Origin of the sequence: Humibacillus xanthopallidus (genome assembly GCF_006717145.1) — a bacterium.
Lineage (GTDB): Bacteria > Actinomycetota > Actinomycetes > Actinomycetales > Dermatophilaceae > Humibacillus > Humibacillus xanthopallidus.
On record NZ_VFQF01000001.1, the window covers coordinates 801352 to 1724097 of the forward strand.

The following is a 922746-nucleotide window of genomic DNA, read 5'->3' on the forward strand; positions in this document are numbered from 1 at the left end:
TGGCCCTGCTGGAGACCATCACGAGCCCTGCGGCGCTCAAGGCGCTCCCCGAGGACCAGCTGGCACCTCTGGCCGAGGAGATCCGCCAGTTCCTCGTCACCGAGGTCTCCAAGACCGGTGGCCACCTCGGGCCTAACCTCGGCGTCGTGGAGCTGACCATCGCGCTCCACCGCGTCTTCAACTCCCCGACCGACACGATCGTCTTCGACACCGGCCACCAGGCCTACGTCCACAAGCTGCTCACCGGGCGGCACGACTTCAGCCAGCTGAAGAAGCGCGGCGGCCTCTCCGGCTACCCCAGCCGCGCCGAGTCGGAGCACGACGTCGTCGAGAACTCGCACGCCTCGACGGCCCTCTCGTGGGCCGACGGCATCGCGAAGGGCCGCCGCCTGCGTGGCGAGACCGGTCGCCACACCATCGCGGTCATCGGCGACGGAGCCCTCACCGGCGGCATGGCGTGGGAGGCGATCAACAACATCGCCGTCGACAAGGACCTGCCGCTCGTCATCGTCGTCAACGACAACGAGCGCTCCTACGCCCCGACGATCGGCGGCCTCGCCGACCACCTCGCCACGCTGCGCACGACCCGCGGCTACGAGCGCTTCCTCGACTGGGGCAAGCGCTCGCTCGCGAAGACCCCCGTCGTCGGCGGCGCGATGTTCGAGACGCTGCACGGCGTCAAGAAGGGGATCAAGGACATCGTCGCCCCGCAGGGCATGTTCGAGGACCTCGGCCTGAAGTACATCGGGCCCGTCGACGGCCACGACGAGCCTGCCGTCGAGCGGGCGCTCGCCAAGGCGCGCGACTTCGGCGCACCGGTCATCGTGCACGTCATCACGCAGAAGGGCCGCGGCTACCAGCCCGCCATCGACGACGCCGCCGACCAGTTCCACGGCGTCGGCAAGTTCAACCCCGAGACCGGCCTGCCCTTCGAGGTGGCCGGGCGCATCTGGACCGACGAGTTCAACGAGGAGATGGTGGCGATCGGGGCCGAGCGGCCTGACGTCGTCGCCATCACCGCGGCCATGCTCATCCCTGTCGGGCTCGACGGGTTCGCCGCCGCCTACCCCGACCGGGTCTTCGACGTCGGCATCGCGGAGCAGCACGCCGTGACGATGGCCTCAGGCCTCGCGTATGCCGGCCTGCACCCCGTCGTCGCCGTCTACGCGACCTTCCTCAACCGCGCGTTCGACCAGGTGCTCATGGACTGCGCCCTGCACCGGGCCGGCGTGACCTTCGTGCTCGACCGGGCCGGTGTCACCGGAAGTGACGGCGCCTCGCACAACGGCATGTGGGACATGACGCTCACCTCGATCGTGCCGGGCCTGCGCCTCGCTGCGCCCCGCGACGGCGACCAGGTCAAGAAGCAGCTGCGCGAGGCCCTCGACGTCTCCGACGGCCCGACCGTGCTGCGCTTCCCCAAGGGCGACGTCGCCGACCCGCTCCTCGCCGTGCGCTCGGCCGGGGACGTCGACGTCCTCTTCGAGAATGCCGGTGAGGACGTCGACCTGCTCGTCGTCGGGGTCGGAGCCTTCGCCGGCCTCGCGACCGAGACGGGGGAGAAGATCGCCGCCCACGGCCGCACCGTCCGGGTCGTCGACCCGCGCTGGGTCCTGCCGGTGAGCGACGACGTCGTCGCGCTCGCCCGCCAGGCACGCGTCGTCGCCGTGATCGAGGACAACCTCGTGAGCGGCGGTGTCGGCTCGGCGGTGACCCGCGCCCTCCGCGAGGCCGAGATCGACGTGCCGGTGCACACCTACGGCATCCCGAAGCGCTTCCTCGAGCACGCGTCGCGGGGCCAGATCCTCGAGGACCTCGGGCTCACCGCCGACCAGCTCGTCGCCGAGCTCGAGCCGCGTCTCTGACGCGCAGCTGGCGGCGCCGCTGACCGCGAGGCTGGGCCGCATCAAAGCCCGCGCCTAGACTCGGGGCCATGCAGCTTCGAGACGCCGACGACGTGACGACCGCGCCCATCGCAGCCCTCGGCCTCGTCGGCGGCTACGTCGTCGCCCGCGAGAGCGGCGTCCGCCCGCTCGGCGGGGTCGTGCTCGGGGCCGCGGGCCTCTACGCCGGACGCACGTGGCTCGCCAAGGCCGGGGGAGGCGGCGCAGCCGGTCTGGCCGCGGTCTACCTCGGCGGCTTCGCCGCGTCGCACGTCCTGGCGAAGAAGATCGGCGCCTGGCCTGCGGTCCTCACCGTTGCGGCCGTGAGCGCTGCGGCCTCCTGGGCCGTCGCCGACCGCAGGAGCTGACAGCCTCAGCTGCCGGGGCGGGAGCCACCCAGCCGACGGATGAGGGCATTGGCGTCGCCGACCGGGCCGAGGTGGACGAGCTTGTCGGGGTTGACGACCGCGCGGACGGCCGCGACCTGACCATCGCGGATGTCCAGGGCCCAGACGGCGAGCAGCCGGTCCTCGACGAGGAACATCGCGCCCGGGTCTCCGTTGACCTCGGCGAGCCGGATCTCCATCTCGGGCAGGCGGCGCAGGACCCGCAGCCAGTTGGTGAGGGTGTGCGCGACGCGGCTCCGGCCACGCTGCGAGCGTGCGAGCGAGGGCGCCTTGCCGCCGCCGTCGCCAACCAGCTCCACGTCGTGGGCGAGGAGCGACTCGAGACCGGCGAGGTCGCCCGCGCGTGCTGCGGCGAAGAAGCGGCTCGCCAGGTCGCCGTGCTGCGCTTGAGTCGTCGTGAAGCGCGGCCGACGCTCCTCGACGCGGCGTCGCGCGCGCACGGCGAGCTGGCGCACGTTCGCCTCGCCCTTGCCGACGATCGTCGCGACCTCGCCGTAGCCGTAGCCGAACACGTCGTGGAGGAGCAGGACTGCCCGCTGCTCCGGTGACAGGCTCTCGAGCAGGACGAGCAGCGCCATCGACAGCGAGTCGGCGGTCTCCGTCTGCTGCGCCGGGTCCTCGACCGCGCCGTGGCCGTCGGTGAGGATCGGCTCCGGCAGCCAGTCCCCGACGTAGCGCTCTCGACGCACGCGCGCCGACCGCAGCTCGTCCATCGCGAGTCGGGTGGTGACGGTGGCCGTGAACGCCCGCGGGGAGGCGATCTGCTCGCCCGCCTCGAGAGAGCGGTGCACCCGCAGCAGCGCCTCCTGGACGACGTCCTCGGCCTCGGTGACGCTCCCGAGCATGCGGTAGGCGATGCCGAAGGCCACCGGCCGCAGATCCGCCAGCAGCCGCTCCCGGTCGGGAGCCGTTGCGGGCGAGCCGTTCTCGTCGGTCACGCCGCCGCACCGCCCCCGGCGGGCACCTGGGCCCCGAGCTCGCGGAAGCCGTCACGCCACGTCGCGTGCGCCGGGGTCCAGCCCAGCTCGCGCCTCGCCCTGGCGTTGGAGGCACCGCGCAGCTCGGTCATCATCACGGTGCCAGTCTCGCCCGCCAGGAGTCTGCCGACCAGCCGGGGAACGCGCATCGGAGCCTTGGCGCCGAGCGCGTCGGCGAGCACCGGCAGCCACGTCGCAACGCTGGCCGGCTCGTCGTCGACGACGTTGTAGACGCCCGGGGCGCCGCGCTCGACGGCGGCAACCGTCGCCTCCGCCGCGTCGGCGATGTGGACGAAGGACCACACTCCGCCACCGTCCCCGACCACCGGGAACTTCCGCTGTCGGACAGCCTCGGCCTGCTCGCCGTCGGGGCCGAGCGAGGTGTGCGGGCCGTAGAAGCCGCCGTACCTCAGCACGAGACCCTGCGTCCACGCTGCGGCGAGCACACCGTCCTCGACGTGCCGGATGGCGCCGACGGTCTGCTCCATCCCGGGGGGCGGTGCGGTGCCGAAGGGGTCGTCCTCGGTCTTGACCGCACCACCGACCCGGTCGTAGCCGGCGAAGAAGCTCTGGGCGACGAACCGCCCCACGCCGACGGCCCGCGCGGCCGAGAGGAGGTGGTCGGTGCCCTCGGTCCGCAGGCGGTTGGTCTGGGCGAAGGCCCGGTCGAAGTGCCTCATGTCCATCGGCCCGATGGCGGTGAGCTGGTGCACGACCACCTCCGGACGCGACTCGGCGACCGCCCTCGCCACCTGCTCGGGGTCGAGAGCGTCAGCCACCACGGGCACCGCTCCCAGCGCCTGCACCAGCGCCTGCTTCGACTCGCTGCGCGTCATCCCGTGCACCTCGTGCCCCGCGGCCACGAGGCGCGGCAGCAGCTGCCTCCCCATGGCACCCGTCGCTCCTGCCACCAGAACCCTCATCATGCGCTCCTTCACTCGATGTCTGCGTATGCCCTTTCAGACGAGACAGCGGCCGCTCCTGTGACACCTCGGTGCGAGAAGGTCAGCGGCCGCCGGGGTGGCGGCGAGCCACATGCAGGGCCTGCCTTTGTGGTTCCGGCTCCCACGACGGTCCTTTCGAGGCTGAACTACTTTCGCCGAAACGGTTGGGCGTCAACGAATCTCGTTGCAGCAAAGGCGCGAGCGCCCGCCAGAGGTGGAGGACACCGGTGTCCAAGCGATGGAGCCTTGCGCTCGCGAGCGCACTGATCACCCTGTCGGTCGCGGCGTGTGGTTCGCCCGGCCAGCCCGGCGCCCCCGCGGGCGAGGGCACGGCCGCAGCATCCGGCGGGGCGTCCGGCGGACCGCTCAAGGTCGGCCTCGTCTACTCGAAGTCCGGACCGCTCGCGACCTACGGCGCGCAGTACCGCCAGGGCCTGACGGCCGGCATCGACTACGCGACCAAGGGCACGGGTGCGGTGGGCGGACGCACCATCACGATCACCGAGGCGGACGACGCCGGTGACCCCGCCAAGGCCGTCGCCTCGGCGACCGACCTCATCGGTCAGGGCAACACGATCATCGCCGGCTCCACGTCGTCCGGCGTGGCGCTGCAGGTCGCACCCCTCGCCAAGGACAACAAGGTCCTCTTCATCTCGGGGCCGGCCGCCGCCGACGCCGTCACCGGCGCGAACAAGTACACCTTCCGCTCCGGTCGCCAGACCTACCAGGACGTCGCGACCGCTGGCTCGATGCTCGGCGACGTCAAGGGCAAGAAGGTCACCGTCCTCGCGCAGGACAGCGCGTTCGGCAAGGCCAACGTGGCGGCCGTCACCGCGGTGCTCGGCGCCAAGGGTGCGACCGTCGACTCCGTCGAGGTGCCTGCAGCCGCAACCGATCTCACGCCCTTCGCGACGAAGGTCAAGACCGCCGCACCTGACCTGCTCTTCGTCGCCTGGGCTGGTGCCAACGCCACCGCGATGTGGACGACGCTGGGGCAGCAGGGTGTCTTCGACCAGACGAAGGTCGTCACCGGCCTCGACATCAAGCCCACGCACGCGCTCTTCGGCGAGGTCGGCACGAAGATCAACTTCCTGTCGCACTTCTTCGAGGGGGCGACCGACAACTCCGCCTACCAGGCGCTGGACAAGGGCCTCAAGGCCCAGGGCTCGACCGTCGACCTCTTCACCAACGACGGCTTCGTCGCGGGCCAGATGATCGTGCATGCCCTCGAGGCCGGCGGCGACGTCGACTCCATGGTCTCCGCGCTCGAGGGCTGGAGCTTCGAGGGACCGAAGGGTCAGCTGACGATCCGGCCCGAGGACCACGCCCTCCTGCAGCCGATGTTCACCGCCTCGCTCAAGAAGGACGGCAGCAACGTCGTGCCGCAGCTCGTCGACACGCTCTCGCCCGAGGCCGTGGCTCCTCCGGTCAGCCCCTTCAAGTGACCGGCGGCGACACGACGTGATCACCGCAACCGGTGTCGGCTGGAAGGTCGGCGGCGCCCAGATCCTGCACGACGTCACACTGACCGTCGGCACCGGTGAGCTGCTCGGCATCATCGGCCCGAACGGCGCCGGCAAGTCCTCGCTCGTCAACATCCTCAGCGGGGTGACGCGACCCACCTCGGGGCGAATCACTCTGCAGGACAGAGACGTCACGAGATCGAGCGCGACGGCGCGGGCGCGCATGGGTCTCGCCCGCTCGTTCCAGACCTCGGCGCTCTTCGACGGCCTCACGGCCGGTGAGAACGTGAGGCTCGCCGTCCAGGCCGCCGGGCCGGCCCCGTTCAGCCCGTTCCGGGCTGCAGGGTCGGCCTCCGGCCGGCAGGTCGACGACCTGCTCGACCGGGTCCGTATGCCGGGTCGCGGAGCCACGATCGCCCGAGACCTCTCGCATGGCGACCGTCGCAAGCTCGAGCTCGCGATGGCGCTCGCGTCCGCGCCCTCGACGCTCCTGCTCGACGAACCGATGGCCGGGGTGTCTGCGGAGGACGTCGACGGACTGTCGGAGATCATCGGCGAGGTGCGCGACTCCGGCGTGGCCGTCGCGATGGTGGAGCACCACATGCACGTTGTGCTCGGGCTGGCCGACCGCGTTGCCGTCCTCCACCACGGTGAGCTGCTCGCGGTCGGCGCCCCGGCCGAGGTCACCTCCGACGAGCGCGTCCAGCACGCCTACCTGGGAGAAGCACTGTGAACGACAACCGGCCCGCGCCGGCCGTCCTTTCCGTCACCGACCTCCACGTGCACTACGGCGGTTCCCACATCCTCCAGGGAGTCACTTTCGACGTGCCCGCCACGGGGGTCACCGCCCTGCTCGGTCGCAACGGTGTCGGCAAGACGACGACCCTCAAGGCGATCATCGGTCTCGCCCCCCGCTCTGGTCGAATCACATTGCGGGGCAACGAGATCCAAACGCAGCGCACCTCACGCATCGTCCGTGAAGGCATCGGCTACGTGCCTGAGGACCGCGAGGTCTTCGGCGGCCTGACCGTCGACGAGAACCTGCGTCTCGTCGACCCCGACCGTGGGGTCGAAGCGCCCGTCGTCGCCGAGCTCTTCCCCGACCTCGTCGGCCGGCGCGACCAGCTGGCCGGCACCCTCTCAGGGGGCCAGCAGCAGATGGTCTCCCTCGCGCGGGTGCTGCTGCGGCGCAACGACCTGCTCCTCATCGACGAGCCGACCAAGGGCCTGGCCCCCAAGCTCGTCACGGAGGTGGCCGACGTGCTCGCGGAGGTGGCCCGCACGACACCGATCCTGCTCGTGGAGCAGAACCTCCCGCTCGTGCGCCGCATCGCCGACCAGGTCGTCGTCATCGACGCCGGCCGCGTGGTCCACCGCGGCGACGCCGCGGAGCTCGTCGCCGACCCGGCCCTGACGCGAGAGCTTCTCGGTGTCGCGATGCGGCGGGAGGGGGCGGCATGAGCGACCTGCTCCTCCTGCTCGTCACCGGCCTCGGCCTCGGCGCCCTCTACTTCCTCGCCGCGAGCGGCCTCAGCCTCATCTACGGACTCATGGGCGTGCTCAACTTCGCCCACGGGGTCTTCATGACCGCAGGCGCGTATGCCGGGTGGCTGACCATGGGGGACCTGCCGCAGTCCCTGCCCGTCGGGGCGCGCCTCGCCGTTGGCGTCGTGGTCGCGATCGCCGTCGGGGCCGTCATCGGCCTCGTCGTCGAGGTCGTGCTCATCCGGCCGCTCTACCGCCACCACATCCAGCAGGTCCTCGTGACCGTCGGCCTCTCCCTCGCGGGAGTCGCTGCGGCACAGGGCATCTGGGGAGCCGACCCGCGTCCCGTCGAGACGCCGACCTGGATGAGCGGCACCACGGTGGTCCTCGGCGCGCGGCTGCCCAACGACCGGTTCGTCTACATCGCCGTCGCGCTCCTGCTGCTCGCCGGACTGCTGGCCCTGCTGCGCTACACGCGGCTCGGTCTCGTCATCCGCGCCGGCGTCGAGAACCGCACGATGGTCGAGGCCCTCGGCATCGACGTCCAGCGCACCTTCACCATCGTCTTCGCCATCGGGGGAGCGGCGGCAGGGCTCGCCGGGGTCCTCTACTCGCAGTATGCCGGGGCCGTCTCGCCCGGGCAGGGCGGGTCGCTGCTCATCTACGCCTTCATCGTCGTCGTCATCGGCGGGATGGGGTCGCTGACCGGAACGGCGGTCGCGGCGGTCGTCGTCGGCCTCGTGCAGCAGCTGGCCAACTACTACGCCGCGAGCGGAGTCGGTGACCTGTCGGTCGTGCTCCTGCTCGCCCTCGTGCTGCTCCTGCGGCCGTCGTCCCTGAAGGGAGCCACCGCATGACCTCCCAGGCCAGCGACGTCACCGAGGCGCCCGAGGGCGCGGAGCCGGCCACCCGGCATACCGCGGAGCCGGAGGCGGCACGCGGCCCACGGCGACGACCGTGGAAGGTCGTGGTGCCGCTGCTCGTGCTGGCGGTGCTCGCCTACCTGCCCTACGTGCCGGCCGAGCTGCCGGGCCTGCTGCCCGGTCGGGTCAACGGTCCCGGATCGATGCAGCTGCTCGCCACCTGCCTCGTCATCGCCGGTATCGCCCTGTCCTACGACGTGCTCTTCGGGCGCACGGGCCTGCTCAGCTTCGGGCACGCGCTCTTCGTCGCGTCGGGCAGCTACCTGCTGACCATCTCGCTCTCGACGTGGGCGCTTCCACTGCCGGTGGCGATCGCCCTGGCCCTCCTCGCCTCGACGGTGCTGTCGCTCGTCGTCGGCGCCGTGGCGCTGCGCGTGGGCGGCATCGCGTTCGCCATGGTGACGCTCGCCTTCGCGCAGGCCGCCTCGATCATCGTCATGCGCAACCCGGGCGGCGTGACCGGCGGCGAGGAGGGCAAGGTGCTCGACCGCGACGCCGTGCCCGCCCTGCTCGTCGGGGTCGCCAATGCGCCCTACCGCTACTGGCTGGCGCTCGGCTTCGTCGTGCTCGCCTGGGTCGTCGTGACCCTGCTCATCGGCTCCCGGGCGGGCCGGGCGATGGCGGCCGTGCGCGAGAACGAGTCGCGGGCCGCGGTGCTCGGCCTCGGCACCTACCGGGTCAAGCTGCTTGCCATCGTCGTCGCCTCGGTGCTCGGAGCCCTCGGTGGCATCGTCCACGCTCTCGTGCTCGGCGGGTCGAACCCGCATCTGACGACGTCGGAGTTCACCCTGTCGCTGCTCGTCATGGTCGTGCTCGGCGGCGCGGGCAGCCGGTGGGGCGCCCTCCTCGGCGGGTTCCTCTATGCGTACGCCGACGCGCGGCTCGTCGAGGTCAGCGGAGCGGCGTGGCTCGAGCCGTTGCCCGAGGTGGTGCGGCAGGTACTCTCGCAACCCCTGTTCATCCTCGGCGTGCTCTTCATCGTCGTCGTCTACTTCGCACCCTCGGGCCTCACCGGCCTGGGCGGCAGGCTGATCCGGAAGGCTGGTTCGTCATGAGCACGGAGTCCGCGTTCGTCATCGAGCTGGCGGAGGGTCATCTCGCCATCCACGACCTGACGGTCGGCACGGCCGGGCCCGATGCCCCCGTCGTGCTCGCCGCGCACGGCATCACGGCCAACGGGCTGTCGTGGCAGCGGGTCGCCGAGGAGGTCGACCGCCGGCACGGACCGGGAGCGGTGCGCTTCCTCGCGCCCGACCTTCGCGGCCGCGGCGACAGCCGGAGTGCGCCCGGGCCATACGGCCTGGCGGTGCACGCGGCCGACCTCGCCTCGATGGCCTCGGTCTTCGGGGCGGCGCCTGTGGTCGTCGGTCACTCCATGGGGGCCTTCGTCGCCGCCCTCGCCGCCGATCTCCACCCCGACCGCTTCACGGGGGTCGTGCTCGTCGACGGTGGTCTCGCCTTCCCGGTGGCTCCGGACCTCGACATCGACGCGACGCTCCAGGCCGTCATCGGCCCTGCCATGGATCGGCTCTCGATGCGTTTTGCAGACCCGCAGGCGTATCTCGACTTCTGGGCCCAGCACCCGGCCCTCGGACCGGTGCTACAGGGCCCGGGCGGGGACGCCGCACGCCGCTACATCGAGCACGACCTCGTCGAGGACGGCGCCGGCCAGTGGCGCAGCACCTGTGTGCTGGAGGCGGTGCGGGCCGACGGCGCCGACGTGCTCGCCGGTCTACAGGCCCATGCCGCCGTGCGCCACCTCGCAGCGAAGGGGGTCCCGGTCGAGCTGCTGTGGGCACGCCGAGGCATGTTCGACGAACCCCAGGGGCTCTACGACCCCGCACGGCTGGCCGCCCTCGACGTGCCGGAGCAGGTCCGGCTCACCGAGGTCGACGCCAACCACTACGACATCGTGCTCGGCGATGGCGGGGTCGCCGCCGTCGTCGACGCCATCGACCGCCGGCTCGGAGCCTGAGTCCCGATCACCCACCCCACACCTCCTCGAGTGGCCGCGCCGCCTCACCCGTCTCACACCCGGATGGGAAAGCGCGGCCACTCGACTGTGATGTGGTGGGGCTGGTGTGGTTTTGCGGCCACTCGACGGTGACTGACTCTGGGTGGGTCAGCGAGGGGCTTGCAGGGCCCGCAGGCGCAGGGCCAGCTGCAGCTCGAGCGCGTCGTCGGGCTGCTGCCAGGTCTCGCCGAGCAGGGCCGAGATGCGCTCGAGGCGCTGCGACACGGTGTTGACGTGCACGTGGAGGGTGCCGGCCGCGTGCCGCGGGCTGCCGCCGGCAGCGAAGTAGGCCGCGAGGGTGCCGACGAGGTCGGTGCCGCGTCGGGCGTCGTAGTCGAGCAGGGGTCCGAGGAGCCGGCGGACGTAGGAGTCGACGTCCGGGTCCGAGCCGACGATGAGCCCGGCGAAGCCGAGCTGGGTGGCGGCAGCCCCGATGCCGCGGTGGCCGAGGGCGATGAGGGCACTGACGGTGCGGGCGCCCTCCTCGTGCGCGGAGGGGATGCGACCGAGCTCGCTGATCGGGCCGACGCCTGCCACGGTGACGCACGTGCGCTTGCCGATTCGGGCGGCGACGGCCTTCGCCAGGCTGGCCGCGTCGTCACTCTCGTCGTCGGGCACGAGTGCGACGACGTCTCCGTCGTGGGAGCCGACGAGGGCGCCGGGCCCGGCGGCGGCACTGGCCGAGATGAGCAGCGCCCGGTGGCCAGCCGGGCTGTCACCGCGAATCACGAGCAGGCAGAACGGTCGTCGTGCATCGAAGCCGGCGGTCGTGGCGAGCTGCGTGCGTTCCTCGGTCGACCCTCGTGCGGCGACGAGGTCGCTGACGAGCCGGTTGCGGGCCGACTGCCGGGCATCCGCAGCCTGCCGCTCGAAGAGCATGACGAGAGCAGTGACGACCCCGGCGCGCTCGAGCGTGCGCTGGTCGGAGTCACCCAGGGCGCCGACGGACCCGACATAGATCGTGCCGAGGCGTTCACGGGCAGCAGTGACGGCGACGGCGTAGGTGCCGTCGCGCTCGACGAGCCGTCCGGAGGCGAGGCCGGGGAGGGCGTCGAGACCGCCGAAGGGGCCACCACCCGACTCGTCGGTCTCGGGGGCGGGGCCTGCCGAGCTGCGGCGCTCACCCGCCTCGTCGACGAGCACGGCCCAGCCGCCGAGGAGCTCGGCGAGGGCGTGGGTGATGTCGTCGACGCCACCGCCGTGGAGCACGAGGGAGGCGAAGCGGTCGTGTGCGGCTGCCGCCTTCTCGACGCCATCGGCATACTGCCGCACGGTTTCGTGAGCCTCGGAGAGTGCGGCCAGCGCGTTCTCGGCGTCGGCGAGGGCTCGGGTCTGCACGAGGGTCACCGCCGCCAGCGTGGCGAGGTTGCCGAGGAGGGCGACCTCCTCGCGGGTGAAGGGTCGCGATGACCGGTTGGCGGCGAAGAGCACACCGACGAAGTGGGACTCGACGATGAGCGGTGTGCCGCAGATCGCGGTGATCCCCTCCTCCCCGACGGCGCCGTCGATGGCGCTCGTGTGGCGGAAGCGCTCGTCGGACCAGTAGTCGGCGGTCCAGTAGGGCTTGTGGGTCGAGGCGACGAGGCCACCGAGACCGGCGCCGAGGGCGAGGCGCACCGACTGGAAGGCGGCCGACACCGAGCCGTCCGTGGCCCGCATGAAGGTGTCGCCTGCCTCGGCGTCGTAGAGCGTGAGGTAGGCGAGGTCGGTCGAGAGCAGCCGCCGCGCGCGTCGCACGATGGCGTCGAGCACCTCGCCCGGGTCGTCGGCCGTCGAGAGCTCGCGTGCCGTGTCGAGCAGGGCGGCCAGCCCCGCCTCGCGCTGCTGGTGCACCTCGCGCGTCTGGGTGATGCGCAGGGCGAGGTCACGCGCCCCCGCGGGGGCGGGGGCAGCAGCGATCTGTGCAACCGGCGCGTCGGCCGCGAGCAGCTCGAGCAGGGTCATCACCTGCTCGGCCGCCTCGGCGTCGATCTCGCTGTCGGTGGGCACGGGCAGATCCTAGGCAGTCGGACGCACGGATTGGGCCTGGGGCGGGGGTCAGTGCGCCGTCCAGGCGCCGTCCATCGAGAACGACGTGCCGCTCACCGACGCCGAGGCCGGTCCGCAGAGGAAGAGAGCGAGGGCGGCGACCTCCTCGGGCTCGACGAGCCGCTTGACCGCGACCGGCTCGAGCATCACCTTGGCGATCACCTCGGCCTCGGGGATGCCGTGTGTGCGGGCCTGGTCGGCGATCTGCTTCTCGACGAGCGCCGTGCGCACGTAGGCCGGGTTGATGCACGTCGAGGTCACACCGTGTGGCGCCCCCTCCAGGGCGACGACCTTGGACAGCCCCTCGAGGCCGTGCTTGGCCGTGACGTAGGCCGCCTTGAAGGCACTGGCGCGCAGCCCGTGGACGCTGGAGACGTTGACGACGCGACCCCAGCCCTGCGCATACATGTGGGGAAGGCTCTGGCGGATGAGGCGGAAGGGCGCCACGAGCATGAGGTCGAGGATGAGGTCGAAGCGCTCGAGGGGGAAGTCCTCGATGGGGCTGACGTGCTGGATGCCTGCGTTGTTGACGAGGATGTCGACGTCGGTCGGCAGCGACGCGAGGGCCTCGAGGTCACTGAGGTCGGCGGCGATGGGGTTGATCGAGCTCGTGCCCGCCAGCCGCGCGAGCCCGGCCTCGTCACGGTCGGCGGCGTGCACCTTGGCGCCCGCAGCCTCGAGGGCGACGGCGATGGCGGCGCCGATGCCGCTCGCGGCTCCGGTGACCAGGGCGGTCCGGCCGGTGAGGTCGATGGGGGCGTTCACGGCCGGTCCACCCCGGGCGGGGTCGAGCGGCACGTCCTCGCGAGCGTCGGTGCGAGCGTCATTGCGGGCGTCGGGCATGCGGGAACAGTAGGGAGCGTGCGTCGGCCCCCCTGTGTGGCCCACCCCCACAAAAGCTCGGGATGCATGTGGCGTGCGACGACACGATCCGGTCCGTCGGCCGCCGCTGCCGCGCGCTTCCTCTGCGCGCCAGACCCTGCGTATGGCGCTGTTCGGGAGTCGGCAAAGACTTGGTCAAATCACCTCGCACCGCCCCGGAGGGGGTGACGATCGCAGGACCGCCCTCGCGATCGGAGATCCGCCATGACCGACGACCAGGACTACCCGGTCCCGCCCTGCTTCGACGACCCGGGCTCCGCGACCGAGCGCCTCACCGACATGTTCGTGAGGATGGGGCAGGCGCGGCGCATCGCGACCGGGCAGGTCCCTGCGGAGCGCGCGGTCTTCCGCAAGGTGCACGGTGTGGCCCATGGGCGCCTCGAGCGCCTCGACTCCGTGCCGCAGGAGTGGCGGGTCGGCTTCCTGGCGCACGACGGGCTCGACGCCTGGGTGAGGTTCTCGAGTGACGCGAGCCCCACGACGGTCGACCTCGGCACGACCCTCGGCATCGGTGTGAAGCTCTTCGGCGTCCCCGGAGCGAAGGCGCTCGGCGAGGACGGTGACACCGCAGACCTCGTCCTGCAGAACCACGACGTCTTCTTCGTCGACGACGCGCAGGAGATGGTCGAGTTCACCTACGCAGGAGTCGTGCAGCAGGACTACCCGGGCTACCTCGCGGCGCATCCCGAGACGCAACGGATCCTCGACGACATGACGGAGCCGGAGAGCAGCGTGCTCACCGCGAGCTACTGGGGTGTGCTGCCCTTCGCCCTCGGCGGCGCGATCGTGAAGTACCGTCTGGCGCCCGAGGCAGAGCCGGTCAACATCCCGGACGACGACCCCGACTACCTTGCCACCGACCTCGCCCGCCGGCTGCGCGAGCGCGAGCACGCCCTCGTGCTGTCGGTGCAGGTGCGCACCGACCCCGACACGATGCCGCTGGACCGGGCCACCGTGCGATGGCCGGAGGAAGCCAGCCCCTACGTGCCGGTCGCCCGCCTCATGCTCGACCGCCAGGACGTCGAGGCGCGCGGCCAGTGCGACTACGGGCAGAGCCTCTCGTTCAACATCTGGCGGGTGCCCGCGGAGAACGCGCCCGTCGCCGAGTCCTCGATCGCCGCCGTCCGCAAGCAGGTGTATGCCGCGGGGGCAGCTCTGCGCCACACCGCCAACGGCCAGCCGCTGACCGACCCCACCGTGGCTCGCGCCACCGACGGGCCTCCTTCGACTGCCGACGACTGCATCGTGCAGGCGGTCATCCACCCGGCCATCGGCGTCGCGCGGGTGGGCAACAGCCCCGACGAGTTCGTCATCGGCCCGGAGGTCGTCGACCCCGACCCGCTGCCGCCCGGCTCCTACCGCGACGCGGAGGGCCGGCTGAAGCGGCAGGCCGCCCGGTTCCGGATCTACGGGGTCAACGCGCTCGGGACGATCGTGCGAGAGCTCACCCCGGCGGATGACGGCGTCGAGCTGACGTGGCACGTCGAGCTCGCCAACACGAAGTCTTCCTGGTTCGGCTTCCAGCTCGCGCTCGACATCCCCGAGGCCAGCTCCGCACCGGCGACGACCCTGCGCAACCCGACGGTGAGCGACCGGTCCAGCCTCGAGATCCGTCCGGGGAGCCGGTCCGTTTCCGGCCGGGGCGAGGGTCCGGTGCCCTTCGACGGGGGCTCTTTCATGGGCACCCCGGTGCCGCTCGGCGACATCCGCACTGACGATGACGGTCGGCTCCTCGTCCTCGGCGGCTACGGGTGCTCGGCCTCGTACGACGGCAGTCGGGCGATCACCTTCGCCAACAACGAGGGCTGGCACGACGACGTCTCGGACGGGCCGGTCACGGCGACGGTGACGCTGGACGGCCTTCCGCTCGAGGTGATCCCGTCGTGGGTCGTCGTGGCGCCTCCCAACTACGCGCCCCAGCGCACGTCGGTGCGCACCATGTGGGACCTCATGCGCGACGTGGCCATCCAGGCGGGCACCCTTGCCAGACCTGCGCGCCCGTCGTTCCGCGACGACATCCTGCCCCTCTTCGAGCGGCTCGCCGGACTCCAGTGGGTCAACGCCGGCTTCGCTGCCGGCTTCGGCTTCGACGGTGCCCTCGACCTCACGTCAGCGGACGCCCTGGCCCGGCTCGCCAGCCCCCTGCCGGCCCATCGCGAGGTGCGGCGGACCGTGGCGCGGTCGTTCCGCGACTTCGACGTCGACGGCATGTCGCCCAAGCCGTGGCCGTGGCTCTACGGCGATGCCATGAACATCCCGCCCGTGCCGTCGCCGCGCCAGAACGCCGCGCTGACCGCGACCCAGATGTGGATGCTCGAGCAGTGGGCGGAGGGCTGCTTCGAGGCGGACCTCGACGTCGACGAGCTCGGCGGTCCCGGCGGTCCCGGCAGCGAGGGTGGGGTCACCCTGCCGCGCCGTGGGCCGCGGGTCGTCGACGACCTGCCGGTCGAGGAGCAGGGCGACATGCTCACGCGCGCCGCCCTCGAGTTCTGTCTTGCCGACGCCTTCCACCCGGGCTGCGAGATGACCTGGCCGGTGCGCACGGCGACGATGTACCTCTCGCCCTTCCGCTTCGCGCACGCCGCCCCCGGCTGGGAGCCGCCGACGATGGGCGCCGTCCTCACCTCGGACTCGGTGACGATCCCGAACGGGCCCCTCTGCGCACAGGAGCCCGGCTCGATCACGCGCTGGATGGCGGTACCGTGGCAGACCGACACGGCGAGCTGCCGGTCCGGCTACTCGACGGCCTACGACCCCTACGTGCCCACCTTCTGGCCGGCCCGCGTGCCCAACCAGGTGCTGACCCGCGAGAACTACGAAGTCGTCATGGACGAGTCCCGCACCCCGGAGGAGCGAGCGGCAGCGTTCGCCAACCGGGCCGCGTGGATCGAGCCGCTCGGCGCCGACAGCTACACGAGCCAGATCAACAACATGGTTCGTGCCTTCGACCACCTCGGCGTCGTCGAGGTGCTGCCCGGGCCGGCCGACGGTGCCTTCCCGGCCGTCATCGAGGTGGAGGACAGCCACCGGCTCATCCCCGTCGAGTCGGGGGACGACGCCGCGGCCGTCGAGGCGCGCACCGACACGACGACCGGAACGACGACAGGAGCTCCTGCGCTCAGCTCGCTCGGCGCCAGCCACCGGGTCGGGCGCTCGGCTGCCGACGTCGACGTGTCGGGCATCGAGAAGGTGCGGCGTTTCCCGGGCGGCCTGCGGACCTGACGTGATGTCATGACCGTCCTCGAGGTCGACGTCGTGGTCGTCGGCGGTGGCCCGGCCGGCGCCTCATTGGCGACGTCACTGGCGACCCGGATGGCGACCCGGTCGGGCGCGACGCACCGGGTGCTCGTCATCGACCGTGGCACGCCGGGCCGGGAGCGAGGGCCGTCCCGTCCGGGGCTGGGGGAGACCCTGCCGGGAGCTGCTGCGCGTCTGCTGCGTGAGCTGGGCGTCTGGGACGGCTTCGTCGCGCAGGGCCATCCGCCATGCCATGCCCGGCTCAGCCGGTGGGGCAGTCCGGAGCTGCTCGTGCAGGACGCCCTGCGCGACCTCGACGGAGCCGGCTGGAGCATCGACCGCACGGCCTTCGACGACCTGCTGCTCGCTGGTGCCCGCTCCCGTGGTGCAGTGGTCCGTTCGGGTCGGGCGAGAGTCGTCGGGCACGACGAGGGCGCCTGGCGGCTGCACATCGGTACGCGCGGTGCGACGTCGCGGGAGGAGGTGCGCGCACGATTCCTCGTCGACGCGACGGGTCGGGGCTCGAGGCTGCTCGGCCCGGTCGGACAGCGGCGCACGGTGGTCGACCGCCTCGTCTGCGTCTGGACGCTCCTGCCCCTGCGGCATACGGCCCAGGGGACCTCCTACGTCGAGAGCGCTGCCGACGGGTGGTGGTTCACCGCGCCCGTGCCGGGTGACGGGCGGCTGCTCGCCTTCCACACCGACCCCGAGGTCGTCGACGTCGCCGCGCTCCGAGGCGCCCTGGGACAGAGGGCTGCTGCCTCCGTCGGGATGTCCGAGCAGCTCCGCGACTCCCGCCTCGACGAGGGCACCACGGCGCGGGTCTGCGCTTCAGGCGCGAGCCGGATGGGCACCGTCGCCGGACCGGACTGGCTGGCGATCGGCGACGCCGCGATGTCCTTCGACCCGCTGTCATCGCAAGGGCTCTTCCACGCGCTCTACACCGGGCTCACCTCGGCGGACGCGGTCGGGCGGGCCCTCGTGGGCGACGCAGGAGCGATCGCCGTCACTGCTCACTCCGTGGAACCGGTGTGGTCGGCCTACCGCGAGACGGCACGCCACATCTACGCCAGCGAGCTCCGCTGGGCGGACCAGCCCTTCTGGAGGGCCCGCCACCAGCGGATGTCCGTGGCCTGCTGACGCCGTTGCGGATTCGGCTGGGATGGGCGGAAGGCGGCATTCGGGACCTTCGGCACTGATGCGCCCCCCGCATACCCGCTGTCATGGGAGGGCTAGGAACGCGGGCCCCGGCACCGTCGCGCGGCCCTGTGCGGGACAACACTGAGAGGACGCGACATGAAACGAGCAATGGCCGTCGTGGCCGCCACGGCACTGGGCCTGGTGGCCTTCACGGGGACCGCCGGGAGCGCGGGTGCGGCGGGCATACCCGTGACGCACGTCAGGTCGAACCTGGCCTTCGCCGACGCCGGCTGGTTCAAGGAGTCGGGTGACAAGTTCTGGGCGACCGGGGTGTCTGCGGTCAAGTCGCTGTGGGGGTCTGGGTCCGAACTGCACCTCTCGAAGACTTCCGGCACGATGGGTGGTGCTCGGACCGAAGTCAGCGCTGATGTGACGTCAGGGTTCACCTTCACGGTCGACGCGAAGCGTCTCGGGAGTGCCTCGGTCTCCGCGACCGACCTCCCCGCCATCCAGTGCACCTATGACGAGAACGGCGAGCAGGTCGGTGAGTGCACCGACACCACGGTCGATGTCAACGTCACGTGGTCCGGGCAGGGTGCGATCAGCCAGGGGTCCTACACCGAGCACGTGAGGACGGGAGGCTCGATGATGAGGCTGCACGTCCTCTGGACGAGCCGTGAAGCTGGCGCCTCGGGCTCCCTGAACGGCGCTCTCAGCGCGCACGATCTCGAGTCCGCCGGGCTGCGCACCGAGAAGCAGGTCAAGTCGGGCCGCTGAACTCGGCACGACGGAGTGTGGGACGTTGGGCTCTGGTGCGGGAACCACCGTGGTGCGCAGGCTGGTCGCATGAGTGAGACATCCGAATTGGCCCGGCCCCCAATGGCGCACGAGTCTGGAGTCACGGATCTGCGACGGGCGCGATGGCTGTTGGCCCTCACGCCCGTCGGCCTCGCAGCGGGCCTGCTCGGTGTCGGGGCCCTCGCCGCCGCGATGGGGGTGGGTGTTGTCAGCGTTGTGGCGGAGGGTGCTCCGGCGACGGCCCTCCAGACAGCGCTGCTGATCCTCGTCGGGGAGCTGCTGGTGCTCGCGCTGCCGCTTGCTTCCGGGCTGCTCGCTGTTCGTGCGAACCGTGCCGGTCAGCTCCACACGCGCTCGACCCTCGTTGCGGCCGCGGTGGTGGGCGCGCTCGTCGCGGTGCTGCCGGTGGCAGGCGTGCCGGGTGGCGCATCAGCTCCGTCTGATGACTCATGGCAGCGCGAGACCGTCTCTGTCGACCTGTCAGGACTGCCTCCGGGGGCCTACGAGCGGGGCCAGACGTGGCCCGAGACGCGAAGCAGCGGGGTCGTCATCGCCGTCCACACGCAGTGGACCACGAGTCGGCCGCCCAGACAGGCGTGCTCGGACTTCACCGAGGCATTGCGCACCCCGTACCCGGACACGGTACTGGGGCCGGTCGACGATCTGGGCTGCCTCGTCCGCGCCGATGGCGACCGCCTCGTGGTCGAGATCCACGGTGACCCAAGCGGATCCGGCGCCGTCGCCGATGTCGTGCAGCAGGCCATGCCTCGCTGATGGTGATGCACGGCTGGGGGACCAACGCCTCTACCTCGCCGGTGACGCGCACCCCTAACGTCGGTCTCGAGGCCCTGATGCAGGACGTCCGGAGGAGGCGGCGATGACCACAGCATTGCGATCACGCGCAGGAGCGAGCACGTCGGCGGCGGTCCTGGCCATGGTGGTGGCTGGCCTGTCCGGCGGCCTGGGGGCCTGCAGCGGGGCCGACCCGTGGACGGGCTCCAGCGCGTCGAGCGCTCCGACGGCGTCAGTCTCAGCGACACCGTCCACCCCCTCGAGCTCGTCCAGCACGCCGTCCAGTCCGTCGCCGACCTCGACCGTCGCGGGCGACGTCCTGGTGCCGTCCTCGGTGCTCGAGACCGCGCTGGTCACGAGGGCGCTGGGCAAGTACTACACCGTCGAGTACTCCGACGCCGGCGAGTACCCGACGACGGGCGGCCTCACCATCTCGTCGATGGGCGAGTACGTTTCCGGCGACCGCGCGTGCGCCACGATGTTCAACGCGCACACCTCCAGTCCGGAGTCGTTCGCCTACGTGTCGATGACGAACAAGTCGGCATGGTTCGAGGAGGTGGCTGAGTCGTACCCCACCGTGGCCGACGCCCGGGACGTCATGGCCGAGAACGCCGCCCAGGCCAAGGCGTGCCGCACCTTCAAGATGCGCAGCGCCGACAACGACGTGGTGACCTTCAGGCACACCGTGACCGCGGCCAAGCACGGCGACGTCGACATGTTCCTGCACCACTTCAACGGCCAGACGAAGAAGTACCTCTACGAGTTCCACCTGTTCGAGGGACGCGTCCAGGGCGAGCTGATGAACATCCTCTGGGCGTCGACGAACTTCCGGGCCGACCCCAGCTCGACCGCCTTCACCCAGTTCCAGAAGGTGGTCAACCAGTACCGCAAGGACCACCCGCGCGGTGTCGGAGGTGACGCAGGCGAGGGCGGGGTCTCGCCGGTCACGGCCGTGCCGACCGGCAAGGTCCCCATTCCTCGTCACCCCTGGACAGGCGGCCTGGCGACAGCACGCGCTCCCCGCTGACGACGAGCATCAGAGGGTGCTCGCCGATCAGCTCAGATGTCGCGGAAGACCTCGATCGTCGCGCCAAGGGCGTTGAGGCGCTCGGCGAGGTCCTCGTAGCCACGGTTGATGACATAGACGTTACGCAGCACCGACGTGCCCGGCGCGGCGAGCATCGCGAGCAGCACGACGACCCCTGGGCGCAGAGCGGGCGGGCACACGACCTCGGCGGCACGCCAGCGCGTCGGCCCCTCGACGATGACGCGGTGGGGGTCGAGCAGCTGCACCTTCGCGCCGACCTTCGTCAGCTCGGTGAGGTAGATCGCACGGTTCTCGTAGACCCAGTCGTGGATCATCGTGCTGCCCTCGGCGACCGCCCCGATGAGGGCGAAGAACGGCAGGTTGTCGATGTTGAGCCCGGGGAAGGGCATCGGGTGGATCTTGTCGGTCGGCGCGTGCAGCGGGCCGGGGATCGTCGTGATGTCGACGAGGCGCGTCTTGCCGTTGCCCGAGACGTACTCCTGCGTGAGGTTGTACTTCATCCCCATGCCGTCGAGGGTCGCGAGCTCGATCTCGATGAACTCGATGGGCACGCGGCGGATCGTGATCGAGCTGTCGGTGACGACGGCGGCGGCGAGCAGGCTCATCGCCTCGATGGGGTCCTCGCTGGGGAAGTACTCGACGTCGACGTCGATGTCGGCCAGACCGTGGACCGTCAGCGTCGTCGTGCCGATGCCCTCGATGCGCACGCCGAGCTTCTCGAGGAAGAAGCAGAGGTCCTGCACCATGTAGTTGGGGCTGGCGTTGCGGATGACCGTGGTGCCGGCGTGACGAGCCGCGGCCATGAGGACGTTCTCGGTCACGGTGTCGCCGCGCTCGGTGAGGATGATGGCGCGCTCCGGGTTGACCGAGCGGTCCGATTTCGCCTCGTAGAAGCCGTGTGTCGCGGTCACCTCGAGCCCGAAGGCGCGCAGCGCCGACAGGTGGGGCTCGACGGTGCGGGTGCCGAGGTCGCAGCCACCGGCATACGGCAGCTGGAAGCTCTCGTGCGAGTGGAGCAGCGGGCCGAGGAACATGATGACCGTGCGGGTGCGGCGGGCGGCGGCCACGTCGATGTGCTCGAGGTCGAGCGTCTCGGGCGGGATGATCTCGAGGTCGCTCGTGCCGGGCAGCCAGCGGGTGCGCACGCCGATCGAGGCGAGCACCTCGAGGATGCGGTTGACCTCCTCGATGCGGGCGAGGCTGCGCAGCGTCGTGCGGCCGCGGTTGAGCAGCGAGGCGCAGAGCAGGGCGACGGCGGCGTTCTTGCTCGTCTTGACGTCGATCGAGCCGCTGAGCTTCTGGCCACCGACGATGCGCAGGTGCTGGGGGCCGGAGTGGCCGAGCGAGACGAACTCGGAGTCGAGGGCGTCGCCGATCTTGGCGAGCATGTCGAGGCTGAGGTTCTGCTTGCCCTGCTCGATGCGCGTCACGGCGCCCTGGGAGGTGCCGAGCAGCTCGGCGAGCTCGCTCTGCGTCATCCCCTTGTGGCGTCGGGCGTCGCGGATGAGTCCGCCGATCCGGGTGAGATAGGTCTGGGTCACGCCGTCGAGATTAACTCATATATGAGTTATGGCAAGTCGGCGGGGTGTCAAACCCATCCAAACGGGGTATGCCGCCCTCCCGCACCGGGGTGCCGCCAGGCTGACGCCCCGGGTGCCATCGCACCCGGGGCGGGCCCGTGGAGGGGTTGTGAGGGAGCCGCTCAGCGGCGCACGTTGGCGACGCCCTGCGGCAGGAAGCGCGAGCCGGTCACGTGCTCGGCAACTCCCGTGCGGTCGAGCAGCGGGGTGATGCCGCCGTTCCACATCTGGAAGCCTGCCCCCGTCATCATCGCGAGGTCGACGTCCATCGGAGCCTGTGCGACGCCCTCGTCGAGCATGCGACGAGTCTCGTCGGCGAGGACCGTGAGCACCCGCTCGCGCACCTGGGCCGGCTCGAGCACGACCGGCTCGGCCGGCTTCTCGATGAGCTCTGCGACCTCGGGGTCGAGCACGGGTCGGCCCGAGCTGAGGTCGTAGAAGCCGCGCTTGCCGGCCGCGACGATCCGCTGGAGCGTCGGGGAGGCGTAGAAGCGGTCCGGGAACGCCTTGACGAGCGTCTCGCCGTTGTGCAGCGCGATGGCCGGCCCGACGAGCCCGATGAGGACGAAGGGCGGCATCGGCGCCAGCCCGGCGAAGGCCCGGTCGACGACCTCGATCGGCGTTCCCTCGTCGAGGATCTTCGCCGCCTCGCCCATGAAGCGGCCGAGGAGCCGGTTGACGATGAACGACGGCCGGTCGGCCGCGCGGATGCACGTCTTCTTCAATGCCTTGCCGACGGCGAACGCCGTTGCGAGAGTGGCGTCGTCGGTGCGCTCGCCCGGGATGATCTCGAGCAGCGGCATGACGGCGACCGGGTTGAAGAAGTGGAAGCCGACGACGCGCTCGGGGTGGTCGAGCTTCGAGGCCATCTCGGCGATCGACAGGCTCGAGGTGTTCGTCGCGAGCACGCACTCCGCCGACACGACGGCCTCGACCTCGGCGAAGACCTGCTGCTTGACCGACATCTCCTCGAAGACGGCCTCGATGACGAAGTCGGCGTCGGCGAAGCCGTCCTTGCTCGTCGACCCGGTGACGAGCGCCTTGTAGCGGTTGAGCCTGTCGGGGTTGAGGCGACCCTTGCCCGCGAGCTTGTCGAGCTCGGCGTGGACGTAGCCGACGCCCTTGGTTACCCGCTCGTCGTCGATGTCCGTGAGCACGACCGGCACCTGGAGGCGCTGGATGAAGAGCAGCGCGAGCTGGCTCGCCATGAGTCCCGCGCCGACGATGCCGACCTTGGTCACCGGGCGGGAGAGGGCCTGGTCCGGCGCTCCGGCCGGGCGCCTGGCGCGCTTCGTCACGAGGTCGAAGGCATAGAGCCCGGCCCGCAGCTCGTCGCTCATCAGCAGGTCGGCGAGCACCGCGTCCTCGGCGGCGAAACCCTCCTCACGGGTCGCGGTGCGCGCGGCCGCGAGGAGGTCGAGGGCGGCATACGGGCTCTTCGCCTGACGGCCGGTCTTGACGTCGGCAAGCCCCTTCGCCTTGGCGATGGCGGCGTTCCACGCCGACTCGTCGCGGTCGACCTCGGGACGCTCGACGACGACCTCGCCGCGAATCACCTTGGCAGCCCAGGCGATCGACTCCTCGAGGAAGTCGGCGGGCGCGAGGAGCGCGTCGGCCATGCCGAGCTTGTAGGCGTCGATGCCCTTGAGCATCCGGTTCTGGCTGAGCGGGTTCTCGATGATGACGGTCAACGCCTTGTCGATGCCGACGAGGTTGGGCAGCATCCAGCAGCCGCCCCAGCCCGGCACGAGACCGAGGAAGACCTCGGGGAGCGCGATCGCCGGCACACCGGCGCTCATCGTGCGGTAGGTGGCGGAGAGCGCCAGCTCGACGCCGCCGCCCATGGCGGCACCGTTGACGAACGCGAACGTCGGCACCGGCAGGTCGGAGAAGGCGGCGTATGCCGCGTGGCCGGCCCGCGCGATCTCGAGCGCCTGGTCGCGCGAGCCGATGAACGGCACCCCCGTGAGGTCGGCGCCGACGGCGAAGATGAAGGGCTTGCCAGTCACGGCGACAGCATCGATCTCGCCGGCCTCGGCCCGCTCGCGCAGGCCTTCGATCGTCGCTGCGAGGCCCGAGATCGACTGGGGGCCGAAGGTGTTCGGCTTGGTGTGGTCGAAGCCGTTGTCGAGCGTGATGAGGGCGAGAGTGCCCGCTCCACCCGGCAGAGCGACGTCGCGGACGGGCGTGCGGGTCACGACCTCGCTCGCGAAATCCGTTGCGGTGGTGGGCTTCTCGGTCGTGGTGGCGCTCACTTGTCGGACTCCTCGGTGGTCGCAGCGGCGATGGCGGTGGGGGAGTAGTCCGCGTGGTGCGGGTTTTCCCAGATGACGGCTCCACCCATGCCGATGCCGATGCACATCGCGGTCAGGCCGTAGCGCACCTCGGGGTGCTCCTCGAACTGGCGGGCGAGCTGGGTCATGAGCCGCACGCCCGAGCTGGCGAGCGGGTGGCCGGTGGCGATGGCTCCGCCGTACTCGTTGACGCGAGGGTCGTCGTCGGCGATGCCGAAGTGGTCGAGGAAGGCGAGCACCTGCACGGCGAAGGCCTCGTTGAGCTCGAAGAGGCCGATGTCCTCGATCGAGAGGCCGGCCTTGGCGAGGGCCTTCTCGGTGGCCGGCACCGGGCCGACCCCCATGACCTCGGGCTCGACGCCGACGAAGGAGTAGGAGACAAGACGCATGCGCACCGTCAGGCCGAGGTCGGTGGCTGCCTGCTCCGAGGCGAGCAGGCAGGCGGTGGCGCCGTCGTTGAGGCCGGCGGCGTTGCCCGCGGTCACGTTGCCGTGGGCGCGGAAGGGCGTCTTGAGGGCGGCGAGCTCCTCGAGCGTCGTGCCGGGGCGCGGCGGCTCGTCGGCGGTCGCGAGGCCCCAGCCGAGCTCCGCGTGCCGCGTCGCGACGGTGACGAGGTCGCGCTGGATCTGGCCGTTCGCATAGGCCTTGGCGAGCTTGTCCTGGCTGCCGACGGCGAAGGCGTCGGCGCGCTCCTTCGTCAGCTGGGGGAACCGGTCGTGGAGGTTCTCGGCCGTCTTGCCCATGACGAGGGCGTCGGGGTCGACGATGCGCTCGGAGAGGATGCGAGGGTTGGGGTCGACGCCCTCACCCATGGGGTGGCGACCCATGTGCTCCACCCCGCCGGCGATGGCGATGTCGTAGGCGCCGAAGGCGATCGAGCTCGCCGTGTTGGTCACGGCGGTCATCGCGCCGGCACACATCCGGTCGATGGAGTATCCCGGCGTCGTGTTGGGCAGACCGGACAGGAGCGCGGCCGTGCGCCCGAGGGTCAGGCCCTGGTCGCCGATCTGGGTCGTCGCCGCGATGGCGACCTCCTCGACGCGGTCCTTGGGCAGGGCCGGGTTGCGGTGGAGCAGCTCGCGGATGCACCGGATGACGAGGTCGTCGGCGCGGGTCTGGGCGTACATGCCCTTCTCGCCCGCCTTGCCGAAGGGCGTGCGGACGCCGTCGACGAAGACGACCTCATTGAGTGCGCGGGGCACGATGCCTCCTGGATCGCTGGGGAGCCCGGGCCGACGTCACTGCCGGCGGGCATGGCCGTGCTGGCCACCGCTCCCGATCCTACTTCTCGGTAACTTCCGAACCAACGACCCCTCGGGTGAGCATCCTCACGCGGCTCATCCCCAATCGAAAGAGCAGTTCGTCGCCGTCGAGCGGCCCGAGCGGGGAGTTGAAGGGGCGACGAACTGCTCTTTCGATTGCCCCAGGCCGAGAAGTAAGCCGACGAACTGCTCTTTCGATTGCCCAGGGCCATCGAGGCAAGCCGACGAAGTGCTCTCTCGATTGGGGGTGGAGCGGTCAGGTGCCGGGGTGCTCGGTGCAGGCGAGAGAGATGAGCGGCGCCGTGATCGTCGTCTGCCACTGGCGGGCCCCGAGCTCGCGCAGCGACGCAGCGACCTCGTCGGTCGTCGGCGCGGGCGGGCCCTCCCAGAGGTAGCGGCGCAGCAGGTCGGGGGTGAGGAGGTTCTCGACCGGCACCGCGAGCTCGGCCGAGACGGCGATGAGCAGCTCGCGCGCCCGCGCGAGCCGGGCCGCGGCCACGGGGTCGCGGTCGGCCCAGGCCTTGGGCGGCGGTGGCCCCGAGGGTGGCAGAGACACGACCGGCAGGTCGTCCTCCGGCAGCGCGAGCGCCGCCGCGACGACCTCGACGATCGCCTCCTGGTGGCGGCGCACCGACCGAGACAGCCGCGGCTCGGTCACCGTGATGCGTCGCGGAGCGGTCGTCGCACGCTGGTGCGCGATCGCGATCTCGCTGATCGCGGCGTCGGGCAGCACACGACCGGGGGAGACGTCGAGCTCCTGGGCCAGCCCGTCGCGCCACTCCCAGAGGGCGCGCACGATCCCGATGCCGCGTCGGCCGCGCACCTTGTGCATGCCTGACGTGCGGCGCCACGGGTCGGTGCGCGGCTCGGGCCCCGAGAAGGAGAGCAGGTGCTCGAACTCCTCCGCCGCCCAGCCGGCCTTGCCCTGCGACTCGAGGTCGGCCGCCACCGCGTCACGAAGGTCACCGAGCACCTCGACGTCGAGGGCGGCATACAGCAGCCAGGGCTCGGGGAGCGGGCGCGCCGACCAGTCGACGGCCGAGTGCTCCTTGGCGAGCGAGAGGCCGAGGTAGTTCTCGACCATGGCGCCGAGGCCGACCCGGGGCAGCCCCGCGAGGCGGCCGCCCAGCTCGGTGTCGAAGAGCGCCTTCGGGCGCAGGCCGACCTCGGTGAGGCACGGCAGGTCCTGGGTGGCCGCGTGCAGGATCCACTCGGCGTCGCCGAGGGCCTCGCCGATGGGGGAGAGGTCGGGCACGGCCATGGGGTCGATGAGCCACGTGCCCGAGCCCTCGCGGCGCAGCTGCACGAGGTAGGCGCGCTGCCCGTAGCGGTAGCCGGAGGCGCGCTCGGCGTCGATGGCGACCGGACCGGTGCCGCGCGCGATGTCGTCGGCGGCTCGCGAAAGCACCCGCTCGTCGACGACGACGTCGGGCACGCCGTCACGGGGCACCGTGAGCGGGGTGAGTGTCACCGCCTCCTCCCCGGCGCCCGCAGGGTCGGGCTCGGGAGGATCCTGCAGAGCAGTCACCGCCGCTGCCCCGGCAGGGGGACGACGCCGTCGGGCAGGGGAGGGATGCCGGCGATGGTGCAGAGCATGTCGGCCCAGGCGCGCAGGTGGTCGACCACGTCGCCCTCGACGGGCGTCCACGAGGCACGGATCTCCATCTCGACACTCGCCTCGCGGTCGGCGAGCCCGGCGAAGCTCTCGCTGACGACGCGGGTCACGGTGCCGGCCTCGGCGGTCCACGTGAGGTCGCGCGAGCTGACCGACTCGGTGAGCCACGACCAGCCGACCGCGCCGAGCATCGGGTCGCCTGCGAGCTCCGGCTCGAGCTCGGCCCGCGCGAAGGTCACGATGCGCCACTGACCGTCCCACGTCTCGGGCGCGCTCGGGTCGTGCAGCACGACGAAGCGCCCGGTCGCGAGGTCGGCCTCCGGGTCGCTGACGTCGATGACATCCGCGGTGAGGGCAGCGGCATACGGGGCGATGCGGGTGGGCGCGGGGACCTCGGTCAAGCGCACCTCGGAGCGCACCCGGACGTCGCGGAGGGCTGAGAGCGTCCTCGCGAAGACCGCGCCGTGGTTGCCCGGCAACGTTCTCGTGTGCACTACCCGAGGGTATGCCGCCCGGACGGCATCTGTCCCGAGGGCGCGCCGGGCGCGTGGCGGGGCGAGTCGCGCCCCCGTGGCAGGATTGTCCGGTGCCGACCCCCGTCCAGACCACCAGCCGACCCACCCGCCCCACCCGCACGAGCGACCTCGTGCGGGCTGCGCGCCGTGAGCCGGTGGAGCGCACTCCGGTCTGGTTCATGCGGCAGGCCGGGCGGTCGCTGCCGGAGTACCGCGCGATCCGTGAGGGCATCCCGATGCTCGAGTCGTGCATGCGGCCCGACCTCGTCACCGAGATCACCCTGCAGCCGGTTCGCCGGCACGGCGTCGACGCCGCCATCTTCTTCAGTGACATCGTCGTGCCGCTCAAGGCCATCGGCGTCGACCTCGACATCGTGCCGGGTGTTGGGCCCGTCGTGGCCCACCCGATCCGGCAGTGGAGCGACCTCGACCAGCTCGAAGAGCTGACGCCGGAGCACGTCTCCTTCATCAGCGAGGCCGTGGGGATGCTCGTCGCCGAGCTCGGCGAGACGCCCCTCATCGGCTTCGCCGGCGCCCCCTTCACGCTCGCGTCCTACCTCGTCGAGGGCGGCCCGTCGAAGAACCACGTGCTCACCAAGGCGCTCATGCACGGCGACCCCGAGCTGTGGGACGCCCTCTGCGCCCGGCTCGCCCAGATCTCGGGTGAGTTCCTGCGCGTGCAGGCGCAGGCAGGTGCGAGCGCGGTGCAGCTCTTCGACTCCTGGGCGGGCGCCCTGTCGCGGGCCGACTACGCCGCTCGGGCGATGCCGCACTCCGCCGTCGCGCTGGGCAAGGTCGCCGACCTCGACGTGCCGCGCATCCATTTCGGCGTCGGCACAGGCGAGCTGCTCCAGCTCATGGGCGAGGCGGGCGCCGAGGTCGTCGGCGTCGACTACCGCACGTCGCTCACCGACGCGGTCGACCGCCTCGGACCGGGGTATGCCGTCCAGGGCAACCTCGACCCCGCGCTGCTCTTCGCCCCCTGGGAGGCTCTCGAGCGCCGCGTGCGCGAGATCGTCGAGGAGGGCCGTCACGCGCCCGGTCACATCTTCAACCTCGGGCACGGCGTGCTGCCCGAGGTCGACCCCGACGTGCTGACGCGCGTCACCGCGCTCGTCCACGAGTGCTCGAGCCGCCGATGACGTTGGCCACTGCACCCTCCGTCGCCCGCTCGAGCCTCACGATGTTCGGCGGGTCCGTCGCATCGCGCGTGCTCGGGGTGGTGCGCAACGGCCTCATCACGGCGATCATCGGCGCCTCCTTCGCCGGTGACGCCTTCTCGCTCGCCAACACCCTGCCCAATGTCCTCTACGTGCTCGCCGCGGGCGGCATCCTCAACGCGGTGCTCATCCCGTCGCTCGCCCGGGCCATGAAGCTCGAGGACGGCGGCCAGGAGTTCACCGACCGCGTCATCACGGTGGCGCTCACGGGCATGGCCGTCATCACCGTCGCCGTCATGGCGGGTGCCAGCGGCTTCGTGTGGCTGCTCGCACGCAACTCCTCGCCGGAGTTCAAGGACCTCGCGCTCGCCTTCTCGCTCATCTGCCTGCCGCAGATCTTCTTCTACGGGCTCTTCGCGCTCCTCGGTCAGATCCTCAACGCCCGAGGTCGCTTCGGGGCTTTCGCGTGGGCGCCGTTCCTCGCCAACGTCGTGGCGGTCGCGGGCCTGCTCCTGTTCATCGTGCTCTTCCCGAACCACGCCCGCGGCGAGGCGGTGCCGGAGCCTCGGACGCCGCAGGAGTGGACCGGCCCGATGATCTGGCTCTTCGCCGGATCGGCGACGCTGTCGGTCATCGTCCAGGCCCTCTCGCTCGTGCCGGCGCTGCGCCGCACGGGCTTCCACTACCGGCCCCGCTGGGGTATCCGGGGCGTCGGGCTGGGCGGTGTGAGCCGGCTCGCGATGTGGGCCTTCTACGGTCTCGCGATCTCGCAGCTCGGCTTCTTCATCAGCCAGGGAGCGCTCAACAACGCGACGGCGTCGGGGGAGAAGCTCGGTCTCGACGACATCGTGCGCGGTCCGGCCGCCTACGCCGTCGCCTTCACGCTCTTCATGCTGCCGCACGCCTTCGTGACCGTCTCGATCATCACCGCGCTCTTCCCCCGCTTCTCGGCCGCCGCGGCCTCGGGTGACGACGACTCGCTCAAGCGCGACTTCCGCACCGGCCTGACGATGCCGCTCGTCGCCAACGTGCCGATCATGGCGTTCGTCATGGTGCTGGCCGGCCCCATCGTCGCCCTGCTCAACCCCGGCCTCGACCCGCGCTCGGTCCAGGTGTCCGCCTCGGTGCTCGTCATCATGATCCTCGGGCTTGTGCCCTTCGGGATCGACCTGCTCTGCTACCGGATGTTCTTCGCCCTGGAGGACGGCCGGCCGACGGTCACCATGCAGGTGCTGCTCACCGGCATCAGCCTCCTCGCCGGGCTCTTCACGCTCTTCGTCAACCCGGTCTGGGCCATCGGCGTCATGGCGTTCGGCCAGACCATCGGCAACATCGTCAGCTCGGGTGCCGGGCTGATGCTCCTGCGGCGTCGCATCGGCGCACTCGGGCTGTCGTCCGTCCTCGTGACGGCGTCGCGCATCGGGCTCGCTGCCGCTGTCGCCGGGCTCGTCGCGTGGGGCGCGACGACCGTGCTCGAACCCATCCTCGGTGGCACGATCGAGGGCTCGTCGACGATCCTCAAGCGCATGTTCGCCGCGAGCTTCGAGATCGGGCTCGTCGGCCTCGTCTTCGTCTCGATCTACCTCGGCCTCGCCCACGCGCTGCACGTGCGCGAGATCCGCGACCTCTCGACGATGGTGCGCCAGCGCCTCGTGCGCTAGCCGCCGACGAGCGCGAACGCCGCCCAGTGCCGTGGGTGCGCATAGCCGACCGGACCGTGCACGACGTCGCGCGACGTGCCCACGGGTGAGACCCGCCGGTCCGTCGCCGCCGCCGCATCCACGTCCGGTCGGGTCGAGACCTCCTCGCTCAGCCTGCCGTATGCCGTCCGGGCCGCATCGCTGCTCAGCCCCCGCAGCCACTGCTGCGCCTCGTGCAGGGCGGTGGCCGTGTCGGCACCGGCGAGGAGGCGCTCGTAGAAACGCCCCATGAGCAGGGCGGAGGACCTGTCGTCGACGGCCCACAGCGTCACGACGACCGCCCTGGCCCCGGCCGAGAGGACGCCTCGAGCCAGGCCGAGCAGCTCGTCGCCTCCGGCCGGGCCGCCCTCGCCCGAGTGGCAGGCACTGAGCACCACGAGGCGGGCACGGAGGGTGAGGCCTGCGATCTCGGCCGCCTCCAGCGCAGCACCGTCGGCGAGGAGCACGCACGAGGCCTGCGGGTTGTCGCGGTCGAGGAGGCCATGGGTCGCGAGGTGCACGACGGGTGCGGAGCCGAACGCTGCGCGGACGGCCTCCTCGGTCGCCGCCGGGCCGAGGAGCAGCTCTGCGTCCGGCAGGACGGCGGCGACGTGGGCTGCCTCGACGCGCGCACCGGGGAGCGGGGGCGCCGGCGCGCTCAGCCCGGAGACCGGGTCGGTGAGGCTCATCGCATCGGGGTCGCCCACGACGAGGGCACCCTCCCAGGAGGCCGGGTCCTGACCGGCGTCGGACGGGCCGGCGAGGGTCACGAGGCTGGCGCTGGGCAGGTAGCGCACGACATGCTGGTCGCCGAAGGGCACCCCGTCGAGCGGGAGCGCGTGGAACGGCATACCGGTGGTGGGGCCCGAGGCGACGACCACGACCTCGCGGGCGGCGCGCAACGCGTCGGCGACCGGCACGAGGAGCTGCTCGGAGAGCGCCTCGGCGTCGGTCGTGGCGGGGAGGCCGTCGGCGCAGGCGGCGCGGAAACGGCTCGCCGCCCCTGCGACGGACCACACGTCGCGCGCGTGATGGGTGGCGAGGACCCCGGCCGGCCCGATGACCCAGACGAGCACCTCGCCAGCCGCGACGAGCAGCTGAAGCAGCACGGCGTCGGGGGCCAGTGCTGCACTGACGTCTTCGACAGACACCGGCGCTGCGGCGGGGTTCACCGTGCGCCAGTGGTCGGGGTCGAGAGCGGCGAGGTGGTCCTGCGCCGACCGGGCGGCCTGCTGCGCCTCGTCGCGCTCGGCCCGGAGCCGGGCCAACGCGTCCGGGCCCGCGTCTGCGGCGATGGCGAAGAGCAGGCGGCGGCTGGCGATCTCGAGGTCGGCGTTCGCGCCGCGCCAGGCGGCGACCGCGTCGTCGGCGTCATCGGGAGCAGAGCCGGCAGGACCGGGAGGGTTGGGCGCCGGGTTCCGGCGACGGGCCGCGCCGCCGGAGACGAGGTCGACGAGGGCTCGGGCCTGACCGCGCATCGCGAGCTCGGCTGCCTCGGCGGGTCGCCCGTCGTCGAGGGCGACCCGGGCGGCGGTGCGCACGAGGTCGGCGACGACGACCTGACCACTGACAGCCGTGCGCAGCTCGTCGTCGGAGATCGTGCTGCGGCGCAGGTCTGCCGCGCGCAGCCCGGCCAGGAGCTCGGCCGAGGCGGCTGTCCGGTCGCCCTGCCCCTCCCTGAGCAGCCCGGCGGCGAGTCGGGCCTCGACCTCGTCGGCGACGCCGGACCACCACGGCGCGCCGCCCGCCGACGCCTCGAGCTCCGCGAGCAGGGGTGCGGCTCGGTCGGGTTCGCGCAGTCGCACGAGGGCCGAGAAGCCTTGCAGGAGAAGCCTTCGACGCTGGAGGGCCAGCATCGACGCGATGGCCTCCGCCGGCAGGGTCGACACGGCAGCATCGACCCCCGCACCGGGGCCGATGCCGAGGACGCCCGCCGCGTTCGCCGCGAGCTGCGTCTGCACCGCGGCCGCCATGACGTCTGCGGCGATGGCGTACTCGTGCCGGCTCGCCCGCACGGCGAGCAGAGCCCCGGGGTGGTCCGTCGTCGCCAGGACGAGCGCTTCGTCGAGCAGCCGTGTCGACCCCTCGTCGTCGCCTTCCTCGCTGCGGCGCTCTCCCTCATAGACGAGGGCGACCGCGTCGCTGCCCGGCGCGGGCAGCTGTGCGCCGAGAGCCGCCACCACGGACGGTGTCGAGTGGTAGCGCTCGGCCACGGCGCGCATCTGCGCACCGTCCCTGTCGACGACGGCGATCTGGTAGAGCTGCATCAGCAGGAGGCCGAGCTCGGTGCTGACGGCCGAGGTCGCCGCCTCCGACGTCGCTGCGCCGAGACCGGCGATGGCCTCCTCGACGAGGAGGCGGGCGCGGCGGGTCGAGCCCACCGACGCGAGCACCTGGGCGCGGTCGATCGTGCACCGGGTCAGGTGCTCGGTGATGCCTGCGGGGCGGGCGAGCGCCTCGGAGAGGTCGAGGGCGGCCAGGGCCGGCTCGGCGGCGACGGCGGAGAGGCGCCACAGGCGGCTCACCCTCGAGCAGAGCTGGGCGAGCCCGAGCACGGTTGCCGCGCCGGTGCGCTCGCCGACCCCTGTCGCGGTGTCGGCGGCGAGGGCGGTGTCGGCCGGCAGGCGGCCGGCGGCGAGGCGAGCGAGACCCAGGTGGGTCGCGGCGGCGGCGCTGCCGGCAAGGTCTCCGGCAGCGCGGTAGGCGGCGAGGCTCGTCTCCGCCTGCTCGACCGCACCCGCCGCATCGCCCGTGGCCGCGCGCAGCCAGGTGCGGCGCAGGGCGAGGTGTGCCGTCCACGTCGGCCCGGTGAGCAGCGCAGCGGCGCGGTCCCACGCCTGCTCGGCGGCGACGAGGTCGAGCGCGACGGCGCCCTCACGGTCCTCGAGGCCGCCGATGCTGCCGTCCAGCCCGATGACCGGCTGCAGCGAGCAGTTCCACACCGCAGGGCTGCTCAGCGGCGCCGCGGCCCAGTCGCCGCGCAGCATCTCGACGTAGCCCCGCACCTCGCCGTCGGCCGCGACGGCCTCCACCGAACGCGCGGCTGCCAGGGCCTGCTCGCGTCGACCCGCTCGACGGTCGATGTCGGCCAGCCAGAGACGGGCGATCTGGCCCGTGCGCGGGTCGATGCTCTCCGCCGAGCTGACGAGCGAGGCTCCGGCCGTCGCGACCTGCTCGAGGACGGCGAGGCTGAGAGCTCCGGCCCACGGGTTGTCGGGCGGCAGCATCGCCTGCCACTGGAGCAGCCCGGGCACCTCGAGGGCGGCGAGCTCGCACAGGGTGCGCACCGGCGGAGAGGCGAGCGAGAGGGCGCCCAGCACCTGCTCGAGGTCGGCGTCGACCTCACCGACCGACCCGGGGAGCTGCACCATCTGCCGGGCGCCACCGTCCGGCAGTGCGACCAGGGCCAGCAGCCGCGCCAACCGGGCGAACGCCGCTGCGACGGCGGCCTCGTCGGCCTGGTCGGTCGCCGTGTCGGTCAGCGAGTGGGCCGCGGCGTGCCGGTCACCGGCCGACAGCCGGCGCAGCGGCCCCTCGAGCCGCGGAGCGACGCGGACGGCAGCCCGCACCAGCTCGTCGACCATGACGTCGATCGGGTGACCGGGCATGCGTCCTCGCTCTGTCGGGTCCTGCTCCCCCGAGGATAGGGGCCTCAGTCCGTCGACGACGGCGGTGTCGGGGCAGCCGCCGGTGCCGGGGTCGCGGCCGTCGGGGCGGCCGGGGTCGCGGCTGCGACGCTCGGGGTGGCGCCCGTCGTCCGCTGGCGCCTCCGCACCACGCGCAGGGTGACGAAGGCGCCGAGCCCGATGAGCAGCAGCCAGGGCAGCAGCACCGCGAGGCCGGTGAGGATGACGGTGAGCGAGGTCAGCAGCGCCTCCCACGCGCCGCGCAGACCACCGACGACGCCGCTGCCCTCGTCGACGACGGCTGCGGCGGCCGGGGTCCACATCGTCACGGTGACCTCCGACATCGTCGTGCGCTTGTCGAGGTCGGCGAGCTGCTGGGTGAGCGCGTCGAGGTCGGACTGGCGACGGGTCAGCTCGCTCTCGAGGACGAGCAGCTGCTGGAGGTCGGTGGCCTTGGCCATGAGGGCCCGCACCCGAGTGATGCTGTCGCGGGCCGGTCCGATCCGCGCCTGGGTGTCGATGTAGGTCGCGGTGACGTCCTCGGCCTGCGCTGAGCGGTAGGACACGGTGCCGAGCGCTGACAGCTGGGTGAGCACGCCGTCGAGCTTCTCGGCGGGGACGCTGAGGGTCAGCCGTGCCTGGTGCAGCCCGACCGGAGCCCACGTGCCCGAAGAGCCCGTGACTCCCGTGAGGCCCGTCGACGGTATGCCGTCCGGGCCCGTCCCCGAGGCGCCCTGCTTCGCGGCGCCGACGGGGTCGACTGCCGTGACGACGTCCTCGCTGAGCACCGTGCCGCCGGCGCTGGTGGCGATGATGCGCGCCTGACCCGCCGAGCCGGCGAGGTCCGTCACCTGCAGGCCGATCCATGCCGTGCGGGCGATCTTCGTGGCATCGAGGGCGGCGGCCGCTTGCGGCGTCAGGAGGGCGCCGCCCGCCGTCTTCGCGGAGTCGCTCGACGCCTGGGGGGACTCGGGCGTGCCGCTGCCCGCTACCGACCCTGCCGACCCTGAGGAGTCGGACAGGCCGGGCGCTCCAGCCGAGCCGGCCGCGCCGCTGGCGTCTCGCTGGACCTGCGCGGGCGCGCCGGCGGTCGAGGCCTCCGACCCCGAGCCGCCACCGCCCGACAGCCGGGCCAGGCCGATCGGGACGGCGAGCGCGATGACGGCCAGTGCCACAAGGGTGATCGCGATGGCCCGACCGTGCGCCCTGCCGAAGGATCGTGCGCGGTCCTGCCACGATCGCCCCTCCCCGGGCGGACGTGCCCCGGCGCCACCCACGACGGGCGCCGATGAACTCGTCGAACCCTGCGACGGGCTCTGAGACGAGCCCTGCACCGAGCTCTGCTTCGAGGTCTGGGACGCGCCCGTGGTCGTCCTGTCCGGGCTGGTCGTCATCGTCATCGGAGTCCCTCTCACGGGGGCGGCGGGGCCCTGCTGTCACACCGCTTCTGACCATCAAGACACGCGGCACTGCGCGAACGTTGCAGCCGCCATCACCGGCACCTCCCACCACAGGCACCTCCCACCACCGGCACCTCTCGACCTCCGTGAGCCGGCCCGAGCCCGGTACGAGGTCGCGGACCCGCGAGCGGTCGTGACATCGGCGGGTGACACAGTGGTGGCATGCGCAGGAAGGTCGCCGTCATCGGTGGGGGGATCGCCGGTCTGGCGGCCGCGTGGGAGCTTGCACGGCACGACACCGACATCTCGGTGACGGTCTACGAGGGCAGCGACCGGGTCGGCGGCAAGCTGCGCCTCGAGCAGGTCGGGGGAGCGCTCGTCGACGTGGGCGCCGAGTCCGTCCTCGCCCGCCGCCCCGAGGCCCTCACCCTCTTCGAGGAGATCGGGGTCGACGGTCGCACCACGCACCCGGCCGCCGTCGGGGCCACGATCGTCTCGGGTGGCCGGCGCTGGCCTATGCCGTCCGGCACCGTGATGGGCGTGCCCTCCGACCCCGAGTCGGTGCGCGGCCTGCTGACCGATGCCGAGGTGCAGCGGCTATCCGACGAGCCGCTCGCCCCGCTCACGGCCGACGACGTCTCGGTCGGTGACTTCGTCGACGTCCGGCTCGGGCCCGCGGTCACCGACAAGCTCGTCGAGCCCCTTCTCGCCGGCGTGTATGCCGGCCACGCCCGACGCATCTCCCTCGACATGGCCGTGCCCGCCCTCAGCCGCGCTGCCCACGAGGGGCGCTCGCTGCTCGAGGTCGCGCGCGAGGCCCAGCTGGCCGCGCTGTCGGCGCCGACCGCCGTCCTGCCCGTCTTCGCTACGCTCGTGGGCGGTCTCGGCACCCTGCCGCCCGCGCTGGAGGCTGCCCTGCTCGACGCCGGGGTCGAGGTGCGCACGCGCGCTGTCGTCCGCGAGCTGCGACCCGACGGCGACGGCTGGGTCGTCGGGGCCGGTCCGACGACCGCTGTCGTCGAGGAGCGACACGACGCCGTGGTCATCGCCGTCCCAGCCCACCCCACGGCGCGCCTGCTCACCGACATCGCACCCACGGCGGCCGGGCAGCTCGCCCGCATCGACTACGCGTCCATGGCGATCATCACCCTCGCCGTCGACGGCCGGCCCGACGCCCTGGCGGGCACGAGCGGCTTCCTCGTGCCACCGGTCGAGGGCCTGACCATCAAGGCCGCGACATTCAGCACGACGAAGTGGCCGTGGCTCGCCGACGCGCACCCGGGCCGCACCTGGCTGCGCGCCTCGATCGGTCGCCACGGCGAGGAGGCCTCGCTGCAGCACGACGACGCCGTCCTCGTCGAGACCGCCCTCACCGACCTCCGGAAGGTCGTGGGTGACCTGCCCGACCCGGTCGCCGCCCACGTGCAGCGCTGGGGCGGGGGACTTCCGCAGTATGCCGTCGGGCACCGACGCGTCATCGAGGTCGCCCGGCGCGACCTGCCGCCGACGATCACCCTGGCCGGGGCGGCATACGACGGGGTCGGGATCCCCGCCTGCATCGCCTCGGGACGCGCGGCCGCACGGGCGCTGCTCACCCCCTGAGGGCACGGTCAGGGGCGCTTGTCATGATGGGTTCATGAGCGATCGACTGACTCCGGCACAGATGCGTGAGATCAACGAGACCATCCGCTACTCGATGTGGTCGGTCTTCGCCTCGGCGACACCGTTGGGCGAGGACCGCGACAAGGCCCTCTCCGAGCTCGAGGCGTTCCTCGCCGAGATCGCCGAGCAGGGGGTCGTCGTGCGCGGCCTCTACGACGTGGCCGGGCTTCGGGGCGATGCCGACCTCATGATCTGGTGGCACGCGGCCACCATCGAGCAGCTCCAGTCGGCCTACCACGGCTTCCTGCGCACCGAGGTGGGCCAGCACCTCGAGCCGGTGTGGAGCAACGCTGCGCTGCACCGCCCGGCGGAGTTCAACAAGAGCCACATACCGGCCTTCATGGCCGACGAGCAGGCCCGCCGCTACGTCTGCGTCTACCCGTTCGTGCGGTCCTACGAGTGGTACCTGCTCGACGAGAAGGAGCGCCGCGACCTGCTGCGCGAGCACGGGCAGATGGCGCGGGACTACCCCGACGTGCGGGCCAACACGATCGCGTCCTTCGCGCTCGGCGACTACGAGTGGCTGCTCGCCTTCGAGGCCGACGAGCTGCACCGCATCGTCGACCTCATGCGCGAGCTGCGGGCCTCGGGGGCTCGCCGGCACGTGCGCGAGGAGATTCCCTTCTTCACCGGCCCCCTCGTCGACCCGGCGCACCTCGTCGCCAACCTGCGCTGACGCCCACGTGGCCGGGGCTGCAGGCGCCGCCTCGGGTCAGCTGTCGAGGTTCTTCGCGATGATGACGATCGCGGGGATGAGCAGCAGGGCGAGCCAGGACCGCGTCAGCGCGAAGGCGGCGATGCCGATGAACGGGGCGAGGGCGCTCAGGGTCGAGCTCAGCCGGCGGTGAGACGTGGCGGGCCGCGGGGCCGGCAGGTTGCGGCGGGCCGGGTCTGCCTCGAAACGGGGCTGCGGCTCCGGCAGGTCGGCGAAGAGGGCCGTGATGTCGGAGCGCGTCACCGCGTCGCGGGCCCGGCCGCGCCGGTCCTCGTACTCGAACGCGTCGAGCCGCCCGGCGGTGTGATGCACCTCGAGGGCCGCGAGCGCGTCGTCGCGCTCGCGGGTCCCGATGCGGATGTCCCCGTCGCCGTTCATGCTCCCAATCTAGGCGAGAGGGCGCGCGGTCTCAGGCGGACGTGGACGGGTCGCCCTGCTGCTTCGGCTGCTCGTCGGGCTGCAGGCGCAGCGAGATCGAGTTGATGCAGTAGCGCTGGTCGGTGGGCGTGTCGTAGCCCTCGCCCTCGAAGACGTGACCCAGGTGGCTGCCGCAGGTCGCGCAGCGCACCTCGACGCGCTTCATCCCGAAGGCGCGGTCCTCGATATACTCGACCGTGTCGCCGGCGAGGGGGGAGTAGAACGACGGCCAGCCGCAGTGCGACTCGAACTTCGTGTCGCTGCGGAAGAGCTCGGCGCCGCACGCGCGGCACGAGTAGACGCCCTGCGTCTTGGTGTCGGTGTACTCACCCCGGAAGGCGGGCTCGGTGCCGGCCTGACGCAGGACCTTGAACTCGGCGGGGGTCAGGGACTCGCGCCACTCCTGCTCACTGCGCTGGACGGCATACGGCTTGCTGGAGGTCGTCTTGTCGCTCATGTCCGGACCAACGCCACGGGCGCCGACTTTGTGCCCGTCAGGGCGCGAGAAGGAGGCGCGCGGGCGTGCCCGGCTCGCCGCGGTGGGCACCTGCGGCGGTGCGGGCACGGTCTTTGCGACGATGGGGCCCGTGCAGTGGCGGAAGGTGGTCTCGCGGCCCGCGCTCGTCGCCGCGGCGGTGGGCAGCGGGTCTGCCGTGGGTGCTGCCGCCGGCTCCGTGGCGGCGGCGGCCTACTTCGCCCGTCGGGTGCTGACCCCCGACGAGCTCCAGCCCGACAACGTCATGATCCTCGACCGCGACGCCGACTCGGTGACCTTCACAGCGACGCTCGACACGACCGGACCGGGTCGCTACGGCGTCTGGCTGGCCGGCGGTCTCGGCCACGCGCGCGTCGGGCAGGTGCTCCTGCAGGACGCGATGACGGTCACCCGTGAGCTCATCGCGGTCGACCGCGGAGAGCTCGCTCCCGGTCCCGCCCGGTGGAACCAGTACTTCTACTGGGACCGCCCGTCGGTCAGCCTCGGCCTGCCCGAGGAGGACGTCAGTGTGCTCTCGGACGTCGGCGGGCTGCCGGGGTGGGTCGTGCGGCCCGACCCCGACGTGCCCGCGACGGGCGACTGGGCGGTGCTTGTGCACGGCCGTGGCGCCCGCAAGGAGGAGACGCTGCGCGCCGTCCCCGTGCTGCGGCGGGCGGGTTGGACGAGCCTCGTCGCGGCCTACCGCAACGACCGCGACGCGCCTCCGGGCCCCGACGGGCGCTACAACCTCGGCCTCTCGGAGTGGCGCGACATCGAGGCGGCGATGGGGTATGCCGTGTCGCACGGTGCGCGTCGCATCGTCCTCATGGGTTGGTCGATGGGGGGAGCCGTCGTGCTGCAGGCACTCGACCGGTCACCGCTCGCTGAACGCGTCGTCGGGGTGTGCCTCGACTCGGCCGTGCTCGACTGGGGCGTCGTGCTGCGGCACCACGCGCGCGTGCACCGCGTGCCCGGGCCGCTCGCCCGGATGGCCACCGACCTCATGGGCTCACGCGGCAGTCGTCGCCTCGTCGGCGTGCACGAGCCGCTCGACGTCGCGCGCACCGACTGGGTAGCCCGGGCCGACGAGCTGACCCGGCCGATGCTCGTCATGGCGTCCGACGGCGACGACTTCGTGCCCATCGGGCCGGCCGTCGCGATCGCCGGCCGGCGACCCGACATCGTGAGGTTCGAGCGGTGGCAGGTGGCCCGGCACTGCCGGGAGTGGAACGAGGACCCGGTGCGGTGGGAGCGGGCCGTGGCCGACTTCCTCGCGTCGGTGTGACGCCGGTGCGACGCGCGGCGTAGCGCGACTCAGCGGCGGGTGAGCCACCGGCCGAGGAGCGTGCCGTCCTGCTCGAGCAGCGCGTTCAGGTCGAGGTCGACGGCGACGTCGGCGCCGCTGAGGGGCCGGGGGTGGTCGCCGCCGACGAGGGTCGGTGCGACGGTGAGGCAGAGCTCGTCGAGCAGGTCGTGCTCCACGAGCGTCGACAGCCAGGAGGGGCCGCCCTCCGTGAGCAGCCGCGTCCAGCCGCGGCGACCCAGGGCCTCGACGAGCGCAGCGGGGTCGACGCGCTCGTCGCCGCAGACGATGACGTGCTGATCTCCGAGGCTCGACCTGGCCTCGGCAAGACCCGGTGCTGACGCCGCTGTGGCCAGCAGCACCGAGCCGTCGTCGACCCCGTCGAGCCGTGGCGGGACCTGGCCGCGGTTGCTGACGGCGACGAGGGGCAGGCCGGGGGGCAGGCCGTCGCCCTGCCGCAGGCCACGCCAGCGTTCGTCGACCGAGATCGGCGAATACCCTTCGTCGCGAAGGGTGCCCGCGCCGACGACCACCGCGTGGCTCTGGGCGCGCAGCAGCTCGAAGACGACGTGGTCGGCGTCTGTGTTGATGCCTCCCGAGCGCCCGTCGACGCCCGTCGCGGACCCGTCGAGCGAGCTGACCATGTTGGCGCGGAGCCAGGGCTCGCGAGGGGGTGCGTAGACGGCATACAGCGCTGCGTCGCCGAGGGCGTCGAGGTCGGCAGGGGCGGAGACGGCGGGGGACCCCGAGACGAGCAGGCGCATCGGGTCAGTATGCCGTCCGCGAGGTCGGGTGTGGCGGATCCCCTTCCGAGGTGGTGCGGTCCGGCAGGATGACCCCCATGGGCAAGGGCAAGAAGGACAAGAAGAAGAAGCTGAAGGACTCCTCGGGCAAGGGCGCGAAGAAGGCTGCCAAGAAGGCGGAGAAGGTCTCCGACGCGCGCGAGGAGATCAGCGAGGACGGCGCGCGGCTCGGCGGCTTCGCCGACGCGCTGCGCGTCGGCAAGGGCTTCTCGCTCGTCGACGTGGACACGGGATCGACCCCGGCCTTCGACGGAGACGAGGAGGACGGCGAGGCGGCCCTCGAGGCGGGGCACGCAGAGCTGTCCGACCTCATGGAGCGGCTGTTCGCCGAGTCGACGGCCGGCTCGAAGCGGGCGCTGCTGCTCGTCGTGCAGGGCATGGACACCTCCGGCAAGGGCGGCCTCATGCGGCACGTCATCTCAGTCAACCCGCAGAGCGTGCGAGCCACCGCGTTCAAGCAGCCGACGCCCGAGGAGCTCGCCCACGACTTCCTGTGGCGCGTCGAGAAGGCGCTGCCCGCGGCGGGGCAGCTCGGGGTCTTCGACCGGTCGCACTACGAGGACGTGCTCGTCGTGCGGGTGCACGACATCGTGCCGCCCGAGGTGTGGCAGAAGCGCTACGCGCAGATCAACGCCTTCGAGCGGCGGGTCGACCGGTCCGGCACGAAGGTCATCAAGGTGATGACGCACATCTCCAAGGAGGAGCAGCGCGAGCGCCTGCTCGAGCGGCTCGACCGGCCCGACAAGTACTACAAGTACAACCCCGGCGACGTCGACGAGCGCAGCCACTGGCTCGACTACATGGAGGCCTACCAGGCTGTCCTCGACAAGACGTCCACGGTCGCCGCACCGTGGCACGTCGTGCCGGCCGACCACAAGTGGTATGCCCGGCTCGCCGTGCAGCAGCTCCTCCTCGAGGCGCTGCGGTCGATGAACCTCACGTGGCCCGCGGCCGACTTCGACATCGAGGTGGAGAAGAAGCGGCTCGCCGAGAGCTGAGGCCGGCCTCGTGACCGTCAGCCGGCGCGCTCGATGAGTGCGCCGGTCGACGTCGCGAGGTCGACATCGAGCGAGCCGAAGGTGTGGCCGCGTCGGCCGGCGATGCGGCTCGCCACGAAGGCGTCGGCGACCGGACCGGGGGAGTGCTCGACGAGCAGGCTCGCCTGCAGGGCGAGAGCGAGCGCCTCGACGACCGAGCGGGCACGGAACGCCGCCTCGGCGGACGTCGGGTCGAGCGAGCGGGCTTGTGCGAGAGCGGAGTCCACATGGCCGTCGAGCTCGGAGCTGCGACCGCGCACACGGTGGAGCTCCTTGGTCAGGGCCTCGAGCGTTGCCGGCTCGCGCGAGACGGCACGCAGGACGTCGAGGGCGTTCACGTTGCCCGAGCCCTCCCAGATGGAGTTGAGCGGCGCCTCGCGGTAGAGCCGGGCGAGGCCGTTCTCCTCGACGTAGCCGTTGCCACCGAGGCACTCGAGCGCCTCGGCGACCGTCGGCGCGGTCCGCTTGCACACCCAGAACTTGCCGAGGGCGACGCCGAGGCGGGCGAGGTCGCTCTCGCCGGTGTCGAAGGCATGGGCGAGACGCAGACCGAGCACCGTCGCGGCCTCCGCCTCGAGCGCGAGGTCGGCGAGGACGTTGCGCATGAGCGGCTGGTCGACGAGCAGCGCCCCGAAGGCCGAGCGGTGGCGCGCGTGGTGCACCGCCCTCGCGACCGCGTCACGCATCGTCGCGGCCGAGCCGAGCACGCAGTCGAGCCGTGTCGCGCTCACCATGTCGATGATCGTGCGCACACCGCGCCCCTCGTCACCGAGACGGACGCCCCACGTGCCGTCGAGCTCGACCTCGCTCGAGGCGTTGGAGTGGTTGCCGAGCTTGTCCTTGAGGCGTTGCAGGGCAAAGGCGTTGCGGCTGCCGTCGTCGAGGGCGCGCGGCACGACGAAGCAGGTGAGCCCTCCGGGGGCCTGGGCGAGGACGAGGAAGACGTCGCTCATCGGTGCTGAGCAGAACCATTTGTGGCCCGTGAGGCGGTAGGTGTCGCCCTCGACGGGTCCGCCCGGTGTCGCCACCGCCCGAGTCGTGTTGGCCCGCACGTCCGAGCCGCCCTGCTTCTCCGTCATGCCCATGCCGGCCAGCGCGCCCATCTTGGACGCGACAGGCCGGATGCCGGGCTCGTAGGTGCGGCTCGCGAGGGCGGGGAGCCAGCGGTCGCGCTGCTGGGGGTGGTGCCGCAGAGCCGACCCCGCGGCATACGTCATCGAGACGGGGCAGCCGTGGCCCGCCTCGACCCGCGACCACACGGCGAAGCCGGCGGCGCGGCGCACGTGGGCGCCGCTCGCCGGGGGCTCGGTCCACGCGCCGGCGGTCAGGCCCGCGCCGACCGCCTGGTTGAGCAGCCAGTGCCACGAGGGGTGGAACTCCACCTCGTCGATGCGGTTGCCGCGGCTGTCGAAGGTCCGCAGCACCGGTCGGTGGGTGTCGGCGAGCCTCCCGTGCTCCTGGGCCCCCTCCGAGCCCGCGAGCCGGCCGAGCGGGCGCAGCTGCTCGGTGGCTCCGTCGCCGCCCCAGCGCTCGAGCGCCTCGACGAGCGCGGGGTCGTCGGCGAGGAGGTCGCGGCCTGCGAAGGGGGGCACCTGGTTGGTCACCTCGTGTGTGCTCACCCTCCCGAGCCTAGGTCCGGGCCCGGTTGGCGGGGCCTGCCTCCCCGTGTCGCACCGGTCACCCTCGCCGGCCCCCACTAGCCTCGGGGCTGATGAGTGCGCGAGCGAGGTTTCAGGCCGCCCTGGAGCGGGTCCCGGGCGGCATGACGGCGGCCCGCCTCACGCTGCGCACGATCGACGTCTGCCTCGACTACCGGGTCACTGGGCTCGCTGCCGAGGCGGCGTTCTTCATGCTCCTGTCGTTGCCGCCGCTCGTGCTCGGCCTCTTCGGTGGCCTCGGCTACGTCAGCGCATGGATCGGGCCCGACGCCGTGTCGCGGGTCGTCGCCGAGATCCAGTCGTATGCCGCCCAGTTCCTCACCGAGGCCAGCATCACCGAGCTGCTCGTGCCGACCGTGCAGGACGTCCTCGCGCGCGGACGCCCCGAGCTCGTGTCGGTCGGCTTCCTGCTGTCGCTCTGGTCGGGGTCGCGCGCCCTCAACGTCTTCATCGACACCGTGTCGATCATGTACGGGCAGAAGGACGTTCGCGGGATCATCCAGCTGCGGGCACTCTCCCTGTCGCTCTACACCGTGGGCACGGTCGCCGGCATCGTCCTGCTGCCGATCGTGCTGCTTGGCCCGAGCATCATCAGTGGGTGGCTGCCGCCACAGCTCGACTTCCTGCGCTACCTCTACTGGCCGGCCGTCCTCGTCGTCAGCGTCCTGGCCCTGACCTCGCTCTACCACGTGTCGACGCCGCGACGCGGCCCGTGGGTGCGCGACATCCCGGGCGCGGTGCTCGCGATGACGATCTGGCTGGCCGCCTCCTACGTCGTCCGCGTCTCGCTCGAGGCCTCGCTCGGCGGGTCGACGATCTACGGACCGCTCAGCGCACCGATCGTGCTGCTCATCTGGCTCTACGCGCTCGCCATCGCGATCCTCATCGGGTCGGGGCTCAACGCCGCGACGCGCACGATCTGGCCGGTCGTGCTCAGCGACGGGGCGAGCAGCGCCGTCCACTGGCACCCGTGGAGCGAGCGGGCGGTGCTCCAGGTGGCCATCGAGGACGAGCTCGCCGACGCGGAGCAGCAGGTGGTGCGACAGGTGGAGCGGCACGCTCGCGGGCACTCGGGCGGGCACTCGGGTGGGCACTCGGGTGGGCCTGCGGAGCCGGTGAGCGACGAGCGCGCGGGGGACACGCCGCATACCGGCGAGGCGGCGCTGCGCAGCCACCGTCAGGACGACTGAGCGGGGCTCGGGGGCGCGTTGCCCGTGTGCCGAGGCCGTTTTGTATGTCGCAGATCGATCCGCTAATGTCTACCAAGCACGAGCGGGGAGGTTACACCGCTGGTGTTCCCGCGGACGTAGCTCAGTTGGTAGAGCGCAACCTTGCCAAGGTTGAGGTCGCCGGTTCGAGCCCGGTCGTCCGCTCGGAGGCAATAGTTCCACTTGCCTTCCACGGTGGAGTGGCCGAGAGGCGAGGCAGCGGCCTGCAAAGCCGCGTACACGGGTTCAAATCCCGTCTCCACCTCGGTACAGCACCACAACAGCAACACCCAGGGCGATTGGCGCAGTGGTAGCGCGCTTCCTTGACACGGAAGAGGTCACTGGTTCAAACCCAGTATCGCCCACCACCGGAAAACGGCCCCTGAACTGCGGAAACGCGGTTCAGGGGCCTTCTTCATTTCGCCGTCGTGGACCAGACGTGGACCACGGGGACGGCGAGCGGGTGCGCCGTTTCAGGCCGGCCGGCCTCCCACATGAGCCGTGGACCGCGGCCACGCGCCATGAGATGTGGGCCCCGACTTCTTGCGCCGCTAGACAACGCTTGGCTCGGCGCGACGAGCGCGGCGGCGGTCCGTAGGGTTGCGGCATGCCTTACCCCGGGCGTCCGACCCTGTCAGTGCTGGCTGGGACCGGGCATGACGACAGGACCGCAGCCGACAGGTTCAGGGCCACGGTCGGGCTCCCGGTCTTGGTCCCGGTCTTGGTCCAGGTCACGGTTCGAGCCGACGGACGTGGGGTGGCGGCTGGGCAGCTCGTTCCAGCCCAGGGGCGGGCATCTGTGGGTGCCGTGGGACCGCACCGCCGGGGTCATCGGCCCTCAGGGCAGCGGCAAGACCCTCGACGCGCTGATCCCCGCGCTGCTGCAGGCTCCCGGCGCGGCACTGGTCACGCTGACGAAGCTTGACGACCTGCTGCTGAGCCTGACGGCCCGCTCCGCTGACGACCGGCCGTGTGTCGTGCTCGACCCGTTCGGCGCAGCCACGGGGTTGCCCGAGCTGGTGTGGGACCCGATCGATGGGTGCGTCGACCCGATGCTCGCCGAGCGGCGCGCGAAGGCGTTCACCGCCGGCAGCGTCAAGGGCGCCGTGGCCGGCGGGCACGGCGACGACGCCGCCCGGTTCTACGCGGCCGAGGCCGCCAAGGTCCTGCAGGCCTACTTCCACGCGGCCGCCCTGACCGGCCGCACCCTGCAGGACGTGCTGCGCTGGGTCGCGAACCCGCTCAGCGCCACGGACCCGACGGAGATCCTGCGGGAGCACCCGCACGCCGCACCGTTCTGGCACGGGCTGCTGTTCGGGGCGCTCCGCGGCGATGACCGGACCGCCGGGAACACGATCACCACCGTGCAGCAGACGATGAGCCTGTTCTTCCAGGAGCCGATCCGGCGCCGCTGCGTCCCCGGCCCCGGACGTCCCGCCACCGACATCGCCGACGTCATCGCACGGCGCGGCACCATCTACCTGCTCGGACGAGAGGACCCCTACGCCAGCGCGTCCCCATTGATGACAGCCGTCGCCGAGCACGTCCTCGACACCGCCCTCGCCGCCGCGAACCAGTCGCGCTGGGGCAGGCTCTGCCCGCCGATGCTCGCCTGCCTCGACGAGCTGCCCTCCACCGCACCGCTGCCCACGCTGCGCACCCGGATGGCCAACGAACGCGCCCTCGGGATCTCGTTCATCTGGGCCGCGCAGACCCGCCCGCAGCTCTCCGCCATCTTCGGCGACCAGGAAGCCCGGACACTGCTCGGGCTGACGAACAACCTCATCCTCTTCGGCGGCTCCAAGGACGTCGCGTTCAACCAGGAGATCAGCGACCTCCTCGGGCCCGTCCGGGTCGCCCGCACCAGCTGGCAGACCGGGAACCGGGGCGGCCGCAACGTCGCCGGTGAGGACATCCCTATTCTCACCGGCGCCGAGGTCCGCCAGCTCCAGGAGCGGCACGCCCTCGTTGTCGCCGAGAACGGCAAACCGATCATCGCCGCCCTAGACCGGTGCGTCGACGGACCCAAGGGGCGGCAGCTCCTCACCGAGCAGGCCGCAGCACGCGCCAAGGTGGGGGAGGGACGCCGGCTGGTGGTCACCCCCGCGGCCCGCTCCATTGCTGCACTCGTCGAAGCGCGACGCCACGGACTGTCCAATGACACGACCAACGCTCCGAACATCACGCCGACCCTCACGGTGCGGCGATGAGCGTCACCACAGAGCCCCAGTTCCCGCCGACCCCCATGGTCCGCCCCTTCTCGGAACCAAGCCGCGGGCTGGCGCACTGCTACCGCGAGCTGCACCTCGCCGCCACCGGCACCGCCGAGCAGAAGAAGGCTCTCGGCGACCTACGGATGTTGCCCCGACCGTGGGACCCGACCAGCATCCGAGAACCTCAGCTCCGGCGCGAGCTGTGGACCTGGCTCGACCAGGTCGTCGACTGGCTCAACGTCGAGTACGTCTGGGACGTTGTCGGCATCATCCCGCCCTGCTGGCCCCAGCATCCTCACCTCGTCCACGAGATCGCCGTTCTGGCCGACCAACGCCGCCGCGCCGGCCTCGGCTTCACCAGCGACGCCCTCGAGGAATGGCACCGCTACTCCCTTCCCGCCTTCACCGAACGACTCCGGACCCGCCTGAAGGACCACTGCGAAGAAGGACACAGCGACTGGCCCGCCCGCGGCCGCCACAACCGCCACGCAGCCGAGCACGCCAGCCAGCAACGCGACACCGCGTTCTCCAACGACGAAGCCCTCGCGAAGAGCACGCGCCGAGACCCCAGCGAGACCCTGCGACTGCACCTCGTCGACACCGGACACCTCACCCCCGAGGTCGTCGACCTCGAGACCGGCGAGATCCTCGGCGACGGCGATGAATGAGCAACCACGGCGACCGCAGAGGGCCCCCTGAGACGCAGCAAGAAGCGAATCGCCTCGCGCGGCCCCTACAGCGACATGAGACGGACGCGAATCCGCCGCCCGGGGTAGGCGCCCCTACCGCCCAGTTAGGGCGTGTCGGGGACCCTGCTGCCTACCGGCCCAGATGGGCCCCCGCCGCGGTGCCCAAGCAAGGTGCGTCCGGGCGCATCAACCGAGGACTTCACGACGAGCGAGGGGCCGAGAAATCTTGGCCCAGGGGCGTCGCAGCTCCACATCTCGGCACCACCGGGCGAGATCGACGACTCACCAAACCCCGATCAGGCTCGAAACGCCGGCCGATGAAGTACCCGATGCCCCCAAACCCTTCCACGACCCCCGCGTCGACCTGCTCGGGCATATTGTTATGCAGCCGTCGCTACCCAACGACTGGTCTCTATTTCGAAAATGAAAAATAGCGATCAAAAGACTCCAGACTTCCCGCTCCGCCTCTCACCTTAACCCCTTCAATCTGCGCCTTCGTGATCCGGCCGCCGCCGGTGGTCGAAAGAGGAAGAAAAACTTCTCCCAGCATAGTCTCAAGCCTATCGACAGGGATATCACCTGAGGAAGCTGCAGCGTTGCCCAACTTCTCAATGAAGCGCGAGTACTCGCTCTCCGGACCACGCGAGATCGAATCCACAGGATTCACCGCTACAACGAAATCCCTGCTTTGCCAGACAAGGGAATAGACTAACGGGGCGAACGTCCGCAAGAACGTAATCAGTGCGTAATCGAACCAATCCATTATTGAGTCTGATTCAGCATCCCAGAAGGCCGCCAACTGTGCCAAGTAGCGATTGATTGCTCGGGGAGTCCTTAACGAATCTCGAAGGCACGTTGGATAAAGGGCCCAGAAGCGCAGGGCCAGTCCTCGATCATCTTCCCATGACCCGTGCGGAAGAATATCCCGAATTCCCGCGTCCAACAGGTCTCGTCCGGAGCCCAGCGAGAGCGGCGGCAAATCGAGTCGCAACTGAACGATCTTCTCCAAGTAATCTCGAGCCCTGGCCCCGTCCCCACCACACAACTCGGTGAGGGATAGCACGTCCAATAGCGTCTTCTCATCATACGCCAAGATGTAATACACATTCGGAAGTCGTCCAAGGAACCGTACGAGTTTGAAGACGAGAAGCAGTTCCATCGGCGACAATCGATCGAGATCGTCAATCAACACAAGCACGGCTCTGTCCTGCGACCTCAGAAACTCGTCCATACGCGCACGCTCCGCTGACGCGGTCGCATCACCCTTGACAAAATTCCCTAACGCGCTAAGCGCCGATTGCGCATCTACACCAAGAATCCCACCCGCAGACCCCAGAGGGCTGATCTTCTCGATGAACCGCCCGATTTGTCGCCTCGTATCACCCGGACGAGTCCCATCCGGAAGCGCCGCGGTGAGCTCATCAAAGAAGCCCAATAGCATCGAATGCAGGTCTGAATATGTCCAAGGGTTGAACTCTGAAACGGTCCAGTCGGACCGCGATCGCGCCCAGGCCCGAATCATCAATAGCACTGAAGACTTGCCAGAGCCCCATGGCCCAATGAGGCCAAGAACACTCGACTCGCTTGCGCGGTGGACTCGTTCAAGCAGCGCGCATACGCGCTCGGCGTACACCTTTCGGTCCAGCATGTCGACCCTCTCAGGGGTCGCATCGATAGGGTCGTCGGAATAGAAACGCGCGTCGGTCGCCATCTTCATCCCCCTCGAGGCCCGGCTTTCGCGTCCAAACCAGGGTGGACCGCGATCTCGAGGCCAAGGCTGTCACCGACCACGATCTTCTCAACGGCAAGTCTCCCAGGGGCTCGGAGAGCCCGGAAGTACGCGGATGTATCTTCGGAATCGATCCTTGAGACGCTCTTCACTAGAAGGCTGGCGCTGGGTCCGAAGCAGGCACGCCGCAACAAGAAGGTGGCCTCGCCAAAGCGCTCTAACCTGTCTTCTTGGATGAAGCTGGCCTCGAGGGTGCGCTGCCAGCGAATGGAATTCCCGGTTCGTCCCGTGTTCGTCTGAGCCGACCGGGCCTTAACGTGAACGAAGTTCCTCAGCTGTCTATCGACGCCTTCAACAACTAGGTCTGCGCATTGTTGAAGGATTGCTTGGGACGCAGACGACTCTTGTCCCAAGACCTCCGCCAGTAGCAGCACCGTCGACTCAGCCGACTCAGGTGATTTGTCGCCATGCGAAATCATCGACATCAGTAGATCGTCCGGGTCACTAGCAAGGGCGCAGGACAGCCCAAGCGCACGGCGTACCTGTGGTTCGTCGACGCGATCTTCGAGATCTAGAAGCGTGTGCTGGGTCATGGACACCAAGCAGTTTGCTGCCAGGTATTCCTGGAAGGCTTGGTGTGAGAATTGCCACTTATCATGGCCAGCATTGCGGATCAAGCCACTGCTTTGGCACGTATCGATTATCGTAAGCGCAGATGAATCGAGACGTGAAGCAAAGTGCGACGTCAGAATGTCATTGCGCGTGAACACGTTCCGTTGCTGCGAAACCAGCCGTAATGACAGTTCGCCAAGGATCACCAACAGTTGGCGCGGTGTATAGGTCGATTCGTTCCATCGGCTTACTTCTCGGGCCCAGTCCCAGTCTGTGAGTAAGGTGCCCACGCAATTTTCTACAAAGGCGGCGCGGTCATTTAGCGAGCGTGGCGAGTGCCTGTATGACGAGGCTATTAGGGCGAGCAGAAGCGGAGATCGGCATAACTCGGCAAGATCTTGATCCAGAGCCAACCTGGAACCAACATCATTGGCAGCCGCAGGGTCACCGCGCTTGGAGAAATACAGTAGAAGCCAGTGTCGAACCCATGAGTCGTTCGCTGGCCTAATCGTCATGTGCGTGAAGCCAGGCAGCCAGTCGAGCCCTGACGTCGACCTGGATGTGACGAGCACCCGCATTCTCGGCAGTGCAGCACAGAGAGAGGCGATTGAATCGGATATCCTTGTTCGCATCTCGAGAGTAGGAACCTCATCCAGACCATCCAGAAGCAGGAGGAGTCGTGCGCCTCCCAGAGGTGCCTCCATGTCTTCAGTTCGCGGATTTTCTCCCTGCCCGGAAACGAGACGCACTAGGCCAGCGATCGTTAACGCCTCCGGCGTGAGCTCTCTGAGCTGTAGGAACAGGGGGAGCGTGTCGGCCCACTCTGAAGCCTCTAACGCGAGACGACGCAGGCATGACGTCTTCCCTGAACCGGGCGGCCCGGTTAGATGCACGCGAGCAAAGTCTCGCAGGTTCTCCCAGCCAACAACGGTAGGGGTGGTTGACGAGTCGTAGAGGTCGAACACTGGAGGAACGAAGCACTCGTCCAGAGAAATTCGCGTGTCAGGCGTGAGGGCATCACTCTCTCGGCAGGCGGACTGGATTTCGAGCCTGAATCTCTCGCTCAAGCCACCCCAATGTCCGCGAGGTGCGTCGAGTGGTACACCGTCTCGGTCGGTCTCCACAAATGCGATGCCCGGGTCGTCCATGCTCTGGTAGACCAGCGAGGAGTAGATCATGCCTTGCAGTTCCACGGTGGCCACTCTTCTGGTGCATGTGATCGCAAGAAGTCTGCGCATGGCCTTTGCGAGAAGGGGATCTGTTGACGGCCCGGGGCCCTCCGACGCCCTAAATCGACCGTCCGCCTTACGCAAACGGACGATGGCTACCTCTGATCCGTCCGGCCGTTCGTGCATCTTTACCATGGAGCCATTCCGTCCGCTCATCGCAGAAGCTCCCTACAGGGCTGAACACATTGGCCCCAGAGTTCTTCAAGTCCAAGTTCGGAGAAGGTGCGATGGACTTCTTCCCATAGCAACTCACTAACAGTTTCTGCTCCGCCAAAAACTTGAGCCTGCAAATGCGCGGCTCTTTCGCCAAGAGTGAAGGCTGGAAGGTAGCCCACGAGTTGCAGCACCTGCGCCTCGGAATCATTGTCTATCGAATATCCGGTCCGACGCAGATGTATCACCCGTAAACCCATTATCGCTTGGTCGGCAGCCGACAAGCGCGCAGCCTCGTATACTGGCGCAATGCGCAAGGATTCCGCGTCGGCAAGGGCTCGACCGCAAGGGTCGATGAAGACGTCATTGGAAGGCTCGTAGAACATTGAGTGGCATGTGAAATCACAATATGCCAAATCCCGCTCAAAGCTCGCTCCAAACAGGGCGTCTGCCGATCCGGGGCGGTCCTGGCGAAACAATCGTATTGTTGCCGTGGGGTCCGCCGTGCGAGGGCGCCCACCCACGCGCAACCTTCCGTTTTGACAATCTAGGATCCCGGCCGTCAGAGCCTCGTTTCCATACATATCTTCGAGTAGATTCTTCAATCGGTCCACCGGCATGGTCGTCACAAATTCTGCGTCCAACACGTCCTGCCCGCCGACCACTTGGCGTAGGGTTTGACCAGAAAGGAATACTTCAAATCCCCGATGCCAGATCTCTTGCGTCAAATCCCAATGAGCAACTCCTGGAGGTATCATGCGCCCCATGACGGCGCGCAACGTTTTTGAATCCGTTTCTGTCGGCCTATATATGGCAGCGTTCGGTGGCAAGCGAGCCCATATCGGACCCGCTACCTCCGACGCGTTTGTCAAGCGCAGCGATTGAAAGGGCAGTCGACTCGCAACTCCACCGTGATATGGCTCCACCACGGCACACCCTTGCGCGTCGTGGGCGACAACCTCACCATCACAGCGGAGCGTAGCCTGATACCAAGTGACGCGGTCGCCAACCCTAGGTATGGGGCAGTCCGGGGCGCGCAAATCCTCTGCGCCGACTACATCACGCCAGGCGCCCTTCATGGTTGTCCCGCCGCGAAGGAACCTCTGTTCAACGTACGCTCGCTCTTTGGGGTGCCGGGGAGGTGGGTCGACGCTTTGAAGTGAGTCTAGGGCCGCGCTCGCTGTCTGGGCGTGATCCGCGCCACATAAGCCGAGGTCATGGCTCCCATGACTACCCCGGGTTGGGTGTCCATCCGCGGGTAGTATCGGTTGATGTGTCCCGATGTGTCCGTGGTTGGGTGTCTCGTGCTCAGCCTCCGCCCCCACGCCATCTCATGGGAGGTGGCGGCGCGTCGGTCCTAGGCGTCACCGTCCCGAAGATGGACGTTCTCACATCACTCTGCTGGAAGACGTCCACGTGAACGGCAGCCCCTATCGCCGCGTGACGACCTGAAGTGGCTCATACCAATCGAGGGTTTAGCTAGCCCGGGCGCGTCGGTGTCGGGGTAGGGGTCGAGGCCTTCCGATGATGGGAGTTCTGACGCTCCCCACCCGGAAGACCTCGACGTGGCTGACGCTACCTTCGCGACCCCTGACCTGAGTAAGTTCTGCCGCCTCGATGAGTTGGGCTTGGAGGTGGTCGGTCAACAGGTGGGCTCGGATCGGGCGGTGCTGGCCTGTTGGGTCGTCGACCCTGACCAGTGGTGCCGCCGCTGTGGTTGTCAGGGCACTGTCCGCGACAGCGTGTCGCGCCGGCTGGCGTCCATGTCCTGTGCGTCTACCCCGGAGCCACCGTGCCCGCTAACGCCGCCGTGTCGCACCCGCTGCCGCGCACCTGGCGCGTGGTCTACACCATTGGTGGCACGACTCCGAGCTTCACCCCGACCAACGTCCAGGCGGTCTACGTCCTCTGATCTTTGAATAGCAGCTAATTGCAGTTAGCGGTGTACCAGTCATTCATCGATTTAATGATTGCGTTCGAGGTGTATGCGCCGACATTAGGGTCATATGCTGTCAGGGCCTTGTTGTGATCGTTGAGGTTCTGCCTGAATGTGCCATCCATGACCATAGGCTGCGAGACTTCTGCGCCTCCGCCTTTGGCCGCCAGCTTCGATGCCTGATTCACCACGTCACCCATGTAGACGACATCTGCCAGGCCGCTGCCGTTGTAACCAGCCTTAATCATTAAGGCGCGCCCATACGATGCCCCGATCCCGATCGTTATCGGCGTCGAGTACCCCTTCTTGCTCAACTTGTAGTTGAGCACCTTCAGCAAGCTGTTGGCTGTGCACATCTTCGTATAGACAGTGTCGAGATCCGGCTTGGTACTTGTGTTGAAAACGGCCCAGACGCAATCGCCCACGATATTGATCTCTCGAGCATTCTCGTCCGAGTTGAGGACGGCTACCATCTCAGATATGAAAGCCCGATAGAGTCTCGCTAACGCAGGCCGGTTGTACAGGGTCGGCAACTTGGAAGAATCGCGAATATCGATGAAGACGGCACTGCAGTATGCATAGAAGCCATTCGTGTAGGTCAGGGTATCTCGATCAGGGAGAGATTTCTTCTCTTCGAAGTTACCTTGAGGTTGTGCCAAGATTTCATCGATTCGACCGAATGAGGCCAAGTGGTCGTACGCCTTATGATTGCTATCCATTGATAACCCCTATCGAGACTAGTGAGATATTGAGTGCGACGCAGGCCAGGGTCACGAGCGACACGGCCAGGCAGAGGAGCGCAAGGCCAGCCCAGAAGTACTTCCTCTTCGCTACCCGCGCGTTTGCCCAGACCTGCTGAGCCAGCTGCTCCAGTAGGGAATCAGGGTTCGTCGCTAGTGCCTTGAACTCCTCGATGTACGCCGCTGGCGACTTCGGATGCCTTCTTGCGATGTGCTCGAAGTACAAAAGGCTGGTTGGGGGCTCCGACGCATGGAGTCTCGGCCACAATGCCGTCAGTGCACATGCCGCAGCCAGAAGCACGGTGACGGCACTGGTAGTCGCCGCAATTGCTAGGAAGCCGCCTGGATGGTCTTGGCTCTTGACCAAGTTGTAGAGGACCCCTCCCGTAACGCCTGACGCCGCCATGAGGGCACCGGCCTTTGACTCAGCGTGCTTAACCCAGTCGTTGACCAGGCCTACCGCCTTCCAAGCTTCTGCTGCGTCGACCGGTCCGCTCTCGTCAGGGCCTAATGTCACCACCACGGGCGCAGGCTCTCTTCCAAACCACACGAACGTTGTCCCCTGTCACTCAGTCGTTACGAGCCTCTACCAGCCTAGCGAGGGGGCGCTTGTGGGCGTCCGAAGCGCGCTGTGGAGGACGACATCGTCAGCACCAGCGACAAGCAGGTTGACGCCAACCACTCCGTCCCCCACCACGTCGACAACTTCAACACAACCGTGTGCATCGTCATCTACTTCATCTACAAGCCCAACGAGCTCGGCTTCACCGTCATCATCAACACCGACGGCGGCACGGTGCTCTCGACCACGTTGTCGACAACGTCGAGAGCCTGCACATCGGCGTCGCCGAGGGTGTACTTGAACCTCAGTTATCCACAGGCTCCAGGCCGTGTTGAGCGCTCAGGTTGTTGTCGTGCTGACTACGCGCCTAGCGTCTGACGTGCAGCGATGCACCCCGACGAGGTCGAGACGGCCAGGTTCGCAAGCGTCTAAAGGGCGGTCCTGTCCAACTGCCCCCGAGCCCTATGAAGAGGTGAAAGAGGCGGTGATGTCATCAAGCACCAGGAGACAGCAGAGCGCTAGCAGGCCGTTTGAGCGGCCCTCAGCAGGCCGTTGGCTCGGCGTGTCGGTCGGAGGCACCTGTCACCATCTACTCAGGTTCCTACGGAAGCAACTACTGCTTCGTCCACATCCTGTACACCCGCTTAGAAGGGAGGTTTCCCGATGGACTGGTCGCTGAGGGTCGCTCTTACCGTGACCACCCTTGCCGTGGTGCCTCTGCTATTCCTGTTGATCGGAGTGGGCTACGCCATGTGGCTCCACAAGCGCGGCGTCGCAGAACCAGAGAAGCAGGTCGTCCTGCCCCTCAAGGCCGCGATGCCCAGCCGCCGTGCCAAGGAAGACGCTGACGCGGCCAAAGCTGAGCTACCGCCGGCCGCCTAGCCTCGACGCGTTACGGCCTGGTCTACCCGTGTTGTGGTGGATGCATAACGGGCAGACATGAGTGCAACCTAGCTACACCTACAACGCGACCCTGCTCCACGTCCACGATGGCGACACCATCGAGGCAGTCATCGGCCTTGGCTTCCGTATCAGCTTCCAGAAGCCTATCCGCTTTGCTGGCATCAATGCACCAGAACCGAAGCCGTTTGTCACCGGCAAACGGCGTTGGTCAACGCACGCACTTGGCGCTCGGCGGGCGCGCGCTGGAAGAGGATGCGTTGGCTTGTTTATCCCTCATCCGTGAAAGCAACAACATCGAGACGGAAGCGTCCGGCGTCCCCGTAGTCCAGAAAGAGGCTGCCGGGTGCGAGTCGATCGACGCGAACCGAGGCGCGCTGCTCACCAAGCTCTCCCACGACCAACTCGTCGATGATCGCCTCAATGACATCTCCAGGGCTCAATCTCATGGGCCGAGTGTCCCGCAACCAACGTCCGGAACTGCCGCGGTGAGCGCGTTGACGACCCGCGTCCCTCCGCCGCGAAGCGCCCTCATGGACGCGGCGTTGATCGCCGCGACGAGAAGTACCAGGTCGCGGAGCGACGGGCTCGCCGTTATGTCGGCTTGCGCATGTCGGGCCGCTGCGGCCCAAGGCGGGGCCGCGGGGGCATCGCCAATGGACCTGAGGACTGGGCGCGGTATTCACGCGGCGACATGCCATAGGCCGCACGGAACCGTTGGGTGAAGTGGGCGGCGGACACGAAGCCTGCCGTGTGCGCGGTCCAGGCGACGGTGTGGGCTGCGCTGTCGCCCTTCTGCAAGAGCATCCGCGCCAGCTCAAGTCGCTCGGTCATGATCCACTCGGCGATGGTTCGGGCTTCGCCGCTCCACGCGTTGTAGAGCTGTCGTATCGAGACGTTGTGTGCGGCTGCAACCAGAGCGGGGTTGAGGGCCGGGTCGTTCAGGTGGTCACGAATGAAGGCCTGGCTGCGGTAGCGGAGGTTCTCCGCTGCCGTGGACGCTTGCAGCGTTGGCGCGTCGGCTGCGGTCGCGAGCAGGGCGCGCATGAGGCTTGTGGTGGCCGGTGCGACGGTTAAGAGCAGGTCTGGGCGGTTCGTTGCCAGGGCGGAGATGTCGCGCAGGTGGTTGCGCATCAGCGCGTAGAGGGCGTCGTCTCTGCGCAAGCCAACGGATGCCGCCGGTAGCGCGCGGCGCGGCAAACCGACTGCATCGGCCGGGAGGGTGAGGGCGACCGTGCGACCGGGTGCTCTCCGGCGGAACTCGTACGGTGAGAGCTGGTCGACGAGGACCAGCTCTGGCTCAACGAGGCTCCCGACTTCCTGGACTCCGTCATGCTCGTATCCCCATGGACCTGCGCTGAGCAGTGTCAGCGTGACCCGTGGTGGCGAATCACTGTGTACGGACCGGGCTGACCGAACGAGGCGAACGCCGGAGCTGACGCGGCGCATCAAGGTGCACCCCGCACCGAGGTCCCACCCTTCGACCTTGGCGGTGGGTGGCATGCCGAACGAGCTGACGTCGGCCTGGATGCCGACTCGGCGCATGGCGTCGCGCAGGGCTTCGGCTCGGTCTTCGGGAGCTATCGTGCGGGTGTCCAGGAGCACAGTCATGACGATCCGATCTCACTGCGGTTCAAGACGTCCCGCGCCATCAGGGCGTATTGAGGCCGCACCTGATGGGCGACGTGGGCACGGCGCCCTGGATGGCGTCTTCGCGATCCGTTCGAGTGACTGCCCAGGCGATCAAGCCGGTTGTCATGGCCAACCTTCGGCGACGAACTGCAGGCCGTTCGTAAGGCAACATGCCCATGATCGACCGTGGCAGATCACCATTACAAGTCCTGCCTAGTCAGCCAGTCCAGCACGAAGTACGCCACATCTCGCCAACCCTCACCCACCGGGAGGTCCTGGCCGAGGCCGGAGAACACCTGCCGGTCGGTGACGTCATCTCTGGCTGCCCGACGCAGCTTCTCCTCCAGGTGCAGGGCCGTGCGTTGCTCGTGGGATGACTGTCGACCACCGACGACCAGCAGGACCGGCACCTCGGGCAGTCGGTGCCGTCGTGCCGCCCAAGGCGGCCGACCCGTGCGATGCGCCGGCGGAGACCCAAACCGGGACGTGCGGGTCGGGGAAAGGGCAATGGCGGCGCCCAGAACCTTCCGTTCCCCTCGTGTCGCCGTCTCAACGTCCCGGTGGGTTTGAGCTGCCGGTGGCCCCCAGCGCCGCGCCGTGGGGCGGTGCGCTGCGGCGATCGCCACGGCGGCGCCGGCACCGTGGCCCACCACGACCGGCGCTCGACCGGTGTCAAGCAGGTCGGCGATCTCACCGGCGGCTCCTGGATGGTCGGCGGCTTGCAGGACCGTGGCTTCGTAGCCGTTTTCGTCGAACAGCGCCGTCCACCTCTTCCATGCCGGTGCCAACGGACCACGGTCCGGCACGAAGATGGCCTGCGTTCGTTGCGGCGGCTCGTGAACCATGCGTTCACGCTATGGCGACGCGCTTCCCCGTCGCGGCCCCACCTCCCAGGTGTGCACGTTCAGAACGGTACCTGTGCACGCAGGGACAACTACCCAGCTACGGGCGCGCCTACGGTCAGGACGCATCAGGAACCGGATACCGCTCAGGTACGGGTGACGTGTCGCATTGCTACCGGGCGCTCCCGCTTGACCATCACGAAGCGCCACGGGCGGGTCACCTCGAGAGCAGGAGCGGCCCCTCCACCACGGCTATCGGCCGGTTCACCGCCTCAGAAGGAGACCGCGTCATGAAAACCCCGCAACCGCTAGGCAAGCCCATCCCACATCGCCACCCTCGACTGCGCCGACTCGCCGGCATCGCCGGTGCCCTCACCGGGCTGTTGGCCCTTGCCGCCAGTTCCGCTCTGCTGACGGCGGCCACGTCGGCGTCCGCGACGAACCTGTCCAGCCGTCCGGCCGCCCAGCCCACCACCAGTCACGCCAAGGCCCCCTCGGGCGTGGCAGGCGCCAAGCCCACCGTTGTCCTGGTCCACGGCGCCTTCGCCGACGCCTCAGGATGGGGCGGCGTGATCACACGCCTCCAAGCAGAGGGCTACCCGGTCATCGCCCCCGCCAACCCCCTGCGGTCCGTTGCTGGTGACGCCACCTACCTGCGCAGTGTCCTGGCCACCATCGACGGGCCCGTCATCCTGGTCGGACACTCCTACGGAGGAGTCGTTATCACAAACGCCGCCACCGGCAACCCCAACGTCAAGGCCCTGGTGTACGTTGCCGCGTTCGGCCCGGACCAGGGAGAGAGCGTCGGAGACCTCACCGGCAAGTTCCCCGGCAGGATGCTGACCCCGGACAACCTGATCATCCGCGCGTACTCCACCAGTCCCACAGACACCGGCCTCGACGGGTACATCAACCCGACGGTGTTCCGAAGCGTGTTCTGCGCCGACGTACCCCAGGGCCAGGCTGCCGTCATGGCTGCGACCCAACGCCCCGGCGCCCTCGCAACCCTGGGCGAGCCGTCAGGGGCCCCGGCGTGGAAGACCATTCCGTCCTGGTACGTCGTCGCCAAGCAGGACAACGCCATCCCACCTGCCGCCGAACGCTTCATGGCTGAGCGGATGGGCGCCTACACCGTCGAGGTCAACGCATCGCACGTCGCGATGATCTCTCACCCGAGCGTAGTGGCGGACCTCATCCTCCGCGCCGACCGCTCCACGCGCTGATCCCACCCATCTCGCGGACTGCTCAACGATCCTGCCCTCGTCCAGCCCGACAGTCTCGCGCAGTCGGGCGGGACGAGGGGAAGGGACGCTGACGCCGCACCCTCAGAAGGGAGCCGTCATGGCTCACACAATGTTCGAACCCACCGTCTCCGAGCTCGAAGAGGTCGAGCGCGCCAACGCCTCGGGCAAGCAGCCCGTCGTCTTCGTCCACGGCCTGTGGCTCCTGGACAGCAGCTGGGATCGGTGGGCGGCGTTCTTCGAAGAGAACGGATACGCCGCCGTAACCCCCGGTTGGCCCGAAGACCCCGCCACCGTCGAGGAAGCGCACCAGAACCCTGACGTGTTCGCCGGCAAGGGTGTCGGTGACATCGCCGCCTACCAGCAGCAGATCATCGAGCGCCTGCACCGCAAGCCCGCCCTCGTCGGGCACTCCTTCGGCGGTCTGCTCGTGATGATCCTCGCCGGGAGGGGCTTGTCAGCAGCGACAGTCGCCATCGACGCCGCCGGCGGACGCGGCGTTCTGCCGCTGCCGGTGTCGGCCCTGAAATCAGCGTCACCAGTCCTGTCCAACCCCGCCAACCGGCACAAGGCCGTCGCGCTGACCTACGAGCAGTTTCGCTACGGCTTCGCCAACGCCGTACCGGAGGAAGAAGCGCACCGCATCTACGAGACGTACCACGTCGCCGGTTCGGGGGTTCCGCTCTTCCAGGCCGCCTTCTCCAACATCAACCCCGGCACCGAAGCCAAGGCCGAGAACAAGAACCACGACCGTGGCCCGATGCTCGTCGTGTCCGGCGGCCTCGACCACCAGGTGCCTGACGCCACGTCCAAGGCCATCTACAACCGCCAGAAGAAGAACCAGCACCACGTCACCGAGTACTCCCTGATCGACGACCGTGGGCACTCACTGACCATCGACGACGGGTGGCAGGAGGTCGCGCAGCTCTCGCTCGACTTCATCTCACGCTTCGTCAAGTAGCCCCCACCACGTTCAGCAGGCGTCCGGACCGCCCTTCCCATCACTGGGTCGGTGCGGTCCGGCGCCGGCAGAACAGGCCCCATCACCTCAACAGGTGCAAGGGCGGCTCGCTCGCGGCGAGTCGGCCGGCAACACCGCCACCGTCCTTGACACCCTCGCCAAGCCCACCCAAGGAGTGAAGTCATGCCGACACCAATGAGCACCCTGCAGGTCACCAAAATCAGCCCCGGATGGTGGAAGATCACCTTCGACAACCCGCCCATCACCCTCTACGACCCAACGGTCCTCCACGACTTCGAACAGCTGGTCACCAGCATTGAAGGCGATGCCGAGCTCAAGATCGTCACCTTCGAATCAGCCAATCCCACGTACTTCATGGCGCACATCGACCTGCTCAAGGTCGGCGGCGCCGCCGAACAAGCCGACCACACCGCCGACAGGCCAGGAGCACACGGACTACCACCCTGGCCAGACGTCCTACGGAGGCTGGAGAACGCACCTCTCGTCACAGTCGGAGTCCTGAGGGGCCGAGCACGCGGAGTCGGAAGTGAGTTCCTGCTCGCCCGCGACGTCCGGTTCGCCTCCCGAGAGCTCGGCATCCTCTCGCAACCCGAGATCGGGTTCGGCTTCTTCCCCGGAGGAGGCGGAATGGAGCGGCTACCACTCGCCGTCGGACGCGCCAGGGCCATCGAGATCATCACCGGCGGCGAGGACTTCGACGCCGACACCGCAGAACGCTACGGATGGGTCAACCGCTCGATACCCGACGCCGACCTCGACGAGTTCGTCACGCGCTTTGCCGAGCGTGTTTCGGGGTTCGACAAGGCGCCAATCGCCGCCACCAAGCAGCTTCTCAACACCCGGGTCCGAATGGCCGACCCCACAGACCTGGTGGAAACACAGGCGAAGTTCTTCGAGGTGTCGGCCGGCGCCGAAGTCGCAGGGCACGTCACCACCTTCCTACAGAGCGGCGGCCAAACCGACAGCGAGTTCGAGCTCAACCTAGGAAGACATCTGACGCGCATGTGAAGGCGTCGACGCCTGGTCGCGTACGTCGGGAACTCGGGCGCCCTGCGAGTGATTCACCCCGGGTTTCGTGGAGGCTGATGACCCGGAAGGATCGGTTTCATGCCTGCACCGAGGAAGTATCCCGAGGAGTTGAAGGAGCGAGCGACGCGGCTGGCGTTGGACGCTCGGGCTGACGCGAGTACGCGTCGTGGCGCGATCGCGCGGATCGCTGGGCAGTTGGACATCAACCCGGAGGCGCTGCGCGGCTGGGTTCGCCTTGCTGAGGCCGGCGGTCGGCGTCCGTCGGCCGCTGCGGCGGTGACCGAGGCCGAGCCGGTCACGGACCGGGAACGAGTCCTGCAACTGGACAAAGAGGTTCGCGAGCTCAAGCGCGCGAACACGATTCTGCGCCAGGCCGCGACTTTTTTCGGAGCGGAGCTCGACCGCCAACAGCGCTAAAGGTCCAGTTCGTCGACGAGCACCGCGACGAGCACGGGGTCGAGCCGATCATCGACGCACTGCAGGGCACGTGCGCGCAGATCGCCCCGAGCACCTACTCCGCCGCCAAGGTCCGGCCGCCCTCGCCGCGGGCCGTGAGCGACGCGGCGACGCTGGCGCGGATCGAGAAGGTCCACGAGCAGAACTACGCCGTGTACGGGGCGCGGAAGACGTGGCGGAGCCTGTGCCGGCAGGGGGAGCCGGTGGCGCGGTGCACCGTCGAGCGGCTGATGCGCTTGCATGGGATCCACGGGCTGATGAAGGCCAGGAACCCACGGACCACGCTGCCCGCGCGGCCCGCGCACCCGGACGACCTCGTCGAGCGCAACTTCACCGCCGATGCACCCGACCGGCTCTGGGTCGCGGACATCACCTACGTCCGGACCTGCTCGGGCTGGGTGTACGCGGCGTTCGTGATGGACATGTACTCCCGGCGGATCGTCGGCTGGCAGGTGTCGACTTCGTTGCACACCACCCTCGCGTTGGACGCCCTCGAGATGGGCATCTGGTCCCGGCAGCGGGCCGGGCACGACCTGACCGGCCTGATCCACCACAGCGACCGCGGCGTGCAATACCGAGCGGTCCGCTACACCGAACGACTGGAAGAGGAAGAGCTCGTCGCTTCCGTTGGCAGCAAAGGCGATTCGTACGACAACGCTGCAGCCGAGGCGTTCAACTCGACGTTCAAGACCGAGCTGATCCGCAACCCCAAACTCCTGTCCAGACGCGGGCCGTGGAAGAGCATCGACGACCTCGAGATCGCCGTCGCTGAGTGGGTCGACTGGTACAACACCAGCCGCCTACACGGCAGCCTCGGCGACATCCCACCCATCGAGTACGAGACCAAGCACTACGCTGCACGACAGCCCCCACAGCTCGTGGGGGCAACACCCTGAAGGCCTCCAACAAACCCGGGGTGAATCAAGGTGATGTCGGAAGTCCACACCCGGTTCAGCTCACCCTGGTCGAACCGGCGAGCCACCAAATCCGGGATGGCGTGCCGGGACGGGTCCACGATCGTGGTCACCGGCCGCCGCGGACGCGGGCTGATGCCCACGATCGCGTGGGCGCGCATCCGGGATGTCCGTCAAACGGGGGCAACCTCAGTCGAGCCAGAAACACCGTTCAACAGACGGTCCGGACTCAAAACCCAAACCCGGGGCTTGACCCGTTGGTACCGTCATTATGTACTTACGAGGAGGCGCGATGGCCATCGAGGGACTAGAGCTAGCCACAGCGATCGAGTCTCTTCGAGATTCCCTGTTGCGGGCTCGCGCTGCCGGCGCAAACAAAGCAATCCAGCTCCCAATCGAGTCGATGACCGTCGAGCTGGAGGTCGCGGCGACAGTGGACAAGGAGGGCAAGGCCGGCTTCAAGGTGCCGATCGTCGAAATTGAGCTTGGCGGCGGGGTTGGGCTCCAGAATGCCACGAAACAGACCGTGACGATTGTTTTCAGAGAGCCAGTCGACCGGTCTGGTAATCCTGTCCCTGTCGCAGACACCAGCGACGAACGCGAAGAGTGACAGGATGATGGTGCCGCTGTCGGCCCGAGTGGTTCAAATCGAGGCCGATCTTGGAGCGGGCGCAAAGCCTCAGTGGCGGTACGGCTCTGGTTGCATTGTCGCAGGCCGGACGGTTCTCACCGCCGGCCACGTCGTGGTGGGCGCGCAGCAGCTGACGGTGAAGGATGGCTATCGACTCGCGTCCCCTGCTTCGTTGCGGTTACTGGGCCCTCGAGACGGCCCGGACTTGGCCCTGATCGAGATCGACGATCCGGAGGCGTTGGGCATGGATCCGGACGGCCTGAGTGCAATGCCCTTGGCACGTGTCGACCGTGACAGTGCTACGGCGCAGGAAGTGACGCATTGCCACGCGGTGGGCTTTCCGGCGTTCACGCTAACGAAAAGCACGTCTGGTAAACCGCGTCGAGACAGCGTGGACGCGATCGGAACAGTGCCGGTGCTTTCCTCCTTGGGCCGGGGCCTGTTGAGCCTATTGGTCATGCAGCAGCCCCGGCCGCTGCCTGACGAGAAGTACACGCTCGGGCAGTCGCAGTGGTCGGGGATGTCGGGCGGTCCGGTCGTGGTCGACGGGATGCTGCTCGGCGTGGTCGACGAGCACGCGCCGCGTGAGGGTCCAAGCGCGATAACCGCGGTACCACTGACCGCGCTAGAAGCCGATCCAACGCATGACGCGTGGGGCCATGGCGTGACCGACCCACTCGAGTGGTGGGTGAGGCTCGGCGCCACGGGCCTCACGGATCTGACGATTGTCCCGCGGCCCACTGATCGACAACACGAGTTGCCCCCAGCGGCCCCAGGACTGATCGACTTTGCCCAAGAGCGGGCGCGTCACACCGCGGTCATCGGCCGTGAGCCCGTGTTCGAGAAACTGCACACGTGGCTCGAGGAGGCGTCGCAGGGGTGGATTCTCGTCAAGGGCAGCCCGGGGACTGGGAAGAGCGCGATCCTGAGCGTCATGCTCGACCGACTGGAAGCGGCCTCCGGGACTGAGTCCGTGCCGCATCACTTCATCCGGCGCGGGCAGGGAAACTGGGATGAGCCGGACACCGTAGTGCGTAATCTAAGCGCGCGGCTGGAACGTATCTGCGGCTCACTCGGAACGGCGTCGGAGGGGGGTCTCGATGGGCTATACGGGCTCTTGGCTGAGGCCGCGCGGCAACAGCCGGATGGGCACAGGCTCGTTATCGTGATCGACGGCCTAGACGAAGCCGCTCTCAGTCCAGGCGAGAGCTTGGGCCGGTTTCTTCCGGCGTCGCTGCCCGAAGGGGTGTTCGTCCTGTGCGCTTCGCGCCCGAGCTACCCACAGCTGGGCTGGCTAGAGCAGCGGCCGGGGCTCCACGTCATGGATCTAGACGAGGCGCCTTGGAGCGAGCAGAACCGTCAACTCGTCAAGGCGTACTGGCGGCAGCGCGGACCGCTGTTCGCGCCCCCGCTCAACGATGAATCGATCACTGCAGCTGCAGATGCCGCGCAGGGCAACATCCTGCACGCGGTCATGCTGGCCGAGGTCTTTGCGGCCGACCCGACGATGCGCGACACGCGACAGATACCCGTTGGGTTCGAGGCGCTGCTCGAGGGGATGTGGCTTAGGCTACTTGACCTCGACGAGGAGATGTCACTGCGCGTGCTCAACGGACTGGGCCTCCTGGCCGTTGCAGGGCAGGCGCTACCGCTGTCCATCGTTGCGCGACTACTTGGGTGGCGTCATCCCGCTTACTTAGCCAAATTCAAGCAGTACGCGCTGCCCTTCCTGCTAGAAGAGGACGAGCGCTGGCACGGTGGCGAGGCGCGTTACCGGCCGTTCCACGAATCGACGCGCAGTTTCCTGACCAGCGGCGACCGCATGTCCTCCGACCTTCGTCGCCACTGGCATGAGTTGCTCGCCGAAGAGCTAGCGACATGGCCGCCGGCAGAGGATGCGACTTCATTCGTACGTGAGTACGCGGCTCGCTGGGCTCTCCTGCATTCGGCGCAGGCCCAGGACTGGATGCGCGTCAATGCGCTGTTGGCCGATCTGAGCCATGGCATCGCGGCACTGGAGGCGCTCGGGCCGCAACTCATGCGCGCCAGACTTGCCGACATTCCTGTTACCGACGAGCCTGTGGGGCTAACCGAGCGGGCCAACGTGCTTGCGCGAACCCTGCGCCATGAAGGCCAGTGGCTTGAGTCCCATCCGCGAGAGTTTCCGAGCCTGCTTCACAACCGGCTCACCTGCATTGGATGGGAGCGCGACCGGATTCGCCAGCACTTCTCCGGGTTAGGCTCAGGCTGGGGGCTGGTGCAGGCGGTGGACGTCGGCGACGAGCTCGCAATCTTGCGCGGCCACACCAGCATGGTGCGGTCGTGCGACGTGGACGCCCTCGCTCGGTGGGGCGTGTCCGGGGGCTGGGACGGCACACTGCGAGTGTGGGACCTTGAGCGCGGCACGGCGCGGCTGGTCATCGCCGTCGATCCCCAGAGCGGTCGTTGCGACATCGAATCTTGCGCGATCACGCCGGACGGCCACCGGGTCGCGTCGGCATTCAAGGCGGTAGGACCCGGGCCTTCGATGAACGTCCGGGTGCGGGCGTGGCGGGTGGAGGACGGCAGGTCGTTGCTCGACATTCCGTTCCCCCCCGATGAGGACACGCCGCGGGTGGGCTTTGCAGACAACGAGACGCTCGTTGTCTGCCGGACCTCGGGAGACGTGGAAGTCCATCACCTGGACCAAGGAACCAAACACTCGCTGCCACCGGGAAGCCCATCGGTTGGCGATATGGACATCGATCCGAATGGCGTGTTGCTGGCGACGACTACGGACGTTGGCTGCTCTGTACGGCGGTTGAGCGACGGCAGCGAGGTCTGCACGGTGCCGCTGGAGTCTGACAATCCGATTCTGTGCTCCTTCAGCCCAGACGGTCGGCATGTGGCCGTCGTGACCAGGGGCAGCGCTGTGGTCGCCCAGGTGGCCGATGGCTCGATTCACTTCCGCGCAGCCGGGCTCGGAGATGGGGTATCCGACTGCTGTCTGCTCGACGAACGCCGTGTGATGTTCACATCGGAGTGGGGTTGCGAGCTGGTTGTTTGGGACATGAAGCTCGACCGCGCGCTCGTTCGCTACGGCGGGCATACGTACACGGTGGACTGCTGCGCGGTGACACGTGACGGAGGTCACGCGCTGAGCGGCGGTGGCGACAACACGGTGCGGCTCTGGTCGCTCGACGGCCGGGTGCAGACGATCCGGCCCGATCGCCACGCCAAGTTGGTCTACGGTTGCACCGTGGACGCAGACGCTAAGTTCGCCTGCTCGGCTCCTCAAGATGAGCGTCCAGCAGTGTGGGATGCTCGCACGGGCACACGCCTTATGGCGCTCCCCACGGATGTGTCCTACGGCTTCGTCCAGTTCTGCGACTTCGGCGGCGCCCAGCGCATCGCCACGTTGGGGAGAGTTCTACGGGTGTTCGATGCCGAGACAGCGACACGTGTCTGGGAGGCTGAGGTCCCCGTTCGAGACAAGTACGGCGAGGTGTCGTTCCTTACCAGCGGCCGTGACGCAGGGCGGCGCGGGGGCGCGGCCACTTCCAGCCGCAGCCACTTACCGCTTCTCTATGCGCGTACGCACGTGATCCTCTGGGAGCGCAGCGGACTGCGGCCGGTGGATCTCGGGGGCGAGCCCAGGGTAGTGAGCCGGTTCGACGAGGAACGGGCACTAGCGGTGCTACAGGACGGGAGCCTCAAGGTCCTCGACCTTGATGGCGTTGGCCAGTCCGAGTCAGTCGCCTCGGGCGTCCTCGGCTGCGTCGGCTCGCCCAGTAGGTTCGAGCTCTATGCGCTGATGGACGATCACAGCGTCCGCCTCCTTGACGCCAGCACTGGAGCGACCCTCCAAGTGCTCGGAGAGGTTGAGCACGCCGACGTCTTCCTACTGATCGACCCAGACGAGTCGGCGGTGTGGGCGGTTAGGCGGCCTACCGACTGGAGCACGAGCTGGAAAGACCGTGAGCGGCAGGACCTTACCGTCTTCGCGCTCGACGGCTCCGGCGCCGTCCGGCGCGCTGAGATGACCGGGCACCAAGTGTTTGGCACGTGCTTTCTATCCGGCCAACTGGTGACAGCAGGCTGGGACGCAACTCTTCGGATCTGGGACCCTCACGGGGCCCTACCGTGCGCCACTATCGCAGGCGCGTCCCCCTTCCGGTGCGTCGACGCAGCGAAGGACCGGATCGTTGCCGGCGATCAGCGCGGGAATCTTTGGTTTCTGGCGCCAATGGCAACGCTGTATACCTGAGGCCACCAATGAGTACCTCGCTGCCAAGTCTGACCCGAGCCGTACGCTTTAGTGTTCGGCCAATCGGTGCCGGTCGCGCTGATGACGTCGCGGGCAGTGTCGGTGAGGGGGTCGGCCGCGGTGTGCTCGTGCCCGGCGATGGTCAGTGTCCCGTTCCGGGTCTGATGGAGGCTCTCATTCCACGGAAGGATGAGAGTCTTGCCAGCACCGAGGAAGTACCCGGAGGAGCTTCGGGAGCGAGCGATCAGGTTGGCCGTCGACCTGCGGCGCGATCCGGACACCAAGCAGGGGGCACTGCAACGGGTCGGCGAACAGCTCGGGATCAACCCGGACACGTTGCGTAACTGGGTCCAGCAGGCCGAGGTCGACGAGGGGCACCGTCCAGGCGTGACGTCAGCGGAGGCGAAGCGGATCGCCGAGCTCGAGCGTGAGGTCAAGGAGCTGCGCCGGGCCGGCATGAAATCAGCATCCGCCCCCCTCAAAGGCAGAGAGCCGGGTAACCCGAGGGGTACTGCCAGGGGGTTGGCTCGCGCCGCTGAGCCTCGATCACGCGAAACGCCGGGACGGTCGGCGGCGTCGTGACCGGCAGATGCCCTCTGCCGGGTGGAAGAGCCGGCAGCCCCGTGGGGCTCGGCGCGGGCAGCCGACCCGGGTGCGTGCCGGACCCCGTCGACCAGGGCCCGCAGCGGAAGTCGGCGCGGCCGTCCCGGGGCAAACCGCTAGGCAGCAGCGGCTCCAACAGCGCCAACTGGGCGTCGCTCAGGTCATGGCGCGACGCGGCGGATATCGTGGACACGAGGCCTCCGGCAGCGGCGTGGGATAGGCCCTAGTCTCCGAAGGTCTTCGTTCTCACAGCGCAAAGGGACCAAATCTTGAAAAGCCCAACGCGCCACGCGAAATGGGACCAGACTGGTTTGTCAGGATTCGTCGACGGGCCGGATACGGCCGCCCGCTGGTGCACGTTCCATCTCCGCGCTGTGCGAATGGAGGAAGTCCATGGCCACACTCGTCGTTCCAGGAGTCCATGTAGAGGCGCGGTTCGATGTGCTGCCTCCGCTCCCCGCGCCGTCTGGGGTCGTGGGGGTCGCTGCGATCGTCGACCGACCACCACCTTCATCCAACCTGCTCGTCGGGGTCACCCGAGTGGCAGAGGTGGCGACCGTGCTCGGACCCGGTACAGCGGCATCGGCCCCCGAGATCATCCACGCGCTCGGCAACGGCGCGTCGGAGGTCGTCATCTCGGCAGTGAACGGCGGCAGCGCGGGCAGCCGTGCCCTGCTCAACGCCGAGTCGAACCCCGCAGTCATCCTGCGTGCCCGGTCCAACGGCACGTGGTCCCAGGAGGTCGCCGTCGACGTCCGGTCGGTCACAAACTCCGACGGTGATCCCGTGCGGGTGAGCCTGCGCATCTTCCGCTCCGGACAAGTGGTCGAGGAGTTCCCCGACCTCGTCGTGGAGGCGGGCAGTCATCAAGATCTGTTCGACACGATCAACACGCGCTCAATTTACGTCGTCGCGCTTGACCCCAGCCTGGGCGGTGCGACCCCCGCCCCGGGGAGCTACGTCCTACCGACCGATGGCTCGGGCGTCGTGGTCCCCGTCGAGAACGCCACCGACGAGCTGTTCACGTTGTTTCCTGAGCCGGGAGTCGACCCGACAGGCGTTACGGTGCAGATCGAGTCGCCTGCCGGAGACAACGTGCGTGTGCGAGTCTTCAGAGACGGGGCGCAGCAGGAGGAGTTCTCCCGGCTGACGATGAACCCAGACTCGGCGAACTATCTGCCCGCCGTGCTTCTGCGTGACAGCGCGACCGTCCATGTACGACAGGCTTCGTCCCTCGCCGGCGCCGACCGGTTGCCCGCGGCAATCACACCGACGTCGCTCGCCGGTGGCGTGTCGCCTAGCGCCAACGACTACCAGGCGGCCATCGACCGGCTCGGCGACGACTCGCGCATCAACCTGGTGCTGGCCTCGGTCGAGCCCACCCGCACGGATGCGCTGACGCGCACGGTGCACCAGTCCCTCGTGGCGCACGCGGTCGCACAAGCCGACGCCGGGTCGCCGCGCATCGCCTTCGGCTCCGTGACGCCGCCCGAGCAGCGTGACCTCGATCGGATCCGCGACCATGCGGCGGCCGTGCGCAACCGACGCTTCGTGCTGGTCAGCCCTGCCGGTGCCGCCGGCGCGGTGTGTGGTGCCATTGCCCGGACGAACCCAGAGGTCTCGCCGACGTTCAAGACGGTGCCACTCTTCGGTATAGCGGCGGCGGCATACAGCGAGAGCGAGCTGTACCGGCTACTCGGTCCCACGCACAATCTGGTGGTCGTGCAGCAGCGCACGGGACGCGGGGTGATCGTGCTGCGGGGGCTCGACACGAGCGGCGACCAGATCTCGGTGACTAGGGTGGCCGACGCCTGCGTCCGCGAGGTGAAGGCCATCTCGGAGAACTTCATCGGCGAGCTCAACTCGGCCGATGCGCGCACGGCGCTGCGCGAGCAGATCGTCGCCACGTTCACGCGCATGGAACGTGGCGGACAGCTCGTGCCCTCGACCGACGGGTCGGATCCGGCCTTCCTCGTCGATGTGTACTCGACGCAGCTTGACTTCGCCCAGGGCATCGTGCGCATCGACATCGCGGTCCGACCGGTACGAGCCATTGACTTCATCTACGCCACGATCCGCGTGAAGAACTGACGGGCAGCACTCACGGAAGGAACGACACCATGCCAACGGTCTTCTCCGCCAACGAAAGCGCTCTGATGGTCGATGGCACTCCCATCGAAGGGGTGCGCTCCGTCGAGTATCGAAGCACCGCGGCCCGCACCGACCTCTACGCGATCGGGAGCTCGGAACGGATCGGTGTTATCACCGGCGGTCGGAGTGTGGAGGGTCGGATCCGGGTCGCGTCGTCGGCGCCCGCACTCGACGCGCTGGTGGGCGACACCTTCTTCCAGATCGCCGCTCCGCTACGCCAGGGTGACACTGAGGTGACCCTCAGTTTCGACGAGTGCCTGCTCACCGAGAAGTCGTTCTCGATCGGCGCGGGAGGCCACGGCGAAACGGTCTACGCCTTCACGGCCACACGCGTGCGCGACGGCAGCTGATCCCTTGCCGGGCGCGGACGATGACGGGACCTGAGATGCCAGCCATCCAGATCATCAGCGACCGTGAGGAGATCGTGGTCGGCGACACCGCGTTCTCGGGCGGGGCCGCGACCGGTGGCGGGCTGTCCCTCGAGGGTCGCGTCGTCCGCCCGCTGACCCTTGCCGAGCGCGACGCTCTCGTCGTCCTCGCGACGACCACGACGGGCCACAGCCCCGCGCCGAAGCCCCCCTCGCAACTCGCACGTCTCGTGGCCCGGGCCGCGGCGCCCGGTTTCACGCCGGATGCGTCCGAGTCCATGAGGGCGGCGATCGAGGCCGTGGCCCTCCACTTGGCAGGGGCGTCCATGTCGGGTGCGCTGACGCGCACCTCTCTCGTCGTCCGGCGCTGCGTCGGAGCCGCTGCCGACGACATGCCGGCGCTCGAAGCCGACCTGCTCGCCGATGCGCTCGCCCCTGGCCTCACCGATGCAGGCTCAGCAGCCCAGGCCAATCGTGGCGATACCGGCTGGACAACGATCACCTACGCAATGCCGGAGACAGATGCGTCGCAACAGACGGACGAGTCGGTCTTCGCCACGCGCGACCGCCTGGCGGCCGCGCTCGTGCGTCGCGGGCTCGAGCCGCTCGACAAAGCGCTGATCGCCGGCCTCCTCCGCGAGGACAGCATTCGGCTCGACGCGCCCCGTGGTGACGCCGACGCCCGCGCGGAGACGGCAGTTAGCACGCGGGATACGACGTGGGAGCTGGCGGAGGCCACGACCTCCGAGGCGGCCAATACCTGGAGCGTCGAGCATCCGGATGGCTTGGGCGACGGCCGCTGGGAGCCTCGCCCGCACAAGGCCGCCGATACACGCTCCGAGCGCAACCGACCGACGCCAGACCGCTGGGTCGCCCAGGCGACCAGGCCGGTTAGGCCGCACTCTCCGGTCGCACCCTTCGCGCCCATCAGGCCCGGTTCGGCCGCCACCCAAGCCGAGTCTGACCCGTCGGTCGCACCACCGGGTCAGATCTGGCCGGGCGCGCGCCCGAACGACCCTCAGCCCGCCGGGCACATCGATCCAATGCCGCCGACGACCGGGCTGCCCTCACCCGCGGGCTTCGCCCACGGCACGTCCTCGTGGGAGTGGAGCGCCGCCACAGTCCTGTCGTGGCCGCAGCACCCCCGCTTCGGTCAGCGCACAGGCCCCCGGGCTGCCAGGTCGGAGGGCGAGCCGGAGAGCCCGCCTACGTCGGACTGGCAGGACCGTGCCGCGCGCGAGGCGCTCGACCTCACCGCCGCAGCGTCCGCACTCGACCGTGCGGCCGACCTACGGGGGCTGCCGCGATGACTGAGCCAGGCGCGCGCCCGATGCCGTTGCTCGGCGACATCACGCTCACCGCGGTGCAACGTGTCGACCAGTCGACCGATGCCGGCTTTACCGACGTGCCAGTGCTGGGACTGGAAGGTCACGCCCAGCAGCGCAGCGGCCGGCCGAGCCATCGTGTCGCGATCGCGGGCGTGCTCACGGGTGACACGGCCCTAAGCGACCTCGCGAACCTCCAGTCGTTGGCGACCTCGGGTGAGGAGACGACCTTCGCGGCGGACATCGTCACGGCGCTGGACCTCCAGCACGTGGTCGTCACCCACTTCATCGCGAGCGAGACAGCCGGGCGCCCGGGCGTCGTGGGGTTCGCGCTCGAGCTCGCCGAGAGCCCGCCTCTACCGCCGCCCGCGCAGTTGTCCGGGTTTGGTGGCCTGGACGACTTCGGGCTCGGCGACCTCGGCTTCGACACGGATGTCCTCGGCGATCTCGCCAATGTGGCTGGCGAGGTCGCGGGCGCGATCGACGGAGCACTCGACGCGCTCGAGGCACTCGATGCGCTCACGGGCTTGGCCGGCTTCGACTTCGGCGGCCTGCTTGACCCCGTAAACGACGTGACCGCCTCGCTCGGAGCGGTCGGCCAGCGGCTCGGCTCAGCAACCTCGTCGCTGTCGGAGCTGTTCGGGTCATGACCACGCTGACGACGGCCGCCACGGTCACTATCGACCGGCTCCGGTACACCGTGCAGATCCGTTCGGTGACAGCGGAGCTGGCGCTGCTGCCTGGCGTAAACCGGGGCGACGTGTTAATCGCGGCTGGAGTCGATGTGGAAGCGACCCCTGGCGTCGACGCGACCATCGAGCTCGACGGTGGCGCCGGGGCCGCCACCGTCATCACGGGCTCGGTCGAGCACGTCGACCGGCGCACGGGCGGGACGTTGGTGTCGATCACCGACGGAGGTGCGGCGCTTGCGCGAAAGAGGCCCTCGGAGACGTACAACGGTATGCCGGCGATGCAAATCATTCGCCAGCTCGCTCAGCTTGCAGATGTCGGCACCGGGCTGATCACGGCCACGCTCCAGACGGCGGCATACGTCGCCGATGCCCGCAGGACCGCGGCGCAGCACGTAGTAGCGCTGGCTGACCATTCCGGCGCCGTGGCCGCGATCGACGGTGACGGCCGGCTCACCGTGCTGCCCTGGCCAATGGGACAACCGACGGTGGCGATGCGACGGGATCGCGAGTTCACCTCGTTGACCGCGTCGTCACACCGGGCGCAGCACGAGTTCGCGCTCGTTGGCGCTGGCGGTTCGGGGGTCGCACTGGCCCCGGACGCCTGGGTGGTGAACGCCGATGCCGTCACGAACGCCGATGACCCAAGCCCCGGCCGCAGCTGGTGGCCCGATCCCGTGATGCGCACGCAGACCGATGTCGATCTCGGCAACAAGAGCGCGACCGCGCGTCGGGCGTCGGCCACGAGACGGCTCTGTGCCGAGTGCTGGCTGCAGCCCGCGCGTCGACCTGGCGACGTGGTGCAGATCCAGGAGACGGAGCACCCCGAGCACGAGGGCCCGTGGCTGATCACCACAGTCCGGCACGAGCTGAGGTGGGATCGCGGCAGCACCGCGCTGCTCGGCGTTTCCGGTGGCGACACGAGCGGCCTGCTAGGTGACCTCACCGGCGCGATCGGAGGCTTGCTGTGACTGACCTGCTGTACGACGCGGTGGCCCGGATCGCACGCCATGAGGCCAACGTCCGCTCGTGGGTGGCGGTCGGGATCGTCACAGAAGTCCACTCGACCGTGCTCGCCGCGAACGACCACTCCGTGAGTGTGAGGATCCGCGACACCCGTGTGGTGGTGCCGCGTATCCCGGTCGCGGTCGGCGTCCTCGGCTTCGTGGCGATGCCCGCCGTCGACGACGTGGTCGTCGTCGCTTTCGCCGACGGCGATCCGCACGCGGGCGTGGTGGTCGGGCGGCTCTATGACCGCGATCTCGCACCACCGGAGCACGGGGCCGGCCAGCTGGTGCTGCAGCTGCCGGCGGGTGCGAGCTCACCCAACATAGACGTCTTGGCCGACCCCGCAACGCCTGAGCTCACCCTCAAGGTCGGGGATACGACGGTCGAGATTACCGGCAAGTCGGCCACCATCACGATCGGCGACGCCGAGCTCGTCGTCGACGGCAACTCGCCCGCCGCCGTGACGGTGAGGGCCGGCGACGCGAGCATCGAGCTCGGGGCTAACGGCAACCTCAAGCTAGAGGCGTCGAACAAGTTGGAGATCAAGGCGAGCCAGATCACGATCGAGGGCTCCGGCAAGGTCACGGTGTCCGGCGGCACGGTGGAGGTGAACTGACGTGGGCCAGCCTGCCGCCACCGCCAACTCTCAGGTCGTCGGAGTCGACGCCCACACCGTCATGGTGCTGACGCCGGGAGGACCGGTCCCTTTGCCGCTGCCGCACCCGTTCAGCGGCGCGATCCAGAGCGGCACGGCGACGACGGTGAAGATCGGCGGCCAACCCGTCGCGACCCACGGCAGCGTCGCCGTCAACAGCCCGTCGCACGTCCCGACGCCGCCGGGCACCTCGTTCCAGACGCCGCCATCCAATCAGGGAAAAGTCGTCATGCAGTCGGTCACCGTCAAGGCGGGCGGCAAGGGGATCGCTCGCGTCGGTGACCAGGTGAGTACCTGCAACGATCCGGCCGACGCACCCGTGAGCACGATCGTCGGGCCGGCAGGGACGGTGATGATCGGATGAGCGATCCCTTTGGCACCGACCTCCTCGTTGTCCCGGGCCCGCCGACAATGGCCGCCCACGACGCGTCCGCGCTCGACCTTCGGCTCGGTGCGGGCAACGTCGACCGCGCACTCGAGGGTCCGATGCTGCAGTCTGGGGCCCACAACCTCGGGCAGGCTTTGATCCTCCGAATGCTTACGCCGCGCGGAACGCTCGCCGAGCTCGGGCACGCAGTCTACGGGTCGCGGTTACACGAGCTGATCGGGACGAACAAGAACGAGTCGAACCGAGCGCTGTGCAAGGCCTTCGTGCTCGAGGTGGTCTCCCAGGAGCCGAGGGTGCAGGACAAGGTCGTCGCGTTCGTCTTCGACATCGCGTCGGAGGGACCGTCGGAGCTGCGCTTCACGGTGACGGTTCAGCCGGTCGACGGATCGACACCGGTGACCATCGGACTGGGGGTCGAGCTTTGACAGCGACTCCCGACGGCTTCGTGCCCCGGACGTATCCCGAGATCGTCCGTGACGCCCTGACGACCCTGACCGGCGGAACCGTGCGTGAGACCGCAGTGGTCCCTCTTGGCGACGTCATCGTCCTCGCGCACCTCGCGGACCGGCCGATCCGGCGGGTCAGCCACCTGCAGGGCGAGATCGAGCTCCAACGGCCGGTTCGTGACGCCAACGGCGACGTCGTGCTCGACACCAACGGCGCCCCTGAGATGGAGACCGTCGGGGTGCCGTACCGCTTCACCGATGCGGACTTCGAGCTCGTGGCCACCGGTGCCGCGGGCGACGAGCACGATGCGATCCGGTTCCGGCCGACCGGACGCAAGCCGCCCGCCGGGTCGACGGTGACCGTGAACTACTACCCGACGCAGACGCGACCGACGCCGATCACCGATCTGAACGTCGGCTCGGTCGCGCGCACCATGCTCGAGTCCGTCGCCCGAGAAATCGCACTCGTCGAGCTGCTAATGGAGAACGTCTACCGCTCCGCCTTCATCGACACCGCGGAGGGATCGAACCTCGACAAGGTCGTAGCGCTCGTTGGGGTGAAGCGGCGTCCGGCCGGTGTGGCCACGACTCGGGTTCGCTTCACGCGCGCCCCCGGATCGACGGGGCAGATAACCGTGCCGACCGCGGCCGTCGTCGCCGACGCGGACGGCAACCGCTACGCGACCGTCGCACCACTCGTCCTCGAGCCGGGCGAGCCGTCGCGCGAGGTGCTGGCCGCAGGGATCTCCAAATCGACGCCTGCGGTCGCGGCGAACGCGATCGACCGCCTCGAAGTGCTGATCGCAGGCATCGCGAGCGCCACCAACGAGGCACCCGCGGCGGTTGCGGCGTCCGCGGAGCCAGATGACGAGCTACGCCGTCGAGCGCGCGGTGCCCTAGCCGTCGCGGCACGCGGCACGGTGCACGCGCTCAAGTTCGGTCTGCTGTCGATCCCCGGGGTCAAGGACGTCGCCATCACCGAGTTCCCGAACGGGGTGCCCGGCGAGATCCAGGTCGACGTCGCCTACGAGCGGCAGGGGGATGCCGACCTCGAGGCCGACGTGGTGAGTCGAATCGAGGAGCTGCGCCCCGCTGGCGTCCGCGTCATCACGGCCGCTGCGAGGATGGCGGACGTGAGGGTCCGGGTGTCGCTCACCCTCACCGGTGACGGCGTCACCTCGACGGAGCTCGCGAGCCTCCAGGAGGACCTCGAGCTGCGGGTCGTCGACCACATCCGCTCCCTGCCTCCGGGCGGCACACTGCGGCAGGCGCAGGTGACGCTGGTCGCTCTTTCCGACGCCCGGGTCGTCGACGCCTCGTTCGAGTTCGAGCTCGGCGGTCCTCCGTCCGCGACCGTCACGGCACCCACCGGTACTGTGCTGCAACCGGTCCGGCCCTTCAGCTTCACGGCGACGACCGAGACGGGGGTGGCTGGCCTGGGAGCGACGATCCAGCTCGACGCTCTGATCCCGATCCACCTCGTGGCGGGGGTCACGCTCGCCGAGGCCACCGCTGCTATCGACGCGGCCGCCGCCTCGTATGCCGCCGGGCTGACTGGCGGGGGGAGCGTGACCGTCGATGGCCTGATCGCCACGCTGCGCGACGACTCCCGGTTCGCGATCGTCCGTGCCGACGTGTCCGTCACCACCGAGTCGGTGGACCGGTTCATGCAGCTCGCCGACGGGATAGGCGCACAGGCAGTGGGTCCCGGCGACCGGCTGGTCGTAGGCGAGATCAGCGTCGACGTCCGCGAGGGAGGGGTCTGATGACACGCGCCACCGCCCTTGCGTCGCATCTTCCGCCGCTCTATCGCGAGGGTGAGCTCGTCGACGCGTTTAACCAGGTGTGGGGCGTCCACCTTGACGGCCTGGACGAGGTGTCGCTGCTGGTCCAGCGTGCGCACTGGATCGACGTCACACGTGACTTCGACGAGGCGGCAGCGATCGCCGCGCTGCTCGACATCCCTGCCGAGGAGTTCCACAACGACATCGACGAGTTCCGCGCCTGGGTCCATGCGATCACCGGCGCCCGCCTCCAGGCCGGAAGCGTTACCCGCGAGGCACTGCGCATCTTCGTCGACACCTACACGCAGGGTTTCCAGCGTGCCAACGCCATCGACATGGTCCCGGGAGTCGCTAGCTGGCAGACGACCGAAGACGCCACCGGCGCCGCCCTTGTCGAGAACCCGCACCGCTTCCGTTCCGCCCGGCTGCCGGCCGTCGGCGGCTGGGAGCCCCTCGCGCGGCTGAGCGTCACGAACGCCGGCATCGACCCGGTGCCATGGGCAGTCGTGCTCACAGGGCAGGCAGGGGGATCGGAGTATGCGCCCTTCATCGCCAACCGCGCGACGGGACAGGCCCTCGCGTTCCGCGGGGAGGTGCGCGTGGGTCAGCGACTCACGATCGCGCCCGACGCCGCGGATCCGACCCGCCTGCGGGCCTCGGTCGACGGCACCGATATGAGCCACCTGCTCGACACGTATGCCGCACTCGTGCCGGGCCCGCACGGACCGGGCACGAAGGCTGAGGTCAATGCCACCCAGAACCTCGCGCTGGGTGTGAACGAGTTGTGGTTCCTGCCGCTCGCGCATTACCAGACCCCCGGTCTCGGTCGATTCCTACTGGCGCTCGCCGATGACGCGCTGCGCACCGGCCGGTTCGACGAGACCCTCTACGACCACTCGATCTTCGCCCAGCATCCACAGATCTCGGCCTCGGTGGCCTGGGTCGAACACGAGCCGGCGAGCTTCGAGATCCGCCTTCCGGCGCAGGTCATGAGGACTGCGTCGGGGGGCACCGAGGTGGGCGTGAGCACCCGAGAACGGCTCGAGATGGCGCTCGACGCAGCGGTGGACCGGATCGCGGGCGTGGGCATCGCGACCGACGTGGTGCTCAGCCGCTACGGCGAGCGCCAACCCGGCGACGACCGACTCGTAGCGATCCTCCCGAGAACCGTCCGGGAGGTCGGGCCCACCGGAGGCGACCTCCTTCGGGACTCCGGTGCACTGTTCGACGTCACCGGCTTCGACGAATCGGTGCTGCGATGAGAGGACGTCAGGCGTGATTACCAGAACGCACAGCACGACGAGGGGCACGAAATGACAGCAACCCTTCACCTCCAGGTGACGGCGGGCGACGGAACCGTCGTCGACGAGCGCTGCGCCCACAACACCGTGATGGCGAGCGGTGCCCGGCTCATCGCGGACCTGTTCGCTGGCACGGGCTCGCCGATCACCCACATGGGTGTGGGCACGAGCGACGCCGCCCCCGACGACGTCAACGTGGCCGCGCTCAGCAACGCCGCCGACGGCGACGCCGCTCCGCTGGACGGTGCCACGCTCGGCGCGATCCCTCCTGCGGCTTTCGTGGCCACGATCGTCCCGGAGCGCCGCGTGGTGCAGGTCAGGGTGCGCGGGACGCTGCCGGCCGACGCGGCGATCGGACGCATCCGCGAAGCCGGCCTCGTCTCCCAGAGCGACTCGGGAAGCGTCCTCTACAACCGTGTGGTGTTCCCGCCCGTCGACAAGCGCGACGACCACGAGCTCACGCTGTTCTGGGAGATCGAGTTCCCGTTCGGCGACCTTCAATGGCTCAGCTGAAAGGAATCCCATGATGGCCAAGGCTTCGTTCGACATCCGGCTCGAGGGCTACGCGCCCGCAAACCGAGACGCCGTGGTCGAGCTCGTCAACCAGGCGACGGGCCAGCAGGTGACGCGCAAGCCCTTCCTCGACGGGTCGCTGCTCGTGCGCGATCTCGACCCCGGCAGCTGGGAGATGACCGTCCGCCACCCCAACCTCATCAACGCGATCGACCGTCGTGTGATTCGGCTGTTCCCGCAGCCGCTGCCGACGCGGGTACCGGTAATCGTGCCCCCGGACCTGTTCCGCGACACCCCGATCCGTGACATCCCCGACGCCGACCTGGCGCCGGTGCAGCAGACGGCGGCCGCCGCCGCGGCGAACGTCGCTCCGCTCGCTGGCAAGGCACCCGGCGAGGTGATCCGCGCGGAAGACTGGAACGTGCTGGCCGCTGCCGTGGCCGACCTCGCCCGGACGATCGGTGAGCTGACCCAGATCGTCTCACCGCGAGGTCACGATCACCCGGAGATCGCCGAGAAGATCGACGAGGTCCAGGGCAACATCCGCCGGTTTACCGACTCGTTCGGACGCAGCCTCCTCGAGCTGCGTCGCGAGATCGAGAGCCAGAACCTGCGCGCCAAGATCACCGACGTGCTCGACCGCGGCGGCGCGGCACCCGAGATCCGCGACCGCTTGCTCAGCCGGGTCGCTCAGCTCGAGGCCTCCACGCTCACGCCGACCCCGACGTGGACGAACACCATCGCCAACCATGGCAACGCGATGATCCGCGAGGTGCTCGACCTGGCCAACGCGCAGACCACCGGCGCTGACGACTTCCTCGCCACCCCAGAGGTGGCCACCACGATGACGATCCTTCAGAACTTCGCCGGAGCCGGCGGCCAGACGCAACCCGAGCAAGAGCTCCAGCTCTACCGCAGGGGCGCTGCGGTGGCTGGTCCGGCATTCTTCGGCGTGGTGCGGACCTAGGGGGAGCATGATGCCAACAGCTGCGGAGATCGAACGTCTCGATGCCCTCATCGGCCGGCTCGTGCCGTTGTCCAGCAAGCAGCGCGGCGAGCTGATCGCCGCCGACGACTGGAACCTGCTCGTCGGCGCCCTGATCGAAGTCGGCCGGGCCGCGTTGGGCGCACGAGGTGCTGACGAGGCCGTGCCCCCACACGAGCACCCGGACCAGGTGGGCATCGGCTGGCTCGACCCGCGTGTGCGGCAGCTCGTGACCGGGGGAGGCGTCAAGGACCCAGCGGTCGAGACCGAGTTCCTCAAGATCCGCCGCGACATCACCACGCTGACGACACGGGTGGACCGCGTCGGCACGGACGTCGACCAGTCACGGGTCCGCATCGACGAGGTGGCCACCAACGACCTCGTGCGAGAGTCGCTGCTCAACACGCTCAACCGCAAGGTGCTCGGTGCCGCGGACGACCGGGGCGACATCGCCGACCTGCGCGGCACGCTGCGCACGCTTCGGACAGAGGTCGGTCGGGCGGTCGAGGTCGGCGCGCGGCTCGAGCGCGACGGCGAGCCCATCGATGTCCCGGGCATGGTGGACCGCCTCGTTGCCGTCGAGGTGCTGCGCGACCGGCTGACGCGGCCGGACGGTGAGCTGCTCGACGCCTCTGCGCTGGAGATCAGGCTCGGCAAGCTGCAGAGCGGGCTGGTGACGCAGGACGAGCTGACGAACGCGATAGACGACGTCCGTCACGACCTACCCACCGGCGGCATCGAGACGGCGCCGATCCTCGACGCGGCGCGGCTCGCCGGCAGGGAGTCGGCCGCCGATGCGGTCGATACGCTCGGCTCCGGTCTGCGGTCCGAGCTGAGTTCCCGCTTCGCCAACCTCGGCCCGGTCGTCGCGACCGCCGTCGCCGAGGCCACCCAGTCATTGCGCGCCGACGTGCTGGCCGCCGCCCGCTCCGACCTGGACAGCGCGCTCAGCGCGGTCGACGCATCGATCCGGGCGGACGTCACGGGGCTCGTCGAGGAACGCATCTCCAGGACGGGGTCGGTCATCGACCAGCGGCTCGCCGGGCTCCCCGCCCTGATCGACGCGCAGGTCACCAAGCAGGTCGAGGGAAGGCTGGCGTCCTCACTGGCCTCTGTGACGGGCTGGCTCGACCGGCTCCAGCGTGACGTCGCCGTGCTCTCCGAGCAGACTAAGGCGAACCGCGACGCCATCTCGGGCGTCGACCTGCGGCTGGAGACCGCCCGGCGCACGGACTCCGCGGAACGCGCCAGGACCCGCTCCGAGCTGCTCGAGCGGATCGCGGGCGTGGAGGCGCAAATCCCCACGCGCGTCGCGACGGCCGTCGACGATGCGCGAGCCTCCCTCCGCACCGAGATCGACTCGTCCGTCGCCGCATCACGGCGTGACCTCGAGACGAGGCTCACGCAGGTTGCGCGTGACGCGGCCGCCACTGAGGTACGAGTCCTGTCTACCGGCATTCGCACCGACTTGACGACGCTGGTCCGACGCGAGGTCGACGTGAACCTCACGACGGCCCGTGGTGACATGTCCACCGAGATCGCGGGCATCAACCAGCGCGTCGCCGGAATGGTCAGTAACGAGGTCGCGAAGGCGACGGCCGAGATCCCGCGGCTCGTCACCAACGAGATCGACACCTTCCGCCCGGAGATCAACCGCATCGTCGACACCCGGCTGACCGCCGTCAACCGCGGACGCCCGCAGTAGGAGCGCAATGCTCACCGAGTTCGAGACCCGACTTGCCGACGTGCTGGGCTCCCGGCTGCCGGCCCCCTTCGGTGGGCGTGTGCGCCGACGCGCCGAGACGGCACCGAACGGGACCGGACCGGTGGTGCGGGTGGGCGTCGACGCGATCGAACCGCTCGACCCCGACCTCGGTTCCGTACGCCCCGAGGTGGTCGGCGGCTCGAGCGACCACCGGCGCATCGTGCGGCTCGGGGTGACGCTGGGGATCCTCGTCGAGCCCGAGGACGCCGGTGACCGCCTGCAGGAGCTGGCCGGCATCGACGCGCTCGTCCACGGGCTGCAGGACCCGGGCATGCGCACCGCGTCGCTTCTGGTGCAACCTGGCGACCAGGGCTTCCTCGTCGACTTCCTCGACATTATGCCCAGCGACCTGAGCGCCCGGAGCGCGCTACTGCTCCGCACGGAGGGCTGGTTCTGGCCGGTAGGCGTGGCGGGGCACACGGGCCGCCCCATCCAGCGTGCGTTGGTTCGCGAGTTCAGGTTGCCGATGCAGCTGTCGATTGCCGGGCCGATCCGGGCGGGGGGCGCGGACGTCGACCTCGACGTCACGTTCGGCGCAACGGGGGTGCTCGAGGTGACCCGTGGCCAGACGACGACATCACCCTTCGGCCTGCTCGCACTCCGGCTGTTCGACGACGGTGGAGGTCCCGGTGCCGGCACGCTCTCGGGCGGCCAGAGCGGACCCCAGGGATCGCGGCTCGTGACAGTGACCGAGGGGACTGCTTCGGTGACCTATGGGCCACCTGGCACGGCTGCGAGTGACCATCTCGTCGTGGCGGCATACGCCACCGACGGCAACGAGCGGGTCGGGATGGAGCTCGCCCGCTTCGACTTGGTGGTCTCCCGATGAGCCCCCCATCCGTACACGTCGGCGTGGCGCAAGCTCCACGCGGCGCCGGGGGCGTCGCGATAGGGGGCGTTGCGGTCGTCAGGCCGGACCCGGTTGACGTGACCCCACAGGGCTACCGGCTCTCGGAGACGTGGCGGGCTGTAGCAGGCGCAACCGGCGCTCGAGTGGACTCCTCACTCCTCACGATCGACCCGGTGACCTCCGCTCCGAACCGCTCGCTCGGCGTGGTTGCGAGCGGCAAGGACCGGGTCGTTGAGATCGACATCGTCTCGCCCGTGCCCGGCGCGCTGCTCGGGGGCATCTCCATCCCGGGCCTCGTCCGCATCGAGGGTGAGCGCGAGCAGGCGGTGCGTTCGGACGCCGACCTCGGCGACTGCCACCTGATCCTGTCGCCGGTCACGGGCGGCACGGTTCAGGCCCCGGTGGCCGCCGCGCCGCAGCTTCCACGCCAAAATGAGGTGCCGCCGCAACTGCCGGGCGCGTCACTGACCGGGTCCATGTTCGGGCTTCCGGGCGTGGCCGGGTCGCGGTTCAAGGTCAAGCTCGTCAAGAAGCACAGTCCCGCAGAGTTCGAACCCCAGACCTTCTCGCACGGCGACGTGACCCTGTATGCCGCACCCATGCCCGTCGGCCTGCACGTCGACGACCCCGGCGGTGCGCAGCTGTTTGCGCTCGCGGGCCCGATCCGTGAAACGGCACGGGTCGATGTCACGGCGGCCCTCAACCGGCACCTCGGCGCGACGGGGGTGCACGGAACTTCGATCGCAGCAGTCATCACGGTTCGAAGCGACGTGGTGGGCAGGGCCTCGATCCTGTGGACGACCACCGGCGGGGTCATCGAGCGCGCCCTGAAGGGACGGCTCAGCGCGGAGTCCGTCGGCTCGCCGACCGAGATCGTTGTGCCGCCGCCCCATCCGGGACGCGAGCCGATCCGAACGCTCGCCGACGTCACGGTGTCCCATCACGGGATGGCGATCCACCCTGTCTCCGACCAGGTCCCGAAAGCTGATGCGGGACTGGGTGGCGTAACCGTCCGCGACCGCGCGGTCGTGCGAGCGCTCCCACCCGAGGCCCTCCGTGACCAGGTGCTCCGCAAGGTCTGCGTGATCGGCTGGCCGCGCGGATCGACCGACCTCACCCTCGAGCTGCTGGGCGTCTCGGCGTCCGTCGAGGGGCTCGCACCGCCGGTCGACCGCGACCCGCCGCTCCAGGTCTGGTTCGACCTCGGCGAGGTGGCCGTGTCGGCACCGGTCGAGATCAGGCTCTTTGCGACGCGGGGCGGGTTCCACTGGATCGCCGATCCGCAGCCGCTCATGCGGCTCGCGATCGCCTCCGGACCGGAGGGCGAGCGGGTCAGCGTGGGCGGCCGGACTATCGACCTCACCGGGGCCGAGACCGTCTCCACCGCAGTGGCCCTGGCCGGCACGGACCGCTGGGCGGTGACCACGGACCAGTTCTGCACCGTCTCGATCGCCAACGCGGTCATGGAGTTCGAACCATGAGCCTCCTCGACGAACTCCAGGCGCTCGACCTCTCCGCGATCGTCGAGGCCAAGGACTCCATCGCCGTCACGGTGAACGGCCAGGACCTGGTCGCACTCGTCGGAGACGGGGCCGCCATGTCGGTGCTCGGCGACCTGGGCGCCGTGATCCAGACGGCGGTCGACGGTTTCGAGCACCCGGAGTCGTTGGTCGAGCCCATCCTCACGGCGTTCACCGCGCTGCTGCGGGAGGTCGACGCCCAGATCCCGCTCGGCGACTACGTCGAGGCGATCACCACGGCGGCTCGAGTCGTCGCAGACCTGATCGCCGTCGTGTCCGGCGATCCCAAGCGGATCGGTTTCGGCGGCAAGGACATCGGCGATGCGCTCGAGCGGGTCGGGGGTCAGTTCGGCGATCACGCCGCGGTCGTGAGTGGCCGACTTTCCCGCTTCCGCGCCTTGGTCCAGACGGTCGAGAAAGGGCTCCCGTCGGAGCCAGCGGCGCTGGTGGCGCCCTCGCTCGAGATCCTGCTGCCGTTCCCGACGGCGTCGATCGACGCGGTCGGCGAGTGGACGACGCAGTTGACGGCGCGCCTCGACGCGATCATCATCGACCCGAACCTGACCAACGGCCTCGTGCGCGCTCTCGGTGATGTGCGCGTCGCCGCAGACGCGGGCGATGCCCCCGCGCTGAGGCAGTCGCTCACGGCGCTCGCCGAGGTCCGCGCGAGCACAGTGCGCCAGCTCGCCGCCGCGCTCCGCTCCGTGGCCGGGGCGGTGTCGTCCATCCGTCTCGACGACGGCCTCCGGTTGATCGCCGACCTGCGCGGCACGCTGAGCGCGGCCGACGACACGGTCTTCGACCTGCTCGACTCGTGGCGGGCGATGATCGCCGGCGTCCGCGCCTCGGTCGAGAGGATCGACGCGGCCACCGCGATGACGGAGCTCGACAAGGTGCTCGACCTCGTCGAGTCGACTGCCAGCGACGTGATCCTGACCGGTATCGACGGCTCGGTGGAGGTGGTGAAGCAGTGGCTGCGGGACCTGCTCAGGGAGATCCCGATCCGCCAACTTCGGATGCAGGTGAGCACTGGGATCGCCCAGGCTGCCAAGGCGATCGCCGACGCAGACCTCGACGCACCGGCCGAGGCCGTCCGCGGCCTCCTGACGCAGGTCTCCTCAGCTCTCACCGAGGCCGATCCGGCGGCCCTCGTCCAGGTGGCCGTTACCGAGCTCGAGACCGTCGTCAGGAATGCCCTCGACGATCTCGACGACGCGATGGGCAGCATCACGGCGAGTATCGGCGAGGTCGCCGACGAAGCCCAGCAGGTGTTGCTGCGTGCCGTCGACGGGCTGCGCGAGTTCCGGGAGGTCGTCGACGAGATCACGGTGGCCATCGAGGACGCCGGTATCGCCGAGGCCGCCGCTCAGATCGCCGCCTCGCTCGACGAGCTCCAGCAGCAGGTCTCGGAGCTGGTGGCGAACGCGCCTATGCCCGACGCCCTCCGTGACGCGGTCGAACAGCTCGTCGAGACGCTCGAGTCGATCGACCTCGATGCGGCGATCGGCGGTCCGCTGCGCGAGGTGGCGAGCCAGCTGCAGATCCCGGGGGAGATCGCGACGACGGTTCGGGACGGCCTCGCGGCCGTCGCCGACGCGATCCAGTCGCTCGTCCCGACCGACGTGGTCGCCGAGCTCGAGGCGATGATGGCCGGGGTGCTCGGCGAGATCGAGAAGCTCGACCTCAGCCAGCTCAACGGTTCGGTCACCGAGCTGCTGGACGGTGCGGCGAGCGTCTTCGACGCGGTGGACGTCGCGGAGCTAATCGCACCCGTGGCCGACGTGTTCGCCGAGATCGTCGCGCTGGTCGACCGAGTGCACCCTCGGATCATCCTGAGGCCGGCCATCGACTTGTATTCGCAGATCCTCGGCGCCATCCCGGTGCCGAGTCCGGAGGCGATCACGACACGCGCCGCGTCGGTCATGTCGCAGGCCGGCGAAGCCGTCGCTCGAACCGCTGTCGAGCCGGCACGACGAGCTGTCAGCGCCGACGCGACGACACCGCCTGCCGGCGAGTCACCGCGGGGCGGGCTGGGTCCAGCTCGTGAGGACCAACCGCCGGACCTACGTCCGGGCGACATCGTGCGGTTGATCGGCTTCCTGCCGGCGAAGCTTCGCGAGGCCCTGAGCCGGCTGGGCGCTGGACCGGCGGGTGAGGTGCTGGCCGCGATCTCGGGGGGGCTGTCGAGCGCCACGGAGGGCCTTCGCGACGTGCGCGACCGCGTGGTCTCGCTCGATCGGATGGTCGACCGGGCCCTCGAGGCTGCCTTGGCCCCGGTCGCCGTTTCGCAGGTCGAGGCCCAGCTGGCACTTCGAGGATCCGCCGCGGTCACCGCCGGCGGGGTCGACGTGGACGTCTCGATGACGCTCGTGGCCTCGGCCGGGCCTGGCGCACTGCATGTCGAGCTCGAAGGCGAACGCGAGCTGGTCGAGCAGCGTTGCCGCCTGGCAGCGGTAGCGCTCTCAGGATCGGCGGCGCACGATCTCGACCTCGCTGTCGAGATGCTGGAGCAGGTGGTTCCTGCCGAAGTGCTCGCCGATGTCGACGCGCTCCTCGCGGCGCTGGACCCTGAGCCGATCGCCGCCGAGCTCGACGCGCTCTTCGCCTCGATCGTCGACGCGATGCCCGAGTTCCTGACGGCGGTCGAGTCTGAGCTGCCGGCACTCGAGGCGCGAGTTCGTCGACTGATCCACGAGTTCAGCCCCGGCACGCTCATGCAGCGCTACGTCGGGGTGCTCGACGTCGTGCGCGAGGAGATGTCACTGCTCGATCCGGGACGGCTTGCCGACGAGCTCGGCGCCGTCCACGCCGAGGTGAAGGCAGCGCTGCTCGCCTATGATCCCCTCGTCCTGGCGCGCGAGGTCGACGGTCTGGTGGCCCAGGTGGCCGCCGCGCTGCGCGGACTCGATCCGGCGGGCCTGATGCCGGATCTCACCGGCATCGAGACCCAGGTCGCACGAGTCGCTGACATCCTGCCGGTCAACGCTCTCGCGGGAGTGGGGACGCAGCTCACAGCCGTGGGAGACGAGCTGCGCGAGCTCGACGTGAGCGGGATGCTCGACGCGGTCAACTCGCTCGTCCCCGAGGTGGCCGAGGCCATCGCCTTGCTCATCGACGCGGTGCGCGACGAGATCGTCGACGTCCTCGAGTCCATTCGATACGCGGAGTCCAACGGGTCGGTGTCGGTGTCTGTCTCGACGGAGGTGGCGTGATGGTGAATGCGGATACCGAGATCCCGTGGGCCTCGATCTCTCGGTCCGGCCTCGACCCGGTCGTGGTGACCCGGTTGGTGGTCCCCGGCGCTGGCGTGCTCGAGTTCGAGCGCGAGCGGGCGACGGGTGCGCTCGTCGGTGTGTCGGGTGGCGGCCGTCAGTACCTCACCACCGACGCCGACGGCGTTCAGACCTGGCCGAGCGTGTGCACTGTTCTCGAGCGCGCCATGTCAGACGGGGTGGTCAGGCACATCACGACACCGCGTGAGTCGTGGACTGAACGGTACCGCTGGGCCCACCACCGACTGGTGGAGGTCGACGGGGTCGAGATCCGCCGCGACGCCGTCGGTCGCGTCGTCGCCTGTGTTCCGACGGGCGTCGATCCCGCTCCACCGGATCACGCGTGGTTCTACAGCTACTCGGACCACGGGCTCGTCCACATCGACGGACCGCGTGGGAGTCGGTCGATGGTCGTCGACTCGCGGGGCCGCGTCCGGTCGGTCCACGAGGGTGGCGTGAGTACCGCAGTCGCGTATGGCGGTGTGGGCGACCGCCTCGCGGCCAGCCGGCCGCTCCATGACCATCTCGACGAGTGCGGCCGATGCTGGGCGACCCTAGACGCGTCTGGCGCGGTCGACCACGTCTACATCTGGGATGGTGGCCGCTGCTTGGCCCGCATCGACGGCAGCGTGGGCTCGCCGCTGGGCGCGGTGTTCAGTCTTGACCCGTCCGCCACGCCGGTTCGTGTCGTGGAGCCGACGAGGACACTGCGGGTGCCGCGCGACGCATACGGCGAAGGACTACTCGGCCTCGTCGGCGTGCCCGGGCTCTTCGGCGGGCAGGTCCACGGCGGGCTCGTCCACCTTCCCGTGCGCCGCCTCGACCCGGTGACGGGCAGCTTCTGCGACCCTGACCCCTTTGACGGCGGCGAGTCGGACCCGCGGCGCGCCGGTGTGTACGAAGGGCCGATTCCTGCCGAGGCGGCGCCCCGATCCGCCTACGAGGTATGCCGCGGCGACCCGGTCGGTCGCGCCGACCCGACTGGCGGCATCTCGGCCGGTCTGGTCATCTCGGACCTGACGTGGTCGCTGCAGAACAACCTCTTGACGTTCTTCGGCATCGACTGGACGGTCAACATGCTCATGAGCCTGATCCTGGCTCCGTTCAAGGGCCCGCTCGGTCTCGAGTATGACTTCTTCGACACGAGCGGCCTCGTCGCGAGCCCTCGTCACGGCGGGTTCGGGGTCCGACGTGACGGGTTCATCCCGGGCTTGATCACCAAGCTCAACCAGTCGCCGCGGGCCTTCACCACGCAGCACATCGTGTGGGCGCCCGATGTGGAGTTCAGCGATCTCGACCGCGGCGAGGTCATCGACTGCGGAGGGTCCCCGGTCGAGTTCACGCACTATGGGTCGATTCTGTCGATCACTCCCTCGGGACGCCCGCGAAGAGTGCTGCAGTCGATGAGCCTCAGTGGTCGCGACTGGGTGTCCTCGAACGCAGCACCCGCCTGGACGCGCCATGGGGGAGTCGGCGTCGCGGTCGCACCCGGCACCCTCACGCCGTGGTTCCCGACCGGTGGGATTCACCTCGACGCCGCTTTCGACACGCGTCGAGACTTGAGCTGTGCGATCACTGAGCTCTGCCCGTACACAGTCGCGGCGGGCCACCTCGAGAGCCGGTCGTTCCTCACCGCCGCATCCGCGACCGGTCTCGTCGTCGGTGACCGCGTGCTCGTGTCCGACGGGACGCACCTTGCGATCGCCTCGCTCATCGGCATCGTCGCAGCGGCGTCGGCGCAGCGGCTCCAGCTGGACGTGGCGTTGGGTGGTCTGACGCAGGGCGGCATCACGGTCACCAAGATCTCCACCGCCCCCACGAGCGTCGAGTCGCGCAACAGCGGTCCGGTGGCGAACTCGATCGACCTGCACGGCACGACCCAGACGCATGCCGTCAACGACCTTCTGCGCCTGACCTCCGGCACCAGCGTCACCGTCGCGCGAGTTGCGCGCACCGAGGCGCAGATACCCATCGACCGTCCGCTTCCGGCCGGTCTGGGCGGCCCTATCTTGCTGACGCTGGGTGCAGTGGGTGCGGCTGCTGTCACCGTCACCATGGCGGGCGCCAACATCGACTTCGGAGCGGGGACCCGGCCCACGCCAGGTACCGTCGGCCTCGTCAGCGGTGGCGGGACGGACGTCGCGGTCCGCGTCGAGTCCCATAGCGGCGCAAGCCAAGTGGTGCTCGACAGAGCCCTGCCTGCCCCGGTGACCGGGGCGGCAACCATCACCTTCCGGCCCGTCAATGCCGGCACCGTGATCGGGTCTCGCTCGGAGGGCGCGGAGGCAGCGGCGGTCATCACGTACGTGCCGACCCTTCCGGGTGCCGCGCCCGACGGGAGCGCGGGCACCCTCGTCGTGCGCTGCGACGCGGGCGCAGTGGCCCACGCGCGCATCGTCACTGGCGCGCCGCTGCACGACGTCGCGGTCATCGACCGGCCGATCGCGGGGTCGGCCCCGTTCACGACCGAGCGCTTCGCGATCACGGGGGCCTCGATCGGGTCCATCAGCCGTGCGGACGTGATGGCTCTCGTCCTGCCCGATCCGGCGCCGTTTTCCGCGGCACCGGCCGTCTTCCTCACCAAGGTGGCGGGCGCGACACCCGCGGCGCACAAGGCGCTCGTGACCGGCGACATCGTGCGTGGAATCCTCAAAGTGACGCCGTCGACCGCGGTCGTGGGCGGCTTCGAGCCGGGGCGGCCGTTGCTCGCCGGCAGTCGCGTCGCCGCGGTCCGGAAGGTCCGCCTCACCCCGACGTTCGACCGGCCCATCGACCTGAGTGCCTCCGGGCTTCGCCTCGTCGGGCTGACCCCCATCGGTCACGCGTACCTCGCGAAGGCGACCGCCTCCTCCGAGGTGCTCGTCCAGCCCCAGATCGACATCGGCGGGGCCGCGATCGACGTGCCATTCCCTCGGTTCGTCGTCGGCGACCTTGTGAACGTGACCGACCGAACCGGCAGAGGCGACATGTGGCACCGCGTCTCAGGCGTGAGCGGGGGCCGGATCAGCTTGGTGGGCGGCCCCGCACTCGCCGCAGGTGATCTCATTCGGGTTAGCGCCGTTGCCACGAACGATCCGGGCACCGGTGGACCGTTCCTCGGGACCGGTGGCAGCCGCTCCGGCTCTGGCGCGACGACGACCGCGACCTTCGACGTCTGGTCCACCGACGCGTGCCCCCCGGGGCGCGCGTGCGGGATCGTCGACGGAACGGTGACGCATCCCGCGGTCGTGACGGGCGCCGCGCAGGAGGTCGAGGTCACGTTCAGCGAGACGTTCGACGCGCCGGGCGTGACGGTGTCGACGCTGACTCGAGAGGCAGACCGGTTCGTCGCGACCATTGCGCGTGATGGTGCAGCACTGCTGCTGGACGGAGCCGTCGACGACCTCGAGACCGGGGCGGACACGTCGATCGTGGCCGTTGCCTACACCGACGGTGGCACGGCTTCGGTCACCGGTTCGCTCGGGCCGGGTTCCTTCCTCGTGCCCGAGGGCGAGGACACCGAGGTCACGCGGATCCAGGGGCTGACCGACCACGAGCTCCAGCACACGATCCAGTACGCGCAGTGGGGCCCCTTGTGGTTCAACCTCTTTCCGATGCTGGCGATGGAGCTGCCGGGCATCCTCAACACTGACACCGAGCTGCCTGAGTACTCCCGTTTCCTGGATGCCACGGTCGCCACCGGTTCAGGCAGTCGGTGGAACCTCAAGATTCCCGACACGTCCGGCGTGGCGATCGGGGTCGGCGACGAGCTCCAGCTCGTGCAGGGGTCGCGCCGTCCACGCGTGAAGGTCGCCGCGATCAACGGCACGGTGTACGCGGTGACCGTCGTCGGCGGCGGCGCCTTGCCGACAGGTCAGGTGAGCGTGCGAAAGCAGCAGAGAGCGACAACGTTCGACCGCTGGTTCGCCGGCTTCCAGCTGGCCACGCACGGCGGCCTGCTCAACGTGGCCGCCGGGTCGACGTGGGGTGGCATCTTCTGGCTGCTGGGCAAGGCGTTCTACGGGCTGGGCCGCGCGATTGCCGGGACTGGCGACTTGTATGCCGCGACAGTCCAGCCCGGAGGGGGAGCGCTGTCGCTGACCCGCGAGTCCGACACCACCTCCATCCGCACAGAGGGGCGGATCATCGTGCGCCACGGGGACAACACGGTCGTACGCTCGATGACACGCTCCGGGACCATGATCACGCTGACCGAGAACGTGGCGTTCACCGGAGGTGTCCGGGTGGCAATGTACGACACGCACGATCCGGGCAACGTGTTCGACTGGTTCGACTACTTCCCGGCGACGGTCGATGCGGACAACCCGTTCGTGCTCACGGTCGAGCCGGCTGGTGACTCGACGCTCCAACTCAGCCCGGAGGACCGGATCACCGTGAAGTATCGAGGCACCAACTTCAACACTGATGTGCTTGCGGTCAATGGCACGACGGTCGAGCTGTTGGAGCCGATCGCGGTCGTCGACGGCGAGCGTTCCCTCCGCATCGCCCGGGTGGGGGCGAGCGACCCGCTCGGCAACGCCGACTCGACTGCGATGGTCGAGATGGGAATGGGGTGGATGAAGTGGATCTTCGACCCCTACGGCCAGATCGAGTACGCGGCGGCCCCGCGCGAGGAGTGGGCGCGCTGGCTGCTGCGAGTGATGCGCTGGCTGCTCGGCACACAGAATTTCAGTCTGTTGCCCTTGGGATACGTCTGGTGGTTCCGGCTGATCCCGCTCATCCAGAAGGAGCACACCGCGTTCATTGAGCAGCAGGCGTCTCAGGAGAGCGGTGACCTCTACACCCCCCTCGGCAGGGTCTACGGTCAACGTGAGCCGGACGGGTGGGGACGCCACAAGATGGTGGTAGGTGACGTGGCCAGGTACCGCTACTGGCCGCTTGATCGCAACGCGACGCTGGTTCAGGGCCCGCGTGTCTCGGGGATGACATCCGGGCCGGGTCGGCTCGATGCGACCTCACTGCCCGGTGACGCTCCAGCCAACCTCGCCTCGCAGCTGCGGACGCTGCCTAACCTCGACACCGGGGGCACCGACGCTGGTCCACCGAACGGGAATGCGCGCGTTGGTGGTAGCGATCCGGGCACGTACGTCGCCGAGCCGTTCACCGTTCGCGATGTGGACCCGCGGGTGGTGCCCGGCAACGACCGCCTGGGCTTCGAGACGTCGCTCCTCGGCTGCGTTCCGGTCGGCTCCCGCGTACAGCGGATGCTCAGCGCCTACGTGGCGTTCACGCGCCTCGGCAGTCACCGGCTCACGACCGACAACCGCATCGACGGTGCCGACCTGGCCCTCGAGGCGTTCACGCTCGGAAAGCAGAACGTCTTCGCCGGCGGACAGACGCTCTTCTACGACATCACCGTCACTGACGTGACGATGACGGTGGCGGGCGAGGCCGTCACCACCGGGAAGCGGGTGACGATGGTCCCGTTCCAGCGGGCCCAGGTCGCAACCACGCCGCATGGGTCACGGTCGTACTCGCTCGCCGTCCCCGACCCGGCGGGCTCGGTGCTCCGCGTGGAGGGCACCGACCGTTTGGTCGCGCGCAGCCTTACGGCACCGGTCCCCGTAGAGGTGAGCCGCGTGTACACCTGCACGAGCGGGTCCTACCCGCCCGGGGGACTGGCTCTGGCCGGCATGCACCTCTCGCGCGACGTCCACATCCCCGTGCGCCGCTTCACCGTGGAGGTCGTGCCGACTTTGCCGCTGCGCGCGACGGCGGACGCCGCAGCCGCGGCCATCGCGTCGCTCGCGCGGGACGCCGATGGCTTCGTTCTCGTGCCGGCGCCGATCGTGACGCCGCTGGCGGTCACGAGCGTCGGGGGCGCTTCGCCGGTCGCGGGCGCGCCCGACCCCGTCAGCTCGTTCGAAGCCCCGGACGCGGCGACATTCCTCGGCGTCGGCGGGGTTGCTTTCCGAGTTCGGTTCACCACGGGATCGCCGATCGGCCTGGTCGTGATGACCGTTCGGGTCGGCACAGGTGGTGCCTCGGAAGAGCTGACCTGCACATTCAATCTCACCTGAAATCGGAGGACCCACGTCATTGATCAATGTCCGCGAATCCGCGCCGATAACCGGCGACGACTGGACGCAGGCCTTCGTCGACGCGATCGCCAAAGCCGAGCAGCTCGGTCTCGCGGGGGTCGTGGTCCCCTCCGACCCTGCCCTCTACACGGTTAGACGGCCCACGGCCGGGCAGACCCCGAGCATCGACCTGCGGGGACTTCACGGCCTCGCCCTGTTCGGCGAGGGCGCCCGGAGCGTCATCTCGATGATCGGCCCGGGCGCGTGGCGCTTGATCCACATCGGTGGCGAAGCCACCGCTTCGTGAACATGGTCAGATCAGGTCAGGCGAAGGTAGCGTCGGGCACGTGAAGGTCTTTCGGATCGGTGGTGTGAGAACTTCCATCTTCGGAGGACCTCGAGGCCTACCCAGCGACCGACGCGCCGCCTGCTCCCACACCCTCATCTGTGATGAGCCCTCAGCCCATCGGTGGCTCGAGGCCTAGGCACGAAGAGCCCCTTCATGCCTCTCAGGTGTAGTTGCCGGTCGACAGAGAGCGGAACCGGAATCCGGGGTCTCCGTAGCATTGGTATGCCGCCCATGTATTCGTGCGGGTGGCAGCCTGGCGCGCGCAGGTCACAGCCTCGCCGAAAGCCTGACCGTCATCGAGCAAGCTGCTGTACAGCTTTGTCGCAAAGGCGGTGGCGTCGTCGTCGTCTACGGCCCAGCCTGCCGCGACGACAGCGCGCACGCCGATCATGAGCAGCGCCCGGGCTATGCTGGCCGCGAGCTGATGCGAGTGACCGGCCCCGTTCTGAGCATCCCAACCCGCCGACGCGACCCGACCGCTGTGGCAGCAGTTAAGGAACACAAACTCGGGAACCACCGGCATTTCGCTGATGGTGGTCGCCGTCAAGTACTGGTCGGGACCGATGAGGATGCCCGAGCGCGCGGGTTTCTCCGCGTTGTACGACCCGTGGGCCGCGATGTGAACGATCCTGTATTCGTAGCCGTAGAGCGCATTGAGGATGCCTCTGAACGGGTAGTTCCCGGCCAACGCCGGCAGGCCGATGGTCTCAGCCTCTCCCTCTTCCCAGAGCAAGGCGTGGACCTGGTAGTCGGGGTGGTCGGGGCGAGACCTGCGCAGGACGTCGACCACCGCCCGGCCCTCCTTCAACGCACCAGGGAGGTCTGGAGCGGTGTCCCCGGTCGGCGGGTTGGCGATGACCAGGACGTCAGAGCCCGTTGGCCGTCGCACGGTGAAGCGGGCCCCTAGAGCGTCCCTCTCGGCGTACTGACGCAGCATGCCGCCACGAAGGGCCAGGTGATGCTGGCCGGGCGTGCTGGGCGGCTCGACCGATAGCGCCTCCCAAGGGTATGCCGCCGTTTGGGGGTCAACGACGATCTGCACGTTGTCCCCCGATAGGAGCGTGGGCTTGAGGCCACCCGGGAGTAGCAGCTCGAAGAGTGTGTTGCCGAGCTGCTCGTCCCGCTCCTTGCTGGTAATCGCTGTCGCGACCAGCTCGTCGACCGTCGCGCTCTCAACGCGGTGGACCAGGCGATCGGCTCTTGCCCGTCGACCCAGCGAGGTCACCTCGAGGTCCCGGTAGCCTTCCGGCGTGTCCTCCTCGGGTTCCGCGGCACGAATCTCGAGACGCCACCAGGCGCCGCTTGTGTACACGCCCAGAGGCAGACCCCGCTGGCCGCCCTCCCGGCGGGTCAGGTGCTTCATCGGCTTGAGCTGCACCACCGAACTGGCCGCGGCTCCGGTGCTCAAGCGTTGCAACGACCGGACCGCGGCCTGAGCCCGGTCCAGGTAGCGTTCGATGAGTTCCAGCCTAGCGATGCGGACGAGAGACCGCAGGCGCTGACTATTGCCCAAGAGCACCTCGGCGGCGACGACTCCGTCGACTAGTGCGGCGACGGACTCCTCGAGGGGTATGCCATCTAGGGGGTTGGTCCCGATGAGGGCAGACGCGACACCAAGCTCGAGCGGCTCCAGGGGAGTGTCGGTTAAGGCATCGGCTTGTGTCACCGCCCAGTCCAGGGTCGCCGCTGTCATGGCACGCGCCACCTTCTCTGCGGTGACCTCGCCCCCTTGGCCCAGCCCGAGCACGAGCACCCCAGGGGGGGACATTCCAGGGGCGGCGATATAGCTACCCGCGCCTTCCTGCTCCGGGTACGCGCCGACGAGCAGCCGATCGGACAACCTGCCGTGGAGGTGCGCATCGAGCCATCCCTCCGCCCCACCCCGCAACGGCATCCCCGATGCGTGGCCAACTGCAACTGGGAAGCTGGTCTGGTCGAGGCTGCCATGGACGACCTGGACCACCAAGCTATTCGGCCTCAGGGCAGTGGCGACCGTTGGATGGGAGCGGCCCCTCGGGCTGGTAGTCATCGCCCGGACCAGGTCAGACCCGTAGAGCAGGCCGACGCAAGGCGCTGACGTTCCTACGGCCCACCACGTAGTAGTTCGGAGACTGGTAGGGCGGCATCTGCTGGGCGACCTGGTTGCGTAGGTCGTGGAGCGAGCCCACGAACGCACCGTTGTCCCAAACCTTGAGCAAGTTCTCGGTGAACAGCCCGTTGCGGTCCCCGTCGAGGCTGGTCTGGTTGTCCTGGCAACCCGATACCAAGGCGACCGTCGCAGTGACACCGCTGGTTTCCCGGGCCGGGACAGCCCGCTGGATGCGGGCATACGTGGCGGCCCTGCCCTTCTGCACCTTGTCCGCCACAGCCCGCGGCATAGCTCGCCCGGCAGGCACGGCGGCCCGCGGGATGCCGCCTCCGGCTGCGACGGTGGCCAGCAGATCCCAGTTGGGCTCGCGCGGAATGGTGCCGCTGTGGCACGAGTCAGACAGCACGAAAATGCGCGACCCGGCAGGGAACTCGGCCCACAACGCCCATAACTCGTCATCGATGAGCTGCCGGTCGTACAGGCACCAGGTCTCGTCCTTGGTGTCTGCCGTCCCGCCGATCTCGCCGTAGTCACGATGTGCTTCGTCGCCGTTGGTGTCCGTCACCTGCCCCCCGTGCCCCGAGTAGGTCAGCAGGAACGCGTCTTTGGACGTCATCGACTTCGCAGCGCCAGTGATCGCGGCGACCACCTTCCGGGAAGTCGCTGCTTGGGTCAGCAGCAGAGTGTTTGGGCCATAGCCAAGTGAGGTGGCAAGCGCCGCCATGTCTCGCGCGTCGTTCTCGCACGCAACCAAGTCCCCTGACCAACCCATGTAGTGCTTCGGGCTCACCGAGTTGAGGCCAATGTGCAGTGAGATTCCCCTGGGCATACCGACCCCTCCCACGTTCGTGGCCAACTCGATAGGACTAGGCGTCCAAGGTTCTGCGCCGCTAACCCCTGCTCCATCAGGCTACCTAGCACAACAGGAGCCCGAGGCGAAACCGCGGATCTCCAACATCGCGACAGTGATTCGCGAAATGAATGTGGAACGCCGGTTCCGAGCCGCAACGGACCCAACTGGCTTTCGACAAGCATCGAGTCCGTGCGACCGTTCGAAGCTGGATCAAGACGGGTCACGTACCTTCTGACCGGTCCCGAGTCTCCCCGTGCGTTCGATCAAGGGAATAGCGACTGTCACATGCCTCGTCCGAGGGCGCTGGACGAGGCGACACGTGACCGAGCGCTCCCGCAGCAGCAGGATGACGTGATCTCACTTGGGAGTAACGGGGCTCATGGGACCTGAGTGTGGGGTGAGCACGGCGCGCCGGACTGCAGTGGCGCCTGGATAGGGGTCGAGGCCCTTCAGGATTGGTAGCGACCAAGCAACCGTTCCGAAGGACCTCGACATGAGCGAGCCTACGGCGTGCGCTGCCGCGCGCTGCCGTCCGTCCCCGTCGTATTGCGACAGCTGTGACCTGCTGGTGGGCCTCGAGTGTCTGCACGTGACCTCGGTCGAACAGGACGACGCCGGCTTGGTGGTGATGGTCGAGTCGGCGCCGGCGCCGATGGGCTGCCCTGGCTGCGGGGTCGTCGCTTACGCGCACGGGCGGGTCACCGTGGAGCTGGTGGACCTGCCCTGTTTCGAGCGGCCGGTCCGGCTGCGCTGGGTCAAGCGCCGATGGTCCTGTGCCGAACCAGTCTGTGCGACTGGAACGTTCGTCGAACAGGATGAGACCGTGGCCCGGCCGCGGGGGTTGTTGACGGTTCGGGCGTGCTGGTGGGCGATCGAGCAGATCCGCCGCGAGCACGCCTCGGTCGCTGGCGTCGCCCGCCAGCTGGCCTGCTCGTGGAAGACGGTGTGGCGCTCCATCCGGCCGCTGCTCGAAGCCCTGGACGCGGACCCGGCCCGGTTCGACGGCGTGGCCACCCTCGGCGTCGACGAGCACGTGTGGCACCACGTGTCCCCGCTCAAGCGCGGACCGAAGGAGCTGACCGGGATGGTCGACCTGACCCGCCACCCGGACCCGAAGGACCCCGACAAGCTGATCGTCCGTGCGCGGCTGCTCGACCTCATACCCGGCCGGTCCGGGACGGTGTACCGCAACTGGCTGATCGAACGCGGCGACGCCTTCCGCGCCGGCGTGCAGGTCGCCACCCTGGACCCGTTCCACGGGTACAAGAACGCCATCGACGACCAGCTCGACGAGGTCGCGTCCGTCCTTGACGCGTTCCACGTCGTCAAGCTCGGCGGGCAGGCCCTCCACGAGATCAGCCGCCGCGTGCAGCAGGCGATCCACGGACACCGCGGCCGCAAGGGCGACCCGCTGTGCGGCATCCCGCAACATCCTGCGCCCATCGGCGCGAGGATCCCGACCGAGCCGTACGTCATCACCGCCTGGCGCAAGCGCCACCCCATCCAGGAGATCCCGGACGGGCACGTCTTCACCCAGCCGTGGCCGGCCGGCCCGACCGACCGACGGAAGGACCACACGTTCGACCACCAGTACAAACACGACCGGGCCCGGCGCACCCTCAAGGGCATCGACGAGCAGGTCACCAAGGCCGAGCGCGCGGTCGCAGGCACGACACCAGTGAAGCGGAACCGGTTCGTCCAGCTCACCGGCGGCTCCAAGAGCGTGAACCGGGCCCTGGAGGCCAAGGCCCGCTCCCTCGCCGGCCTGAAGGGTTATGCCGAGGTCGCGGTTATGCCGACCGGCGGCCCGTCTTCGGCATTGTCGCTGTTGAGGGCGGTGCCCTTACTCGGGCTGTCGGCATAATCGCGGGGCTTCCTGAGGGTGGGGAGGCTGGCCTTCCTGACTCAAGGAAGGAGTTGCCTGCATGAGCGGTGACTGTGTGGTTGGTCCCGGCGGGCGCCGGGTGCTTGTCGAGGACGCGTTGAGCGAGTACGGCGACTTCCTCGTGGCCGGCAAGGGCGTCGCGGTCGCTACGAGGGAGTGCTATCTGCGCCACGTTCGGACCTTCCTGTCCGAGCTGGCCGACCGATCGGGTGCCGTTGACCTGCAGGCCGTTTCGGCATTGCAGGTGCGGTCCTTCGTGACGGAGCGTGGTGGCCGCTACGCGCCGGAGTCGTTGAAGCTGACCGCGACTGCGGTCAGGTCGTTCCTGAGGTTCGCCTGGATGTCCGGCTGGACGGGTAGCGACCTGACCGGAGCCGTCGGGACGGTGGTGACCCACCGGTCGGGCCGGCTGCCCAAGGCGCTCACTGCCGAGCAGATGCATCAGTTGCTGGCCAGCCCGGATCGCCGGACCCTCACCGGCGTTCGGGACTACGCGCTGCTGTTGCTGTTGTCCCGGCTGGGACTACGCGCGGGTGAGGCCGCCGGGTTGCGCCTGGAAGACATCAACTGGCAAGCGGGAACCGTCACCGCGACGGTCAAGGGCGGTGGCACGCTGACCTTCCCGATCCCGCGCGATGTCGGCCAGGCGCTCGTGGGTTACCTGCAGCGACGCGCGACAGCGGTCGGGTACCGCGAGGTGCTCCTGCAGGTCCGCGGTGAACCGAGGCCGATGACCAGGTTCGCGGTGACCGAGGTCGTGTCCCGGCATGCCGCCGCCGCCGGACTGGGGACGGTGCGCCCACCGGCTGCGTCACTCCGCGGCCCGAGCCGTGCTGGCCGCGGGCGGCACCCTGGTCGAGGTTGGCGAGCTGCTCGGCCACACCACCGCCCAGGTCACCATGGCCTACGCGTCCTTCGATCTCGGCTCGTTGGCAGTACTGGCCCGGCCGTGGCCGACGGAGGCCGACGATGACTGACGACCTGACCGTCCTCATCGGTGAGTACCTGGCCTTCCGCACAGCCCGCGGGTTCCAACAGAACCCGAAGGTCGAACGCCTGCTCACCCAGTTCGTCACCTCCCTTTCAGGGGATGCAGCCGACCGAGCCGATGGCCGGTTGTTCACGAACGGCCAAGCCTTAGCGTGGGCCCACGCGCCCGCCGGAGGGTCCCCGGCGTGGCTGTCCTACCGGCTGTCCGCCGTCCGGCAGTTCGCAGTCTTCCTGGCCGGGTCAGGCCTGCCGGTCGAGGTACCGGCCGTCCGTCAAGGAGTCGGCGGGTCCCGCCGCGCGACGCCGTACCTGTACACCAACGCGGACGTCCGGGCGCTGATGGCAGCCGCCGATGACCTGTTCACGCCGCTGAAGGCGGCCACGCTGAAGACCCTGACCGGGCTGCTGGCGGTCACTGGGATGCGGATCGGGGAGGCGCTCCAGCTCATCATCGGCGACCTCGACCTGGACCACGGCGTCATCGTCATCACGCAAGCGAAGTACGGACGCCAACGCATCGTCCTGCTCGAGGCGACCTCGCGTCAGGCCGTCGCCGGCTACCTGAGCCTGCCGGTCCGCGGCCGGCTCGGGACCACGACGGAAAGACCAGTCTTCGTCACGTCCAAGGGCACCGCCTTGGCTTACGGGACTGCGCAGGGCGCCTTCCACCAGATGACCCAGCGGGCCGGCCTGCCGCCGCGGGCCCGGGGCCCGGCCACGCCAGCACGACCTGCGCCATGCGTTTGCGACCCGTCGATGATCGACGCGTACCGCCACGGGCGCGACCCCGCCAGGACACTGTCCCTGCTGTCGGTCTGGCTCGGGCACGCCAACCCGGCGGACACCTACTGGTACCTGCAGGCAGCGCCCGAGGTCGCCGCCCTCGCGGCCCTACGGCTCGAACCTGGCCTCGACGGTCGCGAGCTCGAAGGCGAGGAATCGTGATGGCCCCGCTTGACACGACTCGGCTCGCGCCGGTGCTGCACGAGTACTTCACCGCATACCTGGTCACCCAACGCGCCATGAGCGATGCGACGATCCGCACCTATCGGGACACGTGGCGGCTCTTCCTGCGCTTCCTGGCCCAGGCCCGTCACGTGCCCGCCCATCAGCTCGCCGTCACCGACGTGGACGCCGCCTCGGTGCTCGCCTTCCTCGAACATCTGGAAACCTCGCGGGGCAACAGTGCCGCGACCAGAAACCTGCGGCTGGCCGCGATCAAGTCGATGATGGCCTTCCACGCCACCAAGGCCCCCGAGCAGCTGGACACCGCCGCCCGGATCCACGCCATCCCGGTCAAGAAGAAGCCCAAGCCGCAGCCCACGTTCCTGACCAGCGTCGAGGCGCAGGCGCTGCTGGACGCGATCGGCGCCGACACCTGGACCGGCCGAAGGGACCGGGCGATGTTCGCCCTCGCCGTGCAAACCGGGCTGCGGCTCAGCGAGCTCACCGGGTTACACATCGACAGCCTCCACCTCGGCGCCGGTCCCCATGTTGCCTGCACCGGCAAGGGCCGCAAGAGACGCACCACACCACTGACCACAGCCACCGCCGCCGTGCTGACCGGATACCTCCACGAACGGAAGGCCCGCCCGGGCGACGTGCTCTTCCCGAACCCGCAGGGCAGGGCGCTGTCGCCAGACGCGGTGCAGCAACGCCTGTCGGTGTACGAGGCCCGAGCCGTCACGAGCTGTCCCGAGCTGGCCGGCAAGCACGTCAGCGTCCACACCCTGCGGCACACCGCCGCCATGCGATTCCTCGAGGCCGGGATCGATGCCGCCGTCATCGCCCTATGGCTCGGCCACGAGTCCACCGCGACGACCAGCATGTACCTGCACGCCGACCTGAATATCAAACGAGCCGCCCTCGAACGCACCCGGCATCCCGACACACCCGCCGGGGACTACCACCCGGACGACCCGCTCCTCGCCTGGCTCCAGAGCCTGTGATTATGCCGATGACCACAGCCCGGCCACGGCCCCCACCAACGATCCCGAGCCCTCTGTCGGCATAACCCCGACATCGGCATAACCCTTCTTATCCCGACCTCGGCATAAGAAGGGCTACGTGACGAACCTCGGCCCGGCGATCGCCGACGCCGGCTTCGTCATCGGCGCTTACCACCGGCTCTTCCAGATCGAGAAGTCCTTCCGGATGTCCAACCACGACCTGCAAGCCAGGCCGATCTTCCACCACAAACGCGAGAGCATCGACGCGCACCTGACCGTCGTGTTCGCGGCCCTCGCCGTCAGCAAGCTCATCGAGGACGCGACCGGCTGGAGCATCAAGAAGTTCGTGCGGACCGCCCGGCGCTGCCGCACCATCGAGATCCAAGCCGGCGCCCACACCCCCACCGCCGCCGACCCGCTACCCGCCGACCTCGCAGAGGCAATTCAGTCACTCCGCGGCGCGACCCCGACCTAGACAGTAAATCCAAGCCAAGTCAGGACGCCCTCGGCCCCCGTAACCTGACCAAGAACAGCGCTCGACAACTCGAGAGACAGGGGTTTCCGGGCCCCCGGCTAGACCCTCAATTGAGATGAGCCCGGCCTCGTTGGTCCGGCGTCGTGGCCGATGGTCCGGAGCGTGGCTAGCGCGGGCGACTCGTTGCGAAGTCCCGAGTGCCCGCGCCCTTGCCTAAGCTGCTGGTGCTTCGATCTCCACCCGCATCGATGCAGCCTCCAACTCATCCTCGACTAAATGGCTGCGGGTCATGGAGGTCAAATAGACTCGCATTGTGTCATTGAAGCGATCTTGGACCGCGCGCATGTCGCGCTCTGTCAAGGATTTATCCGTAACGACTCGCAGCCAGTACGTACTGATCATGGTCTGCAGCCAGGCGGTACGCGGCCCGGCCAGCTCCATCCGCTCCGCCGGTCCTGTCAGGAAGATTGACACGAACGCGCCAGCCGAAATGCCACCGAAACCGACTGCTGCGACAGCATCTGCTGTGTCGTCGGCGGTCAGGCCCATGAATACGCTGACGGAGAAAGATACTATGCCCACGGCAAAAAGTGCCCACAGCATGTAGATGGCCCCCCGAAAGGCCTCTCCGATTCTGACCTGCGTTGCGTTCGCGCTTGCGGCCAGATTCAGAAGGACATCCTGCTTCATCTGATTATAGATCGCGTCCGTCGCTTCCTCGGGCCGCGGCACCGGCAGCTCCTCCGGAATCCTCACCATCGGCAGATTGGCGACTGTGGCAGTCTTCTTCTTCACCGTGTTCCCCCCATCGGGTCTAGTGCATTGATCCTGTGAGATGAGAGTGCGCCGTGAGTGATGCTGCCCACAAGGTCTTTCCGAGTAGTCTCAGCAAGGCCATGAGAAGGTCACAGGTGAACCACAGGCCGCGCACCGGCCGCCTCAATCAGGCTCATTGAACCGCCCCGGCATGTCGGGAGACTCCAAACCTTGGGAAGGTTGGAGTCATGTCCGGGAACACGTCCAAGAGGTACCCGCCTGAGCTGAAGGCTCGGGCGGTGCGGATGTTCGAGGAGATCCGCCCCGATCACGCCACCGACTGGGAGGCGATGACCAAGGTCGCGCAGTTGCTCGGGGTGAGCACCGCGGAGACGGTCCGCAAGTGGGTGCGTCAGGCCCAGGTCGACCACGGCGCCCGTCCGGGTGTCACGAGCGAGGAGTCGGCCGAGGTGAAACGGTTGAAACGAGAGAACGCGGAGCTGCGCCGCGCGAACTCGATCCTGAAAGCCGCGGCAGCTTTCTTCGGTGCCGAGCTCGACCGGCCCTCCCGCTGATCGTGGAGTTCATGCGCGAGCACGCTGACCACCGTGAAGACAGTGAGAACGGTGGCCTGCGTTGGGGTGTCGAGCCGATCTGCGCTGTGCTGAGTGAGCACGGGCTGCCGATCGCCCCGTCGACGTACTACGCGCACGTGAACAAGCCGGCCACCGCCCGTGAGTACCGGGATGCGCTGTTGCTGAACGAGATCCGCCGTGTCCACGCCAGCAACTACGGGGTGTACGGGGCCAGGGAGGTCTGGCTCCAGCTCAACCGTGAGGGGATCCCGGTGGCCCGGTGCACCGTGGAACGGCTGATGCGCGAGGACGGCCTGACCCGCGCGGTCCGGGGCACGGTCAAGCGCACCACCATCGCCGACCCGGCCAGCCCGCGGGCGCGGGACCTGGTCCGGCGTGACTTCTCACCGCTGGCTCCGGACCGGCTCTGGGTTGCTGACATCACGTACGTCTCGACGTGGGCGGGGTGGGTGTACGTCGCCTTCGTGATCGACGCGTTCGCGCGCCGGATCATCGGCTGGCGGTGCGGGACGAGCATGTCCACCCAGCTGGTCCTGGACGCCCTCGAGCACGCCGTGTGGACCCGTGAGCGTGAAGGCCGCTCACTGGATTCCGTTGTGGCGCATACCGATCGCGGGTCGCAGTACACGGCGATCCGGTACACCGAACGCCTCGCCGAAGCGAACATCGCGGCCTCGGTCGGCTCCGTCGGCTCGTCCTACGACAACGCCCTGGCCGAGTCGATCAACGGGCTGTACAAGACCGAGCTGATCAAACCACAAGGCCCGTGGCGCAGCCTCGACGCTGTTGAGTACGCCACCGCGGAATGGGTCGACTGGTTCAACCACCGCCGCCTCTACGAGTACCGCGGAGACATCCCACCCGTCGACCTCGAGACCGCCTACTACGCTCAAACACGAGCCCAGCAGCAGCTGGAGCTCTCAAACCACTGAGTCTCCCGACTCACCGGGGCGGTTCAGATCGAGGTTAAGTACGGCCTAGAGCGTGTCTGCTAAAGGTCCCGGGTCGTGTGGGCCATCGTGTGTGGCGCACTTCGTGGTGGCGTGATCTGTGACGAGTTGTGGACTGTCCTCGAACCGGTGGTGCCGCAGGACGCGGGTCGTCGGGGTCGGGCGTGGAACGACCACGGAGCGACGCTCGAGGCGATCGTCTGGCGTATCCGGACGGCTCGCCGTGGCGGGACCTGCCGGACGCGTTCGGGGCATTTGAGTCTGTCTGACAGCGGCTTCGGCTGTGGTCGACGGACCGACGCACGAGCGGAAGTTCGCCGCAGTGCGCGAGGAGGCCGGTTTGACGGACGTCCGAGTCGGAGCCCGCGGCTCGCATGATCTCCCACCTCAGGTCCCAAGAGCCCAATGGGCGGACACCCACATCCACACGCACAGGTTGACACCGTCGGACGGGTGGGAGGACCTTTGGAGAGCGTCCGCACGCGGTACGCGACCGCGGGTGTACCACGGAGGAGAGCCGAGGAGTTGCCATGCCCTTTGACATTGCACTGGCAGCAGCAGCGCTTGCGGCGGCCACACAGGGAGTCACTCTGTTCGACAAGATCGCGGACCAGGTCGTTCGCTTCAAGACTAAGAGGCCGCTAGCCGGTGAGCCACCGCAGCATCGCATGACGATCGAGGAGTCGGACGGCGAACTTGTCTCAAAGGTCCATGGGCACGAGGTTGAACGTATCACTGCCCGGGATCTAGTCCACCTTGATGCCGATGTGCTGCGACACATCAAGGTCTACGAAGAATCCATGCAGAACAATTACACACTGTGGGAGAAGGTCTATCCACAACTTCCGCTGAGCCCTCCCATGGAGCGGGCCAGACTGGAACTTCAACTCGCCCAGGTGACGGATGCGATCGGTGCTGACCTAAAGCACATTTTGGACTTCTTGGAGGATGCGGGTTTGGGTCTCGACGATCATTATCGTTACGCCCGCGACCTCCTTGCCCCAACAACCGACTAGGGCCTGTTACGCAAGTCGTCGAGCCGGTAGTTGATGACAGCGACGTACACGGTCGCGGCGAAGCGGACGCGAGCTTTGCTTCATCTTCACCGCCACGGACGCACCGGCGAGGGCCAAGTGGGAGACCGACCATCACAACATCTCCCGCTATGGCACCGTCACAGGCCGCCGACGCCTCAACGTGGCCGTGACGTTGGGTGGCGCACCGCTGCCCCCAAGCCTCGTCCGACCCAGACCAGTAGGACCGGCTTGCAGGCTTTCCGCCGACCCGCAAGGAAGAACGCTTTCTAGGGTACCTCGGGCTCGCTGATCGGAATCCCCTGAGTTGCGGTCGCCCGGCCATATATGGGACTGCTGACGATCTGATTGTCACGCGGGGTGTGGTGTTTCAGGCCGCGTGTGCGGCGTGGTTGATGGTCTCAAACTCGATCGGGGTGAGCTTGCCCAGGGCGCGTTGGCGACGTCGGAGGTGGTAGGTCCGCTCGATCCAGGTGACGATGGCCAGGCGTAGCTCGTGGCAGGTGCGCCAGCGCCGCTGGTCGAGCACGTTCTTCTGCAGCAGGGCGAAGAAGCTTTCCATCGCGGCGTTGTCGGCGCTGGAGGCGACGCGGCCCATCGAGCCGGACAGGCCGTGGCTGGTCAGCTCGCGGACGAAGCGGCGGGAGCGGAACGGACCGGATTCAACCAGTGGAGGCAACACGGGCTTGTCTGCCCGACTCTAGATGCTCTTCCAGGGCCTCGGCCGGAGTCTTCCAGCCGAGGGTCTTGCGGGGCCTGGTGTTGAGGGCGTGGGCCACGGCTGGAGGTCCTCGGCGGACCAGCGTGAAAGGTCGGTGCCCTTCGGGAAGTACTGCCGCAACAGGCCATTGCCGTTCTCGTTGGTGGCTCGCTGCCACGGGCTGTGCGGGTCGGCGAAGAAGACTGGGATGCCGGTTTCGACCTTGAACTGGGCGTGCGCGGACATCTCCTTGCCACGATCCCAGGTCACCGACCGACGCAGCTGCTCGGGCAGCGTCGACATGGTCTCAGCAAGCCGGTTCTTCATCGTGATCGCGCCGTAGCCGGCCAGCGCCGGACCGTTCTTGACCGCCTGTTTGTGTCCCCAGCCCTCCTCGCGGGGGAGGTGAACCAGCATTGTGTACCGGGTGGTCCGCTCCACCAGGGTGCCGATGGCCGAGCGCTCCAATCCGATGATTAGGTCACCCTCCCAGTGCCCGGGCACGGCGCGGTCCTCGACCTCCGCGGGACGTTCGCTGATGAGCGCCTCAGGTGTCACGTGCGCCCATGCCTTACGGGTTGATCTGGCCCGCGGCGCACGCAGCGCGCGGCCGGTGCGCAGGCACAAGACAAGCTCGCGCTTGAGGGCGCCGCGGCCCTCGATGTACAACGCCTGGTAGATCGCCTCGTGCGAGATCCGCATGGACCGATCATCCGGGAAGTCGATCGGCAACCGGTTGGCAATCGGTTCCGGGCTCCACGCTCGCACCCACGCCCGGTCCTTGCGACGCGGCTTGTTCCGTCCTCCGGGCCCGTGACGACCGTGCCATCGGGGCGAGTGATCTGACCGGCGAGCCGGTTCTGGACGTAGGCGCGCAGCTGTGGGTTGCCCACCAGCTTCGCAGTCTTCGGTCGCCGCGCTTCCAGCTCGGCTTTCCAGTGGGCCACGGAAGGCTCGGTACTCGAGCTTTCCGCCGCCTGTCGCCCATGGTGGTGCCGGTGCAGCGGAGTTACCCTTCTCAAGTCGAGTGGTTACTGGTCATGCCGTGTCGGATGGCGGCCAAAAGGACGTCGGTGTTGATGACCGACAGGCGTGTGAACTTGATGCAGTAGCCCGTGATGCTGGCCCGACCAATCGAGGCCCCGTAGGTGCGCGCCAGGTAGGTCTTGTCCTCGAGTCCCAGCACGTAGACCGAGATGCCCGTCGTGTTGGCGCTCAGGCCGATGCGATAGAACTCTCGCGCGGACCGGTCGGCGTAGGTGATGGTGTAGACGCCGTAGCCGATGTTGGGGTTGGCCACGACCTTGCCGTCGTCGTTGGTGCCGTCGGTGAACCACAGTTTGGCGTCGGGGAACTCCGCGAGCACCAGCGAGTGCAGCTGCCGGAGGTCGGTCTGCTTGGGTTCGGGTTGACTGGCGAGGTAAGCCTCGACCCGCTCTGGGATGTCCATCTCGGCCCGATGCTAGCAACGGTGGGACGCCAAAGAAGCGGCGCGGACGACCACGGCTCAGGTCCGTGGTCGCGGCGTTGGGAAATCCGTGAGCAGCCTGGGCGTGTGGTGTTCGACCGGGATCGGCCAAGCTCAGGATGGGTGCGTCCTACCTTCGCTTGTATGGCAATAGTGCGGTAGGGCGGCGGAGAGGGTCGGTCCCACCCTCGACGGATGTCTCCGCGGGTCAGCGGAAGACTCTCAGGCGGGGAACACGCCGCTGGAGAGGTACCGGTCGCCGCGGTCACAGACCACGAAGATGATCGTCGCCTCCTCGACCTCCCCGGCCACCTGCAGGGCGGTCCAGCAAGCACCGCCCGCGGAAACACCTCCGAAGATGCCTTCTTGGCGGGCCAGCTGGCGGGCCGTCTCCTCGGCGTCGGTCTGGGCGACCTCCACGGTCCGGTCCACCGCCGAGGGGTCGAAGATCTTCGGCACGTACTCCGGTGGCCAGGCACGGATCCCGGGGATCTTCGAGCCCTCCGCGGGTTGTGCCCCGACGATCTGGACACCGGGGTTGCGCGATTTCAGGAACCGCGAGACCCCGGTGATCGTGCCTGTGGTGCCCATCGCGGACACGAAGTGTGTGATCCGTCCGTCGGTCTGGCGCCACAGCTCCGGGCCCGTCCCGTCCTCGTGGGCACGGGGGTTGTCCGGGTTGCCGAACTGGTCCAGGACCCGGCCGCGGCCCTCCCGCTCCATCCAGGCGACGACGTCGCGGGCCTCTTCCATGCCGCCGCTCGCCGGGGTGAGGACCAGGTCGGCTCCGTACGCCTTCATCGTCTGGATCCGCTCAGTGGAGGCGTCCTCGGGCATCACAATGACCAGTGGGTAGCCGCTGATCGCCGCCGCCATCGCCAAGCCGATCCCGGTGTTTCCGGACGTGGCTTCCAGCAGGGTGTCGCCGGGGGAGATCTCACCTCGCTCCTCGGCGCCGCGGATCATGCTGATCGCGGGCCGGTCCTTCACCGAGCCGGCCGGGTTGTTCCCCTCGAGCTTGGCGAGCAGCACGTTGCCGCGGCGTTCGTTCTCCAGCCCCGGAAGGCGCTGCAGACGCACCAGCGGGGTGTCGCCGATGACGTCCTCCAACGTGGAGTATGCCGGGGGCTTGCTCACGACCTGGAGCCTACGGCAGCGGTCGCCGGAGAACCGCAGCCGACCGCTCGACCTCCACGCATCCACCGAGTCCGAAGAGGTCCGCGAGGATGACGTTCGTCCGGGAGGCCGACCACACTTGCTCGAAGGTCTCGAGGAGCGTCCTATCGCCGCTTGACGACCGTGCCCGTCGCATCTTCCTCGCGCTGGCTTGGGCAGGCTTCGTCTGTTGCCCCCGCGCCGCGCACCGGCTGGATGTTCGCGCGTTCCTCGGCGGGACGAGCAGAACCAGGAGGATCCTGACCCCATGGCAACCAGCACACCGCCGAGGAACATGGCCGTACCCCTGGCCGCGTTCGTCGCCGGCGCGGTCGTTGCCCTGCTCGTCGGGGTGTTCGGCAAGGTACACGACCCGACCCTGGCCGGCACGACAACGTTCGGCTTCCGCACGGTCATCGACATGAAGGTCGTGCTGTCCGTGGTGATCGGAGTCCTCGCTGTGCTCCAGCTCGTCGGGGCACTCTGGATCTACGGCAAGCTCGGCGCCCCCGCATGGGTCGGGACTGCCCACCGGATCTCGGGTGCGGTTGCGGTCGCGCTCATCATGGTGGTCGCGTATCACTGCCTCTGGGCGCTGGGCCTGGAGACCGGGACGTTCGCCTCCGGAGCACCCGTGCCAACCCGCACGGTCGTGCACGGGGTACTTGGCTGCGTCCTCATCGGCGCTGTGGTGATCAAGGTGGTGGCGGTCCGGTCACGCCACGCGCCCGGGTGGTTCCTGCCCGTGGCCGGCGGCCTGCTCTTCACCCTCGTCGTGGTCGTCGTGCTGACTTCGGCCGTCTGGTACATAGGCGCCCATGGCTGGCCCGGCTCGGGCGGCTACGGCTGAGCCACACGCATACGACAGCGCGTGCTTCAGAACGCGTCCTTGCGCCGGCTGAGGGCGCGTCTCTGTCCCCGAGGAAAGCGGATCGGCTGCCAGTTCCCGAGCCCCAAGGGGTCAGTGGGGCCTCCGGAGATTGGTGGCAGGCTGCCGCGAGGGCTGTCCCATACGGCGCCGGACGCGCAGGATGGACAAATGGCTCTCGACGCGAAGCGGCCGCCCGCGGCCGCACAAAGGTTCAACCAGGTCGCGGTGAAGGTTGCTGGCTGGAGGTGGTTCCCTCTCTGGGCGGCCGTCGAGCACCGCGGCCGCAGGAGCGGCCAGCGGTACACGACACCCGTCGCCGTCGCTGCCTCCACATCCGAGGTGCTCTACATCGGACTGCCATGGGGTCCCGGCACGGACTGGGTCCGCAATCTTCAAGCGGCTGGCGGCGGCACGTTGCGTTGGAAGGGCGCGTCCCATGCGGTGACCGAGCCAACGATCGTCGGACCCGAGGAACCTCTCGCCGCCGCCAAGACGCTCCAGCGGCAGATGTTGTCGCGATGGAAGCTGGAGCACTTCCTCAGGCTGCGAATTGTGCGCGGCCTCTGAAGGCTGCAGGCCACGCGCCTGACGACCACCGGATCTCTGGGGGCGGCCCGCCAGAGCAGTGCGCCGCCTCGTCAGCGTGGGCGTGCTCCGGGGCCGGTGGTAGAGCGTGGGCGAGTGCTGGTTGCCCCCAAACGAGGAGCATCCCGGCCCGCGAGTCACCCAGCCTCAGCGGCGCCTTCAACTCCGGCGAGGCCGCCCAAGGCCCCTACGGCCCCGCCCACTCGCCCTTCTCGGACGGCCCCCGCGCCGGTGCTTGTTATGACGGCAGTCGAGCGTCGAGGGCGCTGGACTCCTCACTCGCAGACGAGGCCGTCGCTGTCGGCGTCTCGGTACCAGTCGTACTCGGCGTCCTTGCCGGCGTAGTAGGGGCCGTAGCCGGCCGCCTTCGCGGCCTTGCAGGTGCCGAACTGAGGATCCAGCGCGGCGGTGGGGGGCTGTGGAGGCCGCGGCGAGGTGGTGGGCTTGGGCGCAGGATTGGCTGGCTTGATCGTGCCGCCGCCGAGCGGGACGGCCTTCGCGGTCGGCAGCTTCTGGTTGGGGCAGGCCCCGAGGATGCGCGCGATCGCGTCATGCTCGGCTGCCGTGACCCACAGCCGGTACTTGACCTTGACGGCGACCTGCCTGGCCACGTACGCGCACCCGGAGCTCTTGCTCGGTGGGAGCCATGTGGCTGCGTCGCCGTCGCCCTTGGCCTCGTTCGTGGGGCCGTCGACGGCCAGCAGGTTCAGCGGGTCGTTCGCCAGCGCAGTCTGCGCCGCGGGGTCCAGCTGCTGGGCGCCCTTCTGCCAGGCGTCGGACAACGCGACGACGTGGTCGATCTGCACCGCGGTGGAGGTGCTTTGGCCTCTGACGAACGTGATCCTCTTGCCGGTGTACGGGTCCAGGAGGGTGCCGGAGGTGACCAGGCAGCCGTTGGTGCCGGCCTTGAGGGTGAAGCCCTTCAGGTCCCGGCGCAGGATGTCGTTGCGGGTGTCGCAGCCGTTGCGGTCCGTGTCTGCCCACGCCTGGCCGAACTGGGCGCGGGTGTACCCGCTCTTCGGGGCTCGGCCCTTGACTGGCAGCTGCGCCAACGCGGCCAGCGCGGTCCCCTTCGCCCCTTGGGGGCTCGAAGTGGACGTCGTGGGGGAAGGCGCCGTGGTGGTGGATGTTGCGGGGCTCGGTGTCGTGGTCGCGGATGTCGCTGGGCTCGTTGATGATGGGGCCGGGATCTCCGAGGACGAGTCGCCCGATACCGCAAGTAGTCCTGGCTGCATCGGTCCTGCGGTGGCGCCCGCGATGGCGAACAGTGCGAATGCCGCGCCGAGCGCGACACCGCCGCCGGCGCGGCCACGGAGCTGCGCCCAGTCGACGCGGCCGCGGACCAGAGCAATGATCGCGACGACGAGGACGTAGATGGCGGCCATGCCGAAGAAGCCGCCCACGCCGGAGCTGGCAGCGCCGAGCAACGCGGTCAGGACGAGGCCGCCCCATCCGAGCCAGCCCGACGCACCGAGCGACAGGATGCCCAGCACCCATGGGCTGCTGGGCTCGGTGCTTGCGCCTGCCGGCTGCCAGGTGCCCGCTGCGGAGGGGTCTGGTACGACGTGTGGGGTCCACTGGGTCCCGTCCCAGTACCGCTGGTTGCCCTCCGGGGTCGGGTACCAGCCCGCGGGGGGAACAGGCTCGCTCATCGATCCGCCTTCTCGCATGGGTGTCTCGGTCGGTCACGCACCTGCGGAGGTTAGTGCCCCCCGGTGAGCTATCGGGTATGGGGTCTGGACAGATCCTCGCGCTCGAGTCCGCGTGGTCGGGGCCAGCTCGCGTTGGTGGCTGCAGCGGCTACGTCTACAGTCGAAGAGAGTCCGTGGCAGCCGGCCCGCACGCCGTTGCCGTCGAATGGATGGCCCTCAGGGCCGCGCGGAGTTGCCCCTAACCCGGAGGTCGCGTCACAACCGCCCTCCGGGCGACCCGCGGCGGTTCACTCCATGACCGAGCTTGGTGTAGTCGCGGGGGACTGACCGCCGAGAGGGTCGCGTGATGTCGCCGCAGAACGACCTGCTTCAGAGAGGTGGCACCCCGCCGGAGCCGGCCGCCCCCTACCATCTCGTCATGGCCCAACACGTGATCACCACTCTGGTTGACGACATTGACGGCACTGAGGCGGCCGAGACAGTCACGTTCGCGCTCGACGGAACGTCCTACGAGATTGACCTGTCGGAGAAGAACGCGAAGGAGCTGCGCAAGAGCCTGGGGCACTGGACCGACCGGGCACGTACCTCGGGGCGGCCTGCACGCATACGGAAGCACCTTGCAGCAGTTGGCGATTCACGCAATGCGGAGATCCGCGCCTGGGCGCACAGCACCGGGCACGACGTGCCTGCTCGTGGGCGGATCCCGCAGCGGATCGTTGCCGCGTTCGACGCAGCCCACTAAAGACGGGGCAATTCCTCAGAGCGCCCGGGCCGACGCGGCCGGGGGGCTCTTGCCGCTTGGTAGGCGATGAGGGCCGGCCGTTCACATGCGGCTGGTGCAGCGATCTGGACGCGAGCGCCAGCGTGTGCAGCCTCCGGACCTGGCCTGGTTACGGAACGCCGGTCCGGCGCTAGCCGCTGGCCGCGGTCATCGCTCGGTCCAGGGTGGTCTCCGGGGTTGTGATCTCAGCGCCGGATGGAGCCTCGACCTCGCGCCGGTCTGTCGTCGCCGGCGAGCTGTTGCATCGCCGCGCCGGTCCGGTGATGGCTCGCAGGCTCGGGCTCGTTGAACGGCAGCTCGTCAAACGCAGGGTCGTCGGGAAGCCGGACCGCGAGGCGGCGGCGGAGCTCCTGGGCCGGCAGGTCCCGCAGAGGCCCCGCGTCGACAACCTGTCGGCAGAGCCCGGCGACGTCGACGCCTGCCTGGTGCGCGTCGTTGAGCATGCTGGCCAGCGCGGGCCAGTCGCTCTGGGCGAGGAGCCGAGGGTCGAGTTCCCCGGCCAGCTCGAGCCACCGGTCGACCAGCTGCTGTCCCGCGATGCTCTCGAGCCGCGCGCGGACCTCGCGGATGGCGGCCAGCTGCTGCTGGGCGGTAGCCCGCGGGTCGCGGTTCCAGGCCTCGGCGTGGCCGGCGAGGCAGGCGCGTGCGTTCAGCGGTGGGACCCCGAGTCGCTGCGCGACGTGTCGGCTCCCGGCATCCCATGTGGCGGGGGGTTGGGCGGCGAGGATCTGGCTGGCATGCTGCAGGGCGGCCTCGCCGGTGAGGTTGGCGAGGCGCTCGTCCACGAGCAGCGAGGCCAGGGGCCGGGATCGGTGGAGGGTGTCGAGCAACGCGTGCGGGCCGAGGCGGGTCAGGACGTCGGCGGGGTCGGACCCGTCGGAGAAGCGGGCCACGGCTGGGACGAGTCCGTGCGGGGCGAGCATCCAGAAGTCGCGTTCGGCGGCGACCCGGCCGGGCAGGTCCCCATCGGTGGCCACAACCAGAGGTCGGCCCACCGCCGCCAGCTGCGCGGACTGCTGGTTCGTGAGGGACGTGCCGAGGGTGGCGACGCCGACGAACGCTCCGCCGCCTGCGAGCGTGACAGCGATCGCGTCCATCGGGCCCTCGACGAGGACGAGCGCAGCCTCGTCGGGCAGAGGCCACGGCGGTAGCCCGTAGAGCTGGGCGCCCTTGTGGAACAGGGGCGTGCCGGCGGTGTTGAGGTACTTCGGCACACCAGAGCCACGACCCACGTCGTCGGCGAGGGCGGGGTGGCGCCGTCCGACGAAACCGAGGACGTCGCCGTCGTGGGTGATCGGGAGCATGACCCGGTCCCGGAACCGGTCGATCAGCCTGCCGGTCCGCGCGCGGCTGGCGACGCCCGCGGTGAGCATCTCGATATCAGTCACGCCGGAGCGTCGCAGCGCGGTAACGAGAGAGGTCCACCCGGCGGGCGCGTACCCCGGCGCGAACCCGGACAGGGCAGTCGCGACGGGCCCGGTGGGGCGCCCGGCCGCCGATTCGGTTGCGGGGCTGAAGCGTTCGCGCAGGTAGGTGTCGGCCCAGCTGCAGGGGAGCTGGTCGCGGAAGTAGCCCAGGGTGAGCTGGTTGATCTCCAGCATCCGCTCGCGGCTGACCGGGCTGTCGTCCCACAGGGCGGCGCGGGCGACCATGGCCTCGATGTCGTCGTCGGCGGGTTCCAGGGGTCCCATCGTCTCGCGGACCATGGCGGCGAGCTGCAGCCGCACCTCGACCGCGGCACCGGCCTCGACAGCGAGATCGACGGGGGCCGCTGCTCCGTCGGCATCAGCCTTGGCGCCTGCGTCATGGGGTTCCGTGCTCGAGTCGCTGCTCGGTTGGAGGAGGTCGGGCCACTGCTCCGGGGTGGGCGCCTCATTGAGAAGGCCCGCCTCGTAGTGGAGGTCGGTTGGGGGCAGCTCGTCCTCGTCTGGCTGGCCGTCGTCCAGGTCCTCCACCGGCGGGGGAGGGTCGGTCAGGACGGTGATCCGCCACACCATGGCCTGGCAGTCGTCCAGGTCACCGGCGCCGGGCTCGGGGGCGCCTTGGTCGTCTCCTGCTCGGTTGTGGCTGGGGTGGGTGTCGAGCAGGTCCTCGAGTGCCCAGCCGCGTTGCAGGGCGTGGTCGATGCTGGTGACCAGGGCCGGCCACCACGGGCTGGCCTGCAGCTCCTCTGCCCGGGTGCTCCCATAGGTGGCGGTCAGGCGGGGAACCCACGACGTTGTGAGCGCGTCACGGTTGTGGCGACGATCGTGGTCGGCGTCGACGGCAGGTGAGACGTGCCGGCTGATCCGCCACCAGAGAGCGGCGGCAGGGTGGTCATCGGGGAGTGCCCCGACGGCTGCGGCGCGTCGGAGTAGGCCGCGGGCGTCGATCCCGGCGCGGGAGATGGCGGCGAGTCGTTCGGCCAGGGTCGGGGTGAAGTCGTCGTGGCGGATCCCGGGGGCGGCGGCGTGCAGGAGCTCTTGCCATTCCTGCAGGGCGGGGGAGCGGCTGCCCTGCAGTGCTGTGGTGAGGCGGCGCTGCCAGAGGGCTGCCGCCTTCGCTAGGGCGTGTCTCCCTTATGGCGCCTGGAGCGCACGCCAGTCTGGGGCGGTGACGAAGCAGCCTTCACGGTTCCGGGTGTTCAGTGACAGCGAGTGGGCTCGGATCGAGCCGTTGCTCCCCTCGAATGTCGGGCGTCGGGGCCACCCGTTCGGGGACAGTCGGCGAGTGGTCGAGGGCATCGTCTACCGCTACCGGACCGGGATGCCGTGGCGGGACCTGCCGGGTGAGTTCGGCCCGTGGCAGACGGTGTGGAAGCGGCACCGGCGCTACGCCGCGGACGGCACCTGGGACCGGGTGCTGGCGCGGGTCGTGGCCGAGGCGGACGCCGCGGGGAAGGTCGACTGGCGGGTGTCGGTGGATGCCACCATCACCCGGGCGCACCAGCATGCAACGAACACCCGCCGCCCCGAGCAGGACACAGGGGGCGTGCTCGAACTACAAGAATCTGCCGGTTCATGAGTGTGAACCTGCAGGTCACGGCGTTGGCCGCTCCCGTGGCGGGCTGACGACGAAGATCCATCAGGCGGTCGATGGCAAGGGCCGACCGCTGGCGATGGTGGTCACTGGAGGACAGCGCAATGACGGCGCCATGCTGGTCGAGGTCCTCGCTGACATCCACGTCCCACGGTTGGGTCGGGGTCGGGCACGGACCCGTCCGGACGCGGTGATCGCGGACAAGGCCTACGCGACCGGTGTGATCCGCGCCGAGCTGCGACGCCGCGGCATCAAGGCCGTGATCCCCGCGAAGAGCGACGCCATCGCTGCCCGCAGACGTCGTGGCAGCGCCGGGGGCCGGCCGCCCGCGTTCGACGCCGAAACCTACAAGGACCGCAACGTGGTGGAGCGATCGTTCAACGTCGCCAAGCAATGGCGAGGCCTGGCCACCAGGTACGACAAGCTCGCCATCACCTACCGGGCAGCCGTCACGATCTGCGCTCTGATCACCTGGCTACGGGCATAAGGGAGACACGCCCTAGACGATTGCCGTCAGGATCGGTGTCTGGCCAGACTCGGTCCAGGTGTCCGGCGGGAGGCTCTTCTCGCGGCTGCCCACCCCGTTTGGGGTGTGGCTCTCTTCCGGTCTGCAGTCCGTCGGGCACCGTGACGAGGCGTGGCTCGAAAGGGGTCTGCCCAGCTCGTAGCAGCACTGCCCACCTCGCCGTCCCTGTCGGTTCGAGGAAGTGCAGGAGGAAGGCTATGACGAAGGTGATCATCGGGGTCGATCCCCACAAGCTGTCGGCCACCATCGAGGTGGTCGACCGACACGAGAAGCTCCTGGGGTCGGGCCGGTTCAGCACCGACCAGGCCGGCTACGCCGCGATGCGGTCGTACGTGAAGTCCTGGCCGGAGCGGGTGTGGGCGGTCGAGGGCAGCAACGGCGCCGGGCGGCCGCTGGCGCAGCGGCTCCTCGAGGCCGGCGAGGAGGTGGTGGACGTTCCGGCGAAGCTCGCTGCCCGGGTGCGGCTGTTCGACACCGGCCACAACCGCAAGACCGACGCGCTCGATGCGCACTCGATCGCGGTCGTCGCGGTGCGAACGGAAGGGCTGCGGGTCCTGCAGGTCGATGGTGAGCTCGAGGCGTTGCGGATGCTGTCGGACCGCCGCGAGGAACTGACCCGGCTGCGGGTCCAGACCGTCAACCGGCTCCACCGGCTCCTCGCCGAGCTGGTTCCTGGCACGGCGAAGAAGGACCTGACTGCCTTGCAGGCCAAGGCGATCCTCGCCTCGGTGCGCCCGCGGGACATCGCCGGCAAGACCCGCCGCCGGATCGCCGCGGACGAGCTGGCCGACCTGGTCGCGGTCGAGGCGAAGATGAAGAAGGCCACCGCCGAGCTCAAGGTCCTGGTCAAGGCGCGAGGCTCGCGGCTGATGGACCTGCGCGGTGTCGGACCCGTTGTCGCGGCCCGGACGTTGGCTGACGTCGGCGACATCGCCCGGTTTCCCGACCGGAACCGGTTCGCGTCCTGGACGGGGACGGCGCCCTTGGACGCGTCCTCGGGTGAGCAGAACCGGCACCGTCTGTCCCGGGCCGGGAACCGTCGGATGAACCACATGATCCACATCGCCGCGATCAGCCAGATCCGCCTCGATACCCCCGGTCGGGCGTATTACCGGCGAAAGCTCGCCGCGGGCAAGACGAAGCTCGAAGCGCTGCGCTGCCTCAAGCGCCGGATCTCCGACGCGCTCTATCGCCAGCTCGTCGCCGACGCCGCAGCCGCGGCGGCAGCCAGCGTCGAGGCGGGCCCGGGAGGGCACTGCGGGGCGTCTCAAGAATCCAGCGCGGTCGACCTGCCCCCGCACATCGACACTTCGGATCAGCCACTTCCCGGACCCGCGAAACCGACGCTACAACCGCTCCATTCGGCACGGAAGACCGCAAGCTCCAGAACGGAGTCGGCCACCCGTTGACAACAAAGGGGTGCCGGAAGGACACTGCCGCTTCGCGGCGGAAGGACGCGGCTCGGGCGGCCGTTCACCGAATCTGAAAGACACGACGTCGATTCGTCCCTCGGTTCAGACCCGGATGGATATCGTCTCATCCATGACGGGTCCCTTGACGATGCGTCGCGTCATCTTCGTCCCGATGCGGCGCTTTCGGTGCGCCCCGCCGGTGCCGGACGCAACGATGCGCTATCTGGCGGAGCGAGGGACACGGGTTGATATTCGCGGGCGTTGAGAATGTTTGGTTCAGCGTGCGGTCATTTATGTCTGAGGTGTGGTCTGCGATGGCTTCCGCAGCATGGGTCGCGAACACTGGCGTTCCGCTCTTGGCCACGGTCGCGGGCCTTGCAGTTGCAGTGATCCTGGTGAGGCGGCAACTGGGAAGCGACCGACAGTTGCGTCTAGCGGACCGAAGGCAAGAAGCCGCTGCGCGTCTTGGTGTCAGCCTGAGCCAGGCGCTGTTGAAGCTTCGGCAGACGCCCAAAGAGGATAAGTGGTGGGAGAACCCTAGTTGGCCGGACGAGCAGAACATTCGGCTGGAGGTGGGCGAGGCGTCAATCCTGTTGAGCGATTCTAGGTTGGCCGAGGTGGCGTCTCTCGTGGATGACCTTTCCGCGGCATGGCAGGTGAGTCTTGTCACCGCGCATAGGATGACCCCGCATCCTGATATTGCCTCCCACAAGGCTGGAGTGTTACGAGCTGTAGAGCCGTATTCTAGTGCGCTGGAACACATGTCGATCTCCTTGCGCGTTTGGGACGGCATGGACTCCATGCCGCAGTCGCTGTCTGATGTTGAGCATGTTGCGACCACCTACGACAAGGGCTTCACGACGGACGCCACGAAGTCGTGGCGTGGCGAACGTGAAGCGGCCTACCTCGGCCGCGGGGTTGGTCTCATGTTGACTAAGCCCGACAAACGCCGGCTTTGGGACGATGAAGGCCGAAAGGATGGGAGGGCGTGAGAGCCGAAGACGCGCCACCACTCCTGCTCCTGCGTCTGAGGACTGCGGTACTTGATGATCTGAACGCGTGCCGGGTTACGTGACGCGTCATTAACCTCCGTGCTGAGCAGGGGATGCCGCGTCAGGCTCTGACCGATTCGCGGCGGAGTGACGCGCCCGGGTAAATTACGTCTTCTCCGTCTCGAGGAGGCGCACGAGGGGGCCGGAGACCGTGCGCTGGCTGAACGCGACACGAGGGTGGTGGCCGTCGAATTCGGCGAGCGTCCCAGCGGTTCACTTCGGGACGGCCATCCTGAGGCAGAGGGCATCAAGCGCGGTCAGCCGAACACCACGACACGCAGAGCGAACATCACATTGAGACTGCATGCTCGCGCAAACGGCTGCCGCTATTAGTGCGTGTCTTGCAGAATCAGATTGAGCCCGTCGTCAGGATGATAGGTCCAGCGGGCCTTGATGCCGTCCCACTCGTCGGTCTGCTGTCCGTCGAGAGCGCGGGTGGTCTCCATGTGCTTCTTGACCGCGCTGCTGACGTTGAGCTTCTCCAGTAGGCAGTCGGTTTGCTCCATCCGTAGCGACGCGCCCATCTCGTCTTTGCCAATGCCATTAACGGTGACCGTGCGACCGCCGTCGTCCACGCTCACTTGGCTCCCGATCCCGCAAGCGTCGCGAGCATCTGCGAATCGCGTAGGTCCCGACGCGGTTGTCGCCGGAGTCGGCGCGGGCGTGGGATCGACAGCCTTGCCGCAACCAGCAAGCGCCAGCGCGACGAGAAGGACGCCTGCCGTGAACTTCACTGACTCTCCTTTTGATCTGCCAACAGGCATTCTGCTGAGTGGCGTTGAGGAGAGAAGGATCGCACGAGGGACAGAGACGCTCGTCACCGGTGGCTTACGACGGCGAGCAAGCGGAGAGATTGCGCCCGCCGATCGAGGCCCACTCGTTGAGTGCACGGAGGGCGGCCCCACGGATAGCGCCGTGCTCGTGATCTCTTGGCCCCCGGTGGATGGCGCCCGTCCGGCCGCGAAATGACCAATGCCGCTCTTCCCCGCGCCGACCCAGTGCGGCGACCTTGACGTCTGGCGGCCGGCGCTGGTGCCGTTTCCTCGCGACCAGGCAGGGACCTGCGGCCGAGGCTGATCGGGCAGGTTCCATTATCCAGCCTGCGGTCAGGGCACCTCGGGTTGGGGCGTCGCGCGGGCGTCCTCGCCCTCTCATGACGGTGGAGGCGGGATATAGGTCGAACGGGCGATTCACCCAAAGCGGAGACAGAAACGCCCCATAGGCCAAGACTGTCCGGGGGGAGGGGCGAAAGCGCACATAGCGGTGCTGTCCTCAAGAATCGGCTCACGACACCAAGACAGGGGACCTCGCACCTATGAGCGACTACTGGGGCCAGAACGACGGCACCGAGCCCACCCAGCCCATGCCGCAGGCTGGGTTTCCGCCTCCGCAGGGCAAGCCGTACTCGAGCGCCGCGCTCACGGATGAGCTGGCGCCCAAGAAGAAGATGAGTCGAGGCAAAAAGGTCGGTCTCTGGACTGGTGGCATTCTAACCGTCCTCATCGTGATTGGTGCTACGAGTCAGCAGCAGCCCGCCGCGACACCGACCGCCGAGCCGTTCGCCGCCGCGAGCTCCTCCGAGCCGGGCAACTTCCCGGCCGTCGACCCGTCGGTTCAGGCCTCGCTCGACAAGGCCGCAGCCGATCAGGCAGCCGCTGAGAAGGCGGCAGCCGACGCAGAGGCGAAGGCCGCGGCCGACGCAGAGGCGAAGGCCGCGGCCGACGCAGAGGCGAAGGCCGCAGCAGACGCAGAGGCGAAGGCCGCAGCAGACGCAGAGGCCAAGAGGAAGGCGGCGGAGGATGCCGCCGCAAAGGCAGCAGCGGAGGCCGCGGCAGAGAAGGCAGCGAACGCGATGACGGTGTCGCAGGAACAAGCGGTCGCCAAGGCCCAGGACTACCTCGAGTACACCGCGTTCTCCCGCAAGGGCCTCATTGAACAGTTGCAGTTCGAGCAGTTCGCCAAGGCCGACGCGACTTTCGCCGTCGACCACATCAAGGTGAATTGGAATGAGCAGGCCGCGAAGAAGGCGAAGGACTATCTCGAATATACTGCGTTCTCGCGGGGTGGCCTGATCGACCAGTTGAGGTTCGAGGGCTTCACCCTGGCCCAGGCCCGGTATGGGGTCAAGGCGGTTGGTCTCTGACCGGCCGAAGATTGCAAGGTGCGGTCCGACGAGTACCGCACTGAGTTCTGCATTGCTCCGTTGACGTAGATGCCGACGGGCCTGGCGGAGCGGTGCAACGCGTGCCTCGGCCGCGATCAGGATGGTCACCACGCGGCGGAAAGACGCTAGGTAGTCGACTCTCCACCACGCTCCGCGAGCAACGGTCTACCGTGAAGAGAAGTTCCCAGCGAAGAGGCAGCATGAATGGATTCTCAACGCTCGCCAGCGAGCAACTTGGCTGGTACGTGTATCTGCTCCGCGACCCTCGCGATGATTCGGTGTTCTACATCGGCAAGGGGAAGGGCAACCGGGCGTTCGCGCACGAAGCGTCAGCGACGGCGTCGGAGGACCATCCGGCGCTACAGTCGGCGAAGGCCAAACGCATCGCCGACATCGCCGCCGGGGGGCAGCGGGTTCAGGTCGACGTGCTCCGGCATGGGATGGCGAGTGAGCCGCAGGCCTACGAGGTCGAATCCGCTGCGATCGACTTGGCGAACGTGGTCTCGCCGGGGACCCTGCTAAACGTGGTCCTTGGCCACCATCACGTACAGCGCGGGCTGATGCCGGCTCAAGAGATCGAGGTGCTTTATGCAGCGAAGCCTGCGCCGAAGCTAGAGGTTCCAGTGATGCTCGTGTCGTTGAATAGTCGATGGGACCCGAGCCTTTCGCATCAGGAACTGGAAGAGGCGACGTGCTTCTGGTGGCACGCCCGCGGCCCCCGACGCGACCAATGCCAGTACGTCTTCGGGGTGCATAACGGGGTCGTGCGCACCGTCTACAGGCCGCTCAACTGGCGTCCGCGGGTCGAGGGCGACTCGGGCTGGGAGGAAGACGTTGGGAAGAATTACGTCCGCTGGGGCTTCGAGGCGGCACCGGCACCCGAGATGGCTCAGTACCTGCGGACGTCTGTGCGCCGGTTCATTCGCCCCACCCAATGGAGCTTCCTCTACGTTGACCCAGAGGTGTAGGCCGCGCAGGACGAGCCCGCCTCGCAGCGATAGGACACTGCCGCTTCGCGGCGCTGTGACGCTGGCCCCACGGTGGGCGACAGGCGGCCCGAGTCGTGCCGCTTTAGTGTGTCGGCCAGTTCGTGCCGGTAGCGATGATGATGTCGCGGCCAGTGTCGGTGAGGGGGTCGGCTGCGGTGTGCTCGTGCCCGGCGATGGTCAGGGTCATCAGTTGCAGCGGCCGGAGCGTGCGCACGAGCTTCTTGATGCTCATCCCGGTCGCGTCCTGCAGGTAGCGGGCGACGGCAAGAGCCGCGAAGACGATGGTCAGGTGGGCCTCGATCGACTCGCGGGTGTGGTGGAAGATCGGCCGAGCCCGCAGGTCGCTCTTGCTCATCCGGAACGAGGCCTCGACCTGCCACAGGTCGTGGTAGCTCGCGATCACCTCACCGGCGGGCATCACGTCCGCGGGGATGTTCGTCACGTAGCCCTTGAGGCCGGCTAGGCGCCGCGCTCGGGCGAGGGACGCTTCGTCCAGTGACTGGGTGCCGTGCTTCGTGGTGACGAACCGCGGTGTGCGGGCGGCTTTCTCCCCGGCCACGACGGCACGGGCGCGGTTCTCCTGCAGGGTCAGGGTCTTCCCGTCGCGGGCGGCCCTCTTGCGGGAGTAGGCCCACACGGCCCGCCAGGACCGGTCGTGCACGGCCGGGTCCCAGGTCGGCTCCGTCTTCTTGTTGACGTCGTTGACGCCCCGGGCGGCGGTGGTGGCGACGCGTGGGGTGATGGTGTCGATGACTTGCCCGTCGGTGAACGCGTCCCCGTGCCACCGGAAGTGCGACGCCAGGTCCGCCGGCGCCTTCGTCACCCGGGAGCCGACGATGAACCGCAGCCCCGCCGAGTCCAGATCTCTCAGGTTCGACGCGGACAGCATCCCGGCGTCGGCGACGACGACCATGTCCGACAGGGAGTGGCGCTGCTGGAACTGACGGATGATCGGGATCATCGTGGTCGTCTCTGCGGTGTTGCCTTCCCAGCAGCCGATCTCCAACGGGAAGCCGCCCCGGTCGACGAGGAGGCCGACGACGATCTGCGGGTCGACGCGGCGTTCCTTGGAGTAGCCGACCTTGCGCAGCTCGTCCTCGTTCTCTGCCTCGAAGTACAACGTCGTGACGTCGTACAGGCACAGCGACACATCCCCGCTCGCGGTGGCGTGGGTGAAGCACGCGCCCGCGAGCACGTCGCGGTAGCCGCGCTCCTGGGCACGGGCCAGCGACCGGAACATGGTGCGCAACGACGCGTGGGCGACCCCGACCTCCTCAAGCACGCGCAGCGAGTCGGCCTTGGACGTCGGCTCGATGATCCGGGCGAGCACCAGCTGCTGGAACGCCACATCGTCGATGGCATCGAACCCGAGCCGCGTGTACGCGCCCGCCAGGACCTGCCACAGCACCGCGCTGGACTTGGAGGTGATCACCGCGTGCCCGGCCGGGACCGCGCCTGCGCTCAGGTCCAGCTCGCCCTGTCCCGGGTACACCTTGCGGCGGGCGGCCGCGACGAGGGCGGCGAGCTCGGCCTCGGTGTGCGCCGAGCCGAGGTGCTCGAGTACCCGGTCTCGTCCGTCCAGACGCTCAGCGATCTGCACCGCCGTCGCCCCGGAAGCCGTTCGGACCTTCCGCACGAACACCACGAGCGCGACCCTACCGGCCCGCTTAGTGTGTCAACGCGACTCAGCGCACCGCCTTGACCAGCACAAACGCTCGGCCAATCGCCGAGATCGCCAAAAGTGGCACGAGTCAGGTGTGACGCTGGCCCCACGGTGGGCGACAGGCGGCGGTAGGACACTGCCGCTTCGCGGCGATGTGACGCACGTGAGGTGCGCCGCGACTTGCCGCCTGACGCGCACTGACGCATCTACGGCCCTAGGGCAATGGTGTAAACAGCAGACCGTCCAGGCCGGACGGAGACGCAAAAGTGGGTAATTGGTTGTCTGATTGCCGATAGACCTCGTCGGAGAAGTACGCTTTCCATCCGTCAGCTGTCTCGGGCTCAGCTCGCTCGCGTACTCGTCGTCGTATGAGTTCGGTATGCAGGGCCCATGCGGCGTAATCGGGCAGGTCGTGAGCTGGCTCCCGTTCTGGTTTTGGGGAACCCTGCTGCAGCTGCGTGATCCACCAGCGAACCAGTTCTTGGGGGAGCGAACCTTCGCCCATGCTCACCCCCCGGGGCGCCCCGCCCGCAAGCATCTGGGCCATCCGCTCGTGCCAAGCCAAGAGGGTGACGAGGCTGCTGGGTCCGGTGCGTCTCGTGCCTCCGGACCCAAGAGGCGGACCGAACAACCAGGACCAGGGCACGCTATGCGGCAGGTAGGTTTCTACGCGCAGTCTTTTCGCACCGCCGCTGCGGTGCAGGATCCTCACTGCGGCGGACGGCGCGAGTGAGCAACCCATGTCCGTCTCCTCGTGGTGCTTGCATAGGGTAAAGACCCGACCGTTTGGGCAGGCGTTCCAGGCTATGGAAGATGGCCAGCCTCCTGACCAACCGTTGAAGAAGACATGAAAGGGAAAGGTCGGCACTGTGCCTGCAGCGCTGTCACGAATGAGGGTGTCGTACTGCTTCTCCCCGGGCAGCAGACCCTCGTGATCCAGTTGGAGGTACTGAAAGCCATCCATGCGCTTGGCTTGGATGCGGAAGGCGATCCATCCGGCCCTTTGTGAGCCGACGAACCATTCCCAGTCACCACCCGACGACTTCTCGGACATCTGGTTGAACCTGTGGAGAATCAAGTCCGGAACTCGGCGCGCAAGGCGCAGTAGTACCCCCTCAGTGACTGTGTCCTCACGAAGACGCAGACCGAGGTCGTCAGCGTCCGCTATCGCGGACCACGCGGCCCGCGCGGTGGTGTCCATCTCGCTTTGAATCCCGGGTCTCACGAGCCTAGTTTGTCCTGTGGTGTAGAGGGTCAGGTGGCGATTGTCTAGAGGCGGTAGGACACTGCCGCTTCGCAGCGACAGAACGCACCTCGGTAGGGGGCCCGAAGACGAGTTAAACTTCGTCGGATCAGGCTTGGACCATGAGTGGTCGTCGGCTACCCCTCTCTGTCAGATCCTCCTCGCCGCTCCCTCTCGACGATGCGACGACGGGGCCTCCTTCCGGGCCGCGCACGTGACTCCTGCTCGGTTGTGCCACCGCTCTTGTCCGATCCATCGCCCTTGACCAGTCGCTCCCGCAAGTCTCGCAGTCGCGCTGCCACCGCGCCGATCGATCCATCCACTTCCCCTGGCCCATCCCTTTGAGTCATCCGGGGGTCGACTCCAGAACTTTCATTCAGAGCCGCGTGAATAGCGTCTTCCAGTTCCTCTTTAGTCGCGACCGCTGTATCGAGTCGATGCTGATAGGCAGGCGCAGCGCCGTCCTGAAGTTGTCGCCAGAGTACGATCGATTCGTCGATGGCCTCCAAGGCGGACTGCAAACGGCCTACGTCACGGAGCCGTCGGGACAGCGTATGCAATTCGGTTGCGAGGGCTCCAGCGTTTGCTGCCGGGTATGCCGCCATAAGGTGCCGACGCAAACCGACAGCCTCCTCGGCGGCCTTTAGCGCCCCCGCCCAATCCCCTGCTTTGCTAAGCCGGATGGCAAGGGTATTCAGGGAGGACGCGAGATCCGACTCAAATGACCCGGGACTCTCCCCACCCATGGCGCGGAAGCACTCAACTGCCTCCGTTGCCGCCCGAGCGGCATCGTCCTGACGGTCTATGCTTGCCATGGCTACCGACAAGTTGTTGAGTGCCGCGGCCAAAGCGGGACCAGCCGCTCGACTGCCAACGCCGCGAAGCACGCCAACAGCCTCATTGGCGGATTCAACAGCAGCATCACCGAGTCCCAGCTCGCTCTGAAGCGCCGACAGGTTGCTAAGTGCTCGGGCGTAGCGCACGCTCAGCCCTATGCCCGCCCCCGGCATTTGTGAGGCAGTTCTACGGATGTCCACAACCTCAGTCGCAGGGTCAAGAGCCTCCTGCCGCCGCCCAACCTGGGCATAGAGGAGGGCCAAAGCGTTTAGGCATGAGCCAAGCTCTGCATTGCGCTCGTCCTCGGCGAATCCGACCCCGCCGCGGCACAATGCCACGGCACGCTCAGCGCTCTGAACGGCCTCCTCGATGCGACCGACCTCGGACTGACGAACCGCGAGAGTTGCCAAGCCCCTTGCCCATTGCGCCGAATAGGCAGGGTCCTTTGCGCTCAGAGACTGCCAGATCTCCGTGGCTTGCGAAGCGCGCATTAGCGCTTCCGAGTAGTGCCCTAAGTCAGCTAGCCGCAGCGCTAGATTATTGAGCGCGGAGGCCTTTATGGCGCGACCCGCGCGCTTTTCCACATGCGAGGAAAGATCAAGGCACTTTTCGGCGTGCAAACGCGCCGCATCGTACCTCCGCCATTCAGCCTCCCGCTCTGAGATGTTAAGAAGTGCCCTGGCCTGCTGAATCAGCGCCTCCTGGTGCAGTCCTTGCCGTATCGCCTCTTGAAGAGCTGTCCGGGCGAAAGTCAAAGCTTCTTCCTCACTGGATGAAGTCTTGGAAGCGGCAATGTCGAGGGATACGGGATCCGTGCTGAATAAATCAGTGTGGCCCATCTGGCCCACCTCCTCTAAGTAACTCTCGGGCCAGCGAGCGATCAAATATGTCGGAAATCCGGCCGTCCCGGTCCTGCAGGCGGACTAGCGGCTGCATGGGATCGGTGCTCAAAATTCTCCGGTCGCCAGAAGCTGGATCGATTTCGAGCTGGTAGTCGTTGGTCGCTTGCCCATCGGGACGACCGACCTCATGATTTGCGGCCTGATGAAGTTCGTACTTCAGCGCCGTTACGATACGTGAAGTGGCCCGAGGTGCAGCCAAAATCGAAAAGTGGTCACCCGAAATCGCGGTTGCCCCCGGGAAGTCGCTCTGAGCAGAGGCCAACGGAACAACGTTGTCGGAAGTCCCGGCGTAGGCGGCCACGGGAATGGGACAAGCGCCGTCCGATCTTTCCTTCGCGAAGACAACATCTTGCATCACCTTCTTGTGCGCACGCGTCACAGTAATCGAATGTGGTCGCAACATCTTCTCTTGTACGTTCCGTAAGAATGGCACGCTCTTGCGGAAAGACAGTAGGAACTCTGACCCGTTGGTGGGGCATGCAAGGAGAACGATCCTTCTAACCCTATTCAGTTTAGCGCCGCAGTTGTCCCAGAGCATCTGGGCGAGATACTGCTGAACAATAAGGCCACCCATGCTGTGGCCAACGAGGACTACTGATTCATATTCCTGACACTCGATCTCAAGAAATGACTTCAGGTCCTCCCCAAGAGTGGGGATGTCCGGGATCCTGCGATCGGGGCGCCAACCGAACAACCGCGTGTCGTAGGAGTGCGCCTTAAGGTCGAATTCCGAGACGACTTGCGGGTCAGACTCCAAGTGGGAAAGAACCTCAGTCCACGTGTGCGCGCCCGAGATGAACCCATGCACGAAGACCGCCACGGATGGGGCTTTGGTCACCAGGAACACCTCCAAAGGTGGCGGGCCGCGTTGATGGGTCGAGGCTACAGGCATCATCACCTCTGGGCGGCGCGGCGGACTGCTGCATCGATCGTTGACATCTGACCAGTGTTGCGAGCGTGCTGCTGGACGGATCCGCACGTAACCCAAGCACCATGTGCAAATTTTGCGGCGACATCGTGCGGGCGGTCCGATTCCGAGGGGACGGGGTCACCCTGAAGCAGTGCAAGAGGAGGCAGCACTCCGGCTTCCATGGGTGGGCTGCGGAAGGTCGTCCGAGTGCCGCCACTACATCAGACCTGACGCAGACCAGCCAGCCGCGTGCGTGAGGAAGTGCCGGGGATCCATGTAACCCACAGTGGGTGTAGGGACACAGGTCCGGCTGCGATCAGGAGAACAGTGACGGCGACCACTCGGCAGGGGGCGACGTCAGCGACTCCCGAGGTGTCGTGCCACCGTAAGAGGCCACGACGATGTGAGTGGTGTTGCTGGCCTCCCTTTGACTCGTCGTGCGCCAACGGTCACTCGGGTAGTAGGGCATCTCAATCGAGCTTGATGTCCAAACGGAGTGCGGCCTCGCGAAGCGCCTTCCAGTCGCCAGGAGTCGAGACCAGATACCGCAACTTCGGCTCGAGGTCGTAGTGACCGTAGAACGGAAGCGAAGTGTTCTTCATGAGATGTGTGAGGAAGTGGCCGACTTCACGCGGTTGATCTTCCAGGAGGCTGTGCGACACGTGACCGGCCACGTCGGCGTGTGTGCCGAGTCCAGCGTTGGTGGCGACGACCAAAGTGACCGCAGAGGGGAACTCGGTACTCGGGACGTGCGGGGCCACGGCCGCGAACGCGTCAGCTTCGTCCTTTGCCAGGGTCACCGGGTCGCCTTCGGTCCTGCGCCGCCAATACGCGGCCAGCCACCCGCACCATACGGCCTCGCGACCCGCCTCATCGTCTAGTTCGCGGAGCTCCTCCGCGATGCCGCCGAGCCACTGCATCCGGTCAGCTAAGCCTGCTTTGCTGGTCATCTTGTCGACCCACGTGTCAGCCGGCGGAGCCTCGCACAGCACCGCGATGGATGCGAGCATCGACGCCCACCGGTGCCGCTGGTCCTCAGGGAACACGTCAAGGTGGTCCACGGTCTCCAGCAGACCGTCTAGCAGGCCGCCCGCGACCAAACCGCGGTTCCAGCGCGCAAAGCTGAGGACTCCCCACCAGAAAGGTTCGGCCGTCAGCTTGTCCAGCCAATCACGCAGGGGCAGGAGGTGCGCTCGGCACCATGCGCTGTCGGCTGAGTCTAGGAAGTGCAGGCGGCCCGCGATCTGGGTTAGCGCCAGCGCCCCCCGTTCGGTGCGGTCTGACAGCGCGCGCTCCAGGAACGTTCGGTCCAACTGGCCCATGCCACGCCATGCATCCACCTCCACGGCGGTCGCCCAACGGCGGCGGAACATCTCGAACCAGAACTCCATCAGGAGCCCAGCAGGCGTATTGATGGTTCTGCTGACCCAGTCCCGGTCGTCTACCGCCGCGGGCGCGAACACTTCGTCGGTCTCGGCCGCGTTCCATACGTGCTCCACGAACGTGTCGGTGGACGGCAACTTCTCCCACCGTGCGCCGCCCCTTCCGCCGGCGTGGATCAAGAACTGGCCGACGCTGTGAATCACCGGCTCCAGGTCGGTCTCGGCCAGGACGTCCATGATGGCCCCTGCGTCGTCCTGCTCGACGGCGTGACCCCAGGCAGAGATGACCGCACCCTGCAGGTCCGGGTACTTGGTCAGGTGCGGCCAGAGTTCAAGGCCGGCTGATGCCCGGTTCTTCACGGTTTCGGCGAGCATCGATATAGCGTTCGCGCGACTCGACTCGTCGGTGCGTGGGAATGTGCGCTCCTCGAAGCTCACGACGAACTCGACCGCATCTGCGGGGTTGGCCAGGATGCGCTTGTCGAACTCGTCCACCGTCAGTGGCCGAGGGCCGTCACCGGAGCCGGTCTCCATCCAGCTGGTCATTCCGGGATACGGCGAGCCCTTAATGCCCTGTGGAAGCTTCCCTCTCAGGTCCAACAGAGCCGCAGTCAGGCTGGGGTTATCCACCTTGCTTCGTTCGAGCCACTCCAGGCGCGAGAAGGCAGTGTGAAGGTCATCTTCGTTGTCACCCTCCGGCGCCCAGGCACTCACCAGTCGGTCGATGAGCTCCGAGGAGGCGCCCGGGGTCGCACTGCCCAGCAAGTGCATGATCTCTTGACTCACGCCTTCTACGATCTGAAGCTCGTGATCGAGCACGAAACGCACGAGTTCGTCTGAGGTTGCGCCGGGAGCGGCCCCTGCGACGTGAACAGCGATGCGGTGCAGCATTACATGATGGGTAGCCAGCCAACGTTCGATCAGCCGCCCCACGTACTGTTCGTCGGTGGCCCACAGGGCGACCGCCGAGTCCCGGACCGCGTCGATGACCGCATCAATCGGGTCGCGATGATCGTCTTGCTCATGCGGCTGTATGGCTGACCGCCTCCGGAGAAAGCGTCGTTGAGGTCCGAATTGGGCCTCAAGGTTCAGGTGCTTCAAGAGAGCTGCCTCGACGACCGGGAACACAACCGGTGCTAGCGTCTTGATGTCAGGGCGGTAGTTCTTCGCCCAGGCCTCATCGAGCCAATGCAGTTTTCCACGCGTCTTTACACCCATCCGCATGCTGCCCCAACCACTCTCCGGGGCCGGGTAGGCATTCATCAGATGTGCCAAGAGCGCCAGCGATAAGTCTTGGTGTTCCGACACGTTGGCCCACTGGAGCGCGTAGTCGAGAAAGTCGGGTACGCAGTTGGCGTGCTCCTGGTGCATGAGTACCCACAGCCACCGGACGACGTGCGCGGGCCGGGCAACTTTGAACGCGTTCACTCTTCGTGCCATTGCGTTCCATGCCGTCGAACTGAGGGTCCCGCCGGCCTCAGCGTACGTTGTCCACGCCAAAGCGCTCGGCCGATGTTCCTCTTCGATGTCCGCGTCGTCCCGGACGGCGTATTGGTCGGCAAACCAGTACGCGAGTCGGTCGGTCACCTTGCTCGGCTCCGCGGCCCGGTCGAACAGTTTCTTGAACGGCTCCTGTGTGGCAGCCCAGCGCAACCAGACATTGTCTGACGCGAACTCGCAGAAGAAGTCGACACGGTCCTCGCGCTGCAGCGAATCCTCTAGATAGGACAGCTCATCCGGGTCCGGTTCGGCCGCGGTCGACACGAGCTCGCGGATTCGCTGCCGATGGTCAAGCAGCCCCCTGTCTCCGTAGTCCGCCCACGCCGCAAGGCACCGTGTCACCGCGCCGTGTTCGCCCTCCGGGTACTCGACCGCTGTGATGAGCAGACGGTCCCATATGGCGTCATAAGGTTTGTCTGTGAGCACGTACCGCTGCGCCTTCGGTCCTAGGCCGAGGCCCAGGTACTTCATGACGACATCGGAGTGGCTGTACCCGACAAAGAGGACAACATACTCGTGGAACATCCGTTCCAAGAATCGGGCCGCCCACGCGCTGTGGAAGTAGGCGCCGCTGAAGTCCCTGTCTGTCACGACCAGACGCCGCCCGTCGTCCTGGGCGGACCCGTGCAGATACACCAGGCCTTCGAAGTCGTGTCCAAGCGGCATCGCTGGCGCACGAAAGACCTCGAGCGGATGCTCTGGGTTCTCGTGCTCGCGTAGTCTGGTCTCCAAGTGGCGGTCGTAGTTCGTCGTGACCACTCTTGGGCTGAACCTTGTCGCAATCCGAGCCAGCGCGTCGTGGTTGGCGTTGGGCAAGGACCCCTCCCGCGTCACGATGCGCTTCACATGCCCGTGGACGTCAGCGCCTTCCTCCTGGTCAACCACGTCCATGAACGTGTCCAGCTGAGATGACCACTTTTCCTTGGTGGGATTCAGAGGTGACTGGAGTCGCTCAGCGACCTCCTGCGCGAGCCCAAGGAAGCTCGGTAGATCCGACGGCGTGGCCATCGACACCCCGGCACCGGTGAACAGCACCAAACGCCCCTCCTCCCACGCCGTGATCACCGCCGCGGGAATCTGCACACCACCGAGAAGCATGCGCCCAGTGTTCCAGTCCGCGCTCAGGGCGCCCTATCTGGGCGAAAGGACACGGGTCTGTCGGCTTCTCATGGGCCGGGCCGCGCTCGGGCCCGGCAAGCGGCTGAAGGGAGGCATCGTTCTGTGCGCGGATGTCACCCCGTCGGTGGCCGGGTGCGGGGCCTGGCCTGCGGCAGCTTACTTCGTAGCTTCGGCGATCCGTGACAACGCGGCGGCAATCTCGGCGTCGCGGCCTCGTGCGGCGTGCTGATAGCGCAGAGCGGCCTGCGGCGTTGAGTGTCCGAGACGGCCCATGAGCTCGGCCAGCGTCGCACCGGTCTGTGCGGCCAACGTTGCCCCGGTATGCCTCAGGTCGTGCCACCGAAGGTCCGGACGTCCAGCGGCTTGCCGGGCAGGGTAGAAGACCCTGTAGAGGGTGCTTGGCGCGATGTGCGAGACGCCATCGGTGGCGGGGAACAACAGTGCGTCCTTACCTCGCATCGGCATCGCCGTGACGTGGGCTTTGAGCATTGGCATGAGGTGGGGCGGGATGGCGACGTCGCGAACGCCGGCCTCGGACTTGGGAGATCCGACCATCGTCTGGCCTTCGGCGCGGACAACGCCACGTCGGACGTGGATCACCCCGTTTGTGAGGTCAAGGTCCTTCCGGCGCAACTCGGTCGCTTCGCCGAAACGGAGAGCGCACCAGGCGCACAGCATGAGCAGCGGCCGGTACTTCACCGGGAGTGACGCCGTGATGACCTCGAGCTCGGACAGCGTGGCCGGCTGGATCTTGCGGGCGCGTCTCGTCGTGCCCGCGCCGCGGATGTGGCATGGGCTGGATGTGATCTTCTCGTCGGTGACGGCAGTGGAGAATATGGTCCGCAGTAGCGAATAGGCATGTGCTCGCAATGTCGGGTGATCTGGTTCGAGGTCTGCGTACCAGTCGCGGACGACCTCGCTCGTCACTGCTTGGAGCGGCGCGTCGCCGAACGTCGGCAGGATGTGGCGGTTCAGGATGGATCTGTAGTGCTCGCGGCTGCGCGGCTTGAGGTCGCGTCGCCGCAGCCACTTCTCGGCGTAGGTTCCGAAGGTCTCGGCCATTGGCGCATCCCGTGGCTTTACCGGGGGAGCCCACTCGCCTCGGCTGATTCTTCGGCGCTCGTCAGTGAGCCAGGCCTCCGCGTCCATCCTTGAGTCGAAGGTGTGCGGAGCGTTGTGGCGCTTGAGGTCAGGCCCCCGGTACTTGGCGCGATAGCGGCCAGAGGGGAGCCGCTCGATCGCGCCGAACTGACGCTTTGGGGTGGACACAGATTCGCCTTTCGTGGACCAGACGTGGACCACCAGAGTACTTCTTTGGGGATTTGTGTCCACGATAGGAATGCGCCACTGTTTGGCATCGTCGCAGTTCAGACACCATATGACGAGGTTAGCACCAGATTTCACGATGCTACTGGAATGAAATTCAAACCCAGTATCGCCCACCAGCACGAAACAGCCCTTGACCAGCGGAGACGCCGGTCAGGGGCTGTTTTGGTCTGACCCTCGTGCGATGCATGTGCGATCCGAATCGGCTCGTCGAGTGCGGGGATCAGGGGGCCACACAGTCGAACACCGTCACGTCGGCGCCGTGCATGTCGGCTTGGGGGGTGCCCCCGGGTGGCCACAGCTGCGCAGGGGGCCGAGAGAGTGGCCCTGACGCGTGGCTGCTCTCGGCGCGACGACCTCGGCGGCAGTCCGTACCGTGAGCTTCCGACCCTGCCGAATGGCGGACGTTGGCGAGGGGGTGAGCTGTAGCCGCAGGATCGGCGTGAACCGCGCCAGCGGCTCCCGATCGGCTTTCCTGTCAGAGCGCGGCTCCGAGACCCTTGAGCACGAGCACGAGCCCTAGCAGGGTGCAGACGACGCCCATGATGAGGCGGTTGCGCTGGATCAGCCAAGCCCGCATCCGGTCCAGCCGCGCGGTGGCAGCGGCGCCGCCGAGGAGGGCGTACCCGACGGCCAGGGTGTAGGGCAGGGTGGCGAGCAGGGTGAAGCCGAGCCCCACGAGCAGGGGGTTGTCACTGGCGCCGACGGACTGCCCGGCCGCCAGCAGCAGCACGGCGTTCTTCGGGTTGAGCGCGACGGCACCGAAGGCGAGGAAGGCCACGGCTCCCGGACCGAGCCCGGAGATCCTCGCGAAGATCTCCGGTTCGGAGGTGTCTGCGCGGTTGCGCCAGTTCTTGACGCCGAGCACGAGCAGCAGGGCGCCCAGGGCTGTGAGCATCCACCCGACGAGGGCGGAGGGCTGGGACGTGCCGCCTTCGGCCGCCTGCCCACCGAGCCCGCCGAAGGTGAGCACCACGATGGTCATGGCCAGCAGGGTGACGATGAACGACACGGAGTTGGCGACCCGGCGGCGGGAGAACAGCACGAGGATGAGCTCGATGATCGGTGCCGGGCTGATCGCGATACCGATGGCGGTGGGGATGAGGGTCACGAAGACGTTGTCCATGGCTCCTGTGCCTCTCAGGGGGTTCGGGTGACCGGTGGCGCCGTCCAGGAGCCGTCCCGGATGGCGTCGCGCGGCAGGTAGGTGCGGAAGGTCAGGCCGAAAGGGGCCTGCGGGGCGGGAAGCCAGTTCGCCAAGAGTTGCGGGGAGGGCCTGTCGTGCTGCACGTGGACGGTCAGGCCACCGTCCGGGTCACGGAGCATCCCGGGGAGCTGGCGGGTGCCCAGGGAGTAGCGGGAGAGCTCGTTGGCGTAGAGGTGCTGTCCGGCGTCGTAGAGCGTGATCGACCAGAAGGCGTCCACCGGTGGGAGTCCGTCCGGAGCGAACCTGATGGTGTAGCCGTGCTGCCCATCGAAGGGCCGTCCGTGGGAATCGCCGTGGTACCCGACTCCGAGGTACTCCTCCGCGGCGTTGCCGAGGATGCCGAGGTACGCGCCGGCGGCCCTGGTGAGGTCGTCGCCCGAGAGCATCTCCCGGCTCCCGAACAGCTCTGCCGAGGAGCGCACGGTCGCGCAGCGGGCGAGGACGTCCTGGCGTCCCTGCTCGAGTCCCGTCCGGACCTGGGCCGCCACGTCGAGGACGGACAGCAGGTCCGCCACCTGGCCCGTGCCGCAGCCGAGTTCGGCGAGATCGGCTCGGATGTTGGTGTCCTCGGGCAGTCGGGGCATGAACTGGAGCATCCAGTCCATGGCCTCGAGGAAGCCTGCATCCAAGGGTGCGCGAACGTCGACGGGCGCCGGCCAGCCGGTGGGGGCGGGGCGCGGGAAGCCCAGGGGTTCGAGGGTGACCTCGTCCTGGAGCCGGGCGACGTTGGGCAGGTCGGCGTCGTCGAACAGCTGGGTGCGGACCAGGACCAGGCAGAGGTCGGTGGGGCAGTCGAAGACCTCGTCGGCATCGACGGCCGGCCCGGCTTTGGACGGGCCGCGGACGAGGAAGGCGCCACCCGCGGTGCCTCCGGTGCGGGGCGAGACGTAGCCGACGATGTGGGTGTAGAGGTCGACGAGCTGCGCGGACATGTACCGGTCGGGTTCGTGCGCGGGCATGGTGAGCAGGACGGGACCGCCGCGCAGGTCGAGCCAGGCGTAGGAGTACGGGGTGTCGACGTTGAGGTTGACCACCGACCGATCCTGCGGGTCGGCGAGGTCCCGGCTGTGGTGGACGTGGTTTAAGGGCGCCCGGTACTCGGGAGAGGCAGGGTCGAGGGCGAAGCCCACCAGGATGCGGTGCAGGTCGACGGTGGGCAGGGAGGGCGGCACGCAGCGTCGGGCCAGGTCTTGGGCAGAGGTCATGGTGACACTTCCTGAGCGAGGGGTGTTCCGGGCGACGTCGCGGGGAGCGTCGAGGTCTCGTCGGTGGAGGGCGAGCCGTCGGGTGGGGAGTCGCTCAGGGCCGCGACGAGCTGGTGGCGGCGCACGAATGCGTGCACCAGCGAGAGCAGGACGGCGACGACGGGGACGGCGAGCAGGGCTCCGGCGACGCCGAACAGCGCGGTGCCGAGGAGCACGCCGCCGAACGCAACGGCGGGGTGCACGTCGGTGGCCTTGGCACTGATCCGCGGCTCGAGGGTCAGGTTCTCCACCTGCTGGTAGAGCACCGCCCAGCCCAGCGCCACGAGACCGATGGCCGGTCGGTCGCTCTGCAATCCGACGATGACCGGTAGCGCGATGGATAGGTAGGTGCCGATCGTCGGGACGAACTGCGCGACGACTCCGGTCCACAGCGCGAGGGCCAGCCAGGACGGCATCCCGATGACCAGGAACACCACGGCCGTGGTCGTCGCGTTGATGGTCGCGAGCACGACTCGGGCGGCCACGTAGCCGCCGGTCTTCTCGATCGTCGTCTGCCAGACGGTGAGGAACACCGTCTGACCGGCTGCCGGGAGGAGCTGGGCGATCCACCGACGCAGCCGAGGCGCGTCGGCAGAGAGGTAGAACGTCAGCAGCCCCATCGAGAACAGTGAGAAGACCGCGCCGAGCGCGGAGCCGAGAACGCCCAGCACGCCCCCGAGGAACTTCGACGCGTACTGCCCGACGGCCTGCGAGGACAGGTTCATCGAGTCGAGGATGGACTTGAAGGTGTACTGGGTGTCGAACCGCGCATTGACCGACTTCAGGACGTTCGTGATCAGGTCGGGGATGGCGCCGAGCAGCGAAGCCACCTGCTGCACAAGCATGCTGCCGAAGGCGAGCGTGAACAGCACGGCAACGATTCCGACAGTGAGCATGACGATGCCCGTGGCGGCGCCGCGGCGCATGTGCCGGGACAGCCTGGCCACCGCCGGTTCCATGGCGATGGAGGCGAACCACGCCATGAGGACGGTGAACAGCACGGCGCCGCCTTCGCGCATGACGAAGCCGACGAACGTGGCCAGCGCGAACACGGCGACGACGACGACCGTCACCTTGGCGACGGCCCGTGGGGTGGGGGCCCACCGGGGTGCGGTGGTGGAGTTTCCGCTCATCGGACCCTGCCGGGTGCGGGCGGTACCCAGGAACCGGCGAGCACGGCATCCGTCGGGTAGTACAGGCGCAGCCCGAGCCGGAAGGGGCCGTCCGGGGCGGGGAGCCAGTTCGGGCCGTCCTCACCGTCGGGGGCGCTGGCGGAGAGCACGATGGTGACGGCACCGTCCGGGTCGACGTGGAAGCCGGGGTGTGCTGGCCGGGTGGAGTAGCGGCCCGCCGGGTTCGCGACGAGGAGGTTGTCGGCGCCGTACATGGTCACCGACCAGAACCCCTCGGCGTGTACCGGCGGGAGCTCCCCGGGAGAGAACGTCAGGGCGTAGCTGGCGCCCTCTGTGCCATCCAGGCGCTTCCCGTCTTCGTCCAGGTCACCGAAGAAGTAGGTGGCCTCGGTCATGTCGTTGAACCCGACCTGGAAGAGTTCGAGGGCGGCGGTTTCCAGGACGTGGGGGTTGGGCAGCCCCATCCACGGTTGCGGCAGCATCCACCCGTTTTCGCGTGGCCAGGTCGTCAGGCTCGCGTCGACCATCGTCTGGGCGTCACGGATGCCGTCCTGGACAGCCCGGCGGCTCCATTCCTGCCCTCGCGCGGCCAGCACTTCGCTCTCGGGCACGAGCTGAACAGCCCAGCGGGCCGGTTCGGGCAGGACGTTGCGCCGCAGGTGGTCGTAGCCGATCTCCAGGAACCGCCACGGGTCGGTCAACGTCGCGAGCCCCTCGTGGGCGAGGTCGTGATCGTCGGCAGCTGCTGGTGCGGGGTCAAGCGGGGTGAGCGTGAACCCGGAGCGCCAGTCGCGCACCCGGTCCAGGTCACCGTCCGCTGCTGTCACGAGCACCCGGTTCAGCAGGCACACCGACGGCGTGGGCGCCTCGACGACCCGCATCCCCGGGGAAACTTCACCGGCCCAGCCCGGGGGCACGAGGAACACCTCCACCTCCTCGCGACCCGACCACCGCGGGCCGAGGTGAGCAACGTTGGTGAAGTGGGCATCCATCACCGACACCGAGTAGTACCGGCCGTGCGTGTCTGGCGGGAGCCGAACCACGAAGGGCCCTTGCAGGTCGAGCTCGAGGTGCGCCGCGCCGTACAACGCGTCGTTCATCGGCAGGACGGTCTGGGTCTGCGGAGAGGTCAGGTCGGGGAGCATCATCCAAGAGCCGAGCGAGCCGGCACCGGGCCAACCGAGGATGAAGTTGCTCCGTTGGCGCACGAACGCGAAGCCGGGCGTCATGGCCAACCAGAGGAAGGTCGCCGCGGTGCGAAGCCTCGCCACCTCACCGGCCCTGACCTGCTCGGGGTCGGCGGCGGCGTCGAACGATACGAAGGGGCGAACGGTCTGCATGGCGTCAGCGTCACGCCCCCTCGCCCCGCGCACCACGGCCCCGCACCCTGCCGTGTCACCCCGGGTGACGCCCGCGGGTCACCTCAGCCCGCCGGTGTACTCGCGGCTGTCAGCGTGTGCGCATGAGTGTGTGGCCCTGGTCCTGGTCGTCGGGACACCCGTGGTTCAGCTCCTGCCACATCCGGCGTCCGCGGCTGGGTCCACAGATGCCGGCGCCTCGTGTGCTGCACCACGGTGGCTCTCATGACCGATGACCACGGAGAACGCCGGCCCGCTGCGGCCGAGCTCGGGGGCCACCCTGCGGTGGACCGAGCCCGAGCCGCCCACCACCTGGTGCGGACAATCGGCTACCAGCCCGAACGCTTCGCGCGGATGCGCGACGAGGCGGTCCATGCGGCGCTCAGGGACGGCGTGGCCCTGGATCGCCTCGCCGAAGCGCTGGACGTGCGACCCGCGGAGGTGCAACGGATGTCGCACGAGCACGTTCTGCGCGTGAGCGTCCCGGGAGAGTCGAAATGCTGAGGGGGAGATGGGTACTCGCGAGGGTGAGTGGCCGGGTGTCGTGCAGGGGTCACCCCAGGGGTGACCGCGAGCAGACCCGACGCGAACCACACCTAGCGTCTGCCCTGTCGCGGCCACTCGGGCCGCACCGAGAGGAGCAGCTCATGGCCAAGATCGTGGCTTTCAGCGTGGAGTCCAAGCAGCAGGGCGAGGAGGTGCTAGACCGGCTCAAGGAGGGCGTCGAGGACGTCGCGATGGTGTACAAGACCGAGCGAGGCCGGGTTCGCATCGAACAGACGAGCGACGTGACCGTCGGAAAGGGTGTGGTTCGGGGCGGCCTGCTCGGCGGTGCGGTCAGCATCTTCGCTGGCCCCCTCGTCGGGATGGCTGCCGCCGGTGGAGCGCTGGGCGGCGCCTACGGTGCGCTGCGCGACAAGGGTGTGCCGGACAAGGTCATGAAGCTCGCGGGCAGGCAGCTCGAGAAGGGGAAGGCGGCCGTGTTCGTCCTTGCCGACGAGACGACCGCGGACACCATCGAGAGCAAGGTCCGGGCGGCCGGCATCGAGGGCGTCGAGGTGGGGAGCTTCGACGAGGAGGCCGCAGCGGTCGTGCGCGAGACCCTCAAGATCGCCTGACGCCGGCCGCTCACACCCCGGGCCTGCACCCGGCGGGTGAGCGCCGGCGGTCGGTCGGTCGTCCGGGCGCGACGCTGACCGCAGGGACACCCCCCGGTGGGCCGGGCAGGACCATGACGCTGGAACCAGAGGCTGCGCAGAGCCTCACGTGATTCCGCACCGCAACACCAGTGGCCTCAATGTCTGCGAGCTGACCGGGGCGGGCCCGGCGGTCGGTTGCGATTCCGGATCGACCCGCTACTGCTCGGGCCGGTCGACGCAGCGATCGCCGCCCATCGGTCCCGGCGGTGACGAAGGCGTCACCGGAGGATGCCGGTCTCGCGGGCCTGGCGCACCGCCTCGTCGCGTCCGTGGACGTCGAGCTTGGCGTACAGCCGGCGCAGCCGGGTCTTCACCGTGTTGATCGAGATGCCGAGCTCGTCGGCCAGGGCTGCGTTGCTGGTCGTGGTCGCGAGAGCGGCCAGGAGGCCGTGGTCTCCGGTGCTCAGCGTGGCCACTGGTTGAGCGGGCCCCGGGCGGGGTGCCCTGGCCACCCACAGGAGGCGGGTCATCGCCTCGGACGCGTGGTGGCGCGCCACCTCCTCCGCCGCGACGTGCAGCTCCTCAGGCCACCCGACGAGGGCTCGGTGCAGTCCCAGCTCGTATGCCATCTCCGCCGCTGCCAGAAGGTGCGCGTGCGCCTCGGCAGGACGTACAACGAGCAAGGAGGCGGCCACGAGCAGCCGCTGGTCGACCATCTGACGCGGCAGCTGCGGCTGCAGCCGCCGCTGCGGCCCGACCTCGGCGGGATGCCGTCGCCGCAGTCGGAGCAGGGCGAGGTCCTTCTCGAAGCACTCCGGCAGCCTCGTCGCGACGGCACGCGCTCGTTGCTGCTCACCCGCCTGGAGGTGGAGGATCAGCTCGGCCAGGTCCACCCGGGAGGTGAGGTCCGAGCCCGGGGCATGGCTCCGCAGCAGCCCCCGAGCCTCCTCCAGCAGCAGACCAGCCCCAGAGAAGTCGGCTCGGGCGCCTCGGGTCCCGGCCAGACACAGCAACCCGAGCACGTGGTAGGTCACGTGCCCGTGTTCCACGGCGCGCTCGACCACGGCATCGGCCGCCAACACAGCGGAATCGGGTTGGTCGAGGTCGACGGCAGCAGTGGCCTCGGCCAGCTGGGCGTCACACCCGTCGAACCTGCCCAGGGGACCCACGCGCTCCATCGCAAGCTTCGCCTGACGTGCGAGTGCCAACGAGCGGTGGGCGCGGCCCTCCTGCGCGGCCACGAGCGCCCGCAGCGAGGGGATTGCCACCTGCCTGTAATAGTCCTTGGTCTGAGGGCGTTGCGCCGCAGTGGTGAGCAGCGTCTTGGCCTCCAGGGTCCTGCCGCTCCACAGCAGGCTGCGGACCAGCTGGAACGCGCAGGCCTGGTGGGCCATGCGCTCCCAGGCGTCGCCGTAGTGACGCCGTGCACGCTCAACCGACTCGCGGGACCTGGCGGGGTAGCCTCGCCACCCCTCCAGCAGTCCGCGCAGCAACGCCGCCTCCGCGACGAGCCAGTCGTAGCCGGACTCCTCGGGCACCAGGGCGGCAGGACCCGCGTCCGAGGCCTCGGCGGGGTGACTCGCGTCGTCGCGTGACAACTCGTCGATGGAGTCCAGGACGAGGTGCAGCTGCTGCTCGGCGCCGGGGGCGTTCCCGGCCATCACCTCGGCCCACGCTGCGCCGAGGAGGTGGCGGTGCCGCTGATCAACCAGCGGACCGCCAGTGGCCCCGTACCAGGTCCGGACCAGGTCCGCCCGGCCTGCGTCGAGGAGAGGGCGGAGGTGGCGCGCCAGTGTCTCCATCGCCGCCGTGATGTCGCCGGCCTCGAGCTGGTGCCCGATGGCCCGCTCGACGTCCCCGTGGGCGACGAACCAGTCGGCGGCACGGCGGTGGGCGTCCGCGAGGGCCGTCGGGCCCACCAGCTGGAGCCGTCGACGCAGGTACCCCGCGAAGAGCGGGTGCACCCGAAAGGTGGCACCCTGCCCACGCTGCCTCATGAGCATCGTCTGCGACGCGTCGAGCCGGCCCAGCAGCAGGTGGCTGTCGCCCCGCCCACGCAGGGCGTCACAGATCTCGGGGCTCAGGACGTCCAGCACGCAGGTGGCGCGCAGGAGCCCAGCCTCCTCGATGCCCAAGTTGTCGAGCTCGTCGTCCAAGAGCGGGTCCAGGCCGCCCCCGAGGAGCCAGGCGGTGGGGTCCTCGTCGGGATCGGAGGCGACGACCCGTAGCGCGGCCACCAGGGCGGTGACCCAGCCGGCACAGACGTCGACCATGGCGTCTCTGCCGTCGGCGGGCAGGCTCGGAGCCAGGAGGCCGGCCAGCTCACGGGCCTCGGTGACGCCGAGCGCCAGGTCGAGGGCGCTGAGCACGACGAGTCGCCCGCTGCTCACCAGGTGTGCCAGCCCCAGACTGCTGCCGTGGCGGGTGCGCACCACTGTGCGACAGGTCGAGGGCTGTCCTTCCGCGAAGTCGAGGAGCTGGGCCGCTAGCTCACGATGCCTGCTGGTGTCCAGGTCGTCGACGAGCAGCAGCAGCGGTCCGGCATCCGAGACCGCCCGCAAGGCCTCGGCAACGGCCCGCTCGCCGACCGTCCCAGCGTCACGTGCGACATGCTCACCGTCGCCGGACGCGCGCAGGCGCTGCACAGCATCGCCGATGTCGACCCCCGTTGCCGCCAGGCCGTCCAGCATCCGGTGCCAGAACCGCATGGGATCCTCGCCGTCCCGCCCACTCGCGGCAACCCAAACCGTTCGCCCATCAACTGCTTCCTCGACGAGCCCCATCAGCGTGGTGCCGCCGTATCCGGGCGGGGTCGTCAGCAGGCAGAGCCCGGATGGGGGCGTGGCCAAGACCCGAGCCACCAGACGATGCCGCGGCACGGCCAACGGAGGCACCCGCCTCTCCGGCCGGCGTACCCCGCCGGTGGACGTCACCATGGTCCTCCATCTCGTCCTGCTCACCGTCTCGCCTTGGTGCGGTGTGCGCAAGGACCCTTGTCACCCCGGGGTGATCCCCTCGGGTGAAGGATCACGACCCGGCGCGGACAGGCAACCTACGTTCGACTCCTGGCCCGTTCCGCCAGATCCTCGAAGGGAGAGAGTCGTGGCGACAATCATCGCCTTCGGAGTGCCCGACCCGGCGTCCGGCCGCCAGGCGCTGAACCGCCTGACCGGTCTGGTCGACGACACGGCGCTCGCGTTCCGGGATGCAGACGGAACCGTGACCGTGCACCAGGCCAGCGACCTCGACGGCGGTCCCAGCGACATCGGTCACGGCCTGCTCGGCGTGCTGGTCGCCGTGGTGACCAGCGGCTCCTTGGGGATGGCGACGAGCGACGAGCGGCTGGACTGTGCCCGCCGCGATCTGGCCAGAGTCGGAGTGGATGTGGAAGGGCTCGACATCGCCAGCGCACAGATCGACGCGGGGGCTGCCGCGGCGTTCATGGTGGCCCAGGACGACACGGCGGTGGCCATCGAGTCGGCGCTGCGTTCCGCCGGATACCGGGACGTGCGGTCCGTGAGAGTGCCACAGGAGGGGGTCGACGTGCTGCGTGCCACCCAGCAGCTCGGGTGAGAGGACTCGTGCGCCGAGTGCATGGGTGACAACTAGTCGGGGATGAAGGAGGAGCAATGGTGTTAGGCATCGGTGGTTTTACCGACGGGAAGGCCGGCGGGCCGTTCTACGAGATCGAGGTGAACGAGGGCTCGGTCAACATGCGTCACTTCACCAAGATCGCCAATCAGCGTGCTGCGAACGGCTACCGCATGGCCCACGTGTACAGCCAGGACCGGAACACCATCGTCGTTTGGGAGCGCATCAGGATCTGAGGACGCCAGACCGGGTTGGCGACATCAGCCGCATGGGCCGGGCCTCCTCACCGATGGACTCGACCGCCAGGTCGGCGGCTTCGAGAAGCCCAGCCCTGCTCCTCGGTTGAGGTACGGGGACCTGGAGGGCGCCGCATCGCGACCGAGGCTGCATGTCGGCGCCGGGCAGTGGCGCCTCTGTGGACACCAGCCGCCGCAGGTGGATCGACGTGAGAAAGGGCGCCTTGAACCTCGGCCACCCGCGGGTGGCACGAGAGGACAAACGAGGACGCACCCCTGGCACGCGGTAGGTCCTCAGCCCAACCTCCGCGGGCCAGCCTGTCTGCCCGCGTCGAGCATCAACCGCCAAGAACAAGGGGAAGGCGGCACAGCACGCAGCGTGAGTCGACACGGCATCCCGATGTAGTCGAGCGACGTGCCGTCGAGGCTGATGTCGCGGGCGTCCACGGCGCCGACATCACCGAGGGCACCACGGCCACTCGGCCACCACGGCCGCCTCGGGTCTACGAGCGGCCCTTCAGCCGGGTAGGCCTGGTGGTGCCCTCGGCGGACGCGTACCCCCAGATGGCGCCGATGTTCGTCCGGTAGGACGCGTCGACGATCGTCTCGACGCGGATCCGGCGTACCGCGGCATCGGCCGCGAACGAGCCGCCCACCGACGCCAGCTGTTGTTGCGAGCCGACCATCACGTTGTTGTAGCTCGACAGCCGGCCGGTGTTGCGGTCAGCGGTCGCGCCGCCCGTCGTCGACCCGAGCGTGTAGGGCTTCGGGATGGTGAGCGTCGACACCGACGGCGGTGGGGGCGGGGGCGGGGGTGGCGGGATCCACCACGAGCCGATGTTGATCGAGTACCCGACGAGGCCGGTCGGCGACAGCAGCCGGTCGGCGTCGCGCGTCCCGGCCTCTTCGAGACCCTTGGGCAGGTCGTCGCCGAGAACCGCATTCGCCTCGGCCGTGCCCTGCTTCGGGTCGACCCCTGTTGCCGCGATCGCTTTGGCCAGGTGAGGCGCCCAGGCGGCCCGCGCCTTCTCGAACCTCGCGGGGGGTGCCGTCCCATGCGGTGCGAAGACGTCGTCCGGCGGGTCTCACCTCCAAGCGCCCCTAACGGGCACGGCCGTCAGCGGTGCTTCAGCGTGTGGCCTCACGCAGTTCGACCGGTGGGCTCGGGGCCAACACGGCGGCGGTCTCCGTGAGCGCTCGGAGGGTTTCGGTGAAGCGCGCCGCGGGTGCGCCGTCGATCACGGCATGGTCGAAGCTCAAAGTCAGCGGCAGCATGGACCGGGCAACGACCAGTCCCTCGCGGACGGTGGGCCGCTCGACGACGCTGCCGACCGTCACGATCAGTGTCAGGGGGGCGACGGGGATCGCCCAGCCCCAGCCGTGGCCGAACATGCCGATCGAGGTGACACCGACGGCCGGCCCGAACGTCGCGGAGACGTCCGGCCTCGTGGCCGCCAGCCGGATGGCAGCGCGCCGTAGTGGTCCTGGCAGACGGACCAGAGCGGCGGTGAGTGCGCTGGGGTCGTGGGCGGGCGGGGCCCCGTACTTCGCCTCGCGGAGCACCTGAGTGATCTGGGCGCCCGACATTCGGTCCGCTTGTTTGAGGGTCGCGATGTCGAGGACGACCCGTCCGTCCGTCTCTCGCTCCACGGTGGCGCCGACGTCGACCTGGTCGAAGTAGAGGATCCTGTTGCCGGCCCTGCGGGCATTTACCTCCGGGTGCTGGGCGACCGCCCGGGCGACGGTGGCGATGACGAACCCGGTCCACGAGACGGATTGCTCCGAGCGTTGAAGGCCTTCCTTGGCCGCCGTGACGTCGAGCTCGACGAGGGCGTGAACCTGGAACCGCCGGCTCGCGCTCGTCAACCTGTCCAGGACGGGCTGCCGTGCCCGCGGGATGGGACGGACCACGTAGCCAGGGGTCAGCGGATGCCGTGCCACAGCCCGCGCTCCCACGCCCGGGGGTCGTCGACGATCCGGCAGGTCGTGTCGAACCGCATGGTGGCTCGCCGCTCGCGGTCGTAGGCCGCCCAGCCGGGGTCGCCGGTGCGGGCGAAGGAGACCCAGGCGGCGTGCATGGCGTCTGCCAGCGCCTGGGGTGGGTCCGACCCGAGCAGCGGCCCGAAGAGCGGCGCGTCCGGGCTCAGCGTGTCGAAGACGAACGGCACCTCGAGGGCGTGCACGGCACCGAGCCCGGGGGAGGACCACGCGAACTCGTACATGTACGTGCGCGCCGTGGCGGTGGCGCTCGCGTGCGCCTCGGCCAGAGCGAGAGCAGGGATCCGCATCCACCAGTCGGTCTGGACCTTTGTCAACAGCTCGCCGGGGGAGGCTCCCGGGTACCTCGTGCGGTAGGCAGCCACGGCGTCGCGGGTCAGGCCGTATGCCGCGAGCGACTGATGTCCGTACGTGGTGACCGGTCCGGTGAGCATCTCGTCGGTGATGCCCGCGATCGCCCCGCTCACGACGAGCCAGAGCCGCCAGTCGTCCGTGTTGGTCCCGACCATGACATCGACGTCGCGGGCAGAGCCGGCCGAGATGCGGTCGACCGGATGGGCCGGGAGCACGTGCCCGTCGATCACGGGCTGCCACGGCATGGTGCTGGTCACGACATCCGGGCCCCAGCGTGCCGGGTCCGGGTCGGCGAGCAGGTCCGCCTTCAGTGCGGCCTGCGCTGCCAGCAGCCTGGGGATCCCGGCGGCCGCGATGGCTTCACGGGTCGGTGGCACGCCGAGCCTGTCGGCAAGGTCGTGCGCGATGCGCAGGGCGTCCTCGGCACGGGTCACCTGATGCCCCGCGCCGCTCTGCAGGACCGCCCGGCGGAACAGGCCCGAGGCGCGCGGCATGGCGAGCAGGGTGCCAATGCTCATCGCGCCGGCGGACTCCCCGAAGACGGTGATGTTGGCGGGGTCGCCCCCGAACGCCGCGATGTTGTCCCGCACCCACTCGAGGGCCGCGACCTGGTCGAGCAGCCCCACGTTCGCGATGCTGTCGCCGACATAGAGGAAGCCCTCCGCCCCGGGTCGCCAGTTGATGACGACGCAGACCACGCCGTCGCGGGCGAACCGGCTGCCGTCGTATGCGGCCGTGGAGCTGAGCTCGAACATGCCGCCCTGGACCCACACCATGACCGGCAGCCCGCCGGCCGGGGGGTCAGGTGCCCAGAGGTTGAGGTTGAGGCAGTCCTCGGACGGTGCCGCTCGCTCGACGGCCTCGAACGCCGCCCCGACGCCATCCCAGTCCTCACCCGCCCCTTCGGGTGGGCCCGTCGGCGTCGGGGGCGCGACCTGGGGAGGCTCGGCGCCCAGGGTCACGGCGTCACGGACCCCGGTCCACGGGGAAACGGGCTGCGGGGGTGCGAGCCGGTTCACGCCGACGGGTGCCGCCGCATACGGGACTCCGAGGAAGGTGGCAATCCCGCCGCCAACGCTCCCGCGCACGTCTCCGCTGACCGTCCGAACCACAGCACCCATGGACCCACAGTTCCCCGACGAGATGGCGCCGACCAGAGTCGAAGGTCCCGCCTGCCTGCACCACGGTGGTCGCCCTCAGTCGTCGCCTAGCCTGCAGGCATGGACGACGACTTGCCGATGACGGGCACGTGCGACCTGAGCACGGTGGGACGTCGAACTGGGAGCTGTCGCCGGGTCGAGATCTGGTACGTCATCGTGGATGGGCGGATGGTGGTCACGGGAACGCCCGGTGCCAGGGACTGGCTCGCCAACCTGCGCGAGAATCACGAGGCCGTCGTTCATCTGCGCAACCCGGCCCGCGACCTGGCGGTGATGGGGGAGGAGGTCACCGACGGCAGCAGTCGCCGCCGCATCGTGACGGAGGCATGGCGCCTTCAGCCGTGGTACGCCGAGCAGGGGTACTCAATGGACGATTGGGTCCAGGACTCGCCGATGGTGGTGCTGACGCCCCCGGGCTACGGGCACGAGGGAGACACGACCTAGGAGCGGTCGCGGAGCTTGCCGCTCCTCGCGAGGTCCGGGTCGGTGCACGAGGCCAAGTCGAAGCAGCAGGGTCGCCGCTTCCCGCCGTCCATCTTCGACAGGCTGACCTCGACCCGTCGTTGGCGAGTCTGGGGGTTGCGCGTGGCTTGCACCCAGCGGACCCACTCCCACCGCGCCATCGGCGTGATGTCCTGCCACACGTCGCGGATCTTCGCGGGGGCCTCATCCAACGCGGCGGCGAGGTCGTCCGGGACGTTCGGCTCCGGCCAGTCGGGCGCCACCCGGAGGGTCACGTCGGCGATGTCGCCCGATCGGACTCCCGCGACCCGTTGGATGGTCTCGTCGACGCGGATCCAGTGGCCACGCCGACCGTCGGGCTCCACCACTGTCTCGAAGTCGGACCCCGACATCGACGCATGCACGGCGACCTGCCCACGCGATGGGAGCCGCTCGCTGGCCTCCTTCGGCAATCGCACGATGGTCGTGTCGTCGATGGTGGAAAGCGCGGCCGCAAAGGTGATCGTCGCGTGCTGGGACAATTCGGTTTCGGTTGACATTCCAAGATCTCCGTCGATCTCCGGTATTTCGTCTCGGTCCACTGATCACTGCTCGGGCAGCCGGTGGCGTAGACACCAGTGCTGCCGGATTCGCGAGCATGGCCACAGCGGAGACCGGCCGGATCGAGCTTCCGCCCACCCAGCCGGCGCCGGAGCTCCCCACTGTGCCGGGTCGACGCGGCTTCCTTCTCAGGCGCCGTCGTCCACGGGCAGGCCCACGAGATCCATCGAGACCTGCCACAGTCGGGCGGCGGCTGCCGCGTCGCGGGAGGCACGTGAGGAGCTCCGGGGTCGGCTGTTGGCGAAGTAGCGACCACTCACGTCCGCGACGTCGGGGGAGCTGGCGAGGTAGACGGACGTCTCGGCGCCCCGGGCCGGGCTCTTCATGAACGGCCGGACGAGCGGCAGCATGACGCGCATCCAGCCGCCGGAGTCCTCCTGCCCGAAGCCGGTCCGGACGACACCCGGGTGGAGGGTGTTCGCAGTGACCCCCGAGCGCTCGAGGCGGCGCGCGAGCTCGTAGGTGAACATGACGTTGGCGAGCTTCGACTGGTTGTACGCGCGCTGGCCGCTGTAGCTCCGCTCGCCCTGCAGGTCGTCGAAGTCGATGCGCCCCATGGCCTGCGCGCCCGAGGAGACGGTGACGACCCGTGCCGGGGCGCTCGCGCGCAGCCGGGGGAGGAGCAGGTTCGTCAGGAGGAAGGGGGCGAGGTGGTTGATCGCGAAGGTGCGCTCGAGGCCGTCCTCGGTCGTGTGCTGGGTCGCCCAGAATCCGCCGACGTTGTTGACGAGGACGTCGAGCCGCGCGTATGCCGCGAGGACCTCCTGAGCCAGTCGTCGCACCTCGCGCTGTGAGGAGACGTCGGCGGTGAAGACGTCGACCCTCCCTCCGGTGGCCCGTACACGCTCCGCAGCTGCCTCAGCCCGCGCGCGGTCACGCCCGACGATGCCGACCCTGGCACCGAGTCCTGCAAGACCCGCGGCCGTGGCAAGCCCGATCCCGCCGGTGCCCCCCGTCACCAGCACCGTCCTCCCGGACATGGCGCTCATGTCAGCGCACGATCTTGAAGTTGAACGCCGACGTGCCCAGGGCGCCCATCAGACGCAGCCACACCGGCAGGAGCATCTCGGTGCCTCGCGCGGTGCTGATGTCACCGAGGTCGATGACGTCGGTGTGGCCGAAGCTCTGGAGCAGCTCGATGACCGTCGTCTTCGCGGCCGCGTCGTCACCGGACACGAAGACCGACGAGTCCGCGCCGAGCTCCTTCGGGTTGACCATGAGGTTGGCGTTGAGCGTGTTGAGGGTCTTGACGACCCGGGCGCCAGGGAACGCTCGCTGGATCTGCTCGCCGAGCGAGTCGGTGTCCTTGACGAACAGGGTGGGCGGGAACCCCTTCGAGAAGTCGAGGGGGTTCGAGATGTCGATGAGGACCTTGCCGGCGAGGTTGTCCGCACCGGCCTGTTCCAGGGCAGGGAGGGCTCCCGAGCCACTCGTCGCGTTCACGACGAGCTCGGCACCCGCCGTCGCGTCCGAGAACGTCGCGAGGCGCACCTCGCCGTGCTCCGCAGCCCATGCGGACAGAGGTGGGTTGCCCATGCCGTCGGGCTCGGTGCGGGCGAGGGTCGCCTGCGGATCGCGGGTGCCGAGCGTGACGTCGTGGCCGAGGCCGGACAGTCGGGCGGCGATGGCCTGGCCGACCGTGCCGGTGCCGAGGACGGCGATCTTCATGACTTCTCCTGAACGAAGGACGTTGGGTAGACAGATCTGTCTTCCGAATTCCGACCCTACAGACAGATCTGTCTATCTGCAAGGTATGCTCGGTGCGAGAGGTTCGCCTGCGTCGAGGAGTTCTCGTGTCCGCCACCACCCAGACCCGCCCGCCCAGCGCCGCGCGTCAGCGCATCCTCGACGCCGCCTTCGTGCTCTTCTACGCTCGGGGCATCCGCGCAGTCGGGATCGACCTGATCATCGCCGAGTCCGGTGTCGCCAAGGCCACCTTCTACAAGCACTTCCCGGCCAAGGACGATCTCGTGGTGGCCTACCTCGACAAGGTCGACGCCATCTGGACGTCCCAGCTCAAGGAGGCGGCCGAGGCTGCGGGCGCCGACCCGGCGAGCCAGCTCGTCGGGCTCTTCGACGCGCTGTCGAGCGCCTGCCGCCGCGACGGCTACCGAGGCTGTGCCTTCATCAACGCCGCGGCCGAGTCCCAGCCCGGAACCGCTGTCCACGACCGCACGGTCAGGCACAAGGGCGCCGTGCTCGAGTGGGTGCGAGACCTGGCGCGATCCGCCGGAGCCCCCGATCCCGAGTCCCTGGCGCGCTCGCTGACCCTGCTCCTCGACGGCGGGCTGGCCAGCGGGGCGCTCGATGCCAGCCCCGAGGCGCCGGCCGTGGCCAAGGCGTCGGCCGGCGCCCTCGTGGCCGCTGCCCTCCGTCCCACACCGCCGCCCACGTGACTGTCGGTCATCGACCTCCGAGAGGAGTGCGCCGGTCGGTGTGTCCCGCTGAGTCCTCATGGTTTCTCACGTCATCGGGACCTTGGACCCGGGCCTGCTGGTCCGGGCGGCCGCACCATGGGGGTGACGTCGTGGTCAGCAGCGGCGCCCCAGCAGCAGCCTCGGAAGGAGGACCTCATGCAGACGATCAAGGCGGCCGCAGCCGAGTTCCTGGCACACCGGCGCATCGCCGTCACAGGAGTCTCCCGCAACGCGGCAGACCATGGCAGCAACGTCGTCTACAAGCGCCTGAAGGAACGCGGCTACGACGTGTTCGCCGTGAACCCCAACGCCGACCATGTCGAGGGGGACACCTGCTACCCGGACCTGCAGTCCATCCCGGGTGGTGTCGAGGCCGTCGTCATCGGCACCCGTCCCGAGCGGGCCCAGGTCACCGTCGACGAGTGCGAGAAGCTCGGCATCACCGAGATCTGGATGCACCGCGCCTTCGGTGCAGGCAGTGTCTCGCCGGAGGCTGCCGACTACGCCCGACAGCACGGCATGACGGTGATCGACGGCGGTTGCCCCCTGATGTTCGATCCCACCTCGGACTCCGGCCACCGGGCCATGCGGTGGGCCCTCACCCTCAACGGCCACGTGCCGCGCAAGGTGTGACGCGCAGGGTCCGACGGTTCTCTGGCGCGGGGTGGCTCGAACGCGGTTTCATGAGGGAGGCGTTCTTCGGCAGCGCGACACGAGCACAGGAGGTCGATCATGAGCAGACCGAACGTGGTGCCTGGTGATCCCTCCCACGTCTCCGTCGACGCGGGACGACTGTGGACCGGCGGCCTCGCCACTGCGTGCGTGGCGGCCCTCACCGCCTGGGTAGGGGTCCTCCTCGCCCAGGGAGTGCTGGATGTCAGCCTGGCCAAGACGGCCGTGGTCCTCGGCGTCAGCGACTCGCTGGGTCTCAACTATGCCGTGACTGCTTTCCTCGCCGCGCTCGCTGCCACCGGCCTTGCGCACCTCCTTTCGGTGACGACGCCGCGGCCTCGGTCGTTCTTCTCGTGGATCGTCGGGCTCGTCACGGCAGCGGCCATGATCCTGCCCTTCACCCGCGACGGCGCGACCGCGAGCAGGGTCGCGGCCAGCATCATCAACCTCGTGATCGGAGTGTGCATCGGGTCGTTGCTCACCGCGGTCCTCTCACGGACCGTCGTCGATCCGGAGCGTTCCTGGCAACGACGTTGACGACGGGGCGGTCCCGCTCGAGCGGGTGTGCCCCTGCGCGACAGCGATGCGTCTTACGACGCGCCCACTCAATGATCCTCAACGAGCGATGCCGGCAACCGCCAAGTTCGGTTGGCTGGCAGGGTGCAACCGTTCTCCAAGGCCTACCGCGGTCGTGACGCGTTCGCGTCGGCGACCAGACCGCCCATCACGACACGCTACGTGCCACTCGCCAGGTCCTTCTCGGGCTACTCGCGAGATCGGATGCGCACCGATGTCGTCGCCGGTGTCACCGTCGCGGCACTGGCCCTTCCCTCAGCCATGGCGTATGCCGTGCTGGCCGGAGTGCCCGTCAGCGCCGGGCTCTACGCCCTCTTGCTTCCGGTGCTCGCCTACGCGGTCTTCGGGTCGGCCCCGCGTGTCGTGGTCGGTCCCGAGGGAACGGTCTCGCTGCTCATCGCCACCGTGGTCGCGCCCCTGGCCGTCGGGGCGAGCACGCAGTATGCCGCCCTCACCGCACTTCTCGCGGTCATGGTCGGCATCGTCTTCCTCGTTGCCCGTCTGGCTCGCCTGGGCTGGATCGCCGACTACTTCTCGCAGGCGGTCCTCGTCGGCTACATCACCGGAGTCGCCGTCGTGCTGATCCTCGGCCAGCTCGGCAAGCTGCTCGGGCTGTCGAGCGACCAGAACGGAGCCGTGCGAGAGGCGGTCGACCTCGTCGCCCACGTCGGCAGCGCGAACCCGGCCACCGTCGTCGTCGGAGCGTGCTCCCTCGCGCTGCTCGTGGTCGCGGGTCTCGTCAGCCGGCGGATCCCCGGCGCGCTCATCGTCGTGCTGCTCGGCATCGCTGCTTCCTGGGGCCTCGACCTGGCCGCACGGGGCGTGTCGGTCACGGGACCCGTGCCCAGTGGCCTGCCGTCCCTCTCGTTTCCGGACCTCACCCGCGGTGATGTCGGGTCCCTCGTCGTCGCGGCGCTGGCCGTCTTCCTCGTTGCGTTCTCCGACTCCATCCTCACGGCTCGCTCCTTCGCCGCTCGCCACCACGAGGTCGTCGACGCCAACCAGGAGCTGCTGGCCTTCGGAGTCGCCCAGATCTCGGCGGGGGTCACGCAGAGCATGCCGGTCGGCACCAGCGGATCGCGAACGGCTGTCAACGACGACATGGGCGCGACGAGCCAGGTGAGCGGGCTCGCAGCGGCCGCGATGATCGGTGCCATCCTCATGTTCCTCACCGGGCCCATCGCCTACCTGCCATCGGCGGTCCTCGGCGCCGTCATCGTCTATGCGGGCGCGAAGCTGATTGATCCCACCCTGTGGCGGGAGCTCGCGCGAAGCAGTCGCGTCGAGGTCGTCATCGCGGCCATCACCGTGCTTTGCGTCGTGATGATCGGGGTCCTCCAGGCGATCGTCGTCGCCGTCCTGCTCTCCGTCGCCGACATCATCCGCCGGGCGGCACGCCCGGCGGATGCCGTGCTCGGATGGTCAGCCCGCGAGGACCGGTACGTCGACGTCGCCGACCAGCCCGATGCCGGGATCACTGCGGGGGTGGTCGTCTACCGCATCCAGGACCGGTTGTTCTTCGCCAATGCGCACTTCTTCAAGCGCCGGCTCTGGGCCGCGGTGGACGGCGCTCCCAAACCCGTTCGTCACGTGGTCCTTGACGGCTCGTTCATCAGTGACCTCGACGCCAGCGCAGAGGTTGCCCTGCGTGAGGTCATCGACGGACTGAGGGAGCGGAACATCGAGTTCCACCTGGCGAGAGCCGCGCAGGAGCTGCGGGACCGCCTGGACTCCGTCGGTCTGATCGAGGTGATCGGCGCTGACCACCTCCACGCAACCGTGACCGCCGCGGTCGACGCCTGCGGCGGCGCCGCCTAGCCTGCTGCCGCGGAGTGCCGCTGGCGCACCAGGATGAGGATGCTGACGACGAGCACCCAGGCGGGGAAGACGAGCGCGATCCACAGGCTGAGGTTGATGACGAGGAGCAGCACAGCCGCGAGGAGGTAGGTCGCCGCGGCCAGCCAGCGCGGCATGGAGCCCGTACGCAGCCAGATGGTGCCGAGCGAGATCATGAAGACGCCCGCCATGCGCAACGCGTAGACGTTGCCGACCTGGAGCATGACGGCGCGCCCGAAGGAGACGGTGTCACCGGCATACACGTGGCCCTCGCCTGCGCTGATGCCTGCGAGCAGGGCGCCGGCCACGGCCATCGACACGAAGACCATGGCGAGGAAGAGCAGACCGCTCCCCAGGAAGACCGAAGCGAAGAAGCGGTCCTCGAGCTCACCGAGCTGGTCACGGATGACACCGATGAACCAGAGAAAGGCGATGCCGGCAAAAGGCATGAGGGAGAGGGCGATCCGGATCCGGCCGCCGCCGCCCTCGTCCCACGGAGCCCCCGCGAAGGGGTCTTCCGGGGTCACCGACCGCAACAGGGCAAGGCTGGTCGAGAAGAGGAGCGCGAAGACAACCCCCGCGAAGCCCGCCGCCCTCGGGGTGCTGAGCCGACGGAGAGCCGCCCTCTCAGACACTCCGGCTCACCGCCGCCGTCGCCGTCGTGGGCAGCGTCATCGAGGTGGAGGCCGCCGCAGCCGCGGAGTCCTCGAGCGTGCCGCGTGCCGCCTGGTGCCGGCCCATGACGACGGCCATCACCACACCGAGGAAGCTGAATCCGGCCATCACCCATGAAGCGGTCGCAAGACCGGAGGCGAGTGCCTCGGACGCCGGTGCACCCTGCGTGGTGCGGCTAGCGATGACCGTTCCGTAGATCGTCGCGGCCAGTGCCGTCGCCACGGACGCCCCCACGTAGCGCGCCATGTTGGAGACGCCGGACGCCGACCCCACCTGCTCCACAGGGACGCAGGCGGTCGACGCCGACGACGCGGGCCCGTTCGACAGGCCCATCCCGACCGCGACGGCGACGAGCGGCAGCAGGAACGCCCGATACGCCCAGTCCGCATCCACGAGCCCGATGACAGCGAAGCCGACGGCGGTGACGAGGAAGCCGACACCGATCGTCTGTCGACCACCGAGGCGAGCCGTCAGACGCGGCACCGCCGCAGAGATGGCGACGAGCCCCACCGTGGCGGGCAGGGTCGCCAACCCGGCCTGGAGAGTGGTGAACCCGAGTGCGTCGGGACTCTGGAAGTAGAGGCTGAGGAGGTACATCAGCGCGTTGATCGTGCCGGCGCCGATGAGGATGGCGACCGTCGATCCGACGAGGATGCGGTTGCGCAACAGGGCGAGGTCGAGCATGGGCACGGCCACGCGCCGCTCGACGGCGACGAAGGCGAAGGCGGCGCCCACCCCGATGGCGATGCACGCGAGGGTCGCCAGCGACACCCAGCCCCAGTCACCGCCCTTGCTGAGGGCGAGGATGAGCGGGCCGAGGGTGAGCGCGATCAGTGCCGAGCCGGCGTAGTCGATGGAGTGCGACCGGGTGGGGTCGCGCGACTCGGACACCTTCCGGGCGGTGATGAGGATGCACGCGGCTCCGATGACGGCATCGACCCAGAAGAGTCCCTGCCACCCCATGAAGGTCACGAGCACGCCGCCCATGAGCGGTCCGGCTGCGGCGCCGACGGCGGCTGCGGCGCCCCACAACGAGACCGCCCGCAGCTGCGCCTCACCGCTGTTCGCAACGGAGAGCAGGCTGAGCCCGCACGCGAGGATGGTGGCGCCCGCGGCTCCCTGGATGAAGCGCCCGGCGATGACGGCCCCTCCCGAGGATGACAGCGCGATGAGGATGCAGGACACGACGAAGAGGATGAGGCCGAGCTGGAAGACCCGCCTGCGACCGAAGACGTCACCGAGCGATCCGGAGGTCACGATGACGGCCGCTCCGACGAGGGAGTAGCCGGTCACCGCCCACTGGAGCGTCGTGACATCCGTGCCCGTGTCGGCGCTGATCGCCGGCAGCAGGATGCTCACCGCCGACGTGTTGGCGTTGACCACGAACGTCGACAGGCACGTTGCAGCCAGCACGCCCCCTGCCCCTGCGGCCGCCCGTCCTGCTGCGGCGCCCTCGGACGCCGCTGACGGGGTCGTTGCTGACATGGCCACTCCCTCCCTCCAGCCGCAGGCGGCTCGCCTGCCGCTTCGAACCTACGACGCGGTGGGTTGGTCCAGAGTCACCCGTCGAGGATGACTCCTGTCGCAGGAGAGCGGGCCAGAGTTGTCGTGTGGCGCTTGACGGTGAACCGACACCCGGGGCCCCGGCCTCGACCGCCGACCGGGTGAGGTCGGCGAGGCACCACCTGTGGCAGCGCGTTGCCCGCGTTGCGCAGCGACACCTCGGCCCTCTCGCACCTGCCGAGGATCTCGAGCCCGAGCCAGTCGTGCCCCCTCCGCCCGAAGCCGTCCTGGAGCTGCTGCGTCACCTCGGGGTCGCGCTGTCGAGGGCTGGAGACGCGACCGAGCGGGTCACGCAGATCCTCGGTGAGGTGGCGGCGGTGTATGCCGTGAGCGGCGTCACCTTCTTCGTCGTCCCCACCGGGGTCTTCGTCCGGATCGAGACGGGCAGCTCCAGCCAGATGGACTTCGAGGCCGGCAGCAGTGAGCCGCTCAGGCTTGACCAGGTCGACGCGCTCTACCGCTTGATCGACGACATCCGTCATGGCCTCGTGGACGCCGAAACCGCCGGTGCGCGGCTTTCGGACGTGCTCACGTCTGAGCCGCGGTTCGGGGGAGCAGTGACCGTGCTCGCAAGTGGGGTCCTCACCGTCGGTCTGGGATTGATGCTCAACCCAAGGCCCAGCGCGCTTCTCGCGTTCGTCGTCATCGGCCTCCTCGTCGGCGGGCTGCGATGGTGGGCCGGCCGCGAGCCGATGCTGGCTCTCGTCCTGCCCGTCGTCGCGGCCACCGTGGTCACGGGTGTCGTCTTCCAATGGGTGGCTCCAGCCCTCGACGCGCCACCCCTCGAGATCGTCATTCCGTGCCTGGTGACCTTTCTGCCCGGAGCAGCGCTCACCATGGCGACGGTAGAGCTGGCGACCGGAGACATGCTGGCGGGATCTGCACGGCTCGTCTACGGGCTCGAACGCCTGCTGATCCTGACGTTCGGCATCGCACTGGGTGCGGAGATCGCAGGCTTTCCGCCCATCGTGGGCCACGCCACCCCGACTTTGGGACCGTGGGCTCCCTGGGTCGGCGTGCTCGTCTTCGGTGTCGGACAGTTCTTCGCCTCGTCTGCGCCGCGCAGGACCTTGGGGTGGCTGCTCGTCGTGCTGTACGTCGCCTACGGCGTGCAGGCGCTCTCGGGCCGCGTCCTCGGCACGCTGGGCGCCAGCTTCCTCGCGGCCGCCGTGGTCCTGCCGGTCTGCTACGCCATCCAGAGCAGGCGCAGCGGGCCGCCCGTGCCGGTCACCTTCCTGCCGGCCTTCTGGTTGCTGGTGCCGGGTGCCCTTGGCCTCCAAGGGGTGGCTCAGATCGTGGGGGCCGATCAGGCCGCCGGCTTGGGCGACTTCCTCAATGCTCTGCTGTCGATTGTGGCGATCGCCGTCGGCGTCGTCGTGGGCTCGGGCCTGTCCGAGCGCATCGGCCGGGCCACCTCGACGTGGCGGGGGATCTGACGTCGTGACACGGATCGCCCCGTCACGTGACCGATCGGTCTGACGCAGGCCCCCACCGAACGAGAGGATGAGACGTGCTCACCACGTTGTCGGGGCAACCCGTCCTGCTCCTCGCCATCCTGCTGCTCCTCGGCGCCCTGCTCGGTCACGTCAGGCTGGGCGGCGTCGCCATCGGCCCGGCAGCAGTTCTCTTCGCCGCCATCGCCGTGTCGGCGCTCGGAGTCGCGAACGGGGTGAAGCTCGAGATCCCAGAGGCGGTGGGCACCCTCGGCCTCGTGCTCTTCACGTACACCATTGGAATCGTCTCGGGGCCGAGCTTCTTCGCCTCGCTCCGTCGTGGCTGGCCCGTGATGCTCTCCGTCGTGGCCACCTTCGTGCTGGTTGCCCTCGTCGCCGTCCTCGTCGGACGAGCTCTGGGTCTCACGTCGCCCGTGGTCGCCGGGACCTTCGCCGGCGGACTGACCAACACCCCGGCTCTCGCGGCCGCGACCGAGCGGGCGGCCGACCCGGCTGGCCCGACGATCGGCTACTCCATCGCCTATCTCTGGGGCGTCATCGGCATGCTCCTCGCAGCGTCGTGGTCGCTGCGGCACCGTGGCCACGAGGCGCCTCCGAGCGAGCCGCTCGTCAACCAGACCATCCGCACGGAGCGGGCCGACGGGCTGCTGCTCTCGGACGTCGAGGAGCGCTACGGGCAGCGGGTGACGTTCTCGCGGCTCAAGCACGGCCACTTCGCCAGCCCGACCGTCGTGGCCGGCGACGACGAGCGCCTCGGCCCGAACGACCTCGTCACCGTCGTCGGTCCTCGCGACCTCGTCGACCAGGTGACCGCAGAGCTCGGCCACCAGTCGTCGCACGACATCGTCAGCGAGCACGGGGAGCTCGACTACCGCCGGGTCACCGTCTCCAACGAGGCCCTTGCCGGACGTTCTGTCGGAGCGCTCGACCTCGAAGGCCGCTTCGGTGCGCACATCAGCCGGGTCCGGCGTGCCGACATCGACCTCGTCGCCGCACCGGACTTCGTCCTGCAGATGGGCGACCGGGTGCGCGTCACCGCCCCCGCCGAACGAATGAAGGAGGCCGGCACCTTCCTCGGCGACTCGGACCGGGGGATGTCCGACATCAACCCGGGTGGCTTCGCGCTGGGGCTCTCGCTCGGCCTGCTCATCGGGCTGGTGCACATCCCCCTGCCGGGTGGGGGATTCGCGCTCGGCGCCGCGGCCGGCACCCTGCTCACCGGCCTCGTCTTCGGGCGCCTGGGACGCATCGGTCCGGTCGTGACGTCGATGTCGAACGGTGCGGCACAGTCCCTCTCCTACTTCGGCATGATCACCTTCCTCGCGTATGCCGGCACCCGGGCGGGGGAGCGCATCGTCGGGGCGATCGGCTCCGACGTCGGGTGGAAGGTGGCGGTGCTCGGCTTCCTCATCACGACCCCGGCCGCGCTGCTGCTCCTCCTCGCCGGACGACTGCTCCACCGCATGGGTGGCACGGAGCACGCCGGGATGCTGGCCGGCGCCCAGACGCAGCCGGCCATCCTCGCCTTCGCCAACGACCGCACCGGCTTCGACACGAGGGTGGGCCTCGGCTACGTGTTGGTCTATCCCATTGCGATGATCGCCAAGATCGTCATCGTGCAGGTGCTCGTCGGCCTCGGCTGACGAGCACCTGCACGATGACTGGCAAGACCGGCGGCAGTGCCTCTGTCAGTCGGAGCCGGTGCCGGCGGCGAGACGCTGGAGCAGCAGCGACTGAGCGACGATCAGCTTCTCGATCTCGCTGGGGTCGACACTCTCGTCCGACGCGTGGATGCGCGACGCGGCAACGTCTTCAGGCCCCCACAGGACGAACTCGGCTGCGGGAGCGGCCTGTTGGAGGGTGCGTAGCAGCGGGATGGACCCACCGCAGCCCGCCTCTCCCGCCGGCCGGCCGAAGGCATCGGACAGCGCTTGGCGGGCCGCGGCATACCCGGGCCCGTCGGTCGCGACGAGGAAGGGAGGGGCCTCCTTGGTCCGCTGGACCTCGACCTTGGCATCCCACGGCGCATGGGACTCGAGGTGCGCGACGAGGGCGTCGAGCTCCGTGGACGGCTCGGACCCGGGGACGATACGCATCGAGATCTTCGCCCTGGCCTCGGGGATGAGGACGTTGGACGAGGTTGCGATGTTCGTCATGTCGATGCCGATGGCGTTGACCGACGGGCGGGCCCAGAGGCGCCCCCCGACAGGACCGCTGCCCGTGAGCGCGACACCGTCCAGCACGTCGGCGCTGGAGCGCAGGTCCTCCTCGCTGAGGTCGTCGCCGTCCCAGACGCTCTCGGAGACACCGGCGATCGTGACGTTGCCCTCGTCGTCGTGCAGGGTCGACAGCAGTCGCGCCAGCGCCATCATGGCGTCCGGTGCTGGTCCCCCGAATACCCCTGAGTGCAAGGGGTGCTCGAGCGTGCGCACCGTGACGATGCACGCCACGTCGCCGCGCAGGGCGGTCGTCAGAGCGGGCTCACCGACCCTGAGGTTGCCCATGTCGCAGATGACGAAGAGATCGCAGGCGAAGAGCTCGGGGTGGGCCTCGACAAAGGCCTCGAGGTTGCTCTCCGTCTCCTCCATACCCTCGAGGATGAGCTTGACGGTGCACGGCGGCCTGCCGTCGAAGACCCGCAGCGTGCCGAGGTGGCTCACGAGGCCGCTGATGTCGTCGGCGGCGCCGCGTCCGTAGATGCGACCGTCCTCCTTGCGGGTGGGCGTCCACGGATCGCTCGTCCAGCCCTGCTCCGGAGGAGCGGGCTGCACGTCGTAGTGCGCGTAGAGCACGACCACCGGCGACCCGGGCGGTCCCTCGATCTCTCCGTAGATGGGGGGATAGCCCGACGGCACGTCCATCAGCTGGGCGTTCGTGAAGCCGGCGTCGCGAAACATCTGGAGGGTCACGTCGCCCATCTGGCGCACCGGCTCCTCGGGATAGCCGGGGAAGGCAATCGCCGGGATGGCGATCAGCTTCTCGAGGTCCTCGATGACGCCGGGCATCAGCTCACTGACGCGCTGGGAGATCTGGTCCTTGTCCATGCTTACTCCTTCGTGGGGTCAGGTTCCGTCACAGAGCGGATCAGAAGAACACACCACCGATGAGGGCGCCGACCGCGATCGTGACGACCGACATGATGAGCATCGGGACGAAGAAGCTGTGGTCGAGCAGCTTCGTCCCGAGCTTCGTCGAACCGGTGAGGTCGAAGTTCGCGGCGGCGATCTGCGTGCCGTTGGCCGGCAGGGTGTAGACACCGCTGAGGGCTCCGGCCCACATACCGGTGACGACACCTGCGGGCAGTCCGGCCGCGAGGCCGATGGGCACGATGGTGCGGGTGGCGGTCGACTGGCTCGTCGTCAGAGCCGCGACGAGGAAGACTGCGAGCGCGAAGATGAACTCCCAGCTCGTCACCCAGCTGCCGATGGTGCTGACGATGTACTCCTCGTGCGCGGAGATGAAGGTCGCTGTGAGCCAAGCGATTCCGAAGAGCGCGATGGCGGAGATCATGCCGGCCTTGAAGACCGACTGGTCAGGGACCGTCTTCACGTCAGGCCGGCCGAGGAAGAGGATCACCACGCCGACGACGAACATCACCAGGACGATCGTCGTCGTCATGTCGATGGCCACGGCTTCCTCGCCCTCTGCTCCGAAGGCGGGCCGCAGTTGCGGGAACAGGCCGAAGATGACGATCGCGACGACGCCGAACAGGAAGGCCAACGCCGAGTTGCGCCCCTCCTTGGTGTAGGTGAGGTGGGAGGACGCGGACTCGCCGTCGGCGAGAAGCTGCGGCGCAGGGAGGTCGCCGGCAGTGATCTTCGCCTGGATCTCGGGGTCGTCATCGAGGTTCTTCCACATCCTGTTGACCACGAGTGACGTGACGACGATGCCGACGACACAGGACGGGATGGTGATCGCGAGGATCTGGGTGAGACCGAGGTTGTACGGCGCCACGTCGGTGAGCGTCAGCATCGCCGCCATCGCGGCCGACACGGGCGATGCGGCCAGAGCCATTCCTGACTGCACGACCGTCACCGTGAGCGGCCGTGAGGGACGGATGCGGTTCTTGTACGAGACGTCGTAGATGACCGGGAGCAGCGGGTAGATGATGTTGCTCGTGCCGGCTCCGATGGAGAAGAGGAAAGCAGTCAGGGGAGCGATGAGGGTGATCTGCTTGGGCCGCTTCTCGATGACCCCCGCCGCGACCGACACCATCCAGTCGATGCCACCTGCGGCCTGCATCATGGCGGCGGACGTGACCACGGCCAGGATGATGGCGAGGGCAGCCGCGGGCGGCTCACCCGGTGGCTCGCGGAAGACGAAGACGAGGACGAACGTGCCCAGGCCGCCCCAGAGCCCGACGCCCACGCCGCCGGCGCGAGTACCCATGACGATCGCCCCGAGCACGACGAGTGCTTCGAGCACGAAACTGACGCTCATCTCGGTTCCTTCCTGATGGTCTGCGCGGCCGACGTCAGCCGGTCGGGCACTGGGTGGCGATCTTCTGGTTGAGGGTCGCGAAAGCACCGCGCAGCTCGGTGAGTGCGGTGTTGATCTCGGGGGCCACCGTCTCGAGGGACGCGCTGCCTGCGGAGTCCACCGACTGCTTGAAGGTCACGAGCTTCGCCCGCAGGTCGGAGATGACGGTGTCGTAGCGCCCCTCGGTGACGGCCTGCAGCCGGTCGAGCTTGGCCAGCGCCGTGTCGACCTTGGCACTCAGCTGTTGGAGCGCGGCCCCGTCGGGCTTGGCCGTCTGAACCTGGGAGACTGCCGCGGTGAGGTCCTTGGCCTTCGCGCAGAGATTCTGGGCCGAGGGCGTGGCGCCGCTGCAGCCGGCCACGAGAAGGCTGGCTGCAACGGCCGCAGCAGCTGCCAGCCGGCGTGCGGTGTCACGTCTGGTGAGAGCGGACATCACTCACGCCAGGGCCTTGGCCTTGATCGCCGCGAACTCCTCCGGCGTGATGGCTCCCGAGTCGAGCAGCGCCTTGGCCTGGGCGAGCTGTTCGACGCCCGACGATCCCGACGACGGCGCGGCCACGCTGCGGATGTAGTCCTCCTGCGCCGACACCATCTCGGCATTGCGCTTCATCGTCCGCGCAGCCATTCCCTTGCCCCTGACGATGAGGTAGACGAGCGCGGAGATGATGTTGGCGAAGATGAGCGCGAGGACCCACAGCGCCTTGGCGAACCCGCCCAGCTCGTCGTCACGGAAGAGGTCGCCGAAGATCTGGAAGAGAACCATCAGGTACGCGACGAAGAAGAACCACCACACGAGCAACCAGAAATAGCTCCAGAAGTCCATGACGATGACATCCTTTCGATGCGGCGTGCGACGGCCGCGTTCGGGGGAACGAGCTCCTACAGCTCCTCACTGTCATCGGACGGCCGGTCCGGGTCGTCACTCTCCGAGGACGAGATCGCCTCGGGCCCCGCATCATCCGCGAGCCGCGCGGCAGACGGCCTGGGCGCGAGGTGGGTCGAGACCACCTCGAGGCCGAGGGCGGTGAGCGTGGAGATCACCCCCACCAGCTCCTGGCTGTCGTGCACGGTCACCGACAGCGTCGTGCGCTCTCCGTCGCTCTCCGAGAACGACGCATACGGCCACACGTCACGCTCGTCCACCATGCCTCGCACGACGACAACTGCTCGCATGCTCGACCTCCGATGCAGCGCAGGGACTCCCGTACGGTCAGCATGGCGAGGTCCCAGTGCTGGCGCGTCATCCCATTCAGACGAGATCGGTCGCACCTGCTCGAAGGTCATTGCCCCACGGTGGGAGAAGAGCGGAGCAGTCGTCAGTAGAGGTCGAGCTCAGCCGCGCGCCGGATCGCCGAGCGGCGGTTGTTGACGCCGAGCTTGCGGTAGATGTGCGCGATGTGGGTCTTCGTCGTGTGGACGGAGATGAACTCCGCGTCCGCGATCTCGGTGTTGGTGAGGTTGGTGGCGAGGTAGCGCAGGATCACCTGTTCACGGTCGGTCAGCTGCTCGGACCACGCCGTGATGTGGTGCTGCCCTGGCTCGGCAAGGCGGCTCAGCACCTGAGTCACCACCTCGGGGTGACTCGTGCCGTGCACGAGGTGCCTCTTCAACAGCCCTGCCAGCTCGTGGCCCGCGAAGAGGAAGGGCCCGTAGAGGCCGTCGGGCTCGGCTGCGGCGAGGGCCTTCTCGAGCGCGAGGTGGGCGTCCTCCTTGCCCAGCACCGCGAGGGCCTCGGCCTCGACGCACCGCGAGAGGCACTCGACCTGCACGGGCCTGCCGTCCCCCTCAGCCGTCGCGCGCTCGAGCGCCGACAGGGCCTCCACCGGGTGCCCGGCTCGCAGCAGGACGCTCGCGCGGAGGGCGGGGGCCAGCGGGTAGTCGGGGCCGGGAGGGGGCTCGAGGGCGAGCTCCACGGCGAGGTCCGGCTTGCGCTCTGCCCACACGAGCATCGCCTCGACCCCGGCCAGCATCGTGGGCCACCACGCCGGCGCGCCACCCGCCTCGATCAGGTCGGCGATCTGCACCATGCTGGCGCGTGCCGCACCGAGGTCCCGTAGGGCGAGGCAGGTCTTCGCGTGGTAGTTGAGGCACAGTCCGCGCAGCTCCCAGTCGAAGGGGAGCAGCATGGACAGGCCGCGTTCGAGCTGGGCCCTCGCCTCGTGGAGGTGGCCGCGCCAGTAGTCGAGCCAACCGAGGTAGACCACTGCCGGCGCGAGCGTCGTCAGGCCGACCCAGGCGTTGGCCTCGGCCTTGGCCAGGACCTCCACCGCGCGGTCGTGGACTTCGCTCAGGCGCCCTTCCGAGAAGGCGGGGATGCAGGACTCCGCCAGCGCCGTGAGCTCGAGCGCAGACAGCCCGAGCGCCGACGCCGTGCGCGCGGAGGTGCCGAGCATGTCGACAGCCGCCGCGACATGGTTCTGCATCCGGGACTCACCCATGCCGACGAGCACCTGGACCGACGCCAGGACGACAGGGTCGATCGCCGGGTGCTCGACAGCGGACTGCTCGAGCATCGCGAGGCCTGCCTGCCCTGCAGCACCCAGCCCCAGGTCGCAGGCGGTGACGAGCAGCTCGACGAGCGCCGTCCGCTCCTCGAGCCTGAGCCGCTCGCGCTCGGGGAGGCCGGCGGACCCGAGGCATGCAGCGTCGAGCTCGGCGCGCGCGACCGCGACCTCACCCATCTGCACGGACACGAGCGCCTTCGCCAGATGCGCATCGGCGCACCAGGCCGACACGTGGGGCAGCCGGTCGACGGCGGACAGCACGGCGTCGACCCGCCCCTGCATCAGCAGCTCGAGCCAGCTCGCGGAGAAGATCTCGGAGGCGAGACCTCCGTCACCGCCCGCGAGGGCGTGCCCGATCGCCGCCGGGGCGTCGACCGATCTCCACCAGTTCGCTGCGGTCACGTGCAGCCGGGCTGCACGCTCGGGGTGCTCCGCTGCCAGGCGGCGCTGGGCGTGAGCGGCGAAGAGTGGGTGCCAGCGGTACCACTGGCCCTGTTGCCCCGCATCGCCGCGCGAGAGGAAGAGCCCTGCGGCGAGGCACGATTCGAGCATCGCTCCCGCCGTCCCGGTGCCCCGGACCGCGTCGACGAGGGGCGGGCAGACCTCCTCGTCGAGAGTGCTCTCGAGGACGAACTGCCTCAGCTCGGGCGTCAGGGAGGCGAGGACCTCGGTCGCGAGGTAGTCGGCCAGTGCCTGGTCGCGCCGCAGCTCCCGCGAGAGGTCCGCACTGGTGCCCCGGTGCCGGGTCGCGAGGATCGCCATGCGCACGCCTGCGGGCCACCCGTCCGTCGCCTGCTGGATCGTGGCGACCGCCCCGAGGTCGAGATCGAGCTGCGCCGCCCGCACGGCCGCTGCGGACTCCTCGAGGGTGAAGGCGAGGTCGTCGTGGGCGAGGTAGGTGAGCCGGTCCTCGAGTCGCAGCCGCTGCAGGCGAAGCGGCGGAACCACCCTGGCTGCCAGGGCGATTCGGAGGTTGGCGGGTGCCCACCTCAGGATGTGGTCGACGATCGAGGTGGAGCCGCTCGACCCGGAGAGGTGGTGGAGGTCGTCGAGGACGAGAAGGTGCGGGAGGGTGGAGTCGTAGAACGCCTCGAGGAGCGCATCCACGAGGGTGAGCGGTTCCGCCCGGAGCGACGACGCCCGCAGCTGCCCCGTCGGGTCGGCCAGGCACTCGATGTCGGCCAACGCACTCGCAGCGACGAGGTCACCCGCGAGGCGCACCGGATCCTTGTCCGAGTCGTCGACGGTGAGCCACACGGTGCCGTCGGGTGGCCGCCGTCGTGCCGCCGCTGCGAGCAGGGTCGTCTTGCCGTAACCCGCCATCCCTGCGAGGACCGTCACGGGCCGCGCGTCCATCAGCGGCACGAGGCCGGGACGCTCGATGAGCCCCACGGACGCCCCGGGTGGGGTCATCCGCACCTGGCGTGGTGCGACCATGGCCCTCCTCCTGAGCCCGCCGTCGCGAGTCATCCTCGCGGGTTGACGCGGCGAGCTGCTCGTGCATCGAGACTATGGCGCAACGACGCACAGGGCACGTCGAATCACGCTGCTTGTGACGATGGCGACGGTGAGGTGGAACATGCGCATGTACGAGATCGTCCTCGACGGCGAGCTGACCTCCGACCTGCCTGCGACGGCCGGACCGGTCGGCCGTCGACAGGAGGGCGGCTCGACGGTCCTCAGTGTTCCCGCGGCGGGCAGGGATGCCCTCGAGGAGGTGCTCGGCCTGCTCGAGTCGCTCGGCATCGGCATCACGGCGATGTCGGAGGTGGAGGCGCCTGCATGAGCAGGCCGAACCCGGCGGACGCAAGTCATCCGCCTCGGGTGATGCCCGCCCTCACGTGCGTGAGCGACGCTCAGGGCGTCAACCACTGCCGTCAAGGAGGCAAGACATGAGTGTGAACGTCGACGTGGGCCCGATCGACTTCCTGGCCCTCGAGTTCCCGGGAGCGCGTCTGAACGGTGAGGGGATGGCCATCATCGTCGATCTCGTCGAGCGAGGAATCATCCGCGTCCTCGACATGAGGGCAGTCCTGCGCAGCGAGGACGGCACCATCACGGCCGCCGCCATCACCGACCTCGACGGTGACGGGATCCTCGACCTCGCGGTCTTCGAGGGCGCCGAGTCCGGTCTCATCGACGAGGACGACATCAACGAGGCAGGCCAGCTCATCCAGCCCGGCGACGCCGTCGCGCTCCTCGTCTACGAGAACACCTGGGCGGGCCCCTTCGTCTCGGCCATGCGACGTGCCGGCGCCTCCGTCGTCGCCAGCGCCCGGATCCCCGCCGACGAGGTGATCGCCCGTCTCGAGGCCCTCGAGGCCCTCGAGGCGTCCGAGTCTTCCGAGTCCGCCCCGGACGCCGACTAGCCCGACCTCTCGCGTCGACCGATCCGGTCGGTGCACCCTTGAACCACCCCCTACGTCAGATCGAAGGAGCACACCATGGGACTTCTGCGTGGAGTTGCCAGGACCGCCGTCGTCGCGGGGACCGCGACCGCGGTGTCGAACCGCGTCTCTCGCCGCCAGGCCGGGCGGTGGGCCGCTCAGGAGCAGCAGGCCGCCCCGCCACAGGACTACCCGCCCCAGCAGCAGTATGCGGAGCCGCCGCCCCAGCAGTACGCGCCGCCGCCGCCAGAACCTGCTGGTGAGGCGGACGGCGGAGTGGATCTCGACGCTCTCAAGCAGCTCGGCGAGCTACGTGACGCCGGCGTCCTGACCGAGGCCGAGTTCCAGGTCCAGAAGGAGCGCATTCTCGCTCGGTGACTCGGCCTGATCTCGCCTCACCGGCGCCTCCGAGAGCGGTTTCGCGCGACGGCCACCTCTCCGCTATGGTCTTGCTCGCACCTGACGGAGCCCGCTCCGACCGGTGAGTGCGGACGTAGCTCAGTTGGTAGAGCGCAACCTTGCCAAGGTTGAGGTCGCCGGTTCGAGCCCGGTCGTCCGCTCCGTGAGATGTTGGGCCGCTCCACCACCCGGTGGAGCGGCCCAACGGCGTTCACGGCTGCTTCTCTGCGTGTCGATCTGGGAAATGGCTGACTGATCGCCGGGCGGAAGGCATGATCAACCCTGTCTCCTTGAGCCATTGGGGGTGGTGGTTGTGAGCGGTGGGACGCACACGCCGGCCTGGACGTGGCCCTCACCACGTCGCGAGCCGCCGCTGCCGCCTACCCATCTCCTGCGTCGCGACCGGCTCGCCGCGCCAACGCCGCGGTCCCGGGCTGCGCTGCGCGGCCATGGCACGGTCGTCGTCGTCACGGGTCTCGTGGGCGCCGGCAAGTCGACGCTCCTCTCGAGCTGGACCGCAGACCTGCGGGCCGCAGGTGTCGGTGTCGGCTGGGCGTCCCTGCAGGACGAGGACGACGACCCGGTCGTGCTGCAGGACCTCGTGCTGGGAGCACTGCACGACGCGCTGCCCGCATCGGTGCGTCAGGGCCTCGGGCAACCCGACGCGGTGAGCGAGGAGGCTGACAGCGCCGCGGACGAGCGCGACCTGACCCGCCAGGTCGCCGACGCGGTGCGCAGTGCGGGAGCACCGATCTGGCTCATGCTCGACGACGTGCAGGTCATCCAGTCCGACCGCGCCGTGCTCGCGCTCGACCGGCTGCTGCAGTGGTCGCCGCCCAACCTGCACATCGTCATGGCGGCCCGGTCGGACCCACGGATCTCACTCGGACGACTTCGCCTCCAGGAGCGCCTCCTCGAGATCCGTGACGCGGAGCTGCGTCTCGACGAGGACGAGACGGCGCAGCTGCTGGCGGCCGAGCGGCTCGACCTGTCGGCCGAGCACGTCCACCGCCTGTGGGAGCTGACCGAGGGGTGGATGGCCAGTGTCGCCCTGGCCGCCATGACGCTGCGGTCGGGTCGCGACGTCGAGGGCGTCCTCGACGGCTTCGGCAGCGACGGCGGGCTCTGGTTCCTCATCGAGGAGGTGCTGCACGAGCTGCCGGACGAGACCCACACCTTCCTGCTCGACACCTGCCTGCCGGAGCGCCTGTCGAGCGAGATGGCCGAGCTGCTGAGCGGGCGCGACGACGCCGGGCAGCTGCTGCACCACCTCGCCGACACCAACTCGCTCGTGTCGGTCTTCGGCGCCGAGGAGCGCAGCTACCGCTACCACACCCTGCTGCGCGGCTACCTCGTCGCTCGCCTCGCCGACCTCAGTGGGCAGCGCAGCCGGTCCCAGCACCTGCGCATCGCACGCTTCCTGCACGCTCGGGGCAACGACGCCGAGGCCCTCGACCATGCCATCTCGTCACGTGACCGGGCAACGCTCTTCACCCTGCTGCACGACGGTGGTCTTCGTCTGCTGCTCGAGGGCCAGCACGCCGTGGTCGACCGCGCTATCGGGCACCTGCTCGAGGGTCTGCGTGACGAGCAGCCGCGCCGCCGCTTCCTGCACGTGCTCGCGGCCATCATCGCCCTCGACTCCGGCGACGTGCCCCGGGCAGAGGCCCACCTCGAGGCGGCTGGCGGTCGCGAGCAGGCCTCCGCGGCAGCAGCTGCTCCCTCGGCGGTGGCTCCCGTCCAGCTCGACCGTCTCCTCGCCGCCACGTGGCTCTATCGCGACCGGCTGCGCGGCGAGCTGGACCCTGCGGTCGTCGACGCCGTGCTCTCGTCGGCGAGCCGCCCCGGCGCCGTCGGGGGCGCCGGGCAGTCCGACCTCCGTTCATTCGAGCACGTCACGGCCGGCATCTCCCTTCTCTGGCTCGGCCGCTTCGACGAGGCGGTGTCGGTGCTCGAGTCCGTTCTCGTCGACGCCGACGTCCGGGGTCACGACTTCGTCGTGATGACATGCGCAGCCGCACTCTCGACGGCCCACACGGCGCTCGGCACGTTCGCGGAGATGAGGCAGTGGGCGCAGTACGCCATCGACTACGCCACGCCTCGGAGATGGGCTGCGTCGCCACGCCTGCTGCCCGCCTACGTGTGCGCCGCGGGCGCCGCCCACGACAGTTTCGACGCCGAACGGGCAGCAGGGCTCATCGGCCTCGCCGAGGCGATCCTCGAGAGCAGGGGCGCACTCCTCGACGTGCCGACAGGGGCGTCCGGTGTCGTCGTCGCACCGGAGGTCGTCCGGTCGGTGCGCGCAGTCCGGTCCTTCATCGACTTCGACGGCGCCGCGGGCAACCCGGCCGAGCAGCGTCACATCGTGCGGGCACGCCACGACGAGGTGCTGGCGCTCGCGTCGGGACGCTTCTCACCGACGCTCGTCGCCTTCGAGATCGCCGAGCACCTCCGGATGACGCTCTCGTGCGGCGAGATCGACCTTGCGAAGGCCAGCCTCGAGCTGGCGGAGCGACAGCTCGGACCGTGTGGCGAGATCTCCGTCCTCGCAGCGCAGCTCGCCGTCCGGCTCGACCGCGAGGAGGAGGCGCGACACCTCCTCCACGGGGTGCTCGCGCGACCGGAGAGTGTGTCCGTCATCCACCTCCGCGTCGTCGGGCTACTGCTCGAGGCGACCCTGGCCCAGCGCAACGGCCAGCCGACGGTGGCGCACGAGGCGCTCCTTCGCGGTCTCGCGATCGCCAGTCGTCTCGGCTCCGTCCGCCTCGTGCTCGAGGTGGCACCCGAGGTCTTCGAGCTGCTCGTCGAGGGGCGCGGCCGGTTCGGCGCGGAGGAGGACTTCGTCGCCCATGTCATCGAGTCCGCCCTCACCGCCGCCGCGCTCCACGAGCCCGGCCACCGGTATGCCGTCTCGCGCGGTGCCGCTGCCGCGCCCGTCCTGACCCCGCGCGAGCTCAGCCTCCTGCAGGACCTCCCCTCGATGCTGACCGTGCCGGAGCTCGCCCGGGCCCGCGCCGTCTCGCCGAACACCGTGAAGACACAGCTGCGTTCGCTCTTCGCCAAGCTGGGGGCCGGCAACCGCCGCGAGGCCGTCGCCGCCGGCCGACGCGAGGGACTCATCTGAGCCGGTCGGCTCACACGCCGGCACCCCAGCCGGATCCCGTCACGGAGTCACCTGCACCGGGTGACGCGCGCGGGGTAGGGATCGCGACAGGGTGGGGGAGGCCAGCCGATGCGATCCGAAGGGGTGTCATGCGCTACGAGTTCGTGCTCGCGGAGCCGTTGCCTCCCGCCGTGGCGGCAGCGTTTCCGGAGCTGACGGAGTCGACGACGACGAGCAGCCGCGGGACCGTCCTCTACGGCCCGATCACCGACCGGGCGCACCTGCACGGCCTGCTCGACCGCTTCCACGCCTACGGCCTGACCGTCCTCGAGATGCGCCAGCTGCCCGACTAGGGCGGCGGCCGGGCGACGCCCGCCCCGGACGCCGGCGACGCCGCCTAGAGTGACGACATGGCGGCATCGCGCGGCACCCCGGCGGTCGAGCTCGAGATCGAAGGGCTGCCTGTGCGGCTCTCGAACCCGGACCGCGTCTACTTCTCCGACCGCGGCGAGACCAAGCTCGACCTCGCCCGCTACTACGAGTCAGTGGGACCGGGCATCGTGGGCGCGCTGCGGGAGCGGCCGTGCATGCTGCACCGCTTCCCGAAGGGCGTCGACGGGCCCAAGGTCCACCAGAAGCGGCTTCCCGCGGGCGCGCCGCCGTGGGTAGAGACCGTCCGGCTGCACTTCCCGCGCTACGGGCTCCACGCCGACGAGCTCTGCGTGACGAAGCTCGCCGACGTCATCTGGGCGGTTCAGATGTCGACCGTCGAGTTCCACCCGTGGAACAGCCGCCGGGCCGACACCGAGAGCCCTGACGAGTGGCGCATCGACCTCGACCCGATGCCCGAGTGCCCGTTCGAGCGGGTGCGCCGCGCCGCCGAGGTGACGCACGAGGTCCTCGACGAGCTGGGGGCCGTCGGCTGGCCCAAGACCTCGGGCGGGTCCGGCCTGCACGTCTACGTCCGCATCGAGCCGCGGTGGGGTTTCAAGGACGTGCGCCGGGGGGCTCTCGCCTTCGCCCGCGAGGTGGAGCGCCGGCTCCCCGACGACGTCACGACGACGTGGTGGCGCAAGGACCGCTCGCCCTCCGACCTCTTCGTCGACTACAACCAGAACGCGCGCGACCACACGATCGCCGCGGCCTACAGCGTGCGCGGCAACCCGCGCGGCACGGTCTCGGCACCCCTGCGCTGGGACGAGGTCGCCGATGCCCTGCCCGACGACTTCACGATCGCGACGATGCCCGCGCGCTTCGCGGAGCTTGGTGACCTCCACGCGGGCATCGACGAGGCCGTCTTCGACTTCGCGCCCCTGCTCGAATGGGCCGATCGTGACGAGCGCGACGGCCGCGACACGCCGCCCGAGCCCGAGCCCTCCTGAGCCGTATGCGTGGAGCGGGCCCCGCGGCATACCGCCGTCTGGTGCGCGCCCGCCCTCAGGCCGGCCGGCCTCAGTCCCGCGCGATGACGTAGGGCGGGGGAGCCTCGGGGTCTCCGGCTGTCGGCTTGGGCTCGGTGAGGATCTCGCACGTCCCGTCGGTGGGGCAGCCCACGAGGCGGTTGCGTCCGTCCGGTGTGACGGTGCTCAGCACGAGTGCGCGGGGGACGGGGTGCGTGCGGTAGCCGGCCTGGACGACGCTCGAACCCGACGGCACGCGCACGGCGAAGGCCGGCTTGCCCGTCGTGATGTCGACGAGCAGCACTCGCGTCTCCTCGGGACCGGTCGGCGTCGTCCAGGCGATGGCGTAGCGCCCGTCTCCGGTCACGCCCTTGAGCTCGAGGCCTTGGCAGTCAAGGTTCTTCGTCGCCTGGGTCGGGGTGTCGACGCCGACCACGGCGAAGCACTTGCCCCCGGAACCGCCGACAGCGGTCCTCGTCGAGTCGTTGAAGGCGACCATCTCGCTCTGGCGCCACTCGGCGGCCTTGCTCGTCGTCGTGTCCCATCGGAACGTCGTGCCGTTGTCGGTGAAGAAGACCGCCGGGCCGGCGAAGCCGACCACCTCGGCGCCTGTCCCCACGCCCGGCAGTCTGGCGACCTCGCGGCCGGCGGTGTCACGCACGCTGAGTCGGCCGTCGTCGCCGTCGACATAGGCGAAGCGGCCGCCACGGTTGGCCTCGACGCGGCTCCTGAAGTGGCCGAGGTCCTCGATCGTCGTGCCGCCCTGGTCCTCGAGCACCATCTTGACGAGACCGTTGGACGTCACCGTCACGACCCGGTTGCCACCGGGCAGGCGCAGCACGTCGACGGTGTCCCCGTCCGAGCCGGACTGGTTGCTGCCGGCGGCGCTGTGGAAGTCGCCGTCGACGGCATACGGCAGGACGAGCGCGCCGGTGGGCTCACCGGTCGTCGGCAGGGTGACGGTGGCGATGCCCGCGCTCGTCGTCGGTGAACCACTCGCCTGGGGGAACCCCGTGGCGCCGGCGGATGGTGTCGGCGTGGGGGTGTCGCCCTGGTTGCGCCAGACGACGGCGCCGACCGCCGTGACGAGCAGGAGCGCTCCGGCTGCGGCCGCGAGCAGCACCCGGCTCCGGCGGCGAGGTGCCGCGGACGCAGGGGCGAAGGAGGGAGGGTCGGTGGGTGGAGGCGGGGGAGTGGTGGGCGGGCCGGCTGGCGTGTCGGGGCCGGTGGTGGTGGCGGGCCCGGTCGACGCGGCCGCGCTCGTCGGCGTGCCCGGTGCGGAGCTCGTGACCTCCGGACGCACCTGCTCGAGGAGCTGGGTCACCTCGACGTCCCCGGGCTTCTCGGCTGCGAGCTGCTCGAGGATGGGCGCCGCCGTGGCCGTGGCGCCGGTCGCCAGAGCCGCCTTCGCCGCTGCGTAGAGCGAGTCCCGTCGGTGCTGCTCCCCGGGCCGCGCGGCGCCGGACGGGACGAAGGTGAAGGGCTCGTCGGAGCCGCCCGTCGAGCGCAGCAGCACCGCTGTGCCCCACTCGGAGGCCTCGTCGGAGGTGGCCATCGCCTTGCGCACCTCGCAGATGGCGGCGTCGATGCCGAGGCCTCGCGTGAGGAAGGAGTAGAGCTCGTGGCTGAAGACGAGTGCGGCCCGGTCGCTGATCTCGGTCTGCATGGCGACGACGGCCGGTAGGCCCTGCCGCACGAGGGCCTGCCCGACGCCGGAGAAGGCGTCGCGTCCGGAGCTGCGGGCTCCCTCGCAGGCGTTGAGGACGGCGAGCTGCATGTCGCGGGCGTCGTGGAGCAGCGTGCCGAGCCGGGCACCCGTGACGCGGTGCGCTGTGCCGTCGTCGCGCTCGAGGACGAGCACGCCCTCGTCGAGCTCTCGGTCGAAGCCGCCGTGCCCGACGAAGTGGAACACGTGGAAGGGGTCGAGCAGCGCGCGTTGCAGTGCCGGGAGCGTTGCGTCGTCGAGGACCACGAGCTCGAGCAGGCCGACGTCGACGAGGTCCTTCGTCGTCGCCTCGAGCAGCTGTCGCTCGCGGTCGACCGCGAGCTGTGGCACGTCGCTGGGACTCGAGATCATGACGAGCACGCGCAGCGGCGGGTTGACGACGACAGGAGGGGGCACGCCGAAGGCCTTGACCTGGCGGATGATCGGCGTGCGGTTCGACAGGGTGAGGAAGCGTCCGAGCTCGGCGGAGTAGAGGTACTCCCAGGGCACGGGCTGCAGGTCGGGGGCTCCTTCGAGGTCCAGCCGGAGCCGCACGTCGCGGCCGGCTCTCGTCTCGGCGTCGACCTCTGAACGGAACGTCGCGCCGATGGCGCCGCTGAGGAGCGCGTCGCCGAGGCGCTGCCCCAGCTCGCGCACGTCGCCGACGCGCTCCGAGACCGGCACGAGACGTCGGGAGGCGACCCGAGGAGGGCCGACGGCCACCATGAAGCCCGCGAGCTCGGTGGCGCTGAAGGGCAGCGAGAAGGTGGCGGCCAGCGGCTCGCCGTCGGGGCCGCGGCGGCCCGGCACGCGCACGGAGTAGCCGGCGTCGTCGCGACTGATGACGACGTCGAAGTCGACGTACGGATCGTTCACCTCGCACCCCCACCAGCGTCCGGACGGGCACCTCTCGGGGAACGGAGCGGCCGGGTGTCCGCAGTGATACCCCTACCCCCGCCAGTGTCCTCCTCGGCGGCAGGTGATGATGGGCGAAGCGCCGCACCGTCGGGCCGCTCCGTCCGGAGCGCTCGGTGGTGCATGGCTCGCCATCGTCACCACGACCAGAGGAGATTTCCCATGACGGCTCTCAGCGACTTCACCGCCACGACCATCGACGGTCAGGAGCGCTCGCTCGCCGACTACGCCGGACAGGCGGTGCTCGTCGTCAACACCGCGAGCAAGTGCGGCTTCACTCCCCAGCTGGAGGGTCTCGAGACGCTCCACGAGACCTACCGCGACCGTGGCTTCACCGTGCTCGGCTTCCCGTGCAACCAGTTCGGCGCCCAGGAGCCGGGCACCGAGGAGGAGATCGGCGAGTTCTGCCAGAAGAACTACGGTGTGACGTTCCCGATGTTCGCCAAGGTCGACGTCAACGGCGACGACGAGCACCCGCTGTGGGCGTGGCTGAAGTCCGAGAAGGGCGGCCTGCTCGGCGCCCGGATCAAGTGGAACTTCACGAAGTTCCTCGTCGGCCGCGACGGCCAGGTCATCGAGCGCTTCTCGCCGCAGACCGAGCCGGCCGAGCTCGCCACCCCCATCGAGAAGGCTCTCGCCGACTGAGGGGTGAGGCCCGGTGGCGCCTAGGATCGCTGCCGTGGACCGAGCTCGCTTCGCCGACAGGCGCGCCCACGAGGTCGTCGACGTGCGACGCGGCACCGACGCCCTCGAGGCGATCTCGCGTGACGGCTTCTGGGCCGTCGTCGCGACCTTCGAGGGCGACGTCACGGCGATCCGCTTCGCCGTCGTCGAGCAGGACGAGCCCGCCCAGCCCGACGAGCCCGACGAGCTCGTCGGGGATGGGGGGCCGCGGTGGACGCCGCTCGACGGGAGGTGGACCAGCTCGCTCGACCGGACGGCATACGTCTCGGCGGTGGCGGAGGTGCGCGAGCGGATCGCAGCGGGCTTCGTCTACCAGGTCAACGTCTGCCGGGTGCTGACCCACGAGCTGTCCGACGCTGCGGATCTCGATGGGCTGGACCTGCTTGTGCGGCAAGGGAATCCCGCACCCCATGGTGCGCGGATCAGGTGCGACGAGGCTGGCATCGACCTCGTGTGCGCGTCGCCCGAGCTCTACCTGAGGCGACGCGACGGTCGCCTCGTCACCCGGCCGATCAAGGGCACGGCGCCCACGCCGGAGCTGATGCTGCCCAAGGACCACGCCGAGAACGTCATGATCGTCGACCTCATGCGCAACGACATCTCCGGTGTCTGCGAGCCCGGCACCGTCTCGGTCGACGAGCTCTGCGTCACCGAGGCCCACCCCGGGCTCGTGCACCTCGTCTCGACGGTGAGCGGAGCGCTGCGGCCGGGAGTCGAGTGGCCCGCGATCTTCGGCGCGACGTTCCCTCCGGGGTCGGTGTCGGGCGCTCCGAAGTCGAGCGCGCTGACGACGATCGGGGCCCTCGAGCCGTCAGCCCGAGGCCCCTACTGCGGGGCCGTCGGCTGGGTCGATGCCGACCGGGGCACGGCCGAGCTCGCCGTCGGCATCCGCACCTTCTGGGCCGACCGCGACGACGCGGGCCGGAGGCACCTTCGCTTCGGCACGGGTGCCGGCATCACCTGGCACTCCGACCCCGAGGGGGAGTGGCGCGAGACCGAGCTCAAGGCGGCCCGGCTCATCGGGCTGGCAGCGGGCACTGTGACACCATGAGAGCGCCGTCGACACGCCCGCGGAGCAGCGACGGACGCGGCTGAGCGGGCGGGCGGCGACGCGGACGGACGAACGGGACGGAGTGGGGCAGCGGTGACGGGGACGAACATCCGGGTGTGGGTCGACGGCGACCTCGTGGAGCCCGAGGGCCCCGCCGTCAGCGCGCTCGACCACGCCGTCACGGTCGGCGACGGGGTCTTCGAGACGGCCAAGATCCTCGACGGCGCTCCCTTCGCGCTGGCCCGGCACCACCGCCGCCTCCTGCACTCAGCGGCCGGGCTCGGCCTTCCCGTCCCCGACCTCGCCCTCGTCGACAAGGGCGTCGCCGCCGTCCTCGAGGGCGACCCGATCGCCTTCGGCCGGCTGCGCTACAGCGTGACGGGAGGGGTCGGGCCGCTCGGCTCCGATCGCAATGAGGCCTCGCTGACGACCATCGTCCTGGCCGCGCCCCAGGCCCGACCTCCGGTCAGCGGTCGGCTCACTGTCGTGCCGTGGACGCGCAACGAGCGGTCCGCGGTCGTCGGCCTCAAGACGACGTCGTATGCCGAGAACGTCGTCGCGCTCGCCCGGGCCAAGGCGGTGGGGGCGGTCGAGGCCGTCTTCGGCAACACCCGCGGCGAGCTGTGCGAGTGCACGGGGAGCAACATCTTCGTCGTCGTCGACGGTGTCGTGCTGACGCCGCCGGCCGACTCGGGTCTGCTCGCCGGCATCACCCGTGAGCTCGTCATCGAGTGGGGCCGCGACGCAGGGGTCGAGGTGCGCGAACAGGCCCTGCCGCTCGATGTACTGACGACGGCCGACGAGGTCTTCATCACGAGCTCGACGAAGGACGTGCTACCCATCGACGCCGTCGACGACCGCCAGTTGCCGCCCCCGCGACCGGTCACGACCGCGTTGCAGGAGATCTTCCGGCGGAACGCCGAGCGGACCCTCGACCCGTGAGCGTGCGCGAGCCTGCCGGCCACGCCGGCCGGCGGAGGACGGGGTCGTGACGGGGGAGCCCGACGGCGCGCGTGAGCCCGCTGCCGCGCTCGAGCCGGCCGAACGGCATACCGGTGGGGTCGACTACTCCGACCGCAACGTGACGCTCGACGCCGACGAGGACCGGTGGGCCTGGCGGGCGAAGCTGCGCGGCAACAAGGTCACGCATCTCGCGTGGCGCATCGCAGTCGGCGTCGTCGGGGGAGTCGTCACGGTCGCGGGGCTGATCATGGTGCCCGCCCCGGGGCCCGGCTGGCTCGTCGTCTTCTTCGGGCTGCTCATCCTGTCGAGCGAGTTCGAGTTCGCCCAGCGCCTGCTCGACTTCGCGAAGCGGCACGTCAGCCGCTGGAACGACTGGATCATGGCGCAGGCCCTCTGGGTGCGCGGCGTCGTCGCGCTCGCCACCCTCGCCATCGTGTGGGTCGTGGTGTGGGGCTACCTCGCGTGGCAGGGGGTTCCGGCGTTCCTGCCGCAGTGGGCCGAGGATGTGCTGACGCGGGTTCCGGGCATCGACTGAGCCGCGGCTGCGGATCCGCGAGGCGATTACCGCGGCGGGCCGCGGACCGGCTATTGTTTCCCCTCGTCGCCCCGATCTCGCCACGTGGCTGGGGCGCCCGGACGTGTAGCTCAGTTGGTTAGAGCGCTCGCTTCACACGCGAGAGGTCAGGGGTTCGAGTCCCTTCACGTCCACCGAGCACAAATGGCCCCTGAACTGCGGTAACGCCGTTCGAGACCCTCACGTGAGGGTCGGTCGTGTCGGATACGTTTCGGATGAGGATCGCCTTCCGCGCCGTGGATGCACCGCTTGTCCGCCACATCAGGGGCCTTGCCCGCCTCCCACGCTGCGCACCCGGATGGCCAACGAACGCGCCCTCGGGATCTCGTTCGTCTGCGCCGCGCAGACCCGACCGCAGCTCTTCGGCGACCAGGAAGCCGGGACGCTGCTCGGGCTGACGAACACCCTCACCCTCTCCGGCAGCTCCAAGGACATCGCCTTCAACCAAGAGATCAGCGACCTCTTGGGGCCCGTCCGGGTCGCCCGCACCAGCGGGCAGACCGGGAACCGCAGCGGCCGTCTGGGGGTCGAATGCAGCGCCTCAGCCGCTCCTGAGCGGCGTCCTCGCGTTGACGCGGTGGTTCCGCGTTCGAGGCCCCCGCGTCTCGCGTCTCGCGTCCCGCGTCCCGGGCGCCGGCTCGTGGGTCGCCGTCGCACCGTCGCCCGGTCGAGCCGGCCCCGCGGACAGGCTCGGGAGAGTCCTCCGGAGCGTCAGCCGAGCAGCACGATGGTGTAGCCCCCGAACACCTGGCCCTGTTGGCTGGCGGTGACTCGATAGACGTGGGCCTGGCCTGGTCCCGGAGGCGAGTCCCCGGCGGTGAAGGTGACCTGCTGGTCATCGTGGGCCACCTGCTGGGTCGTCGCCCCACCGCCGAAGCCGGGACCATGTCCGACTGGTCTCGGCGCGGACAGGGAGAGGTCGCCGGAGGGGGCAGCCTGGGCCGGGAACTGGCCGCGTACGCCGGTGCGCAGCTGCAGCCACGGCATGGAGGCCGGGGCGGCTCGCTCGACGGTCACGGCCGCCGGCTCGCCGAACAGAGGACCGACTCTGAGGGTCAACGGCGTTGCCAGGGTTGCGACGAGCTGCTCGGCGGGCGCGAGCCGCATCCCCTGTGGGGCGAGCAGGTTGCCTGGGTCGCCGGCCGCCACGACGTGGATGTTGCGCTGTGCGACGTGACGGTTGAGGGCAGCGTCCCAGGGCGGAGTGCCGAGCCCGTCCGAGGTCTCGTCCCAGATCCGGACGACGAGGCACTCGTGCCCGCCGTTGACGAACGTGGGCGTCCACGCGACCGGGCACTTGACGACCGCGTGAGCGTGGCCGCTGCCCCGGGCCCCGAGCGAGGTCATGGTCTGGGCGATGAGGTTCGCTCCCGACGGTCCGATGCCGAGAGTCGGGTCGCACCAGTAGAACTCGACGACGACGTTCGGTGCCGCGGAGAGCCCGAAGTTCCACACGTGCGCATAGAGGGTGTTGGGCTTGCCGGCCAGTGCGTTCTGGCCGAGCGCCGGTGGAACGGGCGGTGCTGCCGCAGGGTCGGTGTCCGCGAGCAGGTAGATGTCGGGAGACTCCCAGAACGGGCCGACGACCGGTCGCGCGCCGAGGTCGCCGGGGTTGGCGCGCATGAAGAGGAACGGCAGGTACAGCTGATCACGCGGGCCGGGCCACTGCGACGGTGGCCTGGTGCCGAAGTTGCCGGGCGTGAGCGTCCCGCCGGGCACCTGACCGGTCGAGGTGCCCGTCGTGTGGCCCGGGCGGCCGGGGTTGTTCCACCCGACCGTCGTGCCACCGTCGTGGTCGCCGTCGTGCCCGTCATCGTGGTCGTGGTCGCCGTGGTGGTCATGATCGTGGGCGTTGCACCCGTGGCCGTGGCCGTGGCACGGGCACGTGCAGGTGGGTTGGTCGTGGTACCGGCCGTAACGCCCGCAGCATTCGCAATGGCAGGCGTCGTGGCAGTGGTGGGTTCCGCCACCACGGCATTCGTGGTCGCGTCCGTGCTCGCCGTGGGTCTGGTGGTGGCTCATGACTGACCTCCTCGCGGTGTCCGGGTCCGCCGCGCGGTCGAGGCCCCACCCTGCTTCGCGGTTGTTGTCTTCCGGGCCCGCTTGGGGCCGGGCCGGACCCCGATGACGTCGCCCGGCGATGGTGGGTCGACATAGTGCAGCTGCATCGCCGACTGGCCGGACTGGTCCCACTTCCCCGAGGTGTTGGGCAGCTCGGCGAGCTGTGGCGAGACGACCGGTGGCGCGAAGTGGACGCCGAGCTTGGTCGTCGCATCCCCCTTGGGGTCGCGGATCCAGTCCCAGGTGAGGTAGGCGTACGCGCGGTCGGCGTCGAGGTTGAACTGCGTGGTGTACCCCGTCGGGTTCGCGAGCTGCCCGATGAGGTACGCCGAGAACGGAACCGGGTCCCCGAGGGGGGAGAGACCCTTGCTCGCACGCCCGAAGAGTCGCTCGTTGACGAGGTCGGTCTGCCATGGGGTCTGCGCGTGCTCGTAGAGGAAGCGGGCTTGTGCGTCGTGGCCGCCGCCGGTCCGGAAAAAGACCTGGTCGGGTCGGGTTCCCTCGCGGTAGGGGCCGGGCCGGGTCGGCTTCTGGGAGGTGATCGGGATGCTGACCTCGCCGTCGGTGCGCACGGCGGAGGGGTCGCAGGCGTAGGGGTTGTAGAGCTCGGTCGGGTTCGGGATCTCGGTGTTGTGGTTGCCGTCCGTCGTGAACTCGCTCGTGCTGGGGTACGCCCACGGCCTGTGGTACTCCCAGCCCTCGGGGTCGTGGCCCGGCCGATACCGGGTGACGGGGTAGTACGGGTAGTTCGGGTCGTGGACCGAGTGTGAGACGATGACGCCGGTGTTCTGGTCGAGGTTGCCGAACGGGTCGATCGCATCGCCGAGAGCGGCGAGGAACGCCCCGTCGACGGTCTCACCGAGGGTGATGAGGGGCAGGTCGATCTCGTTCGGCAGGCGCAGCTCGCCGTCGTCGGCATACCGCTGCTCACCGTGGGGGATGTGAATTCCGGTGTGCGCCATGATGTTGTGGGTCTTCTGCGCGACGTCCCAGATCTTCATCGCAAGCTCGTACAGGCCGAGCCGGATCAGGTAGGTCCCCGGCGACAGGAGCATCTTGATGAGGTCGCCGAGGAGCTTGATCGCGTCGCTGATCTCCTTGACGAGCCACTCGACGAGCGCGATGAAGACATCGCACACGTCCTCGATGGGGTTGCTCGAGTCGACGCCGGAGAAGTCAGGCGGCTGGGCGAGGTTCGTGAAGTCGGACAGCGGCGGGACGATGACGAAGTCGGGCTTGCGCGGCTTGCTGAGCTCCCAGCTGCCACCGAAGTTCAGCTTGTAGAGCGTGATCATGAGCCGGTATGCCGTCGCGACCTCCCACGGGAGGGGGAATCCCTTCGGGACGGCGAAGGGAGGCGGCGGCGCGATCCCGTCGAGAACCTCCTGGAACGGACCGTCGAGGCCATGGCCCGTCGCGCCCTTCACGACCTGCGTGAGCAGGCCGGCATCGATCGAGCTCTGGAAGGCATCGCCCTGGTAGATCGTCGGGTGCGGGTGGTCGGCGAAGGTGTCGATGAGGGCGGCGACAATGCCCTCCGACAGCCAGCTCGGCATCTCCCCGTCGACATCGAGGGCCGCCTTGTCCGTGTCGGGGTCGCCCGTCAGGGCCGGCCGCTGCTTCCCGGCGGGGTCGTCCGGGGTGAGCTGGACCATGAACCACAGGGCGGACATCGACAGGTCCGGGTAGTCGTCGGTCCGGGCCCAGGGATCGGTCGGGATGGTCCCGTCGGCGCCCCCCTGGCGGTAGTTCCACGCGTCGATGTGGTTCTCGATGAGGTGGTGCCGGGTCGGGTGGTCCCGGTACGGGCCGCCGCACTGCTCGTTGACGAAGGAGTGCGCGATCGTGTCGGTGCCGACGTGGACGATGTAGCCGAGCGCGAAGGCGAAGAACTGCTGGAACTGGTCGCCGCCCGTCTCGGTCCCGTCGTGGTACTTCTCCGCCTGGGCGACCAGGGCCTGGCACGTCGCCGACGTGCGCCGGTAGTGGAGCATGTCGCTCCAGAGGAAGTTCTCCTCCGGATAGCCTTTCTGGACAACGGTGTTCATCATGTCCCAGATGCCGGCGTAGTCGGTGATCCACTCTTCACCGAGGTTCTTGATGGCGAGGAGGAACTCCTCCAGAACCGTCTTCGCGGAGGAGAGGATGCCGCCGGTGAGATCGTCGACCAGGTCGCCGACCGCGTCGACGAACGGCCCGATCGTGGCGTTCCAACCCTTGACGAAGTCCTGCCAGATCTTGTTCAGCTTGATGAGGAAGCGCAGGATGCCGGCCATCGTGGAGTCGACCTCTGCGAGGATCACGAGCAGCGGCTCCCAGTCGTCCTCGGCTGCCGCGTCGAAGTAGTAGTAGGACGCGAGCCCGAGCATGATGAGGTCCGAACGCGGTCCGAGGATGTCGTTGGACCAGTCCTGGGAGAAGAAGAAGAGGTCTGGTCCGATCGCCCCGACCGCCGCGTACTTCTCCCACTTGGCCATGACCTCACCGCAGAACTGCGGCGGGTACTTCGCGAGGATCTCGTGGCCCTGCACCTGCGGCCAGTCGGTGAACTCGCCCGAGGTGAGCAGGTCCGACACCCGCCGCGCGGTGTAGATGTGGGTGAAATGACCGGGCATGATGAAGTCCCATCCAGTGACGAAACGCCCGCCTTGACAGCGGTCTGGCTGTGGGTCCGCCTTCACGGCGGGCTCGTCACGGGTCCGCCTTGACGGCAGGCTCGTCCTCTGGTCCCCGGCGACACGGGACGGCCTTATCAGGGTAAATCCTGCCGTTCCGCGCCACACGACGATCGGCGGAAGTCCCAGGTTGGGCCCGGTGCAGGCGGCCTCACGCGCGAACAGAAGAACGGAATCGTTCTGCCAGGTATCCGCCCAGCCGGGAGACCCCGTCGCTACAGCCATCCAGTCTCGTGCGCAAGCCAACGCCAGTAGTTCGGGGAGCGTGAGCACTTGGGGATCGTGCTTGGTCTCGGCACGCCCCCCGGCCCTGCACGGGGCCGGGTTGCGACGTCAGGCCCGGACACGTCGCGCGCCGGCGACGCTCGCGTAGACCGCCGCGCTCGGCTTGGGGGTGCGCACGAACGTCTCGCGGTCGACCTCGTGCAGGCCGAGCTGAGCGCCGTAGCCGAAGATCCACTCGAAGTTGTCCATCAGCGTCCAGTGCAGATAGCCGAGCACCGGCACGCCGTCGTCCATCGCCTCGAGCAGCGCCACGAGGGACGGCTCGATGAAGCCTGCTCGCTGGCTGTCGTCGGGCGTCTGCATGCCGTGCTCGGTCACGAGGATCGGCACCCCGCTCTCGGCGTGGGCGTAGCGGACCGCTCCGGCGAGCGACGTCGGGTCGATGGCCGAGCCCATCCCGTTGACCGGCGTGCCCGGTGCGGGTGCCACCTCACCGGCCCCGTCGTACGTGCGGCTCTCGTAGTTCTGGATGCCGAGGAAGTCGTCCTCGTGGGCGAGCTCGAGCCATCGGGCATAGACCTCGTGCCGCTTCCGGTCGCGGAACGCTGCATCGTCACCGACCACCCGGTCGTCGACGACGGCGAGCGAGAAGCCGACCGGCAGCTCCGGTCGGCGGGCCTTGATGGCCGCTCGAGCTGCTCGGTGCCCAGCGGTCATGCCGTCGCCGATCGCGTCCATGTCCTCGGGGAGCATGACGTTGCCGACGCGGTAGCGCTCGACGCCTGCCGCCGCCGATGCGGCGTCCAGCGTCGCTCGCTCGAGGTCGCGGATGACGGCCGGCAGGTCGAGCCAGGACAGCAGGCGGGTGAGGTTGGGCTCGTTGAGCGTCACGGCATACGCGATGCGGTCGCCGAAGCGATCCATGACCCAACCGCAGTAGCGCGCGAAGAGCTCGGCGGACCGCGAGCTCAGCCACCCGCCCTCCGCGGCGAACCAGTGCGGGGCCGTGAAGTGGTTGAACGTCACGACAGGCGCCAGGCCGAGCTCGGCGCAGCGGTCGACGATCGCCTCGTAGTGGTCGAGCGCAGCCTCGTCGACGGTGCCCTCCGACGGCTCGACGCGGGCCCACTCGACCGAGAAGCGGTAGGCGTCCAGGCCCATCCCCTTGACGAGGTCGAGGTCGTCGCGCCACAGCTCGTAGCCGTTGCACGCCCGCCCCGACGGCTCCCGGAAGACCGACGGCGTCGTGTGCTCGAGGAACCACGTGTCGCTCGCGGTGTTCTGTCCCTCGTTCTGGTGCCCGGCCGTCGCCACACCGAGCACGAAGCCCTGGGGCAGCGGCCGTATGCCGTCCGGCCCGGTGCCGCTGTGAGGGCCGTCGCCTGCCGCCGGGTCCCACACGACGTCGAGCTCGTCGCGCTTGCCGAACCGCTCGAGGTGGTCCTTGACGACCTGCGCGAAACGGTCGGGGTCGCCCTCGTCGGGCACGGACGCCTCGACGTGGAGCAGGCCTTCCGCCGGCCACATCCGCACGACCTGCCCGGTATCGAAGCGGATGACCGTCGCGCCGTCCTCGTCGCCCGCGCTGCCCTTGCGGGCCCAGTGCCCGGCGAGCTGCTTGGCGTAGCGCTGGGGGCGCTCCGTGGCCATCGTTCCGTGTCGTGTCTGCATGTGATCTCTCCAGCGGTGGTGGTGGTCAGGCGACGCCCGGCAGCACGGCGGACCAGCCGCCGTCGACGAGCAGGTTGGCTCCCGTGACGTAGGACGCGTCGTCGGAGACGAGGAAGAGCGCGCACGCGGCGACCTCCTCGGGCCGGCCGACGCGACCGAGCGGGATGCTCGTCGCGATGGCGCGCATCGGGTGCCCGGGGGCAAGCAGGTCGGAGCGCGTGGCAGGCGTGTCGACCATCCCCGGTGAGACGCAGTTGACCCGTATGCCGTGTGGCGCGCCCTCGGCGGCGAGCTGGCGGGTGAGCGCGATGACGCCGCCCTTCGTCACGGTGTGGGCCACGCGGTGGTTCGTCATCGAGCCGCTCACGCCGGCGGTCGACCCGACGAGCACGACGGCCGGGCGGGCCGAGCGCCGCAGGTGTCGCCAGGCGTGCTTCACGGGGAAGAGGACGACGTCGAGCTCGTTGCGCAGCACGAAGTGCCAGTCCTCGGCCGTCAGCTCCTCGAGCGGGGCGAACCGGGTGGCGCCGGCATTGGCGTGCAGCACGTCGATGCCGCCGTGCGCGTCGGCAGCGGCGTCCACCCAGGCACGCACGGCATCCTCGTCGGTGAGGTCGACGACGGAGGAGGTCATCGCGCCCCCCGCAGCTCGGACGGCCGCCGTCGTGTCGTCGGACGCGGGGCCGTCGAGGTCGCAGCCCACGACGACGGCGCCCTCCCGCGCGAAGAGCAGGGCGGCCTCCCGCCCCTGGCCACCGGCGGTCCCGGTGACGAGGACGACGCGGCCGTCCAGCCGTCCGGTCACGAGCGGGCGGGGTGGAGCTCGTGCAGCTCAGCCGTCGCGACCTCGGCAGCGTCGCCCTGCCCGGCGTCGAGCTCGGTGAAGGTGTCCTCCACCCAGTCCGCGGTGAAGGCGCCCACGTGGGGCAGGTGGTCGAGCCCGATGTGCTCGGTGGCTCCCTCCTCGGGTGAGAAGACCCGCAGCTCGCGCTTGGGGCTGCGCACCGCCTGTTCGAAGGAGCGGTGGGCGTACTCGAGGGGGATCTGGCGGTCGTTCTCGCCGTGCGTGATGAGGAAGGGGCAGGTGATCTGCTCGACGACTCCGTCGAGCTGGATGTCCTCGGCGTAGGAGATGAACTCCGCGATGTCGCTCTGCCCCCACACCCAGAGCACGTGCTCCCAGTAGTGGGGCACGGGGTTCTCGCCCTCGCGCTCGAGGCGGCGCTTCTGCACCTGGCCCCAGTTGTGGTTCGCGCCCCAGGCGACGGCGAGGGCGAGCCGCTTCTCGAAGGCCGCGGCGCGCGGCACGTAGTAGCCGCCGAGCGACCAGCCGACGAGCCCGATCCGGTCGGCCCGCACGTCGTCTCGCGTCTCGAGCCAGTCGACGCAGGCAGCGGCCCAACCCTCGGTCTCGACACGAGCGGTGAGGCCCTGCAGGCGCAGCGCCTCACCGCTGCCCGGGCAGTCGACCTGCAGCACCGAGATTCCGCGCGCGGCCATCTCGCTCGGCCACCCGGAGGTGTACATGTGCTCCTTCGTGGAGTCGAGGCCGTTCCACATGATCACGACGGGGACGGGGCGTCCGTCGGTCGAGCCGTTGGTGAAGTAGGCGGGCAACGTCGTCCCCTCGAACGGCACGGCCACGCGCGTGGTCGCGGGGTCGATGAGCTCGAACGACTTCTCCATCACCTCGAGCAGGTGCCGGTAGGTCGGGATGCGGTCGGGGGAGGAGTTGCTCAGCATCCGCTCGGACTGGCAGAGGTAGGCCGCTGCACGGAAGTACTTCTGACCGGCGGTGCGCCGGTGGCCGGCCTGCTCGGCCAGTGCGGCCTGCGCCTCGACCTGGTCGGCGACCCGCCGCCACGACGCGAGGAAGTCCTGCGTGCCGACGTCGGAGCCCTGCGCCGCGAGCTCACGGATCGGGCGGCAGGCGCGGTCGACCTCGTCGATGGCGCCGCCTGAGTTGAGCGTCGCCACGACACCGAGGTTCCAGATGTAGTTGCCGGGGAAGTACTCGAACACGGGGGCTCCTCAAGGGGCTCGGTTGGTGGTCTGTCGTGATCGTGACGGGTGTGGTGATGGGAGCGGAAGACGGCAGTGGTGATGCCTGCCATCGCCCACCACGGGCATACGGGATCGGGCGGGTCAGGGCTCGGTCGCGACGCGTGCTGAGAGCGTGCCGAGGTGCTCGACGGTGATGGTGACCTCGTCGCCGGGCTCGAGGGGCGGCGGCTCCTGGCGGCCGCGGCGCCCCCACAGCTCGGCGAGGCACCCACCGCCACCCGTGGTGCCGGACGCGAGGAGGTCGCCGGGCACGACGAGGGAGTCGCGCGATGCGTAGGCGACCATCTGCGCGAAGGTCCAGCGCATGTGCGAGAGCCGGTCCTGCCCGATCGGGTTGCCGTTGACGGCAACCCGGCAGTCGAGGTCGAGGAAGCCGTCAGCGGTGTGGTGCGGCTCGAGCTCGTCGGCCGTCACGACCCACGGCCCGATCGAGGTCGCGAAGTCCTTGCCCTTGGCCGGGCCGAGCCCGACCTTCATCTCGCGCGACTGGAGGTCGCGTGCCGACCAGTCGTTGACGATGGTGTAGCCGAAGATCGCCCGGTGGGCGCTCTCCTCGTCGAGGTCGCTGCCCCCGGCGCCGAGCACGGCCCCGACCTCGAGCTCGAAGTCGAGCGCCCGGGAGGCGCGCGGCCGCTGCACGGGTTGCCCCGGGCCGAAGAGCGCGTGGGGGTTGGTGAAGTAGAAGGTCGGTGCGTCGTACCACGCCGCGGGCACTCCGGTCGCGCCGTCGACGCTGCGCCGCACCCCCTCGACGTGCGACTCGAACGTCACGAAGTCGCGCACGGCGGGCGGCCGGTACGGCAGCTCGAGCGTGACGGACGACAGCGGCGTGCCGCGCCCGGAAAGGGCGCGCCCGCCCACGTCGAGTGCGCGCTCGAGACCCGACCGGACGAGGTCGCCGACCGTGTCGCCGCCCGGGAGCAGGTATGCCGTGCCGTCCTCTACGACCGCTCCCGTCACCCGGCCGTCGGCGGTGCGTACCGTTGCGAGCCTCACGGGCGGTCCTCCTCGGGAGGGCGAGTGGCATCGGCGATCCGCTTGTGCGAGACGTGGGCGCTGAGGCCCCCGTCGATGACGATCTCGGCGCCGTTGTAGTACGCCGAGTCGTCGGAGACGAGGAAGACGATGGTCGGCGCGATGTCGGCCGGGAGCCCCACGCGGCCGAGCGGGATCTCGGTCAGGGCCGCCTCGGTGAAGGCCGGCGACGCGCTGGCCATGAGGGGGGTGTCGACGAGACCGGGCATGACCGCGTTGACGCGGATGCCACGGAGGCCGAGCTCGAGCGACGCGCTGCGCGTCAGCCCACGCAGCGCCCACTTGCTCGCCGTGTAGGCGGCCGCGGCATGGCCGGCCATCGCCGCCACCGAGCAGATGTTGACGATGCTCGACCCGGCCGGCATGAGGGGTGCGAGCGCCTGGATCCCGAGCATCGGTCCGGTGACGTTCACCTCGAAGGCGAGGTGCCAGGCCTCGAGGGTGACGTGCGGAAGTCGTTCTCGCGCAGCGATCCCCGCGTTGTTGACGAGGGCGTCGACGCGTCCGTGACGCTCCCGCAGGTCGGCGGCGAGCGCGGCCCAGTCGTCGGGGCTCGTCACGTCGAGATGCGCATACCTCACGTCGAGGCTCTCGCCCTCGAGCCGGGCCGCCAGGGCCGAGCCGTCACCGTCGAGGACGTCGGTGGCCACGACTGTCGCACCCGCCCGCGCCAGTGCCTCGACCTCGGCGGCGCCCTGACCGCGGGCGCCGCCGGTGACGACGACGACCTTGCCGCCGAGGCCTGTCATCGGCACGTCACACCGGGGGAGCGACGAAGAGGCCGCGGTCGACGTCGTTGAACGACTCCTTGGCGATGAACTCGCTCATCGGGTCGGACGTGCCCCACTGGTCCTGGGTCATCGGGTCGCTGATGTCGTAGACGCTGGGGTGCCACTCGTCGGTCTCGAGGCGCTCGAGCTCGGTCGTGTACTCCATCGTGTTGCCGCTCGGGTCGATGAAGTAGGAGAAGGTGTTGTTGCCGGCGAGGTGACGGCCGGGCCCCCAGACCTTCCGGATGCCGGCGCGCATGACCCGTCCGGTGCCCCGCATGTACTCGTCGAGGCCACGCATCTCGAACGACACGTGGTGCACCGAGGTGTGCGGACCGCGGGCGATGGCGAGGCTGTGGTGCCAGTCGTTGCACCGCATGAAGTGCATCATCTCGCCCATGTGCGGGCTGCCCAGGCTGTCGCTCAGCTTGAAGCCGAGGTAGGTCTGGTACCAATCCCGCGTCGCGCTGATGTCGTTGCTGTTGACGACCGCGTGCGAGATGCGCACCGGGATCGCCTCGCCCTCCTCGATGGACCGGTGCTGGCGGGTCTCGACGTCGGAGGAGACCTCGAGGGTGCGGCCGTCGCCGTCGAAGAAGCGGAAGCCGTAGCCGCCGCCCGCGGTCTGCAGGTCGCCGGGCTGGCCGACGAGCTGCACGCCGAGGGAGCCGAGGCGCTCGGCGAGGGCGTCGACGGCGGCGGCGTCGGTCGCGCCGAAGGAGATGAGGTCGAGGCGCTTGTCCGCGTCGCGTCGCAGGCGCACGACGTACTGCTCCGGTGAGCCCTCTGCCGCGAGGTAGGACAGGTCGCCGTCGGTGCCGACCTCGGTCAGGCCCCACGTGTCCGTGTAGAACGAGCGCTGGGTCTCGTAGTCGGGCACGGCCAGGTCGACGTGCCGCAGGTGGGTGATGCCGAACTCGTTGAGGTGGCTCATGGCTCTCTTCCTTCTTCTTCTTCTTCTGGTGGTGGGGCTCAGCCGAGGACCGAGCCGCCCCCGTCGATGACGAGGTGGGCGCCGCTCACCCAGGACGACTCGTCCGAGGCGAGGTAGACGGCGGCGTTGACGATGTCCTCCGGTCGCCCGTGGCGGCCGAGGGGAATGCGGTCGAGCACGATGCGGCGCAGCCGCTCGGGCGGGTCGACGAGCATCGGTGCCGTGTTGGGCGTCTCGACGAGCCCCGGGCTGATGACATTCGCCCGTATGCCGTGGGGCCCGCCCTCGACGACGAGCTGGAGCGTGAGCGCGATGACGCCGCCCTTGGCGGCACTGTGCGCGTTCTGCGCCATGAACTCGACGCCCCGGGTCGCTGCGATGGAGCCGACGTTGATGATCGAGCCCCCGCCGTGGCGCCTGAGGTGTGGCCACGCAGCCCGAACCGTGTAGTAGACGAGGTCGAGCTCGTTGCGCATGGTGAAGTCCCAGTCGGCGACCGTGAGCTCGTCGAGGGCGCCGAAGCGCTGGGTGGACGCGTTGTTGTAGAGCACGTCGATGCCGTCGTGGACGGCGACGGCGGCATCGACCCAGTCGCGGGCCGCGTCGGAGTCACCGAGGTCGACCCCGCCCACGACGGTGATCGAGCCCCCCTGCGACCGCACGAGGTGCTCGGTGCGAGCGGCTGACTCGCGGTCGAGGTCGCAGCCGACGACGCGAGCCCCCTCCGCCGCGAAGCGAGCCGCCGCGACGGCCCCGATGCCGCCGCCGACGCCGGTGACCAGGGCGACCTTGCCCTCGAGCCGCCCGCTCACGACGACGCCCTCGCAGCGGTCCGGTCGAGCAGCTCGACGAGGTTGCCCTCGGGGTCGGCGACGTAGGCCATCCGCACGCCCGGCTCCGGGGAGGGACGCGGCGACATCCGCTCGGAGGCGCCGAGGGTGAGCAGCCGGCCGTATGCGGCGTCGACGTCCGACACGTCGAGGGCGAGGTGCCCGTAGCCGTGCGTGAGCGCGGCGTCGACGGGGCTGCTGGCCTGCAGGCCAGGATGGCTGCCCGCCCGGCTGAGCAGCTCGATGCGGTAGCCGTCACCGCGCAACATCACCCCACGGAAGTCGACCTCGGGGAGCGCGAACTCGAACTCCGGTGCGAGCCCGAGCGCGGCGGCATACCACTGCGTCATGGCGTCGAGGTCAGCGACGGTGAGGCCGACGTGGTCGAGGGTGCTCACGCGACCACCACCGTGCGCACGTTGGTGAACTCGCGCACACCCTCGGCGGAGAGCTCGCGGCCGTAGCCGCTGCGGCCGATGCCGCCGAAGGGCAGCCGGGGGTCCGACGCCACGACGGTGTTGACGAAAAGGGCTCCCGAGCGGATGCGGCGGCCGATGGCGAGCGCGTGCCCGGCCTCGCCCCAGACCGAGGCGCCGAGACCGAAGTCGGTGCCGTTGGCGAGGGCGACCGCGTGGTCGTCGTCGCGGGCCCGGATGACCGCGGCCACCGGGCCGAACGTCTCCTCCGTGAAGGCGGCCATGCCTGGGAGGACGTGGTCGAGCACCGTCGGCTCGACGTAGCACCCAGGCCCGTCGACAGCACGGCCGCCGGTCACGAGCCGCGCACCCGCGGCGACCGTTTCGTCGACCTGGCGCAGCACCCCGGCGCGCAGGTCGGGACGGGCCATGGGGCCGACCGTCGTCGCGTCGTCGGAGGGGTCGCCGAGCACGAGGAGCGCGACCTGCTCGACGAGGTGCTCGACAAAGGCATCGGCGACCTCGTCGACGACGACGAAGCGCTTCGCGGAGACGCAGCTCTGGCCGTTGTTGCCGAAGCGGCTGCGGGCGGCACCCTCGGCCGCCGAGCGCACGTCGGCATCGGCTAGCACGACGAACGGGTCGGAGCCGCCGAGCTCGAGCACGGACTTCTTGAGGGAGGCGCCGGCCACGGAGGCCACGGCTGCACCGGCTCGCTCGCTGCCGGTCAGGGTGACGGCGGCGACCCGTGGGTCGGTCACCACTGCGGGGGTGACGACGGGCACCTGCTCGCCGGTGAGGACGAGGGAGCGCAGGAGGCCGGTCGGCGCCCCGGTCGCTGCGCTCGCGTCGGCGAAGAGCTGCTCGATGGCCAGCGCGCAGCCCGTGACGTCGGGGCTGTGCTTGAGCAGCCCCGCGTTGCCGGCGACGAGTGCCGCACTGGCGAAGCGGAGCACCTGCCAGAAGGGGAAGTTCCACGGCATGACGGCGAAGACGACGCCCAGCGGCTCGTAGGACACCCAGGCGGCGGATCCGGTCGATTCGGCCGGCTGGTCGGCGAGCCACTGGTTCGCTCGTTCCGCGACGACGTCGCAGTTCCAGGCGCACTTGTCGATCTCGGCACGCGCCTCGCGCAGGGGCTTGCCCATCTCGGCCGTCATGAGCCGGGCGTAGGCCTCGCGACGTTCCCGCAGCAGGGTCCCCACCGCGCGGAGCAGGTCGCAGCGCAGCTCGAGCGGGGTCTCGCGCCAGACCTCGGCGGCGGCGGCCGTCGCGGCGAGACACTCCTCCACCCCCGCCGCGTCGTGCGCGGGGTAGCGGCGCAGGACCGCACCGGTCGCGGGGTTCGTCGTGACGACCTCGGCCCGGGTCTGGATCCGGCTGGCGGACTGGGTGGCGGACTGGGTGGCGGGCTGGGTGGGTGCGGACTGGGTGGGGGACTGGGTGACGGACTCGGTGGTCGTCATGCCGGCACCTCCTGGCTCACCCGACGACGCGCTCGGGGTGCCGGGGGGACGACCTCGGTGGGCGCCACGATCCGGTTGCGCACCGACCCGATGCCCTCGATGACCATCTCGACCTCGTCGCCGACCTGGAGCGGCCGTGGCTCGAGCCGGCCCGTGCGTCCCCACGACTCGGCGAGCGATCCGGAGGCGCAGGTCCCCGACGCGAGCACCTCACCGGCCTTGACCCACGAGGCGCGCGACGCATGCGAGACGAGCTGCTCGAAGGACCAGCCCATGTGGCCGGAACGGTCGGCGCCGACCTCCTCGCCGTTGACCCGCACCGACATGCCGAGGTCGAGGAAGCCGTCGGCGTCACGCAGGTGCTCGACCTCGTCGGGGGTGACGACCCACGGTCCGATCGTCGTCGCGAAGTCCTTGCCCTTGCTCGGGCCGAGCTTGAGCGACATCTCGCGGCCCTGGACGTCGCGGGCCGACCAGTCGTTCATGACGCAGTAGCCCCCGATCGCGGAACGGGCCTGCTCGGGCGTCTCGTTGCGCACGTCACGACAGACGACGGCCGCGAGCTCGAGCTCGAAGTCGAGCCGCTCCGTCTCGGGTGGGTACTCCACGTCGTCGTGGGCCCCGTGGACGGCGTGCGGCGCCATGAAGAGGAAGACCGGGGCGGCGTACCAGGCATCCGGCACGCCCACGTGGCCCATGCCCCTCTCCATCCCGTCGACGTGGGCCTCGAAGGTGAGGAAGTCGCGCATCGCGACGGGGTAGACGGGTGGCAGGAGCACGACGTCGTCCGAGCGGAGACCGTCGGCAGCGGCAGCCTCGTCGGCGGCAGCCTCCCGCTCGTCGGCGTCGGCAGCGAGCAGCCCGACGAGATCGGCGCCCGGGGCGAACGGGTGCAGCCACCAGTCCCGGCCGTCGCCGACGACCAGCCCGACCCGCCGGGTGTCCGGCCGGTCGTCCCGGAGGCGGAAGGAGGCGAGACGCATCGGTCAGCCGAGCGTCTCGTAGAAGGCACGCTCACGTCCGGCGAGCACGGGGATGGCCTGGCCGTGGCCGAACTCGGCGAAGTGCTCCGACGCGCCGTGGGCCGCGTAGGCCGCCTCGTCGGCGTACACCTCGAAGAGCCGGAAGACCGACGGCTCGGCCGGGTCCTGGTAGGCCTGGTAGAAGAGGTTGCCCGGCTCCTCGCGTGAGGGCGGGGTGAGCTTCTCGATCGCGTCGAGGACCACCTGCTCCTGGCCGGGCTGGGCGGTCCAGACGGCAGTGACGACGTAGGGCATCGGGAACTCCTGACATGGGGGACGAACCGGTCGACGCCCACGCTAGGTCTGGCGGTGACACCGGGGGAAAGCACCGACACGGATGCCACCTATCAGCGCGACGAGGGTTCCCCCAGAAGGCCGCCCGCTGTTTCCTGTGACCACCACCCGGGCGGACCGACCGCCGCGAGATCCAGGAGAAACAACGATGTCTCACCACTCGACCCTCGGCCGGGCAGCCATCGCGGCCGTCGCTGGCGGCAGCCTCGTCCTCCTCGCTGCCTGCGGCTCCGGCGGCACCCAGCCCGCCGCCGCCGAAGGCGCCGCCGCCGCAACCGGCTCATCCAACAAGACGATCGTCTTCTCGCCCCTGGCGCTGAAGATCCCGGCCATGAAGGGCCTGTCGGAGGGCGTCACCGCCTACGGCAAGAGCAAGGGCTACGAGGTGCTCGTCCAGGACCCCGACCTCAACCCGCAGAAGCAGGTCACCGACCTTCAGAGCGTCATCGAGTCAGGCCGCGCGGCCGGCGCCTGGGTCATCGCCGTGCAGCCGTCGTCGCTCAAGCAGCTCGTCACGGACGCGCAGGCGAAGAAGGTGCCGCTCATCCTCAACGGCGTCCCCGCCGACTACGGCATGGCCGGCCTCGAGCCGCTCGTGTCGTTCTCGACGATCGACTACGCGGCACAGGGCAAGGCACTCGGCGAGGAGCTCGGCAACTGCGTCAACGAGAAGCTCGGGGGCAAGGCCAGCGTCCTGTTCACCGAGAGCGGGCCCGGCACCGCGGGCAAGGCCGAGCTCGAGGGTGCAGCCAAGACCGCTCTGGCCGCGACGGCCCCGAACGCCAAGATCGTCGCCACCGTCGTCGTCAAGGACCGGCAGGGCATGCAGACCGACACGGGGGCGGTGCTGCAGGGCAACCCCGACATCACGGCCGTCATGGGTCAGAACGACGAGGGCGCCCTGGGGGCCCTGGGGGCCTTCGCGGCGGCCGGCAAGGAGCTGCCCTGCGTCACCGAGGCCGGCGGCAACGACGAGGTGCTCGCAGCCGTGAAGTCCGGCAAGATCTACGCGGTCGTCGCGCTCCAGTTCGCGCAGGACATGGTGCAGTCGTTCGACACCCTCACCGCGATGATCGCCGACCCGACGAAGACCGGCGTGCAGCTCACCGTGCCCCAGAAGGTCATCAAGGCGGGGATGTGAGCACCATGTCGACCACCCGGGCTCCCGCGTCGGGGGCAACCCCTTCGGCCGCCCCCGACGCGGCGGCAGTCCCCGGCAGCCACGACATGCCCCGCACAGTGGCGGTCCTGGTCTTCCTGCGCGATCGCGGCATCTTCCTGCTCTGGGGGATCCTCCTACTCGTCTTCTCCTTCTGGTGCGCCCCCTATTTCGCGACGCTCGACAACGCGCTCCTCGTCGCGAACGCGGCCGCGATCACGGCGCTCTTCGCCGCCGGCGTCGGGGTCGGCATCATGACGGGAGTGCTCGACCTGTCGCTGCCGGGCACGGCCGCCATGGCGGCCTGCGTCTGCGGCTGGCTGCTCACCCACGGCCAGCCGGTGTGGCTCTCGCTGCTCGCAGGGCTCGCCACGGGTGTCGTCGTGGGGCTCGTCAACGGGGCGATCGCACTCCGGGGCTTCAACCCCATCATCATCACGATCGGCACCCTGTCGGTCCTGTCCGGGCTCGCCGCGGTCGTCGCGGGCGGCTACACCTTCCCAGGCCTCACCCAGCTGACCTTCATGGGCACCGACCGCTACTTCCGGGTCCCCGCGCCGGTCTACATCGTCGGCGCCGTCTTCGTCGTCGGCACGGTCTTCCTGACCCGGACCCGCGACGGCATCCGTCTCATGGCGGTCGGCGGAAACGCCGAGGCCGTGCGCCGGGCCGGCATCCCGAGCCCGCGATACATCGTCCTCGGCTTCGTCATCTCGGGTCTGCTCGCGGCCCTCGGCGGCCTGGTCACGACCGCGGTCGTCACGGAGGCGAGCCCCTCGGCCAGCCCGGCGATCATCTTCAACGCTCTCACCGCCGTGGCCCTCGCCGGTGTCGCCCTCACCGGTGGGCGCGGCAGCCTGCCCCGGGTGCTCGTGGGGTCGCTCATCCTCGCGACGATCGCCAACGGCCTGACGATCCGCGGCATCCAGCCGTACTGGGCCACCGTCGTCACAGGCGCGCTCCTGCTCGGATCGCTCGCGATGGAGCGCGCGATCCAGACGAGCGTCTCCGACCGCCTCATGGCCACCGCCAACCTCTCGGTCCACCAGAAGAAGGTGTGAACATGACCGGCAACGAGACCTCCGTCCCGGCCCTCGAGCTCACGGGCATCGACCTGCACTACGGCTTCGTCCGTGCTCTCGACGGCATCGACCTCACAGTGATGCCCGGAGAGGTCGTCGGCCTCCTCGGCGACAACGGCGCCGGCAAGTCGACGCTCCTCAAGGTCATCTCCGGCGCGCACCGGCCCTCCGCCGGCACGCTACGCGTCTTCGGGGAGGAGAAGGAGCTCCACGCGCCCAGCGACGCCGCCGCCGCGGGCATCCAGATGGTCTATCAGGACCTCGCCCTCGTCGAGGCCCAGGACATCTCGACCAACCTCAACCTCGGCCGCGAGATCCTGCGGCCGGGCCCGCTGGGCTGGCTCGGCTTCGTCGACCACAAGGCGATGCGCAAGCGTTCCGAGGCCGAGCTCGACCGGCTCGGCGTGCGCACCGCCCCGATGACACGACCGGTCGAGATGCTCTCGGGTGGCCAGCGCCAGGTCGTCGCCCTCGCCCGCAGCGCCATCCGCGTCAGCGGGGAGTCCCGCGGCATCCTGCTCCTCGACGAGCCCACGGCCGCCCTCGGCTACGAGCAGACGAAGCAGGTCGAGGCCCTCATCCGCCGGATGGCGGAGCACGGCATCGCCATCGTCCTCGTCACCCACAACCTGCCGCTCTGCGAGGAGGTGGCCGACCGCGTCGTCGTGCTCAACCGCGGCCGGAAGGTCGCCGACATCGCGATGGCCGACACCGAGACCGACCACGTCGTCGGCTGGATCACCGGGGCGCGGGAGTCCCAGTTCGTCGCCTGAGCCCGCGCCGTAGCCCGCAGTGCAGCCCGCACTGCAGCTCGCACAGCACCACGCCCTCTCCACCCCTAGCAGGAGGTCACTGATGACCACGTCCCCCGTCCGCCGCGTCCTCATCGTCGGCGGTGGCATCGCCGGTGGCGTCGCCGCTCTGGCCCTGCGCCAGCGCGGGGTCGACGTCGTCGTCGTCGAGCAGCGCGCCGAGATGGGCGGTGTCGGGCACGGCATCACGCTCCAGGGCAACGCGCTCAAGGCCTTCCACTCCGTCGGGGTGTTCGAGCGCATCGCCGAGCGCGGCTTCCCGTTCGCCCACCTGCGCATGCGCAGCGCGGACGGCGACCACGTCATCGCCGAGATCCCGACCCCGCCGATGGGCGGCACGGAGGTGCCCCCCACGATGGGTGCGCTGCGCGGCGACGTCGCCGACGTCCTCGCCGACGAGGTCGTGCGCGCCGGGGTCGACGTCCGCCTCGCCCGGACGGTCACGGCGCTCGACGACCGGGGCGACTCCGTCGTCGTGGCGCTGTCGGACGGCACGACCGAGGAGGTCGACCTCGTGATCGGGGCGGACGGCATACGGTCGCAGGTGCGGGGGATGATCGGCATCGAGGCCGAGCCGCAGACGGTCGGCATGGGCATCTGGCGCGTCGTGGCCGAACGGCCCGAGGAGATGGACTGCTCCGAGCTCTATTACGGCGGTCCGAAGTTCAAGGCCGGCTACACGCCGATCTCCGAGGACCACTGCTACGCCTTCCTGCTCGAGGAGAACCTCGACCGGTCGTTCGTCGGCGAGAAGCCGAACGGCAAGGTGCTCAAGGAGCACGGCGCCGGCTACGGCGGCACGTGGGGGAAGGTGCGCGACAGCATCGCCGACGACGCCGTCGTCAACTACCAGTGGATCGAGGCCGTGCAGATCGACGGCCCCTGGCACCGCGGCCGCGTCGTGCTCATCGGCGACGCGGCCCACGCCTGCCCGCCCCTCATCGCCCAGGGCGCCGCGATGAGCGCCGAGGACGGTGTCGTGCTCGCCGACGTGATCGCGACGAGCGACTCGGTCGAGCAGGCGCTCGACACCTTCATGGAGCGCCGCGGGCCGCGGGTCGGCCTCGTGCTCGGCAACAGCCTTCAGCTCGCCGAGTGGGAGATCCACCCGGAGACGCCGGGCGCCGACCCCGGCCGGGTCATGGGTCAGACCCTCCACGCCCTCTGCGCCCCGGCCTGACCGATGACAGCGATCGACACGACCCTCTTCGAGGGCACCCTCGTGCTGCGTGACACCGACGGCTTCGACCTGGCCCGGGTCGACCGGGTCTTCAACCGCCGCCTCCCCGACCGCAGCCCCGCCGCGGTGCTTCGGGTCGCCAGCGAGGACGACGTCATCCGCGGGGTGCGGCTGGCCCGCGAGCGGGGCTGGAAGGTGGCCGTGCGGTCGGGTGGACACAGCTGGGCGCAGTGGTCCATCCGCGACGAGGCCCTCGTCCTCGACCTCGCCGCTCTCACCGACATCACCTACGACGAGGCCACCGGTGTCGTCAGCGCCGGACCGGCGGTGCGCGGCGGCATCGAGCTGGCGGCCTTCCTCGCCGAGCGCGACCGCTTCTTTGTGGGCGGTCACTGCCCCACGGTCGGCATCGGTGGCTTCCTCCTCCAGGGCGGGCAGGGTTGGAACTGCCGGGGTTGGGGGTGGGCGGCTGAGTACGTCGAGGCGGTCGACGTCGTCACCGCAGACGGCGAGCTCGTGCGGGCAGACGCCACCACCAACGCCGACCTCTACTGGGCGGCCCGGGGAGCCGGACCCGGCTTCTTCGGGGTCGTGACCCGCTTCCACCTGCGCACGCTCCCGGCGCTGCGTCACGTCGCCCAGACCGTGCACGCCTATGCCCTCGACGACTTCGACGAGGTGATGACCTGGCTCCACGCCACGCACGCCTCGGTGCCGGACTCCGTCGAGATCGTCGCCCTCACGAAGACCGACCCCGCGATCGCGCCCGACCCGGTGCTGCTCGTCACGGCTGTCGCGCTGCTCGACGACGCCGCTGCCGCGAAGTCCGTGCTCGCGGCGTTCCGCACGTCCCCGGCTCTCGAGCGTGCCCTGCTCGTCATTGACGCAGAGCCGACCACCGTGGACGAGCAGCGTCGTCGCCAGCTGGCCGACAACCCCGAGGGGCGGCGCTGGGCCGTCGACAACGCCTGGCTCCGCGGCACCGCTGACGAGGTCGTGCCCGCCATGCGGCGGGCCTACACGACGCTGCCTACGGCGGAGTCCTTCACGATCTGGTTCAGCATGGCGCCCCTGCGCGAGCTGCCCGACATGGCCTTCTCGCTCCAGTCGGAGATCTACCTCGCGAGCTACGTCGTCTGGGAGGACCCGGCCGACGACGCGGCGAACGTCGCCTGGCTGGAGTCGGCCATGGCCGACCTCGAGCCCGTCACCGTCGGGCAGTACCTCGGTGACAGCGACCTGTCGCGGCGGCAGGTCCGCTTCATGTCCGACGACGCCTGGGCGCGGCTCGCCCTCATCCGGGCCGAGCGCGACCCCGACGGGCTCTTCGTCGGCCACTGGGCCGGACCCGAGAGCGCCACCAACCGCAACCACTGGCTGGAGTGACGGGTGCCCGTCTCAGCCCAGCTCGCTCGCCGTCTCGTCGAGCCGGTCGAACAGCCACCGGTGCGCTGGGTCGGAGAGCCGGTCGGCCGCGAACCAGTAGCCCTCGGCCAGCACGACCTCGCCGAAAGGTGGCTCGACGACGACGAGGTCGGACTCGGGGCCGGCATGGATCCGGGCGAGCTTCTCGGGAACGACGGCGACCATGTCGGTGCCCCGGATGACGAAGGGCAGCGGCAGGAAACCGAAGACCTGCAGCATGATCCGGCGGTCGATGCCGGCCTCGCCGAACGCGCGGTCGACCGGCGTGAGGATGCCGGGGCCGAAGGCCGCCACGGCGTGCGGCAGCTCGGCGAGGTCGGCCAGCGTGAGCGCCCCGTCGACGAGCCGGGCGTTGCGCCGGTCGACCACGACGACCATGCGGTCACGCCAGAGCGGCCGCGACTCACCGGGGAAGCCGAAACCCAGGGGCGCCACGAGGGCGTCGAAGTCGAGCAGGACCCGGTCGGAGCTGCGGGCATCGGGGCCGAGGTGCTCGATGATGAGCCGGATGCCGGGAGCGGCGGCGCTGATCCGACGCACGAGCGGCTCGTGCAGCACCGCGATCGCGTAGTCGCTCATCGACAGCCGGAAGCAGCGGTCGCTCGTCGAGGGGTCGAAGGGCTCCTCGAGGTCGAGGGCCCGCCCCATGAGCCGCACCGCGTGCTGCACCTCGGGCAGCAGGTCGCGCGCGAAAGGGGTCAGCTCGTAGTCGCGGCCGGCGCGCACGAGCAGCTCGTCGTCGAACCGGCGCCGGAGCCGGGCGAGGGCGGCGCTCATCGCGGGTTGGCTGAGGTTCAGCCGCTGCCCGGCCCGGGTGACGTTGCCCTCCTCGAGGAGGACCTTGAGCGGCAGCAGCAGGTTGAGATCGGTGCCTCCCAGCGCCATGGGACCCTCCTTCGGACGAAGCGGGTCGAGCGTACTGCGCCGGGGGCTAGGCTCGGCTCGGCTCGAGGAGGAGTGATGCGCGAACGCCTGCGCGACGTCGACGCGAACCTGCTGCTGGCGCTGCACGCGCTGCTGGAGGACCGCAACCTCACCCATGCCGGCGAGCGCCTCGCGATGAGCCAGCCCGCGATGAGCGGTGCCCTGACCCGGCTGCGGCGACATTTCGACGACGAGCTGCTCGTGCGCAGCGGTCGCGGCTTCGAGCTGACCCCTTTCGCGGCACGGCTGCGGCCCGACGTGACCGAGGCGGTGGAGGCCGCCGAGGCGCTCCTCGGCAACCAGCGCGAGTTCGACCCCACGTCGAGCACGCGCCGCTTCTCGGTGAGCATGTCGGAGTACGCGATGAGCGTCCTCGCAGAGCCGCTGACCCGGCTGCTCTCGGAGGAGGCGCCCGGCTGCTCCGTGGCGCTCGACGCCATCGACGTCGGCCCTGAGCTCTTCGAGACCCAGCTCATGAGACGTGACCTCATCATCGGCCCGCTGGGCTTCGAGTTCCCCGGTCGCACGCAGCCGGTCTTCACCGACTCGCTGGCCTGCGTCGTCGCGCGCGACAACCCGCGCCTGCACGCCGGCCACCTCTCCCTGGAGGACCTCCGGGGCATGCCGCACGCGGTCGCTCGCTTCGGCGCCGCCGGCCCGCGGCGTCGTCCGCTCGAGGTCGCGCTCGAGCAGGTCGGGCTCCAGGACCGCATCGTCCTCGTCGAGGTGACAAGCCTTCTCACGCTGCCCTTCGCGGTCGGTGGAACGGACATGTGCGCCTTCGTGCCCTCCCGCCTCGCGCGGCGCTGCGCGCCCCTGCTCGACCTCGTCGTCGCCGACACCGAGGTGCCGGCCGTCGCGATCGTCGAGGCCGCGCACTGGCACCCGCGCCGCGAGAAGGATCCCGCCGTGGTCTGGATGCGTCGCCTCCTCTACGACGTCGCCGTGACGGTCGAGGACGAGCGGGACGAGGTGCACGAAGTTCACGGTGTTCACGGTGTTCACGGTGACGAGCGACGGCGAGAGGACGGGCCCCGTGACGACACTGCCTGACCCGCGCGTGGGTCCGGCGGGCTGGGTGGCCGACATGGTCACGCCTGCGGTCGATCTCACGGCACCGCTCTTCCGGCGCGAGCTGAGCCTCGACCGCGGTCACGGTGAGGTGGACCGGGCCGTGCTCCACATCAGCAGCCTCGGGGTGCACGAGGCGTTCATCGACGGCGTGCCCGTCGGCCCCGACGTGCTCAGCCCCGGCTGGAGCGCGTACGAGTGGCGGCTGCGGTTCGCCACCCACGACGTCACGGAGCTGGTGCGCGACGGCAGCGTCCTCAGCGTCTGCGTCGGCAACGGCTGGTGGCGGGGGCGCCTCGGCTTCATGGGTGCCCGCGCGCTCTACGGCGACCGCCTCGGCCTGATCGCGCAGCTCGAGCTGACCTTTGACGACGGGCACGAGCAGGTGGTGGCGACCGACTCGTCGTGGACCGCAGGCCCGTCGGACACCCTCGCCGACGACCTCTACGACGGGCAGACGATCGACGCCGGTCGCCGCCCGATCGACCTCACCTGGCACCTGCCAGTCGTGCCCCTGCCGTTCGACACGGGGGTGCTCACCCCCTACCTCGGGCCTCGCGTCGTGCGACACGAGGTGCTGCGAGCCCGGCGCATCTGGACCTCGCCGAGCGGACGCACGCTCGTCGACGTGGGGCAGAACATCGTGGGCTGGGTGCGATGCACGGTGCAGGGGCCGCGGGGCCAGGAGGTGCGACTGCGCCACGCCGAGGTCCTCGAGGACGGCGAGCTCGGTGTCCGGCCGTTGCGCGACGCCCAGGCCACCGACCGCTTCGTGCTGAGTGGCGGCGTCGACCACTTCGAGCCGTCGATGACCTTCCACGGCTTCCGCTACGTCGAGGTGACCGGATGGCCGGGCGACCTCACGGACGACGACCTCGAGATCGTCGTCGTGCACTCCGACCTGGTGCGCACCGGAACGTTCGCGTGCTCGGACCCTTTGCTGAGCCGCTTCCACGAGAACGTCGTGTGGGGCACGCGGGGCAACATGCTCGACCTGCCGACCGACTGCCCACAGCGCAACGAGCGCCTCGGCTGGACCGGCGACCTCGCCGTCTTCGCTCCCACGGCCGCCTACCTCTTCGACGTGGAGGGCTTCCTCGCCGACTGGCTCGTGGACCTCGCCCTCGAGCAGGAGCATGCCGACGGGTTCGTGCCCAACGTCGTGCCCGACGTGCTGAAGCTGATGCCGCACCCGCCCCAGTTCCCGCCGCCGGAGAGCACCGCGGTCTGGAGCGACGCCGCAGTCTGGGTGCCGTGGGCCCTCTACGAGGCGTACGGCGACCGGGTGGTCCTCGAGCGGCAGCTGCCCTCGATGCTGGCTCATCTTCGCCGGGTCCAAAGTCTGCTGTCGCCGACAGGACTGTGGGACAAGGGGTTTCAGTTCGGTGACTGGCTCGACCCTGATGCCCCGCCGGATGCCCCGTGGAAGGCCAAGGCCGATCCGGCCGTCGTCGCGACCGCCTGCCTCCACCGCAGCGCCCGACTCGTCGCTCGAGCCGCGGAGGTGCTGGGGCTCGCGGCCGAGCAGCGGGAGGCCACGGCGCTCGCCGACCGTGTCAGGGGCGCCTTCGTCGAGCACTACGTCGGCGCGGACGGCACGGTGCGCTCGGACTGCGTGACGGCATACGCGCTCGCCATCTGTTTCGACCTGCTCGACGCCCGCGACGAGGAGCGAGCGGGCCAGCGGCTCGCTGAGCTCGTCGCGCAGGGCGGGCACCGGATCGCCACCGGCTTCGCCGGCACGCCCTTCGTCACTGACGCCCTCACGCGCACCGGCCACCTCGACGACGCCTACGCACTGCTCCTGCAGACCGAGTGCCCGTCATGGCTCTATGCCGTGACGATGGGGGCGACGACGGTCTGGGAGCGATGGGACTCCATGCTGCCGGACGGCAAGGTCAACCCCGGCGAGATGACCTCGTTCAACCACTACGCGCTCGGCGCGGTCGCCGACTGGATGCATCGGACGGTCCTGGGCATCGCGCCGGCCGAGCCCGGTTATGCCGCAGTGCGTTTCGCGCCACGGCCTGGCGGTGGGCTGACCTGGTGCGAGGGCGCCCTCGACACGCGCCACGGCCGGGTCGGGTTGCGGTGGGAGCAGACCACTGACGGTCTTGTCGTCACGACGGACGTTCCCGAGGGCGTGCACGCCCTCCTCTCGCTACCCGACGGAACCGAGGTCGACGTGCCGGCCGGACGGGTCACGCACCGACCGTGACCGGCGCCCGCTTCGTCGTGCCGAACGCTGCGTTGCGGCTGATGAGCAGGGCGAAGGCCGAGCACGCCGCCATGACGATCGCCGGCACGAGTGCCGAGCCCTCACCCCCGAGCCCGACGAGGGGGGAGACGAGCGCCCCGAGAGCGAACTGCGAGAAGCCGAGGAGCGCGCTGCCGGTGCCCGCGAGGTCGCGCACGTGCCCCATGGCGATGGCCGCGGAGTTGCCGAGGATGCCGCCGCCGGCGGCCACGGCGACGAGGATGGCGGGAGGCAGCGTCCACGTCGGCGCGCCTGCTGCCGCAAGCGTGACGAAGGCGAGAGTCGCTGCGAGCTGGACCACCAGGCAGGTGCGCACGATGCGCCCCGGCTCCGTGCTGTCGACCAGGCGGCTCGACACCCACCCGGCGCTGATGAGCGCAGCGGCGTTGACCCCGAAGGCGATCCCGTAGCCGACCTCCGACAGCCCGACGACGGTGCGGTAGACGAAGGGCGAGGCGGCGATGTAGGCCATCATCAGCCCGAAGGCGAGCGTGAAGACGCTCAGCGGCGGCGCGAAGCCTCGGCGCCGAACCACGGACGCGACCGACCGCCGCAACGACGTGGCAGCAGTCGTGCGGCGCTCGGCCGGAAGCGACTCGGGGAGTGCGACGAGCACGCCGACGAGCATCGCGAGGCAGAGGGCGGTGACCGTCCACAGGAGGCCGCGCCACCCCACCGGGGCGAGCAGGAGGCCACCGACGAGGGGAGCGAGCACGGGAGCGACGCCACCGACGGTGAGCACGAGCGTCAGGGCCTTGGCCGCGGCACGTCCGGTCACGAGGTCGGTGATGACGGCGCGGCCGATCACCATGCCGCCCGCGCCGGCCACGCCCTGGAGCAGCCGGGCGCCGAGGAGCACCGGCAGTGACGGGGCGAGCGCGCTGGCCGCCCCCGCCACCACGCAGACGACGGCGCTCGCGACGAGTGGGGGGCGGCGCCCGACGCGGTCGGACAGGGGGCCCATGACGAGCTGGCCGACGGCCATCCCGACGAGGAAGGCCGTCAGCGTCAGCTGGACCCCGCTCGTCGACACCCCCAGCTCGGTCCCGAGCTCGGGGAAGCCGGGGAGGTAGAGGTCGGTCGCGATCGGCGCGACGGCCGCGAGCGAGGCGAGCACGACGACGACGGCCCAGCCGACGCCTTCGCGAGACGTGGTGGTCGGGTCGGGTGAGGGCACGTGGGCAGTCAACCTCGCCCTCGGCCGACCGGGAACCCGGTATCGCGCATGCCAGTGATCGGTCCTCGTGATGCCCCCAGCCCTTGTGGGTCGCCTCCTGCGTCGGGCTGACTGGGTGCACTGGACGCAACGCGGCGATGGAGGACGAGTGAGCTGGGACGACGGCAACCCCTACGTGGACGAGCTGGCCGAGGGGGTCTACGCCTACGTCCAGCCCGTCGGGGGCTGGATGGTCAACAACTGCGGCACGATCGTCGACGGCTCGGGGTCGGCGGTCCTCGTCGACACCACCTCCACCGAGCGGCGCAACCGCGCCGTCCTCGCCGAGGTGTCGAAGGTGAGCCGGGGAGCACCACGGGCGGTGGTCAACACCCACCACCACCCGGACCACACCTACGGCAACGGCTTCCTCCCCCGAGAGACGCTCGTCATCGGCCACGAGAAGTGCCGCGACGAGGTGCTCGCCGCCGGCCTCGAGGCCACCCGCGTCATCACGACACCCGACTACGGCGACCTCACCCTCCGACCGCCGGAGATGACCTTCACCGACCGGTTGACCCTGCATCTCGAGGGCTTCCCGGTGGAGCTGCGTCACGTGGGACGCGCCCACACGAGCAACGACGTCATCGTCTGGCTGCCCGACCAGCGCGTGCTCTTCGCCGGGGACCTCGCCTTCGCGGGTGGGCAGCCGTTCCTCCTCGAGGGCTCCGTCGCCGGCTTCCGGAGCGCCATCGCGCAGATGCGGGCGCTCGAGCCCGAGGTGCTCGCGCCGGGACACGGGCCGGTCTGTCGCGGCGAGGAGGTCGGCGTGCTGCTCGACGACCTCGACGCCTACGTCGCCTACGTCGCCGAGGTCGCCGAGCAGTCGTATGCCGCCGGGCTGACTCCGCTCGAGGCCGCTCGGGCGAACCGCGACAACCGGTTCAGCGGCTGGGCCGAGACCGAGCGCTTCGTCGGCAACCTCCACCGGGCCTACTCCGAGCTCGCGGGCAACCCCGTCGACACCCGGCTGACCGTGCCCTCGGTCTGGCCCGACATGGTCGAGTTCCACGGCGGACCGATCGGCTGCCTCGCGTGAGCGTGCCACGGCGGGTCGTCACGGGTCACACCCCTGCGGGGGTCTCGGTCGTCGTGTCCGACGGCCCGGTTCCGGTCAGCCGTCAGCTGCCCGGCGACGGGGTCGCCTTCCACGAGATCTGGAACACCGAGGGCGCCCCGGCTCCCATCCGGGCCGTGGAGCCCACCGAGCCCACCGAGCGCACGCTCGCCGTGCCGCCACCGCCGCGGGGCACGAAGATCCGGGTCAACGAGTTCGCCCCGGGCCACCTCGACGAGCGGGGCCTGCAGTCACCGGTGCACCGCACGGCCTCGGTCGACTACGGCATCGTGCTCGAGGGCGAGATCACCCTCGTCCTCGACGACTCCGAGGTGACGCTGCGGGCCGGCGACATCGTCGTGCAGCGCGGCACCGACCACGCCTGGGCGAACCGGGGCGCGGTCACCGCGAGGGTCGTCTTCGTGCTCGTCGACGGGGCGTTCGACCCGGGGCTCGTCGCCACCCTGCCGGGCGGCCTCGACGGTCTCATGCACGGGGGCCCCCGCGACTGACGACACGGCCCTGCGCCCGACGACATGAACGACAGCCCGTCGGCGCTGCGGACGTGATCGGCGCGCCACAGCCGCGCGCGTCACGGGGCCAGCGGAGAGCTCCAGAGCGAGGTGCCCGGACCAGCCTCGTGGCTGCCCGTCGGCAGCACGACGTCGGCGGCGCAGCCCGGAGGCACCGTCACCTCGACGTGCAGGACGCCGTCGGAGAACTCCCACGCCACGGCGGCGAGGCCGTGAGGCGTCTCGTGCGCGGCGCGGGCCGACGAGACGCCACCGCCGGGCCGGGGCTCGACCCGGAACCGGCGCCAGGTGGGTGCCATCCGGTGGAGGCCCGCGACGTATCGGTGGAGAAAGCCGATGACCGCGCCCCTGGAGTAGTGGTTGAGCGACTCGTGGGGGATGCCCTCGGCGTCGACCCCCTCCCATCGCTCCCAGAGCGTCGTCGCGCCGCGCTCTGTCATCGCCAGCCACGACGGCGCCGTGTCCTGGAGCAGCACCTCGTAGGCGAGGTCGAGGTGGCCGGCGTCGGCCAGCACCGGCAGCAGGTGCGGCGTCGCGAGGAAGCCGGTCGTAAGGTGGGTGCCGTTGTCGCGCAACAGCTCTGCCAGCCGGTCGCCTGCCCTCTTGAGGTGCTCGTCGGGCACGAGGCCGAAGGCGAGCGCTCGGACGAGGTTGGCCTGGGTGTCGGGGAGCACCGAGCCGTCGGAACCCACGAACTCCTCGCGCCAGGCAGCGCGAGCGTTGGTGGACAGGGCCGCCCAGCGTTCCGACTCGCTGGTGCGCCCGAGGACCGCGGCGATGCGCGCCGCCACTCCGGCAGTGTGGGCGAGGTACGCGGTGGCCACATCCGACTTGTCCGCCGCCATGAACGCCGGGAAGTCGGAGGGGTCCTCACCGGGGACCAGCCATTCGCCCCAGTGGAACCCAGTGTCCCAGAGAAACTCCTCGTGCGGTGCCGGCTCGGGCCGCCCGGCTACCCGGTCCGGGTGGCGGCCACCCGCTGCGCTGCGGACGGCGAAGCCGAGCCACGCCGTCATCGCGGGCCACAGCTCCTCCAGCAGCGCGGCGTCGCCGTACTCCTCGTAGACCTCCCACGGGACGAGCACGATGGCGTCACCCCAGCCGGCGGATCCGTTGAGGGCACGGAGGAAGCCCGCCTTCTCGGCCGGTGGCATCGGTGCCATGTTGCCGACGATCCCGTCGTCCCACTGCATCGCAGCGAGGTCACGCAGCCACTTGGTCGAGAAGCCGGCGACGTCGTAGAGGAAGGAGGCCACCGGCACGTAGAGCTGCCAGTCGCCCGTCCACCCCGCTCGCTCACGCGTCGGGCAGTCCGTCGGGATGTCGCAGACGTTGCCCCGCAGGCTCCACACCGCCGCCTCGTGGAGCCGTTCGAGCCGCGGGTCGCTGCACCCGAAGGTGCCGGTCCTGCGCAGGTCGGTGTGCACCACGACGCCGGTGACGTCGTCGGGGGCGGGGGGTTCCTGCAGTCCTTCGACGCGCACGTAGCGGAAGCCGTGCGTCGTCAGGCGCGGGTCGAAGACGTCGCCCGGCTGCCCTGAGGTGATGACCCGGTCGACCTGACCCGCCCGCAGCGGGTGGGGGAGGAAGGGCACGTCGGGGGCGAGATGGTCGGTCGTCACGTCGCCGTCGGGGCCGAGCCACTCGCCGTGGGTCAGCGTGACCGCGACACCGGCCTCGGCCGGTAGCGCGAGGCGCACCCGACCGTTGATGTTCTGACCCAGGTCGACGACGTGCCGGCCGGGTGCGACGGTGGTGACGGCGACGGTCCGCAGCTCCTCGACGACTCGGACGGGCGGGGCCGTGGGGCCGACGAGGAGCGCGGGCCCCCGATCGGCGAGCCGCACGGCCTCCCAGCCGGACGTATCGGCCCCCGCGAGGTCCCACGAGGGGTCGAGCAGACGACGATCCTCCTGCTGGCCCTCGATGAGGTCCGCGGCGGTGACGTGGGACGGCGCGCACCGCCAGTCCGGCCCCGTGCCCGTCACGGTCCGTGAGCCGTCCGGGTGCTCGATCTCGAGCTGCACGAGCACCGCTGTCGCCGATCCCCACTGGTCGTGCGCGCGCAGCATGCCGACCTGCCCTCGGAACCATCCGTCGGCGAGCACGACGCCGATCGCCACCGGGCCGGGCCCGACGAGGTGGGTGACGTCGTGGACCTGAACCTGGAGGCGCTCGCCGTACTCGGTGTAGCCCGGTGTCAGCTCAGCGTCGCTGACCCTCGTGCCGCCCACGGTGCACTCGTAGAGGCCGCGGGCGGTCGCGTAGAGGCGTGCCCGTGACACCTCGCCGCTGACGTGGACCTCACCGCGGAGCAGGTATGCCGGACGGTACCCCGGCTCGCCCGTCGAGTCCTCGACGGGCGAGACCCACGACGCCACCCAGTCCGCGGGCTCGAGCAGCCCTGCCTCGACGGGCGTCGGCTCCGACCACCCCGACTCCCCGAGGTCGGTCCACACCCGCACCCGCACCGCGCGGCGCTCCCGTGAGCGCAGCGGAGCCCCGGGCCAGGGCACGAGGACGTTCGCGTCCGTCGCCATCCGACCCGTCGAGGTGCCGTCGTCGAGGCACAGCTCGTAGGCGTGCTGCTCGGTGGCGCCGTCGGGGAGCGTCCACGACAGGCGGGGAGCAGGCTCGGTCGTGCCGAGGGCGACGTCGAGGTGCTCCACCCTCACACGCACGCCTGCACCTCCGCGGCACCCGGGGGAGTCACGGCATACGGCAGCGTCGCTAGACCGCACAGCGCGACGCCACGGGGCGGCGTCACGACGTGCCCTGTGCGGCCAGCTGCGACTCGAGGGCCGCGAGGGTTCGGTAGCAGGGCATGACCTGGGCGATGGAGGAGTTCGGCTCCCGACCCTCGCGGATCGCCGCCACGAACTCCCGGTCCTGCAGCTCGATGCCGTCCATGGAGACGTCAACGCTGCTGACGTCAATCGGTTCGTCCTTGCCCGTCGAGAGGTCGTCGTAGCGCGCGAGGTAGGTGCCCGTGTCGCCGATGTAGCGGAAGAAGGTGCCGAGCGGCCCGTCGTTGTTGAAGGACAGCGACAGGGTGCAGATGGCGCCGCTGGCTGCCCGGAGCTGGATCGACATGTCCATGGCGATGCCGAGCTCGGGGTGGATCGGCCCCTGGACTGCGTTGGCCTGCACGATGGGCGAACCCGTCTGCCATGCAAAGAGATCCACGGTGTGGGCGGCGTGGTGCCACAGCAGGTGGTCGGTCCACGATCGTGGCTGGCCGAGTGCGTTGAGGTTCTTGCGCCGAAAGAAGTAGGTCTGCACGTCGAGCTGCTGGAGGGCGAGCTCCCCGGCCGCGACCCGGCGGTGCACCCACTGGTGGCTCGGGTTGAAGCGTCGGGTGTGACCGACCATCCCGACGAGACCGCTCTGCTCCTGCAGCTCGAGGCACGCCTCGGCGTCGCCGAGGGAGTCGGCGAGCGGGATCTCGACCTGCACGTGCTTGCCGGCGCGGAGGCAGGCCTGGGTCTGCTCGGCGTGGAGCGGCGTGGGCGTCGCGAGGATGACCGCGTCGACGTCGTCCATCGCGAGCACCTCGTCGAGGGTGGCGGCCGCCTGGGCGACGCCGTGCTCGGCAGCGAAGGCGGTAGCGCTCTCGAGGCCGCTCGACACGACGGCGGCGACCTCGACCCCGTCGATGCGGCGCAGTGCTGCGACGTGCTTCGCGCCGAAGGCACCGCCGCCGGCGAGGGCGATCCGCAGGGGTTGCGTGGCGCTCATGTCACTCCTTCTCGGCGGCGTCCGCCGCGTGCGGGTGGTTCTCGAGGATGAGGTGCCCGACAGCCGTGTTGGAGGCGGGCACGTGGTAGAAGCGGTGCCTCACCTCGAGGTCGGCGCTGCCGTCGAGGTCGCCCATGACGCCACGGGCGATGAGCCACATGACGAGCTCGATGCCCTCCGACCCCGCCTCCTCGACGTACTCGAGGTGTGGCACCCCGGCCAGGCCCACCGGGTCGGTGACGAGCCGGTCGAGGAAGGCGTTGTCCCACTCCCGGTTGATGAGCCCGGCGCGCGGCCCCTGGAGCTGGTGGCTCATGCCACCGGTGCCCCACACCTGCACGCGCAGCGGCTCGTCGTAGGTGCGCAGGGCGCGAGCGATCGCCCGGCCGAGCTCGAAGCAGCGGCGCCCGGACGGCACGGGGTACTGCACCACGTTGACGGCGAACGGGATGACCCTGCACGGCCACGCCTCGACATCGCCGAACATCAGCGACAAGGGCACCGTGAGCCCGTGGTCGACATCCATCTCGTTGCACAGGGTGAGGTCGAAGTCATCCAGGATGAGCGACTGTGCGAGGTGGGCCGCGAGCTCGGGGTGGCCCTCGACCGGCGGCACGGGCCGTGGGCCGTAGCCCTCGTCGGCGATGGAGTAGTGGGCGCCGGTGCCGATCGTGAAGGTGGGGATGAGGGAGAGGTCGAAGGCGGTCGCGTGGTCGTTGTAGACGAGGATGACGACGTCCGGTGGATCCTCACGGATCCAGCGGCGCGACGCCTCGTAGCCATCGAAGACCCTTCTCCAGTAGGGCTCCTCGGTCTTCCCGTGATCCATCGCCACCCCGATCGCCGGCACGTGCGAGGTGTAGACGCTGGCGGTGACGACCGGGTGCTCCGTCGGGGGCGGCTGGGCTGCGCGCTCGGCGGCGTCGCGCACCTGGTCGGCGATCCGGTTGCCCTCGATCGGGCGCCCACCGGCGAGCATCATGTCGCGGTACTCCGCCTCGGTCATGCCCGTCATCGAGCCGGCCATCTGCTGGAAGGAGAGCCCGAAGGTCGCACCGATCTTCGAGAGGAAGTAGATGTTGCCACCGAGACGGATGCACTCGTTGAGGTCGAGGTCGAGGACCGCCTGCTTCTGCTCCTCGCTGAGCGGCCACTCGTCGAGGTAGGCGCGCTGGTCGGCGACGAAGCGCTCGCGGTTCTGCGGGGTCATGAGCGACATGCAGAACTGGTTGAGGTGGTAGCCCCGTGCCGACTGCTCGGCGTCGAAGATCGTCGTGCCCGGCACGTCTCGGTACGGCTTCTCGAGCGTCATGACGCAGGTCCTTCCTCGGGCCAGTAGAGGCGCATGGGGTTGTCGACGAGCAGAGCCTGCTGCAGCTCTGGCGTCGGGGCGATGAGGGGGATGCCGTCGACGAGCAACCCGTCGTCGGGCATGTGGTCGGTGAGGTTGGGGTGCGGCCAGTCAGTGCCCCAGAGCACCCGGTCGGGGAACTCCTCGACGACGCGGCGGGCGAACGGCACGACGTCGCGGTATGCCGCCTGCTGGCCGTCGAGCGCGGGCGGCCCACTGCGAGAGAGACGCTCGGGACAGGTGACCTTGCACCACGTGTCGGGCTTGGCGCGCAGGAGGTCGAGGAAGGCCTCGAACTCAGGTCCGTTCGGGTCCTGCGTGACGTCAGGCCGGCCCATGTGGTCGATGACGAGGGGGAGCGGTAGGCCGGTGAGGAAGTCGCGCAGGTCGGCGAGGTCCGCTGCCTCGAAGTAGACGACGACGTGCCAGCCGAGCGGGGCGATCCGCTGGACCACCCGCAGGAGGTCCTCGCGGGGAGCGGCGTCGACGAGTCGCTTCACGAAGTTGAAGCGCACGCCGCGCACGCCCGCCTCGTGGAGGTGGGTGATCGCGGCGTCGGAGACGTCGGGCCGGACGGTCGCGACGCCGCGAGCCAGCCCTTCCGACGACAGGAGGGCGTCGACCATGGCGCTGTTGTCGGCGCCGTGGCAGGTCGCCTGGACGATGACGTTGCGGCTGAAGCCGAGCCGGTCGCGCAGGGCGAAGAGCTGCTCCTTGGACGCGTCGCACGGCGTGTACTTGCGCTCCGGAGCGAAGGGGAAGGCCTCGCCCGGACCGAAGACGTGGCAGTGGGCGTCGACCGAGCCCTGCGGCATACGGAAGCGGGGGACGCTGGGGTCGGCGTGCCAGTCGAGCCAGCCGGGTGTCTTGTCGAAGGTCACGGTCATCGTCAGTCCTCGTAGCGCAGGCCGAGCGCGGCGAGGGGCTCGCGCATCCCGTACATGTCGAGCCCGAGCTCACCGGCGCGGAAGCGCACGCGCTTGCCCTCCTCGAGCGACTCGCGCCGCGCCGAGGCCTCGGCGACCTCGGCGACGTGACCGCTCGGCACGACGACGACCCCGTCGACGTCGGCGACGACGACGTCACCCGGGTGCACGAGGGCGTTGGCGCAGACCACCGGCACGTTGACCGAGCCGAGCGTCGCCTTGATCGTGCCCTTGGCGTTGATCGCGCGGGAGAAGACCGGGAAGTCCATCGCCTCGAGGTCGGCCACGTCCCTCACACCGCCGTCGATGACGAGCCCGCGGCAGCCCCGAGCACGCAGGGAGGTCGCGAGCAGCTCGCCGAAGAAGCCGTCCTCGCTCTCGGTCGTGCACCCGGCGACGACGACGTCGCCCGGGCGCACCTGCTCGGCGGCGACGTGCAGCATCCAGTTGTCTCCGGGCTGGAGCAGGACGGTGATCGCGGGCCCGCAGAGACGTGCCCCCCGGTAGGCCGGCCGGACGTAGGGGCGCATCAGCCCGACGCGCCCCATGGCCTCGTGGACGGTCGCGACGCCAAAGGCGGAGAGCGCCTCGACGTCCGCGGGGTCCGGGCGGTGGACGGTGCGGCGGACGACGCCGAGGTCGTTGGTGCTCAACGGATCTCCTCCATCGTGGTCACAGTCCCTGCTCGGTGAGGCGACGATCGAGGCGCGGGTAGAGACGGCGGACGTTGCCGGCATACACCGAGCTGCGTTGGGCGTCAGTGAGGTTGGGTGTGGCGTCGACGTAGCGCGACGTGTCGTCGAAGTGGTGGCCCGCGCGCGGATCGACCCCGCGGACGGCGCCGATCATCTCGCTGGCGAAGAGGATCGCGTCGCTCGGGACGACACTCGTCAGCAGGTCGATGCCCGGCTGGTGGTAGACGCACGTGTCGAACAGGACGTTGCCGAGCAGCTCCTCGGGCTCGGGACGGCCGAGCGCCTGGGCCAGGCCGCGGAAGCGTCCCCAGTGGTAGGGCACCGCGCCACCGCCGTGGGGGATGACGAGGCGCAGGGTCGGGAAGTCGGTGAAGAGGTCGCCCTGCACGAGCTGCATGAAGGCGGTCGTGTCGGCGTTGAGGTAGTGCGCACCGGTGGTGTGGAAGGCGGGGTTGCACGACGTGCTGACGTGCACCATCGCGGGGACCTCGAGCTCGACGAGCGCCTCGTAGACGGGGTACCACGAGCGGTCGGTGATCGGAGGGCTGTCCCAGTGGCCACCGGAGGGGTCAGGGTTGAGGTTGACCACGACGGCGCCGAGCTCCTCGACGGCTCGGCGCAGCTCCGGCACCGTCGTCGCAGGGTCGACCCCGGGGGACTGGGGGAGCATGGCGCCCGGGACGAAGCGCTCGGGGTAGAGCTCGCTGACCCGGTGGCAGAGGTCGTTGCAGATGCGCGCCCACGTGGACGAGACCTCGAGGTCGCCGATGTGGTGGGCCATGAAGCTCGCGCGCGGGGAGAACACCGTGACGTCGCTGCCCCGCTCGTCCATGAGGCGCAGCTGGTTGGCCTCGATCGTCTCGCGGATGTCGTCGTCGCTGATGACGAGCGCGTCGGGCCGTGGCGCGTTGACCGGGTCGCCGACGGCGGCGACCTGGAGGTCGCGCCAGGCGCCGAGCTGGGGCGGCGCCGTCGTGTAGTGGCCGTGGGCGTCGATGATCATGTGGTCCTCCGGGTCGACGTGACGGTGGGGTCCCAGACGGCCCTGGGTACGAGTACCTCGCCGCGCATCAGGAGGCGGGCGGTGCGCAGCAGCGCCGAGCGGGTGACACGGGTGGGGTCCTGCGGGTCGGTGCCGAGCGTCACGGTGAACTCGCCCGTGGGGTGCTCGACCGAGACGGTGACCGCACCGTCGGGGGAGCCGACCTCACCGTCGGGGGAGCCGGTGTCGGCGATGACGGCGACGTCCGCTGCGACGGTGCCCGGCAGGACGCTGGCGGTGCCGACGGTGACGGCCGCGAGCACCCCGACGGCCTCGTGGCAGACGTGGGGGATGAAGCTCCGCGTCGCGATCGAGCCGCCGGCACGTGGTGGCGAGACGAGCGTCATCTTCGGGTACGGGCGGCTCGTGACGTCGCCGAGGCCCATGAGCTCGGCGGCCCGGAGGCGGAGCGCCTGAATGCGCTCCTTGAGGGGCTCGTCCGCGTTGAGCTGGGCCGGGGTCTCGTCTCCCGCAGCCCCCACGGCGCTCGCCGCGAGGATGACGAGCGGCATACCGTTGTCGATGCAGGTCACCTCGACCGGGCCGACGCCGGGGAGGTCGACCGTGTCGCGCACGTGTCCCGTCGGCAGCATCGACGCCGCGACGGACCCTGCGGTGTCGAGGAACTCGATGGTCACGGGCGCGGCGGTGCCGGGCACGCCGTCGATCCGGGCGTCACCGGCATACGACATGGCGCGGCCGCCGACGACGGCCCTGGTCTGCACGGTGACGCGCGCGGAGGTGCCGGTGTTGAGCACGAGCACGGTGGCCGTGGTGGTGTCGTCGGTCGGCTCGAACAGGCCGCTCTCGACGGCGAACGGCACGACGGCAGCGAGCATGTTGCCGCAGTTGGGCGTCGTGTCGACGGTGTCGCCGTCGGGTTGGAGCTGGGCGAAGAGGAAGTCGAGGTCGACGCCGGGGCGTTCGCTGCGAGAGACGATCCCGACCTTGCTCGTCAGCGGGTGCGCGCCGCCGAGACCGTCGATCTGGCGGGGGTCGGGGGAGCCCATGACCGCGAGCAGCACGGCGTCGCGGATGGCCGTGTCGGCCGGGAGGTCGGTGGCGCGGAAGAACGGGCCGCGCGACGTGCCCCCGCGCATGAACCAGCAGGGGATCGGCGTCTGGGTCGTGGGAGTGCTCACGTGAGGTCACCGCCCCGGGTCGGCCATCCGGTGTACTGCTCCGCGAGGTAGGTGCGGCCGGCTCGGGTGCCGACGACGTTGTCGAGCTCGCCGACCTGGCGGCGCAGGTCGAAGTCGGTGGCGCCGGGGGCGGTGTGGAGCAGCTGCGTCATCCACCACGAGAAGTTCTGCGCCCTCCAGACCCGGCGGAGGGCCTGCGGCTGGTAGTCGTCGAGAGCAGGGTCGCCCTCGGGGCCGAGGGCGCGCACGAGAACGTCGGCGAGCACCTTGACGTCGTGCAGGGCGAGGTTGAGCCCGCGGGCGCCGGTCGGCGGGACGGTGTGGGCGGCGTCGCCGGCAAGGACGAGCGAGCCCCAGCGCATGGGGTCCTGCACGAACGACCGGAAGCGGAGCACGGTCTTCTCGAGGACCGGACCCTCGGCGAGGGTGAAGCCGTCACCGCCCGCCACGCGGGCCTGGAGGGTCTCCCAGATGCGCTCGTCGGGCCAGGCGTCGGTGGCCTCGTCGGGGTCGCACTGGAAGTACATCCGCTGCACGGTGTCGGTGCGCTGGCTGATGAGGGCGAAGCCGTCGGGCGACTGTGCGTACACGAGCTCGGGGGCGCTCCGGGGCGCCTGAGCGAGGATGCCGAACCAGGCGAAGGGGTACTCGCGGAAGTACTGCGTGCGGTGCTGCGCCGGCACGAGGTCGCGGCAGACGCTGCGTGAGCCGTCGGCACCGACGACGAAGCGAGCGCGCACCTCGTGACGGGTGCCGTCGTCCGCGGTGAAGCGCAGCCGCGGCGTCGTGGTCTCGGTGTCGAGCACCTCGGGGGCCGTCACGCCGAAGTGCACCCTGCCGTTGTCGCGCTCGCGGGCGTCGGCGAGGTCGATGAAGACGTCGGTCTGGGGGTACAGCCAGACCGACTCGCCGACGAGTGCCTTGAAGTCGATGCGGTGGCTGCGGCCGTCGAAGCGCAGGTCGGTGCCCTCGTGCTCGTGCCCGTCGCGCAGGATGCGGTCGGAGACGCCCGTCTCCACCAGATCGCGGGCCGCGTCGGCCTCGAGGATGCCGGCGCGCTGGGTGGTCTCGATCTCGTGTCGGGTGCGCAGGTCGATCGCCACGCTGTCGACGCCGGCGCGGGCGAGGCGGTGGGCGAGCATCAGGCCGGCCGGGCCGGCCCCGACGATGGCGACGGGCACGTGGGTCGTGACGTCGACCGTCGGGTGTGGGGTCGTGACGCTGCTCGCGTCGTCGACGGGGAGGGTGGGCATCGGTGCTCCGCGGGTGGTCGGCCGTTGATGGGTCGACGGTCGCAGGCCGGCTCCACGCCGGGGAGGGCTGTTTCCGTCAGGCGGAAACATGGGTCTGCTCTCAGTCGACCCCTGCGCGACGGCCGAGCTCGACGGAGATGCCCTGGGCGGCGCGCATGAGCGGGTCGCGCAGCGTTCGAGCGGCCGCGACCCCGCGGGCTGTGACCACGATCCCGAGGGCGGCGTGCACCGGGCCGGTCGTGCCGATGCGCACGGGCGTCGCGACGGCGACCGTCGTCTCGGAGAGCTGGCGGTCGCTCACGAGGTAGTGGTCACGCCGGATCCGGGTGAGCTGTGCGCGCAGCGTGCGTGGGTCGGTGACGGTGTGGGAGGTGTAGGCGTGGAGCGGCTCGCCGAGCACGGCGTCCTGGATGTCGGCCGGTGCGTGAGCGAGCAGCACCCGGCCCATTCCGGTTGCTGCGAGAGGGAATCGGTCGCCGACGTTGGTCATCAGGTCGACCGACCGGTGACCGGCGATGCGCTCGACGAAGACGAGCTCGGTGCCCTCGCGGACCGCGAGCTGGATGTTCTCGTGGGTGCCTTCGTAGAGGTCCTGCATGTAGGGCCGTGCGACGTCGCGCAGGATCTGGCCGCGGGGGCACACGGAGGCGATCTCCCACAGACGCAGGCCGACGTACCACGTGCCGTCGTCTCCGCGCTCGAGGGCTCCCCACTCGGCCAGCTCGCCGACGACGCGGTGTGCCGTGCTGATCGGAAGGCCTGTGCGGTGGGCGATCTGCGACAGGTTCTGGCTGGGCCGGTCGCGTCCGAAGCTGGCGAGCACCGCCATGGCCTTCCCAGCCGCTGATGGGCGCCTCTCATCCACCCCGGCAGTCTGTCACCGGCGCGGGCGGAGGGGCAGCGCCTCGGACGGGCCGAATCGGCCGCGGTTCGAGCCGACCCACGTGGGATGGCGGCTCGGGACCTCGTCCCAGCCCACCCAGCCGACTTCTCTGAACCCGACTACGGCAATGACTGACGAACAGCGCGACCGTCTCGGCGTGATGGTGGACCGGGGACTGGGGGCGATCCAGGGCAATGGTCTATGGCCAGTCAGCGGTGAGGTAGGCGGTCACCAGGACGCCGAGCGACACGACGACCATCAATGCGCCGATCTGGGTCTGGAGGGTCCGCCGCGCCGCGACGTCGCCACCAGACCGTCCAGGCCCTGAGAGCGAGCCCCACACGATCAGGCCGATGCCGGTCAGCAGCACGACGACCGTGCCCGTCCAGAAGTAGGTCATGGCGCCGCGACCTGAGTCATCGACCCACCATCGCACGTCCACCGGGCTCCGACCATGAGCCACACCCCGCCGTCAGACGGTCGCGCCAGGCGCCTCCACCCGGAGGCCGAGGGCGCCGGCGATGAGCTCGACGCGCGCGGCAGTCCGACTGTGTGGGGCCGTCTCATCCTCACGTCCTCGACACATCGGGTTCGCCGAAACACGTTGTGCTCGAATGTGTTCGGCGACTGAGCCCCACGGGAACGTGCCGCTGACGGCCCGTTCGAGAGTAGATCGCAGGGCGCCGTCCCGACGAAGCCAAGGCAACCAAACCACCGGCTCGGGGATCGTCTCAGTGGCAGCATCACGAGGAGGTTGACGCATGTCTGACCTGAGCACCTTCGTCAGCGAGACCGAGGGGTCCATCGACCAGCCGTCGTTCGAGGTCGTCATCTCGACGCAGCGTCGGGCCCGCCGGCGCCGATCGGCCGTTGCCTTCGCAGGTGCGTTGGCGGCCGCGCTCGCTCTCATGCTGACCGTTGCCGGCGTGGGTCAGCTCGGGCGCAGCCAGACCCTGGCCGGGTCGGCACCCCCTTTGCTCGTGCCCGACTGGACCGCGGACCAGGTGGTGGGGCACCCTGACGCATTCGTCGTGAGGCAGCTCGAGTCCCGCACTGAGCCGGGCACCGCTCTGACAGTGTGGAAACGCTGCGCCCAACCCCGCGTGGACCACGACTGCTTCGGTCGAGAGGCCTTTGCCGTCGTCGACGGCTTCGGCCACCACCTCGTGGCCCTTGGAGCGGTGACCGGGTCGAGCCAGCAGCCTTCTCTGGGCGATGACGGGCTGCTTCGCGAGGTCGACGGCGGCCTGTGGTACTGGGCGCACCTGAACCCCGGTCCCTACCTGCTGTCGGCCCCGATGACCGAGGCCGCGACCCTGACCGTCGTGGACCGCGCCTTCACCCACAGCTTCGGGGTCGCGAGCATCGAGTGCGCTGACCGGGTGGGCCTGTGCTCGTTGAACCAGGACGCGAGGACTCTCGAGCGACTCGCCACCCCTCAGGTCCCCTCCACGCGCTGGGCGACCCCAACAGCCCGTGGTTGCGGGCTCTGGGGCCTCGCGGGGATCGGCGGCAACCTGCGGCTCATCATCCAGCAGCGCGACGGATCGTTCGGCAGCGCCGACCTCCCGGACGACCCGAACTCCACGACCATGGCCGAGGGCGGGCATCGCTGTGAGGTGGCCTACTACCAAGGTGTCGCCGGCGACCCAGCGCTGGTTCAGCTCGTCGTCAGCCTCGACCAGGGCAGGACGTGGCAGATCCGCCGAGCCCCTCTGTCCCAGGTCGTGGGGCTCGTCGAGGAGCAGCCCCGCCCCAGGTTCCTCATCCCGCCGCAGTGGACGGAACTACCGCCCATGGCCAACCCGCTCGCTCCCCCCGGAGCCCTGCACAGGCTCTGATTCCAGCTCCATCTCCGCGGTGCGTCGGCGCCCTTCGCGGGGAGCCCTGTTGACAGCGGATCAGCTTGGGTCCAGAGGCGGCAGCGACAAGTCCCGTGGCACATGCAACCGAAACACCGGCTTGGGGATCGTGTGAGTGCAAGCATCGTCAGGGAATCGGCAGGTGGTCAGATCATGGACGATGACGACGACGCGGTCCGCGCGGTCTATGACCTGTCCTACCGACGCCTCGTGACGCAGATGGTGGCGATGTGCGGCAACCGGTGCGAGGCGGAGGACGTCGTGCAGGAGGCCTTCCTCACCGCATGGACGCACCGCGACGACTTCGCTGCCGCCGCCAACAAGGAGGCGTGGTTGCGCACGGTCTCCCTGAACCTGCTGCGCCATCGTTGGCGCAGGGCGCGGCTCTCAGCTCGGACCCTGCCCAAGTTCCGTGCCGAGCTGAGCATCGACCTCGGGGCCCAAGCCCCCGAGAACCACGTCGCAGTCGTGTATGCGTTGAGCCAGCTCAGCCTGCCGGTGCGCGTCACCGCCGTGCTGTTCTACGTCGCCGACCTCACCGTCGCGCAGATCTCCCGCGAGCTGTCCGCCCCGGAGGGAACCATCAAGGCACGACTGGCCCGGGCCCGGGCGCAGATGGCTGGCCACCTCAGCGACCGGGAGGAGGCCGACCATGTCTGACCTGAGCGACTTCGTCCGCGACACGGAGCGGTCCGTCGACCAGCCTCCCTTCGAGGTCATGATCACGACCCAGCGGCGAGCACGCCGGCGCCGCGTTGCGATCGCCCTCACCGCTGCGATGGTGACGGCGGCCGCCGCACTCCTTGCCATAGCGCTGACGCTCACCGGCCTCGATCGCCTGGGCCACAAGGAGATCCCGGCCCAACCGGCCCCGAAGCCGCTCGTGCCGGCCTGGACCGCCGACCAGATCGTCGGCAATGCCAAGGGTTTCCTCGTCAAGCAGCTCGACTCCCACAACCAGCAAGGAACCACTCTGACCGTCTGGAAACGATGCGCCACACCCGAGCCCCACCACGACTGCCTCGGTCGCGAAGCCATCGTCGTGGCGGACGGCTCCGGCCACCGGCTCCTCACACTCGGAGCCGTCACCGATTCCAGCCGACAACCCACCCCGAGCGGGGACGGGCTGCTCCGCGAGGTGGGCCCGGGCCTCTGGTACTGGGCGCACCAAGACCCTGGGCCTTACCTGCTGTCCGCTTCGATGACCCAGCCGGTGGACCTCGAGGTCCTCGATCACCCTGCCACCCACGGCTTCGGGACGGCCAGCATCGAGTGCGCCAATCAGGTCGGCCTGTGCACCCTCGACCTGAGCGCGCAGACCCTGGAACGGCTCGCGATCCCGAACCTGCCCGACACCCGCTGGGCCACCCCGACCGTCCGAGGCTGCGGGCTGTGGGGGCTGGTCGGGCTCAGCACCAAGGCGCGTCTCGTCATCCAGCAGCGCGACGGCTCGTTCGCCACGGCCGACCTGCCGGCCGAACCCAACTCCACGACCATGGCCGAGGGTGGCCCGAACTGCGAGGTGGCCTACTACCAGAGCGTCGGCGCCGACGCGGACCAGCTCGTCGTCAGCCTCGACCAAGGCAGAACATGGCAGATCCGCCAAACCCCGCTGCCGCAGGTCGCCGGGTACTACGAGCACCAGCCGCGCGACAGGTTCTTCATCCCGCCCAACTGGGCTGCGCTGCCCCCGATGGCCCACCCCCTCGAGCCGCCCGGCCCCCTCATCCCCCAGTGACGGCGCTGCCTACTGCTCGAGCCCCGCCGACGACGGAATACGTGGACCACGCAACCACGCTCGTCCGTTGCGGTTCGTGAGAGTGGAGAAGATCCGGTCCCCACCATGGCGGCACCTCGACCAGCCAGCGGTCCCCCAGTGGCCGATCCGAAAGGAAGAACACCATGACAAAGTCCATCCTGGACAGGGGCAGGTCCCCACTGATCGCGCGCGTCTCCGACCTCGCGGTCGGTCTGGCTGTCGCCGGGTTGCTCGGGATCGGTATCGCCGCTCCCGCTTCCGCCCGCGAGGCCATCGACCCCAACAGCCTGAATCCCGCGCCACCCGCCAGCTTCAACGCCACCTGTTATCGCAATGGCAGCCACATCGCGTGTGATCTGGCGTTCAGCGACCCTCCGGTTGTCGATGATGATTCAGGCATCGTCTGCGACGGCACGGCGATTCACATCTCGCAGTTCCGCTCGGTCGTCGGCAAACGGCTCTACGACGCTGGTGGCAACCTGCTCCAGCGCCACTTCAGGGAGACCCTCGACGGAACCTTCACCAACCCCCGCACCGGCCAGGTGGTGTTGTGGACGCAGCACGACACGGTCATCCACGACCTCGCCGTGCCTGGCGACACGAGCACGGGGGCGGAGAAGGTGAGCGGTCTGGAGACGCGCGCCTGGCTTCCGGGCGGGGGCACGGTGCTGACCGATGCCGGCAGGTTCGTCACTGACGTCTCCACTGATGAGGTGGTGAGCATCTCTGCCCATCACCCCTTCGACGACTACTTCCGGCTGGGAGACGCGTCAGCCGTGGCACCGCTGTGCGCAGCACTCACCTGATCGCGACAACCCTGAACTCCGCGTACGCCTGATCACTGCCGCGCGCGAACCCTACGATTCGAGGGTGATCCGGGCCGCGCAGGAGATGCTGACGCTCGACCGCCAGCGCCTCGACCTCCGGGCCGGCGTGATCGGCGTCGCCGTCCTGTCGGTGCTCGGCCTCACCATCGCCCTCCTCGGCACACCGGCGATGGCGGCCGTGATCGGCGCGCTCGTCGTGCTGGCGACCTACCCCCCTCCGCCGGGTCGCTCCCGCGTGTCGGCGCTCCTTCCGCTCGTGGTCGGGGGCGCCCTGCTGACCTGGCTCGCGGTGTCGATCGGCGACCGGGCCGTGCTGGCAGCACTCCTCGTCGGGGTGGTCGGCGTCGCCGGAGCGCTGCACGACGGGCGCAGCCGCAAGGCAGGCATCCGCGGACTCGTCGCCACCATCTGGATCATCGTCGCGCTGACGCTGCACGACACAGGCGGCGGGCCACTGAGGTATGCCGCGGCGTTCGCTGTCGGGGCGGCCGTCGGTGCCGCCGTGGCCTGGCGTCGTGCCGGGTCGGCCGAAGGGGTCGACGACGATGACGTCGAGGGTGACGACGTCCGGGTCGCGGCGGCTTCGGCCGGGTCACCGACGCTCATGGCGCGTCTGCGCAGTCCACTCGGCCGGTTCGCCGTCCTGCGCGGCGTGGGCCTGGCGGTCGCCGTCCTGCTCGGCTTCACGATGTTCCCCGACTTCCCCGCGTGGACCGCGATCACCGCGGTGATCATCATGCGGCCGCCGACCCGGCAGGCCCTCGTCGTCGGCGTCCAGCGATCGCTCGGAACCGGGGTCGGCGTCATCATGGCTGTTGCTCTCGCGGAGGTCGTCGGTGAGAGCAGGCCCGCCCTCGTCGTCCTCTTCCTCGCGTCGGCCTTCTTCATGATGGCGGTACGCGAGGTGAACTACGCGCTGTTCGCCCTGCTCGTCACGGCGCTCGTCGTCTACACGCAGAGGATCCTCGGGGCAGGCGCGGCCGAGTCCGGGGCAGCTCGGCTCGCGGAGACCCTCCTCGGCGTCGCCATCGCCTTCGTCGTCCTGGGGCTGTGCGAAGCCCTGGATTCCCACAGCAGATCGGCGCCCTGATGTTCACGGCTCTACGTGCCATGTTCCGCGACCCGGAGGGCAAGGTCATCCTCGTCTGGGCCACCGCACAGGTTCTCCTCGGCACCCTCGTCTACCGCTGGCTCGAACACTGGTCGGTGGTGGACTCCCTCTACTTCTCGGTCGTCACGTTGGCCACCGTCGGCTTCGGCGACCTCCACCCGACGACGGATGCCGCGAAGCTCTTCACCGTGCTCTACATCCTGTCCGGGCTCGGCATCCTGTCAGCCTTCATCTCGGAGCTCACGAAGCACCGGGGCATGTCGCTGATCCACGCGCGGCACACGCTGCACCTGGACACGCCGGACACCGACGGCGGGACCAGCGTCGATGGTGGCACTGCCCCGGGTACGACACCCACCGACGACGAGCGGGCCTGAAGCACGCGGAAACCACCCGGCATACGGCCTACGACGCGGCGGTGAGGGCCTGCTCGAGCCGCGGGACGACCGTCAGGACATCGCCGAGCCCCGCTCGCTCGACGCTGCTCTCCGCGCTGGACGAGAGCTCGGCCACGAAGAGGCGGATGTCACGGGCCGCGAAGTCCGTTGCCTGCCGGCGCAGGACCTCGGTGCCGGTGAAGTCGATGTCGTCCATGGCCGCCGCGTCCAGCACGACGGCCCGCACCGGGGCCTTTGCGGCGGCAACGAGGTCGCGGACGCGCTCGTCGAAGTAGGCAGCGTTCTCGAAGAAGAGGCCGGTGCCGAAGCGGTAGACGAGGACGCCGTCCATCGCGATGCCGGGCCGGACCCGGTCGTGCAGGCGCGGCGCGACGTCACCGTCGGAGACGAGCACCTCGTCGTGCGGCTGGTACTGGCGCCGCAGCCGGTCGACGAGAGACACGAGCACGGCGAGGAGGATGCCCTGCTCGACGCCGACGAAGGCGACGACGACGAGGGCCAGCATCGCGGCGCCGAACTCGAACAGCCTGGTGCGCCTGATCGCCCGGAGCTGGGCCACCTTGACGAGACCGACACCGATGGCGAAGACGACGCCGTCCAGCACGGGGGAGGGGAGGTACTCGAAGAGGCCGGTCGCGAAGAGCAGGACGATGCCGATGACGAGGGCCATGACGATGTTGACGAGCTGGCTCCGGCTGCCGGCGCCGTCTCCGGCGGCGGTGCGCGGCGGGCTGCCGTTGATGGCGAACCCACCTGTGAGGGCGCTGCCGGTGTTGGCCGCGGCGAGCCCGTAGAGGTCCTGGTTGGTGTTGTCGCGGTAGCTGTTCTTGGTCGCGAAGCTGCGGGCGACCGCCGCGCTCTGCGCCAGGATGACGACGGCGATGGCGGCGGCGGTGGCGGTCAGCCGGGTGACCTCACCGGCGGAGAAGGTCGGCAGGCTCAGGCCGGGCAGGCCGGCCGGCACGTTCCCGACCATCGCCACGCCGCGCCCGTCGGCGCCGATGAGTGCGGCGACCACGCTGAAGACCACGACCGCCAGGAGGGCGGCGGGCAGCTTGGGCAGGACCCGCTCCATGAAGAGCATCGACACGACGACGCCGATCGCGAGCACCGCAGAGGCCACGTTGACGTGCCCGAGGTTCGTCAGGGTGGTGACGAGCTTGTCCCACGTCGTCCCGGACGCCTTGATGCCCAGCATCCCGGGCAGCTTGCCGATGATGAGCGAGACGCCCACGCCGCTGAGGAAGCCCGCGAGCACGGGCTGTGAGATCAGGTCGGCGAGGAACCCGAGGCGTGCGACAGCCATGAGGAGCAGGATCGCGGCGGTGATGAGGCCGAGCACTGCCACGGTGCTGGCGTAGGTGGGACTCCCTGCGGCGACGACTGCTCCGGCGCCGGCCGCGACGAGCGCCGCCGTCGCGGAGTCCGCCCCCACGACGAGCTGTCGCGTCGAGGCGATGACCGCGAACAGGACGGCCGGCAGCAGTGCGCAGTAGAGACCGGTCTGGACGGGCAGGCCCGCGATGCTGGCATAGCCCAGGGACTCGGGGATGGCGATCGCAGCGACAGTGACGCCGGCGACCAGGTCGCCACGGAGCCACTGCCTCCGGTATCCCGTCAGGAGCGACATGGCGTCACCGTGGCACACCCACCGGTCGTCGCGTGGGGGAATTGGCCAAAGGACCTGCCCGAGGCGGTGGTGCGTGCCTTCACCCGCGGGCGACGCGTGCCCGGGTGGTTTCGTCGGCTGCCCGGGTGGCTCGACTCAGAGCGGCAGCTGCCGGGCGAAGCTCGATGACCTCGACGGGTCCACCGGGCTCCGGACCCGCGCCGGCCACACTCCTTCCGTACCGCCCGGCCAGTGGTGCCGCGCTCAGCCCGTGGGCCACCACGCTGACGAGCACGGTGACCGTGACGACGGCGACCGCCTCGTCCGACACCGGCCCGAGCGCCTCCAGGGCGAGCAGTGCGAAGACGAGGGATGCCAGCCCCCTGGGGCCGAACCACCCCACGAACAGCACTGTCCTGCGGTCGAGTCCACTTCCGATCAACGACAGCGCCACGGGCAGCATCCGCACCACGGTGAGGCTCAGCACGGCATACACGAGCATCAGCGGGTCGATGCCCTCGAACATGATGGGGACGGCGATGGCCCCGAAGGCCAGCCACACCAGCGCCGAGACCAGTGCGCCCGTCTGCTCGAGGAAGACCAGCTCCTCGGGCCCCCGGCGGCCGGCGCAGGCGCCGAAAGCCAGCCCTCCGCAGAAGGCGGCGACGAACCCGTTGCCGGCGAGGGCGAGCGCGGCGGCATACGCGAGCAGGCCCAGGGCGAGCACGGCGATGCCCATGAAGTCCTCGGCTGCCAGGTCGTGCCTCCGAGCCAGGCGCAGGAGCCAGCCCCCCGCAGCCCCGACGGCGGACCCGACCACGACCCCGAGCAGGAGCTGCACGACGGCGTGGCCGGCGCCCTCGTGACCCTCGAGACCGGCTGCTGCTGCCGCCCCCGCGATGGCGACCATGACGACTGGCGTGGCGATCCCGTCGTTCAGCCCGCTCTCGACCGTGATGAGCTGACGGATGCGGGACGGCACGACGGGATTGGTGACGACCGGGATCCCGAGCGCGGCGTCCGTCGGCGCGAGGGCGGCTCCGACGAAGAGGGCCAACCACAACCCCAGGCCGGGCCAGAACCACGCAGCCAGGCCCCATCCGAGCAGGACCGTCAGAGGCAGCCCGACGGCAAGCAGGCGGAGGTAGCGCCCCACGTCCTGGCGCAGCTCGCGCATCGGCAGGCGGGCGGCATCCGAGAAGAGCACCCAGACCAGGGTGATCTCGACGAGGGGGGTGAGCGCGGCCGGCTCCTCGGGCCCCTCGATCAGCCCTGTCCACGTGAGCGCGGCACCGACGACGATGAAGACGATGGGCGCCGTCAGGTCCGCACGGGCCAGGCGCTTCGAGACCAGGCCCCAGCCGAACAGGGTGGCTGCGACGACGACGAGGGCACTGACGTTCATGGCTGTTCCTTCTGCTCAGGCACCGGAGACCATCGTCATGCCACGACGAGGGCGGGGGATCACCCCTCGTGGATGACCTTGGGCGACTGTGACGCGTGACACGTGAGGTCATCCGAAGGGGATGACGACCGGGTGCCACGCCCCTGCCACGCTGATGCTGGACGCCTCATCCTGCGGACCTCGTCCGGCAGGTGCCCGTGGCGGGGGGCCAGCGGCACACGACCCCCGCGCGGTGATCGGTTCGTGCCTTCACCGCGTCACCCCAGACGTGCCACCACGACGTCTGCGGTCGTGGTCGAGAGAGAGGCGGCACCATGTCACGGGAGTTCAAGGGCACGATCGAGCTCGACATCAGGGACTCGGTTCCGGACTGGGAGCCCTACCTCGCGCCGAAGGCCCCTGCCGGAGCCCCGAACGTGGTGTTCGTCGTCTGGGACGACGTGGGCTACGGGACCATGGACTGCTTCGGCGGCCCGGTCCACACCCCGACGATGACCCGGATCGCCGACCGCGGGGTCAAGTACTCCAACTTCCACACGACGGCCCTGTGCTCGCCGACGCGCGCCTCCCTCCTCACGGGGCGCAACGCGACGTCCAACGGCATGGCGACGATCGCGGAGTTCAGCTCGGGCTTCCCCGGCATCTCGACGCGGATCCCCTTCGAGAACGGGTTCATCTCAGAGGTGCTGCTGGAGCACGGCTATAACACGTACTGCGTCGGCAAGTGGCACCTCACCCCCGGTGAGGAGACCGGCATGGCCGCGTGGAAGAAGCGCTGGCCGCTCGGTCGCGGGTTCGAGCGGTTCTACGGCTTCCTCGGCGGTGAGTCGAGCGGGTGGTATCCCGACCTCATCCACGACAACCACCCGACGGAGCCGCCGGCCACGCCGGAGGAGGGCTACCACATCGCGAAGGACCTCTCGGACAAGGCGATCCAGTTCATCCGGGACGCCAAGGTCGTCGACCCGGACAAGCCCTTCTTCCTCTACTTCAGCCTCGACGCCGCCCACGCGCCGCACCACGTCTTCCAGGAGTGGGCCGACAAGTACAAGGGCGTCTTCGACGAGGGGTACGAGCAGATCCGCGACGGGATCCTGGCTCGCCAGAAGGAGCTGGGCCTCCTACCTGACGACACCATGCTCTCCGGCATCAACCCGCACGGTGAGCCGGGTGCGACCGGCCCGCACGGGCAGCCGTGGCCGATGCTCGACACCGTGCGGCCCTGGGAGTCCCTGAGCGCTGACGAGAAGCGGCTCTTCGCCCGGATGGCGGAGGTGTTCGCCGGCTACGTGGAGTACACGGACGACCAGGTGGGCCGCGTCATCGACTTCCTCGAGTCCTCCGGCGAGCTCGACAACACGATCATCGTCGTCGTCTCCGACAACGGGGCGAGCGGCGAAGGGGGCCCGAACGGGACGTTCAACGAGTGGCGCTTCTTCAACGGCGTGCCCACCCCGACCGAGCTCACGCTCCAGCACATCGACGAGCTCGGCGGCCCCACGTCCTACAACCACTACAACACCGGCTGGGCGTGGGCGTTCGACACACCGTTCCCCTACTGGAAGCGCTGGGCGGGCTACGAGGGCGGCATCGCCGACATGTGCATCGTGTCGTGGCCGGCGAAGGTGCCGGCCAACGAGACCCCGCGGCCGCAGTACGTCCACGCCGTCGACGTCGTCCCGACGATCTACGACCTCATCGGCGTCACGCCGCCGCAGACACTGAACGGCTTCGAGCAGCGCGCCATCGAGGGTGAGAGCTTCGCCGCGTCGCTGACGGAGCCGGACGCCCCCGCGAAGCGCACGCAGTTCTACGCGATGCTCGGCCAGCGGGCGATCTACGAGGACGGCTGGCTCGCCTGCACGCTCCACCCGCCACTGAGTGGCTGGGGCAGCTTCGACCAGGACGTGTGGGAGCTCTACCACATCGAGGTCGACCGGTCGCAGTCCACGAACGTTGCGGCTGACGAGCCTGAGCGCCTGGAGCAGCTCACGGCGCGCTGGTTCGAGCTGGCAGAGCAGTTCAACGGCATGCCGCTCGACGACCGCACCGCACTCGAGCAGACCCTGTCCGAGCGCCCGAGTGGATCGCCGAAGCGGGACCGCTACGTCTACTACCCCGACTGTGCGCCGGTGCCCGAGCAATCCGCCGTTCTCATCAGCGGGCGGTCCTACACGATCGCGGCCGGCATCCACGTCGCCTCCGAGTCCACCGAGGGGGTCATCTTCGCCCACGGCGGCCTGGCAGGTGGGCACAGCCTCTTCGTCCAGGACCACCGGCTGACGTATGCGTTCAACTGGGTGGGCACGCACGTCCAGACGGTGACCGCTGACCGGGACCTCGTGCCGGGCGCCCACGTCGTCACCGCGGAGTTCGTCGCCGAGGGTCGCAACGAAGACCCCCAGATGCCCGGCGCGCGCGGGACGCTGACGCTCTACCTGGACTCCGAGGTGGTGGGCCGCTCGCAGATCGTCACCCAACCGGGGTACTTCTGCGCCGTGGGTGACGGACTCTGCGTGGGCCGTGATGACGCCTCCGCCGTGTCGCCGAGCTACACCGCGCCCTTCCGCTTCACGGGTGGGAGCATCGACAAGGTGGTCGTCGACGTGTCCGGCGAGAGGTACGTCGACCACGAGGCGGAGGTGCGGGGATGGTTCCTGCTCGACTGACGTGGCTGTCCGTGGGCGACCGTGACCCCGGTTCCTGACGGAGGAAGAGCCGCGGCGCCGCCGATGACGGCGTCGCGGTCCTTCCACGTCATGTCCAAACCGACGGGCGCGATCTGCAACCTCGACTGCGAGTACTGCTTCTTCCTCTCCAAGGACGAGCTCTACCCGGGCAGCGGGTTCCGGATGCCGCCCGACGTCCACGAGGCCTACATCAGCCAGCTCCTCGCCGCCCAGCGCGGCGCCGAGGAGGTCGTCGTGGCGTTCCAGGGCGGCGAGCCGACCCTCATGGGGATCGACTTCTTCCGCCGGAGCCTCGAGCTGGAGCGGCGATTCGCCGCACCGGGCCAGCGCATCCTCAACACCCTGCAGACCAATGCCACGCTGCTCGACGACGAGTGGTGCACCTTCCTGCGCGACAACGCCTTCCTCGTGGGTGTCTCGATCGACGGGCCGCGCGAGATGCACGACGCCTATCGCGTCGACAAGGGTGGCAAACCCACCTTCGACCGGGTCATCCGCGGACTCGAGGCGCTGGGGCGGCACGGCGTCGAGTGGAACGCCCTGACGACGGTGAACGCCGCCAACGGAGACCACGGCCGCGAGGTCTACACCTTCCTTCGCGACGAGCTCGGCGCCACGTTCGTGCAGCTCATCCCCATCGTGGAGCGGGTGACCCCTGAGCTGCTGCCCCTGGCCGAGTCCGGGTGGGGCGCGCGCTCGGGCGACCGGCCGCTCTACCTCCAGGAGGGCAACCTCGTCACGCACCGCACCGTGGGCGCCACGCAGTACGGCCGGTTCCTCGTCGACGTCTTCGAGGAGTGGGCCCGTCACGACGTCGGAGACGTCTTCGTCTCGATGTTCGACACCTCCCTCGCCCACTGGATGGGCATGGACCAGGTGGGGCTGTGCGTCCACGCCCGCACCTGTGGCGATGCCGTCGCGCTCGAGCACAACGGCGACCTCTACTCCTGCGACCACTACGTCGAACCGGACTATCTCATCGGCAACATCCGGCAGGGGCGGACCCTGCTCGAGCTCGTCGACTCTCCTCGACAGCGGGCCTTCGGGCAGGCGAAGCTCGACAGCCTGCCGGAGTACTGCCGTTCCTGCGACGTCCGGTTCGCCTGCAACGGTGGCTGCCCCAAGGACCGCTTCATCACCACCCCCGACGGTGAGCCCGGCCTGCACTACCTCTGCGACGGCTACCAGCTCTTCTTCCGCCACGTCGACGCCCCGATGCGTGTCATGGCCGCCCTGCTGAGGCAGGGCAGGGACGCCACCGCGCTCCGCGACTGGTACGCCCGCGCCGACGCGAGGCGCGACGCGACCGATCCGTGCACCTGCGGGAGCGGGAAGACCTGGGCCGACTGCCACGGGGACCAGCGTTGCTGACCCGTGCCGGAGCGCCCGTGGGGCGAGGGCCGACCGCGTCACGAACGACGCGGCAGTGACGTGCCGAGCTCGCCGAGCGGTCCTGTGGAGCGGCTGCGTGCGTGGGCTGACGCGCTGCAGCGACGCCACGGCATACTCGGCTTCCCGTATGCGGTGGTGAAGAAGTACGTGGACGATGGCGGGGGACGGCAAGCGGCGCTCATCACCTACTACGGGTTCCTCAGCATCTTCCCGCTGCTCCTCGTCGCCGTGGCGGTGCTCAGCTGGGCGCTCGTCAACCGGCCTGCGCTGCGCACGGAGATGGTCGAGGCGCTGGTTCCACCCGCACTGCAGGAGACCGTCAACACCGCCCTGATCGCCATGCCGACGTCCGGGCTCCCTCTTGCCATCGGCATCATCGGCCTGCTGTTCTCGGCCACGGGAGTGGTCCGCTCGGCCTACGAGACGCTCAACCACGTGGCCGCGGTGCCGATGCGGTCGCGCTTCGGCTTCGTTGCTCGCTATGCCCGGATCCTCCTGATGCTCGTCATCGTGCTGACGGGCGGTCTCGTCGTGGCCGCGCTCACCGTTGCCGCCGGAGCCCTCCCCGACATCGGTCAGCTGCAACGCCTCGCGGCGGGGGCGTCGTCCGCGCTCGTCGTGTTCGGAGTCCTCGTCACCGCGGGGAGAGTTCTCGTGGCCAGACCGGTGTCGTGGCGCAGCACCTGGCTGGCCGCGGTCACCGGTGCGCTGGCCGTCGCTCTCGTGCTCTCCGTCGGGGCTCGGCTGCTGGCCCTCCTCGTGACGAAGTCGGGTCCCGTCTACGGCAGCTTCGCCACCGTCGCCGGCATCTTCGCGTTGCTCTACCTCGTCAGCCAGACGCTGCTTTATGCCGCCGAGACCGCCGTCGTGCGCAGCAGCCGTCTGTGGCCTCGGGCCCTCGACCCCTCACGGCCGACGCCTGCCGACATCCGAGCCCTCTCGCGTCTGGCGACCGAGCAGGAGCGGCTGGTGGCCCAACGGATCACCGTGCAGTTCACGGCGCCGGGGGAGTGACGGTCAGAGGTATCCGCGACGTTCGAGCCAGCGCGAGGCGAAGAACCCCTCGGTCGCGGGCAGGTAGAACGTCGCCACGCGCCAGACCACGGTGGCCGCCATCGCCACGTCACTCGGCACTCCCAGCGGCACGAGCAGGCCCACCATGAGCGCCTCGGACACGCCGATGCCACCGGGGACCGGAACGATCCCCTGGAACAGGCTGGTCGCCACGACCACGACGGTGCAGGGCAGCAGGTCGAGCGGCGACCCCACGGCATACAGCGCCGCGGACAGCATCAGGCCCCACGCCAGCTGGATGACGAGCTGGACCCCGAAGAGGCCGAGTGCTCGGGCCGGTGCCTTCATGAGGTCCACCAGGGCTCCCCACGCAGAGGCGACGACCGGCACCACGCGGTCGTGCACTCTCTTCACCTTCCAGACCGCCAACAGGGCAACGCCGGCGAGCAGGATGACGAACGCAAGGACCAGCCGCAGGTCGATGTCGCTCGACGAGGTCGCGGCGATGTCGAACGCGACCGACCCGGTGGCGAAGGCCAGGAGGACGAGGATCACCTGCACGATGAAGCCCGACAGTCCGTCGATCGCACCCTGCGTCACCGCGACGGCCGGTGTCACGCCGTACTTGTAGAGGAAGGCCGCGTTCATCGTGACGCGACCGGCCACCCCTGGAATGGCGAACGAGATGAACGCGATGGCGCTCTGCAGGATGGTCGCCGGTCGGAGCGGCAGCGACCGACCGACCGCGAACATCATCGAGGCCGCCTGGGGGACGAAGACGAGCTGGCCCAGCACGACTGCCGCGACGATGATCCACCAGGTCGCGCCCTGCAGCTCGGCCCACAGCTGCTCGTAGTCCACCCCGGCCAGGACGGGGATCAAGGCGCCGACGAAGAGCAGGAGCACGACCAGTGTCAGCACATCTCGTGGCCCGACCCGTCGGAGCTTGACCGGTTCGGGCACCTGCACCCCCGTCTGCTCCACGACGCCGGCGCGCAGGGCCTTCAGCTCCCGTCCGACCGTGCGGGAGTGCCGTCGCTCTCGCGAGGGGATCGCCGGTGCCTGGAGATAGGCGAGTGCCGCCCCGAGGCGTTCGCTGCCAAGGCCCTCGTGGGCTGTGGAGACGGCGCGATCCACGCCCACCAGCTGGGCGAGACCGAAGAGGAGTCGGGCGATGTCGAGCTGGCGGTCGTGCTCACGCCGGTGCAGGGAGCCTGCCGAGAAGTTCGTGATGACCGGTACGCCGTCGTCGAGGCGAACTGCCGCCGGGTCCAGCGACCCATGGGTGATGCCCGCTTCGTGCAGCCGCGCGACGTCGCGCCACAGTCGCACCAGCTCTGCGTCCGACACGGTCTCGGGATCGAGGGTGTCCAGCCGGGTCCCACCGCGGGAGGTGGCGAGGACCGCCACCTCACCGGAGGTGCTCGCCGCGGCCAGCACCTCCGGCACCCTGACCCCAGCTCGTCGTGCAAGGACGGTGACGAGCGCCTCGTGCTCCGCGGCCTGCAGCCGCGAGAGGCTCAGGGTCACTCCTTCACCGCGGTAGACGATCGCCCGCCAGACCTTTGCCGCCAGCTGGGAGTCGGTCGCGTCGCGGCCGAAGGCCTTGATCTCGACGAGTCCGCCGTCGGCCGCCACCCCGATCATCCGGCGCACCCCCCACGACTGGTCGGGGTCCACCCGGATGTTCGTCAGGGGGAGACCCAGGTCGGTCAGCGCTTCCGCCACGGACGCGACGGCCGGGTAGCCGCGCGGCGACCCGAAGGCGAGCAGGATGCCGCCCGCACAGAACATCCCGATCCCGACACCCGCCATCGCGCCGCTGGGTCGGCCGAACCCGAGAGCGGGAGCAGCCACACCGGCCATGATGACCAGGGCCCAGCCGAGCTGACGGATGGGCCTGGCCAGATGGGGGGAGGCGGCCAGGAGCACCGCCGCCACCATGGCCACCCGAAGCACGGGAAACTGCGGGGGCACGCCGTCGGTGGCGTACTCAGGAAGCAGCGCAGGCCACAGCTGGTCGAAGGCAGCCACGCAGGCCAAGGTCACCAGCACCACGAGCGCCGCTGCGGTGAGGACGTCGCGCACCGCCGATCTGCGATGGGCCAGAGCGAGCACGACGACGACGCCGAGGGCGTAGACCAGCGCAAGGGTGTTGACGAGCTGGAGCAGCGACAGGGTCCACGTCGGGAGTGGGGCCACAGGCACGGGCTGCGTCGACGGCGTTGCCGTCAAGTCGCTCGTCTGGTCGAGGGTGGCGACGCTCCAGCCGAAGAGGGCCAGGCCGATGACGATCGTCGTGAGGTCGCTGGCCCGTCGGACCCGGGGCTGGTCGTCCGTGGCGACGAGGTATCGCGACCGATGGACCGTCGACCGGCCGGGTCCGCCCCCGGTCGAGGTCCGCCCCCGGTCGAGGTCCGGGTCAGAAGCGGTCGCGGCGGTCCTCCCTGCGGTCACCGCGGTCATCCCTGCGGTCTTCGCGGCGGTCCTGGCGGCGGTTCACGCCGTGGGCGACGACCATGGCACCGCCGACGGCTGCGACGGTCCTTCTCCTGCGTCGGGCTGCGAGTGGCATGTCATGCTCCTTCTTCTTCTGCGTCGGACTCCAGGGCGGCGATGACCGCCTGGATGGGGATGCGTCCGCTGGCGACCAGCTGGCCGCCGGCATGGCGTGCTGCTGCACCGAAGGGGGCGGCCCACAGGTTCTCCCACACGAGCACGGCAGCCGCGCTCCCGGGCTCGATGGTCTCGACGAGGTCCGCCACATCCTGCTCGCTGAGCAGCATGGCCAGCTCGGTCTCGTAGCTGCGCAGCTCGCCGATCTCGCTGTCCTCCATGTCGGCTGCCTCGAACGCCTCGAACCCACCGTCCTCGTCCTTCTTGAGGAAGAGCAGGTCGAGGATGCGGATGAGTCCGCGATCCACGTAGTCCTTGAGGATCGGTGCGATCTCACCGTTGAGCTTGTCGCCGGGAAACTCCAGCACGATCCAGTCGACCGGGCCGAGCTCGTCAATGTTGACCGTCATGTCATGCGCTCCTTCTCCATTCGTGATGTTCGTCCACTTCGGGCTGCTTCATGCCAGGCCAGGGGCCACGTCAGGCACGATCACTGTTCATCACGCTAGGGACGAGCTGGAGGCCGCGCCTCATCCGCCCGGGATGAACCTTCGGGCTCGCACTCAGAAATGACGACGGGCGTCCACGTCGGGCCTCGCACGACCCGACGGTCCAGGCTGCTAGGCGTCGGGTCCCGACCCCTTGACGAGCCAGCGGAGCTCACTGCGGTTGCGCAGACCCAGCTTGGCGAGGGCGGAGGCCATGTGCGACTTCACCGTGGGGGTTCCGATCCCGAGGGCCTTCGCGATGCCGGCGTTGCCGGGGTCGCCCGCGGGGCTCACGACGAGCTCGACGACGGCGCGCTCCCTGGGTGAGAGTCCGTCGAGCGGGTTCGGCGGCGGGGCGGTCGCTGCCTCTTCCGTGGCATGGGCACCGAGGCGCGTGACGAGTGCGGCCTGGACCTCGAAGCAGCGGCGACCCAGCGCCGTCAGGCGTTCCGCCGCAGATCCGTCCACGCCGCTGCGCTCCAGCTCGCCCCGCAGCTCCTCGATCTGCGAGGCCATCTCCGTCAGGGCCGATGCCGCGTGGTTCACCGCCATGAGCGTGCCTGCCCGACCGGTGTCGAGCAGCTCCGGATAGACGAGACCGAGGTCCAGCCGGCGGCTCGGCGACGCGGCGAGAACGCGATCGACGACGAGTCCGGCCAGCCAGCCCATCGCCGTCACCACCTCGTCGGTGAACGCCTCCGGCGAGTCCGACAACGCTCCCATGAGACCGATCACCCCGCGGTCGTCGACCATCGGCACCACGACGGCGTCGGCCGACAGGTCTCCGTCGCCGAAGCGCACTCCGTGGTTGAGCAGCGCACCGTCGTCGTCGCGGTAGCAGTAGGGCTTCCGTGACGCCACCACCCAGGCCACGACGCCACGGGGTCCGTAGGTGACGGTCCCCGTCTCGAGGAACCGCCCGTTGCTGAACATGTAGGGGTAGGAGATCTGACGGTCGCGTTCCTGGACCAGAGCGATGTAGAAGTCGTCCAGTCTCGAGATGGCAGCGACGGCGGCACGGCACGCGTCGTAGACGCCGAAGGCATCGCCCCGCTCGGCCTCGCGGATCATCTGGTCGGCGTGCCGCAGGGCACGAACCACGGGGTCGCTCAACGACATTAGCTCTCCATCCTCACGAGGCTCCGCCCGAGGCTGATGTCTCGGTCATCCTGGGGATGATCCTTCCTGACACGCGTCGGCGCCACAATGACGTGCCGGTTCCCGACGTTCTTGGAGGGGGCGTTGGGAACCGGGACACCTCACGGGCGCCGTGGAGGCACTCTGCTGCAGAGTGCCGTCAGGGGACCTTCGGCCCTGTCCTCCCTCTGGCACTCCTCGCGACACTGGCACCGGGGTCGGCCGTTCCGACTGGCCTCCCGCAGGAGGGAGTGGGTGCTCGGGATGCTGGGGTCCGTCAGGTCCGGGAGATCCCGGCACGGTGCACGGGTCAGGACTGCCGACCCGCAGTGGCGCGAGCTCTACCGCATCGGCGGAGTCTGCGCCTGGCTCTTCGTCGCGCTGATCGTGGTTGCGATCGTCATCGTCGCCACCACTCCGATGCCCCCCAGCAATGGCGGCGCTGCCACCCTCGACTTCATCGCCGCGCACCGGATGACGTACATCGTCGAGCAGCAGCTGTGGCTGGTTCCGGGCGTGTTCGCGATGGTGACCTACCTCGCCCTCTATCCGGCGCTCAAGGACGTCAACCGGAGCCTCGCATCGCTCGGCTCCGCCCTCGGCGGTGTCGCCTGGGCGCTCACGCTGGCCCTGCCGACGACGACGACGGGCGCACCGGCCCTCGTCTACCTCAGCGACCAGTATGCCGCCGCGACCGACGCCGCAGCACGTGCCGGACTCGCCGCAGCCGCAGAGGCGCTCGTGGCTCAGAACCGCACCACCGTCGCCATCGGGCCGCTGACGACCGTCGCCATGCTCGTCGTCTCGGTCGTGATGATCGGCGGCGTCTTCCCCCGCGCAGTGGCCTACCTGGGGATCGTCACCGGCCTGCTGGGCATCGCCGCCGAAGTCCTGCGCATGGTCGTCGAAGGCTTCTACGGCATCTACGGGGTGCTCCTGCCGATCTGGATGGCGGCAGTCGGCTGGCAGCTCTACCGGCTCGGACGAGCGCCCGACCCGCGTGAGGGTGCAGGGCTCAGCCGCCCCACCCCAGGGCCCCGACAGCGCGAGCCTCGACGAGCAGCGACGTGAGCAGCGCCGCGGTGTCCTCGAGGCCAGTGAGGGCCCGGGAGGTCTGAGGCGGAGCGACGCTGCGAGTCTCCGGTGCTCAGTGGCCGGCTCAGGCCCCGGTGGGGGGCGGCGGCCCGCTGCGGCGGATCAGACCGCGGGCGACGGCGATCGCCACAGCAGACGTCCTCGAGTCCGCGTCGAGCTTGGCGAAGATGTGCACGAGGTGGGACTTGATGGTGGCCTGCGAGACGTAGAGGCGCGCGGCGATCTGCTGGTTGGAGAGGCCTTCGGCCACGAGCGCGAGCACCTCCGTCTCGCGGCTGCTGAGGGCCGTGCGGGGCGCCCGCAGTCGCTCGACGAGCCGCTCGGTCACCGCTGGTGCCAGAGCGGACTGACCGGCGGCCGCGGCTCGCACGGCCGCCACCAGCTCCTCCGGCGGCGCGTCCTTGAGGAGGTAGCCGGAGGCACCGGCCTCGACGGCGGCGAGGATGTCCGCCTCCGTGTCGTAGGTCGTCAGCACGATCACCCGGGCAGCAGCGGGTGACCCGGTGATCTGGCGGGTGGCCTCGATGCCAGTCATGCCCGGGCCGAACTGCAGGTCCATCAGCACGACGTCGACGTCTCCGGCCGCGGCCCGCGCAACAGCGCTCTCAGCGGAGGCGACGTCATCGACCACGAGGAGGTCGGGCTCCGGCTCGAGCACCGCGCGGAGCCCGGCGCGCACGACCGGATGGTCGTCGGCGAGCAGGAGGCGGATCGTCGTCACCGGACCCCCTCGTCCGCCGGCGCTGCCGGCACGTCGTGCTCGTCAGGCGCTTCCTCCGCCGGCGGCGTCGCGGCCGGACGCGCGAACTGTGCCGACACGGCCGTGCCCAGCCCGGGTGCGGACTCCACGGCCAGGACGCCACCGAGCTCGGCGGCCCGGGACTGCATCGAGCGCAGGCCGAAACCTCCCGTGGCTGGTCCGGCAGCAAACTCCGGCAGCGGGGGCCTCGTGCCGAAGCCCGTGCCGTCGTCGACGACATCGAGGGTCACCGCGCTGTCCATGACGGTCAGCGTGACATCGGCCCGGGAGGCGTGGGCGTGCTGGGCCGTGTTGGCGAGCGCGGTCTGGGCGATGCGGAGCAGGGCCACCTCGACGGGGGTGCTGAGCGAGGCCGCGCCGGCCTCGTCGTGGAAGGACACGCGGATTCCGGTTCGCGCGGCGGTCGTGTCGCAGAGCCGCTGGAGGGCGGCAGCGAGGGTGGACCCCTCCAGATCCCGCGGAGCCAGCTCGCGCACGAACCGCCTCGCCTCGGCCAGGTTCTCCTGAGCCGTCTGACGGGCCTGCTCCACGAGGACCGCCGCCCTGGCCGTGTCGAGCGGCGCCGCCGGGCCCGCGGGCCGGGCGGGGTCGAGCGCCCGGCCTGCCGCGCGGAGCAGCAGCTGGATGCTGGACAGCCCCTGCGCCAGCGTGTCGTGGATCTCGCGGGCCAGCCGCTCCCGCTCGTCGAGCACCCCCGTCCGGTGCTGCACGGCTGCCAGCTCCGCCCGGGTCCGGTCGAGCTCGACGATGAGGCGCCGACGCTGCTCGGACTCGGCCTGCAGCGCGTGGTAGCCGTACACCGTGGCGATCGCCACCCCGGCCCCGAGCATCGGACCGATCGCCATCGCGGCCGTGAAAGTGTCCTGATGCCAAGCAAACCCAGCAACTGCTGCGGCAGTCGTCAGGGCAACGGCCACAAGCCCGGCAGGGCGCGGGAGCAGGTGCAGCAGCAGGAGGAACCACGGGAAGGCGAGGTAGACCGCCTCGGGGCTGAGGACCAGCAGGGCGAGCCAGGTGCCGAGCAGCACGGCCAGCCAGAGGCCCGCCCCACGCGATGACGCGGCGGCACTCCATCGCGACCCCACGGCATACACCGCGCCGACCAGAGCCGAGCACGCGAGCACCCACGGCCAGTCGTCACTCCCATCGACCACGCTGCGCACGGAGGCGAGTGCGAGCAACGCCGCCACCAGCAGGTGCAGTCCCCACCGCAACGAGGTGGGCACGGAGGTCGCGCCCCGCCGGGGTGCGGAGGTGGGGGAGTCCGCCCGGGCGGAGGCTGTGGGGGAGGGGGCACCTGGGGACATGTCCCGGCCACACTACGGCGGCGTGCCGGGCGGTGGCATCCATCGAAAGGTTGACCGGCGGGTGCTCCGATCGATGCGGATAGACCCTCCTCACGCTCGATGTGTCGCCCCTGCCGCAGCAGGAGGGTGGAGACCGGCGCTGCACCAGCGCGACGGCCCTGTCACGTGTCCCACCGCACGGAGTCGGGCCGCGCAACCCGTGGAAAGGAAGCACCGGCGTGTTCGTCGCCATCCGAGATCTTCGCTTCGCCAAGGGACGGTTCGCCCTCATGGGCGCCGTCGTGGCACTCATCACCCTGCTCGTCGTCCTGCTCTCTGGCCTCACGGTCGGTCTCGGCCGAGGCAACACCTCGGCCGTGACCGACCTCGGCGCCGACCACCTCGTGTTCGCGGCGCCCCCGGTGGGGCAGAAGCTCGCCTTCACCGACTCGTCCGTCAGCCCGGCGGTGCGCTCCGCGTGGTCGCGCGTGCCCGGGGTCCGCAGCGCAGAGCCTGTCGTCGTCGCCATGACCCGAGCCGCCACCGCCGGGCGCACCGCCGGGGTCGCCGTCTTCGCCGTTCCGCCCGGCTCGCCACTCGTCCCTGGTGGCGGCGACGGAGGCGGTGGGTCTGGAGCTGCCGGCTCTGTGGCGCCGGGCCGGGTCGTCGTGTCGACCGGGGCAGCGGCGGCGCTCGACGTCACCGCGGGCGACCGCATCGACCTGGCCGGGCGGTCGGTCACGGTGGGGGAGGTCTCCGGCGCCGACGAGTTCTCGCACGCGCCGGTCGTCTGGGCCGCGACGGCGAACGCGCCGGCCTCCGGCCTCGAGCCGGGGCACGCGACGTTCCTCGCCCTGACGACCGGCGACACGGAGCAGCGGGCCGTGGGCGCAGCTGATGGCGGCTCCGGTCTCGACGCAGACCTTGCCGCCGCCGACCAGAGGCTGGGCACCGTCACCCTCACCCCGGCGCAGTCCGTCTCGGCCATCGGCTCCTTCTCGTCCGAGAACGGCTCGCTGCAGCTGATGCGGGCCCTGCTCTTCGCCATCTCCGCCCTCGTCATCGGCGCGTTCTTCACCGTCTGGACCGTCCAGCGCAGCGGTGAGATCGCCATCCTCAAGGCGCTCGGCGCGTCCACGCGCTACCTCCTCGGTGACGCCCTCGGTCAGGCGCTCGCCCTTCTCCTCGTCGGCACCGCTGCCGGCGCCGCAGTCGCCGCCGCCGCCGGGGCCGTGATCACCACCACTGCAGGCTCGACCGTGCCGTTCGTCCTCGACCTCCCGACGCTCCTGGTGCCGGTCGTCGTGATGACGGTGCTCGGCCTCGCGGGGGCCGCCTTCTCACTGCGCACCGTCACCACCGTCGACCCCCTCACTGCTCTCGGAAGTGCACGATGACCCTTCAGCTCGATGACGTCACCCTCACCTACCCGGACGGCGCGCAGCGCGTCACCGCCCTCGAAGGGGTCTCTCTCACAGCGGAGCCCGGCACCCTGACCGCCGTGACGGGCCCCTCAGGCTCCGGCAAGTCCAGCCTGCTCGCCGTCGCGGCGACGCTCGTCGCGCCCGACTCCGGGCGGGTGCTGCTCGGGGGCCGCGACCTCTCGGCCCTGGGCCCGAAGGAGACCGCCACGGTGCGTCGCGAACGCATCGGCATCATCTTCCAGAGCTCGAACCTGCTCGCGTCGCTCACGGCGATCGACCAGCTCCTCGTCCTCGCGCACATGAACGGCACACCCCTGTCGGTGGCGCGCCCCCGAGCGACGGAGCTGCTCGATGCGGTCGGGCTGGCTGACCAGGCGGACCGTCGACCACATCAGCTCTCGGGTGGCCAGCGCCAGCGGGTGACGATCGCCCGCGGACTGATGAACGACCCAGCGCTGCTGCTCGTCGACGAGCCCACGAGCGCCCTCGACAGCAACCGCGGCGAGGCGGTCGTGCAGCTGCTGCGGCGGCTGACGGCCGAGCGTGACCTCACGACAGTGATGGTGACCCACGACGAGCGCCACCGCGACTCAGCCGACCAGGTGACCGAGATCGTGGACGGCAGACTCCGACAGCTAGCCGACCGGTGAGGAGCCCAGCACGCTGCGGGCGCTCGCGGCAGCCCGGGCGACAGCCTCGGCGACCGGCTGGGACCGATGCTCGTCGGACAGGATCTCCACGCCCCATGGCCCGTTCCAGCCTGCGGTGCGCAGCGCCGAGATCATGGCCGTGAGGTCGAAGCTGCCCTCGCCGCAGTAGCGACGCCGATGCACGGTGTCGTCGAACAGCGTTCCGATCACCTGCTCGTCGGCGTCGTTGAGCTCGACGCCGATGATGCGGTGCAGCGGCACGGTCGCGAGGTCGGACGGGGGCGTGTGTCCGCGGGCGATGTGCCAGGTGTCGATCACGACGCCGCCGGCGGCGTGTCCGGCGGCCTCGACGAGCTGCAGACCGTCACGAAGCGTCTTGACGTTCGACCACGGGAAGAACTCGAGCCCGAGCCGGGCGCCGACACCCTCCGCCTGCGCCGCGAGCTCAGCGAACCTGGCGGCCCAGAGGCCACGGTCCCACGGGCCGTCATCACCGTCGGGGGTGACCTTGAGGTGCCGGGCGCCGAGCGCCTCCGCTGCCCCGAGGAGGTCGTGGCGCACACGGTCTGACTCCTGTCGGTGCTCCCCGTCGTCCCACCAGTAGGGGATTCCCTCGAGCTCGAGGTCGTCCATCCCGTTGTCAGCGAGCATCGCACGTATCCCATTGAGGCCGTATGCCGCCACGGCCGCGGGCAGGTCGTCGGACAGCAGTCCGAAGCCCCGGAAGCCGGCCGCCGATGCGGCCTCGATCCGTTCACGCAGGGGGAGCGGACTGCGCAGGTCGGTCCGATCCGAGGCGGCATCGCCTGCGGTCGTCCAACAGGTGGCGAGCAGCTCGTCAGTGGGCGCTGTCATGTCTGGTCACTTCCGGGGTCGCGGTGGGTTGGCCTCGGCTGCAGGCCGACGGCTTCGTAGCACTGGTCGATCAGGCGCATCGTCCTCACGGCGTCGGTGGCATCGGTGCGGGCCGGCACACCGGTGCGGACGGCCGTCGTGAAGGCCTCGAGCTGGTAGGTGTAGGAGGAGCGTGTGCCGAGGCGCTCGGTGCGGGTGCCCTTCGTGGTGGTGACGATGAGCCGGTCGTCGTTGTGCGGGTTGACGAAGTCGGTGATCACCGCCTCGCCGGCGGTGCCGATCAGACGATGACTCATCTGGTGGTGGTCGCTCGCCATGTTGCAGCCGGCGGTCCCGGTGACGCCGTTCGGGAACTCCAGCTCGGCGGTCAGCCACTCGTCGACCCTGGGGTGGCCCGCTCGCTCGCCTCCGCGTGCCCCGACCAGGGCAGGCTCGCCGCCCACGAACGGAGCAAGCATGCGCATCGAGTGCAGGCTGTAGCAGCCGAGGTCCATGAGGGCTCCGCCGCTGAGCTCGAGCGACCATCGCGGATCGCTGTCGCTCGGCGCCGGCATGTCCATCACGGTCTCGACGTGCCGCAGCTCACCGAGCTCCCCGCTGGTGAGGATGGCGTGCAGCCGCGCGACCAGCGGGTGCCAGAGGTAGTGGAACCCCTCGAAGAACTGTCGGTCCGTCCGGCCCGCCACCGCTGCGACGTCCTCGGCCTCGGCGGCGTTGCTCGCCGAGGGCTTCTCGGTGAAGACGTGCTTTCCGGCGGCCAGGGCGACCTTGTTCCACGGTGCGTGAAGGCTGTTGGCCAAGGGGTTGTAGACCGCCTCCACCTCGGGGTCGTTGATGACGTCGAGATAGGAGCTGTGGACACGCTCGACGCCGTGCGCCGTGGCGAAGGCCGCCGCCCGGGCAGGGTCCCGGGCGGCCACAGCGACGAGCCGGGTGCCGGTGATCGTGGCCGGCTTGATGACGGCCAGCTCGGTGATGCGAGCGGCTCCGAGCAGGCCGAGCCGCAGCGGCTCCACGTCGCTCATCCCGGTGTCGGAGCCGACGAACGGGCGAGCAGGTCCCGCACGTGGTCGGCGCTGATGCGCACGTCGTGGATCGGCCCCTCGCCCTGGGGCTCCTCGGTGAGGATCGTGTCCTGCTCGAGGGTGTACCACCCTGAGTAGCCGTTGCCCTGAAGCGTGCCCACGATGGACCCGAAGTCGACGTCCCCTGTGCCGAGGGGACGGTACATCCCCTCGATGACCCCCTCCGTGTAGGTGAGGCGTCCGGCGCGCACCTTGTCGGCGATGGAGCTGTCGACGTCCTTGAGGTGGGTGTGCGCGATGCGGTCCGGTGACTGGCGGGTCAGCTCGGCGGGGTCGGTGCCACCGATGAGCAGGTGCCCGGTGTCGAGGCACAGGGCGATGGACGAACCCTCCAGGACGCGCTGGACCTCGGGACCGGACTCGATCATGGTCCCGACGTGCGGGTGCAGCACCGCCCGCACCCCGTGCTCCGAGGCGAGGCGTGTGATGCGGTCGAGGTTGTCGAGGAGCCTCTTCCAGCCGGCTTCGTCGAGGATCGGCCGGGTGTCGTAGCCGTCGAGTCCCGAGACCGCCGACAGCACGAGGACCTCCGCATGGGTCGCGTCGTAGCCAGAGAGGATCCGGCTGATCTCGGGGAGCGGGTCGTGCCCGGACTGGTGCATGAGGACGGGAGTGAAGCCGCCGACCGCAGTCAGGTGGTGGCGTGCGAGAACCGCGGCCATCTCCTGGGGGTCCGCGGGCAGGAACCCGTCCGGGCCGAGCTCGGTCGCGGAGAGACCGACCTCCTGCATCTCCGCGAGCACGCGCTGGGGAGTGAGCTGGTAGCCCCAGTTCGGGACCTCGCAGACTCCCCAGGAGATGGGCGCGCCGGCAATCCGGCCCTTGATGGGGGTGTCGGAGGGGGTCGGACGCAGCGTGTGGTCGGTCATGACTGTCGAACCTCGTCTATCTGCACCGGGCGGTGCTCCTGCAGGGAAAGGGTGGCGGCCTCCGCGATGAAGGCGACGGCCAGTGCGTCGTCGACGGTGCACGGTGAGTTCCGTTGTCCGGCAACAACTTCGGTGAACGCCTGGAGCTCGGCGTGGAAGGCCCTGGTGAGCCGGTCCATGAAGAAGGTGGCCGGCGGCCCAGCCGGCCAGCTGACTCCGGGCTCGAGGTTGCGCAGAGGAGTGGTGTCGCTCCACCCGGCGGCAACGCTGTCGCCCGTGCCGTGCAGCTCCAGGCGCACGTCGTAGCCCCGGGGGTTGTAGCGAGTGTTCGAGACGACCGCGGTGGCGCCGTCGTCGAAGGTCAGCACGGTCGCAGCGGTGGCCACGTCGCCGAACTCGGCGAAGAAGTCGGCACCCCTGGCGCTTCCGGTGGCATACACCTCGACGACCTCTCGACCCGTCACCCAGCGGACGGTGTCGAAGTCGTGGACGCTGCAGTCGCGGAAGATCCCGCCGGACGTCTGGATGTACTCGCGGGGGGCGGGCGCAGGGTCCAAGGTGGTGGAACGGACCGTGTGGACCCAGCCCAGCTCACCGGACTCGACGGCCGACCGGGCTGCGCTGAACGCCGGGTCGAAGCGTCTCGGGTAGCCGACCTGCACGGCGATGCCGCTGTCGGTCACGTAGCGGGCGATCTCTGCCGCCTCGGACAGGTCGCCGGACAGCGGCTTCTCGCAGAAGACGGGGATACCGGCGTCGATCCCTGCCCTGATCAGCTCCGTGTGGGCGTTGGTGGCTGCGGCGATGACGATGGCGTCGACCCCGCTGCCGATGAGGCTCTCGGGGGAGTCGGCGACCTGTGCGCCGACCCGTTCCGCGACGGCCCGGGTGACGGCGGGGACCGCATCCGTCACGACCAGGGATTCGACAGCCGGGAGCTGGGACAGGGTGTCGGCGTGAAACGAGCCGATTCTGCCGAGACCGATCAGGCCAAGGCGCATGGTTCTCTCCTCGATACGAGTTGGGTGAAGGGGGTGGTGCCGAAGCGGTGGGTCAGCCGAGGCCGCCGATGACGTTCTGGTCCCAGTCGATGACGGAGCCGGTGACGACGCCGCTGCGGTCGGAGAGCAGGAAGACCACGAAGTCGGCGATCTCGTCGACCTGCCCGAGCTTGCCCATGGGCAGTCGCGCAGCGGCCTCCTGCTGCCAGTCCGCGCCGGCGTCGTGCGTATGCCGTTGGGTGACGTCCTCGCCGTCGGTGGCCGACCAGCCCATGTTGAGGCCGTTGATCCGGATCCGGTCCCAGCGGTGGGCGTGGGCGGCGTTCTTCGTCAGCCCGGCCAGCCCCGCCTTGGCCGCGACGTACGGAGCGAGGAAGGCCTGCCCGCCGTGGGAGTCGATGGAGATGACGTTGACGATGGTCCCGGGCTCGCCCCGGCCCACCATGTCGGCGATCGCCGCTTGCATGAGGAAGAACGGGGCCCGCAGGTTCACGGCGATGTGCTGGTCGAAGAGCTCTGGCGTGGTGTCGAGCATCGTGCCGCGAGTGGTGAGTCCCGCAGCATTGACGAGGCTGTCGATGCGGCCGTGACGCTCGATGGTCGCTGCGACGGCGGCCTGGGCCTCGGGAACGTTGCCGATGTCGGCGCGGACGAAGACGGCGTCCGTGCCAGTGCCCCGCAGCTCAGCGGCGACCGCTTCTCCGCGGTCGCTGTTCCGCCCGGCCAGGACCAGCGTGGCACCCTCACGGGCGGCCGCCCGGGCGATGCCGGCACCCAGCCCCTGGGTGCCGCCGCTGACGAGCAGAACCTTGCCTCTCAGGAGGTCTTCCACGTCGACTCCTTCACGGTCGTCGGAACGGTGTCTGCGTGCTCCCACCCGGCGTTTGCGACCGCGGCGGGGGTTCGGCCGCTGAGCACATCGAGGACGCCGCGGGCGGCATCCGAGAAGGTGGCGGCCGTGGCCTGCCTGCTGAGCCCCATGAGATGTGGGGTGAGCACGACGTCCGGGTGGTCGAAGAGGGGGTGGTGCACGGGCGGCTCCGGATCGAAGACGTCGAGCCCCACACCGCCGAGCCGGCCGTCCTCCAGTGCGGCGTGGACGGCGTCGATGTCGAGGAGACCGCCACGGCCGCAGTTGACGAGGATGGCGCCGGCCTTGACGTGGCGCAGGAGATCGGCGCCGATCAGGTGGTGGGTCGACTCGAGGAGGGGCAGGTGCAGCGTGATGACGTCGCACCTGCTGACGAGATCACGCAGGTCCGCGCAGCGCACGTCGGCAGGGGGCTCGCTCACGGGGTCGTAGGCGAGGACGGTCATGCCCAGCGCGGCGGCGAGGACTGCGGCTCGCTGGCCGATGCGGCCGTACCCGACGACCCCCAGCACCGAGCCTCTGAGGTCGCCGACGGGGACCGTGCCGCGCTCAGCCCACCGGCCCGAGCGGACGAGGGTGGTGAGGGGTCCGAAGCGCTTCACGAGATGCATGGCCATGGCGATGGCGCCCTCGGCGACCGCGGCGGCTCCGGCGCCGGGGGTGGTCACGACGGCGATGCCCCGGGCCGTCGCGGCGTCGAGGTCGACCCGCTCGACACCCACGCCGGTCCGTGCCACGACGCGCAGGCGTGGCGCCCGGGCCAGGAACTCCTCGTCGACCTGCGCGTCGGCACGGGCGATGGCACCCTGAGCGAGGGCCAGGTCCGACCCCGTCGGCTCCGGGACGAACCGGCAGTGACCGCCGAGGACGGGCTCGACGAGGGCGGGGTCGACCTGCCCGAGGCCGACCACCACCGGCAGCTGGTCGAGCTCAGGCATCGCTGGCCGCCTGAACCGTCTCGTGGCCGAAGGTGGCACCGGGCACGCGCGGCACCTGGTGCCACTGTCCGTCGACGGCCGACGCTGCCGTGGCGGCGATGACCTCGGCGTCCGCCAGGGCCTCCTGGATGGTCGAGTTGCGCTGCTCGCCGCCGGTGACGGCGACGAGGAACTTCTTCGCCTCGACGACCTTGAGGTCGTCGTAGCCGAGGCTGTTGCCCGGCCCCGGCTGGAACGCGGCGTACTCGCCCTGGGACGCGTTGCCCAGGATGGTCGTGTAGCCCTGGTTGGGGCCGGTGCGGCCGAGGGCCAGCTTGAGCTCGTTCATCTGCTCGAAGTTCCAGGACGCCGAGCCCTCGGTGCCGTAGATCTCGAACGCCAGCCCGCACTGCGGTCCGACGATGACACGGGAGGCCTCGAGCGTGCCGACCGCGCCGGCGCCGGGCGAGTCCGCGGAGAACCTCACGAGCGCCGCAGCGTAGTCGTCGTTCTCGACGTCCCCGAGCTCACCGTCCTCGATGACCGCGAAGTGCGTGGCCTGTCCCATCGGGAGGATGGGTCGCTGCTGGTGCACCGTGGAGAGCAGTCCGCTGACGTCGGTGATCGGGCCGACGACGTACTGCATGAGGTCGACGACGTGGCTCAGCAGGTCTCCGAGAGCACCACTGCCGGCGAGGTCACGCTTGAACCTCCAGGACAGCGCACCGTTGGGCTCGGAGGCATAGCCGTTGAAGAAGACCGCGCGGACGTTGGTGATGCGGCCGAGCTCGCCGTTCGCGACGAGCTCACGGATGCGCTCCACCGCCGGTGCATGACGGTAGTTGTAGCCGATGGAGGTCGTGACACCCGCTGCATCCGCGGCGGCGGCCACGGCGGCCGTGTCGACGGCATCGCGCCCGACGGGCTTCTCGATCCAGAACGCCTTGCCGGCCTTCGCCGCAGCGACGCCGATCTCGCGGTGCAGGAGGTTCGGTGCACAGATGGAGACGACGTCGACCTCGGGGTCGGCGAGGACGTCGCGGTAGTCGGTGCTGCCGCGGGAGTAGCCCAGGACCTCGCGGGCGTAGTCGACCCTGTCGGGGGCCGTGTCCGCCGCATGCACGAGCCGGGGCCGGAGGTTGAGCTCCGGGTAGACGAGGGGGATGGCCTGGTAGGCGCGGCTGTGCAGCTTGCCCATCCAGCCGACGCTGATGAGGCCAACGCCGAGCTCGGTGACGCCCTTGTCGTTGATGTGTCCAACCATGACGATGTCGCTTTCTGGGGAGAGGTCAGCAGGAGAGGGGACGAGCTCGCCGGAACCGGGGCGCCGGACGACATCGCCTCACGGGGCGGCGTGCTGCCGGGCCGCGGTCAGCGCTGACCGGGAGGCGGCGGCGAGGAGGGTGGAGTCAGAGCCGATCGCCACGAACGTCCAGCCCTGGCTGAGGCGCTCCGCGGCGGAGGCGCCGTCGTTGACGAGCAGGCCGCAGGCCTTGCCGTGCCGCCGCGCTGCGACCAGAACGGTCTCGAGGGCCGCGACGAAGGAGGGGGCACTCGTGTCTCCCGGGACCCCGAGGTCGTGGCTGAGGTCCCTGGGACCGATGAACAGCACATCGACACCGTCGATGGCGGCGATCTCGTCAGCGGCCGCGACCGCTGCCGCCGACTCGATCTGGACGATGACGAGGACCTCGTCGTCGGCCCGGTCCAGGGCGCCCGGGTCGAGTCCGAAGCGGCAGGCCCGGTTGTAGGTGGCGACGCCGCGGTCCCCGTGCGGGGGAAACCGCAGGTGGGTCAGTGCCTCGGTGACCTGTCGTGCGCTCTCCATCCGGGGCAGCATGACTCCCGCCGCGCCGTTGTCCAGCACCCGCCCCATCCGGATCCTGGCATCCGTCTCGACCCGCACCACGGTGGGCACTCCGTATGCGCCGGCCACGGGGACGACGTCGCGGACCTGCTCCTCCCCGCCGGCTCCGTGCTCGAGGTCGAGCAGCAGCCAGTCGAAGCCAGCCGCAGCGCAGACCTCGGCGGTGACGGCGGAGGCGGTGCCGAGAAAGGTCCCGAGCGTGGCATCGCCCGTGCGGACCGCCCGGGCCAGGGCGCCATCGTTGAGCGGGCTGGGGCGAGGGCCGGTCACCCGAACCACCGCTGTGACTGACGGTCCTGCTCGTACTCGGCGCGCAGTGCCGGCACCGTCGAGACGTCGGAGACCTCGGCCGGAGCGACGTCCCACCAGACACCCGCAGGGGGCAGGTCTGCATGGGGGATCACCGGGACGACGAGGACGACCGTGCCGTCGTGCCCCCGCGTGTCGTCCAGTGCCTCGCGCAGCTCGTCAGCAGTGCTGGGGCGCACCGCCCTGGCTCCGAGGCCCGCCGCGATCTGCACGAGGTCGACGGACAGGTAGTCGCCGCTCAGCCGGGGCGCCCCCGCGACCTCGGTGGCGTCGGCGAGCTCCAGTGGTTGTGTGCGGTAGCGGAACTCGTTGCCGAACTCGCGGCCGTTGCGGAACATCTGCAGGCGATGGATCACCTGGTAGCCGTGGTTCTCGGGGATGACGACCGTGATCGGCAGGCCCTCCTGAGCAGCCGTGACGAGCTCGGTCGGCGACATCAGGAAGGTGCCGTCACCGAGGAACGCCGTGACGCGAGCGGAGGGGTCGGGGTGGGCCATCCGGATCCCCATCGCGGCCGGGATCTCGAATCCCATGCAGGAGAAACCGAACTCGAGGTGGCAGGTCCGCCCCTCGGTGGCGTCCCAGACCTTCTGGAGGTCGCCGGGGGGACCGCCGGCGGCAGCGACGATGACGTCACCCGCGCGGGCATGCTCCTGCAGGACGCCGATGACCTGCCCCTGGGTCAGGACCGCGTCGGTCGTGGTGACGATGTCGGAGTCCTCGGTGACGGCGGACTTGTCGAACGGCTGGTCCGGGTCGAGTGCATCCGCCCGCTCGATCGCCCAGGCGTCGGCGAGCTCCTCGACCCGGTTCCTCCATGCCGTCTCGGGGTGCAGGTCGCGCTCGGAGAGTGCCAGGGTGAGGGCGGCCAGGCTGCGCTTGGCGTCGCCGATGACGCCCAGGGCACCCAACCGGTCGGCGTCGTGCACGTTGACGTTGATGCTCGCGAACCGCACGTCGGGGTTGGCGAAGATCGAGTGCGACCCGGTGGCGAAGTCCGTCAGCCGTGAGCCGACCGTGAGGACCACGTCGGCCTCGTTGGCCAGGGTGTTGGTGGCCGGCGTGCCTTCGAGGCCGATGCCGCCGACCTGCCACCAGGCGGCTGACTGCACCGCTCCCTTGCCACCGAAGGTCTCGGCGACGGGAGCTCCGAGCGCAGTTGCGAGCGCTTCGAGCTCGGTCGTGGCGTCGGAGTAGATCACACCGCCACCGGCGATGATGATCGGCCGCTTCGCCGTCGCGAGCAGCGCCGCCACCGCGTCGATCTCGTCGGAGTCCGGCGCGGGACGACGGATCACCCAGTCCCGCTCGGCGAAGAGCTCGGCGGGGAAGTCATAGGCGTGCGACTGCACGTCCTGGGGCAGGGACAGCACGACGGCACCGGTCTCGAGGGGGTCGACGAGGGTCCGCATCGCCGCCGGCAGGGCGGTGAGCAGCTGCTCGGGGCGAGTGATCCGGTCGAAGAACCGACTGACCGGACGGAATGCGTCGTTCACGGTCAGGTCGGCATCCACCGGGTGCTGCAGCTGCTGGAGCACCGGGCCCTGGTGACGGGTGGCATAGGTGTCACCCGGCAGGAGGAGCACCGGCAGGCGGTTGATCGTCGCCAGGGCGGCACCGGTGACCATGTTCATCGCACCGGGCCCGATCGAGGCGGTCACGGCCAGCGTGGCCCGACGACGTGAGTGCTTGGCGAAGCCGACCGCCGCGTGGACGAGGGACTGCTCGTTGCGGCCCTGGACGAAGGGCATCGTCTCGCTCAGCTGGTCGAGAGCCTGGCCCAGACCGGCGACGTTGCCGTGGCCGAAGATGCCGAGCGTGGCCGGGATCAGCCGGCGCCGTTCGCCGTCGGCGACGGAGTACTGCCGGGACAGGTAGGTCACCACGGCTTGCGCCGCAGTCAGTCGGATGGTGGCAGCAGGAGGCATGGTCCGGGCTCTTCTCATCGGTGGAGCGAAGGGACGAACGGGGGAGGAGCCGAGCCCTACCAGGGCCGGCCGTGCAGGACGACGGTCTTGACATCGGTCATCTCGGCGACCGCGGAGCGCGGACCCTCCTTGCCGATCCCGCTGCCCTTGAGGCCGCCGTAGGGCATGAGGTCGGCGCGCCACAGGGGGGTCCAGTTGATGTGGATGGTGCCGGTGTCGAGCTCCCGGATCGCGCGCACGGCCCCGGAGACGTCCGAGGTGAAGATCCCCGCCCCGAGTCCGTATGCCGTGCCGTTGGCCTGGGCGATGGCCGACTGCCAGTCCGCCGCGGTCGAGACGGCGACCGCCGGCCCGAACAGCTCGTCCTGGCTGAACGGTGAGCCGGGATCAACCCCGGCGACGACCGCGGGCGTGATCATCGCGCCGTCCCGCTCGCCGCCGGTCAGCACGGTGGCCCCGTCTCGCACCGCCGCGCGGATGGACCGCTCGACCCGTTCTGCCTCCTGCTCGGTGATCAGGGTGCCCATGCCGGTGTCAGCGGCGCCGGGGTTGCCCGTGCTGATCCGCTGGACCCGGGGCACGAGGGCATCGAGGAAGTCGCCGGCGATCTTGGGGTGGGTGATGACTCGCTGCACGGAGATGCACACCTGCCCGGCGTTGACGAAGCCGCCGACGGCGACGGCGGCCGCCGCGGCGTCGATGTCGGCATCGGGCAGGACGATCACGGGGCAGGACGCACCCAGCTCGAGGGAGAGCTTCTTCACCCCCGCGAGCTGGGTGATGCGAGTGCCGATGGGAGTCGATCCGGTGAAGGAGATCTTGTTGACCCGGGGGTCGCTCACGAGCGCGTCGCCGAGCTCCCCGCCCGCTCCGGTCAGCACCGACAGGACCCCCTCGGGCAGGCCGGCGTCCACGAAGCACGCAGCGAGGGCCAGCGCGGTCAACGGGGTCGTGCGGGCGGGCTTGAGCACCACGGCATTTCCAGCCGCCAGTGCCGGTGCCACCTTGTGCAGGACGAGCAGGGACGGGTAGTTGAACGGGGTGATCGCCACGACGACCCCGACCGGCTGGCGGATCGTGAACCCCACCTTGTCGAAGCCCGTGCCCGGGTTCGCGTCCAGCGGAAGCGAGTCGCCGTAGAGCTGCGTTCCCTCGAAGGCCGCCAGGCGGATGAGCTCTCCGGAGCGCGACGCCTCGCCGCGGGCCTCGGTGATGGCCTTGCCGGCCTCGGCGCTGATGGTCTGCGCGATCGACTCGGCGCGCTCGTCGGCGAGGGCAGCCGCCCTCAACAGGATCTGCATCCGCTGGTGGGCGGGCGTTCGACGCCACACCCTGGCGCCCTCGACCGCCGCAGCGAGCGCTCGGTCGACATCCTCACGACCGGCGAGGGCCACCGACCCGACGGCAGACCCGTCGAACGGCGACGTCACGTCCTCCCGACGACCCGAGGAAGCCTCGGCCCACTGGCCTCCGATCAACAGCTTCACGCTGGACTCCATCCATCGACATTGAGGGAAGACCACCCGAGCGACTTATGCGCTCCAGCACCGGTCAAGATGCCTCAGCGTGACGGTCTGCACACCAACCGGTCAAGCAATGTGAGGCCATCAAAAACACCTCAGGAATGACCTCCGCGTAGCGTGACAACAGGTCGCCCGGAATCTCTCAACCGCAGCGAGCCCCTCACGAATCCGTCATGATTTGTCCATGCCACACCCGTATCCGATCCGGGAGATCGCCCACCAGTCCGGGCTGAGCGAGGCCACCGTCGACCGCGTGCTGAACCAGCGGCCGGGAGTGCGCCCCAGCACGGCGGCACACGTCGCGCAGGCGATCGCCGACCTCGACCGGCAGCGGAGCCAGCTGCGCCTCACCGGCCGGACGTTCATCGTCGACCTCGTCATGCAGACCCCCGACCGGTTCTCCGCCGCGGTCAAGGCGGCACTGGAGGCCGAGCTGCCCATGCTGCGCCCGGCGGTGGTCCGCTCGAGGTTCGACTTCCGGGAGAAGGCCCAACCGGGCGAGCTCGTCAAGGCTCTCGACGGCATCCGCCAGCGCGGGTCCATGGGAGTCATCCTCAAGGCGCCGGACGACCCCGAGATCGTCGAGGCGATCGGCCGGCTCCAGGACGCCGGCATCCCGGTCGTCACCCTCGTCACCGACCTGCCCCTGAGCCAACGGGTCGCCTACGTGGGCATCGACAACCGAGCGGCCGGTGCGACGGCGGCCTACCTCATCGACCAGTGGCTCGGCGATGGCCCTGACGCTGTCCTGATGGCCCTGAGCCGCAGTGCGTTTCGCGGTGAGGAGGAGCGAGAGATGGGCTTCCGCGCGACGATCCGCGAGCGTCCCGGTGGCCGCGTCCTCGTCGAGGCCACAGACACCGACGGCCTCGACGAAGCCGTGCGAGACCAGACCATCGCTACCCTCCGGGAGCACCCCGACATCACTGCGGTCTACTCCATCGGGGGAGGCAACCGGGCCATCCTCGAGGCTTTCGACGTCGCGGGTCGGGAGTGCCGAGCCTTCGTGGCCCACGACCTCGACCGCGACAACCTCACGCTCATCCAGGAGCGGCGGATCATGGCCGTCCTGCACCACGACCTGCGTCAGGACATGCGGCGTGCGTGTCAGGTGATCATGCAGGCGAGCGGAGCAATCGACGGACCGATCGAGTCCGTGCCGTCCCAGATCCACGTCGTCACGCCGTACAACATCCCGACGCAGCCCGTGGCCTGACCCCCGGCGGGTCGGTCCGGAAGACGGCGCCGACGGCCTCAGTGAGCCTGGATGCGCGGCGGGATGTTGTGCGGCGTGACGACCTCGACGTTGGCCGCGACCGACGTCGGGGCGCCGCGCAGCAGGCGGTGCGCTCGCATGACCTGTCGCACGCCGTTGCGCATGTCGGCGTGGAGGTCGTGGTGCAGGACCGCCGTGAGCGCCCCGGAGCGCAGCAGCTCGACGTTGTCCTCGTCGAGGTCGTGTGCGACGAAGACCGTCGCCCGGCGCCCGGCCGCCCGGAACGCGTCGGAGATGGCGCGGTTGCCGCCTCCGATGGAGTAGACGGCCTGCAGGTTCGGTTGTGCTGCAAGGAGATCGGACACGAGGGCGCTCATGGTGGCGTCGAGCCCGTCGCTGTCGGTGATCGTGTGCACACGCCGCTCAGGGGAGAGACGGGCCAGGGCCGCATGGAAGGCGTCGGCCCGCTCCCGCTCGCCGAAGAACGACGACCGGCTCAGGGTGAGCAGGACGTCGCCGGGCCGCTCACCGAGCACCTGGGTCACGAGGTAGGCGGCCGTCGCCCCGGCAGCAGCGTTGTCGAGCCCGACGTAGGCCACCCTCGCGCTGTCCCGCACGTCGGTGACGAGCGTGACGACCGGGATGCCCCGCTCCGTGACCCGCCCGACCGCCGCCGCCACGGCGGGGTCGTCAGGCGCCTTGAGCACGACGCCGTGGCAGACGCGTCCGCGCCTGCCGAGGCCGTCGAGCAGCTCGACGGCGGCACCGACGTCGGCGTTCTCCCGCAGGTGGAAACGGGCTCGCACGGCCGCCGGACGCAACGCCGGTAGCTCGTCCTCGAGCGCAGACCGGACGGCCGAGCTGAAGCGCGAGGGTGCCTGGATGACGACGTCGAGCAGCAGGGTCCGGGCTGCGAGTCGTAGCTGGGTCTGCTGGCGGTCGAGGTCGAGGACCGCCTGCTCGACGGCCCGCACGGCCCGTGGGCTCGCGCCCGCACGGCCGTGCAGCACTCGGTCGATCGTCGCCTCGGACAGGCCGGACTGCTCGGCGATGTCGCGCACCCGGTGCGCGGTCGGGCGTTGCGGAGCCATGCGCTGAAGGGTAGCCCGCGAGAGCTCCGCTGAGGTCTTTCTGAGGCCTTCGGCCCCTGCGCCAGCAGCACGTGGGCACGCATCCTTGAGTGATCGGCCCCTGCCGCACAGCTCCTGCCCACCGTGACGTCCCGTCCACGCCGTTCCGCCCGAGGAGGGCACCCATGACCATCACCTCGACCAGCTCGCAGACGCGCTGGATCCGACCCGAGGATGCCCGACTGTCCGACCTGCTCGAGGTGCTCGGCCAGCACACCGACCTCGCCGACTACCCGCACGCGACCCGCGTGGAGCAGGAGGTGCTCGTCTACGACTGGGCCACCCTGCGGCATACCGCGGCAGACGAGGTGACCCGGCGCGACGTGCAGGCGGAGCTGTCACGGGCGCTCGCCGACGGGCCCGGAATCGTCGTGCTGGCAGGCGCTTTCGACGCCGAGCCCCTCGAGCGCACGACGGCGGCCTTCGAGCGGATGATCGCCGAGCAGCGCGCGAGCGGCACGACGGTCGGCGACCACTTCGCCAAGCCGGGCGCCAACGACCGCATCTGGAACGCCCTCGAGAAGCTCGCCGTCGCCGACCCCGAGGCGTTCGTCGGCTACTACGCCAACGACGCCGTCGCGCTCGCGGCGCAGGCGTGGCTCGGTCCGGGCTACCAGGTCACCTCGCAGCTCAACGTCGTCAACCCCGGCGGCGCCGGGCAGACGGTGCACCGCGACTACCACCTCGGCTTCCAGTCCGCCGAGACGTGTGCGGCCTACCCGGCCCACGTGCACGCCCTCTCGCAGGTGCTGACGCTGCAGGGCGCGGTGGCCCACGTCGACATGCCGGTGGAGTCGGGTCCGACGCTCTACCTGCCGCACAGCCAGAAGTTCGCGCACGGCTACGTCGCCTACCAGCAGCCGGAGTTCCAGGAGTACTTCCTCGCCCACCACGTGCAGCTCCCGCTGTCAGCCGGCGACGCCGTCTTCTTCAACCCCGCGCTCTTCCACGCCGCTGGAACGAACCACACGACCGACGTGCGCCGCATGGCGAACCTCCTGCAGATCAGCTCGGCCTTCGGCCGCGCCATGGAGACCGTCGACCGCGCCCGTGTCGTCGAGGCCACCTATCCCGCGCTGCTCTCCGCCCGAACGGCCGGTATGCCGCCGCGCGCGGTCGCGAACGTCGTCGCGGCCACCGCAGAGGGCTACGCCTTCCCGACCAACCTCGACCGCGACCAGCCGATCGACGGGATGTCGCCCCGGACCCAGGCGGAGCGCGTCGCTGCCGCTCTCGAGGCCGGTATGCCGCCGGGCGAGCTCGCGCAGCTCCTCGCGGCCCGCGAGGCGGACCGCTCCAGCCACTGAGGGCACCGGGACCATCGACTCTGCCGCGTGCGTGGGAGCCATGGTCACGATGGCTTCGGGACACCTGCAGGCCGCGGGTGGTGAGGGAGGCTGTCATGGTCGTGTTCGAGGATCGGGTCGACGCCGGCACCCGGCTGGCCCGCGAGCTGGAGACCCTCCGCGGCCAGGACGTCGTCGTGCTCGGCCTGCCTCGGGGCGGGGTGCCGGTCGCGTCCGTCGTGGCCGAGGCACTCGATGCGCCGCTCGACGTCATCGTCGTGCGCAAGCTCGGCGTCCCCTTCCAGCCCGAGCTCGCCATGGGGGCGATCGGGGAGGGCGGCGTCAGGGTGCTCGACCGCAACCTCGTGATGCGCGCCCGCGTCACCGACGAGGAGATCGAGGACGTCGAGCGGCGAGAGCGGGCGGTGCTCGACGCTCGTGTCGACCGGCTGCGACGGGGCCGCCCGAGGGTCGACCTGCACGGCCGGGTCGCGGTGGTCGTCGACGACGGCATCGCGACGGGGGCGACCGCACGGGTCGCGTGCCAGGTCGCCCGACGACTCGGCGCCGCGCGGGTCGTGCTCGCCGTTCCCGTCGCCCCCGCGCACACGGCGGCCCACCTGCCCGAGGCGGATGACGTCGTCTGCGTGTCGGCGCCCGAGCACTTCAGGGCGGTGGGGGCGCACTACGTCGACTTCTCGCCGACGAGCGACGACGAGGTGGTCGCACTCCTCGACCGTGCCGGCCATCGCGCCCGCGTGGCGGCGGGACCGCACGGTCACCCGGCGGCCGGAGTGCCCCGCGACATCGACGAGCAGGTCGCCGTCCCGGCGGGCCGCGCGACGATCGAGGGACACCTGCGCGTGCCGGCCGGGGCCACGGCCGTCGTCGTGTTCGCGCACGGCAGCGGCAGCAGCCGGCACAGCCCGCGCAACCGCTTCGTCGCCGACGTGCTGCACGATGCCGGCCTCGGCACCCTGCTGCTCGATCTGCTGACCCCGCAGGAGGAGCGCGACCGCGGCAACGTCTTCGACATCCCGCTGCTGGCGAGCCGCCTCGAGGCGGCGACAGCGTGGCTCGCCTCGAGACCCGACACCGGCTCGTGCCGCATCGGCTGGTTCGGCGCGAGCACGGGAGCCGGGGCTGCCCTGTGGGCGGCCGCCGAGCCGCGGTCAGCGGTGGTAGCCGTCGTGTCCCGCGGGGGGCGCCCCGACCTGGCCGGCGCCCGCCTCGCGTCGGTCCGGGCGCCCACCCTGCTCATCGTCGGTGGCGACGACGACGTCGTGCTGCGCCTCAACCGGCAGGCCCGTGCGCAGCTCGTCGGCTGCGTGACCGAGCTGGCGGTCGTGCCGGGTGCCACGCATCTCTTCGAGGAGCCGGGCACGCTGGCCGAGGCCGCCTCCCTCGCGCGGGACTGGTTCGTCCGCCACCTCGCCGTGCCACCGACGGCGGGCATCGGGAAGGAGTCAGCATGAGCGCCTGGACCCGGTCGTCGCGCACCGATCGCATCGCGGCCGAGATCCGTTCACTGGCAAGGCCGCTCACCCGGAGGAGCGATCTCGACGGGCTCGTCGACCGGGTACGCGACGCCCGGTTCGTCTGCATCGGTGAGGCGTCCCACGGCACGAGCGAGTTCTACCGCTGGCGGGCGCTGCTCAGCCGTCGCCTCATCGAGGAGCACGGCTACCGATGGATCGGTGTCGAGGGCGACTGGCCCGACTGCTGGCGGATCAACCGGTGGGTGCGCGGCGAGGCCGACGTCGACCTCGACGCCCTGGGCCTTCTCGCCCACTTCGAGCGCTGGCCGACGTGGATGTGGGCGAACCACGACGTCGCCGACTTCCTGACCTGGCTGAGGTCGTTCAACCTCTCCCGTCCCGCGGCCGACCGGGTCGGCTTCTACGGCCTCGACGTCTACTCCCTCTGGGACTCGCTGTGGGAGATCATGACGTGGCTCGAGACCCACGAACCGGACGCTCTGCCTGCCGCCATGCGCGCCTGGCAGTGCTTCCTGCCCTTCGGCGAGGACCCCCACCGGTATGCGCGCAGCACGCGGCTCGTGCCCGTGACCTGCGAGTCCGACGTCGTCGGGCTGCTCGTCGAGGTGCGCCGGCGGAGCCGCGCCCGGCTGCAGGACGAGGAGATGCTCGACGTCGTGCAGAACGCCGAGGTGGTCGTGGGCGCCGAGCACTACTACCGCACGATGGTGCGGGGCGACCGTGAGTCGTGGAACATCCGCGACCGCCACATGGTCGACACCATCGAGCGCGTGGCTGCGCATGCGGGGCCGCAGTCGAAGGGCCTGGTGTGGGAGCACAACACGCACGTCGGCGACGCCCGCGCGACGGACATGTCTCGAGCCGGGATGGTCAACGTCGGTCAGCTGCTGCGCGAACGCCAACCCGGTGGTTCGGTCGCTCTCGTCGGCTTCGCCTCGCACCGCGGCACGGTCCTCGCCGCGAGCTCGTGGGGCGCCCCGGAGGAGGCGTTCGTCGTGCCCGAGGCGCAGTCCGGCACGCTCGAGGCGCTCCTGCACGAGACGGTCGGGGAGCCTGCCGTCTTCGTCTTCCCGGACGACCGCTCCGGGCCGTGGCTCTCGTCCTGGCTGGGGCACCGCGCCATCGGCGTCGTCTACAACCCGCACCACGAGACGGGCAACTACGTGCCGACGAGGATCGGGGCCCGCTACGACGCCCTGCTCTGGCTCGAGCGGACCTCCGCGCTGCATCCCCTGCACCACGAGCCCACTCCCACGGAGCCCGAGCTCGAGACCGAGCCCACCGGCTTCTGACGCCACGCACTAGCGTGAGTCCATGAACGCGACGGTCTCGAGCCTCTACATCTACCCCGACTCCGACTCTCCCGGGCAGGAGCTCGACTCCGTCGACGTGACGCCCTCGGGGCCGGAGGGCAACCGATCGAAGAAGCACGCCGTGCACCTCGTGAGCGTCGACGACTACGTCGCCACCCATCCCAAGGCCAACATCGTGCTCGACATGGACGCGAGCGTCCTCGCCCGGCTCGTCGGTGAGGTGGTCCGCCTGGGCGACTGCACCCTTCGCGTCACCCAGTCGCCCTCGCAGTGCGCCGGGGTCTACGCCGAGGTCGTGACCCCCGGCTCGATCGCGGTCGACGACGAGCTGCAGGTCGCCACGGCGTAGCGTCACGCGCGTGACGATCCACTCGAGCCACCCCTTCGACTCGCCCGACGCCGACCGCGACCCGGCCCGCCGGCTGCGGGGCCGCGTCGGGTCGACGGTCTCGCTGTGGACCGCCGGCTCCGGCCGCGACCGCGCCGGCCTGACCGTCTCGTCCTACCTCGTCGCAGCAGGTGACCCGTCGCGGATCGTCGCCGTGCTGCATCCGGAGTCGGAGCTGCTCGAGCGCCTCGAGGAGACCGGCACGGCCGTCGTCGCATTTCTCGACTGGCGTCACCGCGAGCTCGCCGACGTCTTCGCGGGAGTCATGCCCTCGCCGGGCGGCCCCTTCCGGACGGGGGAGTGGCAGGACACGGCGTGGGGCCCCCACCTCGCGCCCCTGGGGACGTGGGCGGGGGTGCGACTCGATGCCGCAGCCACGCGTGACGTCGGGTGGTCGCGCCTCGTCGAGGCCGTGGTCGAGCACGTCGAGCTCGGCGACGACGCGGAGCCCCTCGTTCATCGGCGCGGCCGCTACCAGCGTCCACCCACCTGACTCGCGCCCAGACCCGGCGAGCCTGACCCCGCAGGTATGCCGCGAGCGTCCTTGCGCTGCAGGGCTACCGGACGAGCGGGGCCAGACCGCTCCAGGCGAGGGCGGTGAGGGTGTCGACGAGCTCGTCGCGTGGCACGCGGTCGGCCCGGGCGAGCCAGTCGTCGGCGACGGCCTGCACCGAGCCGACGAGCGCCGTCGCGAGGACGCGGGCCCGCGCCGGGTCCGGCAGCGCGGTCTCGAGCACCCCCGAGAGCATGGTGGTCACGTGGCTCACGGTGCCCCCGACGGGGTCGTCGGGGAGGGGCCGGTCGACCAGGGGCCTCGTGACGACGAAACGGTAGAGGTCGGGATCGGACTCGACGAGGGCGAGGTAGGCCTCGACGGTGGAGGCGATGACGCTCCGCAGGTCGGGACCGGCGGGCGCGGCGCCGGTCGACAGCGCCCCGGCGACACTGCCGACGACGCGGCTCTCGATGCGTGCCACGACGGCTCGGTAGAGGCCGGCGCGATCGTCGAAGTGGCGGTAGACGACGGTCTTGCTCGTGCCGGCCTCGGCGGCGATGTCGTCCATCCCGACGCCGGGACCGTGCCGCCGGATGGCCCGGATCGTCGCGTCGACGATCTCGGAGCGGCGCTCCTCGCGGTGCCGCTCCCACCGCGCGTCGCGCCCGTCACGCGCGTCCACGGCGTCGGCGACCCCACCGACGGTCGGCACCGCGCGCTCATCGGCGGCTTCGGTGGGGGCGCTCGGGTCGGCCATGAGCCGAAACTAACAGGTACTTCGTGTATCGGCTACAGCGAGTTTCGGTTATGTTGTCCCACGACCGCCCCCACCCGAGGAGATCCCATGGCCGCCTCATCCGTCCCCCGCGCCGCCACTCGTCAGCCTCGGCGGGTCGCCGTGCTCGGGGGCAACCGCATCCCCTTCGCCCGCGCCAACGGCCCGTACGCGCAGGCCTCCAACCAGGACATGCTGACCGCCGCGGTCGACGGGCTCGTCGCCCGGTTCGGCCTCGCGGGGGAGCGGGTCGGCGAGGTCGTGGCGGGGGCCGTGCTCAAGCACAGCGCCGACTTCAACCTCACGCGCGAGACCGTGCTGGGCTCGCGGCTGCACCCGACGACACCGGCCTACGACGTGCAGCAGGCGTGCGGCACCGGCCTCGAGGCCGCGATCCTCGTCGCCAACAAGATCGCCCTCGGCCAGATCGACTCCGGCATCGCCGGTGGCGTCGACAGCGCGAGCGACGCGCCCATCGCTGTCAGCGAGGGTCTGCGCCAGGGACTGCTCGCAGCGAACCGCGCCAAGAGCACGGCTCAGCGGCTCAAGGCGCTCGCGAGCATCCGCCCGACTCAGCTCATCCCGGCGATCCCGCAGAACGTCGAGCCGCGCACCGGGCTCTCGATGGGAGAGCACATGTCCCAGACCGCGGCCCGGTGGAGCATCACCCGCGAGGCCCAGGACGAGCTCGCAGCGGCGTCCCACGCCCACCTCGCCGCCGCCTACGAACGCGGCTTCTTCGACGACCTCGTCACCGGCTACCTCGGCGTGTCGAAGGACACGACCCTGAGACCCGACACGAGCACCGAGAAGCTCGCCGCCCTCAAGCCGGTCTTCGGCAAGGGGGACGGTGCGACAATGACGGCCGGCAACTCCACCCCGCTCACCGACGGGGCCTCGGTGGTGCTGCTCGGCACCGAGGAGTGGGCCGCAGCGCACCATCTGACCCCGCTGGCCTGGTTCGTCGACGCCGAGACCGCCGCCGTCGACTACGTGCACGGCGACGAGGGCATGCTCATGGCTCCGGCCTACGCCGTGCCCCGCCTCTTGGCGCGAAACGGCCTGTCGTTGCAGGACTTCGACTTCTACGAGATCCACGAGGCCTTTGCGGCGACCGTGCTGACGACTCTGGCGGCGTGGGAGGACGCGGACTTCTGCCGCGACCGCCTCGGGCTCGACGCACCCCTGGGCAGCATCGACCGCAGCCGGCTCAACGTCAACGGATCGTCCCTCGCGGCGGGGCACCCGTTCGCCGCCACCGGCGGGCGCATCGTCGCCTCCCTCGCCAAGCAGCTGTCGGAGGCGGGCGGCGGCCGTGGCCTCATCTCCATCTGCGCTGCCGGTGGGCAGGGCGTCGTCGCGATCCTGGAGGCCTGAGCCGTGACCGACATCTTCTCGACCATCATCGGCTCGCCGATCGCCCGACGCGTCGGTGTGCCCCAGCCGACCCGGCTGCGCCGCTACGAGCCCGGTATGCCGCTCTGCGAGGGCCCGGTGCTCGTCGCCGGCGGTGGGCGGTTCGCCGACGGACTCGTCACGTGGCTGGGCGAGCTCGGCATCCGGGCGATCCGCGCCCTCGACCCGAACCCGTCCGACTCGGGGGAGGCGACCCGGCTCGGCGCCGTCGTCCTCGACCTCAGCGAGGCCCGCGACCCCCAGGACCTCGACGCGCTTCGCGTCGTCGGTGCACCGGCCCTCAGGTCCCTCGCCCGCAACGCGCGAGTCGTCGTCATCGGCACAGACCCCGCCACCCTGGGCGAGGTCTCACACGTCGCCACCCATCGAGCCCTCGAGGGGGCGGTGCGCTCGATCGCCAAGGAGCTGCGTCACGGAGCGACCGCCAACCTCGTTCTCGCGCAGCAGGATTCGTCCGACGGCGTCCGGTCCGCGGTCGAGTTCCTCCTCTCGGGCCGGTCGGCCTACGTCGACGGCCAGGTCATCCGGGTGGACGACAGGACCGGTGCGAACGCCGACGCCGTCAGGCCGCTCGCCGGCAAGGTCGCGGTCGTCACCGGCGCCGCCCGTGGCATCGGCGCGGAGATCGCCCGAGTCATGGCCCGTGACGGAGCCACCGTCGTGGCCGTGGACGTGCCTGCCGCCGGTGACGCGCTAGCGGCCGTGGCCAACGAGATCCGCGGCACGGCTCTCCAGGTAGACGTGACCGCGGCGGACGCCGGCAGGCGCATCGTCGACCACGCCGTGACGCGCCATGGGTCGATCGACGTCGTCGTGCACAACGCCGGCATCACCCGCGACAAGCTCCTCGTCAACATGGACGAATCCCGTTGGGGCAGTGTGATGGCCGTCAACCTCAGGTCCATCCTCCAGCTCAACGACGCGATCCTCGCGCCGGGGGCGATGCCCGACGGCGGGCGCATCGTCTGCGTCGCCTCGATCGCGGGCATCGCCGGTAACCGTGGCCAGACCAACTACGGCGCGAGCAAGGCCGGGGTCATCGGCATCGTCGACGCCCTCTCGACCCAGCTCGCGGAGAGAGGCATCACGGTCAACGCCGTGGCTCCGGGCTTCATCGAGACCGACATGACCGCGCGGATCCCCTTCGCGACACGGGAGATCGGCCGTCGGATGAACTCGCTGCAGCAGGGTGGCACACCCAAGGACGTCGCCGAGACCATCGCGTGGCTGGCCCAGCCGGGCGCAGCCGCCGTCACCGGCCAGGTCGTGCGGGTCTGCGGCCAGAGCCTGCTGGGGGCGTGACCGTGCCCAAGGTCATCACCCTCGAGGCCGCCCCCGACCTCCGCCAGATCTACGTCTCGGCGGCTCTCAAGCGCCGGCGGGTGGGCGACACCCTTCCCGACGTGCGGGTCGCCCGAGCCGGCGTCTCCGTCGACGTGCCCGGCCTCGCGGCATACGCCCGCGTGTGCCGGCTGCCGCTCGGGGCGACGTTGCCGCTGACCTACCCCCACCTGCTCGCCTTTCCCCTGCAGATGGTGGTGATGGCCGGTGACGGCTTCCCCCTGCCGCTGCTCGGTGCGGTCCACGTCGAGAACCGCATCGAGGTCACACGGGCGGTCGCGGTCGACGAGCTCCTCGACATCGACGTGTGGGCGCAGGACCTGCGCCCACACCGGCGGGGCACCCAGGTCGACCTCGTCTCCGAGGTGAGCACCCGGGGCGAGCTCGTGTGGCGCGGAGTCAGCACCTACCTGGCCCGCGGCGCGGAGCACCCCGACGCGCCCCGCTCCGAGGCGCCGTCCACCACCCCGCTCGCCGCGGTCACCGGTGGCCCGCAGTGGCGCCTTGGTGACGACACGGGCCGGGCGTATGCCGGTGTGTCGGGTGACTGGAACCCGATCCACCTCCATGCCCTGACCGCACGACCCCTCGGCTTCCCGGGCGCCATCGCGCACGGGATGTACACCTACGCGCGGGCGATGGGCTCCCTCGGCCCACGCCTTGCCCCGGAGGGCCTGACGAGCCGGGTCTGGTTCCGCAAACCGGTTCCGCTGCCGTCGACCGTGCGTCTGCGCACGGCCTTCGCGCCCGAGTCCACCCTCTCGGTGCTGGAGTCGGCGAGCGGCGACACCGAGCACGCTGTCGTCGAGAACACCTGGGCGCCGTGACGCTCAGGCCTGCCGGTGCTCCTGCACCATCCGGTAGACGCCGCTGCGCACGACGTAGCCGAGGTCGGCGTTGATCCGTCGGATGCCGACGTTCGCCTCCTCGTTGGTGGTGTTCGACACCCTGGCGCCGAGGCGAGCGGCGACGACGTGCGCACGCTCCTTGACCGCGCGCATGATGCCGCGGCCACGGTAGGCGGGGTCGACGCCGCTGTAGGCGATGGAGAGCGCTCCGGACTGCACCCCGCCGAAGGTGATGCCCGCAGGCACACCATCGACGCGCGCGACGACGCAGACGGGCTCCTCGTCGGCCGTGAGCATCGTCGAGAACGCCTCGAGGCTCATGACGAATCCGAGCGCCGCCTCGGGGTTGGTCTGGCTCGCACGCAGCATGTGCTCGACGGCGTCGCGGTCGGCGAACCCCAGGTCGGGCACCTCGTCCAGCGTCACCCCCGGCGGAAGGGGCGAGGAGGGCGCGAGCTCGGTGAGGTCGAGACTCGACTCGATCCCGTGCTTCTCGATCTCGAACCCCCAGTGGCGCGCGACGGCGAGCGACCGCTCGTCGTCGTCGAAGACGCCGGTGCCGAGCCTGGCGATCGTGCCCGGCACGAGGGGCAGGAGCGACGCACGCAGCGCCGACCCGACGCCCGAACCCTCGACGTCGCGAGCCACGACGAGGCGCAGGCCGCAGCGGTCGGGTGGGGCGAAGCCGGGGCGTTGCAGCAGGCCCACCCCCACGAGGTGGTCGTCCTCGTCATGGGCGGTGTGGCGCACCAGGAGGGGAAAGAGCTCGGGGCTCTCGAAGGGCATCGCGGCCTCGGCACGAGGCAGCTCCGGCAGGCGCGCGCACACCAGATCGACCGCCTCGGCGATGCGCCGGGTCTCGAGGGGCCGCACTGTCACAGCAGGCATTCGGCTCATTCGTAGAGAACGTACTCGGGCTGCGGACGCAGGGCCAGCACCTGCGCCGGGGTCATGAGCGGCCCGAAGCGCCGGTCCTCCGAGTAGAAGAGCTTGAAGCCGGCGTGCACGGGCTTCGGCATGCCTCCGGTGAGCTTGCGGTAGGTCGACTCCTTCATCGCGCGCGACCCGATGCCGTCGACCGACTTGATGAGCACCACGCCCGGGTGGGCGCGAAGCGCCTTCTCGTCGCGCAGGATCGACGGCGAGAGCTGGTGGACGACGAAGACCTTCTCCGGCAGCTTCTTCGCGCGGACGAGGCCCGCGAGGTAGGACGACACCTCGTCGACCTCCTCGCCGGTCGTGTGGCCGAAGACCCGCATGGGCACCTGGCCGGGGCCCATCGCCCACTCCGGGTCGAAGGCCACGCCGACGTCGGGCTCCCCGAGCCAGCGGGCGTAGGAGCGCACCTCGTCGAGGACGTCGGCCCGGCCCGGCTGGATGTCGAGCAGGAGGATGCCCTTGACCCTGCGGGCTGCAGCGAGGTGGGCCGCGATGACCCGGTCCGAGGTCCGGCTGCGGTAGAGGCCGTCCGATCCCGGCTCGCCGTGGACCACGGTGGCGATGAGCTCGAGGACCGGCAGCACCGTGCGGCCCGCGGCATACGGCTCGGCCACGCGCTCGATCTCACGGGCTCGGGCGTCGAGGTCGCCGACGCCGAGGCGTCCGAGGGCGGACGACCCGGGGTAGCCGACGAAGCCGACGAGGCGGTGCGCGGGGAAGATCGTGCGCCCGCCGCGGGGCAGCTGGGGGAGCGATGCAGCGGGGCCCGACGTGGCCGAAGTGGCAGCGGGTGTCGGGGCATCCGAAGCGGACCCTGCCGCCCGGCCCGACGTCACCGCGCCGCCGGCCGTCGGCGCGGGGGAGAAGGGCGGGGCGGACGGCGTGGGCGTTCCGCCGCAGGCGGCCAGCCCGATGAGCGCCGCCGCTGCAACAGCCAGCGCCGTTCGTCGCACGTGGTCTCCCCGGAGTCGCCGGGCGCGTGGATGCGCCCGTTTCGTCCCACGCTAGGTCATCGAGCGCGCCACACCCAGCTGATGCGGCTGGCGGACCGTCGCAGGCCGGTGCGCGCGGTCGTTACGCTGGGCCCGGCCGCAACCACGCGGCACACCCCCGCCACGAAGGAGCACCAACCGTGTCTGCACAGATCACCGTCACCGTCGCCGGAAGCGAGCGATCGGTTGCGGAGCAGACGACGGCGGGTGAGCTCCTCGACGAGGTCGGAGGCGCCGGCCGGGTCGTCGTCGCCCGCGTCAACGGCGAGCTGCGCGACCTCTTCCACCCGCTCGCCGACGGCGACGTCGTCGAGCCTGTCACCATCGACAGCGAGGACGGCCTCGCGGTGCTGCGCCACTCGACGGCCCACGTGCTCGCGCAGGCGGTGCAGTCCATCAACGAGGACGCGAGGCTCGGCATCGGCCCACCCGTCCGCGACGGGTTCTACTACGACTTCGACGTCGAGACCCCGTTCCACCCCGACGACCTCAAGGCCCTCGAGAAGGCGATGCAGCGCATCATCAACGAGGGGCAGACCTTCGCGCGCCGGGTCGTCACCGACGCCGAGGCCCTCGAGGAGCTCGCCCACGAGCCGTTCAAGTGCGAGCTCGTCGGGCTCAAGGGCGGCAGCGCCGACGAAGCCGCCGAGGGCGCCGGCGTCGAGGTGGGCGCCGGCGAGCTGACGATCTACGACAACATCCGCCGCGACGGCACCCGCGCCTGGGGCGACCTCTGCCGCGGCCCGCACATCCCGAGCACCAAGCTCATCGGCAACGCCTTCAAGCTGATGCGCGTGGCGGCCGCCTACTGGCGCGGGTCGGAGAAGAACCCCCAGCTCCAGCGCATCTACGGCACCGCGTGGCCGACCAAGGACGAGCTCAAGGCCTACCTCGACCGGCTGGCCGAGGCCGAGCGGCGCGACCACCGCAAGCTCGGCGCGGAGCTCGACCTCTTCTCCTTCCCCGACGAGCTGGGCTCCGGGCTGCCGGTCTTCCACCCCAAGGGCGGCGTCATCAAGCGCGAGATGGAGGACTACGTCCGCCGCCGGCACATCGAGGAGGGCTTCGACTACGTCGGCACGCCGCACATCACCAAGGACGGCCTCTTCCACACCTCGGGCCACCTGCCCTACTACGCCGACACGATGTTCCCGCCGATGGAGCTCGAGGGCGCGAAGTACCAGCTCAAGGCGATGAACTGCCCGATGCACAACCTCATCTTCGCCTCGCGCGGCCGCTCCTACCGAGAGCTGCCGCTGCGCTTCTTCGAGTTCGGCTCCGTCTACCGCTACGAGAAGTCGGGCGTCGTGCACGGCCTCACCCGCGTGCGCGGCATGACGCAGGACGACTCGCACTCCTACGTCACCGCCGAGCAGGCACCCGCCGAGATCCAGCACCTGCTCGACTTCGTCCTCTCGCTGCTGCGCGACTTCGGCCTCGACGACTTCTACCTCGAGCTGTCGACCCGCGACGAGGACGGCGACAAGAAGGACAAGTTCATCGGCAGCGACGAGCAGTGGAAGGTGGCGACGAAGGTCCTCGAGGACGTCGCCGTCGCATCCGGCCTCGACCTCGTCCCCGACCCGGGCGGCGCCGCCTTCTACGGGCCGAAGATCTCCGTCCAGGCCCGCGACGCCATCGGGCGCACGTGGCAGATGTCGACGATCCAGTACGACTTCAACCAGCCCGAGCGCTTCGGCCTCGAGTACCAGGCCGCCGACGGCACGCGCCAGCAGCCGGTCATGATCCACTCGGCGAAGTTCGGCTCGATCGAGCGCTTCCTCGGGGTGCTCGTCGAGCACTACGCCGGGGCGTTCCCGGTGTGGCTCTCGCCGGTGCAGGTGCTCGGCGTCCCGGTCGCCGAGGACTACGCCGACCACCTGCAGGGCGTCCTCGGCCAGCTGAAGCGCCGGGGCGTGCGCGTCGAGCTCGACGACAGCGACGACCGCTTCCCGAAGAAGATCCGCAACGCGAGCAAGTCGAAGGTGCCCTTCGTGCTCATCGCGGGCGAGGAGGACCGCGCCGCGGGGGCGGTGTCGTTCCGCTACCGCGACGGCTCCCAGAAGAACGGCGTGCCGATCGAGGACGCCATGGCCGAGATCCTCGCCGCGATCGAGAGCCGCGCCCAGGTCTGACCTGTGACAGCGGTCACAGCCGCGGCGGGTTTCGCGCAAACCCTTGCGCGCCGTGCCGCGGAGGGATACAACTGAAGTACCGGATCGCTTCGGCGAAACGGTTTCTCCCATCATTCATTTGGCGGGAGAACGAAGGCCCGGGAACTCATACTTCCCGGGCCTTCACCTCTCTCACGACGCCCGTGAACGATCCGGCGCGCCCCAGCACCTCGGCCCCGCGGCTCTCACACCCGCGGGGCTGATCTGCGTCCGGGCGGGCCGGAATCTGGCGTGTCGGATTTTCAGCCTGACCGTCGGACACGGTTCAATGGTGCTGGCCCTGCGGTGTGTGAGACCGCAGGGCCCTTCACTTCTCCGGCCGCCACCGCCCTAGGATCGACAACCATGACCGAGCAGGCCGGCGACGCCGTCGAGAGCGCGCACGACTTCGCCCACGTCGACGACGGGTTCGAGCGGCTGTGGACGCCCCACCGGATGGCCTACATCCTCGGCGACCGGCCCACCGAGGAGGCCGGCACCGGCTGCCCGTTCTGCGCCGCACCGGCAAAGTCAGACGCCGACGGGCTCATCGTCCACCGCGGCGAGCACTGCTACGTCGTGATGAACCTCTTCCCGTACAACCCCGGTCACGTCCTCGTGTGCCCCTACCGCCACGTCTCGCTCTACGTCGACCTCACCGACGAGGAGACCCAGGAGTTCACGGCGCTGACCAAGGCGGCGATCACGGCCCTGCAGGTCGCGTCCGGACCGCACGGCTTCAACCTCGGCATGAACCAGGGCGCCGTCGCCGGGGCCGGAGTGGCCGCCCACCTGCACCAGCACATCGTGCCGCGGTGGAGCGGTGACTCGAACTTCCTGCCCATCGTGGGGCAGACCAAGGCGCTGCCCGTGCTGCTCGAGGAGACCCGCAGGCGCCTCGTCGCCAGCTGGGTCTGAGGCGCAGCCGCCCTCCCGTGGCCTCCCGCGGGCCTCATGCTGGCCTCTCGCGGCCCTCCCGTAGCCAGCCGTGGCCACGTGGGCCGGAGGGGGCCCCGAGGTCAGTACGCTGTGCTCACCATGCTCAACAGACTCCTCCGCGCGACGATGACCAAGATCCTGAGTCCCGTCGCCCACCTCTTCCTCCGCCTGGGCATCAGCCCCGACGTCGTGACGATCGTCGGCACGATCGGCGTCTGCGTCGGAGCCCTGGCCTTCTTCCCCCGCGGGGAGATCTGGGTGGGCGTGCTCGTCATCACCGCGTTCGTCTTCTCCGACACGGTCGACGGCATCATGGCGCGCGAGTCGGGCCGCTCGAGCAAGTGGGGCGCCTACCTCGACTCGACGCTCGACCGGATGGGTGACGCGGCGATCTTCGGCGGCCTCGTGCTCTACTACGCCGGCCCCGGCGACAACCGCTGGATGGCCGGCCTCGCCCTCGCCTGCCTCATCCTCGGCTCGGTCGTCTCCTACGCGAAGGCGCGCGCCGAGGGTCTCGGCTACACGGCCAACGTCGGCATCGCCGAGCGCGCCGACCGGCTCGTCGCCGTGCTGGCGGCTGCCTTCTTCGCCGACCTCTTCGGCTCGACCCTGCTCCTCGGCGTCGTCCTCGCCCTGCTGGCCGTCGCGAGCTTCATCACGGTGCTCCAGCGGATGCTCACCGTGCGGCGCCAGGCCCTCTCGGCCGGTGAGGTCTCCTCGCGCGACGTCCCGGGCGGCGGCGTGGCCGGTGACGTCCCCGGTGACGTCCCTGGCGAGGTCTCGCCGTGACCGACCACCACTCGCTCTCGCGCCGGGCGACCGACACGGTGAGCGTGCTCGGCTTCAAGCTGGGGTGGCGCACCCTGCGCGCGCTGCCCGAGCGGGCGGCATACGGCCTCTTCGACAGGGTCGCCGACGTCGCCTTCCGCCGAGACGGCAAGGGGGTCCAGCGCCTCCGGGCCAACTACGCCCGCGCCCGCCCGGAGCTCTCGCCCACGGAACTCGACGACCTCGTGCACGCCGGCATGCGCTCCTACATGCGCTACTACTGCGAGGCCTTCCGCCTCCCGAGCCTGGCGCAGGCCGACATCCAGCGGGCCGTCGTGGCGCACGGCGCGGAGGAGCCCCAGGCGCTCTCCGCGCAGGGCAAGCCGGTCGTCGTCTTCGTCGGGCACCTCGGCAACTTCGACCTCGCCGCGGCGTGGTCGGCGAGCAACATCGGGCCGGTGACGACCGTCGCCGAGCGGCTGAAGCCCGAGGAGGTCTACCAGGAGTTCGTCGCCTTCCGGCGCAGCATCGACATGGACATCATCCCGCTCACGGGGGGCGAGGACCCCTTCGGAGCGCTCGTGCGCGTCACCCGCGCCGGCGGTCGCGTCGTCGCGCTGGCCAGCGACCGCGACCTGACGAACAACGGGGTCGAGGTCGACCTGCTCGGCCACCGCGCCCGCATGGCCAAGGGGCCCGCCGTCCTCTCCCTCCTCACCGGTGCCCCGCTCTACGCCGCGTCGATCCACTACGAGCCCGCCGCCCGCGGCGAGGGTCTGGGCGGGCACCGCACCGTCGTGCAGTTCAGCGAGCGGCTGACTCCGCGGGTCGACGGCTCGACGGCAGACAAGGCACAGGACCTCATCCAGCAGTGCGCCGACCACCTCGCCCCGACGATCCGCGCCCACACATCGAGCTGGCACATGCTCCAGAAGGTCTTCGTCGACGACCTCGACCCCCGCCCCGACGCCGCCGTGCCCCCAGCAGGTATGCCGTCCGCCTCGTCCCAGGGACGCCCGACGTGAGGATCGGGATCGCCTGCCCCTACTCCTTCGACGTGCCGGGAGGAGTGCAGTTCCACGTGCGCGACCTCGCCGAGCACTTCATCGGCGACGGCCACGACGTCAGCGTCCTCGCGCCCGCCGACAGCGAGACGGAGCTGCCGCCCTACGTCACCTCGGCCGGACGCGCGACCGCGGTGCGCTACAACGGCTCCGTCGCGCGCCTCAACTTCGGGCCCGTCACCGCAGCCAAGGTCGGGCGGTGGCTCGAGCACGGCGACTTCGACGTCCTCCACCTGCACGAGCCGATGACGCCGAGCGTCAGCGTCCTCGCCCTCATGGCCGCCGAGGGGCCGATCGTGGCCACCTTCCACACGTCGATGCTTCGGTCGCGGACGATGCAGACGGCATACCCCCTGCTTCGGCCGTCGCTCGAGAAGATCGCCGGGCGCATCGCCGTGAGCGAGGACGCCCGGCGCACCGTGACGACCCACGTCGGCGGCGACGCGGTCGTCATCCCCAACGGCGTCTACGTCGACCGCTTCGCGCAGGCGCCGCGACGGGCCGAGTGGATCGGCCGACCGAGCGCCCCGACGATCGCCTTCCTCGGCCGCATGGGCGAGCCGCGCAAGGGCCTGCCGGTGCTCGCCGCGGCGCTGCCGGCGGTGCTGCGCGAGGTGCCGGGGCTGCGGGTCCTCGTCGCGGGTCCGGGCGACCCCGAGGAGATCACGGAGGGCTGGCCGCCGGAGGTCGCGGCGGCGTGCGAGTTCCTCGGCGGTGTCTCCGACGCCGACAAGGCCTCGTTGCTCGCCTCGGTCGACGTCTACGTCGCGCCCAACACCGGCGGCGAGAGCTTCGGCATCATCCTCATCGAGGCCATGTCGGCGGGCGCCTGCGTGCTCGCCAGCGACCTGCCCGCCTTCTCCCGCGTGCTCGACGGCGGGAGCGCGGGCGCGATGTTCGCCAACGAGCAGCCCGACGACCTCGCCCGCACGCTCGTGTCGCTCCTTCGCGACCCACAGCACCGCGGCGAGCTCGCCAGCGCGGGCCAGGAGCGCGCCCGGATCTTCGACTGGTCGGTCGTCGCCGACAAGATCATGGCCGTCTACGAGACCGTCATCGAGGGCCGCGCGGCCTCGCAGTGGGAGCCGGAGCGCCGCTGGGGCCGCTTCCTGCCAGGGCGGACCAGCCGGTGACCGAGCTCTTCACCTGGATCTTCGCCACCCTCTTCGTCCTCGTCATCATCGCCTGGTACCTCTCCTACACGGCTGCCCGGCTCGACCGCCTCCACGTGCGCCTCGGCGGCACGCTCGCCGCCCTCGACGCCCGCCTCGTGCGACGCGCCGAAGCAGCCGTCGAGCTCGCCAACAGCGGCCTGCTCGACGGGGCGACCGCCCTGCTGCTCGCGACCGCCGCCGGCGAGTCGCTCGAGTCGCCCTCCGAGCACGGTGAGGCCCGCGAGCAGGCCGAGAGCGACCTCACCGAGGCGCTCGAGCTTGCCCTCACGCCCGCGGTCGTCGACGCGCTCCGCGAGACCCCGCCCGGGCAGGACCTCGTCGACAAGGTGACGTCGGCCTGCACCCGAGTGCAGCTCGCGCGGCGCTTCCACAACGACGCCGTCACCGACGTGCGGCGCGTGCGGCACAAGTGGACGATCCGGATGTTCCACCTCGCCGGGCACACGCCGCTGCCGAGCACCGTCGAGTTCGACGACGAGATGCCCTCGCCCCTCGCCACCTGACACCCGCCACCCGCCCTCTGTGGGCGCTGTCGTGACGACTGTGCCCCGGGGCCTACCCTTGATCTCGACCCACCCCCGCGATCGCGTGAAAGCAGGACATCGTGAGCACCACCCCCTCCACCCCCGGCAGCGCCGCCACGGGCACGACGCGCGTCAAGCGCGGCATGGCCGAGATGCTCAAGGGCGGCGTCATCATGGACGTCGTCACGGCCGAGCAGGCCAAGATCGCCGAGGACGCCGGCGCCGTGGCCGTCATGGCCCTCGAGCGAGTGCCGGCCGACATCCGGGCCCAGGGCGGCGTGTCGCGCATGAGCGACCCCGACATGATCGACGGCATCATCGAGGCCGTCTCCATCCCCGTCATGGCCAAGGCCCGCATCGGCCACTTCGTCGAGGCGCAGGTCCTCCAGAGCCTCGGCGTCGACTACATCGACGAGTCCGAGGTGCTGACGCCGGCCGACTACGCCAACCACATCGACAAGTGGCAGTTCACCGTGCCCTTCGTCTGTGGCGCGACGAACCTCGGCGAGGCCCTGCGCCGCATCACCGAGGGCGCGGCGATGATCCGCTCCAAGGGCGAGGCCGGCACGGGCGACGTCTCCAACGCGACGACGCACATGCGCCAGATCCGCCAGGAGATCCGCCGCCTGCAGAACCTCCCCGAGGACGAGCTCTACGTCGCGGCCAAGGAGCTCCAGGCGCCCTACGAGCTCGTCAAGGAGGTCGCCGAGGCCGGCAAGCTCCCCGTCGTGCTCTTCACCGCCGGCGGCATCGCGACCCCGGCCGACGCCGCCATGATGATGCAGCTCGGCGCCGAGGGCGTCTTCGTCGGCTCCGGCATCTTCAAGTCGGGCAACCCGGCCCAGCGCGCCGAGGCCATCGTCAAGGCGACGACCTTCCACGACGACCCCGACGTCATCGCCAAGGTCTCGCGCGGCCTCGGCGAGGCCATGGTCGGCATCAACGTCGACGAGATCCCGCAGCCGCACCGGCTCTCCGAGCGCGGTTGGTGACCTCCGGCCACCCAGTCCCACGCTGACGTATGCCGCCGTGCCCCACCGGGCGCGGCGGCATACGCGTTCCCGCGCACCGACCCTGAGAGGATCGACGGTGTGGACCTGACCGGAGCGGAGCTGTCGCGCGCCTACTTCACCGAGGTCGTCGAGCCGCTGCTCCGGTCAGCGTGGCCGACGATTCCCTATGCCGCCGCGAGGCTCGGGAGCGGGTCCGACGTCCTCGGCCTCGACGACGCGACGTCGCGCGACCACGACTGGGGTCTGCGGCTCAACCTGCTCGTGGCGGCCGAGCTGGTCGACGCCGTCGACGCGCACCTCGAGCGGCACCTGCCCGAGACCTTCGCGGGTCACCCGGTGCGGTTCGCGACGACGTGGGACCCGGCCCACCGCCACCGGGTCCAGGTCGAGACGGCGCGCGACCTCGCCGTCTCCAGGCTCGGCGTGGACCCCACCGGGGAGCTGACGCCGCACGACTGGCTCTCGCTCACGGGGCAGGCGGTGCTCGAGGTCACCGGAGGCGTCGTGTTCGCGGACCACGTGGGCGAGCTGGACGGCATACGGCAGCGGCTCGAGTGGTATCCCGACGACCTCTGGCGGCACGTCGTCGCCGTGGACTGGGCCCGGCTCGCGCAGGAGCTGCCGTTCGTCGGCCGCACGGGGGAGCGCGGTGACGAGCTCGGCTGCCGGGTCGTCGTCGCGCGCCTGGCCGGGGTCGCGATGCACCTCGGACACCTGCTCGAGCGGCGCTGGCCGCCCTACGCCAAGTGGCTCGGCACGAGCTTCGCAGGACTGCCGCTGGCGGGCGCCGCGGCACCACCCCTGCTCGCGGCTGTGTCGGCCCCCGGCTGGCGCGGACGCGAGGCCGGGCTCGTCGAGGCGCTCCGGCTCCTGTCGCGGGTGCAGGCCGAGACGGGGCTGCCTGCGGTCGACGGCCCCGTCGATCCGTTCTGGAACCGGCCCTACCAGGGCGTGCGCGACGAGGCCGTCACCGTCGTGACCGACAGCATCCGCGACCCGGCCGTGCGGTCGCTGACCCGTGGCGTCGGGTCCGCGGAGCAGTGGAGCGACAACGTCGACGTGCTGATGGACGCCCGGCGTCGCCGTCAGACGGAGGGGTGAGGGAGGCGTGATGGTCTGCGCATTCCGGGGGTGGTCACCCCCGGTTTGCGCAGACCTTCACGCGGTCCATGACGCGGGGTCCGGGTCGGACCGCCCGCCCGTCAGGTGACGGCGCCGCGCTCGGTGAACTCCGGGCGCTCGAACTCGCGGTCGGCGATGACCGCGCGCACGTGCTCGGCCGCCTCGACCGCGTCGACGTGCGTCACGTAGAGCGGGGCGAAGCCGAGCCGGATGATGTCGGGCTCGCGGAAGTCGCCGATGACGCCGCGCGCGATGAGCGCCTGCACGACGACGAACGCCTGCGGGTGGCGCAGCGAGACCTGCGAGCCGCGGCGGTCGTCCTCGCGCGGCGTCGCGAGCGGGAGGTCGACCCCGAGGGCGTCGAGCGCCTCGATGAACATGCCCGTCACCGACAGCGACGCGGCCCGCACATCGGCGGGGGAGTGCCCGTCGTAGGCCGTGAGCGCAGCCTCGAGGGCCAGCACCGACAGCAGCGGCGGGGTGCCGACCCGGGCGCGGGTGATGCCGGGAGCCGGCTCATAGGTGCCGCTCATCTCGAACGGTCGGGCGTGCCCGTGCCAGCCGGTCAGGGGCTGGTCGAAGTCGGCCAGGTGGCGCTCGGCGACGTAGATGAAGGCGGGCGCCCCCGGGCCGCCGTTGAGGTACTTGTAGCCGCAGCCGATCGCGAGGTCGGCGCCGTCGGCGTCGAGGTGGATGTCGAGGACCCCGGCCGAGTGGCAGAGGTCCCAGCAGGCGAGGGCGCCGACGGCGTGGGCGGCCTCGGTGATGGCAGCGAGGTCCCACAGCTCACCGGTGCGGTAGTCGACGCTGGAGTACGACGCGAGCGCGAGGTCCTCGCCGGCCTCCGCGATGGCGGCCAGCGCGTCGCGCGGGTGCACGCGGCGCACCTCGAGGCCGGCGAGGCGGGCCGCCGAGTCGGTCATATAGAGGTCGGTCGGGAAGGAGTCGGGGTCGGTGAGCACGACCGTGCGCCCCGGCCGCAGCCGGGCAGCGCCGACGATCGCCTTGAAGAGGTTGATCGACGTCGAGTCCGTGACGACGACCTGGCCCGGAGCGGCACCGACGAGCCGCCCGATGGCGTCACCGACGCGGGTCTGGGCGGACCACCACTCCGACTCGTTCCACGAGCGGATGAGGCGCTCGCCCCACTGCCGGTGCACGACGTCGTCGACCACCGCCGGCACGGCCGAGGGCAGCGCCCCCAGCGAGTTGCCGTCGAGGTAGATGACCCCGTCGGGGAGGGTGAAGAGGTCGCGGGTGCCGTGCAGCGGCGACTCGGCGTCCAGGGCCTGGGCGCGCGTGGTCAGGGCGTCATGGGTGTGCACCGTCGTCATAGCGGCAACGTATCCGTTTCCCCGTCGCCCACGTCAGGAACCGGGCGCGTCTGGTGTCTGCGATCCGAGACACGAGCCGTGTCACAACCCGAGACACGACCCGGCACCCGGGGACCGGTTGGGGCGGAGCCCGGCGGGCGGCATACGCTCGCGGCCATGGCATCAGCGAGTCCACGACCCCGCATCGGCGTCCTCGCCGTGCAGGGCGACGTCCGCGAGCACCTCGCGGCCCTCACCGAGCTCGGCGCCGAGGCGTCGACCGTCCGGCGTCCGTCGGAGGTCGACGCGGTCGACGGCCTCGTCATCCCCGGCGGGGAGTCGACCGTCATGGACAAGCTCGTGCGCGCCTTCGACCTTCAGGCCCCGCTGCGCGAGCGGATCGCGGCGGGGATGCCCGCCTACGGCTCCTGCGCCGGCATGATCATGCTCGCCGACCGCATCGCCGACGCCCGGCCCGACCAGCAGACCCTCGGCGGGCTCGACATCACCGTGCGGCGCAACGCGTTCGGCCGCCAGGTCGACTCCTTCGAGCAGGACCTCGACTTCGCGTGGTCGGACCCTGCGCGGGAGGGCTCCGTGCACGCCGTCTTCATCCGCGCGCCGTGGGTCGAGGAGGTCGGCGAGGGCGTCGAGGTGCTCGCCCGCGTGAGCGGCGGACCGGCCGCCGGTAGGATCGTCGCGGTTCGGCAGGGAAACCTCATGGCGACCTCGTTCCACCCCGAGGTGGGTGCGGACCGCCGGATCCACGCCGAGTTCGTCGAGATCGTCAGATCGCACCGCCAGCAACGGAACGTGAGGGAACCTGCATGAGCGGCCACTCCAAATGGGCCACCACGAAGCACCAGAAGGCGGCCAAGGACGCCAAGCGCGGCAAGCTCTTCGCCAAGCTCATCAAGAACATCGAGGTCGCGGCCCGTCAGGGCGGCGGTGACCCCGCGGGCAACCCGACCCTCTACGACGCCATCCAGAAGGCGAAGAAGACCTCGGTCCCCAACGACAACATCGACCGCGCGGTCAAGCGTGGCTCGGGCGCCGAGTCCGGCGGGTCCGACTGGCAGACGATCATGTACGAGGGGTACGCCCCCAACGGCGTCGCCGTGCTCATCGAGTGCCTCACCGACAACCGCAACCGTGCCGCTGCCGAGGTGCGCACCGCGCTGACCCGCAACGGCGGCCAGCTCGCCGACCCGGGCTCGGTGTCCTACGTCTTCAACCGCAAGGGCGTCGTCACCGTGCCCAAGGACGCCGGCTCCGAGGACGACCTCCTCGAGGTCGTGCTCGAGGCGGGCGCCGAGGAGGTCAACGACAACGGCGACACGTGGGAGATCGTCTCGGAGGCGTCCGACTTCGTCGCGGTCCGCAAGGCCATCCAGGACGCCGGCATCGACTACGACTCGGCCGAGGCGTCCTTCGTGCCCAACCTCCAGGTGCCGCTCGACCTCGACGGCGCCAAGAAGATGATCCGCGTCATCGAGGCCCTCGAGGACAGCGACGACGTGCAGAACGTCTACGCCAACGGCGATATCCCCGACGACGTGCTCGCGGAGCTCGACGACGAAGAGGAGTGACGCACCGCGCGGCGGCGGCTCGCTCGCCGCTCCACGAGGAGGCACGCCGGTCACGGCGTGCCTCCTGCGCGTCAGGGTGGCGCGGGGTTAGCGTGGCTCCCGAACACCTGTTCGGTTCTCGTCCGCTCCCCGCCCGTTTCCTGCCCGATCCCGCCACCCCAGGAGGTATGCCGTGCGCGTCCTCGCCGTGGACCCCGGGCTCACGCGGTGCGGGGTCGGCGTGGTCGACGGGGTGCCGGGGCGCAAGCTGACGCTCGTCGAGGTCGGGGTCATCCGCACGCCCTCCGGCGACCCGACGCCGAAGCGCCTCGTGGCCGTCGAGGACGAGATGCGGCTCTGGTTCGCCCGGCACCGCCCCGAGAGCGTCGCCATCGAGCGGGTCTTCGCCGACACCAACGTCTCGACCGTCATGGGCACCGCCCAGGTCACCGGCATCGTCATGATCATCGCCGAGCGCCTCGGGCTGCCCGTCACCCTGCACACTCCGACGGAGGTCAAGGCGGCCGTCAGCGGCAGCGGCCGCGCCGACAAGGCCCAGGTGACGACGATGGTCACGCGCCTGCTCGGCCTCGACACGGCCCCGAAGCCCGCCGACGCCGCCGACGCCCTCGCGCTCGCCATCTGCCACGTCTGGCGCGGCGGCACGCAGACCCGTCTCGAGCAGGCCCGCGCCGACGTCCTCGCCCGCACGGGGACCCGGCCGGGCGGCATACCCCGGCGGGTGCCCCCCGGTGCCCGCTCAGCCCGACCCCTCCCTGGAGCCCAGCCACGATGATCGCCTCACTGTCCGGAACCGTGCTCAAGGTCGGCCTCGACACCCTCGTCGTGGGCGTCGGCGGCGTCGGCATGCTCGTCCACACGACACCAGCCACCGCGACCTCGGTGCGGCTCGGCCAGCCGGCCGAGCTCGCCACCTCGCTCGTCGTGCGCGAGGACTCCCTGACCCTCTACGGCTTCGCCACCGACGACGAGAAGCTCGTCTTCGAGACGGTCCAGACCGTGTCGGGGGTCGGCCCGCGGCTGGCCCTCGCGATGCTCGCCGTCCACTCGCCCGACGCGGTGCGGGTCGCCCTCGGCACGGGTGACCTCGTGGCCCTGACCAAGGTGCCCGGCATCGGCCGTAAGGGCGCCGAACGTCTCGTCCTCGAGCTCAAGGACAAGCTCGGCGCGCTGCCCGGGTCGGCGGCGACCGCTGCGTCCGTGCCGCTCGACACGGGCGAGGTGTGGCGCGAGCAGGTGCGCGAGGCACTCGTCGGCCTCGGGTGGACGGTGCGCCAGGCCGACGACGCGCTCGACCGCGTCGCTCCCAAGGCGGCCGAGGGCGCGAGCGTGTCGGCGCTGCTGCGCGCTGCCCTCCAGGAGCTCGGTCGATGAGCGGCGCAGCACGCGGCGGGGACGGCTGGGACGGCCATGTAGAGGTCGGAGACACCGAGACCGAGCGCTGGGCCGACGGGTCCTTCGATGCGACCGCCCGCATCGTCGACGCCCGCCTCGACGAGTCCACCGAGACCGACGAGCGCCAGGTCGAGGTCGCGCTGCGCCCCAAGCGGCTCGACGACTTCCCCGGCCAGGACCGGGTGCGCGAGCAGCTGAGTCTCGTGCTCACCGCCGCCAAGCGGCGCGGCACCCCGCCCGACCACGTGCTGCTCTCCGGGCCGCCCGGGCTCGGCAAGACCACGCTCGCGATGATCGTCGCGAGCGAGCTCGAGCAGCCGATCCGCATCACGTCCGGGCCCGCGATCCAGCACGCCGGCGACCTCGCCTCGGTGCTGTCGTCACTGGCCGAGGGCGAGGTGCTCTTCCTCGACGAGATCCACCGCATGTCACGGTCGGCCGAGGAGATGCTCTACCTCGCGATGGAGGACTTCCGGGTCGACGTCATCATCGGCAAGGGGCCGGGTGCCACCGCGATCCCGCTCGAGCTGCCCCCCTTCACCGTCGTGGGGGCGACGACCCGGGCCGGCCTGCTGCCGGCTCCGCTGCGCGACCGCTTCGGCTTCACCGGGCACCTCGACTACTACGCCGCCGCCGACCTCGTGACCATCCTGCACCGCTCGGCCCGCCTGCTCGGCGTCGACGCCGACGAGGACGCCGTGCGCGAGATCTCCCTGCGTTCGCGGGGCACCCCCCGCATCGCCAACCGGCTGCTGCGGCGGGTCCGTGACTGGGCGCAGGTGCACGGCGAGCAGCGCGTCAACCTCAAGGCCGCCCGCCACGCGCTCGAGCTCTTCGACGTCGACCAGCGCGGGCTCGACCGGCTCGACCGGGCCGTCCTGGAGGCGCTCTGCCGCCGCTTCGGTGGGGGGCCGGTGGGCCTGTCGACGCTGGCCGTCGCGGTGGGGGAGGAGCCCGACACGGTCGAGACCGTGGCCGAGCCCTACCTCGTGCGCGAGGGCTACATGGTGCGCACCCCGCGGGGTCGAGCCGCCTCCGCCCAGGCGTGGGAGCACCTCGGTCTGACGCCGCCCCGTGACGCCCAGAGCCTCTGGTCGGGCCGGCTGCCGCTGGGCGACGAGCCGTCCGGGCGCTTCGACGGTTGACGCCCGAACCGGTCGTCGCCGGGGCCGCCGCTGGGGCGCCGCGTCCAAATCGTGACCGCAGGGGCGGCGCAGAGGCCGCCGCGGAGTCTGACAAACTGCACCGTCGCACGTAGACTCCTGCGGGCACCATCGCCGCTGCCGCGGCACTATCCGGTGCCCCTGGTCGTTGACGCGACGAACCCACTGAGGTGGCGCTCTGCGGCGCCCGCCCGCCTGCATGTGCCAGCACGGCGCACCGGACGAAGACACGAAGGATCGAGCCTGATATGAGCAACAACGGGAGTTTCTCGTTGCTGATTTTCGCCCTGCCGCTGCTGCTGCTCGGCTGGTTGTTCTGGACCCAGAACAAGCGGATGAAGCAGATGCGCAACTTCAGCAGTGCGCTCAACGTCGGCGACCAGGTGATCACGTCCTCCGGCATCTTCGGCACGATCAAGCACCTCGACGACTCCAGCGGCTGGCTCGAGATCGCCGACGGCGTGACGATCCGCGTCGACCGCCGCGCGATCGCCATGAAGCAGACCGACGCGCTCGCAGCGGGCACGGGAGCTGCTGGTGGAGCCGCTGGTGGCGCCGTCGGCGGGTCCGGAACCGCGACTAGCGGCACCGTGGACCCTACGAGTGACGCCGGCAGCGACCACAACCCCGGTTCGACCCCGGGCTCGTCGCAGTCAGGTCAGTGACGTTCGTGGCACGCACGAACACCAAGACGTCCGCAGTCCGGCACCTGCTCGCACTGCTGCTCATCGTCCTCAGCCTCGGCGCGCTGGCCGGCGGTCTCGCCGTCTGGGGCGGCGGCTCGACGACCCCCCGCCTCGGGCTCGACCTCGAGGGCGGCACCGAGATGGTGCTCGAGCCCGTGCTCGAGAACGGCCAGCAGGTGAGCGCCGGCCAGATCGACCAGGCCGTCGACATCATCCGCCAGCGCATCGACGCCAATGGCGTGTCCGAGGCCGAGATCGCCACCCAGGGCGGCAAGAACATCGTCGTGTCCATCCCGGGCACGCCGACCACCGAGCAGCTCGACGCGATCCGCAAGCCCTCGCAGCTTCGCTTCCGCCCGGTCTTCGTCCAGGCCTACGGTGACCCGCGCTCCACGGTGAACCCGCCGACCACCCCGACCGGCACCCCAACGGGCACGGCAACGGGCACGGCAACTGGCACGGCAACGGGCACCGGCACGCCGACGGCGACGACGCCCTCGACGAGCGCGACCGCCCAGAACGGTGTGGTCCCGCCCGCCCTCAGCGCGGCGACGACGCCGGCCACCCCGACGGCCACCGCCTCCGCGACGACCCCGGCCGCCTCGAGCGCGCCGACGACCACTGCAGCGGCCCCCACCGCGGCCGAGACGGAGGCCGCGGTCAAGACCCAGGTCAGCGCCGGTCTCGTGACGATGGGCTGGGACAAGGCCAAGGCCGACGAGGCCGCGGCCAAGGTGGCCAAGGAGTACGTCGCCCTCGACTGCACGAAGCCGGGCGCCCTCGAAGGCGTCTCCGACCTCAAGGACGCGCCGATGGCGACCTGTGGCGCCGACGGCGTCACGAAGTACGTCCTCGGGCCCGTCGAGATCGACGGCAGCGAGATCGCCGACGCGACGAGCGGCTTCCAGCCCGGCCCCAACGGCCAGCCCACCTCGATCGTCGAGGTCGCGCTGTCGTTCAACCAGGCCGGTGCGCAGAAGTTCGCCGACGTCACGAAGCGCCTCTACGGGCTCCAGAGCCAGCCGCCGCTCGACCAGTTCGCGGTCGTCCTCGACAAGTCGGTCATCACGGCGCCCCAGGCTCGCGCCGTCATCACCGACGGTCGGGCCTCGATCACCGGCTCGTTCACCATCGACTCGGCCAAGCAGCTCGCCCAGCAGCTGAAGTTCGGTGCGCTGCCCATCTCGTTCGCGCTGCAGACCTCTGACAACATCACGCCCCAGCTCGGTGAGGAGCAGCTGCGCATCGGCCTGCTCGCCGGCTTCATCGGCCTGATGCTCGTCGTCGTCTACTCGCTGATCCAGTACCGCGCCCTCGGGCTCGTGACCGTGGCCTCGCTCGTCGTCGCGTCGATCGTCACCTACCTCGCGGTCACGGTGCTCGGCACGACGCACGGCTTCCGCCTGACGATGGCCGGCGTGACCGGTCTCATCGTGGCCATCGGTGTCACGGCCGACAGCTTCATCGTCTACTTCGAGCGCATCCGTGACGAGGTGCGTGACGGGCGTCCGCTCGTCGCGGCCGTCGAGACCGGGTGGAAGCGCGCCCGCCGAACGATCATCGCGGCCGACGCCGTGAACTTCATCGCGGCCGGCGTCCTCTACTTCCTCGCCTCGGCCAACGTGCGTGGCTTCGCCTTCACGCTCGGCCTCACGACGCTCATCGACCTGCTCGTCGTCATCCTCTTCACCCACCCGACGGTCCAGCTGCTCGCCCGCACGAAGTTCTTCGGCGGCGGCCACAAGTGGTCGGGTCTCGACCCGCAGCGTCTCGGTGCCAAGGAGGAGGTCCGCTACCGCGGCGCCGGCCGCTTCGGTCCGGCCCGTCCGACCACGGGCCAGGCCTCCGGCCAGACCGGCACCGGCACGCCCGCGGGCGCGGCGACGCCGGCAGGTTCGAGCCGACTCTCCCAGCGGAAGGCGTGACCATGCTGAACTTCGCGCAGGTCGGCAACGACCTCTACACCGGCAAGCGGTCGATCGACTTCATCGGCCGGCAGAAGACGTGGTATGCCATCTCGGGCGTGCTCGTGATCCTCGCCCTGGTCGGCATCTTCGCCCGCGGCCTCAACTTCGGCATCGAGTTCAGCGGTGGCTCGGAGTTCCGCGTCCAGGGCGTCAGCAACAGCCAGGACTACGAGCAGAAGGCCCAGTCCGCGGTCGGTGAGGCCGGCATCGGTGGCAACGTCGTCGCCACGGTCGTCGGCCAGGACACCGTCCGGGTCCAGACCGAGGCCGCGTCCGAGCGCACCGAGGAGGCCCGTGCCGCCCTCGCCAAGACGTTCGGGGTGCAGGAGGGCGCCGTCAGCGCCTCCCTCATCGGGCCGAGCTGGGGTGAGACGGTCAGTCAACAGGCCATCAGAGGCCTGATCGTCTTCCTCGTGCTCGTGACCCTCGTCATGGGCCTCTACTTCCGAACGTGGAAGATGGCCGTGAGTGGACTCGTGGCCCTGCTGCACGACCTCGTCATCACCGTCGGCATCTACGCGCTCTTCGGCTTCGAGATCACGCCATCCTCGATGATCGGCTTCCTCACGATCCTCGGCTACTCGCTCTACGACACCGTCGTCGTCTTCGACAAGGTGCGCGAGAACACCGCTGAGGCCTTCGCGACGAAGCGGATGACCTACCGGCAGGCCGCCAACCTCGCCGTCAACCAGACGCTCGTCCGCTCGATCAACACGACCGTCGTCGCCCTGCTGCCCATCGCGGCCGTGCTCTTCGTCGGCTTCACGATGCTCGGCCCGGGCACCCTGCTCGACCTGTCGCTGGCGCTCTTCATCGGCATCGCGGTCGGCGCCTACTCGTCGATCTTCATCGCGACGCCGCTGCTCGTCGACCTCCGGCGCAAGGACAAGGCGGTGGTGGACCTCGACCGCTACATCGCACGTCACGGGTCCAAGGGCACCGGCCGCGACGCGCTGGCCGGCATCCACGCCGATGGCGCCCCGGAGCCGGCCGTCGTGGGGTCCGACAGCACGGGTGCGGCCGAGCAGCCGGTCGACGCGGCATACCGCCCCCTCCACCGCTATGCCCAGGCGGGCCCGCGCAACCAGCCCAAGCGCGCCCCGAAGTCGAAGCGCTGACCGGCGTGAGCGACATGGCTGCCCTCGTCGCGAGCAGGCTGCGTGACATCCCGGACTTCCCCCAACCGGGGATCGTCTTCAAGGACTTCACTCCGCTGCTCGCCGACGGGGCAGCCTTCGAGGCCCTCGTCAGCGACATCGCGCAGCGCTACCGCGGGCAGGTCGACGTGCTCGTCGGCATCGAGGCGCGGGGCTTCATCCTCGCCGCAGCGGTCGCCTACGAGCTCGGTCTCGGCATGGTCCCGGTGCGCAAGGCCGGCAAGCTGCCGGGCGAGACGCTCAAGGAGTCGTACGCCCTGGAGTACGGCACCGCCGAGATCGAGGTCCACACCGACGCCTTCGAGCCCGGTCAGCGGGTGCTCGTCCTCGACGACGTGCTCGCGACCGGCGGCACCGCCGAGGCCTGCGCGCAGCTCGTCGAACGGGCCGGGGCGAGCGTGGCGGCGATCGAGGTCGTCCTCGAGCTGGGGTTCCTCGACGGCCGCTCGCGGCTCGCCGGGCACGTCGTCAACGCGATCCTGACGGTCTGAGCTTGCACTCGGCGCCTAGACTCTCTTCATGAGCGAGGACGTCCGCAGCGAGCTCTCCACCCCCTCGCGGGTGCGAGCTCGCTTTGCCCGGTTCGGGGCCACCCGGCCCGCGGGCAACCCTGTCCTCGAGCCCCTCATGACAGCGGTGCGCCAGAACCATCCCAAGGCCGACCTGTCGGTCATCGAGCGGGCGTATGCCGTCGCCGAGCGCGCGCACGACGGCCAGATGCGCAAGAGCGGCGACGCGTACATCACGCACCCGCTCGCGGTGACGACGATCCTCGCCGAGCTCGGCATGACGCCGCCCACCCTAGCGGCGGCGCTGCTGCACGACACCGTCGAGGACACGGCATACAGCCTCGAGGAGCTGCGCGCCGACTTCGGCGACGAGATCGCGATGCTCGTCGACGGCGTCACCAAGCTCGACAAGGTGACCTACGGCGAGGCCGCCCAGGCCGAGACCGTGCGCAAGATGGTCATCGCGATGGCCCGCGACATCCGCGTGCTCGTCATCAAGCTCGCCGACCGGCTGCACAATGCGCGCACGTGGCGCTACGTCAGCGAGGAGTCGGCCAAGCGCAAGGCCAACGAGACGCTCGAGATCTATGCCCCGCTGGCGCACCGGCTCGGCATGAACACCATCAAGTGGGAGCTCGAGGACCTCGCGTTCGCGACGCTCTACCCCAAGGTCTACGACGAGATCGTGCGTCTCGTCGCCGAGCGCGCACCAGCCCGCGAGGAGTACCTCGCGGGGGTGCGCGACCAGGTCATGGACGACCTGACCGGCGCGAAGATCAAGGCGGTCGTGACCGGCCGGCCGAAGCACTACTACTCCGTGTACCAGAAGATGATCGTGCGCGGCCGCGACTTCGAGGAGATCTACGACCTCGTCGCCGTGCGTGTCCTCGTCGACACGGTGCGCGACTGCTACGCGGCGCTCGGCGCCCTGCACTCGCGGTGGAACCCGGTGCCGGGGCGGTTCAAGGACTACATCGCGATGCCGAAGTTCAACATGTACCAGTCGCTCCACACGACGGTCATCGGACCCCAGGGCAAGCCGGTCGAGATCCAGATCCGCACCCACACGATGCACCGGCGCGCCGAGTACGGCGTGGCCGCGCACTGGAAGTACAAGGACACCGCCGGTAACGGCGGGGGAGCACGCCCGGGCGAGATCACCCCGCAGAACGACATGGCGTGGCTGCGCCAGCTGCTCGACTGGCAGCGCGAGACCGAGGACCCGGGCGAGTTCCTCGACTCGCTGCGCTTCGAGATGGGTAGCAGCGAGGTCTACGTCTTCACCCCCAAGGGCTCCGTCGTCGCCCTGCCCGTGGGCGGCACGCCCGTCGACTTCGCGTATGCCGTCCACACCGAGGTCGGACACCACTGCATCGGTGCGCGCGTCAACGGCCGGCTCGTCCCGCTCGAGTCGACCCTCGAGAACGGCGACGTCGTCGAGGTGCTCACCTCCAAGGCCGACGGCGCCGGTCCCTCGCGCGACTGGCTGCAGTTCGTCAAGAGCCCGCGCGCCCGCAACAAGATCAAGCAGTGGTTCTCCAAGGAGCGGCGCGAGGAGGCCATCGACGCCGGCAAGGAGGCGATCGCCAAGGCGCTGCGCAAGCAGAACCTCCCGCTGCAGCGCCTCATGAGCCACGACTCGATGACGGCCGTTGCCACCGACCTGCGCTACCAGGACATCGAGGCGCTCTACGCCGCCGTCGGCGAGGGCCACGTCTCCGCGCAGCACGTCGTCGGCAAGGTCGTCGCGTCGATGGGTGGTGTCGAGGGCGCCACCGAGGACCTCGCCGAGGCCACCGTGCCGACCCGCGCGGCCTCGCGCCGACGCCCGGGCGACCCCGGGGTCGTGGTGGTCGGCACTCCGGACGTGTGGGTCAAGCTCGCGAAGTGCTGCACGCCGGTGCCCGGCGACCCGATCCTCGGCTTCGTCACGCGCGGCGACGGCGTCTCCGTGCACCGGGTCGACTGCACGAACGCCTCCCAGCTGACCGCCAACCCCGAGCGGCTCATCGACGTCGAGTGGGCTCCGAGCTCGGCCAGCGTCTTCCTCGTGCAGCTGCAGGTCGAGGCGCTCGACCGCAACCGTCTCCTCAGCGACGTGACCCGCGTGCTGTCCGACCAGCACGTCAACATCCTGTCGGCGTCGGTGCAGACCTCCCGTGACCGCGTCGCCATCTCGCGCTTCACCTTCGAGATGGGCGATCCCGCGCACCTCGACCACGTCATCAAGGCGGTGCGCAAGATCGACGGCGTCTTCGACGTCTACCGCGTCAACGGCAGCAAGTCGTCAGACGCCGTCCAGCGCACCCGCACCTGACCCGCCGCCCCTCACCCGTCGAGTGGCCAAACCTGGCCGCCCCTCACCCGTCGAGAGGCCAAACCTCGCCGCCTCATACACGTCGAGAGGCCAGTTTCTGTCGCGACAGAAACTGGCCTCTCGACGTTTGCCGAGCGGCAGAAAGTGGCCTCTCGACGGTGTCGGAGCGGCGAAAAGTGGCCACTCGACGGGGGGGGGGGGTGGGTCAGCCGCCGAATTCGGCGACGCCCGCGCGGGCCTGATCGAGCCAGACCTGACGGGCCTCGAGGGCCTCGCGGGCCTTCTTGACCTTGCTCGCGCTGCCCGACGCCTCTGCCTTGGCGAGGTCGTCCTGCAGGTCAGCCACGGCGCGCTCGAGCTGGTCGACCATGGCCCGGGCTCGGGCCGCCACCTCGGGGTTGCTCGACTTCCACTTGCGGTCCTCGGCGTCGCGCACGGTCTGCTCGACGCGGCGCATCGCCTTCTCGACCCGGTCCATGTCGGCGCGGGGGACCTTGCCCGCCGCATCCCACTTGTCCTGGATCGCGCGCAGCTGACCCTTGGCCTTCTCGAGATCCGTCACCGGCAGGATCGCCTCGGCCTCGACGAGCAGGGCCTCCTTGACCGCGAGGTTGCCCTTGAACTCCTCCTCCTCAGCGGCGACGACCTCGTCCTTGGCGGCGAAGAAGCTGTCCTGAGCGGCCTTGAAGCGGCTCCAGAGGCGGTCGTCGTCGGCGCGGCTCGCACGACCGGCGCGGCGCCACTCGTCCATGAGACGCTTGAACGCTCCGGCCGTGGCGGCCCAGTCCGTGCTCGAGGCGAGGCGCTCGGCGTCGGCGACCAGGCGCTCCTTGGTTGACTTGGCCTCGCCGTGGGCGGCATCGAGCCCGGCGAAGTGGGTGCGACGCGCCTTGTCGAAGCCGTTGCGGGCCGCGCTGAAGCGGGTCCACAGGTTCGACTCGGTCTCGCGGTCGAGACGGGTGGCGGAGCGCTGGTGCGCCTTCCACTCGTCGAGCAGCTCACGCATACGGGCGCCGCTCGTCTTCCACTGGATCTTGCTCTCCGGCTGGCCGGCGATGCTCTCGGCCTCGGCGACGATGGCCTCGCGCTCGGCTGTCGCCGCGGCGCGGGCCTCGGCCCGGTGCTGCTGCTCGACCGTGCGCTTGCTCGCGATACCCGACTGGATCTCGTCGAGCTTGGCGGCGAGGGCGTCGAGGTCACCGACGACAGCGGCGTCCTTGACCTGCGCGGCCAGCGTCTTGAGGCCGTCGGAGACGTCCTTGGACGGCACCTCGGGCAGGGCGAGACGCTGCTCGAGGAGCACCGCGGAGGCGAAGAGCTCGTCGTACTTGCGGGCGAAGTAGGTGAGGGCCTCGGCATCGGTCGCGCCCGGGTAGGAGCCCACCTCGCGCTCTCCCTCGGTCGTGCGCACGAAGACGGTGCCGTTTTCGTCGACGCGCCCGAAGGCGGCCGATGCAGAGTGGTCTGCCTCAGGGACCGTGGGCGCCACGGGCGCCACCGGATGCGGCGCCGTGCGAGCCAGCGCTGCCGGCGTGGGGATGGCGCTCGGCTTGGGCACCGTGGCAGGGGAGGGAGCCGCCTCAGTGGAGGCCGTGGCCTCGGCGGCCGGGGACTCTGCAGCCTCCTCGACGGGAGCCTCCTGGACAGGAGCGTCCTCAGCGGCCGGTGCCTCTTCGGCGACGTGCTGCTCGGCGGCGGGGGCCTCGACCGACTCGACCGACTCGAGCACATCGGCCACCTCGGCGGCGGCCGGGTCGACCACGGGCTCGGCTGGAATGGCCTCGTCAGCAGCCTCCTCGGCGGCCGGCCCCTCCTCGGCGGCCGGCCCCTCCTCAGCGGCCGGCCCCTCCTCAGCGGCCGGCCCCTCCTCAGCGGCTGGCGCGTGCTCCGTAGCCGACGCCTCCTCAGCGGGGGGCGCCTCCTCGGCAGCAGGCTGAGAGTCCTCGTCGACCGCGACGTCCTCTGACGTCACCGCCTCCGGGGTCGCCGCATCCGGCGTCTCGGTGGGTTCCGGGGTGCCCGTCTGAGCTGCGGTGTCCCGCTCGCTGTCGTCGGGGCCGGGGTGCGCAATGGTGTCCGTCATGCCTTCTTCTCCGTCACGCTGACACTGAGGATGCTGATCGGTGAGACCGGGGTCCCGTCCGTCGGGGTGGGCGGCAGGGCCTTGTTGGCGGCGATCTTGTCGACGATGTCGAGGCCCTTGGTCACCTTCCCGAAGATCGTGTAGCCGCCGCCGTCAGTGGGCAACTGGGTTTCCTTGTAGGTGATGAAGAACTGGCCGCCGTTGGAGTTGGGGTCCTGGGTGCGGGCCATGGCGAGCGCCCCGGTGGGGTACTTGCCGTCCTTGGGGGCGTTCTCGATGCCGAAGGTGTAGCCGGGGCCGCCCTGGCCGGTGCCGGTGGGGTCGCCGCACTGGAGGACGTAGATGCCCTCGGTGGTGACCCGGTGGCACGGGCTCGGCGCCCAGAAGCCGGTCTTGGCGAGGTTGAGGAAGGAGGCGACGGTCTGCGGGGCGACCGCGCCGTCGAGCTCGAAGACCATGTCGCCGCACGTCGTCTTCACCGTCGCGATGAACGTCTTGCCGGCCGCGGCCGCCTTGGCCGGCACCGCAGTCTGCTGCTTCGGGGCCGTCTGCGCCGGCGGGGGCTTCGTGCAGCCGGCGGCGAGCTTCTGCCCCTCGAGCAGACCGTTCGCGCCCGTGGTGGCGCTCGTCGGCGTCGTCGCGGGGGTGGTCGAGGCCGCTGCCGGTGTGGCCGTGTCGTTGCTGGCGATCAGCTTCGGCACGGTGATCACGGCAGCGAGGACGAGGATGACCGCGAGGATGACGCCGAAGACCTGCTTGTCGCGCGTGGCGTCGCCCACCGGGGGCTTCTCGGTCTTCTGGTGCTCTTCGTAGCGGCGGCGCGCACGTGCGCGTTCCTGCTCTTTGGTCACGAACCTCTCCTCGAACGGGCCGCGTGGGCTCTCCCCGGGCGTTCGGTCATTTTATGGACACTGCGCGGTGGCCTCGCGCCCGAGGGGGTCACGAGTGCGTGACATCTCCCCTCTGAGCACGCGCAAACGCTCCCCGACGCGGTATGCCGTCCGCCTCCGAGCGCCCGCGCACTAGGCTCCCAGCGTGCTGACGATCGCGTTCCCGGCCCAGGCGTTCGACACGAACTGCTACGTCCTCGCCACCCAGGCGGGGGAGGAGTGCGTCATCGTCGACCCCGGCATCGGCGTCGTCGACACCCTCCGCGAGGTGCTGACCGAGCACCGCCTGCGGCCGGCTGCCGTGCTGCTGACGCACGGGCACGTCGACCACGTCTACTCCGTCACCCCCGTCTGTGGGGCCGACACGGCGGCCTACATCCACGCCGACGACCGCTACCGGCTGCACGACCTGCTCGGGCGCAGCAACCCCGGCCTCATCGCGATGCTCGAGCAGCAGTTCGGGACGGCCGCGACGTGGACCGAGCCGACCAACGTCGTGGAGATCACCGACGGCACACGGCTCACCCTGGCCGGCATGGACGTCGACGTGCTGCACGCCCCCGGCCACACCGAGGGCTCCGTCATGTTCGGCCTCGACCTGGTGCCCGACGGCATCGCGGAGCAGGTCGACGTCGACCGCACGATGGTGACCGGCGACGTGCTCTTCGCCGGCTCGATCGGTCGCACCGACCTGCCCGGCGGTGACCCGGCCGCGATGCAACGCAGCCTGCGCGACGTCGTCCTGCCCCTGCCCGACACGACCCTCGTGCTGCCCGGCCACTACCAGGCCACGACGATGGCCCACGAACGCCTGACCAACCCCTACCTGAAGGGCCTGTCCGCGTGAGCACCCCGTCCCGTCCCGCCGTGAAGGTCACCCCGATCAGCGGCTTCCCGGAGTACCTCCCGTCCGAGCGCATCGTCGAGCAGCGCTTCCTCGACGTCATCCGCGAGACGTTCGAGCTGCACGGCTTCTCCTCCATCGAGACCCGCTCGATCGAGCCGATCGAGCGACTCAGCGCCCAGGGTGAGGACGCCGACAAGGAGATCTATGCGGTCTCCCGCCTCGCCGGCGGCAGTGACGACGACGCACGCTGGGGTCTGCACTTCGACATGACGGTGCCCTTCGCCCGCTACGTCCTCGAGAACGCCGGCAAGCTCGCCTTCCCGTTCCGGCGCTACCAGATCCAGAAGGCGTGGCGCGGTGAGCGTCCCCAGGAGGGGCGCTACCGCGAGTTCACGCAGGCCGACATCGACGTCGTCGACGTCGGGCAGCTGTCCGCGCACTTCGAGGCGGAGATGCCGCTCGTCATCGCCGACGTCTTCAGCAAGTTCCCCGTCGGCGAGTTCGTCATCCAGGTCAACGACCGCAGGATCGCGGGCGGCTTCTACCAGGGCATCGGCATCACCGACGTCATCGGCACCCTCCGCATCGTCGACAAGCTCGACAAGATCGGCCCCGACAAGGTCAAGGCGCTGCTCGTCGAGTCGGGCACGACGCCCGAGCAGGCCGACCAGTGCCTGGCGCTGGCCGCCATCCGCTCGGCCGACCTCGGCTTCGTCGACGAGGTGCGCGCGCTCGGGGTCGAGCACCCGCTGCTCGACGAGGGTCTCGAGTCCCTCGCCAACGTCATCCGCACGGGCATGGCCAACGCACCGGGCACGCTCGTCGCCGACCTGCGCATCGCCCGGGGTCTCGACTACTACACCGGCACCGTCTACGAGACGCAGTTCGTCGGCCACGAGGACTGGGGCTCGTTCTGCTCCGGTGGACGCTACGACGCCCTCGCGAGCGACGGACGCACGACCTACCCAGGGGTCGGCATCTCGATCGGCGTGACCCGCATCCTCGGCCTGCTCATCGGCCGCGGTCTCGTCACCGCGTCACGGTCGACACCGGCCGCGGTGCTCGTCGCGCTCACCGACGACGAGGCCCGCCACGAGGCCGTCGAGATCGCGACGGCGCTGCGCCGCCGCGGCATCGCGTGCGAGGTCGCCCCGTCCGCCGCCAAGTTCGGCAAGCAGATCCGCTACGCCGAGCGCCGCGGCATCCCCTTCGTGTGGTTCCCCGCGGCAGGGGAGCACGGCGAGGTCAAGGACATCCGCTCGGGCGAGCAGGTGCCCGCCGACCCCGCGTCGTGGACCCCTCCGGCCGAGGACCTCCACCCGCAGGTCACCCGCATCGACACCCCCTGACGCCAGCCCGGGGTCACGCGGCCGGAGGAGGGCGCAGGCCCTGGTCGCGCAGCTCGAGCAGGGCGAGCTCGCGGATGACGACGCGGTCCTGTCGGCGCCACGCGCCGGCAGGGTCGTCCGAGACCTTCGCGAGCGCACGCATCGGCTGTCGCGCCATGGCGCGCAGCGCGAAGAGGTCGAGGTCCTCGCCGGCGTCGATGAAGCGTTGTGACTGGGTTGCCGTGCGCACGAATCCGATCCGCACGTAGAGCCACACCGCGACGACGATCGAGATCGGTGCGAGGGCGGTCGCGAGGCCGAGCCCGAGGGCGAGCCGGTCGATCGTCTCGGCCATCGACGCGCCCGCATCGCGCAGCGTCGTGCCGGACCCCGCGGCCTGGGTCAGCCACGTGCGCAGCTGCTCACCGACGAACGGGATCTGGCCGGCCTGCTGGCCGGCGCCCGTCAGCGAGTCGTTGACCGACTGCCCCGCCGAGGTGATCGAGTCGGCGGGGGAGCGCAGGCTGGTCACGAGGTCGTGCACCTGCCTCCCGGCATACACCCACACGCCCACCCACAGCACGATGAAGGCGTCGGCGAGCAGCTGCCGCGTCCGGCGGGTGGGGGTGTCCGCATACAGCTTCATGGTGCCTCTCATGGTCAGGCAGGAGTCACGCCGGGGGCGCTCGGAACGGCCGATGCGGCCCAACCTACTGGCCGTGGATCGTGCTGGTGCAGAAGTGGTCTGGCCCTCGAGTGCACGCCGTTAGAGTGGGCTCGCGGCCCTGCACACGGCCGCCGGCCGGGCAACGACGCCCGGGCCGACGTGGTGAGTCCGGAAGGATGTGCAGCATGAAGGTCGGCATTCCACGCGAGGTCAAGAACCACGAGTACCGCGTGGCCATCACCCCATCAGGCGTGCACGAGCTCACCGAGCACGGCCACGAGGTCCTCGTCGAGAAGGACGCCGGCGTCGGGTCGCAGATCAGCGACGAGCAGTACGTCGCGGCCGGCGCCCGCATCATCGGCTCGGCCGACGACGTGTGGGGCGAGGCCGAGATGGTGCTCAAGGTCAAGGAGCCGGTGGCGGAGGAGTACCACCGCATGCGCGAGGGCCTCACCCTCTTCACCTACCTGCACCTCGCCGCCGACAAGCCCCTCACCGAGGAGCTCGCCGCCCGCAAGGTCACCGGCATCGCCTACGAGACGGTGCAGCTGACCTCCGGCGCGCTGCCGCTGCTCTACCCGATGTCCGAGGTCGCGGGGTGCCTCGCTCCCCAGGTCGGCGCGCACTCGCTCATGCGCGCGCAGGGTGGCCGTGGCGTCCTCATGGGCGGCGTCGGCGGCGTGCAGAACGCCAAGGTCGTCATCCTCGGCGCCGGTGTCTCGGGCCAGAACGCCGCCAACATCGCCCTCGGCATGGGTGCCGACGTGACCCTGCTCGACACCGACCTCGACAAGCTGCGCATGTCGTTCTGGCGCTACGACAACCAGGTGCACGGGCTCGCCTCCTCGAAGCTCACGGTGCAGGAGCAGGTGCTCCAGGCCGACCTCGTCATCGGCGCCGTGCTCATCCCCGGCGCCGCTGCGCCCAAGCTCGTCTCCAACGACCTCGTGGCGCAGATGAAGCCCGGCTCCGTGCTCGTCGACATCGCCATCGACCAGGGCGGCTGCTTCGAGGACTCCCGGCCCACGACCCACGCCGACCCGACGTTCCAGGTGCACAACTCGGTGTTCTACTGCGTCGCCAACATGCCCGGCGCCGTGCCCAACACGTCGACCTACGCCCTCACCAACTCCACGCTGCCGTATGCCGTGAAGCTCGCCAACCAGGGGTGGCGCGACGCGTTGCGCAGCGACCACGCGCTGGGCCTGGGGCTCAACACCTACGACGGCCACGTGACCTACGGCCCCGTCGCCGAGGCGCACGGCATGACCTCGATCTCGCTGGAGGAGGCCCTCTCCTGACGCAGGACGTCACGACCGGGCCACCCACGGTGCGTCTCACGCCTCTCGAGCGTGACGTCCGTGGGTGGCTCGACCACGTCCGGGTCGAACGAGGCGCCTCCGACAACACCCTCTCCTCCTACGCCCGCGACCTGCGCGCCTACGTCGCCTTCCTCGCGGGCCGGCACATCGACGATGCGGGCCGGGTCACCGAGGCCGACGTCACCGACTTCCTCGCCTCGCTGACCGAGCGGGGCCTCGCTCCGTCGTCGGCGGCGCGCACCCTCGTCGCGGTGCGCGGCTTCCACCGGTTCCTCGCACTCGAGGGGGAGGTCGCCACCGACCCCGCCGCCGCGGTCGCACCGCCCCGGCCGCCCTCACGCCTGCCCAAGGCCATCCCCGTCGACGCCGTCGAGCGGCTCCTCGCCGCGGCGTCGGTCGGCGACACGCCCGAGGCGCTGCGCGACCGCGCCCTGCTCGAGATCCTCTACGGCACGGGCGCCCGCATCAGCGAGGCGGTGGGTCTCGACGTCGACGACCTCGACCTCGGCCTCGACCTCGGCCCACGCCACGCCGGCGCCGGAACAGCCGCGATGCCCGTCGCCGACGCGCCAAAGGAGTTCACGACGGCGGCCACCCGCCTGCGGGGCAAGGGCGGCAAGGAGCGCATCGTGCCGGTGGGCCGGTATGCCGTGGAGGCCGTCACGGCATACCTCGTGCGGGCCCGGCCCGTGCTCGCGGCGCACGGCCGCGGGGGACCGGCCCTGCTGCTCAACGCACGCGGCAACCGGCTGTCACGTCAGTCGGCCTGGGCGATCCTGCAGCGCGCGGCCGAGCGGGCCGGCCTCTCCGAGCACGTGTCGCCTCACACGCTGCGCCACTCCTTCGCCACCCACCTGCTCGACGGCGGCGCCGACGTGCGTGTCGTGCAGGAGCTGCTCGGGCACGCCTCGGTGACGACGACGCAGATCTACACGATGGTCTCGGTCCACCGACTCCGCGAGGTCTACGCGGGCGCCCACCCCCGAGCCCGCTGATAGGGTCACGAATGATCAGCGAGAGGCTGAACGCAGCACCAGCAGCGAGCCGAGCGGAGTGGGACAGCCGGTGAACGAGGAGTCACACGAGACCATGGAGACCAGCGAGTCCCTGCAGTCGTCGGTGCCGTCGCAGCCGTCGGAACCGTCACGCACACCGAGCACCGACGTGCCGCGAGCTCGTAGTGCCGGGCCCGTGCCACCCCCCGCGCCGCGCGCCGACGCCCGTGAGCGCGACGAGAGCGGTCCGGTGCGTGCGCCGGGCAGCCCCGCCCTCGGCCCGACCGGTCGCCCGCTGGTGGAGTTCCCCACGCCGGAGCCGCTCTCGAGCCACGGTCCCGCCCGCATCATCGCCATGTGCAACCAGAAGGGTGGCGTCGGCAAGACGACGACGACCATCAACCTCGGCGCGGCGCTGGCCGAGCTCGGGCGCAAGGTGCTCGTCATCGACTTCGACCCGCAGGGCGCGCTCTCGGTGGGCCTCGGCGTCAACGCCCAGGAGCTCGACCTCACGATCTACAACCTGCTCGTCGAGCGGGGACACGAGATCCACGACGTCATCACGACCACGAGCACCCCGGGCCTCGACCTCGTGCCGGCCAACATCGACCTGTCCGCCGCTGAGGTCCAGCTCGTCGGCGAGGTGGCCCGCGAGATGGTGCTCGCCCGCGTGCTGCGCCCGGTGCTCGACGAGTACGACGTCATCCTCATCGACTGCCAGCCCTCTCTCGGCCTGCTCACCGTCAACGCCCTCACGGCCGCGCACGGGGTGCTCATACCGCTCGAGTGCGAGTTCTTCGCCATGCGCGGCGTGGCACTGCTCATCGACACCATCGACAAGATCACCGACCGGCTCAACCCGCGCCTCAAGGTCGACGGCATCCTCGCGACGATGTACGACTCGCGCACCCTGCACAGCCGCGAGGTCGTGCGCTCGGTCGTCGACCACTTCGGCGACCAGGTCTTCCACACCGTCATCAGCCGCACCGTGAAGTTCCCCGATGCGACCCTGGCCGCCGAGCCGATCACGTCGTACTCCTCGGACCACTCCGGCGCCAATGCCTACCGCCAGCTCGCACGGGAGCTCATCGCCCGCGGCGACGCCGCCTGACCGGCCCGGTGCGATGACCGAGCAGGGCATCGTCGACCGCCCGGCGGTCGACGCGGACGAGGCTGCCGCCACGGCGGTGGCCGAGGGTGTCGCTGCCCAGGAGACCGCGGTCGACGCGGTCCCGCTCGTCGACGTGCCCGCCACCCGGGGCTCGGACCTCACGCCGGGAGGCATCCTCACGCGGCGGCAGGTCGTGCCGTTCGAGGTCCACCTCGATGTCTTCTCCGGACCCTTCGACCTGCTGCTCGGGCTCATCAGCAAACACAAGCTCGACATCACGGAGGTGGCGCTGGCTCGCGTCACCGACGAGTTCATCAGCCACATCAAGGCGGCCCAGGCCACCGACGACGACTGGGACCTCGGGCAGGCCTCCGACTTCCTCCTCGTGGCCGCGACCCTGCTCGACCTCAAGGCCGCCCGCCTCCTGCCGTCGTTCGGGCCGCAGGACGACGAGGACCTCGCCCTCATCGAGGCCCGCGACCTGCTCTTCGCACGGCTGTTGCAGTACCGCGCCTACAAGCAGATCGCCGGCCTCTTCCGCGAGCGGATGGCGACGTCAGGACGCATCACCCCGCGCCAGGCCGGCATGGAGCCGGAGTTCGCGAGCCTGCTGCCCGAGCTCGTCATCGCCGTCACTCCGGAGCAGTTCGCCATGATCGCCGCCCGCGCGATGACCCCCAAGGTCGCGCCGACCGTGGGCCTCGACCACCTGCACGCCCCGCAGGTCAGCGTGCGCGAGCAGGCCGCCCTCATCGTCGAGCGGCTGCGCGCCCGGGGCCAGGCCTCCTTCCGCAGTCTCGTCGCCGACGCCGACAGCACCCTCGTCATCGTCGCCCGCTTCCTCGCCCTGCTCGAGCTCTTCAAGGAGTCGGCCATCGCCTTCGAGCAGGCCGAGGCGCTCGGTGAGCTCGACGTGCGTTGGACCGGCGGCGACCGCGACGACGTGTCGATCGACGACGAGTTCGACGAGGACGACGAGGACGACGTGGACGAGGGCGGCGCCGAGCGCCCCTCGCCGGGCAAGGATGATGGCGACGTGCGCACGAGGGAGAACGACGATGAGTGACGCGCCCGAGCAGGCGCCCGACGCGGTCCCGAACGCGGGGGAGGGCGCGCTCGAAGGCACACCCGGGGACACGGACATCACGCCTGACGGCGCCGACGAGCAGATCGCCTTCGACCTGTCGACCTTCCCCGGTGGTGCCCGCTCGGCCATCGAGGCCGTGCTCATGGTCGTCGACGAGCCGGTGACGGAGATGTCGCTCGCCTCCGCGCTGGAGCTGCCCGTCGAGGACGTCCTCGAGCACCTCCACGCCCTCGAGGAGCAGTATGCAGCCGACCAGCGCGGCTTCACCCTGCGCAGCGTCGCAGGCGGCTGGCGGGTCTACAGCCGGCCCGAGTTCGCTCCCGTCGTGGAGAAGTTCGTCCTCGACGGGCAACAGGCCCGGCTCACTCAGGCCTCGCTCGAGACCCTCGCGGTCATCGCCTACCGCCAGCCGGTGTCACGGGCGCGGGTCAGCGCCGTGCGCGGGGTCAACGTGGACGGCGTCGTGCGCACCCTCGTCTCGCGCGGCCTCATCGAAGAGGTCGACGATGTCGGCGAGAGCGGCGCCGTGCTCTACCGGACGACCACCTATTTCCTCCAGCGCCTGGGCCTCTCGTCGCTCGACGAGCTCCCCGCCCTCGCGCCCTACCTACCCGATGCCGACGTCATCGACGAGCTCATCGAGGAAGGACACCGATGACCGAGCACTCCAGGTCACCCCGTCAGCCCCGCAAGAAGGGTGGCGCCCCCAGCGGCTCTGCCGGCTCGCGCGGGTCCGGAGGCAAGGGCGGCTACACGTCCGGCGGCCGGGGCACCGGCAAGGCGCCTGCGAAGGGCGCGGGCAAGACGTCCGGCAGGAGCGGCGGCAAGACGAACTCGCGCTTCGCCGGGTCGACGAAGCCGAGCCAGCCGACCCGCCTGCCCGACCGCGACGCACCGGCACCGGTCGACGTGCACGACCCCGACGGCATCCGCCTGCAGAAGCTCATGGCTGCCGCCGGCGTCGGCTCGCGTCGGGTCTGCGAGAACCTCATCGCGCAGGGCCGCGTCGAGGTCGACGGCCAGATCGTCACCGAGCTCGGGGTGCGCATCGACGCGAAGTCCCAGGTCGTCCACGTCGACGGGGTGCGGATCAACCTCGACGAGGACCGGGTCTACCTCGCCTTCAACAAGCCCAAGGGCGTCGTCACGACGATGCACGACGAGCTCGGCCGCATCTCGCTGGAGGACTACGTCGGCAACCGCGAGGAGCGCCTCTTCCACGTCGGGCGTCTCGACGCTGACACCGAGGGCCTGCTGCTGCTGACGAACGACGGCGACCTCGCCCACCGTCTCCAGCACCCGGCATACGGCGTTCTCAAGACCTACGTCGCGACGATCCGTGGCCCGGTGGGTCGCGACGTCGGCAAGCGGCTGCGCGAGGGTGTCGAGCTCGAGGACGGCCCCGTCAGCGTCGACTCGTTCCGCATCGTCGACCACCAGCCCGGTAAGGCGATGGTCGAGGTGGTCCTTCACGAGGGACGCAAGCATGTCGTGCGGCGCATGCTCGAGGCCGTCGGGCACCCCGTGCTCGAGCTCGTGCGCACCGAGGTCGGCCCGATCCGTCTCGCCGACCTCAAGTCCGGTCGCATGCGCCGGCTCAACAAGGCCGAGATCGGCGCCCTCTACAAGGCTGCGGGGCTGTGACCACGCACGTCCGCGTCGTCGGCACGGGACTCATCGGCACGAGTCTCGGAATCGCCCTGTCCAACAATGGGTTTCACGTTTCACTTGCGGACCCGTCGCCCACGGCCGTGCGGCTCGCGCGCGACCTGGGGGCGGGGCGGCTCGCCGCCGACGACGACGCGCCTGACGTCGTCGTCGTCGCGGCCCCGCCCGACGTCGCCTCGCAGGCCGTCATCGACGCACTGCGCGAGTGGCCCGACGCGGTCGTCACCGATGTCGCCTCGGTCAAGGAGTCGGTCCTGCGCGAGGTGCTCGCCTCCGGCGTCGACGCCTCGCGCTACGTCGGCTCCCACCCGATGGCGGGCCGTGAGCGCTCGGGTGCGGCAGCAGCACGCGGCGACCTCTTCGACGGCCGGGCCTGGGTCGTCGTGCCCCATCCGGCCTCGAGCGCCGCTGCGACCGAGCAGGTCAAGCGGCTCGCGACCGCCGTCGGGTCGGCCGTGCGGGTCATGCCCGCCCACGAGCACGACGAGGCGGTCGCGGCGGTCTCGCACGTGCCGCAGCTCGCGGCGAGCATCGTCGCTGCCGGTCTGCGCGAGCTCCCCGAGAGCGCTGTCGGCCTAGCCGGCCAGGGCCTGCGCGACGTCACCCGCATCGCGGCCAGCGACCCGCGCCTCTGGACCCAGATCCTCGCCGGCAACGCCGCCGCGGTGCGCGACGTCATGCGCGAGGTGCGCGACCAGGTGGCCGCTGTCGTCGTGGCCCTCGACGGGCTCGTCGACGCCGGGGGAGAGGGCTCGCTCGGCACGCTGAGCCGGGTCCTCGAAGCCGGCAACCTCGGCCACGCACGGATCCCGGGCAAGCACGGAGCTGCCCCGGCGGCATACGACCTCGTCTCGGTCGTCGTGCCCGACGAGCCCGGGGCCCTGGCACGGCTGCTCACCGACATCGGTGCCGCCGGCATCAACCTCGAGGACCTGCACCTCGAGCACGGGCTCGGGCAGGCCGTCGGCATCGCCGAGATCGCCGTCGTGCCGGCCTCCGTCGAGCCGCTCCGGGCCGAGCTCGAGCGGCTCGGCTGGCGCGTCCACGACTGACGGTCGGCGCGCGGCCCCCACCGCCGGCCCGGTGAGGGCGAGTCGGCCAGCGCCCGTCGCTGCCACTATCCTCGGGCGCATGCCCAGCGCCCCTGAGGACCACCTGTCCGGCTTCGTCGTCGCCATCGACGGCCCCTCGGGGTCGGGCAAGTCGAGCGTCTCCAAGCAGGTGGCCCGCACGCTCGGCTACGGCTACCTCGACACCGGTGCGATGTACCGCGCCCTCGCGTGGTGGTGCCTGAGCGAGGGCGTCGACCTCACGGACGCCGAGGCCGTCACCGCCGCAGCCCACCGGCTGCCGCTGTCGATCGGCACCGACCCCGACGACCCGACGGTCACGGTCGGCGGCGTCGATGTCACCGCGGCCATCCGCGAGACGCGCATCTCGACCAACGTCTCGGCCGTCGCCGGGGTCATCCCCGTGCGCGAGCTCATGCGGGTGCTCCAGCGCCGGCTCATCTCCGAGGCTGGCGCCGCCGACGGGGGAGTCGTCGCCGAAGGCCGCGACATCACGACCGTCGTCGCGCCCGACGCGCCGGTGCGCATCCTGCTCACCGCCTCGGAGGAGGCCCGCCTCGCCCGCCGCTCGACAGAGCTGCACGGCGACGCCGACGAGGCCTCGGTCGAGGCCACCCGGTCGCAGATCGTCGACCGCGACAAGGCCGACTCGGCCGTGTCGGAGTTCAGCGTCGCGGCCGACGGCGTGACGACCGTCGACACCTCGCACCTCGACTTCGAGGGCTCGGTGGGGGCCGTGCTGCAGGTCGTCGGAGCCGCTCAGGCGTGACGCCCGCGCCGCTCGCGTCACGGGCGCACCCCGCGTGGGTGGAGAATGGTCCCTCAAAGACGTTTCACTGATTCGAGGACACCGTGACTGACGAGACCGCCCGCCCCACCGATGAGGGCGCTCCGATCTCGACCGCTCCCGTCGACGACGCCGCCGTGGAGCGCGCGCTGCGCGCCGGGCTCTCCGACTTCGAGCTGAGCCCGGAGGACGAGGCGCTGCTCGAGGCCGAGGGGCCGTATGCCGCTGACAGCACTCCCCAGGGCCCCCTGCCCGTCGTCGCCGTGGTCGGCCGACCCAACGTGGGCAAGTCGAGCCTCGTCAACCGCATCCTGCGCCGGCGCGAGGCCGTCGTCGAGGACGTGCCCGGCGTCACCCGCGACCGCGTCTCCTACGAGGGCGAGTGGGCCGGCCGCCGCTTCACCGTCGTCGACACCGGGGGCTGGGAGGCCGACGCCACGGGCATCCACCTGCGGGTGGCCGAGCAGGCCGAGATCGCCATCGAGCTCGCTGACGTCGTGATGTTCGTCGTCGATGCGACCGTCGGTGCCACCGACGACGACGAGGCCGTCGTCAAGCTCCTGCGCAAGTCGGGCAAGCCCGTCGTCCTCATCGCCAACAAGGTCGACGACCAGCGCGGCGAGGCCGACGCGGCCATGCTGTGGAGCCTCGGCCTCGGCCAGCCGTGGCCCGTCTCCGCGGTCCACGGTCGCGGGAGCGGCGACGCCCTCGACGCGGTGCTCGAGGTGCTGCCGCAGGTGTCCGCCACCGGCGCGTATGCCCAGGGCGGGCCGCGCCGCGTCGCGCTCGTCGGGCGACCCAACGTCGGCAAGTCGAGCCTGCTCAACCGGCTCGCCGGCTCGGAGCGGGTCGTCGTCGACAACGTCGCCGGCACGACGCGCGACCCCGTCGACGAGCTCATCGAGCTCGGTGGCAAGACGTGGCGCTTCGTCGACACGGCCGGCATCCGCCGCCGGGTTCACCAGTCGCGAGGCGCCGACTTCTACGCGTCGCTGCGCACCCAGACGGCGCTCGAGAAGGCCGAGGTGGCCGTCGTGCTCATCGACGCCTCCGAGCCGATCGCCGAGCAGGACGTCCGCGTCGTGCAGCAGGTCATCGACGCCGGCCGCGCGCTCGTCATCGCCTACAACAAGTGGGACACCCTCGACGAGGAGCGTCGCCACTACCTCGAGCGCGAGATCGACAAGGAGCTCGTCCAGGTGCCGTGGGCACCGCGAGCCAACGTGTCGGCCCGCACCGGGCGCCACATGGACCGGCTCGTGCCCGCAATCGAGACCGCCCTCGAGTCGTGGGACACCCGCGTGCCGACGGGGCGGCTCAACGCCTTCCTCGGCGAGATCGTGGCCTCGCACCCGCACCCCGTGCGCGGCGGCAAGCAGCCCCGAATCCTCTTCGCCACGCAGGCCTCCACCCGACCGCCGCGCTTCGTCATCTTCGCGTCGGGCTTCATCGAGGCCGGCTACCGCCGCTTCCTCGAGCGTCGTCTGCGCGAGCAGTTCGGCTTCGAGGGCACCCCGATCGAGGTCTCGGTGCGCGTGCGCGAGAAGCGCAGCAAGCGCTGACGGCACTGCCGGCCACACGGCATACCGCGGCGGCCGTCAGGTGACGCGCGAAGGGCGCCCACGACTCGTGTCGTGGGCGCCCTCCGTCGTGCGGGTGAGGTAGGGCGGTGTCAGGCCGCCGGGCGCACGCCGTAGGTGGCCAGCCAGCTCTGCACGACGGGGATGTCGATGCGCTGGAGGCCGTCGAGGTAGCGGCAGTTGTCGGTGTAGCCGTAGCTCGTCACGGTCACCTGGTAGCCGCCACGGAAGGTGGGACCGCCCGAGTCGCCGAAGCAGGAGCCGCCGGTGCCCCGGGTGTCGTTGATGTTGCCGTTGACCTGGAGGATCTGCGGCGTCAGCTTCTGGCCGGGCGCGTCGGCGACGCGGCGGATCAGCGGGTAGGACTGCGGCGTCGGCTTCTGGGGGCCACTGTCGGGCTTGCGGACCTCGGTGCCGTAGCCGACGATCGTGAAGAGCGTGTGAGCCAGCTGCGACCTCGGGATCGTGTCGAGGTAGCCGGCGGGGGCGACCCTCGCGGGAGCGATACCCGTGACCGGCGTGTCGAGCACGACGACGCCGACGTCGTTCCAGTTCTTGAGGTCCGTGAAGTCGGAGTACTGCGGGTGGGCGTGGGGCGCGCCCACGTGCCACGTGCGTCCTCTGGTGTCGGTGAAGACACCGGACTGCGTGTAGCCGGTCTGGCTCGTGCCGTCAGCGGCGACGTCCGGCGCCGTCGGGATGTTGGACGGTGCGGTCTCCGAGATGGTCGAGCTGAACGACGCGATCGTCTTGCCGGCGGTGCCGGCAGTGCAGTGCGCGGCCGTCACGAGGACGGTCGGGGTGACGAGCGTTGCGGTGCACCGGTAGCGGAAGTGGTCGGCCTCGTCGTAGAAGAGGATGACCGCGACGTTCGGGTGTCCTTCGCCATCGGGCGCACCGCCGGTGATGGCGGTCGCTGTCAGGGCCGGCACGGTCACGAGACCGGCAACGGTGGCGACGGCGAGGAGGAGCGTGCGCACGGAGCCTCGAAGGCGTGCGCGAGGACGACGGAGCATGAGCTGCCTTTCAGTGGTCGATCGGGCCCCCCGACCCGCGGTGGCGACGATTCCCCTGCCACCGGCGATCCCTGCTGTGAGGCGAACCTACGCCGTCAGGCCCCTCCGCGGGGGCGAGCACGCGCCGGAATCGGGGCCCGATTCGGATCTGCGAGCGGGTGTGCGCTAGGGTTTCGTTCGCCCGCAAGGGCATTCGGGCTGTGGCGCAGCTTGGTAGCGCACTTGACTGGGGGTCAAGGGGTCGCAGGTTCAAATCCTGTCAGCCCGACCGAAGAAGTATCAGGTCAGAGGCGGTCTCGGAGCACTCCGGGGCCGCCTCTGTCGTGCTCCTGTCCCTGGTGCAGCTGGCGTCGAGGGGGCCGCTCAGGGCTGGGCCACGACCCAGGCACCCGAGTTTTCGGCCACGCCGCTGTCCATCGCGAACTGGACGTGGGTCACCTGTGACGAGGTGGGGACCTCGAAGACGACATAACCCGTCGCCTGCTCACCGGGGAGCAGGTTGACCGACAAGGGGAAGAGGGGCCCTTCTGCGATAGACAGGATGGTCTCGGTGTCGAACCCGCGGCCCGAGTGGTCGACGAGCCGGGCGCAGTTGGAGGGAGTCTCCTCGTAGCTGGCGGCACCGGTGTTCTTGATCGTGATCTCGACGCCCACGTAGCGGTTCCCCGGCGACGGAGTGCTGATGCCGTCGGTTGAGGTCGTCGGATCGACCACCTTCGTCACGGTTACGGAGGCCTTCGTTGCCGGGTCGATGCCGGTGAGCGCGATGGCCTGGCCCAGCGATGCAGTCTTCGCCGACGGGGCGGCTGGCGTCGATGGCATCGACCCGGACACCGATGACGTGGTCCCTGGAGTGGAGGGCGGGGCGCCAGAGGCACCTGCACCGCCGTCGTTCCGCCCGAGCAGGAGCACACCGACGACAGCGAGAGCGACGATGGCCGCGGCTGCGAGAGCGGCCCACCGCCACCACGACGGGAGCCTGGCCGCCGCCGGGACAGTCACCGAGGGCTCGCCGGTCGAGCCGGGCACCGGCATCGGCACCGGGACGTCCACCATCGGAGCCTCGACGGTCGAGGTGGCCTCCGCTCGACCCAGGAGCACCCGGACGGTGCCCACGAGGTGTAGCAGGTGCTGCTCCATGGGCGGGGTGATCGCGTCGAGCCAGTGCGCGTCGGAGATGAAGTACTCCAGCGACGGCGACGGGATGACGTCGTCGACCCTGAACGGCAGGATCGGGATGCCGTGGCTGACGGTCCGCTCGATCTCGCGCTTGACGTGAGGGGAGCGGTTGGAGTTGTCCGAGAACACGAGCACGGTCAACGCGCTGCCGGCGATCGCCTCGATGATCGACTGGCCGTAGTCGGTGCCCGGCAGGACGTCGCGCGGAGCGATCCAGCACCGGATCCGGTTCTGCTCCAGCGTCGAGCAGATGGCGTTCGCGATCGTCCGGTCGTGTGACGAGTGGCAGATGAAGACGTCGTGGTTCATGCCCTGGCCTTCGGCTCGCGGGAGGCTCCACCTTCAGGATGGGTCCACCCCAGCCGCGGCCGACAGGGCCGAACGTCCCCTGGGCGCACCACCCGGACCGGCGTTGCGGGGGCCCTAGAGCGCCTGCAGGAAGCGGATCAGTCCCGGGAAGTAGTGACCCGGGTCGTCGAACTGCGACAGGTGGCTTCCGTCGGGACAGTGCAGATAGCTGCCTCGGGGCAGCTGCTCGGACATCCACCTCATGTGCGCCGGGTCCATCGTGTCGTGGGTGGCACCGATGACGAGCGTCGGCACGGTGATGGTGTGGAGGTCCGCGGAGCGGTCCCACCCCTCGAGCGTGCCACTGAGCCCGAGCTCGCTCGGCCCTTGCATGGGCACGTAGATGGCTGGGTTGAGATGAGCCAGAGAGCGCTGGAGCGGATCGGGCCACTCCTCCAGCGGTAGACGACAGACATGCAGCACGTAGTGGTGCTCCATCAGCAGCTGTTCGTACGTCGGGTCGTCCGTCGCGCCCGAGGCCTCGAGCTGCTTGATCTGCGCGAGCACCGACGGATCCATGGACGGCTCGAGAACGTCGCGTGCATAGGCGTTGTAGAGCCGGGCGCTCGACATCATGTTGGAGATCACGAGGCCCTTGAGGTGCTCCTGGTGGTGGACCGCGTACTCCATCGCGAGGAGCCCGCCCCACGACTGCCCGAGGAGAACGAAGTTGCTCGCGTCCAAGCCCAGGGCTCGGCGCACCTGCTCCACCTCGTCCACGAAACGGGGGAGGTTCCACAACGCCGGGTCCTCGGGCTGGTCGCTGCGGAACGAGCCGAGCTGGTCGTAGTGGTAGTACTCGATCCCGGCGCGCGGGAACCAGGTGTCGAAGCACTCATACAGCTCGCTGGTCACCCCCGGGCCGCCGTGCAGGAGGAGCACCTTGAGTTCGGGGTTGGTCCCGACCCGCTTCGTCCAGACCCGGAAGCCGCCACTCGGGGTGCTGATGGGAATCCTGCGCGACCCGCCGGAACGCACCTCGCGCGCGTCCCAACCCGACGTGTCGAAGTAGGACTCGGGAGGCCCGCTCACCGAATCAAGGGTAGCAACGCGGGGGTCTCCGGGCCGGAGGTTCAGAGCTCGATGTGGGCCCCCATGACGATGGTCCGGTCGGGAGGGAGGTGGAAGACCTCGGTCCGGTTGGCAGCGTTGTGGTACATCCACGCATACAGCCGCTTGCGCCACGTGCGCAGCCCGCGGTGACCCGTCGCCTGCACGGTGATGACCGAGAGGAAGTAGTGGGCCTCGTCGAGGTCGATGTCGAGCTCGGGTGTCCGGCCGACCGCGAGCGCCAGCCCCTTGGGGATGTCCTGGCTGTCCGTGAAGCCCACGTGCACCGTGACGTGGACGAAGCCGTCGTCCGCGTCACCGAGGTCGTCGACCTCCACCCGGTCGACGTGGCGGATGTGCGGGACGTTCTCGTTGACGATCTGCACGAGGACGACCCGCTCGTGGACCACCTGGTTGAAGTCCGCGTTGGCACGCAGCGCGAGCGGTGTCGTCGTCGCGTTGGCGTGGGGGAAGACAGCGACGCCGGGGACACGCCGGATGAGATCGGGGTGCTCGCGCACGACCTTGAGGAAGAAGGGGAGCGGCCCCTCGAGGTCGCGCTCCTCGGCATGAAGGGCGTCGGCGCCGCGCCGCCAGGTCGTCATGAGCGCCACGACGAGGGTGGCGATGACGAGCGGGAGCCACCCGCCGCTGACGACCTTGGTCAGGTTGGCTCCGAGGAACGTGAGCTCCACGGCCACGACGAGCACGACGTAGACGACGATCTTCCACGTCTCCACCCGCCACACGTAGCGCGCGAGGAGGAGGAAGAGGGCGCTCGTCAGCAGCAGCGTGCCCGTCACCGCCAGGCCGTATGCCGCCGCCAGCCGGCTCGAGCTGCGGAACGTCGCAATCAGCACGATCACCCCGACGAAGAGGATCCAGTTCATCACCGGTACGTAGATCTGGCCGCCCTCCTCGCGAGAGGTCTGGCGCACCGCGAGCCGTGGCAGCATCCCCAGTCGCACGGCCTGGCGCGACACCGAGAAGGCGCCGGAGATGACCGCCTGCGACGCGATGACGGTGGCCACAGTCGCCAGCACGACGAGGGGCAGCGTGGCCCACGACGGCGCCATGAGGAAGAAGGGGTTCGACACGACGGACGGGTCGTCGAGGATCATCGCCCCCTGCCCGAGGTAGTTGACCGCGAGCGCCGGGAAGACGACGAGGTACCACGAGAGGCGGATCGACCTCGCCCCGAAGTGCCCCATGTCGGCATACAGCGCCTCGGCGCCGGTGATCGTCAGCACCACCCCGCCCATGGCGACGAACGCGATGAACGGGTTCTCGAGGACGAACATCACGGCATACGTGGGGGAGAGCGCCTCGAGGATCTGGGGGTTCATGACGATGTGCGGCAGGCCGAGCACGAGCAGCACCCCGAACCACAGCACCATGACCGGGCCGAAGGCCTTGCCCACGACGCCGGTGCCCCATCGCTGGATGACGAAGAGCCCGGAGAGCACGACGACCGCGAGGGGTAGGACGAGCTCGGCGAGCGAGGGCTGCGCGATCTCGAGGCCCTCAATCGCCGACATGACGGAGATGGCGGGCGTGATGACGGCGTCGCCGTAGAACAGGGCTGCGCCGAGGACGCCCATCGCCATCACGACTGCGAGACGACGCCTGCCGTTCAGGTGGCGGCGCAGCAGGGCCACGAGCGCGAGGATGCCGCCCTCGCCGTCGTTGTCGGCACGCATGGCCAGCGCGACGTACTTCATCGACACGACGAGCGTGATCGACCAGACGACCATGGAGATGACGCCGAGCACGTCGCCCCGGGTCGCCTGGACCGTGTTGTGCTCGATGCTGAAGACGGTCTGCATCGCGTAGAGCGGGCTCGTGCCGATGTCGCCGAAGACGATCCCGATCGCCCCGAGCGCGAGGGGGAGCGTGCGGCCGCTCCGGGCATGGTGGGCGTGGTAGCCGACCGCCCCGGAGCCGGGGGAGGGGGCCGCAGCCGGCGTCGCTTCGCCCTGGGACGTCACGCGTTCATCGTGGCACGCGCGGCCGCTCCCGGGCGGCCCGACCGGCTTTCCCAGCAAGTTCTCAGGTAGTCACCACAACGGAGAGCAATGACCTCCAATTGCCGGACACGGCGGTGCGCACGGCCATAACTTCTCAGTGAGACGACACAGAGGGGCCGCGATGCCAGGTGCCATTCGGATCGAGCTGCTCCCTGCACGACTCGGGGACTGCCTGCTGGTGGAGTGCCTGCGAGAGGACGGCCGGCCATGGCGCATGCTCATCGACGGTGGCCCTCCCGACACGTGGCCACTCCTCGAGGCGCGGCTGCGCCGCATGCCCGCTGACGACCAGGCCATCGACGTCGCCGTCATCACCCACATCGACAGCGACCACATCGGCGGGATGATCCCGCTGCTGTCGAGCGACCTCGCATCCCGCATCGGCGACGTGTGGTTCAACGGGCGCACGCACCTGCCCGGTGACCAGGGAAGGGCCCGGAGCATCGACCAGGGCGAGACCGTCGTGAGCACGCTCACGGGCGGCGCCCGGCCCGGCCTCGCCGCCGGCAAGATGGCCGGCGGTCCGCTGCCGTGGAACACCGCCTTCGGCGGCGGGGCCATCGACACCGCCGCCCCGGCCGGGGTGGTCGAGGTGAGCATCCCCGGCGGTCCGACGATCACCGTCGTCTCACCGACGCTCACGCAGCTGCACAAGCTCGGGGCCGCGTGGCTGAAGGTCGTCGCGCAGGCCCAGCGCGAGGAGCGCCCGCTGCCGCAACCGGACGTCCTAGAGCCCCTCACCGACCTGCAGGCGCTCGCGAGCCGCCCGACCGTCAAGGACACCTCGGTCGCCAACGGCAGCAGCATTGCGGTCCTCGTGGAGCACCGAGGGGCGAGCGCAGTGCTCTCGGGCGACGCCTTCGGCCCCGTGCTCGCCGCGGGCCTCGCCGGCATCGCGAAGGCGCGTGGGCTGAAGCGGTTGGAGGTCGACGCCTTCAAGCTGCCCCACCACGGCAGCCAGGCCAACGTGACGGGGGCCCTGCTCGCCACCGCTCCGGCCGGCAACTACCTCGTCTCCAGCAACGGCGACGTCTTCCACCACCCCGACGATATCGCGCTCGCCCGGGTGGTCACCGGTGCGCCGTCCCCTCCGGCACTGTGGTTCAACTACCGCAACGCCCGGACGGAGCGGTGGGCCGACCCGGCGCTGACCGGGCGCTACGGCCACACCGCCCACTTCCCCGATCCTGCGCAACCCGACGCGGGCGTCGTCCTCGAGCTGCCGGTTAGGACCGGCTGACCGGGATCGCATGCACCCCGGACGGGTCGGAGAGCACGAGCACCTCAGACGCGGACGGGCTGGTGCTGATGGCCGTCATCACGTCCTCGATCGACCAGGCCGTGCCACCGGTCTCGGTCGTCCACGCCTGGACCCGGCCGCCCGTCTCGTGCGCCACGGCGTGCGCGATCTCGGGGTCTGCTGGTCCGACCAGCAGCACGTACCGCGGACCGTGTGGCCCGGCGTGGGGAGCCAGCTCGCGGCCGGAGCGATAGACCGCCCCGTGGTAGCCGGCGATGGCTCCGGTGCTCAGCAGGATGCCGATCGGGATGCGCATGGCGCGGATCGTCTCCGGGCCGAAGGTGCCCTGCACGAGGTCCTGGAACAGCAGGTAGACGCCGACGAGCAGCGAGACCACCGCTGCCACGCCACCGAGGCCGAAGAGCAGCAGCAGGTAGATCCGGCGCGTGGGGGAGGCGAGCTCGGCTGCCGGGTCGGCCGTGACGGACCGCTGGATCCGGTGCCAGAAGAACCACCACACGGGCGCGCCGACGACGAGCAGCGTCGCGGCGAGGAGCAGGGTGTTGACGGCGCTGTCGCCGATCACGACGACCTCAGGCCCCGCTGCGGCCTCGATGCCGGCGGCGACGAGCAGGCTGAGTCCGACTCCCGCGGCCAGCAGGCCGATCGCCGACATCAGGTACTCGTAGACGCGGCGCACCTCGGTGCGAGCCGTGACGTGGGCCTGCCCCAGCACCGACTGGTGGTACCACCAGACGACCACGCCGACGACGGCGAAGGCGGCGGCCGTCGGGGCGTCGACGAAGTGGCGCAGGGCCTCGGTGAACTCCGGGTCCCCGAGGAACCAGACCAGCGTCGTGTAGAGCACGGTGCTCGCGGCGACGATCGCCATCACGAGGCCCGCACCACCGGCGAGCAGGACGTAGCCGAACCACAGTGGGGTGCGCTCCTCGCGCGACGCCGTCCGCAGCCAGTACAGGCCCCAGACGAGGGCGCCCACGGCGAGGCCGACGGCTCCGCTGATGAGCTGGTCACGCAGCGAGGGCACGATCTCGGCGCCCATGCCGACGAGCTGCTGCACCGCCGTCCCGAGAAGGACGACGAGCCCGGTGACGGCCGTGACGAGGCCCACGAGCGAGCCGCCGAGGTGGTGCACCACCGAATGGGGGGCCGGCACGAGGCGCAGGTGGAGCCACCAGTGGGCACCCCAGATGGCACCCCACACCACGAGTGCCGCGAGGGACTCGGCCGCATAGGGCAGGACGTCGAGCCAACCCTGGACGGTCGTGCTCAGGGCGTCCGCCGCCATGGTCAACGACGTGAGGGCTGCCAGCGTGACGTATGCCGCCCAGCCCAGGGACTGCCGCTCCGCGGGGTCGCGCACGAGGTTGCGTCGCGACCACAGCGCCACGGCGGTGAAGAGCGGCAGGCCGACGACGGTGAAGGCGAGGCTGAGCGCGAGGTCCGTGTCGTCGACCATGAAGGTCTGAGCGCCGAACGCCCGGCCGAGCAGGCCGCTGAGCCCGCTGGCGGCCACGACAAGCAGTCCGTAGAGCACGAGGTACTGGAAGAAGCGCCGGATGGCGTGCCCGTCGCCCGGCGCCGCACGCTCATGGCTCGACGCCTTGCGCACGGCGCTGACCACAGCGACGACAGCCACGACGATGACGACGAGACCCAGCAGTCCGATGATCATTTCGACACTCCTTTGCATGCGTAGAGCGGCCACGGGGTGCCGCTGATCAACCACTGCTGGCCCGGTCGGGTCAGCTCGAAGAGATGGGTCTCGGACATCCCCGACCCGCCCAGGGGGTTCTCGTCGGCACTGACGAGAACGGTGACGCGCGCCGATGCGGGGCCGCTGCCGCCCGTGGCTCCGGAGCCGTTGGTCACGGTCGAGTCGACGAGGGTCACGCGCAGGCCCTCGGGCAGTGCATTCTGCTCGAGGTCGGCCGCGACGCAGCCGCTCGACGGGTCGAGGTAGCGGGCCGCCTCTACGCCGTCGTTGCGGGACAGGGCTGCGAGGTAGGACTGGACGGTCCGCTCGGGGGAGCCGGCCGGGAGCTCGGTGCTCGACCGGGTGACGGACAGCCACACGACGAGCAGGACCAGGGCGATGACCGCCCCGACCACGACCCCGAGGACCTGGTTGGGCCTGCTCCTCATACCTCGAGCATTCGGCCGCCACGGTGGGCCCACCAGAGGCGTAGGTCCCGCTTCGTGAGTGCCCGCTGCGCCCGACGACTCGGGTCAGTCCGACATGCGGGCTCGTGCCTCGGCGCGGGTTCGCGGCGCGGGCTTCCCCTCGGCCGCGCGCTGGAGGTCGGCTGCCGTGGGCAGCGTATGGAGGCCGGACCGGTCGCCGGGTCGGTCGGGCGCCCCCACTCGCTCTCCCACCGGCTCTCCCACCGGCCGGCCCACTCCCTCGCCGTCGGGCCGTGCGATCGGTTCGGTGGGCACCGCAGGAGCCTTGGCTCCACCGACGGTGAGCGCCGCGATGAGCGTGGTGACGGGCACCGCGAGGACGAGCCCGATGGCGCTCGCGAGGGTGCGCACGATCTCCTCCGACAGCGACTCGGTCTGGAGCATGTCGAGGACGGGCCGCTCGTAGAGGAAGAGGAGCAGCAGCACCGGGAGGGCGGCGCCGGCATACGCGAAGACGATCGTGTAGATCGTCGAGGCGATGTGGTCGCGGCCGATGCGCATGCCGGAGCGGAAGAGCTCGCGCCGGCCCAGCTCGGGAGCGGCTGCCCGCAGCTCCCACACCGAGGACGACTGCGTGATCGTGACGTCGTTGAGCACGCCGAGACCGGCGACGATGATCGCGCAGGTCAGCAGGTCCTTCGGGTCCATCGTCTGGATGAACGACGCCAGGGTCGCGCCCTCGTCGTCGGCCACGCCGCTGAGCCGGGCGCCGTCGACCGCGAGCACGCCGAGACCTGCCGTGATGCCGACCCCGAAGAGGGTGCCCGCGAGGGCTGTGCTCGTGCGCACCGACAGCCCGTGGGCGAGGTAGAGGACGACGAACATGATGGCCGAGCACCCGACGAGCGCGACGAGAAGGCCGGACGCGCCGCCGACGAGGGCGGGGAGCATGAACTTCACGAGCACGAGGCCGCCGAAGCCGAGCCCCACGAGCGCGAGGATGCCGCGCCAGCGGGCGATGAGCGCGACGACGACGACGAAGAGCACGAGCATGAGCGACAGGGGAGCGCCGCGCTGGACCTGGAGGAAGGAGTAGGACTCGGGGTTGCCGTCACGGGGCGGGATGCGCAGCAGCTGCACCGTGTCGCCCTCGCGCAGCCCGGACGTGGAGATCGCGGGCGGCACCGAGACCGACACGATGGGGCGCACATCGCCGGAGCTCGGCGTCGGCTGCTCGAGCTGCACGGTGATGGCGCCGCACGTCGCGTCAGCATCGACGACGTCGCCCGACTGTCCGTCGGCGGGCTTGGCCCCGGTCCGTGCGTCCGCGCCCTCGCAGGGTGGCAGGACCGCCTGCACCACGGCGACAGGGAAGGTGACGCCGGGGGCCGCGAAGTCGGTGCTCGCGACCCGGTTGGACGTTGCCGTGTCGTCAGGCCAGAGCCGCACGAGGCCGAAGACCGTCGCCGCGGCGCTGAGCACGAGGAACACCGTGAGCCCGACCCGGGCCACCGTGCTCACCGCCACCACGCCCGGCGACCCGCTGCCGCCATGGGAGTGACTGTGTGCGTGTCCGCCCGGCATGGGGAGAGTGTGTCAGAGGGGAGAGGCCCCGCAGTGGTCACGGGTCGTCATCGATGCCGCGGCCGGACGTCAGCACCCAGCGCGCTTCGTTACGCTCTGGGGCGTGGACGTGGAGCAGCAGCCAGCCGCCGGGCACGAGGTGTCCGGCCGTCTGCTGACCCTGCCCAACGCACTGTCGGTGCTCCGGCTGGTCGGCCTGCCCGTCTTCCTCTGGGCCATCGTCGCCGAGCGTGACGTCCTCGCCCTCGTCATCCTGCTGCTCTCAGGGCTCACCGACTACCTCGACGGCAAGATCGCGCGCCGCTTCAACATGGAGAGCCGGCTCGGGCAGTTCCTCGACCCGATCGCCGACCGGCTCTACATCGTCACGACGCTCGTGGGCCTCGCCTGGCGCGACATCATCCCGGTGTGGCTCGTCGTCGTGCTGCTGCTCCGCGACGTCGTGATGGCCGTCATGCTGCTCTACCTGCGCCACCGCGGCCAGGTCGGCATGCCGGTGCACTTCGTCGGCAAGGCCGCCACGTTCAACCTGCTCTACGCGTTCCCGTTCCTCCTGCTCGCCGACCGTGACGACTGGGTCGGCCGGCTCGCCGAGCCGATCGGGTGGGGGTTCGCGTGGTGGGGCGTCGCGCTCTACTGGTTCGCCGTCGTGCTGTATGCCGTCCAGGCCCGTCTCGTGCTCGAGCGCAGTCCCCGGGTGGTGCTTCCGTGATGGACGAGCGACCCGCCGACGGCCGCACCCCGCAGGAGCGCCGCCCGGACGCGTCGATGACCCTGCTCACCTCGATGCTCGAGCGGCCGCTCGACCCGAGCTACCAGGCGGCCGCCGACCGTCGCCGGGCGGCAGGGGAGACGCCGGCGACATCGAGCCGCACGGTGCTCGTGTTCGTCATGATGCTGCTCACCGGACTGCTCTTCGCCATCGGGGCGCAGGCGCTGCGGCCCAAGCCCACGGCTGCCGCGACGGTCCGCGACGAGCTCGTCTCCCGCATCGAGACGCTGCAGACCCACAGCACGGCGCAGGAGGCGACCCTCGCCGCCCTGAGCAAGCAGGTGCGAGATCTCGAGGACCTCTCGCTGCAGCAGTCGGGCAGCGACGACCTCACGGCGCAGATCAAGCAGCTCGAGGTCGGTGCCGCGGCCGTGCCGCTCCGCGGCTCCGGCCTGACGCTGACCATCGACGATGCGGCCTCCGCCGATGCGGACGCCAACGCCGGCAATCGCCCGAGCGGCGGCTTCCAGCAGGGGCGAGTGACCTCGGGTGACCTTCAGATCGTCGTCAACGGCCTCTGGGGAGCGGGGGCCGAGGCGATCGCCATCAACGGGCACCGGCTCAGCTCGACCGCTGCCATCCGCTTCGCCGGGCAGGCGATCATCGTCGACTTCCGACCGCTGTCACGGCCCTACGTCATCACGGCGCTCGGTGACCCCCAGGGCATGCAGCAGATCTTCGAGCCGTCCTTCGCGGGGGTGTATCTCGACCAGCTCCGGCAGGAGTACCAGATCCGTTCGTCCATCGCGACGTCTGACGACCTCACGGTGCCCGGTGACACCTCCGCCAAGCTCGACCACGCGAAACCGCTGTCAGGCACCGTAGGCTCGGCGCCGTCGCTCACCTCGACGCAGACCGGCTCGGGTTCGGGCACGGGTTCGGAAGGTGCGACGAGCGCACCGAGCAGCCCCGCGTCAGGCTCGACCCCCAACCCCCAGGAGACCACGCAGTGATACCCGTCCTCGGCCTGTTGGCCGGACTCGCGATCGGACTGGTCATCGACCCCTCCGTGCCGGTGTGGCTCCAGCCCTACCTGCCGATCGCGGTCATCGCGGCGCTCGACGCGGTCTTCGGTGCCGTGCGGGCCGTGCTCGACGGGATCTTCAACGACAAGGTCTTCGTCGTGTCGTTCCTCTCGAACGTCATCGTCGCCGCGTTCATCGTCTTCCTCGGCGACCAGCTCGGGGTCGGAGCCCAGCTCTCCACCGGCGTCGTCGTCGTGCTCGGGGTGCGCATCTTCTCCAACGTCGCCTCCATCAGGCGCCACCTCTTCAAGGCCTGACGATGTCGAACGACGAACCAGAGATCGAGGCCGTGGCCGGCGCCACGAAGCCCAAGAAGGACAAGAAGAAGAAAAGGGCCCCCTCCCTGCCGACGGCGCCTACAGTCGGCGAGCAGGCCTCCACGGCGGAGGCCTCCGAACCCGCGCCTGTCGAGGCATCGGTTCCCGAGCCGGTTGAGCCGCTCGAGCCAGGAGACCCCGTCGAGGCATCGGTTCCCGAGCCGGTTGAGCCGGTAGAGCCGGTAGAGCCGAGCGACCCCGTCGAGGCATCGGTTCCCGAACCGGTCGAGGCATCGGTTCCCGAACCGGTCGAGGCATCGGTTCCCGAACCGGTCGAGGCATCGGTTCCCGAACCGGACGAGGCATCGGTTCCCGAACCGGACGAGGCATCGGTTCCCGAACCGGACGAGGCATCGGTTCCCGAACCGGACGAGCCAGGCGGCCCCCTCGCACCCTCCGCGCCCGAGCCGTCCGCCGAGCCGTCCACTGAGCCCCCCACGGAGCCGTCGACCGAGCCTCCGACAACAGGGCCATCGACCGCTCCACCCACGGTGCCGTCCGGTGCGCCGGCCCCGAGCGGGCCCGAGCTCGTGGACGACCCCTTCGTCGTCGCCGATGCCGCCCACGGCCACCATGTCGACCCGGTCGAGGGCCGCGCCGCGTGGGGCCGCCTGCTGACGATGGGCAAGCCGCGGGCCACGCGCGCCAACCTGCTCGTCCTGCTCCTCGCCGTCGTGCTCGGTGCAGCCATCGCGGCGCAGGTCCAGCTGACCAACGAGCGAGGCCTTGCCGAGCTGAGCCAGACCGACCTCGTGCGTGTGCTCGACGACGTCTCGCTGCGCTCTGCGCGCCTCGACCAGCAGGTCCGCGAGCTCGAGGCGACCCGCGACCGCCTGAAGAGCGGCACCGGCACCTCCGCCGAGGCTCTCGAGCAGGCCCAGAAGCGGCTCGACACCCTCAGCATCCTCGCCGGCACCGTGGGCGCCAAGGGGCCTGGCATCACGCTGCGCATCAGCGACCCCAACAGCCAGGTCACCGGTCCCGTGATCCTCGACCTCATCCAGGAGCTGCGCGACGGCGGGGCCGAGGCCATCGACGTCGGGGGAGTGCGCGTCGTCGCCTCGAGCTTCGTCGGCGACTCCGGCGGCGAGGTCAAGATCGACGGCACCCCCGTCGCGCGTCCGTTCGTCATCAAGGCCATCGGCGACTCCAAGACCCTGGCGTCGGCGATGACCATTCCCGGCGGCATCGTCGAGTCCGTTCGTCAGAAGGGCGCCAACGCGACCGTCACGGAGTCCGACTCGATCGAGATCACCTCGACCCACACCCCGGCCGAGCTGACTCACGCCAAGCCGGTCGAGTAGCCCGCACACCCGGATTCGAACCTGAGACCCACCGGATCTGCCACCCGGTGCCCGCCGGGGCGGCGGAGGTGGCATCCTCTCAGGTGCGTGGTCAGAAGATCCCCGCCCACGCCCCACACCAGCACCGCCCGGGTGCGCGCACCCCAGCACCGACCCGTCATGACAGGAGCGACATGAGCGACCTCGAGTACCCCTCCGACCTTCGCTACACCAGCGACCACGAGTGGGTCCGCGTCGGCGACGACGGCGTCGTCCGCATCGGCATCACCTCGTTCGCCCAGGACGCCCTCGGCGACGTCGTCTACGTGTCGCTGCCCGCCGTGGGCGACACGGTCACGGCCGGCGACTCCTGTGGCGAGGTCGAGTCGACGAAGTCGGTGAGCGATGTCCTGGCCCCCCTCGAGGGCGAGGTGACGGCGACCAACGCCGCGCTCGACGGCGCGCCCGAGCTGATCAACTCCGACCCCTACGGTGAGGGCTGGATGTTCGAGATGCGACCCAGCGACGCCGCCGCGGCCGAGGCGCTGATGGACGTCGAGGGCTACAAGGCCTCGCTCTCCTGACCTGCACGTACGCCAGCCCGGCCCCGGGGTGACGTGACCCCCACTCCGAGCGGATCGGCAGCAACGCCGTCCTCTAGAGTGGGGGAGCCGTGGCCCACCCGCACGACGAGGAGGACCTGATGTCGAGTGACCAGCCCGACCCGCACGAGGAGGAGCGCATGTCGAGCGACCAGCCGTCCCACGACGAGATGAACACCGAACCGCGCACCATGCGGTTCCAGGGGGTCCCGGCTCAGGAGCCCGAGCACGTCGAGGTCGACGGCCGTGGCCTCACGGCCGAGGACCAGGCGACCATCGAGGCGCTGCGTCCGGGCACTGCCCTGCTCGTCGTGCTCCGCGGGCCCAACACCGGCGCCCGCTTCCTCCTCGACGACGAGCAGGTCGCGGCGGGACGCCACCCCGACTCCGACATCTTCCTCGACGACGTGACGGTGTCGCGCAAGCACGCGCTGTTCGTCAGCTCGGGTGACGGCTACGTCGTGCGCGACTCCGGGTCGCTCAACGGCACCTACGTCAACCGTGAGCGCATCGACGAGGCCGCCCTGCACACCGGCGACGAGGTCCAGATCGGCAAGTTCCGTCTCGTCTACTACGCCGCCTGACCGCGTGGGCGCTCGGGGCGTCGAGGTGAGTGGGGGCAGCGCCGCGAGCAGCAGCGGCACGGGGCCGGCCAGGCCGCCGTCCGAGCGACTGACGATCGGCAAGGTCCTCGCCGAGCTCGCCGATGACTTCCCCGACGTCTCAGCGTCGAAGATCCGCTACCTCGAGGCGGAGGGTCTCGTCACGCCGCAGCGCACGGCGTCGGGCTACCGCACGTTCAGCCAGGCCGACCTGCAGCGGCTGCGCTACATCCTGCGTGCGCAACGCGACCGCTTCTGGCCGCTCAAGGTCATCGGGGAGGCTCTCGACGCCCTCGACCGCGGCCTCACCGAGGACCCCGGCCCCCCGGCCGCCGACGCGCAGCCACGCCCCGGACGGCCCCGGCCCCCGGCACCGCGCCCTGATCCTGAGGTGCCGTCGCCCGAGCGCCTGCTCGAACGGCATACCGTCTCGTTGACCGGTGCCGAGGTGCGCGAGGCCACCGGGCTCGACACCGAGACGTTCGTGGCGCTCGAGACCTACGGCCTGCTCCAGAGCGACACCGACGGGCACTACGGGCAGGACGCACTGGCCGTGGCGGCAGCGGCACACGCTCTCGCCGCGCACGGGCTCGAGGCGCGCCACCTGCGCCCCTTCCGCACCGCGGCCGACCGCGAGATCGGGCTCGCCGAGCAGGTCCTCGCCACCCGTCACGGCGGCGGCACACGCCAGGAGCGCGCGGCCGAGATCGTCTCGGCGTGCCTGGCCCTGCACGTCGCCCTCGTGCGTTCCGGCCTGACTCGCTGAGGCCCCCTCCGGCTCCGGCCGGACGCGGGGTACGGTGGTCGGGTGATAGAGGTCGATGTCCTGGGCGTGCGCGTCGAGATGCCGACGAACCAGCCGATCGTGCTGCTGCGCGAGCGAGACGGCGGGCGCTACCTGCCGATCTGGATCGGCGCGGCCGAGGCTGCCGCCATCACCTATGCCCAGCAGGGGGTCGTGCCCCCACGCCCCCTGACTCACGACCTCATGCGCGACGTGCTGACGGTGCTCGGGCACAGTCTCACCGAGGTGCGCATCGTCGCCCTCAAGGACTCCGTCTTCCACGCGGCGCTCATCATCGACGGCACCGCCGAGGTGAGCTCGCGCGCGAGCGACGCGATCGCCCTCGCCCTGCGCACCGGGGCCAAGGTGCTCGTCGACCCGGCGATCCTCGACGAGGCCGCCATCGTCGTGTCGTCCGACGAGGACGACGAGGTCGAGAAGTTCAAGGAGTTCCTCGACCAGGTGTCGGCGGAGGACTTCGAGGCGCCCGACACCGACCCCGAGGAGCACGGCAACTGACGCGCGGAAGCGCTCGACCGCCCGACCCTCACCTTCGACCTGAACCTCAGGGTTGAGGCCTGACCTCCCGCGACACGCCGCCGTGTAGGGAGGGTGATTGACCAGTCCGGGCGAGGCGCCTACCGTCAGATGAACGACGCGACTGTAGTTATCCGGTTGTCATCGGCTCATCGCGCGCCCAGGAGGAGGACGACATGGCTGCCATCGAGGATGTGCCCGGCCCCGGCCACGTGCTGCCGACGGGTTCGCAGGGGCTGCTCTTCGACGACGACCTGCCGACCCTCGACGAGGACTCCGGCTACCGCGGGCCCACCGCCTGCCGCGCCGCCGGCATCACCTACCGCCAGCTCGACTACTGGGCTCGCACCGGTCTCGTCGAGCCGTCGGTGCGCAGCGCCACGGGGTCCGGCACGCAGCGACTCTACGGCTTCCGCGACATCCTCGTTCTCAAGGTCGTCAAGCGCCTGCTCGACACCGGCGTCTCGCTCCAGCAGATCCGGGTGGCCATCGAGCACCTGCGCGAGCGCGGGGTCGAGGACCTCGCCCAGATCACTCTCATGAGTGACGGCGCCTCCGTCTACGAGTGCACGTCCGCCGACGAGGTCATCGACCTCGTGCAGGGTGGCCAGGGCGTCTTCGGCATCGCCGTCGGACGCGTCTGGCGCGAGGTCGAGGGTGAGCTGGCCCACCTGCCGAGCGAGCGGGCCGAGGACGACTCCGTCACGGAGCACCCGGGCGACGAGCTGACCGCCCGCCGCGCCGCGCGCCGCATGGCCTGACGAGGCCGGGCCACTCGGGGCCACGGCGATGACGACGGCAACCCGGTCGTCTGCTGGTAGATTTGGTCCTGCCGATCGACCCTGCGTGGGAGAGTCCTCGGGGTGCGCAGCACCCACGAGGCGCCGAAGGGGCAACATCCCCGGAACCTCTCAGGCGCCAGGACCACGCGGGTGAGGCAACTCTGAAGGGCCACTCCTCGAGCCCAACAGACGGGGAGCGTGTGTCGTCCGCTCGAATCCCGTCAGGAGCCCGCATGTCGATCGACCACCTCTCCGCCACCGCGCCCACGCCGCCCGAGTCGCCCGGTGTGGCGGCCGGAGCGTCCTTCGCCGACTTCGTCAGCCGGCACGTCGGCCCCGACTCCGCGGACACCGCGCACATGCTCTCCGTCATCGGCCAGCCGAGCCTCGATGCGATGTGCGACCGCGCCATCCCGGGCGCCATCCGCTCGGAGTCGCCGCTGCGGGTCGAGGCGGCCGCGAGCGAGAGCGCCGTCATCGACGAGCTGCGGGCGCTGGCCGCGCGCAACACCGTGCTCACCTCGCTCATCGGGCTCGGCTACTACGGCACCGTCACCCCTCCCGTGGTGCGACGCAACGTCCTCGAGAACCCCGCGTGGTACACCGCCTACACGCCCTACCAGCCGGAGATCTCCCAGGGCCGGCTCGAGGCGCTGCTCAACTTCCAGACCGTGGTCACCGACCTCACCGGCCTCGACGTCGCCGGCTCGTCGCTCCTCGACGAGGCGACCGCCGCCGCTGAGGCGATGTCGCTCATGCACCGCGTCGGCAAGGCCCCCGCCGACGCTGTCGTCCTTCTCGACACCCGACTCTTCCCGCAGACGATCGCCGTCATGCGCACGCGCGCCGAGGCCATCGGGCTCCCGCTCGTCGTGGCCGACCTGCGTGGCGTGACCGACGAGGCCTCGCTCGCGGCAGCCGCCGACGGCAAGCCCGTCGTCGGCGTGATGGTGCAGTACCCCGACGCGTCCGGCGAGATCGTCGACTGGGCCTCGCTCGCGGCGGCCGCCCACGCGGCAGGGGCGCTCGTCACCGCCTGCGCTGACCTGCTCGCCCTCACCCTTGTCACCGAGCCCGGCGCCTGGGGCGCCGACATCGCCGTCGGCAGCGCCCAGCGCTTCGGCGTGCCGATGGGCTTCGGCGGCCCCCACGCCGGCTACATGGCCGTCCACCGTGGCCTCGAGCGGCAGCTTCCTGGGCGCCTCGTCGGCGTCTCGGTCGACGCGGAGGGCCACCAGGCCTACCGCCTCGCCCTCCAGACTCGCGAGCAGCACATCCGTCGCGAGAAGGCGACCTCCAACATCTGCACCGCGCAGGTGCTCCTCGCGGTCATGGCGAGCATGTATGCCGTGTGGCACGGTCCCGCTGGCCTCGCCGGCATCGCCCGCCGCGTCACCGGCCTCACGGCCGACCTGCGTGCGGCTCTCGTCGCCGGTGGCCTCGACGTCGAGACCACCGCGTTCTTCGACACGATCACGGTGGTCGTGCCGGGTCGCGCCGACGAGGTCACGACCGGCTTCGCCGACCGCGGCATGAACCTGCGCCGGGTCGACGCCGACCGCGTCTCCCTCAGCCTCGACGAGACCTCCACCGCCGCCACGGTGCTCGCGGTCCTCGACGCCTTCGGCGTGAGCTCGCAGGACGCGATGGGGACCATCGGCACCTCGGACGCGACCGGCATACCGGCTGGGCTCGAGCGCTCGTCCGACTTCCTCACCCACCCCGTCTTCCACGCGCACCACTCCGAGACGGCGATGCTGCGCTACCTGCGCCGCCTCTCGGACCGCGACTTCGCGCTGGACCGCGGCATGATCCCGCTGGGCTCGTGCACGATGAAGCTCAACGCGACGACGGAGATGGAGGCCATCACGTGGCCCGAGTTCGCGGGGCTGCACCCCTTCGCACCGGCTGACCAGACCGAGGGCATCCGCGACCTCATCGACCAGCTCTCCTCGTGGCTGTGCGAGATCACCGGCTACGACGCCGTGTCGCTCCAGCCCAACGCCGGCTCGCAGGGGGAGTTCGCCGGGTTGCTCGCGATCCACGCCTACCACCAGGCGCGCGGCGAGGGCCACCGGCGCATCTGCCTCATCCCGGCCAGCGCCCACGGCACCAACGCCGCGTCGGCCGTCATGGCCGGCCTCAAGGTCGTCGTCGTCAAGACGGCCCCCGGCGGCACGGTCGACATGGACGACCTGCGGGCCAAGATCGAGACCCACCGCCACGACCTCGCCGCGATCATGGTGACCTACCCCTCGACCCACGGCGTCTACGAGGACACCATCACGGAGCTGTGCGAGCTCGTGCACGACGCGGGCGGCCAGGTCTACGTCGACGGGGCCAACCTCAACGCCCTCGTCGGGCTCGCCCAGCCGGGCAAGTTCGGCGCCGACGTCAGCCACCTCAACCTGCACAAGACGTTCTGCATCCCCCACGGCGGTGGCGGCCCCGGAGTCGGCCCGGTCGCCGTGCGCGCCCACCTCGCACCGCACCTGCCGAACCATCCGCTCGCCCCGGAGGCCGGTCCCGAGACGGGCGTCGGCCCGATCTCCGCCGCACCGTACGGCTCCGCCGGCATCCTGCCGATCTCGTGGGCCTACGTGCGGCTCATGGGCGGCGACGGCCTTCGGCACGCCACCCAGATGGCGGTGCTCGGAGCCAACTACATCGCCGCGCGGCTGCGCGACCACTTCCCGGTGCTCTACTCCGGTCACGACGGTCTCGTCGCACACGAGTGCATCCTCGACGTGCGCCAGATCACCGCTGAGACCGGCGTCACGGTCGACGACATCGCCAAGCGCCTCATCGACTACGGCTTCCACGCCCCGACTATGAGCTTCCCGGTTGCCGGCACGCTCATGGTCGAGCCCACCGAGTCCGAGGACCGCCACGAGCTCGACCGCTTCTGCGACGCGATGATCGCGATCAGCGGCGAGATCGAGGCGATCCGTCGCGGCGAGGTGGTTGTCGCCGACAGCATGCTGCGCCACGCGCCGCACACGGCGCTCAACGTCGCCGGCCCGTGGGATCACCCGTACGACCGCATCGACGCGGCGTTCCCCGTGGGCGTCAACGCGGCCGACAAGTACTGGCCGCCGGTGAGCCGCATCGACGGCGCCTACGGTGACCGGCACCTCGTCTGCTCCTGCCCGCCGCCGGAGGCGTTCGAGAGCTGAGCGCTGCGGCGCCGGCTGTTCGAGGGCTGGTCACCTCGCGGGTTGTCCTCGCGTTGGTGGCCGGAGTGTGGTTGTCTCGGCTCGTGGGCGCCGATGTCGAGCAGGCCAGGTACACACGCGAGCAGCGACAGCAGTATCGCGAGAAGGTCCGTCGCGACCTCGACGTGTTCGAACGCATGCTCAGCCACAGCCAGTTCGAGTTCGACAAGCCCATGACGGGCATCGAGGTCGAGCTCAACCTCGTGGCGGAGGACCTCGGCCCCAAGCTCGACAACAAGGCGATCCTCGAGCAGATCGCCGACCCCGACTACCAGACTGAGCTCGCGCGCTACAACATCGAGCTCAACGTCCCGCCGCGTCCGCTCCCGGGCGACTCGGCCTTCGAGCTCGAGGCCGACCTGCGCCGCTCCCTCAACCGCGCGTCGGAGCGGGCGGCCGAGCTGCACACCGGCATCGTCGCGATCGGCATCCTGCCGACCGTCATGCCCGAGCACTTCGAGGGCGACTGGATCAGTGAGAACATCCGCTACGCCGCCCTCAACAACGCGGTGCTCGACGCCCGCGGTGAGGACGTCTGGCTCGAGCTCGAGGGGGCAACGGGGGAACGCATCGCCCGCTACTCCGACTCGCTCGCGCCCGAGTCGGCGTGCACCTCGATCCAGCTGCACCTGCAGGTGCACCCCGACCGTTTCGCCGACCACTGGAACGCCGCGCAGGTGCTCGCCGGCCCGCAGCTCGCCCTCGGCGCCAACTCGCCCTTCTTCCTCGGCCAGCGCCTGTGGGCCGAGACCCGCATCCCCCTCTTCACCCAGGCCACCGACACCCGCTCGGTCGAGCTGAAGAACCAGGGCGTGCGACCCCGGGTGTGGTTCGGCGAGCGGTGGATCACCTCGATCTTCGACCTCTTCGAGGAGAACGTCCGCTACTTCCCGGCCCTGCTGCCCGAGATCTACGACGAGCAGCCCGAGGACGTCTTCGAGCGGGGCGAGGTGCCAGAGCTCAAGGAGCTGCGCCTGCACAACGGCACCGTCTACCGCTGGAACCGCCCCATCTACGACACCCACGGCGGCCGCCCCCACCTGCGCGTCGAGAACCGCGTGCTGCCCGCCGGGCCGAGCATCGCCGACGTCATGGCCAACGCCGCGTTCTACTACGGCACGATGCGGGTGCTCGCCGAGGAGGACCGCCCGGTCTGGACCCGGATGAGCTTCTCGGCCGCCGAGGCGAACTTCGAGGAGGGCGCCCGGCTCGGCATCGACGCGCGCGCCTTCTGGCCCGGCTTCGGCGAGGTGCCCGCGAGCGAGCTCATCCTGCGCCGCCTCCTGCCGATGGCCCACGAGGGCCTGTCGAAGTGGGGCGTGTCAGCAGCCGTGCGCGACCGCTTCCTCGGCATCGTCGAGCAGCGCTGCCTCAAGGGTGTCAACGGTGCGTCGTGGCAGACGACGTGCGTCGAGCGCCTCGAGGCCCGCGGCCTGACCCGCGACAAGGCCCTGCGCGAGATGCTGCGCCTCTACATGGAGGGCCAGAGCGCCAACGAGCCCGTCCACACGTGGGAGCTCCCGAGCGCGTGACGCGGGCGCGTCTGTGCCACAAGGAAGCTCACGTATGCCGTGTGGCCGGCGACACGGCATACGCCCCCGATCGGAGGCTCAGTCCTCGGACAGCAGCCGCCAGGGGGAGAGGTTGAACATCCCGATGCAGCGAGTCGAGCGGTGGTGCGTCAGCACGCTCATCGACCCCGCGTCGAGGATGAGGTTCTGACCGAAGCGCGGGTCGAGGCCGAGGAAGGTGGCCGTGAGCACGCGAAGCGCGTGGCCGTGGCCGAAGAGGGCGACGTCGCCGTGCTCGAGGTCCGGCCACACCTTGTCGATGACCTGCTGGGCGCGGGCCGAGACCTGCTCGACCGTCTCGCCGGGGGTGACGCCGGGGCGGACCCCGTCGGCGAAGACCTCCCAGGGGCGGCCGATCTCGGCGCTGATCTGCGTGGTCGTGATGCCCTCGTAGGCGCCGTAGTCCCACTCCTTGAGCAGCGGCTCGACCTCGAAGTCGCCGAGCCCAGCGAGCTCGGCGGTGCGCTTGGCGCGCTGGAGCGGAGAGACGAGGACGCGCTCGAAGCGCTTCTTGCGCAGCACGTCCGCGAGCTCGCGGGCCGCCGACTCGCCCTCGGGCAGCAGCGGGAGGTCGGTCGTGCCGGTGTGCTGGCCGGAGAGCGACCACTCGGTCTCGCCGTGCCGGAAGAGGTAGATGTTGCCGGGAACGACACCGTCGGGGGAGGCCATGGGAGCAATCTATCGGCGGGGGGCCCTGCGTGCCGACGAGCCGCGCGAAGGCGGCGGTCACGGTCTGTGGTTCACGCGCGTGGTCTCGGGCACACTCGGCACATGGACCTGCCCTTCCGTCTGCTCAACGTCTTCTCGCTCGAGGGTGACCCGTTCTCGGGCAACCCGCTCGCGGTCCTCACCGACGCCGGCGACCTCTCCGACGCGCAGATGCAGTCGTGGGCCCGCCAGTTCAACCTCAGCGAGACCGCCTTCGTCACGTCGCACGACGGGGCAGGGAGCGCCGCCGTGCGAATCTTCACGCCCGGTCACGAGATGCCCTTCGCGGGGCACCCGACCCTCGGCACCGCAGCTGTCGTCGCCTCGCTCGCGTCGTCGCCGCTCGACGCGGTGACCCTCACGCTGCCTGCCGGCGACATCCCCGTCTCGCGGCTCGGGTCGGGCTGGAACCTCGTCGCACCGGCTGCCACGACGCGCGCGGTGACGTCCTCACAGGCCGAGTTCGCCGCCGGTCTCGGCATCGAGCCCCACGTCGTCGTCCGCTCCGACGCGCTCTGGGTCAGTGCGGGCGTCGAACAGCTCATCGTGCGCGTCGACTCGGTCGCGGGCGTCCGGGCGTGCCGGCCCGACGCAGCCGCGATGTCAGAGCACATGACCTCGCCGGGGCGACCTCCCCACGTCTACGTCTGGGCGTGGACCGGCCCGAGGTCGATCGAGGCCCGGCTCTTCTACACCCAGGACGGGGCGGTCCTCGAGGACCCGGCGACCGGGTCGGCCTGCGCCAACCTCGGCGCCTGGCTCGTGCACCAGGGGTCGCGCGACGTGTCGGTCGCCGTCAGCCAGGGCACTGCCGTGGGGCGACCGTCGCTGCTGCTGCTCGAGATCGACCCCGAGGGGAGGGTGCACGTGGGTGGTCGCGTCGATCCCGTCGGCTCCGGCACCTGCGTCGCGACCGACGAGACTGTCGCCGACGGGGCGGGTGCCTGATGCCGACCTGGATCGGCTTCCTCAGGGCCGTCAACGTCGGCAAACGGCAGATGAAGATGCAGACGCTGCGAGAGCTGTTGCAGGACAACGGTTTCGACGAGGTGGAGACCCACATCGCGAGCGGCAACCTCAGAGTGCGGTCGGCCACGCGAAGCGTCGCCCGCGTGGAGAGCGAGCTCCGGACGGTCATCAGCGAGGGCTTCGGCTTCGACGTGCCCGTCGTCGTGCGCACACCGGCACAGCTGCGACGGGTGGCCCGAGAGGCGGACGCGCTCGAGTCTCCGATCGCCGCTGACGCCGGCCGCTACGTCACCTTCATGACCGGCGACCTCGACCCGGCCGGCGTCGAGGCCCTGCACGCCTGGGACGCCGACACCGAGGCGGCTCGTGTCGTCGGCAACGACATCGTGCTCTTCCTCGCCGCCGGGGTGCAGGCGGCGAGGCTCAGCAACACGAGGATCGAGAAGCTGACCGGGGCGGTCGGCACCGCGCGCAACATCACCGTCGTGAGAGCCCTGGCCGACAAGTGGGGCGCCTGACGCGCAGACCGTGGGAGGTCAGGCGCGGGCGCGACGGACGAGCTCGAAGCACACCACGGCTCCGGCCGCGGCGACGTTGAGCGACTCGACGCCGGCGGCCATCGGGATCGAGACCCACGTGTCGACGAGCTCGGCCACGTCGGGGGAGAGGCCGGCCGTCTCGCTGCCGAGCACGAAGGCGACCGGCTCCGGCAGGTGCGCGGTGAAGAGGTCGTCGTCGCCCTCGGCGTCGAGCCCGACGATGTGGAACCCGTCCGCCTTGAGGGCCGCGACTGCCTCGCCCGCCGTGAAGGCCTTGAGGATCGGTGCCCGGAAGGCGACGCCGGCCGACGCCTTGACGACGAGCGGGTCGATCGAGGCGACGCCGCGGCGGGGCACGACGATGCCGTCCAGCCCGGCGGCCGTCGCGGTGCGCAGGATCATGCCGACGTTGGCCGGGGTCGTCAGGCCGTCGAGGACGAGCACGGTGCGGAGGCGGGACGCATCGCTATTCAGCGCCGCGTCGAGCGGCAGCATCCGGGGCGCCACGACGTCGGCGAAGACCCCCTGGTCCTGACGGCCGTTGCCAGCCAGCTTCTTGACCCGGTCGGGGCTGGCCAACTGGACGACCAGCCCTCGGCGGCGCGCGGCCGCCCTGATCTCACGGATGCCCTCGCCCCGGGCGCCCTCTGCGATGACGACCTTGTCGACGGTGAGGGAGTCGTCGAGCAGCACCTCGTGCACCGGGTTGCGACCGTAGACGGTGATGAAGCGGTCCTTGGGGGAGATGTCAGCCGTCACGGCATCAGGATGTCATGCGGGCTCGCCCGCCCCGAGGACGAGGTCGAGCATGCGCACGTGCTCGGCGCGCAGCCGCGCCCGCGCCTCGGACACGTCGACGAACGCCGCGACGAGCACCTCGCCGCCGTCGGCCCGCGGCTCGGCGCCCTGCGGTGCTGTCGCCGTCAGCAGCACCTCGATGCGTCCCTCGAAACCCGACCGGACGCACACCACGGCGACGTCCGACACCTCGATCCCCGTCTCCTCACGCACCTCACGCGCAAGTCCCGCCTCCCACGTCTCGCGCCGGACGGCATACCCCGACGGGAGGCCGCACGTGTTGCCCATCCAGTAGCGGTGCTCGAGCACGAGCACCCGGCCGGCGGGGTCACGCACGACTCCCGTCAGCCCGACGAGGAAGGTCGCGTTGCGCCAGCGCACGAGGCGCCACTGGAGGCGCCCGCCGGCGCGGCGCCAGAGGGCGGCTGCCGTCGCATGGGCCCGTTCACTGATCCGCACGCCCTCACCCAACCATGTATGCCGCGCGGCCCGGTGGGCTCGCTCCGACCGCCGCCCCCTCCGCCGAACCACTCCCTCGATCGGTCCGGCGACCCCGCAGGCCGATCTCGGTGCCGATCTCGGTGCCGATCTCGGTGCCGATCGATGGGGCCGGGAATGCCCGGGGAGGCCGTCCTGTTGATATGGTTGAATTCTAAATCACAAAGGAGCTGGGACACATGCAGTTCGGCATCTTCACCGTCGGCGACGTGACCACCGACCCGACGACGGGCCGCACGCCGACCGAGCACGAGCGCATCACGGCCACGATCGCCATCGCCAAGAAGGCCGAGGAGGTCGGGCTCGACGTCTTCGCGACGGGGCAGCACCACAACCCGCCCTTCGTGCCGTCGGCGCCCACGACGACGCTGGCCTTCATCGCCGCCCAGACCGAGCGCATCCTGCTCTCGACGTCGACCACCCTCATCACGACGACCGACCCGGTGCGCATCGCCGAGGACTACGCGACGCTCCAGCACCTCAGCAACGGCCGGATGGACCTCATGATGGGCCGCGGCAACACCGGCCCCGTCTACCCGTGGTTCGGCAAGGACATCCGCGACGGCATCCCGCTCGCCATCGAGAACTACGCGCTCCTCCACCGGCTGTGGCGCGAGGAGGTCGTCAACTGGCAGGGGAAGTACCGCACCCCGCTCCAGGGCTTCACCTCGACCCCGCGCCCGCTCGACGGCATCCCACCGTTTGTCTGGCACGGTTCGATCCGCAGCCCCGAGATCGCCGAGCAGGCGGCCTACTACGGCGACGGCTTCTTCTCCAACCACATCTTCTGGCCGGCCAGCCACACGAAGCAGATGGTCGAGCTCTACCGTCGCCGGTTCGAGCACTACGGCCACGGCAGCGCCGACCAGGCGATCGTGGGTCTCGGCGGACAGGTCTTCATGCGGAGGAACAGCCAGGACGCGGTCCGCGAGTTCCGCCCCTACTTCGACAACGCGCCCGTCTACGGCCACGGCCCCTCCCTCGAGGAGTTCACGCGCCAGACGCCGCTCACCGTCGGCAGCCCGCAGGAGGTCATCGAGCGCACCCTGAGCTTCCGTGACTACGCCGGCGACTACCAGCGCCAGCTGTGGCTCATGGACCACGCGGGCCTGCCCCTCAAGACGGTGCTCGAGCAGCTCGACATCCTCGGCGAGGAGGTCGTGCCGGTGCTTCGCAAGGAGTTCGCCGCCCTCAGGCCCGCCCACGTGCCGGACGCCCCGACCCACGCCAGCCTCGTCGCCGCAGCCGGCGGCGGGCACGACTCCACCGTCCACGCCGTCGACGACGTGACCGGGGCCTCCCCGGAGGCCACGCAGCCCACCACGCCCGACAGCACGACGTCCACCCTGGAGGTGTCGAAGTGAACCCGTTCCACCTCGCCGTCATCACGGCCGGCGTGACCCAGCCGTCCTCGACGCGCCTGCTCGCCGACCGCCTCACGGCAGCGACCGTGGCGGCGCTCGCCCCCCGCGAGGTCGTCGTCGAGGTCGTCGACGTGCGCGACGTCGCCCACGACCTCACCAACAACGTGCTCACCGGCTTCGCGTCGCCGGAGCTGCAGGTCCGGCTCGACGCGATCACGGAGGCCGACGCGGTCATCGTCGCGACCCCGATCTACGCGGCGTCCTACAGCGGCCTGTTCAAGATGCTCGTCGACGTGCTGCCGCAGGACGCGCTGCGCGACACCCCGGTGCTGCTCGGCGCCACGGGCGGCACGGCGCGGCACTCGCTCGCCATCGACCACGCCCTCCGGCCGCTCTTCGCCCACCTCGGTGCCCTCGTCGCCCCGGTCGCGGTCTTCGCCGCGAGCGAGGACTGGGGCAGCACCGACGCCGGTCGTCTCGGTGAGCGCATCGAGCGGGCGGGTCGCACCTTCGCCGCCCTCGTCACCGGACAGCCCCGTGTCGAGCGCATCGACCCGTTTGCCGACGTCACGCCGTTCGAGTCGCTGCTCAGCGGCGCATCACGCTGACCCGGGTGCACTGACCCCGGTTGCTCTAACCCGGTTGCTCTGACCCGGTCATGCCGAGCCTTCGCCCCACCCGGCAGACTGCTCGGCATGACCGCAGAGCCGTCCGGCCCGGCCCTCGCCCGTCGCCTCACCACCGCCGACGCCGTCGTCATCGGCGTCGGCTCCATGGTCGGGGCCGGCCTCTTCAGCGCCTTCGCCCCGGCCGCCCGCGCGGCCGGGGCGCTGTTGCTGCTCTCGCTCGGCGTCGCGGCGATCGTCGCCTTCTGCAACGCGGCGTCGTCGGCCCAGCTCGCGGCTCAGTACCCGACGTCCGGCGGCACCTACGTCTACGGGCGTGAGCGGCTCGGCCCCTGGTGGGGTTTCGTCGCGGGCTGGGGCTTCGTCATCGGCAAGACCGCCAGCTGTGCAGCCATGGCCCTCGTCCTCGCGGCCTACCTCGTGCCCGAGCCGTGGCAGAAGGCAGTCGCCGTCGCGGCCGTCGTGACGCTGGCCGCCGTCAACTACCGCGGCATCACCCGCACCGCGCGGCTCACGAGGCTCATCGTGGCGCTCGTGCTCGTCCTGCTCGCGGTCGTCCTCGTCGCCGTGGCGGCCGCCCGACCGGCTGCCCATCCCGCTGCGGGCATGGGCGCCGTCGGCCCTGGGGGAGTGCTCCAGGGGGCGGCCATCCTCTTCTTCGCCTTCGCCGGCTACGCCCGCATCGCCACCCTCGGCGAGGAGGTCGTCGACCCGGCCCGCACCATCCCCCGGGCGATCCTCGGCGCGTTCGCCGTCGTCGTGCCGCTGTATGCCGTCACGGGCGTCCTGCTGCTGCGCACCCTCGGCGTCGATGCACTCGCCTCCAGCCCGGCGCCGCTCCGTGATGCCGCAGCCACCGTGACCTCCGGAGGCTGGCTCCAGCTCGTCGTCGTCGTGGCCGCCGCCGCGGCGACCCTGGGCGCCCTGCTCGCCCTCATCGCGGGCGTCGGGCGGACCGCGCTCGCGATGGCCCGCGAGGGTGACCTGCCGCGTCCACTCGCCGCCGTCCACCCCCGGTATGCCGTGCCGCACGTCGCCGAGGTCACCGTCGCCGTCGTCGTGTGCGCGCTCGTGCTCCTCACCGACCTCCGGTCAGCCATCGGGTTCTCCTCCTTCGGCGTGCTGACGTACTACGCGGTGGCGAACGCCGCGGCCCTCACCCAGCAGCGGCCCTACCGCAGGTATCCCCGGGTCGTCCCGGTGGTGGGGCTGCTCGGGTGCATGGTCCTCGCGTTCGCTGTTCCGACGACCTCGCTCGTCGCGGGAGTCGTCGTGCTCGCGGTCGGCCTGCTCGGGCGCCTCGTCGTGCGCGGTCGACGCCAGCACCGCGCAGCTGCCTGAGGTACCGGGCAGGGAAGTGCTCCCCATCGACGGGTCCCCGCAGCGGGCCTCGCGTGAGGCCTCGTCGAGGAGGAGGTGGCGATGACCTGTCGCGCCACCGACCACTCACCCAGTGCCCCGTCTCGCGGAGCAGTGGGTCCCACTGCTCCGCGAGACGGGGCAGTGGGTCAGCCGTCGACCGCCTGATCCACGGCCTCGAGGTCGGCCGGCTGCGGCTGCGCCACGTGACCGGCGTAGTCCGCCGCGTGCCTCTTGAGGTAGGCCGTGATGTAGGGACAGAGGGCCACGATGGTGCGGCCGGCCGACACGGTCTCGTCGAGCGCCGTGGCCGCGAGCCGTCCAGCGAGGCCCTTCCCCTCGTAGGCCTTGCTCACCTCCGTGTGGAAGAAGACGACCCGCTCGGCGTGGCCCTCCGAGGCCGGCACGACGGCATACCGCGCGATGCCGATGAGGCGGCCCGCGTCGCGCAGCTCGAAGGCGCCCGCAGCACGGTTGTCGCCCACCTCGATCGCGTCGGCCCCGCTGGCCGCGTCGCCCACCGTGTCGTCGCTCGTGTCGTCGTTCGTGTCGTCGTTCACGTCCTGGCCCACGTCCTCACCCATGGCGCCAAGCATGGCAGGGTGGGCGCATGGCGAGGTACTTCGACGTCCACCCGGTGGACCCACAACCCAGGGCGATCGGGCAGGTGGTCGCGATCCTGCGCGAGGGCGGACTCATCGCCTACCCGACCGACTCGTGCTTCGCCCTGGGCTGCTCCCTCGACAACCCCGAGGGCAAGGAGCGCATCCTGCGCATCCGCCATCTCGACGACAAGCACCACTTCACGCTCGTCTGCTCCGACTTCGCGCAGATGGGCCAGTTCGTGCAGCTCGACAACTCCGTCTTCCGCGCCATCAAGGCCGTGACACCCGGCCCCTACACGTTCATCCTGCCGGCCACTAAGGAGGTGCCGAGGCGCCTGCTGCACCCGAAGAAGAAGACGGTGGGAGTGCGCATCCCCGAGCACCCTGTCGTCCGTGAGCTGCTCAACGCGATGGGGGAGCCGATCCTCTCGAGCACCTTGCTCCTGCCCGACGACGACGAGCCGATGACGGAGGGCTGGGAGATCAAGGACCGTCTCGACCACGTCATCGACGCGGTCATCGACTCGGGGGAGTGCGGGCTCGAGCCGACGACCGTCGTCGACTTCTCCGACGGCTATCCCGTCGTCACGAGGGTCGGCGCCGGCGACCCGACTCCCTTCGAGTGAGCACGACCGCGCCGTCTCGCGGCGACGATCGGCAACTCGACCGCGTGGCCCTCTGTCGCACCGGGCCCGACTGCTGTTCAATCTGGCCATGAGACCCCGCACCGGACCGACGTCGGAGTCGGTCTCCTCCCTCCTGGTCGACCTCGACGAACAGGAGAGAGAGACCATCGAGCTGCGCCTCGAACGCTGGTCCGACGACCTCGTCGACGCGCTGGCCATGCTGTACCCCGGCCACGACGTGTCGGCGCTGACGCTCCGGCTCGTCGAGTCTGCCATCGCCGGCTTCCGCGCCCGCGAGCCCGAGCTGCGGCACCTCGACCAGCGCCGCCTCCTGCGTCCTGACTGGCTACAGCAGCCCGACATGCTCGGATATGCCTGCTACACCGAGAGATTCGCCGACACGTTGGCGGGCATCCCCAGCCGCCTGCCCTACCTCCGCGACCTGGGCGTCACCTACCTGCACCTCATGCCGTTGCTGCAGCCCCGCGAGGGCGACAACGACGGCGGCTACGCCGTGCAGGACTACCGGACGGTGCGGGCCGACCTCGGCGACGTCGACGACCTCCGCGAGCTGACCCGCACCCTGCGCGGTCACGGGGTCTCGCTCGTCCTCGACCTCGTGCTCAACCACGTGGCCAAGGAGCACGAGTGGGCCCGCCGGGCGCGGGCGGGGGAGTCGCGCTACCGCGACTACTTCCACGTGTTCTCCGACCGCGAGATGCCCAACGCCTACGAGAGCACGCTGCCGGAGGTCTTCCCCGACTTCGCCCCGGGCAACTTCACGTGGGACGCCGAGCTCGACGCGTGGGTCTGGACGACCTTCAACGAGTGGCAGTGGGACCTCAACTGGGCCAACCCCGACGTCCTCGTCGAGCTCGCCGATGTCGTGCTCTACCTCGCCAACCTCGGGGTCGAGGTGCTGCGACTCGACGCGATCGCCTTCACGTGGAAGCGGCTGGGCACCAACTGCCAGAACCAGCCCGAGGTGCACGCCGTCACGCAGGCGCTGCGCACGGTGGCTCGCATCGCGGCCCCTGCGCTCGCCTTCAAGGCCGAGGCGATCGTCGGGCCGCGCGACCTCGTGCAGTACCTCGGGCAGGGACGGCACTCGGGGCGTCTCAGCGACCTCGCCTACCACAACAGCCTCATGGTCCAGGTGTGGTCGATGCTCGCGACCGGGAGCACCCTGCTGGCGAAGGAGGCCCTGCGGTCGCTGCCGACGACGCCGCCGAGCGGCACGTGGATCTGCTACATCCGCTGCCACGACGACATCGGGTGGGCGATCGACGACGGTGACGCTGCGGCCGTCGGGCTGAACGGGTGGGAGCACCGGCGCTTCCTGTCCGACTGGTACGCCGGCGACTTCCCGGGCTCGTGGGCGCGAGGACTCGTCTTCCAGCACAACCCGGCCACGGGCGACAAGCGCATCAGCGGCACCGCAGCCGCCCTCGTCGGGCTCTCCGACGCGCCCGACGCGCAGGCCGAGGGCGCGGCCCTCGCCCGGCTCTTCCTCGCCCACGCGATCGTCGCCGGCTGGGGCGGCATACCGGTCGTGTGGAGCGGCGACGAGCTGGGCCTGCCCAACGACCCGCACTGGGCCGACGAGCCCGGTCACGAGGACGACAACCGCTGGGCGCACCGCGAGCGGATCGACTGGACCGAGGCGGCCTCCAGCCGCGATCCCGGCACCCGTGCCGGAAGGGTCTTCCAGGGCCTGGCGCACCTCGCCAGGGTGCGGGCGGGGCTGCCGCAGCTGCACGCGTCCGGAACGACCGACGTCGTCGTCGACACCGAGGACGGCGTGCTGGCCGTGCGCCGCGGCCACCCGAGTGGACCCATGGTGTGCGTCTACAACGTCACGGGGGAGTGGCGCCACGTCTCTCTCGAGCTCTTCAGACAGGCCGGCATCCGCGAGCCCGTCGATGCCATCGGCGGCCACGCGATCTACTCGGGTGCCGACGGTCAGGTCGCCCTGAGCCCGTATGCCGCGTGGTGGGTCGTCGACTCCGCCTGAGTCCCTTGATAAAGGTTATGCGCTAACCTTTATCAAGGGAGGTGACATGACACCAGTGGACTGGCCCGCGCTGGGCAGTGTGACGGTGCCCTGGCAGCCGGTCGAAGGTCTCTTCGACCTGTCCCGTCGCGCCCTGCGCACGACCCCGCGGACGTATACCGCAGCCGTGGTGCCGCGCGTCGCCGAGGCTCCGCTCGTGCTGGGCGGCGACCTCGCGGCCGACCTCGACGACGCGACAAGGCTGTTGGCCACCTTCGATGCCGGGGGAGCGGGGGAGATCGCGCCGTTCGCATCGGTGCTCCTGCGCTCCGAGAGCGCAGCGAGCTCGCAGATCGAGAACCTCACGTCGTCGGCGCGGGCGCTGGCCGAGGCGGAGATCGGGGAGGGATCACGCGCGAACGCCGCGGTGATCCTCGCCAACGTCCGCACGATGCAGGCCGCGCTCGACCTCGCCGGCCGTCTCGACGAGTCGGCGGTGCTGGCTATGCACCGCGCGCTCATGTCGCAGCAGTCGGTCCACGCGGCCGGCGCCTGGCGCGAGCAGCAGGTGTGGGTGGGTGGCTCACCCCTGCACCCCGGCGACGCGCACTACGTGCCGCCGCTCGCGGCCGAGGTGCCCGCGCTCATGGCCGACCTCGTGCGCTTCATGGACCGCGACGACCTTCCGCCGCTCGCGCATGCTGCGCTGGCCCACGCGCAGTTCGAGACGATCCACCCGTTCACCGACGGCAACGGGCGCACCGGGCGCGCGCTGCTGCACTCGGTGCTGCTCCACACCGGAGCCATCCACCGCGTCACGGTGCCGATCTCCGCCGGCCTGCTCGCCCTGCGCGACGACTACTTCGCGGCCCTCACGGCCTATCGCACCGGTGACGCCGAGCCCATCCTGCGCTGCGTGGCGGAGGCCGCGCGCAGTGGCACCCACATCGGTGAGCGGCTCGTCAGGACGCTGCGGGGCGTGCGTGAGCAGTGGGCGGGCCGCCTCACGGCCCGGGCCGGGTCCGCGTCGTGGAGCCTGCTCGACCTGTTGCTGCGCCAGCCCGTCGTCACGGCCCGCGTCGTCGTCCGCGAGCTCGGGGTCACCGCACCCACTGCGCAGTCGGCCCTGCAGCGCCTCGTTGTGGACGGCATCCTCATCGAGTCGACGGGCCACCGCCGCAACCGCGTCTATCGCGCCGCCGACGTCCTCACCGCGCTCGACGCCTATGCCGCCGGGCTCGGGCGTCGGATACGGTGACGCATGAGGTGACGAAATCGGTTGTGCTGCAATGTAATTCGCCGTTAATCGACATTATGCAAAGGGAGCCATGAATGCGGTCGGCGCACCCGTGCTGCTGCACGGGTGCGCCGACGTGGAACTGCAGTGCGCCGTTACGGCGTCTTGTCGATCAGCCGGATCTGGATGGCCTCGATCCGGAGCGCGCGGCCGGTGGTCCCGGCGGTTGCACCGTTCTTGACCCACGGCATCCAGCCGATGTTCTGCACGTGCACGCGGTAGGCGACGTCGAAGTTCGTCGCCAGTCCGCTCGTCAGCCGCAGCTGCACCGCCTCGAGACGGAGCGAGCGTCCGGTCGTGCCGACGACGGCGTTGGTGGCCCCGTAGCCCATCCAGCCGATGTTCTGCACGTAGGCGTTGCCCTGGATCCCACCGGTGAGGCTGGTGTTGAGGATCTGGAAGCGGAGCGCCTCCACGCGCCTCGACTCACCGATCGTTCCGGCGATCATGCCGCCTGACACCGCCGGCTGCCATCCGATCCCGGCCGCGTGGGCCGCGAAGCGGAAGGTCGGCAGGCTCGAGCCGTAGGCCGACGCGAGGTAGTTGGCCCGGCTCGTCGTCCAGGACTTGAGAGCCGTCACGCCGTTGCTGTAGGTCGTCGGACCGTAGCCGCGCGAACCGGCCCAGATCTGGAAGTTGCGCTCGGCCGAGGCCTCCAGCTCAGGCTTGAGGGTGTCGATCTGCGCCTTCAGGGCGGTGACCTTGGACCGCACCGTGGAGGTGTAGAGGGCGTTGGCCTGAGCGACGAACTGCGGGTTGAGCATGAGCTGCTCGTACCAGTTGTGGACCTTGGCACGCAGGTAGGTCGTCGTCTTCACGTAGTCGGAGGTGGGGTCCCCACCCCAGCTCTGCGCCGAGAAGTTGCCGAGCGAGAGGTCGAAGTCCCACACCGGTCCGGCGTGCAGCTTGTCGCTCGGGCCGTTCTTGTAGAAGTACATGCTCGAGCGGTTGAAGTCGTAGTTCTCGGCGACCTCGTGCACGAAGTAGGTCTTGAGGAAGGAGTCCACGTCGATCATCGAGCTGATCTTCGTCCAGTCCGGGGTCGGCGCGTAGAGCGCTGCCTCGAAGCTGTTGATGTACGACTGCGTGCTGGCCCAGCCAGCGGCCTGGTCGGCGGTGAGCGTCGCGCCCACGCCGCCGGGCGCGTCCTTCAGGGTGAAGATCCGCTTGCTCGTGGCCGCCGTGAAGTAGAACGGCTCCGCGGTGCCGTAGTTCTGGTCCAGCTCCACGATGTTCGCCTGCGGGTCAGTGAGGGCAACCCGGGTGGGTCCGACCTCGACCTTCTCCGTCAGCAGGTAGTTGCCGAGGATGTGCTCGCCGCCCACGTCGGTGATCTTGACGTCGACGAAGCGTGACTCCGGCGAGTAGGGCAGGTCGAGCGCCCGCGCCAGGTCATAGCTCAGCTTGTTGCGCATGAGGGACGGGTCCGTGTGGTCTGCGAGGAGGACCCACGTCCGCGTCGTCTCCATGCCCAGCGGGCCGACAGCGGTCTTGAACTTGATCTGGTAGGGCTTCTTGTCCAGCGTCCACGTGAAGTTGCCGCGGCCCTTGATCGTCGCGGGCGCGTCGGTGATCGTGTAGGCCGGGTTGGGCGGGTTGGCCCCGTCGACGAGGTTGACCGTCGCCCCCACCGAGTTGTCCTTCGACGCGTTGAGGTAGCTGAGGTCGTTCTTCGTCGGATCGGCGTCGGTGAGGTCGATCGCCACGATCGGCAGGTTGCTGAGGGGAACCGGCGCCACCGCCGTGACGGTGGAGGCGGCGGGCGCTGCCGATGCCTGGGCCAGCGCGGCCGAGCCGGGCAACAGGAGGGTCATCGCCGCCATGGTGGCTATGAGACCCCTTCGTCTGATATTCATTTTTCCTCCCCTATTGCCCGAATTGGGCGTGAATGCCTGATCTGTTCAATATCCCTGTGCGACAAGGCGATCCGCCCCGAGGGTCGCCCGACCTGAAGGTTATGGCCGAGGGTGGTCGCGCGCGCCGGAATGGCGGAATCTGTGTCGAAAGGAACAGGCGAAGGGGGGGCTTCGACGGCTTATGCGCGATGCAGGTCGAGCCACTCGCCGTGGGGGTGGCAGGTGCCCAGCGCGACCGGGGGACGCTCGCGCCCCGACCGCCAGCGGCGCAGGCCGAGGACGGTCCCGCCGGCGCCGACGCGGCCGGTCTCGGCCTGCTCGACACCCGGGGCGCACCCCGCGGGCTCGGCCGTGAGCCACGACAGCTCGGCGACGTCGCGCGACAGCAGATCCATGGCTGCCGCGAGGTCTGCCCGGCGCTCAGGGGCCACGTAGCTCAGCGCCCACGAGCTGAAGACGACGACGTGGGCGTCCGGATGGCTGCCGGCCCGTGCCGAGGAGACCGCGCTCGGCATCGCGTCGAGCATGTCGCCCTCCACGACGTGCGGCGGGTCGACCAGCATGAGGTCGCGGGCAGCCACGAAGCGCTCGACCCGCCCGGGCACGTCGGGCCAGAGGCAGGCCATGAGCCACCGGACGGCGTCGGCGTCGTCGAGACGGACGGGGTGGAGGTCGACGCCCGCACGGCCCTCGACCGGTGGAAGCGTGAGCCCGTGCAGGGGAGGTCGGCTGCGGTCGAGCCCGCGGCAGCGCACGGGCGACCCGGAACGCCCGAGTTGGGTCGTGCCCGTGCCGGACTCGAGCTCGATGTCGTAACGGTCGATGCCGAGGAGCAGACCGGCACTGGCACCGAGCTCGACGAGGGCGATCGGCCCGGGCACGCCAGGCCGGTGCGGGCCGTCCGCCGCGGCAAGCGCGAGCCCGGCTGCGAGGTAGACGCTCCGGTTGACCTCGTTGGTCTGCGTCGACCGCGTCGCCATGAGGTCGGTCAGCTCGGCGCGGTGCCCCATCGCCGTCTCTCGGATCTCCGGCCACGGGTCGCCGGGAGGCAGGTGCTCACGGCCGACGACACTGGCGTACCACCGGGCGGCGGGCAGGTCCGGGTGGCGCAGCACGAGGTCGTGCAGCGCGGCGAACCAGAGCACCGGGCGCGCCTGGCCGGGTCGGGCGACGAGCAGCAGGGATGCCGCCTCGGCGTCGTCGGCGACAGCCCGCGCGACGGCGCCGTAGAGCGGCAGGGCGGCATACTCCTGTCCGAACTCGGCGAAGCGTCGCTGGATCCGCGCCAACCGCTCGGAGTCCATCAGGAGCGCGATTCCGTTGCGGCAGAATGCTGCTGGCTGCCGACGCGCTCGAGCAGCACCATGACCTCGTGGTGGCGGGTCTGCGGGAACATGTCGAACAGCCGTGCTGAGCGCGCCGTGTAGGTCGGCAGGAGAGCGAGGTCTCGGGCGAGGCTCTCGACGTTGCAGCTCGAGTAGACGACGTGCGCCGCTCCCGACACCTCGAGCCAGCCGGCCAGGTCCGAGCCGATGCCCCGGCGTGGGGGGTTGACCACGACGAGCGACCCCGCCTCCAAGAGGTCCAACGCGGCCACATCCGTCGCGTCGCCCACGCGGAACGTCGTGGGCGGCATACCCCGGCGGTGCGCACGGAGCGCTTCTGCCGTGTGCTCGGCGCTCGCCACCGCCTCGGGTGACACCTCGATGCCGACGACCTCGGCCGGACCACCGTCGCCCAGAACGGCCGCGTGGAGCGCGAACCCGCCGACCCCGCAGTAGAGGTCGAGCACCTGGCGGGGCTGAACGGACGAGAACCATTGCTGGGCTTGGCGATAGAGACCCGCGGCCACCACGGTGTTGGTCTGGAAGAAGCTGTTGGGGCGCAGGCCCAGCGTGATCCCGTTGACCTCCATCGGCAGCACGTGCGCATCCGTCAGCACGAGCTCCGTGTCGCCCTCGAGGACCGCCTTGTGCTCGGGCTGGAGGTTGACCGAGACGACGGCCGCCTCGGGCACGCGCTCCCTGACGACCGTGAGGCGCGACCGCAGCAGGGCCAGCTGCTTCTGGGAGCGCACGACGAAGCGGAGCATGACGGCGCCGGCAGGGGAGTGGGTGACGATGAGGTGCTTGAGCTCGCCGCGGCGGGACGGCACGTCGTAGGGCTCGAGCCCCAGCTCGTCCACGAGGTCGGCGAGCCGGGGGACGAGCTCGTGCAGGCCGGGCTCGTAGAGACCGCAGTCGCGCAGGTCGACGCCGCGGCCGCTCGCGTCGAGGATGCCGAGCGTCACGGCGCCCTGCTCACCGCCGACGACGAGCTTGGCCTTGTTCCGGAAGCCGGACTCGGGCGAGGCGAAGGCATCGAGCCAGCTCACCTCGGGGGCGACCGCGGACAGCATCGCGGCACAGTGCCGCTGCTTGTCGGCGAGCTGGACGGCATACGACACGCCCATGAGCGCACACGAGCGGCACTGGTGGGCATCGAAGTAGTCGCACTGCATCGGACCCAAGGGTACGGGCGGCCGCGATGGGGGCGGCTCCTTCCTCAGCAAAGTGACATAATGTCGATTATCGGCGTTATAGCGACTCAGGTCGCTCAGCGAGAGGACCTGCCTGCACGACGTCGAGCCAGCCCCGCAGTACATCCTCCAGACCGGAGCGCTGCGCCGGTGTGAGCCCGGCCAGCAGCGACTCGTCGGCTGCGACGACGTCGGCGAAGACCTCGTCGAGCCGTCGCAGCCCTGACGCCGTCAGCTGCACGTGCACCGTGCGCCGGTCAGGTTCCTCACGGACCCGCTCCACGAGGCCGGCCCGCTCCATCGACTGCACGCGCTGCGTCGTGGCGCCCGGCGTCACCCGGCAGCGCCGTGAGAGCTCGCCGGCCGTCAGCCGGTACGGCGGCCCGCTGCGGCGCAGGACGCCGAGCACGTCGAGATGGCTCTGGTCGAGCCCGTAGGTGCCGAGGACTCCGGCCCGGCGCTCTGCGACGAGCGTCGCCAGCCGCAGGACCGGCACCACGATGCCTATCGAGCTCACGTCGACGTCCGGACGTTCGCGGCGCCACGCGCTGACGACGGCATCGACCTCATCCCCCGATGATGCGTTCACACCAATACTTTAGTGCTAAATCGCCTCCGTGGGGCCGATCTGGTGGGACGATCGTGTGCACCCTCGAAGGAGCGCCATGGACCTCTCGACCTTCTACGCCGTGGTCTCGGCCACCTGCTTCACCCTCGTCGGGCTGTGGTGGTCCGCCGTCGACCGGCGCCGTGACCTGCTGGGCTCCCCCGAGACCCGCCGGCTCGTCGGCGGCGTCTACCTCACCTTCCTGCTCCCCGGCGTCATGGGCCTGTTCGCCCAGGTCGACCCCGCCCGCACCGGCCTGTGGCGCACGACCTTCGGGCTCGTCGCGCTGATCGGCGCCTGGTCGACCTTCGGGCTCGTCCGCGCCGACCGCGGCTCCGGGGCCCGCGGGCCGTTCCGGCGCAACCGCTGGCTCGTCGGCGTCCTCTACCTCGCCATCGTGGTGCTCGGCGTCGCGCCCGAGCTCGCCGCGACGCTCCACCTCACCGGGCTGCAAGCGGCCGCGCTCGCCGTCGTCTGCCTCGTCGTCCTCGCCCACGGGCTTGCGTGGGAGCTGCTGACGACGACGAGCGAGGCACCTCCGGTGCGCGACGCCGATCACGACGACTGAGCCCTCCCCTCCCCCGGCCCGCCGGACGGCATACGGGATGTTTCGCCGCGCCAGCGGTATGCCGTCCGGCCGGCCCGGCGTGTTCCCCTCGCGTCCCGCTCCGTAGGGCCCGGCCGTGTGGGACAGTCCTGCCATGTCGTCCGTCGTCGTCAACGCCGCGCGTCCCGAGACCAAGGAGCAGCGCGCCTGGTACTGGTACGACTGGGCCAACTCCGCCTACGTCACCACGACCGCCACCGTGCTGCTCAGCCCCTACCTCACGACGGTGGCGGAGGCGGCGGCCTGCCCCGACCTGCCCGACGGAGCGGACTGCACGACGAACCTCTCGGTCCTCGGCATCCCCATCGCGCCCGGCAGCCTCTGGTTCTTCACGGTGACCTTCACGACGATCGTGTCTGCGATCGTCCTCATCTTCATCGGCGCCATCGCCGACCGCAGCCCGAAGCCGACGCGGCTCTTCGCGAGCTTCGCGTGGGCGGGCTCGCTGGCCGCGTGCCTCATGTTCTTCATCGCCGGCACGAACTGGCAGCTGGGGTGTGTGCTCGTCGTCATCGCCGGCATCTGTCTCGGCGCCTCGCTCGTCATCTACGACTCGATCCTCTGCCGGATCGCCAACGAGAACGAGCGCGACCGGGTCTCCTCGAAGGGCTGGGCCTTCGGCTACCTCGGCGGCGGCACGCTGCTGGCGCTCAACTTCGCCCTCGACATCTTCCACGAGCAGCTCGGCCTCGATCGCGCGATGTCGACCCGCATCAGCATCCTGTCGGCAGGCGTCTGGTGGGCGGGGTTCACGATCATCCCCTACCTCGGGCTGCGCCACCTGACCGGCACGGTCACCACGCCGATCGACAAGCAGGCGGGGGTCGTGCGCGGCAGTCTCGAGCAGCTGCGCAGCACCTTCGGCGACCTGCGCCACTACCCGCAGACGCTCACCTTCCTCATCGCCTACCTCTTCTTCAACGACGGCATCCAGACCGTCATCGGCAGCTCGAGCATCTACGGCAGCAAGGAGCTGGGCTTCTCGGAGTCGACGGTGCTCGGCGTCTTCCTCTTCGTCCAGTTCGTCGCGTTCTTCGGTGCGCGGCTCTTCGGCTGGGTCGCCGCCTCGATCGGCGCCTGGCGCACCGTGCTCTACGGGATCGTGCTGTGGACCGTCGTGGTCGTCATCGCCTTCGTCACACCGTCGAAGTCCCTGACGGTCTTCCTCGCGCTCGGCCTGCTCATCGGCATCGTGCTCGGGGGCACCCAGGCGCTGTCGCGCTCGCTCTACAGCCAGCTGATCCCCCGCGGGCGCGAGGCGGAGTACTTCAGCCTCTACCAGGCGATGGAGCGCGGCACGAGCTGGCTGGGCACGCTCATCTTCGGTCTCGTCTACCAGGTGACCCACAGCTACCGGTGGGCGATCATCTGCCTCATCGCCTTCTTCGTCATCGGCGGCTACCTGCTCTCGCGCGTCGACATGCGTCGCGGCATCATCGAAGCCGGAAATCCCGTTCCCGCTGTCGTGTGAGCTAGGACGTCGCTTACAATCCGCGGTGGCCTCGGGAACAACGGCGCCATCCTGCTCGTTCAAGCGACTGTGAGGGTAGGGCACCAGACAGGTGTCGACCAGTGGCAGGAGTTTTGGAGGGGTCCACATGGCCGATCGAGCACTACGCGGTTCCAACCTCGGTTCCAGGAGCATGGAGTCCGACGAGAACGTTGTCCCCAGTGAGCGACAGCTCACGACCTATGTGTGCGCGCAGGGGCACCGCACCGAGCTGCCGTTCTCGGTCGAGGCCGACGTGCCGCCGACGTGGGAGTGCCGCTGCGGCCTCGACGCCAAGCTCCAGGGCGGTGGACCCGAGCCCGACGCCAAGCCCGTCAAGCACGTGCGCACCCACTGGGACATGCTGCTCGAGCGCCGCTCGATCCCGGAGCTCGAGGAGCTCCTCGAGGAGCGCCTCACGCTGCTGCGCGAGTCGCGTGGCGAGAAGCCGCGCCGGCGCAAGACCGCCTGAGCCGCGCCGACTGCGCGTCGCACCAGACATCCGATGAGCCCGCCTCGTTCGTGGAGGCGGGCTTTTCGCTGCCCGCAACCCGCTACGTATGCCGTGTGCCGGGGCCCGCGGTGACGCTCAGACTCACAAACCTCCGGTTTGAGGTCGGTGCACGCGGCGACATCGGCGTCGAGGCAGGGTTTGTGAGTCTGACGGACGGGTCTGACGGGTGGGTCAGTCCTCGTCGATGATCTCGCCCTCGACGACCTCGGTGCTCGACTCCGAGCGCTGGGGGCCGTGGGGCGTCTCCTGCTGCTCCCAGGTGGGGCGGTCGGTGACCGTCGTGGCCCCGAACACCTCGACCTGCGCCAAGAGGTGGCGCCCGATGACCGAGGCCAGCAGCGCTCGGGCGATCGGGCGGGTGAAGGGCAGCACGAGGAGCAGGCCGGCGACGTCGGTGATGAAGCCGGGGATGAGCAGCAGGGTGCCGCCGACGAGCACGACGATGCCGTCAGCGAGCTCGCGCGCGGGCATGCGGCCCTCGCGCAGGGCCTGGCCCAGCGCCCGCCAGGCGCGGCCGCCCTCTCGCGTGACGATCCACGCGCCGAGGGCGGAGGTGGCGATGACGAGCAGGAAGGTCCACCAGCCGCCGATCGCCTGACCGACGGCGACCATCACCATGATCTCGAGGATCGGCACCAGGAGCAGCGCCACCGCGGCGACCCGGGTGGGTCGGAGCCGTCGACGCCGCGCCCCCGGTGCCGTCGTCATGACCGCTCCCCCACCGTCTCGCGGTCACGCGGGCGTCCGATGGCGCCACGCAGCTGCCCCACCCGGTGCTCGATGCCCCACTTGGTCACGTTCGTCAGGGCCTCGCGCACGATGTCCTGGCCCATCTTGGAGACCCCGACCTCGCGCTCGATGAACGTGATCGGGACCTCGACGACCTTCAGGCCGGCACGCACGGCACGCAGCGTGAGGTCGATCTGGAAGCAGTAGCCCTGCGACTCGACGCCGGCGAGGCCCATCGTGCGCAGCGCGCTCGTCCGGTAGGCGCGGTAGCCGGCCGTCGCGTCGTTGACGTGCATGCCGAGCATGACCTTCGTGTAGACGTTCGCCCCGACCGAGAGCACCTTGCGCCGCAATGGCCAGTTGCGCACCTGCCCGCCCTTGACCCAGCGGGCCCCGATGGCGAGGTCGGCATCGGCCAGTGCGGCGAGGATCGCCGGCAGCTGTTCCGGCTGGTGGGAGCCGTCGGCGTCCATCTCGACGGCGGCGTCGTAGCCTTCGTCGAGGGCGATCGCGAAACCGGCGAGGTAGGCCTGGCCGAGGCCCTGCTTGCCCGGGCGGTGGACGACGCGCACGTGCGGGTCGTCGGCGGCGAGGCCGTCGGCGAGCTGGCCCGTGCCGTCGGGCGAGTTGTCGTCGAGGACGATGACGTCGGCCGTGGGGACGCTCGCGCGCACGCGTGCCACGATCCCCGGCAGGTTCTCCCGCTCGTTGTAGGTCGGGATGAGCACGGCGACCTTCGTCACCGGCTCATACTGCGTCACGGTCATGCGCTTCCTTGTCCTCTGTGCTGTCTTCGCTGTCGTCCGCCTGGGTGGCCGGCCCGGACCGGGTGGCCCCGCCCCTGATCCGGAGGACGAGGAGCAGCGCGAGCGCCGCGGCGGCCGCCCACTCCGGGGCCTCCCCCAGACGAGTCGCCACGGTCGTGGTGTCCCGCAATGGTAGAGCCCCGCGAACGAGGGCCTGTGTGAACAACGTCGTCACCTGGTGCGCAGTTCCGTCGGGCGTGATGAGGGCGCTCTGGCCGACGGTAGACACGTGCACGACCGACCGGCCGAACTCCATGGCGCGCACCCGGCTGATCGCGAGCTGCTGCGGCGACTCGGCCGTGTAGCCGAACGTCGCGTTGTTGGTCTGCACGAGCAGGACGTTGGCGCCCGCCTCGACGGCGTCGCGCATGATGTCGTCGTAGGCGACCTCGAAGCAGATCGCGACGCCTGCCCTGATCTGCTGGCCGGAGGTGCCGGTGACGTCGAAGACTCCCACGGACGACCCCGCCACGAAGTCGCGGCTGACCCGGTCGACCTCGGCGCTGAACATCCGGTAGAAGGCGCGGTTGGGGATGTACTCGGCGAAGGGCACGGGGTGACGCTTGACGTAGCGGTCGGTGATCCCCTTGCCGGGCTCGTAGAGGAGCGAGACGTTCGAGACCATCCCGGGCGGCTCCTCGAGCAGGCCCCCGACCACGAGCGGTCGCCCCAGCCGCGTGACGGTCGCGGCGATCTCGTCACGGGCGTCGGCGTTGCGCACCGGGTCGATGTCGGAGGCGTTCTCGGGCCACACGACGAGGTCGGGCGTCGGTGCGAGCCCTGCCTCGATGTCGGTCTGGGCCTGCCACGTGGCGGCGACGTGGTTGTCGAGCACAGCACGTCGTTGCGCGTTGAAGTCGAGCCCGGCCTTCGGCACGTTGCCCTGGACGCCGAGGAACTGCGCCTCCTGGCCGTCCATCGGCAGCGGCATCGCGATACCCGCGACCCCGAGCACGAGCGCTGCGGCGACGGGCAGCGCGACCGTGCGCCACGGCATACCGGCCCCGAGGGACCCGGCGCGGCGTGAAGCGAGCAGCTGCTGGACGGCGAGCGCGAGGAGCGCCCCGACGAGGGCGAGCACGAAGCCGACGAAGGGCGCACCACCGAGGGCGACGAGCCGACCGGCGGGTGAGTCGGCCTGGCTGAAGGCGAGCTTGAGCCAGGGGAAGCCGCCGTAGGGGGCACGCGCCCGGAAGCCCTCGGTGACCACCCACACCAGCGCGAAGGCGAGGGGCCGCACCCGGCCGGCGCGGCTCAGCCAGCCGTAGAGGGCGCCGGCGACCCCGATGAAGAGTGACTCGAGGGTGGCGAGAGCGAGCCAGGGCAGCGCGCCGACGTAGATGCCCGACCAGCTGAGCGTCGGCACGAAGAAGGCGAGGCCGAAGAGCACTCCGGCGAGCAGCCCGCGGCGGGCTCCGAGGCCGGTCGTCGCCCACGCGAGCAGCGACAGGGCGAGCGGCGCCGCCACCCACACGTCGAAGGTCGGGAACGCGAGGCACAGCAGCCCACCGGCGATGAGGGACACGAGGAGACGCCGCACGGGGTTCACCGTATGCCGTGCGGCCGGGATGCCCGTCCTCAGGGCACGACGACGGTGCCGCGGGCGGTTGTGGCGACCACCGGCGGGTCGAGCATCTCAGCAGCCGACTCGCCGCGCTCCGGGTGCCCGCGACCGACGACGAGCACCTCGAAGACGAGCTCGCGGGACCGGCCGCCGACGCGCACGATCTCGGCGCTGATCTCGATGACATCGCCGGCCTGGATGCGCTCGCGGAACTGCACGTCGCTGTAGGAGGCGAAGAGGCCCTCGTCACCGTCGGTGCGGATGCACATCTCGGTCGCGACGTCGCCGAACGCCGCGAGCGAGTAGGCGCCGTCGACGAGGTTGCCGGCGTAGTGCGCGTGGGCGTAGGGCACGTAGCGGCGGTGGACGACCCGCAGGCCGACCTCCGCCCTGGTGCGGCGGGCAGCGGTGGTCTCGGGCTGCGCGTCCCCCATGGTCATCGCCTCTTTCGCTGGGTCATCTCGTGCACGAGGTAGCTCGCCACCTCACCGGGCGTCGTGCCCCGCCCGAAGATCCGGTCGACCCCGAGAGCGAGCTCGGACCCCTCTTCGAAGCGCGGGCCGCCGACGATGAGGATCGGCACGTGCCCGGCCGGGTAGGCCTCGCGGAAGGCCGCCGACATCTGGGTCGTGTTGTGGATGTGGGCGTCCTTCTGGGTGACGACCTGGCTGACGAGCACGGCGTCCGCCTTCTCGGCGCGCGCGCGGGCGACGAGGTCGGGCACGAGCACCTGGGCGCCGAGGTTGACGACCCGGATCTCGCGGTAGTACTCGAGGCCCTTCTCGCCGGCGAAGCCCTTGATGTTGAGGATGGCGTCGATGCCGACGGTGTGGGCGTCGGTGCCGATGCACGCACCGACGACGACGAGCTTGCGGCGCAGCTGCTTGCGGATCGCGAGGTTGGCATCCTTGGCCGACAGGAGCGGGTACTCGCGCTCGACGACGTGCACCTCGTCGAGGTTGACCAGGTGGGTCGAGCTGCCGTAGACGACGAAGAAGGTGAAGTCGGGCCCCATGGCCTTGGCGTGCACGAGCAGGGCCGGGTCGAGCCCCATCTTGCGGGCCAGCTGGAGAGCCGCACCCTCGGCGCGCTTGTCGTGCGGCAGCGGCAGGGTGAACGACATCTGGACCATGCCGTCACCGGTCGTGTCGCCGTAAGGGCGGATGATGTTGCTGCTCAAGGCTTCTCGCCCTTCTTGGGCGGCACCCCGGCATCGAGTGCCGTGATGGCCGGGTTGTCGTAGTCGTCGGCGCGCACGACGACGCCCTCGAGCCCCTTGCCGCGGTCGGCCGGTCGCTTCATGAGGCCGAAGGTGCCGTCGGCGATCGCCGCGAGCAGCGGTGGGTCGCCGGCCGAGTCGGAGTCGTGGACGATCCGGTCGAGGAGGTCGACCGCCTCCGAGAGCACCTGGCGGGCGCGGGTCTGGATGAAGCCGTCGCGCGGCGGGTGGAAGTCCTCCGTGAGACCGCTCGCGGCGTTCATGACGTAGCGGACGTTCTGCAGGGCGAGGTCGCGGTCGGAGAGGAAGGGGGTCACGACGGCCTCGGTCATCATCCCGACGAGCAGGATGCCCTGGCCGGTCATCGCCCCGACGAGGTTGAAGAACCCGTCGAGCAGGTAGCCACGGAAGACGTCGCCCGTCATGTGCTTGGTCGGCGGCATCCACTTGAGCGGGGCGTCGGGGAAGAGCTGGCGGGCGAGCAGCGCGTGGGCGAGCTCCATGCGGAAGCTGTCGGTGATCTCCGGGTTGATCTCGAAGGCGTGCCCGAGGCCGAGCTGCCAGTCCTCGAGACCGGCCTCCGTGGCGAAGCGCTCGTTGAGGAGCTGGCTGACCGTCACGGTGTGCGCGGCCTCGACGGCGTCGGCCGTCGTCAGGTAGTTGTCCTCGCCGGTGTTGATGATGATGCCGGCGCGGGCGTGGATCTGGCGCGAGAACCGCTGGTCGACGAAGGTGCGGATCGGATTGATGTCGCGGAAGAGGATGCCGTACATCGAGTCGTTGAGCATCATGTCGAGACGCTCCATGCCGGCGAGGGCCGCGATCTCGGGCATGCAGAGCCCGGACGCGTAGTTCGTCAGCCGGACGTAGCGACCGAGCTCCTTGCTCACGTCGTCGAGGGCGGCGCGCATGAGACGGAAGTTCTCCTGCGTCGCGTACGTCCCGGCGAAGCCCTCGCGGGTCGCACCCTCGGGCACGTAGTCGAGGAGCGACTGGCCCGTGGAGCGGATCACCGCGATGACGTCGGCACCCTCGCGGGCTGCGGCCTGGGCCTGCGGGATGTCCTCGTAGATGTCGCCCGTCGCGACGATGAGGTAGATCCACGGACGGGTCTTGGGGTCGCCGTGGCGCCGGATGAGCCGTTCGCGCGTGGCGCGGGAGCGGTCGATCGTGCGCAGGCCGACGCCCACGCCCTTCGCTGCCGCCCTTCGCGCAGCCTGGGCCTCGCGGCCGGCCGGGAGGCGGAAGGAGACGTTGCCGCTCGCTGCCTTCTGCGCGAGCGTCGTGAGGTCGGGGGCCTCGCCGCGCAGCAGCGCGTCGTAGACGGGGGTCGTGACCCCGTGCTCGAGGCCGACCTCCTCGCGCACCGCGGTGACGAGGTGGTTCACCCAGGGCACCCGCTCGTGGTCGGCGCCGGAGAGCCCGGCGAGGCGCAGCGTCGCCCGCTCCACCGAGACGGTCGTGTGGCTCTGCGCGATCTTGACCACGGGCGCGGCGGCCTTGCGGGCGAGCGACCGCGCCCGGCGCACCACGGCCGGGTCGAGGTGCAGGACCGGCTCGGTGCGGCTCATCGGGCACTCGTCTCCGCCGCGAGGCGTGACTCGAAGAGCTCACGGACGGCCGGCACCTCGCGCAGCAGGGAGAGCGCCAGGTCGGCGTGGCCCGGCACGTAGCCGTTGCCGACGAGCATGCGCACGTCGGCCGCGAGCCCCTCCGCCCCCAGCGCCGCCGCGGCGAAGCTCGTCGCCATGCTGAAGAAGATGATCGTGCCGCCCTGGGCGGTCGAGAGGATCGCGGGCTGTTCGCAGCCGGGCACGTCGACGCAGACGACCGTGACGTCGGCCGGGCCGCCGGCCGCCTCGACCGCCGAGGACAACCCGAGCGGTGACCGCGCGTCGGCGAGCACGACCTCGTCGGCGAGACCGGTCGGCTCGAGCAGGGTGCGCTCGGCCTCGACCGGCACGACGCCGATGAGGCGCCCCGCACCCGCGCGACGTGCCGCCGCCAGCGAGAGCGACCCCGACTTGCCCGCCGCCCCGAGGACGGCCACGGTCGGCGCGACGTTGCGGGCGGCATACTCCCTCACGACGCGTTCGACGAGCGCAGGGGCGCCGCACACGTCCATGACCATGAGCGACAGGAGCGGGTCGAGGTCGTCGGGCAGCCGGGCGGCGATGCTGCGACCGAAGAGGATGGCGTGGCCCGCCGCGGGCACCTGCTCGGAGAGGCCGTCCCACCGGGCCAGCCCGTCCGTGATGCGCAGGGGCGTCAGCGAGAGCGACACGAGCGTCGCGACGTGGTCGCCGACCGTCAGGCCGAGGGTGCTCTCGGGCCCGACGGCATCGACGGTGCCGATGAGCATGCCGCCCGAGCCCGTGACGGGGTTCTGCATCTTGCCGCGCGTCGCGACGATGTCGAGCACCTCGTCGCGCAGCGCACCGCCGTCGACGACTCCGTCGGTCGTGTGCTTCTCGGCGAGCTGCCGGTAGCTCGCGGCGTCGAGGTTGAGCGTCTCGACGCGGATGCGCACCTCGTCGGGCCACAGCTCCTCGCGGGCGTCCAGACGACGAGCCGTCTGGGGCAGCGTGATGGCGTCGCCGCTGGGCTCGAGCACCCGGTGCAGACCCACCGGGGACGACGACACGCGTGCGGAGGCGGCGGGCAGGTCCGCCCCAGCGGGCAGCGGGTGCGACACGTTCACAGATCCTTCTGTCTCGGCACTGTTGGGGCGCAGAACATGCGTCAGCATAGGGCTGCTCTCAAAGATTCTTTACGAAACCGTGGTATGGACATGTTTGAGCGTGCCCCATGCTGACGTTACTGTGTCGCGCATGGGCATGGTTGAGCAGCCGTACGTGTACCGCCGTCGCGAGCTCGTCGAGCCTGACTGGACGCGGTTTCCGGGGTGGAGCGGCGTCACACAGGCCGACTGGGACGACGCCCAGTGGCAGCGGGTCAACTGTGTCAGGAACATCAAGCAGCTGCGAGCCCTGATGGGCGACCTGCTCGACGACCGCTTCTACGACGACCTCGCCCGCGACCAGGCCGAGCGCGCCACGATGTCGATGCTCGTGCCGCCGCAGATGCTCAACACGATGGTCCCCTCGACCGACGCGCCCATGCCGTCGGCGGGCCACGACTTCACCGAGGCCTTCTACGCCGACCCCGTGCGCAACTACATGCTGCCGGTCTTCTCCGACCGTCGCACCGACTGGCCGTCGCACCCCCACGCGTCGCGCGACTCGCTCCACGAGCACGACATGTGGGTCGCCGAAGGGCTCACGCACCGCTACCCCACCAAGGTCCTCGCGGAGCTGCTCCCCACATGCCCGCAGTACTGCGGCCACTGCACCCGCATGGACCTCGTCGGCAACTCGACGCCGCAGGTCGCCAAGCTGAAGTTCGACCTCAAGCCCGTCGACCGGTATGCCGCGATGCTCGACTACCTGCGCAGCACCCCCGTCGTGCGCGACGTCGTCGTCTCGGGTGGCGACGTCGCGAACATGCCGTGGAAGAACCTCGAGGTCTTCGTCGACCAGCTGCTCGACATCGACAACATCCGCGACATCCGTCTGGCGAGCAAGGCCCTCATGGGGCTGCCCCAGCACTGGTTCGCCGAGGACGTCGTCGAGGGCGTCGCCCGCGTGTCGGCCAAGGCGCGGGCGCGAGGCGTGTCCCTCGCGATCCACACCCACGTCAACAACGCCCAGTCGCTGACCCCGTCGGTCGCGCGTGCGGCCAAGGCCATGCTCGACGCCGGCATCCGAGACGTGCGCAACCAGGGCGTGCTCATGCGCGGCGTCAACGACACGTCCGAGCAGCTGCTCGACCTCTGCTTCGGCCTCGCAGACGGCGCGCAGATCACGCCGTACTACTTCTACATGTGCGACATGATCCCGTTCGCCGAGCACTGGCGGCTCTCGCTGGCCGAGGCGCAGCACCTCCAGCACGCGATGATGGGCTACCTCCCCGGCTTCTCGACGCCGCGCATCGTCTGCGACGTGCCCTTCGTCGGCAAGCGCTGGGTGCACCAGGTCGAGGAGTACGACACCGAGCGCGGAATCTCCTACTGGCGCAAGAACTACCGCACCTCGATCGAGGGGGACGACACCGAGGCCCTGTCTCGCGAGTACGTCTACTACGACCCGATCTACACCCTGCCCGAGTCGGGCCAGAAGTGGTGGCACAAGTCGATCGACCAGGAGGCCCTGCTCGCCGACTCGTCGGAGCAGGCGGCGACGAGCCGCCTGGCCTCCGAGTCGCAGCTCGTCTGACGCATGGCGCGCTCGCGGGGCAAGGTCGCAGACGGCCCGACGACCCAGGCGACGCTCGCCCTCGACCGGGCCGGGGTGGGCTACACCCGGCACCCCTACGACCACGACCCGTCGGCGGCCAGCTACGGGCTGGAGGCCGCTGAGGCTCTCGGTCTCGACCCCGCCACGGTGTTCAAGACCCTGCTCGTCGACACGGCCGGTGGGTTGGCCGTCGGCATCGTGCCCGTCGGCGGCGAGCTCGACCTCAAGGCCGTCGCGACGGCGCTCGGGGTCAAGTCGGTCACCATGGCCGACCCCACCGCCGCCGAGCGGTCGACCGGCTACGTCGTCGGCGGCATCTCCCCGGTGGGGCAGAAGCGGCCACTGCCCACCGTCCTCGACGAGACGGCATACGCCCACGACACCGTCTACGTGTCCGGTGGGCGGCGCGGCTTCGACCTCGGCCTCTCCCCCACCGACCTCGCCGCGGCCACCCGAGCGGTCCGCGCCCCGATCGCGCGTCCTCGACGCTGAGGAGACGACGCTGAGCCACCGCGTATGCCGGTCGCGACCGCGTGGCCGACGCAGCGGTCACGCCTCAGCGAGCACGTCCGCCACCATCCAGTGCCCCTGCGCCTCGAACGACGTGTCGCCGACGGCGTAGGACCAGCAGGCGGTGCCGATGGCCTCGCGCACGCGGGTGCGCAGCCAGGCGGCGGGCTCGCGGGGATCACTGCCGTAGCCGTCGAGGAACGCCTCCTCCAAGGACGGGTTGCGGGCGAAGTCCTGGGCTGCGAGCCGGGTGAGGTCGGTCATCGGGGGCCGCAGGTCGGCTCGACCGAAGTCGATGACGCGCACCGTCCCGTCGTCGATCAGCCAGTTCCGAGGCTGCCAGTCGCCGTGGGTCGGCACGACCGTCACCGGCTCGCCAGGCCACGACGCGACGAGCGACCGCAGCCGCTGCTCGGTGAACGTGTCGATCCGGTGGGGCCCGTCGAGCCAGGCGATGGCCTTGGCGTTCTCGCGGCGCTCGTGGTCGGCGTCGAGGTGCGGGTCCTGCGCATGCAGCCGGGCGAGCAATGACCCGGCCTGGCGGTAGGTCTCCGGCTCGTCGGCAGCCGCGTCACCGAGGACGAGCCGTCCCGGCAGGTAGCGGGTGACGAGCACCTTGGCACCGGCGTCGGCCTGGACAAGCCGCGGTGCATGACCGTGAGCGACCCACGGCCGCAACCACTCCCGGTGTGCCCGCACCTCCCGCTGGATGTGGCCGTCGGTCTCACCGCCGGCTTTGACGATGAGGCGGTCACCGTCGTGCACGACCTCGAGCACGGTGGTGGCGACGAGGCCCCAGCCGTGGTCGCGAACGATCTCGGCTCCTGGCAGCCAGGCGTCGAGCAGCTGCACCTGCTGCGGCGACAGCGGGGCGATGTCAGCAAAGGTCACCGGCTGTCACCGGTCCCGACGCAGCGTCGCCGGGGCGGACCCGAGGGAGACGGGTCAGTCCTTGTCGCGCGGCGTGGCGGAGGCGCTGCGCCCCTCCCAGGGAGTCGACAGCACGACCGTCGTGTGCGTCGACACGTTGGCGGCGGACCGGATGCGCGCGAGCAGGTCCTCGAGGTTGCTCGGGGTGCCCACCCGCACCTTGAGGATGTAGCTCTCGACACCGGCGACCGAGTGGCAGTCCTCGATCTCGCTGATGTGGGCGAGCCGCTCCGGCACGTCGTCCGGCGCACTGGGGTCGAAGGGGGTCACCGAGATGAGCGCGGTCAGTGACAGGCCCAGCGCCTCGGGCGAGACGGTGGCGGCATAGCCGGTGATGACGCCACGCTCCTCGAGCCGGCGCACGCGCTGGTGCACGGCCGACGTCGACAGGCCGGTGGCCCTGCCGAGGTCGGTGTAGCTCATCCGTCCGTCGGCGAGCAGCAGTCCCACGAGGCGGCGGTCGAGTTCCTCCATGCGCGTGAGGGTAGACCACGCAGTGGGTGCCCGCTGGCTCATCCCTCATCGCGGTACTCCTCGGGCGTCCGCGACGACGGGACATCTCGGTAGTCTCGGGCACATGCCGAACCAGCGCGCCCTCCTGCTCGACTCCGCGTCGCTCTGCTGACTCAATAGGCACATGAACGCCGCCAGCACTGCCAAGCCACTCCGCGCCGTCATCTACGTCCGGCTCTCCTCCTACAAGGGCGAGACCGACTCGACCACGTCCCCGCAACGCCAACGCGAAGCGTGCGAGGCGTACTGCCTTGCCAAGGGCTGGGAGGTCGTTGAGGTCGTCGAGGACCTCAACGTCTCCGGCTCCGACAAGGGCCTCCGCCTCGACCGCCCGGGTCTCCGCCGCGTCCGCGAACTCCTGCCCGCCGTGGACGTCGTCATCTTCTCTAAGCTCGACCGCCTCGCTCGCAACGTGGTCGACTTCGACATCTTCGCCAAGATCGCGGCCAAGCACGACGTCGCGCTCGTGAGCGTGGCCGAGTCACTCGACCTGACGACGCCCGGTGGTCGCTTCGTCGCCCAGATCCTCGCGGCCTTCGGCGAAATGGAGGCCGCCACCATCGCCCAGCGGACCGCCGAGGGCATCGCCGGGGCGGTCAAGTTGGGCCGGTGGCGAGGTGGAGCAACGCCCTACGGCTATCGGACCGTCACCCACTCGTCGGGTAGCGGCCGAGGGCTGGAGATCGAGCCCGAGGAGGCCGCGCACGTCCGTGCAGCCGCCGAGGTCGTGCTCTCCGGCGGGTCGCTCTACCGGGCTCTCCAAGTCATCCGGGAGCGCGGGTCCGTCCCGCGGCGAGCCGAGGCATGGTCGATCTCGTCCCTCCGCGTCGTCCTCCTCGGCCCGTCGCTCCTCGGACACATGACCCGGAAGGGCGAGGTTATCCGTGGCGATGACGGTCGCCCCGTCGTCTTCTGGCCGCCGATCCTCACTGAGGAGGAGGCATCCCGTCTCCGGGCAGCCCTCGCGCGCAAGCCCGCCGGGGAGCGACGTCGTCGTGCGTCCCGACTCCTGTCGGGCCTGCTGACCTGTGCGTCGTGCCATGGTCGCCTCCGGGTCGGCTCCTCGGGCTCAGGTGGCACCGGGACCGGCTCCGTGATCCGCTATGTCTGCCGCGGCGAAGTTGACGGTCGGAAGTGCGACTCCCCCACGTCCATCGACGCGAGGCTCGTGGAGGAGTACGTCGCGGAATCCTTCCTCGAGGACCTCGGTGACCACCCCGTCGTCATGAGGGTCGAGTCCTCCGGCGACCTCCTGGAACTCGCCGACGTCGAGGCTGAGATCCGCGACCTGGGCCGCGCCATCACCGAGCCCGGAGCCGACGTCGGCGCGCTCGCCTCGCGTCTCACGCTCCTGCAAGAGCGCCGTGCGGCCCTCTCCGAGGCAGAGACGACCGTTTCCACCATCGCCACCGGGGAGACGCTCTCTGAGGCGTGGGCGGCCGCTGAGGGCGACGTAGACGCGCGTCGAGCGCTCCTCGCGGCCAACCTCGCTGTCGCCGTGGTCCACAAGGGCCGCCGTGGAGTCAAGGGACTGGACAAGCGCCGCGTCCCACTCGTGTGGCAGCCTCTCGCGCTTCCCGAGGCGCCGCGAGAGGGTGCGGTCCTCGTCGGCGCCACGGAGGCGACCGCATGACCTCCGACCTCACTCCCGACGACCTCGCCGCCATCGCCTCCGCGGAGGCCGGCGAGGCCGTGGCCGAGGCCGTCGACCCCGACCCGCCGAGCCGCTGGAAGGACGCGCCACTGACTCGCGTCTGGCCGGTCACCCCCGAGGACTACGTCGTCCACGCCGCGGCCCTCGCCGTCTACCTCGCCGAGCGCGCTGTCGACGCCGAGGCCGAGCAGCCGTAAACGCCGGTCTCCCGGTCGATTTCGGGCCCGACCTACCTGGCGTAGGTCGTGCCCTTGTCGTGCCGCCTCCGGCCCGCGTAGCCGTCGTGGAGGGCCCATCCGGCTCCGCGGGTCCAGCACCGTGCCGGGATCTCGGTGGCGGGCCGGCGCCGCGCCGCGGGGAGGGTCGGACGCGGGGAGCGGGGCCGCGTGGACCGTTTACACGCGCTCCCGAGCCCACCTCGGGGCTCCGAGGCTCGAAAACTCACCCTCAGGGTGAGTTTTGCTCTCTTTTCCTAGGTTGGCCTTATAACAGCGTCGGCTTTATAAGGGCAACCTAGAGAAACTCACGAAAACTCACCCGCAGGGTGAGTTTTCGGCCCTCCGGCCCTCGTCGGCCCCCTCCGCCACCGCCCCGGTCCCTCGTGAGCATCTGTCCCAGCACGTTCGCAGACCTTCTAATCACAGGGGTCGTGCGCTCATCACGACCCCGGTCTCTCAGCACGGGAGCAGGGCCGATCAGGTCCGCTCGTCGTCTGTGATGACTCATGCGGAAGCACCGCGACGGGCCGGGAGTTGGTAGCCCCCCGGCCCGTCGCCCCCCTAACACCCACCAAGCTCGGACCCGCCCGTCGCCTCTCTGGAGGTCTCCTCGACGGGTCGGGCCCGCGGGGTCGGACGCTGACCCGGGCAGGCAGCGTCCTCTCGGATCCGAGCCCCTCCCACACGCTCCAGCCCCTCGCCTCTTACCGGAAGCCAGCGAGGAGCCGTCGAGCGTGTGGGAGGGCCGCTCACCGCCCCCACGTCATCGGCAGTGCCGACGACGTCTCCCTCCTGCCCTACCTCACCGCGTCCGAGCAGTGCTCCGCGCGGTCCCCAACCTCCCGGCACCGACTCCCCTGGCTAGAGCCATCGGGAGGACGGGCCCCGCTAGTCGCGGATCTCTTCCTCCCAATCCTCTTGTCTCCCAAGGAATTCCACCATGCCTACCTCGTTCAACCTATCCGAGGCCGCCGCCGTCGCAGCCGCCGGTATCTCGCTCGACATGCAGGTCGCCAACACCTTCCGACGCGACTTCGACAGCGCCGTCGCGGGCATCGGCAAGGGCCGCACCGTCGACTACCAGATCCCCGGCGTCGTCTCCGCCTTCGTCCGCAACATCGACGACGTGACCAACCCGGTCGCCGTCGCGTCGCTGGAGGAGGGCGCGGTTCCGGTGACCCTCACGGACCACATCGGCTCCGTCGTAGCCCTCTCCGAGGGTCAGGTCGCCCTCGACCTCAAGAACTTCACCGCGCAGGTCCTGAGCCCGCAGGCCGAGGCCGTCGCCTTCGATATCGAGTCCAAGGCCATCGCCGCGCTGGAGGCCGAGCCGCTCCGCACCGGCTACGTCTACGACGCGGCCAAGCCCAAGGCCCTCCTCGTGAAGCAGCGCGCCGCGCTCCGTGGCCGCGGCGTCGCGGACGGCATGACGATCAACTTCGTCGTGGGCACGTCGGTCTACGCCGACCTCATCAACGCCGACGCGCTCGACGGTGAGGCCCTCAAGGGCGTCGCCAACACCCGCGTGATCGAGTCCAACCGCATCGCGTCGGACCTCTCCTACGCCTACGTCTCGGACGCCTTCGTGACGCTCGTCCGCGTGCCCGCCCCCATGGAGGGCGCAGGCAAGAGCGCCGAGGGCAAGACGAAGGACGGCGACTTCGGTGTCCGCTACCTCATGGACTACGACAGCAACGTCCTCGCGGAGCGCTCCGTCGTGTCGACCTTCGCCGAGGTCGCAGCCCTGCCCCTCGTCGTCAAGGGCGCGGGTGCTGACCGCGCGGCCGGCAAGGCCACCCTCATCGTCGGCGGCGGCGTCGAGGCCGTCGACACGGCGGTCTGAGCCTCGCTCACCCTCTCCAGCTCCGGCTGACCACTGCTTGGCCTCCGCGCCGACGTCCTTCCTCCTCTCGGGACGTCGGCGCGGAGGTCTCCCCTTCGCCCTATCTCCGTTCGCACGCAACCAGTGAGGTTCCACCGATGACCACATGCGCTCTCCCGACCTGCACCGCCGAGATCCACGAGGACGCCAACGCGCGCCGGGTCTACTGCACCGACGCTCACCGAGCCCGCGCTCACCGTGAGCGTCGCGCTGAGGGCATCGCTCTCATGACGGCGTCCACCGAGGCCATGCACCGAGGCGACGTCGCGGAGTGGCGTCTCCTCTCCGAGGCCGGTCTCGCGGTCCTCCGCTCGACACCGCGCAAGCCCCTCTCGCCGGAGATCCTGGCCCTCATCGCCCAGCTCGAGGGCCGCGCGTGATCCTTCTCGACTTCGACGGCCGCACCATCCGCGACACCGACGACCCGGCCGAGCACGGCATCCCCGCGGTCCAGCTCCCTCGTCGTCGGTGTCCCGTGTGCTCGACGGTCCGGGACCTCTCGGACTTCCCGCGCGAGGCCGGTGGCGTCCTGGGACGTGGCCGGACCTGCACGTCCTGCCGGACGGTCCCACGGGACCGGACACCGCGAATCGCCCGGACGTCCCACCGCTTCCGGTCCGACTTCGCGGACCTCATCGCCGACTGAGTCCCGGACGCCGTTTACACCCCCACCCCACGCACAAGGAGACCCATGACCGAGCAGCTCACCGGACGTCGCGCCCCCTACGACGCCCACGCACGCGCCCGCATGATCCGCGGATTCCTCACCCCGATCACCCCGTACCGCGGCGGCGTCCCCCGGGCGGCCTGGAGGACCCTGACCGATGAGGCCCGGGCCGCCGTCCTCGACCGGACAGCACCCCTCCGCAACGCGCCCGCCGAGGCCCCCGTGATCGCTCCCTCGCGGGTCCCCACCGCCGTCGCGCTCTGCGACTCGTGCGGCACCTACTTCCCGGTCCGCCCCTCGCGTCGCGTGCTCTCCGTGTGCGACGCCTCCGCGTGCCAGCCATCGACGTCGCGCCGACCGCGCCGCCGCTCCTGACCCCTGCCCCTCGATCCCCAAGGAGATCTCCCCCATGAGCAACCGCACCGTGAAGACGATCACCGCGAGATCCGCCCGCCTCGCCGACGAACTCCGCCAGCTCCAAGCCCGACAGGCCCACGGCTCCGCGATGATCCCCTCCCTCCACGCCGACCCCACCCCCGACCCCCACGGCAACCGGGCCCAGCGTCGGGCCGCCGCCCGTCGAGGCGGCCGGCGATGACCGCGCACGCTGACCTCATCGAGTGGGAGCGTGAGTGGCTCACCGACCCGGCCAACCGCCGCGCCGTGATCCTTCGCCGCGTGTCCGACCCGAGCGCCTACTTCCGGGACGGCTGGAGCAGGCGCGCGTGGCGCGCGATGAGCAAGGCGCAGCGTCGCGCCGTGCTCGACCGCACCGCGCCCGTCGCGTCCACCGAGCCCGCAGCACCGAGGCCGCCGATCCCGACACCGGCCGACCTCATGCGCGCGAGGTGACCCTCGTCGTCGCCGAGGGACCCCACCCTCCCCTATGACCCCCCTCCCCCCGGGGTCTCCAGCCTCGGTTCGGCATAGCCATCCCGGGTGCGCCCGCATAACACCCCCTCGATCCTCCCGGCCCTCACGGGCCTCAGACCCGTACCAAGGAGCCCCATGAGCACCGCCGACACGCCCGTCGAGGACCTCGACCTCCCCTCCCACTGGTCCTCCAGCGCCCGGGACGCCTTCCACAACGTCCTGGAGGAGCGTCCAGCTCTCGCCGGGGCGGAGTTCGCCGCCCTCGTCGAGGCCGCCAACCTCATCACGACCGCCGACGCGCTCGACGAGGTCGCCCGCGCCGCCGACTACATGAGCCTGGGGGCCTCCGGGCAGCCCGTCCTCCACCCCGCGGTCTCTGCCGCGACGGCCGCGAGGACGTCGGCCGCCCAGATCTTCGCTCGCCTCGTCGTCAACGGTCCCAAGACGGCGACGTCGGCCTCCCAGCGGGCGCAGCGCGCCGCCACGGCACGGCACACGAGGGCACGGCAGCGATGAGGCGGCCCAGCACCTCCATCGCGTCCACGTCGCGCTCCGTGGTGCCCTCGCAGCACCCGGACGCGCCGCGCTTCGACCCGCACGAGCACGGCTGGACCGGCGAGGACGGCGGCCTCGGTCACGCCTCCGACCCGGACAGCCTCGTCGCCGCCGCGCACCGTTACGCGGCCGGCGCCGCCCACCTCGCGGGCCGTCACGTCCTCGCCACCGACGCCGCGCGGACCTACCGCCGTCGCGTCCTCGGTCTCACCGCCCGCGACGTCGTCCTGGCCCGACACGCTCAGTAGCGCGCCCCGTGTAAACGCCCCAACCCCAAGGAGATCTCCCCCATGAACACCTCAACCGCCCGCCTCCGCGCCCCGCGTCGTTGTCCCCGGGGCCACTACGTCACCGGAGCCAACGTCGTCCCCTCCAGCGCCCGCCGCGGCTACCCCGAGTGCCGCGTCTGCCATCGCGCCCAAGGCGACGCCTTCAACATCGGCCGCCGCAAGGGCGTCTACGTCCCGTTGGAGGACGCCGTCCGCGGCCAGCTCAAGCGCATTGACCGGGACCGACTCGACGTTGCCCTCGCCGCTATCTACAACTTGCACGCGCCCGCGACCGATGACGCCTGAGCCCGCCGAAGCAGGGCCGCCGGTCGCTCTCCGCGTCATTGTCGTCGTCGACCGCCGAGGGTGCCGGAGGAGGTTGGCACTAACTATGGAGGACCTTCTCCGCAGGGCGATTCTCCGAGCACCGGAGCGGGGGCCGCTCCAGGCGCCAAAACGGTCCGACCCCCACGCCGCCCGGCACGGCGTGGACGGGGTGGGCGCATCCCCAGAGGGCGATAAGGGCCATAACGTGGCCGTCGGGGCGGCATACTCGGGTGACTAGCAATCATCGAGACGGGGGATCATGCTTACATCGCGGTACCTGCCATCCACCAAGAATGTCGACGCGCTCTTTGACAAGATCATCGGTGGGGTCGCACCGGACAAGATGACCGTCGAGCACCTGAAGGCGCTCGGCTTCAGCAGCAGCAACGATCGGGCGTTCATCCCTCTACTGAAGGACCTCGGGTTTCTGACTCCTGACGGCACACCAACTCCGCGTTACCACGCGTACCGAGATCGTTCGAAGTCAAAGGTCGTGATGGCCGAAGCGCTGCGCGACGCTTACTCCGACGTATTCCACCTGAACGAAAAGCCAACGACGGCCGATCGCCCAGCGGTGCAGGGCTTGTTCAAGTCCAAGCTCAATTCAAGCGACCGGCTGGCGCAAGTCCAAGCCATGACGTTCTACGCTCTGCTCGCGCGTGCAGACCTAAGCGCGACTGCGGCCAGTGGAACAGCGCTTCCAGAGGAGATCAAGCGCAACGAGCCGGCCGCCATCGAGGACGCGGACACCGCCCAAGATGTGAACGGTCTCCCGTTCAATGAGCGGCCAGGAGTGTCTGCACAATTGCATTACACGATTCAGGTGCACTTGCCCGCAACGAAAGACCTTGAAGTCTACAACGCGATCTTCCGCTCGCTGCGAGAGAACCTGCTGGCGTGAACACCGACGGAGATCGGCTGAGGAGTTGGCTCTTCCGCAGTCTCATGTTCGAAGCGGAGGCAGAGACCTTTCGCCGCGCTGGCGTGCGCGTTGGGGCGGACGAGGTCCAGGGAGAGCAGCAACTGCTCCACGAAGCGTTGGCCCCGTTCTCGATCACGACGCGGAATGAGGCGCTGCGAATGTCTCGCCTGTACGCGATCATCTATTGTTTCGAATCCTCTGTCCGTGACCTCATCCGGTCACGGCTGACAGACGCTGACCCGTCATGGTGGGAGTCGACGCGCGTCCCGAGAAAAGTTCGGGACACTGCGTCCTCAAGACAACGGGACGCTGAGGAAAACTCGTGGCTGGAGGGCCAGAATAAAGACGTGTTGGGTTTCGTGGACTTCGGAGGACTCACGGACATTATTGTCAACAATTGGGGCGATTTCGAGGACTTGATCCCCTCCCAGCACTGGTTGAAGCAGCGGCTCGATGAGCTAGAGCGAGCGAGAAACTACATCGCCCACAATCGCATGCTTACACCAGCCGAGTTCGCAAGGCTCGAGATGTACGTGGGCGATTGGAACAGGCAAGTGGGACTCTAGACCGACCTACCCGGACCTCGCTTTGTCATAAGGATGTCATCGTTGGCGCCAATGGCGAGACGTGCTCCCGCGCCCAGTGCCACGCGGTCGCGTGACCCCAGGCATCTGCCTATTGCTCCGCTGTCGGGCGGTCGGCATGGATGAGATCGACTGACAACAGCCCGCGCCCCGTCCTCCGGGCGTTGGTAGCTGGAGCCCTCGTGGTTTCACCTCGATCTATCCCCGCGCGCACTCCGTCGTGCCGCGTCGATGAAGGATTCCAACTGCTCGGCGAGGTCGGCTGGGAGGTTCATCTCATCACGCAACTCAGCTTTCTCCTCTCGAAGGATCTTGGACGCATCTTCAGCGGCGCCGAGGTCGTAGCGGGCAAAAGCGTCACGGCGTTCGGCCCCAAGTTCCTCCAGCATGTCCAAGGCTTCTCGGGACACGTAGGACAGTTGGAGCGCTCGCCGTATTTCCAACCACTTCTCCACCGCCTCCGCGGAGGCGTATGCCTCCATTTGAGGCAGCACCTCGGGTGACGTCTGCAAGAAGTGGTGCATGGCGCGTCCCACCAACTCCACGTCGCCCATGTAGCCCGTACCAAGCCTTTCGAGCGCATCTAGTAGCGACCGCGCCTCGCGGACGGCTGCGAAGATGGCTTGCGACTGCGCTTCCCATGACCGCGTCTCCCACGAAAGGGTGCGGTCGTGCTCGCGCTGCTTGTCGGCGCTTCGGGCCTGGATCAGGAGGCTGACGACCGCGACGATCGCCGTGCTAACCACAGACATAGCCGCAATGGCGTTCGACGCGTCCATGGACGCGAGCATCGCACAGGCGTATAGCCCCTGTCGGCCATCGTCGGTACCAACGCGATGAGCTGGTGGAGGTGAGCCTGACCACGACGCGGGAGAGGTCGCCGCGCATGGTCAGCTCGTCGCTCACGGTAATCGCGTAGCGCCGCTCGCCACGGGCCGTAGACGTCGAGGATCGCGTCGTTGAGAAAGACCGAGTTGTTCGAGTTCCCGTTGACCAGGTCGTAGATCAACTGGAAGACCCCACCCGGCTACGCTTGCCCCGTGCCAGCGCCGACTCAGAAGTGCCTCTTGCTTGACTCCGCGTCGCTCTACTTCCGGGCCTTCTTCGGGGTGCCCGAGGTCATCGGCCCGAGCGGCGTGCCGACCAACGCGGTGCGCGGCTTCCTCGACATGATCGCCTCGCTCGTCGAACGTGGTCGACCCACCCACCTCGTCGCCTGCTGGGACAACGACTGGCGGCCGGCCTTCCGCGTCGAGGCGATCCCGTCCTACAAGGCGCACCGCGTGGCCGACGCGAGCGACGAGGCACTCAACGGTGAGACGGTGCCCGAGGCGCTCTCGGTGCAGGTGCCGATCATCGTCGACGCACTCGCGGCCCTGGGCATCGCCCGGGTCGGCATCGACGGGCACGAGGCCGACGACGTCATCGGCACCCTGACGACGACCCTCACCGGCCGGATGCCCGTCGACGTCGTCACGGGTGACCGCGACCTCTTCCAGCTCGTCGACGACGCGAACGCGATCCGGGTGCTGTACACCGCTCGAGGAGGGGTGCGCTCCCCCGACGTCGTCGACGAGGCCTTCATCGCGGAGAAGTACGGCGTCACGACCGGCGCCGCCTATGCCGACATGGCGGTCCTTCGCGGGGACGCGAGCGACGGCCTGCCGGGCGTCGCCGGCATCGGTGAGAAGACCGCCGCCAAGCTCATCACGACCTACGGCTCGCTCGCGGCCCTGCGCACCGCCATCGACGGGGGTGACCCCGCCATCAAGGGTGCCCAACGGGCCCGGCTCGAAGCCGGCGCGGCCTACCTCGACGTGGCTCCTCGGGTCGTCGAGGTCGTGCGCGACGCCACGCTGCCCGAGGTCGACATGGCGACCCCCAGCACGGTCGCCGACCCGACACTCATGTCGCGGCTCGCGATCGAGCACGGCCTCACCTCGTCGTTCGACCGCGTCGTCAACGCCCTGCGCATCGGCTGAGGCGCAGGGGCCCGGCTGTCGGCGCCGGGCTCTAGCGTGAGGGGATGACCTCCTCCCAGCCTCCCGTCACCGACACCCCGTGGGAGCCGCCTCTCGCCGGCACCGAGACCGAGCAGCTCGTCGGCGCGCTGGAGCGGCTGCGCGCAACCTTCCGGTGGAAGGCCGACGGCCTCGACGTCGACGGGCTGCGCACCACCATCGGCTCCTCGACGCTCACCCTCGGCGCGCTGCTCAAGCACCTCGCCGCCAACGAGGACCACTGCTTCACCCGCAAGCTGCGCGGCGAGCCGCTGGGGCAGCCCTGGGAGGGCTGGGGATGGGACGGCAGCGACGACTGGGAGCTCATGTCGGCCGCCGACGACACCCCGAGCGAGCTGTATGCCGTGTGGGACGGTGCCGTCGCCCGCTCCCGCGCACGCCTCGCCGCAGCCCTGGCCGAGGGTGGGCTCGACCAGCCGATCGCCGCCCACAACGACGCCGGCGAGCACGCCAACCTGCGCCGGCTCCTCTGCGACCTCGTCGAGGAGTACGGCCGCCACACGGGGCATGCCGACCTCATCCGCGAGGCGGTCGACGGACGCGTCGGTGAGGACCCGCCTGCGGGCTGGATCCCGACCGCCCCTGACGCTCCGACGAACGCCTAGGGCTCTCGCGATCGCGAGGCCTGCTCTCTCGATCGCGAGGGGTGGGTTGCTCTCTGGGTCGTGAGGCCGGTCAGTCGAAGGCCCGGTCAGTCGAGAGCCCGGTCAGTCGAGGCGGTCGGCGGCGACGACTCCGCGCAGCACCTTGTCGCTCGCCGAGCGCGCGACCGCGGCGAGGGCCGGGTCGGCGGCATCGGTCAGCTGGCCGAGCAGGTCGATGACCTGCTTGCAGCGGCGCACGAAGTCGCCCGCCGCGAGGTCGGTGCCGCGCAGGACGTCCTCGAGACGCTGTCCGCTCGCCCACCGGTGCACGGCCCACGCGAGCCCGCCGTCCGGCATACCGGTGCGGGGCAGGGCGACGGCGCCCTCGGCGTCCTCGAGGTCGCTCCACACGGTGACCATGCGGTCGTAGGCCTCGCGCACGTCGTCGTTGGGCCAGCGGGGGGTCAGGCCCCCCTCCTCTCGGCGCGGCTCGTGGATGAGCGTCGAGACGACGGCGGCGAGCGAGGGCGCGTCGAGGCGGTTCCAGAGCCCCTCGCGCAGGCACTCGGCGGCGAGCAGGTCCTTCTCCGTGTAGAGCTGGCGCAGCCGGTCGCCCTCGGCGGTGATGGTCGTGCCGCCCGCACCGAGGTAGCCCATCTCGACGAGCAGCTCGCAGATGCGGTCGAACGTCTTCGCGACCGAGTTGGTGCGCCCGTCGATCTTGCGCTGCAGGCCGTCGGTCTCGCGGCGGAGCCGCCACCACCGCTCCGCCCACCGCGCGTGGTGCTCGCGGTCGGGGCAGCGGTGGCACGGGTGCGTGCGCATCTGCCGCCGCAGCTCGTCGATGCGGTCCGAGGTCGGGTCGGTGACGTCGACCGCGTCCCGGCGACGCGGAGGCGGGTCGTGCGGCAGCTGGGCGCGCAACGTCGCCGCGAGGTCGCGGCGGGCCTTGGGGTTGCGGGCGTTGAACTGCTTGGGCACCCGCATCGTTCCGAGCGGCTCGAGGGGCGTGGGCACGTCGTGCAGCGTGAGCCGACGCAGGTGGTGGTCCTCGGTGACGACGGCGGGCGAGGCCGCCTCACCCCGGCCACCCCGGTTGGGCATGACGACGACCGCGAGGCCGCTGTGCCGCCCCGCCGGGATGCGCACGATGTCGCCGATCTTGAGGGCTTCGAGCGAGCCTGCCGCGTCCTCGCGCAGCGAGGCCGACCGGCGCTTCGCCCCGTCACGCTCGAGCTCACGGATCTCGTCGCGGATGGCGGCGTAGTCGGCGAAGTCGCCGAGGTGGCAGTGCATCGACTCCTCGTAGCCGGCGAGGGCCTCCTCGTTGCGGCGCACCGTTCGCACGAACCCCACGACGGCGCGATCGGCCTGGAACTGCGCGAACGACGTCTCGAGGATCTCGCGCGCCGTGTCGCGGCCGAACTGCCGCACGAGGTTGACGGCCATGTTGTAGGTCGGCCGGAAGCTCGAGCGCAGCGGGTAGGTGCGCGTGGAGGCGAGACCCGCGACGGCGGCCGGGTCGAGGCCGCGGTTCCACAGCACGACGGCATGGCCCTCGATGTCGATGCCGCGCCGCCCGGCGCGTCCGGTCAGCTGGGTGTACTCCGCGGGCGAGATGTCGACGTGGCTCTCGCCGTTGAACTTCACGAGCTTCTCGAGCACGACCGTGCGTGCAGGCATGTTGATGCCGAGGGCGAGCGTCTCGGTGGCGAAGACCGCCTTGATGCGGCCCTCGGTGAAGAGCTCCTCGACGATCTCGCGGAAGGTCGGCAGCATGCCGGCGTGGTGGGCGGCGAAGCCCCGGGCGATGCCGTCGGCGAAGTCCCAGTAGCCGAGGACCGAGAGGTCCTCGTCGGCGAGCCCCTGGATGCGCTCCTCGACGACGCGTCGGTTGCGCTCGCCCTCGACCTCGCTGACCAGGCGCATCCCGCTCGCCAGCAGCTGGCCCACGGCGGCCTCGCACCCGGCGCGGCTGAAGATGAACGTGATCGCCGGCAGCAGCCCCTCTCGCTCGAGCCGCTCGATGACCTCGTAACGGCTCGCTCCCCCACCGGGCCGGCCCCCGCGCACGAAGGTGCCGCCTCCCCCGCCCTGGCCACTCTGACCGCCTCGGCCGTTCTGGCGGTCGCCGTTGGGTCGGTCGCCGTTCTGACCCCCTCGACCCGCGTCGCGACGACCCCGGCCCGACCAGTCGTCGCGCCCGCGCGAGCCGTTCTTGCCGCGGCCCTTCTGCCGGCCGCCGCGGTTGCTGACCCAGTGCGAGTCCCAGGCCCCGCGCCCCTCGTTGCCCCGGATGGCGTGCACGAGGTCGGGGTTGACGGTGACCGGCACGAGGCCCGGTGTGACGAGCGAGGAGTCCGCGCCGTCACCACCTTGAGCGTCTTCGTCGACCTGCTCGACGAAGAGGTCGTACATCGACTGGCCCACCATCATGTGCTGCCAGAGCGGCACCGGCCGGTGCTCCGAGACGATGACCTCGGTGTCGCCGCGCACCTCGCCGAGCCACGCCCCGAACTCCTCGGCGTTGCTGACGGTCGCCGAGAGGGACACGACGCTGACGTCGGGCGGCAGGTGGATGATGACCTCCTCCCACACCGCGCCACGGAAGCGGTCTGCGAGGTAGTGCACCTCGTCCATGACGACCCAGCCGAGCCCGCGGAGGGTCGTCGAGCCGGCATACATCATGTTGCGCAGGACCTCGGTCGTCATGACGACGACGGGTGCCTCGCCGTTGATCGAGGCGTCTCCCGTCAGCAGGCCGACCTTGTCGGCGCCGTGGCGGCGCACGAGGTCGGCATACTTCTGGTTCGAGAGCGCCTTGATCGGCGTCGTGTAGAAGGCCTTGCGGCCGGTCGCGAGCGCGAGGTGGACGGCGAACTCGCCGACGACGGTCTTGCCGGCGCCCGTCGGGGCGGCGACGAGCACGCCTCGTCCCTCCTCGACGGCACGGCACGACTCGACCTGGAAGTCGTCGAGCGGGAAGTCGAGCTGCCCGGCGAACTCGGCCAGCTGCGGCCACGACGCGATCACGACCCCACCTCCTTCTCGGACTGCGTACCCACGAGCGCGGGCACGACCACGCGCAGCGCCCCCGGCACCACCTCGGCGTCGATGGGCAGGTCGGTGAACGACTCACCGTCGGCCTGCGAGCGTATGCCGTCCGCCTCCAGCCGCACCCGGGTGGCCCGGTGCATCTCGACCGCCGGATGGTTCACGTGCGTGCCGGAGAAGACCTTCGGGAAGACCCGGAGGAAGGCCGGGATCGAGAGTTCGTGGACGATCATGACGTCGAAGAGGCCGTCGGCCGGGTCGGCGTCCGGGGAGACCCGCATGCCGCCACCGAAGGAGCTCGTGTTGGCCACCGTCACCAGCATCGCGCGGGTCTCGATGCGCGTGCCGTCGAGCTCCACGGCATACGGGATCGGCCGGAAGACGGGAAGCTCGCGCAGGATCGCGAGGTTGTAGCGCATCTGGCCGCGGGGCCAGCGCATCCGCTGCGCGCGCGCGTTGACGACGGCGTCGAAGCCGGCGCCGAGGACGCCGGCGAACCACCGGTCTCCGCGCTCGCCGTGCTCGCCGTGCTCGCCGTCGCGCACGAGGCCGGCGTCGATGGCCCGGGTCGTGCCGTGGCGCAGGAGCGCAACCGCGGCCGCGGGGTCGTTGACCGGCAGCCCGAGATTGGCTGCGACGTCGTTGCCCGTGCCTCCGGCCACGATGAGCAGACGGGTCGGGGTCGTGGCGACGAGGTTCGTGCCGAGGTGGACCATGCCGTCACCACCGACGACGACAAGGGTCTCCACCCCGTCCGCGACGGCGCGCTCTGCCCGTTCGCGAGCGGCCGCGTAGTCGACCCCGGACACGTCGAGGACCTCATGACCCTGGGCGACGAGGGCCGCTCGGGTCAGCTCACCCAACCGCCGGCCCGAACCCTTGCCGGCCGTCGGGTTGACGACGAGGGCGACTCGGTCGCTCTGGGGGGACACACCCGAACGCTACAGGGCAGAGGCCTGGTCGTCGGCGACGTCGAGCCAGTCGGGCTTCGTTTCCTCCTTGCGCCGGTCGAGGAGGAAGGCGACCCCGATCGAGGCGAAGTAGAGGGCGATCATCGGCGAGGCGAGGAAGATCATCGTGTAGGCGTCGGGCGTCGGCGTCATGATCGCCGCAAAGACGAAGATGATCATGACGGCCGGTCGCCAGCTCTTCAGCATCGCCCGCGCCGGCAGGATGCCGACGAGGTTGAGCGCCACGAGGAAGACCGGCAGCAGGAAGGCGCAGCCGAAGGCGACGATGAACTTCAGGACGAAGTTGAGGTACTGCGAGCCGTCCTGCAGGTTGTAGGCGCCTTCGGGGGTGAAGCCCAGCAGCACGGCGACCGCCTTGGGCACCATGATGAAGGCGAAGAAGCACCCGGCGAGGAAGAGCGGCACCGCTGCGACGACGAAGAGCCGCGCGATGAGCTTCTCCTTCTTCGTCAGACCGGGGACGATGAAGCCCCAGATCTGGAAGAGCCAGACCGGCGACGCGAGGAGCAGGCCGACGAAGAGCGACGTCGTCAGCTGGAGCGCGAAGGCATCGGTCATGCCGGCGAAGTTGATGTTGACCACGCCGTCGGTGCGGCTCGCCTGGAGGTCCTGCAGCGGCTTGGTCAGGGCGTTGATGATCTGGTTGTAGTAGATCCACCCGACGACCGCGCCGAGGGCGATGGCGACAGCCGCGATGGTGACGCGGTTGCGCAGCTCCCGGAGGTGGTCGCCGAGCGACATGCGCCCCTCGGGGTCGCGGTGACGTCGGAACGAGGGCATTCAGGTCCGTCCGTGCAGACGGGGGCGCGGTGGGCGCCCCACTCAGAGGGTCGTGTCGCGGCGGACGTCGGTCGGCTCGGCGCTCGCGGCGCGGAGGCGCTCGACCTCGGCCCGGGCAGCGGCGGCCTGGCGCTCGGCCTCGGCGACCCGCTCGTCGGCGACGCGGCGCTCCTCGGCGGCGGTGTCGACGACGTCACCGGGGACGGTGGTGCGCGACGCCTCGCTCGGCGTCGCGGGCTTGCCGTCCTTCTTCAGCTCGTCGACCTCGGACTTGAAGACGCGGGCCGAGCGGCCCAAGCTGCGCGCCATGTCGGGGAGCTTCTTCCATCCGAACAGGGCGATGATGACGATCGCGATGATGATCAGTTCGGGGGCACCCAGGTTGGGCATGTCTCTACTCCTCGTCGAAGTCCGGTCCGGACGGCCGGGTCGGCGCAGCATCCTCGCTGCAAGGCACCAGCATACGTTGGTGTGCGGTGGGTCACCCCGGCCCACCCCGGGTAATCGTCTCGGCGATCACGTGTCGAGACGGTCGTAGGCCTCGAGGGCCGCGCGCGCCTCCGCGGCCACGGCCTGCGCGAGCTCGACCGGCTCGGCGACCCGCACCTCTCCGCCGAGACGCAGCACGAGGCGGCGCACGAGCGCGGGGTCGGCGACCTTGAGCGTCACCCGGAGCGACCCGTCGGGGCCGCGCTCGACCCCCTCGTTGGGGTAGTAGTCGGCGATCCAGGCGGCCCAGCGGCTGGCCTCGAGCACGACCGTAAGGTCGTTCTCACCGGGCACGAAGACGTCGTCGAGGTCGCGAGGTCGCGCCTGCGGAGGCGGCGTGCCGTCGACCTCGAGGACCTCGGCCCGCTCGATCCGGTCGAGGCGGAAGAGGCGCACCCCTTCGGCCCGGTGGCACCAGCCCTCGACGTACCACTGACCGTCGAGATTGACGATGCGCATGATGTCGACGTCGCGCTCGGTCGACTCGTCACGGGTGGCGACGTAGTAGCGCAGGTGCACGCGGCGCCCGCGAGCGAAGGCGTCCTTGAGCGTGGCCATCGCCGGGTGCTGGCTGCCGTCGTCGAGGTCGAGCTCGATGCGGCCCACGCTGTCGTCCACCGTCGTGGCGGCCGCGGCCCGTAGCTTGGCGAGCGTGCGCTCGGCGACGTCGGACCCGACGAGGCTCGACCCGAGGGCCTGCAGTCCCGCCGTGAGGGTGACGGCCTCGTCGCGCGTCAGGCGCATCGGGGCGGCGATGTCGTCGGCGTTGTCGAGGTAGACGTGGCCGCTCTCCCACGAGGCGTCGATGAGCTCGGCATGGCCGTAGCCCGGCGTGCCGCAGACGAAGAGCAGCTCGAGGTCGTCGACGACCTGCTCTCTGCTCACGCCGAACTCGCGCGCTGCCTCCTCGATCGGCACCCCGCGGTGCTGGATGAGCCACGGCACCATGTCGAGCAGCCGGCCGAGCCGCTGGGTCGCGGTCTCCTGCGGCTTGCGCGCCGGGCGGCCCGCGCTCATGCCGGTGTCCTCTCGTTGGCCTCGGCCGCGGCGGTGAGGGTCGCGCGGACGGCGTCGACGAGCTCGGGCGGCGAGACGGCCACGGCGTGCTGCCCGAGGGCGACGACGTCACGCTCGGTCGAGCCGCGCCAGTAGGGCACCTCCACCTCCGACCAGCGCTCGTCGAGCTCGGTCACCGACAGCGCGTGCCGACGCAGGGTGTGCCCCCTGCCGTGGCGCAGCCGAACGCGGGCGGTGCCGACCGAGGGTGCCGTCTGCTGCTCGAGGGCGACGTCGGGCTCGTAGCCCTCGGGCACGGCATACGTGCCGGCGCGGCCGAGCTTGCGGACCGCCCCCTCGAAGCGGCTGAGGCGGAAGGCGCGGTCGTCGTCGCGGTCGAGGTCGTAGCCCGTGAGGTACCACCGGCCGTGCCAGTTCTTCAGGGCCCACGGCTGCACCCGCCGCGTCGTCAGCTCGCCGTCGTTCTTGCGGTAGTCGAAGGTGATCGGCTGCAGCGCCGACAGGGCCGCGTGCACCGCCTCGAACGCCGGCTCCTTGGTGCGGATGCGCGGCTCGGCGCCGGCAGCGACCGACTCGTCGATCTCGACGCCGGACAGGCGCAGCTTGCGCAGCCCGGCCGACGCCGCACCCGAGATGCTCGCCGTCGACCAGGCCCGTGCGGCGAGCGCGAGCGCGGCGACCTCGTCGGGCTCGAAGCTGATCGCCGGGAGCGTCGTCTCGTTCGAGTCGATGCGGTAGCCGACCTCGTCGTCGAAGAGGACGTCGAGGACGGTCGTCGTGATGGGGATGCCCATCTCGCGCAGCTCGTCCTTGTCACGCTCGAACATCCGGTCGAACGCCTCGTCGGAGGTCGCGGCGGCATACGCCGGCAGCGACTCGCGGATCCTCTGCTTCGACACCGGTCGCCTCGCCGACTTGAGCGCGAGGATGAGGTTGAGCAGCCGTTCGGTCTTCTCGGCCGAGGCAGACGCGGGGCTCATCGACGACCTTCCTGGGGAGCCGTTGGGCGGGTGGCGGGAGTCGTTGGCGGGTGGGCCAGTCCGACGCTACCCGACGCAGACGCAGGTATGCCGTGGGGCGCGGCCCCACGGCATACCTGCGTGTCGTGCGTCTGGCGAGGTCGCTGTCAGCGCACGTCGTCGAGGTCGACGACGAAGATCAGCGTCTCGCCGGGAGCGATGGCCGCGCCCGCCCCACGGTCGCCGTAGGCGAGGTGCGGGGGGATCGTCAGCTTGCGGCGACCCCCGACCTTCATGCCCTCGATGCCCTTGTCCCAGCCCGGGATGACCATGCCGACGCCGAGCCGGAAGTCGAGCGGTGCGCCGCGGTTCCACGAGGAGTCGAACTCCTCGCCCGAGGAGTGCGCGACACCGACGTAGTGGGCGCTCACGGTGTCACCGGCCTTGGCCTCACGGCCGTCGCCCTCGATGACGTCCTCGATGAGCAGGTCGGCCGGGGCCTCACCCTCGGGAAAGTCGATCTCGGGCTTCGTGCGGTCCGGGTCGAGTGCCATGCTGCGTGTTCCCTTCGTTGGGGCGGAGGCTTTCCCCGCCGATGGCTGCCGGTGGCTGCCGGTGGCTCAGTACGCGTCGAGGATGTCGACGACGAAGACGAGCGTGTCGGTGCCCTTGATCTTGTCCCCGCTGCCGGCGGATCCGTAACCGTCCTTGGGCGGGATGACGAGCAGCACGCGGCTGCCGACCTTCTTGCCGACGAGGGTCTTGTCCCAGCCCGGGATGACGGCGCTGACGCCGATCGGGAAGTCGGCCGCGGCGCCGCGCTGCCAGGAGGAGTCGAAGACGCTCCCGTCCCGCCAGAGCACGCCGTGGTACTGCGCCGAGATGGTCTGGCCCTTCTGGACCGTGGCGCCCTTGCCCTCGATGAGGGTGGCCTCCTTCGTCTCCGTGGGCGCCGCCGTCTTGGGCACGGTGACGGTCGGCTCCTTGGTGGGGCCGTTCGGGAAGGCGACGGTCGGCAGGCCGGCCGGGCTGGCGGCCTGCGTGCCGTCGACCTGCGTGAGGCCGCGGTGCACGTCGGCGATGTCGGCCACGACGACGATGGTGTCGGTGCCCGCGACGCCGAGCTGGCTGTTGCCCTGGGCCCCGAAGCCCTTGGCCGGCGGGATCGTGAAGACGAGCCGCGAGCCCTTCGTCGCGCCGAGCAGGCCCTCGGTGAAGCCCGCGATGAGGTCGGTGCGGCCGAGGCGGTAGCCCTCGGGGTTGCGGCCGGCGGCGTAGCCGTCGTCGAGCAGCTTGCCGCTCGTGCCGTTGTAGATCTGGGCGCGCAGGCTCACGGTGTCGGCCTTGGTGGCGGCCGAGCCGGTGCCCGGCGTCAGGACCTTGCGCTCGACGGCCGTGGAGCTGATCGGCGTGGTGCCGAGAGCGACCTTCGGCGCCGTCTTGAGGTCGACAGCGCCGGTGGCCGTCACGGCCTTGAGGGCGACCGAGGGGGCGACCGAGGTCGCCGAGGTCGTGCCGCCCGCAGTCGGGCTGCTGGTGCTGCCACACCCCGCCAACAGGGCGATGGAGAGTGAGGCGGCGACGGTCAGGGCTGGACGGGAGGGGCGCACGAGAGCACTTTCGGATCGGGGGCGGGCGGCACAGGGGTCCGCTCGGCAAACCCCGTCACTCTAACCCCCGGCGAGCATCGCGGAGTTCCCCGTCGCCGACGTCTCACAGCCTGCGGACAGCAGCTCACAGGTGGGGCGCGTGCCTCACAGGGGTCGCTGGATCGACGGCGACCGCTCGATGGTGTCCATCAGCCGGTCGACGCGGTCGTCGACCGCCCGGAAGGGGTCCTTGCACAGCACGGTGCGCTGGGCCTGGTCGTTGAGCTTGAGGTGCACCCAGTCGACGGTGAAGTCGCGGCCGTGTGCCTGCGCGGCCCGGATGAAGTCGCCGCGCAGCTTGGCCCGGGTCGTCTGGGGCGGGCGGACCTTGGCCTGGAAGATCTCGACGTCGGAGGCGACGCGGGCCGCCTTGCCGTGCCGCTGGAGGAGGTAGAACAGGCCGCGTCGGCGGTTGATGTCGTGGTAGGCGAGGTCGAGCTGCTGCACCCGGGCGTCCGTGAGGGCGAGTCCGTGCCGCTCGCGGTAGCGCTCGATGAGCCGGTGCTTGATGACCCAGTCGATCTCGGTGTCGATGGCGCCCAGGTCACCGGTCCCGATGGCGTCGAGTGCTCGGCCCCAGAGGTCGAGCACCTGCTTGGTGTCGGCGCTCGTCATGCCCTCGCGGTCGACGAAGTCGAGGGCCTTGTCGAGGTACTCGCGCTGCATGTCGAGGGCGGAGAGCTCACGGCCGTTGGCGAGGCGCACCGTGGCGCGACCCGTCGGGTCGTGGCTCATCGTGCGGATCGCCCGGATGGGGTTCTCCATCGACAGGTCGCGCATGACGACGCCGGCCTCGATCATGCGCAGCACGAGGTCGGCGCTGCCGACCTTGAGCAGCGTCGTCGTCTCGGACATGTTGGAGTCGCCGACGATGACGTGGAGGCGGCGGTACTTCTCGGCGTCGGCATGCGGCTCGTCGCGGGTGTTGATGATGGGCCGGCTGCGCGTCGTCGCTGAGGAGACGCCCTCCCAGATGTGGTCGGCCCGCTGGCTGACGGCATAGCTGGCGCCGTGGGCTGTGGTGACGACCTTGCCTGCACCACAGACGATCTGGCGGCTGATGAGGAAGGGGATGAACATGTCGGAGACGCGGGTGAAGTCACCGGACCGGCCGAAGAGGTAGTTCTCGTGGCAGCCGTAGGAGTTGCCTGCAGAGTCGGTGTTGTTCTTGAAGACGAAGATCTCGCCCTCGACGCCGTCGTCGCGCAACCGGCTCTGGGCATCCTCGACGAGGCCCTCGAGGATCCGCTCCCCCGCCTTGTCCTGGATGACGAGCTCGCGCACCGAGTCGCACTCGGCCGTGGCGTACTCCGGGTGGGAGCCCACGTCGAGATAGAGGCGAGCGCCGTTGCCGAGGAAGACGTTGCTCGACCGGCCCCACGCGACGACCCGGCGGAAGAGGTAGCGGGCGACCTCGTCGGGCGTGAGCCGACGCTGCCCCTGCGTCGTGCAGGTGACGCCGTACTCGTTCTCGATCCCGAAGATCCGCCGCTCCATGCACCAACTGTAGGCGGCTGGCCTGAAGTCGCCGGGGAGGACGGGCGCGACCCGGTCAGGACGCCGGGGCGAAGGTGGTGAAGTCGGTGCGCTCGAGCGGCCTCGAGAGCAGCTGCCCCGTGTCGTCGGGCATCGGCAGCGTCCTGCCGTCGCGGACGACCTGCACCGCGGTGGCGACGGTGTCGGCCGTGAGGGTGAAGACAAGCTGGGCGAGGGCGGCCTCCTGCTCGCGCAGGGAGAGTCGGTCGAAACCCGGAGGCACGTCGACCTCGGCCACCCCGGTCGCCGTGAGCCGCCCGGTGAGCGGCGCGCTGTCCGTCGGGGTCGGCAGGGCGGTGCGCAGTCCCTGGGCGACCTCCTCCCTCGAGAGGGGCAACGACAGAGCGGCCAGCGGCGGCCCGATGCCGGACCCCTCGGGCACCTCCCGCTCGACCCGCACGAGCCGGTCGCCGCGCAGCAGGTAGGCCTGCATCGTGAACGGCACCGCGGTGGGTGTGAGCGAGCCCGACGCCTGACCCGGCCCCGAGGCCCTCCCGGTCGAGCCCGGAACGGCGACCGGGGCGTCCTGCGGACCGAGACCGCAGGCCGACACCGCGCCCAGGGCGGCGACGCACGCGACGGCGAGCCCCGCCGCCAGCCGGGCCCGCAGCAGGGCGCGAAGTCGGGATCGGGGTTGGATTCGGGCCCGGGGTCGGGGGCGCCCCTCAGGCCTCGGAGATCGGCAGCTCGACGACAAACCGGGCGCCTCCTCCCGGACGGTCCTCGACGGCGACCGAGCCTCCGTGGAGCGCGACGTGGCGCTGGACGATGGCAAGCCCGAGGCCCAGTCCCGCCGGGTCTCCCGGCCCGGCGCCTCTGGAGAAACGGTCGAAGATCCGCGCGCGCTGGTCGGGCGCCACGCCCGGTCCGGCGTCGTCGACCTCGATGCGTGCCACTGGCCCGCGTCGGAGGAGGCGCACCGCGACGACGCCTCCCCCGTGCGACTCGGCGTTGGAGACGAGGTTGGCGACGACCCGCTCGAGGCGGCGCTTGTCGACCCTTGTCATCAGGGGCCTCGCCGGATCGGTCACTGCACGTCCGGCGGTCTGGTCGGCCGCTGCGCGCACGAGGTCGGCGAGGTTGACCTCCTCGAGCACGAGGCCCTGTCCGGCGTCGTGCCGGGCCATCTCGAGCAGGTCGACGACGAGCCGGCGGAAGCGTTCGAGCTCCTCGGCGAGCAGGTCGAGCGGCTCACGCACCGAGGCAGGCAGGCTCGCCTCCCGGTGCTTGATGACCTGCATCGAGTTGAGCATGGTCGTGAGCGGGGTGCGCAGCTCGTGGCTCACGTCGACCGCGAAGCGCGCGTCGGCTGCGACGCGGTGCTCCAGCTCGGCGACCGCCTGGTTGAACGACGCGCCGAGCGGGCCGAGGTCGGGGTCGCTGCCGGTCTGGAGACGGGCGTCGAGGCGCCCCTCGGCGACGGCGGCCGCCACACTGCCCATCTCCCTGAGCGGCCGCAGGGCGAGGCGGCTCGCGCTCCGCCCCAGTGCTGCACCGAGCAGGGCGGTCGCCGCCGCCCCGAGCACCAGCGCGGTCGACAGCGTCCGGAGCGTCTGGTCGAGGTCGGTCAGGGGGAAGATCTCGAAGAGGCCGGAGCGGGCGGGCGTGAGCGGCATCCCGACGGCGAGGACGAGCCCACCGTCGAGCTCCACCCGTTGCGTCGACTCCTCACCGCGCGTCACTGCGTCGACGAGGGCGGTCGGCAGGCTCGAGGCGGGCACCCGGGGCGAGGTGGAGTACCACTGTCCCCCGACGAGGCAGAGTGATGCGGTCGACCGGGTCGTCGGCAACCCGTCGAGGGGCGCCGTCACGAGTCCGGCCCTCGACACGAGACCCTCCTCGATGACCGTGCGCCCGAGCTCTCCCTCGGCCACCGCCAACGACTCGCGCTGGGCGACGAGGTAGCTCGACAGGACCGACCAGATGAGCAACGAGAGCACGGCCGACACGGCGAGGGACAACAGGCCGAAGGCGACCGTGACCCGCCACCGCAGGCCGTGCACTCAGATCGCCAGCCGATACCCCAGGCCGCGCGCGGTCACGACGTACCTCGGGTTCGCAGGGTCGGGCTCGATTCGCTGCCGGAGCCGGCGGATGTGGACGTCGACGATACGGCTGTCGCCGAAGTAGCCGTAGCCCCAGACCCGGTCGAGCAGCTCCTCGCGGCTGCGGATCCTGCCGTCAGCGACAGCGAGCTCGACGAGGAGACGAAACTCCGTGCGGGTCAACGGGATCCGCCGTTCGGCGCGGGTGACGACCCCGTCGTCCAGCCCGATCGCGAGATCGTCGACCACCACGCGACGCGGCCGGTGGTCGACACCCGGCTCGACCCGTCGCAGCATCGCCCGTATGCGGGCCGTCAGCTCGCGCGCGACGAGCGGCTTGGTCACGTAGTCGTCCGCGCCCGACTCGAGGCCGGCCACGACGTCGTGGCTGTCGGTGCGAGCGGTCACCATGATGACGGGCACGCTGCTCGTGCGGCGGATCTCGCGGCATACCGAGAAGCCGTCGGTGTCCGGCAGCATGAGGTCGAGGAGGACGACGTCGGGGTCCACCTCGGCGAGGTCGGTGAGGCACTGGCCTCCGTCAGCAGCCTCGCTCACGCAGAAGCCCTCGTCCTCGAGCGCGAGCCGGAGAACGCGCCGAACTCTTGCGTCGTCCTCGACGAGCAGCACGCGCCGCGTCATGAGGTCAGTATCCCGCCGGCGCCGCCCCACCGATGACATCCGTCACCAAACCGTCACACGCGGCCACGGCGCATGACGCTCCCGTTGCACTCCCGTGTCACCTCGCCGCAGACGGGTTCAGCGGCTGCGGGCCCTGCCTAGCGTGAGTCAGGCCGCCTCCCAGTGAGGCCGCCGAAGGGGGCACTCGTGCCCGTCACGGAAGAGGGACCTCATGACCAGGAACACCAGGGCGCTCACGTGGGTGGCCGCCATCGGAGCCGTCGGGCTGGGACTGACGGCGTGCAGCACCGGGTCCACCGGTAGCACGGGGAGCACCGCACCCGGCAGCTCCGCCGGCGCCGCAGCGGTGAGGGGCGGAACCCTCAACATGCTCGGCAGCGGCGACGTCGACTACATGGACCCCAACATCAGCTACTACAGCATCGGCTACCTCGGCCTGCGGGAGTGGAGCCGGCAGCTGTTCACCTACCCCGCCCAGAACGGACAGGTGACCCAGGCGGCGCCCGACCTCGCGGCCGATATGCCGACTCCCGGCAAGGGCATCAGCAGCGACGGCCTGACCTACACGATCACCCTCCGGTCCGGTCCGAAGTGGAGCACCTCGCCCGCCCGTCAGGTGACGGCGGCGGACGTGGTCCGCGGCGTCAAGCGCACGTGCAACCCCGCGCAGCCGTTCGGGGGCCTGCCGGACTACCTCGACCTCATCGTCGGGCTCAAGGGCTTCTGCGACGGCTTCGCCAAGGTCGGTCACACGCCTGCTGCCATGCCGGCATACCTGGAGTCGACGGCCCTGCCGGGAGTCGTCGCCAAGGACGACCTCACCGTCCAGTTCACGCTGACCCACCCCGCCAGCTACTTCCCCGACATGCTCACGCTGCCCGCCTTCTCGCCCGCGCCGAAGGAGTACGACGCCTACGTGCCGGCGAGCGCAGACCTGGCGCAACACACGATCTCCGACGGCCCCTACATGATCGAGAGCTACTCCCCGACGAAGAACATCACCTTCACCCGCAACCCGGCGTGGAGCGCCGGCTCCGACCCGATCCGCAAGGCCTACGTCGACAAGATCGTCGTCAACGAGACGGTCACCCAGGACTCCACCCAGCAGCAGCTGCAGACCGGCACGCCGACTGCCGACATGGAATGGGACAACTTCCCGCCGCCCTCGCAGCTGCCCGCGCTCATCGCCCAGAAGGACCCGAACCTCAACCTCGGACCGACGGCGTCGACCAACCCCTACGTCGTCTTCAACACCGTCTCGCCCAACACCAACGGCGCCATGGGCAACGTCAAGGTGCGCCAGGCGCTCTCGGAGGCGATGAGCCGCACCAACATCATCCAGGTGCTGGGCGGACCGAAGCTCAACGCACCCCTCAGCCACGTCCTGCCGTCGAACATCATCGGTGGCTCCTCGAGCTTCGACCTCTACCCCTACAACGCGACCAAGGCCAAGGCTGACCTCGCGGCTGCGGGCTACCCCAACGGGCTCACCCTCAAGATGCTCTACCGCAACTCGTCGCAGGGCAGCAGCAAGACCTTCCAGACCGTCCAGCAGGACCTCTCGAAGATCGGCGTCACCGTCGTGGGCGTGCCGTCGCCGAACGCCGACTTCTACACGAAGTATCTCCAGGTGCCCACGGTCGCCCAGCGGGGCGTCTGGGACCTGGCCGTGGCCGGGTGGGAGGCCGACTGGTACGGCAACGCCGCCCTGTCGTTCTTCAACCCGCTCTTCTACGGCAAGGCCGCCTTCCCTCCCAACGGCAGCAACTTCGGCCTCTATGACAGCGCTGCCACGAACACGATGATCCAGCAGGCCGGTTCGGCGAAGACGCAGGACGAGGCAGCCTCGATGTGGGCGCAGACCGACCAGCAGGTCATGAAGGATGCGCCGTTCTTCCCGATCACCAACCCGCAGCAGGCCAACTACCGGGCGAGCCAGGTGCAGGGCGCCGTCTACGTGCCGGCGATCCAGAACTTCGACCCGACCAACGTGTGGCTGAGCCCTGACAAGCAGGGCGGCTGAGCGAGAACCGGACCCCGCCACCATGGCTCTCCTCGAGGTCCGTGACCTCCGCGTCGCCTTCAACACCCCCGACGGGGTGCTGGAGGCGGTGCGGGGGCTCTCCTTCGACGTCGACCGCGGCTCGACCCTCGCGATCGTGGGCGAGTCCGGTTCGGGCAAGAGCGTCGCGACGCAGACCATCACCGGCCTGACGAGCGGCGCCCGGGTCAGCGGGTCGGCCCGCTTCGACGGCACGGAGCTCATCGGAGCCTCCTCCGAGGTGCTCCGCACGATCCGCGGAGCTCGCATCGGGATGATCTTCCAGGACCCGCTCTCGAGCCTGCACCCGTACTACACGGTGGGCTGGCAGATCGTCGAGATGATCCGCGCCCACGACCGCAGCGTGTCGACGTCAGCGGCCCGGCGCCGCGCGGCAGACCTGCTGGGAGTCGTGGGCATCCCCCATGCCCGGACCCGCATCGACGACTACCCCCACCAGTTCTCGGGCGGGATGCGCCAACGGGTCATGATCGCGATGGCGATGGCACTCGACCCCGTGCTGCTCATCGCCGACGAGCCGACGACGGCGCTCGACGTCACGGTGCAGGCGCAGGTGCTGGCCGTGATGCGGCGCCTGCAGGAGGACTTCGGCACCGCGATCATCCTCATCACCCACGACCTCGGAGTCGTCGCCGAGATGTCCGACGAGGTGGTCGTCATGTATGCCGGGTCGGCCATGGAGCGGGCGCCGCGGCGCACGCTCTTCTACGCCAACCACCACCCCTACAGCGAGGGCCTGCTCGGCTCGCTCCCCGCGAAGGGCGGCACCCGCGACCGCCTGACGCCCATCCTCGGGGTGCCGCCGTCGCTCATCGGCCTGCCCGCCGGGTGCCCTTTCGCTCCTCGCTGCCCGTATGCGTTCGACCGGTGCTGGCGGGAGACACCGCCCTTGCGCATGGTCTTCGACGACCCCGACCACGCCTCGGCCTGCTGGCTGACACCCGTCCTGAGCGAACGTGAGGCGCTGCGGGCGGCCCGCGTCGATCGCGAGCCCGACCAGCCGCAGGAGAGCGCCTCCGCGACGCGCGTCGAGGTGCGGCCATGACCGAGTCCATGACCCAGCCGAAGAACGAGCCCCTGCTCCGCGTCGAGGGGCTGACGAAGTCCTTCCCCGTCAGCTCCGGCAGCTGGCGCCGCAACACCGCCCAGGTGCACGCGGTCGACGACGTCACCCTCGAGATCCAGACCGGCGAGACCCTGGGCCTGGTCGGTGAGACCGGCTGCGGCAAGTCGACGCTCGCGCGCTGCATGGCGCGGCTCTACGACGTCACCAGCGGCACCGTCTGGTTCGACGGCCGCGACATCACCCACCTCGACCGGCGCGAGATGCGCGTCGTGCGCCGCGACGTCCAGATGATCTTCCAGGACCCCTACGGCTCGCTCAACCCGCGCCGCCGGGTCGGCGCGATCATCGGGGACCCCTTCGTCATCCACGGCACCGCCACCGGGCGTGAGCTGAAGACCAAGGTGCAGGACCTCATGGCCACTGTCGGGCTCAACCCGGAGCACTACAACCGCTTCCCCGCGGAGTTCTCGGGCGGCCAGCGCCAGCGCATCGGCGTGGCCCGGGCCCTCGCCCTGCGCCCCAAGCTCGTCATCTGCGACGAGCCGGTGTCGGCGCTCGACGTCTCCATCCAGGCCCAGATCATCAACCTGCTCATCGACCTGCAGGACGAGTTCTCGCTCACCTACCTCTTCATCACCCATGACCTGTCGGTCGTGAGACACGTCAGCGACCGCATCGCCGTCATGTACCTCGCCAAGGTCGTGGAGGCAGCGCCGACGCCCGAGCTGTTCAGCACGACGCGCCACCCCTACACCCGGGCCCTGCTCTCAGCGCTCCCGGTGCCCGACCCCGACCTCGCCGACAGCCGCGAGCAGATCGTCCTCTCCGGTGACCTGCCGACTCCGACCGACCCGCCCTCGGGCTGCCGCTTCCACACCCGGTGCCCCAAGGCGCGTCACGACTGCGTCGCGACCGAGCCGGCCCTGCTGCCGGTGCTCGGCGACGCCGTGGGGCACCCGACCGCCTGCCACCACCCGCTCACCGTCGGCGAGGACCTCTCGCTCGCCCGTCCCGACATCGACGCCACCGAGCGCGTCGGCGACGGCGCCTTCCCGCTCGAGGCGGCGGCGACCAAGGAGCCCGGAGGAGAGTCCCGATGAGCATCGTCCCTCCCCACGACCCGACGGACCCGACAGCACCCCGGCTGACCGACCTCGAACCGAAGGCGGAGGCGCCGGCCTTCCTCACGCCGGAAGCCGGCGACGAGCGGCCCCTGCAGGCCCGTCACATCGAAGGTCGCAGCCCCTGGCTCCTCGCGTGGCAACGGCTGCGACGCGACCGGGTGGCGATGGTCTCCCTCGTCGTCATCGGGCTGATCATCCTCCTTGCGATCTTCGCCCCGGTGACGACGGCGATCACGGGACACCCGCCGAACGAGCAGTACCGCGAGACCGGGCTGTCCCCCGACGGCCTGCCACTCCCCCCGAGCTCGGAGTTCTGGCTGGGCACCGACGACCTCGGGCGCGACATCTTCGTCCGGATCGCCTACGGCGCGAGGGTCTCCCTCCTCGTCGGCGTCGCGGCCACGCTCATGACGGTGCTGATCGGCGTCGTCGTCGGGCTGGCGGCCGGCTTCCTCGGTGGGGCTGTCGACACGCTGCTCGCCCGCCTCATCGACCTCGTGCTGTCGATCCCGTTCCTGCTCGTCGCCATCGCCCTCGTGTCGATCACCGGGCCGAGCCTCACGGTCACCGTGCTCGTCATCGGCTTCTTCAGCTGGGCGGCGGTCGCCCGCATCGTCCGTGGACAGGTGCTGTCGCTGCGGGAGCGGGAGTTCGTCGAGGCGGCACGGTCGCTGGGCGCCTCCGACCGCCGCATCATGTTCGTCGACATCATGCCCAACATCCTCGCCCCGGTGATCGTCTACGCGTCCCTGCTCATCCCGGTCGTCATCGTCGTCGAGGCGACGCTGTCCTACCTCGGCCTCGGGCTCGCGCCGCCGACGGCCGACTGGGGCGGCATGATCAGCGACGCCCAGAACTACTACACGACCGCGTGGTGGTTCATGGTCTTCCCCGGCATGGCCCTGCTGATGACCACCCTCGCCTTCAACCTCTTCGGCGACGGGGTGCGCGACGCGTTCGACCCGCGCAGCGACCGGATCTTCGAGTGAGGAGCTGAGTCGATGGCACGCTTCCTCTTCCGCAGGCTGGCCCTGGGCCTGCTCATCATGTGGCTCATCTCCCTCGCCGTCTTCGCCCTCTTCTTCATCGCCCCCAACGACGTGGCACGCACCCTGGCGGGGCGCCAGGCGACCCCCGAGACGGTCGCGCTCATCTCGGCGAGGCTCGGCCTCGACCAGCCGATCTGGAAGCAGTACCTCGACTTCCTCGGCAAGGCGATCCACGGCGACCTCGGCTACGACTACTACCACCAGGTGCCGGTCACGGAGATCATGGCGCAGGCACTGCCGATCACCCTGAGCCTCGTCGCCGGCGGCGCCATCATCTGGCTCGTCATGGGCGTCTTCAACGGCGTCGTCTCGGCGATCCGGCCGCGCTCGTTCGTCGACCGTTCGCTCACCGCCTTCGCCCTCTTCTTCTACTCCATGCCGACCTTCTTCCTCGGCCTGCTGCTGCTCTACTTCCTCTACTACCAGCTGACCGTCGCCGGCTACCCGATCTTCCCGCCGGGCGGCTACGCGCCGCTCAGCGACGGCTTCTGGCCGTGGCTGCAGCACATGATCCTGCCGTGGTTCACGCTCGCCCTCGTCTCCGCGGCCACCTACACGCGACTCACCCGGGCCTCGATGCTCGAGGTCCTCGGTGAGGACTACGTGCGCACAGCGCGGGCCAAGGGCATCCGCGAGAGCCGGGTGATCACGCGGCACGCCCTGCGCTCCGCGATGACCCCGATCGTCACCCAGTTCGGCATCGACGTGGGCGCCCTCGTCGGTGGCGTCGTCGTCACCGAGACGGTGTTCAGCCTGCCGGGCCTCGGCAAGACCTCCATCGACGCCATCAACCAGCAGGACCTGCCCGTGATCATCGGGATCGTCCTGTTCGCCTCGCTGGCGGTCGTCGTGGCCAACATCGTCGTCGACATCTTCTATGCCGTGCTCGACCCCCGCGTGCGGCTCCACTGAGCCTCAGCGCCGTCGAAAGCCCTCCCAAACCGGCCCAGACCGCTCCTCGCCCCGACCGTGACCCAACCGAAGCCGGACCTGCTTGGGCGTGTTGGGGTGGGGCCTGTCAAAATGGCGGCTGTCCACCCCTCCCCAGCTTCACCCCTGCATTGGACGGTCATGATCGACAGACCACACTTCAAGTTCTCTCGTCGCGGCTACGAGCCCGAAGAAGTCGACTCGTTCATCGAGTCGCAGAACCGCACCCTCCAGGCCGCCAAGAAGGACGCTGCCGAACGCAGCGTCGAGCTGACCAAGCTCAACGCGGCCCTGACCGACCTCCGGGGGCAGCTCGGTCAGCAGTCACGGGTGATGGCCGACCTCAAGAAGCAGAACACGCCTGCGCCCGCGCAGACCTTCTCCGACCTCGGGGAGCGGATCGCCCAGATCCTCACGCTCGCCGAGCAGGAGGCCTCCGACATGAAGGCCCGTGCAGTCGCCGAGGCCGACGAGATCCGCGACCGCGCCAACCGCACGGCAGCCGAGCTCAAGTCGACGACGACGACGTATGCGGAGCAGGCCCGGGCTCGCGCCGACGAGGAGGCCGTGCGGATCATCGCCCAGGCCAACCGCGAGGCCCAGGCCATCGTCGCCGAGGCGCAGAGCGTCACGGCGGCCCAGCGCCAGGAGGCCGCGGCCGAGTTCGAGGCCCACCGCCTGCGTGCCTCCACCGCGTCCGCCGAGCTCGAGATGTCGCTCGCCGCCCGCCGTGAGCAGGCCGACACGGAGTTCGAGCAGCGCCGCAAGCAGCAGGAGCAGCTGCTCGCCGAGTCCGAGACGCGCCTGCGCCAGATCACCGAGCGCGGTGAGCGCGAGGCCGCCGAGCTGCGGGCCCGGGCCGAGCGCACGCTCGAGAACGCCCAGTCACAGGCCGACCAGATCGTCTCCGAGGCCCGCGACCACGCCTCGCGCCTGCGCGAGGAGTCCGACCGGGAGCTGGCGGCCGCCACGGCCCAGCGCAACAGCATCACCGCCCAGCTGTCCAACGTCCGTCAGATGCTCTCGACCCTCGGTGGCGGCGCTCTCGCCGACGTCCTCGGCAGCGAGCCCGCCGCTCCCAAGGCAGCCGAGCAGGAGCGCGCAGAGGTTGCGGAGGGGTCCGACCAGCCGGCCCAGCAGCAGGCTCAGCAGGCACAGCAGGACGACTCGACCGACGAGAGCGGCCAGCACGAGACCAGCGACGACGCCGGTTCCGAGCAGCCGGTCGACCAGTCGGCAGAGCAGAGCGGTGACGCCGAGCCCGACGCCAACGGTGAGGAGCCGGGCGAGCAGTCCTACGGATCGACCGCGTCGTCCTACTACCAGCGCGGCAACGCGCCCGTGGGCGCCTCGACGAACTGAGACCCAGGGCTTGCACGACGGAGGCCGTCCACCCACGAGGGTGGTCGGCCTCCGTCACATCCTGCCGCTGCCGTATGCCGCGTGGCCCGCAGGGCGTCCCGATGTTGCCCCCCGGTCTGGGGGTGGGACCACGGGCTTCATGCCTGCCTCCAGGCAGTTGAGCAGCGGCGTGTTCCCGTCTGTAGTGGCCTGGCGAGCGCGGACAGCGGCATGACAATGCGTCAGAGTCCGCCGGATGCCAGCCAACGCCGCGGCGCTAGGCCCACGCCATTCGCCTCGACCCCAAGGCGCGGCTCCTGACGCGACGGCGCCTCGGTGACGGAAACGTCACGCTTGCTCGTACATGGAGAGCGCGAGACGCCCTGCGAAGTCCCAGGTTGCGCCATGCGTCCCGCGCTCATCGCGCTCGAAGACTCGGGCATCGGCCAACGACGGGGTCCAGCCGCCTTGAGTATCTAGGGCGTGTCTCCCTTATGGCGCCTGGAGCGCACGCCAGTCTGGGGCGGTGACGAAGCAGCCTTCACGGTTCCGGGTGTTCAGTGACAGCGAGTGGGCTCGGATCGAGCCGTTGCTCCCCTCGAATGTCGGGCGTCGGGGCCACCCGTTCGGGGACAGTCGGCGAGTGGTCGAGGGCATCGTCTACCGCTACCGGACCGGGATGCCGTGGCGGGACCTGCCGGGTGAGTTCGGCCCGTGGCAGACGGTGTGGAAGCGGCACCGGCGCTACGCCGCGGACGGCACCTGGGACCGGGTGCTGGCGCGGGTCGTGGCCGAGGCGGACGCCGCGGGGAAGGTCGACTGGCGGGTGTCGGTGGATGCCACCATCACCCGGGCGCACCAGCATGCAACGAACACCCGCCGCCCCGAGCAGGACACAGGGGGCGTGCTCGAACTACAAGAATCTGCCGGTTCATGAGTGTGAACCTGCAGGTCACGGCGTTGGCCGCTCCCGTGGCGGGCTGACGACGAAGATCCATCAGGCGGTCGATGGCAAGGGCCGACCGCTGGCGATGGTGGTCACTGGAGGACAGCGCAATGACGGCGCCATGCTGGTCGAGGTCCTCGCTGACATCCACGTCCCACGGTTGGGTCGGGGTCGGGCACGGACCCGTCCGGACGCGGTGATCGCGGACAAGGCCTACGCGACCGGTGTGATCCGCGCCGAGCTGCGACGCCGCGGCATCAAGGCCGTGATCCCCGCGAAGAGCGACGCCATCGCTGCCCGCAGACGTCGTGGCAGCGCCGGGGGCCGGCCGCCCGCGTTCGACGCCGAAACCTACAAGGACCGCAACGTGGTGGAGCGATCGTTCAACGTCGCCAAGCAATGGCGAGGCCTGGCCACCAGGTACGACAAGCTCGCCATCACCTACCGGGCAGCCGTCACGATCTGCGCTCTGATCACCTGGCTACGGGCATAAGGGAGACACGCCCTAGGTATTCAGTGATCACGTCGGGGACTCCGTTGTTCACGACACACCGAACGGCACGCGCAATCACCCTCGGCTCGCCTCCTGGGAGGTGCGGAGGCCTCCACGTCACGATGTCCGAGTCTCGTTCATAGCGCGTGATGTGCGTGTCGAAAGCAAGCTGGCCGAGTGTCTCGATCAGCACCTGGAGCATCGCCTCGCCCATCGCCACTGTCAGATACCCCCCCGTGTCGCCATAGACGGAGACGCCTCGGCGGGTTAGGTACGGATCGGACACATAACTTGGCGTGTAAGCGCCGAGGCCGAGTTGGTCATCAGGGACATGGTTCCCTTCCTCGTCGATGTTCATGAACTGGCGCGACGCCTTGCCCACGACCAGTGCCAAGCGCTCCCACGAGGCTGCCGCTCCGCTATCCGCACTCTGGGCGAAGCCGATCGTCCAGTAGGGATTGCCTTCCCAGCCCTTGAGTCGTCCCCCCGAGTCGTAATCCGGCGTGCCCATAGCCAATACCGTCGCGGACGCAGTCACGTTTCCCACGTCTCCCCCTTCGTCTGCGGCGTTCCAACCGTTCCGGAATACCAGCTGAGTCACGACAGGCTAGAACGCGGCGATCCGAAATCGTCACTCATCGGCATTGTCGGACGCCTCCGCAGGGGTGTCTTGGCGACTAGCGGGATTGCCGGCCCGAGTTCCTCCGGGCACCAGCCCTGCGCCAGTCAGGCGGGCGGACCCGGGTCGCTCGGTGTCGATGTGCCGTCGTCCGTGGTGTCTCCGCTCAGCACCTCGGGATGGCCCGGGTGGCCCTCGTCTGCGCTCGGGGCGTCCGCCGTGGGGTTGACATGGCTCAGCAGGCCCGTCAGCAGAGGGCCGACGATGCGCCGGAAGGTCCGGCGCGGACGCTCCCGGTCGAGCACGGCCACCTCGAGCTGCGCAGCCCCGATCTCACGGCGGTCGCCGTTGTCACCAGAGGCCGCGAGCACGTCGACCGCGAGCCGCAGCGACTCGCCGAGCGAGAGGCCGGGGCGCCAGGCGGCACCGAGCCGTTCCTCGGCCTTCTCGCTCGCGCCGCCCATGACGACGAAGCCCTGCTCGTCGGCGACCGACCCGTCGTAGGTGAGCCGGAAGATCTGGTCCTCCTCGGGCGTGAGCCCGACCTCGGCCACGACGATCTCGATCTCGAAGGGCTTGGACTCCTGGGTGAAGACGGCACCGAGCGTCTGCGCATACGTGTTGGCGAGGGCCCTCGCGGTGACGTCGGTGCGGTCGTAGGAATAGCCCCGCAGGTCGGCGTAGCGGATGCCCGCGACCCGGAGGCTCTCGAACTCGTTGTAGCGACCGACCGCGGCGAAGGCGATCCGGTCGTAGATCTCGGAGACCTTGTGCAGGGCACGGGAGGGGTTCTCGGCGACGAAGGCGATGCCCTTGTCGTAGCCGAGCACGATGACCGAGCGGCCACGGGCAATTCCCTTGCGCGCGAAGTCCGCCCGGTCCTTCATGACCTGCTCGGGCGGCACGTAGAACGGCATGCTCATCGCGCACCTCCGGGGTTGTCGCGCCGGGCGGCCACGATGCGTTGCACGTGAGCCTCGAGGTCGGGCTGCGAGACGAAGCGGGCGCCCGTCCGGTCGACGACGGCCACGGTGGGCCAGATCTGGCGACCGAGGTCGGGGCCGCCGGTGGCCGAGTCGTCGTCGGCGGCGTCGTAGAGCGCCTCGACGGCGATGCCGACGGCCACCTCCTCGGCGAGGCCCGGACGCCACAGCTTCTTGAGCGAGCCCCGGGCGAAGACCGAGCCGGAGCCGGTCGAGTGGTGTCCGCCCTCGATGTAGCAGCCGCCCGTGACGTCGTAGGAGTAGATGCGCCCCATGTCGGTCTCGAGGTCGAAGCCGGCATAGGTCGGCACGACGGTCAGGCCCTGCATGGCCAGGGCGAGGTTGCCCCGGATCATCGAGGCGAGGCGGTTGGCCTTGCCCTCGAGCGACATGATCGCGCCCTCGATCTTCTCGTAGTGCTCGAGCTCGACCTGGTAGAGGCGGACGAGCTCGATCGCGACGCCGGCGGTGCCGGCGATCCCGACGACGCTGTAGCTGTCGGCGGCGAAGACCTTCTCCATGTCGCGGTTGGCGATGATGTTGCCCATCGTCGCTCGACGGTCGCCGGCCATGATGACGCCGCCGTCGAAGAGCAGGGAGACGATGGTCGTTCCGTGCGGCGCCTCGAGGCTCGCTCCCGACGGAAGCGGTCGACCCGAGGGCAGCAGCTCGGGGCGGTAGGCCCCGATGAAGTCGGTGAAGGACGAGCTGCCGGCGACGAGGAAGGCGTCGTCGAGCCGGCGGGCTCGGCCCCTGGGGTCGGCCGTCACTCTCCGCCCTTCTGGACGAACCCGCGCACGAACTCCTCGGCGTTGGCCTCGAGCACACCGTCGATCTCGTCGAGGACGCTGTCGATGTCGTCGGTCAGGCCCTCCTTGACCGCTGCTCCGGCCGGCGCCGCCGGGGGTGCCTCCGGGGCATCGGGCACCTCGTCCTCACGGCGCTGCGGCTTTGCGTGTTCCTGACCCGGCATGGCTACCTCCTGGGACGTGTGGCCTCGTCCCCCGACCCTAACGCGTGAGCCCGTCCGGTCCGAGCACGGGGCAGCACGGGGCAGCACGGGGCAGCACGGGGCACCGTCGAAGCTCGGGTGTTGACAAACCCCCTGCACGGCGGATGCGCGCTGCTACCTTGAGCACGGCCGGCGAGATCCCGTCGTGCACACAACTTCACAACACATCTACTCGGGGGAGTATCCATGAGCATCGCTCACGATTCAGTCGTGCCTGTGCGCAGCCAGACACGTCGCACCATCGTCAAGGGGGCCGCGTGGTCGGTGCCCGTGCTGGCCGTCGGCGCGCCGGCAGCCCACGCCGGCATCAGCCAGTGCACCGTCACCGGATCCGTCACGCTGGGCCCGGCCGGCCGGGTCCGTCTCGACGCCGTCTGCCGCGACCTGTCTCAGAGCGGCGCCTTCGCGGTGCCGCGCATTCGCACCAACTACGGCCTCGTCTTTCTGCCGTCCTACGTCGAGATCTGCAACTGCACGAGCGACCCCGGCTGGTACCGCTTTCGCGAGACCGACAGCCTCGACAACTTCCAGATCGAGGTCAACGGCCAGCACAACGACCAGAACGGCCCCGGCGCAGGCTTCCGCGACCCGTTCAAGCTCGCACCCGTCGGGCAGGCCGGTGGGTGCCAGCGCTTCTCGCTGACCTACCGCACGTCCGACCCGAGGCCGTACTCCGACGTCGCCACCGGCACCCCACCGAGCGGCTCGCGCGACGCGGTCCAGGTCAACCTCGTCCTGCAGCGCCACCCATCCACGGCGGCGGTTGCGCCGGGCGCGAACGACCCGGGCTGGGTCCTCAACACGAGCCTGCCCTTCAGCGGCTACGCCTGGCGCACCACGCGCCCCGAGCCCGACTTCAACTCGTGCAGTGCCGGACAGTCGGATGCGCGGACCTCGTCCGCTGCACCCTCCGCTGACTCGCTCGGCGACTGAGCCCTGCGCGCGACGACGCGCACCGTCGGCGCCGATGCCGACGGTGCGCTCTGCCTCCGCATCCTCGACGAGGTGCTCGCGGTGCGCGTCGGCGGCCGGGCGGCCCGTGCCCAGGTGCTGCAGGCCTGGTCACGCTGTGTCGTTCCGGCTCCGACCACGCCGGTGCGCACCCTGCTCGCTGCCGACACGGACCTACCGCTCAGCCGAGCTCGAGGCGCGGCTCGTCCACGACCTCAACGACCTCGGCATCGACTACCTCGCCGGCTCGGCGGTCATGCTCCACGCCGCCGGGCTCAGCGGTCGGGGCGGCGAGGTGATCGCGCTCGTCGCGACGTCGGGCACCGGCAAGACGACCGCCGCCGCACAGCTCGCGGCAACGGGAGCCACGGGTGGCCCGTTCGGCTACGTCACCGACGAGACCGTCGCCGTCCTCGCGGACGGCCGTGTCCCACCGTTCCCCAAGCCGCTGGCCGTCATCGACGACCCTGACCGCACTGCAGTGAAGTCGCTGCTCGGGCCCGACCGGCTCGGCCTGCTCCCCTGCCCCGACGAGCTCAGCCTCCACGCGGTCGTCCTGCTGCAGCGGGACCCCACGCACGACGGGAGCCCCCTCCTTGCCCCCGTCGCAACCGTTGACGCAGTGCTCGAGCTCGTCGGCCACACGAGCGCGCTGCTCCGCCTGGAGCGCCCACTCCGGCGTCTGGCGGAGGTCGCGTCGCGCGGTGCCGGTTGCTTCACCGCGACGTATGCCGAGGCTCACACACTCGGAGCGCCTCTCCGGAAGCTCTTGCTGCACAAAGCTGCTCGTGCGGAGCCACCGAGCTGGAGCGCTCTGCCCGACCGCCCGTCGGCGGGCGAGTCACCCGAGGGGCGCGGACGGATCGTGCGCGCCGACGTCGTCGACGGCATACGGGACGGGTCGGAGGGGCTGGTCCTCGTCGGGGAGAGCCCCGTGCACCTCGGGCCGCTGGCCCTCACTCTCTGGTATGCCGCCGGGCCGGGTGCCACGGACGCGACGCTCCTCGACGCGGCACGTCGCACCCACGGAGACCACCCCGGCGCCGAGCGCGCCGTCAGAGCTGCCGTCGACCACCTCATCGAGGTCGGGGTGCTGCGTCGCACCTGAGTTCGACTGCGCGACAGGCGGGTCGGCGGGGTCAGTCAGGTGTCGCCAGCCCTCGGAGCAGGGCGGTCACGTCCGCGCTGTCCTCGAGGAGCGTCCCGACCTGCGCCCGGGTGCCGCGCTCCGGCTCGAGGATCGGCACCCGCTGCAGGCTCGCGTGGCCGGGCACGTCGAAGACCACGGAGTCCCAGCTGGCCGAGAACACCTCGGCCCCGAAGCGACGCACGCAGCTACCCCGGAACCACGCGCGGGTGTCCTCGGGCGGCGTCGTCTGAGCAGCGCGGACCTGCGCGGGCGTGATGAGGTCGACGGTGCGGCCCCGGTCGCGGAGGCGGTGCACGAGCCCCTTCTCGGGGCGCACGTCGGCCCACTGGATGTCGACGGCGGCGAGGCGGTGGTCGTCCCAGGCGAGGCCGTCACGGGTGCGGAAGCCCTCGAGGAGCTGGAGCTTCGTCACCCAGTCGAGCATCCCCGCGCAGGACATGACGTCGCGGCCGAGTCGCGTCAGCACGTCCTCCCACAGCGTCATCACCTCGGTCGTGGCCTCGGGCTCGGGGTCGTCACCGCGCAGCTCGAGCCAGCGCTGGGCGGCCTCGAGGTAGAGCCACTGCACGTCGAGTGCGGTCATGACACGGCCGTCGACGAGCTCGACGGTGGCCTGCAGGGAGGGGTCGTGCGACACGGTCTGCAGCGCCGCGACCGGGCGTCGGACCGACCAGTCCTCGGTCAGGTGGCCGTCCTCGATCATGCCGAGCACGAGCGAGGTCGTGCCGACCTTGAGCAGGCCTGCGACGTCGAGCAGGTTGGCGTCGCCGATGATGACGTGCAGGCGGCGGTAGCGGTCGGCCACGGCGTGCGGCTCGTCGCGGGTGTTGATGATCGGCCGCTTGAGCGTCGTCTCGAGACCGACCTCGGTCTCGAAGAAGTCGGCGCGCTGGGAGATCTGGTAGCCCGCTCCCCTGCTGTCGACGCCCAGCCCCACCCGGCCGGCGCCGCAGACGACCTGCCGGGTGACGAAGAACGGGATGAGGTGGCGCACGATGTCGGGGAAGGCGGTACGTCGCGGCATGAGGTAGTTCTCGTGCGTGCCGTAGGACTGGCCCTTGCCGTCGGCGTTGTTCTTGTAGAGGTTGACCGGCGGCTGCCCCGGACGGGAGGCGAGCAGGCGCACCGACTCGAGCGCGATGGCGTCACCGGCGCGGTCCCAGGTGACGGCGTCGCGAGGCAGGGTCACCTCCGGCGAGCTGTACTCCGGGTGGGCGTGGTCGACGTAGTAGCGGGCGCCGTTGGTGAGCACGACGTTGGCGAGGGTCGGGTCCTCGATGTCGGTGAGCTGGCTGGGGTCGGCGGAGAGCCGGTCGAGCTGCCACCCGCGCGCGTCGCGCAGGGGGTCCTCGAACGCGTAGTCCCAGCTCGACTGGTTGGACCGGATCCCCTGCGCGGCGGCATACACGCTGATCACCTGCCCCGAGAGGAACATCGGGTTGGCCATCGGGTCGCCCGGCACCGAGATGCCGTACTCGGTCTCGAGCCCCATGATCCGCCGCACCGTCATGGTCAGGACGATAACCGGCGCCGGGTCGCTGCCTCTCCCCCGCCCGCCGTATGCCGCCGTGCCGGGCTCAGATCGCGCCGAGCCTCTGGAGGCGATTGAGTGAGAACCAGCCGAACGGGATGGGCAGCCAGTAGGTCGCGAGCCGGTAGAGCAGGACCGCCGAAACCGCGGTGCCGCCCGGCACGCCGATCGCGATGAGGCCCGCCGACATCGCCGCCTCGATGCCGCCGAGACCGCCGGGGGTCGGCACGGCCGAGCCGATGATGGCCCCGGCGAAGTAGACGACGGCGACCGCGGGGATGGCCGCGTCGGAGCCGAACGCCCGGGTGGCGCAGACGAGCGAGGCCACGAAGGAGAGGTCGAGCAGCAGAGCACCACCGAGCAGCTGCGCGACCTTCCTCGGGTGCTGGAAGGTCGCGAGCACCTGCGGCACCGCGGAGCGGATCTGCGGCATCACCCGGTCGGTGATGAGGCCGCGCACCTTGGGCACGGCGAGCAGCCCGATGGCGATGATGACGACCGCGAGGATCCCGGCGACGAGCACGGGCGACGGGCTGAACGAGACCGCCGGGCCGGTGCCGGCGAGCACGCCTGCGACGACGAGAAGCACGAAGTACGAGCAGAACTGGGCCACCTGCGCCACACCGACGCTCGCGCCGGCGACCGCCGGCGGGAGGCCCGAGGTCTGCAGGTAGCGGGTGTTGAGGGCGATGTTGCCGACGGCCGCCGGCGCAACGAGCCCGCTGAAGGCGACCGCGAGCTGGGTCATGTAGGTGCGGATGAACCGCAGGTGGATCTGCACCGCGCCGGCGAGGGCGATCGAGGCCCCGGCGAACGTCGCCGCGGCGAAGACGACGAGGACGATGACCCACTCCCACTGGGCGGTGCTGATCACCTCTCCGAGGTCGACCTGCGCCAGCTGGGTGAGCACGAGGTAGCCCGCCACGACCCCACCGATGAGGGTGACGACGGATCTCAGGGTGACGCGGCGCAGCTCGACGGGAGCGACCTGCTCCGTGGAGGGCCGCAGCTTCATGAGCTCGTCGCGCAGCTCTCCGAGCAGGCCCCTGCGCTCCTTGAGCGCCCTCCGGGTGTCGGGGGTGAGCGCGACCGACTGGAGCACCGGCACGGCGCGCACCACGGCCTCCTGGCCGAGCGCGTCGACCGCCGAGGAGACCGCGCGCTTCGGTCCGACGACGATGGCGACGCTGGTCAGCAGCTGGGCGAGGTCGATGCGCAGGGTGATGTCGTCGGCAGCGAGGTCACCCGCACCGAGCGTGCGCAGCCCGACGCGTCCCTCGGCGTCGATGAGCACGGCGCGGCGGCTGAGGCCGCGGTGGGCGATGCGGCGCCGGTGCAGGGTCTGCACGAGCCGCCAGACCTGGGCCAGCTGCTCGTCGTCGAGGTCGTCGAGCTCGGCCAGGGTGACCCCCTGAGGCTCGACGTAGGCGATCACCGCGGCGAACGGGCCCACCTCGGAGACGGCCACCGGCCGGGGCGCGTGGATGCCGGCGTCGGCGAGCAGCAACCCCATGAGCGTCCGGTGCTCGAGCTCGGCGCGCAGGGTCACGGCGGGAGGCCGGGAGAAGCCGCTGCGCAGGCGGACGGCGCGCAGCAGACGCCGCCCCGACGCGAGGCCGAAGGTGTCTCGGTCGATGACGTGGACGTCGACCGACCCGCTCTCGGTCGTGCCGGCATACCGCCTGTCGCCGGCGGCGTTGGCGTCGACGAGCCGGAGGCGCTCGAGCGGCACGCCGGTGTCGAGCAGGACCCGCGCCACGTCGACCCCGGGCGGGCGGGTCGAGACGGCACCGAAACCGACGCGGAAGGCGAGCCCCACGAGCCAGCCGAGCAGGAGTGAGCAGATGAGCGCCGTCAGCGTGACTAGACCGGAGAGGAAGGTCGTGAGGACCGTCGCGGCGACGACGGCGGTCGCGATCGGCGAGATCCACTTGCGGCCCGCGATGTCGGCGACGGTGAGCAGAGCGATCATCGAGACGACGACGATGTCGAGGGGCGGGCTCTGCCCGGTCGACGTGGGACGGGAGAGCACGTCGGTGAGGAAGCCGCCGTGCCCGGTCGTCACGAGGGCGACGCAGATGATGACGAGGATGCCGCCGACGACGGCGGCTCCGAGGGCCTGCACGAGCTGGAGCGGGCGGCGGCGCACGAGCAGGTCGGCGCCCACCGCGATGGGCAGGAGCACCGCGCCGAGTCCGCTCAGCCACGCGAGCAGCGTCAGCAGGATGCGCGGCAGCCCCCCGGTCGCCTCGGCGAGGTCCTGCTCGACCGCGCCGCGGGTGCCCACCGCGAGGTCGGCGAGGACGAAGCCGAGCACGAGGAGCAGCGTCACGACGACGAGGCGCACGGCATCCGCGGGCCGTCGCACCCGGTCGGGGATCGGGGGTTCGATGACCTCTACCGCTGCTGCCGGGTCGACTGGTTCGTCGTGCTCGGCGGCGTGGTCGGGGAACTCCGGGTCGTCACGGTCGGCCGGCTCGACGAGCTCGACCGGCCGGCCCCGCTCCCCCGGGTCGGGGCTGGGTTCACCGCTCTCGTGGGGCTCGTCTGCGCTGGGCACCCCATCATCCTGCCTGACGGGAGGGCGAGCACCCCGCAAGGCGGCCCTGCGCGCCGTGCGAGACTGCGTGGCGTGAAGCAGAGCAGCTCCTGGGACATGCCCCTGCGCACCCGGCTCGTCGCTCGGGCCGTCGCGCGTGAGCGAGGGTCGATCAGCAGCATCGACGCCCGAGACATCCCCCGCGTGCGCGAGTGGACCACACCCGCGCGGGCGCCCTACAGCTGGATCACCGGGCGCGTCCGTCGCGACGTCAGCGTCGGCACGACCGCGTTTCGCGCTCGCGACGGACACGCGGTCGCGGTCCGCACCTACCGTCCGGTCGGCGCCGGCGCCGGGCCCCTCCCGGTCCTCGTCTGGTTCCACGGCGGCGGGTGGGTGCTCGGCAACACCCAGTCCTACGACCCGGTGTGCAGCGCCCTCGCCCACGGCGCCGGGGTGCTCGTCGTCAGCGTCGACTACCGGCTCGCGCCGGAGTTCCGGGCGCCGCAGGCCGCGCTCGACTGCGTCGACGCCGTGCGCTGGGTGGCTGCCGCCGGGTCTGGCCTCGGGGCTCGCCCGGACGGGATCGGCGTGGCGGGCGACTCTGCGGGGGCCAACCTCGCCGCGGTCGTCACCCAGGTCGTGCGCTCCGAGGGCGGAGCGCAGATCACCCACCATGGCCTCGTCTACCCGGCGGTCGACGCCACGATGAGCCAGCCGTCGGTGGCCGAGCACGCCGACGCGGCGGTGCTCACGCGGGCCGACATGGAGACCTTCCTCGCGCACTACATCGGTGAGGGTCCCGACGCCCTCGACCGGCACGACCCGCTCGTCTCCCCGCTGTATGCCGCCGACCTCGCCGGCCTGCCACCTGCACTCGTGCAGACGGCGGACCTCGACCCCCTGCGCGACGACGGCGCGGCCTACGCCCGGGCCCTGAGCGAGGCCGGCGTCGAGGTGACCCTGACGAACTACCTGCGGGTCCCCCACGGATTCCTCAGCTTCCCGGGGGCGACGGCCGCCCGGTGGGCGCCGTGTGACGAGCTCATCAGCTGGGTCGCGCGGCACGCGCACCGACCGCGGGTCGGCTAGGGTCGAGGCGCACGCGAACCTCGAGAGAGCTGGCTCGGAGTGAATGACGTCGTCGTGTTCAGCGGGTCGGCCCACCCGGCCCTCGCCGACAAGATCTGCGGCCACCTCGGGGTGAGCCGGTCGCCCGTGGACATCAAGCGCTTCAGCAACGACTGCCTCCAGGCGCAGCTGCTGGCCAACTGCCGCCAGCGCGACGTCTACATCGTGCAGCCGCTCGTGCCGCCGACCCAGGAGCACCTCATGGAGCTGCTCCTCATGATCGACGCCGCCCGGGGCGCCTCGGCCGCGCAGATCACGGCGGTCATGCCGCACTACGCCTATGCCCGCTCCGACAAGAAGGACGCCTCGCGCATCTCCCTCGGAGGTCGGCTCGTCGCTGACATGATCTCGACCGCCGGCGCCCACCGGGTGCTGACGATGGCGCTCCATGCGCCCCAGGTGCACGGCTTCTTCTCCACCCCGGTCGACCACCTCACGGCCATCGGGGTGCTCGCCGACCACTACCGCGGCACCGATCTCACCGACTGCATCGTCGTCAGCCCCGACCTCGGCAACGCGAAGGTGGCGACGCAGTTCGCCCGGTTGCTCGGCCTACCCGTGGCCGCCGGGGCCAAGCAGCGCATCTCCGACGACCGGGTCGTCATCGACTCCATCGTGGGAGACGTCGCGGGGCGCAGAGCCATCGTGCTCGACGACGAGATCGCGACGGGTGGCTCCATGCTCGAGCTCATGGACCGCCTCAAGGACGCCGGCACGACCGAGGCGTCGATCGTCTGCACCCACGGGCTCTTCGCGGGCAAGGCGGTCGAGCGCCTTCGGGACCACCCGTTCGTCACGGAGGTCGTCACGACCGACACGGTCCCGCCGCCGCCCGCGTGGCCCGAGCTCACCGTGCGCTCCGTCTCGGCTCTCTTCGCCGAGGCGATCAGCCGGATCCACCACGGTCGGTCGGTGAGCTCGCTCTTCGAGGGAGTCGACCCGACGCATGCACCCCCGCAGGCCAAGCTCCCGTTCGACGACACGCCGTCATGAGCACCGCTGTCGCCCTCCTGCGCCGTCCCCTCGTCGGGTTCGCCCTCGACGTCGTGCTCGTCATCGTGTTCGCGGCCGTCGGCCGGGCCAGCCACGACGAGGCGAACCCCCTCGTCGGTGCCCTCCTCACCGCGTGGCCCTTCCTCGTGGGCACCGTCGTCGGCTGGGCGGTCGTCCGGCTGCTGCGCAAGGCGTGGCCGCTCGAGGTCGGGCCGGGCATCACGGTGTGGTTCTCCACCCTGCTCATCGGGATGGTGCTGCGCCAGGCCACCGGTCACGGCACGGCCGTCAGCTTCGTCCTCGTGGCCTCGGTGGTGCTCGCGGCCTTTCTCCTCGGCTGGCGTGCCTTGGGAGCGTATGCCGCGGGCCGAGCCACCCGGCGCGCAGCAGGCCGGCCTGCGCGGCATACCTGAGGGAGGCGACGACAGCGTCAGCCTGGGATCGGGCGGGTCGCGGCAGGAGCTTGCTTACCCGCCTTCACGGGCACCGGCTGGGCAGACTGCGGGCATGACGTCACAGGGTTCGGACCAACAGCAGCCGCCAGGCTCGCCCCGCAGCATCTGGGCCGACTGGATGGACGCGAACGCGGCCGGTGATGTGGAGCGTGCCGGGTCGTGCGCGGAGGCGATGACGATGGCTGCGCCCACAGCCTTCGCCGCCTGGTTCGAGGCCGGTCTGCACGCGAAGGCGCGACGGGACTGGACGCGGTGCCGGGCCTGGAACGCCCGCGCGCTGGAGCTGTTCGGCGAGGCGGAGCGGCACGAGTTCGACGGGGCCAACCCGGCCGCCTGGAACCTCGGCATCGCCGCGACCGCCCTCGGTGACTGGGCGTCAGCTCGTCGTGCGTGGACGGCATACGGCATCACCGGCATCGGTGACGGAGTGGAGGAGATCGACGTCGACTTCGGGATGGCGCCGATTCGCCTCAACCCTGACCGGGCGTCGCTCGCGCTGGAAGTGCAGCCCGCGTACGGGAACACCGAGGTGGTCTGGTGCTGGCGCCGCAGCCCAGCGCACGCGGTGATCGCCAGCGTTCCGCTTCCGGAGTCAGGCCACCGGTTCCGCGACGTGCTGCTGCACGACGGCGAACCGAAGGGGACACGTCCATCGGCCGAGGGTGCCTCCGGCGAGCCGCCCGAGCCAGATGCCTGCGGGGGCGAGGAGCGCTGAGCTGACGACGAGGACGGCGAACCAGGTCATCACCGCACCCTGGTGGCCGCGGTAGAGGGCCAGGATCGCGGCAACGGGCTCGTCGAGGATCTGCGGGTACTCGAACACCGAGCCAAGGACGGTGAAGCCGGCGGTCGCGAGGAGGGCGGCAAGCGCGAGGGCGGTGGCAGCGCGGCGGGCGTTCTGCGGGTCGAGCGCGGGTCTGTCGATGATGTGGGTGGTGGGCTTCGCTGGCGTGGACATGAGAGCTCCTGTGGGGGTGGCTGTAGGTGGGCGCAGTAAGCGGGGCTGTGGGGAGCGGCCGGAATGGACGGTCGCTGATCAGACCGCGTGGGCGGGGGCGCGGCCTCGGTACCAGGCGAGAGTGTCGCCGAGCGCCCCACGCAGCGGCGTTGCGGTGTCGCCGAAGGCGTGGCGGAACTTCGAGTCGTCGACAACCCACGGGTCGGTGAACTGGTAGAGCGTGTGGAGGTACTCGCGCATGGCGGGCTTGGCCACGCCTGTGGCACGGAGGGTGAGCCAGCCGGCGGCCATGAGGCGCGGCCTCATGCCGGCGTCGGTGTACACGATCGTGATGAGGGAGCGGGTGGTGGGTGCCCGGTCGACGGGGAGGTGCCAGATCTGACCGGGTGCTTCGGGACGGGTACCGAGGGTGACCAGCCCCGCGGCGACGTCCTCGGTGTAGGAGTAGCTGTGCGGCTGGTCGGGGTCGCCCATGACCTGGGCTGTCTTCCCGCGCAGGGCGGGCACGAAGACGGTCTCGCCGAGCGCGGAGCGCGTGGCTCCGGGTCCGAAGTAGTCGGACGCGCGGCCGATGGCGACCTCGACGTCACCGGCCGCGTCGGCGGCGAGGAGCTCCTCGGTCATGGCGGCGCGGGTGGCGGACTTCGTCGAGGTGGGGTTGGGTGCCATGGTCTCGACGAGCGGGGCACCGTTGGTCGGGCCGTAGGAGTAGAGGTTGTCGAGGACGACGAGCCGCGCTCTGGCATGGCGGGCGCCGGCGAGGACGCCGCGCTGCAGAGGCGGGAACTGCTCGGCCCAACGCTCGTAGTTGAGCGCGTTGAGGCAGAAGTAGACGGCGTCAGCACCCTCGCAGACGTCGGCGGTGAACTGGGGATCGGTGGCGTCGCCGCCGACGACCCGGGCTCCGGGGAAGGTGCCGCTGCCGTTGCGGTTGACCGCGATGACGTCGTGGCCTGCGGCGGCGAGGTGAGTGACGAGGGGGTGGCCAACCTGACCGGTTCCAAAGACGACGTGACGTGACATGGCTGGTCCTTCTGTGCGTGGGTGGGCGATGAGTGAGGGGGGCGGCGCGTGCAGCTCGGGTCGCGCCGGAGTCAGTCGGCGCGGCCGTGCAGGAGCGGCAGTACGGAGGTGAGGGCGGTGACGGTGATGGCTCCGGCAGCACCGAAGACGGTGAACTGGTCGTCCACCCGGACGCCGACGAGGGTGGTGAGGGTCCAGCCGAGCGCCCAGGCGAGGCTGAGGTACGCGGGCCAGACGTAGACCAGCCAGACCCGGGACCGGCCGTGCGAGCGGGGTTCGTTGCGTGCGAGCACGACGCTCTGGGCGAGGCCGACGGCGACGCCACAGATGAGGCCTTGGATGACGAGGTCGGTGAGCTCGGTGCCGTAGCCGACCGCGGTGGCGCCTGCTGCGAGGCCGACGCCGAGTCCCGCGGCGGTGGCGGCAGCCCACATGGCGGCGCCGCGGAGGCTGAGGCGTCGCCCGATGCCCTGGGCCGCACCGAGGACGGTGCCGGTGACCATCCCGCCGAGCAGGGCAGCGCGCACCGAGTCGACGGGGCCCACGAGCAGCATCGCGGCGAGCCCGCCCAGCGGGAACCCGGGGAACGAGATCATCCAGCGGAGGAACACGGCGCGGCCCGAGCGCCGCCGGCGAGCGTCCGGTGCAGGACGGGCGCTGGCGTTGTCGGTGGGGGCCGCGGGAGCGGGTGTGGACATGGGGGTCTCCTTCAGTGAGGGCGGCCGGGTCAGTGGGGTCAGTGGGGTCAGTGGGGTCAGTGGGGTCAGCGGGGTCAGTGGGGTCGCGCGGCGAGCCAGGAGGCGAGCAGCTGGTCGGGGTAGGTGGCGAGGTGGTCGCGCACGAGCGCGTCGAACAGGTCGCGGTCACCGTGAAGCTGCAGCTGCCCGAGTGCGACGAGCTGTCGGTCGCGCGGTTGGGTGGCTGTGTCGGCGGCCAGATCCATGAAGCCGCCGTCCTGGGTGAGGACGGCTGCCGCGACGAGGAGCGGGACGTTGGGCGGCTGAGCCCCGTCGCGTTCGTGTGCTGCACGCGCGATGACCTGGGCCTCGGCGTCCCGATCGTCGCCGACCAGTCGGAGAAGCAGGTGCTGATCGTCGTGAGCCATGATCTGAGGTTGCGCGCGACCGCTGACGAACCGCTGACGACGACTGACGCCTCCTCGGACGCCGCGGGCGGGCGGGCGCCGCGGCCGGCCGGGCGTCGCGGGCTCCGGGCAGTGCGGGCTCTGGGCACCGGAGGCCGGTGTCACTAGGCTGACCGCGTGCTCACCATCGCCGTCCTGGGCGAGGTCAAAGCCACTCGGGACGGCGTTCGGCTGCCACTCCCCTCCGGCAAGACCACGGACCTGCTGGTCCGGCTTGCGGTGCACCCTGGCGCCCCCGTGAGAGTCGACACCCTCATCGAGGACCTGTGGGGCGAACCCGTGGATCGCAACACCCTCCATTCGAAGGTCTCACAGCTCCGTCGCGCGCTCGGCGACAAGGACGCCGTCGTCAGCCGCGGGGACGCCTACCTGCTCGACGTGCCGGCAGACGATGTCGACGCCACGGCGGTGACCATGCGTGCACGGCAAGCCGACGCTGCGGCCAGGAGAGCGCGGCATGCTGAAGTCGTCAGCGCCGCCGCGGCAGGCCTCGCCTTGTTCCGCGGAGACCCGCTGGTCGGACAACGCGACTGGGCGGCACCTCTCCGAACCGCGCTCGCAGAGACCCGCTGGGGCCTCGTCGAACAGCTGATGGAATCGCGCGTCGCCCTCGGCGGTGGTGGGGAACTCGTCGCCGATCTCGAGCGCCTCGTGGACGAGCAACCGTTGCGGGAGCGGCTGTGGGTGGCTTTGATGACGGCGCTGTACCGAGCCGGCCGCCAAGCAGACGCGCTTGCGGCATACGGGAGGGCACGACGACACCTCGTCGAGGAGCTCGGGCTGGAACCGGGCCCGCAGCTGCGGGACCTCGAGGCCACGTTGCTTGCCCAGGACGCGGAGCTGCCCCGGTCTCGTGAGGACGTGACCGTCGCGCCGACGAACCTCCCCCGACCCCGCACACCACTCCTGGGCCGGGACCGTGACCTTCCCGAGGTGGCTGAGCTGCTCGGGCAGCCGGCCGTGGTGACGCTCGTCGGGCCGGCCGGAGTCGGCAAGACGCGACTCGCGGTCGAGGCTGGGCGAGCGGCTGCGCCGGCGGGTGGAGCGTGGATGGTGCGCCTCGACGCCCTGCCCGTCGGCGCGGGCGTCGGGGACCTCATTGAGGCCGTTGCCGGCGTGCTGCACGTCGTTCCCGAGGCCAGTGCGGTGCAGGACCGGCTACAAGGTGCACCCACCTTGGTCGTGTTCGACAGCTGCGAGCACGTGGCGACTGCCGCTGCGGAGCTTGTCGACTGGCTCCGGGACGCGGCGCCCCACGTGCGGGTCCTCGTGACCAGCCAGATGGCGCTCGGGGTCAGGGAGGAGGAAGTCGTCGAGGTGTTGCCGTTGCCGCTCGCAGTGGCCGTGGACCTTTTCGAGCAGCTCGTGGCACGCCAACAACGACGCCAGGCGTCCACACCGCACGACGGGGGGCGCGCAGCACAGGGACTCGACCGGGCTCTCGTGGAACGGGTCTGCGGCTCGCTCGACGGACTGCCCCTGGCTCTCGAGCTGGCAGCGGCGCGCGTGCGGTCGCTCCCGCTCGATGAGGTGGCCCGCAGACTCGACGACCGGTTCGGGCTACTGCGCGACCCGTCCCGTCCGGCCGACCGTCGGCACGCTCTCGAGGCAGCCCTGTCATGGAGCTACGACTTGTTGTTCCCCGACGACCAGCGAGCCCTCCAGGCGTTGTCCTGCTTCGCCGACGGTGCCACGCTGCCGGCCGCCGAGGCTGTGATGGCGGCGCTCGACGTGCCGTCCGTAGCGGTGCCCGACTCGCTCGCCCGGTTGGTGGAGCGCTCCCTGACGGTGCTGGACGCAGGTGTGTCCACGCCTCGGTACCGGCTGCTCGACAGCGTGCGAACGCACGCGCTTCAGCGCCTCGAGCGAGCCGGCGACCTCGATGCAGCCCGGCATGCGCATGCAACCTGGTACGCCGAGCAAGCGCAGGACTGCGCTGAGGAGATCCGCGGACCGGCGCAGCCGTCGTGGCTGGACTTCGTCAGGTCCGAACGCGCCGACGTCGACGCCGCGCTGGGGTGGGCGAGCACGCACGACGAGAGGGTCGGGGAACGGATCGCTGTCGGGCTGGGGTGGGCGTGGGCCGTGCTCGGTGATGGCGCTCCTGCGGCGAGTCGGCTCCGCTCAGCGGTCGGCCCGCGGTCAGTGCCCGGCCTGCGGGTGCGGTCTGCCTTGTCGGCGGCGTGGCTGGAGGCGTCGGCCGGCGACCTCAGTCTTGCGCACGAGGCCATCGAGATAGCGGCGGCAGCCCTCGCCGACCTTTCGCAGGAGGAGGGGCCCGAGGCGGGGTCTGCCGACGCCGGAGTCGGCCGCGGACTGGCAGATCTGGCGTGGACGCGTGCGATCGTGGCGATCCAGGACGGGCGCTCGGCCGACGTGCTGGCAGATGCGGCGGAGGCGCTGGCCGTCTACCGCGAGCTGGATTTGGGGTGGGAGTGCGGTGCGGCGCTGTTGCTGGTGGCGTACGGGTCGTTGATGGTGGGCGACACAACGGCCGCACGTGCTCATGCCTCATCGGCGATGAGGCTCATCGAGGACTCCGGGGATCTGTGGGGGCTGGTGCATGCGCGCGGCATCCTAGCCGGGGTGGCGGCCGGCGAGGGGCAGTTCGCCGAGGCGGCGGAGCTGTTCGGGGCGGCGGCCGGTGCGGCGTCGATGTTGGGTTTCGCTGGTCAGGCGGCTCTCCACCTGGCGTCGCGGGCGCGCATCCTGGTGGCGGTCGGTGACCCCGCTGCCAGTGACGCCGTGGATGGAGCCCTCGAAGCAGCGGCCACGGTGGGTGACGGCCGGCTGGCATCCGGGTTGCGGGTGCACGCCGCACAGCTGGCGCGTGCCGGTGGCGAGCAGCGGCACGCGCGTGAGCTGTTGCAGGCGAACGAGGAGTGGTTCCTGCGCCACGGGGGCGGGGACAGGGCAGGGGTGACGAGGGCTCTGCTGCTCTCGATGGGTGATGACGAGCAGGCCCTCACCGCGCTCCTTACCCGAGACCTGGATGCCGCCGCCCGACAGGTCGCGCTGGATGCCCTCGCGAGGCTGGCAGTGGAGGCCGGCGACGGAGGACGAGCAAGGGAGCGGGTTCGTGAAGCAGACGCGGTCGTGGTGCCGGCGCCAGACTTCGTCCTGCGGGTCGACCGTCCGGCCGGCTGACCCGGCGCCATCATCTGGGAGGTGCAGGACGTGCGGGCCCAAGCGCCGGAGCGCACAGCCGGGCATCTCAGCCCTACACAGGCAAGGCAACTGGCGCGAGCTGCTGTGCAGTCGAACGACCTGGAGGTGCCACTTCTCGAGGAGCTCACGGCTGCAGTTCCAGGTGCTTCAGAGCCGGTCGAGGGCTGCGAGGTATCGCTGCGTCATCCGGCCCTGCACTGCCCGACTGATGGGTCCGCCGAGCCTTGCCAGTTGCGAGGCCGGCCTGGAGACCGCTGTCACGGTGAACCGGATGTCTCCGTCGATGTCGTGGTCGAGAACGAACCGCTCTTCGCCGGACTCCGGATGCCCCTGAAGAGTGGCGTAGGCGAATCCCCGGCGCCGCGGCTCGTGCGCCACGGCCTAGCCCTATGGTGTAGCCGCTCCGTTGTGCGTGGCCCCACGGCCTGCGGGACGCTGAACGGCAGGCAAGGATGAGGCACTGAGCGACTACACGATTGCGCTCGACCTGGTCGAGAGACTTCGCAGCTGGGCGCCCGGCACTGACGACTACGCCTCCCTCGAGGCGGTAGAGGTGGTCACGCTCGACGGCGAGGTGGGCGTCGAACTTCGGTGGACCCGAAGTCCCGCTGGACGCAATCTGCGGCGATTCAGCCTGATCATGACGGTCGCGGAACTGCTCAACCGCGGGTACGGCGGCGTGGACCCTCTCGACCTAGCGACCGCCGACCTTCGTCTTGCTGTCCAAGAGCCGCACGCCGAGACGCACGAAGGTGTGCGGGAGATCTTTCGATCTATCCCGTGACCTGGGTGCACCGCCAGCCAGAGCGGATCGACCAACGGTGCTGAGGTGCAGTGCTTATAGATCACGCGAGGTCGGGCGCGAGTGGGTCGCCCTCAGAGCGACATCAGCGTGCGACGGGATCGGGACGCGCCTGCACACCGGTTCCGCCCGAACCGCCGTCCCGCTCATACCCGTTCGACGCGGTCGGCCTGTGGTCCTCGATCGCTCTGTCGCACCTGGTACCGGACCCGATCGCCCTGGTGCAGCGCCTCGGCGCCTCTGAGGACGGACACGTGCACGAACAGGTCCGCGCCTCCCGCGTCCGGGGCGATGAAGCCGAACCCCCGCTCTGCGTCGTAGCGCGCGACCACTCCCTCACCGCCTCGCGCCGGGACGTCGGATGCCTCCCGGTATGCCGGCCGAGCGCGGGTCGTCGACGTCGCGGGCGCGCCCCGCGGTGTCGACCTGCGCGCGAGGCGCACGTCGCGAGCCTGCGGGCCCTTCTCGCTCACGACGGTGTCGTACGTCACCCGGTCCCCCTCGCCCAGCTCGGGGAGCCCGTCGGCCAGCGCCCGGACGTGGACGAAGACATCGGGGCCGCCCGACTCGGGGGTGATGAACCCGAATCCCTTGTCCGCGTCGTACCAGGACACGGTGCCGTCTGCCCCGTCGGCTGCCATGGCCTGCTGGGCGGCCTGGGCTCCCAAGGGCAGCAGATGGTCAGCCTGCGGTCCCTTCTCCCCGTCGACCACGAGAAACGCCACCCGCTGGCCCTCCGAGACCACGCCGCCGGCCACGATGGCCGAACTATGCACGAAGATCTCGGCACCACCGCCGTCGGGCGTGATGAAGCCGTACCCCTTGGAAGGCTCGTACCAGGCGACGGTTCCGAGCACGCCCATCGGTGAATCGGAGGCTTGGTCGGCTGTGACCCGGACGCGTCGTGCCTGCGGGCCGCGGTCCCCCTCGCCGATCTCGAACTCGACCACCTGCCCCTCCCGGAGCAGCTTCATCGCGTCGTCGCTGACGATCTCGGACGCATGCACGTACAGGTCCTCTGACTCCTGCCCGAGGGCGATGAAGCCGAACCCCCGGTCGGCATCGAACCAGCGGACGGTTCCCTCGGTCACGGCGGACTCCTTGTCGAAGCTACGGTCGGTGTTCCCCCAGTGTCCCCGACGGGACTGCAACAAGCGCCCGGCGCCCGACAGTGCTCGCACTGCCGTGACAAGTGCCGCGACTGCGGTCTCGCCGGGACGGGCGCGGTGCTCGGTGTGGCGGGTGCGTGGTTTCTATCCGGGCGCGTCGTGTGGGTGAGTTCCGAGCAGGTGGTCGACGGCGACCTGGGTGTGGATGCGCATGCTGGTCGTCAGGGCGTCGTCGTCGGCGTAGAAGCCGGGGTTGTGGTTGGGGATGAGTCCGCGACCGTCCGGGCGCGCGGTGAGCGTCTGCCCGTCCACCGTCGTGTCCTGGACGCCGAAGTTCAGGTAGACCCCGCCGAACGCGTTCGTGAGCACCGACACGTCGTCGTAGCCCATGGCCGGTGGTACCTCGACGACGTTGTCGTCCCCGACGACGGCGCGGACGCTGGGCAGTGTGGCCTCGAGCCAAGCCTGCGTGTTGGTGACGGGGGGCACGTACTGGTCGTAGGTGATCTCAGCCGTGCAGCCGTACGCAGCAGCGTGGTGGTCCGCGAGTCGGCGCAGGTGGTCCTGCAGGAGGGCCATGTCCGCCTCCTCGATGCACCGGATCGTCCCCCAGAGGGTGACCTGCTGGCCGATGATGTTGAACCGCCCGACATCCTCGACGTGGCCGATGGAGACAGTCACCGCGTCATAGGCCGGAACCTGCCGGTAGAGCTGGCCCACGGCCGTGATCACGGCGGCAGCGGGTGGCATCGGGTCCAGGCCCATCCAGGGCAGCGAGGCGTGGACCTGCTGACCGGTGATGGTGATCCTGACGAGGCACGAGGCGGCGTACTGGTTGCCGGCGCGGTACCCCACCATGCCCTTGGGCAACGGTCCCACGTGCATCCCGAAGGCCATAGTAGGGCTCAGGTCGTCGAACACCCCCGAGTCGAGCATCGCCTGCGCGCCGCCGATCTCACCGACAGGTGGGCCTTCCTCGGCAGGCTGGAACACGAACAGCAGGCTGCCGGGTAGCTGCTCCCGCACCGCGCCGAGGGCACGTGCAGCCGCCAGCACGGTGGCGGTGTGACAGTCGTGACCACAGGCGTGTGCCACCGGGAACGGGCCGCCGGGATAGTGCTCGTCGACCACCCGGGAGGCGAAGTCGACGCCGGACGTCTCCTTGACCGGGAGCGCGTCCATGTCCGCTCGGAGCGCCACGACCCGGCCCCCGGGCAGCCCGCCCCGCAGGACGCCGACGACACCGTGCCCCGCGATCCCGGTGCGCACCTCGTCCATCCCCAGAGCGCGCAGACGCGCGGCGACGAACGCGGCCGTCTCGACCTCCCGGTTCGACAGCTCCGGATGCGCGTGCAGATGGTGCCGCCAGGCCACCAGGTCGGCCCGCGCCAGCTCGGCCTCGCGGTCAAGAGACTCCTGCAGAACAGACATCGAATGCCCTCCTCGCCGCGTCGACCGCCACATGGCGATTGAACACCACCCGCCGCACGGGCAGCAGGGACTTGGTCGTGGAGCACGTCGTCCACCCCGGATGTGGCACCCAGTGCGTGGCCGTCGGACCGCCGCCCGCACCCGCACTCGGGCATGGCCAGGCTCGCGGCAGCTGAGTGCGTTGGATTGAAGGCCGCCAACGCGGTCATACTTCACCCGTGGCGCGAGGATCGACGATTCCCGACCTGGCTCATGGATCCCCTCGCCGACCCCTGTTGGTTGTCGGTTAACGCATCCTGTGGGCGCTCACGGCAGCCGTCGTAGCGCTCGCGCGTGTGTCTCGCGCATCGTGGGGGTCGGCGGCACTCGATGCTGGAGGAGTGCCCGACCACTGGATACCGCAGACCGCGCTGCTCGTCGCCTTCGTGTTCGCCCTGTTCTTCCCCGCATTGGTACTGCCGGTCGGGTCTCTTCCAGCCGCACGGGAGCGAGACTGTCGGCTAGAGCTGCCGACGGTGATGGGCCGGCGGACGATGAACCTAGAGCGGGCGTCGGCATCCCGTCTGCTGATACCTGGGCGGGGATCGACGCTCGATGTTCTGGTGATCCGCAGCGGTTGGCGTGTCGTCATCGTGACGGCGACAGGTTCCGGCCCGTCGTCGTCGTTGGCCCCGTGTCTGCGCACGCTTTGGCGGGACACAGTTCGGAACGGGAGTCGGGTCTCCGCTTGGGCCAGGGGTTGCCTCGTGATTGCGCTCTGGAGCGTTGGTGCGCTTGTAGTAATGGGCCTCGTGGGCGATGCCGCAGGGGTGCTGTAAGGCGGCCTGGGCCCGACGAACGCCCCCGCCGCGGCAGGAGCGAGCACACACCGCCGGTGGCTGCTGAGATAGTCGGGATCATGGTGTCGTCCGTAGCGGTATTGTCCGACGTTCACGGCGTCCTGCCCGTCCTTGAGGCTGTGCTCGCCGATCCATCAGTTCGCGAGGCGGACCTCATCGTGGTCACCGGGGACATCGCTTCGGGCCCTCAACCGGTACCGGTGCTCGAGCGTTTGTGCGCCGAAGGCGAACGGGTTCAGATGGTCAAGGGCAACGCCGATCGTGAGCTGGTCGCGCTGCGCCGCGGCGAGCAGATCGAGCCGCCCGACGAGGTCACCCTGTGGGCCGCGGCGCAGTTGCGCGAGGAGCATGTGCAGCTCCTCGACGACCTTCCGCACCCGTTCGTAGTGACCGTGGACGGGTTCGGGCCGGTCGTGTTCTGCCACGGCAGCCCGCGCCGAGACGACGAGCTCGTTCTCGTGGACTCGCCGTTGAGCAGATGGGCAGCGGCCTTCGCCGAGCTGACCCCAGAGCACCGAACCGTCGTTTGCGGACACACCCACATGCCCTTCGTGCGCCTTGTCGATCGACGTCTGGTCATAAACCCAGGCAGCATCGGAATGCCTTACGGCCGCCCCGGCGGCAGCTGGGCGCTCCTGGAACACGGCAGCGTCTCGTTGCGGAACACTGAGCTGGACATCGACGCGGCCGTCGAGGCGGTGGCTAATGGCTCTGCCTACCCGCACCGACAGGCCTGGGCCGATGAATACCTCCGAGCTGTCAACAGCGACGCCGATGCGATCGCCGCCTTCACACCTGAAGGTGACCGGCCCGTCTGAGCCCAGAGGCCTTCAACCCTGCACGCTCGGCGGCATCACCGATCAACGCGCACGCCGCTGGCTAGGGTGACGCCCATGGGGGAGCACGACCGCGAGGCCAGGCTCGCGGCGGGGCCCCTTGAGTGGCACGAGCCAAGGTTCTCCGACGCACGGGTGGCCTGTGGTGCAAAGGTTGACGCATGATCCGTCAGTCGATGTCGGGGTCTGAAGTGCCAGTCTCGGTCGTGTACGGAACGTCCGTCGGCGGTGTGTGCCTCGACGCTGACCGGTTCGGTGGCAACCCCTTCGCCACGGCCCTGATCGGACTCGTCGCCTCCCAGGATCTGCCGTACAGGGAACTGCTTGGACGGCTGCGACGGCGGACCAGACGGGCGTCCGGCGGGGTGCAGGAACCCGAGCTCCACCTTCCTGAATCACTGGCCTCCTGGCAGCTGAACTTCACCGCCGTGACCAGCCAGCACACCCGCGCGGCGCTCATGCTGGTGGAGACTGCAATGCCGGAAACACGCTGCCTTGGGCTGATCCGGAGGACACTCGAACGATGGCCCACCGCAACTGGGTCTGCACCCCTACTCGGCACAGGTGGTCTCGACAGCGGCTACCGGACCGAACCGTCCGACGCACCTGCACGCGATGCGGCGAGACCGACCTCATCGAGCGCGACCTGCCCGGCCCTCAGCGGGGGAACGACGCCGGCCACTAGGGCATGTGACTGAACCCGTGCGGGGGTCACTGTCGGGAGGACCCGGATTGGGGCATCGCACTGAGGATGCCGGATTAACGCACGGGCAGCCCTCGGGTGGCGACGACGTCGCAGGCGTTTCATCGGGCGTCAAGGCTGTACCGCTCATCGGCAAGGTCGTGTCCGCCGAACGGCAGGTGCGGCAATCCGCGACACAGCAACCCGCGCGGTATGTCGGGGGCAGCAGCCCTTCTCCTGGCTCGTTCAGCGCTCCCAACGCGGCAAACCGGCAGCCACAGTCGAACGAGCGGAGCCGCCGTCGCGGCACGGGCGAGGGCCGGCCCGTGACGACTGAGTCGCGAAGAAGCGACACGGACACCTCGGACTCGTCAGCTGACTGCGTCCACGGCCAGAGTCTGGCGCTGTCGCAGGGCGTTCTTGCTGATGTCTCGGGACGGGCTAGAGGTACTGACCGGTGTTGGCCGTGGCGATGGAGCGGCCCGGCTCGGTGCCGTCCTTGCCCTTGATGAGGGTGCGGATGTAGACGATGCGCTCGCCCTTCTTGCCACTGATCCGCGCCCAGTCGTCGGGGTTGGTCGTGTTGGGCAGGTCCTCGTTCTCCTTGAACTCGTCGACGCAGCTGCTCATGAGGTGCTCGATCCGGATGCCCTTCTGGCCCGTCGTCAGGAAGTCCTTGATCGCGAGCTTCTTGGCGCGGTCGACGATGTTCTGGATCATCGCGCCCGAGTTGAAGTCCTTGAAGTAGAGGATCTCCTTGTCGCCACCCTGGTAGGTCACCTCGAGGAAGCGGTTCTCGTCCATCTCGGAGTACATCCGCTCGACAGCGGCCGTGATCATCGCCTCGATGGTGGCCTCACGGTCACCGCCGTGGACGGCGAGGTCGTGCTCGTGCAGGGGCAGGGTCTCGGTGAGGTACTTGCTGAAGATGTCGCGGGCGCTCTCGGCGTCGGGCCGCTCGATCTTGATCTTGGCGTCGAGGCGTCCCGGGCGCAGGATCGCGGGGTCGATCATGTCCTCGCGGTTCGAGGCCCCGATGACGATGACGTTGTCGAGCCGCTCGACGCCGTCGATCTCGGCGAGCAGCTGGGGCACGATCGTCGTCTCGACGTCGCTGGAGACGCCGGAGCCGCGGGTGCGGAAGAGCGAGTCCATCTCGTCAAAGAAGACGACGACGGGCGTGCCGTCTGAGGCCTTCTCGCGAGCGCGCTGGAAGATGAGCCGGATGTGCCGCTCGGTCTCGCCGACGTACTTGTTGAGCAGCTCGGGGCCCTTGATGTTGAGGAAGTAGCTCTTTTCGGTCTGCTTGCCCGTGCGCTCGGCCACCTTCCGGGCGAGCGACGCGGCCACAGCCTTGGCGATGAGCGTCTTGCCGCAGCCGGGGGGACCATAGAGCAGCACGCCCTTCGGCGGCTTGAGCGCGTGCTCCTTGTACAGCTCGGGGTGCAGGAACGGCAGCTCCACGGCATCGCGGATCTGCTCGATCTGACCGGCGAGGCCCCCGATGTCCTCGTAGGCGACGTCGGGCACCTCCTCGAGGACGAGCTCCTCGACCTCGAGCTTCGGGATGACCTCGTGGACGAAGTTGGACCTCGGGTCGAGCGTCAGCGAGTCGCCGACCCGGATGAGCTCGCCCAGCAGGGGGTTGGCGAGCCGGCAGACCCGCTCCTCGTCGCCGTGGGTCACGACGACGACCCGGTTGGCGTCGAGCTTGTCCTTGACGGTGACGACCTCGCCGACGCGCTCGAAGCCGTGCACCGAGACGACGTTGAGGGCCTCGTTGAGCATGACCTCGCGGCCGAGGCCGAGCTCGCCGACCTCGACGGACGGGCTCACGGCCACGCGCATCTTGCGGCCGCCCGTGAGGATGTCGACGGCGCCGTCCTCGGGTGCGTCCATGACGAGTCCGTAGGTGCTCGGCGGCTGTGCGAGGCGGTCGACCTCCTTCTTGAGGGTGACGATCTGCTCGCGGGCCTCCTTGAGCGTGCGCACGAGGCGCTCGTTCTGGGTCGACAGCGTCGACAGGCTCGTCTGCACGTGGGCGAGGCGGGCCTCGAGCTCACGCGTGCGCTGCGGTGAGACCCGCGCGGCATCGCGCAACGCCTCGACCTCGGAGCGCAGGGCGGCGAGCTCGCGCTCGCTCGTGCCGGGGCTCGGCGAGCCGGTGGTCTCGGAGCCGCCGGGGCCCCCGTGATTCCAGCTGCTGACGTCGTCTGACATCTCGGCCTCCTCATCCGTCACTCGCACACCGTGACGATTCGACCCTAACCCGAGGTCGTCAGTTGTCGTCGGACGTTTCAGTCAGTGATCGTCGGACACGGCGGATCGTCTTGTCGCTCTTGACTCGTTCGCCCATCGCCTCGGGTGTCCACGCGTCGTCGGGCACGTCGAGGGCGGCGAGCGAGCCGGGCTGCGTCGTCGGGGTGGACTCAGCAGCCGGTATGCCGTCCGTACCCACCGCGCCCCCCGCCGCCACGCCGACGGGGACGCCGTCCACCACCGGGTGGGAGCCCTTCGCGGGTCGCCGCGTGCGCTCCGGGGGCACGACTCCGGGCGCGAGGCGCCGGGTCGTGATGAGGAAGCCGGTGTGGCCGTGCATGCGGTGCTGCGGGCGCACCGCGAGACCCTCGAGGTGCCAACCGCGCACGAGCGACTCCCAGGCGCTGGGCTCCGTGAAGCCGCCGTGCAGGCGCATGCCCTCGGCGACGCGGCTCAGCTGGGTGGTCGTCGCGACGTAGCAGATGAGGACACCGCCGGGGATGAGCGCGTCGGCGACGGCCTCGAGGCACTCCCACGGGGCCAGCATGTCGAGCACGACGCGGTCGACCGTGCCCGGCGCGACCGTGGCCGGCAGGCTCTCGACGAGGTCGCCCACGGTCACCGTCCAGGCCGGGTGGTCGCCGCCGAAGAAGGCGCGGCCGTTGCCCTTGGCGATCTCGGCGAAGTCCTCGCGGCGCTCGAAGGAGAGCAGCCGCCCGTGCTCGCCGATCGCCCGGAGCAGTGACATCGAGAGCGCGCCGCTGCCCACGCCCGCCTCGACCACCGTCGCACCCGGGAAGATGTCGGCCATCTGCACGATCTGGCCGGCGTCCTTGGGATAGACGACCGCGGCCCCACGAGGCATCGACATGACGTAGTCGCTGAGCAGCGGTCGCAGGGCGAGGTACTCGACCCCCGCGGTGTTCGTCACGACCGAGCCGTCCGGCGCCCCGATGAGGTCGTCGTGACGCAGGAAGCCGCGATGGGTGTGGAACTCGCGCCCCGGCTCCAGGGTGATCGTGTGCAGCCGGCCCTTGGGGTCGGTCAGCTGGATTCGCTCGCCGACCTCGAACACACCGCGTCGGTTGTGGGCGCTCCCGGCGGGGATGGTCGGCGCGGCTTCGCTCATGGGAGCACAGTCTAGGAGGCCACCGGCGCCCCCTTCGCCACCCTGCGGACCGACGCCGCCTCGACCTCGTAGCGGCTCTGGCGCCCGGCCGGGCCGCCGTAGAAGCGCCGCCGCAGCGCCCCACCCACCTCGACGCCGTCGCCGGCAGCGAGGCGCAGTGCCGCGCGACGGGTGCGGGCGGTCCAGCACACGACGTCGATGGTGTCGACGGAGGGGCGTCGCACCTCGGCGCCCCCGGCGGCCCGCCGTGCCGCCGTGCCCTCGCGAGGGACGACGACCCTCAGCGTGACGATGACGTCGCCGCTCGGCAGCGTTCGCTCCTCCCCCGGTGCCGAGGCCCGGCCGCGCAGCGCGACCTCGTTGATCGCCGGTGGCCCGTCCGATTCGTCCTGCCGAACCCTGCCCATCTCGCCCACCCTTCCGGCTCGACCGTTGCGAGCCCTCCGGGACCAGCGTCGCCCGACAGCGCGGGTCGGTCGTGGCTCGCTTGCGAGTCTGTGGATGACGGTCCTGGGGTGCCAGGGAGGTGTGGACGGGCGGCGGGGACGTGGATCGGTCAGCGGCGCAGGTGCGCGCGGGTCGACGCAGGAGGTACGCGCAGGTCAGCGACGGCCGCGGCGGGCGAGCTGGGCGCCGACGACCGCGTTGATGCGGTCCGCCGTCGCGAGGCCGAGCACCGAGCGCGATGTCGAGTCGACGACGACGGCATACGAGAGGCTGCGCTCGCTCATGACCCGGATGAGGTCGGTGAGGACGTCGGTCACCGACACCCCCACGACCCAGGCGCCCGGTTGGGCGACCGTGACTGCTGAGAGGGTGGTGCGCGGACGCGCCTCCAGCGGAACGGCCTGTGCGGCGCCGGGTTCGACGACGCCGACGGGCCACCCCCGGTCGTCCGAGGTGACGAGCCAGACCCGGTCGTCAGCGGCCCGGCGGTCAGGGGTCGGCCGGAGGGCACCCGAGGCGAGCGCCGAGTCGGCCTGCGCCACGGTCGTGGTGGCCGGGAGCACGACGACGGGCTCGAGCACGTCCGCTGCCGGTTGCCTGGTGGCCTCGTGGATGCGCCCGGCCCGGATGGCACCGGTCGCGCCCTGCCAGAGGAAGGCCGCGATGACGATCGGGAAGACCATCCCGAAGGCGTCACCGGGCTGGCCGCGCAAGAACGGCAGGAGGACGAACCATGCGACGGTCGCAACCGCGACGGCGCGCCCCAGCCACCCGGCGACGACGAAGCCCGCGCCGCGCCGACCCGTCACCCGCCACACGAGTGCGCTGACAATCTGCCCCCCGTCGAGTGGAAGCCCCGGCAGCAGGTTGAAGACCCCGACGAAGAGGTTGGCCAGGGTGATGATCGACAGCAGGAGCAGCGCCGTGTCGTTCGTCGTCACGGACTGCAGCAGATAGCCGATGACGGCGAGGGCGAGGTTGGCGAGCGGCCCCACGACCGCGATGACGGCGGTCGTGCCGGGCGACGTGCGCGCCGAGTCGTAGACGGTGTGTCCACCCCAGACATCGGCGACGATGCGGTCGACGGGGTGCCCGCTCCAGCGGGCCGCGAGGGCGTGCGCCGCCTCGTGGACCAGCACGGAGAGCAGCAGCAGGAGCGCGTAGCCAGCGGCAGCGAGGTAGCCGTACTCCGGGCCGCGGTCAGGCTGCGCGAGGTTGGGTCCGAAGACGACGACGATGACGACGGCGATGACCGGCCACGATCGGCCGAGGTAGATCGGCGAGCCCGCGAGCGAACCGATCTGCCAGCCGTACGGCGACCGGCGACCGGCGGGTGTGGACATGCCCAGAGCGTATGCCTTCGGACTGTGGGGAGCGGTCGGGCGTTGTCGCCGCCGCGGCATACAGTCGCCCCATGGTCGCAGCCCTCTCCCCCAGCCGAGCCTCGGACTTCATGACGTGTCCGATGCTCTATCGCTTCAGGGTCATCGACAAGCTGCCGTCGCCACCGACCCAGGCCACGGCCAGGGGCACGCTCGTGCACGCGGTGCTCGAGCGGCTCTTCGACCTGCCCGCAACCGAGCGCACGATCGACGCGGCCGTCGGGCTCGTGCCCCAGGAGTGGGAGCGGCTCGCTGCGGAGGAGCCCGCGATGCTCGACCTGCTCACCGAGCACGACGGCAGCACGGACGCCTGGTTCTCCGGCGCGCAGGCGCTGCTCGAGACGTGGTTCGGGCTCGAGGACCCGACCCGGCTCGAGCCCGCAGAGCGCGAGCTCTACGTCGAGACCGAGATCGACGGCCTCGTGCTGCGCGGCTACGTCGACCGTCTCGACGTCGCCCCCGGCGGTGCCATGCGGGTCGTCGACTACAAGACGGGGCGCTCCCCCTCGGAGCACTTCGAGGCCAAGGCGCTCTTCCAGATGAAGTTCTACGCGCTCGTCCTGTGGCGACTGCGCGGCGAGATCCCGCGGCGGCTCCAGCTGGTCTACCTCGGCAACAGCGAGATCGTCGCCTACGAGCCTGACGAGCAGGACCTCCTCGGCACCGAGCGCAAGGTCAAGGCCCTATGGGCCGCGATCGAGCGGGCCGCGACCACCGGTGACTGGCGACCCAGCCCGAGTCGCCTCTGTGACTGGTGCGACCACAAGGCCCTCTGTCCGGCGTGGGGCGGCACTCCTCCCCCGCTCCCCGACGACGCGGCCCGGCGAGCCATCGACCCGACGGTCACCGGCCAGGTCGAGATCGACGACTGACACCCGGCGCGCGGCCACCGATCGCTCAGAAATCTCCCAGAGCCACCCGGCAGGCTCGAGGTGGTTGCCGCCGGCAGCTGTCTGGTCCGTCCCGCGGTCTCTCGCGGGCAACGAGGGAGAATGAGTCATGTGCGGCATCGCTGGTTACGTCGGCCTCGAGGCCGATCCGGACCTCCTGCGACGGATGAACCTCGCCCAACGCCACCGAGGGCCTGACGCCCACGGCACCTTCGTCGACCGCACCGTCGGACTGGCCCACCAGCGGCTCTCGGTCATCGACGCCGAGGGCGGACGCCAGCCGATGACTACCGCCGACGGCCGGTTCACGCTCGTCTACAACGGTGAGGTCTACAACTACCCGGACCTGCGGGAGGAGCTCGTCGCCCTCGGGCGCACCTTCGTCACCGACAGCGACACGGAGGTCGTCCTCCAGGCGTATGCCGAGTGGGGCCCCGACGCCTTCGACCGGTTCAACGGCATGTTCGGCCTCGCCGTGTGGGACCGCGACGGGCAGACGCTCGTGCTGGCGCGTGACCACTTCGGCATCAAGCCGCTCTACCTGGCCCGCGTGCCCGGCGCCGCCCCCGACGACGACGTGTGGCTCTTCGCGAGCGAGATCCGTCCGCTGCTCGCCACCGGCCTGATCGAGGCCCGGCCCGACGAGCAGACCCTCTACCGCTACCTCCGCTTCCGCATCCACGACGACGGCCGCGAGACCTTCTTCGACGGCATCGAGCGGCTGCTGCCGGGCGAGATGATGACGATCGGGCCAGCCGGCGTCGAGCGACGCGCGTTCACCTCGCTCCGCGAGGACCTGCTGGCCGCCGTGCTCACCCGGCCCCACTACGACGAGTCCGTCGTCACCGACTTCCGCGACGTGCTGACCCGAGCCGTCCGGATGCGCCTGCGCTCCGACGTGCCGGTCGGCACCTCCCTGTCAGGCGGGCTCGACAGCTCGGCCGTCGTCGCCCTCATCGACGAGCTCCTGCCCGAAGCGGCGGCCCAGTCGGTCGGGCCCCGGCAGAACACCTTCTCGGCCGTCTTCAGCGGCTATCGCAACGACGAGGAGCGCTGGGTCGACGACGCGCTCGCTGGCCGCGAGTCACGGGTCGACGGGCACAAGGTGCGGCCCGGGTCGGCCGACCTCGTCGCCGACCTCACCGACTTCGTGCGCACCCAGGAGGAGCCGGTCATCTCGTCCGGTCCCTACGCGCAGTACTGCGTGATGCGCGAGGCGAGCCGGCACGTCACCGTCATGCTCGACGGCCAGGGCGCCGACGAGCTGCTCGCCGGCTACGTGCCGCAGCTCGTCGTGCACCTGCGGCGCCTCGTCGAGCAGGACCGCCGCGCCGGCCTGCGCGAGGCCGCGGCCCAGCGTGACGTGCTCGCCGGACTGGCCAAGGGTCGGGTGCGCGGGCGTCTCCTCGCTGCGCTGCCCACCCGCGGGCGTGGGGGGGTGACCTCGTTGCTGCGCCCCGCCTTCGTCGCAGCCCACCGCGAGCAGCAGTATGCCGTGCCCACCTCGACCCTGCGCGAGCGCCTCGTGCACGACCTGTTCGAGGGGTCACTCCCGGCGCTGCTGCGCTACGAGGACAAGAACGCGATGCGCTTCTCCCTCGAAGGTCGCGTGCCCTTCCTCGACCTCGACCTCGTGCGCTTCGTCTTCGCCCAGCCCGACGACGCCGTCATCGGGGGCGGGTGGAACAAGCGGATGCTGCGTGACGCAGTCAGCGAGCTGCTGCCGACGTCGATCACGCGGCGCCGCAACAAGATCGGCTTCACGACGCCCCAGAACGAGTGGTTCCACGAGCTGCGCGAGCAGATCTATGCCGTCTTCCTCTCCGAGTCGTTCGCGCGCCGACCCTACTTCGACCGCACCGAGGTGCTCGGCGCCTTCGAGGCGTGGCTGAGCGGCACGGGCGGCCACGACTCGATGGTCTTCTGGCGCATCCTCAACGTCGAGCTGTGGCTGCGCGAGTTCATCGATGCGCCGGCGGAGGCCACGGCCGATGCCGTCCCGGCCGGGCGTCCGACGACTGCCGACCCCGCAGAGCCCCGCACGCAGCGCTACCAGCCGAACCCCGGCAAGCAGCTCGACCTCGTCCTGCCGGGCGGGGGGTCGGTCCGCCGCTACCCGGTGACGACCTCTCGCTTCACCGAGGACGACGACCTCCACGCGACGGTCCTTCGTCACCTCGAGCCGTTCGTCGCAGGCCTGCCCCGGGCCGGTTCGGAGCACGGGTCGGTCGTCGGCACGCCGTGGTACCTCTTCGTGTCGGAGAAGATCGTGGCGACGACCCAGCACCGGTCGCACTACCTGTGGGACATCGACGTCAAGCCCTCCGCACGCCTGCTGAGCAGGTATGTCACCCGTACCCCGGCCGGCATCGGGCTGGGCTCGCCCTTCACGATGCAGCTCGCGATCGACGAGGCCGGTCTCCCGCGGATCCTCTTCGCCTCGGCGGCGGCGGCGGCAGGGCGCCTCGTCGGCCGTCGCGGGCTCTTCTACGACCTCGTCGGCAGCGACGTGCGCGCCATCGACGGTCCGACCGAGTACTCCGTGCCTCCGGCCAACATGTCGGCGAAGCTCGCACCGGCCGACCCCGTCGCCGCTGCGACGGCGCTGTCCCGGGCAGTCCGAGACGCGCTGCCGGAGCCGTTCCGGTCGAGCTTCCGGGGCACGGTCGTCATCGATGCCAACGACCTCGGCTGCAACGTGCTCGGCACCGACGCGCCGGGGCCGTGGGCCAGGTACGAGCAGATGTTCGCCGACAACCCGCTGGGCCAGGGCACCGAGCAGACGCCGCTCGCGGTCGTCGCCGTCGTCGATGGGCTCGATGGGCTCGACCCGTCCACCGAGGGCGGCAGGCCCTCAGCAGCGGACCTCGAGCGCGCTGCCCGGCACGGGGTCGCGAAGCGCGCGCGCCGCACCCCGTCGGGGGGTGTCCGCACCCGGACACCCGACCCGACGGCATACCTCAGGCGGTGAACTCGTCGGCGACGGTGAGGGCCTCGTCGAGGATGTCGAGGCCCTCACGCGCCTCGTCCGGCGTCGTCGTGCACGGCGGCACGACGTGCGTCCGGTTGAAGTGGGTGAAGGGCCAGAGGCCGCGCTCCTTGCACGCCGCCGCGAAGGCGAGCATCGGCTTGGCGGCCTCGCCCGCGGCGTTGTAGGGCACGAGGGGCTCGCGCGTCTCGCGGTCACGCACGAGCTCGACGGCCCAGAAGACGCCGAGACCGCGCACGTCACCGACGCTCGGGTGCTTTGAGGCGATCTCGCGCAGGCGCGGCCCGATGACGTCCGTGCCGAGCAGGCGGGCGTTCTCGATGATGCCCTCGTCGTGGAACGCGTTGATCGACGCGACCGCCGAGGCGCACGCCAACGGGTGACCCGAGTAGGTCAGCCCACCCGGGAAGGCGCGCTGGTCGAAGGTCGCGCGGATCTCGTCCGAGATGATGACCCCGCCGAGCGGCACGTAGCCCGAGTTGACGCCCTTGGCGAAGGTGATGAGGTCCGGGCGCACGCCCCAGTGGTCGACGGCGAACCACTCGCCGCAGCGGCCGAACCCGGCCATGACCTCGTCGGCGATGAGCACGATGCCGTGCTCGTCGCAGAGGTCGCGCACGCCCTGGAGGTAGCCGTCCGGGGGGACGAGGATGCCGTTGGTGCCGACGACCGTCTCGAGGATGATCGCCGCGATCGTGTGGGCGCCCTCGACCATGATCGTGTCGCGCAGGTGCTGCAAAGCACGGTCGCGCTCCTGCTCCTCGGTCTCGGAGTAGAAGGCCGAGCGGTAGGTGTAGGGGCCCCAGAAGTGCACGATGCCCGACTGGCCGGGCTCCGACGGCCACCGCCGCGGGTCGCCGGTCAGCGTGATCGCTGCCGCCGTCGCGCCGTGGTAGCTGCGATAGGTCGCCATGACCTTGTGGCGGCCGGTGTGCAGGCGCGCCATCCGGATGGCGTTCTCGTTGGCCTCGGCTCCGCCGTTGGTGAAGAAGACCGCCGACAGCCCCTCGGGCGCCACCTCGGTGATGAGCCGGGCGGCCTCGCTGCGCGCGTCGTTGGCGAACGACGGCTGGATCGTGGCGAGCCGGGCCGCCTGCTCCTGGATCGCCGCGACGACCTTCGGGTGGTTGTAGCCGATGTTGACGTTGACGAGCTGACTGCTGAAATCGAGGTAGCGCTTGTCCTGGTAGTCCCAGAAGAACGAGCCCTCTGCCCGGGCGATGGGCAGCGGGTCGATGAGGCCCTGGGCGGACCAGGAGTGGAAGACGTGCTCGCGGTCGAGCGTGCGCACCTGCTGCTCGCTCATCCCGTCGAGGAGGCCCGCGACGACGGTGCGCTGGTCGAGGTCGGTCAGATCTGTCATGGCTGGATCCTGCTCTCTGTCAGCGGGTGCGGGGGAAGCCGAGGTCGACGGTCGAGGTGGCGGGGTCGGGCCACCGCTGCGTCACGACCTTGCCACGGGTGAAGAAGTTGATGCCCTCCGGGCCGTACATGTGGGTGTCACCGAAGAGCGAGTCCTTCCAGCCGCCGAAGGAGTAGTAGGCCACCGGCACGGGGATCGGCACGTTGATGCCGACCATGCCGACCTCGACCTCGTTCTGGAAGCGGCGGGCCGCGCCGCCGTCGCGGGTGAAGATCGCGGTGCCGTTGGCATACCGGTTGCGGTTGATGAGGGCGAGGCCCTCGTCGTAGGTCGCGACGCGCACGACGGACAGCACCGGGCCGAAGATCTCGTCGCGGTAGACGGTCATGTCGGGCGTCACGTCGTCGAGCAGGGTCATGCCGAGGAAGAAGCCCCCCTCGGGCACCTGCTGCTCGCGGCCGTCGACGACGACGGTGGCGCCTGCCTCGGCTCCGGCCGCGACGTAGCCGGCGACCTTGTCGCGGTGCTCGCGCGTGATGAGCGGACCCATGTCGGTGCCCTCTGCGGCGCCGGGGCCGACGGTGAGCTTGGGCAGCCGCGACGAGATGGCGTCGACGAGGTCGTCGCCGACGTCGCCGACCGCGACGGCCACCGAGAGGGCCATGCAGCGCTCCCCCGCCGCGCCGTAGGCGGCGGAGACGATGGCGTCTGCCGCCATGTCGATGTCGGCGTCGGGCAGAACCAGGGCGTGGTTCTTCGCCCCGCCGAGGGCCTGGACCCGCTTGCCGTTGGCGGTGCCGCGCTCGTAGATGTACTTCGCGATCGGCGTCGAGCCGACGAAGCTCACGGCGGCGATGTCGTCGTGGTCGAGCAGGGCGTCGACGGCCTCCTTGTCACCGTGCAGGACCGTGAAGACGCCGTCGGGCAGGCCGGCCTCCTTCCACAGCTCGGCGAGGAAGAGCGATGCCGACGGGTCCTTCTCGCTCGGCTTGAGCACGAAGGCGTTGCCGCAGGCGATGGCGTTCGCGCACATCCACAGCGGCACCATGACGGGGAAGTTGAAGGGGGTGATCCCCGCGACGACACCGAGCGGCTGGCGGATGCTGTAGACGTCGACCCCGCTCGCGGCCTGCTCGGAGAAGCCGCCCTTGAGCAGCTGCGGGACGCCGGTCGCGAACTCGACGTTCTCGAGGCCACGCGCGATCTCCCCGACGGCGTCGGAGAGGACCTTGCCGTGCTCGGCGGTGACGATGGCGGCGAGCTCGTCGGTGCGGGTGTGCAGCAGCTCGCGGAAGGCGAAGAGCACCGCCGACCGCTTCGACAGCGAGCTGAGGCGCCACTCCCGACCGGCGGCGACGGCCGTCTTGAGGGCCTCGTCGATCTCGCCGGCGGATGCGAGCGCCACCTCCCCCGTCTGGCGACCGGTCGCGGGGTCGTGCACGGGCGCCGTGCGTCCTGACGTGCCGGGCACGCGGGCTCCGGAGATCCAGTGGTCGATGGCCGTGACGTGAGAGGTGTTCATGGCCGAAGATTACGTGACACCTCTATCCCACACAAAGAATCCATTGCTATGGTGCAAACGTGCGCAGCCTCATCTCCGCGCTCGAGGAGCGCCTCGACGCACCGACCGCCAAGGGCCTGGCCCAGGCGGTCTCGCGTGCCATCCGCGACGGCGAGCTGAGCGCCGGCGACCAGCTGCCCCCGATCCGGCGGCTCGCCGAGGAGCTCATGATCTCGCCGACGACGGTGAGCTCGGCCTGGCAGCTGCTCGCGCGCTCGGGCACGATCCGCTCCGACGGGCGGCGGGGCACGACCGTGGCGCCGACCGGACGGGGCGGCGAGCGCTACTCGCGGGCGCTGCGCCACGACGCGGAGGTCGCCCTCGACCTCTCGACCGGTGTGCCCGACCCCGACCTGCTGCCCGCGCTCGCGCCGGTGCTGGCGCGGCTGCCCGGGCGCTCGACGCCGACGAGCTATCTCGACGACCCGGTGCTGCCCCAGCTGCGTGAGCTCCTCGCGCGCGACTGGCCGTATGCCGCTGACGACATCGTCGTCGTCGACGGCGCCATGGACGCGCTGGACCTCATCAGCCGCACCCTGCTGCGACCCGGCGACACCGTCCTCGTCGAGAGTCCCGGCTTCCCGCCGATGCTCGACCTGCTCGAGGACCGTGGCGTCGAGATGGTCGGGGTCCCGCTGACCGAGACGGGCCTCGACCTCGACGCGGTCGAGGCGGCCCTCTCGCGCCGGCCCGCCGCTCTCTTCCTGCAGCCGCGCGGGCAGAACCCCACCGGCATCTCGATGACCACGGCCTGCGCCCGCCGGCTCGCGCTCCTGCTCGGTGGCCACGACGTCGTCGTCGTCGAGGACGACTCGAGCGGCCCCATCTCGTCCTCGTCGCCGATCAGCCTCGGCGCCTGGATCCCCGACCAGGTGCTGCACATCCGCAGCTACAGCAAGTCGCACGGGCCCGACCTGCGCCTCGCCGCGGTGAGCGGGCCCGAGGCGCTCCTCTCGCCCGTGCGTCATGCCCGCGCACTGGGCCAGGGGTGGTCGAGCCGCCTGCTCCAGCACGTGCTCGCCGCCCTCCTCGAGGACCCTGACGCCGTGCGCGAGGTGACCAGGGCCCGCGCGGAGTATGCGCGGCGGCGCGACCTCGTCGTCAGCCGGCTGCGTGCTCTCGACGTCGAGGTGCCCGGCACCGACGGTCTCAACGTCTGGGTGCCGGTGCGCGACGAGGCGGCCGCCGTGCTGCGCCTCGCGAGCCAGGGCATCGCGGTGACGCCCGGGTCGCCCTTCGCCGTCGAGTCCCGACCGGGGCCGGAGGGCCACGTGCGCGTCACGACCGGGCTCGTCCGCGACGACCACGACGCGCTCGCCGAGCGCATCGCCGATGCCTCCCGCGCAGGGGCTTGGACCGCCCAGCAACGCTGACGCGCAAGGCCGCTCAGCGCCTCAGCCGACGGTGATGGCGTCGAGCCGCTCCTTGATGAACTCCCCCGACACGACGGGTTCGAGCCCGCTGACCCGCCCGACCGGCGGCTCCAGCGGTGTGACGACGGTGTCGTGGTCGGCCTCGTAGAAGTAGACGAGCGAGACGAGATCCTCGTCGGGGTGAGCCTGCTGGGGCGGCAGCACCCGGTGGCGGTTCGACCTCCAGCGGCCGCCGCTCCACCGCTCGAGCAGGTCACCGGTGTTGATCGTCAGGGCCTCGGGATCCCACGGCGCGTCCTCCCAGCCGTCCTGCTCGGTCCAGACCTGCAGGCCGCCGGCGCCCGGCTCGCGGTCGAGGATCGTCACGGTGCCGAAGTCGGTGTGCGGCCCGATGCGAAACTGTCCCTCGGCTACCTCGCCGACGTGCGCGAGGGGTGGGTACCAGTTGAGGTTGAGGGTGTGGGTCGCGTGGCCGGTGTGCTGGGTGAAGAGGTCCTCGTGCCCGAGGGCCGATCCGCAGATGCGCAGCAGCTCGTCGGCGAGCACCCGCATCCGGGCGAGGTAGTCCTCCACGACGGCCTGCAGCTCGGCGACCTCGTGCGGCCAGACGTTGTCGGGGAACCAGTAGCCGTCGACCGCCGGGTCGCCGGTCTTCTCGTCGGCTCCGACGGCGAAGGTCTCCTTCATGTCGGGAGGCGTCTGCGTGCCCTCGGAGTAGGCGTTGGCCTCCACCCCGGGAGGTAGCCACCCGCGCCCGGCGATGGTGACGGCATACGCCCGCTTGAGCTCCTCGGGCAACGCGAAGAAGGCCCGCGCCTGCGAGCGCACCTGTGCGGCAACGTCTTTCGGCACTCCGTGGCCGCTGACGAGCATGAAGCCGACCGAGCTCAGGGCGTCGTCGACCGCGGCGACGACGGCCGCACGGTCGGCGTCCGAGCCGCTCCACCACGGTCCGATGTCGATGACCGGCACGTGACCCATGTCAGCTGCTCCCGTCCTGCTCGTCACCGGCGGGCACCCCGATGTCCTCGTTCCAGAGGTCGGGCCGCGCTGCGATGAAGTCGGTCATCATCTGCACGCACTCGGGGTCGTCGAGCACGAGCACCTCGACGCCGTTCTCGGCGAGCCACTCGTGGCCACCGAAGAACGTCGTCGCCTCCCCTACGACGACCCGGGAGATGCCGAACTGGCGCACCAGACCGGAGCAGTACCAGCAGGGCGACAGCGTCGTGACCATCGTCGTACCGGCATACGTGCTCTGTCGTCCGGCCCGGCGGAACGCGTCGGTCTCGCCGTGCACCGAGGGGTCGTCGTCCTGGACGCGGCGATTGTGGCCGCTGCCGAGCAGCACCCCGTCGGCCGAGAAGAGCGCCCCACCGATCGGTATGCCGCCCTCCGCGAGTCCCGCACGTGCCTCCCCCACCGCGGTGGCGAGCCAGGCTCGAGCCGTCGCGTCGTCGAGTGCGATCACGTCACGGCACCTGTCGGTCGAGGACGGACGTCGGCTTGAGGACGCGGACGAGCACGGCGTAGCTGACGGCGGACAGGAGGAAGCCGACGAAGAAGGTGCTGTCGCCGAAGTCGGGGTTCGCGGTGGGCACGGGGCCAACGTAGTTCGTCTGGTTCGAGAAGAGCCAGACCGAGACGACGAGTCCGATGAGCATCGCGACCGGCCCCGCCCAGTTCGTCGACGTCGGGTCCTCGGCGACCGTCGTGATGGCGTCGTCGTCGCCGCGGCGCATCCACCGGTCGACGAAGACGACGGCGAGCCAGGGGCCGATCCAGTAGGCGATGATGAGCAGGAAGTTCTCGTAGGCGGCCGGGTCGCCGAGGTAGGCGTAGGCGATGATGCCGCCGGCCACCCCGAAGACGGCCGCCACGATGGCTCGCCGCAGGCGGTAGCCGATGTGAATCCCCATGGCCAGGAACGACATCGCGCCGGAGTAGATGTTGAGGACGTTGGCCGAGACGGCGCCAAGCGCGATGCCGAGCAGCGTGATCGCCGAGATCCAGCCCGGCATCGAGTGGGTGAAGGCGTCGGTCGGCGAGGCGTCGTTGCTGAGGCCGGTGTTGACGATCGTGGCGGACGCGGCGCCGACGGCCATGAGGAAGGTGCAGCTGACGAAGTCGCCCAGCCCGGCGAAGATGCCCGCCATGCGGCCCTGCCCCTCGGGCAGGTAGCGGGTGTAGTCGGAGGCGTAGGGGTTCCACCCGGCCGAGTAGCCGAAGGCTGCGGCGAGCGTGATGATGAAGGCCCCCGTCGTGGGGATGCCGCCGGTGCCCGGCGTCGCCAGGTTCGCGTGTCCGAAGGTGCTGGCCGCGGCGATGACGAAGACGACGAGCAGGATCGGGAAGGCCACCCGCTCGAAGAGCTGGATGAGGTTGTGCCCGAAGAAGGCGACGAGCACCTGGGCGACGATGACGATCGCGAGGGCGAGCTGGGGCGAGAAGCCGAAGAGGGTCGCGAGGGCGTACGCCCCGCTGATGCTGTTGACAGCGAACCACCCCATGCCCGCCATGAGCGACATCAGCGTCGCCGGCAGGATGTTGCCGCGGTACCCGAAAGCGGTGCGGCTGAGGACCATCTGGGCGAGGCCGTGCCGGGGGCCCCAGGCCGAGAGGATGCCGTGCGTGATGGAGCCGAGCGCGTTGCCGATGGTGACCGCGGCGAGCGCCTGCCAGAAGGAGAGCCCGAAGTAGAGCACCCCGATGACACCGACGAAGACGGTGGCGAACTCAAGGTTGGGGCTCATCCAGGTGGCGAAGAGGTGCCACGGCTTGCCGTGCCGCTCCTCCAGCGGGATGCGTTCGATGCCGCCCGGCTCCACCTTCCCCGCCGCGGTGCCGTAGTCGATCAGGGCGTCGATGTCGGCCTCGGCCGCGGGGGTGGTCATGTGCGCATCGTGGTCGGTCGGCAGTGCTGCCGCAATGAGCTCACCCCAGAGTTAACCCCACCGAAAACGAACTCACAGGGTGCTCCCAGACTTCGGGGCGCGGGAGCGGTCGGCTAGCCTCGGACCAGCCGCCACCCGACCGAAAGGGCAGCCATGCCGGACGAACCGAGCGACCCGCTGCGGGTCGACTTCGTCACCGGCGTGACGCCCGACAAGTGGGCCCGCACCTGGGCCGAACGACGCCCCGACGACCCGCTCGCGCTCACCCCCGTCGACGACGGCGAGGCGGAGGCACGCCTGCGCTCCGGCGCGAGCACCCTCAGCCTGCTGCGCCTCCCCGTCGACCGCGACGGCCTCCACGTCATCCCGCTCTACGAGGAGGCCCCGGTCGTCGTGGTCGCCAAGGAGCACGCGGCAGCCGCCTTCGACGAGCTCGACGTCACCGACCTCGCCGACGAGGTGCTCCTGCAGCCCGCCGACACGGTGCCGGCCTGGCGCGACGCCGCCTCCCCCGAGGTGCGTGAGCGCGCCGCCGCGATGCCGTCGATGAGCGTCGTCGACGCCATCGCCGTCGCTGCCACCGGGTCGGGGTTCGTCGTCGTGCCCCTGTCGGTCGCGCGCGTCCACCACCGCAAGGACGTCGTGCACCGCCCGGTGACCGGCGTCGACGGCTCCCGGGTCGGTCTGGCCTGGCGCGTCGACGACGAGGAGCCCCGCATCGAGGACTTCATCGGCGTCGTCCGCGGCCGCACCGAGCGCTCCAGCCGCGGCCGGGCGGCCGAGAACCCCGCCCCGGAGAGCGGGTCGGGGGCCGCGAAGGGCACCGGACGGCATACCGGCTCGGAGCGCGGCGGGTCGGCGCGGCGGTCCGGTGGACGCGCGCTGCCGCATCGAGGCGCCGCCCCTCGGCGCGGTCGAGGACGCAAGGGGCGCTGAGCCACCGCGCCCGCCTTCCCGCGGGGGTATGCCGTCCGGGCGGGTCCGCGACGGCCGCGCGGTCAGCGGGCGGCGCGCACCGAGGCCGTGAGGGGCATCAGGTCGGCCGCTCGCACCCCGTCGAGGGTGGTCAGGTGCACGGCACCCGGGATCTCGGGCACCGGCACCACGTGCGGGATCGCCAGGGTCGGCACCCCTGCGGCCGTCGCCGACCGGACCCCTGCCGGGGAGTCCTCGAGCGCGACGCAGTCGGCCGGCTCGGCACCGATCATGGCGGCCGCGGCGAGGTAGGGCTCCGGGTGGGGCTTGCCATGGCCCACCTCGTCGCCGGTGACGAGGGCCGTGAACGCCCCCTCCGGCAGGTTGCGGACGACGGTGTTTGCGAGGCGGCGCCACGACATGGTGACGAGCAGCGAGGGCACGCCGAGCGCACCGAGCTCGTCGAGCAGCTCACGGGCGCCCGGGCGCCACGGCACCTCGATCTCGACGTGGCGCACGACCCGGTCGAGCAGCGCGTCGACGATCTCGGGGACCGTGAGGCCGATGCCCGACTTGTCGATGATGAGCTGGGCCGAGACCTCGAGGGCGTTGCCGACGAGCTGGTGGGCGTACTCGTCGTTCCACTCTCCCCCGTGGGCCGCGACGAGCTCGTGCTCGGCGGCGATCCAGTAGGGCTCGGTATCGACGAGGGTGCCGTCCATGTCCCACAGCACGGCTGCGGGTAGATCGGGTGCGGAGGACACGGGTCAGTCCTCCGGGTCGTAGGCGAGGTTGGAGGAGAGCCAGCGCTCGGCCTCGGTGAGGGTCCAGCCCTTGCGCGCGGCGTAGTCCTCGACCTGGTCGCGGCCTAGCCGGCCGACGACGAAGTACTGCGACTGAGGGTGGGAGTAGTAGAAGCCCGACACCGACGCGCCGGGCGACATCGCCATGCTCTCGGTCAGCTGCATGCCGGTGTTGGCCTCGACGTCGAGCAGGCGCCACAGCGTCTGCTTCTCGGTGTGCTCGGGGCACGCGGGGTAGCCGGGAGCGGGGCGGATTCCGGCGTACTGCTCCTTGATGAGCGCCGCGTTGTCGAGGTGCTCGTCGGGCGCGTAGCCCCAGAACTCCTTGCGGACCCGCTCGTGCAGCCGCTCGGCGAAGGCCTCGGCGAGCCGGTCGGCCAGCGACTCGAGCAGGATCGCGCTGTAGTCGTCGAGCTCGGCACGGAACGCCGCCACCCGCTCGGCAGCTCCGAGCCCCGCGGTCACGGCGAACGCACCGACCCAGTCACGGGTGCCCTTCGGCGCCACGTAGTCGGCCAGCGAGCGGTTGGGCACGCCGGCGCGGTGGTCGCCCTGCTGCCTGAGGTGGTGGAGCACCTCGACGGGCGTCTGCCGCGTCTCGTCGGCGTAGACCTCGACGTCGTCGCCGACGGCGTTGGCGGGGAAGAGACCGACAACGCCGTTCGCGCGCAGCCAGCGCTCGTCGATGATGCGGTCGAGCATCGTCTGCGCGTCCTCGTAGAGCTTGCGCGCGGCCGGACCGCTCGTCGGGTTGTTGAGGATCTCGGGGAAGGTGCCCTTGAGCTCCCACGTGTTGAAGAACGGCTGCCAGTCGATGTAGCGGCGCAGCTCGGCGAGGGAGTAGTCGTGGAGCACCCGGACGTGCTGCGACGCGTGCCGTGAGCGCGTGATCGTCGAGACGTCGTGGTCCTGCTGGAGCAGCAGGTGCGGGTGCGGCGGAGCGTAGCCCTCCCACTCGACCGGGGTGCGCCGCTCGCGAGCCTGCTCGAGGGCGAGCAGCGGGCGGTCGGTCTTCGTCGAATGCCGCTGGCGCAGGGAGTCGTAGTCGGCCTTGACCTTCGCCATGAGGGCAGGCCGCTGCTCGTCGCTGAGGAGCGCGGCGGCGACGGGCACCGATCGCGAGGCGTCCTTCACCCACACGACCGGGCCGTCGTAGCGCTTGTCGACCTTGACGGCGGTGTGGGCGCGCGAGGTCGTGGCCCCGCCGATGAGGAGCGGGATCGTCATGCCCTGGCGCTGCATCTCGGCCGCGAAGCCGACCATCTCGTCGAGCGAGGGCGTGATGAGGCCGGAGAGCCCGATGAGGTCGGCCTCGTGCTCCCTGGCTGCGTCGAGGATCTTCTGCGCCGGCACCATGACGCCGAGGTCGATGACCTCGTAGTTGTTGCACTGGAGCACGACGCCGACGATGTTCTTGCCGATGTCGTGCACGTCGCCCTTGACCGTGGCCATGACGATCGTGCCGTTGGTGTCCTTCTGCGTCGCGAGCGACGGGTCGTCGATCTTCTCCTGCTCGATGAACGGGATGAGGTAGGCCACGGCCTTCTTCATGACCCGGGCGCTCTTGACGACCTGCGGGAGGAACATCTTGCCCGCACCGAAGAGGTCGCCGACGACGTTCATGCCGTCCATGAGCGGACCCTCGATGACCTCGATCGGCCGCCCTCCGCGAGCCGCGATCTCGGCGCGGAGCAGTTCGGTGTCGGACTCGACGTGGGCGTCGATGCCCTTGACGAGCGAATGGGTGATGCGCTCGCCGAGTGGCAGGGCGCGCCACTCCTCCTCGCTGACCTCCGCAGCCTGCCCGGCGCGGTTGTGCTCCTCGGCGATCTCGAGCAGCCGCTCGGCCGCGTCGGGCCGACGGTTGAGCACGACGTCCTCGATGCGCTCGCGCAGCTCCGGGTCGACCTCGTCGTAGACGACGAGCGCGCCCGCGTTGACGATGCCCATGTCGAGGCCCGCCGCGATCGCGTGGTAGAGGAAGACGGCGTGGATCGCCTCGCGCACGGGGTTGTTGCCGCGGAAGCTGAACGAGACGTTCGAGATGCCGCCGGAGACCTTGGCCCCCGGCAGGTTGGCCTTGATCCAGCGGGTGGCCTCGATGAAGTCGAGCCCGTAGGAGGCGTGCTCCTCGATGCCCGTCGCGACGGCGAAGACGTTGGGGTCGAAGATGATGTCCTCGGCCGGGAAGCCGACCTCCTCGGTGAGGATGCGGTAGGCGCGGGCGCAGATCTGCTGGCGTCGCTCGAGCGAGTCGGCCTGCCCGTCCTCGTCGAAGGCCATGACGACGGCCGCGGCGCCGTACTTGCGCACGAGCCGGGCCTGACGGACGAAGGCCTCCTCGCCCTCCTTGAGGGAGATCGAGTTGACGATCGCCTTGCCCTGCACGCACTTGAGCCCGGCCTCGATGACCTCCCACTTCGAGGAGTCGATCATGACGGGGACGCGGCTGATGTCGGGCTCGCTCGCGACGAGCTTGAGGAAGCGGTCCATCGCGGCGACGCCGTCGATCATGCCCTCGTCCATGTTGACGTCGATGACCTGGGCGCCGTTCTCGACCTGCTGGGCGGCGACCGACAGGGCCGTGTCGTAGTCACCGTCCTTGATGAGCTTGCGGAAACGGGCCGACCCGGTGATGTTCGTGCGCTCGCCGACGTTGACGAAGAGGCTGTCGTCGGTGATCGTGAACGGCTCGAGACCCGAGAGGCGCATCGCCGGCGGCGTCGGGCCGAACTCGCGGCGCGGGCTGCCGTCGACGGCCTTCGCGATGGCGGCGATGTGCTCCGGCGTCGTCCCGCAGCACCCGCCGACGAGGTTGACGAGCCCGGAGTCGGCGAACTCGCCGATGATGGCGGCGGTCTCCTCGGGCGCCTCGTCGTACTCGCCGAAGGCGTTGGGCAGGCCGGCGTTGGGGTAGCAGGAGACGAAGGAGTCGGCGATCCGGGCCATCTCGGCGATGTAGGGGCGCATGTCCTTGGCGCCGAGCGCACAGTTGAGCCCTACGGCGAGCGGGGACACGTGGCGCACGGAGTCCCAGAACGCCTCGGTCACCTGACCGGAGAGGGTGCGGCCCGACGCGTCGGTGATCGTGCCGGAGACGACGACGGGCCAGCGCCGGCCCTGCTCCTCGAAGAGGGTCTCGACGGCGAAGATCGCCGCCTTGGCGTTGAGGGTGTCGAAGATCGTCTCGATGAAGATGAGGTCGCTGCCACCGTCGACGAGACCTCGTGCGGCCTCGAGGTAGGCCGCGACGAGCTGGTCGTAGGAGACGTTGCGGGCGCCGGGGTCGTTGACGTCGGGCGAGATCGAGGCCGTACGCGTCGTGGGCCCGAGTGCCCCCGCGACGTAGCGCGGGCGGTCGGGTGTGCGGGCGGCCATCGCGTCGGCCTCGCGGCGCGCGAGCGCCGCCGACGCGTGGTTGAGCTCGTAGGCGAGCTCCTCCATGCCGTAGTCGGACAGCGAGATCGCGTTGGCGTTGAAGGTGTTGGTCTCGATGATGTCGGCGCCGGCCTCGAGGTACTCGCGGTGGATTGCGGCGATGATCTGCGGCTGCGTCAGCGTCAGGAGGTCGTTGTTGCCCTGGACGTCGCTCGGCCAGTCGGCGAAGCGCTCGCCGCGGTAGCCGGCCTCGTCGGGCCGGTCCCGCTGGATGGCGGTGCCCATCGCGCCGTCGATGATCATGATCCGCTCGGTGAGGGCAGCGGTCAGTGACTCGGTGACGTCGGGTCGCTGCTGCGACGGCAGGGGCAACGTGACTCCTAGCGGGCCGGGTGGCCGGTGGTCGTGACAGAGGTGGTGAGACGGACCCGCCCGATTCTACGGATCTGCGCCGACACGGGAGCCGCGCGACTGCTCCGTGGTCAGGGCCGCCCGGGCGCGCCGCCGAGATCGAGCACGACGACTGCCCGACCGCATAGGCTGGAGGCGTGGGTTCACCTGGGACCCATCGGCAGCCGAACGGCAACCAACGGTGAAGGAGGCCGCGTGCTGGAGTTCGAGGATGTCCCGGAGCTCACCGAGCCCGTGCTCATCGCCGCCTTCGAAGGCTGGAACGACGCGGGTGAGGCCGCCACGAGCGCGGTACGACACCTTGCCGACGCCTGGGAGGCCGAGGTCGTCGCGGCGTTCGACCCCGAGGAGTACTACGACTTCCAGGTCAACCGGCCCCGCGTCGTGCTCGACGAGGGTCGGCGCATGCTGTCGTGGCCGACGACGCGCATCCTCGTCGCGACCGAGACCGGTTTCGAGCGTGACGTCGTCCTCGTGCAGGGCATCGAGCCGTCGATGCGCTGGCGGGCCTTCTCGCTCGAGCTCGTCGAGCTCGCGCAGCGGCTCGGCGTGACGACGATCCTCACCATCGGGGCCCTGCTCGCCGACGTGCCACACACCCGCCCCATCCCGGTCACGGCCACCGCCGAGGACGAGGGAGCGATCCACCGCTTCGACGTCGAGGCCTCACGCTACGAGGGGCCGACGGGAATCGTCGGCGTGCTCAGCCACACCGCGACCGACTCGGGCATCCCGACGGTGTCGGCCTGGGCCGCGGTGCCGCACTATGCCGGCGGCGCGCCCTCCCCCAAGGCGACCCTCAGCCTGCTGCGCCGCATCGAGGCGCTCCTCGGGGTGACGGTGCCCCACGGTGAGCTCGAGGAGGAGGCCCGCGCGTGGGAGCGCGGGGTCGACGAGCTGGCCCAGTCCGACGAGGAGGTCGCCGAGTACGTCCAGTCGCTCGAGGAGGCCCAGGACACCGCAGAGCTGCCCGAGGCGAGCGGCGACGCCATCGCGCGCGAGTTCGAGCGCTACCTCCGCGGCCGCGACGACGACCAGACCGGCCGCTGACGACGGGGAGCGCACACCGCCGCCCACCCGGGCACCACGAACCGGCTGACCCCACCCAATCGAAAGAGCACTTCGTCGGCTCGCTCGGAGACGGCATACCGCGTGCGCACGCGGACCACGTGCTCTCTCGAGCGGCGGGCCTGCGGCGTATGCCGAGCGACGCGCGCCCACCCACACAATCGAAAGAGCACTTCGTCGGGTCGCTAAGAGACCGCATCGCTGTCGATTGGCCGGTCGAGCCCGCGCAGCCGACGAACTGCTCTCTCGATTGGGTTTGTCAGGCCCGCCCGGCCGACGAACTGTTCTCTCGATTGGGGTCGTCAGGCCCGCCCGGCCGACGAACTGCTCTCTCGATGGGGTTGTCAGAGGCGGATGCCGAGGAGGGCGTCGAGTGCCCGCCCGAGCACGCCCGGCGCGCCGGGGTCCTCGCCACCGCGGGTGAGCGACTGCGTCGCCCAGCGGTCGACCGCTTCGAGGGCCCGCGGGCTGTCGAGGTCGTCGGCCAGCGCCGCCCGGATGTCGTCGACGGTCTGGTCGGCGACCGGCCCACCGTTGCCCGACAGGGCCTCGCGCCAGGTGGCCAGCCGCTGCTGGGCCTCGGCGAGCTGGTCCGCCTCCCACATCCAGTCGTCGTGGTGGTGGCGCGCGAGCAGGGCCAGCCGGATCGCCATGGGATCGACGCCCCGGCCGCGCAGCTCGGAGACGAGGACGAGGTTGCCGCGGCTCTTGCTCATCTTCTCCCCGTCGAGCCCCACCATGCCCTGGTGCACGAAGACGCCGGCGAACGACGGCGTTCCGGCGAGGGCACGCCCGTGAGCCGCGCTCATCTCGTGGTGCGGGAAGATGAGGTCGGTGCCGCCGCCCTGCACGTCGACCGGCAGGCCGAGGTGGTCGCAGGCGATGCACGCGCACTCGATGTGCCAGCCCGGCCGGCCCCAGCCGAGCGACCCGCCGTCCCACTCGGGCTCGCCCTCACGGTGGGCTCGCCACAGCAGCGCGTCGAGCCGGCCGCGCTTGCCGTCACGGTCGGGGTCGCCGCCGCGTTCGGCGAAGACCGCCATCATGCCGTCCTCGTCGAGGTGGCTGACCGAGCCGAACCGCGGGTCCCGGGCCACCTCGAAGTAGTAGTCCTGCGCACCCTCGCGCGACGCGTCCGGCGCGGGCACGGCATACGCGAGGCCCTCGGCGACGAGCTTCTCGATCGGGGCCACGAAGGTCGGGATGCTCTCGACAGCGCCGAGGTACTCGTCGGGCGGGATGACCGCGAGCGCCGTCATGTCCTCGCGGAAGAGCGCGATCTCGCGGGTCGCGAGCTTCTCCCACGGTATGCCGTCGCGCTCGGCCCGCTCGAGCAGCGGGTCGTCGATGTCGGTGATGTTCTGGACGTAGCGCACGGAGTGGCCGCTGTCTCGCAGGATCCGTCCGAGCAGGTCGAAGGTGACGTAGGTGGCCGCGTGGCCCAAATGCGTGGCGTCGTAGGGCGTGATGCCGCAGACGTAGAGGGAGACCTCGTCACGCGTCGCCACGGGCAGCATCTGCCCGGTCGCCGTGTCGCGGACGCGCACCTCGGGCGCCTGGCCGGGAAGGTGCGGGATGAACGGCGTCGGCCAGCTTCTCACGGCAGGACTCTATCCCCGAGGAACGACGGTCACAGCGGCGGCCACGGCACGGCGGGCCACCCCGGGCTCGGGTGCGGGTGGATGCCGGTCCGGAGCAGGCGGTGCACCCTCCCCACGAGCGCCGCGACGTCGTGCTCGGGCAGCAGGGCACCGAGCCGCTCCAGACCCTCGCTCAACGCAAGGGCGTCCGACAGCCTCTCGAGGCGGTCGAGCTCGGCGTCCGGCAGCGGCTCCCCGGCCCACCCCCAGAGCACCGTGCGCAGCTTCGGCTCGGCCGACAGGCTGACGCCGTGGTCGATCGCCCAGAGCCGGCCCGACGCGTCACGCAGGCAGTGCGACCCCTTGCGGTCGGAGTTGTTGAGCGCGGCGTCGAGCACGGCCAGCGAGCGCACGTCGTCGGCCCCGGAGTGCACGACCGTCACGGACGAGCCACCGGGGGTCTCGCCGTCGAGCACCTCGTGCCAGCCGGGCGGCGTGCGCCCCTCGGGCACGAGGTCGACGACGAGGTCGTCGGCCAGCGGCTCATAGGGGTCGCCGATCCAGAGCTGCACGGAGCCGGGCCCGAGCGGCCCGTCGCGCAGCACCGTCGGCGGCACGAGGTGCCACCCGCCGAGCTCGGAGACGACGGCCGCGGCGACCTCCCGGCCGGCGAGGGTGCCGTCGGGGTAGTCCCAGAGCGGGCGCTCGCCGCGCACCGGCTTGTAGATGACGTGGACGACCTCGCTCGTGGACACGATCCGCGCCAGGACGGCGAGGTTCGAGGAGCCGGAGATCCGGCCCACCACCTCGATCTCGCCGGAGAGGTCAGGGGGTGGGGGCGTCGGCTCAGCGCTTGTAGCCATTGGCCCGCGGGCAGATGTGCCCGTTCGGGTCGAGGGGCCCCCCGCAGAACGGGCACGGTGGCCGCCCCGCCGCGACGAGCGCGTTGCTGCGGCGGGCGAAGGCGCGCGCCGCAGCCGGCTCGAGGCTGACCCGGAGGGTGTTGAGCGCGAGCGGCACGTCCTCGGCCGGCGGGTCCTCGTCGTCGAGCTCGTCGGGGTCGTGGTCGTGGCACTCGATGACGAGCCGCTGCCGATCCTCGTCCCACGCGAGCGAGAGGGTCTGGATGTGGAAGTCCTCGTCGAACGGCGTGAGCAGCGGGTCGGTATCCTCCGGCGCACCACCCGGCTGCCCGGGCTCGATCGCCGTCGCCGGGGCGAGCTGGTCGAGCACGTCGTTGATGCGGTCGGCGAGAACCGAGACCTGCTGCTTCTCGAGACCCACCGTCACGACCCGTGGGCCGTCGCTCGCCTGCAGGTAGAAGGCTCGCTGCCCGGCAGGTCCGACGGTGCCGGCCACGAAGCGCTCGGCGGGATCGAAGTCCTGGAGCGTCATATATCGACCCTAGCCGACCGGATCCGGCGCACCGGATCCCGGCCCTGCTCCCCCGCCGACCTCCGCATCGCCCTCGGCGACCGCCGGCCGCTCCGGAGGGCGCAACCCGGCGAGGTCGCCACCGACGTCGTTGAGCCGCAGCACGAAGGGCTTGCGGCTCGTGTAGCGCACGACGCTGACCGACGCCGGGTCGACGTTGATCCGCTGGAAGTCGTCGAGCTGGGCGCCGGTCGCGTGCGACAGGATCGACTTGATGACGTCGCCGTGCGACACCGCGACCCAGACGGCGTCGGCGCCGTGCGCCTCGAGAACGCGCGCGTCGATCTCACGGACGGCATCGAGGGCGCGCGCCTGCATCTCGCTGAGCGACTCGGCGGGGTATGCCGCCGAGTCGGGGAAGCGTGCCTCGCTCGGTCGGTCCTGCACGACCTTCCACAGCTCCTCCGAGACGAGCTCGCTGATCGGCCGCCCGGTCCACGCGCCGTAGCGGCACTCCCCCAGACCGGCGTGGACGCTGCGGCGCACCCCGTCAGGCAGCGGGGCCGAGAGCCGGTCGGCCGTCTGCACGCACCGGTCGAGCGGCGACGACACGACCTCGACGACGGGCAGCGAGGCAGCAGCCAGGCGCGCCCCGACCCCGTCGGCCTGCACCTGCCCGGTCTCGTCGAGGAACACCCCGGGCATCCAGCCGGCAAGCGTGCCGCTGGTGTTGGCGGACGAGCGCCCATGGCGCACGAAGATCACGGTGGGCACGGCGCCAGCGTAGACGCCACACCCGACAGGACGGCATACGGCCTCGTGACCACCCACGACACCGCTGCCGTATGCCGTGTCTGCGGCGAGGCGCGTGCCGTGCCCTCGCGCGCGTGGTGAAGTAGGGCTGTGATCGTGGACAAGGCCATCTACCGCAAGGGCCAGCGCCAGGGCTGCGGCGACCTCAGCGACGAGCTCGACGTGCTGCGCCTCACCCAGGACGGCTTCCTCTGGATCGGTCTCAAGGACCCCACCGACGAGGAGTTCGACCTCGTCAACGAGGAGCTGCACCTGCACCCCCTCGCCGTCGAGGACGCCGTCCACGGCCACCAGCGCGCCAAGATCGAGCAGTACGAGTCCTCGACCTTCGTCGTGCTGAAGACCCTGCGCTACATCGAGTCGACGAGCGACATCGAGACGGGCGAGGTGATGCTCTTCATCGGCGACTACTTCGTCGTCACGGTGCGCCACGGCGAGGGGAACCCGCTCGCCGGGGTGCGCCAGCGCCTCGAGCACGAGGCCGACCGGCTCGAGCACGGCCCCGTCTCCGTGCTGCACGCCGTCATGGACTCGGTCGTGGACAACTACATCGTCGTCGACCGCGAGGTGCGTCGTGACCTCGAGCAGATCGAGGAGCAGGTCTTCGCGTCGGCCGCCGGTGGCGACGCCAACACGATGTACCGGCTGAAGCGGGAGGTCCTCGAGTTCCGCCGCGCCACGCAGCCGCTCGCCGACACGCTCGCGTCGTACATGGAGCGCAGCGGCCGACGGCTGCCCGACGCGATCCTGCCCTTCTTCCGCGACGTCGGTGACCACCTGCGCCTCGTCAACGACCACGTCGAGTCCTATGACCGGCTGCTCACCGACGTGCTGTCGGCCCACCTCGCGAGCGTCTCGGTCAAGCAGAACGAGGACATGCGCAAGATCTCCGCGTGGGTGGCGATCGCGGCCGTGCCGACGATGATCGCCGGCATCTACGGGATGAACTTCGAGCACATGCCCGAGCTCTCCGCGAGCGTGCACGTCGGCAACGGGGAGTTCCAGTACGGCTACTACGTCGTCCTGGCCATCATGGCCACGGCCTGCACCGCGCTCTATCGCGCGTTCAAGCGTTCGGGCTGGCTGTAGCGCCCGCGCGCCCAGCGCGAGCACTCCAGCCACGCGTCACTCCTGCGGGCGGTCGAGGTCGTCGTCGACGGCGATCTCGGTGTGCTGGTCCACGACATCGGCCACGTCGGCCGAGTCGGGCAGGCTGTCGAGCCCGTCCTCTCCGATGGGCTCGCCCTCCTCGGGCACCTCGTCGGGGAGCAGCTCCTCGGCGGCCCACTCCGGCTGGCCCTCGTCGTCGGGCCGCGGCGGGCCACCCGTTGTCGTCATGTCGCCCCTCCTCCGTCAGCGTCGCAGCGTCGGCTGCTCTCGCCTCCGACGCTACTCCCCGACCGGGGCCGACCGGACGCGTCCAGCCGAGCAGCTGCTGCGATCAGGTGGCGCTGAGCAGACCCGCGCCGAGGACGCCGACGAGGAGCACACCGAGGATGACGCGGTACCAGACGAACGGCAGCAGGCTGTGGTTGGCCACGAAGCGCAGCAGCCAGGCGATGGTCGCGTAGGCGACGAGGAACGCGACGAGCAGGCCGACGAGGACCGGTCCGATGCCGAGGGCGCTGAGGCCGTCCTTCTCCTCGACCGCCTGGAAGAGCCCGGCGGCGGTGAGAGCCGGGATGGCGAGGAAGAAGCTGAGTCGGGTCGCCGTGACGCGGTCGATACGCAGGGCGAGACCCGCCGAGATCGTGGCACCGGAGCGCGAGACGCCCGGGATGAGCGAGAAGCACTGGACGAGACCGATGATGAGCCCGTCGATGGGGCGCACCGAGTGCTCGCCGCGCAGCCGGCCCTGCCGCTCGAACGTCGTGTGCATCCGCTCCGCGACGACGATGACGATGCTCCAGAGCACGAGCGCAGCGGCGACCACCCAGAGGCTGCGCAGCGGGCCGGAGATGATGCCCCGGGCGAGGAAGCCGACGATGCCGACCGGGATGGAACCGATGATGACGGCCCAGGCGAGTCCGTAGTCGGGGTCCGTGCGCGCCTCGGTGTCGCGCAGCCCGCGGAACCACGCGAGGGCGAACCGCACGAAGTCCTTGAAGAAGTAGATGAGCGTGGCGGCGATGGCCCCGATCTGGATGAAGGCCGTGTAGGCGGTCACCGCCGGGTCGTCGACCTCGAGGCCGAGGAGCTTCTCGGTGATCGTCAGGTGCCCGGTCGAGGAGACGGGGAGGTACTCGGTGAGGCCTTCGACGATGCCGAGGATGATGGCGTCGAGGTAGCTGAGGTCAGCCATGAGTCAGGGAGAGCCTTCTGCGCTGGGGACGAGGACGGCCGCGCGTCATCGTGGACGGGCGGCCTGGCGGGCACAGTGTGGCAGCCTATCCCGACGGCCGGCTGGGAGGGCCGGGCAGGTATGCCGTCCGGCGAGCCGTCGCAGGTCAGCTCAGTCGGTCACCCGCTCGGTCAACTCGGTCGGTCAGCTTGGCCGGTCAGCCCGGCAGGTCGGCGATCCGGGCGACGGCGCCGAGCGTGGCCAGTGCCTGCTCGCGCGACATGCCGCCACCCGTGGCGATCGAGAGCGTCGTGACTCCGGCCGCCTCGTACCTACCCATCCGCTGGGCGACGCGCCGCGGGGAGCCGAGCAGCGCTGTCTCGTCGATGAACTCGAGCGGCACCGCCTCCGCCGCCTCACGTGGGCGGCCCGCCAGGTAGAGGTCCTGGATGCGCTCGGCGTCGCGCTCGAACCCCATGCGGCAGGCGAGCTGGTTGTAGAAGTTCTGCTCGCGCGAGCCCATGCCGCCGATGTAGAGCGCGCAGTAGTCGCGCACGTAGGACGCGGCCTCCTCCACGTCGTCGACGAGGACGACGGGCGTCGTCGCGACGACGTCGAACCCGGCCATGACGTCCGCGCGTCCGGCGGTCTCTCCCCCGTCCGCCCCGGCATCCGCCCCCGTGCCCACCCCGGATGACGGCCTCGCGCTGCGACGTCCGCGCTCGATGGTCGAGAGCAGGTCACCGGCGTGCTCGGGGCTGAAGAAGATGGCGAGCCAACCGTCGGCGATCTCGCCGGTCAGCTCGAGGTTCTTCGGGCCGACCGCGGCGAGGTAGACGGGCACGTCCGAACGCACCGTCCGCGCCGAGAGGCGCAACGGCTTGCCGGGACCGCCGGGCAGCGGCAGCGGGTAGTGCGGCCCGGGGCTGCTCACCGTCTCGCGGCGCAGGGCGGCCCGGACGATCTCGACGTACTCGCGGGTGCGACCGAGGGGGCTCTTGAAGGGCACCCCGTGCCAGCCCTCGCTCACCTGCGGCCCCGACACCCCGAGACCGAGGCGGAAGCGGCCGCCGGAAAGCGTGTCGATCGTCGCGGCCGTCATCGCCGTCATCGCGGGTGTGCGACCCGGGATCTGCATGACGGCCGAGCCCAGACCGATGCGCTCCGTCAGCGCGCCGACCCAGGCGAGCACTGACGGGCTGTCCGAGCCGTAGGCCTCGGCGACCCAGACGCTGTCGTAGCCGAGCCGGTCTGCTTCGCGGGCGAGCGCCACCTGGTCGGCTCCGGTCACGCCACGTCCCCAGTAGCCGAGGTTCACACCGAGTCTCATGACGCGACCCTAGCCCCGTGCCCGCTCCGTTTCGCCTCGCCGGATGCGGCCGACGGTGGGAGTCTCGGAAGGCTGGTCCGCGCGGGGGCTCCGGGCAGCCTCAACCGAGGAAAGGGATTCCATGAGACACCCGAAGACGTCATGGTCCGCGATCAGCCTTCTGAGCGCGGCCGTGGGTCTGGCGCTCGTCGCGGCGGTGCCCGCGGCCGCCGCCCCACCGACGAAGGCACCCGAGCGTGGACCGCTGCCGGGCGGCTACACCAACCTCGTCGTCATCTACGAGGAGAACCACTCGTTCGACAACCTCTACGGCCAGTGGGGCCGGGTCGGCGGGCAGGTCGTCGACGGCCTGCAGAACGCGGGCGGCTCCACGACGCAGGTGGCCCAGGACGGCACGGCATACGGCTGCCTCCTGCAGAACGACGTCAACCTCACGTCTCCGACGCCGCTCGCCACGACGTGCAGCGACCCCACCCACGCGGTCCCGGCCAGCCACTTCGGCAACAGCTGGTGGACGATCGACGACTACATCCGGCCGACCGACACGACGTGCCCGGTCCCCGGCGTCTTCGCGCCGACGGGCGTGCTCGCCGGCACCGGTCTGCCGGGCGGCTGCACCCGCGACATCGTGCACCGCTTCTACCAGGAGCAGTACCAGATCGACGGCGGCAAGCAGGACCGCTATGTCACGGGCTCCGACGCGGTGGGCCTGACGATGGGCCGGTATGCGACGACCTCGCTCCCGATCTATCGCTACCTCCACAGCAAGGGCGCCCCCAACTACGTCGTGGCCGACCGCTTCTTCCAGGCGGCCTTCGGCGGGTCCTTCCTCAACCACCAGTACCTCATCGCGGCGCGGGCACCCGTCGACACCGGCGGCGCGACGCCCACCGCTGCCAACTCGGTGCTCGACGCCAACGGGATGCCGACGAGCTACCCGCTCTACACGGCCACCTCCACCGTCAAGGACGCCCAGCTGACGCAGGCCTGCACGGACGGCAAGGCCTTCGACTACGCCAAGGCGTGCGGCAACATCGCGGTCAACACCGTGCAGCCGTCGAGCGCACCGTCGGGAGGCGGCGCGAAGATCCCGCTCATCGACGACGCCGTCTACCCCAACATCGGCGACCGCATGAGCGACGCCGGCGTCACGTGGAACTGGTACTCCGGCGGCTGGGACGACGCCGCCGCGGGCCACCCCGGGCCGCTCTTCCAGTACCACCACCAGCCGTTCAACTACTTCAAGAACTACGCCGTCGGTGCCCCTGGCCGCTCGCACCTGCAGGACGAGACGAAGTTCGTCGCGGCCGCGCGTGCCGGCACGCTCCCGCAGGTCTCCTTCGTCAAGCCCTACGGCGCCGAGAACGAGCACCCCGGCTATGCGAGCGAGCCCGACGGCAGCGACCACCTCGTCGACCTGCTCCAGACGATCATGTCGGGCCCGCAGGCCAAGCAGACCCTCGTCGTCGTGACCTACGACGAGTTCGGCGGCCAGTGGGACCACGTCTCACCGCCCACCGTCGACAAGTGGGGGCCCGGTACGCGCATCCCCGCGCTCGTCCTGTCGGCCGGGATGGTCAAGTCCGGGGTCGACAGCACGACCTACGACACGACCTCGATCATGGCAACGATCGAGCACAGCTTCGGGCTGGCCCCCGTCGCGCCGCGTGACGCGGGTGCCACCGACCTCACGGCCGCGGTGCGGATGGGAGACCCGCGCCACCAGGGGCCGGTCACTCCCTGAACCTCCCAGCACGGGCCCTGACCGATGCCGGTGGTGGGGCCGCCGCGGGGCACCCGCGCGGCGGTTCCGCCACCGGCTAGCGTTCTGCACATGCGTAGGCGAATCGGCACCTCGGGGCTCTCGGTGACCCCCCTCGCGCTCGGCACGATGACGTGGGGCAACGCTGTCGACCGCCACGATGCCGGCGACCACCTGCGCGCCTTCCTCGATGCCGGCGGCAACCTCGTCGACACCGCCTACGGCTACGGCGGGGGCGAGTCCGAGACGATCCTCGGTGAGCTGCTGGGCGAAACGGTCGACCGCGGCGACCTCGTCGTGTGCACGAAGTCCGGCATCTCGCGCTCCGGCGGCACCCGCCGGGTCGATGTGTCACGTCGCGGGCTGATGGCCCAGCTCGAGACGTCGTTGGAACGCCTGCGGACCGACCACGTCGACCTGTGGCTCGTGCACACGTGGTCCGACGAGGTGCCGTTGACCGAGACGCTTTCAGCGCTCGAGTGGGCGGCAGCCTCCGGACGCGCCCGCTACGTCGGGGTCTCCAACTACGGAGGGTGGCAGTCTGCTCGTGCGGCGAGCCTTCTCGAGCAGTCGCGAGTTCCGTTGGTGGCCAACGAGGTCCAGTACTCCCTCGTATGCCGTTCGCCTGAGGACGAGGTGGCGCCCGCTGCCGAGGCGCTGGGCTTCGGGCTGCTGGCGTGGTCGCCGCTGGGACGCGGCGTCCTCACAGGGAAGTACCGCAACGGCATACCGTCGGGGTCGCGGGCCGCGTCAGACCACTTCCCGGGATTCGTCGAGCGCTTCCTCGACGAGCACAGCGTGCAGGTCGCCGAGGCGGTGACGATGGCCGCGCGGGGTCTGGGCGTGAGCGCCGCGCAGGTGGCGCTCAGCTGGGTGCGCGACCGTCCGGCGGTCGCGGCGCCGATCGTCGGGGTGCGCACGACGAGCCAGCTGCGGGCAGCGCTCGGAAGCCTCGACCTCGTGCTGCCCGACGAGATCGTCTCGGCGCTCGACGACGTCTCCGCCTGAGGAGCCCCTCAGGCGGATAGGCCCAGGCCCTCAGGACCGCGGGCCCTCCGGCTCGTCGTCCTCGTCCTCGTCGTCGTCTTCGTCTTCATCGTCGTCGTCGTCCTCGTCGTACTCGTCCGACTCGAGACCGGCGTAGACCCCGCCGTCGTCATCGTCGTCGTCGCCCTCGAGCTCCTCGCCGTAGATGGCGAGGGGCGTGGCGACCTCCGTCGCGACGTAGAGGGCCTCGTCGTAGTCGTCGAAGGCCTCCGCGAGGTCGGTCGCGGCGGCGATGACCATGGGGTGGTCGGGGTCGCGACTGGCCGTGGCCGCCTCGAAGTGGCGTTCGAGCGCTGCGACGAGCGACTCGAGGGCAGAGCGTGGGTCCTGGGCCATGCCACGACCGTAGTCGACGGCCCCGTCGGCGGACACCTGTTTGACGTGCGCAAAAGCCGACGGCCCGGCCTCGAGCAGCGCTCGGGGCCGGGCCGTCGGACGAGGTTCATCCCTCCGTCAGACAGGCGTCAGACAGACGTCAGACAGAGGTCGTCCGTGCGTCACATCGGAGCCTTGACGGTCTGCGAGGCCGGCGGCGCGGTGATGTCGACCGGCTCGCCGTACTTGCTCATCGTCATCGTCGCCTTGGAGCCCATGATGTCGAAGGTCACCTTGCGGAGGTGGTTGGCGTCGTCGACCCAGGCGAGGTAGGTGATCGTGTCGGGGACCTTGACGCCGCTGCTGCCGGCCAGCGACGCACCCATGGCCTTGGTGTCGAGGGTCAGCTCGTACTTGTACGCCTTGTCGCCGTCGACCGAGTCCTCGCCGATCGGCTTGACGTCGGTCACGGCCTTCTCGAACTGGTCGTACATCTTCGTCGGGTCGGCCTGGGCCAGCGAGCTCTCCATCTGCTTGCCGATGTCGGAGCTGCTGTCGACGACCGCCCACTTGCCGGCCGGCAGACCCGGCATGCCCTTGAGGTAGATCTTCTTGTCGACGAGGAGCATGTCGAGCTTCATCTGCGAGCCCATGTCCATCGACACCTGCATGGCCGGGTTCGTCGCATCGATCTTCGTGTCGCCCTGCATCGAGATCTTCTCGCCTGCGGCGGTCATGTCCATGCTGACGTGAGCTGTCGTGGCTGACGTCGCGCCCGACTTGAGGCCGGCGATGAGGGCGGCCTTGTCCTGGTAGGGCTGCGCGGTGCTCGACGCCGTGTCCGAGGTGGTGGCAGCTGCCGAGGACGTGGCGCCTGCGGCCGTGGTGGCCCCCGGCGTGGGCTCGGCCTGCTTGCCGCAGGCGGCCGTTGCGAGCACGGCGGGAAGGATGAGGGCAGCCGCAACGCGGCGGAACGTCAGAGTCATGTCGTCGATCTCCTGGGCCATGGACGTCGGCGCGGGTCGCTGCCGGTCCCCCTGTGGGCGCCGGCCGGTCGGCCGACAGGTGGTGAGGCTATCGCGCCCACCTGATGCGCCCGGTCACGGATCGATGTCAGAATGGCCGCGATGCTGGACTACGAGTACCGGGTGCTGACCTTCGACCGTCACACGTCCAAGGCAGCGGCCCGCCAGGAGATCCGCGAGCACGCCGAGTACGGCCGGTGGGAGCTCGCGCGCAGTGTCGTCTACGAGGGCGGCGTGCGGCGGATGTGGCTGCGCCGGCGGATCATGCGCGTCGACCGCACGGCCTGACCCTCGCCCCGCAGCGGCCACGGACTGAGCGGCCGCTGACGCGGCTACCGCTCAGCAGGTGCGCAGGAAGTCCGACAGCACCCGCGCCCCGAAGCGCAGCGACGACGTCGGCACGCGCTCGTCGATGCCGTGGAACATCGGCGCGAAGTCGAGGTCGGCCGGCAGCCGCAACGGAGCGAAGCCGTAGCCGGTGATGCCGAGCCGGCCCAGCGCCTTGTTGTCGGTGCCGCCGGAGAGGCAGTAGGGCAGGATCGCCGCGCCGGGGTCCTCGCGCAGCAGCGACTGCTTCATCGACTCGACGAGGTCACCGTCGAAGGGCGCCTCGAGCGCGACGTCGCGGTGCACGACCTCGACCTCCACGTGCTCTCCGGCGAGCTCGCGGATCGTGGCCATGAGGTAGTCCTCGTGCCCCGGCAGGAAGCGGCAGTCGACGGCCGCCGAGGCGGTCTGCGGGATGACGTTGTGCTTGTAGCCCGACTCGAGCATCGTGACGTTCGCCGTGTCGCGCAGGGTGCCTCGCACGAAGCCCTGCGCACCGCCCAGGGTGGCCAGCAGCGGCTCGAGGTCCTCGGCGGCATGCGGGACCCTCGTGATCTCGCTGACCCCCTCGAGCAGCTGGCGCACCGACGCGATGTACTCCCGCGGCCACTCGTGCGCGGCGATCCGGCCGACGGCGGCGGCGAGCCGGACGATGGCGTTCTCGTCGTTCGGCACGGAGCCATGCCCCGCACGCCCGTGCGCGCGCAGGCGCAGCCAGGCGATGCCCTTCTCGGCCGTCTGCAGCAGGTAGGCGCGGCGCTCGCCCTCGGGGGTGGGCAGGGTGACGCTGTAGCCGCCGACCTCGCTCACCGCCTCCGCCACACCCTCGAAGAAGTGCGGGTGGTGGTCGACGAGCCAGTGGCTTCCCATCGTGCCGCCCGCCTCCTCGTCGGCGAAGAACACGAAGGTCGTCGTGCGAGCCGGCTTCATTCCCGTGCGCGCGAAGTCGCGGATGGAGGCGAGGATCATCGCGTCCATGTCCTTCATGTCGACGGCGCCGCGGCCCCAGATGCAGCCGTCACGCTCCTCCGCGGCGAAGGGGTCGACCTGCCAGTCGGCGGCGTTCGCGGGCACGACGTCGAGGTGGCCGTGCACGGCCAGGCCCGGGCGGCCCGGGTCGGCGCCCTCGAGGCGCACCACGACGTTGGCCCGGCCGGGGGCACTCTCGAGCAGCTCCCCCTCGAGGCCCACCTCGGCGAGCTGAGCCATGACGTACTCCGCTGCAGCCCGCTCCCCCGGCCCGCTGCCGTCGCCGGGGTTGGTCGAGTCGATGCGGATGAGGTCGGCGCAGAGGCGCACCACCTCGTCCTCGGGTGCGATGGCCCCGGCGCTGCGGTCGTCGGGGCTGGCGAGGTCGGCGCGCTCGGCGGTCGTCATGCCGTTCAGCGTATGCCGCGGCGCGGGCTCGCTCACGTCGGCGTCCTCCGCCGGCCGATTCGTCTCCCGCACAAGCCCCGTGCTAACGTTTCCACTCGCCGCAAGGGACTCCCACGGGTCCCCTGCACATCACCTTGTCGGGGTGGCGGAATGGCAGACGCGCTAGCTTGAGGTGCTAGTGCCCTTAACGGGCGTGGGGGTTCAAGTCCCCCCCTCGACACCATGAGAAGGGCCCGGGTCAGTGACCCGGGCCCTTCCTCGTGCAGTCGCGCGGTTGCCCTAGGCCATGGCCTCTTCGGCATGGTCGTGGGCCATCCGCTCGGCCACCTCGTGACCCGCCTTGCGGCTCTGCACCGCGATCTCCACGAGGTGTGCCAGGTTGGGGTTGATGTGAGCGAGGGTGAGGTCGACGAAGATCTCCGACAGCTCCATTCCGAGGATGTCGACGATATGCCGGCGCAGGTAGGGCTCCTCGTAGTCCCAGCCGTCCATCGGCGTTCCGGGACCGTACGCGCCGCCCCGGGCGCTCACGACGACGCACCGGCGACCCGACAGCGGGCGGGTGATGCCGAAGCCGGGAAAGAGCCGGATGTCCGTGTAGATGCGGTCGAGCCACGTCTTGAGCCCGGCGGGGATGCCGAGGTTGTAGAGCGGGGCGCAGAGCAGCACGGTGTGGGCCGCGAAGAGCTCGTCGGCGAGGGCTGCGGCCTCGGCCTGCGCTGTCGCCTGCTCGGGCGTGCGGAACTCGCTCGGCACGAACATGGCAGTGTGCTCGAGCTCGGTGAGGTAGGCAGGAGGCGAGAGGCCGACGTCGCGGCGCACGACTCGCGCCTCCGGCCGGGTCTCGCACCAGTGGCGCTCGAAGGTGTCCGCGATCTCGCGGGTGACGGAGTCGGTGGCGCGGATGCTGGCGTCGATGCGCAGCAGGGTGGGTGATGGAGCCATGGGATCTCCTCGGAGATGTCTCCACGGCGGACCGCCACCCGACCGACCCGGCCATGAAAGGTTGCGGTGCGCGGACGTCCCTGCCCGCACGTCTCAACGCTAGGAACCACGGGGAGATCCGGCAAGAGGACGAAAGCCCCACAACCACAAGGTTCTCTTGGTCCGCTCGCGCGAATGCCCCACGCCGACGCAAAGGCCCCGGACAGCGGTCGGCGACGACGCCACCGCCCGGGCACGACGCGCTGGGCAGACGGGCACGAGCGCCGCCCGTCGCGCACCGTACGCTGTGCCGCGTGACTTTCCTGCGCGCAGTGTGGACGCTGCTGCACCTGCGTGGCTTCCGCAGGCTCTTCCTCGCGCGCATCACGTCATCGTTCAGCGACGGCGTCTTCCAGGTGGCCCTGGCGAGCCACGTCCTCTTCAACCCCGAGAAGGCCGCCGACGCCCGCAGCATCGCGCTCGCCTTCGCCGTCGTGCTCCTGCCCTACAGCGTGCTCGGGCCGTTCGTCGGGGTGCTGCTCGACCGCTGGAACCGCCGTCGGGTGCTCGTCGTGAGCCAGCTCATCCGCGTCGTCGCCATGGTCGGGGTCGCCGCCTTGGTGATGAGCCCGGACACGGGCGTCCTCTTCTTCGCGCTCGTGCTGCTCGTGTTCTCGGTCAACCGCTTCATCCTCGCGGGCCTCGCCTCGGCCATGCCGCACGTCGTGAGCCGCGACCGCCTCGTCAGCGCCAACTCCGTCGCGCCGACCTGTGGCTCCATCGCCTACCTCCTCGGCGGCGCCGTCGGCACCGGGGTGCGGGCGCTGGGGGCGAGCGACCTCGTCGTCGTGCTCGCTGCCGCGACCGGTGTCCTCTGCGCGTCCTGGACGGCGAGCCGCCTGCCCTTCATCGGGCCGGACGACACGAGCGAGGCGCCGGCCCTGCGCGGTCTGGCCTCGTCGGTGCTCTCCGGCATCGTCGAGGCGGTCGTGCAGGGTCCGCACCGCGCCCGCCTGCTCCTCGTGCTCGTCTTCGTCACCCGCCTGCCCTTCGGCTTCTTCCTCCTCCAGTCGCTCCTGCTCTTCCGCGGGCCGTTCGAGCACGGCCATGGCGCCCTCGGCTTCACCGTCGCGGCGGTGGGCGCGGCCATCGGCTTCTCGCTCGCCGCGTTCGTCACGCCGTGGCTGGCCCCCCGTCTAGGCCCCGTGCCGTATGCCGCCCGCATGCTGGCGCTCGGAGCCGTCGTCTGCGCGGCGCTGGGTCTCCTGCTCACGCCGTGGGCCATCATCGTCATCGGCTTCGTCGTCTCCTTCACGTCGCAGTGCGTCAAGATCACCGTCGACTCGCTCATGCAGACCCACGTGCCCGACCACCTGCTCGGTCGCGCGTTCTCCGCCTACGACGTCGTCTACAACGCCGGAATGGTTGCGGCGGCCGCCCTCGGCGCCCTGCTCCTGCCGACCTCCGGGCTCGTCTGGTGGCCGCTCATCGGCTTCGCCGCCGTCTACGGCGCGACCGCGACCCTGCTCCCGCGGCAGTGGGCCCGGGTCGGCCGGCTCGACGACGCCCGGCCACTAGGCTGACCGGGTGCTGCCCGAGCTCACCGCCATCCGCTACGTGACGCCGCTCAAGGAGGGCGGCTCGCTTCCCGGCATCGTCGAGGCCGACGACGACGGCACCTACGTCCTGAAGTTCCGCGGGGCCGGTCAGGGGCTCAAGGTCCTCGTGGCCGAGGTCATCGTCGCCGGTATCGCCCGCCTCGTCGAGGTGCCCGTGCCCGACCTCGCGGTCATCGACCTCGACGCGCGCATCGCCCGCTACGAGGCCGACGAGGAGGTCCAGGACCTCCTCACCGCATCGGTGGGCACCAACCTCGGGGTCGACTACCTGCCGGGTTCGCTCGGCTACGACGGGTCGCGCCCGCCGTCGGCCGACCTCGCCGAGCGCATCATCTGGCTCGACGCCCTCACGGCGAACGTCGACCGCACGTGGTCCAACCCCAACCTGCTCGTGTGGCACGGCCGCACGTGGGCGATCGACCACGGGGCGGCGCTCTACTTCCACCACTCCTGGCCGGGCCGCGCACCCTCGCCGGAGCGCTTCGCGTCGCAGCCCTTCGACGCGAGCCGGCACGTGCTGCGCGACGTCGCCGGAGACGTCGGTCGCCGCCACGCCGAGCTGGCCGCGGCGCTGACGGACGACGCGATCGAGCGGGTCGTGGCCGACGTGCCCGACGAGTGGCTCGAGCCGACCGCCGAGCTCGCGGACGTCGCTGCGGTGCGTGCGGCATACCTGCTCATGCTCCGGGCGCGGCTGGGCTCACCCGCCGCGTGGCTGCCGGACGGAGTCGCAGCGTGAAGGGCTACCAGTACGTCCTGCTGCGACTCGTGCCACGCGTCGACCGCGAGGAGTTCATCAACGTCGGCGTCGTGCTCTACTGCCAGGACGCCGACTACCTCGACGCCGCATGGGAGCTCGACCCTGAGCGAGCCTGCGCGCTCTCCCCGGCCTGCGACCTCGACGGCGTGCGGGCGATGCTCGAGCGCGTGCGGGCCGTGTGCCGCGGCGAGACGGGACGCGGTCTGCCGAGCCTCGACAAGCGGGGACAACGCTTCGGCTGGATCATCGCGCCACGGTCGACCGTCGTGCAGCCGGGGCCGGTCCACGGTGGTCTCTGCGAGGACCCCGCGGCCGAGCTCGAGCGGCTCATGGAGCGCCTCGTCCGCACGGCCTAGGCCCGGCCACGATCGGTCGCGGGACTTCCTCGGACTCGTTCAGTCGCGGACCCGCAGCGACCACATCGCGACGGCCGCCGCGGCGGCGACGTTGAGGGAGTCGACGCCCCCGGCCATGGGGATGCGCACCGTGACGTCCGCGGCGGCCACGGTCCGGGCCGAGAGGCCGTCACCCTCGGCGCCGACGACGAGCGCGACCCGCTCGGGCGGGTCGGCCTCGAGGGACTCGAGCGACACGGAGTCGTCGGTGAGGGCCATCGCCACGACCGAGAACCCCAGCGCGCGCAGGCGCTCGACGCCCTGCGGCCACGGGTCGATGCGGGTCCACGGCACCTGGAAGACCGTGCCCATCGAGACCCGGATCGACCTGCGGTAGAGCGGGTCGGCGCAGCGGGGCGACACGAGCACCGCCTCGGCGCCCAGCGCCGCTGCGCTGCGGAAGATGGCGCCGACGTTCGTGTGGTCGACGACGTCCTCGACGACGACGATGCGGCGGGCTCCGGCCACGACCGCCTCGACGCTCGGCAGCTCGGGCCGCTGCATCGAGGCGAGGGCGCCCCGGTGCAGGTGGAAGCCGGTGCGGGCCTCGATGACGTCGTGCGCGGCTACGTAGACCGGGATGCCGTCGTCCTCGGCTGCCTCGACGAGGTCGGCGAGGTCGGTGACCCATCGCTCCGCCATGAGGTAGGAGCGCGGTCGGTGACCGGCGGCGAGGGCCCGGCGGATGACCTTCTGGCTCTCGGCGATGTAGAGCCCGCGCTCGGGCTCTGTCCGCCGGCGCAGGGCGACGTCCGTCAGCGAGACGTAGTCCTCGAGCCGCGGGTCGGCGGAGTCGGTGATCGCGATCGGCACCCCCACACCGTAGTTGGCGGGTGGCCGACCCCCTGTGCAGGGCTCGCGTTGCGCCGTGCCGGGGCTCGACGTCAGGAGAACCAGATGAGCTTGACGATGGCGACGACGCCGATGACGACGATGAGCGCCCGGAGCGCAGTGGGGGGTATGCGGCGGCCGACACGCGCACCGATGATGCCCCCGACGAAGGAGCCCACCGCGATGAGCAGCACGATGACCCAGTCGATCTCGTCGCGGGCGAACAGCACGAAGACCCCTGCGGCCACGACGTTGACCACGAGGGCGAGCACGTTCTTGTAGCCGTTGAGGCGCTGGAGCGGCTCGGTGCTGAGCGCGCTGAGGATGCCCATGAGCAGGACTCCCTGCGCCGCACCGAAGTAGCCGCCGTACATGCCGGCGACGAAGACACCGGCCCCCATCGCCGGCACGTGCCAGGCCGGCACGGACTCGCCCTCGTCGGGGGCCGCCCACTGCTGGATGCGGGGGCCGAGCACGACGAGGACGAGGGCGATGAGGATGAGCACCGGAACGATCGCCTGGAAGGCGCTCGCGGGCAGGACGAGCAGCAGCGACGCACCGATGACGGAGCCGACGAAGGACAGCGGGATGAGGCGGCGGACGGTCGCCGCACGGCCGGTCAGCTCGTGCCGGTAGCCCCAGGAGCCCGTGACTCCCCCGGCGACGAGGCCGATGTTGTTGGACACGTTGGCGACGAGGGGGTTGACGCCGAAGAAGAGCAGCGTCGGGAACGTGATGAGACTGCCCGACCCGACGACGGTGTTGATGAGGCCGGCCCCCGTGCCCGCCAGTGCGATGGCGAGGTAGGACCAGAACGACACCCGGTCACCCTACAAGGGTGGCGGGTGTCGTCCTCGTTGCGGTGCGGTGCTGATCACCAGGAGCGTGCTGCTCCAGCGTCAGCGCCGGGTGTTCAGCGCGCGGTCGGCTCCTCAGGAGTCTCGGGCGGCTCCGGCAGGTCGCCGGGAGCCGGCGCGACCGGGGGCACGGGAGCCGGCGGTGAGTACGGCGCACCTCCCATGGGCGGGGGCGCCTGCCCGGCCGGCGGCCGGATCGGCGGCTGCTGGCGACCGATGGGTGCCGCGTGCTCCGTCGACTCGGCGCTGGCCTGGGCCGCCTGACCGCGCGCCTCGGCGAGCGCCTTGGCGGGGTCCTCGAGGATGGTGCCCGCGAAGGCGTCCTCGAGCTCGTGCTCGCCGGCCCAGCTCTCGTCGTCGACGTCGGGCTCGGGCCGAGGCTCGGCACCGCCGAGCGCGCTGCCGATGCCCTTGAGGGCGTCGGTCAGCTCTGACGGGATGATCCACATCTTGTTGGAGTCGCCGCGGGCGAGCTGGGGCAGCACCTGGAGGTACTGGTAGGCGAGCAGCTTCTGCGTCGGCTTGCCGCGGTGGATGGCGGCGAAGACCTGCTGGATGGCGCGCGCCTGGCCCTGGGCCTCGAGGATCCGGGCCTGGGCCGAGCCCTCGGCACGCAGGATCTGGCTCTGCTTCTCACCCTCGGCGGTGAGGATGGCCGACTGCTTGAAGCCCTCGGCCGTGAGGATGGCGGCGCGGCGGTCACGCTCGGCGCGCATCTGCTTCTCCATCGTCTCCTGCACGGAGTGGGGCGGGTCGATCGCCTTGAGCTCGACGCGGTTGACACGGATGCCCCAGTTGCCGGTCGCCTCGTCGAGGACGCCACGCAGCTGGCCGTTGATCTGGTCGCGGCTCGTCAGGGCCTGCTCGAGGTCGAGCGAGCCGATGACGTTGCGCAGCGTCGTGACGGTGAGCTGCTCGATGCCCTGGATGAAGTTCGCGATCTCGTAGACGGCGGCCTTGGCGTCGGTGACGGAGTAGTAGATGACGGTGTCGATGTTGACGACGAGGTTGTCGCTCGTGATCACCGGCTGCGGCGGGAAGGTGACGACCTGCTCACGCAGGTCGATGTTGGCCCGCACCTTGTCGACGAACGGGATGAGGAAGTGGATCCCCGCCGTGAGCGTCTTGTTGTAGCTGCCGAGTCTCTCGACGATCTGGGCTGTCTGCTGCGGCACGATGCGCACGGTGCGCACGAGCACGATGATCGCCACGACGACGATGAGCAGCGGGATGATGAGTAGCGGGTCCACGACCTTCTCGACCTTCTCCCTGTGTGTCGACCGCTCCCCCGAGGGTGCGGCTGGTCGGACGGGCCGAGTGGACCGTCCGGGTGTCTGGCTGGCGCCAGGCGGTTCAGCTGCCCACGACGTGGGCCCGGCTGACGATGGCGGTCGCTCCGTCGATCGAGTCGACGACGACCTCCTCCCCCGGCTCGATGTTGTCTCGCAGGGTGCGGGCCGACCACGTCTCGCCCGAGAGCTTGACGCGTCCGCCTGCCGGTGTCACCCGGTCAATGGCGTAGGCCGAGCGGCCGACCTGGGCTGCGGCCCCCATGAGCTCGGGAGCCTTGGCGGTGAAGCGACGCTTCATCCACGGACGGACGATCGCGAGGAGCGCGACCGCCACGAGGGCTGCGACGACCGCCTGCACGACCGGACCGGCGCCGAACGCCGCGGCGACGGAGGCCCCGACGGCGCCGCCGGCGAGCATGAGGAAGGTGAAGTCGACGGTGACCGTCTCGATCGCGACCAGGACGAGGGCCACCCCGAGCCAGACCATCCATGCCTGTTCCGCGCCCACTGTGGCCACCCTGCCTTCCTGCGACGGTACGCCGACGGCCGACGTCCCCTGCGTCACTCGTGTAACGACTTCGATTGTGCCTCAGTTCCCCTGAGCCGCTGCGGCGGGGCGCGAACTCGTTCCGGTCACGTCTTGGCGCGGGCCGAGTAGCGCTCGCCGTGCTGCTCGAGCACGAGAGGCAGGCCGAAGGTCTCGCTGAGGTTCTCGGCGGTGAGGGTGAGCGGGATCGGACCGGCGGCGACCACCCGGCCGCCGCGGATCATGAGGACGTCGGTGAAGCCGGGCGGGATCTCCTCGACGTGGTGGGTCACCAGCACCATGGCGGGGGCCTCCGTGTCGGCCGCGAGGTCTCCGAGGCGGCGCACGAGGTCCTCGCGGCCGCCGAGGTCGAGCCCGGCGGCGGGCTCGTCGAGGAGCATGAGCTCCGGGTCGGTCATGAGGGCGCGGGCGATCTGGACGCGCTTGCGCTCCCCCTCGCTCAGCGTGCCGTAGTGCCGGTCGGCGAGGTGCTCGGCGCCGAGCGCCTTGAGCAGCTCCATGGCGCGGGCGTAGTCGAGGTCGTCGTACTGCTCGCGCCAGCGTCCGATGATGCCGTAGGACGCCGTCACGACGACGTTGCCGACGACCTCGTCGGCGGGGATGCGCTCAGCCATCGCGGAGCTCGCGAGCCCGATGCGCGGGCGGAGCTCGAAGACGTCGACGGCGCCCAGCACCTCGCCGAGGATGCCGGCGACCCCGGTCGTCGGGTGCATGCGCGCCGCGGCGATCTGCAGCAGCGTCGTCTTGCCGGCGCCGTTGGGGCCGAGCACGACCCAGCGCTCGCCCTCCTCGACCTCCCAGGTCACGTCCTCGATGAGGGTCGACGGTCCACGACGGACGGTGACACCGGCGAAGGCGAGGACGTCGCTCATGCCCCGACCCTATGGCACGCCCGCTGCCGTCTCGCCTGCGACACCGCCCTCCTGTCGGGGGTTCGTGCACCGACCTACGATGACTGGGTGTCCGAGCTCCCCGCCTCCGTCCGCCTCGCCCTCTGGGTGACGGCGGCGTGGCGCGGAGACCTGCCCACCCGAGACGCCCTCGCGCAGTCGTTCCCCGACCTCGACCACGTGGCCGGCGACCTGGCACGCCTCGACGTCTGGCGTGACCTCGGCGAGGGGGCGCTCTTCGTGGCCCTTCCGCGCCCCGGCGACGTCAGCGGTATGCCGCGGGCGTCCACCGCAGCCACCGCCCACGCCGCCGAGGCCGGCGAGTGCGTCTACGTGGCCGGCATCGGCGGCCTGCTCGTGCCGACGCTGACGTCGTTCGGCCCCGAGGGCGACACTGGCCATCGCATCGACTGGACGGCCTACGACGCAGACCCGGTCCCCCGCCACCGGCTCGAGATGCTCGACCTGCGCGACGTCGAGCGCACCCTGATGACGCGCCTCGCGGAGCACACGGCGAGGCTCGCTGACATCGGCGGCCAGCCCTGGGGTCAGGAGGCGCGTGCGGCAGCGGAGTCCGACCTCGACACCAGGCTCTGGGGCGTGCCCCGCACGACCCCCGGACGCGCCCTGCGCATCATGTCGCTGGCGGGCACCGCGTCGCAGCTCGCCGAGCGCGCCACGAGCCTCACGGCCCTCGGCTCCAGCGGCGTCGACACCGCGACGATGACGTCCCGCTCGGCCGCCCTGCGCTCCCTCGGCGGTGACGCCGACACCGCGCTCGCACAGGCGACCAACGTCGCCGTCATGACGCTCGCCGGCTGGCGGCCGGCCTAGACCTCGTCGAGAGCCGCGAGCAGCGCTCTGGCGTAAGCGCGCTCGGCCTCGATGTCGGCGTGGCGCTCGACGGAGCCGTCAGGTCGACTGACCGACACGGCATACCCCCCGTCGAGCTGTTCGAGCATGACGAAGGTGTCACCGAGGAGGTCGCGCAGCTGGTCCTCACGGGGCAGCCAGACGGCCTTGTCCTGCTCGATGCTGTCGAGCGCCCACTCGGTCGTGCCGTTGAAGCCGATGACGTCACCGGTCTTGAAGTGGTGGACGTCGACGGTGAGGTCGCTGATGACGAAGACCTCCTCCTCCATGCCCGAGACGGGCAGGACGAAGCGGTCCCCGGCGCGCGGGGTCCACTCGAGGCCGGCGGTGCGAAGGCGTCGGGCAAGCTCGATCGGCAGCATGACTCATCCTCACATCCGTCCGGCCGCGCCTCAAGGTCGGTAGATTCGCGGGCATGACCGACGCGCCCGCCCTCCAGCCCCTCGACGAGTCGACCTTCGAGACGGTGCTGTGCGTGGCGGCCCATCCCGACGACCTCGAGTACGGCCTGGCCGCAGCCGTCGACAAGTGGGTGCGCGCCGGCAAGACGGTGACCTACCTGCTCGCCACCCGCGGCGAGGCCGGCATCGACACGATGGACCCCGCGGAGGCCGGACCGGCCCGCGAGCAGGAGGAGCGCGACGGTGCCGCTGAGGTCGGCGTCGAGGTCGTGGAGTTCGTCGACGGCTTCGACGACGGCGTCGTCGAGCACGGCCTGCCCCTGCGCCGGGCCATCGCGCGCGAGATCCGCATCCGACGCCCCGACCTGCTCGTCACGCTGACGTATGCCGACCGCTTCCCCGGCGGGCAGGTCAACCAGGCCGACCACCGGGCAGTGGGGCTCGCGGTGCTCGACGCCAAGGCCGACGCCGGCAACCGGTGGATCTTCCCCGACCTCGTCGACGAGGGCCTCGAGCCGTGGCAGGTGCGCCAGCTGCTCATCGCCGTCGACCCCGAGCCGTCGCACTACGTCGACGTGTCTGACAACTTCGACGCGGCTGTTGCGTCACTGTCAGCGCACGCCGCCTACCTCAAGGCGCTCGGCCCTGAATACCCTTCTCCCGCAGACTTGCTGGGGAGCATTCTCGGTGGGCCCGCCGAGGTTGTGGGCGTGCCGTATGCCGTCACCGGCCGGCTCATCGGCTGACGCGCGAGCCGGCCGCCGACACACGACGGTCAGGCCGCCCGCCAGCGTCGCTCAGCTGCCGAGGACCGAGCGGTAGACCTCGAGCGTGCGGTCGCCGATCGACGCCCACGAGAAGGACTCGACGGCCCGGGTGCGACCGGCCCTGCCGAACGCGGAGGCCCGGTCGACGTCGGACACGGCCTCGTTGAGGGCCGCGGCGAGATCAGCGACGAAGCGCTCCGGGTCGACGGGTGTGCCGGTGCCGTCCTGGACCTGCTCGATCGGCACGAGCCACCCCGTCTCGCCGTCGACGACGACCTCGGGGATGCCGCCGGTCGCCGTGGCGACGACGGGCAGCGCGCACGCCATCGCCTCGAGGTTGACGATGCCGAGCGGCTCGTAGACGGAGGGGCACGCGAAGACCGTGCCGTGGCTCAGCAGGGCGATGACCTCGGCGCGCGGCAGCATGTCGGGGATCCAGACGACCCCCTCGCGCTGCGCGCGCAGGTCGTTCATGAGCCCCTCGACCTCGGCGAGGATCTCGGGGGTGTCCGGCGCGCCGGCACACAGCACGAGCTGGACGTCCGGAGGCAGCTCGGCGCAGGCACGCAGGAGATAGGGCAGGCCCTTCTGGCGCGTGATCCGTCCGACGAAGACGACGGAGCGCTTGTCGGGGTCGACGCCGTGACGGCGCACCGTCTCCGTCGCCTCGGGCGACCGGTCCGCCGCCCACAGCTGGGAGTCGATCCCGTTGTGCACCACGTGAACTCGGGCCGGGTCGAGCGACGGGTAGCTCTTGAGGATGTCCTCGCGCATGCCGGCGCTCACCGCGACGACGGCGGCCGCGCCCTCGTAGGCGGTGCGCTCGGCCCAGGACGAGACGCGGTAGCCGCCACCGAGCTGCTCGGCCTTCCAAGGGCGCATCGGCTCGAGCGAGTGGGCGGTCACGACGTGCGGCATACCGCCGAGGAGCGAGGCGAGGTGCCCGGCCATGTTGGCGTACCACGTGTGCGAGTGCACGAGGTCGGCGCCGACGCAGTCGCCGGCCATGCTGACATCCACGCCGAGGGTCTGCAGGGCGGCGTTGGACTGCGCGAGCTCCGGCAGGTCGGCATACGCCGTGGTGCCTGTCTCCTCGCGCGGCGCGCCGAAGCAGCGCACCTGCACGTCGATGCCACCGCGTTCACGAAGAGCCCTGACGAGCTCGGCCACATGGACGCCGGCGCCTCCGTAGATGGCCGGGGGGTACTCCTTGCTGAGGATGTCGACGCGCACGGTCCGACCCTAGCCCGCAGACCATCCCGAGGCGCGGAAAGCCGGAGCCATTCCGCGCGCTGGACCTGCCGGTGCGCCGATGTTGGCCCTAGGGTGGCGTCCATGGCCCGACGAAGCGCTGCCGGTGGTCCCAAGGTCCTTGCGATCGTCCTCGCGGGAGGTGAGGGCAAACGACTCATGCCGCTGACGGCCGACCGTGCCAAACCGGCCGTGCCCTTCGGCGGGATCTACCGCCTCATCGACCTCGCCCTGTCCAACGTCGTCAACTCGGAGTACCGCAAGGTCGTCGTGCTGACGCAGTACAAGTCGCACAGCCTCGACGCCCACGTGACGAAGACCTGGCGCCTGTCGACGCTGCTCGGCAACTACATCACCACGGTGCCGGCGCAGCAGCGCGTCGACAAGAACTGGTACCTCGGCAGCGCCGACGCGATCTACCAGAGCCTCAACCTCGTGCACGACGAGCGTCCCGACATCGTCGTCGTCGTCGGCGCCGACCACGTCTACCGCATGGACTTCAGCCAGATGGTCGACCAGCACATCGAGTCCGGCGCCGCCTGCACCGTCGCGGCGATCCGCCAGCCGATCTCGATGGCCGACCAGTTCGGTGTCATCGAGGTCGACCCCGAGGACCCCCTGCGCATCGCCGCCTTCCGCGAGAAGCCCTCCGACCCGCAGGGCCTGCCCGACAACCCGGGCGAGATCCTCGCGTCGATGGGCAACTACGTCTTCACGGCGTCGGCGCTCGAGGAGGCCGTGGTCCGCGACCACGAGCGCGAGGGCAGCAAGAACGACATGGGCGGCGACATCGTGCCCGACTTCGTCAGCCGTGGTGAGGCGGCCGTCTACGACTTCGGCATCAACGAGGTGCCGGGCGCCACCGACCGCGACCGCGGCTACTGGCGCGACGTCGGCACGATCGAGTCGTACTACGACGCGCACATGGACCTCATCTCGATCCACCCGGTCTTCAACCTCTACAACTACGACTGGCCGATCTACACGAGCCACAGCCCCTACCCACCGGCGAAGTTCGTGCACGGCAGCGGCGACCGCATCGGCGAGGCGCTCAACTCGGCGGTCTCGCCCGGCGTCGTCGTGTCCGGCGCCCACGTCTACGCCTCGGTCCTCTCGCCGCTCGTCAAGGTGCACTCCTACGCGAGCCTCCAGGGCTCGGTGCTGCTCGACAACGTCGAGGTGCACCGGCACGCCCAGATCCGCCGCGCGATCATCGACAAGAACGTCGTCGTTCCGGAGGGCGCCCAGATCGGCATCGACCACGAGCACGACCGCGCAAGAGGCTTCCACGTCACCGAGACGGGCATCGTCGTCGTCGGCAAGGGCCAGACCGTCACGCGGTGACGTGACGGCGCGCCATGACCTCTGAGACCGGAGAGACCACCATCGACGAGCAGGCCGCTCCGACAAGCACATCCGACCCTCGGCCGGCCCGCGTCGGCATCCAGGTGCCGCCGCAGCACGCCACCTGGGCAGAGATCCGTCGCACCGTCGCGACGCTCGAGGAGATGGGGGTCGACGTCCTGCTCAACTGGGACCACTTCTTCCCTCTGAGCGGTGACCGCGGCGGCCTGCATTTCGAGTGCTGGACGATGCTCGGCGCGTGGGCCGAGTCGACCGAGAGCGTCGAGATCGGCGCCCTCGTGACGTGCAACAGCTACCGCAACCCGAGCCTGCTCGCCGACATGGCGCGCACCGTCGACCACATGAGCGAGGGCCGGCTCATCCTCGGCATCGGGTCGGGCTGGGCGCAGCTCGACTACGACGAGTACGGCTACGAGTTCGGCACGGCCGGCAGCCGCCTCGACGACCTCGACCGCGACCTGCCGGTCATCCGCGAGCGCTGGACGAAGCTCAACCCCGCGCCCACCCGCGACATCCCCATCCTCATCGGCGGCGGGGGTGAGAAGAAGACGCTGCGCATCGTCGCCGAGCACGCCAGCATCTGGCACGGCTTCGGTGGCCCCGAGGAGATCGCGCACAAGCACCGCGTGCTCGACGCGTGGTGTGCGCGCCGGGGACGCGACCCCCTCGAGATCGAGCGCTCGGCCGGCGTGGCCTTCGTGCCGGGGCGCAACCCCGACCAGTCGGGCGACTACGCGAGCAACGCCCAGCAGCTGCACGACGTCGGCACGCGACTCTTCACTGCGAGCGTCGCAGCCGCCGACCCCGACCTCGGCCGGGTGCGCGACCTGCTCCAGTGGCGTGACGACGTCAACCGAGCCACGGGCGACCCCACGGCCTGAGCGGCAGCAGCCATCCGGCATACCCCCTCGGTGCCGTATGCCGGATGGCCGGGCGCGCGCGCCGGCCGCCTCACTACCCTGACCGGGTGACCGAAGCGAGCGCACCGTCCCAGCCGACCGACGACGGGGCAGACGGCCACACCCTGAGCATCACCGTGACGGGTGACGACCGGCCCGGTGTCACGGGCACCCTGCTCAGTGCCGTCTCCGGCGTCGGCGCCGAGGTGCTCGACATCCAGCAGGTCGTCGTGCACGGCCACCTCACCCTCACCCTGCTGCTCCGGCCCGGATCGCACGTCGAGCAGCTGCGCGACTCCGCCGCCGTGGCCGCGCACCGGCTCGGCCTCGTGCTGACCGTCACCGAGGGCAGCGGCGACAACGCCCGGCCGCGCCAGGGCCGGGCTGCCGTCGTCGTGCTCGGCGCTCCCCTGCGGGCCAGCGCGGTCTCGCGCGTCACGACCCGGATCGCCGAGCACGGCGCCAACATCGACCGCATCCGGCGCCTCTCGCGCTACCCCGTGACGACGGTGGAGTTCGACATCTCCGGGGCCGACGTGCCGTCGCTGCGCACCGAGCTCGCGCTCGTCGCGACGACCGAGGGCATCGACATCGCGGTCGCCCCCGGTGGCCTCGCTCGCCGGGGGCGTCGCCTCGTCGTGCTCGACGTCGACTCGACGCTCATCCAGCAGGAGGTCATCGAGCTGCTCGCTGCACACTGCGGCCGCGAGGCCGAGGTCGCCGAGGTCACGGCGCGGGCGATGGCCGGCGAGCTCGACTTCGAGGAGTCGCTCCGGGCGCGCGTGGCCACCCTCGCCGGCCTTCCGGCGTCGGTGCTCGACGAGGTGCGAGACGCTGTCGAGCTGACGCCGGGAGCCCGCACGCTCGTGCGCACCCTCAAGCGGCTCGGCTTCACGGTGGGTCTCGTCAGCGGCGGGTTCATCGAGATCGTCGGCGCGCTCGCCGACGACCTCGGCATCGACCACGCACGTGCGAACCGTCTCGAGATCGAGGACGGCCACCTCACCGGGCGCGTCGTCGGCGAGGTCGTCGACCGGGCCGGCAAGGCACGCGCCCTGCGCGAGTTCGCGGAGCAGGAGGGGCTGCCGCTCAGCCGGACCGTGGCCATCGGCGACGGCGCCAACGACCTCGACATGCTCGACGCCGCAGGACTCGGAGTCGCCTTCAACGCCAAGCCGATCGTGCAGGAGCAGGCGCAGACCTCGGTCAACGTGCCCTACCTCGACTCGGTGCTCTACCTGCTCGGCATCTCGCGCGAGGAGATCGAGGAAGCCGATCTCGACGACGGCACGCCGACCCACGCTCCTCCGGTCCCTCACGCGTCTCACTAGGCTGGACCGATGCAGAGCGTGACATCGTCCGGATCGAGCCAGCGGTCCACCCCACGCCGCACCCTGCTCATCATCGGGGGCGCCGAGGACCGCATCGGGAGGTCGGTCGTCCTCAAGCGCTTCGTCAAGCTCGCCGGCGGGCGCCGGTCGCACATCGTCGTCATCCCGACCGCGTCGTCCTTCGCGCAGGAGGTCTCCGAGGCCTACCGCGACGTCTTCACCCGGCTGCGCGGCGGCGAGGTGTCCGTCGTCCACCCGGCCACGCGGCGAGAGGGAGGCGACCCGGAGCTCGTGGCCGCCCTCGACTCGGCCACCGGTGTCTTCCTCACCGGTGGCAGCCAGGTCAAGCTCGCCCAGAACGTCGTCGGCACCCCGGTGGGCGACGCGATCGTGCGCGCCTACGAGCGGGGGGCCGTGGTGGCAGGCACCTCGGCCGGCGCCTCGATCATGAGCCGCTACATGATCTCGCTCGGCGAGGAGGGCCTGACCCCCCGCCAGCGCGCCAGCCAGATCTCGGCCGGGCTGGGTCTCGTCGAGGACGTCATCATCGACCAGCACTTCGACCAGCGCGGTCGCTACGGCCGTCTCATGTCGATGGTCGCGGCCTCCCCCAACCTGCTCGGCATGGGCATCGACGAGAACACCGCCGCCGAGATCCGCGATGCCAAGGTCATGTCGGTCATCGGGGCGGGCGCGATCTTCGTCGTCAACGCTCGCAACGCCATCACCGACGCCCCCGACGCGCGCCGCGGCGCCCCGCTGCTCGTTTCCGGAGCGGTGGTGCACACGCTGCCCACGGGCAGTACCTTCGACCTGCAGCACGTGGAGCTGACCGCGTTCGTCGAGCGCCACCCGGACATCGAGGGGGCGGTCGTCCCCGCGAAGGTCCGCGCCGCGCGCTCCACCCCCAGCAGCGCTGCTCACTGAGCCCCACGAGCAGTCCGTTCCAGACGACCCGCAGGAGGAGTTCCATGGCCGTCGAGGTCCCCACCCCCACCGGTCCGGCCCGCCCGGACCTCACGATCCTCGAGACGCGGATCTACCGGGGCCCCAACATCTGGTCCTACCAGCAGGCCATCCACCTCGTCGTCGACCTCGGTTCTCTCGAGGACTACCCCACCGTGTCGCTCCCGGGCTTCACCGAGCAGCTGCTCGAGGCCGTGCCCGGGCTCTACAACCACACCTGCTCCCGTGGACGCCGAGGCGGGTTCGTCGAGCGGCTCCACGAGGGAACCTGGCTCGGCCACGTCGCCGAGCACGTCGCCCTCCAGCTGCAGACGCTGGCCGGCCACGAGTCGCGGCGCGGCAAGACGCGCGCGGTCAAGGGAGTGCGCGGCCGCTACAACGTCGTCTACAGCTACACCGACGAGACCGTCGGCGTCGCGGCTGGCAAGCTGTCGGTCCGGCTGCTCAATCACCTCGTGGCCCCCGAGGACGGCTTCGACTTCGAGACCGAGTTCAACGCCTTCCTGCGCCAGGCGGAGCGCGTGGCCTTCGGTCCTTCGACGGCGGCCATCCTCGAGGAGGCCGCATCGCGCGACATCCCCTTCATCCGGCTCAACTCCGCCTCGCTTGTGCAGCTCGGCCAGGGCGTGCACGCCCAGCGCATCCGGGCCACGATGACCTCCAAGACGGGCGCCCTGGCCGTCGACATCGCCAGCGACAAGGACCTCACGACCAAGCTGCTCGGGTCGGCGGGGCTCCCCGTGCCCAAGCAGGAGTCGGCCCGCACGATGCGCGGCACCGTCGAGGCGGCCCGCCGCATCGGCTTCCCGGTCGTGGTCAAGCCGCTCGACGGCAACCACGGACGCGGGGTCTGCCTCAATCTCATGAACGACGCCGACGTCGAGAAGGCCTACGACATCGCCAAGGCGGAGTCGCGTCGCGGCACGATCATCGTCGAGTCCTTCGTCACCGGGCGCGACTACCGGTGCCTCATCGTCGGCGGCAAGATGCAGGCGATCGCCGAGCGGGTGCCGGCACACGTCATCGGCGACGGCACGAGCACGGTGTCCGAGCTGGTCGACATCACGAACGCCGACCCGCGCCGCGGCGTCGGCCACGAGAAGGTCCTGACCAAGATCCGGGTCGACGCGAACGCCGAGGAGATCCTCGCCGGGCAGGGCTACACCCTGGCGTCCGTGCCGCCCGAGGGCGAGATGGTCAAGCTCGCCCTGACGGGCAACATGTCGACCGGCGGCATCTCGATCGACCGCACGTTCGACGCGCACCCCGACAACGTCGAGATCGCCGAGGAAGCCGCGCGCATGGTCGGTCTCGACGTCGCGGGCATCGACTTCATCTGCCCCGACATCACCTACCCCGTGCGTGAGACGGGTGGCGCGATCTGCGAGGTCAACGCCGCTCCCGGCTTCCGAATGCACACGCATCCCACGGTGGGAGAGCCCCAGTTCATCGCAAAGCCGGTCGTCGACCTGCTCTTCCCGCCCGGCGCGCAGTCGCGGGTGCCGATCGTGGCGGTGACCGGAACCAACGGCAAGACGACGACCTCGCGCATGATCGCCCACATCTTCAAGGGCCTGGGGCGCAAGGTCGGCATGACCTCGACCGACGGCGTCGTCATCGACGAGCGGCTCGTCATCAAGGCCGACGCCTCGGGGCCGCGCTCGGCGCGGATGGTCCTGCAGAACCCCCGCGTCGACTTCGCCGTCATGGAGGTCGCCCGTGGTGGCATCCTGCGCGAGGGCCTCGGCTACGACCGCAACGACATCGCCGTCGTGACGAATGTCCAGCCGGATCACCTGGGGCTCAAGGGAATCGACACCCTGCGCCAGCTTGCCGACGTCAAGGCCGTCATTGTCGAGGCCGTGCCTCGCGACGGCTTCGCCGTCCTCAACGCCGACGACCCGCACGTGCGCAACATGCGCCGCCGGTGCTCCGGAGGCATCGTCTGGTTCACGATGGCCGAGCCGGGCAGCGAGGTGCGCGACTTCGTCGACGACTACTGCCGTCGCGGTGGTCGCGCCGTCGTGCTCGAGCCGAGCGAGCGCGGCGAGATGATCGTCATCAAGCACGGCCGGCGGAGCATGCAGCTCGCCTGGACCCACCTGCTCCCCGCCACCTTCGGCGGAGCCGCCCGCTTCAACGTGGCGAACTCCCTGGCAGCAGCAGGCGCCGCCTTCGCCGCGGGCGCGCCGCTGCACGACATCCGTCAGGGACTGCGCACCTTCGCCACGACCTACTACCTCTCCCCCGGCCGCCTCAACCTCATCGAGGTGGGCAACGCCGACGTCTTCGTCGACTACTGCCACAACGCAGCCGGCATGAAGGAGCTCGGCGCCTTCGTCGACCGCTACGCCGCGCAGAAGCAGGGCCAGCACGACCTGACGAAGACCTCGCGCATCGGCATGATCGGCGCCGCCGGCGACCGCCGCGATGACGACATGCGCGAGCTCGGCCACGTCGCCGCCCAGCACTTCGACGTCATCGTCATCCGCGAGGACGAGCGGCTTCGCGGCCGCAAGCCCGGCGAGACGGCGGCCCTCATCGCGGAGGGTGCCCACACGGCCATTCAGGAAGGGGCCCGGTGCCGGCAGGTGGAGGTCGTGCTCGACGAGCTCGAGGCCACCCGTCACGTCCTGGCCCGCACCAACCCGGGCGACCTCGTCGTCATGTGCGTCGACCAGCACGCCATGGTGGTCACCGAGCTCGAGGAGCGCACCAAGCACGCGCAGGCCGGCGCCCGCATCGGTCTGCCCAGCGCCGCCACGAGCGACCCCGACCTCGACCCGACCACCCTCACCTCCACGGCGGAGGCAGAGGGCACCGAGGCCGAGGGCGAGGCCCTTGCCGTCGTCCCCGGCGAGACCCACCCACCCCTCGACGACACGGCCATCTGAGCTCAGCCCGGCTCGAGTGCCCGGTTCCCGACGCCTCACCGCGTCGGCGGCCGGGCACTCGCCGTCGAGGGCACGTCAAGAGAACCTCGATGTCATGTCGAGCGCCAGGGCCCGCGCGTCTCACCCCGCAAGAGGTGGGCACTCGGCTGAGAAGGCGTCGGTTCAGTCGGCGTGCGGTGGGGCGAGCTCGTCCGCGTAGGCGCGCAGGGCACGACGGTAGGACTGCGTGTCGACGTCCGTCGTCGCCTCGAGCGATGCGCGGATGAGGTCGGCGACGGCCTGCCGCTCCTGACCGAGGTCGGCCTGCACGAGCGCCCGGAACATGATGGCCGCCGTGTTGTGCGGCCGTGCCTCGAGGACCTCGTCCACGATCGGGGCGGCCTCGGCGGCGCGGCCGACGACCCGCAGGCTCGAAGCGAGCTGGAGCTGGGCGCGGTGACGGTGCGGCTCCTTGAGACCGGCCGCCAGCGCCTGCTCGTAGAGACCGATCGCCGCCTGCTCGTCACCGGCGGAGTCCCTCGCGCCGGCCAGCTCGAAGACGAGGCGGGCATCCCCCGGGTGGTCGTCGACGAGCTGCTGCGCCTCGGTGACCCGCGCTGCCGCGTCGTCCATGCTCCAGAGGGCGGCGATCTCCGACTCGAGCTCGTGCTCGCCACGCGCTGCGACCACCTTGCGACGGATCGTGCGCGCGTCGTCGACCGTGCCACCGTGCTCGCGAATCCAGGCGTCGACCTCGGCGCGCTCGGCGTGGCACATGAGGGCGATGACGTCGCCGGCGTGCGCGTGCGGTGCGAGGGCCTCGAGCGAGGCGAGCTCCGTGCCGTAGCCGGGCACGTCGAGGACGCCGACCTTGGCGAGCCCCTCGCGGAAGAGGTCGAGCAGGTCGTCGGCGTCGCGTCCGCGCAGGTAGTGACGGGCGATCTTGAGGGCGACCTCCTCGGCGCCGCGGCCGGCGATCTCGCCCATCGCGATGATGGCCTCGTCGGTGCGGTCACCCGCACACCCGAGGCTGAGGCGCACCGCCCCGCCGGGCGCCGCAAGACCGCGGGCCACCTCGAGCAGCGCCTCGAGGCCCGCCTCGTTGTGGGCCATGTCCATGATGATGGTGGCCCGGCCACCCGTCTCGAGCGGGAGCGAGTAGGTGTTGAGGCGACCCCAGTTGTGCTCGGGGTCGGGTGCGAAGGTGCGCAGGCCCTCGATGACGGCCGAGCGCGCCACCCCGAGACCCAGGGCGGCGGCGGCGCCTGCGAGGGCGTTGGCGATGTTGTTGTGGGACAGGCCCGAGAGGGTCATCGGCACGTCGACGATCTTGACGAGACGATCGGGGTCGCCGTTCTGCGACAGCACGACGATCTCGCCGTCGAGCACGGTGATGCCGCGGCCGCCCTGGTTGATCGACTCCCACAGCGCGGGCGAGGCCGGGTCGAGGCTGAAGGCCCACGGCTTCGCCTTGATGCCGTGCCGCATCGCCCAGACGCGCGGGTCGTCGCCGTTGAGCACGACCCACCCCTCGGGCTTGGTCACCGTCGTGACGATGGCCTTGACCTCGGCGAGCTGGTCGAGGGTGTCGATCCCCTGCAGGCCGAGGTGGTCGGCGCTGACGTTCGTGACGACGCTGACGTCGTTGGCGGTGACGCCCATCCCCTTGAGCAGCATGCCGCCCCGGGCGGTCTCGAGGATGCCGATCTCCAGACCGGGCGTCTCGAGCACTCCTCGGGCGCCGGCCGGGCCGGAGAAGTCGCCGGCCTCCTTGGTCTCGCCCATGACGACGACGCCGTCGGTCGAGCTCCACGCGGTGCGCAGGCCGGCGGTCATGCACATGTGCGCCATGAGGCGCGTCGTCGTCGTCTTGCCGTTGGTGCCGGTCACAGAGGCGACCGGGACCCGCGGGGTGAGGACGCTGGGCGGAGGTCCGTCCGGCGAGGCGAGGATGACGGCGCCCGCCGCCTCGATGACCTCGTCGGAGCGCCGCGACGGGTCGAGCAGCCCCGCGAGCATCGCGCCGATCTGCTCACCCGCCACCTGGCCGCGGGTGCGGTGCACCCAGGGGAAGGCGATGACGACGTCGTCGACGGTCTGGCCGGCCCGCACCCGCACGCCCAGGCGCCCGACCCCGATCTCGGAGCCGACCCGCTTGGTCACGGTGCGGATGACCCGCATGACGAACCGCTGCCGCAGGGCGCTGCCTCGGCGCCCGGGGCGGGCGGCCCGCATCCCGAGCCGCCTCGCCAGCGCCTCGGCCTCGGTGCGCCGCATGGCCAGGTAGCCGTGCAGGTGGAGGCTGACCTTGATGGTGGGGCGGGGGAAGTAGAGGTTGGGGCCCTCGAGCACCCGCACCTCGTCGACGCGCACCCCGGGCACCTCGACAGGCACCCCGGCAGCTACGTCCGTGGCCACGTCGGCAGGCGTCGCGCCGGTCGTCGTCGGCCTCGTAGCGGTCGGCGGGGCGCTGTCGGAGCCGGTGCCTGGCTCGGACGTCAGGGCAGGGGTGGAGGGGCTACCGGCGTCGGGCATGGGCAGGACTCTAGCGAGCCGACGGCGTGCCCGCTGCGCCACGCCCACGCCTCATCAGAAGGTCACTGACCCATCGCGTGGACGCCGCCGTCGACGTGCACGATCTCTCCCGTCGTGGCCGGGAACCAGTCCGACAGCAGGGCCGCGCAGGCCTTGGCGGCCGGCTCCGGGTCGTTGACGTCCCAGCCGAGCGGCGCCCGGTCGTCCCAGATCTTCTCGAACTGCTCGAAGCCCGGGATCGACTTCGCCGCAGTCGTGCGGATCGGGCCTGCGGCGACGAGGTTGCAGCGCACGTCCTTGGGGCCGAGGTCGCGGGCGAGGTAGCGGTTCGTCGACTCGAAGGCGGCCTTGGCGACGCCCATCCAGTCGTAGACGGGCCAGGCGAACTTGGCGTCGAAGGTGAGGCCGACGACACTGCCGCCCCCGGACATGAGCGGCAGGCACGCGACGGCGAGCGACTTGAGGCTGTAGGCCGAGATCTGCACCGCCGTCGAGACGTCCTCCCACGTGCCCTCGAGGAAGTTGAAGGCACCCTGGGGCGCGAAACCGATCGAGTGCAGCACGCCGTCGAGCCCGTCGACGTGCTCGCGGAGCCGGTCGGCCAGCGTGTCGAGGTGCTCCTGGTCGGAGACGTCGAGCTCGATGACGACGGGCGTCTCGGGCAGTCGCTTCGCGATGGTCTGGGTGATCTTCATCGTCCGGCCGAAGGAGGTGAGCACGACGGTCGCGCCCTCCTGCTGCGCGATCTTCGCGACGTGGAAAGCGATCGAGCTGTCCATGAGGACGCCGGTGATGAGGAGCTTCTTGCCTTCGAGGATTCCCATGCCTGCGACTTTCTCTTGTGGTGAGGAGGCTTGCTGCACAAGGCGCTTCACGGCATACGGGCGTATGCCGTGTGTCGGGGTCAGTGCCCCATGCCGAGCCCGCCGTCGACGGGGATGACGGCGCCGGTGATGTAGGCGGCGTCGTCGCTCGCGACGAAACGCACGACGGAGGCGACCTCCTCCGGGGTGGCGAACCGGCCCGCGGGGATGCTGGAGAGGTAGGCCTTCTTCTGGTCGTCGGGCAGCACCGCTGTCATCTCGGTGTCGATGAATCCGGGCGCCACGACGTTGGCGGTGATGCCGCGGCCACCGAGCTCTCGCGAGATCGACCGGGCCAGGCCGACGAGGCCCGACTTGGACGCGGCGTAGTTGGTCTGGCCGGGTGAGCCGTAGAGGCCGACGACGCTGCTGATGAGCACGATGCGGCCGCGGCGCTTGCGGATCATTCCCGTCGCGGCGCGGCGGGCGCAGCGGAAGGCCCCGGCGAGGTTGGTGTCGATGACGCTGTCGAACTCCTCGTCGGTCATGCGCATGAGGAGGGTGTCCTTCGTGATGCCGGCGTTGGCGACGAGCACCTCGACCGGACCTCCGAAGACCTGCTCCGCCTCGGTGAACGCCGCGTCGACCGACGCGGAGTCGGTGACCTCGCAACGCACCGCGGTCAGCCCCTCGGGCGGCTCGCCGGACCGCTGGGTGATGACGACGTTGTCGCCACCTGCGACGAACGCCCGGGCGATGGCAAGCCCGATGCCGCGGTTGCCTCCCGTGACGAGCACGTTGCGGGGGGTCTTCTCCTGCGCCTCTGCGGTCACTGCGCTCCTCCTCGGCCGGCTGTGCCGGCGGTCGATGCCTGACCCGCAACCTAACGGACTACCGAAGGGTAGACAGCCTCGTGGCCGACCACCGGGCAGCGAACTATCGTAGAGAGGTGGCAAGACCCCAGAACGAGCCCGTGGTGCACAGCGTCACCTCGGCTGCCAGCTCCACCTCCGACGACCAGGACCAGCGCGTCAAGCGCTACCTGACGATGATGGGCATCCGCGTGCTCTGCTTCGGCCTCGTCTTCGTCACGACGGGGTGGCTGCGCTGGGCTGCGGTCGCCGGCGCGGTGCTCATCCCCTACTTCGCGGTGATCGTCGCGAATGCGGTCCGCCCCCGCCAGGCCGGCTCGATCCAGGCCGTCACGCCGCCGTTGGATCGCACCCAGCGCCTCGGACGGTGAGTGGGAGCGACGTCGCGCCTGACGACGAGCACGTCTGCAGCGCCAAGGGGTGCCGGCAGGCCGCTGCCCACGCCGTCATCTGGCGCAACCCCAAGCTGCACACGCCCGAGCGGCGCAAGGTCTGGCTGGCGTGCGACCAGCACCGTCAGTCGCTCGCCGACTTCCTTGCCCTGCGGGGCTTCCTCATCGAGGTCGTCGAGGTCGCGGAGCTGACCGACGCCGACGGGTGACCCGCCCGGCACCGTCTTCGGAGACCATGAGCCCGCCGGACGACGGGCGCGCGCCCCTCAGTCCGTGAGGGCTGCGAGGAACACCTTGTCGAGGTCCTCGGCCTGCCGGGCGACGTAGGCCTCGCCGCGGGTCACGTCGGCGAACGTGCGCAGGGTGGCGGCGTCGGCCGCGCCGCCGAGGGCGATGCTGAGGATCCGGACGGGGCGGTCCCCGCCTGCGAGCGGCCTCAGCCTGCCCAGCACCTGCTCGAGGGTGGCGCTCCCGGGGTCCTCGTTCTTGCCGTCGCTGATGAGGATGATCGTGTTGTCGCCCGGACGCCAGCTGCGCTGCGCGGTGTCGGCGGCGGCGATGACGGTGTCGTAGAGACCGGTCGCACCGTCGGCGCGCAGGCCGGCGACCGACTTCTGCAGCACCTGCATCGCCGGCGTCGCCCCGATCGTGCGCGACGGCGGACCGAGGTCGAGGACCGAGGTGTAGTCGGCCCGGTTGTCATTGCGCGAGAAGGTCCACAGACCGACGTTGGTGCGGTCCGAGAAGAGTGGCAGCGACGCCGAGATCGCCTGCTTCGCGAGGTCGAGGCGAGTGGCGTTGCCGGCGGCGGCGACTCGCTCGTTCATCGACCCGGACGTGTCGAGGACGACCATGACGGAGCCCTGCCGGTCGACCGCAGTCCACCCCTGCAGTGCCCGCGCGAGCTTCCACGAGCTCGGCCCTGCCGGGGTGTAGCGAGGCTCGGAGGCGACGGCACCGTCGGTGATGTCCGACTCGGTCTCGAGCCGCGGGGTGCGCCAGCCTGCGGCCGCGAACTGGCCTGCGGCCTGGCCGGAGACGATGAAGACGGCGAACCGGTCGAGGGCCGCCTGCTGCTGCGGTGTCACCCAGCCGGCGCGGACCGTGATGAGCGGGACCTCGTTGGGGTAGATGCCGTCGGTCGGATAGAGAGCGACGAGCGGAACGCGTGGCGACGAGGCGTTGAAGGTGCGCACGGCGTGCTCCGTCGTCGGCAGGAGCGAGGCGGAGCGGAGGACCTCGGCGACCGGCTTCGTCGTGTCGCGCAGCGGGGCGAAGACCTTCTCTGCATCGGCGTGGAGGGTGGCGAGGGCGCTCTGGGCCTGGAGCAGGCTCCGGCGGGTGGCATCGGCGGTGTCCGCCTGAGACACGACACCGTCGGTGAGGCTCACCATGGCGCTGAGGCTCGCGGCATCCGTCAGGGGGTCCTGCCAGCTGATCCGAGCCCTTCCCCAGTCTGCGTGCCCGCGCGTGGCCCAGCCCGCAGGGTTGCGCCCGAGCTCGAGCAGCTGTGCCCAGCTCGGCTGGGTCACGGGCCACCCGAGGGCCTCGGCCATCGGCCGCGGAGCTGCCACCACGACGGGACTCACGGCGACCACGGGGAACGACGGCGAGAGCGCCTTGGCCAGCTCCGGGCGTCGTGACAGCACCTCGCTCCAGATGCTGGCGTCGGGCATCCACGCCGTCGGCGCGTTCGCCCCGCCGCCCGCCTCGAGCGCGGTGCGCAGGGTGTCACCGAACGCCTCGGGCTCGGTGGCCACAACCTTCGTCGTCGTGCACCGCCCGTCGACGAGCGACTCGGTGCCGCTGTCGAAGTCGGCGGCGGCCTTGGCGAGGACGGGCGCCAGCGAGGGTGATGCCGCCACCGTGAGCGGCACGCGGGTCGGGCCGCAGGCCAGCGCGGCATCGGCGCCGTCGTCGTCCGGCCGGAGCAGCGCGAAGGCGCCGAGACCGACGACGAGGGCGGCGACCAGCCCGAGGACCACGAGACGGACGGAGCGCCGCGACGCGCGCCCGGGGGCACGGTGGCGGCCGCCGCCTCGACGCTCGGTCGCCGAGGGCGCACCGGCGGCGGCCGGCTTCTCGGTCAGGCTTCGCTCGTAGGGGCCCATGGGGCGTGACGGATGGTCGGGCTCTTGCTCCACGGCGGCCTCCGGGCGACGCAGTTGCCGTAAAGGCTGACGTGGACCACGCGGTCCCCGTCCCGGTCGCGGCAGCCAGCCAATTGCGGGCATCGTACACAAGCGCGCCATGGACGGGAGGTGCTGCCCATGGACTGCCCACGGACTGCCCAAGGACTACCCGGGTGCTCCCCCACGACTCGCCGCGGCCAGTGGGGGCGTCCGGTACCCCTTCTGCAGGTCGACGCGCCGCCGCGCCTCCCTCCCGTATGCCGTATGCCGAGCGGCCGAGTGCCCGTGCAGCGTCGGAGCGCGTCAGCCCCCGATGGCCGACATCGGCCGGTCCGGCTGCACGAAGTCCGGCCCGTCGATGCCGTGACCGCGGCGCTTGCGCCACATCTCGCCCCGGATGAGCCCGAGCAGCTCGTCATCGGTCGCGCCGTCGCGCATCGGGCCACGCAGGTCGGTCTCGGTCGTCGAGAAGAGGCAGTTGCGCACCTGGCCGTCGGCCGTCAGGCGCGTGCGGTCGCACGCAGCGCAGAAGGGCTGCGAGACGCTCGCGATGATGCCCACCGTGGCGGGCCCTCCGTCGACGAGGAAGCGCTCCGCCGGCGCGCTCCCCCGGTCGGCGGCCGGGAGCGGCGTCAGGGTGAACCGTTCGGAGAGCCGGGCGCGGATCTCCTCGGCACTGACCATGTCGCTGCGCTCCCACGCGTGCTGGGCGTCGAGCGGCATCTGCTCGATGAACCGCAGCTCGTAGCCGCGGTCGAGGCACCACGAGAGCACGTCGGCGACATCGGCGTCGTTGATGCCGCGCATCGCGACGGCGTTGACCTTGACCGGGGTCAGACCGGCGTCAGCAGCGGCCTTGAGGCCCGCTTCGACATCGGAGAGCCTGTCGCGGCGCGTGAGGTGGGTGAAGGTCTCGGAGTCGATGGTGTCGAGGCTGACGTTGACGCGGTCGAGGCCGGCCGCGGCGAGCCGCCCCGCCAGACGGTCGAGCCCGACCCCGTTGGTCGTCATGGCGATCCGCGGGCGTGGGCGCAGCGCTGCGATCGCCGCGACGACATCCACGAGCGACCGCCGGAGCAGCGGCTCACCGCCGGTCAGGCGCACCTGGGTGATCCCGTCGCGCACGAAGAGTCCGACGATGCGCAAGAGCTCCTCGTCGCTGAGCATGTCGGGCTTGGGCATCCACGGCAGCCCCTCCGCCGGCATGCAGTAGGTGCAGCGCAGGTTGCAGCGGTCGGTGACCGACACCCGGAGGTCGCGGGCCACCCGCCCGAACTGGTCGGCCAGTCCCGTGAGGCCGGCAGGGCGTGTCTGCGCGGCCGACCGGAACGTCGGGTCGGGGAGGCGGATCATGGGTTCCACTGTAGGCCGGGTACCGTCGAAGCGTGCTTCGACTCTGGCTGACGCGGCGATGGCTGCTGGGGACCCTCATCGGGATCCTCTTCGCCATCGCGTGCTTCTACCTCGGGCTGTGGCAGTGGCACCGGCACGTCGAGCAGCGCACCAAGGTCGAGGCGATCGGGGCCAACTACGACGCCGCCCCCGTGCCGCTGACCGGGCTCGAGCCGCTGCGCCCCCTCAGCCCCGAGCAGCAGTGGACGCGCGTGACGCTGACCGGCACGTATGCCGCAGGGGAGGACCTGCTCGTGCGCAACCGGACGCTCGACCAGACCGTCGGCTTCGAGGTGCTCACCCCCTTCACGACCGACGGCCGCACGATCCTCGTCGACCGGGGCTGGGTGGCCAACGCCCAGGACGCCGAGACGGCCCCTCCCGTCGACGCACCGCCGACGGGGCAGGTCGCTCTGACGGGCTGGCTGCGAACCGGCGAGCCCCAGCTCGGACGCGATCTGCCACCCCCGCAGCTCGCGAGCATCAGCATCGCGGACGCCCGGGCCGCGCGACCGGAGCTCGCCGCCGACGCCGTCTACGTCGTGCTGGGTGCGCAGCAGCCACCCGTGCTCGCGGGTGAGCACCCGGTGCGGCTGCTCCCCCGGCCGGAGGAGGACCTCGGCCCGCACCAGGCCTACGCCTACCAGTGGTGGCTGTTCATGCCCGGCGCGCTCGTGTTCGTCGTCCTCGCGATGCGTCGCGAGCTCGCGGCCGGGGAGGCCGGTGACGGACCGGAGGGGACCGACGGCCGGGACGCCGACGCAGGCGCCGAGGGTGACGGCCGGCGGGTCGCCGCGGGGCGTCCCGCCAAGGTCAAGAAGGTGCGCATCTGGGACGAGGAGGACGCCTGACGTCCGGGCCGCGTCGTGCTCGAGAAGACCCGAGGCGGGGTCCTCGGTGGGTGCCTCCCCGCATCGAGGCTCAGACAGGGTCGAGGGCGCCTTCGTCGGCCAGCTGGTCCTGCCGGCCCTCGTCGAACTGTGTCGCGTGCAGCACGGCGTAGAGGCCTCCTGCCGCCAGCAGCTCGGCGTGACGCCCGGTCTGCACGACACGACCGTGGTCGAGCACGACGATGAGGTCGGCCTGGCGGATCGTCGAGAGCCGGTGCGCGATGACGATCGAGGTGCGCCCCTCAAGGGCGGCATCGAGGGCGTGCTGCACCGCCACCTCGGACTCGGAGTCGAGGTGGGCCGTCGCCTCGTCGAGCACGACGACGTCGGGCGCCTTGAGCAGCAGCCGCGCGATGGCGAGGCGCTGCTTCTCACCGCCGGAGAGCCGGTGCCCGCGGTCGCCGACGACGGTGTCGAGGCCCTCGGGCAGCTCGTCGACGAGGGCGCTGATCTGCGCCGCACGCAGCGCGGCATGGATCTGCTCGTCGGTGGCCTCCGGGCGCGCGTAGAGCAGGTTGGCCCGGATCGTGTCGTGGAAGAGGTGGGCTTCCTGCGTGACGACGCCGATGCGGTCGCGGAGCGAGGTCATCGTCACGTCGCGCAGGTCGACGCCACCGACCCGGACCGCCCCCGACGTGGGGTCGTAGAGCCGGGCCACGAGCGAGGTGAGCGTCGTCTTGCCGGCACCTGAGGGTCCGACGAGGGCGACGAGCGCGCCAGCGGGCACGGACACCGTGATGTCCTGGAGGACGACCCCACTGCCGCGCCGGTCGCCGGAGGCAACGGACTCGAGGGACGCGAGCGACACCTCGTCTGCGGAGGGGTAGCCGAAGCCGACATGGTCGAGCTCGACCCCGAGCGGGCCGTCCGGCAGGTCGACGGCGTCGGGCTTCTCGGTGACGAGCGGCTGGAGGTCGAGCACCTCGAAGACCCGCTCGAAGGAGATGAGGGCCGTCATGACGTCGACCCGGACGTTGGACAGCGACGTCAACGGCCCGTAGAGCCGGGCGAGCAGGGCCGAGAGGGCGAGCAGGGTTCCGACGGACAGGGTGCCGTTGACCGCCATGATGCCGCCGAAGCCATAGACCATGGCCGTTGCGAGAGCCGCGACGAGGCTGAGCGCTGCGATGAAGATCGTGCGGTTGAACGCGATCTGGACCCCGATGTCGCGCACCCGCCCGGCTCGGTCGGCATACTCCTCCTCCTCACGGGCCGGCGAGCCGAAGAGCTTGACGAGCAGTGCGCCCGCGACGTTGAAGCGCTCCGTCATCCGCGTGCCCATGTCGGCGTTGAGCGTCATCTGGCGGTGGGCGAGCTCGGCGAGGCGCTTGCCCATGAGCTTGGCCGGGATGAGGAAGAGCGGCACGAGCAGCAGCGACCCCAGGGTCAGCTGCCACGACAGGGCGAGCATCGCCGCGACGACGAGCGCCACCGAGACGATGTTGGACACGACGTTGGACAGCACGGAGGTGAAGGCCTGCTGGGCGCCGACGACGTCGTTGTTGAGGCGCGAGACGAGGGAGCCCGTCTGGGCGCGGGTGAAGAAGGCGATCGGCTGGCGCAGGACGTGGGCGAAGACCTGCGTGCGCAGGTCGTTGATGAGTCCCTCGCCGATGCGGGAGGAGTACCACCGCGAGACGACCGTCAACACCGCGTCGAGCACCGCGATGGCCGCGACGAGCAACGACAGGCGGATGACGACCGACGAGTCCTTCGGGATGACACCGTCGTCGACGAGGCTCTTGAGCAGTAGGGGCACCGTGACGACGAGCACCGAGTCGAGCACCACGACGGCGAGGAAGCCGATGATCGCCCGACGGTAGGGGCCGGCATACGTCAGCACGCGTCGGCGCGTGCCTGGCGAGAGCTTGCGCTCGGCGACCGACGAGTCGCGCGACATCGATCGCATCGCCATCCATGGCTGCATGCCCATCCGGTGACCTCCTGTCCTCCCCCGATCCAACCGCGAGGTGGTGACAGCGATTCCCCGGGGGCACCGGCGGGCCCCGACGGGCCGGGGCTCAGCCCGTCGCGCCGCCCATCAGCGCCCGGAGCAGCCCGCTCTGGGCGGAGCGCTCGGCCGCGAGCTGGGTGTCACGGTCGGCGGTGACGGCCGACCGCAACAGCGGTTTGAGTGCCCGCACTGCGGGCTCGGGCGCCGTAAGCACGTGCTGGACGAGCGAGAAGGTCGCCTCGTCGAGGTCTGCCGCCGGCGCGATCGCGTTGACGAGGCCCATCGCGTGTGCCTCCGGGGCGCTCACCCGGCGGCCCGTCGCGCAGATCTCGAGGGCGCGCGCGTAGCCGACGAGGTGGACCAGCGGCCCCGTGCCACCGAGGTCGGGCACGAGGCCGAGGCTCGTCTCGCGCATCGCGAACCACGCCTCGAGCGAGGCCACCCGCAGGTCGGCGGCCAGGGCGAGCTGGAAGCCGGCGCCGATGGCGTAGCCGTGGACCTGGGCGACGACGAGCGCCGGGCACTCCCCCCACGCCGTGAAGCCCTCCTGGTATGCCGCGATGGCCCGGTCCATCGCCTCGGGCCCGTGCGTCGCGACGAGCTCGGCCATGCTCTCCTCGCCCTCGACGCCCACGGGGCCGAACATCGCGGTGTCGATGCCCGCCGAGAACGCCTCGCCCGCCCCGCGGATTACGACGACCCGCACCTCCTCGGGCAGGCTGCGGGCCTCCTCGGCCAGCGCCCGCCAGAGCGAGGGCGTCTGTGCGTTGCGCTTGTCCGGCCGGTCGAGCGTGACGACGCGGACCGGGCCGTCGGTCTCAACGCGCAGGTGGGGGTGCGGGTGGGTGGCGTCAGTCGTCATGGCAGGCAGGCTACCTGCGGCGCGCGCGCCGCCCCCGGCGTCTCTGGTGGCGGGTGGCCGACGTCACGCAGCGGCGGCGACGCGCACGGGCGGCACGACGCGCAGGACACCCCAGCCGGACACCGAGGCCGGCTGGACCAGCTCGACCCGGAAGACGCGCGCACAGTCCAGGCAGGACCACGCGGAGGTGGGGTCCGGGAACGGCGTCACGTCGTCGCCCGCGCAGAACGGGCAGGTGAGGTGGTGATCGGTCGGCATGACACTCAGTGTGCCGAGGCACCATCACGAATACAATAAGCATCCATTATGTGATCCAAACTGTTTGCTTATGCAGGCTGACGCGCGGAGCAGCACGGTGCCACCGACAGAGCCGTGGGCGACCGTCGCCCCTGCGCGTCAGGCCAGGGAGATGAGGTCGAGGTAGTCGGGGCCCCACAGGTCCTCGACGCCGTCGGGCAGGAGCAGGATGCGCTCTGGCTCGAGGGCCTCCACCGCGCCTTCGTCGTGGGTGACGAGCACGACCGCACCCTCGAAGGTCGACAGCGCGCCGAGGATCTCGGCGCGAGAGGCCGGGTCGAGGTTGTTGGTCGGCTCGTCGAGGAGCAGCACGTTGGCGGCGGAGACGACGAGCAGCGCGAGCGAGAGGCGGGTCTTCTCGCCACCGGAGAGGACACCGGCCGGCTTGTGCACGTCGTCGCCGGAGAAGAGGAAGGAGCCGAGCACCTTGCGCACCTCGGTCTCGCCGAGCTCCGGTGCCGCCGACTTCATGTTCTCGAGGACGGTGCGGCCGACGTCGAGGTTCTCGTGCTCCTGGGCGTAGTAGCCGAGGCGCAGCCCGTGGCCGGGCTCGACCTCCCCGGTGTCCGGGGTGTCGACCCCGGCGAGCATCCGCAGCAGAGTGGTCTTGCCGGCGCCGTTGAGACCGAGGACGACGACCTTGCTGCCCCGGTCGATGGCGAGGTCGACGTCCGTGAAGACCTCGAGCGAGCCGTAGGAGCGTGACAGGCCGGACGCCCGCAGCGGCGTCTTGCCGCAGGCTGCAGGCTTCGGGAAGCGGAGCTTGGCCACCTTGTCGGTCTGGCGCTCCCCCTCGACGCCGGCGAGCAGCCGCTCGGCCCGCTTGGCCATGTTCTGGGCCGCCGTCGCCTTGGTGGCCTTGGCCCGCATCTTGTCGGCCTGCGCCATGAGCGCGCCGGCCTTCTTCGTCGCGTTGGCGAGCTCGCGCCTGCGACGCTTCTCGTCGGTCTCGCGGGCCTGGAGGTAGGTCTTCCAGTTGACGTTGTAGACGTCGAGGGCCGAGCGGTTGGCGTCGAGGTGGTAGACCTTGTTGACGACGGCGTCGAGCATCTCGGCGTCGTGGCTGATGATGATGAGCCCGCCCTTGTAGGAGCGGAGGTACTCCCGCAGCCAGACGATCGAGTCGGCGTCGAGGTGGTTGGTCGGCTCGTCGAGGAGCAGGGTCTCGTTGCCGGAGAAGAGGATCCGCGACAGCTCGACGCGACGGCGCTGACCACCAGAGAGGGTGCCGAGCGGCTGGCCGAGGATGCGCTCCTCGAGGTTGAGGGCGCTGGCGATCGACGCGGCCTCGGACTCGGCGGCATACCCGCCCTGGGCCTCGAACTCGGTCTCGAGCCGCGTGTAGGCACGCATCGCCTTCTCGCGCACGGCCTCGTCGTCGCTGCCCATCCGGGCCTCCGCCTCGGAGCGCCGGCGCACGATCTCGTCGAGCCCGCGGGCCGAGAGGATGCGGTCGCGGGCGAGCATCTCGAGGTCGCCGGTGCGGGGGTCCTGCGGGAGGTAGCCGACCGCGCCGGTGCGGGTCACGGTGCCGGCTGCGGGTTGTCCCTCGCCGGCGAGCACCTTGGTCAGGGTCGTCTTGCCTGCTCCGTTGCGCCCGACGAGGCCGATGCGGTCACCGGCATCTATCCGGAAGCTGGCGTCCTCGACGAGCAGGCGCGCCCCAGCGCGCAGCTCGATCCCGGTGGCGACGATCACGGCAGTTCCTCTCTGGTGCCGCACTACGTCAGCGGCCGAATGACCCCTCCATTCTGCCAGCGCCCGAGGGGTGCTCTCGACGCGTTATCCGCCCCGGCCCCATTGGCGTTCGAGGTGATCGCGTCAGCCACCTGGGTCTCGTCATCACCTCGAACCGGAGGGCGCGACGGGCATGAGGACGGAGAACCCCGCACTGTCGCCGCGGATGGCAAGCGGCCGGTGCGGGCCGTCGAGCACGAGCGTCGGCCGCGACCCCGCGACGGCGAGCGCCTCGTGGAGGAACTCGGGGTCGACGTAGACGTCGGCGACACCGTCGGCCCCTGCGTCGTCCCTCACGGCCACGAGCACCGAGCCGTCGCGGACGACGAGCCCGACCGTCTCGCGCTCGACCTGCAGACGGCCACTCAGTCCCCCGGCATCGACGGTCTCCCCCCGCGGCTCCGGCGCGAGGATCGCGCGGTAGTCGGGGAACGAGCCGGGCACGGCTGCCGTCGCGATGAGGTCACCGCCGATGCGCACGCCGACCCCCTCGCCCTGCACGTCGACCTGGACATCGACCTCCACCCGGTTCGGTGCCTCCGCCTCCCTGCACGCTGCGGCGACCCGGTCGGCCCAGTCCACGGGCACAACGACCGCCACGCGGTCCGCCGGCGCGCCGAGCGCGGCCGAGCCGCCAAGGCTCGAGTCGCCAGCGAGAGAGTCGACCGAGCTGACAGCAGGAGCCCAGCCCACGGCGAGCCGGTAGCGGTCGGTCGCGACGCACCGCACCTCCGAGGCGCTCACCTCGAGGAGGATCCCCGTGAGCACCCGCAGGTCCGGCCCGTCGGGCGCGCCGGCCACCGGCTCGCCCGGCGCGACCGCGAAGCGCACCGAGGCGAGCGCCGCGGCGAGGTCACCGGCGCGCACCGTGACCCGAGGGAGCCCACCTGCGACGGCGCCACGCTCGGCCAGCAGCGCGAGGGTGCGCACGATCTCACGACGGGCGTCGGCGAGCCCGTCGACGAGACGCTGCTCGTGGGCCGTGACGACGTCGGCCGCGGCTCCGGACGCACCGCGCGCGTCCTCGTCGAGCACGAGCGCGGCCTCGGCGAGCGGCATACCGACCCGGCGCAGCGACGCGAGCAGGCGGGCCGCGCGGACCTGCGCAGCGGCATACCTCCGGTAGCCCGTCAGGGCGTCGACGTCGGCGGGCACGAGCACGCCCTCACGGTCGTAGAAGCGCAGCGCACTCGCGCTGAGGCCGCTGCGACGGGCGAGCTCGCCGATGGTCAGAAGGCGGTCGGGATCCGGGCGGGAGGGAGCTTGCATGACGAGAAGACTGGGCCCTGCACCGGGTCGAAGGTCAAGACCCGTAACCGCGCCGACACAACGATGCACCACGATGTGCCCATGAACAGCCCCCTGCCCCCCGGTGAACCGCTGGGCGCCGAGCACGCCCGGCTGAACGAGTCGGCGGGCGCCGACGCCCCGTGGCGCCGCTGGGGCCCCTACCTCTCGGGCCGGCAGTGGGGCACGGTGCGCGAGGACTACTCGGCCGAGGGCAACGCGTGGTCGGAGTTCCCGTTCGACCACGCCGTGTCACGGGCCTACCGCTGGGGCGAGGACGGGCTGGGCGGCATCAGCGACCGCTTCGGCTTCCTCAACGTCGCCGTCGCCCTTTGGAACGGCAAGGACCCCATCCTCAAGGAGCGCCTCTTCGGCCTCACCAACGAGGAGGGCAACCACGGCGAGGACGCCAAGGAGTACTGGTGGGCCGTCGACGGCACGCCCACGCACTCGTGGATGCAGTGGCTCTACCGCTACCCGCAGCAGGAGTTCCCCTACGAGCAACTGCGCCGCGAGAACCGCGAGCGCACCCGTGACGAGCGCGAGTTCGAGCTCGGCGACACCGGGATCCTCGACGACCACGAGTTCTTCGACGTCATGATGACCTACGCCAAGGCCGGCCCCGACGACGTCTGCATCCGCATCACCGCGACCAACCACGGGCCCGAGGCCGCACCGCTGCACGTCCTCCCGACGGTCTGGCTGCGCAACACGTGGTCCTGGGGCCTCGACGACCGCGTCACCGAGCTGCACGAGATCCGGCGCAACGGGCGCCCGCCGCGCGGATTCCGCGCGGCCGAGGTCTCGCACGGCTTCCTCGGGCACTACGTCATCGCCGCCGCCGGCTCCCCGACGGCGCTCTTCTGCGACAACGAGACCAACGCCAAGCACCTCTTCGGCGAGCAGGCCCTCGCCAACCAGTCGCTCTATCCCAAGGACGCCATCAACCAGCGGGTCGTGCACGGGCGCGCCAAGGCGGTCAACCCCGCTGGCTACGGCAGCAAGTGCGCCTTCTGGTACCGCTTCGACTCGATCGCCCCCGGCGAGACGGTCACCGTCGACCTGCGGCTCGCGACCACCGACCCGAGCATCGACTGGTTCGGCGAGCAGTTCGACGCGGTGATGGACGCCCGCCTGACCGAGGCCGACGAGTTCTACGGCCACGTCATCCACCCCTCCCTGAGCGAGGGCGACCGGCACGTCGCTCGTCGTGCGTATGCCGGCCTGCTCTGGGGCAAGCAGCTCTACCGCTACGACGTGGCCCGGTGGATGGAGGGCGACCCCGCCGCGCCGCCGCCGCCGGCCTCGCGGCAGAAGGGCCGCAACGAGCACTGGAAGCACCTCGCCCTCGCCGACGTCATCTCGATGCCCGACGAGTGGGAGTACCCGTGGTTCGCCGCGTGGGACCTCGCCTTCCACACGATCCCGCTCGCGCACGTCGACCCGGCGTTCGCCAAGGAGCAGCTTGTCCTCATGTGCCGGGAGTGGGCGATGGCCCCGAACGGCCAGCTGCCCGCCTACGAGTGGGAGTTCAGCGACGTCAACCCCCCTGTGCACGCCTGGGCGGCCTGGCACGTCTACCGCATCGACGGCTACCGCGACCGCGAGTTCCTCACCCGCGTCTTCACCAAGCTGCTGCTCAACTTCGCGTGGTGGGTCAACCGCAAGGACGCCAACGGCTCCAACCTCTTCGAGGGTGGCTTCCTCGGCATGGACAACATCGGGCTGTTCAACCGCTCCGCTCCCCTGCCGCCCGGCTTCCGGCTCGAGCAGAGCGACGCGACGAGCTGGATGGCCTTCTACTGCCAGCAGATGCTGAAGATCGCGCTCGAGCTCGCCCGCACCGACAAGGCCTGGGACGACGTCGCGACGAAGTTCCTCGAGCACTTCCTCTCGATCGCCCAGGCGATGCGCCACTTCGGCTCGAGCGACAAGAGCCTCTGGCACGAGGAGGACGGCTTCTACTACGACGTCCTCGTGCAGCCCGACGGCACGGCGCCGCACATGCGGGTGCGCTCGATGGTCGGCCTGCTGCCGATCCTCGGCGCGACCGAGGTGCCGCCGTGGGTCGTCGACGAGTGCCCGGACGTCACCCGCAACTTCCGATGGCTGCAGGAGCGCCGGCCCGACCTCGTCAAGCCGATGCTCGGCCGCGACGACGGCAAGATGCTGCTCACTCTCGTGCCGCCCAAGCGGCTGCGGCGCATCCTCGAGCGGATGTTCGACACCGACGAGTTCCTCTCCCCCTTCGGCATCCGCTCGCTCTCGGCGGCCACCCGCGAGGCCGTGACGGCGACGGTGGGCGGCCGGACCGTGTCGATCGAGTACGAGCCCGGCGAGTCGCGCACCGCGATGTTCGGCGGCAACTCCAACTGGCGCGGCCCCGTGTGGTTCCCCGTCAACGTGCTGCTCGCCGACAAGCTGCGCACCTACGGCCGCTACTTCGGCGACTCCTTCACCATCGAGCTGCCGACCGGCTCGGGCAACTGGGGCACCCTCGAGGACGCCGCCGACCTCATCGACGGCGGGCTCACCGCGCTCTTCCGACCCGTCGACGGTCGGCGCCCCTCCGACGGCAAGCGCATCGAGTCGTCGCCCGACCCGCTGTGGAGCCAGCACCCCACCTTCTCCGAGTACTTCGACGGTGACACCGGCGAGGGGCTCGGGGCGACGCACCAGACGGGCTGGACCGCCCTCGTCTCCCACCTGCTCAACCCCCGGCTGCCCCCCGACCCGCGCACGATGGGCTGGGGCTGAGCCACCCGGCATACCGCGTCGGCTCGTCGGGCCCCCGGGCCGCTCGCAACCGCGCCGGTATGCCGCCCGGCGGGGTGACGTGTCGGGAGGCGCGGTCGCGCTCGGGTAGCGTGAGCGACCGTGAACGCCCCCATCACGGTCCGTGACATCTCCGCGGAGGAGCACCTCGCCTGGCTGCGCACGCAGCCGGCGGCGAGCTTCCTGCAGACCCCGGCGTGGGGCGAGGTGAAGCGCGACTGGCGGCACGAGTCGGTCGGGTGGTTCGACGGCGACGAGATGGTCGGCGCGGCGCTCGTGCTCCACCGGTCGCTGCCGCGCGTCAAGCGGTCGCTCGCCTACGTGCCCGAGGGCCCGTGCATCGACTGGGCGTCCCCCCGGCTCGTCGAGCTGCTGCGCGCGCTGCGCGACCACCTCAAGGGCAAGGGCGCCTTCGCCCTGCGGATCGGGCCGCCGGTGGCGACCCACCACTGGGGGGCGACCGCCATCAAGGAGGCGATCGCGAGCGACACCGTGCGCCGCTACGACGAGGCACCGCCGACGACCACCGACGCGGTCGGCGTCAACGTCGTCGACACGCTGGCGCGGCTGGGCTTCCGGCACCTGTCGGTCGACGACGGCTTCACGGCAGGGCAGCCCGAGTACGTCTTCCAGGTGCCCCTCGCGGGCCGCACCGAGGCCGACCTGCTCGCGGGCATGAACCAGCTGTGGCGGCGCAACATCAAGAAGACCGAGCGAAACGGCGTGCAGGTGCGGGTCGGCGACGCGAGCGACGTCGCGGCCTTCCACCGCGTCTACGTCGAGACCGCCGAGCGCGACCGCTTCACCCCGCGCGGGCGCGAGTACTTCGAACACATGTATGCCGTGATGTCGGCCGAGGACCCCGAGCGGATCCGTGTCTACCTCGCCGAGCACGAGGGCGACGTCCTCGCGGCCACGATCTGGATCCGGGTCGGCGAGCACGCCTGGTACTCCTACGGTGCGTCGACCGCGGCCAAGCGCGAGCTGCAGGCCTCGACGGCCATCCAGTGGCGGATGATGCGCGACTCGCTCGCCGCCGGGGCGACCGTCTACGACCTGCGCGGCATCACCAACACCGTCGCCGCCGACAACCCGCACATCGGCCTCATCCGCTTCAAGGTCGGCACCGGTGGTGAGGCAGTGCGCCTTGCGGGCGAGTGGGACCTCCCGCTGAATCGCTTGCTCTACAAGGCTTTCGACCTCTACATGAAGCGGCGGTGAGCTCTCGTGTCCTTCGTGCTGCACGTTGACGGTGAGCGCTGGCGAGCCGGGCTCGACCGGTTCGTCGCCGGGCACCCCGGTGTCGTGCCGGTCATTAAGGGCAACGGCTACGGCTTCGGCCGAGACCTGCTCTGCGCCGAGGCCTCGCGGCTCGGTGTGCCGATGATCGCCGTCGGCACCTACGTCGAGGCGCCCACGGCCCTCGCCGCCTTCGGGCGGGACGTGCTCGTCATGGAGCCCTTCCGGCCGGCCGTGCACGGAGGGCTGACCGACCTCGCGAACCGGCGGCTCGTGCACACGGTGACGGCTAGGACCGACCTCGAGGCGCTCCGGACCGTGGAGCCGGCCGCGCGCGTCGTCGTCGAGGGGCTCACGTCGATGAACCGTTTCGGCGCTCCGGTGGCCGAGGTCGGTGCCCTCGCCGACCAGGCGGGCGCCGAGGGCGTGACGCTCCACCTGCCTCTCGGCACGGGCCACGTCGAGGAGATCAGCCGCTTCGTCTCCGCGGTGCCCGGAGTGCGGCGCTGGTTCGTCTCCCACGTGTCGGCGGCGGAGCTCGCCACCCTCGCCGCGCGGCATACGGACGTGGAGCTGCTGCCCCGCATCGGAACGGCGCTCTGGTATGCCGACCCGGCCTCCTACGAGGTGCGCGCCCACGTCCTCGACGTGCGACCGGTCGCCAGGGGCGACCACGCCGGCTACCGCCAGCGGTCACTTCCGGGCGGCCACCTCGTCGTCGTCAGCGGCGGCACGTCGCACGGTGTCGCCATGGAGAGCCCGTCGTCGGCCGCGACCGCGCGCACGCGTGCCATCGCCGTCGCGGAGGGCGTGCTCGAGGCCGCCCACCGGGTGCGCTCACCCTTCACCGTGTCGGGCACGATGCCCCGCTTCGCCGAGCCGCCGCACATGCAGTGCAGCCTGCTCGTGCTGCCCGACGGCGTCGCTCCCCCACGGGTAGGCGACGAGGTGACCGTCCGGATGCGCCTCACGACGACCACCCCGGACGCCGTCGTCGTCTCCTGATGTCGCACGGGGCTGCCGGAGCCACCTGACGCCGCCGGACGCCACTCACTTATCCGTATCCTGAGAGGGAACGAGAGGTCGGTGAGCCCGCCGATGCCCATCGAACGTGTCAGTGCCAACGACGCGACGACGTTGGCGACCGACCGCGGACCCGCCCCGATGAACATCGGGGTCCTCCTGCGCGTCGACCGCGGGGCCGAGCTGTCCTTCGACGACGTCCGCGGGCTCCTGAGCTCCCGGGTGCCTCTGGTGCCACGCCTCCGTCAGCGCATCGAGACCACCCCGCCGGGCTGCGGACGGCCCATCTGGGTGGACGCGGCGGACTTCGACCTGCGCCACCACCTCCAGCAGACCGCCTTGGTGGAGGCTGCGGGCACTGCCGAGGCCCTCACTGCCACAGCCGATCTCGTCTGCGCTCCACTCCCCGGTGACCGCCCTCTCTGGGCCGCTCGCTGGGTGACCGGTTTCGAGGACGGCTCGGCCGCGCTCGTCATCAGTGCCCACCACTGCCTCGCTGACGGTCTCGGGGGTCTGGCCGTTCTCGCGGCTCTCTGCGACGAGGGAGCCCTCGGCGAATCCGTGAGCCGGCCGTTCCCGAGCCCGCCACCTCGCGCGCGTGAGGTGGCGACCGATGCCTGGCGGGCCCGCCGGCAGGCGCTCCGTCGTCTGCCCTCCCGGCTGGCCGACACCACGGCCGGGGTCCGCGAGCTGGCCGGGGCGCCCCGACGCCCGCGCCTGGCGGAGCGCACCTCGATCAACCGGCCCACGGGGCCGCACCGCCGGCTCACCACGGTAGAGACCCCACTGGATGCCCTTGTGGCCGCTGCTCACGCGCACGGCTGCACCGTCAACGACCTCGTCCTGTGCGCCGTCGCCGGAGCGGTCGGCGCGCTGCTGCGCTCCCGACGGGAGCACGTGACAGAGCTCGTCGCCTCGGTGCCCGTCTCCGAGCGGCGGGCTGCCTCCGCCCAACGGCTGGGCAACCACAACGGCGTCATGGCGCTGGCCCTTCCGCTCGTCGTCGACCGCGACGAGCGCCTGCGCCGGATCGCGGCGCTGACGGCCGACCGCCTGCGCGCCGAGCGCGGCACGTCGTCCGTTCCGCTCGGCCTGGGCTTCAGGGCGCTGGCACGCCTCGGCGCGTTCCAGCCCTTCATCGACCACCAGCGCCTGGTCCACACCTTCGTGACGAACGTGCGGGGTCCGCGCGTCCCGTGGCACGTCGGTGGCCGCCCGGTCACCTCGGTCGTCCCGGTGGCGGTCACGCCGGGCAACGTCGGGGTGAGCTTCGACGTGCTGTCGTATGCCGGCCGGCTGACCGTCAGCGTCGTGGCCGATCCGGCTGCGGTGCCGGACCAGGACGTCCTCACGGCTTCCCTCGCCGCCGAGCTGGCGCAGATCGGGGCGTGAGGCCGGCCCGCGACGGGCCCACGCGAGGACCCGTCGCAGGAGGGCGCCCGCCGGGTACGACACCCTCATGGCAGCATTCGGCGACGCGTCCTCGCACACTATGGTGATCTCGACGGGGCCGGGGAGGCCCTCGGTCCCCAGCACGAGGAGCGGTAGATGAGCTTCAACGACAACGCCCAGCTCGACACGTCACAGGTCGAGTCCGGCGGCAGCAGCCGTGGCGGCGGGGGTGGCGGGGGCTTCCCCGGCGGCATCCAGGTCGGCGGCGGCATCGGCGGGCTGATCCTGCTCATCCTCACCCTGATCTTCGGCGGCAACGTGCTCGGTGGCGGCGACTCCGGCAGCTCGGGCTCCGCTGGAGGCTCCTCCCAGCAGCTGCAGACCGACCAGGTCGCAGCGGCCGGTCAGGTGCCCAGCTCGGCCTTCGCCGCGTGCAAGTCGGGCGCCGACGCCAACAAGAACGACGTGTGCCTCATCGTCGGCACGGTCAACAGCGTGCAGGACTACTGGACCAAGCAGCTGCCGAAGTACCAGATGAACTACGAGCCGGCCAAGACCGTCATCTACCAGGGCCAGACCCGTTCGGGCTGCGGCACCGCCAACTCTCAGGTCGGCCCGTTCTACTGCCCGCTCGACAACAAGGTCTACGTCGACGCGAGCTTCTTCCAGGAGCTCCAGAGCAAGTTCGGCGCTGACGGGGGCCAGCTGGCCAAGGAGTACGTCATCGCGCACGAGTACGGCCACCACATCCAGAACCTCCTCGGCATCCTGAACCGCGCGCAGCAGGACCCCCAGGGCCCCAACTCGGGCGCCGTGCGCGTCGAGCTCATGGCCGACTGCCTCGCCGGCACCTGGGTCAAGCACGCCACCGAGACCACCGATGCCGCAGGCAACCCCCTGCTCAAGCCGATCACGCAGGACGACATAAAGTCGGCCCTGTCCGCAGCCTCCGCCGTCGGCGACGACCGCATCCAGGAGAAGATGCAGGGCCGCGTCACTCCCGAGAACTGGACCCACGGCTCGGCCGAGGCCCGGATGAAGTGGTTCTCGCAGGGATACCGCACCGGAGACATCAACCAGTGCAACACCTTCGGGGTCGACACCGTCTCGTGACCTGACACGACCGGCATTCCGCCCCAGAGGGCCGGAGGGATCCCTAATGTTCTCCCGCCGGCTCCCACACGAGGGGCCAACGACAACTGGAGAATCATCTGATGGCCTCGCTGTCCACCGTCGCGACCCTCGTCGCCGACACCACCACGACCTCCGCGCAGACCGGCCCGGCCTTCGTCGGCGGCCTCCTCGGCTACGTCATCGCCGCCGTTGCGCTGATGGGCGTCTTCCGCAAGGCAGGTGAGCCCGCCTGGGCCGCTTGGGTGCCGTTCTACAACTCGTACGTCATCACCCGCATCGCCGGCTACAACCCGTGGATGTTCCTGCTGCTGTTCATCCCGATCGTCAACTTCGTGTTCTCGATCATGATCGCTCTCGGTGTCGGACGCGCGTTCGGCAAGGGCGGCGCCTTCAGCTTCTTCCTGCTGTGGCTGCTCGCGATCATCGGCTACTTCGTCGTGGGCTACGGCAGCGCTCAGTTCGTCGGCCGTGGGGGCGCCCCCGCCCTCGGCGGCGACAAGCGCCAAGCGCTCGTCTGACCTGCCCGACGGACCGGTGACGGCCCCTCCCGCGCCTCCTCGCGCCGGAGGGGCCGTTGCGTCATCAGGGTGTGGGTGTCTCGGTGAGGGCGATGCGGACAGCCCGGCCCCGCCGGAGCGCGGTCTCGAGAACGTCGCGCTTCGGGTCTGGCAGGTCGTAGAGCTCACGGGTGGGCAGCCCCCGGAGGGCGCGCAGGGCCGACGCCTCGAGCACCTCGCGCACGAGGGCGCGGTCTCCCCCGACGACGAGACCACGAGGTATGCCGGGTGCTCCCTCGCGGGGTGACTCGTCGTCGCCGAGGAGCACCCGTCGCGCATGGCCGATCACCGCGTCGACGAGCTCGTCGGCCTGCTTGCCGCGCCGCCGCGCGAAGCGCTGCTGCGACCAGCCCCCCGCCGCGGTGCGCGACTGCACGTGGCGGCTACCGACCTTGGACGCCGTGAACGCGCCGGCGGAGGCCAACCCCACGGCATACCCTCCTCGGCGAACGAGGATGACACCGAGCGGCTCGTGCGCGAACGGCGTTGCCACGACGGTGGATCCGTCAGCAGCGCGCGCAGACACGACGACGCCACCGGGAGTGGGCTCCTCGGTGGCGTCGGTGTGGCCGTGGCGCTCGGCGAAGCCGGCGAGCCAGCGGTCGAGCCGCTCCGGGTCGACCTCGATGACGCGTGTCGGAGACGTCATCGGTGCGGTCGGCTCAGTCGGCGGTCGGCAGAGCGTGGATCAGAGGTTGAAGCCGAGTGCCCGCAGCTGGTCGCGGCCGTCCTCGGTGATCTTGTCGGGGCCCCACGGCGGCATCCACACCCAGTTGATGCGGTGGGAGGCGACGAGTCCCTCGAGGGCCTGGGCCGCCTGGTCCTCGATGACATCGGTGAGGGGACAGGCCGCCGACGTCAGGGTCATGTCGATGACGGCGTGCGACTGACCGTCGACGGTGATGCCGTAGATGAGGCCGAGGTCGACGACGTTGATGCCGAGCTCGGGGTCGACGACGTCGCGCAGGGCTTCCTCGACGTCGGCGACGTTGGTCGGGGACTGCTGGCTCGTCTGACTCATGACGAGACTCCTTGTCTGGTGGTCGAATCGGTGGTCGTCGTGCTGATGTCGACACCGCTGCGGGCGAGGGCGTCGGTGAACGCGGTCCAACCGAGCAGGGCGCACTTGACGCGGGCGGGGTACTTCGAGACGCCCGAGAGGGCCACGCCGTCGCCGATGACGGTCTCGTCGCCGGTCACCGTGCCCCTCGACGTCAGCATCTCGCGCATCGCGGCGAAGGTCTCGAGGGCCTCGCCAACGGTGTGGCCGATGACCTCGTCGGCGAGCACCGAGGCGCTGGCGACGGAGATCGAGCAGCCTTGTGCCGCATAGGAGACGTCGCGAACCACGGCGTCGTCACCCGCGCCGGTCACGTCGACGCGGAGGGTCACCTCGTCGCCGCACGTCGGGTTGATGTGGTGCACCTCGGCATCGAAGGGCTCGCGGAGTCCGGCGTGGTGCGGCCGCTTGGAGTGCTCGAGGATGAGCTCCTGGTAGAGGTCCATCAGCTGGCCGCCCTCTCGAGGTCGAGACCGAAGACGACGGGCACCCGGTCGAGCGCCTCGACCAGGGCGTCGACCTCGGCCGTCGTGTTGTAGACCGCGAACGAGGCGCGGGTCGTCGCTGCGGCGCCGACCGCGCGGTGCAGGGGCCACGCGCAGTGGTGGCCGACCCGGACGGCGACACCGGCGTCGTCGAGCACCTGACCGACGTCGTGGGCGTGCACTCCGTCGACGACGAAGGCCACCGCACCGCCGCGGAGCTGACCGGCTGCGGGCCCCACGACGCGGACCCACGGACGCTTGGCTAGAGCGGAGAGGAGGCGCTCCACGAGGGCGGCCTCGTGGGCGTGGATGCGCTCGATGCCGACCGCCTCGATCCAGCGGACCGCGGCGGCGAGGCCGACGGCCTGGGCGGCGTTGGGCACACCGGCCTCGAACTTCTGCGGCGCGGGCGCATAGGTCGATCGCTCCATCGTGACGAGCTCGATCATCGAACCACCCGTGAGGAAGGGCGGCATGACCTCGAGCAGCTCGGCCCGCCCCCACAGCACCCCGACCCCCATCGGGCCGTACATCTTGTGGCCGCTGAAGGCGATGAAGTCGGCTCCGAGCGTCGCGACGTCGACCGGCAGGTGCGGCACCGACTGGCAGGCGTCGACGACGACGAGGGCTCCCACGGCGTGCGCTCGAGCCGCGAGCTCGGTGACGGGGTTGACCGTGCCGAGCACGTTGGAGACGTGCGTGACGGCGAAGACCTTGGTGCGCTCGGTCAGCAGGTCGCCCAGGCCGCTGAGGTCGAGCGCGCCGTCTGCCTCGGCCGGGATCCAGCGCAGCGTGGCACCGGTGCGCCGGGCGAGCTCCTGCCACGGCACGAGGTTCGCGTGGTGCTCCATCTCGGTCACGAGGATCTCGTCACCGGGACGCAGCACGAAGCGCTCGTCCTTGGCGTCCTCGCTCGGCGACGCGTTGGAGAACGCGTAGGCGACGAGGTTGATCGCCTCGGTGGCGTTCTTCGTGAAGACGACCTCGTCGGCAGGTGCGCCCACGAAGGACGCGACCGTTGCACGGGCGACCTCGAAGTCGTCGGTCGCCTCCTCGGCCAGCTGGTGCGCGCCGCGGTGGACCGCAGCGTTGTGCTGCTCGTAGAACGCCCGCTCGGCGTCGAGCACCGCGACCGGCTTGTGCGAGGTGGCCCCGGAGTCGAGGTAGACGAGGGGCCGGCTGTCGCGCACGGTGCGCGTCAGGATCGGGAACTCGCCGCGTAGTGCGGTGAGCTCCTGATCCGTGAACGGCGCTGTCGCAGAAGTCATCTCGGGGTGATCCTCAGGCCTGGGCGGCCGGGACGGTCGTCGCGTAGCGGTCGTAGCCCTCGTCCTCGAGGCGGTCGGCCAGCTCGGGGCCACCCTCCTCGACGATCTTGCCGTCGACGAACACGTGCACGAAGTCCGGCTTGATGTAGCGCAGGATCCGCGTGTAGTGGGTGATGAGGAGCACGCCGAGCCCGCTCGCGTCCTTCGCGCGGTTGACGCCCTCGGACACGATCTTGAGCGCGTCGACGTCGAGGCCGGAGTCGGTCTCGTCGAGGATCGCGATCTTCGGCTGGAGCAGCTCCATCTGGAGGATCTCGTGGCGCTTCTTCTCGCCGCCGGAGAAGCCCTCGTTGACGCTGCGCTCGGCGAAGGCGGGGTCCATCTTGAGGTTGCCCATGGCCGTCTTGACGTCCTTGACCCACGTGCGCAGCTTGGGGGCCTCGCCGTCGACGGCCGTCTTGGCGGTGCGCAGGAAGTTGCTGACCGTGACGCCGGGGACCTCGACGGGGTACTGCATCGCGAGGAAGAGGCCGGCGCGGGCGCGCTCGTCGACGGACATGGCGAGCACGTCCTCGCCGTCGAGGGTCACGGTGCCGCCCGTGACGGTGTACTTGGGGTGGCCCGCGACGCTGTAGGCGAGCGTCGACTTGCCGGAGCCGTTGGGGCCCATGATGGCGTGCGTCTCGCCCGACTTCACGGTGAGGTCGACCCCGCGCAGGATCTCCTTGGGGCCGTCCTCGGTCTCGACCGAGACGGTGAGTCCCTTGATCTCGAGCGTGTGCTGGGTGCTCATCGGTCAGTTCTCCTTGCTGGCGTGCTGGCTGGGGGTCTGCTGGGTCGGAGCGGCGTAGTCGGTCGTCGCGAGCTCCTCCTCGATGGCTGCGGTGATCTCGTCACGCAGGTCGGCGAGCGGGATCTCGCGGATGACGTCGACGAAGAAGCCGCGCACGACGAGGCGCTTGGCTTCGTCCTCGGGGATGCCGCGCGCCTGCAGGTAGAAGAGCTGCAGGTCGTCGAACCGTCCTGTCGCAGAGGCGTGCCCGGCTCCCTCGATCTCGCCCGTCTCGATCTCGAGGTTGGGCACCGAGTCGGCGCGGGCACCGTCGGTGAGCACGAGGTTGCGGTTGAGCTCGTAGGTGTCGGTGCCCTCGGCCTCGGCCCGGATGAGCACGTCGCCCACCCAGACGGTGCGGGCCGTCTCACCCTGGAGCGCACCCTTGTAGGTGACACGGCTCTTGCAGTGCGGGGCGTTGTGGTCGACGAACGAGCGGTGCTCGAGGTGCTGACCGGCGTCGGCGAAGTAGACGCCGAGCAGGGTCGCGTCGGCGCCCGGGCCGGCATACCGCACGTTGGCGTTGACGCGGACGACAGCACCACCGAGCGTCACCGACACGTGGGTGAAGCGCGCGTCGCGCCCGACGAGGGCGTCGTGCTGGGCGAGGTGGAGGGTGTCGTCGGACCAGCGCTGCACGGAGACGACGGTGATGTCGGACCCGTCGCCCGTGACGACCGAGAGCAGCTCGGAGACGCGGGCGCTGCCGGCGTGCTCGACGACGACGACGGCCTTGGCGAAGCGGCCGGCGCGCACCACGACGTGGGCGTGCACCGGGTCGGCGCCGGCGCCGTCGAGGCGGATGCGGACCGGCTCGGTCAGCTCGGCCTCGGCCGGCACGTCGACGAGCACGGCGCCGTCGGCAGAGGCTGCCGCGAGGACGGCGGCACGGTCCTGCGGGGGCAGGATGCCGAGGCCCTGCGCCTCGGCGGCCGAGATGGTCGACGTCGTGACCCCCTCGGGCAGGCTGGTCGTCCAGTCGAGGTGCCCGGTGGCGCCCTCGGCGAGCAGGGCGGCGAGCTTCTTCACCGGGGTGAAGCGCCACTCCTCCTCGCGTCCGGACGGCAGCGGGAACGCCGCGACGTCGAAGGACGCCGCGCGCTCGGCGCGCGACTGCTGGGGCACGAAACCGGCCGCCGAGGCGGCAGCCGCGGTCTGGGGGTCGACGTGCGTGGTGGGGCTGGCGTCGGTCACGGAGGCATCCGTGTCGACGAGCGTGTCGGCAACGGGCATCAGCCGACGGCTCCTTCCATCTGGAGTTCGATGAGGCGGTTGAGCTCGAGGGCGTACTCCATCGGCAGCTCACGCGCGATGGGCTCGATGAAGCCGCGCACGATCATCGCCATGGCCTCGTCCTCGGCCATGCCACGGGACATGAGGTAGAACAGCTGGTCCTCGGACACCTTGGAGACGGTGGCCTCGTGCCCCATCGAGACGTCGTCCTCGCGGATATCGACGTAGGGGTAGGTGTCGGAGCGGCTGATCGTGTCGACGAGCAGCGCGTCGCAGCGCACCGTCGAGGCCGAGTGCGAGGCGCCCTCGAGCACCTGCACGAGACCGCGGTAGGACGCACGACCGCCGCCACGGGCGACCGACTTGCTGATGATCGAGCTCTTCGTGTGGGGGGCGGCGTGCACCATCTTGGAGCCGGTGTCCTGGTGCTGGCCCTCGCCGGCGAAGGCGATCGAGAGCGTCTCACCCTTGGCGTACTCGCCCATGAGGAAGACCGCGGGGTACTTCATCGTCACCTTGGAGCCGATGTTGCCGTCGATCCACTCCATCGTCGCGCCGGCCTCGCACGTCGCACGCTTCGTGACGAGGTTGTAGACGTTGTTGGACCAGTTCTGGATCGTCGTGTAGCGCACGCGGGCGTTCTTCTTGACGATGATCTCGACGACGGCCGAGTGCAGCGAGTCCGACTTGTAGATCGGCGCCGTGCAGCCCTCGACGTAGTGCACGTAGGAGCCCTCGTCGGCGATGATCAGGGTGCGCTCGAACTGGCCCATGTTCTCGGTGTTGATGCGGAAGTAGGCCTGCAGCGGGATGTCGACGTGGACGCCCTTGGGCACGTAGATGAACGAGCCGCCCGACCACACCGCCGTGTTGAGCGCCGAGAACTTGTTGTCGCCGGCCGGGATCACCGTCGCGAAGTGCTCGCGGAAGAGGTCCTCGTGCTCCTTCAGGGCCGTGTCGGTGTCGAGGAAGATGACGCCCTGCTGCTCGAGGTCCTCACGGATCTGGTGGTAGACGACCTCGGACTCGTACTGCGCCGCGACGCCCGACACGAGACGCTGCTTCTCGGCCTCGGGGATGCCCAGGCGGTCGTAGGTGTTCTTGATGTCCTCGGGCAGGTCGTCCCACGTGGCCGCCTGCTTCTCTGTCGACTTCACGAAGTACTTGATGTTCTGGAAGTCGATGCCGGTGAGGTCGGAGCCCCACGACGGCATGGGCTTCTTGCCGAAGAGGGTGAGGCTCTTGAGGCGCAGCTTCGTCATCCACTCGGGCTCGCTCTTGCGGGCCGAGATGTCGCGCACGACGTCCTCGTTGAGCCCGCGACGCGCGTTGGTGCCCGCAGCGTCGCTGTCGGCCCAGCCGTACTCGTAGGTGCCGATGCCCTTGAGTCCCGGGTTGAGCTCTTCGATGTGGGTGGTCATGAGGAACCTTCCTTGACGTTCGTGCGGTCGTGCCGTGGGTTTCGCGTCGTGGTGGGGCTGTCGGTGATGACGCTCGTGCCGGTGGTGTCAGTGGTCTTGGTGCCCTCGGTGCCGCTCGGGCCGATGCCACGCGAGGTATGCCGTCCGGTGCCCTCGGGTGCGTCAACACCGTGGGCGACGGGGCTCTTCCGGGTGAGCTCACCGATCGGGACGAAGGTCGGCACGAAGGTCGTGCACACGTGGTCGCCGCCCGCGAGGGTGGCGAGGCGCTGCACGTGGACGCCGAGCAGACGCGAGAAGGCGTCGGTCTCGGCCTCGCAGAACGCGGGGAACTCCGTGGCGGCGTGCTGCACCGGGCAGTGCCCCTGACAGAGCTGCACGCCGGTCAGACCGCCTGCGCCGACAGGCCGGGCCGTGGCGGAGAAACCGTCCTCGCTGAGCGCCTCGACGAGGGCGATGGTGCGCGCGGCGGGGTCGGTGCCCGCGTCGGCGAGCCGGGCGGCATACCGCTCCTCGAGCGTCGCGACGCGGCTGCGGGCGAAGTCGGCGACCGCGCCGGAGCCGGCGGTGGTCTCGAGGTAGCGCAGCACCTCGACGGCGAGCGAGTCGTAGTCGGCCTCGAGGGCACCGTGCCCGGCGTCGGAGACGACGTAGGCCCGGGCAGGACGGCCTCGGCCACGGCGCGCGGCCGTGGGCTCGTGCTCGACGACGGCGCCCTGCTCGACGAGGACGTCGAGGTGGCGGCGGACGGCGGCGGGGGTCAGCTGGAGGTGGCGACCCAGCTCGGCAGCGGTGACGGGGCCATCGGAGGAGACCATGTGCAGGACCCGGGAGCGCGTGCGCGACTCGAGCGGCGAGACGTGCTCGCCGTCCCTCGTCTCGCGCTGCGACTGCTCAGGGAAAAACACCACACCATTGTGACCTAATTACCCCGGCGACTTCCAGTCAGGGTGCCCTAACCGCATCGGTGTCGTCGTCGGGATCCATGTCGTCGGGGTCCGCCTGCGGGGGCATGATGACCGACGGGAGCTTACGGCGCGGCGGGGCGACCGAGTCCGGACCGAACCACCGGCGACGCAGCGGGGCCGTGACCCAGCCCAGCGGGCAGGTCAGCACGTAGCCGTAGGCGACCGCGAGCGCCGTCGTGCCCGGGAAGAAGATGAGCCCGAGGACGAGCAGGATGCCGAGCGGCACCGAGATCCGCAGGTGGCGCGGCGAGAGCAGGTCGCGGAAGGACCGGAAGCGGAACGACGAGGCCATGAGAGCGGCGGGCAGGACACCGGCGGCGACCGGCAGCAGGGGCGCCCAGTCGTAGAGCGGGTCGCCGATGGCGAGGACGGTCGCGATGACGACGCCCGCCGCACCGGGGCTCGCGAGCCCGACGAAGTATCGCTTGTCGGCGAGCGGGTCGATCGTGACGTTGAAGCGGGCGAGGCGGTAGGCCGCGCAGGCGAGCCAGAACATCGCACCGGCCCAGGCCCACAGGGGGTAGGCGGGCAGCGCCCACGTGTAGACGAGGACGGCCGGCGCGATGCCGAAGGAGATGAGGTCGGCGAGCGAGTCGAACTGCAGGCCGAAGGGCGTGATCGCCCCGACCGCACGCGCGACGGCGCCGTCGGCGATGTCGAGCACGATCGAGACCGCGATGAGCACGGCGGCAGCGCGGTAGTGCGTCTGGAAGGAGAGCAGCACCGACGAGAAGCCGCAGATCATGTTGCCGAGGGTGAAGAGGCTCGGCAGCACGGCCCGGGCGCGGACCCGGGGGTTGATCCGGCTCCACGGCACGACGCGCGCGCCGGTCGCGGAGACGAGCTGGAAGCGGCGGCCGATGCGCTCGCGCCGGCTCGGGGTCGCGCCGCCGGTCACGACGGGTCCGCGGCCGGGAAGCGCCCGAGCACGGTCTCGCCGCCCACCGCGCGCTTGCCCTTGCTCACCTCGAGCACGACCTCCGGTGGCACGAAGACGTCCATGCGCGAGCCGAACTTCATCAGGCCCATCCGCTCGCCGGTCGCGACCTCGTCCCCCGGCTCGATGCGGGTCACGATGCGCCGCGCGAGCTGGCCGACGAGCTGGCGGTAGACGACCCGGCGGGTGTGCCCGCCCACGACCTGCTCGACGATGACTTCGCTGCGCTCGTTCTTCATCGCGCTCTCGGCGCGGTACGCGGCGAGGAAGCGGCCCGGGGTGTGGTGGACGTCGATGACCCGGCCGCCGTAGGGCGAGCGATTCATGTGCACGTCGAGCAGGGACAGGAAGATGCTCACCTGCTGCCACTCCCCCGGCGGCGCGATGCCGGGCTGGGGCTCACCGACGTGCGTGACGATGCCGTCGGCCGGTGCCAGCACGACATCGGGGTCGGTGACCGGCGAGCGGTCGGGGGTGCGGTCCGGGTCGCGGAAGAAGAGCGTCACCCCGGCCGTCAGCAGCCCCAGGGCCAGGGTCGTGCGCGGGCGTCGGGCAAGGGCGGCGACCACCGTCGGCACGGCTGCCATGACGGTGAACGGCCGGGCGGCCGGGTCGATCTTCACAGGTCGGGCTCTCCCAGTCTCGGGTGGTCGGTCAGGCGGTGATCGGGTGCGGTGGGACCGAGCCTAGACTCATCAGCCATGACCGCAGCGGTGACACTGTCCGACGTCCGTCGCCGGTTCGGAGCCGTCGACGCCCTCGACGGACTGTCGTGGCACGCCCCGTCGGGCGCGGTCACCGCGGTGCTCGGCCCCAACGGTGCCGGCAAGACGACGGCCATCGAGTGCGCCGTCGGGCTGCAGCGCCCCGACTCCGGCACGGTGCGGGTCCTCGACACCGATCCGGGCACCGCCGGGCCCGACCACCGGGCCCGCGTCGGGGTGATGCTCCAGAGCGGGGGTCTGCCCAACGGGGCGAAGCCGATTCGCCTGCTCGCGCACCTCGCCCGCTTCTACGCCGAGCCCGCCGACGTCCACGCGGTCGCGGCCCGGCTCGGGGTCCCCGACTTCGCGGGCACGACGGTGCGGCGGCTCTCGGGTGGGCAGAAGCAGCGCCTCGCCCTCGCGGCGGCCCTGCTCGGCCGACCCGACGTTCTCTTCCTCGACGAGCCGGTGGCCGGCCTCGACCCCCACGGCCGGCTCGACGTGTGGGACCTCATCCGCGAGCTGAGAGACGAGGGCACGACGATCGTCGTGACGACGCACTCCTTCGAGGAGGCCGAGCGGCTCGCCGACCACCTCGTCATCATGAGCGCCGGGCGCACCGTCGCCGAGGGCGCCCTGGCCGACGTCGTCGGTGCCGGATCGCTCGAGGAGCTCTACTTCAGCCTCACCCGGAAGGGGGCGGCATGACCACCGCACCGCCGCGCCCCGCCACGCGGGCCGCTGCCCCTCGTCGGCGCGTCCTCGCCCAGGCCGGCTTCGAGACCTCGACGCTGCTGCGCAACGGCGAGCAGCTGCTCGTCTCGCTCGTCCTGCCCGCGCTCGTGCTCATAGGCCTGCACGCCACCGGCTCCCCCTCCCTCGGACCGGGGCGCAGGATCGACGTCGCGGTGCCCGGGGTCATCGCCCTCTGCGTCATCTCGGCCTCCTTCACCTCGCAGGCCATCTCGACGGGCTTCGACCGGAGGTACGCCGTCCTGCGCTACCTCGGTACGACGCCCCTCGGCCGGGGCGGGCTCATCGCCGCCAAGGTGCTCGCGACGCTCGCGATCGAGGTCATCCAGATCGCCGTCATCGCGGTCATCGGGGTCGCCCTCGGGTGGAGCCCCGACCTCAGCGGCATCCCGTATGCCGTCCTCTTCGTCGTCCTCGGCACGTGGGCCTTCGTCGCCCTCGCCCTCCTGCTCGCCGGCACGCTGCGGTCGGAAGCCGTGCTCGCGCTCGCCAACCTCATCTGGGTGCTGCTCCTCGTCGGTGGAGGCGTCATCGTGCCGCGCACGGAGCTCCCCGACGGCCTGTCGACCGTCGCAGCCCTGCTGCCGTCGGCCGGGCTCGCCGACGGGCTGCGCTCGGCCCTCGTCGACGGCGCGTTGAACCTCCCGGCTCTCGGGGTCGTCGTCGCCTGGGGAGTGCTGGCGACAGCCCTGGCCGCGCGTTTCTTCCGCTTCGACGACTGACCGGTAGGGCAGACTCGGGCTCGGGGCACCGGGCCCTCTCCCCGACCGCATGGAGGCGTCGTGTTCGACTACATCTTCGGGCTGCCGATGCACGCGCTGGTCATCCACGCGGTGGTCGTCCTCGTGCCCCTGTCGGCCCTGATCGCCATCGCCTTCGCGGTGCGGCCGGTGTGGCGCCACCTGCTCCGCTGGCCGGTCGCGATCGGCGGCGTCATCTCGGGGGTCACGGCCTTCGTCGCGGCCGAGAGCGGAGAGGCCCTGCAACGCCGGGTGACGCAGGTCAGAGCCAGCACCACCAACTTCGACCTGCTGCGCGAGCACGTCGAGTGGGGCGACCGGGCGAAGATCCTCTGCTTCCTCTTCATGGTGCTCTGCCTCGTGGCGGCGTGGTTCCTCCGGGCGCCTGACGACGACGAGCCGCGCCGACGCATGCTCGAGGTCCCGCTGGCGATCCTTCTCGTCGTCTCCGCGCTCGCGGCGCTCATCACGGTCGTGCTGGCCGGTCACGCCGGAGCCCAGGTCACCTGGGCCGGCCTCGCCTGACTCCCTGACGCGCGGGCCGGCTGCGCTCAAGCGGCGCGGGGCGGGTCGTGCAGGCCTGGCCACGGGCGGGTGAGCGAGCTGCTGCTGGACGGGGGCGGGTGCGGGGCGGCCCGCAGCCAGCGCTTACGCTTCCCCCGTGTCGCTCGTCTCCTCCGTCGCATCCCGCCTGCCCCGGGTGCCCCGCCCCTGGGCGCGCGGCATCCTCATCGCCAACCTCGTCGGCGAGATCGGGATCGTCGTCACCGGAGGGGTCGTGCGCCTCACCGGCAGCGGCCTCGGCTGCCCCACCTGGCCGGAGTGCGTGCCCGGGTCGTTCACCCCGGTGCGCACCGACGAGAGCCAGTTCCACGACCTCGTGGAGTTCGGCAACCGGCTGCTGACCTTCGCCGTCGTCATCCTCGCACTCGCGGCGCTCTACTGCGTCGTGACGGCGTGGCCGCAGCGAGGGCGGCTCCAGCTCGTCGCGGTCGGAGTCCTCGCCGGCATCCCGGCCCAGGCGATCCTCGGCGGCATCACCGTGCTGACCGGCCTCAACCCGTGGCTCGTCGCGAGCCACTTCCTCCTCTCGATGGTGCTCGTCGCACTGTCCACGGCGCTCGTGCGCGGGTCTCGCGACGACGTGTCGGGCCCGGGTGAGCTGCTCTTGCACCGCATCGCCCGCGTCGTCGCCATCGTCACGAGCCTCGTCGGTGCCGTCGTCGTCGTGCTCGGCACCATCGTCACCGGGTCGGGCCCGCACTCGGGTGACGCCGACGCCCCGGCCCGCACCGGCTTCGACCCCCGCGTCGTGTCGTGGCTGCACGCCGACGCCGTCATGCTCTTCTCCGGCCTCGTCGTCGCGACCCTCGTCGCCGTGCTCATCACCGCGAAGGCCGACGAGGTGCGCCGGGCCTGGTGGGTCGTGCTCGGGGTCACGCTCGCCCAGGGAGTGATCGGCTACGTGCAGTACTTCACCGCCCTGCCGATCGTCCTCGTGCTGCTGCACATGCTCGGCGCGAGCCTGCTCGTGGCCGCCCTCACCTGGGGCGTCCTCGCGACGCGGCGCCACCCCGTCTGACCGTCACCGCAATCCGTTCGAGCACCACCGTGCCGGCCACCCCGCGGCTCCTGCCGCGATCGGCGACGACCGTAGGGTGGGCCGGGTGAGCGACGAGCAGCCGGCCCTGCACGACGGCGACCTGCGACTGCGGCCGTGGACCGCGGCAGACGTCGAGGCCACCCGGCTGCTGCACGACGCGGAGATCGCCCACTGGTTCGACGTCGACGCGACACCGCCCACGAGCGAGCACCACCGCTCCTGGGTGGAGCGGACCCACGCAGAGTGGTCCGACTCCCGCGCCAAGGCGACCTTCCTCGTCGAGTGGCGCGGCGAACCCGCCGGCTCGGTCGACGTGCGGCGGCGCTCCGACGGCGTCGGGGTGCTGTCGTGGATCACGTATGCCCCCTACCGCGGCAGGGGGCTCGCCTCCCGCGCCGTGCGCCTCCTCGTCGACTGGGCCTTCGCGGACCTCGGCCTGCGCCGCGTCGAGGCCGAGGTCAACCCGCTCAACCGCGCGTCACTCCGGACGGCGCTGCGGGCCGGGTTGCGGCGCGAGGGGCTGCTGCGCGGCAACACGACGCTGGGCGGCGAGGTGCACGACACCGTCGTCCTCGGTCGCCTGGCCGGGGACCCTGCACCCGGCACCCGAGAGGGCTTCACCGCCATGCTCGACTCCGTGCTGCCGACGAAGCGGGTCATCGGGCAGGGCCTCATCCGCGACGCGGCCGGCGCCGTGCTGCTCTGCGAGCCGGTCTACAAGCGTGACTGGGACCTGCCCGGAGGCGTCGTCGACCCGGGCGAGCCACCCCGCGAATGCGTCGCCCGCGAGATCCGCGAGGAGCTCGCCCTCGAGGTGACGGTCGGCCGCCTGCTCGCGACGAACTGGCTCGCCCCCTGGCTCGGGTGGGGCGACGCGGTGCTCTTCGTCTACGAGGTCGAGACGCCCACCGCCGCGGCCCTGGCGCGCGTGCGCCTCCTCGAGCGCGAGATCCGCGCCATGCACTGGGTCGCGCCGCACGAGCTGGGCGGGCGGGTGGCGCCCTACAACGAGCGGATGCTGACGAGCCTCGCCGCGGCCGGGGAGGGCCACGCGACCCTCGAGCTCGCCGACGGCCTCCCGGTGCGCTGACCCGCAGAGCCCGCCGGACGGCATACCGCCCCGGCGCGACATGGGCACTCGACAGGGACAGGCGTCGGGCAGCCCCCTGACCCCTCAGTCGAGTGCCCAACTCCCGACGCCACCAGCACGAGGAGACAAGTCGGGAAATGGGCACTCGAAAGGGACATGCCCCGGGCAGCCCCCTGACCCCCTCAGTCGAGTGCTCACTTCTCGACAGGCGGGCTCAGCCCATGCCGGGGAGCGGCAGGTGCCAGATCGGGTCGAGGGCCACGCCGACGAAGAGGATCGTCAGGTAGGTGATCGAGAAGTGGAAGAGACGCATCGGGCGCAGGGCGTCCTCGGCCACCCCGGCGCGAGCCCGCGACAGCAGGCGGTGGGCCTCGGCGAGGAAGAGCCCGCCGGACACGACTGCGGCGACGGTGTAGACCCAGCCCATCGACTGCACGGGAATGAGGGCGAGCGAGGTGAGGACCATCGCCCACGAGTAGGCCACGATCTGCTTGGCCACGACGACGAAGCGCTCGACGACCGGCAGCATCGGCACGTGGGCGGTGGCGTAGTCGTCCTTGTAGCGCAGCGACAGCGGCCAGTAGTGCGGCGGCGTCCAGAAGAAGATCACCATGAAGAGGATCAACGCCGACCAGCTGACCGAGCCGGTGACGGCCGACCAGCCGATGAGCACCGGCATGCAGCCGGCCGCGCCGCCCCAGACGATGTTCTGGGCCGTGCGCCGCTTGAGCAGCAGGGTGTAGCCGAAGACGTAGAAGAGCAGGGCCGCGAGGGCGAGCCACGCGCTCAGCCAGTTGACGAGCACCCCGAGCCAGACCGTCGAGACGACGGCGAGCGCCACCCCGAAGAGCAGGGCTCCCCGCGGCGACACCGTGCCGGTGACGAGGGGCCGGTTGCTCGTGCGGTGCATGACGGCGTCGATGTCGCGGTCGATGTAGCAGTTGAGCGTGTTGGCCGAGCCGGCCGACAGCGTGCCCCCGACGACGGTCGCGACGACGAGCCAGAGGTTGGGCACGCCCTGCTGGGCGAGGAACATGACGGGGATCGTCGTGATGAGCAGCAGCTCGATGATCCGCGGCTTCATGAGGGAGACGTACTGCCCGAGGACGAACGTGGGTCCACTGCCGTCGGGACCGTGCAGCGTCGACAGGTCGGCGCGGGGGTCCACCGTTGTCACTGAGATCCTCATCGCTGGGTTCGTCGCTCCGACGGTCGGGTACGGAGCATGGCGTCGCAAGTCTAGACCGTCGCTCGCGGGGGACTTCACTCCCTCGCCCGTAGCCGGTCTGCCCCACCTCCCACTCTGCCGCAGCGCCACCATCCCCGCCCCCGCCACGCAGTCGTTCACGAACTGGTCGTGCTGTCAGCGGCATCCGTGCTGGGACTAGGCTCGCGGCATACGTGAGATCCACCTTTCTGGCGAAGGAGACCCGTTCGTGACCAGCACCGCCACGTCGGCGAAGAAGCCCACCCGTTCCAGCTCCACGAGGAAGGGGAAGGCGGACGGACTGCTGGCGGGTCGCGATCCCGGCCTCCCGAGGCCCGTGGCGAAGAAGGCGGGCTGGTCCGACCTCGACGTGCGTGCCGTCGACACGACGCGCCTCCTTGCGGCCGACGCCGTGCAGAAGGTCGGCAACGGGCACCCGGGCACCGCGATGTCGCTCGCTCCCCTCGCCTACCTGCTCTACCAGAACGTCATGACGCACGACCCGAGCGACCCGTCGTGGCTCGGTCGTGACCGCTTCGTCCTGTCGTGCGGGCACTCGAGCCTCACCCAGTACATCCAGCTCTACCTCTCCGGCTACGGCCTCTCGCTCGACGACCTCAAGGCGCTGCGCACCTGGGGCTCGCAGACCCCGGGCCACCCGGAGGTCCACCACACCAAGGGCGTCGAGATCACGACCGGACCGCTCGGCTCCGGGCTCGCCTCCGCCGTCGGCATGGCGATGGCCCAGCGGCGTCAGCGCGGGCTCTTCGACCCCGACGCGAAGCCCGGCACGAGCCCGTTCGACCACCACGTCTACGTCATCGCCTCCGACGGCGACATGCAGGAGGGCGTGACCCACGAGGCGTGCGCGCTCGCCGGCCACCAGGAGCTCGGCAACCTCACCGTCGTCTACGACGCCAACCAGATCTCGATCGAGGACGACACCGACATCGCCTTCAGCGAGGACGTCGCGGCCCGCTTCGCGGCATACGGCTGGCACGTCGTCGACGTCGACTGGCGCCAGGACGCCGACGGCGCGACCTACGTCGAGGACGTGGACGCCCTGCTCGCAGCGATCCGCTCGGGCGAGAAGGTCACCGACAAGCCGACCCTCGTCGTGCTGCACACGATCATCGCCTGGCCGGCCCCGACCAAGCAGAACACCGGCAAGTCGCACGGCTCCGCCCTCGGCGAGGAGGAGATCGGCGCGACGAAGGGGCTGCTCGGCTTCGACCCGAAGAAGTCCTTCGTCGTCGAGCCCGCCGTCCTCAAGCACGCGCGCGACGTCGTCAAGCGGGGCAAGGCGGCCCACCGCGAGTGGGACAAGGGCTTCAAGGCGTGGCGCAAGGCCAACCCCGACCGCGCGAGCCTGCTCGACCGCATCCTCGACGGCACGCCCCCTGCAGGTCTCGCCAAGGCGCTGCCGACCTTCCCCGCCGACGACAAGGGTCTCGCGACCCGCGCGGCGAGCGGCAAGATCCTCACGGCGATCGCCGACGTCATGCCCGAGCTCTGGGGCGGCTCGGCCGACCTCGCCGAGTCCAACAACACGACGATGGAGGGCCAACCCTCCTTCATCCCGAGCTCGAAGCAGACGTCGACGTGGAAGGGCGACCCGTTCGGCCGCACGCTGCACTTCGGCATCCGTGAGAACGGCATGGGCATGATCCTCAACGGGATCGCGCTCGAGGGCCTCACCCGCCCCTACGGCGGCACGTTCCTCGTGTTCTCCGACTACATGCGGCCGGCGGTGCGCCTCGCGGCGATCCAGCAGGCCCCCGTCACCTACGTCTGGACGCACGACTCCATCGGCCTCGGCGAGGACGGTCCGACGCACCAGCCGATCGAGCACCTCGCCGCGCTGCGCGCCATGCCAGGCCTCGACGTCGTGCGTCCTGCCGACGCCAACGAGACGGCCGTGGCGTGGCAGCAGATCCTCACGGCCGGCAACGGCCCGGCGGCGCTCTGCCTCACCCGCCAGAACGTCCCCACGTGGGACCGCACGAAGTACGGCAAGGCGAGCGGCGTCGCGAAGGGCGCCTACGTCCTCGTCGAGGAGTCCCGAAAGGGCGAGCCGGACGTCATCCTCGTCGCCACCGGCTCCGAGGTGCAGCTCGCCGTCCAGGCGGCCGAGCGGCTCGAGAAGTCGAAGATCTCGACGCGCGTCGTGTCGATGCCCTGCCGGGAATGGTTCGAGAAGCAGACCCGTTCCTACCAGGACAAGGTGCTGCCGCCCGCGGTGCGCGCCAGGGTCAGCGTCGAGGCCGCGGTCTCGATGGGTTGGCACGACATCGTCGGCGACGCCGGACGCAGTGTCAGCATCGAGCACTTCGGTGCCTCGGCCGACCAGGCGACCCTCTACCGCGAGTTCGGCATCACTGCCGACGCCGTCGTCAAGGCCGCCAAGGACTCCCTCAAGGCCGCCGGCGCTGCGGCGCGGACGGCCCCGCGGGTCACCGAGACCAACCCGAGCCGAGCCGCCCAGAGCGCCTCGACCGATGTCATGGGCTCCGACGTGGAGGCCAGTGACCAGGCTTCGCAGTCGGCAGCATCCGCCACGAGCAAGGGGAAGTGAACAGCATGTCCAACCCGAACACCCAGGCCCTGTCCGACGCCGGCGTCTCGATCTGGCTCGACGACCTGTCGCGCGAGCTGCTCGAGACCGGCAAGATCGCCGACCTCGTCAAGGAGCGCAACGTCGTCGGCCTCACCTCCAACCCGTCGATCTTCCAGGCCGCACTGTCCAAGGGCGACCGCTACAACAAGGACCTCGCGGCCCTGACGGCTGACGGCAAGGACGTCGAGGAGGTCGTCTTCGAGCTGACGACCTCAGACGTTCGGGAGGCCTGCGACATCTTCCTGCCCGTCTACGAGTCGACGAAGGGTGTCGACGGGCGCGTCTCGCTCGAGGTCGACCCCCGCCTCGCGCACGACACCGACAAGACGATCGCGCAGGCCAAGCAGCTGCACGACGCGGTCGGCCGCGAGAACGTCCTCATCAAGATCCCCGCGACCAAGGCGGGCCTGCCGGCCATCACGGCAGCGATCGCCGAGGGCATCAGCGTCAACGTGACCCTGATCTTCTCGCTCGAGCGCTACCGCGCGGTCATGAACGCCTACCTCGAGGGCCTCGAGAAGGCCCACTCCGCCGGCAAGGACCTCTCCAAGATCCACTCGGTCGCGTCCTTCTTCGTCTCCCGCGTCGACACCGAGATCGACAAGCGTCTCGACGCCATCGGCACGAGCGAGGCCCGCGGCCTCAAAGGCAAGGCCGGCCTCGCCAACGCGCGGCTCGCCTACCAGGCCTTCGAGGAAGTCTTCTCCACGCCGCGCTGGGGATCGCTCGCCGACGAGGGCGCCAACCCGCAGCGTCCGCTGTGGGCGTCGACCGGGGTCAAGGACCCGGCCTACCCCGACACGCTCTACGTCACCGAGCTCGTGGCCGCCGACGTCGTCAACACGATGCCCGAGAAGACGCTCGAGGCGACCGCCGACCACGGCGACATCCACGGCGACACCGTGACCGGGGGCTACGAGCTCGCGAGCAATCTGCTCGACGACCTCGAGCGCATCGGCGTCTCCTACACCGAGGTCGTCGACCTGCTCGAGGAGGAGGGCGTCGACAAGTTCGAGAAGGCCTGGGGCGAGCTCCTCGACGGCGTCAAGGACGAGATGGCGAAGGTCTCCGCATGAGCTCGCTGTCGGTGAGCGCCTCCGGCGCGGCCGCCGATGCCATCGCGGCCCACGTCCCCGAGCTCGTCGCCGACCAGGTCGCGAGCAAGCTCTTCGCGCAGGACGCGACGCTGTGGGGGCCTGAGGCCGAGTCCGAGTCTCGCATCCGCCTCTCGTGGGTGGGCCTGCCGCGCTCGTCCCGGCCGCTCGTCGGCGAGATCGAGGCCCTGCGTGACGACTTCGCGTCCCGTGGCCTGACCCACGTCGTCCTCTGTGGCATGGGCGGGTCCTCGCTCGCCCCCGAGGTCATCTGCGCGACGGCCGGCAAGGACCTCGTCGTGCTCGACTCGTCCGACCCCGACTACGTGCGCCGGGCGCTCGGCGACGACCTCGAGCACACCGTCGTCGTCGTGTCGAGCAAGTCCGGCTCCACCGTCGAGACCGACTCGCAGCGCCGTGCCTACGAGGGCGCCTTCACCGACGCCGGCATCGACCCTGCGACCCGCATCGTCATCGTCACCGACCCGGGCAGCCCGCTCGACCAGGAGTCGCGGGCCAAGGGCTACCGCGTCGTCAACGCCGACCCCGACGTGGGCGGCCGCTACAGCGCGCTGACGGCCTTCGGTCTCGTGCCGAGCGGCCTCGCGGGCGTCGACGTCGGCGCCCTCCTCGACGAGGCGGAGTCGGTGGCCGACCTGCTCGCCGAGGACGACGAGGCCAACCCCGCGCTGCGCCTCGGCGCTGCGATGGGTGGCACCGCTCCGCTGCGCGACAAGCTCGTCCTCGTCGACGAGGGCTCGGGCATCGTCGGGTTCGCCGACTGGGCCGAGCAGCTCATCGCCGAGTCGACCGGCAAGGACGGCACGGGCGTGCTGCCCGTCGTCGTCGAGGGTGACGACGCCCCCGAGGTGCGCTCCCCCGCCGCCGACGTGCTCGTGGCCCGGCTCGTGCCGGTCGACGACGACACCGTCGCGTCGGGCGACGACGTACGCGTGAGCGGCGCCCTCGGTGCCCAGCTGCTCCTCTGGGAGGCCGCGACCGCCGTCGCCGGGCGCCTGCTCGGCATCAACCCCTTCGACCAGCCCGACGTCGAGTCGGCCAAGAAGGCCGCCCGCGCGCTCCTCGACCAAGGCACGGCCGCGAGCGAGGACCCCGCGGCGACCGATGGTGCCGTCGAGATCCGAGCCATGGGCGGCGACTGGCTGGGCTCCGCCTCGACCGTCGCCGAGGCGGTCGACGCGCTGCTCGGTCAGCTCGACGCCGAGCACGGCTACGTCGCCGTCATGGCCTACCTCGACCGTCTCGGCGACGCCGACCTCGCCGAGGTGCGGGCCCGGATCGCCGAGCGCACCGGCCGCCCGACGACCTTCGGCTGGGGGCCACGCTTCCTGCACTCGACGGGGCAGTTCCACAAGGGCGGCCCCGGCGTGGGCGTCTACGTGCAGATCACGACGGCCCCCGGTCAGGACCTCTCGATCCCCGGACGCGAGTTCACCTTCGGCGACTTCATCGCCTCGCAGGCAGGCGGTGACGCACAAGTGCTCGCCGACCACGACCGTCCGGTCCTGCGTCTCCACCTGACCGACCACGACGCCGGCCTCGCCCAGGTCACGGCCGCGCTGTCGCAGGGAGGGCGTGCATGACCCCGGCGCGAATCGCCCACGGGGAGAACCCGCTTCGCACCGCGCAGGACAAGCGGCTCCCCCGCATCGCCGGCCCCTGCGGCCTCGTGCTCTTCGGCGTGACGGGCGACCTCGCCCGCAAGAAGCTCATGCCGGCGATCTACGACCTCGCGAACCGTGGCCTCCTGCCGCCGGGCTTCTCGCTCGTCGGCTTCGCCCGGCGCGACTGGGCCACCCAGGACTTCGGCAAGGTCGTGCATGACGCCGTCAAGGAGCACGCCCGCACGCCGTTCAGCGAAGACGTGTGGCGCAACCTCTCCGAGGGCTTCCGCTTCGTGCCCGGCACGTTCGACGACCCCGCGGCCTTCGACCTGCTCGCCAAGACCGTCGAGGAGCTCGACCGCGACCGCGGCACAGGTGGCAACCACGCCTTCTACCTCTCCATCCCCCCGGGCTTCTTCGCGACGGTCTGCGAGCAGCTCGAGCGGTGCGGGCTCACGACGGCCGAGGGTGACAGCTGGCGACGGGTCATCATCGAGAAGCCGTTCGGCCACGACCTCAAGAGCGCCCAAACGCTCAACGCCATCGTCGAGGGGGTCTTCCCGCCCGACTCGGTATTCCGCATCGACCACTACCTCGGCAAGGAGACGGTGCAGAACCTCCTTGCACTGCGCTTCGCCAACCAGCTCTTCGAGCCGGTCTGGAACGCCAACTACGTCGACCACGTGCAGATCACGATGGCCGAGGACATCGGCATCGCCGGCCGCGCCGGCTACTACGACGGCATCGGCGCCGCCCGCGACGTCATCCAGAACCACCTCCTCCAGCTGCTCGCCCTCACCGCCATGGAGGAGCCGGTCTCCTTCGACGCGAAGGACCTGCGAGCCGAGAAGGAGAAGGTGCTCTCGGCCGTCCGCCTGCCGGCAGACCTCGACAAGCGCGCGGCCCGGGGGCAGTATGCCGCCGGCTGGCAGGGCGCCGAGGAGGTCGTCGGCTACCTCGAGGAGGACGGCGTCGACCCCGCGTCGACCACCGAGACCTTCGCCGCGGTCACCCTCGAGGTCGACACCCGGCGCTGGGCCGGCGTGCCGTTCTACCTGCGCACGGGCAAGCGGCTCGGCAAGCGGGTCACCGAGATCGCTGTCGTCTTCAAGCGCGCTCCCCACCTGCCCTTCGAGCACACCGCCACCGAGGAGCTCGGGCAGAACGCCATCGTCATCCGGGTCCAGCCCGACGAGGGCGTGACCATCCGCTTCGGCTCGAAGGTGCCGGGTGCGCAGATGGAGGTGCGTGACGTGACGATGGACTTCGGCTACGGGTCGTCGTTCACCGAAGCCTCCCCCGAGGCCTACGAGCGCCTCATCCTCGACGTCCTGCTCGGCGAGCCCCCGCTCTTCCCCCGGCACGAGGAGGTCGAGTCCTCGTGGAGGATCCTCGACCCGCTCATGAGGCACTGGGCCAAGGGCGGCAAGCCGGAGCAGTACGTCGCCGGCACCTGGGGCCCCGCCTCGGCCGACCGAATGCTCGAACGCGACGGACGCACGTGGAGGATGCCGTGATCCGCGACCTGACCGACACCACGACGACCGGCATCAGCAAGACACTGGTCCGCCTGCGCAACGAGGTCGGCGCCATGGCGCTCGGCCGCGTGCTGACGCTGGTCATCGTCGTCGAGGACACCGACGCCGGCCACGCGATCGACGTGGCGAACCAGGCAAGCAGGCAGCACCCGTGCCGCATCATCGTCGTCATCCCCGGCGACCGTCGCGGCAAGAACCGCCTCGACGCCCAGATCCGCCTCGGCGGCGACGCCGGCGCGAGCGAGATCGTCGTGCTGCGCCTCTACGGGGCCCTCGCCAACCACGGTCCGAGCGTCGTCGTGCCGCTGCTGCTGCCCGACTCGCCCATCGTGGCGTGGTGGCCCGGCGAGGCGCCCGCCGACGTGGGCAAGGACCCCATCGGGGCGATGGCCCAGCGCCGCATCACCGACGTGGCCGAGCACCGCAACCCGCGGCTCATGCTCAAGAAGCGAGTCGCGACCTACGCACCGGGCGACACCGACCTCGCCTGGACGCGTGTCACCCACTGGCGCGGCCTGCTCGCCGCAGCCCTCGACCAACCGCCCTACGAGCCGATCACGAGCGCCGTCGTCAGTGGCGCGCCCGACTCCCCCTCGTCGGACCTGCTGGCCGCGTGGCTGCAGCGCCGGCTCAAGGTGCCGGTGCACCGCGTCTCGACCCCCCGCGGGTCGGGCATCAGCTCGGTGCGGCTCGACCGCAAGAGCGGCCCGATCGACCTCGTGCGCCCGGGCGACGTCGTGGCCACCCTGTCGCAGCCCGGTCAGCCCGACCGGCGGATCAGCCTGCCCCGCCGCGACCTGCCCGAGTGTCTCGCCGACGAGCTGCGTCGACTCGACCCCGACGACGCCTACGAGGACGCGCTGCTGCACGGCCTCGAGGCCCTGCAGCCGGTGCGCCTCACGGCGGCCGCGGCAGCCAAGGCCGGCAAGGCGCCAGACCCGGCCGAGTCACGCCGTCTCGCGGCGCGACTGGGCCGCGACGAGTCGGCGCAGGAGGCGAGCGCGATGATCTCGGCCCCGCCCGCGCCCGAGCACGCCGAGACCGAGCAGGTGCGTGCCGCCACGGTGCGCAAGCTCGCCGGAAAGCGCACGCCGCGCGAGAAGCAGGCCGAGAAGGCCCGCAAGCAGGCGAGCGCGGCGTCGGCGAAGACCTCGACGGCGTCCAGCGCTCCGTCTGCCGAGTCGAAGCCGAACACCACGCCGACGACGCGGACGACGAAGAAGGCTGCCGCCACGAAGGCGACGGCCGCGAAGGCGGCCACCGCCAAGGCTGCCGGCACGAAGACGGCGACGAAGAAGACGGCGACGAAGAAGGCAGCCGCCGGGACGTCGGCGACGACGAAGCGGACCGCCAAGGCCCCGACGACAAAGGCGGCCACGACGAAGGCCACCTCGTGACGGCTGACCCTCGCGTCGTCGTCCACCCGGACAAGCAGTCCCTGGCCGATGCCGCCGCGGCTCGGCTCGTGACCGCGCTGCTCGACGCGCAGACCCGCAACCCGGAGGCCCAGGTCGCCCTGACCGGTGGCTCGATGGGCTCGGCGATCATCGCGTCGGTGCTGCGCACACCGGGGCGCTCCGCCGTGGACTGGTCGAGGGTGCGGGTCTGGTGGGGCGACGAGCGCTACCTGCCCGCGGGTGACCCGGATCGCAACGACACCCAGAACGACGAGGCCGGCCTCAGCGCACTGGGGCTCGACCCCGCGAAGGTGCACCGGGTGGCCGGCCCCGACGCGTCCGACACCGCCGAAGCCAGTGCGCAGGCCTACGGCGAGTCGATCAGGGAGCACGGCCAGAAGGCCTGGGACGTCGTGCTCTTCGGCGTGGGTCCCGACGGGCACGTGGCCTCGCTCTTCCCGCACCACCCGGCCCAGCGCGAGGCCGACGCCATCGCCGTGGCCGTGCACGACTCACCCAAGCCGCCACCGGACCGCGTGAGCCTCACCTTCGAGTGCTTTGAGCGCAGTCACGAGGTGTGGTTCCTCGTCGCAGGCAGCGACAAGGCGGAGGCGGTCGCAGCCGCCCTCGCCCCCGGAGCCCACCGTTGGGACGTGCCGGCAGCGGGGCCGAGGGGCACCGACGCCACCCTGTGGCTCGTCGACGCCGACGCAGCCTCGGCCCTGGGCTGACGACGCCGCCACACGGCATACGCCATCGGCTCGCCCAGCGCGGACAGCACGGACGAGCAGGCACGACGAAGGGCCCGGGAATCCTCCCGGGCCCTTCGTCGTGCGGTCGCCGTCGGCGACCGCCGAGGTCACTGGATGAGGCCGCGCTCACGCAGGGAGCTGAGGGCTTCGTCGAGGATGGCAGCGCCGTCGGCGTCGCTGCGCCGCTCCTTCACGTAGGCCAGGTGCGTCTTGTAGGGCTCGACCTTCGGCGGAGCGGGAGGGTTCTCCTTGTCCTGGCCGGCGGGGTAGCCGCAGCGCGGGCAGTCCCACGTCTCGGGCAGCACCATGCCGGGCTCCTGCGCGAAGCTCGGGCGCGTCTCGTGCCCGTTGGAGCACCAGTAGGAGATGTGGACGCGGGGAGCGGCGTCGCCGCGCTCCGCCTCGCCCATGGGGCCCGCGCCGACCCGGCTTCCGCGAATCGCGTTACCACTCGCCATGGTTGTCGTCCTCTCAGCTCGCGAACCGGGCCAGCAGGCCCAGTCCGATGATGGCCGTCGCCCACACCGCGGCGACGGCCACGGTGAAACGGTCCAGGTTGCGCTCGGCAACCGACGACCCGCCGAGCGAGGTCGACATGCCGCCGCCAAACATGTCGGACAGGCCACCACCCTTGCCCTTGTGCAGCAGGATGAAGAGGGTCAGGACCAGGCTGGACAGCACCAGCAGGACCTGAAGGGCGATGCGGACCGCATCCACGTGGTCACTCCAAATCGTCGGGACGTCGTCAGCCACGGCGTCAGCACCGCGGCTCGATCAAGGGCTCGGGCAAGGATACCTTCCCCCCACCCGATCGACCGAACGCTGCGCCGTGGCCGGGGCCGGCGGCGCAACGTGGTCGACGGGGCGGTCGTCGGAAGGGCTCAGCTCGTAGCGAGGTGGTCGCGGTAGCGGCAGATCGACGCGAACTCGGCCGGGTCGATCGACGCTCCTCCGACGAGGGCGCCGTCGACGTCCTCCTGGGACATGATCGCCGCGACGTTGCCCGCCTTGACGCTGCCGCCGTAGAGCACGCGTATGCCGTCCGCGACGTCGCCGCTGTAGAGCTCGGCGAGCAGGGTGCGGATGGCCGCGCAGACCTCTTGCGCGTCGTCGGGGGTCGCGACCTCGCCGGTGCCGATGGCCCAGATGGGCTCGTAGGCGATGACGATCGAGGCGACCTGCTCCTTGGAGACGCCGTCGAGCGCTGCCCGCAGCTGGGCGACGACGTGCTCGACCTGACGGCCCTCCTTGCGCACGTCGAGGGCCTCGCCGCAGCAGAGGATCGGCGTGAGGTCGTGCTGGTAGGCCGCCTTGACCTTGGCGGCGACGACCTCGTCGGTCTCGCCGTGGCCCTCGCGGCGCTCACTGTGGCCGATGCACACGTAGGTGCAGCCGAGCTTCTTGAGGAAGGCGCCGGAGATGTCGCCCGTGTAGGCGCCCGAGGTGTGCGGCGAGAGGTCCTGCGCGCCGTACCTGAGGTCGAGCTTGTCGCCCTCGACGAGCGTCTGCACGGACCGCAGGTCGGTGAAGGGCGGCAGGACCGCGACCTCGACGGCGGAGTAGTCGTGCTTCGCGTCGCGCAGGGTCCAGTCGAGCTTCTGCACGAGGTGCGTGCCCTGCAGGTGGTCGAGGTTCATCTTCCAGTTGCCTGCCATGAGCGGCACGCGGCCGCTCTGCGGGGCAGCAGTGTTCTTCGCCATCAGGCGTCACCCTCCTCGAGGACCGTGAGACCGGGCAGCTCCTTGCCTTCGAGGTACTCGAGGCTCGCCCCGCCACCGGTCGAGATGTGGCCGAAGTCGGAGTCCTCGAAACCGAGCTGCCGCACGGCCGCGGCGGAGTCGCCTCCACCCACCACCGTCAGCGCGCCGGCGGACGTCACGTCGACGAGCGCCTGGGCGAGCGCCTTGGTGCCCGCGGCATATGGCGCCATCTCGAACGCGCCCATGGGGCCGTTCCAGAAGACGGTGCGGCAGTCGGCGAGCTTCTCGGCGAAGAGGCGGCTCGACTCGGGGCCGATGTCGAGGCCCATGCGGTCGGCGGGGATGGCGTCGGCAGCGACGACGTCGTGCGCGGCGTCCGCACTGAACGCGTCGGCGGCCACGACGTCGACGGGCAGCACGATCTCGACGCCCTCCTTCTCGGCGCGCTCGAGGTAGCCCTTGACCGTGTCGATCTGGTCGGCCTCGAGCAGGCTCTTGCCCACCTCGTGGCCCTGCGCGGCGAGGAAGGTGAAGACCATGCCACCACCGATGAGGAGCCGGTCGGCCGTGCCGAGCAGGTTGCCGATGACGCCGAGCTTGTCGGACACCTTGGCACCGCCGAGCACGACGGCATACGGCCGCTCGGGGTCCTTGGTGAGCCGGCGCAGCACGTCTACCTCGGCCGACACGAGGTCACCGGTGGCATGCGGCAGGAGGCGGGCGATGTCGTAGACCGAGGCCTGCTTGCGGTGCACGACACCGAAGCCGTCGGAGACGAAGACGTCTGCGAGAGAAGCGAGCTCGCCGGCGAAGGCAGCCCGCTCGTCGTCTGTCTTGGCGGTCTCGCCGGCGTTGAAGCGGAGGTTCTCGAGGAGCAGGACCTGGCCGTCCTCGAGCGCGGCCGCCTTGGCCTTGGCGTCGTCTCCGACGGTGTCGTCGGCGAAGACGACGTCGGTGCCGAGCACCTCGCCGAGACGCTCGGCGACGGGGGCCAGGGAGTACTTCGCCTCCGGGGCGCCCTTGGGGCGGCCGAGGTGGGCACAGACGATGACACGCGCCCCGGCGTCGGCCAGGCCCTTGATCGTCGGTGCCGACGCGCGGATGCGGCCGTCGTCGGTGATGGTCGTGCCGTCGAGCGGCACGTTGAGGTCGGAGCGGACGAGGACGCGCTTGCCGCGCAGGTCCCCGAGGTCACCGGTCGTCTTCACGCGGTCTGCCTCTTCCGGTAGCGGTGGGTCGGTGATGTGGGCGAGATATGGCTGCGGCCACCGCCCCGGCACGTGCCGGGGCGGTGGCCGGGTGCGTCAGAGCGACTCGCCGACAAGGTTGACGAGGTCGACGAGGCGGTTGGAGTAACCCCACTCGTTGTCGTACCAGCCGACGACCTTGACCTGGTTGCCGATGACCTTGGTGAGGCCGGCGTCGAAGATGCAGGAGGCCGGGTCGGTCTCGATGTCCTTGGACACGATCTCGTCCTCGGTGTAGACGAGGAAGCCCTTGAGCGGGCCCTCGGCAGCGGCCTTCACCGCGGCGTTGACCTCCTCGACCGTCGTCTCACGGCCGGCCTCGAAGGTGAGGTCGGTCGCCGAGCCGGTCGGCACCGGGACGCGGAGCGCGTAGCCGTCGAGCTTGCCCTTGAGCTCGGGCAGGACGAGGGCGACGGCCTTGGCGGCGCCGGTCGTCGTCGGCACGATGTTGAGGGCAGCGGCGCGGGCGCGGCGGAGGTCCTTGTGCGGCGCGTCCTGGAGGTTCTGGTCCTGGGTGTAGGCGTGGATCGTCGTCATGAGGCCCTTGACGATGCCGAACTCGTCGTTGAGGGCCTTGGCCATCGGCGCGAGGCAGTTCGTCGTGCACGAGGCGTTGGAGATGACGGTGTGAGCGGCCGGGTCGTAGAGCTCGTGGTTGACGCCCATCACGATCGTGATGTCCTCGTTCTTGGCCGGCGCCGAGATGATGACCTTCTTAGCCCCACCGTCGATGTGCGCCTTCGCCTTCTGCGCGTCGGTGAAGAAGCCGGTCGACTCGACGATGACGTCGGCACCCACGCCGGCCCAGTCGATCGCAGCCGGGTCGCGCTCCTCGAAGACGCGGATCGCCTTGCCGTCGACGATGATCGAGGTCTCGTCGTAGGTGACCTCGCCCGGGAAACGGCCCAGGATCGAGTCGTACTTGAGCAGGTGGGCGAGGGTCTTGTTGTCCATGAGGTCGTTCGTTGCGACGACCTCGATGTCGGCTCCGGATGCCAGGACGGCTCGGAAGAAGTTGCGGCCGATGCGGCCAAAGCCGTTGATACCAACGCGAACGGTCACTGCTGAGCACCTCTTCGGGTGAGACTGTGTCGGACGGTGTGTCAGACCTGGGACCGCGCGACATCGGGCGGCCTTGATCACCTTCCACCCTAGTGCGTCGGTCTCGCACGCGAGGCGTGAGTCTCAGGTGATGGTGAGCGATCGCTCACCATGCCCGGTCGCTGCCCGCCCGCTGCCTGGCCGCCGCCCGGGCGGTGCCCGCCCGCTCCTCGTCGGCTGCTCCCCCGCCGCCCGGGTCAGGACTCGAGCATGTCCTGGGTGAGGCTCGACTCCGTGCCGGGCACGCCGAGCTCCTCGGCGCGCTTGTCGGCCATGGCGAGCAGCCGGCGGATGCGGCCGGCCACGGCATCCTTCGTCATCGGCGGCTGGGCCAGCTGGCCGAGCTCCTCGAGGCTCGCCTGCTTGTGCTCGAGCCGCAGCGTGCCGGCCTCGCGCAGGTGGTCGGGGATCTCGTCGCCGAGGATCTCCATGGCGCGCTCGACCCGGGCGCCGGCCGCCACCGCGGCACGCGCCGAGCGCCGCAGGTTGGCGTCGTCGAAGTTGGCGAGACGGTTCGCGGTCGCGCGAACCTCGCGGCGCATCCGGCGCTCCTCCCAGGCCATGACGGCGTCGTGGGCACCGAGGCGGGTGAGGAGCGCGCCGATGGCGTCGCCGTCGCGGATGACGACGCGGTCGACGCCGCGCACCTCGCGCGCCTTGGCCTGGATGCCGAGGCGCCGGGCCGCGCCGACGAGGGCGAGGGCGGCCTCAGGACCGGGGCAGGTGACCTCGAGGGCCGACGAGCGGCCGGGCTCGGTGAGCGACCCGTGCGCGAGGAAGGCTCCCCGCCAGGCGGCCTCGGAGTCGCACGTCGACGCGCTGACGACCTTCGGCGGCAGGCCGCGGACCGGGCGCCCGCGACCGTCGACGAGGCCGGTCTGGCGGGCCAGCGTCGAGCCGTCCTCGACGACCCGCACGACGTAGCGGGACCCTCGGCGCAACCCGCCGGCGGCGAGCACGAGGACGTCGCTGCGGTGGCCGTAGACCTCGGTGATGTTGCGGCGCAGGCGTCGGGCGGCGTTCGCGGTGTCGAGCTCGGCCTCGACGACGATCTGGCCGCCGATCATGTGCAGCCCACCGGCGAAACGCAGCATCGTCGACACCTCGGCCTTGCGACAACAGGGCTTGGTGACCTCGAGTCTCGAGAGCTCGTCCTTCACCTTCGCTGTCATCGCCATGCGGTTCATCCTGCCACCCCGATCAAGCAGCCTCGCGCCGAGCCGGGCGAGCGCCCGTCAGGCGATGATGTCGCGCAGCGCCGCGGCCAGTCGGAGGGGGTCGTGGACGCCGGGCTGGCGCCGCGCCTCGACGGGGGCGACGACGAGCTCGGCCCCGAGCTCGGCGGCGGCCGCCCGAAGGGTCGGCACGTCGGGCACGACGCTGGGGTCGGCGAGGACGTAGTCGAGGCGCAGGTCGGGTGCGTTGGACGCGAACGAGGTGAGGTGGTCCTCGGCCCGGAAGTCGCGGGTCTCGCCCTTGTGCACCTCGAGGTTGAGGTTGAGCAGGCGCCGGGCCGGAGTGGCGACGAGCGCGTCGGCGAGGTCGGGCACGAGCAGGTGCGGCATGACCGACGTGAACCAGGACCCCGGCCCGAGCATCACCCAGTCAGCCCGGGCGACCGCCTCGATGGCCTCGTGGCACGGGGTCGGGCACGTGGGCAGGATGCCGATCGAGGAGACGATGCCCGGGGAGGACGCGACGCGGTGCTGGCCGCGCACCTCGACGGTCTCGTCGGGACGGTCGGGGTCGTGCCCTCGGATCTCGGCGACGATCTGCAGCGGCTCCCCCGCCATCGGCAGCACGCGGCCCCGGGCACCGAGCAGCCGGCCGACGAGGTCGAGGCCCTGCACGGTGTCGCCGAGCAGCTCCCAGATCGAGACGATCATGAGGTTGCCGAGGGCATGCCCGGCGAGGTCGCCGGTGCCCGAGAAGCGGTGCTGGAGGACGTCGCGCCACGTGTGCCCCCAGTCGCTGTCGTCGCACAGCGCCGACAGCGCCATGCGCAGGTCACCGGGCGGCAGCACGTCGAACTCCTCGCGCAGCCTGCCGCTCGATCCACCGTCGTCGGCGACCGTGACGACGGCGGTCACGCTGTCGGTGAGCAGCCGCAACGCGGTGAGTGCGGCCGACAGGCCGTGGCCACCACCGAGGGCGACGATGCTGCGGTGGTGGACGGGGACCAGGGGCCCCGGCGGAGGTGGAGGTGGTGGCGTCACGGTCGCTGCGATCCGGTGTCACTCACGCCCGAGGTCGCGGTGCACGACGAAGGTGTCGACCCCGTCGATCTGCCCGAGACGGGTGCTGAGCGCCTCGGCGGTGGCGACCGAGCGGTGCTTGCCGCCCGTGCAGCCCACGGCGACCGTGACGTAGCGGCGTCCTTCGCGCACGTAGCCTTCGATCATCGTCGTCAGCAGACCGGAGGCGCGGTCGATGAACTCCTCGGCGCCGGGCTGGGCCATGACGAACTCGGCCACCGGGGCGTCGCGGCCGGTCAGCGGCCGCAGCTCGGGCACCCAGAACGGGTTGGGCAGGAAGCGCATGTCGAAGACGACGTCGGCGTCGAGGGGCAGGCCGTACTTGAAGCCGAACGACATGACGGCGATGCGCAGCTGCGCCCGGCGGTCGCCGGCGAAGAGCGACGACAGCTTGGCCGTCAGCTGGTGCACGTTGAGGCCCGAGGTGTCGATGACGACGTCGGCGCTCGAGCGCAGGTCGACGAGCATCGTGCGCTCGAGCTGGATGCCGTCGAGCAGGCGACCGTCGGCCTGGAGCGGGTGCGGCCGGCGCACGCTCTCGAAGCGGCGCACGAGCGCCTCGTCGGTCGCGTCGAGGAAGACGAGGCTCGGGTGCTCACCACGCTCGCGGGCGGCGGCGATGGCCTCGGAGAGCATGCCGAACCAGCCGCGCGACCGCACGTCGACGACGACGGCGACCTGCTGCATCGAGGCCTCGGGGTTGCGCTCGCGCGCCTCGTCGCGCAGGTCGGCGAGGGCCGAGAGCAGCTGCGGCGGCAGGTTGTCGACGACGAGCCAGCCGAGGTCCTCGAGGACGTTGGCGGCCGTCGAGCGGCCCGCACCGCTCATCCCGGTGACGATGACGATCGGCGCGTCGGCCAGCGACCTGCCTGGCGTGGGGTTGGGGTCGGCGGTCATTCGAGGACTTCTCCCGTCGTGAGGTTCACGGCTGGCTCCGGCGCTGCACCCTCAGCCAAGTGGGTGACGATGGCGCTGGCAAGCGAAGGTCCGATTCCGGGTACCGCGACGAGGTCGTCGGCGCTCGCCTGGCGCAGGCGCTTGACCGACCCGAAGTGCCGCAGGATCGCCTTCTGCCGGCTCGCTCCGAGACCGGGTATGCCGTCGAGCTGGCTCGTCGTCATCGCCTTGGACCGCCGCTGGCGGTGGAAGGTGATGGCGAAGCGGTGCGCCTCGTCGCGCAGGCGCTGGAGCAGGTAGAGCCCCTCGCTCGTGCGCGGCAGGATGACCGGGTGCTCGAGACCGGGCAGCCAGACCTCCTCGAGCCGCTTGGCGAGCCCGACGAGCGCGACCTCCTCGATGCCGAGCTCGTCGAGCACGGCCTGGGCGGCGTTGACCTGGGGCAGGCCACCGTCGACGACGACGAGGCTCGGCGGGTAGGCGAAGCGGCGGGGTCGTCCGGTCTCGGGGTCGATCGGGCCGGAGGCCGATCGGTCGTCGTCGCCCGCACCGGAGTCGTCGGCTGAGTCGTCGGCTGAGTTGTCGGCCGAGTCGTCGGCTGAGCCGGCATCGCTGCCGGCTGCACGGGCCCCATCGGCTGCGCCCGAGGCGCCCGCGACCGACGATGCGGCGCCGTCGCTGACGACGCCGGTCGACAGGTCGAGGTCGCCGGCGCCCTCGGCGTCCTCGAGGTAGCGGCGGAAGCGCCGGGTCAGCACCTCGCGCATCGCGGCCGTGTCGTCGACGGTCACGGACTCGTCGGTGACGCCGCCCTGGGTCGCGCCGCGGACGATGAAGCGGCGGTACTCGCTCTTGCGGGCGAGCCCGTCCTCGAAGACCACCATCGAGGCCACGACGTTGGTGCCCTGCACGTGGCTGACGTCGTAGCACTCGATGCGCAGCGGCGCCTCGTCGAGCTCGAGGTAGTCCTGCAGCTCCTGAAGGGCACGGCTGCGCAGGGTGAGGTCACCGGCGCGGGCCACCTTGTGCCGGGCCAGGGACTGCTCGGCGTTGCGGCGCACCGTCTCCATGAGGGTGCGCTTGTCGCCGCGCTGCGGCACCCGCACGCTGACGGACGACCCCCGCACCGACGACAGCCACTCGGTGACCGCCTCGAGGTCGGCGGGCTCTGCAGGCACGAGCACCTCTCGCGGGACCCCCTCGCGCTCTGCGTCGCCGTAGACCTGCAGCAGCAGGTGCTCGACGAGGGAGGGGATGTCCTCGCTCTCCTTCTCGACGACCCAGCCGCGCTGGCCGCGGATGCGACCGCCGCGCACGTGGAATACCTGCACCGCGGCCTCGAGGTCGTCGTCGGCGAGGGCGAACACGTCGGCGTCGGTGGCGTCTCCGAGCACGACGGCCTGCTTCTCGAGGGCCTTGCTCAGCGCCCCGATGTCGTCACGCAGCCGGGCCGCCTGCTCGAAGTCGAGCTCGGCCGCCGCCTCGCGCATGCGGGTCTCGAGGCGCTTGACGAAGCGGCTCGTGTTGCCGGTCATGAAGTCGCAGAAGTCCTCGGCGATGGCCCGGTGCTCCTCGGCCGTCACCCGGCCGACGCACGGCGCCGAGCACTTGTCGATGTAGCCGAGCAGGCACGGCCGACCGCTCGCGCCGGCGCGCTTGAAGACGCCGGACGAGCAGGTGCGCACCGGGAAGACGCGCAGCAACAGGTCGAGGGTCTCGCGGATCGCCCACGCGTGGCCGTAGGGGCCGAAGTAGCGGGTGCCCTTGCGCTTGGCGCCGCGCATGACCTGGGCGCGGGGGAACTGCTCCCCCATCGTCACGGCGAGGAAGGGGTAGGACTTGTCGTCGCGGTACTTGACGTTGAAGCGTGGGTCGAACTCCTTGATCCAGGAGTACTCGAGCTGGAGCGCCTCGACCTCGGTGCGCACCACCGTCCACTCGACCGACGCGGCCGTCGTGACCATCGTCGCGGTGCGCGGGTGGAGCGCGGTGATGTCCTGGAAGTACGAGGACAACCGTGGCCGAAGGGATTTCGCCTTGCCGACGTAGATGACCCGCCCGTGACCGTCACGGAAGCGATAGACCCCCGGATCGGTCGGGATCTCCCCCGGCTTGGGGCGATAGGTCCTCGGGTCGGCCACGGCAACACCCTATGTCGGCACACCGACACCCCGACGACGCCCCTCGGCACACGGCATCCGTCCGCGTTGGTGAGGGCTGGTGAGGGCTGGTGGGGGCCGCGGGGCCAGCGGCCTCAGCTGACGGTCAGCGTGCTCCCCGAGACGGTCACCGTCTTGGGGGTGAGCCCCGTCGCCGCCGGGCCCGAGACCGGGTCGCCGGTCGTGCTGTCGAAGTGGCTCTGGTGGCACGGGCACACGATCTGGTTGCCCTCGAACGAGGCGACCGTGCAGCCCTGGTGGGGGCAGATCGCGTCGAAGGCCTTGAAGGTGCCCGCGGTCGGCTGCGTGATGACCGTCTGGGTGTCGGCGAAGATCTTGCCGCTGCCGACGGGGATCTCGGACGTGGGGATGCCTCCGGCCGCGGCCGACGACTCGCCGCCCGCGCCCGGGGAGGAGGTGGCCCCCGCGGCGCTCGAGGACGGGGCCGGCGCCTCGGGCACGGGCGGGCTGCTGCACGCCGCGAGCGCCCCGACGCCGGCGACGACGACGGCTGCCCGCAGCACGCCGCGCCGATCGGTCAGCTCCGCGATCCGCTCGGAGATGCCGGTCGTCGGCTCGGTCGGGTGGGAGAACGTGCCCTGGCTCATGCGTTCCTCTTCCGGGTCGTCGTGCTCGGGGCGGATCTCGTCTTGCTGACGGTCGTGCTCGACGTGGTCTTCTTCGCGGCGGCCGTCGTGGCTCCTCCGCGCGCACGGCTGGGCGCCTTGGTGCCGGCGCCGGGCGTGCTCGCCGTGGCCGTGCTGCTCGTCCCGGCCTTCCGGGTGATCTTCGTGCCGTTGGTTGTGGGCGCGCCACCGGTTCGCTGGGAGCTCGCTGTGGCGCCGCGACCGGAGGGCTTGCGGGCCGGCGTGCGCGTCGTCGTGCGTGCCGTGCGCTCGAGGATCGGCTTGAGGAAGCGCCCGGTGTGGCTCGCCTCGACGTCGGCGACGTGCTCGGGGGTGCCCTCGGCGATGACCATGCCGCCGCGCGAGCCACCCTCGGGACCCATGTCGATGATCCAGTCGGCGTTCTTGATGACATCGAGGTTGTGCTCGATGACGATGACGGTGTTGCCCTTCTCGACGAGGCCCTGGAGCACGTCGAGCAGCTTGCGGATGTCCTCGAAGTGCAGACCGGTCGTCGGCTCGTCGAGGACGTAGATGGTGCGTCCGGTGGACCGCTTCTGCAGCTCGCTCGCGAGCTTGACGCGCTGCGCCTCGCCTCCGGAGAGGGTCGGCGCGGGCTGGCCGAGGCGCACGTAGCCGAGGCCGACGTCGTTGAGGGTCTTGAGGTGGCGTGCGATCGCCGGCACCGCCTCGAAGAACGTGGCGGCCTCCTCGATCGGCATGTCGAGCACGTCGGCGATCGTCTTGCCCTTGAAGTGGACCTCGAGCGTCTCGCGGTTGTAGCGCGCGCCGTGGCACACCTCGCACGGGACGTAGACGTCCGGCAGGAAGTTCATCTCGATCTTGATGGTGCCGTCGCCGGAGCACGCGTCGCAGCGCCCGCCCTTGACATTGAAGGAGAAGCGGCCCGGCTGGTAGCCGCGCACCTTCGCCTCCGTCGTCTCGGCGAAGAGCTTGCGCATGTTGTCGAAGACGCCGGTGTAGGTCGCGGGGTTCGACCGTGGCGTGCGCCCGATCGGGCTCTGGTCGACGTGGACGACCTTGTCGAGCTGGTCGAGGCCGGTGACCGTCTTGTGCCGGCCCGGCACGTGGCGCGCCCCGTTGAGCTTGTTGGCGAGGACGTTGTAGAGGATGTCGTTGACGAGCGTCGACTTGCCTGAGCCCGAGACACCGGTCACCGCCACGAGGTTGCCGAGCGGGAAGTCGACCGAGACGTTCTGGAGGTTGTTCTCGCGTGCCCCGGAGACGGTGATCTGGCGCCCGTCGTGGCCCCGCCGGACGACGGGTGTCGGGATCTCGCGACGGCCGGAGAGATACATGCCGGTGAGCGAGTCGGGGTGCTCGAGCAGACCCTTGACCGGACCGGAGTGCACGACGCGGCCGCCGTGCTCGCCGGCGCCGGGGCCGATGTCGACGACCCAGTCGGCCGTCGCGATGGTGTCCTCGTCGTGCTCGACGACGATGAGCGTGTTGCCGAGGTCGCGCAGGCGCGTCAGCGTCTCGATGAGGCGGTGGTTGTCGCGCTGGTGCAGGCCGATCGACGGCTCGTCGAGGACGTAGAGTACGCCGACGAGCCCCGAGCCGATCTGCGTCGCGAGGCGGATGCGCTGGGCCTCGCCACCGGAGAGCGTGCCTGCGGGGCGGTCGAGCGAGAGGTAGTCGAGACCGACGTCGAGCAGGAAGCCGAGCCGCGCGTCGATCTCCTTGATGACCCGCTCGGCGATCTGCTTCTCGCGCGATGTGAAGTCGACGGTGTCGAGGAAGCCCGCGGCCTCGTTGATGGCGAGGCCACACACCTCGGAGATGTTCTTGCCGCCGAGCAGGACGGCGAGCGACTCGGGCTTGAGGCGGGCGCCCTTGCACACGGGGCAGGGCACCTGGCGCATGTAGCCCTCGTAGCGCTCACGGCTCCACTCGGAGTCGGTCTCGCCGTGGCGCCGCTTGATGAAGGGCACGACCCCCTCGAAGCCGGTCGTGTAGGACCGGTCGCGGCCGTAGCGGTTCTTGTACTTGACGTGGACCTTGTAGTTCTGGCCGTGGAGCAGGGCCTCCTTGGCGCGCGCCGGGAGCGACCGGAAGGGCGCCTCCATCGAGAACCTCATGTCCTCGGCGAGGGCCGTCATGACCCGCTGGAAGTACTCGGCCGAGCCCGAGCCCTGGGCCCAGGGCTGGATGGCGCCCTCGGCGAGGCTGAGGTCGTCGTCGGGCACGACGAGCTCGGGGTCGACCTCCAGCTCGGTGCCGATGCCGGTGCACTCGGGGCACGCGCCGAAGGGCGAGTTGAAGGAGAACGACCGCGGCTGGATCTCGTCCATGCCGAGGGGGTGGTTGTTGGGGCACGCCATCTTCTCGGAGAAGCGGCGCTCGCGGTCCTTCGCCTTGGCGTCGCGGTCGACGAAGTCGATGATGACGATGCCCCCGGCGAGGCCGAGAGCGGTCTCGACGGAGTCGGTGAGCCGGCGCTTCGCGCTCGTGTCGTCGCCCTTGGCGACGAGGCGGTCGACGACGACCTCGATCGTGTGCTTGCGCTGCTTCTCGAGGGCGGGGGGCTCGGCGAGCGACACGACCTCGCCGTCGACCCTCGCGCGGGAGAAGCCCTTGGTCTGGAGCTCGGCGAAGAGGTCGACGAACTCGCCCTTGCGGCCCTGCACCACCGGTGCGAGCACCTGGAAGCGGGTGCGGTCCTCGAGCGTCAGCAGCTGGTCGACGATCTGCTGCGGCGACTGCCGGGTGACCGGCTCGCCGCACACCGGGCAGTGCGGGCGGCCCGCGCGCGCGAAGAGGAGGCGGAGGTAGTCGTAGACCTCGGTGATGGTGCCGACCGTGGAGCGCGGGTTGCGGTTGGTCGACTTCTGGTCGATCGAGACCGCGGGCGAGAGGCCCTCGATGAAGTCGACGTCGGGCTTGTCCATCTGGCCGAGGAACTGCCGGGCGTAGGCCGACAGGGACTCGACGTAGCGCCGCTGGCCCTCGGCGAAGATCGTGTCGAACGCGAGGCTCGACTTGCCCGAGCCCGAGAGGCCGGTGAAGACGATGAGGCTGTCGCGGGGCAGGTCGACCGAGATGTCGCGCAGGTTGTGCTCGCGAGCGCCGCGGACGACGAGTGAGTGGGAGGAGCCGGTGGGCGTAACAGTCACCCCGACATGCTAGGTGGGACCTCCGACAGTCCTGTCACCCTCGACAGCGGGCGGACCGGGCGACCGGCCCACGGCCCCTCCCAGCCCGGTCACAGCCCCGCCCGACGCGCGCGCGGCGCCCGCCCGGCGCCCGCTCAGCCGCCTCCTGGGACGCACCGGACGGCATACTCGGGCGCATGAGCCCCGAGCCCACGCACGAGCCCACGCACGAGCCCGCGCGCGCGCCCACGCCGATCGAGGAGTATGCCGTCCTCGGCGACCTCGGCACGGCCGCCCTCGTCAGCCGGCGCGGCTCGATCGACTGGCTGTGCCTGCCGCGCTTCGACTCGCACGCCTGCTTCGCCGCCCTGCTCGGCACCCCGGAGCACGGCCGGTGGCTGCTCGGCCCGGTCGACGAGGAGGCCGTCTCCACGCGCAGCTATGTTGACGGCTCCTTCGTCCTCGAGACGGTGCACCGCACCGCGACGGGCTCGGTGCGGGTGACCGACCTCATGCCGATCGCCGACGGCCGCGCCGACGTGCTGCGCCGGGTCGAAGGCCTCGACGGCACCGTGCGGATGGTCCACGAGTGGGTCGTGCGCTTCGGCTACGGCGCGACGCGCCCCTGGGTCAGCCGCCGCTCCGACGACCGCGAGGGCCGCACCGACACGATCATCACCGCCGTGGCGGGGCCCGACATGCTCGTGCTGCGCGGCCAGCGGCTCCCCCGCTCGAGCGACGGGCGCCACATCGACGAGTTCGACGTCGCCGCCGGCGAGGTGCTCACCTTCTCGACGACGTGGTTCCCGAGCAACGAGCCGGTGCCACCGCCGCTCGAGGTGGGGGCACGCATCGAGCACACCCTGCGCCTCAGCCAGACGTGGACGGCGATGAGCGACTACGAGGGTCCCTACCTCGACGCGGTGACCCGTTCGCTGCTCGTGCTGCGCATCCTCAGCCACGGCGTGACCGGCGGCATCGTCGCCGCCCCGACGACGAGCCTGCCCGAGGACCTCGGGGGGGTGCGCAACTGGGACTACCGCTTCTGCTGGCTGCGCGACGCCGCGCTCACCCTCGAGGCGCTGCTCGGCTGCGGCTACCTCCACGAGGTCCAGTCGTGGCGTGGCTGGCTGCTGCGCGCGGTCGCCGGCGACCCGGAGGACATGCAGATCCTCTACTGCGTCGACGGCGCGCGCGACATCGTCGAGCGCGAGCTCCCTCACCTGCCGGGGTATGCCGCCTCGTCGCCCGTGCGCATCGGCAACGGTGCCGTGTCCCAGCGTCAGACCGACGTGCTCGGCGAGGTGATGATCTCGCTCGAGCACGCGCGCTCGCGGGGCCTCAAGGAGTCGGCCGACTCGTGGAACCTCCAGTGCGCCCTCGTCGACAACCTCGCCGACCACTGGGAGCAACCCGACAACGGGCTCTGGGAGATCCGCGGCCCGCTGCGCCACTTCACTCACTCGCGGGCCATGGTGTGGGCCGCCTTCGACCGCGCCGTGCGCGGTGTCGAGGAGCACGGTCTCCCCGGCCCGGTCGAGCGGTGGCGGGCGCTGCGCGAGCAGGTGCGCGAGGAGGTGCTGACCCGGGGTTTCGACGCCGAGCGCAACACCTTCGTCCAGCACTACGACACGACGGAGGTCGACGCGTCGCTGCTCACCCTCGGCTCGATCGGCATCGTCGACGGCGACGACCCCCGCATGCTGGGCACCATCCGCGCGGTCGAGCGGGACCTGCTGCGCGACGGCCTCGTCCTGCGCTACCGCACCCAGAGCGGGGTCGACGGGCTGCCGGGCGACGAGCACCCGTTCCTCGCCTGCTCCTTCTGGCTCGTCACGGCATACGCCAAGGCGGGTATGACCCCGGAGGCGACGGCGCTCATGGACCGGCTCGTCGACCTCCCCAACGACCTCGGCCTCCTCTCGGAGGAGTACGACCCGGTCGGAGGCCGGATGGTCGGCAACTACCCGCAGGCGTTCTCGCACCTGGCTCTCGTCGGCGCGGCCCTGTCGCTCGCCGAGGCGAGCGGAGACCGGGCGACCGCCCGGCGCACCCGGGGAGGTTCGTTGTGAGGGACACCGACGTCAGCGTCGAGCACATCGCGGTCGAGACCGAGCGGGTCGTCGCGACCGCCGCCTCGCTGCGCAACGACGCGGTGCTCGCACCGTCGCTCTGCGCCGGCTGGTCGCGGGGGCACGTGCTGTCGCACCTGGCGCGCAACGCCGACGCCCTCGGGCGGGTGTGCACCGTCGCGCTGACCGGCGAACCCGCCACGATGTATGCGTCGCAGGAGGCTCGCGACGCCGAGGTCGAGGCGGGTGCCCGACGCCCGGCCGCCGCGCAGGCCGCTGACATCCTCGAGTCGGCCGAACGGCTCGAGGCCCTGCTCGGAGCGCTGCACCCGGAGCACGCCGACATCGAGGTCGAGCGGGTGCCCGGCGGGCCCCGCATCGCCGTCGGATGGGTGCCTTTCATGCGGCTGCGCGAGCTCGCCTTCCACCACGTCGACCTCGACGCGTGCTTCCGCTTCGACCGCATGGCACCGGAGGTCGTCGACCTCCTGCTCACCGACTCCGTCGAGCGGCTGGGTCGCCACGCCGACGCGCCGTCGGTGCGCCTGGCCACGCCGGAGGGTGGGTCCTGGGTCGTCGGCGACGGTCGTACCCTCGTCACGGGGACCCCGGCAGGCCTGCTGCTGTGGGTCGCTCGCGGTCTCACCGACGACGTGACGATCGACGGACCCCCACCCACCCTTCCCTTCGGAGGCTGAGCATGACCGACCACGGATCGACCCCGGAGCACGCGCCGGACGACGCCTCGCACGATGCCCCGCGCGACGGCGAGGGCGCGGGCGTCGACGGCTACACCGGCGCGGTGAAGCCCGGCGGGCCCGCCGACGTGCGCGAGCTGCCGAGGCTGACGATCCGCAAGCTCGCGGTCTCGGAGATGTCGAACAACGCCTACCTGCTGACCTGCCGCACGACGGGGAGCCAGCTGCTCATCGACGCCGCCGACGACGCCCCCACCCTGCTCGGCCTCGTGCGCTCGGGCGGCGAGGGCCTCGACGCGGTCGTGACGACCCACCAGCACTGGGACCACGTGCGCGCCCTCGCCGACGTCGTCGCGGCCACCGGCGCGCGCACCATCGCCGGCACCGACGACGCGGCCGCCCTGCCCGTGACCGTCGACGAGACCGTGGGGCAGGGCGACACGGTGGGCTTCGGCGACGTGACCCTCTCGGTCGTGCACCTGCGCGGGCACACGCCGGGGTCGATCGCGCTCGCCTACCGCGACCCGGACGACGCCGGTGGCCGCACTCACCTCTTCACGGGCGACAGCCTCTTCCCCGGGGGCATCGGCAACACGAAGCAGCCCGGCCAGAGCTTCGGCTCCCTCATCGAGGACGTGACGACCCGCGTCTTCGACGTCTACGACGACGACACGTGGTTCTATCCCGGCCACGGCGACGACAGCACGCTCGGCGTCGAGCGACCGCACCTGCAGGAGTGGCGCGCTCGCGGCTGGTAGCCGGCCGAACGCATACCGCGTGGGCGCCGTCTGAGGAGTCTGGGATGGCCGGCGTCTCGCCGGCGTGCGGGGCTCAGGGGTGGCGGATCGGCAGCCGGACGCGCAGCACGGTGCGACCCGGCTCGGAGTCGACCTCGATGGCGCCGCCGTGGCGGTCGACGACGATCCGGCGGGCGATGTCGAGGCCGAGGCCGGTGCCCTTGCCGACCGGCTTCGTCGTGTAGAACGCCTCGAACGCGCGCTCGACCACCTCGGGTGGCATGCCCTCGCCCGTGTCGGCGACCTCGACGACGACGGCGTCACCGTCGCGACGGGTCGAGACGCGCAGGGTGCCCGACCCCTCCATCGCGTCGACGGCGTTGTCGACGAGGTTGGTCCACACCTGGTTGAGCTCACCCTCGTAGGCCGCGATGGGCGGGATGTCACCGAGTTCGCGCTCGACGACGACGCCGCCACGCAGCTTCGGCGCGAGGATGACGAGCGTGCTCTCGATGCCCTGACGCACGTCGACGCTCTGCAGCGAGCCCCGGTCCATCTGCGAGTAGGACTTGATCGCGGCGACGAGCTCCGACACGCGTCGGGTCGACTCCCTCACCTCGGACAGGAGGGTCGTGGCGCGGATCGTGCTCGCGACCCACCGGAGGGAGGGGCCGAGCACGTCGGGGCCCAGCTCGGCCGCGGCGCGGTCGCACCAGTCGCGGCCCACCCCGGCGGCGGCGAGGTCGGAGGCGACGTCCCACGGCTGCTCGACCCCGTGCTCGACGAGCCAGTCGGCGAGCTCCTCCTCGCGGTCGGCGGCCTCGAGGGGATCCTGGAGGGTGGTCGGTGCGTCGACCTCCTGACGGAGCCGGTCGAGGCTGCTGAACTGCTCTGGTGTCATCCCCCGGCCGGCCATGCTCCCCAGGGACGTGAGGAGGCGCCCGCTCACCGACGTGAGGTCGTCGGCGGCGCGTGCGGCGGCTGCGGCCGGGTTGTTGATCTCGTGGGCGAGCCCGGCCGCGAGGGTGCCCAGCGTGACGAGCGCGCCGCGCTGCCGCGCCGTGGACTCGATGGACCGGGCCGTGCCGTAGAGGCCGGCGATGAGGTGCTCGGCCATCGGCAGCCACGTGTGGGTCAGTTCGCGCAGCTCGCCGGCCGGCACGCGCAGCAGCCGTCCGCGCTCGACGCCGCGGGCGGTGGCGAGGTAGACGCCGTGCTCGTCCCAGGCCCGGAACCCGCCCGCCCACCGGCCCGGCTCGTCCATCCTGCCGACGACGACGTCCTCGCGGCCGATGTGGCGGACCAGCTCGAGCGCCCCGTCGACGAGGACCCACCAGTCGTCGGCGTGCTCGCCCTCACGGAAGAGCTCCTCGCCCGGCTGGATCTCGACCTCGGAGCCGGCGGCGAGCAGCGACCCGAGCTGCTCGTCGTCGAGGCCGCCGAAGATCGGCAGGCCGCGGAGGTCGTCGGTGCGCATCAGATCGTCGCCAAATAGCGGTGGACGAAGTAGACCGACATGGCACCCTCGCCGACGGCCGACGCCACCCGCTTCATCGAGTCCAGCCGCACGTCACCGGCGGCGAAGACGCCGGGCAGGCTCGTCTCGAGGGCGAACGGCGCCCGGGGCGCCGCGCCACCCGGAGCGGAGCCCGATGCGGAGGGTGGCGAGGAGGTCGACGCGGACGTCGCCGGAGACGTCGATGCGGCGACCGGAGCGGTGTCCATGGCCTTGAGGTCGTTGCCCGTGACGACGAATCCCTTGTCGTCCCTGCGGATCTCGTCGCCCAGCCAGTCGGTCCGAGGCGAGGCACCGATGAAGATGAAGAGCCAGCCCGCCTCGACCTCGACCCGCTCGCCCGTGTCACGGTCGGCCAGCGTGAGACGCTCGAGATGCCCGTCACCGGCCGCCGCCACGACCTCTGCGCGCAGGTGGACCTCGATCGTCTCCGAGGCGAGGATCCGCTCCACGAGGTACTCCGACATGGTCTCCTCGATCGTGGCCCCCCGGACGACGAGGTGGACCCGCTTGGCGAAGCGAGCGAGGTTGAGGGCCGCCTGGCCGGCCGAGTTGGCCGCGCCGACCACGTAGACCTCATCACCCTGGCACTGCGCGGCCTCGCTCGCGTTGGCGCCGTAGTAGACGCCGCGCCCGATGAGCTCGGGCAGGCCCTCCGCCTCGAGGGTCCGGTAGGAGACCCCCGTCGCGATGATGACGGCCCGGGCCTCGATGTCGCCCCCGTCGAAGCGGACCGCGCGCACGGGCCCTCGCGCCTCGAGGGCGACGACGTCCCGGGCCAGCACGAGCTCGGCCCCGAAGCGCCGCGCCTGGGCGAGGGCACGACCGGCGAGGTCCGCACCCGAGAGACCTCGCGGGAAGCCGAGGTAGTTCTCGATCGACGCGCTCTGCCCGGCCTGGCCCCCGGGGGCCGACTGCTCGACGACGACGGTGCTCAGACCCTCCGAGGCGGCATACACCGCGGCGGCGAGCCCCGCAGGACCGCCACCGACGATGCACACGTCGTAGAGCTCGCGCTCGGCGGTGGTCCGCAGGCCAAGGGCCGCGGCGAGCTCGAGGATCGTCGGCGCGCGGAGGACCTCGCCGTCCGGCACGAGGACGAGCGGGAGGTCGGCGGTCGCCGCGTCAGCCAGGTCGACGAGGCGGGATCCCTCCTCGTCGCGCTCGACGTCGAACCACCGGTAGGGCACGTGGTTGCGCGCGAGGAAGGTCTTGAGGTCGTGGCTTCGCTCGGACCAGCGGTGACCGACGATGCGCACGTCGGAGGTGTGCTCGGGGTGGGCACGGCGCCAGTCGCCGAGCAGGTCGTCGACCACGGGGTAGAGCCGCTCGTCCGGCGGGTCCCACGGCTTGAGCAGGTAGTGGTCGAGGCCGATCTCGTTGATCGCCGTGATGGCGACGTCGGTGTCGGCGTAGGCCGTCAGCAGCAGGAGCTTGGCGTCGGGCACCTGCTCACGCACGTGGGCGAGCAGCTCGATGCCCGACATCCCGGGCATCCGCTGGTCCGCGCACACGAGGGCGATCGGCTCGTCACGCAGCAACAGGCGGCGCATCGCCTCGAGGGCCTCGGCGCCCGAGGACGCGCGGACGACCCGGTAGTCGGCGCCGTAGCGCGACCGGAAGTCGCGGGCGATGGCAGCGGACACCATCGGGTCGTCGTCGACCGTCACGATCGTGGCCCTGCTCATGCGCACACCCTAGGAGCCAAACCCCGCGAGAGCGCGCGGTTTCACCGCGATCGAGAGGGCTCTCTCGATCAGGCTCAGGTGGTGGGCTCGGAGGCGTGGTCTCCGCCCGCCGCGATGTCCTCCGCGATCAGCGTCTCCAGCTCCGAGCGGAGGAAGTCGACGTCGTGGCTCACGTTCGTCAGCAGGATGTGGCGACGCGGGTTGTTCGCGACAGCGAGGCCGACGCCCAGGCGCGACCGTCCGTGCTTCTCCCGCCAGGCCCGCTCGAGGCGGGGTCCGCCCTCCCAGTCGACGGGGGCGTGGATCCAGCCCTGCACGTCGACCAGGTCGCCGTCGGGTCCGTGTCGTCTGTTCTTCGGGGGATCGAATCCCTCGACGGTGATTCGCTCGTCCATGCTTCGACCGTATCGGCTGCACGGCTCCGCGGGCCAGAGGTTGCCCGGATCAGTTGGTCACACGTCGGCAGCGACGCCCGCCCCCGACGGCCGCACCCGGGGCGTCGTCCTCGGGTTGCACCGGGGTGCAAGGATGCTCGCGTGAGCGTTGCCAGCACCGATCTGCCCGAAGACGACCGCCCCACCACCGCGACCCACACGGTGAGCGTTGCCGTGACGACGCTGTGGATCGGACCCGACAGCCCTCGCCCGGTCGATGCTCCCATCACAGCCGACCAGCCCGACGCCGTGGCCTGGCTCGCCGCCCTCGACGAGAACGACGCCGACGACGAGTCGGGTGACGGCCGCCTCGGCCTGCACGGCCGCGTCGAGTCGCAGCTGCTCGCGGGTGAGCCGGTCGTCGTCGTCGGGTCGGACGAGTCCGGGCGCTGGGCCGAGGTCGTTGCCCCGTGGCAGCGCTCCCCCAAGGACGAGCGCGGCTACCCCGGATGGGTGCCGGCGGCGCACCTCTCTCCCGCGGCCGGGCAGGTGCCCACCGCGCAGCCCGGTCGCGCCCCCGACCTCTCGGACCTCCTCGGCGACGTCGGGCAGCCGGACGACGGCGACCACCCCGCCGTCGTCCTCGCGCGGCAGCACCTCGGGCTGCGCTACCTCTGGTGCGGCATCTCCCCCCTCGGCTTCGACTGCTCCGGACTCGTGCTGCACACGTGGCGCCAGCTCGGTCACGTCGTCGCTCGCGACGCCTATGCCCAGGCCGAGGTGGCCGAGCCGGTCGCGCTCGACGACGTCCGGTCCGGGGACCTCTACTTCTTCGCGCACCCCGGCCGGCGCATCCACCACGTCGGCATCGTCGTGCGCCCGGGTCGCATGGTGCACGCCTCCGAGACCGGCGGCGTGCTCGTCGAGGAGGACCTGCCTCCCGAGCGCGTCGCGACCCTCGTCGCGGCGGGCCGACTGCCGTACCCGTGAGGGTCGACCACCGCACCGCGCCCCTGCTCGTCCTCGTCGGCGTGGTCTCAGTGCAGTTCGGCGGCGCCTTCGCCGCGACGCTCGTGCCGCGCATCGGCGCCACCGGCTCGGTGCTGCTGCGCCTGCTCTTCGCCACGCTGATCCTGTATGCCGCCGCCCGCCCGTCGTGGCGCGGACGCTCCCGCTCGGACTGGGTGACGGTCGGGCTCTTCGGCCTGGCCCTGGCCGCGATGAACACCAGCTTCTACGCCTCGCTCGCCCACCTGCCGATCGGCGTGGCGGTCACGATCGAGTTCCTCGGGCCCCTCACGCTGGCGGCCGTGCTCTCCCGCCGCCCGCGTGACCTCGTCGCGGTGCTGGCCGCCGGGCTCGGGGTCGCGCTCGTGTCCGGCGCCTTCGACAACGCCTGGGACCGGTTCGACAAGGTCGGCATCGCCTTCGCGGCGATCGCTGGGGCGATGTGGGCGGCATACATCGTGCTGAGCCAGCGCACGGGGCGCGCCTTCGCGGGTCTCGACGGGCTGGCCCTGGCGCTCGTCGTGTCGACGGTGCTCGTGGCGCCGCTCGGCCTGACGACGGTCGACCGCTGGACGTGGCAGGACGTCGCCCTCGGGCTCGGCATCGCCGTCCTGTCGTCCGTGCTCCCCTACTCCCTCGAGCTCGTCGCGCTGCGCCACCTCGCGCAGCGCGTCTTCGGGGTGCTGCTGAGCCTCGAGCCCGCGGTTGCGGCACTCGCCGGCTTCGTCGTCCTCAGCCAGGTGCTCGACGCGACACAGGTCGTGGGGATGGCCCTCGTCGTGACCGCGAGCGTCATCGTGCTCGGCTCGCAGCGCGGGGCGGCGGGCGGGCCGGGAGGTTCTGGGCCCACCGGTCCGACGGCCCCGGACCCGACGATCGCCCCCGGTTGACCTCGGGCTGAACCCAGGCTGCGCGCGGGGCCCACGCGCCGAGAAACCCGTTTGAGGTCAAGTCCACCTGAAGTCCTAGCCTGTGGGCATGACGACTCCCAGCGCCGCCCCCGGACGCGACGTCTCCGCCCAGGAGGAGCAGGCCGGGGTGGCCGACGCGCTCGCGCACGACCCGTCGGGAGACGCCCGGATGCCTGCCGCGTCCACCGGTGAGGGGGGCCTGCTGTCACCCGCCCTGCGCGCCACGACGATCGGCGCGCTCGCACTCGTCTCGCTGCACGCCTTCGAGGCGCTCGCCCTGACGACGGTGATGCCGACGATCGCTCGCGACCTGGACGGCGAGTCGCTCTACGCGATGGCCTTCACCGCGACGCTCGCGGCCGGCATCGTCAGCATCGTCTGGTCGGGAAACCTCGCCGACCGCAGGGGCCCCCGTCCGCCGCTCCTGCTCGGCCTCCTCCTCTTCGCCCTCGGGCTCGTGGGTGCCGGGCTCGCACCGACGATGCCCGTGCTCGTCGCGGCCCGCATCGTGCAGGGCCTCGGCGCCGGCATGACGAGCACCGCCCTCTACGTGCTCGTCACCCGGATCTACCCGCCGCGGCTGCACACCGCGATCCTCGCCGGCTTCTCGGCCGCGTGGGTCGTGCCCTCCATCGCCGGGCCGTTCGTCGCGGGCGTCATCGCCCAGACGATCGGGTGGCGGTGGGTCTTCGGCCTCGCGATCGTCGTCCTCGTGGGGGCGGCCCTGCTCCTCTCCCGCATCGTGCGCGGGCTGGGCCAGGAGGTCGTCGCCGTGCCGTGGCGGTGGCGCGCCCTCGCCGCCTCGACCGTGCTCGCGGTTGCGGTCCTCGTGCTCAACCTCGTCGCGGAGCGCCTCGACGCCCTGCCCGTCGGCGTCACCGTGCTGCTCGCCGTGGCGGCGCTCGGGGTCGTCGTGGCGGCGCTGCTGCCGCTGCTCCCCCGTCGCACCCTTCTCGCGGGCCGGGGCCTTCCGACCGACGTGCTGCTGCGCGCGCTCGCCTTCGCCGCCTTCACCGGTGCCGAGGTCTACCTGCCACGACTGCTCACCGACCGCGACGGCTTCTCACCGAGCGTCGCCGGCGTGGCTCTCACGCTGACGGGCGTCTCGTGGTTCGCCGGGTCGTGGATCCAGGGCGCGTGGGACACCCGCTTCGAGATCGGGCGCACCGCCGCCGCCTCGCTCGGGCTGATGACCGTGACCCTGGCGGCCCTAGCGACCTCTCTCTGGCTGGCGGCCCCCGCTTGGGTCGTCATCGGGCTGTTCCCGCTTCTCGGCTTCGGCATCGGAACCCTCTATCCGCGCGTCACGGCACAGGCGCTCGGCCGCGCCGGCGCCACCGAGCAGGGCTTCGTCAGCTCGGCGCTGCAGATCGGGGACTCGGCGGGTGCGGCGACCGCCCTCGCGCTGTCGGCCATCGTCTTCGCCGCCGCGGGGTCCGGCGTTCCGGCCGCGTATGTCGCCGTGCTGGGTGCCATGGCCGTGCCCGCCCTCGTCGGCTGGCTCGTCTCACACCGCGTGCGCTGAGGAGGAACCACGGCTCCCCCACGTCAACGGCCTAGGTTGGTCAGGTGAAGGCCACCGTGCTCTCGATCCACATCGCTCCCGGACGGCGCCTGCCGACCCGGTCGGTCCCGCAGGTCGTCGCCGAGGCGGGTGCCGGGCTCGTCGGGGACCGCTACCACGGCAGCAAGCACCGGCACGTGACGGTCCAGGCGATCGAGGCGCTGGAGGCTGCAGCCGACGAGCTCGGTCGCCCGGTCGACCCCGGGCTGACCCGCCGCAACATCACCGTGTCGGGCGGGTCGGTGCCGACGAAGCCGGGCACCCGGGTGACCATCGGTGACGTCGAGCTCGAGGTGGTCCGCATCGCTGCCCCGTGCCGGCTGCTCGACGACACGCTCGGCCCGGGCGCCGCCCGCGCGCTGCACGACCGTGGCGGGGCCGTGCTGCGCCTCCTCGGCTCCGGCACCATCAGCGTGGGCGATGCGGTGACCGCCGACGAGCACTGACGAAACGCCACCAGCACCGAAGAGTGCCGACGCCTGACGGACAGCGAGCCAGCCGGCGTCGACCGCTCGGTCAGGCCTTGGGTGTGTGCTCCGGGGTGGCATCGGGCACCGCCGACTCATCCGTCGCGCTCGTCTCGATGACGGCGCCGTCGGAATCGCGGGTGATGCCGTCAGCGGCGTCCTTCTTGTTGTCGCTGCGGGTCTTGAGCAGGCTCGCGACAGTCGTGACCCCGAGGATGAGCACGATCGCGCCGAGCGAGACGAGGATCGGAATGTCGGGCACGTCGAAGGGCTGGCCGCCGTTGATGAACGGCAGGTTGTTCTCGTGGAGCGCGTGCAGGAAGAGCTTGACGCCGATGAAGCCGAGCAGCACGGCCAGCCCGATGCTGAGGTAGACGAGGCGCTTGAGCAGGCCACCGATGAGGAAGTAGAGCTGGCGCAGACCCATGAGGGCGAAGATGTTCGCCGTCAGGACGAGGTAGGGCTCCTTCGTCAACCCGTAGATCGCGGGGATGGAGTCGAGGGCGAAGAGCAGGTCGGTCGTGCCGAGCGCGAGGATCACGATGAGCATCGGCGTGATGAGGCGCTTGCCGTTCTCGACGATCGTCAGGTGCGTGCCGTGCCACTCCTTCGTGGCGGGGAAGCGCTTCTCGACCCAGAGCAGGAAGCGGTTCTCGTGGTACTCGTCGTCGTCGGTCTCGCCGCCCCGGGCCAGCTTGACGGCCGTGTAGATGAGGAAAGCGCCGAAGATGTAGAACACCCAGGCGTAGGCGTTGATGACGACCGCACCGAGCGCGATGAAGACGCCGCGCAGGACGATCGCGATGATGATGCCGACCATGAGGGCCGACTGCTGGAGCTTCGGCGGCACCTTGAAGCTACCCATGATGAGCAGGAAGACGAAGAGGTTGTCGACCGACAGGGAGTACTCGGTCAGCCACCCGGCATAGAACTCACCGGCATACTGACCGCCCCACTGCCACCACACGAAGAGGCCGAAGAGCAGAGCGCAGGCCACGAAGAAGGCGAGGTGGCGTCCTGCCTCACGCATCGACGGGACGTGGGGTCGACGAGCGATGACGAAGACGTCGACGGCGAGGAAGACCGCCATCAGACCGATCGTCAGGATCCAGCCCCAGGTGGGCACGTTCATGGGCACAACCTTCCGGTCACCGAACGAATGACCGGAGGTCTCTCCCGCCCACCGACTGGTGGGCCGACGGGCCCGGGAGCGGCGGTGAAGACCGATCCGTGATGACGAGCGCGTCGCAGCAGGGATACTCCCCTCCGTGAACGCTTGATCCTCTCACCGGGGTGTCGACCACTCAACTCGGGACCGAGGGGTGGGCGCGTGACTCTGGTCACGCCCGCCAGACCCGCGGCGGGCTCTGTCGCCGACCGTGTCATCGCTCCATCATCGCGCCGGTCATCGCGTCGCCGCACTCATCTGGCGCAGCTCCTTCTTGAGGTCGCCGATCTCGTCGCGCAGCCGCGCCGCGAGCTCGAAGTGGAGCTCGGCCGCGGCCTGGTGCATCTGAGTCGTCAGCTCCTGGATGAGTCCTGCGAGCTCGGACGCCGCCATGTCGGCCGGCCGGTCGGTGCGGCCACCGGCCGACACCCCGACATCGGCCGCCATGGCGCCCCGCCCGCCTCCGCTCTTGCCGCGCGACTGCATGCGCCCGGAGCCGATGAGCTCCTGGGTGTCGGCGTCCTCGCGCTCGAGCAGGTCGGTGATGTCGGCGATCTTCTTGCGCAGCGGGGTCGGGTCGATGCCGTGCTCGGTGTTGTAGGCGATCTGCTTCTCGCGGCGCCGGTTGGTCTCGTCGAGCGCCTGCTCCATCGAGGGGGTCATCTTGTCGGCGTACATGTGCACCTGACCCGACACGTTGCGGGCGGCACGGCCGATCGTCTGGATGAGGCTGCGCGCCGAGCGGAGGAAGCCCTCCTTGTCGGCGTCGAGGATCGACACGAGCGAGACCTCGGGCAGGTCGAGACCCTCGCGGAGCAGGTTGATGCCGACGAGGACGTCGTAGACACCCTGCCGCAGCTCGCGGAGCAGCTCGACGCGGCGCAACGTGTCGATGTCGCTGTGGAGGTAACGGACCCGGATGCCCTTGTCGAGGAGGTAGTCGGTGAGGTCCTCGGCCATCTTCTTCGTCAGGGTGGTGACGAGGACGCGCTCGTTGCGCTTCGTGCGCTCCTGGATCTCGTGCATGAGGTCGTCGATCTGGCCCTTCGTGGGCTTGAGCACGACCTCGGGGTCGACGAGCCCGGTGGGGCGGATGATCTGCTCGACGGGGGGGCCGCCGGCGGCCGACTTGGCGAGCTCGTACTCCCCCGGGGTCGCGGAGAGGTAGATCGTCTGCCCGATCCGCTCGAGGAACTCCTCCCACTTCAGGGGCCGGTTGTCCATGGCGCTCGGCAGCCGGAAGCCGTGCTCGACGAGCATCCGCTTTCGCGACATGTCGCCTTCGTACATCGCGCCGATCTGGGGCACCGTCTGGTGCGACTCGTCGAGGACGAGGAGGAAGTCCTCGGGGAAGTAGTCGAGCAGGCAGTTCGGCGCCGAGCCCGCCGTGCGGCCGTCGATGTGACGGCTGTAGTTCTCGATGCCGTTGCAGAAGCCGACCTGGCGCATCATCTCGAGGTCGTAGGTCGTGCGCATGCGCAGCCGCTGGGCCTCGAGCAGCTTGCCCTGCTTCTCGAAGAGCGCGAGCTGGTCCTCGAGCTCGAGCTCGATGCCGCGGATCGCCCGCTCCATCCGCTGCGGTCCGGCGACGTAGTGCGACGCCGGGAAGACATACATCTCCTGCTCCTCGTTGACGACCTCGCCGGTCACCGGGTGCAGGGTGTAGATGCGCTCGATCTCGTCGCCGAAGAACTCGATGCGGATCGCGAGCTCCTCGTAGACCGGGATGATCTCGACGGTGTCGCCGCGCACGCGGAAGGTGCCGCGCGTGAAGGCGAGGTCGTTGCGGGTGTACTGCATCTCGACGAACCGCCGCAGCAGCTGGTCGCGCTCGATCTCGAGGCCGACGCGCAAGCGGGCCATCCGGTCGACGTACTCCTGCGGGGTGCCGAGGCCGTAGATGCACGACACCGAGGCGACGACGATCACGTCGCGCCTCGTGAGGAGCGAGTTGGTGGCCGAGTGACGCAGGCGCTCGACCTCGTCGTTGACCGAGCTGTCCTTCTCGATGTAGGTGTCGGTCTGCGGGATGTACGCCTCGGGCTGGTAGTAGTCGTAGTAGCTGACGAAGTACTCGACGGCGTTGTTGGGCAGCAGCTCACGGAACTCGTTGGCGAGCTGGGCCGCGAGCGTCTTGTTGGGCGCCATGACGAGGGTCGGCCGCTGCACCTGCTCGATGAGCCAGGCCGTCGTCGCCGACTTGCCGGTGCCGGTGGCGCCGAGCAGGACGGTGTCCTGCTCACCCGCCCGGACCCGTCGCGCGAGCTCGGCGATGGCCGTCGGCTGGTCACCGCTCGGGGTGTACTCCGAGATGACCTCGAAGGGTGCCACCGTGCGCTGCAGGTCGGTCGTGGGACGCATGCGTCAACCGTACGTCCGACCACCGACAACACCCATTCCGCGGGCGCTGCGCTCCCCCTGACCGAGGAGGTATGCCGTTCAGCCGGGTCGCGCGGTGAGCCCGGCGCAGCGCCTGGCGGCGTCCCATCCCGCGAGGAGCCGGTCGCGGGTCGCACCCGGCGCCGCCGCCCGCGGCACACCGTCGGACCCGATGACCATCGGAGACCAGGTGCCGCTGCTGACGACCGACCGCGTGTGGGGTCTGCTGCGCGCGGCCGCGACGTCGACGCTGACGGTGAGCACCCCGGTGTCGGCGGCCGGACCGTCGTTGTTGTACCAGACGAAGTTGCCCAGGCCGTAGGCCACGTAGGACCGGCCCGACCACCCCGAGCCCTGGGGCCGGTGGGCGTGTCCGCCGACGATGACGTCTGCGCCGTCGGCCGCGAGCAGCCGTGCGGTCTCACGCTGCAGGTCGTCGGCGCAGCTCGTGTACTGCGCGCCCCAGTGCAGCATGACGACGACCACGTCACTGGTCGCCGCGGCAGCGCGCACGGCCCGGCGCAGCGGTCCCGGGTCGAGGTTGGTGGCGATCCCGGGCGAGCCCGGTCGCGCGGCATGCTCCTTCGACGTGACGTCACGGATCTGCGAGGAGGCGAGCACCGCGACCGACACCCCGTGGACGTCGACGCGCAGCGGCGTGAATGCCTCCGCCTCGTCGCGCCCGATCCCGACGATCGGGATGGGCGCGTCACGGCGGGCGGCGAGGGTCTGGGCGAAGACGGCGTCGCCGAAGTCGGCCGCGTGGTTGTTGGCCATGCTGACGGCGTCGACCCCTGCACCGGCCAGGGTGGCCAGGGTGGTTACCGGTGCGCGGAAGGTGAAGTCCTTGCCCGGCAAGGGCGCTCCGCCGGTGCCGAGCGCCGTCTCGAGGTTGACCATGGCGAAGTCGGCCCGCCCGAGCGTGTCGCGCACTGCGGTCGTCAGCGGCTCGGGCCGGTCGAGCAGTCCGCGCACCTGACGCTCGAAGTGGACGTCGCCCGCGAAGGCGAGGGTGATCCGGTCACGGGGGCTCTCGGGCGCAGCCGTCGGGTTCGGCGCGGTCGGCGCGGTCGTCGGCACCCCGGCCACTGGGCCCCCGGTCGTGGAGGAGCCACGCGCGGATGGCGCGGGAGGTGTCGGACCGGGCGAGACGGCATACGCCGGGGTGGCTGTGGTGGTGGCGACTGGGGACGGTACGCGACCCTGCGCCTCGGCTCCCGCCCACAACACTGCGACCACGTCGGCCGCGAGGCAGCAGCCCAGCAGCAGCGTGGCGAGGCGCCGTCGCGGCTCGACCATCCTCCGAGGCTACGGCCGGGCGGCGACAGCGACGCGCACCTCGCGCCCGTGTCGCCCGTGTCGTCCGTGTCGTCCGTGTCCTTCTCGCCCACCAACACCCGACGGGTGCGACTCGCGCAAGCGGGTCCGTCCAGCGCCGCGCCGTGTCACCATGAGGCCGGACACCGCCGATGCCGCCAGCACCGAGCGGGCCTGCGGCCGCGTCGCGGGTGGAGCAGCTCATCACGGTGGCCTCCATCGGCCCACGCACAGAAACCCGTCGTGGGTCGTCGTCCGGCTCTACGAGGCGCACGGCGGGCGGGCACGCGCCCGGCTCGTCCCCGGCTTCGAGGCCGACGAGATCGTCGAGACCGACCTGCTCGAACGACCGCTCGCGCAACCCAAGGCCCTCGTCGACCCGGATGGCACACTGGCGCTACGACCCTTCCAGCTCGTCACCCTGCGGCTCCGACGGAGGCACCCATGAACGCCGCGCCCACCCCCGCGGCCGCGTGGCCCGACCAGCCCACGCACCGGGCCTGGCTCGACGACCACTGCCGGGCGCTGCTCGCCTTCGGAGAGCACTGCGCGGCGCCCGGCGGCGGCGCCTTCTGGCTCGACACGCACGGACGACCCGATCCCGCCCGCGGCATCCACACGTGGATCACCGCCCGCATGGTTCACGTCTACTCGCTCGGGGCCATGCTCGGAGTGCCGGGCAGCGCGCCGATCGCGGACGCGGCGCTGGCGGGCCTGACCGGGCCCCTGCGCGACGCCGAGCACGGCGGCTGGTTCCCGGCCGTCGGAGCCGACGGCCGGCCCGCCGACGGGAAGGCCTGTTACGACCACGCGTTCGTCGTGCTCGCCGCCTCGACGGCGGTCGCCGCGGGACGGCCGGGCGCGACGGACCTGCTCGCGGAGGCGCTGGACGTCTACGACCGCCGCTTCTGGGACGCCGGCACCGGACTGCCCGTCGACCTGTGGGACACGGCGTTCGAGCAGCTCGACGGCTACCGCGGGATCAACGCCGCGATGCACTCCACCGAGGCGTTGCTCGCAGCCGCCGACGTGCTCGCCGAGGTGGGGGGCGACCCCGAGGCCGCCGCGACCTGCAGGCGGCGAGCGCTCGGCATCCTCGAACGCGTGGCCGGATGGGCGAGCGAGAACGACTGGCGGGTGCCCGAGCACTTCGACGACTCCTGGCAGCCGCAGCTCGAGCACAACGCCGACCGGCCCGACGACCCCTTCAAGCCCTATGGCGCCACCATCGGCCACGGGCTCGAGTGGGCGCGGCTGCTGCTGCACGGCGAGGCCGCCGCATCCGCCGCCGGCGAGGCGCCTCCCCCCGACGCGCTCGACGCCGCCCGGTCGCTCTTCGAGAGGGCTGTGGCCGACGGCTGGGACGTCGACGGAAACCCCGGGTTCGTCTACACGACCGACTGGTCGGGTGCCCCGGTCGTGCGCGACCGCATGCACTGGGTCGCCGCCGAGGCGACGGCGACCGCTGCCGCCCTGCACCAGCGCACGGGCGAGCCGGCCTACGCCGAGCGCTACGCGGCATGGTGGGACCACATCCGCCTCGTGCTCCTCGACGACGAGCTCGGCTCGTGGCACCACCAGCTCGACTCGGCCAACGTGCCGACCGACACCGTGTGGCCCGGCAAGGCCGACCTCTACCACGCGGTCGGCGCCACGCTCGTGCCCCGGCTGCCGCTCGCACCCGCGCTGTCGGTCGCCGTGCGGCAGGCCGCCTGGCGCTGACGCCCCTCCGGGTGGACCTGCCCGTATGCCGGCCAGCCGGCATACGGGCACCCGGCGACCACCGCGCCCACCGCCCTCAGGGGTCGGCGGGCGTCGGCTCACGGAACGCGGTGGGTCCACCCCGGGGTCGAGAACTTCGTGTCGACGAGGCGCTGCGCCTCGGCGAGCTCGGCGTCCGTGTAGTCGGTGAGCCGGGTGCGGTGCCGTGCCGCGAAGGACGCCGTGAAGGCGTCGAGGATGGCCTCGCGCGACAGGCCGGTCTGCGACCGCATCGGGTCGACCCGCTTGTTGGCCGAGCGGTGGCCCTTGTCGCTCATCTTCTCGCGCCCGATGCGCAGCACCTCGAGCATCTTGTCGGCGTCGATGTCGTAGCTCATCGTCACGTGGTGCAGCACCGTGCCGTCGGCATAACGCTTCTGGGCGGCCCCGCCGATCTTGCCCTGGTCGCTCGCGATGTCGTTGAGCGGCACGAAGTGCGCCGCGACGCCGACGTCGGCGAGCGCCCCGATGACCCAGTCGTCGAGGAAGGAGTAGGACCGCTCGAAGCTCAGCCCCTCGACGAGCGAGCCGGGCACGACGAGGGAGTAGGTGATGCAGTTGCCCGGCTCCATGAACATCGCGCCGCCGCCCGAGACCCGGCGCACGACGTCGAAGCCGTGGCGCTCGGCGCCCTCGGGGTCGACCTCGTTGCGCACGGACTGGAAGGAGCCGATGACGACCAGAGGGCTGTCCCAGTCCCAGAAGCGCAGTGTCGGTGGCCGCTCCCCGGAGCCGACCTCGCGGGCGATGACCTCGTCGAGCGCGACGTGCACGGCCGGGTGCAGCACCCGCGCCGGGATGACGTCGAAGGCGTGGTCGTGCCAGCCGGTCGCCTTGCCGAGGGCGCGCCGCACGGCGATGCCGACCGCCTCGGGAGTGAACCCGATGAGCGCCACCTCGGGGCCAAGCGCCCCCTGGATGGCCGAGGCGAGCTGCTCGACCCCCGCGTCGACGGGCATGCCGCGCAGGGCGGCGTTGATGTCGCCGAGCGCCTCGTCCGGCTCAAGGAAGAAGTCGCCCGACACGCTGACCTCGCCGAGCCTCCCCCCGTCGACCTCGAGGTCGACTGCCACGAGCTTGCCTCCGGGAACCTTGTACTCACCACGCATGCCAACCACAACACGCCACGCGTCTCAGGTATGCCGCGTGGCGGGGCTCGCCGCTATGGCCGCCAGCCCGTCTCGTCGGCCCACGCCTGCGCGCGCAGCCAGGCCTCGTCGAACCACGGCTCCTTCGCCTCGACGTAGGCGTCGGTGTCGTCGTCGATGGCCAGCAGGCGACGCTTCTCGGCTGCGTAGGCCTCACGCTCCGCCGGAACGTGCACCAGCCAGTCACGGAAGAGCAGCGCGAATCGCCAACCGGGAGAGCCGAACTCGCGCACGTGGACGTGCACGACCTGGGCGGGGTCGCAGCAGCCGTAGAAGCGCTTGCCCCACGCCGCCGGGTCGGTGCCCGGCTTGGGGGTGTCACCTGAGTTGCCCTGGGAGAGAATGTAACCCGCATCGCGCATCGACTCGCTGAAATCGTCGCGGTCAGCCTCAGCCAGGTGCCGCACGCCGACCTGCACGTCGATGACGTCCTTGGCGAGCAGGCCCGGCACGGCGGTCGACCCGATGTGCGAGACCTCCGTGGCCACCCCGCTCGGCGCGAGCGCCGCCGCGAGCTTGGCGACGACGCGCTCACCCCGCCGCCCCCAGTCCTCCCTCGGCTCCACGACCGCTCCCCGCCCCGCGCGACGGGTGCGTGTGCCGTCGCGGAGGTTGGCGGCATACGGCTCGATGCGCTCGCGCCACACGAGGTCGACGCTGCCGGCCAGCTGCTCGGGCGTGCCGCTGTTGTCGATGAGCACGTCGGCGACGGCCCGCCGCTCGCCGTCGCTCGCCTGGGCGGCGATCCGGGCCCGCGCGTCGCTCTCGGGGAGGCCGCGCTGCTCGACGAGGCGCCGCACCCGGGTGTCGGCATCGACGTCGACGACGAGGGTGAGGTGCTCGTGCACCCAGAGCCCGCGCTCGACGAGCAGCGGCATGTCGAAGACGGACACTCCCTCAGCAGGTGCCTGGCGTCGCAGCGTCGTGACCCGGTCGGTGATGGCCGGCGTCGTGATCGCCTCGAGGGCACGGAGCGCGTCGCGGTCACCGAAGACGATGGCGGCCAGTCGCGCTCGGTCGAGGGTGCCGTCCTCGCGGATCACGTCCGGGCCGAAATGCTGCCGGATGAGGCGAAGGGCCTCCGTGCCAGGCTCGACGACCTCGCGGGCGACGGCGTCGGCATCGACGACGTGGGCGCCGAGGGCACGCAGACGCGCGGCGACGCTCGACTTGCCCGAGCCGATGCCTCCGGTGAGCCCGACGCGCAGCACGGCGTCAGTCGGCCATCCGCGGCGGGAAGCCGCCACGCGCGACAGGGCCCCAGCGGGTGGGCGTGATGCGCAGCAGCGACTTTCCCTGGTCGCGCATCGCCTGGCGGTACTCGTCCCAGTCCGGGTGCTCGCCCGAGATCGAACGGAAGTAGTCGACGAGCGGCTCGATCGCGTCGGGCAGGTCGATGACCTCGCAGTCGCCGTCGACCTGGACCCACTCACCGCCGAAGTCGTCGGAGAGCACGAGCACCGACACCTCGGACCGGCGGCGCGCATTCGCCGTCTTGGCGCGCTCGGGGTAGGTCGAGATGACGATGCGGCCCTGCTCGTCGACGCCACCCGTGACGGGTGAGGCCTGGGGGCGACCGTCGGAGCGAGCTGTCATGAGCACCATCGAGTGACGCGGGCGGACGAAGTCGAGCAGCGCTTCGCGGTCGACGCTGGTGGTGGTGGCGATCTGCCGGGGCACGGGCTACTCCTCGAGATCTGGGCTGACGGAGGCGGCGGGTGCGGCGCCCGCGCTGGCGCTGCGGAACGTCGCGACGAGCGCCTCGGCCAGCCAAGCGGCATACATCTCGTGTGTCCAGCCGCACCGGCGCACGAAGCGGTCGTAGATCTCGGGCGCGGTCACCGCCCAGACGATGTCGATGAAGCGGGCGCGGTCGAGATCGGGAGGGAGGCCGTGGACTCGCTCCATCGCGGCGAGCACGTTGGAGTTGCCGGTGCGGCGCTCCTGCTCGATCGTCGCGACGAAGTCCTGCAGGCCGGCGTCGTTGCCGGCACCCTGGGCGAGCAGGACGCCGAGGAGCGGGCCGGTGCGCTCGTAGATGGTGGCGCAGAGGGACGCGTAGGCCCGCAGGAACGCCTCACGGTCGGGTGCGGAGGACATCGCCTTGAACTCGGGGCGGTCCGGCATCGCGATGGGCTCGTCGTCGCCGACGAGCGTGACGTCGTAGACCGCCTTGACGACGGCCGCCTTGCCGCCGATGGCGTTGTAGACGGTCTGGGCGCTGACCCCGGCGGCTGCGGCGAGGCCGCTCACCGACGTGGCGTGGTAGCCGTCGCGCAGGAGCATGTCACCGGCCGCGTCGATGATCCGACGGCGGGTGGCCTGCGCGGCCTCGGCCCTCGAGCTCATGTCGTACGCCCGATCAGTTGACATCGGTGCCCTTCGACTGGATGATGACGTTCGCTGGAACGGCGTTCCAGCGAATGGGTGGGCGCAGGGGTTCCCACCCCTTCGCCCCACCCGTCGGTCTCGTCGTCGACAGCGGCGACCTGCCCACCGGACGAGTGTGTCACGAACGCCTAACCGGTTCCGCCCGCAGGGGTGCAGGAGGGGTGACGAGGGTCCGGACCACGAGTCCGGACCCTCGTCACCGGCCACCGTCGCGCGGGTCCGGCCGTCGCGCGGAACCCACCCGGACCACGTCAGCCAGCGCGGCTGCGGCCCGGTCGGGGTAGTCGGTGACGAGCCCGTCGACCCCCGCCTCGACGAGGGCACGCATCGTGCCGGGGTCGTTGACCGTCCACGGGAGCACCCCCAGCCCGAGCTCGCGGGCCCGGGACACGAAGGCCTCGTCGACGAGGACGTGCTCGGGCGAGACGACGTGGGCACCGACGGCAGCCGCACCCGCGCACACGTCGATGTGGGTCTCGCTCACCTGCACGCTGCCGGTCCAGGGACTGCCCGGCACCCACGTGACGCCCGCCTCGACGAGGGCCGACCGGGCAACCGAGGGCGCGAGGTCGCGTGAGATCTCGAGCACCGCCCAGTCGAAGGAGTGCACGAAGCTCTGGCTCTCGAGCCCTGCCTCACGCAGGCACTGGAGCACCTTCTCGACGAGGAGTCGCCGGCTCGCGACCTCCGTCGGCTCGGTGGGGTCGACCTTGAGCTCGACCGTCCACCAGACGTCGGACGGGTGCGGGGCCGCCAGCGCCAGCACCTCGGCGAGCGTCGCGATGCGGGCTCCGGTGGCGGGTCGCTGGTCGGGAAACCCCTCGAGCGTCTGCCTGCCGACGTCGACGGAGCGCAGCTGCTCGAGCGTCAGGTCTGAGACCCGCGACCCGATCAGTCCCGGGGTCTCGGACCACGCCTTGTGCGGCAGCAGCACCGCGTCGTGCCAGACGACGACCTCACCGTCAGCCGAGAGGCGCACGTCGAGCTCGATCCCCGACACACCGGCCTCGTAGGCCGCCCTGAAGCTCTCGAGGGTGTTCTCGACGACGAGTCCCTTCGCGCCGCGATGGCCCTGCACGTCGAAGCCTCGAGCGGTCCATCGCCGGATAGGGTCGTCAGCCGCCGCCGAGTCCATGTCACGAGCCTACGGCCACCGCCTCTCGACGGTGGGGGTGGGCACGCCGCACGGCCGGTGCCACATCGGTGAAGAAGCGCTCGACGCTGCGACGTGCGACCGCCTCGGGCAGGCCCGGCACCTCGAGCGAGATGCCGGACAGCTCGTGACCGAAGGCCTCGTGGTAGCGCCCGATCTTGTCGACGACCTGCTCCGGTGAGCCGATGAGCGCCGAGCTGTCGAGCGCGTACTCCTCGACCGTCGTGAAGGGCAGCTGGTTGTGCCTGGCGCCCGGCGAGTCGCGGAAGGCGTCGAAGGCCGGGCGGTAGAGGCGAAGTGCCTCCTGGCTCGTGTCGGCCACGAGGAGGCCGAGGAAGCCCGCCGCCACGACGGCCTCGCCCGGGTCGCGGCCGTAGGCCTCCCAGCGCTCGCGGTAGTGGCGGACGAGGGCGGCATACCGCTCCATCGGCGCGAACCCGTTGGCCGAGAAGATCAGGTCACCCCAGCGCGCCGCGAGCTCGGTCGACTCCGTGGAGCTCGCGGAGCCGTGCCAGACGGGAATCGGCTGCTGGAGCGGCCGGGGCTGGGTCGTGGCGCGGACCAGCGGTGGGCGGAAGCGGCCGCTCCACGTCACCTCCTCGTCGCGCCAGAGACGGCGGAGCAGCTCGTACTTCTCCGCGTTGCGCGCCCACTGACCGTCGAGGTCGTAGCCGAAGAGGGCGTTCTGGTCAGGGTCGTTGCCCTTGCCGATGACGACGTCGAGGCGTCCGTTGCTCAGGTGGTCGAGCGTGGCGTAGTCCTCCGCCACCCGCACAGGGTCGAGGAGCGACAGCACCGTCACCGTCGTCATGAGCCGGATTCGGGTCGTGTGGGCGGCGAGGTGGGCCAGCACGACCGGGGGTGAGGAGGAGACGAAGCGCTGCGCGTGCCGCTCTCCGACCCCGAAGACGTCGAAGCCGAGCTGCTCGGCCCACCTCACCTGGTCGACGAGGTGGGTGAAGGTCTCGTGCTGCGACCCGCCCCGACCCGTCACCGGGTCGGGGCTCGTGTCGAGCAGCGTGTAGGTGGCGAACCTCATGCAGGTGCCCGCTCCCCCGCCGTGACGGCGAGGTCGAGCCGGTTGTGCGCCGGTGGGGCCGGGCAGGTGCCGTGGTCCGTGAAGGCGAAGGGGAGGTTGACGGTGCGGTTGAAGTCGACGACGACGTTGCCGTCGGCGTCCGGCGCCGTCGTGGTGACGGTCCGCCAGCGCGCCGTCGACACACCGTTCGTCGTGTCGTGGAACAGCAGGCCGAGACCCTCGCCGTGGGACACGGCATCGAGGCGATGCCGCTCCCCCGCGATGTCGACGTCGACGGCGCCCACGAGACGAGCCTGCTGGACGAGGTCCGCCCGCGCCGTGCGCACGTCGACGACGCGGGGCGCCGACGCGGGCACGAAACGGCCCGGCCGCACCCACGCCGGGTCGTGCTTGAAGGTCGGCACGCCGGTGAAGTCGCGCAGGGTCGTGGCGCGCGGGTCCCGCACCCGGACCGCGAGCCGCCCACCCCTGCGGAGCAGCTCGACGACGCGTTCGTCGTGACGGACCCAGAGCAGCGAGGCTCCCTCAGCCACGTCAGCCGCCACGGATCCGGCGACCGGTTCGTCGTCGACCACGAGGCGATCCTCCGGGTTCGCCGCCACGTGGGCCCCGTCGTCGTCGGCCCACCACGTGCCGGGCAGGTCGGCAACGGATGCCGGTCCGTCGGTCAGCCACGCGAAGCCCGTGAGGGAGAGCCAGCCGTGTTCCTGGGCGAGGTCGGCCTCGCGGGAGGAGCGCCAGGCGAGCCACTCCTCGTGCGTGCTCATGCGACGGCCTCCCGCTTCTGCGCGTTCGCCCGGGCCTCGCGGCGGGCCACCTCGTCGCGCACCAACGGGATGACGTGCCGCCCGAAGTCGACCGCGTCGTCGTAGAGGTCGTAGCCACGCGCGGAGAAGATGCGCACGCCGAGGTCGTAGTAGTCGAGCAGCGCGGCCGCGATGGTCTCGGGACTGCCGACGAGCGCGGTGGAGTTGCCGCCGCCGCCGGTGGCCGCCGCGGTCGCGGTCCACAGGGCACGGTCGTGCCGCTCCCCGGACCCGGCCGCGGCGAGGAGCCGCTGGGAGCCGGCGTTCTCAGGCTGCCCGGCCGTGCGGAGGCGGCCTCGCGGCGCCTGCGCCCCCTCGGCCTGTCGCGCCTCGATCGCCGCCAGGGTGCGCTCCGCCTTGCGCCAGGCGAGCTCGTCGGTCTCGGCGATGATGGGTCGGAAGGCGACCTGGATCGTCGGGAGCGGGCGCCCCGCGTCAGCCGCGGCGACGCGGATCGTCTCGATCTGCTCCGCCGTGCCGGCGAGGGGCTCGCCCCACAGGGCGAAGACGTCGGCCTCCGCCGCGCCGACCGCGTATGCCGCCGGGCTCGATCCGCCGAACGAGATCCTCGGGCGCGGGCTCTGCAGCGGCTTGATGTCCGAGAGGAAGCCCTCGAACCGGTAGTGCTCCCCGGCGAAGTCGAAGGGCTCGTCACTCGTCCAGGCCTGCTTGAGGACCTGGATGAACTCGCGGGTCCGGGCATAGCGGGCGTCCTTGTCGAGGTGGTCGCCCTCGGCCGCCTGGTCGGCGGTGCTACCACCCGTGATGACGTGCACCTCGAACCGGCCGTTGCTGATGTGGTCGAGGGTCGCGAACGTCTTGGCCGTCAGGGTCGGGTAGGCCGTGTTGGGTCGGTGGGCGACCACGAGGTTGAGCCGCTCCGTGTGCGCGGCGATGTGGGCCGCCACCTGTGCCGGGTCGGGCGAGCCCGAGTGGTAGGCGAAGAGGATGCGGTCCCAGCCGTTGTCCTCGTGGGCACGGGCGAGCTTGGTGGCGTAGGCGAGGTCGAGCGGGCCGCCGCTGCGGGGTCCGGTCTCGGTGCCGTCATGGTTGGCGGCGATGCCCAGGAACTCAACTGACACGTCGGTGGTCCTTGTCTCTCGGAGGGGTCGTGCGGGTGGTCGTGCGGGTGGTCGTGCTGGTGGTCGTGCGGGAGGGGGGTGCCACGGCGCGCAGGTGTCCGGCGTCACCGGAGCGGGCGAGCGGTGTGCGCAGCAGGTCGGCGGCCACGGCGTCGTTCTGCCGCAGCCCGGGACCGCCGAAGCCCGGTCGTGAGAAGCCGCCGGCGCCCGCCGAGCCCGACACCGCCGGGCCGAGCAGGAAGCGGCGCGGGTGCACGCTCCCGTCCGCCCGCACGGCGCGACCGCGTGCGTCGGCGACGAGCTGCCCGCTGCCGAGCGGCGTGCCGTCGGCCGCGACGACCGGCCGTGACCGCAGCTCGCCGGTCGCGAGCAGTCCGGCGACGAGCGGGTCGTTGACGAGGGCGCTGTCCGGCCGGGGCAGGCGGGCCTCGACGGCGGCTCGGGCCCGCACGACGCGGTGGCCAGAGCGGGCCACGAAGCGGCCGTCCTCGACCCCGAGCGTCAGGTCCGGGCCGACGAAGCGCACGACGCCGGCGCGGTGAAGGGCGAGCAGCTCGGCCAGACGGCGCGGAGGCGGGCCGCTCGCGAGGAACGAGAACAACCCGTGGAAGTCACCCTCGACGCGGCGCACACGGTCCTCGTCGAGGAGGCGCCCCGTGACGACGAGGTCGGCCAGGGCGGCATACACCCCGAGGAGGGTGTCGAAGACCGCCCGGTCGCTCGAGCGGGCGGGGTCGGCACGGCGTCGCAGGTCGTGCTCCACGTGCTCGACCACCCGAGCCTCGACCTCGTCAGCCGGTGTCGAGCCACTGACGAGAGGAGCGAGCGGGCGGTCGATGAGCGCGATGTCGAAGACGTCGGTGGGGTCGAGCAGGTGGGGGGCCGCAGCGTCGACGAGACCACTCCCGGTGACGTCGGTGACGGTCAGGGCACGCTCGAGGTCCTCGACGGTGCCCCGGGTCCGCTCGGGGTGGGCCTCGAAGAGCCGGCGGTAGTGCGCCACCGCGAGCTCGAGCACGACGAGCGGCCACACCTGGGTGCGGTAGTCGAGGGCCGACCTGCCGTCCCCGAGGGAGCCGAGCCGCTCACGGGTCAGGTGCCGCAGCGGAGCCGGACCGCTGCCCGAGTCGCGGATCTCGTAGCCGAGCTTGGCGTGGTAGGGCACGCCGCGGCGTGAGCCGACGTGCAGCACGGGCTCCTTGCCGCTCGGGTGGTAGGTGAGCGCGGCACCGTCGCCGGAGAAGCGGCCACCCCGGCCCTCACCGAGGAGCACCACGAGGTCGACGAACGCCAGCCCCATGCCCCGCACGAGCACCGGCTCACCGGGCCGGAGCCCGGAGAGGTCGATGTCGGCGGTGTGCCCCGACGGGAGGTAGGTGAGCCCGGCCTCGTCGGCGGCATCGAGCAGTCGCTGCTCCTCGATGCCCGGCGCCTGCTCGAGGTAGCCCTGCGCGAGCACGACGAGGTCGGCCTCGACCGAGGAGCCCGTTGCGAGCTCGATGCGCTGGGCCGATCCGGACGAGTCTGCGAGGGAGTCCGCGGTGGAGTCCACGAGAGCGGTCGCGCGCGTGGCGTGGTGGTGCACCGTCACCCGGTCGGGCAGGCGCGCCGTCGCCCGCTCCCAGGCCCAGGAGAGGTAGCGCGCCTGGAGCACCCGAGGGGCGAAGGCCCGTGGGCCCGTCAACTCTCCACCGGCCGAGGTGGGGCGCGTCCACTGCGCCCACTCGGCGAGCGAGGGGCCCGGGTCGAGCGGCCCTTCGCACTGCACCGACTCGTCGGTGAAGACCGTGACGTCCTGCGCCTCGGAGTTCATCCAGAGCAGAGGTGACTGGGCGTCGCGCCAGATGCGGCCACCGCCCGGTGGGTGGGGGTCGATGACGTGCAGCTCGATCGCCTCACCGGAGGTCTGCTGCCGAAGCCGGCTGGCGAGCCGCTCGACGATGCCGAGCGTTCGCGGGCCGGCCCCGACGAAGGCGATCGAGCGCGCGCCGGTGGTGCGCGTCATGCGGCGCCCCAGTCCGCGTAGCGGACCACGTGAGCCGGCGCGAGGGTGACCGGGCTGCGCGACAGCTCCTTGTCGAAGGCGTGCGGTCCGACAGCCTCCGGGTCGGCATGCAGGTCGAAGGCCGGCAGGTAGCCGGCTGCGAGGTAGAGCGCCCGCGCCTCCGGCTGCCGGGGCCCGGTCGTGAGGTGGATTCGTCGGTAACCCAACGAGGTCGCGGCGCGCTCGAGCTCGGCCAGCACCCGACGCGCCAGACCCTGGCGGCGGTACTGGGCGTTGGTCCAGACCCGCTTCACCTCCGCGGTCTCGGCGTCGAGCCGACGGATCGCGCCACCGGCGATGGTCTGGCCACCACGGAGCACGACGATGAACGCGCCGTCCGGACCCTCGAAGTCGGCGAGCGGCACCTCGGTGAGCTGGGTGTGTGGTGTGTCGAGCCCGTAGCGCGTGCCGTACTCGACGACGAGGTCGTCGAGCAGCGGCGCTGCGACGTCGTCGTGCGGAGAGACCCGCAGCACGACGTCGTCGTCCTCGTCGACGGGCAGGACGTCCGAGCGGTGCCGGGCGAGGTGGGAGAGGAAGGACTCCGTGACCTGGTGAAGCGCGCGGGCCGCCCCCTCGGCGAGCAGCACTCCCCCGTCGGTGGGATAGACCGTGATGTCGGACGCGATGACGAACCAGCCCTGGGTGACGTGCTCCGCACCGAGCGAGACGAGCACGGGTCGCAAGGCGTAGTCGACGGCGAGCACGTGGGCGTTGCTGCCGCCGGTCGCGACCGGCAGGACCGTCTTGCCCCTCAGCGCGTACTGAGGGAGGAGGTCGAGCAGCAGCTTGAGCAGGCCCGTGTAGGCCGCCTTGTAGACCGGCGTGGTGACGACGACGGCGTCGGAGGCCTCGATCTGGGCGACGACGTCGGCGATGCGCGGGTCCGACGTGTCTGCCCGCACGAGGGCGCCGGCGGGCAGGTCGCGCAGCACGATCCGCCTCACCTCGTGGCCGCGGACGGCGAGCCGCCGCTCGATGTGACCGAGCACGGCATCGGTGCGCGAGGACGCGGACGGGCTCGAGGAGATGGTGACGATGGTGGCCATGTCAGCTCCTCACTTGGCTGCCGGCTTGGGCAGTCCGGCGGGGTTGACCTCCGACGCCGGCACTGCCTCGGTGGTGAGGCCCCAGCGGGCGAGCACCTTGCCGTAGGTGCCGTCCGCGATGGCGGCGTTGATGGCGGCCGAGATCGGACCCGCGAGTCCGCTTCCCTTCTTCGTCAGCACCCCGACCTTGCCCGGGATCGGGTAGCTCGACGAGACCGTGCCGACGATCTGCGTCTTGCCCGCCGTGACGACGTGGTAGGTCGCCGTGGGGTTCGGGCCGAGGTAGAGGTCGATGCGTCCCGAGTCGAGGGCGAGGTAGTACTCCGTCGTGCCCTGGTAGTAGACGAGCTCGGCGGGAGCGCGACCGGCCTTCTCGTTCGCCTCGTTCCAGCGCAGCAGGATCGCCTCCTGCAGGGTGCCGGAACCGACGGCCACCCGCTTGCCCGAGATGTCGGCCGGGCCCCGCACGACGAGTGCCGAGCCCTTCTTCGCCTCGAAGGCGTGCAGCCCCAGACGGTAGGTGGCGAAGTCGTACTTCTCCTTGCGCTCCTCCGAGACGCCGACGTTGGAGATGGCCACCTGGTACTTGCCGGAGTCGATGCCGATGAAGAGGTTCTCCCAGCTCGTCGTCTGCACGTCGGCCTGCAGGCCCAGGACGTCGGCGACGAGGTGGGCGACGTCGACCTCGACGCCGATCGGGGTCTTGTTGTCGTCTGCGGTGAAGGCGAGCGGGGGTATGCCGCCGCCTGCACCGCCGCTGCCGATGACGAGCCGGCCGCTCGCGCGGACCGCGGCCGGCAGCGTGGCAGCGATCTCCGGATGCGCGACCCCGGCGACCCGGGTGGCCGACGCCGACGTGTCGAACGACACGGGCAGGACCTTCGAGTCGCCGAGCGCCTTCGGGTCGACGGTGGGTGCGGCCGTCGGCCCCGGGTCGGCGCAGGCGCCGAGCAGTGCAGCCGCGACGATGATGCCGGCCGCGCCGAGCGCGGTGCGCCGGGTCGGGATCCGCGAGGTGCGAGAAGTGCTGGTAGTCATGATGATTCGTTCTCCTGGACGGTGCTCAGTGCGGTTGGGGCAGACATCGACTCGTCTTCAGCTGGTCTTGGGCAGGCCGGGAGGGTTGACCTCCGAGGTGGTCACGGCCTCGCTGGAGAGGTTCCAGCGGGCGAGGACCTTGGCATAGCTGCCGTCGGCGATGGCGGAGTTGATGGCCGCGGCATACGGCTTGGCGAGCCCGGAGCCCTTCTTGGTGAGCACGGCGATGAGGCCCTGAAGCGAGTCGCCGGCGCCGGAGAAGTGGCCGATGGCCTCGGTCTGGCCGGCGGTGCTCACGTGGTAGGCCACGCTGGGGTTGGGGCCGAAGTAGGCATCGATGCGACGCGACGCCAGCGCGAGGTAGTAGTCGGTCTGGGACTGGAAGTACTTCACCTCTGCCGGCGCGAGCCCGTCCTTGACGTTGGCCTCGTTCCAGTCGAGGAGGATCTTCTCCTGGTTGGTGCCCGACCCGACGGCGATCGTCTTGCCGGCGATGTCCTTGCGGCCCGTGACCCGCCAGGTGCCGCCCTTGGGCGCCTCGAACGCGAGGTCGTCCTTGCGGTAGGTCGCGAAGTCGTACTTCTCCTTGCGCTCCTCCGTGACGGTGACGTTGGTGAGCGCCACGTCGTAGCGACCGGAGTCGATGCCGAGGAAGACGTTCTCCCAGCTCGTCGCCGGGGTCTCGACCTTGAGGCCGAGCTTGTCGGCGAAGAGGTGCGCGAGGTCGACCTCGACGCCGATGACCGTCTTGTCGTCGTCGGCCGTGAAGACGAGCGGCGGGGTTCCGCCACCCGCGCCGGCGTTCGCTGCCGTGATGGTGCCGCGCACACGGATCGCCTGGGGCAGCAGGGCGGCCGCTGCCTCGTCCTTCGTCGCCGTGATGCGCTTCTGGTCCGGTGAGGTGTTGACGACTGGTGCGGCCGCGGCGGCGGACGGTGCCGCAGCGTTGCTCGCCTCGGCAGCCCCGGAGCAGGCGGTGAGCGCTACTGAGGTCACGAGGGCCAGGACGGTGACGGCATACGTCGTCGGGCGGCGGAGGGTGTGGGGGCGTGCGGACATGGGGACTCCTCTCGGCACCGGAGCGGTGCGAGTCATGGGTGTGGCCGTGCGGCCTGAGGGGTGGGGGGTGTGGGGTGGTGCTGGGTCAGAGGACGCGGTCGATGAAGGCGCGCGTGCGCTCGTGCACCGGGTGGTCGATGACCTGGCTCGGTGGGCCCTGCTCGACGACCCGGCCGGCGTCGAGGAAGACGACGGTGTCGGCAACCTCTCGGGCGAAACCGACCTCGTGCGTGACGACGACGAGGGTTGCGCCGTCTCGGGCGAGCTCCTTGATGACAGCGAGCACCTCGCCGACGAGCTCGGGGTCCAGGGCCGACGTCGGCTCGTCGAAGAGGATGACGTCGGGGTGTAGAGCGAGTGCCCGGGCGATGGCGACGCGCTGCTGCTGGCCACCGGACAGCTGTCGCGGATAGGCAGCGGCCTTGTCTCCCAACCCAACTCGCTCGAGAAGCTGCCGTGCCTCCGGCTCGACCTCGGACCGCTTGCGGCCCTGCGCCGACAGCGGGGCCTCGATGACGTTGTCGAGCACCGTCAGGTGCGGGAAGAGGTTGAACTGCTGGAAGACGAAGCCGATGCGGCTGCGCTGGCGAAGGATGTCGCGCTCGGGCAGCTCGTGCAGCCGGTCACCGACCTGGCGGTAGCCGATGAGCGTGCCACCCACCCTGACCTGGCCGCGGTCGACCTTCTCGAGGTGGTTAATGGTGCGCAGCAGGGTCGACTTGCCCGAGCCCGACGGCCCGAGGATCACCGTGACGGTGCCCTCCGCCAGCTCGAGGTCGACGCCGTCGAGCACCCGGTGGGGGCCGAACGACTTGGTGACGCCACGAAGGTCGACGACGGCGGTGCTCATCGCGCCACCTCCGCAGTCTCGCGGCGGGCTCGCAGCGCCAGACCGGCCCAGCGGGCGCGAACCTTCTGCACGGGGGTCGGCGGGAGGGCCCGGGCACTGCCCTTCGCGAAGTGCCTCTCGACGTAGTACTGCCCGATCGTCAGGAGCGTCGTGAGGATGATGTACCAGACCGTCGCGACGAGAAGCAGCGGGACGACACGCGAGTTGCGTCCATAGATCACCTGCACCTGGTAGAAGAGCTCCGGGATCGCGAGGACGGACACGATGGAGGTCCCCTTGAAGAGGCTGATCACCTCGTTCGCGGCGTTCGGCAGGATCGAGCGCATGGCCTGGGGCAGCACGATGCGGAAGAACTGCCGGTGCCGCGGGATGCCCAGGGCGGCAGCCGCCTCGCGCTGGCCCTCGTCGACGGAGAGGATGCCGCCGCGGATGATCTCTGCCGCGTAGGCCGCCTGGTGGAGGGCGAGCCCGAGCACTGCGGCACCCAGGGCGCCGAAGAGGTCGTTGGTCTGCACGCTGCCGAACGACGGACCGAACGGCAGCCCGAACGAGATCGTCTGGTAGAGGTAGGCGATGTTGAACCAGAAGAGCAGCTGCACGATGAGCGGGATGGAGCGGAAGGCCCAGATGTAGGCCCATGCCACCGTGCGCAGGAAAGCGTTGTGCGACAGGCGCATTGCGGCGAGCACGACCCCCAGGGCGAAGCCGGCGATCGTGCCGAGGACGGTGAGCTGGATCGTCGTCCCGAGAGCCCTGATGATCGTCTCGGTGGCGAAGTACTGGGCGAAGGTGGGCCAGTCCCAGCCGGGGTTGGTCGCGAGGCCGTTGACGAACATCGCCACGAGGATGAGCACGGCGACGACGCCGACCCACGTCCAGGGGTTGCGACGCGGGACGACGGTGAGTCCGGCGCCGGTGTCGTGCGCAGGGATACCGTGCGGACTGGACGGGTCCTCGCCGGCACGAGGCGTGGCGGCGGGTCCCGCGCCGTCGACCGGCGGGGAGTCCCCGACCGGTCGTGCGACAGAGGTGGTGGACACAGGTGTCTCCTTGGTGGTGGGTGCGTTCGGCGACCCGCCCGCGGGGAAGGTGCGGAACGGGGCCCGGGGGTCTACGAGGAGACCTCCGGAGGAGGGTGCGTGCTGCCCGGCCGTGACGGCCGGCGAGATCGTCAGGGACGACAGAGCGCGCTGGACACCCGGAGCAGGTCGACGTGACGACGAAGCACCAGGTGGGTGCCCGTGCTGCGCGTCATGCCCGCTCCTCGGTTCCTGGACCCGAGCACCTCGAGTCCGCGCTTGCCGGCGCCGAGACGGCGACGGCCAGGTATTCACCCGGAGCACCCCGCCGCGGAGGAGGGTTGCTGTCCAGCGAGCCGGGGCTTGGCACTGGAGCTCTTGACCTGTCGGCAACCCTAGAAGCGGCCTCACCGGCGGTCAAACGACGAAACGGGCCGCGCCGGGCATTGCCCGACGCGACCCGTGCTGTCGCATGATCCGCGAATCAATCTGTGCCGCAGTGGAATTCGCTGGCACACCGACCCGGGGCCGGAAGTCCAATTCCTATGTTCTGGGTCGGATATTGCCCTTGCGCCTTCTTGCATCCTGAGACGGAGAAAGCGAAGGAGCCCCGGACCACGAGGGTCCGGGGCTCCTTCGGAGCGGTGAGGCTCAGTTGCCGGTCAGCTTCTCACGGAGCGCGGCGAGCGCCTCGTCGGAAGCGAGCGTGCCCTCGACGGGGGCCGGCGCGCTGCGCTGGCTCCGGTCGGCACGGTCGGCGTCACCCGAGTCGGCGACGTCACCCGTGGCGGAGGAGTACGACGTCGACGTGCTGCCACCGGCAGCCGCCTCGGCGTCGGCCTTCGTCGCGGCGTCGACCTGGGCCTTGTGGGCCTCCCAGCGGGCGTGGGCCTCGGCGTACTGACGCTCCCACTTCTCGCGCTGGGTCTCGAAGCCCTCGAGCCACTCGTTCGTCTCCGGGTCGAAGCCCTCGGGGTACTTGTAGTTGCCGGCCTCGTCGTACTCGGCGGCCATGCCGTAGAGGGTCGGGTCGAACTCCGACACCGGCACGGACTGGTCGTTGGCCTGCTTGAGCGACAGCGAGATGCGACGACGCTCGAGGTCGATGTCGATGACCTTGACGAAGATCTCGTCGCCGACGTTGACGACCTGCTCCGGCAGCTCCACGTGGCGCTCGGCCAGCTCGGAGATGTGCACGAGGCCCTCGATGCCATCCTCGACGCGCACGAACGCACCGAAGGGGACGAGCTTGGTGACCTTGCCGGGGACGACCTGGCCGATGGCGTGCGTGCGAGCGAAGTGCTGCCACGGGTCCTCCTGCGTCGCCTTCAGCGACAGGGAGACACGCTCACGGTCCATGTCGACGTCGAGCACCTCGACGGTGACCTCGGTGCCGACCTCGACGACCTCGGACGGGTGGTCGATGTGCTTCCACGACAGCTCGGAGACGTGGACGAGACCGTCGACGCCGCCGAGGTCCACGAACGCACCGAAGTTGACGATGGAGGACACGACGCCCGAACGGACCTGGCCCTTCTGGAGCTCCTTGAGGAACGTCGTGCGCACCTCGGACTGCGTCTGCTCGAGCCAGGCACGGCGCGACAGGACCACGTTGTTGCGGTTCTTGTCGAGCTCGATGATCTTGGCCTCGATCTCCTTGCCGACGTACGGCTGGAGGTCGCGGACGCGGCGCATCTCGACGAGCGAGGCGGGCAGGAAGCCGCGCAGGCCGATGTCGAGGATGAGGCCACCCTTGACGACCTCGATGACGGTGCCGGTGACGACGCCGTCCTCCTCCTTGACCTTCTCGATCGTGCCCCAGGCGCGCTCGTACTGCGCACGCTTCTTAGACAGGATGAGGCGGCCTTCCTTGTCCTCCTTCTGGAGGACGAGGGCCTCGACCTCGTCACCGACCTTGACGATCTCGCCGGGGTCGACGTCGTGCTTGATGGACAGCTCGCGCGAGGGGATGACGCCCTCGGTCTTGTAGCCGATGTCGAGCAGGACCTCGTCCCGGTCGACCTTGACGATCACGCCCTCGACGATGTCGCCATCGTTGAAGTCCTTGATGGTGGCATCGATCGCCGCAAGGATGTCTTCCTGAGAGCCGATGTCGTTGATGGCAATCTCAGGCGCGGTCTTCTCGACCGTGTAGGCAGTCATGTAGTAGGAACTCCGATTGTGGACGGTTTGATTGGGGACGGCGCGGCGCGCGAGCATGGCTCGGCGCCCCGGCATCTTGTGGACTGGTGCAACAGTGTCGTGCGCACACGGATGTGCCCGGTAATCCTATCCGCGCTGTCAGCACCCGGTCAAAGAGAAGGACGTATGCCGTGAGCACGCCACCCGAGGTCACCCGGCGTGCCGCTCCCCCGGCAGAGACGGTCACGGCGAACCGCACCTGGTGGGACGACGAGGCAGCGGGCTACTACGTCGAGCACGGAGAGTTCCTCGGCGACACCGACTTCGTCTGGGGCCCGGAGCGCCTGCGCGAGGAGGAAGCGGCGCTGCTCGGTGATCCGCGCGGTCAGGTCGTGCTCGAGATCGGGGCCGGCTCCGGCCAGTGCTCCCGCTGGCTCGCGGCCCGTGGCGCGACCGTCGTCGCGACCGACCTGTCGGCCGGCATGGTGCTCGAGGGTCTCGAGGTCAACCAGCGGGTGCCGGCAGCGAACCGGGTGCCGTTCGTCCAGTGCGACGGCCGCGCCCTCCCCTTCCCCCGCGGCGTCTTCGACACGGTCTGCACGGCATACGGCGTCGTGCCTTTCGTCGGTGACTCCGACGTCGTGATGGCCGAGGCGGCCCGCGTGCTGCGACCCGGTGGGCAGTTCGTCTTCTCCACGACCCACCCGATGCGGTGGGCCTTCGCCGACGACCCTGGGCCTGACGGGCTCACGGTGCGACAGTCCTACTTCGACCGGACGCCCTACGTCGAGCAGGACGCCACCGGTGCGGCGACCTACGTCGAGCACCACCGCACCCTCGGCGACCGGGTGCGCGAGATCAGCGCGGCAGGGCTCGTGCTCGTCGACCTCGTCGAGCCGGAGTGGCCCGAGCACCACGAGGAGACGTGGGGTGCCTGGTCGCCCCTGCGCGGGCGTCTCTTCCCGGGCACGGCGGTCTACGTCTGCCGCAAACCGGCCTGAGCGGACCTCAGGGGCCCGGCTCAGGCGCCGGTGCGCTCGCGTCGGGTGCCGCCGTCGAGACCGAGACCGTCGACGCCCTCGACGTCGTCGGGGCCCCGCCTGCCGCGCGTGCTGGTCGTGCCGGGGTCCGTCGTCGCCGGGCGGCGGCCGATGAGCACGGCCCCGAGGACGATGAGCGCGAGCCCGGAGATGATGCCGACCCACATGAACGGACCGCCGATGAAGCCGAGCAGGCGGCCCTTCGAACCCCAGGTCTCGGCGTTGTCGCGCACGGTCTGGTCGGAGTAGCCGATCGTGCCCTTCGTCGTCGCGACGGTGCCGAGGGTGCTGATGAGCGACTTGTCGACCTGCTCCTGGCCCTTGATGATGACGCCGGTGTTGGGCTCGATCCACAGCGTGCGGGTGTTGCCGTAGCTCACCGTCGCCTGCACGTCAGCACCCGTGCCGCCGAAGACGGCTGCCGGCACCGTGCGCGCCGGGGGCACCTCGGTCGGCGGGATGACCTGCTGGAAGACATAGGTGTTCGTGCCGTCGATCTCCTCCTCCTTGACGAAGGAGATGTCGACCGCCTGGGAGAGGTCGCCGTCCCACCAGGGGTAGGTCTTCTTCTCGACCGCGAAGGGGAACTTGAAGAACAGCCCCTCGTGCTTCACCGGGACCATCTTCGTCGGGTCGTCGAGGTCGCCCGCGGAGCGCTCGTCGCGCGCGGCTCCGGTCGTCAGGCCGGTCCGGCGGTCGAAGGTCGCGATCTCCTGGCTGTAGGTCAGCGAGCCGACGCCGACGGCCTCGGATCTGACCCCGGTCTGCCAGACGGCCGTGGTGTCGCGCTCGGCCTCGGGCACGGCGCCCGGGATGCCGATGACCTGGCGCGTGCTGCGGATCGTCGCGTCCGTCAGCTGGTCGAAGTGGGACTTGCCCTGGTCGTCGCTCCAGACACGCAGCGTCGACATGTTCTTGCCCTCGGACACCGACGTCGAGCGCTGGTCGAGGGAGACCGTCGCGAGCTTGTCGTAGATGAGCGGCCGCGAGACCGCGCCGAGCACGAGGAGAGTGACGCCGAGGGCGAGGGCAACTGCTCCGAAAACACGACGCACGAAGGACTCCCGGTGATGGTGACGACGCTGTCAGATGGCGATGGTTACGCACGGGTAACCGCCGCTTCGGTGCGGACCCTATCAGCGTGTACGGTGAGCCGTCACCACAAGGGCGTGTCGGAGGATGAACAGGTATGGGGACCGAAGCAGGGGTGGCCGGCAGGCACCGTGCCGGCGATCTCGCGTCCGCCGGGAACGGCGACCCGGACGCGTCCCACGATCCGGCCCTCGACGAGCCCGGCGACGAGACAGGCGACGAGACAGGCGACGGGGCCCTCGACGAGCCCGGCGAGGCGCCGTGGCTGCTGCGTGACCCCCTCCGCGCCGTCGCGATCGTCCTGACCGTCATCGCCCTCGGCGTCCGCCTCAGCGTCGTCAAGGACAGCTTCTTCATCACCGACGACTTCATGCTGAGCGCCCGGGCGGTCGAGAACACCCTGGGCTGGGACTACCTCACCCGGGTGCACACGGGTCACTTCGAGCCCATCGGCTTCGCGACGATGTGGCTGCTCGCCCACCTGGCACCGCTCAACTGGACGGTCGCGGTCATCGTGCTCCTCGTGGGCCAGGTCGTGCTCGCCGCGCTCGTCTGGTCGCTGGTCGTCGAGCTCTTCGGGCGTCGCTGGCTCGTCCTGCTCCCCTACGGCATCTTCTGCCTCACCCCGCTCACCCTCCCAGCCTTCACGTGGCTGGCCGCCGCGATCATCTGGCTGCCCCTCATGATCGCCATCGCGGGAGGGCTGCGCTCGCACACCCGCTACGTGCGCCACGGCCGCACCCGCGACGCCGTGCTCGCCGTCGTGTGGCTCGTGGTCGGCCTCGCCAGCTTCGAGAAGATCGTCATCTTCCTGCCCTACCTCGTCTTCTTCACCCTCGCGATCACCCCGGGTGCGCGGCGCGGGCTGCGCTCGGTCTGGGCGCTCTTCAGGCGGACCGGGCCCGTGTGGATCGGCTACCTCGCGGCCTTCGCCCTCTACCTGGTGCTCTACCTGCCGGGTGTGCGCAGTGCCGGCAACGACTCCCCGGTCACGCCGCCGCCCGCCGGACCGCTCACCGACTTCGTCTACCTCAGCGTCTTCCGCACCTTCATCCCCGGCACCTTCGGCGGACCCTGGGACTGGCAGCCGACGAGCTACGCGCTCGCGATCGTCGACTCGCCGAGGGTGTTCGACTGGCTCATGTGGATCCTCGCGGCGGTCGTGCTCTGCGGGTCGCTGCTCGTGCGGCGCCACGTCGGGCGCTTCTGGCTGGCGCTCGCCGTCTACCTCCTCGGCTCGCTCGCGACCATCGCGGCCGGGCGCGTGGCCTACGGCGGCGCCATCGTGGCGCTCGAGACGCGCTACCTCGCCGACGCCACCGTGCCGCTCGTCGTGACCCTCGGGGCCTGCCTCATGCCCCTGCGCGACGAGAAGAACCCGTGGACCTCGACCGGCCGTGAGCTGATCGCTGCCGTGCCCCGCCGGGTCGCGGTGATCGCCGCCCTTGCGCTCGCCGCCCTCGTCACGGGCATCTCCTTCCACGCCATGGGCGGCTACGCGAGGTTCAGCACCGGCAACCCGGCCCGGGCCTTCGTCACCAACACGGTCTCCTCGCTCGAGCGCCTCCCCGCCGACGCCCGCGTCTGGGACACCGAGGTGCCGGGCGGCATCATCGGGCCGCTCTTCGCGCAGTACAACCTGACGAGCCGCTACCTCTCTCCGCTGCAGGACGCCCAGACCCGGGCCGACGCCCGCACCCGCCGCGCCTTCGTCAACCCCTACGTCCTCGCCCAGGACGGGTCGCTCGTCCCGATGGGGATGTCGGAGGTGGCGAGCTCCGTGCCGCGCACGGGCTGCTACACCTCGACGGGCAACACGATCGAGGTGCCCCTGACGCAGCGTGTCGCCGAATGGGGGTGGGCCGTCCGGCTCGGCTACCTCGCCGACCAGTCCACCGTCGCGAGCGTCTCGCTCGGCGACGACACCGTCTCGGTCCCCTTCACCAAGGGCCTCGGCCAGGTCTGGGCCTCCTTCGTCTCTGCCGGCGACCGGATCACGGTGAGCGGCATCTCCCCGGGCGTCAACTTCTGCATCGGTGACGCCCAGGTCGGCTTCCCGGCCCCGGCCCCCGCCTCATGACCCCGCCACCCGGCGCGCACCTCCCGCGCTTCCGGGCGCTCGACGGGCTGCGCCTCGTCGGAGCGCTGGCCGTGCTGACCACCCACGTCGGGTTCGAGAGCGGCGCAGCGCTGGAGGGCCGCTTCGCCGGCCTGCTCTCGCGGCTCGACGTCGGCGTCGCGCTCTTCTTCGTCGTCTCCGGCTTCCTGCTCTTCCGGCCGCACGCCATGGCGCACCTCCAGGGGCACCACCGACCCCGCCCGGCGGCATACCTCGTGCGGCGGGCTGCACGCATCCTCCCGGTGCTGTGGCTCGTCGTCGCCGCGGCGTGGCTGCTCGTGCGAGAGGACGCGCCGGTCGGCGACTACCTCGCCCACGCCTTCCTCGTGCAGATCTACGTCGGCACGCCGCAGACCGTGGGTCTCACCCAGCTGTGGAGCCTCTGCACCGAGGTCGCCTTCTACCTCGCCCTCCCCGTCGTCGCGGCGCTCGCCTGCCGTGGGCCCCGCGACCGCCGGTGGGTGCGGCGGATGAGCGTGGCCGGCGGCGTCCTCCTCCTCGTCGGGCCTGCGTGGATGGCTGTCGTCACGGTGCTGGGCCAGAGCCAGGCGCGCCTGTGGCTGCCCGGGTTCGTCGGCTGGTTCGGCCTCGGCATGCTGCTCGCTGTGTGGCACGCGGCGCGCACGACAGGAGTGCTGCCCGCCGGACGCCTCGACCGGCTCGCGGCCTACCCGGGCACCGTGTGGGGGCTGGCCGCGGCCCTCTTCGTCCTCGCGTCGACGCCCGTCGCCGGTCCGCTCGACCTCGCCGAGCCGACGCCGCTGCAGGCCGCCACCAAGTCGCTGCTGTATGCCGTCATCGGCGCGCTCGTCGTCCTGCCGACGGTGCTCGCCGTGCCTCCTGCCCCGGAGCCCACGGCGGTGCGGGCCCTGTCGGGGCGCGTCGGTGTGGGCCTCGGCCTCATCTCCTACGGCGTCTTCGCCTACCACGTGGTCATCCTCGAGCTCGTGAGCCGGGGGCTGGGGCTCGCGACCTTCGAAGGCGGCTTCTGGCAGCGCTGGCTGCTGACGGCGGCTCTCGCCGTCAGCGTCGCTGCGCTCAGCTACGTCGTGGTCGAGCGGCCGGTCATGCGCCGGGTCCGCACCATGCCCAGCCTCGGCAGGCGGCGTCCGTCGCCGAGCGCCACCCACAGCGACGCCGCGACACCGAGCCACACCCCCGCCTGAACGACGAGCGACTCGATGCCGAGCCGACCGCCCGGCCAGGGGTCGGTGGCCACGACAACGGCGGCAGCGACCGGGCCGAGCACGGCGAGCACGAGCAGGACCCGTCGCCGACGGCGACCGGCCGACCACCACACGACGGGGTCGGGCCGCTCATGACGTCCTGCCCCGGGCAGCAGCGCCACGAGCCCGACGACGAGCAGCGCTGCCACGGCCACCGGTCCCCCGACGACGGCGGCGACCGCAAGGGCTGCGGCGAGCACGCCGGCCGGGCGGGCAGGTGTGACCCGTGACGGTCGTGCGTCCTCGTCGCGACGGGCGAGCGCGACTGTGAGCACGAGCCCGCTGACGAGCAGGAGGGCACCGAGCAGCAGGGCGAGCTGGTAGGGCACGTCGGGGGCGAAGCGGGCTGCGACCATCGTGGCCGCGCCGGCCGGCACGAGCCAGCCCTGCTGCCACCCGTTGATGCGCACCGGGGTGAGGGCCTGGCCGTCCGCCGTCGTGGCCTCCCAGCCGGGGTGGAAGTTCTGGGCGAGCACGAGCGTCGTCGAGCCTGAGCGCTGCGGGAGGGTGGCGACGGCCTGCGCCGGCGTGGGCCGCTCGAGCGAGACCGGCGTCTGCGCTGCCGCCCGGCGGGGGGCGCCGGCCCCGAGCAGGTCGAGGGTCACCGGGGCGAACTCAGCGGTCGCGCGGGCGCGCACGAGCACCGTCCCCGACGGGGTGTCGAGGCTCGAGCCGTCGGAGCAGACCTGCCACCGCAGGGGGCGGCCCTCGAGCATGTCGCCGACGCGTCCCGTGACGGAGGTGAGCACCCGCTTGCCGTCCACGTCGATCGGCGGGCCGAAGCCGCACGGCACCCCCGTCGACTGGTCCGGCGACAGCGGCCGCACGAGGTCGGTGGCACCGCTCAGCGTCAGCTCGCTGAAGCCGGTGGGGGCGAAGGTGCGACGACCGGTTGCGGAGTCGATGTTCTCCAGCAGGCGCACGTCTCCGAAGGTGAGCTTCAGGGTGCGGGTTCGCTTGGCCGGGAAGGAGATACGGCCCTCGGTGTCGGCGCGACGCGTCACCGTGCTGCCGTCGTCGAAAGTGACCCGCACCTCGACCGGGGTCGATGCGGCGAGGTCGAAGGACTTCGTGATCGTCAGCCCGTCGAGCACCCGAGCCTTCGGAAGGCGCAGGCTGAACCAGGGAGCGGGGTCGACCTCTCCGGCCACCCACCCGGTGCCGGGGTTGCCGTCGAGGGCGGCCTCGGGCCGGCCCGAGGGAGCATCGACGAGGCGGGAGCTGGCGGTCGCCTCGATGCCCGAGGGGAGGGCGAGGAGGCGCTCCGCTGCCGGCCCGTCGAGCGCGCGGACGGTGCCCGAGGCGGCATACGTCGCGGGTCGCTCGGCGCTCCACTGCCTCGACCACCCCGTCTCCTCCCACTCCTGCCCGAGCGTCGGGGAGCAGCGGGCGACCGAGTCCAGGGTGAGGCACTGGCTGCGGCCTCGGGCACCCTCCTGCAGCAGAACGGCGTCCGGGGTGCCCGTACCGTCCTGGGCGTCCGTGCCGCCGGCGGCGCGCTCGGGAAGGACGGCGGTGGGCCCGGGGTCCACCCCGGGAATGCCGATCTCGTTGATGGAGAAGCCGTTCGGTGTTCCTTCGCCGACCCGCGCGAGAGTGATGCGGATCCAGCTCGTCCGGCCGGGTGGCGTGAGGAGAGGGAGGATGGGGCCGGGCCGCACCTCGCTCGTCGTGGCGCCGGCGGCGGTCTCAACCCGCAGCACGGTCGGCTCGGCCGCGACGGGCGTGTTGCCCGACACCGAGATCGTCGTACCCGAGACGTCGCGTTCGGCATCGAGGTCGACCTGGAGCCACTCCCCCACCGCCGACCCGTAGGTGCCGCTCACCCAACGGGTGCGCAGGTCGGCGTCGAGGGCAGAGGCGGGGCCGTTGCCCGGGCCGAGACGCAGCGTCGCGGTGGCATCCGACGCCGACGACGACGCGGTGACCGACCGGACCCCCCGCCAGTGCAGCGTCGTCTGGCCCGCACGTGGGTCGGAGGTGTAGTCGATGACCGCTCGTCCGGACCGGCCGGCGTCGTCGCGCGCCAGCAGCTGCGACGTGTTGTCGGCCGCGGAGCCGAAGTCGACCTCGCGCCGGCGCTGCCCGTCGGTCAGCACCCAGGGGCTCGCCGGCGAGGTCGGCACGACGAGCGCGTCCGTCCCCGCGAGCACGTCTCGACGACCCGTCGCATCGGCGATGCCGAGGAGGTTCTCGGGGCCGCCCGTGACGCGGGCGAGCCGCTCCGTCGACACGAGGCGGGCCGGCTGGGCACCGCCCACGGCGTAGATCTCGATGGCGGGCCGCTGGACGAGGGTGCGATGGTCGACCGTGAGGGAGTCCGACTCACCGTAGGCGCCGGTCGGCGGCCCGAACGCCGCGACCCGGCGCAGCCCCGACTCGACGAGCGACCGCGTCACCGCTGCCGGGGGCGAACCCTGCGCGTCGAGCCGGATCTCGTTGCGGACGAGGACGAATCCGATGCCGGCACCCGCGAGCACGGTGCGCAGGCCGTCCACGCGCTGCCCTGACCCGAGCCGGTCCTGGAGCGAGTCGAGCAGCCGGGTCGCACCGGCGGACCCGAGCGGCACGGCGTCGCGCACCACGAAGGGGCGGTGCATGAGCGCCTGCAACGGCTCGTCCTTGGTCGAGCCCCAGGTGAGGTCGCTGAAGCTCGCTGCCGGCGCGACGAGGACGGCACCCGGCGCCGGCTGGGCATCGAGCCACGAGGCGGCCCGGCGCCAGTGGTCGGGGATGGCGCGGTAGCCCTCCGGCCGCGCCAGCGCGACCCCCACGGCCGGGGCGCAGGCGACGACGAGCAGCGACGTCACGACGATCGCGGGCAGGCCTCGTCGCACCCAGCTGTCAGACCAGGCGGGCAGCAACGGGCGGTCGGAGCGAAGCAGGGCGTGGGCCCGGACCAGGAGGTGGCCGAGCCCGATCACGAGCGGCAGGCGCACGACGAGCTCGAACTTGTGCGTGTTGCGCAGCGGCGCGAGCGGTCCGTCGAGCAGGTGGCGCGCCGCCTCCGGCAGCCATCCCGAGACGGGGTTGCCCACGGTCACCAGCCCGAGGCCGACGACGAGCCCGAGGAGCAGGAAGGCCCGGTGCGGGGTGCGTCGCAGGGCGAGGCCGGCGAGGCCCGACGCCGCCACGACCGTCGTCGCGACGATGAGCAGGGGTGAGGTGAGCAGCAGCCAGGCCGCCGGCCACGACGGGCCCGCCGGCGCCGCGAGGAAGCCCAGCCAGGCGCTCGTGCCACGCAGCGCCTCGAAGGGGCTCGCGGTGGCCGTCGTGACGGCAGCGTTCTCGATCCAGCTGAGGAAGGGCGGGCTGTTGCGGCCGAGCACGAGCAGCGGGAGCACCCACCAGGCCGAGGCGACGACGACGGCCGCCGCCCAGGCGAGGGCGAGCCTGAGCTGCTCGCGGTCCCACCGGCGGGTCAGGAGCCAGAGCAGCGGCAGCACGAGCACCGCTCCGCTCGCGACCGCGTTGACGCCCCCGACGCACGCGAACGCGAGCCCGGAGCGGGTGGCGCGCCAGCGGACGGAGCGGTCGGGCACGAGGAGCGGCAGCAGCACCCAGGGTGCGAGCGCGAGCGGCCACACCTCGACCGAGGTGACGGCGACCTCGCTGAGCATGCGGGGACCGAGGGCATAGACCACCGCGACGACGAGGCGCACCCACGGGCGGTCCACGCCCATGGCCCGGCTGAGACGCCACATGCCGAGGAAGGCGACGACGAGGATCGTCGTCCACCACAGCCGTTGCACGACCCAGGCCGGCAGGCCCGCGCTCGTGAGGAGCAGGTGGAAGGGCCCGACGGGGAAGAGATAGCCGTAGGCCTGGTTCTGGAGTTGGCCGAGCGCCCCCTGCGGGTCCCACAGGTGCAGGGCACGCAGCAGGAAGCCCCCCGGGTCGGCCGTGAGGTCGAGCTTGGTGTCGGGCACGATGAGGCCGGGGGACTGCCGGAAGCAGATCGCGGCCAGCCCGATGACGACGGCGACGAGGCGCAGGTGCCAGACGAGGCGCGGCGCCCCACCCCCCGGAGCCGGCGGTGCCACCGGGCGCCCGTCGGGCGGGCGCACGCCCGTGGCGACCGCTGGTGTGCTCGTCGACACGGCTTTGTCCGGCCGGCCGGGCTGGGATGCGGTCTCCTCGGGCCGGTCGGTCGGAGCCGAGGTCAGGGTGAGTGGGCCCACCGGGTCACCGCTTCCGCACGACGATGACGGCGTTCCAGCTGACGACCTCGCGGACTCCGGGCACGCGCACGACCCAACGGGCCCAGGACGGGTGGTAGCGCGGCAGCACCTCGACGACCTCGACCCGGCCGTCCGCGCGCGCCTCGTCGAGCCAACGCATCATCCGGGCGACAGAGCACGCGTAGAGGCTGCGTCCGAAGTCGTTCTTCGGCCGGCGCCCCATGCGACGGGCATACCGGTCGGCCGCCCGACGACCACCGAGGTAGTGCCATGGAGCGGTCTCGTGACCGCCCCACGGCGAGAGCCACGGGGTCCACGAGATGACGACGGTGCCACCCGGACGGGCGACCCGCACCATCTCGTCGGCCATCACCTCGGGCTGGGGCACGTGCTCGAGCACGTTGCTCGAGTAGACGAGGTCGAGCGCTCCGGTCGCGACGGGCAGGGCGAGCCCGGAGGCCCGCATCATGTTCGCGCCCACGCCACCGCGTGCGGTCAGCTCGCCGACGTCAGGGTCCACCCCGGCATACCGTGCGCCGGCGTCCGCGAAGGCGTCGGCGAAGTAGCCCGGGCCGCCTCCGACGTCGAGGACGGTCGCGCCCTCGAGGCCGCACCAGCGGCGCACCTCGCGGATCGAGTCGAGCGCGAGCAGCGAGTAGAAGCGGTCGGGGTCGGTCTGCTCCACGCGGAAGGCGCGCAGGAGCTGGACCGAGCGTCGCAGCGTGCCCGACGGGGCCAGCGCGTCGCCGCCCGACGACGGGTGCGGCGAAGCCATCAGGCGCTCGCGGCCTCGCGCTGCACGGGTGCCGGCGCGGCCTTCGGGACACCGCCGGCCACGACGTTCTCGAGCAGGGCCTCCCACGCGGCGACGGCCCCCTCCCACGAGTGCAGGGCGGCGTGCTCGCGGGCCCGCTCCCCCATCTCGGTGCGCTTCGACTCGTCACGGAGCAGCTGCGCGGTCGCGCGTGCCATGCCCTCGACGTCGTCGACGAGCACGCCCGTGCGGCCGTCGACGATGGACTCCGAGAGCCCGCCCGCGCCGTGGTGGGCCACGGTCGGCACGCCGTGCGCACCAGCCTCGACGACGTTCAGGCCCCAGCCCTCCTTGGCGCTCGGCGCGAGCGCCACCCAGGCTCGAGACAGCTCGCGGTGCTTCGTCACCTCGTCGACGTAGCCGAGGAAGTGCACCGCATCGCCGAGCCCGGCTGCATGAGCATGCTGCTCGACGCGGTGGCGCCACCAGCCGTCACCGACGATGCGCAGCTGCACGCCGGGCACGCGGTCGCGCAGGCGGCCGAGCGCGTCGATGGCGAGCTCGACCCGCTTGTGCGGCACGAGCCGGCCGAGGACGACCACGGTCGGCGTCGCAGCGCGCGACACGCCGAGCGCCATCGGCCGGTCGGTGCCGTTGTGGATGACGTGGATGTCGTCAGCGCGCACGCCCAGACCGACGAGCTCGTCGCGGCTGCGACCCGACACGGTGACGTAGGTGCTGCCGCGGTAGACGCGGGGCGACACACGCGACTCGAGCGCCCAGCCCACCCGGGCCATGAGCGGTCCGAACACGACCGGCCACTGCTCGCGGTGGACGTGGTGCACGAGGCTGACGACCGGCGCCTTCGTGGCGAGGGGCGACCAGAACGGGAGGCCGTTCTGCGTGTCGACGACGACGTCGTAGTCGCCGTGCGCGCGACCCGACCGGAGAAGGGCGCGCAGGGCGGCGGGGTAGACCGTCGAGCGGCCGCCGCGTCGCACGATGCGGTAGCCGTCGATCTCCTCGACGGGAGTCGCACCGGGGTGGGCGGCGCAGAACATCGTGACGTCGTGCCCGCGGCGGGCGAGGCCCGCGCACACCGTCTGGGCATAGCGCTCGGCGCCTCCGCCCTCCGGGTGCGTCAGGTCACGCCAGTTGAGCAGGGCGATGCGCATGGAACCTCGTCGTTCGTGGTGCTGGGCTGAGCCGGGGGGCCGGGGAGCTCGGAAGCGCCCGGCCCTTCCTCAGGGCTCCGTCAGGGCTCTGTCAGGGCTCGGTCAGCCGCCGTAGCGGATGACCTCGGTGGGAGACACGGGCTTCTGCGGGCCGTTGAGCACGGCCCCGCTGTCATTGGGACCGGTTGCGGTCACGACGGCGGTGACGGCGACGACCGCCGCGCCCCCTCCGAAGAGAGCGCAGGCGACCGCGATGAGGAGTCCGGAGACCGCTCCGCGGTCGCGACGACCATTGCTCGCGGTGGCGCCCAGTCGGGCCAGCTCTCGGGACAGCACGGTGGACTTCACAGTGGTCGACTTCCTCCCAGCACGCCGCCATGGCGTGACTTACTCGTGAGTACTGTAGCGGCGCGACGCCCGTTGGCAAGCCCGCGACGAGGACCTTTCGACGGTGGCGTCAGTCACGCACCGACCACACGACGAACTCGTCGTCGCGCAGCACCTCGACGAGCCCATCGGGCCGGACCGGCAGCCGGCCGGGCGTGCCCTGCCATTCGACGACCAGCTCGATGCCCTGGCGGCGCAGCTGATCCGCGTCGATCACGCCCTGCGCCCAGGACGCGGACTCCTGGGGGTCGGCTCCACCGACCCGCAGGAGCCGCCCGTCGCGGTCGACGAGCAGGTCTCGCGCGACAGTCACGGGGCCGCGCAGCGCGAGCGGGAGGGGGTCGAGAAACGGCTCGGCTCCGGCCCAGCCGACGGACCGCATGGGCTGCCACGGGAGCACGAGGGCGGACCGCTCCCCCACGGCCGCGACCACCCGCTCCCATGACGACGGGAAGGTCACCGGCCGGTATGCCGCGTGCAGCCGCGCCGCGGCGTCGGGCACCGCGAGCACGGCCAGCGACACCCCGACGGCTGCCGCCGCGAGCGCCACCACTGCCCCGAGCCGGCGGCTCGGTCCGCGATCCGAGGCGCGGGGTCGGGTTCGGGTTCGGGTTCGGGTTCGCGGCAGGGTGGCGAGCAGGCCGAGCAGGCCGAGGGGCGCGAGCACGGCCACGGTCATGGCGCTGATGCCCACCCATCGGTGGGTGTCACGCACCAGGGCCACGCCGGGCACCGACTGGGCGGCAGCCAGCACGGCGATCCCGGTGGGGGTCGCGAGGACAAGGGCCACGACGGGCGGTGCCACGAGGCAGGCGAACCCCAGCCGGCGCTGACGACGGAGTCCGGCGGCGCCGACCACGGCCAGGCTGAAGGTGAGGCAGCCCACGACGAGGGGCCACCAGCGCAGACGTGAGGCGGGGGTCGCTGCCTCGCTCCACACTCCCCCGCCCGTCAGCACGTCGATGACGCCGTGCACGCCCGCGGCACGCACCGCGAACGCCTGCGCCCCGTCGGACTGGCCCACGTCCGTGTGGCCGGCGAGGACGGCGACGAGCCACGGGCTGCACCACAGGAGATTGAGGGCTGCGACAGCCGCGAGGTCACGCACCGGTGCCCGACGGAACGCGACGGCGGCGACAAGGGCGGCGGCGGCAGCGGTGAGCCCACCCACCGGGGTCAGGGCGGCCGGCAGCGCGGCCACGACCGTGAGGACGAGCCACCGCCGGCGGGTGGCGGCCTCCCGTGCCACGACGACGATCCACGGCAGGGTGGAGACGGCGAGCAGTGTCGGTGGCTGGCCGAGCAGCAGGCGCTCGACGGCATACGGCGACCAGGTGGCGAGCGCAGCGCCCACCACGGTGGCGACCGGTCCCCACCGGCGCAGCAGCACCGTCACGCCGACCCCGGCGAGCAGGAGGGTCGCCGCGAGCAGGACCAGCTGTTGGAGCCCAGACGGCACGACGGGGTGCAGGAGCGCGATGACGAGGTCGAGCGGGACGGCTCGGGGAGCTGGCCCGTCGAGGCCCAGGGTGCGCGCGGTCAGCGACGGCTCCGGGACGGAGACGAAGTCGCGATAGAGCAGCTGGCCACGGCCGACCGCCGGCCACAGCAGCAGTCCCGTGAGCGCAACCGTGACGCACGTCCCAGCCGCGACGGCGAGCGCAGTGGGCCGCCGGGCTGGCATCATGCACGGCACTATGGCACATCGCGAGGAGGCGGCCCCCGGCCGCGCGGCGTCCTCCCCCGACACGATCGACGGCGACCCCCGGCGGCCGCCCGGTGCACGGTCAGGGGCCGTCCTGCTCCTCGGCACGCTCACCTCGAACGTCCTCTCCTACGCCTTCTTCGCCGTCCTCAGCCGCACCCTGAGCGGTGACGACCTCGGTGCGGTGGGCTCGCTCGTCAACCTCTCCGTGCTCGCGGGAGTGCCCGCTCTCGGCCTCCAGCTCGTTGCGGCGCGTCTCGTGTCGCGGGCGATGTCCGGCGACGGTGCGAGCGAGGGGCGGCCCGGCCCCGGCGAGGGCGCGGCGGCGACGGCCACGGCCATCCACGGGGTGATGCGTGCGTCGGCTGGGCTCGGGTTGCTCACGGCGGTCGCCGTTGCCGCACTCTCGCCCGTGCTGGCCCACCTGCTCCACCTCAGCCCGCTCATGGTGGTTGTCGTCGGCGCCGCCATGCTGCCGACGGCGGTCGTCTTCGCAGCCCAGGGCGTGCTCCAGGGGAGCGAGCGCTTCGTGCGCCTCGCGGTGGTCCTCGCCGGTGCGGGGGTCGCGAAGTTCGCGGCGGCCTGGATCGCGGCTCGAGCCGGCGGTGGTGTCGTCGCTGTCATCACGCTCTTCGCCCTCGGCTGGGTGGTCGTGGCCGGCGTCGCCCTCGCGCTGCTCCCCCGAGCGGGGCTGCCACTGCGGGCACTGCTGGTCCCACGGCGCCGCTCCGAGCCGTACCACCACCATGATCGGCCTCGTCACCCCGAGCTTCCTCATCACCCCGAGCGGCCGCGTCACCTCGCGCGCCTCGTGGCCGCGGCCGTCGTGCCGACCTCGGGGTTGCTCTTCCTCTCCAGCCTCGATGTCCTGCTGGCCCGACACCACCTCGCACCCGAGGCGTCCGGCGCCTATACCGTGGCGGCGCTCTTCGAGAAGGCTGCGTTCTGGGGGCTCGGCTTCCTCGCCACCCTCTTCTACCCGGCCATGGCACAGCAGGCGCGACGCCGGGCTGCACTGCTGCGGGCACTCGCCGTGACGGCGGGAGCCGGCGCCGTCGGCGTGGGGCTGACGGCGCTGCTCGGGACCTGGCTCGTCACCCTCGTCGGCGGCCCCGGCTACGCCGCGCTCGGCCCCGGGCTCTGGCGGTTCACCGCGCTGGGGGTGTGCCTCGCGCTCGTCCAGGTCATCGCGTATGCCGGAGTGGCCGCTGCGACCACCCCGATGGGGGTCGCGATGTGGCTCGCCGGCGGCCTGGCGGTGGCGCTGACGTCCGCGCACCACGCCGACGTCGACGCGGTGGTCGACGTCATGCTCGTGGTCTCGGTGTCGCTCGTCCTCGTCGGCCTCGTCATCGAGCGCCGTTCGCTGCTCGGAGCCGGTGACCCCGACGGCGAGGACGACGCTGACGGGACCCGTGGCGCCCCCGACGCTGCCGGCACCCGTCCCTGACAGCACCGGCACTGACGTCGGCCCACGCTGACAGCAACGGCACTGACAGCGACCCGCGCTGACAGCACCCAGCGCTGACAGCAACGGCACTGACAGCGACCCGCGCTGACAGCACCCAACGCCGACAGCGGCGCGTTGACCGCGCCCTCGCGCCGAGGGACCGCCCTCGGTCAGTGAGCGGCGTCGTGCCAGGAGCGACCCACCCCGACGTTCACGTCGAGGGGCACGTCCATCTCGGCCGCGTGCCCCATCTCGTGGCGCACGAGGGCCTCGACGTCGGCCCGCTCACCCGGGGCGATCTCGAGCACGAGCTCGTCGTGGACCTGGAGCAGGACCCGCGACCGCGCACCCGAGGAGACGAGACCGCGGTCGACGTTGATCATCGCCACCTTCATGATGTCGGCGGCCGAGCCCTGGATCGGCGCGTTGAGCGCCATGCGCTCGGCCGTCTCGCGCCGCTGCCGGTTGTCCGAGGTGAGGTCGGGAAGGTAGCGACGCCGGCCGAACATCGTGGCGGTCCACCCGGTGCCACGGGCCTCGGCGACGACCTCCTTGAGGTAGTCGCTCACACCGCCGAAGCGCTCGAAGTAGCCCTCCATGAGGCCTCGGGCCTCCTCGGTGCTGATCGTCAGCTGCTTGGACAGGCCGAAGGCCGACAGGCCGTAGGCCAGGCCGTAGGACATCGCCTTGACCTTGGAGCGCATGGCCGGCGTGACGTCCTCGGGTGCGACGCCGAAGACCTTCGAGCCGACGAAGCGGTGGAGGTCCTCGCCCGTGCGGAAGGCCTCGATGAGGCCCTCGTCGCCGGAGAGGTGGGCCATGACCCGCATCTCGATCTGCGAGTAGTCGGCCGACATCAGCGCCTCGTAACCCTCACCGACGACGAAGAGCTCTCGGATGCGCCGCCCCTCCTCGGTGCGGATCGGGACGTTCTGAAGGTTCGGGTCGGTCGAGCTGAGACGCCCGGTGGCGGCGATGGTCTGCAGATAGGTCGTGTGGATGCGACCGTCGTCGGCGACGGACTTCTGCAGCCCCTCGACGGTGACCCGCAGCCGCGCCGCGTCACGGTGGCGCAGCAACGCCTCGAGGAAGGGGTGCCCCGTCTTGGTGAAGAGGTCTGACAGGGCGTCGGCGTCGGTCGTCCACCCGGTCTTCGTCTTCTTCGTCTTGGGCATGCCGAGCTGGCCGAAGAGCACTTCCTGCAGCTGCTTGGGCGAGCCGAGGTTGATGCGCTCGCCGCCGATGGCGTCCCAGGCGTCCTCCTGGGCCTGCGCGACCTTGGCGGCGAAGTCCTGCTCGAGGTGGTCCAGGCCGTCGACGTCGACGGCGATGCCGGTGCGCTCCATGCGGGCGAGCACGTCGATGAGCGGCAGCTCCACGTCGGCGAGCAGCTCGGAGCCACCCGTCGCGGCGACCTGCTCGTCGAGCACGACAGCGAGGTCGCGCACCGCCGTGGCGCGCACCATCTCCTTGTGCGCCGCGACGTCGTCGGCGTCGCCGCCGAAGTCGAGCATGCCCTGCCCGTCGGCCGGCGCCGACCCGGAGAGCTCACGGTGCAGCTGGCGCAGGACGAGGTCGTCGAGGTGATAGGTGCGCTGGTCGGGCTTGACGAGGTATGCCGCGAGCTGCGTGTCGCTCGTCAGCCCGGCGAGCGACCAGCCGCGTGAGGCGAGGGCCTCGACGGGCCCCTTCGCGTCGTGCATGGCCTTCGGGTGCTCGGCGTCCTGGAGCCAGCCACCGACGGCCCGCTCGCCCTCGGGCGTCAGGGCAGTGAGGTCGACCCAGGCGGCAGCGCCGTCGGGGGCGGCGATGGCGAGGGCTGTCGGGTCGCCGACTCCCCGGCCCCACGTGCCGGCCACGGACAGGCCTGCCCGCTCGCCGGCCGGCAGGTGCTCGGAGATCCAGCCGGGCACGGCGGCGGCCTCGAGTACCGTGCCGTCGACGTCGAAGCCGGACTCGGCCTCGGGCTCGCTCGCCTCGACCTCGGCGAAGAGCCGGTCGCGCAGGACCCGGAACTCGAGACGGTCGAAGACCTCGTGGACCTCCTCGCGGCTCCACTGGGCGCGCTCGAGGTCGTCGACGGTGACACCGACCGGGCTGTCCTTGACGAGCTGGTTGAGCCTGCGGTTGCGCAGCACCTGGTCGAGGTGGGCCCGCAGCGACTCCCCCGCCTTGCCCTTGATCTGGTCGACGCTCGCGACGATGCCCTCGAGGTCACCGAACTGCGTGATCCACTTCGCGGCGGTCTTGGGGCCGACGCCCGGCACACCCGGGAGGTTGTCGGAGGTCTCGCCGACCATCGCCGCGAGGTCGCTGTAGCGCTGCGGCGGCACGCCGTACTTCTCCTCGACCTGGGCCGGGCCCATGCGCCACACCTCGGAGACGCCGCGCACGGGGTAGAGGATCGTCACGTTGTCGGAGACGAGCTGGAAGGTGTCGCGGTCGCCCGAGCAGATGAGCACCTCCACACCCTGGGCGTCGGCGTCGGTCGCGATCGTGGCGATGATGTCGTCGGCCTCGTAGCCCTCGAGCTCGACGAAGCGGATGCGCAGGGCGTCGAGGACCTCCTTGACGAGCGGCAGCTGGCCCGAGAACTCGTCGGGCGTGCGCGCTCGACCCGCCTTGTACTCGGCGTACTGCTCGGTGCGGAACGTCTGGCGCGACTTGTCGAAGGCCACGACGACGTGCGTCGGCTGCTCGTCACGCAGCATGTTGATGAGCATCGAGGTGAAGCCGTAGACGGCGTTGGTGTGCTGCCCCGTGCTCGTCGAGAAGTTCTCGGCAGGGAGCGCGAAGAACGCGCGATAGGCCAGCGAGTGTCCGTCGAGGAGGAGTAGTCGGCTCACACGCGCAGCCTAGTGTGAGCCACCGACGGCGCAGCCCGGCCCGTGCACCCACAGCCGCACACCTCCAGCTGCGCCGCACCTCGAAGACGGTGTGTGCCTGCCCGGGACGTGTGCCGACGCCCTCGGGGTGTGGCGAGCGGGGGCGGAGCCACCACGCCTCGGCATAGCATCACCGTCATGACCGACGCACCGCAGACGACCGAACCCACCCATCTCGACGACCTGGGACTGCAGCTCGAGGGCACCCTCATCGAGCGGATGGGCATCGAGGTCCTGGAGGCGACGCCGGAGCGGCTCGTCGCGACGATGCCGGTCGAGGGCAACACCCAGCCCTACGGCCTGCTGCACGGCGGAGCCAGCGTCGTGCTCGCCGAGACCCTCGGCTCCATCGGAGCGGCCCTGAACGCCGGGCCGAGACGCATCGCAGTCGGTCTCGACATCAACGCCACCCACCACCGGGCGGCGCGTTCCGGCATCGTGACCGGCACGGCCACGCTCCTCAGCGCGGGGCGCACGCTCGTCAGCTACGACATCGTCGTGACGGACGACACCGGCCGACGCACCTGCACCGCGCGCATCACCTGCCTCATCCGCGACGCGGCGCCCGGCGCCTGAGCCGCACTCCCGAGCGGAGCTCCTGCCGTGCTCCTGAGCAGGGCTCCTGAGGCCGGCTCCTCAGGCCTGAGCTCTAGCCGGCCACCTGCGGCGGCTGGTGACGACGCCGGAAGCGCAGGTCGCGACGGCGTGCCATCACCTGGTCGATCGCGACCCGGGTCGGGCGCGGCTCCCCGGCGAGCTTGCGCTGCAGCGCCGCGGAGGAGGTGACCCGGCGCACCGTCTCCGGCACGAAGCCGAGGCGGGCGAAGAAGCGGTTGGCTTCGCGGTCCTGGGCGGGCACGAGGCTCGCGACGTGCTCGGCACCCTGCCGGTCGGCATACCGCGACGCGGAGGCGAGGAGCGCGCGACCCACCCCGAGACGCCGGTAGTCGGGGTCGACGTAGAGCATGTCGATCGACACGCACGGCGAGTCGACGAGCAGGCTGCGCGTCGAGTCCGACAGCACGAGGTAGCCCGCCGGACGGTTGTCGACGAAAGCGATGAAAGCGGCAACATCGCTGCGCTGCAAGGCATTTCGCAACGTGCCGTCGAGAGCGAGCCGCTGCGCGGCCTCCGGAGTCGTGCCACCCTCGATGCGGTGGGTGATCCACAGCTCGATGAAAGGCGAGTGCAGGCTCTCATCGACGCGCTGCACCGAAGCGATCGAACGAACCATGATCCCTCCCTTCTGGCCCCGAGGTCGCCCGCCCGAGACTACGGGTATCCGCTCCCCGGGCGGAAGGGGCCCCCGCAACCTGTGGACAGGCGACGGGGCGCCGCGACCAGATGGTCGCGACGCCCCGTCAACCGACGTGCGTATGCCGTGTCGCCGGCACCGCCTGACGCGTGCGGTCAGACGTCTCCGCCGAGGTAGGCGGCCTTGACCGCCGGGTCGTTCGCCAGCTCCTTGCCGCTGCCCTCGCGAACGATCTCGCCGGTCTCGAGGATGTAGGCGCGGTGCGACCGCTTGAGCGCCTGGGCGGCGTTCTGCTCGACGAGCAGCACCGTCGTGCCCTGGCTGTTGATCTCGGTGACGATGTCGAAGATCTGCTGGATCAGCTTCGGCGCCAGCCCCATCGACGGCTCGTCGAGGAGCAGGAGCTTGGGCTTGGCCATGAGGGCGCGCCCCATGGCGAGCATCTGCTGCTCGCCACCGGACATCGACCCCGCGGCCTGGTTGACCCGCTCCTTGAGCCTGGGGAAGAGCTCGAAGACGCGCTCGAGGTCGTCCTTGACGGCCTTGCTCTTGCGGTCCGGACGGGCATAGGTGCCCATCTCGAGGTTCTCCATGACCGTCATGCCGACGAAGCAGCCGCGGCCCTCGGGCGACTGCGAGATGCCGAGCACCGGGCGCTCATAGGACGGCAGGTCGGTGATGTCCTTGCCGTTGAACGTGACGGTGCCGGCGCGCACCGGCCGCAGGCCGGAAATCGTCTTCATCGTCGTCGTCTTGCCGGCTCCGTTGGCCCCGATGAGGGTGACGATCTCACCCTCGTCGACGGTGAAGGAGATGTCGCGGATCGCCTCGATGCGGCCGTAGTTGACGCACAGTCCCTTGACCTCAAGAAGCATCTTCTTCATCAACTCCCAGGTAGGCGGCGATGACCGCCGGGTTGTCGCGGATCTCCGCGGGCGTGCCCTCGGCGATCTTGCGCCCGAACTCGAGCACGACGATCCGGTCGGTGACGCCCATGACGAGCTTCATGTCGTGCTCGATGAGCAGGACGGTGTAGCCCTGGTCGCGGATGGTGCGGATGAGCTCCATCAGCTTGGCCTTCTCGGCCGGGTTGAAGCCGGCCGCCGGCTCGTCGAGGCAGAGCAGCTGCGGGCTCGTGGCGAGCGCTCGCGCGATCTCGAGCCGCCGCTGGTCGCCGTAGGGGAGGTTGCGTGCGAGCTCGTCGGCCTTGCCGGCGAGACCCATGAACTCGAGCAGCTCCATGGCACGGGCCCGGCCCTGCTCCTCCTCGCGGCGGTGCTTCGGCAGGCGGAACATCGCCGTGACGACACCCGTCGAGTGGTGGGCGTCGACGCCGACGAGGACGTTCTCTAGCGCCGTCATGTTGGCGAAGAGCCGGATGTTCTGGAACGTTCGCGCGATGCCCAGCTTGGTGATCTGGTACTTGTGGCGCTTGCCCAGCGGCTTGCCGAGATAGCGCACCTCGCCCGAGGTGGGCTGGTAGACCCCGGTCATGACGTTGAAACACGTCGTCTTGCCGGCGCCGTTGGGCCCGATGAGCCCGAGGATCTCGCCCTTGTTGATGTGGAAGCTCACCTCGTTGAGGGCGACGACGCCACCGAAGCGCAGCGTCACGGTGTCGACCTCGAGCAGGCGCTCGCCCTCGGCGACGACGGGCACCCCGATGTCCTCGGGAGCGATGTCGACGTCGGGGTTGATCTCGGTGACCTCGTCGACCGGCGCGGTCGCCGGCGTCGCGGGACGCTCTGCAGCCGTCGACGGGGGGGTCGGCTCGGCGCCGACCGGTTCTGGGTTCGTCGGCTCAGGCACCGGCTTCTCCTTCCTCGAGGACGTGCTGTCTGGCGTCCGCTCGTTTGGCGCGCAACGTGCGCCGCGGCGGCAGGAGGCCCTGCGGACGGAAGATCGCGAGGAGCATCAGCGCCAGGCCGAAGACGAGCACGCGGAAGTCGGCGAACTCGCGGAACCGCTCGGGGAAGTAGCTGACGACGATGGCGCCGAGGATGACGCCCCACCGGTTGCCCTGACCACCGACGACGACGGCCGCGAGGAAGAGGATCGACAGGAGCAGCTCGAAGCTCTGCGGGTTGATGAAGCCCGACTTGCCGGCGAACATCGCACCTGACAGACCACCGATCGCGGCCCCGAGCGCGAAGGCGAGCAGCTTGAAGCGGAACGTCGGCACGCCCATGAGCTCGGCAGCGTCCTCGTCCTCCCGGGTCGCTTCCCAGGCCCGTCCCACGCGGCTGTTCTTGACGAGGATGTCGAAGACGAGGACGAGGGCGATGACGACGAGCGCCAGCCAGTAGTACGGGATGAAGTCGCTGATGCCGAACTTGAGGAACGTCGTCGTCGTGCCGAGGTCGACGACGGGCACGCCCGTGCTCCAGTCGATGCTCGGCACCTCGAAGAGCTCGATGCCAGGGGGCCGCGGAATCTCGGAAATGCCCTGGGCGCCGCCGAGCCACTCCGAGTTGATGAGCGTCAGGCGCACGATCTCGCCGAAGCCGAGGGTCACGATGGCGAGGTAGTCACCACGCACGCGCAGCGTCGGGGCACCGAGGATGACGCCCGAGGCCATCGCGACGAGGATCGCGATCGGCACGCACCACAGCCACGGCAGCGAGCCGTGCTGCGAGCTGAGCACACCGACGGTGTAGGCGCCCACGGCGTAGAAGCCGACGTACCCGAGGTCGAGCAGGCCGGCATACCCGACGACGATGTTGAGGCCGAGGGCGACGAGGACATACGTCGAGACGGTGAAGAGCACTCCGCCGAAGTCGGAGTCCGGCGTCGTGATGAACGGGATGTTGAGCAGCGGCAGCGCAAAGAGGAAGAGCGCGAAGATGATCCAGAGGACGACCTTGATCGGCAGCGGGAGGTCCGCGATGCGCTCGTTGAGGTTGGGCCGCACCTTCTTCGTGGCGTTCTGGGTGGTCGTCATGCGCGGGCCTTTCCGAGGGACTCACCGAGCAGGCCGGTGGGTCGGAACAGCAGGATCACGATGAGCAGGACGAAGGCGACGACGTCCTTCCACTGGGTGCCGACGATGGCGGAGCCGTAGTTCTCGGCGAGGCCGAGCACGAAGCCACCGAGCAGCGCACCGCGGAGATTGCCGATGCCACCGAGGACGGCGGCGGTGAAGGCCTTGACGCCGAGCAGGAAGCCTGCGTCGTAGCGCGTGATGCCGATGCGCAGGAGGTAGAACACGGCCGCCGCGCCGGCCATGACGCCACCGACGAGGAAGGTGACCTGGATGACGCGGTCACGGTTGACACCCATGAGGGCTGCAGCCTCGGGGTCCTGGGCGACCGCGCGGATGCCGCGCCCGAGGCGGGACCGCTTCACGAACTGGTCGAGGATCACCATGATGGTGATCGCGCCGACGATGACGAAGATGTCGACGTTGGTGACGGCGTAGCCACCGACCGTGAAGACCGGCTCCTTGGCCACGATGTCGGGCAGGCCGACGGCGTTGCGCGAGTTGCGCACATAGGCTCGCAGGTTGTCGTCGAGGCCGACCCAGGCGACGATCTTCTCGCGCAGGCCCATGACCTCCGCGAGGACGAACGAGGCGCCGACAGCTGAGATGAGCGCGATGAGGGGTGGGGCGTTGCGTTTGCGCAGCGGGCGATAGGCGAAGCGTTCGAGGAGCACTGCGATCAAGCCCGACATGGTCATGGCCGCGACGAACATCATGGCGATCCAGAAGATCACCTGGCCCGTGCCGCCACCGGCCTTGCCACCGAGGAACATCACGACCCAGAGGGCCGCGAAGGTGCCGTACATGAAGACCTCGGAGTGCGCGAAGTTGATGAGTCGCAACACGCCGTAGACGAGGGTGTAGCCGAGCGCGACGAGGGCGTAGACGGCACCGAGCGTGAGGCCCGTGATCGTCAACGCCCAGAAGTTGTCGATGAGGAACTGCATCCAAGACCTCCTGCGGGCCGGGGAGCGAGATGAGACCGAGTACTGCTGCCGTCAACCGGCCGGGGGCGGTCGGAGCCTGGGCTCCGACCGCCCCCGGAGTGACGGTGAATCCTTACTTGATCTCGCCGACAGAGACGATCTTGCCGCCCTCGACCTTGTAAGCGAAGACCTTGACGTCGGTCACCTCGCCCTTGGCGTCGAACTTGAGCTGCTTCGTCACGCCCGGCTTGTCGTAGGACTTGACGAAGTCGACCATCGTCGCGCGGTCCTTGCCGGCGGCGATGCCGTCGAGCAGGATGGTCGCGGAGTCGTAGCCCTCACCGGAGTAGGTGTTGGGGTCCTCGTTGAACTTCGCCTTGTAGGCCGCCTGGAACGCGGGAGCCACATCGGCCGGGACGCACGGGCAGGTGATGATGGTGCCCTCGGCAGCGGCCTGCGCGTTGTCGATGAAGGACTGGTCCTTGACGCCGTCGGCGACGACGAAGGTGCCCTTCCACCCGGCGTCACGCAGCTGCTTGATGAGCGGCGCGGCCTCGGGCGAGTAGCCACCGAAGAAGAGCGCGTCGGCGCCGGAGGCCGTCACCTTGGTGACGGAGGCGCCGAAGTCGGTCTGCTTCTGCTGGATGGTGTCGTTGCCGACGACCGTCGAGCCGAGGTCCTGACGGACGATGTCGGCCAGGCCCTTGCCGTACTCCGATGCGTCGTCGATGACGAAGACCTTCGTCGCCTTGACGGTGTCCTTGATGTACTTCGCGGCGGCGGGACCCTGGGTCGCGTCGTTGCCGAGAACGCGGAAGAAGGTCTTCCAGCCGTTGTCGGCGAGCTTCGGGTTGGTGGCCGACGGCGTGATGTGCACCAGACCGGCCTCGGCGAAGGCGGGGTTGGCGGCCTTGGACTCACCCGAGAAGGCGGGACCCACGATGCCGACGACCTTCTTGTCGTCGATGGCCTTCTTCGCGAGGGCCGGGGCCTGCGTCGGGTCACCCTGCGAGTCGTAGTTCTCGAGCGTGACCTTGCAGTCCGGGTGCTTCTTGTTGTAGTCGTCGAGGGCGAGGTTCACGCCGTTCTGGATGTAGATACCCAGGTTGGCGTTGGGGCCGGTGAGGGCACCGAACATGCCGATCTTGTAGTCGCCACACGCCGCGGCGCCACCGCTGGCGGCCGGCGCGTTCGAGGTGCCGCCCGTCGTGCCACAGGCACCAAGGGCAAGGGCTGCGACCGCGAGCGGCACAGCGAACTTGAGGGTAGAACGCACGGATGTCCTCCTGATGTCACACATCCCCCAGTCGAGGGCTGAGACGAAGGCTAGGCCCACAGTCCTGCTTCGGTCATCAGAAACTCGCGATGAGTGACCGTGTCGTGACCTGCGCCGCCGAACGATTTGCGGCGCACCGCGGTCAGGACGAGGGGAACCCGTTGATGACGGCCTCGGCGACCTCTTTCATGCCGAGGCGACGGTCCATCGCCGTCTTCTGGATCCAGCGGAAGGCATCGGACTCGCTCAGCTTGAGCTGCGTCATGAGCACGCCCTTCGCACGGTCGACGAGCTTGCGGGTCTCGAGGCGCTCGCCGAGGTCGGCGATCTCGGCCTCGAGCGCCTTGAGCTCCTGCCAGCGCGAGGTCGCGATGTCGATGGCGGGGCGCAGGTCGTCGGCGGTGAAGGGCTTGACGATGTAGGCCATGACGCCGGCGTCACGTGCCCGCTCGACGAGCTCGGTCTGTGAGAAGGCGGTGAGCATGATGACGGGGCAGAGCTTGGACTCGTGGAGCTGCTCGGCCGCCGACAGGCCGTCGAGCACGGGCATCTTGACGTCCATGATGACGAGGTCGGGCTTGACCTCCTTGGCGAGCTCGACGGCCTGCTCGCCGTTGCTCGCCTGGCCCACGACGTCGTAGCCCTGCTCGCCCAGCATCTCGACGAGGTCGAGGCGGATGATGGCCTCGTCCTCGGCCACGAGGATGCGGGTGCCGCCGGTCGCCGCAGCGGGCGTCTCGGCGGGCTGGGGGGTGGTGCTCTCGTCTGTGCTCACGGACCAAGCCTATCCGGGGTCGGGTTTCGGGCGCGTTTCGGGACGGTGAAGCGCATCGTCCTCACCCGGCACGACATCAGCCGACGTGACAGCGCATCCTGCCGTACGGCTCGAGTGGTGAGCCGACCGCCTCCGCGAGCAGGCGCCCGGCCCGCGAGTCCGACGCGGCGACGCAGGCCAGTGTGACGGACAGACGGTCCAGAGCCAGCCGGATCGTCACCGGCGCGACGTCGTGACCGGTGACCAGCCGGTAGAGGACGTACCGGTCGGAGATCGCGACGTCCGGCGCCTTCAGGTTGGCGAGGTACACGGCGCGCGGCACCACCCCTGCCCGTTCGGTGGTCGTCATCGCGAGAACCGCCATCTGCGACGGTGGCAACAGCCAGACGCCGGGGGGTGTCGTCAGCGGCAGGACGGCTCGCACGTCCTCCAGAGCCGCCTCGTCGAGCTTCCACTCGTTGAACGCCAGCCGGGTTCCGGTGTCTGACGACCACAGCGGCGTGCTCTGCGCGACGACGACCGCAACGACTGCGCACGCAGCCAGTGCAGCCCCCCAGTCGGCAAGGGATCGCCACCTCGCGGAGACCGTGCTCGACGGCAGCCGAGCAGTGACGAGCATGCCCACGAGGACAGCCACCGGGATGACGAGGACCATCCGCCAGGCCACCGGGCCGGCACCTGTTGCCGTGTTGACGGCGTCGTAGACCCCGGGCACGAGCGAGGCCAGGCCGGACAGGGCGGCGCAGGTGGCGAGGGCTGCGGCCGGCCCCTGGACCAGTCGCGGCCCGAGCACGGTTCCCACCACACCGAGGGCGACCATCGACGTCACGAGCCCGAACAGGTAGCCGAACACCTGCGAGGGAGGCAGGGCCGTCGGGTTGACTCCGCCGACGCCCGGGCCGAGCACCGAGGCCACCCCGGCGGCGACCGGACCGAGAAGGAAGCACCCCACCCCGACGGCGCAGGCCCGGGATCGCAGGAGCCAGGCGGCCAGCAGCCCAGCAGCACCGAGCACGGGAGCCATCAGCGCGGCGCTGCTCGTCAACCCCACGAAACAGACGCCCAGGGCGGCGAGCACGAGCAGGTGCTCTCGCCTCGGTCGAGTCGTCAGCGCCGTCAGGTAGCACCACGCCAGGGGGATGACGACCGTGACCGCGGGAACCTTGCCCTCCCAGATGGCGCCGATGTGGTAGCGACCGACGACGCTGCCCGCGCTGAAGAGGGTGAACGACGTGGCGACGAGGAAGACCAGCCAGGCCCGGCGGGGAGCCCAGCTGCGGACCAGGCGCCACGACGCCCACCCGGATGCCGCGGCAAGCAGCGGCACGGTCCAGAGGAAGACGAAGGTCGGAGCAGCGAGCCCCAGCACATGGGCCATGGCTCCCTGCCAGGCCTCGATCGAGGCCAGGGGAAGGCTGCTGCCGTACGTCGTGGGCAGGACGCCGGCGCTGAACACGGTGTCGTTCAAGGTCGGGGTGCCGCGTTCCGCGACCCACGTCGCGCGGTTGACGTAGTAGACGTCGTCTCCCGACGAACCCGACAGGGCCGAGGCCAGCACCGCGAGCCCGACGGACACGGAGGCCGCGACGACATGTTCCGCCTGCGAGACCCGGCCGCTCGGCGGGTGGAGCCCGGAGCGCCGAACCCGGTGGTGGATCTGCACGCATGCAGCGAGCAGGACCACCAGGCCCGCCACCACGAGGGGAAACACTCCGAGCGTGTCCCGCAGAACGGTCAGCACGACGAGCACGGCGGCGACGGCGAGGAACAGGACCGCGGGCGACCAGTGGACGCCGGATCCGTCGTCCTGCGGGACCACCTCGTCGAGCGGCTCGCGCGGCAGGACCTGACGCTCACGTGTCCGGCGGGAGAACGCCCGCCAACCGACCAGACCCAGGGTGAGCACGATCCACACCCGCGCCGGCCACCAGAGCGACCACTGCGTGACGAGGGCGAGCTCGTAGAACACGGTCCAAGCGGCGAACGCGTAGACACCGCACTCGACCAGTCCGTCCACCGCACGGACCCACATCGCCGGACCCGCGTCGACTGCGGCCCGCGTGTCGGCGCTCACGGCCACTGCTCCCAGCACCTCATCATCATGGTGAACGAACGACACGGCCGCATGCCGGCCTTGGCCCCGCGACCGGGCCCAGCGATGACGCGACCGTCAGTGCCGAGGGCGGGACTCGAACCCGCACGACCTTTCGGTCAGAGCATTTTGAGTGCCCCGTGTCTGCCATTCCACCACCCCGGCAGGAGTGCCGGGCCAGCATAGCCGGGGTGGAGCCCCGGCCCACGACCGGTCAGCCGGTGACCTCTTCGGGCCGGTACGCGGGCGCCGTGCCGTCGACCGCGTCACCGATGCGGTGCACTCGCAGAGCGTTGGTCGACCCCGGGATGCCGGGGGGCGAGCCGGCGACGATGACGACGCGCTCGCCCTTCTCCACCCGACCCTCGGGGATGAGGTTGAGGTCGACCTGCATGGCGAACTGGTCGGTGTGCTGCATGCGCGGAACGAGGTAGGTCTCGACGCCCCAGACCAGCGCCAGCCGCGAGCGCACGCGCGGGTCGGAGGTGAAGGCGAGCATCGGCAACCGGGGACGCAGGCGCGCCATGCGGGTCGCCGACCCGCCGGTCTCGGTGAAGATGATGAGGAACTTGGCCTCCACGGTCTCGCCGATCTGGACCGCGGCCCTCGTCACCGCGCCGCCGACCGTCTTGGGACTCGACCGCAACGGCTCGATCTTGTCGAAGCCGTTCTCCTCCGTGCTGGAGATGATGCGCGCCATCGTGCGCACGGACTCGATCGGCCACGCGCCGACCGACGTCTCGCCCGAGAGCATGAGGGCGTCAGCCCCGTCGAGGACGGCGTTCGCGGCATCGCTGGCCTCGGCGCGCGTCGGGCGCGGGTTGTCGATCATCGACTCGAGCACCTGCGTGGCGACGATGACCGGCTTGGCCTCGCGGCGAGCGAGCTCGATGGCGCGCTTCTGCACGAGCGGGACGTCCTCGAGCGGCATCTCCACACCGAGATCGCCTCGGGCGACCATGATGCCGTCGAAGGCGGCGACGATGCCCTCGAGGTTGTCGACCGCCTGGGGCTTCTCGATCTTGGCGATGACGGGCAGCCGCGTGCCGAACTCGTCCATGATCTCGTGGACGTCGGTGATGTCGTCGGCCGACCGGACGAAGGACAGGGCGATGAGGTCGACGCCGAGGCGCATCGCGAAGCGCAGGTCGTCGCGGTCCTTCTCCGAGAGCGCCGGCACGCTCACCGCGACGCCCGGCAGGTTGATCCCCTTGTTGTTGGACACGACCCCCGGCACGACGCACTCGGTGAGGACGTCGGTGTCGCTCACCTCGATGGCGCGCAGCATGACCTTGCCGTCGTCGATGAGGAGCGAGTCGCCGGGGCTGACGTCACCCGGCAGGCCGGCATACGTCGTGCCGACGACGGTGTCGTCACCCTCGACGTCGCGCGTCGTGATGGTGAACCGCTGGCCGACCCGCAGTGTCACCGGGCCGTTGGCGAAGCGACCGGTGCGGATCTTCGGACCCTGCAGGTCGACGAGGATGCCGACGGCCCGGCCGGAGGCATCGCTCGCGGCGCGCACGTCACGGCAGACCTGCTCGTGCACGGAGTGGTCGCCGTGGGAGAGGTTGAGGCGGGCGACGTCCATGCCCGCCAGCACGAGGGCGTGGAGCTGCTCGGGAGAGGAGGTCTTGGGGCCGATGGTGCAGACGATCTTGGCGCGGCGCATACCTCAACCTTAGGGGTGCTGTGACCTGGGTCACCGGGCGGGTTCGCAGTGTGGTCATGCCCCTGTCGACGGAGCAGAACACCCCTCCCCGCGCGCGGGGAGGGGCGACGAACTGCACTTTCGATCGGGGCCTGAGTCGGGCGGCGGTCAGACGGTGAGAGGTCGGTCGGTAGGAGCGATCGGGCGCGGGAGCGCGCTCGACCCGGTGAGCCAAGCGTCGACGCCCGCGGCAGCGGCGCGGCCCTCGGCGATGGCCCAGACGATGAGCGACTGGCCGCGACCCACGTCGCCGGCCACGAACACGCCGGGGACCGAGCTCATGAAGGTCTTGTCGCGCTTGACGTTGCTGCGCTCGTCGAGCTCCACGCCGAGCTGCTCGACGACACCAGGGCCCTCCGGGCCGAGGAAGCCCATCGCGAAGAGGACGAGCTGGGCCGGGATCTCGCGTTCGGTGCCAGGCTTGGAGCTCAGCTTGCCGTCGACGAACTCGACCTCGGTGAGGCGAAGGCCAGCGACGTTGCCCTCGTCGTCGCCGACGAACTCCGTCGTGCTCACGGCATAGATGCGCTCGCCGCCCTCCTCGTGGGCGCTGGCGACGCGGTAGAGCATCGGGTAGGTGGGCCACGGCTGCGCCGACGGACGGTCCTCCCCCGGCTGCGGCATGATCTCGAGGCTCGTCACCGAGGCGGCGCCCTGACGGTGTGCCGTGCCGATGCAGTCGGCGCCCGTGTCGCCGCCGCCGATGACGACGACGTGCTTGCCGGTCGCGAGGATCTGGCCCTCGACCTGCTCGCCGAGCGCCGCTCGGTTGCCCTGCGGGAGGTACTCCATGGCCTGGTGGATGCCGCCGAGCTCGCGCCCGGGGGCGTCGAGGTCGCGCGGCACGGTGGCTCCGAGGGCGAGCACGACGGCGTCGTAGCGGTCGCGCAGCTGGCGCCCGGTGATGTCGACGCCGACGTTCATGCTGTTGCGGAAGCGGGTGCCCTCGGCCTTCATCTGGTCGAGGCGACGGTCGAGGACGGCCTTTTCCATCTTGAACTCGGGGATGCCGTAGCGCAGGAGGCCACCCGGCTTGTCGGCCCGCTCGAAGACGGCGACGGTGTGCCCCGCGCGCGTCAGCTGCTGCGCCGCGGCCAGGCCCGCAGGACCCGAGCCCACGACGGCAACCGTCTTGCCCGAGAGGCGCTCCGGCGGCAGCGGCTGCACGAGACCGCTGTCGAAGGCCTGCTCGATCGTCGTCACCTCGATCTGCTTGATCGTCACGGCCGGCTGGTTGATGCCGAGCACGCAGGCGGTCTCGCACGGAGCCGGGCACAACCGGCCCGTGAACTCCGGGAAGTTGTTCGTCGCGTGGAGGCGCTCGATCGCATCGGACCAGTCACCGCGCCAGGCGAAGTTGTTCCACTCCGGGATGAGGTTGCCGAGTGGGCACCCCGAGTGGCAGAAGGGGATGCCGCAGTCCATGCAGCGCCCCGCCTGCCGCTGGAGCTGCCCGAGCTCCTGCTCCTCGTAGACCTCCTTCCAGTCCCGGATGCGCACCGGGACCGGCCGACGGGCGGGGAGCTCGCGCTCGCGGACGTTGAGAAAGCCTTGCGGGTCAGCCACGGGAAGCCTCCATGATCCGGTTCCAGACCTCGGCACCGTCGAGGTCGAGGCCCTCTGCCTCGGCCTTGGCGCGGACGTCGAGGACGCGCTGGTAGTCGCGCGGCAGGATGAGGGTGAATCGCTGGCGCGCGTTCTCCCAGTCCGAGAGCAGCGCGTCGGCGACGGGCGACTCGGTCCACTCGAGGTGCGCGACGAGCAGCTCGCGCAGGGTGGTCTCGTCGTCGGGTCGCAGCGGTGTGAGGTCGACGAGCTCGGGGTTGACGAGGTCGGGGTCGAGGTCGAGCACGTAGGCCACGCCGCCCGACATGCCGGCGGCGAAGTTGCGCCCGGTCGAGCCGAGCACCACGGCGACACCACCCGTCATGTACTCGCAGCCGTGGTCGCCGACGCCCTCGACGACGGCCTTGGCACCGGAGTTGCGGACGCAGAAGCGCTCGCCGGCAGTGCCGCGCAGGAAGAGCTCGCCGGTCGTCGCACCGTAGGCGATGACGTTGCCGGCGATGACGTTCTCCTCGGCGACGAGGGTGGCCCGGCGGTCGGGACGCACGACGATGCGCCCACCGGACAGGCCCTTGCCGACGTAGTCGTTGGCGTCGCCGAAGAGCCGCATCGTGACGCCGGCCGGCAGGAACGCGCCGAAGGACTGGCCGCCCGACCCGGTCATCGTCAGCTCGATCGTGTTGTCGGCCAAGCCGTTCGGGTGGGCCTTGGTCACGTGGTGGCCGAGCATCGTGCCGACCGTGCGGTTGACGTTGCGCACGGCGATCTCCGTGCGCACGAGCTCGCCGTCCTCGATGGCCGCCAGCGACCGGGTGAGCAGCTCGTTGTCGAGCGCCTTGTCGAGGCCGTGGTCCTGGACCGCCGACTGGTGCAGGGTGCCACCGGTCGGGTTGTCGGCCACCGCGAGGATCGGGCTGAGGTCGAGCCCCGAGGCCTTCCAGTGGGCGATGGCCTTGTCGAGGTCGAGGCTGCCGACCTGGCCGACTGCCTCCTCGATCGAGCGGAAGCCCAAGGAGGCGAGGTGCTCGCGCACCTCCTCGGCGATGTACTCGAAGAAGGTCTCGACGAACTCCGGCTTGCCCGAGAAGCGGGCCCGCAGCTCGGGGTTCTGCGTCGCGATGCCGACCGGACAGGTGTCGAGGTGGCAGACGCGCATCATGATGCAGCCCGAGACGACGAGCGGAGCCGTCGCGAAGCCGAACTCCTCGGCCCCGAGCAGCGCCGCCACGACGACGTCGCGGCCGGTCTTCAGCTGCCCGTCGACCTGCACGACGATGCGGTCGCGCAGCCCGTTGAGCACGAGCGTCTGCTGGGCCTCGGCGAGGCCGAGCTCCCACGGCGCCCCGGCGTGCTTGAGCGAGGTGAGCGGTGAGGCGCCCGTGCCGCCGTCGTGGCCCGAGATGAGCACGACGTCGGCGTGCGCCTTGGAGACGCCGGCGGCCACCGTGCCGACCCCGATCTCGGAGACGAGCTTGACGTGGATGCGCGCCGCCGGGTTGGCGTTCTTGAGGTCGTGGATCAGCTGCGCGAGATCCTCGATCGAGTAGATGTCGTGGTGCGGGGGCGGCGAGATGAGCCCCACTCCCGGCGTCGAGTGCCGCGTCTTGGCGACCCACGGGTAGACCTTGTGGCCGGGCAGCTGGCCGCCCTCACCGGGCTTGGCGCCCTGGGCCATCTTGATCTGGATGTCGTCGGAGTGCGTGAGGTAGAGGCTCGTCACGCCGAACCGGCCCGACGCGACCTGCTTGACGGCCGAGCGGCGCTCGGGGTCGAGCAGGCGGTCGACGTCCTCGCCGCCCTCACCGGTGTTGGAGCGGCCACCGAGGTGGTTCATCGCGATGGCGAGGGTCTCGTGCGCCTCCTTGGAGATCGAGCCGTAGCTCATCGCCCCGGTGTTGAAGCGCTTGACGATCTCGCTGACCGGCTCGACCTCCTCGAGCGGAACGGGCAGCCGCCCGGTCACACCCGTCGGCCTGAAGCCCATGAGGCCGCGCAGCGTCATGAGGCGCGACGTCTGGTCGTCGATGCGCCCGGTGTACTGCTTGAAGATGTCGTAGCGACGCTGGCGCGTGGAGTGCTGCAGCCGGAAGACGGTCTCGGGGTCGAAGAGGTGCGGCTCCCCCTCGCGGCGCCACTGGTACTCGCCGCCCACCTCGAGCACCCGGTGCGCCTGCTGTACGCCGTCTGGCGGGTAGGCCCGGGCGTGGCGCTCGGCCGTCTCCTGCGCGATGACGTCGAGACCGACGCCGCCGAGCTGAGAGACGGTGCCGGTGAAGTAGCGGTCGACGAGCTCCTGCGACAGGCCGATGGCCTCGAAGACCTGGGCGCCGCGGTAGGACGCGACGGTCGAGATGCCCATCTTCGACATCACCTTGAGCACGCCCTTGCCGAGCGCCTTGATGAGGTTCTTGACGGCCTTCTCGGACTCGACGCCCTCGATCTCGCCGGAGCGCACGAGGTCCTCGACGGTCTCCATCGCGAGGTAGGGGTTGACCGCGGCCGCGCCGAAGCCGATGAGCAGCGCGACGTGGTGCACCTCGCGGACGTCACCGGCCTCGACGATCATGCCGACCTGGGTGCGGGTCTTCTCGCGGATGAGGTGGTGGTGCACGGCCGCGGTCAGCAGCAGCGACGGGATGGGTGCGAGGTCACGGCCGGAGTCACGGTCGGACAGCACGACGAAGCGCGCGCCTCGACGGATGGCCTGCGACACCTCGGCGAAGATCTCCTCAAGGCGGTCGCGCATCGCGGCCGCACCGCCGGTCACGTCGTAGAGGCCGCGCACGACGTGGGTGGCGTAGCCGGGCAGGTCGCCGTCGGCGTTGATGTGCACGATCTTGGCGAGCTCGTCGTTGTCGATGACGGGGAAGTCGAGGACGAGCTGGCGGGCGTGCGCGGGCGACGCGGACAGGGCGTTGCCCTCGGGGCCGAGGAAGGTGCCGAGCGAGGTGACGAGCTCCTCGCGGATCGCGTCGAGCGGTGGGTTGGTCACCTGCGCGAAGAGCTGCGTGAAGTAGTCGAAGAGCAGCCGCGGACGCGAGGACAGCACGGCGATCGGGGTGTCGGTGCCCATCGAGCCGAGCGCCTCCGCACCGGACTTCGCCATCGGCGTCAGCAGGATGCGCAGGTCCTCCGAGGTGTAGCCGAAGGTCTGCTGGCGGCGCTGCACCGAAGCGGCCGTGTGCACGATGTGCTCGCGCTCGGGGAGGTCCTTCATCCGGATGAGCCCGGCGTGCAGCCACTCGGCGTAGGGCTTCGCGGCCGCCAGCGAGGACTTGATCTCGTCGTCGCTGACGATGCGGCCGTGCTCGGTGTCGACGAGGAACATCTTGCCGGGCTGCAGACGCCCGCGCTGGACGACGTGCTCGGGGTCGAGCTCGATGACGCCGGACTCGGAGGCGAGCACGACGAGACCGTCGTCCGTCACGGCATACCGCCCCGGGCGCAGCCCGTTGCGGTCGAGGACCGCGCCCACGAGCGTGCCGTCGGTGAAGCAGACGTTGGCCGGGCCGTCCCACGGCTCCATGAAGGTCGAGTGGAACTCGTAGAACGCCTTGCGCGCGGGGTCCATCGTCGCGTGGTTCTCCCACGCCTCGGGGATCATCATGAGCACCGCGTGAGGCAGCGAGCGGCCACCGAGGTGGAGCAGCTCGAGCACCTCGTCGAAGCTCGCCGAGTCGGACGCGTCGGGGGTGCAGATCGGGAAGATCCGCTCGAGGTCGCCCGGGATGATGTCGGAGGTCAGCTGGCTCTCGCGGGCCCGCATCCAGTTGCGGTTGCCCTTGACAGTGTTGATCTCGCCGTTGTGCGCGATCATCCGGTAGGGGTGTGCGAGCGGCCACGACGGGAAGGTGTTGGTCGAGAACCGCGAGTGCACGAGGGCGAGCTCGGTCGCGAAGCGCGGGTCGGACAGGTCGGGGAAGAACGGCTCGAGCTGGCCGGTCGTCAGCATGCCCTTGTAGACGATGGTGCGGGAGCTGAGCGAGGCGAAGTAGACCTCGGCCTCGCGCTCGGCGCGCTTGCGCAGGCAGAAGGCGAGCCGGTCGAGCCCGAGCGCGACCTGGCGCCCCATCGAGCTGCTGACGAAGAGCTGCTCGAAGAAGGGCATGCAGTCGCGGGCCACCTTGCCCACGAGGTCGGCACCCACGGGCACCTCGCGCCAGCCGAGCACCTTGAGGTTCTCGGAGGCGGCGATCTCCTCGATGCGGGCCTTGGCGGCGGCGCGCTCGATCGGGTTCGCGGGCAGGAAGGCCATGCCGGCGGCATACGCCCCGACGTTGGGGAGCGTGAACGGCACGGTCTCGCGGAAGAACTCGTCGGGGATCTGCAGGAGGATGCCCGCCCCGTCACCGACGAGCGGGTCGGCGCCGGTCGCGCCCCGGTGGTCGAGGTTGCGCAGCGCGGTGAGGGCGTGCTCGACGATGTCGTGTCCGGCGCTCCCGCGCATCGTCGCGATGAGGGCGACGCCGCAGGCGTCGTGCTCGAACTCCCGGCGGTAGAGGCCGGAGCTCTCCGGCTGTGCGCTGAAGAGGGTGCGGGTGTGCGGCGACATCTCCACCGTCCTTCTGACTGGGCCTCGGGGGATCCCACGAAGGGCCGACGGCATGACGAATGGCATGTGGACGGCACTGGCCACAGGCGATGGTTACGACGATATCGGAGCATGCCGTCGTCCTACCTGCTGATACGACGGATTCCAGATGCTGAGACGTCGTGCTCGCCAGTTGGGCACGCCTGCGCGGCCCCGGCCTCAGGTGCCTTGCGAGCGCTCCTGCTTCGTCGCGGCCCCCGCCGTGGCGTTCTCCCCGTCGGTCGCCGCCTCGGCTGAAGGATCTTCGTCCGGGCTCTCGCCACCGGCGTCGGCGGAGGTCTCCTTCGAGGTCGCCTCCGCGCCCTTCCCCGCGGTCTCCACGGCGTCGTCACCCGAGCCGTCGACGGCACTCGGGCCACGCCCCCCGGGCATCGTGCCGAACCGCCACCAGAGCACGACACCGAGCAGGAAGACGAGGACCGAGACCCAGGTGTTGACCCGCTGGCCGAGGATGTAGTTGGCCGAGTCGCTGCGCATGTTCTCGATGACGATGCGCCCGATCGGATAGCCCATGACGTATGCCGCGAACACCTGGCCCGGCTTCAGCGTGAAGCGCCGGCCGATCCAGATGAGGAACGCCGCGAGGAGCAGGCACCAGATCGCCTCGTAGAGGAACGTCGGGTGGAAGTAGCCCTTGACGATGGGGTTGCCGGCCGCGTCGACGACGGCGCGCCCGGCGCTGGTGTCCCACTCGTAGATGCGCAGGCGCCACGGCAGGTCGGTCGGCGCCCCGTAGATCTCGTTGTTGAACCAGTTGCCGAAGCGGCCCATCGCCTGCGCGATGGCCACACCCGGCGCGGCGGCGTCGGCGAAGTCGCGGAAGGTCACGCCGTTCTTGCGGCAGCCGATCCACGCGCCGACGGCGCCGAGCGCGACGGCCCCCCAGATGCCGAGGCCGCCCTCGTAGATGGCGAAGGCCTTCCACGGGTCGCCGCCCTGCCCGAAGTAGGGCTGCGGGGTCGTGATGAGGTGGTAGAGCCGGCCGCCGACGATGCCGAAGGGCACGGCCCACGCGGAGATGTCGATGGCGACGCCGGAGCGGTAGCCGAGCGCGGACAGCCGCCGCTGGGTGAGCCAGACCGCGACGACGATGCCGGCGAGGATGCAGAGGGCGTAGCCGCGGATCGGCAGCGGGCCGAGGTGCCAGACGCCGACGGACGGCGACGGCAGCTCGGTGGCCAACGTCGACACCGCAGCAGGTATGCCGCTAAGCAGGCTCATGCGCGCCCCCTCCGAACGCCGTCGGCAAGCTCACGGGCGAGCGCGCCGAGCGCGGCGAGGCCCTCCTGAGGGGTGGGTGCCTCGGTGAGGCACCGCACGAGCGCCGAGCCGACGATGACGCCGTCGGCGTAGCGGCCGACCTCGGCCGCCTGGTCGCCGGTCGAGACGCCGACGCCGACACAGACGGGCAGGTCGGTCGCGGCGCGCGTGCGGGAGACGAGGTCGGCAGCGGCCTCGCCGACGCTGGCGCGCGCCCCCGTGACGCCCATGACGGCAGTCGCGTAGACGAAACCCCGGCAGGCGGCGGTGACCTTGGTGAGGCGCTCCGGCGTCGAGCTCGGGGCGACGAGGAAGACCTTGTCGAGGTCGTTGGCGTCGGCCGCCGCGGTCCAGTCGTGGGCCTCGTCGGGGATGAGGTCGGGCGTGATCAGCCCCGCGCCGCCGGCCGCCGCGAGGTCGGCGGCGAAGCGGTCGACGCCGTAGCGCAGGACGGGGTTCCAGTACGTCATGACGAGGGCACCGGCACCCGCCTCGGACACCGCGCGCGCCGCGGAGAAGATGTCGCCGAGGTGCACGCCCGCCTCGAGCGCACGCACGGCGGCGTCCTGGATGACGGGGCCGTCCATGACGGGGTCGCTGTAGGGGACGCCGATCTCGACGATGTCGACGCCGTTGTCGACGAGCACCTTCATCGCCTCGATCGAGCCCTCGACGCTGGGGAAGCCGACGGGGAGGTAGCCGATGAGGGCCGCCCGGCCCTCCGCGCGGCACGCCTCGAGGATGGGAGCGACGCTCACTGCTGGACCCCCATGCCCTTGGCGCCGGCGGAGTTGTCGGAGTTATCGGAGTTATCGGAGTTGTCCGAGCTGTCGGAACTGCCGGAGCGGCTGTCGCCGCCGGTCGTCGCCGTCGTCGCGGGCAGGACGGTGCCGCCCTCGTCGTCGATGAGACCGAACCAGGCTGCGGCCGTGTGCACGTCCTTGTCGCCGCGACCCGAGAGGTTGACGAGCAGGACCGCGTCGGGTCCGAGCTCACGCCCGACCTTCATCGCCCCCGCGAGCGCGTGCGCGCTCTCGATGGCCGGCAGGATGCCCTCGGTGCGCGAGAGCAGCGAGAAGGCCTCCATCGCCTCCTCGTCGGTGACGGGGCGGTACTCGGCCCGGCCCGACTCGAGCAGGTGCGCGTGCTCGGGCCCGACGCTCGGGTAGTCGAGGCCGGCCGAGACACTGTGCGACTCGACGGTCTGGCCGTCGACGTCCTGCATGACGTAGGTGAAGGCGCCGTGCAGCACCCCGGGCATCCCGGCCGAGAAGCGTGCGGCGTGCTTGCCGGACGCCACCCCCTCGCCGCCGGCCTCGAAGCCGATGAGGCGCACGGAGCGGTCGTCGATGAAGCGGTGGAAGATGCCGATCGCGTTCGAGCCGCCGCCGACGCAGGCGAGCACGGCGTCGGGCAGCCGGCCGACGAGGTCGAGCACCTGCTGGCGAGCCTCGACCCCGATGACCCGGTGGAAGTCGCGGACCATCTCGGGGAAGGGGTGCGGGCCGGTCACGGTGCCGAGCACGTAGTGGGTCGTCGCGACGTTGGCGACCCAGTCGCGGAAGGCCTCGTTGACGGCGTCCTTGAGCGTCTTGCTGCCGTTGTCGACGGGCACGACGGTGGCGCCGAGCAGCCGCATCCGGGCGACGTTGAGGGCCTGGCGCTCGGTGTCCTTGCGGCCCATGTAGACGACGCACTCGAGCCCGAGCAAGGCAGCCGCGGTCGCCGTCGCGACGCCGTGCTGGCCGGCGCCCGTCTCGGCGATGACCCGGGTCTTGCCCATCCGCTTGGTGAGCAGCGCCTGGCCGAGCACGTTGTTGATCTTGTGCGAGCCGGTGTGGTTGAGGTCCTCGCGCTTGAGGATGACTCGGGCTCCGCCGCAGTTCTCGGCGAAGCGCGGCACCTCGGTGATGATGCTCGGCCGGCCCGTGTAGGTGCGCTGGAGCCGCTCGAGCTCGCCGACGAACTCGGGGTCGACGACGGCCTTGCGCCACACCTCCTCGAGCTGCTCGAGCGCGGGGATCAGCGCCTCGGGGACGTAGCGTCCCCCGAAACCGCCGAAGCGGCCGTATGCCGGCACGTTGGATGTCGTCGTCATGCTCACTCCTGGGTGGCGCCGCTGCGGACGGCAGCGGCGGCCTCGATGAAGGCCCGCACGGTGTGCTCCGGGGCACCGTCACGCACGAGGGCCTCGCCGACGAGCACGGCACCGGCCCCGGCGCGCACATAGGTGGCGACGTCGTCGGGTCCGGTGACACCGCTCTCGGCCACCCCGACGACACCCTCGGGCACGCGGGGCAGCAGGTCGATGACCGTGCGGGGGTCGACCTCGAGGGTCTTGAGGTTGCGGGCGTTGACGCCCACGAGGACAGGGTCGAGGGCCAGCGCGCGGTCGAGCTCCGCGGCGTCGTGCACCTCCACGAGGGCGGTCATGCCGAGGTCGCGCGCCTGGTCGTGCAGGTCACGCATGAGGACGTCGTCGAGCGCAGCCACGATGAGCAGGATGAGGTCGGCGCCGTGTGCCCGGGCCTCGGTCACCTGGTAGGACTCGACCATGAAGTCCTTGCGCAGCAAGGGAGTCGGCACGGCGGCACGGACCTCGTCGAGGTCGGCCAGGCTGCCGTTGAACCGGCGCTGCTCGGTGAGGACGCTGATCGCGCTCGCTCCCCCGGCGGCATACGCCCGGGCGAGCCGACCCGGCTCGGGGATGTCTGCGAGCGCGCCCTTGCTGGGGCTCGCCCGCTTGACCTCGGCGATCACGGCGACCCCGGGCGCGGAGCGGATGCCCGGCATCGGGTCGAGCGCGGGCGCGACCGTGGCGAGACGCGCCTCGAGCTCGCCGATCGAGGTCGTGGCGCGACGGCGGTCGAGATCCTCGCGGACGCCCTCGATGATCCCGTCGAGAACCGTCGGCACCGCTCTCAGCTCTTGCCGAGGGTCTCGGCGCCCGACTCGTCGGGGGCGTCGACGATCGACCCGGCCTGGGCGTGGTGCCCATTGCTGCCGTAGCCCGCCATCGAGAGCACCTTGCCGGCGCCGGCACCGGCGATGATGAGGGCCGTGCCGATGATGCCGAGCAGGAGGCTGGGCAGGAGCACGGCGACGGCTGCGACGGCTGAGCCGAGCAGGATGATGCCGACCCCGGTCCACGCGGCGGTGCTGTGTCCGTGGTCCTCGTGCTCGTCTTCCATGTCGCCCTCTCTCGTCGTGCCGGGGGCCCGACCGTGGGCCCCAACCGCCGCCATTGTGTCAGGTCTGTCCGGGCGAGTCGCGCAGGGTCGGGTCGCCGCCGTCCGACAGCTCGTCCCAGGCGCTTCGCACCTGGCCGCGAGGCCCGCTCTCCGGTCGGGAGCCCCGCTCGTAGCGCGACGACAGGCCCGCCCAGGAGCGGCTCGACAGGGCGGCCGCGATGGCCCCGACGAGGAGCGCGACGCTGACGACCGCAGCGGCCCAGCCCCAGAACGTCGTCGTGCCGGTCGCATCCGGTGCGGTCGTTCGGGCGAGCTCCTTGGCGACGGCGGCCGACACCGCGTCGACCGGCCGGAGCGCGACGAGCAGGGTCAGGGCTGCTGCGCCGGCCGCGGCGAGCACGATCACGACGGCCGACACCGCCCGGATGACGCGGCCACCGGTCATCAGGCCGAGCAGGGCCAGCACGGTGACGACGACGAGGCCCACGACGCCCGGTGCGGCCGCCCCCCCGGTCACCTCGGTGCTGCCGGCACTCAGCACGTCTCGCGCCTCTCCGACCGCCCACGGGCGCGTCGTCAGCAGGAGCGCGAGGGCGGCCGGCACGAGGACGACGAGGGCGGCATACCGCTTGGAGAGCCTCATCGGGCACGCGCCTGCGTCACGGGCCGCAGGCCGGCGGCGGCGGCGACGGCGCGGAGGGCGGCCGCAGCCTTGTGGACCGTCTCCTCGAACTCGAGGTGCGGCACGGAGTCCGCGACGATGCCCGCCCCGGCCTGCACGTGGGCGAGACCGTCCTTGATGAGGGCGGTGCGGATCGCGATGGCCATGTCGAGGTCGCCGGCGAAGTCGAGGTAGCCGACGACGCCGCCGTAGAGGCCACGCCGCACCCCCTCGTAGCCGTCGATGAGCGCCATCGCGCGCGGCTTCGGCGCGCCGCTCAGGGTGCCCGCGGGGAAGGTCGCGACGAGCGCGTCGTAGGCGCTGCGGTCGTCGCGGAGGTCGCCGACGACCGTCGACTCGATGTGCATGATGTGGCTGTAGCGGCGCACCGACATGAAGTCGACGGTGTCGACGGTGCCGGCCCGGCAGATGCGCTGGAGGTCGTTGCGCGAGAGGTCGACGAGCATGAGGTGCTCGGCCCGCTCCTTGGCATCTCCGAGGAGCTCCTCGGCGAGGTGGGCATCGTGGTCGGGGCTCTTGCCGCGCGGACGCGAGCCCGCGATGGGGTGGGTGATCGCCTGGCGACCGGTCACCTTGATGAGCGCCTCGGGGCTCGACCCGACGACGTCGTAGGCCGAGCCGTCGGGGTGCGGCAGGCGCAGGAGGTACATGTAGGGGCTCGGGTTGCTCACCCGGAGGGCGCGGTAGACATCGAGCGAGTCGGCCTCGCACGGCACGGTGAAGCGCTGCGAGACGACGATCTGGAAGGCCTCGCCGGCCCGGATCGCCTCCTTGGCCTGCTCGACCATGGCCTCGAACTGCTCCTGGGTGTGGGTGCTGCGCGGCTCGCTCGCGATCGGCTCGATCGTCGCCACGGTGCTCGGGGCCGCCTCGGCGAGCTCGTCCGTCATCCGGTCGAGACGCGCGACGGCATCGGCCCAGGCGTCCTCGATGCGCTCGTCGGTCGCGTCGTGGTTGACGGCGTTGGCGATGAGCAGCAGGGAGCCGTCGCTGTGGTCGAAGACGGCGAGGTCGGTCGCGAGCATCATCGCGAGCTCCGGCAGGTCGAGCTCGTCGCGCCCCTCGTCGGGCACCCGCTCCCAGCGGCGCACGGCGTCGTAGGTGATGGCGCCGACCATGCCTCCCGTGAGCGGCGGCAGGCCGGGGATGCGGTCGGTCGCGAGCTCTGCGACGGTCTGGCGCAGGGTCTCGGTCGGGTCACCCGAGGTGGGCACGCCGACGGGCGGCGAGCCGATCCAGTGCGTCTCGCCGTCGCGCTCGGTCAGCGTCGCGGCGCACCGGGCACCGACGATGGAGTAGCGCGACCACACTCCGCCGTGCTCGGCCGACTCGAGCAGGAAGGTGCCCGGCTCGTTCCGGGCGAGCTTGCGGTAGACGCCGACCGGCGTCTCGCTGTCGGCGAGGAGGCGGCGCACGACGGGGATGACCCGACGGTGCTCGAGGGCGAGCTCGGTGAAGACCTGCAGGCTCGGCCAGGTCTGCCCCCACGTGAGGTCTGCGTGCGGTGCGGGCGCAGGGGCGAGCGAGGTGGTCGAGTCAGGCACCCGGCCATTCTGGCCCACCCGCCGGTATGCCGTGTCGCCGCCTCCACCCGTCGAGTGGCCAAAACCTGCCGCCCCCTACAAGTCGAGTGGCCAAAACACGCCGCCCCTCCCACCTCGAGTGGCCAAAACACGCCGCCCTTCACACGTCGAGAGGCCAAAACGTGCCGCCCCTCGCACGTCGAGAGGCCAAAACGTGCCGCCCCTCGCACGTCGAGAGGCCAATGGGAGCCGGGTATCGCCCCCAGCGAAGCGACCAGGAGTGGCCAGTCGACACGGCGCGAGCGACCAGGAGTGGCCACTCGACGGATTAGCGGGTGCTGGGGTCGGGGTGGCCGACGGCGGCGGGGAGGACGCGGGCGTCGAAGCAGGTACGGTCGCCGGTGTGGCACGCCGCCCCGACCTGGTCGACGGAGACGAGCAGGGCGTCCCCGTCGCAGTCCAGCCGCACGCCTTTGACCCACTGGACGTGACCGCTCGTGTCGCCCTTGCGCCAGTACTCCTGCCGGCTGCGCGACCAGAACGTCACCCGGCCCTCGGTGAGGGTGCGGCGCACGGCCTCGTCGTCCATCCACCCGACCATGAGCACGTCGCCCGTGTCGTGCTGCTGGACGACCGCCGCGACGAGGCCGTGCGCGTCGCGCTTGAGCAGGGCGGCGATGTCGGGGCTGAGCGTGGGGATGTCGGTCACCCGGACATTCTGCCGCGTCCCGGATGCGTCCTCGACCGGTACTCGAGTGGGTGCGCGTGTGACTGCGCGGCCCACTCGAGTGAGCATCTCGGTCAGACGGACTGCTGCTGCGCCACCCACGAGTCGTGCAGTCTCGAGTAGACACCCCCGAGCCGAACGAGCTCGGCGTGCGGGCCGCGCTCGACGATGCGGCCGGCGTCGACGACGATCACCTCGTCGGCGGCCTGCGCGGTCGAGAGGCGGTGGGCGATCGCGATCGACGTTCGCCCGCGGGTCAGCGAGTCGAGCGCGCGCTGGAGACGCACCTCGGTGCTCGGGTCGACAGCCGAGGTCGCCTCGTCGAGGACGAGCAGGTCGGGGTCCGCGAGGTAGGCCCGTGCGAGGGCGACGAGCTGGCGCTCCCCCGCCGACAGCGACTCGCCGCGCTGGCCGACCTCGGTCATGACGCCGAGCGGCATGGTGGCGACCCAGGCGTCGAGACCCAGCTCGGCAAGCGTGCGCTCGACGTCCTCCTGGCTCGCCTCGGGCCGACCGAAGCGCACGTTGTCGAGCAGCGTGCCGTCGAAGAGGAAGCCCTCCTGAGGCACGAGCACGACGCGCTGGCGCAGCGACGAGAAGCGGATCGTGTCGAGGTCGGTCCCGTCGAGGAGCACGCGCCCGGAGGTGGGGTCCATGAGCCGGGTCAACAGCTTGGCGAGGGTCGACTTGCCCGAGCCGGTCTCGCCGACGATCGCGACCCGGCTGCGCGGGGCGATCGTCAGGTCGATGTCGTGCAGCACCGGCTCGCCGCCGGGATACGAGAAGCCCACTCCGCTGAACTGCACCGTGATCGGTCCGCGCGGCAGCTCGACGCCGTCGTCGGCCGGGTCGGAGACGTCGGCCGGGGTGTCGATGATGCCGATGACACGGCGCCAGCCGGCGACGGCGTTCTGCATCTCGTTGAGGATCTCGGTGGCCTGCTGCACCGGCATCGTGAAGAGGTTGACGAGGAAGAGGAAGGCGAGCAGCTCGCCCAGCGTGAGCCGGCCGCTCACCGCCAGCACCGTGCCGACGACGAGCACGACGGCCGTCGTCAGACCCGAGACGAGCTGCCCCGAGGTGAATGCGACGACCGAGCGGGCCTGCGCGCCGATGGCGGCCTTGCGGTGCGCCTCGACGGACACGTCGATGCGTGCCGCCGTGCGGTCCTCGACGCCGTAGGCGCGGATGGCCTGGGCCCCGACGACGGCCTCCGAGATCGCGCCGAGCATGTCGCCGACGCGCTCGCGCACCTTGGTGTAGGCGCGGCCGACGATGCCCTGGAACTTGCGGATGATGATGAAGAGCGGCACGAAGCACAGCCACACGACGAGCGCGAGCGGCGGGCTGTAGACCACCATGAGGATCGTCGCGAGCGTGATCTGCGCGATGTTGATCATCAGCATGAGCCCGCCGAACTGCACGAACATCGAGATCGTGTCGACGTCCGAGGTCACGCGCGAGACGAGCGAGCCCCGGCGCTCGGTGTTCTGGGTGAGCATGGCGAGGTCGTGGATGTGCCGGAACGCCTTGAGCCGCAAGGTCGACAGGCCGTTCTCGGACGCGCGGAAGAGTCGCACGTTGACGAAGTAGGCCGACACGGCGGTGACCGCGACACCGACGAGCGCGACACCGATGTAGACGGCGACCACCGCGGCGTCGGGGCCGCCCGAGGCGAGCAGGCCCTCGTCGGTGATCCGCTGCACGACGAAGGGCACGAGCACGCGGCCGAGGGTCGAGAGCACGGCGAGGCACACGGTGACCCAGATGCCGCGGCTCAGCTCGGGAGACAGGTGCAGCCCGCGCTTCAGGGTGTCGCTGGTCGACATCTCCTTGCCCGTCGCGACTCCGTGGTGCTCGACGAGGGCTTGGGAACGCATGCTCATCGCGACACCTCCTCGACCCGGTCGCGCCGGGCGTCGGGCTCGGCGTAGTCGTCGTCGAAGTCGGCGCCGATGTCGTCGTCCTCGCTCGCGAGCGCTGCCCGCTCGGCCGCTTCGCGGGCGTATGCCGTGACGAGCCGTTCGTAGCCCGCGCATCGTCCGAGCAGCTCGGTGTGCGTGCCGTAGTCGAGGACGCGGCCGCCCTCGAGGTAGACCACCTCGTCGGCGAGCAGGATCGTCGCCATCCGGTAGGCGACGACGACGACCGTCGTGCCGGTGCTCGCCTCGCGCAGTCGGGAGAGGACGGCCTGCTCGACGCTGGGGTCGACCGCCGACGTCGCGTCGTCGAGGATGAGCAGCTGCGGTTCGCGGATGATGGCCCGGGCGAGGGCGATCCGCTGGCGCTGGCCGCCGGAGAGGCTCGCACCCCGCTCGCCGACGTGCGTGTCGAGGGCCTCGGGCAGGCGGTCGACGAAGCCGGCGCCCTGCGCGACGTTGAGGGCGCGCCACACGGCCTCGTCGTCGTGCGGGGCCCCGAGCGTCACGTTGCCGCGCACGGTGTCGTCGAACATGAAGGTCTGCTGGGCCACGAGCGCGGCGACGTCGCTGATGCCCCCGCGGCGCACTTCGCGCAGGTCGATCCCGTCGACGAGCACCGCTCCGGTGTCGGGGTCGACGAGGCGCATCATGAGGTTGGTCAGGGTCGACTTGCCGCTGCCGGTGGGCCCGACGACGGCGACGGTCGCGCCGGGGGCGACGTCGAGCGTCACGTCGACGAGGGCCGGGTTGTGGTCGATCTCGCCGGCCTCGCTCTCGACCTCGTAGGCATACGCGACCTGCTCGGCCTGCAGCCGGCTCGAGCGCCCGCGCGGCAGGTTGCGGTCGCCGTAGGTCATGCTGCCCTCGGCGTCGAGCACGGCCGACACGCGCTTCCAGCCGACGACCGCGCGCGGCAGCTCGGCAAGCACCCAGCCGAGCGCACGCACCGGGAAGGCGAGGATGGAGAAGAGGTAGGCGACCTGCACGACCTGACCGGCCGTCAGGTAGCCGCCGCTGACCCGAAGGGTGCCGACGAAGAGGACGGCGAGGGTGCCGATGGTCGGGATGGCCTCGATGGCCGGGTCGAAGCGACCGCGCGTGCGGCCGACCTCGATGTTGGCGTCGCGCAGGGCGTGGGTCACCTCGCGGAACCGCTCGGCCTCGTGGTCCTCGCGCCCGAGCGACTTGACGATGAGGGCCGCCTCGAAGCTCTCGTGGGCCACCTCGGAGACGTCCGCACGCAGCTGCTGGGCGAGGGTGACCTTCGGCGACATGGCCCGTTGGAAGGCGACGTTGGCGAGGAAGAGCAGCGGGAAGACGGTCAGACCGACGACGGCGAGCCACGGGTCGATGACCATCATCTGCACGATGCCGAAGGCGAGCATGACGACGACCCCGAGCGCCATCGGCAGCGGGGCGAAGATGTTCCACGTCGCCTCGACGTCGGCGTTGGCGTTGGAGAGCAGCTGCCCCGAGGGGTGCCGGTGGTGCCACGCGAGGGGCAGCCGGAGGTACTGCCGCGTCACCTGGCGGCGGTACATCGCGCCGAGGTTGAACATCGCGACGCCGCCGGCCAGCCGTCGCCCGATGACGCCGATGACGGTGACGAGGACGACGAGTCCCATGACCCCGCCGATGGTCCACAGCTGCTGCGGTGTGACGCTGCCGGCGGCGATCGCGGGCGAGATCTCGTGCTCGACGACCCACCCGATCGTCCAGGCCGTCATGCCGGTCATGACGCCGTAGACGACGCTGCCGAGGACCGCGAGCGAGAACCACCGGGGCTGCCCCTTGATGCCACGGGCGATGACGGACAGGCCTTCGCGCAGGGTCGAGGTCGGCAGGTCGTTCACGTGTGGGGCTCCCGTTGGTCGTGCGTCAGTGGTTCGGGCGTGGCAGCGGGACCCGTGCGCCCGAAGCGCCCCGACTCCCACCGACTTGCCAGCCTCTCACGCGCCACCGACAGGCCCCGAATCGGTGCGTACCCAGTAGCGGCGTATGCCGTCCCGCACGTCCTCGAGGAAGCCGCCGCGTGCCCGGACGGCTCGCTCGATGGTGCGCGCCGACGCGAGGTTGTCGACGTCGCACGTGACGAGCGCCGGGTCGGTGCCGCGTCGGTGCGCGAGGTCGAGAGCGAGCGAGAGGGCGCTGCTCGCGACGCCGCGTCCGCGGTCACCCGGCCCCACGGCATACCCGATGTGGCCGCCCTCGGCGAGCAGCGAGGGGGTGAGGGCGTGGCGGATCGCGATGGTGCCGACGACCCGGCCGTCGTCGAGCACCCAGCGGTAGGAGGAGGGCACGCGCCCCTCGGGCAGCTCCTCGTCGGACCGCTCCATGCGCCCGAGCCAGTCGACCCACTCGCCGAGGACCGCGGGGTCGCGCAGCCGCTCGCTGTCGCCGGGGCGCAGACCCGACCCGTGGATCGTCGCGCCGTCGAAGGCGTCGACGAGGGCCCACCACGAGGGGGCCAGGTCGACGGACGGTCGCACGAGCTCGATCACTCCACGACCCTAGGCACGTGCCCCGCGGGCGGGCCAGCGAGTTCCTCGACGCGGCGGCTGCGAGGATGGGGCCATGACGCGCCACGCCCTGTCCGAACGCCATCTGCTCTGCGACGAGCTGCTCCGTGTCGGCCCCGACGCCCCCACGAAGTGCGAGGGCTGGGAGACCCGTGACCTCGCCGCCCACCTCGTCATCCGCGAGGGGCGCCCGGATCTCGCGGTCGGCGTCATCGTGCCCTTCCTGCACGGCCGCCTCGACCGGGAGCGGGCGCGCATGGCCTCCGGTGACTACGTGGCGCTCGTCGAGCGGGTGCGCGCGGGCGCACCGGTCTGGAACCCCATGCGCTTCGAGAAGGTCGACGAGGTCGCCAACCTCGTCGAGTTCTTCATCCACCACGAGGACGTGCGCCGCGCCCAGCCCGGCTGGGAGCCGCGCGACCTCGCACCCAACCTCCAGCACGCGCTCTGGGTCTCCGTGCGACGCAGCTCGCGCCTGATGTTCCGCAAGACGCCGACCGGCATCGTGCTCGTCGCTCCGGGCCACGGCCGGCACTCCGCGAAGCTGCCCGACGACCACGGCACGGTCGTCGTGCGCGGCACGCCGGCAGAGCTCGTGCTCTACGCCTACGGCCGCAAGGACGTCGCGAGGGTCGAGCTGTCGGGCAACGCCGACGACATCGCGGCCCTGCAGGAGGCCGAGCTCGGCATCTCGTGAGCCCCCACCCGCGGGGGTATACCGTGTGGCCGGCAAGGCGGCCCGGCGCGGCCAGCGGACGAGCGCGTCAGCGCACGACGACGCCCGCCGCGCGCAGCGCGTCCTTGACCTGCCCGACGGTCAGCTCACCGAAGTGGAAGACGCTCGCAGCGAGCACGGCGTCGGCCCCTGCCGCGACGGCGGGCGCGAAGTGCTCGACCCGTCCGGCGCCGCCGCTCGCGATGACCGGCACCGACACCGCGGCGCGCACCCGCCGGATGAGCTCGAGGTCGAAGCCGTCCTTGGTGCCGTCGGCGTCCATGGAGTTGAGCAGGATCTCCCCGGCACCGAGTGCCGCCGCCCGGGCGCACCACTCGACGGCGTCGAGGTCGACGGGGGTGCGACCGCCGTGGGTCGTCATGACGAAGTCGTCGGTCGGCCGGCCGTCGTCGCCGATGCGCCGCCGCACGTCGGCCGACAGGACGAGCACCTGCGCGCCGAAGCGCTCGGCGATCTCGGCGATGAGCTCGGGGCGGGCGATGGCAGCGGTGTTGACCCCGACCTTGTCGGCGCCAGCACGCAGGAGGCGGTCGACGTCGTCGACCGTGCGCACTCCCCCGCCGACGGTGAGCGGGATGAAGACCTGCTCCGCGGTGCGTCGCACGACGTCATAGGTCGTCTCGCGGTTGCCGCTGCTCGCGGTGACGTCGAGGAAGGTCAGCTCGTCGACGCCCTGGGCGTCGTAGACCTTGGCGAGCTCGACGGGGTCGCCGGCGTCACGGAGGTTCTCGAAGTTGACGCCCTTGACGACACGTCCGGCGTCGACGTCGAGACAGGCGATGACGCGCGTGGCAACCGGCATGCACCAAATCTAGGGCAGCGGCCGGGAGCCACCGCACGGGTAGGGTCGCCGCCATGTGGCACCAGCTGACGGCTCCCGCTCGCCGATCCGACGTGGAGGCCGTCGTGACGCTGGCAGCTGCGGCCGAACCTCGTTGCGGCGCAACGGTGGTCGTCGCGATCGACGGGCCCAGCGGCTCGGGCAAGACGACGCTTGCCAAGGGTGTCGCCGACGCCCTCGAGGCTCTCGGCACCGTCGAGGTCGTGCACATGGACCTCATCCTCCCGGGGTGGGACGGTCTCGCCGAGGCCCCCGGGCTGCTCACCACGCAGGTGCTGGAGCCGCTCGCGCACGGGCGCCCGGCGGCATACCGGCTGTGGAGCTGGGTGCGCGACGAGTGGCAGGGCACGCGTGCCGTGGCACCGTCGCGCTTCCTCGTCGTCGAGGGCTGCGGCTGCAGCGTCGAGCCCGCCGGGGCGTATGCCGCCGTGCGCGTCTTCGTCGAGGCCGACCGGGCGCTGCGCATGGAGCGCGGCATCGCCCGCGACGGGGAGGCCTACCGGCCCAACTGGGAGCGCTGGGCAGCGCAGGAGACGGAGCTCTACGCCGCCGACGGCACGCGGGGCCGTGCCGACCTCGTCGTCGACACCTCTAGTCTCTGAGGGGTGTCCCGACCCGCCCCGTCCCATGAGCAGCAGTCCGAGGCGGCGGCAACCGCTCGCGGTCTGCGGCCCCTGCCGCCGGTCTGGGTCATGGCCCTCGCCCTGCTCGCGGTGGCGGCCAACCTGCGCACGGCCATCACCAGCGTGCCACCCCTGCTCGACGCGATCTCGGCCGACCTCGGCCTCACCCATGCGGCGGCCGGTGCCCTGACGACGCTCCCGGTGCTCTGCATGGGGCTCTTCGCGCCGGTCGCGAGCGTCGTGGCCCACCGGCTCGGCGCCGTGGCCGCGGTGCTCGGCGCCATCCTCGCCATCTTCGCCGGTGTCGCGAGCCGGTTTGCCGCCGACTCGTGGCCGATCCTCTACCTCGGCACGGCGCTCGCCGGCATCGGCATCGCCCTCGCCGGCACGCTCCTGCCGCGCCTCGTCAAGACCTTCTTCCCGCCGGAGCGGGCCGGGCTCATCACCGGCCTCTACATGCTCGCGATGATGGGCGGCGCGGCCCTCAGCTCGGCGCTGTCGGTGCCGCTGGCCGACCGCCTCGGCTCGTGGCAGGCGTCGCTGGGCTCGTGGTCGGTGCTCGCGCTCGTCGGCGCCCTCGCGTGGGCCCCCTTCACCCGGCGAGCCAACCCGCACCACACTCCGGGCGAGGCCGGACGGGGTCGGCTGCCGTGGCGCCACCCGACCGCCTGGCTCGTCGCCGGCTACCTCGCCCTGCAGTCCTGGGCGTTCTACTCCTCCGTGACGTGGCTGGCCCCGACCTACGTCGAGCAGGGCTGGTCGCGCGCGTCGGCGGGCTACCTCGCCGCCGTCTTCAGCGGCACCCAGATCGTGTCGGGGCTGCTCGGCCCCGTCCTCAGCGACCGCACCGCCGACCTGCGCCGGCTGCTGCTGCCGGTCGCCGTCCTCGGCACCCTCGGGTGCCTCGGCATCTGGCTCGCTCCGCTCACGGCGCCGTGGCTGTGGGCCGCGGTGGTCGGGCTCGGGCAGGGCGCGGCGTTCTCGCTCGGTCTCGTGCTCCTCGTGCGGTATGCCGCGACGCCCGAGGCGAGCGGTCGCCTGACCGGCATGGCGTTCTTCGCCTCCTACAGCATCGCCTCGATCGGCCCCGTCGCGATGGGGCTGGTCCGGGACGTCACCGGAGGCCTCAGCCTCGTGTGGGCGGTGCTCGCCGCGTTCGGTGTGGTCCAGGCGCTCGTCGTCATGCGGTTGCGCCCGGGCCTGCGCAGGATCGACTGAGGGACTCGCCCTTCTCCATCGGCAAGCCGGGGCTCTACCGCGTCCACAGGTCCTCGGGGCGCGGACCGGGCCGGAAGCCGAAGTGCTCGAGCATGTGCTGGGCCTCGGGGAATCCGTGCGCAAGTGCGTGTGCGACGTGTGCGTCGCTGCCGAAGGAAACGGCTCGCCCACCTTCCTCCGCCCACCACTGCGGGATCCACGTCCAGAGTCGACGCGTGTTCATCTCCAGCGCTCGCCCACTGCCGGCAATCGCCCGCATCGCGGCTCGGAAACCCTCCTCGAACCGCGTCGGGTCGAACGGACCAGCCTGCTCGGTCGGCCAGTGTCGAACGGCGTAGTCGAGGTGGGTGAAGACCTCGAAGGCATCGGATCTGGCAACCATGCGAGGCACCTCATCGAGGTAGGCACGGACCACGTCGTCCGGAGGGCACGACCGATAGAGGGTGACCGGTTCGGCGCGATCGAGGCCGATCGCCAGCGTGTGCAGCGAGCCGTTGACGCGGTCGAAGCGCGTCAGGTCGACGAGCCGTCTGGCGCGGGCCTCGAACAGGTGCGGCTGCCCGAGCTCCACCCCGGCCAGGATGGTCAGCCCCGGGAACTGGCGTCGGCACCGGTCCACGGCCTCGAGGTAGCCGTCGACATCCAACGGAGGAGGGACGAGGAAGCCGTCCTCGGTGATGTGCCTGCGATTCGACACCGGGAAGTCATCGGGCCCGGAGCGCCAGGCGTCGAAGTCGAAGTGCTCGGTGAAGATCAGTGCCGGCAGACCGATCCGAACCGCGCGTTCACACGTTCGCACCATCGTGCCGCGAGCCTCGGAGTCGGGCCCGCCTGTGTCCCAAGACCATTCGCTGTGCACGTGACTGTCGGCCGTCAGCCGCATCGGCAGTCCACACCCTCTGCGGAGGAGGCAATCCACTCGTCGACGTCCGTCACGATAGTTCGCCTGGCACGCACACCTTCACGCCAACCTCCTTGTCCTACAGCACATTCGGGGCAACGGATGCCCGCGGCGCACGTCAGGTGCCGACGTAGGCAGCCAGGTGCTTCCCGGTGAGGGTGCCGGCATCGGCGACGAGGTCGGCCGGGGTGCCCTCGAAGACGAGCCGTCCGCCGTCGTGCCCGGCGCCGGGGCCGAGGTCGATGACCCAGTCGCCGTGCGCCATGACCGCCTGGTGGTGCTCGATGACGATGACCGAGCGCCCGGACTCGACGAGCCGGTCGAGCAGCCCGAGCAGGTTGTCGACGTCGGCGAGGTGCAGGCCGGTCGTCGGCTCGTCGAGGACGTAGACCTCGCCCTTCTCGGCCATCTGGGCGGCGAGCTTTAGGCGCTGGCGCTCCCCGCCGGAGAGCGTCGTCAGGGGCTGGCCGAGCGTCACGTAGCCCAGCCCGACGTCGACGAGCCGCGCGAGGATCGTGTGGGCGGCCGGGGTGCGCGCCTCCCCCTCGGCGAAGAAGCCCAGCGCCTCCGACACCGGCATCGCCAGCACCTCGGCGATGTTGCGACCGCCCAGCTGGTAGCCGAGCACCGCGGCCTGGAAGCGCCGGCCCTCGCACTCCTCGCACGTCGACTCGACGGTCGCCATGACACCGAGCTCGGTGTAGATGACGCCGGCGCCGTTGCACGCCGGGCAGGCGCCCTCGGAGTTGGAGCTGAAGAGCGCCGGCTTGACGCCGTTGGCCTTGGCGAACGCCTTGCGGATCGGCTCGAGCAGACCGGTGTAAGTCGCGGGGTTGCTGCGTCGCGAGCCGCGGATCGCGCCCTGGTCGACGACGACGACCCCCTCCCGCCCCGCCACGGATCCGTGGATGAGCGAGCTCTTGCCCGACCCGGCGACGCCGGTGACGACGCAGAGCACACCGAGCGGGATGTCGACGTCGAGGTCACGCAGGTTGTGCGTCGAGGCGCCACGCACCTCCATGACCCCGGTCGCAACGCGCGTCGTCTCCTTGAGCCGCACCCGGTCGTCGAGGTGGTGGCCGGTCACGGTGTCGCTGGCTCGCAGCCCCTCGACGGTGCCCTCGAAGACGACCTCGCCGCCGCCCGAGCCGGCACCGGGTCCGAGGTCGACGACGTGGTCGGCGATGGCGATCGTCTCGGGCTTGTGCTCGACGACGAGGACGGTGTTGCCCTTGTCGCGCAGCTGGAGCAGCAGGTCGTTCATCCGGTCGATGTCGTGCGGGTGCAGGCCGATCGTCGGCTCGTCGAAGACGTAGGTGACGTCGGTCAGCGACGACCCGAGATGCCGGATCATCTTCGTGCGCTGGGCCTCCCCGCCCGACAGGGTGCCCGCGGGACGGTCGAGCGAGAGGTAGCCGAGGCCGATCTCGGCGAACGAGTCGAGCAGGTGCTGCAGACCACGCAGCAGCGGCGCGACCGACGGCTCGGACAGCTCGCGCAGCCACCCGGCGAGGTCGCTGATCTGCATCGAGCACAGGTCGGCGATGTTCTTGCCCTTGATCTTCGAGGACAGCGCCTCCTTGGACAGGCGCGTGCCTTTGCAGTCAGGGCAGGTCGTGAAGGTGACGGCGCGCTCGACGAAACGGCGCACGTGCGGCTGCATGGCCTCGAGGTCCTTGGAGAGCATCGACTTCTGGATCTTCGTGAGGACGCCTTCGTAGGTGAGGTTGACGCCCTCGACCTTGATCTTCTCGGGCGGTCCGTAGAGCAGCTTCTGCAGCTGCCTCGCCGTGAAGGCCCCGACCGCCTTGTCCATCGGCAGTCCGGCGCCGCTGAAGATGCGGCCGTACCACCCGTCCATGCTGTAGCCGGGCACGAGGAGCGCCCCGTCGGACAGCGACCTGCTCTCGTCGTAGATGGCGGTGAGGTCGAAGTCGTTGACGGCGCCCATCCCCTCGCACCGGGCGCACATTCCGCCCTGGTAGACCGCCTCACGGACGACCGAGGTCTCCTGCCGGTTGCCGCGGTCGGTCTTCATGACCCCGCTCGCGACGCGGGTCGGCACGTTGAAGGCGAAGGCGGTCGGCGGCCCGATGTGCGGAGTGCCGATGCGGCTGAAGAGGATTCGCAGCATGGCGTTCGCATCGGTCGCGGTGCCGACGGTCGACCTCGGGTTGGCCCCCATCCGCTCCTGGTCGACGATGATCGCCGTCGTCAGGCCGTCGAGGAAGTCGACCTCGGGCCGGGCCAGCGACGGCATGAAGCCCTGCACGAACGCGCTGTAGGTCTCGTTGATCATCCGCTGCGACTCGGCGGCGATCGTGGCGAAGACGAGCGAGCTCTTGCCCGAGCCGGAGACGCCGGTGAAGACCGTCAGGCGTCGCTTCGGCAGCTCGATGCTGACGTCCTTGAGGTTGTTGACCCGGGCCCCGTGCACCCGGATTCGGTCGTGGGTGTCCGCGACGTGCATGCCCGTCCTCGTCGTCGTGCCGCTCATCAGGTCTCCGTCCCCTCGGCGTGGTGCGCGACCTACGGTACGGGCTGGGTCAGCCCCAGTAGTCGTCCAGCGCCTCGCCGCTGTCGTCGCCGCCGGTCGGTGTACGGCGCTCCGTCACGCTGAGACGGCCACGGTAGAAGAGCATGGGCCGGCCGAGCTCGCCGTCCTCGAGCTCGACGACCCGGCCGATGACGACGTCGTGGTCACCGGCGACGTGCACCTGCTCGACGGTGCAGTGGATGCGTATGAGCACGCCGGGCAGCCCCGGGCCCCCGGCGCCTGCCGGCAGCCAGTCGAGCCCGTCGAACCGGCGTCCGTCCCGCGACCCGAAGCGCTCGATGAGGTCTCGCTGCGCATGCCCCAGCACGTTGACAGTGAAGCGGCCCGTCTCGCGCATGAGCGGCCAGGACCGTCCGCGGTGGTCGGCGCAGAAGAGGACGAGCGGGGGGTCGAGCGAGACCGAGGCGAAGGACTGGCAGGCGAAGCCGACCGGATCGCCCTGTGCCGTCAGACCCGTCACGACGGTCACTCCGGTCGCGAAGTGCCCGAGAGCGTGGCGCATGCGCTCGGGCGTGGGGTCGCCGCGGCGCAGCTCGCCCCCCTGACCGTCGCTCACGACCCGTCGCCTCCTGCGCGCTCCGGCCCGTCGCCGTCGCGGTGGCGCGCCTCGCCGAAGGCCTGCACGAGCGCAGCGAGACGCGACGCCTCCCGGCCCGACACCTCGCCGTCGGCCTTCTGGATCGCCATGACGGCCAGGGTGTCGCCGTCGTCGAGGTCGAGCGTCACCCACGGCTCGCCGCCGCCGAACTGCACCCCGACGACCTCGGGCCACGTGAGGCTCCGCGTGACGACGAGGTTGCGCACGACGAGCCCCTCCCGGGTGGGCACGGCGGAGATCGTCGCGTAGCGCCAGGCAACGACCGCGATGACGACGCCGAGGGCGAAGAACATGAGGCGGTCGATGATGCTCCAGTGCCCCAGGGTCTCTGCCGGCATGAGGACGGCGAGACCTCCGAAGACGACGAGCGAGGCCCACGCGACGCCGAGGGCGACGGCCCGACCGCGCCGCGACCGGAAGGTGGCGAAGGCGTCAGGCGAGGTGGCGGCGTCCGGGCCGCTGGCGCCGTTGGGGATATCAGGACCGCTTCGAGTGCTCACGGCGTCACAGGCGGCAGGCCGCGATGTCGGTGACGAGGATGGCCCGGGCGCCGAGGTCGTAGAGCTCGTCCATGAGCCGGTTGCGGCCGACGCGCGGCACCATGGCGCGCACGGCGACCCACGCCTCGTCCTGCATGGGCGACACCGTGGGCGACTCGAGCCCGGGGGTCAGCTCGGTCGCCTTGTCGACGAGCTCCTTGGGGCAGTCGTAGTCGAGCATGACGTAGGTCCGGGCGGTGATGACCCCGGCGATGCGCCGCTGGAGCACCGACACCGCCTGCTCCTCCCCCGGCCGGTCGCCGCGGATGAGCACGGCCTCCGACTGGAGGATCGGCTCGCCGAAGACCGCGAGCCCCTGGCTGCGCAGCGTGGCCCCCGTCTCGACGACGTCGGCGATGACGTCGGCCACGCCGAGCGTGATGGCGGTCTCGACCGCGCCGTCGAGACGCACGACCTCGCCGCTCAGCCCTCGGGACGCGAGGTCGGCGCGCACGAGGCCCGGGTAGCTCGTCGCCACCCGCTTGCCGTCGATGTCCTCCACCGTGGCCACCTGACCGGGGCGGGCGGCATACCGGAAGGTGGAGCTGCCGAAGCCGAGCGACATCACCTCGACGGCGCGGGAGCCGGAGTCGAGCAGCAGGTCGCGGCCGGTCACGCCGGCGTCGACGGTGCCGGAGCCGACGTAGACGGCGATGTCACGCGGGCGCAGGTAGAAGAACTCGACGTCGTTCTCGGCGTCGCTGACGACGAGCTCCTTGGTGTCGCGACGCACGCGGTAGCCCGCCTCGCGGAGCATCTCGACCGTCGCGTCGGACAGGGAGCCCTTGTTGGGCACGGCAATTCGCAGCATGGGGTGTGGAGTCCTCTGAGGGTCTTACAGGTGGGCGTAGACGTCGTCGAGCGAGATGCCCTTGGCGAGCATGAGGACCTGCAGATGGTAGAGCAGCTGGCTGATCTCCTCGGCTGCGTCGGCGTTCGACTCGTACTCGGCGGCCATCCAGACCTCGGCCGCCTCCTCGACGATCTTCTTGCCGATGGCGTGGACGCCGGCGTCGAGCTGCGCGACGGTGCCCGAGCCCTCGGGTCGGGTCGCGGCCTTCTCGGCCAGCTCGGCATACAGCTGCTCAAAGCTCTTCACGGTCACCCAGCCTACGGGGGCCGCCGACGCGGTCCGTATGCCGCTCACGTCGTGGCACGTGCCGGCTCGGCGCCGCTCGCTCCCCCGACACCTGCGCCGCCGACCCCGCGGAGAGCGACCACGGTGGCGACGGCGGCCGTGGCGGCCTCGTGGCCCTTGTCTTCTGCGGAACCGGGCAGGCCCGCGCGGTCAAGGGCCTGCGCCTCGTCGTCGCACGTGAGCACGCCGAAGCCGATCGGCACCCGGGTGCGCACGGCGACGTCGGTGATGCCGACGGTCGCCGCCTGGCACACGTAGTCGAAGTGCGGGGTGCCTCCGCGGATGACGACCCCGAGGGCGACGAGGGCGTCGAAGCGGTCAGCGAGCGCCGCGCACGCGACGGGCAGCTCGAAGGTGCCCGGCACCCGGACGACCTCGACGTCGGTGACCCCGGCATCCGCGAGCCCGCGGAGCGAGCCGTCGAGCAGGCCGCCCATGACCTCGTCGTGCCAGCTCGCGGCCACGACCGCGACGCGCAGGCCGCTGCCGTCGGTGGCGATGGTGGGGGCACCGTCCTTCATGCTGTCTCCTTGCTGCTGCCGTGGTGCTCTCGGGGTGTGGCCGGGATGTCGTGGCCCAGCCGGTCGCGCTTGGTGATGAGGTAGCCGGCGTTGTCCTCGCCGACCGGGCCGTGGAGCCGCTCGACGGCCACGACGTCGACGCCGAGGTGGCGCAGGGCCGTGACCTTGAGGGGGTTGTTGGTGAGCAGGACGACCTGCTGCGCCCCGAGGTCGTGCAGGATCGCGGCACCGGCGGCGTAGTCGCGCGCGTCGACGGGCAGGCCCAGCGCCGTCTGCGCGTCGACGGTGTCGGCACCGGCGTCCTGCTCCGCGTAGGCGCGCAGCTTGTCGACGAGGCCGACGCCCCGCCCCTCGTGGCCGCCGAGGTAGACGACGACCCCACCCTCCCGGCCGACCCGGGCCATGGCAGCCTGCAGCTGCGGCCCGCAGTCGCAGCGGAGCGAGCCGAAGGCGTCGCCGGTCAGGCACTCGCTGTGCAGGCGGGTCAGCACCGGTCCGGTGCGCCCGAGCGCCTGCAGGCCGCGGGGGCTGACGAGTGCGACGTGCTCGTCACCGGTGAGGGTGTCGCGGTAGCCGTGGGCCGTGAACGTGCCGTGCACCGTCGGGATGCGGGTCGTCGCGAGCCGCTCGACACGGTCGAAGCGCTGGCGCCACGCGATGAGCGCCTCGATCGTGATGACGGGCAGCCCGGCCTCGGCGCCGAGGGCGACCACCGCGTCGAAGCGCATCATCGTGCCGTCGTCGTGCACGAGCTCGCCGATGACCCCGACCGGGGCGAGGCCCGCGAGGCGGGTGAGGTCGGTCGCGGCCTCCGTGTGCCCCGGGCGCGTGAGCACGCCACCCGGGCGGGCCCGCAGCGGCAGCACGTGGCCCGGGCGCACGAGGTCGGTCGGCTCCGAGGCGGGGTCGGCGAGCACCTGCACGGTGCGCAGCCGGTCGGCGGCGCTGATGCCGGTCGTGACCCCTCGGGCCGCGTCGACCGAGACGGTGTAGGCCGTGCGCAGGGGGTCACGGTTGTCGGTCACCATGAGCGGCAGCTCGAGCCGGTCCGCCACGTCGGGCGGCATCGGCGCGCAGAGGTAGCCCGACGAGTGGCGCACTGTCCACGCCATCCACTCCTCCGTGGCGGTCTCGGCGGCGAGCACGAGGTCGCCCTCGTTCTCGCGACCCTCGTCGTCGAGCACGAGGACGGGGCGGCCCTCGCGCAGCGCCTCGAGCGCCTGCTCCACCGTGGCCAGGCCGCTCATCGCCCGGCCTCCGCCCGCGCCCCGAGCAGGCGCTCGACGTACTTGGCGATGACGTCGACCTCGAGGTTCACGACGTCGCCGACTCCCTTGTGCCCCAACGTCGTCAGTGCCAGCGTGGTCGGGATCAGCGACACCGAGAAGCCGTCGTCGGAGACGGAGGCGACCGTGAGCGAGACTCCGTCGACGGTGATCGACCCTTTCTCCACAACGTATGCCGCGAGGCCGGGAGGGAGCGTGAGATCGACCGTCTCCCAGCGGTCCCCGGGCGTGCGCCGCGTGATCGTGGCCGTGCCGTCGACGTGGCCCTGCACGACGTGGCCGCCGAAGCGACCGTCTGCGGGCATCGCCCGCTCGAGGTTGACGCGGTCACCGGGCCGGAGCGCGCCGAGCGCGCTGCGGCTCAGGGTCTCGGCCATGATGTCGACGGCGAACTGCTCACTGTCGTGGTCGGTCACGGTCAGGCAGACCCCGTTGACGGCGATCGACGCACCGTGCACGGCGTCACTGACGACGAGCGGTCCCCTGATGCGCAGCACGGCCGAGTCCGCGCCGTGCTCGATGGCCTCGACGGTGCCGAGCTCCTCGACGATTCCGGTGAACATGGTGCTCCTCACTGCTCCTCTTCGGTGCGGTCAGCGGGTCGGGCGTGCACGCGCACGTCCCCGCCGATGACCTCGACGTCGACGACCTCGAGCCGTCGGACGTCCGCGATGGTGGTGATGCCGAGGTCGTCGACGGCAGCACGACCCGACCCGAGCAGTGCCGGGGCGAGGTAGGCATAGACGTCGTCGACGAGGCCGGCCGTGATGAAGACTGCCGCGAGCGTCGGGCCTCCCTCGAGCCAGACGTCGCGAACCCCCTTGTCCCACAGCTCCTTCAGGGCGACGTCGGGATCGTGGGTGCGCAGGTGGAGCACGTCACCGGGCCCGTCGTGCATCCGAGCGGACCCCGGCAGGTCGCGCAGACCCATGACGACGCGAAGGGGCTGTCGTGGGGCGAGCCCGCCGTCCGGCATACGGGCGGTGAGCCGTGGGTCGTCGGCGAGCACGGTGCCGGTGCCGACGAGCACGGCGTCACGGGTGGCCCGCAGCTCGTGGGTGTCGGCACGCGCCGCCTCACCGGTGAGCCACTGGCTCGTCCCGTCAGTGGCGGCGCTGCGGCCGTCGAGCGTGGCCGCGAACTTCCAGGTCACGAGGGGCCGCGACAGTGCGACGCCCCGCGCCCACCGGGCGTTGAGCGCCGCGGCCTCGTCGGCGAGCACGCCGCCGAGGACGTCGACGCCGGCGGCGTGCAGGCGCTCGGCGCCACCCGTCGCGTCGGGGTTCGGGTCGGACTGGGCGAAGACGACGCGGGCGACGCCCGCCTCGACGAGCGCATCCGCGCACGGGCCGGTGCGGCCGGTGTGCGCGCAGGGTTCGAGGGTCACGTAGGCCGTGCAGCCCCGTGCCCGCGACCCGGCGGCGCGCAGCGCCTCGATCTCGGCGTGGGGGCTGCCGGCGCCGTGGTGGTGCCCCTCGGCGACGACCCCACCGTCGGGCGCGACGATGACGCACCCCACCCGGGGGTTGGGGTCCGGCCACGGCCCGGATGCGGCGAGGTGGAGGGCTCGTCGCATCCAGGTCGAGGCGGTCGTGTCACGCACGGGTCAGCCCGCCGCCGCGCGCGCGAGCTCCGACTCGGAGTCGGGTCGCTCGGTTCTCGACGCCTTGACCCACTGCGTGAAGCCGTAGACGACGAAGGCGCCGTAGAAGGTGTAGAGCACGGCCGTGGGCACATATCCGGTGGCGAATCCGAAGGGCACCCCGACGAGGTCGACCCCGATCCACGCAAGCCAGAACTCGTTCCAGCCGCGCGCCATCGCGTAGGTGGCGACGATGGAGCCCACGAAGATCCAGGCATCGCACCAGAAGAACCACCACTGCGGCGTGAAGTAGGGGTTGGGCGCGAGGCTCCAGAGCCAGACGAAGACCTGGTGCACGACGACGGTGCCGACGAGCCAGAAGCCGATGACGACGGTGCGCTCCGTGGTCGTCGCCCAGCGGGGCGTGATCGCCGCTCCGGTCGGGTCGCCCGCGTGGTTGAGCCGGCGCAGGCGCGACCAGCGCCACCACCCGTAGATGCTCGTGATGATGAAGAAGACCTGGCGCCCGGCCTGGCCGAAGAGCGGGATGCGCTCGTCGGCGCCGAAGACGGCGCCGAGGTAGACGAAGAAGAGCATGACGTTGGCGACGATGCCGACGGGCCAGGCCCACACCCACCGGCGCATGCCGAGGTAGGCGGAGGCGAGTCCGATGAGGACGCCGATCAGCTCGAGCCAGTGGAGCTGGTAGGGCCCGATCGCGATCGATGCGTCGATCGCCTGCTGGAAGACGTTCTGCGTGCCATCGGCAATGGCTAGAGCCTGCATGTGGTGTTCGACCTCGTGTCGTTCGTCGGTGCACGGACGAACTCCGGGGAACTCCACACGCCGCCCCGGGCCGGGCTCCGACGGCGGACGCCGAAGACCCAGACCATGACGGCCTGTCTCGTGCTGCCTCCCATCCGGACTTTCACCGTCGGTCCCGGAATTTCACCAGGTCAACCGGCCGCTGGCTGCGGTCGGGTCGCGGACTTTAACCGCCGGCTCGGAATTACACCGACCCCGGAGCACGTGCGACCAGTATGCACCCGCCGGCTGGAGAGGTGCACGCCGTCTCGCCTGAGACGGACGGCACACTCCCCCGGGGCTCGTCAGTGCGCGGGCTGGCAGGCACGTGCGACTCCGGCTGAGGCTGCCCCACGGTCTCCCACCACCCCGCGGCCGTTCGTCGCCGTCACCCCCGCCTCAGTTCGGCCGGCGGAAGTCGCGGACGGGGGCGAGCTCCCGGTAGCCCGCCGACGCGTAGGCCGCCACGGCGCCGACGTTGCTGCTCGGGGTGCACACGGTGGCGCTCGACGCACCCAGCTCCCTCAGGGCGGCCGCGGCCGCGACCGAGATGGCCTTGCCGTGGCCCTTGCCGCGGTGGTCGTGGTGCACTCCGAGCGGCTCGAGCAAGCCGGGTCGTCCGACACCGGACGACCAGACGGTCACTGCCGCAACGGGCGTGTCATCCGCGTCGTAGCCGACGAGACACCGGGCTCGATGGTACGGCGAGGCGCTGGCCATCGCGTGCCAGCGGCCGGTCGTGAGGGTGGACCTCGCGAACGCTGCCTGATGCACCGCGACCCGGTCCGACAGCAGCTCGAGGTGGCCGTCCGCCACCCGCGCCCGGTCGACGACCTCGATCCTCAGCCCGCAGTCCTCGACCGCTTCGGAGAGGTCTCGTCGGAGGGGCGTCCACGGCTCGTCGTCGAGCCACCCGTGGGCCGTGAGGAGTCGGCGGAGCGCAGAGCCGGCCCGGGCCTCGACGCACACGCTCCCGGCGGGCAGCACACCGCTCATGGGGTCGGACAGGTCCGCGAGCAGGCGCGTCGCGAACGGCTCGTTGTCGCCGACGACGGGTGCGATGCCGAGGCGGATGAGCGTCGGGCCGTCGAGGAGCCCGACTGCGCAGATCTCCCCGTCTCGACGCCACACCCGGACGTGGCGCACCCTCTCGGCGACACCCACCGTGCTGTTCCACCCCAGGTCGCCGGGGTGCAGCTGCACCGGGCCGCCCTCCTGCTGCCAGCTCGACAGCGCCTCGACGGCGTCGTCGAGCGCGGTCACGGTGGGTGTCTCCAGGGTCACGGGCATGCCGCCATCCAAGCTCGACAGGTCGTCGAGCGCCCACAGGTTTTCGCGCCGAGCGGCAGCCGTCAGTGCTCGTGCCTGAGCGCGAGGGCACGCAGCTCGTGGACCGCAGCTGCTGCGTCCTCGGCCCCGTAGACAGCAGAGCCCGCGACGAACACGTCCGCTCCGGCCTCGGCACACTGCTCGATCGTGTCGGCGCTCACGCCGCCGTCGACCTGGACCCAGATCTCGCCGCCGTGCCGCCGCACTGCCTCACGCACCTCGCGCACCTTGGGCATCTGGTCGGCCATGAACGACTGGCCCCCGAAGCCGGGCTCGACCGTCATGACGAGCACCATGTCGAGCTCGGGCAGCAGCTCCTCGTAGGGCGCGAAGGCCGTGCCGGGCTTGATCGCCATCGACGCCCGCGCGCCCGCCGCTCGGAGCGCGCGCGCCAGCGACCGCGGGTCGCGCGCGGCCTCGATGTGGAAGGTGACGGACTGGCAGCCGGCCTCGGCGTACTGCGGTGCCCAGCGGTCGGGGTCCTCGATCATGAGGTGCGCATCGATCGGGATCGGGCTCACCCTGACGAGGGCCTCGACGACCGGCAGCCCGAGGGTGAGGTTGGGCACGAAGTGGGCGTCCATGACGTCGACGTGCGCCCAGTCGGCGTTGGCGATGCGCCTCAGCTCAGACTCGAGGTTGGCGAAGTCGGCCGACAGGATGCTCGGTGAGATCTGCACGCGCACAGCCTAGGGCCGCGTCCTCGGGCACACCGGACGCCTCTGAGCGGACGGTCAGAACGGTGGCGGCTCGTCCGCAGCGGTGAAGTTCGCAACCGGCTGGCCGACGCCGGCCCGCCAGTCCTTCGGGTGGGTGGCATAGGTGCGACCTGTGAGGGTGGTCCATTCGAGGCCGCGGTCGCCGGTGGAGACGGACGACCAGGTGCGGGCGGTCTTGAGGTTGTGGTGGAAGCGGTGCTTGGCGTGGAGGTTGTCGACGGTGGTTGGCCCTGTTGGCCAGGGAACCTCGTGGTCGAGGTCGCAACGGATGGCCGGCACCTCGCAGCCCGGGGCCCGGCAGGTGCCGTCCACGGCTTCGACGTGCTCGACCATGTCGGCGCTGGGACGGTACCCGCGGGTGGGTCTGGACAGGGCCTGTCCGCTGCGGACGTCGACGGGCAGGGTGCGCCAGACCGACCCGGGACGGGTGATGATCTCGCGCGCGTGAGCCGCGGTGACCCAACCGTGTGCGGGCAGCTCGCAGGCCGCGTCGGAGGCGCCGACGGCGACCTCGAACGGGACGACGATCCACACCATTGCGGCGGGGTGGCCCGTGCACGGCAGGGGCGACGAGTCAGTGGGCCCTGACAGATCAGGCGGCCTCAGCGAGTCAGTGGGCCGAGGCGGATCGGAAGGATCGGGCGGCCCCGGCGACTCAGTGGGCCGAGGCGGATCGGAAGGATCGGGTGGCCCCGGCGACTCAGTGAGCCGAGCCGGATCGGAAGGATCGGGCGGCTCATCCGGCGAGAGGCACGACCCTCGACCACCGGCCGCCCGCGCCGACGGCGCCGCAGCAGTGCTGGGGCTGGGCATCGTGCCGGGTCGGGGACTGTCGTCGGCACCCGTGCCTGCCCCGGCGCTGGGGCAGCCGCTCGCGGCGCCGACGGTGCTGTCGTGAGCATCAGAGTCGGTGGTCGTGCTGGAGCAGGCGGGCGCTCTGCCTCCGGTTGTGGAACCACCACACAGCGTCGCGTCACGGTGGCTCTCCAGCAGCGCCTCTGTGGCGAGGTCGCAGCGGAGCTGGTCGAGTGTTCTCGGGTCACCGTCAGCTCGAGCGGTGCGGGCCCCACCATCGAGCCGGTCCATGATCGCTGCGATGGCGTCGGCGCCAGTGACCAGCGTCAGACACCCCATCCCGTCGCCGGTCGGCCGCGCGAACACGCCCCGACGGGTCCGGGCCCGACCGCGGCGCTCCTCTGCGCCACGACAGTCGACCGACGCGACCACCCGCCGCAACCGCGTCGCGAAGGTGCGCTGCGAGCAGACGCGACCGTCACGCGACGGAGCGAGCACGGCCTCCTCGACGACGGCGACGTCAGCGTCGCAGAGGTCGGCGGTCTCCGAGGCGACCTGTAGTGCGCGGTGCAGGCTCGTCGTCCCGGCACGCAGGGCGGTGAGGAGCCGAGCGTGTCGCCGCGGCGCGGTCGCCAGGGCCAGCCGGCGCGCGACCTCCCCGACCCCGACCCCCGTCGCCAGTGCGATCTCCTCGCCGACGATCCGGGCGGTCGCGACCCGACCACCTGAGGCGCCCGAGCGTGACGCGGACCCAGCCGGAAGCGCCTCCAGCTGTTGGGACGCGATGGTGTGCAGCGCGGCATACGCTGCGAGCAGGTCCGCCTCCACGCGCGCCTTCGCGGCCTCCAGCCCCTCGATCTGCGCCAGCACGGACTCACCCGCCCGCGCCAGGTCTCCGACCACCTCGGCCGCCCGCGCGCGGTCAGCCCGCGCCTCATCCGCAGGGCGCTGCTCAGCCCGGTCACACTCAGGACGAGTCGTGCCCGAGCCCGTCCGCAAGAGCGACTCGAGCCGCTTCAGCAAGGGGCCAGCCGACCGGCGCATCGCCTCGGGGCTGTCGTCCCAGATCAGACGGGCTGCATCGGGGAAGCCGCGGGTGGCCACGGTCGAGGATTCGGTGTACGGCACCTCAGCCCCCTCTCGCCTTCCGTCTCCTCCAATTAGAACACATGTTCTGCATATCTGCTTGGGTGAAGTAACATCTGTGGATGACCGCGAATCCGTTCGGGGAGTGGACTACCCGTCGACGTACCAGCAGCTGCTGGAGTGGTTCCCGGACAACCAGTCGTGCCTGGACTACCTCGCGGCCCTGCGGTGGCCGGACGGGTTCGTCTGCCCCAAGTGCACGGCGCGTGAGTTCTGGCGCACGGGCGCGGGCCTGTGGATGTGCCGGTCATGTGGCAGGCGGACATCGGTGACCGCGGGGACGATCTTCGACCGAACCCGGACGCCGCTGTCGACGTGGTTCGCGCCGATCTGGTTTCTGACCTCGCAGAAGAACGGGATGTCAGCCCTCGGGCTGCAAAGGGTCCTCGGGTTCGGCTCCTATGAGACCGCGTGGGCCTGGATGCACAAGCTTCGCCGTGCGATGGTGCGCCCGGAACGCGACAAGCTGTCCGGTCTCGTCGAGCTCGACGAGACCATGATCGGCGGCGTCAGCCCAGGCAAACCGGGGGCCGGGAGCGACAAGGTCCCCGTCATGATCGCCGTGGAGCGCAACGGAACTCGTCGCCTTGGCCGGGTCCGGCTCGCGGTCGCGCAGCGGCCGAACACCGGCGAGCTCGTCGACTGGGCGAGTCAGGTCATCGAGCCCGGATCGACGGTCCGCACCGACGGCCTGCGCACCCTGCGACGCCTCTCGGAGCTGGGCTACAAGCACGAGTTCACGACCGGCTACAACGCCGCGGACAAGGCCAGCGTCCTGCCCGGCGTCCACCTGGTGGCCTCGCTGCTCAAACGCTGGCTGATCGGCACGCTGCACTTCCGGGTCGAGGAGCACCAGCTGCCCTACTACCTGGACGAGTACACCTTCCGGTTCAACCGGCGCAACGCCAAGTCCCGCGGGCTGCTCTTCTACCGGCTGCTCGAACAGGCCGTGGTTACCGATCCCCATCCGCTCCACGAACTCCTCAGACCTGACGAAGCACCCATACCCGACTTCACTTAAGCAGATATGTAGAACACATGTTCGAGTTGGAGCGAAGGGTCCGGGGCGCCTAGAGCCGCTTGCGGAGCAGTGCGAAGAACATCGCGTCAGTGCCGTGCACGTGCGGCCACAGCTGCACGTAGGGGCCGTCGCCAAGTGCAGGCAGCTGCTCCCCCGACGCGTCGACGAACAGCTCGCGCGCGTCGACCACCTCGATGTCGTCGCGCCGCTTCAGCAGGTCCGCGACGACGAAGCGGGTCTCGTTGAGGTGGGGGCTGCAGGTCGCGTAGCCGACGAAGCCACCGGGTGCGGTCGCGTCGATGCCGGCCGCGAGCAGCTCTCGCTGGAGACCCGCGAGGGCCGCGACGTCGCCGGGTGTGCGACGCCAGCGCGCCTCGGGACGACGACGCAGGGCGCCGAGCCCGGTGCACGGCGCGTCGATGAGCACCCTGCTGTATGCCGCCGGGTCGACCTCGCCCATGTCGCGTCCGTCTCCGTGGCGCACCTTGAGGCTCGTGTCGGCCTCGCGGGCCGCCGCACGCGCGGCAGCCAGGGTCTGCCACACAAGGTCGGCACGATGCTCGCTGATCTCGTTGGCCACGAACGGGATTCGTCGCTCGATGGCGAGCGCGGCGAGCAGGCCGGCCTTGCCACCCGGCCCGGCACAGAGGTCGAGCCAGCGCTCGTCCGCCGCAGCCGGACCCTCGACCGTCGCGCCGGCGAGGGCAAGGACCAGAAGCTGTGAGCCCTCGTCCTGCACCGCTGCACGCCCGTCTCGGACAGCATCGATGGCGCCGGGATCCCCCTCAGCGAGCACGGCGCCGACCGGGCTGAGACCGGTGCGCATCGCTCCCCAGTCCTCGAGCTCGTCGAGCGACGAGAGCCCGGGACGGGCCACGAGTGCGACTTTGGCCGGCTCGTTGTCGACCTCGAGCAGGGCGGTGAGGGACGCCTCGACATCGTCAGCGGTGGCGGCCTCGTGGCCGATGAGGGCGGCTCGCAAGGCCTTCGCCACCCACACGGGGTGGGAGGTGCGCAGCGCCAGCCGCTCAACCGGGTCGGTGATGCCCTGCGTCACGAGCTCGACCCACTCATCCTGCTCGCGCTCGCTGATGCGTCGCATCACGGCGTTGACGAAGCCGGCGGCCCCGGCGCCGTTGACTTGGCGAGCCAGCGCGACCGTCTCGTCCACGGCGGCGTGCGTGGCGACACGCATCCCGAGCACCTGGTGCGCGCCGAGGCGCAGCGTGTCGAGCACGTTGGCGTCGATCTTGCCGACGGGGCGGCCCGCTGCCAAGGCGATGATCGCGTCGTAGAGGCCGGACATGCGTGTCGCGCCGTAGACGAGCTCGGTCGCGAAGCCGGCGTCGCGACCGGTGATGCGCTTGTCGCGCAGCAGTCTCGGCAGCGCGAGGTTGGCGTAGGCGCCGTCGGCGATCTCACGCATCGCCGTGTAGGCCGTCAGCCGGGCCGGGTCGGTGCGGCGGGCCCGCTCCGACGGTCGCTGCTCGGAGCGGTGCCGGGCCGAGCGCTCCCGGGCGGGAGGCCGCTGCCGCTCGCCACGCCGTTCGCGGCGCTCGTCATCACTCATCTCCGACCCGCTCCCCCGCCTCGATGCGCGTGCCGCGAGCCCAGTCGGCGGCGGCCATCGGCTTCTTGCCGTGCGCCTGGACCGTGCCGAGCCGCACGGGCACGGTTCCCGTGCCGACGTGCACCGCCTTCTTCGTCACGAGCAGCGTGCCGGGCGCGAGCTCCCCGAGGGCGCCCGCCTCGTCAGGGCCGGCCAGTGTGACCGGCCCGATCTTGAGGCGCTGCCCCCGGAAGGTCGTCCACGCTCCGGGGGCAGGCGTGCAGCCGCGCACTCGCCGGTCGACGGCCACCGCGGGGTGCTCCCACCGGATGCGCGCGTCGTCGACCTCGATCTTGGGGGCGTGCGAGACACCCTCTCCGGGCTGCGGCTGGGCCACGAGCTCACCGGCCTCGAGCCCGTCGAGCGTGGCCACGAGCAGCCCTGCGCCCGCGGTCGCGAGCCGCCCGAGCAGGTCCCCGGCGGTGTCGGCGGGGCGAATCGCCTCTGTCATGACGCCGAGGACGGGCCCGGTGTCGAGTCCCTGCTCGATGAGGAACGTCGAGGCGCCGGTCACCGTGTCGCCGGCCATGATCGCGTGCTGCACCGGGGCCGCACCGCGCCAGGCCGGCAGCAGCGAGAAGTGCAGGTTGACCCACCCGAGCCGCGGGATGCCGAGAGCAACGGGCGGGATGAGGTCGCCGTAGGCGACGACCGGGCAGGCGTCGGGTGCCAGCTCGCCAAGGGCCTCGAGGAAGTCGGGGTCCTTGACCCGGGCCGGGGTGAGCACGGGCACGCCGAGCTCCTCCGCGCGCCGGCGCACGGGCGAGGGCTCGAGGCGGCGGCCCCGACCCGAGGGGGCGTCGGGCCTCGTGACGACGGCGACGAGCTCGTGGCTCGACCCGGCCACCGCCTCGAGGCTCGGCACCGCGGCGTCGGGCGTGCCGGCGAAGACGACTCTCACGTCACATCGCCCGGCCGAAGGTCGAGTGCGGGCTGATGCGCACCTCGGTCGGGCTCTGGGCGAACCAGTCCGACTCGCGGATGGCGCGCATCGCCTCGCGGCGCGACTCGGCGTCGAGACGGTCGAGGAAGAGGATGCCGTCGAGGTGGTCGGTCTCGTGCTGGACGCACCGGGCCAGCAGCTCGGTGCCCTCGAGCACCACGGGCTCTCCCCACATGTTCTGGCCACGCGCCACGACCGAGAGCGCACGCTTCGTGTCGAAGGCAACCCCCGGGATCGAGAGGCAGCCCTCCGGCCCGTCCTGTTCGTCGTCGGAGAGGTCGAGGCTCGGGTTGACGAGGTGGCCGAGCACGCCGTCGACCCAGTAGGTGAAGACGCGCAGGCCCACCCCGATCTGGGGGGCGGCGAGGCCTGCACCCGGGGCGTCGAGCATCGTGTCCTCGAGGTCCTTGACGAGGACCCGGAGCTGCTTGTCGAAGTCGACGACGTCGACGGCCGGCGTGCGCAGGACCGGGTCACCGAAGAGGCGGATGTCCTTGATCGACACGAGACTCCTGGGTGCGGGGTGGACGGGGCGAGCGCCAGTCTAGGACCGCGGCGGTGACGGGGTCTGACCGACGGCGGTCGCCGGCTCCCCGACCGCGACGTCGGTGGGCTCGTCGGTGGGCTCGTCGGTGGGATCGTCGGACGACCGCCCGAGATCGCGCACCGATCGAGAGAGCAGTGCGGCCAGCGAGATCACCACGTAGACAGCGGCGCTCACGAGGATGAGGGTCTCGAGGTCCACCGTGGTGGCCAGCCACCCGTAGACGAACGTGCCGATCGGCATCGCGACGAACGAGCCCAGGGCGTCGTAGCTCGACACCCGCGAGAGCACTGAGACGGGCACGTGCTCGTGCAGGGCCGTGCTCCACCCGACGCCGAAGACCTCGACGGCAGCACCGGCGACGAAGAAGCCGATCGCCACGGGCAGCAGGGCAGGCCACGCCCCGAGCAGCACCATGGGCACCGCGAGCACGCAGATGGCGAGCATCCCTGCGCGTAGCGGGTGCTCGAGCCGCAGCCGGAGCATGACGATCGTCATGATGACGGTGCCGGCGGCCTCGGCGCTCAGCACGAGGCCCCACCCCGCCTCTCCGATGGCCTCGCTCGAGGCGGCGATGAGGGGACCGAGCACCCCGATGACTCCGACGTGGATCGCGTTCGTCAGGCCGAAGGCGAGGACGACGACCCAGAGCCACTGCCGACGGGTGAACTCCGACCACCCCTCACGCAGCTCCCGCACCATCGAGGCCCGCCGCACGCGGCCCGGCTCCGCCCGGGGCAGGCCGACGCGGAAGAGGCAGACGGTGGCGACGGCATACGTCAGCGCGTCGACGGCGAGCGCCCACCCGGGGCCGACGCCCACGACGAGCAGCCCGGCGACGGCCGGCCCGATGACGGCGAGCCCGCTGCGGCTGAAGGACAGGAGGGCGTTGGCCTGCTGCAGCCGGGTGCGGTCGACGACGAGCGGGACGATGCCCATCATCGCCGGCATGGTGAACGCCGAGACCGCGCCGTTGACCCCCTCGATGACCGTCAGCTGGGTCAGCGTGGCGTGCCCGCTGATGATGAGGGTGGCGGCCACCGCCTGGGTGAGGCAGGTGAGCACGTGCGAGACCTGCAGGACGACGATGCGCGAGAACCGGTCGGCCACCACCCCGCCGACGAGCAGGAAGACGACCATGGCCAGCGTGCGCACCCCGAGGACCTGGGCGAGCGCGCCGGCGGATGCGTCGATGTGCAGCACCGCGAAGGTGAGCGCCACCGGCACCATGACCGAGCCGGCGGTCGAGACCGTGCGGGCGGTGAAGTACCACGCGAACCGCGGGTCACCGAGCGCACCGAGCGACTCCTTCAGCCTCATCGCGTGCCCCGGCTCTCCGGGCGCAGCTCGAAGGCAGCGACCGAGAGGTTCGCACGGACGGCGCCCTCGCTCCGCGGTGGCTGGGCGCTCGCGTGCAGGAGTGCACTGGCCTCGCCGACGAGCTCGATGACGCGGGCCCAGACGTCAGGCGCGACCCACAGGTCGGCGTCCGTGAGGTGCGTGCCGCCGGGGCGCCCCGGAAGGCGGTCGGCGAAGCGGGCCGGGATGGCGTCGGCGAGGACACGGACGTAGTGCTGGGCGTCGTCCTCGGTGTCGCGCTGGCCCCCGGGGACGCGCGCGGCGTCCCACACGTGCCGGTAGCGCTTTGCCCGGCCGCCGCGCACGTTCTCCTCGCTGGCGATGACGAGCAGGCCTGCGTCGAGCAGCAGCCGCAGGTGATAGCTCGCGTTGGCCTGGGTCACGTCGAGCTCGCGGGCGACCTCGGCCGCGCTCAGCTCGGCGCCCGTGAGCAGCGAGAGCATCTGCAGGCGCAGCGGGTGCGCCGTCGCCCTGAGGTCACTGATCCGGCCATCCTCCAAAGACATGTTTGGGAGTATGCCGTGTCGTCAGCCCGACCGTCAAGCATCTCTTTGGTGGTCGCCGGGTCCACCCCCAGTCGAGCCGGCGCGGCTCAGCGGCCGGTGACCTCCTCGACGTCGAAGGTGAAGCCGTGCTCGCGCAGCCGCTCGACGAGGACCTCCCCCATCGCGGTGGCCGGCGTGCAGACACCGGCCCGCCGCGGCACCCCCGCGCGGTCGCGGTCGCCGTCGCCGTCGCGGTCGAAGGCGAGCGACAGGGCCGCCTGACCGAGCATCGCCGCGGTGCCGCCGTAGCCGGGGTCGTAGTCGGCACCGACCTTGGTGCGGTAGCGCCGGCCCTGCGTCGTCGTCGACCGGATCTCCATGCGGAAGCGGCCGGCCGCCCGCTCCTCGGGGCCTGGCCCCTCCCCGGGCTTCGGAAGGACTCGGTCGAGGACGGCTCGCGTGGGGCTGTAGGCCAGCCCGGTCGCCACGCCGCCGAGCCCGATCGCCATGCCACCGGCGAGCAGTGGTGACATCGGCCCCGACCCGAAGTCGGTGACCTCGCGATAGCGGAAGCCGCGCCCGTAGGACCAGTCGGAGAGCGTGTTGGACAGGCGCACGATGCGGGTGTTGAACGCAGCCATGACGAACGGCCCCGTCCACCGGCCCGTCGCCTCGTCGCGGTCGACCGGCACGAAGCGCCGCAGCGTGCCCACGACGCCCCCGGTTCGCGCCCGGCCACCGCCAGACGGCTCCTCGGAGCGGCGGGGACTCAGGGCATACGGGTCGGAGACCGTGCGGCGGGCGGCGGCGTCGGCGCGCATCGTGATCGCCTGCTGCCGGGCGGAGTCGATGGTGCCGCCGGAGAAGCCGCCCTTCATCGAACGCACGAGCAGCGTGGTCTCGCCGAGCTCGCCGGCGTCGTCGGCCGCCGCGCGCTGGGCCGTGACGAGCACCCCGAGGTCGGAGGGGATCGAGTCGAAGCCGCACGCGTGCACGATCGCGGCCCCGGTCTCGCGCGCCCGGGCGTCGACCTCGTCGAGCGACCACCGCACGAAGAGCACCTCGCCCGTGAGGTCGGCGTAGTGCGTGCCTTCCTCGGCGCAGGCGCGCACGACCTCCTTGCCGTATGCCGCGTAGGGCCCCACCGTGCTGACGAGCACCGTCGTGCGCGCCGCGACGGCGCGCAGGCCGGGGGCGTCGGTGGCGTCGACCTCGATGAGCTCCCAGTCGAGGGCGCGTCCACCGATCTCGGCCCGCGTGGTCTCGAGCTTGCGGCGCGACCGGCCCGCCAGGGCGATGCGGGCGTCCTCGGGTGCGTGCTCCGCGAGGTGGGCGCCCGTCAGGGCCCCCACGAATCCGGTCGCGCCGAAGAGGACGATGTCGAGGTCACGCTGACGGTCGGGCATGCGGTCACTCTGCCACGCCGTCAGCCGCGCGAGACATGGGCCATCGAGAGGCATGCAAGAGTCATGCAGAGTCATCGAGAACGTGACGACCGTCAGGCGACGGCTCTGGACCCTCGCGTCAGAACATGTCGAGCGGGTCGACGCGCACCGTCACGACCTCGGCCTCCTTGCGGGCCGACCGCACCGCCTTGAGCGCGATGAGGGCGCGGGTCAGCTCGAGGGTGGCCACGGGCAGCGCCCGCACGAGCACGTGGTGGTCGGCGGCGGCGCGAGGGGGCGCGTCGGCCTCTCGCGGGGCGGGTGTCACGCCGCGGTGGGCGGTCGGGCTGACGGGGACGGGCCCGAGCACCTGCGCACCCGGCGGCAGGCCCTGCTGCTCGAGCTGCGCGAGCGCCCCCTCGAGGGCCCTGCGGCTGCCGGTCAGCTGGGCGACGCGCAGGGCGGGCGGCAGGCCGAGCTCGGCCCGCTCGGCGAGCTCGCGCTCCGCGAGCCACGCGGGGTCCCACCGCACGAGCGCCTCGACGGCGGGCAGGGCGACGGCCTCGGGCGCCCCGCACAGCACCGCGGCCCGGCCGGAGCGGGCCAGCGCTGCTGCGGCCAGCCACCGGCGCACGGCCTCGAGGGGTGCGTCGAGCACCGGCAGGTCGAGGCTGGCCCAGGCGTCGAGCAGGAGCACCGCGGTGTAGCCGCCCTCGGCAACCGGCTCGGCGCCCGGAGTGGCGATGACGAGCGCCGGCTCGCTGCCGACCCGCGCCAGCACCTCCCCCGAGCCGGAGGTGTGCACGGGCGTGCCGGGGAACGCCCGCCCGATCTCCTCCGCCGTGCGTCTCGCACCGGTGACCGCCGAGCGCAGGCGCCGCGAGCCGCAGTTCTGGCAGTCGAAGGAGCCCGGGGCCACGGCCAGGCCGCACCACCGGCACGAGGGAGGGGCGCCCGAGCCGCTGACCGAGACCGGCCCCTGGCATCGGGTGCACCGCACGGGAGTGCGGCACTCGGCGCAGCTGAGCGAGGGGAGGTAGCCCCGCCGCGGCACCTGCACGAGCACCGGGCCGTCGACGAGGGCGTCCTTGGCGACGCGCCAGGCGCGTGACGGCAGGTGGGCCCGTGCAGCAGGACCGTCTCGCTCCTCGTCGAGCCCCTCACCGGCGACGGTCACCCGCGGCACGGCCGCCCGCAGGGTGGCAGGCTCGGCTTCGACGGGCACGAGCGTGCCGTCCTCGACTCCCACCTGCAGCCGCAGGCTGCGCCCGAAGCCGCCGGCGAGCAGGGCCGCCCCGGTGGCCGCCGCCCGCAGCTCGAGGACGACCCCGGTGTGGTGGTAGGGCGCCCGCTGCTCGGCGAGCAGGTCGTCACCGTCGTCCCACCAGGCGACGAGACCGATGTCGTGCACCGGCGCGAAGGCCGCCGCACGGGTGCCGATGACGACGCGCACGTGGCCGCGCAGCACCTTGAGCCACGCGGTGTAGCGCGCCTGCGGCCCCTGGTCGGCCGTGAGACGCACGTGCCGGCCCTTGCCGAGCAGCGTCGTCAGCGCGGCGTCGAGCCGGTCGACGTCGCGGTGGTCGGGCACGACGACGACGCTGCCGCGCCCGGCCGAGAGAGCGGTCGCCGCGGCCACCGCGAGCGCCGCCGGCCAGTCCTCGTCGGGTCGGCGTCCCGGCAGAGCCGACCACGCGGCCGCAGGCCCCTCGCCCGACGCGACCCGACGCAGCCAGGCCGGCCCGGCGGGGTATGCCGCCCACGGGCCAGGGGCGGGCTCCGTCACGGGCTCCTGGGGCGGGCCCTCCAGCGCGAGGTTGCGCTCGGCCGTGGCGTGGCGCCGTGGCACCGCGAGTCGGAGGACGTCACTCAGCGTGCCGGCATACCGGTCGGCGACGGCGCGGCAGAGGGCGAGCACCTCGGGGGTCAGCACGGCCTCGGCACTGACGACCCGGCGCAGCGGGGTGAGCCTGCCGTCGTGCTCGGGGTGGTCGCGGCGCTCGACGACGTAGCCGTCGAGCTCGCGCCCGGCGAAGGGCACGCGCACCCGCGCACCCGGCACCGCGTCACCGTGCAGCTCCTCGGGCACGGCGTACTCGAAGACGCGGTCGAGGTGCGCGAGCGGGGTCTCGACGACGACCGCAGCGACCGGCCGGTCGGCCGGTCGCTGCGTCTTGTCGTCGGTCTCGTCGTCGCCCACGGGGGCGAATCTAGCCTCAGCCGGAGACGGCGGCCCTCAGGGCGTCCACACGGTCGGTGCGCTCCCACGTGAAGGGGTTCTCGACGCCGTCGGCCTTGGTGCGGCCGAAGTGGCCGTAGGCGGCCGTCGGGCGGTAGATCGGGCGGAGCAGGTCGAGCGCGTCGACGATGGCGGCCGGCCGCAGGTCGAAGACGTCGCCGATGGCCTGCTGGATCGCGTCGACGGGCACCGTCTCGGTGCCGAACGTCTCGACGTAGAGGCCGACGGGCTGCGCCTTGCCGATGGCGTAGGCGATCTGCACCTCGCAGCGCCGGGCCAGGCCGGCGGCGACGACGTTCTTGGCCACCCAGCGCATCGCGTAGGCGCCCGAGCGGTCGACCTTGCTCGGGTCCTTGCCCGAGAAGGCGCCGCCGCCGTGACGGGCCATGCCGCCGTAGGTGTCGACAATGATCTTGCGACCGGTCAGGCCGGCGTCGCCCATCGGGCCGCCGATCTCGAAGCGGCCGGTGGGGTTGATGAGGGCGCGGTAGCTGCTGACGTCGAGGTCGGTGCCGCTCTCGCGCAGCTCGGCGAGCACCGGCTCGATGACGTGGGCCCGGATGTCCGGCTCGAGCATGCCCTCGAGGGAGACGTCGGGCGCGTGCTGGGTCGAGAGCACGACGGTGTCGAGCTTGACCGCGCGGTCACCGTCGTAGGCGATGGTGACCTGGGTCTTGCCGTCGGGGCGCAGGTAGGCGAGCTCGTCGTTCTTGCGCACCTGGGTGAGGCGCTCGGAGAGGCGGTGCGCGAGATGGATCGGCAGGGGCATCAGCTCAGCCGTGTCGTCGCACGCGTAGCCGAACATCAGGCCCTGGTCTCCCGCGCCCTGCTTGTCGAGCAGGTCGCCGACCTCACCGGAGCGGTGCTCGTGCGCGGTGTCGACGCCCTGCGCGATGTCGGGCGACTGTGCGCCGATGGAGATCGAGACGCCGCACGTGCGACCGTCGAAGCCCTTCTGGGAGCCGTCGTAGCCGACCTCGAGGATCGTCTCGCGCACGAGCTTGGGGATCTCGACGTAACCGGTCGTCGACACCTCGCCCGCCACGTGGACGAGTCCGGTCGTGACGAGCGTCTCGACGGCGACACGCGCCTGGGGGTCCACGGCGAGCAGGGCATCGAGGATCGAGTCGCTGATCTGGTCGCAGATCTTGTCCGGGTGGCCCTCGGTGACGGACTCGGACGTGAACAGACGTGCAGGCACTTGCTCTCCCTAGCTCGGGTGTGGCCGATCGGGCCGGTCTGGGCCGTGAGTGTAGTCGTCAGCCGAGCATCGCCGAGACGGTGTCCCAGAGCGCGTCGGCCACGACGTCCTTGGATGCCGGCCCCACCGTGACCACCGCGTCGCTGCCGCGGCGGAGCACGTGGACCGTGGTCTCGTCCTGGCCGAACGTGAGACCGGGCCCGACCTCGTTGACGACCTGGACGTCGCTGCCCTTGCGGGCGAACTTCGCGCGGGCGTGGTCCATCACGGTGCCCTGCGCGTCGCCGGTCTCGGCGGCGAAGCTGACGACGAGCGGCCGGTCGCTCCCCCGCGCGGCGCGGTCCTCGACGAGACCGCGCACGATGTCGGGGTTCTCGACGAGCTCCACGCGCAGGCCTGCGGCCGGGTCGCTCGACTTCTTGATCTTGCTGTCGCTCACGCTGACCGGACGGAAGTCGGCCGGCGCGGCCGCCATGACGACGACGTCGGCCCCGGCCGAGGCCTCCTGCACCGCGGCCTGCAGCTCGAGAGTGGTCTCCACCGGCACGACGAGCACACCGTCGGGGGCGGGCAGCGACACGTTGGCGGCGACGAGGGTGACGTGGGCGCCCCGGGCGGCCGCAGAGCGGGCGATGGCCCACCCCTGCTTGCCCGACGAGCGGTTGCCGAGGTAGCGGACCGGGTCGAGGGGCTCGCGAGTGCCACCGGCCGACACGACGACGCGGCGACCGGCAAGGTCCTGCACGGGGGTTTGCGACTCGCCCGCAGCGGGGGCCGCGCCGCCGAGGATCGCGAGGCACGCGGCATACAGCTGCTCGGGCTCGGGGAGCCGGCCGGCGCCGGTGTCCTTGCCGGTGAGGCGCCCCACGGCGGGGTCGATGACGTGGGCGCCGCGGGAGCGAAGGGTGGCGACATTGGCCTGCGTCGCCGGGTGCTCCCACATCTCGGTGTGCATCGCCGGCGCGAAGGCGACGGGGCACCGGGCGGTGAGCAGCGTCGTCGTCAGCAGGTCGTCGGCGAGGCCGTGGGCGGCCTTCGCGAGCAGGTCGGCGGTCGCCGGCGCCACGACGACGAGGTCGGCGCTCTGGCCGATGCGCACGTGCGGCACCTCGTGCACCGAGGTCCACACGTCGGTGGCGACGGGCTTGCCCGACAGGGCCGACCACGTCGGCGCCCCGACGAACTCGAGGGCGGCCGCGGTCGGCACGACGGTCACGTCGTGACCGTGCTCGGTGAAGAGGCGCAGGAGCGAGGCGGCCTTGTAGGCGGCGATGCCGCCACTCACCCCGAGCACGACACGCATCTGCTGCCCCTGCCCTCCCGGCGTGCTCAGGCCTCGGTGGGCGTCGAGGTCAGCAGGCCCTCGTTGATCTCACGCAGCGCGATCGACATCGGCTTCTCGTGGATCTCGGTCTCGACGAGGGGGCCGACGTAGTCGAGCAGGCCCTCCTGGAGCTGGGAGTAGTAGGCGTTGATCTGGCGCGCGCGCTTGGCGGAGTAGATGACGAGCGCGTACTTGGAGTCGGCGACCGCCAGGAGGTCGTCGATCGGCGGGTTGGTGATGCCGATGGGAGCAGCCTGGGTACCGGACACGGTGATCTCGATTCGTTGGTTTCAGCGGGCTTGCGGCGAGGTGCGACGCCTCTGCGCGGGGCGGGCGGTGGCACACGCCACGACGGGACTCACCTCTCGGCGCGTCCCGATCTCATCAATGATACGAGTTCTTCGCTCGCCCGACGAACATCGTCGTTGACGATGACGCGGTCGAACTCCGACTGGGCCGCCAGCTCGGCGCGGGCGGTGTCGAGTCGACGCTCCCGCTCGGCCTCCCCCTCGGTGCCCCGCCCGACGAGCCGGCGCACGAGCTCGTCCCAGCTCGGCGGGGCGAGGAAGACGAAGAGGGCGTCGGGCCAGGTGTCCCGCACCTGGCGGGCGCCCTGGAGGTCGATCTCGAGGAGCGCGTCACGGCCCTCGCGGATGGCACGCTCGACGGGCCCGCGGGGGGTGCCGTACTTCGCGGCGCCGTGGACCACGGCGTACTCGAGGAACTGCCCCGCCTCGGCCAGCCGGTCGAACTCGCGATCGTCGACGAAGTGGTAGTGGACCCCGTCGACCTCCCCGGGTCGCGGCGGGCGCGTCGTCATCGAGACCGAGAACCACACGCCCGGGAAGTAGGTGCGCACGTAGGCGGCGATGGTCCCCTTGCCGACGGCGGTGGGCCCGGCGAGCACCGTCAGCCGCCCCGGGGTCCGGGTGTCCTGACGCTCCGTCGTGCCCGGGGTCTGCTCCTGCGTCACGGCCGCTCGAAGCGGCGCAGGAGCGCCGCGACCTGGTTGGCTCCGAGGCCGCGCACCCGGCGCGACTCGGCGATGCCGACCTCTTCCATGATCGCCTTGGCGCGCACCCGTCCGACGCCCGGCATCGACTCGAGCAGCTCGGTGACCTTCATCTTGCCGATGACGGGGTCGACCTTGCCGTCCTCGAGCACCTCGACGAGGGACCCGCTGGAGTACTTGAGCCGGTTCTTCACCGCGGCCCGCTCCCGACGTGCCGCCGCAGCCTTCTCGAGTGCTGCTGCGCGTTGCTCGGGCGTGAGCGGTGGAAGGGCCACGGTGTCAGGTCTCCTTGCTGTCGCAGGGGGCGCCCGGCGCTCCCCTGGTGCGTTGCTGTCTGTCGTTGCGTGTCGATGTCTCGGGTGTTCCTGCCGAACCTAGCGACCCGTGTGCAGGCCCCGCAACGCGGGTGCCGGTCGGCCGGCTGCCCGCCCCCGACCTGCGGGCTCACGTGCCGAGGTCGATGCCGCAGGTCGCCTTGGCGTGGGCCTCGATGCGCTTTGCCGCCTCCTCGAAGTCCTTCATCTCGGGCGTGACGCCCGAGAGGTCCGGGGTGTCGGTCGCGAACTTCTCGAAGAGGGTCTGGAGCGTCGCCCACTCCGACTTCACCTCGTCGGGCGCCGTCAGCTCGATCCCCTTGACCGTCTCGACGAAGCGGGTGGCCGCAGCCTTGTCCTCGAGGGAGGCGCCGGCCTGGCCCCACTGCGCGTCGGCAGCCTTGAGCGCCGCGCAGTAGGCCGTCGGGTCCGACGAGCTGCAGCCGCCGACGAGGGGCGAGGCCATCGTCGCGACGAGCAGGGCGCCGACGGCGCGGTGGGCGGGGCTGAGCATGAGCACACCGTATGCCGTGCCGTCCGTCGCGTCCGCAGAGCGCAGCAATCCGGTGGCTGGGTGGTGGCCGGTGGCGGCTGGGTGGTGGCCGGTGGCGGCTCGGTGGCGGCTCGATGGCGTCTCGGGCTCAGCGGCGCCTCACTGGAGCGAGAGGTTGCACGCGCTCTTGGCGTGGGCCTCGATCTTGGCGCCGGCCGCCTCCATCTTGGTCATCGCGCCGGCGAGGGCGCTCGTGTTGCTCGACGTGGCCGCCTCGACGAAGCCCACGAAGTCGGTCCACGCCTGCTTGACCTCCGGCGGCGCAGCGGCCTGGATCTTGCGGATGACGGTCAGCCCCTTCTCGAGCGCGGCCGAGTCGGTGAGGGTTCCGGAGAGACCCTCGAGCTCCTTCTGGCCGCTCTTCAGCACGGCGCAGTAGTCGCCGGCCGCCTCGGTCGCAGCCGAGGCCACGGCCGACGAGGCGGCCGACGACACGGCGGCCCCGGTGGCGGTTGCGGGCCCCGTGGCGGAGCTGCAGGCGGCGGCGAGGGGGATGACGGCGGTCATGCCGACGACGGCGAGGAGTCGGCGAGTCCTGGCGATGTGAGTCATGTGCCATTGTCACCCGCGCGCCCGGTCCGCGTCTTGTGGGCCGGCAGGAGGGTGCAGGTCGCAGCCGGTTGGGCCGGTTGGGCCGGTTGGGCCGGTTGTTGGGCCGGGTTGGCCCCACGGCCACCGCTCAGTCGGCGCCCCGGGTGAGCGTGTCGACGACGCGGCGGGTCTGAGCGGCGAGGCGGCTGGGGTCGGGCCCCGCCGCGAGGATCTCGCGGCTCGACGACGCCAGGACCTGACCCAGGGCGGGGCCGAACGTCGCCGCGAGCGAGTCGACGGTGCCGCCCTGGGCCCCGAAGCCGGGGGCGAGCACCGGGGTCGCTGCCGTCACGAGATCGAGGCCGAGCCGCTTCACCGCGTCGCCGACGGTCGCACCGATGACGAGACCCACGTGGCCGAGCGCGCCGCGTGCGTGCGCTGCTGCGTTGTCGCCGCGGGCGCCGTCGACGATCGAGGCGGCGACGGAGCGCCCGTCGTTGACGGCGTGCTGGACGCAAGAGCCCTCGGGGTTGGACGTGAGGGCGAGGACGAACAGCCCCCGGCCGGTCTGGGCCGCGAGGTCGATAGCCGGGCGCAGCGACTCGTAGCCGAGGTAGGGGCTGACGGTGAGGGCGTCGGCCGGAGCGACGGCGTGCGGGCCGAGGAAGGCCTCGGCGTATGCCGTCATGGTCGAGCCGATGTCACCGCGCTTGGCATCGAGGATCGTCAGCGTCTCGGCGTCACGCAGGTCGTGCAGCACCCGCTCGAGCACCGCGATCCCGCGGCTGCCGAAGACCTCGAAGAAGGCCGACTGGGGCTTCACCGCCGCGACGCGTCCGGCATACGCCTCGACGCAGGTCATCGCGAAGCGCTCGAGCCCGGCGACGTCGTAGGTGAGACCCCACTGCTCCATGAGGCCACGGTGCGGGTCGAGGCCGGCACAGAGCGGGCCGTGGCGGTGCATGGCCGCCTGCAGCCGCACTCCGAAGGCCGGAGTGCTCGCGCTCGTCACGCCGGCGGGGGCCGCGTTCGACGCCGTCATGCGCGGGACCTCTCGTCGACGGGGACCGGTCGGGGCGGCAGGGGGCTGCCGTGGGCGGCGCCGACGACGTCGGAGAAGCGCTGGTAGCCCTTCTCGACGAGCAGGTCGGTGAGCTCGTGCAGCACCCGCACGGGGGCGGTGGGGTCGTTGAACGTCGCCGTGCCGACCTGCACGGCGCTGGCACCGGCGGCGACGAGCTCGAGCGCGTCGCGTCCCGTGCGCACCCCACCCACGCCGATGATCGGCACGACGGGGATGCGGCCCTCGGCCATGGCCTGGCGCACCTGCCAGATGGCCCGGACGGCGACCGGCCGGATGGCGGGCCCGGACAGACCGCCCGTGATCCCGCCGAGGTGGGGGCGCATGAGGTCGGTGTCGATGACCATCCCGAGCAGGGTGTTGATCATCGTCAGCCCGTCGGCTCCGGCCTTGACGCACGCCGCCGCGATGGAGGTGATGTCGGTGACGTCGGGGCTCAGCTTGGCGAAGATCGGCACGTCTCGCGGCAGCTGCTCGCGCACGAGGGCGATGACCTTGGCCGACGCGCCGGGGTCGCAGGCGAAGACGAGTCCCCGGTTGGCGACGTTGGGGCAGGAGATGTTGACCTCGACGCCGACGACGGCAGCGAAGGCCCGGCTGGCACGCAGGGTCGCCGCGACGTGGGCGAACTCGGTGCTCGAGCTGCCGGCGATCGACGGCAGCACGCGGGCGCCGACCGAGGCCAGCCACGGCAGGTCGGTGTCGACGAACGCCGCGATGCCCGGCCCTTGGAGGCCGATGGAGTTGAGCATGCCCGACGGGGTCTCGGCCATGCGGGGCGTGCCGCGACCCGAGCGCGGGTCGGCCATGACCGACTTCGTGACGAACGCGCCGAGCTGCGACACGTCGAAGAAGCGGTGCAGCTCGGCACCGTTCGCGGCGCAGCCGGAAGCCGTCATGAGCGGGTTGGGCAGCACCTTCCCGTAGCCGAGGTCGACGCTGAGGTCGATGCGGTCGTCGGTGTGCTTGTCGCTCTGCTGGTCAGCCATCAGTGGCCCCCCGTCCTCGGCGCGCCGACGGCGTCGTCCGGCACGCGGGCATGGTTGCCGTCGAAGGCGTCCCAGCGCACGCGGTCACCGCGGAAGACCGGCCCCTCGACGCACGAACGCACCATGCGGGTCTGACCGTCGGCGCCGACGACGGGCATGACGCACGTCATGCACACCCCCACGCCACACGCCATGGCCTCCTCGACGGCGACCTGGGCGACGGCGCCGTGCCGGCCGGCGATGTCGGTGATCGAGCGGAGCATGCCCATCGGGCCACACCCGTAGACGACCCCCGCCCCGGTGCGGTCGATGAGGTCGGGCAGCACGTCGCTGACCCAGCCGCGGTGCCCCGCCGACCCGTCGTCGGTCGTCACCGTGACGCCGTCGCAGCTGCGACGGGCCTCGACGACGCCGAAGAGACGGTCCTCGCTCGCGGCGCCGAGCACCATCTCGACGTGGCAGCCCCGCTCACGCAGCTGGCTGGCGAGCCAGAAGAGGGGCGCGCTGCCGTAGCCGCCGCCGACGAGCACGCAGGGCACGGGCTCCGTCGGCACCGGGAAGGCCTTGCCCAGGGGTCCGACGACGTCCACGAGGTCGTGCGGCGCCCGCGCGACGATCCAGCGGGTGCCCGGACCGACCGCCGAGACGACGATCTCGACGGTGCCGCCGTAGGTGCCGCTCGGGCTGACCTTGTGGATCGAGAAGGATCGCCGCAGCAGCGTGGCCGACGACTCGTCACCGACGGCGAGCGCGACGAACTGGCCGGGCCGCGCGAGCTCGGCGATCTCGGGCGACACGAGCGTGAGGTGCTGGTAGGCACCGACCCGCCGGGTCGCGATGACCTCGGCGACCTCCTTCGCGACGCGCGCCCGAGCTGGCGGGCTGCTCATGCGCCCACCTCGGCCGGGACCGCCCGGGAGTGCGCCGTGGCGCTCGCGGCCGCGGCCGTCGTGGAGGTGCCCCGGCCGTAGAGGTCGAGGTCGCGGGCGTGGTCCTGCAGCGACTTGACGCGGATCTCCTCGGTCATCTGCGCCTCGATGCCGAGCACGGCCGCGGCGAGCGTGGCGATCGTCGTGATGATCGGCTTGTCGGCGCTCGTCGTCGCTGCACGGATGGCGTAGCCGTCGGCGCGGGCGTCCTGCCCTGACGGGGTGTTGACGACCATCTGCACGGTGCCGTCGAGGATGAGGTCGACGATCGAGCGCTCGCCCTTGTCTCCGTCGCCGCGCTCGGTGATCTTGCGCACGAGGGTCGCCTCGATGCCGTTGCGCCGGAGCACCGCAGCGGTGCCGGTCGTCGCGAGGATCGTGAAGCCGAGATCGACGAGACGCTTGACCGGGAAGAGCATCGCGCGCTTGTCGCGGTTGGCCACCGACACGAAGACGGCGCCGGAGCGCGGCAGCGCCGACCCGCTCCCCTGCTGGGCCTTGGAGAAGGCCGAGCCGAAGTCGAGGTCGATGCCCATCACCTCACCGGTCGAGCGCATCTCGGGACCGAGCAGGGAGTCGACCGCGACGCCCTCCTTGGTGCGGAAGCGCGTGAACGGCAGCACCGCCTCCTTGACCGACATGGGCGCGTGGTCGGGCAACGAGCCGCCGTCGCCGACCCGGGGCAGCAGCCCTTCGTCGCGCAGCTCCTGGACGCTGGCGCCGAGCATGACCCGGGCCGCCGCCTTCGCGAGCGGCACACCCGTCGCCTTGGCGACGAAGGGCACGGTGCGCGAGGCCCGCGGGTTGGCCTCGATGACGTAGAGGATGTCCTGGGCGAGCGCGAACTGGACGTTCATCAGACCGCGCACCCCGATGCCCTCGGCGAGCTTGCGCGTCGCGACGCGCACTCGCTCGAGCTCGCCGTCGCCGAGCGTCGCCGGCGGCAGCGTGCACGAGCTGTCGCCCGAGTGGATGCCGGCCTCCTCGACGTGCTCCATGATGCCGCCGAGATACATGTCCTCGCCGTCGAAGAGCGCGTCGACGTCGATCTCGATCGCGTCGTCGAGGAAGCGGTCGATGAGGATCGGGTGGTCGGGCGAGGCCTCGGTGGCCTTCTCGACGTAGGTCACGAGCGAGTCGTCGTCGTAGACGATGACCATGCCGCGGCCGCCGAGCACGTAGGACGGGCGAACGAGCACGGGGTAGCCGATCTCGCGCGCCACCTCGAGCGCCTCGTCGGAGCTGTAGGCCGTGCCGTGCTTGGGCGCGATGAGCCCCGCCCTCGCGAGCACCTGCCCGAAGGCGCCGCGGTCCTCGGCGAGGTGGATCGCGTCGGGCGAGGTGCCGACGATCGGCACGCCCTCGGCGGCCAGTGCCTTGGCGAGCCCGAGCGGCGTCTGCCCACCGAGCTGGACGATGACGCCCGCGACGGGCCCGGCCTGCGTCTCGGCGTGGATGACCTCGAGCACGTCCTCGAGGGTCAGCGGCTCGAAGTAGAGGCGGCTGCTCGTGTCGTAGTCGGTCGACACGGTCTCGGGGTTGCAGTTGACCATGACGGTGTCGAAACCCTTGTCGCGCAAGGCGAACGACGCATGCACGCATGAGTAGTCGAACTCCACGCCCTGGCCGATGCGGTTCGGGCCGGAGCCGAGGATGATGACGGCCGGCCTCTCACGCGGTGCCACCTCGGTCTCCTCGTCGTAGGAGCTGTAGTGGTACGGCGTCGTGGCCGCGAACTCAGCCGCGCACGTGTCGACGGTCTTGTAGACCGGGCGGACCCCGAGGGCGTGCCGCACGCCGCGGACCACGGCCTCCGGCATACGCCGGATGGAGGCCACCTGGGCGTCGCTGAAGCCGTGGCGCTTGACCAGCCGGAGGAGGTCCGGGGTCAGGTGGTCGGCCTCCGCGAGCATCGCCGCGACGTCGTTGATGAGCTGGATCTGGTCGAGGAACCACGGGTCGATGCCGGTGGCCGCGTGCACCTCCTCGACGGTGCAGCCGCCGCGAAGAGCCTGCTGCACGAGGACGATCCGGCCGTCGGTCGGGACCTTCGCCTCCTCGAGCGCACGCTCGGCGTGGAGCTTCGTCAGCTCGCCGTCCCAGTGGAAGGAGGCGCCCTTCTTCTCCAGCGAGCGCAGCGCCTTCTGCAGCGCCTCCGTGAAGTTGCGGCCGATGGACATCGCTTCGCCCACCGACTTCATCGTCGTCGTCAGGGTCGGGTCGGCGGCGGGGAACTTCTCGAACGCGAAGCGGGGCACCTTGACGACCACGTAGTCGAGCGTCGGCTCGAAGCTCGCCGGGGTCTCGCGGGTGATGTCGTTGGGCACCTCGTCGAGCGTGTAGCCGATCGCCATCTTCGCGGCGATCTTGGCGATCGGGAAGCCGGTCGCCTTGGAGGCCAGCGCGCTCGAGCGCGAGACGCGAGGGTTCATCTCGATGACGATGATGCGGCCGTCGGCAGGGTTGACGGCGAACTGGATGTTGCAGCCGCCCGTCTCGACGCCGACCTCGCGGATGACCGCGATGCCGATGTCGCGCAGCCGCTGGTACTCGCGGTCGGTGAGCGTCAGCGCCGGGGCCACGGTGATCGAGTCACCCGTGTGCACGCCCATCGGGTCGAGGTTCTCGATCGAGCAGACGACGACGACGTTGTCGGCGTGGTCGCGCATGACCTCGAGCTCGTACTCCTTCCAGCCGAGGATCGACTCCTCCAGGAGCACCTCGGTGGTCGGGGAGTACTGCAGGCCCTGGCCGCCGATGCGTCGCAGGTCGGCCTCGTCGTAGGCGAAGCCCGACCCGAGCCCGCCCATCGTGAAGGACGGCCGCACGACCACGGGGTAGCCGAGGTCCGCCGCGCCGGCGAGCAGCTCGTCCATCGAGTGGCAGATGATCGAGCGCGCCGACTCCGCGCCGCAGCGCTCGACGACACCCTTGAACTTCTCGCGGTCCTCACCGAGCTGGATCGCGTCGACGTTGGCGCCGATGAGCGGGCAGCCGTACTTCTCGAGAACTCCGTTGTCGTGCAAGGAGATTGCGCAGTTGAGGGCCGTCTGGCCACCAAGGGTCGCGAGCACGGCGTCGGGCCGCTCCTTGGCGATGATCGCCTCGACGACCTCGGGGGTGATCGGCTCGACGTAGGTCGCGTCGGCGAACTCCGGGTCGGTCATGATCGTCGCCGGGTTGCTGTTGACGAGGATGACGCGGATGCCCTCCTCCCGCAGCACGCGGCATGCCTGGGTGCCGGAGTAGTCGAACTCGCAGGCCTGGCCGATGACGATCGGCCCGGAGCCGATGACGAGGACGCTCTTGATGTCGCTTCTCTTTGGCATCAGGCGTTGGCCTCCGTGGTCTGGTGGGCAGTCTGTCTGGTGGTCATGAGCTCCACGAAACGGTCGAAGAGGTAGGCGGCGTCGTGGGGGCCCGCCGCCGCCTCAGGGTGGTACTGCACCGAGTAGGCCGGCAGGTCAAGGCATTCCAGCCCTTCGACCACGTCGTCGTTGAGGCACACGTGCGACACGCGCACGCGGCCGTATGCCGTCTCGCTCTCCCTGTCGAGGGGTGCGTCCACCGCGAAGCCGTGGTTGTGCGCCGTCACCTCGACCTTGCCGGTCGTGCGGTCCATGACCGGCTGGTTGATGCCGCGATGGCCGTACTTCAGCTTGTACGTGCCGAAGCCGAGGGCCCGGCCGAGGAGCTGGTTGCCGAAGCAGATGCCGAAGAACGGGATGCGACGGTCGAGCACCTCGCGCAGCAGAGCGACCTCGCGCTCGGCGGTCGCAGGGTCGCCGGGCCCGTTGGAGAAGAAGACCCCGTCGGGACCGTGCTCCCCCACCGCGAGGACGTCGTCGATGGTCGCCGTCGCGGGCAGCACGTGCACCTCGATGCCGCGCTGCGCCATGAGCTGGGGCGTCATGGCCTTGATGCCGAGGTCGATGGCCGCGACGGTGAAGCGGGCGCTGCCGACAGCGGGGACGGCATACGCCTCGCTCGTCGTGACCTCGGCGGCGAGCGCGGCACCCGTCATCTGGGGGCTCGTGCGCACGGTGTCGAGCAGCTCGTCGACGGGATGAGCCGCGGCGTCGCCGCTGAAGAGCCCGACCCGCATCGCACCGCGCTCGCGCAGGTGGCGGGTCAGGGCGCGCGTGTCGACCTCGCAGACGCCGACGATTCCCTGGTCGGCGAGCTCGTCCTCGAGGTCGCGCGTCGCGCGCCAGCTGGACGAGCGGATCGCGGGGTCGCGCACCACGTACCCGGCCGCCCAGATGCGGGTGCTCTCGTCGTCCTCGGTGTTGACACCCGTGTTGCCGACGTGCGGCGCCGTCATGACGATGACCTGACGGTGGTAGCTCGGGTCCGTGAGCGTCTCCTGGTAGCCGGTCATGCCGGTCGAGAACACGGCCTCGCCGACGGTCTGGCCGACGGCGCCGTAGGACGAGCCGCGGAAGGTGCGCCCGTCCTCGAGCACGAGGACGGCGGGCTCACGGCGGCGTCCTGGCCGTCCGTCGCGGGCCGGCACGGTCAGTGGTGTCTGGGTGGTCACAGGTCTGCCCCCGGTGTCGAAGCGGTCGTCAGTGGTCGGTGGGTGCGGGAGGTCGCTCCGCGGTCGTAGGTGACCCGGCCGCCGTAGACGGTCGCCTCGACGGCGCCGCGGAAGGTCCGGCCGTGCCAGGGGTTGTTGCGCGAGCGGCTTCGGCTCTCGGCCGCGTCGACGGTGACCTCGCGGTCGGGGTCGACGAGGGTGAGGTGCGCCGGCGAGGCCTCCGAGAGCGGGCGCCCCTGTGCCGTAAGGCCGCCGATGCGAGCGGGCGCGCTCGACATGACCCGTGCGACGCCTGCCCAGTCGAGCAGACCGGGCCGCACGAGCACCTCGCTGACGACGGAGAGCGCCGTCTCGAGGCCGAGCATGCCGAAGGCCGCGTCGGGGAAGGCATGCTCCTTGTCCTGCCGGGCGTGCGGGGCGTGGTCGGTCGCGACGGCGTCGATCGTGCCGTCGGCTAGCGCGGCGCGCAGCGCCTCGACGTCCTCCGTCGGCCGCAGGGGCGGGTTGACCTTGTAGACGGGGTCGTAGCCGGCGAGCAGGTCGGTCGTCAGCGCGAGGTGGTGCGGCGTCACCTCGGCCGTGACGTCGATGCCCTGCGCCTTGGCCCAGCGGATGACCTCGACGGTGCCGGCGGTGGAGACGTGCGCGACGTGGACGCGCGAGCCGGTGTGCCGGGCGAGCATGACGTCGCGGGCCACGATCGACTCCTCGGCGATGCCGGGCCAGCCCGTCAGGCCGAGCCGTCCAGACACCTCGCCCTCGTGGCAGCACGCGTCGGGGCCGGCGAGGCGCGGGTCCTGCGCGTGCTGCGAGACGACGCCCCCGAAGGTCTTGACGTACTCGAGTGCCCGACGCATGACGCGGGCGTCGTGGACGCAGTGTCCGTCGTCGGAGAAGACGCGCACGGCGGCGCGGGAGCGCGCCATGAGCCCGAGCTCGGCGAGCTCTGCGCCCTCGAGCCCCTTGGTCACGGCGCCCACCGGCACCACCTGGGTGAGGCCACAGGCGCGCCCGAGGTCGAGCACGCGCTCGGCGGCCTCGGCCGTGTCGGTGACGGGGCTCGTGTTGGCCATGGCGAAGACGGCGGTGTAGCCGCCCGCCGCGGCGGCCGCGGATCCGGTGGCGATCGTCTCGGCGTCCTCGCGGCCGGGCTCGCGCAGGTGCACGTGGAGGTCGACGAGGCCGGGCAGTGCGACGAGCCCGTCGGCGTCGAGCACCTCGACGTCGCCTCCCGCTCGGATCGAGCCGACCTCGCGGATGACGCCGTCGTCGACGAGCAGGTCGGCGGCCTCGGCTCCGAGCAGGCGGGCGCCGCGGATCAGCAGGCGGCTCATCGGGCTGCTCCCTCGGTCGTGGCGGTGGTGGCGGGCGGGCTGGCGTGCGTGCTGGAGGGCGTGGTGGCGGCGACCGCTGGCGCGGGCGTGTCGTCGCCGGCGAGCAGGTGGTAGAGCACCGCCATGCGCACCGCGACCCCGGCCGAGACCTGGTCGAGGACCACCGACTGCGGGGCGTCGGCAGCCTCGGGCGAGATCTCGAGACCGCGGTTCATCGGGCCGGGGTGGAGCACGAGCACGTCGTCGTTGCGGGCGACGAGCCGGTCGAGCCGGTCGCGGGTGAGGCCGTAGCCGACGGTGTACTCACGCGCCGTCGGGAAGTAGCCGCCGCTCATGCGCTCGCGCTGGACCCGCAGCATCATGACTGCGTCGACCGTGTCGTCGCCGTCGAGGACCGCGTCGAGGTCCCAGCTCGTCGCGAAGCCGTCGGCGGCGCTCCAGGCACCGATGCCGCTCGGCATGAGGGTGGGCGGGGCGACGACCGTGACCCGGGCGCCCAGTGTCTTAAGCGTGATCACGTTGCTGCGGAAGACCCGCGAGTGCGTGAGGTCTCCGACGATGACGACGTGCTTGCCGTCGAGGTCACCGAGCCGGGTGCGCAGGGTGTAGGCGTCGAGCAGGGCCTGCGTCGGGTGTTCGTGGGTGCCGTCGCCGGCGTTGATGACGCTGCAGCGCACCCACTGCGCCACCTGGTGGCAGGCGCCCGAGGCGTTGTGGCGGATGACGAGGGCGTCGACCGCCATGGCGTCGACGGTCATCGCCGTGTCGCGCAGGCTCTCGCCCTTGCTCGTCGAGGAGCCCTTGGCCGAGAGGTTGATGGTGTCGGCCGACATCCACTTGCCCGCGATCTCGAAGGAGCTGCGGGTGCGGGTGGAGTCCTCGAAGAAGAAGTTGATGATGGTCCGGCCCCGCAGGGTCGGCACCTTCTTGACCTCGCGGCGCTGGAGGTCGTGCATCGAGGCCGCCGTCTCGAGGATGTCCTCGACCTCGGCCCTGCTGAGGTCGGCCGACGAGATGAGGTGCTTGGTCATCGGCCCTCTCCTCCGCTGATGCGCACGACGTCGATGCCGTCGAGCTCGGCCACCCGCACGTGCACGCGCTCGTCGCGCGAGGTCGGGAGGTTCTTGCCGACGTGGTCGGCGCGGATCGGCAGCTCGCGGTGACCCCGGTCGACGAGGACGGCGAGGCGGACGGCCCGGGGCCGGCCGAGCTCCGAGAGCGCGTCGAGCGCTGCCCGGATCGTGCGGCCCGAGTAGAGCACGTCGTCGACGAGCACGACGACCTGGTCGTCGATGCCGGTGGCCGGGATGCGTGACCGGTGGGCCGTGCGCACCGGGTGGCGGCGAAGGTCGTCGCGGTGCAGCGTGATGTCGAGCTCGCCGACGGGGATCTCGGTGCCCTCGACGTCCTCGATGCAGGCCGCGAGGCGACGGGCGAGCGGGACCCCGCGCGACGGGATGCCGAGGAGGACGAGCCCCTCGCTGCCCTTGTTGCGCTCGAGGATCTCGTGGCCGATGCGCCGCAGCGCCCGGGAGATGTCGCCCTCGCTCATGACGTCTCGCGCGTCAGCAGGGGTGGTGGAACTGGTGGCAGGCTCGCTCAGGTCAGGGCAGGTCACAGCCGCTGGACCTCCTTCCCCGCCTCACAGGACGGTGGTTAAAGGATGTCTTCGCGCAGGAGTCTAGCGCGGGCACGAGGCGCCCTCGACACGCGTCCGCGCCGGGGCGGCAGATGCCTCAGACGATGGTCGCCTTGACCTCGGCGAGGCGACCGAGCAGGCCGTTGACGAAGGCCGGCGACTCGTCGGTCGACAGCTCGGTTGCGAGGGCCACGGCCTCCGAGATCGCGACGGCGTCGGGGATCTCGTCGTTCCAGAGGACCTCCCACGCCCCGAGGCGCAGGATGGCGCGGTCCACGGCGGGCATCCGCTCGAGGGTCCAGCCCTGGCTGTAGTCGGTCAGGGCCGCGTTGATGTCGTTCCAGCGACCGACGACACCACGCACGAGGTCTGCGGTGTAGGGGTTGTTGCCGGCACGGGACTCGCGGTCGCACAGTCGCTCGTCGAGCAGGGTCTCGGCGTTGAGGCCGCGCTGGTCCGCCTCGAAGAGGATGTCGAGGGCCCGAGTGCGGGCCTTGCTGCGTGCTGACAAGGGGATTCGCGTCCGCTCAGTCGTTGACGCGGCCGAGGTAGGACCCGTCGCGGGTGTCCACCTTGACGCGCGTGCCGGTCTCGAGGAAGAGCGGCACCTGGATCTGGGCGCCGGTCTCGAGGGTGGCGGGCTTCGTGCCGCCGGTCGAGCGGTCGCCCTGCAGACCCGGCTCGGTGTGGGTGATCTCGAGGACGACCGACGCAGGCAGCTCGACGTAGAGCGGTGCGCCCTCGTTCGTGGCCACGATGGCGTTCTGGTTCTCGAGGAGGTAGTCGGCGGCGCCACCGACGACGGTCTCCGACACGTTGATCTGGTCGTAGGTGTCGGTGTCCATGAAGACGAAGTCGGAGCCGTCCTTGTAGAGGTACTGCATCGTCCGCTTGTCGACGTTGCTCGTCTCGACCTTGGTCCCGGCGTTGAACGTCTTGTCGACGACCTTGCCCGAGAGCACCGCCTTGAGCTTGGTGCGCACGAAGGCGGGCCCCTTGCCCGGCTTCACGTGCTGGAACTCGACGACGGACCAGAGCTGTCCCTCGAGGTTGAGCACCATGCCGTTCTTGAGGTCATTGGTCGAAGCCATCGTCGTCAAACCACTTTCGTATGCCGTCCGGCCCGTCGAGCGCGCCGCGGCGCGCCCCGGTCGGGACGGTTGCTGTGTTGGGGAGAGTTGCCGCGCAATTCTAGCCGTGCGCCTTCCTGATCCGACAATCGCGCGCGTCCGGGACCGGTGCGTGCCGGGGTATCGTGGTCGGCTCCCCCCCACCCCGCTCCCTCGTGAGAGGTGCCTCGTCATGCCCGCGCCCGCCACGCCCACCGGAGAGCTCGAGCGAGAGCAGGACTACCTCGACCACGCCCGGGCCGAGCTGGCGCGCATGCGCACGTCGGCCGAGCAGCTCGACGCCTCACGAGCGAGCGACGCGATCTCCGCAGAGGTGCTGAGTCGCGTCCTCGCGCGCCGCATCGCCTCGCTCCAGGACGACCCTCGCGCGACGCTCTTCTTCGGTCGGATCGACCTCGAGCCGTCGGACGGCCCGGCGGAGCAGTTCCACATCGGACGCCGGCACGTCTCGGACGAGGCCGGCGACCCCGTCGTCGTCGACTGGCGGGCGCCGATCTCGACCGCGTTCTACCGCGCCTCGCCGACCGACCGGATGGACGTCGTGCTGCGCCGCCGCTTCGGGGTCGACCGGGGCCGGCTCACCGCGCTCGAGGACGAGCACCTGCGTGAGCGAGGGACGCCGACCTCGGGCACCGGCTCGCTCCTCGCCGCCGAGATCGAGCGCCCGCGTACCGGGCCGATGCGCGACATCGTCTCGACGATCCAGCCCGAGCAGGACGAGATCGTCCGCAGCGACGTCGCCGTCAGCGTCTGCGTCCAGGGCGCCCCGGGCACCGGCAAGACCGCGGTGGGACTGCACCGCGCGGCGTGGCTGCTCTACTCGTTCCGCGAGCGCCTCGACCGCTCGGGGGTGCTCGTCGTCGGGCCGAACCGCGCGTTCCTCGACCACATCGGCGCCGTCCTGCCGTCGTTGGGAGAGGTTCGGGTCGGGCACGCGACCATCGAGAGCCTGCTCGACCACGCGCGGGTGCGTGCCGAGGAGCCGTCCGAGGTGGCGACCCTCAAGGGTGACGCGAGGCTCGCGGTCGTGCTGCGTCGCGCGGTGTGGTCGAGCCTCGTGCCTGCGACCGAGGCGCTCGTGGTGCCGCGCGGCGTGCGCAAGTGGCGCGTCCCGGCATACGAGGCCCGGGACCTCGTCGACGAGCTGGCCGCGCGGGGCGTGCGCTACTCGGCGGCGCGCGACCTGCTCCCCCAGCGCCTCGCGCACCACGTGCTGCTCGAGATGGAGCGGGCCGGCGACGCGCCTGACGACCGCGTGCAGGACGCCGTCGCGAGGTCCGCGGCGGTGAAGAAGTACGTCTCCTCGGTGTGGCCGGCGCTCGACCCGCAGGGCTTGCTGCACCGGCTGTGGTCCGACCCGGACGCGCTGCGAGCAGCGGCCGGCGATGACCTGACCGAGCACGAACAGTCGATCCTCTTGTGGGACAAGCCTGCTCGCACGAAGGGTTCGGCCAGGTGGTCGCGTGCCGACATGGCGCTGCTCGACGAGGTCGACGACCTGCTGCGTCGCGTGCCGAGCCTCGGTCACGTCGTGCTCGACGAGGCGCAGGACCTCTCCCCCATGCAGCTGCGCGCTGTCGGCCGGCGATGCTCGACGGGGTCGGTGACGGTGCTCGGTGACATCGCCCAGGGCACGACGCCGTGGGCGACCGCGTCGTGGGCCGAGGCCATGCGCCACCTCGGCAAGGAGGACCACGACCTCGTCGTGCTCGACCGAGGCTTCCGTGTGCCGGCCCTCGTCATCGACTACGCCGCTCGGCTCCTGCCGCACATGGCTCCCGGGCTCGGCGCTCCGGTGTCGGTGCGCGACAACCCCGGACGGCTCGAGATCCGGCCCACTGACATTGCAGGACTCGACGGTGAGGTCGTGGCGGCGGTCGAGCAGGCCTGCGCCGCAGCGGGATCGGTCGGCGTCATCGTGCCTGACGCGAGCGTCGAGCGCGTCTCGGCGGCACTCGGATCAGCGGGCGTCCCGCACGGCCGGCTCGACCGCGACCACGGCGACGACGAGGACCACCAGGTCGAGGTCGTGCCGGCGAGCGTCGCCAAGGGTCTGGAGTTCGACCGCACCGTCGTCGTCGAGCCGGCCGCCATCGCGGCCGCGGAGCCCGACGAACGCACCGGTCTGCGCCGGCTCTACGTCGTGCTGACCCGAGCCGTGTCGGAGCTGACCATCGTGCACGCCGAGCCGCTGCCCGACGCACTGGGCGCGGCCTGACAGCGACTCAGCCGAGCCCCTGGTGTCCCGCCCACCGCTCGGCAGCCCGGTCGGCGGCCGAGGTGACGAGGGCGGCAAGCTCCGGCCGGTCGGGCACGGTGAAGGACACGTAGGCGCCGCGCCCGCCCTCGACCGGCCGGCCGTATGCCTTGGCTGCGAGGTGCCCGTCAGGCAGCATCCGGACGTTGAGGGTGTCGAGCCGGAACTCCTGGCCGCGGCGGGTGTCGGTCCACCGCAGCGCCTCGGGGATGGTCACGTTGATCGCCATCGCGCTGACGACGAGCGCCTCGTCCTCACTCATGACAGCAGGCTCCCACGAGGCCGCGGCTGGTGCGGTGTCAGACACCGATCGTCAGGGCTGCGGTGTAGCCGGACGACGCGCTGCCCGACATCGTCGCGAGCTGGTGGATGCCGCCGTCGTCGCCGAAGACGTTGTCGCGCTGGAGGCTCACCTGCGAGAGGTTGCCGACGCTCTGCTCGTAGCCGCTCGTCGCATAGACCGCGTCGCACGCCGTCTGGGGCAGGGCGATCTGCGAGGTCTTGACGATCGGCCCGCTCGAGGTCGCGTCGCCGACCTTCTCGTAGACCTCGAAGTGGATGTGCGGCCAGCGACCCGAGTAGCAGGCGGGGAAGACCGAGGTGAAGGTCGCGGTGCCGGACTCGTCGGTGGGCTGTACGCCGCGGAGGTAGTTCTCGTCGGCCGCTCCCTCGCTGTACATCGAGTAGTTGCCGTCGCGGTCGCAGTGCCAGACGTAGACGGCTGCGCCGACGAGGGCCGAGCTCGTCGCGAGGTCCTTCACGGTCAGCTTGATCGTGAGGGGCACGCCCTGTGCGGTCGTCGTCGAGGAGCCGAAGCTGCTGCGGATGTCCTGGCGCACGATGCCCGAGTCGTCGAGGACGTTCTGGCCGTTGGACCCGTCGCCCGGGTAGGGCCCGGCCGTCTCGTCAGGCGCCTCGACGAGGTCGGTGCCGGCGTTCGCCGCTGCCGTCGCCCCCGAGGTGGACCCCGAGACGACCCCAGGGGCGGCTGCACTCGTGGTCGAGGTGGTCGTCGTGGCCTGCGGCGTCGCGGCGCTGCACGCGGCGAGCGCGCCGGCGACCCCGAGACCACCGAAGAGGGCGAGCGCCCGGCGCCGGTCGACGAGCGTCCGGATGTCGTAGACGAGGCCACGGTCGTGGTCCTCGATCTCGGTGCCGTGCTCGTCGATCCACTCGTGCTCGGGAGCCGAGGGTGTGTGCGCTGCCATGACGGACCTTTCGTCGCGGGAACCGGCGGTCCCTCCTCCGAGGAGTCTGGGAGCGGCGTCCATGACGGACCCTTGTCCCCTCTGTGCGGTGTCTGTGACGTGCAGGGCCGTCTCGGCGCGCGAACCTTCGCTGCATAGGAGGTTACCTATATGTGTTAGGTTCGTCCTATGGCACGCGCGCAGCTGACGACGTCGACGGTCATCGCCCGCGCCGCGGAACAGGCCGACGCGTCGGGGTTCGACTCCGTCAGCCTCGCCGCGGTCGCACGCTCGTTCGGAGTTCGCACGCCCAGCCTCTACGAGCACGTCCGCGATCTGGCTGCGTTGCGAGACGGGGTCACGGTTCTCGCTCTGGACGAGCTGGCGACCCTGATCAGTGACGCCGTCGCCGGTCGGGCCCAGAGGGATGCCCTGCTCGGGCTGTTTTCGGCGCATCGCACCTACGCGCAGACTCGTCCCGGCTGTTGGGAGTCGCTCCAACGGCGCGCCGGGCCCGAGGCGGTCAGCGCGCCCGCCGCCCAGCGGATGGTGCGCGTCATCGACGCGGTCCTGCGGGGCTACGGCATCCGCGACGGGGACCGGACCCACGCCACGCGGATCGTGGGTGCGGCTCTCAACGGCTTCCTCAACCTCGAGCGCATCGGCAGCTTCGCGCACAGCGAGCCCGCTCCGGATCAGTCCTGGACCGAGCTGCTCGACTCGCTCCACTTCCTGCTCGTGCACTGGCATGACCGCAGCCCACTCGAGCAGAAAGAACCCTCGTGACCACGACGATGACCGCGACGCCACTCACCGCCGACCTCGTCATCGGCGCGGCGGAGCTCGAACGCACGGCGCGGGGCCTGCGCCCCCACCGACTCCCCCGACCCATCCGGGAGCGCTTCGCCGATCCTCAGCTCTCGCTCATGGAGGCCCAGCCCTCAGGGGTGCGCATCGCGGTCAGCACGACGGCCCGCCGCCTCTCGCTCGAGCTGCTCTCCACCCGAGTGGCCTACCGGGGCCTGCCACGCGCGAGGGGGGTCGTCGACGTCACGGTCGACGGCGCCGCGCACAGCTCACACGCCTTGACCCGGGGCGACGCCATCGAGCTGAACATGCAGACGGGCGCCAGCACGATGACGTCGGGTGACCCCGACCTCGTCGTGATCGACGGCCTCGAGGCCGGCGAGAAGACGATCGAGATCTGGTTGCCGCACAACGAGCAGGTCGACGTGGTGGCCCTGCACACGGACGCACCGGTGCGCCCGGCACAACGCACCGGACCCGTGTGGCTCCACCACGGCAGCTCGATCAGCCACGGCTCCAACGCGACCAGCCCGACCGGCATCTGGCCGGCGGTCGCTGCTCGCAGAGCGCACGCCCAGCTGCACAACCTCGGCTTCGGCGGCAGCGCCCTCGTCGACCCGTTCATGGCCCGGCACATGCGCGACGCCAAGGCAGATCTCATCAGCGCCAAGCTCGGCATCAACGTCATCAACCACGACTCGATGCGGCTGCGCAGCTTCGTCCCCGCGGTCCACGGCTTCCTCGACACCATCCGCGACGGCCACCCCGAGACGCCGCTGCTGCTCATCTCGCCGATCTTCTGCGGGATCCACGAGAACACCCCCGGCCCGGGAGCCATCGACCCCGCCGCACTGGGGTCCGGCGTCATGCGGTTCGTCGCCACCGGCACCGAGGGTGACACCGCTGGCGGCCGCCTGACCCTGCGGGTCGTCCGCCGAGCGCTCGAAGAGATCGTCGCTGCGCGGTCAGACGACCCCAACCTGCACCACCTCGACGGGCTCGAGCTCTACGGTGAGCACGACGCGAGCGCCCTGCCCCTGCCGGACGGGCTCCACCCGGACACGGCCACCCACGCCCTCATCGGCAAGCGGTTCGCCGAGATCGCGTTCGGCGCCGGAGGCCCCTTCGACGCGCGGGCCGCGGGGACGCAGTCGGGGTGACGGCCCTCGTCGTCGCGGCCGCCTGGTGTCAGATGAGGGCGCGGAGGGCGAGCAGGTAGGACTGCAGGCCGAAGCCGGCGACCGTCCCCGTCGCGACCGGCGCCACGACCGAGGTGCGGCGGAAGTCCTCGCGCGACGCGGGGTTGCTCAGGTGCACCTCGACGAGGCTGCGCCCGCTCGTGGTCACGATGGCGCAGGCGTCGCGGACGGCATACGAGTAGTGCGTCCACGCGCCGGGGTTGATGACGACGTCGGCGCCCGCGTCGACGGCCTCGTGCAGCCAGTCGACCATCTCGCCCTCGTGGTTGGTCTGCCGGCAGTCGGCGAGCAGCCCGAGCGCACCCGCCTCCCGCGAGACCGCGGAGTGCACGTCGTCGAGCGTGTCGGAGCCGTAGACCTCCGGCTCGCGGGTGCCCAGCCGGTCGAGGTTGGGCCCGGAGAGGACGAAGACGAGGGGTGCCGTCATGCCGCGAGTCTAGTGAGCAGCCGCGCTCGCAGGCCCGGCGACGAGCCGGTATGCCGCGTGCAGCATCTCGTCGGACGGCCCGACGAGACGGGTCGGCCGGGCCAGCCCGTCGAGCACGACGAAGCGCAGCGTCGAGCCGCGCGACTTCTTGTCGCGCCGCATCGTGGTGAGCAGCTCGTCCCAGCGCCCGGCGGCATACGTCGTGGGGAGCCCGAGCGACTCGAGCACCGACCGGTGACGGTCCACGAGCGCGTCGCCCTCCGGGCCGCTGAGGTGCCCGGCGAGACGGGCGAGCTCCGCGACGTAGACCATGCCCACGCCGACCGCCTCCCCGTGGCGCCAGGAGTAGTGCTCGACCTGCTCGATGGCGTGGCCGAAGGTGTGGCCGTAGTTGAGGATCTCGCGCAGCGAGCTCTCGCGCAGGTCGGCGGCGACGACGTCGGCCTTGACCCGGACCGCGCGCTCGATGAGCTCGCGCAGGTGGGGGTTGGCCGCGCTGCGGGCCCGGTCGGGGTCGTCGGCGACGGCCGACTCGACGAGGTCGAGGATGACCGGGTCTGCGATGAAGCCGCACTTGACCACCTCGGCCAGCCCCGCGACGAGGTCGGCCTGCGGCAGCGTTGCGAGCACGTCGACGTCGCACAGCACGCCGGCGGGCGGGTGGAAGGCGCCGACGAGGTTCTTGCCCTCGGCGGTGTTGATGCCGGTCTTGCCCCCGACCGCGGCGTCGACCATGCCGAGCAGCGTCGTCGGCACCTGGACGACGCGCACACCGCGAAGCCACGACGCCGCGACGAAGCCCGCGAGGTCGGTGACCGTGCCCCCGCCGACACCGACGACCGCGTCGGTGCGGGTGAAGCCGGCCTGCCCCAGCTGCGCCCACAGCCCGGCGGCGACGGACGTGGTCTTGGCCGCCTCGGCGTCGGGCACCTCGGCGAGGTGGACGGCATACCCCCGCTCGCGCAGCGCGTCGGAGACCGCGCCGCTGAGGGCCGGCAGGGTGGGCGGGTGGACGACGAGCACCCGCTCGACGTCGGCGCCGAGGAGGTCGGCGACCCGCCCGAGCACCCCGGACCCGATGACGACGTCGTAGTCGTCGCCGACGGCGATCGTCGTCGTCTCCGGCGCAGCGCTCACGCCGTCGCCACCCCCGTCGCCTCGAGCTCGGCGATGACCGCGTCGACGATCTCGTCGGGGGTGCGCCCGGCAGTGTCGACGCGCACCGTGGCGACGCGTTCGTACGTGGGCCGGCGCACCTTCATCATCGCGATCCACGACGCGCGGGGGTTGACCGAGAGGAGCGGTCGCGAGCGGTCGAAGCCGATGCGCTTGCTCGCGTCGGCGATGGCGACGTCGAGGAAGACGACCGTGTGCCCGGCCAGCACCGCCTCGCTGAGCGGGTCCATGACCGCTCCCCCGCCGAGCGCCACGACACCCCGCTCGTCGGCGAGCGAGCGCGCGACCTCCGCGCGCTCGAGGTCGCGGAAGGCCGCCTCGCCGTCGTCGACGAAGATGTCGGAGATCGAGCGCCCCTCGGCCGCCTCGACGGCGGCGTCGACGTCGTGGAACGGCACGCCGAGACGCTCGGCGAGCAGCGCCCCGACCGTCGTCTTGCCCGCACCGGGCGGGCCGACGACGACGGCGGCCGGACGCGGGGCCGTGCCCTCGGGCGTGGGTTCGTGAGCGTTCACCACGTGCGCAGCCCTTCGCGGATGCCGTCGAGGTATGCCGTGTGGTTGCGTGCCGTCTCGGTGACCGAGTCGCCCCCGAACTTCTCGAGGCACGACTGGGCGAGCACGAGCGCGACCATCGCCTCGGCGACGACACCTGCCGCCGGCACCGCGCAGACGTCGGAGCGCTGGTGGATCGCGGTGGCGGCCTCCCCGGTCGCGACGTCGACCGTCGACAGCGCCCTCGGCACGGTGCTGATCGGCTTCATCGCGGCCCGGACGCGCAGGACCTGGCCCGTCGACATGCCGCCCTCGGTGCCGCCGGCGCGGCCGGTGCGGCGCGTGATGACACCGTCGACGAGCTCCATCTCGTCGTGGGCCTGCGACCCTCGACGGCGAGCGGTCTCGAAGCCGTCGCCGACCTCGACCCCCTTGATGGCCTGGATGCTCATGAGCGCCTGGGCGAGCTGGCCGTCGAGCTTGCGGTCCCAGTGGACGTGCGAGCCGAGGCCCGGCGGCAACCCGTAGGCGAGCACCTCGACGACACCACCGAGGGTGTCGCCGTCCTTCTTCGCCGCATCGACCTCGGCCACCATGGCCGCGGACCCCTCGGGGTCGAAGGCGCGCACCGGGTCGGCGTCTAGGCGCTCGACGTCGTCGGGCGTCGGGAGGGCGGCCCCGGCGGGCACGCCCGCCGTGCCGATCGAGACCGTGTGCGAGACGAGCTGGATGCCGTAGGCCTGCTCGAGGAAGCGCGCCGCGATCTCACCGAGCGCCACGCGCGCCGCGGTCTCACGGGCCGAGGCGCGCTCGAGGATCGGCCGCGCGTCGTCGTGACCGTACTTCTGCATGCCGACGAGGTCGGCGTGGCCGGGGCGCGGGCGGGTCAGCGGCTTGTTGCGCGCGACCTCCTTCTCCGCGTTGACGTCGTCGGAGGCGGCGTAGTCCTGCTCGCTCACGACCTCGGGGCTCATCACCGTCGTCCACTTCGGCCACTCGCTGTTGCCGATGCGCACGGCGATCGGCGAGCCGAGCGTCATGCCGTGCCGCAGGCCGCCGAGGAACTCGACCTCGTCCTGCTCGAACTTCATCCGGGCCCCACGGCCGTAGCCGAGCCGCCGCCGCGACAGGGCCGCCTGCAGGTCCTTCGCCCCGACCTCGACGCCTGCGGGCAGGCCCTCGATCATGGCGACGAGTGCGGGCCCGTGCGACTCACCGGCCGTCAACCAACGCAACATTCCCCGATCCTCCCACGCACCCAGGCTGCTCCCCCGACCCGCCCGGCACGCGGGACACCGCTCAGATGATCGGAGCCAGCTCCACGACGAGGGCGATGAGGGTGCCGACGAGCATCCAGGGGCCGAAGGCGATGTCGTCCTTGCGGGTGCCCCGCCGCACGACGATGCGCCCCACGCCGTAGACGCCCGCGAGCAGGAAGGCGGCGAACGTCGCGACGAGCGTCGCAGTCACGCTGACGTAGCCGGTCGCGAGCCCGACGAGCCCGGCGAGGGTCACGTCACCGAGCCCGAAGCCGCTGCCGAGCAGCGCGGCGAGGACGGCGAGGACGAGGTAGATCACCCACAGGACGAGCCCCGCGACTGCGGCACGCCGCAGGGCGGCCCAGTCCCCCGACGCGAGCGACGCGAGCGCGAGCTGCCCCACGAGCAGGGGGTATGCCGGCCGGGTGAGTCCCCGGGGCAGCCGGTGCACGTCCGCGTCGACCCACGCGAGCGCGACCGCGACGAACGCGAAGCCGAGGTAGGCCGGGGTGAGGGCCCACTCCGAGAGGGGCCCGAAGCGCCAGGCGAGCAGCCCCCAGAGCAGCGCCATCGCGACGGGCACGACGGCGATCGGGGCACGAGGTGGCGGACCGGTCTCGTCGTCGAGCCGGTAGCCGCCGGTCACGAGACGGCGACGCAGCACCTCACCGACGGCCGCGCCGGCGAGGGCCAGCACGGCGACGAACCACCACGGGGTCGCCGGGAAGGCGGTCCACGTCATCGGCCACCGGCGGAGGTCCGCACCCCCCAGACCGGGTCGACGACGGCATACAGCGCCTCGGCCATGGCGGCGAGCGGCGCCGGCTGACCGGTCATGAGGCTCACCTGGCGGGTCGCCTGGTGCAGGAGCATGTCGACGCCGCGGGCCAGCGTCCAGCCCCGGTGCTGGCCGCCGCGCTGGAGCGGGGTGGGCCCTTCGCCGTAGACGACGTCGAGCAGCACGCGGGTGCGGCCTCCGTCGGTCGTGGGCAGCGTGTCGAGCGGCAGGCCGGCCGACGGGGGCACGGTGCTGATGACGAGGTCGGCGTCGGGCCACTCGCCCAGTGCTGCGACCGCCACCTCCAGCCCCGCCGCTCGCGCCTGCGCCACGGTCTCGGGACGAGCCTCGTCGCGCACCATGAGGGTCACACGCCGCGCCGCGACGGCACCTGAGTCACGTGAGTCACCTGAGGCGGCGAGCGCGGCGATGGCCGACCGCGCCGTGGCGCCCGACCCCACGACGACGACCTCGGTCACAGCATCGGAGGCGAGGTCGCAGCCCACGGCCGCGAGGGCGGCGGTGATGCCGTGCACGTCGGTGTTGTCGGCGAGCCAACCTCCCTCGACGCGCACGAGGGTGTTGGCCGCACCGGTCTCACGGGCCGTGTCGGTCGCCTCGACGGCGGCCTGCAGGGCCACCTCCTTGAGCGGCATCGTCAGGGAGAGCCCGCGCCACGTCTCGTCGAGCTGCTCGAGCGCGCCGGCGAACGACTCCGTGTCGACCTCGCGCCGGTCGTAGGACCACGTCGTGAGGCCCAGCGCGACGTGTGCGGCTCGGTGCAGCACGGGCGAGAGCGAGTGGGCGATGGGTGAGCCCCAGACCGCGCACCGGGTCTGTTCGGCCGGGATGGTCAGCACTTGCCCCCCGTGGACGCGCGCCACGCGTTGAAGGCGGCGACGTTCTTGGCGTGGTCGGCAGCGGTCACGGCGAACTTCGTCTCTCCCGTGCAGAGGTTGACGGTGACGAAGTAGAACCAGTCACCGGCCGGCGGGGCCGCAGCGGCCTGGATCGCGCTCTCGCCCGGGTTGGCGATCGGGCCCGGGGGCAGGCCCTTGAAGCGACGCGTGTTGTACGGGCTGTCGCTGTCGAGCATGTCCTGCGTCGGCACGCCGCGCTTCTTGAAGATGTAGTTGACCGTCGAGTCGAAGCCGATGGACGTGTTGGACGCGAGGCGGTTCTCGATGACCCGCGCGACCTTGCCGCGGTCGGCCTCGGTGCTGGCCTCGCCCTCGACGAGGCTCGCGAGAATCACCACGCGCTCCATCTTCTCCGGGGGGATGCCCAGGGCGTCGAGCCGCTTGACCGACTCCCCCACCATCTGCTTCAGCTGGGCCGCTGCGCTCGAGTCGGGCGCGAACTCGTAGCTGGCCGGGAAGAGGTAGCCCTCGACGTTGCCCCGGGCCGACGACGGGAGCCCGAGCGCCTCCGCGTCCTTGGCCGCGGCGACGTACTGCGCCACGGGGATGCCGGAGGCCTTCGAGAGCTTCGCGTAGATCTCCGTGGCCCACAGGCCCTCAGGGATCGTGACCCGGGTGACGATGCGGTTCTTGGGGTTGACGAGCAGGGCGAGGGCATCCGCCGCGCGCATCTGCTTCTTCATCTCGTAGACGCCGGGCTGGATGCCGCCGCTCTTGGAGTCGGCGTTGGCCGCCTCGACGAACGCCTTCGTCGACTTGATGACGTCGGCGTCGACGAGCTCTCGCGCGATCGCGCTGCCGCCGGCGCCCTGCTCGACCGTGACGCGCACGCTGCCGTCGCCCGGGCCCGGGTAGTCGTTGGACTCGAGGAAGCCCTCCACGACGGGGCGCAGTGCGTGGTACGCGACCACGACGCCGCCGCCGATGACGGCCAGGGCGAGGACGATGACGATGAGGCGTCGCCACCACGGGGGCTTGCCGCGGCCTTCGCGAGCCCCGCCGGCACTGCGCCGGCGCCCACGGGAGCGCTTGGCGGCCAGCTCGGCCTCGCGCAGCTCGCGGCGGCTCGCGGGCGGCGCGGCGGGGTGGGCGGCGTCGTGCCCCACGGGGTCGTGGACGTCGGCGTGGTCATCGTGGTCACCGAAGATCGATGACTCGAGATGGTCCTTCATCGGCGACGTTCCTTCTTTCGTCTTCCCCCCGTGGTGACTGGCTCCCCTGGCGGCCTGCCCGAGCGAGCCTCCGTGTCGAGTGCGGTCTGCAGGATGAGGACAGCTGCCGCTTGGTCGACGACCTTGCGCTGGCCCCGTCCCGGCACGCCGCTGTCGCGTAGTCTGCGGTGCGCGTCGACGGTGGTCAAGCGTTCATCGACCAGTCGCACCGTCACGGTACCCACTCGGGCCGCGAGAGCCACGGCGTAGTCGCGTGCGATGCGTGCGGCCTCGCCCTCCTGACCGGAGAGCAGCAGGGGCAGCCCGACGACGACCTCGACGGCGGCGAGCTCCTCGACGAGGGTCGCGATCTGCGTGAGGTCGGTGCCGTGCAGCTCGTCGCGGGCGAGGGTGCGCACCGGGTGCGCGAAGGTGGCGGTGGGGTCCGAGGCAGCCACCCCGACCCGGGCGCTGCCCACGTCGACGCCGACGCGCACCCCGGGGCGCACTGTCCGCACCGGGGGCTCGTCGGGCATCGTCATGCGCCTCGGGCGCGCAGTTGGTCCTCGACGACCCCGAGGGCGCGAGAGACCTGCGTCGGGTCGGTGCCGCCTCCCTGGGCAAGGTCGGGCTTGCCGCCCCCTCCGCCACCGAGGGCCTGCGCGGCGAGCTTGACGAGCGCCCCGGCCTGCAGCCCCGTCTGGCGGGCCTGCTCGTTGGTCGCGACGATGACGACGGGCCTGCCTCCGGAGACGGCGGCCATCGACACGAGGGCCGGCCGGTCGTTGCCGAGACGGGTGCGCACGTCGAGCACGAGCGCGCGCAGCTCGTCGGCCGACACGCCGTCGCCGGCGTCGTGGCTGACGAAGCGGACGCCCGCGATCTCGCGGGCGCTGGACACGAGTCCCGCTGCCGCACCGAGGACCTGGGCCTGCTTGACGGCGGCGATCTCCTTCTCGGCGTCGCGCAGGCGACCGAGGATGCCGGCGATGCGGTCGGGCAGCTCGTCGCGGCGTCCTCCGACGACCTCGGTCAGCTGGCTGACGATGGCGGCCTCACGCGCGAGGTGCGTGTAGGCGTCGACGCCGACGAGCGCCTCGACACGGCGCACCCCGGAGCCGATCGAGCTCTCGCCGAGCAGCTTGACGACCCCGATCTGCCCGACGCGCGGGGTGTGGGTGCCGATGCACAGCTCACGCGACCAGTCGCCGATCGACACGACGCGCACGCGCTCGCCGTACTTCTCGCCGAACAGCGCCATCGCGCCGAGCTTGCGGGCGTCGTCGATGGCCATGATGTCGGCCGTGACGGGCAGGTCGTCGAGGAGCACGCCGTTGATGCGTGACTCGATCTCGCCGAGCGCGCCCGCGGGCACGGCCTGCTGCGAGCGGAAGTCGAAGCGCAGCCGACCCGGGGAGTTCTCGGACCCGGCCTGGGTCGCCGTGTCTCCCAGCTCGTCGCGCAGCGCCTGGTGCACCATGTGCGTCGCCGTGTGGGCGCGCGAGATGGAGCGTCGGCGGGCCACGTCGACCTCGGCCTCGGCGTCCTCGCCGACGGCGCCCTCGCCCTCGAGCACCGTCGCGCGGTGCACGACGAGACCCGAGATGGGGCGCTGCACATCGGTCACCTCGAGCACGGCGCCACCCGACAGGCGGATGCGGCCGTGGTCGGCGAGCTGGCCGCCCGACTCGGCGTAGAGCGGCGTGCGGTCGAGCACGAGCTCGACCTCGTCGCCCGGGCCGAAGCGCTCGACCACCTCACCGCCGCGGATGAGTCCGCGCAGCCGGGTGTCGGTGACGACCTGGTCGTAGCCGGTGAACTCGACCTCGCGGCCGAGGGTGTCGGAGACGCGACGGTAGACGCTCGTGTCACCGTGGCCCGACTTCTTGGCGCGGGCATCGGCCTTGGCGCGGTCGCGCTGCTCCGCCATGAGGGTGCGGAAACCGGTCTCGTCGACCTGGACGCCCTGTTCCGCCGCCATCTCGAGGGTCAGGTCGATCGGGAAGCCGTAGGTGTCGTGCAGCGCGAAGGCCTCCGCGCCGCCGAGGGTCGAGCGTCCGGAGGACTTCGCGCTCGCCACCGCGGTGTCGAGGATCGTCGTGCCGGCCGCGAGGGTGCGCCGGAAGGCGTCCTCCTCGCCGTAGGCGACCTGGCTGATGCGGTGGAAGTCGCGCTCGAGCTCGGGGTAGGACGCCTTCATCCGCTCCTTGCTGACCGGCAGCAGGTGCTCCAGCGTCGGTGCGTCGACCCCGAGGAGGCGCATCGAGCGGACCGCGCGGCGCAGCAGACGGCGCAGGACGTAGCCGCGGCCCTCGTTGCCCGGCGTGACCCCGTCGCCGATGAGCATGAGCGAGCTGCGCACGTGGTCGGCCACGACGCGGAAGCGCACGTCGTCGTCGCGGTCGGCTCCGTAGCGGCGCCCGGTGAGGTCCTCGGCTGCCGCGATGACGGGGAAGACCTCGTCGGTCTCGTAGATGTTGTCGACGCCCTGGAGCAGGTAGGCGACGCGCTCGAGGCCCATGCCCGTGTCGATGTTGCGCTTGGGCAGCTCGCCCGCGATGTCGAAGTCCTCCTTGGACCGGACGTTCTCGAGCTCGTACTGCATGAAGACGAGGTTCCAGAACTCGAGGTAGCGGTCGCCCGCCTCCCAGTCGCGGTCGGCGCCGAACTGCGGGCCGCGGTCGAGCAGGATCTCGGAGCACGGGCCGCCGGGGCCGGCGACGCCCATGTTCCAGTAGTTGTCCTTGCGGCCGAGGCGCACGATGCGGTCGTCGGAAAGCCCGGCGACCTTCTTCCACAAGGAGATCGCCTCGTCGTCGTCGTGGTAGACCGACGCGTAGAGGTCCTTCTCGTCGAAGCCGAGGCCGCCGTCACGCTGGCTGCGCGTGATGAGCTCCCACGCGAGCTCGATGGCGCCTTCCTTGAAGTAGTCGCCGAAGCTGAAGTTGCCGTTCATCTGGAAGAACGTGCCGTGGCGGGTCGTCTTGCCGACCTCTTCGATGTCGAGGGTGCGCACGCACTTCTGCACGCTCGTGGCGCGGCGGAAGGGCGGCGTCTCCTGCCCGAGGAAGTAGGGCTTGAAGGGCACCATGCCGGCGTTGACGAAGAGCAGGTTGGGGTCCTCGTGCACGAGCGGCGCGCTCGGCACGACGGTGTGGCCGCGCTCCCCGAAGAAGGAGAGCCAGCGACGCCTGATCTCAGCGGTTTCCATGTGTGTTGTCCTCGTGGTCGGTGCTGCGGGGTGGGAGTCGGGGCGGGGTCAGCCGAGGCGCCTCAGCAGGGCGCGACTGACCCCCGGCCGGCTCGTGACCACACCTGCGGCCTCGCCGTCATCCACTGCTCCGTGCCCACCACGCAGTCCACCACGCATCGTCCTTCGCTCGTCGGCGCGCACGTCGCGCCGCCGTCAACCCTAACCGACCCCCGCGCACGCGCGCGCTCCCACGCAGCGGGACGCGAGCGGGCCGCCGGCCCGGGGTCGGGCGACAGGCGGGGGTATGCCGTGGGGCCGGCTCCCACACGGGAAGCCGGCCCCACGGCATACGGGCTGGGTCTGCTCGACGCGGCCCGGATGTGCGCCGGTGCCTCAGGCGACCGGCTCGGCCGGGACCTCGGCGACGAGAGTCGTCTTGACCTCCGGGAAGTGGCACGCCTGCAGGTGCAGGCCCCGGTCACGCCTGGCGCGGACCGACGTCGTGTCCTCGACCGAGGTCGCGAGCGGCGGCTCCTGCTGGGCGCAGATGTCCTGGGCCTTCCAGCACCGCGTGCGGAACCGGCACCCGCTCGGCGGGTCGATCGGGCTCGGCACGTCGCCGATGAGGCGGATGCGCTCCTTGGGAGCGATGCCACGAGCGACGTTGATGTCGGGTGCCGCCGACAGCAGGGCCTGGGTGTACGGGTGCTCGGGAGCCTCGTAGATCTTCTTCTTGTCGCCGTACTCGACGATCTTGCCGAGGTACATCACCGCGACCTGGTCGCAGAAGTGGCGCACGACGCCGAGGTCGTGGGCGACGAAGATGAACGCGAGGTCGAGCTCGTCGCGCAGCTTGCCGAGGAGGTTCATCACCTGCGCCTGGATCGACACGTCGAGGGCCGAGACCGGCTCGTCGGCGATGATGAGCTTGGGCTCGACCGCCAGGGCGCGGGCGATGCCGATGCGCTGGCGCTGGCCGCCCGAGAACTCCGACGGGTAGCGGTTGATGTGCTCCGGGTTGAGGCCGACGAGCTCGAGCAGCTCCTGGACCCGAGCCTTCTCCTTGCCCTTGTGCAGGCCGTGCACCTTGAGCGGCGTCGAGAGGATTGAGCCGATCGTGTGGCGCGGGTTGAGCGAGCTGTAGGGGTCCTGGAAGATCATCTGCACGTCGCGCCGGATCGAGCGCAGCTGGTGCTCCTTGAGGTGCGTGATGTCGCGCCCCTCGAAGACGACCGACCCGGCGGTGGGCTCGTCGAGACGAGTCACCAGGCGCGAGGTCGTCGACTTGCCACAGCCCGACTCGCCGACGAGGCCGAGCGTCTGCCCCTGGCGAAGGGTGAAGCTGATGCCGTCGACGGCCTTGACCGTCGCCTTGACCATGCGCAGACCCTGGACCTCACGGAAGGGGAAGTAGCGCTGCAGGTCGGTGACCTCGAGGAGCGGCTTGGCAGCGCTGTCCGCTGCGGCTCGGGTCTGGGTGCTCGGCTGGGCGGTCATCGGACTCCCTCGTCTTCCTGGAGCGTGCCCACCGGGTCGGTGAGGTGGCACCGGATCTGGCGGTTGGCGAGGCCCGGCGTCGGGCGCCACTCGGGCAGCTCGGTCCAGCACGCGTCGCCGGGGACCTGGCTCTTGAAGTCGCAGCGCGGGTGGAACGAGCAGCCGGGCGGGAGGTTGAGCAGGCTGGGCGGGGAGCCCTGGATCGCCTTGAGCTCGGTGAGGTCCTCCGAGTGCGACGGCAGCGACTGGAGCAGGCCGTAGGTGTAGGGGTGCGACGGCTGGGCCAGCACCTCCTTGGCGTCCCCCTTCTCGACACCGCGGCCGGCATACATCACGACGATGTCGTCGGCGGTCTCGGCCACGACCGCGAGGTCGTGCGTGATCAGGATGACCGCGGAGCCGAACTCCTTCTGCAGGTCGTTGACGAGGTCGAGGATCTGCGCCTGGACGGTCACGTCGAGGGCGGTCGTCGGCTCGTCGGCGATGAGCAGCTTGGGGTTGTTGACCAGGCCCAGGGCGATCATCGCGCGCTGGCGCATACCGCCCGAGAACTCGTGGGGGAACTGCAGCGCACGGCGCTTCGGGTTCGGGATGCCGACGAGGTCGAGCATCTCGATGGCCCGCTTCTCGGCCACGGCCTTGCTCACCTTGTTGTGCGCGAGGTAGGCCTCGGCGATCTGCTTGCCGATCTTGTGGAACGGGTGCAGGGCGCTCTGGGGGTCCTGGAAGACCATCGCGGCCTTGGTGCTGCGGATCTTCTGGAAGGTCGACTGCGGCGCACCGACGAGCTCGATGCCGTCGAGCTTGATGCTCCCCGTGATCTGCGTGCGCTTCGGGTTGTGCAGGCCCAGCACGGCCATGCTCGAGACGGACTTGCCGGAGCCGGACTCACCGACGATGGCGAGCGTGCGGCCGAGGCGGGCCTGGTAGCTGAGGTTGGAGACGGCCTTGACGAGCCCCTCCTCGGTCGGGAAGGCGACCGAGAGGTCCTGCACGTCGAGCACGACGTCGCCGACTGACGTGGCCTCCGCGGCCTGCGTGGGGATGGCGTTCGCCGTGGCGGTCACTGGAGCCTCACTCGGGGGTCGATGAAGGAGTAGGCGATGTCGACGACGAGGTTCATGATGACGACGACCGCCGCTCCGATGAGCACGCTCCCCATGATGACGGGCAGGTCCTGGGCGCGGAAGGCGGCGAGGGTGCGCCGCCCGATCCCGTCGACGCCGAAGATCTGCTCGGTGATGAGGGTGCCGGTCAACAGGGCCGCGATGTCGAGGCCGAGGATCGTGACGATGGGGCTCATCGCGGCGCGGAAGCCGTGCTTGACGAGCACGGTGCGCTCGGGGATGCCCTTCGAGCGGGCCGTCCGGATGTAGTCCATCGACAGGGTCTCGAGCATCGAGTTTCGCGTGTAGCGCGTGTACGAGGTCGAGGTGTAGAGGCCGAGGATGAGCGCAGGGGCGAGCATGCCCAGGAAGTAGGGCCCGACGCCCGCCGATATCGGTGCGTACTGCGGGAGGATGTTCCAGAGCACGACCGGGTAGAGCGCGACGAGAAGGGCGAGCACGTAGTACGGGATCGCGCCGAAGGTCTGCGACGAGCCGATGATGCCTCGGTCGGCGGGGGTGCCGCGGCGGATCGCGGCGATGATGCCGAGGGTCACGCCGACCGTGACGAACACGACGGCGGCCATGAGGGCCAGCACGACGGTATTCGGGAAGCGGGTGAACAGCTCGGTGTTGACCGACTGGCGGGTCGAGAAGGAGTACCCGAGACACGGAGCCCCGCAGTGCACCGTGTCCCCTGCATAGGTGAAGTCACGACCGACGAACAGGCCCTTGAAGTACTCGAGGAACTGCTGCGAGAGCGGCTTGTCGAGGCCGAGGCTCTTCGTGATCTGCTCGAGGCGCGCAGGGTTGCACCGGGTCTCCGGGCACATGGCCTGGGCGGGGTCGGACGGGCCGGCGAAGAAGAGGAGGAACGTCGACACGAGCGTCGCCAAGATGACGCTCAAGGCGAGGGCCACGCGCCTGAGGATGTACGTGAGCAAGGGATACCTTCCAAGGAGTGGGCATCCGTGGTGGGGACCCGGAGGTTTCCGAGCCCCCACCACGGGTTGTGGTCAGTCGCCGCCCTCAGGTCGGAGGGCGGCCCCGGCCGGTCTTACTGGTCGAGCCAGACGTCCGTCAGGTTGGGCATGCCCTTGTTGGGGTTGTTGTGGACGTTCTTCACCTTGGTGCCGAACACCGAGTTGCCCTTGTCGTTGGAGTCCGGGATGGCCAGGAGGTAGTTCTCCGTCAGCCACTTGTCCATCTTGCCCCACTCAGGACCCTGCTCCGTGATGGAGAGGCCCTGGATGCGCTTGATCTCGGCGTCGATCTTGGCGTCGGAGAAGTTACCGAACGTCGTGCCACCCTGCGAGAGGGCGATCGTGCCGATGGTGGGCGGGATGATCGAGTCGGCGGACGGCCAGTCGAAGCACCAGCCGCGCGGCGACTGGAGCATGTTCATCTTGCCCTTGGGGTCACCCACGAGCTTGCGACGCTCGGCGCTCGGCGCACCGATGTCGGTCACCTTGAAGCCGGCCTTCTCCAGGGACTGCTTGCGCACCTGGTTGACCTTCTGGGCGATGTCGTCGTCGTTCGTGTAGTAGTAGATGAGCTCGAAGGGCTTGTCGGGGCCGTAGCCGGCGTCCGCGAGCATCTGCTTGGCCTTGGCCGGGTCGCCGTCGCCCTTGCCGTTCATCTTGAAGCCGGGAGCAGCCTCGGCCTCGTAGTCGAGGTGGCCCGGGATCTGCGGCGGGATGATCGTCGAGGCGGGGGTGAACGAGTGCGTGGTCTCGCCACCGGCCTTGTGGATCGCGTCGAACGGGTAGGCCACGGCGATCGCCTTGCGCACCGGCATCGGGATCTTGCGGGCGTCCATGTTGATCATGAGCACGCAGGAGGAGGGGCCCTCCTCGAACTGGGCCTTCTTCTCGCCCTCGATCTGCGAGATGAGCGAGGAGTCGATGCCGTCCCAGTTGAGGGTGGTGGCGTCGTCACCGTTGGACGCGAGGATCGCGGTCTGCGTCTTGACGATGTCCTGGCCCCACTTGAAGTGGAAGCCGTCCGGGTAGTTGTGACGCGCCGGGTCGGTGTTGGGGTCCCAGTTGGGGTTGCGCTTGAGGGTCAGCTCGGTGCCCGGGGTGTACTTGTCGAACATGTAGGGACCGGTCGCCAGCGGGTGCAGCTGGTAGTCGGCCTTCGTGTCCTTCGCCTCGGGGATCGGCGTGAACTGGTTGAACGAGACGAAGTAGGGCAGCGTCTCGAAGCGCTTCTCGAGGTGGAAGACGACGGTCTTGTCGTCCTTGGCCTCGACGCCGTTCCAGTTCTTGTCACCCTTGAACGGGCCCTGGTAGTCGGCGCCACCCTTGAAGAACTCGCGCTGGTAGGTCGGGCCGTTGGCAGCCAGGTCGGGGTCGAACGAGCGCTTGGCGGCCCAGACGATGTCCTGCGCCTTGACCGGCGTGCCGTCCTCGTACTTGATGCCGTCCTTGAGCGTGAACGTCCACGTCAGACCGTCGTCCGAGACCTTGCCGAGGTCGGTCGCGAGGTCCGGGACGAGCACCTGCTGGTCGCCGCGGCTCACGAAGGTCGTCAGGGCGCGGTGGCTCAGCGAGAAGATGACCGCGGTGTCCTGGTAGAACTGGTCGCTCGGGTCCATGTTGGCCGGGGTCGAGGAGTAGGAGACCGTGAGGATCCCACCCTTCTTCGCACCCGCGACTGCGGGCGCGGGGCCCTTGGCGGTCGGGTCGAGAGTCGCCGCAGCGCCCTCCACCTTGCCGGTGTCACCGCTCGCGTTGCCCGTGCCGGTGCCGTTCGTCGACGGTGCACCACAGGCTGCGACAAGACCGAGGGAGGCCACGGCCCCGACGGTCAGGACTTTGGTCCAGCGCATTGTTGTTTGCTCCCTTTGTTGTGCTTGTCCCAGCGCTTTGCCGGGAACATCTGTATGACCGAGACCCGCGATGGGGTCAGCGGCGACTGCTGGGGTCGAAGGCGTCGCGGATCGAGTCGCCCAGCAGACTGAGGGCGAGCACGAGCAGCGAGAGGCCGATGACCGAGGGCCACAACCACAGGGGGTAGGTGGCGAACAGGTTCTGGGCGTCCGCGATGGTGCGGCCCCAGGAGGCGGTGGGCTCGACGAGCCCGACGCCGAGGTAGCTGAGCGTCGCTTCGTAGGTGATGTAGGCGGGCACGGCGATCGACGCGGACACGATGATCGGGCCGACGAGGTTGGGCAGGACCTCCTTGAAGAGGATCTGCCGGGTGGGCACACCGATGGCCCGGGCGGCCTGGACGAACTCACGCTCGCGCAGGCTCTTGACCTCACCGCGGACGAGTCGGGCCAGACCCATCCATCCGAAGACGAAGAGGATGACGATGAGGACCCAGAAGCGGATCGAGGAGGTCTCCTCCGCCGTCAGGTCGGCGCCGCCGGCGATGCTCTTCTGTGCGATCGGCACGATGGCGATGACGAGCAGCAGGATCGGCAGGCTGAGGAAGAAGTCGGTGATCCACGTGATGATGCGGTCGGCCCAGCCGCCGGCGTAGCCGGCGATGAGGCCGAGCGTCACACCGAGGATCGTGGAGACGCCGGCGGCGATGAAGCCGATGACGAGGGAGGGTCGTGCCCCGACAGCCCAGCGGGCGAACAGGTCACGGCCGAGGCGGGGCTCCACCCCGAGCCAGTGCGCCGAGCTCGCGCCGACGGTGGGCAGACCGTTGAAGTCGACGAGCTCCGTGTGCACGGTGTACGGGTCGGCCTTGGCGCCGGTGATGGGGTCCACGGCCTGCAGCGAGTAGAGCAGCGGGGCGAAGATCGCGACGAGGATGAAGAAGATGATGATGATCGAGCAGAAGATCGCGACCTTGTCCTTCTTCAGGCGGTCCCACGCAACCCGGCCCGGCGAGCGACCGGTGCGCACGTCCTTGTGCGCCGGCGCCCCAAGGTCCTCGTTGCGCTCGGTCTGCTCGACAAACTCCTCGTCCGTGGCCTCGATGAGCGCTTCGGCACCGGGCTCCGGTAGGGCGTTCAACGCGTTGTCTCCATCCTGATGGGGATCTCATCCGGACCGCGGGGCGGTCCACAGGTCCCAGGAAGGTGCGCACGGCAAGACCGCTGACCACCCCTTGGGACGACGTCACCTTGCCACAGGGAAAGGCGCGGTCCAAGCCTCGAGACGCGCTGGATGACAAATCGTTACCGACCACCACGGCTCGCCCAACATCGTCCCGGCAAAACGTCACCTGCCCGAAACAATCCATGTGACGGGGCATTTCCTGCCGGTGTGTCGTCACACCGTCCACACAGGTCGATGCGCTTCACTGCGGGCGACTGCGCCCCAGCCGCCCCGCGAGCCACTGGAGCCGCGAGCGCAGGCGCTCCTCGAAGCCCCGGTCCGTCGGGCGGTAGTAGGCCACGTTCCCCTCGAGGTCGTCCGGGAGGTACTGCTGCCTCGCGACGCCGTCGGGCTCGTCGTGGGCGTACACGTAGCCCGCGCCGTGTCCGAGACGCTCCGCGCCGGCATACCCGCTGCCCCGCAGGTGCGGGGGCACTGCACCGCCACGCCCCGCGCGCACGTCGGCGATCGCCTCGCCCACCCCGAGGTATGCCGCGTTCGACTTGGGTGCCATGGCGTTGTGCACCACCGCCTGCGCGAGGATGATGCGCGCCTCGGGCATGCCGATCTGGGCGACCGCGTGCATCGCCGCCACCGCCGTCTGCAGCGCCGTGGGGTCGGCCATGCCGACGTCCTCGCTGGCGGAGATGACGATGCGCCGGGCGATGAAGCGCGGGTCCTCCCCCGCCTCGAGCATCCGGGCCAGGTAGTGCAGCGACGCATCGACGTCGCTGCCGCGCATCGACTTGATGAGGGCGCTCGCGACGTCGTAGTGCTGGTCACCCGCCCGGTCGTAGCGCACGGCCGCCTGGGCGACGGCCTGCTCGACGTGCGCCAGGGTGATCTCGACCGGACCGTCGTCGTCGCGGCCGGGTGGCACCGCGTCGAGCGCGACCCCCGCCCCGGCCTCGAGCGAGGTGAGGGCCCGGCGTGCATCGCCGCCCGCGATCCGCACGAGGTGGTCGAGGGCGTCGTCGGTCAGCGTGTGCGCGCCCTCCAGACCCCGCTCGTCCCCGAGCGCCGACCGCAGCAAGTCGGCGACGTCCTCGTCGGAGAGCGACTCGAGGGTCACGAGCACGGAGCGCGAGAGCAGCGGCGCGATGATGCTGAACGACGGGTTCTCCGTCGTGGCCGCCACGAGGATGACGGTGCGGTTCTCGACCCCCGGCAGCAGGGCGTCCTGCTGGGCCTTGGTGAAGCGGTGGATCTCGTCGAGGAAGAGCACGGTCTGTCGCGCGTAGAGGTCGCGCTCGCGGCTCGCCGACTCCATGACCGACCGCACGTCCTTGACGCCGGCGGTGACCGCCGAGAGCTCGACGAAGCGCCGGTCGGCGGCGGTGGCGACGAGGTGGGCGAGCGTCGTCTTGCCCGTGCCCGGCGGTCCCCAGATGATGGCCGAGAGGGGCCCGGCGGCTCCCCCGGACCCCTCGATGAGCCGGCGCAGCGGGCTGCCGGGGCGCAGCACCTTGCCCTGGCCGCGCACCTCGTCCAGCGTGCGCGGTCGCATCCGCACGGCGAGCGGAGCGTGCCCGGCCGAGGCCGGCTGCTCCGCGCGGTCGGCGGCGGAGGCGGCACCGAAGAGGTCGTCTGAGGTCACTGTGGAAGGCTATCCACGTGCAGAACCCCTCTTCCGGGGCCCCGGCCCCCGACGCGACCGGCCGGGCCGCCGCGTCCGACGCAAAAGTGACGCGCATGGCTCGGCTCGGCAGGCTCATCGCTCGCCACCCCGGACGCTGGGTCATCGCCTGGGTCCTCATCACCGCGGCCTGCTTCGCCGTGGCGGTCGGCGGGGTCACCGGTGAGTCGCTCTTCAACCGGCTCCACTCGGGCGCGCCCACGGTCGACTCGGAGTCGACACAGGCCCGTCAGGTCATCGAGCAGTCGCAGCCTGCCCTCGAGACGCTGACGATGCAGGTGACCGGGGCCGACCTCACGGACACCACGGTCGTCGCCGACGGCACGGCCGCGACGAAGAAGGTCGGTGAGGTTCCGGGCGTCAAGCAGGTGCGCTCACCCCTGCTCGTCCCCGGCGGGCTCACCGACCCGGCCGCAGCGCCGCTGCTCAAGGGCGGTACGCCCGCGGCGGGCGGCTTCGTCACGGTCGTCGACTTCGAGCCGGGTCTCGACAAGGCGGCTCAGGACGCAGCCGAGGCAGCCGCCGAGAAGGCGCTCCTCGAGGTGCCGAAGGTGATGAATGCCCAAGGCTCCGTGGGCAGCCCGAACAAGATCATCACCGCCATCACGACGACCGTCGAGCGCGATCTCATCCGCGGCGAAGGCATCGCCCTGCCCCTGACGTTCATCGTGATGTTCTTCGTCTTCGCCGGCTTCATCGCCGCCGGCATGCCGATCATCGGCGCCTTCGTCTCGATCGGAGGTGCGCTGCTCTCGCTCTTCGCGTTCTCGCACCTCGTCGAGCTCGACGCCACGGTCGTCAACATCGTGACCCTGCTCGGCCTCGGGTTGTCCATCGACTACGGGCTGCTCACCGTCAGTCGCTTCCGTGAGGAGCTGTCGAGCCGGGAGCATCGGGTGCCGTCGCGCGAGGAGGTGGCCCATGCCGCCGAGCGCACCGTCGCCACGGCCGGGCGCACCGTCCTCTTCTCCGCCCTCATCGTCGCGATCGCCCTGTCGGGCCTGCTGCTCTTCGAGGCGTCGATCATGCGCGCCATCGGCGTCGCGGGCGTCAGCGTGGTCCTCGTCGCCATGGTCGTCGCCGTCACCCTCGTGCCGGCCCTGTGCGTCCTCGGCGCCAAGCGCCTGGCCCGCAAGGCCGTGGCCCCGACCTCGGACACGGGTGTCTTCTCGCGCCTGGCGGTCGGGGTGCAGCGTCGCCCCGTCGCCGTCATCATCGCGGTCGTCAGCGTGCTCGTCATCCTCGCCCTGCCGACCCTCTCGATGCGCCTCACGTCGTCAGGCACCGAGCTGCTGCCCGTCGACGCCCCTCAGCGCGTCTTCTTCGAGCAGCTCGCGCGCGACTACCCCGCTCTCTCCGCACCCGAGGTGACCGTCGTCGCCCGGTCGTCCGACACCGCCGCCGTGACGAGCTGGGCGCAGCAGTTCCGCGACGACCCCGGCGTCGAGTCGCTCGCCGTCACCCCGCTCGGCACGACCGACCAGCGGGTCGACATCCGGGTCGCCGGTCCGCCCACGTCCGACGAGGCGCAGGAGCTCGTGACCAACATCCGCGCGACGCCCGCCCCGTTCGAGACCCTCACGACGGGCCAGGCGGCCGGCCAGATCGACTTCCTCGCGTCGATGTCGGCGAGGGCCCCGTATGCCGTGGGGCTCGTCGTGCTCGGCACGCTCGTCCTGCTCTTCCTCATGACGGGGTCGGTCATCATCCCCATCAAGGCGCTGCTGCTCAACGTCATCTCGCTCGGGGCGGCGCTCGGTGTCGTCGTCTGGATCTTCCAGGAGGGGCACCTCGAAGGGCTGCTCAACTTCTCGTCGACCGGCGCGGTGGAGTCGATCGTGCCCTTCCTCGTGCTGGCGTTCGGCTTCGGCCTGTCCATGGACTACGAGGTCTTCCTGCTCTCTCGCATCGTCGAGTTCCACCGTGAGGGCTACGAGAACGACCGCGCCGTCTCGCTCGGACTGCAGCGGACGGGCCGCATCATCACCTCTGCCGCGCTGCTCATCTGCATCGTCTTCGCCGGCTTCGTCGCGGGCGACATCCTCATCATCAAGCAGATGGGTGTCGCTCTCGTCGCCGCCGTCCTCATCGACGCGACGCTCGTGCGCATGCTGCTCGTGCCCGCGACGATGACGCTGCTCGGGCGCTGGAACTGGTGGGCACCGGGCCCCCTGCGACGCCTGCACAACCGGTACGGGATCACCGAGTGACGTCCGAGGTCACGTCGGAGGTCTCATCGGAGGTCACGTCGGAGGTCGAGGCCGGCATCGTGGTGCGCCATGGCCTCGACGGGCTGCTCGAGGCCACGTCCCGCCACCCGTTCGTCCGGTGGGAGGTGACCGACGACCTCGCCGACACGTGGTGGCACCACGAGCGGGCGGTCGCGTTCCAGCGGGTGCGCCGGGCCGACCGGCGCACCGTCAGCCTCCTCGGCCCCGACGACGGCGTGACGGCGCTGCTCGACGCGCTGCCGGGGATCGCGGCGGTGGTGGCACCGGGTCGTCGTGCCCTCTCCGTCAGCGTCCCGCAGCACCTCGAGGCCGAGCTGAGCCAGCGCTTCCGGATCCTCGAGGGCGGCGACTGGGAGTGGCTGCACACGACCGTCGCTCCAGCAGAGGACGATTCGCACGAGCGGGTGCGGCCGATCGACGACCGCGCGCGAGCTGCAGAGATCACGGCCTTTCTCGCGGAGCACTCCCCCACCGCCGACACGGTGCCCGACCACGGCGAGCGGTGGTTCGCCGTCGAGACGGCCGACGGGTCGCTCTCCGCGGTCGCCGCCTGGGGAACCACTCGCGCGGGAGCACCACACCTGTCCTCGGTCGCGGTCGACACCCGCCTGCGCGGCACGGGGCTCGGGCGCACGATCGTCGGCGCGCTCACCCGCTGGGCCGTGGGCGAGGCCGGGGTCTGCACGCTCGGGATGTACTCCCACAACGCGGTCGCCCGAGGGCTCTACCTCTCCCTGGGCTTCGACCGGCTGTGTGCCTGGTCGAGCCGCCCGGTCGTCATCGACCGTTGACCGGGCGCTCGGTCCGGGCGGCCTTGAGCCTCAGGCGAAGTCAGCCGCGGTGACGGTCCGGTCCGACGGCTCGACGAGCACGACCCAGTTGCCCGAGTTGTCGCGACACACGGCCTCGGTGCCGTAGGGCCGGGCCGACGGCGGCTGGAGGAACTCGACGCCCTTCGCCGAGAGGTCGGCAAACGTCTGTTCGCAGTCGTCGACGGTGAGGCCGAGGCCGTTGAGGCCGCCGGAGTCCTGGGCCCGCTTCATCGCCGTGACGAGCTCTTCGGGCAACGGAGGCCCGGGAACGGCGAGGCTGACCTGCAGCTCGGGCTGGTTGGGATGCACGACGGAGCACCAGCGGTAGCCGTCGCCGAGGGTGATGTCGTCCTTCTCCTCGAATCCGAGGACGTCGACGTAGAAGCGCTTGGACTCGTCGATGTCCTTGACGAAGACGCTGACGATGCTGATGTTGGTGATCATGGGTCAACGCTAGGACGGGTCCGGCGGCTCGTGCTTCTCCTGGGTTGCGGAGCTCTCCACGAGACCCCACATGAACAGGACGCAGCCGGGGATGTGCGGCGCGCCCGTCGACGCATACCGCGTCTGGAAGTCGCTGGGACTCTCCCCCACCACCGAGCGGAAGCGGCTGCTGAAGGAGCCCAGGCTCGAGAAGCCGACGGCGTGGCACACCTCGGTCACCGTGAGGTTCGTCGCGCGCAGGAGGTCCTGGGCGCGCTCGATGCGCCGGCGCGAGACGTACTCCGCCGGCGTGACGCCGTAGGTCGCCCGGAAGACGCGGAGGAAGTGGTACTTCGACAGGCCCGCCACGGAGGCCAGTCGGTCGAGGTCGAGCGGGGCGGCATACTCACGGTCTGCCAGGTCGCGGGCGCGGCGCAGGTGGACGAGCACGTCGTCCGGGGCTCTCGTGATCGGTGCCGCCACGCTCTCATCCTGCCACCCGACGTCGCAGGCGGCGTCAGCCTCAGCGCAGCATCAGCGAAAGCCGAAGTGCTCCAAGGCAACCCACGTGGGCGGCCCGACGAGCTTTCCCGTTGCGCTGACTCCTGGGCCGGACACTCCTGCTCGCCGCTGGAACTCCGCCACCACCTTGGCGGTCTGGGGGCCGTAGCGCTTCGGAGCGAGATCGATACTCGAGTAGCTGGGGAAGCTCGCGTTGAGGAACTTCTGCAGGGCGAGGACGACCGCGCCGGTGTCGCCCTCGCGGAGCGTCGGGCGACCGGGGTCGTCGATCAGCGTGGCGGGGTCGAGTCGCTCGCGCCACACGTGCAGCTTCTTCATCGCGTCGTCGGCGTAGGCCTCGGCCCGTGGCCCCGACCCGTTGTAGGCGCGGAAGCCGCTGCGGACCCCTTTTGCCTTGATGAGGCCCGAGACGATGTCGAAGCCGACCCGGGTGTTGACGCGCCAGTCCCAACAGCCGCCCTGCCGGTCGGCCCGGTCCTGGAAGGGCGGGTAGGTCAGCTGGGTGGGCCCGACTCCCTGGGCGCCGAGCTCGGCCCGGTGCTCCCGGTAGAGCAGGTAGGCCGCCTTGGTGACCGGCCCGCCCTTGGTGTAGAAGCCGCCGGTCTCGACGCCGTCGCGACCGAAGATGTTGCGCCCCCCGCTCGACTCCTTCTCGAGCAGCGTGGCCGCGGCAGCGAGCTCGAGCCCGGCGAGCGCCGCCAGCTCGACGACCTCGGGCGCCCGCAGCGTCCCGTTCTGCTCCAGCACCGTGACCGTGCTCATCCTGACCTCCCCGTCAGTGGCAGGCGAAAGGCCCCGTCCCCGAGGACGAGGCCTTTCCAGTATCCGCCGCGGGTGCCGGCGCGTCCGGGAGTTGCCGGGACTGCGCAACCCGGGCCGACCAGACCCGACAGGCGTCAGGCGGGGCCGGCCACCTCCGGCTTGGCGTCGACGCCGGCCTCCTTGCGCTGCTGGGCCGTGATCGGCGCCGGGGCAGCGGTCAGCGGGTCGTAGCCGCCACCCGACTTCGGGAAGGCGATGACGTCGCGGATCGACTCGGTGCCCGCGAGCAGCGACACGATGCGGTCCCAGCCGAAGGCGATGCCGCCGTGGGGCGGCGCGCCGAAGGCGAAGGCCTCGAGCAGGAAGCCGAACTTCTCCTGCGCGTCCTCCTCCGACAGGCCCATGACCTTGAAGACACGCTCCTGCACGTCGCGGCTGTGGATACGGATGGACCCGCCGCCGATCTCGTTGCCGTTGCAGACGATGTCGTATGCGTAAGCGAGCGCCGCACCGGGGTCGGTGTCGAAGGTGTCGACGAACTCCGGCTTCGGCGAGGTGAAGGCGTGGTGCACCGCGGTCCAGGCGCCGGCACCGACGGCGACGTCACCCGAGGCGACGGCGTCGGCCGCCGGCTCGAAGAGCGGGGCGTCGACCACCCAGAGGAAGCTCCAGGCGCTCTCGTCGATGAGGTCGCAGCGGCGGCCGATCTCGAGCCGGGCGGCACCGAGGAGGGCGCGCGACGGCTTGGTCGCACCGGCTGCGAAGAAGATGCAGTCGCCGGGCTTGGCGCCGACGTGCGCGGCGAGACCCGCGCGCTCCGCGTCCGTGAGGTTCTTGGCGACGGGGCCGCCGAGCTCGCCGTCCTCCTGCACGAGGACGTAGGCGAGACCGCGGGCGCCGCGCTGCTTGGCCCACTCCTGCCACGCGTCGAGCTGCTTGCGCGGCTGGGACGCGCCGCCGGGCATGACGACGGCGCCGACGTAGTCGGCCTGGAAGACCCGGAACGTCGTGTCCGTGAAGTAGTCGGTGCACTCGACGAGCTCGTTGCCGAAGCGCAGGTCGGGCTTGTCCGAGCCGTAGCGAGCCATCGCGTCGGCATACGTCATGCGCTGGAAGGGCGCCGACAGCTCGACCCCGATGAGCTTCCACAGCGCGGCGATGATCGCCTCGCCGAGCTCGATGATGTCGTCCTGCTCGACGAAGGACATCTCGACGTCGAGCTGCGTGAACTCCGGCTGCCGGTCGGCACGGAAGTCCTCGTCGCGGTAGCAGCGGGCGATCTGGTAGTAGCGCTCCATGCCGGCGACCATGAGCAGCTGCTTGAACAGCTGCGGGCTCTGCGGGAGGGCGTACCAGGAGCCAGGCGCGAGGCGGGCGGGCACGAGGAAGTCGCGGGCACCCTCGGGGGTCGAGCGGGTGAGCGTCGGGGTCTCGATCTCGACGAAGTCACGGGCGCCGAGCACCTCGCGGGCTGCCGCGTTCACCTTCGAGCGCAGCCGGATGGCGGCACCGGCGGAGCTCGCGCCGGGGCGGCGGAGGTCGAGGTAGCGGTGCTTGAGGCGGGCCTCCTCACCCACCGTGACGCGCTCGTCGATCTGGAAGGGCAGGGGGGCACTCGGGTTGAGGACCTCGAGCTGCTCGACGATGACCTCGATGTCACCGGTCGGCAGGTCGGGGTTGGCGTTGCCCTCAGGGCGCTCGCGAACCTCGCCGGTCACCTTGACGCAGAACTCGTTGCGCACGTCGTGCGCCCCGCCGCGGGCGAGCACCTCGTCGCGGGCGACGACCTGGGCCACCCCGGAGGCGTCGCGCAGGTCGAGGAAGGCGACACCACCGTGGTCGCGACGTCGAGCCACCCAACCGGTGAGCGTGACGGTCTGGCCTGCGTGGTCGGCACGAAGTGTGCCGGCCTCGTGAGTGCGGAGCACGGGAGGTCCTTCCGGGACGTGGTGCGGACGGCGCGACGGCCGCCCGCGCTGAGCGCGGAGCAAGGGCCCCGGCCGCGAGGCGGCCACGGGCACCGAGGACCAATCCTAGACCGCCTGCACCTAGGCTCTTCGCCGTGCAGCACTCCCGCAACCGCGACCTCGACGGCGTACGAGGACTCGCCATCCTCCTCGTCGTCGCCGCGCACTCCGGCCTGCCGGTGCGCTGGGGTGGCCTGTCGGGCGTCACGCTCTTCTTCGTTCTGTCCGGCTACCTCATCACGAGCCTGCTCGTCCGCGAGTGGGACCGCTGGGGGTCGATCAGCCTCTGGCGCTTCTGGGGCCGTCGCGCGGTCCGCCTCCTGCCGGCGTTGCTCCTGCTGCTCGCGCTGACTCCCTTGCTGCTGTGGGCAACTGGTGACGGCCGCCTGTCCAGCTACCCGGTCGCGGCGCTGTCGTCGCTCTTCTACGTCGGCAACTGGGTGCGGATCAACGGCACCGACCTCGGGGTCCTCAACCACCTGTGGTCGCTGTCGGTCGAGGAGCAGTTCTACGTCGTGTGGCCCCTGGTCTTCATCGCGGTCATGACGTGGCTGCGACCGCGCGCGGTCACGATCGCGCTGTCCCTCGCGGCGCTTGCCACCTTCTACAGCGTGTGGACCCGCGGCTCCGCGATCCGCCTCGACATCTCGACGGAGACCAACGCCTTCGCCCTGCTCCTCGGTGTCTCCCTGGCCTTCGGGCTCGCCGCGATGCGCGCCCGGGGCTGGGAGCCGCCGGCGGCGAACCCCGTCGTCCCCTTCGTCGTCCTCATCGCGGTGTCGGCCTTTCCCGGCTACGGCCTCGACATCGACCACCCGCTCTTCCGCCCCCTGGGCGCCGTCCACGCCCTCATCGGGGTGTGGCTGGTGTATGCCGCCGTGTCGGGTCACTCGCGCGTCGTGGCCTCCCGGGTCATGGTGTTCTTCGGGACCATCAGCTACGCGCTCTACCTCTGGCACCAGACCTTCATCAACAGCCAGCTGCTCGGAGAGCACACGATGCCGCGCAACCTCGTGCTCATCGCGGCCGCGATCCTCATCTCGTGGCTGTCGTGGGTCCTCGTCGAGCGCCCCGCCATGCGGCTGCGCGGCCCCCTGCACCTCGACCAGCCGTCGGCGCGTCAGCAGGCCTTCGCCGCCGCCCGGCACGAGAGCGACCCAGCCACCACCGGCTGACCGCTGGCCGCGGGCCCGGTCCCTGGCTACTGCTGGTCGGGCGCCGACAGAGTGAGGCCGGCACCTTCGATGCCGGTCGATGGCGGCCACGGGCAGAGCCGATCCAGACACATCCACGCCACGTCAGCATCCGTCAGCTCACCGCTTCGGACGTGGCTGACGAAGTCGGCGACGGGCAGCTCGAGCATGACCTTGCCCGGTCCCGGGCGGAACTGGCGCGCAAGGACGACCTCGTTCGCAGCCGTGACGGCGACGACCGCCACGGTGCTGCCCCCAACCAGAACGTCCCAGTCCGCCTCGCGCTCATCAGGCATGGCGTAACGGCGCGTGGTCACCGTCAGGTAGCCCGCCGGTCCGGGCCGTTCGCCGAGCAACGTCCACGTCCTCACCCCAGGACCATGGACGAGGACGACTCAGCCACCCTCAGACCACCATCGGGGTCTCACGAGGAAGCTACGCCTGGAACTCGACCCGGTACGCATCGCCGACATCGGACTTCAGGTGCTGTGCCAGCTCGCGCCCGCGTCTCATCCACACCCGGTGCGCGCGTTCGTCGACGATGGCGTAGCGGTGCTCGCGAACGCCCATGAGGTCCTCCCACTCCCGGGCCTAGTCGCGCAGCCATCCCGCCACCTCGAGCTGGTCGAGGTCGGCCATGCCGGTGTCGTTCCACACCGGATCGGCGCAGTAGTCGGGAAACAACCGCAGCAGCGAGCGGGCATCGGCTGACTCTCCCCCGCCACTTCCAACGTATAGCGCAGTGGGGGGCTTGCGGCAAGACCCCTGTGCTGACGCAGAATCACCGGCCGAGGCCAGAAATCCTCGATCGGAGCTGATGACGTGAGCCCCCTGACCACCGACGCCTTCGCACTCCCCGACCACCTCTCCCCCAAGGCTGACCCGGCGCTGATCGCCGATGACGAGCGGCACTTCGCCGCAGTCGCGGCCGCCCTCGCGCGGGCGACTGCCGACGTCACCGACCGCCTCGCGGCCGCGCGACGGGCACCCGTCCGCACCGGGCAGGCAGCGCTCGACCGCGACCAGGAGGTCCATCGGCTGACCGGCCGGTTGCGAGCCCTCCAGCGCTTCGGCCTCGACCTCTGCCTCGGCCGCATGGTCGCGGCCGACGACGCCGAGCCCCTCTACGTCGGAAGGCTGGGCCTCACCGACGACGCTGGCAACCGACTCCTGCTCGACTGGCGCTCCCCTGCGGCGGAGCCGTTCTTCGGTGCGACGCATGCGGACCCGATGGGCCTCGCGAGCCGCCGGCGCTACCGCTGGACGCGAGGGCGCGTCACCGACTACTGGGACGAGGTCTTCACGACGGACAGGCTCGCCGGGCAGGCGGCCCTCGACGACCAGTCCGCCTTCATCGCCAGTCTCGGCACGAGCAGGTCACCACAGATGCGTGACGTCCTCGCCACCATCGCGGCCGACCAGGACGCCATCATCCGCGCGGGATCGCGCGGCGCCCTCGTCGTCGACGGCGGCCCGGGCACCGGCAAGACGGTCGTCGCGCTGCACCGGACGGCATACCTGCTCTATGCCGACCCCCGCCTGGGGCACCGCCGCGGCGGAGTGCTCTTCGTGGGGCCGCACCAGCCCTACCTCGCGTATGTCGCCGACGTCCTCCCGAGCCTCGGCGAGGAGGGAGTCCAGACCTGCACGCTGCGCGACCTCGTCGCCGAGGGGGCAAGCGCTCCCGACGAGGTGGATCCGGTGGTCGCCCGCCTCAAGGCGTCCGCCGACCTCGTGCGGGCGGTCGAGCCGGCCGTGGCGCTCTACGAGGAGCCGCCGAGGGAGGCGATGCTCGTCACGACTCCGTGGGACGAGGTCTGGCTCACGCCGCTCGACTGGGCCGACGCCTTCGCTGCCGGCGCCAGCCTGCCGCACAACGAGGCGAGGGAGGACGTCTGGGAGGCGCTGCTCGGCATCGTCGTCGAACGACACGACCTCGAGGACCGCCTCGACGACGACGGTGCGGATGTCGAGCCGGAGGCAACCCCCGAGATGGTGCACCGAGCGCTTCAGCAGGACCGCGACCTGCGCGCTGCCTTCGACCGCGCGTGGCCGGTCATCGAGGCCGACGACCTCGTCGGGGACCTGTGGTCGGTGCCGGCCTACCTGCGCCGGTGCGCCCCCGGCCTCGGCGCTGAGGAGGTCCGCCTGCTTCAGCGGGCAGCGCCGACCGCGTGGACCGCCTCCGACCTGCCACTCCTCGACGCGGCGCGTCGGCGTCTCGGCGACCCGGATGCGGCGCGCCGCAGGCGCCGGCGCGACGCGACCATCGCCGCCCAACGTGCGGAGATGGCGCGGGTCATCGACCACCTCATCGCGACGGACGACTCCGATATGCACGTCATGTCGATGCTACGAGGGGCCGACCTCGGCGGCGCCCTGGTCGACGAGTCCGCCGGAACCGAGGCCTCGGGTGGGCCCACCGACCCTGACCTGCTTGCCGGCCCCTTCGCGCACGTCGTCGTCGACGAGGCACAGGAGCTGACCGACGCCGAGTGGCAGATGCTCCTGGCGCGGTGTCCGTCGCGCAGCTTCACCATCGTCGGTGACCGCGCTCAGGCGCGGCACGGGTTCACGGAGTCGTGGACGGAGCGGCTCGCGCGAATCGGTCTCGACCGCGCCGCGCTCGCCTCCCTCACCATCAACTACCGCACGCCCGAAGAGGTCATGGAGGAGGCGGAGCCGGTCATCCGTGCGATGGTCCCGGACGCCAACGTGCCGACCTCCGTCCGGCGCACCGGCATCCCTGTCAGGCACGGGTCGACAGCCGACCTCGATGACGTGATCGACGGCTGGCTTGCCGCCCACGCTGACGGGATCGCTTGTGTCATAGGCGATCCCACGTTCAGCCCACGCCAGCGAGTGCAGTCGCTGACCCCTCAGCTCGCCAAGGGACTGGAGTTCGACCTCGTCGTCCTCGTCGACCCCGACGCATTCGGTAGTGGCATCGAGGGGACGGTCGACCACTACGTCGCGATGACACGAGCAACCCAGCAGCTGGCCATCCTCACGAGCCACAAGGCGGCAGAGTCGATTCCGTCAGGTGAGATCTCGAGAGCCCTCTGCTGCAAGGGCGTCCACGGCCGACAGCAGGGCAGGACGGTCGGACATCGTCCGGCGCCACACGAGACTCACCGTGCGCTCGGAGACGGGGTCGACGATCGGCACCGCAACCACCGGGGCCGGCAGCGGTCCCCTCCCCAGCCGGGGCACGAGCGCGATCGCCTCACCCTGACCCACGAGGGCGATGTGCGTGGCGAACTCCATCGCGACGTGGACGATGCGGGGCGCCCTGCCGATGTCCGAGCACATCCTCAGGAGCCACTGGTGGCAGATCGAGCCGGGCGCCACGCTCACCCAGCCGGCATCGACGACGTCGTGCACCGTGACGCTGGCCCTCGTCGCGAGCGGGTGGTCCCGGTGCACGAGCACGTCGGCCCGGTCGCGGCCGAGGTGGCGCACCTCGAGGTGGTCGGGGATGGCGAGCGGCAGCGGCTCCCAGTTGTGCACGAGGGCGAGATCGTGCGAGCCGGACGCGACGGCATCGACGGCCTCCCACGGGTCGATCTCGTCGGGACGCAGCACGACGTCCGGCGCAGCCTCGCGCAGCCGGGCGAGAGCCCCGACGACGATCCCGCGGTAGGCCGTCGCGAAGGTCGCGAGGCGGACGGTGCCGACCACCTCGCCGCTCGCGCCGAGGACTCGTGACTCGAGCAGCTCCATCTGGGCGAGGAGGTCGCGGGCCGACTCGGTCAGGGTGCGGCCGGCCTCGGTCAGCAGGACGCCTCGCCCCTGCCGCTCGAGCAGGGCCGCCCCGGTCTGCGCTTCGAGACGTTTGATCTGCTGCGACACGGCGCTCGGGGTGTAGTCGAGGGCCGCCGCCGCGGCACCCACCGAGCCGTGCCGCTCGACCGCGACGAGGGAGCGCAGCGCCACCGGATCGATCATGAAGCGATGCTACACAGTAGGGGCCATTATTGTTTGATGGACCTGCACGGTCTCGACCCTCGACGATGGGCGCATGCGCTCGCGTGACTCCGCCCTGGCCGTCCTCGTCGCCCTGATCTGGGGCACGAACTTCGTCGCGATCCGGACCGGCCTCGACTCGATGCCGCCGATGCTCTTTCTCGCGGTGCGCTTCGTCGTCGTGTGCGTGCCGGCGGTCTTCCTCGTCCGGCGGCCTGCGCTGCCCTGGCGCGACCTCGCCCTCATCGGGCTCTTCACGAGCCTCGGCCAGTTCGCGCTCATGTACCTCGCCCTTCACCTCGGCATGCCGCCGGGCCTGTCGTCACTCGTGCTCCAGGCACAGGTGCTCCTGACCGTGGTCATCGCGGCCCTGTGGCTGCGCGAGCGGCCCTCCGTGCCGCAGCGGCTCGGCGTTGCCGTCGGCGGTGCCGGCCTCGTGACGATCGCGGTCGGGCGTGGCCTGTCGGCGCCCGTGCTGCCCCTCGTCGTGCTCGTGCTGGCGGCCGTGTCGTGGGCGGTCGGCAACGTGCTGACCCGTCGCGCCGGGGCGCTGACGGGCCCGGGAGCCGGGCTCGGGGTGACGGTCTGGTCCGGCCTCGTCGTGCCGCTCCCCGCGCTCGTGCTCTCGCTCGCGATCGAGGGACCGGATGCCGTCGGCACGGCCCTCACGCATCTCCAGTGGTCGGCGGTGCTGTCGACGGCTTACACCGCCTACCTCTCGTCGCTGCTCGGCTACGGCATCTGGAACACGCTGCTCAGCCGTCACCCCGTCGCGAGGGTGACCCCCTTCGCGATGCTCGTGCCCGTCTTCGGGATGGCGGCCGCGGCCGTCGCCTTCGGTGAGCGGCCCACGGTCCTCGAGGCGGCCGGTGGCGCAGTCCTGCTCGCCGGCGTCGGGGTCGCGGTGCTGCGACCGCGTCGCTCAGCCGACGTCGCCGTCGACGTAGAGCCAGCGACCGGCCCTGCGGCCGAACCTGCTGACCTCGTGCAGCTCGCCGGTGCGCGCCCCCCGGCCGGCTGACGGCTCGCGCCAGCGTGCGACGAACTCGACGACACCCGTCTCGTCGTCCTCGCCGCCACCCTCGACGCGCAGCACGGTGAGGCCCGTCCACGTCGTCGCCGGGTCGGGCGTCACCCGCTCGGGCCGCGTCGCGGGGTGCCACGTGCGCCACCCGTGGAGGGCCTCCCCGACGGCGTATGCCGTGTAGCGCGACCGCATGAGCTGCTCGGCCGTGGACGCGAGACGTTCGCCCGCGACGAGCGGGCCGCAGCACGCGGCATACGGGAGCGTGCTGTCGCAGGGGCAGAGCTCCCCCTCCGGGACGACGCGACTCCCGCCCCCGAGCGTCACGACTGGTGGGTGCGCTGGGCCTCGCGTGCCGGCCACGGTGCGTCGTGCGGACGCAGCGTCGACCAGTCCCGTGCCCGGGACAGCTGGGCGCTGAGCAGGCCCACGAGAGTGGCCGAGTTGCTGATCTGGCCGGCGAGCGCCGCGTCGACGGCGTCGTCGAGCGGGACCCAGAGCGGCCGGAGGGTCAGCTCCTCCGCGGTGCGCTGGTGCGCCTCGTGCGGCGGCACGTCCCGAAGGTCGCGCGCGAGGAAGACCCGGACCGTCTCGGGGAAGGCGCCCGGCGAGGTGACGTCGTCGGCGAGGACGTGCCACTGCTGCGCGACGAGGTCGACCTCCTCGGCGAGCTCGCGTGCCGCGGCCTCCCACGGCGGCTCGCCGTCGACGTCGAGCAGGCCCGCCGGCAGCTCCCACACGTGGGCACCGCAGGCGTGACGGTACTGCCGGATGAGCAGCGCCTGGTCGATGCCGTCGACCGTGCGCAGGGCCAGCACGGCCACGGCGCCCGGATGGGTGACGAGGTCGCGCGTGACGACGCCGCCCTCGCCGAGGTCGACGCGGTCGCGTCGCACGTCGAAGATGATGCCCGCGAAGGGCGTCGACGACTCGAGCACCGGTTCGCTGCGCCAGACCTCGACGAGGTCGGCCGCCGTGCCGGTGGGGGCGGTGAGGCTCACGCGGTCAGGCCGGCTCGCCGGAGGCCGAGACGGAGGCCAGGGCGTCGTGCTCGTGCGTCTCGGCTCCGATGCCCCCCTCGCTCTCCGCCTGCAGGGCGTGCTGGCGCTCGACCTCGACGAGCCGACCTGCCCGCTGACGCTCGAGCGCTGCCCCGATGAGGCCGGCGAAGAGCGGGTGAGCGCGGTTGGGGCGCGAGAGGAACTCCGGGTGGGCCTGCGTCGAGACGTAGTAGGGGTGGGTCTCGCGCGGCAGCTCGACGAACTCGACGAGGTTGCCGTCGGGCGAGGTGCCGGAGAAGACGAGACCGGCGGCCTCGAGGTCGCCGCGGTAGGCGTTGTTGACCTCGTAGCGGTGGCGGTGGCGCTCCTTGACCTCGGCCTGGCCGTAGGTCTCACGCACAACGCTGCCCTCCTTGAGCGACGCCGGGTAGAGACCGAGGCGCATCGTGCCGCCGAGGTCGCCGGCTCCCTCGACGAACGCCTTCTGCTCCTCCATCGTCGCGATGACGGGGTGGGAGGTCTCGGGGTCGAACTCCGTCGAGCTCGCGTCGCCGATGCCGAGCACCGAGCGGGCGTACTCGATGACCATGCACTGCAGGCCGAGGCAGATGCCGAGCGTGGGCACCTGCTTCTCACGGGCCCACGTCAGCGCGCCGAGCTTGCCCTCGATGCCGCGCACCCCGAAGCCGCCCGGCACGAGGATCGCGTCGACGCCGCCGAGGGCCCGCTGGGCGCCCGCCGGGGTCTGGCACTCGTCGCTGGCGACCCACCGGATGCGCACCCGTGCGTCGTGGTGGAAGCCGCCGGCGCGCAGGGCCTCGGTCACGGAGAGGTACGCGTCGGGCAGGTCGATGTACTTGCCCACGAGGGCGACCTCGACGTCGTGCTCGGGGTCGTGCACGCGCTGCAGGAGCTGGTCCCACTCGGTCCAGTCGACGTCGCGGAAGCCGAGGCCGAGGCGCCGGATCACATAGGCGTCGAGGCCCTCACGGTGGAGCACCTTGGGGATGTCGTAGATGCTCGGCGCGTCGACGGCAGCTGCGACGGCCTCGACGTCGACGTCGCACATGAGCGAGATCTTGCGCTTGATCGGCTCGGGGATCTCACGGTCGGCCCGCAGCACGAGACCGTCGGGCTGGATGCCGACCTGGCGCAGGGCGGCGACCGAGTGCTGGGTCGGCTTCGTCTTGAGCTCACCGCTCGGGGCGAGGTAGGGCACGAGCGACACGTGGAGGAAGAAGCTGTTGTCGCGCCCGATGAGGTGGCGCACCTGACGAGCCGCCTCGAGGAAGGGCAGCGACTCGATGTCGCCGACCGTGCCTCCGATCTCGGTGATGATGACGTCGGGGGCGTCGGGCGTGCCGGTGGCGAGGGCCCGCATGCGCGAGACGATCTCGTTGGTGATGTGCGGGATGACCTGCACCGTGTCACCGAGGTACTCGCCGCGGCGCTCCCTGGCGATGACGTTGTTGTAGACCTGACCCGTCGTGACGTTGGCGCTGCCGACGAGGTTGACGTCGAGGAAGCGCTCGTAGTGACCGATGTCGAGGTCGGTCTCGGCGCCGTCGTCGGTGACGAAGACCTCACCGTGCTGGAACGGGTTCATCGTGCCGGGATCGACGTTGATGTAGGGGTCGAGCTTCTGCATCGTGACCCGCAGGCCCCGCGATCGCAGAAGTCGTCCGAGGCTCGAGGCGGTGAGCCCCTTGCCGAGCGAAGAGGCGACGCCCCCGGTCACAAAGATGTGCTTCGTCGTATCCACCACGGGCTTTGAGTCTACGTCACGCGCAGGGGGTCGGGGTGCAGCATCCCAATCGCTGGCGCGTCCCGCGCTGAGGCGGTCGGCTCGCGGGGCTTAGGACGACCCTGCGGGCGCTCGGGCTGGGGCTGCGGGCGCGCTCGGGCTGGGGCTGGGGCTGTGGACCGACAGGGCTAGGCCGCAGGGCCGCGCGCGGCACCCGCGCGAGCCCGCTTGGCCCGCGGGGCCTTGGCCGTGGCAGTGACGCGCCCGGCTCGCACTGCGGCGGTCTGGTCGACGAGGTCGCTCGCGTGGGCGAGCCCGGCCTCGGAGTCGGGGTCGCCGCCCATCATCCGCGAGAGCTCGCGCAGGCGCTCCTCCCCCGCCACGACGCTGACGCTGCTCGAGGTGACCCGTCCGTCGTCTGCCTTGTGCACGACGAGGTGGCGGTCGGCGAAGGCGGCCACCTGCGCGAGGTGGGTCACGACGATGACCTGCGAGTGCTCGGCGAGCGCGGCCAGGCGAGCCCCCACGTCGAGCGCCGCGCGACCACCGACGCCGGCGTCGACCTCGTCGAACACGAAGGTCGGCGGACTCGTGCGCTCGGCCCGTGCGCCACGGCCAGCCCGACGGGACGAAGCCGGGTCGGCTCCGCCGTTGCCCTCGAGCGCCCCACGGTCGGCGCCGACGACCTCGAGGGCGAGCATCACTCGGGACAGCTCACCGCCCGAGGCGGCCTTGGCGACGGTGCGCGGCGGCGCGCCACGGTTGGCGGCGAGCAGGATCTCGACCTCGTCGATCCCCAACCGCGACAGGCGAACTCGCTCACCGTCGGGCAGGGCGACACCCTCGGGGTCGAGGCGGTGGCGAACGTCGACCTCGACGACGGCACTGCCCATGGCGAGGTGCGAGAGCTCCTCGGAGACGCGAGCCCCGAAGTCGGCGGCGGCGAGGCGGCGCATCTGCGAGAGCTCGATCGACGCGGCGACGAGCTCGTCGCGCAGCTGCGCGACCTCCGCCTCGAGAGCGGTGACGCGGTCGTCGGCCCGCACGAGCGTGTCGAGCCGCGCGGCAGCGCGACCCGACCAGTCGAGGACCTCGTCGACCGTCTCGCCGTACTTGCGCGTGAGCCCCGCGAGGGTCGCCCGGCGCTCCTGGACGTAGCCGAGCCGACCGGGGTCGATCTCGATGTCGTCGAGGTAGGCCGTGAGGTCGGCGGCCAGCTCGCCGACGAGGGTGCCGACCTCGTGGAGCCGCTCGTCGAGACTGCGCAGGGCCTCGTCGTGCAGCGCGCCGGGGGCCAGCGCCGAACGTGCCGAGCCGATGAGGTCACGGGCACTGCTGACGGGCTCACCGGCATACTCGTCGCCGGAGAGGTCGGAGAGCGCCTGGCTCGCTGCGAGCCGAAGCGTGTCGGCGTGGGCGAGCCGCTCGTCCTCGGCGCGCAGGGCGAGGTCCTCACCGGGCTGCGGGTTGACGGCCTCGATCTCCTCGAGGGAGGCCGTCAGCGAGTCGATCTCACGGGCCCGTTCGCGAGCCTCCGCGACGAGGCGGGCGTGCTCGCGGTCGGCGGCCCGCCACGTCTCGTAGAGCTCGCCGACGGTGTCGCGCCGGCTCGCGAGCTCGCGCCCGCCGAAGTCGTCGAGCACCTCGCGGTGGGCATCGCCCTGGCGCAGGCGCCACTGGTCGGCCTGGCCGTGCACGGCCACGAGCATCTCGCCGAGCTCGGCGAGCACTCCGACGGGCGCGGTGCGCCCGCCGACATGGGCACGAGAACGGCCTGCGGCAGCGATGCTGCGAGCGATCACGAGCTCTCCCTCGTCGTGCTCGGCGCCCGCCTCCGCGGCGCGCACGAGGGCGGGGTGGCCGAGGGGCAGCTGGACGACACCCTCGACGAGTGCGGAGTCGGAGCCGGTGCGCACGAGGCTCGAGTCGGCTCGCTCGCCGAGCAGCAGGCCGAGGCCCGACACGACCATCGTCTTGCCGGCGCCGGTCTCGCCCGTGAGCACGTTGAGCCCCGGGCTCAGCTCGAGCAGGGCGTCGTCGATGACACCGACGCCCCGGATCCTCATCTGGCTGAACACGGGTCCACCTTAGGGTCGGGCACCTGCAGCGTGGCTCGCGTCGTCCCCTGCCACGCCGGTATGCCGTCCGGCTGGCTGCCCGGGAGCGGTCACCGGGTGGCCGTTGCCCCGCCAGCCGGCGACCGACAGGTCGAACTTCGCGACGAGACGGTCCGTGAACGGGGCTCGGGTGAGGCGGGCCAGGCGGATGGGCCGGGTGCCGCGGCGGACCTCGATGCGAGCGCCCGGCGGCAGGTCGACGTGTCGCCGCCCGTCGCACCACATGACGCCGGAGCCCTCGTTGGCGGCCTTGATCTCGACGGCGAGGTGGCTGTCGGGCCCGAGGACGAGCGGGCGGGAGAAGAGGGCGTGGGCGGCACTGGGCACGACGAGGATGGCCTCGACCTGCGGCCAGACGACGGGGCCACCCGCCGAGAAGGCGTAGGCCGTCGACCCGGTCGGCGTGGCGACGATGACCCCGTCGCAGCCCCACGTCGACAGTGGCCGGGCGTCCACCTCGAGCGTGACCTCGAGCATCCGCTCGCGAGCGGCCTTCTCGACACTCACCTCGTTGAGCGCCCAGCTGCTGGCGATGAGCTCGCCGTCGAGCTTGGCGTCGACGTGGAGCGTCATGCGCTCCTCGACGGCGTAGTCGCTGCGCGCGATGTGGTCGACCGTGGCGTCGAGGTCGTCGCGCTCGGCCTCGGCGAGGAAGCCGACGTGCCCGAGGTTGACCCCCAGCAGGGGTGCGTCGACCCGGCGGGCGAACTCCGCCCCCCGAAGGATCGTGCCGTCGCCGCCGAGGACGACGACGAGGTCGCAGCCCTCGGCGGCCTGCTCCTGCACGCGCGCCACGTGGACGCGGGCACTGTCCTTGAGGTCGAGGGCGCGCGCCTCGTCGGCCTGGAGCGACACGTCGATGCCGAGACCCGTCAGGCGCTGGATGACGCCCTTGGCCACGGTGAGGGCCTCGGGTCGACGGGGGTGCGCGACGAGCAGGATGCGGCGACTCACGGATCTCCTCCCAGGTCGATGGCTCCCAGCATGTCATCCGGGTCCGACGGCGTGGCGCCGGGGCCTGCAGGTCTCAGCCACATGAGGAACTCCCGGTTACCCTCTCCCCCGGCGATCGGGCTGGCGATCGCGCCCTGGAGGTCCAGCCCGACGCCGGTCGCGACGTCGACGACGCTCCGCAGGACCCGGCGCCGCTCGTGCACCGAGGTGACCACGCCCGTCCGGCTCAGGCGCTCGCGGCCGACCTCGAACTGCGGCTTGACGAGCACGACGAGGTCGCCGTCGTCACGCACGAGGGCGCGCAACGGGGCGAGGACCACGGTGAGCGAGATGAAGCTGAGGTCGGCCACGACGAGGTCGAAGGGGCCGCCGAGCGCGGCCGCATCGACATCGCGCACGTTCGTGCCCGGCAGGTCGGTCACCCGCGGGTCCGCAGCCACCTCGGCGGCGAGCTGGCCGTGGCCGACGTCGAGCGCCGTGACGTGAGCGGCACCGTGCTCGAGCAGCACCTGGGTGAACCCGCCGGTGCTCGCGCCGACGTCGACGCAGCGCCGGCCCTCGACCGCGACCGGCCAGGTCTCGAGGGCGTGGAGCAACTTGAGCGCGGCGCGACCGACCCACTTCTCCGGTGGCTGGGTGAGCACGATCGAGGCGTCCGCCCCCACGGGCTGGGCCGGCTTCGTCGCGGGCCGCGCTTCGACGAGGACGACGCCGGCGTCGACGAGCTCACGCGCCTGGCCGCGCGACCGGGCAAGGCCCCGCGCCACGAGCTCGGCGTCGAGTCGGCGTGCGGTCACGCGCCACCGAGGTCGCTGAGGCGGCCCTGGAGCACGCGATGGGCGCGCTCACCGGCGTCGATGCGCTCGGCCAGCGACCCGGCCTCCGCTGCCGCGAGCTCGATCATGGCCGCGTCGACGACGGCATCGCCGGTGGTCGGGGCGGTCGGCACGTCTCGTTCACCCGCTCCGGGGTATGCCGGCTCGTCCGTCCCGGCCTCGCCCTGGCTGGCGTCGTGGCTGACACCGTTGGCGTCACCCTCGGGCTGGTCCTCGGGCTGGTCCTCGGGGTCGGGCTGGTCGGCGTGCGGGTCGAGGGGCTCCATCTCGGTCTCCTGGATCGGGCGTGGTTCCACGCAGTCACGCTACCTGCCCGCGGAGACGTCCGGTCACCCGCCGGCGGCTGCGTCCATCAGGTCGTCGAGGACGGCTCCCCCGGCCTGCAGTGCCGACGTGGCCGAGCTGGCCGCCTCGTCACCGGCGCGGTCCGAGGCATCTCCGTCGGCTCGGCGGTCTCGGAGCTCGATCAGGGCGGCGAGGCCCGCGCGCATCGCCTCGATGGGCTCGGCGTCACCTCGCTCGATGGTGAGGACGCCGTCTTCGAGACTGGCGGTGGCGGACGCGCAACGCCAGGTGCCCTCGTGGGGCGACGGGACGGCATACGGCTGCAGGAGCTCGGACAGGGAGGCGATGACGAAGGTGGGGTCGAGGTCTGTGTCGAGCAGCGCGCTGGGGCGGTCGACCCCGGTCAGCACCCAGGCGGAGTCGAGCCCGGCCGCCCGCGCGCCTGCGATGTCGGTGTCGAGGCGGTCACCCACCGCGAGCGTGCGTTGCGGGGCTGTGCCGAGACGGTCGACCGCGAGCTCGTAGAGCGGCGACTGCGGCTTGCCCGCGACCGCAACGGGCTCCTGCCCGGTCGCGGTGCGCAGCAGGTCGACGTAGGCGCCGTTGCCGGGGGCGGTTCCCCACTGGAGCGGCAGCGTCGTGTCACCGTTCGTGACCACCCAGACGGCGCCCTCCTCGATGAGGCGGGCGGCGACCTCGAAGTCGGCGACCGTCAGCTGCCGCCCGAGTCCTTGCAGGACGGCAGTGGCGCCCCGGCTAGCGGCCTCGGAGGGCGCCACGGGTTCCAGACCGGCCCGGGTCAGGGCCCAGGCGACACCTTCACCGCCGAGAGCGAGCACCGGGCTGCCTGCCGCGACGTGCTCGGCGGTGATCGCCGCTCCGGCCTCGGCGCTCGTGACGACGTCGGCGTTGCGCGCCGGAGCTCCGAGGCGCCGAAGGTGCTCGGCGACCTCGGAGGGCACACGGGACGCGTTGTTGGTCGCATAGAGCACGCGGACGCCTCGGGCGGCCATGTCCTGGAGGGCAGTTGGCGCACCGGGCACCTCCCCGTCGCCGCGGTAGACAACGCCGTCGAGGTCGCACACGATCGCGTCGTACGAGGCGATCGGGACGGCGGCCCGGCCGTCGAGCCGATCCGCGACCTCGGGCGTGTCCGTCATCCGAGGCGCCGGCTCAGTGATCGTTGCCGGACGTGAGCTCGTCCTCGTCAGGGTCGTCCTCATCGGAGTCGTCCTCATCGGAGTCGTCCTCATCGGAGTCGTCCTCATCGGAGTCGTCCTCATCGGAGTCGTCCTCATCGGAGTCGTCCTCATCGGAGTCGTCCTCATCGGAGTCGTCCTCATCGGAGTCGACGTCCTCGACCACGTCGCCGGAGACCTCGTCGTCGTCCTCGAGGAGGTCGGTGAGGTCGACGCCGTCCAGCTCGTCGAGGCGCTCCGCCGCGTCGGTCGTGAGCTCGTGGTCGGCGTCCACGGCACGTGAGAACCAGTCGCGGGCGACGTCCACGTGACCCGCGGCCAGCTGTGCGTCCGCGTAGGCGTAGTAGATGCGGGCAGCCGACGGACGGTTGGGGTTGATCCGCTTGACGATGTCACTGAGCCCTGCGACCGCTGCGTCGAGCTGACCGAGGTCGCGGCGGATGCCGGACACGACGATCGCGAGCTCGACCTTGTCGTCGATGGCCAGACCCTCGGCCTCGGGGCTCTGCGCGAGCTCGAGCGCCTTGTCGTGGCGGCCGAGGGCACGCTCGCAGTCAACCATGAGCGGGATGAGGTGGTTGGAGCCGGAGAGGCGGCGCACGGTGCGGAACTCCCCCAGCGCACGGGCCCAGTCCCCGAGCCGGTAGGCGACGAGGCCCAGCGCCTCACGCGCGGCCGGCACACGCCCAGCGCGGCGGACGGCCGTCTCGGCGTGGGCGAGGGCGGCTTCCGGCTCGACGTCGAGCAGCTCGGAAACCATGACGAGGTGCTGTGCGACGCCCTCGGCGTTCTCCTTGGAGAGGGTGCGCAGCTGGCTCTTCACGGCGCGGTCGACCTCGTGGCCCGTGACTCCCTCACGAATTCTGGGCTCGGGCAGGCGGGGCGACTTCGGAGTCAGGCGGCTGCCGCCGACCCGCTCCCCGTCCTGGGGACGGCCCGTGCCACCACGGGGTCGGTCATCGCGCCGCGGACCTCGGTCGTCGCCACGGCTGGAAGAGCGACGGTCGTCGGAGCGGTAGCCGCCGCGGTCGTCACGACCGCCCGAGGGGCGGCGATCGTCTGAGCGGTAGCCGCCGCGGTCGCCAGAGGGACGTGAGTCGTTGGAGCGGTAGCCGCCACGGTCGTCACGACCGCCCGAGGGGCGGCGGTCGTCTGAGCGGTAGCCGCCGCGGTCGCCAGAGGGACGTGAGTCGTTGGAGCGGTAGCCGCCACGGTCGTCACGACCGCCCGAGGGGCGGCGGTCGTCTGAGCGGTAGCCGCCGCGGTCGCCAGAGGGACGTGAGTCGTTGGAGCGGTAGCCGCCACGGTCATCACGGCTGCCCGAGGAGCGGCGATCGTCCGATCGGTAGCCACCACGGTCATCACGGCTGCCCGAGGAGCGGCGGTCATCGGAGCGGTAACCGCCGCGGTCATCACGACCACCCGAGGAGCGGCGATCGTCCGATCGGTAGCCACCACGGTCATCACGGCTGCCCGAGGAGCGGCGGTCATCGGAGCGGTAACCGCCGCGGTCATCACGACCACCCGAGGAGCGGCGGTCATCCGATCGGTAGCCACCACGGTCATCACGACCACCCGAGGAGCGGCGATCATCCGATCGGTAGCCACCACGGTCATCACGACCACCCGAGGAGCGACGATCATCCGATCGGTAGCCACCACGGTCATCACGACCACCCGAGGAGCGGCGGTCATCCGATCGGTAGCCACCACGGTCATCACGACCACCCGAGGAGCGACGGTCATCGGAGCGGTGGCCACCACGGTCATCGGAGCGGGAGCCCCCACGGTCGTCGCGTCGGTCACCCTTGCCAGAGCCGGTCGAACGCGGAGCACCCGACCGCCCCGAGCCGGCACCCGCGTCGCGGTGGGAGCCTCGTCCCTGCCCGTCGCCTCGGTCGTCTCGGCTCTTGTTGCCGTCGTGGTCACTCATGTCTGTATCCTTCCGCGCCGAGCTGTCTCGGCGCCACCTTCACCTGGTCGGCAAACAAAAAGAGAGCGCCCCAGTCGGATCAGTGAAGTTCCGTCTGGGGCGCTCTCGTTTCAAAGTATGTCCGGCTGCGTCCTACTCTCCCACACCGTCACCAGTGCAGTACCATCGGCGCTGAAGGGCTTAGCTTCCGGGTTCGGAATGGAGCCGGGCGTTTCCCCTTCGCTATGGCAGCCGTAACTCTATGGAGATATCAAGGTCGTGGTTGTTCTGCACCACCCCCCATGCTCCCGGCACACAGTGTGTGCGTGGGGTGTGGGGTGGTTTGTTTGCAGGACCCGTTTGTATCTCGGGAACTGCACAGTGGACGCGTAGCATCTTTGTAAGTCAAGTCATCGGCTTATTAGTACCGGTCAGCTCCACACATTACTGTGCTTCCACGTCCGGCCTATCAACCCAGTAGTCTAGCTGGGAGCCTCTCGCCCTCGCGGGCCTGGAAACCTCATCTTGAAACGTGCTTCCCGCTTAGATGCTTTCAGCGGTTATCACTTCCGAACGTAGCTAATCAGCGGTGCCCTTGGCAGGACAACTGACACACCAGTGGTTCGTCCATCCCGGTCCTCTCGTACTAGGGACAGCCTTCCTCAAGTTTCCTACGCGCACAGCGGATAGGGACCGAACTGTCTCACGACGTTCTAAACCCAGCTCGCGTACCGCTTTAATGGGCGAACAGCCCAACCCTTGGGACCTACTCCAGCCCCAGGATGCGACGAGCCGACATCGAGGTGCCAAACCATGCCGTCGATATGGACTCTTGGGCAAGATCAGCCTGTTATCCCCGGGGTACCTTTTATCCGTTGAGCGACGGCGCTTCCACAAGCCACCGCCGGATCACTAGTCCCGACTTTCGTCCCTGCTCGACATGTCTGTCTCACAGTCAAGCTCCCTTGTGCACTTACACTCGAAACCTGATTACCAACCAGGCTGAGGGAACCTTTGGGCGCCTCCGTTACCTTTTAGGAGGCAACCGCCCCAGTTAAACTACCCACCAGGCACTGTCCCTGATCCGGATCACGGACCGAGGTTAGATATCCAGAACGACCAGAGTGGTATTTCAACGTTGACTCCACCATCACTGACGTGACGGCTTCACAGTCTCCCACCTATCCTACACAAGCCGTACCGAACACCAATACCAAGCTGTAGTAAAGGTCCCGGGGTCTTTCCGTCCTGCTGCGCGTAACGAGCATCTTTACTCGTAGTGCAATTTCGCCGAGTTCGTGGTTGAGACAGTGGAGAAGTCGTTACGCCATTCGTGCAGGTCGGAACTTACCCGACAAGGAATTTCGCTACCTTAGGATGGTTATAGTTACCACCGCCGTTTACTGGCGCTTAAGTTCTCAGCTTCGCCGTGAGGCTAACCGGTCCCCTTAACGTTCCAGCACCGGGCAGGCGTCAGTCCGTATACATCGTCTTGCGACTTGGCACGGACCTGTGTTTTTAGTAAACAGTCGCTTCTCCCTGGTCTCTGCGGCCGATCACGCTCGGACAGCAAGTGTCGTCACGATCAGGGCCCCCCTTCTCCCGAAGTTACGGGGGTATTTTGCCGAATTCCTTAACCACGATTCACTCGATCGCCTTGGTATTCTCTACCTAACCACCTGAGTCGGTTTGGGGTACGGGCGGCTCGAACCTCGCTAGAAGTTTTTCTCGGCAGCATAGGATCACCCTCTTCCCGCATTCGCGGTCACTATCAGGTCTCAGGCTTCATGCGGTCCGGATTTGCCTGGACCGCGCCCTACACCCTTGGACGTGGACTACCATCGCCACGCGGAGGCTACCTTCCTGCGTCACTCCATCGCTTGACTACTACAAGGTCGGGTCGTGCGCTCCACACACCCGGTGACCCCGAAGGGTCGATGGGCGTGCTTCAGGCACTTAGCATCACTCGGTTCATCAGGGGCGGTTCTTCGCCGGTTCCGGAATATCAACCGGATGTCCATCGACTACGCCTGTCGGCCTCGCCTTAGGTCCCGACTTACCCAGGGCAGATTAGCTTGACCCTGGAACCCTTGGTTATTCGGCGGACGGGTTTCTCGCCCGTCATTCGCTACTCATGCCTGCATTCTCACTCGTGTGGCCTCCACGGCTGGTTCACACCGCCGCTTCCCTGGCCACACGACGCTCCCCTACCCATCAACACGCCTGGACACCGAACCCGCAGGTGTCGGTGCCGAGCAAATATGTCAATGCCACAGCTTCGGTGGTGTGCTTGAGCCCCGCTACATTGTCGGCGCGGAATCACTTGACCAGTGAGCTATTACGCACTCTTTCAAGGGTGGCTGCTTCTAAGCCAACCTCCTGGTTGTCACAGCAACTCCACATCCTTTCCCACTTAGCACACGCTTAGGGACCTTAGCTGGTGATCTGGGCTGTTTCCCTCTCGACTACGGAGCTTATCCCCCGCAGTCTCACTGCCACGCTCTCACTTACCGGCATTCGGAGTTTGGCTAACGTCAGTAACCTGGTGAGGCCCATCAGCTATCCAGTAGCTCTACCTCCGGCAAGAAACACGTGACGCTGCACCTAAATGCATTTCGGGGAGAACCAGCTATCACGGAGTTTGATTGGCCTTTCACCCCTACCCACAGCTCATCCCCTCAGTTTTCAACCTAAGTGGGTTCGGTCCTCCACGCAGTCTTACCTGCGCTTCAACCTGGCCATGGGTAGATCACTCCGCTTCGGGTCTAGACCCAGCGACTATGGGCGCCCTATTCGGACTCGCTTTCGCTACGGCTTCCCCACACGGGTTAACCTCGCCACTGAGCACTAACTCGCAGGCTCATTCTTCAAAAGGCACGCTGTCACCCCACACGCCCAACGGCGGGAGGCTCCAACGGATTGTAGGCACACGGTTTCAGGATCTATTTCACTCCCCTCCCGGGGTACTTTTCACCTTTCCCTCACGGTACTTGTCCGCTATCGGTCACCAGGGAATATTTAGGCTTAGCAGGTGGTCCTGCCAGATTCACACGGGATTTCTCGGGCCCCGTGCTACTTGGGATACCCACCGGGAGTCCACACCATTTCGTCTACGGGGGTCGCACCCTCTGTGCCGAGCCATTCAATGCTCTTCGACTATGACGCAGATTTCTCACTCCCTGCCGGCCTGTCAGAGCCAGCTGGCGGGTCCCACGACCCCGGACGTGCAACGCCTGACAGCTATCACACACGCCCGGTTTAGCCTCATCCGCTTTCGCTCGCCACTACTCACGGAATCACTGTTGTTTTCTCTTCCTGTGGGTACTGAGATGTTTCACTTCCCCACGTTCCCTCCACACACCCTATATATTCAGGTGCGGGTGACTGGACTTGCCTCCAGCCGGGTTTCCCCATTCGGAAATCCTCGGATCACAGTCTGGTTATCGACTACCCGAGGCTTATCGCAGATTCCTACGTCCTTCTTCGGTTCCTGGTGCCAAGGCATCCACCGTGTGCCCTTAAAAACTTGAACACTACAAAGATGCTCGCGTCCACTGTGAAGTTCTCAACATACAACCGGCACCCCACACCCGAAGCAACCAACGCCACTCCATCGATGAGGCCCACGACCAGAAGAAACCAGCCGGCACACACCACCACCACCACAACACCCCCGTAAGGGGGATCGCGGTGGACAGCCAGTGCGCGTCGCCCGATCCTTCAGGACCCAACAACGTGTCACGGACACCACCCCCACCCGCCACCACGTTCCACTGCCCAGCCGAAGCTGTGACTTGTACTTGTGACGGCGACCAGCGCCGGTGTCCAATAATCGATGTTCCACCCTTGAGCACCCGCTGTCCCACACTCGGGGACAGACCGGGCTCTGGACCACAACCAGGACCACGAAGGACCGGCTGCGGGCAGAAGCTCCTTAGAAAGGAGGTGATCCAGCCGCACCTTCCGGTACGGCTACCTTGTTACGACTTAGTCCCAATCGCCAGTCCCACCTTCGACGGCTCCCCCCACAAGGGTTGGGCCACCGGCTTCGGGTGTTACCGACTTTCGTGACTTGACGGGCGGTGTGTACAAGGCCCGGGAACGTATTCACCGCAGCGTTGCTGATCTGCGATTACTAGCGACTCCGACTTCATGGGGTCGAGTTGCAGACCCCAATCCGAACTGAGACCGGTTTTTTGGGATTCGCTCCACCTTGCGGTATCGCAGCCCTTTGTACCGGCCATTGTAGCATGCGTGAAGCCCAAGACATAAGGGGCATGATGATTTGACGTCATCCCCACCTTCCTCCGAGTTGACCCCGGCAGTCTCCCATGAGTCCCCAACCACCGAAGTGTTGCTGGCAACATGGAACGAGGGTTGCGCTCGTTGCGGGACTTAACCCAACATCTCACGACACGAGCTGACGACAACCATGCACCACCTGTACACCAGTCCGAAGACGCACCCATCTCTGAGTGATTCCGGTGTATGTCAAGCCTTGGTAAGGTTCTTCGCGTTGCATCGAATTAATCCGCATGCTCCGCCGCTTGTGCGGGCCCCCGTCAATTCCTTTGAGTTTTAGCCTTGCGGCCGTACTCCCCAGGCGGGGAACTTAATGCGTTAGCTGCGGCACGGATCTCGTGGAATGAGACCCACACCTAGTTCCCAACGTTTACGGCATGGACTACCAGGGTATCTAATCCTGTTCGCTCCCCATGCTTTCGCTTCTCAGCGTCAGTAGTGGCCCAGAGACCTGCCTTCGCCATCGGTGTTCCTCCTGATATCTGCGCATTCCACCGCTACACCAGGAATTCCAGTCTCCCCTACCACACTCTAGTCTGCCCGTACCCACTGCAAGTCCGGGGTTGAGCCCCGGATTTTCACAGCAGACGCGACAAACCGCCTACAAGCTCTTTACGCCCAATAATTCCGGACAACGCTCGCACCCTACGTATTACCGCGGCTGCTGGCACGTAGTTAGCCGGTGCTTCTTCTGCAGGTACCGTCACTTTCGCTTCTTCCCTGCTGAAAGAGGTTTACAACCCGAAGGCCGTCATCCCTCACGCGGCGTCGCTGCATCAGGCTTCCGCCCATTGTGCAATATTCCCCACTGCTGCCTCCCGTAGGAGTCTGGGCCGTGTCTCAGTCCCAGTGTGGCCGGTCGCCCTCTCAGGCCGGCTACCCGTCGTCGCCTTGGTGAGCCACTACCTCACCAACAAGCTGATAGGCCGCGAGCCCATCCCAGACCGAAAAACTTTCCACCCCCTGCACATGCGTACGAGGGTCATATCCGGTATTAGCTCCGGTTTCCCGGGGTTATCCCAGAGTCTGGGGCAGGTTACTCACGTGTTACTCACCCGTTCGCCACTGATCAGACCAAGCAAGCTTGATCGTCACCGTTCGACTTGCATGTGTTAAGCACGCCGCCAGCGTTCGTCCTGAGCCAGGATCAAACTCTCCGTTGATGTTCAAACACCCACCACCCCGAAACGAGGCGACAGGCAAAAACATTTGAACCCATGAAGGGCCCGAAACCCAGCTGAAGTCGAACAACCAGCTCAAAAAGAACTAGGTCATTCAGTTACAACCAAAGGATAATTCGCCCAGAACACCACACAACCACCCAAACGAGTGACCATGCCGCGCCCCAGAACGAGGTAATTGGCATCGATTATCTGACACGCTGTTGAGTTCTCAAGAATCGGACGCTCTCCCTTGCCAGACCCTGTGGGCCGGGCTCCGGGGCAACCCTTCAAACTTACCCGCCTCAAGCTTGGGAGTCAAACTCGCGATCCGCCCTCAGGGCGTCCGAGCCGACCCGCTTGGTTCAGCGGTTCCTGCTCTCCGAAGCCTACCGGATCAACCGGACTGCTTCGGACTGCTTGCCAACCCCGGGACCGGCCTGCTTCGCGTTGCGATCACTCGCTCCGCCGTGGCGTCCGTTCCTCCCTGTCGGGCTGACGAAGAGAACATTAACCGGGCCTGGCCGAGAAACACAAATCCGCCCTCGCGTGGAGACCCGAAGGGGCGGATCCCGTTGTGTGACAACGAGATCCGCCCCAGGCGGACGATTCGGAGCCCCTGCTCAGGCCTTCCGGGCCGCCGCCAAGTTGCGTCGCCCACGCTTGAGCACCGCCACCTGGCCGGCCAGGAAGTCGTGCTCGCCCAGCGCCTGCTCGGGGTCGGTGAGCTTGACGTTGTTGAGCGATGCCCCGCCCTCACCGATCGTCCGGCGTGCGGCGTTGCGGGAGTCGACGAGACCCGTCGCCACGAGGGCGTCGACGAGGGACGTCCCCACCTCCAGGTCAGCCCCCGGCAGCTCGGCCGTCGCATCCCCCAGCGTCGCCGGGTCGAGCGCCGTCAGGTCGCCCCTGCCGAAGAGCGCCTCGGAGGCCGCCTGCACCGCCGCCGTCGCCTCAGCCCCGTGCACCAGGGTCGTCACGTCTGCGGCCAGGATGCGCTGCGCCGTGCGCCGGAACGGTTCCTGCGCGACCTGCTCCTCCGCCGCCGCGATCTCCTCGGGGGTGCGGTCGGTGAAGACCTTTAGCAATTTGACGACCGAGGCGTCCTCGACGTTGATCCAGTACTGGTAGAACGCATACGGGCTCGTCATGTCGGCGCCCAGCCACACCGCGTTGCCCTCGGACTTGCCGAACTTCGTGCCGGCGGCGTCGGTGAGCAGCGGCGTCGTGAAGCAGTGCACCGACGCGCCCTCGACCCGGTGCACGAGGTCGACCCCCGCCGTGAGGTTGCCCCACTGGTCGGCGCCGCCCGTCTGCAGCGTGCAGCCGTGCGCGCGGTAGAGCTCGAGGAAGTCGAGCGCCTGCAGGATCTGGTAGCTGAACTCGGTGTACGAGATCCCCTGCTCGCTCTCGAGCCGGGCGGCCACGGCTTCCTTGCGCACCATGTGGTTGACCCGGAAGTGCTTGCCGATGTCGCGCAGGAAGTCGAGCGCAGAGATCGGCGCCGTCCAGTCGAGGTTGTTGACGAGGAGCGCGGCGTTGTCACCCTCGAAGTCGAGGAACGGCCGCACCTGCTCCTGGATGCGCGCGACCCAGTCGGCCGTCTGCTCCTTGGTCTTCAGCACCCGCTCGGACGTCGGCCGCGGGTCTCCGATGAGCCCCGTCGACCCCCCGACGAGGCAGATGACCCGGTGCCCCGCGCGCTGGAAGTGCCGCAGCACGACGAGCTGCACGAGATTGCCGAAGTGCAGCGACGGCGCCGTCGGGTCGAAGCCGCAATACAGCGTGAGGGGCCCCTCCGCGAGTGCTTCGCGCAGCGCCGCCTCGTCGGTGGACTGTGCCACCAGGCCGCGCCACTGCAGCTCGTCGAAGATGTCCGTCACGGGTATCGGTGTCCTCTCGCCAGCGGCGGGCACCCTGCCCACCGCGTCACAGCCTGCCGTATGCCGCCGCGACCCTTCCACCGAGATGCCTCCGGTCCCGCATGGCGGGCGTCACCGCCCCCGCTCGACACGGCGCCTCACCCCGGGACGGAAGGCCGACACCGTCGGGTCACCGTCGACCCAGAAGCGCCAGGGGTATGCCGTGCCGTCGCCACCCGGCCCACTGACACCGACGCGCGCCCCCGTTCGCAAGCCGGCGGCCGGCACGGCCCGGCCCGCCCCGATCACGAGCGGCGAGCCGGGGGCACAGAGGTCGAGCCCCGACATCGCCCCGGTGACGCCGAGCGCCTGCGTCAGCCGGCCAGGGCCACGGCACCAGTCCCGCTCCGCCACCCCCGGGCGTCGCCCAGCCGCGGCCTCGTGCCCGGTCACGACCTCGCCTGCACGCAGCAGCACGACCTCGGGCACGCGCTCTTCGCCGGTCACGACAGGGCATCCAGTGGTGTCCGTAGGTGAAGTAGACGAAGGCGTGCCCGGCCGGGCCGAAGACGGGCGCGTTGTGGGCCGTCGGCCTGCTGAGCACACGCGACGCGGGATCGACGCGGCCGGCATACGCCTCGGTCTCGGAGATGCGCACCCTGACGCCGGCGTGCTCGACGTGGCGCCCCAGCAGGTCGGCGGCGACGTCGAGGACCGGTCGCGCGAAGAAGGCGCGGGCAAGCCGCCTCACGTACGGCGGCGGCGCACGACGCCCGGGCGGTAGGCCGAGACGGTCGCGTCGCCGTCGACCCAGAAGCGCCAGGGGAAGGTCTCCCCGTCCCCACCCGGGCCACTCACTCCGACCCGCGGGCCGACCGCGACCTCGTCCCGCTGGACCGGGGTGCCCTCGGAGACGACGAGGTCGATGGGGGCGCCGATCACCGGCCGGCAGAAGTCACGACCGCTGTGCTCGCCCGACAGTGCGAGGGCCTGTCCGAGGCGACCCGGGCCGCGGGTCCAGTCGCGCTCGCGCATCCCACCGCGCCGCACTTGCACCAGGTCGTGGCCCTCGAGGACCTCGCCCGCCCGCAGCAGCACCGCGGACGCCGACCCCACCTCACCGACGACGAGGTTGACGCACCAGTGGTGGCCGTAGGTGAAGTAGACGTAGGTGAAGCCCGGCGGCCCGAACATCGGTTCCGTCCGTGGGGTCGGGCCGCGGAAGGCGTGCGACCCGGGATCGAGGCCACCGGCATACGCCTCGACCTCGGTGAGCCGCACGGTCACCCCGCCGAAGGACAGGTGCCGACCGAGGAGCTCCGGCGCGACCTCGAGGGGCGGACGCGCGAAGAACGAGCGCGGCAGCCTTGGGTCGGTCCTCACGCCTCAGACGCTAGCGGCCGTCCACTCGCGCGCGGCGGCGAGGCGGGCCCGTGCTGCCTCGAGCTGTTCGGACACGCGCGCAGGCGCCGTGCCCCCGACGGCGTCGCGCGACGCGAGCGAGCCCTCCACCGAGAGCACGGAGCGCACCTCGGGTGTCAGGTGCTCGCTGATGCGCGTGAAGTCCTCGTCGGTGAGGTCCCACAGCTCGATGCCGCGCGGCTCGCACTCGCGCACGCACGCGCCCGCCACCTCGTGGGCGATGCGGAAGGGCACCCCCTGGCGCACGAGCCATTCGGCGATGTCGGTCGCGAGGGCGAACCCCTGCGGCGCGAGCGACTCGAGACGCTCGGTGTGGAAGGTCAGGGTGTCGACCATGCCGGAGAAGGCCGGCAGCAGCACCTCGAGGGTGTCGACGGCGTCGAAGACGGGCTCCTTGTCCTCCTGGAGGTCTCGGTTGTAGGCGAGCGGGAGCGCCTTGAGCGTCGTGAGCAACCCGGCGAGGTCGCCGACGAGCCGGCCCGCCTTGCCCCGAGCGAGCTCGGCCACGTCGGGGTTCTTCTTCTGCGGCATGATGCTCGACCCGGTCGAGTAGGAGTCGTGCAACGTGACGAAGGAGAACTCCTTCGTCGCCCAGATGACGACCTCCTCGGCGAAGCGCGAGATGTCGACCGCCGTCATGGCCGCCACGAAGGCGAACTCGGCGACGAAGTCGCGAGACGCGGTGCCGTCGATGGAGTTCTCCACCGCACGGGCGAAGCCGAGGTCGGCAGCGACGGCCTCGGGGTCGAGCCCCAGGGAGGAGCCCGCGAGCGCACCCGACCCGTAGGGCGATGCGTTGCTGCGCTCGTCCCAGTCGCGCAGGCGGTCGACGTCACGCAGCAGCGCCCAGGCGTGCGCCAGCAGGTGGTGCGAGAGCAGCACGGGCTGGGCGTGCTGGAGGTGGGTCCGACCTGGCATTGCCACACCGAAGTGTCGATCCGCCTGTGCGACAAGGGCATCCACGACGTCGAGCACGAGCCCGCCCACCACACGGGCGTGCTCGCGAAGATACATGCGGAAGAGCGTTGCCACCTGGTCGTTGCGCGACCGGCCGGCGCGCAGCCGGCCGCCGAGGTCGGCGCCCACCCGCTCGATGAGACCGCGCTCCAGCGCGGTGTGCACGTCCTCGTCGTCCTCGGCCGGGGTGAACACGCCCGAGATCACGTCGGCCTCGAGACGGTCGAGGCCGTCGAGCATCCCGGCCAGGTGCTCGGCGGAGAGCAGGCCGGCAGCGTGCAGGACACGAGCGTGGGCCCGTGAACCGGCGATGTCCTGGGGCGCGAGGCGCCAGTCGAAATGCGTGCTCTTCGACAGGGCGGCGAGGGCCTGGTCGGGTCCACCGGCGAAGCGACCGCCCCAGAGGCTCACGCGGTCGCCGGTCGCAGCGGGCGCGGCCTGCGCCGAGGCGGCCGGCGCGGCCTGGGCGGGCTCGTGCTGGGTCATGGTGCTCCTTCGAGGGATGGTGGGTCAGTCGCGGGCGTCGGCGAGCGCCTGGAGCCGCTCGGCGACGGAGGCGGCAGCGTCGGGACTGGCTGTCACGAGCATGATCGTGTCATCGCCGGCGATGGTGCCGAGCACCTCGGGGTCGCGCGTCTGGTCGATCGCCGACGCGAGGTAGTTGGCAGCTCCCGGCGGGGTGCGCAGGACGACGAGGTTGACGGCCGCCGCGGCCGAGACGAGCAGCTCCTCGCACGTGCGCCGCAGCCGCGCCGAGGCGGACTCACCGAGCGAGCCGACGGGTGCGACCTCGGCGCCCTCCCCCGGCACGGCATAGACGAGCGAGCGCCCGCGGCGCACCTTGACGGCACCGACCTCGACGAGGTCGCGCGACAGGGTGGCCTGGGTGACGTCGGTGCCCTCGGCGACGAGGAGGTCGGCCAGCTCGCCCTGGCTGTGCACTTCGTGGTGGCGCAGCAGCTCGACGATGCGGCGCTGGCGCTGGGTGCGGCTCACTAGCTCGCCTCGCGGGCGGCGGCGAGGACTCCCGGCAGGGCCTCGAGGAAGCTGCTCAGCTCGTCTGCGGAGATAATGAGCGGCGGCGCGAGACGGATGGCCGTCGGGGTCACGGCGTTGACGATGAAACCCGCTTCCCGGGCGGCGGTCATGACGGCCGCAGAGGGTATGCCGTCCAGCTCGATCGCGCGCAGCAGTCCCCGCCCGCGCGTGCCCGCGACACCGTCGATCGTCACGTCGTCGAGCAGGGCCCCCACCTCGCGGACGTGGGCGAGCACGTCCTCGCGCTCGATGGTGTCGAGCACGGCCAGGCCCGCAGCGCAGGCGAGCGGGTTGCCGCCGAATGTGGTCCCGTGCTGTCCCGCGGTGAGCAGCCTTGTCACCTCGGGGCCGAAGGTCACGAGGGCCCCGATGGGCACCCCGCCCCCCAGGCCCTTGGCAAGCGTCATCGCGTCCGGCACGATGCCCGCCCGCTGGTGGGCGAACCAGTCGCCGGTGCGGCCGATCCCGGTCTGGATCTCGTCGACGACCAGCAGTGCACCGTGCTGCGTCGTCAGCTCGCGCGCGAGCCGGAGGTAGTCGTCGGAGAGCTCGCGCACTCCCGCCTCGCCCTGGATGGGCTCGAGGAAGAGGGCGGCTGTCGTGTCGTCCACCGCGTCGCGCAGCGCCGCCATGTCGTCGGGGGCGACGAAGACGACCTCAGGGATGAGGGGCTCGAACGGCTCGCGGTAGGCCGCCTTGTGGGTGAGCGCGAGCGCCCCGGTGGAGCGGCCGTGGAAGGAGCCCTCGAGGGCGATGATGCGGCGCCGGCCCGTGCGCCGCGACAGTTTGATGGCCGCCTCCGTCGCCTCGGTGCCGGAGTTGGCGAAGAACACGCCGGAGCCGGCGGGGCCCTGAGCGACCTCGAGGATCTTCTCGGCGAGGAGGATCGCCGGCTCGGACGTGAAGAAGTTGGAGACGTGGATGGCCGACTCGGCCTGCTTCGTGACAGCCTGCACGAGGGCGGGGTGGCCGTGGCCGAGCGCGTTGACGGCGATGCCCGAGAGCAGGTCGAGGTAGCGCTTGCCGTCGACGTCGGTCACCCAGGCGCCGTGCCCCGAGGCGAGCACGAGCTGCGGCGTGCCGAAGACCTGGACGAGGGCGCTGCCGTAGCGCTCGAGCAGCTCGGAGCCGCTGCCGGACCCGTTGCCCAACCCTGTGTCAGAACGAGTGTCCGAACGAGTGTCAGAGCCCGTGTCGGCAGCGGGTTCGGAGCTGGTGTCCGACCCGATGTCGTCGCTCGTCATGCGTCCTCCTCTGAGGCGGGAGTCCCGGAGGCGGTGCGACCACCGGCAGGGCTCTCGCTGGCGGTGATGTCGGGCAGGACCATCGTGCCGATGCCCTCGTCGGTGAAGATCTCGAGCAGGATGGAGTGCGGCTTCCGCCCGTCGACGACGTGCGTCTGGGGCACGCCGCCCTCGACCGCGCGGATGCACGCCTCGAGCTTGGGCACCATGCCGGCCTCGACTCGGGTCAGCAGCGACTTCGCAGCGGTGACGTCGATCGTCGACAGCAGCGACCCCCGGTCGGGCCAGTCGGCATAGATTCCCTCGACGTCGGTCAGCACGACGAGCTTCTCGGCCCGCAGAGCGACGGCGATGGCCGCCGCCGCGGTGTCGGCGTTGACGTTGAGCACCTGTCCGTCGACGTCGAGGTCGGGCGCGACGGTCGAGACGACCGGCACCCGGCCGGCGTCGAGGATGTCGATGATCGCCGAGGGGTTGACGCTCTCGACGTCGCCGACGAGCCCGAGGTCGACCTCGACGCCGTCGACGACGGTGCCCCGGCGCCGGGCACCGAGCAGTCCGGCGTCCTCGCCCGAGAGACCGACGGCGATCGGGCCGTGCTGGTTGAGCAGCCCGACGAGCTCACGGCCGACCTGGCCGGTGAGCACCATCCGCACGACGTCCATGACCTCCGGCGTCGTGACGCGAAGGCCGCCCTTGAACTCGCTCTCGAGGCCCACCCGGTCGAGCATCGCCTTGATCTGCGGGCCGCCGCCGTGCACGACGACAGGTCGCAGGCCGGCATACCGCAGGAAGGCGACGTCCTCGGCGAAGGCCGCCTTGAGGGCATCGTCGACCATGGCGTTGCCGCCGTACTTGACGACGACGAGCGCGCCGCGGAAGCGCTCGAGCCATGGCAGCGCCTCGACGAGCGTCGCGGCCTTGCCCGCGGCGACCCGGAGGGCTGCGGCGTCGATGAGGCCACGGAGGTTCTGCTGGGCGGGCGTCGTCGTCATGTGCTGTAGGCCGAGTTCTCGTGGACGTAGTCGTGCGTCAGGTCGTTGGTCCAGACCGTGGCCGCCTCGGAGCCGGCGCGCAGGTCGACGACGACGTGGACCTCGCGGCCCGTGAGGTCGACGAGCGAGCGGTCCTCGCCGACGCCACCGGCGCGGCATACCTGGACGCCGTTCATCGTCACGTCGAGCGCGGCGGCGTCGAAGGCAGCCCTCGTCGTGCCGACGGCGGCGAGCACCCGGCCCCAGTTGGGGTCGTTGCCGAAGACGGCGCACTTGAAGAGGTTGTTGCGGGCCACCGCGCGGGCCACCTCGAGGGCGTCGTCGACGCTGGCGGCCGAGCGCACCTCGATGGCGATGTCGTGCGCGGCACCCTCGGCGTCGGCGATGAGCTGCCGCGCGAGGCTGGAGCTCACGGCCGTGAGGGCCTCGGTCAGCTCACCGCTGCCCACCCGGACGCCGGACGCGCCGGAGGCGAGCACGACGACCGTGTCGTTGGTCGACATGCACGCGTCGGAATCGATGCGGTCGAACGAGACCGCCGTGGCCGCCCGCAGGGCCCCGTCGAGGTCGCCCTGGTCGACGACGGCGTCGGTCGTGAGCACCACGAGCATCGTCGCGAGCGCCGGCGCGAGCATGCCGGCGCCCTTGGCGAAGCCGGAGACAGACCAGCCGTCGCCGGCGTGGGCGGCGACCTTGTGCACGGTGTCGGTCGTCTTGATCGCGATGGCGGCAGCCTCGTGCCCCGAGGGTGAGAGGGCCGCCGCCGCGGCGTCGATGCCCGCCGCGATCTTGTCCATGGGCAGGAGCTCGCCGATGAGACCGGTCGAGCAGACGACGACGTCACCGGCTGAGAGGCCGAGCACCTCGGCCACCTGCTCGGCGGTGCGGTGGGTGTCGAGGAAGCCCTGTGCCCCGGTGCAGGCGTTGGCCCCACCCGAGTTGAGCACGACCGCGTCGACCCGGCCGTCGACGACGACCTGGCGCGACCACGTGACCGGCGCGGCCTCGACCCGGTTCGTCGTGAAGACGGCGGCCGCGTGGTGGTCGGGGCCGTCGTTGACGACGAGCGCGAGGTCAGGGGTGCCGCTCGACTTGAGGCCGGCGGTGACGCCGGCGGCGCGGAAACCCGCGGGAAGCTCGACGGGCTGGCTCTCACTGGTCACGGCGCGACTCCTGCGACGGGAAGGCCGAGGGTCTCCTCGAGACCCAGGGCGAGGTTGGCGCACTGGACGGCGGCGCCGGCAGTGCCCTTGGTGAGGTTGTCGACGGCCGCGACCACGACGACGCGACCGAGGCGCTCGTCGACCGCGACCTGGAGCTGCACGTGGTTGCTGCCGATGACGGAGCCGGTGGCTGGCCACGAACCCTCGGGCAGGAGGTGCACGAAGGGCTCGGCGGCATACGCCTGCTCCCACGCGGAGCGGACCGCGGCAGGGTCGACGCCGGCGCGCAGCCGGGCCGTACAGGTGGCGAGGATCCCCCGGGGCATCGGCGCGAGGGTCGGCGTGAACGACACGGTGACCGTCTCGCCCGCCGCCCGACTGAGGTTCTGCTCGATCTCGGGCGTGTGCCGGTGCACCCCGCCCACGCCGTAGGGCGACATCGAGCCCATGACCTCGCTGCCGAGCAGGTGCGGCTTGAGACCCTTGCCGGCGCCCGAGGTGCCCGACGCCGCGACGACGACGACGTCGCCACCCTCGAGCAGCCCCGCCGCGAAGCCGGGCGCGAGGGCGAGCGAGACCGCCGTGGGGTAGCACCCCGGGACGGCGATGCGACGCTCCCCCGTGAGCCGCTCGCGCTGCACGGTGCCCGCGGGACCGGGGAGCTCCGGCATGCCGTAGGGCCACGAGCCGGCATACGGCGTGTCGTAGAAGTCGGTCCAGGCCTGCTCGTGCTCGAGCCGGAAGTCGGCGCCGCAGTCGATGACGACGACCGACTCCGGCAGCTGTGCGGCGAGCCGCGCCGAGTGGCCGTGCGGCAGCGCGAGGAAGACGACGTCGTGACCCGACAACGTCTCGAGCGTCGTGTCCTTGAGCACACGGTCGGCCAGCGGGACGAGGTGCGGGTGGACGCCCCCGAGCCGTTCACCCGCACTGCTCGCCGCCGTGACGGCCCCGACCTCGATCCGCGGGTGGGCGAGCAGCAGCCGGAGGATCTCTCCTCCGGCGTAGCCGCTCGCCCCCGCCACTGCTGCCCTGATCACAATGCATGACTATACACACGCATGCATAGTTCTGCACAGGCAGTCCTGCCTCGGGACGTCAGCGCTGGACGGCCCCCGTCGCCTCCGCTGCGGCAGCGACGGCCGCGTCGCGGAAGGCGTTGACCTCGTCGGTCGTGAGGGTGCGGTCGAGGGCCCGGAAGGTCAGCCGGTAGGCGAGCGAGCGGTGGCCGGCCTCGACCCGCTCACCCTCGTAGACGTCGAAGAGCGCGATTGACTCGAGCGACTCCCCCGCGCCTCGACGCAGGGCCGTCTCGACATCGCCCGCCGCGACCTCCGAGCGCACGAGCAGCGCGACGTCGGTGAGCGCTGGCGGGAAGGACGAGAACTCGCTCGCCTGCACCGGCTCCTCGCTCGCCGCCGTCAGCACGTCGACGTCGAACTCGGTCGCGACCGTGCGCGGCGGCAGGTCGAGGGCGGCGAGCACCTTCGGGTGCAGCTCGCCGGCGTGCCCCACGAGGGTGCCGTCGGCGAGGCTGATCCGGGCGCACCGACCAGGGTGCCAGGGCGCGTGGCCGGGGTCGTTGGTGACGACGACCGGCACGGCGAGGGCGCCGGCGACGGACTGCACCGCGGCCACCATGTCGCTCCAGTCCGCGGCGCGGCCCGGGCCCCACCACCCTGCCTGCTCGATCTGGCCCGACGCGATGGCCGCGGCGCGACGCGGCTGGTCGGGCACGGCGGCATACAGCTGCTCGAGGGTGGCGTCGTCGGGGCGCGAGTCGACGCTCGGGATCGGCGCCTTGGCGAGCGGGCCTCCGGGCCGGAAGACGAGCCCGATCTCCGAGATCGCGACGTCCTTGTGGCCACGGGCGAGGTTGCGGCGCAGCACGTCGACGAGGCTCGAGAGCACCATTGTGCGCAGCAGCGGCCGCTCCTCCGACAGCGGGTTGGCGACGCGCACGGCCTCGCGGCGGTCGTCGTCGGGCGCGAGCCCCAGCTGGTCGGCGAGCTCGGCCGCGACGAACGGGTAGCTGAGCACCTCGGTGTAGCCCGCACCGGCGAGGGCGTCGGCGACGATGCGCCGCGCCTTCTGGCCGTGGGTGAGCCCGCGGCCCTCGCTGGGAGTCGGCGTGATCGACGGGATGTTGTTGTAGCCGTCGATCCGGGCGACCTCCTCCGCGTAGTCGGGCGCGTCGACGAGGTCGGGGCGCCACGACGGCGGGGTCACGAGGACGTGGGTGTCGTCGGTGCCCTCGCCGGCCTCGTCGACGGTGCAGCCCAGGTCGCGCAGGATCGCCAGCACCCGCTCGCGCGGGTAGTCGACGCCGACGATGCGGCTGGGCTCCGTGACGTCGAGGAGGTATGCCGTGCGCTCCGTCGTGTGGTCGACGTCCGTCACGCCGGGGTCGGCCGTGCCGCCGCCGTGCTCGACGAGCAGGTCGACGGCGAGCTGCGCGGCAGCCGCGGTCACCCGGGGGTCGACCCCGCGCTCGAAGCGCTTGGACGCCTCGGTGACGAGGCGGTGACGGCGCGAGGAGCGAGCGACGGTCGTGGGGTCGAAGTGGGCCGCCTCGACGAGCACGTCGGTCGTCGAGTCGTCGACCTCGGACGACGCGCCACCCATGACGCCGGCGATGGCGAGCGGCCGCTCACCCGAGTCCGTGATGAGCAGGTCCTCGGGGCTCAGCGTGCGCTCGACGTCGTCGAGCGTCGTGAGAGCCTCCCCCGACCGGGCGCGACGCACGACGATCGGGCCGTCCAGCTTGGCGAGGTCGTAGGCGTGCAACGGCTGGCCGACGGCGAGCATGACGTAGTTCGTCACGTCGACCGCGAGGCTGATCGGGCGCATCCCCATCTGGGTCAGGCGCTTCTGCATCCAGGACGGTGACGGACGGGTCGGGTCGATGCCACGGACGACGCGCGCGACGAAGCGGTCGCAGCCGACGTTGCCGTCGAGGGGCGCGTCGTCGTCGAGCCGGATCGGGTGGCCGGAGTCGTTGGCCTGCGGGGTGGCGACGTCAGCGGGGTCGCGGTAGCCGCCGGCCGGGCTGCCCTGCGAGTGCCAGTACTCGCGGGCTAGGCCTCGTACCGAGAAGCAGTAGCCGCGGTCGGGCGTCACGTTGGTCTCGACGGTCTCCTCGGCGAGACCGAGCAGGGCGATCGCGTCGTCGCCGGCCTGGAGCATGGCGGCCTTCTCGGCGCCGAGGAGCCGCTCGAGCACGATGATGCCCTCGTGGTCGTGACCGAGCCCGATCTCGTCCTCGGCGCAGATCATGCCGTTGGACACGTGGCCGTAGGTCTTGCGAGCGGCGATGGCGAAGTTGCCGGGCAGGACGGCGCCGGGCAGCACGACGACGACGAGGTCACCGACCTCGAAGTTGTGGGCGCCGCAGACGATCTCCTGGTGCTTGCCCTCGGTGAGCATCTGGCCGTTCTGGCCGACGTCGACGGTGCACCAGCGGATCGTCTTACCGTTCTTCTGGGGCTCGAGGGTGAAGTCGAGCACCCGGCCGACGACGAGCGGCCCGGTGAGGTCGCCGCCGTGGAGGTCCTCCTCCTCGAGACCGACCGAGACGAGGCCGGCGGCGACGTCGGCGCCACGCGCGCCCGGGGGCAGGTCGGTGACCTCGGCGAGCCAGCTGAGCGGCATCCGCATGTCAGGCCCCCATCCCGAACTGCTGCGAGAAGCGAAGGTCGCCCTCGACCATGTCGTGCATGCCCTGCACGCCGTGACGCAGCATCAGTGCCCTCTCGATGCCGAGCCCGAAGGCGAACCCGGAGTAGATGTCGGGGTCGATGCCGCACGTGCGCAGCACCTTGCGGTTGACCATGCCCGAGCCGCCGAGCTCGATCCACCCGGAGCCGCCGCAGGTGCGGCACTGCTCGGCCGTGCCCCAGGTCTCGGCGCCGTGGCAGGCGAAGCAGAGGAAGTCGGTCTCCATGCTCGGCTCGGTGAAGGGGAAGTAGTTGGCCCGCACCCGGGTGCGCGTCTCCTCGCCGAACATGATGCGCACGAAGGCGTCGAGCGCCCCGCGCAGGTGGGCCATCGTCAGTCCCTTGTCGATGGCGAGGCACTCGATCTGGTGGAAGACCGGGGTGTGCGTCGCGTCGAGGTCGTCGGTGCGGAAGACCTTGCCGGGCGCCACGACGTAGATCGGCGGCTCCTGGTCGAGCATCGTGCGGATCTGCACCGGCGAGGTCTGGGTGCGCAGCACGAGGCCCGAGTCGACGGGGTCGAGGAAGAAGGTGTCCTGCATCTGCCGGGCAGGGTGGTCAGGTCCGAGGTTGAGGGCATCGAAGTTGAGCCATTCGCTCTCGAGCTCCGGGCCCTCGGCGACCTCCCAACCCATGCCGACGAAGGCGTCGACGAGCCGCTGGGCCGTGAGCTCGATGGGGTGCCGGGCACCCGGCCGGCGACGCAGGGCGGGCACGGTGACATCGACCCGCTCCTCGACGAGGATGCGCTCGTCGCGCTCCACCTCGAGCTCGCCCTGACGGGCAGCGAACGCCTGCGCCACCCGGCCGCGGGCCTGGCCGACCCGCTTGCCGGCCTCGGCCTTCGCGCTCGGGGGCAGGGCGGCGATCTCGCGGTTCGCGAGGGCGAGCGCGCTCTTCTCGCCCTGGTGGGCCGTGCGCACCGCCTTCAGCTCCTCGAGGGAGCCGGCGGCCGCGGCCGCGGCGAGGGCCTGCTCGACGGCGGCGTCGATCTGCGCGGGGTCGAGCGCCGCGACCTCGACGGGGTCGTAGTTCGTGTTGGGTCCGGACATCGGGGTGCGTTCGCTGCTCTCGTCGGTCGGGGGTTGGGGCGCCTCGGAGGCACCCGCGTTCCTGCTCATGCGAGCGTGGCCCAGTCTAGGGGCGGGGCCCCGCCGGTTTCGGCGCCACCTCGCGGGCCGGGACGGTGGGCCGGGTCGAGCCACCAGAACCCCGCCACGGCTGGACCGTGGCGGTCCGCAGCCGGGTCGAACCACCAGAACCCCGCCACGGCTGGACCGTGGCGGTCGCGTCACTGCGAGACGACGTCGGGCAGCCCCGACGGCAGGCGAACCGTGAAGCGGGCGCCACCGGCCTCGTTGGCATCAACCGCCACCGTGCCGCCGTGCGCCTCGACGAGGCCGCGCACGACGTAGAGCCCGAGGCCCGTGCTCGCGTTGCCCGGGCCGTGCCAGAAGCGGCCGAAGATCTTCTCGCGGTCGGCAGGCGGGATGCCCTCGCCCTCGTCGTCGACGTGCACGATGACCCACTCGCCGTGCCGGTCGAGCGTCACCGTGACGAGACCGTCGCCGTGACGCAGGGCGTTCTCGATGAGGTTGAAGAAGATCTGCTCGAGGCGGTCGGCGTCGGCCCACATCTCCGGCACCCCGTCGGCCGCCGCGGAGGCGCCGAGCTGGAGGCGCACCGCACCGGGCGCACGGCCCAGTTCGTGCCGCACGACATGGGTACGCAGCAGGTCATGAAGGTCGACGGGCCCGAGCCGCAGGTTGAGGCTGTCGGAGTCGAGGCGCGAGATGTCGAGCAGCTCGGTGATCAGCCGCGTCAGCCGGTTGGCGTCGGCCTCGATCGTCTCGATCATGAGGCGCTTCTGCTCGTCGGTGAAGCGGTCCCAGCGACGCAGCAGGCTGCTCGTGAAACCGGTCACCGAGGTGAGCGGCGCGCGCAGCTCGTGGGCGACCGTCGACAGCACCGTGGCCTGGTCGCGCTCGGCGCGCTGACGCGCCTCGGCGTCGCGCAGACCGAGCAGCACCCGCTCGACGTGGTCGTCGCCGTCCTGGCCGGCGCGTACGTAGCGGGCGGTGACGAGCACCTCGTTGCCGCGCGGGCCGACGAGCAGCTTCTCGAGGTGGCCGGTGCGGCTCACCGCCCCGTTCCACGGGTCGACGTGGGCCCACCAGTCGCGGCCGTACTTGTCCGTCAGCGGCAGCACGTCGTCGACGGTTCGACCGACGAGGTCGCCCGCATCCGGCAGCTCGAGGACGCGCAGCGCCTCGGCGTTGACGAGGCGGACCCGACGGTCGGCACCGATGACGACGAGCCCGTCAGGCAGCAGCTCGGCCATCGACGAGACCGGCGCGACGGAACCAGGGGTGGTCGGCACCCGCTCACCGTCGTCGGTGCTCATGCTCGGAAGGATAACCACGGCCGACCGCACCCCGGGGAGTCAGCCTGTGACCCGGCGCGCCTCCGCCGACGCATAGAGGCAGACGGTGGCCGCCATCGCGAGGTTGAGCGACTCGGCATGACCGTAGATCGGCACGCGCACGACCTCGTCGCAGGCGTCCCTGATCTCCGGCGGAAGACCCCAGGCCTCGTTGCCCATGACCCAGGCGTTGCCGGGGTTGCCGCGCCCGAGGTTGAGCTCGTGGAGCAGGGTCGTGCCCGCGCCGTCGGCCGCGAGCAGACGCACGCCGCGGCCGCGCAGGGCCGCGAAGATGTCGGGCACCGCAGCACCCACGCTGATCGGCAGGTGCCACAGCGAGCCGACCGTGGATCGCACGACCTTGCTGTTGTAGACGTCGACGCTCGCGTTGCTGACGATCACGGCGTCGGCGCCGGCGGCATCCGCCCCGCGGATGACCGTGCCCGCGTTTCCGGGGTCGCGCACGTTGGTCAGCACGCACACGAGGGCGTCGGGCGGCAGGTCCGCGACCACACTGGCCAGCGGCACGTCGAGCACACGGCATACGGCGGCGATGCCCTGGGGCGACTCCGTGTCGACCATCGCGGCGAGCACCTCGGGGCTCACCTCGTGCACCCACAGCTGCGCGGCTCGCGCCGCGTCGACGATGGCCGTATGCCGCGTGGCCGCCTCGGGCGTCACGTAGACGTCGCGGACGAGGTCGGGTCGGAAGGCGACCGCCTCGCGGACGGCCTGCGGGCCCTCGGCGACGAACTCACCGGTGCGCGAACGCACCGAGCGCCGGGACAGCGCCCGCACCGCCTTGACCCGATCAGATCGGGGGTTGGTCAGCACGGGTGCTCCCGGCGCTCGGTCTGCGCTGCGCTGCTGAGGTCGCGTGGCGTCGCTCAGGCGGCGTCGCCGGCAGCCTTGGCCTCCGCCGGGGCGGGGACGTTGGCGCGCGACACCTCGACGAGCGCGGTGAAGGCCGCGGCGTCGTTGACGGCGAGGTCGGCGAGGATCTTGCGGTCGACCTCGACACCCGCGAGCTTGAGGCCCTGCATGAACCGGTTGTACGTCATGCCGTTGGCGCGGGCCGCAGCGTTGATGCGCTGGATCCACAGGCGACGGAAGTCGCCCTTCTTGGCGCGACGGTCACGGTAGGCGTAGCCGAGCGAGTGGGTGACCTGCTCCTTGGCCTTGCGGTAGAGACGCGACCGCTGACCGCGGTAACCGCTCGCGCGCTCGAGAACGACGCGACGCTTCTTCTGGGCGTTGACTGCCCGCTTCACGCGTGCCACGTGAATACTCCTTCTGTACTAAGCACCGAGGTGGTGCTGCTGGCGGAACCGAGAGGACCCGGCTGCTCAGCTGAATGCTGGGTAGGGGGTTCGGCTCACTTGCCGAGGAGCTTCTTGACCTTCTTGGCGTCCGGCTTCGACAGCTCGACGTCGTTCGCGATGGAACGCATCTTCTTGCTCGACTTGTGCTCGAGCAGGTGACGGCCGCCGGCCTGCTCACGCATCACCTTGCCGGTGCCGGTGAGGCGGAAACGCTTCTTCGCACCGCTGTGCGTCTTCATCTTCGGCATGGGGGCCGATCTCCTTCGTGTTGCGTGCGCCGGTGGGCGCACGTGGTCTGTCGGGCCCGGGGGCTCGCGCCTCCGGTGCTCACCGCCGGCCGGTCACTCGGCGGCGGCGGCCTGCTCGGTCGGGACCTGCTCGGCCTGGTCGGCCGCCTGGGTCTCGTCGGTGTGCTCGGTGAGCTCGGTCGTCTCGATGTGCTCGGCGTGCGCGGCGTCGCTGGCGGCTCCGCGCTGCTCGCGGGAGCGGCGCTGCTCGGCCTTGGCCTCGGCCTTCTTCTTCGTCGGGCCGATCACCATGATCATGTTGCGACCGTCCTGCTTCGGAGCCGACTCGACGTAGCCGAGCTCGACGATGTCCTCGGCGAGGCGCTCGAGCAGGCGGCGACCGAGCTCCGGTCGGCTCTGCTCGCGGCCGCGGAACATGATCGTCACCTTGACCTTGTCACCGGCCTTGAGGAACCGCTCGACGTGGCCCTTCTTGGTGCCGTAGTCGTGCGGGTCGATCTTCGGTCGGAGCTTGATCTCCTTGATGACGGTGTTGACCTGGTTCTTGCGTGCTTCCCGTGCCTTCATGGCGGCTTCGTACTTGAACTTGCCGAAGTCCATGAGCTTGGCGACCGGCGGCTTGGCCATGGGCGCCACCTCGACGAGGTCGAGGTTCGCCTCCTCTGCCAGACGAAGCGCGTCCTCGACGCGCACGATGCCGACCTGCTCGCCGTTGGGGCCAACCAAGCGCACTTCCGGGACCCGGATGCGCTCGTTGATGCGAGGCTCGCTGATGTGGTGCTCCTAAGTTCGATGAATGGGTGACCTGCGGGGTGCTGCTCTCGTGCTGGTGCTGCTCGCGACCACCATGAGAAAAGGCTCCCCGTGAGTGCACGAGGAGCCCAGGTTGACGTATGCCGGAAGGAAACCTTCGGGGCGTACGGCACAGTCCGCAGGACTCCCGGAGGAGCCACCGATCTGTGCGACCTTGGACCCGGCGACCTGACGGTCGGCGCGGGTGGAAGCGAGCTTCTCTTGCACGTCGATCCCTCGTCATCGCCGGAGCGGTGGCAGGGGAAGGACTGGTCAGTGCTCCACGATAGCAGCCGGCACGCCAGGCTCCGAATCGGCAGCGGTCCTTGCCGGTGACGCCTTCGACGGGGCCTGCTCGGGCGAGTGCGCGCGACCGCGGGCGCCACCGAGCATGCCGGCGCCGGCGACGAGCACGCCGAGCGCCGAGACGACAAGGAAGCCCCAACGCCAGCCGCCGTGGTCGATGGCGAAGCCGGCGAGCGGGGCACCGACGGCCGAGCCGGCCGTCATCGCCGACCCGTGCCAGCCCATCATCTCGCCGCGGAAGCGCTCGGGCACGACCCGGCTCAGCTGCTCGACGGTCGCCGTGATCGTCGGGGCGCAGAGGAAGCCGGACAACGTCACGAGCACGGCGAAGCTCGGCACGCCCACCGCGAGCGCGACGGGCGCCGTGGTCGCGGCGAGCCCGCCGAGCAGCCAGAAGACGGAGAACGACCGGTGCCAGGCGCCGTAGACGAGACCGCCGACGAGGGAGCCGGCACCCCAGAGCGCGAGGATCCAGCCGATGGACGCCGTGGCCTCGAAGGAGCGCAGGGCCGCGACGATCGAGACGTCGGTGCCGCTGAGCACGAGGGTCGTGCACGCCGCCGCGAGGTAGACCGCCGCCACGCGCACGGTGATGAAGCCGCGCCAGGCGCCGGGGACGGGCTCCGGGTCTGCTGCCCCCTCGATGGCGTCGGCGCTCTCCGTGTCGTCACGAGTCGGGTCAGGCACGTCGGGAGCGGCCTTGATCGCGGGGTTGGCCACCCAGAGGACGCAGCCGGCGAGGACCGCGGCCATCTCGACCGTGAAGAGGGCCCAGCCGGTGTTCCAGGTCGTCGCGAGCCACACGCCGAGCGCCGGGCCGGCCATGAACGACAGCTCCGTCGCGGCTGAGTCGAGCGAGAGTGCGGTGCGTCGCTGGTGCTCGGGGACCGAGCGGATGATGACCTGGCGCAGGATCGAGAAGGTCGGCACGACGAAGAGCCCGGCGAGCGCGGCGAGCGCCATGAGGGGCGCATAGCCGACCCAGGGGGCGATCGACCAGCAGACGAGCTGGATGAGCAGGGAGGGCGCCACGGTGCGCCGCAGGCCCTGCCGGTCGAGCAGCCGGCCGCGCCACGGCCCCGAGATGGCGATGGCGATGGTGGCCGCGGCGGTGACGAGACCGGCCTGGCCGTAGCTGCGCCCGAGCGCCGTGACCACATGCAGCGTGAGCAGCACGGTGCCGGCGAACATCGGGATGCGGATGAGCAGACCCAGCGCCAGCGCGTTGCGCGTGTCACGGATCGCGAGCACGTGACGGTACTGACCCACATCCATCCGAGAAGCCTCTCACCTGCCGCCGACACCCGGCACCGGGGTTTCGGCTGACCGGGTGCCGCCCTCGGCCACCCACGCCGCCCAGTAGAAGGGATCCCGGTGGTGGCCTCGGACGGCGAGCTGCGCGGCGCGCAGGGCGGCAGGCCAGGAGTGTCCGTCGGCGTGGGCGGCATACATCGTCGTCATGAGCTCGGCCGTCACCCGGTCGTCGACCGACCACAGGCTGGCGACGCAACAGCCGGCACCGGCCGCGAGCGCCGCGGTCCGCAGGCCGAGCACCGTGCCGTCGACGTCGTCGACCGCACTGACGCCGGTCTCGCAGGCGGAGAGCACGACGAGCTCGGTCGCCTCGAGGTCGAGCAGGGCGAGCTCGGCAGCGGTGACGACCCCCGTGCCGATGTCGGGCGAGGTGGGCGCGCCGGCGAGCCATCCGGTGAAGCCCGCCAGCAGCAGGGCGGACCGGGTCGACGGCTCGCTCGGCCCGACCTCGCGCAGCCACTGCACGCGCCGCCGGTGGCGCGCTGACGGGTCGTCGACCGAGGTGGCCGCCTCCCCCATCGGCGACCAGCCCATGCCCTCCTCCTCGTCGGGCTCGCGGGTGACGACGATGTCGCCCCGCGCCTCGATGACCTGGGCGCGGGGCTCGCGCTGCTCGCGCTCGCTGGCGAAGGCGTCGATGAAGGTGCCGTGGCTGGCCACGTGCAGGATGCCGGGGGCGACGGCGGTGAGGAGCGCTCCCCTGCTGGCCTCAGCTCCGAGGCGGGGTGCCACGCCGAGCACACGGCCGACCTCCTGCGCCTCGGCGCGCGTCCACGGCAGCGCGGTGGGGCGCATCTCGAGCCGCACGCCGGGGACGAGCGAGACCCCGAGATCGAAGTCTGCGTCACCGAGGACGAGGGCTTGGCCGGGGTGTCGCTCTGCAGGCCCGGCCGGACCGGTGACGAGCCACCGCGCGCTCGGCACCAGGGAGACCTCGAGGCTGTCGATCAGCGGTGTGCCGTCGACACCTGGCAGCAACCCGAGGGGGACGCGTGCCCACTGGCCGTGTGGAGCGACGACGACCCGCGAGACGCGCTCGAGGTGGTCGGCCAGGGGCAGCAGTCCTTCGGTGAGGCCCGCGAAGGTGGGTGGCGCAGGCTCGGCCTCGCGCCCCACCGGGGTGAGACGGCGCGCGGCTCCCAGGTCGCCCGAGCCGGCAGGCAGCCGGGACTCATGCACGAGGGCGGCTCGACGGAGCCGGTCGTCCACCTCGTCCACCGTGCCCAGCCGTTCGAACCGCGCGGGACCGTGCTGCCTCACGAGGACGGCGACATACCCCGCCGTCGACCCCGGGCCCGGTGGCCGCTCGCGCACGATGTCGACGAGCAGGGTGGCGTCGTCGAGGGTGGCCTGCACCTCTGCGAGGTGGACCCGCCGGGCGGCGCGTCCCGGCACCGATCGTTGCAGCGCCCGCTCGGCCGCGTCGAGGCGCTCGGCCGCCTCGACCCGACGGCGCCGGGCCTCGCGCACGGTGCGGACCTCGGAGCCGTCGAGGTCGAGCGTGGCGAGCTCGCTGCGCAGCGCTCTCACCTCGTCGGCGACCTCGCTGCCGGCCAGCCCTCGCACCCAGGCACTCCCGGCGCGCTCCTGCAGCACCCCCTTCCGGGAGAGCAGTGCGTCGTAGAGCCAGTCGACGAGCACGCCGCCGCTCGCCGCCGGCAGGCACGCCCCGACCACGGCCTCGGTGCGGTGGTGGACGGGCCGCAGCTGGTGGCGGGCCGACCGGCTCGACGACCCGATGAGCGCGCGGTCGAGCATCTCGTCGTCGATCTCGAGCGTCTCGCGTGCGACGCGTTCGAGGAGCTCGCCGTCGCCGGCCACGGCCGCCGCCTCGAGCAGGACGGAGAGGGCCCGCTCGGGCACCTCGTGGGCGGCCGCCGTGCCCTCGATCTCGTCGAACCAGGGACGCAGCAGGTCGATGGCGTCGCCGTGCCGGCCGGCGTCGGCCAGGACGCGTCCGCGCATCGACCTCACGAGCCAGCTCGTCGCACGTGTGAGCGCGTGCTCGGCGTCGACCCGCTGGGCCTGCGCGCTGATGCTGTCGGCGCTCTCCCGGTCCCTTCGCAGCACGGCGATCTCGGCGGAGTTGACGAGCGAGATCGCATAGTCCTCGGCGGCGTCGGGCAGCGCGGTGCGGAAGAGCGCCTGCGCCTGCTCGAAGTAGGAGTCCGCCACCCCCAGCTCGGACGAGGTCGCCTCGTTGACGAACTCGTCCGAGATCCAGAGGGGTCCGCGGGTGTCGGCGATCTCGCGGTGCACGCTGCCGAGGTTGTCGACGGAGACCGCCAGCTCGGCCGCCGGCACGCCGAGACGGTGGTCGATCTCGACCACCTCGCGCAGCAGCTCGGCCGCCCGCGTCAGGTCCCCTCGCGACTGCAGCACGAGGGCGAGGTTGTTGAGCAGCGCGGCACGCAGCCCTTCCTGCTCGCCGACGGACTCACTCGCGGGCACGTCGGCCAGGCCGTCGACCAGCGCCTCCTCGGCCCCGCGGAGGTCACCCAGCTCTCGCAGCATGTCTCCGAGGAGGTTGAGCAGCTGGGGTCGCAACGGCGGGCTCCCTTGCAGGGGTGGGCCGCCCACCTCGACGGCGGCTCGCAGGATGTTCGTCGCGGCGATCTGCATCCCGTGGCGCCCGAGGCGTCGCGCATAGGTTCGCACCGGTGCCGACTCGCCCGTCACCTGCTGCGCCAGCAACGCGATGTTGCCGCCGATCGCGAGCACGGCGAGCCCGGCGTCGGGGTCGGCGTCGTCCCAGACCGCGCCGGCGAGGGTGAGGAGGGCGTCGTAGGCGCCGAGGACGTTGGCCGCGACGAAGAGGTCGTCTGCCGGCACCTCACGCGCACGGGCATCCACGTCGTCGACGCGCGCCCGGCCGGCGGCCACCTCGGCGCAGACCGCTCGCAGCTCGTCCAGCCACTCGCCCGTCTCGACAGCCATGGCTCCCCCTCGGATCCGTCGCATCAACGGTAGCCCCGGCCACGCGGCCGCAGGGTGCTCTGGCGAACCCGACGTGACGAGCCAGACAGGCCGGGCCGCATACGGGCTCTTGTGAACCGTGGCGTCGGAGGAGAAGGGTGGGGGCATGGCAAAGACGCCCGGCAGAAATGACCTTCCTGCGGCTCCCAACCCCGCCTCGCCGCAGGACATCCGCAACGTCGTCCTGGTCGGACCAGGCGGGTCCGGCAAGACCGCCCTCTTCGACGCGCTCCTCGCGGCGCGCGTCGCGGGCCAGCGAGCGGCACCCACCGAGCACGTGCGCACGACCGGCCTCACGGTGGCCTCGTTCGACACGGGCGCCGTGACGCTCAACCTGCTCGACACCCCCGGCTACCCCGACTTCGTCGGTGACCTGCGCGCCGGGCTGCGCGCCGCCGACGCCGCCGTCTTCGTCGTGTCGGGCGCCGACGACATCGACCGGCCCGTGTCGCTGCTGTGGCGCGAGTGCTCTGCCGTCGGTATGCCGCGTGCTGTCGTCGTCACGCACCTCGACCAGCCGCGGGCCGACTTCGCGACGACTGTCGAGACCTGTCGGCGCACCTTCGGCGACGCCAGGGCCACCCACTGGCCGGTCGTCGAGGACGGTGAGGTGAGCGGGATCGTCGGGCTCCTCACCGGCGACACGACGCCCGAGCACGACGACGCGCGCAGCGCGCTCATCGAGTCGGTCATCGAGGAGTCCGAGGACGCAACGCTCCTCGACCGCTACCTCGAGGGCGAGACGCTCGACACGGAGGCCCTGCTCACCGACCTGCGCACCGCCATCGCGCAGGGCACGTTCTTCCCGATCCTGCCCGTCGCACCCCTCACGGGAGTCGGGGTGGAGGAGCTGCTCGGCGTCATCGAACGGGCCTTCCCCGACCCGACCGTGCACCCGCTGCCCGCGGTCACGACGCCCGTCGGTGGCTCGGTCTCCGGGGTGGCGTGCGACCCGTCGCAGCCGCTCGTCGCCGAGGTGGTGCGCACGACGACGGACCCCTATGTCGGGCGCCTCTCGCTCGTGCGGGTCTTCTCGGGCACGCTGCGCGTCGACGAGACCGTCCACGTCTCGGGGCACCTCAGCGACTTCGTCGGGCACGAGGTCGCGGGCCACCCCGCGCACGACGACGACGAGCGGGTCGGGCCGCTCGCGTCGCCCTTCGTCGACACCCACCGTCCGCGCGGCACGGCGATCGCCGGTGACATCGCGCTCGTCTCCAAGCTGACCCGCGCCGAGACCTCCGACACGCTGTCGTCGCAGGACCGCCCGGCCGTCGTCGCGCCCTGGGTGCTGCCCGAGCCGCAGCTGCCCGTCGCGATCCGCGCGGCGACGAAATCCGACGACGACAAGCTCGGCGGCGCCCTGCAGCGCCTCGTCGCCGAGGACGTCACGATGCGCATGGAGCACTCGAGCGAGACCGACCAGGTCGTGCTCTGGACGATGGGCCAGGCCCACGTCGACGACCTCATCGGCCAGCTCGCCGACCGCTACGGCGTCACCGTCACCGCGGAGCCCTACCGCACCGCGTTGCGCGAGACGTTCGTGCGCCGCTGCCAGGTGCAGGGCCGGCACGTCAAGCAGTCCGGCGGGCACGGGCAGTATGCCGTGTGCTCCCTCGAGATCGAGCCGCTCCCCCGCGGCTCGGGGTTCGAGTTCGTCGACAAGGTCGTCGGTGGCGCCGTGCCGCGGCAGTTCATCCCCTCGGTCGAGAAGGGGGCGCGGATGCAGCTCGAGAAGGGGCTGCTCACCGGGCACCCGGTCGTCGACGTGCGGGTGACCCTGACCGACGGGAAGGCGCACTCGGTGGACTCCTCGGACGTCGCCTTCCAGACCGCGGCGGCCCTCGCGCTCAAGGAGGCCGCCAACGAGTCGACGATGGCGCTGCTCGAGCCGATCGACCGGGTCCACATCACCGTCGCCGACGACTACCTCGGCGCGGTCATGTCAGACCTGCGCGGTCGGCGCGGTCAGGTCGTCGGCACCGAGCCGGCCGACGGAATGGGGCCCGACGGCGGCTGGACCGTCGTGCACGCGGAGGTGCCGCAGGCCGAGCTGTCGCGCTACCCGATCGACCTGCGGTCGGTCTCGCACGGCACCGGGTCGTTCGTGCGCGAGCCGCTGCGCCACGACCTGCTGCCCGCCGACAAGGTCAAGGAGCTGCTCAAGACCTGACGATCCAGGGCGCACCCCCAGGTCAATCGAGAGAGCACTCCGTCGGCCGACGGAGTGCTCTCTCGATTGGGCTTCGTGCTCTCGAGATGGGGCTTGGTGCCCTCTCGATCAGAGGCGGACGAGCATCTTGCCGAGGTTCTCGCCGCGCAGGACGCCGAGGAAGCCGTCGACGGCGTGGTCGATGCCGTCGACGAACGTCTCGCGCGAGGTCAGCGTGCCGTCGGCGATCCAGCCGGCGGCCTTGGTCGCGTACTCCCCCGCGATGTCGTAGTGGTCGCCGACGAGGAAGCCCTGGATCGTGCCGCGCGTCTGGATGAGCCGCGCGAGGTTGCGCGGGCCGGGCGCCGCCTCGGTGTTGTTGTAGACGGAGATGGCGCCGCAGATGGCGATGCGCCCGCCGAGGCGCAGCGATCCGATGGCCGCCTCGAGGTGGTCGCCGCCGACGTTGTCGAAGTAGACGTCGATGCCGTCGGGCGCGGCCTCGCGGAGCAGGTCGGAGACGCGACCGTCCTTGTAGTTGAAGGCCGCGTCGAAGCCGAGGTCGTTGAGGAGATGGTCGACCTTCTCCTGCGAGCCCGCGCTGCCGATGACCCGGCTCGCTCCCAGCGCCTTGGCGATCTGGCCGACCGCGCTGCCGACCGCGCCCGCCGCACCGGACACGAAGACGACGTCGCCCGCCTTGAGCCCTGCGATGCGCGTCAGGCCGGCGTATGCCGTGAGGCCCGTCATGCCGAGGACGCCGAGGTAGGCGGAGGCCGGGGCCACCGACGTGTCGACGACGCGCGCGGACGCCGCGTCCACCACGGCCTCCTCGCGCCAGCCGAGACCGTGGAGCACGTGGTCGCCCACGGCGACGCCGTCCGCACGGGACTCGACGACCTCACCCACCGCGCCGCCGTGCATCGCCTCGCCGAGCGCATACGGCTCGGCGTACGACTTGGCGTCGCTCATGCGGCCACGCATGTAGGGGTCGACCGACATGACCTCGTTGCGCACGCGGATCTGGCCCTCGGCGAGCTGCGTCGGGGCACTCTCCACGAGTGCGAAGTTCTCGGGAGTCGGCCAGCCGACGGGGCGGGACACGAGCTGGACCTCACGGGGGTTGGACATCGGTTCTCCTTCTGGGGCAGTGCTTTTCACGGTTCGATGGATCAGGTTCGCACGGGCGACCGGTGGTGCGCTGGGTGCGCTCCGGTCACTCGACGACGAGCTCGACGGGGATGTTGCCGCGCGTCGCGTTCGAGTAGGGGCACACCTGGTGCGCGATGCCGACGAGCTCACGGCCGAGCTCCTCGTCGACTCCCTCGGGCAGCTCGACGTGGAGCACCACGGCAAGGCCGAAGCCCTCGCGGCCGTTGCCGCTCAGGCTGACGTCGGCGGTCACCGCGACGTCGAAGTTCTCGACCCTGCGCTGGCGCGCGACGAGCCCGAGAGCGCTCGCGAAGCACGCGGCATACCCTGCGGCGAAGAGCTGCTCCGGGTTGGTGCCCTCACCGCTGCCACCGAGCTCGCGCGGGGCAGCGAGCGTGACGTCGAGGCGACCGTCGGAGGTGACGGCGCGGCCCTCGCGGCCGGAGGCCGTGGCCGATGCGACGTACTGGGCGGTCTGGGTGGCGGTGCTCATTGCTGCTCCTCGGGTGGACGATCGGTCTGCATTCAGTTGTGCGCAATTCTGTTGTGCACAATTTGATAGTACGCTTGGGGCATGACCTCGTCCAACTCGGCCGACGCCCTCACCATCGAGCAGCAGATCTGCTACGCGATGCACACGACCGTGCGCACCTTCGACGCCGTCTACCGGGAGCTGCTCGCAGAGCACGGGCTGTCCTACCCGCAGTACATCGCCCTCATGGCCATCGGGGAGCACGGGCCGCTGACCGTCGGCGCGCTCGGCGAGCACATGCGCCTCGACTCCGGCACCCTCTCGCCGCTGCTCAAGCGGATGGAGGCCGCGGGGCTCGTGGGCCGCACGCGCGACCCCGCCGACGAGCGCCGGGTCCTCGTGGCGCTCACCGACCCGGGGCGCGACCGCCTCGCCGCGGTCGCCGACGTGCCGCGGACGATCGCGGCCCGGAGCGGTCTCACCCTGCCGCAGCTGGCTGAGCTGCGGCGCACCCTCGAGCAGCTGACCGCGACGCTCCAGGAGACGCGCGACTGACACGACGATGCCGCCCCGCGGGTGGCGGGGCGGCATCGGGTGGAGTCGGCTCAGGTGGAGGACTCGCACCGGTAGAGCAGCACGTCGAGTCGCTGCCGCAGCTGCTTGCGCCCGAGCAGCGCCCGGGGCAGGAGGACGGGCGCGAGGGCCGCGGTGACCTCGAGGACGGTGATCATCGGCTGGCCCCGACTCAGTAGATGTTGCTCGGTCGGACGAGGCCCTCGGCGAGGTCGCCGAACCCGGGTGCGTAGATCGCGCCGGGGTTGCCCATGACCTCCTCGACGATCGCCGTCTCGGTGGTGATGATGAGGCCCGCGATCGACGCGGAGGCCTCGAGGGCGGCGCGCGTCACCTTGAGGGGGTCCATCACCCCGGCCTCGAGCATGTCGCCGTAGGTGCCGGTGACGGCGTTGAAGCCGTGCCCGATGGGCAGGCTCGCGACGCGGGACACCACCTCGTCGCCGTCGTAGCCCGCGTTGATGGCGATCCACCGCAGCGGCTCGACGAGGGCACGGCGAACGATCTCGCGACCGACCGCGTCGTCACCGGTCAGCTCGATGCGCGACACGGCGTCCTGGGCCTGGGTGAGGGCGGTGCCGCCGCCGGCCACGATGCCCTCCTGGAGCGCCGCCCGCGCCGCGGCCAGCGAGTCCTCGACGCGCAGCATGCGCTCCTTGAGCTCGACACTCGTGGCTCCCCCGACGTTGATCACGGCGACGCGGCCGGTCATGCGGGCGAGCCGCATCTGGAGGCTGTCCTGGTCGCCCTCGATCTTCGAGCGCTCGAACTGCTTCTCCAGCTGGGAGATTCGCGCGTCGACGAGAGCCGGGTCGCCATGCGCGCCGACGATCGTCGTGTCGTTCTCGGTGATCGTGATGCGGTCGCACGTGCCGAGGTCGGTGGCGCTGATCTCGTGCAGCTCGATGCCGGTGTCGTTGGCGACGACCCGTCCCCCGAGGGCGATGGCGAGGTCCTCGAGCTCGGCGAGCCGGCGGTGGCCGAAGCCCGGGGCTCGCACGACGACCGACTTCATCGTGCCGTGCATGTTGCCGCCGACGAGCAGCTGCAACGCCGGACCGTCGACGTCCTCGGCGAGGATGACGAGGGGCCGGTCGGCGCGCTTGGCTGCCTCGACCGTCGGCATGATGTCCTGGACCTGGGTGATCTTCTTGTTCGTCAGCAGGATGACGGGGTTGTCGTAGACCGCCTCCATCCGCTCGCGGTCGGTGACCATGTAGGGCGAGATGTAGCCGTGGTCGAACTCGATGCCGTCGACGACGTCGACCGAGAGGCCGAGGGTGTCCGACTCCTCCGTCGCGACGATGCCGTTCTTGCCGACCCGCGTGACCGCCTCGGCGACCGCCGACCCGATGGCGTCGTCGTCGTTCGCCGCGAGCGTGGCGATGCGCTCGAGGGCGGCCTGGCCGGTCACCTCGGTCGCGAGCCGGCGCAGCGTGTCGACGACGACCGGCACGGTCTGCTCGATGCCGCGACGCACGCGCATCGGGTTGGCACCGGCGTCGACGGCGCGCAGTCCCTCGCGGACCATCGCCTGGGCGAGGACGGTCGCGGTCGTGGTGCCGTCTCCGACGACACCGTTCGTCTTCATCGCGACTTCCTTGACGAGCTGGGCGCCCATGTTGGCGAAGGGCTCGCGCAGCTGGATCTCCTTCGCGATGGTGACGCCGTCGTTCGTGATCGTCGGTGGGCCGGTGAGCTTCTCGAGGACGGCGTTGCGTCCCTTCGGGCCGAGCGTCACCTTGACGGCGTCGGCGAGCGCGTTGACGCCGACCTCGAGCAGGCGACGGGCCTCTTCGTTGAAGCGCAGTTCCTTTGCCATGTCTGTCAGTCCTTCGGGTCGAGTTTCGGACGGCGAGCCGTCCGGGGATGAGAAACGCTCGGTGCTGTGCTGGCGGTGCTGGTCGTGCTGGCGGTGCTGGTCGTGTCGGTGATGGTCTCGGTGGTCTCGGTGACCTCGGTGGTGAGGGCGGACGCGTCACCCCCGGCGTAACGGGTGGCGAGCAGGCCCCGGCAGAAGTGGGCGTTGCCCTCGATGGAGATGCGCACCGACGTCGCGAGCCGCAGGCGGAGCGGCAGCTCCTCGTCGGGCACACCCTCGCCGTGCTCGTCGACGACGACCCGCTCCCCCGGTGCCACGCCGAGGCCGATGTCGGTGCGCCGACGCAGGAGAGCCTCCTTGGTGCGGCCCGCCGGGAGGTCGCCGAGCGTGAGCCGGCCGAGGTGCTCGACGCGCACGGATCCGGCGGTGAGTGCCGCCATGACGCAGCGCTCCATGGCGGCGGCGTGGGCCTTGCGCTGGAAGATGAGCCGGAGCTCGTCGAGGCCCTCCTCCGCCTCGGCCCCGAAGGTGCCGAGGTAGCCGGCGTCTGCCGCGATGCCGGCGTTGATCTTGTCGGAGTCGTGGTGGTCGTCGAGCACGACGGTGACCCTGCCGATGCCCCGCACGCGGCGCAGGGCATCCTGCGCGTCCGAGACCATGAGGTAGGCGAAGTTCGGCGAGCAGAACGACGTCGGCAGCCGCAGGTGCACGGTGACACCGGCGGGGTGCAGGGCCACCGACCGGACGAAGCCGAGCCCGGTGATCGGCTCGTCCAGCTCGGGGTCCATCACGGTGGCGAGCGCCTCGAGCACCTGGTTCGCCAGGGATGCCCCGTGCTGCGTCCCCGCTCCCCGTCGCCGGGTCGAGGGGGACGCGGCCGGGGTGGCGACGGCGCTCATGAGAACACGCTCTCCTTCGCACCCGCGGCGACCTCGAGACCGGGGTCTGCCAGCTCGGCCTCCGGCAGCCGCAGGTCTGCCGGCACGTCGAGGTCGTACATCTTCGCGGCATTGAGCCCGAGGATCTTCTTCTTCGCCGTGGCCGTGAGCGGGGCGTACTCCGTCATGTCCTCCGGGATCTGGAAGTCGACGAACTTCTCGACGAGCCACTTCGGCGTCCAGATCGCGTAGTCGCTGGAGAACTGGATCTTGTCCTCGCCGATCCAGTAGAGGAGCTCGCCGATGATCTGCGCGAAGTAGCGCGGACGGGTGTGGATGAAGGGCATCGCGACGGCGAGGCCGGCGTGCACGTTCGTCTCCTGCGTGGCGATCCAGCAGAAGTCCTCGAGCCGGGGCAGGCCGCAGTGCTCGACGACGAAGTTGAGTCCTTGGAAGTCGGTCGCGACGGCGTCGACATCGGCGACATCGAACGCGTCGCGGTCGAGCGGGATGATCGTCGGGCCCTTGTGGATGTGGATGTTCTTCACCCCGAGCTCCTCGCAGGCCTCGAGGTACTTGTACGTCCAGGGGTCCGTCAGCTTGTAGCCGCGGGAGTCCCCGTGCCACTCGGCCGTGTAGAGCTTGACGCCCTTGAGGCCGAAGCGCTCGGCGTCGCGCCGCAGCTGGTCGAGGCCCGCCTGCTCGTTGCGCGGGTCGAAGTTGTGGTTGTAGGTCAGCTTGTCGGGGTGGGCCTGGGTCAGCGCCCACGCCTCCTCCGTCTGGCCGAAGCCGTTCTGGTAGAAGTCGCCGAGGTGGGCCGGCTGGAAGATGGCGTGGTCGACGTAGCCCTCGTCGAAGAGGTCCTTCATCAGCCGCTCGCCGCCGTAGTAGGTGTAGGTGTCGTAGTCCCACACCACCTCCTCGGGGCTGAGGTTCTTGTGGTAGTCGTAGAAGCAGTCGATGAACTGCTTGCCGTGGATGTTCCTGAGGTTCGACTCACGGCCGTCCCACAGGGCGACGTGCGCATCGACGACGTAGTACTTCTCGCCGTTCTTCTCGTACATGGCTTCCTCACTTCGTTGTGTCGGGATGAAACGCGGGCGTCGAGCCGCTGGGCCGGCTCCAGTGGGCGGAGCGGGGTGGGGGCCCGGGCTGGGGGCCGGCCCAGCGGCATACGAGCGCCTAGGTGCGCCAGTGGTTCTCGTCGGTGGGGCGGGTCCTTCAGTTGGCGACGAGGTCGAAGCCGATGTACTCGGCGGCGTCCTCGGGGCTGGCGAAGAGGATCGTCTTGTCGTCGAGGTGGACCATGCGGCCGTAGTGCGTCGAGCTGATCTCCTCGAAGACCGACCCGTCGAACTCGACGCCGAGGGCGTCGCTCAGCTCCTCGTAGTCGAAGTCGAGCAGCTTCGGCCCGTCGACCCGGATCATCGAGGGGTACTCGGTGAGCTCGACGCCCTCCTTGCGGCCCATAACCTCGGCGACGACGCGGCCGACCGGGGTGTTCATGAGGGTGACCCCGCACATGTTGGAGAACGAGGCCTCCGAACCGAATTGCATGCTCACTGGTCCAACTCCTTCGGGATGTCGAGCTCGAGGTCCTCGAGCAGGGTGCGGAACTTGTCCTTGGCCGCGTCGAGCGACGTGGCGAAGGTGACCGGCTTCTCGGCCGGCTGCGACCAGATGGGCTGGAGCGCCTGCGCCGCGGCCAGGCACTTCGGCACCCACACGGACAGCCACTGGCCGAAGAGCTCCTTGTTGGCGGCCCCGTGCTCCTCGTCGCGCACGAGGAGCTGGAAGAGGCTGCGCGAGGCTGCCAGGTCGCGGGCGTAGTCGTTCTCGCCCGTGCCGACGAGCGTGGGCGTGATGTAGTCGCCGTTGCGCGCCGCGATCTGCATGACGAGCTCGCTCCGGAAGAGCTGGCCGACGAGCTGCTCGAAGACGATGTTCGTCGCGAAGAGCAGCTCACCCCAGTCCCCGACCGCCGTGAGCTCCTCGACCGTCCGGCGCGTCGGCTGCCACTCGGGCGCGTTCTGCCAGACGTCGCGGTGGGCCGCACCGTCGAAGTCGATGCCGGCCTCGGACAGGTCGAGGTTGAAGAGGGCGAGGTCCTGGGCGAAGCGCATCTTGTGCGCCGCCGCCACCGCCACGGCGTTGTTGATCATGTTCGTCGGCGCGGACCGCTGGATCGAGGTGAAGACGTGCAGGGCGATGCCGTTCTCGGCGTGCATCCAGGCCCCGAGGTTGCGCTGGATGAAGACGACCCAGGCGTGGTTCCAGCTCTCGTAGGCCCTGGCCCGCCGGGCGTTCTCGAGGCACAGGCTCACCTGGCGCACCACCGCCGAGTTGTTGCGGTAGATCGTCTGCTCCCACTCCTCGTTCGGGTCGAGGAAGCTGTGCCAGTTGGACGACTGGGCCTTGGTCCACTCCTTGGGGTAGCCGCCGGGGCCGTCGCCGAAGCCGTAGATCCACCCCTGCGTGAGGTGGCGGTCGGGGTCCGGCTGCACGTCGACGGTGACGTCCTCGTACATCGTCGCCCGCAGCTTGGCCGGCTTGTAGTAGTTGTACGTGCGGCTCTTCGAGCTCGGGAAGTCCAGGGCGCCGGCCTCGGAATCAGTGAACTCGATCTTGGGGAAGCTGCGCGTCTTCTGGTCGGTGATGTCCGCCATGTCAGTCAACTCCGTTGTTGATGTGGGTGATTCGTGGGTGGTGCGGGTTCGTGCGCGTTCCGTGCGCGTTCCGTGCGGGTGCCGTCGGGGTATGCCGTCCGGCTGGGGAGGTGCTCAGGTCGTCACGACCGTCACGGGGCTCGTGAAGGAGTCGTGGAAGACCTGGTCGTTCGGCACGCCCTGCTGCTCGAGAAAGGCCAGCGCGGCATCGACCATGGGCGGCGGGCCGCAGAGGTAGACCTCGCACTTCGCGAGCGCCTCCTCACGGCGCGCCACCACGTCGGTGACGTTGCCGAACTCCGGGCTCACGCCCGGCGGCATACCGCCCCCGTCGGGGGACCCCGCCCCGGGGAGCGACTCCGACAGGCAGGCGACGAACTCGAAGTCGCGAAGGCCCTCGCCGAGGGCGAGGATCTCGTCGACGTAGAAGAGGTCGGCCGCCGTGCGGGCGCCGTAGTAGAAGCGGACCGGGCGGGTGCTGCCGGTCTCGTTGAGGTGCCGCAGGAGCGAGAGGATGGGTGCCATCCCCGCCCCGCCCCCGATGCACACGACCGGCAGGGCGTGTCCGTCCTTGATCGTGAAGGACCCGTACGGACCGTTGACGTGCAGCTCGTCGCCGACCGAGAGGCCGTCGTCGAGCAGGGCCGAGAACCGACCGCCCGGGTACTTCTTGATGAGGAACTCGACCTCACCGGGCGTGGACTGCGTCGTCGCCATGGAGAACGAGCGGTGCTCGTCCGTCCCGGGGATGGTGATGTCGCTGTACTGACCGGGCTTGAACTCGTAGGTCGCCGGCTCGATCGCCGTGAGACGGAGCGACACGATGTCGCGCGTCATCGGCTCGATCGCCGTGACCCGGGTGCGCACGTCCTGGATGGGCACGCCGCCGAGCAGCTCGTCCTCGTCGAAGTTGAGCAGCTCGATGGTGCAGTCGCTGAAGGCGTGCGCCCGGCAGAGCAGGACGTAACCCTCCTCGACCTCGGCGTCGTTGCAGGCGAACGTCGAGTAGCGCTCCATCTGGATCTCGCCCTCGAGGATGTAGCTCTTGCAGGCCGAGCACTGCCCCTCGCGGCAACCGTGCATGAGGTGGATGCCCTGACGGAACGCGGCGTCGAGGATCTTCTCGTCCTCGCCGACCTCCATCTCGATGTCGACGGGTTCGAAGTAGATCTTGTGGGTGTCGGCCATGGTGGGCCTCCTCTCGGGTGCGGGTGATGTCGCTACGCACGGTGGCGCGAGGGCGCGCGAGTGCGGTGGGTCTGGGGGCTGGCGGCGCCACTCATCCCTGGTGGCGCCGCCAACCCGATCTGGCGGTGGAGCTCAGGCGACCTTCGTGCCGTTCGCCCGGTACTCCGCGACGTGGGCCTCACGCTCGGCGTCGGACATCTGGTTGAGGAGCACGTTGGGGCTCATGAACCGGTTGCCGCGGACGTCGTCGAGGGTCCACATCTTCTTGGGGTCGAGGTCGAGGTGCGGCTGCCCGATGAGGGTCTTGCCGTCGTCGCGGACGTAACCCAGGTCCTTGACGATGTCGGCGAGGTCCTTGTCGTGGTGCAGCGTCTCCCACTCGCGGAAGCCGGTGAGGCGGCCCATGTTGGGCGTCTCGCGGCCCTCGTACTCCGACCGGAATGCGACGGCGTCAGTCCAGTAGCACGTCTCGGAGCAGTAGGTCCTCCACTGGTCGTCGACCTTCTCGACCACCATGTCCTCACGGATGAGGGCGGGGACCATGCACGTCCAGCACCGGTGGGGGTACTGGTAGCCCACGTCCTCGAAGGCGATCGGCTTGTTGCGGCCGGGGTAGGCGAGCCGGTTGTAGTTCTCCCACCACTTGCCGTACTTGCTGTACCACCCGGGGTACTTCTCCTCGAACCACTCGAAGTCGGTGTCCGTCATGGTGTCGATGCGCCAGTAGTTGACGGGCCAGCCGGTGGCGAAGAACCGGGCGACCTCGTGGACGTAGCCCTTGTTCGTGATCCGGTTCCAGGCCTCCTCGACGAGGTCGTGCGGGATGGTGAGGCCGTACTTCTCGAGCGGGAGCAGGTAGCTGCGGTAGTAGTCGTCGTAGATCCACCGACGCCACATCTCCGCGTAGCTCTCGCGGTCCTTGCGACGGTCCTTCGTGCCGTACTCGATGAAGGTGCCGATGGCCGCGTCGACGACGCAGTGGTTGTTCCACCACGCGTAGCGCAGGTCGCGCTCGAGCAGTGGCCGGTTGCGCTCGTCGGCGAGGGCCATGAGCAGGATCGAGTAGCCGTTCGAGATGTGCCGCGACTCGTCCGACTGGACCGAGTGGAAGACCGTCGGCAGCAGGTAGTCGCCGTTGGCCGCGGCCTCGTCGGGCATCGCCACGAAGAGCGTGTTGGTGAAGGCCGTCTCGGCGACCACCGTGAGGTAGACGTTGGCGGCGGTGATCGCGTCGCCGGTGATGAAGCCCTCACCGAACTGCCGGCCGATGGTGCCCGCGTAGTTGTTCGCGAACGCCTTCTCCGTCATGTCGAAGCCGGCGGGGTCGATGTACTGGTTCATGTAGAGCTTCTTGAGGTTCATCTGGATCGTCGAGTGACGAACCTCGTCGATCATCTGGACCGCGAGCCCGTTGTGGATCTCCGGGTTCGGCACAGCGTCGATCGCCATCGGCATGGCGCGGGCGGCCGAGATCTCGGGGAACGGGATGATCGACAGGAACAGCTTCTGCCACTCGAGCCAGCGCTGCTGGACCTGGCGGAACATGTTGCCGCGGACCGCGCCGTCCATGGCGCCGAAGACGCGGTTGTCCTTCTCCTCCTCCATCGGGAAGTAGGACCGCATGATCTGCTTGAGCGGGTCCTTCTTCGGGGCCTTCTCGAACGTGTAGTCCGTGCCGAAGCGGGTCGCGGGCGTCGCGAAGGTCGGCTCCCACGTCAGCTCGGAGATCTTCGCGTGGGCCTTCGTCAGACTCTGTCTGCTCACTCTTGCCTCCTGGGTGTCGGGTCGGTCGGCATTGACCGAGCCGTCACGACGAGGACGCTCGCCGTGTGAGAGGAGACTCACAGGGCCCTGACTTCGCGACTGTCTCAATGTGAGAGGTGGGGCCGGTGGGCACCGGGCGCGTCTCACTTTGAGACGGTCCCCGGGGTATCCACAGCAGGGCATTGCACCGTGGGGTCATCGAACCTGAGACTCTTCAGGGGAGACGACCGTCCCGCACTGCCGCAGGACCGGTCCGTCGGAGAGGAGGCGTGTCGATGACGCACAGCCCTGGAGGACCGCGCGCTCGCGATGCCTTCATCGCGTCGGGGGTGCTCGACCGGTCGGTGCGCGACGTCGTCGGGAGCTCGTGGAAGCGCAGCACCCAGGCCGGCGTGAGCCCCACGCTCGTCGAGCCGTCGTATGCCGGTGCGCTGGGTGAGTCCCAGCAGCTCAACTCCCTCGTCAGCCGCGTCATGCACCGGATGGCCGAGGGCCTCGCGGGCGAGCCGGTGAGCATGATCTTCGCCGACCCGACCGGGCGCGTGATCCACCGCATCTGCCCGGACACCTCGTTCGGCCGCCGGCTCGAGAAGGTCAGCCTCGCGCCTGGCTTCACCTATGCCGAGGACAGCGTCGGCACGAACGGCATCGGCACCGCCCTGCTGACGCGGACCCCGACCCTCATCGTCGGCAGCGAGCACTTCACCGAGCCGCTCATGGGCTTCGCCTGCGCCGGCGCACCCGTCCACCACCCCATCAGCGGGGGGCTCGTCGGGGTCCTCGACCTCACCTGCGAGGCAGGGGTCTCCAACGCCCTGCTGCTCACCTACGCCCGCTCCATCGCCGAGCGCATCGAGGACGAGATCCTCGCCACGGTGTCCGTCAGCGAGATGTCGCTGCTGCGTGACTACCTCGCGGCCTGCCGGCACGCCACGGGCCCTGTCCTTGCCCTGAGCGAGGACATCGTCATGATGAACCACCTCGCCCAGCAGCGTCTCGACGCCGCCGACCGCACGGCCCTCGTCGCCCGCACCGACGACGCTGTCGGCAAGGTGGCGCCGCTGACCCTCGTGGCCGACCTGCCGAGCGGCGCCATCGCCCGTCTCGACTACCGACCGACCTCGGTCGGGTCGGCCGTCGTCGGTGGAGTCTTCCGGGTGCAGATCCAGGAGGCCTCGGCCCGACCGGTCCGCACCGCCGACTCCCGCACGCTGACGGCGCCGCTGCCCGGGGTCGCGGGCAGCAGCCCCGAGTGGACCAGGGCCGGCGCACAGCTGCGCGAGTCGCACCGTGCCGGCACCTGGGTGCTCCTCGTCGGTGAGCGAGGCGTCGGCAAGCACGCCCTCGCCCGCGCGGTGCACGTCGCCGAGTCGCCTGCTCGGCACCTGCGGGTCCTCGACGCCGAGACGGCGGCCCTCGACCCGGACGAGTGGTTCCAGCACCTCGAGGACGAGCTCGCGAGCGAGGAGGGCACCCTCATCATCCGGCACATCGACCGGCTGCCGGCCTCGCTCGTCGAGTCGGTGTCGAGCCGCCTCCTCGAGGAGTCGGACCGCTCGCACTCCGCCCCGGCCCGCTGGGTCGTGGCGACGCGCGAGGCGGCCGTCGGCGACGACGCGCTCGAGGCCCAGATCGTGCCGTGCTTCGACCGCACCATCAACGTCGAGCCCCTGCGCCACCGACCCGACGACATCCGGGCGATGATCCCCGCGATGCTGCGCACGCTCTCGCCCTCACGCGACCTGCAGATCTCGCCGCGGGCGGTCAACCAGCTGGCCCGGCACCCGTGGCCGGGCAACGCGACCCAGCTGCGTGATGTGCTGCGCCGAGTGCTCGCCGCCAAGCGCACCGGCACGATCGAGCTAGCCGACCTGCCGCCGGAGTGCATGGCCGTTGGCCGTCGCACGCTGACGCCCCTCGAGTCGCTCGAGCGCGACGCCATCACCCGGGCCCTCGCCGACCACGGCGGCAACAAGGGCCGGGCTGCCGAGCACCTCGGCATGTCGCGCGCGACGATCTACCGCAAGATCCGCGGCTACAACATCGACACGCGCCGCTGACGGGCCTCAGGAGGGCAGCAGGATCGACACGGCGTGGATGAGCATGCCGATGAGCCCGCCGACGAGCGTGCCGTTGATCCGGATGAACTGCAGGTCGCGCCCGACCTGGAGCTCGACGCGCTCGGCCGTCTCCTTGCCGTCCCAGCGGTCGACGGTCTGGCTGATGATCTTCGTCAGCTCCGTGCCGTAGCGCTCCACGGCATACACCGTCGCGTCGCAGATGCGGGCGTCGATGCGGTCGCGCAGCGCACGGTCGGCGAGCAGCCGCTCAGCGAGACCCGTGACCTCCTCGACCGCGCGGGTGCGCACCGGGCCGCCCTCGTCCTCGAGGGCCGAGATGGCGACGGCACGCAGCGAGCCCCAGAGCGACATCGCCGTGTCGACGACCTGGGGGTGCGTGAGGAGCCGCTCCTTGAGCCGCTCGGCCTTCTCCTGCGTCACCGGGTCGTGCTGGAGGTCAGCGGCGAGGTCGACGAGCAGCTTGTCGAGGGCCCGGCGCACGTCGTGCTCCGGGTCGCGGCGGATGTCGGCGAGCCACTTGAGCGCCTCGGTGTGGATCTTGCGGGCGACGAGGTCGTTGACTGCCGTCGGCACCCAGGTCGGGGCCCGCTGGGTGATGAGCGACTCGAAGAGGTCCTCGTTGTCGACGAGCCAGGCCCGCATCTCGTCGAGGGCGAGGTCGACGAGCCCGACGTGGGCCTGGTCGCGCACCACCTGGTCGAGCAGTCCGCCCGCCAGCGAGCTGACCGGCTCCTGCACGAGCCGGGGCAGCACGGCCTGCTCGATGACCGCCCGCACGTCCTCGTCGGGGATCCGGTGCAGGGCGTGCACGGTGACGGTGGCGACCTCGTCGACGAGGCGCTTGGCGTGTCCGGGCGCGAGGGCCCACTCCGCGGCCCGACGGGTCGGCTCGGCGTCGAGAACGCGCTCGCGGATGATGTCCTCGTGCATGAAGTTCTCGCCGACGAACTCCTCGAGGCTCTTGCCGATCATCTCCTTCTTGCGAGGGATGAGGGCGGTGTGCGGGATCGGCAGGCCGAGCGGGTGACGGAAGATCGCCGTGACGGCGAACCAGTCGGCGCACGCGCCGACCATCGAGGCCTCGGCGCCGGCGTTGACGAAGCCGAGCACACCGTCGTCGTGGCCGCGGGTCAGGACGTAGACGATGGCGGCGAGGACGAGCAGACCGGTGGCGACGAGGCGCATCCGCCTCAGGTCGCGGCGTCGCTGCGCGTCGAGTGCCGGGTCGACCATGAAGCCGAGCGGACCGCCCGGGACGCGAGCACGGGCGGCCGGCACGTCGGTTGCCGAAGGGGCGGTACTCACGGGCGGCACCTCTCGTCTCGGTGGCGGGTCGTGCTAGGTCGCCGCCTCCAGTGCGAAGGTCAGCGCATCGATCCTCGCACGGGTCTCCCCGTCAGTCGCGATCTGCTCCCCGATGCGGGTGGCGATCGCGCCCACCTCGTCCGCTCCCAGGCCGGGGCGCAGGCGGAGCACGATACGCAGCACTCCGGCGCCGGCCGGCTCCCCCGCCTCGACCCGGTGCCCGGTGACATCGGGCTCGCTCGCGACCGCGGCACGCACCGCGGCGGCCACGTGATCGTCGAGGTGGCTGGGCAGCCAGGGCCGCTGCTGCGCGAGCGCCCAGAGCATGCTGGGGCGCAGCACCGTGGCGTGGGACGAGGCCACGTCGACGACGAGCACGTGGCACTCCTCCGAGATCGCCGCCTGGGCTGCGGCCGAGGCCGTCACCGGCACCGGCCGCGCGTGAGCGTCCCAAGCGGCGAGGCTCTCGAGCGAGGTGAAGACCGGCAGGGCTCGCGAGCCGTCAGGTGAGGTGAGCGTGACGGCGGCCATGTCGCTGCGGGTCTCGACGACGTGGGCACCCGACTCGTCGACCTCGTCGGCCACCGCGACGACGGGCACGAGCCACCGGGCCGAAGCCGTCCGGGCGAGCAGCTCGATCTCGGCGTCGGCATCGGGGCGCTCGTGGACCGCGGCGAGCGCGGCTTCGAGGGCGGGGTCGGCGCCGCCGGTGTCGCCCGCGAAGCCGTGCGCCGGGATCGACTTGCCCGCCCAGGCCTGACCGGCGGAGTCGGTGGGCAGCTCGCTCATCGGACGGGCCTGCCGGCGACGTCGAGCGCCTCCGGCAGGGTGAAGGCGCCACGGTAGAGAGCCGATCCGACGATGGCCCCCTCGACGCCCTCGCCGACGAGCGTGCGGATCGCTCTGATGTCCTTGAGGGTCGAGACTCCGCCGCTCGCGATGACGGGGCGGTCGGTGCGGGCGCAGACGTCACGCAGCAGCTGCACGTTGGGGCCCTGCAGCATGCCGTCCTTGTTGACGTCGGTCACGACGTAGCGGGCACAGCCCTCGGAGTCGAGGCGCGCCAGGGTCTCCCAGAGATCGCCGCCCTCGCGGGTCCAGCCACGGGCGGCGAGGGTGGTCCCGCGCACGTCGAGGCCGATCGCCACGCGGTCGCCGTGCTCGGCGATGATCGACGCCGTCCACTCCGGGTCCTCGAGCGCCGCGGTGCCGATGTTGACCCGCCGGCAGCCGGTCGCGAGCGCCGCCTCGAGGGAGTGCGCGTCGCGGATGCCACCGGAGAGCTCGACCTGGAGGTCCAGACGCCCGACGATCGAGGAGATGAGCTCGCGGTTGCTGCCCCGGCCGAAGGCCGCGTCGAGGTCGACGAGGTGGATCCACTCCGCCCCCGCGTCCTGCCAGGCCTGTGCGGCCTCCCACGGGTCCCCGAACTGGCCGCCGCTGCCGGCGACGCCCTGCACGAGCTGCACCGCCTGGCCTTCGGAGATGTCCACCGCCGGGAGCAGCTGGAGCCGCGGCTGGTCGGTCTGCTGGTCGGTCGCCTGGCCGGTCATCGGAAGGGCTCCTCGGGTTCATCGGGATGGGTGGGTGGGTCGACTCGGCGGTCGGTCCCGTGCGACCTCCGAGTATGCCGTGTGGCCCCCTGCCGTGCTCGGCGCGCCCGTCCGTCGCCCGGGCAGGTCGCCAGAACCCCACCCCGCCTCGTGCCATCTGCTAGACCGGGAGGACACGAGACCCGTCGCCGACCCTCGAGGTGAGACATCATGTCCTTCGACAAGCCCGTGCCCGGCAGTGTGGGGCTCCCCCAGCTCAGCGGTCGGCCGATGGTGACCGACGGCGGCCTGGAGACGGACCTCATCTTCAACCACGGCCTCGACCTGCCCGACTTCGCGGCGTTCCCCTTGCTCGACGACGAGGCCGGCCGGCTTCTCCTCACCGGCTACTACGACGACTACGCCGCCATCGCAGCGAGGGCCGGGGCCGGCCTCCTGCTCGAGTCACCGACGTGGCGCGCCAACCCTGACTGGGGCTCCCGCCTGGGTCGGTCCGCCGACGACCTGACGCGGGTCAACGTCGCCTCGATCACGTTCCTCCAGGAGCTGCGGGATCGGTATGCCGCCGAGCTGGAGGACGTCGTCATCAGCGGGGTCGTCGGGCCGCGGGGTGACGGCTACCGCAGTGACGGCGCGACGGACCCCGACGAGGCAGCGCGCTATCACCGACGTCAGGTGACCGCGTTCGCGGAGTCGGGAGCCGATGTCGTGACCGCCCTGACGCTCACCGACCCGGGTGAGGCCATCGGGATCGTCCGAGCCTCTCGAGACGCCGGCCTTCCGGTGGCGATCTCCTTCACCACGGAGGTCGACGGCCGGCTGCCCGACGGCACGCCGTTGTCCACGGCCGTCACCGTGGTCGACGCGGCGGCGAGCCCGGACTACTACCTCGTCAACTGTGCCCACCCGCAACACGTGCTCGCGGCCCTCGCACCCGATGCTTCAGGCGCTTCGGACGCTCTGGGGGCCGGGATCGGTTGGGGCTCGAGGATTCTCGGCATGCGCTACAACGCCTCGACCCGCAGCCATGCCGAGCTCGACGAGGCCGACGACCTCGATGCCGGTGACCTGGCCGTTCTCGCTGGAGGGCACGCGGAGGTGTTGGACCAGATCGGCCCACTCACGGTGATCGGCGGGTGCTGCGGCACGGACGCCTCGCACGTCGCTGCGCTGTGGGGCGTCTGACGCGTACCGCTAGGCCCGACGATCGCCTCCCACCACCGGCCACCCCAACCACAATCGAAAGAGCAGTTCGTCGCCTCCCCGGCGGCCGCGCAGGCCCGAAAACCCGACGAACTGCTCTTTCGATCGGGCTTGACACGCCGGACCGCTCTCTCGATCGACACAGGCGAGTGGCACCCCGCCACAAACCATGCCAGCCGCGCCGACGACACCCACAATCGAAAGAGCAGTTCGTCGCCTCCCCGAGCGCCGCGCAGGCCCCGAAAACCCGACGAACTGCTCTTTCGATCGGGCTTGACACGCCGGATCGCTCTCTCGATCGACACAGGCGCGTGGCACCCCGCCACCGGCCACGCCCGCCGCGCCGACGACACCCACCATCGAAAGAGCACTTCGTCGCCTCCCCGGGCCGCGCGGCCCCGAAAAACGACGAACTGCTCTTTCGATTGGGCTTGGCACGCCGGATCGTTCTCTCGATCGACACAGGCGAGTGACACCCCGCCACCGGCCATGTCGGGCGAGCCCTCGACAACCCACCCACGATCGAAAGAGCAGTTCGTCGCCTCCCCGGGCGCCACGCGGGCCCCGAGAACCCCGACGAACTGCTCTTTCGATTGGCCCTTGCACGCCGGATCCCTTAAGCGATCTGCACAGGGGAGCAGGCACGCAGGGCGACGGGCAGGGGCCTTTGCGTCAGTGACCCGAGTTGGGAGCGGGCGGTCCAGCTCCAGGGTCGGCAGAGTCAGCGGAGTCGGCAGAGCCCGCAGGGTCAGCTGGGTCGGCGGGGACCGCATCTCCAGTCGACGGCGCCGCGGCGCCTGCGGCGATCTCCGCCCGGTTCTTCCACACGACGTATGCCAGGCCGAGGACGAGCACGACGACGATGAGGCCGATGCGGACCGGCCACGACAGGTCGAGCAGCGTCGTCACGACGAGCGTGCCGAGGGCGGTGCCCACTGTGGTCGGCAGCCCGGGCCGGCTCGCGCGGCGGCGTGGCTGCAGGGCGCTGCTCGTCGTCCGCCGCCTCGTCGTCGTGGTGCGTCGCTTCGTCGTGCGCGCCTTGCTGCCGCTGCTGCTCGTCGCCCGCGAGCTCGTGCCCGCCGTGCTGCGCGGCGTCTTCTTCGTCGCCATCGGTTGCTCCCTCATCGGCCGATCTGCCTGTGCGACAGTCAGATCGGGCGTCAGCCCCACATGTCAGAGGCTGCGGACCCAGTTCTCCAGCAGAGTGGCTCCGGCGTCACCGGACTTCTCTGGGTGAAACTGCGTCGCGGCCAGGGGCCCATTCTCGACCGCGGCGACGAAGGGCGCGCCGTGACGCGCCCACGTGACCTTGGGTGTGACGCGGACGAAGGCGCCGGAGGGCTCGAGAGTCCAGTGCTGAACGGCATACGAGTGCACGAAGTAGAAGCGCTCGTGCTCGACCCCGCGGAGGAGGGCCGACCCGGAGGGCACCTCGACCTCGGACCAACCCATGTGGGGCACGACGGCGGCGGGCAGGCGCTCGACGGTGCCGGGCCACTCCCCCAGCCCTTCGACGGGCGTGGCCGACGGCTCGGTCGAGCCCTCGAAGAGCACCTGCATGCCGACGCACACGCCGAGCACCGGGCGCCCTCCGCTGAGGCGACGGTCGATGATGCGCGGCCCCTGGGCAGCTGCGAGCCCCGCCATGCACGCGTGGAAGTTGCCGACGCCGGGCACGAAGAGCCCGTCGCACGCGAGGGCCGCGACGGGGTCGGCCGTCAGGGTGACGGAGGCGCCGACGCGCTCGAGCGCGCGCACGGCGGAGCGCACGTTGCCGCTGCCGTAGTCGAGGACGACGACGTCCTTGGTCACAGGGCGCCCTTGGCGCTGGGGATGCCGACGACGCGCGGGTCGAGGGCGACGGCCGCACGCAGGGCCCGGGCCACCGCCTTGAACTGCGCCTCGACGATGTGGTGGGGGTCGCGCCCCGCGAGCACCCGGACGTGGAGGCACAGCCCGGCGTTGGAGGCGAAGGACTCGAAGACGTGCCGGGTCATCGACCCGGTGAAGTGTCCGCCGATGAGGGCGTACTGCTGGCCCTCCGGCTCGCCCTCGTGCACGACATAGGGGCGGCCCGCGACGTCGACCACCGCGTGCGCGAGAGCCTCGTCGAGCGGCACGGTGGCGTCACCGAAGCGCGAGATGCCGCTCTTGTCGCCGAGGGCCTCACGCAGCGCCTGCCCGAGCACGATGGCCGTGTCCTCGACGGTGTGGTGCACGTCGACGTGGGTGTCGCCGGTCGCCTTGACGGTGAGGTCGATGAGGGAGTGCTTCGCCAGCGAGGCGAGCATGTGGTCGTAGAAGGGGACACCGGTCGACACGTCGGAGACACCCGTGCCGTCGAGGTCGAGGGTCAGCTCGACCGACGACTCGGAGGTGGCCCGCGTGATGGTGGCGGTGCGGCTCATGGCTGCGTCCCTTCGGCGGGGAGGTGGGTGGCGGCTGGGGTGGCTCGGACGTGGTCGGGCGCCAGACGCGTCATCGCCTCGAGGAAGGCAGTGGTCTCGTCGGGGTCGCCTGCGGTCACCCGCAGGTGGTGGGCGATGCCGACGTCCCTCACGAGCACACCGGCGTCGAGCAGAGCCTGCCACGTCGCCTTCTCGTCCGCGAGGCCGCCGAAGAGCACGAAGTTGCTGTCGCTCGCCACGGGCGTCGCGCCGAGCTGTGCGAGCACCTCGACGATGCGGTCACGCTGCTGCTTGATGACCTCGACGGTGCCGAGCATGTCGTCGGCGTGCTCGAGCGCGACCCGGGCGATCGTCTGGGTCGGGCTCGACAGGTGGTAGGGCAGGCGCACGAGGCGCAGCGCGTCGACGAACTCGGCCGATGCGACGAGGTAGCCGAGGCGCCCGCCGGCGAAGGCGAAGGCCTTGCTCATCGTCCGGGTCACGACGAGCCGCGGGTGGTCGGCGAGGAGCGTCAGCGCGCTGCGGGTGCCCGGCCGGGCGAACTCGGCGTAGGCCTCGTCGACGACGACGATCGCGTCGGGGGCAGCCTCGAGAACCGCGCCGATGACCTCGAACGGCAGTGCCGTACCCGTCGGGTTGTTGGGCGAGCAGAGGAAGACGATCGACGGCCGGTGCAGTCGCGCCTGCTCGGCCGCGGACTCGGCGGTCAGGTCGAACGTGTCAGGCTCCCCCGTGCCACGCAGCCCGTCGACCCAGGTGGTGCCGAGGGTCTCGCTGATGATCGGGTGCATCGAGTAGCTGGGGGTGAAGCCGAGCGCCGTGCGCCCCGGACCGCCGAAGGCCTGCACGATGTGCGACAGGACCTCGTTGGAGCCGTTGCCGGCCCACACCTGGTCGGGGGTCACCGACACGCCCGACTGCTTCTCGAGGTATGCGGTCAGCGCCTTGCGCAGGTCGGTGAAGTCGCGGTCGGGGTAGCGGTTCAGGCCCGCCATCTCCTCGGCGAGCGCCGCGAGGATGGCCGCGACGACGTGCGCGGGCACGGGGTAGCTGTTCTCGTTGGTGTTGAGCCGCACGGCCACGTCGAGCTGTGGCGCACCGTAGGCGGTGCGGCCGCGCAGGTCGGGGCGCAGCAGTCGCTGCACCTCGCTCTGCGGCGGCGTGCCCTCGGGCTGCTCGGGCGACGCGCCGCCCGAGCTCACCGCGGCACCTCGTCGCCGAAGCGTGCGGTCACGGCCTCGCCGTGGGCGGGTAGGTCCTCGGCCTGGGCGAGGGTGACGACGTGGCGCGCCACGCCGCGCAGGGCGGCCTCGTCGTAGTCGACGACGTGGATCCCGCGCAGGAAGGACTGCACCGACAAGCCGCTGGAGTGGCACGCGCAGCCCGCGGTGGGCAGGACGTGGTTGGAGCCCGCGGCGTAGTCGCCGAGGCTCACGGGGGCGTGCGGTCCGACGAAGATGGCCCCGGCGTTGCGCACGCGCGCAGCCACCGCTGCGGCGTCGCGCGTCTGGATCTCGAGGTGCTCCGCGGCATACGCGTTGACGACGTCGAGACCCGCGTCAACGTCGTCGACGAGGACGATCCGCGACTGGGTGCCCTCCAGCGCCTCGGTCACCCGCTCGGAGTGCTTCGTGGCCGGCACCCGACGGCGCAGCGCCGCGCGCGTGCCCTCGGCGAGCTCCTCGCTGTCGGTGACGAGCACCGACGCCGCGAGCGGGTCGTGCTCGGCCTGGCTGATGAGGTCGGCCGCCACGTGGTCGGGGTCGGCGGAGTCGTCGGCGAGCACGGCGATCTCGGTGGGGCCGGCCTCCGCGTCGATGCCGATGAGGCCCTTGAGGAGTCGCTTAGCCGCGACGACCCAGATGTTGCCCGGGCCGGTGACGAGCGAGACCGGGTCGCACACGACCGGCTCACCGTCGACGAGCTGCGTGTCGTCGACGAAGCCGTACGCGAACATCGCGACCGCCTGGGCGCCGCCGACGGCATACACCTCCTCGACCCCGAGCAGCGCGCACGTCGCGAGGATCGTCGGGTTGGGGTAGCCGGCGAAGACGCCGGTGTTCTCGCGCTGGGGCGGCGAGGCCACGGCGAGGGAGCCGACCTCGGCGAGCTGGGCGGGGACGACGTTCATGATGACGCTGCTCGGGTAGACGGCGAGGCCGCCCGGCACGTAGAGGCCGACCCGGTCGACCGGCACCCAGCGCTCCGTGACGGTTCCGCCGGGCACGACCTGGGTCGTCGTGTCGGTGCGGCGCTGGTCGGCGTGCACGAGGCGTGCCCTGCGGATCGACTCCTCGAGGGCGGCGCGCAGGTCCGGGTCGAGACCCTCGAGGGCGGCCCGGAGCACCTCGCCGGGCACCCTCAGGTGGGTCGGGCGCACGCCGTCGAAGCGCTCGCCGAGGTCGCGCAGCGCCTCAGCCCCACGATGCGCGACGTCCTCGCAGATCGGCCGCACCTGCTCGAGGGCGGCCGTGACATCGAACTCGGCTCGGGGCAGGGCCCCGCGCAGGAAGCGCACGTCGAGCGTGCGGCCGCGCAGGTCGAGGGTTGACATCATGGGTACGAGTCTAAAAGGCCCCGGAGGTGCCCCCGCGCACGTCTCAGGGTGCGGCCCCCGCGCTGGACAGGTCAGGTGACCGCGCCGAGCAGCACGGAGGTCTCCCACGCCCACTGCCGCCACGTGTCGTAGCGCCCCGACTGCCCTCCGTGACCGCCCGCCATCTCGGTCCGGAAGAGGATCGGCGCCGCCCCGGCATCGTCACACGTCTCGTGCCGCAGGGCGGCCACCCACTTGGCCGGCTCCGTGACGTAGACCCTCGTGTCGTGCAGGCTCGTGGTGACGAGCAGCGCAGGGTAGCGCTGCGCGCAGACGTTCTCGTAGGGCGTGTAGGACTTCATCAGGGCGTATGCCGCAGGGTCCTCGAGCGGGTTGCCCCACTCCTCCCACTCGATGACGGTCAACGGCATCGCCGGGTCGAGGATCGTCGTCAGCGCGTCGACGAAGGGCACGGACGCGTGGATGAAGCGGAAGCGGTCGGGCGCCTGGTTGGCCACGACTCCCATGAGCAGCCCACCGGCCGAGCCACCCTCTGCCGCAAGGCGATCCGGGGCGACGATGCCCGAGTCGCGGAGGTGGTCGGCACACGCGACGAAGTCGGAGAACGTGTGCGGCTTGGCGGTGAGCTTGCCGTCGTCGTACCAGGAGCGGCCCATCTCGGAGCCGCCGCGCACGTGGGCGATCGCGAAGACCCAGCCGCGCTGCAGGAGGGACAGGCGCAGCACGGAGAACCACGGGTCGCTGGGGATGCCGTAGGCGCCGTACCCGTGCAGCAGGGCGGGCGCCGTGCCGTCGGCGACGACGTCGGCCCGGTGCACGATCGAGATCGGCACGCGGGTGCCGTCGGGTGCGGTCGCCCACTCGCGACGCTGGCGGTACTGGGTGAGGTCGTGGCCGTCGCGCACGCGCTGGGCCTTGAGCAGGGTGAAGGTGCGGGCCCGCACGTCGTAGTCCTCGACGGTGCGCGGTGTGACGAGCGACTCGTGCACGACCTGGAGCGTCGGCGTGGACGACTCGGGGTTGACCCCGACGTGGATCGTGCCGATGGGCTCGCCGACCGAGATGTCGTGGGCTTCGCCGAGTCCGTGCGGCGAGTCGGCGTCACGCAGCACGATGCGCACCCCGGTGCCGCCCTCACGCCGGAGCGAGATAGCGATGAAGTCGTCGAATCCCTCTGCACCGGTGACGAACTCGTCCTCGGTGGTGAGGTCGAGAGCGACCCACTCCTGTGCCGACGTGCAGGTGACCGGCGCGACCGCCAGCTCGAAGTTCGTGCGGTTCGCGTTGTGGGTGACGAGGATCTGGTCGCCCATCGGCTCGATGTCGTACTCGACTCCGGGGCGGCGCTCGGCGACGACGTGGGGCGTCCCGAGCGGGTCGGCGGCGTCGAGCAGGCGGAACTCCGACGTCGTCTTCGAGCCGATCGCGATGATGACGTGCCGGTCGTCGCGCGAGGACCCGACGCCGACGAAGAAGCGCTCGTCGCTCTCCTCGTGGACGAGTGCGTCGGCCTCCACCGCAGTGCCCAGCTCGTGGCGCCACACCTGGTAGGGCCGCCACGCGTCGTCGACCCGGGTGTAGAAGATGTGCCGGCCGTCGAGCGACCAGGCGAGCGAGCCTCCGGTCGCGCGCACGGCCTCGTCGAGGGTCTCCCCCGTCGCGATGCTCCGCACGCGCACGTCGTAGCGCTCGTCGCCGGTGAGGTCGACGGCATACGCCAGGACGTCGCCGGCAGGAGACACCTCGGAGGCGCCCACGCCGAAGAAGTCGTGGCCGACCGCGGCGGCGTTCTGGTCGAGCAGCACCTCCTCGCCGGCAGGAGGGCGACCGTCGGCGAGGGCCGGCCGCTCGGGGTTGTCGGCCAGCGCCACCCGGCCCTCGACGGCATACTGCTCCCCCTCGATGGTGCGGGAGTAGTACCACCAGCGGTCGTGGCGCACAGGCACCGAGAGGTCGGTCTCCTCGATGCGAGAGCGGAACTCCTCGAAGATCTGTTCGGCCAGCGGCTGGAGGGGCTCGGTCTGCTCGGTCGCGTAGGCGTTCTCGGCGGCGAGCAGCTCGAGCAGCTCGGGCGACTCGCGGTCCGCCATCCACGCGTAGGGGTCCTCGAAGACGTCGCCGTGGTGGGCACGGGTGACCGGGGAGCGGCGGGCGATCGGGGGCTGCTGCATGCGCGAAGTCTAGGTTCCCGGTCACCGGACGACGGCGGCCCCGGAGTCCGAGGACTCCGGGGCCGCCGCGATGTGTCGGTTCGGTCAGCGGTGGATCTTGATCTGGCCCTGCGCCGACTTCACGCCGCTGTCGTAGACGAGCGACCCGTCTGCGGCCGTCACGCGAAGGCGGAAGGTGTCGGACTTCCCCGCGTCGAGGACGTCGACGGTATACGTGTAGCTCGCGCTGCCGTTCACCGTCGCGGCCCCGGAGAAGCGGGCTGCGTCTCCCCGGATGACGAGGAAGTCGAACGACGTGCCCGCGAGGCTGAACGGGGTGCCCGCCCCGCCGAGGCTGTAGACGAACGTACCGGTGGGATGCGTGGCCCCGGCTGCGTAGTCGAGGTCGATCTGGAAGGCACCCTTGCCCGCCCTCGTCGGGTCGGCGACGAGCGCCCCGGCGGGCGACTGGATGAAGCCGCCACCCGTGACGAAGCCGGCCGCGTCGTCGGTGAGGTCGAGACCCACGACCACGGGGTCGTGGTCGGAGATCCGGAACTCGTCAGGCGCGTAGAGCGAGGAGATCTGTCCCTGCGACTTGAAGTTCGTGTTGTAGTCGAGGACGTTGGGCTCGTCGGCGTTGATGTGCCAGTCACGCACGGCCGTGGTCTGGGCCGTGATCGACGCCGTGCCGAGCGCGTGGTCGAGGTAGCCCCACTGCCCGTCGAAGGCGTACGAGTAGGCCTCCGACCCGTTGAACTTCTCGATGAGGTTGGTGAAGCCGGCCTTCTCGAGAGTCGTGATCGGGTTCTCCTTGGCGTAGGAGTTGAGGTCGCCGAGGATGAGGACGTCAGGGTCTCCCGTGCCCGTCGGGTCGCCGGCCAGCCAGTCGGCGAGCAGGGCGGCCGATCGCGTGCGCACCGCGCTGCAGTTGGCCTGCCCGTCGCCCTGGTCGGGCTGGTCGCAGGCGCTGCCCTTGCTCTTGAGGTGGTTGGCCACCCCGACGAAGACGCCGCCCGTCACGTTGTCGCGGAAGGCCTGCGCGAGCGCCGGCCGGTTGCGCGGGGCTGCGTCGCCGCCGTTGACGAAGGCGACGGAGTTGAGCACGGCCGTGCGGCCGACCGGGGTCACGTTGCCGGGCTTGTAGAGCATGCCCACCTTGATGGCGTCATCACCGAGGGCATCGGTCTGACCGGTGGCCTTGTCGGCATCGATGAACGCCCACGTGCCCGCGCCGTCCTTCTCGTTGAGCTTGTCGACGAGGAACGACTCGGCGCTGTCGGGGCCGTAGCCGTCGTTCTCCATCTCCATGAAGGCGACGACGTCGGCCTCCGTGCCCGAGACGGCAGCCACGGTCTTGCGCCACTGACGGTCGAACTCCGTCGCGTTCTCCGCCCCACGGCAGTCGGTGGCGCCGCCCTCGACACCGCTGCGGCAGCCGGAGAAGGTGTTGAAGAAGTTGAGCAGGTTCATCCCGGCGACGCGGGTGGTGCCGCCGACGTCCGGGACGCTGGTCGGGCGCGGGTTGGCCGGCTCGAAGTCGACCGAGCCGCCGAGGGCGCCGACGGGGCGCACGCGGTAGGAGTTGGGGCTGGCCGTGGCTCCGCCCCACGTGTAGGTCATGACGCCGACGACGCCGGTCGCCGTGTCGCCGCCGCGGAGCGTGTTGCCCGCCGTGAGGGGAGCTCCGTCCCGGGCGAACGGGATGGGGTCGGGGTTCTGAGCCTGCGAGCCGTCGTCGACGATAATCTTGCGCAGGTCGTTGGCCGCCTGCAGCGCGAGGGCCGGCGCGCCGGGAGCGACGACATTGGTCGGCTGCTGGAGCCGGCCGCCCTGCGAGAGGGTGACCTGGCCGAACCGGCCGAGCTGGAAGTGCTCGGTGACCGTCATCTGCTGCGGCAGCTTGACGAGCATGCCCTCGTAGCGCTCGAGGAAGGTGTCGTTCGCGACCGGGAAGACGACGTCGGTCGGAGCGACGATGCCGCTGCCGCAGACCGTGATGGTGCCTGCGCTGACCTGGGACTGCCCCTGGTTCTCACTGGCGCGACCCGTCACACGGACCACGTCGCCGGGCTTCACGGTGTCGGCGTTGCTGCCCTCGAAGACGAAGATGCCGTCGGAGGTCTGGGGGTTGTCGTCTCCGGTGGGGTCCTGGATGTAGAAGCCGCGCAGCGCCGGGGACGGGCCCTCGTAGTCACCGACGACGACGCCCTGGGTGGTCACGGTGTTCGTCGTGGTCACGGACGCGCCGTCGCCCTGCAGAGCCGGAATGCGCTGGTAGGGAAGCGTGCACGGGTCGCCGGCGGGGGTGGTGGTGAAGGAGATGACCGCGTCGTCCGTCATGGTGTCAGGCGGGTCGACGGTGTCGACGTCGCGCACCTGGGACGCGGAGACCGTGAGGGAGCACCGATCGCCGGGGACGAGCTCGGGACCGGGGTCGACGGTGAAGGTCGTGGGACCGCCCGAGACCGCCGTGTCTACCGCCCCCACCGCGGCGCAGTAGAGGCCGAACGCCTCCTGCGGAGCCGTGACGGGCTCGGAGAAGGTCACGGTCAAGGACGAGGAGACCCCGACACCCGTAGCCCCTGAGGCAGGCGAGCTGGCGGACACGCGGGGGGCCAGGTCGGTGGACGGTTCGCTGTCGACGGAGTGGCTGCCCAGGCCGTCGAAGGTGTCGACGGCATAGCCGTCCCACTGCGCCGACGGGTCGAAGGCGTCGCCGCCGTTCGGGTCGCCCGCCGTGACGGACGCCTTGCGGCGCAGCGTGTTGTCGGCCGTTGACGTGAGGCCGCTGCCCCACTCGGTGCCGGGATCGAACCCGATCTGGCCGATGACGTCGACCGGGGTCGCGCCCTTGACGAGGGCGATGGCGTCGTCCCCGTTGAAGAGCGAGGCCCCGGTCGTCTGGTCGGCCTGGGCGAGGATCGCTGCCGACGCCGCCGACGATGCGAAGACGAAGACGTCGCCGTCCGCGACCGTGCCGGACAGCGCGAAGGTCGTCGCCGTCGTCGAGCCGTTGAAGTACATCCGAAGGCTGTAGGCCGACATGTTCACCGTGGCGCCGGTGCCGTTGTAGATCTCGATCGCCTTGTTGTTGCTCGAGCCCTCGACGTACTCGCTGATCAACAGCTCGCTCGGGGCGGCCGACGCGGTCGGCGCGGCCGCGACGAAGGGGACGATCCCGACGGCGAGTGCGGCGGCTGTGGCCCCCGCGACCCGACGCAGGACAGGACGTGACAAAAGCATGTGATTCCTCCCTGGGGACCGGCTCCTCGGCGCGGTCTGCCGGTCACCCTAGACCGGTGCGGTGACGTGCGCGCGTCGGAGCGATGCCCCGTTTGTCTGCCGCCCGGTGAACGTCACGTGACAGCAGCGGTCGTGGGCCCTGCCCCAGCCCTGCCCCCAGTCACACCCCCGGCCACACCCCCGGCCACGCCTCCAGCCGCCACCGGCTGACGAAGCGCCGCGGGCGCCCGTCGACGGGGTCGTCGAACGCCAGCTCGGCCGCGAGCAGCTGGAGCGGGTCGCTGAAGTCGTCGTCGGCCACGGCGCGGTCGACGGGATACAGCGGGTCTCCAGCGATGGGGATGCCGAGACCGCTGAGCTGGCAGCGCAGCTGGTGCGTGCGGCCGGTGCGCGGCGTGAGTCGGTAGAGGCCGAGCTCGCCTGCCGTGTCGACGAGCTCGACGAGGGTCTCGGCGTTGGGCCGCTCCCCCGGCACCTCTCGGGCCTGGTGGGTGCCGTGCTCCTTGACGAGGTGCGTGCGCCGCACGAGCGGCAGGTCGAGCTCGGCCCGGAGCGGCGCGACGGCGAGGTAGGTCTTGTGGACGAGCCCGGCAGCGAAGAGCTGCTGGTAGGCACCGCGCCAGCGCTGCTCGGTCGTCAGGAGCAGCACGCCGGCGGTCGGCCGGTCGAGCCGGTGCGCGGGGGCCAGCCGGGGCAGACCGGTCAGCACCCGCGTGCGGGCCAGGGCACTGTGCACGACGTGGCGACCGCGCGGCATCGTCGACATGTGGTGCGGCTTGTCGACGACGACGAGCCGCTCGTCGCGGTGCAGCACCACGACGTCGGCGGGGGGCACGTGCTCCTCGGGGAGCTCGCGATGGGCCCAGACCACGGAGCGCGGCACGAACGGCGCATCAGCGGGCACCGGCTGACCGGCCACGTCCACGAACTCCCCTGCTGTGAGCATCCGGTCGATCTCGTCCGCCGTGAGGCCGGCCGCGAGCCGCTCCACGAGGTGGTCGCGCAGGGTCAACCAGGGCCCGCCCTGCGGCATACGGAAGCGTTGGGCGTCGACCCCGTCGCGCGGCGGGAGCGGCGACGCCGGCACGCCGCCGCGCGCCACTCAGGCCTCCTCGACGCGGACGACCTCGACAGGCTGACCGACGAAGCGGCCGTAAGCCGTCGCCACCGTCTCGACCTCGCGCCACCGTGCCGCTGTGAGCGGGGCGAACGGCGCCACCCGCACGTCGACCCGCCCGGAGCGCGCCTGCCTGCGCCACGTGCCCGCGACCTCGCCGTCGACGACGAGCGTCGGCGAGAAGACCATGTTGCGGCCCGGGACGACCTTGACGACGTGCTCCGCCGGAAGGCTGACGTCACGCGACTTGTAGCCGAGGAGCAGCTCGTCCCACTGCGGGAGCAGGTGCACGCCGGTCGGGCCCTCGGGCACCGGGCGCGCGTCGACGTGCGTCAGCCACTGGGTGCCGTCGACCTCCTCCCGCACGATGCGGTCCGCGACGAGCGCGAGCGCCTCACGGGTCAGGCCCAGCGGCTTCAGCAGCCAGCCGGCGAGGTCCTTCTCGGTGACCGGGCCGTGGCTGCGCACGTAGCGCTCGGCGACCGTCGCGAGACCCTCCTCGCGCGAGGGGGTGCGCGAACGCGGCACCCAGGCGTCGATGAGCACGAAGCTCGGCTGCCTGCCGATGAGGGGCCCCTGGCAGATGAGGCCGGTCATGCAGTGGTGCCCGACGAGATGGTAGGCGCGCTGGTCGCTCGGGTCGATGCCGTGCTCGACGAGGAGCGCGATGACGTCGGGCCTGCTCATCGGCTCGCGCAGGTGCTCCTCGAAGAGGCGTCCGGCGAGCTCGACGTGAGTCTCGGCGAGGCCGAGCTGGCGGTAGCGGGTGGCGAGGGCCGTGCCGTGGGGGGCCGCGAGGAGGCGGCACATCCAGCGGGCGTCCTCGGCCGGCACCCAGTGGATCGTCCCGCGCATCGGCCACGTGCGCACGACCTCCCGGGCGCGCACGGCGTCCTCGACCTGCGCGGCCGTGAGCCCGGAGCGCACGCCGAGCGACCACGCCCCGCTCGCGTAGTCCTGCGCCTGCAGGGCGCCGAGGGCGCGGGCGACGGCGAGGGCCGACGTCGGCGCCTCGGCTGAGCCGAGGGCGGGCGCGAGCCCGAGCGCCGCCATCCTCGCCCGGCGCAGGCGCCGACGCTCGGCCGACGTCATCAGGTGAGGCAGGCCGGACCGAGCAGGGCCTTGAGGTCGCCGAAGAGCGCCGACGTCGCGTTGACGCGGAGCGAGTCGTCGAGCGACATGAGCACCGACCGGCCGGGCTGGGTGAGCCGCACCTGCACCTCCGTGGCGCCCGGGTGCTCGCCGAGCACCCGCTTGAGGCTCTCGGCGACGGCCGGCGTGACGCGCCCCAGCGGGAGGCTCAGCACGACGGGACCCCGCGGACCCTCCTTGATGTCGGGGATGGTCAGCTCCTGGGCGAAGATCGAGATCGAGTCGTCGCGGGCGCTGACCCTGCCCTTGATCGCGCAGACGGTGTCCTGCGCGAGCATCGTCGAGTACGTCATGTAGGCCGACGGGAAGAAGAGGCACTCGATGGCGCCGTCGAGGTCCTCGACCGTGGCGATCGCCCAGAGGTCGCCCTTCTTCGTGCGCTTGAGCTGCAGGCTCGTGATGAGCCCGGCCACGGTCACCGGTGTGCCGTCGGGCTTGCCCTCGTCGCCGAGCAGCGAGGCGATCGGGGTGTCGGCGTGCGTGGCGAGGATGTGCTCGATGCCGAAGAGCGGGTGGTCGGACACGTAGAGGCCGAGCATCTCGCGCTCGAAGGAGAGCAGCGTGGCCTTGTCCCACTCGAGGGGCGGCACCGGCGGCAGGCCGTCGAAGGCGCCGGGGCCGCCGGCGTCGGTGGCCTCGTCCATGCCGAAGGAGCCGAAGAGGCTGTCCTGGCCGATGGCCTCCTGCTTCTTCACCTCGACGAGCGCGTCGATGTAGCGCTCGTGCACCTCGACCTGACCCCGGCGGCTCTCGCCGAGGGAGTCGAAGGCGCCGCCCTTGATGAGTGACTCGATCGTGCGCTTGTTGCAGACGACGGCAGGCACCTTGGAGAGGAAGTCCTTGAAGGAGGCGAACGCGCCCTTCTCCTCGCGGGTGCGGATGATCGCCTCGACGACGGGCAGACCGACGTTGCGGATCGCCGCGAGACCGAAGCGGATGTCGGTGCCGACGGCGGCGAAGTTCGCGATCGACTCGTTGACGTCGGGCGGGAGCACCTTGATGCCCATGTGCCGGCACTCGTTGAGGTAGAGCGCCGACTTGTCCTTGTCGTCGCGCACGCTCGTCAGCAGCGCCGCCATGTACTCGGCCGGGTAGTTCGCCTTGAGGTAGGCCGTCCAGTAGGAGACGAGGCCGTATGCCGCCGTGTGCGCCTTGTTGAAGGCGTAGTCCGAGAACGGCACGAGGACGCCCCACAGCGCGGCGATCGAGGCCTCGTTGAAGCCCTGCGCCTTCATGCCCTCGCTGAACGGGACGTACTCGGCGTCGAGGACCTCCTTCTTCTTCTTACCCATGGCCCGGCGCAGCAGGTCGGCGTTGCCGAGCGTGTAGCCGGCGAGCTTCTGCGCGATCTCCATGACCTGCTCCTGGTAGATCACCAGGCCGTAGGTCATGCCGAGGATGGGGTCGAGGGCCTCGATCATCTCCTGCTGGAGCTTGCCCTTCAGCTGCGGGTCGAGCGGGATGAGCTCCTGCTTGCCGTTTTTGCGCAGGGCGAAGTTCGTGTGGGCGTTGACGCCCATCGGGCCCGGTCGGTAGAGCGCGAGGGCGGCCGAGATGTCCTCGAAGTTGTCGGGCTGCATGAGGCGCAGCAGCGCCCGCATGCCGCCGCCGTCGAGCTGGAAGACGCCGAGGGTGTCGCCGCGGCCGAGCAGGGCGTAGGTCGCCGCGTCGGTCATGTCCTTGGAGAGGGCGTCGAGGTCGATGACCTCGTCGCGGTTGAGCTCGATGTTCTCGAGGGCGTCGTCGAGGATCGTGAGGTTGCGCAGCCCGAGGAAGTCCATCTTGACGAGGCCGAGCGACTCGCAGCTCGGGTAGTCGAACTGCGTGATCATCTGGCCGTCCTGCAGGCGGCGCATGATCGGGATGACGTCGATGAGCGGCTCGCTGCTCATGATGACGCCGGCGGCGTGGACTCCCCACTGGCGCTTCAGGCCCTCGAGGCCGAGGGCGGTAGCGACGACCTCCTGGGCGGCGGGGTCCTCGTCGTGCACGGCACGGAAGTCGGCGGCCTCGTTGTAGCGCTTGTGCTGCGGATCGAAGATGCCGGCGAGCGGGATGTCCTTGCCCATGATGGCCGGCGGCATCGCCTTGGTGAGCTTCTCACCCATGGAGAAGGGGTGGCCGAGCACGCGGCTCGCGTCCTTGACCGCCTGCTTGGCCTTGATCGTGCCGTAGGTGACGATCTGCGCGACGCGCTCCTCGCCGTACTTCTCGGTGACGTAGCGGATCACCTCGCCACGCCGGCGCTCGTCGAAGTCGACGTCGAAGTCGGGCATCGACATGCGCTCGGGGTTGAGGAAGCGCTCGAAGATGAGGCCGTGCGGCACCGGGTCGAGGTCGGTGATGCCCATCGCGTAGGCGCACATCGATCCGGCGCCCGAGCCGCGGCCGGGCCCGACGCGGATGCCGTTGCGCTTGGCCCAGTTGATGAAGTCGGCGACGACGAGGAAGTAGCCCGGGTAGCCCTTGGAGACGATGACGTCCTCCTCGAAGGCCGCCTGCTTGCGCGCGTAGTCGGGCACCCCCTCGGGGAAGCGGCGCTGCAGGCCGGTCTCGACCTCCTTGATGAACCACGACGTCTCGTCCTCACCCGGAGGGCAGGGGAAGCGCGGCATGTAGCGCCCCTCGCCCTCCTCGAAGGAGACCTCGCAGCGCTCGGCGATCAGCAGCGTGTTGTCGCAGGCCTCGGGCAGCTCGCGCCAGAGGTGGCGCATCTCGGCCGCGGACTTGAGGTAGAAGTCGTCGGCGTCGAACTTGAACCGGTTGGGGTCCATGAGGGTCGAGCCCGACTGGACGCAGAGCAGGGCGGCGTGGGCCTTGGCGTCCTCGGCCCGCGTGTAGTGCAGGTCGTTGGTCGCGACGAGCGGCAGGCCGAGGTCGCGGGCGAGGCGGATGAGGTCGCGCTGCGTGCGCCGCTCGATCTCGAGGCCGTGGTCCATGAGCTCGACGTAGACGTTCTCCGGACCGAAGATGTCGCGCAGCTCCCCGGCGACCTCGCGCGCCTCGTCGTACATCCCGAAGCGCAGCTTGGTCTGGATCTCGCTCGACGGGCACCCGGTCGTGACGATGAGGCCCTTGCCGTAGGTGGAGAGCAGCTCACGGTCGATACGGGGCCACTTCGTGTACACCTGGTCGAGCGAGGCGATCGAGCTCATCCGGAAGAGGTTGTGCATGCCCTCGTTGTTCTGGGCGAGCATCGTCATGTGGGTGTAGGCGCCGCCACCGGAGATGTCGTCGCGGCCGCCATCACCCCAGCTGACCTTCGTGCGGTCGGAGCGGTGCGTGCCGGGCGTGATGTAGGCCTCGACGCCGATGATCGGCTTGACCCCCGTGCCCTGCGACTTCTTCCAGAACTCGTAGGCGCCGAAGACGTAGCCGTGGTCGGTTGTCGCGAGGGCCGGCATGCCCATCCGCGCCGCCTCGCTGAAGAGGTCGCCGATGCGGGCCGCCCCGTCCAGCATGGAGTACTCCGTGTGCACGTGAAGGTGCACGAAGTTCTGGTCAGGCTTCGGGGCGGCGTGGGTCGACATCGTGGATGAGTCTAAGCCTCGCCGACGACACCCCTCGGCGTGTCGCGTCGGGGTGTCGCCGGCACCCCGCACGCGACCGCGGACGATGCGCCGCACGACCCGGACGGCATACGCTGCAAGGGTTTGAGGGTGAGGTCGAAGGTGAAGGTCTCAGAAGCTCGCGACGATGTCGAGGGCCCGCTGGAGGTCCTCCGGGTAGGGGCTCTCGAAGTGGACGTACTCCCCCGTGCCTGGGTGCTCGAAGCCGAGACCGACGGCGTGCAGCCACTGCCGCTCGAGCTTCAGCCGCGCCGCGAGCTTGGGGTCGGCGCCGTACATGAGGTCCCCGCAGCACGGGTGGTGCAGCGCCGCGAAGTGCACCCGGATCTGGTGCGTGCGGCCGGTCTCGAGGTGGATGTCGAGCAGGCTCGCGTGCCGGAAGGCCTCGATCACCTCGTAGTGCGTGACCGACGGCTTGCCGTTCTTCATGACCGCGAACTTGTAGTCGTGGCCGGGGTGGCGGCCGATCGGCGCGTCGACGGTGCCGACGACGGGGTCGGGCAGGCCCTGGACGAGCGCGTGGTAGGTCTTGTCGACGGTGCGGCTGCGGAAGGCCTGCTTGAGCCGGGAGTAGGCCGTCTCGCTCTTCGCGACCACCATGAGGCCCGACGTGCCGACGTCGAGCCGGCTCACGATCCCCTGACGCTCCGGCGCGCCGGACGTCGAGATGCGGTAGCCCGCCGCGGCGAGGCCTGAGACGACGTCCGGGCCGACCCAGCCGACGCTCGGGTGGGCCGCGACGCCGACCGGCTTGTCGACGACGACGATGTCGTCGTCGTCGTGGACGATCGTCATGCCGGGCACCGGCTGGGCCACGACCTCGAGGCCGGGCCGCTCCTCGGGCCGCGGCAGCGACACCTCGAGCATGGAGCCGGCGACGAGCCGCTCGGACTTGTTGACGGTCTTGCCGTCGAGGCTGATGTGCCCGTCGGCGGCGAGGTCCGCGGCCTTGGTGCGCGAGACCCCGAAGAGGCGGGCGACGCCGGCGTCGACCCGCTCACCCTCGAGTCCGTCGGGCACGAGAACGGTGCGCACGTCAGGCACGGTCACCACCGTCCTCGGAGCCTGCGCCGGCGCGCTCGGACTCCGCCTTGGCGGCGCGCACGTCACGGTCGCGGCGTCCGTCGACCCCGATGCCGAGCAGGGCGAGCAGCACGATGAGCAGGGCTGCGCTGACGATCCAGATGTCTGCGACGTTGCCGATGAACCACCGGTTGTAGTCGAGGAAGTCGACGACGTGCCCCTGACCGCCGCCCGGCGGACGCACGAAGCGGTCGGTGAGGTTGCCGAGGGCTGCCCCGAGGAGCAGCCCGAGGGCGATGGCCCACGCGCGTGAGCCAAGACCCTTCGCGACGAAGACGATGGCAACGAGCACACCGACCGCGATCGCCGTCATGACCCACGTGTTGCCGGCGCCGAGCGAGAGCGCTGCACCCGGGTTGCCGATCAGCTTGAGACGGATGAAGTCACCGATGAAGGGGCGGGCCAGGCCGTCGGCCAACGCGTTGAGGGCGACAGCCTTGCTCACCTGGTCGGTGACGTAGGCGGTCACGGCCACGATCGCGAGCAGCGCGAAGAGGCGTCTGCGTCTGCGGCTCGAGGGCCGCCCCTCGTCGGCGGCCGGCTCGGCCTCCTGTGGGCTATCCGCGGGGGTATGCCGCGTGGCGCCCTCGGGCGCGCCGGCGGGCTGGTCGTCGGGGCTGGACGCGCCGTCGACGCCCTCGAGGGGCGTCGACGTGGCGGGGTCCGGGGTCAGTGGCGAGCGTGCTTCTCCTGGCATGGCATGCACAGGGTCGCACGAGGACGGGCCTGAAGTCGAAGTTTGCCGATCGGGTTGCCGCAGTTCTCGCAGATGCCGTAGGTGCCGGCCTCGAGCTGCTCGAGCGCGTGCTCGGCCTGGAGCAGGCCGGCGCGGGCGTTGGCGGCCACCGAGATCTCGTGGGCGCGCTCCGCGGTCTTGGACCCGGCGTCGGCCTGGTCGTCGCCGGCGCCGTCGCCACTGGCCCGCAGAACCTCGTCGAGCTCGTGCTCCGCGACCGCCACCTCGGCGCGGTGCTCCTCGATCTCGTCGATGAGGATCTGTCGCACCTCGGCAATCTCTGCCTCGCTCCACGGGGACTCGTCGTCCTTGACCCTCAGCCGCGACGCGACCCGCTTCGTCGGGGTCTTCGTTGCGGTCGTGGCGGCGGTCTTGGTGGCGGTGCTGCGGGCGCCTCGGGGCGCTGCGGTGGAGCTCGTGGTCACGGGTGCCTTCTTGGTGGTTCGGGTGGTTCGGGTGGTTCGCGGAGAGGCCGCGGACGGTGCTGCGGTCTTCTTACCCGTTGCAGGGCGCGCCGCAGCCGGAGCAGCGGACTTTGTCGTCGAGCTCTTCGTCGCGCGCGCGGCCGACTTCGCCGTCGAGGTGGCTGCCGGCGTCGATGCCTGCGCCGCAGGCGATTTCGCAGCCTTCTTCGCGGCAGGTCGTGCCGGCGCCGGCGTGGCGGTCTTCGTCGTGGCCTTCGTCGTGGCCTTCGTCGTGGCCTTCGTCGTGGCCTTCGTCGCGGTCTTGGCCGGAGCCTTGGCGGGTGTCTTCGTCGCAGCCGACTGGGCGGTCTTCGCCGCCGTCTTCGCGGCGGACTGCTTGGTGGCCGTCTTCGCAGGAGCCTTTGCCGCAGGCGCCTTCTTTGCTGGAGCGGTCTTCGCCGCGGGCGCCTTCTTCGCAGCGGCGGCGGTCTTGGCCGTCGGCGCCTTCTGGGCCGCAGTGGTCTTCGCGCTCGCGGTCTTGGTGCTCGCGGGCTTGGTGCTCGCCGTCTTGGCGGCGCTCGCCTTCTTGGCCGGGGCGGCCGACGGCGCAGCAGGTTTGCCGCCCGTGCTCGTCGCGCGGGTCACGGCGTCCTTGACCGACTTCACGGTGGAGCGCACCGCAGAGCCGACTCGAGAGGTCGTGGAGCGTGCGGGCGCGGTCTCGGCAGTCGACGCAGTCGTCTTCCGGGCAGGTGCCTTCCTGGCCGCCCCGCCCCGTGCTGTTCTAGTGCCGGACGCTGCGTTCTCAGCCACCATCGGACTCAGCCCCTTCGTCGCTCACGCCGTCGACGTTGACAAGTGGGGCCGACAATAAGGCCCCGGCGCGCCCGGCACAAACGTGAAACGCCAGCAGCCATGGAACAGTTCGCCCCTTGAGCGACAAACACCGACCGCCCGGAGGGATTCCGGGCGGTCGGTGTGATCGCTGTCTCGCTGAGCCGCACCGCGGCTCGGGCACTGAGCCTGACGACTCAGCTCTGGTTGCCGGCGTGAGCAGGCTCCTGCCTGCTGCCGTCGAGGTCGTGCAGCTGGCCCTCGATGTAGGACTTGAGGTTGCTGCGGTAGTTCTTCTCGAAGCCGCGCAGCTCCTCGATCTTGCGGTCGAGCAGCCCCTTCTGCTTGTCGAGCTCCTCGAGCAGGGCGGCCTTCTTCTGCTGGGCCTCGGCGACCATCCCGGTGGAGCGCTCGCGTGCCTCCGTCAGCATCTGGTCGCGCTGCGCCGCAGCCTCGGACAGCATCTGGTCGCGCTGGGCGCCCGCCTCCGACAGGATCTGCTCACGCTTGGCTGCCGCCTCCGCCCCGAGGCGCTCGGCCTCTCGGGTGACCTCCTCGTGACGCGCCTGGGCGGTCGTCACGAGCTCGTCGTGCTTGGCCTGCCCGGTCGAGAGGAGCTCCGCGTGGCGGCCCTCCGCCTCGGAGATGAGCTCGTTGCGGCGCGACTCTCCAGCCGCGACGTGCTCGTCGTGCAGGCGCTGGGCCAGCGCGATGACGCCCGCGGCATCGAGGTTGGACGTGCCGGCTCCGGCTGTCGCGGCAGCCGGAGCCGCGGCTGCAGCCTGGGCGTTCGTGGCGGCGCGCGACGCGCGCTCCTCGGCGGCCCTGGCCTCGGCCTCGGCCGCACGGGCGCTCTCCTGGGCCTGGCCCAGCTTGGCCTCGGCGTCGGCCACCTGGGTGTTGAGCTGGGTGAGCTTGGCCTGGGCCTCGTCGAGGGCGGTGTTGTCGACCGCCGACTTCGCCGCAGCCTCGGCGCGCTCGGCCTCGGCCTTGGCCCGCTCGATGCGCTCGCGGGCGGCGCGCTCGGCGTTGTCGGCGTCGGCCTTCGCCTTGGCGGCGCGGTCGGAGGCGGCCTTGAAGGCGCGCTCGGCGTCCTGGATCTTCGCCGTCAGCCCGCCGAGCTTCGCGTCGTCGCCGGGGCGACCCACGACCGGCATCGCGGCTGTCGCGCCGTCGGCGCGCACCGCGCCCTGGTTCTTGCTCGCGCGGCAGTCGTTGAGCTGCTTCAGGTAGTCGTCACGCTGCTCGATGAGCGAGCGCATCTCGGCCACGATCTCGTCGAGGAAGTCATCGACATCCCTCTCCTCGTAGCCACGACGGAACTGCGTGGTCTGGAAGTGCTTGTTCAGCACCTGTTCCGGCGTAAGCGCCATGTGTCACCTCGATACAGACGGAGTGGATCAGGTCAACGGTATCTAACGTTCAGGTCACGAACCAAAGCCGCACCCTTCTTCGGGGCTCGATGACCCTGCGGCGTCCACGCCTCGGACACATGGACCACCATACGGACAGAACAGCTGGGTCAGAAGATGTTGGGAACGTTGAGGGCGAGCGAGGTCAGCAGCATGAGGACGAGGAAGCTGAGGTCCAGGCGCACCCCCCCGATGTTGGGCGAGGGGATCACCTTGCGCAGCGCGCGCAGCGGCGGGTCCGTGACCGTGTAGATCGCCTCGGCGATGACGAGCACGAGGCCGGTCGGGCGCCACGAGCGCGCCAGCACCTGCACCCAGTCGATGACGAAGCGGCCGATGAGGGCGATGAAGAAGGAGAAGACGACCACGCCGTAGATCGCCCAGAACACGTCCATGCCCGTCAGTGTCGCTGATGAATCTTGGCGAGTCGACGGCGGGGTGCGGCCGGGTCAGCTCTGGTTGAAGAATCCGCGCGTCGAGACGGCAGGCGTCTCGGGCTCGTCGGCCGCGATCTCGACGTGCGAGGGCGAGAGAAGGAACACCTTGGAGGTGACCCGCTCGATCGTGCCGTGCAGGCCGAAGACGAGCCCCGCGGCGAAGTCGACGAGACGCTTGGCGTCCGCGTCGTCCATGTCGCTGAGGTTCATGATGACCGGCACGCTGTCGCGGAACCACTCACCGATGTTCTTCGCCTCGTTGTAGGTGCGCGGGTGGATCGTCGTGATCCGGTTGAGTGAGCCCACCTCGGGGTCGCGCACGACGGCCGCGACGGGGCGGCGGGTCGGCAGCTGCGTCACGGCAGCGGTGTGCACGCCGTGGTCCGTGTGGTCAGGCCCCCCGGAGCGGTCGGACTCGTCGTCGTAGTGGTCGGAGTCCTCGTAGGACTCGTAGTCGTCATAGCGCTCACGGTCACGACGCTGGTCCTCCTCGCTGAGTCCGAGGTACACCATCGTCTTGCGCAGTGCCCCTGCCATGCCAACTCCCCAAACCGATCGGAATCCAGTGGCTTCGACGTTACAGAAGTGACGGCCGTGATCCGAGGATTGCGGTTCCGACACGCAGGTGTGTCGCTCCGTGGCGCACCGCGGCCTCGAGGTCACCGCTCATGCCCGCCGACATCCAGTCCGCCCCGGGGTGCCGCTGCCGTATGCCGTCCGCCACCTCGCGCAGCCGCACGAACGCCGCGTCGGGGTCGGCCCCCAGAGGCGCGACCGCCATGACGCCGCGCAGGCGCAGGAGGTCGCGCACGGCGACGGTGTCGGCCAGCCCGAGCACCTCCTCGGGCCGCAGCCCACCACGGGCGGCGCCTGTGGCCCCGTCGTCCGGTCGGGTGTCGAGGTCCACCTGGAGCAGCACGTCGAGGCGACGGTTGGCCAGGTGGGCGCCCCGGTCGAGGGCGCTGACCAGCCGGAGCCGGTCGACCGACTGGACGACGTCGGCGTAGGCGGCGACGTGGCTCGCCTTGTTGGTCTGCAGCTGCCCGATGAAGTGGAGCACGACACCGCCTGACCCCTCCCCCAGGGCGGCGCGCACCTCGGCGAACTTCTCCCCCGCCTCCTGGTCGCGGTTCTCGCCGAAGTCGCGCACGCCGAGGTCGTGGAGCAGCAGCACGTCCGAGGCGGGGAAGTACTTCGTGACGACGATGAGGGTCACCTCGGCGGGGTCCCGGCCGGCGTCCGCGCACGCCGCCGCGATCCTGGCGCGGACCTCGCCGAGGCCGGCTTCCAGCTGGTCGCGCCGGGTCTGGTGCTCGCTCATCGGAGGTGCTCCTCGGTCATGGTCACCACGCCGGCGAAGCGGCCCGTGACGCCGTCGCGGCGGTAGGAGTAGAGACTGTCGGACTCGCGGGTGCAACCCGGGATCCATTGCACGGCAACGGATTCGGCCACCAGCTGCTCGACGACACCGGAGGCGACGTCGATCGCCGGCGTGCCGGTCCACGACCGGGCCGAGGCGGAGGCGGCCACGCCGGCCGCCTCGGCAGCCATGTCGGGCGGCACCTCGTAGCAGCGCCCGCACACCGAGGGCCCGATCGTCGCACGAATGTCGGCGGCACCGAGGTCCCGCATCGCCGAGACGGCTCGTCCGACGATGCCCGCGGTCATGCCGGGGCGCCCGGCGTGGACGGCACCGACGACGCCGGCGGCCCGGTCGTGCAGCAACAGGGGCACGCAGTCGGCAACGAGCACACCGAGGGCGAGCCCGGGCTGGCGGGTGACGACGGCGTCGACCTCTGGAGCGGCGCCGGTCCAGGGCTCGCGCACCTCGACGACGTCGCGGCCGTGCACCTGGTTCATGAGGACGAGGTGGTCGCGTGGCACCCCGAGTGCGGCCGCTAGGGCCTCACGGTTGGACTCGACGGTAGCCGGGTCGTCGCCCACGTGGCCGCCGAGGTTGAGGCCGGCATACGGCCCCGTGCCCCGCCCCGCCGAGCGGTCGGTGAAGCCGAGGTCGATCGAGCGGCCCGACGCCGACGCCGAGGTCGGGGGCAGAGCCGGAGGGACGGACGAGCGCCAGAGGAACACGACGACCAACCTACCGAGGGCGCCGCCGCGACCGCGGAGACGCCCTCGTGGACGAGGTGACGGCCGGCCTACTTGAGGAAGTCGGGCACGTCGAGGTCGTCGCCCTCCTCGAACGTGACCTGACGCGGCGGCTGCTGCACCGGAGGCTGCTGGCGGGGCGGCTCGGACTGCATGGGACGCGAGTCCGGTGCAGCGTGGGCCTGGGCCGGCTGCGGTGCGCCCGCGTGCTGCGGCGCCGGGGCGTGCTGCGGGGCGGAGACGTGCTGCGGGGCCTGCTGCGGCTGGCCCTGGGGCGCCTGCCGCTGCGGGGCTGCGGAGGCGGCCGGCGGAGCGCTGCGCCCCATCACCTGACCGAGGGCCCGGTCGTCGTCGCGGTGGGTCGGGCCGCCGGCGTCGAAGCCGGCCGCGATGACGGTGACCCGCACCTCGTCGCCGAGGGCGTCGTCGATGACGGCACCGAAGATGATGTTGGCCTCAGGGTGTGCTGCCTCCTGCACGAGGCGCGCCGCCTCGTTGATCTCGAAGAGGCCGAGGTCGGAGCCGCCCTGGACCGACAGGAGCACGCCGTGGGCCCCGTCGATGGAGGCCTCGAGCAGGGGCGAGCTGATCGCGAGCTCGGCGGCCTGGACCGCACGGTCCTCGCCGCGCGCCGAGCCGATGCCCATGAGGGCCGAGCCGGCACCCTGCATGACCGACTTGACGTCGGCGAAGTCGAGGTTGATGAGGCCGGGCGTCGTGATGAGGTCGGTGATGCCCTGCACGCCGGAGAGGAGCACCTGGTCGGCGGACCGGAAGGCGTCCATCATCGAGACGTTGCGGTCGCTGATCGACAGCAGCCGGTCGTTGGGGATGACGATGAGGGTGTCGACCTCTTCGCGCAGGCTCGCGATGCCGGAGTCGGCCTGGTTGGCGCGGCGGCGACCCTCGAAGGTGAACGGGCGCGTGACGACGCCGATGGTCAGCGCCCCGATGCCCCGGGCGATGCGGGCCACGACGGGCGCGCCGCCGGTGCCGGTGCCGCCGCCCTCACCCGCCGTGACGAAGACCATGTCGGCGCCGCGGAGCACCTCCTCGATCTCCTCGGCGTGGTCCTCGGCAGCCTTCTTGCCGACCTCGGGGTCGGCGCCGGCGCCGAGACCGCGGGTCAGCTCGCGACCCACGTCGAGCTTGACGTCGGCGTCGCTCATGAGCAGCGCCTGCGCGTCGGTGTTGATGGCGATGAACTCGACGCCCTTGAGGCCGACCTCGATCATGCGGTTGATCGCGTTGACGCCGCCGCCGCCGATGCCGACGACCTTGATGACGGCCAAGTAGTTCTGCGGTGCTGCTGCCACGGGAGTGGGCCTTCCTGACTGGTGGTGCCGGTCCTGCCTGCGTCGGTCGTGCTGGTTTGCGCCATCGGGGCGCTCGGGCCTCGATGGACGCCGACCCAAACCTTAAACGTGGAGGTGAGAGTTACAGTTTGGTCACGAACCAGTGCCCCGACGGTATGCCGTGGGCGAGGCGTCGATCAACCCACCGTGCGGCGTGTCGCCGGGCGGATCGCCCCATTTCGAGAGGCGGTGCCACTCCAACCCCTCGAACCCCATCCGCCACAGCGGTGAGCCTAGCCGGGCACCGGGTGACTCGACGCACCGTGCCTCTCGTCCGCCCCACGAGGGCGGGGTCGTGCGAGCGACCTGAGGGCCCGTCACCGGGTGACCGGCGACGACGGCACGCTGACGTCGATCGTCGAACCGGGTTGCGACGCAAGGATGCCGACGAGCCTGGCCTTCATGCCGCCGTCACCTGGGCCGCCCCAGACAACCGTCTTGGTGGCGTCCTTGACCTTGAGGCGGAAGCTCACCTGGTCGGCCTCGGAGACGGTGACGCCCGAGACGGTGCGGCGCAGGGCGGGCTCGAGCGAGCCGAGCGCCTGCAGGGCCGCGGTGACACCAGCCTTGGTGACGGTGGTGGCGCCCGAGGACACGATCGGCACCCCGCTGGGAGGCGCGGCCACCGTCGCGAAGTCGATGCCGTCCCCATCGACGAGGTCGACGCGCCCACCGGCCGAGCGCACGGCGAGCACGGCGACGCGAGGCGTCACGTCGACGACGACGGTGTGCGGCAGGCTGCGCGAGACGGACACCTCGCGCCACGCCTTGCCAGCCACGAGGCGCTCCTGCGCGGCGTCGGTGTCGACACGCATGAGCGGGCCGCCGAGGGGCACGGCTGCGACCTGTCGGACCTGGGCGGCTGCAGCGCCAGAGACGCCTCGCACCTCGACCGTCGTGGCGGTCAGGACGGTGCTGAACCACCCGAGCCAGGCCACGAGCCCCAGCAGGAGCAGCAGGCCGACGCCGATGCCGGCGAGCAGCCGGGGACGGCGCCGAGCAGCAGCAGCGCGCCGCTCGAAGCGTCGCCGTGAGGACGCGAGGCCGCGCCCGGCGACGGTGGCGGTCCGGGGGCTGCGCGAGGCGGGCGCTGCGGACGGTGGTAGCGGCGCGCGGGTGGAGCGGCTCTGGATCACGGCTCCCCCCGCAGCAGTCGGAGCACCTCGGGACCGATCATCGTGACATCGCCCGCGCCGACGGTCAGCACGAGGTCGCCCGGTCGGGCGAGTGCGACGACGACGGCGGCGACGTCGGACCACGACGGCACGTAGTGCACCCCCGCCTCGGGGCGGGCCCGGCGCACGGCGTCCACGACGAGCTGTCCGGAGACTCCCGGCACAGGGTCCTCACGGGCGGCATAGACGTCCATCACAACGACCTCGTCGGCGGGCGAGAGGCCGACGCCGAGCTCCGCCGCGAAGTCACGGGTGCGACTGTAGAGGTGCGGCTGGAAGACGACGAGGAGACGGCCCGTGTCACCGACGAGGGCCTTGGCGGTCTCGACGACGGCTGCGACCTTGCCGGCGTTGTGGGCGTAGTCGTCGATGACGACGACACCGCCCGCCTCACCCTTGGGCTCGAAGCGACGACGCGTGCCGGTGAAGGAGGCCAGCCCGGCGAGGATGCACTCGGGATCCTGACCGAGCCCGTGCACGGCGGCGGCATATGCGGCAGCCGCGTTGAGGGCGTTGTGCCGCCCGGGCACCCCGAGCGACATCCGCTGGGTGGTGCCCCCGTCGCTCAGGGCCACCGACGAGGTGAGGCCGTCGGCGCGGTGGTCGGCCAGGACGATGTCGGCGCCGGTGTCGAAGCCGTAGGTGACGACGCGCGTGCCGCGGGCCCGGGCGCGGTCGGCGAGGGCACGGGAGCCCTCGTCGTCGGCGCAGGTCACGAGCAGGCCGCCGGGGCGGATCGTCGCCACGAAGGCGTCGTACGCCGCCTCCACAACCTTGAAGTTCAGGTAGAAGTCGAGGTGGTCAGGCTGCACGTTCGTCACGATCGCCACCTCTGGGTGGTAGACGACGAACGAGCCGTCGCTCTCGTCCGCCTCGACGACGAAGATGTCGTCGGAGCCGTCGTGGGCGTTCGTGCCGTGCTTGGCGAGCTCGCCGCCGACCGCGAAGGACGGGTCGAGACCGCAGCCCTGCAGGGCCACGGTCAGCAGCGAGGTCGTCGTCGTCTTGCCGTTGGCGCCGGCGACGGCGACCGGGCGGCGGTCGCCCATGAGCGAGGCGAGACCCTGAGCGCGGTGGAGGACCGGCACCCCCCGCTCGCGCGCCGCAACGAGCTCGACGTTGTCGTCACGGATCGAGGAGCTCATGACGACGGCGTCGGCCCGCTCCTGGTGACCCTCGTGGAAGCCGACCCAGACCGAGGCGCCCTCGGCCTCGAGAGCGCGGAGCACCGGCACGTCCTTGGCATCGCTGCCGGTGACGGCGATGCCGCGGGCGAGCATGATGCGGGCCACGCCCGACATACCCGCTCCCCCGATGGCGAGGAAGTGGACGCGTCCGAGGCCGGCCGCGTCGGGCACCGGCGCCTCGAAGTCGAAACGGGCGCCCGCGAAGGGGTGCTCGACGCTCGGTGCGGCGGTCACGGCGCCGTCGCCTTCACCGCGTCGTCGACCATGTCGGCGAGCAGCTCGTCGGCGCGAGGCTCCCCGAGCTCCCGCGCCCGGCGCCCCATCTCGGCGAGCCGCTCGGAGTCGGCCACGAGGTCGAGCAGGTGGGCGTCGATCCAGGCCGGCGTGAAGTCGGCGTCGTCGACGAGCAGTCCCCCACCGGCAGCCACGACGTCGGCGGCGTTGAGACGCTGCTCGCCGTTGCCGACCGGCAGCGGCACGTAGACGGCGGGCAGGCCGACAGCGGTCAGCTCGCACACCGTGTTGGCGCCGGAGCGGGCGACGACGAGGTCGGCGGCGGCATACGCGAGCTCCATGCGGTCGGCGTAGGGCACGACGACGTAGCGCGCGCCCGTCGGCGACGGGTCCGGGTCGAACTCCTTGCCGAGCCCCGTCACGTGGAGCACCTGGATCCCGGCGTCGGCGAGCCGGGCGGCCCGGGCGCGGAACGCGTCGTTGAGGCGCTGCGCGCCGAGCGACCCGCCGGTGACGAGCAGGGTGGTGCGGCTCGCGTCGAGGCCGAAGGCCGCGGCAGCCTCGGAGCGCAGGGCCGCCCGGTCGAGCGTGGCGACCTCGCGGCGCAGCGGCATACCAATGCGGCGGGAGTGGGCCAGCGCGGTGCCCGAGAAGGTCGTCGCGACGTGGGAGCTCCACCTGGCGCCGAGGCGGTTGGCGATGCCGGCGCGGGCGTTCTGCTCGTGCACGACGATCGGCACGCCCCGACGGCGCGCCGCGAGGTAGGCGGGCGTGCTGACGTAGCCGCCGAAGCCGACGACGACCTGGGCCGAGGTCTCGTCGATGGCGGCGCCAGCAGCGGCGACGGCGGCCTTGAGGTTGCCGGGCAGCCGGAGCAGGTCACCGCTCGGGCGGCGCGGCAGGGGCACCTTCGGCACGAAGCGCAGGTCGATCCCGCGAGCCGGCACGAGTCGGGCCTCGAGGCCCTCGCGGGTGCCGAGCGCGGTGAGACGAACCTCGGGGTGGCGTCGCCGCAGGGCATCGGCGAGCGAGAGCAGCGGCGACACGTGGCCGGCGCTGCCCCCTCCCGCGAGCAGGACGGAGGTGGGGGTGGACAGCGGGATCACCGACTTCTGCGACGGGACGCGATCGACAGGGGCCGTGACGGGAGCACGGCGAGCGACCGGCGGATCATGCTCGGACGGGCATCGAGCACGGCCCTGCAGCCGGGCTCGTTGCGGGCGAAGGACAGCAGGATGCCCAGGCCGACCAGGGTCGTCACGAGGGACGACCCTCCGGCCGAGACGAGGGGCAGGGGCACGCCGATGACGGGGAAGAGCCCGATGACGGCGCCGATGTTGATGATGGCCTGGCCGATGAGCCAGGCCATGATGCCGGTGCCGGCGATGCGCACGAAGCGGTCCTGGGTGCGGCTCACGAGCCGGAAGCACGCCCACGCCAGCACGGCGAAGAGGGCGAGGATCATGAGCGTGCCCGGCAGGCCGAGCTCCTCGCCGATGATGGCGAAGATGAAGTCGTTGTGGGCCTCCGACAGCCAGGCCCACTTCTCCTTGGACGCGCCGAGGCCGACTCCCCACCAGCCGCCGTCGGCGAGGGCGTACATGCCGTGGACCGACTGGCCGCACATGCCGTTGGGGTCGGACTGGCAGGCCGGGTCGAAGAAGTCGGCGATGCGGCCCATGCGGTTGCTGCTCGTGTACACCATGACCGCCACACCCGCCGCGCCGAGGAGGCCGCCGATCGCGAAGAGGCGCTTCGACGCCCCGGCGACGGCGAGCACGGCCGCGATGATGACGAGGAAGACCATGGCCGTGCCGAGGTCGTGGCCGGCGAGCACGAGCGCGAGCACGACGGTCGAGATGGGCACGAGGTAGGGCAGCACCACGTGCAGGGTGCTCGCCATCCGGGCCGACTTGTTGGCGAAGATCAGGGCCCCGACGAGCACGAGCGCGAGCTTGGCGAACTCCGACGGCTGGAACTGGACGGGCCCGATCGCGAGCCAGTTGCGGTTGCCGTTCACCATCTTGCCGAGCGGGATGACGGCGGCGAGCAGGACGATCGAGAGGATGAGCACGGGGAAGGCGAGGCGCTTCCACCACCGCACGTCGAGGCGGCTCGCGACCGCCGCGAGGACCCCTCCGACGATCGCGAAGGCGAGCTGGCGCACGAACACCGCGTAGGACGCCTGGTCGGCGAGCAGTGACTCCACGCTCGAGGCCGAGAAGACCATGATGAGGCCGATGACGACGAGGACCCCGGTCGCCCCGAGCAGCAGGTAGTACGTCGTGATGGGCGACTCGAGCTTGCCGATGACCGGCAGCGACTGGAGCCCGGGGGTCGACGTGGCCGCAGCCTTCCTGGCTGCCGGTGCCTTGGCCGCCGGCTTGTCCGTCGTCGTGCTCACTCGAGCCCTCCGGCGGCAGCCTCGTGCCGTCGGACCGCCTCCTCGAAGGCGTCGCCGCGGGCACCGTAGTTGGTGAACATGTCCATCGAGGCCGCTGCCGGTGCGAGGAGCACGACGTCACCCGGCTGGGCGAGTCGCGCTGCCTGCGTGACGACACGGTCCATGACCCCAGTGTCGGTGTCGGGCACGTCGATGACGCGGACATCCGGCGCGTGTCGGGAAAGGGCGGCGGCGATCTGCTCCCGGTCGGCTCCGATGAGAACGACCCCGCGCAGCCGCGAGGCCATCTCCTCGACGAGGCTGTCGACGTCGGCGCCCTTGAGCAGCCCGCCCGCGATCCACACGACGGAGTCGAAGGAGCGGATCGCCGCAGCCGCGGCGTGCGGGTTGGTCGCCTTGGAGTCGTTGACGAAGCGCACCCCGCGCACGGTTGCGACCTCGGCGATGCGGTGCCGGTCGGGCCGGAAGGCCCGCAGGCCGTCGCGCACGGCGATGGGGCCGACGCCGTAGGCCCGGGCCAGGGCCGCGGCCGCGAGCGCGTTCGCGATGTAGTGCGGCGCCGGCGGCGGACCGTCACCCTGGAGGTCGGCGAGCGTGCACAGCTCGGCGGCGGAGCGCTGCCGCTGCTCGACGAACGCCCGGTCGGCGAGCACGTCCTCGACGATGCCGATCATCGACGGCGCCGGTATGCCGGTCGTGAAGCCGACGGCTCGGCAGCCCTCGACGACGTCGGCCTCCATGACGAGCTGCTCGGTCTGGATGTCGGCGACGTTGTAGATGCAGGCGAGGTGGGTGTTCTCGTAGATCTTGCCCTTGGCCCGGAGGTACTCGGCGTAGCCGCCGTGCCAGTCGAGGTGGTCGGGGGCGACGTTGAGCACCGCCGAGGCGACAGCCGAGATCGAGCGCTGCCAGTGCAGCTGGAAGCTCGAGAGCTCGACCGCCAGCACGTCGTAGGGCTCGGGGTGCAGGACCGCCTCGAGCAGCGGCGTGCCGATGTTGCCGGCGCTCGTGGCCCGCAGGCCTCCGGCGCGCAGGATCGAGGCGAGCATTCCGACGGTCGTCGTCTTGCCGTTCGTGCCGGTCACCGTGAGCCACGGCGCAGCGCCCTCGGCGGGTCGCATCCGCCACGCGAGCTCGACCTCGCCCCAGACGGGGATCCCAGCGGTCGCGGCGGCGAGCATCAGCGGGTCGTGCGGCGGCACGCCGGGAGAGGTGACGACGAGCTGGGTGCCGACGGGCGGCTCGTGCAGGTGCTCGGGCCCGAGGCGCACGTCGACGTCGAGGATCTCGAGGATCGTGGCCCGTTCGGAGATCGCGTCGGTGACGTCGCGCGAGACGGCGGTGACCCGGGCGCCGCGCTCGGCGAGCGCGTCGGCGGCCGCGAACCCCGACACCCCGAGGCCGACGACGAGCACGTCGATGCCGGACCAGTCGGCGTCGCGGTGGGTCAGCCCCTCGCGGGGCTCGTAGGTCGGGTCGTGGCTCACTGGGACCCCACCACCCACTCGGCGTAGAACACGCCGAGGCCGAAGGCCACGAAGAGCCCGGCGATGATCCAGAAGCGCACCACGACGGTCACCTCGTTCCACCCCACCATCTCGAAGTGGTGGTGGAGCGGTGCCATCCTCAGCACCCGTTTACCGGTGGTCTTGAACGACGCGACCTGGGCCACGACCGACAGCGTCTCGAGGACGAAGAGGCCGCCGAGGATGATGAGGAGCAGCTCGGTGTGCGTCGTGATCGCGAGGCCGGCGAGCGCGCCACCCAGGGCCAGCGAGCCCGTGTCGCCCATGAAGATCTTGGCCGGCGTCGCGTTCCACCAGAGGAACCCGAAGCACGCACCCATGCCGGCGGCCGCGACGAGGGCGAGGTCGTGGGAGTCGCGCACCTCGTAGCACTTGATGCCCGGGTTGGTCTGGCAGTTCTGGTTGTAGGTCCAGATGGCAATGAGGACGTAGGCGCCGAAGACCATGGTGCAGACGCCGGTCGCCAGGCCGTCGAGGCCGTCGGTGAGGTTCACGCCGTTGGAGGCGCCGGCGATCATGAGGTTGGCGAAGATGACGAAGAGGATGACCCCGACGACGGTGCTGCCGCCGAGGGCGAGGCTGATGTTCGTGTCTCGCACGAAGGAGACGAGCAGCGAGGCGGGGTTGCGGAACTGGTCATTGGGGAACTGCAGCGCGAGCCCCGCGAAGACGACGCCCACGAGCGTCTGCCCGATGAGCTTCTCCTTGGACCGCAGGCCCAGGCTGCGCTGCTTGCTGATCTTGATGAAGTCGTCGAGGAAGCCGATGAAGCCCAGCCCCGCCATGAGGAAGAGCACGAGCAGGCCGCTCGCCGTCGGCGGGTTGAGGGTGAAGAGGTGCGCGAGGAAGTAGGCGCCGAGGGTGGCCGCGAGGATGACGGCCCCGCCCATCGTCGGGGTGCCGCGCTTCGTGTGGTGCGACGTCGGGCCGTCGTCACGGATGAACTGGCCGTAGCCCCGCTTGACGAGGAACTTGATGAACAGCGGCGTGCCGAACAGCGAGATCAGCAGCGAGAAGGATGCCGCGAGCAGAACGCCCTTCACGGGGTGACCACCTTGTCGTCGTCGTGGACTGCGCCGTCGCGGCCGGCGAGCCGGTCGCCGAGCCACCGCAGCCCGCTGTCGCGGCTGGACTTGAGCAGGACGACGTCGCCCGCGGCGAGCCGCCCCTCGAGCAGGTCGTGGGCCGCGTCGGTGTCGGGCACCCACTCGGCTCCGGGGAAGGCGGCGGCGACCGGCCTCGCCCCCTCCCCCACCGCGACGAGGTGGTCGAGTCCCAGGCCTGCGGCATACGCGCCGACGGCCGCGTGCTCGGCGTCGCTGTCGTCACCAAGCTCGAGCATGCCCCCGAGGACGGCCCAGCGGCGCCCCGTGGCGGCCATCGCGGCCACTGCGTCGAGGGCGGCACGCATCGAGTCGGGGTTGGCGTTGTAGGCGTCGTTGACGACGAGGACGCCGTCGGCACGCTCGGTCAGCTCCATGCGCCAGCGGCTCACGGCCTCGGCGGCGGAGAGGCCGGCGACGACCTGGTCGAGCGACAGCCCGAGCTCGAGCGCTGCCGCCGCGACAGCTAGGGAGTTGCCGACATGGTGGGCACCGCTCTGGCGCAACGTGATCCGCGCGCTCCCTGCGGGCGAGACGAGGGTGTATGCCGCCCTGCCGAGGTCGTCGAGCTCGACGTCCTCAGCGCGCACGTCCGCCTCTGGCGAGAGGCCGACGAGCTGGACGCGGCACGCGAGGCCCTCACGCATCCCGGCCACGAGGGGGTCGTCGGCGTTGAGGACGGCGAGGCCCTCGGACGGGACGGCGCGGGGCAGCTCGGACTTCGCGAGCGCGATGTTCTCGCGCGAGCCGAACTCGCCGAGGTGGGCGGTGCCGACGTTGAGCACGATCGCCACCTGGGGCGGGGCGATGCGGGTGAGGTAGTCGATGTGACCGACGCCGCGGGCGCCCATCTCGGCGACGAGGAAGCGGGTCGTCGGGGTGACGCGGCAGACGGTCAGCGGCACGCCGATCTCGCCGTTGAGGGAGTTCAGCGGGGCGACCGTCTCGGCCACCGACTCGAGGACGCTGGCGAGCAGGTCCTTGGTCGAGGTCTTGCCCGAGCTGCCGGTGATGCCGACGATGCGCAGCTCCGGCGCCCGGTCGACGACGCCGCGGGCGATGGCCCCGAAGGCGGTCTGCACGTCGTCGACGACAACCTGCGCGACGCCCTCGACCTCGCGCGAGGTGAGCGCGGCCACCGCGCCTGCCGTGACGGCGCCACTGACGTAGTCGTGACCGTCGGCGAGCTCACCGACCCGGGCGACGTAGAGGCTTCCGGGGGTGCAGTCGCGCGAGTCGGTGGTGACGACACCGTCGACGACGACGTCGTCAGGGGTGTCGGTGCCGGCGACCCGGCCGCCGGTGAGGTCGCGGATCTCCGCCAGGGTGAGGGCGATCACGGGCCCACACCCGGGCTCGTCGCAGCGCCGAGAGCGGCACCGAGGGCGGCGCGCACGGCCTCGCGGTCGTCGAACGGATGCTTCACTCCGTGGATCTCCTGACCCTTCTCGTGTCCCTTGCCGAGCACGACGACGGTGTCGACACCGTCGCCCGAGCCCGCCCCGAGGACGGCGATGGCGACGGCCTCGGCGATCGCGCTGGAGCGCGACCCGCCGTCGATGATCTCAGTCGCCCTGGCGTCGCCTGACGCCACGGCCTCCCGCGCGCCCGCGACGACAGCAGCACGGATGTCGGCCGGCTCCTCGCTGCGCGGGTTGTCGTCAGTGACGACGACGATGTCGGCCTGCCGCGCCGCGGCCGCGCCCATGGCGGGCCGCTTGCCCCGGTCGCGGTCGCCGCCCGCGCCGAGCACGGCGATGAGGCGGCCCGGTGTCGACGGCCGGAGCGCGCTGAGGGCGGCGTCGACAGCATCGGGCGTGTGCGCGAAGTCGACGATGCACCGGGGGCCCTCCGGACCTCCGGCTGCCACCACCTCCATGCGGCCGGGCACGGCCGGCGGCACGGAGAGGGCCTCCTGCACCTGCGGCACGTCGAGCCCGAGTGTCAGCAGGGCGAGCGCGGCGAGCGCCGTGTTGGCGACGTTGAAGTGACCCGGCAGGTGCGACACGAGCGACAGGACGCGTGCCCCGGCGACCTCGGCCAGGTCGAAGGCGCCGCCCTCACCCTCGTCGACAACCCAGTCGACGCCCTCGGCCGGTGCGGAGGCGAAGGTCACCGTCGGCACGCTCGACTCGCGGGCGAGCCGGGCTCCCCACGCGTCGTCGACGCAGACGACGGCAGCGCGGGAGCGGGCCGGCGTGAAGAGCGACGCCTTGGCGGCGAAGTAGTCCTCCATGGTGGCGTGGAAGTCGAGGTGGTCCTGCGAGAGGTTCGTGAAGAGCGCGACGTCGTAGACGACCCCGTCGACGCGGTGCAGCTCGAGCGCGTGGCTGGAGACCTCCATGACGCACGCGTCGATCCCGCGCTCGCGCATGATGCCGAGGAGCGCGTGCAGGTCGGTGGCCTCGGGGGTGGTGCGCTCGGAGTCGAGCCGTTCGTCGCCGATGCGGGTCTCGACGGTTCCGATCAGCCCCGTTCGCTGCCCACGGGCGCGCAGCGCCGACTCGATGAGGTATGCCGTCGTCGTCTTGCCGTTGGTGCCCGTCACTCCCAGCACGGTGAGCGCCTCGGCCGGATGGCCGTAGACGGTCGCCGCCACCTCGCCGAGGACCTCGCGCGGGTGCTCCGCGAGCAGCACGGGCACCCGAGGGCCGGAACCGGGGCCGATCTCGTCGAGGCCACGCATCCGAGCCAGCCCAGCCGGGTCGGTGAGCACGGCAACAGCACCGGCGGCGAGAGCGCCCGCCGCGAAGTCCGCACCGTGCGCGTGGAAGCCGGGCAGGGCGGCATACAGGTCACCGGGGAGGATCGACCGGCTGTCGAGGCTGACCCCGGTCACGACGACGTCGGTCGGAGCGGCGTCCGGGCGCTCGACCCGGAGCAGGTCGCCGGCCCCGGCACTCGACGTCAGGTCGCGGAGCGGCACACCCGACGTGGCGGGGCGGAGGGGGGAAGGTGACACGTCATCCCAACTTACAGGCCATCCCGCTTCGCCCGCGCATTGCTGATGACGTTCGGGTCGTTCTCGGACAGCGGCTTGGTGGCCCACACGTGGTAGTCGAGGGGGGACTTCTGGCTGGGCGGGGCTCCCGTGCGCTCGATCAGGTAGGTCATGACCTGGTTGAAGACGGGCCCGGCCAGCATGCCACCGAACATGCCCGCGCTGGGCTTCTGGATGAAGACGCCGACGACGTACTTCGGGTTGTCGGCGGGCGCGTAGCCGATGAAGGAGGCGGTGAAGCCGTTGTAGCGCTTCAGGACCTCGTCGTAGCGGTCGGCGGTGCCGGTCTTGCCGGCGACCCGGTAGCCCTTGATGCGGGCCGCGCTCGCGGTGCCGTTCTCGCCGGTGACCTCCTCCATCATCCGCGAGAGCTTGACGGCGGTGTCCTCGGAGACCACCCGGGTGGGGGTCGTCGGCTGCGCCGGAAGGAGGTTGCCGTTGTCGTCGACGGTGCCCTCGATGAGCGACGGCGGCACGCGCACGCCCTTGTTGGCGATGGTCGCGAAGACGCTCGTCGCCTGCACCGCGGTCACGGAGTAGCCCTGGCCGAAGAGCATCGTGTAGCGCTGGGCGGCGTTGAGGTCCTTCGTCGCGGCGAGCTGGCCGGCGGACTCTCCGGGGAAGTTGACCGGGGTCTTCTGGCCGATGCCGAACTTCCGGTAGTAGGCCTCCATGATGTCCGGGGCGATGCGTTCGCCGATGAGCATCGTGCCCATGTTGGACGACTTGGCGATTACCCCCGTGGCCGTCATGTTCTCGATGCCGTGGGGCTCGTTGTCCTTGAACCGGATTCCGGCTCGCGGCAGTCGCACGGGCACGATGACTCCGGTGTCGGGGGTGACGACCTTCTGCTCGAGGGCAGCGGCCATCGTCATGAGCTTGCCGGTCGACCCGGGCTCGAAGGCCTCCCAGAAGGCGCGGTTCGCGAGGTTGCTCTTGGACGCGGCAGGGTCGTTGGAGTCGTAGGTCGGGTAGCTCGCGGCGGCCCGGATCTTGCCGGTCGCCGCCTCGATGACGACGGCCGTGCCGGACTGGGCGCCGACGGCGGTGACCTGCTTGGCGAGGGCGTTCTGGGCATACCACTGCAGGTCGGCGTCGATCGTCAGCTTGACGTCGCGCCCGTTGACGACCGGGGTGTCGACCCGCTGCGAGTTCGGGATGATGTAGCCGTCGCGGGCGCGCTCGGCCACGGTGCGACCGGGCGTGCCGGCGAGGGTCTTGTCGAGCATCCGCTCCACACCACCGGAGAACGACGGGTCGGACTCGTTGACGAAGCCGACGATCTCACCTGCTGCCATGCCGGTCGGGTAGATGCGCTCGGCCGTCTTCTCGCCGCTGATGCCGGGGATGCCGAGGGCGCGCACCTCGCGGTAGACGGCCGGGTTCACCTGCTTCTTGACGATCGCGTAGAGCGTGTTGGGACGGGTGAGGATCGCCGTCAGGTCGGGCGCGCTCATGTCGAGCAGGGGGGCGAGCGCCGCGACGGCCCCCGCGACGCCGACCTTCGTCAGGGTGCCGTCGACCTCGGTCTTGTACTCCGGGACCGCCTTGGGGTTGGCGGCGACGGTGTAGCGCTCGACAGAGGCGGCGAGCACCTGGCCGTTCGTGTCGAGGATCTGCCCGCGCATGGCGGGGGTGAGGGTCTTGACGAGGCGCTTGTTGAGGGCCGCCTCTTGGGTGGCCGACGCGTCGAAGGCCTGGATGCGTAGGAGCTGTCCGGCGAAGACGGTGAAGACGACGAGGATCGCCGCGAACATCACCCGGGCCCGGCGACGCGGGTTCGCCGTCGAGATGCGCAGCGTGCGACGCGGACGCCGCGGGGGGCGGGGCGTCGACGAGCGCTTGTGGGCCGGCCCACGACCCCGCCCCGCCGGTGACGCGGCCGCGCCGGACCGCTGCGAAGCGCGGGCCGGGCCCCGCGGAGCCGAGCGGGTGGTCTGGGGGCTGGACGAGGGGCTGGACGAGCGCGCCGTCGTCGAGCGTGCGCCACCGCGAGCGGGCGCGCCGCGCACTCCGGACGCCTTGGCGTCACCGCCGGCGCCGGAGCTGCCGGTCGGCTTGGCACGGCCCCCCGGGGCCGCCGCCCGCGACGGCCGGGCGGTCGTGCCCGACCGGCCCGAGGAGCCGCGTCCGCCCGAGGAGCCGCGTGCGCCCGAGCGGCCGGGCTCGGAGCCTCGAGTCGGCGTCACGCTCTCACCTCGCAGTCGTCGGCGCCGGCTTGGTGGGCTGGGCAGGTTGGGCTGAAGGGCCGGCGCTCGTTCCCAGTGTGGGCGTCGCACCCGGTGTGGCTGCGGCACCGGGGGCGCTCGGCGTGGCGCCGGGTGTGGCGGCGCCAGTCGGCGTGGCCGCGGCAGCGGCCTTGGCGGCTGCCGCAGCCTTGGCGGCCTCGGCTGCCTTCTGCGCCGAGGTCTGGGCCTTGGCCGCGACCGAGGTCGCCGACGACAGCACGCCCTTGACCTCCTTGGTCACCGCGAGCGGAGTGGGGCTCGTGACGATCGGCACGGCGAGGTCCTTCGAGGCCGCCTTCGCCTCACCGCTGACGGTGCCGGCCGCGAGGTCGATGTAGGCGCGCTCGCTCATGCGCACCATGCCGAGCTGGGTGGCGCGCCGCGCGAGCGACCCGCCCGCGGAGGCCGCGTCGATCTCCTCCTGGAGGTTGCTCGCGGTGTCGGTGAGGCGGGCCGAGTCGCGCTGGAGCTGCCCCAGCGCGAGCGAGCCCTGGGCCAGAGCGGTGTTGAGCAGCAGCAGCGCGATGAGGCCGGCCGTGAGCAGCACGATGCAGAGCGCGGCGAACGCGCCGCTGCCCGTGCTGCCGATCCGAGCCGGCAGCACCCGAAGGGACGAGACCGGCGCCGGCCCTCGACGCGGGGCCCGCAGTGGGCGCGCGGTGGCGGTCATCTGGCTCATCGGGTGGATCCCTTCCGGCTCTTCGTGCTCTTCGTCGTGCTCGTGGTGGTACTCGTGGGCGCGGTCGCCCGGACTCGTTCGGCGACCCGCAGGTGGGCCGACGCGGCGCGCGGGTTGAGGGCGACCTCCGCGTCGGGGGGCTCCTCGCCCCCTCGGGTCACGAGCGAGAGGTATGCCGCGTGGTCGGGGAGCTCGACCGGCAGCCCGGGCGGGGTGCTCGAGGTCGCGCCCGCGGCGAACGCCTGCTTGGTCGTGCGGTCCTCGAGGGAGTGGTAGGACAGCACGGAGATGCGCCCGCCGACGGCGAGCACGTCGATCGCTCCGGTGATCGCCCGACGCCACACCTCGAGCTCGTCGTTGACCTCGATGCGCAGCGCCTGGAAGGTGCGCTTGGCCGGGTGGCCGCCCTGGCGCTGCGACGCCATGGGGATGGCACGCCGCAGCAGCTCGACGAGCCGCCCGGAGGTCGTGAAAGGCTCGGCCTGTCGCTCGCGCACGATGGCCGAGGCGATCTTGCGGGCGAAGCGCTCCTCGCCGTAGTCACGCAGCACGCGCGCGAGGTCTGCCGCGTCGTAGGTGTTGAGGACGTCGGCCGCGGTGATGCCCGTCGACTGGTCCATCCGCATGTCGAGCGGTGCGTCGACCCGGTAGGCGAAGCCTCGGTCGGTCTCGTCGAGCTGCAGCGAGCTGACGCCGAGGTCGAAGAGGATGCCGTCGACCGCCGTCAGGCCCAGGCCCGCGACGACGTCCGCGATCTCGTCGTAGACCGCGTGGACGGGCCGGAAGCGGTCGCCGAAGCGGGCGAGCCGCTCGCCGGAGAGGGCGAGCGCCTCGCGGTCGCGGTCGATGCCGATGACAGTCGTGCCCGGGAAGCGGTCGAGCACGCCCTCGGCGTGCCCGCCCATGCCCAGCGTCGCGTCGACGTGCACGCTGCCCTCCCGGTCGAGGGCGGGCGCCAGCAGGTCGAGGATGCGGTCGCGCATGACGGGCACGTGCCGGTCTCGCGCGGGGCCACGGTCGGCCGACGCCGTGCGGTCAGCCGGGTCGGGCGTATCCCCTCGGTCTGTCATGGCGCGTCCTTCACGATCGGCAGGTGTGGCGGGTGGTGCAGATGGTGGCGGTGGAGCTGGTGTGACTGGTGTGACTCGATTTGGGTGAGGGAGGTGCGCTGCCGGTGTGAAGGTGGAGGAGTGGCGGTCGCGCTCTCGTGGCGGTCGGACCTGCGGGCGGGTCCCCATCCGCTGCGGCGCCCGGGACGGGGGAAGTCGTCTCGGGTGCGAAGCGGCTGGAGGCCGGCTCTCAGGTCTGGCTGTTCTCGGTGGCCGTACGGTCGGGCGGTCAGGCGGGCGGTCGTGCGGTCGCTGGGCAGTTCGGGTCAGAAGAGTCCGGGGATGACCTCCTCAGCCGTCTCGGCGAAGCTCTGCTCGGTCTGCTCGAGGTAGGCGTCCCAGACCGCGCTGTCCCAGACCTCGAGGCGCGAGCCGGCACCGATGACGGTGACGTCACGGTCGAGCCCGGCGTACTGCCGGAGGTTGGCTGGGATGGTGAAGCGGCCCTGCTTGTCGGGGATCTCGTCGGAGGCACCGGAGAGGAAGACGCGCATGTAGTCGCGGGCGGCCTTGCTCGTCGTCGGCGCCTGGCGCATCTGGTCGGCGACCTTGACGAACTCGTCCATCGGGTAGATGAACAGGCTGCGCTCCTGGCCGCGCGTGACGACGAGGCCGGAGGCCATGCGCTCGCGGAACTTCGCGGGCAGGAACAGCCGGCCCTTCTCGTCGAGACGAGGTGTGTGCGTCCCCAGGAACACGGTTCGCCACCTCCCCTAGCTCGACCCCTTGGCGAAAACCACTCACTTCCTTGGCTCCCCACAGTACTCCACTTTGCTCCACCGTCAACGATCTATTACCCATGTCGGCCACTTCTCTCACGCGTTTGCGCAGGTCATCGGCGGTGGTGCGAAGTGGAGCGCCTCGACAGGCGTCACGACGGGACGACGCCACGCCCGAGCCCGCCGTCCCTCCGAACCGCGGCGGACGGCATACCGCAACGGGACGAAACGGGGCACCAGCGCACGAATCTGCACGGATCCCGGCCGCGGGCGAACTCATTGCCGCCCGCGGACGTTCACCGTGGAGGAAAGTGGAGTGAGCGGCTTCCGGGCCAGCGGCCGACACCGCTGGGGCTGTACGGGATCTTCCGAAGCACGGGTGCATGGGAGAAGATCACGGGAGGACGCGCGCCCGTCATGAGCGGGCGCGCGCTGACATGGGGCAACCGAACCATCGGAGGACAGCGTGACCATGACCGAGACCGGCCTCGACCCGAGCGGGTCGCCGCAGGCAGCCGACCTCGACCTCGTCCACGGGGTGGCCGACCGGCTGGCCGGCGCGATGACGAGCGTCATCGAGGGCAAGTCCGACGTCGTGCGCACGACCGTGACCGTCCTGTTCGCCGGGGGCCACCTGCTCATCGAGGACGTTCCCGGGGTCGGCAAGACGATGCTCGCCAAGGCCCTCGCCCGCTCCATCGACGCGACGGTCCGGCGCATCCAGTTCACGCCCGACCTGCTGCCGAGCGACGTCACGGGCGTCAGCATCTTCAACCAGGACGCCCGGCGCTTCGAGTTCCGCCCGGGCGCGATCTTCGCCAACGTCGTCGTCGGTGACGAGATCAACCGCGCCTCCCCCAAGACGCAGTCGGCGCTGCTCGAGTCGATGGAGGAGCACCAGGTCACCGTCGACGGCACGACCTACCCGCTCCAGGCGCCGTTCATCGTCATGGCGACGCAGAACCCCATCGAGATGGAGGGCACCTATCCCCTCCCGGAGGCCCAGCGCGACCGCTTCATGGCGCGGATCTCGATGGGCTACCCCAGCCCCCGCGCCGAGCTCGACCTGCTCGAGAGCCACGGCGCCCGCGACCCGCTCGACGACCTCGTGCCGGTGACGGACGCCAAGACGATCAACCTCGTCGTGCAGCACGTGTCGCGCGTGCACGCGAGCCCCGCCGTGCGCCAGTACATCGTCGACCTCGTCACCCGCTCACGCTCGACCACGGCCCTGCGGCTCGGCGCGTCACCCCGCTCGGCCCTGCACCTGCTGCGCGCCGCGCGGGCCCACGCCGCGCTCGAGGGGCGCGACCACGTCATCCCGGACGACGTTCAGGTGCTCGCGACGGCCGTGCTGGCCCACCGGCTCATGCCGTCGAGCGAGACCCAGCTCGCCCGCCGCACCACCGCCGAGGTCGTCGCCGACCTGCTGCGCCAGGTGCCGGTGCCGGCGACCTCCCGCTGAGGCGGGCGCCGGTATGCGCGCCCTCCGCGCCGTCCTCACCACCCGCGGCCTCGCCTTCTTCCTCTCCGGCATCCTGCTGCTGCTCGCGGGCATCATCCTCGGCTTCCCCGACCTCACCCGGGTCAGCGTGCTGCTCATCGGCCTGCCGGTCATCTCGGCGACCCTCGTGCGCACCCGCAAGACCCGGATGCGCATCGAGCGGCACACCCGGCCCGAGCGCATCAGCGTGGGTCAGGACGCCGCGGTGACCCTCTCCTTCGAGAACGTCTCGACGTCGACGACGCCGATCTTCCTCGCCGAGGAGCGGCTCGACTACGTGCTCGGCGACCGGCCGCGCTTCGTCGTCGGCCGCATCCCGCCCGGCCGGGTGCGGGCCATCGACTACCAGGTGCGCTCGCACCTGCGCGGGCGCCACCGGCTCGGCCCGCTCGGTGTGCAGGTGCAGGACCCCTTCGGGCTCGCCAACCGCAACGCGGTGCTCGAGGGCACGACCGATCTCGTCGTCCTGCCCGCGGTGCACCCGCTCTCCTCGAGCCGCCACCCGAGCGCGGGGGTCGGCTCCGAGGGAGAGCAGGCGCACCTCATCGCGCTGCACGGCGAGGACGACGTCACCATCCGCGAGTACCGCGACGGCGACGACCTGCGCCACATCCACTGGCCGGCCACCGCCCGCACCGGCGACCTCATGGTCCGCCAGGAGGACCGGCCGGCCCAGCGCCGGGCTCTCGTCGTGCTCGACCCGCGGCCCACGGCCCACGGTGGCAGTGGCGCGTCGTCCTCCTTCGAGTGGGCCGTCACCGCCGCCGCGTCGGTCGCCGTCCACCTGCTCGAGTCGGGGTATGCCGTCCACGTCGTCTGCGCCGAGACCGTCGAGAGCTCCCGCGCCGCCGACACGATGACCGTCGACGAGATCCTCGACGTCCTCGCCGTCACGCGGCTGCGCGACGACAGCGGTGAGGACGAGATCCTGCGCGCGGCCCAGGCGCTCGCCTCCTCGGGCGGCCTCGTCGTGGCGCTCGTCGGGCCGCGCGACCAGGACGTCACGCTGCGCCTCGCGAGCCTGCGCCAGCCCGGCACGACCGGCATCGCCTTCGTCCTCGACTCCCACAGCTTCGGCGACTCGGCCGCCGACCCGGTCGACTCCCACGTCGACGCCTTGCGGCTCGCCGGGTGGCGGGCCGTCGCGGTGCGACGCGACGACGACGTCGCTCACGCATGGGCCGTCCTCACCGCCGCAGCGGTCGGAGGCAGCCGATGACCCGCAGACGCTGGAGGATCACCATCCTCGCGGCCTTCGCGACCCTGGCCGCCATCTACCCGATCACGAGCCTCTTCCGGGACTCCGCCTGGCTCCCCCAAGCCGTCGTCGTGATCGCCCTCTCGGCCGGCATCGGGCTCGTGGCCCGCGGGCTGACCCGCTCCAAGGCGCTCATCGTCGTCTCCCAGGTGCTCATCGTCGGCTACGTCCTGCTCTTCCGCTATGCGGGTGACACCTTCGCGTGGTTCCTGCCGACTCCGGCCAGCCTCGAGGTCGCGAACTCCCTCGGCCTCCAGGCCCTCGACACGGTCCAGCGCTACACCGCGCCGGCTCCGCTCAACGACGGCGTCACCTTCTGCCTGCTCGTCGCGGTCGGGCTCATCGCGATCTGCGTCGACGCCATGGCGGCCACCTGGCGCAGCCCCGCGGCTGCGGGCCTGCCGCTCCTCACGGCATACCTCATCACGGCGGCCAACGGCCAGGCGGCGCTGGCCCTGCGCTTCTTCGTCGTGCCCGCCGCGCTGTGGCTGCTCATGCTGCACACGACGGCACGGGCCGCCTTCTCCCGGTGGAGCACCGCGAACCCCGCCGAGGAGAGCGAGATCGACGAGGCCGCCCACGACCGGGAGGCGCTGCGCTCCTTCTCCGCGGGCGCCCTCAAGCTCGGCGCCCTCGGCGTCGTGCTCGCCCTCGCGCTGCCCGTCATCGTGCCCCACTTCCCCCCGCGCTACCTCACCGAGGGGCTCGGACGCTCCGAGGGCGGCGGCGGAGAGGGGTCGGTGGGGTTCAACGACACCCTCGACCTCAGCCGCAGCCTCAACAACAGCGACCAGACGCCCGTCTTCACCTACACGACGACCGCCTTCACGAAGGCCCCGCTGCGCGTGATGGCCACGTCCTACTACTCCCGCGGGCAGTGGCTGCAGCTCGGTGGCGGCAACGGGTCGGGCCAGCCGCAGCCACTCCCTCCGGCCGCGCAGCGCCGCGACTACGCCATCGCCGTCACCGACAACACCCTCGCCGCACCGCGGGTCGCGGTGCCCTACCCCGTCGTCGCCGTCGAGATGCAGGGCACGCCGTGGTCGATCGACCCCGTGACCCGTGACGTGCGCGTCGGACGGGCCGTCAGCTCCTACCGCGTGACGTATGCCGATCTCTCCCCCTCGCCGCCGCAGCTGCGCGAGTCCGGGGCGCCGGACTCCCCCGACGTCACCGAGGACGACCTCGCCGTGCCCGACACCGTGCGCTCGCTCGTGCAGCGCTGGTCCGACGAGGTGACGGCGGGCAAGGACAACCCGCTCGACCGCGCCATCGCGATCCAGGACCACCTGCGCAGCCCGGCATACACCTACAGCCTCGACCTCGGTGAGCCGCTGAGAGACGAGACCGGGCGCATCATGGAGCCGATCCGCAACTTCTACGAGACCCGCCGCGGCTACTGCGTCCAGTTCGCCACGGCGATGATCATGATGGCGCGCGCCCAAGGCATCCCGGCCCGCATGGCGATCGGCTTCCTGCCGGGCGAGGCCGTGGGCACGGACAAGTACATCGTCAAGGCCTCCGACGCCCACGCGTGGCCCGAGCTCTTCTTCCAGGGCTACGGCTGGCTGCGCTTCGAGCCGACCCCGGGCGCGCGCTCCGGCTCCCCGCCGCCGTATGCCGTGCTCGGCAGCAACGCCGGCGCCACGGGCGGCGGCCGCTCGGTCACCGAGAGCGGGTCGACCGCGTCGGCGACGACGAGCGCCGTCCCGACGCGGACCGCGGCCGCCACCGCCGCGGCCGAGCCGACCGGAGTGCTCGAGCGCGTCAGCTCGGCCTTCACCCTGCGCAACGTCGTCATCCTGCTCACGCTGCTCGTCATCGTCCTCGCCGTCCTCGTCATGCCGATCACGGCCTGGCTGCTGCGGGTGCGCCGCCGACGGGCCGCGGTGACGCAGCAGGACCTCATCGAGGCCGAGTGGGACGACCTCACGGCCCACCTCGGCGACCTGGGCCTCGAGGCGCCTGCCGGGGCGACCCTGCGTCAGCTGCGCGAGCGCTACGTGACCCAGGGCCACCTCGACACCGAGAGCGCGTCAGCCATGAGTCGCGTGACCGCCACGCTCGAGAAGGCACGCTACGACCGCCCGGAGCGCACGACACCCCAGGAGGCGATCCGGCTCCACGACGACATCCGGTCGATCCGGCGACAGGTCGGTGGCACACGGGCCTGGAAGACGCGGGTGCGCTCCTTCCTCTGGCCGCAGCGGGGGGTCTCCTACTGGCGCACCTTGCCCGACCGCATCTCGGAGGCCGTCAGCCGCCGCCGGTCGTGACGGGCGCGCCGACCGGCCGGCGCATCGACCACCAGAGGTAGAGCGAACCGAGGAGGGCACCGACGAAGCCGACGACGAGCAACCAGGTCAGCAGCCGGTCCGTGTGCAGGTCGCCCCGGGCGCGAAGGCCTCCGACGAGCATCAGCGTGAGCATGACCGTCGCGATCTCGACGAGCAGTCGCAGCCGCTCCCACCGCGGGTCGCCGATGACGACGAGGCCGGCACTGCCGAGGCAGAAGATCGCCCCGACGACGCGGCACGTCAGCGGGGTGAGCTGCCACGGCCAGAGCGGGATCATGAGCGACGGGGAGGCGAAGAGCACGAGGCCCTGCACGAGCGCCAGTCCACCGCCTGTGGCGATGACCACTCGGGCGACCGGCCCGATCCGGCGCTCGTCCGGCCGGGGTGGGGCGGCGACGCGGGAGTTTGCCAGCCAGGCGCCGAGCACGAGCACCGGCGCGACGAAGTAGAGGGTGGCCCAGAGCCAGAAGGCGACGTGGCCGTGGTTGAAACGGTCCCAGTGCAGCACGGTCGCGATGCCGAGGAGGGTGGCGAAGAGGCATACGGCAAGGAAGCCGGCACCGACCGCGGCCCAGCGCCGTTCACGGGCCACCCGCACGAAGAACCAGGCCCCACCGAGATAGGCCGAGGCGAGCACCATCGGGGTCAGCTGCGGTGAGATGGTCCACGCGAAGAGGCGACCGGTGTCCGCGGGGAAGCCGTAGAGGATGACGAAGGCGGCGACGAGGATCGGGACGAGGACCACGGCGAGCACGCGGGTGGCGGGCAGCACGCGGTCGTCACGCACCGGCGTCATCTGCGCCTCGCCTCCTGCGCCCGATGGCGCCCGACGGCCCCGACGCGCCGCACCCGAGGTCCCGTCGGATTCGACCGACACGAGGCGGTGCTCCCACCACACTAGAAGCGGCGGGGCGCGGGCGTGAGGAGAACGACCATGACCGAGAGCGGGCCGGCCCCGGAGGCGGGGACGCATCAGGACAAGCGCAGCATTGCCGACGTCGTCGACCGGATGACCGCACTGCTCGACGCGATGCCGGAGTCACTCGAGTCGCGACGCTCCTTCCTGGCCACCTACCTGCGCACCACGCGCGCGGTGGACGCCGCCATCAGGGGCGGCGAGTTCGAGGACCCGGAGTGGGTCGAGGCGTGGGACGTCGTCTTCGCCGACCTCTACCTCGACGCGCTCGAGAGCGACCTGTCGAGCGACCCGGGCCGCAGCGCGCCGCGCCCGTGGCGGCTCGCCTTCGGCGCCCCGGAGGACCTGGCTCCCCTGCGCCACGTGCTGCTCGGCATCAACGCGCACATCAACTACGACCTGCCACAGGCCCTCCTCGGCGTGATCAGCGACGCGGAGTTCGCCGACCCCGTCGTGCTGGCCAGCCGGGCCCGTGACCACGAGCGGATCGACGGGGTGCTCTCGGGCCGGGTGGCGGCGGAGGACGCGGAGCTCGCGTCACAGAAGGCGAAGAGCCTGCTCGACCGCGTCCTCACCCCGCTCAACCGGCGCGCCTCGACGCGCTTCCTGCGCGAGGCGAGGCGCAAGGTCTGGCACAACACCCTGGAGCTCCAACGCGCCCGGCTGCGCAGCCCCGAGGCGTATGCCGTCCGGCTGGGCGAGCTCGAGGTGCTGAGCGCCGCACGCATCGCCGACCTGCTCGCGCCCGGGCAGGTGCTGCTGCGCCTCGCGGTCGCGGGCTTCGGGGTCCAGCTGCCCCCGGAGGCGTGAGCGACGACGTTGCGTGAGGACGCCCGGAGGGCCGGCGTGTCAGCGCGTGTGCGCGTCAGCGCGTCAGCTCGCCGGCGATGTTGTGCTGCATCAGCTCGCGGACCCTCGCCGCGTCGAGGCCCTGGCCGAGGAGGACGGCGAGCTTGCTGAGGGCGGCCTCGGACGTGAGGTCGTAGCCGGGCACGGCGCCCGCGCGCAGCAGGGCCGAGCCGGTCGCATACGCCCCGGGCTGCACGGACCCGCGCACGCACTGCGTGACGACGACGATGACGATGCCGGCCGCCGTCGCGGCCTCGACGGCTGCGAGGAAGTCGCGGTCGTTGGCGGGCCCGTTGCCGGCGCCGTAGGCCTCGAGCACGAGCCCCTGGAGGGGTGGCTGGCAGAGGTTGGCGAGGATCGAGGCGGAGAAGCCGGGGAAGAGCCGCATCGCCGCGACCTTGCCCAGCGGCCCCGCGACGAGTCCTGGCTCCCCCTGCCCGGCGTGGGCGATCGAGGGGTTGGCGACGATGTCGATGCCGATGTCGGCGAGGGGCGCGAGACGCGGCGAGTCGAAGGCATCGAGCCCCGAGGCATCGATCTTGGTCGCGCGGTTGCCGCGCAGCACCACCTCGCCGAAGAGGAGCGACACCTCACGGATGTCGCCGCGGGCGGCGACCTGGAGGGCGCCGATGAAGTTCTGCCGACCGTCGCTGCGGGTGCGCGAGATGGGGATCTGCGAGCCGGTGACGACGACGGGCTTGCCGAACGAGGGCAGCAGGAAGGAGAGCGCCGACGAGGTGTAGGCCATCGTGTCGGTGCCGTGCAGGACGACGAACCCGGTGTGGTCGTCACGCCGCTCGTGCAGCACGCGTGCGATCGCGCACCAGTCCTCGGGGGTGGCGTTGGCGGAGTCGATCGGCGGGTCGAGCTCGAGGAACTCGATGGGTGGCAGCTCACCGTTCGAGTTCTCGACGATCCAGTCGAGGTAGGGCGCGAGCGCCCCGGCGACCGGAGCTGAGCCGTGGGCCGTGTCGACCATGCCGATGGTCCCGCCGGTGTGCAGCACGAACACGGTGTCACTCACGTCCAGACTCCTCCGTCGCCGGCTCGCGGTGGCACCCGGGCGCGCCGCCTCACGCGAAGACTACGCAGGCGTCGTGAGCCCTGGTAGCTCGATCCCCTGTTCCTGGGCGAACCTGACGATGTTGGGCATCATGACGGCGGTCTGCTCCTTCGCCTCCGCGGTCGGGGTGAAGGCCACGAACTCACCACCGGCCGACATCACCGGCACGTGACCCGGCTCGATGACGAAGGCATCTCCGGCCTCGAACGTTTCCGTGACGCCGTCGTGGCGACGGATGGAGAACGTACCCGTGACGACGTAGCCGAGGTGGTGTGCCTGGCACTCGTCGTCCGGTGCCCCCTTGAAGAAGGGCGCGAGGTCCATGTCGACGAAGTCGCGCTCGATGCTCACGGTCCAGTCACCGAGCTCCTGCTCGTAGGACTCCGTGAAGCCCGGGAATTCTTGGCGGGACGACGCGCTTGCTTTGGACAGCTTGGGCATCGCCTTCTCCTTTCACGCGTTCCGAGGCGCCGAGCCCGACGTGGGCCGGCCGTCCCTCACCGCCATGCTGGGTGGCCGAATCGCAGCCCACCAGAGGCCAAGGTCCCTGCGTCGTCTCAGCTCTTGCCCGTCGGGTCGAGGTGGAGCGCGCTGCGGATCACGGCGACCGTCGCCGACGCGATCTGCTGGTGCCCGGTCGCGTTGGGATGGTCACCGTCAGGCGCCAGGTAGTGGGTCTCGTCGTAGCTGTAGTCGGGGCCCTTGAACGCGGCGCGCAGGTCGACGTAGGCCGACCCGGTCCGGTCAGCCGTGGAGGCGATGACGGTGTTGACCTGGTCGGTGACCTCGGCGGCCGAGGCGACGTACGCGTCACCCTGCGCGGCGGCGTACTGGCCGCCCAGCCAGACACTCCAGTAGTCGAGGAGCACGATGAGCACCTGGCGGCCGGCCGTCAGCTGACGGACCAGCGACACGATGGTCCCGAGGTTCTTCTCGACCTCCGGCACGGTGGGCGCGTAGCAGGAGACCGCGTCGCCGCAGGAGTCCGAGTAGCCCACGTCGTTGGCGCCGATCTCGATCTCGACGATGTCGGCGGAGCGCACCTTGTCGCTGACCGTCGCGTCGGTCTGGAGCTGCGCGAGGACGTCGGTCGTCGTGTAGCCGCTGACGGCGTCATTCGTGACGGTGACCTTCCGGTCCGGGGGTGCAGCGAGGTCCTGGCCGGTCAGCTCCGGGTAGGGCGTGCACCCGCAGGCGTTGCCGGCCGGCACGGAGTCGCCCAGCGCCACGATCGACCACGGGCGCGCCGGTGTCGCAGAGCCGGATGCTGCCGGGCCGGTTTCGCTCGTGTGGCTCGTCGCCGACGTGGCGGCGGATGGGCTCCCGGTCGCCCCGGGCTCGGGTTCAGCGCTCGTGGGTGAGCAGCCCGCTGAGACGGCGGCCACCAGCAGCACCGTGACCACCTGGCGAGACCACCGACGTCGGCCCACCTGGGCAGTCTAAGCGCGACGGACCACCGCGTTCCGGACAACCGACGGGCCGCCTCGCTGATGCGAGGCGGCCCGTCGGTTGCTGACGAAGTGGGTCAGTCGAGGTAGTCGCGCAGCACCTGGCTGCGGCTCGGGTGACGCAGCTTGCTCATCGTCTTGGACTCGATCTGGCGGATCCGCTCGCGGGTCACGCCGTAGACCTTGCCGATCTCGTCGAGCGTCTTCGGCTGTCCGTCCGTCAGACCGAAGCGCATCGAGACGACTCCCGCCTCGCGCTCGGAGAGCGTGTCGAGGACGGAGTGCAGCTGCTCCTGCAGGAGCGTGAAGCTGACGGCGTCGGCCGGCACGACCGCCTCGGAGTCCTCGATGAGGTCGCCGAACTCGCTGTCGCCGTCCTCGCCGAGGGGGGTGTGCAGCGAGATCGGCTCACGGCCGTACTTCTGGACCTCGACGACCTTCTCGGGCGTCATGTCGAGCTCCTTGGCGAGCTCCTCCGGGGTGGGCTCGCGGCCCAGGTCCTGGAGCATCTGCCGCTGGACGCGGGCCAGCTTGTTGATGACCTCGACCATGTGGACCGGGATGCGGATGGTGCGCGCCTGGTCGGCCATGGCGCGGGTGATGGCCTGACGGATCCACCACGTCGCGTAGGTCGAGAACTTGTAGCCCTTGGTGTAGTCGAACTTCTCGACCGCACGGATGAGGCCGAGGTTGCCCTCCTGGATGAGGTCGAGGAAGAGCATGCCGCGACCGGTGTAGCGCTTGGCGAGCGAGACGACGAGTCGCAGGTTCGCCTCGAGGAGGTGGTTCTTGGCCTTCTTGCCGTCCTGGGCGATCCACCAGAGCTCGCGCTTGAGCTTCATGTCGATCTTGCCCTCGGCGTTGAGCTTCTCCTCGGCGAAGAGACCGGCCTCGATGCGCTTGGCGAGCTCCACCTCCTGCTCGGCGTTGAGGAGGGCGACCTTGCCGATCTGCTTGAGGTAGTCCTTGACGGGGTCGGCCGTGGCGCCGGCGGTGACCACCTGCTGCGCCGGGGCGTCGTCCTCGTCGTCGTCGCGGATGACGAAGCCCGACTCCTCGGTCTCCTCTGCCGCGGCTGCGGGCTTCGGCTTGGGCTCGCCGTCCTCGTCGGTGTCATCGGCGTCGGCGTCGTCCGCCACCTCGGCAGCGACCGCGACGACGTCGACCTCCTCGAGCTCGGTCTCGACGGCCTCGTCGGGCAGGGCGATGTCGTCGCCCTCAGCGGCCGCGTCGGCGTCGTCCACGCCGGCGACGGCCTTCTTGGCCGGGGCCTTCTTGGCCGTGGTCTTCCGGGCTGCCGTCTTGGCCGGGGCCGCGGCCGCTGCCTTGGCGACGCCTGCGGTCGTGGCGGCCTTCTTGGCGGCGGTCTTGCGTGCCGGCGCCTCGGCGGCTGCTCCTGCGGCGTCGGCCTCGGCGGCGGCAGCCGGCGCGGCGGCGCGCTTGGCCGGCGCCTTGCGCGCGGTCGAGGTGGTGGTCCTGGACGCGGTCTTCGTCGCCGCGGCCGTGGTGCTACGAGCGGTGGCCACAGTGCCTCCCTTGGTCCCTGAACGGGTCTTGTTGGTGCTCGTGTGCGGCGCGTCGACCACGATCTCGATGTCGTGGGCCTCGAGGGTCGTGAGCACCGGCTTCATCTGCTTGAGGTCGAGCGCGGCCTCGGCCTGGGCCCGGGCGATCTCGGTGCCGGTGATGCTCCCGTTCGAGCTCCCCTTCACGAGAAGCTGCATGATTGCCTCGTGCTGGAACACCTTCGGCAGGGTCTTGGGGGCTCCAGCGGTTGTTGCCTTCGGCACGGAAGCAGTCGCCTTTCGTCGCTGTGTGCGTCGTGCTGGGCGCACCAGATCCGGGCATGCACCAGCACAACGAACGAGAGTGGGGGTTCGTGCCGAACGTGCTTGGCCTGGTGGAGTCGGTCCCTGAGCGATCTCGCGGTGCGCCTCGTGCAATCCGGTACTCAGACATTATAAAACGCGAAAGGCGATGCCCGCGAACAGAACCCCCATTCGGGCGCGCCGGTGTGCTATCCGGCACCGGGTCGGACCCCGTTCCGGTGCGAGACGCACACCCGGCAGACTGCTCCTGCCGGAGGGCGCTCAGTCCGCCTTGACGGCCAGGACCGGGCAGCTGGCGTCGAGCAGGATGCGCTGCGCGTTCGAGCCGAGGATGAGCTTGCCGACCGGGCTCCGGCGCCGCAGTCCGATGACGATGAAGTCTGCGGACTCCTCGTCGGCGACGCTGATGAGGTCCTCGGCAGGGTCGTTGCCGCGCACGAGCTGGCGCACCTCGTGGTCGAGCCCCTTCTCCTCGAGCAGGTCACCGATCCGGGTGAGCTCCTTCTCGAACTGGATGGCCTCGTCGGGGTCGAAGTCCTTGCCCCCGCGGTGCGAGCTGATGACGATCAGGCGCGTCCCACGGAGCAGGCACTCCTCAGCAGCGCGCTTGAGGGCGGCGCGGCCTTCCTTCGTTGCGACGTAACCAACGACAATGGCCACTTTGTCCGGACCTCCTTGGTGCGGTGATACCCCTGCTCGCACGCTACCGGAAAAGCCGGCCCGAGGGCGCGACGAGCGAACTCTCGCAAGCGAGTCGCCGGGAACGCCGCTGCGGGAGCGAGGCGCAGCGCTCAGCGCGCCAGTGCGTCGCCGATGATCCGGCCGACCTGGTCCTCCTCGATGAGGAAGCCGTCGTGACCGTAGTCGGAGGTGATGTGGGCCCGGGTCGAGCGGGGCAGGGCGCCGTGCAGCTCGTCGGAGAGCCGGGGCGGGTAGAGGCGGTCCGTGTCGACCGATACGACCGTGCAGTCGGCCGTGACTCGGGACAGGGCCGTCTCGACCCCGCCACGGTCACGCCCGACGTCGTGGGAGTTCATGGCCTCGGTGAGCCGCACGTAGGAGTTGGCATCGAAGCGTCGCGCCAGCTTGCCGGCGTGGTGGTCGAGGTAGCTCTCGACCGCGAAGCGGCCCCGGTCACCGGCCCGCAGCGGGTCCTCACCGAGCTGGGCCTCGCGACCGAAGCGCTCGCTGAGCTCGGTCTCGGTGCGGTAGGTGATGTGGGCGATCCGGCGGGCGAGGCCGAGACCGTTCTCGGGTGAGCGACCGGTGTCGTAGTAGTCGCCGCCGGCGAAGTCGGGGTCGTGGCGGATCGCGAGCAGCTGCGGCTGGCACCAGGCGATCTGGTCGGCCGTGGCGTAGGCCGTCGAGGCGAGCACGAGGCACCGGTCGACGCGCTCGGGCTCGCCCACCGCCCACTCGAGCGCCCGCATGCCGCCCATGGACCCACCGACGACGGCCGCGAGGCGGTCGATGCCCAGGGCGTCGAGCAGGGCGGCCTCCGCAGCCACCTGGTCGCGCACCGTCACGTACGGGAAGCGGCTGCCCCACGGGCGGCCGTCGGGTGCGAGGCTCGACGGGCCGGTGCTGCCCTGGCAGCCGCCGAGCACGTTCGAGGCGATGACGAACCACTCGTCGGGGTCGACCGGGCGTCCGGAGCCGATGAGCGCGTTCCACCAGCCGGGTGAGGGGTGTCCGGGGCCCGCCTCGCCGGAGACGTGGCTGTCGCCGGTGAGTGCGTGCTCGACGAGGATGACGTTGTCGCCGCTGGCGTTGAGGGTGCCCCAGGTCTCGTAGGCGATGCGGACCTGCGACAGCCGGCCCCCGCGCTCGAGGTCGAGGCCGCCGATGTCGACGAAGCGACGCTGGCCGACGGGGTCACCTTCGTGCCAGGCGCCGCTCGACCTCGGAACGTCGGCCCCGCGCGACGCCGTGCCGGCCGTGACCGAGCGCAGCCGCGAGGTCGGCCCCTGCGCCGAGGTCGTCGGCACGGACGCCGGGTCCGGGGCGAGCAGGTCGTGGGTCGCGGCGCTCTCGGCTCGGGCCGCCGGTCGGTCGGTGACGGTCATGGAGGGTGCTCCTCGGCTCGCGCTTGCACCCACACGGTCTGAGGGATGCCAGGTCCTCACCCGGGGCACCCCACCGCGAAGGAGGGTTGCCGGCCAGCGAGCCGGGGCTTGTCGCTGGCACTCATGACCTAGGCACCACCATACGCGAGACCGCTCATGCACTCGATGGGCTGTTCCACGAGCCGGACGGGCCCTGCGCTGCGAGGTCATCGGCGGGTGACGGGTCCGCGCCCCGACCGCGCAGCCCGTGGTCGAGCGCGGTGCGCAACAGCCCCGCGAGACGGTGGTCGGGCTCGAGGTCGAGCGCCGCGTCGATGGCCACGCCAGCGCGGGCGCCGTCGCCGCGCCACCACGCGTAGTTACCGACGACCGCGAGCAGCGGCGCGGCATGTGCGGCAGGGACGACCCGGCACACGCTCTCGAGCCGCGCTTGCACGTGGTGTGGCGCGCTGGCCTCCTCCCATGCTCGCCAGTCCTCCCAGGACGCCCCGTGCCCGTCGATCCGACCCTCGACGCGGGTCTCGCCCCGCCGACCGAGTCGGGCGCTCAGACGGCGTCCGCGCTTGCGGCGCCCGCGGCGCGGGCGAGGCTGCGGCGGCACGGACTCGGCTGCCGCTGCTGCGCGGACGTCTGTGCCGACGAAGGCCTCCAGGAGCTCGACGAGTGCCGGGGGAAACGCGCTGAGGGGCACCGAGCCCGGGCACAGCCAGGCGATGAGGGCGTCGCGGAAGTCGAGGTCGCGCAGCGGCCCGACCAGCGCCGGGGCACGCTCCGCCAGCGCCTCGCCACTGACCTCTCCGTGCAGGACCTCGCTCCACGCCGCGAGGGACTCGGCCTGCAGGAGCACTGAGGCCGAAAGGATGCAGGCCTCGCCCCCGTCGTCCATGTCGCCATCGTCGACGACATCGACGTCGTCCTCCTCGACGGTGTGCTGCGCATCGTCGCGGTCACGGCCGAGGTCCTCCCCCGCACGTCTCCGCCGTCCGGACTCGAGGTCGATGACGACGGCCCCATCGCCATCGAGCTCGCCGACGTCACCGAAGCCACCGAACCGGACGAACGCGACATCGTCGTCCTCGTCGTCCTCGTCCCCGTCGTCGTCCTCGTCCCCGTCGTCGTCCAGGTCGTCCAGGTCGTCAGCCAGCTCCGCCAGGTCGTCAGCGAGCTCCTCCAGCTCCAGCAGCCGGTCGAGCTCCTCGGAGTCGACGGGCAGCCTTCCAGCGCGCATCCGGTCGATGGCCACCGCCACTGTGTAGCGCGCCTGCCACACATCGATGGCCGCCTCGAGGTCGGTGTGGCGCGGGTCCTCGACAGGCAGCGGTTGCATCAGCCGGGCGAGGGAGTTGCGGTCGTCGAGAACCGTGTGCCCGAGAGCGACGTAGTCGGCCACCCCCGGCACGTCGGCCGGCTCGGGCATCGGCCGGCCTCCTGCCGGGCAGCAGTCGCAGTCGACCGTGAACCACCGACCGTCGCGGACGACGAGGCGGTCCTGCACGACGACGCGCTCGTGCTCGAGACCGGCTCGGAGGGCGGCGCTGAGCAGGTCGGACTCCCCCGCCTCCTCCTCGAAACCGACGAGGCACACCGACGACGGGCGGTCACGCACGAGGGTCGGCAGCCCCGCTGCCGCGGACGCCTCGGCAAGGTGGTCAGGGGGAAGGTCGAAGCGCGCGACGAGGCCGATGCGCTTGCCGTGGAAGCACACGACGACGACGCTTCGGGTCGGCTGGAACCCGAGGTGGAAGGGGAGGACGGTCAGCAGGTCGGCAGGACCCGACAAGGAGATCTTCGGCATGACCCGACCCTCGTCCGCAGGCGAAGCCGGGGGCAGGGGTCGTGTGACATCTGTGGACGACGCACGGCCGGACGGGGGGAGGTGTGGACAAGCCTGCGCACGCCGCATCGCCGCAACCGCACGCGGGCAGGCGACCGCCTTCGCCGACGCCGAGCTCAGCGCTCGAGGCGCTTGCGCACCGTCTCCAGCACGTAGTCGGTCGCCGCCTGGCGCACACCCTCGGGCAGCACGAGCTTGCCACCCGTCGATCCGCGAGCGGCGCCCGGCGCAGCCGCCCCGGTCCGGTCCTCGTCGACTCGTGGCGCAGCAGCGCCGGTCGCGTCGCGGTCGGCCCGTGGCGCAGCCGCCCCGGTCCGGTCCTCGCCGGCCCGCGGCGCAGCGCCACCGCTCGCGCCGCCATCCCACCCAGCAGCCGACCCAGCGCCCGAGCCGGTAGCCGAACCAGCGGTCCACCGTTCACCAGCAGGACTCGACCACGTGGCCTCGCCCCGTACCGTCTGCGCCCGACCTGCACCCTGACCCAGCTCCCAGGCGACGAAGCGGTCGGTCTCCTCGACGAAGGCCTTCATCGCCCAGCCGATGACGATCGCGTCGTCGGCAGCGCCGAGGACCGGCAGGAAGGCCTCCGGCACGAGGTCGATCGGCGAGGCGACGTAGGCCACCGCCCCGGCAACGAGCCCGAGCCGCGCGACGGTGGTGCCGGCATACGACCCGTTGAGGGTGGCGCGGACGAGCCGCGGCACGGCGTGGAGGCGCTCGACGACGGTGGGGCCTCCGGGCCGCATGGAGGCACGGACAACCGACGCGGCCGTGGCTGCGAGCTTGATGCGCGATGCCGTCTTCATGGCCAGTCCAACGAGCAGGCCGCGTCGACGATTCCGGGCGGGCAGGCCCGTTGCAGAGTCGTCATCTGGTGGTCACCCGGCGTCCCCCGGCATCCCCCGGCGTCACCTGCCGTAGGTGGCCACCGGCGGGAACTCCTTGGCGGCCTGGGCGCCGATGCGGCTCAGCATGTAGACGTCGATCACCGCGCCCAGCACCCCACCGAGCACGGGCACGGCGCGCCCGAAGCGGGCGAAGGTGCTGCCGCCGATGCGACCGAGCAGCCGGAAGCCGATCGCCTTGTTGAGGACCATGAGCGCGGGCGCCGGAAGGCGTCCGGCGGCGAGGCTCGACCACTTGCCACCCGAGGCGACGATGCCGGCCTTCTTGAGGATGTCCTCGCTGTCGGCACCGGTGAGCGTGAGCAGCACCGCAGAGCGGATCTCGGGCTGCCCCAGGTCATAGCCGCGCACCTTGGCCGTCGCCGCGGTCATGCGGGTGCCGACGAGGTAGAACTCGAGCACGTTGGCGGGCAGCGAGAGGGGCATCGTGAAGAAGCCGCCGAGGCCCGTCACGAAGCCGCCGACGGCCCCGATCTGACGGTGGTCGCGCCGAATGATCCGGATGGCCTGCTCGACGTCGCCACGCGCGTGCTTGAGCGCCGTCTCGGCGACCTTCTCCGCCGAGTCGAAGGGGCCCCGCCCGTCGATGCCGACATCGAGCAGTCGCTCGACGAGACGGGTCGCGGCTCCGGTCAGCCCGCCCTCGTCGGGCAGCTTGGCGCGCTCGAGCGCGCTGCCGTTCGCTGCGGCGCGGACCTGCTTGGCCGTGGCGTCCGCCGCCTTCGTCGCCTCGTCGCTGTCAATGCCCAGGAGTCCCACGTGCTGCCGTCCCTTGCCGATGGTGTCGCGTTCGACCAGACCATACCCAGCCGGCGGTCGTCAGGGTATGCCGCGCGGCTCGCTCGTGGAGGTTGATGCCCTGTCGCCGTGGTCTCGTAGGGTCGGGGCCATGGCCACCCATCTGCTCGACGTGCCGCTCGATGCCCTGCGGCGCGACCGGACGAGTATCAAGTGGCGCCGCTACCCCGCCGACGTGCTGCCCCTGTGGATCGCCGAGATGGACACGCGCCCCTGCCCCGCCGTCGTCGATGCCGTGACGGCGGCGATGACCCGGGGAGACACCGGCTACGCCGGCGACGAGGGGTATGCCGCGGCCCTCGCCGAGCTGGCCGAGGCCGAGTGGGCCTGGAGCACCGACCCCGCCGCGATGGTCCGCGTCACCGACGTGCTGACCGGGGTCGCCCACCTCCTGCGGCTCCTCACCGATGTGCACGGTCCTGTCGTCGTCAGCCCCCCGGTCTACAACGCGTTCTACGACGTCATCGCCTCGATCGACCGTCGCGTGGTGGAGGCGCCTCTGACGGCTGACGCCCGGCTCGACCTCGACCTGCTCGACGCGACGTTCGCCGAGGTGACCGCGGGCGGCGGGCGGGCGGCATACCTGCTGTCCAACCCGCACAACCCGACGGGCACGGTGCACAGCGCTGCCGAGCTCGAGGGCCTGGCCGCCGTCGCGGAGCGCCACGGGGTGCGCGTGCTGTCCGACGAGATCCACGCTCCGCTCGTCTTCGCGCCGCACCGCTTCACCCCCTACCTCACGGTGCCCGGCAGCGAGCGCGGCATCACCGTCACGTCCGCCTCCAAGGCCTGGAACCTCGCCGGCCTCAAGGCGGCGCTCGTCGTGCCCGGCGAGGACGCGCGGGTCGACGTCGCGCGGCTGCACCCGTTCGTCACCTTCGGCGCGAGCCACTTCGGCGTCATCGCCCAGACGGCCGCCTACCGCCACGGCCGTGAGTGGGTCCGCGACCTCGTGGTCGAGCTCGACGCCAACCGCACCCTGCTCGACGAGCTCGTCCGTAAGCACCTGTCGGGCGCGAGCCTCCTCGTGCCGGACTCGACCTACCTCGCGTGGCTCGACCTGCGTCCGCTCGGGCTCGGCGACCACCCTGCCGCCACTCTGCTCGAACGAGGCCGGGTCGCCGTCTCCGAGGGCACGATGTTCGGGTCGGCCGGTGCGGGGCACGTGCGCGTCAACTTCGCCACCTCGCCCGACGTCCTGCGAGAAGCCGTGGCACGCATCGCGGGCTGCCTTGGCTGACAAGGCCGCCGGGCCTCCCCTCGTCGCCCTTGTCGTGGGCCCGCAGTGGGCGTATGCCGTGGGGCCCGGCATCGACGAGTCGTGGCCGCTCGCAGAGGTGGGTCGGCGACTCGTCGCGACCTCGTCGCGTCTCGGACCGCGCTGGGTCGTCTGGTCTGCCGCGACAACGCTGAGCGGGGTCGTCGGCGCCGGCATCGACGTCGCGCGCACGTGGGACCTCGCGGAGACGCACCGCCTCCTCCACGGCGGCTGGGCGGCCTCGCCCGGACACGTGCTCGCCGCGTGCCGGGGCCTCGACGAAGCGGGCGTCCCCCTCCCGCGGACCCAGCGGCTCAGCGGCTTCGACGGCGACCTCTTCGACCTCGCCGACGCCGGTGACCCGACGATGCTCACCTCTGAGGGCCACCTCCGCGCCGATGCGCTCTCGCGTGCCCTCGACCCCCGGCAGGTGCGCGAGCTCGCGGTGCTCGCGCTCGAGTGCCAGGCCGGGCAGCGCGCCGCGCTCGAGCGCATCGGCGGCGACCACCTCGCCCGGCTGGAGCGCACGGTGTGGTCCGAGTCGGCAGCCGCCGTGCTCTGCCTCGAGCTCGAGCGCGACGGGCTGCCCGTCGACCGGCTCGCCGCCGAGGACCTCATCGCCGCCTCCGCCGGGCCCCGAGCCCGAGACGAGGCCGACGCCGCCCGCGTCCGCTCCGAGCGCGACCGCGCCGTGCTGCGGCACGCCCCCGGCCGCGAGCGCACCGACCTGCGCAACCCGGCCCAGGTGCGCGACCTGCTCGCCTCCGTCGGGGTCGACGTGCCCAACACCCGCGCCTGGATGCTCGAGCCTTACCGCGTCACCCACCCGCTCGTCGACGCGCTGCTGCGCTGGCGCAAGGACGAGCGCATCGCCACGACCTACGGCTACCGGTGGCTCGACGAGCACGTCGGCCCGGACGACCGCCTCCGCGGGGGCTGGACCGCCTGTGACGGCGCCGCCGGACGCATGACGGCCCAGAACGGGCTGCACAACCTGCCCGCTCCCCTGCGGCCCGCGATCTGCGCGGCGCCCGGACACGTCTTCGTGCGCGCCGACCTCGGCCAGATCGAGCCGCGCGTGCTCGCCGTCGTGAGCGCCGACCGCGCCTTCGCCGAAGCGACCCGCAGCGACGACCTCTATGCTCCCGTCGCCGCCAAGCTGGGTGCTGACCGTCCCATCGCCAAGGTCGCCGTCCTCGCGGCGATGTACGGCCAGCGCTCCGGCGCCGCCGGCGAGGCGCTCAAGGACCTCGAGCGGGCCTACCCCGTCGCCATGGGCCTGCTCGACCGAGCCTACGACGACGGCGTCGCCCGCCGACCCGTGCGCACCTGGGGAGGCCGTCTCATCCGCTTCGGTGCCGCTCCCCCACCACTCGGGGAGGGCGCGGACGTGCCGGACCCTGCCGCCGGGAGCCCCGAGCCATCGGCCGGTGCAGACGCATCGCGAGGGCGCTACGCCCGCAACGCGATCATCCAGGGCTCAGCCGCAGAGCTCTTCAAGGCCTGGGCCGCGACCGTGCGCCACGCGGTGCGCCCCCTCGGCGGCCAGATCGTGCTGTGCCTCCACGACGAGCTCATCGTGCACGTGCCGGAGCAGCAGGCGACCGCAGCGGCAGTGGCGGTCGAGGCCGCCCTGACGAGCGCGGCCCGCACCTGGGCCGGCACCGATCAGGTCCGCTTCGTCGCCGACACCTCCGTCATCCGCCGCTGGAGCGAAGCCAAACCCTGACCCAGCACCACTCCCCACCCCCACACCGAACAGGCCCGCCGCTGCACAAGCGGCGATCGGCAAGCCCCCGACGCGAGACAGCGGGGCGCGGAGGCGGGAAAGCGTTGTGGGAGGAGGCCGGGGTCGACGGCGAGCGAGCCGGACGCACCGTAAGCAAGGGAGCGGAGCGCGAGGGTAGGAGCGGCATCGGCGGCGGCCAAACGGCATACGGAAGCCAAGAAGCCGCTGGAACGGCCGCCGACGCTCCACGCCGCGAGCGCCGTCGCGCCCCGCGCCCGCCCCAGCCAGAGCACCAGCGCGAGCCGCGCGAACGAGGAAGCGGGCCCCGCCAGAGGCCGAACCCGCCACCTCAACCTGGGGTCAGGAGCGGTCGTCGCCGGACTCGTCGTCTTCGGTGACGTCCTTGAGGAAGGCCTCGAACTCCGCCCCGATCTCGTCAGCGGTCGGCAGGTCGGAGAGGTCGGTGGCGAGAAGGTTGCGCTGCTGGCGACCCTCGAGGAAGGTGTCGTACTGCTGCTCGAGGGCGTGCACGACAGCCGTGATCTCGTCGGACTCCTCCATCTGCCGGGTGATCTCGGCCCGGTTGAGCCCCGCGGTCGCGACGAGGGCGCTGATGTCGAGGTCGAGCCCGGTGGCGGCGCGCACCCGCTCGAGCCCTACGACGGCGGCGTCGCCGAACTCCGTCTGGCCGAGGTAGTGCGGCACGTGGACGGCGAAGCCGATGGCGTCGTGGCCGGCCTCGCCGAGCCGCAGCTCGAGCAGCGACGAGAAGCTGGCGGGCACCTGCACGGTGCCGAACGCCGGGTCGTTGCCGGAGATGAGGCGCGGGTTCGTGCCGTGAGCGGTGACGCCGAGCGGACGCGTGTGGGGCACGGCCATGGGGATGCCGTGGATGCTGACGGTGAGGCCCACGCCGAAGGCGCGCACGAGCTGAGTCGTCGCCTCGACCATGCGGGCCCACTGGTAGTCGGGCTCGGGCCCGACGAGGAGCAGGAAGGGCACGCCCTCCTTGTCGACGACGCGGTGGAGCAGCAGGCTCGGGTCGTCGTAGCTGCTCCAGTGGTCGCGGTCGAAGACCATGACGGGGCGGCGGCCGCGGTAGTCGAGCAGCTGGTCGACGTCGAAGGAGGCGATGACGCGCGACTCGTGCGCCTCGAGGAGGTGGTCGGCCATGAGGCGCTGCGTGTTGCCGGCATCGATGAATCCACCGAGGGCGACCACGAGCACCGAGGCCTGCAGCTCCTGCAGCATGCTCGGTGAGGTGTCGCTCTCGAACTGGAAGAGCTCGGTCGGGTCCTGCACGGGTCTGGCCTTTCGTCGTCCGGGATCGTCTCGTGCAACGCCCCGCCCGGTCCCAAGATTCCCACGCGTGCCGGCGCGGGGTGCCGCGTCACCGGGTCAGCCGCGCACCTTGGCGATGGCCTTGAGCACCCGTTGCGGCGAGACGCTGTATGCCGTCCCGATCGTCTGCGCGAAGAGCGAGACCCGCAGCTCCTCGATCATCCAGCCGATCTCGACGACCTCGGCCGCCCCTCGCTGGGTGGGGCGGAGCGAGTCGAGCAGGTCGGCATACCGGCCCTCGACGAGGTCGACCTGCTCGAGGGCGACGGTGTCTCGGGCGAGGTTGGCGGGCCCCTTGTCGAGGCGGTGGGCGATCGCCCGGAGGTGGCGGTCGAGGTCGGGCAGCCGGCGCAGACCCGTGTCCGCGACGAAGCCCGGCCTGACGAGCTCGCGCAGCTGGGCCCGCACGTCGGCGAGCATCGGGCGGATCGCCGGGCTGCTCGAGCGGTCGAGGTCGGCGAGCCGGTTGGTGAGGGCGAGGTCCTTGGCGAGGATCGGCTCGACGAGGCCGACGACCTGCACGACCTTCGCTGTCGTGTGCGTGCGCACCGCTGACAGCGCCCACTCGAAGTCCTCGCGGGTGCGCACGGCGTGGTCGGTGCGGTCGGTGACGGCGTCGTCGCGGATCGCGTCGATGGCAGCCGCGAGGCAGTCGTCGAGCAGGGCCGGCACACTCCCGTGGGGGTTGTGGCCGAGGGCGAGCTTCTGGGTGTTCGTGAGGCGGGAGAGGATCTGCTTCCACGGCGGGGTGATGCCGAGCAGGAGCAGGCGGCGCACCCCGAGGCGGTGCTCGGCGTCGGCCTCGGCCCGCGTCGGCAGCACGCGGAGGTCGACGCCCGAGCCGGTGTCGACGAGCGCCGGGTAGCCCTGGACGCCGTCGGAGCTCTCGAAGGTCTCGGCCACCCCGTCGTCGGGGAAGGCCGTCAGACCGGCCCGCTCGACGCGTGCCCCGGCGCGACTCACCTGCCGGCGCAGCTGCGGTGTGGCGGAGTCCCGGACCGCCTCGAGGTCCTTGCCCGTCGCGACCGGCTTCCCGTTCGGGCCGTCGACGCTGAAGGTGACCTGCAGGTGCGGGGGCACCCGGTCGACCTCGAAGTCGGACGGGGAGACGGGCGCGCCTGCCTTGCGCTGCAGGACGGCGGCCAGGGCAGGAAGCAGCGGCCCGCTCGCCGGGTCGAGCTCGGGCAGCACGGCACGGGCGTGGTCGGGTGCCGGCACGAGGTTGCGGCGAATTCCCTTGGGCAGTGAGCGGATCAGGGCCGTCACGAGCTCCTCGCGGAAGCCGGGCACCTGCCAGTCGAAGCCCTCGGGCGTCACCTGGTTGAGCCGGTCGACCGGGATGTGCACGGTGACGCCGTCCTGCGCCGAACCGGGCTCGAACTGGTAGGTGACGGGCAGGACGTTCTCGCCCTGCGTCCAGGTCGTCGGATGGTCCTCATCGGCGATGCTGCCCGCGCTCTCGCGCAGCAGCAGCTCCTCCGTGAAGGTCAACAGGTCCGGCGTCTGCCGTCGAGCCTTCTTCCACCATGTGTCGAAGTGCCGGCCCGACACGACGTCGGAGGGAATCCGCTTGTCGTAGAAGGCGATCAGCGTGCTGTCGTCGACGACGATGTCGCGGCGCCGAGTGCGCGCCTCGAGCTCGCCGAGCCGCTCGACGAGTGCCGCGTTGTCGCGCAGGAACGCGTGCTCCGTCGGCCAGTCGCCCTCGACGAGGGCGTGCCGGATGAAGAGGTCGCGGGCGAGCTCAGGGTCGATGCGCCCGAGCCCGACGACGCGCCCCACGACGAGGGGCACCCCGTAGAGCGTGACCCGCTCGGTCGCGACGGCCGAGCCGCGCCTGCCCGACCAGCGGGGTTCGGAGTACTGCCGCTTCACGAGGTGCTCGCCGAGCTGCTCGGCCCACACGGGGTCGATGCGCGCGTTCATCCGGGCCCAGAGCCGGCTCGTCTCGACGAGCTCCTCCGCCATGACGAACTGGGGTTGCTTGCGGAAGAGCGCCGACCCGGGACTGATGCCGAACCGCGTGCCCCGCGCGCCGGCATACTCCCGCTTCTGCTCGTCACGGACCCCGACGTGCGAGAGCAGCCCGGCGAGGAGCGACTGGTGCACGGCGTCGGCGTCGATCTCGCCCTCGCCCACGTGGACGGTGCCCCGGCTGACGTCGAGGCCCGCCTGCTTCGCGGCCTGCCTGACCTGGCCGTGGAGGTCCTGCCACTCGCGGATGCGCAGGTAGTGGAGGAACTCCGCCTTGCACATCCGGCGGAAGGCGCTGCTGCTCAGCTCTGCCTGCGCCTCCTTGAGGTGGGCCCAGAGGTTCAGCCAGGTGAGGAAGTCGCTCGTCTCGTCGGCGAAGCGCTTGTGCGCCGCGTTGGCGAGCTCCTGCTTGTCCTGCGGTCGCTCGCGCGGATCCTGGATCGACAGCGCCGCGACGATGACGAGCACCTCGCGCAGCACCCCGCGCTTGTCGGCCTCGATGACCATGCGGGCGTGCCGCGGGTCGATGGGCAGCAGGGCGATCGTGCGGCCGTATGCCGTGAGGCGGCGTCCCGGACGTCGCCGCCCCCGCCCGGTGGGCGGGGTCTCGTCCTCCGGCGCGAAGGCCTGGAGCTCCTCGAGGAGCCGGACGCCGTCCGCGATCTGTCGCGAGTCGGGCGGGTCGACGAAGGGGAAGCGCGCGATGTCGCCGAGGCCGAGGCTCGTCATCTGGAGGATGACCGAGGCGAGGTTGGTGCGCAGGATCTCGGGGTCGGTGAACTCGGGGCGGCTGTCGTAGTCGTCCTCGGAGTAGAGCCGGATCGCGATGCCGTCGGAGACGCGGCCACAGCGACCACTGCGCTGGTTGGCCGACGCCTGGCTGACCGGCTCGATCGGCAGTCGCTGCACCTTGGTGCGCTGGCTGTAGCGGCTGATGCGCGCCGTGCCGGTGTCGATGACGTAGCGGATGCCCGGGACCGTGAGCGAGGTCTCGGCGACGTTGGTGGCGAGGACGATTCGCCGCCCGGTGTGCGACGAGAAGACCCTGTGCTGCTCCGCCGCCGACAGCCGGCCGTAGAGCGGGACGACCTCGGTGACCGGCAGCTTCATGCCGTTCAGGGCGTCGGCCGCGTCACGGATCTCGCGCTCGCCGGAGAAGAAGACGAGGATGTCGCTGCTCGTGCCCGAGTGCCGCTCGGTCCACAGCTCCTCAACCGCCTCGCAGACACCGGTCACCATGTCGCGCTCCTCCGCGTCGGGGCGGTCGGGGTCGACGAGGGGGCGGTAGCGGATCTCGACGGGGAAGGTGCGTCCCGAGACCTCGATGATGGGCGCCGGCTCGCCCGTGGCCGGGTCGGCGAAGTGCTCGGCGAACCGCTGCGGGTCGATCGTCGCCGAGGTGATGATGACCTTGAGGTCGGGCCGGCGCGGCAGGAGCTGCTTGAGGTAGCCGAGGATGAAGTCGATGTTGAGGCTTCGCTCGTGGGCCTCGTCGATGATGATCGTGTCGTAGCGGCGCAGCTCGCGGTCGCGCTGCATCTCCGCGAGCAGGATGCCGTCTGTCATCACCTTGACGAGGGTGTCGCGGCTGCTCTGGTCGGTGAAGCGAACCTGGTAGCCGACGGCAGTTCCGAGCTCGACAGCCAGCTCCTCGGAGAGCCGCTCGGCAACGGCGCGGGCCGCGATGCGCCGCGGTTGGGTGTGGCCGATGACGCCGTCGAGACCCCTGCCGAGCTCGAGGCAGATCTTCGGGATCTGGGTCGTCTTGCCCGAGCCCGTCTCTCCGGCGATGACGACGACCTGGTGGTCGCGGATGGCTGCGGCGATGTCGTCGCGGCGCTCGACGACGGGGAGGTGCTCGGGATAGGTGATGGGCGGCACCGTCGCCGCACGTGCAGCCCGGCGGGCAGCCCGCTGCTCCGCCGTCGGCTCGACGCGAGGTCGGCGCTGCCGGCCGGGCCGGCTCGGCTCGCTGAGTTGGTCACCGGCTTGGTTGCCGGCTTGGTTGCCGGCTTGGCTGCCGGCCTGGCTGCCGGCGCGGGCCCGGGCCGGTCGCCCGCCGCGGGAGCGCCGACGGCCCGCGCGCGCGCGGGGGGTCGAGCTCTCGTCGGGCATGCCCGTCAGGATAGGTGGCGCCCGGCCGGTGGGTCGCACGGGTTTCCCGGGGTGCGCGCGAACGCATGCCACACCGAGGGGAACCGCATGGTGCGCGGCCTGCTCAGACAGGTGCACGCCGCCTCACCAACGCCTCACCACGGCGTCACCACCGCTACGGCCCATCAGGACCGCTCGATGGTTGGATGGACGCACCGTGACCGAATCAGGGGGATTTGTGACCGACCCGCCATCGCGACCCGACCCGACGGCCGACCGCTTCTCGGCCTTCGACCAGGGCGACCAGCCCGACCGGCCGACGCCGCCCGCCGCGCCAAAGGCCCGGACTCGCTCCACGCCGCTGAGGACGGCGCGTCGCAAGGCCACCATCACCTTCACCGCCGTGTTCGTCGCCCTCGTCGGCATACCCATGCTGCTCGCCGCCGTCATCGCCCTGGTGAGCAACAGCTCCGACCGGGCGTCGGTCGCAGACCGTGAGGAACGAGAGCAGGTGGCCTTCACCCCCCTCACGGTCGAGCCCAGCTCGGTGCCGTCCGTCCCGTCGACCGTTACCGAGCTTCGGGTGGAGATCCAGGGCTCGGAGCGCATCGCCGACGTGCGCCTCTACAGCGACACGGCGGTGACCCGCCTCGAGGACACACGGCTCCCCTTCGGTGCGACGATCCCGATCACGAGCACCGATGCCTACGTCTCGATCTCGGCGAGCGACCACGGCTACCGCGGGCCGCGTGCGATGCGGTGCACCGTGTATGCCGGCGACGTCGTGCTGACCACGTCGGTCGGCACCCGCAGCGTCCAGTGCAACGTCACGGACTCCGCCTGGGCGACGGGGCGCTGAGGTCACGTGTCCGACAGCAGCCGCCCGGCCCTCCCCGACCCGCAGCAGGACCGCCACGTCGCGTTCCCGGAGCAGACGACGGAGGCCGCCGCCGACCCCGTGGCAGGCGGTGGCGCAGCCGGCACCGGTGACGCAGCCAGCACCGCGGGCCCACCGGGCCTGCCGGCCGACGCCTGGGCGGACCACTCGTCACCCACGGGTGCTCCACCGTCCTCGACGTGGCAGCCCGATCCGGTCGTGCTCCGCACGCCGCCCACCCGGCCCGTGGACCGGTCGCGACGGCGCCGACCGGCGTGGCTGCCGTATGCCGCGATCGTCGGGATCTTCCTCGTCGTCAGCAACGCCAACAACCCCGACGACATGACGGTCCAGCGTGACGGCACCTTCTCCTCCGAGCAGGAGCAGGGAGGGCCCCCCGACCCGTGGGGCAACCCGCCCCCCGATCCGGCACGGGTGGGGTGGATCAGCTCCGCCGGCGACCCCGGCACGGTCAAGGCGCCCATCGGCGCCGACACCCCCGTCTCGCCGGTGCCGGCCGGCACGAGCGTGCTCCGCGTCGAGGTCACGGCGCCCTCTCCCGAGGCCGTCCTCACTCAGGTCTCCACCGGAGCCGGGCTCTACGAGGAGACCCACGAGAGCACGCCGGTCCTCAGAGAGGTCCACACCGGCCCGGCGTCACGATCGCTGGACGTCACCGTCTCGAGCGCCACCGAGAGCAGCGCGGCGCTGCAGTGCCGGGTCTATACCGGCGAGACGCTCGTGTCCCTCGACACGTCGACAACGGGCAGGGTGGCCTGCACCGTCACGTGGTGACTGGTACCGGAGGCTGCGAGGGCCGTGACGTCAGATGTCGGCGCCGTCCTCCGACGCGCGAGATGCCTTGCGGCGCTTGTTGATCGCGATCCGCGCGGCCATCGCCTTCTCGAAGGCGAAGTGCCAGAGGCGGCTGATGACGAGTTCTCGCTCCCCGACCATCTCGACGACATCCGCACCGGCCCCGAGCTTGAAGAGCAGCAGACCGGTGAGCGGGCTCGTCGCGCCGAGCGAGGTGTTGAAGCCCCGGAAGTCGTAGGCATCGCACCCTGCCGCGACGGCGTCCTGCATGGCCTGCCACTGCAGGGCGTTCGAGGCTCGGGCGTCACGGTTGCGCTCGGTCGACCCGCCGTAGAGGTAGGAGAACGTGCGGCCGAAGCGGATCATCAGCGCCGAGGCGAGCACGTCGCCGTCGACGTGGGCCTCGTAGAAGCACGCCTGCACGGGGCTGTCGGCGCCCTCGCTCATGAAGGAGCGGGCCATGAGGTCGAAGTAGGCCTTCGGTCGCGGCAGGAAGTTGTCGCGGTCGGCGGACTCGGCGTAGAGGTCGTAGAAGGTGTCGAGACCCTCGGCGAGCGCGGTGCGCACCTGCACGCCGGACTTCTCGGCCTTCTTGACGTTGCGGCGCCACTGCTGGTTCATCGACCTCAACAGGTCGGGAACGGTGCGGCCGCGCAGGTCGACGATGCAGAGCAGCCGCGGCTGCCCGACGGCGACCCCGTCGCCCCCGATCGAGAGCCACTGATTGGCGTCGAGCCAGGCCTCCAGACGCCGCGCGACCGGGCTGTCCACGGCGCTCGGCATCGTCGTGAAGCTCAGCAGACCGCCCTCGGCGACCTGCTTCTTGACCGGCTCCCGGTCCCAGATGCGCGACACGACCGGGAAGCCGAGTCGAAGGGCGAAGGCGCCGTCGTTCTTCGCCCAGGCGACGAGCGGGTCGAGCCAGGCCGCAGGGTCGTGCGCCACGGTCTCCCACGGCAGGGCAGGGCCCTCCGGCAGGTAGGCGTAGGACCGCTTGAGGCGTGGGATGCGGCGTGCGAGCACGAGCCCGGCACCGACCCGGCGTCCGTCCGCGTCGAACCAGCCGAGGTGCGTGCGCCGCCAGCCCTGCTTGGCCCGCGCCCAGTTGAGCGTCTGCAGGAAGCTGCCGCCCAGCTCGAGCAGGGTCTCGGTGGCCTCGTCGGCGGTCACCGGTCGCACCGTCAGCGGGAGTCGGGCGGGCGCCGACGACAGGTCCGTCGTCGTGCCGGCCCCCGGGGCCGGGGTCTGCTCAGTCATGGCCGCCACCCTATCGACGCAGGCTCAGGACTCCGACTCGGCCGGGGCCGCGAGCTCCGGGGCGACCGCCTCGGACGCCCGGTTCGTGCGGCGAATCCACCAGAGGCCGACGAGCGGCAGAAGGAGCGGCACGTAGCCGTAGCCCGACCCGAAGTGCGACCAGACGGTCTTGTCGGGGAAGGCCGACGGGACGGCATACGAGATGGCGCCGACGACGAGCACGCCCACGAGCTCCACGGTGAGCGCCACGGTGGCGAGGCGCACCGAGGTGCGGTCACCACGCGCGAGGCCGATCGTCGCGACGATGTAGATCACAGCGGCGAGCGCCGAGAGCACGTAGGACACGGGCGCCCGGTCGAAGTACTCGCTGATCTGCAGGATGGAGCGGCCGGTCGCCGCGAGGGCCAGCAGGCCGTAGACGGCGACGAGCACGCGCCCGAAGCCGTGCCCGGTGTGGGGGCGCTCGGCGGGCTGCTGCTCGGTGCGCGTCTGCTCGGTGTGCGGCTGCTCAGGCATGGAGGCTCCAGACCTGCTGCAGGCGGGCGACGAGGATGGCGACGACGACCGCGCCGCCGAGCACGACCGCCATCGCCCACTGGGTCTTCTCCTTGATGGCGATGAGGACGGTGGCCGGGATGACGACGAGGACGGTGAAGAGGTAGGCGATGAACGTCGCTCGCTCGGCCCCGTCGGCGATCGCCGAGGCGTTGGTCAGACCGACGACGAGCTGCACGAGCAGCGCGACCTCGATGGCCGCGCCCGTGAGCACGATCGGGTCATCGACGAGGCGGCGGCGCAGCAGGTGGTGGGCCGCGAGGATCGCGAGCAGGCCGGTCGCCACGAGGACGACCACGGTGAGCGGTTGGAGCACCCGCGAATCCTACGACGTGGACCTGCGCCCGGGACGCTGCTCGGCGCGCCGGCGGCACGCGGTAGTTTGCAGCGGGATGGCTGACGCCACCACACGCCGCAACCAGACGCCACGACCGACCGCCGACCACGCAGGAGCCGCAGTGCCGATCCGCCCGATCACCGTCGATCGCGCCGCCGGGGTCCTCCTCGGCCAGGCGTGTGGCGACGCACTCGGCGTCCCCTACGAGATGGCAGCGCCCCCCATCGGCGAGGCGGTCATGAAGGGTGGCGGTCTCGGCCCCTACGACCCGGGCGAGTGGAGCGACGACACCCAGATGACGCTGTGCGTCGCCCAGGTTGCGGCGCAGGGAAGCGACCTCACCTCGCCGGATGCCCTCGACCAGGTCGCGGAGGCGTTCACGGCCTGGCTGGCCGGGGGTGCCACCGACATCGGAACGCAGACCCGGGCCGTGCTCACCGAGGCCGAGGATCTCCCCGGCCGCCCGCACGAGCGGCTCACGCGGGCGAGCGAACAGCTGCACACGCGCACCGGCCGCACGGCCGGCAACGGCGCCCTGATGCGCACCTCGATCGTCGGGCTGGCGCGCGTCCACGATCGGCAGGCGACGGCCGCCGCGGCACGGGCGGTCGCGCAGCTCACCCATGCCGACCCCCTCGCCGGTGACTCGTCGGTGCTCTGGTCCGAGGCCATCCGTCTCGCCGTCACCGAGGGGCGCCTCGACCTCGCGGCCGGCCTGGACCTCGTAACCCCGGCGTATGCCGGCCGCTGGGGCGACTGGATCGAGGAGGCGACCGCGGCCGACCCTGGGCAGTTCCCCAACAACGGCTACACCGTCACGGCTCTTCAGGCGGCCTGGGCGGCCATCACCTCGACGGACCGCGGGGACGCATCCGCCATGCACCTCCAGCGCGGGCTCCAGGCGGCCGTGCGGGCCGGTCATGACACCGACACGGTCGCGGCCATCGCCGGGTCGCTGCTCGGGGCGCGCTACGGGGCGTCGGCCGTGCCGACCCAGTGGCGCCGGATGGTCCACGGATGGCCGGGTCTGCGGGCCCACGACCTCGTCGAGCTCGCTGTGTCGACCTCCGCCGGCGGGCGCCGCCACGGCAAGTGGCCGTCGGTGGCCTCGATGAGCGATCCCGAGATCCCGTTGCTCGGGCTGGCGCACCCGATCGACCCGGACATCGTGCTCGGCACCATCTCGGACCTCTCGCGGGTGCGTGAGCTGGGCGTGCACGCCGTGGTCTCGCTCTGTCCGCTCGGCCTGCACGACATCCCGGCCGATGGCATGAGCGCGCGCGACCACATCGAGTTCTGGATCAACGACGACGACGAGGAGGAGTCGAACCCCCATCTCGACTTCGTCCTCGACGACGTGTCGTCGGCGCTGCGACAGTTCCGGGCCGAGGGCAAGCGCGTGCTCGTCCACTGCCGCCAGGGAGGTCAGCGCACCCCCGCCGTGGCACTGCGGTATGCCGTCGACCTCGGTGTCGCTCCCGAGCTCGCCGAGCGCTCGATCCGCCAGGCGATGCCCCACATCCGCGGCGAGGGCCGCCTCTGGCACGTCGCCGCCCACGGCGCCTGACCCGCCCGCACCACTCCTCCCCCTCCCCACGCGCACCATCCCCCGGTTCGAGGTGATCCCGAGCCCCACGCCGGTGCCGCCATCACCTCGACCCGGTATGCCGTGTGCCCCGATTCGAGGTGATCCCGGACCCCACGCCGGTGCCGCCATCACCTCGACCCGGTATGCCGTGTGCCCCGATTCGAGGTGATCCCGGACCCCACGCCGGTGCCGCCATCACCTCGACCCGGTATGCCGTGTGCCCCGATTCGAGGTGATCCCGAGCCCCACGTCGGTGACGCCATCACCTCGAACGGGGGTTGGGCGGGTGGGGTCGGGTGGGGCAGGTCCGGCGGGGCCAGGTGTGCCGATGGGTCGGGTGACGGGCTAGCGTGCCGTGCATGAGTGAGACCGAGACGAGTCAGGTCGATCACCGTCGGCTGGGTGTCGACCTCTACAACGCGACCTGGGCCCTGCTCGACCGCGACGACCGCACACCCGAGGAGGACGACGCGATGATCGCGGCCGCCCATGCCTCGATGCACCACTGGAGCCAGGCTCCAGACGTGCAGCCGCAGAACCTCGGTCGCGGCCACTGGCTCTGCTCGCGCGTCCACGCCGTGATGGCCCAGCCGGACGCGGCGGCCTACCACGCAGACCGCTACGTGACGATCGCCGAGTCACAGCCCGTCGCGGACTGGGACCTCGCCGCCGCCCTCGAGGCGTCGGCCCGGGCGTCGGCCGTCGCCGGCGACTGGGATGCCGCGGAGGACTTCGTGGCGCGTGCGCGCACAGCGTGCGCGTCGATCGCGCAGGACGAGGACCGCGAGGTCATCGAGAAGGACCTCGACACGGTGCCGCACCGCCCCTAGACCGTCTGGACCGTCTTGGCCTCGTCGACGTAGCGGCACAGGGCGTTGACGGCGCGCAGGTCAGCGGGCGTGTGCACCTCGGCGTCAAGCAGAAGCGGACTGCCGACGATGACGGCGAGCGCCTTCGCCCGTGAGACCGCGACGTTGAGCCGGTGCAGGTCGTAGAGAAAGCCGACGCCGCGAGGGGCGAGGGCCGCGCTCGTGCTACCCATCGTGTAGATGACGACCGCCCCCTGCTGGCCCTGGAACTTGTCGACCGTGCCGACGCGGGCACCGTCTGGCAGAGCCTCGCGCAGCGCAGCTACGTGCTCGTTGTAGGGGGCGACGACGAGGATGTCGCCGAGGGTCATCGGCGCCGTCGCTCCCGAGGCATCGGTCCACTCTCCCAGCAGGAGACCGTCGATGAGGGCGCGGACGACCGCGGCCTCCTCGGTGCTCGACTGGTCGCAGAGCACGGTGTGCTCGACGGGCACCCACCGCAACCCATCGCCCGAGAGCGCGCCGGGTGCATCGACGGCCAACCGCTCGCGACCGGGGGCCGACTCCAAGCGCCCCTCGTAGGCGAGCTCCGAGACGAAGGCCGTGAGGCTCGGGTGCATGCGATAGGTCGAGTCGAGGAAGACACCGCGGTCGGCAGGGATGACGTCGTGGACCACCTCGTGCTCGCCCTCCACCGTGACGCGCAGGTGGTCGAGCGCCGAGACACCGGAGCCGTAGGGGTGCACTGCCTTGGTGGGCTGGGTCAGCTGCTGTGGATCACCCAGCAGGACAAGGGATCTCGCGGCCGGCGCCACCGCGACCGCGTTGGCAAGCGAGAACTGCCCTGCCTCGTCGATGACGAGGACGTCGACCGAGTCGACCATGTCGTCACGCGACCAGAGCCAGGCCGTGCCTCCCACCAGCGTTGCTGCCCCGGAGCCGAGAGCCTCGGCGATGGCGGCGTTGTCGCTCGTGTGGTGGATCAGGGCGTTGGGGTCGTCGGGCTCGTTGCCGCCCTCCTCGACGTTGGTGCCGTCCTTGTGCCACGCCGGACGTGCCACCTCGTCGAGCAGGTTGAGCACGACGGCGTGGGACTGGGCGGTCACACCGACGCGCAGACCGGCGTCGAGCAGCTCGCGGATCAGCGCTGAGCCGGCGAACGTCTTGCCGGTGCCAGGAGGGCCCTGGACGGCGAGCACCTCGCCGTCCAGGTGGCGCCCCACCCTCACGACGACGTCCTTGGGCGCCTCAAGGGGTCGGGCCAGCAGCTCCGCTGCCGACGGGACGACCCGGTCGATGAGGCGCGTCGCGAGGTTGCTGCCGCCGGCCAGAGCGCACTGCCCGGTGCGGGCGATGCTCTCGCGCAGCACCTGGTCCATGATCGGGCCCGGCTTGCCGAGCCCTCGGGGCATCGGCGGCTCCTTGGTCGCGCCCATCGAGACGGTGATCCAGCCGGCCTCTGCGTCGACGTCGAGGGCCTTGCCGACCGTCTCGTGCGTGTCGACGTCGGAGATGTACTGGCCCAGCGACGGTCGGCAGTCCTGGGGCGGGAACGTGTAGCGCCAGACGTTGGAACGCTTCACCCTCTCGACGAGCTCGACGCCGGTGAGGCCACCGACGGCGACGGGATCCTCGACGAGCTCGACGGTCTCGAGGTCCTTGTAGCGGAAGTAGTCCCACCACTCGGGTCGCTTCTCTCGACGGTGCCAACCCACGAGACCGGCCAGCAGCTCATGTCCGCCGTCGACGAGCCGCTCCGCGAGCTCGATCTCGGCTCGCTCCGCGTCGCCGATCTCCTTGGGCTGCTGCGGAACCGGCCGCGTCAGCACGTGCCCGTCCGCCTCGAGGTCGGCGCGACGGCTCTCGAGCCACTCGTGCAGCGCGAGGGTCGAGCGGACGTCCTCCTCGTTGTAGCGACGGATGTCGTCGAGGATGGACTGGTCGGGGTCGCCGTCATGGCGTCCGGCGAGCCAGCGTTCGTACTCGACCACGGACGACAGCCCGTCGGCCACGCCCTCGCCGTCGCTCGACCGCACGTGGCCCCAGTAGAACTCCTCGAGCTTCTTGATGGAGTAGGAGCCCTTGCTGATGCGCAGGCCCTGCCGCACGACGCCGTAGAGGTCGACGAACACCTCGTGGCGCAGGAGCTGGTCGAGTTCGGCCTCTCGGGTGGCATGCTGCCCGACGAGGCGCTTGAGCGCGGTCGTCTCGTACGGCGCGTAGTGGTAGACGTGCATGCCGGGGAAGCGCGCCCAGCGCTCGGTGAGCCAGTCGAGCAGGTCGGTCGTCAGGCGCCCCTCCTCGTCGAAGTCGTGGGCCCAGAACTCGACGAACTCGCCCTGCCTCGTCCAGATGCCGGCGAGGTACTCGCGACCCGCGCCGCCCTCGGCCCACGGGTCGCCCTCGAAGTCGAGGTAGACATCACCCTCGTGCGGCTCGGGCAGCAGCGCCAGTCCTCGTGGAACGCGTCGCTCCGTGCCGTCGTGCTGACGGATGACCGAGTACGGCTCCAGGAGCTCGAAGCGAGGGGCCCCGGTCTCGCGCTCCGCGAGCTGCAGGCGCGCCTGCTGGAGGAGCCGGCGCCGGGTCGCCAGCGACAGCGTGCCGGCGAGCTGGTCGTCGCTGGACTCGGCCAGGGCGCGCAGGGTCGGGATGCCGAGGTCGATGAGCGCCGCCCGATGGTCCGGTCGCATGCCGGCGACCTGGATGAGGTCGTCGCGGTCCAGCCACTCCTGGGCACAGCGCTCCTTCCAGCGACACTGGCCGCAGTGCTGGACGCGGGCCGACTCGGTCTCACGCGGACTGGCGATCGCGTCGAGCAGCTCGGCCCGGCGACGCCTCGCGTAGGGCGCGACGTCCATCAGCCGCCACGGGTGCTGCTCCTGGTCACCGGTGACGACGGTCAGCCACTGCGGCGGCACGCCTTGCAGCGTCTCGAGGCGGGCGGCATACGTGGCCATCTGGAGGAGCGCAGGGACCTTGAGGCGGCGGGCGAGCTTGGTGTCGGCGATGTCGTAGCGCCAGGTGCCGAAGGTGCTGAGCTCGCCCTCCGGGAGGTCGACGCGAAGGAGGAAGTCGGCGAGCCCGACCCAGTGACCGTCGTAGAAGGTCGCCTGGTAGACGACGTCGACGCCGCGACGCATCGCGTCGACCGTCGCAGCCTCGGCGGCGGCCCCCTTGAGCCCGAGAGCCGCGATGTCCTCGATGTGCCGGCCCTCGGAGCGCAGCCGGGCGAGGTAGTCGCGCTCGTGCGCCAGGCCCTTGGTGAAGACGAGGTTGAGCGAGTCGTCGACGCCCGCGGCGCGGGAGTGCCCGGCGTCGAGGGCCTCGAGGTCGAGGGTCGTGATGTGCGCGCAGGCCACGTGCTTGGTCAGGTCTGTCGGACTGAGCACGAGATGGCCGTCGATGCGCTGCATGCCAGCGAGTATGCCGTCCGGCTCCGACAGTGACCCCGGCCCCACCGCGCTACCGTCGGCCCATGCCCCTCGCGACCTACAAGGACCTGTGCATCGATGCGTCCGACGCCCATGCGTTGGCCGGCTTCTGGGCGGGGGTGCTCGGGCTCGACGCCCACCTGCACGACGACGGCGACGCCAGCCTGAGTCGCGGCGACCAGGTGATCGTGTGGGTCAACGAGGTGAGCGAGCCCAAGGGCGTCAAGAACCGCCTGCACCTCGACGTGCGTGCCGAGTCGCTCGATGCGGCCCTGGCGGCAGGAGCGCACGTCATCGACGAGCAGCCGCGCTGGACCGTGCTGGGCGACCCGGACGGCCAGGAGTTCTGCGTCTTCGTGCGCGATGCTCCTGTCGACGGCGGCTTCTACGAGCTCGTCTGGGATGTCACGGGCGACGTCGCGGCAGCGCACCGCGTCGCGCAGTGGTGGGCGACGGTCCTCGGCGGCAGAGTCGTGCGCGAGGAGGGGTGGAGCTGCGTCGAGGACATCGACGGCGCGCCCTTCGAGTCGATCGTCTTCCAGCCCGTGCCCGAGGACAAGACGGCCAAGAACCGGATCCACATCGACGTCATGACCGATGACCTCGGCGCGCTGGTGTCGGAGGGCGCGATGCCGCTGCGCGAGAAGGGCGACGACGGCATCGGCTGGACGGTCATGGTCGACCCCGCCGGCAACGAGTTCTGCGCCTTCACCCCTGACGACTGACGGGCAACCCGCCCCCGCCGGACAGGGAGCGAGGCGGTCCAGACGGACCGCCTCGCTTGCGGGGTGCTCTTCCCCGCGGGGGCGACCGGGTCAGGGACGACCCGGCCACCCGCCCGCTCACCTCAGGAAGCCGTTACCGACATGGCGGCCCCACCACTTGCCGAGACCCCAGGTGTCTCCGGCGAGGGTCGTGGCCACGACGGCGATGCCGAGGGCCTCGATCCAGTGGCTGTCGACGAGCGGGTTGGTCATGCCCGACTGTCCGAGCGGGAACTCGGCCAGGTACATCAGGGCCAGCAGCAGCGCGCCGGTCCAGGCGGCGATCTTCAGGCCGGCGCCGGCGAGCAGGGCCACGCCGATGCCGAGCAGGCCGGCCATGAACAGCCAGTCGGCCCACGGGCCGGCGATGTTCTTGAAGAAGGAGCCGAAGGGGCCTTCGGCGTTCTTCATGAACCCTTGGGCGGGGGTGCCGCCGTGGATCCAGGCCTTGGCGGCCGGGGTGGCGTAGCCGAGGCCGAACATCTTGTCGATGAAGGCCCAGAAGAAGGTGAAGCCCAGCACGATGCGCAGGCCGGCGAGGAACTTGCGGGCGATGCTCGAGCGGACGACCTCCTCCTGGAAGGTGACGACGCCCTTGGTGGGGTCGTGGAAGTCAGCGCTGGAGGCGGTGGTGCCTGGGCGGCTGTCGTGGGTGGTCATGGTGATCAACTCCAGAACTCGGGTGGTTCCGGCAGCTACTCTGTCGGTACTACACAGCGTAGTAATGGGTGAGTGACAGGTGCGACCCATCCGGGTGTGATCTGGCAGTCATTCCGCGACCGGGCCCAGCTCGGCCCAGCCCGCGACATGACACACCCCCGGGCTGTCGGCGCCCGGGGGTGTGCGGCCTGAGGAAGTGTGGGACGTCGCGCCTCAGCGCAGGATGCCGTTGCCGACGATGCGGCCCCACCACCTGCCGAGTCCCCAGGTGTCACCTGCGTAGGTCGCGGCGCACACGGCGATGCCGAGCGCCTCGATCCAGTGGCTGTCGACGAGCGGGTTGGTCATGCCCTGCTGGCCGAGCGGGAACTCGGCGAGATACATCATGAGCAGCAGCAGCGCGCCGGTCCACGCTGCCAGCTTGAGGCCTGCGCCGGCGAGCAGAGCGACGCCGATCCCGAGCAGCCCCAGCATGAAGAGCCAGTCGGCCCACCCGCCGGCGATGCTCTTGAAGAAGCCGGCGAACGGACCCTCGGCGTTCTTCATGAAGCCCTGGGCGGGCGTGCCGCCGTGGATCCAGGCCTTGGCAGACGGGGTGGCGTAGCCGAGGCCGAAGAGCTTGTCGAGGAAGGGCCAGAAGAAGGTGAAGCCGAGGACGAGCCGGAGGCCCGCGAGGAGCCGACGCGCCCACACGGAACGGACGACGTCCTCCTGATAGATCACACCGTCGGCAGCGGCGCTGCCAACGGGTTCGGCGATGTCTCGATGGGTTGTGCTCATGCGATCAACTCCAGAACTCGACGACGTTCCGGCAGGTCCCTGTCGGTACTACCAAGCGTAGGACTGGAAGTCGTGTGCTGTCACGGATCAAACGCGTTGAGCCACGACGATATTCGGCAGCGCGGAGACGGCCGACCCTCAGCGGTGGGCCCGCACAAGAACCGGGATCTCGAATTCCGTTGGGGTCTCGGCAAGCTCACGCACCAGATCAGCCAAGCCATCGAGCGAACGGCACACGGCGGCATACGACCCGTCGAGACGGATCGGGCGACACAGGATGCGCGTGCCTGCGTTGCGGATGACAATCTCCGACTCCGGCGACCGGTCGCTGTTGCAGTGCACGAGCAGTCCGGTCGACTGGCCCATGGCCGCCGTGTACGCGATGAGCTCGAGGTAGTCGCGCGACGCAAGGTAGCCGTCGGCGCCCACGGAGTACTTCGCGTCACCGACGAGCACGACCTCGCTCCCCCGCCTCACGACGAGGTCGGGAGCCATCGTGACGGCGCGCCCCTCGTCGAGCCACACGTCCTCGTCACCGTCGATGCGCAGGTCCGGCGCGAGACGCAGGTCGAGCTCCTGGACGATCCAGCGCCGGAAGAGGTCGTCCATGTCGACCATGAGGCTGTTGGCCTGCTGGTCGCCGGCCTCGTGGCTCAGCGACATCGCCTGCAGCACGAGCCTCGACAGGCGCATGGCGTCCTCGTAGTGCTCGTTGAGACGCGTCACCGCCACCGGGGTCGTATGCCGTGTGGCGGGGGTGTCGGAGACGCCCTCGAAACGGCCCATGACGCGAAGCGCCTCACGGCGCACCTGCGGTGCGAGCTGCGGCCAGGAGAGCATCGCCTGGAGGGTGCAGCGGAAGAGCTGGTTCTCCACGATGTCGGCCGTGAAGTCGTCGTAGCGGCATTGGGGTTCGGCGGCAGCCCACGGACGGCGCGCGAACTCCTCGACGAGGAGCCGGCCACGGATCGTGCGCATCCGCTCGTCACGGGCGACGTAGCCGTGCACGAGCCCGCGCATCGTCGCGCTGTCGATCAGCCGGATCGCGAAATAGGCCACCCCGTCGATGAGCTCGTCGGTGTCGCTCCACGTGACGTGCTCGTGCTCGAAGGCCTCGGGCGACACCCCGGCCCCGAGCATCGCGAAGAAGTTGGTGACCGAGACGCGCGGCATGACCCGCACGACGAGGCCGGGCACCGCAAGCGCACCAACCCAGCTCGTCGCGCCGATGGTGACGACGTCGGGGTCCGCGGTGGCATGGATGACGAGGCGCTCGCCCGCCGCTGCGACGAGCGCGGCGCGGGTGTCACGCGGAAGGCGTACGGGGCCCGATCGGCCGTGCTCGGGGATGGCGGGGAGCTCGATGGTGGAGGGGGGCGTGGTGCTCGTGGCAGGTGGCATCGACGACGATCCGGCAGGGGTGGAGGGACGGGGTCGAGCATAGCTCGGGCCGGGACCAACCCCGGTCAACTAGAGTGGCGCGTGGCACCACCTGGTGCTGATGACTACTTCTCGGGGGCAACACCATGAATGCTGATTCGTCACGCCCACCTTCGGGCGTGTCCCGCCGGTCCGTCGCCAAGGGCATCGCCTGGTCCGTGCCGGCAGTCGCCGTCGCTTCGGCGGCACCCGCCCTGGCAGCCTCGGGCTCCGGACCGGTTCCGACCTTCATCTCTGCCTGCAAGTACCCGGGCAACAGCTGCAGCTCGCGCCCGAAGGGCTACTCGCTCTACTTCCAGATCGCCAACCCGACCTCGAAGACCATCTACATCTACACGGTGAGCATCGCCAACATCAGCGGCACGCAGCTGTCGTTCCAGTTCTCCGTGCCGCCCCTGCCCATCACGGTGCCGGCCAACGGCTCGGTCGCCACCGAGTTCGTCGCATCGTCGGGCAACAGTGCGCAGCAAGGCTTCTCGGCCGACATCACCATCACGTGGGGTCACAACCCGACACCTCCGGACCCCGACAACCACCCCGCGGTCACCACCCGCGTGACGGTGGTCGCGACCCCGCCGAACTGCCCGCCCTGCCCCGACTGAGCCGACTGGGGCGACTGCCCGCCCTGCCCCGACTGAGCCGACTGAGGCGACTGCCCCGACTGAGCCGACTGAGGCGACGACGGGGGCTCGCCTACGGGCGAGCGACGTCGATCTGGCCGTAACGCGATCGCACGTTCTCCCAACGGAACTGGGCGAGCTCGTGCTCCCGGCCGTAGAGCTGGTCCTCGATGAACGGGTAGACGTTGTAGTCCCAGATGCGCCGCAACGTCGCCTCGTCGTCGTCGAGGCCCGGCCGCATGAAGTACGAGTGCCCGATCTGCAGGTGCGGTCCGCGCAGCGCCCGACGCAGGTCCTCGTTCACCCGGTCGACGAGGTCGGCGACCCACACGGGACCGTCGTGCGCCTCGAGCCAGCGTCGCAGCAGGCCCTGCATGGGCCCGTCGTGGGGCATGAAGGGCACGAAGTCGAACCGCCGGCGCAGCGCCGCGTCGACGAGCGCGATCGACCGGTCGGCGGTGTTCATCGTGCCGATGAAGTAGAGGTTCGGCGGCAGCTCGAAGCCCTCGTCGGGCCGGTAGGACGTCTTGACCGAGTGCGACCGGTACTCGAGCAGGAAGAGCAGCTCGCCGAAGACGCGCGGGAGGTTTGCGCGGTTGATCTCGTCGATGATCATGATGTGCGGCGTCAGCGGGTCGGCCTCGGCGGCCTCGGCCAGCAGCGCGAGGGGACCCTTGCGCAGCTCGTAGACCATCTGGCCCTGGTGGTCGATCTGTGGGCGGAAGCCCTCGAAGAAGTCCTCGTAGCTGCTGCTCGGGTGGAACTGGACGATGTCGCGCTTCGCCGGGTCCGGTTGCAGGGCCGTGGCGAATCGCTGTGCCAGATAGGTCTTTCCGGTGCCGGGAGGCCCGTAGAAGATGACCTGCTTCTTCTCCTCGAGCAGACCCTTGATCTCGCGGAGGAAGGACTCTTCGATGAGAAGGTCTGCGGCAGCGTCGCCGAGCGCGTCCTTGTCGGGCGTGAGCGCCTTGTCGGAGCGCCGCATGAGCCAGTGGGCGAGCTGGCCCTGACCCCAGGGGTCGTCGGGCAGCAGCGGGTCGAGGGTCTGTCGCAGCAGGGCGTTCGTCTCGACGTGCATGCGACCGCGTGACTTGCCCTCCGTCCAGCGCGCCGGGCCGCCGAGACGGGCCAGCATCGCCGCCTTGCCGGAGTCGCCACCGAGCGAGAAGAGCGGCAGCCAGTGCTCGGGATGAGCGATCGCGAAGAGCTTGAGCACGACCGTCTCACCGAAGCCCTGGACCGGCACGTCGTCGGTCGAGAGCACGCGGTTGATGCGCTCCTCGTCGCGCCCTTCGCCCCAGAGCAGCTCGCGCACCGTGTTGCGCAGCTGCTCGATGCCGCTGGCGTCGAGGGCGTTGATGGAGCTGATGAGCACGGACTGGGCACCGATGTCGCCGTAGCCTCGGGTCGAGACGATCCGCTTGAAGGTCGGCAGGTCGAAGTCCTCGAGGCCCTCGCGCGAGAGGCAGGCGGCGAAGATCCGGCGCTGCTCCTGGTGCCAGGCGTCGCGCTCGGTCGGGTAGGGCCGCTCGGTGCGGAAGATCTCGACCTCGGTGGCCAGGTCGACCATCGACGCGAGGTCGAGCGACGGGTCGTCACCGCGCTGGCTCGAGCTCATGAAGCGAAGCAGCGGCGTCAGGGCGCGCGCCGTCGAGATGATGTCGTCGGCGAAATCGGCTCTGCCGAGAGCCTCCTCGTCCTTCCACCAGCGGCCGACGAAGGTCTCGCCAGAGGGGTACTCGCGCCCCGCCAGCTCGAGCCGGTCGCCGCGGCCGTCCTCGTGGACGCGGAAGAAGTTCAGTCCCCGCGGCAGGTGGTCCTGCACGAGGGCACCCACCTCGCGGTGCTGCTGGTCGCTCTCGCCCTCCCAGCCGCCGTGCAGGCCGAAAGCCACTCCCGAGCGCGTCACCCAGAGGCGGAAGCCGGGAGCGCCGGCGCCACCGACGAGGATCCACGCGGCATACAGGTCGGAGCGGTAGGCGCTCTCCTCCCCCGCGAGCTGCTGCAGCGCGAGGGTGGGGGCCTCGAGGTAGAGACCGGTCTCGGCCCCGAGCCGCTCGATGAGGCTGTCGCTGATGTGGTCGGCCTCCCCGCGCAGCTGGCGGGCAAGGTCGGCGGCGCGCTCCTCCTGCGCCGGCGTCGCGTAGCCGGAAGAGGGGCGGAACTCGGAGGCGAGCTCGGCCGCCTCGACGCAGACGTCGAGGACGTTGGGGGCGATGCCGACGAAGCCCTCCGTCTCCTTGAAGTGCCAGAGGATCCGAGCGGCATACCGCGGGTCGTCGGGGCGCAGCGCGTGGCAGAGGTCGGCGAAGGCGACATAGCGCTCGGCGTGGCTGAGGCCGCGCTCGAGCCAGCCGAACCGCTGGAGCATGTGGGGCGCGTTCTCCCACATGAGCGGCCAGTCGCCGGCGTCGTCGGTCGACCAGAAGAGGGAGAGGACGTATGCCGTGTGGCCGGGTGCCGGGGCGCGCTGGCCGCGCGAGCCTCCCCGGGCGAGGAAGGCGTCGACCGACTGGAGCTTGTCGGCGGCGTCCTGCGGGGAGGCCGGGGTCTGCAGGGTCACCTTGAGTAGGTCGACGACCTCGGCGTACTCCTCGTCGGCGCGGCGCACGAGGGCCGCGAGCCAGGGGATGCCAATGGGCCCGAAGCCGACGTAGGGCCCGTCCTTGCGGGCCCAGTGGTTCATCGCCTCCTTGAAGGCGAGCAGGTCGCTGCTCGCGACGAGGTCGGCGAGGATCTCGCGCAGCTCGCCGTTGCGAGCGGCACGCTCGAAGTCGAGCTCGGCGAAGAGGGCCTGGGCGTCCTTGTCCGACTCTGCTGCACGCTCGATGAGCGCATACTTCGCGCGCCAACGCTTGACGTCGACGCTGTCGCTGCGGGTCATGGGGCTCCCTTGCACACGCCACTGTCTCGGGCGTTTCTCAGTTGCTGCGCGTGTGGAGGCCGCGCAGGACCGGCCCAAAGGTTACCTGCCAGTCGTCCATGCTCCGAACCGGGGCGTGGGGGCCTGCGCTTGCTGTGGACGGGCTCAGAGGTGGGTGCGAGCCTGTGGATGAGGGGAGAGGCTCGGGGTGCGACTGCGCCAAGATCATGAGACCGTGCGGAACGAATCGGGACGCACCGTCACCGAAGCACCAGCACGCACGACCTGGACCGACACCACGCTCTGCCGAACGGCTGAGAGATCTGCACGAGGGGATGCCGATGACCTTCGCCGACCATGGCTCCGTCCCACCACGAGCCCGACGAGCCCTCCCGTATGCCGCCAGCGTCGTTGCGCTGCTCGTGGCCGCCGGGTGCACGTCCGGGTCACCTCAGGGCCCGCCGCCCAGCACGGCTCCTCTGACGACGTCGAGCAGTGCGACGACGACGGCGGCTCCCACGACGACAGCGACGCCTACCCCGTCGGTGGATCCGGTCATCGCCAAGATCCCCGCCGCCGCCCGCCCAGAGACGATGGCTGGAGGAGAAGCCTTCGCCCGCTTCTACATAGCTCAGGTCAATCAGGCGTACACGACGGCTGATCCGGGCGCTTTGCGTGGGCTGTCAACGCAAGCATGCAAGACGTGCGAGCAGTTCGTGGCCACAGCGGCCAAGTTCCGCGAGGACGGCGTCCACCATGACTCACCCTCGCTCAAAGTGACATCCGCTACCGCCACAACCTTTGCTGCCAATCGACGAGAGGTGACCGCGTTCGTTAATCAGGCCGCGGTGAGGGTGGTTGACGGGGGCGGTAAGGCCGTTAGTCGGACATCTGAAGCCAAGGGGGCATTCCTCTTGACTCTGGCGTTTGACTCGCATTGGCGTGTTACCCGTTTGCAGACAGCCAAATCATGATGTGTCAACCAGCGCGCCTGAGGCCGATCACGACAACCTTCGTTTCGCTGGCAGTCTCGCTGAGTTTGTCCGCACCGGGGACAGCCGCCGAAGTGACTGCTGCCACGGCTGGCAGCGGAGATCCTTGCCAGATCGGCGACACCTTCAACTGCGGCACGGATGAGGCGTCGGCCTACGTTGGCCTCACCAGGCAACAGGTACTCGCACTCAAGAGGTTTCCGGACGACAACGGCAGCACCGTAGTGAGCGACCGGCCGCGAGACGCACCTGTCTACGAGTACATGTCCCTGAACGACTGCGCCGAGGCCCAACCCGAGACCACGACACAGGAAGTCTCCTGTGCGCACGCGCTGAAGGATTGTCCTCCAGACATGGCTGGCCCTTATCTGCGCATCTGGCGGCGCACCCTGGCCGGCGATCGGGTGATGGAGCCCTGGACCGCGCAGGGCAGCACTTGCGCCTCAGATGTGGCTCCGGGGGCGCGGCCGACGTTGTCGATGGCTGACATCAAGGCTCAGTTCATGCGCACGCCATGGGCGAAACCGCAGATCTCGAGCCAGCCCGCGGGCAACACGACGCTCGTCAACCTCACGACGTTCTACAAGGTGAACTGGACCCCCGCCGGCTTCGCACCCGGAGAGGTCGACCGGTCGGTTCTGCGAGGCATCCCGGTCCGCATCCGCCCGAAGCTCGTCGGCTTCACCTACGTCTTCGGCGACGGCTCGACCTACGGGCCGACGACCTCGACCGGCGGGGTGTACCCCGACGGCGACGTGAAGCACATCTACCGGGCCAAGGGAGAGTTCCCCGTCCGCGTCAACACGACGTTCGGAGCCGACTTCAGCCTGGACGGCACAGCCTGGGACGAGATCCCGTCGACGGTGACCGTGCCCGGACCAGCCACCGCCGTCACGGTGCGAGAGGCCAAAGGCGTGCTCGTCAGCCGCTGACCAAGCAAGGCGGTCGACAACAACCGCGATCCACACCACCTGCTGCCTCTGTGTTGAGTCACCCCGTGACTCAACACAGAGGCGCCTCGCCCCTACCCCTCACCGGGGCGCTGCCCAGGGTCACTCGTCCGCGACGAGGGCGTCCTCGTCCTGTGCGTTCCGGTCCCACCGGGACGAGGCCGCGGTGTCGGGGACCACGCTCGTCGCCTCGCCGCCGAAGCCCTCCGTCAGGCCCTCGTCGGCGTCCCCAGCAGAGCTCGCTCTCGAGTCCGCCCCGTCGTCCGGTCTCGCGGCCATGAGCGCCTCCCACGTCGTCATCGGCGCCGACTAGCGCCTCGTCCAACGACGCTACCCCCGCCGCTCCGGCGGCGGGGGTAGCGCGGGGGTAGCGCGGTGGTAGTGCCGGGGTAGCTCGGGGGGCGCCGCGCGGCCCGACAGCTGGCTGGCTCGACCCGGGCCCGGCCTCAGGCGGCGACCGAGCCGTCAGCGGGGAAGGCCGTCACGCCGGTGGGGGCCGCGATCGCCACCCCGAGCAGCCGCACACCGGAAGCGCTGCACGCCTCCTCGAAGGCGACACGCAGGTCGTGGTCGCGCGGAGTGGGATCCGGACGGCCGGGGCGGGCGATGGCCATGACGACGTCGTGCACCCCCTCGCCGGCAGCCTCCGTGAAGAGCCGCGTCAAGCCGTCCTGCACGCGCACCACGTCGACTGTGTGCGGCTCGTCCGGCAGGCAGATCGGCTGCATGAGCCGGCCACCTTCGTGGCAGAGCAGGACGTAGGTCGACCCCTCGCACCGGGCCTGATCGGTGACGATGAGGTCGATGACGCCCTCGAAGACGTCGGGATCGGTGATTGGTCGCTGGGCCCAGTCGGCGGGCAGGTCCTGGAAGCTCATGCCCTCGAGCATGCCGGGAGCCGGTGACAGTCGGCCGGAGATATCCACACGGTTATCGTGAGGACAGCCTGCCGACGGCACGCAGTGGAAGGAGGCATGCCGGTGACGACTCCGAGCCGCCCAGCCGCCCTCTGCGCGACCGAGCTGCTGGCGGCATACGCCGACCGGGCGCTCTCTCCGGTCGAGGTCCTGCTCGACGTGGCCGACGTGGTGGGCGAGCGCGAACCCACGCTCAACGCCCTGTGGGTCAACGACCTCGAGACGCGCCGCGACGCCCTTCTCGAGGCAGCTCGGGCGAGCGAGCGCCGCTGGGTCGCCGGCAGTCCTGATGGCCCGCTCGACGGCGTCCCCGTCACCGTCAAGGAGAACCTCGCTCGGGCCGGTGTGCCCATGCCCGCGGGCAACGCCGGCACCTCACCGGCGGTCCCCACCCGCAGCTCGCCCGTCGTCGCGCGCATCGAGGAGGCAGCCGGCACCATCATCGGCTCGACGGTCATGCCCGACTGGGGCATGCTCAGCTCCGGCGTCTCCAGCCTGCACGGCGTGACCCGGTCTCCCTGGGACGAGCGGCTGACCACCGGTGGCTCCTCCTCCGGCGCCGGCGCGGCCGCCGCTTCGGGCTACGGCCCGCTCCACGTCGGCACCGACATCGGCGGCTCGATCCGCCTCCCCGGCACCTGGCTCGGTCTGACCACCCTCAAGCCCAGCGCTGGGCGCGTGCCCCTCGACACGCCCTACCTCGGGCGGGTGGCCGGACCCTTGACCCGATCGGCGGCCGACGCCGCGCTGCTCCTGTCCGTCATCAGCGGACCTGACCCGCGCGACTGGACCGCGCTGCCCCCGGGCGCCGCTCTCCCCGACCCCCTCACCCTCGACCGCCTCGACAACGACACGACGCGCATCGGCCTGCTCCTCGACGCCGGGTGCGGCACACCGGTCGACCCCGAGGTGCGGGCCGTCATCGAGTCCGCGGCTGCCGTCTTCGCCGCGTCGGGTGCCGAGGTCGTCCCTCTCGAGCCGTTCATGACGCCCGAGTGGCTCGTGCGCCTCGACGAGTTCTGGCGGGTCCGCTCCCTCGTCGAGCTCGACGCACTCGACGACGACGCCCAGGACCGCGTCCTGCCCTTCGTGCGACGGTGGGCCGAGGCCGGCCGGTCCGTCGACGGCCGCGACGTCATGCGCGACTACGCAGCGATCATGGCCATCCAGCAGGCCACGGTCGCCGCCACCGAGCGCTGCGACCTCGTCCTCTCCCCCGTTGCCCCCATGGCGGCCTTCCCGGCCGAGTGGCCGATGCCCTGGGGCGACGGCGACGAGGCCATGCCGCACATCGGTTTCACCGCACCGTTCAACCTGTCGGGCCAGCCCGCCGGCACCGTCAACGCCGGCTTCACCGCAGACGGTCGCACCGTCGGGCTCCAGATCTCGGGCCGCCGCTTCGACGACGTCGCCGTTCTACGGGCCCTGCACTGGTTCGAGCAGCACCGGCCCGCAGGTGCGGCGCCGACCTGGCCGATCGCTGCGGAGAGCAGTCGTCCTCAGTCCTCGGGCGTCCCTCGGTGGCAGACCGCCTCGACGTTGTTGCCGTCGGGGTCACGCACGAAGGCGCCGTAGTAGCCGGCGTGGTACTCCGGCCACAGCCGCGGTGCGTGCAACGACTCGGCGCCGAGCCCCACGGCCGCCTCGTGGAAAGCTTGGACGGCCTCGACGCCCTCCGCCGCGAAGGCGCAGTGCATCTCGCGACTCGGCTCAGGCCCGCTCCACGACGAGATCCAGAACTCCGGGTGGCCCTCGCTGCCGTAGCCGATGGCGACACCGACATCCATCTGCCGGGAGTAGCCGAGCACACCGAGCACCGTGTCGTAGAACCTCGCGCTGGCCTCGAAGTCCGAGCAGTTGATGCCGAAGTGATCGATCATTGTCACACCCTAGGCCCGCCCACCGACACTCCGGATCCGACGCAGATCACCCTCCCGAGGCATTGTGCTCGCGCCCATCCTTTGATCGACTGTGGGTGGTGGGTCCGGCCCATCCGGGGCCGTTCCGAGCGAACCGGAGGTGCCCATGAGCAGTTCAACGCAGTCGGTCCCCGAGCAGGCAGAGGACGCCGAGCTCGAGGGGTCGCCCGCAGGCGTGCACGCCACCACGACCGTCGCCAAGCCCGTCGACGAGGTGTGGGAGCACCTCATCAGCGCTCGCGGCACCGAGGCCCTCCTCGGCCCGGGCGTGACGCTCGGCAGCAAGGGTGAGTCGTGGCACAGCACGGACGGCCCCCACGGCGTCGTGCGCAGCTGGCATCCCCTCGAGCAGATCCGCGTCTCGTGGCACCCGCACGAGGACGGACCGCTCAGCATCGTCGACCTCCAGCTCAAGGGCGACGGTGACGGCACCCGCCTCGACCTCTACCACGAGGGTGAGGGCATCGCGGACGACGGCGCCGGCGACAAGCGGCGCTGGGACGACGCGCTGGGCCGGTTCGTCTCGACGCTTCCCTGACCACTGGCCACGCGGGGCACGCCGCTGGCGGCCCCGCGCCCCGATCGGGTACGTCTCTGCACATGTCCTCGCGTATGCCGTCCGCCACCGTCAACGGGACCCCGCTCGGCTTCGAGGGGGTGTCCGGGGCGACGAACGCCCTCGACTGGCTGCGCTCCAAGGGCCTGACGGGTGCCAAGGAGGGCTGCGCCGAGGGTGAGTGCGGCGCGTGCGCGGTGCTCGTCGCGCGCCCGAGCCCCACGGACGACGCCACCACGGAGTGGACGGCCGTCAACGCCTGCCTCGTGCCCGCCGCCTCGCTCGACGGCCAGGAGGTCGTGACCGTCGAGGGCCTCGGCTCGCCCGACGACCTGCACCCGGTGCAGCGCGAGATGGCCGTGCGAGGGGGCTCGCAGTGCGGCTTCTGCACGCCCGGCTTCGTGTGCAGCCTCGCGGCCGAGTACTACCGCGCCGACCGCACCGACGCCGGCTGCGATGCCCACGCCCTGTCCGGCAACCTCTGCCGGTGCACGGGCTACCGACCGATCCGGGACGCCGCCGACGCCCTCGGTATGCCGTCCGGTGACGACCCGCTCGGCCGCCGCCGTGACGCTCCGGCCCCCGATGCGGTGCCGACCCGGCTCGTGGGTGCAACCGGCTCGTATGCCCGAGCGGCCGACCTGGCCGACGCCTTCGCACTCCTCGCCGAGCACCCCGAGGCGGTGCTCGTCGCAGGGTCGACCGACTGGGGCGTCGAGGTCAACCTCCGGGGTGCCCGCCCACCCTTCGTCATCGCCATCGACCGCGTCGCCGAGCTGCGGATGCTCGACGACGACGACGACGCTGTCGTCGTCGGAGCAGCGCTCACCCTCTCGGAGGTCGAGCGGCGCCTGGACGGGCGGGTCCCCCTGCTCGCCGAGCTCCTGCCCCAGTTCGCCTCACGGCTCATCCGCAACGGCGCGACACTCGGCGGCAACCTCGCGACCGCCTCGCCCATCGGTGATGCGGCGCCGGTGCTCCTCGCCCTCGATGCCGAGGTGGTCCTCGCCTCGTCGGGCGGCGAGCGAACGCTTCCGATCAGTGAGTTCTTCACCGGCTACCGCACCACCGTCCGTCGTCCGGACGAGCTGATTCGTGCCGTGCGGATTCCCCTGCCGCTGAGTCCTGTCACCGCCTTCACCAAGATCGCCAAGAGGCGGTTCGACGACATCAGCGGTGTCGCCGTCGCCTGCGCCCTCGAGGTCGAGGACGGCTCCGTGACCCGGGCCCGGATCGGTCTCGGTGGGGTCGCCGCCACCCCGATCCGCGCCTTCGCGACCGAGCAGTCTCTCGAGGGTCACCCATGGTCGGAGTTGACCGTGCACGCGGCCGCCGAGGTCCTGCGCGGTGAGGGGACGCCGATCGACGACCTCCGCGCGTCGGCTGCCTACCGCCGAGCCATGCTCGGCTCAGCCCTGCTGCGGCTCTATGCAGACCACGCGCAACCGACGACGACCGAGGGGGCGCGCGCATGAGCAGCCTCTCGCAGCGTCCGGCGGACGCCGTTGTGGGTCAAGCAATCCCGCACGAGTCGGCCACGCTGCACGTCACCGGGGCCGCGCTCTACACCGACGACCTCGTCGGCCGGACTGCCGGCGTGCTGCACGCGTGGCCGGTGCAGTCGCCACACGCGAGGGCCACGGTGACAGCGCTCCGCGTCGAGGCGGCATACGACGTCGGCGGTGTCGTGCGGGTGCTCACCGCGGCCGACGTGCCCGGTCTCAACGACGCAGGCGTCAAGGGTGACGAGCCGCTCTTCCCGGATGAGGCGTGCTACGTCGGCCAGGCCGTCTGCTGGGTGCTCGGCGAGACCCTCGAGGCAGCCCGGGTCGGGGCGGCGGCGGTCGAGGTGGACTACGCACCCTTGCCGGCGATCATCACGGTGCGCGAGGCGATCGCGGCCGACGCGTTCCAGGGCGGCCAGCCGACCCTTGCACGGGGTGACGTCGAGAGCGGGCTGGCAGCCGCCACAACAGTCTTCGCAGGCGAGATCGACATCGCCGGCCAGGAGCACTTCTACCTCGAGACGCACGCCTCGATCGCACTCGTCGACGAGGCGGGCCAGGTGTTCGTCCAGTCCAGCACGCAGCACCCGAGCGAGACCCAGTCCATCGTCGCGCAGGTGCTCGCGCGGCCGAGCAACGCCGTGACGGTGCAGTGCCTGCGGATGGGTGGCGGCTTCGGGGGCAAGGAGATGCAGCCGCACGGGCTCGCTGCGGTGGCGGCGCTCGGGGCCACCCTCACGGGGCGGCCGGTCCGGATCCGACTCAACCGCACCCAGGACATGACGATGACGGGCAAGCGCCACGGCTTCCACGCCCAGTGGCGAGTGGGCTTCGACGCCGACGCCCGCCTGGTTGCCCTCGACGCGACCCTCACCTCCGACGGCGGCTGGAGCCTCGACCTGTCCGAGCCGGTGCTTGCACGGGCCCTGTGCCACATCGACAACGCCTACTGGATTCCCGACGTGCGGGTGAACGGCCGGATCGCCCGCACCAACAAGACGTCTCAGACCGCCTTCCGCGGATTCGGCGGCCCTCAGGGGATGCTCGTCATCGAGGACATCCTCGGGCGCTGCGCTCCCCTGCTCGGCATCGACCCGGCGGAGCTTCGCCGGCGCAACTTCTACGTCGAGGGCCAGGCCACCCCGTACGGCCAACGGGTCCGCCACCCCGAGCGCCTCGTCCACGCGTGGGACGACCTCGCCGCGCGCGCCGATCTCGGGCGACGACGCGAGGAGGTGGCGGTGTTCAACGCCGAGCACCCCCACGCCAAGCGGGGCCTCGCCATCACCCCGGTCAAGTTCGGCATCTCGTTCAACTTCACGACGTTCAACCAGGCCGGTGCCCTCGTCCACGTCTACACCGACGGCTCCGTCCTCATCAACCACGGCGGCACCGAGATGGGTCAGGGCCTGCACACCAAGATGCTCCAGGTGGCCGCGACGAGACTGGGGCTCCCCCTCGAGCGGGTGCGCCTGGCGCCCACCCGCACCGACAAGGTGCCGAACACCTCTGCGACCGCAGCGAGCTCGGGCGCCGACCTCAACGGCGGGGCCGTCAAGCACGCCTGCGAGCAGATCACCGGCCGGCTCGCCGAGGTCGCGGCCTCAGGGCTCGGCATCGACCCGTCACAGGTGACCTTCGCCGACGGTCTTGTCGCGGGCGGAGGCGACTCCCTCACGTGGGAGCAGGTCGTCGCCCTCGCCTACGCGCAGCGGGTCCAGCTCTGGGCCTCCGGCTTCTACCGCACCGAGGGGCTGCAGTGGGACTCGACCGCGATGCAGGGCTCGCCCTTCAAGTACTTCGCCTACGGGGTCGCGGCCTGCGAGGTCGAGGTCGACGGCTTCACCGGGGCCTATCGCACCCTGCGGGTCGACATCGTGCACGACGTCGGGGACAGCCTCTCGCCGCTCGTCGACATCGGCCAGATCGAGGGCGGATTCGTCCAGGGCGCAGGCTGGCTCACCCTCGAGGACCTCCGGTGGGACGAGAGCGACGGACCCACCCGGGGCCGGCTCGCGACCCAGTCAGCGAGCACGTACAAGCTGCCGTCGCTCTCCGAGATGCCCGAGGTCTTCACCGTCTCGTTGCTCGAGCACGCCCACGAGGACGGCGTCGTCTACGGCTCCAAGGCCGTCGGAGAGCCGCCGCTCATGCTCGCCTTCTCGGTGCGCGAGGCGTTGCGGCAGGCGGCTGCAGCCTTCGGGCCCGACGGCTGCGCCGTCCACCTCGCCACACCGGCGACGCCGGAGGCGGTCTGGTGGGCCATCGAGTCGGCCCGCTCGCAGCCCGTCGAGGCCTCGCTGCCCCACCGCGCCGAGGCGGCTGGCGTGACCATCGACAGCGGTGACCCGAGCGCGCAGGACGAGCACGAGCCAGACCAGCCGGAGCCCGACGCTCCCCCGATCGCGCCCGAGTCCGAGCAGCTCGCCGACTCGGGGAGCCCGCGATGAGCTGGCTCCGCGCGGTCCAGGCCCTGCGCGACCAACGCCGCCCCGGGGTCCTCGTCACGGTCGCCGCGGTGCGGGGTCACGCCCCCCGCGACTCCGGCGCCAAGATGGTCGTGTCCGCCGACGAGGCGTGGGGCACGATCGGCGGCGGCAACCTCGAGGCCACTGCGCTCGCCCGGGCGCGGACGATGCTCGAGACCGACACCGCCGCGCCGGTCACCCTCACGGTGTCGCTCAGCGACAAGGCACCCAGCGAGCACGGCCAGCAGTGCTGCGGCGGCGAGGTCTCCCTCCTGCTGGAGCCGCTGCGGGTCGTGCCGGCAGTGGCCGTCTTCGGCGTCGGGCACGTCGGTCTCGAGCTGGCGCGCATCCTCGCGCGGCACGACCTCGACCTGCACCTCGTCGACTCGCGCGCCACGGCTCTCGAGCCCGGTCGTCTCGCGGTTCTCGACGATGCCGTGGCCCGCGTCCACCTCCACCACTCCCCCGTGCCCGAGGTCGCGCTCGGTCAGGTGCCGGCGGGCACCCATGTCCTCGTCATGACGCACGACCACGCCGAGGACGCCGCGCTCTGCGATGCCGCCATCCGCTGTGGGCACCTCGGGTCGATCGGCCTCATCGGATCGTCGGCGAAGTGGGCGCGCTTCGAGGCGCTCCTGCGCCGCGAGGGCCACGACGACGAGACCGTGCGCCGCATCCAGAGCCCCATCGGGATGTCCGCCATCACGGGCAAGGACCCTGCCACCGTGGCCCTCTCGGTCGCCGCCGACCTTCTGCTGAGGACCGAGCACGCCTCGCACGCCAGCGGATCGGTCCTGCCGTCGTGACCATCGTGAGAGGCACCTTCCTCGACACCCCGGCGGGCGAGAGCGCCGTCGGGGCCGAGCTGCGCGTCGCGACCGACGCCGCCCTGCGGGTCGTCGAGGGCACCATCGTCGAACGCGGCTCGTGGGCGGAGATCAGCAGCCGGCATACGGACGACGTGCTCGACCTGCGCGAGGGACTCGTGCTGCCGGGACTCGTCGACACCCACGTCCACTACCCGCAGGTGCGCATCATCGGCGCGCTCGGCCTGCCGTTGCTCGAGTGGCTCGACGCCGTCGCCCTCCCCGAGGAGGCGCGGCTCGCGTCGACCGGCCACGCGCGAGCCGTCGCAGCGGAGTTCGTCAGCGGGCTCGCAGCGTCGGGCACGACGACTGCACTCGTCTTCGGGGCGCACTTCGCGAGCGCCGTGGACGTGCTCTTCGAGGAGGTGCGCCGCGTCGGGCTGCGCGTCACGGCCGGTCTCGTCGTCAGTGACCGCGGCCTGCCGGAGCCGCTGCTCACGACGCCCGAGCGCGCCTACGACGAAGCCCTCGATCTCGCGCAACGATGGCACCACCCCGTGAGTGCTGGCCGCGCCACCCGCACGAGGTATGCCGTGACCCCGCGCTTCTCCTACGGCGCGTCGGACGAGTTGCTCGAGTCGTGCCAGGCAGTGCTCAAGGACGTCAGCGGCGCATGGTTCACCTCCCACGTCAACGAGAGCCCGGCCGAGATTGCCTCTGTCGCAAGGCTTTTCCCGGATGCAACGGACTACGTCGACACCTATGACCGGCACGGCCTGCTCGGGCCGTCATCGGTGCTGGCGCACGACGTGCACCCGACCGAACGCGAGCTGGGCGTCCTCGCGGGCCGCGGTGCGACGGTCGCCCACTGCCCCACGAGCAACGCCGCCCTCGGCAGCGGCAGCTTCCCGCTGCGCGACCACGTCCGGCACGGGGTGCGCGTCTCGCTCGGTTCCGACGTCGGAGCCGGCACGGGCTTCTCGCTCTTCAAGGAGGGACTGCAGGCCTACTTCACGCAGCAGCTCCTCGGCGACGCGGGCCAGCCGCTCGCACCGGCAGACCTGCTGCACCTTGCAACCCGCTCCGGCGCGCTCGCCCTCGGACTCGAGCGTGAGGTGGGCGACCTGTCGGTCGGCAAGGCGTTCGATGCGCTCTGGCTCCGGCCGGCAGCGACGTCGCCGCTCGCCCTTGCCCTCCGGCACGCGGGCTCGGCGACCGAGGCCGTCGCACGGGTGTTCGCCCTGGCCGGGCCGGCCGACGTGGCCGGCGTCTGGGTCGCCGGCGAGCGCATCAGCCGCGAGCCCGTCGGGAGCTGACGGGCTCGCGGGTGGAGCTGGCTGCGCGCCGGTTGCGACCTCCTCAGCGGACGATCATCACCGGGCACTCGGCGTTGTGGATGATGTTGTGGCTGACGGAGCCGAGCAGCAGCCCCTTGAAGCCTCCGCGGCCGCGCGAGCCGACAACGACGAGGCCCGCGGTGGAGCCGAGGTCGGCGATGGCACGTCCAGGGTCTCCGTAGAGCACCTCGGTCGACACCTGGAGGTCGGGGTGCTTCGCCTTGGCGAGGCGGACCGCCGCGGACAGCGCGTCGTCGGCGTGCTCGCGCAGGCTGTGCGCGTGCACCGTGCCGGCGTGCGCCGTCTCCTCGTAGGCCCAGCTGTCGATCGAGGGCACCTGCACGACGTGGGCGATGCGCAGCTCGGCGCCCTCCTCCATGGCGATGTCGGCAGCAGCCTGCACCGCGCGCATGGCCGGTTCCGAGTCGTCGAAGCCGACGACCACGGGGTGCCCGGCGTCCGGCCGGACGACCTCGGGGAGGCCGTCGTTGACCGAGGCGACCTCGGTGGCCTCGGTGTCCGCCGGCTGCGTGAGCTCGTGGGCCGGCCGGACGACGACGACGGGGCAGTGCGCGTGGGCCGCGACGGCATACGACGTCGACCCGAGCAGGCCGCCCGTGAGGCGCCCGCGTCCGCGGCTGCCCATGACGACGAGGTCGGCGTCATTGGAGGCCTCGACGATCTGGGCAGCCGGGCTGCCGAGCCAGTACTGCGTCTGGATCCTCGACGCGTCGAGCGAGTCGCCCGCGCGCTGCGCTCCATCGTCGACGAGGCGCTTGGCCGCGTCCTGGAGCTCCGGCTCCACCTGCGAGGTGTCGAACGCCGGGAAGCCCGGAATGAAGCTGAGGTTGACGCTGTGCAACAGGGTCAGGCGGCTCCCCCGCCTCCGTGCCGTGGCTGCCGCCCAGCTGAGGGCGAGCCGTGACTCCGGCGAGCCGTCATACCCGATGACGACGCCGGCGGTGCGGACGTGGTGGCTGCCCGACTCGTCCGTGGACGTCGTGTCGGCAGCATCGGTGGGGTGATCGGTGGTGACCGTCGTGCGGTCTGTCTCCTGGCCGTTCATGGTGAGCACGCCTCCTCGCGAGAGCCGGGACCGTGCTCCCGGCCACCTCCATCATGGCGCGTTCGGCACCCCCGTGGGGGCAAGTGGTGACGAGCCAGACACAGCGGGTGCGTCAGGAGTCGCGGGCTGCGGCCGTCGCTCGGTCGTTCGCCTTCTGGATGGCGTCGACGAGCTCGTCCTTGCTCATCGACGAGCGCCCTTTGACCTCAAGTCGCCTCGCGATGTCGTAGAGATGGGCCTTGCTGGCGAAGGCATCGACCCCACCCTCGGAGTCACCGTCGTCGCGGTGGGCCCGCGCGGCAGCGCCGTGCCGGGCAGCCTGGGCGTCGCTCGGCCCTTTCTGCGCCTTCTCCTCCCAGTGGTCGCCGACCTTCTCGAAGCTGTGCTTGAGCGACGCGAAGGCGGTGCGGTGTGCCCGCTCGCCCTCGCCGTACTGCTCCACAGCCGCGTCGTGCGTCGCACTCCACGTGTCCTGGGCCTTGGTCGACGACCGCCGAATCGTCGAGGGCATGTCGTCGTCACCTCTGCGCCTCGTGGGCATGACACTCCTCCTGCCGTATGCCGTTCGCTTCCTCCTGCTTCCTACCCACCCCTCACGCTTCGGGTCACGTCCCCGCCACGGCGGGTGCCGGTGCCGTGGTGGGCGCCGGTGCCGTGGCCGGCGTCGGCGCCCACCACCTCGGCGGCTCGGAGGATGGCGACGGCCGAGCGGTCGATGTCGTCCTCGGTGGTCGTCGCGTTGGACACCGAGACCCGGATGAGGCGCAGTCCGTGCCACGTCGTGCCTCCGACCCAGCACGTGCCGTCGCGCTGCACCGCGTCGATGACGGCGTCGGTGTCGGTGGTGTCGCCGACGCTCACGAGGAGCTGGTTGAGCACGACCTCGTTGTGGATGGTCGCGCCGCCGGCCTCGAGCCGTTCCGCCATCCGGCGTGTGAGGGCGCACGACCGGTCCACGAGATCGGCGACGCCGTCTCGGCCCAGCTCACGCAGCGCCGCCCAGACCGCGAATCCCCTCGCCCGACGAGAGGACTCGGGGGTGAGATCACCGAGCACGAAGTCGGAGCCCGCACCCGACCCGGTGAGGTAGGACGCGGCATACGACATCGTGGCGGCGTGCAGCGCGGCGTCGGCGCAGAAGGCGAGGCCGCTGTCGTAGGGGACGTTGAGCCACTTGTGGGCGTCGGTGCCCCAGGAGTCGGCGGCCTCGACCCCGTCGAGCAGGTGAGCGGTATGAGGGCTGGCGGCCGCCCAGAGGCCGAAGGCGCCGTCGACGTGCACCCAGGCGCCCGAGCGGTGGGCCAGCGGGACGGCGCGGCGCAGGTCGTCGCACGCGCCGGTGTTGACGTTGCCCGCCTGCAGGCACACGATGACCGGCTCCCCGGCAAGGGTCTCGAGGGTGCGGCCGAGGGCCTCGACGTCGACGGCCCCCTGGCTCGTCGCCGGGACCGGGTGGATCGCCGAGGTGCCGAGGCCGAGCAGCCGCGCCGCTCGGTCGATCGTGGCGTGGCGCTCCTCGCTCGCGACGATCGCGACCCGCGGCGCTCCGAAGAGGCCGTCACGCTCGACGTCCCAGCCGGCATCGGCGAGGACGCGGTGGCGGCCCACGGCGAGGCCGACGGTGTTGGCGGCTTGGGCGCCGGTGACGAAGCCGACGGACGCGTCGGCCGGGAGGCCCAGCAGCTGCTTGGCCCAGCCACCGGCGGCGCGCTCGGCCGCCGCGGCAGCGGGCGAGAGCACCTCGTTGTAGGCGCACTGGTCCCACCCGGTGGCGAGGATGTCGGCCGCCGTGGCAGCGGGTGAGGACCCGCCGATGACGAAGCCGAAGAAGCGCGGCCCCACCGTGCCCATGAGCCCGGGTAGTGCCGCCTCGACGAGCTGCCGAACCACCTCGTCTGGCCGGGTCGGTCCTGGTTGGAGCTCGGCGCCTACGCCGAAGGCCGAGGCCAGGGCGTCGCGGTCAGGAGCCGGCTGCACCGGACGGCGCCCGACCGTGTCGCGGTGCTTCGCACCCACCTCGGCCGCGCTGGTGAGGAGCTGCTGCAGGTCGACGTCCATGGGAGGCACGCTCCTCCGGGTCACGCGGGGAGCGCAAGAGACGACGGGGGCCGCACGGCATACGGCCCCCGTCGGTGTCGTGCGAAGTCAGGCGACGCGCTGCTGGGGCGCGGTCTCCTTCGTCTTGCCGGGGTCCTTCTCGACGATGTCGCCGAGCACGTCGTCGATGCGGGTCATCAGCTCGGGCTCGAGCTTCACGCCGGCCGCCTTGACGTTCTCGGCGACCTGCTCGGGCCGCGAAGCCCCGACGAGCGCGGCGGCGACGTTGGGGTTCTGCAGGACCCAGGCGACGGCGAGCTGGGCCATGGTCAGACCGGCCTCGTCGGCGATCGGCTTGAGGTTCTGCACGCGGGTCAGCACGTCGTCGTTCATGAAGCGCTTGATCATGTCGGCGCCGCCCTTGTCATCCGCGGCGCGCGAGCCCTCGGGCGGCTGCTGCCCGGGCAGGTACTTGCCGGTCAGCACACCCTGCGCGATGGGGCTCCACACGATCTGGCTGACGCCGAGCTCCTCGCAGGTCGGCACGACCTCGCCCTCGATGACGCGCCACAGCATGGAGTACTGCGGCTGGCTCGAGATGAGCTGGAAGCCGAGGTCCTTGGAGAGCTTGACCCCCTCGCGGATCTGCTCCGCGGTCCACTCGCTGACGCCGATGTAGAGCGCCTTGCCCTGGCGGACGATGTCGGCAAAGGCCTGCATCGTCTCCTCGAGCGGCGTCTCGGTGTCGTAGCGGTGGGCCTGGTAGAGGTCGACGTAGTCGGTCTGGAGGCGCTGGAGCGAGCCGTTGATCGACTCCATGATGTGCTTGCGCGACAGGCCGGTGTCGTTCTTGCCGCCCGGGCCGGTGGGCCAGTAGACCTTGGTGAAGATCTCGAGGCTCTCGCGCCGCTCGCCCTTGAGGGCCTCGCCGAGGACGGTCTCGGCCTTGGTGTTCGCGTAGACGTCGGCCGTGTCGAAGGTGCTGATGCCGGCGTCGAGCGCGGCCTGCACGCACTGGGTGGCGACGTCGTTCTCGACCTGTGAGCCGTGGGTGAGCCAGTTGCCGTAGGTGATCTCGGAGATCTTGAGTCCGCTGTTGCCGAGGTATCGGAAGTCCATGCCACCCACCGTATGCCGCGTGGCTGACACCGCTCTGACCGGCTGTCTCGTCGTGCACAATCTGCCACCGGTTGGCCATGCGGGGTGTTCCATGGAGTCAGGAGGGGTCACGGGTCGCCGAGGACGTCTGGTCGGACCGCCGCGCTGTGCCGGTGTGGGTCGCGCCCGCGTGGGCTGCATCGGCGCAGCGGGCGTCGTCATCGCCCTGATGCTCGCCGCCTGCCAGGGCGCCGAGCCCCAGGCGACCCCGTCGCTGACCTCGGCAACAGGCTCCGTCACGTCGTCGACGCCGATCCCCACGAGCACGGTTCCGGCCACGACCCGGGCGACGACTCCGACAGCAGGTCCGGGCAGCACCTCCGGCACGACCACGAGACCGCTCGTGACGCCGTCGGGCACGAGACCGGCGACGACGACGTCCACGCGTCCTGCGACCAGCCCCACGTCCAGCCCCCGGGTCACCCCCTCGACGCCCACGACTGCTCCGACGACGTGCTCCATCCCGTCACGGCTGCTCGGACGGGACCTCACGACGCTCGGCACGACGCGCAAGGTCGTGGCCCTGACCTTCGACGGCGGCGGCGACAACCAAGGTGTCGCTTCGATCCTGCGCACGCTCGCCACGCAGGGCGTGCCCGGGTCCTTCTTCCTCACCGGGGAGTTCGTCGACGACTTCCCGGCGAGCGCCAGGGCCATTGCGGCGAGCCACCCCGTGGGCAACCACAGCTACCACCACCCCGACCTCACGACGATGTCGTCAGCGGCGGTCCGCACCGAGGTGCGCTCGGCCGCCGCCCGCATCAAGGCCGTCACCGGGCAGGATCCGCGGCCGTGGTTCCGCTTCCCGCTCGGCGCTGTCGACGCCCGGACCATCGGCATCGTCAACGGCGAGTGCTACGTGCCGTTCCGGTGGACGGTTGACACGCTGGGCTGGAAGGGCACCTCGGGCGGCCAGTCCGTGTCGTCGGTCGTCGGTCGCGTGGTCTCCGCGCTCGTGCCGGGCCAGATCGTGCTCATGCACGTGGGCGCCCACCCGACCGACCACTCCACACTCGACGCCGACGCCCTGCCGCGCGTCATCGCCGAGCTGCGTGCTCGGGGCTACTCCTTCGTGACTCTCGGAGCGGTCATCGGCCCGGCGCCGTGACGAGTCGGGTGGTTCCCCCGGGCTGACAACGGGTACTCCGGCCCCATGGACGAGCAGACCCGCACCGCGGCCCACCAGGACGCTCAGGACCCTCAGGACGTTCAAGACCCTCAGGACGTTCGGGGGCGGCGAGACCCGGAGGACGGCGCCAAGCCCGACTCGTTGCGCGATCTCCGACGAGACTCGTGGCGCTATGTCGCACGTCGGACGGTCCGAGAGTTCTCCAAGGACCAGTGCACCGACCTCGCCGCAGCGCTGGTCTACTACTCCGTTCTCGCGATCTTTCCCGCCGCGATCGCGCTGCTCTCGGTCGTCGGCCTCGTCGGGCAGTCCTCCCAGACGGTTGCCACGATCACCTCCGTGCTCGAGCAGGTGGGCGCCGGCAGCGTCGCGAAGACGGTCGAGCCGATCCTCCAGTCGCTGAGCAACTCGTCCGGGGCCGGCCTCGCCTTTGTGCTCGGCCTCCTGACGGCCCTGTGGTCGGCGTCCGGCTACGTGTCGTCGTTCGGCAGGGCGATGAACCGCGTCTACGAGATCCCCGAGGGGCGGCCGTTCTGGAAGCTGCGCCCCCTCATGCTGCTCCTCACCCTGGTGGCCGTCGTGCTCGCCGCCGCCGTGGCGCTTGCTCTGGTCGTGAGCGGGCCGGTCGCCCAGGCGGTCGGCGACGCCATCGGTCTCGGCAGCATGGCGGTGACGGTGTGGGGCATCGTCAAGTGGCCGGTGATGGTGATCGCCGTGGCGCTCATCGTCGCGCTGCTCTACTACGCCGCGCCCAACGTGAAGCAGCCGAGGTTCCGCTGGATCAGCGTCGGAGCCCTCGTGGCCATCGTCACCTGGGTCGTGGCGTCTGCGATCTTCGGCGTCTACGTCGCCAACTTCTCCAACTACAACAAGACCTACGGCACCCTCGCGGGCGTCGTCGTCTTCCTCCTCTGGCTGTGGATCACCAACCTCGCCATGCTCTTCGGCGCCGAGCTCGACGCGGAGCTGGAGCGGGCGCGCGAGCTCCAGGCCGGCATGCCGGCTGAGGAGTCGATCCAGCTGCCGCCTCGCGACACGACCAAGATCGACAAGGAGGAGCAGAAGCGCGCCGACGAGCTGGAGCGAGGTCGCCAGCTCGCCGACGGCTGAGTGCTCTCTCGGACTCCTCTGCTAGCCCCCGGTCAGGCGTTGATCGTCGGCTTGTCGCGCCAGGAGAACTCGGGCGAGTAGCCGAGCACTCGCCGCGCCTTGTCGATCGCGAGCAGCGTCGTGTGGTCGCCGATGTCGCCTCTGCGCTCGACGTCCGGGAAGACCTCGTCGAGCAGCTCGGAGTTCGATCGAGTCATCACCGAGTCGGGTGAGGCGATGATGAAGCGGTCGAAGCCCGGGGCGTCGAAGGCCAGCGCCCTCTCGACGGCCTGGGCGCCGTCGCGTCCGTCGATGTAGGCCCACAGGTTCCACTTGCGCTCCCGGGCATCCGCGTCGAACGGGAAGGCCGTGTAGTCCTCGACGTCCATGACGTTGGAGAAGCGCAGCCCGATGATCTTGAGGTCGGGGTGCCATCGGCACAGCTCGATCGCCAGCTGCTCCTCGAGGTGCTTGACGAGGGAGTAGACCGACTCGGGCCGCGCGGCATACTCCTCGTCGACGGGGACGTAGGGCGGGGGCGTGTCGAACGGCAGCCCGAGCACGGTCTCGGACGACGCGTAGACGATGTTGCGGATACCGAGGCGGATCGCGGCGTGGAAGACGCCGAACGTCGTGACGATGTTGTTGCGGAACGTCTCGATGTCGGGTGACAGACCTGGGGCCGGGATGGCCGCTAGATGCACGAGCGCATCGACGGTGGCCGGCTGGTCGCCGTCCCGGGCACCGCTCAGCGCGTCGATCACCTGGCCGTAGTCGGTCAGGTCGACGCGCATGAAACCGTCGGCCCGCTCCCCCTCACGGTCGAGGTTGACGACGGTGTGGCCGCTGTCGGTCAGACGGCGGACGACGTGGCGACCGAGCTTGCCGGTGCCGCCGGTGACGGCGATGCGCATGAACCCTCCTGGGTCGGGGTGGGGATGAAGACGTGCTGCACGTACCCAGCCACGCTAGCCGCGGTATGCCGTGTGCTTCCTGAGCGCTGCCTGTGCACCAAGCCCGCGAGTGGCCAAGAACCCCGCGAACTGTCGTCGGTCCAAGCACCCGCGAACTGTCGTCGGTCAGGGAGCCGCCGCCAGCGGCTGAGGGAGCGCCGTGACGCCATCACGTGTCGCGACGTGGAATCCGAGCAGCCGGACGCCGTGGGCGCGGCAGGCGTCGATGGACTGCTGGTGCCACGCACGGTCGGCATCCGTCGGCACACCTCCTCCCGGTCGTCCGCGGCCCATGAGGAGCGACCCACTCCGGGCGACGACGAGCGGCAGGATCATGTCGAGCAGCGCGGCCAACGCTCGGAGGTCGGCGTCGTGCGGAACGTCCGACAGGACGATGGGCAGGATGCCGCGGTGCTCCTCGTCGCACACCATGAGCCCTACACAACCGTCGGCCCGGGCCTCGTCACCGATGATGAGATCGATGACGTCGGCTGCGACGCGGCGGTCGGTGAGGGGAATCTTCTTCACGTCCGGTGGCAGGTCCTCGAAGGTCATGCAGAACATCGTCGTCCCCAACGCGGATCTGCCCACCGAGTTGTCCCCAGGCTGCCGCGCCTGTGGAGAACTGATGCGAACTGCACTGCTACATATACACATTCAGACTCCACAGGTCTTGACTGGGATTAGCACATCTGTTCTGCATATCTGCTTAAGTGAAGTACGATATGTCCGTGGTGGGGAATCCCGTTCGGGGCGTTGACTATCCGGCGACGTACCAGCAGCTGCTGGCGTGGTTCCCGGACACCGGGGCCTGCCTGGACTATCTGTCCCGGCTGCGGTGGCCGGACGGGTTCGTCTGCCCGGCCTGTGGTCACGGGGAGGCGTGGAAGACCGGCCAAGGGTTGTGGATGTGCAAGCAGTGCGAGCGGCGCACGTCGGTCACAGCGGGCACGATCTTCCACCGGACCCGGACGCCGTTGTCCACGTGGTTCGCGGCGATCTGGTTCCTGACCTCGCAGAAGAACGGGATGTCCGCGCTCGGGCTGCAGCGGGTCCTCGGGTTCGGTTCCTACGAGACGGCGTGGGCCTGGATGCACAAGCTGCGCCGGGCGATGGTGCGCCCGGAACGGGACAGGCTCTCGGGCATCGTCGAGCTCGACGAGATCATGGTCGGCGGCGTCACCCCGGGCAGTGCCGGCGGCTACGGCGACAAGATGGCTGTGATGATTGCCGTGGAGCACAACGACATTCGCCGACTCGGCCGGGTCCGGCTCGCGGTCGCGCCGCGACCGAACACCGGCGCGTTGGTCGACTGGGGCACCAAGGTCATCGAGCCCGGATCGACGATCCGCACCGACGGCGCCCAGCACCTGCGCCGGCTCGGCACGCTCGGCTACACCCACGAGTACACGACCGGCTACAACGCCGTAGACAAGGCCAGCGTCCTGCCCGGCGTCCACCTGGTCGCCTCGCTGCTCAAACGGTGGCTCATCGGCACCCTGCACTACCGGGTCGAGGTCCACCAGCTGCCGTACTACCTCGACGAGTACACGTTCCGCTTCAACCGGCGCAACGCCAAGTCCCGCGGGCTGCTCTTCTACCGACTGCTCGAGCAGGCCGTGGCCACCGACCCGCACCCGCTCCACGGACTCCTCAATCCCGGCAAGGCGCCTATATGCGACTTCACTTAAGCAGATATGCAGAACATCTGTTCGAATGGAGGCACGGACTATCAACGGGGGTGGCAGCGTGTCGGTGCCCACAGCGCGGCGGCAGGACAGGGCGATGCCGGGTGACGAGCTGAGTTGCCGTGGAGTCTCCGACGCCGTGCTCGAGGTCAAGGACCTCGTCGACCTCTATCGACTCCGCGACTCCTCTCGCGTCGCCATGCACCAGCAGGATCTGTCCACGGCCGAGCGTGCCGTGCGCTCCGGAGTGGCAGAGCACGTCATCGGTCGACGGCTACCGATGCTCGTCGCCGAGCTGGTCGAAGCGGTCTCCGACGATGTCGTCACTGGGCGCTCGACCGATGCCGAGCAGCAGACCGATGCCGACCTCCGGGTGGTCGAGGCGGTCGAGCGGTGCAAGGCCGTGCTCGACGCCGTGGGTCTCGAGGCTCTCGCGCGGCTCCAGTGCGACATCGAGTCGAGCGAGCTGCTCCGCAACCCCGACAACGCCAACCTCGGTCGTCCCGCGGCACCGGGGTGGCTCGACCCGGCCGAGCTCACGGTGATGGAGGTGACCACCTCGACCGGGCTGGGCAGCCACGACATCCAGGCTCGGCTGGGCCTCGCGACCTGCCGCACCGCAACTGCGGCCGAGCTGCGGTCGCGACTGCAGTCCGGCCGGCTCAGCCTGCACCGGGCCTGCACGATCCACGCTGAGACGCGCACCCTGCCCGACGATGTGGGGCTCGAGATCGTCGAATCGGTGCTGCGCCCCAAGGACGGCGCTCCCCCGTCGCCGTCGCTCTTCCGGCAGCGGCTCAGCCGGGCGTGCCTCGCCGCCGACCGGGCGGCCGGCGAGCGCCGTCGAGAGGCACGACGGCGGCGCCGCGGCGCCTTCGCCGTCATCGAGCCGGATGGTCTGGGCGCGCTCCACGTCATCAACGATGCAGACAAGATCATTGCTGCGATGGAGCGGGTCGACGCCATCGCACGGGCCGCCCGAACCGGTGGCGACTCCCGCAACCTCGACAGCCTGCGGGCCGACGTCATCACCGACATCCTCATGTTCGGGTGGCCGAGCACCGCCGACCTGCCCGCGCGCGACGACGCGTCGATGCCGCGGCCGGAGACAGACGCAAGTGCACCGCGGGCCGGGTCCGACACGAATGACGGTCCTTCACGCAGTGGCGATCCGAGCGGTCGAGGTGGCGCTACCCAGACGGCACCGGCCGCGGCTGAGGGGCCTGTCGAGCCTGAGGGGCCTGTCGAGCCTGAGGGGCCTGTCGAGCCTGAGGGACGTGTCGAGCCTGAGGGACGTGTCGGACCCGAGGGACGTGTCGGACCCGAGGAAGCAGGCGGGGCAGCTGCACGGGAGAGTCGCCCTGCAGGCCGATTCGATCAGCCTCGGGTCCTCGAGGACTGGTTCACCCGGCTCGGTCAGCGTCCCGCAGCCAGGGTCTGCATCGTCGTGCCCTTCACGACGGCGGTCGGCGTCACTGATGCTCCCTGTGAGATCCTGGGACATGGCTGGGTGGTCGCCGACCACGCCCGCGAGATCATCCTCAATTCCGGGTCGACGTGGCACCGGCTGGCCGTCGATACCGAGACGGGGGCCGCAGTGCGGCTCGAGACGACCTCCTACCGGCCGACCGCCGCGATGCGCGCCCACGTCGAAGCCGTGGACGGCACGTGCCGGGCCCCGGGCTGCACCGTTCCCGCCGCGCGCTGCGACCTCGACCACGACATCCCGTGGCCTCTCGGTCCGACCGACGTCGGCAACCTCACGAGCAAGCATCGACAGCACCACAACGCGCACACCCAAGGGCACTGGCGCGTGGGGCGCGACTCCGAGGGCATCGTCCGGTGGCGCACCCAGGCCGGACGCACCTACGAGACCCGGCCCAAGGACTGGCTCGACGGTGTGCGGGGGCAGTCGAAGAAGCCGGCGGTCGTGGTCCCGCTCGCGGACGATCCGCCGCCCTTCTGAGCCCGAGCGGGTGTGCGCGGCGTGACCGAGAGGTGGCGGACGGCATACGGAAGCGGCGTGGCCCGCGCCAAGCGTGGTGGGCGGCTGGCACGGCCGGAACCAGCCGGTCGATGGCCGTTCGAAACTGCCCCGCGAAGCTGCCCGCGGCCCCGGAATCTTCGCGCACGCTTGCTCGTTCACGGCGTGTGAGGATTGTGGACCCCTTTGGTCCACCACCGGCCTGAAGGGGGCATCGTGAGGCAGAGGAAGTACGAGGAGTTCGAGGCCGACAACGGCATTGCGCTGCGTTACAGCCGCCATGACGACGGCGGCGGTTTCGTCGAGTCACGCGCCCGCGTCGCCAAGACGGCCCACGTCGGTCCGTCGGCGTACGTCGACCGTGGAGCGATCGTCGGCGCCTACGCGCGCATCGGTTCCGGTGCGTGGATCGACGGTGGGGCCATCGTCCACGAGGGCGCGGTCATCGGTAGCGGTGCACATGTCGGCCCCGGCGCGGTGGTCGGACGAGGCGCCAAGATCGGGTCGCGCGTCAAGATCGGCTCCGACGCCCACATCTGGGACGGCGCGCGGGTCGAGAGTGACGAGGTCATCCAGCCGTCAGCAGTGGTGCAGGCCGGCAGTCGCGGGCGGCGTGCGGCCTGAGCGCGTGACCGCCCGTCACCACCGGTCGTGGACGTGCCGGCGGATGTCGTCGTCGTAGATCGCACGAAGGCCGTCGAGCACCTCGTCAGGTAGTGGTTCAAGCGCTGCGGCGGCGACGTTCCCGCGCACCTGGCGCTCGTTGCGCGCGCCGGGGATGACCGTGCTGACGCCCGGCTGGTCGAGGATCCAGCGCAACGCCACCTGCGCAGCGGGCAGCGGAGCCGCGAGCTCGCTCACCCGGCGCGCCGCCTGCACCCCCACCTCGAAGGGCACCCCGGCGAACGTCTCTCCCACGTCGAAGGCCTGACCGCCCCGGTTGTAGGTGCGGTGGTCGCTCGCCGCGAAGGTCGTGGTCTCGTCGTACTTGCCTGACAGCAGGCCGCTCGCCAGCGGCACTCGCGCGATGACACCGACGCCCGCGGCCTCGGCTGCCGGCAGCACGCGCTCGAGCGGCTTGCGACGGAACGCATTGAGGATGATCTGGACCGTGGCCACGTGGGGGCGGGCGATCGCCGTCAGCGCCTCGTCGCAGGTCTCCACCGAGACGCCGTATGCCGCGATGGCACCCTCGTCGACCAGCGTGTCGAGAGCGTCGTAGACCCGGTCGTCGGAATAGACCGGCGTCGGAGGACAGTGCAGCTGCACGAGGTCGAGCCGCTCCACCCCGAGGTTGCGCCGGCTGCGGTCGGTCCAGCCCCGGAAGGCGTCGAGCGTGAACGACTCCGGCACATGCGGATCGGCACGGCGACCCATCTTGGTGGCGACGGTGAGCCCGGCGTCGGGCCGCTCTGCGAGCAGCCGCCCGACGAGGGCCTCGGAGCGGCCGTCGCCGTAGACGTCTGCCGTGTCGAGGAAGGTCACGCCAGCGTCGACGGCGGCGTGCAGCACCGCCATGGCGTCCGAGTCGCCGACGTCGCCCCAGTCGCCACCGAGCTGCCAGCAGCCCAACCCGACGATGGAGACCTGACGACCGGTGCGACCGAGCTGGCGTGTCTGCATGGTCTCGACCCTACGACGCGTTTGCCGCGGCGTGGACGGCAGCGGCCACCGCGGGGGCGACCGACGCGTCGAAGACACTGGGGATGATGTAGCTCGGGTTGAGCTCGTCCGGCTCGACGCAGTCGGCGATGGCGGTGGCAGCGGCGACCATCATCGCGTCGGTGATGTCGGAGACGCCCGCATCGAGCAGCCCGCGGAAGAAGCCCGGGAAGACGAGCACGTTGTTGATCTGGTTCGGGTAGTCGGAGCGCCCGGTGGCGACGACGGTGGCGTGCTCGCTCGCCGCGATGGGGTCGACCTCGGGAACCGGGTTGGCCATGGCGAACACGATGGCGTTCGGTGCCATCGTCGCGATGTCGTCGCCGGTGAGGAGGTCAGGGGCGGAGACGCCGATGAAGACGTCCGCGCCGGCGAGCACCGCCTTGAGCGAGCCGGCCTCGTGACGAGCGTTGGTGTGGTCGGCGATCCACTGCCGGAAGGGCTCCATGCCCTCGTGGCCGTTGTGGACCGCGCCGTCACGGCCGCAGCCGATGATGTCGCGAGCGCCCTGGGTGAGGAGCAGCCGGATGATCGCATGCCCCGCCGCCCCCACACCGGACACGACGATCCGCACGTCCTCGATCGACTTGCCGACGACCCGCAGGGCATTGGCCAGGGCTGCGAGCACGACGATGGCGGTGCCGTGCTGGTCGTCATGGAAGACGGGGATGTCGAGCATCTCGCGCAGACGCGACTCGATCTCGAAACACCTTGGGGCAGAGATGTCCTCGAGGTTGATGCCTCCGTAGACCGGAGCGATGGCCCGCGCGATCTCGACGATCTCGTCGGTGTCCTGGGTGTCGAGGCACACCGGCCAGGCGTCCACCCCGCCGAACTGCTTGAACAGGGCGGCCTTGCCCTCCATCACCGGCAGCGCCGCCAAGGGGCCGATGTTGCCGAGCCCCAGCACTGCCGACCCGTCCGTCAGCACGGCGACGGTGTTGCGCTTGATGGTGAGGCGTCGCGCGTCCTCGGGGTGCTTGGCGATGGCGAGGCAGATGCGGGCGACCCCGGGCGTGTAGGCCCGCGACAGGTCGTCGCGGTGCTTCAGCGGCACCTTGGGGTTCACCTCGATCTTGCCGCCGAGGTGGAGCAGGAAGGTCTGGTCGCTGACCTTGCGCACGACCGCGCCGGGGATGTTCGCGATCGCCTCGGTGATGCCCTCGCCGTGCGCCTCGTCCCTCGTGTCGCACGTGACGTCGACGACGAGGCGGTCCGTACGGCTCTCCGCGACGTCGAGCGCCGTCAGAGCCCCGCCGGCCGAGGCGACGGCGGTCGTGAGCGCGGCCGTGGCGGTGGCACCGGCCGGCAGCTCAACACGGACGGTGATCGAGTAGCCGGGGCTCGGCATGGCCATGAACAGTCCTCCTGCAGCGGGGCGCCCGGGCGACATTGACCCGGCTCCCTCATCCTCCACCCACGACGGCACCGTCGCGCAGCAACACGGCAAGCGTCGCGGCATACGGCGCAAAGGGGGCGGGGTCCGCGGTTTCGTGGACCTCGCCGCGAGGGGGTGCCTAGTGTGGGAAGTGGCCAGTCGGCCCTCCGGGACGCCCGCGCTGGTTGTGGACGAGCGTCGCTCCTCCTCGCTGATGCGACGCAGTCCAGCCCCAGCCCCGGGGATCTGGAGAACGTCATGACGATGCACGCCGAACCCTCGACCTCGACCGCGGAGACAGCCCCCTCGGCCTCGTCGGCCGCGGGTGCCCTCGACGCCGCCACCCGCACCGCCCTCTTCGAGACGATGGTGCTCTGCCGCACCTACGAGGAGGCGATCCTCCGGGAGTACCACGCCGACAAGGGGCCGGGCTTCGACATCGGCAAGGGTCTCGTGCCCGGCGAGATGCACCTCTCGGCCGGGCAGGAGCCCGTGGCGGCAGGCGTGTGCGCGCACCTCACGGCTGACGACGCGGTGACGGCGACGCACCGTCCACACCACCTCGCCATCGCGCACGGGATGGACCTTCGCGCGATGACGGCCGAGATCTTCGGTCGCGAGACGGGCCTCGGGCGCGGGCGCGGAGGTCACATGCACCTCTTCGACCCGGCCACCCACTTCTCCTGCTCCGGGATCATCGCCGAGGGCTACCCGCCGGCGCTGGGCCAGGCCTTTGCCTTCCAGCGCCAGCAGACCGACCGGATCGCTGTCGCCGTGACCGGCGAGGGCGCCGCGAACCAGGGCGCGTTCCACGAGTCGCTCAACCTCGCTGCCCGCTGGTCGCTCCCGGTCGTCTTCGTCGTCGAGGACAACGACTGGGCGATCTCGGTGCCGCGCGACGCTGCGACCGCGATCCCGTCCAACGCGGATCGTGCTGCGGCGTATGGCATTCCGGGCGAACGCGTCGAGGACAACGACGTCGAGGCAGTGTATGCCGCGGCGGCCCGTGCCGTCGGACGCGCGAGGTCCGGGGCAGGACCGTCGCTCATCGAGGTCCACACCCTGCGGCTCTGGGGCCACTTCGAGGGCGACGCGCAGGGCTATCGCCCAGAGCTGGCCGACGTGCCCTCGCACGACCCGATTCCCCGCTATGAGAAGGCGCTTCGCGATTCGGAAGTGCTCGACGACGAGATCGTCCAGCGCATCCGCGCCGCGGCTGCCGAGCGCGTCGAGGACGCGATCGCCTACGCGAAGTCCAGCCCGTTGCCCGACCCCGCGTCGGCGACCTCCCACGTGTTCGCCTGAGGAGACGACGATGACCATCACAGACACCCCCACCGCACCCGCCCCGCATGCCAGCCGGCTCACGACGTCGAAGGCCATGGTCGAGGCCATTGCCCAGGAGATGGAGCGCGACCCGTCGGTCGTCTATCTCGGCGAGGACGTCGGCGCCTACGGAGGCATCTTCAGCTCGACCACCGACCTGCTCGCGCGCTTCGGCCCGGAGCGCGTCATCGACACGCCCATCTCGGAGACGGCCTTCATCGGGCTCGGCATCGGGGCCGCCGTCGAAGGGATGCGGCCGATCGTGGAGCTGATGTTCGCCGACTTCATGGGGGTGTGCCTCGACCAGATCTACAACCACATGGCCAAGATCCACTTCGAGTCCGGCGGCAAGGTCAGGGTGCCCATGGTGCTCACCACGGCGGTTGGCGGCGGCTACTCCGACGGCGCGCAGCACTCGCAGTGCCTCTGGGGCACGTTCGCCCACCTGCCCGGCATGAAGGTCGTCGTGCCGAGCAACCCGGCCGACGCCAAGGGCCTCATGACCTCCGCGATCCGCGACGACAACCCTGTCGTCTACATGTTCCACAAGGGTGTGATGGGCCTCGCGTGGATGGCGAAGAACGCACGGTCCGTCGGCGACGTGCCGGACGGCGAGCACCTCGTGCCAATCGGCAAGGCCGCTGTGGCTCGGCCCGGCACGGACGTCACCGTCGTGACGCTCTCACTGTCGGTGCACCACGCGCTCGACGTCGCCGAGAAGCTGTCCGGAGAAGGCGTCGAGGTCGAGGTCATCGACCTGCGCAGCCTCGTGCCGCTCGACCGCGAGGCGATCCTCACGTCGGTGGCCAAGACCGGGCACCTCGTCGTCGTCGACGAGGACTACCTGTCGTTCGGCCTGTCCGGTGAGGTCGTCGCCACGGTGACCGACCACGACCCGACGATGCTCAAGGCGCCCGTCCACCGGGTCGCCGTGCCCGACGTCCCGATCCCTTACGCCCACGGGCTGGAGTATGCCGTCCTCCCCCGCCCGGAGCGCATCGAAGCTGCGATCCGCAGGTCGTTGGCGCTGTGACCGACGTCCTCTTCCCACCCCTGTCGAAGGAGAAACCCGACACCGAGGGCATCCTCTCGACGTGGTTCGTCAGCGACGGTGCTGCTGTCGCTGCCGAGCAGCTCATCGCGGAGGTACAGGTCGACAAGGTGTCGGCCGACGTCGCCGCGCCCGTGGCGGGCACCATCCACCTGCTCGTGGCCGAGGAGGCCGTCGTCACCCAGGGGGCGCCCATCGCGCGCATCGAGTGAGAGGGTCCACCGACCCAGTCCGTATGCCGTGTTCGGCAGACTGTGCACATGGCGACGGTGATCGACGGTGTGCTCTCGGAGGCCACCCTGCGTGCGGCATCCGGAGATCGGGCCTTCGATCAGGGACAGGACTTGGTCCACGACGTCCGAGGTCTGCGCCTCGACCCCGGCCGGGCGGTCGCGAGCGTGCGGGCCGAGCGCGTGCACACCGCCGCGGTGGAGTGGCCGTCTGGTGCACTCACCGGGTCGTGCTCGTGTCGAGGGGCCGAGCCGGACTCATGGTGCTCACACGTGGTCGCCGTCGGGCTGGCTGCTCTCGACTCAGTCACGGTGTCGACGCTCGACCCGAGCATGCCCCCGATCGAGCGATACCTCGCTTCGCTGGACGCCGTCGAGCTGATCGACCTCGTCCTGGAGATGGCGTCCACGGGTTCTGCGGCCGCCCGACTGCTCGAGTCGAGAGCCGCGCTCGCGACCGGCGACCTGTCGTCGCTCGCCGAGGAGCTGATGGACGCGGTCCGGCAGGCGACGTCTGCGCGGGGCTTCATCCACTACCGGCGCACCTTCGAGATCGGCACCGAGATCCAGGAGGTCCTCGACGAGCTGGAAAAGCTCATCGAGCGTGGCGGTGCCGACGCTGCACGCCCGGCGCTGCTCAAGGCGCTCACAGCGACGCGGCGCATGACGTTGCAGGCCGACGACTCGGGAGGTGTGATCGCTGACGCGTGCCAGCGTGCTGCCCACCTCTACGCACGCTCGTGCGTCCGAGGACAGCCCGACGAGGTCAAGCTCGGCCGGTGGCTGCTGAAGTTCCGCAAGGACAGCCCCGGCTGGCCCGATACGCCACTGGACATGTTCGCGCCGGCGATGGGCGAGAAGGGCCTCGAGGTCTACCGCAAGGGCGTTGCCGACCTGGATGCCGAGCAGGCCGGCCTTGCACACGTGCAGCGCTTCGACGTCAACCGGATGCTGCTCGAGCTGGCGGATCACGACGGGGACGTGGACGCTGCCATCGCCGTGCTCACCCGCGACCCGGAGAAGCTGGCCTATGGCGACGTGATCGACCGCCTCCTTGCCTCGGGCCGCAAGGAGGACGCGGTCGCGTGGACCGATCGGGCCGTGGCTGCCGAGCGTCTGGGCACGATAGGCGGATACGGGCGCCGCAACGGGTACTGGCTCGACCCCGGGGAGGTCGCCGGAAGGTACCTGGCTCACGGCCGGCGGGACGACGCCCTGGCCGTGCTGAGGACGGCGTTCGCGCGGCAACCCAGCGCAGCGGCATACGACGTGCTGGGGCGATTTGCTGATGGCTTGGGTCTGGGGTCGGTCGAGCGCGCTTGGGCTCTCGACGAGGCCCGTCGCGCGGCGCAGCGTCCGCACGCAAACGGTGCGCCGCTCGTCGAGATCAGCCTCCGTGACGGCGATCTCGATGCTGCGTGGGCAGCCGCGGATGAGTTCGGCCCGGGTGACGCATGGTGGAAGCTGGCGGAGGCGAGCCGAGACTCCCTCCCCATGCGGGCGGTCGAGCTGCACCTCCGCTCCCTTCGACCCAAGCTCGAGCGGGCCAACCCTCGCATCTACGCCGAGATCGCCACACAGCTCGTCGAGTTGCGTGCCTTCTACGACGCCGGTGGCGCCCTTGACGCCTTCGACGCCCTCTTACGGGACCTGCGTGAGACCTACCGGCGCCGCCCGACTTTTCTTGCGGCACTCGACAAGGCCCGGCTGCCCGGTCGCGGCTGACCACGCGCCGTTGGGCGGCTCGAGGAGTGCTTGCAGCCTCACTCCCAGCCGGCTGTTGCCTCCGCCAGGCGAGTCATGGTCTTTCGGGCCACTGCCTTGCCCCGCTCGAGCATGCTCGCAATGAGAACAGCGATCAGCCCCAGGCCACCGATGAGCACCCAGAGACCGGCGCCCTGCCAGCTGGGCAGGAGCCCGACGAGGGGCACCCCGATCAGGAGCACGACGCTCACCGCGATGATCACGGCCCCGGCGGCTACGCGTCGGCGCACTCTGGTGACGACCCCCCAGCCAACGACGGCGAGTCCGATGGTTGCGGCTAGGGCGGCATACGCCAGGGTCTCCGTGAAGGTCTGGACCCACGCCGACCCGACGAGGAAGCCCACCCCGACGAGCTCGAGGACGACGATCTCGGTCGCGGCGACGTCCCCTCCTCGCTCCTGGCGGTCGCGCCTCCACAGCGCGACCACCGCGAGGATGGCCAGTCCGGTCGGAACCGTCATCCACTGCGGGTTGCCGTCGAGAGCGTCGAGGCTGAACACGATCCACGCCGACAACGCGAGGACGGGGGCAGCCATCTGCAGCAGGACGCGATGCAGGGCCACACCGCACGCAGCGGCCTGGATCGCAGCGACCGCGAGCGCTGGTACGAGCAGCCCGGTGTCAGAGAGCCCTGCGACGAGGATCGCCGACAGGGTCGTGAGCGTGCCGAGCAGGATCAGCGGTCGGCGCCACGGGCCCATGGACACGCGCCGCGACGCTGCCACGATGGCCCCGGCGCTCACGACGGAGAGTGTCAGGAGGATCAGGACGACGGCGGGTGTGGAAGCGCCCGTGACACGCAGACCGACCCACACGGACGCGAGCCCGAACGGGACGCTCACGTCACGCAGCCAGCCGATTCCGACGACGGGCGCGACCCCCGCGAGAGCAAGCGCGACGATGATCAGTCCGGCCGCCACCGGCCAGCTCGGCGCGACATCGTCGCGCAGGAGACCCGCAACGGCCACGACATCCCAGGCGCAGACCGCCTCCACGGCGACCGCCATGCCTCCCCAGACGAGCACCCACGAACGAGGGAGGAGCGGGCGCCAGGCCGCCACACCGGCTGCGGCGGCAAGCACGCCCGCGCCCACGGCCGCGATGTCGACGGCCCGCTGGTCCGTGAGCATCAGCCAGTCGCTTCCGACACGCCAAGCGCCCAGCGCGGCGAGCGCTCCCCCGATCTGCAGCGTCAGGCGGAGCTCCGCACTGCTGACGACGGGGGCCAAGGCGCTGAGGCTCGCCGACAGGCACAGGAGGGCCAGCGCGAGCCAGCCCGGACCGGCGATCACGGCACCCCAGAGCACGAGCGCTGCACCGACCGCGCCAAGCGCGACAGCCACCGCCACGATTCTGCGCAACCGGGTCGCTACGGCGATCGACTCACCCCCGACCATGGCGAAGGTCACGGCAGACGCAGGTCCGCCGCTCGCAGCGACGAGCGCCGTGAGGGCGACGGGGCCGGCAGCCACCAGGAGCGGAGCGTCCCACCGCTGCCACCACACCGCTTCACCTGGAAGCCGCGAAAGTCCCTCAGCCGCAAGGAGAAGAGCGAATGCGGTCACGACAGCGATCCACGGCTTCGACTCGATGGAGGAGATGGCAAGAGCCAGGACGGACGACCAGCCCAGCAGCACGGCCGCGCCCCCAAGGATGCCGGCGCGCGAGAGCGCAGCCGTCATGATGACGGCCACGGCCGCACCCCCGAACACCCAGCCCGACACATCCGTCGTGACGACCGCGGCCGCCAGCGCGATGCTCACCGCGAGCTGACCGGCTCCGAGCATGACCGGTGGCCGGGCCCAGGCGTGGATCGGCACGATGACGGGCGTCCAGGAGCGACCGCGCAGGTCTGCCGCCGCACCGCTGACGAGCAGCACCGCGCCGACCGCACCGAGACAGACGGCGGTGGCGGGACTCGCAGCCAAGGAGGCGAACCAGCCCGAGAACTCGAGGGCGAGCAGGCCGGCCAGCGGAGTGAGCGCCAGCCAGGCCGTCCAGATCATCACCGGGTGCCGTTGCCGCGCCCTGATCAGGGCGACGGCAGCCGAGACGGCGGCGACGCTGACCGCGGCAGGCAGGCGACTGGATCCAACGCCCCCAGCGACCGCCACCGACGTCCCCAACGCCACTGCCCCAACGACCGCGGCAACGACCGACCCAACGAAGCCGGCCCAGGCCGCCGTCACGACGACCCGGCCGGGGACGCTCAACCGCGTGAGGGCGGCATACGCCAGCGCCATGCCGGCGAGAACGGTCACCGACCACGGGTTCGACCACGGGAGAAGCCCTGAGCGGTCGAGGACGAGCGAGAGGCTCGCCGGCAACCCCAGCGCGGCGATCGTGAGGGGCACCCACCTGAGTGGGGGATGAACCGTTGCAAACGCCGACCCCACGACCGAGCGGTCTTTGCTGTCAAGCCATCCCGTCACGCACCAGCCAGCGGTGGCGAGCACCGTCGCGGCGACGAGTGCCCACTCGGTGCCGAGCGCCATCAGCAGCGTGGCCGCTCCGAGCGCGTGCCCGGTCAGGCCGAGACTCGCCAGGTGGACCCGTCGCGTCGTCCGTGACGGCACGTGCGCGGCAATGACCAGGGCGAGGCCCACGACGCCCAGCGAGGTGACGACGACCGCTTGGGTCGCGGCCGCAGCGCCGGCAGCCACGACCCACGTGGCGCTGGCGAGCGCCGTGACGACGGGGGGACGCACGCGGCGGTCCATCGGGCCGAAGGCCGAGGAGACGGACAGCAGCACCAGGGTGGCGGCGAGCAGCCACTCCTCGCGCACGCTCAGTCCTGGCAGGCTCTCCCAGGCTGCGAGCGCGACAAGAGCGACGAGGGCGCATGCGCCCGCCCACCACCGGGCCCAGTAGGGATCACCGAGCGACCTGTCGAGCAGCTGTCCGCGCGCAGGAACGGTCGCAAGGAGGACGAGTGCGGCTCCGGCGAGCGCGGCGGTCGGCACGTCCGTGGCCAGGGCCAGGGCTGCGACGGCAGCGACCGGCAGAGCCGCTGTCGCAACGTCCAGTGCAGCCGCTGCTGCGGGCACGTCGAAGGGGGTGATCCGACGCAGGGCAGTCCAGACCGCGGCAATGCCGAGCGAGGCGACGGCCCACCACGGCTCGACCCACGTGGCACTCAACGACAGCACCGCGCCCAGGGCCGGCAATGCCAGGGCCAGGCCGGTCCGGCGGGCAGATCCGGCAACGTCGAGAATGCCCACGAAGCCGACCGCGGCGAGGGCTGCCACGGCGCCTTCGCCACCAGGCAGAGCCACGGAGTCCTGCGCCAACCCCACGACGACGAGCGTCCACCACAGGGGTTCGATGAGCCCGAGCAGAGCCGGTGAGAGCCGGTCGGCCACGATCTCGAGCGCCACGAGGACGAAGGCGCCGGACAAGAGCACCGGTATGCCGGGCCATCCCTCCGCGATCCAGCTGAGCACGGCGAGGGCGGAGATCACGGCGAGACCGGGAGGAGTCACCGCGGTCGTCGGCCCCGCAAGGCGAGCCCGCGGGCGCAACCGGGCCCACGCTGCCGTGGCAACGAGCGCGCCGAGCATGGCAGCGCACTGGGCTGAGCTCGGCGTCGCCACCTCGCGACCGACCGGCATCTCTCGCCCCACCCCCAGGGTGGCCATCGCCACGGCCAACCACCCGACGGGCGCGACGAGGAAGCGCAGCGCGCTGTCCGGGTAGCGGCGGGACCACACGGCATACCCGACTGCCACGAGCACCATGAGCACGGTGAGGGTGACCGCGAGTGCCGGCCCCTCGAGGTCCGGCGGGAAGGCAACCCCGTCGAGGAAGGTGGTGATCACCATGACGGGCAGCAGCAGTCCCCCCGCGACCTCGAGTGCGCGGCCGACGACGGTGGCGCCTCGGCGGCGCAGGAGCGCGCCGGCCGCGAAGGGCGCCAGTGCGATCACGGACTCGGCCACCGGACGTAGCGCGGGCGCGACGTCGCCGAAGGCGAAGGCGACCAGACCGAAGGCCCCCACGAAGAAGAGCAGGACGCCGAGGTAGGCGAGCCCGTGGACGGCGAGGTCGGAGCCCACGGCCTGTCGCGTGCGTCCCCACCACAGCGCGAAGGCCGAGGGCGGCTTTGGGCGCGCTGGGGCAACGGGCCGGGTGGGTGGACCACCCCTGAGTGAGGGCGTGGTGGCGCTGGGTGACGAGGCGTCCACGCGAGCCAACATCTCGTCCAACATGGTCGGCTCCACCGCCGTCGACTGCACTGCGGTCGACTGCACTGCAGTCGACGGTGGCGCGACTGCGACCGTCGTGCCGGATGACGCGGCCGCGCGCTGGCCGCTCGCCCGAGCGAAGCCGTCCGCCGTCACACCCGCGGCCTCGGCCCTCAGCTGGGTGACGAGCTCGGAAAGGACGATGTCCTGCCCTCCGGTCAGGCAGCCCCTCGCACGCGCCTCCTCGAGGAATACCCCTTCGACGAAGTCGAGATGCCCCATGTCCGTCAGGTCGACCCGCCTTCGTGGTCCCGGGCCCTCGTCGGTCATGGTGGTCCCGTCCGAGGTCCACCCAGACCAGTCCTGCCCGCTCCAGTACCGAAGCGACGCGCGCCCCTTCGGGTCGGGATACCAACCCGCAGCAGACGTCGGCTGGTTCGTGCTCATGCTGCGAGTCTCGTGACGGGCCAGGAGAGGCGACAAGAGTCGAAAGTCCGCCCCATCGCAGGCGCGTCGCACGTGAGGCCGCCCCGGAACCCCGGGAAAGCCGTGAGGGGGTGGCCCTAGTGGGCCACCCCCTCACGATCGATACAGCGTGGTCAGCTGCAGCCGCTGGTGCTTCCGCAGCCCTCGCAGACGTAGCAGGAGCCGGCGGGACGCATCTTCGTGCCGCAGGTCATGCAGATCGGGGCGTCCGCCGTGATGCCGCCGAACTTCTCGAGCAGCTCTGCCGAGCTGTGCACCTCGCTCGAGATCTCGCGGGCCGAGGCCGCGCCGGCTCCGGACTTCACCTCGGAGGCCTTGAGCTCGCCCTTGTCGTCGGGCTTCGCCTCGGGCGCCTTCCTCGCGACGGGAGCCGACTGCTGGAGGGTCTCCAGCTCGTCCTCGAGGTCCTCGTCGGAGTCGTCCGAGTCGGCCTCGTAGGAACCGGTCTCGACCTGGCGGGCCCGCTCGGCAGCCGTGTGGATGCCCATGAAGGAGCGGGTGTCGAAGTCGAGGTAGTCGAGGGCCAGACGACGGAAGACGTAGTCCATGATCGACTGCGCCATGCGCACGTCGGGGTCGTCGGTCAGGCCGGCGGGCTCGAAGCGCAGGTTGGTGAACTTCTCGACGAACGTCTCGAGCGGCACGCCGTACTGCAGGCCGATGGAGACGGCGATCGAGAAGGCGTCCATCACGCCGGCCAGGGTCGAGCCCTGCTTGCCGAACTTCAGGAAGATCTCGCCGAGCTGGGCGTCGTCGTAGGTGCCGGCCGTGAGGTAGCCCTCGGCGCCTCCGACCGCGAACGACGTCGTCTGCGACGTGCGGCGCTTGGGCAGACGGCGACGGACCGGGCGGTACTCGATGACCTTCTCGACCTTGACCTCGGCGGCCGCGGCGTCGGAGGCGTCCTTCTTGTCCTTGGCAGTCGAGCCGCCGTCAGACAGGGGCTGGCCCACCTTGCAGTTGTCGCGGTAGACGGCGAGCGCCTTGAGGCCGAGCTTCCAGCCCTGGAGGTAGACGTCCTCGATCTCCTCGACGGTTGCGTCCTCGGGCAGGTTGACCGTCTTGCTGATGGCGCCCGAGAGGAAGGGCTGCGTCGCGGCCATCATGCGCACGTGGCCCATGGCCGAGATCGAGCGCGCCCCCATGGCGGTGTCGAAGACCTCGTAGTGCTCGGGCTTGAGGCCGGGGGCGTCGATGACGTGGCCCTTGTCGGCGATGTACTCGACGATGGCCTCGATCGACTCCTGCTGGTAGCCGAGCTTCTTGAGGGCGCGCGGGATCGTCAGGTTGACGATCTGCATCGAGCCGCCGCCGACGAGCTTCTTGAACTTCACGAGCGAGAAGTCCGGCTCGATGCCGGTCGTGTCGCAGTCCATCATGAAGCCGATGGTGCCGGTCGGAGCGAGCACCGACGCCTGGGCGTTGCGGTAGCCGCTCTTCTCGCCGAGCTTGATGACGTCGTCCCACGCCTTCGTCGCGAGCTTGTGGATGTCGGAGTCCATCGCGTCGAGCGTCTTGATGTTGTCGTTGGCAGCCTGGTGCTTGCGCATAACGCGCTTGTGGGCGTCGGCGTTGCGGGCGTACCCGGCGTACGCCCCGACGACCGCGGCCATCTCGGCCGAGCGCTTGTACGCGGCACCGGTGAGCAGCGACGTGATCGAGGCAGCGAGCGAACGGCCACCCTCGGAGTCGTAGCCGTGACCGGTCGCCATGAGCAGCGCGCCGAGGTTGGCGTAGCCGATGCCGAGCTGGCGGTAGTTGCGCGTCGTCTCGCCGATCGGCTCGGTCGGGAAGTCGGCGAAGCAGATGGAGATGTCCATCGCCGTGATGACGAGCTCGACGACCTTCTGGAAGGTCACGGCGTCGAAGGTGTCGTCGTCGCGCAGGAACTTCAGCAGGTTGAGCGAGGCGAGGTTGCACGAGGAGTTGTCGAGCGACATGTACTCCGAGCACGGGTTGGAGGCCGTGATGCGGCCGGTCTCCGGGTTCGTGTGCCAGGCGTTGATCGTGTCGTCGTACTGGATGCCCGGGTCGGCGCACTCCCACGCCGCCTTGGCGATCTTGCCGAAGAGCTCACGGGCGTCGACGGTGTCGATGACCGAGCCGTCGAGGCGCGAGCGCAGACCGAACTCGGTGCCCTCCTCGACCGCCTTCATGAACTCGTCGTTGACGCGGACCGAGTTGTTGGCGTTCTGGTACTGGACGGAGACGATGTCCTTGCCGCCGAGGTCCATGTCGAACCCGGCGTCGCGCAGCGCACGGATCTTGTCCTCCTCGCGCGCCTTGGTCTCGACGAACTCCTCGATGTCGGGGTGGTCGACGTCGAGCACGACCATCTTGGCCGCGCGGCGCGTGGCGCCGCCGGACTTGATGGTGCCGGCGGAGGCGTCGGCGCCACGCATGAAGGAGACCGGGCCCGAGGCCGTGCCGCCGCTGCTCAGCAGCTCCTTGGAGGAGCGGATGCGCGAGAGGTTGAGGCCGGCGCCGGAGCCGCCCTGGAAGATCTTCCCCTCTTCCTTGTACCAGTTGAGGATCGAGTCCATCGAGTCGTCGACCGAGAGGATGAAGCAGGCCGAGACCTGCTGCGGGCTCTTCGTGCCGACGTTGAACCACACCGGCGAGTTGAACGAGAAGACCTGGTGCAGCAGCGCCCACGTCAGCTCGTGCTCGAAGATCTCAGCGTCCTCCGCAGAGGCGAAGTAGCCGTTGCTCTTGCCGGCGGCGACGTAGGTCAGCACGACCCGGTCGATGAGCTGCTTGAGCGAGCTCTCACGGGCCGCGGTGCCCACCGCGCCGCGGAAGTACTTGGTCGTGACGATGGTGCTCGCGTTCACCGACCAGAAGTCCGGGAACTCGACGCCGCGCTGCTCGAAGATCGTGACACCGGTCTTCCAGTTCTGCTGGACGACGTCGCGCTTCTCCCACGTCACCTCGTCGTACGGGTGAACTCCTGGGGTGGTGTAGATGCGCTCGACCTTGACGCCCTTGGCGCCTGCCTTCGAGCGTGAGCTCCGGTTACCGATCTCCGTCATGTCCTGCGGCCTCCCTGACCGTGGTGGGCCCCCCGCCGGGGCCCGATGGGCTTCGTGCTCGTCTCGTCCGTGCCAGTGTCTCGCCGGGGTCTGACAGTCCCCTTGGCTCTTCGACGATGTGTTCGTGGAGGGTGGTGGTGCGTGCTCCGCGATGTCCGCGATGTGTGCGGCTACCGCGGCGCGCCGAGTGGGGTGGAGCCCGCGGGCTCCTCCCCGACCGCGTCGCGCTCGGCCCGAAGGAGGGCGATCGCTCCTTCGAAGTCCTCGAGGCTCTCCCAGCCCTGGTACACGCTGGCGAACCTGAGGTAGGCGACCTCGTCGAGCTCGCGGAGCGGCTCGAGGACGGCCATGCCGACCTCGTGCGCCTCGATCTCGGCGTTGCCCTGCGCCCTGATGGTCTCCTCGACCTTCTGGGCGAGCAGCGCGAGGTCGTCCTCCGTGACCGGTCGGCCCTGGCAGGCCTTGCGGACCCCGGAGAGCACCTTGGCGCGGCTGAACGGCTCGGACGCCCCGGACCGCTTCATGACGCTGAGGCTCGAGGTCTCGAGCGTCGTGAAGCGGCGGTTGCACTCCGGGCACTGGCGCCGGCGACGGATCGCCGCGCCGTCGTCCGTGGTGCGCGAGTCGATGACTCGCGAGTCGGTGTGGCGACAGAACGGGCAGTACACGTCGGCCACCTTCCCTTCCCCTGAGCGCTCTCGTGAAACGTCCTCACGCCATCCGGTATGCCGCCCGCCCGGCTCCTGATCGGGCCCACAGACCCGCGCCGGTGTTCGTGGGCCCGGCGCGGGCCTGTGGACAGATCAGGGGTCGTGCTGGGGATGACCTGGGGACGACGTGTGGGTAACCCCCTCACACTTGGGGACTACATGTGGACGTCTTACATCCGTGTAACTACTAGATGTAGGGGTAACTGTAAGCGCGGTGTGACCGAGACCGCAAGCACACCGGAGCGATTCGGCGCGTCGGGTCGCTGACCTGCACAAACGCACCAGCTGTCACAGCAGTCACGGCGTGTCGCCACTACATCTAGGGGTCGAGCCGTCGCCTCCACCCCCCATCTGGCGTCAGGATCGGCCCTTTCGGGCCTTCTCCGCCGCCGACTCGGCGACGGTCGCATCACCGCGCCCGGCGACGACGGCCGCGAGGTTGAACGCGCTGTCGCTGCCGGCCTTGAGATAGTCGGAGTGGCCGCGCGACGTGCGGCGGGCTCCCTCCGTGCCCGCGGCCCCCGGCGCGTAGGTCGACAGCGTCCGCGCGCCCGCGACCGACGCAGCAGAGGGCCCGAGAACGAGGCGCCCGCTCGCCACGACGGGGTCATCGATGGAGCCGAGCACGCTGAACCCGCCCGGCTTGAGCCCGGTGTCGACGATGGAGCGAACGGCGCCGCCGGTTCCGGGAGACCCGAACAGGGCCGCCCGGTCGATGCCGGTCGGGCGTCGCAGGGCGAACGAGAGCACGACCGAGCCGTACGAGTGCGCGAGGACGCTCTGGTCGGCGGGCACCGCCCGAGAGGCGTCGAGCCCGGTCACGAAGGCCACCAGCTCCTCGCCCCCACGGGCGGCCACCCGCGAGGAGAGAACCGTGCGTGATGGAGTGAGCACCTCGTCGGTCTGCGGCGCCGCGTAGCCGAGCCAGGTCACCACCGCCACGTCTCCGTGAGCCATCCCCGACGAGGTCGACCGCAGCCGCGCGAGGTCGCGGTCGTAGCGGTCGAGGTCGCCGCCCACAGTCGTCGTGAAGCCCCCCACGAAGGTGGCGACGTGCGGTGCGGTGTCGACCTCGCCGATGGCGACAGCCGCCTTGGGGTGTCGCCCCGTCACGTCGAGCAGCAGCAGTCGGCGGCGCGCGCCGTCCTGACGGGCCAGCACGCCCCGGACGGCCCGCAGCGCGCTGAGCCGCCTTCTGACGAGCTCGATCGCCCCGGCCCGTTCGGACAGCCCCAGAGCGAGTACGGCCGTCCCCGCGGCCCCGACCTCCTCGGGCAGCGGCTCCCCACCCGCCTCCAGGGCGGCGAGGCGGGCGAGTGCCACTCGCTCTGCCCGGTCGAGGAGGATGCGGTTGGCCTGGTCACGGTCTGCCGCGGACACCCCGTCTCGGGGCCCGACCCACTCGGGGTGCTCGCGCACGAGCACCCCGCGCTCCTCACTCGTCAGGCTGCGCCACCACGCCGCGTTGGCGAACACGTCACCAGGCGGCAGCGCTGCCGAACCCGACACGGCCGGCGGCGCAAGCGTCGCGAGCACGCCCCGCTCCCCCGGCGCGGAGCAGCCGGCCGCCGACTCGAGGAGGTGTCGCGCGAGCTCGACGTCGGTCTCCGTCGCCACGCGCTCGGCCTGGCGGAGGTATGCCGTCACCTCCTCACGCATCAACGCGTCCTCGCGCGCCTCGTGCGCATCGAGAACCGGGTCACCCCTCGGCGGTCGCGCTGGCACGACGAGTGCCCCAACCTCCGTCACCTGAGCACCGCGCTCCCCCGCCCGGGCCTCAGCCCGGGCGAGCAGGCCCAGGGCGGCCCGCAGGCGCAGGCCGGCGTGGCTCAGTGCCTGCGAGCAGACGGCGAGATCGCGGCCGAGACGGGTCAGCTCATCGGCGAGGGCGCTGAACCGGCCCGCGGCTGCGGTGGAGGCCGGCCCCGACCACCGGGAGAGCGACCCGATCCCGCCGGCGCCAGGGCCGGACATGGCCGTCGACCGCCCCCGCAGCATCGTCTCGATGCCGCTCGTCACCGTCCGCCGGTGCGCTTCGATGCCGCTGGCCACCGCCGAGGGCACCTCCGGGCGGGCAGCGCGCAGGGCCGCGACACTGATCCCCGTCACGTCGCCGCGGACCCGGGCGCGGTCGGTGCCTGCGGGCCCGGAACGGTCAACGCTCGCCTCGCGACCTGTTCCACGGCGTCATAGCCGGCCGCCGCCACGTCGAGTGCCGCGCCCGTGGCGCGCACCCTCGAGCGCAGCCCCGACAGGCGCGCGTTCCACGCCGCACAGGCCCGCCCCGACGCGGTCGCGCTCTCGCCGCCTCGAAAGGCCGACCCCACGGGCGCGAGCTCGTCTGCGACCCTCACGCGTTCGAGTCGGGCCAGCACCTCCTCGATGGCGGCCGCGCTCTCACGCAGGCCGTCCGTCTCCACCCTGAACTGCATCTCCTGCTCCTTCCTCTTGCGAGCACGCTAGGGAGGCAAGGGAATCGGTGCTCAGCGGCGTCCACAGCACGACAGCCGACGGCAGACGCCGTCCACAGGGCGCCGCCCTCTCGTCGAGCTCGACGTCCGGACAGCAGCGGGAGCCGCGGACAGCAGAACGCCGCACCCTCCGGAGAGGGTGCGGCGTCCCGGGCGCGCTGAGGCGGGGTCGAATCGCCGTCGCACACCAGCCGCTGATGGTGGAGCCAACGCGGCCGTCGGGGGGTCAGCCGGTCACGGCGTCGGGACGAGCAGAGTCTGACCGGCGTGGATCTGGCTGGTGGAGAGCCCGTTGGCGAGCTGGATCTCGATGACCGCGTCGGAGATCGGGAGACCCGGCAGCTCGCGAGCGGCGATCTGAGAGAGAGTGTCACCCGACACGACGGTCACGGGCCGGGGCGCAGAGCTGGCCGTGGCGAGCTGGCCCGCCAGACCGACGCCCAACAGCGCGACAGCGGTTGCGACGATCAGCGTCACGACGAGCCGGCCGAGGCGGGTGAGCCGCAGCGGCGGGTTCGTCAGGCCGGCTGCTCGGGCCGTGCGCCCCGATCGAGCCGCACGCGCAGCCTGCACGGCATCGCGACCGGTCGGCAGCAGCACGAGGTGCGCACGGCGCTCGCCCCGCTCGATGGTCGGTGCGTGGTGTGCGATGGCGCTCATGGTGACCTCCCGGTGGTGTGACCTGTGCGGTGGAGCGGTGCGGCGGTAGGACGTGGGGGAACGGGTGTTCGATCGAACGTCTGTACGATTTGTAGCACGCCTGTTCGATGAAGTCGAGACACGCCTCGAACAGATGTTTGGCAACTCTGTTCGAATCTCATAGTCTTTCCTCACACCACACACCTCACCAGCCACCACTGACACTGGCCTCACATCGCCGGTTCCAGACCTGGCGGCACACACCACAAGGGGATGTTCATGGGCGTGACCGAGTTTCCCGACCGCGACAAGGGCGACGGCCTGACCGTGCGCCAGCGGCGTGTGCTGGAGGTCATCCGCAACTCGGTCGACCGTCGGGGCTACCCGCCGAGCATGCGCGAGATCGGTGACGCCGTCGGTCTGGCCAGTCCCTCGAGCGTCTCCCACCAGCTCAACGCCCTCGTCTCCAAGGGCTACCTGCGTCGCGACCCCAACCGGCCCCGCGCTCTCGAGATCGTCTCGCCCGACACCACCCCGGCGGAGCTGCGCCACCGCGGTGGCGACGTCATCGACATCGCCTCCCCGAGCGTCCAGCAGGCGAGCCGTCACGACCTCGAGACCGACTCCGGCGACGCCCGCCCGCAGGCGGCCTACGTGCCCGTGCTCGGCCGCATCGCCGCCGGTGTGCCGATCACGGCCGAGGAGGTCGTCGACGACGTCTTCCCCCTGCCCAAGCAGCTCGTCGGCGAGGGCGAGCTCTTCCTCCTCAAGGTCGTCGGCGACTCGATGGTCGAGGCCGCGATCTGCGACGGCGACTGGGTCGTCGTCTCGCGATCGCAGACGGCCGAGAACGGCGAGATCGTCGCGGCCCTGCTCGACAACGAGGCCACCGTCAAGACGTTCAAGCGCAAGGACGGTCACGTGTGGCTCCTGCCGCACAACCCGGCGTTCGACCCGATCGACGGCGACCACGCCACGATCCTCGGCAAGGTCACCGCCGTCCTGCGCCGTCTCTGACTCCGGGTGCGCACCTCCGTGACGCACTCGCGCGACGTGGTGCAGACCTACCGCTACCTGCGCGGCGCAATGGTGAGTCTGCTCCTCGCCCTGCTGGTCTCCGTCGTCCTCCAGTGGTGGCTCGGCACCGGTGCATCCTGCTGGCTCGGCTCGATCAGCGCCTACTACTTCACGCCCGCCCGCACGGCGTTCGTCGGCACTCTCTGCGCCCTGGGGATCGCCCTGCTGGCCTACGAGGGACACTCGGCCGAGGAGAACGTCCTGCTCGACTTCTCCGGCTTCATGGCGCTGCTCGTCGCCGCCGTGCCGACCGTCCCGGACGGCCGGTGCGGACCCAGCGCCTTCGACCAGTCCACCGACGAGATCGCGGCCGGCGTCGGCATCAGCGTGCCGACGCTCGTCGTCGTGGCCACCATTGCCCTCGCCGTGATCGCTACGATCCGGGTGCGCTCCGTGCGCCGCGGACAGGAGGCGCCGCCGTCTGGTCGCGTCGTGGCGCTCTCGCTGGTCTGCGTCGGCATCGTCGTCGTCGAGCTCGTCCTCGTGGCCTTGCTGCGCGGGCCGCTCATCGCGGTCGCCCACGGCGTCGCCGCCTCGACCATGGTGGCGGGGGCGATCGCGGTCATGGTGTGCAGCGCCGTGCGCGTCGACCAGAGGCACGGCCAGAGCGCCTCCGAGCGGGCCAAGGCGGCGGCCTACCGACGCACCTACCTCACGCTCGCGATCATCCTCGGCGCACTGTTGGCGCTCACGGTGGTGCTGCACCTCGCGGTGGCGGGCTTCGGCCTCACCGTGCTCGTGGCCGAGGTCGTCATCCTCGTGCTCTTCGGCGCCTACTGGGTCGTGCAGACCGTCGAGCTGTGGAATCTCGGCGACGAGGAGCACCCCGAGGCGCGCGAGGTCACGGGCGTCAGGCAGTAGCCCGGGTCAGTGACCGAGGGCGCCGCGCAGCTCCGTCAGCGTGGAGCCGAGGGGCACGTGCAGCCGCACGGTGGCCTCGGCGTCGCCACGGGTCGCCGATCGCGTGACGATGGCGACGGGCACCCCGCGCTGGTGGGCGCGACGCACGAAGCGGTAGCCGCTCATCACGGCGAGCGACGACCCGAGCACGAGCACGGCACCAGCCGCCTCCACGAGCGAGAAGCACTGCTCGACAACGGTCTTCGGCACCGACTCGCCGAAGAAGACGACGTCGGGCTTGACGGTGTCGTTGCCGCAGACGAGGCAGCGAGGGGTGTGGAAGGACTCGACGAGGGAGTCCTCGAGCACGATGTCGCCGTCCGGACGCACCTGCTCGCCCCACTGGGACCCCACGGCCGCGGCCGCCTCGGCGAAGCGCTCCATGAAGCCGGGGTTGGCCTCGCTCATCCGCTCGTGCAGCCCGAGCCGCGAGGTCACCTCACCACAGGTCAGGCAGACGGCTCGGTCGAGCGAGCCGTGCAGCTCGACGACGTCGCGCGCTCCGGCCGCCTGGTGCAGCCCGTCGACGTTCTGCGTGATGACCGAGTCGACGTAGCCGCTGCGCTGCAACTCGCTGACGACACGGTGGCCCTCGTTGGGCTCGGCGGCGTTGAAGCGCTGCCAGCCGATGTAGCTACGGGCCCAGTAGCGCCGCCGGGCCTCGCTCGACCCGGCGAACTCGCCATAGGTCATCGGCTCGACCCGGCGCGTGCCGTCGGGCCCGCGATAGTCGGGGATGCCGGACTCCGTCGACAGTCCGGCGCCGCTCAGCACGACGACCCCTCCCCCGCTGACGAGGTCGACGAGGTCGTCGAACGTGCCGAGGTCGTGCGTCTCGAGCGGCAGGGTGCGCGAGGTCGCCAGACGGCTCGCCGCGGGGCGGCCCGCCGCAGACGTCAGGGGCGGTATGCCGGCCGGTTGCGTCACCGACTCAGCCTACGTCGCGCAGGGCACCCATGACTGCGACGCTCGGTCTGCCGGTAATGCATAAGTGTCAGTTATGATGAGCCCATGATCGATGCCGCTGGACTCCGGGTCATGAAGGCGATCGCCGACGAGGGGAGCTTCACGAGCGCCGCCAACGCGCTCGGCTTCACCCAGCCGGCCATCTCGCAGATGGTGCGCCGCCTCGAGCAGCGCACCGGCACCGTGCTCGTCGAGCGCTACGGCCGCCAGGTCCGCCTGACCGAGGCCGGCCAGGTCCTCGCCCGCCACGCCGTCGGCGTCCTCGCCGCCCTCGACGCGGCCGAGGAGGAGATCACCGCCATCGCGGGCCTGCGCGCAGGTCGCGTGCGCCTCCAGGCCTTCCCGAGCTCGTCGGCCACGCTTGTGCCCAAGGCCCTCGCCATCCTGCGCTCGCGCCACCCCGACATCACGATGACCTTCACCGAGGCCGAGCCGCCGCAGTCGCTCGCGGCGCTCCGAGCCGGGGACTGCGACGTCGCGGTCATCTTCGCCAACAAGGACGTCGACGCCGGAGAGCTCGAGGAGGACCTCTCGCTCCTCGTCACCCGTCACCTGCTCGACGACGAGCTGCGCCTCGCCACGCAGAAGAACCACCCCCTCGCCCAGACTGGGACCGCCACCCTGTCCGACTTCGCGTCCGAGGACTGGATCGCCGGCTGTCCGCGCTGCCGCGCCCACCTCGTCGGCCTCGCCGAGAAGGCCGGCTTCCGGCCGACCGTCTCCTTCGAGATCGAGGACTACGTCGCTCAGCTCGGCCTTGTCACCGCGGGACTCGGGGTCGCGCTCGTGCCCGACATCATCCTCAACGCGGCCAAGCACGACGACGTCGCGACCCTCTCGCTCTCGCCCGTCTCGCAGCGCCAGATCCTCGCGGTGACGACGCCCGATCTGCTGCGGGTGCCCGCGGTGGCGGCGGCCATGGATGCCCTCTGCGCGGCCGCCGGCGCCGACCCGGCAGCCTCACCCGCCGAGCTCGCCGCAGCGCCCGCGTGACTCCCGCCTGACGCTCGCCTGAGGCTCGCGTGAGGCCCGCCTGACGCGCTGGAGCCGGCCACCCGGCATACGGTGGCGTCATGGGTGACCCGACGCGCATCTCCTACCTGCCCCTGCCCGACCGCGACGAGGTGCCCGACGGTGTGGCGCGGCTCTGGGACAAGTCGCAGGAGGCCTTCGGCTTCGTGCCCAACGTCTTCCGTGCGCAGGCCGTCAACGGCGAGCAGTTCCTCGCGTGGTGGGGCTACTTCAACCTCCTCGTCAACAAGGAGGGACACCTGACCAACGCCGACCGAGAGCTGCTCGCCGTCGTCGTCAGCAGCGTCAACCGCTGCACCTACTGCGAGATCAGCCACGGCGCGGCCCTGCGCACCTTCACCGAGGACGCCGTCCGCGCCGACCTCGTCGCCTCCAACTGGCGCCAGGCCGGCCTGCCGGAGCGGGAGGCCGCGATGTGCGCCTACGCCGAGAAGCTGACCCTTCACCCCGCCGAGGTCACCGAGTCCGACCTCGAGCCGCTGCGGGCCGTCGGGCTCGACGACCACCAGATTGTCGAGCTCGTGCAGGTGGTCGGGATGTTCAACCTCACCAACCGCGTCTCGACCGCGCTCGGCTTCGTGCCCAACGCCGAGTACCACGAGGTGGGGCGCCCGTGAGGCGAGACGGTATGCCGCCGCGCCGCCCGGACGACACAATGCCGTCATGACGCGTGTCGCCCTCGCCGCCACCGGACCCGCCGCGCTCGAAGCCGGCCTCGAGTGCGCGGCCGAGGGCGGTGGCGCGGTCGACGTCGCCATTGCAGCCGCCCTCGCGGCCATGTGCACCGAGCCGGGCGTCGTCAGCCTCATGGGCGGCGCCTTCGTCAACGTGTGGCCGGTGGGCGAGCACCCGGTCGTCATCGACGGCAACGTCGAGATGCCCGGCCGCGGGCTGCCCGAGTCGGCCTTCGGCCACGGCGTGCGCGAGGTGCGCGCCGACTACGGCGGCGGCGTCACGATGGGCGCGGGTCACGGCTCCGTCGCCAACTCCGGTGCGGTGCAAGCACTCTCGCTCACCCGTGACCGCTACGGCCGGCTGCCCTGGCGGCACCTCGTCGAGCCCACGGCCCGCATCTGCCGCGAGGGCTACCCCATCGGTGCATCGGCGGCTCTCTATCTCGGGATCGTCCGGGACACGCTGTTCGGCACGGACGCCGAGGCCCACGCCCTCGTGACCGGCGCCGACGGCGGGGCGATCCAGCCCGGTGAGACCTCGACCAACCCCGACCTCGCCGACATCCTCGAGCTGCTTGCCGTGCAGGGCCCCTCGCTCCTCACCACGGGTGCGGTCGGCCGGGTGCTCGTCGAGGACATGGCCGCCAACGGCGGACTCATCACCCGCGCCGACCTCGAGGCCTACGAGCCCGCACTGCGCACCCCGACGATGCGGGCCGTGGGTGGCTGGACCGTGGCCCTCAACCCGCCGCCGTCCGTCGGGGGCCCGATGCTCGCGGTCATGCTCGGCGAGCTGGCCCACCGCGACCACCGGTCCTGGGCCGACGTCCTCGACATCCAGAGACGGGTCCTGTCCTACCGCCTCTCGGTGCACGACCAGTCGCACGACCTCGACCGCGACGGGCACGCCCTGCTCGCCGCGGTCGAGCGGCACGGGCTCGTCGGCCTGCCGACGTCGGCCTCGACCGCCCACATCTCCGCGGTCGACGAGCAGGGCAACGCGTGCGCCATCACGATGTCGTCGGGCTACGGCGCCGGAATGGTGATCCCCGGCACCGGCATCCTGCTCAACAACGCCCTCGGCGAGCCCGAGCTCAACCGGCTCGGCCTGCACGCCGTCGCCTCGGGCACCCGGCTCGCCTCCAACATGGCGCCGACGACGGCCCGGGGAGCCGCCGGGTCCGCGCTCGCCATCGGGTCGCCCGGCGCCGACCGCATCACGACGGCGCTGCTCCAGGTGCTCGGGCACACGATGCTGGGGGGCGACACCCTCCAGGAGGCCATCGACGAGCCACGGGCGCACGTGCGCTTCATGCCCGACGGGAAGGTCCGTGTCGACCACGAGCCGTCCGCCACGATCTCCGAAGGGATCGCTCAGCTGGGCCTCGACTCCCACGCCTACCCCGGCCCGCACATGTACTTCGGCGGCGTCGGTGCCGCCGAGCTCGGACCCCAGGGCCTCATCGCCGCCGGCGACGCGCGGCGGGAGGCCGCCGTCGGCGTGTCTCCCTAGCCCGCCCACCTGCTCGGGGTCGCGCAACCGTCCGCGACCCATCCGGCGCGCGACCGGCACCGAACCTCCACGGAGAACGACCCACCCGAGTCGACCCGCTGAGAGGCCATCCCGATGACCATGACCGACGACCGCCCCGACGCCACCCTCGCGGCCGGCCCCGCCGGACCGGCGCAGCGCCCCGGAGCCGTCGCGCCACGGCTCGCCGACCTCGTGACGCCCTTGTTCGGTGGTCGCCTGCCGATCCGCATCCGGGCGTGGGACGGCACGACCGCAGGCCCGACGGACGGCACGGTTGAGGCCCCGACCATCGTCGTGCGCGACCGCGACGCCCTGCGCCGACTCGTGCGCCACCCGGGCGAGCTCGGCCTCGCGCAGGCCTACGTCACCGGCGAGATCGACGTCGAAGGCGACCTGCGGGGCGGCTTACGCCGCGTCTGGTCGAGCGCCCGCACCGCGGCTGCGAGCACAGCAGGCGACAGGGCGGTGAACCACGCACGGACGCGACTGCCCGTCATCGCCAGGGCGGTGCGCACGGCATACGGCCTCGGCGCGGTCGGGCTGCCGCCGGAGCCCCCGGTGTCGCAGGCTCGCCTGCGCGGACGGCTGCACACGAAGGTCCGCGACCGCAGCGCGATCGAGCACCACTACAACCTCTCCAACGACTTCTACGCCCTCATCCTCGACCCGCAGATGGCGTACTCGTGCGGGTACTGGACGAGTGACGAACCCGGCTACACCGTCGAGGACGCGCAGCGCGACAAGCTCGACCTCGTCTGCCGCAAGCTCGGCATCGAGCCGGGCGGGAGGCACCTCGACATCGGTTGTGGCTGGGGTTCGCTCTCGCTGCACGCGGCCGAGCACTACGGCGCGCACGTGGTCGGCGTGACGATCTCGAGTGAGCAGAAAGCCTTCATCGACAATCGGATTCGCGAGCGCGGGCTCGGCGACCAAGTCGAGATCAGGCTGCAGGACTACCGCGAGGTCCCCGACGGGCCGTTCGACACCATCTCCTCGATCGAGATGGGCGAGCACGTCGGCGCGTCGAACTACCCGGTCTTCACCGCCCAGATCCACGACCTCCTGCGGCCGGGTGGGCGGGCTCTCGTGCAGCAGATGTCGCGCACCTCGCGACCGGGTGGCGGCCCCTTCATCGAGGCCTTCATCGCGCCCGACATGCACATGCGCCCCGTCGGTGAGACGGTCGCCCTCATCGAGGCCGCCGGGCTCGAGGTGCGCGACGTCCACGCGCTGCGGGAGCACTACGTCCGGACCGTCGACGCGTGGTACGCGACGTTCGAGGCGAACTGGGATCGTGTCGTCGAGCTCGTCGGTGAGGAGGTCGCCCGGGTCTGGCGGCTCTACCTCGTGGGCGGAGCGCTCGCCTTCGAGGAGGGACGCATGGGGGTCGACCAGATCCTCGCCGTCAGACCCACGGCAGCAGGTCGCAGCGGTATGCCGCCCGTTCGGGCCTGGTGACCACGCTCGCCCCCGCTGGTGGTCGGCGATGATGGGCGCATGCGTCCTGCCCTTGCCGACACGCTCGACCTGCAGCCACACCCCGAGGGCGGCTGGTTCGCCCAGACGTGGGTCTCACCGGAGTCGGTGACGCTGCCCGACGGGCGGGTGCGGCCGACGGCCACCCTCATCCACTTCCTGCTCCCGGCGGGTGAGTGCTCGCGGTGGCACCGGGTCGCGTCCGACGAGATCTGGCTCGCCCACACGGGCACCGTCCTGCTGGAGCTCGGCGGGTCGGGCGAGCGGCCGGCCCCGAAGGCGCAGCTGACCGTCGGTGTCAGGGTTGGTGCGGGCGAGGTGGCGCAGGCTCGCGTGCCGGCCGGCGTGTGGCAGCGCACGGTGCCCTCGGACGCCGACGCCCTGGTCAGCTGCCTCGTCTCGCCCGGCTTCGACTTCGCCGACTTCGAGCTCGCCGATGGGTGAGGCGGGCGCGGCCCGCTCCGGCCCGAATGACCCTCGCGACCCACGCGGACTGCGCGCGCACGCGCCGCTCCTCGACGCGTGGCTGAGCCACGCGGAGCGCTCGCCGCACCCCTTCACGATCCCGGGGCACAAGCAGCGCACCGACCTCGTCGGTGCGATCGTGCGCGACGATGTGCCCCTCTACGGCGGCCTCGACGAGGTCAGGCTGAGCGGTGGGCTTCTCGAGCAGGCGCAGGCCCGAGCAGCAGGGCTCTGGGGCGCCGACGTCTGCCGCTTCTCCGTCGGTGGGTCGACGCACGGCAACCAGGCCCTCGCCCTCGCCGTGGGGCAGCCGGGTGACCGGGTCGTCGTCCAGCGCACCCTCCACCGCTCGATGCTGCTCGGGCTCGTGCTCGCCGGGCTCGAGCCCGTGTGGGTCGCCCCGGAGCTCGACGCCCGCTGGGGTATGCCGTGTGGCCTGGCCCCCGACGCCCTGGCCGCCGCGCTCGGCGATGCTCCCGACGCGAAGGCGGTGTTCGTCACCGACCCCTCCTACGTCGGGACGGTGGGACGCCTCGGCGAGCTGGCCGATGTCGCGCACGCTCGCGGCATACCGCTCGTCGTCGACGCGGCGTGGGCAGCCCACTTCGGATGGCACCCGGACCTGCCGCCCCACGCCCTGGCGCAGGGAGCCGATGCGCTCGTGACGAGCGCGCACAAGACCCTGCCGGCGTGGTCGCAGGCGGCGCTCGTGCTCGCACGGACCGAGCGGATCGACCCGGCCCGGCTCGATGCAGCGTTCGAGGCGACGCACACGACGAGTCCGGCTGGGGCGATCCTCGCGAGCACGGACGCAGCGGTGGCCCTGCTCGAGCGTGATGGCGTGACGCTGCTCGGCGGCCTCCTCGACCTCGTGGCGGAGGCCCGTCGCGCGCTGGCCGCGGTCGAGGGCGTCGTCGTGCTCGAGGGACCGCGCGTCGACCCGGCGAAGCTCGTCGTGCTGCTCGCCGGGACGGGCGCCGACGGGGTCCTCGTCGAGCGTGGACTCATCGCCGCGGGGCTGCCGGTCGAGATGGCTGACCGCGACACCGTCGTGGCCCTCGTGACCCTCGCGGACGACCGCACGAGCGTCGGCCGGCTTGTCGCGATGCTGACGGACCTCATCGAGCGCCACCGCGCCGAACCTCGATCGACGGTGCCGGCGGCCTCGTGGTCGGTCGTGCCGGTCCAGGGCTGCAGCCCCCGCGAGGCCTTCTTCGCCACCCGGGAGCGGGTGCCGCTGCGCGATGCGATCGGCCGCACCAGCACGGAGCTCGTCGCGCCCTACCCTCCCGGCGTGCCGGTGCTCGCTCCGGGCGAGGTGGTGACCGAGCAGGTGATCGCCGCCCTCGAGTCGGCCCGAGCCGCGGGAGTGCGCATCGCCTACGCCGCGGACCCGGATCTGATGACGCTCGACGTCGTGAACGGCCCTGCTGTTGCGGGTCCGGGCGACGCCGGGTCACGGTGACACCACGGCCAGCTGACCGTCGCGGCTCACCACGGCCAGGTCTCCCTCGAGGTCGGTGCGGTGCACCTCGAAACCGCGGGCATCGAGGGCGGCCAGGGTCGACGGCGTCGGGTGGCCGTAGTCGTTGTCCGCACCGACGCTGATGAGTGCGAGACGACCTGCGACGTGGTCGAGCAGGCGGTCGTCGCGGTTGCCCGAGCCGTGGTGGGCCACCTTGAGAACGTCGACCTGCCCCCACCGATGCGGGTCGGCCTGCACCTCGCGCAGCACGGCGGCGGCCGCCTCGCGCTCGATGTCTCCCGCGAGCAGGAACCCCACGCCACCGACGTGCAGGGTCAGCACGACCGAACCGTTGTTGGCGACGGAGCCGGCCTCGATCTGCCGGGCGGGCCACCACACGTCGGCCGCAACCGCACCGACCTCGAGGTGCTGACCGGCGCGCAGCTCGCCGACCCGGGCGTGGCGGGCGGAGGCGACCCGCGCCACCACCTCGGCCTCGCCGGGCGGGTCCCTCACGGGCGAGCTGCGGATCTCGGCGACCGGCCACTCGGCGAGGACACCTGCGAGCCCCTCGACGTGGTCGGCGTGGAAGTGCGTGAGGACGACGAGGTCGATGGCCTGGATGCGCAACCGCTGGAGGCACCGCGAGATGAGGGCGGGGTCGGGTCCGGCGTCGATGACGACGGCTCGCCCCGGGCCGCTGTTGACCACGAGGCCGTCGCCCTGCCCGACGTCGCAGGCGACGAGCAGCCAGCCGGGCGGCGGCCAGGCGACAGGCCGGGTCGGTGCTGACACGCCGAGCGTCACGAGCACCACGGCGGCAGCCACCGACGGGCGGGTGCGGCCCCGGTGCCATGTCCACGGGATCGTGACGATCGCAGCCACTGTCAGCACCGCGAGACCGACTGCGTGCCAAGCGGATTCACCCCACGGGATCGACACGACAGGGGCCTCGGCACACCGGCGGGCGACCCAGGCGATGGCCTGGGCAGGTGCTGCTGCGGCCCATGCCACCGTTGCCGCGGCCCACGGCCAGAGGAGGGCCAGCACGGCGACGACGACACCGGCGATCGTGGCCGGGGCGACGAAGGGCGCGGCGAGCAGGTTGGCGACGACAGCGATGACGGAGACCGACCCCTGGAGGGGGACCACGAGCGGCGCGCACACCGCCTGGGCCGCGAGGGGCACGGCGATCACCGGCCCGAGCCAGCCGAGGCGGCGGGGCAGGCCGGCCGCGATCGTGGCGCCCCACGGCCGCACGAGGACGAGCAGCCCCAGGGTCGCCGCCGCCGACAGGGCGAAGCCGTAGGACCTGGCGAGCCACGGGTCCCAGACGAGCAGCGTGACGACGGCGCCACCGAGCACGGGCACACCGGCCCTCCGCCGCGAGGTCGACAGGGCGAGCAGGCCGACCGCACCCATGACGGCGGCGCGGATGACGCTCGGCTCAGGGCGCGCCACCGTGACGAACGCCGCGAGCACGAGCACGGCGACGAGAGGTCGCCAGCGCCGCCTGATCCCGAGGAGGCCGCAGGCCCAGACAGCTGCCGCGACGACGAGGGTGACGTTGGTGCCCGACACGGCTGAGACATGGCTGAGGCCGGTGGCGAGCATCGCCTCGGTCAGGTCTTGCGGGGTCCGGCTCGTGTCACCGACCACGAGGGCCGGCACGAGGCCTCGGGCATCTGGCCAGACGTGGTCGGTCGCCGTGCGGAAGCGGCCCCGCACCCCCTCAGCCGCCTCGAGGACCGGGCCCGGGCCACCCAGAACTCGCGGGGCTCCGAGGGGCCGGCCGACGGCCACGACATCGTCACCCGGCTCCGCGGGCGCGAGCCGGGCCACGACCTCGACGGCGTCGTTCCATCGCAGCGCGCCCCACGCGGAGGCGGGCCCGACGACGAGGACCGGGCTCGACACCTGCGTGCGCACGCCCCGGCCGACCACGGTGTCGACCGCGATCCGCACGACGACGACCGGTCCACCGCGGTTGCTGCTCGCGGCGACCGGGCGAGGGTCGGCCGCGAGGCTACCGACCATCGTGACGACCGCGCCCGACCGCGCGAGGTCCTCGACCGGGCCGGCGGTGCGGATCGTGCGCTGCGCAGCCGCGGCGAGGAGCAGCAGGGCGGTGAGCGCGAGGGTCAGGGCGACGAGACGACGCGTCGCCCCGGGCGGGTGGACCCGCCGGCCGGGCGGGAAGGGTCGCCGGCGGCTTGGCGGGAATGGTCGCCGGCGGGGCGCGACGATCGCCCCGGCGAGAAGCAGTGCCAGCAGCAGTGCGAGCACGGACCCGACCCAGACGAGCCGGACGTCGACGAGCAGACCAACAAAGGCCGTCAGCAGCCAGGCGACGGCGACGGGTGCGAGCAGCCGCAGGTCGAGGCGTCGCTCCTGCATCGGCCTGCGGCGTGGGGCGAGACCACGCCACGTGCGCACCGTCGTGACGGTCACAGCATCACCTGCGGGCGCAGCCTGCCGAGGAGCTTGTCGCCGATGCCGCTGACCTCGCCGAGCTCGTCGACCGACGTGAAGCGCCCGTGCTCCGCTCGCCAGTCGAGGATCCGCTGGGCGAGAACGGGACCCACACCCGGCAGGCTGTCGAGCGCCGCGAGGTCGGCCGTGTTGAGGCTGACGGGACCGCCGCCACTGCCGCCTCCTCCACCACCCGCGCCTCCCCCACCGACCGTGCCGGACCCACCCGCCGAGCCACTGCGCGCCACTGGAGGTGCCACGACCTCCCCCGGCTTCGGCACGTGCAGCTGCTCTCCGTCGACGACGAGCCGTGCGAGGTTGAGCGCGGCGAGGTCGGCACCCGAGCGAGCCCCGCCGGCCGCGGCGACCGCATCGGCCACCCGGGCTCCCTGCCGCAGCCGCACGAGCCCCGGCCTCACCACCTGCCCGACGACGTGGACGACGATCTCCGCGCCCGACGGGCTGGGCCCCGCGGTCGACCGCCCGGCCGACCCCGCCCCCGACCCTTCAGCGGACCCCTCTGACGTCGCCCCCGCCGTCGCCGCCCCCGACGAAGTGGGACTCGTGACGATGACTCCCGTCGCGCGCCCCTCACCCGTCACGGGCACCGCGGCCCCGGCCGAGCGCTCGGCCCAGAGCACCCGCACCGCGAAGACGCAGGCGACCGCGACGACGAGGGCGATGAGGGCGACGACGGTGGCGTTCGACACCGACCACCGGCCGAGGCGCATCGGCTCGGGCGTCGTCACGACTCCCGGTCGTCGGGCCCGACGGAGGTCGGTGTCGAGCTGCTCGGCGGGAGTCGGCGGTCCGACCGCGCGTGACGGGAGCACCGGCACCCACCCCGGCCGCCGCCCCTCCCCGTCACCCTCATGCGCCCCTTTCTCCCCCTCCACCACGCCGGACCCACCGTGCTCCCCCGCGCCCGCGCCTCCCCCGAGGATGCGCGCCACCCGCTCGAGGTCAGGTGGTGGCTGGGCGCGGCGCAACGGCATACCCCGACGGTAGGAAGCGGCCGACCACCGGCGGTGACAGCGAGGAGCGGCTGGGGACAACGCCGCCCGTCGACAGGGAGGTGTGGACAGGCCGCCACGACCCGAGACGGTCGCGGACCCGATTCACGGCCGCAGGTCGCGCTGGTCCAGACTGCTCCAATGGCTCGGCACATCATGACCCTCAGCTGCGACGACCGACCCGGCATCGTCGCGGCCGTCTCGGCGGCGCTGCTATCGGTCTCGGCCAACATCGTCGAGAACCAGCAGTACTCCGACGAGGCGACCAACCTGTTCTTCATGCGCACCGTCTTCGACGCCGAGCCCGATGAGGTCGAGCAGGTCCTCGCCGCGGTCCGCGAGAGCCCGGCCATCGCCCACCACCATCTCGAGGCGCGCCCCGAGGACGAGCACTGCCGCACCGTCATCCTCGTCAGCAAGTTCGACCACTGCCTGCTCGACCTCCTGCACCGCTGGAAGTCGGGCGACCTGCCCATCGACATCGTCGCCGTCGTGAGCAACCACGAGGACTGCCGCGGGCTCGTGGAGTACTTCGGCCTGCCCTTCACCGTCATCCCGGTGACGAAGGAGACCAAGGACGACGCCGAGGCGCAGCTGCTCCGGCTCGTCGAGACCGAGCGGGTCGGGCTCGTCGTGCTCGCGCGCTACATGCAGATCCTCAGCGACGGCCTCTGCCGGGCGCTCGAGGGCCGCGCGATCAACATCCACCACTCGTTCCTGCCCGGCTTCAAGGGCGCGAAGCCGTACCACCAGGCGCACGACCGAGGCGTCAAGCTCATCGGCGCCTCCGCGCACTACGTCACCGCGGACCTCGACGAGGGCCCGATCATCGAGCAGGACGTCGTTCGCGTGACGCACGCGGAGTCGCCCGAGCGGCTCGTCGCCATCGGCCGTGACGTCGAGCGCCGCGTGCTCTCCCGCGCGGTGCGTGACCACGCCGAGTCGCGCGTCTTCCTCTCGGGGCACCGCACCATCGTCTTCTGACGTCAGTCGCGCCTCGCCGCCGCCGTATGCCGCAGGGCCGGGTCGTCGGCGCAGCGTGACGTGAGGCGGCCGGCACCGGGACGTCTCCGGTGCCGGCCCTCCCCACCGGTCAGCTCTGTGCCGTCGCTTCAGTCCGTCACTTCAGGCCGAAGGCGTAGAGCTTGTTGTTGCCCGAGCCGAAGCCGAAGTTGCTGTAGCCGGAGCCCCAGTAGACGGTGCCGTTGGAGATCGCCGCGCCCGAGAGGCATGATCCACCGCTCGCGAAGCTCCAGAGGATTCCACCCGTGGCTGCGTTGAGCGCATACATGTGCCCCTGAGCGTCGAGCGAGCATCCGAACACGACACCGTTTGCCGTCGTGACCGGGCCGGAGGTGCTGCCCCCATCCGGTGGCCTCGTCTGCCAGAGGATCTGCCCCGTCGCCGCGTCGAGCCCCGACCAGATGCCACTGGTGTTGGTCGAGCCGGCCGGCCACGGCTTGGAGTTGCTGTTGGCGTTCTGGGTGTAGACCCGCTTGCCGTCGACGGCAGAGCCCCACTGGAGACCGCCGGCGGTGCCACCGGGGCCCGTCGTCGTCCTCCAGACGACGGCGCCGGTGTCCGGGTTGAGCGCCCAGTAGTCGCCGCTCTTCTGTCCGGCCCCCACGAGGTCCTGCGGCTTGCCGTTGACCCGGACCGTGAAGAGCCCGGGCGCCTGGCCGAAGTCGTAGTCCGGGCCGGCCGGCTCGGGACAGTTGCTGCCGTCACCGATGAAGGGGATGCAGTCCACCGTCCAGGCGTCGAAGGGCAGGGCGCGCGTCGCCCACTTGATCGCGCCCGTCCTCAGGTCGAGGGCAAGGATCGAGTCGAAGTGGTCGTCCGGCGACAGACACGCCGTCTGCCCCGCCGGATCGCCCCCAGCGGCCTCCACGCAGGCGAGCACCGCGTCCGGCAGGTCGTAGTTGTTGCCTGTCGCGATGTAGACCGACCCGCGCTTCGTGTCGATGGCCGGCGAGCTCCCCCACACGGCGTTGCCCGGGTAGCCATCGGGCGTCATGTACGTCTTCCAGAGGATCTTCCCCGTGGCGAGGTCGATGGCGAGCATGCTGCCGCGGAAGGTGCAGCAGGGATAGCCGGGCACGACTGCGGCCAGGGCCTCCTCCTGGGAGGCAACCCCGACGTAGACGACCCCGTCGAAGACCGTGGCCGACTGCGTGATGATCGCGGCGGGGTTATCGTCGGCCTGGGTGCTCCAGAGCAGGTCACCCGTGTCCCTGTTGATGGCAAGCACCTTGCCGCCACCACCGAAGGGGCCTTGGGTGCCGATGACGATCGCGCTGTCCGTCACCGCCGGCGTGGCCCGAGCCTTGTCGCCCGCAATGCCGGTGTAGCTCTCGATGGTGTGCTGCCACACCACTGCGCCCGTCGACCGGTTGACGGCATAGAGGTTGCCGGCCCAGTCGGGCACGTAGACGCGCTGCCCGTCCACCGCGGGCGTCGCCGACACGTCGCCTCCGGTGCTCAGCACCCACTTCGGGCTGAGTCCACCCACCGTCGCTGGCGAGATCTTGCTCTCGCTCGCGGCATACCTCGTGTTCTCCCGGTTCCCACCGGCCGAGCTCTATCCGTTGCCCCCGGGCGCGGCCATCGCCGCCGCTGCACCGATGAGCAGCGAGCCCAAGGCCGTTGCTGCCACCGCGATCCGTGCCCTACGCCATCTGCCGGTCATCTAGGCTCCTCGCCGACGACCCGCGCGCGGGTCGTTCCGACCCCGAGTGGACGACTCCGAACCTAGACCCGACCCGGGGTCGCAGTCTGCGAAATCGCCTACGTGACAGAGGTGCCCACGTTGTCACGGTATGTCGTGACAGAGTGGGCCGATCGGCACACGACGACCTCCCCGCGTCGACGCCCAGCGAGCGCCGGGCAAACCCATAGCCTCCTGATAGGCCACGTTCCTCCAACTTCCAGACTGCAGACCTACCGTCGCGATGACCCAGGACGGGTCCGGGACGGCGAGGGAGACGGTGGACGATGGGTGGACCAGCGCGGGTGACGGGTCGTCGGGCCCGACCGTCCCGAAAGGGGCGCGGAGGCCGCCGCCTCATCGTCAGCGGTGTCGTCGCGCTGGTCGTCCTCGCGGCCGGCGGAGCCTTCCTGCTGACCCACCGGACGGCTTCAGCGGCGACCGCGCCTCGGACCGTGACGGTGTCTCACAGTGCGGTCCAGCAGACGGTGCAGGGCACGGGGACCATCGAGCCCGCCGTCGAGGACGACGAGTCGTTCGGGTCCACCGGGACCGTCGACAACGTGCCGGTCAGCGTCGGTGAGTCCGTGACAGCCGGGCAGCTGCTCGCATCGATCGACGCGAGCGCGCTCCGGAGCCAGCTCACGCTCGCACGAGCGGTCGTCACCGAGGCACAGGCGCAGGTGTCGGCGGCCAGCGCGAGCGGGTCGGCCAGCCAGCTCGCCGCGGCGAACGCCCAGCTCGCTGCCGACCAGGCGAAGGTCGACCAGGCCCAGCAGGCCGTGTCGCAGGCGCGCCTGACCTCCCCCATCGACGGTGTCGTCGCGGGCGTCAACGTCAAGGTCGGCCAGGCCGTCACCGGCGGCTCCTCCGCCGGGGGCGCCTCCGGCTCGACGGGGACCACCCGGTCCGCAGGAAGCGGAGGCGGGGTGGCGGCTTCGGGGACGTCGAACGGGACGTCCTCGAACGCGGTGTCCTCGAGTGCGGGAAGCTCCGGCGCCGGGTCGTCGGGCGCCGCGGTCACCGTCATCTCGACCCGGACCTGGCTCGTGCAGACCCAGGTGTCCAGCACCGACCTCCCCGGCCTGAAGAAGGGCATGCAGGCCCAGATCGTGCCCTCCGGGTCGCGCACGACGATCTTCGGCACGGTCGACACCATCGGCATCGTCGCGTCGTCGAGCTCGAGCGGCACGTCGCAGTTCCCGGTAACGATCGCCGTGACCGGCACCCCGAGCGGGCTGTATGCCGGCACGTCGGCCACCGTCTCCATCCTCGTCAAGCAGCTCGACAACGTGCTCACCGTGCCGACGGCAGCCCTCGCCAGCTCGGGCGCAAGCACGACGGTCACGGTCCTGCTGAACGGCGCCGAGGCCGCCGTCCCCGTCACCATCGGGCGGGTCTTCGGCGCGAGGACCGAGGTCACCTCCGGGCTCTCCGACGGTGCGCAGATCGTCCTGCCCGACACGCTCGGCTTCCGCGGCACGACCGGGTCGGCCGGGGCAGGCGGAACGAGTGGTTCCGGCGGGGGTCGAACCGGGGGCTTCGGCGGCGCAGGGGGATTCGGTGGAGGCGGCTTCGGCGGGGGCGGCGGCTTCGGTGGCGGCGGCAACCGGAACGGGGGCTGAGACGTGACCCTCTCGACCTTCGGCACCAGCCGCGCAGAGGCCGTCGGAGCCCCGGCGATCCTCGAGCTCGTCGACGTCGGCAAGACCTACCGCACCGGCGCCCTGACGGTCGAGGCGTTGCGCGGTGTCACCCTGTCTGTCGGCGACGGTGACTACGTCGCCATCATGGGGCCGTCCGGCTCGGGCAAGTCGACGCTCATGCACATCCTCAGCTGCCTCGACGTCCCGACGACCGGGCGGTACTCCCTGGCGGGTGAGGACGTCAGCGGCCTGGCCGAGCGCCAGCTCGCCGAGATCCGCAACCGACGCATCGGCTTCGTCTTCCAGCAGTTCAACCTCCTCGCGTCGATGTCGGCGTGGCGCAACGTCGAGCTACCCCTGGTGTATGCCGGGGTGTCGCGTCCCGAGCGCCGCGCCCGGGCCCTCGAGGCGCTGGGTCGCGTCGGCCTCGCGGAGCGTGTCGACCATCGACCCGGTGAGCTGAGCGGCGGCCAGCAGCAACGGGTCTCGATCGCTCGGGCTCTCGTCACCGACCCCACGCTGATCCTCGCCGACGAGCCCACCGGCAACCTCGACTCGGTGTCGACGGCCGAGGTGCTCGCCCTCTTCCGCGACCTGCACGAGCAGGGCCGCACCGTCGTGCTCATCACCCACGAGGCGGAGGTGGCGGCCGAGGCCGACCGCACCATCCGCGTGCTCGACGGCCGCGTCGTCGGGGACGACGCCCGAGCCGGGGGCCGGACCCCGTGACCTGGCTGGAGACGGTGCGCACGGCCTTCGACGCGATCCGCAGCCGCCGCATGCGCTCGGCCCTGACGATGCTCGGCATCCTCATCGGCATCGCCGCAGTCATGCTGACCGTCGGCCTGGGCCAGGGCGCCCAAGCCCAGGTCGCGAGCCAGATCAACGCCCTGGGGTCCAACCTGCTCATCGTCACACCCGGCAGCGCGACCGCGGTGGGCGGCATACGGGGTGGGCGGGGGTCTGCGACGACGTTGACAGCGAGCGATGCCGCCGTGCTCGCCGACGCTCGCGTGGCACCCGACATCGCTGCGGTGGCACCGGTGTCGACGAGCTCGCAGAGCGTCGTCGCCAACGGGCAGAACTGGACGACGAGCATCGTCGGGACCACGCCCCAGTGGCCCGTCGTGCGCGCCCGGTCGACGCCGACAGGACGCTTCTTCACCGCCGCCGAGCTGAGCGCAGGCGCACCCGTCGCCGTCATCGGCTCGACGACAGCGGAGCAGCTCTTCGGCCTGCGCTCGCCCGTGGGCCAGACGGTCAGCATCGGCGGGGCCCAGCTGACGGTCATCGGTGAGCTCAACCCCGCCGGGTCGACCGTCGGAGGCGACCAGGACGACCAGGTCGTCGTCCCGGCGACGACGTTCGCGGCCGACCTCTCTGCCGGCACGCCGTCCATCTCGTCGATCTACCTCGAGGCCGTGAACCAGCAGGACCTGTCGGCTGCCTACCAGGAGGCGACGAACGCGATGCTCACCGCGCACGGGGTCACGACGGCGACCGCGGACTTCCAGGTGGGGAGTCAGGCAGCCCTCGTGCAGACCGCGACAAGCACTGCACGAACGCTCACGGTGCTGCTCGCAGGCATCGCGGCGATCTCGCTGCTCGTCGGCGGGATCGGTGTCATGAACATCATGCTCGTGTCCGTCACGGAGCGGATCCGAGAGATCGGCCTGCGCAAGGCCCTGGGGGCGACACCGCGTGTCATCCTGCGCCAGTTCCTCACGGAGGCAAGCCTGCTCGGCCTTGCGGGAGGCATGCTCGGGGTCGGGCTCGGTGTCATCGGAGCTCTGACTCTGCCCCAGGTCCTCGAGCAGCCGGTCACCCTCTCTGCCACGGCTGCCCTCGGAGCGCTCGCCGTGTCGCTCGTCATCGGCATCGCAGCCGGCGTCTATCCCGCCGGCCGAGCCGCCCGCCTCGCCCCCATCGATGCCCTGAGAAGTGAGTGATCCATCATGCGCCGTCCCCTGGTCTCCACCGTCGCCATCCTCGCCGCCGTCGCCGTCCTCGGCCTCGCCGGATGCAGCAAGGCGGCCCAGTCCGCCCCGCTCTCCCCCGCTGACCAGACGAGTGCCGTCGGTGGTTCCGCGGGCGCGGCCGGTGGAGCTGCGGGCGGTCGCGGCCAGTTCCCCGGAGTCGCGGGCCTCGTCGCGGCCGTCACCGGCAGCACCGCGCAGGTGCAGGGCAGCAACCAGCAGACCGCGGTGACGTGGACCAGCACGACGCGATTCACCGCCCAGGCTGCCGCCTCCGCGTCCGCCCTGGCCGTCGGCGAGTGCGTCATGGCGCGTCCGGCCCGACCGGCGGGTGGTGTGCCCGGGGGCGCCCCGACGACAGCGGCGAACGCAGGTTCCGGGTCCCCAGCCCCCGCCACCAGCGTGGCGGCCGCCACGGTCCAGGTGTTCGCGAAGCAGGGGGGCTCCTGCTCGCTGAGCCTCGGGAACCGGACCGGGTCCGGTGCCTCAGGCACGCCGAGCAGTGCACCCGGTGGGTCTCCCACGGGATCGCCCGGCGGGGCAGCAGATGGCGTACGGCGGGCGTTCGGCGCCGTCGGCATGATCACCGCGGTCGGGGCCGGGGAGTTCACCGTCTCGCCGACCGTGCGGCTCGGGGCGATGCCCACCCGGCCGGTGACGGTCACCTACACCTCGTCGACCGTCTTCACCCGCCTGAGCCGCTCGGCCGCGTCCGCGGTCAAGGTGGGCGTCTGCCTGAGCGCGCAGGGTCGGACCGACGACACCGGCGCGCTGACGGCTGCGGCCGTCACCGTCAGCGCCCCGACGAAGGGCACCTGTCAGACCGGCTTCGGGCGTGGCTTCGGCGGTGGGCAGGGTGCTGGGCAGGGCTCGGGGGCAGGTCGTGGCTGACGGCTCGCGACGGCCACGCCTTCCCCGCGGACCTGTCATCGCCGGGGCGGCGCTCCTCGCCGTCCTGCTCGCCGCCGGAGGTGTCTGGACCGCCTCGGCAAGCACCGGCACGTCGACGCCGGCCGACTACCGGTTCGCCGTGGTGACGCGCGGCCCCGTCGCGCAGGTGCTGACCCTCGCCGGCACCGCGCAGCGCGTCAACCAGGTGACGGCCTCCTTCCCCGCGAACGGCACGGTCACCGCTCTGCACGTCGCCGTCGGCGACCACGTGTCGGCGGGCCAGAGCCTTGCCGCCATCGACCCGACCGCGCTGCGCGCCAGCCTGCTCTCCGCCCAGGCGAGCCTCGCCCAGGACGAGGCGTCGCTCTTCGCCGACGGATCGGCATCCTCGACGACCGCCTCCACGACTCCCGCGTCGTCCGCCAGGACCACGACGACCGCCACGCCGCCGACATCCACCACGACCACGAGCACCAAGACTCCGACCACCACGCGCGCTGGCGGAGCCATGGGCACGGGCACGACGCACACGTCGACCCCAGCGGGCCGCACCGGGTCGGGTGGCTCTTCGACGGGGCGCCCCTCCGGCGGGTCGTCGTCACCACAGCTCAGCGCGAGCACCGTCCAGCGCAGCCTCTTGGCATCGCAGAGCGCCCTGGTGACCGAGGAGCGCGTGTGCGCTCCGGTGCTGGGCGCCACATCCGGGCCATCTGCAGGCCCGGTGCCCGGAGCCCCCCCACACTCGCACGCGCAGCCGACCGGCACACCGGCGCCCACGACGGTGGTCCCGACCCCGACCGGCGTCTCCACCACCGGACCCACCACCGGACCCAGCGCCGGACCCAGCGCCGCCCCCACCAACGGACCCACTGCCACCCCCACGGGCACGGGCACGCCGACCACCGGCCCCACGTCCGGCCCGACCTCCACGGGGTCTCCGGGCCAGGGCACGGGAAGCGGCGGCGGTCCGAGTGCCGCGGCGCTCCGCTCCTGCGCGGCGGCGATGCTCGCGGTGTCGCGCGCCCAGCACGGAGCGGAGGTGGCCATGACCGGTCTCGCCACGCAGATCGCCCGTGAGCTCAGCACCATCGTCTCGGCCAGCACCACCACCCAGCCGTCGGGAGCCGCCTCGTCGTCGCCGGCCTCCTCCAGCTCCACGGCCGGGAGTGCCGCGCGCGCAGCCGGTGGCTCGGGCGGCTCTGGCGGCTCAGGCCGCTCAGCCACCTCAGGCACGTCGGGCAGCTCCGCCGCCTCGGGCAGCTCGGGCAGCTCGGGCGCCTCGGGCAGCTCGGGCAGCTCGGGCGGCTCGGCTGGGTCGAGTGGCTCGAGCTCCTCCAAGGGCGCTGCGTCCTCAGGGGCGAGCACGGGCCCCGCAGTCCGGGTCGCGGCCGATGACGTCGCGATCCTCGAGGACCAGGCGGCGGTGACGCAGGCAAAGGCCGGCCTTGCCGGCGCCACGCTCAAGGCGCCGATCGCCGGCACGGTCGCACAGGTGACCCTTGCGGTCGGCCAGGCGGACGGCTCCGGGAGCATCCTCATCGTGGGCAACGGCGCGGTGTCCGTCACCGTCGACGTGCCGGTCGCCGACATCGGACTCGTGCATGCAGGCCTGGGCGCCCAGGTCACGCCTGCGGGCGCCGCGTCCCCCGTCGCCGGCGCGGTGACGGGGGTCAGCCCGCTGCCCGTCTCCTCGACGTCGACGTCGCCCCTCTTCCCCGCCGTCGTCATCGTTCCGCGCCCGCCGCAGTGGTTGGCGAGCGGCTCGTCCGTCGCGGTCGCGATCACGGTTGGCGCCGCCGCTGATGCCGTTCGTGTGCCGGTGTCGGCGATCGCGGGGCTCCAGTCCGGCACGGGAGCGGTGCAGGTGCTCGACGGCGCGGGCACGAAGCCGCAGTCGGTCACGGTGGGGGCGGTCGGCGGTGGCTACGCGCAGGTCCTCACCGGGCTCCACGACGGCGACCGCGTGGTGCTCGCCGACCTGACAGCCGCCCTGCCCTCGAACCAGTCCGTCAACGTGCGCGGCCTCGTCGGAGGGGGCGGGGCGGGCTTCGGCGGCGCTCGGGCCGGCGGGTCAGGCGGGGCCGGCGGCGGCTCCTCGACCGGCGGCACCTCGAACGGCGGCACCGGTGCCGGCGCGCCGCGCACGGGCGGGTAGGCGTCAGATCATGGCGAGGTGCGCGCGCCGCGTCAGCCGACGCGGCGTTGCCGCCACCAGCCGACGACGTTGTTCTTGTGGCGGGCGAGCACGACGAGCGCGAGGGCGGTGAGCCAGACACCAGTCCAGACGTCACCCGGCCAGTGGCCCGTCCAGACGAGCACGGCGATGACGAGCATCGCGACAGCCCCGAGGATCGAGCCCGCCGCCACCCACCGGGTCAGGGCGAAGCCGAGCGCGAAGACGACGAGGACGACGACGGCGATGAGGGGATGCACTCCGAGGATCGCGCCGAGCGTCGTCGCCACCCCCTTGCCACCGCGGCCGTGGAGGAAGGGCGACCAGATGTGCCCGAGGACGGCTGCGAGCCCCACGGCATACGCGAGATGGGGGCCGACCCAGTGGGCCGCGATGACGGTCGGCACGAGCCCCTTGAGCACGTCGAGCACGCCGACGAGCACACCCCACTTGCGCCCGAGCACCCGGCCGGCGTTCGTCGCGCCCGGGTTGCCGGAGCCGGCGACCGAGAGGTCCGTGCCGAGCACGCGGGCGATGAGCGTCGCGGGGTTGACCGACCCCACGAGGAAGGCGAGGGCGATCGCCACCGCCCACCCGAGCACCACACCGGCGGTCACGGCGCGGGCACCTCAGCGGGATCGGGCAACGGCTCACCCGGGCGCGGCGACAGCGCGATGGCCACGGTGCCGGGCCCGACGTGGGCGCCGACGACGGCCCCGAGCTCGACGATGACCACGTGGGGTGAGCCGGGCACGGCGCGGTGCAGCTCGGTCGCGATCTGCTCGGCGCGCGCCTTCGCGTCGAGGTGGTGGACGGCGATGTCGACGACGAGCCCACCCGCGCGCACCCGCTCGACCGCCATCGCGACGATGCGTGCGATGGCGCGCGAGGAGGTGCGCACCTTCTCGACCGGCGTGATGCGTCCGCCGCGCACGGCGAGGATCGGCTTGATGGCGAGCGCCGACCCGAGCAGCGCCGACGCCGCTCCGATGCGTCCACCGCGTCGCAGGTGCTCGAGCGTGTCGACGTAGAACAGCACGCTGGAGGACTCCAGACGCGCACGCGCAGCAGCGACCACCGCTGCGGCGTCGACCGAATCCCCTTGTGCCGCAGCCTCGGCCGCCGCGACGACGGCATACCCCATCGCCATGCCGATGGTCTCGCTGTCGATGACCTCGACGGGCACCGGCGCGTCTGTCGCCGCGAGCCGGGCGGCCTCGATGGTCCCCGACATCTGCGACGAGAGATGGATCGACACGATCGCGGTCGCACCCTCGTCGGCGAGCCGCTGGTAGGTCTCCGCGAAGACCTGCGGCGTCGGGCGCGAGGTCGTGACGATCGTGTAGTGGCGCAGCGCGTCCGCGACCTGCTCGGCCGTGACGTCGCGGCCCTCCACGTGGTCGCGACCGCCGACGATGACGTGGAGCGGCACGACCTCGATGCCGTGCCGCTCCACGACGTCCTCCGGCAGGTATGCCGTGGAGTCCGTGACGACCGCAACGGTCACGTCGCGCTCCTTCCGCCGGTCACTGCCTGAGGGGACTCGCCGATGTCACACCGGGACGACGTTGACGAGCTTGGGAGCCCGCACGATGACGGTGCGCACCCCCGCCTCGGTCGCCGCCCTCACCTTGTCACGCGAGAGCGCCAGCGTGCGAAGGTCCTCCTCGCTGATGTCGGGAGACACCTCGACGCGGTCGCGCACCTTGCCCTTGATCTGGATGACGCAGGTGACCTGCCCCATGACGATCTTGGCCGGGTCGCTCACCGGGAAGGCGGCGTGCGCCACCCCGTCGTCGTGGCCGAGGCGCGACCACATCTCCTCGGCGATGTGCGGCGCGACGGGAGCGACCATCAGCACCATCGCCTCGACGACCTCGCGCGGCGGCACCTCGAGCTTGGTGACGCTGTTGTTGAGCTCGATGAGCTTGGCGATCGCCGTGTTGAAGCGCAGCCCCTCGAAGTCGTCGCGCACCCCGGCGATCGTCTGGTGCAGCTGCGTCGTCAGCGCCTGGTCGGGCGCCACGTCCGCCACCCGCAACGCGCCGGTCTCCTCGTCGACGACGTTGCGCCACAGCCGCTGGAGGAAGCGCTGGCTGCCGACGACGGCGCGGATGTCCCACGGCTTGCTCAGCTCGAGCGGCCCCATCGACATCTCGTAGACACGGAAGGTGTCGGCGCCGAAGGCGTCGTACATCTCGTCGGGGCTCACGGAGTTCTTCAGCGACTTGCCGATCTTGCCGTACTCGCGGAAGACCTGCTGCCCCTGCCAGGTGAACGTCGGCTCCTCGCCGTGGGCACCGGGGTGCTCCTCGACCTCGGACGCCTCGACGTACTGCCCGCGGCTGTCGGTGTAGGCGTACGCCTGGATGTAGCCCTGCGAGAAGTACTTGCGGAACGGCTCCTCGCTCGAGACGTGCCCGAGGTCGAAGAGCACCTTGTGCCAGAAGCGGGCGTAGAGCAGGTGCAGCACGGCGTGCTCGACACCGCCGATGTAGAGGTCGACGCCGCCGGGGTCCACCGTGCCGGCAGGGGCGCCGGCGACAGGCTCCGCGTGACGGCCGAGCCAGTAGCTCTCGTTGGCCGGGTCGACGAAGGTCTCGTGGTTGGCCGGGTCGAGGTAGCGCAGGTAGTACCAGCACGAGCCGGCCCAGTTGGGCATGGTGTTCGTCTCGCGGCGGAAGTGCCGCACGCCTCGACCGTCGCCGAGGTCGACCTCGACGTTGACCCACTCGGGCACCCGCGACAGCGGCGGCTCGGGCGAGCTCGTCGCGTCGTCGGGGTCGAACGTCTTGGGCGAGTAGTCCGGCACGTCGGGGAGGGTCAGCGGCAGCTGGTCGTCGGGGACGGCATACGCCACCCCGTCGTCGTCGAACATGACGGGGAACGGCTCGCCCCAGTAGCGCTGGCGGCTGAAGAGCCAGTCGCGCAGGCGGTAGTTGATGGTGCCGCGCCCGTCGCCACCGTCCTCGAGGTAGGCGATGATGCGCTCCTTGGCGTCCTCCACAGCCAGCCCGTCGAGGCTGACGGTGGCGTTCGCGGAGTTCACCGCGAAGCCGTCAGCGACGAACGGCTCGGTGAGCGGCTCGTCGCCACCATCGGGGCGGGCGGCGACGACGCGCACGATCGGGATGGAGAACTTCGTCGCGTACTCGAAGTCGCGCTCGTCGTGCCCGGGCACGGCCATGATGGCGCCAGTGCCGTAGCCCATGAGCACGTAGTCGGCCACGAAGACCGGGATCGCCTCTCCCGTCAGCGGATTCGTGGCGAAGGAACCCGTGAAGACACCTGACTTGTCCTTGCCCTCCGTCTGGCGCTCGACATCGCTCTTGCGCGACGCCGCCAGCCGGTATGCCGCCACGGCCTCCTTCGGGGTCGCGCTCGCTGCCGCGTCCGCCCCCGTCCAGTCCGCGTGCGTGCCCTCGGGCCAGCCACCTTCGGGCACGAGGGAGTCGACGAGGGGGTGCTCGGGGGCGATGACCATGAAGGTCGCACCGAAGACGGTGTCGGGCCGGGTCGTGAAGACCTCGATGCCGCCCTTCTGGCCGGCAAGCTCACCGGAGGCCAGCGGCACGGGGAAGGTGACGCGGGCACCCTGCGAGCGGCCGATCCAGTTGCGCTGCAGGCGTTTCACGTTCTCGGGCCAGTCGACGCCGTCGAGGTCGTCGGCCAGCCGGTCGGCATACGCGGTGATGCGCATCATCCACTGCGAGAGGTTGCGCTTGAAGACCGGAAAGTTGCCGCGCTCGGAGCGGCCCTCGTTCGTGACCTCCTCGTTGGAGAGCACCGTGCCGAGACCGGGGCACCAGTTGACCGGGGCCTCGGACTGGTAGACGAGGCGGAAGCCGGCCAGCACGCGAGCGCGCTCGGTCGCGGTCAGGTCGGCCCAGCCGCGACCGTCCTCGGTCAGCGGCGCACGCCGGCCCGACTCGAACTCCTCGACCAGCTCGCTGATCGGACGCGCCCGACCGCGGCCGCCGTCCGGGCGCACGGCATCGGCGTCGTACCAGGCGTCCCAGATCTTGAGGAAGATCCACTGGGTCCAGCGGTAGTACTCATCGTCGATCGTCGCGAAGGTGCGGCGGTTGTCGAAGCCCAGCCCGAGGCGGCGCAGCTGGCGCTTCATGTTCGTCATGTTCTCCTCGGTGGTCTTCCGAGGGTGCTGACCGGTCTGGACGGCATACTGCTCCGCCGGCAGCCCGAACGCGTCGTAGCCGAGGGCGTGCAGCACGTTCTTGCCGAGCATCCGGTGGAAGCGGCTGTAGACGTCGGTCGCGATGTAGCCGAGGGGGTGGCCGACGTGCAGGCCGACGCCCGACGGGTAGGGGAACATGTCGAGCACGACGAGCTTCTCGCCGAGGCTCGCCACGCGCTCGGGCTCGGCCCACGGGCCGGCCGGGTTGGGCGCGTTGAAGGTGCCGGACTCCTCCCAGCGGTCCTGCCACGCGAGCTCGATGTCCTGGGCCATGCGGGCGGTATAGCGGAACGGTGTCTCGTTGCTCTGCTCGCTCATGTCTTCTCTTTCGTCGCTGCTCGGTCTGGGCAAAAGAAAACCCCTCACACAGGAGGGGAAGCCGCGTTGATGTCGGGAGTCCCGACCTTCGTCAACGCGGCTGCGGAAGGAGCAGCAGGCCAGCCATGCGCCTAGGTTAGCGCAGAGCCCTCGCCCCCTGCGGGGGCACGTGGGCTCCTCACGAGGGGCTGGATGACCTCAGGCTGCCGACGACGACGTAGTTGCCGGCGTAGGAGAGGCGGTCGGGTGGGATGACGCAGCTGATGGCCACTACGGTGTCGGGCCGCACGGTCACGACGGCGGGGGTGCTCGTGAGCTTGTCGAAGGGCACGGTGAGGACCTCGGTGACGGCGTAGACGAAGCGCCCTCGCGTCGTCGTCAGCACGAGGGTGTCGCCCTTGCGCACCTGCTGGAGACGGCTGAAGACCCCGCGGCCCGGGTCATCGGGATGGAACCGGTTGGCGTGCCCGGTGATGAAGGTCGTCTGGGTGCCGGGGACGGTCGGCGGCGCCCCGAGGTCGATGCGCGCGACCTTGTCGAGGTAGGGCGCGTCGTAGCACGGCCGGTTCGCGACCTCGCACCTCGTCGACGAGTTGTAGCGAGCCAGCCCGGATGAAGCCGCGTCGACGATGACTCTCGAGCCGCGCTGGGCCCGGAAGTGCGTCAGCTCCCCCGCACCCACGGGCTTCAGCGCGCTCGGAGCGTTGCTCGGTGACGCCACCGACGAGGACCCGCTGGGGGTGTCCTCCGGAGCCGGCGCCGCGGGTGAGGACGACCCCCACCCCGGTATGCCGCTCGGCCCGGTGGCGGTCGTCGGGCCCGGGCTGCCGCAGGAAGCCACCAGCAGCACGACGCACGCGAGCAGCACCCCGAGCACCCCGAGTGCTCTGGGAGCACTCGGGGCACGGGATGTCCGCACGGCACCCGCCCGCGTGGGCTGCCGGGGCTCGGTCACGCCACCCCTCAGGCGTCCCGGTCACCCGAGCCGGAGCGGATCACGCGCGGCGGTCGCACGCCGAGGGCGATGAGCAGACCGACGAGGGTGAGCAGCACGAGGAGCGCCTGGAGCGGCGTCACCCCGAGCTGGGTCGTGGACACGTCGGAGTCCACGCCCGCCTTGACCGGCTGCAACGGGTAGGTCGACGGCACGGCCGCCGGCGTCGTCGCCGAAGGCGTCGACCCCGTGGCGGGCGGCGTGCTGTGCGTGACGGGCGGGGTCGTGGTCGTCGTGACCGGCGGCGTCGTCGTCTTCGTGACCGGCGGGGTCGTCGTCGGCGGCGGGGTCGCCGGCGGGCAGTCCGACACCGAAGGCTCGGGGTGGAGCTTGGGCGTGTTGGCCACGATGACGACCGAGCGGAACTGGCCGTCCTTGAACTGCTGGCCCACCGTGACGGTGCCGTCGTAACCGAGCAGCGAGTGGTTGTCGACCCAGATCGGGTTCTGACCCGTCTGCAGCCGCTCCGCCTTGCCGGGCTTGGAGACGTACTTGCAGACGTAGGACTTGTGCGGACTGTGTGCGGTCGTGGGAGGAGCCGCACCCGCCGCCCCGACCCCGGCCAGCAGCGCCAGGGCCGCCCCCGCGGCCAGTGCGCCTCCTGCGACTCGGGCCCCCCGGCCCCTGACGAATCCCCCGTGAGAGTTCTCGACGCTGCGCGGCGTCTGTGTCATGGCTGTGCCTCCTCGGCATGGGTCGACGTCCTGCACGACCCCCGAGGACAGGACCCACGAAGCCCCCACTTCGCACAGAGCAACGGTTGCACCACGCGAGGACGCGCGGGGCGTTTTGGGGCGTTTCCCCGCCTCTCCCCAGCGTGGGCTCAGCGGAAGAGCCCGACGACGATGAGCGTCTGGGCCAGGTGGTAGGTCACGATGATGGTGAGCGGCGCCCACCGCCGCTCGTGCACGAAGCGGTCGTGGCCAAGGACCGTGTCGGAGGCGAGGAACAGCAGGCAGCCGAGCAGCACGACCGGATCGCCCTTCCACGCCGCGGCGAGCGCGAGGGCGAAGAGCGCGAGCTGGTAGAGCAGCACGGCACCGCGCTGTGCTCCCGCGTGGCGCACGATGTCGCGCCCCACCGTCGCGTGCAGGGCGAGCAGACCGGGTACGACGAGCAGCAGCCACCACGGGAAGCCGCCCGCGCCGGTCGTGCCGAGGATCGCCCAGACGTAGGCGACATGGGCGAGCAGGAAGGAGCCGAGCCCCACGAGGAAGCGTCCGGCCGTCGCGTTGAGCAGGGCGACGTCGCCAACGAGCGAGAGGGCGAGGGCGACGAGGACGGGCCCGAGCTGAGGCGCGCCCGGCACCGCACCCTCCCAGTCGAGCGACCAGGCGATCCCCATGAGCAGGACGATGACGAGGGGCTTGGTGAGACGCTCGACGAGCACGTCGCCGCGCACGACGGAGCTCCAGTTGATGAGCGCCGTCACCCCGAGCGCCACCGCGAGGACCCACAGGTGGGTGGTCACGGGCACAGGGTGACAGCCGCCCGAGCCTGCGGAGGGCGCGACACGCGGGATCCACCTGCTGGGCACGAGGGCTCACCGAATCGGCGGCACGGCGATTCTCTGCAAGACTCGAGCAATGCCCATGCGCAAGTTCCACCACACGGTGACCGCCGACGACACCTCGTCGAGTGTCGGCAGCGGTGACCTCGAGGTGCTGGCCACGCCCCGCCTCATCGCCTGGTGCGAGAGCGCCGCCTTCCAGGTGTGCCAGCAGCAGATCGATGCCGACCACACGACGGTCGGCACCATGGTCAGGATCGAGCACGTCAAGGGCAGCCCCGTGGGCGCCGAGATCACCGTGCTCTGTGCCGAGCCGATCAACGACGGCCGCCGCCTCGTGTGCCACGTCGTCGTCAAGGAGTCGGACGGCGAGGAGATCGCCCGGGGCGAGGTGCACCGCGCCGTCGTCGACCCCGACCGCTTCCTCAGCAAGTGCCAGCGGCTCGCCTGAGCTGAGCCCCGCACCACACGACCCTGCCGTATGCCGCCCATGACGCTCCCAGCGCGTCTTGGCACGATGGGCCTGTGAGCCTCGGACTGCTCGGAGCCTTCGTCGCGGCCGTCGCCTACGGGTCCGCGACGATCCTCCAGGCGATCGGCGTGCGACGGCTCGCTGCCCTGCCCCCTCGCACGCCCTTGCGGGAGCGGGTCGCGACCGGCTGGCTCTATCCGGCGGGGCTCGTGCTCGACGCCGCGGGCTTCCTCGCCTCGGTTCTCGCCCTGCGCACCCTGCCGCTCTTCCTCGTCGAGTCGGCGATCGCGTCGTCGGTCGCCGTCACCGCCGTGCTCTCCGTCGTCGTGCTGCACGTCCGGTTGCAGAGCCGGGAGGTCGTCGCCCTGGGCGCCGTGGCACTCGGGCTCGTCGCTCTCGCCGCGGCCGCACAGGAGGGGCCGGCGCTCTCACCGGGCGGCGCCATCGGGTGGTGGCTGCTCGTCTCCGCGGTCGTCGTCGGCGTCGTGCTCGCGGTGGGCCTGCTCGACCGGAACCGCGGGCGCGCTGCGGTCCTGCTGAGCATCGGCGCTGGCCTGGGCTTCGGCGGGGTCGGGGTCGCGGCCCGCGTCATCGACGTGCCGACGCCGTGGTGGCACCTGATCGGCGACCCGACCGCCTGGGCCCTCGGCGCGCACGCGGCCCTCGCCACGGTCTGCTACGCCGTCGCCCTGGTGCGCGGTCGTGTCACGACGGTCGCCGCACTGACCTTCGCTGCGGAGACGACCGTCCCGGCCGCGATCGGCATCGTCTGGCTCGGCGACGGCGTGCGCCCCGGCTGGGCCCCGGTGGCACTGGCCGGCTTCGTCATGACCCTGGCCGGGTGCATCGCGCTGGCCGGCCGGGCCGAGGCTCCGTCAGAGGACGAAGGCGTTGCCGTCACGGCGGAAGCCGAGACGCTCGTAGTAGGGGTCGACCATGCCGGCGGGCGTGAGGACCCGGCTGAAGCCGCGTCGCCGGAAGGGGCCCTCGGGGCCGAAGACGAACTCCCCCGGTGAGTAGTCGCGGTAGCGCGGCGTCACCCAGTCGAGCAGGAGCTGGGCCGTGCCGGACCCCGCGTCGCGCAGGATGACCGCACCGACGGTCTCGTCGCCCTTGAGCACGAGAAAGCACGGGTCACCCGCGAAGGGGTCGTGCACGAACTCGGGGTTGAACTGCCGGATGTCGGCCTCGTGCACGCGCAGCACACGGCGCAGGTAGGTGTCGTCGCCGGCCACCTCGAGCACCTCGTAGGCGGTGGCGTCGTGCTTCTCGCGAGACATCCGCACGAGGTAGGTGATGTTGATGGCGGCGAGCACGATGTTGAGCCCGACCATCGGCCACACCTGGTTGGCGAGGTTGTAGACGATGAGCACGACGCAGCCGATGAGGTTGATGACGCGCAGGCGTCGCAGCTGGGTCTGCAGCAGCGACCAGACGAGCACCGCCGAACCGGCCCAGCCGAGGGCCTCCAACCACCACGAACCCATGCTCGCGACCCTATGGGCGGGGGCCCTCCGGCGTCGATGGCTTGGCCGATGCCTTCGCCGCCGTCCCCGTCGAGGTGTGGCCCACGAGCTTCAGCCCGATGACCGCACCGACGATCCCCGCGAGCAGGAAGACCTTGACGAGGGAGAAGGGCTCGTCCCCGAAGGTCATCGCCCACGTCACGGTGAGCGCGGCACCGATGCCGGTCCACACGGCATACGCCGTGCCGATGGGGATGGTCCGCACCGCGTGGGCGAGCCCCAGCATCGACAGCGCGCCGGCGACGAGGAAGACGACCGAGGGCACGAGGAGGCTGAGGCCGTCGGAGGCGGCGAGCGCCGAGGCCCAGACGGCCTCGAGGACGGCACTGGCGAGCAGCACGAGCCACGGCATCACGCCACCGCCTTGAGACCGGCGACGCACCCGACGAGCACGAGGAGCAGCAGTCCGCGCGCGAGGTCGAGCCGCTCCTCGCGGCGGGCAACGGCCAGCAGCACGGTGCCGACGGCCCCGATCCCGACCCACACGGCATACGCGGTGCCGGCCGGCAGGCCTGTCATCGCCCACGCGAGCCCAGCCATGCTGAGCACGAGCGCGACGGCGAAAAGCACTGTCGGGCGGGGCCGCCGGAAGCCGTCGGAGGCGGCGAGCGCCGTGGCCCAGACCGCTTCGAGCGCGCCGGACAGGATGAGGACGAGCCAGAACATGACTACCCGATCTGGCCGTCTTGTCGCTGGGCGGGTACGGCTCCCTCGTCCGCGAGCGCATCCGCGCGCTCGTGACCATTCTACATATTCGGTATCAGGGCGGTCGCCCCGGCGTACTGTCTGCTGCAAGGTGCGGTTCCTGCGGAGTGAGGACTGCCATGAGCCGTGACTATCTCGATTTCGATCTCGCGCTGACCCGCGACGGGTCGGCGTATGCCGTCCGCGTCGTCTCCTCGCCCGCTGGCGAGGCGTCGGCCCCCTTCGAGCTGCCCTTCATCGGAACGGAGCTCGCGCAGTTCATGATCGCGGTAGGACCTCCGCGCGTCGCCTCGCGCCGGCTCGTCCCGGTCGCGACGCGGGTGGGCGGGGTCAAGGACTACGGGCGCAAGCTCGGTGACGCCCTCCTCACGGGGCCGGTGCTCGAGGCCTTCACGAAGAGCCTCGACACGGCCGGGTCGCAGGGCAAGGACCTGCGGGTCAGGCTGCGCCTCGACGCCGTGCCGGAGCTCGACTCCGTGCCGTGGGAGTACCTCTACGACAGCCGGCTCGAGCGCTTCCTCACCCTGTCGCAGGAGACGCCTGTGGTGCGGCTGCTCGACTCGCTCAAGCGGCCCCCGTCAGTCACCGTCGCGGCTCCGCTGCGGGTGCTCGTCATGATCTCGAGCCCGTCCGACATGCCTGAGCTCGCCGTCGACCGGGAGAAGCAGCTGCTCCTCGCCACGACCGCCGACATGGTGGCCAGCGGGCAGCTGTCCGTCACCGTCCTCGACACCGCGACGCTCACGGAGCTGCAGCGGGCGCTCCTCGGCGACTACCACGTCTTCCACTTCATCGGCCACGGAGGCTTCGACGACGACGCGCAGGAGGGGGTGCTCGTCCTCGAGAAGGAGGACGGCACGAGCCACCGCGTCTCGGGCAACCGGCTCGGCACGCTGCTGCACGACGCCCGCAACCTGCAGCTCGCTGTCCTCAACGCGTGCGAGGGCGCCCGCACCTCCGGCCGCGACGCCTTCTCCGGCGTCGGGCAGGCACTCGTGCGCCAGGGACTTCCCGCTGTCGTCGCGATGCAGACCGAGATCAGCGACCGTGCCGCGCTCGTCTTCAGCCACGAGTTCTACTGGTTCCTCACGCAGGGGCTCGGCATCGACGCCGCCATCTGCGAGGTGCGCAAGGCGATGGCGGTCTCCGACGAGGCCTCCGAGTGGGGCACCGCCGTGCTGCTGAGGTCCGGCACCGACCAGCCCTTCACCTTCACCTCGACCGGGCCGACGGTCTCCTCGCCGCAGAGCCGGCTCCAGTCCCTCTACGACGCGGCGCAGGTCGCCATCAGCACGGGTGCGACGGCGACGGCGCAGCCGCTGCTCGAGCAGATCACCACGGAGAGCCCCGACTTCCGCGACGCGACGCAGCTCCTCCAGCGCATCCGGCCCCGGACCGAGGACGGCCTTTCGGCCGAAGCAGCGCCGTTCGTCACCGACCCTGTGCCGCAAACGGATTCGCGACACAGCGAAAGGCAGACATCTGAGCATCCAACACGGCCCGACACGACCGACGCGAGCGACACCAAGGGAACGAGCGGCACGGGCGGTGGCACGGGCGGTGGCACGGGCGGTGGCTCGGAGCAGCCCCGGCCGAGCCGCATACGGCGCATCCTCATGTGGGTCGGCGCGGTGCTCGGGGTGCTCGCGATCGCGGTCGGGGCGATCGTCTGGTGGGACTCGTCCGCGTCGTCGGTCGCCAAGGCGTGCGGCCCGGGCGGCGGCGCCTTCCCCCCGGTGCCCGCCGGTGCCCTCACCCTCGGCTGCGCGACGACCGCGCCCGTCATCGACGGGAGCTTCGCCGACTGGGCGGGCGTGCCCGAGGGGCAGCTCGCGACCCAGGTCTTCCCGGCCCCGCCGGCGCCCGCTCCCGACGACCTCCAAGCCACGTGGCAGGGCCAGTGGGACTCGCGCTTCCTCTACCTGCACCTCAGCGTCGACGACGCCAACCGGCGCCATGTCGATGCCGCGAAGCCGACGGAGTTCTGGAAGGGCGACGGGGTCAGCTTCGAGTTCGGGCCCGACGTGTCGACCCTTCCGGCATCGACGAAGCCGCGCTCCGGCAAGGACTACCACGTCATGGTCGGCGTCACCCCCCTCGGTGGCCTCGCGTCGTTCAACATGGCCAACGCGGGGGCGATCCGAGACGGTGGGCGCCTGACCAACGTCGTGCTCTCCCGCACGGACCGGCCCGGCGGCTACGAGGTCGAGATGGCGGTGCCGTGGTCCGACGTGGGCCTGGTCACTCCCCCGGCCCGCGGGTCGATCTGGGCGATGAACGTCAACGTCAGCGACGCCGCCGACTCCTCCACGACGTGGCAGCTCGCCCGGATGATCAGCACCAACCCGGTGCGCACCGGCAACGGCCAGCCCGCCCGCTGGCAGCCCCTCGTCCTCGCCGACTCGGCGGGCTCCTGACCTGACGGAAGGAGCGCCCCGATGGGCAGCAGCCACGCAGACTTCGACATCGAGATCGTCGGCGCCCCGCCGGCGTATGCCGTCCGGGTCCTCTCGTCGCCCGCCGGCACCGCGTCGGCCACCTTCGTGAACCCCTTCACTCCTCTGGAGATCGCGCGCTTCCTCAACGCGGTCGGGCCTCCCCGGGTCGTGTCCCGCCGGCTCGTGCCTGTCGAGGGCCGCGTCACCGAAGTGCGCGCCTTCGGCCAGCAGCTCTCTGACGCCCTCTTCGCCGGCGACGTCGGAACGGTGTTTCGCGAGAGTTTGGCCAGCTGCGTGCGGGACGGCTCCGAGCTGCGCATCCGGCTGCGGCTCGAGGCGGTGCCGGACCTCGACGGGCTGCCGTGGGAGTACCTCTACGACAGCGGGCTGGAGCGCTTCCTCACGCTGTCGAAGAAGACCCCGGTCGTGCGGGTGCTCTCGTCGGCAGATCCGGCCCCGGCCGTCACCGTGACCCCGCCGCTGCGGGCGCTCGTCATGATCTCGAGCCCTGCCGGGCTGGCTCCGCTCGACGTCGAGCGGGAGGAGCGTCTGCTGCGCCTCACGACCGAGGACCTCGTGGGGTCAGGCCTGCTCGAGCTCGTGGTGCTCACCGAGGCCACCTTGTCCAACCTGCAGCGAGCGCTGCTGCAGGACGTCCACGTCTTCCACTTCATCGGACACGGCGGCTTCGACGACGGCACGCAGGAGGGTGTCCTCGCCCTCGAACGCGAGGACGACGGCGGACCCCACTTCGTCTCGGGCGCCCGGCTGGGAACGTTGCTGCACGATGCCAGCAGCCTCCAGCTCGCCGTCCTCAACGCCTGCGAGGGTGCCCGCACGAGCAGCCGTGACGCCTTCTCCGGCGTGGCGCAGGCCCTCGTGAGGCAGGGCCTTCCGGCCGTCGTGGCCATGCAGTCCGAGATCTCCGACCGCGCTGCTCTCGACTTCAGCCACCAGTTCTACTGGTTCCTCACCCGGGGCCTCGGCATCGAGGCCACGCTCTGCGAGGTCCGCAAGGCGATGGCGGTGTCGGACGAGGCAGCCGAGTGGGGCACTCCAGTCCTGCTGAGGTCTGAGACCGGACAGCCCTTCAGCGTCATCGGCTCCCCCGCAGCGCCCGGGCCGACCGGTCGCGTCGAGACGGGGCCGGCCCCGCTCTCGTCGGCTGCCGCCGACCGGCGCGTCGCCTCGCTCTACGACGCTGCCGTCGCCGCTCTCGCGGCAGGCAGGCGCGACATCGCGCGGCCGCTGCTTGAGCAGGTGGCTCTCGAGGAGCCGGGCCACCGCGACGTCCAGCAGCTGCTCGACGATCTCGAGCGTCCCGGCGCCCAACCGCTGGTGGCGACCACGCCGCCCGCACCGAACCCAGCCGTCAGCACCGCCGCCCACCCACCTCCGGTCATGCCGCCGGCCCCAACTCCAGCCGCACCGGCAGCCCGCCCCTCCCTGCAGGAGAGGCTGCGCAGGCTGTTGCTGGTGGTCGGCACTCCCCGCGAGCCCAGCAAGGGCTTTCGCTGGCTCCGGCGGTGGCTCATCGCCCTGGGCCTTGTCCTCGTCCTCGGCGTCGGCGCGCTCGTGTGGTGGATCGTGCGCGTCGGTCCCTATGCCGACGCCTGCGGTCCGTCAGTCACCTCGAGCGGTTCGGTTGCGCAGTCGGTCAACATCGCTTGCGCCCTCGACACACCTCGCATCGACGGAGCGTTCACCGAGTGGACGGACGGCACCAGCCACCCGATCCCGGCTGCCGCCGGCGAGGGCACGGCAGTGGCGCAGCACGCGTCGTGGAAGGCACGCTGGGACAACAACGGCCTCTATCTCTACGCCAAGGTGCAGGACGGCACACCCCGCGCCGACACCGTGACGCCCGACACGGCATACCTCCTCGTCGACGGCGTCACGGTGCTCTTCGGCAATGATGCCCGGCGACTGCAGACCACCGACCAGGGCAGGCTTGGTGACTCGGCCGTGACGCTGGCCGTGACCACGCAGGGCATCTCGGCGTCACGGGCCAACGACAAAGAGCTCACGGGCTTCACCGCCGCCCCCGAGGTGGTGGCCCAGGTCGTGCGCGGCGTGGACGGCTACGTGCTCGAGGCGCGCATCCCGTGGCGGACACTGGGCCAGGCGAAGGTTCCGAAGGCCAACACCGTCGTGGCCCTGTGTGTGCTCGCCACGGACGGCAACCCCGGAGGGGCCTCCCCCACGACCCTCAGTGGCTGTCCGGAGTGGAGCGCGGGGCGCGAGCTCCACCCCGGATCCTGGCAGACGACCATCCTGTCCCTCGACGAGTAGGAGCACCACCATGGCCGGCCACGTCTACGCGCTGCTCGTCGGCATCGACGCCTACACCGGGGTCGTGCCGCAGCTGTCGGGGTGTGTCAACGACGTCACCGCTTTCACCGCGGTGCTCCAGGGCCGGGTCGCAGCCGAGGACCTCAGCCTCGTGACGGTCACCGACGAGGACGCGACCCGTGCGGCCGTGACCACGGAGTTCACGAGACTGCTCGGGCAGGCCGGGCCCGAGGACGTCGCGCTCTTCTACTACAGCGGACACGGCGCCCACCAGGACGCTCCCGAGGAGCTGTGGCCCTTCGAGCCCGACCACCAGAACGAGACGCTCGTGCTCGTCGACAGCCGCGAGCCGGGCGGCTGGGACCTCGCCGACAAGGAGCTCGCGGTGCTCATCGCGCAGGTCGCGGCGAGCGGCTGCCACCTGCTCGTCGTGCTCGACTGCTGCCACTCCGGCGACGCGACCCGCGACGTCGACGAGGTGGTGCGGCAGGCACCGCCGGACTCCCGTCACCGGCCGATCGAGAGCTTCCTCACCGGCACCGTCGAGCAGGCCGCCGCCCAGGCCGCGGCCGCGGCGGACGGCTCGACGACCCGCGACCTCGACCAGGCCCCGCGCGAACGGTGGACACCGCCGGCGGGTCGCCACGTGCTGCTCGCGGCGTGTCGCTCCTCCGAGAAGGCCAAGGAGATCCGGACGCAGGGCCAGCACCGCGGCGCGATGTCGGCGGCCCTCGAGAAGACCCTCCTGCAGTCGGAGGACACACCGTCCTACCGCGACCTGCTGCTCATGGTGACCTCGCAGGTGACGACGACCGTGCGCGACCAGCACCCGCAGTTCGAGACGGTCGACTCGAGCGAGCTCGACCGGCCCTTCCTCGGGGGCTCCATCCCCGACACGCCGCGGCCCCTCACCCTGAGCCATCGCCCGGAGGGATGGGTCATCGACTCCGGGGCGGTGCACGGCGTACCCGAGCCCATCACGATCGGTGAGACGACCGACACGACCGAGCTCGCGATCTATGCGCTGTCGGCGGCCGGACGTGGCCAGCCGCTTGCGACAGCGATCGTGACGAGGGTGCTGCCAGACCGCTCTGTCGTGACGGTGACTCCCGAGCTCGACCCCTCGTCGATCTACCGCGCGGTGATGACGTCCATCCCGCTCAAGCCTCTGGCGGTCGCCGTGGCCGGCGACGCTGCGGGCACGACTGCGCTGCGGTCAGCGGCCGACAACGCCGACTCGACGCTCATCGACCTCATCGAGGCGTCGGCCACGGCGCCGCCTCCTGACCTGCAGGTCGAGGCGACCGCCGCAGGCTTCGTCATCACCCGCCCCGGGCTCGTGCGGCCGCTCGTCCCGGTCGTCGCAGGAGAGGGGCGCGAGGGGCGCACCATCGCTGCGCTAGAGCACGTGGCTCGGTGGTTGCGCCTCTCCGGGCTCACGAACCCGACGAGCCGGCTCGCGACGAACGCCATGCATGTCAGCGTCGTCACTGCCGACGGGAGCACCGACGACGAGGGCACGGTCGAGATCGCCTACGTCGACGACAAGCCGCCGAAGTTCACAGTGACGCTCGAGAACACGACCAAGGAGCCGCTCTGGGCCGCACTGCTCGACCTCACCGACTCGTACGGCATCTACACCGATGCCTTCGCTGCGGGCCGGGTCGCGCTGGCGCCTGGCGAGAAGACGAGTCTCGAGCTCGGCGGCGAGGTCCCGGACGTCCTCTGGAAGGAGGGCGTCGTCACGGTGACCGACCGCCTCATCGTCGTGACGAGCACGATGGAGTTCGACCCGCGGTCGCTCCAGCAGGGCGACCTCGCGGTGAGCACGGTGCCGGGCTCGGACGGTGGTGACGGGACGGGCGGCATGACCACGCGATCGGCCTACACGCCGAGGTCGACCCTCGAGCGCATGCTCGGCAGCGTCACCACCCGCCGGCTGCCGCCGCGCTCGACGGAGGCGGTGGCCGACTGGCGGACCAACCGCATCGACGTCGTGACGTCGCGCCCGCGTCCCTGAGAGGGTGCGGGGAACGACGAAGGGCCGGACGCGATCGCGTCCGGCCCTTCGACTTCGGTGGAGCTGAGGGGACTCGAACCCCTGACCCCCTCCATGCCATGGAGGTGCGCTACCAGCTGCGCCACAGCCCCTTTCGGGTGCCGCCCCGCTGAGGCGACTGCGTAACAATAGCGGGTCGTCGGGCCCGATCCCAAATCGGGGCGCGGCGCCTCCCGGGCCACCGATCGAGCCGTCATCGAGGCGTCATCGAGCAGTGATCGAGGAGTGACCGAGGAGTGACCGAGGACCGAACGAGCCCACGGACGAGACCCGTTCAGGCCGTCCAGGGTCCGAGGTTCCAGCCCGCGATGCGCCAGCGCGCGGTCGCCGAGAAGCTCTTGCCCGCCTCGACGAGCTCGATCCAGTGGCAGTTGTCGAGGCCGCGGAAGATGCGGTCGGAGACGTCCTGGTCGAGACCGACAAGGTCGCTCACGCCCACCCGGGCCGAGACGCCGTGCGCGACGACGAGCGCAGTCTCGCCGGCCGCGAGGCCGTCGGCGACCTCGCGCAGCGCCGCGCCCGCCCGTGCCGCGACGTCCTGCCGGGTCTCGCCGCTGACGCCCTTGCGGACGTCCTCACCGCGGTCGAGCGCAGCGACGAGCTCCGGGTAACGCTCGTGCACGTCGTCGACGTGCATCCCCTGCCACTCCCCCACGTGCACCTCACGCAGCCGCTCGTCGAGGCGCAGCGGCAGCCCGGTGAGCGCGCTCACCGCCTTCGCCGTCGAGACCGCGCGACGCAGGTCGCTCGAGACGATGACGACAGGGCCGTATGCCGCGACGTGCGGTGCGGCCGCCGCGACCTGCTCGACGCCGCGGTCGGAGAGCGCCGAGTCCCGGTGCCCCTGCCAGATGCGGGCGGCGTTGTCGACCGTCTCGGCGTGCCGCATCACGACGATCCGCCGCGGTGGCGGACCGCCGGGCACCGGGCTCACGCGTCGCTGTCGTCTTCGGTGGCGGCCTTGACGGGACGCGGCAGCGGCTCGATGCCCGAGAGGTCGATCTCGGGGCAGTCCTTCCACAGCCGCTCGAGGGCGTAGTAGTCGCGCTCCTCCTCGTGCTGCACGTGGACGATGATGTCGCCGAAGTCGATGAGGACCCAGCGGCCCTCGCGCTCGCCCTCGCGGCGAAGCGGCTTGCTGCCGAGCTCGCGGAGGCGGTCCTCGACCTCGTCGACGATGGCGCCGACCTGGCGCTCGGAGGGGGCGGAGGCAATGACGAAGACGTCGGTGAGCGGCATCTGGTCACTCACGTCGATCGCCATCACCTTCTCGGCGATCTTGTCCTCGGCGGCCAGGGCGGCGACCTTGGCAAGCTGGAGCGAGTGTTGGGCGGCAGTCACGAATCTCCTTGCGGCAGAAGGGCGTGGTCCTTCTGCTGGTGGGTCTGGCGGTGCACAGGGAGCGGAGCCCCGTGTGGGTAGTGGTCGTTCGGGGGGTGCACGGGGGGCGGAGCCCCCCGTGGGTCGGCATAGAGCCGATACTTGTTGATGTACTGGACGACCCCGTCGGGCACGAGGTACCAGACCGGCTCGCCGTCGGCCACGCGAGCGCGGCAGTCGGTGGAGCTGATCGCCATGGCGGGCACCTCCTGGAGCGTGACGCGGTGCTCGGGAAGCCCCTTGTCAGACAGCTCGTGCCCCGGCCGGGTGACCCCGATGAAGTGGGCGAGGTCCCAGAGCTGCTCCGCGTCCTTCCACGAGAGGATCTCGGCGAGGGCGTCGGCGCCGGTGATGAAGAACAGCTCGTCGCCAGGACGCTCCGCGCGGATGTCGCGCAGGGTGTCGATCGTGTAGGTCGGGCCGGGCCGGTCGATGTCGACCCGGCTGACCGTGAAGCGCGGGTTCGACGCCGTCGCGATGACCGTCATGAGGTAGCGGTGCTCGGCAGGCGACACGTGCCGGTCCGCCTTCTGCCACGGCTCTCCCGTGGGCACGAAGAGCACCTCGTCGAGGTCGAACAGCGACTGCACCTCGCTGGCGGCGACGAGGTGGCCATGGTGGATCGGGTCGAACGTCCCGCCCATGACCCCGAGGCGCATGCTCAGTGCTGGTGCCCGTCGGTGTCGTGCCCGCGGGCGGTGCCGGCACCCGGCGCGCGGCGCGGCGAGCCGACCTTGGCGGCCGTGTTGCGGAAGCTCCACGTGATGGCGAGCAGCACGAGGAAGACCGCGAAGGCGATGAGGAAGTAGGCGATCACCGGCATGGGGAGCTCGCGGGCGGCTTCCTCCCCCTCGGCGACGAGTGCGAGGACACGATCAGACATACGGTCAGCCTACCGGCAGCGACGACGCTCAGCGCGCCGCCCTGCGGAGAAGCCCTGCGAGCTTCCTCGGGGGCTCTCCGCAGCCACTCGTGGCCGACCGACCCGAACGGCTCGTCACCGGCCGCCACCGCCGCGAGCACTCGGTCGCGCCAGAGCTCGGCGAGCGTGACGATCTCGGGTGGGTAGCGCAGGGAGATCTGGTGCTCGGCGAACTCGTCCTCGTCGTCGACGAAGAGATGGCCCTCGCTGGTGAGCACGACGTCGAGGTCGAGATCGACCATGGTCACCTCCCACTCCGGCCCGTCGTCCACGACGGCGCGCCGCTGCCACACCGGCTCCGTCGTCATGTCGACGTAGACGCTGAGGTGGCGGTGCGCCGGGTAGAAGCCGGCGGCATACGCCCCTTCGTGCGGGACGAAGGAGACCCAGCCGTCGGTCTCGACGAAGTCGACCCCCGGGCGGACGCAGCGCGTGCCGACGGGGGCGTACCACCAGTGCCCGAACTCGTCCGCCCCGAGGTAGCGACCGACCCACTCCCAGTGTCGTCCCTCTCCCCACTTCGTGAAGCGGCCGAGCACGGGGGCCCCGAGCGGGGGCCGGCCGGACGGCATACCTGCTGGGGTCGGGGCGGGAGCGGAGGTCACGGGGGGCCACGTTACGTTTCGGGAGGCGCCCGCGGGGGCACAGCGGCAGGACAGCAACGTGACAGCCGCACCTCACGAGCGGCCGTAGGCTGGACCCCATGGTCCCGGAGTTGTCCGTCGTCATCCCGATGTACAACGAGCAGGAGGTGCTCCCTCTGCTCGTCGAGCGGCTGCGCCCTCTCCTCGACGGGATGGGCGTTCGCTACGAGGTCGTCGCCGTCGACGACGGCAGCTCGGATCTCACCGCCGCGCTCCTGCAGCGCTACCACCGCGAGTGGCCGGCGCTTCGGGTCGTGCGGCTGCGCGCCAACGCCGGGCACCAGGCCGCCATCTCCGCCGGCCTCGTCAGCGCCCTCGGCGACTACGTCGTGACGCTCGACGCCGACCTGCAGGACCCGCCCGAGGTCATCCCCCAGATGCTCGCGGCGGCGAAGGACGACGGTGTCGACGTCGTCTACGGCGTGCGCAACGACCGGTCGACCGACACGTGGTTCAAGCGGGCCTCAGCCCAGGCGTTCTACCGCCTCATCACCGTCATGTCTCAGACCAAGGCCCACGCCGACGCCGGCGACTTCCGGCTCATGTCGCGCGCCACCGTCGATGCCATCAACAGCCTGCCGGAGCACAACCGCGTGCTGCGCTTCATCGTGCCGGCGCTCGGGTTCCCCTCCGACACGGTCGAGTACAAGCGTGACGAGCGGGCTGCCGGCACGTCGAAGTACCCGCTCATCAAGATGATCCGGCTCTCGCTCGACTCGCTGACCGGCTTCTCGACCGCCCCCCTGCGCATGGCGACCTTCGCCGGCCTCGGCGGCGCCGTCATCGCCGTGCTCCTCTTCCTCTACACCTTGATCGCCCGCTCGCAGGGCCACACCGTCGCAGGCTGGACCTCGACCGTCGCGATCGTGTCGGCCTTCGGGGCGGTGCAGCTCGTCTGCGTGGGCATCCTCGGGGAGTACATCGGGCGGATGTACGCGCACATGCAGGGGCGGCCCACCTACTTCATCGCCTACGACTCGCTCACCGCGGGGCACGGCGAGCACGGGCCCACCGACACGCCGCTGCCGGCGAACCCCGCCGACGGCCGCATCCGCGACACCCTCGTCGAGGCTCAGCGTCCGAAGGTGAGCGCCCCCGGCCGGTGATCACGGCTGGGCCGTGACCGGCGGTTACGGCTGCCCTCGCCGGCCGCTCGTCAGGGGATCGGGCGGGCCCTCATGAGCAGGCTGACTCCCGGCAGGTCCTTGACCGGCAGGTAGCGCTCGGCCGTGATGATGGTGCGCAACCCGAAGTTGACGACCGGGTGCAGGTCGTCGAGGTCGGAGCCCGTGCTCGTCTTGCGCCGCATCGCGACGACGGGGCGAAGCAGGACGTTCCACGACTGCACCGACTCGACCCGGAAGCGACCGCGCTCGAGCAGGTCGACGAGCCCGGGACGGGTGTAGCGGCGGACGTGATCGACGGCCTCGTCGTGGTCGGACCACAGGCGCGGATCGGCCGGCACGGCGATGAGGTAGGTGCCCGTCGGTCGCAGGACCCGGTGCACCTCGGCGACCGCGGCGTCGTCGTCGTGGAGGTGCTCGAGCAGGTCGAAGGCGACGACGAGGTCGAGACTGTTGTCGGCGAGCGGCAGCTTCGTCGCGTCGGAGCGGAGCGTGGCCAGGCCGCGGCCGGCCGCCACCTCGGCGCCGTCGGCGCCGTACTCGAGCGCGACGGCCTGCCAGCCGTGGTCGCGCAGGACGCGGGTGTTGCCGCCTCCGGCAGCGCCCACGTCGAGAGCGCGGCCCGGGGTCAGCCCTGCGATCGCCTTGGCGAGCAGGTGCCGGCGCTCCCGGTACCACCAGTGCCCATCCTCGAGCTGGGCGAGCTTACGGACCTCTGTGGCTTCCATCGCGCCTCATTATGCACGGCCTGTCGTGGGGCTGTGGCCGACCCGTGTCACGGACGGATCTCGGTGCCCCGTGCTGCCTCAGCGGATGTGCCCGTCGCCCTCGACGATCCACTTCGTCGTCGTCAGCTCGGGCAGGGCCATGGGGCCGCGCGCGTGCAGCTTCTGGGTCGAGATGCCGATCTCTGCGCCGAAGCCGAACTCGCCACCGTCGGTGAAGCGGGTGCTCGCGTTGACCATGACCGCCGCCGCGTCGACCTCGGCCGTGAAGCGCCGCGCCGCGCCGCGGTCCTCGGTGACGATGGCCTCGGTGTGCCCGGTGCCGAAACGGCGGATCCGCTCGACTGCCTCGTCGAGGTCGTCGACGACCGCGACGCTCATCTCCAGGCCGTGCCACTCCGTGCCGAAGTCTTGCTCGCTCGCGAGGTCGTATGCCGCCCCGGCCGCGTCGGCGTAGTCGGCGACCTCGGGTGCCACGTGCAGTCGCACACCCGCACCCGCGAGGTCGGTCAGTGCCTTCGGCAGGAAGTCGGCGGCGACGTCCTTGTGGACGAGGAGCGACTCGGCGGCGTTGCACACGCTCGGCCGGTGGGTCTTGGCGTTGAGCGTGATCGCCTGCGCCTTGTCGAGGTCGGCGGCGCGGTCGACGTAGACGTGGCAGACCCCGACACCCGTCTCGATGACGGGCACCGTCGACTCGGTGACGACGGTCTGGATGAGGTCGGCGCCGCCCCGCGGGATCACGAGGTCGACGTGGCCGCGGGCCGTCATGAGGGCGCGCGCGGCGTCGCGCCCGCCCTCCTCGAGCAGGGTAATGGCCTCGACCGGAAGACCTTGTGCCGCAAGGGAGCTGCGCATGGCCTCGACGAGGGCATGGTTGCTGCTGGCAGCCGCCGAACCGCCGCGCAGGATGACGGCGTTGCCGGACTTGAGGCAGAGGCCGGCCGCGTCGACCGTGACGTTGGGGCGGGCTTCGTAGATCATGCCGATGACCCCCATCGGCACGCGCACCTGGCGGATCTGCAGCCCGTTGGCGAGGGTGGAGCCGCGGACGATCTCACCGACGGGGTCAGGCAGGGCAGCGACGTCACGCAGCGCCTGGGCGACAGCGGCGACGCGGTCCTCGTCGAGGCGCAGGCGGTCCTGGAGGCTCTCGCTCATGCCCCGCGCGCGGCCCCGCTCGAGGTCCTCGGCGTTCGCGGCGATGACGGCCGGCGTGGCCGCTTCGACGGCGTCGGCGAGGTGCAGCAGGGCCGCATCCTTCTCGGCGCGGGACATCAGGGCAAGCCGCCGGGAGGCCACCCGGGCCAGGTCGGCGAGCGCGTTGACCTGCGCGGCGACAGCGGGGTCGATCGTCGTGGACATGTCCCCAGCGTAGGTCGTGGTGCTGACGGACGACCCGCCGTTTCCGTGGGCTGGACCTCGAGCGACCGCTCTGGACGGTGCCGTGTCGTGTCGCGGCCGGTCACTAGAGTCGGGGTGTGTCTCCCCGCTCCGCGATCAGCAGCGCCCGCCGGCTCGTCGTCAAGGTCGGCTCGAGCTCGCTGACCGGCGCCGACGGCGGCATCGACAGCGGCCGGCTCGTCGCGCTCGCCAACGCACTGGCCCGCCGCCACGCGAGCGGCACCCAGATCGTGCTCGTCAGCTCGGGCGCCATCGCGGCAGGCATCCACCCGCTCGGGCTCACCGCGCGGCCACGCGACCTCGCGACCCAGCAGGCGGCTGCATCGGTCGGGCAGGGGGCGCTCCTCGCCGCCTACACCCACGCCTTCGGCGCCCACGCCGTCACGGTCGGGCAGGTGCTGCTGACGGCCGACGACGTCACGCGTCGCTCGCACTACGCCAACGCCCGCCGCACCCTCGAGCGGCTGCTCGACCTCACGGTGCTGCCGATCGTCAACGAGAACGACACCGTGGCGACGAGCGAGATCCGCTTCGGCGACAACGACCGCCTCGCCGCCCTCGTGGCGCACCTCATCGACGCCGATGCCCTCGTGCTGCTCTCCGACGTCGACGCCCTCTACGACGGGCCGCCGAGCCGCCCCGGCACGCAACGCATACCCGTGGTGTCCGGACCGGACGACCTCGTCGGTGTCGAGATCGGCGGCAGCGGCTCGAAGGTCGGCACCGGCGGCATGACGACGAAGATCGAGGCTGCCCGCATCGCGACCGCGGCCGGGGTCGTCACCACCGTGACCGCCGCCGACCGCGTGACCGAGGTGCTCGCCGGCGGTGACGTCGGCACGCTCTTCCTGCCCGTCGGCGTGCGGGGTCGCTCCCGCCGGCTGTGGCTCGAGCACGCGACGACCGCTCGAGGACGCCTCATCATCGACGACGGCGCCGTGGCCGCGCTCGTGCACCGCAAGAAGTCGCTCCTGCCCGCGGGCATCGTCGGGGTCGAGGGCATCTTCCACGACGGTGACCCTGTCGACGTGTGCGGCCTCGACGGCACTCCCGTCGCCCGCGGCCTCGTCAACTACTCCTCGGCTGAGCTGCCGGGGCTGCTCGGCCGGTCGACGAAGGAGCTGGCCCGGGAGCTGGGGCCGGAGTACGAGCGCGAGGTCATCCACCGCGACGACCTCGTCGTCCTCTGACGGCGGCCCTCGACACCCGACCTGGTCAGGTCGGTCGGGACTGCACCGTGACGGTCAGCGCACCGGAGTTTCCGTCGAGGTTCGTGTCGTTGATGCCGAGGTCGAGCTGCCCGTCTCGCGGGCAGTCGTAGCTCGTCCCGCTGCCGACGAAGAACGGCTCGGTCTCATCGAGGCTGCCGATGAGACCCGCCGTGTTCGCGTCCGGAAGGCCCTCGACGTTCCACTTGTGGAAGCGCGCGTCGGTCAGCCCGTCCGGTCCCACGGTCGAGCCGGCCGACGCGTCGTGCTGGATCGTGCCGGTCGCCGAGATCTCGAGCGTCGTGCCGGGGGCGCACGTGACCCCGCTGTCGAGCCAACGGGTGTTGCCGGGGACCGACACCTCGACCGGGCTCGGCGCCGCGTCGGACTGGCCCTGGCTCGGCGAGCTGTCCTGGCTGCCCTGGCCGGCATCCGATGTGCCCGTCACGGCTCCGAGCGCGGTGGTGCCGTCGCCCTGCATCGAGCGGTAGACGACCGCCCCGACGCCGCCGAGCAGGAGGGCGAGGACCGCGGCTGCAGCGACGAGGCGTCGCCGTCGGCCGGTCGTGTCGTCCTGCTCCGGCACGGTGTCCGAGGAGAGGTCGGCGACGTCGAAGAGACGGGTGTCCTGCCCACGGACGTAGAGGACCGGCGTGACCCACTCGAGGGTGCCCCGGCCGAGCCCGAGGATGCCGATGCGGCCGCTGCGCATGGCCTCGTCGATGGTGCGCCCGTTGGCGAGCGCCGTGTAGAACCCGCGGGCGAAGGCCAGGGCTGCACGGTCGCTGATGGTGAACTGCATGGCGGCGACCGACTGGATTCCACTGCGTGCCAGTGCTGCTGCCGTGCCGGAGAAGGGGTCGTCGGAGCTGGAGGCCCCCGACTCGCAGGAGTTGAGCACGACGAGCCGAGGGGTCGGTGAGGCTTCGTGGAGCAGGTCGGCGAGGCTGCTCGCCGTCACGAAGTCGGCGCGTCCGTCGGCGCCGACGAGAGCGATGACGCCTTCGTCCGCGGCGTCGTCGAAGCTGCCGTGGCCGATGAAGTGGAGGACGTGCCACGGCCGTTGCAGCAGCCGCTCGTGCAGCTCCGCCCACGTCGCGTTCTCCACCCATTCGAGCCGCACACGACCCGAGCGCACGTGCTGGTCGAGCGCCTCCTCGAGATGCTCCCTCTCAGCGGCGACGTCGAGTGGCGCCAACCCCCGCGGCGACGACACGACCGCCAGCACCTGCAGGGGCGGCTTGACGGCGAGCGCGTCGAGCGCGTGCTCCCCGGTCACCTGGCGGACGAGCGGCTCCTGGCGGCACAGATAGGCCTGGCTGTCACGGTCGTAGAGCATCTCCCACGGCAGCGCGGCGAGGCCCGGTGCCCCGAGGCGCAACCGCACCTGCAGCCCGCTCCCGCGATCTGCTGCGACGGCCCGGCTCGATCGGTAGGTCGCGGCCACCTCGCCGACGAAGATGGCGTCGAAGAGCTTCGCGCCCGTCGACTGCACCGAGACCTCGGCTGCGGGAAGGATCCGCCGGGCCGACACCGACGACGCGAGGACGACCGACTCCAGCTGTGGCCGGGTGGCGAGAAGGGCGTCGACGTCGAGGGTGAAGTGTTCGGTCGGCTCGCCGCCTGCCACCGAGCGGGCGACGTGCACGGTGAAGTCTCCCGCTGCTGCGCCGGGATCGATCTCGAGCTCAAGCACCGTGTCCATCTCGAGCCTCCCCGCCCCATGGATCCACCACGTTCCAGCGTCCGCCCGTCCGCCGTCCCGCGCAAGCGAATAGGCCGGAGCGGCCGAACGGCCACGCCCTGCTGGGCGTGGCCGTTCGGTGGGTGAGGGCCCGCAAGCGGGCCCTCGTCGTGCGGTTGTCGGTCAGTGGGTCGAGGCGGTCTCGGCGCCGTGACCCGTGAGCGAGCGGACCTCCATCTCGGCGTACTTCGCCGCGTTGTACTCCTTGCTCGTCACGGTCCCGATGTAGCCGAGGATGAACCCCAGCGGGATCGAGATGATGCCCGGGTTGTCGAGCGGGAACCAGTGGAAGTCGACGCCCTGGAGCATCGAGGGGCTCTTGCCCGTCACGGGGTCGACCGCCTTGCCCGACACGACGGGGCTGAAGATGATCAGCGTGATGGCGCTGATGAGACCGCCGTAGATGCTCCACAGCGCACCGCGGGTGTTGAACCGCTTCCAGAAGAGCGAGTAGAGGATCGTCGGGAGGTTCGCGCTCGCCGCGACGGCGAAGGCGAGAGCCACGAGGAAGGCGATGTTCTGCCCGAGGGCGAAGATGCCTCCGATGATGGCGACGGCGCCGAGGACGAGCGCGGAGATGCGCGCGACCTTGACCTCCTCCTCCGGGGTGGCGGTGCCCTTCTTCACGACGGTGTTGTAGATGTCGTGCGAGAGCGAGGCGCTCGCCGTGATCGTCAGACCGGCGACGACCGCGAGGATCGTCGCGAACGCCACCGCCGAGATGATCCCGAGCAGGATCTCGCCGCCGAGCTCGAAGGCGAGCAGCGGGGCCGCTGAGTTGACGCCTCCCGGGGCCTTCTTGATCGCACTCGAGCCGACGAGGTCGGCCGCGCCGAAGCCGAGCACGAGCGTGAAGAGGTAGAAGATGCCGATGAGCCAGATCGCCCACACGACCGAGCGGCGGGCCTCGCGCGAGGTCGGCACCGTGTAGAAGCGCATGAGCACGTGCGGCAGGCCGGCCGTGCCGAGGACGAGCGCCATCGAGAGCGAGATGAAGTCGATGGGGTTCTTGTACTGCAGGCCCGGCTGGAGCAGGTCCTTGCCGCCGGCGTCCTGCGAGGCCTGCGTGGCCTCACCGAGCAGGTTCGAGAGGCTGAAGCCGAACATGCTGAGCACCCAGAGCGTCATGATGCCGGCGCCGATGATGAGCAGAACGGCCTTGATGATCTGCACCCACGTCGTGCCCTTCATGCCGCCGTAGATGACGTAGACGAGCATGATGAGACCGACGACGACGATGACGAGCCGCTGCCCCCACTGGCCCTCGATGCCGAGCAGGAGCGCGACGAGGCCGCCGGCGCCGGCCATCTGGGCGAGCAGGTAGAAGAACGACACCGCGAGCGTCGAGATGGCGGCTGCGATGCGCACCGGCCGCTGACGCAGCCGGAAGCTGAGCACGTCGGCCATCGTGTACTTGCCGACGTTGCGCAGCAGCTCCGCGACGAGGAGCAGGGCGACCAGCCAGGCGACGAGGAAGCCGATGGAGTAGAGGAACCCGTCGTAGCCGTTGATGGCGATGGCGCCGGCGATGCCGAGGAACGAGGCCGCCGAGAGGTAGTCACCGGCGATGGCGATGCCGTTCTGGCGTCCCGTGAAGGCGCGGCCTCCGGCGTAGTACTCAGCAGCGCTGCGGTTGTTGCGCGACACGCGGATGACGATCGCGAGGGTGACGACGACGAAGAGGGCGAAGATCGTGATGTTGATCGCCGGGTTGCCGACCGTCGTGGCCGTGGGCGCGAACGACGGCGCCGATGCGAGGAGCGTGCTCACTGGTGCCCTCCCATCTTCTGAGCGAGAGCCTCGGCCGCGGGGTCGAAGACCCGGTCGGCCCAGCGGGCGTAGTACATCGTGATGGCGAACGTCGTCACGAACTGGAGGAGCCCGAGGGTGAGGCCCCACGTGATGTTGCCGAAGAGTCGCGTGCCCATGAACTCCTTGGCGAAGACGGAGAGCAGGACGTAGAGGAAGTACCACGCGAGGAACAGCGCGGTCAGCGGGAAGACGAACTTGCGGAACTTGGTGCGCAGCTCGTTGAACTCGGCAGAGTTCTGCATGGCGACGTTGGGATCGTCGTCCACGCGTTCGGGAGCTTCTTTGCTCACGGGGACACCTCCGAGGCGGTTGGTCGTGCGGGGCCTGGTCTGTCGGCGTCTCACGCCAGCCGTGCCGCTCGCCCACCCCCTGCGGTGAGGCGTCCGACGTCACTGTCGCTCGCGCCTGCCGGCCATGCGACCGGCGGTGCACACGCTAGAAGGGCCGGGCGGGGCTGCGCAGCGGCTGCGCCGGGCCGATCGGTGAGAGGGCGCGGCCGGTCGCCGTGCGCCGTCTCAGCCGCGACGAACGGTCACGTTGTCGCGACGAGCGGTCGCGCCCTCGCCCGACCGTGAGCCGGCGCGCGACGGGTCGGGGTGGAAGGTCCCGCGGTCGAGGTCGAGGTTCTCGGGGGCGTGCAGCCGCACCATCGTGAGGTTGACGTGCTTCGGGACCGTCGCGCGGGTGAGCACGGACACGAGGACCATCGTCGCGAAGGCCATCGGCACCGTCACCGCGGCCGGCTGGCGGATGATCACCCCGAACCACCCCTCCCAGTCCGCCCCGAAGGTCGTCGCGACGACGGCCGTCATCGACAGCCCTCCCCCGACGACGAGCCCCGCGATGACGCCGCGCGCCGTGAGCCCGCGCCACCAGATGCCGAGCAGGAGCATCGGGCAGAACGTCGACGCGGCGACGGCGAAGGCGAGCTCGACGGCCCGCGCGACCGGCACGCCCGCCGACACGAAGGTGAGCGCGACGGCGAGGGCCACCGCCAGCACCGTCGCCAGCCGGAACGCCCGTATGCCGCCCCGCAGGCCCGGACCGGTGCCCCGGCGCAGGACGTCCTGGCTGAGGACCCCCGCGACCGAGACGACGAGGCCCGTCGACGTCGACAGGAAGGCGGCGAAGGCCCCTGCCGCGACGAGGGCCGTGAGGCCCTGCCCCACCGCGCCCTCGAAGACCCGGCTCGGCAGCTCGAGCACGACGGTGTCGGCGCGGCCCTCGGCGACGAGGTCGAACGCGAACATCCGGCCGAGCACGCCGTAGAGCACCGGCAGCACGTAGAACGCGGCGAGCAGGACGAGCACGACGAGCGTCGTGCGCCGGGCTGCCCGCCCGTCGCGGTTGGTGTAGAAGCGCACGACGACGTGCGGCAGGCCCATCGTGCCGAAGAAGGTCGCGAGCACGAGCGAGTAGGTGAGGTAGAGGGCGTGGTCGCCCTGGAGCGGCTCGACCCAGTCGGCGACGTCGACGGCGCCCGAGCCGGACGGCATACGGCTGCTCGCCCACATGCCCGCGAAGAAGAAGAGCGGGGTCAGCAGCGCGACGAGCTTGAGCCAGTAGTGGAACGCCTGGATGAACGTCACGCTGCGCATGCCGCCGGGGAGGACGTTGAGGCAGACGACGACGGCCACGGCGAGCTGACCGACCCAGAGCGGCGCGCCGGTCAGCGTGCGCAGGGTGAGGCCCGCCCCCTGGAACTGCGGGATGAGGTAGAGCAGGCCGATCGCGACGACGAGCAGGCTGGACACGCGCCGCACGTGGATCGACTCGAGCCGCAGCTGGGCGAAGTCGGGCAGCGTGTAGGCCCCCGACCGGCGCAGCGGTGCCGCGACGAAGACGAGGAGGACGAGGTAGCCCGCCGTCCACCCGACGGGGAGCCACAGCATGTCGACCCCGCGTGCGAGGATCAGCCCGGCCGCCCCGAGGAACGATGCAGCAGAGAGGTATTCGCCGCTGATGGCCGACGCGTTGAGGATCGGCCCGACCCCGCGCGAGGCGACGTAGAAGTCGCTCATCGTGCGCGACACCCGCAGGCCGAAGGCGCCCACCGCGAGCGTCGCGACCGAGACGAGCACGACCGCGATGATGCTCGCGGCGGCGGTGCTCACCGGCCCTCCAGCAGGTCGCTGAAGTTCTCCTCGTTGCGCTCGGCCTGACGCACGTAGAGCCACCCGAGGGCGATGATCTCGGTCGATGCCACGACGGTCAGCAGCAGCCATGGAAGCGGAATGCCGACCACGTCGGTCTGGCCGATGGCCGGCACGAGGTGGAAGAGCAGCGGCAGCAGGCCGAGGGTGAGCCCGAGTGCGAGGAGCACCCCGACGGCGAGCCGCAGCTGGCTGCGCATGAGGGAGGTGATGTAGACCTCGCCGAGGCGGGTCTGCGCGTCGATCTCGGAGGCCACCGACGTCGCCCGGGTGCGCGTCGCACCGGCTCGCGGGCTCGTCACGCGGACCCGTCGCGGGGGTCCGTCGCGGTCGCCCCGCCGCTCGCTCACAGCGCACCTCGCGGACGCGGCTGGGCCCGGCGCACGAGCAGGTCACGCAGCTCGCGGGTGTGGCGACGGCTGACGACGAGCTCGTGGCCGCCGACGACGACGGTCGTGCGGCCGCTCTCGGTGCGCCACTCCGTGATGTGGCCGAGCGCGACGAGCGACGAGCGGTGGATCCGCACGAAGCCGGCCTCGGCCCACTGGTCGGCCAGCGTCGTGAGAGGCACCCGCACGAGGTGGCTCTCGGTTGCGGTGTGCAGCCGCGCGTAGTCGCCCTGGGCCTCGACGAAGAGCACGTCTGCGCGGGGCACGAGCCGGCTCACCCCACCGAGCTCGACGACGATGCTCTCGTCGTCGCCCGTCGCGGGCACGGGGTCGGCTCCCTCGAGGCGGCGCACGACGCGGCGCACTGCCTCGGACAGGCGCTCGTCGCGCACCGGCTTGAGCACGTAGTCGACGACGTTGAGCTCGAAGGCGTCGACGGCGTGCCGCTCGTGCGCGGTGACGAAGACGACCGGGGGCTGCGTCGAGAAGCGCGAGAGCACCCGCGCGAGGTCGAGGCCGCTGAGGCCAGGCATCTGCACGTCCATGAAGATCGCGTCGAGCTGCTGCTCGTGGATCACCCTCAGGGCCGCCTCCCCCGATGCCGCGGGCACGACCTGGCGCACGGCCGGCTGCCGCTCGAGCATCCAGACGAGCTCGTCGAGCGCGGGCGCCTCGTCGTCGACGGCGAGCACGCGCAGGGTGCCAGTCGTGGGATCGGCACCGGACGGCATACCGGCTCGCGGTGGCTGGCTCATGCGTGCACCCCCGGCCGGAACTTCGGCAGGCGCACCGTCACCTTGGTGCCGGCGCCCTGCGCGGTCTCGATGACGAGGCCGTAGTCGTCGCCGAAGGTCGCGCGGAGCCGCTCGTCGACGTTGGCGAGCCCGACCGAGTCGCTCGACGGGTCGCCCCCGAGCACCTGCCGGAGGCGTTCGGGGTCCTCGCCGACGCCGTTGTCCTCGATCGTGACGACGCACTCGCGGTCGGCGTCCTGCGCGAGGATGGTGATCTCGCCGTCGCCGGGCTTGCGCTCGAGGCCGTGGCGCACGGCGTTCTCGACGATCGGCTGGAGGCAGAGGAAGGGCACGACGACCGGCAGCACCTCGGGCGCCACCCGGAGGGTCACCGTGAGGCGGTCGCCGAAGCGGGCCTTCTCGATGACGAGGTAGGCCTCGATCGAGCGCAGCTCCTCGGCCAGCGTCGTGAACTCGCCGTGCTTGCGGAAGGAGTAGCGCGTGAACTCCGCGAGGTCGAGCAGCAGCTCGCGCGCCCGCTCGGGGTCGGTGCGGGTGAAGGAGGCGATCGCCGTGAGGGAGTTGTAGATGAAGTGCGGGCTGATCTGGGCCCGCAGGGCGCGCACCTCGGCCTCCATGAGCCGGGTGCGCGAGGCGTCGAGCTCCGCGAGCTCGAGCTGGCCGGAGACCCAGCGGGCCACCTCGTTCGTCGCCCGCACGAGGCCGGCCGAGGCCTGGTCGGTGAAGACCTGGAGCGTGCCGACGACCTTCTCCTCGATGTCGAGGGGCGCGACGATGGCGTGCCGCACGACGCAGGACGGCTCGTCGCAGGCGATGTCGGCGCCGTCGACGACGGTCGTGCGCCCGTGCCCGAGGGTTGCGGCGGCGATGACCGCCGGCTGTGGGGAGTGGTGCGAGCGACCGCCCTCCCACGCGAGCAGCCGTGTCGTGTCGGTCATCGCCACGGCCGGTGCGCCGAGCAGGGTGCGCAGGTGCTTGAGCGACCGCTCGGCGCTCGCCGGGTTGAGCCCCTGCCGCAGCGGCGGCGACGCGAGCAGCGCGGTGTGCAGCGTGCGGAAGGTCGCCCGGTCGGCCTCGGTGCCGAGGTGGCCCCGACGCAGCAGCGCGCCCCACGAACTCATGGGTGACACCCTATGCGCGTCCCTCCCGAGCAGGCCGCCGTATGCCGTCCGACGACCCAGCCCAGCGGGCCGTCTCGCGTCGGCCGGGTCAGGCCTCGGTGTCGGCCTCGTCGTCGCGCAGCTGCCAGAGCCCGGCCCGGCGCTCGGCCTCGAGCTCCTCCTGGGTCGCGGCACGCGCGGCGTAGCGGTCGCGCTGCGCCTCTCGCTTCTCGTCGCGGGTCGGGCGCGACGGCTCGGACAGGCGCAGGTCGGTGCCACGGTTGCCGAGCATCTCCGCGCCGGCCTGGAGGGTGGGCTCCCAGTCGAAGACGACGGCGTCGTCGCCCGGGCCGATGACGACGGTGTCGCCGGCGACGGCGCCCACCTTGAAGAGCTGCTCCTCGACACCGAGTCGCCCGAGGCGGTCGGCGAGGTAGCCGACGGCCTCGTCGTTGCTGAAGTCGGTCTGGGCCACCCACCGCACCGGCCGGTCGCCGAGGATGCGGTAGAAGACGCCGTCGGGGCCGCTCTCCTTGGTGACCGTGAAGCCCTGGTCGTCGACGGAGCGCGGGCGCAGCACGACGCGCGGCGGCACGACCTGCTCGACGGCCTTGCGGGCCTCGTCGACGTGGCGGGCCATCGCGAAGGTCAGCTCGCGCAGGCCCTGGTGGGCGACTGCGGAGACGATGAAGACCTCGATGCCGCGCGCCTCGAGGTCGGGCTTGACCATCTCGGCGAGCTCGCGGGCCTCGGGAACGTCGGCCTTGTTGAGCACGACGATGCGGGTGCGCTCCGACAGGGGCCGGCCCCCGAGGTCGGCGTCGGGCACGTAGAGCGAGAGCTCGTTCTCGATGACGTCGAGATCGGTCATCGGGTCGCGGCCCGGCTCGAGCGTCGCGCAGTCGATGACGTGCACGAGCACGGAGCACCGCTCGACGTGACGCAGGAACTCGAGCCCGAGCCCCTTGCCCTCGTGCGCACCCGGGATGAGCCCGGGCACGTCGGCCACGGTGAAGCGGCTCGAGCCGGCGGTGACGACGCCGAGGTTGGGCACGAGCGTCGTGAAGGGGTAGTCGGCGATCTTGGGCTTCGCGGCCGAGAGCACCGAGACGAGGGAGGACTTGCCGGCGCTCGGGAAGCCGATGAGCGCGACGTCGGCGAGCGACTTCAGCTCGAGCACGACCTCGACGTCCTCGCCGGGCTCGCCGAGCAGGGCGAAGCCGGGAGCCTTGCGGCGCGCGCTCGCGAGCGCCTTGTTGCCGAGGCCGCCCCGCCCACCGGCAGCGATGACGTGCTCAGTGCCCATCCCGACGAGGTCGATGATGATGCGGCCGTCACGGTCCTTGACGACGGTGCCCTCGGGCACGTTGAGCACGAGGTCGTCACCGTCGGCGCCGTTGCGCTCGTCACCGGCTCCGGGGGCGCCGTTGCCTGCCTTGCGGTGCGGGTGGCGGTGGTAGTCGAGCAGCGTCGTCGAGGAGGGGTCGACGCGCAGGATGACCGAGCCGCCCCGTCCTCCGTTGCCGCCGTCGGGTCCACCGAGCGGCTTGAACTTCTCGCGCTTGACGGAGGCCACACCGTGCCCGCCCGCTCCGGCGCTGAGGTGCAGCACCACGCGGTCGACGAAGGTCACTGCCATGGGAGGTCACTCTTCCAGATCAAAGTGGGCGGACGGCATACGCCGGGTGGGTATGCCGTGTCGCCCGGGAAAGGCGGAAGGGCGGGCCACACGGGCCCGCCCTTCCGGAACATCAGGTGGTGATCAGGGTCGATCACTCGGCAGCAGCGGTCTCCGGGACCTCGATGTTGACCGTCTTGCGGCCACGCTTCGAGCCGAACTTGACCGCGCCGGCCACGAGGGCGAAGAGCGTGTCGTCGCCACCGCGACCGACGCCCTCACCGGGGTGGAAGTGCGTGCCGCGCTGGCGGACGAGGATCTCGCCGGCCTTGACCTGCTGGCCACCGAAACGCTTGACGCCGAGGAACTGTGCGTTCGAGTCGCGACCGTTGCGGGTCGAGGACGCACCCTTCTTGTGTGCCATGTCAGTCCTTCTCTCGTGAGTCTCTGGGTTCCGGGTGGATCACGCGTTGATCGCGGTGATCTTGACCTGGGTCAGCGGCTGACGGTGGCCCTGACGCTTGCGGTAGCCGGTCTTGTTCTTGTACTTCATGATGACGATCTTGGGGCCCTTAGCGGCCTTGACGACCTCGGCCTTGACCGACACCTTGGACAGCTTGTCGGCATCGGACGTGACGGTGGTGCCGTCAACGAGGAGCAGCGGCGTGAGCTCAATGGCATCGCCGGGCTGGCCCGTCACCTTGTCGACGAGCAGGACATCGCCCACCGACACCTTCTCCTGGCGACCGCCAGCGCGAACAATCGCGTACACAGTGAAACTCACTCTCTCATCAGGATGTGGCTCGCCGCTTTCGGCACCGGCCCGTCAACACGGGCCCGGTGGGCGCACCGAGGGTCTAGATTACCGGCTCGACCGGCCATCGACCAAACCGGCCGAGGACGCGGGACGTGCCGTGTGACGCGGGATGACGTGCAGGGACGCACCCGCGGGACCGGGGTCAGGCGTCGCCGCCGTCGCCACCGGCCGCGCTGCCCCGCGGCGGCCCAGCGGGCGCCACCACCCGGCCGCGACGTCGACGGCCCCGGGGAGCGGGCTCCACGACGACCTCGACCTCGACCGGCGCCTCGGAGACGACCTCAGCGGTCACCTCGGGCTCCGTGTGCTCGTGGTGCTCGGGCTCGGGCTCGGGCTCAGCGTGCTCGTGGTGCTCGGTCTCGGGCTGCGACGTGGTCGCCTCGGTGACGTCCGACTCGAGCTCGACGGCGGGAGCGTCGTCCTGCGAGGGGACGGCGGGAGCGTCGTCACCGGCCCAGGGGCCGTTGTCCTCGGGGAACGAGTGCGGGTGCCCGTCGTCGGGGACAGCCGCCGTCTTGAGCGCGGCGGCGTGGGCGGCTGCGGCGATCTGGGCCGCGGTCGGCCCGGTGTGGCGCGGCGGCTCGGCGGAGGCAGAGCCCTCCGCGCGGCCGTTGCCACCGTTCCCACCGTTGCCGCGACCGTTGCCGGAGGCGTGCGAGGCGTCGCCGCCTGAGCCCTGGGCCGGGGCGCTGCTGCCGCGACCGCCACGGCGGCGGCCGGAGCTGCTCGGCTCGGCGTGGACCTCGGGCTGGTTGACGCCACGGTCGACGGGGTCGGTGTGGATGATGAAGCCGCGCCCGTTGCAGTGCTGGCACGTCTCGGAGAAGACCTCGATGAGGCCCGAGCCGACCCGCTTGCGGGTCATCTGGACGAGACCGAGCGAGGTCACCTCGGCGACCTGGTGCTTGGTGCGGTCGCGGCCGAGGCACTCGAGGAGGCGACGGACGACGAGGTCACGGTTGCTCTCGAGGACCATGTCGATGAAGTCGATGACGATGATCCCGCCGATGTCGCGCAGCCGGAGCTGGCGCACGATCTCCTCGGCCGCCTCGATGTTGTTCTTGGTGACGGTCTCCTCGAGGTTGCCGCCCGAGCCGACGAACTTGCCGGTGTTGACGTCGACGACGGTCATCGCCTCGGTGCGGTCGATGACGAGGGAGCCGCCGCTCGGCAGCCAGACCTTGCGGTCCATCGCCTTGGCGAGCTGCTCGTCGACCCGGTGGTGGGTGAAGAGATCCTCCTCGGAGGTCCACTTAGTCAGCCGGTCGGCGAGGTCGGGCGCGACGGAGGTGATGTAGGGGTGGATCTCGTCCCAGGCCTGGTCGCCCTGGACGACGAGCTGCTTGAAGTCCTCGTTGAAGACGTCGCGGATGACCCTGACGGTGAGGTCGGGCTCGCCGTGCAGCAGCATCGGCGCCGTCCCGGTCACGGCCGAGCCGGTGCTGCCGTTCTTCTTGCGGCCCTTGCTCTTGCCGGCACGCGGCGTGGCGGACATCTCGGCCTGCGCCTGGATCTGCTCCCACGTGCTCGTCAGGCGCTCGACGTCGGCGCGCAGCTCCTCCTCGCTCGCCCCCTCGGCGGCGGTGCGCACGATGACCCCGGCGCTGTCGGGCACGACGTCGCGCAGGATCTTCTTGAGACGGGCGCGCTCGGTGTCGGGCAGCTTGCGGCTGATGCCGGTCATCGAGGCGTTCGGCACGTAGACGAGGTAGCGACCGGGCAGGGAGATCTGCGAGGTGAGGCGGGCACCCTTGTGGCCGATCGGGTCCTTGGTGACCTGCACGAGCACGGTCTGGCCCGAGCTGAGGGCGTTCTCGATGCGCTTGGGCTGGCCCACCTCGAGGCCTGCGGCGTCCCAGTTGACCTCTCCTGCGTAGAGTACGGCGTTGCGACCCTTGCCGATGTCGACGAACGCCGCCTCCATCGAGGGCAGGACGTTCTGGACCCGGCCGAGGTAGATGTTGCCGGCCATCGACACGTTGGTCGCCTGGTCGATGTAGTGCTCGACGAGCACGCCGTCCTCGAGCACGCCCATCTGCGTGCGGCCCTGACGGTTGCGCACGACCATGACCCGGTCGACGGCCTCGCGGCGGGCGAGGAACTCGGCCTCGGTGATGACGGTGCGGCGGCGGCCGGCCTCGCGACCCTCGCGGCGGCGCTGCTTCTTCGCCTCGAGGCGGGTCGACCCCTTGACCCCGGTCGGCTCGTCGCTCAACGTGCGGGGCTGACGCACCCGCGTCGACACGGTGGGGGTGTCGTCGCCGGCGTCGGCCGACGAGCCCGCGCGACGGCGACGACGGCGGCGGCGGCTGGTGGCGCTCTCGTCGTCCCCGCCCTCGGGGCGCTCGCCCTCCTGGGCGTCCTCGGCACGCTGGCCGTCCTGGTCGTCGCGACCTGAGTCGGAGTCGTCGGACGCGTCGGCAGCGGACTCGACCGACGTGTCGTCGCCGTTCTCGTCGTCGGTGTCGGACGGCCCGCGCCCGCGGCGTCCCTTGCCGCCGCGACGGCGGCGCGAGCGACGCGGGGTCGACTCCTCGTCGTCGGCGAGCGGCGCGATGGTCTCGGGCTCGAGCTCCTCGACGTCCTCGATGGGCTCGATGGGCTCGATGGGCTCGCGGTCGGCGACCTCGGCCTCGAGGTCCGGCGTTGCCCGCGGGGCCGCGCCGGCGGGGGCCACCGGGCCGGCGTCACGCACTGCCGAGCGGCGACGGCGGGTGGGGGTGGGCTCAGGAGCCTGGAAGAGCAGGCTGAGGCTCGGCACGACGGGCGCGGCGGAGGCGCGATCAGCGGCCCGGCCAGCCTCGTCCTCGTCCTCGTCCTCGGCAGCGAGGTCGGCGGACGTCGCGGAGCCAACCTCGTCGGCGTCGACGACGGCCTCGGTGTCGATCAGCGCGTCCAGCGTCACGGTCTGGGAGATCTCGCTGGCATCGGCCGTCTCAGCCGTCTCGTCGGAGCTGACGGCCTGCTGGGCGAGCAGCTCCTCGAGGGCAGCTGCGGCGCGGTCGGCCGGCTCGTCCGACTGGGACGACGCTGCCGGCGAGGCCTCGGGGGTGGTCTTCGCGCGGGAGGCGCGCTTGCGCGGGGCCCGCTTGGCGACCTTCTTGGCGGCCGGCGCGGCGGTGACGTCAGCTTCGTCGCCGGCTCCTTGGCCTGCATGGTCGGTCTGGTCTCCCGCCAGGGCCTGCGCTGCGGGAGCGTCGGCGGTGGCCTCGCCTGAGGGCAGGTCGGCGGCCGCGGGGGCGGCGGCGGCCTTCTTGGTCGTGCGCTTCACCGCCGCACGCTTGCGCGGGGCCCGGGCCTTCGCCGCGGGCGCCTGGCCCTCGGCGGGCTCGCCGCTCGACGCCGCGAACAGCGTCGAGTCGTCAGCGTCGGTCGAGGTGGGTGTCGTGTCGTTGGGTGCCATCAGGCAGCCTCCCGTCAGGTGCGGTGTGACCACACG

790 protein-coding genes, 9 tRNA genes, 3 rRNA genes, 11 pseudogenes, 5 riboswitches and 1 other annotated feature (1 of these 819 only partly in view) are annotated in these 922746 nt (G+C 70.9%); of the genes and pseudogenes, 332 read left to right on the forward strand and 481 right to left on the reverse strand.

Translation table 11 applies throughout. The features are described 5' to 3' along the window. Positions 1-1865, forward strand: the 3' portion of a protein-coding gene (dxs, locus tag FHX52_RS03615; RefSeq protein ID WP_141819990.1) for a 1-deoxy-D-xylulose-5-phosphate synthase. 1 nt of this gene lie to the left of the window's left edge; the window shows 1865 of its 1866 coding nt (coding positions 2-1866); the start codon is cut by the window's left edge — 2 of its three bases fall inside, at positions 1-2; it ends in the stop codon at positions 1863-1865. A gap of 68 nt (positions 1866-1933) precedes the next feature. Continuing rightward, positions 1934-2251: a hypothetical protein gene (locus FHX52_RS03620; RefSeq protein ID WP_141819992.1), complete on the forward strand. Its 318-nt coding sequence runs from the start codon at positions 1934-1936 to the stop codon at positions 2249-2251. 5 nt (positions 2252-2256) lie between these two features. On the opposite strand, the gene sigJ is transcribed toward FHX52_RS03620, so the two are convergent. After that, complete coding sequence (sigJ, locus tag FHX52_RS03625) at positions 2257-3228, reverse strand: RNA polymerase sigma factor SigJ (RefSeq protein ID WP_141819994.1); 972 nt, start codon at positions 3226-3228, stop codon at positions 2257-2259. After that, positions 3225-4190, reverse strand: a complete 966-nt coding sequence (locus FHX52_RS03630; protein ID WP_141819996.1) for an NAD-dependent epimerase/dehydratase family protein — start codon at positions 4188-4190, stop codon at positions 3225-3227. The genes sigJ and FHX52_RS03630 overlap by 4 nt, the downstream gene beginning before the upstream one ends. A gap of 248 nt (positions 4191-4438) precedes the next feature. On the opposite strand from FHX52_RS03630, the gene FHX52_RS03635 reads away from it, so the two are divergent. Genes FHX52_RS03635 through FHX52_RS03660 form a run of 6 tightly spaced genes read left to right on the forward strand, consistent with a single transcriptional unit; the run spans position 4439 to position 10057 of the window. After that, on the forward strand, positions 4439-5656 hold the full coding sequence (locus FHX52_RS03635; RefSeq protein WP_141819998.1) for a substrate-binding domain-containing protein: 1218 nt from the start codon (positions 4439-4441) through the stop codon (positions 5654-5656). 16 nt (positions 5657-5672) lie between these two features. After that, complete coding sequence (locus FHX52_RS03640) at positions 5673-6407, forward strand: ABC transporter ATP-binding protein (protein ID WP_141820000.1); 735 nt, start codon at positions 5673-5675, stop codon at positions 6405-6407. Next, on the forward strand, positions 6404-7135 hold the full coding sequence (locus tag FHX52_RS03645) for an ABC transporter ATP-binding protein (RefSeq protein ID WP_141820002.1): 732 nt from the start codon (positions 6404-6406) through the stop codon (positions 7133-7135). Before FHX52_RS03640 ends, FHX52_RS03645 begins: the two co-directional genes overlap by 4 nt. After that, positions 7132-8016, forward strand: coding sequence for a branched-chain amino acid ABC transporter permease (locus FHX52_RS03650; protein WP_141820004.1), 885 nt, complete (start codon positions 7132-7134; stop codon positions 8014-8016). Before FHX52_RS03645 ends, FHX52_RS03650 begins: the two co-directional genes overlap by 4 nt. Further along, positions 8013-9137: a branched-chain amino acid ABC transporter permease gene (locus FHX52_RS03655; protein ID WP_141820005.1), complete on the forward strand. Its 1125-nt coding sequence runs from the start codon at positions 8013-8015 to the stop codon at positions 9135-9137. Before FHX52_RS03650 ends, FHX52_RS03655 begins: the two co-directional genes overlap by 4 nt. Then, positions 9134-10057 (forward strand): alpha/beta hydrolase, encoded by a 924-nt coding sequence (locus tag FHX52_RS03660; protein ID WP_141820007.1) that lies wholly within the window; start codon positions 9134-9136, stop codon positions 10055-10057. Before FHX52_RS03655 ends, FHX52_RS03660 begins: the two co-directional genes overlap by 4 nt. A gap of 147 nt (positions 10058-10204) precedes the next feature. On the opposite strand, the gene FHX52_RS03665 is transcribed toward FHX52_RS03660, so the two are convergent. Together FHX52_RS03665 and FHX52_RS03670 are read right to left on the reverse strand one after the other, a co-directional pair. After that, positions 10205-12085: a helix-turn-helix domain-containing protein gene (locus FHX52_RS03665; protein WP_246069597.1), complete on the reverse strand. Its 1881-nt coding sequence runs from the start codon at positions 12083-12085 to the stop codon at positions 10205-10207. 48 nt (positions 12086-12133) lie between these two features. Beyond that, entirely contained in the window at positions 12134-12967 is an 834-nt protein-coding gene (locus tag FHX52_RS03670; protein ID WP_141820009.1) for a 3-hydroxybutyrate dehydrogenase, read from the reverse strand. A 243-nt stretch (positions 12968-13210) separates the two neighbouring features. Between FHX52_RS03670 and FHX52_RS03675 the strand changes: the two genes are divergently transcribed. From FHX52_RS03675 to FHX52_RS03695, 5 genes are all read left to right on the forward strand, one after another. Beyond that, the gene (locus FHX52_RS03675) at positions 13211-16228 is read left to right on the forward strand and encodes a LodA/GoxA family CTQ-dependent oxidase (protein WP_141820011.1); all 3018 of its coding nucleotides are present in this window, start codon (positions 13211-13213) and stop codon (positions 16226-16228) included. 9 nt (positions 16229-16237) lie between these two features. Then, positions 16238-17383 (forward strand): NAD(P)/FAD-dependent oxidoreductase, encoded by a 1146-nt coding sequence (locus tag FHX52_RS03680; RefSeq protein WP_141820013.1) that lies wholly within the window; start codon positions 16238-16240, stop codon positions 17381-17383. A gap of 156 nt (positions 17384-17539) precedes the next feature. After that, the gene (locus tag FHX52_RS03685; RefSeq protein WP_141820015.1) at positions 17540-18160 is read left to right on the forward strand and encodes a hypothetical protein; all 621 of its coding nucleotides are present in this window, start codon (positions 17540-17542) and stop codon (positions 18158-18160) included. Positions 18161-18229: 69 nt separating this feature from the next. Next, positions 18230-18955, forward strand: a complete 726-nt coding sequence (locus FHX52_RS03690) for a hypothetical protein (protein ID WP_141820017.1) — start codon at positions 18230-18232, stop codon at positions 18953-18955. 103 nt (positions 18956-19058) lie between these two features. Then, a complete protein-coding gene (locus FHX52_RS03695) occupies positions 19059-20000 on the forward strand; it encodes a hypothetical protein (protein WP_141820019.1) in 942 nt (313 codons plus the stop codon). Positions 20001-20032: 32 nt separating this feature from the next. On the opposite strand, the gene FHX52_RS03700 is transcribed toward FHX52_RS03695, so the two are convergent. The 5 genes from FHX52_RS03700 to FHX52_RS03720 all read right to left on the reverse strand — a co-directional run bounded on the left by FHX52_RS03700 (position 20033) and on the right by FHX52_RS03720 (position 27266). Further along, the gene (locus tag FHX52_RS03700; protein ID WP_141820021.1) at positions 20033-21562 is read right to left on the reverse strand and encodes a helix-turn-helix domain-containing protein; all 1530 of its coding nucleotides are present in this window, start codon (positions 21560-21562) and stop codon (positions 20033-20035) included. Between the two features lie 161 nt (positions 21563-21723). Continuing rightward, positions 21724-23856, reverse strand: a complete 2133-nt coding sequence (locus FHX52_RS03705) for a 3-hydroxyacyl-CoA dehydrogenase NAD-binding domain-containing protein (RefSeq protein ID WP_141820023.1) — start codon at positions 23854-23856, stop codon at positions 21724-21726. Continuing rightward, positions 23853-25097: a thiolase family protein gene (locus FHX52_RS03710; protein WP_141820024.1), complete on the reverse strand. Its 1245-nt coding sequence runs from the start codon at positions 25095-25097 to the stop codon at positions 23853-23855. The genes FHX52_RS03705 and FHX52_RS03710 overlap by 4 nt, the downstream gene beginning before the upstream one ends. Before the next feature lie 316 nt (positions 25098-25413). Then, a complete protein-coding gene (locus tag FHX52_RS03715) occupies positions 25414-26628 on the reverse strand; it encodes an HRDC domain-containing protein (protein ID WP_246069598.1) in 1215 nt (404 codons plus the stop codon). A gap of 53 nt (positions 26629-26681) precedes the next feature. Further along, positions 26682-27266: a DUF3000 domain-containing protein gene (locus FHX52_RS03720; RefSeq protein WP_141820026.1), complete on the reverse strand. Its 585-nt coding sequence runs from the start codon at positions 27264-27266 to the stop codon at positions 26682-26684. Positions 27267-27358: 92 nt separating this feature from the next. Between FHX52_RS03720 and hemE the strand changes: the two genes are divergently transcribed. Then, positions 27359-28429: a uroporphyrinogen decarboxylase gene (gene hemE, locus FHX52_RS03725; protein WP_246069599.1), complete on the forward strand. Its 1071-nt coding sequence runs from the start codon at positions 27359-27361 to the stop codon at positions 28427-28429. Further along, entirely contained in the window at positions 28426-30108 is a 1683-nt protein-coding gene (murJ, locus tag FHX52_RS03730; protein WP_246069600.1) for a murein biosynthesis integral membrane protein MurJ, read from the forward strand. The genes hemE and murJ overlap by 4 nt, the downstream gene beginning before the upstream one ends. Here the strand turns inward: murJ and FHX52_RS03735 are convergent. Further along, complete coding sequence (locus FHX52_RS03735; RefSeq protein ID WP_141820032.1) at positions 30105-33734, reverse strand: CHAT domain-containing protein; 3630 nt, start codon at positions 33732-33734, stop codon at positions 30105-30107. The genes murJ and FHX52_RS03735 overlap by 4 nt on opposite strands. A gap of 44 nt (positions 33735-33778) precedes the next feature. Then, positions 33779-35152, reverse strand: coding sequence for a DUF4349 domain-containing protein (locus FHX52_RS03740; RefSeq protein WP_141820034.1), 1374 nt, complete (start codon positions 35150-35152; stop codon positions 33779-33781). Between the two features lie 222 nt (positions 35153-35374). On the opposite strand from FHX52_RS03740, the gene hemG reads away from it, so the two are divergent. Then, on the forward strand, positions 35375-36754 hold the full coding sequence (hemG, locus tag FHX52_RS03745; protein WP_141820036.1) for a protoporphyrinogen oxidase: 1380 nt from the start codon (positions 35375-35377) through the stop codon (positions 36752-36754). A gap of 34 nt (positions 36755-36788) precedes the next feature. Then, a complete protein-coding gene (hemQ, locus tag FHX52_RS03750; RefSeq protein ID WP_141820037.1) occupies positions 36789-37490 on the forward strand; it encodes a hydrogen peroxide-dependent heme synthase in 702 nt (233 codons plus the stop codon). A 36-nt stretch (positions 37491-37526) separates the two neighbouring features. Here hemQ and FHX52_RS03755 read toward each other — a convergent pair whose 3' ends face one another. Together FHX52_RS03755 and msrB are read right to left on the reverse strand one after the other, a co-directional pair. Continuing rightward, positions 37527-37907 (reverse strand): DUF1707 SHOCT-like domain-containing protein, encoded by a 381-nt coding sequence (locus FHX52_RS03755; RefSeq protein ID WP_141820039.1) that lies wholly within the window; start codon positions 37905-37907, stop codon positions 37527-37529. Positions 37908-37938: 31 nt separating this feature from the next. Next, a complete protein-coding gene (gene msrB, locus FHX52_RS03760) occupies positions 37939-38403 on the reverse strand; it encodes a peptide-methionine (R)-S-oxide reductase MsrB (protein ID WP_141820041.1) in 465 nt (154 codons plus the stop codon). 130 nt (positions 38404-38533) lie between these two features. Here msrB and FHX52_RS03765 point away from each other — a divergent pair, with 130 nt between their 5' ends. Beyond that, positions 38534-39706, forward strand: coding sequence for an alpha/beta hydrolase family protein (locus FHX52_RS03765; protein WP_141820043.1), 1173 nt, complete (start codon positions 38534-38536; stop codon positions 39704-39706). Between the two features lie 29 nt (positions 39707-39735). Here the strand turns inward: FHX52_RS03765 and FHX52_RS03770 are convergent, their stop codons facing one another. Next, positions 39736-40488 (reverse strand): dihydrofolate reductase family protein, encoded by a 753-nt coding sequence (locus FHX52_RS03770; protein ID WP_141820045.1) that lies wholly within the window; start codon positions 40486-40488, stop codon positions 39736-39738. 77 nt (positions 40489-40565) lie between these two features. Here FHX52_RS03770 and FHX52_RS03775 point away from each other — a divergent pair, with 77 nt between their 5' ends. Further along, complete coding sequence (locus FHX52_RS03775; RefSeq protein ID WP_141820047.1) at positions 40566-41525, forward strand: polyphosphate kinase 2 family protein; 960 nt, start codon at positions 40566-40568, stop codon at positions 41523-41525. A gap of 17 nt (positions 41526-41542) precedes the next feature. Here FHX52_RS03775 and FHX52_RS03780 read toward each other — a convergent pair whose 3' ends face one another. Next, positions 41543-43183: an acyl-CoA dehydrogenase family protein gene (locus FHX52_RS03780; RefSeq protein ID WP_141820049.1), complete on the reverse strand. Its 1641-nt coding sequence runs from the start codon at positions 43181-43183 to the stop codon at positions 41543-41545. A gap of 92 nt (positions 43184-43275) precedes the next feature. Between FHX52_RS03780 and FHX52_RS03785 the strand changes: the two genes are divergently transcribed. The 6 genes from FHX52_RS03785 (at position 43276) to FHX52_RS03810 (ending at position 47311) form a co-directional block, all read left to right on the forward strand. After that, positions 43276-44412: a YihY/virulence factor BrkB family protein gene (locus FHX52_RS03785; RefSeq protein ID WP_141820050.1), complete on the forward strand. Its 1137-nt coding sequence runs from the start codon at positions 43276-43278 to the stop codon at positions 44410-44412. Positions 44413-44522: 110 nt separating this feature from the next. Next, a tRNA-Gly gene (locus tag FHX52_RS03790) sits at positions 44523-44595 on the forward strand. 29 nt (positions 44596-44624) lie between these two features. Next, positions 44625-44695, forward strand: a tRNA-Cys gene (locus tag FHX52_RS03795). A 28-nt stretch (positions 44696-44723) separates the two neighbouring features. Next, positions 44724-44798: transfer RNA gene (locus FHX52_RS03800), tRNA-Val, on the forward strand. Between the two features lie 384 nt (positions 44799-45182). Next, a complete protein-coding gene (locus FHX52_RS03805) occupies positions 45183-46640 on the forward strand; it encodes a type IV secretory system conjugative DNA transfer family protein (RefSeq protein ID WP_246069601.1) in 1458 nt (485 codons plus the stop codon). After that, positions 46637-47311, forward strand: coding sequence for a hypothetical protein (locus FHX52_RS03810; RefSeq protein ID WP_141820054.1), 675 nt, complete (start codon positions 46637-46639; stop codon positions 47309-47311). Before FHX52_RS03805 ends, FHX52_RS03810 begins: the two co-directional genes overlap by 4 nt. Before the next feature lie 433 nt (positions 47312-47744). Here the strand turns inward: FHX52_RS03810 and FHX52_RS03815 are convergent, their stop codons facing one another. From FHX52_RS03815 to FHX52_RS03825, 3 genes are all read right to left on the reverse strand, one after another. Then, complete coding sequence (locus FHX52_RS03815; RefSeq protein WP_185747067.1) at positions 47745-49043, reverse strand: KAP family P-loop NTPase fold protein; 1299 nt, start codon at positions 49041-49043, stop codon at positions 47745-47747. Between the two features lie 2 nt (positions 49044-49045). Continuing rightward, positions 49046-50866: an NACHT domain-containing protein gene (locus tag FHX52_RS03820; RefSeq protein ID WP_185747068.1), complete on the reverse strand. Its 1821-nt coding sequence runs from the start codon at positions 50864-50866 to the stop codon at positions 49046-49048. 188 nt (positions 50867-51054) lie between these two features. After that, positions 51055-51822, reverse strand: coding sequence for a hypothetical protein (locus FHX52_RS03825; RefSeq protein ID WP_185747069.1), 768 nt, complete (start codon positions 51820-51822; stop codon positions 51055-51057). 798 nt (positions 51823-52620) lie between these two features. On the opposite strand from FHX52_RS03825, the pseudogene FHX52_RS03830 reads away from it, so the two are divergent. Continuing rightward, a pseudogene (locus tag FHX52_RS03830) lies at positions 52621-52815 on the forward strand (ISL3 family transposase); the annotation flags it as partial. 166 nt (positions 52816-52981) lie between these two features. Here the strand turns inward: FHX52_RS03830 and FHX52_RS03835 are convergent. Further along, a complete protein-coding gene (locus tag FHX52_RS03835) occupies positions 52982-53710 on the reverse strand; it encodes an adenylate/guanylate cyclase domain-containing protein (protein ID WP_141820062.1) in 729 nt (242 codons plus the stop codon). Then, a complete protein-coding gene (locus tag FHX52_RS03840; RefSeq protein ID WP_141820064.1) occupies positions 53703-54254 on the reverse strand; it encodes a Pycsar system effector family protein in 552 nt (183 codons plus the stop codon). Before FHX52_RS03840 ends, FHX52_RS03835 begins: the two co-directional genes overlap by 8 nt. 108 nt (positions 54255-54362) lie before the next feature. On the opposite strand from FHX52_RS03840, the gene FHX52_RS03845 reads away from it, so the two are divergent. Then, positions 54363-54671 (forward strand): hypothetical protein, encoded by a 309-nt coding sequence (locus FHX52_RS03845; protein WP_141820066.1) that lies wholly within the window; start codon positions 54363-54365, stop codon positions 54669-54671. Between the two features lie 285 nt (positions 54672-54956). Next, the gene (locus FHX52_RS03850) at positions 54957-55175 is read left to right on the forward strand and encodes a hypothetical protein (RefSeq protein ID WP_141820068.1); all 219 of its coding nucleotides are present in this window, start codon (positions 54957-54959) and stop codon (positions 55173-55175) included. Between the two features lie 287 nt (positions 55176-55462). Here FHX52_RS03850 and FHX52_RS03855 read toward each other — a convergent pair whose 3' ends face one another. The 3 genes from FHX52_RS03855 to FHX52_RS03865 all read right to left on the reverse strand — a co-directional run bounded on the left by FHX52_RS03855 (position 55463) and on the right by FHX52_RS03865 (position 57670). Next, positions 55463-55642 carry a hypothetical protein gene (locus tag FHX52_RS03855; RefSeq protein WP_141820070.1) on the reverse strand — a complete coding sequence of 60 codons (180 nt, stop codon included), beginning with the start codon at positions 55640-55642 and terminating at the stop codon, positions 55463-55465. 145 nt (positions 55643-55787) lie between these two features. After that, a complete protein-coding gene (locus tag FHX52_RS03860) occupies positions 55788-56804 on the reverse strand; it encodes an AraC family transcriptional regulator (RefSeq protein WP_141820072.1) in 1017 nt (338 codons plus the stop codon). 221 nt (positions 56805-57025) lie between these two features. Further along, positions 57026-57670 carry a hypothetical protein gene (locus FHX52_RS03865; protein WP_141820074.1) on the reverse strand — a complete coding sequence of 215 codons (645 nt, stop codon included), beginning with the start codon at positions 57668-57670 and terminating at the stop codon, positions 57026-57028. Between the two features lie 287 nt (positions 57671-57957). Between FHX52_RS03865 and FHX52_RS03870 the strand changes: the two genes are divergently transcribed. The 26 genes and pseudogenes from FHX52_RS03870 to FHX52_RS03990 all read left to right on the forward strand — a co-directional run bounded on the left by FHX52_RS03870 (position 57958) and on the right by FHX52_RS03990 (position 93116). Further along, complete coding sequence (locus FHX52_RS03870) at positions 57958-58890, forward strand: alpha/beta fold hydrolase (protein ID WP_141820075.1); 933 nt, start codon at positions 57958-57960, stop codon at positions 58888-58890. Between the two features lie 118 nt (positions 58891-59008). Continuing rightward, a complete protein-coding gene (locus tag FHX52_RS03875; protein WP_141820077.1) occupies positions 59009-59869 on the forward strand; it encodes an alpha/beta hydrolase in 861 nt (286 codons plus the stop codon). A gap of 183 nt (positions 59870-60052) precedes the next feature. After that, positions 60053-60898, forward strand: coding sequence for an enoyl-CoA hydratase/isomerase family protein (locus FHX52_RS03880; RefSeq protein WP_221630460.1), 846 nt, complete (start codon positions 60053-60055; stop codon positions 60896-60898). A 99-nt stretch (positions 60899-60997) separates the two neighbouring features. Further along, a complete protein-coding gene (locus FHX52_RS24715) occupies positions 60998-61336 on the forward strand; it encodes a transposase (protein WP_425460081.1) in 339 nt (112 codons plus the stop codon). Further along, positions 61294-61425, forward strand: a sequence feature (AL1L pseudoknot). (Overlaps the previous gene by 43 nt.) Then, positions 61378-62271 (forward strand): annotated as a pseudogene (locus FHX52_RS03885) (IS3 family transposase); the annotation flags it as partial. Its footprint overlaps the feature before it by 48 nt. Positions 62272-62581: 310 nt before the next feature. Then, positions 62582-62899, forward strand: a complete 318-nt coding sequence (locus FHX52_RS03890; RefSeq protein ID WP_141820079.1) for a trypco2 family protein — start codon at positions 62582-62584, stop codon at positions 62897-62899. Positions 62900-62903: 4 nt separating this feature from the next. Then, a complete protein-coding gene (locus FHX52_RS03895; RefSeq protein ID WP_141820081.1) occupies positions 62904-67166 on the forward strand; it encodes an AAA family ATPase in 4263 nt (1420 codons plus the stop codon). A gap of 189 nt (positions 67167-67355) precedes the next feature. Next, a complete protein-coding gene (locus tag FHX52_RS03900; protein WP_141820083.1) occupies positions 67356-67748 on the forward strand; it encodes a transposase in 393 nt (130 codons plus the stop codon). 579 nt (positions 67749-68327) lie between these two features. Further along, entirely contained in the window at positions 68328-69860 is a 1533-nt protein-coding gene (locus tag FHX52_RS03905; RefSeq protein WP_185747071.1) for a phage tail sheath C-terminal domain-containing protein, read from the forward strand. A 29-nt stretch (positions 69861-69889) separates the two neighbouring features. After that, positions 69890-70270: a hypothetical protein gene (locus tag FHX52_RS03910; protein ID WP_141820087.1), complete on the forward strand. Its 381-nt coding sequence runs from the start codon at positions 69890-69892 to the stop codon at positions 70268-70270. A 35-nt stretch (positions 70271-70305) separates the two neighbouring features. Continuing rightward, complete coding sequence (locus FHX52_RS03915) at positions 70306-71598, forward strand: hypothetical protein (protein ID WP_141820089.1); 1293 nt, start codon at positions 70306-70308, stop codon at positions 71596-71598. Between the two features lie 20 nt (positions 71599-71618). Further along, entirely contained in the window at positions 71619-72263 is a 645-nt protein-coding gene (locus FHX52_RS03920) for a hypothetical protein (protein ID WP_141820090.1), read from the forward strand. Next, positions 72260-73273 (forward strand): hypothetical protein, encoded by a 1014-nt coding sequence (locus FHX52_RS03925; RefSeq protein WP_141820092.1) that lies wholly within the window; start codon positions 72260-72262, stop codon positions 73271-73273. Before FHX52_RS03920 ends, FHX52_RS03925 begins: the two co-directional genes overlap by 4 nt. Next, positions 73270-73926 carry a phage baseplate assembly protein V gene (locus FHX52_RS03930; RefSeq protein ID WP_141820094.1) on the forward strand — a complete coding sequence of 219 codons (657 nt, stop codon included), beginning with the start codon at positions 73270-73272 and terminating at the stop codon, positions 73924-73926. Before FHX52_RS03925 ends, FHX52_RS03930 begins: the two co-directional genes overlap by 4 nt. Before the next feature lie 61 nt (positions 73927-73987). After that, on the forward strand, positions 73988-74329 hold the full coding sequence (locus tag FHX52_RS03935) for a PAAR domain-containing protein (protein WP_221630462.1): 342 nt from the start codon (positions 73988-73990) through the stop codon (positions 74327-74329). Then, entirely contained in the window at positions 74326-74778 is a 453-nt protein-coding gene (locus FHX52_RS03940; protein WP_141820098.1) for a hypothetical protein, read from the forward strand. The genes FHX52_RS03935 and FHX52_RS03940 overlap by 4 nt, the downstream gene beginning before the upstream one ends. After that, entirely contained in the window at positions 74775-76565 is a 1791-nt protein-coding gene (locus FHX52_RS03945; protein ID WP_141820099.1) for a baseplate J/gp47 family protein, read from the forward strand. Before FHX52_RS03940 ends, FHX52_RS03945 begins: the two co-directional genes overlap by 4 nt. Next, a complete protein-coding gene (locus FHX52_RS03950) occupies positions 76565-77845 on the forward strand; it encodes a hypothetical protein (RefSeq protein WP_141820101.1) in 1281 nt (426 codons plus the stop codon). The genes FHX52_RS03945 and FHX52_RS03950 overlap by 1 nt, the downstream gene beginning before the upstream one ends. A gap of 51 nt (positions 77846-77896) precedes the next feature. Continuing rightward, positions 77897-78397, forward strand: a complete 501-nt coding sequence (locus FHX52_RS03955; RefSeq protein WP_141820103.1) for a hypothetical protein — start codon at positions 77897-77899, stop codon at positions 78395-78397. Between the two features lie 10 nt (positions 78398-78407). Further along, positions 78408-79364, forward strand: coding sequence for a hypothetical protein (locus FHX52_RS03960; protein ID WP_141820105.1), 957 nt, complete (start codon positions 78408-78410; stop codon positions 79362-79364). Between the two features lie 10 nt (positions 79365-79374). Then, positions 79375-81087, forward strand: coding sequence for a hypothetical protein (locus FHX52_RS03965; RefSeq protein WP_141820107.1), 1713 nt, complete (start codon positions 79375-79377; stop codon positions 81085-81087). Positions 81088-81094: 7 nt separating this feature from the next. Then, on the forward strand, positions 81095-81976 hold the full coding sequence (locus FHX52_RS03970; protein WP_141820109.1) for a hypothetical protein: 882 nt from the start codon (positions 81095-81097) through the stop codon (positions 81974-81976). A 194-nt stretch (positions 81977-82170) separates the two neighbouring features. Beyond that, positions 82171-83478, forward strand: coding sequence for a hypothetical protein (locus FHX52_RS03975; protein WP_141820110.1), 1308 nt, complete (start codon positions 82171-82173; stop codon positions 83476-83478). Further along, positions 83475-86729 carry a hypothetical protein gene (locus FHX52_RS03980; protein WP_141820112.1) on the forward strand — a complete coding sequence of 1085 codons (3255 nt, stop codon included), beginning with the start codon at positions 83475-83477 and terminating at the stop codon, positions 86727-86729. Before FHX52_RS03975 ends, FHX52_RS03980 begins: the two co-directional genes overlap by 4 nt. Continuing rightward, positions 86729-92809, forward strand: a complete 6081-nt coding sequence (locus tag FHX52_RS03985) for an RHS repeat-associated core domain-containing protein (RefSeq protein WP_141820114.1) — start codon at positions 86729-86731, stop codon at positions 92807-92809. The genes FHX52_RS03980 and FHX52_RS03985 overlap by 1 nt, the downstream gene beginning before the upstream one ends. Positions 92810-92828: 19 nt before the next feature. Then, positions 92829-93116, forward strand: coding sequence for a hypothetical protein (locus FHX52_RS03990; protein ID WP_141820115.1), 288 nt, complete (start codon positions 92829-92831; stop codon positions 93114-93116). A 202-nt stretch (positions 93117-93318) separates the two neighbouring features. Here the strand turns inward: FHX52_RS03990 and FHX52_RS03995 are convergent, their stop codons facing one another. Both FHX52_RS03995 and FHX52_RS04000 read right to left on the reverse strand, forming a co-directional pair. Continuing rightward, complete coding sequence (locus FHX52_RS03995; RefSeq protein WP_185747072.1) at positions 93319-95121, reverse strand: CHAT domain-containing protein; 1803 nt, start codon at positions 95119-95121, stop codon at positions 93319-93321. A gap of 79 nt (positions 95122-95200) precedes the next feature. Then, positions 95201-96037: a caspase family protein gene (locus FHX52_RS04000; RefSeq protein WP_221630463.1), complete on the reverse strand. Its 837-nt coding sequence runs from the start codon at positions 96035-96037 to the stop codon at positions 95201-95203. 715 nt (positions 96038-96752) lie between these two features. Between FHX52_RS04000 and FHX52_RS24720 the strand changes: the two are divergent. The 6 genes and pseudogenes from FHX52_RS24720 to FHX52_RS04025 form a co-directional block, all read left to right on the forward strand. Further along, positions 96753-96821, forward strand: a pseudogene (locus FHX52_RS24720) (hypothetical protein); the annotation flags it as partial. Positions 96822-96923: 102 nt separating this feature from the next. Next, positions 96924-97964, forward strand: a complete 1041-nt coding sequence (locus tag FHX52_RS24725) for a transposase (RefSeq protein WP_425460100.1) — start codon at positions 96924-96926, stop codon at positions 97962-97964. Positions 97965-98025: 61 nt separating this feature from the next. Continuing rightward, positions 98026-98958: a tyrosine-type recombinase/integrase gene (locus FHX52_RS04010; protein ID WP_221630466.1), complete on the forward strand. Its 933-nt coding sequence runs from the start codon at positions 98026-98028 to the stop codon at positions 98956-98958. After that, complete coding sequence (locus FHX52_RS04015; protein WP_141820123.1) at positions 98955-99920, forward strand: tyrosine-type recombinase/integrase; 966 nt, start codon at positions 98955-98957, stop codon at positions 99918-99920. Before FHX52_RS04010 ends, FHX52_RS04015 begins: the two co-directional genes overlap by 4 nt. Before the next feature lie 32 nt (positions 99921-99952). Next, a complete protein-coding gene (locus FHX52_RS04020) occupies positions 99953-100924 on the forward strand; it encodes a tyrosine-type recombinase/integrase (protein WP_246069603.1) in 972 nt (323 codons plus the stop codon). 109 nt (positions 100925-101033) lie between these two features. Continuing rightward, positions 101034-101399, forward strand: a pseudogene (locus FHX52_RS04025) (IS1634 family transposase); the annotation flags it as partial. A gap of 213 nt (positions 101400-101612) precedes the next feature. On the opposite strand, the gene FHX52_RS04030 reads toward FHX52_RS04025, so the two are convergent. Next, entirely contained in the window at positions 101613-102194 is a 582-nt protein-coding gene (locus FHX52_RS04030; RefSeq protein ID WP_141820126.1) for a hypothetical protein, read from the reverse strand. Between the two features lie 209 nt (positions 102195-102403). On the opposite strand from FHX52_RS04030, the gene FHX52_RS04035 reads away from it, so the two are divergent. Both FHX52_RS04035 and FHX52_RS04045 read left to right on the forward strand, forming a co-directional pair. Continuing rightward, positions 102404-103683, forward strand: a protein-coding gene (locus FHX52_RS04035; RefSeq protein ID WP_425460082.1) for an IS3 family transposase whose coding sequence is annotated in 2 segments (ribosomal slippage) — positions 102404-102689 and positions 102689-103683 — 1281 coding nt in all. Because the reading frame shifts where the segments join, the coding sequence is not laid out codon by codon here. Between the two features lie 548 nt (positions 103684-104231). Then, positions 104232-104717, forward strand: coding sequence for a hypothetical protein (locus FHX52_RS04045; protein ID WP_141820130.1), 486 nt, complete (start codon positions 104232-104234; stop codon positions 104715-104717). Positions 104718-105105: 388 nt separating this feature from the next. On the opposite strand, the pseudogene FHX52_RS04050 reads toward FHX52_RS04045, so the two are convergent. The 4 genes and pseudogenes from FHX52_RS04050 to cysM all read right to left on the reverse strand — a co-directional run. Then, a pseudogene (locus tag FHX52_RS04050) lies at positions 105106-105387 on the reverse strand (integrase core domain-containing protein); the annotation flags it as partial. A 10-nt stretch (positions 105388-105397) separates the two neighbouring features. After that, positions 105398-106419 (reverse strand): annotated as a pseudogene (locus FHX52_RS04055) (IS30 family transposase); the annotation flags it as partial. A gap of 34 nt (positions 106420-106453) precedes the next feature. Further along, on the reverse strand, positions 106454-106885 hold the full coding sequence (locus FHX52_RS04060) for a DUF1801 domain-containing protein (RefSeq protein ID WP_141820132.1): 432 nt from the start codon (positions 106883-106885) through the stop codon (positions 106454-106456). A gap of 240 nt (positions 106886-107125) precedes the next feature. Then, positions 107126-108013: a cysteine synthase CysM gene (gene cysM, locus FHX52_RS04065; RefSeq protein ID WP_246069605.1), complete on the reverse strand. Its 888-nt coding sequence runs from the start codon at positions 108011-108013 to the stop codon at positions 107126-107128. A 313-nt stretch (positions 108014-108326) separates the two neighbouring features. On the opposite strand from cysM, the gene FHX52_RS04070 reads away from it, so the two are divergent. Then, the gene (locus FHX52_RS04070; protein WP_141820136.1) at positions 108327-108908 is read left to right on the forward strand and encodes a DUF6529 family protein; all 582 of its coding nucleotides are present in this window, start codon (positions 108327-108329) and stop codon (positions 108906-108908) included. A 189-nt stretch (positions 108909-109097) separates the two neighbouring features. Further along, positions 109098-109496, forward strand: a complete 399-nt coding sequence (locus FHX52_RS04075) for a nitroreductase family deazaflavin-dependent oxidoreductase (RefSeq protein ID WP_141820138.1) — start codon at positions 109098-109100, stop codon at positions 109494-109496. Between the two features lie 293 nt (positions 109497-109789). Here the strand turns inward: FHX52_RS04075 and FHX52_RS04080 are convergent, their stop codons facing one another. After that, positions 109790-111166, reverse strand: coding sequence for a GmrSD restriction endonuclease domain-containing protein (locus FHX52_RS04080; RefSeq protein WP_185747074.1), 1377 nt, complete (start codon positions 111164-111166; stop codon positions 109790-109792). Positions 111167-111584: 418 nt separating this feature from the next. On the opposite strand from FHX52_RS04080, the gene FHX52_RS04085 reads away from it, so the two are divergent. Continuing rightward, positions 111585-111908, forward strand: a complete 324-nt coding sequence (locus FHX52_RS04085; RefSeq protein ID WP_141820142.1) for a histone-like nucleoid-structuring protein Lsr2 — start codon at positions 111585-111587, stop codon at positions 111906-111908. Positions 111909-112858: 950 nt separating this feature from the next. Here the strand turns inward: FHX52_RS04085 and FHX52_RS24730 are convergent. After that, positions 112859-113944, reverse strand: a pseudogene (locus tag FHX52_RS24730) (toprim domain-containing protein); the annotation flags it as partial. A 595-nt stretch (positions 113945-114539) separates the two neighbouring features. Here FHX52_RS24730 and FHX52_RS04095 point away from each other — a divergent pair. From FHX52_RS04095 to FHX52_RS04105, 3 genes are all read left to right on the forward strand, one after another. Further along, positions 114540-115452, forward strand: a protein-coding gene (locus tag FHX52_RS04095; protein WP_185747075.1) for an IS5 family transposase whose coding sequence is annotated in 2 segments (ribosomal slippage) — positions 114540-114911 and positions 114913-115452 — 912 coding nt in all. Because the reading frame shifts where the segments join, the coding sequence is not laid out codon by codon here. Positions 115453-115688: 236 nt separating this feature from the next. After that, positions 115689-116900, forward strand: a complete 1212-nt coding sequence (locus FHX52_RS04100) for an IS110 family RNA-guided transposase (protein ID WP_141820146.1) — start codon at positions 115689-115691, stop codon at positions 116898-116900. 317 nt (positions 116901-117217) lie between these two features. Beyond that, on the forward strand, positions 117218-117895 hold the full coding sequence (locus tag FHX52_RS04105; protein WP_141820148.1) for a hypothetical protein: 678 nt from the start codon (positions 117218-117220) through the stop codon (positions 117893-117895). Positions 117896-118284: 389 nt separating this feature from the next. Here FHX52_RS04105 and FHX52_RS04110 read toward each other — a convergent pair whose 3' ends face one another. Next, complete coding sequence (locus FHX52_RS04110; protein WP_141820150.1) at positions 118285-118689, reverse strand: hypothetical protein; 405 nt, start codon at positions 118687-118689, stop codon at positions 118285-118287. A 581-nt stretch (positions 118690-119270) separates the two neighbouring features. Between FHX52_RS04110 and FHX52_RS04115 the strand changes: the two genes are divergently transcribed. Together FHX52_RS04115 and FHX52_RS04120 are read left to right on the forward strand one after the other, a co-directional pair. Further along, positions 119271-120098, forward strand: a complete 828-nt coding sequence (locus tag FHX52_RS04115; protein WP_246069606.1) for an Ltp family lipoprotein — start codon at positions 119271-119273, stop codon at positions 120096-120098. A 221-nt stretch (positions 120099-120319) separates the two neighbouring features. Further along, positions 120320-121087: an LEM-3-like GIY-YIG domain-containing protein gene (locus tag FHX52_RS04120; protein WP_141820152.1), complete on the forward strand. Its 768-nt coding sequence runs from the start codon at positions 120320-120322 to the stop codon at positions 121085-121087. Between the two features lie 103 nt (positions 121088-121190). Here the strand turns inward: FHX52_RS04120 and FHX52_RS04125 are convergent, their stop codons facing one another. The 10 genes from FHX52_RS04125 to FHX52_RS04170 all read right to left on the reverse strand — a co-directional run bounded on the left by FHX52_RS04125 (position 121191) and on the right by FHX52_RS04170 (position 136914). Next, complete coding sequence (locus tag FHX52_RS04125) at positions 121191-122753, reverse strand: IS1634 family transposase (protein WP_141820155.1); 1563 nt, start codon at positions 122751-122753, stop codon at positions 121191-121193. Positions 122754-122985: 232 nt separating this feature from the next. Then, entirely contained in the window at positions 122986-123972 is a 987-nt protein-coding gene (locus tag FHX52_RS04130; RefSeq protein ID WP_342777891.1) for a DUF6615 family protein, read from the reverse strand. A gap of 179 nt (positions 123973-124151) precedes the next feature. Next, positions 124152-125690, reverse strand: a complete 1539-nt coding sequence (locus FHX52_RS04135; protein WP_141820159.1) for a tetratricopeptide repeat protein — start codon at positions 125688-125690, stop codon at positions 124152-124154. Further along, positions 125677-126591, reverse strand: a complete 915-nt coding sequence (locus FHX52_RS04140) for an alpha/beta fold hydrolase (RefSeq protein WP_185747076.1) — start codon at positions 126589-126591, stop codon at positions 125677-125679. The genes FHX52_RS04135 and FHX52_RS04140 overlap by 14 nt, the downstream gene beginning before the upstream one ends. 542 nt (positions 126592-127133) lie before the next feature. Then, positions 127134-130643 carry an SIR2 family protein gene (locus tag FHX52_RS04145; protein WP_141820163.1) on the reverse strand — a complete coding sequence of 1170 codons (3510 nt, stop codon included), beginning with the start codon at positions 130641-130643 and terminating at the stop codon, positions 127134-127136. 177 nt (positions 130644-130820) lie between these two features. Next, positions 130821-131966 carry a tyrosine-type recombinase/integrase gene (locus tag FHX52_RS04150; protein ID WP_484133077.1) on the reverse strand — a complete coding sequence of 382 codons (1146 nt, stop codon included), beginning with the start codon at positions 131964-131966 and terminating at the stop codon, positions 130821-130823. Positions 131967-132468: 502 nt separating this feature from the next. After that, the gene (locus tag FHX52_RS04155) at positions 132469-133116 is read right to left on the reverse strand and encodes a GAP family protein (protein ID WP_141820165.1); all 648 of its coding nucleotides are present in this window, start codon (positions 133114-133116) and stop codon (positions 132469-132471) included. A 14-nt stretch (positions 133117-133130) separates the two neighbouring features. Continuing rightward, positions 133131-134402, reverse strand: coding sequence for a DUF1254 domain-containing protein (locus FHX52_RS04160; protein WP_141820167.1), 1272 nt, complete (start codon positions 134400-134402; stop codon positions 133131-133133). Then, the gene (locus FHX52_RS04165; RefSeq protein ID WP_141820169.1) at positions 134399-135574 is read right to left on the reverse strand and encodes an AI-2E family transporter; all 1176 of its coding nucleotides are present in this window, start codon (positions 135572-135574) and stop codon (positions 134399-134401) included. The genes FHX52_RS04160 and FHX52_RS04165 overlap by 4 nt, the downstream gene beginning before the upstream one ends. Then, positions 135571-136914, reverse strand: coding sequence for a DUF1254 domain-containing protein (locus FHX52_RS04170; RefSeq protein ID WP_141820171.1), 1344 nt, complete (start codon positions 136912-136914; stop codon positions 135571-135573). The genes FHX52_RS04165 and FHX52_RS04170 overlap by 4 nt, the downstream gene beginning before the upstream one ends. A gap of 243 nt (positions 136915-137157) precedes the next feature. Here FHX52_RS04170 and FHX52_RS04175 point away from each other — a divergent pair, with 243 nt between their 5' ends. Both FHX52_RS04175 and FHX52_RS04180 read left to right on the forward strand, forming a co-directional pair. Next, the gene (locus FHX52_RS04175; protein WP_141820173.1) at positions 137158-137436 is read left to right on the forward strand and encodes a hypothetical protein; all 279 of its coding nucleotides are present in this window, start codon (positions 137158-137160) and stop codon (positions 137434-137436) included. A 143-nt stretch (positions 137437-137579) separates the two neighbouring features. Further along, the gene (locus FHX52_RS04180) at positions 137580-138050 is read left to right on the forward strand and encodes a DUF1269 domain-containing protein (RefSeq protein ID WP_185747077.1); all 471 of its coding nucleotides are present in this window, start codon (positions 137580-137582) and stop codon (positions 138048-138050) included. A 299-nt stretch (positions 138051-138349) separates the two neighbouring features. Here the strand turns inward: FHX52_RS04180 and FHX52_RS04185 are convergent, their stop codons facing one another. Continuing rightward, positions 138350-140779 carry a winged helix-turn-helix domain-containing protein gene (locus FHX52_RS04185; RefSeq protein ID WP_185747078.1) on the reverse strand — a complete coding sequence of 810 codons (2430 nt, stop codon included), beginning with the start codon at positions 140777-140779 and terminating at the stop codon, positions 138350-138352. A gap of 394 nt (positions 140780-141173) precedes the next feature. Between FHX52_RS04185 and FHX52_RS04190 the strand changes: the two genes are divergently transcribed. Together FHX52_RS04190 and FHX52_RS04195 are read left to right on the forward strand one after the other, a co-directional pair. Then, on the forward strand, positions 141174-141644 hold the full coding sequence (locus tag FHX52_RS04190; protein WP_141820179.1) for a hypothetical protein: 471 nt from the start codon (positions 141174-141176) through the stop codon (positions 141642-141644). A gap of 56 nt (positions 141645-141700) precedes the next feature. Then, positions 141701-141898, forward strand: coding sequence for a hypothetical protein (locus FHX52_RS04195; protein WP_141820181.1), 198 nt, complete (start codon positions 141701-141703; stop codon positions 141896-141898). Positions 141899-142401: 503 nt separating this feature from the next. Here FHX52_RS04195 and FHX52_RS04200 read toward each other — a convergent pair. The 3 genes from FHX52_RS04200 to FHX52_RS04210 all read right to left on the reverse strand — a co-directional run bounded on the left by FHX52_RS04200 (position 142402) and on the right by FHX52_RS04210 (position 145371). Further along, complete coding sequence (locus FHX52_RS04200; RefSeq protein ID WP_141820184.1) at positions 142402-142686, reverse strand: hypothetical protein; 285 nt, start codon at positions 142684-142686, stop codon at positions 142402-142404. A 340-nt stretch (positions 142687-143026) separates the two neighbouring features. Next, a complete protein-coding gene (locus FHX52_RS04205; RefSeq protein WP_185747079.1) occupies positions 143027-143764 on the reverse strand; it encodes a 2-oxo acid dehydrogenase subunit E2 in 738 nt (245 codons plus the stop codon). 56 nt (positions 143765-143820) lie between these two features. Beyond that, positions 143821-145371 carry a carboxylesterase/lipase family protein gene (locus FHX52_RS04210; RefSeq protein ID WP_141820188.1) on the reverse strand — a complete coding sequence of 517 codons (1551 nt, stop codon included), beginning with the start codon at positions 145369-145371 and terminating at the stop codon, positions 143821-143823. Between the two features lie 99 nt (positions 145372-145470). On the opposite strand from FHX52_RS04210, the gene FHX52_RS04215 reads away from it, so the two are divergent. Then, a complete protein-coding gene (locus tag FHX52_RS04215; protein WP_141820191.1) occupies positions 145471-145854 on the forward strand; it encodes a nitroreductase/quinone reductase family protein in 384 nt (127 codons plus the stop codon). Here FHX52_RS04215 and FHX52_RS04220 read toward each other — a convergent pair. The 3 genes from FHX52_RS04220 to FHX52_RS04230 all read right to left on the reverse strand — a co-directional run bounded on the left by FHX52_RS04220 (position 145851) and on the right by FHX52_RS04230 (position 148140). Beyond that, on the reverse strand, positions 145851-146411 hold the full coding sequence (locus FHX52_RS04220) for a YdeI/OmpD-associated family protein (protein WP_141820193.1): 561 nt from the start codon (positions 146409-146411) through the stop codon (positions 145851-145853). The genes FHX52_RS04215 and FHX52_RS04220 overlap by 4 nt on opposite strands. 189 nt (positions 146412-146600) lie before the next feature. Next, positions 146601-147461, reverse strand: a complete 861-nt coding sequence (locus tag FHX52_RS04225; protein ID WP_185747080.1) for an SDR family NAD(P)-dependent oxidoreductase — start codon at positions 147459-147461, stop codon at positions 146601-146603. A gap of 1 nt (position 147462) precedes the next feature. Continuing rightward, entirely contained in the window at positions 147463-148140 is a 678-nt protein-coding gene (locus tag FHX52_RS04230; RefSeq protein ID WP_141820194.1) for an NADPH-dependent F420 reductase, read from the reverse strand. A gap of 125 nt (positions 148141-148265) precedes the next feature. Here FHX52_RS04230 and FHX52_RS04235 point away from each other — a divergent pair, with 125 nt between their 5' ends. From FHX52_RS04235 to FHX52_RS04250, 4 genes are all read left to right on the forward strand, one after another. Beyond that, the gene (locus tag FHX52_RS04235) at positions 148266-148868 is read left to right on the forward strand and encodes a TetR/AcrR family transcriptional regulator (protein WP_141820196.1); all 603 of its coding nucleotides are present in this window, start codon (positions 148266-148268) and stop codon (positions 148866-148868) included. Positions 148869-149045: 177 nt separating this feature from the next. After that, on the forward strand, positions 149046-149522 hold the full coding sequence (locus FHX52_RS04240) for a CoA-binding protein (protein ID WP_141820198.1): 477 nt from the start codon (positions 149046-149048) through the stop codon (positions 149520-149522). Between the two features lie 99 nt (positions 149523-149621). After that, positions 149622-150098 carry a DUF6069 family protein gene (locus FHX52_RS04245; protein ID WP_141820200.1) on the forward strand — a complete coding sequence of 159 codons (477 nt, stop codon included), beginning with the start codon at positions 149622-149624 and terminating at the stop codon, positions 150096-150098. 123 nt (positions 150099-150221) lie between these two features. After that, positions 150222-151955, forward strand: a complete 1734-nt coding sequence (locus tag FHX52_RS04250) for a SulP family inorganic anion transporter (RefSeq protein ID WP_141820202.1) — start codon at positions 150222-150224, stop codon at positions 151953-151955. Here FHX52_RS04250 and FHX52_RS04255 read toward each other — a convergent pair. Continuing rightward, positions 151952-152608, reverse strand: coding sequence for a hypothetical protein (locus FHX52_RS04255; protein WP_141820205.1), 657 nt, complete (start codon positions 152606-152608; stop codon positions 151952-151954). The two genes, FHX52_RS04250 and FHX52_RS04255, sit on opposite strands and share 4 nt — an antisense overlap. Beyond that, positions 152601-154133 (reverse strand): MFS transporter, encoded by a 1533-nt coding sequence (locus FHX52_RS04260; protein ID WP_185747081.1) that lies wholly within the window; start codon positions 154131-154133, stop codon positions 152601-152603. Before FHX52_RS04260 ends, FHX52_RS04255 begins: the two co-directional genes overlap by 8 nt. A gap of 281 nt (positions 154134-154414) precedes the next feature. On the opposite strand from FHX52_RS04260, the gene FHX52_RS04265 reads away from it, so the two are divergent. Beyond that, positions 154415-155647, forward strand: a complete 1233-nt coding sequence (locus FHX52_RS04265; RefSeq protein WP_246069608.1) for a threonine/serine exporter family protein — start codon at positions 154415-154417, stop codon at positions 155645-155647. Between the two features lie 74 nt (positions 155648-155721). Beyond that, a complete protein-coding gene (locus FHX52_RS04270) occupies positions 155722-157308 on the forward strand; it encodes an aspartate:alanine exchanger family transporter (RefSeq protein ID WP_141820207.1) in 1587 nt (528 codons plus the stop codon). A gap of 45 nt (positions 157309-157353) precedes the next feature. On the opposite strand, the gene FHX52_RS04275 is transcribed toward FHX52_RS04270, so the two are convergent. From FHX52_RS04275 to FHX52_RS04300, 6 genes are all read right to left on the reverse strand, one after another. After that, complete coding sequence (locus FHX52_RS04275) at positions 157354-158709, reverse strand: M20/M25/M40 family metallo-hydrolase (RefSeq protein ID WP_141820209.1); 1356 nt, start codon at positions 158707-158709, stop codon at positions 157354-157356. A 40-nt stretch (positions 158710-158749) separates the two neighbouring features. Beyond that, positions 158750-160105, reverse strand: coding sequence for an anaerobic C4-dicarboxylate transporter family protein (locus FHX52_RS04280; protein ID WP_141820211.1), 1356 nt, complete (start codon positions 160103-160105; stop codon positions 158750-158752). 34 nt (positions 160106-160139) lie between these two features. After that, positions 160140-160577, reverse strand: coding sequence for a hypothetical protein (locus FHX52_RS04285; protein ID WP_141820213.1), 438 nt, complete (start codon positions 160575-160577; stop codon positions 160140-160142). Between the two features lie 3 nt (positions 160578-160580). Then, complete coding sequence (locus FHX52_RS04290) at positions 160581-160967, reverse strand: SHOCT domain-containing protein (protein ID WP_141820215.1); 387 nt, start codon at positions 160965-160967, stop codon at positions 160581-160583. A 56-nt stretch (positions 160968-161023) separates the two neighbouring features. Next, positions 161024-161317: a hypothetical protein gene (locus FHX52_RS04295; protein WP_141820218.1), complete on the reverse strand. Its 294-nt coding sequence runs from the start codon at positions 161315-161317 to the stop codon at positions 161024-161026. Between the two features lie 143 nt (positions 161318-161460). After that, positions 161461-164085 (reverse strand): winged helix-turn-helix domain-containing protein, encoded by a 2625-nt coding sequence (locus tag FHX52_RS04300; RefSeq protein ID WP_141820220.1) that lies wholly within the window; start codon positions 164083-164085, stop codon positions 161461-161463. 142 nt (positions 164086-164227) lie between these two features. Here FHX52_RS04300 and FHX52_RS04305 point away from each other — a divergent pair, with 142 nt between their 5' ends. From FHX52_RS04305 to ligD, 7 genes are all read left to right on the forward strand, one after another. After that, positions 164228-164434: a hypothetical protein gene (locus FHX52_RS04305; RefSeq protein WP_141820222.1), complete on the forward strand. Its 207-nt coding sequence runs from the start codon at positions 164228-164230 to the stop codon at positions 164432-164434. A gap of 106 nt (positions 164435-164540) precedes the next feature. Further along, positions 164541-165017, forward strand: coding sequence for a DUF6325 family protein (locus FHX52_RS04310; RefSeq protein WP_185747082.1), 477 nt, complete (start codon positions 164541-164543; stop codon positions 165015-165017). 75 nt (positions 165018-165092) lie between these two features. Continuing rightward, entirely contained in the window at positions 165093-165413 is a 321-nt protein-coding gene (locus FHX52_RS04315; RefSeq protein WP_141820224.1) for an SHOCT domain-containing protein, read from the forward strand. A 109-nt stretch (positions 165414-165522) separates the two neighbouring features. Beyond that, positions 165523-165595: transfer RNA gene (locus tag FHX52_RS04320), tRNA-Gly, on the forward strand. A gap of 152 nt (positions 165596-165747) precedes the next feature. Then, on the forward strand, positions 165748-168558 hold the full coding sequence (locus tag FHX52_RS04325; protein ID WP_141820226.1) for a winged helix-turn-helix domain-containing protein: 2811 nt from the start codon (positions 165748-165750) through the stop codon (positions 168556-168558). 128 nt (positions 168559-168686) lie between these two features. After that, positions 168687-168890, forward strand: coding sequence for a hypothetical protein (locus FHX52_RS04330; protein ID WP_141820228.1), 204 nt, complete (start codon positions 168687-168689; stop codon positions 168888-168890). Positions 168891-168947: 57 nt separating this feature from the next. Then, positions 168948-169919 (forward strand): non-homologous end-joining DNA ligase, encoded by a 972-nt coding sequence (gene ligD / locus FHX52_RS04335; RefSeq protein ID WP_141820230.1) that lies wholly within the window; start codon positions 168948-168950, stop codon positions 169917-169919. Between the two features lie 70 nt (positions 169920-169989). Here the strand turns inward: ligD and FHX52_RS24085 are convergent, their stop codons facing one another. Beyond that, positions 169990-172518: a CHAT domain-containing protein gene (locus FHX52_RS24085; RefSeq protein ID WP_221630469.1), complete on the reverse strand. Its 2529-nt coding sequence runs from the start codon at positions 172516-172518 to the stop codon at positions 169990-169992. A gap of 201 nt (positions 172519-172719) precedes the next feature. Here FHX52_RS24085 and FHX52_RS04345 point away from each other — a divergent pair, with 201 nt between their 5' ends. The 6 genes from FHX52_RS04345 to FHX52_RS04370 all read left to right on the forward strand — a co-directional run bounded on the left by FHX52_RS04345 (position 172720) and on the right by FHX52_RS04370 (position 176565). Continuing rightward, a complete protein-coding gene (locus FHX52_RS04345) occupies positions 172720-173202 on the forward strand; it encodes a glutathione peroxidase (protein ID WP_141820232.1) in 483 nt (160 codons plus the stop codon). Between the two features lie 34 nt (positions 173203-173236). Continuing rightward, entirely contained in the window at positions 173237-174292 is a 1056-nt protein-coding gene (locus tag FHX52_RS04350) for a chorismate-binding protein (RefSeq protein ID WP_141820234.1), read from the forward strand. Positions 174293-174385: 93 nt separating this feature from the next. Further along, the gene (locus FHX52_RS04355; protein WP_141820236.1) at positions 174386-175234 is read left to right on the forward strand and encodes an aminotransferase class IV; all 849 of its coding nucleotides are present in this window, start codon (positions 174386-174388) and stop codon (positions 175232-175234) included. Positions 175235-175280: 46 nt separating this feature from the next. Further along, entirely contained in the window at positions 175281-175790 is a 510-nt protein-coding gene (locus FHX52_RS04360) for a TIGR02611 family protein (RefSeq protein ID WP_141820238.1), read from the forward strand. Between the two features lie 99 nt (positions 175791-175889). After that, a tRNA-Val gene (locus FHX52_RS04365) sits at positions 175890-175963 on the forward strand. 50 nt (positions 175964-176013) lie between these two features. Beyond that, on the forward strand, positions 176014-176565 hold the full coding sequence (locus tag FHX52_RS04370) for a TraM recognition domain-containing protein (protein ID WP_281287931.1): 552 nt from the start codon (positions 176014-176016) through the stop codon (positions 176563-176565). On the opposite strand, the gene FHX52_RS23735 is transcribed toward FHX52_RS04370, so the two are convergent. Continuing rightward, positions 176541-177548 carry a hypothetical protein gene (locus FHX52_RS23735; protein WP_185747083.1) on the reverse strand — a complete coding sequence of 336 codons (1008 nt, stop codon included), beginning with the start codon at positions 177546-177548 and terminating at the stop codon, positions 176541-176543. The two genes, FHX52_RS04370 and FHX52_RS23735, sit on opposite strands and share 25 nt — an antisense overlap. Before the next feature lie 84 nt (positions 177549-177632). Between FHX52_RS23735 and FHX52_RS23740 the strand changes: the two genes are divergently transcribed. After that, the gene (locus tag FHX52_RS23740) at positions 177633-177857 is read left to right on the forward strand and encodes a hypothetical protein (protein ID WP_185747084.1); all 225 of its coding nucleotides are present in this window, start codon (positions 177633-177635) and stop codon (positions 177855-177857) included. On the opposite strand, the gene FHX52_RS04380 is transcribed toward FHX52_RS23740, so the two are convergent. The 12 genes from FHX52_RS04380 to FHX52_RS04435 form a co-directional block, all read right to left on the reverse strand. Continuing rightward, a complete protein-coding gene (locus tag FHX52_RS04380) occupies positions 177848-180505 on the reverse strand; it encodes a zinc dependent phospholipase C family protein (protein WP_141820242.1) in 2658 nt (885 codons plus the stop codon). The two genes, FHX52_RS23740 and FHX52_RS04380, sit on opposite strands and share 10 nt — an antisense overlap. Before the next feature lie 393 nt (positions 180506-180898). Next, the gene (locus FHX52_RS04385) at positions 180899-182461 is read right to left on the reverse strand and encodes a family 1 glycosylhydrolase (protein ID WP_141820244.1); all 1563 of its coding nucleotides are present in this window, start codon (positions 182459-182461) and stop codon (positions 180899-180901) included. A gap of 25 nt (positions 182462-182486) precedes the next feature. Beyond that, entirely contained in the window at positions 182487-183266 is a 780-nt protein-coding gene (locus FHX52_RS04390; protein ID WP_141820246.1) for an SDR family NAD(P)-dependent oxidoreductase, read from the reverse strand. Beyond that, positions 183263-184483, reverse strand: coding sequence for an alpha/beta hydrolase family protein (locus FHX52_RS04395; protein WP_141820248.1), 1221 nt, complete (start codon positions 184481-184483; stop codon positions 183263-183265). Before FHX52_RS04395 ends, FHX52_RS04390 begins: the two co-directional genes overlap by 4 nt. A 123-nt stretch (positions 184484-184606) precedes the next feature. Next, positions 184607-185521: a fumarylacetoacetate hydrolase family protein gene (locus tag FHX52_RS04400; RefSeq protein ID WP_141820250.1), complete on the reverse strand. Its 915-nt coding sequence runs from the start codon at positions 185519-185521 to the stop codon at positions 184607-184609. Then, complete coding sequence (locus FHX52_RS04405; RefSeq protein ID WP_141822025.1) at positions 185518-186309, reverse strand: SDR family NAD(P)-dependent oxidoreductase; 792 nt, start codon at positions 186307-186309, stop codon at positions 185518-185520. Before FHX52_RS04405 ends, FHX52_RS04400 begins: the two co-directional genes overlap by 4 nt. A 7-nt stretch (positions 186310-186316) precedes the next feature. Next, positions 186317-187264: a VOC family protein gene (locus FHX52_RS04410; RefSeq protein WP_141820252.1), complete on the reverse strand. Its 948-nt coding sequence runs from the start codon at positions 187262-187264 to the stop codon at positions 186317-186319. A gap of 38 nt (positions 187265-187302) precedes the next feature. Continuing rightward, entirely contained in the window at positions 187303-188076 is a 774-nt protein-coding gene (locus tag FHX52_RS04415) for an SDR family NAD(P)-dependent oxidoreductase (protein WP_141820254.1), read from the reverse strand. Continuing rightward, on the reverse strand, positions 188073-188492 hold the full coding sequence (locus tag FHX52_RS04420) for a VOC family protein (RefSeq protein WP_141820256.1): 420 nt from the start codon (positions 188490-188492) through the stop codon (positions 188073-188075). Before FHX52_RS04420 ends, FHX52_RS04415 begins: the two co-directional genes overlap by 4 nt. Continuing rightward, positions 188489-189976 carry an NAD-dependent succinate-semialdehyde dehydrogenase gene (locus FHX52_RS04425; RefSeq protein ID WP_141820258.1) on the reverse strand — a complete coding sequence of 496 codons (1488 nt, stop codon included), beginning with the start codon at positions 189974-189976 and terminating at the stop codon, positions 188489-188491. Before FHX52_RS04425 ends, FHX52_RS04420 begins: the two co-directional genes overlap by 4 nt. Further along, positions 189973-190959, reverse strand: coding sequence for a fumarylacetoacetate hydrolase family protein (locus FHX52_RS04430; protein ID WP_141820260.1), 987 nt, complete (start codon positions 190957-190959; stop codon positions 189973-189975). The genes FHX52_RS04425 and FHX52_RS04430 overlap by 4 nt, the downstream gene beginning before the upstream one ends. 3 nt (positions 190960-190962) lie before the next feature. Continuing rightward, complete coding sequence (locus FHX52_RS04435; protein ID WP_141820261.1) at positions 190963-191253, reverse strand: putative quinol monooxygenase; 291 nt, start codon at positions 191251-191253, stop codon at positions 190963-190965. A gap of 187 nt (positions 191254-191440) precedes the next feature. On the opposite strand from FHX52_RS04435, the gene FHX52_RS04440 reads away from it, so the two are divergent. The 5 genes from FHX52_RS04440 (at position 191441) to FHX52_RS04460 (ending at position 196911) form a co-directional block, all read left to right on the forward strand. After that, on the forward strand, positions 191441-192433 hold the full coding sequence (locus tag FHX52_RS04440) for a sugar ABC transporter substrate-binding protein (RefSeq protein ID WP_185747085.1): 993 nt from the start codon (positions 191441-191443) through the stop codon (positions 192431-192433). Between the two features lie 5 nt (positions 192434-192438). After that, positions 192439-193512 (forward strand): ABC transporter permease, encoded by a 1074-nt coding sequence (locus FHX52_RS04445; RefSeq protein ID WP_141820265.1) that lies wholly within the window; start codon positions 192439-192441, stop codon positions 193510-193512. A 2-nt stretch (positions 193513-193514) separates the two neighbouring features. Then, positions 193515-194306: an ATP-binding cassette domain-containing protein gene (locus FHX52_RS04450; RefSeq protein ID WP_141820267.1), complete on the forward strand. Its 792-nt coding sequence runs from the start codon at positions 193515-193517 to the stop codon at positions 194304-194306. A gap of 82 nt (positions 194307-194388) precedes the next feature. Further along, positions 194389-195525, forward strand: a complete 1137-nt coding sequence (locus FHX52_RS04455; protein ID WP_141820269.1) for an FAD-dependent monooxygenase — start codon at positions 194389-194391, stop codon at positions 195523-195525. A 3-nt stretch (positions 195526-195528) separates the two neighbouring features. After that, positions 195529-196911, forward strand: a complete 1383-nt coding sequence (locus FHX52_RS04460) for an FAD-binding oxidoreductase (protein WP_141820271.1) — start codon at positions 195529-195531, stop codon at positions 196909-196911. Between the two features lie 12 nt (positions 196912-196923). Here FHX52_RS04460 and FHX52_RS04465 read toward each other — a convergent pair whose 3' ends face one another. After that, positions 196924-197835, reverse strand: coding sequence for a LysR family transcriptional regulator (locus FHX52_RS04465; RefSeq protein ID WP_141820273.1), 912 nt, complete (start codon positions 197833-197835; stop codon positions 196924-196926). Positions 197836-197910: 75 nt separating this feature from the next. On the opposite strand from FHX52_RS04465, the gene FHX52_RS04470 reads away from it, so the two are divergent. Both FHX52_RS04470 and FHX52_RS04475 read left to right on the forward strand, forming a co-directional pair. After that, a complete protein-coding gene (locus tag FHX52_RS04470; protein ID WP_141820275.1) occupies positions 197911-198927 on the forward strand; it encodes a LysR family transcriptional regulator in 1017 nt (338 codons plus the stop codon). A 34-nt stretch (positions 198928-198961) separates the two neighbouring features. Continuing rightward, positions 198962-201163: an alpha-L-rhamnosidase gene (locus FHX52_RS04475; RefSeq protein ID WP_141822026.1), complete on the forward strand. Its 2202-nt coding sequence runs from the start codon at positions 198962-198964 to the stop codon at positions 201161-201163. On the opposite strand, the gene FHX52_RS04480 is transcribed toward FHX52_RS04475, so the two are convergent. After that, positions 201147-202379, reverse strand: coding sequence for a multidrug effflux MFS transporter (locus tag FHX52_RS04480; protein WP_246069609.1), 1233 nt, complete (start codon positions 202377-202379; stop codon positions 201147-201149). The two genes, FHX52_RS04475 and FHX52_RS04480, sit on opposite strands and share 17 nt — an antisense overlap. A 148-nt stretch (positions 202380-202527) precedes the next feature. Here FHX52_RS04480 and FHX52_RS04485 point away from each other — a divergent pair, with 148 nt between their 5' ends. Together FHX52_RS04485 and FHX52_RS04490 are read left to right on the forward strand one after the other, a co-directional pair. After that, positions 202528-203457, forward strand: a complete 930-nt coding sequence (locus FHX52_RS04485) for an MBL fold metallo-hydrolase (RefSeq protein WP_221630471.1) — start codon at positions 202528-202530, stop codon at positions 203455-203457. Next, positions 203454-203987, forward strand: coding sequence for a cupin domain-containing protein (locus FHX52_RS04490; RefSeq protein WP_141820280.1), 534 nt, complete (start codon positions 203454-203456; stop codon positions 203985-203987). The genes FHX52_RS04485 and FHX52_RS04490 overlap by 4 nt, the downstream gene beginning before the upstream one ends. Before the next feature lie 80 nt (positions 203988-204067). On the opposite strand, the gene FHX52_RS04495 is transcribed toward FHX52_RS04490, so the two are convergent. The 10 genes from FHX52_RS04495 to FHX52_RS04540 all read right to left on the reverse strand — a co-directional run bounded on the left by FHX52_RS04495 (position 204068) and on the right by FHX52_RS04540 (position 215438). Further along, complete coding sequence (locus tag FHX52_RS04495) at positions 204068-206689, reverse strand: alpha-L-rhamnosidase (RefSeq protein WP_141820282.1); 2622 nt, start codon at positions 206687-206689, stop codon at positions 204068-204070. A gap of 82 nt (positions 206690-206771) precedes the next feature. Next, positions 206772-207746 carry a Gfo/Idh/MocA family oxidoreductase gene (locus FHX52_RS04500; RefSeq protein ID WP_141820284.1) on the reverse strand — a complete coding sequence of 325 codons (975 nt, stop codon included), beginning with the start codon at positions 207744-207746 and terminating at the stop codon, positions 206772-206774. A gap of 1 nt (position 207747) precedes the next feature. Then, a complete protein-coding gene (ligA, locus tag FHX52_RS04505; protein WP_141820286.1) occupies positions 207748-209058 on the reverse strand; it encodes a protocatechuate 4,5-dioxygenase subunit alpha in 1311 nt (436 codons plus the stop codon). Further along, positions 209055-209984: an amidohydrolase family protein gene (locus FHX52_RS04510; protein WP_141820288.1), complete on the reverse strand. Its 930-nt coding sequence runs from the start codon at positions 209982-209984 to the stop codon at positions 209055-209057. The genes ligA and FHX52_RS04510 overlap by 4 nt, the downstream gene beginning before the upstream one ends. A 2-nt stretch (positions 209985-209986) precedes the next feature. Further along, positions 209987-210676, reverse strand: a complete 690-nt coding sequence (ligK, locus tag FHX52_RS04515) for a 4-carboxy-4-hydroxy-2-oxoadipate aldolase/oxaloacetate decarboxylase (protein ID WP_246069610.1) — start codon at positions 210674-210676, stop codon at positions 209987-209989. Positions 210677-210695: 19 nt separating this feature from the next. Next, positions 210696-211721 carry an amidohydrolase family protein gene (locus FHX52_RS04520; RefSeq protein WP_141820292.1) on the reverse strand — a complete coding sequence of 342 codons (1026 nt, stop codon included), beginning with the start codon at positions 211719-211721 and terminating at the stop codon, positions 210696-210698. Beyond that, on the reverse strand, positions 211718-212902 hold the full coding sequence (locus FHX52_RS04525; RefSeq protein ID WP_246069611.1) for a 4-oxalomesaconate tautomerase: 1185 nt from the start codon (positions 212900-212902) through the stop codon (positions 211718-211720). The genes FHX52_RS04520 and FHX52_RS04525 overlap by 4 nt, the downstream gene beginning before the upstream one ends. After that, positions 212899-214155, reverse strand: coding sequence for a 4-hydroxybenzoate 3-monooxygenase (locus FHX52_RS04530; protein ID WP_141820294.1), 1257 nt, complete (start codon positions 214153-214155; stop codon positions 212899-212901). Before FHX52_RS04530 ends, FHX52_RS04525 begins: the two co-directional genes overlap by 4 nt. Positions 214156-214255: 100 nt before the next feature. Then, positions 214256-215020: an IclR family transcriptional regulator gene (locus FHX52_RS04535; RefSeq protein ID WP_141820296.1), complete on the reverse strand. Its 765-nt coding sequence runs from the start codon at positions 215018-215020 to the stop codon at positions 214256-214258. 217 nt (positions 215021-215237) lie between these two features. Beyond that, the gene (locus tag FHX52_RS04540; RefSeq protein WP_141820298.1) at positions 215238-215438 is read right to left on the reverse strand and encodes a hypothetical protein; all 201 of its coding nucleotides are present in this window, start codon (positions 215436-215438) and stop codon (positions 215238-215240) included. A gap of 361 nt (positions 215439-215799) precedes the next feature. Between FHX52_RS04540 and FHX52_RS04545 the strand changes: the two genes are divergently transcribed. The 6 genes from FHX52_RS04545 to FHX52_RS04570 all read left to right on the forward strand — a co-directional run bounded on the left by FHX52_RS04545 (position 215800) and on the right by FHX52_RS04570 (position 220974). Further along, positions 215800-216879, forward strand: coding sequence for a hypothetical protein (locus FHX52_RS04545; protein ID WP_141820300.1), 1080 nt, complete (start codon positions 215800-215802; stop codon positions 216877-216879). Between the two features lie 174 nt (positions 216880-217053). Continuing rightward, the gene (locus FHX52_RS04550; protein WP_141820302.1) at positions 217054-217560 is read left to right on the forward strand and encodes an RNA polymerase sigma factor; all 507 of its coding nucleotides are present in this window, start codon (positions 217054-217056) and stop codon (positions 217558-217560) included. After that, the gene (locus FHX52_RS04555) at positions 217553-218638 is read left to right on the forward strand and encodes a hypothetical protein (protein WP_141820304.1); all 1086 of its coding nucleotides are present in this window, start codon (positions 217553-217555) and stop codon (positions 218636-218638) included. The genes FHX52_RS04550 and FHX52_RS04555 overlap by 8 nt, the downstream gene beginning before the upstream one ends. Positions 218639-218802: 164 nt before the next feature. Beyond that, the gene (locus FHX52_RS04560; RefSeq protein WP_141820307.1) at positions 218803-219465 is read left to right on the forward strand and encodes a hypothetical protein; all 663 of its coding nucleotides are present in this window, start codon (positions 218803-218805) and stop codon (positions 219463-219465) included. Between the two features lie 64 nt (positions 219466-219529). Next, positions 219530-220576 carry an FUSC family protein gene (locus tag FHX52_RS04565; RefSeq protein WP_141820309.1) on the forward strand — a complete coding sequence of 349 codons (1047 nt, stop codon included), beginning with the start codon at positions 219530-219532 and terminating at the stop codon, positions 220574-220576. A 20-nt stretch (positions 220577-220596) separates the two neighbouring features. Further along, positions 220597-220974 (forward strand): potassium channel family protein, encoded by a 378-nt coding sequence (locus FHX52_RS04570; RefSeq protein WP_221630479.1) that lies wholly within the window; start codon positions 220597-220599, stop codon positions 220972-220974. A gap of 28 nt (positions 220975-221002) precedes the next feature. Here FHX52_RS04570 and FHX52_RS04575 read toward each other — a convergent pair whose 3' ends face one another. After that, positions 221003-222625 (reverse strand): SulP family inorganic anion transporter, encoded by a 1623-nt coding sequence (locus tag FHX52_RS04575; RefSeq protein WP_141820313.1) that lies wholly within the window; start codon positions 222623-222625, stop codon positions 221003-221005. A 79-nt stretch (positions 222626-222704) separates the two neighbouring features. Continuing rightward, positions 222705-224009, reverse strand: coding sequence for a cation:proton antiporter (locus tag FHX52_RS04580; protein WP_141820315.1), 1305 nt, complete (start codon positions 224007-224009; stop codon positions 222705-222707). A 314-nt stretch (positions 224010-224323) separates the two neighbouring features. Here FHX52_RS04580 and FHX52_RS04585 point away from each other — a divergent pair, with 314 nt between their 5' ends. The 3 genes from FHX52_RS04585 to FHX52_RS04595 all read left to right on the forward strand — a co-directional run bounded on the left by FHX52_RS04585 (position 224324) and on the right by FHX52_RS04595 (position 229105). Next, the gene (locus FHX52_RS04585) at positions 224324-226678 is read left to right on the forward strand and encodes an arylsulfatase (protein ID WP_141820316.1); all 2355 of its coding nucleotides are present in this window, start codon (positions 224324-224326) and stop codon (positions 226676-226678) included. Positions 226679-226768: 90 nt separating this feature from the next. Continuing rightward, positions 226769-228070 (forward strand): anaerobic sulfatase maturase, encoded by a 1302-nt coding sequence (locus FHX52_RS04590; protein WP_221630480.1) that lies wholly within the window; start codon positions 226769-226771, stop codon positions 228068-228070. A gap of 60 nt (positions 228071-228130) precedes the next feature. Then, positions 228131-229105: a YihY/virulence factor BrkB family protein gene (locus FHX52_RS04595; RefSeq protein ID WP_221630489.1), complete on the forward strand. Its 975-nt coding sequence runs from the start codon at positions 228131-228133 to the stop codon at positions 229103-229105. 3 nt (positions 229106-229108) lie between these two features. On the opposite strand, the gene FHX52_RS04600 is transcribed toward FHX52_RS04595, so the two are convergent. The 4 genes from FHX52_RS04600 to FHX52_RS04610 all read right to left on the reverse strand — a co-directional run bounded on the left by FHX52_RS04600 (position 229109) and on the right by FHX52_RS04610 (position 233328). Continuing rightward, positions 229109-231562, reverse strand: a complete 2454-nt coding sequence (locus tag FHX52_RS04600; RefSeq protein WP_141820320.1) for a lysylphosphatidylglycerol synthase domain-containing protein — start codon at positions 231560-231562, stop codon at positions 229109-229111. After that, the gene (locus FHX52_RS23745) at positions 231528-231680 is read right to left on the reverse strand and encodes a hypothetical protein (protein WP_185747086.1); all 153 of its coding nucleotides are present in this window, start codon (positions 231678-231680) and stop codon (positions 231528-231530) included. Before FHX52_RS23745 ends, FHX52_RS04600 begins: the two co-directional genes overlap by 35 nt. 1 nt (position 231681) lies before the next feature. After that, a complete protein-coding gene (locus tag FHX52_RS04605; RefSeq protein WP_141820321.1) occupies positions 231682-232131 on the reverse strand; it encodes a DUF6325 family protein in 450 nt (149 codons plus the stop codon). Positions 232132-232341: 210 nt separating this feature from the next. Beyond that, a complete protein-coding gene (locus FHX52_RS04610) occupies positions 232342-233328 on the reverse strand; it encodes a LuxR C-terminal-related transcriptional regulator (RefSeq protein ID WP_141820323.1) in 987 nt (328 codons plus the stop codon). A 282-nt stretch (positions 233329-233610) separates the two neighbouring features. On the opposite strand from FHX52_RS04610, the gene FHX52_RS04615 reads away from it, so the two are divergent. After that, positions 233611-234417, forward strand: coding sequence for a DUF4386 family protein (locus FHX52_RS04615; RefSeq protein ID WP_185747087.1), 807 nt, complete (start codon positions 233611-233613; stop codon positions 234415-234417). Positions 234418-234505: 88 nt separating this feature from the next. Here the strand turns inward: FHX52_RS04615 and FHX52_RS04620 are convergent, their stop codons facing one another. Together FHX52_RS04620 and FHX52_RS04625 are read right to left on the reverse strand one after the other, a co-directional pair. Next, a complete protein-coding gene (locus FHX52_RS04620; RefSeq protein ID WP_141820326.1) occupies positions 234506-235162 on the reverse strand; it encodes a response regulator in 657 nt (218 codons plus the stop codon). Further along, positions 235159-236508, reverse strand: coding sequence for a sensor histidine kinase (locus FHX52_RS04625; protein WP_141820327.1), 1350 nt, complete (start codon positions 236506-236508; stop codon positions 235159-235161). Before FHX52_RS04625 ends, FHX52_RS04620 begins: the two co-directional genes overlap by 4 nt. A 218-nt stretch (positions 236509-236726) precedes the next feature. Here FHX52_RS04625 and FHX52_RS04630 point away from each other — a divergent pair, with 218 nt between their 5' ends. Beyond that, on the forward strand, positions 236727-237884 hold the full coding sequence (locus FHX52_RS04630) for an FtsX-like permease family protein (protein WP_141820328.1): 1158 nt from the start codon (positions 236727-236729) through the stop codon (positions 237882-237884). Beyond that, positions 237881-238561 (forward strand): ABC transporter ATP-binding protein, encoded by a 681-nt coding sequence (locus FHX52_RS04635; protein WP_141820329.1) that lies wholly within the window; start codon positions 237881-237883, stop codon positions 238559-238561. Before FHX52_RS04630 ends, FHX52_RS04635 begins: the two co-directional genes overlap by 4 nt. On the opposite strand, the gene FHX52_RS04640 is transcribed toward FHX52_RS04635, so the two are convergent. The 10 genes from FHX52_RS04640 to FHX52_RS04685 all read right to left on the reverse strand — a co-directional run bounded on the left by FHX52_RS04640 (position 238547) and on the right by FHX52_RS04685 (position 249750). Next, on the reverse strand, positions 238547-239416 hold the full coding sequence (locus FHX52_RS04640; protein WP_141820330.1) for a sugar phosphate isomerase/epimerase family protein: 870 nt from the start codon (positions 239414-239416) through the stop codon (positions 238547-238549). The two genes, FHX52_RS04635 and FHX52_RS04640, sit on opposite strands and share 15 nt — an antisense overlap. Further along, a complete protein-coding gene (locus FHX52_RS04645; RefSeq protein ID WP_141820331.1) occupies positions 239413-240441 on the reverse strand; it encodes a Gfo/Idh/MocA family protein in 1029 nt (342 codons plus the stop codon). The genes FHX52_RS04640 and FHX52_RS04645 overlap by 4 nt, the downstream gene beginning before the upstream one ends. Then, positions 240438-241370: a sugar phosphate isomerase/epimerase family protein gene (locus FHX52_RS04650; protein WP_141820333.1), complete on the reverse strand. Its 933-nt coding sequence runs from the start codon at positions 241368-241370 to the stop codon at positions 240438-240440. The genes FHX52_RS04645 and FHX52_RS04650 overlap by 4 nt, the downstream gene beginning before the upstream one ends. After that, on the reverse strand, positions 241367-242371 hold the full coding sequence (locus FHX52_RS04655) for a Gfo/Idh/MocA family protein (protein WP_141820335.1): 1005 nt from the start codon (positions 242369-242371) through the stop codon (positions 241367-241369). The genes FHX52_RS04650 and FHX52_RS04655 overlap by 4 nt, the downstream gene beginning before the upstream one ends. Positions 242372-242423: 52 nt before the next feature. Further along, a complete protein-coding gene (locus FHX52_RS04660; RefSeq protein ID WP_141820337.1) occupies positions 242424-243203 on the reverse strand; it encodes an SDR family oxidoreductase in 780 nt (259 codons plus the stop codon). Beyond that, positions 243188-244180 carry an NAD(P)-dependent oxidoreductase gene (locus FHX52_RS04665; RefSeq protein WP_141820338.1) on the reverse strand — a complete coding sequence of 331 codons (993 nt, stop codon included), beginning with the start codon at positions 244178-244180 and terminating at the stop codon, positions 243188-243190. The genes FHX52_RS04660 and FHX52_RS04665 overlap by 16 nt, the downstream gene beginning before the upstream one ends. Then, on the reverse strand, positions 244173-245423 hold the full coding sequence (locus FHX52_RS04670; RefSeq protein ID WP_141820340.1) for a Gfo/Idh/MocA family protein: 1251 nt from the start codon (positions 245421-245423) through the stop codon (positions 244173-244175). Before FHX52_RS04670 ends, FHX52_RS04665 begins: the two co-directional genes overlap by 8 nt. Positions 245424-245501: 78 nt before the next feature. Continuing rightward, a complete protein-coding gene (locus FHX52_RS04675; RefSeq protein ID WP_221630493.1) occupies positions 245502-246296 on the reverse strand; it encodes an HpcH/HpaI aldolase family protein in 795 nt (264 codons plus the stop codon). Further along, on the reverse strand, positions 246293-248263 hold the full coding sequence (iolD, locus tag FHX52_RS04680) for a 3D-(3,5/4)-trihydroxycyclohexane-1,2-dione acylhydrolase (decyclizing) (protein WP_141820344.1): 1971 nt from the start codon (positions 248261-248263) through the stop codon (positions 246293-246295). Before iolD ends, FHX52_RS04675 begins: the two co-directional genes overlap by 4 nt. 56 nt (positions 248264-248319) lie before the next feature. Beyond that, a complete protein-coding gene (locus tag FHX52_RS04685) occupies positions 248320-249750 on the reverse strand; it encodes an aldehyde dehydrogenase family protein (RefSeq protein WP_141820346.1) in 1431 nt (476 codons plus the stop codon). Between the two features lie 220 nt (positions 249751-249970). Here FHX52_RS04685 and FHX52_RS04690 point away from each other — a divergent pair, with 220 nt between their 5' ends. Then, positions 249971-251002 (forward strand): LacI family DNA-binding transcriptional regulator, encoded by a 1032-nt coding sequence (locus FHX52_RS04690; RefSeq protein WP_141820348.1) that lies wholly within the window; start codon positions 249971-249973, stop codon positions 251000-251002. A 38-nt stretch (positions 251003-251040) separates the two neighbouring features. Here the strand turns inward: FHX52_RS04690 and FHX52_RS04695 are convergent, their stop codons facing one another. Next, positions 251041-252093, reverse strand: a complete 1053-nt coding sequence (locus FHX52_RS04695; RefSeq protein WP_141820350.1) for a LacI family DNA-binding transcriptional regulator — start codon at positions 252091-252093, stop codon at positions 251041-251043. 164 nt (positions 252094-252257) lie between these two features. Here FHX52_RS04695 and FHX52_RS04700 point away from each other — a divergent pair, with 164 nt between their 5' ends. The 5 genes from FHX52_RS04700 (at position 252258) to FHX52_RS04720 (ending at position 257111) form a co-directional block, all read left to right on the forward strand. Next, positions 252258-253439: a phytanoyl-CoA dioxygenase family protein gene (locus FHX52_RS04700; RefSeq protein ID WP_141820352.1), complete on the forward strand. Its 1182-nt coding sequence runs from the start codon at positions 252258-252260 to the stop codon at positions 253437-253439. Positions 253440-253534: 95 nt separating this feature from the next. Next, positions 253535-254893 carry a phosphoribosyltransferase gene (locus tag FHX52_RS04705; protein WP_141820354.1) on the forward strand — a complete coding sequence of 453 codons (1359 nt, stop codon included), beginning with the start codon at positions 253535-253537 and terminating at the stop codon, positions 254891-254893. Then, on the forward strand, positions 254890-256209 hold the full coding sequence (locus tag FHX52_RS04710; RefSeq protein WP_141820356.1) for an erythromycin esterase family protein: 1320 nt from the start codon (positions 254890-254892) through the stop codon (positions 256207-256209). Before FHX52_RS04705 ends, FHX52_RS04710 begins: the two co-directional genes overlap by 4 nt. A 22-nt stretch (positions 256210-256231) precedes the next feature. Beyond that, positions 256232-256579 (forward strand): MOSC domain-containing protein, encoded by a 348-nt coding sequence (locus FHX52_RS04715; RefSeq protein WP_141820358.1) that lies wholly within the window; start codon positions 256232-256234, stop codon positions 256577-256579. 10 nt (positions 256580-256589) lie between these two features. Continuing rightward, positions 256590-257111, forward strand: coding sequence for a flavin reductase family protein (locus tag FHX52_RS04720; RefSeq protein ID WP_141820360.1), 522 nt, complete (start codon positions 256590-256592; stop codon positions 257109-257111). A gap of 64 nt (positions 257112-257175) precedes the next feature. On the opposite strand, the gene FHX52_RS04725 is transcribed toward FHX52_RS04720, so the two are convergent. After that, complete coding sequence (locus FHX52_RS04725) at positions 257176-257871, reverse strand: TetR/AcrR family transcriptional regulator (RefSeq protein WP_141820362.1); 696 nt, start codon at positions 257869-257871, stop codon at positions 257176-257178. An 87-nt stretch (positions 257872-257958) separates the two neighbouring features. On the opposite strand from FHX52_RS04725, the gene FHX52_RS04730 reads away from it, so the two are divergent. The 3 genes from FHX52_RS04730 to FHX52_RS04740 are packed head-to-tail and all read left to right on the forward strand — an operon-like array spanning position 257959 to position 261473. Continuing rightward, positions 257959-259266, forward strand: a complete 1308-nt coding sequence (locus tag FHX52_RS04730) for an acetyl-CoA C-acetyltransferase (protein ID WP_141820364.1) — start codon at positions 257959-257961, stop codon at positions 259264-259266. A gap of 3 nt (positions 259267-259269) precedes the next feature. Further along, positions 259270-260607 carry a 3-oxoacyl-ACP reductase gene (locus FHX52_RS04735; RefSeq protein ID WP_141820366.1) on the forward strand — a complete coding sequence of 446 codons (1338 nt, stop codon included), beginning with the start codon at positions 259270-259272 and terminating at the stop codon, positions 260605-260607. Continuing rightward, a complete protein-coding gene (locus FHX52_RS04740) occupies positions 260604-261473 on the forward strand; it encodes a MaoC family dehydratase (RefSeq protein WP_246069612.1) in 870 nt (289 codons plus the stop codon). The genes FHX52_RS04735 and FHX52_RS04740 overlap by 4 nt, the downstream gene beginning before the upstream one ends. A 3-nt stretch (positions 261474-261476) precedes the next feature. On the opposite strand, the gene FHX52_RS04745 is transcribed toward FHX52_RS04740, so the two are convergent. After that, entirely contained in the window at positions 261477-262382 is a 906-nt protein-coding gene (locus FHX52_RS04745) for a GNAT family N-acetyltransferase (protein ID WP_141820368.1), read from the reverse strand. Between the two features lie 5 nt (positions 262383-262387). Continuing rightward, positions 262388-263386 (reverse strand): hypothetical protein, encoded by a 999-nt coding sequence (locus FHX52_RS04750; protein WP_141820370.1) that lies wholly within the window; start codon positions 263384-263386, stop codon positions 262388-262390. 179 nt (positions 263387-263565) lie between these two features. On the opposite strand from FHX52_RS04750, the gene thrS reads away from it, so the two are divergent. The 8 genes from thrS (at position 263566) to FHX52_RS04790 (ending at position 272162) form a co-directional block, all read left to right on the forward strand. Further along, on the forward strand, positions 263566-265560 hold the full coding sequence (gene thrS, locus FHX52_RS04755) for a threonine--tRNA ligase (protein WP_141820372.1): 1995 nt from the start codon (positions 263566-263568) through the stop codon (positions 265558-265560). 384 nt (positions 265561-265944) lie between these two features. Next, a complete protein-coding gene (locus tag FHX52_RS04760) occupies positions 265945-266496 on the forward strand; it encodes an HIT family protein (protein ID WP_141820374.1) in 552 nt (183 codons plus the stop codon). Positions 266497-266616: 120 nt separating this feature from the next. Then, complete coding sequence (pgsA, locus tag FHX52_RS04765; RefSeq protein ID WP_141820375.1) at positions 266617-267306, forward strand: phosphatidylinositol phosphate synthase; 690 nt, start codon at positions 266617-266619, stop codon at positions 267304-267306. Continuing rightward, entirely contained in the window at positions 267303-268310 is a 1008-nt protein-coding gene (locus FHX52_RS04770; protein ID WP_141820377.1) for a phosphatidylinositol mannoside acyltransferase, read from the forward strand. Before pgsA ends, FHX52_RS04770 begins: the two co-directional genes overlap by 4 nt. Next, the gene (locus tag FHX52_RS04775) at positions 268307-269482 is read left to right on the forward strand and encodes a glycosyltransferase family 4 protein (protein ID WP_141820379.1); all 1176 of its coding nucleotides are present in this window, start codon (positions 268307-268309) and stop codon (positions 269480-269482) included. The genes FHX52_RS04770 and FHX52_RS04775 overlap by 4 nt, the downstream gene beginning before the upstream one ends. After that, positions 269479-270027 (forward strand): LemA family protein, encoded by a 549-nt coding sequence (locus FHX52_RS04780; RefSeq protein WP_141820381.1) that lies wholly within the window; start codon positions 269479-269481, stop codon positions 270025-270027. The genes FHX52_RS04775 and FHX52_RS04780 overlap by 4 nt, the downstream gene beginning before the upstream one ends. 101 nt (positions 270028-270128) lie before the next feature. Beyond that, the gene (gene pdxS, locus FHX52_RS04785; RefSeq protein ID WP_141820383.1) at positions 270129-271040 is read left to right on the forward strand and encodes a pyridoxal 5'-phosphate synthase lyase subunit PdxS; all 912 of its coding nucleotides are present in this window, start codon (positions 270129-270131) and stop codon (positions 271038-271040) included. Between the two features lie 99 nt (positions 271041-271139). Then, positions 271140-272162: a DUF4037 domain-containing protein gene (locus tag FHX52_RS04790; protein ID WP_141820385.1), complete on the forward strand. Its 1023-nt coding sequence runs from the start codon at positions 271140-271142 to the stop codon at positions 272160-272162. Positions 272163-272263: 101 nt separating this feature from the next. Here the strand turns inward: FHX52_RS04790 and kynU are convergent, their stop codons facing one another. Then, positions 272264-273517, reverse strand: a complete 1254-nt coding sequence (kynU, locus tag FHX52_RS04795; RefSeq protein ID WP_141820387.1) for a kynureninase — start codon at positions 273515-273517, stop codon at positions 272264-272266. A gap of 156 nt (positions 273518-273673) precedes the next feature. Between kynU and pdxT the strand changes: the two genes are divergently transcribed. From pdxT to FHX52_RS04845, 10 genes are all read left to right on the forward strand, one after another. Then, complete coding sequence (pdxT, locus tag FHX52_RS04800) at positions 273674-274327, forward strand: pyridoxal 5'-phosphate synthase glutaminase subunit PdxT (RefSeq protein ID WP_141820389.1); 654 nt, start codon at positions 273674-273676, stop codon at positions 274325-274327. Next, entirely contained in the window at positions 274324-275085 is a 762-nt protein-coding gene (locus tag FHX52_RS04805; RefSeq protein WP_141820390.1) for a YebC/PmpR family DNA-binding transcriptional regulator, read from the forward strand. Before pdxT ends, FHX52_RS04805 begins: the two co-directional genes overlap by 4 nt. 172 nt (positions 275086-275257) lie before the next feature. Beyond that, entirely contained in the window at positions 275258-275860 is a 603-nt protein-coding gene (ruvC, locus tag FHX52_RS04810) for a crossover junction endodeoxyribonuclease RuvC (protein ID WP_141820392.1), read from the forward strand. Beyond that, positions 275857-276459 carry a Holliday junction branch migration protein RuvA gene (gene ruvA / locus FHX52_RS04815; protein ID WP_141820394.1) on the forward strand — a complete coding sequence of 201 codons (603 nt, stop codon included), beginning with the start codon at positions 275857-275859 and terminating at the stop codon, positions 276457-276459. The genes ruvC and ruvA overlap by 4 nt, the downstream gene beginning before the upstream one ends. Continuing rightward, positions 276456-277625, forward strand: coding sequence for a Holliday junction branch migration DNA helicase RuvB (gene ruvB / locus FHX52_RS04820; RefSeq protein WP_141820396.1), 1170 nt, complete (start codon positions 276456-276458; stop codon positions 277623-277625). The genes ruvA and ruvB overlap by 4 nt, the downstream gene beginning before the upstream one ends. 290 nt (positions 277626-277915) lie before the next feature. Continuing rightward, positions 277916-278308 carry a preprotein translocase subunit YajC gene (gene yajC / locus FHX52_RS04825; protein WP_246069613.1) on the forward strand — a complete coding sequence of 131 codons (393 nt, stop codon included), beginning with the start codon at positions 277916-277918 and terminating at the stop codon, positions 278306-278308. Positions 278309-278313: 5 nt separating this feature from the next. After that, on the forward strand, positions 278314-280254 hold the full coding sequence (gene secD, locus FHX52_RS04830) for a protein translocase subunit SecD (protein WP_141820399.1): 1941 nt from the start codon (positions 278314-278316) through the stop codon (positions 280252-280254). A gap of 2 nt (positions 280255-280256) precedes the next feature. Then, on the forward strand, positions 280257-281414 hold the full coding sequence (gene secF / locus FHX52_RS04835; RefSeq protein WP_141820401.1) for a protein translocase subunit SecF: 1158 nt from the start codon (positions 280257-280259) through the stop codon (positions 281412-281414). Between the two features lie 14 nt (positions 281415-281428). Then, on the forward strand, positions 281429-281944 hold the full coding sequence (locus FHX52_RS04840; RefSeq protein ID WP_141822030.1) for an adenine phosphoribosyltransferase: 516 nt from the start codon (positions 281429-281431) through the stop codon (positions 281942-281944). A gap of 28 nt (positions 281945-281972) precedes the next feature. Beyond that, positions 281973-284279 carry a RelA/SpoT family protein gene (locus tag FHX52_RS04845; RefSeq protein ID WP_141820403.1) on the forward strand — a complete coding sequence of 769 codons (2307 nt, stop codon included), beginning with the start codon at positions 281973-281975 and terminating at the stop codon, positions 284277-284279. Positions 284280-284484: 205 nt separating this feature from the next. On the opposite strand, the gene FHX52_RS04850 is transcribed toward FHX52_RS04845, so the two are convergent. Then, positions 284485-286362: a DUF349 domain-containing protein gene (locus FHX52_RS04850; protein ID WP_246069614.1), complete on the reverse strand. Its 1878-nt coding sequence runs from the start codon at positions 286360-286362 to the stop codon at positions 284485-284487. Further along, complete coding sequence (locus tag FHX52_RS04855) at positions 286359-287213, reverse strand: peptidylprolyl isomerase (RefSeq protein WP_141820405.1); 855 nt, start codon at positions 287211-287213, stop codon at positions 286359-286361. Before FHX52_RS04855 ends, FHX52_RS04850 begins: the two co-directional genes overlap by 4 nt. A gap of 184 nt (positions 287214-287397) precedes the next feature. Here FHX52_RS04855 and FHX52_RS04860 point away from each other — a divergent pair, with 184 nt between their 5' ends. Then, the gene (locus FHX52_RS04860; protein ID WP_141820406.1) at positions 287398-288099 is read left to right on the forward strand and encodes an MBL fold metallo-hydrolase; all 702 of its coding nucleotides are present in this window, start codon (positions 287398-287400) and stop codon (positions 288097-288099) included. A gap of 20 nt (positions 288100-288119) precedes the next feature. Beyond that, on the forward strand, positions 288120-289448 hold the full coding sequence (gene hisS, locus FHX52_RS04865; protein ID WP_141820408.1) for a histidine--tRNA ligase: 1329 nt from the start codon (positions 288120-288122) through the stop codon (positions 289446-289448). A gap of 13 nt (positions 289449-289461) precedes the next feature. On the opposite strand, the gene FHX52_RS04870 is transcribed toward hisS, so the two are convergent. Continuing rightward, positions 289462-290073, reverse strand: a complete 612-nt coding sequence (locus FHX52_RS04870) for a hypothetical protein (protein WP_141820410.1) — start codon at positions 290071-290073, stop codon at positions 289462-289464. 206 nt (positions 290074-290279) lie between these two features. Between FHX52_RS04870 and ald the strand changes: the two genes are divergently transcribed. The 9 genes from ald to der all read left to right on the forward strand — a co-directional run bounded on the left by ald (position 290280) and on the right by der (position 299696). Next, positions 290280-291395 (forward strand): alanine dehydrogenase, encoded by a 1116-nt coding sequence (gene ald, locus FHX52_RS04875; protein WP_141820412.1) that lies wholly within the window; start codon positions 290280-290282, stop codon positions 291393-291395. 29 nt (positions 291396-291424) lie between these two features. Further along, positions 291425-292411, forward strand: a complete 987-nt coding sequence (xerD, locus tag FHX52_RS04880; RefSeq protein ID WP_141820414.1) for a site-specific tyrosine recombinase XerD — start codon at positions 291425-291427, stop codon at positions 292409-292411. A 70-nt stretch (positions 292412-292481) separates the two neighbouring features. Beyond that, positions 292482-293522 (forward strand): ParA family protein, encoded by a 1041-nt coding sequence (locus FHX52_RS04885; RefSeq protein WP_425460083.1) that lies wholly within the window; start codon positions 292482-292484, stop codon positions 293520-293522. 13 nt (positions 293523-293535) lie between these two features. Next, entirely contained in the window at positions 293536-294588 is a 1053-nt protein-coding gene (locus tag FHX52_RS04890) for a segregation and condensation protein A (protein ID WP_141820418.1), read from the forward strand. Further along, on the forward strand, positions 294581-295267 hold the full coding sequence (gene scpB / locus FHX52_RS04895) for an SMC-Scp complex subunit ScpB (RefSeq protein ID WP_141820420.1): 687 nt from the start codon (positions 294581-294583) through the stop codon (positions 295265-295267). Before FHX52_RS04890 ends, scpB begins: the two co-directional genes overlap by 8 nt. Further along, positions 295264-296253 (forward strand): pseudouridine synthase, encoded by a 990-nt coding sequence (locus FHX52_RS04900; protein WP_141820422.1) that lies wholly within the window; start codon positions 295264-295266, stop codon positions 296251-296253. The genes scpB and FHX52_RS04900 overlap by 4 nt, the downstream gene beginning before the upstream one ends. Beyond that, entirely contained in the window at positions 296250-297329 is a 1080-nt protein-coding gene (locus FHX52_RS04905) for a prephenate dehydrogenase (protein ID WP_141820424.1), read from the forward strand. Before FHX52_RS04900 ends, FHX52_RS04905 begins: the two co-directional genes overlap by 4 nt. Positions 297330-297408: 79 nt before the next feature. Then, positions 297409-298116 carry a (d)CMP kinase gene (cmk, locus tag FHX52_RS04910; protein WP_141820426.1) on the forward strand — a complete coding sequence of 236 codons (708 nt, stop codon included), beginning with the start codon at positions 297409-297411 and terminating at the stop codon, positions 298114-298116. An 83-nt stretch (positions 298117-298199) separates the two neighbouring features. After that, positions 298200-299696: a ribosome biogenesis GTPase Der gene (gene der / locus FHX52_RS04915; RefSeq protein WP_141820428.1), complete on the forward strand. Its 1497-nt coding sequence runs from the start codon at positions 298200-298202 to the stop codon at positions 299694-299696. 110 nt (positions 299697-299806) lie between these two features. Here der and FHX52_RS04920 read toward each other — a convergent pair whose 3' ends face one another. Then, on the reverse strand, positions 299807-300694 hold the full coding sequence (locus FHX52_RS04920; protein WP_246069616.1) for a trypsin-like serine protease: 888 nt from the start codon (positions 300692-300694) through the stop codon (positions 299807-299809). A 230-nt stretch (positions 300695-300924) separates the two neighbouring features. Between FHX52_RS04920 and FHX52_RS04925 the strand changes: the two genes are divergently transcribed. Then, a tRNA-Pro gene (locus FHX52_RS04925) sits at positions 300925-300998 on the forward strand. Between the two features lie 95 nt (positions 300999-301093). Here the strand turns inward: FHX52_RS04925 and FHX52_RS04930 are convergent. From FHX52_RS04930 to FHX52_RS04940, 3 genes are all read right to left on the reverse strand, one after another. Beyond that, positions 301094-302218 (reverse strand): TIR domain-containing protein, encoded by a 1125-nt coding sequence (locus FHX52_RS04930; RefSeq protein ID WP_141820432.1) that lies wholly within the window; start codon positions 302216-302218, stop codon positions 301094-301096. A gap of 114 nt (positions 302219-302332) precedes the next feature. Further along, a complete protein-coding gene (locus tag FHX52_RS04935) occupies positions 302333-303289 on the reverse strand; it encodes a proline iminopeptidase-family hydrolase (protein WP_141820434.1) in 957 nt (318 codons plus the stop codon). 41 nt (positions 303290-303330) lie between these two features. Then, positions 303331-305295, reverse strand: a complete 1965-nt coding sequence (locus FHX52_RS04940) for a potassium transporter Kup (protein ID WP_141820436.1) — start codon at positions 305293-305295, stop codon at positions 303331-303333. A 160-nt stretch (positions 305296-305455) separates the two neighbouring features. Between FHX52_RS04940 and FHX52_RS04945 the strand changes: the two genes are divergently transcribed. Next, the gene (locus FHX52_RS04945; protein WP_141820437.1) at positions 305456-306574 is read left to right on the forward strand and encodes an MBL fold metallo-hydrolase; all 1119 of its coding nucleotides are present in this window, start codon (positions 305456-305458) and stop codon (positions 306572-306574) included. Here the strand turns inward: FHX52_RS04945 and FHX52_RS04950 are convergent. The 3 genes from FHX52_RS04950 to FHX52_RS04960 all read right to left on the reverse strand — a co-directional run bounded on the left by FHX52_RS04950 (position 306561) and on the right by FHX52_RS04960 (position 310240). After that, entirely contained in the window at positions 306561-308270 is a 1710-nt protein-coding gene (locus FHX52_RS04950; RefSeq protein WP_141820439.1) for a DUF5671 domain-containing protein, read from the reverse strand. The two genes, FHX52_RS04945 and FHX52_RS04950, sit on opposite strands and share 14 nt — an antisense overlap. Further along, positions 308267-308740, reverse strand: coding sequence for a hypothetical protein (locus FHX52_RS04955; RefSeq protein WP_141820441.1), 474 nt, complete (start codon positions 308738-308740; stop codon positions 308267-308269). The genes FHX52_RS04950 and FHX52_RS04955 overlap by 4 nt, the downstream gene beginning before the upstream one ends. An 84-nt stretch (positions 308741-308824) precedes the next feature. After that, the gene (locus tag FHX52_RS04960) at positions 308825-310240 is read right to left on the reverse strand and encodes a YibE/F family protein (protein WP_141820443.1); all 1416 of its coding nucleotides are present in this window, start codon (positions 310238-310240) and stop codon (positions 308825-308827) included. A gap of 166 nt (positions 310241-310406) precedes the next feature. Here FHX52_RS04960 and clsA point away from each other — a divergent pair, with 166 nt between their 5' ends. The 11 genes from clsA (at position 310407) to FHX52_RS05015 (ending at position 321754) form a co-directional block, all read left to right on the forward strand. After that, positions 310407-311015: a cardiolipin synthase ClsA gene (gene clsA / locus FHX52_RS04965; protein ID WP_246069617.1), complete on the forward strand. Its 609-nt coding sequence runs from the start codon at positions 310407-310409 to the stop codon at positions 311013-311015. Beyond that, positions 311015-312028, forward strand: coding sequence for a DUF881 domain-containing protein (locus FHX52_RS04970; RefSeq protein WP_246069618.1), 1014 nt, complete (start codon positions 311015-311017; stop codon positions 312026-312028). The genes clsA and FHX52_RS04970 overlap by 1 nt, the downstream gene beginning before the upstream one ends. Further along, entirely contained in the window at positions 312025-312357 is a 333-nt protein-coding gene (locus FHX52_RS04975) for a small basic family protein (RefSeq protein WP_141820447.1), read from the forward strand. Before FHX52_RS04970 ends, FHX52_RS04975 begins: the two co-directional genes overlap by 4 nt. A 590-nt stretch (positions 312358-312947) precedes the next feature. Continuing rightward, on the forward strand, positions 312948-313721 hold the full coding sequence (locus tag FHX52_RS04980) for a DUF881 domain-containing protein (RefSeq protein WP_246069619.1): 774 nt from the start codon (positions 312948-312950) through the stop codon (positions 313719-313721). A 173-nt stretch (positions 313722-313894) separates the two neighbouring features. Next, entirely contained in the window at positions 313895-314284 is a 390-nt protein-coding gene (gene gcvH / locus FHX52_RS04985; protein WP_141820449.1) for a glycine cleavage system protein GcvH, read from the forward strand. A 158-nt stretch (positions 314285-314442) separates the two neighbouring features. Then, positions 314443-314886: an FHA domain-containing protein gene (locus FHX52_RS04990; RefSeq protein ID WP_141822034.1), complete on the forward strand. Its 444-nt coding sequence runs from the start codon at positions 314443-314445 to the stop codon at positions 314884-314886. 4 nt (positions 314887-314890) lie between these two features. Next, a complete protein-coding gene (gene ftsR / locus FHX52_RS04995) occupies positions 314891-315670 on the forward strand; it encodes a transcriptional regulator FtsR (protein ID WP_246069620.1) in 780 nt (259 codons plus the stop codon). Between the two features lie 42 nt (positions 315671-315712). After that, a complete protein-coding gene (locus FHX52_RS05000) occupies positions 315713-316207 on the forward strand; it encodes a bifunctional nuclease family protein (RefSeq protein WP_141820451.1) in 495 nt (164 codons plus the stop codon). Between the two features lie 194 nt (positions 316208-316401). Then, complete coding sequence (locus tag FHX52_RS05005) at positions 316402-316986, forward strand: MerR family transcriptional regulator (RefSeq protein ID WP_141820453.1); 585 nt, start codon at positions 316402-316404, stop codon at positions 316984-316986. Between the two features lie 76 nt (positions 316987-317062). Then, positions 317063-317162: riboswitch (glycine riboswitch) on the forward strand. A gap of 78 nt (positions 317163-317240) precedes the next feature. Then, entirely contained in the window at positions 317241-320183 is a 2943-nt protein-coding gene (gene gcvP / locus FHX52_RS05010) for an aminomethyl-transferring glycine dehydrogenase (protein ID WP_141820455.1), read from the forward strand. Positions 320184-320266: 83 nt separating this feature from the next. Beyond that, positions 320267-321754 carry a glutamate-cysteine ligase family protein gene (locus FHX52_RS05015; protein WP_141820457.1) on the forward strand — a complete coding sequence of 496 codons (1488 nt, stop codon included), beginning with the start codon at positions 320267-320269 and terminating at the stop codon, positions 321752-321754. A gap of 78 nt (positions 321755-321832) precedes the next feature. On the opposite strand, the gene FHX52_RS05020 is transcribed toward FHX52_RS05015, so the two are convergent. After that, positions 321833-322462, reverse strand: coding sequence for a histidine phosphatase family protein (locus tag FHX52_RS05020; protein ID WP_141820459.1), 630 nt, complete (start codon positions 322460-322462; stop codon positions 321833-321835). A 102-nt stretch (positions 322463-322564) separates the two neighbouring features. Here FHX52_RS05020 and FHX52_RS05025 point away from each other — a divergent pair, with 102 nt between their 5' ends. Both FHX52_RS05025 and FHX52_RS05030 read left to right on the forward strand, forming a co-directional pair. Beyond that, the gene (locus FHX52_RS05025; protein WP_141820461.1) at positions 322565-323449 is read left to right on the forward strand and encodes a PhzF family phenazine biosynthesis protein; all 885 of its coding nucleotides are present in this window, start codon (positions 322565-322567) and stop codon (positions 323447-323449) included. Next, positions 323449-323988, forward strand: coding sequence for a DUF1697 domain-containing protein (locus tag FHX52_RS05030; RefSeq protein WP_141820463.1), 540 nt, complete (start codon positions 323449-323451; stop codon positions 323986-323988). The genes FHX52_RS05025 and FHX52_RS05030 overlap by 1 nt, the downstream gene beginning before the upstream one ends. A gap of 18 nt (positions 323989-324006) precedes the next feature. Here the strand turns inward: FHX52_RS05030 and FHX52_RS05035 are convergent, their stop codons facing one another. Together FHX52_RS05035 and FHX52_RS05040 are read right to left on the reverse strand one after the other, a co-directional pair. After that, positions 324007-324768, reverse strand: coding sequence for a TrmH family RNA methyltransferase (locus FHX52_RS05035; protein ID WP_141820465.1), 762 nt, complete (start codon positions 324766-324768; stop codon positions 324007-324009). A 12-nt stretch (positions 324769-324780) separates the two neighbouring features. Then, a complete protein-coding gene (locus FHX52_RS05040; RefSeq protein WP_185747088.1) occupies positions 324781-325266 on the reverse strand; it encodes an NUDIX domain-containing protein in 486 nt (161 codons plus the stop codon). A 218-nt stretch (positions 325267-325484) separates the two neighbouring features. Here FHX52_RS05040 and FHX52_RS05045 point away from each other — a divergent pair, with 218 nt between their 5' ends. The 3 genes from FHX52_RS05045 (at position 325485) to FHX52_RS05055 (ending at position 328636) form a co-directional block, all read left to right on the forward strand. Beyond that, positions 325485-326669 (forward strand): LLM class flavin-dependent oxidoreductase, encoded by a 1185-nt coding sequence (locus FHX52_RS05045; protein WP_141820469.1) that lies wholly within the window; start codon positions 325485-325487, stop codon positions 326667-326669. Then, positions 326666-327277 (forward strand): CE1759 family FMN reductase, encoded by a 612-nt coding sequence (locus FHX52_RS05050; protein WP_141820471.1) that lies wholly within the window; start codon positions 326666-326668, stop codon positions 327275-327277. Before FHX52_RS05045 ends, FHX52_RS05050 begins: the two co-directional genes overlap by 4 nt. A gap of 87 nt (positions 327278-327364) precedes the next feature. Next, positions 327365-328636 carry an APC family permease gene (locus FHX52_RS05055; protein ID WP_141820473.1) on the forward strand — a complete coding sequence of 424 codons (1272 nt, stop codon included), beginning with the start codon at positions 327365-327367 and terminating at the stop codon, positions 328634-328636. A gap of 167 nt (positions 328637-328803) precedes the next feature. Here FHX52_RS05055 and FHX52_RS05060 read toward each other — a convergent pair whose 3' ends face one another. Beyond that, positions 328804-329238 (reverse strand): GNAT family N-acetyltransferase, encoded by a 435-nt coding sequence (locus tag FHX52_RS05060; RefSeq protein ID WP_141820475.1) that lies wholly within the window; start codon positions 329236-329238, stop codon positions 328804-328806. Positions 329239-329264: 26 nt separating this feature from the next. Here FHX52_RS05060 and FHX52_RS05065 point away from each other — a divergent pair, with 26 nt between their 5' ends. The 3 genes from FHX52_RS05065 to FHX52_RS05075 all read left to right on the forward strand — a co-directional run bounded on the left by FHX52_RS05065 (position 329265) and on the right by FHX52_RS05075 (position 333136). Continuing rightward, positions 329265-329885, forward strand: coding sequence for an L-threonylcarbamoyladenylate synthase (locus FHX52_RS05065; RefSeq protein WP_141820477.1), 621 nt, complete (start codon positions 329265-329267; stop codon positions 329883-329885). Positions 329886-329973: 88 nt separating this feature from the next. Then, entirely contained in the window at positions 329974-331899 is a 1926-nt protein-coding gene (locus tag FHX52_RS05070; RefSeq protein ID WP_141820479.1) for an alpha-amylase family protein, read from the forward strand. A 46-nt stretch (positions 331900-331945) separates the two neighbouring features. After that, entirely contained in the window at positions 331946-333136 is a 1191-nt protein-coding gene (locus FHX52_RS05075; protein ID WP_141820481.1) for a Fic family protein, read from the forward strand. Between the two features lie 134 nt (positions 333137-333270). On the opposite strand, the gene FHX52_RS05080 is transcribed toward FHX52_RS05075, so the two are convergent. The 4 genes from FHX52_RS05080 to FHX52_RS05095 all read right to left on the reverse strand — a co-directional run bounded on the left by FHX52_RS05080 (position 333271) and on the right by FHX52_RS05095 (position 338138). Beyond that, positions 333271-334989: a CotH kinase family protein gene (locus FHX52_RS05080; protein ID WP_185747089.1), complete on the reverse strand. Its 1719-nt coding sequence runs from the start codon at positions 334987-334989 to the stop codon at positions 333271-333273. 221 nt (positions 334990-335210) lie between these two features. Beyond that, positions 335211-336335, reverse strand: coding sequence for a DUF2332 domain-containing protein (locus FHX52_RS05085; protein ID WP_141820485.1), 1125 nt, complete (start codon positions 336333-336335; stop codon positions 335211-335213). Then, positions 336335-337531, reverse strand: coding sequence for a methyltransferase domain-containing protein (locus tag FHX52_RS05090; RefSeq protein ID WP_141820487.1), 1197 nt, complete (start codon positions 337529-337531; stop codon positions 336335-336337). The genes FHX52_RS05085 and FHX52_RS05090 overlap by 1 nt, the downstream gene beginning before the upstream one ends. A gap of 76 nt (positions 337532-337607) precedes the next feature. Then, positions 337608-338138, reverse strand: coding sequence for a MarR family winged helix-turn-helix transcriptional regulator (locus tag FHX52_RS05095; RefSeq protein ID WP_185747090.1), 531 nt, complete (start codon positions 338136-338138; stop codon positions 337608-337610). Positions 338139-338214: 76 nt separating this feature from the next. Between FHX52_RS05095 and FHX52_RS05100 the strand changes: the two genes are divergently transcribed. From FHX52_RS05100 to FHX52_RS05110, 3 genes are all read left to right on the forward strand, one after another. Continuing rightward, positions 338215-338724 carry a hypothetical protein gene (locus FHX52_RS05100; RefSeq protein ID WP_141820490.1) on the forward strand — a complete coding sequence of 170 codons (510 nt, stop codon included), beginning with the start codon at positions 338215-338217 and terminating at the stop codon, positions 338722-338724. Between the two features lie 133 nt (positions 338725-338857). After that, positions 338858-340234 carry an MFS transporter gene (locus FHX52_RS05105; protein ID WP_141820492.1) on the forward strand — a complete coding sequence of 459 codons (1377 nt, stop codon included), beginning with the start codon at positions 338858-338860 and terminating at the stop codon, positions 340232-340234. A gap of 127 nt (positions 340235-340361) precedes the next feature. Continuing rightward, positions 340362-340724: an RNA polymerase-binding protein RbpA gene (locus FHX52_RS05110; protein ID WP_141820494.1), complete on the forward strand. Its 363-nt coding sequence runs from the start codon at positions 340362-340364 to the stop codon at positions 340722-340724. A 213-nt stretch (positions 340725-340937) separates the two neighbouring features. On the opposite strand, the gene FHX52_RS05115 is transcribed toward FHX52_RS05110, so the two are convergent. The 7 genes from FHX52_RS05115 to kdd are packed head-to-tail and all read right to left on the reverse strand — an operon-like array spanning position 340938 to position 347779. Next, on the reverse strand, positions 340938-341474 hold the full coding sequence (locus tag FHX52_RS05115; RefSeq protein ID WP_141820496.1) for an FxsA family protein: 537 nt from the start codon (positions 341472-341474) through the stop codon (positions 340938-340940). Continuing rightward, complete coding sequence (locus FHX52_RS05120) at positions 341471-342262, reverse strand: polyprenol monophosphomannose synthase (RefSeq protein ID WP_141820498.1); 792 nt, start codon at positions 342260-342262, stop codon at positions 341471-341473. Before FHX52_RS05120 ends, FHX52_RS05115 begins: the two co-directional genes overlap by 4 nt. Beyond that, complete coding sequence (lnt, locus tag FHX52_RS05125) at positions 342243-343841, reverse strand: apolipoprotein N-acyltransferase (protein ID WP_246069621.1); 1599 nt, start codon at positions 343839-343841, stop codon at positions 342243-342245. Before lnt ends, FHX52_RS05120 begins: the two co-directional genes overlap by 20 nt. Before the next feature lie 38 nt (positions 343842-343879). Continuing rightward, on the reverse strand, positions 343880-344299 hold the full coding sequence (kal, locus tag FHX52_RS05130) for a 3-aminobutyryl-CoA ammonia lyase (RefSeq protein ID WP_141822036.1): 420 nt from the start codon (positions 344297-344299) through the stop codon (positions 343880-343882). 2 nt (positions 344300-344301) lie between these two features. Next, entirely contained in the window at positions 344302-345045 is a 744-nt protein-coding gene (gene kamE, locus FHX52_RS05135; RefSeq protein ID WP_141820501.1) for a lysine 5,6-aminomutase subunit beta, read from the reverse strand. Beyond that, the gene (gene kamD, locus FHX52_RS05140; protein WP_141820503.1) at positions 345042-346655 is read right to left on the reverse strand and encodes a lysine 5,6-aminomutase subunit alpha; all 1614 of its coding nucleotides are present in this window, start codon (positions 346653-346655) and stop codon (positions 345042-345044) included. The genes kamE and kamD overlap by 4 nt, the downstream gene beginning before the upstream one ends. Continuing rightward, on the reverse strand, positions 346652-347779 hold the full coding sequence (kdd, locus tag FHX52_RS05145; protein WP_246069622.1) for an L-erythro-3,5-diaminohexanoate dehydrogenase: 1128 nt from the start codon (positions 347777-347779) through the stop codon (positions 346652-346654). The genes kamD and kdd overlap by 4 nt, the downstream gene beginning before the upstream one ends. Before the next feature lie 136 nt (positions 347780-347915). Between kdd and FHX52_RS05150 the strand changes: the two genes are divergently transcribed. Both FHX52_RS05150 and ybaK read left to right on the forward strand, forming a co-directional pair. Then, entirely contained in the window at positions 347916-349358 is a 1443-nt protein-coding gene (locus FHX52_RS05150) for a KamA family radical SAM protein (protein ID WP_141820505.1), read from the forward strand. Positions 349359-349361: 3 nt separating this feature from the next. Further along, positions 349362-349871 carry a Cys-tRNA(Pro) deacylase gene (gene ybaK / locus FHX52_RS05155; RefSeq protein WP_141820507.1) on the forward strand — a complete coding sequence of 170 codons (510 nt, stop codon included), beginning with the start codon at positions 349362-349364 and terminating at the stop codon, positions 349869-349871. Between the two features lie 57 nt (positions 349872-349928). Here the strand turns inward: ybaK and FHX52_RS05160 are convergent, their stop codons facing one another. Both FHX52_RS05160 and FHX52_RS05165 read right to left on the reverse strand, forming a co-directional pair. Continuing rightward, complete coding sequence (locus tag FHX52_RS05160; protein WP_246069623.1) at positions 349929-350780, reverse strand: aminoglycoside phosphotransferase family protein; 852 nt, start codon at positions 350778-350780, stop codon at positions 349929-349931. Between the two features lie 54 nt (positions 350781-350834). After that, positions 350835-351293 carry an Lrp/AsnC family transcriptional regulator gene (locus tag FHX52_RS05165; RefSeq protein ID WP_141820508.1) on the reverse strand — a complete coding sequence of 153 codons (459 nt, stop codon included), beginning with the start codon at positions 351291-351293 and terminating at the stop codon, positions 350835-350837. Between the two features lie 163 nt (positions 351294-351456). Between FHX52_RS05165 and FHX52_RS05170 the strand changes: the two genes are divergently transcribed. The 13 genes from FHX52_RS05170 (at position 351457) to FHX52_RS05230 (ending at position 359265) form a co-directional block, all read left to right on the forward strand. Next, complete coding sequence (locus tag FHX52_RS05170; RefSeq protein WP_141820510.1) at positions 351457-352965, forward strand: recombinase family protein; 1509 nt, start codon at positions 351457-351459, stop codon at positions 352963-352965. After that, entirely contained in the window at positions 352962-353183 is a 222-nt protein-coding gene (locus FHX52_RS05175) for a hypothetical protein (RefSeq protein ID WP_141820512.1), read from the forward strand. Before FHX52_RS05170 ends, FHX52_RS05175 begins: the two co-directional genes overlap by 4 nt. A gap of 961 nt (positions 353184-354144) precedes the next feature. After that, on the forward strand, positions 354145-355047 hold the full coding sequence (locus tag FHX52_RS05180) for a major capsid protein (protein ID WP_141820514.1): 903 nt from the start codon (positions 354145-354147) through the stop codon (positions 355045-355047). 137 nt (positions 355048-355184) lie between these two features. Beyond that, positions 355185-355466, forward strand: a complete 282-nt coding sequence (locus FHX52_RS05185) for a hypothetical protein (protein WP_141820516.1) — start codon at positions 355185-355187, stop codon at positions 355464-355466. Next, the gene (locus FHX52_RS05190) at positions 355463-355732 is read left to right on the forward strand and encodes a hypothetical protein (RefSeq protein WP_141820518.1); all 270 of its coding nucleotides are present in this window, start codon (positions 355463-355465) and stop codon (positions 355730-355732) included. The genes FHX52_RS05185 and FHX52_RS05190 overlap by 4 nt, the downstream gene beginning before the upstream one ends. Positions 355733-355777: 45 nt before the next feature. Next, positions 355778-356128, forward strand: coding sequence for a hypothetical protein (locus FHX52_RS05195; RefSeq protein WP_141820520.1), 351 nt, complete (start codon positions 355778-355780; stop codon positions 356126-356128). Positions 356129-356162: 34 nt separating this feature from the next. Continuing rightward, positions 356163-356351, forward strand: a complete 189-nt coding sequence (locus FHX52_RS05200; RefSeq protein ID WP_141820522.1) for a hypothetical protein — start codon at positions 356163-356165, stop codon at positions 356349-356351. After that, a complete protein-coding gene (locus tag FHX52_RS05205) occupies positions 356348-356605 on the forward strand; it encodes a hypothetical protein (RefSeq protein WP_141820524.1) in 258 nt (85 codons plus the stop codon). Before FHX52_RS05200 ends, FHX52_RS05205 begins: the two co-directional genes overlap by 4 nt. 156 nt (positions 356606-356761) lie before the next feature. Then, positions 356762-357142 carry a hypothetical protein gene (locus tag FHX52_RS05210; protein ID WP_141820526.1) on the forward strand — a complete coding sequence of 127 codons (381 nt, stop codon included), beginning with the start codon at positions 356762-356764 and terminating at the stop codon, positions 357140-357142. After that, entirely contained in the window at positions 357139-357429 is a 291-nt protein-coding gene (locus FHX52_RS05215; RefSeq protein ID WP_141820527.1) for a hypothetical protein, read from the forward strand. Before FHX52_RS05210 ends, FHX52_RS05215 begins: the two co-directional genes overlap by 4 nt. Positions 357430-357471: 42 nt before the next feature. Continuing rightward, positions 357472-357756: a hypothetical protein gene (locus tag FHX52_RS05220; RefSeq protein ID WP_141820529.1), complete on the forward strand. Its 285-nt coding sequence runs from the start codon at positions 357472-357474 to the stop codon at positions 357754-357756. Positions 357757-358036: 280 nt separating this feature from the next. Next, a complete protein-coding gene (locus FHX52_RS05225) occupies positions 358037-358678 on the forward strand; it encodes a DUF5343 domain-containing protein (RefSeq protein WP_141820531.1) in 642 nt (213 codons plus the stop codon). Further along, positions 358675-359265 carry a Swt1 family HEPN domain-containing protein gene (locus FHX52_RS05230; protein WP_221630496.1) on the forward strand — a complete coding sequence of 197 codons (591 nt, stop codon included), beginning with the start codon at positions 358675-358677 and terminating at the stop codon, positions 359263-359265. Before FHX52_RS05225 ends, FHX52_RS05230 begins: the two co-directional genes overlap by 4 nt. Before the next feature lie 206 nt (positions 359266-359471). Here the strand turns inward: FHX52_RS05230 and FHX52_RS05235 are convergent, their stop codons facing one another. Continuing rightward, on the reverse strand, positions 359472-360062 hold the full coding sequence (locus FHX52_RS05235; protein ID WP_141820533.1) for a hypothetical protein: 591 nt from the start codon (positions 360060-360062) through the stop codon (positions 359472-359474). A gap of 261 nt (positions 360063-360323) precedes the next feature. Between FHX52_RS05235 and FHX52_RS05240 the strand changes: the two genes are divergently transcribed. Next, positions 360324-361265 (forward strand): 5'-3' exonuclease, encoded by a 942-nt coding sequence (locus tag FHX52_RS05240; RefSeq protein ID WP_141820535.1) that lies wholly within the window; start codon positions 360324-360326, stop codon positions 361263-361265. A 44-nt stretch (positions 361266-361309) separates the two neighbouring features. Continuing rightward, entirely contained in the window at positions 361310-361909 is a 600-nt protein-coding gene (locus tag FHX52_RS05245) for a mycothiol transferase (RefSeq protein ID WP_141820537.1), read from the forward strand. 102 nt (positions 361910-362011) lie between these two features. Here the strand turns inward: FHX52_RS05245 and FHX52_RS05250 are convergent, their stop codons facing one another. The 12 genes from FHX52_RS05250 to FHX52_RS05305 form a co-directional block, all read right to left on the reverse strand. Then, positions 362012-364921 carry a DEAD/DEAH box helicase gene (locus tag FHX52_RS05250; RefSeq protein ID WP_141820539.1) on the reverse strand — a complete coding sequence of 970 codons (2910 nt, stop codon included), beginning with the start codon at positions 364919-364921 and terminating at the stop codon, positions 362012-362014. Beyond that, complete coding sequence (locus tag FHX52_RS05255; RefSeq protein ID WP_141820541.1) at positions 364918-365874, reverse strand: diacylglycerol/lipid kinase family protein; 957 nt, start codon at positions 365872-365874, stop codon at positions 364918-364920. The genes FHX52_RS05250 and FHX52_RS05255 overlap by 4 nt, the downstream gene beginning before the upstream one ends. A 9-nt stretch (positions 365875-365883) precedes the next feature. Then, entirely contained in the window at positions 365884-366693 is an 810-nt protein-coding gene (gene tatC, locus FHX52_RS05260) for a twin-arginine translocase subunit TatC (protein WP_246069624.1), read from the reverse strand. A gap of 42 nt (positions 366694-366735) precedes the next feature. After that, positions 366736-367083, reverse strand: coding sequence for a Sec-independent protein translocase subunit TatA (gene tatA, locus FHX52_RS05265; protein ID WP_141820543.1), 348 nt, complete (start codon positions 367081-367083; stop codon positions 366736-366738). A gap of 126 nt (positions 367084-367209) precedes the next feature. Then, a complete protein-coding gene (locus FHX52_RS05270) occupies positions 367210-368199 on the reverse strand; it encodes a helix-turn-helix transcriptional regulator (protein ID WP_141820545.1) in 990 nt (329 codons plus the stop codon). Continuing rightward, positions 368196-369179 carry a helix-turn-helix transcriptional regulator gene (locus FHX52_RS05275; RefSeq protein ID WP_141820547.1) on the reverse strand — a complete coding sequence of 328 codons (984 nt, stop codon included), beginning with the start codon at positions 369177-369179 and terminating at the stop codon, positions 368196-368198. Before FHX52_RS05275 ends, FHX52_RS05270 begins: the two co-directional genes overlap by 4 nt. Positions 369180-369325: 146 nt before the next feature. After that, on the reverse strand, positions 369326-369712 hold the full coding sequence (locus tag FHX52_RS05280) for an FKBP-type peptidyl-prolyl cis-trans isomerase (protein ID WP_141820549.1): 387 nt from the start codon (positions 369710-369712) through the stop codon (positions 369326-369328). A gap of 66 nt (positions 369713-369778) precedes the next feature. Continuing rightward, the gene (locus FHX52_RS05285) at positions 369779-370768 is read right to left on the reverse strand and encodes an FKBP-type peptidyl-prolyl cis-trans isomerase (protein ID WP_141820551.1); all 990 of its coding nucleotides are present in this window, start codon (positions 370766-370768) and stop codon (positions 369779-369781) included. Between the two features lie 144 nt (positions 370769-370912). Then, the gene (pafA, locus tag FHX52_RS05290; protein ID WP_141820553.1) at positions 370913-372304 is read right to left on the reverse strand and encodes a Pup--protein ligase; all 1392 of its coding nucleotides are present in this window, start codon (positions 372302-372304) and stop codon (positions 370913-370915) included. Between the two features lie 55 nt (positions 372305-372359). Then, on the reverse strand, positions 372360-372788 hold the full coding sequence (locus tag FHX52_RS05295; RefSeq protein ID WP_141820555.1) for a GerMN domain-containing protein: 429 nt from the start codon (positions 372786-372788) through the stop codon (positions 372360-372362). A 220-nt stretch (positions 372789-373008) separates the two neighbouring features. After that, positions 373009-374346 carry a HAMP domain-containing sensor histidine kinase gene (locus FHX52_RS05300; protein ID WP_141820557.1) on the reverse strand — a complete coding sequence of 446 codons (1338 nt, stop codon included), beginning with the start codon at positions 374344-374346 and terminating at the stop codon, positions 373009-373011. Then, positions 374347-375030: a response regulator transcription factor gene (locus FHX52_RS05305; protein WP_141820559.1), complete on the reverse strand. Its 684-nt coding sequence runs from the start codon at positions 375028-375030 to the stop codon at positions 374347-374349. 211 nt (positions 375031-375241) lie between these two features. On the opposite strand from FHX52_RS05305, the gene FHX52_RS05310 reads away from it, so the two are divergent. From FHX52_RS05310 to FHX52_RS05340, 7 genes are all read left to right on the forward strand, one after another. After that, positions 375242-377053 (forward strand): ABC transporter substrate-binding protein, encoded by a 1812-nt coding sequence (locus FHX52_RS05310; RefSeq protein WP_141820561.1) that lies wholly within the window; start codon positions 375242-375244, stop codon positions 377051-377053. A 22-nt stretch (positions 377054-377075) separates the two neighbouring features. Then, positions 377076-378137: an ABC transporter ATP-binding protein gene (locus FHX52_RS05315; protein ID WP_141820563.1), complete on the forward strand. Its 1062-nt coding sequence runs from the start codon at positions 377076-377078 to the stop codon at positions 378135-378137. Next, the gene (locus FHX52_RS05320) at positions 378134-379258 is read left to right on the forward strand and encodes an ABC transporter ATP-binding protein (protein ID WP_141820565.1); all 1125 of its coding nucleotides are present in this window, start codon (positions 378134-378136) and stop codon (positions 379256-379258) included. The genes FHX52_RS05315 and FHX52_RS05320 overlap by 4 nt, the downstream gene beginning before the upstream one ends. Continuing rightward, complete coding sequence (locus FHX52_RS05325; protein ID WP_141820567.1) at positions 379255-380271, forward strand: ABC transporter permease; 1017 nt, start codon at positions 379255-379257, stop codon at positions 380269-380271. Before FHX52_RS05320 ends, FHX52_RS05325 begins: the two co-directional genes overlap by 4 nt. Positions 380272-380283: 12 nt before the next feature. Further along, positions 380284-381243, forward strand: a complete 960-nt coding sequence (locus FHX52_RS05330; protein WP_141820570.1) for an ABC transporter permease — start codon at positions 380284-380286, stop codon at positions 381241-381243. A 159-nt stretch (positions 381244-381402) separates the two neighbouring features. Continuing rightward, a complete protein-coding gene (locus FHX52_RS05335) occupies positions 381403-382623 on the forward strand; it encodes a coiled-coil domain-containing protein (protein WP_141820572.1) in 1221 nt (406 codons plus the stop codon). A 505-nt stretch (positions 382624-383128) separates the two neighbouring features. Further along, positions 383129-384041 (forward strand): IS5 family transposase gene (locus FHX52_RS05340; RefSeq protein WP_185747075.1). Its coding sequence is split into 2 segments (ribosomal slippage): positions 383129-383500 and positions 383502-384041, totalling 912 coding nucleotides; the frame shifts between segments, so codons are not numbered across the junction. Here FHX52_RS05340 and FHX52_RS05345 read toward each other — a convergent pair. The 4 genes from FHX52_RS05345 to FHX52_RS05360 all read right to left on the reverse strand — a co-directional run bounded on the left by FHX52_RS05345 (position 384022) and on the right by FHX52_RS05360 (position 386616). After that, complete coding sequence (locus tag FHX52_RS05345) at positions 384022-384588, reverse strand: hypothetical protein (RefSeq protein WP_141820575.1); 567 nt, start codon at positions 384586-384588, stop codon at positions 384022-384024. The genes FHX52_RS05340 and FHX52_RS05345 overlap by 20 nt on opposite strands. A 179-nt stretch (positions 384589-384767) precedes the next feature. Then, positions 384768-385583 carry a proteasome subunit alpha gene (gene prcA / locus FHX52_RS05350; protein ID WP_141820577.1) on the reverse strand — a complete coding sequence of 272 codons (816 nt, stop codon included), beginning with the start codon at positions 385581-385583 and terminating at the stop codon, positions 384768-384770. Further along, positions 385580-386413: a proteasome subunit beta gene (gene prcB, locus FHX52_RS05355; protein ID WP_141820578.1), complete on the reverse strand. Its 834-nt coding sequence runs from the start codon at positions 386411-386413 to the stop codon at positions 385580-385582. Before prcB ends, prcA begins: the two co-directional genes overlap by 4 nt. Continuing rightward, positions 386410-386616: a ubiquitin-like protein Pup gene (locus FHX52_RS05360; protein ID WP_141820580.1), complete on the reverse strand. Its 207-nt coding sequence runs from the start codon at positions 386614-386616 to the stop codon at positions 386410-386412. Before FHX52_RS05360 ends, prcB begins: the two co-directional genes overlap by 4 nt. 225 nt (positions 386617-386841) lie before the next feature. Between FHX52_RS05360 and FHX52_RS05365 the strand changes: the two genes are divergently transcribed. Then, positions 386842-387588, forward strand: a complete 747-nt coding sequence (locus FHX52_RS05365; protein WP_141820582.1) for a hypothetical protein — start codon at positions 386842-386844, stop codon at positions 387586-387588. A 136-nt stretch (positions 387589-387724) separates the two neighbouring features. Then, positions 387725-388714 carry a hypothetical protein gene (locus FHX52_RS05370; protein ID WP_141820584.1) on the forward strand — a complete coding sequence of 330 codons (990 nt, stop codon included), beginning with the start codon at positions 387725-387727 and terminating at the stop codon, positions 388712-388714. A 31-nt stretch (positions 388715-388745) separates the two neighbouring features. Here FHX52_RS05370 and dop read toward each other — a convergent pair whose 3' ends face one another. Then, positions 388746-390266 carry a depupylase/deamidase Dop gene (dop, locus tag FHX52_RS05375; protein WP_141820586.1) on the reverse strand — a complete coding sequence of 507 codons (1521 nt, stop codon included), beginning with the start codon at positions 390264-390266 and terminating at the stop codon, positions 388746-388748. 67 nt (positions 390267-390333) lie between these two features. Further along, positions 390334-392847 carry a lysylphosphatidylglycerol synthase transmembrane domain-containing protein gene (locus tag FHX52_RS05380; RefSeq protein ID WP_246069625.1) on the reverse strand — a complete coding sequence of 838 codons (2514 nt, stop codon included), beginning with the start codon at positions 392845-392847 and terminating at the stop codon, positions 390334-390336. Positions 392848-392919: 72 nt separating this feature from the next. Between FHX52_RS05380 and FHX52_RS05385 the strand changes: the two genes are divergently transcribed. The 4 genes from FHX52_RS05385 (at position 392920) to FHX52_RS05400 (ending at position 396120) form a co-directional block, all read left to right on the forward strand. After that, positions 392920-393918 carry an alpha/beta hydrolase gene (locus FHX52_RS05385; protein ID WP_141820590.1) on the forward strand — a complete coding sequence of 333 codons (999 nt, stop codon included), beginning with the start codon at positions 392920-392922 and terminating at the stop codon, positions 393916-393918. Between the two features lie 39 nt (positions 393919-393957). Then, a complete protein-coding gene (locus tag FHX52_RS05390) occupies positions 393958-394950 on the forward strand; it encodes a ribose-phosphate diphosphokinase (protein WP_141820592.1) in 993 nt (330 codons plus the stop codon). Continuing rightward, positions 394947-395363 carry a DUF3054 domain-containing protein gene (locus tag FHX52_RS05395; protein WP_141820594.1) on the forward strand — a complete coding sequence of 139 codons (417 nt, stop codon included), beginning with the start codon at positions 394947-394949 and terminating at the stop codon, positions 395361-395363. The genes FHX52_RS05390 and FHX52_RS05395 overlap by 4 nt, the downstream gene beginning before the upstream one ends. Before the next feature lie 94 nt (positions 395364-395457). After that, entirely contained in the window at positions 395458-396120 is a 663-nt protein-coding gene (locus FHX52_RS05400) for a hypothetical protein (protein WP_141820596.1), read from the forward strand. Positions 396121-396441: 321 nt separating this feature from the next. Here the strand turns inward: FHX52_RS05400 and FHX52_RS05405 are convergent, their stop codons facing one another. From FHX52_RS05405 to FHX52_RS23750, 3 genes are all read right to left on the reverse strand, one after another. Then, a complete protein-coding gene (locus FHX52_RS05405; protein ID WP_141820598.1) occupies positions 396442-397386 on the reverse strand; it encodes an NAD-dependent epimerase/dehydratase family protein in 945 nt (314 codons plus the stop codon). Positions 397387-397457: 71 nt separating this feature from the next. Further along, positions 397458-398084 carry a hypothetical protein gene (locus tag FHX52_RS05410; RefSeq protein WP_141820600.1) on the reverse strand — a complete coding sequence of 209 codons (627 nt, stop codon included), beginning with the start codon at positions 398082-398084 and terminating at the stop codon, positions 397458-397460. A 74-nt stretch (positions 398085-398158) separates the two neighbouring features. Then, entirely contained in the window at positions 398159-398491 is a 333-nt protein-coding gene (locus tag FHX52_RS23750; RefSeq protein ID WP_185747091.1) for a hypothetical protein, read from the reverse strand. Positions 398492-398647: 156 nt separating this feature from the next. On the opposite strand from FHX52_RS23750, the gene FHX52_RS05420 reads away from it, so the two are divergent. After that, the gene (locus tag FHX52_RS05420) at positions 398648-401677 is read left to right on the forward strand and encodes an AfsR/SARP family transcriptional regulator (protein WP_141820604.1); all 3030 of its coding nucleotides are present in this window, start codon (positions 398648-398650) and stop codon (positions 401675-401677) included. A 168-nt stretch (positions 401678-401845) separates the two neighbouring features. On the opposite strand, the gene FHX52_RS05425 is transcribed toward FHX52_RS05420, so the two are convergent. Continuing rightward, on the reverse strand, positions 401846-402076 hold the full coding sequence (locus tag FHX52_RS05425) for a DUF1990 family protein (RefSeq protein ID WP_141820606.1): 231 nt from the start codon (positions 402074-402076) through the stop codon (positions 401846-401848). Positions 402077-402251: 175 nt separating this feature from the next. Between FHX52_RS05425 and FHX52_RS05430 the strand changes: the two genes are divergently transcribed. After that, positions 402252-402482: a hypothetical protein gene (locus tag FHX52_RS05430; protein ID WP_141820609.1), complete on the forward strand. Its 231-nt coding sequence runs from the start codon at positions 402252-402254 to the stop codon at positions 402480-402482. Between the two features lie 164 nt (positions 402483-402646). Here the strand turns inward: FHX52_RS05430 and FHX52_RS05435 are convergent, their stop codons facing one another. Both FHX52_RS05435 and FHX52_RS05440 read right to left on the reverse strand, forming a co-directional pair. After that, positions 402647-403591: a cold-shock protein gene (locus tag FHX52_RS05435; protein ID WP_141820611.1), complete on the reverse strand. Its 945-nt coding sequence runs from the start codon at positions 403589-403591 to the stop codon at positions 402647-402649. Between the two features lie 162 nt (positions 403592-403753). Beyond that, a complete protein-coding gene (locus tag FHX52_RS05440) occupies positions 403754-405040 on the reverse strand; it encodes a M20 metallopeptidase family protein (protein ID WP_141820613.1) in 1287 nt (428 codons plus the stop codon). Positions 405041-405914: 874 nt separating this feature from the next. Between FHX52_RS05440 and FHX52_RS05445 the strand changes: the two genes are divergently transcribed. Further along, positions 405915-406697, forward strand: coding sequence for a metallophosphoesterase family protein (locus tag FHX52_RS05445; protein ID WP_246069626.1), 783 nt, complete (start codon positions 405915-405917; stop codon positions 406695-406697). A 1141-nt stretch (positions 406698-407838) separates the two neighbouring features. Here FHX52_RS05445 and arc read toward each other — a convergent pair. From arc to FHX52_RS05465, 4 genes are all read right to left on the reverse strand, one after another. Further along, the gene (gene arc / locus FHX52_RS05450) at positions 407839-409617 is read right to left on the reverse strand and encodes a proteasome ATPase (RefSeq protein WP_221630498.1); all 1779 of its coding nucleotides are present in this window, start codon (positions 409615-409617) and stop codon (positions 407839-407841) included. Positions 409618-409675: 58 nt separating this feature from the next. Further along, complete coding sequence (locus FHX52_RS05455; RefSeq protein ID WP_141820615.1) at positions 409676-410785, reverse strand: tRNA (adenine-N1)-methyltransferase; 1110 nt, start codon at positions 410783-410785, stop codon at positions 409676-409678. A gap of 11 nt (positions 410786-410796) precedes the next feature. Continuing rightward, positions 410797-411192, reverse strand: coding sequence for a single-stranded DNA-binding protein (locus FHX52_RS05460; protein WP_141820617.1), 396 nt, complete (start codon positions 411190-411192; stop codon positions 410797-410799). A gap of 195 nt (positions 411193-411387) precedes the next feature. Then, complete coding sequence (locus FHX52_RS05465) at positions 411388-412575, reverse strand: site-2 protease family protein (RefSeq protein WP_141820619.1); 1188 nt, start codon at positions 412573-412575, stop codon at positions 411388-411390. Between the two features lie 71 nt (positions 412576-412646). Between FHX52_RS05465 and FHX52_RS05470 the strand changes: the two genes are divergently transcribed. Both FHX52_RS05470 and asnB read left to right on the forward strand, forming a co-directional pair. Next, positions 412647-413486: a RecB family exonuclease gene (locus tag FHX52_RS05470; RefSeq protein ID WP_141820621.1), complete on the forward strand. Its 840-nt coding sequence runs from the start codon at positions 412647-412649 to the stop codon at positions 413484-413486. Between the two features lie 127 nt (positions 413487-413613). Next, complete coding sequence (gene asnB, locus FHX52_RS05475; protein WP_141820623.1) at positions 413614-416475, forward strand: asparagine synthase (glutamine-hydrolyzing); 2862 nt, start codon at positions 413614-413616, stop codon at positions 416473-416475. Here the strand turns inward: asnB and FHX52_RS05480 are convergent. Then, positions 416465-417856 (reverse strand): aspartate aminotransferase family protein, encoded by a 1392-nt coding sequence (locus FHX52_RS05480; protein WP_425460085.1) that lies wholly within the window; start codon positions 417854-417856, stop codon positions 416465-416467. The genes asnB and FHX52_RS05480 overlap by 11 nt on opposite strands. 19 nt (positions 417857-417875) lie before the next feature. Next, positions 417876-419378: a CoA-acylating methylmalonate-semialdehyde dehydrogenase gene (locus tag FHX52_RS05485; protein WP_141820625.1), complete on the reverse strand. Its 1503-nt coding sequence runs from the start codon at positions 419376-419378 to the stop codon at positions 417876-417878. Between the two features lie 59 nt (positions 419379-419437). On the opposite strand from FHX52_RS05485, the gene FHX52_RS05490 reads away from it, so the two are divergent. Next, positions 419438-420790: an aminotransferase-like domain-containing protein gene (locus FHX52_RS05490; RefSeq protein WP_141820626.1), complete on the forward strand. Its 1353-nt coding sequence runs from the start codon at positions 419438-419440 to the stop codon at positions 420788-420790. A 21-nt stretch (positions 420791-420811) separates the two neighbouring features. Here FHX52_RS05490 and FHX52_RS05495 read toward each other — a convergent pair whose 3' ends face one another. Genes FHX52_RS05495 through FHX52_RS05505 form a run of 3 tightly spaced genes read right to left on the reverse strand, consistent with a single transcriptional unit; the run spans position 420812 to position 423684 of the window. Further along, positions 420812-421771 (reverse strand): isopenicillin N synthase family dioxygenase, encoded by a 960-nt coding sequence (locus tag FHX52_RS05495; RefSeq protein ID WP_141820628.1) that lies wholly within the window; start codon positions 421769-421771, stop codon positions 420812-420814. Between the two features lies 1 nt (position 421772). Beyond that, on the reverse strand, positions 421773-422261 hold the full coding sequence (locus tag FHX52_RS05500; protein WP_141820630.1) for a nucleoside deaminase: 489 nt from the start codon (positions 422259-422261) through the stop codon (positions 421773-421775). A gap of 1 nt (position 422262) precedes the next feature. Beyond that, on the reverse strand, positions 422263-423684 hold the full coding sequence (locus FHX52_RS05505) for a purine-cytosine permease family protein (RefSeq protein ID WP_141820632.1): 1422 nt from the start codon (positions 423682-423684) through the stop codon (positions 422263-422265). A 153-nt stretch (positions 423685-423837) separates the two neighbouring features. Here FHX52_RS05505 and FHX52_RS05510 point away from each other — a divergent pair, with 153 nt between their 5' ends. Then, positions 423838-424620 carry a LysR substrate-binding domain-containing protein gene (locus FHX52_RS05510; protein ID WP_141820634.1) on the forward strand — a complete coding sequence of 261 codons (783 nt, stop codon included), beginning with the start codon at positions 423838-423840 and terminating at the stop codon, positions 424618-424620. Between the two features lie 62 nt (positions 424621-424682). Here FHX52_RS05510 and FHX52_RS05515 read toward each other — a convergent pair whose 3' ends face one another. Then, positions 424683-425363, reverse strand: a complete 681-nt coding sequence (locus tag FHX52_RS05515; protein ID WP_281287975.1) for an HAD family hydrolase — start codon at positions 425361-425363, stop codon at positions 424683-424685. Positions 425364-425366: 3 nt separating this feature from the next. Next, entirely contained in the window at positions 425367-429146 is a 3780-nt protein-coding gene (gene metH, locus FHX52_RS05520) for a methionine synthase (RefSeq protein ID WP_425460101.1), read from the reverse strand. Positions 429147-429386: 240 nt separating this feature from the next. Here metH and FHX52_RS05525 point away from each other — a divergent pair, with 240 nt between their 5' ends. Then, on the forward strand, positions 429387-430241 hold the full coding sequence (locus FHX52_RS05525) for a PAC2 family protein (RefSeq protein WP_141820638.1): 855 nt from the start codon (positions 429387-429389) through the stop codon (positions 430239-430241). Positions 430242-430603: 362 nt separating this feature from the next. Here FHX52_RS05525 and mshC read toward each other — a convergent pair whose 3' ends face one another. From mshC to FHX52_RS05545, 4 genes are read right to left on the reverse strand one after another with little or no spacing between them, the layout of a single operon-like run. Beyond that, complete coding sequence (gene mshC / locus FHX52_RS05530) at positions 430604-431860, reverse strand: cysteine--1-D-myo-inosityl 2-amino-2-deoxy-alpha-D-glucopyranoside ligase (RefSeq protein WP_141820640.1); 1257 nt, start codon at positions 431858-431860, stop codon at positions 430604-430606. A gap of 29 nt (positions 431861-431889) precedes the next feature. After that, entirely contained in the window at positions 431890-432702 is an 813-nt protein-coding gene (locus tag FHX52_RS05535; RefSeq protein WP_141820642.1) for an SCO1664 family protein, read from the reverse strand. Beyond that, the gene (locus FHX52_RS05540) at positions 432686-433234 is read right to left on the reverse strand and encodes a DUF3090 domain-containing protein (RefSeq protein ID WP_141820644.1); all 549 of its coding nucleotides are present in this window, start codon (positions 433232-433234) and stop codon (positions 432686-432688) included. The genes FHX52_RS05535 and FHX52_RS05540 overlap by 17 nt, the downstream gene beginning before the upstream one ends. A 9-nt stretch (positions 433235-433243) precedes the next feature. Next, positions 433244-433987: an MSMEG_4193 family putative phosphomutase gene (locus tag FHX52_RS05545; RefSeq protein ID WP_141820646.1), complete on the reverse strand. Its 744-nt coding sequence runs from the start codon at positions 433985-433987 to the stop codon at positions 433244-433246. A 129-nt stretch (positions 433988-434116) separates the two neighbouring features. Here FHX52_RS05545 and FHX52_RS05550 point away from each other — a divergent pair, with 129 nt between their 5' ends. Continuing rightward, complete coding sequence (locus FHX52_RS05550) at positions 434117-435115, forward strand: magnesium and cobalt transport protein CorA (protein ID WP_141820648.1); 999 nt, start codon at positions 434117-434119, stop codon at positions 435113-435115. 36 nt (positions 435116-435151) lie between these two features. Here FHX52_RS05550 and FHX52_RS05555 read toward each other — a convergent pair whose 3' ends face one another. The 3 genes from FHX52_RS05555 to FHX52_RS05565 form a co-directional block, all read right to left on the reverse strand. Then, entirely contained in the window at positions 435152-435364 is a 213-nt protein-coding gene (locus tag FHX52_RS05555) for a hypothetical protein (RefSeq protein ID WP_141820650.1), read from the reverse strand. A gap of 103 nt (positions 435365-435467) precedes the next feature. Continuing rightward, positions 435468-436328, reverse strand: a complete 861-nt coding sequence (locus FHX52_RS05560; protein ID WP_141820652.1) for an undecaprenyl-diphosphate phosphatase — start codon at positions 436326-436328, stop codon at positions 435468-435470. Positions 436329-436524: 196 nt separating this feature from the next. Continuing rightward, positions 436525-437637 carry an LLM class flavin-dependent oxidoreductase gene (locus FHX52_RS05565; RefSeq protein WP_141820654.1) on the reverse strand — a complete coding sequence of 371 codons (1113 nt, stop codon included), beginning with the start codon at positions 437635-437637 and terminating at the stop codon, positions 436525-436527. 121 nt (positions 437638-437758) lie between these two features. On the opposite strand from FHX52_RS05565, the gene FHX52_RS05570 reads away from it, so the two are divergent. Both FHX52_RS05570 and FHX52_RS05575 read left to right on the forward strand, forming a co-directional pair. Continuing rightward, positions 437759-439381: an alkaline phosphatase family protein gene (locus tag FHX52_RS05570; RefSeq protein WP_141820656.1), complete on the forward strand. Its 1623-nt coding sequence runs from the start codon at positions 437759-437761 to the stop codon at positions 439379-439381. Between the two features lie 90 nt (positions 439382-439471). Further along, positions 439472-440407, forward strand: coding sequence for an aldo/keto reductase (locus FHX52_RS05575; protein WP_141820657.1), 936 nt, complete (start codon positions 439472-439474; stop codon positions 440405-440407). A gap of 30 nt (positions 440408-440437) precedes the next feature. Here FHX52_RS05575 and FHX52_RS23755 read toward each other — a convergent pair whose 3' ends face one another. Both FHX52_RS23755 and FHX52_RS05585 read right to left on the reverse strand, forming a co-directional pair. Next, positions 440438-440782: a hypothetical protein gene (locus tag FHX52_RS23755; RefSeq protein WP_185747092.1), complete on the reverse strand. Its 345-nt coding sequence runs from the start codon at positions 440780-440782 to the stop codon at positions 440438-440440. 161 nt (positions 440783-440943) lie between these two features. Next, complete coding sequence (locus FHX52_RS05585; RefSeq protein ID WP_185747093.1) at positions 440944-441747, reverse strand: SCO4651 family lipoprotein; 804 nt, start codon at positions 441745-441747, stop codon at positions 440944-440946. Between the two features lie 141 nt (positions 441748-441888). Between FHX52_RS05585 and FHX52_RS05590 the strand changes: the two genes are divergently transcribed. Continuing rightward, on the forward strand, positions 441889-442074 hold the full coding sequence (locus FHX52_RS05590; protein WP_141820661.1) for a DUF5703 family protein: 186 nt from the start codon (positions 441889-441891) through the stop codon (positions 442072-442074). Between the two features lie 51 nt (positions 442075-442125). Here FHX52_RS05590 and FHX52_RS05595 read toward each other — a convergent pair whose 3' ends face one another. Continuing rightward, positions 442126-443490, reverse strand: a complete 1365-nt coding sequence (locus tag FHX52_RS05595; protein ID WP_141822045.1) for a M20/M25/M40 family metallo-hydrolase — start codon at positions 443488-443490, stop codon at positions 442126-442128. A gap of 136 nt (positions 443491-443626) precedes the next feature. Here FHX52_RS05595 and FHX52_RS05600 point away from each other — a divergent pair. Further along, a tRNA-Leu gene (locus FHX52_RS05600) sits at positions 443627-443713 on the forward strand. Between the two features lie 56 nt (positions 443714-443769). On the opposite strand, the gene FHX52_RS05605 is transcribed toward FHX52_RS05600, so the two are convergent. Further along, entirely contained in the window at positions 443770-444435 is a 666-nt protein-coding gene (locus FHX52_RS05605) for an FMN-dependent NADH-azoreductase (protein ID WP_141820663.1), read from the reverse strand. 293 nt (positions 444436-444728) lie between these two features. Between FHX52_RS05605 and FHX52_RS05610 the strand changes: the two genes are divergently transcribed. Genes FHX52_RS05610 through FHX52_RS05620 form a run of 3 tightly spaced genes read left to right on the forward strand, consistent with a single transcriptional unit; the run spans position 444729 to position 447149 of the window. Beyond that, a complete protein-coding gene (locus FHX52_RS05610) occupies positions 444729-445997 on the forward strand; it encodes an MFS transporter (RefSeq protein ID WP_141820665.1) in 1269 nt (422 codons plus the stop codon). Between the two features lie 4 nt (positions 445998-446001). Continuing rightward, the gene (locus tag FHX52_RS05615) at positions 446002-446772 is read left to right on the forward strand and encodes a HipA family kinase (RefSeq protein ID WP_141820667.1); all 771 of its coding nucleotides are present in this window, start codon (positions 446002-446004) and stop codon (positions 446770-446772) included. Further along, the gene (locus FHX52_RS05620; RefSeq protein WP_141820669.1) at positions 446769-447149 is read left to right on the forward strand and encodes a DUF3037 domain-containing protein; all 381 of its coding nucleotides are present in this window, start codon (positions 446769-446771) and stop codon (positions 447147-447149) included. The genes FHX52_RS05615 and FHX52_RS05620 overlap by 4 nt, the downstream gene beginning before the upstream one ends. 39 nt (positions 447150-447188) lie before the next feature. On the opposite strand, the gene FHX52_RS05625 is transcribed toward FHX52_RS05620, so the two are convergent. From FHX52_RS05625 to FHX52_RS05645, 5 genes are all read right to left on the reverse strand, one after another. After that, a complete protein-coding gene (locus FHX52_RS05625; RefSeq protein WP_141820671.1) occupies positions 447189-448001 on the reverse strand; it encodes a TrmH family RNA methyltransferase in 813 nt (270 codons plus the stop codon). 71 nt (positions 448002-448072) lie between these two features. Further along, positions 448073-448840, reverse strand: a complete 768-nt coding sequence (locus FHX52_RS05630; protein ID WP_141820673.1) for a sulfite exporter TauE/SafE family protein — start codon at positions 448838-448840, stop codon at positions 448073-448075. A gap of 92 nt (positions 448841-448932) precedes the next feature. Further along, on the reverse strand, positions 448933-450126 hold the full coding sequence (locus tag FHX52_RS05635) for an SPFH domain-containing protein (protein ID WP_141820675.1): 1194 nt from the start codon (positions 450124-450126) through the stop codon (positions 448933-448935). A gap of 103 nt (positions 450127-450229) precedes the next feature. Then, a complete protein-coding gene (locus tag FHX52_RS05640; RefSeq protein ID WP_246069627.1) occupies positions 450230-450676 on the reverse strand; it encodes an NfeD family protein in 447 nt (148 codons plus the stop codon). Between the two features lie 125 nt (positions 450677-450801). After that, complete coding sequence (locus FHX52_RS05645) at positions 450802-451587, reverse strand: ABC transporter ATP-binding protein (protein ID WP_141820677.1); 786 nt, start codon at positions 451585-451587, stop codon at positions 450802-450804. A gap of 87 nt (positions 451588-451674) precedes the next feature. Here FHX52_RS05645 and FHX52_RS05650 point away from each other — a divergent pair, with 87 nt between their 5' ends. Beyond that, the gene (locus FHX52_RS05650; RefSeq protein WP_141820679.1) at positions 451675-452439 is read left to right on the forward strand and encodes a hypothetical protein; all 765 of its coding nucleotides are present in this window, start codon (positions 451675-451677) and stop codon (positions 452437-452439) included. Here the strand turns inward: FHX52_RS05650 and FHX52_RS05655 are convergent. Continuing rightward, a complete protein-coding gene (locus FHX52_RS05655) occupies positions 452436-452840 on the reverse strand; it encodes a pilus assembly protein CpaE (RefSeq protein WP_141820681.1) in 405 nt (134 codons plus the stop codon). The genes FHX52_RS05650 and FHX52_RS05655 overlap by 4 nt on opposite strands. Positions 452841-452893: 53 nt before the next feature. Between FHX52_RS05655 and FHX52_RS05660 the strand changes: the two genes are divergently transcribed. Continuing rightward, positions 452894-453625: a PIG-L deacetylase family protein gene (locus FHX52_RS05660; protein ID WP_141820683.1), complete on the forward strand. Its 732-nt coding sequence runs from the start codon at positions 452894-452896 to the stop codon at positions 453623-453625. A gap of 51 nt (positions 453626-453676) precedes the next feature. On the opposite strand, the gene glgA is transcribed toward FHX52_RS05660, so the two are convergent. Continuing rightward, the gene (glgA, locus tag FHX52_RS05665) at positions 453677-454879 is read right to left on the reverse strand and encodes a glycogen synthase (protein WP_141820685.1); all 1203 of its coding nucleotides are present in this window, start codon (positions 454877-454879) and stop codon (positions 453677-453679) included. A 102-nt stretch (positions 454880-454981) separates the two neighbouring features. On the opposite strand from glgA, the gene glgC reads away from it, so the two are divergent. The 5 genes from glgC (at position 454982) to cphA (ending at position 462352) form a co-directional block, all read left to right on the forward strand. Beyond that, the gene (gene glgC, locus FHX52_RS05670; RefSeq protein WP_141820687.1) at positions 454982-456241 is read left to right on the forward strand and encodes a glucose-1-phosphate adenylyltransferase; all 1260 of its coding nucleotides are present in this window, start codon (positions 454982-454984) and stop codon (positions 456239-456241) included. Positions 456242-456255: 14 nt separating this feature from the next. After that, positions 456256-457143 (forward strand): LLM class F420-dependent oxidoreductase, encoded by an 888-nt coding sequence (locus FHX52_RS05675; protein ID WP_246069628.1) that lies wholly within the window; start codon positions 456256-456258, stop codon positions 457141-457143. Between the two features lie 86 nt (positions 457144-457229). After that, entirely contained in the window at positions 457230-458492 is a 1263-nt protein-coding gene (serB, locus tag FHX52_RS05680) for a phosphoserine phosphatase SerB (RefSeq protein ID WP_141820689.1), read from the forward strand. Between the two features lie 9 nt (positions 458493-458501). Further along, on the forward strand, positions 458502-459419 hold the full coding sequence (locus tag FHX52_RS05685; RefSeq protein WP_141820691.1) for a cyanophycinase: 918 nt from the start codon (positions 458502-458504) through the stop codon (positions 459417-459419). A gap of 44 nt (positions 459420-459463) precedes the next feature. Then, complete coding sequence (gene cphA / locus FHX52_RS05690; RefSeq protein WP_141820693.1) at positions 459464-462352, forward strand: cyanophycin synthetase; 2889 nt, start codon at positions 459464-459466, stop codon at positions 462350-462352. A 162-nt stretch (positions 462353-462514) separates the two neighbouring features. On the opposite strand, the gene FHX52_RS05695 is transcribed toward cphA, so the two are convergent. The 3 genes from FHX52_RS05695 to fabG all read right to left on the reverse strand — a co-directional run bounded on the left by FHX52_RS05695 (position 462515) and on the right by fabG (position 466502). After that, on the reverse strand, positions 462515-464866 hold the full coding sequence (locus FHX52_RS05695) for a tetratricopeptide repeat protein (RefSeq protein ID WP_141820695.1): 2352 nt from the start codon (positions 464864-464866) through the stop codon (positions 462515-462517). A 62-nt stretch (positions 464867-464928) separates the two neighbouring features. After that, complete coding sequence (gene fabI / locus FHX52_RS05700; RefSeq protein ID WP_141820697.1) at positions 464929-465690, reverse strand: enoyl-ACP reductase FabI; 762 nt, start codon at positions 465688-465690, stop codon at positions 464929-464931. 80 nt (positions 465691-465770) lie between these two features. Then, positions 465771-466502, reverse strand: coding sequence for a beta-ketoacyl-ACP reductase (fabG, locus tag FHX52_RS05705; RefSeq protein ID WP_185747095.1), 732 nt, complete (start codon positions 466500-466502; stop codon positions 465771-465773). Between the two features lie 116 nt (positions 466503-466618). On the opposite strand from fabG, the gene FHX52_RS05710 reads away from it, so the two are divergent. Beyond that, positions 466619-466912 (forward strand): DUF3099 domain-containing protein, encoded by a 294-nt coding sequence (locus FHX52_RS05710; protein ID WP_141820699.1) that lies wholly within the window; start codon positions 466619-466621, stop codon positions 466910-466912. Beyond that, positions 466909-467142 (forward strand): hypothetical protein, encoded by a 234-nt coding sequence (locus FHX52_RS05715; protein ID WP_141820701.1) that lies wholly within the window; start codon positions 466909-466911, stop codon positions 467140-467142. The genes FHX52_RS05710 and FHX52_RS05715 overlap by 4 nt, the downstream gene beginning before the upstream one ends. Positions 467143-467199: 57 nt before the next feature. On the opposite strand, the gene FHX52_RS05720 is transcribed toward FHX52_RS05715, so the two are convergent. Together FHX52_RS05720 and moaA are read right to left on the reverse strand one after the other, a co-directional pair. Continuing rightward, positions 467200-469044: a substrate-binding domain-containing protein gene (locus FHX52_RS05720; protein ID WP_185747096.1), complete on the reverse strand. Its 1845-nt coding sequence runs from the start codon at positions 469042-469044 to the stop codon at positions 467200-467202. 324 nt (positions 469045-469368) lie between these two features. Further along, the gene (moaA, locus tag FHX52_RS05725; protein ID WP_141820705.1) at positions 469369-470418 is read right to left on the reverse strand and encodes a GTP 3',8-cyclase MoaA; all 1050 of its coding nucleotides are present in this window, start codon (positions 470416-470418) and stop codon (positions 469369-469371) included. Positions 470419-470450: 32 nt separating this feature from the next. On the opposite strand from moaA, the gene FHX52_RS05730 reads away from it, so the two are divergent. Further along, complete coding sequence (locus tag FHX52_RS05730; RefSeq protein WP_141820707.1) at positions 470451-471308, forward strand: SURF1 family cytochrome oxidase biogenesis protein; 858 nt, start codon at positions 470451-470453, stop codon at positions 471306-471308. 70 nt (positions 471309-471378) lie between these two features. On the opposite strand, the gene FHX52_RS05735 is transcribed toward FHX52_RS05730, so the two are convergent. The 5 genes from FHX52_RS05735 to FHX52_RS05755 form a co-directional block, all read right to left on the reverse strand. Further along, positions 471379-473280: an ABC transporter ATP-binding protein gene (locus tag FHX52_RS05735; RefSeq protein ID WP_141820709.1), complete on the reverse strand. Its 1902-nt coding sequence runs from the start codon at positions 473278-473280 to the stop codon at positions 471379-471381. 88 nt (positions 473281-473368) lie between these two features. Further along, on the reverse strand, positions 473369-474163 hold the full coding sequence (locus FHX52_RS05740; RefSeq protein WP_141820711.1) for an enoyl-CoA hydratase/isomerase family protein: 795 nt from the start codon (positions 474161-474163) through the stop codon (positions 473369-473371). A gap of 63 nt (positions 474164-474226) precedes the next feature. Further along, the gene (locus FHX52_RS05745; RefSeq protein ID WP_141820713.1) at positions 474227-474421 is read right to left on the reverse strand and encodes a hypothetical protein; all 195 of its coding nucleotides are present in this window, start codon (positions 474419-474421) and stop codon (positions 474227-474229) included. Positions 474422-474559: 138 nt separating this feature from the next. After that, entirely contained in the window at positions 474560-476158 is a 1599-nt protein-coding gene (locus FHX52_RS05750) for an ABC-F family ATP-binding cassette domain-containing protein (protein WP_141820715.1), read from the reverse strand. A gap of 144 nt (positions 476159-476302) precedes the next feature. Further along, the gene (locus tag FHX52_RS05755; RefSeq protein WP_141820717.1) at positions 476303-477466 is read right to left on the reverse strand and encodes a MerR family transcriptional regulator; all 1164 of its coding nucleotides are present in this window, start codon (positions 477464-477466) and stop codon (positions 476303-476305) included. Between the two features lie 81 nt (positions 477467-477547). On the opposite strand from FHX52_RS05755, the gene FHX52_RS05760 reads away from it, so the two are divergent. From FHX52_RS05760 to FHX52_RS05785, 6 genes are all read left to right on the forward strand, one after another. After that, positions 477548-480241, forward strand: a complete 2694-nt coding sequence (locus FHX52_RS05760) for an MGH1-like glycoside hydrolase domain-containing protein (protein WP_141820719.1) — start codon at positions 477548-477550, stop codon at positions 480239-480241. Between the two features lie 120 nt (positions 480242-480361). Further along, positions 480362-481480 (forward strand): lipid II:glycine glycyltransferase FemX, encoded by a 1119-nt coding sequence (locus FHX52_RS05765; RefSeq protein ID WP_141820721.1) that lies wholly within the window; start codon positions 480362-480364, stop codon positions 481478-481480. Positions 481481-481486: 6 nt separating this feature from the next. Beyond that, positions 481487-482503 (forward strand): alanine racemase, encoded by a 1017-nt coding sequence (locus FHX52_RS05770; protein WP_141820723.1) that lies wholly within the window; start codon positions 481487-481489, stop codon positions 482501-482503. A gap of 93 nt (positions 482504-482596) precedes the next feature. After that, positions 482597-483913 carry a wax ester/triacylglycerol synthase domain-containing protein gene (locus tag FHX52_RS05775; protein WP_141820725.1) on the forward strand — a complete coding sequence of 439 codons (1317 nt, stop codon included), beginning with the start codon at positions 482597-482599 and terminating at the stop codon, positions 483911-483913. A 156-nt stretch (positions 483914-484069) separates the two neighbouring features. Beyond that, positions 484070-485026 carry a KPN_02809 family neutral zinc metallopeptidase gene (gene ypfJ / locus FHX52_RS05780; RefSeq protein WP_141820727.1) on the forward strand — a complete coding sequence of 319 codons (957 nt, stop codon included), beginning with the start codon at positions 484070-484072 and terminating at the stop codon, positions 485024-485026. A 101-nt stretch (positions 485027-485127) separates the two neighbouring features. Next, positions 485128-485565: a DUF5684 domain-containing protein gene (locus tag FHX52_RS05785; protein WP_141820729.1), complete on the forward strand. Its 438-nt coding sequence runs from the start codon at positions 485128-485130 to the stop codon at positions 485563-485565. Between the two features lie 64 nt (positions 485566-485629). Here the strand turns inward: FHX52_RS05785 and FHX52_RS05790 are convergent, their stop codons facing one another. Genes FHX52_RS05790 through FHX52_RS05835 form a run of 10 tightly spaced genes read right to left on the reverse strand, consistent with a single transcriptional unit; the run spans position 485630 to position 494431 of the window. Beyond that, complete coding sequence (locus FHX52_RS05790) at positions 485630-486253, reverse strand: acVLRF1 family peptidyl-tRNA hydrolase (protein ID WP_141820731.1); 624 nt, start codon at positions 486251-486253, stop codon at positions 485630-485632. A gap of 39 nt (positions 486254-486292) precedes the next feature. After that, a complete protein-coding gene (locus FHX52_RS05795; RefSeq protein WP_141820733.1) occupies positions 486293-486625 on the reverse strand; it encodes a metal-sulfur cluster assembly factor in 333 nt (110 codons plus the stop codon). Continuing rightward, the gene (gene sufU, locus FHX52_RS05800) at positions 486622-487110 is read right to left on the reverse strand and encodes a Fe-S cluster assembly sulfur transfer protein SufU (protein WP_141820735.1); all 489 of its coding nucleotides are present in this window, start codon (positions 487108-487110) and stop codon (positions 486622-486624) included. The genes FHX52_RS05795 and sufU overlap by 4 nt, the downstream gene beginning before the upstream one ends. Beyond that, entirely contained in the window at positions 487110-488417 is a 1308-nt protein-coding gene (locus FHX52_RS05805) for a SufS family cysteine desulfurase (protein WP_141820737.1), read from the reverse strand. The genes sufU and FHX52_RS05805 overlap by 1 nt, the downstream gene beginning before the upstream one ends. Positions 488418-488430: 13 nt before the next feature. After that, positions 488431-489210 (reverse strand): Fe-S cluster assembly ATPase SufC, encoded by a 780-nt coding sequence (sufC, locus tag FHX52_RS05810; RefSeq protein ID WP_141820739.1) that lies wholly within the window; start codon positions 489208-489210, stop codon positions 488431-488433. A 3-nt stretch (positions 489211-489213) separates the two neighbouring features. Further along, the gene (sufD, locus tag FHX52_RS05815; RefSeq protein ID WP_141820741.1) at positions 489214-490482 is read right to left on the reverse strand and encodes a Fe-S cluster assembly protein SufD; all 1269 of its coding nucleotides are present in this window, start codon (positions 490480-490482) and stop codon (positions 489214-489216) included. Continuing rightward, entirely contained in the window at positions 490482-491903 is a 1422-nt protein-coding gene (sufB, locus tag FHX52_RS05820; RefSeq protein ID WP_141820743.1) for a Fe-S cluster assembly protein SufB, read from the reverse strand. The genes sufD and sufB overlap by 1 nt, the downstream gene beginning before the upstream one ends. Continuing rightward, complete coding sequence (locus FHX52_RS05825; RefSeq protein WP_342777897.1) at positions 491900-492811, reverse strand: helix-turn-helix transcriptional regulator; 912 nt, start codon at positions 492809-492811, stop codon at positions 491900-491902. The genes sufB and FHX52_RS05825 overlap by 4 nt, the downstream gene beginning before the upstream one ends. Positions 492812-492848: 37 nt before the next feature. Further along, positions 492849-493769 carry a CDP-alcohol phosphatidyltransferase family protein gene (locus FHX52_RS05830; RefSeq protein WP_141820745.1) on the reverse strand — a complete coding sequence of 307 codons (921 nt, stop codon included), beginning with the start codon at positions 493767-493769 and terminating at the stop codon, positions 492849-492851. Beyond that, positions 493766-494431 carry a phosphatidylserine decarboxylase gene (locus FHX52_RS05835; RefSeq protein WP_141820747.1) on the reverse strand — a complete coding sequence of 222 codons (666 nt, stop codon included), beginning with the start codon at positions 494429-494431 and terminating at the stop codon, positions 493766-493768. The genes FHX52_RS05830 and FHX52_RS05835 overlap by 4 nt, the downstream gene beginning before the upstream one ends. Positions 494432-494509: 78 nt before the next feature. On the opposite strand from FHX52_RS05835, the gene FHX52_RS05840 reads away from it, so the two are divergent. From FHX52_RS05840 to FHX52_RS05860, 5 genes are all read left to right on the forward strand, one after another. Beyond that, positions 494510-495220 (forward strand): ABC transporter ATP-binding protein, encoded by a 711-nt coding sequence (locus FHX52_RS05840; RefSeq protein ID WP_141820749.1) that lies wholly within the window; start codon positions 494510-494512, stop codon positions 495218-495220. Further along, entirely contained in the window at positions 495217-495987 is a 771-nt protein-coding gene (locus tag FHX52_RS05845) for an ABC transporter permease (protein ID WP_141820751.1), read from the forward strand. Before FHX52_RS05840 ends, FHX52_RS05845 begins: the two co-directional genes overlap by 4 nt. 60 nt (positions 495988-496047) lie before the next feature. After that, entirely contained in the window at positions 496048-496530 is a 483-nt protein-coding gene (locus tag FHX52_RS05850; protein ID WP_141820753.1) for a DUF2231 domain-containing protein, read from the forward strand. 136 nt (positions 496531-496666) lie between these two features. Continuing rightward, positions 496667-497587: a COX15/CtaA family protein gene (locus tag FHX52_RS05855; protein WP_141820755.1), complete on the forward strand. Its 921-nt coding sequence runs from the start codon at positions 496667-496669 to the stop codon at positions 497585-497587. A gap of 85 nt (positions 497588-497672) precedes the next feature. After that, positions 497673-498698 (forward strand): NUDIX hydrolase, encoded by a 1026-nt coding sequence (locus FHX52_RS05860; protein WP_141820756.1) that lies wholly within the window; start codon positions 497673-497675, stop codon positions 498696-498698. Positions 498699-498912: 214 nt separating this feature from the next. On the opposite strand, the gene FHX52_RS05865 is transcribed toward FHX52_RS05860, so the two are convergent. Then, positions 498913-499875 carry a heme o synthase gene (locus tag FHX52_RS05865; protein ID WP_425460086.1) on the reverse strand — a complete coding sequence of 321 codons (963 nt, stop codon included), beginning with the start codon at positions 499873-499875 and terminating at the stop codon, positions 498913-498915. Between the two features lie 331 nt (positions 499876-500206). Here FHX52_RS05865 and tkt point away from each other — a divergent pair, with 331 nt between their 5' ends. From tkt to pgl, 6 genes are read left to right on the forward strand one after another with little or no spacing between them, the layout of a single operon-like run. Further along, on the forward strand, positions 500207-502480 hold the full coding sequence (gene tkt / locus FHX52_RS05870; protein ID WP_141822051.1) for a transketolase: 2274 nt from the start codon (positions 500207-500209) through the stop codon (positions 502478-502480). 5 nt (positions 502481-502485) lie between these two features. Further along, positions 502486-503598 carry a transaldolase gene (gene tal / locus FHX52_RS05875; protein ID WP_141820758.1) on the forward strand — a complete coding sequence of 371 codons (1113 nt, stop codon included), beginning with the start codon at positions 502486-502488 and terminating at the stop codon, positions 503596-503598. After that, on the forward strand, positions 503595-505220 hold the full coding sequence (locus FHX52_RS05880; protein WP_141820760.1) for a glucose-6-phosphate isomerase: 1626 nt from the start codon (positions 503595-503597) through the stop codon (positions 505218-505220). Before tal ends, FHX52_RS05880 begins: the two co-directional genes overlap by 4 nt. Continuing rightward, positions 505217-506758 carry a glucose-6-phosphate dehydrogenase gene (gene zwf, locus FHX52_RS05885; RefSeq protein ID WP_141820762.1) on the forward strand — a complete coding sequence of 514 codons (1542 nt, stop codon included), beginning with the start codon at positions 505217-505219 and terminating at the stop codon, positions 506756-506758. The genes FHX52_RS05880 and zwf overlap by 4 nt, the downstream gene beginning before the upstream one ends. Further along, entirely contained in the window at positions 506755-508176 is a 1422-nt protein-coding gene (locus tag FHX52_RS05890) for a glucose-6-phosphate dehydrogenase assembly protein OpcA (protein WP_141820764.1), read from the forward strand. Before zwf ends, FHX52_RS05890 begins: the two co-directional genes overlap by 4 nt. Next, entirely contained in the window at positions 508173-508907 is a 735-nt protein-coding gene (gene pgl, locus FHX52_RS05895; RefSeq protein ID WP_141820766.1) for a 6-phosphogluconolactonase, read from the forward strand. The genes FHX52_RS05890 and pgl overlap by 4 nt, the downstream gene beginning before the upstream one ends. A 128-nt stretch (positions 508908-509035) precedes the next feature. On the opposite strand, the gene FHX52_RS05900 is transcribed toward pgl, so the two are convergent. From FHX52_RS05900 to uvrA, 11 genes are all read right to left on the reverse strand, one after another. After that, positions 509036-509386, reverse strand: coding sequence for an RNA polymerase-binding protein RbpA (locus FHX52_RS05900; protein ID WP_141820768.1), 351 nt, complete (start codon positions 509384-509386; stop codon positions 509036-509038). A gap of 13 nt (positions 509387-509399) precedes the next feature. Then, positions 509400-509645: a preprotein translocase subunit SecG gene (secG, locus tag FHX52_RS05905; RefSeq protein WP_141822052.1), complete on the reverse strand. Its 246-nt coding sequence runs from the start codon at positions 509643-509645 to the stop codon at positions 509400-509402. 164 nt (positions 509646-509809) lie between these two features. Then, a complete protein-coding gene (tpiA, locus tag FHX52_RS05910; protein ID WP_141820770.1) occupies positions 509810-510628 on the reverse strand; it encodes a triose-phosphate isomerase in 819 nt (272 codons plus the stop codon). Continuing rightward, complete coding sequence (locus FHX52_RS05915) at positions 510628-511836, reverse strand: phosphoglycerate kinase (protein ID WP_141820772.1); 1209 nt, start codon at positions 511834-511836, stop codon at positions 510628-510630. Before FHX52_RS05915 ends, tpiA begins: the two co-directional genes overlap by 1 nt. Positions 511837-511932: 96 nt before the next feature. Next, positions 511933-512937 carry a type I glyceraldehyde-3-phosphate dehydrogenase gene (gene gap / locus FHX52_RS05920; protein ID WP_141820774.1) on the reverse strand — a complete coding sequence of 335 codons (1005 nt, stop codon included), beginning with the start codon at positions 512935-512937 and terminating at the stop codon, positions 511933-511935. 236 nt (positions 512938-513173) lie between these two features. Next, entirely contained in the window at positions 513174-514154 is a 981-nt protein-coding gene (gene whiA / locus FHX52_RS05925) for a DNA-binding protein WhiA (protein ID WP_141820776.1), read from the reverse strand. A gap of 57 nt (positions 514155-514211) precedes the next feature. Next, complete coding sequence (locus FHX52_RS05930; RefSeq protein WP_281287978.1) at positions 514212-515192, reverse strand: gluconeogenesis factor YvcK family protein; 981 nt, start codon at positions 515190-515192, stop codon at positions 514212-514214. Between the two features lie 18 nt (positions 515193-515210). Next, complete coding sequence (gene rapZ / locus FHX52_RS05935) at positions 515211-516128, reverse strand: RNase adapter RapZ (RefSeq protein ID WP_141820778.1); 918 nt, start codon at positions 516126-516128, stop codon at positions 515211-515213. Next, the gene (gene uvrC, locus FHX52_RS05940; protein ID WP_141820780.1) at positions 516125-518269 is read right to left on the reverse strand and encodes an excinuclease ABC subunit UvrC; all 2145 of its coding nucleotides are present in this window, start codon (positions 518267-518269) and stop codon (positions 516125-516127) included. The genes rapZ and uvrC overlap by 4 nt, the downstream gene beginning before the upstream one ends. A gap of 113 nt (positions 518270-518382) precedes the next feature. Further along, positions 518383-518895 (reverse strand): Rieske (2Fe-2S) protein, encoded by a 513-nt coding sequence (locus FHX52_RS05945; protein WP_141820782.1) that lies wholly within the window; start codon positions 518893-518895, stop codon positions 518383-518385. Beyond that, positions 518892-522050, reverse strand: coding sequence for an excinuclease ABC subunit UvrA (gene uvrA / locus FHX52_RS05950; protein ID WP_141820784.1), 3159 nt, complete (start codon positions 522048-522050; stop codon positions 518892-518894). Before uvrA ends, FHX52_RS05945 begins: the two co-directional genes overlap by 4 nt. Positions 522051-522226: 176 nt before the next feature. Here uvrA and FHX52_RS05955 point away from each other — a divergent pair, with 176 nt between their 5' ends. Genes FHX52_RS05955 through FHX52_RS05965 form a run of 3 tightly spaced genes read left to right on the forward strand, consistent with a single transcriptional unit; the run spans position 522227 to position 525557 of the window. Continuing rightward, positions 522227-524101: a glycoside hydrolase family 15 protein gene (locus FHX52_RS05955; RefSeq protein ID WP_141820786.1), complete on the forward strand. Its 1875-nt coding sequence runs from the start codon at positions 522227-522229 to the stop codon at positions 524099-524101. Further along, on the forward strand, positions 524098-524799 hold the full coding sequence (locus FHX52_RS05960; RefSeq protein WP_141820788.1) for a maleylpyruvate isomerase family mycothiol-dependent enzyme: 702 nt from the start codon (positions 524098-524100) through the stop codon (positions 524797-524799). The genes FHX52_RS05955 and FHX52_RS05960 overlap by 4 nt, the downstream gene beginning before the upstream one ends. A gap of 2 nt (positions 524800-524801) precedes the next feature. Further along, positions 524802-525557, forward strand: a complete 756-nt coding sequence (locus FHX52_RS05965; RefSeq protein WP_141820790.1) for an MBL fold metallo-hydrolase — start codon at positions 524802-524804, stop codon at positions 525555-525557. A gap of 73 nt (positions 525558-525630) precedes the next feature. Here FHX52_RS05965 and FHX52_RS05970 read toward each other — a convergent pair whose 3' ends face one another. The 3 genes from FHX52_RS05970 to FHX52_RS05980 all read right to left on the reverse strand — a co-directional run bounded on the left by FHX52_RS05970 (position 525631) and on the right by FHX52_RS05980 (position 529135). Then, positions 525631-527013 (reverse strand): sensor histidine kinase, encoded by a 1383-nt coding sequence (locus tag FHX52_RS05970; RefSeq protein ID WP_141820792.1) that lies wholly within the window; start codon positions 527011-527013, stop codon positions 525631-525633. After that, positions 527013-528740: an NAD(P)/FAD-dependent oxidoreductase gene (locus FHX52_RS05975; RefSeq protein WP_141820794.1), complete on the reverse strand. Its 1728-nt coding sequence runs from the start codon at positions 528738-528740 to the stop codon at positions 527013-527015. Before FHX52_RS05975 ends, FHX52_RS05970 begins: the two co-directional genes overlap by 1 nt. A 74-nt stretch (positions 528741-528814) precedes the next feature. Beyond that, positions 528815-529135: a hypothetical protein gene (locus FHX52_RS05980; protein ID WP_141820796.1), complete on the reverse strand. Its 321-nt coding sequence runs from the start codon at positions 529133-529135 to the stop codon at positions 528815-528817. Positions 529136-529276: 141 nt separating this feature from the next. On the opposite strand from FHX52_RS05980, the gene FHX52_RS05985 reads away from it, so the two are divergent. The 4 genes from FHX52_RS05985 (at position 529277) to FHX52_RS06000 (ending at position 533043) form a co-directional block, all read left to right on the forward strand. Further along, on the forward strand, positions 529277-530104 hold the full coding sequence (locus FHX52_RS05985) for a C40 family peptidase (RefSeq protein WP_221630501.1): 828 nt from the start codon (positions 529277-529279) through the stop codon (positions 530102-530104). Further along, a complete protein-coding gene (locus FHX52_RS05990) occupies positions 530101-531012 on the forward strand; it encodes an EamA family transporter (protein ID WP_141820797.1) in 912 nt (303 codons plus the stop codon). The genes FHX52_RS05985 and FHX52_RS05990 overlap by 4 nt, the downstream gene beginning before the upstream one ends. Positions 531013-531100: 88 nt before the next feature. Further along, the gene (locus FHX52_RS05995; protein ID WP_141820799.1) at positions 531101-532558 is read left to right on the forward strand and encodes an MFS transporter; all 1458 of its coding nucleotides are present in this window, start codon (positions 531101-531103) and stop codon (positions 532556-532558) included. A 44-nt stretch (positions 532559-532602) separates the two neighbouring features. After that, positions 532603-533043 (forward strand): MOSC domain-containing protein, encoded by a 441-nt coding sequence (locus tag FHX52_RS06000; RefSeq protein ID WP_141820801.1) that lies wholly within the window; start codon positions 532603-532605, stop codon positions 533041-533043. A gap of 70 nt (positions 533044-533113) precedes the next feature. Here FHX52_RS06000 and FHX52_RS06005 read toward each other — a convergent pair whose 3' ends face one another. The 3 genes from FHX52_RS06005 to FHX52_RS06015 all read right to left on the reverse strand — a co-directional run bounded on the left by FHX52_RS06005 (position 533114) and on the right by FHX52_RS06015 (position 537910). Further along, on the reverse strand, positions 533114-534196 hold the full coding sequence (locus FHX52_RS06005) for a TerC family protein (RefSeq protein WP_141820803.1): 1083 nt from the start codon (positions 534194-534196) through the stop codon (positions 533114-533116). 273 nt (positions 534197-534469) lie between these two features. Then, positions 534470-536593 carry an excinuclease ABC subunit UvrB gene (gene uvrB, locus FHX52_RS06010; RefSeq protein ID WP_141820805.1) on the reverse strand — a complete coding sequence of 708 codons (2124 nt, stop codon included), beginning with the start codon at positions 536591-536593 and terminating at the stop codon, positions 534470-534472. 78 nt (positions 536594-536671) lie between these two features. After that, on the reverse strand, positions 536672-537910 hold the full coding sequence (locus tag FHX52_RS06015; protein WP_141820807.1) for a CapA family protein: 1239 nt from the start codon (positions 537908-537910) through the stop codon (positions 536672-536674). Positions 537911-538061: 151 nt separating this feature from the next. On the opposite strand from FHX52_RS06015, the gene FHX52_RS23760 reads away from it, so the two are divergent. Together FHX52_RS23760 and FHX52_RS06025 are read left to right on the forward strand one after the other, a co-directional pair. After that, positions 538062-538376: a glycosyl hydrolase-related protein gene (locus FHX52_RS23760; RefSeq protein WP_185747097.1), complete on the forward strand. Its 315-nt coding sequence runs from the start codon at positions 538062-538064 to the stop codon at positions 538374-538376. Next, entirely contained in the window at positions 538373-539650 is a 1278-nt protein-coding gene (locus FHX52_RS06025; protein ID WP_141820809.1) for an AGE family epimerase/isomerase, read from the forward strand. Before FHX52_RS23760 ends, FHX52_RS06025 begins: the two co-directional genes overlap by 4 nt. Before the next feature lie 98 nt (positions 539651-539748). On the opposite strand, the gene lplAB is transcribed toward FHX52_RS06025, so the two are convergent. The 16 genes from lplAB to rpsA all read right to left on the reverse strand — a co-directional run bounded on the left by lplAB (position 539749) and on the right by rpsA (position 556530). Continuing rightward, positions 539749-540798 carry a lipoate-protein ligase LplAB gene (gene lplAB, locus FHX52_RS06030; protein WP_141820810.1) on the reverse strand — a complete coding sequence of 350 codons (1050 nt, stop codon included), beginning with the start codon at positions 540796-540798 and terminating at the stop codon, positions 539749-539751. Between the two features lie 53 nt (positions 540799-540851). Next, positions 540852-542048, reverse strand: coding sequence for a dephospho-CoA kinase (coaE, locus tag FHX52_RS06035; RefSeq protein ID WP_141820812.1), 1197 nt, complete (start codon positions 542046-542048; stop codon positions 540852-540854). Positions 542049-542052: 4 nt separating this feature from the next. Continuing rightward, positions 542053-542517, reverse strand: a complete 465-nt coding sequence (locus FHX52_RS06040) for a PPOX class F420-dependent oxidoreductase (RefSeq protein ID WP_141820814.1) — start codon at positions 542515-542517, stop codon at positions 542053-542055. Positions 542518-542520: 3 nt separating this feature from the next. Next, entirely contained in the window at positions 542521-543186 is a 666-nt protein-coding gene (locus FHX52_RS06045) for a TetR/AcrR family transcriptional regulator (RefSeq protein ID WP_221630502.1), read from the reverse strand. A 238-nt stretch (positions 543187-543424) separates the two neighbouring features. Then, positions 543425-544363: a glycerophosphodiester phosphodiesterase family protein gene (locus tag FHX52_RS06050; RefSeq protein WP_141820818.1), complete on the reverse strand. Its 939-nt coding sequence runs from the start codon at positions 544361-544363 to the stop codon at positions 543425-543427. Position 544364: 1 nt separating this feature from the next. Continuing rightward, on the reverse strand, positions 544365-545420 hold the full coding sequence (locus FHX52_RS06055; RefSeq protein ID WP_141820820.1) for an LLM class flavin-dependent oxidoreductase: 1056 nt from the start codon (positions 545418-545420) through the stop codon (positions 544365-544367). Then, a complete protein-coding gene (locus FHX52_RS06060) occupies positions 545417-546187 on the reverse strand; it encodes a DUF1684 domain-containing protein (protein ID WP_141820821.1) in 771 nt (256 codons plus the stop codon). The genes FHX52_RS06055 and FHX52_RS06060 overlap by 4 nt, the downstream gene beginning before the upstream one ends. Next, the gene (locus FHX52_RS06065; protein ID WP_141820823.1) at positions 546184-547308 is read right to left on the reverse strand and encodes an LLM class flavin-dependent oxidoreductase; all 1125 of its coding nucleotides are present in this window, start codon (positions 547306-547308) and stop codon (positions 546184-546186) included. Before FHX52_RS06065 ends, FHX52_RS06060 begins: the two co-directional genes overlap by 4 nt. Next, positions 547298-549313: an FAD/NAD(P)-binding protein gene (locus FHX52_RS06070; protein WP_141820825.1), complete on the reverse strand. Its 2016-nt coding sequence runs from the start codon at positions 549311-549313 to the stop codon at positions 547298-547300. Before FHX52_RS06070 ends, FHX52_RS06065 begins: the two co-directional genes overlap by 11 nt. Beyond that, entirely contained in the window at positions 549310-550401 is a 1092-nt protein-coding gene (gene ssuE / locus FHX52_RS06075) for an NADPH-dependent FMN reductase (RefSeq protein ID WP_141820827.1), read from the reverse strand. The genes FHX52_RS06070 and ssuE overlap by 4 nt, the downstream gene beginning before the upstream one ends. A gap of 9 nt (positions 550402-550410) precedes the next feature. Next, entirely contained in the window at positions 550411-551439 is a 1029-nt protein-coding gene (locus FHX52_RS06080) for a transporter substrate-binding domain-containing protein (RefSeq protein WP_246069629.1), read from the reverse strand. Positions 551440-551496: 57 nt separating this feature from the next. After that, positions 551497-552498 carry an ABC transporter substrate-binding protein gene (locus FHX52_RS06085; RefSeq protein WP_185747098.1) on the reverse strand — a complete coding sequence of 334 codons (1002 nt, stop codon included), beginning with the start codon at positions 552496-552498 and terminating at the stop codon, positions 551497-551499. Positions 552499-552583: 85 nt separating this feature from the next. After that, a complete protein-coding gene (locus tag FHX52_RS06090; RefSeq protein WP_141820831.1) occupies positions 552584-553348 on the reverse strand; it encodes an amino acid ABC transporter ATP-binding protein in 765 nt (254 codons plus the stop codon). Then, positions 553345-554388 carry an amino acid ABC transporter permease gene (locus FHX52_RS06095; protein ID WP_221630504.1) on the reverse strand — a complete coding sequence of 348 codons (1044 nt, stop codon included), beginning with the start codon at positions 554386-554388 and terminating at the stop codon, positions 553345-553347. The genes FHX52_RS06090 and FHX52_RS06095 overlap by 4 nt, the downstream gene beginning before the upstream one ends. A 131-nt stretch (positions 554389-554519) precedes the next feature. Further along, on the reverse strand, positions 554520-554603 hold the full coding sequence (locus FHX52_RS24735) for a putative leader peptide (protein WP_425460102.1): 84 nt from the start codon (positions 554601-554603) through the stop codon (positions 554520-554522). A 34-nt stretch (positions 554604-554637) separates the two neighbouring features. After that, positions 554638-554751: riboswitch (SAM riboswitch) on the reverse strand. Positions 554752-555018: 267 nt separating this feature from the next. Beyond that, positions 555019-556530 carry a 30S ribosomal protein S1 gene (rpsA, locus tag FHX52_RS06100; protein ID WP_141820833.1) on the reverse strand — a complete coding sequence of 504 codons (1512 nt, stop codon included), beginning with the start codon at positions 556528-556530 and terminating at the stop codon, positions 555019-555021. Between the two features lie 170 nt (positions 556531-556700). Between rpsA and FHX52_RS06105 the strand changes: the two genes are divergently transcribed. Further along, positions 556701-557510: a class I SAM-dependent methyltransferase gene (locus FHX52_RS06105; protein WP_141820835.1), complete on the forward strand. Its 810-nt coding sequence runs from the start codon at positions 556701-556703 to the stop codon at positions 557508-557510. A 20-nt stretch (positions 557511-557530) separates the two neighbouring features. Here FHX52_RS06105 and pgfA read toward each other — a convergent pair whose 3' ends face one another. After that, a complete protein-coding gene (gene pgfA / locus FHX52_RS06110) occupies positions 557531-558604 on the reverse strand; it encodes a cell envelope lipid trafficking protein PgfA (RefSeq protein WP_141820837.1) in 1074 nt (357 codons plus the stop codon). Between the two features lie 134 nt (positions 558605-558738). Between pgfA and FHX52_RS06115 the strand changes: the two genes are divergently transcribed. Both FHX52_RS06115 and FHX52_RS24260 read left to right on the forward strand, forming a co-directional pair. Beyond that, positions 558739-560721 (forward strand): hypothetical protein, encoded by a 1983-nt coding sequence (locus tag FHX52_RS06115; RefSeq protein WP_141820839.1) that lies wholly within the window; start codon positions 558739-558741, stop codon positions 560719-560721. Further along, positions 560718-561926, forward strand: coding sequence for an acyltransferase family protein (locus FHX52_RS24260; protein WP_141820841.1), 1209 nt, complete (start codon positions 560718-560720; stop codon positions 561924-561926). The genes FHX52_RS06115 and FHX52_RS24260 overlap by 4 nt, the downstream gene beginning before the upstream one ends. Before the next feature lie 905 nt (positions 561927-562831). On the opposite strand, the pseudogene FHX52_RS24645 reads toward FHX52_RS24260, so the two are convergent. The 5 genes and pseudogenes from FHX52_RS24645 to FHX52_RS06145 form a co-directional block, all read right to left on the reverse strand. Further along, positions 562832-566167, reverse strand: a pseudogene (locus tag FHX52_RS24645) (alpha-(1->3)-arabinofuranosyltransferase domain-containing protein); the annotation flags it as partial. 4 nt (positions 566168-566171) lie between these two features. Beyond that, a complete protein-coding gene (locus FHX52_RS06130) occupies positions 566172-566942 on the reverse strand; it encodes a class I SAM-dependent methyltransferase (protein WP_141820845.1) in 771 nt (256 codons plus the stop codon). Further along, positions 566942-568096, reverse strand: coding sequence for a glycosyltransferase family 4 protein (locus tag FHX52_RS06135; RefSeq protein ID WP_141820847.1), 1155 nt, complete (start codon positions 568094-568096; stop codon positions 566942-566944). Before FHX52_RS06135 ends, FHX52_RS06130 begins: the two co-directional genes overlap by 1 nt. Positions 568097-568198: 102 nt before the next feature. After that, a complete protein-coding gene (locus FHX52_RS06140; RefSeq protein WP_141820849.1) occupies positions 568199-568444 on the reverse strand; it encodes a hypothetical protein in 246 nt (81 codons plus the stop codon). Between the two features lie 109 nt (positions 568445-568553). Continuing rightward, positions 568554-570170 carry an MmpA family trehalose lipid delivery protein gene (locus FHX52_RS06145; protein ID WP_141820851.1) on the reverse strand — a complete coding sequence of 539 codons (1617 nt, stop codon included), beginning with the start codon at positions 570168-570170 and terminating at the stop codon, positions 568554-568556. 10 nt (positions 570171-570180) lie between these two features. Here FHX52_RS06145 and FHX52_RS06150 point away from each other — a divergent pair, with 10 nt between their 5' ends. After that, positions 570181-571638 carry a lipopolysaccharide biosynthesis protein gene (locus tag FHX52_RS06150; RefSeq protein ID WP_185747099.1) on the forward strand — a complete coding sequence of 486 codons (1458 nt, stop codon included), beginning with the start codon at positions 570181-570183 and terminating at the stop codon, positions 571636-571638. 170 nt (positions 571639-571808) lie between these two features. Here the strand turns inward: FHX52_RS06150 and polA are convergent, their stop codons facing one another. Further along, complete coding sequence (gene polA / locus FHX52_RS06155) at positions 571809-574484, reverse strand: DNA polymerase I (protein ID WP_141820855.1); 2676 nt, start codon at positions 574482-574484, stop codon at positions 571809-571811. 177 nt (positions 574485-574661) lie between these two features. Between polA and FHX52_RS06160 the strand changes: the two genes are divergently transcribed. Then, positions 574662-575099: a PaaI family thioesterase gene (locus FHX52_RS06160; protein ID WP_141820857.1), complete on the forward strand. Its 438-nt coding sequence runs from the start codon at positions 574662-574664 to the stop codon at positions 575097-575099. Between the two features lie 73 nt (positions 575100-575172). Here the strand turns inward: FHX52_RS06160 and FHX52_RS06165 are convergent, their stop codons facing one another. The 23 genes from FHX52_RS06165 to FHX52_RS06275 form a co-directional block, all read right to left on the reverse strand. Then, positions 575173-575757, reverse strand: coding sequence for a GNAT family N-acetyltransferase (locus FHX52_RS06165; RefSeq protein ID WP_185747100.1), 585 nt, complete (start codon positions 575755-575757; stop codon positions 575173-575175). 176 nt (positions 575758-575933) lie between these two features. Further along, the gene (locus FHX52_RS06170) at positions 575934-576653 is read right to left on the reverse strand and encodes an ABC transporter ATP-binding protein (RefSeq protein ID WP_141822058.1); all 720 of its coding nucleotides are present in this window, start codon (positions 576651-576653) and stop codon (positions 575934-575936) included. After that, positions 576643-577587 carry an ABC transporter ATP-binding protein gene (locus tag FHX52_RS06175; RefSeq protein WP_141820859.1) on the reverse strand — a complete coding sequence of 315 codons (945 nt, stop codon included), beginning with the start codon at positions 577585-577587 and terminating at the stop codon, positions 576643-576645. The genes FHX52_RS06170 and FHX52_RS06175 overlap by 11 nt, the downstream gene beginning before the upstream one ends. After that, positions 577580-578719, reverse strand: coding sequence for a branched-chain amino acid ABC transporter permease (locus FHX52_RS06180; RefSeq protein WP_141820860.1), 1140 nt, complete (start codon positions 578717-578719; stop codon positions 577580-577582). Before FHX52_RS06180 ends, FHX52_RS06175 begins: the two co-directional genes overlap by 8 nt. Beyond that, positions 578716-579705 (reverse strand): branched-chain amino acid ABC transporter permease, encoded by a 990-nt coding sequence (locus FHX52_RS06185; protein WP_141820862.1) that lies wholly within the window; start codon positions 579703-579705, stop codon positions 578716-578718. Before FHX52_RS06185 ends, FHX52_RS06180 begins: the two co-directional genes overlap by 4 nt. Before the next feature lie 112 nt (positions 579706-579817). After that, complete coding sequence (locus FHX52_RS06190) at positions 579818-580960, reverse strand: branched-chain amino acid ABC transporter substrate-binding protein (RefSeq protein WP_246069630.1); 1143 nt, start codon at positions 580958-580960, stop codon at positions 579818-579820. A gap of 142 nt (positions 580961-581102) precedes the next feature. Beyond that, a complete protein-coding gene (locus FHX52_RS06195; RefSeq protein WP_141820864.1) occupies positions 581103-581735 on the reverse strand; it encodes an ANTAR domain-containing response regulator in 633 nt (210 codons plus the stop codon). A 76-nt stretch (positions 581736-581811) separates the two neighbouring features. Then, positions 581812-583809, reverse strand: coding sequence for a DUF6077 domain-containing protein (locus FHX52_RS06200; RefSeq protein ID WP_141820866.1), 1998 nt, complete (start codon positions 583807-583809; stop codon positions 581812-581814). A gap of 100 nt (positions 583810-583909) precedes the next feature. Next, positions 583910-583992 (reverse strand) — tRNA-Leu (locus tag FHX52_RS06205). A 49-nt stretch (positions 583993-584041) separates the two neighbouring features. Further along, on the reverse strand, positions 584042-585499 hold the full coding sequence (gene pyk, locus FHX52_RS06210; protein WP_141820868.1) for a pyruvate kinase: 1458 nt from the start codon (positions 585497-585499) through the stop codon (positions 584042-584044). A gap of 147 nt (positions 585500-585646) precedes the next feature. Then, the gene (locus FHX52_RS06215; protein ID WP_141820870.1) at positions 585647-587104 is read right to left on the reverse strand and encodes a glutamate synthase subunit beta; all 1458 of its coding nucleotides are present in this window, start codon (positions 587102-587104) and stop codon (positions 585647-585649) included. Next, positions 587097-591656: a glutamate synthase large subunit gene (gene gltB / locus FHX52_RS06220; protein ID WP_141820872.1), complete on the reverse strand. Its 4560-nt coding sequence runs from the start codon at positions 591654-591656 to the stop codon at positions 587097-587099. The genes FHX52_RS06215 and gltB overlap by 8 nt, the downstream gene beginning before the upstream one ends. A gap of 198 nt (positions 591657-591854) precedes the next feature. After that, the gene (gene lgt / locus FHX52_RS06225; protein WP_141820874.1) at positions 591855-592916 is read right to left on the reverse strand and encodes a prolipoprotein diacylglyceryl transferase; all 1062 of its coding nucleotides are present in this window, start codon (positions 592914-592916) and stop codon (positions 591855-591857) included. Further along, complete coding sequence (trpA, locus tag FHX52_RS06230) at positions 592913-593713, reverse strand: tryptophan synthase subunit alpha (protein WP_141820876.1); 801 nt, start codon at positions 593711-593713, stop codon at positions 592913-592915. The genes lgt and trpA overlap by 4 nt, the downstream gene beginning before the upstream one ends. Further along, positions 593710-595053, reverse strand: coding sequence for a tryptophan synthase subunit beta (gene trpB / locus FHX52_RS06235; RefSeq protein WP_246069631.1), 1344 nt, complete (start codon positions 595051-595053; stop codon positions 593710-593712). The genes trpA and trpB overlap by 4 nt, the downstream gene beginning before the upstream one ends. A gap of 2 nt (positions 595054-595055) precedes the next feature. Then, entirely contained in the window at positions 595056-595871 is an 816-nt protein-coding gene (gene trpC, locus FHX52_RS06240; protein ID WP_141820878.1) for an indole-3-glycerol phosphate synthase TrpC, read from the reverse strand. 5 nt (positions 595872-595876) lie between these two features. Then, positions 595877-596146 carry an HGxxPAAW family protein gene (locus FHX52_RS06245; RefSeq protein WP_141820880.1) on the reverse strand — a complete coding sequence of 90 codons (270 nt, stop codon included), beginning with the start codon at positions 596144-596146 and terminating at the stop codon, positions 595877-595879. Positions 596147-596204: 58 nt separating this feature from the next. Further along, positions 596205-596789: a Trp biosynthesis-associated membrane protein gene (locus FHX52_RS06250; RefSeq protein WP_141820882.1), complete on the reverse strand. Its 585-nt coding sequence runs from the start codon at positions 596787-596789 to the stop codon at positions 596205-596207. Next, positions 596786-598372 (reverse strand): anthranilate synthase component I, encoded by a 1587-nt coding sequence (locus FHX52_RS06255; RefSeq protein WP_141820884.1) that lies wholly within the window; start codon positions 598370-598372, stop codon positions 596786-596788. The genes FHX52_RS06250 and FHX52_RS06255 overlap by 4 nt, the downstream gene beginning before the upstream one ends. A gap of 307 nt (positions 598373-598679) precedes the next feature. Continuing rightward, entirely contained in the window at positions 598680-599060 is a 381-nt protein-coding gene (gene hisI / locus FHX52_RS06260) for a phosphoribosyl-AMP cyclohydrolase (protein WP_141820886.1), read from the reverse strand. A gap of 92 nt (positions 599061-599152) precedes the next feature. Next, on the reverse strand, positions 599153-600964 hold the full coding sequence (locus FHX52_RS06265) for an ABC transporter ATP-binding protein (protein WP_141820888.1): 1812 nt from the start codon (positions 600962-600964) through the stop codon (positions 599153-599155). Beyond that, positions 600961-602853, reverse strand: coding sequence for an ABC transporter ATP-binding protein (locus FHX52_RS06270; protein WP_141820890.1), 1893 nt, complete (start codon positions 602851-602853; stop codon positions 600961-600963). Before FHX52_RS06270 ends, FHX52_RS06265 begins: the two co-directional genes overlap by 4 nt. Before the next feature lie 96 nt (positions 602854-602949). After that, positions 602950-603501: a GNAT family N-acetyltransferase gene (locus FHX52_RS06275; RefSeq protein WP_246069632.1), complete on the reverse strand. Its 552-nt coding sequence runs from the start codon at positions 603499-603501 to the stop codon at positions 602950-602952. Positions 603502-603574: 73 nt separating this feature from the next. On the opposite strand from FHX52_RS06275, the gene FHX52_RS06280 reads away from it, so the two are divergent. Next, positions 603575-604216: a TIGR03085 family metal-binding protein gene (locus FHX52_RS06280; RefSeq protein ID WP_141820892.1), complete on the forward strand. Its 642-nt coding sequence runs from the start codon at positions 603575-603577 to the stop codon at positions 604214-604216. Between the two features lie 67 nt (positions 604217-604283). Here the strand turns inward: FHX52_RS06280 and hisF are convergent, their stop codons facing one another. Beyond that, positions 604284-605057, reverse strand: a complete 774-nt coding sequence (hisF, locus tag FHX52_RS06285; protein ID WP_141820894.1) for an imidazole glycerol phosphate synthase subunit HisF — start codon at positions 605055-605057, stop codon at positions 604284-604286. A 53-nt stretch (positions 605058-605110) separates the two neighbouring features. On the opposite strand from hisF, the gene FHX52_RS06290 reads away from it, so the two are divergent. Together FHX52_RS06290 and FHX52_RS06295 are read left to right on the forward strand one after the other, a co-directional pair. Continuing rightward, positions 605111-605698 (forward strand): uridine kinase family protein, encoded by a 588-nt coding sequence (locus FHX52_RS06290; RefSeq protein WP_141820896.1) that lies wholly within the window; start codon positions 605111-605113, stop codon positions 605696-605698. 3 nt (positions 605699-605701) lie between these two features. Then, complete coding sequence (locus tag FHX52_RS06295; protein ID WP_246069633.1) at positions 605702-606937, forward strand: MFS transporter; 1236 nt, start codon at positions 605702-605704, stop codon at positions 606935-606937. Between the two features lie 34 nt (positions 606938-606971). On the opposite strand, the gene FHX52_RS06300 is transcribed toward FHX52_RS06295, so the two are convergent. From FHX52_RS06300 to FHX52_RS24265, 14 genes are all read right to left on the reverse strand, one after another. Next, positions 606972-607820: a PHP domain-containing protein gene (locus tag FHX52_RS06300; protein WP_141820898.1), complete on the reverse strand. Its 849-nt coding sequence runs from the start codon at positions 607818-607820 to the stop codon at positions 606972-606974. A 136-nt stretch (positions 607821-607956) separates the two neighbouring features. Continuing rightward, positions 607957-610335, reverse strand: a complete 2379-nt coding sequence (locus FHX52_RS06305) for an ATP-binding cassette domain-containing protein (protein ID WP_141820900.1) — start codon at positions 610333-610335, stop codon at positions 607957-607959. 49 nt (positions 610336-610384) lie between these two features. After that, the gene (locus tag FHX52_RS06310) at positions 610385-610951 is read right to left on the reverse strand and encodes a flavin reductase family protein (RefSeq protein ID WP_246069634.1); all 567 of its coding nucleotides are present in this window, start codon (positions 610949-610951) and stop codon (positions 610385-610387) included. Further along, entirely contained in the window at positions 610948-611493 is a 546-nt protein-coding gene (locus tag FHX52_RS06315; protein ID WP_246069635.1) for a PH domain-containing protein, read from the reverse strand. Before FHX52_RS06315 ends, FHX52_RS06310 begins: the two co-directional genes overlap by 4 nt. Positions 611494-611497: 4 nt before the next feature. Continuing rightward, positions 611498-612343 (reverse strand): ATP phosphoribosyltransferase, encoded by an 846-nt coding sequence (gene hisG, locus FHX52_RS06320; protein WP_141820902.1) that lies wholly within the window; start codon positions 612341-612343, stop codon positions 611498-611500. Between the two features lie 24 nt (positions 612344-612367). Further along, on the reverse strand, positions 612368-612631 hold the full coding sequence (locus FHX52_RS06325; RefSeq protein WP_141820904.1) for a phosphoribosyl-ATP diphosphatase: 264 nt from the start codon (positions 612629-612631) through the stop codon (positions 612368-612370). A gap of 44 nt (positions 612632-612675) precedes the next feature. Further along, positions 612676-613191 (reverse strand): 6,7-dimethyl-8-ribityllumazine synthase, encoded by a 516-nt coding sequence (ribH, locus tag FHX52_RS06330; RefSeq protein WP_141820906.1) that lies wholly within the window; start codon positions 613189-613191, stop codon positions 612676-612678. Further along, the gene (gene ribB, locus FHX52_RS06335; RefSeq protein WP_141820908.1) at positions 613188-614438 is read right to left on the reverse strand and encodes a 3,4-dihydroxy-2-butanone-4-phosphate synthase; all 1251 of its coding nucleotides are present in this window, start codon (positions 614436-614438) and stop codon (positions 613188-613190) included. Before ribB ends, ribH begins: the two co-directional genes overlap by 4 nt. Then, complete coding sequence (locus FHX52_RS06340; protein WP_141820910.1) at positions 614435-615040, reverse strand: riboflavin synthase; 606 nt, start codon at positions 615038-615040, stop codon at positions 614435-614437. The genes ribB and FHX52_RS06340 overlap by 4 nt, the downstream gene beginning before the upstream one ends. Positions 615041-615048: 8 nt before the next feature. Continuing rightward, the gene (ribD, locus tag FHX52_RS06345) at positions 615049-616080 is read right to left on the reverse strand and encodes a bifunctional diaminohydroxyphosphoribosylaminopyrimidine deaminase/5-amino-6-(5-phosphoribosylamino)uracil reductase RibD (RefSeq protein ID WP_246069636.1); all 1032 of its coding nucleotides are present in this window, start codon (positions 616078-616080) and stop codon (positions 615049-615051) included. Between the two features lie 3 nt (positions 616081-616083). Next, positions 616084-616845 (reverse strand): nicotinamide riboside transporter PnuC, encoded by a 762-nt coding sequence (gene pnuC / locus FHX52_RS06350; protein WP_141820912.1) that lies wholly within the window; start codon positions 616843-616845, stop codon positions 616084-616086. Positions 616846-616962: 117 nt separating this feature from the next. Further along, positions 616963-617091: riboswitch (FMN riboswitch) on the reverse strand. Between the two features lie 171 nt (positions 617092-617262). Next, positions 617263-618153 (reverse strand): GNAT family N-acetyltransferase, encoded by an 891-nt coding sequence (locus tag FHX52_RS06355; RefSeq protein WP_141820914.1) that lies wholly within the window; start codon positions 618151-618153, stop codon positions 617263-617265. Between the two features lie 62 nt (positions 618154-618215). Beyond that, on the reverse strand, positions 618216-618872 hold the full coding sequence (gene rpe / locus FHX52_RS06360) for a ribulose-phosphate 3-epimerase (protein WP_141820916.1): 657 nt from the start codon (positions 618870-618872) through the stop codon (positions 618216-618218). Positions 618873-618926: 54 nt separating this feature from the next. Continuing rightward, on the reverse strand, positions 618927-620834 hold the full coding sequence (locus tag FHX52_RS24265; RefSeq protein WP_246069637.1) for an HNH endonuclease signature motif containing protein: 1908 nt from the start codon (positions 620832-620834) through the stop codon (positions 618927-618929). Positions 620835-620910: 76 nt separating this feature from the next. Here FHX52_RS24265 and FHX52_RS06370 point away from each other — a divergent pair, with 76 nt between their 5' ends. Further along, positions 620911-621873, forward strand: a complete 963-nt coding sequence (locus tag FHX52_RS06370) for an IS1595 family transposase (protein ID WP_185747218.1) — start codon at positions 620911-620913, stop codon at positions 621871-621873. Between the two features lie 49 nt (positions 621874-621922). On the opposite strand, the gene FHX52_RS06375 is transcribed toward FHX52_RS06370, so the two are convergent. From FHX52_RS06375 to efp, 24 genes are all read right to left on the reverse strand, one after another. Beyond that, entirely contained in the window at positions 621923-623443 is a 1521-nt protein-coding gene (locus FHX52_RS06375) for an RsmB/NOP family class I SAM-dependent RNA methyltransferase (protein WP_141820918.1), read from the reverse strand. Beyond that, the gene (fmt, locus tag FHX52_RS06380) at positions 623436-624383 is read right to left on the reverse strand and encodes a methionyl-tRNA formyltransferase (protein ID WP_141820920.1); all 948 of its coding nucleotides are present in this window, start codon (positions 624381-624383) and stop codon (positions 623436-623438) included. Before fmt ends, FHX52_RS06375 begins: the two co-directional genes overlap by 8 nt. Before the next feature lies 1 nt (position 624384). Further along, complete coding sequence (def, locus tag FHX52_RS06385; RefSeq protein ID WP_141820922.1) at positions 624385-624930, reverse strand: peptide deformylase; 546 nt, start codon at positions 624928-624930, stop codon at positions 624385-624387. Between the two features lie 39 nt (positions 624931-624969). Beyond that, on the reverse strand, positions 624970-626289 hold the full coding sequence (locus FHX52_RS06390; RefSeq protein WP_141820924.1) for an MFS transporter: 1320 nt from the start codon (positions 626287-626289) through the stop codon (positions 624970-624972). After that, the gene (locus FHX52_RS06395) at positions 626286-626834 is read right to left on the reverse strand and encodes an ArsR/SmtB family transcription factor (protein WP_141820926.1); all 549 of its coding nucleotides are present in this window, start codon (positions 626832-626834) and stop codon (positions 626286-626288) included. The genes FHX52_RS06390 and FHX52_RS06395 overlap by 4 nt, the downstream gene beginning before the upstream one ends. A gap of 86 nt (positions 626835-626920) precedes the next feature. Continuing rightward, the gene (locus tag FHX52_RS06400; RefSeq protein ID WP_141820928.1) at positions 626921-628219 is read right to left on the reverse strand and encodes a saccharopine dehydrogenase family protein; all 1299 of its coding nucleotides are present in this window, start codon (positions 628217-628219) and stop codon (positions 626921-626923) included. A 118-nt stretch (positions 628220-628337) separates the two neighbouring features. After that, positions 628338-630398, reverse strand: coding sequence for a primosomal protein N' family DNA-binding protein (locus tag FHX52_RS06405; protein ID WP_141820931.1), 2061 nt, complete (start codon positions 630396-630398; stop codon positions 628338-628340). 16 nt (positions 630399-630414) lie between these two features. Next, positions 630415-631638, reverse strand: a complete 1224-nt coding sequence (gene metK, locus FHX52_RS06410) for a methionine adenosyltransferase (RefSeq protein ID WP_141820932.1) — start codon at positions 631636-631638, stop codon at positions 630415-630417. Positions 631639-631696: 58 nt separating this feature from the next. Beyond that, positions 631697-632941 (reverse strand): bifunctional phosphopantothenoylcysteine decarboxylase/phosphopantothenate--cysteine ligase CoaBC, encoded by a 1245-nt coding sequence (gene coaBC, locus FHX52_RS06415; RefSeq protein WP_141820934.1) that lies wholly within the window; start codon positions 632939-632941, stop codon positions 631697-631699. 26 nt (positions 632942-632967) lie between these two features. After that, positions 632968-633231, reverse strand: coding sequence for a DNA-directed RNA polymerase subunit omega (gene rpoZ / locus FHX52_RS06420; protein ID WP_141820936.1), 264 nt, complete (start codon positions 633229-633231; stop codon positions 632968-632970). 89 nt (positions 633232-633320) lie between these two features. Next, on the reverse strand, positions 633321-633935 hold the full coding sequence (gmk, locus tag FHX52_RS06425; protein WP_141820938.1) for a guanylate kinase: 615 nt from the start codon (positions 633933-633935) through the stop codon (positions 633321-633323). Then, entirely contained in the window at positions 633932-634249 is a 318-nt protein-coding gene (gene mihF, locus FHX52_RS06430) for an integration host factor, actinobacterial type (RefSeq protein ID WP_141820939.1), read from the reverse strand. The genes gmk and mihF overlap by 4 nt, the downstream gene beginning before the upstream one ends. A gap of 169 nt (positions 634250-634418) precedes the next feature. Next, positions 634419-634802, reverse strand: a complete 384-nt coding sequence (locus FHX52_RS06435) for a hypothetical protein (protein WP_141820940.1) — start codon at positions 634800-634802, stop codon at positions 634419-634421. A gap of 138 nt (positions 634803-634940) precedes the next feature. After that, the gene (locus FHX52_RS06440) at positions 634941-635393 is read right to left on the reverse strand and encodes a hypothetical protein (protein WP_141820942.1); all 453 of its coding nucleotides are present in this window, start codon (positions 635391-635393) and stop codon (positions 634941-634943) included. Between the two features lie 127 nt (positions 635394-635520). Next, positions 635521-636414, reverse strand: a complete 894-nt coding sequence (pyrF, locus tag FHX52_RS06445) for an orotidine-5'-phosphate decarboxylase (protein WP_141820944.1) — start codon at positions 636412-636414, stop codon at positions 635521-635523. Beyond that, on the reverse strand, positions 636411-637442 hold the full coding sequence (locus FHX52_RS06450) for a dihydroorotate dehydrogenase (RefSeq protein WP_141820946.1): 1032 nt from the start codon (positions 637440-637442) through the stop codon (positions 636411-636413). Before FHX52_RS06450 ends, pyrF begins: the two co-directional genes overlap by 4 nt. Further along, positions 637442-638332, reverse strand: a complete 891-nt coding sequence (locus FHX52_RS06455) for a dihydroorotate dehydrogenase electron transfer subunit (RefSeq protein ID WP_141820948.1) — start codon at positions 638330-638332, stop codon at positions 637442-637444. The genes FHX52_RS06450 and FHX52_RS06455 overlap by 1 nt, the downstream gene beginning before the upstream one ends. Next, positions 638329-641700, reverse strand: coding sequence for a carbamoyl-phosphate synthase large subunit (gene carB / locus FHX52_RS06460; RefSeq protein ID WP_221630507.1), 3372 nt, complete (start codon positions 641698-641700; stop codon positions 638329-638331). Before carB ends, FHX52_RS06455 begins: the two co-directional genes overlap by 4 nt. After that, complete coding sequence (gene carA, locus FHX52_RS06465) at positions 641700-642911, reverse strand: glutamine-hydrolyzing carbamoyl-phosphate synthase small subunit (RefSeq protein ID WP_185747101.1); 1212 nt, start codon at positions 642909-642911, stop codon at positions 641700-641702. Before carA ends, carB begins: the two co-directional genes overlap by 1 nt. Beyond that, positions 642908-644245, reverse strand: a complete 1338-nt coding sequence (locus FHX52_RS06470) for a dihydroorotase (protein WP_141820950.1) — start codon at positions 644243-644245, stop codon at positions 642908-642910. Before FHX52_RS06470 ends, carA begins: the two co-directional genes overlap by 4 nt. Beyond that, entirely contained in the window at positions 644242-645276 is a 1035-nt protein-coding gene (locus FHX52_RS06475) for an aspartate carbamoyltransferase catalytic subunit (RefSeq protein WP_246069638.1), read from the reverse strand. The genes FHX52_RS06470 and FHX52_RS06475 overlap by 4 nt, the downstream gene beginning before the upstream one ends. Next, complete coding sequence (pyrR, locus tag FHX52_RS06480) at positions 645273-645848, reverse strand: bifunctional pyr operon transcriptional regulator/uracil phosphoribosyltransferase PyrR (RefSeq protein ID WP_281287998.1); 576 nt, start codon at positions 645846-645848, stop codon at positions 645273-645275. The genes FHX52_RS06475 and pyrR overlap by 4 nt, the downstream gene beginning before the upstream one ends. Before the next feature lie 133 nt (positions 645849-645981). Then, complete coding sequence (gene nusB / locus FHX52_RS06485) at positions 645982-646395, reverse strand: transcription antitermination factor NusB (RefSeq protein WP_141820954.1); 414 nt, start codon at positions 646393-646395, stop codon at positions 645982-645984. Between the two features lie 16 nt (positions 646396-646411). Then, positions 646412-646975 (reverse strand): elongation factor P, encoded by a 564-nt coding sequence (gene efp / locus FHX52_RS06490; protein ID WP_141820956.1) that lies wholly within the window; start codon positions 646973-646975, stop codon positions 646412-646414. Positions 646976-647186: 211 nt separating this feature from the next. On the opposite strand from efp, the gene FHX52_RS06495 reads away from it, so the two are divergent. Next, positions 647187-649232, forward strand: a complete 2046-nt coding sequence (locus FHX52_RS06495; protein WP_141820958.1) for a HelD family protein — start codon at positions 647187-647189, stop codon at positions 649230-649232. A gap of 7 nt (positions 649233-649239) precedes the next feature. Here FHX52_RS06495 and FHX52_RS06500 read toward each other — a convergent pair whose 3' ends face one another. Continuing rightward, the gene (locus FHX52_RS06500; RefSeq protein ID WP_141820960.1) at positions 649240-649533 is read right to left on the reverse strand and encodes a hypothetical protein; all 294 of its coding nucleotides are present in this window, start codon (positions 649531-649533) and stop codon (positions 649240-649242) included. Between the two features lie 37 nt (positions 649534-649570). Continuing rightward, on the reverse strand, positions 649571-650479 hold the full coding sequence (locus FHX52_RS06505; RefSeq protein ID WP_141820962.1) for an intradiol ring-cleavage dioxygenase: 909 nt from the start codon (positions 650477-650479) through the stop codon (positions 649571-649573). Between the two features lie 168 nt (positions 650480-650647). Between FHX52_RS06505 and FHX52_RS06510 the strand changes: the two genes are divergently transcribed. After that, positions 650648-651244: a TetR/AcrR family transcriptional regulator gene (locus tag FHX52_RS06510; protein WP_141820964.1), complete on the forward strand. Its 597-nt coding sequence runs from the start codon at positions 650648-650650 to the stop codon at positions 651242-651244. Then, positions 651241-652425 (forward strand): GDSL-type esterase/lipase family protein, encoded by a 1185-nt coding sequence (locus tag FHX52_RS06515; protein ID WP_246069640.1) that lies wholly within the window; start codon positions 651241-651243, stop codon positions 652423-652425. Before FHX52_RS06510 ends, FHX52_RS06515 begins: the two co-directional genes overlap by 4 nt. A 28-nt stretch (positions 652426-652453) precedes the next feature. Here the strand turns inward: FHX52_RS06515 and FHX52_RS06520 are convergent, their stop codons facing one another. From FHX52_RS06520 to FHX52_RS06590, 15 genes are all read right to left on the reverse strand, one after another. Beyond that, positions 652454-652891, reverse strand: a complete 438-nt coding sequence (locus tag FHX52_RS06520) for a type II 3-dehydroquinate dehydratase (protein ID WP_141820966.1) — start codon at positions 652889-652891, stop codon at positions 652454-652456. A 9-nt stretch (positions 652892-652900) separates the two neighbouring features. Continuing rightward, entirely contained in the window at positions 652901-654028 is a 1128-nt protein-coding gene (aroB, locus tag FHX52_RS06525) for a 3-dehydroquinate synthase (protein ID WP_141820968.1), read from the reverse strand. Then, positions 654025-654585 (reverse strand): shikimate kinase, encoded by a 561-nt coding sequence (locus FHX52_RS06530; protein WP_246069641.1) that lies wholly within the window; start codon positions 654583-654585, stop codon positions 654025-654027. The genes aroB and FHX52_RS06530 overlap by 4 nt, the downstream gene beginning before the upstream one ends. Continuing rightward, complete coding sequence (gene aroC, locus FHX52_RS06535) at positions 654579-655799, reverse strand: chorismate synthase (RefSeq protein ID WP_141820970.1); 1221 nt, start codon at positions 655797-655799, stop codon at positions 654579-654581. The genes FHX52_RS06530 and aroC overlap by 7 nt, the downstream gene beginning before the upstream one ends. Before the next feature lie 61 nt (positions 655800-655860). After that, positions 655861-656562 carry a prepilin peptidase gene (locus FHX52_RS06540; RefSeq protein ID WP_141820972.1) on the reverse strand — a complete coding sequence of 234 codons (702 nt, stop codon included), beginning with the start codon at positions 656560-656562 and terminating at the stop codon, positions 655861-655863. Next, complete coding sequence (locus tag FHX52_RS06545) at positions 656559-657458, reverse strand: shikimate dehydrogenase (RefSeq protein ID WP_246069642.1); 900 nt, start codon at positions 657456-657458, stop codon at positions 656559-656561. The genes FHX52_RS06540 and FHX52_RS06545 overlap by 4 nt, the downstream gene beginning before the upstream one ends. Then, entirely contained in the window at positions 657452-658690 is a 1239-nt protein-coding gene (gene mltG, locus FHX52_RS06550) for an endolytic transglycosylase MltG (RefSeq protein WP_141820974.1), read from the reverse strand. The genes FHX52_RS06545 and mltG overlap by 7 nt, the downstream gene beginning before the upstream one ends. Then, positions 658687-659211: a Holliday junction resolvase RuvX gene (gene ruvX / locus FHX52_RS06555; protein WP_246069643.1), complete on the reverse strand. Its 525-nt coding sequence runs from the start codon at positions 659209-659211 to the stop codon at positions 658687-658689. The genes mltG and ruvX overlap by 4 nt, the downstream gene beginning before the upstream one ends. Beyond that, positions 659208-661880: an alanine--tRNA ligase gene (gene alaS, locus FHX52_RS06560; RefSeq protein WP_141820976.1), complete on the reverse strand. Its 2673-nt coding sequence runs from the start codon at positions 661878-661880 to the stop codon at positions 659208-659210. Before alaS ends, ruvX begins: the two co-directional genes overlap by 4 nt. A 375-nt stretch (positions 661881-662255) precedes the next feature. Beyond that, entirely contained in the window at positions 662256-663359 is a 1104-nt protein-coding gene (locus FHX52_RS06565) for an ABC transporter ATP-binding protein (protein ID WP_141820978.1), read from the reverse strand. Beyond that, positions 663356-664426, reverse strand: coding sequence for an ABC transporter ATP-binding protein (locus FHX52_RS06570; RefSeq protein WP_141820981.1), 1071 nt, complete (start codon positions 664424-664426; stop codon positions 663356-663358). The genes FHX52_RS06565 and FHX52_RS06570 overlap by 4 nt, the downstream gene beginning before the upstream one ends. Then, positions 664423-665469 carry an ABC transporter permease gene (locus FHX52_RS06575; RefSeq protein WP_281287999.1) on the reverse strand — a complete coding sequence of 349 codons (1047 nt, stop codon included), beginning with the start codon at positions 665467-665469 and terminating at the stop codon, positions 664423-664425. Before FHX52_RS06575 ends, FHX52_RS06570 begins: the two co-directional genes overlap by 4 nt. 53 nt (positions 665470-665522) lie before the next feature. Continuing rightward, positions 665523-667298 carry an ABC transporter substrate-binding protein gene (locus FHX52_RS06580; RefSeq protein ID WP_141820984.1) on the reverse strand — a complete coding sequence of 592 codons (1776 nt, stop codon included), beginning with the start codon at positions 667296-667298 and terminating at the stop codon, positions 665523-665525. 76 nt (positions 667299-667374) lie between these two features. Beyond that, positions 667375-668439: an ABC transporter permease gene (locus FHX52_RS06585; protein ID WP_246069644.1), complete on the reverse strand. Its 1065-nt coding sequence runs from the start codon at positions 668437-668439 to the stop codon at positions 667375-667377. 286 nt (positions 668440-668725) lie between these two features. Then, on the reverse strand, positions 668726-670120 hold the full coding sequence (locus FHX52_RS06590; RefSeq protein ID WP_141820986.1) for a replication-associated recombination protein A: 1395 nt from the start codon (positions 670118-670120) through the stop codon (positions 668726-668728). Positions 670121-670137: 17 nt separating this feature from the next. Between FHX52_RS06590 and FHX52_RS06595 the strand changes: the two genes are divergently transcribed. Both FHX52_RS06595 and FHX52_RS06600 read left to right on the forward strand, forming a co-directional pair. Continuing rightward, positions 670138-672369: an MMPL family transporter gene (locus FHX52_RS06595; protein ID WP_342777903.1), complete on the forward strand. Its 2232-nt coding sequence runs from the start codon at positions 670138-670140 to the stop codon at positions 672367-672369. Continuing rightward, entirely contained in the window at positions 672366-673181 is an 816-nt protein-coding gene (locus FHX52_RS06600) for a GNAT family N-acetyltransferase (RefSeq protein WP_141820988.1), read from the forward strand. Before FHX52_RS06595 ends, FHX52_RS06600 begins: the two co-directional genes overlap by 4 nt. A gap of 30 nt (positions 673182-673211) precedes the next feature. Here the strand turns inward: FHX52_RS06600 and FHX52_RS06605 are convergent, their stop codons facing one another. From FHX52_RS06605 to aspS, 4 genes are all read right to left on the reverse strand, one after another. Next, on the reverse strand, positions 673212-673646 hold the full coding sequence (locus tag FHX52_RS06605) for a VOC family protein (RefSeq protein WP_141820990.1): 435 nt from the start codon (positions 673644-673646) through the stop codon (positions 673212-673214). Between the two features lie 9 nt (positions 673647-673655). Further along, entirely contained in the window at positions 673656-674108 is a 453-nt protein-coding gene (locus tag FHX52_RS06610; RefSeq protein ID WP_141820993.1) for a helix-turn-helix domain-containing protein, read from the reverse strand. Positions 674109-674159: 51 nt separating this feature from the next. Next, positions 674160-674909, reverse strand: a complete 750-nt coding sequence (locus FHX52_RS06615) for a peptidoglycan-binding domain-containing protein (protein ID WP_141820995.1) — start codon at positions 674907-674909, stop codon at positions 674160-674162. 134 nt (positions 674910-675043) lie between these two features. After that, a complete protein-coding gene (aspS, locus tag FHX52_RS06620; protein ID WP_141820997.1) occupies positions 675044-676837 on the reverse strand; it encodes an aspartate--tRNA ligase in 1794 nt (597 codons plus the stop codon). Positions 676838-676971: 134 nt separating this feature from the next. On the opposite strand from aspS, the gene FHX52_RS06625 reads away from it, so the two are divergent. Then, complete coding sequence (locus tag FHX52_RS06625; RefSeq protein WP_141820999.1) at positions 676972-678051, forward strand: acyltransferase family protein; 1080 nt, start codon at positions 676972-676974, stop codon at positions 678049-678051. Between the two features lie 26 nt (positions 678052-678077). Here FHX52_RS06625 and FHX52_RS06630 read toward each other — a convergent pair whose 3' ends face one another. Both FHX52_RS06630 and FHX52_RS24520 read right to left on the reverse strand, forming a co-directional pair. Continuing rightward, positions 678078-678440: a hypothetical protein gene (locus FHX52_RS06630; RefSeq protein WP_141821001.1), complete on the reverse strand. Its 363-nt coding sequence runs from the start codon at positions 678438-678440 to the stop codon at positions 678078-678080. A gap of 64 nt (positions 678441-678504) precedes the next feature. After that, positions 678505-678639, reverse strand: a complete 135-nt coding sequence (locus FHX52_RS24520; protein ID WP_281287979.1) for a hypothetical protein — start codon at positions 678637-678639, stop codon at positions 678505-678507. 252 nt (positions 678640-678891) lie between these two features. Between FHX52_RS24520 and helR the strand changes: the two are divergent. Next, positions 678892-681081, forward strand: a pseudogene (gene helR / locus FHX52_RS06635) (RNA polymerase recycling motor ATPase HelR); the annotation flags it as partial. Between the two features lie 27 nt (positions 681082-681108). Here helR and FHX52_RS06640 read toward each other — a convergent pair. Then, positions 681109-682017 (reverse strand): LysR family transcriptional regulator, encoded by a 909-nt coding sequence (locus FHX52_RS06640; RefSeq protein ID WP_141822073.1) that lies wholly within the window; start codon positions 682015-682017, stop codon positions 681109-681111. A gap of 73 nt (positions 682018-682090) precedes the next feature. Between FHX52_RS06640 and FHX52_RS06645 the strand changes: the two genes are divergently transcribed. After that, on the forward strand, positions 682091-683056 hold the full coding sequence (locus tag FHX52_RS06645) for an EamA family transporter (protein ID WP_141821003.1): 966 nt from the start codon (positions 682091-682093) through the stop codon (positions 683054-683056). Here the strand turns inward: FHX52_RS06645 and FHX52_RS06650 are convergent. From FHX52_RS06650 to FHX52_RS06795, 32 genes and pseudogenes are all read right to left on the reverse strand, one after another. After that, entirely contained in the window at positions 682958-683386 is a 429-nt protein-coding gene (locus FHX52_RS06650) for a YchJ family protein (protein WP_141821005.1), read from the reverse strand. The two genes, FHX52_RS06645 and FHX52_RS06650, sit on opposite strands and share 99 nt — an antisense overlap. Further along, positions 683383-684060, reverse strand: a complete 678-nt coding sequence (locus FHX52_RS06655) for an NUDIX domain-containing protein (protein ID WP_141821007.1) — start codon at positions 684058-684060, stop codon at positions 683383-683385. The genes FHX52_RS06650 and FHX52_RS06655 overlap by 4 nt, the downstream gene beginning before the upstream one ends. Positions 684061-684064: 4 nt before the next feature. Then, on the reverse strand, positions 684065-685825 hold the full coding sequence (locus tag FHX52_RS06660; protein WP_141821009.1) for a CTP synthase: 1761 nt from the start codon (positions 685823-685825) through the stop codon (positions 684065-684067). A gap of 167 nt (positions 685826-685992) precedes the next feature. Beyond that, positions 685993-687882, reverse strand: a complete 1890-nt coding sequence (locus FHX52_RS06665) for a DNA repair protein RecN (protein WP_221630509.1) — start codon at positions 687880-687882, stop codon at positions 685993-685995. A 9-nt stretch (positions 687883-687891) separates the two neighbouring features. Next, positions 687892-688875, reverse strand: coding sequence for an NAD kinase (locus tag FHX52_RS06670; RefSeq protein ID WP_141821011.1), 984 nt, complete (start codon positions 688873-688875; stop codon positions 687892-687894). Next, positions 688872-689672 (reverse strand): TlyA family RNA methyltransferase, encoded by an 801-nt coding sequence (locus FHX52_RS06675; RefSeq protein WP_141821013.1) that lies wholly within the window; start codon positions 689670-689672, stop codon positions 688872-688874. Before FHX52_RS06675 ends, FHX52_RS06670 begins: the two co-directional genes overlap by 4 nt. Then, positions 689669-690007 (reverse strand): hypothetical protein, encoded by a 339-nt coding sequence (locus FHX52_RS06680; RefSeq protein ID WP_141821015.1) that lies wholly within the window; start codon positions 690005-690007, stop codon positions 689669-689671. Before FHX52_RS06680 ends, FHX52_RS06675 begins: the two co-directional genes overlap by 4 nt. 33 nt (positions 690008-690040) lie before the next feature. Then, positions 690041-691156 (reverse strand): HAD-IIA family hydrolase, encoded by a 1116-nt coding sequence (locus FHX52_RS06685; protein WP_141821017.1) that lies wholly within the window; start codon positions 691154-691156, stop codon positions 690041-690043. A gap of 13 nt (positions 691157-691169) precedes the next feature. After that, positions 691170-692018: a tetratricopeptide repeat protein gene (locus FHX52_RS24095; protein ID WP_246069645.1), complete on the reverse strand. Its 849-nt coding sequence runs from the start codon at positions 692016-692018 to the stop codon at positions 691170-691172. A 71-nt stretch (positions 692019-692089) separates the two neighbouring features. Further along, a complete protein-coding gene (locus FHX52_RS24100) occupies positions 692090-693001 on the reverse strand; it encodes a hypothetical protein (protein ID WP_221630576.1) in 912 nt (303 codons plus the stop codon). 246 nt (positions 693002-693247) lie between these two features. Continuing rightward, a 5S ribosomal RNA gene (gene rrf, locus FHX52_RS06695) occupies positions 693248-693364 on the reverse strand. A gap of 144 nt (positions 693365-693508) precedes the next feature. Beyond that, positions 693509-696639, reverse strand: a 23S ribosomal RNA gene (locus FHX52_RS06700). 406 nt (positions 696640-697045) lie between these two features. Then, positions 697046-698572: ribosomal RNA gene (locus FHX52_RS06705) — 16S ribosomal RNA — on the reverse strand. Together the 16S, 23S and 5S rRNA genes form the textbook arrangement of a ribosomal RNA operon. 620 nt (positions 698573-699192) lie before the next feature. Next, complete coding sequence (gene tyrS, locus FHX52_RS06710; protein ID WP_141821021.1) at positions 699193-700452, reverse strand: tyrosine--tRNA ligase; 1260 nt, start codon at positions 700450-700452, stop codon at positions 699193-699195. Positions 700453-700563: 111 nt separating this feature from the next. Beyond that, a complete protein-coding gene (locus FHX52_RS24650) occupies positions 700564-700938 on the reverse strand; it encodes a DNA-3-methyladenine glycosylase (RefSeq protein WP_342777905.1) in 375 nt (124 codons plus the stop codon). Positions 700939-701005: 67 nt separating this feature from the next. Then, a pseudogene (locus FHX52_RS24655) lies at positions 701006-701182 on the reverse strand (DNA-3-methyladenine glycosylase); the annotation flags it as partial. Continuing rightward, positions 701179-701814, reverse strand: a complete 636-nt coding sequence (locus FHX52_RS06720; RefSeq protein ID WP_141821023.1) for a DNA-3-methyladenine glycosylase — start codon at positions 701812-701814, stop codon at positions 701179-701181. The pseudogene FHX52_RS24655 and the gene FHX52_RS06720, both read right to left, overlap by 4 nt. Before the next feature lie 3 nt (positions 701815-701817). After that, on the reverse strand, positions 701818-703296 hold the full coding sequence (gene argH, locus FHX52_RS06725) for an argininosuccinate lyase (protein ID WP_246069646.1): 1479 nt from the start codon (positions 703294-703296) through the stop codon (positions 701818-701820). 24 nt (positions 703297-703320) lie between these two features. Further along, a complete protein-coding gene (gene argR, locus FHX52_RS06730; RefSeq protein WP_141821025.1) occupies positions 703321-703806 on the reverse strand; it encodes an arginine repressor in 486 nt (161 codons plus the stop codon). Then, complete coding sequence (locus FHX52_RS06735; RefSeq protein ID WP_141821027.1) at positions 703806-705092, reverse strand: acetylornithine transaminase; 1287 nt, start codon at positions 705090-705092, stop codon at positions 703806-703808. The genes argR and FHX52_RS06735 overlap by 1 nt, the downstream gene beginning before the upstream one ends. Then, positions 705089-706087, reverse strand: coding sequence for an acetylglutamate kinase (gene argB / locus FHX52_RS06740; protein WP_141821029.1), 999 nt, complete (start codon positions 706085-706087; stop codon positions 705089-705091). The genes FHX52_RS06735 and argB overlap by 4 nt, the downstream gene beginning before the upstream one ends. Further along, the gene (argJ, locus tag FHX52_RS06745) at positions 706084-707250 is read right to left on the reverse strand and encodes a bifunctional glutamate N-acetyltransferase/amino-acid acetyltransferase ArgJ (RefSeq protein WP_141821031.1); all 1167 of its coding nucleotides are present in this window, start codon (positions 707248-707250) and stop codon (positions 706084-706086) included. Before argJ ends, argB begins: the two co-directional genes overlap by 4 nt. Next, on the reverse strand, positions 707247-708290 hold the full coding sequence (gene argC, locus FHX52_RS06750) for an N-acetyl-gamma-glutamyl-phosphate reductase (RefSeq protein WP_221630510.1): 1044 nt from the start codon (positions 708288-708290) through the stop codon (positions 707247-707249). The genes argJ and argC overlap by 4 nt, the downstream gene beginning before the upstream one ends. A 58-nt stretch (positions 708291-708348) precedes the next feature. Then, complete coding sequence (gene pheT / locus FHX52_RS06755; protein WP_141821035.1) at positions 708349-710907, reverse strand: phenylalanine--tRNA ligase subunit beta; 2559 nt, start codon at positions 710905-710907, stop codon at positions 708349-708351. A gap of 1 nt (position 710908) precedes the next feature. Beyond that, positions 710909-712018, reverse strand: a complete 1110-nt coding sequence (pheS, locus tag FHX52_RS06760; RefSeq protein ID WP_141822076.1) for a phenylalanine--tRNA ligase subunit alpha — start codon at positions 712016-712018, stop codon at positions 710909-710911. A gap of 239 nt (positions 712019-712257) precedes the next feature. Further along, complete coding sequence (locus tag FHX52_RS06765; protein WP_141821037.1) at positions 712258-713370, reverse strand: sensor histidine kinase; 1113 nt, start codon at positions 713368-713370, stop codon at positions 712258-712260. 39 nt (positions 713371-713409) lie between these two features. After that, positions 713410-714222, reverse strand: a complete 813-nt coding sequence (locus FHX52_RS06770) for a TrmH family RNA methyltransferase (protein ID WP_141821039.1) — start codon at positions 714220-714222, stop codon at positions 713410-713412. 53 nt (positions 714223-714275) lie between these two features. Then, positions 714276-714668, reverse strand: coding sequence for a 50S ribosomal protein L20 (gene rplT, locus FHX52_RS06775; protein ID WP_141821041.1), 393 nt, complete (start codon positions 714666-714668; stop codon positions 714276-714278). A 95-nt stretch (positions 714669-714763) separates the two neighbouring features. Beyond that, entirely contained in the window at positions 714764-714958 is a 195-nt protein-coding gene (rpmI, locus tag FHX52_RS06780) for a 50S ribosomal protein L35 (protein WP_141821043.1), read from the reverse strand. Between the two features lie 93 nt (positions 714959-715051). Continuing rightward, complete coding sequence (infC, locus tag FHX52_RS06785; protein ID WP_425460088.1) at positions 715052-715690, reverse strand: translation initiation factor IF-3; 639 nt, start codon at positions 715688-715690, stop codon at positions 715052-715054. Positions 715691-716023: 333 nt separating this feature from the next. Further along, entirely contained in the window at positions 716024-717331 is a 1308-nt protein-coding gene (locus tag FHX52_RS06790; RefSeq protein ID WP_141821047.1) for an MFS transporter, read from the reverse strand. 12 nt (positions 717332-717343) lie between these two features. Beyond that, positions 717344-720307: a CHAT domain-containing protein gene (locus tag FHX52_RS06795; protein ID WP_141821049.1), complete on the reverse strand. Its 2964-nt coding sequence runs from the start codon at positions 720305-720307 to the stop codon at positions 717344-717346. Positions 720308-720452: 145 nt separating this feature from the next. On the opposite strand from FHX52_RS06795, the gene FHX52_RS06800 reads away from it, so the two are divergent. Further along, positions 720453-722519, forward strand: coding sequence for an elongation factor G-like protein EF-G2 (locus FHX52_RS06800; RefSeq protein WP_141821051.1), 2067 nt, complete (start codon positions 720453-720455; stop codon positions 722517-722519). 108 nt (positions 722520-722627) lie between these two features. Here the strand turns inward: FHX52_RS06800 and FHX52_RS06805 are convergent, their stop codons facing one another. Together FHX52_RS06805 and FHX52_RS06810 are read right to left on the reverse strand one after the other, a co-directional pair. Then, on the reverse strand, positions 722628-723629 hold the full coding sequence (locus FHX52_RS06805) for an NADP-dependent oxidoreductase (protein ID WP_141821052.1): 1002 nt from the start codon (positions 723627-723629) through the stop codon (positions 722628-722630). 85 nt (positions 723630-723714) lie between these two features. Further along, entirely contained in the window at positions 723715-724143 is a 429-nt protein-coding gene (locus tag FHX52_RS06810) for an organic hydroperoxide resistance protein (protein WP_141821054.1), read from the reverse strand. An 81-nt stretch (positions 724144-724224) separates the two neighbouring features. Here FHX52_RS06810 and FHX52_RS06815 point away from each other — a divergent pair, with 81 nt between their 5' ends. Beyond that, the gene (locus tag FHX52_RS06815; RefSeq protein ID WP_141821056.1) at positions 724225-724677 is read left to right on the forward strand and encodes a MarR family winged helix-turn-helix transcriptional regulator; all 453 of its coding nucleotides are present in this window, start codon (positions 724225-724227) and stop codon (positions 724675-724677) included. Positions 724678-724727: 50 nt separating this feature from the next. On the opposite strand, the gene FHX52_RS24525 is transcribed toward FHX52_RS06815, so the two are convergent. The 8 genes from FHX52_RS24525 to FHX52_RS06850 all read right to left on the reverse strand — a co-directional run bounded on the left by FHX52_RS24525 (position 724728) and on the right by FHX52_RS06850 (position 733013). Continuing rightward, positions 724728-724853, reverse strand: coding sequence for a hypothetical protein (locus FHX52_RS24525; RefSeq protein WP_281287980.1), 126 nt, complete (start codon positions 724851-724853; stop codon positions 724728-724730). Positions 724854-724867: 14 nt separating this feature from the next. Next, positions 724868-726517 (reverse strand): chaperonin GroEL, encoded by a 1650-nt coding sequence (gene groL / locus FHX52_RS06820; RefSeq protein WP_141821058.1) that lies wholly within the window; start codon positions 726515-726517, stop codon positions 724868-724870. 5 nt (positions 726518-726522) lie between these two features. Continuing rightward, a complete protein-coding gene (locus tag FHX52_RS06825) occupies positions 726523-727416 on the reverse strand; it encodes an iron-sulfur cluster assembly protein (RefSeq protein WP_141821060.1) in 894 nt (297 codons plus the stop codon). Beyond that, a complete protein-coding gene (locus FHX52_RS06830; protein ID WP_141821062.1) occupies positions 727413-728459 on the reverse strand; it encodes an amidohydrolase family protein in 1047 nt (348 codons plus the stop codon). Before FHX52_RS06830 ends, FHX52_RS06825 begins: the two co-directional genes overlap by 4 nt. A 157-nt stretch (positions 728460-728616) precedes the next feature. Continuing rightward, positions 728617-728952: a propane 2-monooxygenase effector subunit MimD gene (mimD, locus tag FHX52_RS06835; RefSeq protein WP_141822077.1), complete on the reverse strand. Its 336-nt coding sequence runs from the start codon at positions 728950-728952 to the stop codon at positions 728617-728619. 2 nt (positions 728953-728954) lie between these two features. After that, positions 728955-730061 carry an aromatic/alkene monooxygenase hydroxylase subunit beta gene (locus tag FHX52_RS06840; RefSeq protein WP_141821064.1) on the reverse strand — a complete coding sequence of 369 codons (1107 nt, stop codon included), beginning with the start codon at positions 730059-730061 and terminating at the stop codon, positions 728955-728957. A 114-nt stretch (positions 730062-730175) separates the two neighbouring features. Further along, positions 730176-731249: a 2Fe-2S iron-sulfur cluster-binding protein gene (locus FHX52_RS06845; protein ID WP_141821066.1), complete on the reverse strand. Its 1074-nt coding sequence runs from the start codon at positions 731247-731249 to the stop codon at positions 730176-730178. Between the two features lie 132 nt (positions 731250-731381). Continuing rightward, positions 731382-733013 (reverse strand): ferritin family protein, encoded by a 1632-nt coding sequence (locus FHX52_RS06850; RefSeq protein WP_141821068.1) that lies wholly within the window; start codon positions 733011-733013, stop codon positions 731382-731384. A 275-nt stretch (positions 733014-733288) separates the two neighbouring features. On the opposite strand from FHX52_RS06850, the gene FHX52_RS06855 reads away from it, so the two are divergent. Next, the gene (locus FHX52_RS06855; RefSeq protein ID WP_141821070.1) at positions 733289-735073 is read left to right on the forward strand and encodes a sigma-54-dependent Fis family transcriptional regulator; all 1785 of its coding nucleotides are present in this window, start codon (positions 733289-733291) and stop codon (positions 735071-735073) included. Between the two features lie 6 nt (positions 735074-735079). On the opposite strand, the gene FHX52_RS06860 is transcribed toward FHX52_RS06855, so the two are convergent. The 3 genes from FHX52_RS06860 to priA are packed head-to-tail and all read right to left on the reverse strand — an operon-like array spanning position 735080 to position 737952. Beyond that, the gene (locus FHX52_RS06860) at positions 735080-736399 is read right to left on the reverse strand and encodes a DUF445 domain-containing protein (RefSeq protein ID WP_246069647.1); all 1320 of its coding nucleotides are present in this window, start codon (positions 736397-736399) and stop codon (positions 735080-735082) included. A 33-nt stretch (positions 736400-736432) separates the two neighbouring features. Then, positions 736433-737188 carry an SseB family protein gene (locus FHX52_RS06865; RefSeq protein WP_141821072.1) on the reverse strand — a complete coding sequence of 252 codons (756 nt, stop codon included), beginning with the start codon at positions 737186-737188 and terminating at the stop codon, positions 736433-736435. Beyond that, positions 737185-737952 carry a bifunctional 1-(5-phosphoribosyl)-5-((5-phosphoribosylamino)methylideneamino)imidazole-4-carboxamide isomerase/phosphoribosylanthranilate isomerase PriA gene (gene priA / locus FHX52_RS06870; RefSeq protein ID WP_141821074.1) on the reverse strand — a complete coding sequence of 256 codons (768 nt, stop codon included), beginning with the start codon at positions 737950-737952 and terminating at the stop codon, positions 737185-737187. Before priA ends, FHX52_RS06865 begins: the two co-directional genes overlap by 4 nt. A 210-nt stretch (positions 737953-738162) precedes the next feature. On the opposite strand from priA, the gene FHX52_RS06875 reads away from it, so the two are divergent. Then, entirely contained in the window at positions 738163-739137 is a 975-nt protein-coding gene (locus FHX52_RS06875; RefSeq protein ID WP_246069648.1) for a homocysteine S-methyltransferase family protein, read from the forward strand. 690 nt (positions 739138-739827) lie between these two features. Here FHX52_RS06875 and FHX52_RS23765 read toward each other — a convergent pair. The 13 genes from FHX52_RS23765 to FHX52_RS06940 form a co-directional block, all read right to left on the reverse strand. Beyond that, positions 739828-740265 (reverse strand): hypothetical protein, encoded by a 438-nt coding sequence (locus tag FHX52_RS23765; protein ID WP_185747103.1) that lies wholly within the window; start codon positions 740263-740265, stop codon positions 739828-739830. Between the two features lie 63 nt (positions 740266-740328). Further along, on the reverse strand, positions 740329-740967 hold the full coding sequence (gene hisH, locus FHX52_RS06885; RefSeq protein ID WP_141821076.1) for an imidazole glycerol phosphate synthase subunit HisH: 639 nt from the start codon (positions 740965-740967) through the stop codon (positions 740329-740331). Beyond that, positions 740964-741563, reverse strand: coding sequence for an imidazoleglycerol-phosphate dehydratase HisB (hisB, locus tag FHX52_RS06890; RefSeq protein ID WP_141821079.1), 600 nt, complete (start codon positions 741561-741563; stop codon positions 740964-740966). Before hisB ends, hisH begins: the two co-directional genes overlap by 4 nt. After that, positions 741560-742765 carry a histidinol-phosphate transaminase gene (locus FHX52_RS06895; protein WP_141821081.1) on the reverse strand — a complete coding sequence of 402 codons (1206 nt, stop codon included), beginning with the start codon at positions 742763-742765 and terminating at the stop codon, positions 741560-741562. The genes hisB and FHX52_RS06895 overlap by 4 nt, the downstream gene beginning before the upstream one ends. Further along, a complete protein-coding gene (gene hisD / locus FHX52_RS06900; protein ID WP_141821083.1) occupies positions 742762-744120 on the reverse strand; it encodes a histidinol dehydrogenase in 1359 nt (452 codons plus the stop codon). Before hisD ends, FHX52_RS06895 begins: the two co-directional genes overlap by 4 nt. A 71-nt stretch (positions 744121-744191) precedes the next feature. Next, positions 744192-746291: a S9 family peptidase gene (locus FHX52_RS06905; RefSeq protein ID WP_141821085.1), complete on the reverse strand. Its 2100-nt coding sequence runs from the start codon at positions 746289-746291 to the stop codon at positions 744192-744194. An 84-nt stretch (positions 746292-746375) separates the two neighbouring features. Further along, positions 746376-749516: an ExeM/NucH family extracellular endonuclease gene (locus tag FHX52_RS06910; RefSeq protein WP_141821087.1), complete on the reverse strand. Its 3141-nt coding sequence runs from the start codon at positions 749514-749516 to the stop codon at positions 746376-746378. A gap of 160 nt (positions 749517-749676) precedes the next feature. Next, positions 749677-750618 (reverse strand): pseudouridine synthase, encoded by a 942-nt coding sequence (locus FHX52_RS06915; protein WP_246069649.1) that lies wholly within the window; start codon positions 750616-750618, stop codon positions 749677-749679. Beyond that, the gene (locus FHX52_RS06920) at positions 750619-751725 is read right to left on the reverse strand and encodes a winged helix DNA-binding domain-containing protein (RefSeq protein ID WP_246069650.1); all 1107 of its coding nucleotides are present in this window, start codon (positions 751723-751725) and stop codon (positions 750619-750621) included. Continuing rightward, entirely contained in the window at positions 751725-755315 is a 3591-nt protein-coding gene (gene dnaE, locus FHX52_RS06925; RefSeq protein ID WP_141821089.1) for a DNA polymerase III subunit alpha, read from the reverse strand. The genes FHX52_RS06920 and dnaE overlap by 1 nt, the downstream gene beginning before the upstream one ends. A gap of 150 nt (positions 755316-755465) precedes the next feature. Then, positions 755466-756398 carry an RluA family pseudouridine synthase gene (locus FHX52_RS06930; protein WP_141821091.1) on the reverse strand — a complete coding sequence of 311 codons (933 nt, stop codon included), beginning with the start codon at positions 756396-756398 and terminating at the stop codon, positions 755466-755468. After that, entirely contained in the window at positions 756391-757134 is a 744-nt protein-coding gene (locus FHX52_RS06935) for a signal peptidase II (RefSeq protein WP_141821093.1), read from the reverse strand. The genes FHX52_RS06930 and FHX52_RS06935 overlap by 8 nt, the downstream gene beginning before the upstream one ends. Continuing rightward, positions 757107-757598, reverse strand: a complete 492-nt coding sequence (locus tag FHX52_RS06940) for a TraR/DksA family transcriptional regulator (protein ID WP_141821095.1) — start codon at positions 757596-757598, stop codon at positions 757107-757109. The genes FHX52_RS06935 and FHX52_RS06940 overlap by 28 nt, the downstream gene beginning before the upstream one ends. Before the next feature lie 31 nt (positions 757599-757629). On the opposite strand from FHX52_RS06940, the gene FHX52_RS23770 reads away from it, so the two are divergent. After that, on the forward strand, positions 757630-758451 hold the full coding sequence (locus FHX52_RS23770) for a hypothetical protein (RefSeq protein ID WP_185747104.1): 822 nt from the start codon (positions 757630-757632) through the stop codon (positions 758449-758451). A 157-nt stretch (positions 758452-758608) separates the two neighbouring features. On the opposite strand, the gene FHX52_RS06950 is transcribed toward FHX52_RS23770, so the two are convergent. From FHX52_RS06950 to mraZ, 18 genes are all read right to left on the reverse strand, one after another. Next, positions 758609-759784: a DivIVA domain-containing protein gene (locus FHX52_RS06950; protein WP_141821097.1), complete on the reverse strand. Its 1176-nt coding sequence runs from the start codon at positions 759782-759784 to the stop codon at positions 758609-758611. A gap of 149 nt (positions 759785-759933) precedes the next feature. Then, complete coding sequence (locus FHX52_RS06955) at positions 759934-760218, reverse strand: YggT family protein (protein ID WP_141821099.1); 285 nt, start codon at positions 760216-760218, stop codon at positions 759934-759936. 54 nt (positions 760219-760272) lie between these two features. Continuing rightward, the gene (locus FHX52_RS06960; RefSeq protein ID WP_141821101.1) at positions 760273-760797 is read right to left on the reverse strand and encodes a cell division protein SepF; all 525 of its coding nucleotides are present in this window, start codon (positions 760795-760797) and stop codon (positions 760273-760275) included. A 40-nt stretch (positions 760798-760837) separates the two neighbouring features. After that, positions 760838-761581 carry a YggS family pyridoxal phosphate-dependent enzyme gene (locus FHX52_RS06965; protein WP_141821103.1) on the reverse strand — a complete coding sequence of 248 codons (744 nt, stop codon included), beginning with the start codon at positions 761579-761581 and terminating at the stop codon, positions 760838-760840. After that, positions 761578-762348 (reverse strand): peptidoglycan editing factor PgeF, encoded by a 771-nt coding sequence (gene pgeF, locus FHX52_RS06970; protein WP_141821105.1) that lies wholly within the window; start codon positions 762346-762348, stop codon positions 761578-761580. The genes FHX52_RS06965 and pgeF overlap by 4 nt, the downstream gene beginning before the upstream one ends. 68 nt (positions 762349-762416) lie before the next feature. Further along, entirely contained in the window at positions 762417-763682 is a 1266-nt protein-coding gene (ftsZ, locus tag FHX52_RS06975) for a cell division protein FtsZ (protein ID WP_141821107.1), read from the reverse strand. Positions 763683-764038: 356 nt separating this feature from the next. Further along, positions 764039-764857: a cell division protein FtsQ/DivIB gene (locus tag FHX52_RS06980; RefSeq protein ID WP_141821109.1), complete on the reverse strand. Its 819-nt coding sequence runs from the start codon at positions 764855-764857 to the stop codon at positions 764039-764041. Further along, on the reverse strand, positions 764854-766317 hold the full coding sequence (gene murC / locus FHX52_RS06985) for a UDP-N-acetylmuramate--L-alanine ligase (protein ID WP_141821111.1): 1464 nt from the start codon (positions 766315-766317) through the stop codon (positions 764854-764856). Before murC ends, FHX52_RS06980 begins: the two co-directional genes overlap by 4 nt. Next, positions 766314-767423: an undecaprenyldiphospho-muramoylpentapeptide beta-N-acetylglucosaminyltransferase gene (gene murG / locus FHX52_RS06990; protein WP_141821113.1), complete on the reverse strand. Its 1110-nt coding sequence runs from the start codon at positions 767421-767423 to the stop codon at positions 766314-766316. The genes murC and murG overlap by 4 nt, the downstream gene beginning before the upstream one ends. Continuing rightward, entirely contained in the window at positions 767420-768721 is a 1302-nt protein-coding gene (gene ftsW / locus FHX52_RS06995; RefSeq protein WP_141821115.1) for a putative lipid II flippase FtsW, read from the reverse strand. Before ftsW ends, murG begins: the two co-directional genes overlap by 4 nt. Further along, positions 768718-770208: a UDP-N-acetylmuramoyl-L-alanine--D-glutamate ligase gene (gene murD, locus FHX52_RS07000; protein ID WP_141821117.1), complete on the reverse strand. Its 1491-nt coding sequence runs from the start codon at positions 770206-770208 to the stop codon at positions 768718-768720. The genes ftsW and murD overlap by 4 nt, the downstream gene beginning before the upstream one ends. Beyond that, entirely contained in the window at positions 770205-771290 is a 1086-nt protein-coding gene (gene mraY / locus FHX52_RS07005; protein WP_141821119.1) for a phospho-N-acetylmuramoyl-pentapeptide-transferase, read from the reverse strand. The genes murD and mraY overlap by 4 nt, the downstream gene beginning before the upstream one ends. Then, complete coding sequence (locus tag FHX52_RS07010; protein ID WP_141821121.1) at positions 771287-772690, reverse strand: UDP-N-acetylmuramoyl-tripeptide--D-alanyl-D-alanine ligase; 1404 nt, start codon at positions 772688-772690, stop codon at positions 771287-771289. The genes mraY and FHX52_RS07010 overlap by 4 nt, the downstream gene beginning before the upstream one ends. Continuing rightward, entirely contained in the window at positions 772687-774312 is a 1626-nt protein-coding gene (locus FHX52_RS07015) for a UDP-N-acetylmuramoyl-L-alanyl-D-glutamate--2,6-diaminopimelate ligase (protein ID WP_141821122.1), read from the reverse strand. The genes FHX52_RS07010 and FHX52_RS07015 overlap by 4 nt, the downstream gene beginning before the upstream one ends. An 11-nt stretch (positions 774313-774323) precedes the next feature. Continuing rightward, positions 774324-776540 carry a peptidoglycan D,D-transpeptidase FtsI family protein gene (locus FHX52_RS07020; RefSeq protein WP_141821124.1) on the reverse strand — a complete coding sequence of 739 codons (2217 nt, stop codon included), beginning with the start codon at positions 776538-776540 and terminating at the stop codon, positions 774324-774326. A gap of 4 nt (positions 776541-776544) precedes the next feature. Further along, positions 776545-777258, reverse strand: a complete 714-nt coding sequence (gene ftsL, locus FHX52_RS07025; protein ID WP_141821126.1) for a cell division protein FtsL — start codon at positions 777256-777258, stop codon at positions 776545-776547. Next, complete coding sequence (gene rsmH / locus FHX52_RS07030; RefSeq protein ID WP_185747105.1) at positions 777255-778328, reverse strand: 16S rRNA (cytosine(1402)-N(4))-methyltransferase RsmH; 1074 nt, start codon at positions 778326-778328, stop codon at positions 777255-777257. The genes ftsL and rsmH overlap by 4 nt, the downstream gene beginning before the upstream one ends. Before the next feature lie 305 nt (positions 778329-778633). Then, positions 778634-779065 (reverse strand): division/cell wall cluster transcriptional repressor MraZ, encoded by a 432-nt coding sequence (mraZ, locus tag FHX52_RS07035; RefSeq protein WP_141821127.1) that lies wholly within the window; start codon positions 779063-779065, stop codon positions 778634-778636. Positions 779066-779558: 493 nt separating this feature from the next. Here mraZ and FHX52_RS07040 point away from each other — a divergent pair, with 493 nt between their 5' ends. The 3 genes from FHX52_RS07040 to FHX52_RS07050 are packed head-to-tail and all read left to right on the forward strand — an operon-like array spanning position 779559 to position 784124. Continuing rightward, complete coding sequence (locus FHX52_RS07040; protein ID WP_141822083.1) at positions 779559-780551, forward strand: AAA family ATPase; 993 nt, start codon at positions 779559-779561, stop codon at positions 780549-780551. A 13-nt stretch (positions 780552-780564) separates the two neighbouring features. Then, positions 780565-781809 carry a DUF58 domain-containing protein gene (locus FHX52_RS07045; RefSeq protein WP_141821129.1) on the forward strand — a complete coding sequence of 415 codons (1245 nt, stop codon included), beginning with the start codon at positions 780565-780567 and terminating at the stop codon, positions 781807-781809. Then, entirely contained in the window at positions 781806-784124 is a 2319-nt protein-coding gene (locus tag FHX52_RS07050) for a transglutaminase TgpA family protein (RefSeq protein WP_141821131.1), read from the forward strand. The genes FHX52_RS07045 and FHX52_RS07050 overlap by 4 nt, the downstream gene beginning before the upstream one ends. Here FHX52_RS07050 and FHX52_RS07055 read toward each other — a convergent pair. Continuing rightward, positions 784105-784941, reverse strand: coding sequence for a hypothetical protein (locus FHX52_RS07055; RefSeq protein WP_141821133.1), 837 nt, complete (start codon positions 784939-784941; stop codon positions 784105-784107). The genes FHX52_RS07050 and FHX52_RS07055 overlap by 20 nt on opposite strands. Positions 784942-785079: 138 nt before the next feature. On the opposite strand from FHX52_RS07055, the gene FHX52_RS07060 reads away from it, so the two are divergent. Beyond that, complete coding sequence (locus FHX52_RS07060; RefSeq protein ID WP_141821135.1) at positions 785080-785871, forward strand: DUF5995 family protein; 792 nt, start codon at positions 785080-785082, stop codon at positions 785869-785871. 55 nt (positions 785872-785926) lie between these two features. On the opposite strand, the gene FHX52_RS07065 is transcribed toward FHX52_RS07060, so the two are convergent. From FHX52_RS07065 to FHX52_RS07105, 9 genes are all read right to left on the reverse strand, one after another. Then, on the reverse strand, positions 785927-786934 hold the full coding sequence (locus FHX52_RS07065; RefSeq protein ID WP_141821137.1) for a type I asparaginase: 1008 nt from the start codon (positions 786932-786934) through the stop codon (positions 785927-785929). 60 nt (positions 786935-786994) lie between these two features. Beyond that, positions 786995-787414 carry a cupin domain-containing protein gene (locus FHX52_RS07070; protein WP_141821139.1) on the reverse strand — a complete coding sequence of 140 codons (420 nt, stop codon included), beginning with the start codon at positions 787412-787414 and terminating at the stop codon, positions 786995-786997. Between the two features lie 116 nt (positions 787415-787530). Beyond that, positions 787531-788403, reverse strand: coding sequence for an SGNH/GDSL hydrolase family protein (locus tag FHX52_RS07075; RefSeq protein WP_141821141.1), 873 nt, complete (start codon positions 788401-788403; stop codon positions 787531-787533). A 95-nt stretch (positions 788404-788498) separates the two neighbouring features. Then, positions 788499-790166: an RNA polymerase sigma factor gene (locus FHX52_RS07080; protein WP_281288000.1), complete on the reverse strand. Its 1668-nt coding sequence runs from the start codon at positions 790164-790166 to the stop codon at positions 788499-788501. A gap of 345 nt (positions 790167-790511) precedes the next feature. Next, entirely contained in the window at positions 790512-790910 is a 399-nt protein-coding gene (locus FHX52_RS07085) for a universal stress protein (protein WP_141821145.1), read from the reverse strand. 131 nt (positions 790911-791041) lie between these two features. Beyond that, positions 791042-792316 carry a homoserine O-acetyltransferase MetX gene (gene metX, locus FHX52_RS07090; protein WP_141821147.1) on the reverse strand — a complete coding sequence of 425 codons (1275 nt, stop codon included), beginning with the start codon at positions 792314-792316 and terminating at the stop codon, positions 791042-791044. 14 nt (positions 792317-792330) lie between these two features. After that, positions 792331-792445, reverse strand: a riboswitch (SAM riboswitch). 25 nt (positions 792446-792470) lie between these two features. Next, positions 792471-794111, reverse strand: coding sequence for a DUF4192 family protein (locus FHX52_RS07095; protein WP_185747106.1), 1641 nt, complete (start codon positions 794109-794111; stop codon positions 792471-792473). Positions 794112-794266: 155 nt separating this feature from the next. Further along, a complete protein-coding gene (locus FHX52_RS07100; protein ID WP_141821151.1) occupies positions 794267-794956 on the reverse strand; it encodes a YkvA family protein in 690 nt (229 codons plus the stop codon). Between the two features lie 102 nt (positions 794957-795058). Then, positions 795059-795814, reverse strand: a complete 756-nt coding sequence (locus tag FHX52_RS07105) for an EcsC family protein (protein ID WP_246069651.1) — start codon at positions 795812-795814, stop codon at positions 795059-795061. A 130-nt stretch (positions 795815-795944) separates the two neighbouring features. On the opposite strand from FHX52_RS07105, the gene FHX52_RS07110 reads away from it, so the two are divergent. Next, a complete protein-coding gene (locus tag FHX52_RS07110) occupies positions 795945-797093 on the forward strand; it encodes a MalY/PatB family protein (RefSeq protein ID WP_141821155.1) in 1149 nt (382 codons plus the stop codon). Next, positions 797086-798840 (forward strand): DNA polymerase, encoded by a 1755-nt coding sequence (locus tag FHX52_RS07115; RefSeq protein WP_246069652.1) that lies wholly within the window; start codon positions 797086-797088, stop codon positions 798838-798840. The genes FHX52_RS07110 and FHX52_RS07115 overlap by 8 nt, the downstream gene beginning before the upstream one ends. Positions 798841-799200: 360 nt before the next feature. Here the strand turns inward: FHX52_RS07115 and FHX52_RS07120 are convergent, their stop codons facing one another. Further along, positions 799201-800142 (reverse strand): PAC2 family protein, encoded by a 942-nt coding sequence (locus FHX52_RS07120; protein ID WP_141821157.1) that lies wholly within the window; start codon positions 800140-800142, stop codon positions 799201-799203. Between the two features lie 96 nt (positions 800143-800238). Further along, on the reverse strand, positions 800239-804270 hold the full coding sequence (gene hrpA / locus FHX52_RS07125) for an ATP-dependent RNA helicase HrpA (RefSeq protein ID WP_141821159.1): 4032 nt from the start codon (positions 804268-804270) through the stop codon (positions 800239-800241). Positions 804271-804487: 217 nt separating this feature from the next. Between hrpA and FHX52_RS07130 the strand changes: the two genes are divergently transcribed. Further along, positions 804488-805108, forward strand: coding sequence for a hypothetical protein (locus tag FHX52_RS07130; protein ID WP_221630511.1), 621 nt, complete (start codon positions 804488-804490; stop codon positions 805106-805108). Positions 805109-805114: 6 nt separating this feature from the next. Then, positions 805115-805921 (forward strand): hypothetical protein, encoded by an 807-nt coding sequence (locus tag FHX52_RS07135; RefSeq protein WP_141821162.1) that lies wholly within the window; start codon positions 805115-805117, stop codon positions 805919-805921. Between the two features lie 30 nt (positions 805922-805951). Here the strand turns inward: FHX52_RS07135 and FHX52_RS07140 are convergent, their stop codons facing one another. Genes FHX52_RS07140 through FHX52_RS07150 form a run of 3 tightly spaced genes read right to left on the reverse strand, consistent with a single transcriptional unit; the run spans position 805952 to position 808070 of the window. Beyond that, on the reverse strand, positions 805952-807199 hold the full coding sequence (locus FHX52_RS07140; protein ID WP_141821164.1) for a lipid II:glycine glycyltransferase FemX: 1248 nt from the start codon (positions 807197-807199) through the stop codon (positions 805952-805954). A gap of 24 nt (positions 807200-807223) precedes the next feature. Beyond that, on the reverse strand, positions 807224-807715 hold the full coding sequence (locus tag FHX52_RS07145; RefSeq protein ID WP_246069653.1) for a hypothetical protein: 492 nt from the start codon (positions 807713-807715) through the stop codon (positions 807224-807226). Further along, positions 807708-808070, reverse strand: coding sequence for a hypothetical protein (locus FHX52_RS07150; RefSeq protein ID WP_141821166.1), 363 nt, complete (start codon positions 808068-808070; stop codon positions 807708-807710). The genes FHX52_RS07145 and FHX52_RS07150 overlap by 8 nt, the downstream gene beginning before the upstream one ends. 76 nt (positions 808071-808146) lie before the next feature. Here FHX52_RS07150 and FHX52_RS07155 point away from each other — a divergent pair, with 76 nt between their 5' ends. Then, positions 808147-809658 (forward strand): ADP-ribosylglycohydrolase family protein, encoded by a 1512-nt coding sequence (locus tag FHX52_RS07155; RefSeq protein ID WP_185747107.1) that lies wholly within the window; start codon positions 808147-808149, stop codon positions 809656-809658. A gap of 380 nt (positions 809659-810038) precedes the next feature. Further along, the gene (locus FHX52_RS07160; RefSeq protein WP_141821168.1) at positions 810039-810509 is read left to right on the forward strand and encodes a hypothetical protein; all 471 of its coding nucleotides are present in this window, start codon (positions 810039-810041) and stop codon (positions 810507-810509) included. Here the strand turns inward: FHX52_RS07160 and FHX52_RS07165 are convergent. After that, complete coding sequence (locus FHX52_RS07165; RefSeq protein ID WP_141821170.1) at positions 810506-813904, reverse strand: TM0106 family RecB-like putative nuclease; 3399 nt, start codon at positions 813902-813904, stop codon at positions 810506-810508. The two genes, FHX52_RS07160 and FHX52_RS07165, sit on opposite strands and share 4 nt — an antisense overlap. Before the next feature lie 62 nt (positions 813905-813966). Between FHX52_RS07165 and FHX52_RS07170 the strand changes: the two genes are divergently transcribed. Further along, a complete protein-coding gene (locus FHX52_RS07170; protein ID WP_141821181.1) occupies positions 813967-814647 on the forward strand; it encodes a VOC family protein in 681 nt (226 codons plus the stop codon). 117 nt (positions 814648-814764) lie between these two features. On the opposite strand, the gene FHX52_RS07175 is transcribed toward FHX52_RS07170, so the two are convergent. The 3 genes from FHX52_RS07175 to FHX52_RS07185 all read right to left on the reverse strand — a co-directional run bounded on the left by FHX52_RS07175 (position 814765) and on the right by FHX52_RS07185 (position 817527). Beyond that, entirely contained in the window at positions 814765-815346 is a 582-nt protein-coding gene (locus FHX52_RS07175; protein ID WP_141821184.1) for a DoxX family protein, read from the reverse strand. Between the two features lie 213 nt (positions 815347-815559). Continuing rightward, complete coding sequence (locus FHX52_RS07180; protein WP_221630512.1) at positions 815560-816126, reverse strand: DoxX family protein; 567 nt, start codon at positions 816124-816126, stop codon at positions 815560-815562. Between the two features lie 138 nt (positions 816127-816264). Beyond that, a complete protein-coding gene (locus tag FHX52_RS07185) occupies positions 816265-817527 on the reverse strand; it encodes an McrC family protein (protein WP_141821186.1) in 1263 nt (420 codons plus the stop codon). 158 nt (positions 817528-817685) lie between these two features. Between FHX52_RS07185 and FHX52_RS07190 the strand changes: the two genes are divergently transcribed. Then, the gene (locus tag FHX52_RS07190) at positions 817686-818168 is read left to right on the forward strand and encodes a hypothetical protein (protein ID WP_141821188.1); all 483 of its coding nucleotides are present in this window, start codon (positions 817686-817688) and stop codon (positions 818166-818168) included. A 91-nt stretch (positions 818169-818259) separates the two neighbouring features. Here FHX52_RS07190 and FHX52_RS24105 read toward each other — a convergent pair whose 3' ends face one another. Further along, entirely contained in the window at positions 818260-821070 is a 2811-nt protein-coding gene (locus tag FHX52_RS24105; RefSeq protein WP_221630513.1) for an McrB family protein, read from the reverse strand. Between the two features lie 524 nt (positions 821071-821594). Between FHX52_RS24105 and FHX52_RS24740 the strand changes: the two genes are divergently transcribed. Both FHX52_RS24740 and FHX52_RS07205 read left to right on the forward strand, forming a co-directional pair. Further along, the gene (locus tag FHX52_RS24740) at positions 821595-822023 is read left to right on the forward strand and encodes a DUF6318 family protein (protein WP_221630514.1); all 429 of its coding nucleotides are present in this window, start codon (positions 821595-821597) and stop codon (positions 822021-822023) included. Positions 822024-822520: 497 nt separating this feature from the next. Beyond that, entirely contained in the window at positions 822521-822973 is a 453-nt protein-coding gene (locus FHX52_RS07205; protein ID WP_141821192.1) for a hypothetical protein, read from the forward strand. 120 nt (positions 822974-823093) lie between these two features. On the opposite strand, the gene FHX52_RS07210 is transcribed toward FHX52_RS07205, so the two are convergent. Next, positions 823094-823291 carry a hypothetical protein gene (locus FHX52_RS07210; RefSeq protein WP_141821194.1) on the reverse strand — a complete coding sequence of 66 codons (198 nt, stop codon included), beginning with the start codon at positions 823289-823291 and terminating at the stop codon, positions 823094-823096. Positions 823292-823437: 146 nt separating this feature from the next. Continuing rightward, on the reverse strand, positions 823438-823869 hold the full coding sequence (locus FHX52_RS07215; protein WP_141821196.1) for a hypothetical protein: 432 nt from the start codon (positions 823867-823869) through the stop codon (positions 823438-823440). A gap of 102 nt (positions 823870-823971) precedes the next feature. Here FHX52_RS07215 and FHX52_RS07220 point away from each other — a divergent pair, with 102 nt between their 5' ends. Next, positions 823972-825483 carry an amidase gene (locus FHX52_RS07220; RefSeq protein WP_425460089.1) on the forward strand — a complete coding sequence of 504 codons (1512 nt, stop codon included), beginning with the start codon at positions 823972-823974 and terminating at the stop codon, positions 825481-825483. Here the strand turns inward: FHX52_RS07220 and FHX52_RS07225 are convergent. Further along, positions 825408-825788 carry a VOC family protein gene (locus tag FHX52_RS07225; RefSeq protein WP_141821200.1) on the reverse strand — a complete coding sequence of 127 codons (381 nt, stop codon included), beginning with the start codon at positions 825786-825788 and terminating at the stop codon, positions 825408-825410. The genes FHX52_RS07220 and FHX52_RS07225 overlap by 76 nt on opposite strands. 145 nt (positions 825789-825933) lie before the next feature. Between FHX52_RS07225 and FHX52_RS07230 the strand changes: the two genes are divergently transcribed. From FHX52_RS07230 to FHX52_RS07250, 5 genes are all read left to right on the forward strand, one after another. After that, entirely contained in the window at positions 825934-826365 is a 432-nt protein-coding gene (locus tag FHX52_RS07230; RefSeq protein WP_246069654.1) for an SRPBCC family protein, read from the forward strand. 62 nt (positions 826366-826427) lie between these two features. Then, positions 826428-827858 (forward strand): xanthine dehydrogenase small subunit, encoded by a 1431-nt coding sequence (locus FHX52_RS07235; RefSeq protein ID WP_221630515.1) that lies wholly within the window; start codon positions 826428-826430, stop codon positions 827856-827858. After that, a complete protein-coding gene (gene xdhB / locus FHX52_RS07240; RefSeq protein ID WP_141821202.1) occupies positions 827855-830338 on the forward strand; it encodes a xanthine dehydrogenase molybdopterin binding subunit in 2484 nt (827 codons plus the stop codon). Before FHX52_RS07235 ends, xdhB begins: the two co-directional genes overlap by 4 nt. Then, positions 830335-831162: a xanthine dehydrogenase accessory protein XdhC gene (xdhC, locus tag FHX52_RS07245; protein WP_141821204.1), complete on the forward strand. Its 828-nt coding sequence runs from the start codon at positions 830335-830337 to the stop codon at positions 831160-831162. Before xdhB ends, xdhC begins: the two co-directional genes overlap by 4 nt. Continuing rightward, positions 831159-832478 (forward strand): guanine deaminase, encoded by a 1320-nt coding sequence (locus tag FHX52_RS07250; RefSeq protein WP_141821206.1) that lies wholly within the window; start codon positions 831159-831161, stop codon positions 832476-832478. Before xdhC ends, FHX52_RS07250 begins: the two co-directional genes overlap by 4 nt. A 43-nt stretch (positions 832479-832521) precedes the next feature. Here FHX52_RS07250 and FHX52_RS07255 read toward each other — a convergent pair whose 3' ends face one another. The 4 genes from FHX52_RS07255 to FHX52_RS07270 all read right to left on the reverse strand — a co-directional run bounded on the left by FHX52_RS07255 (position 832522) and on the right by FHX52_RS07270 (position 836721). Continuing rightward, positions 832522-833565, reverse strand: coding sequence for a universal stress protein (locus tag FHX52_RS07255; protein ID WP_141821208.1), 1044 nt, complete (start codon positions 833563-833565; stop codon positions 832522-832524). 112 nt (positions 833566-833677) lie between these two features. Beyond that, positions 833678-834106 (reverse strand): ChaB family protein, encoded by a 429-nt coding sequence (locus FHX52_RS07260; RefSeq protein ID WP_141821210.1) that lies wholly within the window; start codon positions 834104-834106, stop codon positions 833678-833680. Between the two features lie 41 nt (positions 834107-834147). After that, positions 834148-835623 carry a pyridoxal phosphate-dependent decarboxylase family protein gene (locus tag FHX52_RS07265; protein ID WP_141821212.1) on the reverse strand — a complete coding sequence of 492 codons (1476 nt, stop codon included), beginning with the start codon at positions 835621-835623 and terminating at the stop codon, positions 834148-834150. Positions 835624-835710: 87 nt separating this feature from the next. Next, on the reverse strand, positions 835711-836721 hold the full coding sequence (locus tag FHX52_RS07270; RefSeq protein ID WP_141821214.1) for an aldo/keto reductase family protein: 1011 nt from the start codon (positions 836719-836721) through the stop codon (positions 835711-835713). Between the two features lie 154 nt (positions 836722-836875). Here FHX52_RS07270 and FHX52_RS07275 point away from each other — a divergent pair, with 154 nt between their 5' ends. Further along, positions 836876-837868 carry a polysaccharide deacetylase family protein gene (locus FHX52_RS07275; protein ID WP_246069655.1) on the forward strand — a complete coding sequence of 331 codons (993 nt, stop codon included), beginning with the start codon at positions 836876-836878 and terminating at the stop codon, positions 837866-837868. A gap of 45 nt (positions 837869-837913) precedes the next feature. Continuing rightward, positions 837914-838999, forward strand: coding sequence for a YihY/virulence factor BrkB family protein (locus FHX52_RS07280; RefSeq protein WP_221630516.1), 1086 nt, complete (start codon positions 837914-837916; stop codon positions 838997-838999). Positions 839000-839031: 32 nt separating this feature from the next. Here the strand turns inward: FHX52_RS07280 and FHX52_RS07285 are convergent, their stop codons facing one another. Together FHX52_RS07285 and FHX52_RS07290 are read right to left on the reverse strand one after the other, a co-directional pair. Then, entirely contained in the window at positions 839032-839892 is an 861-nt protein-coding gene (locus FHX52_RS07285) for an NAD-dependent epimerase/dehydratase family protein (RefSeq protein ID WP_141821216.1), read from the reverse strand. A 165-nt stretch (positions 839893-840057) separates the two neighbouring features. Beyond that, positions 840058-840486: a hypothetical protein gene (locus FHX52_RS07290; RefSeq protein ID WP_141821218.1), complete on the reverse strand. Its 429-nt coding sequence runs from the start codon at positions 840484-840486 to the stop codon at positions 840058-840060. A 170-nt stretch (positions 840487-840656) separates the two neighbouring features. Here FHX52_RS07290 and FHX52_RS07295 point away from each other — a divergent pair, with 170 nt between their 5' ends. From FHX52_RS07295 to FHX52_RS07310, 3 genes are all read left to right on the forward strand, one after another. Then, positions 840657-841622, forward strand: coding sequence for an IS1595 family transposase (locus FHX52_RS07295; RefSeq protein WP_185747108.1), 966 nt, complete (start codon positions 840657-840659; stop codon positions 841620-841622). Positions 841623-841680: 58 nt separating this feature from the next. After that, the gene (locus tag FHX52_RS23775; protein ID WP_185747109.1) at positions 841681-843585 is read left to right on the forward strand and encodes a hypothetical protein; all 1905 of its coding nucleotides are present in this window, start codon (positions 841681-841683) and stop codon (positions 843583-843585) included. A 234-nt stretch (positions 843586-843819) separates the two neighbouring features. Continuing rightward, positions 843820-844227: a transferase gene (locus FHX52_RS07310; protein WP_185747110.1), complete on the forward strand. Its 408-nt coding sequence runs from the start codon at positions 843820-843822 to the stop codon at positions 844225-844227. A gap of 15 nt (positions 844228-844242) precedes the next feature. On the opposite strand, the gene FHX52_RS07315 is transcribed toward FHX52_RS07310, so the two are convergent. After that, positions 844243-845226 carry an aldo/keto reductase gene (locus tag FHX52_RS07315; protein ID WP_141821225.1) on the reverse strand — a complete coding sequence of 328 codons (984 nt, stop codon included), beginning with the start codon at positions 845224-845226 and terminating at the stop codon, positions 844243-844245. 10 nt (positions 845227-845236) lie between these two features. Then, positions 845237-846622 (reverse strand): NAD-dependent malic enzyme, encoded by a 1386-nt coding sequence (locus FHX52_RS07320; protein WP_141821227.1) that lies wholly within the window; start codon positions 846620-846622, stop codon positions 845237-845239. Between the two features lie 279 nt (positions 846623-846901). On the opposite strand from FHX52_RS07320, the gene FHX52_RS07325 reads away from it, so the two are divergent. The 4 genes from FHX52_RS07325 to FHX52_RS07340 are packed head-to-tail and all read left to right on the forward strand — an operon-like array spanning position 846902 to position 850975. Further along, complete coding sequence (locus tag FHX52_RS07325; RefSeq protein ID WP_246069656.1) at positions 846902-847948, forward strand: thiamine pyrophosphate-dependent dehydrogenase E1 component subunit alpha; 1047 nt, start codon at positions 846902-846904, stop codon at positions 847946-847948. 10 nt (positions 847949-847958) lie between these two features. Next, positions 847959-849002: an alpha-ketoacid dehydrogenase subunit beta gene (locus tag FHX52_RS07330; protein ID WP_141821229.1), complete on the forward strand. Its 1044-nt coding sequence runs from the start codon at positions 847959-847961 to the stop codon at positions 849000-849002. Beyond that, the gene (locus FHX52_RS07335) at positions 848999-849232 is read left to right on the forward strand and encodes a lipoyl domain-containing protein (protein ID WP_141821231.1); all 234 of its coding nucleotides are present in this window, start codon (positions 848999-849001) and stop codon (positions 849230-849232) included. The genes FHX52_RS07330 and FHX52_RS07335 overlap by 4 nt, the downstream gene beginning before the upstream one ends. Positions 849233-849280: 48 nt before the next feature. Beyond that, positions 849281-850975: a DUF6880 family protein gene (locus FHX52_RS07340; protein ID WP_141821233.1), complete on the forward strand. Its 1695-nt coding sequence runs from the start codon at positions 849281-849283 to the stop codon at positions 850973-850975. Between the two features lie 38 nt (positions 850976-851013). Here FHX52_RS07340 and FHX52_RS07345 read toward each other — a convergent pair whose 3' ends face one another. The 7 genes and pseudogenes from FHX52_RS07345 to FHX52_RS07370 form a co-directional block, all read right to left on the reverse strand. Then, on the reverse strand, positions 851014-855069 hold the full coding sequence (locus FHX52_RS07345) for a hypothetical protein (RefSeq protein ID WP_246069657.1): 4056 nt from the start codon (positions 855067-855069) through the stop codon (positions 851014-851016). A gap of 480 nt (positions 855070-855549) precedes the next feature. Beyond that, positions 855550-855645, reverse strand: a pseudogene (locus FHX52_RS24745) (DUF2510 domain-containing protein); the annotation flags it as partial. Between the two features lie 152 nt (positions 855646-855797). Further along, the gene (locus FHX52_RS07350) at positions 855798-858716 is read right to left on the reverse strand and encodes a vitamin B12-dependent ribonucleotide reductase (RefSeq protein WP_141821237.1); all 2919 of its coding nucleotides are present in this window, start codon (positions 858714-858716) and stop codon (positions 855798-855800) included. 170 nt (positions 858717-858886) lie between these two features. Beyond that, positions 858887-859384, reverse strand: a complete 498-nt coding sequence (gene nrdR / locus FHX52_RS07355; protein ID WP_141821239.1) for a transcriptional regulator NrdR — start codon at positions 859382-859384, stop codon at positions 858887-858889. A gap of 399 nt (positions 859385-859783) precedes the next feature. Beyond that, positions 859784-861535 carry an alpha/beta hydrolase gene (locus FHX52_RS07360; protein ID WP_141821241.1) on the reverse strand — a complete coding sequence of 584 codons (1752 nt, stop codon included), beginning with the start codon at positions 861533-861535 and terminating at the stop codon, positions 859784-859786. Continuing rightward, the gene (locus tag FHX52_RS07365; protein ID WP_141821243.1) at positions 861532-861858 is read right to left on the reverse strand and encodes a hypothetical protein; all 327 of its coding nucleotides are present in this window, start codon (positions 861856-861858) and stop codon (positions 861532-861534) included. Before FHX52_RS07365 ends, FHX52_RS07360 begins: the two co-directional genes overlap by 4 nt. A 273-nt stretch (positions 861859-862131) precedes the next feature. Then, positions 862132-862557, reverse strand: a complete 426-nt coding sequence (locus FHX52_RS07370; RefSeq protein ID WP_141821245.1) for a LysM peptidoglycan-binding domain-containing protein — start codon at positions 862555-862557, stop codon at positions 862132-862134. 258 nt (positions 862558-862815) lie between these two features. Between FHX52_RS07370 and lexA the strand changes: the two genes are divergently transcribed. Together lexA and FHX52_RS07380 are read left to right on the forward strand one after the other, a co-directional pair. Continuing rightward, the gene (lexA, locus tag FHX52_RS07375) at positions 862816-863553 is read left to right on the forward strand and encodes a transcriptional repressor LexA (protein WP_141821247.1); all 738 of its coding nucleotides are present in this window, start codon (positions 862816-862818) and stop codon (positions 863551-863553) included. 18 nt (positions 863554-863571) lie between these two features. Beyond that, entirely contained in the window at positions 863572-864474 is a 903-nt protein-coding gene (locus FHX52_RS07380; RefSeq protein ID WP_141821248.1) for a hypothetical protein, read from the forward strand. Positions 864475-864480: 6 nt separating this feature from the next. Here the strand turns inward: FHX52_RS07380 and FHX52_RS07385 are convergent, their stop codons facing one another. Continuing rightward, positions 864481-865440: a Sir2 family NAD-dependent protein deacetylase gene (locus FHX52_RS07385; protein ID WP_141821250.1), complete on the reverse strand. Its 960-nt coding sequence runs from the start codon at positions 865438-865440 to the stop codon at positions 864481-864483. A gap of 84 nt (positions 865441-865524) precedes the next feature. On the opposite strand from FHX52_RS07385, the gene FHX52_RS07390 reads away from it, so the two are divergent. The 6 genes from FHX52_RS07390 to FHX52_RS07415 all read left to right on the forward strand — a co-directional run bounded on the left by FHX52_RS07390 (position 865525) and on the right by FHX52_RS07415 (position 872125). Continuing rightward, on the forward strand, positions 865525-866472 hold the full coding sequence (locus tag FHX52_RS07390) for a LysR family transcriptional regulator (protein WP_141821252.1): 948 nt from the start codon (positions 865525-865527) through the stop codon (positions 866470-866472). 80 nt (positions 866473-866552) lie between these two features. Continuing rightward, the gene (locus FHX52_RS07395) at positions 866553-867128 is read left to right on the forward strand and encodes a peroxidase-related enzyme (RefSeq protein ID WP_141821254.1); all 576 of its coding nucleotides are present in this window, start codon (positions 866553-866555) and stop codon (positions 867126-867128) included. Between the two features lie 46 nt (positions 867129-867174). Next, positions 867175-868698 (forward strand): gamma-glutamyltransferase, encoded by a 1524-nt coding sequence (locus FHX52_RS07400; protein WP_141821256.1) that lies wholly within the window; start codon positions 867175-867177, stop codon positions 868696-868698. A 114-nt stretch (positions 868699-868812) separates the two neighbouring features. Then, entirely contained in the window at positions 868813-870177 is a 1365-nt protein-coding gene (locus FHX52_RS07405; RefSeq protein WP_141821258.1) for an SAM-dependent methyltransferase, read from the forward strand. A 39-nt stretch (positions 870178-870216) separates the two neighbouring features. Next, on the forward strand, positions 870217-870639 hold the full coding sequence (locus FHX52_RS07410; RefSeq protein ID WP_141821260.1) for a cupin domain-containing protein: 423 nt from the start codon (positions 870217-870219) through the stop codon (positions 870637-870639). Further along, positions 870632-872125 (forward strand): aminotransferase class I/II-fold pyridoxal phosphate-dependent enzyme, encoded by a 1494-nt coding sequence (locus FHX52_RS07415; protein ID WP_141821262.1) that lies wholly within the window; start codon positions 870632-870634, stop codon positions 872123-872125. Before FHX52_RS07410 ends, FHX52_RS07415 begins: the two co-directional genes overlap by 8 nt. Here FHX52_RS07415 and FHX52_RS07420 read toward each other — a convergent pair. Together FHX52_RS07420 and FHX52_RS07425 are read right to left on the reverse strand one after the other, a co-directional pair. Then, on the reverse strand, positions 872117-874576 hold the full coding sequence (locus FHX52_RS07420; protein ID WP_246069658.1) for a ComEC/Rec2 family competence protein: 2460 nt from the start codon (positions 874574-874576) through the stop codon (positions 872117-872119). The genes FHX52_RS07415 and FHX52_RS07420 overlap by 9 nt on opposite strands. Beyond that, the gene (locus tag FHX52_RS07425) at positions 874573-875592 is read right to left on the reverse strand and encodes a ComEA family DNA-binding protein (protein ID WP_246069659.1); all 1020 of its coding nucleotides are present in this window, start codon (positions 875590-875592) and stop codon (positions 874573-874575) included. The genes FHX52_RS07420 and FHX52_RS07425 overlap by 4 nt, the downstream gene beginning before the upstream one ends. A 159-nt stretch (positions 875593-875751) precedes the next feature. Between FHX52_RS07425 and purU the strand changes: the two genes are divergently transcribed. Further along, on the forward strand, positions 875752-876594 hold the full coding sequence (gene purU, locus FHX52_RS07430) for a formyltetrahydrofolate deformylase (RefSeq protein WP_141821264.1): 843 nt from the start codon (positions 875752-875754) through the stop codon (positions 876592-876594). 136 nt (positions 876595-876730) lie between these two features. Here the strand turns inward: purU and FHX52_RS07435 are convergent, their stop codons facing one another. After that, on the reverse strand, positions 876731-878098 hold the full coding sequence (locus FHX52_RS07435; protein WP_246069660.1) for an outer membrane protein assembly factor BamB family protein: 1368 nt from the start codon (positions 878096-878098) through the stop codon (positions 876731-876733). Between FHX52_RS07435 and FHX52_RS24270 the strand changes: the two genes are divergently transcribed. The 6 genes from FHX52_RS24270 to FHX52_RS07460 all read left to right on the forward strand — a co-directional run bounded on the left by FHX52_RS24270 (position 878088) and on the right by FHX52_RS07460 (position 884985). Further along, positions 878088-878303 (forward strand): hypothetical protein, encoded by a 216-nt coding sequence (locus FHX52_RS24270; protein WP_246069661.1) that lies wholly within the window; start codon positions 878088-878090, stop codon positions 878301-878303. The genes FHX52_RS07435 and FHX52_RS24270 overlap by 11 nt on opposite strands. Positions 878304-878604: 301 nt before the next feature. Further along, positions 878605-879942: an efflux RND transporter periplasmic adaptor subunit gene (locus tag FHX52_RS07440; protein ID WP_141821266.1), complete on the forward strand. Its 1338-nt coding sequence runs from the start codon at positions 878605-878607 to the stop codon at positions 879940-879942. A gap of 3 nt (positions 879943-879945) precedes the next feature. Next, positions 879946-880692: an ABC transporter ATP-binding protein gene (locus tag FHX52_RS07445; RefSeq protein ID WP_141821267.1), complete on the forward strand. Its 747-nt coding sequence runs from the start codon at positions 879946-879948 to the stop codon at positions 880690-880692. Then, positions 880689-881912, forward strand: a complete 1224-nt coding sequence (locus FHX52_RS07450; RefSeq protein ID WP_141821269.1) for an ABC transporter permease — start codon at positions 880689-880691, stop codon at positions 881910-881912. Before FHX52_RS07445 ends, FHX52_RS07450 begins: the two co-directional genes overlap by 4 nt. 6 nt (positions 881913-881918) lie before the next feature. Continuing rightward, positions 881919-882830, forward strand: a complete 912-nt coding sequence (locus tag FHX52_RS07455; protein WP_141821271.1) for a DUF5666 domain-containing protein — start codon at positions 881919-881921, stop codon at positions 882828-882830. Beyond that, positions 882823-884985: an efflux RND transporter periplasmic adaptor subunit gene (locus FHX52_RS07460; protein WP_141821272.1), complete on the forward strand. Its 2163-nt coding sequence runs from the start codon at positions 882823-882825 to the stop codon at positions 884983-884985. The genes FHX52_RS07455 and FHX52_RS07460 overlap by 8 nt, the downstream gene beginning before the upstream one ends. A 32-nt stretch (positions 884986-885017) precedes the next feature. On the opposite strand, the gene FHX52_RS07465 is transcribed toward FHX52_RS07460, so the two are convergent. The 6 genes from FHX52_RS07465 to FHX52_RS07490 form a co-directional block, all read right to left on the reverse strand. After that, positions 885018-885620: a glycerol-3-phosphate acyltransferase gene (locus FHX52_RS07465; RefSeq protein WP_141821274.1), complete on the reverse strand. Its 603-nt coding sequence runs from the start codon at positions 885618-885620 to the stop codon at positions 885018-885020. Further along, positions 885617-886510 (reverse strand): DegV family protein, encoded by an 894-nt coding sequence (locus FHX52_RS07470; protein WP_141821276.1) that lies wholly within the window; start codon positions 886508-886510, stop codon positions 885617-885619. The genes FHX52_RS07465 and FHX52_RS07470 overlap by 4 nt, the downstream gene beginning before the upstream one ends. A 45-nt stretch (positions 886511-886555) precedes the next feature. Beyond that, positions 886556-889516, reverse strand: coding sequence for a leucine--tRNA ligase (locus FHX52_RS07475; RefSeq protein WP_141821278.1), 2961 nt, complete (start codon positions 889514-889516; stop codon positions 886556-886558). 178 nt (positions 889517-889694) lie between these two features. Beyond that, a complete protein-coding gene (locus FHX52_RS07480) occupies positions 889695-890471 on the reverse strand; it encodes a sortase domain-containing protein (protein ID WP_185747111.1) in 777 nt (258 codons plus the stop codon). Between the two features lie 8 nt (positions 890472-890479). Then, positions 890480-891184, reverse strand: coding sequence for a hypothetical protein (locus FHX52_RS23780; RefSeq protein ID WP_185747112.1), 705 nt, complete (start codon positions 891182-891184; stop codon positions 890480-890482). A 149-nt stretch (positions 891185-891333) separates the two neighbouring features. Next, positions 891334-891981: a lysoplasmalogenase gene (locus FHX52_RS07490; protein ID WP_141821282.1), complete on the reverse strand. Its 648-nt coding sequence runs from the start codon at positions 891979-891981 to the stop codon at positions 891334-891336. A 115-nt stretch (positions 891982-892096) separates the two neighbouring features. On the opposite strand from FHX52_RS07490, the gene FHX52_RS07495 reads away from it, so the two are divergent. Then, positions 892097-892471: a thioesterase family protein gene (locus FHX52_RS07495; RefSeq protein ID WP_141821284.1), complete on the forward strand. Its 375-nt coding sequence runs from the start codon at positions 892097-892099 to the stop codon at positions 892469-892471. 896 nt (positions 892472-893367) lie between these two features. On the opposite strand, the gene FHX52_RS07505 is transcribed toward FHX52_RS07495, so the two are convergent. Genes FHX52_RS07505 through FHX52_RS07515 form a run of 3 tightly spaced genes read right to left on the reverse strand, consistent with a single transcriptional unit; the run spans position 893368 to position 894684 of the window. Then, the gene (locus FHX52_RS07505) at positions 893368-893979 is read right to left on the reverse strand and encodes a YgjV family protein (protein WP_141821286.1); all 612 of its coding nucleotides are present in this window, start codon (positions 893977-893979) and stop codon (positions 893368-893370) included. A gap of 10 nt (positions 893980-893989) precedes the next feature. Beyond that, entirely contained in the window at positions 893990-894370 is a 381-nt protein-coding gene (locus tag FHX52_RS07510; RefSeq protein ID WP_141821288.1) for a DMT family transporter, read from the reverse strand. Beyond that, on the reverse strand, positions 894370-894684 hold the full coding sequence (locus FHX52_RS07515; RefSeq protein WP_141821290.1) for a DMT family transporter: 315 nt from the start codon (positions 894682-894684) through the stop codon (positions 894370-894372). Before FHX52_RS07515 ends, FHX52_RS07510 begins: the two co-directional genes overlap by 1 nt. Before the next feature lie 9 nt (positions 894685-894693). Beyond that, positions 894694-894758, reverse strand: a riboswitch (guanidine-III (ykkC-III) riboswitch). An 84-nt stretch (positions 894759-894842) separates the two neighbouring features. Between FHX52_RS07515 and FHX52_RS07520 the strand changes: the two genes are divergently transcribed. The 3 genes from FHX52_RS07520 to FHX52_RS07530 are packed head-to-tail and all read left to right on the forward strand — an operon-like array spanning position 894843 to position 901473. Further along, positions 894843-897140, forward strand: a complete 2298-nt coding sequence (locus tag FHX52_RS07520; RefSeq protein ID WP_141821292.1) for a CHAT domain-containing protein — start codon at positions 894843-894845, stop codon at positions 897138-897140. Positions 897141-897161: 21 nt separating this feature from the next. After that, entirely contained in the window at positions 897162-899453 is a 2292-nt protein-coding gene (locus FHX52_RS07525) for a CHAT domain-containing protein (protein ID WP_141821294.1), read from the forward strand. Between the two features lie 10 nt (positions 899454-899463). After that, positions 899464-901473, forward strand: a complete 2010-nt coding sequence (locus FHX52_RS07530) for a caspase family protein (RefSeq protein WP_141821296.1) — start codon at positions 899464-899466, stop codon at positions 901471-901473. A gap of 58 nt (positions 901474-901531) precedes the next feature. On the opposite strand, the gene FHX52_RS07535 is transcribed toward FHX52_RS07530, so the two are convergent. From FHX52_RS07535 to FHX52_RS07560, 6 genes are all read right to left on the reverse strand, one after another. After that, positions 901532-901604: transfer RNA gene (locus tag FHX52_RS07535), tRNA-Ala, on the reverse strand. A gap of 182 nt (positions 901605-901786) precedes the next feature. Beyond that, positions 901787-902446, reverse strand: a complete 660-nt coding sequence (locus FHX52_RS07540) for a histidine phosphatase family protein (RefSeq protein WP_246069662.1) — start codon at positions 902444-902446, stop codon at positions 901787-901789. Then, entirely contained in the window at positions 902443-902853 is a 411-nt protein-coding gene (gene rsfS, locus FHX52_RS07545) for a ribosome silencing factor (RefSeq protein ID WP_141821298.1), read from the reverse strand. Before rsfS ends, FHX52_RS07540 begins: the two co-directional genes overlap by 4 nt. Beyond that, positions 902850-903536, reverse strand: a complete 687-nt coding sequence (gene nadD, locus FHX52_RS07550) for a nicotinate-nucleotide adenylyltransferase (RefSeq protein ID WP_246069911.1) — start codon at positions 903534-903536, stop codon at positions 902850-902852. The genes rsfS and nadD overlap by 4 nt, the downstream gene beginning before the upstream one ends. Before the next feature lie 17 nt (positions 903537-903553). Further along, entirely contained in the window at positions 903554-903715 is a 162-nt protein-coding gene (locus FHX52_RS07555; RefSeq protein ID WP_185747113.1) for a hypothetical protein, read from the reverse strand. Continuing rightward, the gene (locus FHX52_RS07560; RefSeq protein WP_141821302.1) at positions 903706-904419 is read right to left on the reverse strand and encodes a ribonuclease FAU-1 family protein; all 714 of its coding nucleotides are present in this window, start codon (positions 904417-904419) and stop codon (positions 903706-903708) included. Before FHX52_RS07560 ends, FHX52_RS07555 begins: the two co-directional genes overlap by 10 nt. 98 nt (positions 904420-904517) lie before the next feature. Here FHX52_RS07560 and FHX52_RS07565 point away from each other — a divergent pair, with 98 nt between their 5' ends. After that, positions 904518-905564 carry a glycosyltransferase family 2 protein gene (locus FHX52_RS07565; RefSeq protein ID WP_141821304.1) on the forward strand — a complete coding sequence of 349 codons (1047 nt, stop codon included), beginning with the start codon at positions 904518-904520 and terminating at the stop codon, positions 905562-905564. A 50-nt stretch (positions 905565-905614) separates the two neighbouring features. Here the strand turns inward: FHX52_RS07565 and FHX52_RS07570 are convergent, their stop codons facing one another. After that, positions 905615-906310, reverse strand: a complete 696-nt coding sequence (locus FHX52_RS07570; RefSeq protein ID WP_141821306.1) for a class I SAM-dependent methyltransferase — start codon at positions 906308-906310, stop codon at positions 905615-905617. 78 nt (positions 906311-906388) lie between these two features. Next, on the reverse strand, positions 906389-907672 hold the full coding sequence (locus FHX52_RS07575) for a glutamate-5-semialdehyde dehydrogenase (RefSeq protein WP_141821308.1): 1284 nt from the start codon (positions 907670-907672) through the stop codon (positions 906389-906391). Positions 907673-907788: 116 nt separating this feature from the next. Here FHX52_RS07575 and proB point away from each other — a divergent pair, with 116 nt between their 5' ends. Beyond that, complete coding sequence (gene proB, locus FHX52_RS07580) at positions 907789-908901, forward strand: glutamate 5-kinase (protein WP_141821310.1); 1113 nt, start codon at positions 907789-907791, stop codon at positions 908899-908901. A 25-nt stretch (positions 908902-908926) separates the two neighbouring features. On the opposite strand, the gene FHX52_RS07585 is transcribed toward proB, so the two are convergent. The 11 genes from FHX52_RS07585 to FHX52_RS07635 form a co-directional block, all read right to left on the reverse strand. Beyond that, positions 908927-910624 (reverse strand): CHAT domain-containing protein, encoded by a 1698-nt coding sequence (locus tag FHX52_RS07585; RefSeq protein ID WP_141821312.1) that lies wholly within the window; start codon positions 910622-910624, stop codon positions 908927-908929. Positions 910625-910786: 162 nt separating this feature from the next. After that, a complete protein-coding gene (locus FHX52_RS07590) occupies positions 910787-912433 on the reverse strand; it encodes a solute symporter family protein (protein ID WP_185747114.1) in 1647 nt (548 codons plus the stop codon). Beyond that, the gene (locus FHX52_RS07595) at positions 912430-912717 is read right to left on the reverse strand and encodes a DUF485 domain-containing protein (RefSeq protein ID WP_141822099.1); all 288 of its coding nucleotides are present in this window, start codon (positions 912715-912717) and stop codon (positions 912430-912432) included. Before FHX52_RS07595 ends, FHX52_RS07590 begins: the two co-directional genes overlap by 4 nt. A gap of 273 nt (positions 912718-912990) precedes the next feature. Next, positions 912991-914589: a sodium/solute symporter gene (locus tag FHX52_RS07600; RefSeq protein WP_246069663.1), complete on the reverse strand. Its 1599-nt coding sequence runs from the start codon at positions 914587-914589 to the stop codon at positions 912991-912993. Then, positions 914586-914978 (reverse strand): hypothetical protein, encoded by a 393-nt coding sequence (locus tag FHX52_RS07605; RefSeq protein ID WP_141821316.1) that lies wholly within the window; start codon positions 914976-914978, stop codon positions 914586-914588. The genes FHX52_RS07600 and FHX52_RS07605 overlap by 4 nt, the downstream gene beginning before the upstream one ends. Further along, positions 914975-915772 carry a LytR/AlgR family response regulator transcription factor gene (locus tag FHX52_RS07610; RefSeq protein WP_141821318.1) on the reverse strand — a complete coding sequence of 266 codons (798 nt, stop codon included), beginning with the start codon at positions 915770-915772 and terminating at the stop codon, positions 914975-914977. The genes FHX52_RS07605 and FHX52_RS07610 overlap by 4 nt, the downstream gene beginning before the upstream one ends. Then, positions 915769-916893 carry a sensor histidine kinase gene (locus FHX52_RS07615; RefSeq protein WP_141821320.1) on the reverse strand — a complete coding sequence of 375 codons (1125 nt, stop codon included), beginning with the start codon at positions 916891-916893 and terminating at the stop codon, positions 915769-915771. Before FHX52_RS07615 ends, FHX52_RS07610 begins: the two co-directional genes overlap by 4 nt. A gap of 88 nt (positions 916894-916981) precedes the next feature. Beyond that, positions 916982-918511 carry a GTPase ObgE gene (gene obgE, locus FHX52_RS07620; RefSeq protein WP_141821322.1) on the reverse strand — a complete coding sequence of 510 codons (1530 nt, stop codon included), beginning with the start codon at positions 918509-918511 and terminating at the stop codon, positions 916982-916984. 133 nt (positions 918512-918644) lie between these two features. After that, positions 918645-918914: a 50S ribosomal protein L27 gene (rpmA, locus tag FHX52_RS07625; protein WP_141821324.1), complete on the reverse strand. Its 270-nt coding sequence runs from the start codon at positions 918912-918914 to the stop codon at positions 918645-918647. A gap of 39 nt (positions 918915-918953) precedes the next feature. Next, positions 918954-919262, reverse strand: coding sequence for a 50S ribosomal protein L21 (gene rplU / locus FHX52_RS07630; RefSeq protein ID WP_028785644.1), 309 nt, complete (start codon positions 919260-919262; stop codon positions 918954-918956). 187 nt (positions 919263-919449) lie between these two features. Further along, positions 919450-922710, reverse strand: a complete 3261-nt coding sequence (locus FHX52_RS07635; RefSeq protein WP_141821326.1) for an Rne/Rng family ribonuclease — start codon at positions 922708-922710, stop codon at positions 919450-919452. Positions 922711-922746: the final 36 nt, after the last annotated feature.

Excerpts from the sequence above, each read along its gene's own strand:
- FHX52_RS03620 (WP_141819992.1), top strand. The coding sequence starts at position 1,934 with ATGCAGCTTCGAGACGCCGACGACGTGACGACCGCGCCCATCGCAGCC.
- FHX52_RS03630 (WP_141819996.1), bottom strand. The coding sequence starts at position 4,190 with ATGAGGGTTCTGGTGGCAGGAGCGACGGGTGCCATGGGGAGGCAGCTG.
- FHX52_RS03650 (WP_141820004.1), top strand. The coding sequence starts at position 7,132 with ATGAGCGACCTGCTCCTCCTGCTCGTCACCGGCCTCGGCCTCGGCGCC.
- FHX52_RS03655 (WP_141820005.1), top strand. The coding sequence starts at position 8,013 with ATGACCTCCCAGGCCAGCGACGTCACCGAGGCGCCCGAGGGCGCGGAG.
- FHX52_RS03660 (WP_141820007.1), top strand. The coding sequence starts at position 9,134 with ATGAGCACGGAGTCCGCGTTCGTCATCGAGCTGGCGGAGGGTCATCTC.
- FHX52_RS03670 (WP_141820009.1), bottom strand. The coding sequence starts at position 12,967 with ATGCCCGACGCCCGCAATGACGCTCGCACCGACGCTCGCGAGGACGTG.
- FHX52_RS03675 (WP_141820011.1), top strand. The coding sequence starts at position 13,211 with ATGACCGACGACCAGGACTACCCGGTCCCGCCCTGCTTCGACGACCCG.
- FHX52_RS03680 (WP_141820013.1), top strand. The coding sequence starts at position 16,238 with ATGACCGTCCTCGAGGTCGACGTCGTGGTCGTCGGCGGTGGCCCGGCC.
- FHX52_RS03685 (WP_141820015.1), top strand. The coding sequence starts at position 17,540 with ATGAAACGAGCAATGGCCGTCGTGGCCGCCACGGCACTGGGCCTGGTG.
- FHX52_RS03690 (WP_141820017.1), top strand. The coding sequence starts at position 18,230 with ATGAGTGAGACATCCGAATTGGCCCGGCCCCCAATGGCGCACGAGTCT.
- FHX52_RS03695 (WP_141820019.1), top strand. The coding sequence starts at position 19,059 with ATGACCACAGCATTGCGATCACGCGCAGGAGCGAGCACGTCGGCGGCG.
- murJ (WP_246069600.1), top strand. The coding sequence starts at position 28,426 with ATGACGTTGGCCACTGCACCCTCCGTCGCCCGCTCGAGCCTCACGATG.
- FHX52_RS03735 (WP_141820032.1), bottom strand. The coding sequence starts at position 33,734 with ATGCCCGGTCACCCGATCGACGTCATGGTCGACGAGCTGGTGCGGGCT.
- FHX52_RS03740 (WP_141820034.1), bottom strand. The coding sequence starts at position 35,152 with ATGACGATGACGACCAGCCCGGACAGGACGACCACGGGCGCGTCCCAG.
- hemG (WP_141820036.1), top strand. The coding sequence starts at position 35,375 with ATGCGCAGGAAGGTCGCCGTCATCGGTGGGGGGATCGCCGGTCTGGCG.
- hemQ (WP_141820037.1), top strand. The coding sequence starts at position 36,789 with ATGAGCGATCGACTGACTCCGGCACAGATGCGTGAGATCAACGAGACC.
- FHX52_RS03755 (WP_141820039.1), bottom strand. The coding sequence starts at position 37,907 with ATGAACGGCGACGGGGACATCCGCATCGGGACCCGCGAGCGCGACGAC.
- msrB (WP_141820041.1), bottom strand. The coding sequence starts at position 38,403 with ATGAGCGACAAGACGACCTCCAGCAAGCCGTATGCCGTCCAGCGCAGT.
- FHX52_RS03770 (WP_141820045.1), bottom strand. The coding sequence starts at position 40,488 with ATGCGCCTGCTCGTCTCGGGGTCCCCCGCCGTCTCCGCCCCTGCCGAC.
- FHX52_RS03775 (WP_141820047.1), top strand. The coding sequence starts at position 40,566 with ATGGGCAAGGGCAAGAAGGACAAGAAGAAGAAGCTGAAGGACTCCTCG.
- FHX52_RS03785 (WP_141820050.1), top strand. The coding sequence starts at position 43,276 with ATGAGTGCGCGAGCGAGGTTTCAGGCCGCCCTGGAGCGGGTCCCGGGC.
- FHX52_RS03810 (WP_141820054.1), top strand. The coding sequence starts at position 46,637 with ATGAGCGTCACCACAGAGCCCCAGTTCCCGCCGACCCCCATGGTCCGC.
- FHX52_RS03815 (WP_185747067.1), bottom strand. The coding sequence starts at position 49,043 with ATGGCGACCGACGCGCGTTTCTATTCCGACGACCCTATCGATGCGACC.
- FHX52_RS03825 (WP_185747069.1), bottom strand. The coding sequence starts at position 51,822 with ATGGGGCGCATGATACCTCCAGGAGTTGCTCATTGGGATTTGACGCAA.
- FHX52_RS03835 (WP_141820062.1), bottom strand. The coding sequence starts at position 53,710 with ATGGATAGCAATCATAAGGCGTACGACCACTTGGCCTCATTCGGTCGA.
- FHX52_RS03850 (WP_141820068.1), top strand. The coding sequence starts at position 54,957 with ATGGACTGGTCGCTGAGGGTCGCTCTTACCGTGACCACCCTTGCCGTG.
- FHX52_RS03855 (WP_141820070.1), bottom strand. The coding sequence starts at position 55,642 with ATGAGATTGAGCCCTGGAGATGTCATTGAGGCGATCATCGACGAGTTG.
- FHX52_RS03860 (WP_141820072.1), bottom strand. The coding sequence starts at position 56,804 with ATGACTGTGCTCCTGGACACCCGCACGATAGCTCCCGAAGACCGAGCC.
- FHX52_RS03865 (WP_141820074.1), bottom strand. The coding sequence starts at position 57,670 with ATGGTTCACGAGCCGCCGCAACGAACGCAGGCCATCTTCGTGCCGGAC.
- FHX52_RS03870 (WP_141820075.1), top strand. The coding sequence starts at position 57,958 with ATGAAAACCCCGCAACCGCTAGGCAAGCCCATCCCACATCGCCACCCT.
- FHX52_RS03875 (WP_141820077.1), top strand. The coding sequence starts at position 59,009 with ATGGCTCACACAATGTTCGAACCCACCGTCTCCGAGCTCGAAGAGGTC.
- FHX52_RS03880 (WP_221630460.1), top strand. The coding sequence starts at position 60,053 with ATGCCGACACCAATGAGCACCCTGCAGGTCACCAAAATCAGCCCCGGA.
- FHX52_RS24715 (WP_425460081.1), top strand. The coding sequence starts at position 60,998 with ATGCCTGCACCGAGGAAGTATCCCGAGGAGTTGAAGGAGCGAGCGACG.
- FHX52_RS03890 (WP_141820079.1), top strand. The coding sequence starts at position 62,582 with ATGGCCATCGAGGGACTAGAGCTAGCCACAGCGATCGAGTCTCTTCGA.
- FHX52_RS03895 (WP_141820081.1), top strand. The coding sequence starts at position 62,904 with ATGATGGTGCCGCTGTCGGCCCGAGTGGTTCAAATCGAGGCCGATCTT.
- FHX52_RS03900 (WP_141820083.1), top strand. The coding sequence starts at position 67,356 with ATGAGAGTCTTGCCAGCACCGAGGAAGTACCCGGAGGAGCTTCGGGAG.
- FHX52_RS03910 (WP_141820087.1), top strand. The coding sequence starts at position 69,890 with ATGCCAACGGTCTTCTCCGCCAACGAAAGCGCTCTGATGGTCGATGGC.
- FHX52_RS03915 (WP_141820089.1), top strand. The coding sequence starts at position 70,306 with ATGCCAGCCATCCAGATCATCAGCGACCGTGAGGAGATCGTGGTCGGC.
- FHX52_RS03920 (WP_141820090.1), top strand. The coding sequence starts at position 71,619 with ATGCCGTTGCTCGGCGACATCACGCTCACCGCGGTGCAACGTGTCGAC.
- FHX52_RS03925 (WP_141820092.1), top strand. The coding sequence starts at position 72,260 with ATGACCACGCTGACGACGGCCGCCACGGTCACTATCGACCGGCTCCGG.
- FHX52_RS03935 (WP_221630462.1), top strand. The coding sequence starts at position 73,988 with ATGGTGCTGACGCCGGGAGGACCGGTCCCTTTGCCGCTGCCGCACCCG.
- FHX52_RS03940 (WP_141820098.1), top strand. The coding sequence starts at position 74,326 with ATGAGCGATCCCTTTGGCACCGACCTCCTCGTTGTCCCGGGCCCGCCG.
- FHX52_RS03950 (WP_141820101.1), top strand. The coding sequence starts at position 76,565 with ATGACACGCGCCACCGCCCTTGCGTCGCATCTTCCGCCGCTCTATCGC.
- FHX52_RS03955 (WP_141820103.1), top strand. The coding sequence starts at position 77,897 with ATGACAGCAACCCTTCACCTCCAGGTGACGGCGGGCGACGGAACCGTC.
- FHX52_RS03960 (WP_141820105.1), top strand. The coding sequence starts at position 78,408 with ATGATGGCCAAGGCTTCGTTCGACATCCGGCTCGAGGGCTACGCGCCC.
- FHX52_RS03965 (WP_141820107.1), top strand. The coding sequence starts at position 79,375 with ATGCCAACAGCTGCGGAGATCGAACGTCTCGATGCCCTCATCGGCCGG.
- FHX52_RS03970 (WP_141820109.1), top strand. The coding sequence starts at position 81,095 with ATGCTCACCGAGTTCGAGACCCGACTTGCCGACGTGCTGGGCTCCCGG.
- FHX52_RS03980 (WP_141820112.1), top strand. The coding sequence starts at position 83,475 with ATGAGCCTCCTCGACGAACTCCAGGCGCTCGACCTCTCCGCGATCGTC.
- FHX52_RS03985 (WP_141820114.1), top strand. The coding sequence starts at position 86,729 with ATGGTGAATGCGGATACCGAGATCCCGTGGGCCTCGATCTCTCGGTCC.
- FHX52_RS04010 (WP_221630466.1), top strand. The coding sequence starts at position 98,026 with ATGAGCGGTGACTGTGTGGTTGGTCCCGGCGGGCGCCGGGTGCTTGTC.
- FHX52_RS04015 (WP_141820123.1), top strand. The coding sequence starts at position 98,955 with ATGACTGACGACCTGACCGTCCTCATCGGTGAGTACCTGGCCTTCCGC.
- FHX52_RS04045 (WP_141820130.1), top strand. The coding sequence starts at position 104,232 with ATGCCCTTTGACATTGCACTGGCAGCAGCAGCGCTTGCGGCGGCCACA.
- FHX52_RS04060 (WP_141820132.1), bottom strand. The coding sequence starts at position 106,885 with ATGGACATCCCAGAGCGGGTCGAGGCTTACCTCGCCAGTCAACCCGAA.
- FHX52_RS04070 (WP_141820136.1), top strand. The coding sequence starts at position 108,327 with ATGGCAACCAGCACACCGCCGAGGAACATGGCCGTACCCCTGGCCGCG.
- FHX52_RS04075 (WP_141820138.1), top strand. The coding sequence starts at position 109,098 with ATGGCTCTCGACGCGAAGCGGCCGCCCGCGGCCGCACAAAGGTTCAAC.
- FHX52_RS04080 (WP_185747074.1), bottom strand. The coding sequence starts at position 111,166 with ATGAGCGAGCCTGTTCCCCCCGCGGGCTGGTACCCGACCCCGGAGGGC.
- FHX52_RS04085 (WP_141820142.1), top strand. The coding sequence starts at position 111,585 with ATGGCCCAACACGTGATCACCACTCTGGTTGACGACATTGACGGCACT.
- FHX52_RS04100 (WP_141820146.1), top strand. The coding sequence starts at position 115,689 with ATGACGAAGGTGATCATCGGGGTCGATCCCCACAAGCTGTCGGCCACC.
- FHX52_RS04105 (WP_141820148.1), top strand. The coding sequence starts at position 117,218 with ATGGCTTCCGCAGCATGGGTCGCGAACACTGGCGTTCCGCTCTTGGCC.
- FHX52_RS04115 (WP_246069606.1), top strand. The coding sequence starts at position 119,271 with ATGAGCGACTACTGGGGCCAGAACGACGGCACCGAGCCCACCCAGCCC.
- FHX52_RS04120 (WP_141820152.1), top strand. The coding sequence starts at position 120,320 with ATGAATGGATTCTCAACGCTCGCCAGCGAGCAACTTGGCTGGTACGTG.
- FHX52_RS04130 (WP_342777891.1), bottom strand. The coding sequence starts at position 123,972 with ATGGACACCACCGCGCGGGCCGCGTGGTCCGCGATAGCGGACGCTGAC.
- FHX52_RS04135 (WP_141820159.1), bottom strand. The coding sequence starts at position 125,690 with ATGGGCCACACTGATTTATTCAGCACGGATCCCGTATCCCTCGACATT.
- FHX52_RS04145 (WP_141820163.1), bottom strand. The coding sequence starts at position 130,643 with ATGCTTCTCGGTGGTGTGCAGATTCCCGCGGCGGTGATCACGGCGTGG.
- FHX52_RS04155 (WP_141820165.1), bottom strand. The coding sequence starts at position 133,116 with ATGGACAACGTCTTCGTGACCCTCATCCCCACCGCCATCGGTATCGCG.
- FHX52_RS04160 (WP_141820167.1), bottom strand. The coding sequence starts at position 134,402 with ATGACCTCTGCCCAAGACCTGGCCCGACGCTGCGTGCCGCCCTCCCTG.
- FHX52_RS04165 (WP_141820169.1), bottom strand. The coding sequence starts at position 135,574 with ATGAGCGGAAACTCCACCACCGCACCCCGGTGGGCCCCCACCCCACGG.
- FHX52_RS04170 (WP_141820171.1), bottom strand. The coding sequence starts at position 136,914 with ATGCAGACCGTTCGCCCCTTCGTATCGTTCGACGCCGCCGCCGACCCC.
- FHX52_RS04175 (WP_141820173.1), top strand. The coding sequence starts at position 137,158 with ATGACCGATGACCACGGAGAACGCCGGCCCGCTGCGGCCGAGCTCGGG.
- FHX52_RS04180 (WP_185747077.1), top strand. The coding sequence starts at position 137,580 with ATGGCCAAGATCGTGGCTTTCAGCGTGGAGTCCAAGCAGCAGGGCGAG.
- FHX52_RS04185 (WP_185747078.1), bottom strand. The coding sequence starts at position 140,779 with ATGCGGTTCTGGCACCGGATGCTGGACGGCCTGGCGGCAACGGGGGTC.
- FHX52_RS04195 (WP_141820181.1), top strand. The coding sequence starts at position 141,701 with ATGGTGTTAGGCATCGGTGGTTTTACCGACGGGAAGGCCGGCGGGCCG.
- FHX52_RS04210 (WP_141820188.1), bottom strand. The coding sequence starts at position 145,371 with ATGGGTGCTGTGGTTCGGACGGTCAGCGGAGACGTGCGCGGGAGCGTT.
- FHX52_RS04215 (WP_141820191.1), top strand. The coding sequence starts at position 145,471 with ATGGACGACGACTTGCCGATGACGGGCACGTGCGACCTGAGCACGGTG.
- FHX52_RS04220 (WP_141820193.1), bottom strand. The coding sequence starts at position 146,411 with ATGTCAACCGAAACCGAATTGTCCCAGCACGCGACGATCACCTTTGCG.
- FHX52_RS04225 (WP_185747080.1), bottom strand. The coding sequence starts at position 147,461 with ATGAGCGCCATGTCCGGGAGGACGGTGCTGGTGACGGGGGGCACCGGC.
- FHX52_RS04230 (WP_141820194.1), bottom strand. The coding sequence starts at position 148,140 with ATGAAGATCGCCGTCCTCGGCACCGGCACGGTCGGCCAGGCCATCGCC.
- FHX52_RS04240 (WP_141820198.1), top strand. The coding sequence starts at position 149,046 with ATGCAGACGATCAAGGCGGCCGCAGCCGAGTTCCTGGCACACCGGCGC.
- FHX52_RS04245 (WP_141820200.1), top strand. The coding sequence starts at position 149,622 with ATGAGCAGACCGAACGTGGTGCCTGGTGATCCCTCCCACGTCTCCGTC.
- FHX52_RS04260 (WP_185747081.1), bottom strand. The coding sequence starts at position 154,133 with ATGTCAGCAACGACCCCGTCAGCGGCGTCCGAGGGCGCCGCAGCAGGA.
- FHX52_RS04275 (WP_141820209.1), bottom strand. The coding sequence starts at position 158,709 with ATGGACAAGGACCAGATCTCCCAGCGCGTCAGTGAGCTGATGCCCGGC.
- FHX52_RS04280 (WP_141820211.1), bottom strand. The coding sequence starts at position 160,105 with ATGAGCGTCAGTTTCGTGCTCGAAGCACTCGTCGTGCTCGGGGCGATC.
- FHX52_RS04285 (WP_141820213.1), bottom strand. The coding sequence starts at position 160,577 with ATGTCCGCTCTCACCAGACGTGACACCGCACGCCGGCTGGCAGCTGCT.
- FHX52_RS04290 (WP_141820215.1), bottom strand. The coding sequence starts at position 160,967 with ATGGACTTCTGGAGCTATTTCTGGTTGCTCGTGTGGTGGTTCTTCTTC.
- FHX52_RS04295 (WP_141820218.1), bottom strand. The coding sequence starts at position 161,317 with ATGCGAGCAGTTGTCGTCGTGCGAGGCATGGTGGACGAGCGTGACGTG.
- FHX52_RS04300 (WP_141820220.1), bottom strand. The coding sequence starts at position 164,085 with ATGGTCGCACCACGCCAGGTGCGGATGACCCCACCCGGGGCGTCCGTG.
- FHX52_RS04305 (WP_141820222.1), top strand. The coding sequence starts at position 164,228 with ATGCGCATGTACGAGATCGTCCTCGACGGCGAGCTGACCTCCGACCTG.
- FHX52_RS04310 (WP_185747082.1), top strand. The coding sequence starts at position 164,541 with ATGAGTGTGAACGTCGACGTGGGCCCGATCGACTTCCTGGCCCTCGAG.
- FHX52_RS04315 (WP_141820224.1), top strand. The coding sequence starts at position 165,093 with ATGGGACTTCTGCGTGGAGTTGCCAGGACCGCCGTCGTCGCGGGGACC.
- FHX52_RS04330 (WP_141820228.1), top strand. The coding sequence starts at position 168,687 with ATGCGCTACGAGTTCGTGCTCGCGGAGCCGTTGCCTCCCGCCGTGGCG.
- ligD (WP_141820230.1), top strand. The coding sequence starts at position 168,948 with ATGGCGGCATCGCGCGGCACCCCGGCGGTCGAGCTCGAGATCGAAGGG.
- FHX52_RS04345 (WP_141820232.1), top strand. The coding sequence starts at position 172,720 with ATGACGGCTCTCAGCGACTTCACCGCCACGACCATCGACGGTCAGGAG.
- FHX52_RS04380 (WP_141820242.1), bottom strand. The coding sequence starts at position 180,505 with ATGCCCGGTCATTTCACCCACATCTACACCGCGCGGCGGGTGTCGGAC.
- FHX52_RS04385 (WP_141820244.1), bottom strand. The coding sequence starts at position 182,461 with ATGCAGACACGACACGGAACGATGGCCACGGAGCGCCCCCAGCGCTAC.
- FHX52_RS04405 (WP_141822025.1), bottom strand. The coding sequence starts at position 186,309 with ATGACAGGCCTCGGCGGCAAGGTCGTCGTCGTCACCGGCGGCGCCCGC.
- FHX52_RS04410 (WP_141820252.1), bottom strand. The coding sequence starts at position 187,264 with ATGAGCCACCTCAACGAGTTCGGCATCACCCACCTGCGGCACGTCGAC.
- FHX52_RS04425 (WP_141820258.1), bottom strand. The coding sequence starts at position 189,976 with ATGACGACCACCGAGTCCGTCACCCAGTCCCCCACCCAGTCCGCACCC.
- FHX52_RS04430 (WP_141820260.1), bottom strand. The coding sequence starts at position 190,959 with ATGCGTCTCGCCTCCTTCCGCCTCCGGGACGACCGGCCGGACACCCGG.
- FHX52_RS04435 (WP_141820261.1), bottom strand. The coding sequence starts at position 191,253 with ATGCCCTACGTCGTCACTGCCGTCTGGACCGCCCAGCCCGGCCAGGAG.
- FHX52_RS04440 (WP_185747085.1), top strand. The coding sequence starts at position 191,441 with ATGTCTCACCACTCGACCCTCGGCCGGGCAGCCATCGCGGCCGTCGCT.
- FHX52_RS04445 (WP_141820265.1), top strand. The coding sequence starts at position 192,439 with ATGTCGACCACCCGGGCTCCCGCGTCGGGGGCAACCCCTTCGGCCGCC.
- FHX52_RS04450 (WP_141820267.1), top strand. The coding sequence starts at position 193,515 with ATGACCGGCAACGAGACCTCCGTCCCGGCCCTCGAGCTCACGGGCATC.
- FHX52_RS04455 (WP_141820269.1), top strand. The coding sequence starts at position 194,389 with ATGACCACGTCCCCCGTCCGCCGCGTCCTCATCGTCGGCGGTGGCATC.
- FHX52_RS04460 (WP_141820271.1), top strand. The coding sequence starts at position 195,529 with ATGACAGCGATCGACACGACCCTCTTCGAGGGCACCCTCGTGCTGCGT.
- FHX52_RS04465 (WP_141820273.1), bottom strand. The coding sequence starts at position 197,835 with ATGGCGCTGGGAGGCACCGATCTCAACCTGCTGCTGCCGCTCAAGGTC.
- FHX52_RS04470 (WP_141820275.1), top strand. The coding sequence starts at position 197,911 with ATGCGCGAACGCCTGCGCGACGTCGACGCGAACCTGCTGCTGGCGCTG.
- FHX52_RS04475 (WP_141822026.1), top strand. The coding sequence starts at position 198,962 with ATGGTCACGCCTGCGGTCGATCTCACGGCACCGCTCTTCCGGCGCGAG.
- FHX52_RS04500 (WP_141820284.1), bottom strand. The coding sequence starts at position 207,746 with ATGAGCGCCACGCAACCCCTGCGGATCGCCCTCGCCGGCGGCGGTGCC.
- ligA (WP_141820286.1), bottom strand. The coding sequence starts at position 209,058 with ATGACGCTCGAGAAGCCGTACCGAGACGTGCCGGGCACGACGATCTTC.
- FHX52_RS04510 (WP_141820288.1), bottom strand. The coding sequence starts at position 209,984 with ATGACCGTGACCTTCGACAAGACACCCGGCTGGCTCGACTGGCACGCC.
- FHX52_RS04520 (WP_141820292.1), bottom strand. The coding sequence starts at position 211,721 with ATGATCATCGACGCCCACGGCCACTACACGACGGCGCCGCCCCAGCTC.
- FHX52_RS04530 (WP_141820294.1), bottom strand. The coding sequence starts at position 214,155 with ATGCCCACCCTCCCCGTCGACGACGCGAGCAGCGTCACGACCCCACAC.
- FHX52_RS04540 (WP_141820298.1), bottom strand. The coding sequence starts at position 215,438 with ATGACCTACTTCTGGACGGGCACGGTCGTCGTGCTGCTGACCGGCATC.
- FHX52_RS04545 (WP_141820300.1), top strand. The coding sequence starts at position 215,800 with ATGTCTGACCTGAGCACCTTCGTCAGCGAGACCGAGGGGTCCATCGAC.
- FHX52_RS04550 (WP_141820302.1), top strand. The coding sequence starts at position 217,054 with ATGGACGATGACGACGACGCGGTCCGCGCGGTCTATGACCTGTCCTAC.
- FHX52_RS04555 (WP_141820304.1), top strand. The coding sequence starts at position 217,553 with ATGTCTGACCTGAGCGACTTCGTCCGCGACACGGAGCGGTCCGTCGAC.
- FHX52_RS04560 (WP_141820307.1), top strand. The coding sequence starts at position 218,803 with ATGACAAAGTCCATCCTGGACAGGGGCAGGTCCCCACTGATCGCGCGC.
- FHX52_RS04570 (WP_221630479.1), top strand. The coding sequence starts at position 220,597 with ATGTTCCGCGACCCGGAGGGCAAGGTCATCCTCGTCTGGGCCACCGCA.
- FHX52_RS04575 (WP_141820313.1), bottom strand. The coding sequence starts at position 222,625 with ATGTCGCTCCTGACGGGATACCGGAGGCAGTGGCTCCGTGGCGACCTG.
- FHX52_RS04580 (WP_141820315.1), bottom strand. The coding sequence starts at position 224,009 with ATGAACGTCAGTGCCCTCGTCGTCGTCGCAGCCACCCTGTTCGGCTGG.
- FHX52_RS04585 (WP_141820316.1), top strand. The coding sequence starts at position 224,324 with ATGTCACGGGAGTTCAAGGGCACGATCGAGCTCGACATCAGGGACTCG.
- FHX52_RS04590 (WP_221630480.1), top strand. The coding sequence starts at position 226,769 with ATGTCCAAACCGACGGGCGCGATCTGCAACCTCGACTGCGAGTACTGC.
- FHX52_RS23745 (WP_185747086.1), bottom strand. The coding sequence starts at position 231,680 with ATGCCACTCGCAGCCCGACGCAGGAGAAGGACCGTCGCAGCCGTCGGC.
- FHX52_RS04605 (WP_141820321.1), bottom strand. The coding sequence starts at position 232,131 with ATGACGGTCAACATTGACGAGCTCGGCCCGGTCGACTGGATCGTGCTG.
- FHX52_RS04610 (WP_141820323.1), bottom strand. The coding sequence starts at position 233,328 with ATGTCGTTGAGCGACCCCGTGGTTCGTGCCCTGCGGCACGCCGACCAG.
- FHX52_RS04615 (WP_185747087.1), top strand. The coding sequence starts at position 233,611 with ATGCTGGGGTCCGTCAGGTCCGGGAGATCCCGGCACGGTGCACGGGTC.
- FHX52_RS04625 (WP_141820327.1), bottom strand. The coding sequence starts at position 236,508 with ATGTCCCCAGGTGCCCCCTCCCCCACAGCCTCCGCCCGGGCGGACTCC.
- FHX52_RS04635 (WP_141820329.1), top strand. The coding sequence starts at position 237,881 with ATGACCCTTCAGCTCGATGACGTCACCCTCACCTACCCGGACGGCGCG.
- FHX52_RS04640 (WP_141820330.1), bottom strand. The coding sequence starts at position 239,416 with ATGACAGCGCCCACTGACGAGCTGCTCGCCACCTGTTGGACGACCGCA.
- FHX52_RS04645 (WP_141820331.1), bottom strand. The coding sequence starts at position 240,441 with ATGAGCGACGTGGAGCCGCTGCGGCTCGGCCTGCTCGGAGCCGCTCGC.
- FHX52_RS04650 (WP_141820333.1), bottom strand. The coding sequence starts at position 241,370 with ATGACCGACCACACGCTGCGTCCGACCCCCTCCGACACCCCCATCAAG.
- FHX52_RS04655 (WP_141820335.1), bottom strand. The coding sequence starts at position 242,371 with ATGCGCCTTGGCCTGATCGGTCTCGGCAGAATCGGCTCGTTTCACGCC.
- FHX52_RS04665 (WP_141820338.1), bottom strand. The coding sequence starts at position 244,180 with ATGCCTGAGCTCGACCAGCTGCCGGTGGTGGTCGGCCTCGGGCAGGTC.
- FHX52_RS04670 (WP_141820340.1), bottom strand. The coding sequence starts at position 245,423 with ATGGTTGGACACATCAACGACAAGGGCGTCACCGAGCTCGGCGTTGGC.
- iolD (WP_141820344.1), bottom strand. The coding sequence starts at position 248,263 with ATGCCTCCTGCTGCCACCATCCGACTGACTGCGGCGCAAGCCGTGGTG.
- FHX52_RS04690 (WP_141820348.1), top strand. The coding sequence starts at position 249,971 with ATGCCACACCCGTATCCGATCCGGGAGATCGCCCACCAGTCCGGGCTG.
- FHX52_RS04695 (WP_141820350.1), bottom strand. The coding sequence starts at position 252,093 with ATGGCTCCGCAACGCCCGACCGCGCACCGGGTGCGCGACATCGCCGAG.
- FHX52_RS04700 (WP_141820352.1), top strand. The coding sequence starts at position 252,258 with ATGACCATCACCTCGACCAGCTCGCAGACGCGCTGGATCCGACCCGAG.
- FHX52_RS04705 (WP_141820354.1), top strand. The coding sequence starts at position 253,535 with ATGGTCGTGTTCGAGGATCGGGTCGACGCCGGCACCCGGCTGGCCCGC.
- FHX52_RS04710 (WP_141820356.1), top strand. The coding sequence starts at position 254,890 with ATGAGCGCCTGGACCCGGTCGTCGCGCACCGATCGCATCGCGGCCGAG.
- FHX52_RS04715 (WP_141820358.1), top strand. The coding sequence starts at position 256,232 with ATGAACGCGACGGTCTCGAGCCTCTACATCTACCCCGACTCCGACTCT.
- FHX52_RS04725 (WP_141820362.1), bottom strand. The coding sequence starts at position 257,871 with ATGGCCGACCCGAGCGCCCCCACCGAAGCCGCCGATGAGCGCGCGGTG.
- FHX52_RS04730 (WP_141820364.1), top strand. The coding sequence starts at position 257,959 with ATGGCCGCCTCATCCGTCCCCCGCGCCGCCACTCGTCAGCCTCGGCGG.
- FHX52_RS04745 (WP_141820368.1), bottom strand. The coding sequence starts at position 262,382 with ATGCCTGCTGTGACAGTGCGGCCCCTCGAGACCCGGCGCATCGCCGAG.
- FHX52_RS04760 (WP_141820374.1), top strand. The coding sequence starts at position 265,945 with ATGACCGAGCAGGCCGGCGACGCCGTCGAGAGCGCGCACGACTTCGCC.
- pgsA (WP_141820375.1), top strand. The coding sequence starts at position 266,617 with ATGCTCAACAGACTCCTCCGCGCGACGATGACCAAGATCCTGAGTCCC.
- kynU (WP_141820387.1), bottom strand. The coding sequence starts at position 273,517 with ATGACGACGGTGCACACCCATGACGCCCTGACCACGCGCGCCCAGGCC.
- pdxT (WP_141820389.1), top strand. The coding sequence starts at position 273,674 with ATGGCATCAGCGAGTCCACGACCCCGCATCGGCGTCCTCGCCGTGCAG.
- FHX52_RS04805 (WP_141820390.1), top strand. The coding sequence starts at position 274,324 with ATGAGCGGCCACTCCAAATGGGCCACCACGAAGCACCAGAAGGCGGCC.
- ruvA (WP_141820394.1), top strand. The coding sequence starts at position 275,857 with ATGATCGCCTCACTGTCCGGAACCGTGCTCAAGGTCGGCCTCGACACC.
- ruvB (WP_141820396.1), top strand. The coding sequence starts at position 276,456 with ATGAGCGGCGCAGCACGCGGCGGGGACGGCTGGGACGGCCATGTAGAG.
- secF (WP_141820401.1), top strand. The coding sequence starts at position 280,257 with ATGCTGAACTTCGCGCAGGTCGGCAACGACCTCTACACCGGCAAGCGG.
- FHX52_RS04840 (WP_141822030.1), top strand. The coding sequence starts at position 281,429 with ATGGCTGCCCTCGTCGCGAGCAGGCTGCGTGACATCCCGGACTTCCCC.
- FHX52_RS04845 (WP_141820403.1), top strand. The coding sequence starts at position 281,973 with ATGAGCGAGGACGTCCGCAGCGAGCTCTCCACCCCCTCGCGGGTGCGA.
- FHX52_RS04850 (WP_246069614.1), bottom strand. The coding sequence starts at position 286,362 with ATGACGGACACCATTGCGCACCCCGGCCCCGACGACAGCGAGCGGGAC.
- FHX52_RS04870 (WP_141820410.1), bottom strand. The coding sequence starts at position 290,073 with ATGAAGCTGTATGCGGACACCCCCACCCGCCGGACGCGGCAGCTGCTC.
- ald (WP_141820412.1), top strand. The coding sequence starts at position 290,280 with ATGAAGGTCGGCATTCCACGCGAGGTCAAGAACCACGAGTACCGCGTG.
- FHX52_RS04890 (WP_141820418.1), top strand. The coding sequence starts at position 293,536 with ATGACCGAGCAGGGCATCGTCGACCGCCCGGCGGTCGACGCGGACGAG.
- scpB (WP_141820420.1), top strand. The coding sequence starts at position 294,581 with ATGAGTGACGCGCCCGAGCAGGCGCCCGACGCGGTCCCGAACGCGGGG.
- FHX52_RS04900 (WP_141820422.1), top strand. The coding sequence starts at position 295,264 with ATGACCGAGCACTCCAGGTCACCCCGTCAGCCCCGCAAGAAGGGTGGC.
- cmk (WP_141820426.1), top strand. The coding sequence starts at position 297,409 with ATGCCCAGCGCCCCTGAGGACCACCTGTCCGGCTTCGTCGTCGCCATC.
- FHX52_RS04930 (WP_141820432.1), bottom strand. The coding sequence starts at position 302,218 with ATGAACCACGACGTCTTCATCTGCCACTCGTCACACGACCGGACGATC.
- FHX52_RS04945 (WP_141820437.1), top strand. The coding sequence starts at position 305,456 with ATGCCAGGTGCCATTCGGATCGAGCTGCTCCCTGCACGACTCGGGGAC.
- FHX52_RS04950 (WP_141820439.1), bottom strand. The coding sequence starts at position 308,270 with ATGATCATCGGACTGCTGGGTCTCGTCGTCATCGTCGTGGCTGTCGTC.
- FHX52_RS04955 (WP_141820441.1), bottom strand. The coding sequence starts at position 308,740 with ATGAGGAGCAGGCCCAACCAGGTCCTCGGGGTCGTGGTCGGGGCGGTC.
- FHX52_RS04970 (WP_246069618.1), top strand. The coding sequence starts at position 311,015 with ATGGACGAGCGACCCGCCGACGGCCGCACCCCGCAGGAGCGCCGCCCG.
- gcvH (WP_141820449.1), top strand. The coding sequence starts at position 313,895 with ATGAGCGACCTCGAGTACCCCTCCGACCTTCGCTACACCAGCGACCAC.
- FHX52_RS04990 (WP_141822034.1), top strand. The coding sequence starts at position 314,443 with ATGTCGAGCGACCAGCCGTCCCACGACGAGATGAACACCGAACCGCGC.
- FHX52_RS05005 (WP_141820453.1), top strand. The coding sequence starts at position 316,402 with ATGGCTGCCATCGAGGATGTGCCCGGCCCCGGCCACGTGCTGCCGACG.
- gcvP (WP_141820455.1), top strand. The coding sequence starts at position 317,241 with ATGTCGATCGACCACCTCTCCGCCACCGCGCCCACGCCGCCCGAGTCG.
- FHX52_RS05020 (WP_141820459.1), bottom strand. The coding sequence starts at position 322,462 with ATGGCCTCCCCCGACGGTGTCGTTCCCGGCAACATCTACCTCTTCCGG.
- FHX52_RS05025 (WP_141820461.1), top strand. The coding sequence starts at position 322,565 with ATGGACCTGCCCTTCCGTCTGCTCAACGTCTTCTCGCTCGAGGGTGAC.
- FHX52_RS05030 (WP_141820463.1), top strand. The coding sequence starts at position 323,449 with ATGCCGACCTGGATCGGCTTCCTCAGGGCCGTCAACGTCGGCAAACGG.
- FHX52_RS05045 (WP_141820469.1), top strand. The coding sequence starts at position 325,485 with ATGCAGTTCGGCATCTTCACCGTCGGCGACGTGACCACCGACCCGACG.
- FHX52_RS05055 (WP_141820473.1), top strand. The coding sequence starts at position 327,365 with ATGACCGCAGAGCCGTCCGGCCCGGCCCTCGCCCGTCGCCTCACCACC.
- FHX52_RS05060 (WP_141820475.1), bottom strand. The coding sequence starts at position 329,238 with ATGGGTGAGGACGTGGGCCAGGACGTGAACGACGACACGAACGACGAC.
- FHX52_RS05065 (WP_141820477.1), top strand. The coding sequence starts at position 329,265 with ATGGCGAGGTACTTCGACGTCCACCCGGTGGACCCACAACCCAGGGCG.
- FHX52_RS05070 (WP_141820479.1), top strand. The coding sequence starts at position 329,974 with ATGAGACCCCGCACCGGACCGACGTCGGAGTCGGTCTCCTCCCTCCTG.
- FHX52_RS05075 (WP_141820481.1), top strand. The coding sequence starts at position 331,946 with ATGACACCAGTGGACTGGCCCGCGCTGGGCAGTGTGACGGTGCCCTGG.
- FHX52_RS05080 (WP_185747089.1), bottom strand. The coding sequence starts at position 334,989 with ATGACCCTCCTGTTGCCCGGCTCGGCCGCGCTGGCCCAGGCATCGGCA.
- FHX52_RS05085 (WP_141820485.1), bottom strand. The coding sequence starts at position 336,335 with ATGGACTCCGAGCGGTTGGCGCGGATCCAGCGACGCTTCGCCGAGTTC.
- FHX52_RS05090 (WP_141820487.1), bottom strand. The coding sequence starts at position 337,531 with ATGCAGTGCGACTACTTCGATGCCCACCAGTGCCGCTCGTGTGCGCTC.
- FHX52_RS05100 (WP_141820490.1), top strand. The coding sequence starts at position 338,215 with ATGGACCTCTCGACCTTCTACGCCGTGGTCTCGGCCACCTGCTTCACC.
- FHX52_RS05105 (WP_141820492.1), top strand. The coding sequence starts at position 338,858 with ATGTCGTCCGTCGTCGTCAACGCCGCGCGTCCCGAGACCAAGGAGCAG.
- FHX52_RS05110 (WP_141820494.1), top strand. The coding sequence starts at position 340,362 with ATGGCCGATCGAGCACTACGCGGTTCCAACCTCGGTTCCAGGAGCATG.
- FHX52_RS05115 (WP_141820496.1), bottom strand. The coding sequence starts at position 341,474 with ATGACGACGGCACCGGGGGCGCGGCGTCGACGGCTCCGACCCACCCGG.
- FHX52_RS05120 (WP_141820498.1), bottom strand. The coding sequence starts at position 342,262 with ATGACCGTGACGCAGTATGAGCCGGTGACGAAGGTCGCCGTGCTCATC.
- kal (WP_141822036.1), bottom strand. The coding sequence starts at position 344,299 with ATGGGGGACGCGCAGCCCGAGACCACCGCTGCCCGCCGCACCAGGGCG.
- kamD (WP_141820503.1), bottom strand. The coding sequence starts at position 346,655 with ATGAGCCGCACCGAGCCGGTCCTGCACCTCGACCCGGCCGTGGTGCGC.
- FHX52_RS05150 (WP_141820505.1), top strand. The coding sequence starts at position 347,916 with ATGGGCATGGTTGAGCAGCCGTACGTGTACCGCCGTCGCGAGCTCGTC.
- ybaK (WP_141820507.1), top strand. The coding sequence starts at position 349,362 with ATGGCGCGCTCGCGGGGCAAGGTCGCAGACGGCCCGACGACCCAGGCG.
- FHX52_RS05165 (WP_141820508.1), bottom strand. The coding sequence starts at position 351,293 with ATGGAGGAACTCGACCGCCGCCTCGTGGGACTGCTGCTCGCCGACGGA.
- FHX52_RS05170 (WP_141820510.1), top strand. The coding sequence starts at position 351,457 with ATGAACGCCGCCAGCACTGCCAAGCCACTCCGCGCCGTCATCTACGTC.
- FHX52_RS05175 (WP_141820512.1), top strand. The coding sequence starts at position 352,962 with ATGACCTCCGACCTCACTCCCGACGACCTCGCCGCCATCGCCTCCGCG.
- FHX52_RS05180 (WP_141820514.1), top strand. The coding sequence starts at position 354,145 with ATGCCTACCTCGTTCAACCTATCCGAGGCCGCCGCCGTCGCAGCCGCC.
- FHX52_RS05185 (WP_141820516.1), top strand. The coding sequence starts at position 355,185 with ATGACCACATGCGCTCTCCCGACCTGCACCGCCGAGATCCACGAGGAC.
- FHX52_RS05195 (WP_141820520.1), top strand. The coding sequence starts at position 355,778 with ATGACCGAGCAGCTCACCGGACGTCGCGCCCCCTACGACGCCCACGCA.
- FHX52_RS05200 (WP_141820522.1), top strand. The coding sequence starts at position 356,163 with ATGAGCAACCGCACCGTGAAGACGATCACCGCGAGATCCGCCCGCCTC.
- FHX52_RS05205 (WP_141820524.1), top strand. The coding sequence starts at position 356,348 with ATGACCGCGCACGCTGACCTCATCGAGTGGGAGCGTGAGTGGCTCACC.
- FHX52_RS05210 (WP_141820526.1), top strand. The coding sequence starts at position 356,762 with ATGAGCACCGCCGACACGCCCGTCGAGGACCTCGACCTCCCCTCCCAC.
- FHX52_RS05215 (WP_141820527.1), top strand. The coding sequence starts at position 357,139 with ATGAGGCGGCCCAGCACCTCCATCGCGTCCACGTCGCGCTCCGTGGTG.
- FHX52_RS05220 (WP_141820529.1), top strand. The coding sequence starts at position 357,472 with ATGAACACCTCAACCGCCCGCCTCCGCGCCCCGCGTCGTTGTCCCCGG.
- FHX52_RS05225 (WP_141820531.1), top strand. The coding sequence starts at position 358,037 with ATGCTTACATCGCGGTACCTGCCATCCACCAAGAATGTCGACGCGCTC.
- FHX52_RS05235 (WP_141820533.1), bottom strand. The coding sequence starts at position 360,062 with ATGGACGCGTCGAACGCCATTGCGGCTATGTCTGTGGTTAGCACGGCG.
- FHX52_RS05245 (WP_141820537.1), top strand. The coding sequence starts at position 361,310 with ATGACCTCCTCCCAGCCTCCCGTCACCGACACCCCGTGGGAGCCGCCT.
- tatC (WP_246069624.1), bottom strand. The coding sequence starts at position 366,693 with ATGCCCTCGTTCCGACGTCACCGCGACCCCGAGGGGCGCATGTCGCTC.
- tatA (WP_141820543.1), bottom strand. The coding sequence starts at position 367,083 with ATGCCCAACCTGGGTGCCCCCGAACTGATCATCATCGCGATCGTCATC.
- FHX52_RS05270 (WP_141820545.1), bottom strand. The coding sequence starts at position 368,199 with ATGAGCGCGGGCCGCCCGGCGCGCAAGCCGCAGGAGACCGCGACCCAG.
- FHX52_RS05275 (WP_141820547.1), bottom strand. The coding sequence starts at position 369,179 with ATGAGCCCCGCGTCTGCCTCGGCCGAGAAGACCGAACGGCTGCTCAAC.
- FHX52_RS05280 (WP_141820549.1), bottom strand. The coding sequence starts at position 369,712 with ATGGCACTCGACCCGGACCGCACGAAGCCCGAGATCGACTTTCCCGAG.
- pafA (WP_141820553.1), bottom strand. The coding sequence starts at position 372,304 with ATGGAGCGGCGGATCTTCGGGATCGAGAACGAGTACGGCGTCACCTGC.
- FHX52_RS05305 (WP_141820559.1), bottom strand. The coding sequence starts at position 375,030 with ATGACGCGGCGCGTGCTGCTCGTCGAGGACGACGCAAGAGTTCGGCGC.
- FHX52_RS05310 (WP_141820561.1), top strand. The coding sequence starts at position 375,242 with ATGACCAGGAACACCAGGGCGCTCACGTGGGTGGCCGCCATCGGAGCC.
- FHX52_RS05315 (WP_141820563.1), top strand. The coding sequence starts at position 377,076 with ATGGCTCTCCTCGAGGTCCGTGACCTCCGCGTCGCCTTCAACACCCCC.
- FHX52_RS05320 (WP_141820565.1), top strand. The coding sequence starts at position 378,134 with ATGACCGAGTCCATGACCCAGCCGAAGAACGAGCCCCTGCTCCGCGTC.
- FHX52_RS05325 (WP_141820567.1), top strand. The coding sequence starts at position 379,255 with ATGAGCATCGTCCCTCCCCACGACCCGACGGACCCGACAGCACCCCGG.
- FHX52_RS05330 (WP_141820570.1), top strand. The coding sequence starts at position 380,284 with ATGGCACGCTTCCTCTTCCGCAGGCTGGCCCTGGGCCTGCTCATCATG.
- FHX52_RS05335 (WP_141820572.1), top strand. The coding sequence starts at position 381,403 with ATGATCGACAGACCACACTTCAAGTTCTCTCGTCGCGGCTACGAGCCC.
- prcA (WP_141820577.1), bottom strand. The coding sequence starts at position 385,583 with ATGAGCATGCCGTTCTACGTGCCGCCCGAGCAGGTCATGAAGGACCGG.
- FHX52_RS05360 (WP_141820580.1), bottom strand. The coding sequence starts at position 386,616 with ATGCCGGGTCAGGAACACGCAAAGCCGCAGCGCCGTGAGGACGAGGTG.
- FHX52_RS05365 (WP_141820582.1), top strand. The coding sequence starts at position 386,842 with ATGAGCATCGCTCACGATTCAGTCGTGCCTGTGCGCAGCCAGACACGT.
- dop (WP_141820586.1), bottom strand. The coding sequence starts at position 390,266 with ATGACGGTGCGGCGGATCATGGGGCTCGAGACCGAGTACGGCATCTCG.
- FHX52_RS05395 (WP_141820594.1), top strand. The coding sequence starts at position 394,947 with ATGAGCACCGCTGTCGCCCTCCTGCGCCGTCCCCTCGTCGGGTTCGCC.
- FHX52_RS05400 (WP_141820596.1), top strand. The coding sequence starts at position 395,458 with ATGACGTCACAGGGTTCGGACCAACAGCAGCCGCCAGGCTCGCCCCGC.
- FHX52_RS05405 (WP_141820598.1), bottom strand. The coding sequence starts at position 397,386 with ATGTCACGTCACGTCGTCTTTGGAACCGGTCAGGTTGGCCACCCCCTC.
- FHX52_RS05410 (WP_141820600.1), bottom strand. The coding sequence starts at position 398,084 with ATGTCCACACCCGCTCCCGCGGCCCCCACCGACAACGCCAGCGCCCGT.
- FHX52_RS23750 (WP_185747091.1), bottom strand. The coding sequence starts at position 398,491 with ATGGCTCACGACGATCAGCACCTGCTTCTCCGACTGGTCGGCGACGAT.
- FHX52_RS05440 (WP_141820613.1), bottom strand. The coding sequence starts at position 405,040 with ATGTCTGTTCTGCAGGAGTCTCTTGACCGCGAGGCCGAGCTGGCGCGG.
- arc (WP_221630498.1), bottom strand. The coding sequence starts at position 409,617 with ATGTCAGACGACGTCAGCAGCTGGAATCACGGGGGCCCCGGCGGCTCC.
- FHX52_RS05455 (WP_141820615.1), bottom strand. The coding sequence starts at position 410,785 with ATGAGCGAAGCCGCGCCGACCATCCCCGCCGGGAGCGCCCACAACCGA.
- FHX52_RS05460 (WP_141820617.1), bottom strand. The coding sequence starts at position 411,192 with ATGGGCAGGGTTCGGCAGGACGAATCGGACGGGCCACCGGCGATCAAC.
- FHX52_RS05465 (WP_141820619.1), bottom strand. The coding sequence starts at position 412,575 with ATGTCCACACCCGCCGGTCGCCGGTCGCCGTACGGCTGGCAGATCGGT.
- FHX52_RS05470 (WP_141820621.1), top strand. The coding sequence starts at position 412,647 with ATGGTCGCAGCCCTCTCCCCCAGCCGAGCCTCGGACTTCATGACGTGT.
- asnB (WP_141820623.1), top strand. The coding sequence starts at position 413,614 with ATGTGCGGCATCGCTGGTTACGTCGGCCTCGAGGCCGATCCGGACCTC.
- FHX52_RS05480 (WP_425460085.1), bottom strand. The coding sequence starts at position 417,856 with ATGACAGATCTGACCGACCTCGACCAGCGCACCGTCGTCGCGGGCCTC.
- FHX52_RS05485 (WP_141820625.1), bottom strand. The coding sequence starts at position 419,378 with ATGAACACCTCTCACGTCACGGCCATCGACCACTGGATCTCCGGAGCC.
- FHX52_RS05495 (WP_141820628.1), bottom strand. The coding sequence starts at position 421,771 with ATGGGTCACGTGCCGGTCATCGACATCGGACCGTGGTGGAGCGGCTCG.
- FHX52_RS05505 (WP_141820632.1), bottom strand. The coding sequence starts at position 423,684 with ATGACCACCCCCGCGGCCGAGGCCGACATCGACGCCCTGATCGACTAC.
- FHX52_RS05510 (WP_141820634.1), top strand. The coding sequence starts at position 423,838 with ATGCCGGACGAACCGAGCGACCCGCTGCGGGTCGACTTCGTCACCGGC.
- FHX52_RS05535 (WP_141820642.1), bottom strand. The coding sequence starts at position 432,702 with ATGGCTACAAGCGCTGAGCCGACGCCCCCACCCCCTGACCTCTCCGGC.
- FHX52_RS05540 (WP_141820644.1), bottom strand. The coding sequence starts at position 433,234 with ATGACGCTCCAGGACTTCGATCCCGCCGAGCGCTTCGTGGCCGGCACC.
- FHX52_RS05555 (WP_141820650.1), bottom strand. The coding sequence starts at position 435,364 with ATGACGACAACGGGTGGCCCGCCGCGGCCCGACGACGAGGGCCAGCCG.
- FHX52_RS05560 (WP_141820652.1), bottom strand. The coding sequence starts at position 436,328 with ATGGCTGACCTCAGCTACCTCGACGCCATCATCCTCGGCATCGTCGAA.
- FHX52_RS05565 (WP_141820654.1), bottom strand. The coding sequence starts at position 437,637 with ATGAGACTCGGTGTGAACCTCGGCTACTGGGGACGTGGCGTGACCGGA.
- FHX52_RS05570 (WP_141820656.1), top strand. The coding sequence starts at position 437,759 with ATGAGACACCCGAAGACGTCATGGTCCGCGATCAGCCTTCTGAGCGCG.
- FHX52_RS05575 (WP_141820657.1), top strand. The coding sequence starts at position 439,472 with ATGCGTAGGCGAATCGGCACCTCGGGGCTCTCGGTGACCCCCCTCGCG.
- FHX52_RS23755 (WP_185747092.1), bottom strand. The coding sequence starts at position 440,782 with ATGGCCCAGGACCCACGCTCTGCCCTCGAGTCGCTCGTCGCAGCGCTC.
- FHX52_RS05585 (WP_185747093.1), bottom strand. The coding sequence starts at position 441,747 with ATGACTCTGACGTTCCGCCGCGTTGCGGCTGCCCTCATCCTTCCCGCC.
- FHX52_RS05590 (WP_141820661.1), top strand. The coding sequence starts at position 441,889 with ATGCTGGACTACGAGTACCGGGTGCTGACCTTCGACCGTCACACGTCC.
- FHX52_RS05595 (WP_141822045.1), bottom strand. The coding sequence starts at position 443,490 with ATGACGACCGCCGAGCGCGCCGACCTCGCCAGCCCCGACGACCGCAGC.
- FHX52_RS05605 (WP_141820663.1), bottom strand. The coding sequence starts at position 444,435 with ATGGCTCCATCACCCACCCTGCTGCGCATCGACGCCAGCATCCGCGCC.
- FHX52_RS05645 (WP_141820677.1), bottom strand. The coding sequence starts at position 451,587 with ATGAGCGACGTCCTCGCCTTCGCCGGTGTCACCGTCCGTCGTGGACCG.
- FHX52_RS05655 (WP_141820681.1), bottom strand. The coding sequence starts at position 452,840 with ATGCTGCCGATCGAGCTTGCCCGACGCCTTCGCACCGCCGGCCTCGAG.
- FHX52_RS05660 (WP_141820683.1), top strand. The coding sequence starts at position 452,894 with ATGACCGACGCGCCCGCCCTCCAGCCCCTCGACGAGTCGACCTTCGAG.
- glgC (WP_141820687.1), top strand. The coding sequence starts at position 454,982 with ATGGCCCGACGAAGCGCTGCCGGTGGTCCCAAGGTCCTTGCGATCGTC.
- FHX52_RS05675 (WP_246069628.1), top strand. The coding sequence starts at position 456,256 with ATGACCTCTGAGACCGGAGAGACCACCATCGACGAGCAGGCCGCTCCG.
- FHX52_RS05685 (WP_141820691.1), top strand. The coding sequence starts at position 458,502 with ATGCAGAGCGTGACATCGTCCGGATCGAGCCAGCGGTCCACCCCACGC.
- cphA (WP_141820693.1), top strand. The coding sequence starts at position 459,464 with ATGGCCGTCGAGGTCCCCACCCCCACCGGTCCGGCCCGCCCGGACCTC.
- FHX52_RS05695 (WP_141820695.1), bottom strand. The coding sequence starts at position 464,866 with ATGCCCGACGCCGGTAGCCCCTCCACCCCTGCCCTGACGTCCGAGCCA.
- fabI (WP_141820697.1), bottom strand. The coding sequence starts at position 465,690 with ATGGGAATCCTCGAAGGCAAGAAGCTCCTCATCACCGGCGTCCTCATG.
- FHX52_RS05720 (WP_185747096.1), bottom strand. The coding sequence starts at position 469,044 with ATGGGCCCCTACGAGCGAAGCCTGACCGAGAAGCCGGCCGCCGCCGGT.
- moaA (WP_141820705.1), bottom strand. The coding sequence starts at position 470,418 with ATGATCCGCCTCCCCGACCCGACGTTCCGGTCGGCCGCGCAGACACGC.
- FHX52_RS05735 (WP_141820709.1), bottom strand. The coding sequence starts at position 473,280 with ATGGGCATGCAGCCATGGATGGCGATGCGATCGATGTCGCGCGACTCG.
- FHX52_RS05740 (WP_141820711.1), bottom strand. The coding sequence starts at position 474,163 with ATGACGACTGACGCCACCCACCCGCACCCCCACCTGCGCGTTGAGACC.
- FHX52_RS05745 (WP_141820713.1), bottom strand. The coding sequence starts at position 474,421 with ATGCCGACCGATCACCACCTCACCTGCCCGTTCTGCGCGGGCGACGAC.
- FHX52_RS05755 (WP_141820717.1), bottom strand. The coding sequence starts at position 477,466 with ATGCAAGCTCCCTCCCGCCCGGATCCCGACCGCCTTCTGACCATCGGC.
- FHX52_RS05760 (WP_141820719.1), top strand. The coding sequence starts at position 477,548 with ATGAACAGCCCCCTGCCCCCCGGTGAACCGCTGGGCGCCGAGCACGCC.
- FHX52_RS05775 (WP_141820725.1), top strand. The coding sequence starts at position 482,597 with ATGCCCATCGAACGTGTCAGTGCCAACGACGCGACGACGTTGGCGACC.
- ypfJ (WP_141820727.1), top strand. The coding sequence starts at position 484,070 with ATGAGCTTCAACGACAACGCCCAGCTCGACACGTCACAGGTCGAGTCC.
- FHX52_RS05785 (WP_141820729.1), top strand. The coding sequence starts at position 485,128 with ATGGCCTCGCTGTCCACCGTCGCGACCCTCGTCGCCGACACCACCACG.
- FHX52_RS05790 (WP_141820731.1), bottom strand. The coding sequence starts at position 486,253 with ATGACGTCTCCGACACGCGTCATCGAGGTCGACCCGGAGCGGCTCGAC.
- FHX52_RS05795 (WP_141820733.1), bottom strand. The coding sequence starts at position 486,625 with ATGAGTCAGACGAGCCAGCAGTCCCCGACCAACGTCGCCGACGTCGAG.
- sufU (WP_141820735.1), bottom strand. The coding sequence starts at position 487,110 with ATGGACCTCTACCAGGAGCTCATCCTCGAGCACTCCAAGCGGCCGCAC.
- FHX52_RS05805 (WP_141820737.1), bottom strand. The coding sequence starts at position 488,417 with ATGACTTCTGCGACAGCGCCGTTCACGGATCAGGAGCTCACCGCACTA.
- sufC (WP_141820739.1), bottom strand. The coding sequence starts at position 489,210 with ATGAGCACCCAGCACACGCTCGAGATCAAGGGACTCACCGTCTCGGTC.
- sufD (WP_141820741.1), bottom strand. The coding sequence starts at position 490,482 with ATGCCCGTTGCCGACACGCTCGTCGACACGGATGCCTCCGTGACCGAC.
- sufB (WP_141820743.1), bottom strand. The coding sequence starts at position 491,903 with ATGACCACCCACATCGAAGAGCTCAACCCGGGACTCAAGGGCATCGGC.
- FHX52_RS05840 (WP_141820749.1), top strand. The coding sequence starts at position 494,510 with ATGACCGCAGCGGTGACACTGTCCGACGTCCGTCGCCGGTTCGGAGCC.
- FHX52_RS05845 (WP_141820751.1), top strand. The coding sequence starts at position 495,217 with ATGACCACCGCACCGCCGCGCCCCGCCACGCGGGCCGCTGCCCCTCGT.
- tal (WP_141820758.1), top strand. The coding sequence starts at position 502,486 with ATGTCCAACCCGAACACCCAGGCCCTGTCCGACGCCGGCGTCTCGATC.
- FHX52_RS05880 (WP_141820760.1), top strand. The coding sequence starts at position 503,595 with ATGAGCTCGCTGTCGGTGAGCGCCTCCGGCGCGGCCGCCGATGCCATC.
- zwf (WP_141820762.1), top strand. The coding sequence starts at position 505,217 with ATGACCCCGGCGCGAATCGCCCACGGGGAGAACCCGCTTCGCACCGCG.
- FHX52_RS05900 (WP_141820768.1), bottom strand. The coding sequence starts at position 509,386 with ATGGCGAGTGGTAACGCGATTCGCGGAAGCCGGGTCGGCGCGGGCCCC.
- tpiA (WP_141820770.1), bottom strand. The coding sequence starts at position 510,628 with ATGGCGAAGAACACTGCTGCCCCGCAGAGCGGCCGCGTGCCGCTCATG.
- whiA (WP_141820776.1), bottom strand. The coding sequence starts at position 514,154 with ATGGCGATGACAGCGAAGGTGAAGGACGAGCTCTCGAGACTCGAGGTC.
- rapZ (WP_141820778.1), bottom strand. The coding sequence starts at position 516,128 with ATGACCGCCGACCCCAACCCCACGCCAGGCAGGTCGCTGGCCGACGCG.
- FHX52_RS05945 (WP_141820782.1), bottom strand. The coding sequence starts at position 518,895 with ATGAGCCAGGGCACGTTCTCCCACCCGACCGAGCCGACGACCGGCATC.
- FHX52_RS05955 (WP_141820786.1), top strand. The coding sequence starts at position 522,227 with ATGAGCCCCGAGCCCACGCACGAGCCCACGCACGAGCCCGCGCGCGCG.
- FHX52_RS05965 (WP_141820790.1), top strand. The coding sequence starts at position 524,802 with ATGACCGACCACGGATCGACCCCGGAGCACGCGCCGGACGACGCCTCG.
- FHX52_RS05970 (WP_141820792.1), bottom strand. The coding sequence starts at position 527,013 with ATGCGCACCGACGACCTCCGCGGCCTGCCGATCTTCGGCGGCCTCGAC.
- FHX52_RS05975 (WP_141820794.1), bottom strand. The coding sequence starts at position 528,740 with ATGAGCAGGGCCACGATCGTGACGGTCGACGACGACCCGATGGTGTCC.
- FHX52_RS05980 (WP_141820796.1), bottom strand. The coding sequence starts at position 529,135 with ATGGACGAGCGAATCACCGTCGAGGGATTCGATCCCCCGAAGAACAGA.
- FHX52_RS05995 (WP_141820799.1), top strand. The coding sequence starts at position 531,101 with ATGACGACTCCCAGCGCCGCCCCCGGACGCGACGTCTCCGCCCAGGAG.
- FHX52_RS06005 (WP_141820803.1), bottom strand. The coding sequence starts at position 534,196 with ATGAACGTGCCCACCTGGGGCTGGATCCTGACGATCGGTCTGATGGCG.
- uvrB (WP_141820805.1), bottom strand. The coding sequence starts at position 536,593 with ATGCGTCCCACGACCGACCTGCAGCGCACGGTGGCACCCTTCGAGGTC.
- FHX52_RS06015 (WP_141820807.1), bottom strand. The coding sequence starts at position 537,910 with ATGGTCGAGCCGCGACGGCGCCTCGCCACGCTGCTGCTGGGCTGCTGC.
- FHX52_RS23760 (WP_185747097.1), top strand. The coding sequence starts at position 538,062 with ATGAGGCCGGACACCGCCGATGCCGCCAGCACCGAGCGGGCCTGCGGC.
- FHX52_RS06025 (WP_141820809.1), top strand. The coding sequence starts at position 538,373 with ATGAACGCCGCGCCCACCCCCGCGGCCGCGTGGCCCGACCAGCCCACG.
- lplAB (WP_141820810.1), bottom strand. The coding sequence starts at position 540,798 with ATGCGTGGTGAGTACAAGGTTCCCGGAGGCAAGCTCGTGGCAGTCGAC.
- FHX52_RS06045 (WP_221630502.1), bottom strand. The coding sequence starts at position 543,186 with ATGAGCTCGAGGGCCGAGGCCGCGCAGGCCACCCGCCGTCGGATCATC.
- FHX52_RS06050 (WP_141820818.1), bottom strand. The coding sequence starts at position 544,363 with ATGGACTCGGCGGCGGCTGACGACCCTATCCGGCGATGGACCGCTCGA.
- FHX52_RS06055 (WP_141820820.1), bottom strand. The coding sequence starts at position 545,420 with ATGAGGTTCGCCACCTACACGCTGCTCGACACGAGCCCCGACCCGGTG.
- FHX52_RS06060 (WP_141820821.1), bottom strand. The coding sequence starts at position 546,187 with ATGAGCACGCACGAGGAGTGGCTCGCCTGGCGCTCCTCCCGCGAGGCC.
- FHX52_RS06070 (WP_141820825.1), bottom strand. The coding sequence starts at position 549,313 with ATGACGCGCACCACCGGCGCGCGCTCGATCGCCTTCGTCGGGGCCGGC.
- ssuE (WP_141820827.1), bottom strand. The coding sequence starts at position 550,401 with ATGGCCACCATCGTCACCATCTCCTCGAGCCCGTCCGCGTCCTCGCGC.
- FHX52_RS06080 (WP_246069629.1), bottom strand. The coding sequence starts at position 551,439 with ATGACTACCAGCACTTCTCGCACCTCGCGGATCCCGACCCGGCGCACC.
- FHX52_RS06085 (WP_185747098.1), bottom strand. The coding sequence starts at position 552,498 with ATGTCCGCACGCCCCCACACCCTCCGCCGCCCGACGACGTATGCCGTC.
- FHX52_RS06090 (WP_141820831.1), bottom strand. The coding sequence starts at position 553,348 with ATGAGCACCGCCGTCGTCGACCTTCGTGGCGTCACCAAGTCGTTCGGC.
- FHX52_RS24735 (WP_425460102.1), bottom strand. The coding sequence starts at position 554,603 with ATGACGCGCAGCACGGGCACCCACCTGGTGCTTCGTCGTCACGTCGAC.
- rpsA (WP_141820833.1), bottom strand. The coding sequence starts at position 556,530 with ATGACTGCCTACACGGTCGAGAAGACCGCGCCTGAGATTGCCATCAAC.
- FHX52_RS06115 (WP_141820839.1), top strand. The coding sequence starts at position 558,739 with ATGGGGACCGAAGCAGGGGTGGCCGGCAGGCACCGTGCCGGCGATCTC.
- FHX52_RS24260 (WP_141820841.1), top strand. The coding sequence starts at position 560,718 with ATGACCCCGCCACCCGGCGCGCACCTCCCGCGCTTCCGGGCGCTCGAC.
- FHX52_RS06130 (WP_141820845.1), bottom strand. The coding sequence starts at position 566,942 with ATGGCTTCGCCGCACCCGTCGTCGGGCGGCGACGCGCTGGCCCCGTCG.
- FHX52_RS06135 (WP_141820847.1), bottom strand. The coding sequence starts at position 568,096 with ATGCGCATCGCCCTGCTCAACTGGCGTGACCTGACGCACCCGGAGGGC.
- FHX52_RS06145 (WP_141820851.1), bottom strand. The coding sequence starts at position 570,170 with ATGATGCCAGCCCGGCGGCCCACTGCGCTCGCCGTCGCGGCTGGGACG.
- FHX52_RS06150 (WP_185747099.1), top strand. The coding sequence starts at position 570,181 with ATGGCACATCGCGAGGAGGCGGCCCCCGGCCGCGCGGCGTCCTCCCCC.
- FHX52_RS06160 (WP_141820857.1), top strand. The coding sequence starts at position 574,662 with ATGACCGACGCACCGCAGACGACCGAACCCACCCATCTCGACGACCTG.
- FHX52_RS06165 (WP_185747100.1), bottom strand. The coding sequence starts at position 575,757 with ATGGTTCGTTCGATCGCTTCGGTGCAGCGCGTCGATGAGAGCCTGCAC.
- FHX52_RS06170 (WP_141822058.1), bottom strand. The coding sequence starts at position 576,653 with ATGCTTCTTGAGGTCAAGGGACTGTGCGTCAACTACGGCCGCATCGAG.
- FHX52_RS06180 (WP_141820860.1), bottom strand. The coding sequence starts at position 578,719 with ATGACGACCACCCAGAACGCCACGAAGAAGGTGCGGCCCAACCTCAAC.
- FHX52_RS06185 (WP_141820862.1), bottom strand. The coding sequence starts at position 579,705 with ATGCAGTTCCTCATCGACAACTTCTGGGCGTTGACGATCACGGGCCTC.
- pyk (WP_141820868.1), bottom strand. The coding sequence starts at position 585,499 with ATGCGCCGCGCCAAGATCGTCTGCACCATCGGCCCCAAGACCTCCTCT.
- gltB (WP_141820872.1), bottom strand. The coding sequence starts at position 591,656 with ATGTCGCCGCACACCCGCACCCTCTTCAGCGCACAGCCGGAGAGCTCC.
- lgt (WP_141820874.1), bottom strand. The coding sequence starts at position 592,916 with ATGAGCCTGCTTAGCGGCATACCTGCTGCGGTGTCGACGTTGGCCACC.
- trpB (WP_246069631.1), bottom strand. The coding sequence starts at position 595,053 with ATGACGACGACATCCAACGTGCCGGCATACGGCCGCTTCGGCGGTTTC.
- FHX52_RS06245 (WP_141820880.1), bottom strand. The coding sequence starts at position 596,146 with ATGGAAGACGAGCACGAGGACCACGGACACAGCACCGCCGCGTGGACC.
- FHX52_RS06250 (WP_141820882.1), bottom strand. The coding sequence starts at position 596,789 with ATGAGGCTCTCCAAGCGGTATGCCGCCCTCGTCGTCCTCGTGCCGGCC.
- FHX52_RS06265 (WP_141820888.1), bottom strand. The coding sequence starts at position 600,964 with ATGAGCATGCGTTCCCAAGCCCTCGTCGAGCACCACGGAGTCGCGACG.
- FHX52_RS06280 (WP_141820892.1), top strand. The coding sequence starts at position 603,575 with ATGACGCGCCACGCCCTGTCCGAACGCCATCTGCTCTGCGACGAGCTG.
- hisF (WP_141820894.1), bottom strand. The coding sequence starts at position 605,057 with ATGCCGGTTGCCACGCGCGTCATCGCCTGTCTCGACGTCGACGCCGGA.
- FHX52_RS06290 (WP_141820896.1), top strand. The coding sequence starts at position 605,111 with ATGTGGCACCAGCTGACGGCTCCCGCTCGCCGATCCGACGTGGAGGCC.
- FHX52_RS06300 (WP_141820898.1), bottom strand. The coding sequence starts at position 607,820 with ATGCGGCTGACGGCCGACAGTCACGTGCACAGCGAATGGTCTTGGGAC.
- FHX52_RS06305 (WP_141820900.1), bottom strand. The coding sequence starts at position 610,335 with ATGAGCGGCACGACGACGAGGACGGGCATGCACGTCGCGGACACCCAC.
- hisG (WP_141820902.1), bottom strand. The coding sequence starts at position 612,343 with ATGCTGCGAATTGCCGTGCCCAACAAGGGCTCCCTGTCCGACGCGACG.
- ribH (WP_141820906.1), bottom strand. The coding sequence starts at position 613,191 with ATGAAGGACGGTGCCCCCACCATCGCCACCGACGGCAGCGGCCTGCGC.
- ribB (WP_141820908.1), bottom strand. The coding sequence starts at position 614,438 with ATGAGCGGCCTGGCCACGGTGGAGCAGGCGCTCGAGGCGCTGCGCGAG.
- FHX52_RS06340 (WP_141820910.1), bottom strand. The coding sequence starts at position 615,040 with ATGTTCACCGGAATCGTCGAGGAGCTCGGCACCGTCGAGGCCATCGAG.
- pnuC (WP_141820912.1), bottom strand. The coding sequence starts at position 616,845 with ATGCAGGCTCTAGCCATTGCCGATGGCACGCAGAACGTCTTCCAGCAG.
- FHX52_RS06355 (WP_141820914.1), bottom strand. The coding sequence starts at position 618,153 with ATGCCCGTGACCCTGGAGACACCCACCGTGACCGCGCTCGACGACGCC.
- FHX52_RS06375 (WP_141820918.1), bottom strand. The coding sequence starts at position 623,443 with ATGAGTGATGACGAGCGCCGCGAACGGCGTGGCGAGCGGCAGCGGCCT.
- FHX52_RS06390 (WP_141820924.1), bottom strand. The coding sequence starts at position 626,289 with ATGAGGCTGAAGGAGTCGCTCGGTGCGCTCGGTGACCCGCGGTTCGCG.
- FHX52_RS06395 (WP_141820926.1), bottom strand. The coding sequence starts at position 626,834 with ATGTCTTTGGAGGATGGCCGGATCAGTGACCTCAGGGCGACGGCGCAC.
- FHX52_RS06400 (WP_141820928.1), bottom strand. The coding sequence starts at position 628,219 with ATGCCCGACCGTCAGCGTGACCTCGACATCGTCCTCTTCGGCGCGACC.
- coaBC (WP_141820934.1), bottom strand. The coding sequence starts at position 632,941 with ATGCGTGTCGTGCTCGGGGTGAGTGGCGGCATCGCCGCCTACAAGGCC.
- FHX52_RS06435 (WP_141820940.1), bottom strand. The coding sequence starts at position 634,802 with ATGCTCAGCCCCGCCCACCGCGCCGTCGGCGCCCTGCTCGTCGCGACG.
- FHX52_RS06440 (WP_141820942.1), bottom strand. The coding sequence starts at position 635,393 with ATGACTCACATCGCCAGGACTCGCCGACTCCTCGCCGTCGTCGGCATG.
- pyrF (WP_141820944.1), bottom strand. The coding sequence starts at position 636,414 with ATGACGGCGTCGAACGCGGCCCCCGCCGGCGTGACGAGCGCGAGCACT.
- FHX52_RS06450 (WP_141820946.1), bottom strand. The coding sequence starts at position 637,442 with ATGGCTGACCAGCAGAGCGACAAGCACACCGACGACCGCATCGACCTC.
- FHX52_RS06455 (WP_141820948.1), bottom strand. The coding sequence starts at position 638,332 with ATGAGCAGCCCGCCAGCTCGGGCGCGCGTCGCGAAGGAGGTCGCCGAG.
- carB (WP_221630507.1), bottom strand. The coding sequence starts at position 641,700 with ATGCCAAAGAGAAGCGACATCAAGAGCGTCCTCGTCATCGGCTCCGGG.
- FHX52_RS06470 (WP_141820950.1), bottom strand. The coding sequence starts at position 644,245 with ATGAGCCGCCTGCTGATCCGCGGCGCCCGCCTGCTCGGAGCCGAGGCC.
- FHX52_RS06475 (WP_246069638.1), bottom strand. The coding sequence starts at position 645,276 with ATGACCAAGCACCTCATCTCGTCGGCCGACCTCAGCAGGGCCGAGGTC.
- efp (WP_141820956.1), bottom strand. The coding sequence starts at position 646,975 with ATGGCTTCGACCAATGACCTCAAGAACGGCATGGTGCTCAACCTCGAG.
- FHX52_RS06495 (WP_141820958.1), top strand. The coding sequence starts at position 647,187 with ATGCCCGCGCCCGCCACGCCCACCGGAGAGCTCGAGCGAGAGCAGGAC.
- FHX52_RS06500 (WP_141820960.1), bottom strand. The coding sequence starts at position 649,533 with ATGAGTGAGGACGAGGCGCTCGTCGTCAGCGCGATGGCGATCAACGTG.
- FHX52_RS06505 (WP_141820962.1), bottom strand. The coding sequence starts at position 650,479 with ATGGCAGCGCACACACCCTCGGCTCCCGAGCACGAGTGGATCGACGAG.
- FHX52_RS06510 (WP_141820964.1), top strand. The coding sequence starts at position 650,648 with ATGGCACGCGCGCAGCTGACGACGTCGACGGTCATCGCCCGCGCCGCG.
- FHX52_RS06520 (WP_141820966.1), bottom strand. The coding sequence starts at position 652,891 with ATGACGGCACCCCTCGTCTTCGTCCTCTCCGGGCCCAACCTCGACCGG.
- aroC (WP_141820970.1), bottom strand. The coding sequence starts at position 655,799 with ATGTTGCGTTGGTTGACGGCCGGTGAGTCGCACGGGCCCGCACTCGTC.
- FHX52_RS06540 (WP_141820972.1), bottom strand. The coding sequence starts at position 656,562 with ATGACGTGGACCGCCTTCCCGGCGACCCCGTGGTGGTTCGTCGCCGTG.
- mltG (WP_141820974.1), bottom strand. The coding sequence starts at position 658,690 with ATGAAGGACCATCTCGAGTCATCGATCTTCGGTGACCACGATGACCAC.
- ruvX (WP_246069643.1), bottom strand. The coding sequence starts at position 659,211 with ATGACGATGCCCGACGAGCCCCCGGTGCGGACAGTGCGCCCCGGGGTG.
- alaS (WP_141820976.1), bottom strand. The coding sequence starts at position 661,880 with ATGGAAACCGCTGAGATCAGGCGTCGCTGGCTCTCCTTCTTCGGGGAG.
- FHX52_RS06565 (WP_141820978.1), bottom strand. The coding sequence starts at position 663,359 with ATGACCGCCCAGCCGAGCACCCAGACCCGAGCCGCAGCGGACAGCGCT.
- FHX52_RS06580 (WP_141820984.1), bottom strand. The coding sequence starts at position 667,298 with ATGCGCTGGACCAAAGTCCTGACCGTCGGGGCCGTGGCCTCCCTCGGT.
- FHX52_RS06605 (WP_141820990.1), bottom strand. The coding sequence starts at position 673,646 with ATGATCACCAACATCAGCATCGTCAGCGTCTTCGTCAAGGACATCGAC.
- FHX52_RS06615 (WP_141820995.1), bottom strand. The coding sequence starts at position 674,909 with ATGAGCACGGTCACGGTGCTGGAGCAGAACGGGACGCTGCGGGCGCCC.
- FHX52_RS24520 (WP_281287979.1), bottom strand. The coding sequence starts at position 678,639 with ATGGGCGTTCGCGAGCACCGCTACGCCATCGTCGACGAACGCGCGCAC.
- FHX52_RS06640 (WP_141822073.1), bottom strand. The coding sequence starts at position 682,017 with ATGATCGATCCGGTGGCGCTGCGCTCCCTCGTCGCGGTCGAGCGGCAC.
- FHX52_RS06645 (WP_141821003.1), top strand. The coding sequence starts at position 682,091 with ATGCGCTCGCGTGACTCCGCCCTGGCCGTCCTCGTCGCCCTGATCTGG.
- FHX52_RS06685 (WP_141821017.1), bottom strand. The coding sequence starts at position 691,156 with ATGACGGACACGCCCGAGGTCGCGGATCGGCTCGACGGCCGGGCCGCC.
- argH (WP_246069646.1), bottom strand. The coding sequence starts at position 703,296 with ATGACCCAGCACGAGCCCGCCCAGGCCGCGCCGGCCGCCTCGGCGCAG.
- FHX52_RS06735 (WP_141821027.1), bottom strand. The coding sequence starts at position 705,092 with ATGACGAGCGACGACATCGGGTCGGACACCAGCTCCGAACCCGCTGCC.
- argB (WP_141821029.1), bottom strand. The coding sequence starts at position 706,087 with ATGACGACGACGCCCGCCCAGCAGAACCTCCGTGGCCTCATCGACGCC.
- pheT (WP_141821035.1), bottom strand. The coding sequence starts at position 710,907 with ATGCGGATGCCGCTCAGCTGGCTCGCCGAGGTCACCGACCTGCCCCCG.
- pheS (WP_141822076.1), bottom strand. The coding sequence starts at position 712,018 with ATGTCCGGACCCAACACGAACTACGACCCCGTCGAGGTCGCGGCGCTC.
- FHX52_RS06765 (WP_141821037.1), bottom strand. The coding sequence starts at position 713,370 with ATGAGCACCGACGACGGTGAGCGGGTGCCGACCACCCCTGGTTCCGTC.
- rpmI (WP_141821043.1), bottom strand. The coding sequence starts at position 714,958 with ATGCCGAAGATGAAGACGCACAGCGGTGCGAAGAAGCGTTTCCGCCTC.
- FHX52_RS06790 (WP_141821047.1), bottom strand. The coding sequence starts at position 717,331 with ATGGATGTGGGTCAGTACCGTCACGTGCTCGCGATCCGTGACACGCGC.
- FHX52_RS06795 (WP_141821049.1), bottom strand. The coding sequence starts at position 720,307 with ATGGCTGTCGAGACGGGCGAGTGGCTGGACGAGCTGCGAGCGGTCTGC.
- FHX52_RS06800 (WP_141821051.1), top strand. The coding sequence starts at position 720,453 with ATGGCAAAGACGCCCGGCAGAAATGACCTTCCTGCGGCTCCCAACCCC.
- FHX52_RS06805 (WP_141821052.1), bottom strand. The coding sequence starts at position 723,629 with ATGTCCAACCCCCGTGAGGTCCAGCTCGTGTCCCGCCCCGTCGGCTGG.
- FHX52_RS06810 (WP_141821054.1), bottom strand. The coding sequence starts at position 724,143 with ATGAGCACCGCCACCCAGACCGCCCAGTACGTCGCATCGGCCACGGCC.
- FHX52_RS06815 (WP_141821056.1), top strand. The coding sequence starts at position 724,225 with ATGACCTCGTCCAACTCGGCCGACGCCCTCACCATCGAGCAGCAGATC.
- FHX52_RS24525 (WP_281287980.1), bottom strand. The coding sequence starts at position 724,853 with ATGATCACCGTCCTCGAGGTCACCGCGGCCCTCGCGCCCGTCCTCCTG.
- groL (WP_141821058.1), bottom strand. The coding sequence starts at position 726,517 with ATGGCAAAGGAACTGCGCTTCAACGAAGAGGCCCGTCGCCTGCTCGAG.
- FHX52_RS06825 (WP_141821060.1), bottom strand. The coding sequence starts at position 727,416 with ATGAGCGCCGTCGCCACCCCGGCCGCGTCCCCCTCGACCCGGCGACGG.
- FHX52_RS06830 (WP_141821062.1), bottom strand. The coding sequence starts at position 728,459 with ATGTACGAGAAGAACGGCGAGAAGTACTACGTCGTCGATGCGCACGTC.
- mimD (WP_141822077.1), bottom strand. The coding sequence starts at position 728,952 with ATGCAATTCGGTTCGGAGGCCTCGTTCTCCAACATGTGCGGGGTCACC.
- FHX52_RS06840 (WP_141821064.1), bottom strand. The coding sequence starts at position 730,061 with ATGGCGGACATCACCGACCAGAAGACGCGCAGCTTCCCCAAGATCGAG.
- FHX52_RS06845 (WP_141821066.1), bottom strand. The coding sequence starts at position 731,249 with ATGGCCGACACCCACAAGATCTACTTCGAACCCGTCGACATCGAGATG.
- FHX52_RS06855 (WP_141821070.1), top strand. The coding sequence starts at position 733,289 with ATGACGCACAGCCCTGGAGGACCGCGCGCTCGCGATGCCTTCATCGCG.
- FHX52_RS06865 (WP_141821072.1), bottom strand. The coding sequence starts at position 737,188 with ATGAGCGAGCTGCCCACCGACTCCGCCGGTCAGGCCTGGGCGGGCAAG.
- priA (WP_141821074.1), bottom strand. The coding sequence starts at position 737,952 with ATGACCGGCCAGGCGACCGACCAGCAGACCGACCAGCCGCGGCTCCAG.
- FHX52_RS06875 (WP_246069648.1), top strand. The coding sequence starts at position 738,163 with ATGTCCTTCGACAAGCCCGTGCCCGGCAGTGTGGGGCTCCCCCAGCTC.
- FHX52_RS23765 (WP_185747103.1), bottom strand. The coding sequence starts at position 740,265 with ATGGCGACGAAGAAGACGCCGCGCAGCACGGCGGGCACGAGCTCGCGG.
- hisB (WP_141821079.1), bottom strand. The coding sequence starts at position 741,563 with ATGAGCCGCACCGCCACCATCACGCGGGCCACCTCCGAGTCGTCGGTC.
- hisD (WP_141821083.1), bottom strand. The coding sequence starts at position 744,120 with ATGATGTCAACCCTCGACCTGCGCGGCCGCACGCTCGACGTGCGCTTC.
- FHX52_RS06905 (WP_141821085.1), bottom strand. The coding sequence starts at position 746,291 with ATGCAGCAGCCCCCGATCGCCCGCCGCTCCCCGGTCACCCGTGCCCAC.
- FHX52_RS06910 (WP_141821087.1), bottom strand. The coding sequence starts at position 749,516 with ATGCTTTTGTCACGTCCTGTCCTGCGTCGGGTCGCGGGGGCCACAGCC.
- FHX52_RS06920 (WP_246069650.1), bottom strand. The coding sequence starts at position 751,725 with ATGACGTCGGCCGAGCGTCGGCGCCTGCGCCGGGCGAGGATGGCGGCG.
- dnaE (WP_141821089.1), bottom strand. The coding sequence starts at position 755,315 with ATGTCGACCCACGCCGCCCCGAAGCCTGACCAGAACTTCGTGCACCTT.
- FHX52_RS06935 (WP_141821093.1), bottom strand. The coding sequence starts at position 757,134 with ATGCCAGGAGAAGCACGCTCGCCACTGACCCCGGACCCCGCCACGTCG.
- FHX52_RS06950 (WP_141821097.1), bottom strand. The coding sequence starts at position 759,784 with ATGGCGCTTACGCCGGAACAGGTGCTGAACAAGCACTTCCAGACCACG.
- FHX52_RS06955 (WP_141821099.1), bottom strand. The coding sequence starts at position 760,218 with ATGGACGTGTTCTGGGCGATCTACGGCGTGGTCGTCTTCTCCTTCTTC.
- FHX52_RS06960 (WP_141821101.1), bottom strand. The coding sequence starts at position 760,797 with ATGGCAGGGGCACTGCGCAAGACGATGGTGTACCTCGGACTCAGCGAG.
- FHX52_RS06965 (WP_141821103.1), bottom strand. The coding sequence starts at position 761,581 with ATGAGCGAGCACCAGACCCGGCGCGACCAGCTGGAAGCCGGCCTCGGC.
- ftsL (WP_141821126.1), bottom strand. The coding sequence starts at position 777,258 with ATGAGCCAGATGACCGCCACCGCGCGCCCACTGCGGGCCCCGCGTCGA.
- rsmH (WP_185747105.1), bottom strand. The coding sequence starts at position 778,328 with ATGACAGACCGAGGGGATACGCCCGACCCGGCTGACCGCACGGCGTCG.
- FHX52_RS07040 (WP_141822083.1), top strand. The coding sequence starts at position 779,559 with ATGACCGAGACCGGCCTCGACCCGAGCGGGTCGCCGCAGGCAGCCGAC.
- FHX52_RS07045 (WP_141821129.1), top strand. The coding sequence starts at position 780,565 with ATGCGCGCCCTCCGCGCCGTCCTCACCACCCGCGGCCTCGCCTTCTTC.
- FHX52_RS07050 (WP_141821131.1), top strand. The coding sequence starts at position 781,806 with ATGACCCGCAGACGCTGGAGGATCACCATCCTCGCGGCCTTCGCGACC.
- FHX52_RS07055 (WP_141821133.1), bottom strand. The coding sequence starts at position 784,941 with ATGACGCCGGTGCGTGACGACCGCGTGCTGCCCGCCACCCGCGTGCTC.
- FHX52_RS07060 (WP_141821135.1), top strand. The coding sequence starts at position 785,080 with ATGACCGAGAGCGGGCCGGCCCCGGAGGCGGGGACGCATCAGGACAAG.
- FHX52_RS07070 (WP_141821139.1), bottom strand. The coding sequence starts at position 787,414 with ATGCCCAAGCTGTCCAAAGCAAGCGCGTCGTCCCGCCAAGAATTCCCG.
- metX (WP_141821147.1), bottom strand. The coding sequence starts at position 792,316 with ATGACCGTCACCGACCGACCGGCGGCCCGAGCCGAGAGCGCCGCGACC.
- FHX52_RS07095 (WP_185747106.1), bottom strand. The coding sequence starts at position 794,111 with ATGCCGAAGATCTCCTTGTCGGGTCCTGCCGACCTGCTGACCGTCCTC.
- FHX52_RS07100 (WP_141821151.1), bottom strand. The coding sequence starts at position 794,956 with ATGAAGACGGCATCGCGCATCAAGCTCGCAGCCACGGCCGCGTCGGTT.
- FHX52_RS07110 (WP_141821155.1), top strand. The coding sequence starts at position 795,945 with ATGGCCACCCATCTGCTCGACGTGCCGCTCGATGCCCTGCGGCGCGAC.
- hrpA (WP_141821159.1), bottom strand. The coding sequence starts at position 804,270 with ATGCCCGACGAGAGCTCGACCCCCCGCGCGCGCGCGGGCCGTCGGCGC.
- FHX52_RS07140 (WP_141821164.1), bottom strand. The coding sequence starts at position 807,199 with ATGACTGAGCAGACCCCGGCCCCGGGGGCCGGCACGACGACGGACCTG.
- FHX52_RS07145 (WP_246069653.1), bottom strand. The coding sequence starts at position 807,715 with ATGCCTGAGCAGCCGCACACCGAGCAGACGCGCACCGAGCAGCAGCCC.
- FHX52_RS07155 (WP_185747107.1), top strand. The coding sequence starts at position 808,147 with ATGGCTGACGCCACCACACGCCGCAACCAGACGCCACGACCGACCGCC.
- FHX52_RS07160 (WP_141821168.1), top strand. The coding sequence starts at position 810,039 with ATGAGTGAGACCGAGACGAGTCAGGTCGATCACCGTCGGCTGGGTGTC.
- FHX52_RS07165 (WP_141821170.1), bottom strand. The coding sequence starts at position 813,904 with ATGCAGCGCATCGACGGCCATCTCGTGCTCAGTCCGACAGACCTGACC.
- FHX52_RS07170 (WP_141821181.1), top strand. The coding sequence starts at position 813,967 with ATGCCCCTCGCGACCTACAAGGACCTGTGCATCGATGCGTCCGACGCC.
- FHX52_RS07175 (WP_141821184.1), bottom strand. The coding sequence starts at position 815,346 with ATGACCACCCACGACAGCCGCCCAGGCACCACCGCCTCCAGCGCTGAC.
- FHX52_RS07180 (WP_221630512.1), bottom strand. The coding sequence starts at position 816,126 with ATGAGCACAACCCATCGAGACATCGCCGAACCCGTTGGCAGCGCCGCT.
- FHX52_RS07185 (WP_141821186.1), bottom strand. The coding sequence starts at position 817,527 with ATGCCACCTGCCACGAGCACCACGCCCCCCTCCACCATCGAGCTCCCC.
- FHX52_RS24105 (WP_221630513.1), bottom strand. The coding sequence starts at position 821,070 with ATGACCCGCAGCGACAGCGTCGACGTCAAGCGTTGGCGCGCGAAGTAT.
- FHX52_RS07205 (WP_141821192.1), top strand. The coding sequence starts at position 822,521 with ATGGCTGACATCAAGGCTCAGTTCATGCGCACGCCATGGGCGAAACCG.
- FHX52_RS07210 (WP_141821194.1), bottom strand. The coding sequence starts at position 823,291 with ATGACGACGTGGGAGGCGCTCATGGCCGCGAGACCGGACGACGGGGCG.
- FHX52_RS07215 (WP_141821196.1), bottom strand. The coding sequence starts at position 823,869 with ATGAGCTTCCAGGACCTGCCCGCCGACTGGGCCCAGCGACCAATCACC.
- FHX52_RS07225 (WP_141821200.1), bottom strand. The coding sequence starts at position 825,788 with ATGATCGATCACTTCGGCATCAACTGCTCGGACTTCGAGGCCAGCGCG.
- FHX52_RS07230 (WP_246069654.1), top strand. The coding sequence starts at position 825,934 with ATGAGCAGTTCAACGCAGTCGGTCCCCGAGCAGGCAGAGGACGCCGAG.
- FHX52_RS07235 (WP_221630515.1), top strand. The coding sequence starts at position 826,428 with ATGTCCTCGCGTATGCCGTCCGCCACCGTCAACGGGACCCCGCTCGGC.
- xdhB (WP_141821202.1), top strand. The coding sequence starts at position 827,855 with ATGAGCAGCCTCTCGCAGCGTCCGGCGGACGCCGTTGTGGGTCAAGCA.
- xdhC (WP_141821204.1), top strand. The coding sequence starts at position 830,335 with ATGAGCTGGCTCCGCGCGGTCCAGGCCCTGCGCGACCAACGCCGCCCC.
- FHX52_RS07255 (WP_141821208.1), bottom strand. The coding sequence starts at position 833,565 with ATGAACGGCCAGGAGACAGACCGCACGACGGTCACCACCGATCACCCC.
- FHX52_RS07260 (WP_141821210.1), bottom strand. The coding sequence starts at position 834,106 with ATGCCCACGAGGCGCAGAGGTGACGACGACATGCCCTCGACGATTCGG.
- FHX52_RS07265 (WP_141821212.1), bottom strand. The coding sequence starts at position 835,623 with ATGGACGTCGACCTGCAGCAGCTCCTCACCAGCGCGGCCGAGGTGGGT.
- FHX52_RS07270 (WP_141821214.1), bottom strand. The coding sequence starts at position 836,721 with ATGGACTTCCGATACCTCGGCAACAGCGGACTCAAGATCTCCGAGATC.
- FHX52_RS07280 (WP_221630516.1), top strand. The coding sequence starts at position 837,914 with ATGGACGAGCAGACCCGCACCGCGGCCCACCAGGACGCTCAGGACCCT.
- FHX52_RS07285 (WP_141821216.1), bottom strand. The coding sequence starts at position 839,892 with ATGCGCATCGCCGTCACCGGCGGCACCGGCAAGCTCGGTCGCCACGTC.
- FHX52_RS07290 (WP_141821218.1), bottom strand. The coding sequence starts at position 840,486 with ATGACCTTCGAGGACCTGCCACCGGACGTGAAGAAGATTCCCCTCACC.
- FHX52_RS07295 (WP_185747108.1), top strand. The coding sequence starts at position 840,657 with ATGTCCGTGGTGGGGAATCCCGTTCGGGGCGTTGACTATCCGGCGACG.
- FHX52_RS07315 (WP_141821225.1), bottom strand. The coding sequence starts at position 845,226 with ATGCAGACACGCCAGCTCGGTCGCACCGGTCGTCAGGTCTCCATCGTC.
- FHX52_RS07320 (WP_141821227.1), bottom strand. The coding sequence starts at position 846,622 with ATGGCCATGCCGAGCCCCGGCTACTCGATCACCGTCCGTGTTGAGCTG.
- FHX52_RS07325 (WP_246069656.1), top strand. The coding sequence starts at position 846,902 with ATGACGATGCACGCCGAACCCTCGACCTCGACCGCGGAGACAGCCCCC.
- FHX52_RS07330 (WP_141821229.1), top strand. The coding sequence starts at position 847,959 with ATGACCATCACAGACACCCCCACCGCACCCGCCCCGCATGCCAGCCGG.
- FHX52_RS07340 (WP_141821233.1), top strand. The coding sequence starts at position 849,281 with ATGGCGACGGTGATCGACGGTGTGCTCTCGGAGGCCACCCTGCGTGCG.
- FHX52_RS07350 (WP_141821237.1), bottom strand. The coding sequence starts at position 858,716 with ATGACGGAGATCGGTAACCGGAGCTCACGCTCGAAGGCAGGCGCCAAG.
- FHX52_RS07365 (WP_141821243.1), bottom strand. The coding sequence starts at position 861,858 with ATGCAGTTCAGGGTGGAGACGGACGGCCTGCGTGAGAGCGCGGCCGCC.
- FHX52_RS07370 (WP_141821245.1), bottom strand. The coding sequence starts at position 862,557 with ATGAGCGCCATCGCACACCACGCACCGACCATCGAGCGGGGCGAGCGC.
- lexA (WP_141821247.1), top strand. The coding sequence starts at position 862,816 with ATGGGCGTGACCGAGTTTCCCGACCGCGACAAGGGCGACGGCCTGACC.
- FHX52_RS07390 (WP_141821252.1), top strand. The coding sequence starts at position 865,525 with ATGATCGATGCCGCTGGACTCCGGGTCATGAAGGCGATCGCCGACGAG.
- FHX52_RS07395 (WP_141821254.1), top strand. The coding sequence starts at position 866,553 with ATGGGTGACCCGACGCGCATCTCCTACCTGCCCCTGCCCGACCGCGAC.
- FHX52_RS07400 (WP_141821256.1), top strand. The coding sequence starts at position 867,175 with ATGACGCGTGTCGCCCTCGCCGCCACCGGACCCGCCGCGCTCGAAGCC.
- FHX52_RS07405 (WP_141821258.1), top strand. The coding sequence starts at position 868,813 with ATGACCATGACCGACGACCGCCCCGACGCCACCCTCGCGGCCGGCCCC.
- FHX52_RS07410 (WP_141821260.1), top strand. The coding sequence starts at position 870,217 with ATGCGTCCTGCCCTTGCCGACACGCTCGACCTGCAGCCACACCCCGAG.
- FHX52_RS07415 (WP_141821262.1), top strand. The coding sequence starts at position 870,632 with ATGGGTGAGGCGGGCGCGGCCCGCTCCGGCCCGAATGACCCTCGCGAC.
- FHX52_RS07425 (WP_246069659.1), bottom strand. The coding sequence starts at position 875,592 with ATGCCGTTGCGCCGCGCCCAGCCACCACCTGACCTCGAGCGGGTGGCG.
- purU (WP_141821264.1), top strand. The coding sequence starts at position 875,752 with ATGGCTCGGCACATCATGACCCTCAGCTGCGACGACCGACCCGGCATC.
- FHX52_RS07440 (WP_141821266.1), top strand. The coding sequence starts at position 878,605 with ATGGGTGGACCAGCGCGGGTGACGGGTCGTCGGGCCCGACCGTCCCGA.
- FHX52_RS07455 (WP_141821271.1), top strand. The coding sequence starts at position 881,919 with ATGCGCCGTCCCCTGGTCTCCACCGTCGCCATCCTCGCCGCCGTCGCC.
- FHX52_RS07475 (WP_141821278.1), bottom strand. The coding sequence starts at position 889,516 with ATGAGCGAGCAGAGCAACGAGACACCGTTCCGCTATACCGCCCGCATG.
- FHX52_RS23780 (WP_185747112.1), bottom strand. The coding sequence starts at position 891,184 with ATGACACAGACGCCGCGCAGCGTCGAGAACTCTCACGGGGGATTCGTC.
- FHX52_RS07495 (WP_141821284.1), top strand. The coding sequence starts at position 892,097 with ATGCCCATGCGCAAGTTCCACCACACGGTGACCGCCGACGACACCTCG.
- FHX52_RS07505 (WP_141821286.1), bottom strand. The coding sequence starts at position 893,979 with ATGGGTTCGTGGTGGTTGGAGGCCCTCGGCTGGGCCGGTTCGGCGGTG.
- FHX52_RS07510 (WP_141821288.1), bottom strand. The coding sequence starts at position 894,370 with ATGCCGTGGCTCGTGCTGCTCGCCAGTGCCGTCCTCGAGGCCGTCTGG.
- FHX52_RS07515 (WP_141821290.1), bottom strand. The coding sequence starts at position 894,684 with ATGTTCTGGCTCGTCCTCATCCTGTCCGGCGCGCTCGAAGCGGTCTGG.
- FHX52_RS07520 (WP_141821292.1), top strand. The coding sequence starts at position 894,843 with ATGAGCCGTGACTATCTCGATTTCGATCTCGCGCTGACCCGCGACGGG.
- FHX52_RS07525 (WP_141821294.1), top strand. The coding sequence starts at position 897,162 with ATGGGCAGCAGCCACGCAGACTTCGACATCGAGATCGTCGGCGCCCCG.
- FHX52_RS07530 (WP_141821296.1), top strand. The coding sequence starts at position 899,464 with ATGGCCGGCCACGTCTACGCGCTGCTCGTCGGCATCGACGCCTACACC.
- nadD (WP_246069911.1), bottom strand. The coding sequence starts at position 903,536 with ATGGGCGGGACGTTCGACCCGATCCACCATGGCCACCTCGTCGCCGCC.
- FHX52_RS07555 (WP_185747113.1), bottom strand. The coding sequence starts at position 903,715 with ATGCCGGTGATCGCCTACTTCCTCATCGCCTTCGCGGTCTTCCTCGTG.
- FHX52_RS07565 (WP_141821304.1), top strand. The coding sequence starts at position 904,518 with ATGGTCCCGGAGTTGTCCGTCGTCATCCCGATGTACAACGAGCAGGAG.
- FHX52_RS07570 (WP_141821306.1), bottom strand. The coding sequence starts at position 906,310 with ATGGAAGCCACAGAGGTCCGTAAGCTCGCCCAGCTCGAGGATGGGCAC.
- FHX52_RS07575 (WP_141821308.1), bottom strand. The coding sequence starts at position 907,672 with ATGTCCACGACGATCGACCCCGCTGTCGCCGCGCAGGTCAACGCGCTC.
- FHX52_RS07585 (WP_141821312.1), bottom strand. The coding sequence starts at position 910,624 with ATGGACACGGTGCTTGAGCTCGAGATCGATCCCGGCGCAGCAGCGGGA.
- FHX52_RS07595 (WP_141822099.1), bottom strand. The coding sequence starts at position 912,717 with ATGCAGAACTCTGCCGAGTTCAACGAGCTGCGCACCAAGTTCCGCAAG.
- FHX52_RS07610 (WP_141821318.1), bottom strand. The coding sequence starts at position 915,772 with ATGAGCCAGCCACCGCGAGCCGGTATGCCGTCCGGTGCCGATCCCACG.
- FHX52_RS07615 (WP_141821320.1), bottom strand. The coding sequence starts at position 916,893 with ATGAGTTCGTGGGGCGCGCTGCTGCGTCGGGGCCACCTCGGCACCGAG.
- obgE (WP_141821322.1), bottom strand. The coding sequence starts at position 918,511 with ATGGCAGTGACCTTCGTCGACCGCGTGGTGCTGCACCTCAGCGCCGGA.
- rpmA (WP_141821324.1), bottom strand. The coding sequence starts at position 918,914 with ATGGCACACAAGAAGGGTGCGTCCTCGACCCGCAACGGTCGCGACTCG.
- FHX52_RS07635 (WP_141821326.1), bottom strand. The coding sequence starts at position 922,710 with ATGGCACCCAACGACACGACACCCACCTCGACCGACGCTGACGACTCG.